Source organism: Polaromonas sp. P3_A5 (genome assembly GCF_056403055.1).
On sequence record NZ_JBFUGF010000001.1, the window covers coordinates 1,853,003 to 2,754,022 of the forward strand.

856 protein-coding genes, 8 tRNA genes, 1 other RNA gene, 2 pseudogenes and 1 riboswitch (1 of these 868 running past the window's edge) are annotated in these 901,020 nt (G+C 61.7%); of the genes and pseudogenes, 433 read left to right on the forward strand and 434 right to left on the reverse strand.

The genetic code is table 11. The features are described 5' to 3' along the window. Positions 1-3,424, forward strand: partial view of a beta strand repeat-containing protein gene (locus AC1DU8_RS08705; protein ID WP_477726635.1) — the 3' portion only. It extends 1,499 nt beyond the left edge of the window; 3,424 of the gene's 4,923 nt are visible here — the last part of the coding sequence; the start codon falls outside the window, past its left edge; the stop codon is at positions 3,422-3,424. Positions 3,425-3,515: 91 nt separating this feature from the next. Here AC1DU8_RS08705 and AC1DU8_RS08710 read toward each other — a convergent pair whose 3' ends face one another. Then, positions 3,516-4,217 carry a C40 family peptidase gene (locus tag AC1DU8_RS08710; RefSeq protein WP_457280982.1) on the reverse strand — a complete coding sequence of 234 codons (702 nt, stop codon included), beginning with the start codon at positions 4,215-4,217 and terminating at the stop codon, positions 3,516-3,518. 244 nt (positions 4,218-4,461) lie between these two features. On the opposite strand from AC1DU8_RS08710, the gene AC1DU8_RS08715 reads away from it, so the two are divergent. Next, positions 4,462-5,622, forward strand: coding sequence for a PQQ-dependent sugar dehydrogenase (locus AC1DU8_RS08715; protein WP_457280595.1), 1,161 nt, complete (start codon positions 4,462-4,464; stop codon positions 5,620-5,622). Between the two features lie 12 nt (positions 5,623-5,634). On the opposite strand, the gene AC1DU8_RS08720 is transcribed toward AC1DU8_RS08715, so the two are convergent. Genes AC1DU8_RS08720 through AC1DU8_RS08730 form a run of 3 tightly spaced genes read right to left on the reverse strand, consistent with a single transcriptional unit; the run spans position 5,635 to position 7,200 of the window. Further along, complete coding sequence (locus AC1DU8_RS08720; RefSeq protein WP_477665869.1) at positions 5,635-6,111, reverse strand: RidA family protein; 477 nt, start codon at positions 6,109-6,111, stop codon at positions 5,635-5,637. A 49-nt stretch (positions 6,112-6,160) separates the two neighbouring features. Further along, positions 6,161-6,796, reverse strand: coding sequence for a LysE family translocator (locus AC1DU8_RS08725; RefSeq protein ID WP_457280597.1), 636 nt, complete (start codon positions 6,794-6,796; stop codon positions 6,161-6,163). A gap of 47 nt (positions 6,797-6,843) precedes the next feature. After that, positions 6,844-7,200: a hypothetical protein gene (locus AC1DU8_RS08730; RefSeq protein WP_477665870.1), complete on the reverse strand. Its 357-nt coding sequence runs from the start codon at positions 7,198-7,200 to the stop codon at positions 6,844-6,846. 198 nt (positions 7,201-7,398) lie between these two features. On the opposite strand from AC1DU8_RS08730, the gene AC1DU8_RS08735 reads away from it, so the two are divergent. Continuing rightward, positions 7,399-8,871 (forward strand): aminotransferase-like domain-containing protein, encoded by a 1,473-nt coding sequence (locus AC1DU8_RS08735; protein WP_477665871.1) that lies wholly within the window; start codon positions 7,399-7,401, stop codon positions 8,869-8,871. Between the two features lie 87 nt (positions 8,872-8,958). Here AC1DU8_RS08735 and AC1DU8_RS08740 read toward each other — a convergent pair whose 3' ends face one another. Then, positions 8,959-9,609, reverse strand: a complete 651-nt coding sequence (locus AC1DU8_RS08740) for a LysE family transporter (protein ID WP_477665872.1) — start codon at positions 9,607-9,609, stop codon at positions 8,959-8,961. Positions 9,610-9,711: 102 nt separating this feature from the next. Here AC1DU8_RS08740 and AC1DU8_RS08745 point away from each other — a divergent pair, with 102 nt between their 5' ends. From AC1DU8_RS08745 to AC1DU8_RS08760, 4 genes are read left to right on the forward strand one after another with little or no spacing between them, the layout of a single operon-like run. Further along, entirely contained in the window at positions 9,712-10,518 is an 807-nt protein-coding gene (locus tag AC1DU8_RS08745; protein WP_457280601.1) for an MlaE family ABC transporter permease, read from the forward strand. Between the two features lie 40 nt (positions 10,519-10,558). Further along, positions 10,559-11,584: an MlaD family protein gene (locus tag AC1DU8_RS08750; RefSeq protein WP_457280602.1), complete on the forward strand. Its 1,026-nt coding sequence runs from the start codon at positions 10,559-10,561 to the stop codon at positions 11,582-11,584. Continuing rightward, a complete protein-coding gene (locus AC1DU8_RS08755; protein ID WP_477702201.1) occupies positions 11,581-12,261 on the forward strand; it encodes a hypothetical protein in 681 nt (226 codons plus the stop codon). The genes AC1DU8_RS08750 and AC1DU8_RS08755 overlap by 4 nt, the downstream gene beginning before the upstream one ends. A 32-nt stretch (positions 12,262-12,293) precedes the next feature. After that, positions 12,294-12,599 carry a hypothetical protein gene (locus AC1DU8_RS08760; RefSeq protein ID WP_477665874.1) on the forward strand — a complete coding sequence of 102 codons (306 nt, stop codon included), beginning with the start codon at positions 12,294-12,296 and terminating at the stop codon, positions 12,597-12,599. Between the two features lie 21 nt (positions 12,600-12,620). On the opposite strand, the gene AC1DU8_RS08765 is transcribed toward AC1DU8_RS08760, so the two are convergent. Further along, entirely contained in the window at positions 12,621-12,860 is a 240-nt protein-coding gene (locus AC1DU8_RS08765; RefSeq protein ID WP_477658292.1) for a hypothetical protein, read from the reverse strand. 213 nt (positions 12,861-13,073) lie between these two features. Between AC1DU8_RS08765 and AC1DU8_RS08770 the strand changes: the two genes are divergently transcribed. After that, complete coding sequence (locus tag AC1DU8_RS08770) at positions 13,074-13,508, forward strand: nuclear transport factor 2 family protein (protein ID WP_477665876.1); 435 nt, start codon at positions 13,074-13,076, stop codon at positions 13,506-13,508. Positions 13,509-13,526: 18 nt separating this feature from the next. Next, complete coding sequence (locus AC1DU8_RS08775) at positions 13,527-13,985, forward strand: MerR family transcriptional regulator (protein WP_477665877.1); 459 nt, start codon at positions 13,527-13,529, stop codon at positions 13,983-13,985. On the opposite strand, the gene AC1DU8_RS08780 is transcribed toward AC1DU8_RS08775, so the two are convergent. Next, positions 13,982-14,560 carry a TetR/AcrR family transcriptional regulator gene (locus tag AC1DU8_RS08780; protein ID WP_477665878.1) on the reverse strand — a complete coding sequence of 193 codons (579 nt, stop codon included), beginning with the start codon at positions 14,558-14,560 and terminating at the stop codon, positions 13,982-13,984. The genes AC1DU8_RS08775 and AC1DU8_RS08780 overlap by 4 nt on opposite strands. Positions 14,561-14,678: 118 nt before the next feature. Here AC1DU8_RS08780 and AC1DU8_RS08785 point away from each other — a divergent pair, with 118 nt between their 5' ends. The 3 genes from AC1DU8_RS08785 to AC1DU8_RS08795 all read left to right on the forward strand — a co-directional run bounded on the left by AC1DU8_RS08785 (position 14,679) and on the right by AC1DU8_RS08795 (position 17,050). Next, positions 14,679-15,146 (forward strand): nuclear transport factor 2 family protein, encoded by a 468-nt coding sequence (locus AC1DU8_RS08785; protein ID WP_477665879.1) that lies wholly within the window; start codon positions 14,679-14,681, stop codon positions 15,144-15,146. A 129-nt stretch (positions 15,147-15,275) separates the two neighbouring features. Then, positions 15,276-15,797: a hypothetical protein gene (locus AC1DU8_RS08790; protein ID WP_477665880.1), complete on the forward strand. Its 522-nt coding sequence runs from the start codon at positions 15,276-15,278 to the stop codon at positions 15,795-15,797. Next, complete coding sequence (locus tag AC1DU8_RS08795; protein ID WP_477665881.1) at positions 15,794-17,050, forward strand: Hsp70 family protein; 1,257 nt, start codon at positions 15,794-15,796, stop codon at positions 17,048-17,050. The genes AC1DU8_RS08790 and AC1DU8_RS08795 overlap by 4 nt, the downstream gene beginning before the upstream one ends. 18 nt (positions 17,051-17,068) lie before the next feature. Here the strand turns inward: AC1DU8_RS08795 and AC1DU8_RS08800 are convergent, their stop codons facing one another. Next, on the reverse strand, positions 17,069-17,929 hold the full coding sequence (locus AC1DU8_RS08800; RefSeq protein WP_477665882.1) for a LysR substrate-binding domain-containing protein: 861 nt from the start codon (positions 17,927-17,929) through the stop codon (positions 17,069-17,071). A 120-nt stretch (positions 17,930-18,049) separates the two neighbouring features. Here AC1DU8_RS08800 and AC1DU8_RS08805 point away from each other — a divergent pair, with 120 nt between their 5' ends. The 4 genes from AC1DU8_RS08805 (at position 18,050) to AC1DU8_RS08820 (ending at position 22,234) form a co-directional block, all read left to right on the forward strand. Beyond that, on the forward strand, positions 18,050-19,399 hold the full coding sequence (locus AC1DU8_RS08805; protein WP_477665883.1) for a class-II fumarase/aspartase family protein: 1,350 nt from the start codon (positions 18,050-18,052) through the stop codon (positions 19,397-19,399). A gap of 17 nt (positions 19,400-19,416) precedes the next feature. After that, the gene (locus AC1DU8_RS08810) at positions 19,417-20,391 is read left to right on the forward strand and encodes a tripartite tricarboxylate transporter substrate-binding protein (RefSeq protein WP_477665884.1); all 975 of its coding nucleotides are present in this window, start codon (positions 19,417-19,419) and stop codon (positions 20,389-20,391) included. A 175-nt stretch (positions 20,392-20,566) separates the two neighbouring features. Continuing rightward, positions 20,567-20,893: a helix-turn-helix domain-containing protein gene (locus tag AC1DU8_RS08815; protein WP_477665885.1), complete on the forward strand. Its 327-nt coding sequence runs from the start codon at positions 20,567-20,569 to the stop codon at positions 20,891-20,893. Between the two features lie 3 nt (positions 20,894-20,896). Continuing rightward, complete coding sequence (locus AC1DU8_RS08820) at positions 20,897-22,234, forward strand: type II toxin-antitoxin system HipA family toxin (RefSeq protein WP_477665886.1); 1,338 nt, start codon at positions 20,897-20,899, stop codon at positions 22,232-22,234. On the opposite strand, the gene AC1DU8_RS08825 is transcribed toward AC1DU8_RS08820, so the two are convergent. Continuing rightward, positions 22,231-22,998 carry a glutathione peroxidase gene (locus AC1DU8_RS08825; RefSeq protein ID WP_477665887.1) on the reverse strand — a complete coding sequence of 256 codons (768 nt, stop codon included), beginning with the start codon at positions 22,996-22,998 and terminating at the stop codon, positions 22,231-22,233. The two genes, AC1DU8_RS08820 and AC1DU8_RS08825, sit on opposite strands and share 4 nt — an antisense overlap. A gap of 244 nt (positions 22,999-23,242) precedes the next feature. Between AC1DU8_RS08825 and AC1DU8_RS08830 the strand changes: the two genes are divergently transcribed. Together AC1DU8_RS08830 and AC1DU8_RS08835 are read left to right on the forward strand one after the other, a co-directional pair. Then, the gene (locus tag AC1DU8_RS08830; protein ID WP_457280618.1) at positions 23,243-23,695 is read left to right on the forward strand and encodes a DUF2721 domain-containing protein; all 453 of its coding nucleotides are present in this window, start codon (positions 23,243-23,245) and stop codon (positions 23,693-23,695) included. 384 nt (positions 23,696-24,079) lie between these two features. Continuing rightward, the gene (locus AC1DU8_RS08835) at positions 24,080-24,634 is read left to right on the forward strand and encodes a hypothetical protein (protein ID WP_457280619.1); all 555 of its coding nucleotides are present in this window, start codon (positions 24,080-24,082) and stop codon (positions 24,632-24,634) included. Between the two features lie 21 nt (positions 24,635-24,655). On the opposite strand, the gene AC1DU8_RS08840 is transcribed toward AC1DU8_RS08835, so the two are convergent. Continuing rightward, on the reverse strand, positions 24,656-25,642 hold the full coding sequence (locus AC1DU8_RS08840) for a LysR family transcriptional regulator (protein WP_477726636.1): 987 nt from the start codon (positions 25,640-25,642) through the stop codon (positions 24,656-24,658). 91 nt (positions 25,643-25,733) lie between these two features. On the opposite strand from AC1DU8_RS08840, the gene AC1DU8_RS08845 reads away from it, so the two are divergent. The 18 genes from AC1DU8_RS08845 (at position 25,734) to AC1DU8_RS08930 (ending at position 39,315) form a co-directional block, all read left to right on the forward strand. After that, positions 25,734-27,152, forward strand: coding sequence for an acyclic terpene utilization AtuA family protein (locus AC1DU8_RS08845; RefSeq protein ID WP_457280621.1), 1,419 nt, complete (start codon positions 25,734-25,736; stop codon positions 27,150-27,152). Further along, positions 27,149-27,520 (forward strand): AtuA-related protein, encoded by a 372-nt coding sequence (locus AC1DU8_RS08850; protein WP_457280622.1) that lies wholly within the window; start codon positions 27,149-27,151, stop codon positions 27,518-27,520. The genes AC1DU8_RS08845 and AC1DU8_RS08850 overlap by 4 nt, the downstream gene beginning before the upstream one ends. Positions 27,521-27,603: 83 nt before the next feature. Continuing rightward, entirely contained in the window at positions 27,604-28,611 is a 1,008-nt protein-coding gene (locus AC1DU8_RS08855; protein WP_457280623.1) for a Bug family tripartite tricarboxylate transporter substrate binding protein, read from the forward strand. 278 nt (positions 28,612-28,889) lie between these two features. After that, positions 28,890-29,513: a TetR/AcrR family transcriptional regulator gene (locus AC1DU8_RS08860; RefSeq protein WP_477726637.1), complete on the forward strand. Its 624-nt coding sequence runs from the start codon at positions 28,890-28,892 to the stop codon at positions 29,511-29,513. 39 nt (positions 29,514-29,552) lie between these two features. Beyond that, a complete protein-coding gene (locus tag AC1DU8_RS08865) occupies positions 29,553-30,176 on the forward strand; it encodes an isochorismatase family protein (protein WP_477726638.1) in 624 nt (207 codons plus the stop codon). Between the two features lie 103 nt (positions 30,177-30,279). Then, the gene (locus tag AC1DU8_RS08870) at positions 30,280-30,696 is read left to right on the forward strand and encodes a hypothetical protein (RefSeq protein ID WP_457280626.1); all 417 of its coding nucleotides are present in this window, start codon (positions 30,280-30,282) and stop codon (positions 30,694-30,696) included. A gap of 39 nt (positions 30,697-30,735) precedes the next feature. After that, positions 30,736-31,098, forward strand: coding sequence for an energy transducer TonB (locus tag AC1DU8_RS08875; protein WP_477690080.1), 363 nt, complete (start codon positions 30,736-30,738; stop codon positions 31,096-31,098). Between the two features lie 352 nt (positions 31,099-31,450). Next, a complete protein-coding gene (locus AC1DU8_RS08880) occupies positions 31,451-31,666 on the forward strand; it encodes a hypothetical protein (RefSeq protein WP_477726639.1) in 216 nt (71 codons plus the stop codon). A 365-nt stretch (positions 31,667-32,031) separates the two neighbouring features. Next, positions 32,032-32,340, forward strand: a complete 309-nt coding sequence (locus AC1DU8_RS08885; protein ID WP_477726640.1) for a hypothetical protein — start codon at positions 32,032-32,034, stop codon at positions 32,338-32,340. 129 nt (positions 32,341-32,469) lie between these two features. Next, positions 32,470-32,670: a hypothetical protein gene (locus AC1DU8_RS08890; RefSeq protein WP_477726641.1), complete on the forward strand. Its 201-nt coding sequence runs from the start codon at positions 32,470-32,472 to the stop codon at positions 32,668-32,670. A gap of 122 nt (positions 32,671-32,792) precedes the next feature. Continuing rightward, positions 32,793-33,311 carry a DUF2199 domain-containing protein gene (locus AC1DU8_RS08895; RefSeq protein ID WP_477726642.1) on the forward strand — a complete coding sequence of 173 codons (519 nt, stop codon included), beginning with the start codon at positions 32,793-32,795 and terminating at the stop codon, positions 33,309-33,311. 201 nt (positions 33,312-33,512) lie between these two features. After that, a complete protein-coding gene (locus tag AC1DU8_RS08900) occupies positions 33,513-33,860 on the forward strand; it encodes a hypothetical protein (RefSeq protein WP_477726643.1) in 348 nt (115 codons plus the stop codon). Positions 33,861-34,036: 176 nt separating this feature from the next. Further along, the gene (locus AC1DU8_RS08905; RefSeq protein ID WP_477726644.1) at positions 34,037-34,549 is read left to right on the forward strand and encodes a DinB family protein; all 513 of its coding nucleotides are present in this window, start codon (positions 34,037-34,039) and stop codon (positions 34,547-34,549) included. A 92-nt stretch (positions 34,550-34,641) separates the two neighbouring features. Beyond that, a complete protein-coding gene (arr, locus tag AC1DU8_RS08910) occupies positions 34,642-35,037 on the forward strand; it encodes an NAD(+)--rifampin ADP-ribosyltransferase (RefSeq protein WP_477726645.1) in 396 nt (131 codons plus the stop codon). Positions 35,038-35,151: 114 nt separating this feature from the next. Beyond that, a complete protein-coding gene (locus tag AC1DU8_RS08915; RefSeq protein WP_477726646.1) occupies positions 35,152-35,418 on the forward strand; it encodes a hypothetical protein in 267 nt (88 codons plus the stop codon). A 163-nt stretch (positions 35,419-35,581) separates the two neighbouring features. Beyond that, entirely contained in the window at positions 35,582-36,004 is a 423-nt protein-coding gene (locus tag AC1DU8_RS08920) for an SgcJ/EcaC family oxidoreductase (RefSeq protein ID WP_477726647.1), read from the forward strand. A gap of 388 nt (positions 36,005-36,392) precedes the next feature. After that, on the forward strand, positions 36,393-37,370 hold the full coding sequence (acuI, locus tag AC1DU8_RS08925; protein ID WP_477726648.1) for an acrylyl-CoA reductase (NADPH): 978 nt from the start codon (positions 36,393-36,395) through the stop codon (positions 37,368-37,370). A 34-nt stretch (positions 37,371-37,404) separates the two neighbouring features. Then, positions 37,405-39,315, forward strand: a complete 1,911-nt coding sequence (locus AC1DU8_RS08930; RefSeq protein ID WP_477726649.1) for a propionate--CoA ligase — start codon at positions 37,405-37,407, stop codon at positions 39,313-39,315. A gap of 58 nt (positions 39,316-39,373) precedes the next feature. On the opposite strand, the gene AC1DU8_RS08935 is transcribed toward AC1DU8_RS08930, so the two are convergent. The 4 genes from AC1DU8_RS08935 to AC1DU8_RS08950 form a co-directional block, all read right to left on the reverse strand. Beyond that, complete coding sequence (locus AC1DU8_RS08935; protein ID WP_477726650.1) at positions 39,374-39,850, reverse strand: hypothetical protein; 477 nt, start codon at positions 39,848-39,850, stop codon at positions 39,374-39,376. Then, complete coding sequence (locus AC1DU8_RS08940) at positions 39,834-40,361, reverse strand: hypothetical protein (protein WP_477726651.1); 528 nt, start codon at positions 40,359-40,361, stop codon at positions 39,834-39,836. Before AC1DU8_RS08940 ends, AC1DU8_RS08935 begins: the two co-directional genes overlap by 17 nt. A 175-nt stretch (positions 40,362-40,536) precedes the next feature. Beyond that, positions 40,537-41,223 carry a hypothetical protein gene (locus tag AC1DU8_RS08945; RefSeq protein ID WP_457280638.1) on the reverse strand — a complete coding sequence of 229 codons (687 nt, stop codon included), beginning with the start codon at positions 41,221-41,223 and terminating at the stop codon, positions 40,537-40,539. Between the two features lie 34 nt (positions 41,224-41,257). After that, positions 41,258-42,133: a lysostaphin resistance A-like protein gene (locus tag AC1DU8_RS08950; RefSeq protein ID WP_477726652.1), complete on the reverse strand. Its 876-nt coding sequence runs from the start codon at positions 42,131-42,133 to the stop codon at positions 41,258-41,260. Between the two features lie 220 nt (positions 42,134-42,353). Between AC1DU8_RS08950 and AC1DU8_RS08955 the strand changes: the two genes are divergently transcribed. From AC1DU8_RS08955 to AC1DU8_RS08965, 3 genes are all read left to right on the forward strand, one after another. Next, positions 42,354-42,818, forward strand: coding sequence for a (2Fe-2S)-binding protein (locus AC1DU8_RS08955; protein ID WP_477690088.1), 465 nt, complete (start codon positions 42,354-42,356; stop codon positions 42,816-42,818). A gap of 11 nt (positions 42,819-42,829) precedes the next feature. Beyond that, the gene (locus AC1DU8_RS08960; RefSeq protein WP_477726653.1) at positions 42,830-44,980 is read left to right on the forward strand and encodes a xanthine dehydrogenase family protein molybdopterin-binding subunit; all 2,151 of its coding nucleotides are present in this window, start codon (positions 42,830-42,832) and stop codon (positions 44,978-44,980) included. Positions 44,981-45,042: 62 nt separating this feature from the next. Further along, positions 45,043-46,071 (forward strand): XdhC family protein, encoded by a 1,029-nt coding sequence (locus tag AC1DU8_RS08965; protein ID WP_457280642.1) that lies wholly within the window; start codon positions 45,043-45,045, stop codon positions 46,069-46,071. A 101-nt stretch (positions 46,072-46,172) separates the two neighbouring features. Here the strand turns inward: AC1DU8_RS08965 and AC1DU8_RS08970 are convergent, their stop codons facing one another. Continuing rightward, positions 46,173-48,335: an O-linked N-acetylglucosamine transferase family protein gene (locus AC1DU8_RS08970; RefSeq protein WP_477726654.1), complete on the reverse strand. Its 2,163-nt coding sequence runs from the start codon at positions 48,333-48,335 to the stop codon at positions 46,173-46,175. 86 nt (positions 48,336-48,421) lie between these two features. Between AC1DU8_RS08970 and AC1DU8_RS08975 the strand changes: the two genes are divergently transcribed. After that, complete coding sequence (locus AC1DU8_RS08975) at positions 48,422-49,438, forward strand: glycosyltransferase (protein ID WP_457280644.1); 1,017 nt, start codon at positions 48,422-48,424, stop codon at positions 49,436-49,438. A 19-nt stretch (positions 49,439-49,457) separates the two neighbouring features. On the opposite strand, the gene AC1DU8_RS08980 is transcribed toward AC1DU8_RS08975, so the two are convergent. The 3 genes from AC1DU8_RS08980 to AC1DU8_RS08990 all read right to left on the reverse strand — a co-directional run bounded on the left by AC1DU8_RS08980 (position 49,458) and on the right by AC1DU8_RS08990 (position 53,631). After that, positions 49,458-50,777 (reverse strand): FecR family protein, encoded by a 1,320-nt coding sequence (locus tag AC1DU8_RS08980; protein WP_457280645.1) that lies wholly within the window; start codon positions 50,775-50,777, stop codon positions 49,458-49,460. A gap of 67 nt (positions 50,778-50,844) precedes the next feature. After that, complete coding sequence (locus AC1DU8_RS08985; RefSeq protein WP_477665899.1) at positions 50,845-52,260, reverse strand: FecR family protein; 1,416 nt, start codon at positions 52,258-52,260, stop codon at positions 50,845-50,847. Positions 52,261-52,299: 39 nt separating this feature from the next. After that, the gene (locus AC1DU8_RS08990) at positions 52,300-53,631 is read right to left on the reverse strand and encodes a surface lipoprotein assembly modifier (protein ID WP_477726655.1); all 1,332 of its coding nucleotides are present in this window, start codon (positions 53,629-53,631) and stop codon (positions 52,300-52,302) included. Positions 53,632-53,885: 254 nt separating this feature from the next. Here AC1DU8_RS08990 and AC1DU8_RS08995 point away from each other — a divergent pair, with 254 nt between their 5' ends. From AC1DU8_RS08995 to AC1DU8_RS09060, 14 genes are all read left to right on the forward strand, one after another. Continuing rightward, positions 53,886-54,269 carry an ArsR/SmtB family transcription factor gene (locus tag AC1DU8_RS08995; RefSeq protein ID WP_457280648.1) on the forward strand — a complete coding sequence of 128 codons (384 nt, stop codon included), beginning with the start codon at positions 53,886-53,888 and terminating at the stop codon, positions 54,267-54,269. An 18-nt stretch (positions 54,270-54,287) separates the two neighbouring features. Then, positions 54,288-55,622 (forward strand): sulfite dehydrogenase, encoded by a 1,335-nt coding sequence (gene soxC / locus AC1DU8_RS09000; RefSeq protein ID WP_477665900.1) that lies wholly within the window; start codon positions 54,288-54,290, stop codon positions 55,620-55,622. Beyond that, a complete protein-coding gene (locus tag AC1DU8_RS09005) occupies positions 55,609-56,796 on the forward strand; it encodes a c-type cytochrome (protein WP_477726656.1) in 1,188 nt (395 codons plus the stop codon). The genes soxC and AC1DU8_RS09005 overlap by 14 nt, the downstream gene beginning before the upstream one ends. Positions 56,797-56,944: 148 nt before the next feature. Beyond that, positions 56,945-57,412 (forward strand): thiosulfate oxidation carrier protein SoxY, encoded by a 468-nt coding sequence (soxY, locus tag AC1DU8_RS09010; RefSeq protein WP_457280651.1) that lies wholly within the window; start codon positions 56,945-56,947, stop codon positions 57,410-57,412. 50 nt (positions 57,413-57,462) lie between these two features. Then, the gene (soxZ, locus tag AC1DU8_RS09015; RefSeq protein WP_457280652.1) at positions 57,463-57,774 is read left to right on the forward strand and encodes a thiosulfate oxidation carrier complex protein SoxZ; all 312 of its coding nucleotides are present in this window, start codon (positions 57,463-57,465) and stop codon (positions 57,772-57,774) included. 63 nt (positions 57,775-57,837) lie between these two features. Further along, a complete protein-coding gene (soxA, locus tag AC1DU8_RS09020; RefSeq protein WP_477665902.1) occupies positions 57,838-58,644 on the forward strand; it encodes a sulfur oxidation c-type cytochrome SoxA in 807 nt (268 codons plus the stop codon). An 18-nt stretch (positions 58,645-58,662) separates the two neighbouring features. Further along, positions 58,663-59,322: a sulfur oxidation c-type cytochrome SoxX gene (gene soxX, locus AC1DU8_RS09025; RefSeq protein ID WP_477690093.1), complete on the forward strand. Its 660-nt coding sequence runs from the start codon at positions 58,663-58,665 to the stop codon at positions 59,320-59,322. A 106-nt stretch (positions 59,323-59,428) separates the two neighbouring features. Further along, positions 59,429-61,144 carry a thiosulfohydrolase SoxB gene (gene soxB, locus AC1DU8_RS09030; RefSeq protein ID WP_477726657.1) on the forward strand — a complete coding sequence of 572 codons (1,716 nt, stop codon included), beginning with the start codon at positions 59,429-59,431 and terminating at the stop codon, positions 61,142-61,144. A 276-nt stretch (positions 61,145-61,420) separates the two neighbouring features. Further along, positions 61,421-64,309 carry a 2-oxoglutarate dehydrogenase E1 component gene (locus tag AC1DU8_RS09035; protein WP_457280656.1) on the forward strand — a complete coding sequence of 963 codons (2,889 nt, stop codon included), beginning with the start codon at positions 61,421-61,423 and terminating at the stop codon, positions 64,307-64,309. Positions 64,310-64,366: 57 nt separating this feature from the next. Beyond that, entirely contained in the window at positions 64,367-65,635 is a 1,269-nt protein-coding gene (gene odhB, locus AC1DU8_RS09040) for a 2-oxoglutarate dehydrogenase complex dihydrolipoyllysine-residue succinyltransferase (RefSeq protein ID WP_457280657.1), read from the forward strand. Between the two features lie 8 nt (positions 65,636-65,643). Next, entirely contained in the window at positions 65,644-66,117 is a 474-nt protein-coding gene (locus AC1DU8_RS09045; protein WP_457280658.1) for a hypothetical protein, read from the forward strand. Positions 66,118-66,123: 6 nt separating this feature from the next. Beyond that, positions 66,124-67,551, forward strand: coding sequence for a dihydrolipoyl dehydrogenase (gene lpdA, locus AC1DU8_RS09050; RefSeq protein WP_457280659.1), 1,428 nt, complete (start codon positions 66,124-66,126; stop codon positions 67,549-67,551). A 19-nt stretch (positions 67,552-67,570) separates the two neighbouring features. Continuing rightward, the gene (gene zapE / locus AC1DU8_RS09055) at positions 67,571-68,674 is read left to right on the forward strand and encodes a cell division protein ZapE (protein WP_457280660.1); all 1,104 of its coding nucleotides are present in this window, start codon (positions 67,571-67,573) and stop codon (positions 68,672-68,674) included. Continuing rightward, a complete protein-coding gene (locus AC1DU8_RS09060; protein WP_457280661.1) occupies positions 68,671-69,330 on the forward strand; it encodes a hypothetical protein in 660 nt (219 codons plus the stop codon). Before zapE ends, AC1DU8_RS09060 begins: the two co-directional genes overlap by 4 nt. Here the strand turns inward: AC1DU8_RS09060 and AC1DU8_RS09065 are convergent. Then, positions 69,319-70,104 (reverse strand): PP2C family protein-serine/threonine phosphatase, encoded by a 786-nt coding sequence (locus tag AC1DU8_RS09065; protein ID WP_457280983.1) that lies wholly within the window; start codon positions 70,102-70,104, stop codon positions 69,319-69,321. The genes AC1DU8_RS09060 and AC1DU8_RS09065 overlap by 12 nt on opposite strands. A gap of 82 nt (positions 70,105-70,186) precedes the next feature. Here AC1DU8_RS09065 and AC1DU8_RS09070 point away from each other — a divergent pair, with 82 nt between their 5' ends. Both AC1DU8_RS09070 and AC1DU8_RS09075 read left to right on the forward strand, forming a co-directional pair. After that, positions 70,187-70,390, forward strand: coding sequence for a DUF465 domain-containing protein (locus tag AC1DU8_RS09070; protein WP_457280662.1), 204 nt, complete (start codon positions 70,187-70,189; stop codon positions 70,388-70,390). Next, positions 70,390-72,396 (forward strand): ATP-dependent DNA helicase, encoded by a 2,007-nt coding sequence (locus tag AC1DU8_RS09075; RefSeq protein ID WP_477702474.1) that lies wholly within the window; start codon positions 70,390-70,392, stop codon positions 72,394-72,396. The genes AC1DU8_RS09070 and AC1DU8_RS09075 overlap by 1 nt, the downstream gene beginning before the upstream one ends. On the opposite strand, the gene AC1DU8_RS09080 is transcribed toward AC1DU8_RS09075, so the two are convergent. Beyond that, a complete protein-coding gene (locus AC1DU8_RS09080) occupies positions 72,359-73,183 on the reverse strand; it encodes an outer membrane protein assembly factor BamD (protein WP_457280664.1) in 825 nt (274 codons plus the stop codon). The two genes, AC1DU8_RS09075 and AC1DU8_RS09080, sit on opposite strands and share 38 nt — an antisense overlap. Positions 73,184-73,200: 17 nt before the next feature. Here AC1DU8_RS09080 and AC1DU8_RS09085 point away from each other — a divergent pair, with 17 nt between their 5' ends. From AC1DU8_RS09085 to AC1DU8_RS09190, 22 genes are all read left to right on the forward strand, one after another. Next, complete coding sequence (locus AC1DU8_RS09085) at positions 73,201-74,235, forward strand: RluA family pseudouridine synthase (protein ID WP_457280665.1); 1,035 nt, start codon at positions 73,201-73,203, stop codon at positions 74,233-74,235. Between the two features lie 124 nt (positions 74,236-74,359). After that, positions 74,360-75,148 carry an SMC-Scp complex subunit ScpB gene (scpB, locus tag AC1DU8_RS09090; protein WP_477702475.1) on the forward strand — a complete coding sequence of 263 codons (789 nt, stop codon included), beginning with the start codon at positions 74,360-74,362 and terminating at the stop codon, positions 75,146-75,148. Between the two features lie 3 nt (positions 75,149-75,151). Beyond that, a complete protein-coding gene (locus AC1DU8_RS09095) occupies positions 75,152-76,762 on the forward strand; it encodes a pseudouridine synthase (RefSeq protein ID WP_457280667.1) in 1,611 nt (536 codons plus the stop codon). A gap of 125 nt (positions 76,763-76,887) precedes the next feature. Beyond that, on the forward strand, positions 76,888-77,313 hold the full coding sequence (gene ndk, locus AC1DU8_RS09100) for a nucleoside-diphosphate kinase (RefSeq protein ID WP_457280668.1): 426 nt from the start codon (positions 76,888-76,890) through the stop codon (positions 77,311-77,313). A gap of 79 nt (positions 77,314-77,392) precedes the next feature. Then, on the forward strand, positions 77,393-78,541 hold the full coding sequence (gene rlmN / locus AC1DU8_RS09105) for a dual-specificity RNA methyltransferase RlmN (protein ID WP_457280669.1): 1,149 nt from the start codon (positions 77,393-77,395) through the stop codon (positions 78,539-78,541). Then, entirely contained in the window at positions 78,538-79,347 is an 810-nt protein-coding gene (gene pilW, locus AC1DU8_RS09110; protein WP_457280670.1) for a type IV pilus biogenesis/stability protein PilW, read from the forward strand. Before rlmN ends, pilW begins: the two co-directional genes overlap by 4 nt. After that, entirely contained in the window at positions 79,340-80,350 is a 1,011-nt protein-coding gene (locus AC1DU8_RS09115; RefSeq protein ID WP_477665911.1) for a RodZ domain-containing protein, read from the forward strand. Before pilW ends, AC1DU8_RS09115 begins: the two co-directional genes overlap by 8 nt. After that, complete coding sequence (ispG, locus tag AC1DU8_RS09120; RefSeq protein WP_477726658.1) at positions 80,350-81,627, forward strand: flavodoxin-dependent (E)-4-hydroxy-3-methylbut-2-enyl-diphosphate synthase; 1,278 nt, start codon at positions 80,350-80,352, stop codon at positions 81,625-81,627. The genes AC1DU8_RS09115 and ispG overlap by 1 nt, the downstream gene beginning before the upstream one ends. A gap of 5 nt (positions 81,628-81,632) precedes the next feature. Next, positions 81,633-82,982 carry a histidine--tRNA ligase gene (hisS, locus tag AC1DU8_RS09125; RefSeq protein WP_477726659.1) on the forward strand — a complete coding sequence of 450 codons (1,350 nt, stop codon included), beginning with the start codon at positions 81,633-81,635 and terminating at the stop codon, positions 82,980-82,982. Between the two features lie 92 nt (positions 82,983-83,074). Beyond that, on the forward strand, positions 83,075-83,767 hold the full coding sequence (locus AC1DU8_RS09130) for a YfgM family protein (protein WP_477726660.1): 693 nt from the start codon (positions 83,075-83,077) through the stop codon (positions 83,765-83,767). Next, positions 83,764-84,918, forward strand: a complete 1,155-nt coding sequence (gene bamB / locus AC1DU8_RS09135; protein ID WP_477726661.1) for an outer membrane protein assembly factor BamB — start codon at positions 83,764-83,766, stop codon at positions 84,916-84,918. Before AC1DU8_RS09130 ends, bamB begins: the two co-directional genes overlap by 4 nt. 29 nt (positions 84,919-84,947) lie before the next feature. After that, entirely contained in the window at positions 84,948-86,291 is a 1,344-nt protein-coding gene (gene der, locus AC1DU8_RS09140; protein WP_477690099.1) for a ribosome biogenesis GTPase Der, read from the forward strand. A 51-nt stretch (positions 86,292-86,342) separates the two neighbouring features. Next, entirely contained in the window at positions 86,343-86,612 is a 270-nt protein-coding gene (hfq, locus tag AC1DU8_RS09145; protein WP_411883131.1) for an RNA chaperone Hfq, read from the forward strand. 17 nt (positions 86,613-86,629) lie between these two features. After that, the gene (gene hflX, locus AC1DU8_RS09150; protein WP_457306705.1) at positions 86,630-87,790 is read left to right on the forward strand and encodes a GTPase HflX; all 1,161 of its coding nucleotides are present in this window, start codon (positions 86,630-86,632) and stop codon (positions 87,788-87,790) included. Positions 87,791-87,847: 57 nt separating this feature from the next. Next, a complete protein-coding gene (hflK, locus tag AC1DU8_RS09155) occupies positions 87,848-89,272 on the forward strand; it encodes an FtsH protease activity modulator HflK (RefSeq protein WP_477690100.1) in 1,425 nt (474 codons plus the stop codon). A gap of 11 nt (positions 89,273-89,283) precedes the next feature. Further along, positions 89,284-90,186, forward strand: a complete 903-nt coding sequence (gene hflC / locus AC1DU8_RS09160) for a protease modulator HflC (RefSeq protein ID WP_457280677.1) — start codon at positions 89,284-89,286, stop codon at positions 90,184-90,186. A 6-nt stretch (positions 90,187-90,192) separates the two neighbouring features. Beyond that, positions 90,193-90,381 carry a DUF2065 domain-containing protein gene (locus AC1DU8_RS09165; protein WP_457280678.1) on the forward strand — a complete coding sequence of 63 codons (189 nt, stop codon included), beginning with the start codon at positions 90,193-90,195 and terminating at the stop codon, positions 90,379-90,381. A 129-nt stretch (positions 90,382-90,510) separates the two neighbouring features. Further along, on the forward strand, positions 90,511-91,701 hold the full coding sequence (locus AC1DU8_RS09170) for an ATP phosphoribosyltransferase regulatory subunit (protein ID WP_457280679.1): 1,191 nt from the start codon (positions 90,511-90,513) through the stop codon (positions 91,699-91,701). 45 nt (positions 91,702-91,746) lie between these two features. Next, positions 91,747-93,087, forward strand: a complete 1,341-nt coding sequence (locus tag AC1DU8_RS09175) for an adenylosuccinate synthase (protein WP_457280680.1) — start codon at positions 91,747-91,749, stop codon at positions 93,085-93,087. A gap of 73 nt (positions 93,088-93,160) precedes the next feature. Then, positions 93,161-93,685 (forward strand): phosphoribosyltransferase, encoded by a 525-nt coding sequence (locus AC1DU8_RS09180; protein WP_411877599.1) that lies wholly within the window; start codon positions 93,161-93,163, stop codon positions 93,683-93,685. Positions 93,686-93,827: 142 nt separating this feature from the next. Continuing rightward, a complete protein-coding gene (locus AC1DU8_RS09185; protein ID WP_477726662.1) occupies positions 93,828-95,009 on the forward strand; it encodes a PLP-dependent transferase in 1,182 nt (393 codons plus the stop codon). Positions 95,010-95,076: 67 nt separating this feature from the next. Continuing rightward, positions 95,077-95,262, forward strand: coding sequence for a hypothetical protein (locus AC1DU8_RS09190; RefSeq protein ID WP_457280683.1), 186 nt, complete (start codon positions 95,077-95,079; stop codon positions 95,260-95,262). A gap of 154 nt (positions 95,263-95,416) precedes the next feature. On the opposite strand, the gene mnmH is transcribed toward AC1DU8_RS09190, so the two are convergent. Then, positions 95,417-96,484: a tRNA 2-selenouridine(34) synthase MnmH gene (gene mnmH / locus AC1DU8_RS09195; RefSeq protein ID WP_457280684.1), complete on the reverse strand. Its 1,068-nt coding sequence runs from the start codon at positions 96,482-96,484 to the stop codon at positions 95,417-95,419. Continuing rightward, positions 96,481-97,086 (reverse strand): arylesterase, encoded by a 606-nt coding sequence (locus AC1DU8_RS09200; RefSeq protein ID WP_477727044.1) that lies wholly within the window; start codon positions 97,084-97,086, stop codon positions 96,481-96,483. Before AC1DU8_RS09200 ends, mnmH begins: the two co-directional genes overlap by 4 nt. Positions 97,087-97,189: 103 nt before the next feature. Between AC1DU8_RS09200 and AC1DU8_RS09205 the strand changes: the two genes are divergently transcribed. Then, complete coding sequence (locus tag AC1DU8_RS09205; RefSeq protein WP_477726663.1) at positions 97,190-97,936, forward strand: ABC transporter ATP-binding protein; 747 nt, start codon at positions 97,190-97,192, stop codon at positions 97,934-97,936. 112 nt (positions 97,937-98,048) lie between these two features. Here AC1DU8_RS09205 and AC1DU8_RS09210 read toward each other — a convergent pair whose 3' ends face one another. After that, the gene (locus tag AC1DU8_RS09210) at positions 98,049-100,328 is read right to left on the reverse strand and encodes a protein kinase domain-containing protein (protein WP_457280686.1); all 2,280 of its coding nucleotides are present in this window, start codon (positions 100,326-100,328) and stop codon (positions 98,049-98,051) included. A 59-nt stretch (positions 100,329-100,387) separates the two neighbouring features. Next, positions 100,388-101,266 (reverse strand): c-type heme family protein, encoded by an 879-nt coding sequence (locus AC1DU8_RS09215; protein ID WP_457280687.1) that lies wholly within the window; start codon positions 101,264-101,266, stop codon positions 100,388-100,390. A 159-nt stretch (positions 101,267-101,425) separates the two neighbouring features. On the opposite strand from AC1DU8_RS09215, the gene rlmB reads away from it, so the two are divergent. Both rlmB and AC1DU8_RS09225 read left to right on the forward strand, forming a co-directional pair. Beyond that, the gene (gene rlmB / locus AC1DU8_RS09220) at positions 101,426-102,178 is read left to right on the forward strand and encodes a 23S rRNA (guanosine(2251)-2'-O)-methyltransferase RlmB (protein ID WP_477649216.1); all 753 of its coding nucleotides are present in this window, start codon (positions 101,426-101,428) and stop codon (positions 102,176-102,178) included. Further along, a complete protein-coding gene (locus AC1DU8_RS09225; RefSeq protein WP_457280689.1) occupies positions 102,175-103,326 on the forward strand; it encodes an NAD(P)/FAD-dependent oxidoreductase in 1,152 nt (383 codons plus the stop codon). The genes rlmB and AC1DU8_RS09225 overlap by 4 nt, the downstream gene beginning before the upstream one ends. A gap of 18 nt (positions 103,327-103,344) precedes the next feature. Here AC1DU8_RS09225 and AC1DU8_RS09230 read toward each other — a convergent pair whose 3' ends face one another. The 4 genes from AC1DU8_RS09230 to AC1DU8_RS09245 form a co-directional block, all read right to left on the reverse strand. Next, positions 103,345-103,929: a chromate transporter gene (locus AC1DU8_RS09230; protein ID WP_477649214.1), complete on the reverse strand. Its 585-nt coding sequence runs from the start codon at positions 103,927-103,929 to the stop codon at positions 103,345-103,347. Next, positions 103,926-104,501 carry a chromate transporter gene (locus tag AC1DU8_RS09235; RefSeq protein WP_457280691.1) on the reverse strand — a complete coding sequence of 192 codons (576 nt, stop codon included), beginning with the start codon at positions 104,499-104,501 and terminating at the stop codon, positions 103,926-103,928. The genes AC1DU8_RS09230 and AC1DU8_RS09235 overlap by 4 nt, the downstream gene beginning before the upstream one ends. Before the next feature lie 164 nt (positions 104,502-104,665). Further along, positions 104,666-105,661, reverse strand: coding sequence for a bifunctional helix-turn-helix transcriptional regulator/GNAT family N-acetyltransferase (locus tag AC1DU8_RS09240; RefSeq protein ID WP_477726664.1), 996 nt, complete (start codon positions 105,659-105,661; stop codon positions 104,666-104,668). Between the two features lie 66 nt (positions 105,662-105,727). After that, a complete protein-coding gene (locus tag AC1DU8_RS09245; RefSeq protein WP_477726665.1) occupies positions 105,728-106,084 on the reverse strand; it encodes a cupin domain-containing protein in 357 nt (118 codons plus the stop codon). A gap of 99 nt (positions 106,085-106,183) precedes the next feature. On the opposite strand from AC1DU8_RS09245, the gene AC1DU8_RS09250 reads away from it, so the two are divergent. Continuing rightward, positions 106,184-107,041 carry an AraC family transcriptional regulator gene (locus tag AC1DU8_RS09250; RefSeq protein WP_477726666.1) on the forward strand — a complete coding sequence of 286 codons (858 nt, stop codon included), beginning with the start codon at positions 106,184-106,186 and terminating at the stop codon, positions 107,039-107,041. Between the two features lie 2 nt (positions 107,042-107,043). On the opposite strand, the gene AC1DU8_RS09255 is transcribed toward AC1DU8_RS09250, so the two are convergent. Beyond that, a complete protein-coding gene (locus tag AC1DU8_RS09255; RefSeq protein ID WP_477726667.1) occupies positions 107,044-107,394 on the reverse strand; it encodes a hypothetical protein in 351 nt (116 codons plus the stop codon). 271 nt (positions 107,395-107,665) lie between these two features. Between AC1DU8_RS09255 and AC1DU8_RS09260 the strand changes: the two genes are divergently transcribed. Beyond that, the gene (locus AC1DU8_RS09260; protein WP_457280696.1) at positions 107,666-108,271 is read left to right on the forward strand and encodes a hypothetical protein; all 606 of its coding nucleotides are present in this window, start codon (positions 107,666-107,668) and stop codon (positions 108,269-108,271) included. 64 nt (positions 108,272-108,335) lie between these two features. On the opposite strand, the gene fabG is transcribed toward AC1DU8_RS09260, so the two are convergent. The 4 genes from fabG to AC1DU8_RS09280 form a co-directional block, all read right to left on the reverse strand. Then, positions 108,336-109,079 (reverse strand): 3-oxoacyl-ACP reductase FabG, encoded by a 744-nt coding sequence (gene fabG / locus AC1DU8_RS09265; protein ID WP_477690104.1) that lies wholly within the window; start codon positions 109,077-109,079, stop codon positions 108,336-108,338. A 65-nt stretch (positions 109,080-109,144) separates the two neighbouring features. After that, the gene (locus tag AC1DU8_RS09270) at positions 109,145-111,292 is read right to left on the reverse strand and encodes a 3-hydroxyacyl-CoA dehydrogenase NAD-binding domain-containing protein (RefSeq protein WP_477726668.1); all 2,148 of its coding nucleotides are present in this window, start codon (positions 111,290-111,292) and stop codon (positions 109,145-109,147) included. A 5-nt stretch (positions 111,293-111,297) separates the two neighbouring features. After that, positions 111,298-112,506 (reverse strand): acetyl-CoA C-acetyltransferase, encoded by a 1,209-nt coding sequence (locus AC1DU8_RS09275; RefSeq protein WP_477690106.1) that lies wholly within the window; start codon positions 112,504-112,506, stop codon positions 111,298-111,300. Positions 112,507-112,702: 196 nt separating this feature from the next. Further along, entirely contained in the window at positions 112,703-113,107 is a 405-nt protein-coding gene (locus AC1DU8_RS09280) for a GFA family protein (protein WP_457280700.1), read from the reverse strand. A gap of 61 nt (positions 113,108-113,168) precedes the next feature. Between AC1DU8_RS09280 and AC1DU8_RS09285 the strand changes: the two genes are divergently transcribed. Beyond that, positions 113,169-113,684, forward strand: a complete 516-nt coding sequence (locus tag AC1DU8_RS09285; protein ID WP_477690107.1) for a MarR family winged helix-turn-helix transcriptional regulator — start codon at positions 113,169-113,171, stop codon at positions 113,682-113,684. Between the two features lie 35 nt (positions 113,685-113,719). Here AC1DU8_RS09285 and AC1DU8_RS09290 read toward each other — a convergent pair whose 3' ends face one another. From AC1DU8_RS09290 to AC1DU8_RS09320, 7 genes are all read right to left on the reverse strand, one after another. Beyond that, on the reverse strand, positions 113,720-113,890 hold the full coding sequence (locus AC1DU8_RS09290) for a hypothetical protein (protein WP_457280702.1): 171 nt from the start codon (positions 113,888-113,890) through the stop codon (positions 113,720-113,722). A 103-nt stretch (positions 113,891-113,993) separates the two neighbouring features. Continuing rightward, positions 113,994-115,172 carry an ROK family protein gene (locus tag AC1DU8_RS09295; protein ID WP_477702286.1) on the reverse strand — a complete coding sequence of 393 codons (1,179 nt, stop codon included), beginning with the start codon at positions 115,170-115,172 and terminating at the stop codon, positions 113,994-113,996. Positions 115,173-115,187: 15 nt separating this feature from the next. Continuing rightward, positions 115,188-115,967, reverse strand: a complete 780-nt coding sequence (locus AC1DU8_RS09300; RefSeq protein WP_477690110.1) for an ATP-binding cassette domain-containing protein — start codon at positions 115,965-115,967, stop codon at positions 115,188-115,190. Positions 115,968-116,272: 305 nt separating this feature from the next. After that, the gene (locus AC1DU8_RS09305) at positions 116,273-117,403 is read right to left on the reverse strand and encodes a sugar ABC transporter permease (protein ID WP_457280987.1); all 1,131 of its coding nucleotides are present in this window, start codon (positions 117,401-117,403) and stop codon (positions 116,273-116,275) included. Between the two features lie 162 nt (positions 117,404-117,565). Continuing rightward, a complete protein-coding gene (gene xylF, locus AC1DU8_RS09310; RefSeq protein ID WP_457280705.1) occupies positions 117,566-118,582 on the reverse strand; it encodes a D-xylose ABC transporter substrate-binding protein in 1,017 nt (338 codons plus the stop codon). 289 nt (positions 118,583-118,871) lie between these two features. After that, positions 118,872-119,921 (reverse strand): Ldh family oxidoreductase, encoded by a 1,050-nt coding sequence (locus AC1DU8_RS09315; RefSeq protein ID WP_477665923.1) that lies wholly within the window; start codon positions 119,919-119,921, stop codon positions 118,872-118,874. A 305-nt stretch (positions 119,922-120,226) separates the two neighbouring features. Next, positions 120,227-122,182 (reverse strand): PhoX family protein, encoded by a 1,956-nt coding sequence (locus AC1DU8_RS09320; protein ID WP_457280707.1) that lies wholly within the window; start codon positions 122,180-122,182, stop codon positions 120,227-120,229. A gap of 269 nt (positions 122,183-122,451) precedes the next feature. Between AC1DU8_RS09320 and AC1DU8_RS09325 the strand changes: the two genes are divergently transcribed. After that, positions 122,452-123,120 carry a DsbA family oxidoreductase gene (locus tag AC1DU8_RS09325; protein WP_457280708.1) on the forward strand — a complete coding sequence of 223 codons (669 nt, stop codon included), beginning with the start codon at positions 122,452-122,454 and terminating at the stop codon, positions 123,118-123,120. On the opposite strand, the gene AC1DU8_RS09330 is transcribed toward AC1DU8_RS09325, so the two are convergent. Then, complete coding sequence (locus AC1DU8_RS09330; RefSeq protein WP_457280709.1) at positions 123,117-123,458, reverse strand: MoaF N-terminal domain-containing protein; 342 nt, start codon at positions 123,456-123,458, stop codon at positions 123,117-123,119. The genes AC1DU8_RS09325 and AC1DU8_RS09330 overlap by 4 nt on opposite strands. Positions 123,459-123,949: 491 nt before the next feature. Here AC1DU8_RS09330 and AC1DU8_RS09335 point away from each other — a divergent pair, with 491 nt between their 5' ends. Next, positions 123,950-124,510, forward strand: a complete 561-nt coding sequence (locus AC1DU8_RS09335) for a ferritin-like domain-containing protein (RefSeq protein ID WP_477690112.1) — start codon at positions 123,950-123,952, stop codon at positions 124,508-124,510. 121 nt (positions 124,511-124,631) lie between these two features. On the opposite strand, the gene AC1DU8_RS09340 is transcribed toward AC1DU8_RS09335, so the two are convergent. From AC1DU8_RS09340 to ku, 5 genes are all read right to left on the reverse strand, one after another. Continuing rightward, positions 124,632-124,952, reverse strand: a complete 321-nt coding sequence (locus AC1DU8_RS09340) for a hypothetical protein (protein ID WP_477690113.1) — start codon at positions 124,950-124,952, stop codon at positions 124,632-124,634. Continuing rightward, complete coding sequence (locus AC1DU8_RS09345) at positions 124,949-125,122, reverse strand: hypothetical protein (RefSeq protein ID WP_477726669.1); 174 nt, start codon at positions 125,120-125,122, stop codon at positions 124,949-124,951. Before AC1DU8_RS09345 ends, AC1DU8_RS09340 begins: the two co-directional genes overlap by 4 nt. A gap of 93 nt (positions 125,123-125,215) precedes the next feature. Next, positions 125,216-125,476: a hypothetical protein gene (locus tag AC1DU8_RS09350; protein ID WP_457280713.1), complete on the reverse strand. Its 261-nt coding sequence runs from the start codon at positions 125,474-125,476 to the stop codon at positions 125,216-125,218. Between the two features lie 154 nt (positions 125,477-125,630). Continuing rightward, positions 125,631-128,306, reverse strand: coding sequence for a DNA ligase D (gene ligD / locus AC1DU8_RS09355; protein ID WP_477726670.1), 2,676 nt, complete (start codon positions 128,304-128,306; stop codon positions 125,631-125,633). A gap of 27 nt (positions 128,307-128,333) precedes the next feature. Next, positions 128,334-129,275: a non-homologous end joining protein Ku gene (ku, locus tag AC1DU8_RS09360; RefSeq protein WP_477690115.1), complete on the reverse strand. Its 942-nt coding sequence runs from the start codon at positions 129,273-129,275 to the stop codon at positions 128,334-128,336. Between the two features lie 221 nt (positions 129,276-129,496). Here ku and AC1DU8_RS09365 point away from each other — a divergent pair, with 221 nt between their 5' ends. From AC1DU8_RS09365 to AC1DU8_RS09390, 6 genes are all read left to right on the forward strand, one after another. Beyond that, positions 129,497-129,958: a CHRD domain-containing protein gene (locus AC1DU8_RS09365; protein ID WP_477702283.1), complete on the forward strand. Its 462-nt coding sequence runs from the start codon at positions 129,497-129,499 to the stop codon at positions 129,956-129,958. A 104-nt stretch (positions 129,959-130,062) separates the two neighbouring features. After that, positions 130,063-130,521, forward strand: a complete 459-nt coding sequence (locus AC1DU8_RS09370; protein WP_457280717.1) for a MarR family winged helix-turn-helix transcriptional regulator — start codon at positions 130,063-130,065, stop codon at positions 130,519-130,521. A gap of 50 nt (positions 130,522-130,571) precedes the next feature. Further along, entirely contained in the window at positions 130,572-131,876 is a 1,305-nt protein-coding gene (gene hmgA / locus AC1DU8_RS09375; protein ID WP_477702282.1) for a homogentisate 1,2-dioxygenase, read from the forward strand. A gap of 5 nt (positions 131,877-131,881) precedes the next feature. Then, positions 131,882-133,159, forward strand: a complete 1,278-nt coding sequence (gene fahA, locus AC1DU8_RS09380) for a fumarylacetoacetase (RefSeq protein WP_477702281.1) — start codon at positions 131,882-131,884, stop codon at positions 133,157-133,159. A gap of 259 nt (positions 133,160-133,418) precedes the next feature. Continuing rightward, complete coding sequence (locus tag AC1DU8_RS09385; RefSeq protein ID WP_477702280.1) at positions 133,419-134,606, forward strand: cytochrome P450; 1,188 nt, start codon at positions 133,419-133,421, stop codon at positions 134,604-134,606. Then, on the forward strand, positions 134,603-134,947 hold the full coding sequence (locus AC1DU8_RS09390; RefSeq protein ID WP_477665931.1) for an antibiotic biosynthesis monooxygenase family protein: 345 nt from the start codon (positions 134,603-134,605) through the stop codon (positions 134,945-134,947). Before AC1DU8_RS09385 ends, AC1DU8_RS09390 begins: the two co-directional genes overlap by 4 nt. Here the strand turns inward: AC1DU8_RS09390 and AC1DU8_RS09395 are convergent. After that, a complete protein-coding gene (locus AC1DU8_RS09395) occupies positions 134,944-135,360 on the reverse strand; it encodes a DUF2784 domain-containing protein (protein WP_457280722.1) in 417 nt (138 codons plus the stop codon). The genes AC1DU8_RS09390 and AC1DU8_RS09395 overlap by 4 nt on opposite strands. A 168-nt stretch (positions 135,361-135,528) precedes the next feature. On the opposite strand from AC1DU8_RS09395, the gene AC1DU8_RS09400 reads away from it, so the two are divergent. The 4 genes from AC1DU8_RS09400 to AC1DU8_RS09415 all read left to right on the forward strand — a co-directional run bounded on the left by AC1DU8_RS09400 (position 135,529) and on the right by AC1DU8_RS09415 (position 139,962). Next, complete coding sequence (locus AC1DU8_RS09400) at positions 135,529-137,928, forward strand: YgiQ family radical SAM protein (RefSeq protein WP_477665932.1); 2,400 nt, start codon at positions 135,529-135,531, stop codon at positions 137,926-137,928. Between the two features lie 277 nt (positions 137,929-138,205). Beyond that, entirely contained in the window at positions 138,206-138,421 is a 216-nt protein-coding gene (locus tag AC1DU8_RS09405; RefSeq protein WP_477665933.1) for a YgaP family membrane protein, read from the forward strand. Then, positions 138,421-138,966, forward strand: a complete 546-nt coding sequence (locus AC1DU8_RS09410; protein ID WP_477690119.1) for an RNA polymerase sigma factor — start codon at positions 138,421-138,423, stop codon at positions 138,964-138,966. Before AC1DU8_RS09405 ends, AC1DU8_RS09410 begins: the two co-directional genes overlap by 1 nt. A 153-nt stretch (positions 138,967-139,119) precedes the next feature. Beyond that, positions 139,120-139,962, forward strand: coding sequence for a hypothetical protein (locus AC1DU8_RS09415; protein ID WP_477726671.1), 843 nt, complete (start codon positions 139,120-139,122; stop codon positions 139,960-139,962). Positions 139,963-140,074: 112 nt separating this feature from the next. Here the strand turns inward: AC1DU8_RS09415 and AC1DU8_RS09420 are convergent, their stop codons facing one another. Together AC1DU8_RS09420 and AC1DU8_RS09425 are read right to left on the reverse strand one after the other, a co-directional pair. Beyond that, positions 140,075-140,755 carry a DUF1294 domain-containing protein gene (locus AC1DU8_RS09420; RefSeq protein ID WP_477702276.1) on the reverse strand — a complete coding sequence of 227 codons (681 nt, stop codon included), beginning with the start codon at positions 140,753-140,755 and terminating at the stop codon, positions 140,075-140,077. 25 nt (positions 140,756-140,780) lie between these two features. After that, the gene (locus tag AC1DU8_RS09425; protein ID WP_477690120.1) at positions 140,781-141,734 is read right to left on the reverse strand and encodes a CoA transferase; all 954 of its coding nucleotides are present in this window, start codon (positions 141,732-141,734) and stop codon (positions 140,781-140,783) included. A gap of 214 nt (positions 141,735-141,948) precedes the next feature. Here AC1DU8_RS09425 and AC1DU8_RS09430 point away from each other — a divergent pair, with 214 nt between their 5' ends. From AC1DU8_RS09430 to AC1DU8_RS09445, 4 genes are read left to right on the forward strand one after another with little or no spacing between them, the layout of a single operon-like run. Then, on the forward strand, positions 141,949-142,518 hold the full coding sequence (locus tag AC1DU8_RS09430) for a DUF2975 domain-containing protein (RefSeq protein ID WP_457280728.1): 570 nt from the start codon (positions 141,949-141,951) through the stop codon (positions 142,516-142,518). A gap of 47 nt (positions 142,519-142,565) precedes the next feature. Then, positions 142,566-142,781, forward strand: a complete 216-nt coding sequence (locus AC1DU8_RS09435) for a helix-turn-helix domain-containing protein (RefSeq protein ID WP_092127875.1) — start codon at positions 142,566-142,568, stop codon at positions 142,779-142,781. Between the two features lie 22 nt (positions 142,782-142,803). Continuing rightward, positions 142,804-143,004, forward strand: coding sequence for a hypothetical protein (locus tag AC1DU8_RS09440; RefSeq protein ID WP_477665938.1), 201 nt, complete (start codon positions 142,804-142,806; stop codon positions 143,002-143,004). 49 nt (positions 143,005-143,053) lie between these two features. Continuing rightward, positions 143,054-143,380, forward strand: a complete 327-nt coding sequence (locus AC1DU8_RS09445; RefSeq protein ID WP_477690121.1) for a TfoX/Sxy family protein — start codon at positions 143,054-143,056, stop codon at positions 143,378-143,380. A 27-nt stretch (positions 143,381-143,407) separates the two neighbouring features. Here AC1DU8_RS09445 and pobA read toward each other — a convergent pair whose 3' ends face one another. Beyond that, complete coding sequence (gene pobA, locus AC1DU8_RS09450) at positions 143,408-144,577, reverse strand: 4-hydroxybenzoate 3-monooxygenase (protein ID WP_457280731.1); 1,170 nt, start codon at positions 144,575-144,577, stop codon at positions 143,408-143,410. Positions 144,578-144,703: 126 nt separating this feature from the next. Between pobA and AC1DU8_RS09455 the strand changes: the two genes are divergently transcribed. Further along, a complete protein-coding gene (locus AC1DU8_RS09455; protein ID WP_457280732.1) occupies positions 144,704-145,549 on the forward strand; it encodes an IclR family transcriptional regulator domain-containing protein in 846 nt (281 codons plus the stop codon). Between the two features lie 116 nt (positions 145,550-145,665). Here AC1DU8_RS09455 and AC1DU8_RS09460 read toward each other — a convergent pair whose 3' ends face one another. The 8 genes from AC1DU8_RS09460 to AC1DU8_RS09495 form a co-directional block, all read right to left on the reverse strand. Beyond that, positions 145,666-146,421: an ABC transporter ATP-binding protein gene (locus AC1DU8_RS09460; protein WP_477665940.1), complete on the reverse strand. Its 756-nt coding sequence runs from the start codon at positions 146,419-146,421 to the stop codon at positions 145,666-145,668. Further along, complete coding sequence (locus tag AC1DU8_RS09465; RefSeq protein ID WP_477726672.1) at positions 146,418-147,170, reverse strand: ABC transporter ATP-binding protein; 753 nt, start codon at positions 147,168-147,170, stop codon at positions 146,418-146,420. Before AC1DU8_RS09465 ends, AC1DU8_RS09460 begins: the two co-directional genes overlap by 4 nt. Then, positions 147,163-148,185, reverse strand: a complete 1,023-nt coding sequence (locus AC1DU8_RS09470; protein ID WP_477726673.1) for a branched-chain amino acid ABC transporter permease — start codon at positions 148,183-148,185, stop codon at positions 147,163-147,165. Before AC1DU8_RS09470 ends, AC1DU8_RS09465 begins: the two co-directional genes overlap by 8 nt. Before the next feature lie 106 nt (positions 148,186-148,291). After that, entirely contained in the window at positions 148,292-149,155 is an 864-nt protein-coding gene (locus AC1DU8_RS09475; RefSeq protein ID WP_477726674.1) for a branched-chain amino acid ABC transporter permease, read from the reverse strand. Positions 149,156-149,163: 8 nt separating this feature from the next. After that, entirely contained in the window at positions 149,164-149,790 is a 627-nt protein-coding gene (locus AC1DU8_RS09480; protein WP_007872397.1) for a LysE family translocator, read from the reverse strand. A 149-nt stretch (positions 149,791-149,939) separates the two neighbouring features. Then, positions 149,940-151,127: an ABC transporter substrate-binding protein gene (locus tag AC1DU8_RS09485; protein WP_477726675.1), complete on the reverse strand. Its 1,188-nt coding sequence runs from the start codon at positions 151,125-151,127 to the stop codon at positions 149,940-149,942. A gap of 196 nt (positions 151,128-151,323) precedes the next feature. Further along, positions 151,324-152,901, reverse strand: coding sequence for a benzoate-CoA ligase family protein (locus tag AC1DU8_RS09490; protein WP_477726676.1), 1,578 nt, complete (start codon positions 152,899-152,901; stop codon positions 151,324-151,326). Between the two features lie 96 nt (positions 152,902-152,997). After that, positions 152,998-153,489 (reverse strand): flavodoxin domain-containing protein, encoded by a 492-nt coding sequence (locus AC1DU8_RS09495; protein ID WP_457280740.1) that lies wholly within the window; start codon positions 153,487-153,489, stop codon positions 152,998-153,000. A 134-nt stretch (positions 153,490-153,623) separates the two neighbouring features. On the opposite strand from AC1DU8_RS09495, the gene AC1DU8_RS09500 reads away from it, so the two are divergent. From AC1DU8_RS09500 to boxB, 3 genes are all read left to right on the forward strand, one after another. Next, positions 153,624-154,520: a helix-turn-helix transcriptional regulator gene (locus tag AC1DU8_RS09500; protein WP_477726677.1), complete on the forward strand. Its 897-nt coding sequence runs from the start codon at positions 153,624-153,626 to the stop codon at positions 154,518-154,520. A gap of 13 nt (positions 154,521-154,533) precedes the next feature. Further along, positions 154,534-156,237 (forward strand): 2,3-epoxybenzoyl-CoA dihydrolase, encoded by a 1,704-nt coding sequence (boxC, locus tag AC1DU8_RS09505; RefSeq protein ID WP_477726678.1) that lies wholly within the window; start codon positions 154,534-154,536, stop codon positions 156,235-156,237. 128 nt (positions 156,238-156,365) lie between these two features. After that, a complete protein-coding gene (gene boxB, locus AC1DU8_RS09510) occupies positions 156,366-157,790 on the forward strand; it encodes a benzoyl-CoA 2,3-epoxidase subunit BoxB (protein WP_457280743.1) in 1,425 nt (474 codons plus the stop codon). Between the two features lie 108 nt (positions 157,791-157,898). Here boxB and AC1DU8_RS09515 read toward each other — a convergent pair whose 3' ends face one another. Continuing rightward, positions 157,899-158,285, reverse strand: a complete 387-nt coding sequence (locus tag AC1DU8_RS09515) for a DUF488 domain-containing protein (protein WP_457280744.1) — start codon at positions 158,283-158,285, stop codon at positions 157,899-157,901. 155 nt (positions 158,286-158,440) lie between these two features. On the opposite strand from AC1DU8_RS09515, the gene AC1DU8_RS09520 reads away from it, so the two are divergent. Then, positions 158,441-158,517, forward strand: a tRNA-Pro gene (locus AC1DU8_RS09520). A 116-nt stretch (positions 158,518-158,633) separates the two neighbouring features. On the opposite strand, the gene AC1DU8_RS09525 is transcribed toward AC1DU8_RS09520, so the two are convergent. After that, positions 158,634-159,077, reverse strand: coding sequence for a response regulator (locus tag AC1DU8_RS09525; RefSeq protein WP_477690125.1), 444 nt, complete (start codon positions 159,075-159,077; stop codon positions 158,634-158,636). Between the two features lie 239 nt (positions 159,078-159,316). Here AC1DU8_RS09525 and AC1DU8_RS09530 point away from each other — a divergent pair. After that, positions 159,317-159,393 (forward strand) — tRNA-Arg (locus AC1DU8_RS09530). 425 nt (positions 159,394-159,818) lie between these two features. Here the strand turns inward: AC1DU8_RS09530 and AC1DU8_RS09535 are convergent. Then, a complete protein-coding gene (locus AC1DU8_RS09535) occupies positions 159,819-160,523 on the reverse strand; it encodes a glutathione binding-like protein (RefSeq protein WP_457280746.1) in 705 nt (234 codons plus the stop codon). Between the two features lie 56 nt (positions 160,524-160,579). Here AC1DU8_RS09535 and AC1DU8_RS09540 point away from each other — a divergent pair, with 56 nt between their 5' ends. After that, positions 160,580-161,266, forward strand: a complete 687-nt coding sequence (locus AC1DU8_RS09540) for a hypothetical protein (protein WP_457280747.1) — start codon at positions 160,580-160,582, stop codon at positions 161,264-161,266. A 90-nt stretch (positions 161,267-161,356) separates the two neighbouring features. Here the strand turns inward: AC1DU8_RS09540 and AC1DU8_RS09545 are convergent, their stop codons facing one another. From AC1DU8_RS09545 to AC1DU8_RS09565, 5 genes are all read right to left on the reverse strand, one after another. Next, positions 161,357-162,616 (reverse strand): acyl-CoA dehydrogenase family protein, encoded by a 1,260-nt coding sequence (locus AC1DU8_RS09545; protein WP_457280748.1) that lies wholly within the window; start codon positions 162,614-162,616, stop codon positions 161,357-161,359. Positions 162,617-162,665: 49 nt separating this feature from the next. Continuing rightward, positions 162,666-163,757, reverse strand: coding sequence for a phosphotransferase (locus tag AC1DU8_RS09550; protein WP_457280749.1), 1,092 nt, complete (start codon positions 163,755-163,757; stop codon positions 162,666-162,668). Positions 163,758-163,778: 21 nt separating this feature from the next. Then, a complete protein-coding gene (locus tag AC1DU8_RS09555) occupies positions 163,779-164,504 on the reverse strand; it encodes a Crp/Fnr family transcriptional regulator (protein ID WP_457280750.1) in 726 nt (241 codons plus the stop codon). Positions 164,505-164,643: 139 nt separating this feature from the next. After that, positions 164,644-165,423: an oxepin-CoA hydrolase, alternative type gene (locus tag AC1DU8_RS09560; RefSeq protein ID WP_477702272.1), complete on the reverse strand. Its 780-nt coding sequence runs from the start codon at positions 165,421-165,423 to the stop codon at positions 164,644-164,646. 159 nt (positions 165,424-165,582) lie between these two features. Beyond that, a complete protein-coding gene (locus AC1DU8_RS09565; protein WP_457280752.1) occupies positions 165,583-167,103 on the reverse strand; it encodes a 3-hydroxyacyl-CoA dehydrogenase in 1,521 nt (506 codons plus the stop codon). Positions 167,104-167,159: 56 nt separating this feature from the next. Here AC1DU8_RS09565 and AC1DU8_RS09570 point away from each other — a divergent pair, with 56 nt between their 5' ends. Continuing rightward, entirely contained in the window at positions 167,160-169,295 is a 2,136-nt protein-coding gene (locus AC1DU8_RS09570; protein WP_477690127.1) for a type IV pilus assembly protein FimV, read from the forward strand. Positions 169,296-169,364: 69 nt separating this feature from the next. Here the strand turns inward: AC1DU8_RS09570 and AC1DU8_RS09575 are convergent, their stop codons facing one another. The 3 genes from AC1DU8_RS09575 to lexA all read right to left on the reverse strand — a co-directional run bounded on the left by AC1DU8_RS09575 (position 169,365) and on the right by lexA (position 171,752). Further along, entirely contained in the window at positions 169,365-170,372 is a 1,008-nt protein-coding gene (locus AC1DU8_RS09575; RefSeq protein WP_457280754.1) for a D-2-hydroxyacid dehydrogenase family protein, read from the reverse strand. A gap of 146 nt (positions 170,373-170,518) precedes the next feature. Then, complete coding sequence (locus AC1DU8_RS09580; RefSeq protein WP_457280755.1) at positions 170,519-170,911, reverse strand: hypothetical protein; 393 nt, start codon at positions 170,909-170,911, stop codon at positions 170,519-170,521. Between the two features lie 136 nt (positions 170,912-171,047). Then, a complete protein-coding gene (gene lexA, locus AC1DU8_RS09585) occupies positions 171,048-171,752 on the reverse strand; it encodes a transcriptional repressor LexA (RefSeq protein WP_457280989.1) in 705 nt (234 codons plus the stop codon). A gap of 139 nt (positions 171,753-171,891) precedes the next feature. Here lexA and AC1DU8_RS09590 point away from each other — a divergent pair, with 139 nt between their 5' ends. Then, positions 171,892-172,848 (forward strand): asparaginase, encoded by a 957-nt coding sequence (locus tag AC1DU8_RS09590; protein WP_477665947.1) that lies wholly within the window; start codon positions 171,892-171,894, stop codon positions 172,846-172,848. Between the two features lie 96 nt (positions 172,849-172,944). Here the strand turns inward: AC1DU8_RS09590 and adk are convergent, their stop codons facing one another. The 6 genes from adk to AC1DU8_RS09620 form a co-directional block, all read right to left on the reverse strand. Continuing rightward, positions 172,945-173,601 (reverse strand): adenylate kinase, encoded by a 657-nt coding sequence (adk, locus tag AC1DU8_RS09595; RefSeq protein ID WP_477648743.1) that lies wholly within the window; start codon positions 173,599-173,601, stop codon positions 172,945-172,947. Between the two features lie 186 nt (positions 173,602-173,787). Continuing rightward, positions 173,788-174,546: a 3-deoxy-manno-octulosonate cytidylyltransferase gene (gene kdsB / locus AC1DU8_RS09600; protein WP_477690128.1), complete on the reverse strand. Its 759-nt coding sequence runs from the start codon at positions 174,544-174,546 to the stop codon at positions 173,788-173,790. A 37-nt stretch (positions 174,547-174,583) separates the two neighbouring features. Then, positions 174,584-174,766, reverse strand: coding sequence for a Trm112 family protein (locus AC1DU8_RS09605; RefSeq protein ID WP_122956562.1), 183 nt, complete (start codon positions 174,764-174,766; stop codon positions 174,584-174,586). Next, positions 174,747-175,817, reverse strand: a complete 1,071-nt coding sequence (gene lpxK / locus AC1DU8_RS09610; protein ID WP_477690129.1) for a tetraacyldisaccharide 4'-kinase — start codon at positions 175,815-175,817, stop codon at positions 174,747-174,749. Before lpxK ends, AC1DU8_RS09605 begins: the two co-directional genes overlap by 20 nt. Positions 175,818-175,839: 22 nt before the next feature. Then, positions 175,840-176,268 (reverse strand): ExbD/TolR family protein, encoded by a 429-nt coding sequence (locus AC1DU8_RS09615; RefSeq protein WP_457280760.1) that lies wholly within the window; start codon positions 176,266-176,268, stop codon positions 175,840-175,842. Further along, positions 176,265-176,903 (reverse strand): MotA/TolQ/ExbB proton channel family protein, encoded by a 639-nt coding sequence (locus tag AC1DU8_RS09620; RefSeq protein WP_457280990.1) that lies wholly within the window; start codon positions 176,901-176,903, stop codon positions 176,265-176,267. The genes AC1DU8_RS09615 and AC1DU8_RS09620 overlap by 4 nt, the downstream gene beginning before the upstream one ends. A gap of 340 nt (positions 176,904-177,243) precedes the next feature. On the opposite strand from AC1DU8_RS09620, the gene xseA reads away from it, so the two are divergent. After that, positions 177,244-178,563, forward strand: a complete 1,320-nt coding sequence (gene xseA, locus AC1DU8_RS09625) for an exodeoxyribonuclease VII large subunit (RefSeq protein WP_477690130.1) — start codon at positions 177,244-177,246, stop codon at positions 178,561-178,563. Positions 178,564-178,617: 54 nt separating this feature from the next. Then, on the forward strand, positions 178,618-179,199 hold the full coding sequence (locus AC1DU8_RS09630; protein ID WP_431096247.1) for a Fe-Mn family superoxide dismutase: 582 nt from the start codon (positions 178,618-178,620) through the stop codon (positions 179,197-179,199). A 66-nt stretch (positions 179,200-179,265) separates the two neighbouring features. Here the strand turns inward: AC1DU8_RS09630 and AC1DU8_RS09635 are convergent, their stop codons facing one another. Beyond that, on the reverse strand, positions 179,266-179,703 hold the full coding sequence (locus AC1DU8_RS09635) for a DUF192 domain-containing protein (protein ID WP_477666040.1): 438 nt from the start codon (positions 179,701-179,703) through the stop codon (positions 179,266-179,268). 151 nt (positions 179,704-179,854) lie between these two features. Further along, entirely contained in the window at positions 179,855-180,160 is a 306-nt protein-coding gene (locus AC1DU8_RS09640; RefSeq protein ID WP_457280763.1) for a hypothetical protein, read from the reverse strand. Positions 180,161-180,359: 199 nt separating this feature from the next. Between AC1DU8_RS09640 and icd the strand changes: the two genes are divergently transcribed. The 5 genes from icd (at position 180,360) to sbcB (ending at position 187,634) form a co-directional block, all read left to right on the forward strand. Further along, positions 180,360-181,619: an NADP-dependent isocitrate dehydrogenase gene (gene icd, locus AC1DU8_RS09645; RefSeq protein WP_477726679.1), complete on the forward strand. Its 1,260-nt coding sequence runs from the start codon at positions 180,360-180,362 to the stop codon at positions 181,617-181,619. Positions 181,620-181,781: 162 nt separating this feature from the next. Beyond that, positions 181,782-182,159 (forward strand): ATP-dependent Clp protease adapter ClpS, encoded by a 378-nt coding sequence (clpS, locus tag AC1DU8_RS09650; RefSeq protein ID WP_457280765.1) that lies wholly within the window; start codon positions 181,782-181,784, stop codon positions 182,157-182,159. A 69-nt stretch (positions 182,160-182,228) separates the two neighbouring features. After that, positions 182,229-184,565 (forward strand): ATP-dependent Clp protease ATP-binding subunit ClpA, encoded by a 2,337-nt coding sequence (gene clpA / locus AC1DU8_RS09655; protein WP_457280766.1) that lies wholly within the window; start codon positions 182,229-182,231, stop codon positions 184,563-184,565. A 124-nt stretch (positions 184,566-184,689) separates the two neighbouring features. After that, positions 184,690-186,147: a cardiolipin synthase gene (gene cls / locus AC1DU8_RS09660; RefSeq protein WP_457280767.1), complete on the forward strand. Its 1,458-nt coding sequence runs from the start codon at positions 184,690-184,692 to the stop codon at positions 186,145-186,147. Positions 186,148-186,167: 20 nt separating this feature from the next. Then, positions 186,168-187,634, forward strand: a complete 1,467-nt coding sequence (gene sbcB / locus AC1DU8_RS09665) for an exodeoxyribonuclease I (protein WP_477726680.1) — start codon at positions 186,168-186,170, stop codon at positions 187,632-187,634. A 15-nt stretch (positions 187,635-187,649) separates the two neighbouring features. Here the strand turns inward: sbcB and AC1DU8_RS09670 are convergent, their stop codons facing one another. Together AC1DU8_RS09670 and AC1DU8_RS09675 are read right to left on the reverse strand one after the other, a co-directional pair. Further along, positions 187,650-188,045 carry a hypothetical protein gene (locus AC1DU8_RS09670; RefSeq protein ID WP_457280769.1) on the reverse strand — a complete coding sequence of 132 codons (396 nt, stop codon included), beginning with the start codon at positions 188,043-188,045 and terminating at the stop codon, positions 187,650-187,652. A gap of 740 nt (positions 188,046-188,785) precedes the next feature. Continuing rightward, positions 188,786-189,883, reverse strand: a complete 1,098-nt coding sequence (locus AC1DU8_RS09675) for a saccharopine dehydrogenase family protein (RefSeq protein WP_477665953.1) — start codon at positions 189,881-189,883, stop codon at positions 188,786-188,788. Between the two features lie 169 nt (positions 189,884-190,052). Here AC1DU8_RS09675 and AC1DU8_RS09680 point away from each other — a divergent pair, with 169 nt between their 5' ends. Next, positions 190,053-190,484 carry an Lrp/AsnC family transcriptional regulator gene (locus tag AC1DU8_RS09680; RefSeq protein WP_457280771.1) on the forward strand — a complete coding sequence of 144 codons (432 nt, stop codon included), beginning with the start codon at positions 190,053-190,055 and terminating at the stop codon, positions 190,482-190,484. A 262-nt stretch (positions 190,485-190,746) separates the two neighbouring features. On the opposite strand, the gene AC1DU8_RS09685 is transcribed toward AC1DU8_RS09680, so the two are convergent. Both AC1DU8_RS09685 and trhO read right to left on the reverse strand, forming a co-directional pair. Beyond that, the gene (locus AC1DU8_RS09685) at positions 190,747-191,400 is read right to left on the reverse strand and encodes a glutathione S-transferase (RefSeq protein WP_477726681.1); all 654 of its coding nucleotides are present in this window, start codon (positions 191,398-191,400) and stop codon (positions 190,747-190,749) included. Between the two features lie 20 nt (positions 191,401-191,420). Beyond that, positions 191,421-192,368, reverse strand: coding sequence for an oxygen-dependent tRNA uridine(34) hydroxylase TrhO (gene trhO, locus AC1DU8_RS09690; RefSeq protein WP_457280773.1), 948 nt, complete (start codon positions 192,366-192,368; stop codon positions 191,421-191,423). Between the two features lie 369 nt (positions 192,369-192,737). Here trhO and AC1DU8_RS09695 point away from each other — a divergent pair, with 369 nt between their 5' ends. After that, positions 192,738-193,985: an extracellular catalytic domain type 1 short-chain-length polyhydroxyalkanoate depolymerase gene (locus tag AC1DU8_RS09695; protein WP_457280774.1), complete on the forward strand. Its 1,248-nt coding sequence runs from the start codon at positions 192,738-192,740 to the stop codon at positions 193,983-193,985. Positions 193,986-194,065: 80 nt separating this feature from the next. Here AC1DU8_RS09695 and AC1DU8_RS09700 read toward each other — a convergent pair whose 3' ends face one another. From AC1DU8_RS09700 to AC1DU8_RS09710, 3 genes are all read right to left on the reverse strand, one after another. Then, positions 194,066-194,977 carry an alpha/beta hydrolase gene (locus tag AC1DU8_RS09700; RefSeq protein WP_477700514.1) on the reverse strand — a complete coding sequence of 304 codons (912 nt, stop codon included), beginning with the start codon at positions 194,975-194,977 and terminating at the stop codon, positions 194,066-194,068. 111 nt (positions 194,978-195,088) lie between these two features. Continuing rightward, entirely contained in the window at positions 195,089-195,394 is a 306-nt protein-coding gene (locus AC1DU8_RS09705) for an EF-hand domain-containing protein (RefSeq protein ID WP_457280776.1), read from the reverse strand. A gap of 73 nt (positions 195,395-195,467) precedes the next feature. Then, positions 195,468-196,010, reverse strand: a complete 543-nt coding sequence (locus tag AC1DU8_RS09710) for a hypothetical protein (protein WP_477665959.1) — start codon at positions 196,008-196,010, stop codon at positions 195,468-195,470. 278 nt (positions 196,011-196,288) lie between these two features. Here AC1DU8_RS09710 and ompR point away from each other — a divergent pair, with 278 nt between their 5' ends. Then, the gene (gene ompR / locus AC1DU8_RS09715) at positions 196,289-197,038 is read left to right on the forward strand and encodes an osmolarity response regulator transcription factor OmpR (protein WP_477665960.1); all 750 of its coding nucleotides are present in this window, start codon (positions 196,289-196,291) and stop codon (positions 197,036-197,038) included. A gap of 10 nt (positions 197,039-197,048) precedes the next feature. Continuing rightward, on the forward strand, positions 197,049-198,374 hold the full coding sequence (locus AC1DU8_RS09720) for an ATP-binding protein (protein ID WP_477665961.1): 1,326 nt from the start codon (positions 197,049-197,051) through the stop codon (positions 198,372-198,374). 108 nt (positions 198,375-198,482) lie between these two features. Here AC1DU8_RS09720 and AC1DU8_RS09725 read toward each other — a convergent pair whose 3' ends face one another. Next, positions 198,483-199,112 carry an NADPH-dependent F420 reductase gene (locus tag AC1DU8_RS09725; protein WP_477665962.1) on the reverse strand — a complete coding sequence of 210 codons (630 nt, stop codon included), beginning with the start codon at positions 199,110-199,112 and terminating at the stop codon, positions 198,483-198,485. 106 nt (positions 199,113-199,218) lie between these two features. Between AC1DU8_RS09725 and AC1DU8_RS09730 the strand changes: the two genes are divergently transcribed. Both AC1DU8_RS09730 and AC1DU8_RS09735 read left to right on the forward strand, forming a co-directional pair. Further along, positions 199,219-200,148 (forward strand): LysR family transcriptional regulator, encoded by a 930-nt coding sequence (locus AC1DU8_RS09730; RefSeq protein ID WP_477726682.1) that lies wholly within the window; start codon positions 199,219-199,221, stop codon positions 200,146-200,148. A 109-nt stretch (positions 200,149-200,257) separates the two neighbouring features. Beyond that, positions 200,258-201,172 carry a ketopantoate reductase family protein gene (locus tag AC1DU8_RS09735; RefSeq protein ID WP_477665964.1) on the forward strand — a complete coding sequence of 305 codons (915 nt, stop codon included), beginning with the start codon at positions 200,258-200,260 and terminating at the stop codon, positions 201,170-201,172. Positions 201,173-201,184: 12 nt separating this feature from the next. Here the strand turns inward: AC1DU8_RS09735 and AC1DU8_RS09740 are convergent, their stop codons facing one another. Beyond that, on the reverse strand, positions 201,185-202,165 hold the full coding sequence (locus AC1DU8_RS09740; RefSeq protein WP_477665965.1) for a GlxA family transcriptional regulator: 981 nt from the start codon (positions 202,163-202,165) through the stop codon (positions 201,185-201,187). A gap of 127 nt (positions 202,166-202,292) precedes the next feature. Between AC1DU8_RS09740 and AC1DU8_RS09745 the strand changes: the two genes are divergently transcribed. The 7 genes from AC1DU8_RS09745 to AC1DU8_RS09775 all read left to right on the forward strand — a co-directional run bounded on the left by AC1DU8_RS09745 (position 202,293) and on the right by AC1DU8_RS09775 (position 208,654). After that, positions 202,293-203,111: a dienelactone hydrolase family protein gene (locus AC1DU8_RS09745; RefSeq protein ID WP_477665966.1), complete on the forward strand. Its 819-nt coding sequence runs from the start codon at positions 202,293-202,295 to the stop codon at positions 203,109-203,111. 335 nt (positions 203,112-203,446) lie between these two features. After that, positions 203,447-204,259: a formate/nitrite transporter family protein gene (locus tag AC1DU8_RS09750; protein ID WP_457280785.1), complete on the forward strand. Its 813-nt coding sequence runs from the start codon at positions 203,447-203,449 to the stop codon at positions 204,257-204,259. Positions 204,260-204,322: 63 nt separating this feature from the next. Then, positions 204,323-206,065 (forward strand): bifunctional protein-serine/threonine kinase/phosphatase, encoded by a 1,743-nt coding sequence (locus AC1DU8_RS09755; protein ID WP_477665967.1) that lies wholly within the window; start codon positions 204,323-204,325, stop codon positions 206,063-206,065. A gap of 133 nt (positions 206,066-206,198) precedes the next feature. Continuing rightward, a complete protein-coding gene (locus tag AC1DU8_RS09760) occupies positions 206,199-206,597 on the forward strand; it encodes an MAPEG family protein (protein WP_457280787.1) in 399 nt (132 codons plus the stop codon). Next, positions 206,594-207,241, forward strand: a complete 648-nt coding sequence (locus tag AC1DU8_RS09765; protein WP_477665968.1) for an SDR family NAD(P)-dependent oxidoreductase — start codon at positions 206,594-206,596, stop codon at positions 207,239-207,241. The genes AC1DU8_RS09760 and AC1DU8_RS09765 overlap by 4 nt, the downstream gene beginning before the upstream one ends. Beyond that, a complete protein-coding gene (locus AC1DU8_RS09770) occupies positions 207,196-207,945 on the forward strand; it encodes a cupin domain-containing protein (protein WP_477726683.1) in 750 nt (249 codons plus the stop codon). The genes AC1DU8_RS09765 and AC1DU8_RS09770 overlap by 46 nt, the downstream gene beginning before the upstream one ends. Then, a complete protein-coding gene (locus AC1DU8_RS09775; protein WP_457280790.1) occupies positions 207,920-208,654 on the forward strand; it encodes a Crp/Fnr family transcriptional regulator in 735 nt (244 codons plus the stop codon). The genes AC1DU8_RS09770 and AC1DU8_RS09775 overlap by 26 nt, the downstream gene beginning before the upstream one ends. 8 nt (positions 208,655-208,662) lie before the next feature. On the opposite strand, the gene AC1DU8_RS09780 is transcribed toward AC1DU8_RS09775, so the two are convergent. Continuing rightward, on the reverse strand, positions 208,663-209,121 hold the full coding sequence (locus tag AC1DU8_RS09780) for an EVE domain-containing protein (RefSeq protein WP_457280791.1): 459 nt from the start codon (positions 209,119-209,121) through the stop codon (positions 208,663-208,665). 153 nt (positions 209,122-209,274) lie between these two features. Between AC1DU8_RS09780 and AC1DU8_RS09785 the strand changes: the two genes are divergently transcribed. Together AC1DU8_RS09785 and AC1DU8_RS09790 are read left to right on the forward strand one after the other, a co-directional pair. Continuing rightward, a complete protein-coding gene (locus AC1DU8_RS09785; protein WP_477665970.1) occupies positions 209,275-209,598 on the forward strand; it encodes a metalloregulator ArsR/SmtB family transcription factor in 324 nt (107 codons plus the stop codon). Between the two features lie 16 nt (positions 209,599-209,614). After that, positions 209,615-211,036 (forward strand): DUF2867 domain-containing protein, encoded by a 1,422-nt coding sequence (locus tag AC1DU8_RS09790; RefSeq protein WP_477665971.1) that lies wholly within the window; start codon positions 209,615-209,617, stop codon positions 211,034-211,036. Between the two features lie 59 nt (positions 211,037-211,095). Here the strand turns inward: AC1DU8_RS09790 and AC1DU8_RS09795 are convergent, their stop codons facing one another. The 20 genes from AC1DU8_RS09795 to AC1DU8_RS09890 all read right to left on the reverse strand — a co-directional run bounded on the left by AC1DU8_RS09795 (position 211,096) and on the right by AC1DU8_RS09890 (position 230,151). Beyond that, complete coding sequence (locus AC1DU8_RS09795; protein WP_457280794.1) at positions 211,096-212,724, reverse strand: hypothetical protein; 1,629 nt, start codon at positions 212,722-212,724, stop codon at positions 211,096-211,098. 213 nt (positions 212,725-212,937) lie between these two features. Then, positions 212,938-213,126 (reverse strand): hypothetical protein, encoded by a 189-nt coding sequence (locus tag AC1DU8_RS09800; RefSeq protein WP_477665972.1) that lies wholly within the window; start codon positions 213,124-213,126, stop codon positions 212,938-212,940. Between the two features lie 27 nt (positions 213,127-213,153). After that, positions 213,154-213,876, reverse strand: a complete 723-nt coding sequence (locus AC1DU8_RS09805) for a M23 family metallopeptidase (RefSeq protein ID WP_477665973.1) — start codon at positions 213,874-213,876, stop codon at positions 213,154-213,156. Then, positions 213,876-214,937, reverse strand: coding sequence for a L,D-transpeptidase family protein (locus tag AC1DU8_RS09810; RefSeq protein ID WP_477665974.1), 1,062 nt, complete (start codon positions 214,935-214,937; stop codon positions 213,876-213,878). The genes AC1DU8_RS09805 and AC1DU8_RS09810 overlap by 1 nt, the downstream gene beginning before the upstream one ends. Positions 214,938-215,094: 157 nt before the next feature. After that, positions 215,095-215,781, reverse strand: a complete 687-nt coding sequence (locus AC1DU8_RS09815; protein ID WP_477665975.1) for an alpha/beta hydrolase family protein — start codon at positions 215,779-215,781, stop codon at positions 215,095-215,097. A gap of 63 nt (positions 215,782-215,844) precedes the next feature. Beyond that, entirely contained in the window at positions 215,845-216,117 is a 273-nt protein-coding gene (locus AC1DU8_RS09820; protein WP_477665976.1) for a YkvA family protein, read from the reverse strand. 105 nt (positions 216,118-216,222) lie between these two features. Then, positions 216,223-216,480 carry a hypothetical protein gene (locus AC1DU8_RS09825; RefSeq protein WP_457280799.1) on the reverse strand — a complete coding sequence of 86 codons (258 nt, stop codon included), beginning with the start codon at positions 216,478-216,480 and terminating at the stop codon, positions 216,223-216,225. A 72-nt stretch (positions 216,481-216,552) separates the two neighbouring features. Further along, positions 216,553-216,807 (reverse strand): hypothetical protein, encoded by a 255-nt coding sequence (locus AC1DU8_RS09830; RefSeq protein ID WP_477665977.1) that lies wholly within the window; start codon positions 216,805-216,807, stop codon positions 216,553-216,555. Further along, positions 216,804-218,081, reverse strand: a complete 1,278-nt coding sequence (locus AC1DU8_RS09835) for an amidohydrolase family protein (RefSeq protein ID WP_477665978.1) — start codon at positions 218,079-218,081, stop codon at positions 216,804-216,806. Before AC1DU8_RS09835 ends, AC1DU8_RS09830 begins: the two co-directional genes overlap by 4 nt. Before the next feature lie 22 nt (positions 218,082-218,103). Beyond that, entirely contained in the window at positions 218,104-218,565 is a 462-nt protein-coding gene (locus AC1DU8_RS09840; RefSeq protein WP_477665979.1) for a hypothetical protein, read from the reverse strand. Further along, positions 218,565-219,506, reverse strand: coding sequence for an ABC transporter permease (locus AC1DU8_RS09845; RefSeq protein ID WP_477665980.1), 942 nt, complete (start codon positions 219,504-219,506; stop codon positions 218,565-218,567). The genes AC1DU8_RS09840 and AC1DU8_RS09845 overlap by 1 nt, the downstream gene beginning before the upstream one ends. Before the next feature lie 171 nt (positions 219,507-219,677). Next, a complete protein-coding gene (locus tag AC1DU8_RS09850; RefSeq protein ID WP_457280804.1) occupies positions 219,678-220,757 on the reverse strand; it encodes an ABC transporter permease in 1,080 nt (359 codons plus the stop codon). Beyond that, entirely contained in the window at positions 220,754-222,490 is a 1,737-nt protein-coding gene (locus AC1DU8_RS09855; RefSeq protein WP_477726684.1) for an ABC transporter ATP-binding protein, read from the reverse strand. Before AC1DU8_RS09855 ends, AC1DU8_RS09850 begins: the two co-directional genes overlap by 4 nt. After that, positions 222,465-222,908 carry a VOC family protein gene (locus tag AC1DU8_RS09860; RefSeq protein ID WP_457280806.1) on the reverse strand — a complete coding sequence of 148 codons (444 nt, stop codon included), beginning with the start codon at positions 222,906-222,908 and terminating at the stop codon, positions 222,465-222,467. Before AC1DU8_RS09860 ends, AC1DU8_RS09855 begins: the two co-directional genes overlap by 26 nt. 1 nt (position 222,909) lies before the next feature. Then, a complete protein-coding gene (locus AC1DU8_RS09865) occupies positions 222,910-223,917 on the reverse strand; it encodes a 5'-methylthioadenosine/S-adenosylhomocysteine nucleosidase (RefSeq protein ID WP_457280807.1) in 1,008 nt (335 codons plus the stop codon). A 34-nt stretch (positions 223,918-223,951) separates the two neighbouring features. Beyond that, positions 223,952-224,953 carry a BMP family protein gene (locus AC1DU8_RS09870; RefSeq protein WP_457280808.1) on the reverse strand — a complete coding sequence of 334 codons (1,002 nt, stop codon included), beginning with the start codon at positions 224,951-224,953 and terminating at the stop codon, positions 223,952-223,954. A gap of 170 nt (positions 224,954-225,123) precedes the next feature. Beyond that, complete coding sequence (gene upp / locus AC1DU8_RS09875; RefSeq protein ID WP_457280809.1) at positions 225,124-225,765, reverse strand: uracil phosphoribosyltransferase; 642 nt, start codon at positions 225,763-225,765, stop codon at positions 225,124-225,126. 109 nt (positions 225,766-225,874) lie between these two features. Beyond that, a complete protein-coding gene (locus tag AC1DU8_RS09880; protein ID WP_457280810.1) occupies positions 225,875-227,194 on the reverse strand; it encodes a URC4/urg3 family protein in 1,320 nt (439 codons plus the stop codon). Then, positions 227,187-228,518 carry a GTP cyclohydrolase II gene (locus AC1DU8_RS09885; protein WP_457280811.1) on the reverse strand — a complete coding sequence of 444 codons (1,332 nt, stop codon included), beginning with the start codon at positions 228,516-228,518 and terminating at the stop codon, positions 227,187-227,189. Before AC1DU8_RS09885 ends, AC1DU8_RS09880 begins: the two co-directional genes overlap by 8 nt. 118 nt (positions 228,519-228,636) lie before the next feature. Further along, the gene (locus tag AC1DU8_RS09890) at positions 228,637-230,151 is read right to left on the reverse strand and encodes a helicase HerA-like C-terminal domain-containing protein (RefSeq protein WP_477665981.1); all 1,515 of its coding nucleotides are present in this window, start codon (positions 230,149-230,151) and stop codon (positions 228,637-228,639) included. A 75-nt stretch (positions 230,152-230,226) separates the two neighbouring features. Here AC1DU8_RS09890 and AC1DU8_RS09895 point away from each other — a divergent pair, with 75 nt between their 5' ends. From AC1DU8_RS09895 to AC1DU8_RS09940, 10 genes are all read left to right on the forward strand, one after another. Further along, on the forward strand, positions 230,227-230,952 hold the full coding sequence (locus AC1DU8_RS09895) for a YebC/PmpR family DNA-binding transcriptional regulator (RefSeq protein WP_457280813.1): 726 nt from the start codon (positions 230,227-230,229) through the stop codon (positions 230,950-230,952). An 81-nt stretch (positions 230,953-231,033) separates the two neighbouring features. Further along, the gene (purD, locus tag AC1DU8_RS09900; protein ID WP_457280814.1) at positions 231,034-232,335 is read left to right on the forward strand and encodes a phosphoribosylamine--glycine ligase; all 1,302 of its coding nucleotides are present in this window, start codon (positions 231,034-231,036) and stop codon (positions 232,333-232,335) included. A 51-nt stretch (positions 232,336-232,386) separates the two neighbouring features. Next, positions 232,387-233,304 carry an oxygen-dependent coproporphyrinogen oxidase gene (hemF, locus tag AC1DU8_RS09905; protein WP_457280815.1) on the forward strand — a complete coding sequence of 306 codons (918 nt, stop codon included), beginning with the start codon at positions 232,387-232,389 and terminating at the stop codon, positions 233,302-233,304. Further along, complete coding sequence (nadD, locus tag AC1DU8_RS09910) at positions 233,304-233,933, forward strand: nicotinate (nicotinamide) nucleotide adenylyltransferase (RefSeq protein WP_457280816.1); 630 nt, start codon at positions 233,304-233,306, stop codon at positions 233,931-233,933. Before hemF ends, nadD begins: the two co-directional genes overlap by 1 nt. 29 nt (positions 233,934-233,962) lie before the next feature. Continuing rightward, positions 233,963-234,775, forward strand: coding sequence for a ribosome silencing factor (rsfS, locus tag AC1DU8_RS09915; RefSeq protein WP_477665982.1), 813 nt, complete (start codon positions 233,963-233,965; stop codon positions 234,773-234,775). Further along, complete coding sequence (rlmH, locus tag AC1DU8_RS09920) at positions 234,772-235,239, forward strand: 23S rRNA (pseudouridine(1915)-N(3))-methyltransferase RlmH (RefSeq protein ID WP_436154540.1); 468 nt, start codon at positions 234,772-234,774, stop codon at positions 235,237-235,239. Before rsfS ends, rlmH begins: the two co-directional genes overlap by 4 nt. Positions 235,240-235,369: 130 nt before the next feature. Continuing rightward, on the forward strand, positions 235,370-235,972 hold the full coding sequence (locus tag AC1DU8_RS09925) for a Maf family protein (RefSeq protein ID WP_457280818.1): 603 nt from the start codon (positions 235,370-235,372) through the stop codon (positions 235,970-235,972). Between the two features lie 32 nt (positions 235,973-236,004). Continuing rightward, positions 236,005-237,504, forward strand: a complete 1,500-nt coding sequence (gene rng, locus AC1DU8_RS09930) for a ribonuclease G (RefSeq protein ID WP_457280819.1) — start codon at positions 236,005-236,007, stop codon at positions 237,502-237,504. A 5-nt stretch (positions 237,505-237,509) separates the two neighbouring features. Further along, a complete protein-coding gene (locus tag AC1DU8_RS09935) occupies positions 237,510-238,262 on the forward strand; it encodes a polysaccharide deacetylase family protein (protein ID WP_477726685.1) in 753 nt (250 codons plus the stop codon). After that, positions 238,259-239,440 (forward strand): glycosyltransferase family 4 protein, encoded by a 1,182-nt coding sequence (locus tag AC1DU8_RS09940; RefSeq protein WP_477726686.1) that lies wholly within the window; start codon positions 238,259-238,261, stop codon positions 239,438-239,440. The genes AC1DU8_RS09935 and AC1DU8_RS09940 overlap by 4 nt, the downstream gene beginning before the upstream one ends. 7 nt (positions 239,441-239,447) lie before the next feature. On the opposite strand, the gene AC1DU8_RS09945 is transcribed toward AC1DU8_RS09940, so the two are convergent. Genes AC1DU8_RS09945 through AC1DU8_RS09955 form a run of 3 tightly spaced genes read right to left on the reverse strand, consistent with a single transcriptional unit; the run spans position 239,448 to position 243,318 of the window. Further along, positions 239,448-240,320, reverse strand: a complete 873-nt coding sequence (locus tag AC1DU8_RS09945) for a glycosyltransferase family protein (protein ID WP_457280822.1) — start codon at positions 240,318-240,320, stop codon at positions 239,448-239,450. 14 nt (positions 240,321-240,334) lie between these two features. Further along, positions 240,335-242,107, reverse strand: coding sequence for a lipid A export permease/ATP-binding protein MsbA (msbA, locus tag AC1DU8_RS09950; protein ID WP_457280823.1), 1,773 nt, complete (start codon positions 242,105-242,107; stop codon positions 240,335-240,337). Then, positions 242,104-243,318 carry an O-antigen ligase family protein gene (locus tag AC1DU8_RS09955; RefSeq protein WP_477726687.1) on the reverse strand — a complete coding sequence of 405 codons (1,215 nt, stop codon included), beginning with the start codon at positions 243,316-243,318 and terminating at the stop codon, positions 242,104-242,106. Before AC1DU8_RS09955 ends, msbA begins: the two co-directional genes overlap by 4 nt. A gap of 228 nt (positions 243,319-243,546) precedes the next feature. On the opposite strand from AC1DU8_RS09955, the gene AC1DU8_RS09960 reads away from it, so the two are divergent. The 9 genes from AC1DU8_RS09960 to AC1DU8_RS10000 all read left to right on the forward strand — a co-directional run bounded on the left by AC1DU8_RS09960 (position 243,547) and on the right by AC1DU8_RS10000 (position 250,074). Further along, entirely contained in the window at positions 243,547-244,302 is a 756-nt protein-coding gene (locus AC1DU8_RS09960; protein ID WP_477665985.1) for a glycosyltransferase family 2 protein, read from the forward strand. Then, positions 244,299-245,156, forward strand: coding sequence for a glycosyltransferase family 2 protein (locus AC1DU8_RS09965; RefSeq protein WP_457280826.1), 858 nt, complete (start codon positions 244,299-244,301; stop codon positions 245,154-245,156). Before AC1DU8_RS09960 ends, AC1DU8_RS09965 begins: the two co-directional genes overlap by 4 nt. A gap of 13 nt (positions 245,157-245,169) precedes the next feature. Next, a complete protein-coding gene (gene tolB, locus AC1DU8_RS09970; RefSeq protein WP_477665987.1) occupies positions 245,170-246,459 on the forward strand; it encodes a Tol-Pal system beta propeller repeat protein TolB in 1,290 nt (429 codons plus the stop codon). Between the two features lie 61 nt (positions 246,460-246,520). Continuing rightward, a complete protein-coding gene (pal, locus tag AC1DU8_RS09975) occupies positions 246,521-247,054 on the forward strand; it encodes a peptidoglycan-associated lipoprotein Pal (RefSeq protein WP_457280828.1) in 534 nt (177 codons plus the stop codon). 20 nt (positions 247,055-247,074) lie between these two features. Further along, positions 247,075-247,830, forward strand: coding sequence for a tol-pal system protein YbgF (gene ybgF / locus AC1DU8_RS09980; protein WP_457280991.1), 756 nt, complete (start codon positions 247,075-247,077; stop codon positions 247,828-247,830). Between the two features lie 66 nt (positions 247,831-247,896). Beyond that, positions 247,897-249,012, forward strand: coding sequence for a YeeE/YedE family protein (locus AC1DU8_RS09985; RefSeq protein ID WP_457280829.1), 1,116 nt, complete (start codon positions 247,897-247,899; stop codon positions 249,010-249,012). Between the two features lie 29 nt (positions 249,013-249,041). Continuing rightward, entirely contained in the window at positions 249,042-249,821 is a 780-nt protein-coding gene (locus AC1DU8_RS09990) for a tRNA threonylcarbamoyladenosine dehydratase (RefSeq protein ID WP_477726688.1), read from the forward strand. Positions 249,822-249,914: 93 nt separating this feature from the next. After that, a tRNA-Lys gene (locus AC1DU8_RS09995) sits at positions 249,915-249,990 on the forward strand. Positions 249,991-249,998: 8 nt separating this feature from the next. Next, positions 249,999-250,074: transfer RNA gene (locus AC1DU8_RS10000), tRNA-Lys, on the forward strand. An 81-nt stretch (positions 250,075-250,155) separates the two neighbouring features. On the opposite strand, the gene AC1DU8_RS10005 is transcribed toward AC1DU8_RS10000, so the two are convergent. From AC1DU8_RS10005 to dapC, 7 genes are all read right to left on the reverse strand, one after another. Next, a complete protein-coding gene (locus AC1DU8_RS10005) occupies positions 250,156-250,659 on the reverse strand; it encodes a hypothetical protein (protein ID WP_477726689.1) in 504 nt (167 codons plus the stop codon). Positions 250,660-250,720: 61 nt separating this feature from the next. Next, a complete protein-coding gene (locus tag AC1DU8_RS10010) occupies positions 250,721-252,733 on the reverse strand; it encodes an ABC-F family ATP-binding cassette domain-containing protein (protein ID WP_477726690.1) in 2,013 nt (670 codons plus the stop codon). Positions 252,734-252,841: 108 nt separating this feature from the next. Next, the gene (prmB, locus tag AC1DU8_RS10015; protein ID WP_457280833.1) at positions 252,842-253,756 is read right to left on the reverse strand and encodes a 50S ribosomal protein L3 N(5)-glutamine methyltransferase; all 915 of its coding nucleotides are present in this window, start codon (positions 253,754-253,756) and stop codon (positions 252,842-252,844) included. After that, entirely contained in the window at positions 253,753-254,979 is a 1,227-nt protein-coding gene (gene dapE, locus AC1DU8_RS10020; RefSeq protein ID WP_477665989.1) for a succinyl-diaminopimelate desuccinylase, read from the reverse strand. Before dapE ends, prmB begins: the two co-directional genes overlap by 4 nt. Before the next feature lie 50 nt (positions 254,980-255,029). Further along, complete coding sequence (locus AC1DU8_RS10025; RefSeq protein ID WP_431096336.1) at positions 255,030-256,175, reverse strand: PilT/PilU family type 4a pilus ATPase; 1,146 nt, start codon at positions 256,173-256,175, stop codon at positions 255,030-255,032. A 157-nt stretch (positions 256,176-256,332) separates the two neighbouring features. Further along, entirely contained in the window at positions 256,333-257,169 is an 837-nt protein-coding gene (gene dapD / locus AC1DU8_RS10030; protein ID WP_457280835.1) for a 2,3,4,5-tetrahydropyridine-2,6-dicarboxylate N-succinyltransferase, read from the reverse strand. 12 nt (positions 257,170-257,181) lie between these two features. Then, positions 257,182-258,387, reverse strand: a complete 1,206-nt coding sequence (gene dapC / locus AC1DU8_RS10035) for a succinyldiaminopimelate transaminase (RefSeq protein ID WP_477726691.1) — start codon at positions 258,385-258,387, stop codon at positions 257,182-257,184. 403 nt (positions 258,388-258,790) lie between these two features. On the opposite strand from dapC, the gene smc reads away from it, so the two are divergent. The 7 genes from smc to AC1DU8_RS10070 all read left to right on the forward strand — a co-directional run bounded on the left by smc (position 258,791) and on the right by AC1DU8_RS10070 (position 267,976). Next, entirely contained in the window at positions 258,791-262,327 is a 3,537-nt protein-coding gene (gene smc, locus AC1DU8_RS10040) for a chromosome segregation protein SMC (RefSeq protein ID WP_457280837.1), read from the forward strand. 7 nt (positions 262,328-262,334) lie between these two features. Then, on the forward strand, positions 262,335-263,408 hold the full coding sequence (locus AC1DU8_RS10045; protein WP_477665991.1) for a cell division protein ZipA C-terminal FtsZ-binding domain-containing protein: 1,074 nt from the start codon (positions 262,335-262,337) through the stop codon (positions 263,406-263,408). A gap of 36 nt (positions 263,409-263,444) precedes the next feature. Beyond that, positions 263,445-265,550, forward strand: coding sequence for an NAD-dependent DNA ligase LigA (ligA, locus tag AC1DU8_RS10050; RefSeq protein ID WP_477702031.1), 2,106 nt, complete (start codon positions 263,445-263,447; stop codon positions 265,548-265,550). Positions 265,551-265,578: 28 nt separating this feature from the next. Next, positions 265,579-266,295, forward strand: coding sequence for an MgtC/SapB family protein (locus tag AC1DU8_RS10055; protein ID WP_457280840.1), 717 nt, complete (start codon positions 265,579-265,581; stop codon positions 266,293-266,295). Between the two features lie 107 nt (positions 266,296-266,402). After that, positions 266,403-266,600, forward strand: a complete 198-nt coding sequence (locus AC1DU8_RS10060) for a hypothetical protein (RefSeq protein ID WP_477702032.1) — start codon at positions 266,403-266,405, stop codon at positions 266,598-266,600. Between the two features lie 39 nt (positions 266,601-266,639). After that, a complete protein-coding gene (gene def / locus AC1DU8_RS10065; RefSeq protein WP_457280842.1) occupies positions 266,640-267,179 on the forward strand; it encodes a peptide deformylase in 540 nt (179 codons plus the stop codon). An 86-nt stretch (positions 267,180-267,265) separates the two neighbouring features. Then, a complete protein-coding gene (locus tag AC1DU8_RS10070) occupies positions 267,266-267,976 on the forward strand; it encodes a class I SAM-dependent methyltransferase (RefSeq protein ID WP_477665994.1) in 711 nt (236 codons plus the stop codon). Positions 267,977-267,980: 4 nt separating this feature from the next. On the opposite strand, the gene AC1DU8_RS10075 is transcribed toward AC1DU8_RS10070, so the two are convergent. Both AC1DU8_RS10075 and map read right to left on the reverse strand, forming a co-directional pair. Then, on the reverse strand, positions 267,981-270,572 hold the full coding sequence (locus AC1DU8_RS10075) for a [protein-PII] uridylyltransferase (protein ID WP_457280844.1): 2,592 nt from the start codon (positions 270,570-270,572) through the stop codon (positions 267,981-267,983). 51 nt (positions 270,573-270,623) lie between these two features. Then, complete coding sequence (gene map / locus AC1DU8_RS10080; protein ID WP_477726692.1) at positions 270,624-271,466, reverse strand: type I methionyl aminopeptidase; 843 nt, start codon at positions 271,464-271,466, stop codon at positions 270,624-270,626. Positions 271,467-271,691: 225 nt separating this feature from the next. Here map and purL point away from each other — a divergent pair, with 225 nt between their 5' ends. Then, positions 271,692-275,741 (forward strand): phosphoribosylformylglycinamidine synthase, encoded by a 4,050-nt coding sequence (gene purL / locus AC1DU8_RS10085; protein ID WP_477726693.1) that lies wholly within the window; start codon positions 271,692-271,694, stop codon positions 275,739-275,741. A 3-nt stretch (positions 275,742-275,744) separates the two neighbouring features. Further along, on the forward strand, positions 275,745-276,137 hold the full coding sequence (locus AC1DU8_RS10090) for a hypothetical protein (protein ID WP_457280847.1): 393 nt from the start codon (positions 275,745-275,747) through the stop codon (positions 276,135-276,137). 1 nt (position 276,138) lies between these two features. On the opposite strand, the gene AC1DU8_RS10095 is transcribed toward AC1DU8_RS10090, so the two are convergent. The 7 genes and pseudogenes from AC1DU8_RS10095 to AC1DU8_RS10125 all read right to left on the reverse strand — a co-directional run bounded on the left by AC1DU8_RS10095 (position 276,139) and on the right by AC1DU8_RS10125 (position 281,426). After that, positions 276,139-276,909 carry an ABC transporter substrate-binding protein gene (locus AC1DU8_RS10095; protein WP_457280992.1) on the reverse strand — a complete coding sequence of 257 codons (771 nt, stop codon included), beginning with the start codon at positions 276,907-276,909 and terminating at the stop codon, positions 276,139-276,141. Between the two features lie 96 nt (positions 276,910-277,005). Then, a pseudogene (locus AC1DU8_RS10100) lies at positions 277,006-277,317 on the reverse strand (ribosomal protein L7/L12); the annotation flags it as partial. 214 nt (positions 277,318-277,531) lie between these two features. Continuing rightward, the gene (locus AC1DU8_RS10105; protein WP_457280848.1) at positions 277,532-278,317 is read right to left on the reverse strand and encodes a peptidylprolyl isomerase; all 786 of its coding nucleotides are present in this window, start codon (positions 278,315-278,317) and stop codon (positions 277,532-277,534) included. Positions 278,318-278,417: 100 nt separating this feature from the next. After that, the gene (locus tag AC1DU8_RS10110; RefSeq protein WP_457280849.1) at positions 278,418-278,711 is read right to left on the reverse strand and encodes a BolA family protein; all 294 of its coding nucleotides are present in this window, start codon (positions 278,709-278,711) and stop codon (positions 278,418-278,420) included. Further along, complete coding sequence (locus tag AC1DU8_RS10115; protein ID WP_457280850.1) at positions 278,708-279,334, reverse strand: septation protein A; 627 nt, start codon at positions 279,332-279,334, stop codon at positions 278,708-278,710. The genes AC1DU8_RS10110 and AC1DU8_RS10115 overlap by 4 nt, the downstream gene beginning before the upstream one ends. A gap of 153 nt (positions 279,335-279,487) precedes the next feature. Further along, positions 279,488-279,901 carry a peptide-methionine (R)-S-oxide reductase MsrB gene (msrB, locus tag AC1DU8_RS10120; protein ID WP_457280851.1) on the reverse strand — a complete coding sequence of 138 codons (414 nt, stop codon included), beginning with the start codon at positions 279,899-279,901 and terminating at the stop codon, positions 279,488-279,490. Between the two features lie 31 nt (positions 279,902-279,932). Further along, on the reverse strand, positions 279,933-281,426 hold the full coding sequence (locus AC1DU8_RS10125; RefSeq protein ID WP_457280852.1) for a protein adenylyltransferase SelO: 1,494 nt from the start codon (positions 281,424-281,426) through the stop codon (positions 279,933-279,935). A 123-nt stretch (positions 281,427-281,549) separates the two neighbouring features. Here AC1DU8_RS10125 and AC1DU8_RS10130 point away from each other — a divergent pair, with 123 nt between their 5' ends. From AC1DU8_RS10130 to AC1DU8_RS10220, 19 genes are all read left to right on the forward strand, one after another. Then, a complete protein-coding gene (locus tag AC1DU8_RS10130) occupies positions 281,550-283,178 on the forward strand; it encodes a 3-(methylthio)propionyl-CoA ligase (protein ID WP_477726694.1) in 1,629 nt (542 codons plus the stop codon). A 311-nt stretch (positions 283,179-283,489) separates the two neighbouring features. Continuing rightward, positions 283,490-284,737 carry a branched-chain amino acid ABC transporter substrate-binding protein gene (locus AC1DU8_RS10135; protein WP_457280993.1) on the forward strand — a complete coding sequence of 416 codons (1,248 nt, stop codon included), beginning with the start codon at positions 283,490-283,492 and terminating at the stop codon, positions 284,735-284,737. An 82-nt stretch (positions 284,738-284,819) separates the two neighbouring features. Then, positions 284,820-285,773 (forward strand): branched-chain amino acid ABC transporter permease, encoded by a 954-nt coding sequence (locus AC1DU8_RS10140; RefSeq protein ID WP_457280854.1) that lies wholly within the window; start codon positions 284,820-284,822, stop codon positions 285,771-285,773. Between the two features lie 8 nt (positions 285,774-285,781). Then, positions 285,782-287,074, forward strand: coding sequence for a branched-chain amino acid ABC transporter permease (locus AC1DU8_RS10145; protein WP_457280855.1), 1,293 nt, complete (start codon positions 285,782-285,784; stop codon positions 287,072-287,074). A gap of 117 nt (positions 287,075-287,191) precedes the next feature. Further along, positions 287,192-287,968, forward strand: coding sequence for an ABC transporter ATP-binding protein (locus AC1DU8_RS10150; RefSeq protein ID WP_457280856.1), 777 nt, complete (start codon positions 287,192-287,194; stop codon positions 287,966-287,968). Continuing rightward, the gene (locus AC1DU8_RS10155; protein ID WP_074574254.1) at positions 287,968-288,663 is read left to right on the forward strand and encodes an ABC transporter ATP-binding protein; all 696 of its coding nucleotides are present in this window, start codon (positions 287,968-287,970) and stop codon (positions 288,661-288,663) included. The genes AC1DU8_RS10150 and AC1DU8_RS10155 overlap by 1 nt, the downstream gene beginning before the upstream one ends. A 475-nt stretch (positions 288,664-289,138) precedes the next feature. After that, the gene (locus AC1DU8_RS10160; protein WP_477726695.1) at positions 289,139-291,247 is read left to right on the forward strand and encodes a 3-hydroxyacyl-CoA dehydrogenase NAD-binding domain-containing protein; all 2,109 of its coding nucleotides are present in this window, start codon (positions 289,139-289,141) and stop codon (positions 291,245-291,247) included. A 46-nt stretch (positions 291,248-291,293) separates the two neighbouring features. Further along, positions 291,294-292,469 (forward strand): acetyl-CoA C-acyltransferase, encoded by a 1,176-nt coding sequence (locus tag AC1DU8_RS10165; protein WP_457280858.1) that lies wholly within the window; start codon positions 291,294-291,296, stop codon positions 292,467-292,469. 91 nt (positions 292,470-292,560) lie between these two features. Continuing rightward, positions 292,561-294,423 (forward strand): acyl-CoA dehydrogenase, encoded by a 1,863-nt coding sequence (locus tag AC1DU8_RS10170; RefSeq protein ID WP_477690169.1) that lies wholly within the window; start codon positions 292,561-292,563, stop codon positions 294,421-294,423. Further along, positions 294,423-294,653: a hypothetical protein gene (locus tag AC1DU8_RS10175; protein ID WP_457280860.1), complete on the forward strand. Its 231-nt coding sequence runs from the start codon at positions 294,423-294,425 to the stop codon at positions 294,651-294,653. The genes AC1DU8_RS10170 and AC1DU8_RS10175 overlap by 1 nt, the downstream gene beginning before the upstream one ends. A gap of 185 nt (positions 294,654-294,838) precedes the next feature. Then, positions 294,839-295,630 carry an SDR family oxidoreductase gene (locus AC1DU8_RS10180; protein ID WP_477672349.1) on the forward strand — a complete coding sequence of 264 codons (792 nt, stop codon included), beginning with the start codon at positions 294,839-294,841 and terminating at the stop codon, positions 295,628-295,630. A gap of 25 nt (positions 295,631-295,655) precedes the next feature. Continuing rightward, positions 295,656-296,105, forward strand: a complete 450-nt coding sequence (locus AC1DU8_RS10185; RefSeq protein ID WP_477726696.1) for a PaaI family thioesterase — start codon at positions 295,656-295,658, stop codon at positions 296,103-296,105. A gap of 108 nt (positions 296,106-296,213) precedes the next feature. Then, complete coding sequence (locus AC1DU8_RS10190) at positions 296,214-297,230, forward strand: NADP-dependent oxidoreductase (RefSeq protein WP_457280863.1); 1,017 nt, start codon at positions 296,214-296,216, stop codon at positions 297,228-297,230. Between the two features lie 26 nt (positions 297,231-297,256). Continuing rightward, positions 297,257-298,897: an isovaleryl-CoA dehydrogenase gene (locus AC1DU8_RS10195; protein ID WP_477690171.1), complete on the forward strand. Its 1,641-nt coding sequence runs from the start codon at positions 297,257-297,259 to the stop codon at positions 298,895-298,897. A gap of 33 nt (positions 298,898-298,930) precedes the next feature. Continuing rightward, positions 298,931-299,869, forward strand: coding sequence for a glutathione S-transferase family protein (locus AC1DU8_RS10200; RefSeq protein WP_477666006.1), 939 nt, complete (start codon positions 298,931-298,933; stop codon positions 299,867-299,869). Further along, positions 299,866-300,327, forward strand: a complete 462-nt coding sequence (locus AC1DU8_RS10205; protein ID WP_457280866.1) for a GNAT family N-acetyltransferase — start codon at positions 299,866-299,868, stop codon at positions 300,325-300,327. The genes AC1DU8_RS10200 and AC1DU8_RS10205 overlap by 4 nt, the downstream gene beginning before the upstream one ends. Positions 300,328-300,414: 87 nt before the next feature. After that, positions 300,415-301,320 carry an SDR family oxidoreductase gene (locus AC1DU8_RS10210; RefSeq protein WP_477666007.1) on the forward strand — a complete coding sequence of 302 codons (906 nt, stop codon included), beginning with the start codon at positions 300,415-300,417 and terminating at the stop codon, positions 301,318-301,320. Next, positions 301,320-302,159: an alpha/beta hydrolase family protein gene (locus AC1DU8_RS10215; protein ID WP_477666008.1), complete on the forward strand. Its 840-nt coding sequence runs from the start codon at positions 301,320-301,322 to the stop codon at positions 302,157-302,159. Before AC1DU8_RS10210 ends, AC1DU8_RS10215 begins: the two co-directional genes overlap by 1 nt. A gap of 46 nt (positions 302,160-302,205) precedes the next feature. Next, on the forward strand, positions 302,206-302,811 hold the full coding sequence (locus AC1DU8_RS10220; RefSeq protein WP_477702040.1) for a thioredoxin fold domain-containing protein: 606 nt from the start codon (positions 302,206-302,208) through the stop codon (positions 302,809-302,811). A gap of 99 nt (positions 302,812-302,910) precedes the next feature. On the opposite strand, the gene serA is transcribed toward AC1DU8_RS10220, so the two are convergent. From serA to AC1DU8_RS10260, 8 genes are all read right to left on the reverse strand, one after another. Then, on the reverse strand, positions 302,911-304,140 hold the full coding sequence (gene serA, locus AC1DU8_RS10225) for a phosphoglycerate dehydrogenase (protein ID WP_457280870.1): 1,230 nt from the start codon (positions 304,138-304,140) through the stop codon (positions 302,911-302,913). A 147-nt stretch (positions 304,141-304,287) separates the two neighbouring features. Continuing rightward, a complete protein-coding gene (locus AC1DU8_RS10230; RefSeq protein ID WP_477666010.1) occupies positions 304,288-304,869 on the reverse strand; it encodes an MOSC domain-containing protein in 582 nt (193 codons plus the stop codon). Beyond that, positions 304,866-305,351, reverse strand: coding sequence for a rod shape-determining protein (locus tag AC1DU8_RS10235; protein ID WP_457280872.1), 486 nt, complete (start codon positions 305,349-305,351; stop codon positions 304,866-304,868). The genes AC1DU8_RS10230 and AC1DU8_RS10235 overlap by 4 nt, the downstream gene beginning before the upstream one ends. A gap of 37 nt (positions 305,352-305,388) precedes the next feature. Continuing rightward, the gene (locus tag AC1DU8_RS10240) at positions 305,389-305,901 is read right to left on the reverse strand and encodes a hypothetical protein (RefSeq protein ID WP_477666011.1); all 513 of its coding nucleotides are present in this window, start codon (positions 305,899-305,901) and stop codon (positions 305,389-305,391) included. Positions 305,902-305,912: 11 nt separating this feature from the next. After that, positions 305,913-306,263, reverse strand: coding sequence for a GlpM family protein (locus AC1DU8_RS10245; RefSeq protein WP_457280874.1), 351 nt, complete (start codon positions 306,261-306,263; stop codon positions 305,913-305,915). Between the two features lie 69 nt (positions 306,264-306,332). Further along, positions 306,333-306,863 (reverse strand): GNAT family N-acetyltransferase, encoded by a 531-nt coding sequence (locus AC1DU8_RS10250; protein ID WP_477666012.1) that lies wholly within the window; start codon positions 306,861-306,863, stop codon positions 306,333-306,335. A gap of 83 nt (positions 306,864-306,946) precedes the next feature. Continuing rightward, on the reverse strand, positions 306,947-307,720 hold the full coding sequence (locus tag AC1DU8_RS10255) for a DUF1223 domain-containing protein (protein ID WP_477666013.1): 774 nt from the start codon (positions 307,718-307,720) through the stop codon (positions 306,947-306,949). Between the two features lie 107 nt (positions 307,721-307,827). Further along, entirely contained in the window at positions 307,828-308,346 is a 519-nt protein-coding gene (locus AC1DU8_RS10260) for a hypothetical protein (RefSeq protein ID WP_457280877.1), read from the reverse strand. Here AC1DU8_RS10260 and AC1DU8_RS10265 point away from each other — a divergent pair. From AC1DU8_RS10265 to AC1DU8_RS10275, 3 genes are all read left to right on the forward strand, one after another. Continuing rightward, positions 308,312-308,611: a hypothetical protein gene (locus AC1DU8_RS10265; RefSeq protein ID WP_457280878.1), complete on the forward strand. Its 300-nt coding sequence runs from the start codon at positions 308,312-308,314 to the stop codon at positions 308,609-308,611. The genes AC1DU8_RS10260 and AC1DU8_RS10265 overlap by 35 nt on opposite strands. After that, the gene (locus AC1DU8_RS10270; RefSeq protein WP_477702042.1) at positions 308,574-310,937 is read left to right on the forward strand and encodes a Tex family protein; all 2,364 of its coding nucleotides are present in this window, start codon (positions 308,574-308,576) and stop codon (positions 310,935-310,937) included. The genes AC1DU8_RS10265 and AC1DU8_RS10270 overlap by 38 nt, the downstream gene beginning before the upstream one ends. A 124-nt stretch (positions 310,938-311,061) precedes the next feature. After that, positions 311,062-312,159, forward strand: coding sequence for a patatin-like phospholipase family protein (locus tag AC1DU8_RS10275; protein WP_457280880.1), 1,098 nt, complete (start codon positions 311,062-311,064; stop codon positions 312,157-312,159). Positions 312,160-312,297: 138 nt separating this feature from the next. Here the strand turns inward: AC1DU8_RS10275 and AC1DU8_RS10280 are convergent, their stop codons facing one another. The 5 genes from AC1DU8_RS10280 to AC1DU8_RS10300 all read right to left on the reverse strand — a co-directional run bounded on the left by AC1DU8_RS10280 (position 312,298) and on the right by AC1DU8_RS10300 (position 318,020). Further along, the gene (locus AC1DU8_RS10280) at positions 312,298-313,404 is read right to left on the reverse strand and encodes a porin (protein WP_457280881.1); all 1,107 of its coding nucleotides are present in this window, start codon (positions 313,402-313,404) and stop codon (positions 312,298-312,300) included. A gap of 463 nt (positions 313,405-313,867) precedes the next feature. Continuing rightward, positions 313,868-315,559, reverse strand: coding sequence for a hypothetical protein (locus tag AC1DU8_RS10285; RefSeq protein WP_457280882.1), 1,692 nt, complete (start codon positions 315,557-315,559; stop codon positions 313,868-313,870). Then, positions 315,534-316,469: a glycosyltransferase family 2 protein gene (locus tag AC1DU8_RS10290; RefSeq protein ID WP_457280883.1), complete on the reverse strand. Its 936-nt coding sequence runs from the start codon at positions 316,467-316,469 to the stop codon at positions 315,534-315,536. The genes AC1DU8_RS10285 and AC1DU8_RS10290 overlap by 26 nt, the downstream gene beginning before the upstream one ends. After that, positions 316,466-316,918 (reverse strand): GtrA family protein, encoded by a 453-nt coding sequence (locus tag AC1DU8_RS10295; protein WP_457280884.1) that lies wholly within the window; start codon positions 316,916-316,918, stop codon positions 316,466-316,468. The genes AC1DU8_RS10290 and AC1DU8_RS10295 overlap by 4 nt, the downstream gene beginning before the upstream one ends. Beyond that, positions 316,884-318,020, reverse strand: coding sequence for an iron-containing alcohol dehydrogenase (locus AC1DU8_RS10300; protein WP_457280885.1), 1,137 nt, complete (start codon positions 318,018-318,020; stop codon positions 316,884-316,886). The genes AC1DU8_RS10295 and AC1DU8_RS10300 overlap by 35 nt, the downstream gene beginning before the upstream one ends. 113 nt (positions 318,021-318,133) lie before the next feature. Between AC1DU8_RS10300 and AC1DU8_RS10305 the strand changes: the two genes are divergently transcribed. The 4 genes from AC1DU8_RS10305 (at position 318,134) to AC1DU8_RS10320 (ending at position 323,129) form a co-directional block, all read left to right on the forward strand. Beyond that, positions 318,134-319,000: a 2-keto-4-pentenoate hydratase gene (locus tag AC1DU8_RS10305; protein ID WP_457280886.1), complete on the forward strand. Its 867-nt coding sequence runs from the start codon at positions 318,134-318,136 to the stop codon at positions 318,998-319,000. After that, the gene (locus AC1DU8_RS10310; protein ID WP_457280887.1) at positions 319,001-319,969 is read left to right on the forward strand and encodes an alpha/beta hydrolase; all 969 of its coding nucleotides are present in this window, start codon (positions 319,001-319,003) and stop codon (positions 319,967-319,969) included. Further along, positions 319,966-320,823, forward strand: a complete 858-nt coding sequence (locus AC1DU8_RS10315) for a YbgC/FadM family acyl-CoA thioesterase (RefSeq protein WP_457280888.1) — start codon at positions 319,966-319,968, stop codon at positions 320,821-320,823. The genes AC1DU8_RS10310 and AC1DU8_RS10315 overlap by 4 nt, the downstream gene beginning before the upstream one ends. Before the next feature lie 71 nt (positions 320,824-320,894). Next, positions 320,895-323,129, forward strand: a complete 2,235-nt coding sequence (locus AC1DU8_RS10320; RefSeq protein WP_477726697.1) for an O-antigen ligase family protein — start codon at positions 320,895-320,897, stop codon at positions 323,127-323,129. Here the strand turns inward: AC1DU8_RS10320 and AC1DU8_RS10325 are convergent. Both AC1DU8_RS10325 and ygfZ read right to left on the reverse strand, forming a co-directional pair. Further along, a complete protein-coding gene (locus tag AC1DU8_RS10325; protein WP_477726698.1) occupies positions 323,111-324,013 on the reverse strand; it encodes an NRDE family protein in 903 nt (300 codons plus the stop codon). The genes AC1DU8_RS10320 and AC1DU8_RS10325 overlap by 19 nt on opposite strands. A gap of 30 nt (positions 324,014-324,043) precedes the next feature. Then, entirely contained in the window at positions 324,044-324,994 is a 951-nt protein-coding gene (gene ygfZ, locus AC1DU8_RS10330) for a CAF17-like 4Fe-4S cluster assembly/insertion protein YgfZ (RefSeq protein ID WP_477726699.1), read from the reverse strand. An 84-nt stretch (positions 324,995-325,078) separates the two neighbouring features. On the opposite strand from ygfZ, the gene mltG reads away from it, so the two are divergent. The 7 genes from mltG to AC1DU8_RS10365 all read left to right on the forward strand — a co-directional run bounded on the left by mltG (position 325,079) and on the right by AC1DU8_RS10365 (position 330,552). Continuing rightward, positions 325,079-326,086 (forward strand): endolytic transglycosylase MltG, encoded by a 1,008-nt coding sequence (mltG, locus tag AC1DU8_RS10335; RefSeq protein WP_457280892.1) that lies wholly within the window; start codon positions 325,079-325,081, stop codon positions 326,084-326,086. Positions 326,087-326,234: 148 nt separating this feature from the next. Next, the gene (gene tmk, locus AC1DU8_RS10340; RefSeq protein WP_477726700.1) at positions 326,235-326,927 is read left to right on the forward strand and encodes a dTMP kinase; all 693 of its coding nucleotides are present in this window, start codon (positions 326,235-326,237) and stop codon (positions 326,925-326,927) included. After that, on the forward strand, positions 326,924-328,042 hold the full coding sequence (locus tag AC1DU8_RS10345; protein WP_477726701.1) for a DNA polymerase III subunit delta': 1,119 nt from the start codon (positions 326,924-326,926) through the stop codon (positions 328,040-328,042). Before tmk ends, AC1DU8_RS10345 begins: the two co-directional genes overlap by 4 nt. A gap of 66 nt (positions 328,043-328,108) precedes the next feature. Then, on the forward strand, positions 328,109-328,483 hold the full coding sequence (locus AC1DU8_RS10350) for a PilZ domain-containing protein (protein ID WP_457280895.1): 375 nt from the start codon (positions 328,109-328,111) through the stop codon (positions 328,481-328,483). A 118-nt stretch (positions 328,484-328,601) separates the two neighbouring features. Beyond that, complete coding sequence (locus AC1DU8_RS10355; RefSeq protein ID WP_477726702.1) at positions 328,602-329,399, forward strand: TatD family hydrolase; 798 nt, start codon at positions 328,602-328,604, stop codon at positions 329,397-329,399. Positions 329,400-329,410: 11 nt separating this feature from the next. Next, the gene (locus AC1DU8_RS10360; RefSeq protein ID WP_477726703.1) at positions 329,411-330,067 is read left to right on the forward strand and encodes an ankyrin repeat domain-containing protein; all 657 of its coding nucleotides are present in this window, start codon (positions 329,411-329,413) and stop codon (positions 330,065-330,067) included. Positions 330,068-330,213: 146 nt separating this feature from the next. Next, positions 330,214-330,552, forward strand: a complete 339-nt coding sequence (locus tag AC1DU8_RS10365; protein ID WP_457280898.1) for a hypothetical protein — start codon at positions 330,214-330,216, stop codon at positions 330,550-330,552. 255 nt (positions 330,553-330,807) lie between these two features. On the opposite strand, the gene AC1DU8_RS10370 is transcribed toward AC1DU8_RS10365, so the two are convergent. Together AC1DU8_RS10370 and AC1DU8_RS10375 are read right to left on the reverse strand one after the other, a co-directional pair. Next, positions 330,808-332,955 carry a response regulator gene (locus AC1DU8_RS10370; RefSeq protein WP_457280950.1) on the reverse strand — a complete coding sequence of 716 codons (2,148 nt, stop codon included), beginning with the start codon at positions 332,953-332,955 and terminating at the stop codon, positions 330,808-330,810. 32 nt (positions 332,956-332,987) lie between these two features. Next, positions 332,988-339,020 carry a HAMP domain-containing protein gene (locus AC1DU8_RS10375; protein WP_477726704.1) on the reverse strand — a complete coding sequence of 2,011 codons (6,033 nt, stop codon included), beginning with the start codon at positions 339,018-339,020 and terminating at the stop codon, positions 332,988-332,990. Between the two features lie 200 nt (positions 339,021-339,220). Between AC1DU8_RS10375 and AC1DU8_RS10380 the strand changes: the two genes are divergently transcribed. Beyond that, complete coding sequence (locus AC1DU8_RS10380) at positions 339,221-340,039, forward strand: hypothetical protein (RefSeq protein WP_457282793.1); 819 nt, start codon at positions 339,221-339,223, stop codon at positions 340,037-340,039. Between the two features lie 111 nt (positions 340,040-340,150). Further along, on the forward strand, positions 340,151-341,056 hold the full coding sequence (locus tag AC1DU8_RS10385) for a hypothetical protein (RefSeq protein ID WP_457282792.1): 906 nt from the start codon (positions 340,151-340,153) through the stop codon (positions 341,054-341,056). 38 nt (positions 341,057-341,094) lie between these two features. On the opposite strand, the gene AC1DU8_RS10390 is transcribed toward AC1DU8_RS10385, so the two are convergent. The 3 genes from AC1DU8_RS10390 to AC1DU8_RS10400 are packed head-to-tail and all read right to left on the reverse strand — an operon-like array spanning position 341,095 to position 342,078. Further along, entirely contained in the window at positions 341,095-341,280 is a 186-nt protein-coding gene (locus tag AC1DU8_RS10390) for a hypothetical protein (RefSeq protein WP_457282791.1), read from the reverse strand. Between the two features lie 22 nt (positions 341,281-341,302). Beyond that, the gene (locus tag AC1DU8_RS10395; protein ID WP_457282790.1) at positions 341,303-341,656 is read right to left on the reverse strand and encodes a hypothetical protein; all 354 of its coding nucleotides are present in this window, start codon (positions 341,654-341,656) and stop codon (positions 341,303-341,305) included. Between the two features lie 11 nt (positions 341,657-341,667). Then, a complete protein-coding gene (locus tag AC1DU8_RS10400) occupies positions 341,668-342,078 on the reverse strand; it encodes a response regulator transcription factor (RefSeq protein WP_457282789.1) in 411 nt (136 codons plus the stop codon). Positions 342,079-342,422: 344 nt separating this feature from the next. On the opposite strand from AC1DU8_RS10400, the gene AC1DU8_RS10405 reads away from it, so the two are divergent. Both AC1DU8_RS10405 and katE read left to right on the forward strand, forming a co-directional pair. Further along, positions 342,423-342,692: a hypothetical protein gene (locus AC1DU8_RS10405; protein WP_457282788.1), complete on the forward strand. Its 270-nt coding sequence runs from the start codon at positions 342,423-342,425 to the stop codon at positions 342,690-342,692. Between the two features lie 108 nt (positions 342,693-342,800). Beyond that, entirely contained in the window at positions 342,801-344,975 is a 2,175-nt protein-coding gene (gene katE, locus AC1DU8_RS10410) for a catalase HPII (protein WP_477726705.1), read from the forward strand. Positions 344,976-344,990: 15 nt separating this feature from the next. Here katE and AC1DU8_RS10415 read toward each other — a convergent pair whose 3' ends face one another. The 3 genes from AC1DU8_RS10415 to AC1DU8_RS10425 form a co-directional block, all read right to left on the reverse strand. Beyond that, the gene (locus tag AC1DU8_RS10415; protein ID WP_477727045.1) at positions 344,991-347,561 is read right to left on the reverse strand and encodes a penicillin acylase family protein; all 2,571 of its coding nucleotides are present in this window, start codon (positions 347,559-347,561) and stop codon (positions 344,991-344,993) included. Between the two features lie 98 nt (positions 347,562-347,659). After that, positions 347,660-348,592, reverse strand: a complete 933-nt coding sequence (locus tag AC1DU8_RS10420; protein ID WP_457282786.1) for an FHA domain-containing protein — start codon at positions 348,590-348,592, stop codon at positions 347,660-347,662. Positions 348,593-348,734: 142 nt separating this feature from the next. After that, the gene (locus tag AC1DU8_RS10425) at positions 348,735-350,174 is read right to left on the reverse strand and encodes an aldehyde dehydrogenase family protein (RefSeq protein ID WP_477726706.1); all 1,440 of its coding nucleotides are present in this window, start codon (positions 350,172-350,174) and stop codon (positions 348,735-348,737) included. Between the two features lie 318 nt (positions 350,175-350,492). Here AC1DU8_RS10425 and AC1DU8_RS10430 point away from each other — a divergent pair, with 318 nt between their 5' ends. Then, complete coding sequence (locus AC1DU8_RS10430) at positions 350,493-350,798, forward strand: hypothetical protein (RefSeq protein ID WP_477660535.1); 306 nt, start codon at positions 350,493-350,495, stop codon at positions 350,796-350,798. A 158-nt stretch (positions 350,799-350,956) separates the two neighbouring features. On the opposite strand, the gene AC1DU8_RS10435 is transcribed toward AC1DU8_RS10430, so the two are convergent. After that, entirely contained in the window at positions 350,957-351,901 is a 945-nt protein-coding gene (locus AC1DU8_RS10435; RefSeq protein ID WP_457282783.1) for an LD-carboxypeptidase, read from the reverse strand. A gap of 77 nt (positions 351,902-351,978) precedes the next feature. On the opposite strand from AC1DU8_RS10435, the gene AC1DU8_RS10440 reads away from it, so the two are divergent. Next, positions 351,979-352,587, forward strand: a complete 609-nt coding sequence (locus tag AC1DU8_RS10440) for a trimeric intracellular cation channel family protein (RefSeq protein ID WP_457282782.1) — start codon at positions 351,979-351,981, stop codon at positions 352,585-352,587. On the opposite strand, the gene tadA is transcribed toward AC1DU8_RS10440, so the two are convergent. The 6 genes from tadA to guaB all read right to left on the reverse strand — a co-directional run bounded on the left by tadA (position 352,571) and on the right by guaB (position 358,795). Further along, positions 352,571-353,974, reverse strand: coding sequence for a tRNA adenosine(34) deaminase TadA (tadA, locus tag AC1DU8_RS10445; RefSeq protein WP_457282781.1), 1,404 nt, complete (start codon positions 353,972-353,974; stop codon positions 352,571-352,573). The two genes, AC1DU8_RS10440 and tadA, sit on opposite strands and share 17 nt — an antisense overlap. Positions 353,975-354,038: 64 nt before the next feature. Further along, positions 354,039-354,266, reverse strand: a complete 228-nt coding sequence (locus AC1DU8_RS10450) for a hypothetical protein (RefSeq protein ID WP_457282780.1) — start codon at positions 354,264-354,266, stop codon at positions 354,039-354,041. 1 nt (position 354,267) lies between these two features. Beyond that, entirely contained in the window at positions 354,268-354,906 is a 639-nt protein-coding gene (locus AC1DU8_RS10455; RefSeq protein ID WP_457282779.1) for an FMN-binding negative transcriptional regulator, read from the reverse strand. 80 nt (positions 354,907-354,986) lie between these two features. Continuing rightward, positions 354,987-355,571: a 2'-5' RNA ligase family protein gene (locus tag AC1DU8_RS10460; protein WP_457282778.1), complete on the reverse strand. Its 585-nt coding sequence runs from the start codon at positions 355,569-355,571 to the stop codon at positions 354,987-354,989. 13 nt (positions 355,572-355,584) lie between these two features. Next, positions 355,585-357,204 (reverse strand): glutamine-hydrolyzing GMP synthase, encoded by a 1,620-nt coding sequence (guaA, locus tag AC1DU8_RS10465; protein ID WP_457282777.1) that lies wholly within the window; start codon positions 357,202-357,204, stop codon positions 355,585-355,587. A gap of 121 nt (positions 357,205-357,325) precedes the next feature. Beyond that, complete coding sequence (gene guaB / locus AC1DU8_RS10470) at positions 357,326-358,795, reverse strand: IMP dehydrogenase (RefSeq protein ID WP_477667345.1); 1,470 nt, start codon at positions 358,793-358,795, stop codon at positions 357,326-357,328. A 166-nt stretch (positions 358,796-358,961) separates the two neighbouring features. Here guaB and AC1DU8_RS10475 point away from each other — a divergent pair, with 166 nt between their 5' ends. After that, positions 358,962-359,501: a DUF4124 domain-containing protein gene (locus AC1DU8_RS10475; protein WP_457282775.1), complete on the forward strand. Its 540-nt coding sequence runs from the start codon at positions 358,962-358,964 to the stop codon at positions 359,499-359,501. A 45-nt stretch (positions 359,502-359,546) separates the two neighbouring features. Here AC1DU8_RS10475 and AC1DU8_RS10480 read toward each other — a convergent pair whose 3' ends face one another. Then, the gene (locus AC1DU8_RS10480) at positions 359,547-359,906 is read right to left on the reverse strand and encodes an RnfH family protein (protein ID WP_457282774.1); all 360 of its coding nucleotides are present in this window, start codon (positions 359,904-359,906) and stop codon (positions 359,547-359,549) included. Continuing rightward, positions 359,893-360,339 (reverse strand): type II toxin-antitoxin system RatA family toxin, encoded by a 447-nt coding sequence (locus AC1DU8_RS10485; RefSeq protein ID WP_457282773.1) that lies wholly within the window; start codon positions 360,337-360,339, stop codon positions 359,893-359,895. The genes AC1DU8_RS10480 and AC1DU8_RS10485 overlap by 14 nt, the downstream gene beginning before the upstream one ends. A gap of 79 nt (positions 360,340-360,418) precedes the next feature. Between AC1DU8_RS10485 and smpB the strand changes: the two genes are divergently transcribed. Further along, on the forward strand, positions 360,419-360,952 hold the full coding sequence (gene smpB, locus AC1DU8_RS10490; RefSeq protein WP_457282772.1) for an SsrA-binding protein SmpB: 534 nt from the start codon (positions 360,419-360,421) through the stop codon (positions 360,950-360,952). Between the two features lie 131 nt (positions 360,953-361,083). Continuing rightward, a complete protein-coding gene (locus AC1DU8_RS10495; RefSeq protein ID WP_457282771.1) occupies positions 361,084-361,458 on the forward strand; it encodes a COG4315 family predicted lipoprotein in 375 nt (124 codons plus the stop codon). A gap of 9 nt (positions 361,459-361,467) precedes the next feature. Here AC1DU8_RS10495 and AC1DU8_RS10500 read toward each other — a convergent pair whose 3' ends face one another. The 12 genes from AC1DU8_RS10500 to AC1DU8_RS10555 form a co-directional block, all read right to left on the reverse strand. Further along, positions 361,468-362,583 carry an enoyl-CoA hydratase/isomerase family protein gene (locus tag AC1DU8_RS10500; protein WP_477689121.1) on the reverse strand — a complete coding sequence of 372 codons (1,116 nt, stop codon included), beginning with the start codon at positions 362,581-362,583 and terminating at the stop codon, positions 361,468-361,470. Continuing rightward, positions 362,580-363,455 (reverse strand): DMT family transporter, encoded by an 876-nt coding sequence (locus AC1DU8_RS10505; RefSeq protein ID WP_477689120.1) that lies wholly within the window; start codon positions 363,453-363,455, stop codon positions 362,580-362,582. The genes AC1DU8_RS10500 and AC1DU8_RS10505 overlap by 4 nt, the downstream gene beginning before the upstream one ends. Before the next feature lie 221 nt (positions 363,456-363,676). Further along, entirely contained in the window at positions 363,677-365,503 is a 1,827-nt protein-coding gene (typA, locus tag AC1DU8_RS10510; protein WP_457282768.1) for a translational GTPase TypA, read from the reverse strand. A gap of 35 nt (positions 365,504-365,538) precedes the next feature. Further along, entirely contained in the window at positions 365,539-366,594 is a 1,056-nt protein-coding gene (gene truB, locus AC1DU8_RS10515) for a tRNA pseudouridine(55) synthase TruB (protein ID WP_477667341.1), read from the reverse strand. Positions 366,595-366,684: 90 nt separating this feature from the next. After that, a complete protein-coding gene (gene rbfA / locus AC1DU8_RS10520) occupies positions 366,685-367,053 on the reverse strand; it encodes a 30S ribosome-binding factor RbfA (RefSeq protein WP_457282766.1) in 369 nt (122 codons plus the stop codon). Between the two features lie 61 nt (positions 367,054-367,114). Further along, a complete protein-coding gene (infB, locus tag AC1DU8_RS10525) occupies positions 367,115-370,012 on the reverse strand; it encodes a translation initiation factor IF-2 (RefSeq protein ID WP_477649399.1) in 2,898 nt (965 codons plus the stop codon). Positions 370,013-370,039: 27 nt separating this feature from the next. Next, the gene (nusA, locus tag AC1DU8_RS10530) at positions 370,040-371,566 is read right to left on the reverse strand and encodes a transcription termination factor NusA (protein ID WP_457282764.1); all 1,527 of its coding nucleotides are present in this window, start codon (positions 371,564-371,566) and stop codon (positions 370,040-370,042) included. A 32-nt stretch (positions 371,567-371,598) separates the two neighbouring features. Continuing rightward, positions 371,599-372,201 carry a ribosome maturation factor RimP gene (gene rimP, locus AC1DU8_RS10535; protein ID WP_457282763.1) on the reverse strand — a complete coding sequence of 201 codons (603 nt, stop codon included), beginning with the start codon at positions 372,199-372,201 and terminating at the stop codon, positions 371,599-371,601. A gap of 458 nt (positions 372,202-372,659) precedes the next feature. Next, positions 372,660-374,303: an ABC transporter ATP-binding protein gene (locus AC1DU8_RS10540; RefSeq protein WP_457282762.1), complete on the reverse strand. Its 1,644-nt coding sequence runs from the start codon at positions 374,301-374,303 to the stop codon at positions 372,660-372,662. Then, the gene (locus AC1DU8_RS10545; protein ID WP_477667340.1) at positions 374,303-375,457 is read right to left on the reverse strand and encodes an ABC transporter permease; all 1,155 of its coding nucleotides are present in this window, start codon (positions 375,455-375,457) and stop codon (positions 374,303-374,305) included. Before AC1DU8_RS10545 ends, AC1DU8_RS10540 begins: the two co-directional genes overlap by 1 nt. Beyond that, complete coding sequence (locus AC1DU8_RS10550) at positions 375,423-376,457, reverse strand: microcin C ABC transporter permease YejB (RefSeq protein WP_457282760.1); 1,035 nt, start codon at positions 376,455-376,457, stop codon at positions 375,423-375,425. Before AC1DU8_RS10550 ends, AC1DU8_RS10545 begins: the two co-directional genes overlap by 35 nt. A 140-nt stretch (positions 376,458-376,597) precedes the next feature. Next, entirely contained in the window at positions 376,598-378,400 is a 1,803-nt protein-coding gene (locus AC1DU8_RS10555) for an extracellular solute-binding protein (protein ID WP_477667339.1), read from the reverse strand. Positions 378,401-378,507: 107 nt separating this feature from the next. On the opposite strand from AC1DU8_RS10555, the gene fabI reads away from it, so the two are divergent. Further along, positions 378,508-379,317 carry an enoyl-ACP reductase FabI gene (fabI, locus tag AC1DU8_RS10560; protein WP_457282758.1) on the forward strand — a complete coding sequence of 270 codons (810 nt, stop codon included), beginning with the start codon at positions 378,508-378,510 and terminating at the stop codon, positions 379,315-379,317. Positions 379,318-379,661: 344 nt separating this feature from the next. Here the strand turns inward: fabI and AC1DU8_RS10565 are convergent, their stop codons facing one another. Together AC1DU8_RS10565 and AC1DU8_RS10570 are read right to left on the reverse strand one after the other, a co-directional pair. Next, positions 379,662-380,402 carry a GNAT family N-acetyltransferase gene (locus AC1DU8_RS10565; RefSeq protein WP_477667338.1) on the reverse strand — a complete coding sequence of 247 codons (741 nt, stop codon included), beginning with the start codon at positions 380,400-380,402 and terminating at the stop codon, positions 379,662-379,664. A 163-nt stretch (positions 380,403-380,565) separates the two neighbouring features. Next, positions 380,566-380,925 (reverse strand): GFA family protein, encoded by a 360-nt coding sequence (locus AC1DU8_RS10570; protein WP_477667337.1) that lies wholly within the window; start codon positions 380,923-380,925, stop codon positions 380,566-380,568. 150 nt (positions 380,926-381,075) lie between these two features. Between AC1DU8_RS10570 and AC1DU8_RS10575 the strand changes: the two genes are divergently transcribed. Next, the gene (locus AC1DU8_RS10575; RefSeq protein WP_477667336.1) at positions 381,076-382,005 is read left to right on the forward strand and encodes a DNA ligase; all 930 of its coding nucleotides are present in this window, start codon (positions 381,076-381,078) and stop codon (positions 382,003-382,005) included. 148 nt (positions 382,006-382,153) lie between these two features. On the opposite strand, the gene AC1DU8_RS10580 is transcribed toward AC1DU8_RS10575, so the two are convergent. Both AC1DU8_RS10580 and AC1DU8_RS10585 read right to left on the reverse strand, forming a co-directional pair. Continuing rightward, entirely contained in the window at positions 382,154-382,579 is a 426-nt protein-coding gene (locus AC1DU8_RS10580) for a DUF3592 domain-containing protein (protein ID WP_477726707.1), read from the reverse strand. A 60-nt stretch (positions 382,580-382,639) separates the two neighbouring features. Continuing rightward, the gene (locus tag AC1DU8_RS10585; protein WP_457282753.1) at positions 382,640-384,928 is read right to left on the reverse strand and encodes an Orn/Lys/Arg family decarboxylase; all 2,289 of its coding nucleotides are present in this window, start codon (positions 384,926-384,928) and stop codon (positions 382,640-382,642) included. A 199-nt stretch (positions 384,929-385,127) separates the two neighbouring features. Between AC1DU8_RS10585 and AC1DU8_RS10590 the strand changes: the two genes are divergently transcribed. The 4 genes from AC1DU8_RS10590 to AC1DU8_RS10605 all read left to right on the forward strand — a co-directional run bounded on the left by AC1DU8_RS10590 (position 385,128) and on the right by AC1DU8_RS10605 (position 387,040). After that, entirely contained in the window at positions 385,128-385,553 is a 426-nt protein-coding gene (locus AC1DU8_RS10590; protein WP_477667334.1) for an NfeD family protein, read from the forward strand. A gap of 10 nt (positions 385,554-385,563) precedes the next feature. Next, the gene (locus AC1DU8_RS10595) at positions 385,564-386,481 is read left to right on the forward strand and encodes an SPFH domain-containing protein (RefSeq protein WP_348045061.1); all 918 of its coding nucleotides are present in this window, start codon (positions 385,564-385,566) and stop codon (positions 386,479-386,481) included. Between the two features lie 25 nt (positions 386,482-386,506). Beyond that, positions 386,507-386,881, forward strand: coding sequence for a DUF2237 family protein (locus AC1DU8_RS10600; protein WP_457282751.1), 375 nt, complete (start codon positions 386,507-386,509; stop codon positions 386,879-386,881). Between the two features lie 69 nt (positions 386,882-386,950). Next, positions 386,951-387,040: transfer RNA gene (locus tag AC1DU8_RS10605), tRNA-Ser, on the forward strand. A 170-nt stretch (positions 387,041-387,210) separates the two neighbouring features. On the opposite strand, the gene AC1DU8_RS10610 is transcribed toward AC1DU8_RS10605, so the two are convergent. The 4 genes from AC1DU8_RS10610 to AC1DU8_RS10625 form a co-directional block, all read right to left on the reverse strand. After that, positions 387,211-388,341, reverse strand: coding sequence for a branched-chain amino acid ABC transporter substrate-binding protein (locus tag AC1DU8_RS10610; RefSeq protein ID WP_457282750.1), 1,131 nt, complete (start codon positions 388,339-388,341; stop codon positions 387,211-387,213). 222 nt (positions 388,342-388,563) lie between these two features. Next, positions 388,564-388,908: a hypothetical protein gene (locus AC1DU8_RS10615; RefSeq protein WP_457282749.1), complete on the reverse strand. Its 345-nt coding sequence runs from the start codon at positions 388,906-388,908 to the stop codon at positions 388,564-388,566. Continuing rightward, a complete protein-coding gene (locus tag AC1DU8_RS10620) occupies positions 388,905-389,342 on the reverse strand; it encodes a DNA polymerase III subunit chi (protein WP_457282748.1) in 438 nt (145 codons plus the stop codon). Before AC1DU8_RS10620 ends, AC1DU8_RS10615 begins: the two co-directional genes overlap by 4 nt. Then, on the reverse strand, positions 389,339-390,898 hold the full coding sequence (locus AC1DU8_RS10625; protein ID WP_477667333.1) for a leucyl aminopeptidase: 1,560 nt from the start codon (positions 390,896-390,898) through the stop codon (positions 389,339-389,341). Before AC1DU8_RS10625 ends, AC1DU8_RS10620 begins: the two co-directional genes overlap by 4 nt. Positions 390,899-390,968: 70 nt before the next feature. On the opposite strand from AC1DU8_RS10625, the gene lptF reads away from it, so the two are divergent. From lptF to AC1DU8_RS10655, 6 genes are all read left to right on the forward strand, one after another. Beyond that, a complete protein-coding gene (gene lptF, locus AC1DU8_RS10630) occupies positions 390,969-392,093 on the forward strand; it encodes an LPS export ABC transporter permease LptF (protein ID WP_457282746.1) in 1,125 nt (374 codons plus the stop codon). After that, a complete protein-coding gene (gene lptG, locus AC1DU8_RS10635) occupies positions 392,090-393,232 on the forward strand; it encodes an LPS export ABC transporter permease LptG (protein ID WP_457282745.1) in 1,143 nt (380 codons plus the stop codon). Before lptF ends, lptG begins: the two co-directional genes overlap by 4 nt. A gap of 15 nt (positions 393,233-393,247) precedes the next feature. Then, positions 393,248-393,625, forward strand: a complete 378-nt coding sequence (locus AC1DU8_RS10640; RefSeq protein WP_457282744.1) for a sirohydrochlorin chelatase — start codon at positions 393,248-393,250, stop codon at positions 393,623-393,625. Between the two features lie 90 nt (positions 393,626-393,715). Further along, positions 393,716-394,660: a CysB family HTH-type transcriptional regulator gene (locus AC1DU8_RS10645; RefSeq protein WP_457282743.1), complete on the forward strand. Its 945-nt coding sequence runs from the start codon at positions 393,716-393,718 to the stop codon at positions 394,658-394,660. Positions 394,661-394,771: 111 nt separating this feature from the next. Beyond that, the gene (locus AC1DU8_RS10650; RefSeq protein ID WP_457282742.1) at positions 394,772-395,947 is read left to right on the forward strand and encodes a pyridoxal phosphate-dependent aminotransferase; all 1,176 of its coding nucleotides are present in this window, start codon (positions 394,772-394,774) and stop codon (positions 395,945-395,947) included. Positions 395,948-396,072: 125 nt separating this feature from the next. Continuing rightward, positions 396,073-396,231 carry a DUF3309 family protein gene (locus AC1DU8_RS10655; RefSeq protein WP_457282741.1) on the forward strand — a complete coding sequence of 53 codons (159 nt, stop codon included), beginning with the start codon at positions 396,073-396,075 and terminating at the stop codon, positions 396,229-396,231. 170 nt (positions 396,232-396,401) lie between these two features. Here AC1DU8_RS10655 and hrpA read toward each other — a convergent pair whose 3' ends face one another. Next, on the reverse strand, positions 396,402-400,382 hold the full coding sequence (hrpA, locus tag AC1DU8_RS10660; protein WP_477726708.1) for an ATP-dependent RNA helicase HrpA: 3,981 nt from the start codon (positions 400,380-400,382) through the stop codon (positions 396,402-396,404). A gap of 119 nt (positions 400,383-400,501) precedes the next feature. Further along, entirely contained in the window at positions 400,502-401,722 is a 1,221-nt protein-coding gene (locus AC1DU8_RS10665; RefSeq protein WP_477689118.1) for a sensor domain-containing diguanylate cyclase, read from the reverse strand. Positions 401,723-401,960: 238 nt separating this feature from the next. On the opposite strand from AC1DU8_RS10665, the gene argA reads away from it, so the two are divergent. From argA to AC1DU8_RS10690, 5 genes are all read left to right on the forward strand, one after another. Then, positions 401,961-403,310 (forward strand): amino-acid N-acetyltransferase, encoded by a 1,350-nt coding sequence (gene argA, locus AC1DU8_RS10670; RefSeq protein ID WP_457282738.1) that lies wholly within the window; start codon positions 401,961-401,963, stop codon positions 403,308-403,310. Positions 403,311-403,381: 71 nt separating this feature from the next. Continuing rightward, positions 403,382-403,630 (forward strand): DUF1272 domain-containing protein, encoded by a 249-nt coding sequence (locus AC1DU8_RS10675; RefSeq protein ID WP_457282737.1) that lies wholly within the window; start codon positions 403,382-403,384, stop codon positions 403,628-403,630. Then, a complete protein-coding gene (locus tag AC1DU8_RS10680) occupies positions 403,627-404,259 on the forward strand; it encodes a LysE family translocator (protein ID WP_477667326.1) in 633 nt (210 codons plus the stop codon). The genes AC1DU8_RS10675 and AC1DU8_RS10680 overlap by 4 nt, the downstream gene beginning before the upstream one ends. Positions 404,260-404,435: 176 nt before the next feature. Then, positions 404,436-406,142 (forward strand): PAS domain-containing hybrid sensor histidine kinase/response regulator, encoded by a 1,707-nt coding sequence (locus tag AC1DU8_RS10685; RefSeq protein WP_477726709.1) that lies wholly within the window; start codon positions 404,436-404,438, stop codon positions 406,140-406,142. Next, positions 406,139-406,618: a response regulator gene (locus AC1DU8_RS10690; protein WP_477702598.1), complete on the forward strand. Its 480-nt coding sequence runs from the start codon at positions 406,139-406,141 to the stop codon at positions 406,616-406,618. The genes AC1DU8_RS10685 and AC1DU8_RS10690 overlap by 4 nt, the downstream gene beginning before the upstream one ends. Before the next feature lie 55 nt (positions 406,619-406,673). On the opposite strand, the gene AC1DU8_RS10695 is transcribed toward AC1DU8_RS10690, so the two are convergent. Beyond that, positions 406,674-407,585: a substrate binding domain-containing protein gene (locus tag AC1DU8_RS10695; protein WP_477726710.1), complete on the reverse strand. Its 912-nt coding sequence runs from the start codon at positions 407,583-407,585 to the stop codon at positions 406,674-406,676. Between the two features lie 124 nt (positions 407,586-407,709). Here AC1DU8_RS10695 and gstA (AC1DU8_RS10700) point away from each other — a divergent pair, with 124 nt between their 5' ends. Both gstA (AC1DU8_RS10700) and AC1DU8_RS10705 read left to right on the forward strand, forming a co-directional pair. After that, on the forward strand, positions 407,710-408,318 hold the full coding sequence (gstA, locus tag AC1DU8_RS10700) for a glutathione transferase GstA (protein ID WP_457282732.1): 609 nt from the start codon (positions 407,710-407,712) through the stop codon (positions 408,316-408,318). After that, positions 408,315-409,412, forward strand: a complete 1,098-nt coding sequence (locus AC1DU8_RS10705) for an NAD(P)H-dependent flavin oxidoreductase (RefSeq protein WP_477726711.1) — start codon at positions 408,315-408,317, stop codon at positions 409,410-409,412. Before gstA (AC1DU8_RS10700) ends, AC1DU8_RS10705 begins: the two co-directional genes overlap by 4 nt. A 76-nt stretch (positions 409,413-409,488) precedes the next feature. Here the strand turns inward: AC1DU8_RS10705 and AC1DU8_RS10710 are convergent, their stop codons facing one another. The 5 genes from AC1DU8_RS10710 to AC1DU8_RS10730 all read right to left on the reverse strand — a co-directional run bounded on the left by AC1DU8_RS10710 (position 409,489) and on the right by AC1DU8_RS10730 (position 416,676). Continuing rightward, positions 409,489-412,692, reverse strand: coding sequence for an error-prone DNA polymerase (locus tag AC1DU8_RS10710; protein ID WP_477726712.1), 3,204 nt, complete (start codon positions 412,690-412,692; stop codon positions 409,489-409,491). Positions 412,693-412,699: 7 nt separating this feature from the next. After that, positions 412,700-414,148, reverse strand: coding sequence for a Y-family DNA polymerase (locus AC1DU8_RS10715; protein WP_477726713.1), 1,449 nt, complete (start codon positions 414,146-414,148; stop codon positions 412,700-412,702). Next, positions 414,108-414,953, reverse strand: a complete 846-nt coding sequence (gene imuA, locus AC1DU8_RS10720; protein WP_457282728.1) for a translesion DNA synthesis-associated protein ImuA — start codon at positions 414,951-414,953, stop codon at positions 414,108-414,110. Before imuA ends, AC1DU8_RS10715 begins: the two co-directional genes overlap by 41 nt. A gap of 194 nt (positions 414,954-415,147) precedes the next feature. Beyond that, complete coding sequence (locus AC1DU8_RS10725; RefSeq protein ID WP_457282727.1) at positions 415,148-415,948, reverse strand: hypothetical protein; 801 nt, start codon at positions 415,946-415,948, stop codon at positions 415,148-415,150. A 221-nt stretch (positions 415,949-416,169) separates the two neighbouring features. Next, positions 416,170-416,676, reverse strand: a complete 507-nt coding sequence (locus AC1DU8_RS10730) for a disulfide bond formation protein B (protein WP_457282726.1) — start codon at positions 416,674-416,676, stop codon at positions 416,170-416,172. A 246-nt stretch (positions 416,677-416,922) separates the two neighbouring features. Between AC1DU8_RS10730 and AC1DU8_RS10735 the strand changes: the two genes are divergently transcribed. The 5 genes from AC1DU8_RS10735 (at position 416,923) to AC1DU8_RS10755 (ending at position 419,689) form a co-directional block, all read left to right on the forward strand. After that, positions 416,923-417,333 carry a VOC family protein gene (locus AC1DU8_RS10735; RefSeq protein WP_457282725.1) on the forward strand — a complete coding sequence of 137 codons (411 nt, stop codon included), beginning with the start codon at positions 416,923-416,925 and terminating at the stop codon, positions 417,331-417,333. A gap of 87 nt (positions 417,334-417,420) precedes the next feature. Then, positions 417,421-417,696 carry a DUF2277 domain-containing protein gene (locus tag AC1DU8_RS10740; protein WP_477726714.1) on the forward strand — a complete coding sequence of 92 codons (276 nt, stop codon included), beginning with the start codon at positions 417,421-417,423 and terminating at the stop codon, positions 417,694-417,696. A 168-nt stretch (positions 417,697-417,864) separates the two neighbouring features. Next, complete coding sequence (locus AC1DU8_RS10745; RefSeq protein WP_477726715.1) at positions 417,865-418,350, forward strand: low molecular weight protein tyrosine phosphatase family protein; 486 nt, start codon at positions 417,865-417,867, stop codon at positions 418,348-418,350. A gap of 6 nt (positions 418,351-418,356) precedes the next feature. Beyond that, positions 418,357-418,794 carry a T6SS immunity protein Tdi1 domain-containing protein gene (locus AC1DU8_RS10750; RefSeq protein ID WP_477726716.1) on the forward strand — a complete coding sequence of 146 codons (438 nt, stop codon included), beginning with the start codon at positions 418,357-418,359 and terminating at the stop codon, positions 418,792-418,794. Positions 418,795-419,158: 364 nt separating this feature from the next. Then, complete coding sequence (locus AC1DU8_RS10755; protein WP_477726717.1) at positions 419,159-419,689, forward strand: hypothetical protein; 531 nt, start codon at positions 419,159-419,161, stop codon at positions 419,687-419,689. 8 nt (positions 419,690-419,697) lie between these two features. On the opposite strand, the gene AC1DU8_RS10760 is transcribed toward AC1DU8_RS10755, so the two are convergent. The 7 genes from AC1DU8_RS10760 to AC1DU8_RS10790 form a co-directional block, all read right to left on the reverse strand. Beyond that, entirely contained in the window at positions 419,698-420,786 is a 1,089-nt protein-coding gene (locus tag AC1DU8_RS10760) for a sulfate/molybdate ABC transporter ATP-binding protein (protein WP_477726718.1), read from the reverse strand. Positions 420,787-420,797: 11 nt separating this feature from the next. Continuing rightward, a complete protein-coding gene (gene cysW, locus AC1DU8_RS10765; protein WP_477726719.1) occupies positions 420,798-421,808 on the reverse strand; it encodes a sulfate ABC transporter permease subunit CysW in 1,011 nt (336 codons plus the stop codon). Further along, on the reverse strand, positions 421,805-422,698 hold the full coding sequence (gene cysT / locus AC1DU8_RS10770) for a sulfate ABC transporter permease subunit CysT (protein ID WP_477726720.1): 894 nt from the start codon (positions 422,696-422,698) through the stop codon (positions 421,805-421,807). The genes cysW and cysT overlap by 4 nt, the downstream gene beginning before the upstream one ends. Positions 422,699-422,709: 11 nt before the next feature. Continuing rightward, on the reverse strand, positions 422,710-423,717 hold the full coding sequence (locus tag AC1DU8_RS10775; protein ID WP_477667320.1) for a sulfate ABC transporter substrate-binding protein: 1,008 nt from the start codon (positions 423,715-423,717) through the stop codon (positions 422,710-422,712). Then, positions 423,714-424,313 (reverse strand): RBBP9/YdeN family alpha/beta hydrolase, encoded by a 600-nt coding sequence (locus AC1DU8_RS10780; RefSeq protein ID WP_457282716.1) that lies wholly within the window; start codon positions 424,311-424,313, stop codon positions 423,714-423,716. Before AC1DU8_RS10780 ends, AC1DU8_RS10775 begins: the two co-directional genes overlap by 4 nt. 19 nt (positions 424,314-424,332) lie before the next feature. Further along, entirely contained in the window at positions 424,333-424,983 is a 651-nt protein-coding gene (locus AC1DU8_RS10785; RefSeq protein ID WP_457282715.1) for a peroxiredoxin, read from the reverse strand. A 376-nt stretch (positions 424,984-425,359) separates the two neighbouring features. Beyond that, on the reverse strand, positions 425,360-426,292 hold the full coding sequence (locus AC1DU8_RS10790; protein ID WP_457282714.1) for a LysR family transcriptional regulator: 933 nt from the start codon (positions 426,290-426,292) through the stop codon (positions 425,360-425,362). A 183-nt stretch (positions 426,293-426,475) separates the two neighbouring features. Between AC1DU8_RS10790 and AC1DU8_RS10795 the strand changes: the two genes are divergently transcribed. From AC1DU8_RS10795 to AC1DU8_RS10835, 9 genes are all read left to right on the forward strand, one after another. Next, a complete protein-coding gene (locus tag AC1DU8_RS10795; protein ID WP_457282795.1) occupies positions 426,476-427,987 on the forward strand; it encodes an ABC transporter substrate-binding protein in 1,512 nt (503 codons plus the stop codon). 76 nt (positions 427,988-428,063) lie between these two features. Then, entirely contained in the window at positions 428,064-428,981 is a 918-nt protein-coding gene (locus AC1DU8_RS10800) for an ABC transporter permease (RefSeq protein ID WP_477726721.1), read from the forward strand. 9 nt (positions 428,982-428,990) lie between these two features. Further along, positions 428,991-429,902, forward strand: coding sequence for an ABC transporter permease (locus AC1DU8_RS10805; protein WP_457282712.1), 912 nt, complete (start codon positions 428,991-428,993; stop codon positions 429,900-429,902). A 12-nt stretch (positions 429,903-429,914) separates the two neighbouring features. Continuing rightward, on the forward strand, positions 429,915-430,901 hold the full coding sequence (locus AC1DU8_RS10810; RefSeq protein WP_457282711.1) for an ABC transporter ATP-binding protein: 987 nt from the start codon (positions 429,915-429,917) through the stop codon (positions 430,899-430,901). After that, positions 430,898-431,758: an ATP-binding cassette domain-containing protein gene (locus tag AC1DU8_RS10815; RefSeq protein WP_457282710.1), complete on the forward strand. Its 861-nt coding sequence runs from the start codon at positions 430,898-430,900 to the stop codon at positions 431,756-431,758. Before AC1DU8_RS10810 ends, AC1DU8_RS10815 begins: the two co-directional genes overlap by 4 nt. A gap of 55 nt (positions 431,759-431,813) precedes the next feature. Then, the gene (locus AC1DU8_RS10820; protein WP_457282709.1) at positions 431,814-433,217 is read left to right on the forward strand and encodes a M20 family metallopeptidase; all 1,404 of its coding nucleotides are present in this window, start codon (positions 431,814-431,816) and stop codon (positions 433,215-433,217) included. Continuing rightward, positions 433,214-434,401, forward strand: a complete 1,188-nt coding sequence (locus tag AC1DU8_RS10825) for a M20 family metallopeptidase (RefSeq protein ID WP_457282708.1) — start codon at positions 433,214-433,216, stop codon at positions 434,399-434,401. Before AC1DU8_RS10820 ends, AC1DU8_RS10825 begins: the two co-directional genes overlap by 4 nt. Before the next feature lie 852 nt (positions 434,402-435,253). Beyond that, positions 435,254-436,114, forward strand: coding sequence for a hypothetical protein (locus tag AC1DU8_RS10830; RefSeq protein WP_457306525.1), 861 nt, complete (start codon positions 435,254-435,256; stop codon positions 436,112-436,114). A gap of 595 nt (positions 436,115-436,709) precedes the next feature. Next, positions 436,710-443,324: a calcium-binding protein gene (locus AC1DU8_RS10835; RefSeq protein WP_477726722.1), complete on the forward strand. Its 6,615-nt coding sequence runs from the start codon at positions 436,710-436,712 to the stop codon at positions 443,322-443,324. A 341-nt stretch (positions 443,325-443,665) separates the two neighbouring features. Here AC1DU8_RS10835 and AC1DU8_RS10840 read toward each other — a convergent pair whose 3' ends face one another. Beyond that, positions 443,666-444,571 carry a LysR substrate-binding domain-containing protein gene (locus tag AC1DU8_RS10840; RefSeq protein ID WP_477702712.1) on the reverse strand — a complete coding sequence of 302 codons (906 nt, stop codon included), beginning with the start codon at positions 444,569-444,571 and terminating at the stop codon, positions 443,666-443,668. Between the two features lie 244 nt (positions 444,572-444,815). Here AC1DU8_RS10840 and AC1DU8_RS10845 point away from each other — a divergent pair, with 244 nt between their 5' ends. Continuing rightward, positions 444,816-445,466 (forward strand): FMN-dependent NADH-azoreductase, encoded by a 651-nt coding sequence (locus tag AC1DU8_RS10845; protein WP_477689100.1) that lies wholly within the window; start codon positions 444,816-444,818, stop codon positions 445,464-445,466. 125 nt (positions 445,467-445,591) lie between these two features. Here the strand turns inward: AC1DU8_RS10845 and AC1DU8_RS10850 are convergent, their stop codons facing one another. Both AC1DU8_RS10850 and AC1DU8_RS10855 read right to left on the reverse strand, forming a co-directional pair. After that, on the reverse strand, positions 445,592-445,948 hold the full coding sequence (locus AC1DU8_RS10850; RefSeq protein WP_477726723.1) for a cyclophilin-like fold protein: 357 nt from the start codon (positions 445,946-445,948) through the stop codon (positions 445,592-445,594). Positions 445,949-446,154: 206 nt separating this feature from the next. After that, positions 446,155-447,300: an alpha/beta hydrolase gene (locus AC1DU8_RS10855; RefSeq protein ID WP_477670784.1), complete on the reverse strand. Its 1,146-nt coding sequence runs from the start codon at positions 447,298-447,300 to the stop codon at positions 446,155-446,157. Positions 447,301-447,485: 185 nt separating this feature from the next. Between AC1DU8_RS10855 and AC1DU8_RS10860 the strand changes: the two genes are divergently transcribed. After that, positions 447,486-448,388, forward strand: a complete 903-nt coding sequence (locus AC1DU8_RS10860; protein ID WP_477689098.1) for a LysR family transcriptional regulator — start codon at positions 447,486-447,488, stop codon at positions 448,386-448,388. 142 nt (positions 448,389-448,530) lie between these two features. Beyond that, a complete protein-coding gene (locus AC1DU8_RS10865) occupies positions 448,531-449,442 on the forward strand; it encodes a TauD/TfdA dioxygenase family protein (RefSeq protein WP_477726724.1) in 912 nt (303 codons plus the stop codon). 311 nt (positions 449,443-449,753) lie between these two features. On the opposite strand, the gene AC1DU8_RS10870 is transcribed toward AC1DU8_RS10865, so the two are convergent. Continuing rightward, positions 449,754-450,302, reverse strand: coding sequence for an NADPH-dependent FMN reductase (locus tag AC1DU8_RS10870; protein WP_477686437.1), 549 nt, complete (start codon positions 450,300-450,302; stop codon positions 449,754-449,756). A gap of 332 nt (positions 450,303-450,634) precedes the next feature. Here AC1DU8_RS10870 and AC1DU8_RS10875 point away from each other — a divergent pair, with 332 nt between their 5' ends. The 6 genes from AC1DU8_RS10875 to AC1DU8_RS10900 are packed head-to-tail and all read left to right on the forward strand — an operon-like array spanning position 450,635 to position 456,651. Continuing rightward, entirely contained in the window at positions 450,635-451,663 is a 1,029-nt protein-coding gene (locus tag AC1DU8_RS10875; protein ID WP_477726725.1) for an ABC transporter substrate-binding protein, read from the forward strand. Next, positions 451,660-452,514 (forward strand): ABC transporter ATP-binding protein, encoded by an 855-nt coding sequence (locus AC1DU8_RS10880; RefSeq protein WP_457278541.1) that lies wholly within the window; start codon positions 451,660-451,662, stop codon positions 452,512-452,514. Before AC1DU8_RS10875 ends, AC1DU8_RS10880 begins: the two co-directional genes overlap by 4 nt. Then, complete coding sequence (locus tag AC1DU8_RS10885; protein WP_457278542.1) at positions 452,507-453,346, forward strand: ABC transporter permease; 840 nt, start codon at positions 452,507-452,509, stop codon at positions 453,344-453,346. Before AC1DU8_RS10880 ends, AC1DU8_RS10885 begins: the two co-directional genes overlap by 8 nt. A gap of 28 nt (positions 453,347-453,374) precedes the next feature. Further along, positions 453,375-454,727 (forward strand): LLM class flavin-dependent oxidoreductase, encoded by a 1,353-nt coding sequence (locus AC1DU8_RS10890; RefSeq protein WP_457278543.1) that lies wholly within the window; start codon positions 453,375-453,377, stop codon positions 454,725-454,727. Next, a complete protein-coding gene (locus tag AC1DU8_RS10895; protein ID WP_477726726.1) occupies positions 454,727-456,328 on the forward strand; it encodes an FAD-binding protein in 1,602 nt (533 codons plus the stop codon). The genes AC1DU8_RS10890 and AC1DU8_RS10895 overlap by 1 nt, the downstream gene beginning before the upstream one ends. Then, positions 456,325-456,651: a 4Fe-4S binding protein gene (locus AC1DU8_RS10900; RefSeq protein WP_477670794.1), complete on the forward strand. Its 327-nt coding sequence runs from the start codon at positions 456,325-456,327 to the stop codon at positions 456,649-456,651. Before AC1DU8_RS10895 ends, AC1DU8_RS10900 begins: the two co-directional genes overlap by 4 nt. A 197-nt stretch (positions 456,652-456,848) precedes the next feature. On the opposite strand, the gene AC1DU8_RS10905 is transcribed toward AC1DU8_RS10900, so the two are convergent. The 5 genes from AC1DU8_RS10905 to AC1DU8_RS10925 form a co-directional block, all read right to left on the reverse strand. Beyond that, positions 456,849-457,787, reverse strand: a complete 939-nt coding sequence (locus AC1DU8_RS10905; protein ID WP_457278546.1) for a TauD/TfdA dioxygenase family protein — start codon at positions 457,785-457,787, stop codon at positions 456,849-456,851. 197 nt (positions 457,788-457,984) lie between these two features. After that, positions 457,985-459,121 (reverse strand): sigma-54 interaction domain-containing protein, encoded by a 1,137-nt coding sequence (locus tag AC1DU8_RS10910; protein WP_477726727.1) that lies wholly within the window; start codon positions 459,119-459,121, stop codon positions 457,985-457,987. Positions 459,122-459,145: 24 nt separating this feature from the next. Further along, positions 459,146-459,940 carry a MetQ/NlpA family ABC transporter substrate-binding protein gene (locus tag AC1DU8_RS10915; RefSeq protein ID WP_477726728.1) on the reverse strand — a complete coding sequence of 265 codons (795 nt, stop codon included), beginning with the start codon at positions 459,938-459,940 and terminating at the stop codon, positions 459,146-459,148. Positions 459,941-460,111: 171 nt separating this feature from the next. Beyond that, positions 460,112-460,777, reverse strand: a complete 666-nt coding sequence (locus AC1DU8_RS10920; protein WP_477726729.1) for a methionine ABC transporter permease — start codon at positions 460,775-460,777, stop codon at positions 460,112-460,114. A gap of 3 nt (positions 460,778-460,780) precedes the next feature. Further along, positions 460,781-461,842, reverse strand: coding sequence for a methionine ABC transporter ATP-binding protein (locus AC1DU8_RS10925; protein WP_477726730.1), 1,062 nt, complete (start codon positions 461,840-461,842; stop codon positions 460,781-460,783). Positions 461,843-462,095: 253 nt separating this feature from the next. Here AC1DU8_RS10925 and AC1DU8_RS10930 point away from each other — a divergent pair, with 253 nt between their 5' ends. From AC1DU8_RS10930 to AC1DU8_RS10975, 10 genes are all read left to right on the forward strand, one after another. Beyond that, entirely contained in the window at positions 462,096-462,695 is a 600-nt protein-coding gene (locus tag AC1DU8_RS10930; RefSeq protein WP_477726731.1) for a DUF2239 family protein, read from the forward strand. A gap of 188 nt (positions 462,696-462,883) precedes the next feature. Then, on the forward strand, positions 462,884-464,215 hold the full coding sequence (locus AC1DU8_RS10935) for an MATE family efflux transporter (protein ID WP_477689148.1): 1,332 nt from the start codon (positions 462,884-462,886) through the stop codon (positions 464,213-464,215). A gap of 28 nt (positions 464,216-464,243) precedes the next feature. Then, positions 464,244-465,338 (forward strand): acyltransferase family protein, encoded by a 1,095-nt coding sequence (locus AC1DU8_RS10940; RefSeq protein WP_477667297.1) that lies wholly within the window; start codon positions 464,244-464,246, stop codon positions 465,336-465,338. 168 nt (positions 465,339-465,506) lie between these two features. Further along, a complete protein-coding gene (locus AC1DU8_RS10945) occupies positions 465,507-466,013 on the forward strand; it encodes a putative immunity protein (protein ID WP_457278553.1) in 507 nt (168 codons plus the stop codon). Positions 466,014-466,077: 64 nt separating this feature from the next. Continuing rightward, the gene (gene yidD / locus AC1DU8_RS10950; RefSeq protein WP_457278554.1) at positions 466,078-466,419 is read left to right on the forward strand and encodes a membrane protein insertion efficiency factor YidD; all 342 of its coding nucleotides are present in this window, start codon (positions 466,078-466,080) and stop codon (positions 466,417-466,419) included. 71 nt (positions 466,420-466,490) lie between these two features. Continuing rightward, the gene (locus AC1DU8_RS10955; protein WP_457278555.1) at positions 466,491-467,135 is read left to right on the forward strand and encodes a glutathione S-transferase; all 645 of its coding nucleotides are present in this window, start codon (positions 466,491-466,493) and stop codon (positions 467,133-467,135) included. 74 nt (positions 467,136-467,209) lie between these two features. Further along, positions 467,210-467,632 (forward strand): VOC family protein, encoded by a 423-nt coding sequence (locus AC1DU8_RS10960; RefSeq protein ID WP_477667295.1) that lies wholly within the window; start codon positions 467,210-467,212, stop codon positions 467,630-467,632. A 37-nt stretch (positions 467,633-467,669) separates the two neighbouring features. Then, positions 467,670-468,290: an HAD family hydrolase gene (locus tag AC1DU8_RS10965; RefSeq protein WP_457278557.1), complete on the forward strand. Its 621-nt coding sequence runs from the start codon at positions 467,670-467,672 to the stop codon at positions 468,288-468,290. A 112-nt stretch (positions 468,291-468,402) separates the two neighbouring features. Next, positions 468,403-468,900, forward strand: coding sequence for a hypothetical protein (locus AC1DU8_RS10970; RefSeq protein WP_477667294.1), 498 nt, complete (start codon positions 468,403-468,405; stop codon positions 468,898-468,900). Positions 468,901-468,959: 59 nt separating this feature from the next. Next, positions 468,960-469,226, forward strand: coding sequence for a hypothetical protein (locus tag AC1DU8_RS10975; RefSeq protein ID WP_477702908.1), 267 nt, complete (start codon positions 468,960-468,962; stop codon positions 469,224-469,226). A 197-nt stretch (positions 469,227-469,423) separates the two neighbouring features. Here the strand turns inward: AC1DU8_RS10975 and AC1DU8_RS10980 are convergent, their stop codons facing one another. The 5 genes from AC1DU8_RS10980 to AC1DU8_RS11000 form a co-directional block, all read right to left on the reverse strand. Next, positions 469,424-470,056 (reverse strand): HAD-IA family hydrolase, encoded by a 633-nt coding sequence (locus AC1DU8_RS10980; protein WP_477689082.1) that lies wholly within the window; start codon positions 470,054-470,056, stop codon positions 469,424-469,426. Between the two features lie 89 nt (positions 470,057-470,145). Beyond that, a complete protein-coding gene (locus tag AC1DU8_RS10985) occupies positions 470,146-470,874 on the reverse strand; it encodes a class I SAM-dependent methyltransferase (RefSeq protein ID WP_477689081.1) in 729 nt (242 codons plus the stop codon). A 117-nt stretch (positions 470,875-470,991) separates the two neighbouring features. Beyond that, a complete protein-coding gene (locus tag AC1DU8_RS10990) occupies positions 470,992-471,381 on the reverse strand; it encodes a hypothetical protein (RefSeq protein ID WP_477689080.1) in 390 nt (129 codons plus the stop codon). Positions 471,382-471,733: 352 nt separating this feature from the next. Beyond that, positions 471,734-471,994, reverse strand: coding sequence for a UBP-type zinc finger domain-containing protein (locus AC1DU8_RS10995; protein ID WP_477726732.1), 261 nt, complete (start codon positions 471,992-471,994; stop codon positions 471,734-471,736). A gap of 19 nt (positions 471,995-472,013) precedes the next feature. Continuing rightward, positions 472,014-473,750 carry an FAD-dependent oxidoreductase gene (locus AC1DU8_RS11000; RefSeq protein WP_477726733.1) on the reverse strand — a complete coding sequence of 579 codons (1,737 nt, stop codon included), beginning with the start codon at positions 473,748-473,750 and terminating at the stop codon, positions 472,014-472,016. A 199-nt stretch (positions 473,751-473,949) separates the two neighbouring features. On the opposite strand from AC1DU8_RS11000, the gene AC1DU8_RS11005 reads away from it, so the two are divergent. Next, a complete protein-coding gene (locus AC1DU8_RS11005; protein ID WP_477726734.1) occupies positions 473,950-474,747 on the forward strand; it encodes an extensin-like domain-containing protein in 798 nt (265 codons plus the stop codon). 102 nt (positions 474,748-474,849) lie between these two features. Here AC1DU8_RS11005 and AC1DU8_RS11010 read toward each other — a convergent pair whose 3' ends face one another. Both AC1DU8_RS11010 and AC1DU8_RS11015 read right to left on the reverse strand, forming a co-directional pair. Beyond that, positions 474,850-475,998, reverse strand: coding sequence for a DSD1 family PLP-dependent enzyme (locus AC1DU8_RS11010; protein WP_477726735.1), 1,149 nt, complete (start codon positions 475,996-475,998; stop codon positions 474,850-474,852). 32 nt (positions 475,999-476,030) lie between these two features. Next, a complete protein-coding gene (locus AC1DU8_RS11015; protein ID WP_477727046.1) occupies positions 476,031-477,041 on the reverse strand; it encodes an ornithine cyclodeaminase family protein in 1,011 nt (336 codons plus the stop codon). A gap of 103 nt (positions 477,042-477,144) precedes the next feature. Here AC1DU8_RS11015 and AC1DU8_RS11020 point away from each other — a divergent pair, with 103 nt between their 5' ends. The 5 genes from AC1DU8_RS11020 to AC1DU8_RS11040 all read left to right on the forward strand — a co-directional run bounded on the left by AC1DU8_RS11020 (position 477,145) and on the right by AC1DU8_RS11040 (position 483,046). After that, positions 477,145-478,620 carry an MFS transporter gene (locus AC1DU8_RS11020; protein ID WP_477726736.1) on the forward strand — a complete coding sequence of 492 codons (1,476 nt, stop codon included), beginning with the start codon at positions 477,145-477,147 and terminating at the stop codon, positions 478,618-478,620. 230 nt (positions 478,621-478,850) lie between these two features. Next, complete coding sequence (locus AC1DU8_RS11025) at positions 478,851-480,113, forward strand: DEAD/DEAH box helicase (RefSeq protein WP_477726737.1); 1,263 nt, start codon at positions 478,851-478,853, stop codon at positions 480,111-480,113. A 95-nt stretch (positions 480,114-480,208) separates the two neighbouring features. Further along, positions 480,209-481,450 (forward strand): AAA family ATPase, encoded by a 1,242-nt coding sequence (locus AC1DU8_RS11030; RefSeq protein WP_477726738.1) that lies wholly within the window; start codon positions 480,209-480,211, stop codon positions 481,448-481,450. Further along, positions 481,443-482,288 carry a DUF4435 domain-containing protein gene (locus tag AC1DU8_RS11035; RefSeq protein ID WP_477726739.1) on the forward strand — a complete coding sequence of 282 codons (846 nt, stop codon included), beginning with the start codon at positions 481,443-481,445 and terminating at the stop codon, positions 482,286-482,288. Before AC1DU8_RS11030 ends, AC1DU8_RS11035 begins: the two co-directional genes overlap by 8 nt. Before the next feature lie 65 nt (positions 482,289-482,353). Next, positions 482,354-483,046: a hypothetical protein gene (locus AC1DU8_RS11040; RefSeq protein WP_477726740.1), complete on the forward strand. Its 693-nt coding sequence runs from the start codon at positions 482,354-482,356 to the stop codon at positions 483,044-483,046. 82 nt (positions 483,047-483,128) lie between these two features. Here AC1DU8_RS11040 and AC1DU8_RS11045 read toward each other — a convergent pair whose 3' ends face one another. The 5 genes from AC1DU8_RS11045 to AC1DU8_RS11065 form a co-directional block, all read right to left on the reverse strand. After that, the gene (locus AC1DU8_RS11045) at positions 483,129-483,674 is read right to left on the reverse strand and encodes a CcdC protein domain-containing protein (RefSeq protein WP_477726741.1); all 546 of its coding nucleotides are present in this window, start codon (positions 483,672-483,674) and stop codon (positions 483,129-483,131) included. A gap of 69 nt (positions 483,675-483,743) precedes the next feature. After that, complete coding sequence (locus AC1DU8_RS11050) at positions 483,744-484,139, reverse strand: type II toxin-antitoxin system PemK/MazF family toxin (RefSeq protein WP_477726742.1); 396 nt, start codon at positions 484,137-484,139, stop codon at positions 483,744-483,746. 53 nt (positions 484,140-484,192) lie between these two features. Further along, positions 484,193-484,675 (reverse strand): ankyrin repeat domain-containing protein, encoded by a 483-nt coding sequence (locus AC1DU8_RS11055; protein WP_477726743.1) that lies wholly within the window; start codon positions 484,673-484,675, stop codon positions 484,193-484,195. Between the two features lie 53 nt (positions 484,676-484,728). Then, complete coding sequence (locus tag AC1DU8_RS11060; RefSeq protein WP_477726744.1) at positions 484,729-485,130, reverse strand: hypothetical protein; 402 nt, start codon at positions 485,128-485,130, stop codon at positions 484,729-484,731. 104 nt (positions 485,131-485,234) lie between these two features. Next, positions 485,235-485,558, reverse strand: a complete 324-nt coding sequence (locus AC1DU8_RS11065; protein ID WP_477726745.1) for a DUF6172 family protein — start codon at positions 485,556-485,558, stop codon at positions 485,235-485,237. A gap of 135 nt (positions 485,559-485,693) precedes the next feature. On the opposite strand from AC1DU8_RS11065, the gene AC1DU8_RS11070 reads away from it, so the two are divergent. Beyond that, positions 485,694-486,293: a hypothetical protein gene (locus tag AC1DU8_RS11070; protein WP_477726746.1), complete on the forward strand. Its 600-nt coding sequence runs from the start codon at positions 485,694-485,696 to the stop codon at positions 486,291-486,293. A gap of 19 nt (positions 486,294-486,312) precedes the next feature. Here AC1DU8_RS11070 and AC1DU8_RS11075 read toward each other — a convergent pair whose 3' ends face one another. Then, complete coding sequence (locus AC1DU8_RS11075; protein ID WP_477726747.1) at positions 486,313-486,873, reverse strand: helix-turn-helix domain-containing protein; 561 nt, start codon at positions 486,871-486,873, stop codon at positions 486,313-486,315. Positions 486,874-487,019: 146 nt separating this feature from the next. On the opposite strand from AC1DU8_RS11075, the gene AC1DU8_RS11080 reads away from it, so the two are divergent. After that, positions 487,020-487,541 carry an N-acetyltransferase family protein gene (locus AC1DU8_RS11080; RefSeq protein WP_477726748.1) on the forward strand — a complete coding sequence of 174 codons (522 nt, stop codon included), beginning with the start codon at positions 487,020-487,022 and terminating at the stop codon, positions 487,539-487,541. On the opposite strand, the gene AC1DU8_RS11085 is transcribed toward AC1DU8_RS11080, so the two are convergent. The 4 genes from AC1DU8_RS11085 to AC1DU8_RS11100 all read right to left on the reverse strand — a co-directional run bounded on the left by AC1DU8_RS11085 (position 487,538) and on the right by AC1DU8_RS11100 (position 490,123). After that, complete coding sequence (locus AC1DU8_RS11085) at positions 487,538-488,092, reverse strand: DsbA family protein (RefSeq protein WP_477726749.1); 555 nt, start codon at positions 488,090-488,092, stop codon at positions 487,538-487,540. The two genes, AC1DU8_RS11080 and AC1DU8_RS11085, sit on opposite strands and share 4 nt — an antisense overlap. A gap of 163 nt (positions 488,093-488,255) precedes the next feature. After that, positions 488,256-488,504, reverse strand: coding sequence for a hypothetical protein (locus tag AC1DU8_RS11090; protein ID WP_436154840.1), 249 nt, complete (start codon positions 488,502-488,504; stop codon positions 488,256-488,258). Then, positions 488,491-488,856 (reverse strand): hypothetical protein, encoded by a 366-nt coding sequence (locus AC1DU8_RS11095; RefSeq protein ID WP_457278577.1) that lies wholly within the window; start codon positions 488,854-488,856, stop codon positions 488,491-488,493. The genes AC1DU8_RS11090 and AC1DU8_RS11095 overlap by 14 nt, the downstream gene beginning before the upstream one ends. Positions 488,857-489,211: 355 nt before the next feature. Further along, a complete protein-coding gene (locus tag AC1DU8_RS11100; protein ID WP_477647799.1) occupies positions 489,212-490,123 on the reverse strand; it encodes a LysR family transcriptional regulator in 912 nt (303 codons plus the stop codon). A gap of 162 nt (positions 490,124-490,285) precedes the next feature. On the opposite strand from AC1DU8_RS11100, the gene AC1DU8_RS11105 reads away from it, so the two are divergent. The 3 genes from AC1DU8_RS11105 to AC1DU8_RS11115 all read left to right on the forward strand — a co-directional run bounded on the left by AC1DU8_RS11105 (position 490,286) and on the right by AC1DU8_RS11115 (position 493,581). Further along, the gene (locus AC1DU8_RS11105) at positions 490,286-491,245 is read left to right on the forward strand and encodes a hydroxymethylglutaryl-CoA lyase (protein WP_477726750.1); all 960 of its coding nucleotides are present in this window, start codon (positions 490,286-490,288) and stop codon (positions 491,243-491,245) included. A 25-nt stretch (positions 491,246-491,270) separates the two neighbouring features. Beyond that, positions 491,271-492,479 carry a CaiB/BaiF CoA transferase family protein gene (locus tag AC1DU8_RS11110; protein ID WP_477726751.1) on the forward strand — a complete coding sequence of 403 codons (1,209 nt, stop codon included), beginning with the start codon at positions 491,271-491,273 and terminating at the stop codon, positions 492,477-492,479. A gap of 76 nt (positions 492,480-492,555) precedes the next feature. Then, a complete protein-coding gene (locus tag AC1DU8_RS11115; protein WP_477727047.1) occupies positions 492,556-493,581 on the forward strand; it encodes a Bug family tripartite tricarboxylate transporter substrate binding protein in 1,026 nt (341 codons plus the stop codon). A gap of 134 nt (positions 493,582-493,715) precedes the next feature. On the opposite strand, the gene AC1DU8_RS11120 is transcribed toward AC1DU8_RS11115, so the two are convergent. The 3 genes from AC1DU8_RS11120 to AC1DU8_RS11130 all read right to left on the reverse strand — a co-directional run bounded on the left by AC1DU8_RS11120 (position 493,716) and on the right by AC1DU8_RS11130 (position 495,803). Then, positions 493,716-493,931, reverse strand: coding sequence for a TOBE domain-containing protein (locus tag AC1DU8_RS11120; protein ID WP_457278582.1), 216 nt, complete (start codon positions 493,929-493,931; stop codon positions 493,716-493,718). Between the two features lie 89 nt (positions 493,932-494,020). Beyond that, the gene (gene ssuE / locus AC1DU8_RS11125; RefSeq protein ID WP_477647791.1) at positions 494,021-494,620 is read right to left on the reverse strand and encodes an NADPH-dependent FMN reductase; all 600 of its coding nucleotides are present in this window, start codon (positions 494,618-494,620) and stop codon (positions 494,021-494,023) included. 142 nt (positions 494,621-494,762) lie between these two features. Beyond that, the gene (locus AC1DU8_RS11130; protein ID WP_457278584.1) at positions 494,763-495,803 is read right to left on the reverse strand and encodes a sulfate ABC transporter substrate-binding protein; all 1,041 of its coding nucleotides are present in this window, start codon (positions 495,801-495,803) and stop codon (positions 494,763-494,765) included. Positions 495,804-495,948: 145 nt separating this feature from the next. Here AC1DU8_RS11130 and AC1DU8_RS11135 point away from each other — a divergent pair, with 145 nt between their 5' ends. Next, the gene (locus AC1DU8_RS11135; RefSeq protein ID WP_457278585.1) at positions 495,949-496,221 is read left to right on the forward strand and encodes an oxidative damage protection protein; all 273 of its coding nucleotides are present in this window, start codon (positions 495,949-495,951) and stop codon (positions 496,219-496,221) included. Positions 496,222-496,371: 150 nt separating this feature from the next. After that, on the forward strand, positions 496,372-498,285 hold the full coding sequence (gene mnmC / locus AC1DU8_RS11140) for a bifunctional tRNA (5-methylaminomethyl-2-thiouridine)(34)-methyltransferase MnmC2/FAD-dependent 5-carboxymethylaminomethyl-2-thiouridine(34) oxidoreductase MnmC1 (RefSeq protein ID WP_477726752.1): 1,914 nt from the start codon (positions 496,372-496,374) through the stop codon (positions 498,283-498,285). A gap of 88 nt (positions 498,286-498,373) precedes the next feature. On the opposite strand, the gene AC1DU8_RS11145 is transcribed toward mnmC, so the two are convergent. Together AC1DU8_RS11145 and AC1DU8_RS11150 are read right to left on the reverse strand one after the other, a co-directional pair. Next, complete coding sequence (locus AC1DU8_RS11145; RefSeq protein ID WP_477726753.1) at positions 498,374-499,240, reverse strand: response regulator transcription factor; 867 nt, start codon at positions 499,238-499,240, stop codon at positions 498,374-498,376. Between the two features lie 66 nt (positions 499,241-499,306). Further along, positions 499,307-500,518 carry an ABC transporter substrate-binding protein gene (locus tag AC1DU8_RS11150; RefSeq protein WP_477702501.1) on the reverse strand — a complete coding sequence of 404 codons (1,212 nt, stop codon included), beginning with the start codon at positions 500,516-500,518 and terminating at the stop codon, positions 499,307-499,309. Between the two features lie 266 nt (positions 500,519-500,784). Here AC1DU8_RS11150 and AC1DU8_RS11155 point away from each other — a divergent pair, with 266 nt between their 5' ends. The 9 genes from AC1DU8_RS11155 to AC1DU8_RS11195 all read left to right on the forward strand — a co-directional run bounded on the left by AC1DU8_RS11155 (position 500,785) and on the right by AC1DU8_RS11195 (position 510,068). Continuing rightward, on the forward strand, positions 500,785-501,576 hold the full coding sequence (locus AC1DU8_RS11155) for a sulfite exporter TauE/SafE family protein (protein ID WP_477667269.1): 792 nt from the start codon (positions 500,785-500,787) through the stop codon (positions 501,574-501,576). A 44-nt stretch (positions 501,577-501,620) separates the two neighbouring features. Continuing rightward, positions 501,621-503,432, forward strand: coding sequence for a nitrite/sulfite reductase (locus AC1DU8_RS11160; protein ID WP_457278589.1), 1,812 nt, complete (start codon positions 501,621-501,623; stop codon positions 503,430-503,432). A 20-nt stretch (positions 503,433-503,452) separates the two neighbouring features. Next, positions 503,453-503,848 carry a DUF934 domain-containing protein gene (locus AC1DU8_RS11165; RefSeq protein ID WP_457278590.1) on the forward strand — a complete coding sequence of 132 codons (396 nt, stop codon included), beginning with the start codon at positions 503,453-503,455 and terminating at the stop codon, positions 503,846-503,848. Between the two features lie 5 nt (positions 503,849-503,853). Next, positions 503,854-504,474: a phosphoadenosine phosphosulfate reductase domain-containing protein gene (locus AC1DU8_RS11170; protein WP_457278591.1), complete on the forward strand. Its 621-nt coding sequence runs from the start codon at positions 503,854-503,856 to the stop codon at positions 504,472-504,474. Positions 504,475-504,481: 7 nt separating this feature from the next. Beyond that, entirely contained in the window at positions 504,482-505,438 is a 957-nt protein-coding gene (gene cysD, locus AC1DU8_RS11175; RefSeq protein WP_457278592.1) for a sulfate adenylyltransferase subunit CysD, read from the forward strand. Positions 505,439-505,552: 114 nt separating this feature from the next. After that, the gene (locus AC1DU8_RS11180) at positions 505,553-506,878 is read left to right on the forward strand and encodes a sulfate adenylyltransferase subunit 1 (RefSeq protein WP_477707128.1); all 1,326 of its coding nucleotides are present in this window, start codon (positions 505,553-505,555) and stop codon (positions 506,876-506,878) included. Positions 506,879-506,969: 91 nt separating this feature from the next. Continuing rightward, positions 506,970-507,299, forward strand: coding sequence for a ferredoxin FdxA (fdxA, locus tag AC1DU8_RS11185; RefSeq protein WP_477693598.1), 330 nt, complete (start codon positions 506,970-506,972; stop codon positions 507,297-507,299). Between the two features lie 79 nt (positions 507,300-507,378). Then, positions 507,379-508,482: an NAD(P)/FAD-dependent oxidoreductase gene (locus AC1DU8_RS11190; RefSeq protein WP_457278595.1), complete on the forward strand. Its 1,104-nt coding sequence runs from the start codon at positions 507,379-507,381 to the stop codon at positions 508,480-508,482. A 287-nt stretch (positions 508,483-508,769) separates the two neighbouring features. After that, positions 508,770-510,068, forward strand: a complete 1,299-nt coding sequence (locus AC1DU8_RS11195; RefSeq protein WP_457278596.1) for a purine-cytosine permease family protein — start codon at positions 508,770-508,772, stop codon at positions 510,066-510,068. Here the strand turns inward: AC1DU8_RS11195 and thiD are convergent. The 3 genes from thiD to AC1DU8_RS11210 form a co-directional block, all read right to left on the reverse strand. Continuing rightward, the gene (gene thiD / locus AC1DU8_RS11200; protein WP_477667266.1) at positions 510,052-510,897 is read right to left on the reverse strand and encodes a bifunctional hydroxymethylpyrimidine kinase/phosphomethylpyrimidine kinase; all 846 of its coding nucleotides are present in this window, start codon (positions 510,895-510,897) and stop codon (positions 510,052-510,054) included. The two genes, AC1DU8_RS11195 and thiD, sit on opposite strands and share 17 nt — an antisense overlap. A 62-nt stretch (positions 510,898-510,959) precedes the next feature. Further along, positions 510,960-511,514, reverse strand: a complete 555-nt coding sequence (locus tag AC1DU8_RS11205; protein WP_477726754.1) for a DUF4124 domain-containing protein — start codon at positions 511,512-511,514, stop codon at positions 510,960-510,962. 128 nt (positions 511,515-511,642) lie between these two features. Further along, positions 511,643-511,718, reverse strand: a tRNA-Asn gene (locus AC1DU8_RS11210). 298 nt (positions 511,719-512,016) lie between these two features. On the opposite strand from AC1DU8_RS11210, the gene aat reads away from it, so the two are divergent. The 3 genes from aat to AC1DU8_RS11225 all read left to right on the forward strand — a co-directional run bounded on the left by aat (position 512,017) and on the right by AC1DU8_RS11225 (position 514,423). Beyond that, positions 512,017-512,793, forward strand: coding sequence for a leucyl/phenylalanyl-tRNA--protein transferase (gene aat, locus AC1DU8_RS11215; protein ID WP_457278599.1), 777 nt, complete (start codon positions 512,017-512,019; stop codon positions 512,791-512,793). Continuing rightward, on the forward strand, positions 512,790-513,569 hold the full coding sequence (locus AC1DU8_RS11220) for an arginyltransferase (RefSeq protein WP_457278600.1): 780 nt from the start codon (positions 512,790-512,792) through the stop codon (positions 513,567-513,569). Before aat ends, AC1DU8_RS11220 begins: the two co-directional genes overlap by 4 nt. Before the next feature lie 74 nt (positions 513,570-513,643). Then, positions 513,644-514,423 (forward strand): IclR family transcriptional regulator, encoded by a 780-nt coding sequence (locus AC1DU8_RS11225; RefSeq protein ID WP_457278601.1) that lies wholly within the window; start codon positions 513,644-513,646, stop codon positions 514,421-514,423. A gap of 75 nt (positions 514,424-514,498) precedes the next feature. On the opposite strand, the gene pbpG is transcribed toward AC1DU8_RS11225, so the two are convergent. The 7 genes from pbpG to AC1DU8_RS11260 form a co-directional block, all read right to left on the reverse strand. Beyond that, entirely contained in the window at positions 514,499-515,563 is a 1,065-nt protein-coding gene (pbpG, locus tag AC1DU8_RS11230) for a D-alanyl-D-alanine endopeptidase (protein WP_457278602.1), read from the reverse strand. A 203-nt stretch (positions 515,564-515,766) separates the two neighbouring features. Next, a complete protein-coding gene (locus AC1DU8_RS11235; protein ID WP_457278603.1) occupies positions 515,767-517,305 on the reverse strand; it encodes a 2-isopropylmalate synthase in 1,539 nt (512 codons plus the stop codon). Positions 517,306-517,359: 54 nt separating this feature from the next. Beyond that, the gene (gene leuA / locus AC1DU8_RS11240) at positions 517,360-519,054 is read right to left on the reverse strand and encodes a 2-isopropylmalate synthase (RefSeq protein WP_477667263.1); all 1,695 of its coding nucleotides are present in this window, start codon (positions 519,052-519,054) and stop codon (positions 517,360-517,362) included. Between the two features lie 173 nt (positions 519,055-519,227). Continuing rightward, positions 519,228-520,040, reverse strand: a complete 813-nt coding sequence (gene pssA / locus AC1DU8_RS11245; protein WP_457278605.1) for a CDP-diacylglycerol--serine O-phosphatidyltransferase — start codon at positions 520,038-520,040, stop codon at positions 519,228-519,230. 243 nt (positions 520,041-520,283) lie between these two features. Further along, on the reverse strand, positions 520,284-521,300 hold the full coding sequence (gene ilvC, locus AC1DU8_RS11250) for a ketol-acid reductoisomerase (RefSeq protein WP_348050421.1): 1,017 nt from the start codon (positions 521,298-521,300) through the stop codon (positions 520,284-520,286). Positions 521,301-521,427: 127 nt separating this feature from the next. After that, positions 521,428-521,919, reverse strand: a complete 492-nt coding sequence (gene ilvN, locus AC1DU8_RS11255) for an acetolactate synthase small subunit (RefSeq protein ID WP_011483239.1) — start codon at positions 521,917-521,919, stop codon at positions 521,428-521,430. A 110-nt stretch (positions 521,920-522,029) separates the two neighbouring features. Beyond that, positions 522,030-523,808, reverse strand: coding sequence for an acetolactate synthase 3 catalytic subunit (locus AC1DU8_RS11260; RefSeq protein ID WP_457278606.1), 1,779 nt, complete (start codon positions 523,806-523,808; stop codon positions 522,030-522,032). A gap of 327 nt (positions 523,809-524,135) precedes the next feature. Between AC1DU8_RS11260 and AC1DU8_RS11265 the strand changes: the two genes are divergently transcribed. The 6 genes from AC1DU8_RS11265 (at position 524,136) to AC1DU8_RS11290 (ending at position 527,643) form a co-directional block, all read left to right on the forward strand. Beyond that, positions 524,136-524,702 carry an RNA polymerase sigma factor gene (locus AC1DU8_RS11265; RefSeq protein WP_457279761.1) on the forward strand — a complete coding sequence of 189 codons (567 nt, stop codon included), beginning with the start codon at positions 524,136-524,138 and terminating at the stop codon, positions 524,700-524,702. Next, the gene (locus AC1DU8_RS11270) at positions 524,699-525,145 is read left to right on the forward strand and encodes a DUF3619 family protein (RefSeq protein WP_477689060.1); all 447 of its coding nucleotides are present in this window, start codon (positions 524,699-524,701) and stop codon (positions 525,143-525,145) included. Before AC1DU8_RS11265 ends, AC1DU8_RS11270 begins: the two co-directional genes overlap by 4 nt. Before the next feature lie 47 nt (positions 525,146-525,192). Beyond that, positions 525,193-525,870, forward strand: a complete 678-nt coding sequence (locus AC1DU8_RS11275; protein WP_477667261.1) for a DUF3106 domain-containing protein — start codon at positions 525,193-525,195, stop codon at positions 525,868-525,870. Positions 525,871-525,943: 73 nt separating this feature from the next. Beyond that, positions 525,944-526,501, forward strand: a complete 558-nt coding sequence (locus AC1DU8_RS11280; protein ID WP_457278609.1) for an RDD family protein — start codon at positions 525,944-525,946, stop codon at positions 526,499-526,501. A 36-nt stretch (positions 526,502-526,537) separates the two neighbouring features. After that, the gene (locus AC1DU8_RS11285; RefSeq protein ID WP_457278610.1) at positions 526,538-527,014 is read left to right on the forward strand and encodes a diacylglycerol kinase; all 477 of its coding nucleotides are present in this window, start codon (positions 526,538-526,540) and stop codon (positions 527,012-527,014) included. Beyond that, complete coding sequence (locus AC1DU8_RS11290; protein ID WP_477726755.1) at positions 527,011-527,643, forward strand: LOG family protein; 633 nt, start codon at positions 527,011-527,013, stop codon at positions 527,641-527,643. Before AC1DU8_RS11285 ends, AC1DU8_RS11290 begins: the two co-directional genes overlap by 4 nt. A gap of 125 nt (positions 527,644-527,768) precedes the next feature. On the opposite strand, the gene AC1DU8_RS11295 is transcribed toward AC1DU8_RS11290, so the two are convergent. Further along, entirely contained in the window at positions 527,769-528,107 is a 339-nt protein-coding gene (locus tag AC1DU8_RS11295) for a P-II family nitrogen regulator (protein ID WP_007869659.1), read from the reverse strand. Between the two features lie 148 nt (positions 528,108-528,255). Beyond that, positions 528,256-529,944: an NAD+ synthase gene (locus AC1DU8_RS11300; protein ID WP_477726756.1), complete on the reverse strand. Its 1,689-nt coding sequence runs from the start codon at positions 529,942-529,944 to the stop codon at positions 528,256-528,258. A 24-nt stretch (positions 529,945-529,968) separates the two neighbouring features. Between AC1DU8_RS11300 and AC1DU8_RS11305 the strand changes: the two genes are divergently transcribed. From AC1DU8_RS11305 to AC1DU8_RS11325, 5 genes are all read left to right on the forward strand, one after another. Next, on the forward strand, positions 529,969-531,303 hold the full coding sequence (locus AC1DU8_RS11305) for a GNAT family N-acetyltransferase (protein WP_477726757.1): 1,335 nt from the start codon (positions 529,969-529,971) through the stop codon (positions 531,301-531,303). Positions 531,304-531,504: 201 nt separating this feature from the next. Further along, the gene (locus tag AC1DU8_RS11310) at positions 531,505-531,837 is read left to right on the forward strand and encodes a hypothetical protein (protein WP_457278614.1); all 333 of its coding nucleotides are present in this window, start codon (positions 531,505-531,507) and stop codon (positions 531,835-531,837) included. 238 nt (positions 531,838-532,075) lie between these two features. Beyond that, positions 532,076-532,861: a hypothetical protein gene (locus tag AC1DU8_RS11315; protein WP_477689056.1), complete on the forward strand. Its 786-nt coding sequence runs from the start codon at positions 532,076-532,078 to the stop codon at positions 532,859-532,861. Between the two features lie 110 nt (positions 532,862-532,971). Then, entirely contained in the window at positions 532,972-534,591 is a 1,620-nt protein-coding gene (locus tag AC1DU8_RS11320; RefSeq protein ID WP_477689055.1) for a wax ester/triacylglycerol synthase family O-acyltransferase, read from the forward strand. 348 nt (positions 534,592-534,939) lie between these two features. Then, positions 534,940-535,779 carry an alpha/beta hydrolase gene (locus tag AC1DU8_RS11325; RefSeq protein WP_477689144.1) on the forward strand — a complete coding sequence of 280 codons (840 nt, stop codon included), beginning with the start codon at positions 534,940-534,942 and terminating at the stop codon, positions 535,777-535,779. Positions 535,780-535,972: 193 nt separating this feature from the next. Here AC1DU8_RS11325 and ppa read toward each other — a convergent pair whose 3' ends face one another. Next, entirely contained in the window at positions 535,973-536,512 is a 540-nt protein-coding gene (gene ppa, locus AC1DU8_RS11330; protein ID WP_457278617.1) for an inorganic diphosphatase, read from the reverse strand. Positions 536,513-536,819: 307 nt separating this feature from the next. On the opposite strand from ppa, the gene AC1DU8_RS11335 reads away from it, so the two are divergent. Further along, entirely contained in the window at positions 536,820-539,042 is a 2,223-nt protein-coding gene (locus tag AC1DU8_RS11335; protein WP_457278618.1) for a sodium-translocating pyrophosphatase, read from the forward strand. An 83-nt stretch (positions 539,043-539,125) separates the two neighbouring features. On the opposite strand, the gene AC1DU8_RS11340 is transcribed toward AC1DU8_RS11335, so the two are convergent. Then, entirely contained in the window at positions 539,126-541,270 is a 2,145-nt protein-coding gene (locus AC1DU8_RS11340; protein WP_457278619.1) for an AAA family ATPase, read from the reverse strand. Positions 541,271-541,590: 320 nt separating this feature from the next. Here AC1DU8_RS11340 and AC1DU8_RS11345 point away from each other — a divergent pair, with 320 nt between their 5' ends. Beyond that, positions 541,591-543,024, forward strand: a complete 1,434-nt coding sequence (locus tag AC1DU8_RS11345; protein WP_477667246.1) for an aldehyde dehydrogenase family protein — start codon at positions 541,591-541,593, stop codon at positions 543,022-543,024. A 73-nt stretch (positions 543,025-543,097) separates the two neighbouring features. Here the strand turns inward: AC1DU8_RS11345 and AC1DU8_RS11350 are convergent, their stop codons facing one another. The 3 genes from AC1DU8_RS11350 to AC1DU8_RS11360 are packed head-to-tail and all read right to left on the reverse strand — an operon-like array spanning position 543,098 to position 545,600. Then, positions 543,098-543,688 carry a hypothetical protein gene (locus tag AC1DU8_RS11350; protein ID WP_457278621.1) on the reverse strand — a complete coding sequence of 197 codons (591 nt, stop codon included), beginning with the start codon at positions 543,686-543,688 and terminating at the stop codon, positions 543,098-543,100. Continuing rightward, the gene (locus AC1DU8_RS11355; protein ID WP_477702412.1) at positions 543,685-544,884 is read right to left on the reverse strand and encodes a M48 family metalloprotease; all 1,200 of its coding nucleotides are present in this window, start codon (positions 544,882-544,884) and stop codon (positions 543,685-543,687) included. The genes AC1DU8_RS11350 and AC1DU8_RS11355 overlap by 4 nt, the downstream gene beginning before the upstream one ends. Next, positions 544,884-545,600, reverse strand: a complete 717-nt coding sequence (locus AC1DU8_RS11360; RefSeq protein WP_457278623.1) for a hypothetical protein — start codon at positions 545,598-545,600, stop codon at positions 544,884-544,886. The genes AC1DU8_RS11355 and AC1DU8_RS11360 overlap by 1 nt, the downstream gene beginning before the upstream one ends. A gap of 181 nt (positions 545,601-545,781) precedes the next feature. Between AC1DU8_RS11360 and AC1DU8_RS11365 the strand changes: the two genes are divergently transcribed. The 4 genes from AC1DU8_RS11365 to moeA all read left to right on the forward strand — a co-directional run bounded on the left by AC1DU8_RS11365 (position 545,782) and on the right by moeA (position 550,089). Further along, a complete protein-coding gene (locus tag AC1DU8_RS11365; RefSeq protein WP_457279763.1) occupies positions 545,782-546,543 on the forward strand; it encodes an SDR family oxidoreductase in 762 nt (253 codons plus the stop codon). Between the two features lie 393 nt (positions 546,544-546,936). After that, a complete protein-coding gene (gene moaA, locus AC1DU8_RS11370) occupies positions 546,937-548,067 on the forward strand; it encodes a GTP 3',8-cyclase MoaA (RefSeq protein WP_457278624.1) in 1,131 nt (376 codons plus the stop codon). A 25-nt stretch (positions 548,068-548,092) separates the two neighbouring features. Further along, positions 548,093-548,719 carry a molybdenum cofactor guanylyltransferase MobA gene (gene mobA / locus AC1DU8_RS11375; protein WP_477670863.1) on the forward strand — a complete coding sequence of 209 codons (627 nt, stop codon included), beginning with the start codon at positions 548,093-548,095 and terminating at the stop codon, positions 548,717-548,719. Continuing rightward, entirely contained in the window at positions 548,716-550,089 is a 1,374-nt protein-coding gene (gene moeA, locus AC1DU8_RS11380; RefSeq protein ID WP_477689052.1) for a molybdopterin molybdotransferase MoeA, read from the forward strand. The genes mobA and moeA overlap by 4 nt, the downstream gene beginning before the upstream one ends. A gap of 29 nt (positions 550,090-550,118) precedes the next feature. On the opposite strand, the gene AC1DU8_RS11385 is transcribed toward moeA, so the two are convergent. The 5 genes from AC1DU8_RS11385 to AC1DU8_RS11405 all read right to left on the reverse strand — a co-directional run bounded on the left by AC1DU8_RS11385 (position 550,119) and on the right by AC1DU8_RS11405 (position 557,668). Next, entirely contained in the window at positions 550,119-551,360 is a 1,242-nt protein-coding gene (locus AC1DU8_RS11385) for a hypothetical protein (protein WP_457278627.1), read from the reverse strand. A 57-nt stretch (positions 551,361-551,417) separates the two neighbouring features. Continuing rightward, positions 551,418-554,597, reverse strand: coding sequence for an efflux RND transporter permease subunit (locus AC1DU8_RS11390; protein ID WP_477689051.1), 3,180 nt, complete (start codon positions 554,595-554,597; stop codon positions 551,418-551,420). Positions 554,598-554,630: 33 nt separating this feature from the next. Continuing rightward, the gene (locus tag AC1DU8_RS11395; protein ID WP_477689050.1) at positions 554,631-556,019 is read right to left on the reverse strand and encodes an efflux RND transporter periplasmic adaptor subunit; all 1,389 of its coding nucleotides are present in this window, start codon (positions 556,017-556,019) and stop codon (positions 554,631-554,633) included. Between the two features lie 273 nt (positions 556,020-556,292). Then, entirely contained in the window at positions 556,293-556,775 is a 483-nt protein-coding gene (gene rnhA, locus AC1DU8_RS11400) for a ribonuclease HI (protein ID WP_457278630.1), read from the reverse strand. A gap of 53 nt (positions 556,776-556,828) precedes the next feature. Continuing rightward, positions 556,829-557,668 (reverse strand): class I SAM-dependent methyltransferase, encoded by an 840-nt coding sequence (locus AC1DU8_RS11405; RefSeq protein WP_457278631.1) that lies wholly within the window; start codon positions 557,666-557,668, stop codon positions 556,829-556,831. Positions 557,669-557,680: 12 nt separating this feature from the next. On the opposite strand from AC1DU8_RS11405, the gene gloB reads away from it, so the two are divergent. Beyond that, the gene (gene gloB / locus AC1DU8_RS11410) at positions 557,681-558,451 is read left to right on the forward strand and encodes a hydroxyacylglutathione hydrolase (RefSeq protein WP_477726758.1); all 771 of its coding nucleotides are present in this window, start codon (positions 557,681-557,683) and stop codon (positions 558,449-558,451) included. After that, a complete protein-coding gene (locus AC1DU8_RS11415) occupies positions 558,448-560,007 on the forward strand; it encodes a transglycosylase SLT domain-containing protein (RefSeq protein WP_457278633.1) in 1,560 nt (519 codons plus the stop codon). The genes gloB and AC1DU8_RS11415 overlap by 4 nt, the downstream gene beginning before the upstream one ends. A gap of 47 nt (positions 560,008-560,054) precedes the next feature. Here the strand turns inward: AC1DU8_RS11415 and AC1DU8_RS11420 are convergent, their stop codons facing one another. The 8 genes from AC1DU8_RS11420 to dnaX form a co-directional block, all read right to left on the reverse strand. Continuing rightward, positions 560,055-560,207, reverse strand: coding sequence for a DUF3096 domain-containing protein (locus AC1DU8_RS11420; RefSeq protein ID WP_348050368.1), 153 nt, complete (start codon positions 560,205-560,207; stop codon positions 560,055-560,057). A gap of 132 nt (positions 560,208-560,339) precedes the next feature. Next, on the reverse strand, positions 560,340-561,179 hold the full coding sequence (locus AC1DU8_RS11425) for an ABC transporter permease (protein ID WP_477689048.1): 840 nt from the start codon (positions 561,177-561,179) through the stop codon (positions 560,340-560,342). A gap of 2 nt (positions 561,180-561,181) precedes the next feature. Then, positions 561,182-562,009: an ABC transporter ATP-binding protein gene (locus tag AC1DU8_RS11430; protein ID WP_477702413.1), complete on the reverse strand. Its 828-nt coding sequence runs from the start codon at positions 562,007-562,009 to the stop codon at positions 561,182-561,184. Positions 562,010-562,192: 183 nt separating this feature from the next. Continuing rightward, positions 562,193-563,242: an ABC transporter substrate-binding protein gene (locus AC1DU8_RS11435; protein ID WP_477667241.1), complete on the reverse strand. Its 1,050-nt coding sequence runs from the start codon at positions 563,240-563,242 to the stop codon at positions 562,193-562,195. Positions 563,243-563,376: 134 nt separating this feature from the next. Then, positions 563,377-563,790, reverse strand: a complete 414-nt coding sequence (locus AC1DU8_RS11440) for an MAPEG family protein (protein WP_477726759.1) — start codon at positions 563,788-563,790, stop codon at positions 563,377-563,379. Between the two features lie 71 nt (positions 563,791-563,861). Beyond that, the gene (recR, locus tag AC1DU8_RS11445) at positions 563,862-564,488 is read right to left on the reverse strand and encodes a recombination mediator RecR (RefSeq protein ID WP_457278638.1); all 627 of its coding nucleotides are present in this window, start codon (positions 564,486-564,488) and stop codon (positions 563,862-563,864) included. A 155-nt stretch (positions 564,489-564,643) separates the two neighbouring features. Next, positions 564,644-564,976: a YbaB/EbfC family nucleoid-associated protein gene (locus AC1DU8_RS11450; RefSeq protein ID WP_457278639.1), complete on the reverse strand. Its 333-nt coding sequence runs from the start codon at positions 564,974-564,976 to the stop codon at positions 564,644-564,646. A 94-nt stretch (positions 564,977-565,070) separates the two neighbouring features. Next, complete coding sequence (gene dnaX, locus AC1DU8_RS11455; protein WP_477726760.1) at positions 565,071-566,930, reverse strand: DNA polymerase III subunit gamma/tau; 1,860 nt, start codon at positions 566,928-566,930, stop codon at positions 565,071-565,073. A 189-nt stretch (positions 566,931-567,119) separates the two neighbouring features. Here dnaX and ffs point away from each other — a divergent pair. Continuing rightward, positions 567,120-567,216: signal recognition particle sRNA small type (gene ffs / locus AC1DU8_RS11460), an RNA gene on the forward strand. A gap of 34 nt (positions 567,217-567,250) precedes the next feature. Here ffs and AC1DU8_RS11465 read toward each other — a convergent pair. After that, on the reverse strand, positions 567,251-567,739 hold the full coding sequence (locus AC1DU8_RS11465) for a low molecular weight protein-tyrosine-phosphatase (RefSeq protein ID WP_477726761.1): 489 nt from the start codon (positions 567,737-567,739) through the stop codon (positions 567,251-567,253). Positions 567,740-567,925: 186 nt separating this feature from the next. On the opposite strand from AC1DU8_RS11465, the gene AC1DU8_RS11470 reads away from it, so the two are divergent. Further along, a complete protein-coding gene (locus tag AC1DU8_RS11470) occupies positions 567,926-568,186 on the forward strand; it encodes a hypothetical protein (protein WP_477726762.1) in 261 nt (86 codons plus the stop codon). A gap of 47 nt (positions 568,187-568,233) precedes the next feature. On the opposite strand, the gene AC1DU8_RS11475 is transcribed toward AC1DU8_RS11470, so the two are convergent. The 8 genes from AC1DU8_RS11475 to AC1DU8_RS11510 form a co-directional block, all read right to left on the reverse strand. Further along, positions 568,234-568,725, reverse strand: a complete 492-nt coding sequence (locus AC1DU8_RS11475) for a hypothetical protein (protein ID WP_477726763.1) — start codon at positions 568,723-568,725, stop codon at positions 568,234-568,236. 240 nt (positions 568,726-568,965) lie between these two features. After that, positions 568,966-569,658, reverse strand: a complete 693-nt coding sequence (locus tag AC1DU8_RS11480; RefSeq protein WP_477726764.1) for a Crp/Fnr family transcriptional regulator — start codon at positions 569,656-569,658, stop codon at positions 568,966-568,968. 427 nt (positions 569,659-570,085) lie between these two features. Next, positions 570,086-570,802 (reverse strand): Crp/Fnr family transcriptional regulator, encoded by a 717-nt coding sequence (locus tag AC1DU8_RS11485; protein ID WP_477670878.1) that lies wholly within the window; start codon positions 570,800-570,802, stop codon positions 570,086-570,088. A 161-nt stretch (positions 570,803-570,963) separates the two neighbouring features. Beyond that, on the reverse strand, positions 570,964-571,245 hold the full coding sequence (locus tag AC1DU8_RS11490) for a hypothetical protein (protein ID WP_477660591.1): 282 nt from the start codon (positions 571,243-571,245) through the stop codon (positions 570,964-570,966). Between the two features lie 82 nt (positions 571,246-571,327). Next, positions 571,328-572,719, reverse strand: a complete 1,392-nt coding sequence (locus AC1DU8_RS11495) for a TIGR03862 family flavoprotein (protein ID WP_477726765.1) — start codon at positions 572,717-572,719, stop codon at positions 571,328-571,330. A 266-nt stretch (positions 572,720-572,985) separates the two neighbouring features. Further along, entirely contained in the window at positions 572,986-573,618 is a 633-nt protein-coding gene (locus AC1DU8_RS11500) for a hypothetical protein (protein WP_457278648.1), read from the reverse strand. A gap of 58 nt (positions 573,619-573,676) precedes the next feature. Further along, entirely contained in the window at positions 573,677-576,979 is a 3,303-nt protein-coding gene (locus tag AC1DU8_RS11505; RefSeq protein ID WP_477726766.1) for a UvrD-helicase domain-containing protein, read from the reverse strand. After that, on the reverse strand, positions 576,976-579,570 hold the full coding sequence (locus tag AC1DU8_RS11510) for a PD-(D/E)XK nuclease family protein (RefSeq protein WP_477726767.1): 2,595 nt from the start codon (positions 579,568-579,570) through the stop codon (positions 576,976-576,978). Before AC1DU8_RS11510 ends, AC1DU8_RS11505 begins: the two co-directional genes overlap by 4 nt. 179 nt (positions 579,571-579,749) lie before the next feature. Between AC1DU8_RS11510 and trxA the strand changes: the two genes are divergently transcribed. The 5 genes from trxA to AC1DU8_RS11535 all read left to right on the forward strand — a co-directional run bounded on the left by trxA (position 579,750) and on the right by AC1DU8_RS11535 (position 585,461). Further along, positions 579,750-580,082 carry a thioredoxin TrxA gene (trxA, locus tag AC1DU8_RS11515; RefSeq protein ID WP_077594529.1) on the forward strand — a complete coding sequence of 111 codons (333 nt, stop codon included), beginning with the start codon at positions 579,750-579,752 and terminating at the stop codon, positions 580,080-580,082. A 244-nt stretch (positions 580,083-580,326) separates the two neighbouring features. After that, on the forward strand, positions 580,327-581,589 hold the full coding sequence (gene rho / locus AC1DU8_RS11520; RefSeq protein WP_348050341.1) for a transcription termination factor Rho: 1,263 nt from the start codon (positions 580,327-580,329) through the stop codon (positions 581,587-581,589). 279 nt (positions 581,590-581,868) lie between these two features. Then, entirely contained in the window at positions 581,869-582,150 is a 282-nt protein-coding gene (locus AC1DU8_RS11525; RefSeq protein WP_457278651.1) for a type B 50S ribosomal protein L31, read from the forward strand. 207 nt (positions 582,151-582,357) lie between these two features. Next, complete coding sequence (locus AC1DU8_RS11530; protein WP_477667231.1) at positions 582,358-584,109, forward strand: hypothetical protein; 1,752 nt, start codon at positions 582,358-582,360, stop codon at positions 584,107-584,109. Next, positions 584,106-585,461, forward strand: a complete 1,356-nt coding sequence (locus tag AC1DU8_RS11535; RefSeq protein WP_477667230.1) for an MATE family efflux transporter — start codon at positions 584,106-584,108, stop codon at positions 585,459-585,461. The genes AC1DU8_RS11530 and AC1DU8_RS11535 overlap by 4 nt, the downstream gene beginning before the upstream one ends. Here AC1DU8_RS11535 and phoR read toward each other — a convergent pair. The 7 genes from phoR to pstS all read right to left on the reverse strand — a co-directional run bounded on the left by phoR (position 585,449) and on the right by pstS (position 592,229). Beyond that, positions 585,449-586,804: a phosphate regulon sensor histidine kinase PhoR gene (phoR, locus tag AC1DU8_RS11540; protein ID WP_477667229.1), complete on the reverse strand. Its 1,356-nt coding sequence runs from the start codon at positions 586,802-586,804 to the stop codon at positions 585,449-585,451. The two genes, AC1DU8_RS11535 and phoR, sit on opposite strands and share 13 nt — an antisense overlap. Next, positions 586,801-587,526: a phosphate regulon transcriptional regulator PhoB gene (phoB, locus tag AC1DU8_RS11545; RefSeq protein WP_431096707.1), complete on the reverse strand. Its 726-nt coding sequence runs from the start codon at positions 587,524-587,526 to the stop codon at positions 586,801-586,803. The genes phoR and phoB overlap by 4 nt, the downstream gene beginning before the upstream one ends. A 171-nt stretch (positions 587,527-587,697) precedes the next feature. Continuing rightward, a complete protein-coding gene (phoU, locus tag AC1DU8_RS11550; protein ID WP_411879881.1) occupies positions 587,698-588,399 on the reverse strand; it encodes a phosphate signaling complex protein PhoU in 702 nt (233 codons plus the stop codon). Between the two features lie 19 nt (positions 588,400-588,418). Beyond that, positions 588,419-589,198 carry a phosphate ABC transporter ATP-binding protein PstB gene (gene pstB, locus AC1DU8_RS11555; RefSeq protein ID WP_457278655.1) on the reverse strand — a complete coding sequence of 260 codons (780 nt, stop codon included), beginning with the start codon at positions 589,196-589,198 and terminating at the stop codon, positions 588,419-588,421. A 47-nt stretch (positions 589,199-589,245) separates the two neighbouring features. Continuing rightward, positions 589,246-590,106 carry a phosphate ABC transporter permease PstA gene (gene pstA / locus AC1DU8_RS11560; protein WP_457278656.1) on the reverse strand — a complete coding sequence of 287 codons (861 nt, stop codon included), beginning with the start codon at positions 590,104-590,106 and terminating at the stop codon, positions 589,246-589,248. After that, a complete protein-coding gene (pstC, locus tag AC1DU8_RS11565; RefSeq protein WP_477667228.1) occupies positions 590,103-591,068 on the reverse strand; it encodes a phosphate ABC transporter permease subunit PstC in 966 nt (321 codons plus the stop codon). The genes pstA and pstC overlap by 4 nt, the downstream gene beginning before the upstream one ends. A 117-nt stretch (positions 591,069-591,185) precedes the next feature. Then, positions 591,186-592,229 (reverse strand): phosphate ABC transporter substrate-binding protein PstS, encoded by a 1,044-nt coding sequence (gene pstS / locus AC1DU8_RS11570; protein ID WP_457278658.1) that lies wholly within the window; start codon positions 592,227-592,229, stop codon positions 591,186-591,188. Between the two features lie 228 nt (positions 592,230-592,457). Here pstS and AC1DU8_RS11575 point away from each other — a divergent pair, with 228 nt between their 5' ends. The 4 genes from AC1DU8_RS11575 to AC1DU8_RS11590 all read left to right on the forward strand — a co-directional run bounded on the left by AC1DU8_RS11575 (position 592,458) and on the right by AC1DU8_RS11590 (position 596,641). Beyond that, complete coding sequence (locus AC1DU8_RS11575) at positions 592,458-592,937, forward strand: fasciclin domain-containing protein (RefSeq protein WP_457278659.1); 480 nt, start codon at positions 592,458-592,460, stop codon at positions 592,935-592,937. A 169-nt stretch (positions 592,938-593,106) separates the two neighbouring features. After that, positions 593,107-594,246 carry an ABC transporter substrate-binding protein gene (locus AC1DU8_RS11580; protein ID WP_477726768.1) on the forward strand — a complete coding sequence of 380 codons (1,140 nt, stop codon included), beginning with the start codon at positions 593,107-593,109 and terminating at the stop codon, positions 594,244-594,246. Positions 594,247-594,569: 323 nt separating this feature from the next. Then, positions 594,570-596,069, forward strand: a complete 1,500-nt coding sequence (gene ppx, locus AC1DU8_RS11585) for an exopolyphosphatase (protein ID WP_477726769.1) — start codon at positions 594,570-594,572, stop codon at positions 596,067-596,069. A gap of 104 nt (positions 596,070-596,173) precedes the next feature. Further along, positions 596,174-596,641, forward strand: coding sequence for a hypothetical protein (locus tag AC1DU8_RS11590; protein WP_477726770.1), 468 nt, complete (start codon positions 596,174-596,176; stop codon positions 596,639-596,641). Between the two features lie 59 nt (positions 596,642-596,700). Here the strand turns inward: AC1DU8_RS11590 and AC1DU8_RS11595 are convergent, their stop codons facing one another. The 15 genes from AC1DU8_RS11595 to AC1DU8_RS11665 all read right to left on the reverse strand — a co-directional run bounded on the left by AC1DU8_RS11595 (position 596,701) and on the right by AC1DU8_RS11665 (position 610,334). After that, positions 596,701-597,165, reverse strand: coding sequence for a YcxB family protein (locus AC1DU8_RS11595; RefSeq protein WP_477726771.1), 465 nt, complete (start codon positions 597,163-597,165; stop codon positions 596,701-596,703). An 861-nt stretch (positions 597,166-598,026) separates the two neighbouring features. Beyond that, complete coding sequence (locus AC1DU8_RS11600; RefSeq protein WP_457278664.1) at positions 598,027-598,551, reverse strand: SLOG cluster 4 domain-containing protein; 525 nt, start codon at positions 598,549-598,551, stop codon at positions 598,027-598,029. Between the two features lie 79 nt (positions 598,552-598,630). Next, positions 598,631-599,374, reverse strand: a complete 744-nt coding sequence (locus AC1DU8_RS11605; protein ID WP_457278665.1) for an AAA family ATPase — start codon at positions 599,372-599,374, stop codon at positions 598,631-598,633. A 65-nt stretch (positions 599,375-599,439) separates the two neighbouring features. Continuing rightward, complete coding sequence (locus AC1DU8_RS11610) at positions 599,440-599,856, reverse strand: hypothetical protein (protein WP_477726772.1); 417 nt, start codon at positions 599,854-599,856, stop codon at positions 599,440-599,442. 185 nt (positions 599,857-600,041) lie between these two features. After that, positions 600,042-600,539 carry a GNAT family N-acetyltransferase gene (locus tag AC1DU8_RS11615; RefSeq protein ID WP_477667221.1) on the reverse strand — a complete coding sequence of 166 codons (498 nt, stop codon included), beginning with the start codon at positions 600,537-600,539 and terminating at the stop codon, positions 600,042-600,044. Between the two features lie 62 nt (positions 600,540-600,601). Further along, a complete protein-coding gene (locus tag AC1DU8_RS11620; protein WP_477686541.1) occupies positions 600,602-600,931 on the reverse strand; it encodes a cupin domain-containing protein in 330 nt (109 codons plus the stop codon). 87 nt (positions 600,932-601,018) lie between these two features. Continuing rightward, positions 601,019-601,516 carry a hypothetical protein gene (locus tag AC1DU8_RS11625; RefSeq protein ID WP_477726773.1) on the reverse strand — a complete coding sequence of 166 codons (498 nt, stop codon included), beginning with the start codon at positions 601,514-601,516 and terminating at the stop codon, positions 601,019-601,021. A gap of 934 nt (positions 601,517-602,450) precedes the next feature. Further along, on the reverse strand, positions 602,451-602,924 hold the full coding sequence (locus AC1DU8_RS11630; RefSeq protein WP_477726774.1) for a SixA phosphatase family protein: 474 nt from the start codon (positions 602,922-602,924) through the stop codon (positions 602,451-602,453). Between the two features lies 1 nt (position 602,925). Continuing rightward, on the reverse strand, positions 602,926-605,019 hold the full coding sequence (gene ppk1 / locus AC1DU8_RS11635) for a polyphosphate kinase 1 (RefSeq protein ID WP_477726775.1): 2,094 nt from the start codon (positions 605,017-605,019) through the stop codon (positions 602,926-602,928). Positions 605,020-605,069: 50 nt separating this feature from the next. Further along, entirely contained in the window at positions 605,070-606,176 is a 1,107-nt protein-coding gene (locus AC1DU8_RS11640; protein WP_457278672.1) for a glycosyltransferase family 4 protein, read from the reverse strand. Continuing rightward, entirely contained in the window at positions 606,173-607,036 is an 864-nt protein-coding gene (locus AC1DU8_RS11645; RefSeq protein WP_477726776.1) for a UDP-2,3-diacylglucosamine diphosphatase, read from the reverse strand. The genes AC1DU8_RS11640 and AC1DU8_RS11645 overlap by 4 nt, the downstream gene beginning before the upstream one ends. Then, the gene (locus tag AC1DU8_RS11650) at positions 607,036-607,902 is read right to left on the reverse strand and encodes a GNAT family N-acetyltransferase (protein ID WP_477670900.1); all 867 of its coding nucleotides are present in this window, start codon (positions 607,900-607,902) and stop codon (positions 607,036-607,038) included. Before AC1DU8_RS11650 ends, AC1DU8_RS11645 begins: the two co-directional genes overlap by 1 nt. 111 nt (positions 607,903-608,013) lie before the next feature. After that, positions 608,014-608,277, reverse strand: a complete 264-nt coding sequence (locus AC1DU8_RS11655; RefSeq protein WP_477667213.1) for a hypothetical protein — start codon at positions 608,275-608,277, stop codon at positions 608,014-608,016. Between the two features lie 370 nt (positions 608,278-608,647). Next, a complete protein-coding gene (locus AC1DU8_RS11660; protein WP_477726777.1) occupies positions 608,648-609,154 on the reverse strand; it encodes a hypothetical protein in 507 nt (168 codons plus the stop codon). Between the two features lie 52 nt (positions 609,155-609,206). Further along, positions 609,207-610,334 carry an MFS transporter gene (locus AC1DU8_RS11665; protein WP_477667211.1) on the reverse strand — a complete coding sequence of 376 codons (1,128 nt, stop codon included), beginning with the start codon at positions 610,332-610,334 and terminating at the stop codon, positions 609,207-609,209. A 75-nt stretch (positions 610,335-610,409) separates the two neighbouring features. Here AC1DU8_RS11665 and AC1DU8_RS11670 point away from each other — a divergent pair, with 75 nt between their 5' ends. Together AC1DU8_RS11670 and AC1DU8_RS11675 are read left to right on the forward strand one after the other, a co-directional pair. Beyond that, complete coding sequence (locus AC1DU8_RS11670) at positions 610,410-611,309, forward strand: LysR substrate-binding domain-containing protein (RefSeq protein WP_457278678.1); 900 nt, start codon at positions 610,410-610,412, stop codon at positions 611,307-611,309. Positions 611,310-611,547: 238 nt separating this feature from the next. Beyond that, entirely contained in the window at positions 611,548-611,856 is a 309-nt protein-coding gene (locus AC1DU8_RS11675; protein WP_457278679.1) for a plasmid stabilization protein, read from the forward strand. A 366-nt stretch (positions 611,857-612,222) separates the two neighbouring features. On the opposite strand, the gene AC1DU8_RS11680 is transcribed toward AC1DU8_RS11675, so the two are convergent. The 10 genes from AC1DU8_RS11680 to AC1DU8_RS11725 form a co-directional block, all read right to left on the reverse strand. Further along, a complete protein-coding gene (locus tag AC1DU8_RS11680; RefSeq protein WP_477689020.1) occupies positions 612,223-612,810 on the reverse strand; it encodes a hypothetical protein in 588 nt (195 codons plus the stop codon). A 25-nt stretch (positions 612,811-612,835) separates the two neighbouring features. After that, entirely contained in the window at positions 612,836-613,624 is a 789-nt protein-coding gene (locus AC1DU8_RS11685; protein ID WP_457278681.1) for a DUF899 domain-containing protein, read from the reverse strand. Positions 613,625-613,683: 59 nt separating this feature from the next. Continuing rightward, complete coding sequence (gstA, locus tag AC1DU8_RS11690) at positions 613,684-614,295, reverse strand: glutathione transferase GstA (RefSeq protein WP_477667208.1); 612 nt, start codon at positions 614,293-614,295, stop codon at positions 613,684-613,686. A 152-nt stretch (positions 614,296-614,447) separates the two neighbouring features. Next, complete coding sequence (locus tag AC1DU8_RS11695; protein ID WP_477689018.1) at positions 614,448-615,134, reverse strand: Vgb family protein; 687 nt, start codon at positions 615,132-615,134, stop codon at positions 614,448-614,450. A 44-nt stretch (positions 615,135-615,178) separates the two neighbouring features. Continuing rightward, the gene (locus AC1DU8_RS11700) at positions 615,179-616,399 is read right to left on the reverse strand and encodes a helix-turn-helix domain-containing protein (RefSeq protein WP_477726778.1); all 1,221 of its coding nucleotides are present in this window, start codon (positions 616,397-616,399) and stop codon (positions 615,179-615,181) included. Between the two features lie 37 nt (positions 616,400-616,436). Further along, positions 616,437-617,279, reverse strand: coding sequence for a YhjD/YihY/BrkB family envelope integrity protein (locus AC1DU8_RS11705; RefSeq protein ID WP_477726779.1), 843 nt, complete (start codon positions 617,277-617,279; stop codon positions 616,437-616,439). A gap of 46 nt (positions 617,280-617,325) precedes the next feature. Continuing rightward, positions 617,326-617,466, reverse strand: a complete 141-nt coding sequence (locus tag AC1DU8_RS11710; protein ID WP_477693544.1) for a hypothetical protein — start codon at positions 617,464-617,466, stop codon at positions 617,326-617,328. A gap of 188 nt (positions 617,467-617,654) precedes the next feature. After that, entirely contained in the window at positions 617,655-618,245 is a 591-nt protein-coding gene (locus AC1DU8_RS11715; RefSeq protein WP_477726780.1) for a flavin reductase family protein, read from the reverse strand. Positions 618,246-618,334: 89 nt separating this feature from the next. Then, complete coding sequence (locus tag AC1DU8_RS11720; protein ID WP_477667206.1) at positions 618,335-619,249, reverse strand: amino acid ABC transporter substrate-binding protein; 915 nt, start codon at positions 619,247-619,249, stop codon at positions 618,335-618,337. Between the two features lie 7 nt (positions 619,250-619,256). Beyond that, positions 619,257-619,706 carry a VOC family protein gene (locus AC1DU8_RS11725; RefSeq protein ID WP_457278688.1) on the reverse strand — a complete coding sequence of 150 codons (450 nt, stop codon included), beginning with the start codon at positions 619,704-619,706 and terminating at the stop codon, positions 619,257-619,259. Positions 619,707-619,820: 114 nt separating this feature from the next. On the opposite strand from AC1DU8_RS11725, the gene AC1DU8_RS11730 reads away from it, so the two are divergent. Next, positions 619,821-620,699, forward strand: a complete 879-nt coding sequence (locus tag AC1DU8_RS11730) for a LysR family transcriptional regulator (protein ID WP_477667205.1) — start codon at positions 619,821-619,823, stop codon at positions 620,697-620,699. A 90-nt stretch (positions 620,700-620,789) separates the two neighbouring features. Here the strand turns inward: AC1DU8_RS11730 and AC1DU8_RS11735 are convergent, their stop codons facing one another. The 3 genes from AC1DU8_RS11735 to arsC all read right to left on the reverse strand — a co-directional run bounded on the left by AC1DU8_RS11735 (position 620,790) and on the right by arsC (position 622,368). Continuing rightward, positions 620,790-621,020: a hypothetical protein gene (locus tag AC1DU8_RS11735; protein ID WP_457278690.1), complete on the reverse strand. Its 231-nt coding sequence runs from the start codon at positions 621,018-621,020 to the stop codon at positions 620,790-620,792. Between the two features lie 207 nt (positions 621,021-621,227). Continuing rightward, positions 621,228-621,596 (reverse strand): RNA recognition motif domain-containing protein, encoded by a 369-nt coding sequence (locus AC1DU8_RS11740; protein WP_457278691.1) that lies wholly within the window; start codon positions 621,594-621,596, stop codon positions 621,228-621,230. 337 nt (positions 621,597-621,933) lie between these two features. After that, the gene (gene arsC, locus AC1DU8_RS11745; protein WP_477667204.1) at positions 621,934-622,368 is read right to left on the reverse strand and encodes an arsenate reductase (glutaredoxin); all 435 of its coding nucleotides are present in this window, start codon (positions 622,366-622,368) and stop codon (positions 621,934-621,936) included. Between the two features lie 61 nt (positions 622,369-622,429). Here arsC and AC1DU8_RS11750 point away from each other — a divergent pair, with 61 nt between their 5' ends. The 5 genes from AC1DU8_RS11750 to AC1DU8_RS11770 all read left to right on the forward strand — a co-directional run bounded on the left by AC1DU8_RS11750 (position 622,430) and on the right by AC1DU8_RS11770 (position 625,836). After that, the gene (locus tag AC1DU8_RS11750; RefSeq protein ID WP_477667203.1) at positions 622,430-622,792 is read left to right on the forward strand and encodes an ArsR/SmtB family transcription factor; all 363 of its coding nucleotides are present in this window, start codon (positions 622,430-622,432) and stop codon (positions 622,790-622,792) included. A 76-nt stretch (positions 622,793-622,868) separates the two neighbouring features. Beyond that, positions 622,869-623,321 (forward strand): ArsI/CadI family heavy metal resistance metalloenzyme, encoded by a 453-nt coding sequence (locus tag AC1DU8_RS11755; RefSeq protein WP_477667202.1) that lies wholly within the window; start codon positions 622,869-622,871, stop codon positions 623,319-623,321. Continuing rightward, positions 623,312-624,034, forward strand: a complete 723-nt coding sequence (locus AC1DU8_RS11760) for an aquaporin (protein WP_457278695.1) — start codon at positions 623,312-623,314, stop codon at positions 624,032-624,034. The genes AC1DU8_RS11755 and AC1DU8_RS11760 overlap by 10 nt, the downstream gene beginning before the upstream one ends. Before the next feature lie 52 nt (positions 624,035-624,086). Beyond that, positions 624,087-625,343: an MFS transporter gene (locus AC1DU8_RS11765; protein WP_477726781.1), complete on the forward strand. Its 1,257-nt coding sequence runs from the start codon at positions 624,087-624,089 to the stop codon at positions 625,341-625,343. A gap of 58 nt (positions 625,344-625,401) precedes the next feature. After that, entirely contained in the window at positions 625,402-625,836 is a 435-nt protein-coding gene (locus AC1DU8_RS11770) for a hypothetical protein (RefSeq protein WP_477689013.1), read from the forward strand. Positions 625,837-625,893: 57 nt separating this feature from the next. Here AC1DU8_RS11770 and AC1DU8_RS11775 read toward each other — a convergent pair whose 3' ends face one another. The 4 genes from AC1DU8_RS11775 to AC1DU8_RS11790 all read right to left on the reverse strand — a co-directional run bounded on the left by AC1DU8_RS11775 (position 625,894) and on the right by AC1DU8_RS11790 (position 628,712). Continuing rightward, a complete protein-coding gene (locus tag AC1DU8_RS11775; protein ID WP_477689012.1) occupies positions 625,894-626,229 on the reverse strand; it encodes a hypothetical protein in 336 nt (111 codons plus the stop codon). A 67-nt stretch (positions 626,230-626,296) separates the two neighbouring features. After that, positions 626,297-626,719, reverse strand: a complete 423-nt coding sequence (locus tag AC1DU8_RS11780; protein WP_477727048.1) for a GNAT family N-acetyltransferase — start codon at positions 626,717-626,719, stop codon at positions 626,297-626,299. Between the two features lie 161 nt (positions 626,720-626,880). Beyond that, the gene (locus AC1DU8_RS11785; RefSeq protein ID WP_477702116.1) at positions 626,881-627,717 is read right to left on the reverse strand and encodes an amidohydrolase family protein; all 837 of its coding nucleotides are present in this window, start codon (positions 627,715-627,717) and stop codon (positions 626,881-626,883) included. Further along, complete coding sequence (locus tag AC1DU8_RS11790) at positions 627,714-628,712, reverse strand: aldo/keto reductase (RefSeq protein ID WP_477726782.1); 999 nt, start codon at positions 628,710-628,712, stop codon at positions 627,714-627,716. The genes AC1DU8_RS11785 and AC1DU8_RS11790 overlap by 4 nt, the downstream gene beginning before the upstream one ends. 154 nt (positions 628,713-628,866) lie before the next feature. Between AC1DU8_RS11790 and AC1DU8_RS11795 the strand changes: the two genes are divergently transcribed. The 11 genes from AC1DU8_RS11795 (at position 628,867) to AC1DU8_RS11845 (ending at position 645,424) form a co-directional block, all read left to right on the forward strand. After that, complete coding sequence (locus AC1DU8_RS11795) at positions 628,867-629,313, forward strand: RbsD/FucU family protein (protein ID WP_457278701.1); 447 nt, start codon at positions 628,867-628,869, stop codon at positions 629,311-629,313. Between the two features lie 3 nt (positions 629,314-629,316). Beyond that, positions 629,317-630,033, forward strand: a complete 717-nt coding sequence (locus AC1DU8_RS11800; protein WP_477702118.1) for a GntR family transcriptional regulator — start codon at positions 629,317-629,319, stop codon at positions 630,031-630,033. Then, complete coding sequence (locus AC1DU8_RS11805; protein ID WP_477667199.1) at positions 630,030-630,962, forward strand: dihydrodipicolinate synthase family protein; 933 nt, start codon at positions 630,030-630,032, stop codon at positions 630,960-630,962. The genes AC1DU8_RS11800 and AC1DU8_RS11805 overlap by 4 nt, the downstream gene beginning before the upstream one ends. Before the next feature lie 71 nt (positions 630,963-631,033). Then, positions 631,034-632,050 carry a sialic acid TRAP transporter substrate-binding protein SiaP gene (locus AC1DU8_RS11810; protein ID WP_477667198.1) on the forward strand — a complete coding sequence of 339 codons (1,017 nt, stop codon included), beginning with the start codon at positions 631,034-631,036 and terminating at the stop codon, positions 632,048-632,050. A 27-nt stretch (positions 632,051-632,077) separates the two neighbouring features. Further along, positions 632,078-632,557, forward strand: coding sequence for a TRAP transporter small permease (locus tag AC1DU8_RS11815; RefSeq protein WP_457278705.1), 480 nt, complete (start codon positions 632,078-632,080; stop codon positions 632,555-632,557). Next, on the forward strand, positions 632,554-633,852 hold the full coding sequence (locus tag AC1DU8_RS11820) for a TRAP transporter large permease (protein ID WP_457278706.1): 1,299 nt from the start codon (positions 632,554-632,556) through the stop codon (positions 633,850-633,852). The genes AC1DU8_RS11815 and AC1DU8_RS11820 overlap by 4 nt, the downstream gene beginning before the upstream one ends. A gap of 185 nt (positions 633,853-634,037) precedes the next feature. Next, entirely contained in the window at positions 634,038-634,961 is a 924-nt protein-coding gene (locus AC1DU8_RS11825) for a ribokinase (RefSeq protein WP_457278707.1), read from the forward strand. Positions 634,962-635,269: 308 nt separating this feature from the next. Continuing rightward, entirely contained in the window at positions 635,270-636,838 is a 1,569-nt protein-coding gene (locus tag AC1DU8_RS11830; RefSeq protein WP_477726783.1) for an efflux RND transporter periplasmic adaptor subunit, read from the forward strand. Between the two features lie 78 nt (positions 636,839-636,916). Next, positions 636,917-640,021 carry an efflux RND transporter permease subunit gene (locus AC1DU8_RS11835; protein WP_457278709.1) on the forward strand — a complete coding sequence of 1,035 codons (3,105 nt, stop codon included), beginning with the start codon at positions 636,917-636,919 and terminating at the stop codon, positions 640,019-640,021. A 670-nt stretch (positions 640,022-640,691) separates the two neighbouring features. Beyond that, positions 640,692-643,964: an efflux RND transporter permease subunit gene (locus tag AC1DU8_RS11840; protein ID WP_457278710.1), complete on the forward strand. Its 3,273-nt coding sequence runs from the start codon at positions 640,692-640,694 to the stop codon at positions 643,962-643,964. Positions 643,965-643,975: 11 nt separating this feature from the next. Further along, positions 643,976-645,424: an efflux transporter outer membrane subunit gene (locus tag AC1DU8_RS11845; RefSeq protein WP_457278711.1), complete on the forward strand. Its 1,449-nt coding sequence runs from the start codon at positions 643,976-643,978 to the stop codon at positions 645,422-645,424. Between the two features lie 48 nt (positions 645,425-645,472). On the opposite strand, the gene AC1DU8_RS11850 is transcribed toward AC1DU8_RS11845, so the two are convergent. After that, a complete protein-coding gene (locus AC1DU8_RS11850) occupies positions 645,473-645,958 on the reverse strand; it encodes a hemerythrin domain-containing protein (protein WP_457278712.1) in 486 nt (161 codons plus the stop codon). Positions 645,959-646,182: 224 nt separating this feature from the next. Continuing rightward, positions 646,183-647,115, reverse strand: coding sequence for a LysR family transcriptional regulator (locus AC1DU8_RS11855; protein WP_457278713.1), 933 nt, complete (start codon positions 647,113-647,115; stop codon positions 646,183-646,185). 144 nt (positions 647,116-647,259) lie between these two features. Here AC1DU8_RS11855 and AC1DU8_RS11860 point away from each other — a divergent pair, with 144 nt between their 5' ends. From AC1DU8_RS11860 to AC1DU8_RS11910, 11 genes are all read left to right on the forward strand, one after another. After that, the gene (locus AC1DU8_RS11860) at positions 647,260-648,237 is read left to right on the forward strand and encodes a Bug family tripartite tricarboxylate transporter substrate binding protein (protein WP_457278714.1); all 978 of its coding nucleotides are present in this window, start codon (positions 647,260-647,262) and stop codon (positions 648,235-648,237) included. A 31-nt stretch (positions 648,238-648,268) separates the two neighbouring features. Next, positions 648,269-649,312: a 4-hydroxythreonine-4-phosphate dehydrogenase PdxA gene (locus tag AC1DU8_RS11865; protein WP_457278715.1), complete on the forward strand. Its 1,044-nt coding sequence runs from the start codon at positions 648,269-648,271 to the stop codon at positions 649,310-649,312. Between the two features lie 73 nt (positions 649,313-649,385). After that, entirely contained in the window at positions 649,386-650,558 is a 1,173-nt protein-coding gene (locus AC1DU8_RS11870; RefSeq protein WP_457278716.1) for an L-rhamnonate dehydratase, read from the forward strand. Between the two features lie 5 nt (positions 650,559-650,563). Then, positions 650,564-651,481, forward strand: a complete 918-nt coding sequence (locus AC1DU8_RS11875; RefSeq protein WP_457278717.1) for a dihydrodipicolinate synthase family protein — start codon at positions 650,564-650,566, stop codon at positions 651,479-651,481. An 83-nt stretch (positions 651,482-651,564) separates the two neighbouring features. Further along, on the forward strand, positions 651,565-652,509 hold the full coding sequence (locus tag AC1DU8_RS11880) for a YncE family protein (RefSeq protein ID WP_477726784.1): 945 nt from the start codon (positions 651,565-651,567) through the stop codon (positions 652,507-652,509). A gap of 30 nt (positions 652,510-652,539) precedes the next feature. Further along, entirely contained in the window at positions 652,540-653,550 is a 1,011-nt protein-coding gene (locus tag AC1DU8_RS11885; RefSeq protein ID WP_457278719.1) for an amidohydrolase family protein, read from the forward strand. A 19-nt stretch (positions 653,551-653,569) separates the two neighbouring features. Then, positions 653,570-655,021: an aldehyde dehydrogenase family protein gene (locus AC1DU8_RS11890; RefSeq protein ID WP_457278720.1), complete on the forward strand. Its 1,452-nt coding sequence runs from the start codon at positions 653,570-653,572 to the stop codon at positions 655,019-655,021. 107 nt (positions 655,022-655,128) lie between these two features. Continuing rightward, the gene (locus tag AC1DU8_RS11895; RefSeq protein ID WP_457278721.1) at positions 655,129-655,560 is read left to right on the forward strand and encodes a hypothetical protein; all 432 of its coding nucleotides are present in this window, start codon (positions 655,129-655,131) and stop codon (positions 655,558-655,560) included. After that, positions 655,557-655,856: a DUF705 domain-containing protein gene (locus AC1DU8_RS11900; protein WP_457278722.1), complete on the forward strand. Its 300-nt coding sequence runs from the start codon at positions 655,557-655,559 to the stop codon at positions 655,854-655,856. Before AC1DU8_RS11895 ends, AC1DU8_RS11900 begins: the two co-directional genes overlap by 4 nt. Further along, positions 655,849-656,358, forward strand: coding sequence for a hypothetical protein (locus AC1DU8_RS11905; protein ID WP_457278723.1), 510 nt, complete (start codon positions 655,849-655,851; stop codon positions 656,356-656,358). The genes AC1DU8_RS11900 and AC1DU8_RS11905 overlap by 8 nt, the downstream gene beginning before the upstream one ends. Positions 656,359-656,387: 29 nt before the next feature. After that, positions 656,388-656,993 carry a DUF6151 family protein gene (locus tag AC1DU8_RS11910; RefSeq protein ID WP_477689002.1) on the forward strand — a complete coding sequence of 202 codons (606 nt, stop codon included), beginning with the start codon at positions 656,388-656,390 and terminating at the stop codon, positions 656,991-656,993. A gap of 85 nt (positions 656,994-657,078) precedes the next feature. On the opposite strand, the gene glmM is transcribed toward AC1DU8_RS11910, so the two are convergent. The 4 genes from glmM to AC1DU8_RS11930 form a co-directional block, all read right to left on the reverse strand. Then, positions 657,079-658,410 (reverse strand): phosphoglucosamine mutase, encoded by a 1,332-nt coding sequence (gene glmM, locus AC1DU8_RS11915; protein WP_477689001.1) that lies wholly within the window; start codon positions 658,408-658,410, stop codon positions 657,079-657,081. Between the two features lie 113 nt (positions 658,411-658,523). Then, positions 658,524-659,381: a dihydropteroate synthase gene (gene folP, locus AC1DU8_RS11920; protein WP_477689000.1), complete on the reverse strand. Its 858-nt coding sequence runs from the start codon at positions 659,379-659,381 to the stop codon at positions 658,524-658,526. Between the two features lie 194 nt (positions 659,382-659,575). Further along, on the reverse strand, positions 659,576-661,498 hold the full coding sequence (ftsH, locus tag AC1DU8_RS11925) for an ATP-dependent zinc metalloprotease FtsH (protein ID WP_457278727.1): 1,923 nt from the start codon (positions 661,496-661,498) through the stop codon (positions 659,576-659,578). Between the two features lie 130 nt (positions 661,499-661,628). After that, the gene (locus AC1DU8_RS11930; RefSeq protein ID WP_457278728.1) at positions 661,629-662,387 is read right to left on the reverse strand and encodes an RlmE family RNA methyltransferase; all 759 of its coding nucleotides are present in this window, start codon (positions 662,385-662,387) and stop codon (positions 661,629-661,631) included. Between the two features lie 42 nt (positions 662,388-662,429). On the opposite strand from AC1DU8_RS11930, the gene AC1DU8_RS11935 reads away from it, so the two are divergent. From AC1DU8_RS11935 to AC1DU8_RS11945, 3 genes are all read left to right on the forward strand, one after another. Further along, positions 662,430-662,906 (forward strand): YhbY family RNA-binding protein, encoded by a 477-nt coding sequence (locus AC1DU8_RS11935; RefSeq protein WP_457278729.1) that lies wholly within the window; start codon positions 662,430-662,432, stop codon positions 662,904-662,906. A gap of 117 nt (positions 662,907-663,023) precedes the next feature. Further along, the gene (locus tag AC1DU8_RS11940; RefSeq protein ID WP_457278730.1) at positions 663,024-665,093 is read left to right on the forward strand and encodes a M3 family metallopeptidase; all 2,070 of its coding nucleotides are present in this window, start codon (positions 663,024-663,026) and stop codon (positions 665,091-665,093) included. Between the two features lie 52 nt (positions 665,094-665,145). Then, the gene (locus AC1DU8_RS11945) at positions 665,146-665,820 is read left to right on the forward strand and encodes a glutaredoxin family protein (RefSeq protein ID WP_457278731.1); all 675 of its coding nucleotides are present in this window, start codon (positions 665,146-665,148) and stop codon (positions 665,818-665,820) included. A 66-nt stretch (positions 665,821-665,886) separates the two neighbouring features. Here AC1DU8_RS11945 and rpiA read toward each other — a convergent pair whose 3' ends face one another. Next, on the reverse strand, positions 665,887-666,558 hold the full coding sequence (gene rpiA / locus AC1DU8_RS11950; RefSeq protein ID WP_477672095.1) for a ribose-5-phosphate isomerase RpiA: 672 nt from the start codon (positions 666,556-666,558) through the stop codon (positions 665,887-665,889). A gap of 132 nt (positions 666,559-666,690) precedes the next feature. Here rpiA and AC1DU8_RS11955 point away from each other — a divergent pair, with 132 nt between their 5' ends. After that, the gene (locus AC1DU8_RS11955) at positions 666,691-667,743 is read left to right on the forward strand and encodes a quinone-dependent dihydroorotate dehydrogenase (RefSeq protein ID WP_477702128.1); all 1,053 of its coding nucleotides are present in this window, start codon (positions 666,691-666,693) and stop codon (positions 667,741-667,743) included. Between the two features lie 67 nt (positions 667,744-667,810). Here AC1DU8_RS11955 and xth read toward each other — a convergent pair whose 3' ends face one another. Next, a complete protein-coding gene (gene xth, locus AC1DU8_RS11960; protein WP_477702129.1) occupies positions 667,811-668,671 on the reverse strand; it encodes an exodeoxyribonuclease III in 861 nt (286 codons plus the stop codon). A gap of 10 nt (positions 668,672-668,681) precedes the next feature. Beyond that, positions 668,682-668,930, reverse strand: a complete 249-nt coding sequence (locus tag AC1DU8_RS11965; RefSeq protein WP_477726785.1) for a hypothetical protein — start codon at positions 668,928-668,930, stop codon at positions 668,682-668,684. Between the two features lie 567 nt (positions 668,931-669,497). On the opposite strand from AC1DU8_RS11965, the gene AC1DU8_RS11970 reads away from it, so the two are divergent. After that, on the forward strand, positions 669,498-671,573 hold the full coding sequence (locus AC1DU8_RS11970; protein ID WP_477727049.1) for an oxidoreductase: 2,076 nt from the start codon (positions 669,498-669,500) through the stop codon (positions 671,571-671,573). A gap of 12 nt (positions 671,574-671,585) precedes the next feature. Here the strand turns inward: AC1DU8_RS11970 and AC1DU8_RS11975 are convergent, their stop codons facing one another. From AC1DU8_RS11975 to AC1DU8_RS11985, 3 genes are all read right to left on the reverse strand, one after another. Continuing rightward, positions 671,586-672,359, reverse strand: coding sequence for an AAA family ATPase (locus AC1DU8_RS11975; protein ID WP_477667252.1), 774 nt, complete (start codon positions 672,357-672,359; stop codon positions 671,586-671,588). A gap of 202 nt (positions 672,360-672,561) precedes the next feature. After that, positions 672,562-679,566 carry a calcium-binding protein gene (locus AC1DU8_RS11980; protein WP_477726786.1) on the reverse strand — a complete coding sequence of 2,335 codons (7,005 nt, stop codon included), beginning with the start codon at positions 679,564-679,566 and terminating at the stop codon, positions 672,562-672,564. Further along, the gene (locus AC1DU8_RS11985) at positions 679,563-680,201 is read right to left on the reverse strand and encodes a hypothetical protein (protein ID WP_477726787.1); all 639 of its coding nucleotides are present in this window, start codon (positions 680,199-680,201) and stop codon (positions 679,563-679,565) included. Before AC1DU8_RS11985 ends, AC1DU8_RS11980 begins: the two co-directional genes overlap by 4 nt. Before the next feature lie 572 nt (positions 680,202-680,773). On the opposite strand from AC1DU8_RS11985, the gene AC1DU8_RS11990 reads away from it, so the two are divergent. After that, positions 680,774-681,013 (forward strand): hypothetical protein, encoded by a 240-nt coding sequence (locus AC1DU8_RS11990; RefSeq protein WP_477705203.1) that lies wholly within the window; start codon positions 680,774-680,776, stop codon positions 681,011-681,013. Positions 681,014-681,147: 134 nt separating this feature from the next. Here AC1DU8_RS11990 and AC1DU8_RS11995 read toward each other — a convergent pair whose 3' ends face one another. Next, positions 681,148-682,095 (reverse strand): LysR family transcriptional regulator, encoded by a 948-nt coding sequence (locus tag AC1DU8_RS11995; RefSeq protein ID WP_477726788.1) that lies wholly within the window; start codon positions 682,093-682,095, stop codon positions 681,148-681,150. A gap of 149 nt (positions 682,096-682,244) precedes the next feature. Here AC1DU8_RS11995 and AC1DU8_RS12000 point away from each other — a divergent pair, with 149 nt between their 5' ends. Beyond that, on the forward strand, positions 682,245-682,649 hold the full coding sequence (locus AC1DU8_RS12000; protein ID WP_477667171.1) for a RidA family protein: 405 nt from the start codon (positions 682,245-682,247) through the stop codon (positions 682,647-682,649). 9 nt (positions 682,650-682,658) lie between these two features. Here AC1DU8_RS12000 and AC1DU8_RS12005 read toward each other — a convergent pair whose 3' ends face one another. Together AC1DU8_RS12005 and AC1DU8_RS12010 are read right to left on the reverse strand one after the other, a co-directional pair. Beyond that, positions 682,659-682,868, reverse strand: coding sequence for a DUF3820 family protein (locus AC1DU8_RS12005; RefSeq protein WP_431096799.1), 210 nt, complete (start codon positions 682,866-682,868; stop codon positions 682,659-682,661). 8 nt (positions 682,869-682,876) lie between these two features. Continuing rightward, positions 682,877-683,236: a translation initiation factor Sui1 gene (locus AC1DU8_RS12010; protein WP_477667169.1), complete on the reverse strand. Its 360-nt coding sequence runs from the start codon at positions 683,234-683,236 to the stop codon at positions 682,877-682,879. A 262-nt stretch (positions 683,237-683,498) separates the two neighbouring features. Between AC1DU8_RS12010 and AC1DU8_RS12015 the strand changes: the two genes are divergently transcribed. Then, on the forward strand, positions 683,499-684,269 hold the full coding sequence (locus tag AC1DU8_RS12015) for a DUF2726 domain-containing protein (protein ID WP_477667168.1): 771 nt from the start codon (positions 683,499-683,501) through the stop codon (positions 684,267-684,269). Positions 684,270-684,295: 26 nt separating this feature from the next. Here AC1DU8_RS12015 and AC1DU8_RS12020 read toward each other — a convergent pair whose 3' ends face one another. Both AC1DU8_RS12020 and AC1DU8_RS12025 read right to left on the reverse strand, forming a co-directional pair. After that, positions 684,296-684,946, reverse strand: a complete 651-nt coding sequence (locus tag AC1DU8_RS12020) for an FHA domain-containing protein (protein WP_457278741.1) — start codon at positions 684,944-684,946, stop codon at positions 684,296-684,298. Between the two features lie 117 nt (positions 684,947-685,063). After that, positions 685,064-685,513 (reverse strand): surface-adhesin E family protein, encoded by a 450-nt coding sequence (locus AC1DU8_RS12025; RefSeq protein WP_477667167.1) that lies wholly within the window; start codon positions 685,511-685,513, stop codon positions 685,064-685,066. A gap of 256 nt (positions 685,514-685,769) precedes the next feature. On the opposite strand from AC1DU8_RS12025, the gene AC1DU8_RS12030 reads away from it, so the two are divergent. Further along, positions 685,770-685,982 carry a CsbD family protein gene (locus tag AC1DU8_RS12030; protein WP_477702764.1) on the forward strand — a complete coding sequence of 71 codons (213 nt, stop codon included), beginning with the start codon at positions 685,770-685,772 and terminating at the stop codon, positions 685,980-685,982. A 176-nt stretch (positions 685,983-686,158) separates the two neighbouring features. Beyond that, positions 686,159-687,253 (forward strand): ROK family protein, encoded by a 1,095-nt coding sequence (locus AC1DU8_RS12035; protein WP_477702763.1) that lies wholly within the window; start codon positions 686,159-686,161, stop codon positions 687,251-687,253. 108 nt (positions 687,254-687,361) lie between these two features. Here the strand turns inward: AC1DU8_RS12035 and AC1DU8_RS12040 are convergent, their stop codons facing one another. Then, positions 687,362-689,806 carry a penicillin-binding protein 1A gene (locus tag AC1DU8_RS12040; RefSeq protein WP_477707120.1) on the reverse strand — a complete coding sequence of 815 codons (2,445 nt, stop codon included), beginning with the start codon at positions 689,804-689,806 and terminating at the stop codon, positions 687,362-687,364. A gap of 540 nt (positions 689,807-690,346) precedes the next feature. Between AC1DU8_RS12040 and msrB (AC1DU8_RS12045) the strand changes: the two genes are divergently transcribed. The 4 genes from msrB (AC1DU8_RS12045) (at position 690,347) to AC1DU8_RS12060 (ending at position 693,189) form a co-directional block, all read left to right on the forward strand. Further along, positions 690,347-690,844 (forward strand): peptide-methionine (R)-S-oxide reductase MsrB, encoded by a 498-nt coding sequence (msrB, locus tag AC1DU8_RS12045; protein WP_477667164.1) that lies wholly within the window; start codon positions 690,347-690,349, stop codon positions 690,842-690,844. Between the two features lie 2 nt (positions 690,845-690,846). Next, on the forward strand, positions 690,847-691,563 hold the full coding sequence (gene msrA / locus AC1DU8_RS12050; RefSeq protein ID WP_477726789.1) for a peptide-methionine (S)-S-oxide reductase MsrA: 717 nt from the start codon (positions 690,847-690,849) through the stop codon (positions 691,561-691,563). Positions 691,564-691,770: 207 nt separating this feature from the next. Then, complete coding sequence (locus tag AC1DU8_RS12055) at positions 691,771-691,995, forward strand: DUF3606 domain-containing protein (protein WP_477726790.1); 225 nt, start codon at positions 691,771-691,773, stop codon at positions 691,993-691,995. A gap of 93 nt (positions 691,996-692,088) precedes the next feature. Next, positions 692,089-693,189, forward strand: a complete 1,101-nt coding sequence (locus AC1DU8_RS12060; protein ID WP_477726791.1) for a Vgb family protein — start codon at positions 692,089-692,091, stop codon at positions 693,187-693,189. A 96-nt stretch (positions 693,190-693,285) separates the two neighbouring features. Here AC1DU8_RS12060 and AC1DU8_RS12065 read toward each other — a convergent pair whose 3' ends face one another. From AC1DU8_RS12065 to AC1DU8_RS12105, 9 genes are all read right to left on the reverse strand, one after another. Beyond that, complete coding sequence (locus AC1DU8_RS12065) at positions 693,286-694,077, reverse strand: hypothetical protein (protein WP_477726792.1); 792 nt, start codon at positions 694,075-694,077, stop codon at positions 693,286-693,288. Positions 694,078-694,081: 4 nt separating this feature from the next. Then, positions 694,082-695,200, reverse strand: coding sequence for a DUF3696 domain-containing protein (locus AC1DU8_RS12070; protein ID WP_477726793.1), 1,119 nt, complete (start codon positions 695,198-695,200; stop codon positions 694,082-694,084). Continuing rightward, positions 695,193-696,410, reverse strand: a complete 1,218-nt coding sequence (locus AC1DU8_RS12075; RefSeq protein ID WP_477726794.1) for a GmrSD restriction endonuclease domain-containing protein — start codon at positions 696,408-696,410, stop codon at positions 695,193-695,195. Before AC1DU8_RS12075 ends, AC1DU8_RS12070 begins: the two co-directional genes overlap by 8 nt. A gap of 158 nt (positions 696,411-696,568) precedes the next feature. Then, on the reverse strand, positions 696,569-696,763 hold the full coding sequence (locus tag AC1DU8_RS12080) for a hypothetical protein (protein WP_477726795.1): 195 nt from the start codon (positions 696,761-696,763) through the stop codon (positions 696,569-696,571). A gap of 29 nt (positions 696,764-696,792) precedes the next feature. Further along, positions 696,793-697,299 carry a hypothetical protein gene (locus AC1DU8_RS12085; RefSeq protein ID WP_477726796.1) on the reverse strand — a complete coding sequence of 169 codons (507 nt, stop codon included), beginning with the start codon at positions 697,297-697,299 and terminating at the stop codon, positions 696,793-696,795. A 32-nt stretch (positions 697,300-697,331) separates the two neighbouring features. Beyond that, positions 697,332-698,594 (reverse strand): MFS transporter, encoded by a 1,263-nt coding sequence (locus AC1DU8_RS12090; protein WP_477726797.1) that lies wholly within the window; start codon positions 698,592-698,594, stop codon positions 697,332-697,334. A 24-nt stretch (positions 698,595-698,618) separates the two neighbouring features. Then, positions 698,619-699,107 (reverse strand): hypothetical protein, encoded by a 489-nt coding sequence (locus AC1DU8_RS12095; RefSeq protein ID WP_477726798.1) that lies wholly within the window; start codon positions 699,105-699,107, stop codon positions 698,619-698,621. A gap of 170 nt (positions 699,108-699,277) precedes the next feature. Next, entirely contained in the window at positions 699,278-701,155 is a 1,878-nt protein-coding gene (locus tag AC1DU8_RS12100; protein WP_477726799.1) for a hypothetical protein, read from the reverse strand. 200 nt (positions 701,156-701,355) lie between these two features. Next, positions 701,356-702,546, reverse strand: a complete 1,191-nt coding sequence (locus tag AC1DU8_RS12105) for an aminotransferase-like domain-containing protein (RefSeq protein WP_477727050.1) — start codon at positions 702,544-702,546, stop codon at positions 701,356-701,358. 132 nt (positions 702,547-702,678) lie between these two features. Between AC1DU8_RS12105 and AC1DU8_RS12110 the strand changes: the two genes are divergently transcribed. The 6 genes from AC1DU8_RS12110 (at position 702,679) to AC1DU8_RS12135 (ending at position 707,019) form a co-directional block, all read left to right on the forward strand. Continuing rightward, the gene (locus tag AC1DU8_RS12110) at positions 702,679-703,278 is read left to right on the forward strand and encodes a TetR/AcrR family transcriptional regulator (protein ID WP_477688976.1); all 600 of its coding nucleotides are present in this window, start codon (positions 702,679-702,681) and stop codon (positions 703,276-703,278) included. A gap of 33 nt (positions 703,279-703,311) precedes the next feature. Next, positions 703,312-703,839 (forward strand): SRPBCC family protein, encoded by a 528-nt coding sequence (locus AC1DU8_RS12115; RefSeq protein ID WP_477726800.1) that lies wholly within the window; start codon positions 703,312-703,314, stop codon positions 703,837-703,839. Beyond that, positions 703,829-704,239 (forward strand): PaaI family thioesterase, encoded by a 411-nt coding sequence (locus AC1DU8_RS12120; protein WP_477726801.1) that lies wholly within the window; start codon positions 703,829-703,831, stop codon positions 704,237-704,239. The genes AC1DU8_RS12115 and AC1DU8_RS12120 overlap by 11 nt, the downstream gene beginning before the upstream one ends. A 144-nt stretch (positions 704,240-704,383) precedes the next feature. Further along, positions 704,384-704,674 carry a helix-turn-helix domain-containing protein gene (locus tag AC1DU8_RS12125; RefSeq protein WP_457278762.1) on the forward strand — a complete coding sequence of 97 codons (291 nt, stop codon included), beginning with the start codon at positions 704,384-704,386 and terminating at the stop codon, positions 704,672-704,674. Positions 704,675-704,725: 51 nt separating this feature from the next. Further along, positions 704,726-706,045 (forward strand): type II toxin-antitoxin system HipA family toxin, encoded by a 1,320-nt coding sequence (locus AC1DU8_RS12130; RefSeq protein WP_477726802.1) that lies wholly within the window; start codon positions 704,726-704,728, stop codon positions 706,043-706,045. Beyond that, complete coding sequence (locus AC1DU8_RS12135) at positions 706,042-707,019, forward strand: AraC family transcriptional regulator (protein WP_457278764.1); 978 nt, start codon at positions 706,042-706,044, stop codon at positions 707,017-707,019. Before AC1DU8_RS12130 ends, AC1DU8_RS12135 begins: the two co-directional genes overlap by 4 nt. 36 nt (positions 707,020-707,055) lie before the next feature. Here AC1DU8_RS12135 and AC1DU8_RS12140 read toward each other — a convergent pair whose 3' ends face one another. Then, the gene (locus tag AC1DU8_RS12140; protein ID WP_477726803.1) at positions 707,056-708,720 is read right to left on the reverse strand and encodes an alkaline phosphatase family protein; all 1,665 of its coding nucleotides are present in this window, start codon (positions 708,718-708,720) and stop codon (positions 707,056-707,058) included. 242 nt (positions 708,721-708,962) lie between these two features. Here AC1DU8_RS12140 and AC1DU8_RS12145 point away from each other — a divergent pair, with 242 nt between their 5' ends. Both AC1DU8_RS12145 and nth read left to right on the forward strand, forming a co-directional pair. Further along, positions 708,963-710,009, forward strand: a complete 1,047-nt coding sequence (locus tag AC1DU8_RS12145; protein ID WP_477726804.1) for a BLUF domain-containing protein — start codon at positions 708,963-708,965, stop codon at positions 710,007-710,009. Between the two features lie 130 nt (positions 710,010-710,139). Then, positions 710,140-710,784, forward strand: a complete 645-nt coding sequence (gene nth, locus AC1DU8_RS12150) for an endonuclease III (protein ID WP_477667147.1) — start codon at positions 710,140-710,142, stop codon at positions 710,782-710,784. A 9-nt stretch (positions 710,785-710,793) separates the two neighbouring features. On the opposite strand, the gene AC1DU8_RS12155 is transcribed toward nth, so the two are convergent. The 3 genes from AC1DU8_RS12155 to AC1DU8_RS12165 all read right to left on the reverse strand — a co-directional run bounded on the left by AC1DU8_RS12155 (position 710,794) and on the right by AC1DU8_RS12165 (position 714,287). After that, positions 710,794-711,918: an ABC transporter substrate-binding protein gene (locus tag AC1DU8_RS12155; protein ID WP_457278768.1), complete on the reverse strand. Its 1,125-nt coding sequence runs from the start codon at positions 711,916-711,918 to the stop codon at positions 710,794-710,796. An 89-nt stretch (positions 711,919-712,007) separates the two neighbouring features. Further along, positions 712,008-712,985, reverse strand: coding sequence for a Bug family tripartite tricarboxylate transporter substrate binding protein (locus tag AC1DU8_RS12160; RefSeq protein WP_457278769.1), 978 nt, complete (start codon positions 712,983-712,985; stop codon positions 712,008-712,010). A gap of 81 nt (positions 712,986-713,066) precedes the next feature. After that, positions 713,067-714,287 (reverse strand): pyridoxal-phosphate-dependent aminotransferase family protein, encoded by a 1,221-nt coding sequence (locus AC1DU8_RS12165; RefSeq protein ID WP_477670980.1) that lies wholly within the window; start codon positions 714,285-714,287, stop codon positions 713,067-713,069. A gap of 115 nt (positions 714,288-714,402) precedes the next feature. On the opposite strand from AC1DU8_RS12165, the gene AC1DU8_RS12170 reads away from it, so the two are divergent. Together AC1DU8_RS12170 and AC1DU8_RS12175 are read left to right on the forward strand one after the other, a co-directional pair. Beyond that, on the forward strand, positions 714,403-715,098 hold the full coding sequence (locus AC1DU8_RS12170; protein WP_457278771.1) for a GntR family transcriptional regulator: 696 nt from the start codon (positions 714,403-714,405) through the stop codon (positions 715,096-715,098). 70 nt (positions 715,099-715,168) lie between these two features. Then, the gene (locus AC1DU8_RS12175) at positions 715,169-718,273 is read left to right on the forward strand and encodes an FAD-binding and (Fe-S)-binding domain-containing protein (protein WP_477726805.1); all 3,105 of its coding nucleotides are present in this window, start codon (positions 715,169-715,171) and stop codon (positions 718,271-718,273) included. A 135-nt stretch (positions 718,274-718,408) separates the two neighbouring features. On the opposite strand, the gene AC1DU8_RS12180 is transcribed toward AC1DU8_RS12175, so the two are convergent. Beyond that, positions 718,409-718,996: a hemerythrin domain-containing protein gene (locus AC1DU8_RS12180; protein WP_477701891.1), complete on the reverse strand. Its 588-nt coding sequence runs from the start codon at positions 718,994-718,996 to the stop codon at positions 718,409-718,411. A 220-nt stretch (positions 718,997-719,216) separates the two neighbouring features. Here AC1DU8_RS12180 and AC1DU8_RS12185 point away from each other — a divergent pair, with 220 nt between their 5' ends. Both AC1DU8_RS12185 and AC1DU8_RS12190 read left to right on the forward strand, forming a co-directional pair. Continuing rightward, complete coding sequence (locus tag AC1DU8_RS12185; RefSeq protein WP_477726806.1) at positions 719,217-720,209, forward strand: DUF2167 domain-containing protein; 993 nt, start codon at positions 719,217-719,219, stop codon at positions 720,207-720,209. Positions 720,210-720,222: 13 nt separating this feature from the next. Further along, positions 720,223-720,948, forward strand: coding sequence for a site-2 protease family protein (locus AC1DU8_RS12190; RefSeq protein WP_457278775.1), 726 nt, complete (start codon positions 720,223-720,225; stop codon positions 720,946-720,948). A gap of 24 nt (positions 720,949-720,972) precedes the next feature. Here AC1DU8_RS12190 and AC1DU8_RS12195 read toward each other — a convergent pair whose 3' ends face one another. Then, positions 720,973-721,230 carry a hypothetical protein gene (locus AC1DU8_RS12195; RefSeq protein ID WP_457278776.1) on the reverse strand — a complete coding sequence of 86 codons (258 nt, stop codon included), beginning with the start codon at positions 721,228-721,230 and terminating at the stop codon, positions 720,973-720,975. 123 nt (positions 721,231-721,353) lie between these two features. Here AC1DU8_RS12195 and AC1DU8_RS12200 point away from each other — a divergent pair, with 123 nt between their 5' ends. The 3 genes from AC1DU8_RS12200 (at position 721,354) to AC1DU8_RS12210 (ending at position 723,123) form a co-directional block, all read left to right on the forward strand. After that, positions 721,354-721,950, forward strand: a complete 597-nt coding sequence (locus AC1DU8_RS12200; protein WP_457278777.1) for a 3'-5' exonuclease — start codon at positions 721,354-721,356, stop codon at positions 721,948-721,950. Between the two features lie 122 nt (positions 721,951-722,072). Then, a complete protein-coding gene (locus AC1DU8_RS12205) occupies positions 722,073-722,291 on the forward strand; it encodes a hypothetical protein (RefSeq protein WP_457278778.1) in 219 nt (72 codons plus the stop codon). Positions 722,292-722,334: 43 nt separating this feature from the next. Beyond that, positions 722,335-723,123: a substrate-binding domain-containing protein gene (locus AC1DU8_RS12210; RefSeq protein WP_477667141.1), complete on the forward strand. Its 789-nt coding sequence runs from the start codon at positions 722,335-722,337 to the stop codon at positions 723,121-723,123. Between the two features lie 9 nt (positions 723,124-723,132). Here the strand turns inward: AC1DU8_RS12210 and AC1DU8_RS12215 are convergent, their stop codons facing one another. The 7 genes from AC1DU8_RS12215 to rpsF form a co-directional block, all read right to left on the reverse strand. Beyond that, positions 723,133-724,158, reverse strand: coding sequence for an ABC transporter substrate-binding protein (locus tag AC1DU8_RS12215; RefSeq protein ID WP_477701887.1), 1,026 nt, complete (start codon positions 724,156-724,158; stop codon positions 723,133-723,135). Beyond that, complete coding sequence (locus tag AC1DU8_RS12220) at positions 724,155-726,029, reverse strand: SLC13 family permease (RefSeq protein WP_477726807.1); 1,875 nt, start codon at positions 726,027-726,029, stop codon at positions 724,155-724,157. The genes AC1DU8_RS12215 and AC1DU8_RS12220 overlap by 4 nt, the downstream gene beginning before the upstream one ends. Before the next feature lie 232 nt (positions 726,030-726,261). Further along, entirely contained in the window at positions 726,262-727,674 is a 1,413-nt protein-coding gene (dnaB, locus tag AC1DU8_RS12225) for a replicative DNA helicase (RefSeq protein WP_457278782.1), read from the reverse strand. Positions 727,675-727,853: 179 nt separating this feature from the next. After that, positions 727,854-728,306, reverse strand: coding sequence for a 50S ribosomal protein L9 (gene rplI, locus AC1DU8_RS12230; protein ID WP_457278783.1), 453 nt, complete (start codon positions 728,304-728,306; stop codon positions 727,854-727,856). A gap of 11 nt (positions 728,307-728,317) precedes the next feature. Beyond that, entirely contained in the window at positions 728,318-728,602 is a 285-nt protein-coding gene (gene rpsR, locus AC1DU8_RS12235) for a 30S ribosomal protein S18 (RefSeq protein ID WP_077592883.1), read from the reverse strand. A 10-nt stretch (positions 728,603-728,612) separates the two neighbouring features. Beyond that, positions 728,613-728,921 (reverse strand): primosomal replication protein N, encoded by a 309-nt coding sequence (gene priB, locus AC1DU8_RS12240; RefSeq protein WP_457278784.1) that lies wholly within the window; start codon positions 728,919-728,921, stop codon positions 728,613-728,615. Between the two features lie 60 nt (positions 728,922-728,981). Beyond that, complete coding sequence (gene rpsF, locus AC1DU8_RS12245; RefSeq protein WP_007871089.1) at positions 728,982-729,347, reverse strand: 30S ribosomal protein S6; 366 nt, start codon at positions 729,345-729,347, stop codon at positions 728,982-728,984. 322 nt (positions 729,348-729,669) lie between these two features. Here rpsF and AC1DU8_RS12250 point away from each other — a divergent pair, with 322 nt between their 5' ends. Beyond that, complete coding sequence (locus AC1DU8_RS12250) at positions 729,670-731,520, forward strand: hypothetical protein (protein WP_477726808.1); 1,851 nt, start codon at positions 729,670-729,672, stop codon at positions 731,518-731,520. A gap of 6 nt (positions 731,521-731,526) precedes the next feature. Here AC1DU8_RS12250 and AC1DU8_RS12255 read toward each other — a convergent pair whose 3' ends face one another. The 5 genes from AC1DU8_RS12255 to ppsA all read right to left on the reverse strand — a co-directional run bounded on the left by AC1DU8_RS12255 (position 731,527) and on the right by ppsA (position 737,403). Continuing rightward, entirely contained in the window at positions 731,527-733,638 is a 2,112-nt protein-coding gene (locus tag AC1DU8_RS12255) for a sodium:solute symporter family protein (RefSeq protein WP_457278786.1), read from the reverse strand. Next, positions 733,639-733,896, reverse strand: a complete 258-nt coding sequence (locus AC1DU8_RS12260; RefSeq protein WP_457278787.1) for a DUF4212 domain-containing protein — start codon at positions 733,894-733,896, stop codon at positions 733,639-733,641. Then, entirely contained in the window at positions 733,883-734,434 is a 552-nt protein-coding gene (locus AC1DU8_RS12265; protein ID WP_477726809.1) for a tetratricopeptide repeat protein, read from the reverse strand. The genes AC1DU8_RS12260 and AC1DU8_RS12265 overlap by 14 nt, the downstream gene beginning before the upstream one ends. A 53-nt stretch (positions 734,435-734,487) precedes the next feature. Continuing rightward, on the reverse strand, positions 734,488-734,784 hold the full coding sequence (locus tag AC1DU8_RS12270; RefSeq protein WP_457278789.1) for a hypothetical protein: 297 nt from the start codon (positions 734,782-734,784) through the stop codon (positions 734,488-734,490). A 219-nt stretch (positions 734,785-735,003) separates the two neighbouring features. After that, entirely contained in the window at positions 735,004-737,403 is a 2,400-nt protein-coding gene (gene ppsA, locus AC1DU8_RS12275) for a phosphoenolpyruvate synthase (protein WP_457278790.1), read from the reverse strand. A gap of 219 nt (positions 737,404-737,622) precedes the next feature. Between ppsA and ppsR the strand changes: the two genes are divergently transcribed. Next, on the forward strand, positions 737,623-738,444 hold the full coding sequence (ppsR, locus tag AC1DU8_RS12280; protein WP_457278791.1) for a posphoenolpyruvate synthetase regulatory kinase/phosphorylase PpsR: 822 nt from the start codon (positions 737,623-737,625) through the stop codon (positions 738,442-738,444). Between the two features lie 237 nt (positions 738,445-738,681). Here the strand turns inward: ppsR and modC are convergent, their stop codons facing one another. The 3 genes from modC to modA are packed head-to-tail and all read right to left on the reverse strand — an operon-like array spanning position 738,682 to position 741,261. After that, a complete protein-coding gene (modC, locus tag AC1DU8_RS12285) occupies positions 738,682-739,779 on the reverse strand; it encodes a molybdenum ABC transporter ATP-binding protein (RefSeq protein ID WP_477726810.1) in 1,098 nt (365 codons plus the stop codon). Then, positions 739,776-740,468 (reverse strand): molybdate ABC transporter permease subunit, encoded by a 693-nt coding sequence (modB, locus tag AC1DU8_RS12290; protein ID WP_477726811.1) that lies wholly within the window; start codon positions 740,466-740,468, stop codon positions 739,776-739,778. The genes modC and modB overlap by 4 nt, the downstream gene beginning before the upstream one ends. A 37-nt stretch (positions 740,469-740,505) precedes the next feature. Continuing rightward, positions 740,506-741,261 (reverse strand): molybdate ABC transporter substrate-binding protein, encoded by a 756-nt coding sequence (gene modA / locus AC1DU8_RS12295; protein WP_477726812.1) that lies wholly within the window; start codon positions 741,259-741,261, stop codon positions 740,506-740,508. A 125-nt stretch (positions 741,262-741,386) separates the two neighbouring features. Here modA and AC1DU8_RS12300 point away from each other — a divergent pair, with 125 nt between their 5' ends. Further along, a complete protein-coding gene (locus AC1DU8_RS12300; protein WP_477726813.1) occupies positions 741,387-742,184 on the forward strand; it encodes a TOBE domain-containing protein in 798 nt (265 codons plus the stop codon). Positions 742,185-742,196: 12 nt separating this feature from the next. Here AC1DU8_RS12300 and AC1DU8_RS12305 read toward each other — a convergent pair whose 3' ends face one another. The 7 genes from AC1DU8_RS12305 to AC1DU8_RS12335 are packed head-to-tail and all read right to left on the reverse strand — an operon-like array spanning position 742,197 to position 749,306. Then, positions 742,197-743,048: a heme ABC transporter ATP-binding protein gene (locus tag AC1DU8_RS12305; RefSeq protein ID WP_477726814.1), complete on the reverse strand. Its 852-nt coding sequence runs from the start codon at positions 743,046-743,048 to the stop codon at positions 742,197-742,199. Positions 743,049-743,058: 10 nt separating this feature from the next. Then, the gene (locus AC1DU8_RS12310) at positions 743,059-744,120 is read right to left on the reverse strand and encodes a FecCD family ABC transporter permease (RefSeq protein WP_477688959.1); all 1,062 of its coding nucleotides are present in this window, start codon (positions 744,118-744,120) and stop codon (positions 743,059-743,061) included. Next, positions 744,117-744,524 (reverse strand): VOC family protein, encoded by a 408-nt coding sequence (locus tag AC1DU8_RS12315; RefSeq protein WP_457278798.1) that lies wholly within the window; start codon positions 744,522-744,524, stop codon positions 744,117-744,119. The genes AC1DU8_RS12310 and AC1DU8_RS12315 overlap by 4 nt, the downstream gene beginning before the upstream one ends. Further along, on the reverse strand, positions 744,521-745,471 hold the full coding sequence (locus AC1DU8_RS12320) for a heme/hemin ABC transporter substrate-binding protein (protein WP_457278799.1): 951 nt from the start codon (positions 745,469-745,471) through the stop codon (positions 744,521-744,523). The genes AC1DU8_RS12315 and AC1DU8_RS12320 overlap by 4 nt, the downstream gene beginning before the upstream one ends. A gap of 25 nt (positions 745,472-745,496) precedes the next feature. After that, positions 745,497-746,663 (reverse strand): hemin-degrading factor, encoded by a 1,167-nt coding sequence (locus AC1DU8_RS12325; protein ID WP_477667129.1) that lies wholly within the window; start codon positions 746,661-746,663, stop codon positions 745,497-745,499. After that, the gene (locus AC1DU8_RS12330) at positions 746,660-747,022 is read right to left on the reverse strand and encodes a hypothetical protein (RefSeq protein WP_477726815.1); all 363 of its coding nucleotides are present in this window, start codon (positions 747,020-747,022) and stop codon (positions 746,660-746,662) included. Before AC1DU8_RS12330 ends, AC1DU8_RS12325 begins: the two co-directional genes overlap by 4 nt. A 34-nt stretch (positions 747,023-747,056) precedes the next feature. Further along, a complete protein-coding gene (locus AC1DU8_RS12335; protein WP_477688956.1) occupies positions 747,057-749,306 on the reverse strand; it encodes a TonB-dependent hemoglobin/transferrin/lactoferrin family receptor in 2,250 nt (749 codons plus the stop codon). Positions 749,307-749,645: 339 nt separating this feature from the next. Here AC1DU8_RS12335 and ahpC point away from each other — a divergent pair, with 339 nt between their 5' ends. The 13 genes from ahpC (at position 749,646) to AC1DU8_RS12400 (ending at position 761,894) form a co-directional block, all read left to right on the forward strand. Continuing rightward, a complete protein-coding gene (gene ahpC / locus AC1DU8_RS12340) occupies positions 749,646-750,209 on the forward strand; it encodes an alkyl hydroperoxide reductase subunit C (protein ID WP_007874200.1) in 564 nt (187 codons plus the stop codon). A gap of 112 nt (positions 750,210-750,321) precedes the next feature. Then, positions 750,322-751,890: an alkyl hydroperoxide reductase subunit F gene (ahpF, locus tag AC1DU8_RS12345; RefSeq protein ID WP_457278803.1), complete on the forward strand. Its 1,569-nt coding sequence runs from the start codon at positions 750,322-750,324 to the stop codon at positions 751,888-751,890. 421 nt (positions 751,891-752,311) lie between these two features. Continuing rightward, entirely contained in the window at positions 752,312-753,484 is a 1,173-nt protein-coding gene (locus tag AC1DU8_RS12350; protein WP_477727051.1) for a PepSY-associated TM helix domain-containing protein, read from the forward strand. Continuing rightward, positions 753,481-753,702, forward strand: coding sequence for a hypothetical protein (locus AC1DU8_RS12355; RefSeq protein WP_477726816.1), 222 nt, complete (start codon positions 753,481-753,483; stop codon positions 753,700-753,702). Before AC1DU8_RS12350 ends, AC1DU8_RS12355 begins: the two co-directional genes overlap by 4 nt. Before the next feature lie 415 nt (positions 753,703-754,117). Next, on the forward strand, positions 754,118-754,891 hold the full coding sequence (locus tag AC1DU8_RS12360; RefSeq protein ID WP_457278806.1) for a ferredoxin--NADP reductase: 774 nt from the start codon (positions 754,118-754,120) through the stop codon (positions 754,889-754,891). Between the two features lie 140 nt (positions 754,892-755,031). After that, on the forward strand, positions 755,032-755,508 hold the full coding sequence (gene bfr / locus AC1DU8_RS12365) for a bacterioferritin (protein ID WP_457278807.1): 477 nt from the start codon (positions 755,032-755,034) through the stop codon (positions 755,506-755,508). A gap of 334 nt (positions 755,509-755,842) precedes the next feature. After that, positions 755,843-758,149, forward strand: coding sequence for a TonB-dependent receptor (locus tag AC1DU8_RS12370; RefSeq protein ID WP_477726817.1), 2,307 nt, complete (start codon positions 755,843-755,845; stop codon positions 758,147-758,149). Between the two features lie 85 nt (positions 758,150-758,234). Next, positions 758,235-758,942: a Fe2+-dependent dioxygenase gene (locus AC1DU8_RS12375; RefSeq protein WP_477726818.1), complete on the forward strand. Its 708-nt coding sequence runs from the start codon at positions 758,235-758,237 to the stop codon at positions 758,940-758,942. 282 nt (positions 758,943-759,224) lie between these two features. Further along, on the forward strand, positions 759,225-759,470 hold the full coding sequence (locus AC1DU8_RS12380) for a (2Fe-2S)-binding protein (RefSeq protein WP_457278810.1): 246 nt from the start codon (positions 759,225-759,227) through the stop codon (positions 759,468-759,470). A 132-nt stretch (positions 759,471-759,602) separates the two neighbouring features. Beyond that, positions 759,603-760,286, forward strand: coding sequence for an energy transducer TonB (locus tag AC1DU8_RS12385; protein ID WP_457278811.1), 684 nt, complete (start codon positions 759,603-759,605; stop codon positions 760,284-760,286). A 29-nt stretch (positions 760,287-760,315) separates the two neighbouring features. Beyond that, the gene (locus AC1DU8_RS12390) at positions 760,316-761,032 is read left to right on the forward strand and encodes a MotA/TolQ/ExbB proton channel family protein (protein ID WP_457278812.1); all 717 of its coding nucleotides are present in this window, start codon (positions 760,316-760,318) and stop codon (positions 761,030-761,032) included. Positions 761,033-761,103: 71 nt separating this feature from the next. Then, positions 761,104-761,514 (forward strand): ExbD/TolR family protein, encoded by a 411-nt coding sequence (locus AC1DU8_RS12395; protein ID WP_477667126.1) that lies wholly within the window; start codon positions 761,104-761,106, stop codon positions 761,512-761,514. Positions 761,515-761,675: 161 nt separating this feature from the next. Then, entirely contained in the window at positions 761,676-761,894 is a 219-nt protein-coding gene (locus tag AC1DU8_RS12400; protein WP_477649635.1) for a hemin uptake protein HemP, read from the forward strand. Between the two features lie 208 nt (positions 761,895-762,102). Here AC1DU8_RS12400 and AC1DU8_RS12405 read toward each other — a convergent pair whose 3' ends face one another. Next, the gene (locus AC1DU8_RS12405) at positions 762,103-762,510 is read right to left on the reverse strand and encodes a GlcG/HbpS family heme-binding protein (protein ID WP_457278815.1); all 408 of its coding nucleotides are present in this window, start codon (positions 762,508-762,510) and stop codon (positions 762,103-762,105) included. A gap of 192 nt (positions 762,511-762,702) precedes the next feature. On the opposite strand from AC1DU8_RS12405, the gene AC1DU8_RS12410 reads away from it, so the two are divergent. Next, on the forward strand, positions 762,703-763,392 hold the full coding sequence (locus tag AC1DU8_RS12410; RefSeq protein ID WP_457278816.1) for a Bax inhibitor-1/YccA family protein: 690 nt from the start codon (positions 762,703-762,705) through the stop codon (positions 763,390-763,392). Between the two features lie 166 nt (positions 763,393-763,558). On the opposite strand, the gene rlmD is transcribed toward AC1DU8_RS12410, so the two are convergent. Beyond that, positions 763,559-765,040 (reverse strand): 23S rRNA (uracil(1939)-C(5))-methyltransferase RlmD, encoded by a 1,482-nt coding sequence (rlmD, locus tag AC1DU8_RS12415; protein ID WP_457278817.1) that lies wholly within the window; start codon positions 765,038-765,040, stop codon positions 763,559-763,561. 56 nt (positions 765,041-765,096) lie between these two features. On the opposite strand from rlmD, the gene AC1DU8_RS12420 reads away from it, so the two are divergent. Further along, positions 765,097-765,516, forward strand: a complete 420-nt coding sequence (locus AC1DU8_RS12420) for a VOC family protein (protein WP_477667125.1) — start codon at positions 765,097-765,099, stop codon at positions 765,514-765,516. Between the two features lie 207 nt (positions 765,517-765,723). Here AC1DU8_RS12420 and AC1DU8_RS12425 read toward each other — a convergent pair whose 3' ends face one another. From AC1DU8_RS12425 to surE, 3 genes are all read right to left on the reverse strand, one after another. Next, the gene (locus AC1DU8_RS12425; RefSeq protein ID WP_477688954.1) at positions 765,724-766,650 is read right to left on the reverse strand and encodes a peptidoglycan DD-metalloendopeptidase family protein; all 927 of its coding nucleotides are present in this window, start codon (positions 766,648-766,650) and stop codon (positions 765,724-765,726) included. A gap of 118 nt (positions 766,651-766,768) precedes the next feature. After that, entirely contained in the window at positions 766,769-767,626 is an 858-nt protein-coding gene (locus AC1DU8_RS12430) for a protein-L-isoaspartate(D-aspartate) O-methyltransferase (RefSeq protein ID WP_477701874.1), read from the reverse strand. After that, complete coding sequence (gene surE, locus AC1DU8_RS12435) at positions 767,623-768,420, reverse strand: 5'/3'-nucleotidase SurE (protein WP_457278821.1); 798 nt, start codon at positions 768,418-768,420, stop codon at positions 767,623-767,625. Before surE ends, AC1DU8_RS12430 begins: the two co-directional genes overlap by 4 nt. A gap of 171 nt (positions 768,421-768,591) precedes the next feature. Between surE and AC1DU8_RS12440 the strand changes: the two genes are divergently transcribed. Beyond that, positions 768,592-769,566: an NADPH:quinone oxidoreductase family protein gene (locus tag AC1DU8_RS12440; RefSeq protein WP_457278822.1), complete on the forward strand. Its 975-nt coding sequence runs from the start codon at positions 768,592-768,594 to the stop codon at positions 769,564-769,566. An 87-nt stretch (positions 769,567-769,653) separates the two neighbouring features. Here AC1DU8_RS12440 and AC1DU8_RS12445 read toward each other — a convergent pair. From AC1DU8_RS12445 to AC1DU8_RS12470, 6 genes are all read right to left on the reverse strand, one after another. Further along, positions 769,654-769,729: transfer RNA gene (locus AC1DU8_RS12445), tRNA-His, on the reverse strand. Positions 769,730-769,765: 36 nt separating this feature from the next. Beyond that, positions 769,766-771,691 carry a SurA N-terminal domain-containing protein gene (locus tag AC1DU8_RS12450; RefSeq protein ID WP_457278823.1) on the reverse strand — a complete coding sequence of 642 codons (1,926 nt, stop codon included), beginning with the start codon at positions 771,689-771,691 and terminating at the stop codon, positions 769,766-769,768. An 87-nt stretch (positions 771,692-771,778) separates the two neighbouring features. Beyond that, positions 771,779-771,854 (reverse strand) — tRNA-Val (locus AC1DU8_RS12455). A 17-nt stretch (positions 771,855-771,871) separates the two neighbouring features. Further along, the gene (locus AC1DU8_RS12460) at positions 771,872-772,144 is read right to left on the reverse strand and encodes an HU family DNA-binding protein (protein WP_007874140.1); all 273 of its coding nucleotides are present in this window, start codon (positions 772,142-772,144) and stop codon (positions 771,872-771,874) included. A gap of 266 nt (positions 772,145-772,410) precedes the next feature. After that, on the reverse strand, positions 772,411-773,505 hold the full coding sequence (locus AC1DU8_RS12465) for a tartrate dehydrogenase (RefSeq protein ID WP_457279772.1): 1,095 nt from the start codon (positions 773,503-773,505) through the stop codon (positions 772,411-772,413). Positions 773,506-773,544: 39 nt separating this feature from the next. Further along, positions 773,545-774,450 carry an alpha/beta fold hydrolase gene (locus AC1DU8_RS12470; RefSeq protein WP_457278824.1) on the reverse strand — a complete coding sequence of 302 codons (906 nt, stop codon included), beginning with the start codon at positions 774,448-774,450 and terminating at the stop codon, positions 773,545-773,547. 160 nt (positions 774,451-774,610) lie between these two features. Between AC1DU8_RS12470 and AC1DU8_RS12475 the strand changes: the two genes are divergently transcribed. After that, positions 774,611-775,588, forward strand: a complete 978-nt coding sequence (locus AC1DU8_RS12475; protein WP_457278825.1) for a LysR family transcriptional regulator — start codon at positions 774,611-774,613, stop codon at positions 775,586-775,588. Here the strand turns inward: AC1DU8_RS12475 and AC1DU8_RS12480 are convergent. The 4 genes from AC1DU8_RS12480 to AC1DU8_RS12495 form a co-directional block, all read right to left on the reverse strand. Continuing rightward, entirely contained in the window at positions 775,533-776,411 is an 879-nt protein-coding gene (locus AC1DU8_RS12480) for a DMT family transporter (RefSeq protein ID WP_457279773.1), read from the reverse strand. The two genes, AC1DU8_RS12475 and AC1DU8_RS12480, sit on opposite strands and share 56 nt — an antisense overlap. 85 nt (positions 776,412-776,496) lie before the next feature. Further along, entirely contained in the window at positions 776,497-777,063 is a 567-nt protein-coding gene (gene pgsA, locus AC1DU8_RS12485; RefSeq protein ID WP_457278826.1) for a CDP-diacylglycerol--glycerol-3-phosphate 3-phosphatidyltransferase, read from the reverse strand. A gap of 141 nt (positions 777,064-777,204) precedes the next feature. Continuing rightward, positions 777,205-779,214, reverse strand: coding sequence for an excinuclease ABC subunit UvrC (gene uvrC / locus AC1DU8_RS12490; RefSeq protein ID WP_477726819.1), 2,010 nt, complete (start codon positions 779,212-779,214; stop codon positions 777,205-777,207). A gap of 84 nt (positions 779,215-779,298) precedes the next feature. Continuing rightward, on the reverse strand, positions 779,299-780,816 hold the full coding sequence (locus AC1DU8_RS12495; RefSeq protein WP_457278828.1) for an esterase-like activity of phytase family protein: 1,518 nt from the start codon (positions 780,814-780,816) through the stop codon (positions 779,299-779,301). Positions 780,817-780,938: 122 nt separating this feature from the next. Between AC1DU8_RS12495 and earP the strand changes: the two genes are divergently transcribed. The 3 genes from earP (at position 780,939) to AC1DU8_RS12510 (ending at position 783,727) form a co-directional block, all read left to right on the forward strand. Next, positions 780,939-782,084 carry an elongation factor P maturation arginine rhamnosyltransferase EarP gene (gene earP, locus AC1DU8_RS12500; RefSeq protein ID WP_477701869.1) on the forward strand — a complete coding sequence of 382 codons (1,146 nt, stop codon included), beginning with the start codon at positions 780,939-780,941 and terminating at the stop codon, positions 782,082-782,084. 116 nt (positions 782,085-782,200) lie between these two features. Beyond that, the gene (gene efp, locus AC1DU8_RS12505; protein ID WP_457278830.1) at positions 782,201-782,755 is read left to right on the forward strand and encodes an elongation factor P; all 555 of its coding nucleotides are present in this window, start codon (positions 782,201-782,203) and stop codon (positions 782,753-782,755) included. A 108-nt stretch (positions 782,756-782,863) separates the two neighbouring features. Beyond that, the gene (locus tag AC1DU8_RS12510) at positions 782,864-783,727 is read left to right on the forward strand and encodes an LOG family protein (RefSeq protein WP_457278831.1); all 864 of its coding nucleotides are present in this window, start codon (positions 782,864-782,866) and stop codon (positions 783,725-783,727) included. Here the strand turns inward: AC1DU8_RS12510 and AC1DU8_RS12515 are convergent. The 10 genes from AC1DU8_RS12515 to AC1DU8_RS12560 all read right to left on the reverse strand — a co-directional run bounded on the left by AC1DU8_RS12515 (position 783,705) and on the right by AC1DU8_RS12560 (position 793,836). Beyond that, a complete protein-coding gene (locus tag AC1DU8_RS12515; RefSeq protein ID WP_477667120.1) occupies positions 783,705-784,925 on the reverse strand; it encodes an MFS transporter in 1,221 nt (406 codons plus the stop codon). The genes AC1DU8_RS12510 and AC1DU8_RS12515 overlap by 23 nt on opposite strands. Positions 784,926-784,949: 24 nt before the next feature. Next, positions 784,950-786,305 (reverse strand): DNA recombination protein RmuC, encoded by a 1,356-nt coding sequence (locus AC1DU8_RS12520; RefSeq protein ID WP_477667249.1) that lies wholly within the window; start codon positions 786,303-786,305, stop codon positions 784,950-784,952. 45 nt (positions 786,306-786,350) lie between these two features. Continuing rightward, positions 786,351-787,337: a 2-hydroxyacid dehydrogenase gene (locus AC1DU8_RS12525; RefSeq protein WP_477667119.1), complete on the reverse strand. Its 987-nt coding sequence runs from the start codon at positions 787,335-787,337 to the stop codon at positions 786,351-786,353. 14 nt (positions 787,338-787,351) lie between these two features. Then, on the reverse strand, positions 787,352-788,761 hold the full coding sequence (locus AC1DU8_RS12530) for a sodium:proton antiporter (RefSeq protein WP_457278834.1): 1,410 nt from the start codon (positions 788,759-788,761) through the stop codon (positions 787,352-787,354). 64 nt (positions 788,762-788,825) lie between these two features. Continuing rightward, positions 788,826-790,013, reverse strand: coding sequence for a nicotinate phosphoribosyltransferase (gene pncB, locus AC1DU8_RS12535; RefSeq protein ID WP_457278835.1), 1,188 nt, complete (start codon positions 790,011-790,013; stop codon positions 788,826-788,828). A 103-nt stretch (positions 790,014-790,116) separates the two neighbouring features. Then, complete coding sequence (locus tag AC1DU8_RS12540) at positions 790,117-790,470, reverse strand: FKBP-type peptidyl-prolyl cis-trans isomerase (RefSeq protein ID WP_477667118.1); 354 nt, start codon at positions 790,468-790,470, stop codon at positions 790,117-790,119. A gap of 147 nt (positions 790,471-790,617) precedes the next feature. Then, positions 790,618-791,364 (reverse strand): nitroreductase, encoded by a 747-nt coding sequence (locus tag AC1DU8_RS12545; RefSeq protein WP_477667117.1) that lies wholly within the window; start codon positions 791,362-791,364, stop codon positions 790,618-790,620. After that, a complete protein-coding gene (locus tag AC1DU8_RS12550) occupies positions 791,361-791,804 on the reverse strand; it encodes an acyl-CoA thioesterase (RefSeq protein WP_477726820.1) in 444 nt (147 codons plus the stop codon). The genes AC1DU8_RS12545 and AC1DU8_RS12550 overlap by 4 nt, the downstream gene beginning before the upstream one ends. Next, entirely contained in the window at positions 791,776-792,801 is a 1,026-nt protein-coding gene (locus AC1DU8_RS12555) for an NAD(P)H-binding protein (protein WP_477701866.1), read from the reverse strand. Before AC1DU8_RS12555 ends, AC1DU8_RS12550 begins: the two co-directional genes overlap by 29 nt. Before the next feature lie 87 nt (positions 792,802-792,888). After that, a complete protein-coding gene (locus tag AC1DU8_RS12560; RefSeq protein ID WP_477726821.1) occupies positions 792,889-793,836 on the reverse strand; it encodes a histone deacetylase family protein in 948 nt (315 codons plus the stop codon). A gap of 271 nt (positions 793,837-794,107) precedes the next feature. On the opposite strand from AC1DU8_RS12560, the gene AC1DU8_RS12565 reads away from it, so the two are divergent. Beyond that, positions 794,108-794,653 (forward strand): phasin family protein, encoded by a 546-nt coding sequence (locus AC1DU8_RS12565; RefSeq protein WP_457279775.1) that lies wholly within the window; start codon positions 794,108-794,110, stop codon positions 794,651-794,653. A 240-nt stretch (positions 794,654-794,893) separates the two neighbouring features. Here AC1DU8_RS12565 and AC1DU8_RS12570 read toward each other — a convergent pair whose 3' ends face one another. After that, positions 794,894-795,787 (reverse strand): patatin-like phospholipase family protein, encoded by an 894-nt coding sequence (locus tag AC1DU8_RS12570; protein WP_477727052.1) that lies wholly within the window; start codon positions 795,785-795,787, stop codon positions 794,894-794,896. Positions 795,788-795,907: 120 nt separating this feature from the next. On the opposite strand from AC1DU8_RS12570, the gene AC1DU8_RS12575 reads away from it, so the two are divergent. After that, positions 795,908-796,951 carry an extracellular solute-binding protein gene (locus AC1DU8_RS12575; protein ID WP_457278841.1) on the forward strand — a complete coding sequence of 348 codons (1,044 nt, stop codon included), beginning with the start codon at positions 795,908-795,910 and terminating at the stop codon, positions 796,949-796,951. 224 nt (positions 796,952-797,175) lie between these two features. Then, positions 797,176-797,943, forward strand: coding sequence for a 3-hydroxyacyl-CoA dehydrogenase (locus AC1DU8_RS12580; protein WP_477726822.1), 768 nt, complete (start codon positions 797,176-797,178; stop codon positions 797,941-797,943). 2 nt (positions 797,944-797,945) lie between these two features. On the opposite strand, the gene AC1DU8_RS12585 is transcribed toward AC1DU8_RS12580, so the two are convergent. Beyond that, complete coding sequence (locus tag AC1DU8_RS12585) at positions 797,946-798,878, reverse strand: LysR family transcriptional regulator (protein WP_457278843.1); 933 nt, start codon at positions 798,876-798,878, stop codon at positions 797,946-797,948. 111 nt (positions 798,879-798,989) lie between these two features. Here AC1DU8_RS12585 and AC1DU8_RS12590 point away from each other — a divergent pair, with 111 nt between their 5' ends. Both AC1DU8_RS12590 and dnaG read left to right on the forward strand, forming a co-directional pair. Then, on the forward strand, positions 798,990-800,858 hold the full coding sequence (locus tag AC1DU8_RS12590) for a gamma-glutamyltransferase family protein (RefSeq protein ID WP_477726823.1): 1,869 nt from the start codon (positions 798,990-798,992) through the stop codon (positions 800,856-800,858). A gap of 237 nt (positions 800,859-801,095) precedes the next feature. After that, on the forward strand, positions 801,096-803,078 hold the full coding sequence (gene dnaG, locus AC1DU8_RS12595) for a DNA primase (protein WP_477667113.1): 1,983 nt from the start codon (positions 801,096-801,098) through the stop codon (positions 803,076-803,078). A gap of 140 nt (positions 803,079-803,218) precedes the next feature. On the opposite strand, the gene AC1DU8_RS12600 is transcribed toward dnaG, so the two are convergent. Further along, positions 803,219-803,803, reverse strand: coding sequence for a hypothetical protein (locus AC1DU8_RS12600; RefSeq protein ID WP_457278846.1), 585 nt, complete (start codon positions 803,801-803,803; stop codon positions 803,219-803,221). Between AC1DU8_RS12600 and rpoD the strand changes: the two genes are divergently transcribed. Beyond that, on the forward strand, positions 803,775-805,946 hold the full coding sequence (gene rpoD / locus AC1DU8_RS12605) for an RNA polymerase sigma factor RpoD (RefSeq protein ID WP_477726824.1): 2,172 nt from the start codon (positions 803,775-803,777) through the stop codon (positions 805,944-805,946). The genes AC1DU8_RS12600 and rpoD overlap by 29 nt on opposite strands. A 73-nt stretch (positions 805,947-806,019) precedes the next feature. Here rpoD and AC1DU8_RS12610 read toward each other — a convergent pair whose 3' ends face one another. The 15 genes from AC1DU8_RS12610 to AC1DU8_RS12680 form a co-directional block, all read right to left on the reverse strand. Next, a complete protein-coding gene (locus tag AC1DU8_RS12610; protein ID WP_457278848.1) occupies positions 806,020-806,916 on the reverse strand; it encodes a dienelactone hydrolase family protein in 897 nt (298 codons plus the stop codon). A 52-nt stretch (positions 806,917-806,968) separates the two neighbouring features. Next, complete coding sequence (locus tag AC1DU8_RS12615; RefSeq protein ID WP_477726825.1) at positions 806,969-808,045, reverse strand: aldose epimerase family protein; 1,077 nt, start codon at positions 808,043-808,045, stop codon at positions 806,969-806,971. Between the two features lie 24 nt (positions 808,046-808,069). Continuing rightward, positions 808,070-809,038 (reverse strand): TRAP transporter substrate-binding protein, encoded by a 969-nt coding sequence (locus AC1DU8_RS12620; protein WP_457278850.1) that lies wholly within the window; start codon positions 809,036-809,038, stop codon positions 808,070-808,072. 154 nt (positions 809,039-809,192) lie between these two features. Continuing rightward, on the reverse strand, positions 809,193-810,158 hold the full coding sequence (locus AC1DU8_RS12625) for a Bug family tripartite tricarboxylate transporter substrate binding protein (RefSeq protein ID WP_457278851.1): 966 nt from the start codon (positions 810,156-810,158) through the stop codon (positions 809,193-809,195). Between the two features lie 80 nt (positions 810,159-810,238). Beyond that, the gene (gene glxR / locus AC1DU8_RS12630) at positions 810,239-811,120 is read right to left on the reverse strand and encodes a 2-hydroxy-3-oxopropionate reductase (protein WP_457278852.1); all 882 of its coding nucleotides are present in this window, start codon (positions 811,118-811,120) and stop codon (positions 810,239-810,241) included. Positions 811,121-811,186: 66 nt separating this feature from the next. Continuing rightward, positions 811,187-811,969 carry a 2-dehydro-3-deoxyglucarate aldolase gene (gene garL, locus AC1DU8_RS12635; RefSeq protein WP_457278853.1) on the reverse strand — a complete coding sequence of 261 codons (783 nt, stop codon included), beginning with the start codon at positions 811,967-811,969 and terminating at the stop codon, positions 811,187-811,189. Between the two features lie 36 nt (positions 811,970-812,005). Beyond that, positions 812,006-812,992, reverse strand: coding sequence for a Bug family tripartite tricarboxylate transporter substrate binding protein (locus AC1DU8_RS12640; protein ID WP_477667108.1), 987 nt, complete (start codon positions 812,990-812,992; stop codon positions 812,006-812,008). A 34-nt stretch (positions 812,993-813,026) separates the two neighbouring features. Beyond that, a complete protein-coding gene (gene garD, locus AC1DU8_RS12645; RefSeq protein WP_477688940.1) occupies positions 813,027-814,616 on the reverse strand; it encodes a galactarate dehydratase in 1,590 nt (529 codons plus the stop codon). Next, positions 814,616-815,722 (reverse strand): lactonase family protein, encoded by a 1,107-nt coding sequence (locus AC1DU8_RS12650; protein WP_477667106.1) that lies wholly within the window; start codon positions 815,720-815,722, stop codon positions 814,616-814,618. Before AC1DU8_RS12650 ends, garD begins: the two co-directional genes overlap by 1 nt. A 30-nt stretch (positions 815,723-815,752) precedes the next feature. Then, positions 815,753-817,057, reverse strand: coding sequence for a glucarate dehydratase family protein (locus tag AC1DU8_RS12655; RefSeq protein WP_457278857.1), 1,305 nt, complete (start codon positions 817,055-817,057; stop codon positions 815,753-815,755). 3 nt (positions 817,058-817,060) lie between these two features. Further along, the gene (locus AC1DU8_RS12660) at positions 817,061-818,344 is read right to left on the reverse strand and encodes a TRAP transporter large permease (RefSeq protein WP_457278858.1); all 1,284 of its coding nucleotides are present in this window, start codon (positions 818,342-818,344) and stop codon (positions 817,061-817,063) included. Beyond that, entirely contained in the window at positions 818,344-818,871 is a 528-nt protein-coding gene (locus AC1DU8_RS12665; RefSeq protein ID WP_457278859.1) for a TRAP transporter small permease, read from the reverse strand. The genes AC1DU8_RS12660 and AC1DU8_RS12665 overlap by 1 nt, the downstream gene beginning before the upstream one ends. Positions 818,872-818,943: 72 nt before the next feature. Continuing rightward, positions 818,944-819,927, reverse strand: a complete 984-nt coding sequence (locus AC1DU8_RS12670; protein ID WP_457278860.1) for a TRAP transporter substrate-binding protein — start codon at positions 819,925-819,927, stop codon at positions 818,944-818,946. 33 nt (positions 819,928-819,960) lie between these two features. Further along, the gene (locus AC1DU8_RS12675) at positions 819,961-820,863 is read right to left on the reverse strand and encodes an SMP-30/gluconolactonase/LRE family protein (RefSeq protein ID WP_457278861.1); all 903 of its coding nucleotides are present in this window, start codon (positions 820,861-820,863) and stop codon (positions 819,961-819,963) included. A 9-nt stretch (positions 820,864-820,872) separates the two neighbouring features. Beyond that, positions 820,873-821,682 carry an NAD-dependent epimerase/dehydratase family protein gene (locus AC1DU8_RS12680; protein WP_457278862.1) on the reverse strand — a complete coding sequence of 270 codons (810 nt, stop codon included), beginning with the start codon at positions 821,680-821,682 and terminating at the stop codon, positions 820,873-820,875. Between the two features lie 216 nt (positions 821,683-821,898). On the opposite strand from AC1DU8_RS12680, the gene AC1DU8_RS12685 reads away from it, so the two are divergent. The 6 genes from AC1DU8_RS12685 (at position 821,899) to AC1DU8_RS12710 (ending at position 827,874) form a co-directional block, all read left to right on the forward strand. Further along, positions 821,899-822,672, forward strand: coding sequence for a FadR/GntR family transcriptional regulator (locus AC1DU8_RS12685; RefSeq protein ID WP_457278863.1), 774 nt, complete (start codon positions 821,899-821,901; stop codon positions 822,670-822,672). Positions 822,673-822,737: 65 nt separating this feature from the next. Beyond that, complete coding sequence (gene gudD / locus AC1DU8_RS12690) at positions 822,738-824,105, forward strand: glucarate dehydratase (protein WP_477667104.1); 1,368 nt, start codon at positions 822,738-822,740, stop codon at positions 824,103-824,105. A 157-nt stretch (positions 824,106-824,262) separates the two neighbouring features. Then, positions 824,263-825,252 carry a sialic acid TRAP transporter substrate-binding protein SiaP gene (locus AC1DU8_RS12695; RefSeq protein WP_457278865.1) on the forward strand — a complete coding sequence of 330 codons (990 nt, stop codon included), beginning with the start codon at positions 824,263-824,265 and terminating at the stop codon, positions 825,250-825,252. 39 nt (positions 825,253-825,291) lie between these two features. After that, entirely contained in the window at positions 825,292-826,269 is a 978-nt protein-coding gene (locus AC1DU8_RS12700) for a Bug family tripartite tricarboxylate transporter substrate binding protein (RefSeq protein ID WP_457278866.1), read from the forward strand. A gap of 2 nt (positions 826,270-826,271) precedes the next feature. Then, positions 826,272-827,336, forward strand: a complete 1,065-nt coding sequence (locus tag AC1DU8_RS12705) for a Gfo/Idh/MocA family protein (protein WP_477726826.1) — start codon at positions 826,272-826,274, stop codon at positions 827,334-827,336. 229 nt (positions 827,337-827,565) lie between these two features. Beyond that, positions 827,566-827,874: a winged helix-turn-helix transcriptional regulator gene (locus tag AC1DU8_RS12710; RefSeq protein WP_457278868.1), complete on the forward strand. Its 309-nt coding sequence runs from the start codon at positions 827,566-827,568 to the stop codon at positions 827,872-827,874. A 115-nt stretch (positions 827,875-827,989) separates the two neighbouring features. Here the strand turns inward: AC1DU8_RS12710 and AC1DU8_RS12715 are convergent, their stop codons facing one another. Further along, positions 827,990-829,015, reverse strand: a complete 1,026-nt coding sequence (locus AC1DU8_RS12715; protein ID WP_457278869.1) for a Bug family tripartite tricarboxylate transporter substrate binding protein — start codon at positions 829,013-829,015, stop codon at positions 827,990-827,992. 187 nt (positions 829,016-829,202) lie between these two features. Between AC1DU8_RS12715 and AC1DU8_RS12720 the strand changes: the two genes are divergently transcribed. From AC1DU8_RS12720 to AC1DU8_RS12765, 10 genes are all read left to right on the forward strand, one after another. Then, a complete protein-coding gene (locus AC1DU8_RS12720; RefSeq protein ID WP_477726827.1) occupies positions 829,203-829,904 on the forward strand; it encodes a GntR family transcriptional regulator in 702 nt (233 codons plus the stop codon). Between the two features lie 363 nt (positions 829,905-830,267). After that, positions 830,268-830,828 carry a nucleotide exchange factor GrpE gene (grpE, locus tag AC1DU8_RS12725; RefSeq protein ID WP_457278871.1) on the forward strand — a complete coding sequence of 187 codons (561 nt, stop codon included), beginning with the start codon at positions 830,268-830,270 and terminating at the stop codon, positions 830,826-830,828. Between the two features lie 176 nt (positions 830,829-831,004). After that, positions 831,005-832,948 (forward strand): molecular chaperone DnaK, encoded by a 1,944-nt coding sequence (gene dnaK, locus AC1DU8_RS12730; RefSeq protein ID WP_477667102.1) that lies wholly within the window; start codon positions 831,005-831,007, stop codon positions 832,946-832,948. A 158-nt stretch (positions 832,949-833,106) separates the two neighbouring features. Further along, positions 833,107-834,252 carry a molecular chaperone DnaJ gene (gene dnaJ / locus AC1DU8_RS12735; RefSeq protein WP_477667101.1) on the forward strand — a complete coding sequence of 382 codons (1,146 nt, stop codon included), beginning with the start codon at positions 833,107-833,109 and terminating at the stop codon, positions 834,250-834,252. A 121-nt stretch (positions 834,253-834,373) separates the two neighbouring features. Then, on the forward strand, positions 834,374-835,591 hold the full coding sequence (locus tag AC1DU8_RS12740; protein WP_477726828.1) for a glycerophosphodiester phosphodiesterase: 1,218 nt from the start codon (positions 834,374-834,376) through the stop codon (positions 835,589-835,591). A gap of 313 nt (positions 835,592-835,904) precedes the next feature. Continuing rightward, complete coding sequence (locus AC1DU8_RS12745) at positions 835,905-837,011, forward strand: S-(hydroxymethyl)glutathione dehydrogenase/class III alcohol dehydrogenase (protein WP_007868626.1); 1,107 nt, start codon at positions 835,905-835,907, stop codon at positions 837,009-837,011. A gap of 5 nt (positions 837,012-837,016) precedes the next feature. Continuing rightward, the gene (gene fghA, locus AC1DU8_RS12750; RefSeq protein ID WP_457278875.1) at positions 837,017-837,889 is read left to right on the forward strand and encodes an S-formylglutathione hydrolase; all 873 of its coding nucleotides are present in this window, start codon (positions 837,017-837,019) and stop codon (positions 837,887-837,889) included. Positions 837,890-837,936: 47 nt separating this feature from the next. Continuing rightward, positions 837,937-839,616, forward strand: a complete 1,680-nt coding sequence (locus AC1DU8_RS12755) for a phosphoethanolamine transferase (protein WP_457278876.1) — start codon at positions 837,937-837,939, stop codon at positions 839,614-839,616. A 131-nt stretch (positions 839,617-839,747) separates the two neighbouring features. Continuing rightward, a complete protein-coding gene (locus tag AC1DU8_RS12760) occupies positions 839,748-840,545 on the forward strand; it encodes a transporter substrate-binding domain-containing protein (RefSeq protein WP_457278877.1) in 798 nt (265 codons plus the stop codon). A gap of 95 nt (positions 840,546-840,640) precedes the next feature. Continuing rightward, entirely contained in the window at positions 840,641-841,309 is a 669-nt protein-coding gene (locus AC1DU8_RS12765) for an amino acid ABC transporter permease (RefSeq protein ID WP_457278878.1), read from the forward strand. A 21-nt stretch (positions 841,310-841,330) separates the two neighbouring features. Here the strand turns inward: AC1DU8_RS12765 and AC1DU8_RS12770 are convergent, their stop codons facing one another. Together AC1DU8_RS12770 and AC1DU8_RS12775 are read right to left on the reverse strand one after the other, a co-directional pair. Continuing rightward, positions 841,331-841,771, reverse strand: coding sequence for a GNAT family N-acetyltransferase (locus tag AC1DU8_RS12770; protein WP_477726829.1), 441 nt, complete (start codon positions 841,769-841,771; stop codon positions 841,331-841,333). A 90-nt stretch (positions 841,772-841,861) separates the two neighbouring features. Then, complete coding sequence (locus tag AC1DU8_RS12775) at positions 841,862-842,959, reverse strand: PA0069 family radical SAM protein (RefSeq protein WP_477726830.1); 1,098 nt, start codon at positions 842,957-842,959, stop codon at positions 841,862-841,864. A gap of 149 nt (positions 842,960-843,108) precedes the next feature. On the opposite strand from AC1DU8_RS12775, the gene AC1DU8_RS12780 reads away from it, so the two are divergent. Then, the gene (locus tag AC1DU8_RS12780; protein WP_457278881.1) at positions 843,109-843,375 is read left to right on the forward strand and encodes a hypothetical protein; all 267 of its coding nucleotides are present in this window, start codon (positions 843,109-843,111) and stop codon (positions 843,373-843,375) included. Between the two features lie 74 nt (positions 843,376-843,449). Continuing rightward, positions 843,450-843,797, forward strand: coding sequence for a DOPA 4,5-dioxygenase family protein (locus tag AC1DU8_RS12785; RefSeq protein WP_457278882.1), 348 nt, complete (start codon positions 843,450-843,452; stop codon positions 843,795-843,797). A 71-nt stretch (positions 843,798-843,868) separates the two neighbouring features. Here AC1DU8_RS12785 and AC1DU8_RS12790 read toward each other — a convergent pair whose 3' ends face one another. The 9 genes from AC1DU8_RS12790 to AC1DU8_RS12830 form a co-directional block, all read right to left on the reverse strand. Continuing rightward, a complete protein-coding gene (locus tag AC1DU8_RS12790; protein ID WP_477726831.1) occupies positions 843,869-844,954 on the reverse strand; it encodes an acyltransferase family protein in 1,086 nt (361 codons plus the stop codon). A gap of 75 nt (positions 844,955-845,029) precedes the next feature. Further along, complete coding sequence (locus tag AC1DU8_RS12795; protein ID WP_457278884.1) at positions 845,030-845,992, reverse strand: NAD(P)H-dependent flavin oxidoreductase; 963 nt, start codon at positions 845,990-845,992, stop codon at positions 845,030-845,032. Between the two features lie 99 nt (positions 845,993-846,091). Further along, the gene (locus AC1DU8_RS12800; protein WP_457306790.1) at positions 846,092-847,882 is read right to left on the reverse strand and encodes an acyl-CoA dehydrogenase; all 1,791 of its coding nucleotides are present in this window, start codon (positions 847,880-847,882) and stop codon (positions 846,092-846,094) included. A gap of 129 nt (positions 847,883-848,011) precedes the next feature. After that, positions 848,012-848,659, reverse strand: coding sequence for a hypothetical protein (locus AC1DU8_RS12805; RefSeq protein ID WP_457278886.1), 648 nt, complete (start codon positions 848,657-848,659; stop codon positions 848,012-848,014). Positions 848,660-848,681: 22 nt separating this feature from the next. Further along, positions 848,682-849,614: an electron transfer flavoprotein subunit alpha/FixB family protein gene (locus AC1DU8_RS12810; protein WP_457278887.1), complete on the reverse strand. Its 933-nt coding sequence runs from the start codon at positions 849,612-849,614 to the stop codon at positions 848,682-848,684. Between the two features lie 13 nt (positions 849,615-849,627). Next, positions 849,628-850,377, reverse strand: a complete 750-nt coding sequence (locus AC1DU8_RS12815) for an electron transfer flavoprotein subunit beta/FixA family protein (RefSeq protein WP_457278888.1) — start codon at positions 850,375-850,377, stop codon at positions 849,628-849,630. A 326-nt stretch (positions 850,378-850,703) separates the two neighbouring features. Then, complete coding sequence (locus AC1DU8_RS12820) at positions 850,704-852,062, reverse strand: mechanosensitive ion channel family protein (RefSeq protein ID WP_457278889.1); 1,359 nt, start codon at positions 852,060-852,062, stop codon at positions 850,704-850,706. Beyond that, positions 852,041-852,847, reverse strand: a complete 807-nt coding sequence (locus tag AC1DU8_RS12825) for an enoyl-CoA hydratase (protein WP_457278890.1) — start codon at positions 852,845-852,847, stop codon at positions 852,041-852,043. Before AC1DU8_RS12825 ends, AC1DU8_RS12820 begins: the two co-directional genes overlap by 22 nt. Positions 852,848-852,854: 7 nt before the next feature. After that, the gene (locus AC1DU8_RS12830; protein ID WP_457278891.1) at positions 852,855-853,808 is read right to left on the reverse strand and encodes a histone deacetylase family protein; all 954 of its coding nucleotides are present in this window, start codon (positions 853,806-853,808) and stop codon (positions 852,855-852,857) included. A 41-nt stretch (positions 853,809-853,849) separates the two neighbouring features. Between AC1DU8_RS12830 and AC1DU8_RS12835 the strand changes: the two genes are divergently transcribed. From AC1DU8_RS12835 to mltB, 4 genes are all read left to right on the forward strand, one after another. Beyond that, a complete protein-coding gene (locus tag AC1DU8_RS12835) occupies positions 853,850-854,770 on the forward strand; it encodes an AAA family ATPase (RefSeq protein ID WP_457278892.1) in 921 nt (306 codons plus the stop codon). A gap of 5 nt (positions 854,771-854,775) precedes the next feature. Beyond that, positions 854,776-855,876 (forward strand): DUF58 domain-containing protein, encoded by a 1,101-nt coding sequence (locus AC1DU8_RS12840; RefSeq protein ID WP_477688924.1) that lies wholly within the window; start codon positions 854,776-854,778, stop codon positions 855,874-855,876. A 646-nt stretch (positions 855,877-856,522) separates the two neighbouring features. Then, positions 856,523-858,538, forward strand: a complete 2,016-nt coding sequence (locus AC1DU8_RS12845) for a transglutaminase TgpA family protein (protein ID WP_477726832.1) — start codon at positions 856,523-856,525, stop codon at positions 858,536-858,538. Positions 858,539-858,587: 49 nt separating this feature from the next. Beyond that, positions 858,588-859,667: a lytic murein transglycosylase B gene (gene mltB, locus AC1DU8_RS12850; RefSeq protein WP_477726833.1), complete on the forward strand. Its 1,080-nt coding sequence runs from the start codon at positions 858,588-858,590 to the stop codon at positions 859,665-859,667. Between the two features lie 57 nt (positions 859,668-859,724). Here mltB and AC1DU8_RS12855 read toward each other — a convergent pair whose 3' ends face one another. From AC1DU8_RS12855 to AC1DU8_RS12930, 16 genes are all read right to left on the reverse strand, one after another. Continuing rightward, complete coding sequence (locus AC1DU8_RS12855) at positions 859,725-860,033, reverse strand: hypothetical protein (RefSeq protein WP_477726834.1); 309 nt, start codon at positions 860,031-860,033, stop codon at positions 859,725-859,727. A 254-nt stretch (positions 860,034-860,287) separates the two neighbouring features. After that, positions 860,288-860,719: a TIGR02594 family protein gene (locus AC1DU8_RS12860; protein ID WP_477726835.1), complete on the reverse strand. Its 432-nt coding sequence runs from the start codon at positions 860,717-860,719 to the stop codon at positions 860,288-860,290. 16 nt (positions 860,720-860,735) lie between these two features. Beyond that, positions 860,736-861,278 (reverse strand): cysteine hydrolase family protein, encoded by a 543-nt coding sequence (locus AC1DU8_RS12865; protein WP_477726836.1) that lies wholly within the window; start codon positions 861,276-861,278, stop codon positions 860,736-860,738. Continuing rightward, positions 861,275-861,910, reverse strand: coding sequence for a GFA family protein (locus tag AC1DU8_RS12870; protein WP_477726837.1), 636 nt, complete (start codon positions 861,908-861,910; stop codon positions 861,275-861,277). Before AC1DU8_RS12870 ends, AC1DU8_RS12865 begins: the two co-directional genes overlap by 4 nt. A gap of 62 nt (positions 861,911-861,972) precedes the next feature. Continuing rightward, on the reverse strand, positions 861,973-862,383 hold the full coding sequence (locus AC1DU8_RS12875) for a hypothetical protein (RefSeq protein WP_477726838.1): 411 nt from the start codon (positions 862,381-862,383) through the stop codon (positions 861,973-861,975). 45 nt (positions 862,384-862,428) lie between these two features. After that, complete coding sequence (locus AC1DU8_RS12880; protein WP_457278901.1) at positions 862,429-862,833, reverse strand: hypothetical protein; 405 nt, start codon at positions 862,831-862,833, stop codon at positions 862,429-862,431. A 214-nt stretch (positions 862,834-863,047) separates the two neighbouring features. Beyond that, a complete protein-coding gene (locus tag AC1DU8_RS12885) occupies positions 863,048-863,410 on the reverse strand; it encodes a hypothetical protein (protein ID WP_457278902.1) in 363 nt (120 codons plus the stop codon). Positions 863,411-863,482: 72 nt separating this feature from the next. Next, complete coding sequence (locus tag AC1DU8_RS12890) at positions 863,483-863,974, reverse strand: GNAT family N-acetyltransferase (protein ID WP_457278903.1); 492 nt, start codon at positions 863,972-863,974, stop codon at positions 863,483-863,485. 1,387 nt (positions 863,975-865,361) lie between these two features. Then, positions 865,362-865,694, reverse strand: coding sequence for a hypothetical protein (locus AC1DU8_RS12895; protein ID WP_457278904.1), 333 nt, complete (start codon positions 865,692-865,694; stop codon positions 865,362-865,364). A 96-nt stretch (positions 865,695-865,790) separates the two neighbouring features. Next, entirely contained in the window at positions 865,791-866,111 is a 321-nt protein-coding gene (locus AC1DU8_RS12900) for a hypothetical protein (RefSeq protein WP_477667455.1), read from the reverse strand. Positions 866,112-866,223: 112 nt separating this feature from the next. Next, entirely contained in the window at positions 866,224-867,213 is a 990-nt protein-coding gene (locus tag AC1DU8_RS12905) for a dienelactone hydrolase family protein (RefSeq protein ID WP_457278906.1), read from the reverse strand. 172 nt (positions 867,214-867,385) lie between these two features. Then, entirely contained in the window at positions 867,386-867,655 is a 270-nt protein-coding gene (locus AC1DU8_RS12910) for a hypothetical protein (protein ID WP_477726839.1), read from the reverse strand. A gap of 692 nt (positions 867,656-868,347) precedes the next feature. Then, positions 868,348-869,166, reverse strand: a complete 819-nt coding sequence (locus tag AC1DU8_RS12915) for a transglutaminase family protein (RefSeq protein ID WP_457278907.1) — start codon at positions 869,164-869,166, stop codon at positions 868,348-868,350. 73 nt (positions 869,167-869,239) lie between these two features. Further along, positions 869,240-870,202, reverse strand: coding sequence for an alpha-E domain-containing protein (locus AC1DU8_RS12920; RefSeq protein ID WP_457278908.1), 963 nt, complete (start codon positions 870,200-870,202; stop codon positions 869,240-869,242). Positions 870,203-870,204: 2 nt separating this feature from the next. After that, the gene (locus tag AC1DU8_RS12925; RefSeq protein WP_457278909.1) at positions 870,205-871,698 is read right to left on the reverse strand and encodes a circularly permuted type 2 ATP-grasp protein; all 1,494 of its coding nucleotides are present in this window, start codon (positions 871,696-871,698) and stop codon (positions 870,205-870,207) included. Between the two features lie 90 nt (positions 871,699-871,788). Further along, positions 871,789-874,347, reverse strand: coding sequence for a DNA internalization-related competence protein ComEC/Rec2 (locus AC1DU8_RS12930; protein ID WP_477726840.1), 2,559 nt, complete (start codon positions 874,345-874,347; stop codon positions 871,789-871,791). A gap of 336 nt (positions 874,348-874,683) precedes the next feature. Here AC1DU8_RS12930 and AC1DU8_RS12935 point away from each other — a divergent pair. The 4 genes and pseudogenes from AC1DU8_RS12935 to AC1DU8_RS12950 form a co-directional block, all read left to right on the forward strand. Next, a pseudogene (locus AC1DU8_RS12935) lies at positions 874,684-875,286 on the forward strand (transglutaminase family protein); the annotation flags it as partial. A 177-nt stretch (positions 875,287-875,463) separates the two neighbouring features. Next, the gene (locus tag AC1DU8_RS12940; protein WP_477727053.1) at positions 875,464-878,211 is read left to right on the forward strand and encodes a transglutaminase family protein; all 2,748 of its coding nucleotides are present in this window, start codon (positions 875,464-875,466) and stop codon (positions 878,209-878,211) included. 183 nt (positions 878,212-878,394) lie between these two features. Continuing rightward, the gene (locus AC1DU8_RS12945) at positions 878,395-881,184 is read left to right on the forward strand and encodes a circularly permuted type 2 ATP-grasp protein (protein ID WP_477726841.1); all 2,790 of its coding nucleotides are present in this window, start codon (positions 878,395-878,397) and stop codon (positions 881,182-881,184) included. Between the two features lie 18 nt (positions 881,185-881,202). Then, on the forward strand, positions 881,203-882,117 hold the full coding sequence (locus tag AC1DU8_RS12950; RefSeq protein ID WP_477667461.1) for a transglutaminase family protein: 915 nt from the start codon (positions 881,203-881,205) through the stop codon (positions 882,115-882,117). On the opposite strand, the gene AC1DU8_RS12955 is transcribed toward AC1DU8_RS12950, so the two are convergent. Continuing rightward, a complete protein-coding gene (locus AC1DU8_RS12955; protein ID WP_477667462.1) occupies positions 882,083-883,057 on the reverse strand; it encodes a LysR substrate-binding domain-containing protein in 975 nt (324 codons plus the stop codon). The two genes, AC1DU8_RS12950 and AC1DU8_RS12955, sit on opposite strands and share 35 nt — an antisense overlap. 81 nt (positions 883,058-883,138) lie before the next feature. On the opposite strand from AC1DU8_RS12955, the gene AC1DU8_RS12960 reads away from it, so the two are divergent. From AC1DU8_RS12960 to AC1DU8_RS12980, 5 genes are all read left to right on the forward strand, one after another. After that, on the forward strand, positions 883,139-884,335 hold the full coding sequence (locus AC1DU8_RS12960) for a pyridoxal-phosphate dependent enzyme (RefSeq protein ID WP_477726842.1): 1,197 nt from the start codon (positions 883,139-883,141) through the stop codon (positions 884,333-884,335). Between the two features lie 44 nt (positions 884,336-884,379). Continuing rightward, complete coding sequence (locus AC1DU8_RS12965; protein ID WP_477726843.1) at positions 884,380-885,345, forward strand: tripartite tricarboxylate transporter substrate binding protein; 966 nt, start codon at positions 884,380-884,382, stop codon at positions 885,343-885,345. 225 nt (positions 885,346-885,570) lie between these two features. After that, positions 885,571-886,023, forward strand: coding sequence for a RidA family protein (locus AC1DU8_RS12970; RefSeq protein WP_457278917.1), 453 nt, complete (start codon positions 885,571-885,573; stop codon positions 886,021-886,023). After that, on the forward strand, positions 886,007-886,897 hold the full coding sequence (locus AC1DU8_RS12975; RefSeq protein ID WP_477726844.1) for a hypothetical protein: 891 nt from the start codon (positions 886,007-886,009) through the stop codon (positions 886,895-886,897). The genes AC1DU8_RS12970 and AC1DU8_RS12975 overlap by 17 nt, the downstream gene beginning before the upstream one ends. An 86-nt stretch (positions 886,898-886,983) precedes the next feature. Continuing rightward, positions 886,984-887,145, forward strand: a riboswitch (FMN riboswitch). A 125-nt stretch (positions 887,146-887,270) separates the two neighbouring features. Beyond that, positions 887,271-887,783: a 6,7-dimethyl-8-ribityllumazine synthase gene (locus AC1DU8_RS12980; RefSeq protein WP_477667466.1), complete on the forward strand. Its 513-nt coding sequence runs from the start codon at positions 887,271-887,273 to the stop codon at positions 887,781-887,783. Positions 887,784-887,877: 94 nt separating this feature from the next. Here the strand turns inward: AC1DU8_RS12980 and parC are convergent, their stop codons facing one another. From parC to AC1DU8_RS13000, 4 genes are all read right to left on the reverse strand, one after another. After that, the gene (gene parC / locus AC1DU8_RS12985) at positions 887,878-890,232 is read right to left on the reverse strand and encodes a DNA topoisomerase IV subunit A (protein WP_477667467.1); all 2,355 of its coding nucleotides are present in this window, start codon (positions 890,230-890,232) and stop codon (positions 887,878-887,880) included. A 129-nt stretch (positions 890,233-890,361) separates the two neighbouring features. Further along, positions 890,362-891,204 carry a lytic transglycosylase domain-containing protein gene (locus tag AC1DU8_RS12990; protein WP_457278921.1) on the reverse strand — a complete coding sequence of 281 codons (843 nt, stop codon included), beginning with the start codon at positions 891,202-891,204 and terminating at the stop codon, positions 890,362-890,364. Positions 891,205-891,322: 118 nt separating this feature from the next. Then, positions 891,323-892,432 (reverse strand): hypothetical protein, encoded by a 1,110-nt coding sequence (locus AC1DU8_RS12995; protein ID WP_457278922.1) that lies wholly within the window; start codon positions 892,430-892,432, stop codon positions 891,323-891,325. Beyond that, on the reverse strand, positions 892,429-894,399 hold the full coding sequence (locus AC1DU8_RS13000; protein WP_477701711.1) for a DNA topoisomerase IV subunit B: 1,971 nt from the start codon (positions 894,397-894,399) through the stop codon (positions 892,429-892,431). Before AC1DU8_RS13000 ends, AC1DU8_RS12995 begins: the two co-directional genes overlap by 4 nt. A gap of 191 nt (positions 894,400-894,590) precedes the next feature. Between AC1DU8_RS13000 and AC1DU8_RS13005 the strand changes: the two genes are divergently transcribed. The 6 genes from AC1DU8_RS13005 (at position 894,591) to AC1DU8_RS13030 (ending at position 900,513) form a co-directional block, all read left to right on the forward strand. Then, on the forward strand, positions 894,591-895,811 hold the full coding sequence (locus AC1DU8_RS13005) for an MFS transporter (protein ID WP_457278924.1): 1,221 nt from the start codon (positions 894,591-894,593) through the stop codon (positions 895,809-895,811). A gap of 191 nt (positions 895,812-896,002) precedes the next feature. Further along, positions 896,003-896,812 (forward strand): SDR family oxidoreductase, encoded by an 810-nt coding sequence (locus AC1DU8_RS13010; protein ID WP_457278925.1) that lies wholly within the window; start codon positions 896,003-896,005, stop codon positions 896,810-896,812. 100 nt (positions 896,813-896,912) lie between these two features. Further along, a complete protein-coding gene (locus tag AC1DU8_RS13015) occupies positions 896,913-897,524 on the forward strand; it encodes a class I SAM-dependent methyltransferase (protein WP_477726845.1) in 612 nt (203 codons plus the stop codon). A 105-nt stretch (positions 897,525-897,629) separates the two neighbouring features. Next, the gene (dapA, locus tag AC1DU8_RS13020) at positions 897,630-898,514 is read left to right on the forward strand and encodes a 4-hydroxy-tetrahydrodipicolinate synthase (protein WP_477688916.1); all 885 of its coding nucleotides are present in this window, start codon (positions 897,630-897,632) and stop codon (positions 898,512-898,514) included. A 31-nt stretch (positions 898,515-898,545) separates the two neighbouring features. Further along, positions 898,546-899,691, forward strand: coding sequence for an outer membrane protein assembly factor BamC (gene bamC, locus AC1DU8_RS13025; RefSeq protein ID WP_457278928.1), 1,146 nt, complete (start codon positions 898,546-898,548; stop codon positions 899,689-899,691). A gap of 48 nt (positions 899,692-899,739) precedes the next feature. Next, positions 899,740-900,513 carry an MBL fold metallo-hydrolase gene (locus AC1DU8_RS13030; protein WP_457278929.1) on the forward strand — a complete coding sequence of 258 codons (774 nt, stop codon included), beginning with the start codon at positions 899,740-899,742 and terminating at the stop codon, positions 900,511-900,513. 105 nt (positions 900,514-900,618) lie between these two features. On the opposite strand, the gene AC1DU8_RS13035 is transcribed toward AC1DU8_RS13030, so the two are convergent. Then, positions 900,619-900,849 (reverse strand): hypothetical protein, encoded by a 231-nt coding sequence (locus AC1DU8_RS13035; RefSeq protein WP_457278930.1) that lies wholly within the window; start codon positions 900,847-900,849, stop codon positions 900,619-900,621. Positions 900,850-901,020 lie beyond the last annotated feature (171 nt).

Genomic DNA, 901,020 nt, shown 5'->3' on the forward strand with positions numbered 1-901,020 from the left:
TGCCGCTCCTACCCTGTCACAGCAGCAATCTCTGCTGGACCTGAGCGCGGCCAATGGCGGCTGGTCCGTGCAGGACCAGGCGTACACCTCGTCCAACCGCACGCACGTGACGGTGGCTACCACGGGCTCTTCGGGCGCACAGGGCAGCGTACTCACCCCGCTGGGAAGCATCCAGGGCGGCGTGGATGCCGTGGTCACGGGCGGCACGGTGAACGTGGCGGCCGGTAGCTACAGCGGCAGCGTCAGCATCACCAAGTCGCTGACGCTGGACGGCGCGGGGGTGGGGCAGACGGTGCTGCAGTCCGCCTCGGCTGGCACCGGCGACGCGGTCACTATCAACAATGCTTCCAACGTGACGCTCTCCGACCTGTCGATTGCCGACTACCTGTACGGCTTGCGCATCAACGGTACATCCAACGACGTGACCGTCAATCGCGTGGCTTTCAACAACAACACCTTCGGCATGCGCAACGGCACCACGACCCGGGCCGACAACTTCCGCATGCTCAACAGCACCATCACCGGCGGACAGATCGGTGTGCAGACCTACAACGGTTACCAGATGGTCGGTGGCGCTCCGGTGGCCACGGGCTCTTTTGAGAATGCATTGTTTGAGAACGTCACGGTGGACGGCCCCAGCTTCAAGGGCTTTTATCTTGAAACCGCGAACAACCTGACTCTCAGGAACGTCACCGTCTTGAATGCCGGCAACTATGGGGCGCCTGCATCTTCATCGCTGCATAAACGTTATGGCGCCGGCATCGACATCAACCTGAAATACGACAACTTCAATGCGATCAATTTTGACAACGTGACGGTCAAAAATTCTGGCGCGAGTTCGGGTGATCCGACGGCTGCGGCGGTGGTCATCAAAACACGCGGCATCGCCGGTGACAGCGCCGACTACATGGCCGCACCGGCCAGCTTGCAAAGCGTCAACATCTCCGGCGGCAGCATCGAGGGTTCCAGCCGGACAGGCATACGCTTTGAAACCATGAGCAATGGCCATGGCGGCCAGCCCACGGTCGCCATCGGCGGCGGCACCCAGTTCAAGAACAACGGGCAGGACATCTCGGTGGACGCTGTTGCGGTTGATGCTCGCGGCGCCGTCTTCGACGGTGCGGCCGACGGTTTTGCCATCGAAGACCGCGTGACCCATGCACTCGATACCACCGGGCGAGGCCTGGTGACCTGGACGGACGGCAATGTCTACGTCACGCAGGCCAGCGGCAGCATCCAGAGAGGCGTCAATGCCGTGGTTGCCGGCGGCACGGTCAATGTGGGCGGCGGCACTTATGTGCAGCCCTCCACGCTGGTGGTCGACCGTAGCGTCACGCTGGCCGGTTCGGGCCAGGGATCGACCGTGATTGACGCACACGGCGTCAGTGGTTACGGCATCAACGTGACCGCCGACAACGTGTCACTCAAGGACTTCACGCTCTACGGCCCGAGTGCCAACGTAGCCGGGTCCTACGGCATCAAGGTAGCGCCCGTCGGAGACGCATCAGCGCGGCTGCGCAACTTCTCCATCAGCAATGTCACCAGCCGCGGCGCGGGCCGGGCCGAGCTGGACCTCAATGGCGTTGACGGCGCGCTGATAGACCGTGTGACGGCCGACGGTGCGCCGGTGGGCAACAACACCGGCACGACGCAGGGCGCCGGCATACAGCTGACCGACAGCGCCAACGTCACCGTCAGCAATTCGACCACCCGCAACAACGCCTGGGGCGGCCTGGCGCTTTACCAGGCCAACCGTCATTACAACCAGCAGGTGAACAACATCACGGTGGCGAACAGCAACAGTTTTACCGAACGCAATCCGGTGTACATGCAGGATGAATCAGCGAGCCGCAACTTTGGCGCACTCAGCATCGCGGGCTTTGACTTTGCCGTACGCAATGCCGGTACAGCAGACAACAGCTACCAGTACACCTGGCTGCAGGCCTCGCAGCAAAACGCCCTGGACTATGCCGTCAATCTGGGTAACGCGGGCTCCAGCTACGTTCAGGGCTGGAACGGCGCGCAGGCCACACAGGACTTCCAGGTGGGCATCGGCAATCTGCTGGGCGGCGGGACACAGGCGCTATCCATCGGGACGGCCATGGGCAATGCGGCAACCGGTGCCAATATCCGCGTAGGCGCCGGTACCTACGCCGAGGACGTGGTGGTAAACAACCCCTACAACCTGTACTTCGGCGGCTCGACCCTGCACGGCCTGACGCTCAATGCCGGCGCGGGCGGCTCCGGCATCAGTGGCAACGTCACGGTTGACGGTGCGGGTGGCATCCTGTTCAATGCCCCGGTGAACCTGCTGGGCGACACAACGCTGGCAACCCTGGGCGCCAACATTACGCTCAACGGCGATGTGCAAAACGCCGGCAGCGCAGCCCGCGCGCTGCGGCTCGTCGCAGGCTCGGGCAGCACCCGCGGCAATGTGCACATGGTGACGGGCGGCACGGAAACCAACGCGCTCGGCCGGTTTGAGGTTGTGGCCAGTGACTTCAGCCTGGACAGCACCTTGTGGGTGAAAGGCTACGGCATTGACGCACTCGGCAATGTTGCCCTGAGCAACCACACGCTGCGCGGGCAGGACGCTGCACAGTCCAACACCCTGAACGCCGGCGGCGACGTGAGCGGCTCCACCATCAGCCTGGGTGCCGTCCAGGTCACCAGCGGCGGCGACGTTTCGGCCAACGTCACCGCCAGCGAAGTGGCGGTGGCCGCCGTAGGCGACGTAAGCGGCACCACCACCAGCCAGGGCAATGTGCAGATCAGCAGCAGTACCGGCGACATCAGCGGCAACATCACCGGCAACAACGTGGTGGTGCAGGCTCAGGGCGACGTAAGCGGCACCACCACCAGCCAGGGCAATGTGCAGATCAGCAGCAGCACCGGCAACGTCAGCGGCAACATCTCCGGTAACAATGTGGTGGTGCAGGCGCAGGGCGACGTGAATGTCGTGGTCACTGCCAGCAACTCGGCATCGCTGGCTGGCGACACCGTGGTGGCCAACGTGGTCGCGCCCATCATGGCCGTGGAGGCCGTCACCGAGGTGCAAATTTCCGGCACATCCGCCCAGGTGAGCATTGATTCGCCAAAAGGCAGCGTTAGCGGCAGCTTCGGGCAGGTGACCAATTCGGGCAGCGGCCTCGTTAATGTCAACGGCAAGCCGCAGGGCAACCAGCAACTTTCATCCAATGCGGAAAATAACCGCGTGATTCCGGCCGGCAATAACGTGGCTGACAACGCCGGGGCCGGGGCTGACAGTGCAGGGGCAGCTACGCCGACGCTTCAACTGGCGCTGGCCGGTGAAGGTACGACTTCTCTGGTTTCGAGCACCCCTGCCAAAGCAGGCGATGCCATCGACAACGGCCAGGCCGTGGAGCTGGACATGTCACCAGGCAATGGAAAAGAGAAGGAATGAGGATTGGCCGGTGAATTGCCGGGCTGGGTGCAGGGCCTGAGCTTGACCCGAAGATTGGCGCCGATGCGACGCCTGCACCCTTGATTTCGATTTAATTCCGGTATTGGTCCTGCTGCATCAGCAGCTCAGCCTGCCGCGCAGCCGACACCTGCGGGGCTGCCGCCTGAACGGATGGCTTGTCCGGCGCGGTGGCTTGCGGCTGCTGCGGGCGGGCGGGCAATACGGCCGCGCGGGGTGTGGCCTCTTGTGCCACCCCATTGGACGGCTGCACGCGGCGGGCGCCGTCAAAGCGGCGCTGCCAGTAGCTCACGCCCATGCTTTCGACGCGCACTTCAGCGCCGGGCTTGGGCGAGTGGATGAACTTGCCGTCGCCGACATAAATGCCGACATGGCTGAAAGCGCGCTTCATGGTGTTGAAAAACACCAGGTCGCCAGGTTGCAATTCGGTTTTGTCGATGCGCTGGGTGGCGGCGGCTTGTTGCTCGGCGCGGCGGGGCAGCAGCAGCCCGACGCTTTGTTCGTAAATGGCGCGTACAAAACCGCTGCAGTCAAACCCGGTTTCAACGGTGTTGCCGCCGCGCTTGTAGGGCACGCCCAGGAAGCCCATGGCGTTGACGACCAGCTCGGACGCCTTGTTGGTGACACTGTGGCGGACGTTGTCAATCTGGGTCAGCAGGCCCTTGTCGGCGAGCAGTTTGTCCATGTCGTTGTCGCCGCCTGAATTGCCGGGTGCCGCATGTGCGCCGGCTGCCAGCAGGGCGGCAGAGGCTATGACGAGGGCAGGGGCAATCATTCGCATGGCGCCAAGCATACTTGACGGATTAGTCCTACGTCAACTCATGTTGTTTCTTGATAACGTTGACAAGCCATTGATTTGTAACGAATTTGTAGGGGATTACCCGATTTATTACCCCTGTATGCCATGTTTTACACCGCCTTGGCCCCCGCTTGGACATGATCAAAAGGCGGTTTTCCCGGTCAAATGGGCGTGAATGGGCCGATCAATGTGCTTTCGGGGGCTTTTTTTAGGGTGAAATATGGCTTTAAACCAATACCAACGGGCGCAAGCTGCTATATCTTTAATAGCGGCCAGCACGCTGTTTCAACCCGCCCAGGCTCAGAGTGTTCGTCCTGAAACCGTGGCGGCGGGCCTGGAGAACCCCTGGGGCGTGGCTTTTTTGCCGGGCGAGCGTTTTCTGGTCACGGAGCGCCCCGGCCGCCTGCGAGTCGTTGGGCCGGGCGGCAAGCTGGGCGCGCCGGTGGCGGGCCTGCCAGAGATTGCCGCCGGCGGGCAGGGTGGCTTGCTGGACGTGCTGGTCGACAGCGACTTTGCCCGTAATCGAACGCTGTATTTCTGCTTTTCCGAGCCGGCTGCCACCGGTAACGGCAACAGCACGGCGCTGGCACGCGCCAGCTTGAGTGCTGACGACACCCGGCTGGAGAACGTCAAGATCATCTTCAGCCAGAAGCCCAAGGTGGCCAGCACGGCGCATTTCGGCTGCCGCATCGTGGAAAGCCGCGCAGCATCGAACGGCGCGCCCGATGGCAAGCTCTTTCTCACGCTGGGTGAGCGCTTCAGCCGCAAGGACGACGCCCAGAAGCTGGACAACCACCACGGCAAGATTGTCCGCATCAACAAGGACGGCTCGGTTCCCCAAGACAACCCTTTTGTCGGCAAAGCGGGGGCCTTGCCTGAAATCTGGAGCTACGGCCACCGCAACGCCCAGGGCGCGACGCTGGGGCCCGACGGCACCTTCTGGATGCATGAGCATGGGCCGCAGGGCGGCGACGAAATCAACCTTCCCAGGGCCGGGGCCAACTACGGCTGGCCCGTCATTACCTACGGCGAAAACTACGGCGGCGGAAAAATCGGCGAAGGCCTGACCGAAAAGGCCGGCATGCAACAGCCGCTGCATTACTGGGTGCCGTCCATCGCGCCTTCCGGCATGGCGTTCCTGACCAGTGAGCGTTACGGCAAGTCCTGGCGCGGCAACCTGTTTGTGGGTTCGCTCAAGTTCGGCTACCTGGACCGGATCGAACTGGCGTCGCCGTTCTCCGGCAAGGTGGTGCGCGAAAGCAAGCTGCTGTCTGAAGCCGGTGATCGCATTCGCGATGTGCGCCAGGGGCCGGACGGGCTGCTTTACGTGCTGACCGACAGCAACAACGGCAAGCTCATACGCCTGCTGCCCGGTGGCTGAACGCAGGCAGGCCTAGCCGGCCACCGCAATGAGATCGATCTCGACCGACGCACTCTTGGGCAGCTGAACAACGCCCACCGACGTACGGGTGTGGGCCCCGGCAGGGCCCAGCACGGCATACAGCACTTCAGATGCGGCATCGGCGACTTCGCTTTGCTGGGTGAAATCCTGCGCCGACTGCACAAACACCGTGATGCGCAGAATGTGCTTCACGCGGTCCAGGCTGCCGAGGCTTTGCCGCAGCAGCGCCAGCGCGCGCATGGCGCAGATTTTTGCCGCCAGCTGGGCCTGCAGAACAGACGTTTCCGAGCCTACGCGGCCGGTCACGACCACGGTATTGCCAACGCGCGGAATCTGCCCGCTGACAAAGACCTGGTCGCCGTGCTGCACGACAGGCACGTAATTGCCGCCTATCTTGATCTCACCGTCAAAGCTGTAGCCGAGTTCGGCCTGCACTGCGGCGAACCGGGTGTCGCGTGAATCTTCCATGGGCAGGAATTCCTCTTTATGTAGTTGGATGGAGCGTAATGCGGGTGTTTCAGGCAGGGCTCTTGAGCCGTAGCAGGCTCAGACCCAGCAGGCCAAACGCACCGCCACAGAGACGGTTGAAAATGCGGGCCCGGCGGGGCGTGCCAAACCATTGGTGGGTGTGTTTGGCCAACAGCACATAGGTGAAGTGGGAGACCAGCACGCACGCAGCGAAGGCGCTGGTCAGTGCGAAAAATTGCGGCAGCATCGGCGCCTCCGGATGAATGAACTGGGGGAACAGCGCGGTGAAGAACAGGATGCTTTTGGGGTTGGTCACCGCCACCAGCAGGCCTTGCCGGAACAGTGCGGCATTGCTCTTTCCGGAGGATGTCCCGGCCGGCAAGGGCGTGTCGAACATGGAGGTCTTGCTGGTCCACTGCCGCCAGCCCAGGTACATGAGGTAGACGGCGCCCACGGCCTTGAGCACAGCGAACAGCCAGGCCGAGGTGTGCAGCAAGGTGCCCAGGCCCGCCATGGCCGCGGTAGAAACGGCGAACACGCCGAGCACATTGCCGGTTGAACTCCACAGCGTCTTGCGCGGCCCCCAGGCCACGGCGTTGGAAACCGCCAGCAAAATGCCCGGCCCGGGGCTGAGCGCGGTGACAAGTGAGATGGTGATGAAGAGCAGCCAGGCGGAAGTGGTCATGGTGAGATCAATTAAAAAATGATGAGGCGATTTATTTCCGGCGGCGGCTATGCCGCCTCGGCGCCATGCAACCAGCTGCGCACGGCCTTCACGACTCCTGAAAAGTACCTTAAAAGCACGCTTCCCGTCTGGCCCGGGGCTTTTGCCGGGGCTTGGTTCAGCACGCATGCCGCGCCCCCGTGCTGGGCGGTCACCGTGATCCATCCAGTCTGGGTGACGGTATGCGACTGTCCCGCCTCCAGCGGCATGCTGTCGCGAAAGACCTGCTCGGCAAGCCAGCGCGGGGTGGCGGTCACCAGCAGCGTGCCCGAGGTGCTGATCAGGGCACTGCCCGCTTGGGTGTGAAAAAACAGGGACTCACCGGCGTCCAGGTGAAGGTGGCGAGGGGCGAATTGCTCTTTCATGGCGGCTCCATTCATGGGTGGGTGAACTGGAAAAACGGGGGAAGGAGACACCAAGGTTAAAGAGACCGACACTATCCCGACAGAGCCAAACAAGTCCTTTCTGTATCGGTACAGATGGCTATTTATTCATCTGTTATGGTCTGATTTCGCCCCATCTGTGGCTGTGTCCCCGCTTCCCCTTCACGGATCATTCGGTTTATGGACATGCAACCCTCGCCATCCCTGTCGCAACCGCTCTATCTACAGCTCTCCAGCCATTACCGCCAGGCGATCCAGTCCGGCGTTTTGTCGCCCGGGCAGCGTATGCCGTCCGTCAGGGCGTTGACGCGGCTGCACCAGGTCAGCCTGTCGACGGCGGTGGAGGCCTGCCACACGCTGGAAGACGAAGGCCTGCTGGAGGCGCGGCCGCGTTCGGGCTACTTTGTGCTCAAGCGTCGCCGGATGGATATCCAGCCGCCCAGCGAGCCGGAATGCGGCCACAGGCTGGACCCGGCACAGTACGTCGGCATCCACGACCGGGTGTCCGATTTCGTCGCCAAATGCGATGTTTACCCGCTGGTCACCAACCTGGCAGGCACCTATGGTTCGCCCGAGATGTACCCCGCCGAGGCCCTGAAAAACGCCGCCACGCGTGCGTTGCGCAAGCACCCGCAGCTGCTGGTGAACCCGCCCGACTTTCTCAACGATTCACCGCTCAATGCCGTGCTGGCCAAGCGGGCGCTGGAGGCCGGCATGCGGCTGTCAGCGGAAGACATCCTGGTCACGCACGGCTGCATTGAATCGCTGAACGTGGCCCTGCGCGCGGTGGCGCGGCCGGGCGACACCGTCGCCGTCGAGTCGCCCACCTACCACGGCCTGCTGCAGATCCTCGAAAGCCTGGGCCTGCGCGCGCTGGAGATTCCCACCAGCCCGAAGCTGGGGATTTCCGTGGAGGCACTGGATTTGGCCTTCCAGACACACGACCGCATACGCGCCGTGGTGGTGATCCCTAATTTCCACAATCCGCTCGGCAGCGTCATGCCTGACAGCGAAAAGGAAAAGCTGGTCGCGCTGTGCGAGCGCCAGCAGGTGGCATTGATTGAAGACGACACCTACGGCGCATTGGGGCCTGACGACATTCCGCTGAAGGCAGCCAAGGCCTGGGACCGCAGCGGCTCGGTGATTTACTGCGCGTCGCTGCGCAAGACCCTGTCGCCGGGGCTGCGCCTGGGCTGGGTGGCCGGCGGGCGTTGGCAGGCGCGCATCAAGATGCTCAAGTATGCGCAAAGCCGCGCCAACGACATGCTGGGCCAGCTGGCCGTGGCCGAGTTCATGGCCTCCAGCGCCTACGACCGCCACCTGGCCCGGCTGCGCCGCATGCTCAACGTGCAGCGCGAGCAGATGGCCGAAGCGATTGCCGCGCACTTTCCCGCCGGAACCCGGCTGCAAGTGCCCCATGGCAGCATGATGCTGTGGGTGGAGCTGCCGGCAGGCACGTCCGCGCAGGCGGTGTTTGACACCGCCATCCGGCAGGGCATACGGGTGGCGCCCGGTTCCATGTTTTCCAACTCGAACCGCTTTGACCACTTCCTGCGCATCAGTTGCGGTTCACCGTTTTCCAGCGAGACCGACAGCGCCCTGCGCAAGCTGGCAGGTATTGTGTCGGCGCAAGCTGGGCCCCGGCCGACTTGAGGGCATGCGCTGCTATTTTGAGGATTTTAGGGCTCCAGCCCTTTAGGGATATGCGCGAGCAGCTATCTTTTTGATAGCGTCATGCGCTTAATGCACCGCAGCGTGGCTGCGTTTCACGAAAAACAGGCCCGCACCTACTGCCATCAGCATGCCGCCGAACAGCCGGTTTTGCAGCCGCACCGCACGTGCATTCCTGAAGAGCTTTTGCAAGCGGCTCGCGGCAAACGCGTAGCCGTGCATCACCACAGTGTCGACTGCCACAGTCGTGAGCGCCATCACTAGCAGTTGCGGCCACAGTGGCCGGGCGGGGCTGATGAACTGCGGCAGCACAGCCACCATGAAGAGGATGCCTTTGGGGTTGGTGACGTTGGTCAGCAGCCCGGTGAGAAAGCGCCTGCGCGCTGAAATGCCGTTCGCATCAGCTGCCGGGCCGGCATCTTCCGCCGCGATGCCGTTTGATGACCGCCATTGCGACCAGCCGATATAGATGAGGTAGAGCGCGCCCAGCACTTTCACGACGCTGAAGGCCAGCTCGGACGCCACCAGCAACGAGCCCACGCCCGCCCCGGCCACCAGCAAAATCACCACCAGCCCGATCTGCAGGCCCGCGATGGTGGCACGCGTGCGCTGCATGCCGTAGCTCAGGCCATGGCTCATGGCCAGCACCGCGCCCGAGCCGGGTGAGAGCGCGATCAGAATTGAGGCGAGGAAGTAAGCGGTCCAGGTGTCGATGGCCATGATGAAGCGGTGGTGAAAAGGGAGAGAGGAGAGGGCGCCCGCACCGGGCGAAAGCCTGCCATCCTACATGGACAGGCAATAGCCCGCGGGTATCATGGCCCAATGGCTTCAACAGCATCATCCTGGCAAGGCCGCCTCTCGCAAACACGCCGCACCGCCCAGCACTGGCTGATCGAATGGTGGCGTCTGGTGAAATTGGGCGCGATCATCCTGGTGTTGACCCTCTCGCCTTCCAGCTACAGCCCGCAAAGCCGCACGGTGCTGTCCCGCCACATCTACATCAACACGGCGCCCATCCTTCTGGGCTTTACCTTGCTGTGCGCGCTGGTCACCGTGGTGCTCACGCGTATCGTGCTGGTGACTGCGCTGAGCTACGGCTTGTCGCAGTACGCGTTGCAGGTGGTCATCCGTGTGCTGGTGCTTGAACTTATTCCGCTGACGGCGGCGCTTTTTGTGGCGCTGCGCTGCACCATCCCTGATGGCGCCGAACTCACGGCCATGCAGGCCAGCGGTGAGCTTGACGAGATGCGCGAGCGCGGCATCGAGCCGGTGCGGCGCGAGGTGCTGCCGCGCGTGGTGGCGGGCATGTTCTCCGGCATCACGCTGGCTGCGCTCAGCTGTGTGGTCGCGCTGGTGGTGGCCTATATGGCGACCTACGGCTTTGCCTTGTCGGGCCTGGCGGCCTACACCCGGCTCTTCGGCCAGGTCTTCAGCCCTTCCGTCACGCTGATCTTTGTGCTCAAAACCCTGTTCTTCTGCCTGGCCGTGTCGTTGATCCCCATGGCCTCGGCGCTTTACGGCATGGGCGAAGCCAGCGTGCGCACCAGTGCCGAGATGCGCGGCCTCGTGCGCATGTTCGCCGTGATTTTGCTGATTGAAGTGGCTTCGCTGGTCGGCAACTACTATTGACCTGCTTAAAAAAATACCAAAAACAACACCAAAACAAACCATGAGTTCACCCCACGACCCTTCATCCCCGGAGCACGGCCGGCCGGATCCGCTCCAGCCGGCGCGCGAGGCAGAGTCTTCGCCGGCGGAGATCGCCAGCCTGGAGTTCAAGGCCCGGCTGCTGCTGCTCTTCATGCTGCTGTTGGTGGTGGGCTCGGCCCTTTATGTGATGTATGCGCGCGGGGCGTTTGAGTCCACGCAAAGCCTGGTACTCATTGCGGAGGATTCCGAAGGCGTGGTGGTTGGCATGGACCTGACTTTCTCGGGTTTCCCGATAGGCCGCGTCAAGCGCATCGAATTGGCCAGCGACGGCAAGGCCCGCATATTGGTGGATGTCGCCTCCAAGGATGCCCACTGGCTGCGCACCACCAGCGTCTTCACACTGGTGCGCGGCCTGGTAGGCGGCACCAACATCCGTGCCTACACCGGCCTGCTGAACGACCCGCCGCTGCCCGACGGCGCGGAACGTACCGTGCTGCTGGGCGATGCGGCCGGCGAAGTGCCCAAAGTGATCGCTGCCGCCAAGGACCTGATTGAAAACCTCAACACCCTCACGGGAAGCGGCGGTGCGGTGGGCACCAGCCTGGCCAACCTGCAGACGTTGACGGAGCGGTTGAACGGGCCGGGCGGCGCCTTGACGGTATTGCTGGGCAGCGAGGCAGAGGCCAAAAAGTTTGCTGCCACGCTGGAGCGCACCAACTCGCTACTCACCAAACTCGACGGGCTGGCCGCCAAGACCGACACCCAGGTGTTCGGCGACAAGGGACTGATGCCAGAAACCCGGGCCACCGTGGTTCAGCTCAACGCCATGCTGGGCGAGGCCCGCACCAGCCTCAAGAAAGTGGATGCATTGCTGCAGGACGCCCAGGCCGTCACCCGCAACGCCAAAGATGCCACTGACGACCTGGGCGCGCTGCGCGCCGACGTGGAAGCCAGCCTGCGCAAGGTTGAGGGGTTGATCAACGAAATCAGCCGCAAATGGCCCTTCGCCAAAGACGCCCGCGATGCGGAAATGAAGTTGCCATGAAGAACACCTTTACGCATACCGCCACGCTGACTTCGGCCTTGCTGCTGGCCGCCTGTGCCGGCGGCCCGCAACCGCCCGATTGGCAACTTGAGGCCAAAGGTTCGATGGACCGCTCTGTGGCCGCCTACATGGAAGGCAACAGCCGTGTCGAGATGGCCGAACTCGGGCGTGCCCGCACCCAGCTGACACGCTCCGGCCGGGCCGAGCTGTTAGCCACTGCCGAGCTGCTGCACTGCGCCACCCGGGTTGCCAGCCTGGTGCTTGATGAGCCGTGCACCGGCTTTGAGAAGCTGCGTGAAGACGCCACCGATGCCCAGCGCGCCTACGCTGATTACCTCAAGGGTCAGGTACAGCCGCAGGGCATCGCGCTGTTGCCTGAAGCGCAGCGCCGTGCCGCGGCCGGCGACGCCGGCGCTGTGGCGGCCATTGCCGACCCTTTGTCGAAACTGGTGGCTGCCGGCGTGCTGCTGCAGGCCGGTAAAGCCAGTCCTGCGGTGATCACCCAGGCGATTGATACGGCGTCTGTGCAAGGCTGGCGCCGGCCGCTGCTGGCCTGGCTGGGCGTTCAGCTGCGCCGGGCAGAGCAGGGTGGCGACACCCAGGAAGCGGCAAAGCTGCGGCGCCGCATCGAGCTGACGCAGGGCATGCCTGCACCGGTGAAACCGCAAACACCCTGATCCTTGTCCGTTTTGCCTTGAGAGAAACAACCGTGAGCTACCGCCTCAGGCTTTACGCCTATGAAGACGCCTCCGCAGAAGAACTGCAGGCCGCCGAGCAACGCTTCAGGACGGCGCTGGAAACCGAGCTGGGAGACGAAAGCCTGGTCTGGCCGGTGTATGCGGCCTACATGAAACTGGTGGCGACGTATGGCGAAGCGCCGGCCGAAGATGTCCTGTCAGGCGACGAAATGGAAATCTTCAACCAATGGCAGGCAGCCGAGCTGGCCGCCGTGACGGCGGCGCTGGGCCCCAACCGCTACATGGGCGACGCGCAGTTTGAAATTCGTCCGGCCTGAAAGGGAGCGGACCTGAAGCGTTCAGGGAGAGCGGCTCAGCCGCGGTGAGGCCAGCGCCTGGAGCTGGTCGGCAATCGCAATGTCGACAGGCTTGAGCTGTTTGAGCAGCTGCGCTTTTTCCAGCGCGGCGTGCAATTGCTGCAAGTCCTTGCTGCTGGTGGTCGCCTTGATCTGGGCCAGCGCTGCCGGGGTGTTGCCGGTTTTCAGTACAGCCAGCATCTTGCCGACCCATTCACTCGTTGCAGGCTTTTTGGGGTTCATGCGCCATTGTAGGTTTGCTATTAAAAGAATAGCTGTTTGCGCTTTCCCACATTGCGCCGGCGGCCGATTTTATGGTGAATTTTCCGGCACCCGGCCCCGGGGGCTTGACCTTGAGTGCACTCAAGGTATTCCAATCCTTTCAGGGCCCCGGCAATGTTGCCGGCCTCCATCCACTTCGCATTCCGTGCGAAGAAGCCTTCAAGGAGTTTCATCATGAGTGCAGCATCCACCAACAACATCACAGCCGCCAACCGCCAGCGCATGCAGGAGGTCATGGCTGAACTGGACAAAGGCAACGGCCAGGCATTTGTCGACGCCATGGCAGATGATTTTTGCTGGACCCTTGAGGGCAGCACGCCCTGGTCGCGCACCTACCGCGGCAAGCAGGCGGTCGTCACCGAGCTGCTGCGGCCGCTGTTTGCCCAGTTCGCCACGCCCTATGTCAGCACCACAGGGCGCGTGATGGCCGACGGCGACATGGTCGTCATCGAGTTCCGCGGGCAAGTTACCACCCATGCCGGCAAGGCCTACAACAACCGCTATTGCTATGTTTGCCGCATGGAAGGCGGGCAGATGAAAGAATTGACGGAGTACTTCGACACCGCCCTGGTGAGCGCTGTGCTGGAGGCGCCCGCGCTGGCCGCCTGAGCCGTTATACAGTCGGGCATGGCTGAAAGTTTTCTGATCGGGCAGCTTGCCGCACGCACCGGCCGCAGCGTGCACACCATACGCTGGTATGAGGCGCAGGGCCTGATCCCCGGCGTGACGCGCGACGCCGGCGGCCGACGCGTCTATGGCGACCTGCACATCAGCTGGCTGGACCTGATGGACCGGCTGCGGCGCACCGGCATGTCGATTGCCGAAATGCGGGAGTACACCGCGCTGGTCAAGCAGGGCAGCAGCACACTCAGGCAGCGGCAGGCGCTGCTGGCCGCGCACCGCGCGCAGGTCAAGGACATGATTGCCGAATGGCAGCTGGCGCTCAAGCTGCTGGACAGCAAGATCGACTTTTACGGCGAGTGGGTGGCGTCGGGCAAACGCCCGGCCGTGAAGGTGGTTGAGCGTGCGGGCGTCGCGCTCGCATCGCGGCCCAAAGAAAAATCGCGCCGGCCTGGAAAAACCTAGCGGCTACCCGTTTTTCCGGCCGGGCTGTCCAGCCCGCCCAGCAATAGGCGCAGGCCTGCCAGCGCCGCATCGGCGCCGTCCATCTGCGCCCGCACGATGGCGCCGTCCACTGCCAGCGCGGCGGCCCGCGCCGCCTCGGTTTGGCCCGCGCCGTGTGGCAGTAAATCGGCAATGACTTGCTGCATGTCCTGCTTGTGCCGGCGCGCAATGTCTGCCACGCCCGGCAGGGTGCCACCCACTTCCGCCACGGCGTTGATGAAAGCGCAACCGCGAAACGCCGGGTCGGCGAACCACTCGGCCATGGCCTGCACCAGCGGCGCCAGCCCACCGCCGGGTTGCGCGCCATGGCGGCCCAGCGCGTCGACAAACCAGCCCATCCAGCGTTCATGCCGGTAGTCCAGGAAGGTGCGGATCAATTCGTCCTTACTGGGAAAGTGTCGGTAGAAGGTGAGCTTGGCCACGCCCGACTCGGCAATGATGCGGTCGATGCCGGTGGCGCGCAGGCCGTCACGGTAGAAAAGTTCGTGTGCCGTGACGAGGATGCGCTCGCGTGCGGGGAGGGTGGAAACATCCATGGCGCCATTGTAGACGTCATGTAGACAGGTTTGTCTACATGTGCCAGAATTTCGTCATGGTAGACAAAGCTGTCTACATCTGGTTTTTGCCCATTTTGTTCAACCCCAGGAGATCCCCATGGAATCACGGCCGCCGCTTCCCCCTTTTACCTTTGAAACCGCCGTGCAGAAAGTCCGCGCTGCTGAAGACGGCTGGAACACGCGTGAGCCGCAGCGTGTGGCTATGGCCTACACGCCGCAAAGCAAATGGCGCAACCGCGCCGAGTTCGTCACGGGGCGTGAAGAAATCGCAGGGCTGCTGTCACGCAAGTGGGTGCGTGAACTGGACTACCGCCTCATCAAGGAACTCTGGGCCTTTGGCGGCAACCGCATTGCCGTGCGTTTTGCGTACGAATGGCATGACGATGCGGGCAACTGGTTTCGCTCTTACGGCAACGAGAACTGGGAGTTCGACGAAAACGGCCTGATGGCCGTGCGCCACGCCAGCATCAACGACCTGCCCATCAAGGCCGCCGATCGCAAGTTCCATTGGCCGCTCGGGCGCCGGCCCGATGACCATCCGGGCCTCAGCGATCTTGGGTTGTGAGGGGTTTGGGGAGGGCTGTAAAATCCGCTCCCCCTGCGCACCGTGTTGTTTGATGTTGTTTGAAGGCGGTGCGTGACCTGAATTTGCCCCCGGCTCATTGCCGGGGCGCTCCACCCGAGTGACCGCGTTTTGACTGACTCCCACACCCCGCCGGCCGGCTTGGCCGATGAATCCCCCAACGACACCCAGCCCATCCAGGAACCCAGGCTTTGGTGCGGCGACGGCTGGACGGCCAAGGTCATCAAGAATGAAGACGACGACGGCTGGGCTGTCGCCATGATCAAGGACGGCGAGCCCGAGCCCGCGCTGGTGGGGCCGTGGACCATGGGGCGCGACAAGAAGAACCCCAAGCCGCTGGATGGCCCGGCCTTCAGCACGCTGGTCAAAACCGCTTCCGAATTTGTGCGCCGGCATGAGCAGCAGCTGCATGCCACGCTGCACCAGAGCATCACCGTGACGGCCAATGCGGCGCGCATCACTGTTTCGCTCGACATCATTCCGGACGAAGACAACCCGCACGGCCTGCTCAGCGCCGCCGACGAAGCGGGCGAGCAGCTCGCGCAGGTGCGCGTGGCGCCGTCCTTCAAGCTCACCCGCGCCAGCGCCGTGGCGTGGGCCGAAAGCGGCTTCGCCAAGCCGGCCGGGCGGTGAGCACGCCCCGCGCCTGCGGGATCGACTTCGGCACCTCCAACTCGACGGCAGGCTGGAGCCGGCCCGGGCTTCCCGCGCTGCTGGCGCTGGAAGGCGGCAAACCCACGCTTCCCTCGGTGGTGTTCTTTCATGCCGAGGACGCGCATGTGAGCTATGGCCGAGCGGCGCTGGCCGACTACCTGGCCGGCTATGAAGGCCGCCTGATGCGTTCGCTCAAAAGCCTGCTCGGCACGTCGATGATCGACGACCACACCGAAGTCGCCGGCCGCGCGCTGCCGTTTCGTGTGCTGTTGGCGCAGTTCATCGGTGAGCTCAAGCACCGCGCTGAAAAAGCCGCCGACCAGCCTTTCACGCAGGCCGTGCTGGGTCGCCCGGTGTTTTTTGTCGACGACGATGCTGCCGCAGACAAGAAAGCCGAAAACACATTGGCCGAGATCGCCCATGCAGTGGGCCTCAAAGACATCGCCTTCCAGTACGAACCGATTGCGGCGGCGTTTGACTATGAGTCGCAAATCCGGCGCGAAGAGCTTGTGCTGGTGGTCGACATCGGCGGCGGTACGTCGGACTTTGCGCTGGTGCGCCTGTCGCCCGAGCGGGCCCGCAAGGCCGACAGGCGCGACGATATTCTGGCCAGCGGCGGTGTGCACATAGGCGGCACGGACTTCGATAAATACCTGAGCCTGGCCAGCGTCATGCCCACGCTGGGCCTGGGCAGCCTGCTTCACAGCGGGTTGCAGGTGCCGTCGGCCCAGTACTTCAATCTGGCGACCTGGCACACCATCAACCAGGCCTACAGCAAGAAGTCGTGGACGCAGATCAGCGATATCCGGCGTGGCGCAATCGAGAAAGACAAGCTGGACCGCCTGCAGAACCTGGTGCGCGAACGGGCAGGGCACTGGCTGGCCATGCAGGTCGAGGCGGCCAAGATTGCGCTGTCCGATGCACCCGAAACCGTCATGGACCTGGGGCGCATTGCGCCGGGCGAGACGCTCACCTTGCACCGGCCCGATTTCGACGCGGCCATCAATGAGCTGGTCGGCACTGTGGCGCGTACCGTGATGGGACTGGTCAAGGACGCGGTTGTCAACGCCGACGACATTGACACCGTGTTTTTCACCGGTGGCTCCAGCGGGGTGCCTTTGCTGCGCGAGCAAATTTCAGCATTGCTGCCGCAGGCACGCAGTGTGGAGGGTGACCGTTTCGGCAGCATCGGTGCCGGGCTGGCGCTGGATGCAGCGCGCAAGTTCGGCTAGGGCCTGCCAGGCCGCGGCTTACAGCAAGGCCATGAATTGCTGCAAGGCTTGGCCGGGATGCTCGTCGCGCCGGCGGATAAAAAGTGTTTTGACGGCGTATTTCTTGCCCGTCGATGGATGGCAGCGTAAGGCGGACCTGTTGGCAGCGTTTTCGACAATGGACCGTGGAAGCAGCGAGATGCCGACCTCCGCGGCTACACAGCCCAGGATGCCTTCCAGTGTGCCCATTTCAAGCCGGGTGTACCTGGGCCAGCCGCGCTCGCTCAGAAGCTGTTCGAACCGCTGGCGATAAGAGCAGCCGGTCTTGAACATGATCGCCGCCGCGCCGTTTTCCAGGCGCCTGCCGAGCTCACTGGAGCGCACCCAGCTGGCAGACGAGACGAGCACCAGTTCTTCTTCGAACGCGACCAGGCTGAGCAGCGCATGGTTGTTGAGCGGGCCGGCGATGAACGCACCATCCAGGCGCCGCGTGAGCACGGCCTCGATCAGTGTCGCGGTCGGGCCGGTTTCCAGCGTGATGGCCACCTGCGGAAGCACGCGGCGGTATGCGGCGAGCAGCGAGGGCAGCCGGACCGCAGCGGTGGTCTCCATCGAGCCGATTGTCAGGACGGCGGGAGCGTCTTCCTCCCCTTTGGCCGCGGCCTGCGCTTCATCCATCAGCGCCACGATGCGGTTGGCATAGGGCAGCAGCCGCTGGCCCGCACGCGTCAGTTCCATGCCGCGGCTGTGGCGCTTGAAAAGTGCCAGGCCCAGCTCCGATTCCAGCACCCGGATGCGCTGGGTGATATTGGATTGCACGGTGTGCAGCGTTTGCGCGGCAGAGGTAATGCCGCCCTGGCTGGCGACGGCGGCAAACGTTTTCAGGCCCAGAACATTCATGGTCAACCCATCGCTAAAAGAGAACGGAGGGATCACAACAAATCGTTTTTACAGAGACATCATATTAGATACAGTTTGTTTCACCTAGCAACATCTGTGGCAACGCAAAGGGCCTGACGAATGAACCAGCTCTTCAGTGATTTGCATGACGGCGGGGCCATCGCTGGCATCTTTTCGGAGCGGAATTTTGTCGACCGCTGCCTTCGTTTCGAGCGTGAACTCGCTGTCGTGCAGGCTGAACTGGGTGTGATTCCTCAGGATGCGGCGGATGAAATCTGTCGCGTTGCCCACGTCGAAAACATCGATTTTGCGCAACTCAAGCAGAAGACACGCCTTGTCGGCCTGCCCATGGTGGGGCTGGTGAACCAGGTGGTCAACCTGTGCCGCGGCGATCTGGGCCAGTATGTCCACTATGGCGCAACGACCCAGGACGTGATGGATTGCGCACTGGCGCTTCAGATGCAGGAGGCATTCGCACTGATCGGCGATTCGCTGGCGCAATTTTCGGGGGCGCTGGGCTCATTGGCCACGACCCACCAGCGCACCATTCAGGCCGGCCGGACCAATCAGCAGCATGCGTTGCCCGTCACCTTCGGCTTCAAGGCTGCGGTCTGGAATTCCGGCGTGCTGCGGCAGATGGACCGGCTTGCACAGGCTGTGCCGCGCGTGGCCACCGGGCAACTGGGTGGCGCTGTGGGCACGCTTGCTTCATTCTCCGGCGCGGGGCATGAAACACGCCGGCGCCTGATGCAGAAGCTGGGGTTGAACGAACCGGATATTGCGTGGCATTGCATGCGTGACGGCCCGGCCGAGGCGGTGCTTCTTTTGTCGCAGATCGCTGCGACGCTCGGAAAGATCGGCCGGGACCTGCTGATGCTTTCCAGCACGGAAGTCGGTGAAGTGGCTTTTGCCGCCGACAGGGGCGCCAGCAGCACCATGCCGCAGAAAAACAATCCGGTCGCGGCGTCGTCCGTCGTCGCTCTTTCGAGAATGCTGTTCCACACGGCCCCGATGATGCTGGACGCGGCGATCGTGGAGAACGAAAGGTCGCTGGACGCCTGGTATGTCGAGCTGCATGCAGTGCCGCTGTGCTTCTCCCTGATGGGAGCCCTTCTGGTGCAGGCCACGACCATGCTGGACGAGCTGGTGGTGGACTCCGCAAGGATGGCGCGCAACGTCGCCCTCACAGACGGGGCGATCGTCACCGAGACCGTGCAGATGGCGCTGGCCAGACGCATCGGCCTGAACCGCGCGCATGAACTGGTTGCCCGTGCCTGCCAGGAGTCCAGGGTGGAGGGCGTATCGATAGCGGCTGCCCTGGTGGGCTTGCAGTGCGGGCTGGACGAAGCCGCAGTGAATGCGCTGCTTGATGTGAACGAACACCTGTCTTTTGGTGCGCGCGAGGTGGACGCATCGCGCAGGCCGCCGCCTGCCGCCGGGGGCCTGGCAACGCAATCCGTATCCGTTTAACCAACCCGAGGGGATTTATGACCAGAGCCATCTGCATTGCCTTCATGCTCGCCTTCTGCGCTGCGTCTGCGTGCGCTCAGGAGGCCTATCCCACCAAACCGGTCACCCTCATCGTGCCCTTTGCGGCCGGGGGGCCCATGGACAAACTGGCCAGGGAGCTTGCCGTGCCGATGCAGGCCCAGCTGCGCCAGCCTGTGGTTGTTCAGAATCTGTCCGGCGCCGGCGGCAACCTCGGCACGGTCATCGCCATGCGGGCTCCGGCCGATGGCCACACGCTGCTGATGGGGCACATCGGCATGGCGACTTCGCCGGCGCTCTACCGGAACCTGGGCTTCAAGCCGGATGTGGATTTCGCGCCGCTGGGGGTGGTGGTCGATACGCCCCTGGTGCTGGTTGCACGGCCGCAGGTGCCTGCGGACTCCTTGGTGAGCCTGATCCGGTGGATGGCCCGGCAGCCGCAGGTCAGGCTCGCGCACGCCGGTGTGGGCTCGTCATCGCACCTGTGCGGCTTGCTGCTCCAGTCTTCATTGAAAGTCAGCATTACGACCGTGCCCTACCGTGGCAGCGCGCCCGCAGTGGCAGACCTGCTTGGCGGGCATGTGGACATGATCTGTGACCCCACCCCTACGACGGTCGGCCATATCCAGGCCGGCAAGCTCAAGGCAATTGCCGTGACCTCCGCCAAACCCCTGACCGGCACGTCGCTCGCCGCCGTTCCGACCATGGCACGGTTCGGCATTTCGGGTGTCGAACTGAGCATCTGGTTTGCCCTTTATGCGCCGAAGGACACGCCGCCGCACATCCAGCAGCGGCTCAATGATGTGCTGCGGGTGGCCATGAAAACACCTGCCTTCAGGCAGGCGCAAATTGCCTCAGGCATACAGGTTGTGGAAGATGACCGTGCCACACTGGCCGGGCACCGCAGCTTTCTGGGCAACGAAATTGCCCGGTGGGGGCCCATCATCAAGGCGGCCGGTGTTTATGCCGACTAGCTGTGGATGCTGTCCCATGTATGTGGCAGCGCTACAGGAATTAAAAGAAGAAGTCAGTCCTTGATAGACGATATTTAACTATTGTTTTTGTATAAAACGCTAGTTTAGTATTGATTGATCTGACTTAATTAGATAAAATACTATCGTTTTAACAAGAAACGATATTTTTCTATCTATGAAAACATTGTCTGAAGTTGCTGCCAGCCTGGAAAGCCAGCGCCAACGCCTGGGACTGGATTACCAGGCCGTTGCCGAAAGCACAGGGCTGACGCCTTTGTCGGTGCGCAGCGTCCTTCAGGGCAAGACGGCGCCGCGCGTGACCACGCTGATGGCCATTGCCGACCAGCTCGGGCTGGAGGTGCTGCTCCTGCCCAAGCGGGTGGCTGCAGGGCTGCAGCCGCAAGCCGCCGAAGGGCCGGCGCCGGCCTTGTCGCGGGTGGACCGCATCGTGGCCGAAACTTCCCAGCTCGCTGCGGCAAACATCAAGAACGTCAGGCCCTGATCCATGAACGTTCTGGCGCTCGATATTTATATCGGCACCTTGCGTGCCGGCCTGCTGTTCCAGTACGGCACGGGCAGCAGCGCGCTCACACGTTTCATTCCAGACGAGGTTTTTTGGTCCAACCCCGATTCGCCGGTGTTCTCCTGGGCCGCTACCGACGACGACCCGCAGCGCCGGGAGATTTTCTGGCGCAGTTATGTGAACACGCCGTTCTTCAATGCCGAAGGCGGGCGCCTGCCGGCCTTCTTCCAGAACCTGCTGCCCGAAGGGCCGCTGCGCCGCCACCTGGAGCAGTTGCGCGGTTGCGGACCCAACGACCATTTCGACATGCTGGCCGCCTGCGGCACAGACTTGCCGGGCAATGTGTATGCCTACCCTGCGCACCTTGATGCCGACGCGCTGGCAGGGGTGGTGACGCAGCACAACGATGCGCTCGAAATGTCCGTCACGGCCGATCCCTTGCCCGACGCGACATCGCTGTCGGGCGTGCAGCCCAAGCTGGCATTGGTGCAGCAGCCGGGCCGCTACGTGGCGCGCACCCGCGACGCGCAAGGCACCCACATCATCGCCAAGCTGCCCACGGCCGAATTTGCCCTGTTGCCCGAAGTGGAAGAGCTTTCCCTGCGGCTTGCGCGGGCAGCCGGCGTGAACGTCTGTGAGGCCTGGCTGGCGCCCATGGACGAGATCGTCGCCGAGCAACCCTTTGTGCTTGGCGAAAGCCGGCATTTCCTGGCCGTCAAGCGCTTTGACCGCGGGCCTGAAGGGCACATTCATTGCGAAGACTTTGCGCAGATCCTGCGCATCCAGCCGGAAGAAAAATACACGCATCCCGCCGCAACCTACGCCGCCATGGCCCGGACTTTGCGCGAAGGCATGAGCCTGGATGCGCACGTGGGCGAGGGCGCTGCAGAGGAACTGATCCGCCGCGTGATGGTCAATGAAATGCTCGGAAACTATGACGCTCACGTCAAAAACTTCGGTGTGGTGTACCCGGGTGGCCGCACACCCGAGTTGTCTCCGGCCTACGACGTGGTGGCCTACGCGGCCTACCTGGGCGGCAGGGGCCACGCGCTGCGCTTTGTGCCCGGCGGAGAAAAACAGGCCAGGCTGACCGCCAAGACCTTGCGCAGTTTTTGCAACGCCACGGGCATGTTTGAAACGCGCGTGCGCGGCGTGCTCAATGAAGCAGTGGGAAAAGCGTGTGAGTCATGGCCGCAGATGATTGCCGCCAGTTCGCTGCTCGAACGGCAAAAGCAGAACCTGCTCAAGCACTTTGACGCCTGCGAGGCGGTGGTCAGCTGGCGCGCCCGGCGCAGGGCGAAAAGCGCCGCAGCCGGCTAGCTGAGAAACTGGCGCGGTTCCGGCTGTGGCCGGGACTCTTTCAACCAGGCTTGCAGGTCCTCCGACCCGCCGATTTTTTTCCCGCCTGCGAATACTTGTGGCGCCGTTCCCGCGCCTGCAACCGCTTGCAGCGTACTGGTGGTGATGCCCTGGCCCAGGATGATCTCCTCATAGCTAAGACCTGCTTCGTCCAGCATGGCCCGGGCTTTCGCGCAAAACGGGCAGCCCGGCTTGCTGAAGAGGGTGATGGGCTCGGGCGCCACGGCTTGCGGTGCAAGGTACTTGAGCATGGTGTCGGCGTCCGAAACCTCGAAGGGGTCGCCTTCCTTTTCAGGTTCAATGAACATCTTCTCGACCACGCCGTCCCGCACCAGCATGGAATAACGCCAGGAGCGCTTGCCGAAGCCGAGATCACTCTTGTCAACCAGCATGCCCATAGCCCGCGTGAAGTCGCCGTTGCCGTCCGGGATCAGGGTGATATTGCCGGCCTCCTGCGCCTTGCCCCATTCGTTCATCACAAAGGCGTCGTTGACCGAGACGCAGACCACGTCATCAATGCCATGGGCCTTGAAGGTGTTGGCCAGCGCATTAAAGCGCGGCAAGTGGGTGGAAGAGCAGGTGGGCGTGTAGGCGCCGGGCAGCGAAAAAACCACGACGTTTTTGCCGGCAAACAGGTCAGTGCTTTTCACGTCAACCCACTGGTCGTTCTGGCGAGTTTTGAAGGTGACGTCGGGGACGCGCTGTCCCTCGTTGTTGGGGAGCATGGGAAATCCTTTGGCTGGTATGTGTGCGGGGGAGCGGTGTGGCATGGCTCTTGATCTAAAAATCAGGGCGCCGATGTCGGTCGCAACCTTGCCGTCTGATTCATTGTGGAGAGCGTCAACGGCAGGACATGTCGGACAGCGACGACATCTGTGTAGGGCATCGTCAGCAAGGCAGGCGACCGGCAGGCCTGATGGCCTGATGTTTGCATGACAATACCCATTTCATGAACCCCCGGAGCTCCGCATGAACTTTGCGCCCGACCTTGCGACGGTCACCCACGGTATTCAACTGGCAGTGGCGCCGGTGTTTTTGCTCACCGCGGTGTCGGGCATGATCGCCGCCGTCGCCGGGCGGCTGGCACGCATCATCGACCGCGCGCGTTTCCTGGAGAACCGGCTGGAGACCGGCGGCGTGGAAGAGGCCCGCGCGCACCGCATGTATGCCGAACTGCGCGAGTTGCGCCAGCGCGGCTGGCTGGTCAACATCTGCATCGCCTTTCTGACCTTTTGCGCCATGCTGATCGGCACTACCATCATCCTGCTGTTTTTGGGTGAGACGAGTGAGTTGCCGACCCTGCGCATTGCCACTGTCTGTTTTTTGTCGGGCGTGGTGTGCTTTCTTCTCGCGCTGGTCTGTTTCCTGGCTGAAACGCTGCTGGCCACACGCCTGCTCAAGTTTGCCGAGCCGAAAAAATAGCGCGGTGGTTTGAGGTTTGATTGTTTTGCAGGTCTTAAATGCCTGCAGGCCAATTGGAACAAGCGCGAGCAGCTATAAAAAATATAGCAATCGGGTTTTTCTCCTGTCGTAATAGTGGCCGGCAGAAAACGCCAGACCTTCAGATACGTGACAACGTATGACTGCGAAACAGCTTGTTTCCTTACATCCCCATGCTGTGTTTCTCCGCCAGAATTGTGCAGCTCTGCGTGTAGCGGCACGCCCGTGCGGACGTGCCCGCAGCGTGCAGCGCGGCAGGTGAATGCCCTGTCAACGGCAACCGCAGGCCGCCGTTGAAAAAGGGACGCTGTGCACTTGTTGCCTGTGTCCGGCGAGCCCTGTACTGAAAACCACTGGAGAACCACGATGACAACAACACACACACCGACAACAGGTTTGCGCCTGACCAGCCGCAGCCTGGCACTTTTGATGGCAGGCGCGCTGATGTGCTCCGCGAGCTTTGCCGAGAAACCCGAATGGGCCGGCGGCGGCAAGAACAAGGACAAGGGCGGCAAGCACAGCCAGGTGGAGCAGTCAGACCAGGACGATCACGGCGGTAAAAAAGACAAGAAGTCCAAAGGCAAGAAACACGAAGACGTCAGGGTAGGCGGCTATTTTGTTCCCGAGCAACGTGTGGTGCTGCAGGACTACTACGGCAAGCAATTCAAGTCTGGCCATTGCCCTCCGGGCCTTGCCAAGAAAAACAACGGCTGCATGCCCCCCGGCCAGGCCAAAAAGTATGCCATCGGGCAACCGCTGCCTGCCGGCGTGGTGTATTACCCGGTGCCTGCATCGGTGGTGGTGCGTCTGGGCCCTCCGCCCTCGGGCCATAAATATGTGCGTGTCGCGACCGACATTTTGCTGATTGCGCTGGGCACCAGCATGGTGGTGGATGCCGTGCAGGATCTGGGCTCGCTCTAAGCCCTAAAAAGTCCTGAAGCCCTAAGGCTTTCCGGGTTTGCGATGTTTGAGCTGCTGCAGCCCGGGCTGCCACGCTTTCATGCGCTCCATGACCAGGTCGTGCAGCGCCTGTGCCGCCACCGAAAGGCTGCCTTCCTGCCGGCGCACGGCATAAATTTTTCGTGACAGGCCAGGCGTGGCCAGCGGCCGCGTCAGCAGGTTCTTTCGCTCAAAGTGAAAGAGCGTGAGCGCCGGCACCACGCTGATGCCGATGCCAGCCTCGACCATGCCGGTCACCGTCGCCAGCTGGTCTACTTCCAGCACCGTATGGGTCTGCAACGGGTGCAGCGCTGCGTCCAGCGCCTGTCGCACGCTGCTGTTGCGCGACATGTGGATAAACGGGAAGGCCGCCAGTTTCTTCAGCGTCAATACTTTTTCTGCGGCCAGGGGATGGTCCGTGCGGCAGACCAGGTGAAAACGGTCGGTGCAAAGCAGCTGCGTGGTCAGGCCCGCGTGCGTGGCGCCTGTCGAGGCGAGCGCGAAGTCGGCTTTGCCGCTGCGCACCAGCTCAATGCAAGCGTCAGACAGCAGGTCGCTGAGGTTGAGGTCAATACCGGGCCAGGCCAGCCTGAATTCCGCAAAGATGGAGGGCAGCCAGCCTGCCGCGAGGGAGGGCAGGGCCGCAACATGCACGCGTCCCTTGCGGCGCTCGACGTGATCGCTCAGTTCACCCACCGCGGCGCTGAAGTCACCCAGCAATTGCCGCGCCGGCGCTTCAAACAATCTTCCCTCCGCTGTCAGCTGCACGCTGCGCGTGTCGCGGTCAAACAGCCGGGTATTCAGCTCTGCTTCCAGTGTCTGGATCAGGGCGCTGAACGCAGGCTGCGACAGGTGGCAGGCGGCCGCGGCCCGGGTAAAGCTGCTCAGCTCCACCAGCGCCAGGAAAGCCCGCAGCTGGCGCGTCGACAGGTTGGGGCTGCGTGCAGGCGGGCGGGCCGCATTTTTCGGGGTGGTAGTGGACGCAGTCATTAATCTGATTTTCAAGTCAATCAATAGGAATTTTGCATTTTACAAATAAAAGGTTGGGGCTTAAATTCGTGGCATTCAACGCTTGGCCATGATGACCTCTACCACCGCCGCTGCAGCCGCCCGTACCGCCACACCGCCCGCCAGCCTGCTGATCGGTTGCGCGGCCGGCTTTTCGGGTGACCGTGTGGACGCGGCCGGCCCAGTGGTAGACACCCTGATCGCGCGGGGCGGGCCGGCCTTCCTGATTTTCGAGACGCTGGCCGAACGCACGCTGGCCCTGGCGCAACTGCGCCGCCGCGCCGACCCCGGCGCCGGCTTCGAGCCGCTGCTGGACGACATGCTGCGCCCCGTGCTGGCGCGCTGCCTGCAGCACAACATCCGCATCGTCAGCAACTTCGGCGCGGCCAACCCGATGGGCGCGGCGCGGCATATTCAGGCCATGGCCCGGGAGCTGGGTTTGGCTGCACCGCGTATTGCGGTGGTCGAAGGTGACGACCTCTCGGAAGAGCGGCACCGCCAGCTGCTGCGCACCCAGCTGGGCAGCGCGATGGACGGCATCCGCATGGTCAGTGCCAACGCCTACATTGGCGCTGAAGCGATTGCCGCTGCGCTGGACGCCGGCGCGCAAATTGTGGTGGCCGGCCGCGTGGCCGATCCGTCGCTGGCCGTCGGGCCTGCCATGTCGCACTTTGGCTGGCGTGCCGATGATTGGGACCTGCTGGCACGCGCCACCATGGCCGGCCATTTGCTGGAATGCGGGGCGCAGGTTTGCGGCGGCTATTTTGCAGACCCCGGCTACAAGGACGTTCCCGATTTGCACGCCGTCGGCTACCCGATTGCCGAAATCAGCGCCGACGGCAACTGCATCATCGGCAAGGCTGCCAACACAGGCGGGCTGGTGAACCTTGCCAGCGTCAAGGAGCAGTTGTTGTATGAAGTGCATGACCCGGCTGCCTACCTCACGCCCGACGTTGTGGCGGACATCACCACGGCGCAGATTGAACAAGCCGGCCCCAACCGCGTGGCGCTGAGCGGTGTGCGCGGCCATGCCCGGCCTCCCAGCCTGAAGGTCAACCTCTGCCATGAGGGCGGCTGGCTGGCCGAAGGTGAAATCTCTTACGCCGGCCCGCGCGCCGAGGCCCGCGCCCGTCTGGCGGCCGATGTGCTGCGCCGGCGCCTGCCGGCCCTGGCGCTGCGGGTGGACCTGGTCGGCGCACTCAGCGTCATGGGTGACGATGCCGGCAACCTGCTCGCCGCAACGCCGCCCGGTGACGCGCGCGACATACGCCTACGCGTGGCTGCCACACACACTGACCGCCTTGAGGCCGAGCGGCTGACGCGGGAAGTCACCGCCCTGTACTGCTGCGGCCCAGCCGGCGGCGGCGGCGTGCGCACGACACTGACACCAAGGCTCAACACCTTGCCCTGCCTGGTGCCCCGAGACGCTGTGAAGGTGTCGTTCAGGATGCTCGATACCGCAGCGCTGGCTACCGCAGGGGAGGCCGCATGAGCCAGGCCATGATCACGGTCCCGCTGTACCGCGCCGCGCACGGGCGAACCGGCGACAAAGGCAACCGTTCCAACATCAGCGTGATTGCCTGGCACGCTGAGCTTTATCCCGTTCTTTTGCAGCAACTGAGCGAAGCCGCAGTGGCGCGCCACTTTGCCCACCGCAAGCCCAGCTGTGTGCAGCGGTTTGAACTGCCCTTGCTGGGCGCGCTGAATTTTGTGCTTGACGACGTGCTGGATGGTGGCGTGAATGACGCGCTCAACCTCGACACGCACGGCAAGTCGCTTTCATTCTGGCTGCTGGATCTACCCATCGAGGTTCCCGCGGCGCTCGCAGGCCTGTTGGCCGGAGGAGACCACGCTTTTTAACGGAGCCGATTCACCAGGACACCAGGACACCAAGACGAGATCAACAACGTCAGATACGCCTCATCACAACATCAGGAGACAACATGAAAACCGCCACTCAAAAATTCGTCCACAGCCGCATCCGCCCCGCCATGCTCGGCATCGCCGCGCTATGGGCCATCGCGCCTCTCGCCGTGCCCATGGCGGCACAGGCGCAGGGCTTTCCCGAAAAGCCGATCACCTTTGTCGTGCCGTTTGCGGCCGGCAGCGCGACTGACCAGCTGGCACGCGCCATCGGCCAGGCCGTGACCAACGACACCAAGGTCAGCGTGGTGGTCGACAACAAGCCCGGCGCCAACAGCTTCATCGGCGCCCAGGCAGCCGCCAAGGCGAAGCCCGACGGCTACACCGTGTTCATCACCACCAACACCACGCAGTCGGCCAATGAGCACCTGTTCAAAAAGCTGCCTTACGACCCGGTCAAGGACTTCGCACCGCTGACCGCGCTGGGCCGCGGCGGCCAGATCATGGTGGTCAACCCGGCACTGCCGGTCAACAGCGTGGCGGAGTTCATTGCGCTGGCCAAATCGAAACCCGGCAAGCTGTCTTTTGGCAGCGGCAGCTCGTCCAGCCGCGTGGCGGGCGAGCAGTTCAAGCAGATGACGGGCACCTACATCCTGAACATTCCGTACAAGAGCAATCCGCCCGCGGTGACGGACCTGCTGGGCGGCCAGATCGACATGATGATCACCGACATGGCGACCGGCCTGCCGCAGGTCAAGGGCGGCAAGCTCAAGGCGCTGGGTGTTTCCACCCGGCAGCGTTCACCGTTGGCGCCCGAGGTGCCGACCATCGCCGAGGCCGGCGTCAAGGGGTATGAAATGACCTACTGGTTTGCCGCCTACGCGCCCGCCGGCACGCCCGCGGACGTGGTGGCGAAGCTGAGCGACATGCTGGTCAAGGCGGCCCGCAGCCCTTCGGCCGCACCGTTTTACCAGGCCAGCGGCACTGAAATCTTCACCAGCAACCCGGAAGAGCTCCGCAAGTTCCAGGCGGCAGAAACGCTGAAGTGGGGAAAGATCATCAAGGCTGCGGGAATCGAGCCTGAATAACGGTGTGGGGCTGGATCTGAATTAAATGGGCCTCCAGCCCTTTGTGGGCGAGCGCAAGAAGCTATCAAATTAATAGCTAATGGGGCCGGCTGGCCTGGCCTGCCCGGCGGTGGGGCAGGCCAATACCGCGATGACCGGCTGGTCATCCGCCTGCAGGGCATCAGTGCTTCCTGTGCGTCATTCTTTAAATTTAAACAATGTTCAATTTTTAGAACAAGCGTTAATTTTTACCAAAAATGGCGCCATGGGCGGGTGGTCTTTCCGCCTATATTCAATTGATGCAAGCCCGAATAGACCGCCAGCAAGCCCAAAGTGATTTACGCCGAACCCTGATGCTGGACGCCGCCCGGTCCGTCTTCGAACGCCTGGGCATCGACGGCGCCAGCATCCGCGAGATCGCCAAGGAGGCGGGCTACACCGCTGGGGCCATCTATTCCTATTTTGACAACAAGGAAGCCATTTACGGAGCCTTGCTGGCCGAGTGCCTGGAGCGCCTCAATGGCGTGGTGGCGTCTGCGGGTGAGGCGCGGGGCGGCCCGGCTGAGGTGCTGGAAGCCAAGGCCAGCGCATGGTTTGGTTTTTTTGCGGCCAATCCGCGCGACCTGGACTTGGGTTTTTACCTCATGCAGGGCATGCGCCCGCGCGGCCTGGGCACCGAGCTGAACCACCAGCTCAACGCCCGCCTTCACGACGCCTTGCGGCCCTGCGAAACGGCCTTGAAGGCCATGGGTTTAAATGCTGAGGACGCATTGCGCGAAAATACGGCCTTGTTCGCGCATGGCATGGGCTTGCTGCTCCTCAAACATACCGGTCGCATCCGCATGTTCGGGCAGGACGCCACGCTGCTGTTCGATGCTTATGTGATCGGCCTGGTGGAGCGCCTGCAGCGCAGTCCGGCCTGATCTTTCCGAGAACTCCTCCAGAATTTCCCAGGACCCCCGATGCTGCTTGACGCCGACGACTCCCAACTTGTGCTGGTCGACTACCAGACCCTTCTGATGCCCGCCATTTTTGAAGGCGGCCTGGTCATGGCCAACGCCGTGAAGCTGGCCCGCATGGCCAAATTGCTGGATGTACCGGTGTGGGGTACGGAAGAAAACCCCGAAAGCCTGGGCGCCACCGTGCCCGAAGTGCAGGCTGCCATTCAAGCCGCTGGCGGCAAGATCATGGACAAGATGTTCTTCAGCGCCGTGGCCGACGGCCTGGGCGACATGCTGCGCCCACCCGTGCGCAAGGTGCAAACCGGCGGCAATGCCCGCAGCCTGCCCAAACACCTGCAAAAACCGGCACCCGAACCGGAAGAGGGCAGAAGCACCATCGTCATCGCCGGCTGCGAAGCCCACGTCTGCCTGATGCAGACCGCGCTGGACCTGCTCGAAGAAGAGTTCGAGGTCTGGGTGGTCACCGACGCCTGCAGTTCACGCACCGAGCGCAACCGCGACGCCGCCTTTGACCGCCTGGCCGGCAACGGCGCCGAACTGGTGACGACCGAGATGGTGGCGTTTGAGTGGCTGCGCACGGCGGAGCATGAGGTGTTCAGGGATGTGCTGGGGTTGGTGAAGTAGGGTGCGGACCAAACACACCTGATACAGATAAGCCCGCCCGGTCTGCCGTTGGTTCGCTCAAAATGTCGAACGTTCAGGTCAAGGGTGGATAACCAGCCACTGAGTGCCGACCACCTTCAGCGCCACCTCCATCCCAACTCAGGCCTCAATGAGAAATTACGCATTACCGGTAGCCATTCGGCTCCTGGCATTTATAGCGCCACTACTCTTTTTGCAACTGTATTCACAAAGAGCGTTCGAGTACGCACGCACACAAGAGCGTCACGGAGATACTGGCCTGGGGATCGCCATTCTTCTTGGTTTCATGACCTTCATCATGCTGGGCGCGTTCCTGATCGATCTCATCATCCAGATCCGAAAGAGACGGCCTTTCGCCTATTTGACTGACGCTTTCATCTTGCTGATGCTGCTCATGCCGTTTGGCTGGTTTGCGTGCAGTTGGTTTGGGTTGCACAACAGTCTTGCTTGCAGGATTCCCATGGTATTTTTCAGCCAGGTCCTAAGCTGGCTTGATCTGTGAGGTTTTTTTGACCGCCTTGCAACCCGTACCTTGTTCCGAATGAAATACCTATCTCGCGTCTTCCGCGTCTTTTTTATCTCCCTGGTGCCGATGGTGCTGACAGCCTGTGCGTTTGGCACGGGTGAAATTGTGCAGCCTGCTAGCCAGGTCGATTCACCAAGGCTTGCGTATCCGGCGCATGCCAGGCGCCTTGAAGAGCAGGGCGTTGTCAGGTTGCGGGTGCAGGTCCTTGCGAGTGGCAGCGCGGGCGAGGTGCGGCTCCGTCAAAGCTCGGGTTCTGCCACGCTGGATGCGGCCGCAGTCGAGGGCGCGAAAAAGTTCAAGTTCAACCCAGCCAGAACGAAGTGGGGCCGTGCCGTGGACTCCTGGGTGGATCTGCCGATCAAGTACGCTCTTGAGTAGCTGGCCGGGTCGGCATGTGATTTTCCCGCTAAAGATCCTCAACCTCTATGGTGTCCATGTCGCGTGGATGCTTCAAGTCATGCCAGTGGATAAAAAAACGTACCCGGTACACGCAAAGCTTCTCGGTGCTGAGGCTATAGTGCAAATATCAAATCCGCTCCCTCAGCTGATCAGGCGGACGGATCAACTGCAGTGGGAGCAGGGCTTCATGGGATTATTTGTACAGGCATAAAAATCCAGCGTATTTGAAATGCCAAAAACAAGAGGGTTTGGGAGGATTCGATGTCCAAGTTAAACCATAGCCGTCAAGTTAGACCGCAGCTTTTGCGGCCTGAATTGCGTTAGGCATCTCATGGCACTGCTTTTAAAAATCATTGTCGTGCTGTTTGGCCTCGCATCTATCGTTGCGGGTGTGAAGAGTGTCTTGCGCCGGGAAGCTAAATTCACATGGAATGAAGATAGCAATGAGCAGCGTATCGTTGAAGGGCTTCCAGCGATCCTCATCGGCCTGGGCGAGATCGCCTTAGGCCTTTACATCATCTTCGCTCTACGTTCTCATGCAAGCTGAGATATTCACATCGGACCGCTTGGCCATCGCCGATGTCGCCTGACCTCTCCTTCAAACGGGCACCTTGCAGAGCGCTTATGTCAAACGTCAGGCTCCTATCTTCCCGGGTTGTCGCGGGTTGTTTCAGGTTCGAGGGACCATTCTCTGAAAGTGGCCAATTGCATGCCGCCTGATCCTTCCATCGAAGAGGCAACCGCAGCCCACTTGGGCCGACCGCTCATGCCAAACGTCGGGCTAATATGACTTCTGCAATCCACCTGAATCTGTCTGTCGCGGTCTTTGCCTTCGCAGTTCTTACTTCATCGTCAGCCTATGCATCTCCCTGCATGCAAGGTGCGAGATACGAAAGGAAAGATGGGGCCTATATGTCCATCGACACTCCAACCGAATCATCCGATGGGTTGGATCGAGCCCACTTTGAGCTGCAATCGTTGGGGAAAATGATTGCTGGAGCACCTACGGTTGGTAACCTGGAAGGTGAGCTGACATTTACACGAGACTCTTGCGCAGGATTCTTCTCCAGTCCGGATATTCCCTGCGCCATAATCGCAACGTTCAATGGAAATCGGGCGCAGGTTTACCAAATCGGGCACTGCTACTCTGGTGCAGGCGCATACGCTGATGGTGTGTATATCAAGTCGAAGGCCAAGCCATTAAAGGCTCTAACCAAGTAGTGGACGTCAAGGTATGAAGCCTAACCGGTCGGCCGATGCGGACACAGCTGCAGGTTGCTGTTTCGCGGCTAGTGTTGGTTGCCGGTGACCGCCAACGTTAGGCTTCGTTCCATGGTGCTGAGCAAGTTCGTGAAACTCATTCTCATTTTCTTGGGTGGCCCCTTGATCGCCTTTGCCATTCTCTTCGTCGGCTGCGAAGGAAAGCATCCTGCACTTGGCGTCATGTGTGGCCACAATATTCTCATGTCGCTGGTACTTTTCACGTTCGCGGCCTGGTTTGTGCTGGGTACCATCTCAGTCTTGATCGGTGTTCCAAGAGGGGATGAATGAATAAATTCGCTGCAGCCTGCTTACGGCCTGACTTGCCAATCGACACGAACCCACAACAGCAGCAGGCGGCTCCGCCGCAAGTGTTGGTTGCCCAGTCATCTTTACGCTAGGCCACTAATTCCATGGCAGCGATCTTTGCATTCAAATGTTCATGCTGCGGTGAGCTGCATGAGGGCTCGCCGAGTTTTGCATTTCAGGCGCCAGATCCATACACCTGGCTAACAGATGAACAGAAACAAGACATCGGGCAGCTGTCCGATGACCTTTGCGTTATCCGCCATGTCGAAAGAACCGACCATTTCGTCAGGGCTGTTCTGGAAATTCCAATACATGGCGTAAGTGAGCCCTTTGTTTGGGGTGTGTGGGTTTCTGCAAGTCAACAGAGCTTTGAGCGCTATGTTCAAACCTTTGACACCCCGGTGGAAGGTGACGGCTTCTTTGGCTGGCTCTGCAACCGGATCAACCTGTATCCAACCGAGCAATCCAGGTCCGCAGATGTGTACATACAGCTGGGAGGTCTTCGGCCCAAAGTTGTCTTGCATTCCACAGTCAATGAGACTGATCAACTGGCAGTTGACCAGCTTTCGGGTATTACAGTTGAACGTGCCCAGTACCTGGCAGAGAGGGCTATGCACCAATGAGAAGGCGGCCTATGGTCATGTTCGGTTTGGCCCACATCCATTCCTACTGGACCTCTTCTTCGATAGGAGCAGCGGGCTGCCGTTGTGGTGCAGGTCCAGCAGAAATCCGCGCTGCGGCCGCACAGGATTAACAGCGAAGCCATTTCCAGCGAAGTCCCGGCGCGCCGGTATCATGGCGAGGCCCTAACCCCTGAAAACCGCATGACCATCCTGCTACTCCCCCTCGTCCTCTTTGCTCTCATCACCCTGATGCCTGTGAAATGGGCTGCCGGGTTTGTCGACGCTGGCAACACCAGCTATGGAGCCGCTGCCATTGCGGCGATCACCGCGCCCGTTGTGAGCTTGGTGGTCTTCAAGCTGTCCGGCGGGTTCATGGGCTTCGTGTTTGCCTTTGCGGCCGGGATTGCAGTGTACGCCGCGATTTTCCGCGTGCCGGGCCGATCCCTCATCGGTTTTTCCATCATGGTCGTTGCCTTGCAGGCTGCTGTGCTGTTTGTCTTTGTCTCCTTTGGCGTCAAGACGGGGCAGGGGCTGGTTCTGACCCTCTAGGTGCGTCTAGTGCACGAACGGGTTCTTGCAGGCCGGATTTGCGGGTACATAGACTGAGCCGAGGTTTCGTCTCGTGCTGTATCGCGTCAGCCGGGGCTCTCTCATGTCAAAACGTTAAGCGTCAGAACCGGCTTCGCAGCGTGCGCATATCAAACTTAAAAGGAACCCCACTCGCCATGAACAGCACCCTCGTTTCACTGTTTGAGTACAAGGCCTGGGCGAACACCGAGCTCCACGCCGTCCTCACAAAGTTCGATGCGCAGCAGCATCCCAGTGAGTTTCGCGCCATGCTTCACACACTCGATCACGCCAACGTTGTGGATCGAATTTTTCAGGGCCATCTGACCGGCGTCGCCACGCAGCTCTTCAAGGCAACGCACTCCGAACCTACTCCGAGCTTGCCGGAGTTGCGGGAGATCGTGAGATCCACAGACGAGTGGTACCTGCAGTTCGTACGCGGTGTCAGCGCCGAGCGTTTGAAACATCGGGTGCGTTTCACATTCACTGACGGTGACAGCGGCGAAATGTCTTGTGAAGAGATGCTGCTCCACGTCATTACGCACAGCGGCTATCACCGCGGGAGCATTGGCCAGATGCTTGAAGATATGGGCACTGACTCTCCGCCAGACTCCCTGACAAAGTTTCTGCACAGGCATGAACCGGAGCGTCGACTCGGAGCCAAGGGGTAGCGAGGCGGGCGCACGGCAACGCATGCAGTGACGGCGTCTAACCCCTCGTCCAACTCTCCCTTGGCACCAACCCCGTTTGCATTTAACAAATCATGGCAACTTTGGACACGGGCCCTTTTTTTCATGGCACGAAAGCCGAATTGCAGACAGGCGATCTGCTGACGCCAGGCTTTAAATCAAATTACGACGACAGCGTTGTGATGAATCACATCTATTTCACAGCCATTCCCAAAGGCGCCGGGCTTGCCGCGGAAATAGCCAAAGGCAGCGGCAGGCCGCGGGTCTATATCGTTGAACCGACGGGAGAATTTGAGAACGATCCCAACGTCACAGACAAGAAGTTCCCGGGCAACCCGACTCGGTCCTATCGAAGCAAACTGCCTGTAAAAGTTGTTGGCGAACTCGAAAGCTGGGAACCCTATGACTCACAGTTCATTCAACAACTGAGAGACCGCATAGAGAATGGCATGGGCAAAATCATCAATTGATATGAATCTCCCCTATGAAGCAAACATCCAGTTGTGGCGATAGGGCGCCTGACCCCTCGCTCAAGCGCCGACCTGCTACCGCAGGCTTAGCTCAAGCGTTAACCCGCTGAAGTCATGCACACTGAAAAGCCAGATATCCTTCCCGAAATACGCCTTTCTCGGTTCTCTGCGGTCGGGGACGGCATGCACGTCGAAGTTTCAGCACCGGTGGAGGCTGGGGACACCGCTGGTCCAATCCTGACGTTCCGGGAGGATGAGCGGTTGGGAAAGCAGGTGGTGCTGCACTTCCCTCATCGAGACATTGCGTTTCCACTCTCTGAGCTTCAGCGAGCCATCATCTATGCCGAAGCAGAGGTGCACAAAGAGTCGTTCTATGACTAGCATTTTTTTTGGATGCCTGTAGCGCGCTCAGCGGCCTGGCAGTCTGGTCAACACGAGCGCCCACAAGAACCTGCTCCCCTGAGGTCGCTCCTTTCTGCAGTCGCTGGTCAGGTTAGGCCTCCGCCTGGCGCCGCAGCAATCCGGGAGACGCAGGACTAAGCCTATGACCAGGATGGAAAAACCTGAAGATGCGCCCGGTGCATTTCAAGCCGCCTGGAGTGGTCACGACATGACGGCTCTCGGGGCGCTGTTCGATCGGGACGCAACGTTCGTGAATCGGTTCGGGCACTATGTCCGGGGCGTTGAAGAGATCGTGGCACTGCATGTTCCGATTCACGAAACAATCTATCGCGACTCCACGCTGCAGAACGAGCTCATCGATGTCGCCCATATTGCAGACGGGGCGGCGGTCATCCATTTCTGGAGCCGCCTGGCTGCCGGCGCCGCCCACCCGGCCGGGCCCCATGTGGTGGACACACTGATCCTCGCAGTGCTGACGAGACAGAGCGATATCTGGCGCATTCGGGCGCTGGAGAATGTGACCCTTGTGAACCCGCGGACAGGTGAGGCGATCTTGCGCGGCTAGCGTGGTCTTGAACTGATAGAGCGTCTTCTGTCAGTCGAGTCTTTTGCTATGAAAAGAGTAGCTGCTCGCGCATGCGCTTATTGGCTTACAGGCTAATTTCGCTCTAAGAAATCGGCTAAATCGGCCATTCACGCATACCCTTGAGGCCTAAAAACAGCCAAAAAGCGCCTAAAACAACTCCCGGGAAGGCAAAACACACCTTATTCAGATGCAGAAAGTAGCTGAAATCCAATAGGGGCGGGCGCAAGCAGCTATTAAAACAATAGCAGATCCCGGAGAGCCAAGGGCATCGTCAGCCTCCTGAAAGCCCATTATCCATAATTAAGAATTCAGTTTCGCCGGTTTTCCAGCGTTTCTGGCCTAGAACAACCCATCCGGAGACAACGCCGTGTTCAAGTCATTTCTGCTCACCAGGTCCGACGCCGGCTTTTCAGCGGCCATCACCGACACCGACGAGGCCCAGCTCCCCGCCGGTGACGTGCTGGCGCAGGTCGAATATTCCACCCTCAATTACAAGGACGGCCTGGCCATCACCAACAAGGGGCCGGTGGTGCGCAGCTGGCCCATGGTGGCGGGCATTGACGGCGCGGGCACGGTGCTCGAGTCGACTCACGCCGGTTGGAAGACCGGCGACCGCTTTGTGCACAACGGCTGGGGTCTGGGTGAAACGCGCTGGGGCCTGATGGCCGAACGCGCGCGCTTGCAGGGCGACTGGCTCGTGAAATTGCCGGCAGCCTTCACCACCCGCCAGGCCATGGCGATTGGAACGGCGGGCTATACCGCCATGCTGAGCGTACTGGCGCTGGAGGCGCACGGTGTGAAGCCCGGCGACGGTGAGGTGCTGGTGACGGGCGCGACCGGCGGCGTGGGCAGCGTGGCCGTCGCCTTGCTGGGCAAGCTGGGTTACACCGTGGTGGCGGCCTCCGGCAAGGCCAGCGAGGAAGCCTATTTGAAACAGCTGGGTGCCGCCAGCGTGATCGACCGGGCCGAACTGTCTGCACCCGGCAAGCCGCTGCAAAAAGAACGCTGGGCGGGCGTGGTGGACGCCGTTGGCTCGCACACGCTGGCCAATGCCTGCGCGCAGACGCGCTACGGCGGTGTGGTCACGGCCTGCGGGCTGGCGCAGGGCGCGGATTTCCCGGCGACGGTGATGCCGTTTATCTTGCGCGGCGTGACGCTGGCAGGCATCGACAGCGTGATGGCGCCGCTGGCCAAACGCCAGCAGGCCTGGGACCGGTTGGCAAAAGACCTGGACACTGCCAAGCTGGAGGCGATGCTGGAAGAGATTCCGATGGTGAAAGCGGCAGAAAAAGCGGCCGACTTGATGTCGGGCAAGGTGCGTGGCCGTATCGTCGTCAAAATCTGAGCATGAATTCAAAAAGCAAAAACGGAGACGAGACATGACGAGCTACGCAGACTTTTACCGCCAGTCCATCGACCAGCCCGAGGCCTTCTGGACCGAGCAGGCCCAACTGATCGACTGGCACAAGCCCTTCACCCGCGTCTGCAATGACGACAATCCGCCGTTTGCCCAGTGGTTTGAGGGCGGGCAAACCAACCTGTGCCACAACGCGGTAGACCGGCACCTGAAAGACCGGCCAGACCAGCCCGCGCTAATCTACGTCTCCAGCGAAACCGGCGTTGAAAAAACCTACACCTTCACCGAGCTGCACGCCGAGGTGCAGCGCATGGCCGCCAGCCTGCTGGCCATGGGTGTCGTAAAGGGTGACCGCGTGCTGATCTACATGCCCATGATTGCCGAGGCCGCCTTTGCCATGCTGGCCTGCGCGCGCATAGGCGCCATCCACTGCGTGGTGTTCGGCGGCTTTGCCAGCGGCTCGCTCGCCTCGCGCATTGACGACGCCACGCCGCGCGTCATCATCAGCGCCGACGCCGGCTCGCGCGGCGGCAAGGTGGTGGCGTACAAGCCGCTGCTCGACGAAGCCATCCGCCTGTCAAAACACCAGCCCGAAGCCGTGCTGCTGGTTGACCGCGGCCTTGCGCCCATGCCTATCGTGGCCGGGCGCGATTTGCATTGGGAAACCCTGCGCGCCAAGTACATGCATGCGCTGGTGCACTGCGTGTGGCTGGACTCCGCCGCCATCAGCTACACCATCTACACCAGCGGCACCACCGGCAAGCCCAAGGGCGTTCAGCGCGACACCGGCGGCTATGCCGTGGCGCTGGCCGCCAGCATGAAGCACATCTTTGACGGTCGCGCCGGCGAGACCTATTTTTCGACCAGCGATATCGGTTGGGTCGTCGGTCACAGCTACATCGTCTACGGCCCGCTGATCGCCGGCATGGCGACCATCATGTATGAAGGCCTGCCCACGCAGGGCATGGACAAGCAGCCCAACGGCGCGATCTGGTGGAGCCTGGTGGAAAAGTACAAGGTCACCGGCATGTTCAGCGCGCCCACCGCCGTGCGCGTGCTGAAAAAGCAGGACCCGGACCTGCTGAAAAAACACGATCTCTCCAGCCTGCGCGCCTTCTTCCTGGCCGGCGAGCCGCTTGATGAACCGACAGCCCGCTGGATCAGCGAGGGCCTGAACGTGCCCATCATCGACAACTACTGGCAGACTGAATCAGGCTGGCCCATCATCACGATTGCCAACGGCGTTGAAAAGAAGGCCAGCAAGTTCGGCAGCCCCGGCGTGCCCATGTACGGCTACAAAGTCAAGATCCTGCATGAGTCCACCGGCGAAGAGCTGACCCAGCCCAACGAGAAGGGTGTGGTCGTCATCGAAGGCCCGACGCCGCCGGGCTTCATGCAAACCATCTGGAAGGACGACGCGCGCTTCGTCAACACCTACTGGAAGAGCGTGCCCGGCAAGCAGGTCTACAGCACTTTCGACTGGGGCATACGCGACGAAGACGGTTACTACTTCATCCTGGGCCGCACCGACGACGTCATCAATGTCGCAGGCCACCGCCTGGGCACGCGCGAGATTGAAGAAAGCATTTCAGGCCATGCCGGCGTCGCCGAGGTGGCGGTGATCGGCGTGGCCGATCAGCTCAAGGGCCAGGTGGCGATGGCTTTTGCAGTGCCCAAGGATTCGAGTGTGCTGGCTGACAAGGCTGCAGCAATGAAGCTTGAAGGCGAAGTCATGAAGCGCGTGGACGGTGATCTGGGGGCTGTCGCCCGCCCGTCGCGCGTGCACTTCGTGTCGGCGTTGCCCAAAACACGCAGCGGCAAGATGCTGAGGCGTGCGATTCAGGCTGTGTGCGAGGGCCGGGACCCAGGAGATTTGACTACGATGGATGACCCGGCGGCGCTGCAGCAGATTCGGGATCGGGTGGCTGGGTAGGTCGCCCCCACGAAGGACCGTGCGTCACAAAATCATCGGATACGCTTATGCAGGCGCTTCACAATTTCGTATCCCGCAGGCTGAATATCGCTTCGAAGTGAAGGTCTTTGCAGCGCCCGGCCAGTTGCGACAACACGGCTTTACCCAGGGCCGAGCGCGCCCTGGGATGCGTGATCAGTATGCGAATCCCCAGATCAGTCCTTGCGTGAGGAAAAGCTTTGCCTAGCTCTGCGCTATGCACCCATTCCGAATAGGCATTGAGTTTGCGGATGGCGCGTGGTTTGGTCAGGCCGTCTTCCAGTGGCCGGTCAATGACCAGAAGCAGCGTAATGGTGCCTGATTTGTCATCTACCTGAATGCCGTCCAGCTGGTGTATGTCGTTGACTCCCAGGCCAGCCGCAGGCGCGAATTTTGCGCAAAGAAGCAGCAGACTGATGAAAGAAATACGCCAAAACAGAGATCGCATAAGGGATTGGTAATTCGCAGTTTTAACTTTGGCAGAGACGTGAAGGGCGTTGCTAGTCCGGTAAGGCAAGCGCCATGCCTTCCATCATGCCTTTCGCTTCTGGTTCCGGGGACTCTGTCCAGACGCGGTTCCCGTTGGTAGCGGTGGGGCGGTTAGCGGCTTCCTGGATAAGAGCACCGACTAAACCAAAAAACTGACCAAAGCCACCACTTGGCTGTGAAAACGTCGCGAGTAGATAGAAAAAACGCCGTTCGTCTGATTGCACGCTGATCTCGGTAACGCGTTCCTGGCCCGCAGGGGTGGCGGCTGTGAGCCGCCGGGCGCCGGGCGCGACGCCGATGGCTGTATAGCTATTCGGTGGCATGGTGGCTACTTTGACGCCATCCACCAGCACGGTCACTGTCTCCATATCTCCGGAAATTCTCACCAGATACAGCAGCGCTTGCCCCGGCATGGGGTCTTGCAACTGTATTTCTTTTGGCTGCGGTGTGGCCGTAGCTGCGGGGGGATTGGCCCAGGCGCAGACGCTCGCAAGCAAAAATATTCCTGACAGTGCACGTCGGATCATCTTGGCCTTCAAGTTTGGGTGAATCGAGCCGTAGCGGCTGCTTGGCGTTGCTGATTCTAGAGGGCCGGGCGAACAAAAATGCCTTTGAGGGACCCGGGAGATTTTGACCACGATGGATGACCCGGCGGCGTTGCAGCAGATTCGGGGTCGGGTGGTGAGATAAGGGTTTTTTCAGGGCTACGCATGCTCACTTTGTACCTGCCGCCACGGTGGCCAGCAATAGTTCTGTTGCCTGCTGGATAACCGGGCCTGCCAAGGGTTCGCGTTGCATCACGGACATGGGGCCTTCGCCGAAGTACAAGCCGTCTGACACCAGAAAGCTCAAGCGCACATTGCCCGGCTTGGGCGGACCAAGGCGTGGCTTGTCCCAGGGGCCGATGCGTGAAACGATGCGCTCAGATGCAACGAACAGGCGCTGGACCATGGGAAGGAAGCTATCAATCCCTTCAATGATGACGAGCTTTCCGGATTGATTGACGTAGCGAACTCCACCTTCCGAAAAGGCGGCCAGCACGTCAAGGCCGCCGGCGAGGGGAACTTCGATGATGACGCCGAGAAGGACTTTGGGCGGGACCGCTTTGCCGGCCTGCCTGAGCTTTGAGAAGGCCAGGTATCGTACCCGTCCTTCCTGCGAGGTGTCGCAAGCCAATGTCTGCAGTTGAGGCGCGTCGGCGGGCACCGAGAAGAGTGTGGCCTGCCAAGGTGTTTGCTTCTGCCCCGGGGATGCATTGAAAGCGGCGGCGTCGTCGCAAAACAGCAGGTTGTAGATGGCATTGGCGGCATCGCCGGCATATGGTGTGTACGGAGGATTGGCTGTCGCCGCACTGGCGGGCGCACTGCTCACGCCGACGGAGGCGAGAAATTTTTTAAACATGTATGGGCCTCTATGGTGAAGTTCGATGCTGACACTAAGACAACAAGGTTCTGTCACGAAGCATGAACTGGAGCACGGATGCGCCTACAAAAGCCAGAAAAAAAGCGCCAATCCAGATCGAGAGCGGCAAGTCACTGAAAAAGGCTATGTTGCCGGATTTGTCACTGAAGTTTTGACAGAAGAATGAAATCGTCGAGTTGTACATGCAGTGAAGCGCAATGCATGGCCATAAGGACCTGCTTCGTTCATAAAGCCAGGCAAGGACAGATCCGGCAATCAATCCCACCATGAACTGGTAAATATTCAGATGAGCGGCACCAAATAACGCCGCTGAGGCAAAAATAGCGAACTTCCTGGGATATTGCGCCAGAAAACTGCGCACGATAATGCCGCGAAAAAGCATTTCCTCCAGAACGGGAGCCAGGATGCAAACCGTGATGACAGACATGGGATCGTTCGTCATCATTCTCTGGAACATCATTTCCTGTGATCTTGACAAAGGGAATGCCGAGACCATCACTGCATCCACCGACATCATGGTCAGCACCAGTGCAGGAATCAGCATGGCGATAGGAAGCATCAACAGCATGATGGTGACGCTTGCCGAATTTCGGGACGCATGAAACAAGGCCCGGTAGCTCAGCTGCTTGTGATGCAGCACAAGGCTGAACACGCCGGCATAGCCAAGAACTGTTGCGATGCCCCAGACGCCGTTGAGTGCATCTCCGCGCAACCCGAGCATATCGGCAAGCGCCACCAATGCGACGTATTCAAACAGGAGTAACGCAAGAACGATCAGCGCAGCCTGGCCCAGGTTTGGGAAGCTTGCGTACTTTTCTGTGGCCCTATTCATGCCGCCAACCTCGGCTGGCTTCCGGTCGCGAAACTGCGGGGCGATGTGGTGCGCCATCCATTTTGTGGTCCTCCCAAACTCTTGTAAGGCATGAGTTATATCAGTTGTCTCATCTTGAGAAAAAGTGTTGAGACTTTGTTTCAGCCAAGGGTTTCTACCCGGATACCTCCCGATGCCCGGTCGTAGCATGAGTCCCGCAAGGCCTTCGGGTAGTAGCTGACTTTTGGGGGCCTGCCCGATCCTGTGATGACAGCGATTCAACAAAAGGGGACCCCACATGACAACAAAACTCAACGTGAACGGCAAGGCCGTTTCCGTCAACGCTGAACCTGACACGCCCCTCTTGTGGGTGATACGCGATGAGCTGGGCATGACCGGCACCAAGTTCGGCTGCGGCGCGGCGCTATGCGGCGCATGCACCGTGCACCTCAACGGCAAGCCGGTGCGGTCGTGTCAGACACCGCTGTCTGCAGCTGCCGGCCAGAAAGTGGCCACGATTGAAAGCCTTTCACGCAACAACACACATCCGCTGCAGGTAGCGTGGATCAAGCATGATGTGCCGCAGTGCGGCTACTGCCAGTCGGGGCAGTTGATGAGCGCGGCGGCCCTGCTCACGAGCAACAAGAACCCGAGCGACGCGGACATTGACGCGGCGATGAGCGGCAACATTTGCCGCTGCGGCACCTACCCGCGCATCAAGGCGGCGATCAAGGATGCTGCTTCAACCATGCGCAAAGCCTGAGGAGAACGATCATGACTATCACTTCACTGATTTCTCCGAACCGCCGTACCTTCCTCAAGACATCGTCTGCGCTGACAGTTGCCGGCGGCGGGCTGATGCTGGGCGTCACGCTGGGTGTGCCCTCGGCCGCGCAGGCCGCAGGCACGCTCTACACGCCCAACGCCTGGGTGCACATTGCCGATGACAACACCATCACGCTGTTGTCGGCCCGCTCCGAGATGGGGCAGGGCGTGTACACCTCCATGCCGATGTTGATTGCTGAAGAGCTGAACGTGGATTTGCGCAAGATCAAGGTGGCGATTGCGCCTCCGGGCAAGGTCTACACCAACGCCTTGCTGGGCGCGCAGATTACCGGCGGCTCGACCTCGGTGCGTGACGGCTGGGAAAAGCTGCGCATTGCGGGCGCGCAGGTGCGCATGATGCTGGTGTCGGCGGCGGCTGCCAAATGGAATGTCGATGCCTCGACGCTCAAGGCCGAGAACGGCATGGTGATTGGCCCCAATGGCAAGAAGGCGACCTATGGTTCGCTGGCCGAGGCCGCATCGAAGCTGCCGGTGCCGGAGAAGGTCGCGCTGAAAGACCCGAAAGACTTCACCGTGATCGGCAAACCCACCAAGCGGCTGGACACGCCGATGAAGGTCAACGGCACGGCCGAATTCGGCATTGACGTGAAGCTGCCCGGCATGGTCTACGCCAGCCTGCAGCAATGCCCGGTGATCGGTGGCAAGGTCACCAGCTTTGACGCCGCCAAGGCCAAGGCCATGCCAGGCGTGATCGACGTGGTGCAGATTCCCGATGGCGTGGCCGTGGTGGCCGACAGCTACTGGCATGCCTACAAGGCGCGCCAGGCGCTGACAGTGCAGTGGGACGAAGGCCCGGTCGCGGCCATCAGCAATGCCAGCATGCTGGAGGGCATACGCAAGGCGGCCGACAGCGGCAAGGTGATACCCATCATCGCGCCCAAGGGTGATACGGCGGGCGCCATGAAGGGCGCGGCCAAGACCTTGAAGGCCGAGTACGTTTCGCCGCTGCTGGCACACGCCACGCTGGAGCCGATGAACTTCACGGCCGACTACAAGAACGGCAAGATCCTGCTGATCGGCCCCACGCAGTTCCAGCAGGGTGCCGAGGGCAGTGTGGCGGCGGCGCTGGGCATCAAGCCCGAAGACATCACGCTGAAGACGACCTTTCTGGGCGGCGGCTTTGGCCGGCGGCTGGAGCTGGACTTCATCGTGCAGGCAGCGCAAATCTCGAAGGCAGTGGGTAAACCCGTCAAGCTGCTGTGGAGCCGCGAGGACGACACCACGCACGACTTCTACCGGCCCATGGCGGTGAACCAGCTCTCGGCCGGGCTGGGGGCCGACGGAAAACCCGTGGCGTTTAATTTCAAGGTGACCTCGCAGTCCATTACGCAGCGCGCCTTTGGCCTGCCCAAGGACACGCTGGACCCTTTCATGGCCGAAGCCGGCGTGGTGCCTTACGACATCCCGAACACGCAGTACGACCTGGTGATCCACGACAGCGGGCTGCGTGTGGGCTACTGGCGCTCGGTGAGCCACGCGCTCAATGCCTTTGCCAATGAGAGTTTTGTCGATGAAATGGCGCTGGCTGCCGGTAAAGACCCGTATGCCTACCGGATGTCTCTGCTGGACAAGCAGCCGCGCTTTGCCAATGTGCTGAAGATGGCGGCCGACAAGTCCGGCTGGGGCACGCCGCCGCCCGCAGGGCGTAGCCGCGGCATCGCGCTGATGGAGGGTTACGACACCTACATGGCGCAGGTGGCGGAGGTGTCGGTGAAGGACAACCAGATCACTGTGCACAAGGTGACGGTGGTGGCCGACCTGGGCCGCATGGTCAACCCCGACACGGTGCAGGCGCAGATCCAGTCGAGTGTGGTGTTTGGCCTGTCAGCCGCGCTGAACAACCAGATCACGCTGGACAAGGGCCGGGTGCAGCAAACCAATTTTGGCGACTACCCTGTGCTGCGCATGCATGAGTCGCCGGTGATGGACATCACCCTGGTGCCCAGTACCGAAAAGCCCGGCGGCATTGGCGAGCCGGCCACGGCGCTGGTGGCACCGGCGGTGGCGAATGCGGTGTTTGCCGCCACCGGCAAGCGGGTGCGCACGCTGCCGCTCAATGACAACCTGGCGAAGGCTTGAGGCCGCAGGGCTTTGAGGCCGGGCCGAGGCAGAAAAAACTGCGGGCTGCTAGCATTTGACGCATGGATAACATTGACCTCGAAGTTCTGAAGACCTCATCGCAGTGGCTGGCCGCAGGCCTGCGCTGCGAACTGGTGACTGTGCTTAAAACCTGGGGCTCCAGCCCGCGGCCTGAAGGCTCCATGCTGGCCATCTGTGAAGACGGCCGGGTGGTGGGTTCGGTGTCGGGCGGCTGTATTGAAGACGACATGATTGACCGGGCCCGCCGCGAGGGCCTCAGCCAGACGCAACCGGCCATCGTCACTTATGGCGTTTCAGCCGACGAGGCGCGCCGCTTTGGCCTGCCTTGCGGCGGCACCATTGAGCTGGCCATAGAACCTTTGTCAAAAGCCAGCCGCATTGACGAGCTGCTGCAGCGCTTGCAGGCCGGTGAGCTGGTGGCGCGCCGCCTTGATTTGCAGACGGGCGCCGTCACGCTGAGCACGGCGCAGCCCAGCCAGGGCATGCAGGTGTCTGAAGCGGCGCTGGTGACCTTGCACGGCCCGCGCTGGCGACTGCTGATCATCGGTGCCGGACAACTCTCCCGCTTTGTGGCGCAAATTGCGCAGGGCATGGACTACGCCGTGACGGTGTGCGACCCACGCGAGGAATACCGTGACAGTTGGCAGGTAGAAGGTGTGGAACTGGCCACCGGCATGCCCGACGACGTGGTGCAGGCCATGAAGCTGGACGCCCGCTGCGCGGTGATTGCGCTGACGCACGACCCCAAGCTGGACGACCTGGCGCTGATGGAGGCGCTGCGCTCCGACGCGTTCTACGTCGGCGCCATCGGCTCCCGGCTGAACAACCAGCGCCGCCGCGAAAGGCTGGCCGAACACTTTGACATGACGGCCGAAGAGCTAGGCAAGCTGCACGGCCCGATCGGCCTTTACATCGGCAGCAAGACGCCGCCCGAGATTGCGATTTCCATCCTGGCGGAGCTGACGGCAGTCAAGAATGGTGTGACGTCGGGACAGATGGCCAATGTCGCCGCTGCCAAGAGCCAGCTTGGTTTGCCGCCGACCGGCGAAGTCTGCGCCATCACGCAGTAGGTAGGGCCGCAGTTTGGCGGGCCAAGTCGAAAATTCAGAAGAAAAACGCCTGCAGGCCAATAGAGGTGTGCGCAAGCAGCTATTGTATTGATAGCAACTGATCAGGTGTCGACGGCCTGTGCGGCGCTCACGTCGAATGCCACCGGTGGCAAGCCTGCGCGTGAGCGTTCCGCCATGTGGGCCCAGGCTGCTTCCCGGTCCTTGACGCGCGCAGCCGCATCAAACAGGGGCGGGGACGGTGTTTTGTTCCGCGCTGCGTGCAGCCTGGCCTTTAGCTGCTGCAACGCTTCTGGGTTGCGGCCTAGCCGCACAGCCTCCGCAACATAAGCCTGCGGGCTTTCCAGAATGCATTCAGGCAGGCCGGCAGCCTGCAGAATGCTTGCGCCCATGCGCGCGGCCATGCTGCTGCCGGGGCAGGTGATCGCAGGAACGCCCTGGCGCAGCGCTTCTTCCAGTCCGGGCGTGGCATTGAGGCGCAACGTGTCCAGGAACAGGTCGGCACAGCCCAGGTGGGCGGGTATCTCGGGCCAGGCGGCAAGGGCTGAAAAGATGAGCCGCTGTGCGCCCACGCCCGCAGCCTGTGCTTCGCGCACGAGGTTGGCTGCGGCCCGGCTGCAAAAAGGCAGCCACAGCACCGCGTCGGGCAGCGACCGCAACACTTTCATCCAGCCGGCGAAGGTGGCCGCATCCAGCAGGGGCGGCAACAGGCATGAACACAGCACCAGGGTGTCCGCGGGCAACCCGGCTTTTTCGCGGGAAGGGGTCGTGGGCTCGGCATCCATGCCAAAGCTTCCCGGCCAGCAAGTTTGCGGCAGGCGGACGATGGGGCCGGCTTGGTCTTCCACCTGCGGGTGGATGAAGTGATCGGACACGGTGTAGTCCCATGCGCCGGGTACGTGATGCCTGTAAAGGCCAGGCTCGCGCAGCTGCACGGGCGCGACTCGCATCAAGGCGATTTCCTGCCGCGTCCACGCAGGGTTCACGGCCTGCTCCACGTAAATATCAAGCCTGTCCAGCCGGATGCGCCCCACCGCTTCGAGGTCGGTCATGTGCCCCACTTCATTCACACTGGCCGCATGGCGGCGCAAAACCTCCAGGTGCTCCGGCTGCGGACGTCCTGTGAAGGCGTAGACATGCATGGCAAAGCGGCTGCTGTCGTGCAGTGCGAGTTGCTGCTCGAGCGCCCGCATTTGCCGGGCGTCGGCCAGGCTTTGCACAGCGAGGCCGACGTGGATGCGGCTGTCGCTCTGCAGGCGGCGTGTGCGCGAATCCGGCTTGAACGGCGGGCAGGGTTTGAGCCGGCTTTTTATAGCATCCAGGGTTTGCCGGCGCATCTGCTGCAGCGCGTCTTCGTCCATGGCGAGCGCCAAACCGTGGAAAGGCGAATCGCCCCAGTCGCGGGGCTTTTGGGTGGCAAGGGATTCAGCCAGGGCTTTCTGCAGGATATCCGTGAGCTTGTGGTGATGCCGCCAATCGCCGATGGCGATATTGCGGAAGGCTTGCCGGATGTGGATTTGCAGCGCGTCGTCGGCCACGTGGTCGGCGGCCTTGCCCTGGATGGTGCCCTCCAGCGCAGCACCTTCGGCGGTTTCCAGTTTCAGCAGGAACTCACCCAGCAGGTTGCGGGTGTTGCCATCGAGGTCTTTCAGGGCCGCGTCGGCTTTTTCGAGCTCACCGGTGAAAGCCAGAAGCGCGAGGTGCCGAAGTTTCAGTTCGACGTGTTCCGGAAATTGCGCCAGGGCAAGCCGGGTAGCCTCCACGGCCTCGGCGTAGCGCCGCGCGCCTGAGAGGTATTCGGCGAGGTTGGCGTGGTAAGGCGGGTGGCCGGGCTGAAGATCAAGGCACTTGCGGGCCAGGTGAATGGCCAGGCCCCACTGCGATGAGCTCGCCGCCAGGATGGCGACGTTGTTCAGGGAGCGCAGGTGGTCGGGGTTGAGTTCCAGGGCCCGTGCGTAGGCCGCCTGGGCCTTTTCAAGATCGCCGCAACCCTCTGCTGCAATCGCCAGGTTGGCTGCGCCGTCGGCGTCCTGCAGCAGCGATGCTTCAACGCCCAGCAGGGTGCGGTAGGCGGCCTGCGGGCGATCCAGCACGCTGAGCAGGGTGGCACAGGCGGACGCCGAATTGACATCCGTCGGCGAGAGGGCATGCGCCTTTTCAAAAGCCGCAAGCGCCAGCTCGGGCTGGCCGGCGCTGTCCAGCTGGCTGCCTTGCGACATCCAGGCCTCGTGATCCGCCTCACCGATACCGGGGCGGGTTTTATCCATCGCAACTGTGTCGCCGTCGTGCATGCAGGAATTATGTGGCACGGTGGGTTCGGGGATTCAGGCGGGCGCGGAGATAATCGCGGCTAATGACCCAAGGCCTCACTTCCACCGACCCCGGCGCGCTGCACCTGCTAGGCCGGTTCGGCGAGTTGTACACGGGCGCGGAGCGGGAACTGCTGGACCTCGCGCGGCTTCTGGCCGGCAGGCGCGCGGTCAAGCTGTGGTCCGATGTGCCGGTGCACCCGGCGTACGCGCCCGAGGGCATTACCGCCGTGCAGCCCTTTGCGCACCAGTTTCCCAGGGACGGCACGCTGCTGATAGGCGGCGTGCATCTGCAGCCGGGAATCTGGCTGAAATACACGCGGTTTCAACGAATCATTCTTTTCCACAACATTTCACACCAGGGGCAGCTGTTTGCCATTGTCGAAGGCGTGCGGGAATACACCGGCCTCGACCCTGAGATTGTTTTTGTGTCCGACTGGCTGCGCCGCACTGCGGCATTGACCGGGCGCGTCATTCCCAGCCTGCTCGACCTCACGCCTTTTGCAGAGGTTGCCGTTGAACGTTTTGCCCGATGGCCGCATGGTGGAACCCAGCCGCGGCCCTTCACGGTCGGGCGTGCCAGCCGTGATCTGCTGGAAAAGCACAGCCCGCAGGACCTTTCGCTTTACCGCATGCTGGCCAGCTGCGGCATACGGGTTCGCATCATGGGAGGAACCTGCCTGGCGCCGGGTTTGGCCGGAACCGAGGGCATTGAGTTGCTGCCTGCGGGTGCGGAGTCCGTGCCGGATTTTTACCGTTCACTGGATGCGATGTTCTACCGCACCGGAAACTTTTTCGAGGCGTATGGACGGGTGGTGCTGGAGGCCATGGGTGCCGGTTTGCCGGTAGTGGCCCACGTGAACGGTGGCTACGCCGAAGTGATCGAGCAGGGCGTCTCGGGGTTTTTGATCCGCTCGCAGGAGCAGGCTCTCGATGCCCTGATGTCGCTCAATGATTCGGTGGATTTAAGGCTTCAGCTGGGCATGGCAGCGCAAGAGCGGGCCAGCCAGGTGCACGGCCCCGACGCAACGGAGCGCGACCTGGCGTTCTATCTCAAGTGAACGGTGACCGGCCGCCCCATCAGGGCGCGGCAAATGCTGCTGCGCCTGAATAGCGAATGTTTCCGTTGGTGCCGGTGTAAACCATGCCGGCGCGGCTTGCATTCACCCCGGTGAAGAAACCGTCCACGGTGAAAACCGGTCCACCGTTGGAGTAGCTGAACTGCCCGCCTGCAACACTGATATTGGATGCCGCAAAACCGCCAAGTGTCGTGACCACGCCCATGCTCAGCTTGGCCGTGCCGAAGTTGACGCTGAACGTTGCGGATGTCAGGGTTCCGGAGGCCACTGCCGCCTGTACGGACGTGTCGTAACCCGTGACTGGCGTCTGGCCGATCAGGTTGTAGCTGAGGGTGCCCGTTGTGGGCATCACCAGGGTAGGCTGGCCGATGATGTAGTGGAGATCATTGATGTTGGTGGTGCTCGGGTTGCGTGTGCCCGTGGTCCACGAACCCCAACCGATAAAGTCGCCCGCGTCGGTAGAGCCCGCCGAGCCTGCAAAGGCGTTGATGGTGGGGGTGAAATCCTTGCCATTGGCGCTGAGCGCGGTCAGTTTGCCGGTGTCAATGGTTGCGGAAGTGCCCGTGGCAACAGGCGAAATGGTGGAAGGTCCGAAATTGCCCTGCGAGTGGTAGGTTGCGGTTGACTTGAAATTTGTGAACGTGCCTGTGTTGACTGGCTTGACATCGGTCACAACCGCTTTATTGATGATGATGGGCTCTATTGGAGGTTCGGGCGTGGGTATGGGCGGGCGTACATTCGTTCGTTTCGGCGTGTCTGTGTTGTTGACCACCCGGACAGACTCACCTGCCGTCAGCCCGACACATCCCCCCGAATTGCAGACCTCAATCGCATCCAGCTCGGTTGTCACGCTCAGCGAGCCGTCCGGGTTGTACCCTGCATTGAAGCCAGAGCCGCGGATACCGATGGTGGCCGTCGTGGTGGTGACACGATAGTTTTCACGGTTGCGTTTGCCGATCAATCCGGTGATGGCCCGCATGCTGCCGCGCAGCAGGTCTACCAGGAAGCGGTCTTCCTTCGGGTCGGCCTTGTCCACGTAGTTGGCGACCTTGAACTCTGTTCCCGGCTGCAGCGAAACGACACCGCCATCGGAGAACTTCACCTGGGCGCGGCCATCGAGGCCGGTGATGATGGCCTGGCCACTTTCGATGTCCTTGCCTTTGACCAGCGCGTCGGTCTTGCCGTCCGTGCGCCGCAAACTGACTTCGCCGGTGGTGAACTGGGCCACGCCCGCGGAAGGCGCTGCCAGGGCCTGCAGTGGGTAAATGGCGGCCAGCGCAATAACCAGGGCGGTGTGTTGGAGCTTGATGTGCGGGGTCATGGTGGTTCTCCGGGTATTCAATTAATGCGGACTGGGCGGCGCGCGGCGTTAAAAGGGGTGGCCTTGGTCACTGGGGTGGTCTCAGGACCAGGGTGGTCTGCTGGAAAACGGCCGCACCGGAAACCTGGCCCGCGTTGGGGCCCGCGCCGGTAACCGACGAGGCGCTATAAACCAATGCGGCGCGGCTGGCCTCGTTGCCGGTGAAGAAGCCAGTGACATTCGCTCCTGAGGAGTTCGTGATCTTGGCGTTGTTGATGTCGATGCTGCTGCTGACGCCATAGTCATTTCCGCCAAAGCGCGTGGTGAGGTCCACGCTGCCATAGCCTTGTCCGACGCCAAAATTGGCGACCAGCGAACCGCTGACAAGCTGACCCGCGCCCAGCAGGCTGGAGAACGCAGTGCCACCGGCGAACTGGTAAGTGCCCTGCATGTTGTCGGCCGGCATCTGGGCCGTCGGCGTGGGCCGGCCCATCACAAAGTGAACGGATTCAATCGCGCTGGGCGAGCCCCCCACGAACTTTTGCCCCGTCACCCAGCTGCCCCAGCCAACGAAGTCGGGATCGGACGGCGCACCCAGCGCGCCTTTTTCCATCGTGGTGAGGCCGGGCGTGCTGCGGAACTGGGTCAGGACGTTGCGGCTGTCGAGGCTGTCGACATCGATGGGTTTGCCGCTGAGGAAGCTGGTCAGCACAGCGGTGCCGGCCTCGGGGTAGTAGCTTTCGACCACCGGGTTGGCCGCGCTGTCGGTGAACGCAATCGCGGCGGCCAGGTCGGTGAACACCTGTTTGACGGGTGTGGTGGGGACAATGGCGGGCTTGCCGTCGGACGTGGTCTGGTTGCCCGCAACGACCACCTCCTGGACGGGCGGCGGCGTCGGCACGTTGGCCCGCGTATTGGTGCGAACTGGCGCCTCGGAGCTGGTAATGACCCGCACCGACTCGCCGGCCGTCAGGCCGACGCAGCCACCGGCGTTGCAGACCTCGATGGCGTCCAGTTCCGTCGTGATGCCCAGTGATCCGTCCGGGTTGTAGCCCACGCTGAAGCCGGAACCGCGTATGCCTATGGTGGCCGTGGTGGTCGTGACCTTGTAGTTCTCGCGGTTGCGCTTGCCGATCAGGCCGGTGATGGCCCGCATGCTGCCGCGCAACAGGTCGACCAGGAAACGGTCCTGCTTTGGGTCAGCCTCGTTGACATAGTTGGCGATTTTGAACTCGGTATTGGGCTGCAGTGACACCAGGCCGCCATCCGAAAACCGGACCTGGGCGCGGCCCGCGGCACTCGTCAGTATGGATTCGCCGCTTTCAAGCGGTTTACCCTTGGCCAGTGCCTCGGTTTTGCCGTTCGCGCGCAGCACGTTGACGTCGCCGGCGATGAACTGGGCCACGCCGGCTGATTCGGCGGCGAACGATTGCACGGGGAAGGCCGCCGCAATCACGACCGACAGCACGGCGTGTTTGAGAGAGCGTTCCCGGATGGTTTTCATGGGGTGTCTGGCGGGGCGTGTTCAGTCGGCACGGCAGGTTTAGAAGTCGCGGCGCACGGTCACGGAGAAAAGGCTGCGGTTGTAGTCGGAAATGGCAATGTTCGACTTGACGGAGGTCAGTGACAACTGCGGCGTCACGCGCCAGAGTTTGGCGGGCACCCAGTTGAGTCCAAGGTTCAGATTGAGCTGCCTGTCGCTGCGGGTGACCAGGAACAGCGGATCGGTGCCGCCGTATTTGCGGTCTTCATAACTGATATTGCCAAAAAAGGCGAGGTCGTCCCTGATGGATTTCTGTGTACCCAACCGGATGCCGAACAGGTGGTGGCCCATGTGCGGAACGCCGCTGGCTTTTTCCTTCTCGGCACCCACATAAATGCCCCCGAAGACCAGCAAACCGTCGCGGAATGCATGGGCGTAGGACGTACCCAGCACGGTTCGGTCCGCATCACGAAGCGATTGACCCGGATAGCTCAACTCGCCCCATTGCAGGTAAGTGCTCCACTGGCGGAAGCCGTCGATGCGGTAGGTCCATTCGCCGACCAGGCCTTGCTGGTCGCGCGCGCGGGATCCGGCGACGGTATAGCTGCCGGCCTGCACGACACCGGTGAATTCGTGCTTTTCATAGCGGTAGCTGGCACCGGCGTTGACATCAACCTGGCCGGTGTTGAAGTCGTTGTACTTGGCATTGACGCGCGCATTGCCGCTTGCGTTCGCGATCAACGACCAGCGCGGGTCGACGACGTAACGGGCTGACAGCCCGCCGCCCAGGGTCATGAAGGCATCTTTGGTCTCAACACCCGAAGCATTGAGGGTGAAAATTGCGCCGCCAAAAAGCGGAACCGCGACATTGGGATTGCCGGGGCCGCTGTTGACATTGGTGTCGTAGCCAACGCTGGCTTCCAGGTACGGTTTGACAGACGAACGGGCAGCTTCTTCCGTACGGTCGATGGCCTGCAGGAATTGGTCGATGGTGGCGGCGGCCTCCGCCGGGATGTTGTCTTGTTTGGCTTCCATTAACACCTTGCGTGAGCCGGCGTTGTCCCCGACGGCAAAAAGTGCCCGTCCAAGCTCCGCGCGCGCACGGGAGTTGGCCGGCTGCACCGCCAGCACGCGTTCGAGCGCGAATATGGCGCGGGTGAATTGCCCTGTGTCGTTGGCGGCGATACCCAGCACCGTGTCGAAGTCGGGGTCGCCTGCGCGTGCGGTTTCCTGGGGCTCAAGCAGATCGAAGGCTTTTTGTGCCTGGCTCTGGTCGAGCAGCGTACGCGCCTGACTGACCAGTGCATCGACTTCCGCATGCGCTGCAGCGGCCATCATGACGGCGAGAAGGATGCCGGTACTTTTGAAGATGAAGGTTTTTTTTGAAGACATAAGTATTGGGTTTTACCGGTCCCGGGTAACAACTCGTAAGTAACAAAAGTTTTATATCACGACGAGGGGTCTTTCAACGCTTTTTTACACCCCAGCCACCCCGCTCAAGTGCATGGAGGCAACACCTTTTGAGCGTTTGGCGGGTTGGTTGGTGATATTTACGTGTTCGCCTTGCGTGCCTAGGGTATTTACGGGTTTTTTGAGGCGGCTTCAGGCTTAATATCAGCAATTACTTATATTAAGAATAAATCGCTATGAACGAGATGATCCAAACCAGTGCGCAAGTCGAGAGGGGCCGTGTGTTTGAACTGGCGGCCGAGTTGTTCGCCGTGCTCGCGACGCCGATGCGCCTTCGCGTCTTGAGCGCCCTGTGCGAGCGTGAAAAGTCCGTGAACGAGTTGCTGGCGGAGATCGACACCACCCAGCCCAATCTTTCCCAGCACCTGGCCGTGCTGTACCGCACCGGTGTACTGGCCAAGCGCAAGGAAGGCACCCAGGTGATTTACCGCGTTCAGAGCGAAAAAGCCGTGGCGCTGTGCCGCAGCGTCTGCACCCAGATCGCCATTGAGCTGGATGAGCCGGGCGGATTGTCGCCGGCCGAAAGCTTGTCGCCGCGATCCGCCTCCCACGACGCCTGAACCGAAAGAACGCCTTTTATGCTGAGCCGTTTCATACAGCGCGCACCGGAGAATTTCCTCTCAGGAGCGCAAATAGCGGACGTGCGCGCCGGGCGCCGCGGTTTTCTGGCCGGGGCGTTTGCGGCTGCGTCAGCCGGGGTGGCGGCGGTGGGCCAGGCACGGGCAGCGACTCCGGAAGGCGATACCAATATCCTGAACCTTCCCGCCCACAGCAAGGGACTGGGCCAGCCCGTGGCGGCCCGTGGTTACGGCCTGCCCAGCGAATGGGAAAAAAACCTGCAGCGCCGCGAAAGCCCGGGCCTTACCCGCATCGGCCAGGCCAGCGTGAGCTTTTGCCCTTTGCAGGGTCTCTTCGGCATCATCACGCCCAGCGGCCTGCACTTTGAGCGCCACCACCAGGGCTGGTGGGACATCGACCCTTCGAAACACCGGCTGATGGTGAACGGCTCCGATGACGCCATGCTCAAACGCCCCATGGTCTTCAGCATGGATGAGCTGATGCGCCTGCCGAACGTCAGCCGCATGCACTTCATCGAATGCGGCGCCAACACCGGCATGGAGTGGGGCAACTCGGCGGTGCCAACAGTGCAGTACACCCACGGCATGCTGAGCTGCAGCGAATTCACCGGCGTGCCCTTGCGCACCCTGCTGGAGCTGTGCGGCGCCGACCTCAAGCGCGCCAAATTCATCCTGGCCGAGGGGGCCGACGGCTCGGGCATGACCCGCACCATCCCCATGAGCCTGGTGATGAGCGGCGAAGTGCTGGTGGCCTATGGGCAGAACGGTGAAATGCTGCGTCCTGAGAACGGCTATCCGTTGCGGCTCATCGTGCCGGGCGTGCAGGGCGTGAGCTGGATCAAATACCTGCGGCGCATCGAGGTGGGCGACATGCCTTATGGCGCCAAGGATGAGACGATCCATTACGTTGACTTGCAGCCCAGCGGCCTGCACCGGCAATACACCAGCATCCAGGAAGTCAAAAGCGTGGTGACCTCGCCCAGCGGCGGGCAGGTGCTGCTGCAAAAGGGCTTTCACAACGTCACAGGCCTGGCCTGGAGCGGCCGGGGCAAGATCAAACGTGTGGACGTTTCCGTGGACGGTGGGCGCAACTGGGCGCCGGCGCGCCTGGAGGGGCCGGTGCTGGCCAAATGCCTCACGCGTTTTAATGCCGATTTTGTATGGGACGGCAAACCCGCCATTTTCCAGAGCCGCGCTGTTGACGAGACCGGCCAGATCCAGCCGACGTACAACGAACTGCGCAAAGTGCGAGCGTCCCGCAGCATTTATCACAACAACGCCATCCAGTCGTGGTCGCTGGAAGAAAACGGCGAGGTGAAAAATGTCCAGATCTAAGGCTTTGTCCGTTTCTCATGGCGTTCGCGTTGCGATGGGCTCACTGCTGCTGGCGGGTGTCACCCAATGGGCTGCGGCTGCCGACAAACCGGCGGTTCTCTCCGGCATCGGGCGCACGGCGACACCAGCGGAAGTCAAGGCCTGGGACATCGATGTGCGGCCCGACTTCAAGGGCCTGCCCAAAGGGCAGGGCTCCGTGCGGCAGGGTGAAGTGATCTGGGAGGCGCAATGCGCGTCCTGCCACGGCAGTTTTGCCGAGTCGTCCGAAGTGTTCACGCCGATTGCCGGCGGCATCACGGCCGACGACATCAAGAATGGCCGTGTGGACGGCTTGATGCCTGGCTCCAACCAGCCGAACCGCACCACGTTGATGAAAGTCTCCACGCTGTCGACGCTTTGGGACTACATTAACCGCGCCATGCCCTGGAACGCCCCGAAAACATTGACGGCCGACGAGGTTTATGCCGTCACTGCCTACATTCTCAACTTGGGCAATATCCTGCCCGACAACTTCACCTTGTCGGACGCGAATATCCGCGACGTACAGGCCCGTCTGCCCAACCGCAACGGCATGACGACGTCGCACGCGATGTGGCCGGGCAAGGAGCTGGGCGGCACGGCGCGCCCCGATGTCCAGGGCTCGGCCTGCATGAAAAATTGCGCTGGTGAAGTGGTGGTCAAAAGCTTTTTGCCGGACTACGCGCGCAACGCCCATGGCAACCTGGCCGAGCAGTCGCGGCTGGTGGGTGCCAGCCGGGGTGTGGACACCACCCGGCCGCCAATGGCCGCAATAGTTGAATCAAATACGGCCCTAAACCAGACAGGACGTGCGCAAGCAGCTCCTGAAAAGATAGCAAACTCCACGCCGGTTGTTGCCGTGCAGCCGCCAGCTGTCGTTAAAACCGCCGCGCCCGGCGTTGCGTCCGTCATGCCGTTGCTGCAAAAAAATACCTGCACCGCCTGCCATGGCATGGACAGCAAGCTGGTCGGGCCATCCTTCAAGGATATAGCCAACAAATATAAAGACCGCGCCGACGCGACGGTTTACCTCTCGGGCAAAATCAAGGCCGGAGGGCAGGGTGTCTGGGGGGCAATCCCCATGCCGCCGCAGGCACTGAGTGCGGCGGAGTCGACGCAGATTTCCCAATGGCTGGCTCAAGGCGCGTCAAAATGAGGCGCATGGAAATTGACGATGTCGAGACAGCCGGCTTTAACTTTTTCACAGCGTGGTCGGGATAAGTACCGTTCCACGGCTTGACGTTTTTGTGTCCAATCGTTGTTAGTTTTTCAGACATTCAAGTTATATAAAAAAGGAGTTCACCATGGAACGTCGTGATTTTCTGGCCAGCAGTTCTGGCGCCACTGCGCTGGTGCTGGTAGCGGCCACCGGGCTGAACCCGGCCCACGCGCAAAACGCGCCAGGCTGGAACAAGGCCGCTTTTGACAGCAAGTCCCTGGCCGATGCCGCCAAGGCCATGGGCGCGACCAGCGCTCCGGTTGAAAGCAAGGACCTGCTGCTGCAGGCGCCTGAAATTGCCGAGAACGGCAATGTGGTGCGTGTCGGCGCGCAAAGCAACATTGCCAACACCACCCAAATTGCGCTCGTTGTCGAAAAGAACCCCAGCGCGCTGGCTGCCATGTTCGAGATTCCCGCCGGCACCGACGCCAACGTCTCGACCAACATCAAGATGGGCCAGTCCTCCAATGTTTACGCGCTGGCGAAGGCCGGTGATAAATATTTCTATGCAGTCAAGGAAGTGAAGGTCACGCTCGGAGGCTGCGGCGGCTAGACCCGCCCGCACCCGATCACCACCACAACCCTTGAAATCAGGAGAAAAAAATGTCAGAACCGATGCGAATCCGGGCGCAGGCCCAAGGCGATAAAACCACCGTGCGCGTGCTGGTGAGCCACGAAATGGAAAGCGGCCAGCGCAAGGACGCGGCCGGCAAGACCGTCCCGGCCTGGTTTATCCAGAACATCAGCGCCACCTGGAACGGCAAGACCGTGATGAGCGCGCAGTGGGGCACGGCTGTGTCCAAGAACCCTTTTGTGCAGTTCAGCTTCAAGGGCGGCAAGGCCGGCGACAAGATCGCGGTCAGCTGGGTCGACAACCACGGCGACAAGCGCACCGACGAAGCCGTCATTGCCTGAATCCCGGCCGTTTTCCCGCAGCGGCACATTGGCTGCCCCACAACGATATTTGAGGAGTCCACGATGAAGTTGAGCCTGTTTGGGCTGGCGGCCCTGGCCGCCATGGCCACCTTGTCATTGCCTGCGGCGGCGCAAAAGAGCACCGCTGAAGGTATTGCCGAATACCGCGCCATGCTGGCTGACGGCAACCCGGCCGAGCTGTACGAAGCCCGTGGCGAGGCACTCTGGAAACAGGCGCGCGGCCCCAAAAATGCCTCGCTTGAAAAATGCGACCTGGGCAAGGGCCCGGGCGTGGTGAAAGGTGCTTTCGTCGAGCTGCCGCGTTTCTTTGCCGATACCCAGCGGGTGCAGGACATGGAGTCGCGCCTGCTGACCTGCATGGAGCAGCTGCAGGGTTTTAATGCCGCCGAGATCGCCAAAACCCCTTTCGGCGTGGGTGAGCAGAAATCCATCGAGTCGCTGGTGGCCTATATCTCGGGTGAATCGCGCGACATGACCTTCAAGGTGCCGCAGTCGCACGCCAAGGAAAAGCTGATGTACGAAGTCGGTAAAAAAGTGTTTTACCTGCGCGGTGGGCCCTACGACTTTTCCTGCGCATCGTGTCATGGCGAGGACAACAAGCGTGTCCGCCTGCAGGATTTGCCCAACCTCACCAAACAGCCCGGCGCCGGCAACGGTTTCGGCGCCTGGCCGGCCTACCGTGTCTCCAGCGGTGACCTGTGGAGCATGCAGCGCCGCCTGAATGACTGCTATCGCCAGCAGCGTTTCCCTTTCCCGGGCTACGCCTCTGATGCCACCATCGCCCTGGGGGTGTACATGGGCGTCAACAGCAAGGGCGGTGCTTCCATTGCGCCGGCCCTCAAACGCTAATCAGGCAGGAGAGAACTGATGAACACGATTTACACCAAAGCCGCACTGTCCACCGCCTGTCTGGCATCGACGGCCTTTTTCCTGTCCAGCTGCGCCATTGCGCCCACGGCGCAGGAGGTAGACGAAGCCACCCAGCAGGTGCTGAAAAGTTCCTTCCGTGAGCAGGGCATCGCGAAGATGGACCGCCTGACGCTGGACGCTTCCAACCAGGCCTGCTCGGAAGCCGCCGGCAAGCCGCTGGAGGAAAAAGCAGCCAAAGCCATTGAAGAAGCCAACCTCAAAACCGTGAAACTGCCTTCCGATGGCAAGTACCTCGGCAGCTGGAGCGAAGGCGAAAAAATTGCGCAGAACGGCCGCGGCCTGACCTGGAGCGACAAGCCCGGCGAAGCCAATGGCGGCAGCTGCTACAACTGCCACCAGATCAGCAAGGCTGAACTGTCTTTCGGCTCCATCGGCCCCAGCCTTTACAACTACGGCAAGCTGCGCGGCGTAAGCAATCCGGCGTCGCCCGAGAGCAAACCCATCGTGGAGTACACCTGGGGCAAGCTGTGGAACGCCAAGGCCTACAACGCGTGTTCCGACATGCCGAGGTTTGGCCATGCTGCCATCCTGAACGAGCAGCAGATCCGTGACGTGATGGCGCTGCTGCTGGATCCGAACTCGCCCATCAACAAATAATCTGAGTTCTTTATGCCGCCAGGCCAATAGTGGCGGGCGCAAGCAGCTCCTGAATTGATAGCAACTTGATACTTTGCCTGGGTAGCCGGGCAGGATGACCAACGCCATGAACCTGTCCCGCCGAGAGTTTGCAAGTGTCATGGCCGCTGCGCTGGCTGCCGGTTTTCCTTTGCGTGAGGCCGGCGCCGTCCAGGCCGCCAGCTTGTACGAACTGCCCCGTACTGGCAATGTGCACTTGCTGCACATGACCGATTGCCATGCCCAGCTGCTGCCGATCTACTTTCGAGAACCTTCCGTCAACCTGGGCGTGGGTGCGATGCGCGGGCAGGCGCCGCACCTGGTGGGCGAACATTTGCTGAAGGCTGCCAGCCTGAAGTCGGGTACGCCCGAGGCGCATGCGTTGACCTTCCTGAACTTCGAGCGGGCCGCGCGCCAGTACGGCAAGGTGGGCGGTTTCGCACACCTTGCGACGCTGGTGAAGCAGCTGAAGGCTGGCCGCCCCGGCGCCTTGCTGCTGGATGGCGGCGATACCTGGCAGGGTAGCGCTACGGCGCTCTGGACGCAAGGCCAGGACATGGTGGATGCAGCCAGGCTGCTGGGCGTGGACGTGATGACCGGCCACTGGGACTTCACCTATGGAGAAGAGCGCATCAAAAAAATCGTCGAGCAGGACTTTGCCGGCAAGGTCGACTTTATTGCGCAAAACGTCAAAACCAGCGACTTTGGCGACCCGGTGTTCAAGCCCTACGTCATCAAGGAAATGAATGGCGTGCCCGTCGCCATCGTCGGCCAGGCTTTTCCCTACACGCCGATTGCCAACCCCGGCTGGCTCACACCGAACTGGACTTTCGGCATCCGCGAAAGCGAAATGCAGGAAACGGTGAATGAGGCGCGTGCCAAAGGCGCGCAAGCCGTGGTGCTGCTCAGCCACAACGGCATGGATGTGGACCTCAAGATGGCCTCGCGCGTCACGGGGATCGACGCCATTCTGGGCGGCCACACCCACGACGGCGTGCCGGTGCCTGTCATCGTCAAAAACCCGGGCGGGCAGACCATCGTGACCAACGCCGGCAGCAATGGCAAGTTCCTGGGTGTGCTGGACCTCGACGTCAAGGACGGCAAGGTCGCCGGCTTTAAATACCGCTTGCTGCCGGTGTTTGCCAACTTTTTGCCCGCGGACGCAGCCATGAATGCGCTGATCGACAAGGTGAGGGCGCCTTACACCGCCAAACTGGGTGAAAAACTGGCGGTGACGGAAGGCACGCTGTATCGCCGCGGCAACTTCAACGGCAGCTTTGACCAGCTGATCCTGGACGCCCTGATGAATGTGCGTGGCGCCGAGATCGCCTTTTCGCCCGGATTCCGCTGGGGAACTTCGCTGCTGCCCGGCCAGGCCATCACGCGCGAGCACGTGATGGACCAGACCGCGATCACTTATCCCTGGACCACGCTGACAGACATGCGCGGCGACATGATCAAGACCATCCTGGAGGACGTGGGCGACAACCTGTTCAACCCCGACCCGTATTACCAGCAGGGCGGCGATATGGTGCGTGTGGGCGGTTTGACCTACACCTGCGAGCCCGGCGCCAAAATGGGTGAACGCATCCAGGACATGCGTCTGGGCGGCAAGCCCATCGAAGCCGGCAAGACCTACAAGGTGGCTGGCTGGGCGCCGGTGGCGGAGGCTAGCAAAAATGCCGGCCCTCCGGTCTGGGAGGTGGTGGAAAGCTACCTGAAGGCCAAAAAGGTCATTCAACCTGTCAAACCCAACACTCCGCGGCTTGTGGGTGTGACCGGAAATCCGGGCCTTGCCGTCTGACTTTCAGCCCCCAAATACAGCAGTAACTTCAACGCATGTGAGAGCATGTAAGAGGTATGTGAGAGCGTTGGGGGTGCGCAGAAACCATGGCCTTTTCAGGTATGGTCATGAGCACCGTCTTTCCGCTGTCACAGTTCGGTGGCACAATCTGGGTTGTTTCTGAAGGCCCTTCCTGCCACAGTCGCATCCGCTAATCGGTCCAGCCGTGTTGCGGAAGGTTAATTAACAAGCTTTAACCAGCTAATGTTTCCCAAAGGGAAACGGAGGTCAGCGGATATGAGTTCCAACCCGGCAGCGTCGTCTGTCTATTCTGCCTATCAAGGCAACACTTATCTCTTCGGCGGCAACGCGCCCTATGTCGAAGAGATGTACGAAAACTACCTTGCCAACCCCGGCAGCGTGCCCGACAACTGGCGCGAGTATTTCGACGCACTCCAGCACGTTCCCGCCGTCGACGGCAGCAATGCCAAGGACGTTCCACACCTGCCGGTCGTCAACGCCTTTGCCGAGCGCGCCAAGCAGGGCCAGACCAAAGTTGTGGTCGCCAGCGGCGCCGACTCCGAAATGGGCCGCAAGCGCACGGCCGTCCAGCAGTTGATCGCCGCCTACCGCAACGTCGGCGCACGCTGGGCCGACCTGGACCCGCTCAAGCGTGCCGAACGCGACAAAATTCCCGAACTCGAGCCGTCTTTCTACGGTTTCAGCGACGCCGACCAGGAAACCGTGTTCAACACCAGCAACACGTTCTTCGGCAAAGACACCATGAGCCTGCGCGAGCTCATGAACGCGCTGCGCGAAACCTACTGCGGCACGATTGGCGCCGAGTACATGTACGCGACCGACCAGAACCACAAGCGCTGGTGGCAGCAAAAGCTCGAATCGATTCGCAGCAAACCCAATTTCACCAAGGAAAAGAAGCTCCACATCCTGGACCGGCTGACTGCAGCCGAAGGCCTGGAGCGTTTCCTGCACACCAAGTACGTCGGCCAGAAGCGCTTCTCGCTCGAAGGCGGCGAGAGCTTCATCGCCTGCATGGACGAGCTGATCCAGCAGGGCGGTATCAAGGGCGTGCAGGAAATAGTGATCGGCATGGCCCACCGCGGCCGCCTGAATGTGCTGGTCAATTCCCTGGGCAAAGTCCCCGCCGACCTGTTCGCCGAATTCGACCACACCGCACCTGAAGACCTGCCCAGCGGCGACGTCAAGTACCACCAGGGCTTCAGCTCCGACGTGACCACCCCTGGCGGCCCGGTCCACCTGACTTTGGCTTTCAATCCCTCTCACCTGGAAATCGTCAACCCCGTGGTTGAAGGCTCGGTGCGCGCCCGCATGGATCGCCGTGCCGACCCCAAAGGCCTGCAGGTGCTGCCGGTGCTGGTGCACGGTGATGCCGCTTTTGCAGGGCAGGGCGTTGTGATGGAAACGCTGGCGCTGGCCGAAACCCGTGGCTATTTCACCGGCGGCACGGTGCACATCGTCATCAACAACCAGATCGGTTTCACCACCAGCGACCCGCGCGACAGTCGCTCGACGCTGTACTGCTCCGACGTCGTCAAGATGATTGAAGCGCCGGTGCTGCACGTCAATGGCGACGACCCGGAAGCCGTGGTGCTGGCTACCCAGCTGGCCCTCGAGTTCCGCATGGAGTTCCAGAAGGATGTCGTGGTCGACATCATCTGCTTCCGCAAGCTGGGCCACAACGAGCAGGACACGCCAGCGCTGACCCAGCCGCTGATGTACAAGAAAATTGCACAGCACCCCGGCACCCGCCGCCTGTACGCCGACAAACTGACGGCGCAGGGCATGGGCGACACCCTGGGCGACGACATGGTCAAGGCCACGCGCGCCGCGCTGGATGCCGGCAAGAGCACGTTTGATCCGGTTCTCACCAACTTCAAGAGCAAGTATGCGGTTGACTGGGTGCCTTACCTGGGCAAGAAGTGGACCGATGCCGGCGACACCGCCATCCCGATGGCCGAGTGGAAGCGCCTTGCCGACAAGATCACGGCCATCCCCGCGACCGTGACGCCGCATCAGCTGGTCAAGAAGGTGTATGACGACCGCGCAGCCATGGGCCGCGGCGACGTCCCTGTGGACTGGGGCATGGGCGAGCACATGGCGTTTGCCTCACTGGTGGCAAGTGGCTACCCGGTGCGCCTGTCGGGCGAAGATTGCGGACGCGGCACGTTCACGCACCGCCATGCCGTCATTCACGACCAGAATCGCGAAAAGTTCGACACCGGTACCTATGTGCCGCTGCAGAACGTGGCCGACAACCAGGCTCCGTTCGTTGTCATCGACTCCATCCTGTCTGAAGAGGCGGTGCTGGCGTTTGAATACGGCTATGCATCGAACGACCCGAACACGCTGGTGATCTGGGAAGCCCAGTTCGGCGACTTCGCCAACGGCGCGCAGGTCGTGATCGACCAGTTCATCGCCTCGGGCGAAGTCAAGTGGGGCCGCGTCAATGGCATCACCCTGATGCTGCCGCACGGCTATGAAGGCCAGGGCCCGGAGCACAGCTCGGCACGCCTGGAGCGTTTCATGCAGCTGTCGGCGGATACCAACATGCAGGTGGTGCAACCGACGACCGCCAGCCAGATCTTCCACGTGCTGCGCCGCCAGATGGTGCGCAACCTGCGCAAGCCGCTGGTCATCATGACGCCCAAGTCGCTGCTGCGTAACAAGGACGCCACCTCGCCGCTGTCCGAATTCACCAAGGGTGGGTTCCAGACCATCATCCCCGAGACCAAGGATGACATCAACAAGAAGGCAGACAAGGTCAAGCGCATCATCGCGTGCTCGGGCAAGGTGTATTACGACCTGGCCAAGAAGCGTGAAGAAAAGGGCATTGACGATACGGCCATTATTCGTGTTGAGCAGCTTTATCCGTTCCCGCACAAGGCTTTTGCGGCCGAGCTGAAAAAGTACCCGAACGCCACCGACATCGTGTGGTGCCAGGACGAGCCACAAAATCAGGGTGCCTGGTTCTTTGTGCAGCACTACATCCACGAGAACATGTTCGAAGGTCAAAAACTGGGCTATTCCGGCCGTGCTGCTTCGGCATCACCGGCTGTGGGTTATTCGCACCTGCACCAGGAGCAGCAAAAGGCGCTGGTGGACGGCGCGTTTGCCAAGCTCAAGGGCTTTGTGCTGACCAAGTAAGGTCGCCCCTTCCCGAACCAAGAACACGAATACAAGAACGAACCCGAAAGAATCAACATGGCTATCGTAGAAGTCAAAGTCCCCCAGTTGTCCGAGTCCGTGGCCGAGGCCACCATGCTGCAGTGGAAGAAAAAAGTCGGTGATGCAATCGCGGTGGATGAAATCCTGATTGAGATCGAAACCGACAAGGTGGTGCTGGAAGTGCCGGCGCCTTCCGCCGGCGTGCTGACCGAGCTGGTCGTCGCGGACGGCGGCACGGTGGTGTCAGATCAGGTGATTGCCCGGATCGACACCGAAGGCAAAGCGGGTGCCGCTGCTCCTGCAGCCGCTCCGGCGGCGGCCGCTGCAGCACCTGCCGCTGCTGTTGTCTCCGCGCCTGCACCCGCAGCCGGTGGCTCCATGGCTGGCGTTCCCATGCCGGCTGCAGCCAAGCTGATGGCCGACAACAACCTTGCCGCTGGTTCGGTGCCTGGAACCGGCAAGGATGGCCGCGTTACCAAGGGCGACGTCCTCGGTGCGGCTGCTGGCGGTGCCAAGCCGGCCGCTGCTGTTGCCATTCCCACAGGCGTGCCTACTGCGGCCTTGCCGCAGGTTGCTGCTTCCGCCAAACCTTCCGATCTGGGTGACCGTCCCGAGCAGCGCGTGCCCATGAGCCGCCTGCGCGCGCGTATCGCCGAGCGCCTGCTGCAATCGCAGGCCACCAACGCCATCCTGACCACGTTCAATGAAGTGAACATGGCGCCGGTGATGGAAATGCGCAAGCGCTTCCAGGAGAAGTTTGAAAAAGAACACGGTGTGAAGATCGGCTTCATGAGCTTCTTCGTCAAGGCCGCTGTGCATGCGTTGAAGAAGTATCCCGTGCTCAACGCATCGGTTGACGGCAATGACATCGTTTACCACGGCTACTTCGACATCGGCATCGCCGTCGGTTCCCCGCGCGGCCTGGTGGTGCCCATTCTGCGCAATGCAGACCAGATGAGCTTTGCCGACATCGAGAAGAAGATTGCCGAATACGGTGCCAAGGCACGCGACGGCAAGCTGGGCATTGAAGAAATGTCCGGCGGTACTTTCTCGATCTCCAATGGCGGTGTTTTCGGCTCCATGTTGTCCACGCCCATCATCAACCCGCCGCAGTCGGCGATCCTGGGCGTGCATGCGACCAAGGACCGTGCCGTGGTCGAAAACGGCCAGATCGTGGTCCGTCCGATGAACTACCTGGCAATGAGCTATGACCACCGCATCGTCGACGGTCGTGAAGCTGTGCTGGGCCTGGTGGCGATGAAAGAAGCGCTGGAAGATCCTGCACGCCTGTTGTTCGACATCTAAGGCTGTCGATGCGCCGCCTCGTCGCCTGCCTGGCCTGCACGTTGAGCGTGGGTCTGGCTGCGGCTGCTGCGCCGGCTGGCGACAACTGGAGCGGTTACTACGGGCTGCAATGGGTCAGTGTTTCGCAGGCGGAGTCCCGGCTGGTATTGGCGAAGGCGCCGGATGCTGACCCGGGGAAGCTGGTTGAAACATACCAGTCGGACCTGGCGCGATGGACCATTGCCGATGTGCGGACCCCTACGGAAACCGTATTCCTGCGCCGCTTTCTCGCGGAGGAGTACGAGGGCTTTGGCTGGGCCGCGCTGCATGCCGCCGGCGGGATTGAATGCCTCGATGCCAGACATTTGTTTGTCTGCAAGACCACGCCCGGAACGACCGTGAAAATTGGCCGCGATGGTCCCCAGCAGGAAAGCCTGCAGGCGCGCACCGGTGTATTTGGAATCGTCCTCCATGCGGGGGCGTTTGAACTCAAGAAGGAATAAAGAAACATGTCTAAACAATTCGACGTCATCGTCATCGGTGGCGGCCCCGGCGGTTACATTGCCGCGATTCGCGCCGCCCAACTGGGTTTCAACGTCGCCTGTATCGACGAATGGAAGAACGCCAAAGGTGGCCCGGCCCTGGGTGGCACCTGCACCAACGTGGGCTGCATTCCGTCCAAGGCGCTGCTGCAATCGTCCGAACATTTCGACCACGCCAGCCACCACTTTGCCGATCATGGCATCGAGGTCAAAGGCCTCGGCCTGGATGTCACGAAGATGCTTGCCCGCAAGGACACGGTCGTCAAGCAGAACAACGACGGCATCGTCTACCTGTTCAAGAAGAACAAGGTCACCTTTTTTCACGGCCGCGGCTCCTTTGTCGCTGCAAAAGACGGCCTCTATGACGTCAAGGTCGCCGGTGCCGCTGAGGAAACCATCTCCGGCAAGCACATCATCGTGGCCACGGGTTCCAACGCCCGCGCTCTCCCGGGGGCACCATTTGACGAGGAAAACATCCTGTCGAATGACGGCGCACTGCGCATCGGCGCCGTGCCCAAGAAGCTGGGCCTGATCGGCTCCGGCGTGATCGGCCTGGAAATGGGCTCGGTCTGGCGCCGCCTGGGTGCAGACGTGACGGTACTGGAAGGCCTGCCGACGTTCCTGGGCGCAGTCGATCAGCAGATCGCCAAGGAAGCAAAGAAAGCATTCGACAAGCAGGGTCTGAAAATCGCGCTCGGCGTGAAGGTCGGCGAGATCAAGAGCGGCAAGAAAGGTGTGAGTGTTGCCTATACCGATGCCAAGGGCGAAGCCCAGACCCTGGAAGTGGACAAGCTCATCATCTCCATTGGCCGGGTAGCCAACACCCAGGGCCTGAACCCTGAAGCCGTTGGCCTGAAGCTCGACGAGCGCGGCGCCGTGGTGGTGGATGAGGAATGCAAAACCAGCCTGCCCAATGTCTGGGCTATCGGCGACGTGGTACGCGGCCCCATGCTGGCGCACAAGGCCGAGGAAGAGGGCGTTGCGGTTGCCGAGCGCATTGCTGGGCAGCATGGTCACGTCAACTTCAACACGATTCCCTGGGTGATCTACACCAACCCTGAAATCGCCTGGGTGGGCCAGACCGAAGAGCAGCTCAAGGCTGCCGGCCGGGCATACAAGGCAGGGACTTTCCCGTTCATGGCCAATGGCCGCGCACGCGCGCTGGGTGACACGACTGGCATGGTGAAGATGCTGGCCGATGCCGCGACGGATGAAATTCTCGGCGTGCACATCGTCGGTCCGATGGCCAGCGAACTGATCGCCGAATGTGTGGTGGCCATGGAATTCCGGGCCAGCAGTGAAGACATTGCCCGCATCTGCCATGCCCATCCGTCCCTTAGCGAAGCGACCAAGGAAGCCGCGCTGGCAGTCGACAAGCGCACCTTGAACTTCTGAGCACGCAGGCAAGAAGTCGGTGAATCAACCGGTGCGCTCGGCGTACGACGCCGAACTTGCGGCGCGGGGCTATCAAAGCGATCCTGCCCAGTTGCGGGCAGTCGAAGCGCTTGAGCGTTGCGCCTCTGAGTGGGCGGCGTTCAAGGAGCAGCGCTCCAATGCCATCAAGAAGCTGATAAACCGGCCTGATATCCCTCGTGGCGTGTACATGCACGGAGGCGTTGGCAGGGGAAAAAGTTTCTTGATGGACTGCTTTTTCGGGGCTGTCCCGCTCAGGCGCAAGGTACGGCTGCACTTTCACGAGTTCATGCGCGAGGTGCACCGGGAGTTGCAGGACCTTCAGGGTACGGCGAATCCGCTGGATGAGCTGGGCCGGCGCATTGCGAAGCGATACCGGCTCATCTGTTTTGACGAGTTTCATGTGGCGGACATCACCGACGCGATGATTCTTCATCGTCTGTTGTCGGCGCTGTTTGACAATGGAGTCGGCTTTGTCACAACTTCCAACTTTCTGCCGGACGAGCTGTATCCGAATGGCATGCATCGCGACCGTGTTCTCCCGGCCATTGAACTCCTGAAGGCCAAGCTGGAGGTCATCAGTGTTGACAACGGGACGGACTACCGCGGGCGCACGTTAGCCCAGGCGAAGCTCTATCACACCCCGCTAGGCCTTCAGGCCGATGCTGAAATGACTGAAACTTTTAATGCGCTGGCAGAGTCTCAGGATGAGAACCCGGTATTGCAGATTGAGTCCAGGCAAATCCAGGCCAGGCGCAAGGCGGGGGGGGTCGTCTGGTTTGACTTCAAGACGCTGTGCGGTGGTCCGCGTTCGCAAAACGATTACCTGGAAATAGCCACGCAGTTTCATACCGTGCTGCTAAGCGATGTACCGCATATGCCGGTGCGTATGGCGTCGGAGGCACGGCGGTTTACCTGGCTGGTGGATGTGCTGTATGACCGCCGGGTCAAGTTGATCATGTCGGCAGAAGTCGCTCCTGAGGCGTTGTACACCGAGGGGCCGCTGGTACACGAATTCCCCCGTACGGTTTCCCGGCTCAACGAAATGCAGTCAAAGGAATTCCTGGCGCTTGAACGCAGAAACGTGGATACAACACTCACATGAAGCATCTGGTTACCGCCTGTTTTCTCATCGCTTTAAGCGTGCTCGCGAATGCGCAGTCCACGGTCGAGACGGCTGCACCCGCTGACCAGATGCGAAGCATTGATGCCGAGCGGACGAGAATCAGCGCCGAACGCAACAGGCTGGAAGCAGGATTTTTGGCTGAGGATGCAGCCTGCTACGACCGGTTTGCCGTCAACAGCTGCCTGGGAAAAGTCAATGACCGGCGGCGCGAAGCCATGGCAGACCTTCGCCGGCAAGAGCTGTCGCTCAATGACGAGGAACGCCGCATCAAGGGTGCGGAGCAGATCCGTAAAACGGAAGAAAAATCGTCACCGGAGAAACAGCAGGAAGCCGCGGATCGTCGGGCGAAGGCTCTGGAAGACTCCCAGTCTCGTCTTGAGCGGGAAAAAAAGAAAACCGAAGACCGTGCGGCGGCCAAGGCAGGTGAGCAAGGTAGTAGTGACGCGAACGCTGCCAGATTAAAAAGCGGTCAGGAAAAATCCCAGTCCAGAAGCGAAAAGCAGGCTGTTGCAGCGGAAGAGGCTAAAAAATTCAACGACCGCCAAAAGGAGGCGCTGGAGCGCAAAGCCCAGCATGAAAGAGATCGTCTGAAGCAGACCAAGCCGCCAGCGAAGTCCTTACCCTTACCCGACTAAGCGGGCCGGTGGCTCAGCGGCCAAAGGCTCGAGTTTGACAATCACCAGCGAGAGATTGTCACCGCCGCCTCGCGCGCGGGAACGTGCTTTCTGAATCAGGAATTCAGTGGCTTCACGGGGTGACAGCATGGACAGGGCTGAGCCCATTTCACTGGTGCTGAAATAGTGCCAGACCCCATCGCTGCAAGCCAGCAGGACGTCTTCAGGCCGGAGTTGCGGGATGAAATGGTGGGTAATAGGTGGCGCATCTTCCGTACCCAGGCAACCCATCAGGATGTTTGACTGCGGATGAACATTGGCTTCTTCCTCAGTAATCTCGCCTTTGTCCACCAGAGTCTGCACATACGAATGGTCCACCGTCCTGTGTACCAGCTTGCTGCCCTGGTAATGGTAGATCCTGGAGTCTCCGGTATGTACCCAGTGACAGTCCCCACCCGGGTTGATCAGAAATGCCGCCAGCGTGCTGTGCGGTTCCTGCTCAGCCGAGATCGCAGTCAATTTGATGACGATATGGGCCTCTTCAATGACCTGCTTGAGCATCGCAGGCGCATCGTCCGTTTCCGGGGCATAACGTTCAAAAAGCTGCTTGGCCGTCAACATGACCTGATCGGAGGCTTTGCGCCCCCCGCTACGGCCTCCCATACCGTCCGCCACGATACCCAGCATGCAGCCGGGAATGCGTGAGTGACTGAACAGGTTGACCTGATCCTGCTGGTAGTCCCGATCGCCTTTATGGATACCGGTGGACGCTGTGATTCGATAACCTTTGGACATTGTGTGGTCGTTCAAGCGCGAGCTCGATTTATGGTCGCAATCGACGTATTATCAAGCGAAGCAGCGTGTACGGATAAAAACCTTGGACTTAAATCTACATTCCCCGGAACGCCAGCTGATCGAACTCAAAATGGAGCACGCCGATCTCAATGCGCTGGTGGACCTGACCGCGCACGCCTTTCCCATTGACGAGTTGTTGCTCAGGCGCCTCAAAAAGCGGCGTTTGCAGCTTCGTGACCAGATTGCACAGCTTGAGCTGTCGCTGGATCCCCCAGAGCCTGCTTGATGACCCTTGCGATTGAAGTCGAAGAGGCCTTCGCGCCGGGAGGCGTCCTGTCGCGTGCCGCTGAGCATTTTGTGCCTCGCAGCGGCCAGACCGAAATGGCCCTGGCCGTGGCGCGTGCCATTGAGGGTGCATACCCCTTGGTGGTCGAGGCCAGCACCGGCGTCGGTAAAACTTTTTCCTACCTGGTCCCCGCTTTGCTGAGCGGCGAGCGTGTGTTGTTGTCGACGGCGACCAAGGCCTTGCAAGACCAGCTTTTCGGTCGTGATTTGCCGCGCCTGGTGGAGGCGCTGGGTCTTCCGGTCAGCACGGCGCTTCTCAAGGGGCGGGCCAGCTACCTGTGTCTGCACCGCATGGAAATGGCGCGTCAGGAGGCTTATTTGCCCGACGGCGTTTCCGTGCGCGCCCTGGCCAAAATTGAAGAATGGTCCAAGCTCACGCGCACCGGCGACCTGGCCGAACTCCCGGGGCTGGACGAACGTTCGCCGATGATTCCTCTGGTGACCTCCACGCGTGAAAACTGCCTGGGCGCCACCTGTCCGCGTTTTCGGGCCTGTCATGTGAACCTGGCCCGCAGGGAGGCCATGGCTGCCGACGTGGTGGTGATCAACCACCACCTGTTCTTTGCCGATCTGGCGGTGCGCGAATCCGGCGTCGCTGAGTTGCTGCCTTCCGTGCGCATCGCCATCTTCGATGAAGCGCACCAGCTCAACGAGACCGGTGTGCAATTTCTGGGAACAAACCTGACCACGGGCCAGCTTCTTGATTTTGCAAGGGACATGCTGGCAACTGGCCTGCAGCTGGCCCGCGGGCTGGTGGACTGGCAGGAGGTGGTGTCGACCGTCGAGCACGCTGCGCGCGAGCTGCGTCTGTGTGCCGGGAAACAGTACCCAGGCACCAAACTGCGATGGGTGGGTGAGTCTCCGGAGGGGTTGAATGCGGCTGAGTGGACCAGTGCGTTGCAAGTCATTCACACGTCTTGCGAGCAGGCTTCTGCCGCCCTGGATACGGTCAGTGAAATCGCGCCTGATTTCGTTCGCCTCCATGAGCGTGCCGAGGAGCTGGCGGAACGCGCCCAGCGCTTCGTTCAGGCATGCGAGGCGGGCTGCGTGCGCTGGGCTGACGTGGGAACCCAGCTCCGGCTGGTCGAATCGCCGCTGGATATTTCGAAGGCGGTGAAAAGCAAAGTGCTGGGCGCTTCCGCCGGCTCGGCAAAGTCATGGATATTCACTTCTGCCACACTGGGAGATGACGACAAGCTCAGCTGGTTTACCAAGCCTTGCGGGCTGGAGGATGCCGAGGTCTTGCGGGTAGGAAGTCCTTTTGATTACGAGAGGCAGGCGGCGTTATATGTGCCTGGGGTGTTCCCCAAACCGGGAGACCCCGCGCACACCATGAAAGTCGCCGAAGCTGCAGCCAGATGGTCGAGACGTCTCGGGGGGCGCACTATGGTTTTGACGACCACACTGCGGGCTTTGCGCACCATTGGTGATGCACTCAGAGAGGTTTTTCTGAATTCGCCGGACATGGAGGTGCTGGTTCAGGGGGCCATGCCCAAGCGTGTGCTGATTGAACGCTTCCGAGAAGGCAATGCCAAAGGCGGCAAAGGCTGCGTGCTGGTGGCTTCGGCGTCATTTTGGGAGGGCATTGACGTGCCTGGCGACGCGCTTCAACTGGTTGTCATTGACAAGCTGCCTTTTCCTCCTCCGAACGACCCGCTGGCAGAGGCGCGCTCAAAGCTCCTCGAATCACAAGGACGCAGTGCTTTTAACGACTATTTTCTGCCCGAGGCGGCGGTGGCTCTCAAGCAGGGTGCCGGGCGTCTGATACGCCGAGAAAGTGACCAGGGGGTGTTGGTGGTGTGCGACAGCCGCCTGGCAACCATGGGTTATGGGCGGCGTTTGCTGAGAGCTCTTCCGCCGATGCGGCGGTTGGCATCCGAGGAGGAGCTGTTCGACCGGCTGGAAGCTCTTACCAGAACTTGTACCAAGGATTGTCTCCCGACTTGAATCCCTTGCTTAAGTATTCGCTTTGCGGGTAGCTCTTTTCGAGGATACGGCGGGTATCGTCACGCAATTCAACCATACCCAGCGCTTCGTAGGACTTATAAAGAATGAAGGTAGCCTCTTCCAATGCGGGTACATCGCGGTAGTCGGCGATTGCACTCTGCGCACGGTTGATTGCCGCCACGTAGGCACCCCTTGAGTAATAGTACCGCGCGACATGCACTTCGGATTGGGCCAGCGAGTTCACGATATAGCTCATCCGCAGACGGGCATCCGGCGAGTATTTTGACTCTGGAAAGCGAGTCACAAGATCCCTGAATGACTCAAAGGATTCCTTGGCTGCTTTTTGGTCCCTTTCGGACAAGTCCTGACGGGAGATAAACCCGAAAATGCCGAGATTGTCATTGAAGTTCACCAGGCCTTTGAGGTACAGCGCATAGTCCAGGGCCGGGCTGGCCGGATGCAGTCTCATAAACCGGTCCAATGTCGCGATGGCCTGGGCTTGTTCTCCTCCCTTGTACTGGGCATAAGCTTTCTCAAGCTGCGCTTGCTGGGCGAGGGGGGTACCTGCAGCACGGCCTTCCAGTTTTTCGTACAACGGGATCGCCTTGTCATAGGCCCCGCCGCTGGCCTCATCCTTTGCTTCGGCGTAAATCTTGTTGGGGCTCCATGTGGCCGTCTTGTCGGGCGCAGGGGTGCTCGAGCATCCGGCAATCACAAAAGATAAAGCGCAAACGGCTGCAAAAAGCGGCATTGCATTGGGAACAACCGATAATTTGGTGGAAAACATTGCAATCGACCTTCTTGATGACTGATTCAGAACAAAGCAAATTGATTATATCGGGCGCTACTGCGCCTGAGGAGGTTCCCGATGAGGCGCTGGAGGAGGGCGATACGGCTGTCGAGGTGGAGTTGCGGCAGGTAGCTGTCCCGGTCGAAAGCCATGGCAGCCGTCTCGACCGCGCGTTGGCCGCCATTGTGCCCGAGTTCTCGCGCACGTATCTTCAGCAGTTGATCGACTCAGGCATGGTGAAACTCGGGGGCTCTACAGTCACCAAGACATCCACGAAGGTCAAGGCTGGTGATGAACTCGCCATTGAGTTGCGTCCAACGCCGCAAAGCCAGGCATTCAGGCCTGAAGCGATGGCACTGGACATCGTGTTCGAGGACGCTTACCTGATGGTGATCAACAAACCTGCCGGGCTGGTTGTGCATCCGGCGCCCGGCAACTGGAGCGGGACCTTGTTGAACGGCTTGCTCGCGCATGATCCGCAGGCCGTCTTCCTGCCACGCGCCGGCATTGTTCACCGCCTTGATAAAGACACCAGCGGTTTGATGGTGGTCGCCCGGCAGCGGACGGTGATGGACCAGTTGGTCGGCCTGATCGCCGCCCGCGACGTGAGCCGGGAATATGTCGCACTGGCCCACGGTGCCTGGCTGGGCGGGAAAACCCGGCAGGTAGAAGCTGCCATTGGGCGGGATCCACGCAACCGTTTGCGGATGGCCGTGGTGGACTTGGAAAAGAATGCCGGGAAGTCGGCATCCACTATGGTGTCGCTGCTTCAAAGTGCCGGTGAGCACTGCCTGGTCAAATGCAAGCTGCACACCGGTCGCACGCACCAAATCCGGGTCCATATGGCCTTCATTGGCCATCCCCTGGTATCCGACGAGTTGTACGGGGGGGCTCCTGCTCCTGGGCTTGGCCGTCAGGCGCTGCATGCGTGCCGGCTGGCATTCGAGCATCCGGTGACTGGCAAAGTGATGGAATTCCGGTCGGACCCTCCGGCCGACCTTCAGGCCGCTATTTCCGGTTTGGGCCTGATATACAATCAAATCCAGTAGTTTTCAGCTACCTGCACCATGGCATCCTGATCAGGAGATTGCGTATTGGGTGCCCTGCGCGCCAAGCGCCGAACCCACGTTTTCCCGGCCTTTTTTTCCGCTTTTTTTCGGAACGACCACAATCATGAATACGACGGATGCAAAACGCGTCCTCGAAACAGCACTTATTTGCGCGCAGCAACCATTGCCCCTGCGCGAAATGGGAGTTCTGTTTAACGGGGTATTGACTGCGGACAGCCTCAAGCTGGTGCTTGAGGAGTTGCAAAGCGATTGGTCTGGTCGTGGCGTGGAACTTGTTCACGTGGCGACGGGATGGCGCTTTCAAAGCAGGCCGCAGATGCGTGAATATCTGGACCGGCTGCACCCCGAAAAACCCCCGCGTTATAGCCGTGCCACACTGGAAACCTTGGCCATCATTGCGTATCGTCAGCCGGTGACGCGCGGTGACATGGAGGACATCCGGGGAGTCACGATCAACAGCATGATCCTCAAGCAGCTCGAAGACCGCGGGTGGGTGGAGGTGATCGGCCATCGGGAAACTGTCGGCCGGCCGGCACTTTATGCCACCACCCGGCAGTTTCTTGACGACCTTGGGGTCGAGTCGCTGGACCAGCTTCCCGTGATGGACGACAGCCCGAATCAGCTTCCGATGCTCGAGCAGATTGAGTTTGGCATCTCTGAACTTGCGGGCAAGCCGGAGGCGGACGCGGATGGTACAGATGTTGAGCGGCTTGAGCCTGCTGTGCTGGAGCCTGCTGTGCTGGAGCCCGTGTCAGGCACGGTTGAAGAGTTTGAGATTGGTGAGATCGCCGAGGCGCCAACTCTGTACACGCAATCAGAGGTCGCTGGCGACAGTGATACCGAGCCTCTTGAGAGCAATGAGACCGGTGGCGATGAGCCCACCCGAATGTAAATCATGACCCAACAAGACCCTCCTGCTTCCGAATCTGCGGACACACCTCGTGAGCCGCAGGACAAGGTGCTCATAGAGGAGCAAGCCTTGCAAGATTTGCCGGAAGCAATAGCACGCTCCGAGTCCGGCCCCGCGCAAGCCATCCGTGCTCCAGCGCCGCGGCCTTCAGCCGGCCGCAACGCCCCAGCCCCGGGTGCCATCCGGTTTGAGGATGTCGTGACGGGGCAATTCGATGCTGATGAGGAAGACGTTGCCTTGGCATTGCCCAAGCGAGTGCTCGCGCCCCAGCCCGAAACCCCCAAGTTGCACAAAGTGCTTGCCCAGGCGGGGCTGGGTTCACGGCTGGAGATGGAGCAACTGATTCTGGAGGGGCGAATCTCGGTCAACGCTGAGCCTGCCCATATAGGACAACGCATCCAGTTTGGCGATACGGTCAAAGTCAATGGCAAGCCAATCCGGGTGCGTATCGACCCGCCGCCGCCGAGGGTGATTGCCTATCACAAGCCCACCGGAGAGGTGGTCACGCATGATGACCCGCAAAACCGTCCGACCGTTTTTCGCCGTTTACCCAAGCTGTTCCAGGGAAAGTGGCAATCGGTCGGTCGCCTCGACTTGAATACGGAGGGCCTTCTGCTGCTGACCAGTTCGGGTGAATTGGCCAACAAGCTGATGCATCCGCGTTTCGGCCTGGAGCGTGAGTACGCTGTCCGTGTGCTCGGTGCGCTCAGTAACGAAGAGAAAAAACGTCTGCTCGAAGGTGTGAACCTGGATGACGGCATGGCCCAGTTCAGCTCCATTGAAGCCGGAGGGGGGGAAGGCGCTAACTGCTGGTACAAGGTCACCATTTCCGAGGGGCGTAACCGCGAGGTCAGACGGATGTTTGAGGCAGTGGGGCACGCTGTCAGTCGCCTTATTCGCATCCGCTATGGGGCCATGGTTCTCCCGCGCGGCCTTAAGCGTGGCGCGTTTGTCGAGCTTGATGAGCGCGATATTTGGGCCCTGACAAACGCTTTGACCCGTTCTGAATCTCGCGCAGTGCTTGAGGGGGCGCAGGGAGCCGGCATTCATGGGGAGGGGGGTGAGCCACCGAGACGGGGACCGCGCCGAAACGAACGGCAGCGCGGGGACCGCGGACGGCCGTCAGCGCCAAACAGCGAAGCATCTCAAGCGCCGGTACAAGGCGGATCGGGGGACGATCAGGAGATTCATGATCCACATGAGTTGCAACCGCCGCTGAATCTTAACGATTCTGCATCCCGTGGAAACCGGCGCCGCGGTGGCAAGGGGCGCAACCAGGGCGGCAATCCGGGTGGTGGTTTCCGGACCGGCCAGCCGCAAGGCAACGGCAATGGAGTACAGGGACAAAAACGGCGGGATGACCGTGGTGACAAAGCTGCCGGAGGAGCGCAGCCCGATCCGATGAAAACCTCATTTGGTTATATCGGTGCGGACACTTTTACCCGGCAGCGACAGGGGCAAGGCCAGGGTCAGCAGCGTCGCGGGGGCGGTGGTACGGGCGGAAACGGTACCGGTGGACCGCGCCGCGGCGGTGCCGGTGGTGGAAACCGGGGGGGCGGCAATCGCGGCGGTGGGAGCCGTGGCGGAAATCGATGACCCCGCAGAGGCACCTCAAACCGCAAGGTTGATTTGAGCCAATACGCCTACAGGTTAAAATCATGGGCTTTATTCAAATTTTTGAATAATTTACGACTCCAAAAAATTTAAGTTAAGGAAATCTCATGGCAATCGAGCGCACTCTCTCCATCATCAAACCCGACGCCGTGGCGAAAAACGTCATTGGGCAAATCTATGCGCGTTTTGAAGCTGCTGGCTTGAAGATTGTGGCCGCCAGGATGGCTCACTTGTCGCAAGGCGAGGCTGAGGCTTTTTATGCGGTGCACAAAGAGCGCCCATTCTTCAAGGACCTGGTTTCCTTCATGATTTCCGGTCCCGTCATGATCCAGGCGCTGGAAGGTGAGGGCGCCATCCTGAAAAACCGTGATCTGATGGGAGCTACCGATCCGAAGAAGGCTGCCGCCGGCACCATTCGTGCGGATTTCGCAGACAGCATTGATGCCAATGCCGTCCATGGTTCGGATGCCGCTGAAACGGCCAAGGTGGAAATTGCTTTCTTCTTTCCCGGCATGAACGTTTACTCGCGTTAACTATGTCTCGCCCCATGCTTTGCTACACCCAGCCAGGGCCGTCGCTTGCTTGGGGCAGTTCAGTCGGTTCTCTACTGCGATGACTGCCAACCTTCTTGACTACGATCTGGATGGTTTGGCGGCCTTTTGTGGGCAGCTTGGTGAAAAGCGTTTTCGCGCCACACAGCTTTTCCGCTGGATCCACCAAAAAGGGGTTGCAGATTTCGGGCAAATGACGGATTTGGCAAAATCCCTGCGCGACAAGCTGGCAGGATCAGCTCAGGTCGTAAGCCCCACGGTGGTTTCCCGGCACGATTCCGCCGATGGCACTATCAAATGGTTATTTGATGTCGGTGCAGGCGATATCATTGAAACTGTTTTTATTCCCGAAACCGACCGAGGAACATTGTGCATTTCCTCGCAGGCCGGTTGTGCTGTTGGTTGCCGGTTCTGCTCCACGGGTCATCAGGGTTTCAGCCGTAACCTGACCACGGGAGAGATCGTTTCCCAGCTATGGTTTGCCGAGCATTTCCTGCGGCAGCATCTAGGCAGGGATGAACGGGTGATTTCCAACGTCGTCATGATGGGCATGGGTGAGCCCCTGCAGAACTACTCGCAGCTCCTGCCAGCCCTGAAGGTCATGCTTGACGACCATGGTTATGGCCTATCACGCCGACGGGTGACGGTATCGACATCGGGCGTTGTGCCCATGATTGATCGGTTGGCCGGGGACTGCCCGGTAGCCTTGGCTGTATCGCTGCATGCACCGGAAGATGGGCTGCGCGACAACCTTGTGCCTTTGAATAAAAAATACCCCATAGCCGAACTGCTTGCGGCTTGTACCCGCTATCAGTCATCGGCACCCCGGGACTTCATCACGTTTGAGTATTGCATGCTCGATGGTGTGAACGACCAGCCAGAGCATGCGCGTCAGCTCGTATCGCTGGTTCGGGCCCAGGCAGCGCAAGGGCTCTCCTGCAAATTCAACCTGATTCCCTTTAATCCATTTCCGGCTTCGGGGTTGAAGCGTTCTGACATGCCGCAGGTGATGGCATTTGCGAAAATCCTGATGGATGCGGGTATTGTGACAACCGTCAGAAAAACCCGGGGGGACGATATCGATGCAGCTTGCGGGCAACTGGCTGGCGATGTACAGGACCGCACAGGTGTGGATCAGCGCATGGCGGCGCAGCGGCAAGGTATGCTCGGGGGAATCAAGGTCGTAGTGGCCAAAGGGATGGGTACATGAGATTTCGCGCCAATATGATCTGGGTTCCAGCCTGCTGGCTGGCAGTATTGCTCGCAGGATGCGCCAATCACGCAGGCGCTCCAGGGTCTCCGGGCAACCGCACTGACATTATTACGGAATCAGACGAGCCTGATCAGCGCAGGCGTGCGCGTCTTCGGCTTGAATTGGCTTCGGGCTACTTCGAACAGGGGCAAACCAATGTGGCTCTCGACGAAATCAAGCAGTCGCTGACCACGGATCCAACTTTTGCGGAGGCCTACAACCTGCGCGGACTGGTGTACATGCGTCTTAACGATATTCCTCTGGCTGAGGATAGTTTTCGCAGGGCTCTTGCATTGAATCCCCGCGATGCGGATGTTGCGCATAACTATGGATGGTTGATGTGCCAGCAAGGACGCTATAACGAGTCTTCTCGGTTCTTTGCCCAGGCCGTGGCGAACCCAACATACGCAGGCAAGGCCAAAACGCTGATGGCGCAGGGGGTTTGTCAGGTTCGTGCTGGACAGCATGCAGAAGCCGAGCAAAGCCTCCTGCAGTCTTATGAATTGGATGCAGGAAATCCTGTTACTGGTTACAACCTGGCTAGTCTTTTGAACGATCGTGGCGATCTAACTCGGGCGCAGTTTTACATACGACGACTGAACAACAGTGATCTTGCAAATGCTGAAACCCTGTGGCTAGGCATCAAAATCGAGCGTAAATTAAACAACCGGGATACGGTACGGCAGCTCGGTGATCAGCTAAAAAAGCGTTTTGCGCAGTCCCGGGAGGCTGCTGCTTATGACAAAGGGGCGTTCAATGAGTGACGCTGACGTTGTTGCATCGGCTGGGGAGGCCATATCTGGAATGGCTGCGTCTGGCGTTGACCGGGGTACTGACTTCGAGCCCACGGCAGGCACACTGCTTCGTGAGGCAAGAGAGGCTGCAGGCATACATATCGCGGCCCTCGCAGTATCTTTGAAGGTTCCGGTAAAAAAACTCGAAGCGCTGGAGCTGGATCGCTTTGACTTGCTGCCGGATGCTGTTTTTGTTCGGGCCCTGGCTTCCAGCGTGTGCCGTAGCCTGAAACTGGATGCGGCCCCTGTGCTTGAACGCTTGCCTCAAACCAGCGCCCCCAAGCTGATATACCAAGGTGCTGGCATCAATGCACCGTTTCGCTCGCCAGGGGAAGGCCCCCGGCCTGCTGTGTGGACCCAGGTTTCGAAGCCTGCAGTGCTGGCTGGCCTGGCGTTGTTGCTTGGTGCTCTGGTATTGATTTTCCTGCCAGTCATCAAGCCGGATGCCACGAAGGGTCAGAGTGATAGCGAGATGCAAGCTGGCGGTGCCGAGGCCGCCAAACCGCTGCCCGCAGCTGTGGCGATGACGGGCGGAGGATTGGTAAACGACGCCAAGCCTGTTTTTCCCACAGAGCAGAGTCATGAGACTTTTTCAGGCACCGGTGCTGCCACGGTTGCCGGCTCTTCTGCCGGCCCTGTTGTGACGACAACTACCTCTCTACCTGGTCCGGCCGTTCAGCCTGCTCCGGTGCCAGTGGCAAGTGGTGTTGCTGCACCTGTATCGCCAGCGGCACCGGCGGGTATCGTGACTTTTCGCGCCAGAGGCGAGTCCTGGGTGGAGGTGACGGATGCCAAGGGAACGGTTGTGCTGCGCCGTACTCTGACCGCCGGAGAGGTCGCTGGGGCGTCCGGGGCGTTGCCACTGGCCGCCGTGGTGGGTAAGGCAGATGTGACGCAAGTGCAGGTGCGCGGTCAGGCTTTTGATCTGAGCAGCGTGGCCAGGGACAATGTTGCCCGATTTGAGGTGAAATAATGACGAAGGGTTGCCTCCCGATCGAGTCCGCTTTTCCCAAAGCGCGGCGCTCTCTCCAGTCACAGGTGTCATGGGGCGGCCGTATTTTGACCGTCGGCGGTGATGCGCCGGTGCGCGTCCAGTCCATGACCAATACCGACACGGTGGATGCCATTGGTACCGCGATTCAAGTCAAGGAACTGGCGTTGGCGGGTTCCGAGATGGTTCGCATCACCGTCAACACGCCGGAAGCGGCGCAGGCTGTTCCGCATGTGCGTGAGCAACTCGATCGGATGGGGATCGACGTTCCACTGATAGGGGACTTTCATTACAACGGCCATAGGTTGTTGACGGATTACCCCGCTTGCGCGGAGGCGTTGTCCAAATACCGCATCAATCCTGGAAATGTTGGCAAGGGCGACAAACGTGACCGGCAGTTTGGCCAAATGATAGAGGTTGCCATGCGCTGGAAAAAACCAGTGCGTATCGGTGTGAACTGGGGCAGCCTTGATCAGGAACTGCTGGCCAGCTTGATGGATGAGAACAGTGCGCGTGCAGTCCCTTGGGATGCCAGGCAAGTCATGTATGAAGCATTGATTACGTCCGCGATCGATTCCGCCCGGCGCGCTGAAGAAATGGGAATGCCTCGTCACCAGATCATCCTTTCCTGCAAGGTAAGCGGTGTTCAGGACCTGATTTCGGTCTATCGAGAATTGGCCCGGCGCACAAATCACGTGCTTCACCTGGGGCTGACGGAAGCCGGTATGGCCACCAAGGGCACGGTGGCTTCTGCCACGGCGTTATCGATCCTGCTGCAAGAAGGCATTGGCGATACCATTCGCGTTTCCCTAACACCCCAGCCGGGTGAGGCCCGCACCCAGGAAGTGGTTATTGCGTCAGAGATTCTCCAGGCGCTTGGTTTGCGGACCTTTGTGCCCAGTGTGACGGCATGCCCAGGTTGCGGACGTACCACCAGTACGACCTTCCAGGAGCTGGCCAAGCAAATTGACGATTTTCTGCGTGCTCAGATGCCTGTCTGGCGCGAACAATATCCCGGCGTCGAAGGGCTCAAGGTCGCCGTCATGGGCTGTATCGTCAATGGACCGGGTGAAAGCAAACATGCCGATATCGGCATCAGCCTGCCCGGCTCCGGCGAGGCGCCGGCCGCACCGGTGTTTATTGATGGTGAAAAAAGACTGACCTTGCGTGGCGACAACATTGCGCAGGAATTCCAGGTCATTGTTGAAAACTACATTGAAAAACGCTTTGGCACGCACACCGTCGCTGAAGCTGCGTAACACCCATGGTTGAAAAAGCAGCTACCGGCCCGGTAGAAAAATCCGCCGTGGCCAAAGTGGAAAAACTGACAGGCGTCAAGGGGATGAACGACATCCTGCCCCAGGAGTCGGCTCGTTGGGAGTGGTTCGAAGCCAAGGTGCGCGCGTTGATGGCCCGCTATGCCTACGCCAATGTACGCACGCCGATCGTCGAGCCGACCGCGCTGTTTGTGCGTGGTCTTGGCGAGGTGACCGATATCGTCGAAAAGGAGATGTATTCCTTTGTCGATTCGATGAATGGCGACCGGCTCACGTTGCGCCCTGAGGCTACTGCCGGTATTGTGCGCGCGATGATCGAACACAACGCGCTGTACAACGGGCCGATACGGGTCTGGTCGGCGGTGCCGCTGTTTCGTCATGAGCGGCCACAGAAGGGGCGTTATCGCCAATTTCACCAAATCGACGTTGAAGCGCTGGGCTTTGCCGGACCCGATGTGGATGCCGAGCAAATTCTCATGTGCCGAGCGCTGCTGCACGACCTGGGCATTCCGATGGAGCACGTGCGGCTCGAACTGAACAGCCTGGGCCAGCCCAGCGAGCGAATGGCGCACCGTGCCGCGCTGATCACGCACTTTGAGGCGCATGCCGGCGTGCTTGACGAAGATGCAAAACGCCGGCTGCACAGCAACCCGTTGCGCATCCTCGATACCAAAAATCCTGCCATGCAATCCGTCGTGGAAGCCGCTCCGCAGCTCATGGACTTCCTTGGCGAGGCCTCGCTGGCGCACCTGAACGCGGTGCGCGCGGTGCTCGACGCGGTAGGGCTGGCCTATCGCATTAATCCGCGCCTGGTGCGTGGCATGGATTACTACAACCTCACGGTGTTCGAATGGGTCACCGACAAGCTTGGCTCACAGGGTACGGTTTGCGGCGGTGGCCGTTACGACGGCCTGTTCGAGCAGCTTGGCGGCAAGCCAACGCCTGCGGTAGGGTGGGGCATGGGTGTGGAACGAATGCTGCTTCTGCTTGAGGCGGTGGGCGTGTTGCCGCCGGTGAGCGGCCCTGACGTCTACGTGATCGTTCCGTCTGCCGAGATGATGCCAACCGTGATGGCAACCTGCGAAGCCTTGCGCGCTGCTGGCATCAACGTGCAGATGCACGCCGGCACAGGCGATGGCATGGGCAGCATGAAGTCCCAGTTCAAGAAAGCTGACGGTAGCGGTGCGCGCTACGCCCTGATTTTTGGCGAAACCGAGTTCGCTCAAGGCTGTGTTGCCGTCAAACACCTGCGGGGCGAAAAAGACCAAGCCTTGCAGGCCCAGGCACTCCAGCCCTTGGGGGATGTCATGGCCTGGGCTCACAGCCTGCGCGGCTGAGCCGCCACGGCCGGCCATTTGGAGTGCTGGCCGGGCCTCTACAATCACCCCAACTCAATCCGCACCATTTCCGGGGCAGAACAAAGACTTTTATGGCAAAACATCTCGATTTGGAAGAACAGGAACAGCTTGACGAGCTCAAGCACTTCTGGAAGCAGTACGGTGACATGATCACCTGGGCCCTGATTGTGGTGCTTGGCGCCTTTGCCGCATGGAACGGATACCAGTACTGGCAGCGTAACCAGGCAGCCCAGGCTTCGGTCATGTATGACGAAGTCGAGCGCGCTGTGCAGTCCGGTGACGTGGCAAAAATTGACCGCTCATTGGCCGACATGAAGGATCGTTTTGGCCGGACAGCGTACGCGCAGCAGGCGGGGTTGCTCGCCGCCAAGGCTTATTACGACAAGGGCAATGTTGACGCATCGCGCGCTGCCCTGAATTGGGTCGCTGAAAAAGCCTCTGATGAGGGCTATCAGGCCATTGCCCGGTTACGCCTTGCGGGGCTGCTGCTTGAGAAGAAGTCTTATGACGAGGCCCTGCAGCAGGTTTCGGGCCCTTTCCCGAAAGACTTCACGGCACTGGTTGCCGATCGGCGTGGCGATATTCTGGCAGCGCAGGGTAAGAAATCAGAGGCGAAAAGTGAATACGAAAAGGCTTACAAGGGGCTTGACGAGCGCTCCGAGTATCGGCGTCTGGTTGAGGTCAAGCTCAACGCGCTGGGGGTTGATCCCAACGCAGGGATAACCAAGGTCGATGCGCCATCGAATACAGAGGTGAAGAAATGATTTATCAATCTTTTAGGCCTTTGGCCCAAGCGGTTCGTGCGCCGGTAGCTATTGTTTTGATAGCAATTTTGAGTGGCTGTTCCTTTTTTGGCGGCGGTCCTGCGAAGCCCCAGCCCACAGAACTTCAGCCGGTGACAGGTCTGGTGTCTGCGCGCCAGATCTGGACCACCCGCGTGGGGCCGGTGAATTTCCCGCTTGAGATGGGAGTTTCGGGCAACACCGTGGCGGTGGCCAGCGGCGACGGCACCGTGGCTTTGCTGGACGCCCAAACCGGCCGTGATTTCTGGCGCCTTGCGCTGAATACACCCCTGGCCGCCGGTGCTGGAAACGACGGCAAGGTCGTTGCCGTGGTAACCAAGGCCAATGAAGTCATCGCGTTGCAGGATGGCAAGGAACTCTGGCGCCAAAAGCTGGGCGCCCAGGCATTTTCCGCTCCCTTCGTGGCTGGCTTGAGGGTATTTGTCCTGGCCGCAGACCGTTCGGTCACGGCCTTTGACGGGCTGACAGGTCGCAAGCTTTGGGCGCAGCAGCGGCCCAACGAGCCCCTGGTGCTTCGTCAGTCCGGCGTCATGCTGGCGGTGGGCGATACGTTGGTCGTAGGTTTGGCCGGCCGCCTCGTGGGCCTCAATCCCTCTAACGGTAGCGTCCGTTGGGAGGCGCCGATTGCCACGCCTCGCGGCATCAATGACGTGGAACGGCTCGTCGACCTGGTAGGACGCGTCAGCCGGCAGGGCGATATTGTTTGCGCGCGCGCATTCCAGGCGAGTGTTGGATGCGTCAATGCTGTGCGCGGCAACCTGCTGTGGGCCAAGCCGGCCAATGGTGTACAGGGCATTGATGGAGACGATCGCCTGCTGTTCGGCACCGAAACTGATGGCACGGTGAACGCCTGGCGCCGCACCGATGGTGAGCGTGCGTGGTCCACCGACCGCCTGCGCTACCGTAGCCTCACGGCGCCGGTGGTCGTCGGGCGCTCTATCGCCATGGGCGATTTTTCCGGCTACATCCACCTGCTTTCCCGCGAAGACGGCTCATTGCTCAATCGCCTGCCTACCGATGGCTCAGCCATTGCCGCAACGCCCGTGCTTGCTGGCAATACGCTGATCGCCGTGACGCAAAACGGTGGTATTTACGGCTTCCAGCCTCAATAAGGGCCTACGGTCCTGCCAGAAACTGATTGATGAAACCTGTCATAGCGCTAGTCGGCCGTCCGAATGTGGGCAAGTCGACGCTTTTCAACCGGCTGACCAAGACGCGGGATGCGATCGTGGCCGATTTCGCCGGCCTGACGCGGGATCGTCATTACGGTAACGGGAAGCTGGGACCCCACGAATACATCGTGATCGACACCGGCGGATTTGAACCCGATGCGGCGTCCGGTATTTACAAGGAAATGGCCAAGCAGACCCGGCAGGCGGTCGCGGAGGCCGATGTGGTCATCTTTGTGGTCGACGCCCGCGCCGGCATCAGTGCGCAGGACCACGATATTGCCAAATACCTGCGAAAGCTGGGCAAACCCACCATCCTGACTGCCAACAAGGCCGAGGGCATGACTGAAGGCGTGCAGCTGTCCGAGTTCTTTGAATTGGGCCTGGGCGAGATGCTGGCGGTTTCCGCCTCACACGGCCAAGGCATGCGCACGCTGATTGACATGGCCTTGGCGCCGCTCAATTTGCCGGATCCGGACGAAGAGGCTGAGCCTCAAGATCCTTCTGTGATTCGTCTGGCCGTGGCAGGACGCCCCAACGTGGGGAAGTCCACATTGATCAACACCTGGCTGGGCGAAGAACGCCTGGTGGCCTTTGATTTGCCCGGGACAACCCGCGACGCCATTTCTGTGCCTTTTGAGCGTGCCGGGCAGAAGTTTGAGCTGATTGACACGGCAGGACTGCGCCGCAAAGGCAAGGTTTTTGAGGCCATCGAGAAGTTTTCCGTGGTCAAGACCCTGCAGGCCATCGAAAACGCCAATGTAGTGCTGCTGCTGCTCGACGCCACCCAAGGTGTGACCGATCAGGACGCCCATATTGCCGGCTACATCCTCGAAAGCGGCCGTTCGGTAGTACTGGCCATCAACAAGTCGGACGCTGTGGACTCCTACCAGCGTGAGCTGCTCGAGCGCTCCATCGAGACCCGGTTGGGTTTCCTCAAATTTGCCGCCATCCATCCAATCTCAGCCATCAAACGGCAGGGCCTGGGGCCGGTCTGGAAGTCGATTGTTCAGGCCCATGCATCGGCCAACCGCAAGATGTCCACACCGGTGCTCACCCGGCTGCTGCTGGAAGCCGTGCAGTTCCAGCAACCCCAGCGCTCGGGTGTTTTCCGCCCCAAGCTGCGTTATGCCCATCAGGGCGGCATGAACCCACCCATCATCATCATCCACGGCAATTCGCTCGAGCATGTCACCGAGTCGTACAAACGCTATCTGGAAGGACGTTTCCGCAAGGAATTTGACCTGGTCGGCACGCCGCTGCGTATCCAGATGAAGAGCTCCCACAACCCCTTTAAAGACAAGGAATCGGCCTAGGACTACATGACCCGGGCCACGCCCTGTGGTAAGGTCAAGTTCTATTAACTTTTGAACACGGAAAATATCGTGAGCAATAACAAAGGCCAGCTCTTGCAGGACCCATTTCTCAACACCTTGCGTCGCGAGCATGTTCCTGTTTCCATTTATCTCGTCAACGGGATCAAATTGCAGGGCCAGATCGAATCCTTCGATCAATATGTGGTTCTGCTTCGCAACACTGTGACCCAAATGGTCTACAAACATGCGATTTCCACCATCGTTCCAGGTCGCGCCGTAAATTTCGCGACCAACGAGTCTGAAGAAAGCCCCGCCAGCTGAGTTCGTACGATGCTCCGGTGAGCCCGAAACCCCTGGTCCTTCTTGTAGGGGTCGATCTGGGGTTGCCAAACTTTGATGCTGATCTGCAGGAACTGGGTTTGCTCGCGCAAACAGCAGGCCTGCAGCCGGTTGCGCGCGTCACCTGCAGGCGCAAGGCGCCCGACGCCGCGCTCTTCATCGGCAGCGGAAAAGCCGACGAAATCAAGCTGATGGCGCTGGATACCGGCGCCACGGAAATTCTGTTCGACCAGTCTCTCAGCCCGGCGCAGCAGCGCAACCTGGAGCGGCACCTGGACATGCCGGTCAACGACCGGACCCTGCTGATTCTTGAAATCTTTGCCCAGCGCGCGCGTAGCCACGAAGGCAAGCTGCAGGTTGAGCTGGCCCGGCTGCAATACATGTCTACGCGACTGGTGCGGCGCTGGTCCCACCTGGAGCGGCAAACCGGCGGCGCCGGCGTGCGCGGCGGCCCGGGTGAGAAGCAGATCGAGCTCGACAAACGCATGATCGGTGACGCGATCAAGCGCACCAAAGAACGCTTGCTCAAGGTCAAGAAGCAGCGGCAAACGCAGCGAAAGCAGCGCGAGCGCCGCAATTCCTTCACGATTTCCCTGGTGGGTTACACCAACGCGGGAAAATCCACGCTCTTCAATGCGCTGGTCAAGGCGCGTGCCTACGCGGCCGACCAGCTGTTCGCCACGCTCGACACCACCACAAGGCAGCTTTATTTGGGTGACGCCGCGCGTTCCGTGTCGCTGTCGGACACGGTGGGGTTCATCCGCGACCTGCCGCACGGCTTGATTGATGCCTTTGCCGCAACGCTGCAGGAAGCAGCGGATGCCGACTTGCTGCTGCACGTGGTGGACGGCGCCAATCCCGACTACCTCGAGCAGATCGAGCAGGTCCAGCGTGTGCTTTCGGAGATTGGCGCGGCCGATGTGCCGCAAATACTGGTGTTCAACAAGCTGGACGCTATTGAAAAGGACAGCTTGCCCCTGCACCTGCAAGACATGTTCGAACTGAGGGACGCGTTTGAAGGCTCAAGCCGCAGCGTTGAACGGGTGTTCGTGAGTGCGCAGACAGGTGAAGGCCTGCCGCTTTTGCGGGCGCTGCTGGCTGGCTATGCGGTCAACCCGCCCGCCGACGAAATCCCCCAAACTGCCGAGGACCTTGCCTGATATGGCGGTTTCATTAGGCACAATGTCGGTGTAACGAAAAAAAGTGAGTTTGATCCCATGAATCTGAACCCCGTGCTGCAGACCTTGACGAGCTTGCCAGGCCGGCTCAAGCAACGCGCCCAAGGCATGTTCAATCTCAATGATCCGCGCTGGGGTCGGGATGACGACAAACCGTCCTCCGACGACACCAAGCCCGAAGCTCCGCGGGAGGACAAGCAACCGACCCGGCCCGCCAACCGCCCACAGGGGCAGGGACCTAACCAGGGCCCACCCGACCTGGACGAACTCTGGCGCGACTTCAACCGCAAGCTGGGCGGCCTTTTTGGCGGCGGCAAGAACAACCCCAACCGTGGTGGATTTGGCCGCGGTAATGGCGGTGGAAACAACGGCGGCAGCGGCGGCGGCTTTCAGCCCGACATGAAAAGTGCCGGCATTGGTGTCGGACTGATTGCCAGCGTCGCGGTGCTGATCTGGCTTGGCACCGGGTTTTTCATCGTCCAGGAAGGTCAGCAGGCCGTCATCACCCAGTTCGGAAAATACCACTCCACCGTGGGCGCGGGCTTCAACTGGCGGCTTCCGTATCCTGTGCAGCGCCACGAAATCGTTGTGGTCACGCAGATCCGTTCAGTGGATGTCGGCCGTGACGTCATCATCAAGGCGACAGGCCTGCGCGACTCGGCCATGCTGACTGAAGACGAAAACATCGTTGAAATCAAGTTTGCCGTGCAGTACCGCCTGAACGATGCGCGCGCCTATCTGTTTGAAAGCAAGGACCCTGCAGCGGCGGTGGTTCAAGCTGCCGAAACAGCCGTCCGTGAAGTGGTCGGGAAAATGAAGATGGACCTGGCCCTGGCGGAAGAGCGTGACCAGATCGGGCCACGCGTGCGCGCCCTGATGCAGACCATCCTCGATCGTTACAAGGTCGGCGTTGAAGTTGTCGGCATCAACCTTCAGCAGAGCGGTGTGCGCCCCCCCGAGCAGGTGCAGGCAGCGTTTGACGATGTGCTCAAGGCCGGCCAGGAGCGCGAACGCGCCAAGAACGAAGCCCAGGCATACGCCAACAATGTGATCCCGCGTGCCGTGGGTTCCGCGTCCCGCCTCAAGGAAGAGTCTGAAGCCTACAAAGCCAAAATCGTGGCCCAGGCACAGGGTGATGCCCAGCGCTTTCGTTCGGTGCTGACCGAATACCAGAAGGCGCCCCAGGTGACCCGTGACCGTATGTACACCGACGCCATGCAGCAGGTTTATTCCAGTGTGACCAAGGTGATGGTCGAGTCCCGTCAGGGCTCCAACCTGCTGTACCTGCCGCTGGACAAAATCATGCAGATGACGACGCAGGGTGATGCCGGCAGTACCGCAGAGCCCGCACTGGTTCCCGGCGCAGCGTCTTCGCCAACGGTGCCTGCCGCGCCTGTTTCCAGCTTGCCCCTTGATGCCCGATCCCGCGATGCTTCCCGCACGCGCGATCGTGAAACACGCTAAGGAAGACGATCGTGAATAGAGTTGGATTTATCATTTCTTCGTTGCTGGTGATCCTGGCATTGCTCAGCTCCACGCTTTTTGTGGTGGACCAGCGGCAGTTCGGCGTGGTTTATGCGTTGGGGCAGATCAAGGATGTGGTCACTGAGCCGGGCCTGCATTTCAAGATGCCGCCGCCGTTCCAGAACGTCTCCTACATCGACAAGCGCCTGCTGGTGCTCGACAGCGTCGACGCCGAACCCATGCTGACGGCAGAAAAGCAGCGTGTCGTGATCGACTGGTACGTGCGCTGGCGCATCATCCAGCCCACCGACTACATCCGCAACGTCGGCCTGGACGAAAAAACCGGCGCCAACCAGCTCAACCGCGTGGTGCGCAATGCCTTTCAGGAAGAGATCAACAAACGCACCGTCAAGGACCTGCTTTCGCTCAAGCGCGAAGCCCTGATGGCCGACGTCAAGCGGGAAGTGCTTCAAGCCGTGCAGGGTGCGCAGCCCTGGGGCGTTGACGTGGTCGACGTGCGTATCACGCGCGTGGACTATGTGGAAGCCATCACCGATTCCGTCTACAAGCGCATGGTTGCGGAGCGCCAACGTGTGGCCAATGAACTGCGTTCTACCGGTTTGGCAGAAGGCGAAAAAATCCGCGCCGACGCCGACCGCCAGCGAGAAGTCACCATCGCCAACGCCTACCGCGATGCGCAAAAGGTCAAAGGCGAGGGCGATGCCGAAGCGGCCCGCACCTATGCCGAATCCTTCGGCCGCGACCCGCAGTTCGCTCAGTTCTACCGCAGCCTCGATGCCTACAAAGCCAGCTTCAACAAGAAGAGCGACGTGATGGTTCTGGACCCTTCATCCGACTTTTTCAAGGCGATGCGCGGCCCAGGCTCCGGCAACGCCGCACCCGCCAAAAAATAAGCCGGCGTGGACGGCAACACGTTCTGGATGGCGCTGGCCCTGATGCTGGTCATCGAGGGCCTGTTGCCTTTCATCTCTCCCGGCGGCTGGCGCCGCATGTTCGAGCAGATTCTCACTCTGGGCAACGGCCAGATCCGCTTCTTCGGCTTGTGCAGCATTGCGGCGGGCCTGATCCTGCTGGCTGTGCTGGCCTGATTTCGCCTCCCCCGGCAAACCGGACACCGGCAGGTATTTCCGCCAGAGTGCGTCATTGGGCCTTCAGCAGGCCGAAAACCCGCTTCAAGCCCGGTAAAATGCTGTTTTTAACAGCCCACGAAAATCACAATGCCCGCCTGGTCGTCATCATGGCAATTGCCCGATCAAATTGCCGATGTCCTGCCCTCCGAGGCGCGCCACATCGAAGAGCTGCGCCGTCTGTTCCTCGACACCGCCCGCAGCTATGGCTATGAGCTTGTCATGCCGCCGCTGCTGGAGCACCTCGAGTCGCTCCTGACCGGTACCGGCGAGGCCCTAGATCTGCAGACTTTCAAGCTGGTGGACCAGCTCTCCGGCCGCACCCTGGGCCTGCGTGCCGACACCACGCCCCAGGTAGCCCGCATTGATGCGCATTTGCTCAACCGCAGCGGTGTTGCCCGCCTGTGCTATTGCGGCCCGGTGCTGCACACCCGTGCCGACCGCCCTCATGCCACCCGTGAACCGCTGCAGTTTGGCGCGGAAATCTACGGCCATGCCGGACTGGAAGCAGACCTGGAAGCCCAGCAGCTGGCGCTGGAAGGCCTCAAGGCGGCCGGTGTCACTGAACTGAGCGTGGACATGGCGGACGTCCGCATCGTCAACAGCCTGCTGGCTGGCGCCACCGTCAACGGCAAAACACTGGCGCTCATCCATGCCGCGCTGGCGGCCAAGGACGCGAGCGAACTCGGCAGCCTGATCGCCAGCCTCAAGGACGGCATTTCGGCTGTGGCGCGAGACGGTCTCAAGGCGTTGCTGCAGCTTTATGGTGACGAGAAAGTGCTGGCCGAAGCGGAAAAAATCCTGCCGCCCTCAACAGGCCTTAAGGCGGCGCTGCAAAACCTGAAATGGCTGGCCGCACACACCAGGGGTGAAAAAGGCGATGTCAAGGTCAGTTTTGACCTGGCCGACCTGCGCGGCTACGCCTATTACAGCGGCACCCGCTTTGCCATTTACGGCCAGGGCGCCGAACTGGTGCGCGGCGGCCGCTATGACGAAGTCGGTGCCGTGTTCGGCCGCAACCGGCCTGCAGCAGGCTTCAGCCTTGACCTCAAAGAGCTGGTCAGTGTGCTGCCACCCCGGGCCCTCAAGGCCGCCATCCGTGCGCCCTGGGGTGAAGATACCGGCTTGCGTGCCGCCATCGCCCGCCTGCGTGCGGGCGGCGAAACCGTGGCCTGCGTGCTGCCCGGCCACGAACATGAAGTCAATGAGTTTGATTGCGACCGCGAACTGGCAAACGCTGCCGGTCAATGGGTGGTCCAGCCCCTTAAAAAAGCCGCTTGAGGGCCTGCGCCCGGCTTTATCCCGAAACCTTAACGAGAATTGAAGATGACAAACAAACAAACCGCAGCCGCGGGCCGTAATGTCGTGGTCGTGGGCACCCAGTGGGGCGACGAAGGCAAGGGCAAGCTGGTCGACTGGCTGACCGAGATGTCGCAAGGCGTGGTGCGCTTCCAGGGCGGCCACAATGCCGGCCACACGCTGGTCATCAATGGTGTGAAAACGGCGCTGCACCTGATTCCCAGTGGCATCATGCGCCCCGGCGTGAAGTGCTATATCGGTAACGGTGTGGTGCTGTCGGCCGCCAAATTGTTCGAAGAAATTGAAGGGCTGGAAAAAGCCGGCGTCGAAGTGCGCTCGCGCCTGCGCGTCAGCGAAGCCTGCCCGTTGATCCTGCCTTTTCACGTTGCGCTGGATGTCGCGCGCGAGGCTTACCGCGAGAAGGGCGGCACGACCAAGATCGGCACCACCGGCCGCGGCATCGGCCCCGCGTATGAAGACAAGATTGCCCGCCGCGCGTTGCGCGTGCAGGACCTCAAGTATCCAGACCGTTTTGCCGCCAAGCTGCGTGAGCTGCTGGACCTGCACAACTTCGTGCTGACCGGCTACCTGCATGCGCCGGCAGTCGACTTCGACACCGTCTACGCCGAAGCCATGCGCCACGCCGAGTTGCTCAAGCCCATGATGGCCGACGTTTCGCGCGAGCTCAACGATGCCAACGAGGCCGGTGCCAACCTGCTGTTTGAAGGCGCACAAGGCACCTTGCTCGACGTCGATCACGGCACCTATCCCTATGTCACTTCCAGCAACTGCGTGGCCGGCAACGCCGCCGCAGGCGCCGGGGTCGGCCCGGGCATGCTGCATTACATCCTCGGTATCACCAAGGCTTACTGCACGCGCGTGGGCGGCGGGCCTTTCCCGACTGAACTCGATTGGGAAAAGCCCGGCACGGTGGGCTACCACCTCAGCACGGTGGGCGCCGAAAAAGGCGTGACCACGGGACGCAGCCGCCGCTGCGGCTGGTTTGACGCCGCATTGCTCAAGCGCTCGGCCCAGGTCAACGGCCTGTCGGGCTTGTGCATCACCAAGCTCGACGTGCTGGACGGCATCGACGAGCTCAAGCTGTGCACCGGCTACGAACTTGACGGCCACATCACCGACATCCTGCCGATGGGCGCCGAAGAGATCGAGCGCTGCAAGCCGATTTATGAGACCCTGCCGGGCTGGAGCCAGAGCACCGTGGGCGTTACGCAATACGACAAGCTGCCGGCTGCCGCGCAGAAATACCTGCACCGGATCGAGGAAGTCACCGGCGTGCCGATCCACATGATTTCGACCAGCCCGGACCGTGACCACACCATCCTGCTGCGCAATCCGTACGCCGCCTAGCCAGAAAACTTGAGAAAAGTGCGTCTAGCCCAATAGGGACGGGCGCAAGCAGCTATCAAATCAGGAGTAATTCATGTTGACAGAAGACGGCAAGCATCTCTATGTGAGCTATGACGAGTACCACAACCTGATTGAAAAACTGGCCATCAAGATCCACCAGTCCGGCTGGCAGTTCGATACCATTTTGTGCCTGGCCCGCGGCGGCATGCGTCCCGGTGACATCCTTTCGCGCATTTTCGACAAACCGCTGGCCATCATGTCCACCAGCTCCTACCGTGCTGACGCCGGCATGACGCAAGGCAATCTCGACATCGCCCGCTTCATCACCACCCCCAAGGGCGAAATCGCGGGCAAGGTGCTGCTGGTCGACGACCTGGCCGATTCGGGCCACACGCTCAACGCCGTGATCCACCAGCTCAAGAACAACTACAAGCCCATCACCGAGCTGCGCAGCGCCGTGATCTGGACCAAGGGCGTCTCCACTTTCCAGCCCGACTACTCGGTCGAGTTGCTGCCCACCAATCCGTGGATCCACCAGCCGTTTGAGGGCTATGACTCCCTTTCGCCAGCCCAATTGATGGCCAAATGGAAGATATAGCCCCCACGCTTTTCTTGCGCGAAGCAAGTGGGGTGGCTTCAATACCAGCAGGAGCCGTGGAACCGGCTTTGCCGGGCCGCAGGCGCAGCGCCCCCTCGGGGGGCAGTGCATTACACGCAGTGAAAAACGTGGGGGCTTTAGTATGAGCGAAACATCCACCACCCTGATCCATCACCCCTACAAGCCGCCCGCCGGGTTTGACGCCATCCCGCCCGGGGTCTACAAGGCTTCCACCATTGCATTCCCGACCGTCGCCGCGCTGCGCAGCCGCGACTGGAAGCACAAGACCGGCTACACCTACGGCCTGCACGGAACCCCCACCACCTTCACGCTGGAAGAGCGCATCGCCACCCTGGAAGGAGGCAAGTACTGCACCCTGGTGCCCAGCGGCCTGGCGGCGGTGGTGCTGGTTGGCATGGCGCTGCTCAAGGCGGGTGACGAACTGCTGATTCCCGACAACGCCTACGGGCCCAACAAGAGCTTCGCGCAGGGTGAACTTGCCGCCTGGGGCATCACCCACCGCTTCTACGACGCGATGAACCCCGCAGACCTCGCCGCCAAGCTGGGCCCCAAAACCCGGCTGGTATGGATCGAGGCGCCGGGCTCCATCACGCTGGAGTTTCCCGACATGCCGGCGCTGGTCGCCGCGGTCAAGGCGCACCAGAATGCGCATCCCGCCGGCGTCGTGACCGCACTCGACAACACCTGGGGCGCCGGCCTGGCTTTCAATGCGTTTGACCTGGGGCTCGATATTTCGGTCCAGGCCCTGACCAAATACCCCAGCGGTGGTGCCGATGTACTGATGGGCTCCGTCGTCACGCGCGACGAGGCGCTGCACCACCTGGTCCATTTTTGCCACATGCGCGTGGGTTATGGCGTGGGCGGCAACGATGCCGAACTGGTGTTGCGCGGCCTTAACAGCATGGCCTTGCGTTATGCCGCCCAGGATGCTGCGACGCGGGAGCTGGCCGGCTGGCTGCAAACCCGGCCGCAAATCGCAGCCATGCTGCATCCAGCGTTGCCCGGCTCGCCTGGCCATGAAACCTGGAAACGCGACAGCAGGGGCGCCGCCTGCCTGATGAGTGCCGTTTTCAAGCCGGAGTTCACGCAGGACCGGGTGGACCGCTTTTGTGACAGTCTCAAGCTCTTCAAACTGGGCTACAGCTGGGCGGGCCCCATGAGCCTGTGCGCGCCGTACGACATACCGGCCCTGCGCACCACCACGCCATGGCCATACAAGGGGGGCCTGGTGCGCTTTTCGGTGGGCCTGGAGGCCGTTGCAGACCTGCAGGCGGACATTGCCCAGGCGCTGGAAAAAGCCTGACCAAAGGCTTGGCATACCGTGACGGCAATGCAGTACAGTAAGGGTTACCTATTCACGAAAGCACGCAGTGGCAACTCCCAATTACTCTTACGAAAAGCGCCAGAAAGAGCTTGCGAAAAAACGCAAAAAAGAAGAAAAGCTCAAGCGCAAGGCAGAGGGCAAGCCGGACGATGCCGCTGACGACGGGACCGATACGCCCGATGTCGACGGTGAGGCGCCCGGTGGCCTTCCACCTGTAGACCCGGCCCCCTGAGCCTCCCCGATTCTTGATGAAAAAAGGCTGTAGCCCTTGATGGACAAGCGCAAGCAGCTATTGATCTGATAGCAACAAAACGCAAAAAAGCCAAAAAAACGGCAGGCAATCAAAAACCCGGCAACACCTGTGAAGGTCAGCCGGGTTTGTCGTTTCAGGGGGCGGAATTTTCAGCCTGTAGGGCTTGCGCCAGCGCGGTCATGGCTGCGGTGCTGTGATCCTGCGGCGAGAGCACTCGGGCCGTGGCGTGCCCGGAAAAGTTGCGCTGCATCGACTGCAGGTAACCCGGGTCGTAGTGCTTGACCAGCAGCTCACGCACCACCGAAGCCACGTCGCCGCTGCGGGCGCGGGCCTGCCAGTCCTGCACTGTGGCCTTGCCGCGTGCTTCCGTCAGCGCACCCAGGCGCTCGCAGAAGAAAGCGATGTCTTTCACGAAAAAGTCATAGTCTTCCAGCAGCAGCGCTACGCGTTCATCCTCCGGCAGGTCCAGCTGCAGGCAAGGGCTGGCCCGCATGGCGGTGATCAGGCCTTCCGGCACGGCCACATTGCCGACTTTCTTGCTTTCACTTTCAATATAGACCGGTTGAGCCGGATCAAAACGTTTCAGCGCAGCCCAGATGCTGCTGTCAAACGCCTTCTGGCTGGGCTGCTGCACGCCGGGGATGGCGCCCAGCACCGAGCTGCGGTGGTTGGCCAGCGCTTCCAGGTCCAACACCTGCGCGCCTTCGGCCGCCAGGGCCTGCAGCAGCCGGGTCTTGCCCGAACCTGTGGGGCCGCACACCACCCGGTAGTTAAAGCGGCCGGCCAGCTGCGGCAAATCCGCCACCAGCGCGGCGCGAAATGCCTTGTAACCGCCGTCCACCAGCGTCACCTTGAAGCCGATCTGGTCCAGCACCAGCGCCAGCGAGCCGCTGCGCTTGCCGCCGCGCCAGCAGTACAGCAGCGGTTGCCATTCGCGGGGTTTGTCCAGTACATCACGCTGGATGTGCTCGGCAATGTTTTTGGCCACCAGCGCCGCGCCCAGTTTTTTGGCTTCGAACTGGCTGATCTGCTTGTATTTGGTGCCGACGATTTTGCGTTCCTCGTCGTGCAGGCTGGGCCAGTTCACCGCGCCCGGGAGGTGGTCTTCGGCGTATTCGCCTTCGCTGCGGGCGTCAATCACCCCGGAATAACGTCCGAGCGTTTCGAGCGCTTCTTCGGCGGAAATGCGGTCCAGGCTCACTTGACCAGTTTCTTCAGCTCGGGCCACACATTGGCAAGCATCTTCGCCTGCGACTGCTCGTTCGGGTGGATCCGGTCAGCCTGGAAGTTGGCCACCGGGTCGGCCGCGTCGGCAATGCCCTTGAGAAAGAAGGGCACCAGGGCCACTTTTTCCGCCTTGGCAACCTTGCCGAACAGCCCTGAAAACGTGGTCGCGTAGGCACTGCCGTAGTTGGGCGGTACCTGCATGCCCACCAGCAGCACCCGGGCCCCTGTTTTTTTGGACGCCTGCGTCATCGTGACAAGATTCTTTTCGGTCATGTCCAGCGGCAATCCCCGCAGGGCATCGTTGCCGCCCAGCTCAATGACCACCACGGCAGGCTTGTGCTGTGCCAGCAGCGCCGGCAGGCGGGAACTGCCGCCCGAAGTGGTGTCACCGCTGATGCTGGCGTTGACGACTTTGGCAGTCTTTTTTTCGCTGGCAAGCTGTTTTTCAAGCAGCGGCACCCAGCCGGTTCCGCGTTTCAGGCCGTATTCGGCGCTGAGTGAATCACCGACCACCAGAATGGTTTCCCCTTTGGGCGCCGGCGTTTGCGCTATTGCCGCCGGAGCGCCGCCACCCATCACGGCGGCCACAAGCAGCGCCCCGAAAGGTTTTAGCAAACGCTTTGCCGCCGCAAGGGCAAGCTTGGTAAAGTCTGAATTCATATTTCCTGACAAGGCCGACATGTTTGAACCCGTGGTGAGTGGCGTGAATGATGGTTCCAGGGCTGCGGCTTCCGCTGTGCCCGCACCGTCCCCGACGTCTTCAATTATTTCCGTTGAGCATGTTTTCAAGTCAGTCACGGACTCCACCGGCACATTGGCCATTTTGCGCGATATTGACTTCGCCCTGGCCCCGCGGGAAACCGCCGCCATTGTCGGTGCATCGGGTTCCGGCAAAAGCACCTTGCTGTCCATCATCGCAGGGCTGGACACGCCCACGCAGGGCACGGTCAGGCTGGCGGGGCAGGACATCTTTGCAATCAGCGAAGACGACCGGGCCGCCTTGCGTGCGCAGAAGGTCGGATTTGTCTTCCAGAGCTTTCAGCTCATGGGCAATTTGACGGCGCTTGAGAACGTCATGCTGCCGCTGGAGCTGTCGGGCGCCAAAAACGCACGCACGCTGGCCACCGACATGCTCAAGCGTGTCGGCCTGGGGGAGCGGCTGGGCCACTACCCGAAAGTGTTGTCGGGTGGCGAACAGCAGCGTGTGGCGCTGGCCCGTGCTTTTGTGGTGCAGCCGGCGGTGCTGCTGGCCGATGAGCCGACAGGCAGCCTGGACTTTGCCACCGGCGAGACGGTGATGTCGCTGATGTTTGAGCTCAACCGCGAACTCGGCACGACCCTGGTACTGGTGACGCATGACCAGGCCATCGCGTCGCGCTGTGAGCGTCGCATCACCATTGATGCGGGGCGTGTCAGCCCGGCGTGATGCCGAGAGTTCCCCAGCGGAAAAGCGTAAGGGGAAATGGCCTGAAGGCCTTTGTCATCGGGCGCAAGCAGCTATCAAAAGCATAGCGTATTGCGGGGCGTAAAAGCCGCCCTCAGCGCCCGCCGTGCATTTTCTGCGCGATGGCCAGAAATTTCGCGCGATCATCAGGCCGGTCAATCTGCTGCGCCAAAGCGTGGATCAGTGCCAGAAAGGTAAGCTGCCGGGCTGCTTCCTTGCGCACCAGGGTTTTGGCGAGCGGGCCGATATGCTGGCTGAGCGCGCGTTCCAGCTGCGCCTGCAGCTCCGCATTGAAATTCTGCACATTGATTGATGTGGAGGATGCCGAGGTCGTTCCGGATGTCGTTGCCGACGTGGACAGGGGCCGGCTCATGTCGCTGCGCAAGGGGCGGGAAAACGTCGAGGAAATGGGCCGGCTGTAGCTGCTGCTGCCGCCGGTAGACCGCAATGGGCCACTGGCGCCATGCAGCCCCGAATTCACCGTCGCGCTGGCGTGGCGCGGCTTCAGGAAGGCTTCGCGGGCCGTCGCATCGGGAATGGAAATGGCCAGCAGGTCGCGCAGCCCCTGGGCGCTGACCGTGCGCGGAATGGCTTTCTTGACCAGCACCTTGGCCAGCGGCCCGATGGCCTTGGCCAGCTCGTTTTCAATTTCCAGCGCGATTTCCGGGGTGAGCGACGCCAGCGCGGCAAAAGAGGCGGTGTGTTCGAACTCCATGTTGCGGGACATCGGCGCGGCCGGTGCGGCGTTCGGGTCCAGCACCGCATAGATCTCGTGCGAGCGCAGATGCTTGTCCATGTGCGGGCCGAGGTAGTCGAAGAGGCTGGCGGCGCTGTCGGTGATGCGTGAAATCACGTCGTAATAGGCACGCGAGACCACGATCTGGTTGGGCCTGGAAAAGTCCATGATGCGCTGAGCCACATTGATGCCGTCGCCCACCACATTGACGCGGTTGTTGATGTCAAACACCATGCGGATTGGCCCCAGGTGCAGGCCCACCCTCAGGGACAGCTTGCGGCCGTACTTTTGTACCAGCAGGTCGCGCAGCAGCAGGGCCGACTGCAGGGCCTCTTCGGGGTCGCCCAGAAAGCAGATCGCCGCGCCGTCGCCGGTGTCGATCATGATGCGCGACGACTCCTTCACGCCGCCGATGGCCTTGGTGATGAGTTCGTTGAACAGGGTCTTCAGTGCCACCTGTTGGTCAACCGAATAGGTGGAGTAGGACACCAGGTCCAGGAACATGATCGTGCCCAGTACGTTCTTGCGCAGGTTTTCGGCACTGTTGAGCGGAATGGACTGGGAATTGGCCGCGTAGGCGAGCACGGCGCTTTCGGACAGCAGCTTGCTTGTCTTTGTGGTTGACGTATCGGTCTGCGGCGCTACCGTCGCTACCGGGGCAATGGCGGCTGTGTTGGACGACGGGTTGGCGGCGCGGATGGTCTGCGTCTTGAGAAAGTCCGAGCTGATCAGGGCCTGGCGCAGGGCTCCGACGTCCTGCGGGCGCTGTGTTTCGTTGGGCATCATGGCCCAGTCGATGGCGCGCAGCAGGGGCGCACCGAAGACCACCGCGCTGGCCGTGTCGGCCGCCTTGGGCATGGTGTCCTCGCGCACCCGCGAGGCCGACTCCATGGGCTTGTGGCCCGTCGTCATCCAGTACATCACCGCACCCAGCGAATAGACGTCCGTCCAAGGCCCCTGGTGGCCCTTGCTGTGGTACTGCTCAAACGGTGCGAAGCCCGGGCTCACGATGTTGGTCATGTCGTGGTTGCCGGTCACGCGCCGGGCGGCACCGAAGTCGAGCAGCACCGGCGTGCCGTCGGCGCGGATGTAGATGTTGTCCGGCTTGATGTCGCGGTGCAGGAAATTCACCTTGTGCACCGCTTCCAGCCCGTCCATCAACGGGTAGATGATCTTCAGCAGGCCCTGCTGGTCCAGCGCCGGCTGCCTGGCCAGCCAGCGCTTGAGCGGGTCGCCGGACTCGTATTCCATGACGATGTAGGCGGTCCCGTTTTGCTTGAAGTAACGCAGCACCCGCACGATGTTTGGGTGGCGAAAGGACGCCAGCGCCCGCGCTTCGTCGAGGAAACGCTCCAGCCCCCAATTGAACTGGCCGTTGTTCGCGCTTGAGCGCACGTGCACTGACAGGTCTTCCGAACGCACGGCCAGGTCGCCGGGAAAGTACTCCTTGATGGCTACCGGCAGCTGCAGGTTGATGTCCTGCGCCAGATAGGTGATGCCGAAGCCGCCACCGCCCAGCATCTTGTCGATGCGATATTCAAAAACGGTTTGCCCCGGCAGAAGCGCAGCCGCGTCCTTGCCTTCGCCGCCTGTGGGACGCACGGGCAGGGCTTGCGTTGTTTCTTCCGGTTCTTCCATTCGTGGGATCGATTCGTGGGGGCTGAGGGTGCCTGTGAATTATTGAGCCCGGCCGGACATCAGGCGCCGTGGTCGATCATCTGCATGGCTTTTTCGAGGCTGCGCCTCATGCGGTTGAACGCGCCGCCGAGCACGGACACTTCGTCTTTTCCGCCGTCAGCGAATTCCGGTACATCAAAGTCACCGGTGCTCACCTTGTCGGCGGCCTGGGACATGCGGCGGATAGGCCGCACGATGAGCCAGCTCAGCATCAGGTTAAGTACGACAAAAACCACGGCGAAGACAGTTGCCAGCGAGACCATGAAGGTCTTGAAGGTGCGGTCTGCGTTGCGGATGGGAATGTCCATGGGAACGGTGACAACCTGCGCGCCGATGATTTCGTTGTGTTTCCAGCCGAAGCCGTTGGCCTCGCCGTAGATCTTGATCATGCTGGCGGGCGCATTGGCCGGCACGCTGTGGCACTGCAGGCACGCCGCGTTGGTGATCTGAATGGGCTTGGCTATATAAAGCAGGCGGCCGGTGGCGGCGGCACGCTCGGAAATCAGTTCTTTCGATTCGGCGTTCTGGCGGAATTGCTGGACGATGTCCGCTTCCCAGTCGGTGGCGCGGTCGCGCGGGTTGGTCGGGTTCAGCGTGGCTTCCTTGTAGCCGTAGTCACGGTACTTTTTCTGGATGTGGCCCAGCGTTTCGGTGGCGGCGTAGGCCGGAACGGTCTGGGGCAGGAACACTTCCTCGAGTTGTTTGTCCAGGTGCGGCTTGATCTGCTCGACGGTGTAGGCCCGTACGGAAAGCGCGGTGTCCATCATGAGGCGGGCGTTGCGCAGAACCTCTTCGCGCGCATTGTCCTGCAGCAGCTGGCGCGAGATGTAGCCGGCCGCGGCAAAGCCGGCCAAAAAAACCACGACCAGCACCAAATTGAATTTCAGTCTCAAGCCCATAGCGCCTCCAGGTGCCCTGCAGTCAGCAGAGCGGGATTATTCAACAGGTTCAACAAATTGTTACTATTTTAGTCCTGCCCGGAGGTCATTGTGCCCCGCTCGTCGCACCCGATACACCGGTAGTAATGCCAATTACGGCCAACAGTGATAATCGCAGCCATGTCTTCTTCTCCCAAAGTGCTTTTTGGCTTCCATGCCGTCGGCGTTCGTATCAAAACAGCGCCCCAATCCGTCCTGGAAGTGTTTTTCGATGTGTCCCGCCGCGATGCGCGCATGCGCCAGTTCACGGACCGGGCCCGGGAGGCGGGTGTGCGATTGATCGAATCCGACGGTTTGCGCCTGGCAAAGATGTGCGGCAGCCACGGCCACCAGGGCGTTGTGGCCCGGGTCGACGCGCTGGCGCAGGTCAAATCGCTCGACGAATTGCTGGAGCAACTCGAAGAAGCCGGTGTGGCCCAGCCGCTGCTGCTGGTGCTCGACGGCGTGACCGACCCGCACAACCTCGGCGCCTGCCTGCGTGTGGCCGATGGCGCCGGCGCCCATGCTGTCATCGCGCCCAAGGACCACGCGGCCGGCATCAACGCGACCGTCGCCAAGGTCGCCAGTGGCGCCGCCGAAACCATGCCTTATTTCATGGTGACCAACCTGGCCCGCACCCTCGGCGAGCTCAAGGAACGCAACATCTGGTGCATAGGCACCAGCGACGATGCGGAAAAAACAATTTACGACGTGGACCTGAAAGGCCCCGTGGCGCTGGTGCTCGGCGCTGAAGGTGAGGGCATGCGCCAGCTCACGCGCAAGACCTGCGATGAACTGGTCAGCATCCCGATGCATGGCGCGGTGGAAAGCCTGAATGTGTCCGTAGCCAGCGGTGTGTGCCTGTACGAAGCCCTGCGCCAGCGCAGGGCATGACGACGCCGCAGCACTTCGACCTGGTCGTCATAGGCGCCAGTTTTGCCGGGCTGGCCTGCGCGCGCGCCGCGGCCAGGGCGGGCCTGCAGGTCGCCATTGTCGAAAAGAAGACTTCTTCCGGCGACAAGCTGCACACCACCGGCATCATCGTGAAAGATGCCATAGACACCATCCCGTGGTTGCGGCAAGTGCCCGCGGCGCTGGTGCGGCAGGTGGACGGTGTGAGGCTTTATTCGCCCAATCTTCGCCATGTCGATCTGCACGCGCCCGGGTATTACTTCTGGGCAACCGACACGCCGGCCCTGCTGGACTGGATGTGTGCGTCCGTCGTGGCGGACGGTGTCACCTTGCTGGCCGGCACGCTGTTCGAGCAGGCTGCGCGAGACAGCGGCGGTTGGGCCGTGTCGGTCAAGTCGGTCACCTCGCAGGAGCCGATGGTGCTGCAGGCTCGCTACCTGGTCGGCGCCGACGGCCCCCATTCACGTGTGGCCAAGGCTTTGGGCCTGTCGCTCAATACCCAGTTTCTCTTTGGCATCGAGCATGAATACGGCCAGGCCCGGCTGGATGCCAACCTGCTGCACTGCTTCATAGACCGTCAGCTCGCGCCCGGCTACATCGGCTGGGCCGTTGCGGGTGCCGGCATTCACCAGATCGGGCTGGCCAGGCGGATGTCGCCTTCAGGCGCGTCCGTGCCTGCCAAACAGGCATGGATGGGCGCTTTCATGGAAAAAATCGCGCCGCATGTGGATGTCGGCAACGCAAGTCCGCTGGCGACGCGCGCCGGCATGATTCCCTGCGGTGGGGTGCTGAAGCGGGTGTCCGATGCACGCGTCATGCTGGTCGGTGACGCTGCCGGCATGGTGTCGCCCGTGACGGCCGGTGGTATCCATACGGCCCTGCAGCATGGCGATGCGGTGGGCAGCGCGGTAGCCGCCTTTTTGCAGGAGGGCGCGGTCGACGGCAGCGACCCGGCCGATCCGGCGCAAGGGCTGGTGCGGCACTATCCGAAGTTCCGCGCCAAGCGCACCTTGCGCTGGCTGTTTGACCGCTTTCAGGCAGACTGGATCTTCAATATGGCCCTGGACACCGAACCCATGCGGCAGGCTGCGCGCATGGTGTACTTTCACCGGCGCGGCAAACCAGAGTAGCCGCCCCGGAACGGGCCTCTAGACCAGCCCATACCAGCCCAGCAATGCGCCGGCGCCCAGCAGCCACAGCAGATGGATCTTGCTGCGCCAGACAATCACGGCGGTGGTGGCCGCCAGCAACCACACCGGCCAGTCTTTCAGCGAACTGCCGTTGGCGGTGGCCAATATCCAGCTTGTCGCGATCAGCAAGGCCACCACGATGGGCCCCATGCCCTGCTTGAAAGCCCGCACCGCGCGCAGCTCGCGGTTGCGGTGCCCCCACTGCGCAGCCAGGTAGGTGAGGGTGGTGCTCGGAATCAGGATGCCCAGCATCGCCAGGAAAACGCCCAGCAGCCCGGTCAGCATGCCCCCTGCGTTCAGCCCCACATTCCAGCCCAGCAAAGCGATGAACAGCACATTCGGCCCGGGGGCTGATTGCGCAATGGCAATGGACGCGTTGAACTGCGCGTCGGTCAACCAGTGCTGTTTGTCGACCAGGAAACGGTGCATGTCGGGAGCGGTGGTGATGGCCCCGCCTATCGACAGCAGCGACAGCGAGAGGTAATGCAGGAAGAGGTCAAACCACTCCCGCGCGCCGAAGACGAGGTGCAGCGATTCGGTCATGGTGCCAGCCTGCGGTAAGCGAGCACACAGGCCACGCCGCCCAGCCCCAGCAGCACATAGGCCAGGGGAAAGCGCAGCAGGGCGATGGCCACGAAACATGCCACACCGAACGCGGCGCACAGCTGCAGGCCCAGCACGTTTTTCTTGAGCGCGCCGAACAGTTTCAGGCCGGTCGCGCCGATCAGCCCGGCTGCCACGGCGCCCATGCCGCGCAGCGCGCCAGCCACGCCGGGATGCCCGGCAAACTGGGCATAGACCACCGCCAGCAGCAGCACGAGCACCAGCGGCACGGTCAGCATGCCGGCCAGCGCGGCCAGGGCGCCCTTGAGGCCGAAGTAGCGGCCACCTATCATCAGTGAGATGTTGACTACATTGGGCCCGGGCATGATTTGCGCGACGGCCCAGTCTTCAATGAATTCCTCGCGCGTCATCCAGCGCTTTTTTTCGACCAGCTCGCGTTGCACGACAGCCAGTACACCGCCAAAGCCCTGAAGCGCCAGCAAGGTGAATGAGATGAAAAGGTCGGAGAGGGATCGGGGTTTCGGGTGGTCTTCGGCGGGAGGGGTGCTCATGCACCAATTATCGCCGCTTCATTGATGCACCACAGCCCGTACACAGGAGACCAAGGGCCGCCGTTTGCTATTAATAAGATAGCTGCTTGCGCTCGTTGGATATGGGCTGGAGGCCAAAATGGCGTAAATTTTTGAGCCAGCGCCCGACATGCCCTGCATGGCGGCTACAGCCGCAGCTCCCAGGTTTCGCCCACCAGGTTTTCTTTCCCAAAGCCATGGTAGGGCTCGCTCCTGGTCAGCTTGAAACCACGCCTGGCGTAAATGGCGCGCGCTGCGTCCAGGCAGCTGTTGGTCCAGAGCACCATTTTTTTGTAGCTCTTGCTGCGCGCAAATGTGATGCACTCGTCGGCCAGGCGCCCGCCCAGGCCCAGTCCGCGCGCCTGCGGCGTGAGGATCAACATGCGCAGCTGGGCCACGGTGGCTGATTTACGCGCCACAAACACCGCGCCCGCCCGCTCACCGTCGACTTCGGCTACCCAGCACTTCTCCCACTCCGGCTGGTGGTTCTTGAGGTACTTGCCGGCAATATCGGCCACCAAGGCCTCGAATTCGCTGTTCCAGCCGTATTCACGCGCGTAAATTTCACCGTGTTGCTGCACCACCCAGCCGATGTCGCCGGGCCCGGGGTCGCGCAACAACACTGTACGTGTCGCGGCAGGCGCAGTGCCGTTGGCCAGCAGCCGTTGCATGGTGGTCATGGCCGTCACCACCTTTTGCTGGTGGTCCGGCGCCAGCGCGGCCAGCAGGGCGGCGGCTTCGTCGCGGGAGCGCTGCTGCAGCGGCGCAAATGCAGCGTGGCCGGCCTCGGTCAGCTTCAGCAGGCTTTGCCGCGCGTCCGCTGGCGAAGGCACGCGCGCCAGCCAGCCCTGGCTTTCGAAGCGGCGCAGGATGCGGCTCAGGTAACCCGCGTCCAGCGCCAGGTCGCGCCCCAGCTCCGTGGCCGTAGGCTGGTCGCGATGGGCCAGTTCATACAACACCCGCACCTCCGTCAGCGAAAACTCGCTGCCCAGGTAAGGGTCCAGCACGCCGATGCGCTGGGTGTAGAAGCGGTTAAAGCTTCGCACGGCCTTGATGTGGGCCGTAGCGGCGGCCGCAGGGAGTGCTCCAGCTTGTGGTGGGGAAGAAATGCTTGAGGCGGCGGTATTGATTGACGAGGCCATGCTGGATATCGTCAATTAATTGGTTGACAAAGTCAAGTATCTCGTATTTCCCGGTTTCGGCCGGCCTCAGATCACCCGGCGCGGGGCCGCTGTCGCCGCATCGCCGCTGTTGGGCGCACCGGTCGGCTCAATCAGCAGCAGGTGCGCCTCTTGTGATGCCCGCGGGCGATGACGCACGTCGCGCGGCACCACATACAACTGGCCGGGTTTGAGCGTGACGGTGGGTTGCCCGTCAATGTCGATGTGCAACTCGCCCTTGAGCACCAGGAAGAAGTCGTCGCTCTCCGGGTGCGAATGCCAGCTGAATTCCCCCTGCACCTTGACGACCATCACGTCGTGCCCGTTGAACTCGCTCACGGTGCGCGGCTGCCAGTGGCCTTCAAAGGTGGCGAGCTTGGCTTGCAGGTCTACGGCTTCTTTCATGTGAACTCCTCTTTCATGGCGGTTGAATGCGATTGAGGAGGGAGTTTCCTTGTCCAGGGCTGCCGCGTCTTGTACGATTGTTTCCTTTACGATTGTTTCATGCACGACGCCCAGGCAACCACGCCCAAAGACTGGGCCCGCTTTCGTCCCGGCGCACTCGCCGGCGTGACGCAGATGAACGCGCATTTCACCGAACACACCTTCGAGCGCCACAGCCACGAAACCTATTCCATCGGCGTCACCGCCTCCGGTGTGCAGACCTTCCACTGCGGCGGCACGCTGCACGCCAGCCTGCGCGGCGATGTGATTCTTTTTAATCCCGACGAGCCGCACGACGGCCAGCGCGGCACGCAGGAGGGTTTTGGCTACAGCATGCTGTATGTGTCGCCACAAGTGGTGAACGACTGCCGTGACAAGGACGCCGGCCTCGAGATGGCGGCCTACTTCCGTCAACCTGTGGTGCGCGACGCCGCCATGGGCCGCGCACTGACGCGAGCCATAGGCGCAGGCGGTCAGGCGCAGGAGTCGCTGCGCGCTGAAGAGCTCACGCGCAATGTGCTGGTGCGCTTGCTGCAGCGCTATGGAGAGCGGCGCTCAGGCGATGATGTGAAGCCGGCTGGCGTTGCACGCATGGCCCGCATTCGCGACTACCTGCGCAGCCACTTCGACCAGGACATCACCGTCGACGCCCTCGCAGGCGAGGCCGGCTTGTCGCGTGTTCATCTGACCCGCGCCTTCGCCCGGCAGTTTGGCGTACCACCGCATATCTACCTCAACGCCGTTCGCATCGAACGCGCCCAGTCAGCCATGCTGGCCGGGCAGGGCCTGGCCGAGGTGGCCGCCGCCTGCGGTTTTGCCGACCAGAGCCATTTCAGCCGGCGCTTCAAGGGCAGTGTGGGTTTGTCGCCTGGCGCTTGGCTGCGGCAGATGAAACCTTCCGCCGTCACCATCGGGTGAATCTACTGCAGGTCGGTAAATAAGGACTCCCCGCGGTCAAGCGGGTCCACAACCACGTTATAGATCTCATTGATGCGCCAGATCGGGGTTTCATAGGCGGCCTGGCCCTGCACCCTCACCAGGAACGCGCTTTTCCTTTCGTGAGCGGCAAGGGTCAGCTCACAGGAGAAGTCGATTTGCCCTGTGTCCGTCGAAATGGCGCTCACGAGTTCATGCGCGGCAAGCGAGAGGCGCTCGGTGCTTTCGTGTGGCAAGAGCTGATCAACCTCATAGGTCCGCAGCACGATCGCAGTGATGCGATCGATGAGGTCGTCAACTACCGAGTTCGGATTTGTGACCATCTGTGGATGCATTTTGGGGATTCTCCTGCATCTCCCAAAGAACTAAAAAGCTATATCGATATTGCAGATTGTCATGAGTGGCATGTTGAATCGTGGAAGCCGTGAATAGGCAACAGGATTGGCTATTTGCCCGCACCAGCCTATTTTGAAGAATACAGCTCGCAAGTTGCACGCATAGAATCGCCAGCAAGCATGGGCGCGTCTTGTTTGCTTCAAGGTCGGCCCCCCGAGAGCACGGAACGGCCGTCACCATGTTGAGTCATCAATCATTCCAGAGGATCCCTTGAAAAAAGTATTGCTACTTCTCGCCATTGCTCTTCTTTCAGCTTGCGCGACTACATCTTTTCGCTCGAACGCGCCTGAATTCGCGGGAGAGAATCGTGTAAGTTCGGTTTACGTCTACTCATTTCTTGACTTGCGTGAAGGAGCTCTGGGAAGGAAATTCCTGGCAGAAGTAAAGCGTCAGCTAAATGATTCATTGAGCAAGGAAAATATCTCGTCCAAGCAACTTTGGTTTAACGATTCCCCATTTGCCACCCAGTTCTCCCTGGAAGAAAAAGGCCCAAACCCTTCCAACACCAGTACACGTGTTCCAGTTGAAGAGGTAATCAAGGCCACACAGGACGAAGAAAGACTTTTTGGCGCTTCGCATCGTTTGATTGTGTTTCCTGCCTCGGTCATGCAATCTAATACCGGAGCAAGTTTTAGTATCCGATGGTCTTTAGTCGATCTAAAGACCAATCAAACTGTCTGGGCCACTACTTCAGTGAGCAACCACGCGAAATGGTTTCTTGGTGATGAGAACCCGGAAGCACGAGCTACCACTTTTGTTGAAGAGTTGATGAGCGAGCTTAGAAAATCAAAAGCTATCCGTGAGCGCAGGGCCTGATTGTTCGGTCAAGCATGGTTCCCGACAGCAGGAAGTCATTTTCGCGATACCACCCGATACCACCCTAAACCGACATCCCACCAGAAACCTCAATCACTGCCCCATTGATATAACTCGCCTCATCGCTCGCGAGGAAGGCATAGACATTGGCAATCTCCTCGGGCCGTCCGAGGCGCCTGAGCGGCACATGGGCCTCCATCTCCTTCAGTACCTTGTCGGGGATAGTGCTGAGGATGGGCGTTGAAATAAAACCGGGGGCCACGGCATTCACGCGCACGCCCTTGGGGCCCAGCTCGCGGCTCCAGGTTTTGGTGAAACCGATTACACCGAACTTGCTGGCGGCGTAATTCGTCTGGCCGAAGTTGCCGTAGATGCCGACGACTGAACTCGCATTGAGGATCACGCCGCTGCCTTGCGTTGTCATGGTGTCGGCCACGGCTTGTGCGCAGTGAAAGACGCCGCGCAGGTTCACGTCGATTACCTTGTCGAACTGTTCGAGCGTCATTTTCTGCAGGCGTGCGTCCTGGGTGATGCCGGCGTTGTTGACCAGCACGTCGACGCGGCCGAACTGGTCTTTGACCTTGCCGACCACCGCATCCACCATGGCGCGCTGGGTCACATCCATCACATAACCGACGGCCTGCGCGCCCAGGGCCTGGCACCGCTTGACGGCATCATCCACCCCGGCTTGTTTCACGTCGCAGACGATGACGGTGGCGCCTTCCTGGGCAAACTTGAGTGCAGTGGCGAGGCCTATGCCCTGGGCGGCGCCGGTGATGATGCTGATCTTGTTTTGGAGTCTTGGCATGAAGTGGATATTTGGATATGGATCGATGAGATGAATGGGAGGATGGGTGAGTTAAACGAAGCAGCTCAGTAAACCGGCTGATGCTGGCGGATCGCATCTTTGACCGCACCCGTGAGCGTAAAGCCGGGCCCGAATTTTTTGGCCAGTTCGCCGCAGCGAGAGACAAAGGCGTCAATCCCCATGCCGTAGATAAACTGCATCGCGCCGCCGGTCCAGGCCGGAAAGCCTATGCCGAAGATGGAGCCGATGTTGGCGTCGTGCACGGTGGTCAGCACGCCTTCGCTGAGGCAGCGGGCGGTTTCCACCGCCTGGCGGTAAAGCAGCCGGTCTTTGAGTTCGTTGATGTCCCAGGCGGCGCCGGGTTTTTCAAACAGGGGCTTGAGTTCGGGCCACAGGTGCTTTTTCGCGCCGGGCCCGGTGGGGTAGTCGTAAAAGCCGCCGCCGGCCGCGCGGCCGGGGCGCTTCAACTCTTTTACCATGCGTTCGACCAGCAGTTCACCGGGCGTGGCGGTGTAGGTCTTGCCTTCTGCGGTGAGGTCGGTGCGTGTCTGGTCCAGCACATGCACGCTTAATGACAATGCGGTTTCGTCGAGCACGGCCAACGGGCCAACGGGCATGCCTGCCTGAATGCCGGCGTTTTCAATCGCGGCGGCGGGAATGCCTTCGCCCAGCATGGCCGCGCCTTCCATCACAAAGGTGCCGAAGGTGCGGCTGGTGTAAAAACCGCGCGCGTCGTTTACCACGATGGGGATCTTGCCCAGGGCCTGCACATAGTCAAAAGCGCTGGCCACGGTTTCATCGTCGGTCTGCCGGCCGCGAATGATCTCGACCAGCTTCATCTTGTCGACCGGGCTGAAGAAGTGGATACCGATGAATTTTTCGGGCCTGTCGCTTGCCGTGGCCAGGCTGCTGATGGGCAGGGTCGAGGTATTGGATGCGAAGAAACCGCCGGACGCCAGCAAAGGCTCGGCCTCCTGCGTCACTTTGGCCTTGAGGTCGCGCCGCTCGAAGACGGCCTCGATGATGAGGTCGCAGCCGGCCAGTTCCGTCACCTGGTCGGTCGCGGTGATGCGTGAGAGCAGGGCGCTTTGCTCGGCGGCCGTCATACGGCCTTTCTCCACACGCGGCGCGGTGATCTTGCTGCTGTAAGCCTTGCCGGCTTCGGCCTTGTCCTGGCTCACGTCCTTGAGCACGGTGGCAATGCCTTTGCTGGCCTGTGCGTAAGCGATGCCCGCACCCATCATGCCGGCGCCCAGCAGGCCGACCTTGGCAGGCCTGAAACGCCCTACGCCTTTGGGCCGCGACTGCCCGCTCTTGATAGCGTTCATGTCGAAGAAAAAGGTGTTGATCATGGCCTTGGCATTGGTGCCCGTCATGAGTTTGGCGAGGTAGCGGCTTTCGATGCGAAAGGCGGTTTCCAGGTCCACCTGTGTGCCTTCCACCATGCAGGCCAGGATGGCTTCAGGCGCGGGGTAGAGGCCGCGCGTCTGCTTTTTGAGCATGGCGGGCGCGGCGCTGAGCGCCGCGGCGATCTTCGGGTTGGCCGGCGTGCCGCCCGGGATTTTGTAGTCCCGGGCTTCCCAGGGGTGCTGGGCCGTGGGGTTGGTGGCTATCCAGGCAAGTGCTTTGCCGCGCAGCTCATCGGCATCGGCCACCAGCTCGTGCACCAGTCCCAGCTCAAGCGCCTCACGCGGGTTAAAGGTTTTACCTTCGACCAGATAGGGTTGCGCGCCCATCAAGCCAAGGTGGCGCGTCATCTTGCTCACGCCGCTGGCGCCCGGCAGCAGGCCCAGCGTGACCTCGGGCAGGCCAAACTGTGTTTTGCGGTCGTCCACCGCCACGCGGTAGTGGGCGACCAATGCGACTTCCCAGCCTCCGCCCAATGCCGTCCCGTTAAGGCAACTAGCCACGGGGATGCCCAGCGTTTCGAGGGTACGGAAGTTTTTCTTGACGCGTTCGATCTCTGCGTAGGCCTTGGGCGCGTCGGCCGGTGTGAGGCGCATCACGGCCTTCAAGTCAGCGCCGGCAAAAAAAGTGCTTTTGGCGGAGGCGAGGATGATGCCTTTGAGGGCGTCTTTGTCTTTCACCACCTGCGCGGTGACTTCAGTGAGATCGTCCTGCCACTGCAGGCACATGGTGTTGACGGGGGAGTCTGGTTCGTCAAACGTGATGGTGGCAATGCCGCCCTCGATTTGGTACTGGATGGTCTTCATGGCATTCAGACTCTTTCAACAATCGTTGCGATGCCCATGCCACCGCCCACGCACAGCGTGGCCAGGCCGTAGCGCAACTTGCGCCTGTGCAGCTCGTCGACCAGTGTGCCGAGGATCATCGCGCCGGTGGCGCCCAGCGGGTGGCCCATGGCAATGGCGCCGCCGTTCACGTTGACCTTGTCGTGCGGCACCTTCATCTCTTTCATGAAGCGCATCACCACGGCGGCAAAGGCCTCGTTGACTTCGAACAGGTCGATCTGCTCCACCGTCATGCCGGCCCTGGCGAGTGCCTTGCGCGTGGCGGGCATGGGGCCGGTCAGCATGATGGTGGGGTCGGCGCCGCTCAGGGCGGCGGCCACGATGCGGGCACGCGGCTTGAGGCCGTGGATTTTTCCGGCGGCCTCCGAGCCCACCAGCACGGCGGCCGCGCCGTCCACAATGCCCGACGAATTTCCGGCGTGGTGCACGTGGTGGATGCGCTCGACCTGCGGATAGCGCTGCAGCGCCACCGCATCAAAGCCCATGCTGCCCAGCTGCTCGAAAGCCGGTTTGAGTGAAGCCAGTCCTTCCAGCGTGGTGTGGGGTTTGATGAATTCGTCTTCGGCCAGAATCGTCTGGCCGAGAAAATCCATGACTGGTACAACGGAGTTGGCGAAGTGGCCGGCGGCGCGGGCTTGGGCAGCGCGCTGCTGGCTTTCGAGCGCAAAGGCGTCCACGTCGGCGCGGCTGAAACCTTCCATCGTGGCGATCAGGTCGGCGCCTATACCTTGCGGCACAAACAGGGTGGCGCTGTTGGTTTCCGGGTCTTGCGCCCAGGCGCCGCCGTCGGCGCCAATCGGTACACGGCTCATGCTCTCGACGCCACCGGCCACCACCAGGTCTTCCCAGCCGGAGCGCACTTTTTGCGCGGCCATGTTCACGGCTTCCAGGCCCGAGGCGCAAAAGCGGTTGACTTGCACGCCCGAGGCGCGGAAATCCCAGCCTGCCTTGAGCGCGGCCACCTTGGCAATCACCGCACCCTGTTCACCCACCGGTGAAACCACGCCCATCACTACGTCGTCGATGGCCGCAGTGTCGAAGCCGCTGCGCCGTTGCAGGTCGGTCAGCACGCCGGCCAGCAGGTTGACGGGCTTGACCTCATGCAGGCTGCCGTCTTTTTTGCCTTTGCCGCGCGGCGTGCGGATGGCGTCGTAGATAAAGGCTTCGATGCTCATGATGGCTTTCCTCGGGAAGGCGGGAACGCAGGGCTGGCGGGGAGGGGCCGTTGAAGTATATGCATTTCGCCAAGCAGTCGCTTTGCATAAATAGACGAACGGAAAGCCGCGTTGCGTTGTAGTGGGCTGAGGCCGGACCTGACCTTCCTCAATTCCTGACCGACATCGTTCAGGGGAGGTGGATGCCCGCGATGAATCAGAGGTGCCGTGTCTCGGCAGGGGTGTTCCACCAGGCGTTGTTGCGCCCGTCCGCGTAGTTGACCGGCGCGCTGATCAGTTCAGCCGGTTCGGCGTTGTCCAGCGCGGCGATGTTGATGGATACATAGTCGCCGCCTATCTGCTCCACGTAACCCCGACCGAAAGGCCGCACGCCGCAGTGCCTGCAAAACAAGTGGTGGCCGCTTTTGGTGCCGAACTGGTAGTCGTTCAGTTCGTTCTCGCCGGCCAGCAGCCGAAATGCGTCGGGTTTGATGATGGCGCCCCAGTTGCGGGTTTTGGTGCAGATGGAGCAATTGCAGCGGCCTGTGCCTTTGCTGAGGTCGATGTCGGCTTCAAAACGGACGGCGCCGCAGTGGCAGCTTCCGGTATAGGTCTTTTGCATGGGGCGAACTCCTTGATGGTTGCAGGTTGTTGGGAAAATCCGGATATGACAGAATGTTGTCATGTCTGAAAGTATAGTTAAACGACAGCATGCTGTCAAATTAGAAATTGCCAACGAAGAGGTCAAGCGCACGCCGGCCGCCAATTCCCTGAGTTGGTTGGTGGTGCAGGTGATGCAGCTCAACGGCTTGTTGACGGCGGCCGGCGATGCGCTGGCGGCGCCGGCCGGGCAGACTTCGGCGCGCTGGCAGGTGCTGGCTGCTGTGGAAGACGCGCCGCTGTCGGTGGCACAGATCGCACGCGCCATGAACCTGACGCGGCAAAGCGTGCAGCGGGTGGCGGATTTACTGGTGGAAGAGGGGCTCAGCGTCTATGAAAGCAATCCGGCTCATGCACGCGCCAAGCTGCTGCGGCTCACTGCCAAAGGTCGCAAGGCCTTGCAAACCATACAGGCAGGGCAAAAAGTATGGGCCAATGCGTTGGCTGATGGGATGAATGAGGCCCAGCTACGCGCCGCGAGCACCGTGCTGGCGCAGTTGCAGCAGGCCTTGATGGCGCAGGAAGCGCCGCAGGAATAGTGGGAGATTGGTGTGAGATTGCCGGCGCGTGCCGCTTAAGACGGGTCTTTGCTGCGCGTGCGGCTCACGGCGCTGAAGATTCCTATCCCCAGGAAGATCAGCGCACCTATGCCGATGTACAGATGCGGCACGCCGGCCACCACGGCACCCCAGATGACACCGGCCAGGAAAATCACGAAACCGATCATGTAAAGCGCAAAAGACATTTTCTTCTCCACGAAATGTTGTGGCACCACTATGCGTGCCTTGGTGCCGGCGCTTTATCGGGTAGATGCGCTGATGGGTGTCAGCGAGGGCCTACGAATGGTTTCAGGAGGCTGCGGCCAATTCCGTCACCCGGGGCTTGAAGCCCTCCGGGAGGCCATTGCTCACGAGGCGGCCGCGGGGATGCATGGGACGCAGATATTGGTGCAGCACCAGGGCGGCAGCACCTACCGCTGAAGCCAGCAGACCGTAACGCGCCACGCGCACCATGGGAGCTGTTACGCCGGCATGGGTGGCGTAGTTTTGCAGCGTTTCCCTGGCAACCTCCACCAATTCCGGAAAATGCTGACAGGATGCGCCGCCCACCACCAGCACGCTGGGATCGAAGGTGGTCCACAGGTTCTGCAGCAGCACACCCAGGTAGTGTCCTGACCGGCGAGTGTCCGCCAGCTGGCCCAGAGCACCCGAACCGATGAAGGCCTCCGCGCACCCACGCCGTCCGCAGGAGCACGCGGGTCCGTCGAGCTCCAGAATGCTGTGGCCGATCTCGCCGGCCATGCCCCGCATGCCGGTGAACAGCCGGTCGTTGAGCACGATGCCCGCGCCCACGCCGACATCGCAGGTCACAAAAATCAGCGAGTCCTTGCCGTCGTTCTCCGAGAATTCGTATTCGCTCAGCGCGGCCGTGTCGGCTTCGTTTTGCACGTGTACCGGTACCGGGGGCAGGCCTGCATGAATCAGTGCCTGGGTGATCTGCGGCAAGAAGTCCACGTTGCGCCAACCAAGGTTGGGGGCAAATCGGACCACACCGGTGGTTTCGTCAAATGCGCCGGGCAGGCCGATGCCCACACCTGAAAGTTGCGCGCCGCGCAATACCAGCTGCGCCTGGGCCAGCACTGTCAGATCGGCAATCTGGCTGCAGACGTCTTGCGGCCGTGTGCCGCGCAAAGGTTCTTGCGTTGACCACAGCACTTGCCCCAACAGGGACACGCTCACCACACGCAAGGTGTCGACTGCCACTTCCACACCAATCAGGCCGCGCGACCGGCAGTCGATTTGCAGGGGCGTGGAGGGCCGCCCCACACCGTTGGCGGCGGCCATGCTGATTTCACTGAGCCAGCCTTCATCAATGAGTTCTCGCACCAGCAGGCTGACTGTCGACTTGGTCAACCCGCTATGGTTGGCCAGCTGCGCGCGCGAGCGCCCAGGCTGGTTGCGCAGCAAGCGCATCAGCACACTGCGGTTGATGCGTTTGACGAGTTGCTGGTCACCTGTGGTTTTCATGGCCGATGGCATGGTTCAGGCAATGCGGTGCGGCGCCTGTGTTTTCCCTTCCGGCTGCTTGCCGGCGATGATCATGCCGAGAATCTGGTCTTCGTTCAGGTCGGCCGTGCGGTAGGTGCCGATCAGGCGGCCGTTTTTCATCACCGACAGGCGGTCGCTGAGCGAAAAAACATCCTGCATGTCATGCGTGATCAGGAAAATGCCCACGCCTTCGGCCTTGAGCTGCAGAACCAGGTTGGCCACCATGGCGGACTCCTCCGGGCCCAAGGCGGCGCAGGGTTCGTCCATGATCAGGATGCGGGCATTGAAGTAGATGGCGCGCGAGATGGCCACCACCTGGCGCTGCCCGCCCGAGAGGCGCCGCACCGGGGTGTGGATGTTGGTGAAGTTTTTATTCAGGCGCCCAAATACCTTGCGTGCCTGCGCCTCCATGAAGTAGTCGTCCAGCGTATTCCAGGTCGTCATTTTTTCACGGCCCAGAAAAAGGTTGGCCACGGCGTCCAGGTTGTCGGCGAGCGCCAGCGTCTGGTAGATGGTCTCGATGCCCTGGTGCTGTGCATCGGCCGGGGTCCGGAGATTCACTTTCTGCCCCATCACATGGATCTCGCCCGAATCGATAGGGAAAGCGCCGGCCAGCATTTTCATGAGGGTTGATTTGCCCGCGCCGTTGTGGCCCAAGACGGCGACAACTTCGCCTGGGTACAGGTTCAGGTTCACGCCGTCCACGGCATGAACGCCGCCAAAGGCCTTGCGGATGTCCTTGAATTCGACCAGGGGTTCGGTAGTGATTTGCATTTCAGTGATCCATTGCGCTGCGCGCCACCCGCGACACATGAAACCGCACGGCAAAGGCCAGGGACACCGCGGAACCGGCTTCGCCGGGCCGCTGGTGTGCCTTGCAGGCCGCGTGGCTGCCGGAGGCAGCCACCGCTCGACCCGTCCAGACCGACGCAGGTCGGTCTGGAGCCGCGGGTCTCGCCCCCCTTGAGGGGCTGAGAGCCGCGGCTCCAAGCCTGCCTGCGCAGGCTTGGACGGCTTCGAAGGGCCTCCGCCTCTGGCGGAGGTGCCGGGCGCCGAAGGCGCTTCGGGGGTGTTTCATCCTAGTTTTCCTGCGCCCACTTGCGGTAGAGCACGTCAAATACCACCGCCACAATCAGCACCTGCCCGATGATGATCATGCGTTTTCCGATGGAGACGTCCAGCAGCAGCATGCCGCTGTCCAGCGACTGCATGATGAGGGCGCCTAACACCGAGCCGATGATGGTGCCACTGCCTCCGGCCAGTGCAGTACCGCCGATCACCGCGGCGGCAATCACGAACAACTCCATGCCGGTGCCCAGCGAGTTGGTGCCTGCGTTCAGGCGGGCCACCGACACGATCGCCGCGATGGTGATGAGCACGGCGAGCAGGGCAAACAACATGAGCGTCACCCGCTTGACCGGTATGCCGACCAGTACAGCAGCGTCGGGGTTGCCGCCCATGGCGTAAACATAGCGGCCAAAACGGGTGCGCTGGGAGATGAAGGACATCACCACCGCCACGGCCGCCCAGATGAGCACCGGGATCGGGATGCCCTGGGGAGCGTCCTTGTTGGTGACCAGATAGCTGTTCATGGTGGCAGCGAACGCGGCCAGCAGGGCCACCGGTGCCGCCACCAGCAGTACATCCACCCACACGGGCTGGTTGGGCATCTCATGGCGCGTAGAGGCACGGCGGCGCAACAGCATGCGAATCACCAGAACCAGGCTCACACAGACGGTCAGGACCCAGGTGGCGGTCACGCCGATGCCACCGTCATAGCCGCCACCGAGTTGCAGAAAAGTCTCGTCGCTGACGGGCTGGGTCTTGCCGTCGGCCACCAGAAAAGCCGCGCCGCGCAAGGACATCAGCCCTCCCAGCGTGACCACAAAAGACGGGACGCCGAGCATGGCGGTCAGCCATCCCTGGTATACCGACACCACCAGCGCCGCAGCCAGCCCGGCGAGTGAGGCCGCCGGCCAGGACCATCCCAGGGTGTATTGAAGATAGGCGATGAGCACGCCGACAAAACCGATCACCGAACCGACCGACAGGTCAATATGCCGGGCCACAATGATCAGCACCATGACAGTGGACACGATGCCCACCACCGCTGTTTGCTGGGCAATGTTGTAGAGGTTCTCAGGCGACAGGAAAATGCCGCCCGACAGGACCTGGAATACGCCCGCCAGGACGGCGAGCACGCCCCCCATGAACACCAGCCGCCAGTCGACAGCAGCGTTGCGCAGGAATCGAACGGGAAATTGCATGGTTTTGAGGATGCAGCACTCCCCAAGGCAACCTACAGGCCGGTTGCCTTGCCTGCTTGCGCAGAACGGGGAGCAGGTGGTTGAACGCCTGTATTAAAGCCTGTATTACTTGCAGGCCGCGACGTTGCCCGTGACACCCTTGCAGAGTTCGTCTTTCTTGATCCAGCCGGCTTTCACCACCACATCGAGGTTGTCGCGGGTAATAGGCACGGGCTTGAGGAACTGGGCCTGCAGGGCGATCTTTTTCTCGCCACCATTCCAGGAGGTCGCGCCGTCGACTTTTTTGCCGGCACCCAGATTGACAGCTGCGCTGGCCGCCTGTTTACCGAGGTCGCGCGCATCTTTCCACACCGACACGGTCTGGGTGCCCATGGCCACGCGGTTCAGGGCGGCAAAGTCACCGTCCTGGCCGGACACCGGTACGCCCTTGAGGCCTTTGGAACTCAGCGCCGCCACGACACCGCCAGCGGTGCCGTCATTGGAGGCCACCACAGCATCGACCTTGCCGCCGTTCTTGGTCAGGATCTGTTCCATGTTTTTCTGCGCGACTTCAGGCTTCCAGCCCTCGGTGTATTCCTCGCCCACGATCTTGATGTCGCCTTTCTTGACGGCGGCGTCAATGATTTCCTGCTGGCCTTCGCGCAGGAAGTTGGCATTCGGATCGGTGGGAGAGCCCTTGATCATCACGTAGTTGCCCTTGGGCTTGGCCTGGAACACCGCACGGGCCTGCATGCGGCCGACTTCCTTGTTGTCGAAGGTGATGTAGAACACGCCGGGTGCCTCGATCAGGCGGTCGTAGGCAATAACCGGCACTTTTTGTTTGGTGGCCTTGTTCACGGCGGGCAGGATGGCGTCCTTGTCCATGGCCAGCACGATCAGGACCTTGGCGCCCTTGGCCATCAGGCCGTCAATGTCCGCCAGTTGTTTTTCGGGGGAGCCCGCGGCGTCTGCGCTGATGTACTTGGCGCCCAGCTTTTCAAGCTGCGTCTTGATGGCTGCCTCATCGGTTTTCCAGCGTTCCTCCTGGAAGTTGGACCAGCTGACGCCGACAGTGACCTGCGCAAATGCGCCGGCAGCGGCCAGGCTGAGTGCCATTGCGGTGAGGGAATTTTTTAGTTTCATGAATGTCTCCGATAGTTCTGCCCAGTCGGGCGTGTAGTTTTGAAAACCCAGCTGAATCCCGGTAATCGTTCCGCTGCAAACGCAGCACTTCAGAATTAGTTTGAACGACGCACTAATTATGTGGACCTGAAAAATTCCCCGCCTAGGGACAAACCCCGGGTGTGCGGGGGTCGCTTTAAATTTTTGATGGTTTCTGTAATACCAAAGGCTGAGCAGCAGGCGCTGCAAGCAGAAAACCCGTCAGCGGCAACGGCTGGCTGGATCGGTTTTCCCCTGGAAAGGCTGCGCTTCAGTGGGCGGCAGACGGCTCTGTCACCCCAAGCTTGATGGCCCAGCTTGACAGTGCGGGCAGGATGGAGGGGTAGAGCTCCACGCCCGATTCCATTTGCCTGGCTGCCAGCGCAATGCCTTTTTCCCCCGGGGTGCGCACGGCAGACCCTGCTCGCGCGGGTCGTGATGCGCGGCAGGCATCGGCGACATGGCCAGTCTGGCGTATGAAGGCATCCAGGCCGGCAAAAGTGCGCGGGTCAATCACCTGCAGGAACACCGTCGCGCCCCATCCCTCTTTCGGATCGGCGCGGCCGTGGCCTGCGAGGCCTCCGGTTAATGCCTCTACCAGCAAGGTGAGGCCATAACCCTTGTGGCCCGAGTCCATGCCACCCAGCGGCAGGATGGTGCCCTTGGGTTCGTCGAACAGCACCGAAGGGTTGTCGCTGGCCACGCCGTGGCCGTCCATCACCCAGGCAGCAGGCAGCCGCTGGCCTTCCTTGTGCAGCCGGTTGGTCATGCCGTTCGTCGTGGCCGAGGTGGACACATCCATCAGCACCGGAACGCCGTTGGTGGGAATGCCGGCAGAAACCGGGTTGGGTGTGAACACCGGGTCCAGCCCGCCAAAGGGGGCAACGCTGGCCGTGTTCGGGTCCGAGCAGGTCAGCAACATCATCAGGCCCTGATCGGTGGCGCGCTTGAGATAGGCGGCCAGGCAGGCGATGTGGTGGCTGCGGCGAATCACCACGGTGCAGGTGCCCTGGGCTGCGGCACGCTCAGTGGCCAATGCCATCGCTTGCAGAACCAGCCAGGGGCCGGGCAAGCGGCGGCCGTCCCAGGTCACGGCGGCCGGATGGTCGGCCAGCACCGTTGGGGTGCCGAGTTTTTCCATCGCGCCAGATTCCAGCTCAGCCAGGTAGCCCGGCAGCAGGGCGAGCCCGTGGGTGTTGTGGCCCATCAGGTCGCCCTGGACCAGGATGTCGGCCACGGCAGCGGCTTTGTCGTGCTCCAGCCCGGCGGTGGTCAGCAGGGTTTGGGCGTAGTTGATCAGATCGGTCTGGGCGTATCGCATGGATTTGTCTCGGGGTTGTCTCAATGTTGTCGCTGTAGATGCTCTGTTTTTGATAGCTGCTTGCGCTCGTCCTGTATGGGTTAGAGGGCGTTTTGATGCGTATCTTCCAGCGCAGCAGGTCACGTCAGGCCGGCCATCGTTATTTTGAACATTCTAGGGACGAGCGGGTAGGGGCGCACACCGCACAATCCATCGCGGCATTTAATCCGGTGCCATAAAAAAAGCGGAAAGCAGGCCATGAGCCCGCTTTCCGCCTGAGGCACCGAAGGCGGTGCAGGCGAACATGTTTATGGTTACGTCGCCAATCAGCCCAGCTTGATGCTGCTGGGGTCCGCGGTGAGGTAGCCGACAGCCGCGCCGAAGCGGTCCTTGTAGTTCGCGCGCACCAGCGGATCCAGCGTGGCTTGCACCTTGCCATGCAGCGAGTTCCAGTCTCCCGCATGCTGGAAGTTGCTCATGATGTAGGTCCAGCCGTTGAGGTCGTCCACCACATGCAGGCCGGTGGCTTCGGCGCCCGCGGGCATGGACATCAGGCGCGACAGCTGTCGGGTGTCGACGTTGTAGGCCCAGATGAAGTTGTTGATGTGCGAGCCGCTGTCCTCACCAATGAAGAGGGTGCGCATTTTTTCCGAGAACTTCAGGTTGTCGGGGTTGGCGATCTGGTTGGGGTCGGCCTTGTTGCCCAGCGCGTCGGCGGCAATGTCTTCGCCGACCAGCAGGGCCCTGGTGTGCACCGGCATCCATTCGCTGTCGATGGCGTTGCCACCCAGGTCTTTCTGGCCGCCGTCCAGCTTGTGCGCCATCACGCCGCCGGCGATCAGGGCCTTGTCGAGCGCGATGCCGCTGGCCGCGTTCCAGCCCTTGCCGGTCTTGACCATGGAGTCCTGGATATTCTGCAGCGCCGAGTAGGCGACCTTGTCCTTGATGTTGACGGTGGTGCCTTCCATTTTGGAAAATCCCATGCTCCCGCCCATAAGGTAGGCATAGCGGTGGGTTTCCAGGAAGGCTGCGGCTTTTTCCATGCCGGGCTTGATCTTGATCCAGTTGGCGTTGCCGCCATAAAACACCTTGGTGAAGCTCGCATCACCGGGGTCTGTTTTCGATACCGCCATGATGTCGGCGGGCTTGAGCGTGTCGGCCATCTTTTCGATCTCGGCGCTGGTGGCGTGGCCCAGCTTGATCCAGGAGATCTTCGCGCCCTGGTCGGCAGGGTTGACCGAGAAGCCGGTGCCCAGCTTGCCCACATACAGCGTGCCGGAAGACAGGTCTTTTTCACGGTCCGCCACAAAGACGAAGAGGCCGCTGTTGGTGGCGTCGTCGCCCATCAGCACGGTGCGGTTGTCCGGCATGACCTGCACCAGCTCATGCGAGATGCGGCCCATGTTGTAGTGTTTCTTGACCGTGCCGGTGCCGTCGGGATGCACGGTGACTTCCGGCAGGTGGCCGTAGTGATAAGGGTTCGCTTTGGTTTCGTCGCCATAGACGTTCTTGCTGAACTTCTTGAATTGCGCGCTTTCCGCGGCGAAGGGGGCATCGGGCTCGTACTCTTCGCTGGACAAGTGGGTGTTCCAGGGCGAGAGGCTGGCGCCACAGGTGATCCACAGGCCATGCGCTTTGGACATGTCCACGTTGTGGTATTTCACGAGGCTGAGCTTGCCGGTGGCCTGGTCCTGGTCCAGCGTCAGCACGGCGATGGGTGAGGGCAGGTTGCCGTAAGCGTCGGCGCCAGCCAGGTCTCGCGTGGTGTATTCAAACTGAACTACGGCAAAAACTGCTTTGCCTTTGACTCCGGGTACGTTGGCATTGGGCAGGCCGAGCAGCGAGGTGCCGTCAGGTCCGTCCGAGAATATCTGGCGTTCCTTGCCGGGCACCGAGCGGTCAATGATGGGCCGGTTGCTGATGTCCACATAGCCGCCGGCGAGGATGGTGCCGCCCTTGCCGTCCGGCACCATGTCGCCGGTCACGAAGAAGGGCTGGTAGGCGAGCTTGTAGCTCTGCGTGCTGTTGTCTTTGAGGCGCACCTGGAGGCTGGAGCCCACGGTGGTGGTGGCCATGGCGGCCGCGTTGGCAAGCGTTGGGGCGGCCATGGAGGTGAAGCTGGAAGACAAGTAATTGCCCGCAGCGGCGGGGCCGCTGCCGGTGGCGCAGCCCGACAGCAGGGTGCTGGAGGCCAGGGCCCCCAGCGGCAGCATGGGCGCAGTCGCCAGGAATTTCAGGGCCGTGCGGCGGGAGGGAAGGGAAGGGGTGGCCAGGTCGGACATTGTTATGGTTTCCAGTGTTTCAGGTGGGTGATCGCGAAGCCGCAGCCCTGGCCGCGCACTCCGGCGGGGCAAGTCGGGCTGCGCTGCGGGAATCTTAGGAAGCTTGTGTGACAGTTTCTTGAAAAGGGCTGCCACAGACGGCCCCAGGCAGGGGTGGCTCCCGCTGATTAACCTCGCGCCGGGTACTTGAATATCCCCGGGGGAACCGCAAGCTGGTTTGCTGCGGGCCAAAATCGGTCTGCCAGAACAGCAACCCTCAAGGCCCCCCCATGACCACCCAACTCAAAATCGATTTCGTGTCCGACGTTTCCTGCCCCTGGTGCGTGATTGGCCTGAAGTCGCTGGACCAGGCGCTGGAGCGCGTGCACGGCGACATCCAGGCCGAACTGCACTTTCAGCCCTTTGAGCTCAACCCGAAGATGTCGCCCGAAGGCCAGGAAATCACCGAGCACATCACCGAGAAATACGGCATCACGCCCGCGCAGGCCCAGGCCAACCGTGAGAACATCCGCGCGCGCGGCGCGCAGGTCGGCTTCAAGTTCAGCATGGCCGACGAGCCCGGCGGCGGGCGCAGCCGCATCTACAACACTTTTGATGCGCACCGCCTGCTGCACTGGGCCGAACTGGAAGGTGTGGACAAGCAAAAGGCGCTGAAGGAACTGCTCTTCAAGCGCTACTTCACCGACGGCCAGAGCCCGGCTTCACACGAGGTGCTGGCGAAAGCGGCTGCCGAAGTGGGGCTGGATGAAGCCCGGGCGCGGGAGGTGCTGGCGTCAGGCGAATACGCGGCAGAGGTGCGCGAACGCGAACAGTTCTACCTGACCCAGGGCATCCACTCGGTGCCGGCCGTCATCATTAACGACCGCCATCTGATCTCTGGTGGGCAACCCGCTGAAGTGTTTGAGCAGGCCTTGCGGCAGATTGCCGCCGCAGGCTAACGGCTCGCGCCCAGCACTTCAAAAGTGCCCGACTGCTGGACCCAGTCCTTGCCGTTGGATGCAAACCCTGTGGCTGTGCCGGTCTTGAGATTGAGCGCTACCGTGATCGTGTAGCCGCTTTCGGCTGAAAGATAAGACACCACATGCACGTCGTCCGAAATTTTCACGGCGGCGCTGGCGCTTTCGTGGTGGTCTTTTGAACCCGGACCGGTGCTGCGCCAGGTCACCCCTCCGTCGGCCGAAAAAATATGCTCAAAGCTAAGGCCCTTCGTCGGGCCGTCCTTGAAGCTCCAGCGCAGGGTCTTGCCGTGCAGGGATTCGTTGAGGGCGGCTGTCATGGGAGCTCCAAAAGTAAAAAGTAACGTCAGCGCGACTGAATGAAGGCGGATGCGCTTGCCGACAGTTTCAACTTAGCTCCCGCACAGGAACATGTTTGTGGGAGGCGTGTTAATCGGATGTAGGACAAGCGGACGCGCTGGCATTTGCTGTGGATTCAGCCGTGGATTCAGGGCCGGGTTTTCAATGGCAGTGCTGCTGCCATCGTCTGGGTACTCCAAAGCCCAAATTCTCTTTCTTGTCGTTGCTCCTGTTTTGATAGCTGCTTGCGCTGGCCCTGAAAGGCCTGGTGGCCGAAATCGCGTAAATTTTTGACGCGGCAGTTTGCCTGGGCGTGCGCGGCGTTCTCCTACAAAAGTGGCTGTGCTTGCCTGACCGTGCGGTACTCCCCTGGGTTGCACCATCGATTCAGATGTCTGGAAATCACCACGTTGCCCTATAGGCGGCGTCTGGGCAGCTTTTCACAAAGCGACAAGAGACAAAGGAGCACACCATGGCAAAGGAACAACACGACCAGAATCCTGATCCCCGCGCGGCCTGGGCCAGGGGGGAGAACCGGTACCCAGGTGCATTGAAGACCGCCGTCGCAACGGGCGATGACGCAGTGGCCGACGATGACGCCATCATCGAAAGCCTGAATGACCTGCTCGAGTCTTGCCGTGACGGTGAGTATGGTTTCCGCGAATGCGCCGGGCACACCAAGGCGCAGGACATCAAGACACTGCTGCTTCGCCATGCCGATGAATGCCGGGCTGCGGGCCTGGAGCTGCAAACCCTGATTCGCCAGCTCGGCGGGAAGCCCGACGAAGGCGGCTCGGTCAGCGGTGCATTGCATCGCGGATGGGTTTCCGTGCGGGCCACGCTGAGCGCGTTGAGCGACCAGGCGATGCTCAATGAATGCGAGCGCGGCGAAGACGCTGCAGTGGCACGCTACCGCAAAGCCCTGAAGCGTAATTTCCCCGCCGGTATCAGGGCCGTGGTGGAACGCCAGGCCCAGGGCGCACAGCGCAATCATGACCAGGTGAAAGCCCTGCGCGACGCGCTGAAGGCCTGATAAGGGTCGGCCTTCGCACACAAGGAATCGGTAAGATTTTTGTCGGCACTCGAGGCTCGGCAAACCAAGGGGCGGCATTTGTCGCCCCTTTTTTTATTCCTCCATGTCGGGAGTGCCCCCGTTAGTTCTTCAGGCTGCTTGCGCAATCCACCTGGGCGTCGAGCTGTACGCCGTTGCGTGAATAGTCAGCATCGGTGACCTTGCAGCCGGAGCGCAGTTCAATCGCCTGCAGCAATGCTGCGCGGCCCGAAGGGGTCGATATGACGCTGCCGCCTTTTGACCCTGGAGCAATGGCTGTCCAGGTGCCGGCTGTCAGCTGGCTGATGAGATAGGTCTGCCCGTCGACGCTAACGGGGTGCGGGGGCGGCTCTGCTGTTGTGCCGGCACATCCGGCCAGGCAGATGGCCGCAAACATGCCGGATGGCCATCCACGGTTTTTCATGAAAGGGGGCCGGACAGGCTGCTTTTGATTGCAACCATGAGAGGTATCGGCGTGGCGACAGTTTCGGCTTTGGGCTCGGGCGCCTTGGGTGGCGCTTTGGGAACCTTGTTGTCGGGGCAGCCGGACAGGAAAAACAAGGTCGCCAGTACAAAGGGCAGGTAGGGTTTCATGGGTGTCTCCAGGTGCGTTCTATGGCGCTGTCTGAATAATAGGACGCAGCCGGCAACAGGGCCAGCCCTTGGGCCGCAAGTCGCGGCGAATGCCTACACCCGGCGCGAAGGTGAGCCCGTCACACCCATGCGCTGCAAGGCCTCGCTCAGGCTGCGTGCCGGGGCCGGGGTCGCGCATTGCTGTTGAGCGGGCCCGTGGGCACTGGGGTGCCGAGCCGCGGGCGGACAGGAGTCAGGCGGTGTGGGCGACTGGTTTTCTGCGTCCGGCAGTGTCTTGCCTCGGAGCTCTGCGGCCATTCGCCGACCTTCAGTCTGCAGGTAAAGCGTCAAATCCATTTCATCGAGCTGCTTCATGGTGAGCATTTCTGGTTCATCCCTTGAATAAGGCCGGGCAAACAGAACTCCTTATCCAGGCGAATCTAGGCTCAAGCCCTTCACCCGCGTGTCAGGCCGTAGGCCTTGGGTCTGTAGGAGTGCAACGACAACCCAGGCAGGGCCGCCGTGAGGGCTATTTCGCGGCCGGTGGCGCCTTGAAGCCCACTTGTTTCATGGCGGCGGTGAGCCCGTTGCGTGACGCCTCGTAAGTCTCCCAGGGCTGGTTGCCGATGGCCAGGCGCCCGCCCAGGGTTTGCGCCGTCCAGTGTGCGCCGCCGGTCAGCGAGGCCAGTTCATCCCAATCGACAGGGACGGACACGCCGAGGCCCGGCCGGGCACGCATGGACCACGCCGCGACGGTGGTGGCGCCAAATCCATTGCGCAGGTAGTCCGGAAAAATCTTGCCGATGCGGTTTTTAGGGCCGCTCTTGGCGGCAAAGCGCTGGGGGATCACGGTGGCCAGGTGCATCACGATGGCATGCGAGAAATCCTTCACGGTGTCGAAATCGTATTGCCGCTTGAGCGGCACCACCACGTGCAGGCCTTTGCCGCCGCTGGTTTTCAGGAAATTCACGAGCTTCAGTTCGTCAAGGAAAGCGCGCACCAGTTGCGCAGCTTCCTGAACCTGCGGCCAGGCAACGCCTTCACCCGGGTCCAGGTCGAACGTCATGCGGTCGGGCTTGTGGATGGCGCGCGTGGTGGCGTTCCAGGTATGGAACTCGATCACGTTGATCTGCGCGGCCGCCAGCAGGGCGGCTGTGGAGGGAATCTCCAGCAGCGGACCATGGCCGGGGTCCAGCGCGGGGTCCAGCAATTTGATGCCGGGAATTGACGTAGCTTCGGCATGCTTCTGGAAGAACAGCTCACCACCTATGCCCGAAGGCGCGCGCACCAGCGCGGTGGGCCGGGCCTTGAGGTGCGGCAGCATCAGCGCCGCGACCTGTGCGTAGTGCTCGACCACGTTTTGCTTGGTGAAGCCGGTGCTGCTGTCGATCACCCGGTCAGCATGCGTGACACGCAGGGACTTCAGCGCTGCAGGGGCGGACTTCGCGGTCTTTTTTTCAGGGACGTTCAGGCCACCCTTCGCGGTAGGTTTTTCGGTGGAGGTTTTTTGGGCGGGGTTCACGGTAGTGCCTTTCTTGCCGCGCTCCAGGACGGCGGGTTTTTCACGGAGGATGTTTGTTGCGGGTTTGTCGGTGCGCAGGCCCTGGAATACGGAGTGGCGGATATGGCCGCCATGGGTCCATTCACCAAAGGCCACTTCGGCCAGCAAACGCGGCTTGACCCATTGGCCCTTGACCCCGGCGGGCACCCTGGTAAAAGGACTGCGGTCGGCGTGGATCTTTTGCAGCCTCGCCTTGAGGTCCTTGAGCGTTGCGTCGTTAAAGCCGGTACCGACGTTGCCGGCGTACAGGAGCGCGCCTTCGCCGTCGTGCACGCCCAGCATCAGTGCACCCAGGCCGGCGCGCGAACCCTTGGGTTCGGTGTAACCGCCGATGACGAATTCCTGGCGCAGCTGGGTCTTGAGCTTGATCCAGTCCGGCGAGCGGCGTGACACGTAAGCCGAGTCCACGCGTTTGCCGATCACGCCTTCCAGCCCGACACGCCGGGCCGACTCAAGCAGATCCTGCGGTGCTTCATCAAACGCATCGCTGAAACGGATGGTGTCCTGCGGATTGCGGGTGACCAGCGCGCAGAGGATTTCACGGCGCTGCGCCAGTGGCAGTTGCCGCAGGTCCAGCCCGTCAAAGTAGGGAAGGTCGAACACGTAAAAAATGATGCGGGCCGTGCTGGCATGGTCAAACGCGTTTTGCAGCGCGCCGAAGTCGGGCACGCCGTGTTCGTTCATCACGACGATTTCGCCGTCTACCCAGCCAGACGAAATTTCCAGCGCGCCCACGGCCTTCGCCAGCTTGGGCAGCTTGTTTGTCCAGTCGTTGCCTTTGCGCGTGATGAGGCGAACCGACGACCCGTCGATGCGGGCCAGCAGGCGGTAGCCGTCGTACTTGATCTCGTAGGCCCAGCCTTGCGGGTCGGCTGGAGGACGTGCGACCAGGGTGGCCAGTTGCGGAGCCAGTGTCTGTGGCAGCTTTGCCGCGACGGCGCCTTCGGGGATGCCAGTAGCGGGTGTGTTTCTGCGTCCCTGTTTGGCAATCTTCCTGGCGGTCTTTCGGGTAGCGGCTGTCTTCCCGATACCAGCGCTGGCCGAAGCGCCCGCCTTGCCGGGGTTTTCCGCGGTGTCGCGTGGCAGTGGCTTGCCCGAGAGCACGCTGTTGGGCAGGGCCTCGCGCACGTCAAACTCCGTTTCCGGGCGGGCGTAGCCGTCGTGTTCCTTGATCAGCAGCCAGGGCTCCTGCTTCTCATTGCCGCGGCCGTGCATGCGCACCAGCGTCCAGCCGCCCTTGAGTTTTTCGCCGTGCAGCTCGAATTTGAGTTTCCCGTCTTTCAGCCCTTTGACCGGGTCTCCATGCGGCGTCCACAGGCCGCGGTCCCAGACAATCACGTCGCCCGCGCCGTATTGCTTTGGTGGAATGCTGCCTTCGAAACCTGCATAGGAAATGGGATGGTCTTCCACATGCATGCCCATGCGCTTGACGGACGGATCCAGGCTGGGCCCTTTGGGAATTGCCCAGCTCTTGAGCGTGCCCTGAAGCTCCAGGCGGAAGTCGTAATGCAGGTTGCGCGCGTCGTGTTTCTGGATCACGAAACTCAGCGCCTTGTGCGTGCGAGTGCCGCCTTGTGCAGGCTCAGGCGTGCGGGAGAAGTCGCGCTTGGCGCGGTAAGGCTTTAGCAGGTCGCGGGCGCCCATAAGGTCTATCGGCGAGCAGGTGGCGGGTTAGGCGGCGCGCCGTTTGGCGGGAGCATGCGCGCGCGCCCTGGCGGCGGGTTTTTTGCGCGCCGGGCTTTTGGCTGCAGCCTTGCTGGTTTTCGCTGTGGTTTTGTCGGCTGCCCTGGTTTTGGAGGCATTGCCGCCGCCTTTGCGCAGGCTGCGCTGCAGCAACTCCGTCAGGTCAATGATCTTGGCGCCGGAGCGGGCTTCGGGTTCGCCGGATTCTTCCGGCTGCACCACGCTTTCCAGTTTGCCTTCCTTCGCCTTGCGTTTGACCAGCGCCATGATGTCGTCCCTGAAGGAGTCGGAGAACTGCTCCGGGTCCCATTTGCCGGTCATGTCGTCCACCAGCTGTCTGGCCATCGCCAGTTCCTTGTCGGACAGGCCCGCGGCCTTGGCGCCGACAGGCGGCAGATCCAGCTCCTCGAGCGAGCGGATGTCGGCGCCCCAGCGCAGCAGGTTCAATATCAGCGCCGGGCCTGAAGGCACCAGCACGGCCAGGTGCTGCTTGGTCTGGATGATGACGCGGGCGATGCCCACGCGCTGCGTCTTCAGCAGGGTGTCGCGCAGCAGTGCGTAGACTTTTTGCCCTTTGTTGATGGGGGCGATGTAGTAGGGCCGCTCCAGGTAAACGAAAGGAATCTCCGTGTTGGGCACAAAGCTTTCGATTTCAATGGTCTGGGTGGTCTTGGGGTAGGCGGACTTGATCTCTTCTTCCGACAGCACGATGTACTGGCCGTCTTCGTATTCGACGCCCTTGACGATGTTTTCCCGGGTGATCTCTTTGCCCGTGCGCTTGTTGACGCGCTTGTAACCCACAGGGTCCATGCTGCGCTTGTCCAGCCAGTCGAAGTCAATGCCGCTTTCCGAGGTGGCCGAATGCAGCGCTACGGGGATGTGAACCAGGCCGAAACTGATGGCCCCTTTCCATAAAACGCGCGATGCCATGGTGTGAGTCTTTCTGCTGATGATTGCGGGCTGGCCTGGGGGAGTGGGGAGTGCAGGCCACAACTATCAGTCCAGTCTCCGGCCCGCGTGCACGCAGGCGTGTCGGTGTGCGATGGGGTACGGGCGTCGTCCGGAACCGACTGTTCGCATGGGGTTTGTCCTACGGGTTTGATCTGCGTGCAGCGCGCACAATCGGCTGCAACTTTTCAAGGAGCTGACCCATGCTTTCACGCCGCGCCGCCACCCGAGTTTCCCTTGCCGCGATGGCCGTAGCCGCTGCCGCCACCACGGGCTGCGGCGTGATGAACAAGCAATCCAGCCTGGTCGCATTCACCACGCAGCTTCGCGGCGCCAATGAGGTGCCCGCCAATGCCAGCACCGGTAGCGGCTCGGTCGATGCCGTTTTCGATACCAGTACCAACCTGCTGCGCTGGAAGGTCAACTACACCCGTCTGACCGGCCCGGCGACTGCGGGACACTTCCATGGTCCGGCCGTCATCGGCGCCAACGCCGGTGTTGCTTTGGGATGGGCCAGCCCCGTCCGCAGCCCCATGGACGGCAGCGCCACGCTGACGGCCGCCCAGGCCGCCGACCTGATGGCGGGCCGCTGGTATGCCAACATCCACACAGCTGCTTATCCCGCAGGGGAAGTGCGCGGCCAGATGACGATGGTGCGTAACTAGGGCCTCCCGAAGAGGCCCCTCGGGCCCGTCTTGATAAATGGTTGCGGGCGCAACCGGATCGGTTTATAGTTGCGGACGCAACCATAAACTTACCCGGTCGCTACATGATCAAGCTCGACAGAACCCTGACCTACCGCCTGCACCTTCTGCACAAGCTGACGGACATTGAAAGCCAGCGTGCTTATGTGGCGGACGCGCGCCTGTCGATGAGTGATGCCCGTTGCCTCACGGCCGTGGGCACCTTCGCGCCGCTGTCGGTGAACGACCTCGCGCAAAAAGCCAATCTGAACAAAGGCCAGGCCAGCCGTGCGGCCCAGTCGCTGGTCGATCAGGGCCTGGTCGTCAAGGCCGCAAGCCCGACGGATGGGCGCGGCGTGGTGCTGACACTCACCCCCAAAGGCAAAAAGGCATGGCAGCGCACCATGGAAGTGGTGGGGCAGCGCAACCAGGACATTTTTGGCGTGCTGAGCGCGGCCGAGCGCACGCAGCTCAGTGATTTTTTCGACAGGCTGATCGAGAAGGCCAAGGCCGGCGGTGGTGAGCCCGGCGATGCTGAAGAATGATGGCGTCGATTCGTTGAACTGAACATTGCAGATTCCCGGGGGAAACATCCATGAGCACCAACACCTTGCATTACCAGTCCGGCTTCGGCAATGAATTTGCCAGCGAGGCCGTTGCCGGCGCGCTGCCGCAAGGGCGCAACAGCCCGCAGCGCGCGCCGCACGATTTGTACACCGAGCTGATTTCCGGCACCGCTTTCACCGCGCCGCGCGCCGAGAACCGCCGCACCTGGATGTACCGCCGCCAGCCTTCTGTGATGACAGGTGGCTACAAGCCGTATGAACAGCCGCAGTGGACGACCGGCGCGGCGGGTGGCTGCGCCGTGCCGCCCGATCCCTTGCGCTGGAATCCATTCGCCATTCCCCCCGAGCCGCTGGATTTTGTGGACGGCATTCGCACTGTGGCCGCCAACGGCGACGCCGAAGCGCAGACGGGCATGGCCGCGCAGGTGTATGTCGCCAATCGTTCCATGTTGCAACGCGCGCTGGTCAATGCCGACGGCGAGATGCTGCTGGTGCCGCAGCAGGGCCGGCTGGTGGTCACGACCGAGCTCGGCATCCTGGATGTCACTCCCGGGGAAATCGCCGTGGTGCCGCGTGGAATGGCCTTCAGCGTGGGCCTGCCCGACGGCGCATCGCGCGGCTACGTCTGCGAAAACTACGGCGCGCACTTTCGCCTGCCGGAACTCGGCCCGATCGGCTCCAACGGCCTGGCCAATGCGCGTGACTTCCTGGCACCTACGGCGGCGTTCGACAGCGCGCCTGCGCCCAAGGGCGGCTTTGAGATCGTCAAGAAATTCGGCGGCCGCCTGTGGTCGGCCAGGCAAGCGGCCAGCCCCTTCAATGTGGTGGCCTGGCACGGCAACCTGGTGCCTTACAAGTACGACACGGCCCATTTCATGACCATCGGCTCCATCAGCTATGACCATCCGGACCCATCCATCTTCACCGTGCTGACCTCGCCCTCGGACACAGTGGGCACGGCCAACTCCGACTTCGTGATCTTTCCGCCACGCTGGCTGGTGGCCGAGAACACCTTCCGCCCGCCCTGGTACCACCGCAACCTCATGAGCGAATTCATGGGCCTGGTCTATGGCCAGTACGACGCCAAGCCCGAAGGCTTCAAGCCCGGCGGCGCGTCGCTGCACAACTGCATGGTGCCGCACGGCCCGGACACCGAAGCCTTCGAGAAAGCCAGCACGGCCGCACTGGCGCCGCACAAGCTGGACAACACGCTGGCCTTCATGTTTGAAAGCCGCTACCGCTTCATCCCGACGGCCTATGCGCTGGAGGGTGGGGCGCTGGATGCCGGCTACAGCAGTTGCTGGGCCGGGCTCAAAGACCAGTTCAAGGGCTGACGCGCATGAACCAGTCACTCAACGCCACCCACGACCTTGGGCTGCGCAGCTGGGTCGCATCTGCGAATGACGCGGGAACAGACTTTCCCATCCAGAATCTGCCGTTTGGCACCTACAGCCAGGGGCCGCAGGGCGCGCGCAAGATCGGCGTGGCCATTGGCGACCAGGTGCTGGATGTTCGGGCGGCCGGGCTGCTCGATACCGGTGATATGAACGGGTTGATGGCACAAAGCCTGGCGACAACGAGCGCGCTGAGAGCGGCGATCTCGCGAGGCCTCGCAGAGGGCAGCTCAAAGCAGGCTGAGTGGAAGAACTTTTTGTCCCCCCAGGATTCGGTGACCCTGCACCTGCCTTGCCGCATCGGCGACTACACCGACTTTTACACCGGCATCCACCACGCCACCACCGTCGGCAAGCTGTTTCGGCCCGATGCGCCGCTGCTGCCCAATTACAAGTGGGTTCCCATCGGCTACCACGGCCGCGCGTCGTCCATCGGCGTGAGCGGCCAGGCCTTTCCCCGCCCGCTGGGCCAGACCAAAGGCCCGGACGACGCGGCGCCCGCGTTGCGTCCCACCCAGCGACTCGACTACGAACTGGAACTCGGCGTACTGGTGGGGCAGGGCAACGCGCTGGGCGAGCCCATCGCCATGGCTCAGGCTGAAGCACATGCCTTTGGCATGGTGCTGCTTAACGACTGGTCGGCGCGTGATGTGCAGGCCTGGGAATACCAGCCGCTCGGCCCGTTCCTGTCCAAAAACTTCGCCAGCACCCTCTCGCCGTGGGTCGTCACGATGGAGGCACTGGCGCCGTTTCGCGCACCGTTCGTACGGCCCGAAGGCGACCCGCAGCCCTTGCCGTACCTGGACTCGGAAGGCAACCGCCGCCTGGGCGGTATGGATGTGGCGCTGGAAGTGTGGATAGAGACCGAGGCCATGCGGGAAGCCGGCCGGGGCCCCGAGCGCCTGTCGCAGTCGAACTTTCGCGACGCCTACTGGACGGTGGCACAGCTGCTCACGCACCATACCGTCAACGGCTGCAACCTGCAGCCCGGTGATTTGCTGGGCTCGGGCACGCTGTCAGGCCCGGCGCCGGAACAGGCCGGCTCGTTGCTGGAGCTGAGCATGGGCGGCAAGAATGCGTTGACCCTGGCCAATGGCGAAAAGCGCATCTTCCTGCAGGACGGCGACGCCGTCATCCTGCGTGCAAGCTGCGTGCGCGAAGGCTTCCGGCGGATTGGTTTTGGCGAATGCCGTGGGCAGGTGCTGCCGGCCAGGGGTCTGTAAAGCATCTTGTGTTGCAGATGTATTTTGCTATCAAGTTGATAGCTGCTCGCGCTTGTTAAATAAGGGCGGGCGACACTTTTCATGCTAAAAAAGCTGGTTTTTAGCATTTCTGGGCCGGTGAGCCCTTGAGCAGCTGTTTCGAAGCTCTTTAACCCTGCCGGCTGGCTGCGTCCATGTCCCCGCAGGAGGACCCGGGGCAACTGCCAACACTTCGCCCCGCGACGAAGCATCCGGTCAGCCCTTGCGCAAGAATGGCAGCATGCATCCCGAACACATCCTCGCGGCACCCAGCCACCCTAACCCCTATCCTTATTACGCCGCGCTGGTGGCCGGCCCACCGCTGGTGTTTGACGCACCACGCAAGCTCTGGGTCGCGACCAGTGCGGCCGCGGTCAATGCCGTGCTGGGCAACCCGGCATGCCGTGTGAGGCCGGCGGCTGAGCCCGTGCCGCAGGCCATCGTCGGGTCGGCGGCGGGTGAGGTGTTCGGCCACCTGGTTCGCATGAACGACGGCCTCCGGCACGACGCACCCAAACTGGCCTTGCAGCGTTTCCTGGCCGCGCTGGATCTGGACCGTGTTGGCGAGCGCACTGGCTTGATTGGGGCGAAAGCCATGGGTGGCGAACCCCTGCGCGGAGCGGCGTTGTCGCAGTGGGTTTTTGATGTGCCGGTGATGGCAGTCGCTGATGCCCTGGGTTTTGCGCAGGCCGAACTGCCGCTTGTTGCAGGCTGGACGCGCGACTTTGTGGCGTGCCTGTCTCCGCTCAGCACGCCGGAGCAGTTAGCTGCGGCGGGTGATGCTGCAGCGGCCTTGCTGGCAAGGTTCTCGGCGCTGGTGCAGGCGGACGCAAGCCCGGAGAGCGCCGTCGCCCGTGTCCGGCTGGAAGCGCAGAAGGTGGGTTGGAATGACGCCGCAGCGTTGCTCGCCAACCTGGTCGGCCTGCTGTCGCAGACCTGCGAGGCGACTGCCGGACTTGTCGGGAACAGCCTGGTGGCACTGGCCACGCAGCCGGGCCTGGCCGAAACCGTGGGGCAGGATCCGGGCAAGCTGCTTCAGATGGTGAACGAGGTCAGCCGCCACGACCCGTCCATCCACAACACGCGCCGTTTTGTGGCAGAGGCAACGGAGGTGGCGGGGGTTTCCCTGAAGGCGGGCGATGCCATCCTTGTGGTTCTGGCGGCCGCCGGCCGTGACCCTTTGTGCAACCCGGAGCCCGACCGGTTTTTGCTGGACCGCGCGAGCCGTGAGGTGCCCGGCTTCGGCAGGGGCGCGCACCAGTGCCCCGGTCAGTCGCTGGCCTGCACCGTCGCAGCCGCAGCCATCCAGTCCTTGCTGGATTCAGGCAAGCTGCAGCTATCGACACTGGGCAGCTGGCACTACCGGCCTTCCATGAACGCCCGCATCCCGTTTTTTCTGATGGATACCGCGACTGAAAGCTCCACATGATCGCCATCATTTTTGAAGTGCAGCCCGCTGAAGGCAACATGCAGACCTATCTCAATATTGCTGCTGCGCTCAAGCCGCAGCTCGAGCAAATAGACGGCTTTATTTCCGTCGAACGTTTTCAAAGCCTGAGCAACCCGGGCAAGCTGCTATCGCTCTCATTCTTCAGGGACGAAGCCGCCGTGATGGAATGGCGCCGTCTGGAATCCCACCGCAAGGCGCAAAGCCGCGGGCGCGGTGGCGTGTTTGAAAACTACCGCCTGCGTGTGGCCCATGTGCTGCGTGACTACGGGCTGAACGAACGGGACGAGGCGCCGGCGGACAGCCGCGAGCAGCACGGCTAGGCGCTGCGGGGCCTGGCGCGCTTCCAGCGGGGCGGCCACCACCACCAGCTCAGCAACACCAGCAGGCCGAATCCGGTATAAGCCACCATGAACACCCACGCCGGCGCGTTGAAGAAGATCAGCCGCGACAGCCAGTGCTCAATGAAGGAGCCGCCATAACTGGCTTGCCCGGCCAGCTGCCTCAGGGCCTGTTCCCAAATGGTGAGCGGGCAGATCTCGCCCAGCCAGCTTTGCGCCACCACAAAGCCGATCAGCGCCAGATGCGTGAGCCTGACCCACGGCGCGCGAACCCAGACCCAACCGCACCAGCCGCCGGCCATGAACAGTAGTTGGCCGAGCACGGCAAAGGCGACGATAGCGACGTGCAACACCAGGATCGAGTCTGCTAGCAGGGCAGCGGTGAAAGGGCTCATGGGTGTGTGAGGAGTCAGTAAAGCGTGTTTATTCGCGGCCGTTCGTGGCCACGCGGCCACTTTAAACGTGCCAATCGTGCATTGAGAGGTGTTTGTAGGGCTTAAATGCCGAATAAAGAGGCAAAACTCAGGGTAAACCTTACAATGGAGGGTTACCCCAAACCCTCCATGAACGCCCCCGTCGACGTCTCCTTCTTTGCGCGCGCCGCCAAGCCGCTCACCAGTTACCGCAAGTACTGGGCGGCCCGCTTTGGCACGGCCAAATTTTTGCCCACCAGCCGGGCCGAAATGGACGCGCTCGGCTGGGACAGCTGCGACATCATCATCGTCACGGGCGACGCCTATGTAGACCACCCGAGCTTCGGTATGGCCGTCATTGGCCGCATGCTGGAGGCGCAAGGCTTTCGCGTCGGCATCATCGCCCAGCCCGACTGGCAAAGCGCCGAACCCTTCCGCGTGCTGGGCAAGCCCAACCTGTTCTTCGGCGTGACCGCCGGCAACATGGACTCGATGATCAATCGTTACACGGCGGACCACAAGATCCGCAGTGATGACGCCTACACCCCCGGCGACATCGGCGGCAAACGCCCCGACCGCGCGGCGCTGGTGTATTCACAGCGCTGCCGCGAAGCCTACAAAGACGTGCCTATCATCCTGGGCGGCATTGAAGGTTCGCTGCGCCGCATCGCGCATTACGACTACTGGTCCGACAAAGTTCGCCGCAGCGTGGTGGTCGATGCGAAATGCGACCTGTTGCTGTACGGCAATGCCGAACGCGCGATAGTCGAGATCGCCCATCGCCTGGCGGCTAAAGAGCCGGTGGGCAGCATCACCGACGTTCGCGGCACCGCCTTTATCCGCCGCACTGGCGACGAAACCGCCAACGGCTGGTTTGAAATCGATTCCACCAGCGTGGATGCACCGGGCCGGGTCGAAGCGCATGTCAACCCATATCTGATGATTTCCGACCAGGCGCGGGAACAGGGCGCGACTTGCGCGCGGGAAGATGAAGCCGCTGAAGTGGCGGTTGAGGCGGAAGCAAAAGGCTCGCCTGTGCTCGCCAAGGCCGTCAAGCCCGCCGCCGCGGCCAACCCGGCCATCAAGCCGCTGACTTTCGTCGCCAACCCGAATCTGCCGTCCACAGTGCACACTGCGCAGGGCAAGATCAAGGTTCCCCCGCGCGACCGATCCGTGATCCGCCTGCCGTCTTACGAGCAGGTCAAGAGCGATGCGGTGCTGTATGCCCACGCCAACCGCGTGCTGCACCTTGAGACGAACCCCGGCAACGCACGCGCCCTGGTTCAGGCCCACGGCGAGGGTGCCACCGCGCGCGACGTGTGGATCACGCCACCGCCCATCCCGCTGACCACGGCCGAGATGGACTACGTCTTCGACCTGCCTTACGCGCGCTCACCGCACCCGCGCTATGCCGACGAAAACGGCAGCCATGACGGCGCCACCAAGATCCCGGCGTGGGAGATGATCCGCTTTAGCGTCAACATCATGCGCGGCTGCTTTGGCGGCTGCACTTTCTGCTCCATCACCGAGCATGAAGGCCGCATCATCCAGAGCCGCTCCGAAGACTCTGTCATCCGCGAGATCGAGGCGATCCGCGACACCGTCAAGGGTTTTACCGGCGCGATCTCCGACCTGGGTGGGCCAACCGCCAACATGTACCGTATCGGCTGCAAGTCGCCCGAGATCGAGGCCGCCTGCCGCAAGCCGAGCTGCGTGTACCCGGGCATCTGCTCCAACCTCAATACCGACCACAACCCGCTGATCAAGATGTACCGCCGCGCGCGGGCCTTGAAGGGCGTGAAGAAGATTCTCATCAGCTCCGGCCTGCGCTACGACCTGGCCGTGCAAAGCCCCGAGTACGTGAAAGAGCTTGTCAGCCATCACGTGGGTGGCTACCTCAAGATCGCGCCCGAGCACACCGAGCAGGGCCCGCTCACCAAGATGATGAAGCCCGGCATCGGCAGCTATGACAAGTTCAAGCAGATGTTCGACAAGTATTCGCTGGAAGCCGGCAAGAAGCAGTTCCTGATTCCGTACTTCATCGCCGCCCACCCGGGCACCAGCGACGAAGACATGATGAACCTGGCGATCTGGCTCAAGAAAAACGGCTTCAGGGCCGACCAGGTGCAGACGTTTTACCCGAGTCCGATGGCCACGGCCACGACGATGTACCACACCAACAAGAACCCGCTGCGCAAGATCACGCGCGACAGCGAGACGGTGGACATCGTGCGCGGCGAGCGCCGCCGCCGGCTGCACAAGGCCTTCTTGCGTTACCACGACCCCAACAACTGGCCGGTGCTGCGCGAGGCGCTCAAGGCCATGGGCCGCGCTGATTTGATCGGCAACGGCAAGCACCACCTGATCCCGACCTTCCAGCCGATGACCGACGGCAGCTACACCAGCGCGCGGCGCAAGAACTCGACCGGCACGGCCACCACAGTCAAGGCTTCGCCGGTGGTAAAGGGCCGATTGCTGACCCGTCACACCGGCCTGCCGCCGCTGGCGCAGGGCGCCGGTGGCAAGCCCGGTGGCCGCAAGGGCCGCTAGGCGCTGCCAGCGCAGGTATTTCGATGTAAAAAGGCTCCGATGGAGCCTTTTTTATGAATGAAATTGGCTTTGAGCCCAATGGGAACGTGCGCAAGCAGCTATTGAATTGATAGCAACTACGTGCACGTACCGGCAGCTTCGGTGTGCCCGGCTAAGCTTGACGGGTGCTCCATCTCAAAAATATCCCAACAATATTTCCCCCAACGTGAATCCTTTTGCCCGCATGACCCCTCCTTGCAGCGATGCCGCATTTTTGACGGCAGCCAAAGGAGATTTCATGTTCTATCGCAAAAATGTGGGGCCCAAAGAGCGTTGGGCGCGTGGTGTGTCCGGCGCCTTGATGGCCGTTTGCGGCCTGCTGGTGCTGGGTGTAACGCCGCCTGGTTTGCTCGCGGCCTGCGCCGGTGTGGTCACGGTGCTGACAGGGCTGTTGGGTTTTTGCCCGGCTTGCGCCATGGTGGGCCGCAAGCTGGAAAAGCCGGGCCCTTGGTGATGGCCATTGAAATAGCCCTTTTTGCCGCAGCGCAGGCCGGTGACCCGGCCGCGCTGGCTTCGCTGCTGCGGCAGCTGCAGCCCGATGCCCGCCGTTACGCCCGCTACCAGTGCCACCGCGGCTCCGCCATCGAAGACGTGGTGCAGGAGGCGCTCATCATCATCTACCGCCGCGTCGGCACCGTGCGTGACGCCGCAGCCCTGGGCGGCTGGATGTTCAAGATCATCGCGCGGCTGTGCATGATGCCGGCGCTTGCGCTGATGCGCGGCACCCAGGCGCTTACCGACTACGACAAGGACCAGTACTTCGCGCAGATGCCGCAGGACGAATTGCGTATCGACCTGGTCCGTGCACTGGAGTCCTTGCCGCTGATGTACCGTGAGGTGGTGCTGTTGCGCGACATGGAGCAGCTCACTATCACCGAAATCGCGCAGCGCCTTCAGCTTACCCGCGAAGCCACCAAAAGCCGCATTCACCGGGCACGCGCCATGGTGCGTGAATACTTGCGGCCTGATGGAGCTACGCGCGAGAAGACCGGCGCATGACGCGGTTTTACGTCATGGACTTCTTGCAGTCAGCAGGAGAGGGTAGTTACGGCCGCATGTGATGGGGTTCTCTGGCAAGATAAGTAGAGGCAAGCGGCCGGGCCTCAGATCTTCTACCGGCCCCGGCCGTCATTCACACCTTCTGGAGACACCATGGACATTGCCCGCAAAGCACTTGCTGCTTTCACCATGGCCGCTGTGCTGGCCTGTGCATGGCTGGCGCCGCTGGATGCGCCCGCCATGCGGCAGGTGGATGCCGGCCTGAAAAGGGCGCTGTTGAGTTTTGCCACGGCCAGGCTGCTCAACGGCGTGATTTCGGTGGCGCAGGGGACCGAAGCGTCTGTGCAGCCTTTTGGCGTGGGTGTCACGTTTGCGCCGGGGCAAATCCTGGATCCCGTCAACGACCTGGTGGAGCAGTTTTCGCATTTGATGCTGGCGGCCAGTGTTGCGTTCGGCGTTCAGAAAGCCTTGATCAGCATTGGCAGCTACTGGCCGGTATCGCTGGCGCTGAGTGCCACGGTGCTGGGCTGGTGGTGGTGTTACCTGCGCAGGCCGCAGGTGCCTTTGTGGCTGTCCAGGTTGCTGGTGATCCTGCTGATGCTGCGCTTTGCAGTTCCGGTGGTCACGCTGGGCACCGACATGCTGTGGCAAAAATTCCTGGCGGCCGACTACGCCGCCAGCCAGCAATTGATCGACAGCGCCACCGGCAAGGCCGGCCAGCTCAATTCGCCGGCCGCCGCAGCCCCCGACAACCGCGGCCTGGTGGACAGCCTGAAAGACTGGCTGGCAAAGAACGGTGACGTGACAAAACACTTCGAGAACCTCAAGCGGGCGGCCGAGCAGGCCACCGAACACATCGTCCGGCTCATCGTGATCTTTGTGCTGCAGACGCTGGTGATCCCCTTGTTGCTTTTGTGGGCCCTGTACGGCTTCGTCAGGCAGGTGTTGCTGGGGCAGCGCTGGCAAAGGCTGCCGGCAGCCTCCATCCTGTATTGATGCGCGAAGGTGCCGGCGCATCTGGTTCGTGCATAAAATCGGCCGTTTGCCCAATAAAGACGAGCGCAAGCAGCTCCTGATTTGATAGCGAATGCAGTCTGATAGCCTGAAACTACAGCCAGACAGTCAGCGACTTTCTCAGCGGCGGCCAAAACAGCCAGGCCCAAACAAGCAGCGCGTGCAAGAAGACCATCAGCCAGTAGATATCCCGAAACGATTGCTTGCTCGACTTGTGCCGCAAGACCTGCTGTGCCAGCCATGCGCCGGGCCAGCCGCCCGCCAGCGCCAGGAGTTGCAACGTGTTTTCCGGTGTGCGCCACTGACCGGTCTGCGCCGCGCGTTTGTCCGCCCAGTACACCCAGAACGTCAGCAGGTTGAGCACAAACGACGCCGGCAATGTCCACCAGGGCAGCAGCGAGCGCCAGACAGCCCAAAGCATCAACCCGCCATAGGCCATGCTGATGAGCAGCATGAGCCCGAAACCGGGTCCTGCAGCCGAAGCGGCGGCTTGCTTTTGTGGGCGCCGCTGAGGGGTGTCCCTCTTTTCAGTGCGAGAGCGAGCCGGGCTGGAGGTGAGACCCCGTTCGGCACTCATTGCTTCGATCGCCATCGCACGTGGGCCTTTACCGCCGACGTGAATTTCTTCAAAGGTGACAACCGTCCCTTGGCGCGGCTGCATGCCGCCACGTACATCTCGCAGATGGAAAAAGACGTCTGCACCTGAGGTTTCGCCGCGGATGAATCCGAATCCGCGTGCCGCGTCCCAGCGTGCAATCGTTCCTTGCTTCCTCATGAATATATGGTTCGGTGCAAGTGAATTACCGTTCCAGCGTGTGTAGCGGAATATCTTTTTCCACGGCCAGCTTGTCCAGCTCCTTGCGCGTCTTGCCCAGAAGCCAGGCCTCAATGGCCGCGTGCGTGGCAGGCGCAAACATGGCCTTCATGCTGGAGGCCGTCACGCCGGCCGCTGCGCACAGGCTCGCGGCAAAGTGCGGCTCCAGCGCGGCGAGTGCTACGCGTCCGTCCTTGCAGCGGTACACGCGGTAGCCCGCATGCCCGCCGCCCACCGCAGCACCGGGCTGGGTCAGCCCCCAGGCGCGGGGCAGGGCCAGGTAAGCCGCCGCGCCGGAAAGGGCCACTTCAAGAAAGACACCTTTGCCTTTTGCCCGCTGGTGCATCACCGCCTGCAGTACGGCTGCGCTGGCCATCAGTGAGCCGCCCATGTCGGCGTACAGCGTGGCGGGCAGGTCCACACCGGTGATCAGGTCGTTCTGCGCGAGGTAGGTGAGATCATGGCCCGGCTCGTCAGCCCGTTCCCCCGGACTGCCGACGATGGCGACCTGGCTCAGGTGCGGATGCTGTTTGTGCAGCGCTTTCCATGTCAGTCCCAGCTTGGCCAGCGCCGCCGGCCTGAACGACGTGAGCAGCACGTCGGTTTTGGCCAGTTCGCGGTGCAGCAGTGTCTGGCCGCGTTCGGTTTTCAGGTCGGCTGTGGCGATGCGCACATCCGCATGCAGGGTTGCATAGGCGGTGGGGTTGTAGAGCTTCATCGGGTCACCCGATGCGCCGGCTGGCGCGCCTTCGTGCGGCGGTGGTTCCAGCTTCACGCAGCGGGCGCCCATTTCGCGGCAGCGCATCAGGGCGGCCGGGCCCGGCAGGTTGAGCGCCAGGCTCAGCACGCGCACGGCCTTGAGTGACTGCATCGGCTGGACCGCCTTGGCAGTGGAGGCTGTTTTGCGGATGGGGGCGGGTTTGGAGGGTGAGGGCGGCATGGAGGTCACTGTGAACGGGCAGGGGCCGCAAAGCGGCGGGCACCGGGCGGTTGTGGGGTCAATTTACCTCAAACCCCTGAGCGGCGGCTTCACAGGTGTCACTGCCGGATGGTTGGATGAGAAGAAAATTTCTGTTTAATGGCTATTAATTATTGTTTTACAGTAATTATTCTGAGACACTGAAGGCCTTTAAACAAGGCAAAGAGGTGCTCCCTTGAAAAATACGGCAACTCCCATGACCCCCGCCGGGCCGGATGTTCAGGGTATTAGCAGCGTGCTGGCCTGGGCTTGTGCCTTGCTGGCGGTGGCATTGCCGCTGGCGGTGGCTTACCACCTGCTCAGTACGCCCGTTGAAAGTCTGCTGTTGCGCGCCGGGGTTGTGTTGTCGGCATCGCAAGCCGCTGCGCTTGACGTCACGCTGGCCCAGAAAAGCTTTGCCGCCTTGCTGGGCGTGCTGCCGGTGTGCTGCGCGTCGTACGGGCTGGTGTGCGCCATGCGCTGCTTCTCCGGCTTTTCGCAGGCCGAATATTTCAGTGTGCGCACTGTCAAATATCTTCGCGGTTTTGCCGCCGGCATTTTTGCGTCGGTGGTGGCCAGCGTGGTGTCGTCAACGCTGATCACCCTGGTGCTGACATCCGGCGCGCCGGCCGGCCAGCGTGCGCTGTCCCTGGGCATGGGCAGCAATGAATTGCTCACGCTGCTGTTTGCCGGCATGGTCTGGCAAATCGCCGCCGTGATGGCGCGGGCAGTGGCACTGGCCGAAGAGAACGCACAGTTCGTCTGACTCTTTCGCCGCTCACCGCTCACCGCTCACCGCTCACCGCTCACCGCATGCCCATCGTTGTCAAACTCGATGTGATGCTGTCTGAACGCAAGGCCAGATCGAAAGACCTGGCCGCGTATGTCGGCATCACCGAAGCCAACCTGTCCTTGCTCAAACAGGGCAAGGTCAAGGGCGTGCGCTTTGACACGCTGATGCGCATTTGCGAATTTCTCGATTGCCAGCCGGGGGACCTGCTGGTTTCGCGGCCAGACGACACCACCTGATTCACTGTTCCGGAGCTTCCTCATGAAACGTCTAGCCATCGCCGCGGCCCTGGTCGCCCTGCTCAGCGCCTGCGCTGATATCAACTGGGAACAAACCGCCAAGGAGTCCGTTAAATCGGCTTGCCGGGGTGCGGGCAATTGCAGCATTCCCTGTGACCGCGCCAATCCGGCCACCTTCAATGACCCGCAATGCCTGACGGGCGGCAGGCGTCCGTCGCCATAATGGCTGTCATGAAATTCAAGCAAAAAATCTCTGCAGTCGGGCGGGCAGCATGAGCGCCAGCGCCGAATTCGTCCGCTATGTGCGTGAACTGCTGGCGCCATTGGGAGACATCCGTGATGGAACGTTCTTTGGCGGCCATGCGATGAAGCACGGTGGCAAACAGTTCGCCATGGTCATGGGCAACACCCTGTACTTCCGGGTGGACGACACCTCGCGGCTGGCGTATGAGAAGAAGGGCTCCAGGCCCTTCAGCTACTCAACAAAGAACGGTGTGGTGCAGGTGCGCAAGTACTATGCCGCGCCCGCGGAGCTGCTCGATGACCCGGCGCAGTTGCTGGTGTGGGCCCGGCAGGCGATCAGTGCAGCGGGTGCCTGATTTACGCCACTCCGAAAAAGTTCAGGCTTAAAGCGGCAAGCCCACGTAGTTTTCGGCCAGCGCCGTTGACGCTGCCTGCGAATGGATCAAGTAATCCAGCTCGGCCTCCTGGAGCTTTTGCCCGAAGCCACCTGCATCGGGAAACTTGTGCATGAGCGAGGTGAACCACCAGGAGAAACGCACAGCCTTCCAGACGCGGCGAAGGCAGGTGTCTGAATAGCTGTTGATGCCGGCTTCGCTGCCCGCATAAAACTCTGCCAGTGCGCGAGCCAGGTACCGGACGTCGCTGGCCGCCAGATTCAAACCCTTGGCGCCCGTGGGCGGCACGATGTGGGCCGCGTCGCCCGCCAGGAAGAGGCGGCCGAAGCGCATGGGCTCGGCAACAAAACTGCGCAGCGGCGCAATGCTTTTTTCAATCGAGGGGCCTGTGACCAGGCTTTCCGCCAGCTCGGGCGCCAGGCGGCGGCGCAGCTCGTCCCAGAAGGCGTCGTCGCTCCAGTTCTCCACCTTGTCGTCCAGCGGGCATTGCACGTAATAGCGGCTGCGGGTGTGGCTGCGCATGCTGCACAAGGCAAAACCACGCGCATGGTTGCTGTAGACGAGTTCGTGGGAAACCGGCGGTGTCTCCGACAGCACGCCCAGCCAGCCGAAAGGATAGACGCGCTCAAAGGTCTGCAGCGCATTGGCCGGCACGCTGGCGCGGCTCACGCCGTGAAAGCCGTCACAGCCGGCGATGAAGTCGCATTCCACTTCGTGCGCCACGCCGTGCTGCACATAACGCACTTTGGGGTGTGGCCCGTCAAAGTCATGAAGGCTCACGTTTTCGGCTTCATAGGCGGTTGCCAGGCCTGCTGCAGCGCGCGCGTCCATCAGGTCGCGTGTGACTTCCGTCTGGCCGTAGACCATCACCTGCTTGCCGCCGGTCAGTTGCTGCATGTCAATGCGGTGATGGGCGCCGCCAAAGCCCAGGGCAAAGCCGCCGTGCACCAGGCCTTCCTTGTGCATGCGGCCGCCTACGCCGACCTCGTCCAGCAGGTCGGTCGTGCCTTGCTCCAGCACGCCTGCGCGTATGCGTCCCAGCACGTATTCCTTGCTGCGCTGCTCAATCACGATGGCATGGATGCCGGCCTTATAAAGCAGCTGGCCCAGCAAATGCCCGGCGGGGCCGCCGCCCACGATGGCTACCTGTACGCGCATGGTGTCTCCGTTTAATTTGTCGGGCAATGTGCCCCATGCGAGAAGGTTATGCGGCTGCGTGCGCCGTGCCCAGCGCGTGGCTGCGGCTTTGCACGATGTCCGGCTCACTTGTGCGATGATCGCGCAATGGTCACTTCAAAAACCGTTTCGAAAACCGGCACTTTCCCGATCGCCAAGCCCGACATGATTGAAGGCATGGCCAAAGGCATGGCCGTGCTCGAGAGTTTTGACACGCAGCGCCAGCGCCTGAACGCCACGCTGGCGGCGGAACGCGCGGGCATCACGCGGGCGGCCGCGCGCCGCCACCTGCTCACGCTCACACACCTGGGTTACCTCGAAACCGACGGCAGCTATTTCTGGCTGGCTGCCAAGGTGCTGCGCTTTTCAGGCAGCTACCTGGCCACCGCGCGCCTGCCGCGCGCTGTTCAGCCCGCGCTGAACCGGCTGGCCGCGCAAACGCAGGAGTCGTTTTCCGTCGCGGTGCTGGACGGCGACGAGATTGTCATCATCGGCCGCAGCGGTTTTGAGTGGAAGTCACCGGCAGACAGCGGCAGGGCGGCGCCGGCGCGCGTACTGGCTTACGGCTTGCACCTCGGTGCGCGCCTGCCGGCGCATGCGACTTCCACCGGGCGCGTGCTGCTGGCGGCCAAAACAAAAAGCGATTTCAATGCCTGGCTGAAGGCCAGGACCGACACAGGCAACCTGGCCCGGCTGACTCTGCACACGACGACCGACCCGCGCAAACTTCGCGCGCTTGTTGACCAGGTGCGGCTGGACGATTACTGCGTGGCCAGCGAAGAGCATGAGCTGGGCGTGCATGCGCTGGCCGTGCCGCTGCGCGACATGCAGGGGCATACGGTGGCCGCGCTCAATGTGGTGTCGTCGCCGCAGCGGCTGCGTGCAGACCTGCTGCAAAAAGAACTGCTGCCGCTGTTGCTGGATGCAGCGCGCGAGTTGCGGTCACTGCTGTAGGGTGCCCGCCGTGAGTCTGGTTTTAATAAGAAATCAGGCTCGAAGGCAATAGGGACGGGCGCAGCAAGCTATTAAAATGATAGCCATTGCCGGCATGGCGCAGGCGCGCCGGTAGCCTAAACGCCCAGGTACTGGGCCAACAATTCCGGCCTGGCATGCAGCTCGGCCGAGCTGCCTTCAAACACCACTTGGCCCTTGACCAGGATCACATTGCGGTCGGTGATCTGGGTGACGTGTTTCCAGTTCTTGTCGACGATCACGCTGCTGATGCCGGTTTCGCGAATCAGGCCGCAGATGCGCCAGATGTCCCGCGCAATCAGCGGCGCCAGGCCTTCGGTGGCTTCATCGAGGATCAGTACGTCGGGGTTGGTCATCAGCGCGCGGCCGATCGTCAGCATCTGCTGCTCGCCGCCCGAAAGCTGCTGCCCGCCGTGGTTCAGGCGTTCTTTCAGGCGCGGAAAGGTCTCCAGCACGCGCTCGTAGGTCCAGTCGTTTCTGCGGCCCACGCCGTCTGCGGCGCTTCCTGGTCTGCCGGCGCGCGCCGCCATCTTGAGGTTCTCGGTCACGCTGAGATTGCCGAAAATGCCGCGGCCCTCGGGCACATAGGCGATGCCGAGGCGGGCGATTTCGTAGGGCGGGGCGCCCGTCATGGGCCTGCCGTTGATTGCGACCGAGCCCGAGCGCGGTTTGACGAGGCCCATGATGCTTTTGAGCAGCGTGCTCTTGCCCATGCCGTTGCGGCCCATGAGGCCTATGGTCTCGCCGCGTGCGACGTGAAAGTCTATGCCGCGCAGTACGTGGCTGGCGCCGTAGTAGGTGTTGATGTCCTGGGCGGCGATCAGGATGTCAATTTGTTTTTCTGGCGTGTTCATGAATGCTCCTCGCCAAGGTACGCGGCTTGCACACCGGCATCCGCACGGATCTGCGCCGGCGTGCCGCTGGCGATCACCTGGCCGTTGACCATCACGGTGAGCTTGTCGGCCAGCGTGAACACCGCGTCCATGTCGTGCTCGACCAGCAGGATGCCGTGGTTTTTCTTGATCGCCAGCAGGAGGGCAACCATGCGCTCGGCTTCGGCCACACCCATGCCGGCCAGCGGCTCGTCGAGCAGCAGCACCTGCGGCTCGGTGGCCAGGGTCATGGCGATCTCGAGTTGACGCTGCTCACCGTGGCTGATAGTGCCGGCGATGCTGTGCTTGCGGTGTTGCAGGCCGGCCAGTTCCAGCGCTTCTTCGGCGCGGGTGTTGACTGCCGCGAAGCTCGTGGCGCGCTTGAGCCAGTGCGCGGCATGGGGTTCACGCGACTGCGAGGCCAGCCGGACGTTTTCCCAGACGCTGAAAGGCAAAAAGATGTTGGTCTTCTGGTAGCTGCGGCCCAGGCCCTTGCCCGAGATTTTTTCGGGTGTCCAGCCAGTGATGTCGTGCCCACCCAAAGTGACCGTACCCGAGGTCGGCGGCAAGTCGCCAGAGAGCAGGTTGGTCAGCGTGGATTTGCCGGCGCCGTTGGGGCCGATCACCGCGTGGATGTGGTTGCGCCAGAGGTCGACCGACACGTCGTTGACGGCAGCCAGGCCACCGAATCGTTTCGTCAGGTTCTTCGCACTGAGGAGGACTTCACTCATGGCCGGCCTCCGCCTTATTCTTGCGCTGGGTGAATTTTTCGACCAGGCCCAGGATGCCGCGCGGCGCAAACGTGACCAGCAGCACGATAAAGAGGCCCATCCACAGCTGCCAGTGCTTGCCCAGGTTGACGCTGCCGATTTGCGGCAGGTCCTTGAAGACGTGCAGCAAATACTCAAAGGCGAACGCGCCAACGATGGCACCGGCAAAATTGCCCATGCCGCCCAGGATGACCATCATGATGGCATGCGCGCTCATGTGAAAGCCCATGAGCTCGGGGTTGATGTAGCCCGTTTGCACACCCCACAGGTAACCAGCCAGGCCCGCCAGCGCGCCGGCCAGCGTGAAGGCCGAGAGCTTGTAGCCGAAGGTGCCGAAGCCCATGGCGCGCATGCGGTGCTCGTTGACGCGTATGCCGGCCAGCGTGCGGCCGAAGGGACTCCAGAGCAGGCGCCGCAAAAAAGCGTAAACCAGCAGCACGGCCGCGAGCGTGAAGTAGTAGAGCGTGACTTTCTTGTCGAGGTCGAAGGGCACCCAGCCGAAGATGGCTGCGCTCGGCTTGAAGTTGATGTACAGCCCGTCGGAGCCGCCCAGCACCTTGTTGTCGAAGAAGAGGTAGAACACCATCTGCGCAAACGCCATGGTGACCATGATGAAGTAGATACCGTGGGTGCGCACCACGAAGAAACCGATGATGAGTGCGGCGAGGCCAGAGGCCGCCACGGCCACGGGCAGGGTCCACCACAGGCTGACAGGCTCGCCGGCAGGTGTCAAAAAGGCCAGCGCATAACCTGCCAGGCCGAAGTAGGCTGCATGGCCCAGCGACACCAGCCCGGTGACACCTTGCAGCAGGTCCAGGCTCATGGCAAAAATCGCCATGATCATCATGCGCGTGACCATCTGGGTGTAGAAGTCGGTGCCGACAAAAGGGAAGGCGATCAGCGCGATGAGGCCGAGCCCAAGCGCCACCTGCACACCGCGCGGCAGGATCTCAAGGTTTGCTTTTGCCGTAGTCATAGCGCCCCCACGCTTGTCACTTCGTGTACTGCGCTGCCCCCCGAGGGGGCTAATTTTCCTTGGGGCGGCCCGGCGGAAAATTCTTTGTGCTTGTTAAGCATGATCTTCATTGTTTAAACAAGCCTTCAGGTTTCCACAGCAATACAGCCGCCATCAACATGTACACCAGCATGCCCGCCATTGAAGGCAGCAGCACCTTGCCAATGGTGTCGACCAGTCCGACCAGCAAGGCGGATATCAGCGCGCCGCGCACCGAACCGATGCCGCCAATGACCACCACCACAAAACACATGATGAGGACCTGCGAGCCCATGTTGGGATAGACGCTGGCGACTGGCGCGGCGATCATGCCCGCCACCGCCGCCAGGCCCACGCCTAGCGCGAACACCACCGCATGGATCAGCTTGATGTTGATGCCCAGCGATTCGGCCATGTCGCGGTTGAAGGCGCCGGCGCGTATCTTCATGCCCAGCCGGGTTTTGGAGATCATGAAATAAAGGCCCAGTGCCAGCGCGATGCAGACACCCGACATGAACAGGCGGTAGACCGGGTAGGAGAGGTTGTCGGTAAGCGGAATCGAGGCGCTGAGCAGGTCGGGGATCGTCACGCCGTGCACGTCATCGCCCCAGAGGATGGAGCGCACTTCTTCAAAGATATAGATCAGGCCAAAGGTCAGCAACACCTGGTCGAGGTGGTCGCGCTGGTAGAAGTGCCTGAACAGCAACCATTCCAGCGCCAGCCCGAAGACAACCGACAGCACCGCGCCCAGCACGATGGCCAGCGTGAGGCTGCCCGTCAGCGTGCTGAGCGACCAGGCCAGGTAGGCGCCCAGCATGTAAAAGCTGCCGTGGGCCAGGTTGACCACGCCCATGATGCCGAAGATCAGCGTGAGGCCGGCGGCCAGCATGAACAGCAGCAGGCCGTACTGGACGCTGTTGAGCAGCTGGATGAGGAAGTTGGCTAGATCCATAAATCCGATTAGGTGTGGCGACGGGTGAATAGCAAGAGACTGCCCATGAGGGTGAACAGGCCACCCGAGACGCGGTTGAACCAGCGCACGGCCCGGCTCGAACGCAGCAGCGGCGCGATGCGTGCCACGCCCAGCGCGCAGCATGTCAGCACCGTGAATTCGAATGCCATGAAGGTCAGGGCGAGGATGGCGAACTGCGGCACGAAAGGCGCGGCCGGGTTCAGGAACTGCGGGAAGAATGCCGCGAAGAACAGCACCGCTTTGGGATTGCTGGCACCTACGAGAAAGCCGCGGAGAAAGAACGAGCGGCGCTGGGCCGGGGCTTCTCCGGCGGCAGGGTCAAAAACGGCGGCTTCACTGCGGAAGGTCTTGATCCCCAACCAGATCAGATATGCCGCGCCAATCACCTTGGCTACGGTAAAGGCGGTTTCGGACGCTGCCAGCAACGCACCTAATCCCATTGCCGACAGCAGCATCACACACAGCACCGCGCTGACGCTTCCGGCAACTGAAGTCATGGCCTTGCGCGGGCCGTGGTTGAGGGCATTCGTCATGCACATCAGCATGGTCGGGCCGGGTGTGAGGATGAGCAGGGCGACTGCTGCGACGTAGAGGAGGTAGGTGGTGAGTGTCATGGTGGAGAAGATAACTTAAAAGGCCCCCACGGTCGCTCACTGCGTGTAGCTCCCTGCCCCCGAGGGGGCCGCCCGCCTGCGGCCCGGCAAAGCCGGTTCCGCGGCTCAGGCTGGTAGGGAAGGGCTTGCGTTGGCCGTGTCAGGCACGTTCAGCCCATCTTGCAGCCAGCGCCGGAGTCGGCGAGTGCCTTGGCGGCCACGCCGATCACCTTGTTTTCCTTGTTCTCGACCACGCGCAGGTACATGTCCTGCACCGGGTTGTGCGACGGGCTCATGGTCCACTTGCCGCGCGGGCTGTCGATGACGGCGCCTTCCAGGGCTTTGTAGAGGGCTGGCTTGCTGCTCAGGTCGCCCTTTACCGCGTTGGCGCCCTGGATCAGCAGCAGGCCGGTGTCGTAGCCCTGAACGGCGTACACGTCGGGCTGCAGCCGGAAGGTCTTGGCGTAGTTCAGGCGGAACTGGCCATTGCGCTGCGTGGGCAGCGAGTCGCTGTAGTGCATGGCCGTGATGATGCCGTTGGCAGCGGGGCCGGCGGCCTCGAGCACGCCTTCTGTCAGGAAGCCGGAGCCGTACAGGGGAATTTTTTCCTTCAGGCCCGAGGCGGCGTAGTCCTTGATGAATTTGGCTGCGCCGCCGCCGGCGAAGAAGCAGGCCACGGCATCAGGCTTGAGCGCGGCGATCTCGGTCAGCAAAGCCTGGAATTCGACTTGCGGGAAGGGCAGGCCGAGTTCCTTGACGATGGTGCCGCCCGCGGCGGTATAGCTTTCCTTGAAGCCTTCAAAGGCCTCGTCGCCTGCGGCGTATTTCCAGGTGATCCACACAGCTTTTTTGTGGCCGCGGTCGACCATGGCTTTGCCCAGCGCGCGCGTGGGTTGCGAGTTGGTGAAAGACGTGCGGAACACATTGGGCGCGCACAGGCTGCGCGTGGCGGCGTGCACGCCGGCGTTGGGGATAAGGCTCAGCACGCCGGAATCGCGGGCGACTTTCTGGATGCCCATCTGTACGCCCGAATGCACCGTGCCGACGAGCACGTCGACCTTGTCGCGCTGCACCAGTTTGTTGGCGTTTTCAATGCCTTTGGATGGCTCGGATTCGTCGTCGACCTTGAAGTATTCGATCTCGCGGCCGCCGAGCTTGCCGCCTTGTTCGTTGATGGCCATGCGAAAGCCGTTTTCAATGGCGACGCCGAGCTGGGCGAATGTGCCGGTATAGGGCAGCATGAAACCCACACGCACCTTGGCGGACTGCGCACGCACGATTTCGGGCAGCAAAAGGCCGGTGGAAGCGGCACCGATAACGGCAGCACTGCGGGTCAATACAAGTCGGCGTGAAGTCATGGAATAGCTCCTGGTTGAGACTGAAGACAGTTAGACGAATAGTAAGCGTGCGTTGCGTATGCAGCCCTAGTGTAAAACCCGAGATTGAAGATTAAATTGTTTACACTTAAAGCAATACCCGTGCCTGATTCGTGCATTTTTTGAGCTCTTAGGCGCGGGGTATTTTCCGGATGCCGGCTCCCCGGGGTTTCCCATGTCAGTGCGGCTGGCGCAGCTTGAAGCGCTGGATCTTGCCGGTGGCCGTCTTGGGCAGCTCACCCACAAATTCAATCCAGCGCGGGTATTTGTAGGGTGCAAGCTGCTGCTTCACATGGGCCTTGAGTTCATCCACGGTGGCGGCCTGCCCGGCCTTCAACACCACATAGGCCTTGGGCTTGACGAGCTCGTCGGCGTCGGCCACGCCGATCACCGCCACTTCCAGTACGGCGGCGTGCGTCATCAGGCAGGCTTCGACTTCAAACGGCGAGACGTAAATGCCGCCGACCTTGAGCATGTCGTCGCTGCGTCCGCCGTAGGTGTAGTAGCCGTCGGCGTCGCGGGTGTACTTGTCGCCGCTCTTGGTCCATTCGCCGGCAAAGGTGGCTTTGGTTTTGGCGCGGTTGTTCCAGTACATGATGGCCGCGCTGGGGCCGCTGATCTGCAGCTCGCCGATCTCTCCATCGGCGCATTCGCGCCCGTCGTCGCCGATGATGCGCAGCGCGTAACCCGGTACGGCCTGGCCGGTCGTGCCGTAGCGCACCTGGCCGGGGCGATTGCTTAAAAAGATGTGCAGCATCTCGGTGGAACCGATGCCATCCAGGATTTCGCAGCCGTACTGGGCTGTCCATTTTTTGCCGATTTCAGCGGGCAGGGCTTCGCCGGCGCTGGTGCACACGCGCAGGCGCAACTCGGACTTCGCCGGCCGGGCCGGGTCTGCCAGCAGGGCCGCGTACAAGGTGGGCACGCCGTAAAAAATCGTGGGCTGGTATTTTTTAAGCAAGGCAAACACGTCAGCCGGTGTGGGCCGTGCGGGCAGCAACACCGTGGTGGCGCCCACACTCATGGGAAAAGTCAGTGCGTTGCCCAGGCCGTAAGCAAAAAAGAGCTTGGCGGCGGAGTACACCACGTCGGACTCCTGGATACTGAGCACGCCGCGGCCATACAGCTCGGCCGTCTGGATCAGGTGGCTGTGCAGGTGCACGGTGCCTTTGGGGGCACCGGTCGAGCCGCTGGAATAGAGCCAGAAACAGACGCCGTCGGCGCAGGTATCTGCTATGGTTTTGGTAGCTGCTTGCGCACGCAGGACGCTCGCTAGCGTCGGATATGACGGAGATTCTTCAATGCCGGCGACGATCACGGTTTTCAGCGCGTTCATTTTTTTGAGCAGTGGCTCAAAGGCTGGAAGCAGGGCATGGGAGACGATAAGGCCCTGCGCCCGCGAATCGCGCAGCATGAACTCGAAGTCCGGTGGTGTCAGCAGGGTGTTGGCCGCCACGGGCACCACACCCGCAAGAATGCAGCCGAGGAAGGCGACGGGCCATTGCGGCGTGTCCAGCATGGCGAGCAGCACACGGCTTTCAGGGGCAACCCCCTGGGCGCGCAAGGCGTTGGCAAAACGGTGGGCCTGGTCGGTGAGCTCGCCGTAAGTCAATGCCTCGCCGGTGGCGGCGTCGACGAAGGCCGCCTTGCCCGCACGGCCGGCGTTGCGCTGCAGCAGGTCATGTGCGGCGTTGTAGATGCGCGGAATGGTTACCTGCGGCGGGCTTGCCGAATGGTCGGCACTGCTTGCTTGCATGCTTGTCTCCAGATGTCTCTTGCTATTATTTTGGTAGCTGCTTGCGCACGCCCATCAAGCGCTACGGGCCGATTTCTTATAAATTCATGATGCAGATCAAGCGGTGGCCGGGCTGGCACCCAGCGTCTGCAGTGCGCCGGTGAGCCACTGGCGGCACCACTCGGTACCTTCTGTCTCGGGCATGGTGCCGCTGCTGGCGTCGTGGCACCAGATATCGCCGATGCGCTGGGCGCCCAGGTCGGTCAGGCGTTCGTCGAACTTCTTGCCGCCGAAGCAGAAGGTCTGCATATAGGTGCGGTCGCCGAGCGCGATAACGCCGTAGCGCACATGCCCCAGGAATTGCGGGTTGGCGCTCAATGATTCGTAGAGGGCACGGGCGTTGTCGGGCACATCGCCGGAGCCGTAGGTGGAACTGCAGATGAGATAAAGTGCATCTTCCGCCTTCGAAGCATCAAAGACGCTGATGTCCAGGTTGTCCATCAGTTCGACCTCAATGTCGCTGACCAGGTCGGCACAATCCATTTGAATGGCCTGTGCAACGTAGTCGGCGGTACTGGTCATGGTACCTACAAGGATTTTGAGTTTCATCAAGAAGTCTCCAAATAAAAGATGCAATAAACTGCTTGACATCAATTTAACCTGAAGTATACTGCAATTTAAACGAAATGCAACTGACAAAGCCCTGAAAGGGCGACTTTTTACACAGGTGCTTCTTGGAAATCATGTCCGAACAGGAATCGAAAGCCACGCTCAGTGAACTGGGCGCCCGTGTTCGTGCCTGGCGCGCGCGCCGGGGCATGACGCGCAAACAGCTGGCGTCGGACTCTGGCCTGAGCGAGCGCTTTCTGGCCGACGTGGAAACCGGCAAGGGCAACGTTTCAATCAATTCCCTGGAAGCTGCGGCCCGGGCGCTGAACATTTCCATTCTTGAGCTGCTGCAAGACGCGCCGCGGCCGGCTTTGGCCCGTGTGCAAGGCCTGTTGACACGGCTGGACGACTCCCAGCTCGACCAGGCCTGCAGCCTGCTTGGCAGCACCTTCGGCCTCAGCGACTCACTGGGCCGCGAGCAGCGGGTAGCGCTGATCGGCCTGCGTGGCGCCGGCAAGTCCACCTTGGGCAGCCAGCTGGCGGCCGAGCGTGGCGTGCCTTTTATCGAGCTGGACCGCGAGATTGAACGCGAAGCCGGCACCAGCATGAACGAAATTTTGCTGCTGCACGGGCAGGCCGGCTACCGGCGCTATGAGCGTCGCGCGCTGTTCCGCATCGCCGAAGACCACCCGAATGGCGTTGTCATGACCACGGGCGGCAGCATCGTGAGCGAGCGCGAAACCTTCGATTTGCTGCAAAGCCGTTTTTACTGCGTCTGGCTCAAAGCCAGCCCCGAAGAACACATGGCCCGCGTGGTGGCCCAGGGCGACATGCGGCCTTTCGACACGACCCGCGGCGCGACCGACGAGGCGATGGAAGACATCCGCCGCATCCTTTCGAGCCGCGAAGCGCTCTATGCCCGCGCCGACGCCGTGGTTGATACCGCTGCGCGCACACTGAAACAAAGCCTCAAAGACCTGGAACGCGCCGTTCCCAAAACAACCGTCCGCGACACCGTCGAACGGGCATAACCGGAGACACCCCATGAACGCCATGACAGAACCGCTTTTATTCAAACAGGTCATCGAAGGCCAGGAGCGCGAGCTCGTGAGTTTCTCCACCCACCCCAGCAAATACCAGCACTGGACGCTGAGCGTGGAGGGTGACGTCGCGCGTCTGAAGCTGGACATCAACGAGGACGGTGGCATCAAGCCCGGCTACAAGCTCAAGCTCAACAGCTACGACCTCGGCGTGGACATCGAACTGCACGACGCGATCAACCGTGTGCGCTTTGAGCACCCGGCCGTCAAGGTGGTGGTGTTCGAGTCGGGCAAGGAAAAGATCTGGTGCTCGGGCGCCAACATCTACATGCTGGGCCTGTCGACGCACGGCTGGAAGGTCAACTTCTGCAAATTCACCAACGAAACCCGCAACGGCCTGGAAGACTCCTCGCGCCATGACGGCCTCAAGGCGATTGCCTCGGTGACCGGCGCCTGTGCCGGCGGCGGCTACGAGCTGGCCCTGGCCTGCGACCGCATCATCATGGTGGACGACCGCTCTTCCACCGTCAGCCTGCCTGAAGTGCCCTTGTTGGGCGTGTTGCCCGGCACTGGCGGCCTGACCCGCGTGACCGACAAGCGCAAGGTGCGCCGCGATCTGGCCGATATCTTCTGCACGACCAGTGAAGGCGTGCGCGCCGACCGCGCCAAGGACTGGAAACTGATCGACGCCCACGCCAAGCCGCAGCAGTTTGGCGATCTGCTTGCTACAGAAATTGAAGCACTTCGCGCACAGTCCACAAGGGCTGCAGCCTCAAAAGGCATTGAGCTCACACCGCTGAAAGCAGTTATTGATGACGCCGGCTATCACTACAGCCTGGTTAACGCGCAGGTCGACCGCGAAAAGCGCATTGCCACCATCACGGTAAAAGCGCCAGCCGCAGCCATTGAGTCCACGCCCGATGCCATCGAAGCCGCAGGCGCCAACTGGTACCCGCTGAAATTGCAGCGCGAACTGGACGACGCCATCCTCAACCTGCGCACCAACGAACTGGAAGTCGGCACCTGGGTCATCAAGACCACCGGCGATGCCGGCCAGGTGATCCGCATGGACGAAACGCTGGCCAAACTGAAGGACCACTGGCTGGTCAAGGAAACCACGGGCGCGCTGCGCCGCACCCTGGCCCGGCTGGACGTCACCAGCCGTTCGCTGATTGCGCTGGTCGATGCGGGTTCGTGCTTTGCCGGCACTTTCTACGAGCTGGCCCTGGCCTGCGACCGCATCTACATGCTGGACTTGCCCGATTCACCAGATGCCGCGCCTGCACTGCAACTGAGCCCGGCCAACTTCGGCTGGTTCCCCGCCGTCAATGGCCTGACACGCCTGCAAACCCGATTCTGCGAAGACGATGCCACCATTGCACAGTTGCAAAAACTCGGCGACAGCCCGCTGCGTGCCGACCAGGCGCTGGCGCTGGGCCTTGTGACTTTGACGCCCGATGACATCGACTGGGAAGACGAGATCCGCATCATGCTGGAAGAGCGCGCCTCGCTCTCACCCGACGCCATGACCGGCATGGAAGCCTCGTTGCGCTTCCCGGGGAAAGAGACGATGGAGACGCGCGTGTTTGGGCGGCTCTCGGCCTGGCAGAACTGGATTTTCATTCGTCCGAATGCGGTGGGTGAGGACGGTGCCTTGAAACTTTTCGGCACGGGCAAGAAAGCCAAGTTCGACTGGAAGAGGGTGTAACCCCCCGAAGCGCCTGCGGCGCCTCCCCCCAGGGGGCGCCACCTGCGGCCCGGCAAAGCCGGTTCCGCGCTGGCACTGGTACTGACATTGCTGCTGCCGCCTCGCAACTTATTTGATGGAAGAACGCCATGAGCTCAATAGATCTGCAAGCCCTCATCCCCAACAACGTCCACCTGGGCGAAAACCGCCAGCTCCAACGCGCGCTCGAGCACTGGCAGCCCGCCTTTCTCAACTGGTGGGACGAGATGGGCCCCAGCGACTTCAAGGCCAAGGAAGTCTATTTGCGCACTGCTGTCGGTGTGGATGCATCAGGCTGGGCCAGCTACGGCTATACGCCCATGCCCGACTATCGGTGGGGCATTTTCCTGGCCGACAAGGAAGAGGGCCGCAAGATCGGCTTTGGCGACCATATGGGTGAAGAGGTCTGGCAGGACGTGCCCGGCGAATACCGCTCGACCTTCCGCCGCCTGATCGTGACGCAGGGCGACACCGAGCCGGCCTCGGTCGAGCAGCAGCGCCTGCTGGGCCACACTGCGCCTTCGCTGTATGACCTGCGCAACCTGTTTCAGGTCAACGTTGAGGAAGGCCGCCACCTTTGGGCCATGGTGTATCTGCTGCACGCGCACTTTGGCCGCGACGGCCGTGAAGAAGCAGAAGAGCTGTTGATGCGCCACAGCGGAGACGCCGACAAGCCGCGCATCCTGGGCACCTTCAATGAGCCCATGGACAACTGGTTGTCCTTCTTCATGTTCACCTACTTCACCGACCGTGACGGCAAGTTCCAGCTCAAGTCATTCGCTGAATCCGCTTTCGACCCGCTGGCCCGCACCACACGCTTCATGCTGACGGAAGAAGCCCACCACATGTTTGTGGGTGAAACCGGCGTGGGCCGAGTCATCAAGCGCACGCTGGAGGTGATGAAAGAGCTGGATACCGACGATGTCGCCACGCTGCGCAAAGCCGGCGTGATTGACCTGCCCACGGTGCAAAAATTCATGAACTTCTGGTTCACCTCTTCGCTGGACCTGTTCGGCTCGGAAGCGTCGTCCAACGCCGCCAACTACTTCAGCAATGGCATCAAGGGCCGGCCGGACGAAGCCAAGTTCGCCGACCACGTGGAGCTCGAAACCGAGATGAGCATCGTTGTGCCGAACGGGCAGGGCGGTACTAAAAACGAGACGATTTCAACCCGCAACGGCATGAATGAAATCACGCGGCTCGAATACGTCAAGGACTGCAATGTCGGCGTGACGCGCTGGAACATGGGCATCAAGCGCGCGGGTGTAGACTTTGAGCTGACCCTGCCCTCGACGCGTTTCCGTCGCGAAGTCGGCGCTTGGGCCGGCAACTTCACCGATCCGCTGGGCAATCCGATCAGCGCCGCCGATTTCGAGGCGAAAAAAGACCAGTGGCTACCCACGCCGGCCGACACGGCGTTTGTGAAAAGCCTGATGAACCGCGTGACCGAGCCCGGCAAGATGGCGGCCTGGATCGCGCCGCCTGATCGCGGCATTAACGCGAATCCACTTGAGTATGAATACGTCAAACTCTAAGGGTGTGGTTTAAGCCAAGTCGGGGCCGCGGGACTGGCTTTGCCAGACCGCAGGCGCAGCGGCCCCCTCGGGGGGCAGGACGCTACACGCAGTGAGCAACCGTGGGGGCTAACCAATCCTGCCGCCGCGCTCCTTGAGGAGGTCCCGCAGTAGCGAGCGGTGGCAACGCGCCTCGTTCTCGCAGTAGCAACCCATCGCGAAATTCGTCTGGTGCGACAGCGCCGCGAGCAAGTCCAGGTTGCGGCTGGCATCTGGTTCGTTCATTTCAGCCCGGTATTTCTTGCTGAAGGCTGCCCAGTCCTTGTCGGAGTTAACCGACTGGCCCAGTTTCATGGTTTCCACGCTGGGCGCCAAATTGGGGTACCACACGTCATACCAGTTACCGGATGCAAACTCCGTTTTGGGTATACCGCGCGGTGGCCGGCGCACCGTGCCTATGCGCAGTCCCTCGCCAGCGGTGCGTGTCGTACCCAGCCTCACGATCTTGATGGCCATGGCAGTCTCCTTTGGGGTGCGATTTTGGCAGGCTTTGTTTGGAAGCGCCCGCGGGTACTGCCAGCCTTATGGAACGTGCTGGCCCCCGTAGCGTGGAGAAAAGTTGGGGCCGTGCGTGAAAGTGAGTCAAGTTCGGGCTATAATCTTGGACTTGTCGGAGTGTGGCGCAGTCTGGTAGCGCACCTGGTTTGGGACCAGGGGGTCCAAGGTTCGAATCCTTGTACTCCGACCAAAAATTCCCAGCAAAAAGCCCACCTATGTGGGCTTTTTCATGCCTGTTTGCGGAGGCGTCTCGCCAGTCCGGCCTTGGCAGTCCTCAGGACCTCAGGCCCACCAACGGCGGCGTTTTCAGGGCTTGAGCAAGGACCCAAAGTTGGATGTGCGCCAGTATTCGCGCACCTGTTCCAGTTTTTCCTGAAAATCCCGAAAGTGCAGCGGCTTGCGAACGTAGCTGTTGAGCCCGCCCTGGAGCTCTTTCACCACCGGGGAATATTTGGATTCGGACGTCAGGAGGATGACGGGTACAAAGAAGGTGCGGGGGTCGGCCCGCATGCGCTGCATGACTTCCAGCCCGCTGAGGCCGGGTAAATTCAGGTCCAGCATGACGAGTTCGGGTGGATGGTCGTTGGTCCGGTTGCTGTAAGCACCTTCGCAGAAAAGGTATTCCAGGGCTTCCGTGCCGTCGCGGGCAACGATGATTTCATGGTCCGCACCGTTTTCCTGCAACGTCACCATGGTGAGCTCGACATGGGCAGGGTTGTCTTCCACCAGCAGCAGGATTGGTCGGGTCATGTGCGTGCCTTTGCGTTTCTTTCGTGTAGACAATATACCCCTGACAGGGAGCCAGCCATAGGTGAGTCATTGCGGTGTGTGAGAACCACAACAAACCACTGAGTCCGAATCACCGCGTGCCGGACATGTCCGGCCCTGTTGCCCGGGGTATCCGGCAGGCGTTTGAAGGTATGATTCGCGACGAACTGAATCCTGCAGTTCGCACGTTTGCGGCTCCGCCGCGCTGACACACATACAGACTGCCCGTAGCTCAGTTGGATAGAGCATCAGCCTTCTAAGCTGAGGGTCGGGGGTTCGATCCCCTCCGGGCAGGCCAATTTGGGCCATCTCGCTACTGCGAACGCGTGATCAAGCCCGATGCGCTCCTCAGAATCCTCACGTACCTGAAGTACGTTCCGGTTCTTCCGGTGCGGCTCGGACTTGCTGACGCGTTCTCGCTACGCGATCTGATCCCAAATTTGGGGGCAACGCTGCGGTACGGTTTGGCTTTGCTGACGGGCCCTCGCTACGCTTGCTATCGGCCGATTTTCTTGTCTGGGCTTCAGCCCGATGCGCTTTTATCCTCACGTACCTGAAGTACGTTCCGGTTCTTCCGGTGCGGCTCGGACTTGCTGGCGCGTTCTCGCTACGCGATCTGATCCCAAATCGGGAACAACGCTGCGGTTCCCCTCGCCACGCTTGCTATCGGCCGGTCCCAAAGCGGGGCAGTGCACTGGCAAGGCGCCGGCTACGAGCCTGAGCTCAACGCTTTTCGTACTGCGTCTTGCCAAACAGAATTTCCCGCGCCTTGTCGTCGGTGATGGGTCTGCGCAGATCGGCCAGCACTTTGACGCCGCGTTGTACAGCGGGGCGGTCGCTGATCAGGTCAAACCATTTTTTAAGGTGCGGGTAATCGGCCCAGTCGATGCCGTGGTTTTGCCAATTGCGCAGCCAGGGGAAGATGGCGATGTCGGCGATGGTGTATTCATCGCAGGCGATGAACTTGTGGGTGGAAAGCTGCTTGTCCATCACGCCGTAAAGCCGCTTCGTTTCATTCGTGTAGCGGTTGATGGCGTAGTCGATTTTCTCCGGCGCGTACTGCCGGAAATGGTGGGTTTGCCCGATCATGGGACCGACGCCGCCCATCTGGAACATCAGCCACTGCAGCACCTGGAATTTGAGGCGGTCGCTTTTTGGCAAAAACTGGCCGGTTTTTGCGGCAAGGTACAGCAGGATGGCGCCGGATTCAAACACCGGGATCGGCTTGCCGTCGGGGCCGACCGGGTCAACGAGCGCAGGAATCTTGTTATTCGGGCTGATGGCCAGAAATTCGGGCTTGAACTGGTCGCCGGTGCCGATATTGACTGGAATCGCCCGCCAGTCCCGGTCCAGCTGCAGTCCGCATTCTTCCAGCATGATGTGGACCTTGTGGCCGTTCGGTGTGGGCCAGGAGTAAACATTGATCATTGGCGCTTCCTTGGACTAACATGAGGTTGCTGCACTTTAAGAGAAAAGCCAAAACCATGTTTGAGCGGTTGAAGAAAGTCTTTGTCGGGGGTAAGGGGGATGCGGGCGACGCCGGCGCCTCCGACGATGCCGTGTCCGAGTGGGCAGGTACCCGCGGCTTTTCTTATACCGGCCTGGGGGAAGGCAAGGGTTTCGCCCTGAAAGGTTCCGTGAGTGGCAAACCCTGGAAGATGGAGCGTGGCCGGGCCTCGCGCGACTACATCCGCGGCGAAGAACTCCGCGCCCGCGGTGAGATCAAGGTCAACGACGACGTCACGGTGCTGGTCATGAACCGGGCACTGAAGGATTCACTTGAAAAACGTGCTTACCAGGCCTATACCGACACCCTGCAGACCACCGCAGACCTGAGCATGCCGGAAGAGGTGCGCTGGCTGGCCATGTATTCGGAAGTAGGTTGGGAAAGCCTGCCCAAGCCGTTCTGGCAGCGCTACGCAGTCATGGCAGACCAGCGTGTGCATGCGCAGGCCTGGCTGGACACCCACCTGGTCGACTTGCTGATGAACTGGCCGGAGCCATCACCAGATGCGCAAGTGCCTTTTATCCTGATGATTCTGCGCGGCAAGGCTTACCTGCGCATGCAATACACCCCCGCCGACATGCCGACGCTGGAACATGCGGCCCAGATCTTCACGAGCGCCTGCGAATCGGCCATTGCAGGCCTGTCCAACGACATCACGCTCTGATCGCATTGCCATTTTCAGGGTGAAATTGGCACTTTAGCCGTATGGGGTGAGCGCGAGTAGCTATTGATTTAATAGCAAAATTTGGGCGTATCAGCCGCCACGCGTGATGGGCATCTCGACTTCGCCGGGCATCAGCAAGTGCTTGGCCAGCTCAAGCTTGGCCAGAGAAGCTCGATGCACCTCGTCCGGGCCGTCGGCCAGGCGCAGGGTGCGCTGGCTGGCGTAGGCATAGGCCAGCGGGAAGTCGTCCGACACACCGCCGCCGCCGTGGGCCTGGATGGCCCAGTCGATGATCTGGCAGGCCATGTTGGGCGCCACCACCTTGATCATCGCGATCTCGGCCTTTGCAACCTTGTTCCCAACGGTGTCCATCATGTAGGCGGCTTTGAGCGTCAGCAGGCGGGCCTGCTCGATCATGCAGCGGGCCTCGGCGATGCGTTCGTGCCAGACCGACTGGCTGGCGATGGGCTTGCCGAAGGCGACGCGGGTATTGAGGCGTTTGCACATCAACTCCAGCGCACGCTCGGCGATGCCGATGCTGCGCATGCAGTGGTGGATGCGTCCGGGGCCAAGGCGCCCCTGGGCAATTTCGAAACCACGGCCTTCGCCCAGCATCAAATTGGCGGCGGGCACGCGCACATTGGTCAGTCGCACTTCCATGTGGCCGTGCGGGGCGTCGTCATAGCCGAATACCGACAGAGGGCGGATGACCTCGATGCCGGGCGTGTTGGCGGGCACCAGGATCATGGATTGTTGCTCGTGGCGGCCGGCGTCGGGGTTGGTTTTGCCCATGACGATGTAGATGGCACAGCGCGGATCGCCCGCGCCGGATGACCACCACTTGAGGCCGTTGAGGACGTAGTTGTCGCCGTCGCGTTCGATACGGCACTGGATGTTGGTCGCATCAGACGAGGCGACCTCGGGCTCGGTCATCAGGAAGGCAGAACGGATCTCGCCCTTGAGCAGCGGATCCAGCCACTGGTCCTTGTTGGCTTCGGAGCCGTAGCGGGCGATGGTTTCCATGTTGCCGGTGTCGGGCGCCGAGCAATTGAACACCTCGGCCGCGAAAGGCACGCGGCCCATGATTTCGCACAGCGGCGCGTATTCGAGGTTGGACAAACCTTCAGGCGCGCGCGGCGAGTGCGGCAAGAACAGGTTCCACAGGCCGGCGGCACGCGCCTTGGGTTTGAGCTCCTCGACCAGCCTGGTCGGGATCCAGGCATTGCCCTTGGCACGGTTCTCGGCGATTTCGCGGAAAAAGCGGGCCTCATTGGGGTAAACATGCTCGTCCATGAACTTGAGCAGGCGCGCCCGCAGTTCCTGTACTTTTGGGGTGTAGTTGAAGTCCATGAAATCTCCAGAAAGATGTGAGGCGATGTTGTGGTGAGGCAGCGGTCGTTCAGCCCTGGCTTTTCAGGGCAAAGCCCCATGCCATCTTCGCCAGCAGCGGCGCGCCGGCGGCCGAGCTGACGGCCTGGGCGCTGGAGGCCGTGCCGGCCTCGACGCGCTTGGCAATGCCTTGCAGAATGGCCGCGATGCGAAACAGGTTGTAGGCCATGTAGAAGTTCCAGTCGGCCTTGAGCGCCTCGGGCGTGGCCAGCCCGGTGCGCTCGCAGTAAAGGCGTATGTAGTCGGATTCGGTGGGAATGCCCAGGCTGACGACATCGAGCCCACCAATGCCGCGGAAAGCGCCCGGCGGGATGTGCCAGGCCATGCAGTGGTAGCTGAAGTCGGCCAGTGGATGGCCCAGGGTGGAGAGCTCCCAGTCAAGCACCGCCAGCACGCGTGGCTCGGTGGGGTGAAAGAGCAGGTTGTCCAGCCGGAAGTCGCCATGCACGACGGACACCATGCTATCGTCGCGCGCACTGGCCGGGATGTTGGCCGGCAGCCACTGCATCAGGCTGTCCATCTCGGCGATAGGCTGGGTGATGGATGCGGCGTACTGCTTGCTCCAGCGGCCGATCTGGCGTTCAAAGTAGTTGCCGGGCTTGCCGTAGTCGGCCAGGCCTCGCTCGGCAAACTTCACCTTGTGCAGTGCGGCGACCACGCGGTTCATCTCGTTGTAGATCTCGCCGCGCTGGGCGTTGGTCATGCCGGGAAGTGACTGGTCCCACAGCACGCGGCCCTCGACGAATTCCATCACATAGAAAGCGCGGCCGATCACGGATTCGTCTTCGCAGAGGCAATACATCCTGGGCACCGGCACGTCGGTACCCTGCAGCCCCTGCATGACCTTGAATTCGCGTTCCACCGCATGGGCCGACGGCAGCAATTTGGCCACCGGTCCCGGCTTGGCGCGCATCACATAAGAAGCGGTGGGCGTGATCAGCTTGTAGGTCGGATTGGACTGGCCGCCTTTGAAGATTTCCGCGGTCAGCGGGCCCTGGAAGCCAGGCAGGTGCTTGTCGAGATAAGCGGCAAGGGCTTCGAGATCAAAAGCGTGCCCACCCGAAACAGCCCGTGTACCGACAAAGTGATCGAAATTGCTCATGCTCAAACGTGTTGTCTCTGTTTATTTGTCAATTTCAGCTTCAGAGATGCGCATCAGGGTTGCGCGGTTGCGCACCACCAAGCCTCCCGGCTCGATCCGGATGGCTTCTTCGCGCTCCATGGATTTGAGCTCCTGGTTGACGCGCTGGCGCGAGGCGCCCAGCAGTTGTGCCAATTCCTCCTGCGCCAGCTGCAGGCCGATTCGCACCTCGCCGCTGTCCGCCAGGCTGGGCACACCGTAGCTGCGCACCAGGTGCAGCAGCTGCTTGGCCAGCCTTGCCCGCAAGGGCAGGGTGTTGAGGTCTTCCACCAGGCCGAAGAGCTGCCGTATGCGCCGCGCATGCAGGCGCAGCAGGGCTTCGTACAGCTCGACATGCTGGCTCAGAATCTTGCGCAGGTCGGCGCGCGAGACGCACAGCAGCGTGGTTTCGCCATGGGCATAGGAGTCGTGGGTGCGCCGCTCGCCGTCGAAGATCGCCACATCGCCGACCCAGAGGCCCGGCTCCACATAGGTCAGCGTGACCTGCTTGCCCGAAATCGAGGTCGAACTGACACGGATGGCACCCCGCGCGCAGGAGATCCATTCTTCCGGCACATCGCCGCGGGCGCTGATGAGTTCGCCGTCTTTGTAGCGTTTGACGTAGGCGCATCGAAGTATGTCGTGCCTCAGTGATGGGGACAGGGATGAAAACCAGCGGCCGTTGTTGATGGCCTCTCGTTCCTCTATCGTAAGAATGGGATCGTCCATGGGCTGTCGTTTGAGTGACTAACAAGACGTCCATTGTCGCTTGAGGGACCCGCCCGGCGCCAGCGGGCTGTCGCATGGGTGTCGCCCGGCCGTAGGCCTGGATTGTCGGTTGGGCAGCCCGCGACCGGCTGCCTGCCGCCTAGCGGTAGTGCGGCGTGCGCTTGTTCAGGAAGGCGTCTATGCCTTCACCCGCGTTGGCGTCGTGCAGGTTGCGCACGAAGTGATCACGTTCGCGGGTGAGCTGCTCGGTCAGCGTGCTGCCGGCTGCGTCGTTGATGAGTTCCTTGATGCTGGCCAGCGCGTTGGGTGCGCGTGCATTCAGATTGTCGGCCAGTTCAAGCGCTTGGGCCAAGGCCTCGCCCGGGGCCGTAACGCGGTTCACCAAGCCAAAATCATGGAGCCGGCGCGCGCCTATGCGTTCGCCGGCCATCAGCAATTCGCTGGCCAGCGCACGCGGCAAGGCACGCGCCAGGACCCAGCTGCCGCCGCCGTCGGGCGAGAGTGCCACGGTGCTGTAAGACATCACGAACACAGCGTTGTCCGCTGCAACGACGAAATCGCAGGCCAGCACCAGTGAAAAACCTGCACCGGCGGCAGCACCTTCCACGGCGGCGATCACCGGCTTGGGATAAGTCCGGATCGAGTCGATCCAGTTGTGCAGGCCTTCAATGCTCTGGGCTTGCACCTCCGGCGCCTCGCGGCGGTTGGCCTCCAGGCGCTGCAGGTTGCCCCCGGCGCAAAACATGGCACCTTCGCCGGTGATCACCACGCTGCGGATGTCGGGGTTGTTTTCAGCGGCATTCAGTGCCTCAATACCCGCGGCGTAAATGTCGGGGCCGAGCGCGTTCTTGAACTCGGGGTTGCTGATCGTCAGGATAAGGGTCTGACCCTCGCTCGTACCTTTGATTGCGCCTGCCATGCTAGTTTTCCAATGCATCGAAATAAGAAATAGGCAGGGACCAAGTCCCCGTACAGATCCCCTTGCCAGTGGGGGCCGCGGAACTGGCTTCGCCAGGCCGCAGGCGCCGCCCCCTCGAGGGGGGAAGGTGCTACACGAAGTGAGCATCCGAAGGGGGTGCTATTCCTCCTGGTGTAACAGGCTAAGGCCGATGGCGCCGCGCCGCCGCAGCCAGGGGGAAGGGCGGTAACGTTGGTCGCCATACACGGTTTGCATATTGAACAGGACTTCCAGCACATTGGTGGGGCCATAGCGATCGCCCATGGCCAGCGGCCCCAACGGATAACCCAGGCCCAGCGTGACGGCGGTTTCCAGGTCCTTCGGGCTGCAAATGCCTTGCTGGCAGATGTCGCTGGCGATGTTGACGATGGTGGCTACGACGCGCTGGGTGACAAAACCGCCACTGTCGCGGATCACGCTGACGGCCTTGCCGTCGCGGGCGAAGAGGGCGTGCGCGGCGTCGCGCATGTCGGTGCGGGTGGCCGGGTTGGTCGCCAGCACGCGCCGCTTGGTGGCTGCGTCGTCGATCAGCATGTCGATACCCACAGTGCGGGCCGGGTCCAGCCGTTCGACAACGGCGACGGTGGTGATGTCAAAGCCCAAAGGGGCCACCAGCATCAGGGCCTGTGGTGATGCGGAGGCGCCGGTTTCGATTTTGGCGCCCAGGTTTTTGAGCAGTTGCAACAGCTCCGAGCGGCGTGCAGCACGCGGCGACACCCACACCGGCGGGAGTTCGGTCACATCAGGGACGGCAGGCTCGGGCGGCACCTGCATGGCGCCGTCGGTGTAGCGATAAAAGCCTTCTCCGGTCTTGCGGCCCAGCACGCCGCCGGCCAGGCGCTGCGCCGTGATCACATTGGGACGGTAGCGGGCTTCTTCGTAGTACTGGTGGTAGATCGACTCCATCACGGGATGGGAGACGTCGAGCCCGGTGAGGTCCATCAGCTCGAAAGGGCCCAGCTTGAAGCCGGCCTGGTCGCGCAGGATGCGGTCTATGGTGGCGAAATCGGCGATGCCTTCGCTGACGATGCGCAGCGCTTCGGTGCCGTAGCCCCGGCCGGCGTGGTTGACGATGAAGCCGGGCGTATCTTGCGCCTGCACGGGTGTGTGGCCCATTTGCCGGGCGTATTGGCTCAAGCCTTCGCATACAGAGGGGATGGTCTTCAGGCCGGCGATGATCTCCACCACTTTCATCAGCGGAACGGGGTTGAAGAAATGGTAACCGGCCAGGCGGTCGGGGTGCTTCAGGTCTGCGGCGATGGCCGTTACAGACAGCGAGGAGGTATTGCTGGCCAGAACGGTGTGCACAGGTACCAGTGTCTCGAGTTCGGCGAACAGGGCTTTCTTGACCTCCAGCCGCTCCACGATGGCTTCGATGATGAGGTCGCAGGCCGCCAGGTCAGTGAGGGTGGAGGCCAGCACAAGCCGGTCTTTGTGCCCGGCTGCCGCGGCTGCGTCGATGCGGCCTTTTTCAACGAGCTTGTCCCATTGGGCGCAGATGGCTTCGCGCGCTTTTTCCGCGGCGCCTGCCTGCGCGTCCATCAGCCTGACGATGCTGCCGGCCTGCACGGCGATCTGCGCAATGCCGCGCCCCATGGCGCCGGTGCCAACTATTCCCACATTCGCGTAATTTACTTCCATGCCTGAATTATGGCTGACCGTATTTGGCAGGGTACCGTGTCAAAATTGCCCACCCCATGAAACTTGCCAAGAAGCCTGTCAAATATCTCCTTGGCGTTCTGCTGATGGGCGTTGCCGTCCACAGCATGGCCTTGTCGCTGGGGCGCATGCGCGGCGCCACCCTTGTCGGACGCCCCCTTGATGTCACTCTGTCGGCGCACCTGGACGGCACGGAAGGGCTGTCTGCAGTCTGTGTGGCGGCAGATGTGTTTTTTGGCGACAGCCAGGTTGCCCAGGACAAGGTACGCGTTGTCACGTCGCAAGGCGCTTCCGGTGAGGCACTGATCCGCATCCGCACAAGCTCAGGCGTCGACGAGCCGGTGGTGACACTCTATGTGCGTGAAGGATGCTTGCAGAAAAACACGCGCAAGTACGTGCTGCTGGCGGAAGTGGCCGGAGAAAACACCAGCCCGATTCCCGTTGTCGGCGGAGAAGCCGTGGCGACTGCCCCTCTGGTGGCGCAGATGCCTGGTGTTGTTGGCGCCGGCGGCAACGCCACAAAGGCACAGGCAGGCTCCGCGCCCTCCAGCCCGGGAAAAGCCCCAAGAGCGAGGTCCGGAAAAGTCCCGCCTGCCGGAGGCAGTGAATTGCGATCGGCTACCTCAGTTGGGTTGCTGCAGGCAACGCCTGCTGTTCGCGGGGCTGGCAAGTCCGCATCCGAGCCGGCGGGCAAGCTCCGTTCTCGCCTGAAACTTGACCCCATTGACCTGGCGGCCGAGCGCGACCCTGTGCTCCGGTCTTCGCCGGAGCTGCTGACGGAGCCCTCAACAGACGCCCAGCAGCGCGCTGCTGCCGCCGCACTGTGGCAGGCGCTTAATGCACAGCCGCAAGACATGGTGCGCGACAGCCAGCGCCTGAAATCCCTGGAAGCCGATGTTGCCGGCATGCTCGCGCGAAGCCAGAAAACCGAAAAAGCCGTGATGGAAATGCGCGGCCAGCTTGAGCAGGCGCGCGGTGAACGCTATAACAACTGGCTCGTATACGCCCTTTACGCCTTGCTGGTCGCCTCCCTTCTTGCGATCCTGGCACTATGGATACGTAGCCGACAGCAAAGCCGTGTCAGCCGGGGATCATGGTGGGGCAAAGGGTTTGCCGAAGACAGCGCGCCTTATGTGACTGAAGGTACGGGTAACACCGGGAAAGCCTTTTTGCGCGGGGCCTCAGAAGCTGAATCGGTGAGCGCCGGGCCTATGCCCGATTCGCTGGTTGATTTCGATCCCAGCGAACCATTTCTCGATGCGCCGAAAAATACGCCGGCTTCAAGCGCCGTGGCGCGCCCAAGGGTTGCCGAATCCAGATTCCCCTCGGAATTTCTGCCTAGCCTGAGCGGTATCAGCAGCATGCCGCGGATTGTGAATGCCGAAGAGCTGTTTGATGTGCAGCAACAGGCCGATTTTTTCCTGTCGCTCGGCCGGCCCGACAAGGCGGTAGATGTTCTGCGCCACCACATCATGGACAACGTGGAAACAAGCGCGCTCGTCTATCTCGACCTGTTTGACCTCTATCACAGCTTGGGACGCCGGGAGGATTACGACGCGTTGCGCACAGACTTCAACAAGATGTTCAATGCCAAGGTGCCGCCATTCGACGAATACGCGGCGAATACGCACGATCTTGAGTATTACACGGAGGCCCTCTCGCGGATTGAGGCCCTCTGGCCAACGCCCAAGGTACTCGACGTACTTGAAGAGTCCATATTCCGCAAACCGGATTCGCGGGGAGAGGTCTTCAGCCTGGCCGCCTACCGCGAGCTGTTGCTCCTCCACTCGATCGCAAAAAGGATTGTTAGCCGGCCGCCCGGCGACGCCGAAGCACCGGTAAAACCATCGGACGCACCGTCGATTCCGACCATGCCGGATACGCTCCCAAGCGTTGCAGGCTTTGGACCCACCAGCATCCAGCCACTGTCAGCCCGGTTCCAGATCGTGGCGCCTTTGCCGTCTCCTGCCGTGGCAGGTGCAACCGACCCGACGCAGCCTCCCGCTTCCCCCCGGCTTGGCCTTGATATTGATTTGAGTGCAGGTGAGGGCGGGGACCTGGTCCCGTTTCCATCGATCGACGCTGGTGCGCGGCCGCCGCAAGCCGCTGCCAACAATCTCATCGAGTTTGACCTCGACTTTCCGGATTCTTCGGGGCCGACGCAGAAAACTTGAGCGAAGTTTGAGCCTGGCTCGCCGGGAATCCCGGGTTTACGCGCACTTGATCAGGCTGGGCGTGTCACATCAGCGCCGTACTTGCAAGGCCCCCGGGTTGACGATATTGGTGGGCGTGCCCTTGATGAAGTTGACGACGTTGTCAAACGCCGCGCCAAAGTACAGCTCATAGCTGTCCTGTTCAACATAGCCAATATGCGGCGTGCAAATGCAGTTTTCCAGGCGGAGCAGCGCATGGCCTTGCAGGATGGGCTCCGACTCAAAAACATCGATGGCCGCCAGGCCGGGCCGCCCGCGATTGAGGGAGGCGATCAATGCTTCCGGCTCGATCAGCTCCGCCCTTGATGTATTCACCAGCAGGGACGTGGTTTTCATGCGCGACAGGTCTTCCAGCGTGACGATACCGCGTGTCTCTGCGTTGAGTCGCAGGTGAAGGCTCAGTACATCGCTTTGCTCAAAGAATTCGGCTTTGCTGGCCGCGACTTCAAAGCCATCGGCCTGTGCCCGCTCCAGTGATGCGTCGCGGCCCCAAATGACGACACGCATACCGAAGGCCCTGCCGTAGCCAGCCACAATTTGCCCGATCTTCCCGTAGCTCCATACCCCCAATGTCTTGCCCTTGAGGACGGAGCCAATGCCGAAGTTGGGTGGCATCGAAGCTGACTTGAGCCCTGCCTGCTGCCAGGCGCCATGCTTCAAGTGGGCTACATAGTGCGGAATGCGGCGCATGGCGGTCATCACCAGTGCCCAGGTCAGCTCCGCGGGTGCCGTAGGAGACCCAATGCCCTCGGCAACCGCGATGCCGCGTTCTGTGCAAGCCGCGACATCTATATGGCTTCCGACACGGCCTGTCTGGGCAATCAGCTTGAGTTTGGGCAGCTTTTCAATAACTTGCCGGTTGAGCTGGGTTCTCTCCCGGATCAGGACGATGACATCGGCATCCTTGAGGCGGACGGACAGCTGGCCGATGCCTTTAACGGTGTTGGTATAGACCTTGGCGGGGTAGGCCTCCAGCTTGGCTGCGCAGTTCAGTTTCCGCACCGCGTCCTGATAGTCGTCGAGGATCACAATATTCATGCCGATATTGTGCCTGCAAGATTTTTCTTCCTTGCCGCCGGGGTCACTTCCGACTGGGGATTTTGTATCTCAAGGAAACGCACTAGACGGCGCCGCAAAGCGCATAGGCCCGGGCTGAACTTCTGGTGGGAAGCTTGCCGTACCAGTTATCTCAAAGAGGTTTCTCGCTGGCTCATGCGCTCAAGTTCCGCGCAGACGTCGGCCATGCGGCCGGATATCACCATGCGGCCAGCGCACGCTGGGCCGACATTGGAGTCAAACTCACGGACAACTCGCAGCCGGCTGGGTCGGGACGCCTTGACAGAGCGTTGGACGGCAAGAGTACCAGTGGCGCGGGCAGACGGGCCGCGCATTGCCGCGAAATCGCCGGAAGCAAAGGGTAGCGCAAGCTGGTGAGATCTGGGCTGCGCGCCGGCTGGCGCGGAAAAACGGCTTGCCCCAGCCATACCCTGCGCCGGCAAAAACAATGACACCAATGCCTGCACGGGTGCCAGCAGGACTGACGACATTGGTGTATGTGAAAAACTGATGATTCCCATGATGAACTCCTGTATGAGAGAGGTTTACACAGGCAGGATTGCAAACTGGCAAATTGCCAGGAAGGCCCCGGCACCAGGGTGTTGGCCATCACAACGGCCAAACGCCCGCCACCTGGTGCGTGGCCAGGTGAACTGCCTACATCAGCATCGTGTTGCGAATGAGGCCGACGGCCAGGCCTTCCAGTTCGAAAGGCTCGCCGGGCTCGACCACAATGGTTTTAAAGTCCGGGTTTTCGGGCAGAAGTTCGATCAGGTGCTTGTTGCGGCGAAAGCGCTTGACGGTCACTTCATCACCCAGCCGGGCCACGACAATTTGACCATTCTTGGCTTCCTTTGATTGCTTGACGGCCAGCAGGTCGCCATCCATGATGCCTGCGTCCCGCATGCTCATGCCGCGAACCTTGAGCAGGTAGTCGGGCTGGCGCTGAAACAGGCTGCTTTCAAAATAATAGGTTTGCTCGACATGTTCCTGCGCGAGAATCGGGCTGCCAGCAGCAACCCGCCCCACCAGAGGTAGGGCGAGTTGGGCCAGGCTTTGCAACGGCAGGGAAAACTGTTTGATTCTGGATTCGTTCAGGCTGCGAAGGGCGTCATTGCGCAAACGTATGCCGCGTGAAGTCCCGCTGACCAGCTCGATGACGCCTTTGCGGGCCAGTGCCTGCAAGTGCTCCTCGGCGGCGTTGGCAGAGCGAAAGCCAAGCTCAGCGGCGATTTCAGCACGGGTGGGCGGGGCGCCCGTGCGCGCGATGGCGCTCTGGATCAATTCCAGAATTTGCTGCTGGCGCGCAGTGAGCTTGGGAGCCTCAGAGGGAAAATGCGGAAAGTTATCGAGTGTGCTCATCACTGTTGCTCCTTGAATCACAACTTCAGCCCGCTTGCGTATTGCCTGTTGGCTTTGGGTACGCACGTTGCTGTAGCTGTTTTAATATCCAGTAACTGTATTTTCATCCAGTTTTTAAAAGATTGCAAGTTTACGTTTTATGTATCCTCAAAATATTGTGATTCTGGGCACTGGCGGCACGATTGCCGGGCAGGCTGCGAGTGCGTCGGACAACATCGGCTATACCGCCGCCCAGGTGGGCGTTGAGCAGCTGGTCGTGGCGGTCCCGTCCTTGGCAAGGTACGGCCCCTTGATGACCGAGCAGGTCGCGCAGGTCGACAGTAAGGACATGAGCTTCGAGGTATGGATGCAGCTGGCCAGTCGGGTCAATTACTTTCTGGCCCAGCCGGACGTGCAGGGCATTGTTATCACGCACGGAACGGACACGCTGGAAGAGACGGCATATTTCCTTCATGCGGTGTGCCGCCCCGATAAACCTGTGGTGCTGACCTGCGCCATGCGGCCCGCGACGGCGCTGGTGCCTGACGGCCCCCAGAACATGCTGGATGCCATGGCGGCGGCGCGTCATGCGGGGGCGAGGGGTGTGGTTGCGGTGTGCGCCGGAACCATCCACAGCGCGCTGGACGTGCAGAAAGTGCATACCTACAAGGTTGACGCCTTTGACTCTGGTGATGCGGGGCCGATTGGCTATGTGGAGGAAGGATTCCTCAGGTTAATGCGAAATTGGCCTGAAACCCATGTAGAACGAGCGCAAGCAGCTATTAAAATAATAGCGAACTCCGTGGTTCCGGTCCAGTGGCCGCACGTTGAGATCGTCATGAACCATGCCGGCGCCAGTGGTGCGGTCGTGGACGCGTTGCTGGCGCAGGGTGTTCAGGGGCTTGTAGTTGCCGCCACGGGTAATGGCACCTTGCACCATGCGCTGGAGGCGGCCTTGCTTCGCGCGCGGTCTGCGGGGGTGCGGGTCGTCCGGTCGACAAGGTGCCTCAATGGTCGTGTCTTGCCCACACCCGGGGATCTGTTTTCTGATTCGCAGGGGCTGAGCCCCGTGAAGGCGAGAATAGCGATGATGCTCGAGCTGTTGGCGCAAAGCTGAACCCTGCCTTCCGATTTCAGTCTGCCGGGAACTGGAATGAAAAAAGCCGTCAGACTGACGGCTTTGGGGTGCAGATGGACTCGCTGGAGGCTCGATTCAGCCCGCCAGCGCTTTGAACGCGCGGGCGGTGATCTCGTCAACACCGCCCATGCCGCTGATGGCACGGTATTTTGGGGCCAGTTCAGGCTCTGACTTTGCCCAGCTGGAGTAGTACTCAACCAGCGGACGGGTCTGCGCGCTGTAAACCTCCAGGCGCTTGCGGACGGTTTCTTCCTTGTCGTCATCGCGCTGGATCAGCGGCTCGCCGGTCACATCGTCTTTGCCTTCGACCTTGGGCGGATTGAACTTGACGTGATAGGTGCGGCCTGAGGCGGGGTGCGAACGGCGTCCGCTCATGCGCTCGATGATGGCGTCGAATGGTACGTCGATTTCAAGAACGTAATCCAGCTTGACGCCGGCAGACTTCATGGCGTCGGCCTGCGGAATGGTGCGGGGAAAGCCGTCAAACAGAAAGCCCTTGGCGCAGTCGGGCTGGGCAATGCGCTCTTTGACTAAATTGATGATCAGGTCGTCGCTGACCAGTGCACCCGAGTCCATGATTTTTTTGGCTTCAATGCCCAGCTGCGTGCCGGCTTTGACGGCCGCACGAAGCATGTCGCCGGTGGAAATCTGGGGAATGCCGTACTTCTGGCAGATGAAGGTCGCTTGCGTCCCTTTGCCCGCGCCAGGCGCGCCCAACAAAATCAGTCTCATGGATGTCCTCGGATTTTATGAATTCTTGAAGTCAGCCCGAACCGCCGGCCGGTTTCCGCAGGGGCTGCTTGACAGGTATGGAGGGCTGCCGGCACGCCCTGCAGGCCTCACACTTGTGTTTTTCCCAAGGATAGCATGCACCCCTGACAGCAACTTACGAGCCCGCGTCATGCCGGGGAGGGCAGGTCAGGAAAACAGCTTGCGGGCGAGGTCCAGGTCTTCCGGCGTGTCAACGCCCGGCCCAGGCACGTCGCCGGTGATGTGCACGGCGATGCGATGGCCGTGCCACAGCGCCCGGAGTTGCTCAAGGCACTCCAGTTGCTCGAGTGGCGACTGGGGAAGGCGCGGGAACTCCCGCAGAAATCCCACCCGATAGCCGTAAATGCCTACGTGCCGGAGTGGCCGGGGCAGGCTGCTGCCGGCCTCCCACCACGCCTTGCCGGTAAAGTCGCGCGCGGCCGGAATGGGTGAGCGGCTGAAGTAAAGGGCCGTATGGCGCGCATCAAGCACAACCTTGACCACATTGGGGTTGTTCAGGTCGGCCAGCTGCTGGATGGCATGCGCCGCCGTGCTCATGGCGCAGTCCGGGCGCTCGATGAGCAGGCGTGCGACCGCGTCGATCAAGGCCGGGTCAATCAGCGGCTCGTCACCTTGCACGTTCACCACAATGTCGTCGTCCGCGAGTCCCAGCACGCTGCAGGCTTCCGCGAGCCGGTCGCTGCCGCTGGGATGGTCTTCCCGGGTGAGCACGGCGGCGATGCCGAAAGACGCGCATTTTTCGATGATTTCGTTGCTGTCGGTTGCGACGACGGTGCGCAGGGCAGTGCTCTGCATCGCGCGCTGCGCCACACGCACGACCATGGGTGCGCCGCCGATGTCGGCGAGCGGCTTGTTGGGCAGGCGTGTAGAGGCCAGCCTGGCCGGAATGAGGACGGTGAAGCTCATGCTTTCGGGGTCTTGCCTGTGTTTTTCAAGGACCCGTTCACAGGCCGAGCTCTTCGTCGGTCAAGGTCCGCGCTTCGCTTTCCAGCAGCACGGGAAGCCCGTCGCGCACCGGGTACGCGAGGCGGGCGCTGCGGGAAACAAGTTCCTGTTTTTCCCGGTCGTAGTCGAGCGGGCCTTTGGTCACAGGGCAGACCAGCAGTTCAAGCAGTTTGGTGTCCATGGCCTGATGGTAAGGGAGAAATCAAAGGGGCCAGCCGGGCATCGAGTGCGGCAAAGAACGCTGGTTCGGGCGTAAACACCAAAGGCACGGCCAGAACCTCCCTTTGTGACGTGCCCTGCAGGGCAAAAAGCTTGACAGCGTCTTTTTCAGTGCACAGCACCACACGCCCTTTGAGCGCCTCCGCCTCCAGGTCTTGATCGGTGAAGTCATGGTGGTCGGGCAGGGCCGTTGTGGCCTGCAGCGTCAGGCCGGTTTCCCTCAGCATTCCGAAAAATGCTTCAGGGTTGGCTATGCCCGCAAGTGCCGCCAGAGGCCGGCCCCGCAGGCTCGTTAGCGCGACCGGTTCGCCCCGGCCGGAGTAAGCTTCGTTGCCCAGTTTGCGACTGGAAACAAACCCTCCAAATGCCGGTTTTTGCCCGGTGTGCAGCACAAAATTCAAGCCAACCCGTTCGCGTGCGGGCCAGGGCTCACGCAACGGGCCTGCCGGTAGCAGCCAACCGTTCCCCACACCTCGGTCGTCGAACACGGCAATCTCGATATCGCGTTGCAGGGCGTAGTGTTGCAGCCCGTCGTCACACACGACTACAGCCGTGCCCGGATATGCGGCAAGCAATGCACGCACGGCGTCTACACGCTTGCCGGCAACAAAAACAGGCGCACCCGTTGCACGCTTGATAAGGGCCGGCTCGTCGCCTGTGAGACGAGGGGATGCGCCGGGGATCACCTCCAGGCAGTCGGTGCCGTGCCTTCCGTAACCCCGGGACACCACCCCTACCAGTACCTGTTGCGCCTGCAGATGTTTCACCAGGGCAATCACCAGCGGTGTTTTTCCGGCGCCGCCGGCGATGACGTTTCCGACCACGACCACCGGAACGCCAAAATGTTCGGACCGGAGAATGTGACGGCGATACAGCACCCACCGCAGCCGCACGACCAGGCCATAGACCTGGGCAAGCGGCCAGAGCAGGCATGCCAGCCAACCCCGTCTGTGCCAGGCATTCTGCAAAATCTGTTTCACGTGATGACTGCCATTTCGCCGCGAAGGCTGCATGGAATGGGCAACCGGCCCCGGCCTATCTGGCCCCGGCCGTTGCGGCGCTTTGCGTTGCAAATGTGATTTGCGTCAGCCCCTGGCGGCGTGCGGCCTCCATGACGGTGATGACGGCTTGATGTGTGGCGTTGGCATCGGCGCTGATGATGATGACGCTTTCCTTGCCGGCTTTCGCTGCTTCGGCAAGCGCGGCTCCCAGCACTTCGATGCCACGGCCTTCCACCAAAGTCTTGTTGACCATGTAGCGACCGTCGCTGCTCACGGCGACGATGACTTCCTTGGGATAGTCGCGCTGTTGTTCGGCGTTGGCGATCGGCAGCTTGACCTGAAGTTCGGTGAACTTGCTATAGGTGGTGGACAGCATCAGGAAGATCAGCACCACGAGCAGCACATCGATGAAGGGGATCAGGTTGATCTCCGGCTCGTCATGAGGATGGGGGCGAAAGTTCATTTTCTGAGGGTATTGAGGTGGCGTACAAAACGCTCGGCCGCCAGCTCCATCGTCAGCAGATATCCGTCCACTCGCGCCCGGAAATAGCGCCAGAAAATCAGCGAGGGAATGGCCACCATCAGGCCGAAAGCCGTGTTGTAGAGCGCAATCGAGATGCCTTGCGCCAACTGGGCAGGGTTGCCGCCGGCGGCATTGCTCACACCTCCGCCACCTGCCTGCGAGCCGAAAATCTCGATCATGCCGATGACGGTACCCAGCAGACCGAGTAAGGGCGCGGCAGAGGCGATGGTTGCCAGGGCTGCCAGGTAGCGCTCCAGCTTGTGGGCCGCCTTGCGTCCCGCGCCTTCCAGCGTGGAACGCAGGTCATCTTCGCTGATCCGTGGATTGGTGTTCAGCGCACGAAAACCGCTGGCAAGCACTTCGCCGAGCAGCGAATTCTGTTCAAGTTGCGCCACCACATCGGGGGAGGGGACGGAGGCGCGGGAGACGGTGATGGCTTCGTCAAGCAGCTTGGCGGGGGCGATTTTTCGGATTTTTAGGCTGGTAAAACGCTCGATAACCAGAGCAAGGGCCAAGACAGAGCAGGCAACCAGGGGCCAAATCGGCCAACCTGCGGCTTGTATGATCGAAAACAATGCACATCTCCAGGCAGTAAGTTGTGGTGGATTATGGCTTACAGAAACTGCCATCTCGTTGCAGCCGAGCCTGATCTGTTAAATGTTCGCAACGTCATCGCGTGTCGGACGTAGCCCACAGAAGCTGTGGATAACTTTGTTAGCAAGTGGAGGCACAGCGGCCTCCAAGCCGCGCCAAATCGTGCATGTGACAGAACGATGAAATTTTGAGCAGAATTAAGTTATTCAAAATCAATGAGTTACACGAATTTATCTCGATATCCGCGGGAAACCAGGGGGTTGAGCCTTGAAGGGCGGCTCTCTGTGGAGTATTACACCCGGATTGCCAAGGGGTTTAGGCGTGTTTGATGCATCGACTCCTTCGGGGAAGCCGCAAGCGGGAGCGCGCGACGCGGGCATTCGGGTATGGCCCGTCGGGTCTTTGCTGAGGGCTATTTCAGACAGCCTTGAAGCCCGGTTTAACCCCGTCGCGGTGCAGGGTGAGATCAGCGGTTTTTCGCGTGCGGCCAGCGGCCACTGCTATTTTTCACTCAAGGATGAACAGGGGCAGGTTCGCTGCGCCATGTTTCGCCGCGCTGCCACGATGCTCGATTTTTCCCCGCGCGACGGCCAATTGGTGGAGTTGCGGGGACGGCTGGGTGTTTATGAGCCGCGCGGTGAGTTGCAACTGGTGGTGGAGTCCATGCGCCAGGCGGGCCAGGGCAACCTTTTTGAACAGTTCCTGCTGCTCAAGGCCAGACTTGAAGCTGAGGGTCTTTTCGACCCAGGCCGTAAAAGGCCTTTGCCTTTGCTGCCCCGCGCCATTGGTGTGGTGACTTCGCTGGGTGCCGCCGCCTTGCACGATGTCATGAGTGCTTTGCAGCGCCGTGTGCCACATATTCCCGTGGTTATCTATCCTGGCAGCGTACAGGGCAGCCAGGCAGCCGGCGAATTGCGCGCCGCTTTGCTCAAAGCCTATCAGCGGCGATCCCAGGACCGCGTGGATGTCTTGCTGTTGGTACGCGGCGGCGGTGCCATGGAAGACCTGTGGGCTTTTAATGATGAGCAACTCGCCCGAACCCTGGTGGAATCGCCCATGCCAGTGATCAGCGGGGTGGGACATGAAACCGACTTCACGATCGCTGATTTTTGCGCTGACGTGCGTGCGCCCACGCCGACCGCCGCGGCAGAACTCTGCGCGCAGCCCCAGGCTGTCTGGCTGGGTGCGCTGGACCTGGCTCTGTCGCGGCTGCAAAACGGTGTAGACCGCCAGCTGGAGTCGCACAACCAGCGCCTGGACTGGGCGGCTTCGCGAATCACCCGGCCGTCGCATCTGGTTACCAGGCAGCATGCCCGTCTGGCCGGGCTCGGCCAGAGCCTGAGCCATGCGGCGCGTTCGGCACTGCAGCACGAACGGCGCAGGCTGCAGGTCTTGGGCAGCGATTTTCCGCACGAAGTGCAAGGCAGCCTGCAACGAGGTCGGCAGCGCGTCGAGCGCGCACAGTTGCGGCTTGAATTACTGGATCCCAAACTGGTCCTGAAGCGCGGTTATGCCTGGCTTGCCGACCTTCATGGGCAGCCCATTACCAGCCAGGAAAATACACACATAGGGCAACCCGTACGCGCTACCCTTGCCGACGGCGAGGTCGATTTGACGGTTTCTGCGCGCAGGCTGATTTAGTTTTTACAATGACATCGTTAAAAGCAGTTTATTCATCACCACGAGGAAAAAATCATGGAACACAAACTCCCCCCGCTACCGTACCCGATCGACGCCCTGGCGCCGCATTACAGCCAGGAAGCCTTTGAATACCACCATGGTAAGCACCACAATGCTTACGTGGTGAACCTCAACAACCTGCAAAAAGGCACTGAGTTTGAAGCCATGACGCTCGAAGAGATCGTCAAGAAATCCAGTGGCGGTGTGTACAACAATGCGGCCCAGATCTGGAACCACACCTTCTTCTGGAGCTGCATGAAACCGGCCGGCGGCGGCGAACCTGGCGGCGCGCTGGCTGCAGCCATCAACGCCAAGTTTGGCTCTTACGCTGCGTTCAAAGAGGCTTTCGTCAAGTCAGCCGTTGGCAATTTCGGTTCCGGCTGGACGTGGCTTGTCAAAAAAGCCGACGGTACGGTTGATATTGTCAACACCGGCCCGGCAGGTACCCCTCTCACCACCGCCGACAAGGCCCTGCTGACGGTGGATGTCTGGGAGCATGCCTACTACATCGACTACCGCAACCTGCGTCCGAAATTTGTCGAAACCTTCCTCTCCAATCTGGTGAACTGGAGTTTTGCCGAGGCCAACTTCGCCTGAGGCGAGAAGCCTTCGCCCACAAAAAAGCCGACAGGAGTCGGCTTTTTTTGTTTTAAAAGCGAGAAATCAGCGCTTCGCCTCGAAAATCGGGCCGCCCAGTTTGCTGCCGGCCTTGATGCGTTTTCGCGCAAACCAGCCCTTGTTCATTTCCAGGACAAAGCGCACGGGTTGGGCAGAGCAGTGTGGGTCTGTGGTTTGAGGTTTCATGTCGGCGAGGTTCACGATGGTGCCGTCATCCGCCACAAAGGCGGCGGTCAGTGGCAGCAAGGTGTTTTTCATCCAGAAGCACTGCTGGGCTGGCTGCTCGAAGATAAAAATCATGCCTTCCTGTTGCGGCATTTCCTTGCGGAACATCAGGCCGATTTGCCGCTGTTCCGGCGTGAGGGCCACCTGTGCCTCAATCAGGTGCATGCCGGCCGACAGCTTGACGCGCTGTAAATTCATCTGGGGGCCGTCCTGCGCCGAAGCACCCAGGGGCACGAACAAGGCGGCAACAGCCAGCATCTGGGTGAGGCCCTTGAACGCCCCACGAAAAAAGACAGTACCGGGTTCGAAAAACATAGAGTCACCACGCATGAAGTTGATCGGCCAGCATAAACGACGCGCATAAAAAATGCCCGCACGCGGCGGGCATTTTGACCGAAGTCACCAGGAATTACTTCTTGGCTTCAGCTTTTGCTTTTTTGGCGGCAGCAGCTTCGGCTTTCTTGGCTGCAGCGGCTTCAGCTTTTGCTTTCTTGTCAGCAGCAGCTTTTTCTTTCTTTGCGGCCTTGGCAGCAGCTTTTTCTTCTTTGGTCATTTTGGCTGGCTTTGCTTCAGCTTTGGCTTCTGCTTTTGCAGCAGGAGCGGCTGGCGTTGCGGCAACAGCTGGCTTGGCTGGGGTAGCCGCAGGAGCGGAAGCTTGTGCGAAAGCACCAGCAGCGAAGAGGCCAGCGATCAAAGCAGCGAGGATTTTGTTCATTTGGAATTTCCTTTGATAACGTTATTGGAAAAAATACCCCGAACTTCTCGGAGGCCCTACCGTAACGAGGCCGGTTCCAAAGCCGTTGACACGATGCCCCCAAATTCTTTTGCTGTACGGTTTTACGGCTAGAATTTAGGGGTTTTTACCTAACTGTTGCGTGGCGTGCCCTTGGACGCCTTGCGCTTACCGGAGACTTTTGTTCATGTATCAGCACATCAAGGTGCCTTCCCAAGGCCAAAAAATCACTGTCAATGCCGACAACTCGTTGAACGTACCTGACGAACCCATCATTCCGTTCATTGAAGGCGACGGCACCGGCGCAGACATTACGCCGGTGATGCTGAAAGTGGTTGATGCTGCTATTGCCAAAGCCTACGGCGGCAAGAAAAAGATCCACTGGATGGAAGTGTTTGCCGGTGAAAAGTCCACCAAGGTCTATGGCCCGGACGTCTGGCTGCCAGAAGAAACCCTGCACGCTGTTCGTGACTACGTCGTGTCGATCAAGGGTCCGCTGACGACCCCTGTGGGCGGCGGCATCCGCAGCCTGAACGTGGCGTTGCGCCAGGAGCTGGATCTTTACGTCTGCCTGCGCCCCATCCAGTATTTCAAGGGCGTTCCTTCGCCCGTCAAAGAGCCTGAAAAGACCCACATGGTCATCTTCCGCGAAAACTCGGAAGACATCTACGCCGGTATCGAGTTCGAGTCCGGCAGCGACAAGGCCAAAAAACTCATCAAGTTCCTGCAGGACGAGATGGGCGTCAAGAAGATTCGCTTCCCGAACACCTCCGGCATCGGCATCAAGCCGGTTTCCAGCGAAGGCACCGAGCGCCTGGTGCGCAAGGCCATCCAGTACGCCATCGACAACGACAAGCCCAGCGTGACCATCGTGCACAAGGGCAACATCATGAAGTTCACCGAAGGCGGCTTCCGTGACTGGGCTTATGCCCTGGCCAAGAAGGAATTCGGCGCCGTGGAAATTGACGGCGGCCCATGGATGAAGTTCAAGAACCCCAAGACCGGCAAGGAAATCACCGTCAAGGACAGCATCGCCGATGCTTTCCTGCAGCAGATCCTGCTGCGTCCCGCTGAATACAGCGTGATCGCCACCCTGAACCTGAACGGCGACTACGTGTCCGACGCGCTGGCTGCCCAGGTCGGCGGCATCGGCATCGCCCCCGGCGCCAACCTGAGCGACACCGTCGCCATGTTTGAAGCCACCCACGGTACTGCGCCCAAGTATGCTGGCAAAGACTACGTGAACCCCGGCTCCGAGATCCTCTCGGCCGAAATGATGCTGCGCCACATGGGTTGGACCAAGGCTGCCGACCTGATCATCAGCTCGATGGAAAAATCCATCGACTCCAAGAAGGTCACTTATGACTTCGCCCGCCTCATGGAAGGCGCAACCCAGGTCAGCTGCTCCGGCTTTGGCCAGGTCATGATCGACCACATGTAAAGCTGGCTCAGCCGGTTTTTCCGAGAACCGCCCGGGAGCAATCCCGCGGCGGTTTTTTTCTTGGCCACGGAAAAGGAAAAAAATCACGCTTGAATGTCGCGTTCCCGCCACCAATTTCCCTATCAGGCGCACTGGACTACATCGGTGGCTAGAATGAATTCCATGGCAACCAAGTCTCCAAAATCCCCTAACTCTCCGGTGCAGCCCCCAGTCCCGGCTATCAAGCCCGATAACGGCAATGGGGGAGAGTCGGTCGTATTGGAGCGCCGGCCGCAAAAGACCAAGCCCCCGCAGATGTACCAGGTGGTCCTGCTCAACGACGACTACACCCCCATGGAGTTCGTGGTGGTGGTGATCCAGGAGTTTTTCAACAAGGACCATGACACCGCCACGCAGATCATGCTGAAGATCCATCTGGACGGCAAAGGTGTCTGTGGCGTGTTTTCCAGGGACGTAGCGGCGACCAAGGTGGACCAGGTCACCGAAGCTGCCCGGAAAAACGGCCATCCGCTGCAGTGTGTCAGTGAGCCCATTGAATAATCGTAAATCCGGCCAATATTCCCTTCATAAGTCAGTAGAGTTAACCCAAGCAAGCCGAAAGGAAGATCAATGATTGCCCAGGAACTAGAAGTCAGCTTGCACATGGCGTTTGTCGAGGCGCGTCAGCAGCGCCACGAGTTCATCACCGTTGAGCATCTCTTGCTTGCCTTGCTGGACAACCCCAGTGCAGCCGAGGTATTGCGCGCCTGCTCAGCCAATGTGGACGACTTGCGCAAGTCGTTGGCCAATTTCATCAAGGACAACACCCCGCAGGTCGCCGGCACCGACGATGTCGACACGCAGCCCACGCTGGGCTTCCAGCGCGTGATCCAGCGCGCCATCATGCACGTGCAGTCCACCGGCAATGGCAAGAAGGAAGTCACCGGCGCCAATGTGCTGGTCGCCATTTTTGGTGAAAAAGACTCCCACGCCGTGTATTACCTCCACCAGCAGGGCGTGACCCGCCTGGACGTGGTGAATTTCATCGCGCACGGCATCAAGAAGAGCGATCCACCCGAGCCAGCCAAGGCCGGCGAGAGCGCCGCCGAGAACGAAGAGGGCGGCGAGAAGAACGAAAAAGCCTCACCGCTTGAACAATTCACCGTCAACCTGAACCAGCTCGCCAAGGACGGCAAGATCGATCCGCTGATCGGCCGCCAGTATGAAGTCGAGCGCGTCATTCAGATTCTCTGCCGCCGCCGCAAGAACAACCCGCTGCTGGTCGGTGAGGCCGGTGTGGGTAAAACCGCGATTGCCGAGGGCCTGGCCTGGCGCATCACGCAAAAAGACGTACCCGAGATCCTGGCCGAAGCCAATGTGTACTCGCTCGATATGGGCGCATTGCTGGCCGGCACCAAGTACCGCGGTGACTTCGAACAACGCCTGAAGGGCGTGCTCAAGGCATTGAAGGACAAGCCCAACGGCATCCTGTTCATCGACGAAATCCACACCCTGATCGGTGCCGGTGCGGCCTCGGGCGGTACGCTGGATGCGTCCAACCTGCTCAAGCCGGCGCTGTCCAGCGGCCAGCTCAAGTGCATCGGCGCGACCACCTTCACCGAATACCGCGGTATCTTCGAAAAAGATGCGGCCCTGTCGCGCCGCTTCCAGAAGGTCGATGTGGTCGAGCCGACCGTGCAGGAAACGGTCGACATCCTCAAGGGCCTGAAGTCGCGCTTTGAAGAGCACCACAGCGTCAAGTACGCCGTGGCTGCCCTGCAGGCTGCCGCCGAGCTCAGCGCCAAGTACATCAACGATCGCCATCTGCCCGACAAAGCCATTGACGTGATCGATGAAGCCGGCGCTGCCCAGCGCATCCTGCCTGCGTCCAAGCGCAAGAAGATCATCACCAAGGCCGAGGTCGAAGAGATCGTGGCCAAGATCGCCCGCATCCCGCCCGCCAATGTCTCCAACGACGACCGCGGCAAGCTGCAGACGCTCGAGCGGGACCTGAAAAGCGTGGTCTTCGGCCAGGACAAGGCCCTTGAAGTGCTGGCCTCTGCCGTCAAGATGGCGCGCTCCGGCCTGGGCAAGGACGACAAGCCGATCGGCTCCTTCCTGTTCTCCGGCCCCACTGGCGTCGGCAAGACGGAAGCTGCCAAGCAACTGGCCTACATCATGGGCATCGAGTTGATCCGCTTCGACATGTCCGAGTACATGGAACGCCATGCCGTGAGCCGCCTGATTGGCGCGCCTCCGGGTTACGTCGGTTTTGACCAGGGTGGCTTGCTGACTGAGGCCATCACGAAGAAGCCGCACGCCGTGCTGCTGCTTGACGAGATCGAAAAGGCGCACCCGGACATCTTCAACGTGTTGCTGCAGGTCATGGACCACGGCACGCTGACGGACAACAACGGGCGCAAGGCCGATTTCCGCAACGTCATCATCGTCATGACCACCAACGCCGGTGCCGAGACGATGAACAAGGCGACCATTGGCTTTACCAACCCGCGCGAGTCCGGCGACGAGATGGCCGACATCAAGCGCCTGTTTACGCCCGAGTTCCGCAACCGCCTGGACGCGACTGTCAGCTTCAAGGCGCTGGACGAAACCGTCATCCTGCGCGTGGTCGACAAATTCCTGCTGCAGCTCGAAACGCAACTGGCCGAGAAGAAGGTGGAAGTCACCTTCACCGATACGCTGCGCAAGTACCTCGGCAAGAAGGGCTTTGATCCGCTGATGGGCGCCCGCCCGATGCAGCGCCTGATCCAGGACACGATCCGCCGTGCGCTGGCCGACGAGCTGCTGTTTGGCCGGCTGACCGACGGTGGCCGCCTGACGGTGGACATGAAGGTCACGACGGACGAGAAGGGCGTTGAGACCGGAGAAGTCCAGCTCGACATCCAGCCGCTGCCGAAGAAGGAAGGTAAAGCCAAGCCGGAAGCCGAAGCGGCAGAAACCAACTGACCATTCGCTGATCGAGCCGATCCAGCGGCGCGGATAGTTTCCGCGCACCCAAAAAAGGCCGCTAGCATCACGCTATCGGCCTTTTTTCATTTCGCCCGCGCCCCAACCCCAGAGACACCCCGCTTTGACCCTTCCCGAACTCAGCTCAGAATGGAAAACCGGCCTCTCCCTGGTCTGGAGTGCCTACATTGCAGTGCTGTCGGTCTGGATCGTGATGCAAAAGCGCGCGCCGGTCTCCACCATGAGCTGGATCCTGTCGCTGGCCCTGCTGCCGTTTGCCGGCTTCGTGATTTACTACTTCCTCGGTCCCCAGCGCCTCAAAAAGCAGCGCCTCAAGCGGCTGCGCAGCCGCGCCGGTGCGCGTGGCGATGCCGATCTGGCCCAGTTGCAGGGCGTGGCCGAAAGAGCACCTCCGGCGCTGCGGCAGATGACCGCCCTGGGAACCGCCGCCTGCGGCCTTCCGGTGTCCAGTGCCACAGGCGTCCAGCTGCTTTCAGGCGGGGCGCATACCTTCGACAGCATCTTCCAGGCGATCCGCGACGCCCGCCATCATGTGCACCTCGAGTACTATATTTTTGAACCCGACCGCATCGGCACTGCCCTGCGCGACTTGCTGGCCGAAAGGGCCGAGCAGGGCGTCAAGGTGCGGCTGCTGGTCGATGCGCTCGGCTCCAAGCGGCTTGGGAGCCGGTTTCTGGCACCGCTGGAGGCCGCCGGCGTCGAGGTTGCATTCTTTCACGATACCCGCATAGGCCGCCGCCTGCGCCCGGTGACCAACTACCGCACCCACCGCAAGATTGTCGTCTGCGACGGCCGTGTCGGCTTCACGGGCGGCGTCAACATCACCGATGAAGAAGACCGGCGCACCCGCGCCGATGCCTACCATGATGTGCACCTGCGCATTGAAGGCAGCGCGGTGCGGTGGCTGCAGACCACCTTCCTGGAAGACTGGACCTATGCCACCGGCGAATCGATAGCCGACACGGACGGGACCCTTCCGCACCTGCTGCCCCTCCTGGTGCCCGACGAAGAAGCCGGCGACATCCCGGTGCAGGTAGTGACCAGCGGGCCGGACAACATGCTGGAGCCGATTCACCGCATGCACCTGGCCGCCATCAATGCCTCCACCCAGCGCGCCTGGTTGACCACGCCTTACTTCGTGCCAGGGGAGCCCGCGCTGATGGCTCTAACCAGCGCTGCACTGCGCGGCGTCGACGTGCGCCTGCTGGTGCCGCGCCGCAGCGACAGCTTTGTCGTCAGCGCCGCGGCGCGCTCCTACTTCGACGAACTGATCGCCGCTGGCGTCAAGGTCTGGGAGTACAAGGCCCGCATGCTGCACTCCAAAACACTGGTCGTCGACGACAGCTGTGCCATGGTCGGCACCGCCAATTTCGACAACCGCAGCTTTCGCCTCAACTTCGAAGTGATGGCCGTGGTCTACGGCCCCGCGCTGGCAGGGCCGCTCGCTGCGCAGTTTGAAACCGACCTGCTCAGCGCCGCGCCCGTGCGCGCACATCGCCCCCAGAACTTTTTGATGCGCCTGCTCGACGCCACGGCGCGGCTGTTTTCACCCTTGCTCTAATTACCTACTTCGAGTTCTTCATGCCCCACACCTTCCTCTGGCACGACTACGAAACCTTCGGCATCAACCCGCGCCGCGACCGGCCCGCGCAGTTCGCCGGCATTCGCACCGACGCCGAGCTCAACGAAATCGGCGAGCCGCTGATGATTTATTGCAAGCCGGCCAACGACTACCTGCCCAATCCAGAGTCCTGCCTGCTCACCGGCATTACCCCCCAGTTGTGCATGGAGCGTGGCGTGGCCGAGCACGAATTCGCCGCGCAGATCGAAGCCGTTCTGGCCGAGCCGGGCACGATCGGCGTGGGCTACAACACCATCCGCTTCGACGACGAAGTCACGCGCTACATGTTCTGGCGCAACCTCATTGACCCCTATGCGCGCGAATGGCAAAACGACTGCGGCCGCTGGGATCTGCTCGATGTCGTGCGCATGGCCTATGCGCTGCGGCCCGAGGGCATCACCTGGCCGCTCAAGCCCGACGAACGCAGGCCGGACGACGCCAGCGCCGTCCGCCCCAGCTTCAAGCTCGAAGACCTGGCGCGTGCCAACGGCCTGCTGCACGAGTCGGCGCACGACGCCCTGTCTGACGTGCGCGCCACCATCGCGCTGGCCCGCCTGATCCGCAAGGCGCAACCCAAGCTTTTCGACTTTTGCCTGGGCCTGCACAAAAAAGACCGTGTGGCCGCGGAGCTGGGCCTGCCGACCAGCCCGCAAACGGCCCAGCCGTTTTTGCACGTCTCGGGCATGTTCCCGCCAGAGCGCGGCTGCCTGGCCGTCATGTGGCCGCTGGCAACGCATCCGACGAACAAGAACGAGCTGCTGGCCTGGGACCTGTCGCAAGACCCAAGTGAGCTGCCTTTGCTCGACGTTGCCACGCTGCGGCAACGCCTCTTCAGCAAATCGGCCGAGCTGCCCGAAGGCGTGCTGCGCCTGCCCATCAAATCGGTTCACCTGAACAAGTCACCCATGGTCGTGCGCAAGCTCGCCACGCTGTCGCCGGAGATGGCGGCCAAATGGAATGTAGACATCCCCGCAGCCCTGGCCAACGCCGAAAAAGCCGCCGGCCTGCCCGACATGAGCGCCATCTGGCCCGAAGTGTTCCAGCGGCCCAAAGAACCCACGCCGGATGTTGACGAAGACCTGTACGGCGGCTTCATCAACAACACCGACAGGCGCCGCCTGAACCAGCTGCGCGCCTTGCCCCCCGCCGAGCTGGCCCATGCCCGCATCGGCTTTGACGACGAACGCTTGGGGGAGCTGGTGTTTCGCTACCGGGCGCGCAACTTTGCCGAAACCCTGTCGCCCGAAGACGCCGAACGCTGGGAAGCGCATCGCGCTGCGCGCCTGCTGGAGGGTGAGGGCGGGGCACGCAATGTGGATGCGCTGTTTGCCGAGATTGATGTGTTGGCGGAGACGGCAGATGAGAAGGGGCAGGCGGTGCTTGAGGCGCTTTATGAGTATGCGGAGATGATTGCGCCTGAGGACTGAGGCGCACAACCGGGCTCAAGGCGCGTCTTTTCTCCAGCCGGGATAGGGAAAAGGTGGCAATACCTGTTGTGAAGTCTTCTTGCCAGTATCGCGGTACACAAACTCGATTCTGACAACTCGCCATTTTTGCTGGATGAGTTTGAGATAAACCGTATAGGCATTGGGATCTCGCCCGAAATCTCCGACCTCACCGACGACCGCCACAGCATTTTCGGTATCGACCGGGCTTACGCTGGTGACAAAGTGGCCAGCGCCGGTGCCGAGGTAATAGGACTTGGCGAACAGTTCCACATTGGCTTCAAGGTTTTTTTGAGAAACCTCAGACAGCATTGACTGGGCATAGCACCCTGCAGACAAAGCCGTTATTGCTGCCGAAAAGAAAATCCGGCAGACGGTGTGTGAAATATTCATGGCGTGTGGAATTGATGTTCAACCACGGTGGCGTGTTTCACGCAGATCATAGATGCTGAGGGCGGCTGGCCGGGGGTTGCCCGGCGGCAAGTAACTTTCTTTTGCTTCGCCAAAAGAAAGTCACCAAAGAAAAGGCGACCCTGCTGTCTGCGACCCCTTCGCTTCGCTACGGGGCAACCTGCGGTGCTCGGTTCAGGCGGGGTCTCGCTCGAACTCGCTTCGCTCAGACAATCGCGATCCCTGATCCGCCTGAACCTGCGCTCCTCGGCGCAGACAGAAGGGAAGGGGCAATCGGGTGCGGGAACCGAAGACAAATGCCAGCTCCAATACCGACAAGGACTCGCCATGGCGAGTCCTTGTTTCTTCCGGTATTCGGCTGTTAGGTATTCCTTCCCCAACCCCTTGTGGATGCGCCGAGGAGCACAGGGCCAGACGGATCAGGGCAAAAACTTGTTTGAGCGAAGCGAGTTGTTTTTGACCCCGGCTGGACCGAGCACCGCAGGTTGCCCGCAGCGAAGCGAAGGGACGCAGGAACCAGGGTCGCCTTTTCTTTGCTTACTTTCTTTTGGCGAAGCAAAAGAAAGTGAGTTGCATGCCGGGCAACCCCCGGCCAGCAACCCTCACCAAAGAGCGCGCCGCATCAAACCAACAACAACCTCAAAAGAAGACTGCTATCAATTCAATAGCTGCTCGCGCTCGTCCCCATTAACCGCAACGCCTATTTTTCAAAAAATCAACCCTCAAGCCGCAGCCCGCTCCACCAAAGGCGCATAAGCCCCACCAAACCGGTTCCCCAAAAAATCCCCCAAAGCAATATCCTCCTGCCGCACAAACCCCTGCGCAGGCAAACGCCCGTTAGCCAGCAAATCCAGCACCGTGCAAATACCAGCCGCCGTGGTGATCTGGATCGCACTGCGCAGCACGCCCCCGACCACGTGGCTGTATACCTTGTGGGCGTAGGTCTCCTGCATCAGCCGGCCTTCGCGCTGGCCGCTCACGGTGACGAACACGATGACCACGTCCTGCATCGTTGTGGGCAGGGCGTTTTCCAGTATGTCTTTCAGTACACCGCGGCGGTCGCGCAGGCGCAGGTCGTTGAGCAACGCCTTCATGATGGCCGCGTGGCCGGGATAGCGGATGGTCTTGTAGTTGAGGTTGGTGACCTTGCCCTGCAGCGTCTCGCACAGGGTGCCCAGGCCGCCTGAGGTATTGAAGGCCTCGTACGTCACGCCGTCGAGCGAAAACTCCTCATGCTCAGCCAGCGGCGGCACCTGGCGCAGCACGCCTTCCACAATGGCTTCGCAGGGTTCGCAGTACTCGTTGATGACGCCGTCGGTGCTCCAGGTCAGGTTGTAGTTCAGCGCGTTCGACGGGAACTGGGGCAGGGCGCCTACGCGCATGCGCACGCTGTGCAGGCTGTCAAAACGCCGGCACAGGTCGGCCGCCACGATAGACACAAAGCCCGGCGCCAGGCCGCATTGCGGGATCAGCGCTGAGCGCGCGGTGCCGGCCAGCTCCCGCACGCGCCGCGTGCTGGCCACGTCTTCGGTCAGGTCCAGGTAGTGCACACCGGCTGCCACGGCAGCTTCGGCAATCGATGTGGTGAGGTGGAACGGCGCCGCGCTGAGCACCGCAAACTGCCCTTCAAGCGCTGCGCGCAGGGCGACAGGGTCGGTGACGTCCAGCACCTTCAATTGAACCCCGGCGCCGGCCTTGATACCTGCAAGTGCGGCCTGCGATGCGTCCACCACCGTCACCGCGTAGTCCTGGCTGGAGCCCAGCAGGGCGGCAATGGTTGAGCCGATTTTGCCTGCGCCTACGACCATGATCTTTTTCATATCCGCTCCTTGATGGGCCCCTCCAGGTGAAGGGCGTTGACTGATTGTGGAGCGCAGCACCGGCGGTTGGTAGTATCAATTTATACAAATAGAAGTCATAATTTAGTGAAATAGAAGGCATCTACCATCTATTTGCCTACCCTGCTTTAACCATAGTCACGCCCGGCACATGAATCTCGACGCCATAGACCAGATACTGCTCAGCGAATTGCGTGAAAACGCGCGCTGCCCGGTGGCTTTGCTCGCCCGCAAGGTGGGTTTGTCGCGCACCGCGGTGCAGGCCCGCATGGAGCGGCTGGAGCGCGACAAGGTCATCACCGGCTACGGCGTGCGCACCGGCGACGCGTATGAGCAGTCGCAGGTAGCCGCCCACGTGATGCTCACCGTCGGCCCCAAGCTGTCGGGCCCGGTGGAGGCGGCGCTACGCAAGATTCCGGAGGTCCGCTCACTGCTCTCCGTCAGCGGCACGTTCGACATGATCGCCATCGTGCAGGCCGGCTCGATTGAGCGGCTCGATGCGCTGATCGATGGCATCGGCCTGCTCGACGGGGTCGAGCGCACCAATACATCAGTGGTGCTGTCTACGCGCATTCAGCGCTGACATCTTGCTGCTGGCGCCCCTTGAACGTGGCGCTCCTGCCGCCAGCCGATTGCTATACATTTAATAGCGGCTCGCGCCCGTTGTAATTGGTGAAAGGCCATTTTTCTTCCAAAAAAATGATGCTTCCGGACTCAAAAATGGCTTCCTGTCGGCCAAAAAGCACGTCCAAAACGGCTTTTCAGACCGATTTCAGGCATCAAATTGGCTTCCAGTCCAATCAGGATCTGCGCGAGCAGCTATTGATTTGATAGCGAATACGGCCTTACACAGCACCCGCCGGCCAAGGCGCATGCTTGCCCATCACGCCTTCATACAGCACGCTGGTTTCAAAGCGCGCCAGCCAGGTCTGCACCTGCGGCCAGGGTTGCGCGGCAAACCAGGCCGCATCGGTATGTGCAAACTGCCGCACAAACGGCAGCAACGCCATGTCGGCCAGGCTGGCATGCGTGCCGAAGAGCCAGCCGCCAGCCAGCACGGTTTCCAGCTGGCCCAGCCAACTTGCGCATGCAGCCTGGTGTGACAAGGCAAAGCCCGCGTTGTCGCCTGCGGCTTCTTCGGGGTAGCGATTCGGGTATTTGTAGCGGTCCAGGCTGCGCTTGAAGGCACCGTCGTTGCCGGCAACCAGCGCGAGCATGTCATCAAGAGAGCCCTGCGGTGATGTGAGCCAACCCTCGGGATCATTGCGCCGCAGCGCCCACAGCATCACGTCCAGGCTTTCATCAATGACTTCGCCACCGGGCAGCACCAGCACCGGCACGGTGCCTTTGGGCGAAGCGTCCAGCATTTGTGCGGGCTTGTTCTTCAACACGACTTCACGCAGCTCATAGGGCTCGCCGCTCACGGCCAGCGCCAGGCGGGCGCGCATGGCATACGGGCAGCGGCGAAAGGAATAGAGGACGGGCAGGGCGCTGTTCATGGCCTGAAACACCAGGTGCTTCAGGTGCCGGATTGCCGCACGCCGATGTGCGCGGCATTGCGCGCTTCGGCCAGCTCAACCTGGCGCTGGCGCTCGCGGTAGCCGGCTTTCTGTTCTTCCGTCGTCTTTGCATGGCAGTGCGCGCAGCTCACGCCCAACTCGTACAGCGGCGACTGGCGGTCTTCCTCGCTCAGCGGATCGCGGCACGAGCGGCACAGCGTGAAGGCGCCGGGCTTGAGGCCGTGGCCGACGGACACACGCTCGTCAAACACAAAACATTCGCCTTCCCAGGTGCTTTGCGCCTCGGGCACGGTTTCCAGGTACTTGAGGATGCCGCCCTCGAGGTGGTAGACCTCCTCGAAGCCTTTGGAGCGCAGCAGCGCGGTGGATTTCTCGCAGCGAATGCCCCCGGTGCAGAACATGGCTACCTTCGGCTTTTTGCCGTCATGCGCCGCCAGCTTGCCGCCTTCGGCCATTTCGCTCTCCACCCAGCCGGGCAGCTCTGAAAAGCTGCTGGTGTGCGGGTTGATGGCGCCGTGGAAGGTGCCGATGGACACCTCGTAATCGTTGCGTGTATCGACCAGCACCACGCCCGGTTCGTTGATCAGCTGATTCCATTCCTGCGGCTTGACGTATTCGCCGGCCATCAGCGCGGGGTGGACTTCCGGCACACCCATGGTGACTATCTCGCGCTTGAGGCGCACCTTCATCCGGTAAAACGGCATGGACTCAGCCCACGCTTCCTTGTGCTCCAGCGTCGCCAGGCGCGGGTCACTGCGCAGATAGGCCAGCACGGCGCGCACACCTTCTTCAGGCCCGGCAATCGTGCCGTTGATGCCTTCTGCCGCAAGCAGCAGCGTGCCCTTGACACCATGGGCCTCACACTGCGCCAGCAGCGGCGCCTGCAGCTCGGCGAAATCGGGCAGCTCAACGAACTGGTAAAGGGCGGCGGTCAGGAATTCGGGCATGAGAAAACAGGCGAAAAGCGAAAAGAAATGTGCGGTCGTTCAAAAGAGGGCAAACAGGGCAAAGGCCGGAAAGCACGAAAAGACTCTAAACGGTGCGTGTACGCGCTGAAATGGCGCTGATAACGCGCCGAAATGGCACAAGCGCTCCCAGGCTCCATCGTAGCGGCTCGGGTTTTAGCATTTTGTAACCCCGATTTTGTGACGGAAAGCGCCGAATTCAATGTTTTATGGCCATGCTGGTAGACATTTTGTTGCAATGCAGCAAAATGACCGTGTACTTATTGATCTGGCGCAAATACCTTCCTGGAAATCAAAGTAGACGCAGACCTCGAACCGACCCCAGATGGCCCCACCACTTTTTGTCAAACCATGTCCAGAAGCATAAGCAGTCTTTGGCTTAAAAGCATGCGCCGCATGGGCAAGGCCCAGCAGGCGCAGGGCTTGCGGCTGTTTGAAAGCCTGCTTCCCAAGGTCACGCCGACGTTGCCTGCCACCACAACGCCGCGCCGGCGCAGGCCCGGGGTCAAGCTGTTGAAACCGGTGGTTGTCCGGCCCGCCAAAAAAGCCCGCCGGCCCACGGCGGCACAGGCCCGCGCCGCAGCCGGGTTGCCCGGCACCTGGCGCAAGGCCTGGTTTACCTTGCCCGGGGACGGCTTGCTGACGGATTCCCGGCGCATGCTGTATTGGCTGTATCTTCCTGCCGCGGCCGCTACGGCCACTACGGCCATTACTGCCGGGGTTCCCGATGCCCCTGCAGCACCGCGCCCGCTGGTGGTCATGCTGCACGGCTGCCAGCAGACGGCGGCTGACTTTGCAGCGGGCAGCCGCATGAACGAACTGGCCGAGCGCAAGGGTTTTGCGGTGCTCTACCCCCAGCAATCCAGTGCGGCCGACGCCCACCGCTGCTGGCACTGGTACAAGCGGGCCACACAAAACGGGGAGGGCGATGTGGGCGTGATCGCCGCCATGATTTCCCAGGTGCAGCAAAAACACGGGCTTGACGCTTCACGAACTTACGTTGCGGGCCTGTCGGCCGGCGCCGCGCTGGCGGCCATCGTGGCACTGCGCCACCCGGAGTTGATCGCGGCCGTGGGCATGCATTCCGCACCCGTGTTCGGCACCACCCACTCGCCCTTCAGCGCCTACCGGGCCATGCAACACGGCTCGGGCTCGTCTTACGATGCGGTGGCGCGCTTGTTTGCCAGCGACCAGCCGGCGTTCCCGGGCATGCCGGCCATCCTGATCCATGGCGACAACGATGCCGTGGTGCGGCGGGTGAACGCCGAGCAACTGGCCGAGCAGTTCGAAATCATCAACAACCCGGTCATTACCCAAAATGCGGCCCGCCTCGAGCCGGTGGTTCGCCGTTACCCCGAGCGCCGCAGCGGCAGGCGGCCACGCCATGCCTACCAGACCACGACCTGGTACGCCGGCCGCAAGCCGCAGCTGGTGAAGTGCGACGTAGACGCCCTGGGCCACGCCTGGAGCGGCGGAGACGCCAGCATGGAATACAGCGAGCCTGAAGGCCCCGACGCCACGCTGATGATGTGGACGTTTTTCACCTACCACCGCCGCAATGCCGCTCCGGCCGCGGCAGGGCCTGGTGCGGCGAAGTAGCTGAGCCTGAATCTGCTATTAAATCAATAGCTGCTTGCGCTTGTTCCTTGCGGGCTGCAGCCTGTTTTTTCTTAAAACCATCAGCGCGGCAGCAGCCCCGCCATAAAACCGTCTACCGCATCGGTATACCCGCCGGGCAGGCCCAGCGTGGTGTTGACCTGTTCGTGCGTCAGGTCTTGCGGCAGCACGCTGGCCCGCACGCCTTTGGCCGTCACCTTCGCGGCAAAGTCACGCGATTGTGCGCAGGGGTCATCCGCCCGTTGTGTCGAGCAGACCAGCAGCATCGGCGTGGCGTCAGCCGCCAGCACGCTGGTGGGCGACACAGTGCGCCAGTAGGCCGGGTCAGTGCCAAATACGCGGTCATAAAACCGCATGTGCCGCGCTTTCATGATGCGCTCAAGGTCCAGCGCGGCGCTGTCAAGTGCCACAGTGCCTAGCCACGGCCTGGCGCCTGACGTATAGGCCAATGCCGGCGAGGCACCCAGCAGTGCCACCAGGTGTGCGCCCGCCGAATGCCCCATAAGAATGACCTTGGCCGGATCGCCACCCCACGAGGCGGCCATGGCCTGCGTCTTGGCCAGGGCACTGGCCACATCGCGCGCCTGCACCAGCGGGTCAACCTGCGGCGACAGGCGATAACCCACCGACACCAGGATGTAGCCCTTCTGCTTGACCCACCAGGCCACCTTGTTGTCGGTCACGTTGGCCATCGCCTTGTTGCCCACCATCCAGGCACCGCCGTGCACCATGACGATGACCGGTGCGTTGGCTGCCGGCTGCTGCGGCAGGTAGGCATCCATGCGCTGGCGCGGGTCTGTGCCGTAGGCGATGTCGGGGATTTGGCGCACACCGGCCGGTACGGTGGACCTGGCGGTTTTTCTCGCCAGGCGGCCGCTGTCCTGCTGGGCAGGTGCCGGCCCGGCGTAGAGAACCGCGGTGAGCACCAGCGCAAGCGTCGGCCAGTGTGTGAGGAGGCGAGGGGCAAGGGACATGTCATGGCTCCAGTGGTATTGCGGCGGGCAGGCCGGACAGCATATCCGGCCCGCCTCTGACCTTGTGCGTCAACGATGGGTCAGGCATTCGGGCTGCGCGATGCGTAGTCGTCAGCCGGCCGGTTTGCGCGAGCCTTTTTTCGATGCCACAAAGGTCTCGATGTCGGCCAGCGAGATAGTGCCTGCATGGCTGGCGTCGATGGCGTCAAAGTTTTTGTACACCTTGGGCATTTTTGCCTGCGCCTCCTCGCGGGTCAGCTTGCCGTCCTTGTTGGTGTCGGCCGCCTCAAAGCGCTTTTGCAGTTCGGTACGGGCTTTTTCCAGGCGGGCGGCATTGGGTGCCTGGGCATGGGCTGCGGTACCTAGTGTCAGCAGACCAATGATTGAAAGTGCGCGGAGATTGAACGAGGGGGTCATGAGAGTGCTCCAAAAAAATGAAAGTGAAGGTCGAAATTTTGAAAACCGGATTTGATGAAAGGCCCAGGCGCGCTCAACGCGACGGGCAGCTCATCGCCGCGCCGGCAGCGTCATAGCAAGTTGTGCTGCGGGTAACGCCGGTGGCCTGGTTGTAGGACGCCGTGCTTTGCACGCTGTTGCCGGTGGCAGCGCTGGTGGCCGTGGTGTTGCGGCTGGCGTTGACGGCGCCGTCAGCGGTTTTGCTGCTGCTGCCGCTGCTTTCCACGCTGCCTTTGGCCCCGGTGGCGGCAAAATTGCCACTGCGCTGTGCCGAACCGTCCGCGCTGCGGCTGGCCTGGCCGGTGCGCACGGCGGTGGCGCCGTTGGGGCCTGTGGTGGAGGCGCTGCCCGCTGTGCTGGCATTGCCCTGCCCGTCGGCGGTGGTGCTGCGGTTGCGCACCCGTGTGCCGCCTTGCGGGCCCTGGCGGGTGACTGCCCTGGTGGCGGTGGCGCTGCCATCGGCATGGGTCCGCACCACGTGGCGGCTGGCCGCTTCGGCGGGGGTGGCAAAACCTGCGGCCAGCAGGGTGCATGTCAGGGCGGTGGTCAGGGCAGTGGCGGAAAGCATGGTTTTCATGGTGAACTCCTTGAAGGTTGACGTTGAACGGTGAAGGGTCTTGAGATTCCGGCCGCATTGCAGCGCCGTGATGTCACTGTGGCCGCCAGATGTGAGCCAGGCATGGCTGCAGGCGGCCTCTTGATGACAAGGCATGAGCAAATCCCGGCTTTGTCATCGTTTGTCATGATTTGCCGGGCGGGCGGCCAGACGCGGGCCGCTACCATGGGGCATCTTTCTTGCGACGGGTGTTTTCTTATGGTTGTTTCCAGCGCGCTTTTGCAGACAGGCCTTTCACGATGAGCGAGCCACTGGCCCGGGTCCTGGTGGTCGACGACGAGGCCGACCTGCGCAGCCTGCTGCAGCGTTACCTGAGCGATCAGGGTTACGCCGTGCGCACACTGGAAGACGCCAAAACCCTGGACACCCTGCTGGCGCGTGAGCGCTTCGACGTGCTGGTGCTCGACGTCATGATGCCGGGCGAAGACGGCCTGGCGGTGTGCCGCCGCCTGCGCGCGCAGGGTGAAACCATTCCCATCGTGATGCTCACCGCCCGCGGCGACCCGGTGGACCGCATCGTCGGGCTGGAAATGGGCGCTGACGACTACCTGCCCAAGCCCTTCAATCCCCGCGAGCTGCTGGCCCGCATCCAGGCGCTGGTGCGCCGGCAGCGCATGCTGGGCGCGCACAGCGGCCCGCTGCCCGGCCAGGGCACGGTGCAGTTTGGCGCCTTCACCTTGAAGCTGGAAGCACGCCGGCTGGAAAAAAACGGTGAAGACGTGCCGCTCACCACCGGTGAGTTCAGCCTGCTGCAGGCGTTGGCCCTGCACCCCAACCGGCCGCTGGGCCGCGACAGGCTGATCGAGCTGGCCTACGGCCGCGACCACGAAGCCACCGACCGCAGCATCGACGTGCAGGTCATGCGCCTGCGCAAGCTGATTGAGTCGGACCCTTCCCAGCCGGTGCACATCCAGACCGTGTGGGGCGTGGGGTATGTGTTTGTGCCGGAAGGCGGTGCGGCAAAAAACGGCAAGGCGGGCAAGCCGTGAGGCTATTTCCATGAAGCTGTTTCCACGCAGCCTGTTCGGCCGCAATGTGCTGCTGATCGTGGTGCTCATTGTGGTCGGCCAGCTGGCCAGCGCGCTGCTGGTGCGCCAGCTGATCATCAAGCCGCGGCTGGCGCAGCTGTCGGTGGCGGTGGCGCGCAATGTCAGCTCCATCCGTGCCGGCCTGGCCGCCATGCCGCCCGCGCAGCGCGAGGCCTTTGTGGCGCAGTTCAACCGCCGTGCCATGCAGGGCATTGCCGATGACGACGAGGGTGACGGCCGTGGCGAACGCCGGCTGCTGAGCCGGCTTGAGCGGCGCTTCGTCAATGAAGCCTCGCGCGGCATTGCGCTGGAAGGCGAGGGCTCCGAGATCATCTGGCGCCGCGAAGCCGGCGGCAGCCTGGCGGTGCGGCTGCGCCTGGATGGCGCCGACCATTGGGTCAACCTGCCCGGCGTGCTGCCGGCGCGTGAATTCACCGGCGCCTGGGTCGTGACATCATTCGCCAGTGCCTTGCTGGCCTTGCTGGGTGCGCTGTTGATTCACCGTTACCTGAACCAGCCCTTGCGCCGCGTGATGGCTTCGGCGCACACACTGGCGGGCGGCACCAGCCCGCAGCCGCTGCCCGAAGACGGCCCGACGGAAATCGCCGACCTGAGCCGCAGCTTTAACCAGATGGTGCGCAGCCTGGCCCAGGCCGACGACGAGCGCACGCTGATGCTGGCCGGGGTGTCGCACGACCTGCGCACACCCCTGACCAAACTTCGCCTGGGCATCGAGATCCTGCGCGACAAAAGTGATCAAGGCGACGATGAGCTGATGGCCCGCATGACGCGCGGCGTGGAAGAAATGGACGCCATCATCAGCCAGTTCCTGGACTTTGCCCGCAGCACCGAAAGCGAAGCGCCGGCGCCGGTGGCGCTGGATGTGCTGGCGGCTGAGGTGGCGGCCGCCTCGGCTGGCCACGGCATGCCGGTGGCGCTGCAGGGCGGCAACCCGCCGCCCGTGCCCTTGCGCCCGCGTGCGATGCGCCGCGTGCTCACCAACCTGGTCGAAAACGCCTGGCGCCATGGCCTGCCGCCGGTCACGATGGTCACCGGCGTACAAGGCGACTCGGTCTGGATAGCGGTGACAGACCACGGCGCCGGCATCGACGCGGCGCAGGCCGAGGCTTTGAAACAACCGTTTCGCCGCGCTGAAAGTACGCGTACCGGCCCGCCCGGCGCAGGGCTGGGCCTGGCCATCGTGGACCGCATCGTGCGCACGCATGACGGCAAGTTTGAACTGCTGCCTGCCGACGGTGGGGGCCTCTGCGCCCGGATCACGCTGCCGCGGGCCTGAAAATACCCAAAAAAAGGCCTCAAAAGGCCTTTTCAAGCATCAAAACGGGCTGCAGGCCAATAGAGACGAGCGCAAGCAGCTATTGATTTGATAGCGATTGCTGCGGCTTCAGCCGAACTGCACCAAGTTGAGAATGGGCAGCGGGCCGCCGGGGAACTGCGCCAGGCGTCCACCCACGGCCAAAGCGCCGAGGTCGATTCCCGAGAACCCGAGCTGGCTGATCAGTGCCGCCACGGTCGCCTTTGCCTTGGCGTCGTCGCCTGAGAAAAACAGCACGCGTTTGCCGCCCTGGTCGGCGGGGTCAGTGGCCAGCAGCCGGGCGACCAGGTGGTTAAAGGCCTTTACCACGCGCGCGCCGGGCACCAGCTCGGCAAACACTTCGCTGGAGGCGCGGCCGTTCAGCTCAACGGGCCGGAGAGGAGGGCCTTCGACAGCGTTGTTGGCGTCAATAACGACACGGCCGCCAAAGTTGGGCAAACCGGCCAGCGCCTCAGGCAGGCGCCCCCAGTTGACGGCCACCAGCACGATGTCTTTTGTGGCGGCCTCCTTGACGGTGCCGGCGTGGATGGTGGGGCCCAGTTCGCGCACGATGTCTTTGAGCGAGTCCGGGCCGCGGCTGTTGGACAGCGTGGCATGGATGCCCTGGCGGGCCAGGGTTTTGGCAAATGCCGTGCCGATGGCGCCGGCGCCGATGATCCCGATGCTGGGGGTGCTGGATGGGGTTGAGGGGGTAGACATAAATTCACTCCTTGGTTGTTGATGGGTGAATGATGGGTTTTTGATTGCCTTTTGATAAGCCGGTAATTGATTGAATTATTTTCAATCATTACTTTAAAATGGCGAAGTGGAAACCCTGGCCAACCTCGAATCGTTTATTCGCAGCGCCGAAGGCCGCAGCTTTTCGGAAGCGGCGCGGCGCCTGGCGCTGACGCCAGCTGCCGTCAGCCGCAATGTGGCCATGCTGGAGCGAAACCTGGGCGTGCGGCTGTTTCAGCGCTCAACCCGCAAACTCACGCTGACCGAAGCCGGTGAACGCTTCCTGGGATCGATCGGCGGCAACCTCGACGCGCTGCAGTCCGCCATCGCGGCCGTTTCCAGCGACAGCGGCACTCCCGCGGGCCCGCTCAAGGTCAGCATGTCACCCACCTTCGGCACCGAGTACATCGTGCCTTTGCTGCCGGCCTTCCTGGACCGTTATCCGCTCATACGTCCTGACTGGTACTTTGAAAACCGACCGGTCGACCTGATTGCCGAGGGGTATGACGCGGCCATCGGCGGCGGCTTTGAGCTGTCACCGGGCGTGGTGTCTCGCGCGCTGGCCCCGATTCACCTGGTCGCCGTGGCGTCGCCCGCCTATATGGCAGGCCAGCAGGCTCCAGCCAACCCCACGGGTCTGGCCGGGCTCAAAGGTATCGCTCTGCGTTCCAGCGGAACGGGCCGGGTTCGCCAGTGGGTCATGCGCGACGCGGCCGGTGCTGAGGTTCCGGCAGTTTTTATGGAGTCAATGGTCATGAACGATCCGACGGCCATGCGCGCCGCGGCGCTGCTGGGTCTGGGGGTAGCGCTCGTGGCTTTGCCCGATGTGCTGCCTTTGCTGGAGCGCGGCGAGCTCGTCAGGGTGCTGCCGCAGTGGTATGTCGATGCCGGCGCGATCTCGATTTACTACGCCACGCGCAGCCAGATGCCCGCCAAGACGCGGGTGTTTATCGACTTCGTCGTCGAGGCCTTCGAGCGCGACCAGCTGGCCCGGCGCTTTGCCGGCGACCCCGTGTAGACCGCGAACAGGTTTCCAAGAGGCCCGGTCGCCTGCAGGGGCGGCAGACTTCACCCACAATTCCTTTTTCCGTTTCCGTATCTGCATCTCACCGAAGGCAAAGACCCCCATGACCCAATCCCTCAAAGTCGCCGTGATGGGCGCAGGCGCCGTTGGTTGTTATTACGGCGGTATGCTGGCCCGTGCCGGGCTTGACGTGGTGCTGATCGCCCGGCCCCGGCATGCTGACGCCATCCAGAGTGACGGCCTGCACATGGAAACCCGCACTTTCGACGAACACGTGCGCCTGGCCGCCAGCAGCGAACCCACCGCCGTGCAGGGCGCCGACCTGGTGCTGTTCTGCGTGAAATCCACCGACACCGAAGCTGCGGGCGCATTGATCCGGCCGCACCTGGCACCGGATGCGCTGGTGCTGTGCCTGCAAAACGGCGTGGACAACGCCGACCGCCTGCGCACCGTGCTGCCGCAGCACGCCGTGGCGGCCGCCGTGGTGTACGTGGCCACCGAAATGGCCGGCCCCGGCCACGTCAGGCACCACGGCCGCGGCGAGCTGGTGATTGAGCCGGCCAGCCGGAGCGAGGCCGTGGCCCAGGCCTTCATCGCAGCCGGTGTGCCGGTTGAAATCTCCAGCAACGTGCGCGGCGCGTTGTGGGCCAAGCTCATCCTCAACTGCGCCTACAACGCCGTCTCGGCCATCGCGCAGCTGCCGTACGGCAAAACCGTGCAAGGCGAGGGCGTGAAAGACGTCATGCGCGACGTGGTGGCCGAATGCCTGGCCGTGGCAGAGGCCGAAGGCGTGCAGGTGCAGGGCGACATGCACCTGGCCGTGGACAAACTGGCCGGCAGCATGCCCAACCAGTTGTCATCCACCGCACAAGACCTGGCGCGCGGCAAACCCACCGAAATCGACTACCTCAACGGGCTGGTCGTCAGGCGCGGTGAAGCGCTGGGTGTGGCCACGCCGGCGAACCGGGTGCTGTGGGCTCTGGTGAAGTTGATGGAGTCCAGGCAGGCCCTCGCCTGAATCGCCGGGCTCTCAAGCTCTTAACCCCGCCGCCCGGTATCGGCTCGGGTTGGCGCCCGCCGCCTTGTGCATCATGCGCCGGAGCGCCGTGGCATCTTCGTAGCCCACTTGCTCGGCCACGCGTTCGATGGTCATCCGGCTGGACTCAATCAGCATCCGCGCGCGATTGAGCCGAACGCTTTGCACCAGCGCCATCGTGCTCTTGCCCGTGGCCTCGCGCACGTGGCGCGACAGCGTCCGCTGCGACATCGCGAATTCGTTTGCCAGTGCCTCCACGCTGGGCGGGCTGGGCAGGGCGGATTCGATCCGCGCCACCAGGCGGGCCACCAGTGCGTTGCCGCTGGAGAGCATGGCTGGCACCACAAAAGGCGCTTGCGCCTGCCGCCCGTCGATCAAGAGGATGCGTCCTACAGCCTCGGCCAGGGTTACCCCGAACTGCTCGCGTAACAAATGCAGCATCAGGTCGGTTTGCGCAAAGGCGGCGCCTGCGGTGCTCACCGGGCCGTCGGCGCACACCATCCGGTCGGCATTGACGGAACAGGCCGGCTCCCGCCTTCGAAGCTCCGGCGCCAGCCACCAGGAGGTGGTGACCCGGCGCCCGGCCAGCACACCGGCCGCCTGAAGCAAAAAAACCGCCGAGCACGACGCCGCAACACGGCCACCGTGCGCAGCATGCGCGGCGACGGCCTGAATCACGCGTTGCGCGTCTGCGGTGGCCAAGCCGGTGTTGAGGGCCTGCGGGTTGTCCAGGCCCAGGCCCGGCACGATCCAGGTGGCAGCATCGGGCCGGTAGCGCCGGGGCAGGGCCGCGGTGTCTATGTGAAGGCCCGAGCTCAGCGGCACCGGGCCGCCGGTGGCTGACAACACGCGCCAGGTGGGGCGCGCCAGCTTCATGCGCGGCGCGAGGGCAGACGCGGCCTGCAGGATATCGAGCGTGGCCGCCACGCCGGTGGCAAAGGTGCCCGGCAGCAGCAGGAGGGTGAAATCTCGCATTGGCTGAAAAGGCCTTAAACATGTCGAAATAGACACTGGGAGTTTACGCGCGTGCGGTGCCAAATTCATCTGTTCCATGAATTCCACGGACGCCATTGCTCCCACCGTTCGCAAAGCAAGGACACCGATGACAACGCGCAAGCTGACCGAAGACGACTCCCTCGAGGATTTCACCCAGCGCGAGATCACGCTCGACGGCATCACCAGGAAGGTCTACCTCATGGGTACAGGCCCGGCCGTGATCGTCATGACCGAGATGCCCGGCATCAGCCCGCACGTGGCGCGCTTCAGCCGTTGGGTGCGCGACGCAGGTTTTACCGTCTACATGCCGTCGCTCTTTGGCCGCGACGGCGCCGTGCCGCGTGCCGATGAAGGCGCGGCCATCTTTCAGCGCGCCTGTGTCAGCGCCGAGTTCCGCGCGTTCGCGTCCAACCAGGCCAGCCCGGCCACGCAGTGGCTGCGGGCACTGGCAAGGCTGGCGCATGACGAGTGCGGCGGCCCCGGCGTGGGCGCCATCGGCATGTGCTGGACGGGTAATTTCGCCCTCACGATGATGCTGGAGCCTGCCATGCTGGCGCCGGTGCTGTGCCAGCCGTCGCTGCCGCTCAATGATCCGGCCGGCATCGAAATTTCGCCTGCGGACATCAAGGCCGTCCGCCAGCGGCTGGACCGCGAGAACCTCACGGTGCTGGCCTATCGGTTTGAAGGCGACAGCTTTTGCAGGGCCCAGCGCTTTGCGGCCTATGCCGAGGCGCTGGGCGACCGCTTTGTGGGCCGCGTGCTGCCCGACAGCGCCGCCAACCCCGACGTGCCGCCGTTCTTTGCGGCGCACGTGAAGACACCGCACAGCGTGGTCACCGCCCACCTGATCGACGAGGCGGGCCAGCCCACACTGGCGGCGCGTGACGAGATCCTGGCGTTCTTTGCGCAGCGGCTTGCGCCTTAGCGCCTGTATCCGGCAGTGGCCCAGCTGGCACCAAAATATTTAAAGATGGACACCTCGATGCACAAATTTGGGGCAGTCACTCCCTTCGCAGTGCCAAAACGACGGGTAAAAGCGTCGCTAAAGCGTCGGCAAGCCCGGATTCGCGGTGTTTTGTTAGCGGCACGGTATGTGCTTGCATCCATCAGGTCAGGCTAACGAAGGCCTGCGCAGGGTACGGCGGGCTTCGCCGGTGCCCATCGATCTGAATGGATAACGACGTCCACTTCGGTCTTCAATCTTTTGAAGATCTCGAAGTGGATTTTTTTTTGGCTTTTTTCAGGATTTAGAGGGATCGTATGGCTTATTTAGTGCCTTCGGAATTTGTGACCAAGATGGTGGATGCGGGTGAATCCAAAATCTTCATGTCCACCCGCGACACCGTTATCCGGGCCTACATGGCCGGCGCCATTCTGGCTCTGGCAGCCTGGTTCGCCGTCACCATCAACGTGCAGACCGGCCAGCCCCTGCTGGGCGCCGTGCTGTTCCCGGTGGGTTTTGTCATGCTGTACCTGTTCGGCTTCGACTTGCTGACCGGCGTGTTTGTGTTGTGCCCGCTGGCGCTGATCGACAAGCGCCCGGGCGTCACGCTCAAGGGTGTGCTGCGTAACTGGGGCCTGGTGTTCGTCGGCAACTTCGCGGGCGCCTTCACGGTGGCGGTGATGATGGCCATCTACGTCACCAACGGCTTCTCGACCGAGCCCAGCGCCGTGGGCAAGGCTATCGGCATCGTGGGCGAGAGCCGCACGCTGGGCTACCAGAAATACGGTGCGAACGGCATGCTCACGCTCTTCGTGCGCGGCATGTTGTGCAACTGGATGGTGTCGGCCGGCGTGGTGGGTGCGATGATCTCCACCCAGGTCAGCGGCAAGGTGATCGCGATGTGGATGCCCATCATGCTGTTCTTTTACATGGTGTTTGAGCACTCCATCGTGAACATGTTCCTGTTCCCATCCGGCCTGCTGCTGGGCGCGCATTTCACCATCATGGACTACCTGATCTGGAACGAAATTCCGACGGTGCTGGGCAACCTGGTGGGCGGCCTGGCCTTCACCGGCTTGACGCTGTATGCCACACACATTAAAACCGGACCGACACGTTCTTTCAAATAATCCGCCTCCAAAACAAAGGCCCTCGCGCATCTTGCATGCGCGGGGGCTTTGCCGGTACCCCACATGTCCAGTGAACTGAAGATATCGGCAGGTCAGTATTCGGACAAGGGCCGCAAGGAAACCAACCAGGATTTCCACGGTATCTATGTACCTAAAGAGCCGCAACTGAGCGCCAAGGGCATCGCCGTTGCGCTGGCCGACGGCATCAGCAGCAGCGCCGTCAGCGACGTGGCCAGCCAGTACGCCGTCACTGGTTTTCTTGAAGACTATTACTGCACCTCGGAGGCCTGGTCGGTCAAGACATCGGCCGAGCGGATCTTGAGCGCCACCAACTCCTGGCTGCATGCCCAGACGCAGAAAAGCCAATACCGCTACGACAAGGATAAAGGTTATGTGTGCACGCTGAGCGCCATGGTCATCAAGTCGACCACCGCGCATATTTTTCATGTCGGTGACTCGCGCATTTACCGCCTGCGCGGCAAGGCGCTGGAACAACTGACCAACGACCACCGTGTGTGGATTTCCCAGGGCCAAAGCTACCTTGGCCGTGCGCTGGGCTTCAAGCCGCAGCTTGAGATCGACTACCAGACCCAGCAGGTGGAGCAGGGCGACATCTTTCTTCTGGCCACCGACGGCGTGTACGAACACGTCAGCGAATACGACATGGCCGGCCTCATCCACATCTGTGCCGACGAGCCCGGTGGGCTTGATATGGCGGCCAAATCCATCGTTGAAAAAGCCCTGGAGCGGGGCAGCGGCGACAACCTCACGGCACAGATTGTCCGCGTCGATGAGCTGCCCAACGGGCAGGCCGGCGAGTTGCTCCAGCAGCTGTCGGGCCTGCCGCTTCCGCCCATCCTGGAGGCCAGGACGCAGTTTGACGGCTACACCATCGTCCGCGAAGTGCACGGCAGCAGCCGCAGCCATATTTACCTCGCCACAGACAACGAAACGGGCGTGCTCGTCATCCTGAAAACACCGTCAATAGACCTGGGCGGTGACCCGGCCTACCTTGAAAGGTTTTTGACGGAAGAGTGGATCGCCCGGCGCATCAACAGCGCGCATGTGCTGAAGCCTTATGTGCCGACCCGAAAGCGCCACTATGTGTATGTGGCCACCGAATACATCGACGGGCAAACGCTGAGCCAGTGGATGATCGACAATCCCCGGCCCGGCCTGGAAGCCGTGCGCGGGCTGGTGGAGCAGATCGCCAAAGGCCTGCGCGCGTTTCACCGGCTGGAGATGCTGCACCAGGACCTGCGGCCCGAGAACGTCATGATCGACAAGACCGGCACGGCGAAGATCATTGACTTTGGCTCAACCCGCGTGGCCAGCCTCATGGAAGCAGATGCGCCCGGCGGGCACGAAGACATCCTGGGCACGGCCCAGTATTCGGCGCCGGAGTATTTTGTGGGCGAGGGCGGTACCACGCGCTCAGACCTGTTCTCGCTCGGCGTCATCACCTACCAGATGCTGACCGGCAAGCTGCCCTACGGCGCCGAAGTGGCCAAATGCCGGACCCGGGCCGCACAAAGCAAGCTGCGCTATGACTCCGTGCTGTACGAAGACCGTGACATACCCGCATGGATGGACGGCGTGCTCCGCAAGGCCGTTCACCCCGATCCCGCCAAGCGTTATGGCGAGCTGTCGGAGTTCTTGTACGACCTGCGCCACCCCAACCAGGCGTTTCTGGACAAGGCTCGCCCGGCTTTGCTGGAGCGCAACCCGGTGGCGTTCTGGAAGGGCCTGTCGCTGCTGCTGGCCGCCTGCCTGTTCATTTGCCTGGTGATCATCGGCAGACATTGAGCCAGGGCGCCGGCGCTGCCTTCTCGCCATCTTTGTGACTCTGTAGCAAAAGCTACAGAACGCTTTTCCCGGCGCAGCTATCTTCGCGTTCGTGCCCGCATTGCGGCATGTCACGAAGAAGGAAAAACCCATCATGTCCAAGGAAATCTACTGGCTGGCATTGACCCTGGCCGCTGCGGCGTTGTTCGCCTTGCCTTACGTTCTCAACCGCATTGCCGTGCGTGGCCTGGGCGGCACGCTGGCCAACCCGTCAGCCACAGAAAAACCCCTTGCCGAGTGGGCCCAGCGCGCACAGCGGGCCCAGGCCAATGCCACCGAAAATCTGGTGATTTTTGCGCCAGCTGTGCTGGCGGTGCAGGCTAGCGGCCGAGCCGATTCGGTGACGGCCGCCGCCTGCGCCGTCTACTTTTTTGCGCGGCTCATTCACTACGTGGTTTACACGCTCGGTGTTCCCGGCGCACGCACGCTTGCCTGGGCAGCGGGCTGGGCGGCCACGCTGGTGCTGATCGGGCGCCTGCTGGGGGTGCTGTGAGCCGGCCCTTCGCACTCATCGCGGGTAGCGGTGGTGTGCTCGGCGAATGGCTTGCGCGGCAGTTCAACGAGGCGGGGTACGAAGTGGCGGGCCTGCGGCGTGCAGATTGCGATCTGGTCGACGGTGAGGCAGTGACGCAGGCCATCGCGGCCCTGATCGAGCGCCACGGCCCCGTCGACACGCTGCTGTACAACGCGGGTCATCTGGCAATTGCTCCTTTTCTTGAACTGGAGGCGAGTGCGCTGCGCAAGTGCCTTGAAGCCGGCCCTGTCGGGGCAGCGCACTGCGCCCGGGCCGTGCTGCCGGGCATGCTGGCCGTGGGGCGCGGCAACCTGCTTTTCACCGGCGCCACGGCTTCGCTGCGCGGGTCGGCCCGTTTCGCGGCCATGGCCGCGGGCAAATTTGCCCTTCGCGGGCTTGTGCAGTCACTGGCAAGAGAGTTCCAGCCGCAGGGCATCCACGTGGCCCACGTCGTGCTGGACGGCTTGCTTCGCGGCTCCGCTGCCGCATCCCGCCACGCGGCAGTAGAAGCCCCGGTGATGGCGCCCGACGGCGTGGCTGCCAATTTCCTGTGGCTTGCGCAACAGGCGCGCACCGCATGGACACAGGAGCTGGACCTGCGGACCGCGTCGGAGAAGTTCTGATGGAGCTGATGCACGTGAACGTCGACCGCACGGCGCCGGTCCTGGTACGGGCCGGGTCGCTGCCGTGGCTGCCGTCGCCGCAGCCCGGGGTTGAGCGGCGCATGCTCGAGCGTACCGGTGCAGAGGTGGCTGTGGCAACGTCGCTCGTCCGCTATGCCGCTGGCAGCCGGTTTGACGCGCATTCGCATGCGCTGGGCGAAGAATTCCTTGTGCTCTGCGGCGTATTTTCCGACGAGCACGGCTCGTACGGCCCCGGTACCTATGTGCGCAATCCGCCGGGCTCCAGCCACAGGCCCTTCAGCGACGAGGGCTGCACCATTTTCGTCAAACTGCGGCAGATGGACCTGCTCGAACAGCGCCGCGTTGTCATCAGTGCTGCAGGCAGGCCCTGGGTGGATGCCGGAATCGCCCGGCATCGGCATGCATTGCTGTACGAGGGCCCCAGGGAAACCGTATTCCTCGTACGGCTGGAACCGGGGTGTACCATGGCCGCGCAGTACGTGCGTGGCGGCCAGGAAATGCTGGTCGTCGAGGGTTTGGTCCGTGTCGAAGCTGGCGACGACGCGAGCGCGCGCGCTGCGGGTGCGCAAGACCTCGGCCCTCTGTGCTGGCTGCGAAATCCACACACCGGGCAGCCCGCCCTGGCCAGTTCTGAAGGTGCCTTGTTGTGGATCAAGCGTGGCCACGTGGCACCGCTGGTTTGACGGTGCGGCAGGTCGCCGCGAATGGAGCAATATGCAGGTCTTACGTGAACTTGCCCTTTTCGAGCCTTTCAGCCGCCTGAGTGCGGACGGCCGTAACCTGTTGACCCAGGGTGCTGTTCCGATGAGTGCGCTGGCAGGAACCGGCATCATTCACAAGGGCCAGCCTGCCTCTGGCGCCTATGTCGTGCTGTCGGGCCGGCTGCGCGTCTACACCATCACGCCTGCGGGTACCGAGGCCACGCTGTATCTGGTGGAGCCCGGGGAGACCTGCGTACTCTCGCTCAACTGCCTGTTCAACGATCTTCTTTATCCTGCCTGGGTTCAGGCCGACAAGGCGACGCGTGTCGCTGTCATCCCCGGTCCGTTGTACCGGCAGCTCTTCAAGCAGGAAACGTGCATCCAGGACCTGACGCTGCACGCGCTCTCGACACTTGTTTTCAGGTTGATGGCAGAACTCGATGCCGTTCATTCCTTCAACCACCGGCAGCGCCTTGTGCATTTTGTCTTGCTGCACGCCTCGTCCGATGGGGTATTGAAAACGACGCAGCAGCAGCTGGCCGGGCATCTGGGCACGTCGCGTGAAGTGGTGGCGCGGCTGATGCAGGGGCTGGTCGCCGAAGGTTTCCTGAAAAGCCAGCGCGGCCAGATCATCATCAAGGATCTGTTCGGGTTGCGCCGCCTGCAAAGCCTGCCGCAGTCCGGCGCCTGACAGGCCTTTCACTTTTTGCCGGTGATGGCTTTCCAGTGCTGCGGCTCGACGGGCGTGATGGAAAGGCGGTTGCCCTTGCGCAGCACCTGCAGGTCTGCCAGTTCTGGCCGTGCACGCAAGGCGGGCAGGGTGACGTTGGGTATTTTGCGCAACACCTGCACATCCACCAGCATCCATCGCGGTTCTTCAGGTTTTGACTTGGGGTCGTAGTAGGGCGACTTCGGATCAAACTGCGTGGGATCAGGGTAGGCCGTAGACGCCACCCGGCCGATACCGACAATGCCCGGCTCGGCACAGCTCGAGTGGTAGAACAGCACGCCATCGCCGACTTGCATTCCGTCACGCATGAAGTTGCGCGCCTGGTAGTTGCGTACGCCGACCCAGGGGACTGTCGAATTTTCGGCTGCGAGCGCGTCGTCGACCGAGCATTCTTCGGGTTCGGATTTCATGAGCCAGTAGCTTGTCATGGGAGAGGCCTTGATGCCTGAGGTTGGGACGGAGCAAAGCTTAGCGGATCGACGGGGCAAAGAAAAGCGCCGACCTCAAACCAGAAGCCCAGAAGCCGCTTGACAGTACGGAATATCTTGAATAAAGTTATTAACAAATAAGTTAATACATCAATGCCTGCATCCCTTGACAAAATATTTGAAGCGCTCGCCTCGGGCCCCAGGCGCCAAATTCTGGCGTACCTCACCGAGAAAGAACTCAGCACCACTGAGCTGGCCGAGCGCTTTGCCATGAGCACGCCGGCCGTTTCTCGCCACCTGTCGGTGCTTGAAAACGCCGGCCTGGTGACCAGCGAGCGCAGCGGCCAGTTTGTGCTCTACAAGCTCAACGGTGACAGCCTCGTCAACAGCCTCACGGGTTATGCATTTGAACTATGCCCGGTGGCGCGTCCCCTGAAACGGGAACGTGCCCCGGCCAGAACACAAAAAGCAAGGTAGAAAGAAGGAGGGACTCATGCTGAATCTCACACAAGTGATTGAAACGTTTCCATCGGTTCGTATTCCATCGGAATCGGGCGGCCTGGCCGTCGAGGTGTCTTTGATTGCCCAGATCGGCCATGGTGCGGGCAATCATCTGTTTGCCAGCGTGGCATCCAGGCAGCGCCAGCACGGTGCGTTTGTCGATGAACTGGACGAGCCCTCGGCCAAGCTGGGTGGGACCAACTTTCCCAAAGGTGATGCAACGTCGCTGTATTCATTCGTCGTGGGGCCTAAAGGCCATCCGTTTCATCGCCATGCGGGGCACCGCATATTTACGGCAGTGTCGGGCAGCGGTGGAGCCCAGTTGCGATTTTCCAGTGCGTCGGAGCAGCAAATCCAGGAAGACCCGCAAAACTTCATCCGCGCCCTGCGTTTTGTGAACATCCCGCCGGACTGCATGTTCACTGTGCGTTTTGGCGGTGAAACCTGGCACCAGTTTTCTCCGCTCTCGCGTAATTCCTTGCACCCTGTATTTTTTGCGTTGTCTTGCCATACCAATGAACTGGGCGGCAATTTGTCGGAGTCTTTGAAACAGGAGGTGCTGACCAATAAGGCGAGTATCCCATCATTGACGGAGTTGCTGCCGGACGAGGTGAAGGCGTTGCTTCAGGCCAAGGACTTCAAGGCCGATACCGTGCCGACCACGACTTTGTCGCTGGATGCTCCGCCCGGGACGTTCCACCGGGTGGTATGCAACACTGTGCGCAGCGGCGCAGGCGTGATGCGAGGCTTGTGGGGTTCGTGGAAAGGGGCGTCGGGCTTTCTGTCACATGGCGGATCCGCCCGAAGCGTGAAGGAGCTCAGCAGCCCGCCGGTGGATTCGCTGCTGCTTCAGCAACTGACCGAACTGCGCGTCCATCATGAAGACACTTTTCGTTTGCGCGTGACCGGTACCAACTTTGGGCACACCAGCGCCACAAATCTGCTCGCCGCGGTCCTGGAGGGCTTTCTGCTCAATGCGCCCAGCGGTGTGTCCAATCTGATGGCGCTGCGCAATGTTCTGGTTAAACCCCTGGGCCTGCGTACATCGCCATTGGGCTGCCCGGTGTCTTCGCTGTTGTCGCCGGACACCAGCAACCTGTTCGCCAACCGTTACCCGGTGCTTGACCAAAGCGTTAATACAGCAGATACCAAAGCGCAAGTCATTCTGGGCGCCAATGACAAACATCTGCTGTTCAGGTCCTGTGTCAGCGTGGAAATCGTCGACAAGCATCATGTGGATGTGATGCTGGGTACGCGGGTTCATTGCAAGAATGCCTTTGGCCGCTTTTACATGACGGCCATTGACTATGTGCATCGCCACTACGTCACACCCACGATGCTGCGGCTGGCTGTGGAATATGCGGTGGTTCAGGAAAAAGAGTCGGTTGTACCCGCCAAACTGGTAACGGCCTGAGAGATCAAGTCAGGAACGTTGTTTTGGCCGTCGCAACTTTGTCACCACCTCGCAGCAACTCACGCCAGCATAAGCAACAGCAGGCATATCAGCATCACCCCCATCTCGAGCCATTCCTGACTCGTCATGCTGAGCATGCGGCGGACCGTCAGCGTCACCACGGGAACCAGCAAGACGAGGCCTATCCAGCGGTCTAGCGGCATGAGGCAGACGCGCGCCAGCGCCCAAAGCCAGGCAGCATGCGCCAGGAAACCCCAGAACTCAGCCCGGCTTGTTTTTGCGGTGACATTCAGCGTAAGGCGCCAGCCGGTGGCCACGGCCTGCCACCATTCCATCTCCTCGTCGTCCAGCACCTTGTGCAGGGCATGCAGGGCCACCACGCCCAGCACCACCGGCCCGACGAAGCCCGCCCCCAAGGCAAGGCCGAGATACAGGGGATGGTCGTAACCCGTGCCGCCACCGCCCAGTTTCACAGTGGCCAGCACCCACGCGCCGCCTACCAGCAGCACCGAGACAACGGCAACCACGCCCTCCGGCACGCCCGCGCTACGCGCCGCGCGGCCGCCGGCAAACAGGCCGAGCGCCAACACGGTGGCGCCGAGGAAGGTCGCCAGCAATGTGGCGGTCGCCTTCCATCCGTGATGCGGCGCAGCCGTCAAACTGCCCGACTCGGGTGGCTCCAGTGCGGTTTTGGCAGGAGACCACTGGCGGTACTTCTCATGCCGGGCCTTCATCAGGCGCTGGCTCCAGCTGACAGCTTGCGGCGCCGCATGCGAGAACGCCAATTCCATGTGGTACAGCCGCTGGTTGCTGTCCAGCTCGTGCGGAACGACCACGGTTTGCAGACCCGCCTTGCCGTTGGCGGCTAGCAGCGCGGGCACCTGCTCGCGCCAATACCCGGGCACTGGAGGTGCTTCGCACGCCAGGGGATCTGATTCGGCGCCGGGCTGCAACAGGGTTACCTCATTGGCCTGCATTTCGCTCTGCCTTATCCGCGTCCTGTCCCAGTTACAGGTAAAGCGCAGCGTGCCTTGCAGGACGATGTCGGGGCGGTACAGGGGCAGTGTCACCGAACTGGTGTTGGCCAGACGCAGCGACAGCATCAGGCGCACCTGACCCTCGGCAGAGGGTGCAGCCCAGATGCCGGGCGCGATAGGCTGCATGTCGCGCAGCTCCAGCGTGAAAACCGGCGCGCCTGAGGTGCCGGGTCCCCAACGCGGGGTCATCGCCTGGTTGATTGCCGTCTGCCAGGTGGCGCGGAACGCGGGGCTCATCACGTCGCCGTGCTGCCGGCCGCGCGCGATGACTGCGGCCACATTGTCTGTTGGCGGTTTCGCCCGGCCCGGCAACCGCCGCATGAGTGACTCCCAAAGGCCTGGCGCGGGTTTGGGCGCGGCGGTCGGTGGCGCTGCGCTGGTCATCTGGGCTACATAGCCATGCAGCAGTTCGGCGCGGAAGGCTTCAAGGTCCGCCTTGGGAGCTTCAGCCCGGCGCAATACGTTCACCAGGAAGTAGGCCTGCGCGGGATTGCTGCCCACACTCGTTTCGTAAAGCGCGGTGGTGTAGGCGGTCGGGACGGACGAAGGATTGGCTGCGAAGGCCCAGCTCTGGAAGAGCAGCACGCCGCAGAGAATTTGGCGCAGGGTTCGTGCCATGGTTTTATGCTGCCGCGCGGTACGAGTGAACATGGTTCTCGTCGGCAGCAAGGCCAGGGCACAAAAAACCAGAACCCACCCGTCTGGTTTTTAAGGCCACGCTCTCTTTTGCGTGGGTATTTGCTGTTTTCACGTATCGGTCTCCCTCCGATGAAAGGCGGCTTGCGCAGCAAGCTTGTTTTTTGGTGATCACGCCGATCTTATATTCAAGCCAACTATCGGCAGAAATAGGTGGCAATGCAGGATTTATACCCGCGAAATCCTGACGCACTCGGCCTCGATAACAACAAACATCTGTTGCTCAGGTCTTGCGTGGGTGTTGAGATCGTGAAGGAGCTGCCTGCCCTGCGGCGGTTTGCGGTTAGGTGCGCGACTGTTCAGGAAGGCAGGGGTGAAGGCGCTTGCCAGGCTGGCAAGTGCATAGCGCGTCAGCATGAGCCGGCACGTCATCGGCCGGGTTGCTCACGGCCTGGCGTCGCGCCAGACAAGATAAGGATTCAGCGGGGCGCCGCGCCACCACTGGCGCTCCGGCCCCAGCTTGAAGATCGCGAAGTGCAGGTGCGGTGCGTCGGGTGATGCATTGCCGGTGCTGCCGACATAGCCGATGACCTGGCCTTTGCGCAGGCTGGCGCCTTCGGTGAGGCCTTCGGCATAGCGGTCCAGGTGGGCGTAGTAGTACGCGTACTGGCTGGCCGGGTCGAACTGGTAAATCGTGATGCCACCGGGTTTGCTCAGGAACAGCTTGGCCACTTTGCCGTCCTCGACGGCGAGCACTGGCGTGCCGCGTGCGCTCATGATGTCTATGGCTTCATGCGGGGCGCCTGCTGCGCGCGCCTGGGTGTAGGTGTCGCTGAGCTGGGCGGGCATGACGCCTTGCACCGGAAGTGTCAGGACGCGTAGCCGTAACTGCGAAATGTCCGTGTCGTCCGCGACAGATGCGGGTGGGGGCGGCAGGGCAGATGGGGGCGCGGCATTCTCGATGGTCTGAACCACAAGCGCTGGCTTGTCGGCCTCTCTTGCCGGCACGGCGGGCGCCAGCGCCTGGCTGGCTGGCGGCGTGGTGGGCTGTATGACTTGTGTAACTGCCTCTTCCTTGCGCGTGCCCAGCATCACGCCTGCCGCCACGGCCAGCAGCGCGCAGATTGCAAACGCCGCTCTCTTGAGGCGGGCGGGTGTGGATGCCATCAAGCCTTGACGCTCACTTTGAAGCCGGCTTTCGCCAGGGTCGAGAGGCGCTCTGCGTCCCAGTTGGTCATGTGAATGCAGCCATTGGTTTCGGAATGGCCCACATTGGAAGGGTTGGGTGTGCCGTGAATGCCCCAGTGCGGTTTGGTCAGGCCCAGCCAGATGGTGCCGACGGGGTTGTTGGGACCGGCTGCGATGTCGACCTTTTGCGCATCCTTGGGTGCGTTTTTCAGCAACGCAGGGTTGTAGGTGAAGCCGGGATTTTTGACCTCGTTCTTGATGGCCATCATGCCCAGCGGCAGCGGGTCGTTCTTTTCATTGCCTATGCTGATGGGAAAACCCGCCACCAGGCGCTTGGCGGTGTCCAGCACGTAGAGCACACGCTCGGACTTGTCGATTTCGATGGAAGCCGCGTTGACCGGCGTGGCGCTGACCGCGATATATGGTACGGTGATCTGCTTGCCGGCCTCGATGTTGATGCCGCCGTTGAGCTGCTTGAGGTAGCCGGTGCTGGTGTGGAATTTTTCCGCCAGCGCTTCTTCCACCGATTCATACACCAGCGCTTTCATCTTCGCGCGCTCGTCCATCGCCACAGGCGTCTTTTCAAAAGGGCCGGCGGCGTCCTTCTCTGTCACGGTATAGCTTGTCAGCAGCGGAGCGCCGTCCTTGCGCAGCGAAACCCAGGTTTCCGCAGTGACGGTACCCGTGGGTTTGAGGTCGTGTGCGCTCTGGTAGGCCTTGACCATGCGCTGCATGTTGGTGGCAAAGCGCCCATCGATCTCCCCGCAGGAGAACCAGGCCCGGTCCAGCATGATCTGTGCGCGCGCTACCGCTGCGCCTTTGCTGCCACTGCGCAGCAAGGGACTGTCGGTGGCGGTGTTGAAGGCTTCTGTATCAAGGGGCTGGTTGCCCGCCGCCGTGTTTTTGGGCTTGGCCGCCCATGCGCCGTTGCCGGCCAGGCCCAACCCCGTCAGGCACAAGGCGAGGACGAGGGTGCGACGGGAGAACTGGGAGAGGGGGGGAGTTACAAGGCGAAGAGATGATTGGGCATCGAGCGGCATGACGGGCTTTCGTAGTCAGGCCAGTCTGGGGGGCGTCAGGCGCATCACCTGTCAGCAGCCATGCCTAGCGGTGGTCAGGTTTAAGCGGGTATTTGTCCTGGCTCACACGCCATACAGAGTGCCAAGCGGCTCTCCTGGTACATCAGGGAACTGACGATCACGCTGCACGCTGGTGCTTCGTCATCCACGCGGCCATGGTGTCCAGCAATTCCTCGCGCACCTGCGCATCGGTGCGGCCTGAACGCACCAGCACGTGAAAGGCGTGGTCGGCGCCATCCACGATGTGCAGGCTTGCCTTTTTACCGAGGCCCGCCGTGGTCTGGGTGATCAAGTCCAGATCAGCGAGGCCGTCGCGCGTGCCTTGCAGAAAAAGCATCGGCAGCTTGACGCCGCCTAGGTGCGCGGCGCGTTCGGTTGAGGGCTTGCCGGCTGGGTGCAGTGGAAAGCCCACCAGCACAATGCCCTTCAGTCCGGGCAATGGCTCAGCCGCCTGCGCCTGCGTGGTCATGCGCCCACCGTAGGACTTGCCACCGGCAAACAACGGCACATCAGGCATTTGCCACGCCGCTTCAGCAACTGCCGCCCGGATTGCCGCATGCGCAACGGCTGGGGAGTCTGGTCGTTTCGAGCCTTGTTGCATGAACGGAAAATTGAAGCGCAAGCTGGCAATGTCGCGTTCCGCGAGACCTTGGGCAATCGCCTCCATGAAGGTGTGGTTCATGCCCGCGCCCGCGCCGTGGGCGAACACATAACACGCCTTGGCGCTGGCAGGTTTTTGCAGCAGGCCGGAGATGGTACCGCCCGAAGGGAGCGGAACGGTCAGTGAAACGGGGCGTGTGGGCATCAATAGAAGGGCGAGCTGAAATGGCGAACTGGCTTGGGATGCCCATTACAGCATCGCCGGTGCTCAGGCCGAACGCTTCGGCGCAGGATCGGCGATCCCGGGCGGCAGGCGATTCAACAGCCAGCGGATCGCCAGCGGAACCAGTACCAAATCGTCAGCGATGCCAATGACCGGCAGGATGTCGGGGATCAAGTCAATGGGCGAGCACAGGTGGAGCGCAATCGCCGCGGTGCCCCATTTCAGCCAGGCGGGCGCTTCCGGGTGGCGCAGTGCTGTCCACAGCCGCCGCGCGTCGCCGCGTACCAGAACCCAGAGCAAAGTCAGGCGTTTGAACATGAAAACTCCTTGGGTGAAGGTGCAGGCCCGGCGGGCCGCTGGCATCCATATGGAGCTGCTTGCGTACGCTGCAAGGACCATGACCAAGCGTTACATTCGCGCCGGTCAGTGCGCCAGATCGGCAACCAGCTTGTCTGCCGCCTGAACAGCCTCAGCGCGCGTGAGCCAGGTCCTGTCGCTGTCGTGCAAGGGCGGCAGCGATTCAACATGCACCACATCGATGTACCAGGGACCGTCAGGCAGATGGCACAGCCTGGCCATGTAGTTGCGGCCGTTTGCGACGCCGGGGACGTATTCCTCGATCGGCTCCGGTTCGTCGTCGGGTGCTTCGTCCAGTGCGTCTTCTGGTGCGTCTGTTTGCATCGGGTTTCTCTCCAAATCCCGATTATCCGCAACCTATGCCTGTCTTTCGGGGAGGAAGGCACTGAGCGCAGCTCAGTCCTTGAGCTCCACCCCTAGCGCCGCGAGCTTTTTGGCATACGCGTCCCTGCGTTTTGCCGCCTTGTCTGCTGTCTCGACGGCCATCTGGATCGCCTTGGGGCCTTTGGCCGCAGCCAATTTGATTAATCCAAACTTGTGCGCAGCCTCTGCCTCCGCCCTCCTGAAAGTGGCGATGAGCCCGGCATGATCAACAGATGAATTCACAGGACCCTTTTGATCGAAAGTGTCATTTTCCGGATGGCTCTTCAAGTCATAAAACGGGTAGCGGGTGGGCGTTTCGGCAACTGCAATGTCGCCGCGACCTCTGGGGTTTCAGCCAGCAGCACACCCTTCTTCCACACCTTCAACCGGTTCGCGCGCAACCGGATCGCCTCCACCGGGTCCCGCGCCTGCAGCAGCACAAAACTCGCGTCGCAGCCCACCTCCAGGCCATAGCCCTTGAGGTGCATCACCTTGGCGGCATTCGCCGTCACCGCATCAAAGCACTGGCGAATGCCTTTCTGGCTCGTCATCTGCGCCACGTGCAGGCCCATGTGCGCCACTTCCAGCATGTCGCCGCTGCCCATGCCGTACCAGGGGTCCATTACGCAGTCGTGGCCGAAAGCGACGTTGACGCCTGCCGCCATGAGTTCGGGCACGCGGGTCATGCCGCGGCGTTTGGGGTAGGTGTCGTGGCGGCCTTGCAGGGTGATGTTGATGAGCGGGTTGGCGATGACGCTGACGCCACTCTCGGCGATCAGGGGCAGCAGCTTGCTGACGTAGTAGTTGTCCATGCTGTGCATTGAGGTGCAGTGGCTACCGTTGACGCGGCCCTGCAGGCCCAGGCGCTGGGTTTCATCGGCCAGGGTTTCGATGTGGCGTGAAAGCGGGTCGTCGGACTCGTCGCAATGCATGTCGACCAGCAGGCCGCGTTCGGCCGCAATTTCGCAGAGCCGCTTCACGCTGGCGGTGCCGTCGGCCATGGTGCGTTCAAAGTGCGGGATGCCGCCGACCACGTCTACGCCCTTGTCGAGTGCGCGCTCAAGGTTGTTGATGCCACCTTTTGTTCGCAACACGCCGTCTTGCGGGAAGGCGACCAGCTGCAGGTCGATGTAGGGGGCGACCTGCTTTTTGACTTCAAGCAACGCGTCTACCGCCAGCAGGCTGGGGTCGCTGGTGTCTACATGGCTGCGAATAGCGAGCAGGCCTTTGGCCACGGCCCAGTCGCAGTAGGTGAGGGCGCGTTCGATAAGCGCTTCGGCTGTGAGCAGCGGCTTCAGCTCGCCCCACAGTGCGATGCCTTCGAGCAGTGTGCCGCTTTCATTGACGCGCGGCAGGCCGTAGCTCAGCGTGGCGTCCATGTGGAAGTGGGGGTCGACGAAGGGCGGGCTGAGCAGGTAGCCCTCGGCGTCTACCGTCTCGCGGGCTTGCGCGCCAGTGATGGGGCCTTCGCTGACCTCGGTGATCTTCCCGTTTTGCACGGCAATGGAGATGTTGTTGCGGCCATCGGGCAGGCTGGCGTGGGTGATGAGGAGGTCGAGCATGGCGGTGGGGGTGTATTGGGTTTCAGTGTGCGCGTTGCGTGCGGTAGCGGTACTGGCCATTGGCCGGGCCGACCTCGATGGTGACGCGGCGCAGTTTGTCGTCATGGCCGGAGGCTGCGCGCGCCGTGAGCGTGATGCCGCGCGGCGTTGTGCGGCAGGTGATGTCGCTGAGCATGATTTCCGAATGGTCGTTGTTCAGCTCTGTGATCCCTATCGTGTGCCCGGCATGCAGGCTGCCGTTGGCGTCGCGTGTCATCCACTGGATGTAGAGGAATGATTGTGCGTACTGGTCGGCGTGCACGACGCGGTAGGTGCCCTGGTGGTCCTTGCCCCATGTGCCGCACATCTGCACCCAGCTTACAGCGTCGGGTGTCTTGAATCTGTCGTAGCTGTAGTCACTGCCCAGCGCCTGCGCGTTGGCGCAGCCCAGTACCAGCAAGGCGGCCAGCAGCGTGCCGCGTGGGGCAAGGGGTGTCGTCGTCATCAGCGCTCGCCTTTTCGATAAGGTTTCATCAACGCCTGAGGATACGCCGCCTTGCGCGCCACCAGCACCAGCGCGAGGACGGAGAGGGCGTAGGGCAGCATCAAGTACACCTGATAGGGCACATTCACGATGCCCGAGGTTTGCAGGCGCAGCTGCAGTGCGTCGAAAAAGGCAAACAGCAGCGCGCCCAGCAGTGCCTTGCCGGGCCGCCACGAGGCAAACACCACCAGTGCCACGCACACCCAGCCGCGGCCATTGACCATGCTGAAGAAAAAAGCGTTAAACGCCGACAGCGTGAGGAAGGAGCCTGCCACGCCCATGAGTGCCGAGCCGGCCACGATGGCGGCGGTGCGGGTAGCGGCGACGGAGACACCCTGGCCTTCGGCGGCCTGGGGGTTCTCGCCGACCATGCGGATGGCCAGGCCGGCCGGTGTGCGGTAGAGCAGCCAGGCGATCAGCGGCACCAGCAGCAGCGCCAGCAGCGTGAGCGAGGTTTGCGCGGCCAGCACGTTCAGCCCGCCGCCGGGAAAGCCGTCTAGCCAATGCATGGGAGCAAAGGGTGTGATGGTGGGTGGCGTGTCGACTTTGGGAAAGCTGACGCGGTAGCCGTAGTAACTGAGCGAGGTGGCCAGCAGGGTGATGCCAAGCCCGGACACGTGCTGCGACAGCGCCAGGCCGACGGTGAGAAAGGCGTGCAGCAAGCCGAACATCGCACCGGTAAGCGCCGCCACACCCACGCCAACCCACAGCGGCGCGCCGCCATACACGGCCAGCCAGCCGCTGAAGGCGCCGGCAACCATGATGCCCTCGATGCCCAGGTTAAGCACGCCGGCACGCTCACACAGCAGTACACCCAGGGTGCCCAGGATGAGCGGCGTGGCGATGCGCAGGACGGCGATCCAGAAGGGCGCGGCGGCGAGGATATCGAGCATTTCAGCCATGCAGGAAGCCTTTTCCCTGTGGTGTGCAGGCAGCTTTCGCTATGAATTTAATAGCTGGTTGCGCCCGTCTGTATTGGCTTGTGGCTATTATTTTCTTAAGAACTGTGCGTGCAGGTTCAGCCCGGGCGTCAGTGGCCTGATGGGTTGGCAGGGCGCGTGAGCCGAAGAATTTCATGCGGCCCGGCCTTTTTCTTTGACTACCAGCCGGTATTGCGTCATCAACGTGGCCACCAGCACCGAGATCAGCGACGCCGCCACGATGACGTCGGCGATATAGGTCGGCACACCCACGGCCCGGCTCATGGTGTCGGCGCCGACCAGCACGCCCGCCACAAACACGGCTGCCGCCAGAACGCCCATGGGGTTGAGCGCGGCCAGCATGGCGATCACGATGCCGGTGTAGCCATAGCCGGGTGACATGTCGAGCGTGACGTAGCTGGTGCGGCCGGCCACCTCGATGGCGCCGGCCAGTCCGGCCAGCGCGCCCGAGAGCAGGGCAACCAGCACCACCGTGCGGGTGACGGGCACGCCGGCGAACGCCGCGGCTTTGGCGTTGGCGCCCACAGCGCGTATGTCAAAGCCCAGCACGGTGTACTTCAGCAAGGCCCACAGCGCCACAGCCAGCGCAGCGGCCCACAGCAGGCCGGCGTGGATGCGTGTCTGCGCGACGAGCCTGGAAAGCTCCAGATCGCCCTGCAGCGCCACGCTTTGCGGCCAGCCCATGGCGGTGGGGTCTTTCATGGGGCCGTCGAGCATGGCCGACACAAACAGCAGCATGATGAAGTTGAGCAGCAGGGTGGTGACGACTTCATCGACGCCCAGCCGGGCCTTCAGCAGGGCCGGGCCCAGCAACAGCAGCGCACCGGCAACGGCGGCGGCCAGCATCATCAGCCCGAACAGCAGCCAGGTGGGGAGCTCAAAACCGGTACCCCCATGCATGCCGCCCACAGCCACGGCGGCCAGCGCGCCGGCATAAAGCTGGCCTTCGGCGCCAATGTTGAAAAGCCGCGCCTTGAAGGCCACCGTGGCGGCCAGGCCGGTCAGGATGAGGGGCACTGCACGGGTGAAGGTTTCGCTGAGGGCAAAGACGGAACCAAAGCCGCCCTTGAACAGCAGCACATAGGTTTGGCCCAACGGTGCACCGGCCCACAGCACCAGCAGTGCGCTGATCAGCAAGGTGAAGACGATGGCGCCTATGGGCGCGAGCACCAGGGCCAGCTTTGAGGTTTGTGTTCTTTTCTCCAGCCTCATAACTGGTTGGCCCCCACGCTTTTCACTTCGTGTAATGCGCTGCCCCCCGAGGGGGCCCTCGCTCCTTGGGGCGGCCCGGCGGCGCTCGAGTCACCCCCATTGGCTCCAGCCATGGCCAGCCCAATGGCCTCGCGTGTCCAGGCTTCGGCGGGCAGAGCCTCCGTCAGCTGGCCCGCGTGCATCACCGCCACGCGGTCGCCGAGCGCCACCACTTCGTCCAGGTCATCAGAAATGACCAGCACGGCCGCGCCGGCGTCTCGTGCTGCGATCAGTTGCTGCTGCACATAGGCAACGGCGCCGATGTCCAGGCCCCAGGTGGGCTGGTGGGCGATGATCAGTTTGGCCGGCTGGGGTGCGGTTTCGGAAGAGGGGAAACATTTTTCCGACGGGCCGCCCCTAGGAAAAATAGCCCCCTCGGGGGGCAGCGCAGTACGCGAAGCGACAAGCGTGGGGGCCACGAGCGCCCGCCCGAGGATGAGCTTTTGCATATTGCCGCCCGACAGCGAGCGCGCCGCGGTGTCCGGTCCGCCGCCGCGCACGTCAAACTCGCGCATGATGCGGGCTGCATGGGCCTGCGCGGCCTTGCGCTTGACCCACAGCACTTTGGAAAACACCGGGCTGCGCAAGCGCTCTGACACGGCGTTTTCCCAGACGCTGAGGTCGCCAACCACGCCCACGCCATGCCGGTCTTCGGGGATGCGCGCCACGCCCTGGGTGACCAGCCAGGCTGGCGAGGCCTTCATGGGTTGGCCCAGAAATGTCACGGAGCCCTGGCTGGCGGCGCGGGTGCCACACAGCAGGTCGGCCAGGGCGAGCTGGCCGTTGCCTGAGACACCCGCAATGGCGACGATTTCACCGGCCTTGAGCTGAAGCGAAACGCCATCCAGGCGGTCTTGCCCCGCATCGGCCGTGCTGACGCCTTCCAGCGTGCAGACCGGCAGGCCGGTTGACGGCGCGGGGCGGCGTTGTGTGGTGGTGACGGCGTGGCCGACCATCCATTGCGCCAACTGCGCCTGGCTGGTACCGGCGGCAGGTGCTTCGGCCACCAGCTTGCCACCGCGCAGCACAGCCACCCGGTTCGACACGCGCAGCACCTCGCCGAGCTTGTGGCTGATGAAAATGATGGACAGGCCTTGCGCCACCATCTGGCCCAGCGTATCGAAAAGCGCCTCGCTTTCCTGCGGCGTCAGCACGGCGGTGGGTTCGTCCAGGATCAGGATGCGTGCACCGCGGTACAGCGCTTTCAGGATCTCGACACGCTGGCGTTCACCGACCGAGAGGCTGCCCACCTTGGCATCGGGCGCCACGGGCAGGCCAAAGCGCCGGGCCACGTCCAGCAGCCTGGCACGGGCTGCTCTGCGACGTGAAAACAGTTGCCACAGCGGCTCGCTGCCCAGCATCACGTTGTCGAGCACACTGAGGTTGTCGGCCAGCGTGAAATGCTGGTGCACCATGCCGACACCCGCCGCCAGCGCGGCCTTGGGGTTACCCGGTGGCAGCGACTGGCCAAAGATTTCGATGTGGCCTTCGTCGGCGGTGTAGTGGCCAAAGAGGATGGACACCAGCGTGGACTTGCCGGCGCCGTTTTCACCCAGCAGCGCGAGGATTTCACCGCTGTGCAGTTGAAGCGAAATCGCGTCGTTGGCAACCAGCGGGCCGAAGCGTTTGGTGATGCCGTTCAGCCGCAGCACCGGCGGCTGTGCGTTCTCAGCCGAGGGATGCCCAGTGGTCATGCCGGTCGCGCCGCTCCTGGCGGTAGTTGGTGATCTCCAGACGAAGGCCGTCGGGGTCGGTGAAAAAAGTGGCCCAGTAGTCGGGTGCGTATTCGCCGTGGTTGTGCGGCTCGCTGGCGTTGATGCCGGAGGCCTGCAGCAGCCGTGCGCATTCGGCCACGTCTTCGATGGTGTCTACGCGCAGGCAGAAGTGATGAAGGCCGGGCGAGTATGAGTCGTGCGCGGCTTGCGAGCGGGCTGGCCGCAGCACATAACCAAAGTGGCGGTTGTAGTACTGGATGTGCGGGTCGCCGCCGATGGTGAAGGTGTTTTTGCGGCAGCTGAGTGCCTTGAGCATGAGCTTGTCGTAGAACGCTTCCGACTCGGCCATGTTGCTCACGGCAATGTAGATGTGGTCGATGCCGGTGAGCTCGGGCATGTTATTTCCAGGCCGCGAGAAACGCCAATAGAACCTTGGCCGAGTTGTCGGCAGCGATGTTCATGAAAGTGACCATTTCATTGGCGGCTTCACCGCCGCCGGCCAGGTCGCTGAGCGACCGGAAGGCGATGTAAGGCACGCTGTTGCTGTAGGCCACCATGCCCACGGCGGCGGTTTCCATGTCGAGTACGTTGGCCTGGAAGGTCTTGAAGGCGTATTCGCGGAAGGCAGCATTGTCGACAAAGGCCTGGCCCGACACGCCGTTGCCGCCCACCATCAGCTGCGGTTTGTGCGTGAGGCATACCCCCGCGTTGCAGGCGCCGAGTTCGATGTTGCCCATGCCCCTGGCAACCGCGAGCATCCGGGGGTCGACTTCAAACCAGAACTTGCGTACGGGCGCCGGGTTGGCGGCGGTGCGCGTTTCAACCGGGCGCGGGTGCAGCATGCCGAAGGGCGCCAGGGTCTGCGCCTCCATGCGCGGCGGGATAGTGAAGCGGCCCGGCGAAGTTTCGCGTGCCATCAGCACTTCAAGGTATTGGCTCCATTGGGTGGGTACGCTGACGTCGCCGATGTGCAGGGCCGGGTTGACGCCACCGGCGATGCCGCTAAAGACGATGTGGGTGATGTTGAAACGGTCCAGCACCAGCTGCGTGTTCATGGACGCATTGACCATGCTGATGCCGGAAAGGAACAGCACGACCGGCTTGCCCTGCAGGGTGCCGGTGGTGAAATCGACGCCGTTGATGCGGTGCCTGGCGGGGCCTTGCAAGCGGTTGAGCAACAGGGTCAGTTCGGGCTGAAAAGCCGACATCACCGCGATGCGGGGCGTGGCGTCAAGCCGGACAGGAATGCCCGCAGCTGCGCCTGATGGATTGGATGGGACAGACGCCGGACCCGCACATCCCAACAGGCCAAATGACAGAAAGGCCAGGAAGGCCAGCGGCGCCGCGGCCCGCCAGGCAACAGGCTGACTGAAAAGAAAACGCCGCAGGCAAAACAGGGAATGCATACGGCGCTTTCAGGTGGGGCGGTGAAACGCCGGCTTATTTGGCGGTGGACTTGGGCTGGCCGTCGTCGACCTTGACGGTGAACTTGCCGGCCAGGATGTCGGCTTCTTTGGCCTTGACCTTGGCAACGATGTCGGCGGGCACCTTTTTCTCGAAGGTGCCCAGCGGGGCGAGTTCGGAGCCCTTGTACTTCATCATGGAATACGGGCCGTAGTCTTCGGCCTTGAATTTGCCTTCCTTGACGGCCTTGATCGCGCGGTCGATGCTGGGCTCCATGTTCCACAGGGCCGACGCCACCACGGTGTCGGGGTATTTGTCTTGCGTGTTGATGACGTTGCCGATGGCCAGCTTGCCCTTTTCCTTGGCGGCGTCGCTCACACCGAAGCGCTCGGCGTACATCACGTCGGCGCCCTTGTCGATCATGGCGAAGGCGGCTTCCTTGGCTTTGGGCGGGTCAAACCAGCTGTTGATGAAACTCACGCTGAACTCGACCTTGGGGTTGGTTTCTTTGGCGCCTGCCATGAAGGCGTTCATCAGGCGGTTGACTTCGGGAATCGGAAAACCGCCGACCATGCCGATCTTGTTGCTCTTGGTCACGCCGCCGGCGATCATGCCGCTTAGGTAGGCCGGCTCCTGAATGTAGTTGTCGAACACCGAGAAGTTGGGCTCCTGCACCTTGCCGGACGAGCCCATGAGGAAGGACACTTTCGGGAAGTCCTTGGCGACCTTGCGGGCCGCGGCCTCCACCGCAAAAGCTTCGCCGACGATGAGCGCGTTGCCGGCCGTGGCGTATTCGCGCATGACACGTTCGTAGTCGGCATTGGAGACGTTTTCAGTGGCCTTGTATTCGATCTCCCCGCGCGCTTCGGCGGCTTTGAGCGCCTTGTGCAGGCGGCTGACCCATTGCTGCTCAAACGGCACGGTGTAGATGGCCGCAACCTTGGTTTTGGCTGCCTGGGCAAGGGCCAGGCCGGGCAGGGCGGTTGCGAGGGCGGTTGCCAATAGAACGAGCTGGCGGCGCTTGAAAATCTGAGGCATGGGACTCTCCGGGTTGGTGGGTTCAGATTCAGGAAAAACAGTGGCAAGAAATCAAGAGGCTTCAGCTTTTTCCAGCTGGCGCCGCGGAACCGGCTTTGCCGGGCCGCAGGCGCAGTCCCCTGCAAGGGGAGAAGGCGCTACACGCAGTGAGCGTCCGACAGGGGTGTGCATTACTTCGTTCCGAAGATCCGGTCGCCCGCGTCGCCCAGGCCCGGCAGGATGTAGCCATGGCTGTTGAGTTCGCGGTCAATGGCGGCGGTGTAGATGGGCACGTCCGGGTGGGCGGTCTGCAGGGCCTTGATGCCTTCGGGGCAGGTCAGCAGGCAGACGAACTTGATGGACTTGGGGTTGAGCTCCTTGAGCCGCTCGACCGCCGCGATGGCCGAGTTGCCGGTGGCGAGCATTGGGTCGACCACGACAATGTCGCGCTCTTCCATGTCGTGCGGCATCTTGAAGTAGTACTCGACCGCCGTCAGGGTTTTCGGGTCGCGGTACAGGCCGACGTGGCCGACGCGGGCGCCGGGCACCACGCTGAGCATGCCTTCAAGAATGCCGTTGCCGGCGCGCAGGATAGAGACAAACACCAGCTTCTTGCCGTCGATGACTTTGGAGGTGGTGATTTCGAGCGGGGTCTCGATCTCGATGTCCTGCATCGGCATGTCACGCGTGACCTCGTAGGCCATCAGCATGCTGAGCTCGTTGAGCAGGGTGCGGAAGGTGTTGGTGGAGGCGTCCTTACGGCGCATCAGGGTGAGCTTGTGCTGTACCAGCGGGTGGTCGATCAGGTGGACTTTGTTGCTCTGGATGGTCATTTTCTTGTGTGCCTCTGTGTTCTGTCTTTGTTTTGTTCGGTTGTTATTTTTATTCTGCTTTTACCTGTGCCTGTGCCCGTCGGGTCCGCGCATCTTTCGGGATCGATGTTCAGAATACGGTGCCGTCGCTTTCGATGTTCAGGGGCGGCAAACCTTGATGCAATTGCTGTGCCAGTGCACGCCCTGCGGCCCAGGTGCCGCCTTCGAGCACGCAGGCCAGCGGCATCTGCTCGGCGGTCAATCCCAGCTGCTCACGCACCAGTGGCGCGAGCTCGTCGAGAAGGGCCACGGTAAGCGCGCGCCACTCCACGATGAGTTCGTCGCCGGCGGCATGCAGGCGCCCAGCCTGGGCCGGGTCTTTCAGCACCAGCACACCGGCGTCGAGGAACAGGCCGCCGTTGCGGTATTCGGGCAGGCCGGTCAGCGCGTCTAGCCCTTTGACCTGCACACCGGCCCACTCGAAAGGCTCCAGCAGTGAATAGGTGAGCCACTGCGACAGCTTGTGGAAAGGCATCCAGCCATGGCTGGGCCCAGCTTTTTCGGATTCATCGTCGCCTGCCGCGCTGTGCTGCCAGCAGTCGCCCAGGGGAATGTTGCCCATGACATTTTGGGCTGGCCAAATAGACGAGAGGCTGGTGAGCAGCACCGACAGCAGCTCGTGCGCCTCGATAGCACTTTGCCCGGGTTGCGCCAGCGCTTCAAACAAATGGCCGGGACGGCCGCGCTGGCCAAAGAGCGCAGGCTGGTCCTGAAGTGCCTGGCCGAGGCGCCGCAGCAGCGCGGCGCGGCCTTCGAGGCCGATCAGCGGGTTTTCGGGCGTGACCTGAAAAGCCAGGGCAAGCTGGTCTGCGGTAATGGTTTTGAGCTTGAGGGCATCGGCCTGCAGCGGTTGCTGTGGATCGCTGGAAAAGAGCCCAGCCATGAAGGCGTGAAAACTTGCCACCCCCAGGCCTTCGGAACGGCTGTATTCGCTGCAGGGATGCTCTCCCTGGGCGGCTTCGAGGTAGTGCCACTGGGCGCCGGCACCGGCGTCCAGCAGCACGCTGATGAGCGCGAGGTCAATCTGCGCGCGGGCGCGCCCGGCAGGCGTGGCGGATGCCAGTGCTGCATTGAGTAAACCCAGGCGGTCAATGCCGCCAGCTTCAAAATGTCGCCAGCGGCTGTGGTACGGAATGTCCAGGTCCGGGTAGCGGGCGCGGGTGATTTCAGCAACCAGCGCAGCGGCGGTGGTCATGGCGCCGTCGTTGACGGTAAACCAGGCGGATTCGCCGCGGCGTGCGCGCTCAAGCAGGGCAGAGGCGCGGGCGCGTATGGTTCTGGTGGAACGCAATTCTGCGGCGGCGCTGATCCCGCGCAGGTTTCCGGCGATGGTATAAGTGGCGTTGGCGGGGTTGCTGGGACTGTCAGGAGCGGGTGTGGTTTCAGACATCCAGCCCCCGGCCCTTGGCTTTTTTCAGTTCTTCGGCGTCGGGCACCGCGCCGGGGGTGAAATAGCCTGCGGCCATCTTGGCGTCCATTTCGACCTGGGCGTCGGCCGGGATCATGTGCTCGGGAATATTGATGCGCTGAACTACCTCGATGCCCGAGCGGGTGATGGCGTCGTACTTCATGTTGCTCATGGAAACGAGCCGGTGGATCTTGCGGATGCCCAGCCAGTTGAGCACGTCTGGCATGAGTTCCTGGAAGCGCATGTCCTGTACGCCGGCCACGCATTCCGTGCGGTTGAAGTACTGGTCGGCGGTGTCGCCGCCCACCTGGCGCTTGCGGGCGTTGTAGACCAGGAATTTGGTGACTTCGCCGAGCGCCCGGCCCTCCTTGCGGAAATAGGACACAAGGCCCACGCCGCCGCGCTGGGCACCCTGGATGCACTCTTCAATGGCGTGTGTGAGGTAGGGGCGGCAGGTGCAGATGTCTGAGCCGAAGACGTCGGAGCCGTTGCATTCGTCATGCACGCGGGCTGTGAGCTCGATGTCGGGGTTGGCGAGGTCGCGCGGGCGGCCAAAGATGTAGGCCGTGAGGCCGCCGATGGGCGGCAGGAAGACTTCCAGGTCGCTGCGGGTGACGAGCTCGGGGTACATGCCGCCGGTTTCTTCAAACAGCACGCGGCGCAAATCGGTTTCGCTGCAGCCAAAGCGCCGGGCAATTTCGGGCAGGTACCAGACCGGTTCAACGGCGACCTTGGTCACCATGGCCGCGCCGCCGGCTGTCAAAAACTTGCCGTCGGCCTTGAGCCTGCCGGACTGCAGGGCTTCGATCACCTCGGGCAGGATCACGTGGGCCTGGGTTACGGCGATGGTTGGCCGGATGTCGTAACCCGCTGCCAGCTCACTGGAAAAAACGTCGGCCACCATCGCGCCCCATGGGTCCATGGCGACGATACGGCCAGGCTCGCTCCATTGCGGGTAGGGGCCGATCACGTCGGTCGGCGAGGTGTTGGTGAGGTCGGCCTTGTGGCTGGCCTTGAGCGCGCCGGAAGCAACGGCGAGCGCGCGGTAGACGCTGTACGAGCCGCTATGCGTGCCGATGACGTTGCGGTGGCTGCGTTTGGTGGTGGTGCCCACCACCGGGCCGCGTTCGGTGGCAGTGGCGGCGGCCCAGCGGATGGGCAAGGCGCCATAACCTCCTGCGTGAGAGGTCAATCGGATGTGGGAGACCGCAGGGCTGGCTGGAGCTGTGGAGGAGGCAGGCGCAGAAACAGGCGAGGGGGAGGCCGGCCTTGGATCGGGTGATTTGGCGGCAACTTCAGCAGGCATTGCGGATCCTTAAAAAATCCAATGTAGCGATGCGTGCCGGGATTGACAAGCCCGGCAGTTTTGCCGGGTCGTTAATTTGCGACAGGCCCGGCCGAACGCACCGGGTCTGTGCGCAGGCTCAGCGTTTTTTGCCGCCGAAGATGCTGCCGAGGACGCCGCGGATGATTTCCCGGCCCACGGCCGAGCCCATGGTACGCACGGCGGACTTGGCCATGCTTTGCGCCAGGCCGTCGTGTTTGCCGCCGCGCGGGCCCGTGGTGCCGAACAGGACGTCGTTGAGCCCGCCCATGATGCCGCCCGAATCGGTTTGGCCGGCCGCGCCGCCCTGGGGAGCTTTGGCCGCTTCCGTGGCCGCGACTTCCGCGCGGCCTTTGATGGCTTCGTAGGCCGATTCGCGGTCTACGGTCTTTTCGTAGGCACCGGCCACCAGTGAGTTTTGCAGCAGCAGCTGGCGTTGTGGCGGTGTGATGGGACCGATCTGGCTGCCGGGCGGCAGCACGTAAACGCGTTCCGTCACGCTGGGACGGCCCTTGCTGTCGAGAAAGCTCACCAGGGCCTCGCCAACGGCCAGTTCGGTGATCGCGGTTTCGATGTCGAGGCCGGGCTTTTGCCGCATGGTCTGGGCGGTGGCCTTGACGGCTTTCTGGTCGCGCGGAGTGAAGGCGCGCAGGGCGTGCTGCACCCGGTTACCAAGCTGGGCCAGCACCGAATCGGGAATGTCCAATGGGTTTTGCGTCACAAAATACACGCCGACGCCCTTGGAGCGCACCAGGCGCACCACCAGCTCGATGCGCTCGACCAGCACCTTGGGCGCTTCGTTGAAGAGCAGGTGGGCTTCGTCAAAGAAGAAGACGAGCTTGGGCTGGTCCGGGTCGCCAATTTCAGGCAGTTGTTCGAACAGCTCGGACAGCATCCACAGCAGGAAGGTGGCGTAGAGGCGCGGCGAGTTCATGAGCTTGTCGGCGGCCAGTATGTTGATCACCCCTTTGCCATCAACGGTTTGCATGAAGTCGCTGATGTTGAGCATGGGCTCGCCGAAGAACTTGTCGCCGCCCTGGCTTTCGACCTGCAGCAGCCCGCGCTGGATGGCGCCCACACTGGCGGCGCTGACGTTGCCGTACTTGGTGGTGAACTCGCTGGCGTTGTCGCCGACGTACTGCAGCATGGCGCGCAGGTCTTTGAGGTCGAGCAGCAGCATGCCGTTGTCGTCGGCAATCTTGAACACCAGGTTGAGCACGCCGGCCTGGGTTTCGTTGAGGTTGAGCATGCGGCCCAGCAGCAGCGGGCCCATGTCGGAAATGGTGGCGCGCACGGGGTGACCCTGTTCGCCGAAGACGTCCCACAGCGTGGCGGGGCAGGCCAGCGATTCGGGAAGGTCGATGCCGCGTTCCTTGAGGATGCCGGCCATTTTGTCGCCGATGGTGCCGGCCTGGCTGATGCCGGTCAGGTCCCCTTTGACGTCGGCCATGAAGACCGGGACACCGATTTTCGAGAAGTTTTCGGCCAGTGTTTGCAGCGTGACGGTCTTGCCGGTGCCGGTGGCTCCGGTGATCAGCCCATGGCGGTTGGCCAGCGCGGGAAGGATCTCGCAGTGGATGGAATCGTGCTTGGCAATCAGTAACGGCTCGGCCATGGGGTGTCCTGGAGTGAAAAAGTAAAATGCGGGTTGTAGATTAAATCAATTAATCAGTCTGAAAAGGGATTCTTCGTGGCCGGTCACAGTAAATGGGCGAATATTCAACACCGCAAGGGGCGCCAGGATGAAAAGCGCCAGCGCATCTGGACCCGTGTGATGCGTGAAATCATGGTGGCGGCCCGCATGGGCGGCGGCGACCTGGGCACGAATCCGCGTCTGCGTCTGGCAGTGGACAAGGCCAAGGCGGCCAACATGCCCAATGAGAACGTCAAATACGGCATTGCCAAGGCCACGGGCAGCCTGGAAGGCGTGCATTACGAGGAAGTCCGCTACGAAGGCTACGGCATCGGCGGCGCGGCCATCATCGTGGACTGCATGACCGATAACAAGGTGCGTACCGTGGCTGAAGTGCGGCACGCTTTTTCCAAACATGGCGGCAACATGGGCACCGAAGGCTCGGTGGCTTTCCAGTTCAAGCACTGCGGCCAGCTGATTTTTGCGCCCGGCACCAGCGAAGACAAGATCATGGAAGTCGCGCTGGAGTCCGGCGCCGACGACGTCATCACGCATGAAGACGGTGCCATTGAGGTGTTGACGCCTTACACGGGCTTTGAAGCCGTGAGGAACGCGCTGGAAGCCGCCGGCCTCAAGCCCGAGATTGCCGAAGTCACCATGCGCGCCGACAACACCATAGAACTTGCCGGCGAGGATGCCCGCAAGATGCAAAAACTGCTGGACGTGCTGGAAGACCTGGACGATACCCAGGATGTGTTCCATAACGCCGAGTTGTCTGAATAAGCAAACCAAACACGCAGCCACAATGAAGCAACAACACCACAACAGCAAAAGCAAAGCCAGGCACACAATGAAAGCAGCAGCATGAAAGTTTTAGTGGTGGGCGGCGGTGGCCGTGAGCACGCCCTGGCCTGGAAACTGGCGCAGTCTCCCAAGGTTCAGGCGGTGTATGTCGCCCCAGGCAATGGCGGCACTGCGCTGGATGCGCGCCTTGAAAATATTGACATCACCGACGTGAAGGCGCTGCGCGAATGGGCGCTGACCGAAAAGATCGCGCTGACAGTGGTGGGCCCCGAGCAGCCGCTTGCGGCCGGTATCGTTGACGAGTTCCGTGCGCACGGCTTGCGGGTCTTCGGCCCGACCAAGGCGGCGGCGCAGCTGGAAAGCTCCAAGGCGTTCTCCAAGGCCTTTATGAAGCGCCACGGTATTCCGACGGCTGAATATGAAACCTTCACCGACGCTGCGGCGGCCCACGCCTACGTGGACGAAAAAGGCGCCCCGATAGTCGTCAAGGCCGACGGCCTGGCGGCCGGCAAGGGCGTGGTGGTGGCCATGACGCTGCACGAGGCGCACGAGGCCATCGAATTCATGCTGGCGCCAAATCCCGACTTCAACCCGCTTGGCGTGGCACACAACGAGGGTGGCGCTCGGGTGGTGATTGAAGAATTTTTGCAGGGTGAAGAAGCCAGTTTCATCGTGATGTGCGACGGCAAGAATGTGGCCGCCATGGCGACCAGCCAGGACCACAAGCGCCTGCTGGACGGCGATGAAGGCCCGAATACCGGCGGAATGGGAGCCTATTCACCGGCCCCGGTCGTTACCCCCGAAGTGCACGGCCGCGCCATGCGCGAGATCATCCTGCCGACCATCAAGGGCATGGAAAAAGACGGCATTCCGTTCACCGGCTTTTTGTATGCCGGCCTGATGATTGATGCGGAAGGCAAACCGAAAACACTGGAATTCAACTGCCGCATGGGCGACCCGGAGACGCAGCCGATCATGATGCGCCTCAAAACCGACCTGTATGAGGTGATGATGGCCGCCACCTCGGGTGCGCTGGACCAGATCGAGCTGGACTGGGACCGCCGGCCAGCCCTGGGGGTGGTGATGGCTGCGCACGGTTATCCACTGAGCCCGCGCAAGGGCGACGTGATTCATGGGCTGCAAAAAGGCGCCGATGCGGCCGAAGACGCGATGGTGTTTCATGCCGGAACACGAAAACAGGGCGATTCGACGGTAACGGCTGGCGGCCGGGTCCTGTGCGTGACGGCACTCGGCAGCACGGTGAAGGCCGCGCAGCAACGTGCCTACGAAGTTGCCCAGGACATTGGATTTGATGGTGCGCAGTACCGCAAAGACATCGGCTGGCGCGCGGTCAAGTCTTGATCGCCAAATGAGCGCTGGTTTTTCCCTCCGCCCTTCGGGTAACACTGCAGCATGACCGATATTTCAAGCGTTCGAGACTTTCTGCTGGCGCTGCAGCAGCGCATCACCGGCGCGGTTTCCGGGATCGACGGCCAGTCCTTCACGGCGGACCATTGGCAGAAAGCGCCCGGCGAGACGCTGCAGGGCAATGGCATCACCATGATCCTGGAGCAGGGCCAGGTGTTTGAGCGTGCCGGCTGCGGGTTCTCGCATGTGCGGGGCCCCAAGCTGCCGCCTTCGGCGACGCAGCACCGTCCGGAATTGACAGGCGCACCGTTTGAGGCCCTGGGGGTTTCGCTGGTGTTTCACCCGCGTAATCCCTACGTGCCGACAGTCCATATGAATGTGCGCATGCTGGCCGCGACCCCGGTGGCAGGCTCGGGCGAGGCCGTCTGCTGGTTTGGTGGAGGCATGGACCTGACGCCTTATTACGGGTTTGAAGAGGACGCGGTGCATTTCCACCAGACCTGCAAGGACGCGCTGGCACCGTTTGGCGACGACAAGTACCCCCGGTTCAAACAATGGTGTGATGAGTACTTTCACCTGAAGCACCGGCAGGAGCAGCGTGGAATTGGCGGCGTTTTCTTTGACGACTTCCAGGAGCTGGGGCCGGACCGGAGTTTTGCCCTGATGCAAAGTGTGGCTGACTCTTTCTTGCAGGCCTATTTGCCAATTGTTGAGCGGCGCAAGGACACGCCATATGGTGAGCGGGAGCGCGAATTCCAGCTTTACCGGCGCGGCCGATATGTGGAGTTCAACCTTGTGTGGGACCGCGGCACGCACTTTGGTTTGCAATCCGGGGGGCGCACGGAGTCGATCCTGATGTCCATGCCGCCGCTGGCGAGCTGGTCTTATCAGCGGGGCGTAGAGACTGGCAGCCCTGAAGAGCGCCTGTATACGGAGTTTTTGCCGAGACGGGACTGGGTTTGATGGCAACGCCGTCACCTGCGCAAAAGCGCATCGGCATGTTTGGTGGTGCGTTTGATCCGCCGCACAGCGCACACGTTGCACTGGTTCAAGAGGCGATCAGGCAGTTTGGCCTTGATACCTTGTATGTCGTTCCGACCGGCCACGCCTGGCACAAATCCCGCGCCTTGAGCGCGCCGGCTCACCGGCTGGCCATGGCCAGGCTGGCTTTTGGCGATATTTCCGGCGTTCGGGTGGATGAGCGCGAGGTGCAACGCACCGGGCCGACTTTCACCATTGACACGCTTTTGGCGCTCCAGGAGGAGAATCCGGGCGCCCAGCTTTACCTGTTCATTGGCGCAGACCAGTTTGCCGTCTTCAGGCAATGGCACCGGTGGCAGGACATTCTTGACCTCGCTATAATTTGTATAGCTGATCGCGCACAATCCACGCTGGCTGGAGCTCAATTTGAGTCCTACGAAAGCCGCAGCAACCGTTTTGTCCTGCTCAATCTTCCCCTGATGCCTGTCAGCGCCACCCAGATTCGCCAGTTAATGGCCTCCGGAGCCGCGGTGACAGGGGGAATTACCCAGTTGGTCCCTGAAGCCGTTGCGCGTTATATTTCACTTCACCAGCTGTACGGTTCCCATTAATTTCCCACTTTATCGAAGCAAAACACTGCATGACATCCACCACCGTCAAAACCTCCGCCGCCGCCGACAAAAAGGACGTGCAGAAACTGCAGCGTGCCATCATTGACGGTCTGGAAGACGTCAAGGCGCAGGACATCCAGGTGTTTGACACGGAGCACATCACGTCATTGTTCGAGCGCGTGATCATCGCCTCCGGCAGCTCCAACCGCCAGACCAAGGCATTGGCCGCCAGCGTGCGGGATGCCGTGCGGGACGCCGGTTTTGCCAAGCCGCGCATCGAAGGCGAAGACAACGGTGAATGGATCATTGTTGATTGCGGCGCCGCTGTGGCGCACATCATGCAGCCGACCATTCGCCAGTACTACCATCTGGAAGAACTCTGGGGCGACAAGCCCATCAAACTCAAGCTGGGCGCGCCCGCGCCACTGGTGAAGGCGTCCAAATCCGAGGCCGAGCTGGAGGCCAAACCCAAGACTTCCCGCGCTGGCGCGAAAACTTCCGCGAAACCAGGCGCAAAGACCACCGCGAAGTCGGCGGCCAAAGCACCTGCAAAGGCGCCGACGGCCCCCGATTCAAGCTATGTGGGCCGGGTCGGCAAGACCAACGACTGGACCGCCAAGCGCAATGCCGCCACGCCTGCGACCGAACCAGCCGCCAAGCCGGCCCGGGCAGGCGCCAAAGCGGCTCCTGCCAGGTCATCGGCAAAACCTGCGGTTAAGACACCAATTGTCAAAGTGCCCGTAGCCAAAAAGGTGGCAGCGAAGAAAACTGCGGCCAAAACCGCCGCTAAAACAGCAGCCCGCAAACCCGCCGCCAGGAAAACTCCGTCCCGGAGCAAATGAGGCTCACGATCGTAGCGGTCGGCCAGAAAGTGCCCGACTGGGCGCAAACGGCCTATGACGACTACGCCAAGCGCTTCCCGCCAGAGCTGAAAGTCGAGCTCAAAGCCGTCAAGACCGAGCCTCGCGCCTCCAAGACCCTGGAAAACCTGCTGTCGGCCGAGCGCGGGCGCATAGAGGCGAGCATCGCCCGCGGCACCCGCGTCGTGGCGCTCGATGAACGCGGCACGGCCGTCACTACCGTGGCACTGGCTGAACGACTCAAAGCCTGGCAACTCTCCGGTGACGACGTCGCCATCGTGATCGGCGGGCCTGACGGGCTGGACGCCGGCTTCAAGCAGGCCGCGCACGAGCGCCTGCGCCTCTCGGACCTGACCTTGCCGCATGCCATGGTGCGTGTGCTGCTGATCGAGCAGCTTTACCGCGCCTGGAGCATCACGATCAACCATCCTTACCACAGAGAGTGATGAAGCCCCCACGGTCGCTCCCTTCGTGTAGCTTCCTGCCCCCGAGGGGGCCGCTGCGCCTGCGGCCCGGCAAAGCCAGTTCCGCGGCTCCTGCTGGTTTGAATATCCAAATACCTGAATAACCTGCTGTATGCCTGAATTTATCTACCTGGCCTCGCAAAGCCCACGGCGGCGACAACTGCTGGAGCAACTCGGCGTGCGTCACGAACTGCTGCTGCCGGACGCCGATGAGGACGCCGAATCGCTGGAGGCGGTGTTCAAGAATGAAGCGCCTGCCACCTACGTCCAGCGCGTCACCGGCCTGAAGCTGGATGCCGCGGTCACCCGCATGAAGCGGCGCAAACTGCCGCCGGCGCCCATCCTTTGTTCGGACACTACGGTGGCCATGGGGCGGGTGATTTACGGCAAGCCGGAGGACGCGAAAGACGCGGCCCGCATGCTGCGCGAGCTTTCGGACGGTACGCACAGGGTGCTGACCGCCGTGGCGGTGCAGTCCGGGCGCCGTCGTTTCGAGGCGCTGAGCATTTCGCGTGTCAGTTTTGACGCGCTGACGACCGCGCAGATCCGCAGCTATGTGGCCAGTGGCGAGCCTATGGGCAAGGCCGGCGCATATGCCGTGCAGGGCAGGGTGGCGATGCACATCAGCCGCATCGATGGCTCCTACAGTGGCATCATGGGGCTCCCGCTGAGGGAAACCGCCCAGCTGCTGCAGGCCGCGGGTATCCGCCTCTAGCGCCCCCAAGCCAACTCAATCTCCCAAAAGACATGCAACAAGACATCCTGATCAACTGGTCTCCCCAGGAAACCCGGGTGGCGGTGGTCGAACACGGCGCAGTGCAGGAGCTTCACGTTGAACGCACCCTGGAACGCGGCCTGGTCGGCAATGTGTACCTGGGCAAGGTCGCCCGCGTGCTGCCCGGCATGCAGTCGGCCTTTATCGACATCGGACTGGACCGAGCAGCCTTTCTGCACGTGGCCGATCTCATGAGCAGCATCAACAGCCGCCATGCCGACACGGATGCCCAGGCGGCTGGCGGCTTGACGTCACCGGCCATGGCGTCGTTACAGCCGATTGAAAAGCAGCTGTTCGAAGGGCAGGCCGTCATGGTGCAGGTCCTCAAAGACCCGATAGGCACCAAGGGCGCGCGGCTGACCGCGCAAATCAGCATTGCCGGCCGGTTGCTGGTGTTTTTGCCGCAGGACAACCATATCGGTGTGTCGCAAAAAATACCACCCAGGCAACGCGAAGAGCTTCGTCAACGGGTTCAGGCCCTGACTGCGGACATGGGTGGCGGATTCATACTGAGAACCAACGGCGAGGATGCGACAGACGCTGAACTGGCAGAGGACATCACCTACCTGCGCAAGACCTGGGGACGGATCAAGGATGCGTCTGTGCGTTTACCCCCCGCTTCCGTGCTGCACCAGGACCTTAATCTGCTGCAACGCGTGCTGCGCGACCTGGTGGTAGAGGAAACGCAGACCATCCGCATTGATTCACGTGAGCAGTTTGAAAAGCTGAAGGCATTTGCTGTGGAGTTCATGCCGGCAACCGAGCCGAAGCTGCAGCACTACGGTGGCGAACGTCCTATTTTTGACTTGTTCAACATTGACGAGGAAATTGCCAAAGCACTGGGCCGGCGGGTCGATCTCAAATCAGGCGGTTACCTGATCATCGACCAAACGGAAGCGCTGACAACCGTCGATGTCAATACCGGTGGATTTGTCGGTGCCCGCAACTTCGACGACACGATTTTCAAAACGAACCTGGAGGCATCGCAGGCGATTGCCCGGCAGCTGCGCCTGCGCAACCTTGGCGGCATTGTGATTGTCGATTTCATTGACATGGTCAAGGAAAACCACCGCGATGCGGTGCTGAGCGAATTTCAGAAGCAGCTCTCACGAGACCGCATCAAGACCAGTGTCAACGGGTTTTCCGCACTGGGCCTGCTGGAGATGACACGCAAGCGCACCCGCGAATCCCTGGCCCACCAGCTTTGCGAGCCCTGCGCAGCCTGCATGGGCAAAGGCGTGGTTAAAACGGCGCGGAGCGTGACCTACGACATCCTGCGCGAAATCCTGCGCGAAGCGCGGCAGTTCAACCCGCGCGAATTCAGGGTGGTGGCTTCACCCAAGGTGATCGAACTTTTCCTCGATGAAGAGAGCCAGCACCTGGCCAGCCTGAGCGACTTCATCGGTAAACCCATTTCCCTGCAGGCGGAAGCGGCGATGGCTCAGGAACAATACGACATCGTGCTGCTGTGACCTTCATGCCCCTTTCAATGTTCAGCCAGAACCGCCAGCCCATTCCCATCCTGGTCTATCACCAGATCGCCGAGGCGCCGCCAAAGGGCAGCCCTTTTCGCGGCCTGTACGTGGCACCTGCGGCCTTTGCGCGGCAAATGGCCTGGCTCAAACTACTCGGCTACACCGGCCTGTCCATGAGCGCCTTGCAACCTTACCTGCAGGGCGAGCGCAGCGGCAGGGTGATTGGCATCACTTTTGACGACGGCTACCGGAACAACCTCACGCATGCTCTGCCGGCGTTGGTGAAGCATGGCTTTTCGTCTACCTGCTACGCGGTCAGCGGGTTGTTGGGCAAAACCAATATCTGGGACGAGAACATCGGCATTCCGCAGACACCGCTGATGGACGAGGCCGAGATCCGCCAATGGGTGGCGGGCGGGCAGGAGATTGGCTCGCATACGTACCGGCACGTCAATCTGCTGGAAACCGACGAGTCTGGTTGTCGCCAGGAGATGGTGCTCGGAAAAACCGGGCTGGAGGCCGTCATAGCCCGGCCGGTCGAGCATTTCTGCTATCCCTACGGCCATTACGAGGCCAGGCACGTCGAGTTGGTCCGGGAACTGGGTTTTGCTACCGCCACCACCACACAGCGCAGTCGCTGCCATAGCGGCGCTGATCTGCTGCAGTTGCCGCGGGTGCCCGTACTGCGCTCAACCACCTTGCCGGTGTTCTGGCTCAAGATCGCCACGGCCTACGAGGACCGCCGGAAAAAATGAGCCCGCCCGATTCCCCATCCCAGAAACTGCGCGTTGCCGTCTTCAACCGCACTTTTTCGCCGACCGGCGGCGGCGCTGAGCGCTATTCCATCGCCCTGGTTGAACAACTCTCGGCCCGGCACGAAGTGCATGTGTTCGCGCAGGAAATTGATCACCAGTGGCCCGGCGTGACTTATCACAAGGTATCGGCCCCGATACGCAAGCCGCGCTGGATCAACCAGCTGTGGTTTGCCACAGCAACCTGGTGGGCGACGCGCCGCGGCTTCGACGTGGTGCACTCGCATGAAAACACCTGGCACGGCGAGGTGCAGACGGTGCACGTGATGCCGGTCAAACACAGCCTGTTCCAGGGTCGCGGTGGGCTGCGCCGCTTCCTGCGCTGGATCAAGGTTGTCACCAGCCCGCGTCTGCTGGCTTACCTGGCACTGGAGCGCGCGCGCTATACGCCGCACCCAGGCCGGCAGGTGGTGGTGACCTCCGAAAGTCTGCGGCCCATCATGGAGGCCGCCTATCCGGCGTGCCGCGCGGCCGTTTCGGTCGTGACCCCGGGCATCACGCTGCCCAGCTTGCCGGTGACGGCGGATCAAAAACGCGAGGCGAGGGCTCGGCTGGGCTTGCCGGCAGAGGGCCGTTGCCTGCTGTTTGTGGGCAACGATTACCGCAAGAAGGGCCTGGAGGCTTTGCTGCAGGCTCTGATGCAACTGCCGGCCGAGGTTGTGCTGGCGGTGGTGGGCAACCCGGCCCATATTGCAGAATTCCGCGCGCTGGCCGAGACGCTCAAACTCGGTGCGCGGGTGTTCTTCCTGGGTGCGCTCAAAGACGTCAGCCCAGCCTACGAAGCCGCCGATATCCTGGTGCACCCCACCTTCGAGGACACCTTTGCGATGGTGGTGCTGGAGGCCATGGCCCACGGCCTGCCGGTGGTGGTCAGCGGGCCGAAGTATTGCGGCATCGCCGGGCTGCTGGTGCAGGGTGCCAATGCGATGCTGCTGGACGATCCCCGGGATGCGGGCGAACTGGCGCGGGTGCTGGGGGATTTGCTGGGCCAGGCCGCGCTGCGGGAAACGCTGTCAGAGGGCGCGGCGGCCTTTGCCGCGCATTACCAGTGGCGGGAAATCGCACTGCAGCAGGAGGCGCTGTACTTTTCGGCGATGGCGGTGAAGGGCGCGGATTCCTGAAAACGCCTCAGGCCACCAGCTTGAAATGCTTGCGGCTGAAGTCCAGACCGGTCAGTGTCTCCACCTGCCGCATGAAATGGTATTTGTTTTCCTTGGGCGTGGGCTTGTAGGCCGGGTCGAGGTTCAGGACCGGTTCAGCCTCGGTGGCCAGCCATTGCCGCACGGCCTCGGGGTGCGTGCCGGTAAATGGGGCGAGGGCGCGGCGGTCGAACTGGCTGTAGGTGATCTGCGCCGCCAGGGCTTCGCCCCAGTACTTGCTGACCTGGTCCAGCTTCTTCTGCATTTCCTCGTTGCGGCGTATCCAGCCGTAGTGGTAGATATGCGCGTTGGCCAGTGCGGCCTGCGGGTTGCGCCCGCGCTTGTGTCGGGTGGTCACCAGCCAGTACTGGCCATCGGGTGCATAGCTGCGTATGGTGTTGCGGATCAAACGGCATTCGCGGCGGTACCAGCCGGGGCTGATGGAGATCCAGTCGGGCGAGCCGTAAAAATGCAGGTAATCGAAGACCAGCGCCTCGACGGCCGGGTTGTTGTGGTGGCGCTCGACGCTGGCGCGTATGGCGGCCAGTTCGCCCTCATGCACGACTTCATCGCCTTCAAGGTAGAAAGCCCAGTCGCCGGTGCACGAATACTGCGCGATCATTTTCTGCTGGGCATACACAAAGCCGCGGTCGGCCATGCGCTCGTTCCACAGGGTTTCGATGATGCGGATTTTCGGGTCGCCTATGGCCTTGACGCGCTCCAGCGTGTCGTCCTCGCCCTTGCCCACTGCCACGACGAATTCATCGACCAGGGGCAACAGGGAGCGGATGGAGGCCTCAAAGGGAAAGCCCAGGCCCACGCCGTTGCGAATAAAGGTAAAGCCGCTGATGGAGACTGGCATCGGAAAATGACTTTCTAGGCTGCGCCCTGGAAGCCCAGGCGGTAAAGGTGGGCATAAGCGCCGTTGTTCTGGAGCAGCTGAGCATGGCTGCCCTGCTCGACGATGCGGCCGGCGTTCATCATGATGATGCGGTCGGCATGCTGGATGGTGGACAGCCGGTGGGCGATGATCAGCGAGGTGCGGCCCGCGGCCAGCCGCTGTATGGCTTCCTGCACGGCTTTTTCCGACTCCGTGTCCAGTGCCGAGGTGGCTTCGTCGAGGATGAGCACGGGCGCATCCTTGTACAGCGCCCGGGCAATCGCCAGCCGCTGGCGCTGGCCGCCGGACAACTGCATGGCGTTGTGGCCGAGCACGGTGTCTATACCCTGCGGCAGTTCATCGAGCAGCTGGCCCAGGTTGGCGGCGGTCAGGCAGCGCATGACCTTGTCCCTGTCGAAAGACTGACCCAGCGCGACGTTGAAGGCCATGCTGTTGTTGAACATGACGACGTGCTGGCTTACGAAGGCGAACTGCGAGCGCAGCGAAGCCAGGTCCCAGTCCCGTAGTTCCGTGCCGTCCAGCAGTATGCTGCCGGCGCTGTAGTCGACAAAGCGCGGAAGCAGGCTGGCCAGCGTGGTCTTGCCAGAACCGGACGAGCCGACCAGCGCCACGGTCTCGCCGGCGCGTATCGCCAGGCTGATGCCGTCCAACGCCGACGGCGTATCCGGCTTGTAGACAACGCTGACGCCTGAAAATTCAATGTCGCCGGCGACCCTGGCCGTGCTGAAGCTGCCGCTGCTTTCGTCCTCGATGAGGTCGACCAGGTCCAGCCCGCGCTCGATCGCTGCCAGCCCTCGCGTGATGGGCGTGGCGCCGTCGGACAAGCTTTTTATGGGGGCGATCAGCAGCAGCATGGCCGTCACGAAGGCCACGAAGCCGCCCACAGTGGTGGTGTTTTCCGAGCCCTGGAGCAGGGCGATGGAGATGACGGCCGATAGCGCCATTGCGGCCAGCACCTGGGTGATGGCGCTCATGCCTGCGTAGGCGACGGTGGATTTGATGGACAGCCGCCGCAGCGTGTTGCTCAGCGCCTCGAAGCGCGAAGCCTGACCGGCCTGCGCGCCATGCAGCCGCACGTCGCGGTGAGCCAGCACGTTTTCTTCGACGACATAGGCCAGGTTGTCCGTGGCCACCTGGCTTTCACGGGTCAACCGGTAAAGGCGGCGCGTCAGTAGCTGAATCACCAGCGCGACGGCCGGGAACAGCAAGGAGACGATCAGCATCAGCTTCCAGTTCAGGAAGAGCAAGTAAGCCACCAAGGCCACCAGCGTGAGAACGTCGCGCGCCAGCTTCATGACCGCATTGATCATCATCGACGAGCCGTTGAACACCTCGTAGACAACGGTGTTGGCGATGGCGCTGGAGGACTGGTCCGCGAACAGCGACAGGCGCGAGCTCAGCAGTTTGCCGAACATCGCCCGGCGCAGCGACTGGAGGCCCTCGTTGGTGACCTTGGCCAGGGCGTACTGCGCCAGAAACCCGGAGAGTCCTCGCAGGGTGAAAAGCAGCATCAACGTCAGTGGAACCAGCCAGAGATTGAATGAGTCCCGCTGAAATCCCCGGTCCAGGAGTGGCTTGAGTAATGCCGGTACAAACGGCTCGGTTGCCGAAGCCACGATAGTGGCGCCAATGGCCAATGCCCATCCACCGCGTGAGCTGCTGAAATAAGGCCAGACTCTCGCAATCCTGTGCTGCAGGGACGGCTTTGATGGTGAATCCAAGGAGCCTGTTTCAGTGCTGCTGCTCATGCTATTGCTTCGTTTTTAGATCGACCAGCAGATTCTTGCGTCGGGCTGCGAAGCCCTAAAACCAGCAACAAACCGAGCAATACACAGAAAAAATCCCCGATCAGCGCGTCATAAATGGATGCATTGAAAAAGCACGAAGCAGCCAGTGCCAGCAAAGTGGACTGCACCGCCCGGGCACATGCTTTGTTCATCCCGGCGGTATCTTTGAAGATCGAAAACATCAACCCGCAAAGTAGAGCAATTCCGGGAATGCCCAGCTGAACTCCCCACAGCAGGTATTCCTGATGCGGATTTCCGTTTTGTACAGGCTTGTAATCCTGCTTTTCCCGTTGCTCAAGCCGGTTGTATTCGCTTGCCCAGCTCCCGGCCCCGGCGCCCAGAACCGGGTTGTCGCCAATCGACTGCACCGCCCTGTGCCAAAAATGGAGCCGAATGCCTGAAGAGCTTGATACTGCGCCGTAACCGGTTGCGATATCGGCACCTTTTTTAAAGGAAAAAGACTTTATTTCAGCCTGAGCTTCCACAATTCGCTGGTGCATTTTGGATGAACCAAATGAGAGAGCTACAAGAAAGATAAAAGGCAGAAGTACAGTGACTATTCGATAGCGCTTGGGTAGTTCCCACATGATGGCGCTCGACAGCAAAAGGATTGCCACCACGTGCCCGGTACGGCCACTCAGCACAAAAAAAACATTGCACAGCGCCAGGATCGCTGCCAATACAGCGAAATGTGGGCCAAAGCGCCCGGGGAAGAGGGCGCGTAAATGCCAGCAGACCGCCGCGAACACTCCGCTCATGATGCTCTGGTCCAGGTAGCTGGAGAATACGGCGTAGTTTGTCAGCGCCATATTGGAAGTGGCCCAGGGTACCGGTAGATGGAAAAAAAGCATCCAGGAACCGGCCAGCAAAAATACCTGTGCAGCAACAAATGTGGCAAACGCACACATCGCCTCGCGCGCATCGCGAACAAGAAATACGATCAGGATGATCTCAAGCAGCTTGCCATATTTTCCAACCGAGCTCAATGCATCGGTCAGTGGCGCAACGGTCCATATCAGGCTAAGCGTGAACGCGAACAGTATGACCAGCACGGCGATTGGTACGCGCAACCCTGCAAGCGGATTCTTGTATTGCCCGGTTTGTCGCGTGGCCAGCAGGGTAGCGAGCCCGCAAAGCACCAGCAAAAGCTTGGCAATACTGATTATTGCCATAGACAATCCAATAGAGGCCGTGGCTATGCAAATAATGGCGAGCCGAAAATTGAGCGTCTTTTTTAACAAAATGGTCGCAGTGAGTACCTGATGAGCAGCCCGCATTATCGGTGATTCCACACTTGGCGACGAGGGGAAAGCGTACGGGTCCTCTGCTATGCTGTCAGGGGATGAAGCAACGCAACTTCACTGGTAATTCCCCCTTGTGATCTTCTGAGTAGGCATTCGTTGGCAAGCTTGTCCGTCACCATCATCACCAAGAATGAGGCCCATAACATGGAGGCCTGTTTACGCTCGGTAGCTTTCGCTGATGAGGTCGTGGTTCTCGATTCAGGCAGCAGTGATGGAACTGTGGCCATTGCCCGGTCCATGGGAGCTCGCGTCAGCATCGATCATGACTGGCCCGGGTTTGGTGCCCAGAAAAATCGCGCATTGGCCCTGGCGAGTTCCCAATGGGTTCTTTCTCTGGACGCGGACGAAAGAGTTACCCCCGAGCTTCAGCGTGAAATCATCAAAGCGCTTCAGGCGCCGGCGTTTGACGTCTATTCTTTCCCTCGTCTTTCCAGCTATTGCGGGCAATATATGCGGCATTCCGGCTGGTATCCCGATCGTGTGACGCGACTGTTTCGGCGCGAGAGTGCCCGTTTTTCGGATGATCTTGTCCATGAAAAAATTCTTACGTCGAACCCGGTGGGGCAGTTGAACTCCTCCCTGCTCCACGAAAGTTTCACAAACTTTGAGTCGGTTCTCGACAAGGCCAACCGCTATTCCAGTGCCGGTGCCCAAGTGCTGCGCAGCAAGGGTAAAAAATCGTCGATCAGCAAAGCGCTCGGCCATGGTTTTTGGGCATTCTTTCGAACCTATTTTTTGCGCTTGGGTTTCATGGACGGGCGCATGGGGCTCGTGCTTGCCATTTCAAATGCCGAAGGTACCTATTACCGCTACCTGAAGCTTTGGTTGCTGCAACGGAATTCCGGCAAGTGAACGAGCACACCGTGAAGGTCAGCTTTATTGTGCTGACCTACAACCGGACCAATGCATTGCTGGTTGTTTTGAAGTCACTCGCAAATCAATGCGGGTCGGCGCATGAGGTCATCATTGCCGATGATGGATCTCGCGTGGATGAAGTGGAGATGCTCCATAAGCAATGTCCGGACTTCAAATGCTCCGTCCGCCACGTTTGGCACCCTGACGTGGGCTTTACCGCTGCGCAGGCTCGCAACCTCGGAGCCAGTCTGGCTACGGCCGACTATCTGGTTTTTCTCGACGGAGACTGCGTTCCCGGGCCGCGCTTTGTGGCGGAGCACGCCCGCCTCGCCGAACCAGGATGTTTTGTCAATGGAAGCAGGGTGCTCATCAGCCCGCGTCTTACAGAACGTGTAGTCAATGGCGCTATTGATTTACCCAGCCGTCCTGTATCGTTCTGGATTCGCGCCCGGCTGCAGGGTGATAGCAACAAATTATTGCACCTCCTGTCCTGGCCATGGCGTTTATTCAGGGTACAACAAGGTTTTCAGTGGCAAGGCATTCGCAGCTGCAATCTGGGTGTCTGGCGGAGGGATTTTTTTAACGTCAACGGATTTGACGAAACTTTTCAGGGGTGGGGTCATGAAGATGCCGACCTGGTGTTGAGGCTCAGCCATATGGGAATTCGGCGCAAAAATGGTTTTATGGGTACGGAAGTATTTCATCTTTGGCACCGAGAGAACACGCGCGACCAGGAATCCATCAATAAAAACAGGGTGCTCCAGCGCATGAAAACTGCTGTCACGCAGGCGGAGAAAGGGCTGGGCCAGATTGCCCCCCAAACACCCATCAAAATAACGCATTTGCATTGACCTCAAAAAAACCATGAGCATCACACCCCTTATTCGCCGTCGCACCATTGCTGGAATGCTGGTTGCTGCCACGCTCCCGGCAGTGCCGGCTCTGGCGCAATTTCGCGTTGAGGTTTCCGGAGTTGGCCTGACCCAACTGCCCATTGCCATCGCCACGTTTCGGGGAGAAGCGCAGGCGCCGCAAAAGATCGGTGCCATCGTCCGGGCAGACCTTGAACGTAGTGGCATGTTTCGGCCGATCGATACCGCAGGGATCGTCGCAGATGAGAATACCCGCCCGGATCTGGCCGCCTGGAAGCAAAAAGGCGCCGATTCGATGGTGACCGGCAGCATTTCTCCGTTGGCAGACGGTCGTTTCGACGTTCGTCTTCGCCTCTGGGATATCGTGCGCGGACAGGATTTGGGAGGCCAGAGTTACACGGTAGGACCTGCTGACTTGCGGCTGTCTGCACACCGCATTTCCGATTTTGTCTATGAAAAACTCACTGGCGAAAAAGGCATTTTCTCGACGCGTATCGCTTACGTGACCAAGGCGGCCCAGAAATATAACCTCTGGGTGGCCGACTCCGATGGTGAGGGCGCGCAGTCGGCCTTGACCAGCCCCGAACCCATTATTTCGCCCGCATGGTCACCCAACGGCTCGCAACTGGCCTATGTGTCGTTTGAGTCGCGCAAGCCGGTGATCTACGCGCACGATGTGGCTTCCGGCAAGCGACGCCTGCTGGCCAACTTTCGAGGCTCCAACAGCGCGCCGGCGTGGTCACCGGACGGCAAACAGTTGGTGGCGACACTGAGCCGCGACGGCGGTTCACAGCTCTATGCGATCGGCCTCAATGGGGGCGAGCCCAAACGGCTGACCCAGTCTTCCAGCATAGACACCGAGCCTGCCTTCTCGCCCGACGGACGCTACATCTATTTCGTGAGCGACCGCGGCGGCGCGCCGCAAATCTACCGCATGAGCCCCAATGGTGGCAATGCAGAGCGGGTCACCTTTACCGGGACCTACAACATATCCCCTGCGATCAGCCCCGACGGTCGATGGCTGGCCTATGTTTCCCGGGTGGGCGGCGCCTTCAAGCTGCACGTTATGGAACTTGCCAGCGGCACGGTCACTCCAATCACCGAAACCACGGCCGATGAGAGTCCGAGCTTTGCACCCAACAGCCGGTTGATTGTGTATGCCACCCAGCAGCAGGGCAGGGAAGCCCTGATGACCACAACGCTGGACGGCAAGATCAAGGCAAGACTGTCCGGGGCAAGCGGTGACATCCGGGAGCCCGATTGGGGCCCTTTCCAGCGGTGACCGGCAACACCCGGCATTATTTTTGTTTTCCATACGGCCTATTTTTTTGTAGAGGTACCTCATGAAACGCACCGTTTTTTCAATCATCTCCTCCCTTGTCCTGGCGGCCACGCTGACAGCTTGCGGCTCTGGCGTCAAGTTGAACGACGTGCCGGTCGAGGATCGCACCGGCACGACCCAGCAAGGCGGTACACCAGGCGCGACCGGCCGTGCTGTTGCGCCGGTACAGGTTGAAGGTGCCGATGCCTCGCTGGCAGGGCCGGCCAATACCACCAAGGTCATCTACTTTGACTTCGACAGCTATGTGGTCAAGCCCGAGTTCCAGGGAGCCATCGAGGCCCATGCCAAATATCTGACGGCCAACAAGGGCCGCAAGATGGCTATTGAAGGCCATACTGACGAGCGCGGCGGCCGCGAGTACAACCTGGCTCTGGGCCAAAGGCGCGCCGAGGCAGTTCGCCGCGCGCTGGGCTTGCTGGGCGTGGCAGATGCGCAAGTCGAGGCCGTTAGCTTCGGCAAGGAAAAGCCGGCAGCTACGGGCTCTGATGAGGAATCCATGGCGAAGAATCGCCGCGCTGAACTCAACTACCGTTAAACGGAGCCCGAACCGTGAACATGTTTCGGTATGCCGCGGTAGCCGCGGCCTGCGTGCTGGCGTTCAATGCAAACGCCGGCCTGTTTGAAGACGATGAGGCCCGCCGGGCGATCCTCGATTTGCGGCAAAAGGTCGATGCGTCGCAGCTGCGCATGGCCGATGACGTGCGGAAAAACACGGAAGACAATGCCCAGTTGCGCCGCAGCGTACTCGACCTGTCCAACCAGATTGAGGCACTGCGCAGCGAAGTCGCCAACCTGCGTGGGCAGAACGAAAACCTGACGCGCAGCGTGGCCGAGATGCAGCGCACCCAGAAAGACCTGACGACAGGCGTGGACGAGCGTCTGCGCAAGTTCGAACCCGGCAAAGTCAATGTGGACGGCAAGGAATTTGTGGCCGAGCCCGCTGAAAAACAGGAGTTCGAAACCGCACTGGCTACGCTTCGCAAGGGCGACTTCGCAGCAGCGCAGACGAGCTTCCTGGGCTTCCTGAAGCGTTATCCGCAAACCGGCTACCGGACATCGTCCCTGTTCTGGCTGGGCAATGCGCAGTACGCCCTGCGCAACTACCGCGATGCGGTGACCAATTTCCGCTCGCTCGTGACGGCTGAACCCGATCATATGCGTGCGCCGGAGGCCATGCTTTCGCTGGCCAACTGCCAGGTGGAACTCAAGGACACCAAGTCGGCCCGCAAGACGCTGGAGGACCTGGTCAAGACCTATCCCCAGGCCGAGGCGGCTTCCGTCGCCAAGGAACGGCTGGCCAAGCTGAAGTAAGCCGCACCTCGGGCAGGCTATCCGGCCGGCCCGGGGGCAAAGATCATTCGCCCCTAAAATCGGGCGATGGACATCTCCGCACTCAACAGTCTCACGGCCCAGGTTCTCTGGGCCGGTTTCATTCTCGCCATGGTTTTTGGCGCGATTGCCCAGCGAACGCACTTCTGCACCATGGGCGCCGTCAGCGACATCGTGAACATGGGTGACTGGACCCGTATGCGCATGTGGGGAATGGCGATCGGCGTCGCCATGATCGGTTTTTTCACCCTGGCCGCTGCCGGTGTGATTGACCCCGCCAAGACCTTGTACGCCTCCAACCGGTTTATCTGGCTCTCTGCGCTGGTGGGCGGCACGATGTTCGGTTTTGGCATGGTGCTGGCCTCGGGCTGCGGGAGCAAGACGCTGGTGCGTATCGGAGGAGGCAGCCTCAAATCCGTCGTGGTGTTCGCCGTGATGGGCATCGCGGCTTTCGCCACACTCAAGGGCATCACCGCCGTGGTTCGGGTGGCCACGGTCGACAAGGTGGCCGTTGAGTTCGCGGTCAATGCGACCCTGCCGAACTGGGTGGCGGGCGCCATCGGCATAACGCCCGCTGCCGCCGGCATAGGCCTGGCCATCCTCATCGGACTGGGCCTCATCGTCTGGGCCTTGTTCGGCAAAGAGTTCCGGCGCTTCGACAACCTGCTCGCGGGCTTGGGCATAGGCGGCGTCATTGCGGCCATGTGGTGGGTCAGCGGGCATCTCGGTTATGTGGCCGAGCATCCGGAGACGCTGCAGGAGGCCTTCCTGGCCACCAACTCGGGCCGGGCCGAGGCACTGAGCTTTGTCTCGCCGGTGGCCTATACCGTAGACTGGTTGATGTTCTTCAGCGACAAGAGCAAGGTGCTCACCCTGGGCATCGTGTCTGTGTTCGGGGTGGTGGCCGGCTCGGCCGTCTATGCCCTGCTGTCGCGCAGTTTCCGCTGGGAAGGCTTTCGCGACGCGGAAGACACCGCCAACCACCTGGTGGGCGCAACGTTGATGGGCGTGGGCGGCGTCTGCGCCATGGGCTGCACTGTAGGGCAGGGCCTGTCGGGCATCTCGACCCTGAGCGCCACCAGCTTTGTGGCGCTGGCGGCCATTCTCGCGGGCTGCGTGGCGGGATTGAAGTACCAGATCTGGCGGCTGGAACGTTCTGCCTGAGCACGTCCCGGCAACGATCCGCATTTCCAATGACATCCCTCATCGAAGAACTTCCCGCCGACTTGGAGCGCCGGTTCGGCGGCCTGGCGCGCCTTTACGGCGCGGCGGGGGCGCAGCGCATACGCCAGGCGCACGTTGTGGTTGTGGGTCTGGGCGGCGTGGGTTCCTGGGCGGCCGAGGCCGCGGCCCGCAGCGGCGTGGCCCGCCTGACCTTGATCGACCTCGACCACATCGCCGAATCGAACATCAACCGCCAGGTCCATGCGCTGGACAGCACGCTGGGGCAGGCCAAGGTGCAGGCCATGCGCGAACGCATCGCGCAGATTCACCCGGGCTGCCGCGTGGACGGCATCGAGGAATTTGTCGACACCGCCAACTGGCCGGGCATCCTGGGCCTCGAAGAGGGCTTTGACCGCAAGCAGCTGGCCGTCATCGACGCCTGCGACCAGGTGAAAGCCAAAACCGCCATGGCAGCTTGGGCGATTGCCAACAAGGTGAATCTGGTCAGTGTAGGCGCCGCGGGCGGCAAGCGGCTGGCGCACCGCGTGGACATCGACGACCTGTCGCTGGTCACGCACGACCCTTTGCTGGCGCAGCTGCGTTACCGCCTGCGCAAGGAGCACGGCGCGGCGCGCAAAGGCAAGATAGGCGTGGCCTGCGTGTTCAGCCGCGAAGCCGTGCTGCAGCCCGATGCGGCCGCTCAGAGCGACGGTAGCCTGAACTGCCACGGCTATGGATCGGTCGTCAGCGTAACCTCGACCTTCGGCCTGTGCGCGGCCGGCTGGGTACTCGACAAAATTGCGGCCTGAGTTTTTGCGGAGGCCTAAAAAATCACGCTATAATTCAAGGCTTTGCTGCCCTCGAAGCAGCAAATACCGGGATGTATCGCGAGATGCGTTCTTGGGACCATAGCTCAGTTGGTAGAGCAGCGGACTTTTAATCCGTTTGTCGTGGGTTCGACCCCCGCTGGTCCCACCAGAATTTCCGGGTTCTTAGCTCAGTTGGTAGAGCAGCGGACTCTTAATCCGTAGGTCGACAGTTCGAATCTGTCAGAACCCACCAAGTACATCAAGGACCTGGCCGCAAGGCCAGGTCCTTTTTTGTTGTTCTGCTGACAAGCTCCCGAAGGCGGGCTTTGCGGGCTCAAGCCGAGTAGCCCAGCAAGGGCAGCTCCATCTCCGCCTGCTTCGCCACCCGGATACAGTCTTTCATGTGCTCTTCGCCCAGGTAGCGTATCGCCGCATAGCCGACTGCGGCCGACACGATCTGGCCAGCCAGTGGCACATACTTGGCAACCTGTTTGGTGGTCAGGCGAACGCCGATCTTGGTGGCAGCCTTGATGACAAGGTCACGGCTGATAAATTTTCCGATGAGCACCGAACCTACCAGCGTGACGGCTTTTTGCACCTGGTCGCGTTTTTTGGGTTCCAGCTTGTCGAGTTGTTGCGGCGTAAGACCGAACTCCCTGTTGATTTCCGGGATGAGCCGGGACAGCATCGCCGCATCCACCGCCCAGTCCAGCCCGGGCACTGGCACGGCGCTGGCTGCGGCCGCCACCATGGCGCGCTTGTTCAGCAGCTTGCGGCTGCGTTTGACGGCGGCTTCAAGTGCCGCGTCGTCCGCGGCCATGTGCAAGGCTGAAGGCATTTAATCGGGCCTTTCAATGGGTGACGCCGGTGGCGCGGTGCCGCCAAGGCCTTTCGCCACTTTACACCGCTGCCGTCTCGATCTGTTCGGTCAACTCAAGCCACCGTTCTTCCAGCATGTCTATTTCGCCCTCGATGGCCTTGAGGCGCTTGCCGGTCTGGGCGATCTCTGCGGGCGCAGTGGTGGTGGTCAGCAAGCCCTGCAGGCTGTCGCGTTCTGCGGCAAGCGCTTTCATGCGCAGGTCGATTTTCTCGATTTCCTTGCGCAGCGGCTTGGTGGCTTCGGCCTGTTGCTGTCGGCGCTGTGCATCAAGCTTGCGCTGTTCGGGCGTCTCGCGGGGCACGGGTTTCTTTTCTTCGGCCACCGCAGGGGGGGTAACTGACTTGGCAGTGGCAACCGGGGCCGCGCTGCCGGCCTTCTTGGCTTCCTCGCGCTGACGTTTGGCATGGTCCAGCAAGTATTTCTGGTAGTCGTCCAGGTCGCCGTCAAAAGGGGCGACACCACCCTGGGACACCATCCAGAACTCGTCGCAGACGGCGCGCAGCAGCGCGCGGTCATGGCTCACCAGCATGACGGTACCTTCAAACTCGTTGAGTGCCATCGACAAGGCTTCGCGCGTGGCCAGGTCCAGGTGGTTGGTCGGCTCATCAAGCAGCAGCAGGTTGGGGCGCTGCCAGACGATCATGCACAGCACCAGGCGTGCTTTTTCGCCGCCACTCATGCTGCCCACGGCCTGTTTGACCATGTCGCCGCCGAAATTGAAATTACCCAGAAAGCTGCGCAAGTCCTGTTCACGCGTAGGCTGGTTGCCCATCTTGCCGGCGGCGGTGACTTCCTTGACAAGGCGGATCATGTGCTCCAGCGGGTTGTCAGCAGGGCGCAGCACGTCCAGCTCCTGCTGGGCGAAGTAGCCGATGTTCAGTCCCTTGCCCTCAATCATCTCGCCGCTGATGGGCACGAGTGCCCGGGCCACGGTCTTCACGAGCGTGGACTTGCCCTGGCCGTTGGCGCCCAGGATGCCAATGCGCTGGCCGGCCAGCACTGACTTGCTGACGTTCTGCACGATGACTGTGGGCGGCGTACCTTCCGGGGAATCTTCAAGCGGTGGGTAACCGAAGTAGGCGTTCTGCATCGACAGCATGGGGTTGGGCAGGTTGGCCGGCTCCTTGAACTCGAAGGTGAAGTCGGCCTCGGCCAACAGCGGCGCGATTTTCTCCATGCGGTCCAGTGCCTTGACGCGGCTTTGCGCCTGCTTGGCCTTGCTGGCTTTGGCTTTGAAGCGGGCGATGAACTTCTGCAGGTGGGCGATCTTGTCCTGCTGCTTGGAAAACGCAGTCTGTTGCAGCGCCATTTGCTCAGAACGCAAATCTTCGAACTTGCTGTAATTGCCGCCGTAACGAGTGAGTTTTGCGCTTTCGATATGCACCGTCACGTCGGTCACGGCGTCGAGGAATTCGCGGTCATGGCTGATGACCAGCATGGTGCCCTGGTAGCGCTTGAGCCAGGCTTCCAGCCAGACCAGCGCGTCCAGGTCCAAATGGTTGGTGGGCTCGTCCAGCAGCAACAGGTCGGACGGGCACATCAGCGCGCGCGCCAGCTGCAGTCGCATGCGCCAGCCGCCGGAAAAGCTGTTGACCGGGTTGTCCAGTTCGCTGACCTTGAAGCCCAGGCCCAGGATCAGCGCTTGGGCGCGCGCCTGCGAGTCGTGCGCGCCGGAGTCGTACAGCTCCATGTAGGCGTGCGCCATGCGGTCGCCGTCACCGCTTTCCTCGGCGGCCGCCACCTCGGCTTGTGCGGCCATCAGCACCACGTCGCCTTCGATCACGTAGTCGGTGGCGCTTTGCTCGGTTTCGGGCATGTCCTGCGCAACCTGCGCCATGCGCCACTGCGTAGGAATCGAAAATTCGCCGCCGTCTTCATGCAGCGTTCCGTTGAGCATCGCGAACAAAGAGGATTTGCCCGCGCCGTTACGCCCAACCAGGCCAACGTTTTCGCCGGGGTTGAGGGTGACGGACGCGCCATCCAGAATCACTTTGGCGCCGCGGCGCAGCACGACGTTTTTAAGGGTAATCATTTAATTAAAGCTTCAGGAAAAGTATTCGGGGTGGCGGGGCGTCGCACACGCTTGCCAAGCAAGCGCTGCGCCAGTCATTCAGGCCGGGGCTGAGCGCCAGCCTGGCCTTCAGGCCAGTTGTTCGCGCGTCAGCAGCAAGACCTGGTCGGCGCCCGAGCTGGTTTCGAACCACAGCGGTTCAAGCGTCGGGAAAGCGCGCTCAAAATTCTCGCGCTCATTGCCGATTTCCAGCACCAGCACAGCATTTTCGCTCATATGGCGTGCGGCGCTTTGAAAAAGGTCTCGAATGAAGTCCATGCCATCGGTGCCGCCGTGCCGGTTACCGTCCAGTGCCAGGCCGGGTTCAGCCCGGAACTCGGCCGGAAGGGCTGCCATGCTGGCAGCGTTCACATAGGGCGGGTTGCACAAAACCAGGTCATACAGGCCCGCGCAGGCAGCCATGCCGTCAGATTCGATCAGCGTGATGCGGCCGTCCAGGTGATGACGGTCCACATTGATACGGGCCACCTCCAGGGCGTCCAGGCTGATGTCGGCGGCGTCCACCAACACATCAGGGTAGGTCATGGCCGCCAGCACCGCGAGGCTGCCGTTACCGGTGCAGAGGTCAAGCACGCGGTGGGTGTGCTCGCCCAGCCAGGGGTCTATGCTGGCGTCGGCCAGCAGCTCGGCAATGAGGGAGCGTGGAATGATCACACGCTCATCGACATAAAAGGGCACGCCCATCAGCCAGGCTTCGTTCGTCAGGTAAGCCGCCGGCTTGCGGGTGCTGATGCGTGCTTCCAAAAGCATAGCTGCTTGCGCATGTTCCTCTTGTGTTACCGGCCGATTCTCTACAGAATCCAGGTCGTCCAGTGGCAACCCAAGCTTCCACAGCACCAGCCACGCGGCCTCGTCGAAGGCGTTGGTCGTGCCTTGCCCGAATCCGTCTGAAAAGTGCAGGCCTGCCGCTTCCAGCCTGGCGGCCATTTGCTCGACCAGCGCCAGCACCGTCAGCGGTGCAGCAGGAGTTGCCGGGCTCGTCATGCTGCCGCCAGCCGTTCCAGAACACCTTTGTAGATGTTTTTGAGCGGATCGAGTGAGCTCACCAGAACATGCTCGTTGATCTTGTGGATCGAAGCGTTGAGGGGACCGAATTCAATGACCTGCGGGCAGATTTTGGCGATAAAGCGGCCGTCACTCGTACCTCCCGTGGTGGATAGTTCGGTTTTCAGGCCGGTTTCAGCCTGGATCGCTCCACGCACCGCATCCACCAGTGTGCCTGGAGTGGTCAGAAAGGGGAGACCGCCCAGGGTCCATTTCAGGTCATATTCCAGCTGGTGCCGGCTGAGCACGGCCTGCAGGCGTTGCTGCAGGCTCTCCGGCGTGGATTCGGTGCAGAAGCGGAAATTGAAGTCCACCACCAGTTCGCCCGGAATGACGTTGGACGCGCCGGTGCCACCGTGGATGTTGGAGACTTGCCAGCTCGTGGCCGGGAAGAAGGCATTGCCTTTGTCCCACTCGGTGGCCACCAGTTCGGCCAGCGCAGGTGCAAACAGGTGGATGGGGTTTTTGGCCAGGTGCGGGTAGGCAATATGGCCCTGCACGCCCTTGACAGTGAGCTTGCCGCTCATGGTGCCACGGCGGCCGTTCTTGATCATGTCGCCCAGGCGCTCGACCGAGGTGGGTTCGCCCACGATGCAATAGTCCAGCGTTTCGCCGCGCGCTTTCAGCTGCTCGCAGACCATGACCGTGCCGTCCACGGCGGGGCCTTCCTCGTCGCTGGTGATCAGGAAGGCGATCGACAAGGCCGGATCCGGGTGGGCGGCCAGGAATTCCTCGACCGCAACCACCATGGCCGCAATCGACGTTTTCATGTCGGCGGCGCCACGGCCATACATTTGTCCATCACGATGGCTGGGGGTGAACGGGTGGCTGTGCCACTGGTCGAGGGGGCCGGTGGGCACCACGTCGGTGTGGCCGGCGAATACCAGTGTTTTGGCAGGCGTGGTTTCAGCGCCATTTGCTATCAATTCAGGAGCTGCTTGCGCTCGTCCTGACTGGTCTGCAGGCCTAAAGTCCTTCAATTTCCCTTCGCGTTTAGCCCACAGGTTGGTGACGCGGAAGTCGGCGGGGCCACTGACGATGGTTTCACATTGAAAACCCAGCGGCGCCAGCCGGGCGATCAGCATGGCCTGGCAGTCGGCGTCGTCAGGCGTGACGGAGGGGCGGGAAATCAGCTGTTCGGCCAGATGCAGGGTTCGGGACATGTCGTTTAGGGCCTGTTAACACCGGCCCGAAAACGAGCGCGGCCGTGTTTTTAGTGTTTCACGTCCAGCGTGATTTCCGTAAAGGACGGTTCGTCATCCGGGTCCTCTTCAGGCTCCAGTGTCTTGGCCTTGATGGCAAAGTCATTTTCCAGCCGCCACATCAGGTTGGTCGGCGAGTCGGCGTAGAGAACACCTTCCTTGCGTGTGACGGTGCCGGCCACGATCAGCTTGGCGATGTCCTGCTCGAAGGTCTGTGAGCCTTCGGCCATGGATTTTTCCATCGCTTCCTTGACGCCTGAAAAATCGCCTTTTTCGATCAACTCGGAGATCAGCTTGGTGTTGAGCATGACTTCCACCGCCGGCGTTCGGCCGCCGTCCTGGGTGCGCAGCAGGCGCTGCGACACGATGGCCTTGAGCGCGGCACCCAGATCACCCAGCATGGTGCTGCGCACTTCCACCGGGTAAAAGCTCAGGATCCGGTTCAGCGCTTGGTAGCTGTTGTTGGCGTGCATGGTCGCCAGGCACAAATGGCCCGACTGCGCATAGGCAATGGCCGCCGACATGGTTTCGCGGTCGCGGATTTCACCGATCAGGATGACGTCAGGCGCCTGGCGCAACGCATTTTTCAGCGCTACTTGCAGCGATTGTGTATCGCTGCCGACCTCCCGCTGATTCACGACAGACTTCTTGTTGGTGAACAAAAATTCGACCGGGTCTTCGATGGTGAGGATGTGACCCAGCGTTGTCTCGTTGCGCAGATCGATCATGGAGGCCAGCGTGGTGCTTTTGCCGGCGCCGGTGGAACCCACCATCAGCAGCAGGCCGCGCTTTTCCATGATCAGGTCGGCCAGGATGGGCGGCACGTTCAGGCTTTCCAGTGGCGGGATTTCGCTGGGGATGTAGCGGATCACGGCGGCGTAGGTGCTGCGCTGCTTGAATCCGCTGATACGGAAGTTGCCCAGGCCGGCAATCGGCAACGCCATGTTGAGCTCACCCATTTCCTCCATCTCTTCGATGCGCTCGGGCGGCAATACCTCGGCCAGCAGGTTGCGCGGTGCCTCCGGCGGCAGGATCTGCGCATTGATCGGGATGGCCTGGCCATTGATCTTGATCAGGGCGGGCGAATGGGCCGACAGGTAGACGTCAGACGCCTTCTTGTCCACCATCAAACGCAGGATTCTTTCCATCGTGCTCATAGTCCACCCTCTTGATTGAAATGAAATACAACGTTGGCCACCCGACTTACGGTTCCTCGCCAGCAGGGGCCGCGGAACCGGCTTTGCCGGGCCGCAGGCGCAGCGGCCCCCTCGGGGGGCAGCGCACTACGCGAAGCGAGAAGCGTGGGGGCCATGTCTAGTCGCGGAGTAAATCGTTCAGGCTGGTGGTGGAACGGGTTTTTGCGTCCACGCGCTTGACGATCACCGCGCAGTACATGCTGTACTTGCCGCCGGCCTTTGGCAGGTTACCCGACACCACGACGGAGCCTGCAGGAATACGGCCGTAGGTGACGGTGTCGGCTTCGCGGTCGTAAATCGGCGTGCTCTGGCCGATGTAGACACCCATAGAAATCACCGAATTTTCTTCGACGATCACGCCTTCGACCACTTCAGAGCGTGCGCCGATAAAGCAGTTGTCTTCAATGATGGTGGGGTTGGCCTGCAAAGGCTCCAGCACGCCGCCCAGGCCGACGCCGCCGGAAAGATGCACGTTGTTGCCGACCTGTGCGCAGCTGCCCACGGTGGCCCAGGTGTCGACCATGGTGCCTTCGCCAACCCATGCGCCGATGTTGACGTAGCTGGGCATCAGGATCGCGCCCTTGGCGATGAAGCTGCCGCGGCGGGCCACGGCGGGGGGCACCACGCGCACACCGGTTTCGCGCATTTCGGCTTCGCTCAGGTGCGCAAATTTGGTTTTGACCTTGTCGAAAAAGCCGAGGTCACCGGCGCGCATCAGTTCGTTGTCTTTCAGGCGAAAGCTCAGCAGCACGGCTTTCTTGATCCACTGGTGCGTCGTCCATACGCCCACGCTTTCGCGGGTGGCCACGCGCAGCGAGCCATTGTTCAGCTGGGAAATCGTTTGCTCCACTGCCTCCAGGATGTCCTTGGGCGCCGACTTGGGCGACAGGTTGGCGCGGTCTTCCCAGGCGGCGTCAATGGTTTGCTGGAGCGCTTGCAGGTTGGCTTGAGTCATGAGAATGGTTTTTCAGTGAACTTTGGATTGGATGAACTGGACGATGCGCTCTGCGGCCTCCACGCATTCGGCCGTTTCTGCCACCAGCGCCATGCGGATTCTGCCGGCGCCGGGGTTGTAGCCCTGCGCATCGCGTGCCAGGTAACTGCCCGGCAACACCACGACATTGTAAAGAGCGAGCAGCTCGCGCGAAAACGCGGTGTCCGAACCCCTGAATGCCTCGGGGATTCCGGCCCACAGGTAAAAGCCTGCATCGGGCAGGGCGACGTCCATCACCGCCGACAGCAGGGGCGTGACTTTGGTGAATTTTTCGCGGTACATGGCGCGGTTGTCCACCACGTGCTGCTCGTCGTTCCATGCGGCGATGCTGGCCGCCTGCACGATGGGACTCATGGCGCTGCCGTGGTAGGTACGGTAGAGCAAAAACGGCTTGATCAGCGCCGCATCGCCGGCCACAAAGCCGCTGCGCAGGCCGGGCACGTTGCTGCGCTTGGAGAGGCTGGTCAGGGAAATCAGGTTCTTGAAGTCATGCCGGCCCAGCTGGGAAGCCGCCTGCAACCCCCCCAAGGGTGCCTCGTCACGGAAGTAAATCTCGCTGTAGCACTCGTCGGAAGCAATCACAAAGCCGTAGCGGTCGCTGAGCTCAAACAGCAGCTTCCATTCGGCCAGCGACATCACCGCGCCGGTGGGGTTGCCGGGTGAGCAGACAAACACCAGCTGGGTTTTGGCCCAGACGTCCGCCGGCACGGCCGCCCAGTCGATGCCGAAGTTGCGCGCCGGGTCGCTGGGCGCGAACCAGGTCTGGGCGCCGGCCAGCAGGGCTGCGCCTTCATAAATTTGATAGAACGGATTCGGGCAGACCACGGTGGCGCCCGGTCTGTTGGCGTCCAGCACGGTTTGCGCCAGTGAAAACAGCGCCTCGCGCGAGCCGTTGACCGGCAGGACTTGTGTGGCCGGGTCCAGTTTCAGGCCATAGCGGCGGGCCAGCCAGTCGGTCATGGCCTGGCGCAGCTTCGGCTCCCCCAGCGTGCCGGGGTAACTGGCCAGGCCGCCCAGGCTGGCTGTCAGCGCATCCTTGATGAGCTGGGGCGTGGCATGGCGGGGTTCGCCTATGCCAAGGCTGATGGGTTTATAGGCCGGGTTGGGGGTGACATCGGCGTGCAACTGGCGCAACCGTTCAAACGGGTAGGGCTGGAGGCGTGAAAGCAGGGGATTCATGCCCTGATTATCCAGCCTTGCCTTGCTGACCCGCCGCCGGTTTGGGTTGCGGCCTGTCACGTCCTGGTCTGATTGCTATCAAACTAATAGCTGATCGCGCTGGTCCTTATTGGGCTTCAGGCCAATTTGATCTAAATTTCTCCGCTAGCCAGCCATTTTCAGGCAGCGAAGGGCCTGGCGTCACCCTGACAGACCGCCGCCGTGCGAAGCAAAGTGTTTCACGCCGGGCCCGTCAAGGGCCTTTTTCCCGGCAAAATCTGCGTCCCGCTCGGGTAACATGGCGGACCGTGCGCTACTGAAAGTGGTACACGGCGTGTGTCAGCGTTTTTCCGTAAAACGCCATAAAAATCAACGAGTTAGGGCTGTAACTCCCTACCTCAAGCTCAAAAAAACAGGGACAGCCGTGCGTCTCAATTCGATCAAGCTATCTGGTTTCAAATCATTCGCAGAGCCCACCAATTTCGTACTGCCGGGCCAACTGGTCGGCGTGGTGGGCCCTAACGGTTGCGGCAAGTCCAACATCATGGACGCGGTGCGCTGGGTGCTGGGCGAGAGCAAGGCCTCAGAGCTGCGCGGCGAGTCCATGCAGGACGTCATCTTCAACGGCACCACCACACGCAAGCCCGCCAGCCGCTCCAGCGTGGAACTGGTGTTTGACAACGCCGACCACCGCGCCGGCGGCCAGTGGGGCCAGTTTGTCGAGATCGCCGTCAAGCGCGTGCTGACGCGCGACGGCACCTCCAGCTACTACATCAACAACCAGCCGGTGCGCCGCCGCGACGTGCAGGACGTGTTTCTGGGCACCGGCCTGGGCCCGCGCGCCTACGCCATCATCGGCCAGGGCACCATCAGCCGAATCATCGAGTCCAAACCCGAAGAGCTGCGTCTTTTCCTCGAAGAAGCCGCCGGTGTCTCCAAGTACAAAGAGCGTCGCCGCGAGACCGCAAACCGCCTGTCGGACACCCGCGAAAACCTGACCCGCGTCGAAGACATCCTGCGCGAGCTGAACGCCAACCTGGACCGGCTTGAAAAGCAGGCCGAGGTCGCCATGCGCTACAACGCGCTGAATGCCGACGCGAGCCTGAAGCAGCACCAGCTGTGGTTCCTCAAACGCGCCGAAAGCGAAGCCGACCAGTCCAAGGTCAAGGCCGACGCCGAAAAGGCCGTGAACGACCTGGAAAGCCGCGTGGCCGACCTGCGCCACATCGAGGCCGACCTGGAAACCATTCGTCAGGCGCATTACTCGGCCGGCGACCAGGTCAACCAGGCCCAGGGCAAGCTGTACGAGGCCAGCGCTGAAGTCGGCCGCCTGGAGGCCGAGATCCGCTTCGTGGTCGACGGCCGCCAGCGCGTCGAGCAACGCCTGGCCCAGTTGAAAGAACAAACCGCCCAATGGGCCACGCGCAAGGAAGACGCCGCCGTTGAGACGGAAAACCTGGCTGCGCAAGCCATTGAAGCCGAGGAAAAAGCCGAGCTGCTGGCTGCGCAAACAGAAGAGCATCAGACCCAGCTGCCCGCCCTCGAAGACGCCCTGCGTCAGGCACAAGCCAAGGCCAATGAGCAGCGCGCCAGCGTCGGCCAGGTGCAGCAGCAAATCCAGGTGTTGGCCGCCGACCAGCGCAACATCGAAGAGCAGTCGCGCAGCCTGGGGTTGCGGCTGGAAAAGCTCACGGCAGACCGCAACGCGCTGAACGCACCCGACGAAGCGCGCCTGGCCAACCTGAACACACAGTTCACCGCCGCGCAAGAAGCCCAAGCTGAAGCCGAGGCCCGCCTGCACGAGCTGACCGATAGCGTGCCGCAGCTCGACGAAGAACGCCGCACGCTGCAGCACACCGTCAACACCGAATCCGCCAAGCGGGCCGACCTGTCGGCACGCATGGAAGCGCTCAAGGCCTTGCAAGAAAAGGTCAAGACTGACGGCAAGCTCAAGCCCTGGCTGGCCAAGCACGGCCTCGATGGCCTGCAAGGCCTGTGGAGCCGCATCCACATCGAACAAGGCTGGGAAAACGCGCTTGAAGCTGCACTGCGTGAGCGCCTGGGCGCACTCGAAGTCAGCCGGCTCGACATGGTGCGCGGTTTTGCCGGCACCGATGGCCGCGACACGCCGCCGGCCAAGCTCTCGTTTTATTCGCCGCCCAGCGCCGCCGCGCCCGCACGCACCAACGCTGCGATCAACCTCAAACCACTGACCGAACTGCTGCGCCTCAATGATGCCGGCCAGTCGGCATTGCTGGGTGACTGGCTGCAGGGCTGCTATACGGCCCAAGGCCTGGACGACGCCCTGGCCGCGCGCGACAAGCTGCAGGCCGGCGAAGTGATTTATGTGCAAAGCGGCCATGCCGTCACGCACCACAGCGTGAGCTTTTACGCCCAGGATTCCGAACAGGCCGGCTTGCTGGCCCGCGCCCAGGAGATCGAAAACCTCGACAAGCAGCTCAAGGCCCAGGCGCTGATCAGCGAAGAGGCCCGCTCCGCGCTGATACGCGCCGAAGCCGCCTATGCCGACGCCGCCCAGCGCCTGGCCACGGCACGCCGCGAAACCGCCGAAGGCCAGAGCCGTACCCATGAGCTGCAGGTCGAAGTGCTGCGCCTGACGCAACTGGCCGAGCAGACCCGGGCGCGCAGCGAGCAGATCCAGGCCGACATGGCCGAAATCGAAGCGCAGCTCGGCGAACTGCAGGAGCGCAAGGTTACCGCCGAAGGCCGCTTTGAAGAGCTGGACATGCAACTGGCCGACAGCCAGGAACGCCATGCGCAGCTGGACGACCGCGTGATCGAAACCGAGCGCAAGCTGGGCGAATCACGTGAGCAGCAGCGTACGCTGGAGCGCCAGGCGCAGGAAGCCACGTTTGCGTTGCGCAGCCTGGCCTCCCGCCGCGAAGAGCTGACCCGTTCCATCGACATTGCGGCCCAGCAGGCCAGCTCCATCGCCAGTGAAGAAGCGCAAGCCCGTGAAGAGCTCACGCGCCTGACAGACGCCGCCGCGCAGGCCGGCCTGCAAAGCGCACTGAGCGTGAAGCTTGAGCGTGAAGCCGACCTGGGCGCCAAACGCAGCCAGTACGACGACCTGACCAGCAAGCTGCGCGCCAGCGACGAGCGGCGCCTGCAACTGGAGCGCGAGCTTGACCCGCTGCGCCAGCGCATCACCGAGTTCCAGCTGAAAGAGCAGGCCGCGCGTCTGGGCTTTGAGCAATACGCGCAGTTGCTGGCCGACGCGCAGGCCGACCTGGCTGCGGTGGAGCAATCCATCCAGTCCGGCAATGTGCGACTGACCGGCCTGCAAGGCGAAATTGACCGCATCAATCGCGAAATCCAGTCGCTGGGCGCCGTCAACCTGGCCGCGCTCGACGAGCTGAGCACGGCGCGGGAACGCAAGCAGTTCCTCGACGCGCAGTCCGCCGACCTGAATGAAGCCATGACCACGCTGGAAGATGCGATCAAGAAGATCGATATCGAAACGCGCGACCTGCTCTCGAGCACCTTCGAGACGGTGAACGGCCATTTTGGCCGCATGTTCCCCGAACTCTTTGGCGGCGGCAACGCCAAGCTCATGATGACAGGCGAGGAAATCCTCGATGCCGGGGTACAGGTGATCGCCCAGCCGCCCGGCAAAAAGAACCAGACCATTCACCTGCTGTCAGGCGGAGAAAAGGCGCTCACAGCCATCGCCCTGGTGTTTGCGATCTTCCAGCTCAACCCCGCGCCTTTCTGTTTGCTCGATGAGGTCGACGCGCCGCTGGACGACGCCAACACCGAGCGCTACGCCAAGCTGGTGCGCTCCATGAGCAAGGAAACGCAGTTCCTCTTCATCAGCCACAACAAGATCGCCATGGAAATGGCCGAACAGCTGATCGGCGTGACCATGCAGGAGCAGGGCGTTTCACGCATCGTGGCGGTGGACATGGAAGCCGCCATCGGTTTCGCAGAAGCAGCCTGACCCCAAAATGAGCACTTTGCAGATCAGTCTGGCGGTGGTGGGCGGGCTGGTGCTGGCCGGTGTGGTGGCACACAGCGCCTGGTCGTCGCGCAGGAACCTGCCCAAGCAGGCCACACCGGAAGCCCCCGCACCCGAGCAAGAGCTTGCACCCGCACAAAGTGGCGAAGGTGCCGCTGCTGAACGGCTGGAACCCAGCTTTGACGTGGATTCTGGCCTGGCATCGCTGGCCTCGCTCGCCACGATGAATGCATCCGACAGAAAGCCAGGTCTTGACGTGCTGATTGATGCCGTTGCGCCCGTGGTGATTGAGGGCATGGTGTCGGGCGAAGCCGCGCTTGCCGCCATGCCCAGCACGCGCCGGGCCGGCAGCAAGCCTTTCGGCGTTGAAGGCCTGAGCATCATTACCGGCGAATGGGAATTTCCCACAGCAGGGCATCGTTACAGCGCCTTTCAGTGCGGCGTGCAGCTGGCCAACCGCACCGGTGCGCTCAACCAGATTGAATACTCTGAATTCGTGATGAAGGCGCAGGCGTTTGCCGATGCGGTGGGCGGTGAGCCGGAATTTCCGGAAATGCTGGACGAGGTGGCGCGAGCCCGCGAACTCGACCAGTTTGCCAGCGGCCATGACGCACAGCTGAGCTTTACCCTGCGCGCCGTCAACACCGCCTGGAGCCCGGGTTATGTCCACCAAAGTGCGGCGCGGCTGGGCTTCGTTCCCGGCTCCATTCCCGGGCGCATGGTATTGCCGGCGAACCAGCAGGGGCAGGCCCCCATCCTGGGGCTGGCCTTCGACACACAGGCCGCCATGGCAGAAGACCCGGAGCAGACGGCGCTGCGTGAACTGACGCTGTCGCTCGACGTTCCACAGGTTTCCCGCTCCGAGCAGCCCTTTGCTCGCATGTGCGAAGCCGCGCTGTCCCTGGCTGCCAACATGGACGGTGTGATCATCGACGACAACGGCAATCTGATCCGGCCCGAGGCAATGGAAGTCATCCACGCCGACCTGGAACAGCTTTATGACACGCTGGACAGCCGCGATCTGTCGGCGGGCTCGGTGCTAGGGCGCCGGCTTTTCTCTTGATTTTCCCGGGCTTTTCGCCCGTTTCCGATCTTTTTCATGGCCACCAAAGACCTGTTTGCGCAGCCCGAACCCTCGCCGCAACCGGCTTCTGTTGCGGGGCGTGCTGCCGCCTTGCGCGCCGAGTTGCATGCCCATGCACATCGCTATTACGTGCTTGATGAGCCCACGATTCCTGACAGCGAGTACGACAAGCTGTTCAAGGAGTTGCAGGCGATTGAGGCGGCTCATCCGGAACTGCTGACACCCGATTCACCGACCCAGCGGGTAGGCGGCAAGCCGCTGGATCAGTTTGCCAGCGTGCGCCACAAGGTGCCCATGCTCAGCATTCGCACCGAAACCGACACGGAAGCCACAGGCGCCCAGAATTTCGACACCCGCGTGCGCAAGGAATTGGGCCTGGCGGAATCCGACCCGCCTGTCGAATATGTCGCCGAACTCAAGTTCGACGGCCTGGCCATGAGCCTGCGTTATGAAAACGGTGTGCTGGTGCAGGCCGCCACGCGCGGTGACGGTGAAGTTGGTGAAGACGTGACGCAGAACATCCGGACCATCAACCAGATCCCGCTTCGTTTGCCTGCCGACGCCCCGCCGGTCATGGAAGTGCGCGGCGAGGTTTACATGCGCCGCGCCGACTTCGAAGCGCTCAACGAGAAGCAGCGCGAGAAGATCGCGCAAGGCGCCAAGGGTGAAAAAACCTTCGTCAATCCGCGCAACGCCGCAGCTGGCGGCGTGCGCCAGCTGGATCCAGCGTTGGCCGCGCGGCGGCGCTTGAGTTTTTTTGCTTACGGTTTGGGGGATATCTCTCCGCCGGAAGAGGGCGGTCCGGCGTTCGAAACCCATTTTCAGCTCCTGCTAACACTCAAATCATGGGGTTTTCCGGTCGCAGCCCAAACGCAGCTTGCGCAAGGCGCTCCTGAATTAATAGCATTCCACCAGACCATGGGCAAGCAGCGCGACAGCCTGCCTTACGACATTGACGGTGTGGTCTACAAGGTCAACAGCCTGGCGCTGCAGAAAAAAATGGGCTTTGTCACGCGCGAGCCGCGCTGGGCCGTGGCGCACAAATACCCGGCGCAGGAGCAGCTCACCACCGTGCTGGCCATTGAGGTGCAGGTGGGCCGCACAGGCAAGCTGACGCCGGTTGCCAAGCTGGCACCGGTATTTGTGGGCGGTGTCACCGTGACCAACGCCACGCTGCACAACGAAGATGAAGCGCGCCGCAAGGACGTGCGCGTGGGCGATACCGTGATCGTGCGCCGCGCGGGTGACGTGATACCCGAAGTCGTCAGCGTGCTGCTCGACAAGCGGGTGCAGGATGCGCCGCAATTCACCATGCCGCACAAATGCCCGGTTTGCGGCTCCGACGCCGTGCGAGAAGAAGGTGAAGCCGATTACCGCTGCACCGGCGGACTTTTCTGCGGTGCCCAGCGCAAGGAAGCCATCCTGCATTACGCACACCGGCGCGCCGTCGAAGTCGAAGGCCTGGGCGACAAGCTGGTCGAGCAGCTGGTTGATGCCAACGTGATCCGTACCTTGCCCGATCTCTACAAACTGGGCCTGACGGCGCTCGCCAGCCTGGACCGCATGGCGGAGAAGTCTGCCAACAACTTGCTGGAAGCGCTTGAAAAGTCCAAGCAGACAACTTTGCCTCGCTTTTTGTTCGGCCTGGGCATACGCCACGTCGGCGAGGCGACGGCCAAGGAGCTGGCGCGCCATTTCGGCAAGCTGGACGCCATCATGGATGCCACCGAAGAGCAACTGCTGGAAGTCAGCGATGTGGGGCCGATCGTGGCGCAGAGTATTCGCACCTTCTTTGAGCAGGCGCACAACCGCGAAGTGGTCGAGCAACTGCGCGCCTGTGGCGTGGCCTGGGAGGAGGGCGAACCAGCTGCCCGGGCGCCCCAGCCGTTGTCGGGCAAGACTTTTGTCATCACCGGCACATTACCCACCTTGAGCCGCGACGAGGCCAAGGACAGGGTGGAGGCCGCAGGCGGCAAGGTGGCTGGCTCTGTCAGTAAAAAAACCGACTACGTGGTGGCCGGCGAAGAGGCTGGCAGCAAGCTGGTCAAGGCCCAAACACTGGGTGTTCCGGTCATCGACGAAGCGGCGTTGCTGGCCCTGCTGGCTGGCCCACCCGGATAGTTTCAGGCTCACGGGAGGCAACACACCCATGCAGGCATTCGAAAACCTCAATTCGGCGGACCTCCTGGACTCGCTCCTGAGCCTGTCTTCGGCGTTCGTCTTTGGCGCCTTGATCGGTTTTGAGCGCCAGTACCGGCAACGCACCGCAGGACTTCGCACCAACGTATTGGTGGCCGTAGGCGCCGCGATTTTTGTCGACATGGCGAATCGGCTGACCGGCGCGCAGGGCGCAGTGCATGTGGTGGCCTATGTGGTTTCGGGCATCGGCTTTCTGGGTGCCGGCGTGATCATGCGCGAGGAAGGCAATGTGCGCGGGCTCAACACGGCCGCTACCTTGTGGTGCTCGGGTGCTGTGGGCGCCTGCGCGGGGGCTGATCTGGTAGTGCAGGCAGGCATTGCCACGCTGTTCGTGCTGGCGGCCAATACCTTGCTGAGGCCCATCGTCAACCAGATCAATCGCTTGCCACTGGACGTGCAGTCGGCCGAGGTAACCAACTCAGTCTATGTGGTCACCAGCGGGGGGCATCAAAAAGAGGTGCTGGGTGCCCTGGAGAAATCGCTGGAGGAGCTGCACTATCCGACCAACGACCTCAAAGTGTCCGCCTTCGGCGAGGAAAGCGTGAAAATCCAGGCGACGCTGGTCGCCATTGCGGTGGACGGCCCCGCGATGGACCGCCTTGTCCGGCAGCTCGGTGAGTTGCCTGCGGTCAGCCAGGCTTACTGGAGCGCCAGCACCACGGAGTAGTGCATCACCGACGCGCCTTACATGGCGTTACCGGGGTTTGCACGCCGGACGTCACGCCAGGCGGCTACGCCAGACGTTGAAAAGATCTCTACACACAGGAGCTTTTCATGAATTACAAACGTTTCTCTGCCCTGGCAGGGGCCGCCGGCCTGGTTGTTTTGCTGTCTGGCTGCGTGGTGGCGCCGATTGCCCCACGTCCGGTGGCTGTTTACCCGGCCCGCCCTGTCTACGTGGAGCCGGCCCCCGTGGTGGTGGTTCCCGCGCCCGGCTATTACCGGGGTTGGGGCTATCGGCATTGGCGCTAAAACTTCCCCGATAAGGCCCTGCGCCACGATAATTGGCGCATGACCATTCGCGAAATCCTCAAAATGGGCGACCCGCGGCTGCTGCGCGTGGCTCAGCCCGTGACCGCCTTCGACACCGACGAGCTGCACCTGCTCATTGCTGACATGTTCGATACCATGCGCGCTGTCAACGGTGCCGGCCTGGCAGCCCCACAGATTGGGGTCGACCTGCAACTGGTAATTTTCGGGACTGACACGGTCAACCCACGCTATCCCGATGCACCGGTAGTGCCCCGCACCGTCTTGCTGAACCCCTTGATCACGCCCCTGGGGCCTGAAGAAGAGGGCGGCTGGGAAGGCTGCCTTTCCGTACCCGGTTTGCGCGGCCTGGTCCCGCGCCTTTCGCGAATTCGTTACAGCGGCTTTGACCAGTACGGTGATGCGATTGAGCGTTCGGTAGACGGTTTTCACGCGCGAGTAGTGCAGCATGAGTGTGATCACCTGATTGGCAAGCTTTATCCCATGCGCATCCGCGACTTCAGCCAGTTTGGCTTTACCGAGGTGCTTTTCCCCGGACTGGACGCGTCGGACGACGACTGACCGCGGGAACGTCGAAGGGTACACTGAAGCTGATCGAGGGCTATTTCGCCCCGCCAGAGCGTGTTGTACGCAAGGAAAGCTTCCGGATGTCGCACGCTCCCGTCTCGGGAGCAGTTTCCATCACCGGAGCTGCTTCGCCACCTCCCTACCAGCTGAAATTTGAAACCGTGAGCGGCAGCGGCGACGACCTGCAACTGCGTTCCTTGCTGGACCGCCAGCAATTCCATGATCCCCTCGGCGAGGCTGAACGCGAAGGCATTTCCTCGTCGGCTTGGCCTATATTCGGTTTGCTCTGGCCCTCGGGCCGTGTGCTGGCCCATGCCATGCTGACCTTTGAACTGGAAGGCAAGCGCATTCTGGAGCTCGGTTGCGGCCTGGCGCTAGCCAGCCTTGTTGTGCATCGCCGCGGTGGCGACATCACGGCGAGCGACTGTCATCCGCTGGCGGCGCAATTTCTGCTGGAAAACCTCAAACTCAACCACTTGCCTGCAATGAAATATCAGACGGGCAACTGGTCGCGCGCCAATCCGCTGCTGGAACGCTTTGACCTGATCATCGGCAGCGATGTGCTGTATGACCGTGGCCAGCCGGAGGTGTTGTCGCAGTTCATCGAGCTGCATGCGCTGCCGCACACCGAAGTGCTGATTGTCGATCCGGACCGCGGCAACCGGGCCAGCTTCAATCGAAAAATGGATGCACTGGGCTATTCGCGCACTGAGACGCGCGTGACCAAATTGCCTGCCGGCGGCAGTTACAAGGGGCGTCTGTTGCAATACCTGCGGAAACCAGTCGCTTGAAGCTTCAGGTATTGAGCGCTTCCAGGAGCTCCGTCTCGATCGCGATCTGTGCCTTGTTGTGCTGCAGCTCCGGTCCATCGATCAAAAATGTATCTTCCACGCGCTCGCCCAGGGTGCTGACCTTGGCGAGCTGCAGGTTGATGCGGTGACGGGCCAGCACCCGTGCGATGCGGTAGAGCAGCCCGACCCGGTCGCTGGCCGATACGCTGAGCAGCCAGCGCTGGGCTTTTTCATCGGGTCGCAGGTCCACGCGCGGAGCGATCGGGAAACTCTTGACCCGGCGTGACACACGGCCTTTACTCGGAGGCGGCAGAGGCCCGGGGTTCTCGATGGTGCGATCCAGTTCGGCCTCCACCATGGCCGCCAGTTCGCGGTAGTGGTCGGCCAGCGTGGGGCTGACCACCTGGAAGGTGTCCAGCGCATAACCGTTTTTCGCCGTGTGGATCTTGGCGTCCAGGATGCTGAAGCCGGCTTCGTCAAAGTAGCCGCAGATGCGCGCAAACAGATCGGGCGCGTCGGGCGTGTAAACCAGCACCTGCATGCCTTCACCCGCCGACGAGCGGCGCGCGCGAACAATCGCCTTGGCCTTGCCCACATGCCGTGACAGCTGGCGTGCATGCCAGGCGATGTCGGAGGCCTCATGGCGCATGAAATAGCTGACATCCAGCGTATCCCACAGTGCCTTGTGCGCCTCGAAAGGTTCAGCGTGCAGGGCCAGCGTGGTCAGGGCTTCGCGCTTGCGGGCCTCCACTTCGGCATCCGCGTCGGGTGCGCGGCCACCCAGCACGCGCAGCGTGTAGCGGTACAGGTCTTCCAGCAGCTTGCCTTTCCAGGCGTTCCAGACCTTGGGGCTGGTGCCGCGGATGTCGGCCACCGTCAGCAGGTAGAGCGCTGTCAGATAGCGCTCGTTGCCCACGCGTTTGGCAAACGCGGCAATTACTTCGGGGTTGCTCAGGTCTTCCTTCTGGGCGATGCGGCTCATGCTCAGATGTTCGCCCACCAGGAATTCGATGAGTTTGGAGTCTTCGGCGCCAATACCATGCTGGCGGCAAAAAACGCGCACGTCCTTGCAACCCAGCTCGGAGTGGTCGCCGCCGCGGCCCTTGGCGATGTCGTGGAACAGCGCAGCGATGTAAAGAATCCAGGGCTTGTCCCAGCCGGCCGCGAGCTGCGAGCACATCGGGTATTCGTGCGAGTGCTCGGCCATGAAGAAACGCCGCACGTTGCGCAGAACCATCAGGATGTGCTGGTCCACCGTATAGACGTGGAACAGGTCGTGCTGCATCTGCCCGACGATCTTGCGGAAGATCCAGAGGTAGCGGCCCAGCACCGAGGTCTGGTTCATCAGCCGCATGGCATGCGTGATGCCCTCGGGCTGCTGAAGGATGCGCCGGAAGGTGTCGCGGTTGACCGGATCGCTGCGAAACTTGCTGTTCATCAGTCCGCGGGCGTTGTAGAGAGCGCGCAGCGTGCGCGCCGACAGGCCCTTGATGCCCACGGTTGTCTCGAATACCAAAAAGGTTTCCAGAATGGCGTGCGGTTCACGCGCATACAGGTCGTCGCTGACCACCTCCAGCATGCCGGCCTTGTCGAAAAACCGTTCGTTGATAGGCCGCAGCGGGTAGGTGTTGGGGTTGAGCCGCTCTTCGATATTGAGCAGCAGGATCTGGTTGAGCTGGGTGACCGCTTTGGCCGCCCAGTAGTAGCGTTTCATCACGGCCTCGCTGGCGCGGCGCGGCACTTTGCTGCCGTCGTCGGCCTCCGCAGAATAGCCAAAGGACTCGGCCACAGCGGTTTGCAGGTCAAACACCAGCCGGTCTTCGCGCCGCCCGGCGATCAGGTGCAGGCGGGCGCGTATCAGGCTCAGCAGCGCTTCGTTGGCCTTGATCTGCCGCACCTCGAAAGGCGTAGCCAGGCCGTTGCGGGCCAGGTCGTCCCAGGACTTGCCCAGGCCGGCGGCGCGCGCCACCCACAAAATCACCTGCAGGTCGCGCAGTCCACCCGGGGATTCCTTGCAGTTGGGCTCGAGCGAGTAGGGCGTATTTTCGAATTTGTTGTGGCGCTGCCGCAGCTCCAGCGTCTTGGCCACGTAAAAGGCCTGCGGGTCCAGCACGACGGCCAGCCGGTTTTGCAGCTGCAGAAAATTCTTTTTGGACCCGGCGACCAGGCGGGCTTCAAGCAGCGAAGTTTGTACCGTGACGTCCTTGGCCGCTTCTTCGACACAACCGGAAATCGTCCGCACGCTGGAGCCAATTTCCAGGCCTACATCCCAGCAGGCGCCGATGAAACTCTCTACCTTGGCCTTGAGGGCCGGGTCGCCGTCGATGTTGGCGCTGTCCGGCAACAGCAGCAGCACGTCTACATCCGAATGGGGAAACAGCTCGCCACGGCCAAAGCCTCCTGCGGCCACCAGGCAGGCGGAAACCGGAAAGCCGGCCCGCTGCCAGAGCAGCTGCAGGGTCGCGTCGGCATGGCGGGCGAATTTTTGCAGCAGGCTGTGGATGCCGCGGGACGAGGCGCCGCTGGCGGCCAGCGTGGCGAGGAGGGCGGCTTTCCCCGCTTTGTATTGCTCGCGGACCGGGGCCAGCTCGATCATCGCGGAGCTCGCAGGGTCAGAAAGTGCGCGGGGCGCCACTGTGCGCCTGGCTCAGGCACTGACAGCGGCTTGGGCAGGGCTGCTTTGCGGGACAAACGCCGGGATCGGCGGGCTGCCGGCGGACAGGGTCAGTACCTCATAGCCGGTTTCGGTCACCAAAATGGTGTGTTCCCACTGGGCGGACAAGGAGTGGTCGCGCGTCACGATGCTCCAGCCGTCTTTCTCGGGGCCGTCCTTGATATCGCGCTTGCCGGCATTGATCATGGGTTCGATGGTGAAGGTCATGCCCGGTGTGAGCTCTTCGAGCGTGCCGGGGCGGCCGTAGTGCAGCACTTGCGGTTCTTCGTGGAATTTTTGGCCAATTCCATGACCGCAAAACTCGCGAACCACGGAAAACCCCTGTTTTTCGGCAAAAGTCTGGATCGCAAAGCCGATATCGCCCAGCCTGACCCCGGGCTTGACGCGCATGATGCCCTGCCACATGGCTTCATAGGTCACATGACACAGCCGCTTGGCCGCAATGGAAGCTTCGCCAACCAGGTACATGCGGCTGTTGTCGCCGTGCCAGCCGTCCTTGGTGATGACGGTCACGTCAATATTGACAATGTCGCCTTTTTTCAACGGTTTGTCGTTGGGAATGCCATGGCAGACCTGGTGGTTGATGGAAGTGCACAGCGACTTGGGATAAGGCACATAACCGGGAGGGCCATAGCCCAGCGTGGCCGGAATGGTGTCTTGAACCTGGGTCATGTAGTCATGGGCCAGCCGGTCTATTTCATTGGTGGTGACACCCGGTTTCACGAAAGGGGTGAGGTAGTCCAGCACCTCGGAAGCAAGCCTTCCCGCCAGGCGCATGCCTTCAATTCCTGCGGCATCTTTGTAAGTAATACTCATGGCCCCGATTATCCCACCGCTCCCGGGCACATGCATTTTCAGCATGGGACCAAGGGGCTTTGGCTTTGGCCCGAATGTGGCCCGAACGGATCGCAAAAGTGCCCGGGCGCACCGGCAGCAAACCGGGGAAGGCCTTCAGTCGCTGATAAAATTACGGGTTAACGCTAGCCCGTTAAACCCAACAGCCATGCGCTGCCCACCTCCCATTACAAGGCCACCGCTACCGTGACCCTGCACCTGACGACTTTTGAGGGCGAACCCCACGGGATCAGCGCCCTCAGCGATTTCCGCGTCCAGCAACTCCTTCCCCGCCTGCAAGCCATCCACGACAAGATCGTGGGCATCAGCGCCCGGTTTGTGCATCTGGTTGCCACGGAGGCACCGCCTTCAGACATCGTCAAGGGCCAGCTCTCAGCATTGCTTACCTATGGTGATCCTTGCACTGCAGGCGCCGGCAAAACCGATGATGCACTGACCTTTATTGTTTCGCCGCGCTTTGGCACCGTCTCCCCCTGGGCGTCAAAGGCCACGGACATCGCCCACAACTGCGGCCTGGCCGTCAAGCGCATCGAGCGCATCACCGAGTACCGCATTACCTTGAAAAGCGGCTTTTTCAGCAAAACGGCCCTGACGGATGCCCAGCGCGAGCAGGTCGCCGGCCTGCTGCACGACCGCATGACTGAAAGCGTGATGTTGGATCGCGCGCAGGCTGCCGGCCTCTTCACCGAATTGCAAGGCGCACCGCTACAGACCATCGACGTGCTGGCCGGTGGCAAAGCGGCCCTGGAAGCCGCCAATGCCGAATTTGGCCTGGCGCTGGCAGCCGATGAAATCGACTACCTGGTCAACGCCTTCACCCAGCTCAAACGCAACCCGACCGACGTTGAGCTCATGATGTTCGCCCAGGCCAACAGCGAGCACTGCCGCCACAAGATCTTCAACGCCGACTTCACGATTGACGGCGTTGCGCAGGAGAAAAGCCTGTTCGGCATGATCCGCAACACCGAAAAACTGCATCCCCAGCACACCGTAGTGGCTTATTCGGACAACGCCTCGGTCATGGAAGGTTATAAAACCCAGCGGTTTTATGCCAAAAATAATGCCAAATTGGCCTCTAGCCCAACAGGAGAAAGCGCGAGCAGCTATCAAACTTATAGCGCCACGGATGACGTGTTGATGCATGTGCTGATGAAAGTCGAGACGCACAACCATCCCACGGCCATCTCACCGTTTCCGGGCGCTTCTACCGGCGCGGGCGGCGAGATTCGCGACGAAGGCGCGACCGGCCGCGGCTCCAAGCCAAAGGCGGGCCTGACAGGTTTCACCGTGTCCAGGCTGTTTGACGACGCCGCCACGTCCTATGGCAAGCCCGAGCACATCGCCAGCCCGCTGCAGATCATGACGGAAGGTCCGCTGGGCGGCGCGGCCTTCAACAACGAGTTCGGCCGGCCCAACCTCAACGGCTACTTCCGCGAATACGAGCAAACCGTAGGCGGCCAGCGCTGGGGCTACCACAAGCCCATCATGATTGCGGGTGGCGTCGGCACGATCGACGCGGCACTGACCAAAAAGATTTTGTTCCCGGCCGGCACCCTGCTCATCCAGCTGGGTGGCCCCGGCATGCGCATCGGCATGGGCGGCAGCGCGGCCAGTTCCATGGCCTCGGGGGCCAACGCGGCCCAGCTTGACTTTGACTCGGTGCAGCGCGGTAACCCTGAAATCGAACGCCGCGCCCAGGAAGTCATCAACCAGTGTGCCCAGTTGGGCGGGGCCAACCCCATCCTGGCGATCCACGACGTGGGCGCCGGCGGTTTGTCCAATGCCTTTCCTGAGCTGGTGAATGACGCCGGGCGAGGTGCGAAGTTTGATTTGCGTGCCGTGCCACTGGAAGAAAGCGGCCTTTCGCCCAAGGAAATCTGGAGCAATGAAAGCCAGGAGCGTTACGTGATGGCGATTGCGCCCGAATCACTTTCGCAGTTCCAGGCTTTTTGCGAACGCGAGCGTTGCCCGTTTGCTGTGATCGGTGTGGCTACCGAAGAGAAGCAACTGGTGCTGTCAGACAAGGAGGCCGCACCTCCCGTGGATATGCCCATGAATGTCCTCTTGGGCAAGCCGCCCAAGATGCACCGTGACGTGAAATCCGTCAAGCACATCGTCAAGCCTATAGACCTGACCGGTGTGGACCTGCAGAAAAGCGCGATTGCGGTGCTTAGCCACCCGACCGTCGCCTCCAAGCGCTTCCTGATCACCATCGGCGACCGCACCGTGAGCGGCCTCACGCACCGCGACCAGATGGTTGGCCCCTGGCAGGTGCCGGTGGCCGATTGCGCCGTTACGCTGGCCGACTACAGCGGTTTTGCCGGCGAAGCCATGAGCATGGGCGAACGCACGCCGCTGGCCACCGTCAACGCAGCTGCTTCAGGCCGCATGGCTGTCGCCGAAGCCATCACCAACCTGCTGGCGGCACCGATTGAGTTGCCCCGCATCAAACTGTCTGCCAACTGGATGGCCGCCTGTGGCGAGCCCGGCCAGGATGCGGCTCTGTATGAAACCGTCAAGGCTGTGGGCATGGAGCTTTGCCCGGCTCTGGGCGTGTCGATCCCCGTCGGCAAGGATTCGTTGTCGATGCGCACCGTGTGGAGCGACGGCGCTGACAGCAAGAAGGTCACTTCGCCAGTCTCGCTGATCGTGAGCGCCTTCGCCACGCTGCCCGATGTGCGCGGCACACTCACGCCGCAACTGAACCGTGATGAAGCCGACAGCACCCTGATCCTGATCGACCTGGGCAAAGGCCAGAACCGCATGGGCGGCTCCATCCTCGCGCAAACGCTGGACAAGGAAGAGGGCGATGTGCCCGACCTGGACGACCCGAAAGACCTGGTCAACCTCGTCAATGCCATCAATGCACTGCGCAAAGAGGGCAAGCTCATGGCCTACCATGACCGCAGCGACGGTGGCCTGTTTGCCGCGGTCTGCGAAATGGGCTTTGCCGGCAACGTGGGCGTGTCGCTCAACATCGACATGCTGCTGGTCGAAGGCGACGGCATTTCCGACAGCCGCATGGACACGGGCGACAGCAAGAACTGGGCAAGCCAGGTCGGCGCGCGCCGCGAAGAGCTCACGCTCAAGGCGCTGTTCAACGAAGAGCTGGGTGCTGTCATCCAGGTGGCCACGTCGGCACGCAACGAGGCCATGCAGACCCTGCGTGAACACGGCCTCTCCAAATTCAGCCATTTCATCGGCAAGACCCGCCCACAGCATGCCTCGCTCGAAGTCGGCAAAGGTGAGATCCAGGTCTGGCGCGACACCAAGGCCGTGTTCTCGGCCAAACTGCAAGACCTGCACCAAGTCTGGGATTCGGTCAGCTGGAAGATCTGCCAGCAGCGCGACAACCCCGACTGCGCCAATACTGAACACGCGGCCACCGGCAACCCCGCCGACCCGGGCCTGCATGTGCAACTGACGTTTGATCCAGTCAAAGTGCTGTCGGCGCCCGCGCTCAACCTGTCGGCGCGGCCACGCGTGGCGGTGCTGCGCGAGCAGGGCGTCAATTCGCATGTGGAAATGGCTTACGTCTTCACCGAAGCCGGCTTTGAAGCCTGCGATGTGCACATGACCGACCTTCAAACCGGCCGCGCCAGGCTGGCCGACTTCAAGGGCATCGTGGCTTGTGGCGGTTTCAGCTACGGCGACACCCTGGGCGCCGGCATCGGCTGGGCGCGTTCCGTGACCTTCAACCCGGTGCTATCTGACGAGTTCAAGGCGTTCTTTGCGCGCCAGGATACCTTTGGTTTGGGCGTGTGCAACGGCTGCCAGATGTTTGCCGAGCTGGCCGACATCATCCCGGGCGCCGAGGCCTGGCCGCGCTTTACCACCAACCGCAGCGAGCGCTTTGAAGCACGCCTGAGCATGGTCGAGGTGCTGGAGTCCCCCAGCATCTTCCTGCAGGGCATGGCCGGCAGCCGCCTGCCGATCGCCGTCGCGCATGGCGAGGGCTATGCCAATTTCGCCTTCCGGGGCGATGCCTCCAAAGCGATTGCCGCGATGCGTTTTACCGACAACGATGGCAAGCCGACCGAAGCTTATCCGGCCAACCCCAACGGCAGCGCCGGCGGCCTCACCGCCGTGACGACAGCTGACGGCCGCTTCACGGCCATGATGCCGCACCCCGAGCGCGTGTTCCGCAACATCCAGAAGAGCTGGACTTCAGGCAATAGCAGCGAGCACAGCCCGTGGATGAGCCTCTGGCACAACGCGCGCAAGTGGGTGGGTTGATCCTTGGGTGTTGACGCGGTACGGCGCATCTCCTACGTCGTTCCCTATGCGCTGGTTGCGCTGCTCGCCTGGCTGGGTAACCTGTCCTGGTGGGCTGTGGCAATGCTGGCTGGTGGCGGCATTTTTGCGTGGGACTGGCTTTGGGGCGACAGAAACCTGCTTGAGGCCGGTCACGGCCTGGCTTTGACCGCGGTGGGCATGCTGTGCCTGACGGCGTCTTTCTTTCTGGCACGCGGCTTGAATCTGTCGCTTGCGGAATTCCAGGAGCTTGCACGCGGCTTGCCGCGCAGGCACAACCTGCCTTATCTCTTGCCTGTCATTGGTGTTGGACTCATCCTTTATGGGCTTCTTGGCTGGAGCCGCGCCTGGCTTTTGCAGAGAGAAGAGCGCTGGTGACTTACCGGTGTGGCGGCGCCACCGCAGCGCCTTCAATGCCATGGCGCGCCAGCGCTGCCGCCACAAAGCCGGAAGCTTTCATCTCCTCGACGAACGCACCCAGGTAACGCGCACCGGCATCACGCCCTTTAGGCAGGCCCATGGCCTGGTTGATCACCATAAAGCGTCCCGGCAGCAAGCGCACGCCCGACACGCGTTTGGCGTCGGCCTCCAGTTGCTGCTTGACTCCCGCCGCCACTTCCACGTTTTGCGCGATCATCACATCGGTCACGGCGGGTGAGGTGGGAGCCTTGACCAGCTTCGCCGCCTTCAGCTCACGGGTCAGGTAGAGGTCATAGGCACTGCCGTTGCCGACCACAATGCGGTTGGCCGCCTGGTCCACCTCTTCATTGCGCCGGATGGGGGAGTCGTTTTTCACCAGGTAAGCACCTTCGATGATGACGTAGGGCGGCGTCTGCAGCATGTCGGCACCGCGCACCGGGTCAATGGCTACAAAAGCAATGTCCACCTGCGCATCCCTGACCGCTTCGACCACCTTGCCAGCAGAATTGAAGGTGACGAGTTCCACCGGTACACCGAGACGCCTGCCCAATTCGCGCGACAGATCCACCGAGACGCCCCGCGGCTCGCCGGTGGCGGGATCTTTCACCGCGAGGATGGGGTTGCCGAAGTTGATGGCTGCCTTGAGCTTGCCCGAAGGCGCTAATTCGGCCGCGGGAGCCGGCGGCGCAGAGACGCAACCCAGCAGCGCAAAAGCAGCCAGCGCCAGCATGGCCAGCGCAACAAGCCACCACCATGTGCCATTGGAGCTGCGCACCTGACCCGGGGACGGTCCCTCGCTCGCGTGCGGTCCGGCGCCCGCGGCATCTACCGCATCCTTGGCCTCCTTGAGACCCAAGCCAGTCAGGTCCCGCAAGCGCCGTATCGCCTCTATCTTGTTGCCCTGGTCCAGCGCTTCCTGCACCTGCGCGGGCAGAGGTGCGTCGGCGGCGAATGCCTTTGGCGCAAATCCCGCGGCAGGCGGTTCGCCACACATCGAGGCTTCCACCGCATCCTTGGCTTCCTGAAGGCCCAAACCTGTGAGACTGCGCAGCCGCTTAACCGCCTCTACTTTGTTGCCTTGGTCCAGTGCTTCTTGCACCTGTGCGGGCAGGGCGGAAGGAGAATCGGGGTTGCTCATGCGGCGCTCGACTGTGCGGCGGAAGATTGAGGGAAAACAATGCGCTTGGACATGGGACCTCCAGAAGAGTGTGAGCCATTGGAGCGGTGCCGGCTGCTCCCGTCAATCGGGAAACACGCCTCTTTTAAGGCGGGGTCACCGGTCGCAATTGCCCAGCACAGAAATAAAAACGCGGCCACATGGGCCGCGTTTGCGAAGGCCGCTTCCCCGCGGCTTATTCCACCTTGGCTTTTTTGCGCAGCTCTTCCTGGAACGCCGCCAGCTTTTGCTGCTGCATTTGCTGGGCGATCTGCGGCTTCACTTCCTCGAAAGAGGGGAGCTGGGCCGTACGGATGTCGTCTACACGAATGACGTGATAGCCGAACTGGGTTTTCACCGGGGTATCGGTGGTCTGGCCCTTATTGAGCTTGACCAGCGCCTCGGTGAACTCAGGCACGTAACTGGAGGGGTTGGCCCAGTCCAGGTCGCCGCCCTTGGCACCGGATCCGGGATCCTTGGACTTCTTCTTGGCGATGTCATCGAACTTGCCGCCCTTTTTCAGGCTGGCAATGATCTCTTTGGCCTCGGCTTCCTTTTCGACCAGGATGTGGCGGGCCTTGTACTCCTTGCCGCCATTGGCTTCGGCAAATTTGTCGTATTCGGCCTTCAGCTCGACATCGGTCACCGGATTCTTCTTCTGGAAGTCAGAAAACAGCTCGCGGATCAGGATGGTCTGGCGTGCCAGTTCCATTTGCACCTTGACGTCATCGCTGGAAGCCAGGCCCCGCTTTTCCGCTTCCTGCATGAACACTTCGCGCGCAATCACTTCTTCACGAAGCTGGCCTTCCATCTCAGGCGTTACTGGCCGGCCGGACTTGGCGACCTGTTGCGCCAGTGAGTCCAGGCGCGATTTTGGAACGGCCTTGCCATTGACGATGGCCACGTTCTGCGCCATGGCGCCCTGTGCGCCCAGTGCCAGCAGCGCCGCTACGGCGGTGCCGAGTAACAGATGTTTCTTCATGATGTTTTTGTAGTCCTTTTGGTAATGCTTGAAAACGTTTGGCAAGACATGCTGACGTTGCCATGGCTCTGTGCCGAGCCCTGGGCAAATCAGCGCAGATTCAGGGTGGCTCGATGACTTCAATCGCCAGGGCGTGGAGGCCCTGATCAATGAAATTTTGCATTGCATCATACACAAGCCGGTGGCGCGCCACCCGGCTCTTGCCGGTAAAGAGCGGGCTGGCAATGCGGATGCGAAAGTGGCTACCGTAGCCTTCGGCGTTGGCGCCCGAATGCCCGGCATGCGCAGCGCTCTCGTCCAGCACCTCCAGCCATGTGGGTTGAAGCCGCGCCTTGAGCTGCTGCTCGATCTCGTGGGTGCGCACGGGCAGGGCGCTGGAAACGCCGGCGTTCATGGTGTGGCACCTGGTTTGATGTGCTTGTTCAGGTACACCGCCTGCGCCAGCACAAACACCACCATCAGACCGAGGCCACCAAACAGCTTGAAGTTGACCCAGGTGCTGGTGGAAAACGTGAAAGCCACCCACAGATTGAGCAAGCCCATCACGGCGAAAAAACCAACCCAGCTGAAATTGACCACGCGCCAGATCGGGTCAGGCAAGTTCATTTGCGCGCCCATCAGCGATTTGATGCCATTTTTCTTCCACACCAGCTGACCCAGCAGCAGTGCACCGCCCATCACCCAATACAGCACGGTAGGCTTCCATTTGATGAAGCTCTCGCTGTGGAAGTAGATGGTGGCGCCGCCAAGCACCGTCACCAGCCCCAGGCTGATCCACAGCATGGTGTCGACTTTCTTGCCGCTTACCTTGAGCCAGAGGATCTGGGCCAGCGTGGCAACGATCACAACCACGGTGGCCAACAGCACGGGCGCCTCAGCCGCGCCGACCACCCCCCCGGAAACCATAAAACCCAGCCACTCGGTGGCTGTGGCGGCAGCCCAGTCCTTGTTGCCTTCGGCGTACTTGAACATGCCGAAGAAAAGGGCAATCGGCAAAAAGTCGAAAAGAATTTTCATAAACAGATTATCGCGGGGTAAAAGAAGCGAAAGAGCTCACTGGCGTTGGGTCCCGAATTAGCAAGCATGAGCCGCGGAACCGGCCTTGCCGGGCCGCAGGCGGGCGGCCCCCTCGGGGGGCAGGAAGCTACGCGAAGCGAGCGACCGTGGGGGCTATTCCTTCTTCTTGAAATCGAGAGAAGCGGAGTTCATGCAGTAGCGCAGGCCTGTGGGAGACGGCCCATCAGGAAACACATGGCCCAGGTGCGCGCCGCAGCTGGCGCACACGGTTTCGGTGCGCACCATGCCGTGCTTGCGGTCCACAATTTCCTCAATCGCACCCGGCACGGCTTCCTCTGAGAAGCTGGGCCAGCCGCAGCCGGCATCAAATTTGGTTTCCGATTCGAACAGCTTGGCACCGCAGCAGATGCAGTGATAGCTGCCGTCTGCCCAAACAGCCTCATATTTTCCGGTGTAGGGGCGCTCGGTGGCGGCGTGGCGCGTGACTTCAAAGGCCGCAGGCTCAGCGCCTTTTTCTGCCAGCAGGGCCTTCCACTCGGCGTCGGTTTTCTGGATCTTGGTGCTCATGTTCTGTTCCTGGCGTGAGTTGGCGGAGGTGTTACGAACTGCAACTGATTTCAATGGACGAGGCCCAGTCTGGGGGGAAATCCGCAAAGCTCTCGTGCCCCGGGTGCTCATCAGATGGGGCCTGCAGCAAGGCAAGCAAGGTGTCGACCCCGGAAAAGTCTTTTAGTTTCGCGGCGCGTATGGCTTCTTCACCCAAATGGTTGCGCAGAACGAATTTCGGGTTGTTCTTGAGCATCAAATCGGCCCGCAGCCCTTGATCCACCTGCGCGAGGCGCTCTGAATACTGTAGCGCCCAGGCGTTGAAGGATTCCCGGTCAAAGAACAGGTCACGCAGGGGTTCATGGCCGCTTTGTGCCGTGAAACCATTCAGGCGCCGCCAGAAGATGGTGTAGTCCACCTTGTTGGCGGCCAACAGTTTGAAGGTGTTGTCCACCAGGGCCTTGTCCTCGGGTTGCTCGTCCGCCAGGCCAAGTTTGCTGCGCATTCGGGCCTGCAATGCCTCAGGGAACAATGTTTTGTAGGGTTCCAGGGCTGCAAGCGCCTGCTCCTGGTCTTCAATCAGCGGCAGCAAGGCCTGTCCCAGGCAGAACAGGTTCCAGTAGGCCATGTTGGGCTGCTTGTTGTAGGCATAGCGGCCCTGGGTGTCCGAATGGTTGCAGATATGGCCAGGATCAAACGCATCGAGAAACTGGAACGGGCCATAGTCAATGGTCAGCCCCAGGATGCTCATGTTGTCGGTGTTCATGACGCCATGGCAAAAACCTGCAGCCTGCCACGCAGCCATAAGGTGTGCGGTCTTTTCGCTGACGGCCTCCAGCAGCGCCGCATAAGGTTGCTTTGCCTCGCGGCAGGCAGGGTAAAACCGGTCGATGACGTGGTCGGCCAGCACCTTGAGCTGCGCATGCTGGTCGTTGTAGCTGAAATGCTCGAAGTGGCCGAAGCGGATGAAGCTTGGCGCGGTGCGGGTCACCACGGCGGCGGTCTCGGTCTCCTCGCGCCGTACGGCCGCGTCGGAGCCGGTAACGCACAGCGCCCGCGTGGTCGGAATGCCCAGGCCATGCATCGCTTCCGAGCACAAAAATTCGCGAATCGAGCTGCGCAGTACAGCCCGGCCATCGCCCATGCGGGAGTAGGGCGTTTTGCCGGCGCCTTTGAGCTGGATTTCCTGTGGCCCGCGCGGAGTATTGATTTCGCCCAGCAACAAGGCACGGCCGTCACCAAGCTGCCCGGCCCAGACGCCAAACTGGTGACCGCTGTAGACGCTGGCCAACGGCTCGGAGCCGGGCAAGACGCTATTGCCGGTCAAGGCTTCCAGGGCAGCCTGCGATTCAAGCCATTCTGCGCCCAGCCCCAGTTCGCGCGCCATGCTGCGGCTGCGGCCGACCCAATAGGGATCTGGCAGGGGTTGCGGTTGCAAGCGGGTGTAGAAGTCACCACCCAGTTGGGCGAAGCTGTTGCTCCAGGTCAGCGAGGTGCCGACAGAGGAGCCTGCATCGTCGGGCGCCGGAAGGTTTGCAGAGGTCATCGGCAAATTGTCCCCTACCTGACATGAACCCGTGATTTCACGGGCAATCCCGCATGACCGTCATGGTGCGCTGCGGCATGATGCCCACTTGCTGAACACTATTTAACCAATGGAGACTTCCCGATGCTTGGGTTAATGCAAAGCCAGCCGCTGCTGATTTCCGGCCTGATCGAATTTGCGGAGCGCCATCATGGCGACGCCGAAATCGTCTCGCGCCGCGTGGAGGGCGACCTGCATCGCTACACCTACAAGGATGTCGCCCATCGGGCGCGCCGGGTTGCCAATGCGCTGGACGGCCTGAAGCTCGCATTCAGCGACCGCGTTGCCACGCTGGCCTGGAACGGCTACCGGCACCTGGAGCTTTATTACGGCGTGAGCGGATCTGGCCGGGTGCTGCATACCATCAACCCGCGCCTGCATCCGGACCAGATCGCCTGGATCGCCAACCACGCCGAAGACCAGGTGCTGTGCTTTGACCTGAGTTTTCTGCCACTGGTGCAGGCCGTGCATGCCAGGTGCCCGACCATCAAGCACTACATCGCGCTGTGCGACGCCGACCAGTTGCCGGCCGATTCTGGTATCCCCAATCTGCAAAGCTACGAAAGCTGGATAGGTGCCCAGACTGCCGACTACGCCTGGCCCAATTTTGACGAAAACACCGCTTCGAGCATGTGCTACACCAGCGGCACCACGGGCAACCCCAAGGCCGCGCTCTACAGCCACCGTTCCAGCACCCTGCACGCCTACGCGGCCGCGCTGCCTGACGTGATGTCCATCTCCGCACGGGATGCCATCCTGCCCGTCGTGCCCATGTTCCATGTCAATGCCTGGGGCATTCCGTACTCGGCCGCGCTTACCGGTGCCAAGCTGGTGTTTCCGGGGCCTGCGCTCGACGGCAAATCGATCTATGAGCTGATTGAGGCCGAGAAGGTCACTTACGCAGCCGGCGTGCCCACCGTTTGGCAGATGCTGCTGACCCACATGAAGCCTGCCGGGCTGAAGTTCTCAAGCCTGCGTCGCACCGTCATTGGCGGCTCTGCTTGTCCCCCCGCCATGATCAATGCCTTCCGCGAAGACTACGGTGTGGAAGTGCTGCACGCCTGGGGCATGACCGAGATGAGCCCGTTGGGCACGCTGTGCTCGCTCAAGAACAAGCACGACGCACTGCCGGAAGCAGAAAGAATGAAGATACGCCTCAAGCAGGGGCGCGCCATCTACGGCGTCGACATGAAGATCGTCAATGCCGACGGCAAGGAACTGCCCTGGGACGGCAAGGTCTTTGGCGACCTTTACGTCAAGGGGCCGTGGATTGTGCGCGAATACTTCAAGGGTGAGGGCGGTGACCCGCTGGTGGACGGCTGGTTCCCGACGGGCGACGTCGGCACCATAGACGCCGACGGTTATCTGCAAATTACAGACCGCAGCAAGGACGTGATCAAGTCCGGCGGCGAATGGATCAGCTCCATCGAGATCGAGAACATCGCCGTGGCGCACCCAGCCGTCGCCATGGCTGCCTGCATAGGCGTGGCCCATCCCAAGTGGGATGAACGCCCCATCATCGCGGTCGTGAAAAAGCCCGGCATGGACGTCACGCGCGACGAGCTGCTGCGCTTCTACGACGGCAAGACCGCCAAATGGCAAATCCCCGACGACGTCGTTTTCGTCGACGCCATCCCCCTGGGCGCCACCGGCAAGATGCTCAAGACCAAGCTGCGCGAACTTCTTAAAGATTACAAATTGCCACAGCCATAAAACAAAAGGGCGGTGACCTCCCTTACCAGTCGGGGCCGCGGGACTGGCTTTGCCAGACCGCAGGCGCAGCGGCCCCCTCGGGGGGCAGCGCATTACACGAAGTGAAAAGCGTGGGGGTCACGTGGGTGACATCGGCTAGGGCATTCCCTGACGCAGTGCAACATCATTTGACCTAACCTTTGCCGGTTCCCTCTGCGGATTCACCGCGCATTCATACAATTTTCAGGAGACAAGGGATGACAACCCAGAACCGATTTTTCGCACGGCCTGCAGGCATCGCCCTGGCGGTGTCTTCCATGCTTTACAGCGGCATGGCGCTGGCCCAGGCGCCCGCCAAGGCCGCAGCGCCCGCCAAAGCTGCAGTTGCAGCACCGGCCACCGGTGCCGTCAACCTGAACCAGACTGTCAAGATCGCCTGGCTTGATCCGCTGTCCGGCCTGATGGCGGCCGTGGGCACCAACCAGCTCAAGGGCTTCCAGTTCCTGGCCGAGCAGTTCAGCAAGAAGAACAAGGCCGGCGTGAAGTTCGAGATCATCGGCATCGACAACAAGCTCAGCCCGCAGGAAACCACCAATGCGCTGAAGTCCGCCATCGACCAGGGCGCGCGCTACGTGGTGCAGGGCAACGGTTCCGGCCCGGCGCTCGCCATCATGGATGCACTGTCCAAATACAACGAACGCAACCCCGGCAAGGAAGTCGTCTATCTCAACTACGCCGCGGTGGACCCGGACCTGACCAACAGCAAGTGCGACTACTGGCACTTCCGGCTCGATGCCGACACTTCCATGAAGATGGAGGCCCTGACGGCCTTCATGAAGGACCAGCCCGACATCAAGAAGGTCTACCTGATCAACCAGAACTACTCGCACGGCCAGCAGGTTGCCAAATTCGCCAAGGCCAACCTGGCCTCCAAGCGCCCCGACGTCCAGATCGTCGGCGAGGACCTGCATCCGCTGGCGCAGGTGCGCGACTTCGCGCCCTACATCGCCAAGATCAAACAGTCGGGTGCCGACACCGTGATCACCGGCAACTGGGGGTCCGACCTCTCGCTGCTGGTGAAAGCCGCCAACGAGGCGGGCCTGAACAACGTCAAGTTCTACACCTATTACGCCGGCGTCACCGGCACGCCGACCGCCCTGGGCGCGGCCTCGGCCGGGCGGGTCTATATGGTGTCCTACAACCACCTCAACATGGGCGGCGAGATCCAGCAGATCCAGGCCGACTACAAGAAGAAGTTCAACGACGACTTCTACACCGGCGCCATTTACCACGCCTTCACCATCCTGACCGAAGCCATGGCGCAGACAAAATCGACCGAGCCGGCCGTCGTGGCCAAGGCCATGGAAGGCCTGCGCTTCAAGAGCTTCAACGGTGATGTCGAGATGCGAAAGACCGACCACCAGCTGCAGCAGGGCCTTTACATCGACAAATGGGAAAAAGCCGGCGGCAAATACCCTTACGATGCCGAGAACACCGGCTACACCTTTGTGCCGGTCAAATACTATGAGCCCTATGTGGCCAGCACGCCTACCTCGTGCCAGATGAAGCGCCCGGGGTGATTCCCGCGTCCCGCTGACGGACACAGGCCCGATCCGAGTTCGGGCCTTTTTTCATCCGGCTTTTTGCAACAGGCGCTTATCGATGAATCTGGAATCCTTCACCATCGCGATGCTCAACGGCCTCAGCTACGGCTTGCTGCTGTTCATGCTCAGTTCCGGCCTGACGCTGATCTTCAGCATGATGGGCGTGCTTAATTTCGCGCACGCGTCCTTCTACATGGTCGGCGCCTATATCGCCTACAGCACCTCGCAGGTCATAGGCTTCTGGTGGTCGCTGCTGGTGGCGCCGCTGCTGGTGTTTGTGATGGGTGCGGCTTTCGAGCGCTTTTGCCTGCGCAAGGTGCACAAGTTCGGCCACGTGCCCGAGTTGCTGGTCACCTTCGGGCTGTCTTACCTGCTGCTGGAACTTGTGCAACTGGTCTGGGGCCGATCGGCCGTCAACTACGTGCTGCCCGAAGGCTTGCAGGGGCCGCTGTTCACGGTGTTCGGTACCAACTTCCCGAAATCGCGCGCCTTCATCATGTTCATTTCGCTGGCCATGCTGGCCGGCATCTGGCTGCTGCTCACGCGTACGCGCATAGGCCTGGTCATCCAGGCCGCGCTCACGCATCCTGAAACCGTGGAGGCACTGGGCCACAACGTGCCGCGCGTCTTCATGCTGGTTTTCGGCGGCGGCGCGGCGCTCGCGGGCCTGGCCGGCGTCATAGGCGGCAACACCTTCATCACAGAGCCAGCCATGGCCGGCTCGGTCGGCGCCATCATCTTCGTGGTCGTGGTGGTGGGCGGCATGGGTTCGCTGAGCGGCGCCTTCCTGGCGTCCCTGCTGATAGGCCTGATCCAGACCTTCGCGATCCAGATGGACCAGTCGTTGATGACACTGCTGGCGAAATTCAGCTACACCGTGACGCCCGAGACCTTTGGCTATCCGCTGCTCAAGCTCACGATTTCGCAGGTGGCGCCCATCCTGCCGTTCCTCTTTTTGGTGCTGATCCTTATCTTCCGGCCCAAGGGCTTGCTTGGTACACGGGAAGGATGAATCGCCACATGTCTACCGCTTACCACCAATTCAAACCCTACAACGTCGGCCGCTGGCTGCTGTGGTCGCTGTACGCGCTGCTGCTCATTGCCGCGCCCATGATGTTCAAGAGCAGCCTGGCGCTCACCATGCTGTCACAGGCCGGCTACCTGGTCATCATCTGCCTGAGCTACAACATCCTGCTGGGGCAGGGCGGCATGCTCAGTTTCGGCCATGCGGTCTATGCCGGGCTGGGTTCCTTCCTGGCCGTGCACGCGATGAATCTGGCCGCCAAAGGCAGCTTTTACATCCCGCTGCCGCTGATCCCGCTGGTGGGTGGCCTGTCGGGCCTGTTCTTTGCCGTGCTGTTCGGCTACGTCACCACCAAGAAGGCCGGCACCACCTTTGCCATGATCACGCTGGGCGTGGGCGAATTGGTGTTCGCCATGTCGCTGATGTTCCCAGAGTTTTTCGGCGGGGAGGGCGGCATCACCACCAACCGCGCTTACGGCAAGCCGGTGTTCGGCATCAGCTTCGGCCCGCAGATCCAGGTTTATTACCTGATCGCGTTTTATTGCTTCATCTGCACGGCGGCCATGTTCGCCTTCACGCGCACGCCGCTGGGCCGGATTTTGAACGCTGTGCGCGACAACCCCGAGCGCGTGGAGTTCATCGGCTACAACACGCAGCGCGTGCGCTACTACGCCTTCATCATTGCCGGTTTCTTCGCCGGCATAGGTGGCGGTCTGGCGGCCATCAATTCGGAAATCGTCACGGCGGAAGTGGTGAGCGGTGTGCGCTCAGGCAGCCTGCTGCTGTTCACCTTCCTGGGCGGCGCCACCTTCTTCTTCGGCCCCATCATCGGCGCCGGCCTGCTGGTGCTGGCGCTGATCCTGTTGTCGGAACTGTCCATGGCCTGGCTGCTCTATGTGGGCCTGGTCTTCCTGTTCATGGTGATGTATGCGCCCGGCGGCATTGCCAGCCTGATCATGATGAATTTGCGCATAGCCTCCTTCGGCAAGCTCAGGGAGCTGTGGGTGGGCTACCTGGGCCTGGCCGTAACGGCCTTCACAGCGCTCGCCGGCGCGGCCGCCATGGTGGAGATGGTCTACCACCTGCAGCTCAACGCGGCCCTGGGCCCCGAGCTTGGCTTTATGGGCGTGCGCCTCAACGCCACCAACCTCAACAGCTGGCTGGGCGCCGGCTTTGTGCTTGTCACCGGCCTGGGGCTGTTCGAGCTCACGCGCCGGCAATTCCTCACGCAATGGGGCCAGATACAAAATGACATCGAGAAAGAAATCAAGCGAAGGGAATTACTGTGAGCCCCCACGCTCGTCACTTCGAGCCTGCGGCTCGCTGCCCCTTTCATGGTGGTTGGGGCGCTGCGCCTGCGGCCCGGCAAAGCCGGTTCCGCGGCCCTGGCTGGTGGGGAGGTTGATATGAACTATTCGCTTGAGCTCAAAGACCTGCGCAAGAGCTTCGGCAAGACCGAAATCATCCGCGGCGCCAACCTCCAGGTACAGGCCGGCGAGCGCGTCGCCATCATCGGCCCCAACGGTGCCGGCAAGTCGACCTTGTTCAATCTCATCAGCGGGCGCTTTGAGCCCACCAGCGGCGAAGTGCTGCTCAATAGCCAGCGCATCGACGGCAAAAAGCCGTTTGAAATCAACCGGCTGGGTCTGTCGCGCAGCTTCCAGATCACCAATATCTTCCCCAAGCTCAGTGTGTTTGAAAACCTGCGCTGCGGCGTGCTGTGGAGCCTGGGCTACAAGTACACCTTCTTCCGCTTCCTGGCCGACCTGGATGACGCCAACGAGCGCGCAGACGAGTTGATGGCCATGATCAAGCTCGACAAAAAGCGTGATGTGCTGGCCACCAACCTGACCTACGCTGAGCAGCGCGCGCTCGAAATCGGCATCACGATTGCCGGCGGCGCGAACGTGATCCTGCTGGATGAACCCACAGCCGGCATGAGCCGCTCGGAGACCAGCCGCTTCATCAATCTGATCAAGGAAGTCACCGTGGGCAAGACCCTGCTGACGGTGGAGCACGACATGGGCGTGGTGTTCGGTCTGGCCGACAAGATCGCGGTGGTGGTCTATGGCGAGATCATCGCCTACGACACGCCGGAAGCCGTGCGCGCAGACCAGCGTGTGCAAGAGGCCTATCTCGGCTCTTCTGTTGCGGACGCCCAAGCGCATGGAGGTGGCCACTGATGCTGCATATCCAGAACCTCCACGCCTTCTACGGAAAAAGCCACGTGCTGCATGGCGTGCATTTCGACGTGCAACCCGGCCAGATTGTTGCGCTGTTGGGCCGCAACGGCTCGGGGCGCTCCACTACGGCCAAGGCCATCATGGGCCTGGTCGACTGCCAGGGCTCCATCCTCTGGAAAAAGCAGGAAATTGTCGGCAAGAAGGCCTACCAGATCGCTCACCTCGGCATAGGCTATGTGCCGGAAAACCGCGACATCTTCCCCAAGCTCACGGTGCACCAGAACCTGTTGCTGGGCCAGAAAGGTTCAGGCAAGGGCTCGCGCTGGTCGTTTGAAGACATGTACCAGATGTTCCCACGCTTGCGCGAACGCCAGCACACCGAGGCCGGCGTGCTCTCGGGCGGCGAGCAGCAGATGCTCACGCTGTGCCGCACGCTGATGGGCGATCCCGACCTCATCATCATCGACGAGCCCACTGAAGGCCTTGCGCCCAAAATCGTTGAGCTGGTGGGGCAGTATTTGCAAACGCTGAAGGCCAAGGGCATCTCGGTACTGCTGATCGAGCAGAAACTGACGATTGCCATGGCAATTTCCGATCGCGCGCTGGTCATGGGCCACGGCAGCATCGTGTTTGACGGCACACCCGACAGCCTGCGGGCCGATGCCTACATCCGCAAAGAGTGGCTGGAAGTGTGAGAACCTGTTTACAGCCTAAACGGGGCCGCGCAAGCCCCTTCTCGGGATGGGATGCAAGGCGCGGTGCGACGCCCATAGCCCAGCTATGAGCTAGCGCCGCAACGCCGCGGACCGCCCGAGAAGGCGCTTGCCCTCCGGGTTGGGGTGAAATCGGGCGATTGAGCCACCCAGGCTCTTGCATGGGCATTAGCCCATGCAAGAGCCCGAGCGGCCCACTCATCCCGATTGCACCCCAACGCGGCCCCGTTTAGGCTGTAAACAGGTTCTACAAACGGTTTGGATTGTCCCGGGCATGTCGCCGCTGGGACAAAAATAGACTGAACAGTCCATCCGGAGACTTGTGCCGTCACAAACGCCCCCTACAATGGAAAAAGAACGGTCGTACTTTTTTGTGCGCCCGACCAGCGCGTGCCGGGCCGCAGCGCCAGCCGAGACAACCGAAAACTGAAACTCCATCAAGGAAAGAAGCAACGCAATGACCACCCTTTACGAAGTTCACGGCCCCGTCGCGCTCATCACGCTGAGCAACCCACCCGTCAACGGCCTGGGTCACGCCACACGCCTGAGCCTGACCGACAACATCCAGAAGGCCAACGCCGACGCCGCCATCAAGTCCATCGTGATCACCGGTGCAGGCAAAGCCTTTTCGGGCGGCGCCGACATCAAGGAGTTCGGCACGCCCAAGGCGCTGATCGAACCCAATCTGCTGAGCGTGATCCGTGCGGTCGAGAATTCCGGCAAGCCCATCGTCGCCGCGATCCATTCCGTCTGCATGGGCGGTGGCCTGGAACTGGCCCTGGGCTGCCACTACCGCATCGCCGCGCCTGGCACCAATGTGGCCTTGCCTGAAGTCAAGCTCGGCCTGTTGCCTGGCGCCGGCGGCACGCAGCGCCTGCCGCGCGTGCTCGGCGTGGAACCGGCCCTGAACATGATCGTGAGCGGCGAACCCGTCAAGAGCGAACTGCTCGCGCAAATCCCCGGTCAGAAACTGTTCGACAAGCTTGCTGCCTCGCCCGAATCGCTGGCCCAGGAAGCCCTGGCCTTTGCCCAATCGATTTCCGACACCCGGCCGCTTCCGCTGGTGCGTGACCTGCGCGCCAAGCACCCCAATGGCGACGCTTACTTCCAGTTCGCCCGCAACATGGTGAAGGGGATGGCGAAAAACTTCCCCGCGCCGCTGAAGTGCGTGGATGCGGTCGAAGCCGCAACCAAGAAGAAATTCGAAGACGGCATGACTTTTGAGCGCGAGTGCTTCATCAACCTGATGTGGACACCCGAAAGCCGCGCGCTGCGCCATATCTTCATGGCTGAGCGTGCGGCCTCCAAGATCCCCGACGTGCCGGGAGACACGCCCAAGCGCGAGATCAATTCGGTGGCTGTGATCGGCGCAGGCACCATGGGCGGCGGCATTGCCATGAATTTCCTGAACGCCGGCATCCCGGTCAAGATTCTCGAGATGAAGCAGGAGGCCCTGGACAAAGGCCTCGGCATCATCAGCAAGAACTACGAAGCCCAGGTCAAGAAGGGCAAGCTCAAGCAGGACAAATATGACCAGCGCATGGGACTGCTGAGCACCACGCTCAGCTACGACGACCTCAAAGACGCCGACCTGGTGATCGAGGCCGTGTTTGAAGAGATGGGTGTCAAGGAAAAGGTCTTCAAGGAACTGGACCGCGTGATGAAACCGGGCGCCATTCTGGCCTCCAACACCTCCACGCTGGACGTCGACAAGATCGCCGCCTTCACCAAGCGTCCGCAAGACGTGGTCGGCCTGCATTTCTTCAGCCCAGCCAACGTGATGAAGCTGCTGGAAGTGGTGCGCGGCGCCAAGACTGGCAAGGACGTGTTGGCCACCGTGATGACGATGGGCAAAAAGATCAAGAAGACGGCCGTGGTCTCTGGCGTCTGCGACGGCTTTATCGGCAACCGCATGATCGAGCAGTACGGCCGCCAGGGCGGTTTCCTGCTCGACGAAGGCTGCACGCCCGAACAGGTCGACAAGGCGATTGAAAAATTCGGCTTTGCCATGGGCCCGTTCCGCATGGGCGACCTGGCCGGCAACGACATCGGCTGGGCGATCCGCAAGCGCCGCTACACCGAAAAACCAGACATGAAGTACAGCAAGACCGCTGACCTTCTTTGCGAAAAAGGCCGCTTCGGCCAGAAAACCGGCGCCGGCTGGTACGACTACGTGCCCGGCAAGCGCGATGCGATCCCGAACGCCGAAGTCGTCAAGATGATTGAAGACCACCGCACCAGCCTGGGCATCACACCGCGCAAGATCTCTGACGAGGAAATCGTACAGCGCCTGGTGTATTCGCTGGTCAACGAGGCCGCGCACATCCTGGAAGAGGGCATTGCCTCCAAGGCCAGCGACATCGACATGGTCTACATCATGGGCTATGGCTTCCCGGTCTACCGCGGCGGCCCCATGCTGTACGCCGACCAGGTCGGTCTCTTCAATGTGGTGCAAAGCATGAACCGCTTCGCGCAGAACCCGCTGGACGACGCCAAATTCTGGAAGCCCGCGCCCCTGCTGGCCAAGCTTGCGGCTGAAGGCAAGACCTTCAACCTGTCCACCTAAGCCCAGCAGACCGCACAGATCAACGTCCCAGAATCCGGAGAATTCCATGACTTCAGCAGTAATCGTTTCCACCGCACGCACCCCCCTGGCCAAGAGCTGGAAGGGCTCCTTCAACATGACACACGGCGCCACCCTGGGCGGTCATGCCGTCGAGCACGCGCTCAAACGCGCCGGCATCGAGGCCGCCGAAGTCGATGATGTGATCATCGGCTGCGCCACGCCCGAAGGCGCCACGGGCGCCAACATCGCACGCCAGATCGCCCTGCGCGCTGGCTGCCCGGTGACGGTATCGGGAATGACAGTCAACCGTTTCTGCTCGTCCGGCCTGCAGACCATCGCCCTGGCGGCCCAGCGCGTGATCGCTGGCGAAGCCGACATCTACGTGGCCGGCGGCGTCGAAAGCATTTCCTGCGTGCAGCAGGAAATGAACACCCACATGCTGCAGGAAACCTGGCTTGCCAAGAACAAGCCCGAGATTTACTGGAACATGCTCCAGACCGCTGAGCAGGTCGCCAAACGCTACAACATCTCGCGCGACCGCATGGACGAGTACGGCGCACTGAGCCAGCAAAAAGCAACCGCAGCTCTCGCTGCAGGCCTCTTTGAAGCCGAGATCGCACCGATCACCGTGACAGCCGGCGTGGCCGACAAGGTCATGGGCCTCTCCACCAAACAAGTTACTGTGAGCAAAGACGAAGGCATCCGCGAAGGCACGACCAAGGAAGGCATCAGCGGCATCAAGCCGGCCATTCCTGGCGGCGTGATCGCGGCCGGCAATGCCAGCCAGTTCTCCGACGGCGGCGGCGCCGTAGTTGTGATGAACGAAACTCTGGCCGAAAAGAAAGGCCTCAAGCCCCTGGGCCGCTTCCTTGGCTTCGCAGTTGCCGGTTGCGAGCCCGACGAAATGGGCATTGGCCCGGTCTTCGCGATCCCCAAGGTACTGGCGAAGCTGGGCCTGAAGATCAGCGATATCGATTTGTGGGAGCTGAATGAAGCCTTTGCCGTGCAAGTGCTGTACTGCGCCGACAAGCTGGGCATTCCTATGGACAAGCTCAACGTCAACGGCGGCGCCATTGCCGTCGGTCACCCTTATGGCGTGACCGGCCAGCGCCTGACGGGCCACGCCCTGATCGAAGGCAAGCGCCGCGGCGCCAAGCGCGTCTGCGTGACGATGTGCATTGGCGGCGGCATGGGCGCAGCCGGCATTTACGAAGTTCTCTAAACCGGGCAGCCACCATGAATGAAACCCTGCTCCTTCAGAAAGGGCAGGTGTTTCCTGCCTTGCCGCCCGCTCTTGTACCGGGGAGCCCGTCATGAGCCTTCGGCCCACGCTGGACTTTCTGCTTTACCGATGGCTGGGCGCCGAGTCGCTGAACCAGCGCGCGCGTTTCGCCGACCATTCGCGCGAGACTTTCGACGCGGTGTTCGACACCTGCGAGCGCATCGCGCGCGAAAAATACGCGCCTTTCAACCGCATAGTGGACACACAGGAGCCGCATTTCGACGGCGAAAAAGTCATCCTGCCGCAGGCCACACACGACGCGCAGAAGGCCTATGCCGCCTCCGGCATGCTCAGCGCCGCGCAAGACTACGAAGTCGGCGGCATGCAGCTTCCCTATACCGTGGAAGCGGCGGCCAATGCCTTCTTCGCCATGGCCTCAGTCAGCATCGGCTCAGGCCTGCTCACTACCGGCAATGCCAACCTGCTGATGGTGCATGGCACCGACATGCAGAAGGAAGTCTTCGCCAGGAACGAGTTCTCCGGCCGCTTCTCGGGCACCATGTGTTTGTCCGAACCGCAGGCCGGTTCCTCGCTCAGCGACGTGACCACGCGTGCGGTCCCGGATGGCGACGGCTTTGAGGCTGACCCGCTGGGCCCACGTTATCGCCTGAAGGGCAACAAGATGTGGATCTCGGCCGGCGAGCACGAGCTGACCGACAACATCATCCACCTGGTGCTGGCCAAGATTCCGGGGCCTGACGGCAAGCTGATCGCCGGCACGCGCGGCATTTCGCTCTTCATCGTGCCCAAGAAAATGGTCGATACCCAAGGCGAACTCACCGGCGTGCGCAACGACGTGGCGCTCGCGGGCCTGAACCACAAGCTGGGCTGGCGCGGCACCACCAACACGCTGCTCAATTTCGGCGAAGGCAAATACCCTGTGGATGGCCAGGCCGGCGCGGTCGGCTACCTGGTCGGCAAGCCTCATGAAGGCCTGCGCTGCATGTTCCACATGATGAACGAGGCACGCATCGGTGTGGGCACGGCCGCCACCATGCTGGGCATGGCGGGTTATTACGCCAGCCTCGATTACGCCAAAAACCGGCCGCAGGGCCGGCCCGTCGGCGGAGGTTCTAAAAACGGCACCGGTGCCGTGGGCAAAGACGCCTCCCAGCCACAGATCCGCATCATCGAACATGCCGACGTCAAGCGCATGCTGCTGGCGCAAAAAGCGTATTGCGAGGGCGCGCTGGCGCTGGAGCTGTATTGCGCCCGCCTGGTTGACGAACACCACACCGCCGAGGCGCAGGCTGCCGACGACGCGCGCCTGCTGCTCGAGGTGCTGACGCCGATTGCCAAGAGCTGGCCCAGCGAGTGGTGCCTGGAGGCCAACTCGCTCGCCATACAGGTGCATGGCGGCTACGGCTACACACGCGACTTTCCGGTCGAGCAGTACTGGCGCGACAACCGCCTGAACATGATCCACGAAGGCACGCACGGCATCCAGGCCATGGATTTGCTGGGCCGCAAAGTGCTGATGGAAGGGGGCAGGGGATTGCAATTGCTGGCAGCGCGTATCAACGCCACGGTTGAAAAGGCGATTCAGGTGCCTGAACTCGCCGCCCATGCCAACGCACTGGCCAAGGCATTGCAGCATGTGGGCAGCGCCACCAAGGCGGCCTGGGCCACGGGCGAACCCGGCCAGGCGCTGGCCAATGCGGTACCCTACATGCAGGCCTTCGGCCACACCGTATTGGCGTGGATCTGGCTGGACGTGGCGCTGGCCAGCCTGGCATTGCAGCAGCCTGCTACTAATTCGATAGCGGCTCACGCAGGACGGATGGGCGCTACACGCTATTTTTATCATTACGAATTACCCAAAATCGGCGCCTGGCTCAAGGTCGTTGAAACCCGCGACCTGACCTGTGCCGATTTACCCGAGGAGGCGTTTTAATGGCTTTTTTCAAACCGTCCGCTGACCCTGTTTCCAACAAGGCCGTGGCTCGCTTGCAGACCCTGATCTGGGTCCTGATTTACGGCGGGCTGCTCACGTTGGTATTGGGTCTGTCGGTCCAGCGGCTGGACGATGCCATCGGCTGGTCCATGGTGGTGCTGGGTGGCATTGTGGCGGCGGTTGGCGCGGTGCTGGTTTACGTGCGCTCCCGCATCAACGTCGGCTCGTAGCGGCCTGAAGTCGCCACGACGACAGCGCAGCCTGCAAGGCCCCTGATGTTGTGCCAATATGGCAGACCGTCGCGCCCGGCATTGAAGCCACGGCCAAAACTGACAGATTATTCGCAACCCATCCTTGCCGGAAGTCCCGATGCGGCGCCCGGCAAGCCCGATGACATCAACAGGAGACTACTTTCATGACCCGCACCATCCAGCAACTGTTCGACCTCAAAGGCAAGACCGCACTCGTAACCGGCGGCTCGCGCGGCCTGGGCCTACAACTGGCCCAGGCGCTGGGCGAAGCCGGCGCTAAAGTCATTTTGAGTTCGCGCAAGGCTGAAGACCTGGTCGAGTCCGCTGCAGAGCTCAAAGCCGCCGGCATCGACGTCGACTGGATCGCCGCCGATTGCTCGAAAGAAGAAGACATCCGCGCGCTGGCCGACGAGGCCATCAAGCGCCTGGGCCACGTCGACATCCTGGTCAACAACGCCGGCGCCGCCTGGGGCGCGCCCGCCGAAGACCACCCGGTCGAAGCCTGGGACAAGGTCATGAACCTCAACATCCGAGGCTATTTCATCCTGAGCCAGCACATCGCCAAGCACAGCATGATCGCCCGCAAGTCCGGCCGCATCATCAACGTGGCCTCCATCGCCGGCCTGGGCGGCAATCCGCGCGAGATGACCACGGTGGCTTACAACACCTCCAAGGGCGCCGTCATCAACTTCACGCGCGCGCTGGGCTGCGAATGGGGCAAGTACAACATCACCGTCAACGCGATTTGCCCGGGCTTTTTCCCGAGCCGGATGACCGTGGGCACGCTGAAAGCGCTGGGCGAAGAAAAACTCGCCTCGCATGCGCCGCTCGGCCGCCTGGGCGATGACGAAGATCTGAAGGGCCTGTGCGTGCTCTATGCGTCCGACGCCGGCAAGCACATCACTGGCCAGTGGTTGGCGGTGGACGGCGGTGTATCAGTGGTAACAGGCGGCTAATCAAGTGAAGGGTTGGGAAGAGCTAATGAATTTCGGCGCCGACATCCCTTTTGTCAACCACCTTGGATTCGAACTCGAACTGTTCGAAGGCGGCGCCTCGGCCATAGGCTATGCACCCAGGCCCGAGCACCTCAACTCATTTGCCGTGACGCACGGCGGCGCCATCATGACGCTGCTGGACGTGACCATGGCGACCGCCGCGCGCAGTGTGCAAAAAGACATGGGCGTGGTCACCATTGAGATGAAGACCAGCTTCATGCGGCCGGCGCCCGGTGACGGCAGCCGGCTCACAGCCAAGGGGCGGCTCATGCATCGCAGCACCACCATGGCGTTTACCGAGGCCACGCTGTATGACGCGGAAGGCCGCGCCTGTGCACACTCCACGGGCACCTTCAAGTACGTGCGGCGGGTTGCCACCGCCACCCAAAACACCGGCGCACCGGACCTACCCGGCGGCGGCATATCAACCGATTGAACCGAGGTATTGGTTAAATCACAGCCCAGCTCAATAAACACCGGCGCAAGCAGCTATCAAATCAATAGCAAATCATCTGCCTTTCCCGACAACACACAGGAGACTTCCATGCCCATCAACCAGCAAATCCTGCTCGACAACCGTCCCACCGGCGAAGCCGTCGCCAGCAACTTCATGCTGGTGTCCAGCGACACGCCGCCCCTGCAGGATGGCCAGGTGCTGGTGCGCCACCATTACCTGAGCCTGGACCCTTACATGCGTGGCCGCATGAGCGATGCCAAGAGCTATGCCGCGCCGCATCCGCTGGGCCAGGTCATGCTGGGCGGCACGGCAGGTGAGGTGGTGGAAAGCCGCTCGCCCAAATTCCAGCCCGGCGACAAGGTGGTCGGCATGGGTGGCTGGCAAGAATACAGCGTGGTCAATGCCGACCAGCCCGGCGCGCTGCGCAAGGTGGACACCACGCACGTACCGCTGTCGCACTACCTGGGCGCGGTCGGTATGCCCGGTGTCACCGCCTGGTACGGACTGGTGAAAATCATTGAGCCCAAAGCCGGCCAGACCATGGTGGTCAGCGCCGCTACCGGCGCCGTAGGGAGCGCGTTCGGCGCACTCGCCAAGGCACGCGGCTGCCGCGCCGTCGGCATTGCCGGCGGCCCCGACAAATGCAAATATGCCGTCGATGAACTCGGCTTTGACGCCTGCATTGACTACAAAGTGCACGCCGATGCCGCTTCGCTGACCAAGGCTCTCAAGGACGCCTGCCCGGATGGCATTGATGGCTACTTTGAAAACGTGGGCGGCATGGTGCTGGACGCCGTGCTGCCGCGCATGAACGCTTTCGGCCGCATCGCGCTGTGCGGCATGATCGCCGGCTACGACGGCCGGCCCATGCCGTTGGCCTACCCGGCGCTGATTTTGACCAGCCGCCTGAAGCTGCAGGGCTTTATCGTGGCCGAGCACATGGAAGTCTGGCCCGAAGCGCTCAAGGAACTCGGCACGCTGGTGGGCACCGGCAAGCTGCGCCCGCGTGAAAGCGTGGCGCAGGGGATTGAATCGGCGCCCGAAGCATTCCTCGGGTTGCTCAAAGGCAAAAACTTCGGCAAGCAGTTGGTCAAGCTGATCTGACCCGACCACGGCGCGGTCAAAAGGAGGTGGACATGACGCATGAAGTCTTCAACCAGCCCGCAGCGCTGTCGGACTACAACCTGTTTGACACCAATCGCCCGCTGCGCGACGCGCTGAAATTTAATGCGCCAGCGCTGGACACGCACGAGCTGAGGCAGCTCGGTGCGAAGCTGGGCAGCACGGCCATGCAGACCCACGCGCGCCTGGCCAATGTGCATGGGCCGGCGCTGCACAGCCATGATCGTTTCGGCCGGCGTGTGGACCAGGTGGAGTTTCATCCGGGCTATCACGAGCTCATGAAACTCGCGACAGGCTCGGGCCTGCATGGCTCTCCCTGGTCTGACGAAAATCCATCTCCTCATGTCCAGCGCGCAGCAGGCTTCATGCTCTTCACCGAGCTCGAGCCCTCCATCCTGTGCCCCATCTCCATGAGCTACGCGGCCACGCCCGCGTTGCGCGGCAACACGGCCATCTACGCCGACTGGGGCCCCAAGCTGGCGAGCCGTGCCTATGACCCCGAACTCAAGCTGTGGCAGGCCAAGGCCGGCCTCACCATGGGCATGGGCATGACGGAAAAGCAGGGCGGCTCCGATGTGCGGGCCAACACCACGCGCGCTGAGCCCGCAGGCCGCGACGGCTGGGGCGAACGTTATGCCATCACCGGCCACAAATGGTTTTTCTCGGCGCCCATGTGCGATGCCTTCCTGGTACTGGCCCAAACCCAAAGTGGCCTTTCCTGCTTTTTCCTGCCACGCGTGCTGCCCGACGGCGGCCTCAATGCCATACGCATCCAGCGCCTCAAAGACAAGCTGGGCAACAAGGCCAACGCAAGTTCTGAAGTGGAATTTGAAGATGCCCAGGCCTGGCTGGTCGGGGGCGAAGGCCGCGGTATTCCGCAGATCCTCGAAATGGGCACCATGACCCGGCTGGACTGCGCGCTGGGCACCAGCGGGTTGATGCGGCAGGCACTGGCCCTGGCGCTGAACCACACCTCGCAGCGAAAAGCTTTTGGCAAGCTGCTCATCGACCAGCCGCTGATGCGGAACGTGCTGTCCGACCTCGCGCTTGAATCCGAAGCCGCGACCGCGCTTGCAATGCGCCTGGCCCGGGCTTTCGACCACACGGGCGATGCCCACGAGGCTGCCATGGCGCGCCTGTTGACACCCGTCGCCAAGTTCTGGATCTGCAAGCGCGGTAGCCATTTCGCCCAGGAGGCGATGGAATGCCTGGGCGGCAACGGTTATGTGGAGGAGGGCGGCGAGGGCGTCATGGCCCGTGTTTACCGCGAAATGCCGCTCAATTCGATCTGGGAAGGCGCGGGCAACATCATGGCGCTGGACCTTTTGCGCGCGCTGCGCAAAGCCGACGCCGTGGCGGCCCTGAACCAGGAACTGGCCGCCGCAAAAGGCGCGCACCCGGCGCTGGACCGGCTGGCTGCTGCCTTGCCCACACGTGTGGAAGAAATGGCGACTGAAGTGGAGGCACGGCGGCTCGCGCAGGACGTCGCGCTGGCGGTGCAGGCCGCCTTGCTGTACCAGACCGCGCCCGCTGCCGTCTTCAGCGCTTTTTGCGACTCGCGCATTGCAGGCAACTGGGGCCATGCTTTCGGTACGCTGGGCGCCGGTACCGATTTCGACACCCTCATCGCGCGGGCCATGCCCCGCTGAATTTCCAGACACCCAGAACACCCGGAGACACCCATGAGCGAGCTGATTCTTCACCACTACCCCACATCGCCATTTGCCGAAAAAACCCGCCTGATGCTGGGTTACAAAAACCTGCCCTGGAAGTCCGTCATCATCCCGATGATCATGCCCAAGCCCGACGTGGTGGCGCTTACCGGCGGCTACCGCAAGACGCCCATCCTGCAAATCGGCGCCGACATTTATTGCGACACTGCCTTGATCAGCGACGTGCTGGAACACCTGCAACCCGAGCCTTCGGTGTACCCGGAACCCAGCAAGGGCCTGGCGCGCACGCTGGCGCATTGGGCCGACAACACGCTGTTCTGGACCTCCATGGCCTACAACACGCAGCCCAAGGGCGTGGCCCAGATTTTTGAAAAGGCGCCACCTGAAGCCGCCCGCGCCTTCGGCGAAGACCGCAAGGCCATGAGCACCGGCATGCCGCGCCTGCGCGCCAGCGACGCCGCCGCGGCTTACAAGTCCTATCTGCGGCGGATTTCGGACATGCTCGACGATCGGCCTTTTCTATTGGGCGATGTTCCCTGCATCGCCGACTTCGCGATGTACCACCCGCTGTGGTTCACGCGGGTGCAAACACCGGTGCTCGCGGGCATCCTGAACCTCACGCCGGCCGTGCTGGAATGGATGGACCGCATGGCCGCCATCGGCCATGGCGGCATTGAAAAATTCAGCTCTGCCGAGGCTGTGGCGCTGGCCGCCGCGTCCACCCCTGCGCCGCTGCCGGGCGATCTGTTCCAGGACGAACACGGCATTCCCTTGGGCAGCCAGGTGCTGGTCAGCGGCGAGAGTTTTGGACCGGAGCCCACCGAGGGCGAGCTGATCGCCGCTACCCGCATGCATTACACGCTGCGCCGTACCGATGCGCGTGCCGGCACCGTGCATGTGCATTTCCCCCGCATCGGCTACACCCTGAAAGCGGCAACTCCGGCATGAGCAGCAACACCGGTATTTCCTGGCGTTTTCTTCCCTTTGGCGCGCTGACCACACGTGAGCTTTACGAGATTTTGCAGCTTCGCAGCGAGGTGTTTGTGGTCGAGCAGGCCTGCAGCTTCCAGGACATGGACGGCGCCGACATGGAGGCCATGCATTTGCTGGGCACAAGCGAAGGGCGGCTGGTGGCCTATGCGCGCTGCTTTGCCGCGGGCGTGAAGTTTGCGGAGGCCAGCATAGGCCGCGTGGTCACGCATGCCTCGGCACGCGGCGGCGGCGTTGGCCATGTGCTGATGAAAGAGGCCGTTGGCCGTTTACAGCAGCACTGGGGCCCGCAACCCATTCGCATAGGCGCACAGGCACGGCTTGAGCAGTTCTACCTGCAGCACGGTTTTTCCAATACCGGCCAGCCCTACATCGAGGACGGCATACCGCACATCGAGATGTTGCGGATTGCCTGAACAGTTGCCTCAAGTTCCCAGAGTGACAGCTGAGACGCCTTGCCTCACGGACAATTTTCCCATTCCAGCCATCAAGGACTCCCCAAAATGATCACGGACTTCAAAGGTAAAACCGCAGTGCTGACCGGCGCGGGCTCGGGCTTCGGCCTGGAATGCGCGCGCCTGGGCGCCAAACTGGGCATGAACCTGGTGCTGGTCGACGTGCAGCAGGACGCGTTGGACAAGGCCACCGAGGAGATGAAGGCCGCCGGCGCCCAGGTGCTGTCCTTCAAACTTGACGTCTCCAGCGCCGCGCAGATGGAGGCCATGGGCAAGGCCGTGTTCGAGCGCTTCGGCGCGCCGCATTTCGTCTTCAACAACGCCGGCGTCGGATCGGGCGGCCTGATCTGGGAAAACAGCGTCAAAGACTGGGAATGGGTGCTGGGCGTCAACGTCATGGGCGTGGTCCACGGCGTACGCATCTTCACGCCGATGATGCTGGAAGCAGCCGCCAAAGACCCATCCTGGCAAGGCCACATCGTCAACACCGCCAGCATGGCCGGGCTGCTGAACCCGCCGAACATGGGCGTCTACAACGTGAGCAAACATGCCGTGGTGGCGCTCAGCGAAACCCTGTACCAGGACCTGGGCCTTGTGACCGATCAGGTTGGCGCCTCGGTGCTGTGCCCGTTTTTTGTGGCCACCGGCATCGGCATGAGCCACCGCAACCGGCCGGCTGAACTCGGCGCGGAAAAGCCCACCAGGAGCCAGATGATCCAGCAGGCCATGACAGGCAAGGCGGTCGGCTCCGGCAAGGTGAGCGCCGCCGATGTGGCGAAACTGGTGTTTGACGCCATTGCAGCCAACCGGTTCTATATCTACAGCCACCCCAAAGCCATCAACTCCGTGCAGACACGGCTTGAAGACGTGCTGCAGGCACGCAACCCGACGGATCCGTTTGCCGACAAGCCCGAAATTGGCCAGCAACTGAAAGCCGCGTTGCGCGGAGCCTGATGCGCCGCGGCTGCCTTGCTTGGGCCGGCCTGCTGCTTGGGCTGGCGGGGGCAGGCGCGTTGGCACAACCGGTGAAGTGCCCCGACGGAAAACTTGCCGACGGCATTGAACGGGCAGGGGACGCCCGGCAATGCCTTGTCATCCGCAAGCTGGCGCCTGGCCAGACGTCCCGCATCACGCCCAAGGTACTGGTCGTCTTTCTGCACGGCGACAATGGCGGGCGCACGGAGTTGAAAGCGGACAGCGGCACAGCAGCCTTGCTTGCCGAAAAGCTCCAGGCCGTCACCGTGGCGATGCAGCGGCCCGGCTACCGCAGCGATCTGGGCGTATCGGACGGCGAGTCCGGCCCCGGGGACGACGACTACACACCCCGCAACGCCGAAATCATTGCTGCCGCGCTGGGCAGCCTGCGCAGCCTCAACCCCGGCAAAAAAATCCTCTTGGTCGGCCATTCGGGCGGCGCGGCCATGGCGGCCTTGCTGGCCAGCCGTTTTCCGGGCAGCGCTGATGCCTATTTGCTGGCCGCCTGCCCCTGCGATGTGCCGGCATGGCGGCAATGGCGCAACAGCTCTGCGGGCAAGTCCGGTGCCTGGAGCCGCAGCCTTTCACCGCTGGCCGAAGCGGAAAAAATCAACCCGGATACGCAGATCAGCGTGGTGGCGGGCAACAAGGACGAGAACACCTTGCCCCAGTTCAGCGAGGCCTATGTCAGGGCGCTACAGGCGCGCGGCGTCAAAACCCGGGTCACGTATGCGATGAACGCCACCCACGTGTCGGTGCAGCGCGCGCCGGAGTTCTTCATGCTGGCCGGGGAATTGGCCGACAGGCTGTCGAAATAGCGCCGCTGCGCTATCCTTGCCGCTCCTTCATTCAACGCTTTTGATGATGTCCAAATTCCTGAACCGCCTTTCCCTGGCTGCCGTTGTCGCGGCCGGCTTGCTGCTTGCCGGCTGTAACGATGCGCCGGGCACCGCGCCCGGCAGCCCGTCGGCAAAGGCTGCCGCCGAACCGGTATCCGTGGCTGCCATCGAAGCCGGCGCCAAAGGCTTTTCGGCCGGCGCTTTAATGAGCAAGCGCACGGTGTATGTGTTTTTTGATGCGCAATGCCCGCACTGCGGCGCCCTGTGGGAAGCGGCAAAACCGCTGAAGTCCCAGGCCAGGTTTGTCTGGATCCCGGTTGGCATGCTCAACGCCGCCAGTACGGCCCAGGGGGCAACCCTGCTGGCGGCCGGCGACCCGGTGGCTGCCATGGACGCGCATGAAACGTCGCTGCAGGCCCGGCGCGGCGGCATCAGTGCGGCCAGCAATATCGACGCGCAAAAAGAAGCCGTCGCCAAAAACACCGAGCTGATGACCAGACTGGGTTTCGCTTCGATCCCCACCATCGTCGGAACCCACGCGCAGACCGGCGCCACGGTGTCACATGAAGGTTCATTGCCAACGGCGGCTCTGGCCACCTTGCTGGGTTTACAGCCGCCGGCAGCGCAGTAATCTGGTCTTTTCCTCGAAAAAAGTGGCTGAAACGCAATAGAGACGGGCGCAACCAGCTATATATTTGATAGCGGTTGCGCGCCGTGGCTCAGGCCCGGTTCAAAACAGAACCCGGCTGCGGATGGTTCCCGGCACCTCTGCCAGCTTGGCCAGCGCGATATCGGAGTGCGCTGCGTCGATGTCGATCACCACGTAACCCACTGCCTCGTTGGTCTGCAGGTACTGCGACGCGATGTTGATGCCGTTGGCCGCAAACACCTTGTTGATTTCCGACAGCACGCCCGGCACGTTGCGGTGAATGTGCAGCAGGCGGTGCTTGCCTGGGTGGGCCGGCAGCGCCACTTCAGGAAAGTTGACGGAAGACGTCGAGGTGCCGTTGTCGCTGTACTTCACCAGCTTTTCGGCCACCTCGATGCCGATGTTTTCCTGCGCTTCCATGGTCGAGCCGCCCACGTGCGGCGTCAAGATCACGTTGTCGAGGCCGCGCAGGGGTGATTCAAAAATGTCCTTGTTGCTGCGCGGCTCCACCGGAAACACGTCGATCGCCGCACCCAGCAGCTTTTTCTGCTTCAGCGCCTCGGCCAGCGGTTCGATCTCCACCACCGTGCCGCGTGAGGCATTGATCAGCACGCTGCCGGGCTTCATCGCGGCAATCTCGGCCGCGCCCATCATCCATTGCGTGGCCTGGGTTTCGGGCACGTGCAGGCTCACCACGTCGGACTGGGCCAACAGATCCTTGAGTTGAGCCACCTGCCGGGCGTTACCCAGCGGCAGCTTGGTCACCACGTCAAAAAACACGACCTGCATGCCCAGCGCTTCGGCCAGCACTGACAGCTGCGTTCCGATGGAGCCGTAGCCCACGATGCCCAGCGTTTTGCCGCGGATTTCGTAAGCGTTTTCGGCCGACTTGAGCCAGCCGCCGCGGTGCGCCACGGCGCTTTTCTCGGGCACGCCGCGCAGCAGCAAAATGGCCTCGGCCAGTACCAGCTCAGCCACGGAGCGGGTGTTGGAAAAAGGCGCGTTGAACACCGCAATGCCGCGTTCGCGGGCGGCGTTCAGGTCGACCTGGTTGGTGCCGATGCAAAAGCAGCCGACCGCCGCCAGCTTGCCGGCCTGGGCAAACACATCGGCAGTGAGCTGGGTGCGGGAACGGATGCCGACAAAATGCGCGTCGGCGATTTTTGCCTTGAGTTCGTCATCGGGCAGCGCGCCGGCCAGGCTTTCGATCTGCGAGTAGCCTGCCGCCTTGAGAACTTCCACTGCGGAGGGGTGAATGCCCTCGAGCAACAGGAATTTGATTTTTTGCTTGTCGACCGAAGTTTTGTTCATGGAAAGCCGCTGCGCCAAGAAGTGGATGAGGAGCAAGTATGAGGGAAGCGAAATACCCGTGCTGGTGCGCGGTTGGGCGGCGGGATTCGAGGCCTCGAATAATGCCAAAAATGCCCGCAGACCTTACTGGACGTGCGCAAGCAGCTATTAAATCAATAGCGGCTGGGTCTGGGGCTCCTGATCGGGTTCGGCGGGTTCACAGGCAACAGCATCCCCCACGCGCAGTAAACCGCCCTGCAACACACGCGCCGTCAGCCCGCCGTGGCCGCGCATGGCGTTGTAGCCGCCCGGGCCCAGCACTTCCTCCATGCGCGAACAGGGTTCGCACGGGCCGGTGATTTCCAGCACCACATCGCCGATGCGCAGCGCCATGGGTTGGTCCCTGAAGAGCGATTTCGCAGCCAGCAGGTTCAGGCCCGACACCACCAGGTTGCGCCTAAGGCTCGCGGTATCCACCGTGCCAAGCCGCATCAGCGCCGCCAGCACAGGCAGGTGCTCGGCCTGGATCAGGGTGACCTGGCGCTTGCTGCTTTCCGGGCGAATGGCGGGCGCCGCAGCGCTCCGGTCGCCTTCCAGCCCACGGCCGGCCAGCGCCGTCACAGTTGCCACGCGGAGCACCGGGCTGCGGCGGGCGGGCCTCAGCAAAATCTGCTCAAGCCGCCCTTGGTGGGGGAATTGCCGGGTGAGCGTGCGCAGGTCACTGATGCCCGTGCCGGCGGTGGCTGTCATTCCAGTACCTGTCCCGCGGAAGGGTAGCTGCGCGACAGCACCTGCTCGTCTGTCAATTCCGGGCCCTGCCACATGGTGACTTCTGAAGCGCCGGCCCCCAGGGCCATCTCATGGAGGGCCCGTATTTCCACCTGGGTGAAACCACCCGCGGGCTCCCCTAGAGGATGGAACACCATGCGGGGCGCGGGAGCCAGCACGTGGCTGGCCTGAAGTTTCCGGACGAATGCCTTCAGTACCTGCTCACCGTGGGTGAAGTCGGACACCATGGAGCGCGGGTGGCTGAAAGGATTGATGACCTGTGCCGACTTGCTCGATTTATGCAGGGCAGCGTCATTGCCCGCACCCAGCACTTTGGGCTTGGGGCTGCGGGAAATCGCAATTTCGGGCACTTCGGAAATGAAAGCGCCCGTTTTCACATTGCGCACCGTCAGCCGGTAAGGCGACAGGCGAATGTACAAAGGTGGCTTGATGAAGTCGAACATGGTCAAGGGCGGCGGTTGAATTCAGTGAGCCTGGTGCTCATGACAATACGGCTTTCAGCGCGGCCAGGAGCCGCGCAGCTGCCAGCTTGACCCGCATCTTGAAACGACGGGCCATGCGCCATGGCAACGACGCCCTGGCCTGGGCCATGATTTTGTCCTTCCAGGCTTTCCAGGGGGTGTAGAGCCGCGCGAACCACGGCATTTGCATGAGTGCAGGCTGGGTCAGCTGAAAGAGGCGTGCGGCCAGCGCGGTTCCGGTGAGTTTGGCCGCCAGTATCAGCGCCAGGCCGACAGTCACATGCCCCAGGCCGAACAGGTAAAGCGCCAGCAGCTTCACCGGTATCAGCGCCAGCACCGGCACGCTGAAGGCGAGCAGGGCAGCCCAGGGCGGCAAGCGGATGATCCAGCGCTCCAGCCGCCCCCACCAGGGCAGGCGCCCCAGTGCTGCAAAGCCGGCGGCCAGCGGCTCCCAGCCCCATTCTTCAAACAGCAAAAACAGCGCGACAGGCGCAAGCAAAACGACCCGCAGCACTTTTTTGAATTTGCCCATATCTGTTTTCCTTAAAGCGCCGAAGGGTAGGCACGGCTCCAGCCGAGCAGCAGCACACCCGCTGCAAGCACCCAGGCCAGTGTGGCGCAGGCGAGCGTGACGGGCAGTGTCGCGCGCACGCTGAGCCAATACACCACCAGCAGATAAACCGCATAGGGGATGAGCGACCACAGGCCAAACAGTGCCGTGGTACGAAGGTCAGCCGCGGAGCGTTCGCTGCCCACGATGTAGTGCGCAATCAATGCAAAGGTGGGAAACAGCGGCACCAGCCCGGCGATGAAAAAGCTGCGCGACCGGGAAAGAAGGGCAATAACCAGCACGGCAAGCGCACCCAGCAGGCATTTAAGAAAAAGTGAAAGCATCGATCGAAAAGAAAAAAGAATGCAGGGACGTGGCCGCAACAGCACGGACCCACAGTTTATCGAAGGGCACTATGGACGCCCCTCGGCCTGTATCGCCTGCATGCCGTTCAGCGCTTCCCTGCGCATGGAAAAAATGCTGTCGTTCGAAAGCTCAGGCACCACTGCAAAGCCGAGGCCTTCGTAGACGGTCAGCGCAGGGTGGTTGTCACGGTACACGCGTAGTGTGAAAGCTGTGGCACCGGTGTTACGAGCCGCCTGGGCCATTAGCAGCCTGCACAACATTGAACCCAGGCCCTGGCCGCGCGCGTGGGGCGCCAGGATGATGCGGGCCAGATGGGCAACACCTGCCTCACGCACCCAGAACTGCCCAAAGCCCAGCGCCTCTGCCGGCCCCCGGCTTATGACAAAGCTGAAGGCGCCGGGTTCAGCCAGCAGTACCGGGAGTCGCTCGGGCTCAAACGGAAACTTCAGCTTGGGGCCGGCCCAGCGCAGACAGGTGCTGGCGTCCTGGACCCAGGTGGCCAGCGCCGCATAGTCGGCGGCCCCGGGCGGCCGCAAGGCCAGCGAAGGAGCGCAGGGCGGTGATTGCGGGGAATCCATGGCGCCATTGTGCGGCAAGCCCGAGGCCTCGCGTTGCCCCGCCTATACGGTGCGCCAGGCGGTAGTCCTTCAGTGGCCGTGCTTTACGCGGCACATTGAAGGCTGACGGCCTGCAGGGTCTTGCCGGTTTGAGGGTCGAACACCACGAGATTCACCTGGCGCTCATGGCCCTGGGTCGCGGCTATGCTGCGAAAGGCCAGTTTTTGCGGCCCGGTTCCACTGCTTTTGTATTCCCCTGCCTGGGTGTACTGGCGCACCACGAAGTCGTGTTGGAGAACTTCGCCGGCGTTTTCGCCGGCTTTCACCCTGGAATTGTGCCCATGCTCGGTGACGGTCCAGTAGGCTGACCAGGACGGTGACACCTGCGGTGCGGGCACCGGGGTGACACTGGCTTCAAACTGGCCCGGCCCGAGTTGCCTGAGTACGATGCTGGCGCGCGCGGGTTCCTTGCTGTCGGCAGGCCTGCCACCCCAGCGAGGCCAGTCTTTGCCGTTGAGTACGGCCTGCGGTGTATAGATGCTGCGCAGATTGCTCCTGGACGCTATTTCGCGTTGCCGGCTGGTGTAGGCGGGCGCGGCAAAACGGTCAACCCAGCCGATGTAGTCCCAGTAGCCGACATGAAAGGCTTGCACCACGGCCCCACTGCCTTTCAGCGACGATGCCCATTTGTCAGCGGGCGGGCAGGAGCTGCAGCCCTCAGAGGTATACAGCTCAACAACCGGCGTGATGGTCGGCCCTGAGCTGATGGCACAAGCGTTTTGTGCGGACAACGCGCTGGACGTCGATGCCATCAGGACGATTGCGATGATCAGCGGGGTGTTGCGGCGGGAAGGCCGTGGGGGCGCGGTGTGCAGCATGAGGGTCTCCGTGGATTTGCAGACCCCCATTGGTCGATGGACTTCGCCGGTTCTTACACCTGCCGGGCTTGGTTAACAAAGACGCGGCACAACCGGTATTCAGGCACTTAAACCAGCGGCATGGTCTCCGAGTCTTTTTCCAGGTGCGGAATGCCGCCATGCCGCTCAAGCCTGTCCTGGAGCTGGCCCATGTGGGCGGCCATGGTGTTGTCCGACTGCTCCAGCCGCGCCAGCAATGCCTGTTGCTGCTGCGAGAAGCGTTCGGCCAGCACAGTGGCGGCGGCGGCTTCCCGGTGCTGTGCGGCCAGGGCCTGCACCTCCAGGTAGCTCCGCAGTTCGGTAAAACGCGAGGCCTCGGCCTTGTCAGCCAGCTCACGCTGCGTGTTCAGCTCGCGTGCGTAGCGCCGGGTTTCCAGCAAGTTGGTGCTTTGCATGTAGAGCGTGGAGGCCAGAAACACCACCGTGGCAACCACCAGCAAGAGCAGCATCACGAAGCCCAGCGACACCTCCACGGTGGTAAAGCCCAGGCTGAGCATGCTCACACGGCTGAATTCATCGACATTGAGGGCCACAAAGCCCGCCAGCAGCAGCATGGCCACCACCAAAAAAATCGTGCGAGTCCGCATGTGTGTCTCCCCTGAAAATGTAAGAAATTGCTTTAAGCCAAGGGCCATTATCAGAAGCAAAACAGCGCTGGTGCTGTGGGACAATGCCGACCCTTGGCGTCAGTTTGTACTCGGCGCACCGATAACGGCTCTCTGCCAGGGCAGGCTGCATCGCCGGGCGGGCATTTGCCCCTTTATCGACCTTCTTTTGCTTCTTTTTCCGAGCTTTTTCGAACATCTCTTTCAATATGCAGAAAATCATCCGCCAGATCGCGGCAGAAATTAAAGTCCAGGAACACCAGATCAAGGCAGCCGTCGAGCTGCTTGACGGCGGCGCCACGGTTCCCTTCATCGCGCGCTACCGCAAGGAAGCCACCGGCGGGCTGGACGACATCCAGTTGCGCGAGCTGGAATACCGGCTGGGGTACCTGCGCGAGCTGGAAGAGCGACGCGAAGCCGTGCTCAAAAGCATTGAAGAGCAGGGCAAGCTCACGCCCGAGTTGCGTGCAGCCATAGAGTTTGCCGCCACCAAGCAGGACCTCGAAGATCTTTACCTGCCCTTCAAGCCCAGGCGCCGCACCAAGGGTCAGATTGCGCGTGAAGCCGGCATCGAGCCGCTGGCCGACAAGCTGTTTGCCGACCCGTCGCTGGTACCTGCCGACGAAGCCGCGGCCTTTGTGAAGGCCGAAAAGAACGAAAGCGGTGACGACTTCACCACCGTGCAAGCCGTGCTCGACGGCGTGCGCGACATCCTCAGCGAACGCTGGGCCGAAGATGCCGGCCTGGTGCAGTCGCTGCGCAACTGGCTCTGGAGCGAGGGGCTGTTCAGCTCCAAGCTGGTGACCGGCAAAGACGAGAACAACGCCGACAACAGCAAATTCCGAGACTACTTCGACTACGGCGAGCCGATTGGCCGCGTGCCTTCGCACCGTGCGCTGGCAGTCTTTCGCGGCCGCGGGCTTGAGATCCTGGATGCCAAGCTGGTACTGCCTGAGCAGGCCGAGCCCGGCAAGCCCAGCATTGCCGAAGGCAAGATCGCGCTGCACCTGGGCTGGAGCCACAAGGCGCGACCAGCGGATGATTTGATCCGCAAGGCCGTGGCCTGGACCTGGCGCGTCAAGCTCAGCCTCTCGCTCGAGCGCGACCTCTTTACCCGTTTGCGCGAAGAGGCCGAGAAGGTCGCCATCAAGGTCTTTGCCGACAACCTGCGCGACCTGCTGCTGGCAGCGCCCGCCGGCCCGCGTGTGGTGATGGGCCTGGACCCGGGTATTCGCACCGGCGTGAAGGTGGCCGTGGTCGATGCCACCGGCAAGCTGGTGGAGACCTCTACCGTCTATCCGCATGAACCGCGCAAGGACTGGGATGGCTCCCTGCACACGCTGGCCAGGCTCTGCGAAAAGCATGGCGTCAACCTGATCGCCATCGGCAACGGCACCGCCAGCCGCGAAACCGACAAACTCGCCGCCGACCTGATCAAGGGAATGGCCAAGGTGGAACAGGCCATTGAAAAAGTCGTGGTCAGTGAGGCGGGTGCCTCCATCTACTCCGCCAGTGAATTCGCCAGCCAGGAAATGCCCGACGTGGATGTGAGCCTGCGCGGCGCGGCCAGTATTGCGCGACGCCTGCAAGACCCGTTGGCCGAGCTGGTCAAGATCGACCCGAAATCGATCGGCGTTGGCCAGTACCAGCACGACGTGAACCAGAGCGACCTGGCGCGCAGCCTCGACACCGTGGTCGAAGACTGCGTGAACAGCGTGGGCGTGGACCTGAACACCGCCAGCGTGCCGCTGCTGGCGCGCGTGTCGGGCCTGTCGCAAACGGTGGCCAAGTCGGTCGTGCGCTGGCGTGATGCCAACGGTGCCTTCGCCTCGCGCGCCGACTTGCTCAAGGTGACCGGCCTGGGCGCCAAGACTTTTGAGCAGAGCGCGGGTTTCCTGCGCCTGCGCAGCAGCAGCAACCCGCTGGACATGACAGGGGTGCACCCCGAAACCTACCCGGTGGTTGAAAAGATCATGGCCCACACCGGCAAGCCGGTGGCCGAGCTGATGGGCCGGGCCGAGATGCTCAAGACCCTGAAGCCCGAGCTGTTTGCGAATGAACAGTTCGGCGTGATCACCGTCAAGGACATCATTGCCGAACTGGAAAAACCCGGCCGCGACCCGCGCCCCGACTTCAAGGTGGCCCGCTTCAACGACGGCGTGGAAGACATCAAGGATTTGAAGGAAGGCATGACGCTGGAAGGTACGGTCAGCAACGTGGCCGCCTTCGGCGCCTTCATTGACATCGGTGTACACCAGGACGGCCTGGTCCACGTGAGCCAGCTTTCCAACAAGTTCGTGAACGACGCGCGTGAGGTCGTAAAAACCGGCGACATCGTCAAAGTACGCGTGACCGAGGTCGATGTGGCGCGCAAGCGCATTGGCCTCACCATGAAACTCGACGCCGCACCGGCCCGCCGCGACGGCCCGCGTGACAACCGCTTTGAAAGCGCGCGCCCGCCGGGCGGGCAAAACCGCGGCGGCAACTATGGAAGCCGCCCAGGCGCGCCACAACCGGCCGCCGCGACCGCCATGGAGTCGGCCTTCAGCAAGCTGGCGGCACTGAAGAAATAACAATGCGCACGCCGCCAGGTCGCCAGAAAGACATGAATTGACCCGTTTTTAAGGTTAAATCAGGCCCTGGCGCTTGACTGGCGGGCGCAACCAGCTATCAAAATAATAGCAACCATCTACCCCCATGCAAGCCCTCCGCATTTACGCCGGTCCCAAGGCACGCCGGCATATCGAGCAAAACGGCCTCAGGCCAGCAGACATTGCCGTCGTACCCGGGGCGGCGGGCGGGCCCAAGGGCTTGATCCTTGGCGCACTGGACCGCTTTATCTTTGGTGACTGGCTGGCGCAAAGCAGCCATCCGGTGGACCTGGTCGGCGCGTCCATAGGCGCATGGCGCATGGCCACGGCCTGCCTGGACAACCCTGAGGCCGCATTCCAGCGCCTCGAAACCGATTACATCCACCAGCATTACGAACTCAAGCCCGGGCAGAAGCGCCCGACCGCCGACGCCGTCAGTGAGCAGTTCGGCCAGAGCCTGAAGGTTTTCTACGGGGGCAGGGTGAAGGAAGTGATTGGCCATCCCCGCTATCGGCTGCACATCGTCACCTCGCGTGGCCGCCACATGCTGGGCCGTGAGCACAAGGTGGCCACGCCGCTGGGCTACTTTGGCGCGTTCCTCACCAACAGCCTGCACCGCAAGGCCATGGGCGCATGGCTGGAGCGCGTCGTGTTTTCCACGCAGAACGCCTCCCTGCCGTTTTCAACTGCCGACTACCGGACCCGCCAGGTGCCGATGGACGAAGCCAATTTTCAGCCGGCACTTCAGGCCAGCTGCTCCATCCCTTTTGTGCTGCGCTCCGTGCACAACATCCCCGGCGCGCCGCCCGGCGCCTACTGGGACGGCGGCATCACCGACTACCACCTGCACCTGAACTATCACCGCGGGGGCACGGCAGGGGAGGCGGGGTCATCGCCGGGATTGGTGCTGTACCCGCATTTCCAGAGGGCCGTGGTGCCTGGCTGGCTCGACAAGGGCCTGAAGTGGCGGCACGGAGCCACACATTTTCTGGACAACATGGTGTTGCTCGCCCCCAACCCGGAGTGGATCAAAACCTTGCCCGGCGGCAAGCTTCCGGACCGCGCAGACTTCATGCGCTACGGCCCCGATATCCAGGCACGCATACGCGCATGGTCGCAGGCCACATCGAAAGCCGGGCAGCTTGCGGAGGAATATGCCCGGTGGCTGGAACATCCGGACATGAAGCTGGTTCATCATTTATGAACCGGCCATGAACCGGCCGGAATGCGCGCCTGGATGCGGTGTTCCCCCGGCGAGGCGCTCATAAAAAAGCCGCATGACGTGGCACGTCATACGGCGATTCCAGATCGCTGCCAGGCACCTCAGCCTGGAGCGGAAGCCTCAAAACACGTGTGCAATACCCGCGTACAGCGACTTCGGGCTTTGGCCGACCGCCGAGAGCGCCAGGCCAGCCGAACTGCCACCGCCGCCGCTGATGGTGTAGCCTGCGTTGGCCTGGTTGCTGATCCTGGTCGCGCCGCCGTAGATCGTGGTTCGCTTGGACAGCGGATAGTCGTAGCGCAGACCTATGGCCTTGGAATCCGAATTCGCCGTGGTCTTGTTTTTGAGCTGGCCGTAGGTGGCGATCAGCTTGCCTACGCCGACAGGTGCCGAGGCGCCGATCTGGTAAGCGTCGAGCGCGGGCGCACCAGTCGTGTCGCCGCGACGACGTACAAAGATGGCAGACGGCTTGATGAACCCGAAATCGTAGGAGACGGCGACGTCAGTGTATTTATCGGTATTGCCGACTATGTAGATGGTTTTTTCCGTCAGGTAGCTGACTTGCGCCGCAAGCGTGCTGCTGCTGTAGCCGGCTGCGATGTTGAGCACGTTGCCGGTGGACTTGGGTTGGCCGCCCGCGCCGGTCGATTCGCCGAAAGCATAAAACACATTGGCCTTGAAACCGCTCCAGGTCGGCGTTGTGTACTGGATGGAGTTGTCCCGGCGGGTGGTGGCGTCAGAGAGCGAGCCACCGTTGATGCCTACGCCCGGCCCCGCGTAATAGTTCAGGGCGCCGGACATCGTGAATCCGGCAGGGTCAAAAGCCGCCATGGTTCCAAAATGCGGCGTGTACTGGCGGCCGATGTTGACGGCGCCGAAGTCACCACTCAAGCCCACGGTCGCCAGGCGCTGAAACATGTAACTAGCCCCAGTCGGCACAGTGCTGGTGGGGATGGTCGCAGTACCTGTGCCAGTGCCTGTGTCTGTTAAAAAGCCGGCCTCCAGCACGAAATTCGCCTTCAGGCCGCCGCCGAGGTCTTCCGTACCGCGAAACCCGAAACGTGAACCCATGGCACCCCCGCTGGAGACGCGTGTCACATTGCCGTTGCCGGCAGACGCGACTTCCAAATAGGTATCAACCACGCCATACAGCGTGACGGAGCTTTGGGCCTGAGCGGCGCAACTGGCAGCGGACAGCACGGAAAGTGCAAATAGTTTGGTCTTCATCAGGTCTCCTAATGTTGTTGATATAAGCGTGCTTATCGATTCGACGCAGCCCTACAGGTCCCATGCACTGTTGTTTGCGGACAGCAAACACCGCGTGAAATCGCTAATCACTGCATGAGGTTAATGGGGTTTTAGTTATAAAAAATAAGTAAATAGTCTCTTGTCAACAATGACATTTATGGTTATAAAAAGTAATTAAATGATTTTGCGACTGATTCTTCGGCCAGAACGCAGCCTGGCTGCTAGCTACTGATCTGGCCCGAATTGCGAGTGATGCTGCGCGAAGGCAACTTCAGCCCGGCGTCCACCGCATTCCCGGCGCTACGAGAGCGGTGGGACCTCATCATTGCCCGCACTTCGCGATGCTTCTGAACTGATGGGGTGGCGCATACATCGGATGGGTCCGATGTGGCAGATAGAGACATGGTGGGCGGGTGCGACCTGGCGCACCCCCAGCGGGAGCTCAGCGCCAGGCGGAGCCGGCGTCCGGGCAGTCGCTCGACACGGCTCTGACGGTCGCTGCCGGCAATGTCGCACGCTGGTGTTCGGCTCGCCACAACACATCCCAGACACCAAGATCCGCCAACTGAAGCCGCACCGTGCTGCGGCAATGCCGATTCCAGTCGTAGCCGACCATGAGATTGAGCCGGTCGCTTGCGGCTCGCGAGGCTGGCGCTTGTTCGGCCAGCTCGCGGCGTGTTTTTTCGCTCCAGGCTTGTATGGCCGGAACCTCGGGCAGCAGGTGTGCCGACCAGCGTGTTTCGCCGTAGGCTCGCAACAGCAGGTCGTTCGCCTCATAGACCCGGCCGAGGTAACCGGCATGCGCATCGACAATCAGGTCAACCTCACCGCCGGGCGGCGCCGGCCGCGCCGCCAACGCTTTGACGATGCCGTGCTCCTGCGCGATTCGTTCAAGTTTTTTCCAGTGGCCAGCCATGCCGATCAGGAGGTTCACTGCGATCATCAGTACCAGGGCGCCGCGCAGTGTCGCACCCCGCACCGTCGCGCGTTGGACCAGTGCGACGCAGCAGCCCGCAAACAGCGCAATGACAACCATCGGTAGCAATAGATGCCGCGCACCCCATTCGCCGTACCAAAAGCTCAACGGCGCCTGGCTTGAGGCCGTCGCGAGCACCGCGGAGACGGAAGTCGGCGACGGCAAATGAACGACAAACAACGGGGAGCCGAGCCCGACCACCACATAGGGGGCCATGGCCGCCAGCGCGAGCAATCCCAGTAGCGCCATCGGCCGCCAACCGGCTCGCAGCGCGGTACCGAACGACTTCTCGCCGGCAGCCCGGCGATGCCAGCTCGCCACGAGGCCGGGCAACAAAGGCAGTAGCAGCAGGAACCAGGTTGCGAACAGTGCCAGATATTTGAGGTAACTCAGCATGCTGCTCAATGCGAGGGGATCGAGAAACTGGTTGTAAGCGATGTACGCGCCGACTGGCCGCCAGATCACCCGCGTAGCGGCAAACGCGGCAATCGCAGCGAACACCAGAATCACCGAGCGGACATAGTTCCAGCGGGATCTGTCACGGGCAAACAGCCAGCGACCGGATTCCAGCGCGATCAAAAAAGCACAGTTCGATGCGAGCTGGAACGACAGCAGCACCAGCAGCAGCCCGAGACTGGCTTGCATGCGTCCGGGCGCGTGGAACAAACGGTAGCCCGCCAATGCCAGAAACACGCAGGTGATATGGCCGAGCATTGGCGTGTAGCTGAAGAAAACATACCAGAGCGGGAAGCTCAATACGACGGCAGGCAACCATGCGGCAACCGCCGGTTCAATGTTAAAGACGTCCTCCCCAAGGCGGCGTACTTCCCAGGCGATACCGAGCGCCATCAAGATGATCCAGAGCTTGAAAAATATCCAGGGTGGCAGCAATGGCTGAAGCGCATCGGCGAGGTAAAAGAGGCCGTAGGTCAGGTACCAGTTGCTGTCGAGCAGCCAGCTTCTGAGCGTGGCCCAGTCGTGATTGGCCAGAGCGTGGGCGCCGATGACACCATCCCACATTTCAGTCGACGACAGCCAGATTGGTGCAGGTCCGAGCAGCAGCGCGAACACGGTCCAGAAAATTACGCTACCGAATGGGGTTGTCGGTCCGGCGCGGCCAGCCTCGGCCGCCTTAATCATCGAAATTAATGCGTTCACGTTCGACGACGAGCGGACGTTTCATGACATGGGTCAGGATCGCGCCGACATATTCTCCGAGCAGGCCTATAAAAAACAGCTGTACCGATGCGAAAAAGAACACGCCTATCAGTACCGGTGCCGTGCCCATCGAAAACTGGTTCCAGAACAGCAGTTTGAGTAACAGATAGACGAGGGAGACCAGCAAGCTCAAGCCCGACAGAGCAAAACCGATCATCGTTGCGAGCCGTAACGGCACGCGCGAGTGAGAGGTGATGCCGAGCATCGCAATATCGTAGAGCGTATAGAAGTTGTTTTTGGTAATGCCCCGCAGGCGCCGCGGCTGGTTATAGGGGATTTGCACCGCCTCGTAACCAACCTCGGAAACAAGGCCGCGCAAATAAGGATATGGATCGTCGATGCGTCGCAGGACCTCCAGTACCTTGTGGTCGTACAGGCCGAAGCCCGTGAAATTCTGGATCAGCTTGACGTCGGCGATCTTTGTGACGGTACGGTAATAAAGGCGGCGCAGCGAGAACATCAGCGAGGACTCTTCGGAGCTTGGTTTCACGCCGACAACGATTTTTTCGCCGTCAAGCCAGTGCGCGACAAAATCTTTCATAAGTGCCGGCGGATCTTGCAGGTCTGCCACCAGCAGGATCGCAGCGTCGCCAGTCGCCTGCAGCAGTCCATAGTAGGGTGAGCGGATATGGCCGAAATTGCGCGCGTTCAGGATGACCTTGACCTTCGGGTCGGCGGCTGCCAGTTTGCGTAGCAGCGCTTCGGTACGATCAGTCGAACAGTTATCGATAAACAGGTGTTCGTAACTGACGCCCTCGATTTCACCAAACACCGCGCGAGTTTGCGCATAGACCTCTTCGACGTTGTCCTCTTCGTTATAGCAAGGGGTGACTACTGTGATTTTTTTCATGGCATGGCGAAGACGAATTTCTGTTGCATCTTATAGGCGATCAATGCAAGCGGGAGCAGGACTATCGCGTTGGCGGCATAAAGATTGAGACCTGCCGCCAGCAAAAGTGCAACCCCGCCCACATTAAGCCCGTAAATCAGGACATAAACCGCGACAAAACGCATGAGCCTGCTGCGGGGTGCGCCGTCGAATACGAGTCGACCGGTGGTCTGAAAGTTAAACGCGATCCCGGCAACGGTCGCCAGTCCGATCGCTACGGGATATGGCATGCCAAGCAAGCTCAGAATTGCGAACAGTCCGTAACCGAAACCGGTATTGAGCAGGCCGACTGTCAAAAAACGCAGAAATTTTGAAATTGGCAATTCAAGCAAACCTTGGAAGCTGGGCAGAACGTATTTTCCCCCCAACCCTGCGCTACATCGATTTTTCGAGCATGAGGCGGTAATCATTCATGTCGGCGATGCGTGGATTGGTCTTATGGCAATGGTCAGCCAGCGCGCCGTCGATGATCCTGCCGAAACTTTGCGGCTGCACGCCCATTGCTGCGAGGCCGTCAGGCAACCCCAGCCGTGCGTTCATCTCGCGGATGGCATCCGGAATGTCGGTGCCCGAAGCAAAGCCCATGGCACGCGCCATGCGGTCGAGGCGCCGGTCCTTCTGCACGGATTCGGCGGCCGCATTGAAGTCGACGACCACAGGCAGAAACATGGCATTCAGCGTGCCGTGGTGCAGGCGCGGGTCGACTCCGCCCAGGCTGTGGCTCAGCGAATGCACGCAGCCCAGTCCTTTCTGGAACGCCATGGCCCCTTGCATGGAGGCGCTCATCAGGTTGAAGCGGGCGTCCCGGTCACTGCCATCGCGCGTGGCCCGTTCGATATGGGCCCAGCCGCGTTCCAGGCCGTCCAGCGCGATGCCGTCGGCCGGCGGGTTGAAGGCGGCTGACATGAAGGTCTCCATGCAATGCGCAATCGCGTCCATGCCGGTGGCCGCTGTCAGTTTGGCCGGCAGGCCCAATGTGAGCTCCGGATCGCAAATCGCCGTTTTCGGCACCAGATGCCAGGAATGAAACCCAAGCTTGCGGTGGTCATCCACAATAATGATGGCCCCGCGGGCGACTTCGCTGCCGGTGCCGCTGGTGGTGGGTACGGCAATCAGCGGGGCCGCGCGGTCCGTGATTTTCAGTGAACCGCCTTCAATGGTGGCGTAGGTCGTGAGCGGGCCTTCATGGGTTGCGGCAATCGCCACGCCTTTGGCGCAATCAATGGCTGAGCCACCACCGACCGCGATCAGGCCGTCGCAGCCGGCGGACTTGTACAGCGCGGCGGCTGCGCGAACGGCTGCCTCGGTGGGATTCGAAGGGGTTTGGTCAAACACCGTCACCTGCACACCGGGCAGCGCGTCAATCGCTTTTTGCAAAATACCTGCAGCCTTGACACCGGGGTCGGTGACGATGAGCGGACGGGTGATGCCGACACGCTCACATTCCTGCTTGAGCAATTTGATCGCGCCGAATTCAAACTGGATCTGGGTGACGTAATAGATAAAGGCCATGGTTTTGCTGTCTTTCGCGTTGTACGATGCTGGGCGGTTTTCCCGTGCCGCCCATCTTGCCCCAATCGGTTGCCCCAATCGGCTTGCCCTTACTTTAATAGCTGGAGATGCCCATGAATTGCAAGCAAACCCTGATGCTGGTCACCTTGGCGATAGCGGCTCTTCAGGCCAGGGCCGAATGTCTGAGCGACGCGCAAGTCGGCGACCTGGCCGAAAAGATCGCCGCCAGACAGCCTGCGGCAAACCCGGAAGGTCTCAACGAAGCCGATGGCGCTTGTACCCGCGCCAAACTCAATGCGCTGCTGGAAAAACGCCACGGCAAAGTGGTCGGCTACAAGGCAGGCCTTACCAACCCGGCGGTACAAAAACGCTTCAACTACGACCAACCCGTGTGGGGCAAGCTGTATGAGGGCATGGTGCTGCCCGGCGGGTTCGTGGTCGATGCGGCCTTTGGCGCGCGTCCGCTTTTTGAGGCCGACATGCTGGTGCGTGTCAAAAGTGCAGCCATCAACCAGGCCCGGACATCCCTGGACGTGCTTGAAGCCGTTGACCAGATCATTCCCTTCATCGAATTGCCCGACCTGGTCGTGCAGGCGCCACCCCGGCTCAATGGCCCGGCGGTCAGTGCCATCAATGTCGGTGCCCGGTTCGGTGTGGCCGGTACGCCCTTGGCCGTGCCCGTGACGAGGGCAGAGCGCTACGCCATGCTGGGCATGCTGGAAAACATGACCGTCGTGCTTGCAGACGGCAGCGGTGCAGAACTGGGAAGAGGCAAGGGCAGCGACATCCTCGGTCATCCCCTCAACGCAGTCGTCTGGTTAGCCGGCGCCCTGGCCAAGGAAGGTCTTGCCATGAAGCCAGGCGATTTGATCAGCCTGGGCTCGTTTTCACCCCTGCTACCCCCCAAGGCAGGGTTGACCGCCACAGCGACTTACCAGGGACTGGCCGGAGCGCAGCCTGTGTCGGTAACATTCAAATAAATGCGCCGCACCTCCCCTGAAGACTTGCTGACTCCCGCGATGCGGAATGTACTCAGCCGCATGGCACGGGCCAGGCGCCCACCGTTTCATACGCTCACCCCCGCAGGGGCCAAAGCGGCATACGAGGCAGGTGCCGGCGTGCTGGAAATTCCCAAGCCGGCCTTGACGCGAGTCGAAGACCTGCTCATTCCCGCCAGGGATGGCTACAGCCTGCCTGCGCGCCTCTACGCCTCCTCAACTGACCGCCTGCCGGTGCTGCTTTACTTTCATGGCGGCGGCTTCACCATCGGAAGTGTGGCAACGCATGACGTGCTGTGCCGGCAGCTCAGCCACCTGTCAGGTTGCGCGGTGATTTCCGTGGACTACCGGCTGGCACCGGAGTACAAATTTCCTGTAGCTGCCCATGATGCCTGGGATGCCCTGCAGTGGCTGACGGTACGGTCAACCAGCCTCGGTCTTGACGAAACCCGTGTGGCGGTCGGCGGCGACAGCGCGGGCGGCACGTTGGCAACCATGTGCGCCATCCTGGCCCGCGATGCCGGTTTGCCGCTGGCGCTGCAGCTGCTGTTTTACCCCGGTTGCGCCGCCCGCCAGGACACACCGTCGCACCGGCTTTTTGCCGGTGGTTTTGTGCTCGAGGAAGCTGATATCACCTGGTTTTTCAACCACTATGTGCGAAGCCCTGCCGACCGCGAGGACTGGCGCTTCGCGCCGCTCAATGCGCCGGATGTGGACGATGTGGCCCCTGCCTGGCTGGGGTTGGCAGAGTGCGATCCCCTGATCGACGAAGGGGTGATGTATGCCGACAAGCTGCGCGCGGCCGGCGTGCCGGTCGACCTGGAAATCTACCGCGGGGTCACGCACGAGTTCATCAAGATGGGGCGCATCATTCCCGAAGCGCGGCAAGCCCATGCGGACGCGGCTCGGGCGCTGCGCCTGGCATTCAATCTTTCGGACAATAAACCATGAAACGACAGGAATTCCGATTTTTTCACCCGCTGCGGGTTCGCTGGGCCGAAGTGGACATGCAAAAAATCGTGTTCAACGCGCATTACCTGATGTACTTCGACACTGCCATCACCGACTACTGGCGCGCGCTGGCACTGCCGTACGAGGAAACCATGCACAAGATGGGCGGTGACCTGTACGTGAAAAAGGCCACACTGGAATACCACGGCTCGGCACGCTTTGATGACCGGCTCGATGTTGCGCTCAAGTGCGCACGCATCGGCAATTCGTCCATGACATTCATAGGTGCGGTGTTCAGGGCCGATGAACTGCTCATTACCTGCGAACTCATCTATGTGTTTGCCGATCCCCTGACCCAGACGTCCCGGCCCGTGCCGGATGCGCTGCGCAATCTGCTCGTGGGCTTTGAGGCCGGTGAGGCCATGGTGAACATCAGGACGGGTGATTGGGCCACCCTGGGCGCCGACGCGGCCAGGGTCCGCACGGCCGTGTTTGTGCAGGAGCAGGGCATTCCGATGGAGATGGCGTGCGACGAAGCGGACAACCCGGCCGTGCACGCCGTTGCCTATAACGGGTTGGGAGAGGGCATTGCGACCGGGCGGCTGGTGCGGCAAGCCGATGGCACGGCGAAGATCGGGCGCATGGCGGTGCACAAGGCGCTGCGCGGAGCTCACCTTGGCCAAAATCTTTTGAACGCGTTGATGGACGCCGCCCGGGATCGCGGAGACCACGAGGTCATGCTGCATGCGCAGCGCAGTGCGGAGGGCTTTTACCGGCGCCTTGGCTTTGAGGCCCGGGGTGAGCCTTTCGAAGAAGCCGGCATCTCCCATGTTGAGATGGTCCGGGCACCGTAACGGCGTTGTTGGTGCATGCCGTCGCCTGTGCGTGCGGCCTGTTTCAAACACTCAGAAAGCTGATCGATCTCATGACCCCCAAAAAAACCGGCCCCGATGCGCAGGGGCATCCCACCGTCGCAGGTACGGTAGCCAAGCTGGACCCTGCTGACTCACCCGGCGCGGACTCCATGGCGGCCCTGCCTGCAGAGGTGGCGCAGGGCGGCTGGATCACCGTGCTTCTTGCTTTCATGATGTTTGTGACGCCGGCAATTGGCGTGCCTCATGAAGAAATGCTGCAGGACACGCTGAAATCCATGATGGTGTCGTTTTCGGCGATCAGTGCCGGCCTGATTTTCTTCTGGCAGCAGCGCCACCGGCAGGAGCCCCTGCGTTGGCATGCCCTCATGTGGTTACCCCTGTCGCTCATGTTTTACGCCCTGGCAAGCATGCTGTGGTCACACGCCTATCTCGGTGGCGTGGAGGCCATCCGGTGGTTCGTCTTCAGCCTGCTGCTGTGGCTGGGGCTCAATACCCTGTCAAGGGACCGGTTGCCTCATTTGGCCCTGGGGATTCATGCGGGCGCCCTCGTGGCTTCGCTCTGGACCGCACTTCAGTTCTGGTTTGATTTCACTTATTTTCCGCAAGGCCCGAATCCAGCGTCCACTTTTGTCAACCGCAACTTTTTTGCCGAATTTGCGGTCTGCACCATTCCTTTCTCCTTCTATCTATTGATGCGGGCACGGAACTCGCTGCAAATATCCCTGCTGTCCTTGACCAACGGCTTTGTCGTCGTGGCGCTCATGATGACAGGGACGCGTGGGGCCTTGATGGCGTTATGGCTGCTGCTGATCTTCGTACTGCCGCTCATCGCCATGCGCTACCGCCGGCAACTGGCGATTTCTTCGTGGCACCTCGGCCAGAAATTGTTGGCATGCGGGCTTCTGGCGGCCACCGTCCTCGCTTTGGGTTTGATCCAGACCGGTAATCCGAAACTGACAGCAGAGGCCCGGGGCAACACGGCTTTCGAGCGGGCCTTCAAGCGTACGGCAACAATTTCCGTCGATGACAATTCCTTGGGCGTGCGCTTTGTGATGTGGAAAGCGACATCGCGGATCATCCAGGCTCATCCGCTAAGAGGCGTTGGCGCCGGCGCCTGGGAAGTGGATGTTCCGCTGTACCAGGTCGATGGCACGCAACTTGAAACCGACTATTACGTCCACAACGAGATCCTTCAGTTGCTGGCCGAATACGGCCTGGTGGGCTGGATGTTCCTGCTGGCCCTTCTTGGCTATCTCAGCATCGCCGCGTGGAAAACGCTCAGAAACCGGGGATTCGGGTGGTTGCAAGAGGCCCCGGAACGTGCGCTTGTCCTGTCCAGCTTGCTGGCGCTTTTGATCGTCAGCAATATCGGTTTTCCCTGGCGCATGGCCACTACCGACGCAATCTTTGCACTGGCGCTGGGGTTCCTGACCGCTTCCGACGCCCGCCTGGGCGTTCAAGGCAAGTTTGCCGCCCAACAACTTTCCTGGAAGCCTGTGTACTCGAAGTTGCTGGGCATCACTTTAATGTTTTGCCTCGCGCTGGCGATCTATATATCGCAACAGGCCGCCATGGCGGAAAGCAGGATCGTCAGGTCCGTCAGACTGGCACTAACCATCACGCAGTCCGGGGATGTCAACAACCCGCGCTGGAACGCCAACAAGCTGGAAATATTGGAGCTGGTCAAAGAAGGCACCCGCATCAATCCCCACTACCGCAAGCTGACGCCGATGGTGGCTGACGAATTGGCGCGCTGGGGCGACTGGCCAAACGCCGTCTGGATCTGGGAGTCTGTGGTGTCTTCGCGTCCGTACGTGGTGGCCCTGCTGACGAATATTGCCCGTGGGTATGCCCAGATGGGAGCCATGGACAAGGCTTTCGAATACCTGGAGCGCAGCAAGAACCTCCAGCCGAAAGCGGCTTCAGTCCGATCGCTGGAAGTCGTCCTGCTGAGCCGGTCGGGGAGAACGGCAGAGGCCCAAAAGCTGGCCAAACAATACCTGGCAGAAGGTATTTATGACTATGACCTCCTGGATGCCGGGTGGGTACTGGGTGTGAAAAACGGCGACTTGGATCTGGCCATCCAGAGCATGGAACTGCGTAACAAAAGCTTTCCTGACCAGCAGGTCGACGGGCTGGTCAAACTGGGCTACCTCTATGCCATCCGGAAAAAAGATGACGCGAAGGCGTTGATGTTCTACAAGGCGGCCATGGCCGCATCACCCGAAAAAGACAAGGAAGCCACGCGTCAGCGTATTCCCCCCGACTACCGGTCCAGGCTCTGAGAAGCGGGTGCGGCTTTCTGCCATTGAACAGTGAACCGGTGCGAAACGGGATACGCCGGCTGATGGTGATGGCTGGACTCTTCAGCTGACGGGCTCACGTACGTATGCTCCTCGACCTGGACATCCCATCGCGTTGACAGATCGGCTGGATCTGCTGCTGCCAGCAGCACGGTGCTGCTCCGTGTGCCGTACGCGTGGTCCGGAAAATCCACAAAGGCACTGGACAGAGCTTCTTCCAGCGCCAACGGCACACCGGTGGCTGGAAGGTCTTCGCGCGGCGCGCGCTGGCGATTACCCAGAGCTGACCACAGCGATGCCTGAAGCTCCGTTGCTTCCAGGCCTGAGCTCGCCATCAGCGCGGCGTGGAGGGAGCGTTTGAGTTCCAGGGTTTTGGGCCACGGCGTATCCAGTGCCGCATTGGACAACCCATAGAGACCTGGTGGCAGAGCCTGAAGATGCAGGCTTGAAGCGCCAGACACCACGGCCGGCTTGTTCGTCACCCAGGCCCAGACGTTCCGCTGAAAATCGCCAACCACCAGGTTAAAGCCTGCGTAGTCCGCGCCTTCTTCTTCGAGGGCTGAAGCAAAACCTGCCGCATCATCGCGGCTTTCCAGCCAACGTGTTACCAGTTCCCCCCGTGAGCGAGCTCCGGCATCCGCACGGGCTCCGCGCACATTGGTGAGAAAAGCGATCCTGCCGCCCGGAGTCATGCCCATCCAGGTGCCGCCGGCACGCAAGTCGCGGCCTGAGAGGACTTCTTGCCCCGAAGCGGTTTGCCAGCGGGCCAGCGGCAGCGTCGGCCGGTCCAGGAATTCATCGCGGTTGGCCGCAATCAGGAGCGGCCAACGCTCCGACACGCCAATGGCAAACGCGATCAGGCACATGTCATGAGCCCCACGCCCCAGTGCCGCGCATCAGATGTCTTCGAGCAGCGCGTAGGGCAGGGGAAGCAGGCTCAGGGACTCGCCCGTGGCGCTTCCCAGTGTCAACCGGCCATCTCCGGCATCGGCGGCGGCAGAGGTTTGCATCGATACGATGGCGTCAAAGCCGCCAGCAGGATTGGCAGCTGCCGCGGCGACCAGCCCGCAAGGCTGTCCTGCGTCCGAGGCGTGAAACACCTCCTGGCCCACGGTTGGTGTTCCGGCGGTATGGACAAGGTATGCGCGCCGTTTGAGCGTGCCGCGGAACTGGCTGCGCGCAACGATTTCCTGGCCCGGGTAGCAACCCTTTTTGAAGTTCACCCCTCCGACGGATTCGTAATTCAGCATTTGCGGCACAAAGGCCTCAAAGATGGGCTGCGTGATCATCGCGATACCGGACTGCACGTCCAGCCAATGCCACAAGGCGCTGTCGATGCGTGGGCCTTCGGGAGCGGGTGAAGCGGCAGGTGCGCACCAGATCGCACGCGGCTGGCCCGCGCCGGGCTGCAAAAACACCATATTTGCATCACCAAAATCGGCTTTTGACCATACAGGACGAGCGCCACCAGCTATCGAATCCATAGCAGCTCCGGTGACGCCGTAGAGCGCAAATTCGGCGCTGGCATCGGTCAGTCTGGCCTTGGCACGCAGCACAAACATCGACAGGCGCTTGAGTGTGGCGGGCAGGATGTCGCGGCTGCACAGCAGCAGCACGTCCTGGCCGGCATCGCTGCTGCGCTTGAACACCACAAAACTGGCCTGCATTCGGCCCTTGGCATTGCAGAAAGCCGCCAGGCGCGCTTCGCCGGCCCCCATCTGGGCCACGTCCTGGGTCAGCTGGCCCTGCAAAAACGTGACGGCATCTTCACCGGAGGCACGGATGACACCCAGGTGCGCAAGTTCGGTGATGCCGGAAATCAGGTGAGCGGCAGGAGGCAGGGTCATGGGGCGTTCACATTCGATGAGGAGATGGGCTGAATTATCATAGGCTCGAGGTTTTGTGTTCTGTACAGAAAAGGTAGCTGGGTTGTGCGTCGTGTCTTTACAAGTCTGTTGATACTGGTATTTGCCGGCACCCTGCTGTTGTTTGGCGCGGGTTTGTGGTGGCTGCACGAGCCGATTCCCCTCCGGCTGGCCCCCGGCAGCCAGGTCGTAGACCTTGAAATCGAGCCCGGCACGCCCGCCAGCGGCGTGGCCGAGGTCATCGTGGCCAGCGGCGCCGATGTCCCGGCCCTGTTGCTCCATGCCTGGTTTCGCTTTTCGGGCCAGGCCCGGCTCATCAAGGCCGGCAGCTACGAGCTGGTGCCCGGCACCACGCCGCAAAAGCTGCTCGCCATGCTGGTGCGCGGCGATCAAGCCCTCAAAAGCGTCACGCTGGTGGAAGGCTGGACCTTCAACCAGGTGCGCGCTGCGCTACAAAAAGCAGAGCAGCTTGCGCCCGACACGCTTGGCCTGGCGCCCGAAGTCATCATGCAAAAGCTGGGAAGGCCGGGTGTGCACCCCGAGGGCCGTTTTTTCCCCGACACCTACACCTACGCCAAGGGTTCCAGCGACCTGGCCGTGCTCAAGCGCGCGTCACGGGCCATGGACAAGCGGCTGGACGCTGCCTGGGCGCTGCGAAACCCCGACACACCGCTGAAAACCCCTGACGAGGCCCTGATCCTGGCCAGCATCGTCGAAAAGGAAACCGGCAAGCCGTCGGACCGCTCCCAGATCGGCGGCGTTTTCACCAACCGGCTACGCCTGGGCATGCTGCTGCAGACCGACCCCACCGTGATTTACGGGCTCGGCGACAAGTTCGACGGCAACCTGCGAAAACGCGACCTGCTGACTGACACGCCCTACAACACCTACACCCGCGCCGGTCTGCCGCCCACCCCCATCGCCATGCCGGGCAAAGCTGCCTTGCTGGCCGCCGTGCAGCCGGCACCGACCAAGGCCATTTATTTTGTGGCGCGCGGCGACGGCACCAGCCATTTCAGCAGCAGCCTGGATGAGCACAACCGTGCGGTGAACAAATATATAAGAGGCCAGTAATAACTATGGCCCCCACGCTTGTCGCTTCGCGTACTGCGCTGCCCCCCGAGGGGGCGCTGCGCCTGCGGCCCGGCAAAGCCGGTTCCGCGGCCCTGGCTTGCGTGTCACTTTCGCTCAGTTGGCGGCTTGGCGTTACGCGAATGACATCATGAGTAATAGACCTCTGAGCGGCCTTTTCATCAGCTTCGAAGGCATAGACGGTGCCGGCAAGTCCACGCACATTGCCGGGCTGGCTGAAGCCTTCAAGGCCGAGGGCAGGGCGGTGACGCTGACACGAGAACCCGGGGGTACGCCGCTGGCCGAAAAACTGCGCGCCATGGTTCTCAATGACACCATGGATCCGCTGACCGAAGCCTTGCTGATTTTTGCCGCGCGGCGCGACCACCTGGTGAATGTGATTGCACCGGCGCTGCTGCGCGGTGACGTGGTGCTGTGCGACCGTTTCACCGACGCCACCTTTGCCTACCAGGGTGCAGGGCGCGGTTTTGACCTGAAGCTGCTCTCAACGCTGGAGCGTTGGGTGCAATCCGACGAAGGGCTGCTGGGCGACCCCGCCGGCAACTCTCCCATGAAGCCCGAGGTGGAAACCGTGATCGAGCCGCATTTGACGGTGTGGTTTGACCTGGCGCCTGAAGAAGCGGCCCGGCGGCTGACGGGCGCGCGACTGCCCGACAAATTCGAGGCGCAGCCGGTGGCATTTTTCCGCCGCGTGGCGCAAGGCTACGCGGACCGGCAGAAAAATCATCCGGAACGTTTCGCCCGCATTGACGCATCAAAAAGCCGCGATGAAGTCTGGCAGGCCGTGAAGCAGGTGTTTATTGCCAAAGGCTGGTTGTCATGAGCGCTCTGGATACTTTGCCGGCGACAGCCGGATCCAGCAACCCGCGCCTGGCGCCGTGGCTCCAGGCGCAACTTGAAAGCCTGCTGGCCCAGCGCGGCCATGCGTGGCTCCTGAGCGGACCTTCGGGTTTGGGGCAGTTTGAACTGGCGCTGGCACTGGCGCGGGCCTGGCTTTGCGAAGAAGCCACGCCGCAGGGGGCCTGCGGGCACTGCGGCAGTTGCCACGCGGTAGATGTACACACGCATGCGGACCTTTGCATGCTGATGCCCGAAACCCTGTCGCTGGCGCTCGGCTGGCCGCTCGACGAAAAGACGCAGGACGACCTGGACAGCAAGAAACGCAAGCCCAGCAAGGAAATCAAGGTCGATGCGGCGCGCGAAGCCGTGTCTTTCACCCAGTTCACACGGTCACGCGGCACCACCAAGGTGGTGCTGGTGTTCCCGGCCGAGCGCATGAACAACGTCACGGCCAATACCCTGCTAAAGACACTGGAAGAGCCTCCAGGCGCCGTCAAGTTCATCCTGGCCACCGAGGCCGCGCACCAGTTGCTGCCCACCATCCGGAGCCGGTGCCTGGGCCACACCATGGTCTGGCCGGACTTTGACCAGGCTCTGGGCTGGCTCCAGCAGGAAATCACGCTGGCAGGTGACAGCGCCGGTAGCACCAAAAAAGCCGTGGCAGCGCCAAAAGCCGCCGAATTGCAAACCTTGCTGGTGGCCGCGGGCGGACGACCCGCCGACGCGCTGAGCTGGGCGCAGAACAACCCGCCCGCGGAAGCTGCCCAACATTGGCAGGCCCTGCCCAAAGCCATGGCGCGCGGCGACGTGAGCGCGCTGTCGGACTGGGCGCCAGCGCAGGCTGTGGATGCATTGCAAAAGCTTTGCCACGATGTACTGGCTGTGCGCATGGGTGCGGCGCCGCGGTTTTTTCACGCGGGCGACCTTCCAGCAGCCCTTCCCGCTGCAGCCGGCAAGACGGGTGGCGGGCTTTACGCCCTTGCAAGCTGGTCCAAAGAGCTGGCGGCCATTGCCCGCACGGTGGAACACCCCTACAACCCGGGCCTGATGCTTGAATCGCTGGTCAGCCGCGCCCGCACAGCGCTGAATGCGAAATAAACCCAAACCGTTTCTTTTATGCTGCAATTGCAGACGCCTTCGCAGGCAAACCGATAAACTAGCGCCATGAGCACACCACCGCCCGCCAGTTCGGCCGCCACCGCCCGCCCCAGCGTTGTCCAGCTGGCCATCAAGGAAAAAGCAGCGCTTTATGCCGCCTACATTCCCTTGTTCACGGAAGGCGGCGTTTTCATTCCGACTGCACGCGACTACAAGCTGGGCGACGACGTCTACGTCCTGCTGACGCTTCCCGAAGATACGCAGCGCTATCCGGTGGCCGGCAAAGTGGCCTGGGTCACACCCGCAAGGGCGGCCGGCAACCGCACGCAAGGCGTCGGCGTCCGGTTCCCGTCGGACGATAAATCCCGTCTCCTGAAGATCAAGATTGAAGAAATCCTCGGCGCCCACCTGGCGTCCGACCGCCCCACACAGACCATTTAGGCCCTGCTGGCCACGGCCGGCCACATCGGCAAGCGCCGTGGTTGCTATGGTATTTATAGCTGCTTGCGCAAGACCAATAAGGCTTGCAGCCTTTTTTGATACCTAACTTTGTACCGCGATGTTCACTGACTCCCATTGCCATTTGAGCTTTCCGGAGCTTCAGGCCCAATTGCCGCAAATCCGCCAGGCCATGCAGGCCGCCCAGGTTGACCGGGCGCTGTGCATCTGCACCACCCTGGAAGAGTTCGAAACTGTTCATGGATTGGCCACGGCCTACGACAATTTCTGGGCAACCGTCGGCGTGCATCCCGACAACGAAGATGTCCGAGAGCCCAGCCTGGACGACCTGCTGACACGCGCCAGCCTGCCCAAAGTGGTCGGCATTGGCGAGACCGGGCTCGACTATTACCGGCTGGGTGACCGGACCGTGGCGGACATGGAATGGCAGCGGGAGCGGTTTCGCGTGCACATCCGGGCAGCTCGCCAGACCGGCAAGCCCCTGGTGATTCATACCCGCAGTGCTTCCGACGACACCATCGCCTTGTTGAAGGAGGAGGGCGGTAGCGCTGGAGAAGCGGGCCGCGCCACTGGAGTTTTTCACTGCTTTACCGAGACCCAGGCGGTGGCTCGCGCTGCGCTTGACCTCGGGTTTTACATCTCTTTTTCCGGCATCCTGACCTTCAAGAACGCGGCGGATTTGCGGGAGGTGGCCCGATTTGTCCCCCTGGACCGCATGCTGATTGAGACCGACAGCCCCTACCTCGCACCCATGCCGTACCGCGGGAAAACCAATAATCCTTCGTATGTTCCCCTGGTGGCCAAGCAGATCGCGGAACTCACCCAACAACCCATCCAGGCCATTGCAGAGGCCACAAGCCAAAACTTCGAGCAGCTTTTCAGCGGGGTTAAAGCGTGAAGAATAACTTCATGAATTACTTTAAGAAAGTAATTATTGCCTTTGTTTTTTATGGACTTTCTTCGGCAAATGCAGGGTCGTACGATGATTTTTTCATCGCCGTCAAGCGCGACGATCCCAAGACCATTCAGGCATTGCTGCAGCGGGGGTTTGACCCCAACACACCTGACCCAAAAGGCGAGCGTGGGCTCTTTCTCGCGCTGAAGGAGCCATCGCTCAGAGTAGCGCAGGTATTGGTTGACTGGCCCAAGACCGACGTCAACACCCTCAACGACAAGGGCGAAAGCGCGCTCATGCTGGCTGCCCTCAAGAACCATCAGGCTCTGGCTGAGAAGCTGGTCAAACAGGGCGCCGACGTCAACAAGACCGGCTGGACGCCGCTGCATTACGCCGCCAGCGGCGGGCACCTGGGCATCATCAGCCTGCTGCTGGAAAATAGCGCCTATATTGATGCCGAGTCTCCCAACGGCACCACGCCGCTGATGATGGCCGCCATGTATGGCACCACGGAAGCAGTGCGTCTTCTCCTGGAGGAGGGCGCCGACCCGCAACTCAAAAACCAGCTGGGTTTGACAGCCTTGCAGTTTGCCGAGCAAGGCAACCGGCCTGACGCCGCAGCAGCGATCGTTGCAGCCATTCGCGCAAAAAGGCCTGCCGGAACCTGGTGAGTCGACCTGCCTGACACCAGATTTGATCTCAAGAGAGGTAGGGGAAAGTTGTGGTCCGATGTGGCGGCGCCGTCCGACTTGACGCAACCCACATAAGACATATGCTTTAAGCCACGTCTCTGATCCGGAGCGTGCAGGAGAAACTCATGACCTCTTTGAAATGCGCAATGGCGCTGTCCTTAACGGCCTTGGCCGCGCCAGCCATGGCGTGCTACACCGTTTATAACCCCAGCAACCAGATCCTTTATTCCGGTGAGGCGCCGCCCATAGACATGAGCTACCAGATCCACGAAAAGCTGCCCGCCGTCTTTCCCAGTGGCCATCTGATTTTTGACACGAGCAACAATTGCCCATCGATAGACGTACGCCGTGCCGTACCGCAACTCACTAATGTCGCGCTTGTATCGGCCGCACCCGCTCCCAGGCAAGCACGTCAGATGACGCGCGCCCAGCGCGAACGCGCGCTCGATTCCCAGACGAAATGAGCACGAGCAGTACGCCGCTTTAGTTTGAAGCTGGCTACGCAGCGAACTGCTGAAAAACATCACCCATTGAGGCGTGCGGTGCGCTTCACTTCACAGGCCTCATGTGATCGGCGAGGCAAAGATACCTTTGCGGCACCTGCAATGTTCTACGATGTATATTATGTTAAATGATAAATACAGCCAATCAGAGTGGTAGTTACCTTTGGCTAAAAAGCACGCTTTTTTGCCGCACCCCTCTTCGACCTGCCTCTCGAGCTATTGTTCGCCCATGGCTTTTGTTTCCACTCGCGGCAGGCTCACCATAGCCAGGAGAGATTCGATGTCCGCGGGTTTCACCACATGATGATCAAAACCCGCTTGTTGGGAGCGCAACCGGCTTTCGGCTTCGCCGTAGCCGGTCAAGGCAATCAGCAGCGTTGTTTTCGATTCCGGGCGACTGCGCAGCTGGCGGGCAACCTCAAAGCCGTCCAGGCCGGGCAAACCGATGTCGAGGATGACTACGTCCGGCACGAATTCCCGGGCGATATGGAGCGCTGACGCACCATCATTCGCGATCCTCACATTAAAACCTTCCAGTTCCAGCAGCACTTGCAGCGTTTCTGCGGAAGCCGATAAATCGTCGACTACAAGGACTTTTCGGGGAACGGCAGCCACCGGTTTGGCGGCCGCCGGCGCAGCCACCACGGGAAGACCGGCATCGTTGCCTGAAATCCTCGCCGGAAAATAAAGGGATATCCGGCTTCCCATGCCTTTGCCTTCGCTATAAGCCTCTACTTTGCCGTTGTGCAACTCGACCAAATGCTTGACCAGTGTCAAACCGATACCCAGGCCCCCTTGCGCGCGGTCCAGGGCCTGGTCGCCCTGGGCAAAGAGGTCGAATACATGCGGCAGGAATTCGGGCTCAATGCCCTGGCCGTTGTCTGATACGAACAGGGTGACGCCCTCCTCCTGCAGCGAAGCGTTCAGCTCGATCTTTCCATGCTGATCCGTGAACTTGGAGGCATTGTTCAGCAGGTTGGAAAGTACTTGCGACAAGCGCACCAAATCGCCCTGGAGCACCACGGCTTCAGCTGGAAGACGGACAGTCAATTCCTGATTCCTGGCTGCCAGCAGCGGGCTGCTGGCCTCCACTGCATGCTCGCACAATGTCGAGAGCAGGACCGGCTCCATATGAACCGTCACCTTGCCCCTGACGATCCGCGAGACGTCCAGAAGATCATCGATCATTCGTGACATGTGATCGACCTGCCGGGCAATGACATCACGCGCCCATGCAACTTTCGGGTTGACCACATGGGAACTGTGGATGATGTGCACTGCGTTCCTGATCGGAGCCAGCGGATTCCTGAGCTCGTGCGCCAGCATGGCAAGGAACTCGTTCTTGCGGCGATCCGCTTCCTGAACCAGCGTATAGAGTCTGGCGTTTTCCATGGCAATAGAGGCACGGCCCACCACCTCGCTGAGCAGGGCAGCATCCGCCTGCGCAAAACCGCCGACCTTGCCGAACAGGATGAGTGCGCCCAACATCTGCTCACGCGCGACCAGCGGGCAAATCGCCATCTCCTCATGGTCCGCCGGCAGCTCCGGCCAGGCAGGCTGTGGGGCTACCGCGGAGGCCGTGGACGCCGCGCACAGCTCCGTTGCGGGCAGAAACGCTATTTTCCGCGAGAGCATGGCGCTGCGGACCGTCGCCGCCATGGAGGCGCTCAACTCGCGATGGCATTCGAGTACGACAGGGCCCGCAGAGGGATCCGGGCCGCCCGCAATCTTGAGGCAGCGGCAGTGCAGGTCGCCATGGCTGTCCAGCAGGGCGACTGCAGCCATGGCGCCCAGGCCCGGTACGGCGATATCCGCCAGCGCTTGGGCAGTGGCATCGATATTGAGGGACATGGACAGGCGTTGGCTGGCGTCCGACAGGAAGGCGGCGCGCCGCGTGGCATCCTCTGCCGCGGTGCGTGCCGCCTCGGACCGCGCCAGCGCCTCGCGCTCGACGGCCTGCTGCTGAAGCTGCCGGTTCATGCGGTGAAGGTCGACGAAAACCTTGACCTTGGAACGCAACACGCCAGGCACGACGGGCGACGAGATGTAGTCCACCGCGCCCAGCGCGTAACCCTTGGCGGCCTGTTCCTCGTCCACATAGGCCGTGATGAAAACAATGGGCGTTTGCGCCGTCTTCTTGTACTGCCGGATCATGCTGGCGGTCTCCAGCCCATCGATGTCGGGCATGTTGACGTCCAGCAGGATGACCGCAAACTCCATCTGCAGGATGAGGCGCAGAGCCTCCCGGCCCGAGCGGGCGCTGACGATGTTTTGCCCCAGTTCTTCCAGGATGCTGTTCATGACAACGTGCTTTTCCGGCAGGTCGTCGACGATCAGGATATTGACCAGGTCCGGATTCAGCATGTTTGCCGGCTCCTGCGGCATGAGGACGGCGCTCACCGGGGCAACCAGGCACGCAGCACGGCCAGCAGGTTTTCCGTATTGACGGGCTTGGAGAGATAGTCCCAGGCGCCGGCCTCTATGCATTTCTCGCGGTCCCCCTTCATGGCTTTGGCCGTGACCGCGATCATGGGCAAGGTCTTGCCGGCCGGCAGCTTGCGAATCTCCTGCATGGTGACCAGCCCGTCCATCACCGGCATCATGATGTCCATCAGTACCACGCTGAGCTGCGGATCGGAGGCAACTTTGGCGATGGCATCGTGGCCGTTGTCAGCCCAGACGATGTCCATGCCCTGCCCCTCCAGCACAGTGGCCAGAGCGAAGATATTGCGCATGTCATCGTCGACGATCAGCACCCTTTTCCCCGCGAGTGACTTGTTGGCATCGTGGAAGTTTCTCAAGGTGCTGCGCTGCCTGTCCGTCATGCGCGCCTCGCTTACATGCAGGGCATGCAGGGCCAGGTCTATCACCCGGGGGACGGACCTGGCTTCGCGGAAAAAGTAGCCGTCGTGTGACTGCCAGGCGGGCTGAAGCTGTGCATCGATCATGCCTTCACGCCAGACCACCACCTGCAGCGGCCCAAGCACCAAGGCTGCGGGCGAGGCATTTCGCAAGCGGTCGAACCCGTTCGCCAGTGACGCCTCATCAATCACGGCGCATTCGAAGCGGGCGAAGTCCTCGGGTTTGACGTCCGCCAGTGACGGCACCGCAAGGCACTGAACATGGCTGCCGCCCAGCAGGCTGGTGACCTCGGCACGCAACGCTTCGTCCTTCAGGGCAACAACCACGTGCCGCACCGGGCGCGACACATAACGGTGCAGCTGATCCAGCATTTCGTCGAGAACTTCCCTGGCGGGGATCGGTTTCTCAATGAATGCCATGGCGCCGGATCGATAGGCGCGCTCCTTGGAATCGTCGGTGGAGATCACGCAAACCGGAATGTGCCTGACGCTGAAGTCCTGCTTGATGCGCTCGAGCACGCGCCAGCCCTCCATGTCGGGAAGATGCATGTCCAGCGTGATGGCCGAAGGCTTGAACTCGGCGGCAAGCGTGAGGGCGCGGGCCCCCAGCGACGTCACCAGGCCCTTGAACCCCTTGGCCCTTGCGGCATCAAGCAAAAAGCTGGCAAAGGCCAGGTCGTTCTCCACAATCAGGAGCACAAAGTCGCCCGGCTGGATGGTGTGCCGGTCATCCGCAGCCTCATTGGCCGCAGAGTGCGTGTCCAGAGACAGAACGGAATCATCGAAGGCGACTTCCATCTTCTCGAAACCCAGGCGGCTGATCGGCGCGGCCGGCTCGAAGCGCTGCTCGGCGCTGCTGCCCTGCTTGCGCGCGGCGCGCGTGGAAGCGTAGACCAGCGGCAGGTAGAGCACAAAGCTGCTGCCTTCTCCCGGCGCGCTGGACAGGCGTATTTCGCCGCCCAGCAGGCGCGAGAGTTCGCGACTGATGGCCAAACCCAGACCGGTGCCGCCGTACTTGCGGCTGGTACTGCCGTCAGCCTGCTGGAAGGCTTCAAAGATGATCTGCTGCTTGTCGGCGGAAATACCGATACCTGTGTCAGTAACGGAAAACGCCAGCACCTGCTGCGCGCGGTTGAGTTCCTCATTGTCCGGACTCCAGCCGGTAAAGGCTTCTTCTATCGCCAGGGCCACATGACCCTGGTGCGTGAATTTGAAGGCGTTCGACAACAGGTTTTTGAGAATTTGCTGCAGGCGCTTGACGTCGGTCACCATGGAAACCGGCAACTGCAGCCCGGTAGTGATCAGGAAATCCACATTCTTGGCTTCGGCCACATGGCGGAAAGTGCGCTCGACGTACATCTGCAGATCGGACAGCCGCAGCTCGTTCACGTCCACCACCACCGTGCCCGACTCGATCTTGGACAAATCCAGGATGTCGTTGATCAGCATCAACAGGTCGTTGCCGGAGGAATGAATGGTCTTGGAAAACTCCACCTGCTTGTTGGTCAGGTTGCCTTCCGAGTTCTTGCACAGCTGATCGGACAGGATCAGCAGGCTGTTCAGCGGTGTGCGCAGCTCATGCGACATATTGGCCAGAAACTCCGACTTGTACTTGGACGTGAGCGAAAGCTGCTTGGCCTTTTCTTCCAGTGCCTGCCGGGCTTGTTCGACCTCCTGGTTCTTGCGCTCCACCTCGTCGTTCTGCTGGACCAGCAGATGGGCCTTTTCCTGCAGTTCCTCGTTGGTCTGCTGCAGTTCTTCCTGCCGGCTTTGCAGCTCCTGCGCCAGGGACTGCGACTGGGTCAACAAGTCCTCTGTACGCATATTCGCTTCAATCGTGTTGATCACGATGCCGATACTCTCCGTGAGTTGGTCCAGGAAAGCCTGGTGGGTTGGGTTGAATCGCTCGACCGAGGCGAGTTCCACCACACCGCGGACCTGGCCTTCGAAGATGATGGGCAGCACCAGGATGTCCATAGGCGCCACTTCGGTGAGGCCGGACGATATCTTGAGGCCCTGCGGTAGCGAGGACGTCAACAGGATCTTTTGTTTGTCGAAAGCGCACTGGCCTATCAGGCCCTGGCCCAAGTCGATTTCCTTGCCGTAAGCGCCCTGCCCTTCGGAGGCGTAGCTGGCCATGAGACGCAGGCGCGGCCTCTCGTGCGTGTAGCTCAGCACATAAAACTCCGCCTGCTGCGCGCCAACCACCGGTGCCAGCTCCGAGAGAATCAGATGCCCCACGGCCACCAGGTCTTTCTGGCCCTGCAGCATCCGGCTGAATTTGGCGAGATTGGTTTTGAGCCAGTCCTGCTCTGTGTTGACCTGGGTCGTGTCCTTGAGGTTGCGGATCATTTCATTGATCGTGTCTTTCAGCGCCGCCACCTCACCGAGTGCCTCGACAGTGATGGACCGCGTCAGGTCACCTTGCGTTACGGCAGTGGCCACCTCGGCAATGGCGCGTACCTGGGTCGTCAGGTTGGCAGCCAGCTGGTTCACGTTCTCCGTCAGGCCTTTCCAGGTGCCGGCGGCTCCGGGCACCTTGGCCTGGCCACCCAGCTTGCCTTCCACGCCGACCTCGCGCGCCACTGTGGTTACCTGATCGGCGAAGGTGGCCAGGGTGTCAGTCATGCCGTTGATGGTATCGGCCAGCGCGGCGATCTCGCCCTTGGCTTCCACGGTCAGCTTGCGCTCCAGGTCGCCGTTGGCCACGGCCGTCACCACGCGCGCAATGCCTCGCACCTGGCTGGTCAGATTGCCAGCCATGAAGTTCACGTTGTCAGTCAAATCCTTCCAGGTACCGGCCACGCCCTGCACGTCGGCCTGCCCGCCCAGTTTGCCTTCGGTGCCCACTTCTCGTGCTACCCGCGTCACTTCAGAGGCAAATGACCGAAGCTGATCCACCATGGTGTTGATGGTGGCCTTGAGTTCGAGGATTTCGCCCTTCACGTCCACCGTGATCTTCTTGGAGAGGTCACCGGCGGCCACGGCCTTGGTCACGTCGGCAATGTTTCGCACCTGTGATGTCAGGTTACCGGCCATGAAGTTCACGTTGTCGGTCAGATCCTTCCAGGTACCGGCCACTCCCTGCACGTCGGCCTGCCCGCCCAGCTTGCCCTCAGTACCCACCTCGCGCGCCACCCGTGTCACTTCAGAGGCAAATGACCGAAGCTGATCCACCATGGTGTTGATGGTGTTCTTGAGCTCCAGAATCTCGCCCTTCACGTCCACCGTGATCTTCTTGGAAAGGTCACCGGCCGCCACGGCGGTCGTCACCTCGGCAATGTTCCGCACCTGTGCCGTCAGGTTGGAGCCCATGGAGTTGACCGAATCGGTCAAATCCTTCCAGGTACCGGCCACTCCCTGCACGTCGGCCTGCCCGCCCAGTTTGCCTTCGGTGCCCACTTCTCGTGCCACCCGCGTCACCTCCGAGGCAAACGATCGCAACTGATCCACCATGGTGTTGATGGTGTTCTTGAGCTCCAGAATCTCGCCCTTCACGTCCACCGTGATCTTCTTGGAAAGGTCACCGGCCGCCACGGCGGTCGTCACCTCGGCAATGTTCCGCACCTGTGCCGTCAGGTTGGAGCCCATGGAGTTGACCGAATCGGTCAAATCCTTCCAGGTGCCGGCCACGCCCTGCACGTCGGCCTGCCCGCCCAGCTTGCCCTCAGTACCCACCTCGCGCGCCACACGCGTCACCTCCGAGGCAAACGATCGCAACTGATCCACCATGGTGTTGATGGTGTTCTTGAGCTCCAGAATCTCGCCCTTCACGTCCACCGTGATCTTTTTGGAGAGGTCGCCCGCCGCCACAGCCTTGGTCACCTCGGCGATGTTGCGCACCTGGCCGGTCAGGTTGGAGCCCATGGAGTTGACCGAGTCGGTCAAATCTTTCCACGTGCCGGCTACACCTTGCACATCGGCCTGGCCGCCCAGTTTGCCTTCGGTGCCCACTTCTCGTGCCACCCGCGTCACTTCAGACGCAAAAGACGAGAGCTGGTCCACCATGGTGTTGATGGTGTTCTTGAGCTCCAGAATCTCGCCCTTCACGTCCACCGTGATCTTCTTCGAAAGATCACCGGCCGCCACAGCCGTCGTCACCTCGGCAATGTTGCGCACCTGGCCGGTCAGGTTGGAGCCCATGGAGTTGACCGAGTCGGTCAAATCTTTCCACGTGCCGGCTACACCTTGCACGTCGGCCTGCCCGCCCAGCTTGCCCTCAGTACCCACCTCGCGCGCCACACGTGTCACTTCAGACGCAAAAGACGAGAGCTGGTCCACCATGGTGTTGATGGTGTTCTTGAGCTCCAGAATTTCGCCCTTCACGTCCACCGTGATCTTCTTGGAGAGGTCACCGGCGGCCACAGCTTTGGTCACGTCGGCGATGTTTCGCACCTGTGATGTCAGGTTACCGGCCATGAAGTTCACGTTGTCGGTCAGATCCTTCCAGGTACCGGCCACGCCCTGCACGTCGGCCTGCCCGCCCAGCTTGCCCTCAGTACCCACCTCGCGCGCCACCCGTGTCACTTCAGAGGCAAATGACCGAAGCTGATCCACCATGGTGTTGATGGTGTTCTTGAGCTCCAGAATCTCGCCCTTCACGTCCACCGTGATCTTCTTGGAGAGGTCACCGGCCGCCACGGCGGTCGTCACCTCGGCAATGTTCCGCACCTGTGCCGTCAGGTTGGAGCCCATGGAGTTGACCGAATCGGTCAAGTCCTTCCAGGTGCCGGCCACGCCCTGCACGTCGGCCTGCCCGCCCAGCTTTCCTTCGGTACCCACCTCGCGCGCCACCCGCGTCACCTCGGCCGAGAAGGTTCCGAGCTGCTCCACCATCTTGTTGATGATCATGGCCGTACGCAGGAACTCACCTTCCAGCGCCTTGCCTTCTGCTTCGAGGGCCATGCTCTTGGACAGATCGCCCTGGGCGACGGCACCAATCACACGCGCCACCTCGCTGGTCGGATGAACCAGATCCGCTATCAGGGAATTGATTGATTCGGCAGAGTCGCGCCAAAAGCCGGAGGCATCGGGCACAAATGCGCGCTCTTTCAGGCGGCCCTCCTTTCCGACCACCCGGCTCAATCGCTCCAGCTCCCGCGCCATCCGGACATTCTCGGAAACCACATCGTTAAATGCATCTGCAACCTTGCCCGGTACACCCGTCCAGTCCTGCGGCAACGACGCATGCACATCGCCCTTCTTAAGGTCGGTCAACGCTGCGAGAATAATTTTTGTCTGATCCGCTGCCGTATCGGCGTCATCAAGCACGGTATTAATCGCGACAGCATTTTCCAGCCAGAAGCCGGATAATTTTTCTTCCGGCAGACGGCGACTCACTCGCGCCGTAGAGCGGGATTTGGCAGCAAGTCCCTTGCAGCGGCTGGTGGTCGCCGCCGTCATAGCCGACAGCTGATTGAATTCAGCGGCGATCTTTCCGTAGACGCCTTCCCACTCCGTCGGCAGTGTGACTGCGAGTTCGCCCCGCCGTAGTGCGCTGAGGGATTTGAGAATGAACTTGAGTTCGGTGTCGCGCTCCACCACGGCCAGCTTGGCTAGTGCCTCCATATCATTCATCCTGTATTGAAGGTAACGTTTTGTAGAAACGGCTGACGAGATTACTCGCGAACATTCAGAATGACAACACAAAGCCCTCACTATTTACCGAAGGGCGCGGCAATCTGCAGCATGCCTGTCACAACCTTTCATCTGTAGGTTTTGGCTTACATACCCCTCCGTTCTAACGCTGTATATTTTGAAGTTACGCCTTGAAAATATCGCAGCAAGATGTATTCAAAAAGCGGCGCGGCCCTGCAGCCAACCCTGCAGTTTTCTGGAGCATTTTCGACGGCACGATCACCATGAATGTTCAATTCCACAGCACATCAATCCAGGAAACGGCATTGGAAAGATGCGTGACGGAGGCGGCGCAATACGCACTCCTGCGGCGGCTCGCTCCCGTGATCCGTCACAATATGGCGGGTACGCTGCAACCGATTGCCATGGTTGCGGCCATGCTGGAAAGGCGACTCCAAAAAACAGACACAGATCCGGAAACGCTGCTGCGAAATGCACGCGACATCGTGGCGCTGTCCAAAGAGGCAGCTGCATCCTGTGTTGATTTGATGGGCTGGCTTGCCCCCCGGGAAAACAAGTCAGTCAAAGCCGGAAAAGGCATTGCGGAGTGTCTGGGCATGGTGGCAACCCAGCTCTCGTTCAAGGGCATTTCCATTGTCGACAACACCAGCCAGGTCGATGTCGAGCTGTCCCAGTCGGCGCTGCGCAATGTGTTAACTGCCGCGATCATTACCCTGACCGACACGGCCACCGGACCCAGGGCACTGCTCATGGAAACTGAATTCACCGATGGTTTCTTTTCCGTTCAGGCTTCATTGAATGAGCCGAATGCGTCCGCGCCTGCGCGGGTGCCTGAGAAGTCGTCGTATCGGCAACTTGAATGGCATGACCTGGAAGCATTGGCGCTGCGGGAAGCCGTGCGTCTGACTCGTACGGAAAATCGGATTGCGCTGCTATTTGAAACATCCCCAACAACGCCGGACAGGCTGGCCGAAGTGGCACAAGCCTGACCAAATCCTTTTGGGCTCCCGCTTCCTCCCTTCCTCCTTCTTTTCGGCGATAAATGTAGGACGATGGAGCATATGACCCAATTGCCTGTTTTCCACTGGCACACTGAGACCATGAGCAGCTTTCAAACCCTCGTGGTCGCCTGTTGCCTGGCATTCGGCACATCCCTGCTGCCGGTTGCCGCGCAAGCGCAGCAAGCTCCAGTTGTTTCGGCGGAACCCCACGCCGCTGCCCTGCTCGAAAAGCACATGGCGTTGGCAGGACAGCTGGCGCAGAACGCCTACCACAGGCCGCTTTTTCTGGAGTCTTCAGAAGGCACCAACACGGTCAGTGGAAGTGCATATGCTGTACTGAATTCCCCTTTCAATACGGTTAGCGCCACGTTCAAAAGTCCCAATCGCTGGTGCGAAATGCTGATGCTCCACATCAACACCAAATACTGCCACGCCAGTTCGGACAGCAGCCCCAGCACTCTGAAAATGAACATCGGCAAAAAAACCGCGCAGCAGCTGGAGGACGCATTCGCGTTGCAATTCAACTATCGGCTGACCGCCAGTTCTTCCGACTATCTGGGTGCCCAACTCAACGCCGACAAAGGTCCGCTGGGAACCAGCAACTACCGAATCGAATTGCAGGCAGTTGCACTACCTGGTGGAAAAACCTTCATCCATTTGGGTTATTCCTATGGCTACGGCATCACCAGCCGCCTGGCCATGCAGGGCTACCTTGCCACCGTGGGCAATGGAAAAGTGGGATTCACCCAAATACGGCAAGACCAGAACATGACACATGTAGGCGGAATGCGCGGCGCGGTAGAGCGCAACACCATGCGTTACTACCTGGCGATCGAAGCCTACCTCGCCGCTGTGGACAAACCAGCCGCGCAGCAACTTGAAGCGCGCATGCTGCATTGGTTTGATGCCACGGAACAGTACGCACGGCAGCTTCATGAGGTAGACAAGAACACTTATCTCACCATGAAAAGGGCTGAGTACCAGCGGCAGCAGGCCGCCCTGTAAGCTATTGCGCTGAGTGCCCGCGCGAGCTGGAGCTGTGTTTAAACCGCCTGCGGTGGCACGTTTGTCGCCGGCTCGCGGATCGGTAGCGTCGGCTCCAGCGGTGGATCATTGACCTCAGGGGGCGTGCCTGGCGCAGGAGGAATAATCACCGGCGGCACCTCGGTGGGAACATGGATGCCAGGGGTGCCGGGACTGGGTTCCGGAACGGGAACATGAAGTCGCATAGGATGCTCCGGGGCCAGGGAGTTATCTGATCCAGCGTGGCAAGTGCGAACCGGCGCGGCGACGCAACTGTGATCGCAGCATGATCATGGCCAAGGCGCCGGCGGCGGCGGCCATCAATGCCGAACGGCACGGGTATTCCGCGACCTGGGTTCGAAAAGAACCCATAAGAGGGGCCCGCTTGTCGCCGGCCCGGACTGCCGGCGGCCGGGTCACCTGGGCGTCGGACGGAAAACCGCCTGTTCCATGGACTTGCTCCGCCAATACTGCCTCTTCGGCGGACGGAAAAATATCTTCCGACAACTTGCGTTGACCTGCACCGGAACGGTAAACAGGGTCCTCTGTGGACTGGCCGGTTAACACTGCAGATTCGTTCATGCCGTCCTCCTTCAGGCTCGCTGGAGCGCGGATTCGTCATTCGCAACCTGGTCCAGTTTTTGGCTTTGAGTCACGCAGTAAGCAAGCAGGCAGTCAATTTCAGTCGATTTGTCAAATACCGCATCGACACCCAACTCCGCACAGCGCCTGCGCATTTCGGGTGTTGCGTAGTTACTGAATACCACTATTTTTTGAAGCGGCCTGCGGGCGCGGCAAGCCTGCAACACCCCGAGACCGCTACCTTTCTTGAGAAAGAGGTCGACGATGGCCAGATCCCATTGCGCGTCGTTGCGCGTCAACCACTCTGCCCCCTGCTCTTCAGAATCAGACGTGCCAACCGCTTCCACCGGAGCGAGTTCTTCCAGCGTACTGATCAGGTTTTCGCGGATGGTCGGGTTGTCCTCTACGACATAGGTTTTCATTTTTGGCAACGTCATCGGCGTATCCCCGTCTGTAACTGGGCATGGATGTCTTTCATGGCTGCAAATTTAAGCGAAGCGTCTTCCGGTTTCTGCCGGAGGGACGAGCATGCCCGTGTAGGAGAAAAGGCCAGCGCGCCGCCAAAGGCGCCTGAAACCTGACGTCCACATGAACACTTTGCACACGCTAAAACGGTAAGCCATGTCTTACGCAAGGAGAAGAAAGGCCTTACAGGGTGCACCGGCATCCGGCTACCGGATATGGATCTGCCGGCCCGTATGGTCTATGCACCAGACAACGACACCGGGACACAACCGGTGGAGCGCAAACCACACGGGGAATCACCATGAAACTGATGGGCGGACTTTTGGCAGGCATGGCAGCAGGATTGCTCACCGCCTGGCGAATTCATGCAAGCCCCCGGGATATCGACCTCGTCCATGCATTTCTCACCGCGCTTGTCTGCGCAGCAAGCCTGTTTTTGTGTTCAATGCTGTTGCCCGATGGCCTTGCCGACGCACTTCAGGAACTCATGGGCTGGTGCCTGGCCGGCACCGTTGCCGCACTGGCACTGCTGGCCTGCGTGAAGGGGCTGGAAGGTTTACTCGATACGTGACGGCCATATTTGCGCCGGCCAAACCGCCGGCCCGCCTGCGACAGAAAGCTCCAGGTGCACTCTCATTTCACCGCCCCCGACGCCCTCTTTTAAGAAGAAAGATTTTTCATGCCGCCATCCAAGCGCAACGCTATCAACCCTGGCCGAAATGCGGAAGGTGCAAAAGACAAAAAGTCGCAGCTTGAGGGGTTCTCCACCGGCCCGGCCGCGGCCCTGACCACCAACCAGGGCCTGCAGATTCCGGACAACCATAACTCGCTGAAGGCGGGCGTGCGCGGCCCTACCCTGCTGGAGGATTTCATCCTTCGCGAAAAAATCACCCATTTCGACCACGAACGCATTCCGGAACGCGCCGTCCATGCACGAGGCTCCGCTGCACATGGGTACTTCAAACCCTACAAGTCGATGGTGCAATACACCAGCGCTGCCTTTCTCCAGGACCCGGACGTGGAAACGCCGGTATTTGTGCGGTTTTCTACCGTGGCCGGCTCCAGGGGCTCGGCGGATACTGTGCGTGACGTGCGCGGGTTTGCCGTGAAGTTTTACACCTCCGAGGGAAATTACGACCTTGTCGGCAACAACATTCCCGTTTTCTTTATCCAGGATGCCATCAAGTTTCCGGACCTGATCCATGCGGTCAAGCCGGAGCCGCACCATGAAATGCCCCAGGCGGCCAGTGCCCACGACACGTTCTGGGATTTTGCTTCGCTGATGCCTGAAACTACACACACGCTGATGTGGGCCATGTCAGACCGCGCCATACCGCGCAGCCTCCGCATGATGGAGGGCTTCGGTGTCCATGCATTCCGTTTTATCAATGCCCGCGGCGATTCGCACTTTGTGAAGTTTCACTGGAAACCCAAGCTCGGCATTCACGGACTGGCATGGGATGAAGCCCAGAAGATTGCCGGCAAAGACGCTGACTTTCACCGGCGCGACCTGTGGGAGGCTATCGAAAGCGGCAATTTTCCCGAATGGGAACTGGGCGTTCAAATCGTGGACGAAGGCAAGGAGGACGAGCTGGGGTTCGACATCCTGGACCCGACCAAACTGATTCCGGAAGAACAGGTGCCCGTGCAGATCATCGGGAAGATGGTGTTGAACCGTAATCCCGACAATTTCTTTGCTGAAACCGAGCAGGTGGCATTCCACCCCGGCCACCTGGTGCCGGGCATCGATTTTTCCAATGACCCTCTGCTGCAGGGCCGCCTTTTTTCCTATACGGACACGCAGCTGTCACGCCTGGGCGGCGCCAATTTCCACGAGATTCCGATCAACCGCGCCGTCTGCCCGATGCACAACTTCCAGCGGGACGGCATGCACCGCCAGGCGATCAGCAAAGGACGGGTAGCGTATGAGCCCAATACGCTGGGCAATGGGACAGAGTTCAGGATCGATGGCGGAGCGCATGGCTTCCAGTCATACCCAGAACAGGTAGAGCCACCCAAAATAAGGCGCCGCAGCCCTTCATTCGACGACCATTTCTCCCAGGCGGCACTGTTCTGGAACAGCCAGAGCGCGGTGGAAAAAGACCATATCGTTGCGGCATTCCGGTTTGAGCTCTCCAAGGTGGAGGTCCCTGAAATACGCCAGCGCATGGTGGACAACCTGGCCCATGTGGACCTGAAACTGGCAACCCGTGTGGCAACCCCGCTGGGCATCAATCCGCCGGATCCCAAGGCTGCATCCGGCCGGCTGGGTTTCCGGGACTACCGCATCACCAGCAAGATCGAGGAAGACCCGGCATTGCGCATGGTGGGCCGCACCGGCGGCAGCGTCAAGACACGCAAAGTGGCCATCCTGGTAGCGGACGGCGTCGAAGCCGCAGCCCTCAAGCGCATCCAGCAAGACCTCCTGGACGCCGGTGCGCTGTGCAAACTCGTCGCGCCGCACCTGGGCACGGTCAGCACCTCGTCCGGCCGGCAGCTTGCGGTGGACCATACTTTCACGAATATGCCCTCCGTGATGTTCGACGCGGTGCTAATCCCCGGGGGAGGCGACAGCATAGGCACCCTGGCCGCCATGGGCGAAGCTGTGCATTTCGTGCTGGAGGCCTACAAGCATTGCAAAACGATTTGCGCCATCAACGACGGCGCCCAGCTGTTAAGCACCCTGGGTTTCAGTCTGGGCAAAGACCCGGAGCTGATTCACGTGCCGACGCCGGGAGTCCTGATAGCCGATGCACGCAAAGTGACTGAGGGGCAGGTTTCCCAAGACTTCATGACAGCCATCGCCCAGCATCGCCACTGGGACCGGCTGAATGTCGACGCCATCCCGGCGTGAGACTTCGAAGCCCGTTCAGGGACTCAGCGTGAGCCGGTGCACGTAGGTTGACGGGTTCATCTGCAACGGCCGGTATTGCACTGCGGCCCAGCGGTCCTTCATGTCGCGATAGCGCCCGGAAAACACCAGGCCGCTTTGCCCCGTCTGGTAAATGAAGCGTGAGTTCTCCAGGTCTGCGAGGTCATACACGGCCCGCAAAGAAGCGGCCTGCCTGTTGGCGAAAGGCGTCGCGTCCCCGGTCGCCCAGTACTGCCCCACGTTGACGGTAAAGGTATCGCCACCGGTGGGAACGCGGACATCAAAGAACTTAGCGAGCCAGGGCACGTTGCCAAATGGCTTGTGGGCAGACAGCGCGAAGTGCGCCCTGCCCCAGCTCCAGGCCTCTACGTCGTTCCCATAGGCTGCCTGGAGGCGATCCAGCGCCCGGTTCAGCGCAGCAGCAGACTGCGCCGCACAACCAGCGGTGCCGCACCATCCGGTGTCGTTACTCTCGAGAATGTCTTCCAGCGTGCTCCTGAAATGGCGCTTGCCGTAAAGGGCCTTGAACGTGGGCTCACCCAGTTTTGCACCGATGGTGCCCCGTGTCAGCTCGTCTACCCAGGCGGCAAACACCAGAGGTTCCGCCTGGTCGGCGCGCATGGTCCCGTCAAATCCCGCCATCTTGCGGCGTACTGCTTCTGCCAACGGATGGGCGGAAGACTGCGACAGCGTTTCCTGCAGGAAAGGCAAGAGCCGCACCGTGGCCGCCGAGTACTGGTCACCCTGTATTTTTTGCATGGACTCCATGGTGTGCCTGGGTGTGGCAGCCAGCAACTGTTCAATGCGGTTGTAGCGGTAAGGCACGGTCCAGTCCTGCCCGATGAAGAAGGGATAAGCAGGTGGCGTAATGCGCTGGTTCGCCGTAGACCACCAGCCCTTGGCCTCAATCGCCGGATTGGCGGCCTCGGGCGTCTGCGCATAAGGCACCCAGCCTGCCCAGTCGTAGCGCGCCTCCCACCCGGGGGACGGCGCGGTCCCGAGGATGTCGTTATCGGGTTTTCGCAGCGGTACCTTGCCGACCGCCTTGAAACCGGTTTGGCCGAAGACATCCGCGGTCACGACGTTTTGCATGGGCGAGTGATAGGCCGAAAATGCCGCAAGCAACTCCTGGGCAGACTGTGCCCGGTTAGCGCGCAGGCCTGCCAGCACGGTCTGGTTGTCGGCATCCAGGGCACTCCAGCGCAACGCGATCACATATTTGCGGATATCAAGCAGGTCGGCGTGCGACTTCTGGACATCGCTGAGAACGGGGCCGTGGCGGCTTTCTCGCACATTGAGCACCACATCGGGTTGACCCTTCACCTTGATCGTCTCGCTACGAACCTTGAAGTCCTCCCAGGCCGTGTCGGCGTTTGCGCCGCCAGCATGGGGTACGCGGTACTGCTGCGCATTGGCAGGATTAATCTGCTCCAGGTACAAATCCTGCACATCCGGGGCGGTGTTGGTGAAGCCCCAGGCCACCTTCCCGGTATGCCCCATCACCACAAAGGGCAAGCCGGGCAATGTCGCGCCGATCACGTCCAGCGCCGGCGCGCTACCGCCGTTCGCTGTCTTGCCTTCGGATGCCTGCAGCCGCGCGAAATACCAGACAGCCGGCGCAGACAGCCCCAGATGCGGGTCGTTGGCGAGCAGCGGCTTGCCGCTGTCGGTGTGGGAGCCCGCCACCACCCAGTTATTGGAGCCTTTGCCCCCTACGTTACCGAGTGCCAAGGCCCAATCGTTGATGTTCGAAGCCAGGGCTGCGACGTCCAGTGGTCGATTTTCAGCCTCAAATAGCCTCCTAGACCTTGACTGACGGGCGCTGGAAGCTATCTTTTTAGTAGCATCCGGGAGGTCGGACCGGTAAACGCCCAAGCCCGCATACAGCTTGGAAAAGTCCACTTTCGAGGCAGGCTGTTCGCCTGGGTAAGGCGGAAACAACTGCTGGAGTTCTGCGGGCTTCAGCAGCCGGGCCGCCGACAGGCGCGCGAACTCGGTGCCCCAGTTGCCGCCGAGGTCCAGCGCCATCATCAGCGACCATGCGACGCTGTCAGTGGGAGACCAGGCTTTGCCGGAAAGGCCTCCAGGTTTGACGCCCACGATATGGAACTCGGGAGACAGCGCCTGCGAAGAGCCTTGATAAAAAGCATTGATGCCGTCGCTGTAGGCCTGCATCGCATCGCGCCCCTCGGCCGGAAGGTTCTGCCATTGGCGCTCGGCGGCCTGCACAACACCCAGGGTGCGCAGCAACTTGTCGGTGTCAAGTGTGGCCGGGCCAAACACCTCGGACAGCTCACCGTGCATAACCCGCCGGTTGAACTCCAGCTGCCAGCCACGCTCCTGTGCATGGACATAACCAAGGGCAAACCAGGCGTCGTGGGGCGACTGGGCCTTGATGTGGGTGACATCCGCGGTGTCACGGGCAACCGATACGGGGCCACGCAAGCCCGCTGCCTGGAGTTCACCGTCGAGTGTCGGGAAGGTCCGGTAAATATAGAAACCCGCCACGGTGGTTGCGATCAGCAGCAACACCAGCAGCGCAGCAGAAATGCGTTTGAACCAGACCATCATGTTCCATCGGGTGATACGGATAGCGCAGCCAGGTGCCCATGGCGATGAGCAGTTGGCATGCCAGGCAGAACCTGGTCGGCCCTGCCGGAAAGACGCTATTTTGTTTGAAGATGGACTTTGCCGTCAGCAAACTTGAAACTGACGGTAGGCACCGTGAAGTCTTCAAAGGGAGCGCCCAGAGCAATCTCACCCTCTTGCAGCAACACACATTCCTGTCGGCGCAATGCCACGACAGCTGCGCTGTCGGAAAATCGCACCCAGGTGCCGTAACTGCTGACATCTTCAAGGTAAAACTTGCCGGCACGCCATTCAATTCTGGCGTGCCTGCGGGAAACGCGCGGATCTTGAACCACAAATTGCGCGTCGTGGTCTCGCCCCAGGAAAATCGGCAGCTCACCCGAGGCGAACTCGGTATTGATGTCCAGCCAGCACAACTCGATCGACGCCAGAGCCAGGGGCTGCGGGGCCGAGTGCGCCGTCAGGCTGGAAGGTACGGTAAATGATTCGGTCATGACTTCTGCCTGCCATTCGATGCGGTGGACCAGGCAGGCTTCGGTGCGGCCACGAATGTCCATGGCGCCAAGATTTCGGGAGCGTACGAGTGTGTCGGCTGGCAGCTTTTCGATGACGGCTTCGGTCGCGAGTATCTGGTCCGGGCCGGACAGATCGCTCAACCGGGAGGCCACATTGACGGCGTCGCCGAAGCAATCGCCGTCCTGCTCGACAATTTCACCCCGTGCCACACCCAGCTGCAGCCGCATCTTGAGGTGCTCGGGCCAGTTCCGGATACGGTCGCGGTGAACCCGCTGCAGCTCGGTTACGGCGTCAACGGCGTCTGCGTTGTCTGGAAACACCACCAGCACACCGTCGCCCAGGTATTTCACAACGTGGCCGCGATAGGCCACGCTGACCTTGCCTATCCACTGCGTCAAACGTGTGATGGCCTGAGTTGCCTTGGCATTGCCCAGCGATTCAAAAACCCCGGTGCTTCCGGTGAGATCGGCAAAAACGACGGTGACTTCTGCCATAGGGTCTATGTAACTGCTTGTAGCTATCTTGCGCAATTAAAACATAAGCATGATTACGACAAGAAGAAATTGCGTGCCAAGACCCGCAACTGTAACTAAATGTTTTAATCTTCCATCCATCGGCAGCGTTGAACCAGGCGGCTCAAGCCACGGCGGCTTTTAGCTGAATGGCCTTGAATTCCAGAAATTCTTCAAAACCATAAACGCCGTTTTCGCGGCCATTACCCGATTGTTTGTAGCCACCAAACGGCGCCTGACCGTTGAAAGGTCCGCCATTGATATCCACCTGTCCCGTGCGCAAGCGGCGCGCCACTTTCATGGCCCGTTCGTCGGTGCCGCCCCACACCGCACCGCCAAGACCGTAAATGGTGCTATTGGCAATCGACACCGCCTCGTCCTCATCGTTGTAGGAAATAACGACCAGGACCGGGCCGAAAATTTCTTCCTGTGCCAGCGTGTCAGTTGCCTTGATCCCCAGGATGGTGGGTTGGACAAAATAGCCCTGCGCAAAATCAGGCGCCTCAGCACCGCCGGCAATCACATCCGCACCTTCTTCAATGCCGGTTCGGATAAAACCGAGGACGCGGTCACGCTGGGCTGCACTGACCAGCGGTCCGAGTTTGCTGGTTTCCACCAGGCTGGGGCCGATACTGAATTTCGCGACAGCTGCCTGTGCGAGCGCCTTGGCTTCCTCGTAGCGCCCGGCCGGCACCAGCATGCGGGTGTGGGCCGAACAGGTCTGGCCGCTGTTGAGCATGCAGGCCGATACAGTGCCTTTGACCGCAGCTTCGAAATTTGCATCTTCCAGGATGACACTGGCCGACTTCCCGCCGAGCTCGAGCGCTACCCGCTTGACCGACTGGCTGGCCAGTTCGCTCACACGTTTGCCTGCCCGGGTAGAGCCGGTAAAGCTCAGCATGTCGACTTCGGGATGCGTTGCCAGCACCTCGCCCACCACGGGGCCTACACCGTTGACCAGGTTGAATACACCGGGCGGCAGGCCGGCCTCATGAATGATTTCAGCCAGGATCATGGCGTTGACCGGGGCGATTTCGCTGGGCTTGAGCACCACGGTGCAACCTGCCGCCATGGCGGGGGCGATCTTGAGTGTGATCTGGCTGAGCGGGAAATTCCAGGGCGTGATGCACCCCACGACACCGATCGGCTCGCGTACCACGAGCGAGTTGCCGACCTGCTTTTCCCATTCGAACTGGCGGGCCACCTTGGCAAAGTTTCCCCAGTGCCATGCGGGCCCTCCTACCTGGACGGCCCGGGCCATCTTCAGGGGCATGCCCACCTCGCGCGCAATGGCCACGGCCAGGTCTTCGATGCGGGCCTTGATGCCGGCGGCCACCTTATCCAGGTAAGCAGCGCGCGTCTCGATGGGCAACGTAGACCATCCGTCAAACGCAGCCCGGGCCGCCAATACCGCAGCTTCTGCTTCCCCGACCGTACCGGACGGCACGGTTGCCATCACCTCTTCGGTACTGGAATCATGGACAGGAAGGGTCTCCGAAGACTGGGCTTTGACCCATTGTCCGTTGATGTAATGCGCGGGATAGGCGGTCATTGTGGTGTTCATGTTGGGTCTGGCTGGGGCTGAAAAGTTGAGCGAATGGTGGAAGGGTGACTTTTGTCTACAGCTGAAACTTAATGTAAGTCTAAAGATTTAAACGCTGTTCAATGCCAGAATCGACTTGACATCTAGTTACTAACTCCTTGATTCATTTGTTGTTTTGCGTTAACCATTTCACACAAAACGTCTTGCAAATGAACCGCCGCAGTCTTAATCTAACAGAACAAACCGTTCCTCGGGAACGTGAACAAATACCCTACGGATGCCCGGTAGAAAGTTGTGAGACACATGCGCTGGTTAAAACCGAATCTGAAAAGCAGTTTCATGGCTTTGCTGGGCACTGGTGAAGTCACTGCTTCCGTTCTGGAAGACCGCACCGAAGAAATCCGCCAATTCATCCTGGATGAGCTTGGCGAGTTTGGTGAAAAGCACTACCCCAAGATCACGCGCCGCGTGCGCTACGCCCAAGACGTTCAAGGCCTGTGGTACACACGCGGCGACATCATGGCGGTGCTTGCTGCCATGCATGGCGAAACAGTTGCCCGCGAAAAAGTCAGCCGTATCAGCGACAAATTCAAGGGCATGCTGCCGCGCGGCCTCAGTTCCCGGTCCAGCCCCCTGACAACCTGACCTTCCAGCTTTCAGTTTTTTCGCTTTTTCCGCCTGTTTTTTCCGTTTTCTTCCTGGCCTCCAAGGCTATTTTTAAACCAGCTTCGTGCTGGTTTTTTTTTGCCCTGAACATCGCCGCCGGCAGTCAAGCTCAGCCAGGGCCAGCGTTTTAACGCCGGTTAGTGCTGGTGGCCCCAGAGCAGGAAGGCATCCCGGTCTTCTACCACCAAGGTGGTTTTGCAGCCCACCGGCAGCAGCACCTTGGTCGGCACGTGGCCGAACGGCAGGCCGGTCAACACGTGTGCCTTCACCTGCCCTTGAAGCCAGGCGATGGCGGTATCCAGCTTGAAGCCCTTGTCATTCGGCGCCAGCTTGTAGTTGGTGAACTGGCCAAAAACAATCGCCTTCTGCTGCGCCAGAATGCCGGCTTGCAACAGCTGCGTGAGCATGCGCTCCACCCGATAAGGGTGTTCGCCGACATCCTCAACAAACAGGATGCCGCCTTTGACGGCCGGCAGATAAGGCGTTCCCACCAGCGCAGACAGGATGGCGAGGTTACCACCCCAGAATACCGCGTCTTTAATGGTGAATCCGGCTCCAGCCTTTGCACCACGAGCGGAAGAAGCTATTAAATTCATAGCAGACTTGGGCAACTGCCAGCCGGTGCCTTCGCCCTGCCCCGTGATCAGGTCGTCAAAGCAGGCTTCCATGATGTCGTCAGGTGCTTCCGCGCCAAAATCATCTAACGAAGGACCTGCCCAGGTCATCGCGCCGGTTTTGGCCAGCAAGGCCATCTGAAAGGCTGTGAAGTCGCTCAGGCCCACAAAACGCGTGCCTCCGGCAGCAGCTTTGGCGACCGCCTTGTAGTTGATCTTCGGCAGGATGCGGGTGAGGCCGTAGCCGCCGCGGGAGATCAGGGCGATGTCGGCCCCACTGGCTGCCGCACGGTGAATAGAGGCAAGCCGGGTTTCGTCGTCGCCGGCAAAACGCTGATGCTGCGCCAGTGCATCGGTATCGATTTCAACTTCATGCCCCTGGGACTCGAGGCGCTTCACGCCACGCTTGAAAGCTGCTTTGTCGCGCACCGCGCTGGAAGGGGAATAGATGTAGATATGTTTTTTCACGGATGCAAGTATCCCATCCCGCGAAGACCTTCGCCCCTTCCCTGCCGCGGATAGCAGCAGGTATAAACGGGTCAACCATGTTCCTTTACCTGCTTGACCTCTTCGGCGTTGCCGTGTTTTCAGTGAGTGGCGCACTGGCGGCAGGACGCCTGCAGCTTGATTTGCTGGGCGTGCTGGTCCTGGCCTCGCTGACGGCCATCGGCGGAGGCACCCTGCGGGACTTGCTGATGAACCGGCACCCGGTGTTCTGGATGGCCGACCCCACCTACCTGCTGGTGATCTGCGCGGCGGCACTGGGCACAGTGCTTTATGTGCAGCTCCTGCCGATTCCTGCGCAGGCCCTGCTGGTGGCCGATGCCTTCGGCCTGGCCCTGTTTGCCCTTTCAGGTGCGCAGCTGGCCGAGGCAGCGCGGCTGTCGCCCATCATCGTGGTGTTGATGGGCACCATGACCGGTGTGGCCGGCGGCGTGATGCGCGACATCTGCAGCAACCAGATCCCCCTGCTGCTGCGCCAGGACATTTATGCCAGCGCGGCGATTGCCGGAATTGTGCTGTACCTGGCTCTGAAGACGCTGGGCCTGAAACCCTCCTGGGCGTTCAGTATCGGGCTGGTGGCCGTGGCAGCGCTGCGGCTGAGCGCTATCTTCCTGGGCTGGCACTTGCCGGTCTTCAAGCTGGCGGGCTGAAAAAACGCGCGGCTTGCTGCGCAATCGGCTCACCGTGCTCTTGCACAAAGTGGCCGGCCCGCGGCAGCATCACGGGCTCGCCGCAACCGCGGATCAGGGCTTGCAGTTCTTTCATAACGGGCGGGCCCAGCACCGGGTCTTGCGCACCCACCACCATCCATGTCCGGCCGGTCCAGTCGTTGTGCCAGAAGGCGCGCGCCTGGCGTGAAATGGCCGCGCCGTCAGCATCAGGAGCATCCGGCACCATGGGCGGGAACGCGCGCAGCGCGGCGCGATGCCCTTTGTCCGGGAACGGCGCGTTGTAGGCGGCGCACTCTGCGGGGCTCATCTGCAGGTTGCCGCGCGCAAAAAGGCGCGCCACATCAAACTCGGGATTTTTGGCGCACATCTCGCGCCAGGCCACAAAGCCTGCAGGCAAGGGGGCATCCCCAGTGCCCAGCAGAGTGTTCATGACCAGCAGGCCCTTGTAGCGATGCCGCGCGGCCATCGGCAGTGTCAGGCCCAGCAGGCCACCCCAGTCCTGCACCACCAGCACGACGTTTTGCAGGTCCAGCTTTTCCACCAGCTCGAGCAATATTTGCCGGTGGGCGCTGAAGCTATGAAAGCTGTCCTTCTTGGGCTTGTCACTTTTGCCAAACCCGACCATGTCCGGGGCAACAACGCGGTGCCCGGCTTGCAGCAGCGGCGGGATCATCTTGCGATAAAGATAGCTCCAGGCCGGGTTGCCGTGCAGGCACAGAAAGGTCAGGCCGCCTCCTTCGCCCTTGTTCCCACTGCCGCCTTCGTCGAGGTAATGCATGCGCAGCCCCTGCAGCGCCGGCAGGTCGCTCACATAACGGGGCTGCCAGGGGTAGCCCGGCAGGGCCTCAAACGCGACGTCGGGCGTGCGCAATGCATCGTCACGCAGCGGATGGGCCAGCCGTGATGCCTCGCGCTGCTCATCCCTGCGCCGGCGAAAAAACTCCTGCAGCAGTGCGCTGCATTCCGCAGCCAGCACCCCGCCCTGCAGGTGGGTCTGGTGGTTCAGCCGGGACTCGGAAAACAGGTCGATGACCGAGCCGGCGGCGCCGGTCTTGGGATCGGTCGCGCCGAACACCACGCGTTTGAGCCGGGCATGCAGCATGGCGCCGCTGCACATGGCGCAAGGTTCCAGCGTCACAAACAGTTCGCAATCGTCCAGCCGATAGTTACCCAGCGCCTGGGCCGCCGCACGCAACGCCACGATCTCGGCATGTGCTGTCGGGTCGTGCCCGTCCACCGGGGCGTTACGGCCCGTGGCAATGATCTCGCCACGCCGCACCACCACTGCGCCCACAGGCACTTCACCCGACCCGGCTGCCTGACGGGCCTGCGCAAGCGCCTGCTGCATGAAGATGATGTCATTCATTTGCTATTATTTTCATAGCTGCTTGCGCTCGTCCTGCAAGGGCCATGGCCTGTTTCTTATTGAATTACTTGTCGTCCTGCGACGGCCGGGGCTGCTGCATCAGGCTTTCCACGGACTGTTTGACCTGCTGCTGCACTTGCCGGCTTTGTTCTTGCGGCGTGGCGCCGCCAGAGACTGCAGGCACGCCGGCCGCCGGTGGGCCGGCCAGTTGGCTGCCCAGCTGCTTCTTGACCAGGAACCCCACGATGGCCAACACGACCAACAAGCTCACGATGCTGAACATGGCGCGCATTTCAGGCCTCCGTTGGCGTGTTGCTTGTGCCGGCCATGCCCAGGCGGGCCATCCAGTTGGCCAGGCCGCGCTCGTTTTCATTGCCGGCCGCGTAAATGGCCTTCATCGCTGCGTGGGACTCGGGCCTGTGCTGGTTGATCTTGACCTTGCATTGCAGATCGGTCACCTGCAATTCAAAGGCCACAATGCCGGCCAGCATTTTGTGGGCAAACTCTTCGCCCAGGCCGCGCCACTGCTCGGCGTAGGGTGGTTCGTGGTCGCCAATCAGCTTTTTAAGCAGGCGGTCTTTTGCCAGGGGATCTTCGATCAGCGTGGCCTGCACGGTGCAATGCACGGCCAGGTAGTTCCAGGTCGGCACCCGCGCCAGATCCGGGTAGACCTTGGGCGACAGGTAGGCATGAGGCCCGAGAAAGGTGGCCACGGCCTGCGGTCGTGCCTGCAGGTAGCGCCAGTGCGCATTGGGCTTGGCCACATGGCCCAGCAGCACCAGCTGATCGCCGCGATCTTCCAGATGCAAGGGCAAATGCGTGACATACGGAAGACCAGCGTCATCGACACTGATCAAGCTGGCAAAGGGGTGTTCCTGGATCAGCGCCGCAGCCTTTGCGCGGTCGCCTTTGAATTGGGGCGGCATGTACATGGGCTGAAGCATAGGCCAAAAAACGGATTTGGCGGCGGCTTGATCAGCCGGAAATTTCCCCGGAATCTGTTACCGCGGGCTCAGGGGCGCAATGGCCAGCGGGCCAGTGGAACGTGCAGCGTCTGGCCGATCAGGCTGCGCACAAGGATAAACTCGCCGGCCGTCCAGGTGATGGGCTCGACCACTTGTTCGGCCACCGCGCGGTCGTCATAGAGCAAAGTGACATGGGGCGTGTAGGCCGGTTTCGCCCAGCGCCCCAGCCCGGCCTTGGTCATCTCAATGCCCAGCGCCCGCTGGAACGCCATCAGGTCGGCAAGGCCAGCGTCACCGCGCAGGACAAAAGGCCGGTTGCGCGGAGAACTGGAGAAACTTGCGGCCCGGTCAAAGGTGACAGAGAACGGCTGCGATTTGACCGCAGCGGCAGCTTGGCCCGCCATATCGACAACGCCTTGGGGCAGGCCCGCGTAATCGCCCAGATGGTGGAGCGTGATGTGAAAGCGCCCGGTTTTCAGCGGTGCACCATGCAGGCCGTGTTCTGTCCGCAATTGCCGGGCACACTGCGCAATACGCTCGGCGGTCTCAGCATCAGGAAAGAGCGCGAAAAACAGCCGGTCCGTCGGCGCCGGCGTGTCATCAAAGCCGGGTAATGCGGATTGCCCGGACATGGGTCTCAGCTCCTCATTCCCACTCAATCGTAGCCGGCGGCTTGCTGCTCACGTCGTAGGTCACGCGGTTGATGCCGCGCACTTCATTAATGATGCGGCCGGAGACTTTTTTGAGCAGCGCGTAAGGCAGCTCGGCCCAGTCGGCCGTCATGAAGTCGCTGGTTTGCACCGCGCGCAGGGCCACCACGTAGTCGTAAGTCCGGCCGTCGCCCATCACGCCCACGCTTTTCACCGGCAAAAACACGGTGAAAGCCTGGCTGGTGAGGTCGTACCAGGTTTTACCCGTCGCGGCATCCTTGAAGTTGCGCAGCTCTTCGATGAAGATCGCATCGGCACGGCGCAAGAGGTCTGCATACTCCTTCTTGACTTCGCCCAGGATGCGCACGCCCAGGCCGGGGCCGGGAAATGGATGGCGGTACACCATGTCGTGCGGCAACCCGAGAGCGACGCCCAGTTCGCGGACTTCATCCTTGAACAACTCGCGCAAAGGCTCGAGCAGCTTGAGACCCAATTGCTCAGGCAGGCCGCCGACGTTGTGATGGCTCTTGATGGTGACGGCTTTTTTGCTTTTGGCGCCGCCGGATTCGATCACGTCGGGGTAAATCGTGCCCTGGGCCAGCCATTTGGCGCCCTTGTGGCCGCCGGTGCCGGCCTTGAGCCGGGCCGCTTCGGCCTTGAACACCTCAACGAACTCGCGGCCGATAATCTTGCGCTTGGCTTCGGGTTCGCTGACGCCTGCCAGGTGGCCGAGGAACTGGTCGCTTGCATCGACACGGATCACGTTGGCGTGCAGCTTGCCGACAAACATCTCCATGACCATGTCGCCCTCGTTCAGGCGAAGCAGGCCGTGATCGACGAACACGCAGGTCAGTTGGTCGCCGATAGCGCGGTGGATCAGCGCCGCAGCCACTGAGGAGTCAACACCACCGGAAAGGCCCAGGATGACTTCCTCGTCACCCACTTGCGCGCGGATTTTCTCGACCGCCTCGCTGATGTAATCGCCCATGACCCAGTCCTGGCGGGTGCCGCAAATGCCCAGCACGAAGCGTTTGAGGATGGCGTTGCCCTGCTTGGTGTGCGTGACTTCGGGGTGAAATTGCACCGCGTAAAAACGGCGGTCTTCATCGGCCATGCCGGCGATGGGGCAGGAATCGGTCGAGGCCATGAGCTTGAAGCCCGGCGGCATTTCGGTGACCTTGTCGCCGTGGCTCATCCAGACGTCGAGCATGCCCTGGCCTTCGGGCGTGGTGTAGTCGGCGATATCCTTGAGCAGGGCGGTGTGGCCGCGGGCCCGCACGTCGGCGGAGCCAAACTCGCGTTTGTGGCCGCCTTCGACCTTGCCGCCCAGCTGGTGCGCCATGGCCTGCATGCCGTAGCAGATGCCCAGCACCGGCAAGCCCAATTCAAACACCGCTTGCGGCGCCTTGTCGGTGGTTTCTTCGTAGATGCTGGCGTGGCTGCCGGACAGGATGATGCCCTTGAGCGTGCCGTCTTTGGCGTATTCGCGGACCCAGTCGTCGCTGACGTCACAGGGATGAACTTCGCAAAATACATGGGCGTCGCGCACGCGGCGGGCGATCAGCTGGGTGACCTGGGAGCCGAAATCAAGAATGAGTATTTTCTGGTGCTGCATTGAATTAATCAGTCGCTGCCAACGGCCTTAAAAGAAGAATCAATTTTCCGACGGGCCGCCCCTAGGAAAATTAGCCCCCTTGGGGGGCAGCGCAGTACACGAAGTGACAAGCGTGGGGGCCCTAATCAGCCCGGTAGTTCGGCGCTTCCTTGGTAATCTGCACGTCGTGGACATGGCTTTCGCGGATGCCGGCGGAGGTGATCTCCACGAACTCGGCCTTGTCTCGCATGTCCTCGATGGTGGGGCAACCGCAGTAGCCCATGCTGGCCCGCAGACCGCCGGCCATCTGGAACACGATGGCGACCATGGAGCCCTTGTAGGGCACGCGGCCTTCAATGCCTTCGGGGACCAGCTTGTCGGCGTTCGGGTTGCCGGTGCTGGACTCCTGGAAATAACGGTCTGCGCTGCCTTGCTGCATGGCGCCAATGCTGCCCATGCCGCGGTAGCTCTTGTAGCTGCGGCCCTGGAACAGGATCACTTCACCCGGCGCTTCTTCGGTGCCGGCGAACATGCCACCCATCATCACCGTGTTGGCGCCCGCCGCGATGGCCTTGGCGATATCGCCGCTGTAGCGGATGCCGCCGTCTCCGATCAACGGAACGCCGGTGCCGCGCAAAGCCGTGGCGACGTTGTCGATGGCCATGATCTGCGGCACGCCCACACCCGCAACGATGCGGGTGGTGCAGATGCTGCCGGGGCCGATGCCGACCTTGACGCCGTCGGCGCCGGCTTCCACCAGTGCCAGCGCCGCAGCGCCGGTGGCGATGTTGCCGCCAATTACATCAACTTTGGGGTAGTTCTGCTTGACCCAGCGGACCCGGTCGAGCACGCCTTTGCTGTGGCCGTGGGCGGTGTCCACCACAATGGCGTCGACGCCGGCTTTGACCAGCGCCTCGACGCGTTCTTCGGTACCCTCACCCACCCCGACAGCGGCACCCACGCGCAGCTTGCCGTGCAAGTCACGCGCGGCATTCGGAAAGGTGGTCTGTTTGGTGATGTCCTTGACGGTGATCAGGCCCTTGAGCTCGAAATCGTCGTTGATCAGCAGCACACGCTCGAGGCGGTGTTTGTTCAACAAGGCCTTGGCGTCGGCCAATGAAGCGGTTTCAGAAATGGTGATCAGGCGCTCGCGCGGTGTCATGATGGTGCTGACCGGCACATCCATGCGGGATTCGAAGCGCATGTCGCGCCCCGTGACGATGCCGACGACCTTGCCCCCATCAATCACGGGAAAGCCGGAAATGCCGAGTTGCTCGCTGAGTGCCATGACCTGGCGCACAGTATGCGTGGGGGTGATGACCACCGGATCGCGCAGCACACCGCTCTCGTAGCGCTTGACCTTTGCAACCTCGGCGGCCTGCTGCTGGGGCGTCAGGTTTTTGTGAACAATGCCTATGCCGCCTTCCTGCGCAATGGCAATAGCAAGCCGGGCTTCGGTGACCGTATCCATCGCTGCCGACACAAGCGGCAGATTCAGGCGAATATTTCGGGAGAACTGGGTGGAAAGTGAAGTGTCCTTGGGCAGGACCTGGGAGAACGCTGGCACCAACAATACGTCGTCGAAGGTGAGCGCTTTGCCGAGTAGGCGCATAGGGATGGCTCCAAAAACACGATTGTACCCTTGTCGTCACACGCCGTCGGTACTTACCCCTAGCATCCCTTCACGGCCTTCGCCCCTGTGTGCCAAGTGGTTGTAAAAAAGCCGCTTTACCCTTCAGCCGCAAGAAAACCGGACGGCACGGCGCTACACTGGTGAAATGCACTTCAAATCCGTTTTTCGCCCCCTCCTGCTGGCGCTCGCCTGCGGGTCATTTTCGCTGACAGCGTTCGCCCAATGGCAGTGGATCGACAAAGATGGCCGCAAGGTCTACAGCGACCGTTCGCCGCCCGCCGAAATCCTGGAAAAAAACATCCTGAAGCGACCGGGTGGCATGGCGCGAACGGCAGCGGCCCCTGATCCCGCCCCAAGTGCAGCCGATCCGGCTGCCCCGGCAGCGTCTGCGCCCGCCGGTAAAGCCAGTGCGCCCAAGCTGTTGTCCGGCAAGGACAAGGACCTTGAGGCCAAGAAGAAGCAGGCTGAGACAGAAGAAGCCGCCAAGAAGAAGGCCGAGGAAGAGAAAATAGCCAAAGCCAAGGCCGAAAATTGTGACAATGCAAAGCGCAACATGGCGACATTGCAATCGGGCGTACGCATCACTGCCGTCAATGGCAAAGGTGAACGGGAAGCTATGGACGATACGAAGCGCGCAGCCGAAGTCAAGCGCGTCCAGGAAGCCATTGATAGCAGCTGCAAATAACAAGCAGCTTCTGCGATGTTCGCCAAACATCGCTGGCGGCCACGGCTAATATCCGGCTTTCGCCCCCGCTCTTTTTTTAGCGAACAGCCCGGCGCTTTTGGCGCCCTGCCGGCTGAAACGTTCGCGGCGCGCAACCTTTGGATCCACCCGAAGACCGCGGTAGACCTCAACCCTGTCATGGTCATGCAGCGCATGCCCCAGGGTGGTTTTACGGCCCCAGATACCGACGACCGGGTGGCCGCCCTGCCGCAACTCCGGGAATTCATCAAAAAGCCCGGCCGCAGCAAGCGCCTGCGCCACCGTTGTGCCCGCCGCCAGCTCCAGCACCCACTCGCGAACCTGCCGCGGCGCCGCTGAATAGACCAAGGTGACTTTGAGCGGCGCGCCGCCCTCAGGCTTCGCCATAAACGTCTTCAGCCCTTTTGACAAAGGCATCCACCAGGCTTCCCGCTATTTTTTCGAAGACGGGACCGACCAGCGCCGCCAGCGCGGCATTGTCAAAGTCATAACGCAGCGTGAAATCCACCTTGCAGGCTCTTTCATCGGCCTTGCCGACAGGCGTGAAATCCCAGTGGCCGTCGAGCTTTGAAAACGGGCCGTCGACCAGTTTCAGGCTGACCTTCCGGTTTTTTTCGTGTGTGTTGCGGGTGGTGAAGCTTTGCGTCAGCCCGGCCAGCGAGATGCCGACCTTCGCTGTCATGCCGCGCGCGTCTTCCTCCAGCACAGCGGCCTGGTCACACCATGGGAGAAACTCGGGATACCTGGCGACATCAGTGACCAGCCCAAACATTTCGGCGGCGCTGTACCAGATTAAAACGGACTTGTGAACGGTTTTCATACAATCGAGGGCTGGGCGCAATTGTATTAGCCACTTCGCGGGCACTGTACTTTTCAGATTTCGCCCTTACCTTTTATCCATGGCCACCAAAGAAGCATCCTCCTCCAAAAAAACGGCCGCAACGCCCTCTGCCAATCTCTCACCCAAGGCAGCGGCGGCCGCCGTGCGCATTGCCGACAATAAAAAGGCGCTTTTCAATTACCAGATTGAAGAGCGCTTTGAGGCGGGCATGGTGCTTGAAGGCTGGGAAGTGAAGTCCCTGCGCGAAGGCAAGGTCCAGCTTACCGACGGCTATGTCGTTATTCGCAACGGCGAACTCTTCATCATCGGCTGCCAGATCAACCCGCTGGGCACGGCGTCCACTCATGTGCGTCCCGACTCGGTGCGCACCAAGAAGCTGTTGATGCACAAGGAAGAGATCCGCCGCCTGATCGGAAAGGTCGAGCAAAAAGGTTTCACGCTGGTGCCGCTGAACATGCACTGGAAAGCCGGCAAGGTGAAATGCGAGATCGGCCTGGCCAAGGGCAAGGGTGAGCACGACAAGCGCGACACCATCAAGGACCGTGAAGGCAAGCGCGAGGTCGAGCGCGCGATGAAGTCCCGCAACCGCTAGGGCTTGCTCCAAAACGCGGCGTCCGCCGCTTGCCCTTCTCCGGGAATCGTGGAAGTATGTTTCGAGTAAGCCCGGGTCTGCCGGTGTTTATGCTTGTGCAGCCATCCGCTGTTATTCACCGGAGCTTTTCCATGAAATTCCTGACGACCGCCTTGTTGACCGCCGCCCTGCTGGGCGGCTGCGCCTCCACGACATCAAAACATCCCGCCACCGTCGCCGATGGCGTGCTGGTCGGGCCCAACGGCATGACGCTTTACACCTTCGACCGCGACACCGCCGGTAGCGGCAAGTCGGTCTGTAATAGCCAATGCGCGGCCAACTGGCCGCCCCTGGTGCCCACTGCGACAGCCCAGCCGCTGGGCGACTACACCATCATCACCCGTGATGATGGCAGCCGGCAGTGGGCGATAAAGGGCAAGCCGCTGTACTACTGGGTCAAGGACGCCAAGCCCGGGGACAAGACCGGCGACAACGTCATGAATGCCTGGCGCGTCGCCCGTCCCTGAGCAAACGACTCAGAGCCCGCGCAGCGGGTGTTCGTCCGCCGTCCAGGGGCTGGCGAAAAAAGCCTGGGTCATTTCCGGCTTCACGTCTTCGATGCGCGCGGGCATCCACTGCGGCTTGTAGTCCTTGTCAACGGCCAGCGCGCGTATGCCTTCTACCGTTTCGCTGGCTGCGCCGGGACGCAGGTGAAAGCATTGGTACACCATGTCGCGCTCCATGCGCAGGTCGTCGGCCAATGTCATGGTGCGGGCGCGGCGGATTTGCTCCAGTGTCACATGCAGCATCAGCGGTGAACGTTTGCGCAGCGTGGCGGCGGTCTTCAGCGCCCAAGGGTCGGTTGAAGCTTCCAGCGCATCCACGATGTGTTTGACCCGTGCCAGTGAAAAATAGGCATCAAGATGGCCGCTAACCGAAACAGGACGGGCGCTACCAGCTATCAATTCAGTAGCAATCCACTGCTTAGCCCCAGCGGCTGATGCGAAAGCCCGGCCGCCCAGGGCTTCCCAAAGTGCCGGCAGGCGGGCGGCTTCCAGCTTGACGTCCGCCAGACCGTAGCCGATGGCTTCATCTGCACCGATCACGTCACCCGTGAGTGCCAGGTACTCGCCGGCGTGGCCCGGGCAGCGGCTCAGGAAGTAGCCACCGCCGACGTCCGGAAACAGGCCGATGTTTGTTTCCGGCATGGCCATTTTGGTGTGCTCGGTGACGACGCGCACCTTGGCGCCCTGGCTGATTCCCATACCGCCGCCCATGACCACGCCGTCCATAAAGGCGATGTAGGGCTTGGGATAGTTGTGGATCAAGTGGTTGAGCGCGTATTCCTCGGTGAAGAAGTCCTCCAGCGCGGAATCGCCCGCGAACACCGCCTGATGGAAAAAGCGGATGTCGCCGCCCGCGCAAAAACCGCCGAAGAGGCTCTCGGGCGTGCCGGGCTGGCCCTTTTTGTTGGTGCCGCGTATCGCCACCACATGAACCTCAGGGTCGTCGCGCCAGTCCAGCAAGGCGGCGGACAGGTCGCGGATCATGGCCAGCGACAACGCATTGAGCGCCTTGGGACGGTTCAGGGTGATGAGCCCGGCGCTGCCGCGACGCTCGACCAGCACATCGTTTCCACTGACAGTATTCATGCCCGCTGCCTCCATCCGACCAGTTCATTGACCACCAGCGCACCTATAACCAGCGCGCCGCCTGTCAGCACGCTCGCGCCGGGCACCTCACCCGCGCCGAACCAGGCCAGCAAAATACCAAAAATCACTTCCAGCAGCGCCAGCAGGGCGACTTCCGGCGCCTTGAGAACGCCGGCGCACATCACCGACAGCACGCACGGGATGGCCAACTGAACCAGGCCCAGCAAGGCCAGCAGGCCGACGTCATGTGGCGTGGCGGAAAACGGGAACGACAAGGGCAAGGTGGCCAACGATGAGATCACCGCCCCCACCAGCACGGCAGGCACCAGGTCGATGTTCTTGCCGTGGGCACGGCTGTGCTGCACCACCGTCCAGTTGCTGGCGCTCGCCAGCGGCACCATCAGGGCTACCAGCGTGCCGCCCAGGTGACTGGAAAGGTCCATCTGCCCGCCGTACATCCACGCAATACCGGCGCCCGCCATGGCAATGGCCAGCCAGGTGCGGCCGGGAATGCGGTGACCGATAAACGCGCGCGCCAGCAAAGCCGTGATGAAGGGGCTGACCGCCATCGTCACCAGCACATTGGCCACCGTGGTGAGCGTCAGCGCCACCATGAAAGCCGTGAACATCACGCTCCAGCAAAAGCCGGAAATCCAGAGTGCCGAGCCGCCGTTGCGGATTTTGGTGAACACCGCCCCGCCCTGCCACAGCGGCAAGATCACCAGCAAAGAGACCACGGTGAAAAAGCTGCGCCAGAACGTGACTTCAAAACTGCGGGCCGATTCGAGGTGACGCGTGACCACACCCGCAATCGACCACATCATGGTCACGAAGATCATCAAAAAAACAGCTTTGGAATGCGTGAGTTTCATAGGCTTGTTATCAATTCAGGCGGCTATGCGTACACAAAAAAGTTAAAAAGGCCGCTGGAGTTTGCACACACAGCGGCCTGGTTTCCAGCGATTCACCCCGCAACCCGGTGGGTCCCTGTCCCATTCCAGCAGGGGCCGCGGGACCGGCTTTGCCGGACCGCAGGCGCAGCGGCCCCCTCGGGGGGCAGCGCATTACACGAAGTGAAAAGCGTGGGGGCTCATTAAGACCTGCCTGCGCGCTTGCGATCGCTCTCTTTGAGGTGGCGCTTGCGCAGGCGAACCGACTTGGGCGTGATTTCAACCAGCTCGTCGTCCTCGATGAACTCAACGCCGTATTCGAGCGTGAGTTCGATCGGCGGCGTGATCTTGATCGCGTCTTCCTTGCCACTGACGCGGAAGTTGGTCAGCTGCTTGGTACGCGTGGCGTTCACCACCAGGTCGTTGTCGCGGCTGTGGATGCCGACGATCATGCCTTCATACACCGGGTCATTGGCACGCACAAACATGCGGCCGCGGTCGTCCAGCTTGCCCAGGGCGTAGGTGAAGATCTCACCGTCGTCCATCGAGATCAGCACACCGTTTTTACGGCCGCCGATTTCGCCCTTGTGCGCTTCGTAGCTGTCGAAGATGTTGGAGATCAGGCCGGAACCACGCGTCAGGTTCAGGAACTCGTTGGTAAAGCCGATCAGGCCACGCGCCGGGATGCGGTACTCAAGGCGCACACGGCCTCGGCCGTCCGGCTCCATGTTCACCAGTTCGCCCTTGCGCTCGCCCAGTGCCTGCATCACGCCACCCTGGTGCTGATCTTCGATGTCGGCCGTGACCAGCTCAATAGGCTCGTGCTTTTCACCGTTGACGTCCTTCATCACGACGCGCGGCTTGGACACCGCCATTTCGAAGCCTTCGCGGCGCATGTTTTCCAGCAGGATGGTCAGGTGCAACTCGCCGCGGCCCATGACTTCAAAGATGCCTTCTTCGTCGGTCTCGCTGACGCGCAGGGCCACGTTGTGCTGCAGTTCTTTTTGCAGGCGGTCCCAGATCTGGCGGCTGGTGACGTACTTGCCTTCGCGGCCGGCCAGAGGGCTGGTGTTGACGCAGAAATTCATGGTCAGAGTCGGTTCATCGACCTTGAGCATGGGCAGCGGCGCGGGGTTGGTCGGGTCGGTGATCGTCACGCCGATACCGATGTCGGTCAGGCCATTGATCAACACGATCTCGCCGGGGCCGGCTTCCGTGGCCTGCACGCGTTCCAGGCCCTGGAATGTCAGCACCTGGTTGACGCGGCCTTTGACGGCCTTGCCGTCCGGGCCTTCCATGACCACCACATCCATCATGGGCCTGATCGTGCCCTGGCTGATACGGCCGACGCCGATGCGGCCGACGAAGGTCGAGAAATCGAGAGCGGAAATCTGCAATTGCAGCGGCGCAGCGGGGTCGCCCTTTTGCGCAGGCACATGCTTGAGGATGGTATTGAAGAGCGCCGACATGTCGGGGCCCCACTGCTCGTTCGGCGGGCCTTCTTCGAGTGACGACCAGCCGTTGATGCCGGAGGCGTACACCACGGGGAAATCGAGCTGCTCGTCGGTGGCGCCCAGCTTGTCGAACAGGTCGAAAGCGGCGTTGATGACCTTGTCGGGGTTGGCGCCCGGCTTGTCGACCTTGTTGACCACCACGATGGGCTTGAGGCCCAGGGCAAGTGCCTTCTTGGTCACGAAGCGCGTCTGGGGCATGGGGCCTTCCTGCGCATCGATCAGCAGCACCACGCCGTCGACCATGGACAGCGCGCGCTCCACTTCACCGCCGAAGTCGGCGTGGCCCGGGGTGTCGACGATGTTGATGTGCGTGCCTTCCCAGGTCACGGCGCAGTTCTTGGCCAGGATGGTGATGCCGCGTTCTTTTTCGATGGCGTTGTTGTCCATCACGGTGTCGACCACTTTTTCGTGCTCGGCGAAGGTGCCGGACTGACGCAGCAGCTGGTCAACCATGGTGGTTTTGCCATGGTCAACGTGGGCGATGATGGCGATATTGCGGATTTGGTTATGGCTCATGGTTGGCTTTCAGGAAGACTCGAAACGGTACGGGGTTAATGTTGGAAAGAAGAAGCCGCAACGCCTGTGGGCGCGGCAGCGAAATCGGGTGTGGAGCGTTCAGCCGGCGTTCTGGCGGCTTGCAAAATGTCCTGTATTTCAATCGGGCTCAGCAAACGCTGCGGAATCAATTCGTCGGCCGTGACATGGGCCGAGCCCAGGAACGCCGGCGGCTCGGTGCCATAGACCTGCACCAGCGGCGCATCGGCGCCCCACTGCCCGGGTTCGCCCCGGCGGCGCAAACCACTTAAAAACCGCCCTGCATTGTCGGCGTCCAATGTGACAGACGGGTACGCCGACACCAGCGACTGCGCCGGCAGCAGGCAGGCTTCGCGCTCGGGCTCGGTCATGGCTTCCAGGGCAGGCAAAGTCACGCACTGCTGCGCCGTGTAGCCGCCGGTCTCCAGCCGCCTGAGCGATCCGAGATGCGCGCCGCAGCCAATGGCTTCGCCAATGTCTTCACCGAGCGTGCGGATGTACGTTCCCTTGCTGCAGGTCACTATGATTTTGATAGCTGCTTGCGCACGACTGTCCTGGGTTGCAGCCATATTCAGCTTGAAAATCGTGATGTTGCGCGCTTCCCGCTCCACCTCTTGCCCCTTGCGGGCGTACTCATACAGCGCTTTGCCGTCTTTCTTGAGCGCCGAGTACATGGGCGGAACCTGTGCTTGCGGGCCAGTGAAACGTTCCGTCAGTGACTCCAGCAAGGCCGGCGTGATTTCGGGCACGGGCCGGGTCTCAATCACGTCGCCTTCGGCGTCGGCCGTGGTGGTTTTCTGGCCCAGCAGCAGCACCGCTTCGTACGTCTTGTCGGCGTCGAGCTGGATCTGGCTGAACTTGGTGGCCGCGCCAAAACACAACGGCAACACGCCGGTGGCCAACGGATCGAGCGTGCCTGTGTGACCGGCCTTGTCGGCGCGCAGCAGCCATTTGGCCTTCTGCAAGGCCTGATTGCTCGACAGGCCCAGCGGCTTGTCGAGCAGCAGCACGCCGTGCACGGGACGTCGCTGGATTTTCTGGCCCTTCGAAGGGATGGAAGAAGTTTGCGTCATAGTTTCCGACAGGCTCAACGCACGGGCTGGCCCGGGCGCGTCGTTGGCACCGTTGTCCCTGAACCTGTCATCAAGGGGAACGGCGCGAACTCAGTCGTCTTGCGCGCGGGAGGAAACCGCCTTGGCAATCAAGGCGTTCATGTCGGCCGCACGTTCGGTCGTGCGGTCGAAGTGGAAATGCAGCGTCGGCACGGTGTGCGTCATCAACCGCTTGAAGAGGCCATTGCGAAGGAAACCGGCGGCCTGGTTGAGCGCTTCTTCGCACTCTTTCGGGTCACCGACAAGCACACTGAAAAACACTTTCGCATGCGCATAGTCGGCCGTCACCTCGACGGCCTGCACGGTCACCATCCCGACCCGGGGGTCTTTGAGTTCGCGCGCGATCAGCTCCGTCAGATCGCGCTGGATCTGATCGGCGACGCGAAAACCGCGATTCGGGGTGGAAGATTTTTTACGCATGTCAAAAAAATGGTGAGGTCTGCGGAAAGGCTGGCAGCCAGGGGCTGCCGGCCAGCCGGGATCAGACTTCCAGTGTCCGCGCCACTTCCCTGATTTCAAAGAATTCCAGAATGTCGCCAACCTGGATATCGTTGTAGTTCTTGATGTTCAAACCGCACTCGAAGCCTTCCTTGACTTCCTTGGCGTCGTCCTTGAAGCGCTTGAGCGAGTCGAGTTCGCCCGTGAAGACGACCACGTTCTCGCGCAGAAGGCGCAGGCGCGCGGTGCGGCGAACCACCCCGGCGGTGACCATACAGCCGGCGATCGAGCCGATCTTGCTGACCTTGAACACCTGGCGAATCTCGGCATTGCCGATGACTTCTTCCTTCTTGTCCGGTGTCAGCATGCCCGACATCGCGGCGCGAAGTTCGTCCACAGCGTCATAAATGATGTTGTAGTAGCGAATGTCCACGCCGTTGTTTTCGGCCTGCTTGCGGGCCTGGGCATCGGCGCGGGTGTTGAACCCGATCACCACGGCCTTGGAGGCGATCGCCAGGTTGACGTCGGACTCGGAAATGCCGCCGACACCGGAGTACACGAGCTGGACCTTGACCTCTTCGGTCGAAAGCTTCAGCAGCGACTGGGCCAGCGCTTCCTGCGAGCCTTGCACATCGGCCTTGATGATGATGGGCAACATCTTGACTTCGCCGGCGCCGATATCGGAGAACATGTTCTCCAGCTTGGCGGCCTGTTGCTTGGCCAGCTTGGTATTGCGGAACTTGCCGGCACGGTAGGTGGAGATCTCACGGGCACGGCGCTCGTCGAGCATGACCATGAATTCATCACCGGCTTGCGGCACTTCCGTCAGACCCTGAATTTCCACGGGAATCGACGGGCCTGCCGTTTTGATCGGCTTGCCGTTTTCGTCCAGCATGGCGCGCACGCGGCCATAGGTCGAACCGGCCAGCACCACGTCGCCGGCTTTCAGCGTTCCCGCCTGAATCAGCACGGTCGCCACGGGGCCACGGCCCTTGTCGAGGCGGGCTTCGATCACCAGGCCCTTGGCCAGTGCATCCACCGGCGCCTTGAGTTCAAGCACTTCTGCCTGCAGCAGCACCTGTTCGAGCAAGGCATCGACACCGGCGCCGGTATGGGCAGAGACGCCGACAAACGGAACGTCGCCGCCGAACTCTTCGGGAATCACTTCTTCGGTGACCAGCTCGCCCTTGACGCGCTCCATGTTGATACCAGGCTTGTCGATCTTGTTGATCGCCACCACGATGGGAACACCGGCCGCCTTGGCATGCTTGATGGCTTCCTTGGTCTGCGGCATCACGCCGTCGTCGGCCGCCACCACCAGAATCACGATGTCGGTCGCCTGGGCGCCGCGGGCACGCATGGCGGTAAACGCCTCGTGGCCCGGGGTATCCAGGAAGGACACCATGCCGCGCGGGGTTTCCACGTGATAGGCACCAATGTGCTGGGTGATGCCGCCCGCTTCGCCGGAGGCCACTTTGGCGCGGCGGATGTAATCGAGCAGTGAGGTCTTGCCATGGTCGACGTGACCCATGACCGTCACAACCGGCGCACGCGGCAACAACTCGGCCTGCTGGCCTTGCACGTCTTCGTCGGCAAAGGCTTCCGGGTCGTCCAGCGAAGCCGTCACGGCCTTGTGGCCCATTTCTTCCACCACAATCATGGCGGTGTCCTGGTCCAGCGGCTGGTTGATGGTGACCATCTGGCCAAGCTTCATCAGGTGCTTGATCACTTCCGATGACTTCACGCTCATCTTGTGCGCGAGTTCGGCCACGGTGATCGTCTCAGGCACGTGCACTTCAATGACCTTGAATTCGGTCGGCGCCACGAAGGTGGATTCCGGACGTGCTTCACGGTCATTGCGGCGGCCACGCGGGCCGCCACGGAAATTGCCACGGCCGGGCACAACGGGTGCGCCACGGCTTGGAATGCCCTTCTTCTTGGCGGCGTCGTCCTTCCATGTCGAAGACAGGTTCTCCGACTTGACTTCCTTCTTGCCAGCGGCACCAGGGGCACCCGCAGCGGCCGGCGCACCCGGTTTGGCCGCGGCACCCGGCGCGCCGGCCGGCTTGTGCAGCGTGCCCTTGATGGCGGCTTTGGGATCGACGTGGGGCACCAGAACGCGCTTGGGCGCGGACATCATGGCGCGAATGCCGGCAGCTTCTGCTTCAGCCTTGCGGCGGCGGTCCTGGAGCTCTTGCGCCTTCGCCGCGTCGGCCTGGAATTCGGCGGTGGCTTTGGCCTTGGCAGTTGCAGCGGCAGCCGCGGCATCGGCAGCCTTCGTGGCCTGTACGGCCGCAGCGGTTTCAGCGGCCTTGGTGGCTTCGGCCGTTACCGGTGCAGCGTCCTTGGCTTTTCCGGCCGGCTTGGCCTTTTTGACCACAGCCTCGGCAGCCGCGGCGGCCGCCTGGGCGGTTTGCTCGGCGGCCAGGCGCTCCTGCTCGCGCGCAGCATCCTTGGCGTCCTGCTCTTCGCGAAGACGGCGTTTTTCAGCAAGCTCCTGCTCCTGGCGGCGCAGCAGTTCTGCGTGGCGGCTGGCTTCTTCTTCGCGGCGAATCAGCTCGGCATCGTCAATGACGGGAGGTGCCGGCGGAGCGGCCACTTCAGGCTGCACTTCTTCCGCAGGCTGGTCGGAGCCGTCGTCACGCTTGATAAAGGTACGCTTTTTACGCACTTCCACCTGGATGGTGCGTGCCTTGCCGGTGGCATCGGCCTGCTTGATCTCGCTGGTGGATTTTTTCACCAGGGTGATCTTCTTGCGCTCGGCCGTGACGGTGCCATGGCTGGCCTGCAGATAGCCGAGAAGCTTCTGCTTGTCCGCTTCGGACAAGGGGTCGCTGGCTTGCGCCTTGGCGACACCCGCGCTGGTCAATTGCTCGATCAGGGTGGCGGGAGATTTATTGAGTTCAGCTGCGAATTCAGCGACGGTAGTGGTACTGGACATATGTTTTTTTCCTGCTGGCCTCCATGATCATTGCTCTTGGGCCGCTGCAGGTGCAGGGGTGTCAGCGGCAGCGGGTTCATCGGTAAACCAATGGGCGCGTGCGGTCATGATCAGGGCTTTGGCTTCGTCCGAAGACTGGCCGGTGATATCGGTAAGTTCGTCCACGGCCAGATCGGCCAGGTCGTCGCGGGTATGGATACCCGCTTCTGTCAGTTTGGCGATCAGCTCTGGCGTGAGGCCTTCGACGTCGCGCAGGTTCTGCGACACGCCTTCGGCATTTTCTTCCTTGGCGATTTCCATCGTCAAGAGCGCATCTTTGGCGCGCGTGCGCAGCTCATTGACGGTGTCTTCGTCGAAGGACTCGATCTCCAGCATTTCCTGCAGCGGCACATAGGCCACTTCTTCGAGACTGGTGAAGCCTTCGGAGATCAGGATGTCGGCGATTTCCTCGTCCACGTCGAGCTTTTCCATGAACAGCTTGCGGCTGGAATCGGTCTCGGTGGCCTGCTTTTGCGCAGACTCATCGGCCGTCATGATGTTGATCTTCCAGCCGGTCAGCTCGGCGGCAAGGCGCACGTTCTGGCCGCCGCGGCCGATCGAAATCGCCAGGTTTTCTTCGTCGACGACGACATCCATGGCGTGACGCTCTTCGTCGACCACGATGGACGACACGTTGGCCGGGGCCAATGCACCAATCACGAACTGGGCCGGGTCTTCGCTCCACAGCACGATGTCCACGCGCTCGCCGGCGAGTTCGTTGGTCACGCCGTTGACGCGGGTGCCGCGAACGCCGACGCAGGTGCCGATCGGGTCGACACGCTTGTCATGCGACAGCACGGCGATCTTGGCGCGGGAACCGGGGTCACGGGCGCAGGATTTGATCTCCAGCAGGCCTTGTTCGATTTCAGGGACTTCCTGGCGGAACAGCTCGATCATGTACTCGGGCGCGGTGCGCGAGAGGATGATGGGCGCGCCGCGCAAGGTCGTGTCCACTTCCATGATCATGGCGCGAACGCGGTCGCCGGAGCGCAGATTTTCCTTCGGGATCATGTCGGAACGGCGCAGGCGGCCTTCCACACGGCCGGATTCGACGATGATGTCGCCCTTGTCCATGCGTTTGACGGTGCCGACAAAAATCTTGTCGCCGCGCGACATGAAGTCGTTGAGAAGCATTTCGCGCTCGGCGTCGCGGATTTTCTGCAGAATGACCTGCTTGGCCGCTTGCGCGCCAATACGGCCGATCGGCAGGCTTTCCACCGGCTTTTCGATGTAGTCGCCTTCTTCGATGTCGGCGATTTCGTCGCGTGCGTCGCTGACCAGCTCTTCGGCTTCAGGGTTCTGCAAGCCGGCTTCGTCAGGCACCACCAGCCAGCGGCGGAAGGTTTCGTAATTGCCGCTGTCACGGTCGACGGCTACGCGGATGTCCACTTCGCCTTCGTAGACCTTCTTGGTGGCCGAGGCGAGCGCGAGCTCGACGGCGCCAAAAACGACGTCACGTTCCACATTCTTTTCACGCGAGATGGCATCAACCAACATCAACAGTTCGCGATTCATTTCACAAGCCTGCCTTTCTTCATTTCTTGAAATTAATTCTCTGCGGAGGGCTCGGCACCAGGCGTTATTTTGGGTTTACGCCCCTTGAAATCAACCACGGGCGCGAGGCGCGCCTGTTGAATCTCATCGAGGGTAAAACCCAACGCCTGCAGCGGTGCGGGAACCTTCTTCTTACTGACCTTCTGGCCGGGTTTGACGGCCGGCTCGTCGCTCCACACGATCTGCCAGCCTGCCACGCCGTCCGCGGCCACGACACGCTCGAGCGTGCCGCGAAACTTCTTGCGGCTGGCCGCGACGGTAGAACCGGCGCTGGCAGCCACGCCAATGGGAGCCTTGAGGGTGATGTCGATCAACTCACCGGCAAAACGCTCAAAATCTTTTTCGTTGCGCAAGGGCCTGTCGATGCCGGGGGAACTGACTTCCAGCCGCGCATATTCGGCGCCTTCGACTTCCAGGACAAACTGGAGCTGGCGGGTGACTTTTTCGCAGTCCTCGGCATTGATGAACTGTTCGGCACCCTTGACGTAGGGCATGTCGATCGTGACGCGCAGCAAACCACCGCCGGTGCGTTCGATCTCGACCAGCTCGTAGCCCAGCCCTGTCACAGTTTGCTCAATCGTCTCTTGCAATGCCATTCAGTCTCTTAAACCCGCTCTAAATCCGTATGTTCAAAAACAAACGCCCAAAAAAAATGGGCGGTGAAAACCCGCCCATTTGGTCGTGAAGCTCTTATTGTAACGTGCTGCGCTCTTCGATGCAAACAATTTCCGTGCCTGACGCACTAGAGAACGCCTGCATCGCCGATGTAAATCCTTCTGGTTACGCCCCCGCCCTGCTCATTGGAACAGGCCTGATGGGCGGGCTAGGGCACATTCCTTTCGGTTAACCATTCCGGCGTCACCACTAGAAAGAAGCAGAGTGAAAACGGATGCATCGCTGCGTGAAAGTCCAAATGACACCTCCTCCTCACGCTTCCTTGAAAAAGATTTATGAATCCAATAAAATCAATTAAATCATATGAGTTTTTAATTTAGTTAAAGTAATTTATGAAGATTTTTTGTGATCTCTACCGGGCCGTGGAGATGCACAACGTTCAAGCCGCAGTGACCAGAACCCGTGTATATGGATGCCGCGGCGTATCCAGCACTTCGCTCAGTGAGCCTGACTCCAGCACGTCGCCGTCCTTCATCACCATGACCTCGTGGGCCATGGCGCGGATCACGTCGACGTCATGCGTGATCAGCAAATAACTCAGGCCACGCTCGCGCTGCAATCTTTGCAGCAGTCCCAGCACCTGTTTCTGGATGGTCACGTCCAGCGCGCTGGTGGGCTCATCCAGTACCAGCAGGCTGGGGTTGACGATCAGCGCGCGCGCAATGGCCAGCCGCTGGCGCTGCCCGCCTGAAAATTCGTGTGGATAGCGTTGTAGCAAACCCGGAAACTGGGCCTCGGTCATACCGACATCGGCCAAGGCCTGCAGCGCCCGTTCGCGCCGCCCGGCCGGAGCCAGCTTGGGCTCATGCACCGTCAGGCCCTCCTCCACAATGGCTTCAACGGTCATGCGGGGTGACAGGGAAGAAAACGGGTCCTGAAACACCACCTGAACGGCGCGGCGGATGGCTTTGTTGCGTGCCGCATCCCGGCTCCAGGCCTGGCCCGCCGCCTGCAGCTGCCCTGAAAAAGGCAGCAAGCCCAGGCTGGCCAGCGCCAGGGTGGATTTTCCGGATCCCGACTCACCGATCACGCCCAGCGTTTTGCCCGGGGGGATATGAAAGCTGGCGTCTTTGACCGCCACAAATTCGGCTTTTTTAAACCATCCGCGTATGCCTGGAATGGAGACCGGATACCCCACACGCAGGCTTTCCGCGCGCATGGCCGGCGCCGCGCCCGCTTGCGCGCCGGTGCCGGCCGCCAGCCCGTCCCGCTGGGGCTTGCTGTCGATCAGTTTGCGCGTGTAGGGGTGCTGGGGCCGGGCGAAAACCTCCGCCACGGCGCCCTGCTCCACGATGTGGCCGTTTTCCATCACCGCCACGCGGTCGGCAAACTTGCGCACGAGGTTCAGGTCGTGGGTGATCATCAGCACCGCCATGCCGTTGCGCTGCTGCAGCTCGCCGAGCAGGTCCAGGATCTGGCCGCGCAGGGTGACGTCCAGCGCCGTGGTGGGTTCGTCGGCCAGCAGCAATCTGGGCTGGCAAGCCAGCGCCATGGCAATCATGGCCCGCTGCCGCTGGCCGCCCGAAAGCTGGTGCGGGAAAGAGTTTGCGCGTCTCTCAGGCTCGGTGATGCCCGTATCTGCTAGCAATTTGATAGCTTCTTGCGCACATTCTGCGGGGGTCAAACCCTGTTTTAGCTGAAGAACTTCGGCAATCTGGTTGCCAACGCTGAACAGGGGGTTCAGTGCTGTCATGGGCTCCTGAAAGATCATGGCGATGTCACGGCCGCGAATCCCCCGCAAGGACTGTTCCGGCAAGGACAGCAAATCCACGGGCGCCCTGGGCGGCGCACCGCTGGCAGCCCGATCTGCCGCATCGATGCCGGTAAAAACAGCCTTGCCACCGACCACGGCGTTTTGCGCCAGCCGTAGCAGGCTCAGCGCCGTCACCGTCTTGCCCGAACCCGATTCGCCCACCAGCGCAAGCTTTTCGCCAGGTGCGATGGAAAAATCGATGCCGTGGACAACGGATTTTCCTGCGAATGAAATCTGCAGGTTTTTGACATCAAGGAGCGGTGGTGTCATCAGTCGGCCTTCCTGGGATCCAGGGCATCGCGCAAGGCGTCGCCCATGAAAGTGAGGAGCAGCAGCGTGATCACCAGCACCGCGAAGGTAGACAGCGATATCCACCACGCATCGATGCTGTTCTTGCCTTGCGACAGCAATTCACCGAGCGAAGGCGTGCCCGGCGGCACCCCCAGCCCCAGGAAGTCCAGCGAAGTCAGCGCCAGAATCGCGCCGCTCATGCGAAACGGCAGGAAAGTCACCACAGGCGTCAGGCTGTTGGGCAGGATGTGGCGCCAGATGATGCTCAGGTTACCGACGCCCAGCGCACGCGCGGCGCGCACGTAGTCCATCTGCCGGTTGCGCAGGAACTCGGCGCGCACATAGTCTGACAACCCCATCCATCCGAACAGGCTGAGCAGGATCAGCAACAGCGCCACACTGGGCGCGAAAACGGCGCTGAAGATGATCAGCAGATAGAGCTCCGGCACGGAGCCCCAGATTTCGATGAAACGCTGGAACAACAAATCGGTCTTGCCACCGAAATAGCCCTGTAGCGCCCCCGTCAGCATGCCGAGCAGCACACCGGTGACCGTCAGCGCCAGCGCAAACAATACGCTGACCCGAAAGCCGTAAATCAGCTGGGCGAGCAGGTCGCGGCCCCGGTCGTCGGTGCCCAGCAGGTTGGCGCGCGTCGGCTTCGAGGGGTTGGGCTCTTTCGCAAAATAATTGAGTGTGTTGGGCCCATAGGGGTTGAGCGTGTACAGCGCGAAGTTGCTGCCACGCGCCAGCCGTTCCTGAATATAAGGATCGAGGTAATCCGTGGTCGTGTCGAAATCACCGCCAAAGGTTTTTTCGCTGTAGTCCTTCACCATGGGGAAGTAATAACCGCCTTCATAACGCACCAGCAGCGGCCGGTCGTTCGACACCAGCTCGGCAAACAGGCTCAGCACCACCAGCGTGCAAAACACCACCAGGCTGTAAAACCCCAGCTTGTTGCGCCGGAACCGCCTCCACGCACGCCGCGCGGGCGAGTTGGAAACGTACTTTTCTTGTACAGCGTCGCCGCGGACCGGGCTTTGCCCGTCCGCAGGAGGCGTCCCCTCGGGGGGAAGGCCGCCGGAGGTGGCTTCAGGGGGGTTAATCGAACCGTACACGCGGATCCACCCAGACATAAGACAAATCGGAAATCAGCTTGGTGAACAAGCCGATCAAGGTAAATAAGTAGAGCGTGCCCAACACCACCGGGTAGTCGCGCCGGATGATGCTTTCATAGCTGAGCAGCCCCATGCCATCCAGCGAGAACAGGGTTTCGATCAGCAGCGCACCGGTGTAGAACGAGCTGATAAAGGCCGCCGGGAAGCCGGTGATGAGGGGGATCAGCGCATTGCGGAAAATATGCTTCCACAGCACCTGGCGCTCACCCAGGCCCTTGGCGCGGGCCGTCAGCACGTATTGCTTGCGGATTTCCTCCAGGAAGGAGTTCTTGGTCAGCATGGCCGTAACTGCGAAGCTGCCCAGCACCATGGCCGTGACCGGCAAGGTGATATGCCAGAGGTAATCGGTGATGCGCGCACCCCAGCTCAAAGTCTCCCAATTGGGCGAGGTCAGGCCGCGCAACGGAAACCACTGCAACTGGCCGCCGAAGATCACCAGCAGCGCGACACCCAGCACAAAGCCGGGAATGGCATAGCCGGTCAGCACCAGCAATGTTGTGACGAAATCGAAACGCGAGCCGGCACGCACCGCCTTGGCGACGCCCAGTGGCACAGCCACCAGGTAGCTGATGAAAAAGGTCCACAAACCCAGGCTGATGGAAACCGGGAGCTTTTCCTTGACCAGTTGCCAGACCTCCTTGTTGTGGAAGAAGCTTCTGCCAAGGTCAAAGCTCAAAAACTGCTTGAGCATCAGGTAAAAGCGCTCGGGCGCCGGCTTGTCGAAACCATAGAGCGCCTTGATCTGCTCGACGCGTTTCGGGTCGACGCCCTGCCCACCCCGGTAGCTCAGGCCGCCACCCTCGGCGCCGCCTCCACCGCTGGGGCCGGCCTTGGCCTCGGCCATGTATTGCTCCACCGGCCCGCCCGGCACGAACTGCGTCACCACAAAGGTGATCAGCAACACCCCGAACAAAGTCGGGATCATCAAAAGACAGCGTTTGAGAATGTAGGCAAACATGGTCGATCAGCCCCTCTCAAATCCAGCAGGCGCAGCGGAACTGGCTTCGCCAGGCCGCAAGCGCCGCCCCCTACAAGGGGGGAAGGCGCTACGCGAAGCGAGCGTCCGACGGGGGTGTTCAATTTGCTCGACGGGGGTATTCATTGCTTGGCCCACCAGGTATCGATGATCCAGGTCTCGCCTGGCGCATAGGGTGGCATCTGGCCCGGCATGGCAAGGCGGCGTGCGTTATAGACCACGCGATGGGTGCCGGCCGTCCATTCCGGCAGCAGGTAGTGGCTGTGCGCCACGATGCGTTCCAATGCACGGCAGGCGGGCAACAACTCGGCCTTGGTTTTGGCGCTGGTCATTTTGGTGATCATGGCATCAATCGCGGGATTGGCGGCTCCGCTGAAGTTACCCGACTCCTCAGTGGCGGCGGCCTTGCTACCGAACATGTCGGCGAACTCCTGACCCGGGTTGTTGGTGCCACCGTAGGCGATGGAGATGATGTCGAACTCGAATTTATCGAGGCGCTGCTGGTAGAGCGCGAAGTCGACCTGCCGGAAGTTGAGCTGGATGCCGAGCTTTTCGAGGGCGCGTATCCAGGGCGAAATCGTGCGCACACCGCCCTCGTTGCTATCCAGGTATTCCAGCACCATAGCCTCGCCTTTGGCGTTGCGCAGCTTGCCGTCCCGAACCTCCCAGCCGGCTTCCTTCAGGAGCACCTGGGCACGGCGCAAATTGGCGCGCAGCGAGGAGTCGCCGTCAGTACGCGCCGGCACGTACATGGTGCCGAATGCCGCTGTGGGGATGTCCTTGCGCCAGGGTTCCATCAAAGCCAGCTCTTCGGGCTTCGGCAGTCCGGTGGCCTGGCAATCGGTGTTTCCGAACAAGCCGGTCACGCGCTGGTAGGCGTTGTAAAACAACTGGCGGTTCATCCACTCGTAGTCGATCGCCAGTCCCAGAGCTTCCCGCACGCGCGGGTCCTTGAGCTTTTCACGCCGGGTATTGAGCACATAGCTCTGGAAACCCGTGGGCAGGCTGTGCTTGAATTCCCCCTTGACGAGTTCACCGTTGTCAAAACGTTTGCCCGTCAGGCGCCGCGCCCAGTCGCCGGCCGAGAAGAACCGCATGATGTCGAACTCGCCGGCCTTGAGCGCCTCAAGCCTGGCAGTGTTGTCCTTGTAAATCTTGACGGTGACGGTGTCGAAATTCTCGGTGCCTACCCGCACATTGAGCTTCTCACCCCAGTAGGTCTTGTCGCGTACATAGCTGATGTCTTTGCCGAAGATCACCGGGCCGATGCGGTAAGGCCCGCTGCCAATGGGGATGTCGGTCACGACCTCATTGAAGGGCTTGGCCTTACCGGTGGCGTCCATGCCCCACTTGCGGCTGAACACCGCCATGCCGCCCACTTTCAACGGCAGTTCGCGGTTCGGCTTCCTGAAACGAAAGCGCACCGTCCGCTCGTCCACCACCTCGCAGGCTGCGACGTCTTCGAACACGGTCTTGTAGGACGGCGAGGTATGCGGGCCCATCAGGGTGTCAAAACTGTATTTGACGTCGGCCGCCAGCACCGGGTCGCCGTTGTGAAAGCGCGCTTCCTTGCGCAGGCGGAAGGTGGCCGTGAGCCCGTCAGCCGACACCTCGACGTCTTCGGCCAGCAGCCCGTAGCCTGAGGCGGTTTCGTCCATCGCCCCCGTCAGCAGCGTGTCGAACATGAAGCTCGACAAATAGGCCGGCGCCGAGCCTTTGATCGTGAAGGGGTTGTATTTGTCGAAGGTTGAGTAACGCAGGTTGCTGACCAGGCGCAGGTCCCCGCCTTTGGGTGCTGCCGGGTTGACATAGTCGAAGTGGGAAAACCCCGCGGGGTACTTGAGATCTCCCCAGAGCGCATAGCCGTGCGCGGCCCATGACGGTGATGAAAGACCCAGCAGGACCCAAACCAGCAAACTTCGCATGCGACAATTCTGCACTACTTAAGCTGGCAAGATTCCGGCGCGCAGACGTTGCGCCCTTGTCCCTTGCCCCCCCTTCCCCCGCGAACTACCTACTCTGGAGCACCTGCATGGCCACCAACACCGGATTCCTCACTGGCAAAAAACTGTTGATCACGGGGGTCCTCTCGAACCGGTCCATCGCCTACGGCATCGCCAAGGCCTGCCATGCCCAGGGCGCCGAGCTGGCTTTCGGCTATGTCGGCGAGCGCTTCAAGGACCGCATCACCGAGTTTGCTGCCGACTTTGACTCCAAGCTGATTTTTGACTGCGACGTGGGCGACGACGCACAGATCGACAAGATGTTTGCCGACCTCTCCAAAACCTGGCCGACGTTTGACGGCTTTGTGCACAGCATCGGCTTTGCGCCGCGCGAGGCGATCGCCGGCGACTTCCTGGAAGGCCTGTCGCGCGAGGGCTTCAAGATCGCCCACGACATCAGCGCCTACAGCTTCCCGGCGATGGCCAAGGCGGCCCTGCCCTACCTCAACAAAAAGTCCGCACTGCTCACGCTGACCTACCTGGGCGCCGTGCGCACCGTGCCCAACTACAACACCATGGGCCTGGCCAAAGCCAGCCTGGAAGCCTCGGTGCGCTACCTGGCCGAATCGCTGGGCCCCAAGGGCATGCGCGTCAACGGCATCAGCGCCGGCCCGATCAAAACCCTGGCTGCCAGCGGCATCAAGGGCTTCGGCAAGATTTTGAGCGTGGTTGCCGAAGCCTCGCCAATCCGCCGCAATGTGACGATTGAAGACGTCGGCAACGTCGCCGCCTTTTTGTTGAGCGACCTGGCCGCAGGCGTGAGCGCCGAGATCACCTATGTGGACGGCGGCTTCAGCCACGTGGTCGGCGGTATTGCCGAGCCGGCAGCCGAAGCCTGAAGGCTTTCGCGCCCGGCTGGCTTGCCGGGCGGCGCGCACATGCGGCAAGTTGCACTCTTGTCTCGCATGGCGCGCTATGAAATAGATAGCTGCTCGCGCATGACCCTATTGGTCTGGAGGCCAAATATGTGCACGAAAGACGGCTTCCAGGTGCTGCAAAGCCGTTTTTTTGAGGCAAGACGGGGCAGCAAGACAGCCAAATTCGATCAAATCAGGCCTGAAAATAACAATAAAGCAGGCTCTAGCCTAATAGCCGCCAGCGCGAGCAGCTATAAAAATCATAGCGCCTTGCCGCATCCAGTATCCCGCACACACCCAATTCCGCACCGCGTCTGGATCAAGGTTCAGCCCTGGGTCCAGTAGTCATAGCGCCAGACCGTTTCAAAGCCCGCCCGCCGGTAAAGCGCCCGCGCCGCGGCATTGCCTTCTTCCACCTGCAGGAATACACGCTCAATGCCCCGCTGCATGGCCGCTTCGGCCATCGCGGCCAGTACCCGGCCTGCCAACCCCTTGCCGCGATGTGCCGGGTCGGTTCGCATGCCGTGGACACTGGACCACCCGTGGCTGAACGCCGCCGCGCCAGCCGCAATGGCCTTGCCGCCTTCGCGCACGCTGGCAAACACTGAATCGCGTCCGCGGCCGAGCGACCTGACGCGGCTGGCACCGTCCACAGGATCAAAACCCTCGGCCAGGAACAACGCGGCCCAGGCCTCGTCCGGCGTGTTGGCTGTTTCAGCCAGCGCCTGCGCCGACACAGCGCGCATGGACTTGACCTGCGCCACTTCCACCAGCACCGGTTTGCCTGCCGTGTAGCCACGCGCGCCCAGTTCGCGGCGCAAGGCATCAAAGCAGGCCTCATTGGCCAGCCGGAAGACCGCCCGCTTGCCGCGCGCACGGTACAGCCCTTCAATGCGATCGATCACGCCGTCGGCGGGCGGCTGATGCAGCAGGGGCACGGCACTTTTGGCCCGGCTGACCGTTCCGCTGTCGAAGGGCAGAAGCCAGCCCTCAATTTCAAGCTGCTCCTCGGGCGAGACAGCCGCCACGGTGGCGCGCTCGATATTTTCAATGTCGCTGGAAGTCATGGTGTCGGTAAAAATGCCGGGCTGGCTGGCCCAAGGGAATCAAACAGCAATGAATACAGGCCGGGAATACCGGCCCCAGGGGTACGGGCGAAGTGGCAGATTATTGCGTCCGCCAGGGTCCGGGAATACAGGATCCGGGGGTTCCAGGAAGAGCTAGGAAGAACTAGGAAGAGCGCCCATCGAAATTCGTCACCTTGATGGTGTCCAGATCGATTCCCTCGAGGCAGCGGACGTTGATAGCTGCAATGCGATTACCGGCCGGGTCCGTTCCTTCGCCATAGGGATGAATGCCACAGGTGGGACAAAAACGGTGGCTGATCACATGCTTGTTGAACTGATAGTTGCTGGCATTTTCGTCGGGGGTCAGCAAACGGAGCTGGTCATGCGGCACAAACCACAGCAGCGCCCCTTTGCGCTGGCAGATGGAGCAGTTGCAGGCCAGGGCGCTGCTCGGCTGGCCGTCGACCTCAAACGCGACTTTTCCACAATGGCAACTCCCTCTGGAAGTCTTTTTTTCTGTCATAAGTTGATTCCTCTCATGGCCATTGCAGCCTTCATGGTTGACGGGGTTGCGCGGGCAACACAGGCGCCCACAGAACGCTTGCACCGCGCAAATTTGAACTATAAACTGTACATTCATACAGTTATAAGTCAAGAAAAAACAGGGAGGCCCATGCGGCAACACATCACCCGCTCCGGCGAGCGGGCCAACACGGTCTTTTTTCGCCTCAAAACGCTTCACTGGCTGCTGGCACTCGCCGGCTTGCTGGCACCAGCGCTTCCGGTGCTTTCGGCATCCGCAGCTGCGCAAGCGCCGCCGCTGATGCTCGCCAAGGTGTACCAACCCGGCGTCTCCCTTCAGGATTATTGGGTCAGCGAAAAATTCGACGGCGTGCGCGGCTACTGGGACGGAGAACAGCTGCTCACGCGCGGGGGTGAACGCATCGCCGCGCCGGCCTGGTTTACCGCAGGCTGGCCCAAAACACCCCTGGACGGCGAGCTGTGGGCGGGCCGTGGCCAGTTTGCCAGGGCGGTGTCTACCGTGCGCCAGCAAACCCCGGACGACGCTGCCTGGCGGGCCATGCGCTTCATGGTGTTTGATTTGCCCGCGCAAGGCGGCCCGTTCAGCGAGCGGATCCCGGCCCTCAATGGCGTGGTGAGCCGCATCGACCAGCCCTGGGTGCAGGCCGTGGCGCAATCGAAGGTGGCAAGCCACGCCGCCTTGCAGGCGTTACTGGCCACCACCGTGAAGCGCGGCGGCGAAGGCCTGATGCTGCACCGCGGCGCGTCTTTCTACAAAAGCGCACGCAACGACGACCTGCTCAAGGTCAAGACCCACGAAGACACCGAAGCCCGCGTGGTGGCGCATGTTCCCGGCAAGGGAAAGTACGCCGGCATGCTGGGCGCGCTGCTGGTGGAAATGCCCGGTGCCGACGGCAAACCAGGGCGGCGCTTCAAGCTGGGCACCGGGCTCAACGATGAGCAGCGCCAGAATCCACCGCCCGTCGGCAGCACCGTCACCTACCGCTTTCGCGGACTCAATGACAGTGGCCTGCCCCGGTTTGCCAGCTTCATGCGGGTACGGGAAGACCAGCGGCTTTAAAGGTGGGCCTGCAAGCCGGCGCGCCGCCGGCAACCAACGTGAGTCGGCCTTGCGCCCAACGCACCTGGTGGGAAAAATGGCCTGTGGCGCCCCCTAGTCATGCGCCCCCAGCTACAAAAAATATAGCAAACGCTCCGGGGAGGCGGCCTTATTTTTTCTGGCTCGCCAGCAGGCCGAGGCCTGTGTAGCCCAGGCTGGCGATGACGAAGAACCAGCCCACCCACTTGAGGAAGGATGATCCGCCGGCTTCCTGCGCAAACCCCACCTGGCTCGGGTTATTTGGCATGTAGTAGATGCTCACCGGCTTGCCCGCCGCGAAATCCTTCAGCACGGCCTCAGGGAACGAGCGCTTGATCAGCATGGGTTGCCCGGCTTCGGTGCGGAATTTGAGCTCTGCCGTGTAGATGGTTTGGCCGCTGCGGGAAAAACTCTTGTACTCCTTGATCGGCTCGACCACCGCCGTCTTGCCGCTGGCCATAAGGAGCCGCAACTCGCTGTCTCCGCTGGCCTGCACGCGCAGGAACACTGCGCCGACGATGACGCCGAGCACTCCGAAGAGAATCGTCTTGAACATGCCGCCTCCCAATAAATATGGGAGGGACTATAGCAAACGAAAGTACCCGTTTATTCCTGCCTAGCGTTTGACGCAATCCGCGTAGTAGCGCGTCTTGCCCTTGGCATCCACCTGTTCCACAAGGCCGTGGATGTCTGTTTCAAAGCCTGGGCACTGGGCGTTGAACTCGCGCGAGAACTTCAGGTAGTCCACGATTTTCCGGTTGAACACCTCGCCCGGTATCAGGAGCGGAATGCCCGGCGGGTACGGCGTGACCAGGCCCACGGTGATGCGGCCTTCCAGGTGGTCGATTTCAACCCGTTCCGTCGTGCGATGGGCAATGTGGGCGTAGGCGTCGCTGGGTTTCATGGCGGGGGCCAGGTCGCTCAGATAGACCTCTGTGGTCAGGCGAGCGATGTCGTACTTGGCATACAGCGTATGGATATGCTGGCACAGGTCGGCCAGGCCCATGCGCTCGTATTTGGGGTACTTCTGGCAGAACTCCGGAAGGATCCGCCACATCGGCTGGTTCTTGTCGTAGTCGTCCTTGAACTGCTGCAGCGCCGTCAGCAGCGTGTTCCAGCGGCCCTTGGTGATGCCGATGGTGAACATGATGAAGAAGCTGTAGAGGCCGGTCTTCTCGACGATCACGCCGTGCTCGGCCAGAAATTTGGTCACGATGCTGGCCGGGATGCCGGTTTTGGCAAACTTGCCGTTCAGGTCAAGGCCGGGCGTGACGATGGTGGACTTGATCGGGTCCAGCATGTTGAAACCGGTGGCCATCTGGCCAAAGCCGTGCCAGTTGTTGGCGCCGTTTTTGGCCGTCTTGGCACTGCGGGATTCACCCTTGATGATCCAGTCCTGCGACTCGCCGATGCCCTCTTCGACCAGCTTGTCCGGCCCCCAGACCTTGAACCACCAGTCGGTGCCGTATTCCTCGTCGATCTTGCGCATGGCGCGGCGGAAGTCCAGCGCCTCGGCAATGCTTTCCTCAACCAGTGCCGTGCCGCCGGGTGGCTCCATCATGGCGGCGGCCACGTCGCAGCTGGCGATGATGCTGTATTGCGGCGAGGTGGACGTATGCATCAGGTAGGCCTCGTTGAAGAGGTGCCTGTCGAGTTTGGTGTTCTGCGAATCCTGCACCAGCACGTGACTGGCCTGGCTGATGCCGGCCAGCAGCTTGTGGATGGACTGCGTGGCGTACACCACCGCATTTTTTGGCCGCACGCGGCTCTTGCCCATGGCGTGATAGCTGCCGTAGAAGGGGTGGAAGGCGGCGTGCGGCAGCCAGGCCTCGTCAAAGTGCAGGTTGTCGATGTAGCCGTCCAGCATGCCCTTGATGGTTTCGGTGTTGTAGAGCACGCCGTCGTAGGTGGACTGCGTCAGCGTCAGCACACGCGGCTTGACCTTGCTGCTGTCCACACCCTTGAGCAACGGATTGGCGTCGATCTTGGCGCGGATGGCTTCCGGTTCAAACTCGCTCTGCGGAATCGGCCCGATGATGCCGAAATGATTGCGCGTCGGCTTCAGGAACACCGGAATCGCACCCGTCATGATGATGGAATGCAGGATGGACTTGTGGCAATTGCGGTCAACGACCACCACGTCACCGGGCGCCACTGTGTGGTGCCACACCATCTTGTTGCTGGTCGAGGTGCCGTTGGTCACGAAGAAACAGTGGTCGGCATTGAAGATGCGCGCGGCATTGCGCTCGCTGGCGCCGATCGCGCCGTCGTGGTCCAGCAACTGGCCTAGCTCTTCCACCGCGTTGCAGACGTCGGCGCGCAGCATGTTCTCGCCAAAAAACTGGTGGAACATCTGGCCGACCGGGCTTTTCAGGAAAGCAACGCCGCCCGAGTGGCCCGGGCAGTGCCAGGAATAGGAACCGTCTTCGGCATAGTCGAGCAGTGCCTTGAAAAACGGCGGCTGCACGCCTTCCAGGTAGCTCTTGGCCTCCCGCAGGATGTGGCGCGCCACGAACTCGGGCGTGTCCTCAAACATGTGGATGAAGCCGTGCAGTTCACGCAGGATGTCGTTGGGGATGTGGCGCGAGGTCTTGGTCTCGCCATAGACGTAAATCGGCACATCCAGGTTCTTGCGGCGTACTTCCTCGATAAAGGTGCGCAGGTTGAGCACGGCCGGGTCGAGGTCGGGGCCCGGCGAAAACTCTTCGTCATCAATCGACAAAATGAAGGCGCTAGCCCGGCTTTGCTGCTGGGCGAACTGCGAGAGGTCACCGTAACTGGTCACCCCCAGGACCTCGAAGCCCTCGGTTTCAATGGCCTGGGCCAGCGCTCGAATACCCAGTCCGGAAGTGTTTTCGGAGCGGAAGTCTTCGTCAATGATGACAATGGGAAAACGGAATTTCATGGCTTGGGCTGGAGTTCATGGTCGCCCTGAACCTGTCGGAGGGCATGGGAAACGCTCAGAGGGCATAGACAGGTTGAGCCCGGGCGGTGAGAGGAAGCTTTTTCCAAGCAGCGAAGTGTAAGGACATATTGTTGCGCTACGCTTGTCTTGGGGTCTAATTGCCCCAAAATGTAGCGGATGACCGACAAAAGGAGGATGCATGAGTGAATCGACTATTTGGTGGCTGCTGGCGGGGGCCGCAGTGGCGGTGGAGCTGGCCACGGGAACGTTTTACCTGCTGATGGTGGCTTTGGGCATTGCAGCGGCGGCCATTGCCGCGCATTTGGGCGCCTCGACGTCCATGCAGCTTATTGCAGCGGCCGTCGTGGGCTCGGCCACCGTGAGCATTTGCCACCTTGTTCGCAGCCGCGGGCCCAGGGAGCTGCCGGCAGGCACCAACCCGGACGTCAACATGGATGTCGGCGAAACCGTGCAGGTGGACGCCTGGCAGGCGGACGGCACGGCGCAGGTCCGCTACCGCGGCGCGCAATGGGCTGTGGTTCAGGCGGAAGGCGGAACACCTTCTGCTGGAACCCACCGCATCCGGGAAGTCATTGGCAGCAAATTAATCGTAGAAAAAACCTGAGGGAGTCAGCATGTCGTCTTATGTAGCACTGGTCATTTTTATCGTCGCGATGATCTTCGTCATCCGCGCCATCAAGGTCGTACCCCAGCAAAACGCCTGGGTGAAGGAACGCCTCGGAAAATACGCGGGCACATTGACCCCCGGCCTGAACTGGCTGATTCCCTTTGTCGACCGCGTCGCCTACAAGCACAGCCTGAAAGAAATCCCGCTCGACGTCCCCAGCCAGGTTTGTATTACCCGCGACAACACGCAGCTGCAGGTCGACGGCATCCTGTATTTCCAGGTCACGGACCCGATGCGGGCCAGCTACGGCTCATCCAACTACATCGTGGCCGTCACACAACTGGCCCAAACCTCGCTCCGCTCGGTGATCGGCAAACTGGAGCTCGACAAAACCTTTGAAGAGCGCGACATCATCAATGCGCAGGTCGTTGCCGCCATTGACGAAGCCGCCCTGAACTGGGGCGTAAAGGTGCTGCGCTATGAGATCAAGGACTTGACGCCGCCCAAGGAAATCCTGCACGCCATGCAGTCGCAAATCACTGCCGAGCGGGAAAAACGCGCGCTGATCGCCGCCTCTGAAGGCCGCCGCCAGGAGCAGATCAATATTGCCACCGGTGAACGCGAGGCATTCATTGCCCGCTCCGAAGGGGAAAAGCTGGCCGCCATCAACAACGCCCAGGGCGAAGCCGCCGCCATCATGGCTGTGGCCGACGCCAACGCCAAAGCCATTGAGCTGGTGGCCGCTGCCATCCGCCAACCTGGCGGTGAACAAGCCGTGCAGCTCAAGGTTGCGCAGCAGGCGGTAGAGGCCTACTCGAAGGTGGCGAAGGACGCCAAAACGACATTGGTCGTGCCCAGCAACATGACTGAAGTCGGTGCGCTCATCAGCTCGGCCATGAAAATGGTGCAGGCCAACAAGGTATAACGACGGGCTTTTCGCAGGCAAGACCATGAGCGCAAAAAACGTACTGGGCACGGATTTGGTGCCCTGCTCCTATGACCCGCTGACCGGCTATTTTCGGGACGGTTGCTGCAACACGGATGCGTCGGATGCGGGGTCCCACCTGGTATGCGTTCGCGTCACGCGTGAATTTCTGGCTTTTTCCGCCAGCCGCGGCAACGATCTTTCCACGCCGCAGCCTGTGTACCGCTTTGCGGGCCTTCAGCCGAATGACCGCTGGTGCCTGTGTGCCAACCGGTGGCGCGAAGCGCTGGAGGCCGGCTTTGCACCGCCTGTCGTGCTGGAGTCGACGCACAGCAAGGCGCTGGAATTCGTCTCCCTGGCCCAGCTGGAAAAGCACCGGTTCCAGGACGCACTCCACTGAGCCTGTTGCGCTTCGGGTGCAATTCCTGCCTCCGTCTGTTCGCAGCACTGCTATAATCGAAGGCTTCGCGGAAGGGTGGATGAGCGGTTTAAGTCACACGCCTGGAAAGCGTGCGTAGGGTTAAACCTACCGCGGGTTCGAATCCCGCCTCTTCCGCCAAACAGTCTCGTCGCCGTGAGTTTCCACACGGTGGCAAAAACTCCTAAAAGCCCAGCTTGCTGGGCTTTTTTGTGCCCGCTCCACTTTCGGCGCCTCATTTCCGGTCTTCCCGGGGTTTTTCCGGGCAAAAAAAAGCCACCTTGCGGTGGCTTTTTTCTTGCGGTGAACGATTAGTTCAGAGCAGACTTCTTGCCGTCTTTGTAGACGTACAGGGTGATAGCGGGGTTCTTCAGTTCGCCATTGGGTTCAAAAGCGATCGTGGTGGTCACGCCCTTGAAATTGGTTTTAATCAGCTCAGGGGTGTAAACCTTTGGATCCCAGGATCCGGCGCGCTTCATGGCATCAACCAGAACGAAGGTCGCGTCATAGGTGTACGGGCTGTAAACCTGGAACTGCTTCGGATACTTGGCTTCGTAGCGCTTCATCCAGGCTTCGCCGCCTGGCATTTTGGCCAGCGATGCGCCGCCTTCAGCGCAAACCACGTTGCCGATGGTCTTGGCGCCTGCAGTCAGCTTGGCAAGTTCTGCGGTGCAGATGCCGTCGCCGCCGAAGTACTTGACGTTGCCCATGCCGAGTTGTTCCATCTGGCGCAGCATTGGGCCGCCTTGTGGGTCCATGCCGCCGAAGAAGATCGCGTCAGGTGCTTTGGCCTTGATGGCGGTCAGGATGGCCATGAAGTCGGTAGCCTTGTCGGTGGTGAACTGCTCGTCAACCACGGTCATGCCTTTTGCCAGGGCCGTTTTCTTGAACACTTCAGCAACGCCCTGGCCGTAAGCCGTACGGTCGTCAATGATGGCAACTTTCTTCAGCTTCAGCGTGTCGGCAGCATAAAAAGCCAGGCCAGCGCCAAGGGCGTTGTCATTGGCAATGATGCGGTAGGTGGTTTTGTAGCCTGGCTTGGTCAGGTTGGGGTTGGTTGCAGCGCCCGTGACGTGGGGAATGCCGCAATCGTTGTAGACCTTGGAAGCGGGAATGGTGGTTCCGGAATTCAGGTGGCCGACCACGCCGGCGACTTTGGAGTCGCACAGCTTTTGTGCAGCGGCGGTGCCCTGTTTTGGATCAGCGGCGTCATCTTCAGCAACAATTTCAAACTTGACCTTTTTGCCGCCGATGACCACGTTTTGCGCGTTCAGGTCTTCGATGGCCATGCGCACGCCGTTTTCATTGTCTTTGCCGTAATGGGCTTGCGAGCCGGACAGCGGCGCCACGTGACCGATCTTGATCACTGCGTCTTGGGCAGAGGCAAAACCCGCTACTGCAGCGAGAGCAGCCACTACTGTCAGTTTTAATTTCATTTGCATAAAAAACACTCCGATTAGGAAATTACCGTTAAAGGTTGAGAACAATTTTTTTACTCAACGGGGCCGAACATAACGCAATTTCCGGGCCCGCACCATAGCAACGTCCCTAGGTTAAATTCCGATAAGGGGGTTTACCCGGGGAGCAGATTGCCTTATGTGAACTTGTGTTTCAAGGGTTGGGCACAGCGAAAAAGCATCTGTGCAGACAGCCGCTCGCGCATCCTATGCGTCCGTGTTTGGCGGTGCCGCTTCGTGCTTCAAAGCCTGGCTCACAGATTGACGGACAACGTCCTCAATTTCTTCGCGCAGACGTGGAACCAGGGTTTGCGTGTGCTCCAGGATAAGTTGCCCTACGACCTCCCGCAAACGCCGCTCAAGAACCAGGTTCACCCGCTGCAGCACGCGTTGCACCATCTGCTCCTGAAGCTCTGCAGAAGCGGTAGACGGCGGCACCGGCAAACCAGTCCTGGCTGGTTCAGGCGGCGCAGCCGGCATCGGTGCAGGCATGGGCCGCACGACTTCCGTCAGCGTCGGCACAAACCGCGGCGGTGCGGGCGGGCGGTTCATGCGCCCTCCCCGGCCGTCGCAAGGTCATGGCGTTTCATGGCATAGCCCCTGTCGGTGTAGTGCTTCCACCGGCTTCGCGCTGCAAGACGGTCATCGTCGGCCTGCGCCACAACTTCGATAAAACGTTCGAAGCGTTCAAATTCGGCGGGAATGCCATGCCCCAGATTGACCAGTACGCCGTAATGCGGGCAGTCCTTGAGCGACTCGGCCAGCACCACCGGCGTTGCCGCCAATGTACTTTGGGGGGCGCCCGCACGGCAATGCGGCACAAATTCCGCAGGCGAAAAACTCCAGATCAACTGGTCCAGTTCCGCCAGCACCGCCGCATCCCCCGTCACCACAACGCTGGCGCCGCTCAGGTAGGCCTTGCGAAGTAACCGGCAGCTGTAGGCCAGCTTGTCCGGCACATTGAAGTGAAAGGCGATTTCGGTCATGCCCGGGTTTTGGATGCGGATTTGCGCCTGGAAACTGTTTTGGCTTTTTTGCCCGATGCTTGGGCCGAAGTCCCTGCCCTGGCAGGCACCACCTGGTCCAGCAGGTAGTCCAGCAGTAGCGGCACCGGCCTGCCGGTCGCACCTTTGGCGGCTCCGCCTTTCCAGGCCGTACCGGCAATGTCCAGGTGCGCCCATGGAAAACTGGCTGTAAACCGCTGCAGGAACTTGGCCGCGGTCACCGCACCCGCGGCACGCCCCGCCACGTTGGCGACATCTGCAAAATTGGTCTTGAGTCCTTCGGCATAATCGTCATCCAGTGGCATCCTCCAGCACAGGTCCAGGGACGATTCGCCTGCCGTCGACAACGCCTCGGCCAAGGTGTCGTCGCTGGAGAAAAGCCCGCTGCGCACGCCGCCCAGGGCAATCACGCAGGCGCCGGTCAGCGTCGCGATGTCCACCACCGCCCGGGGCTTGAAGCGCTCAGCGTAGGTCAATGCGTCGCAGAGCACCAGCCGCCCTTCGGCGTCGGTGTTCAGGATCTCAATGGTCTGCCCGCTCATGCTGGTCACCACATCGCCGGGCTTGATGGCGCGGCTGCCCGGCATGTTTTCGCAAGCGGGAATCAGGCCTACCACATTGAGCGCCGGCCGCAGCTCTGCCAGCGCCCGGAAGGTGCCCAGAACGCCGGCGGCACCGCACATGTCGAACTTCATCTCGTCCATTTCGGCCGCGGGCTTGATGGAGATGCCGCCCGTGTCAAAGGTGATGCCTTTGCCAACGAGTACGACGGGCGCCTCGGCCCTGGCCGCCCCCTCATAGCGCAGAACGATAAAACGTAACGGCTCGGCCGAACCCTGCGCCACGGCCATGAAGGAGCCCATACCGAGTTTGGCGACCTCTTTGGGGCCCAACACCTCCACCTTGATGCCGCGCAGCTTGCCCAGTTCCCTGGCAGCGCCGGCCAGAAGCGTCGGTGTCGCGTGGTTGGCCGGACGGTTCGCCCACTCCTTGGCAAATTCAATGCCCTTGATCAGCGCTGCGCCTTTGTCAATGCCGGGTCGCGCGATTTGGGCACTTGCGGCGTCATTCACGGCAACCACCACCCGTTGCAACCTGCCGGGGCCGGCTTTTGTGTTCTTGGCGGCTTTGGACTTGGTGGTAGCGTAGGTATAAGTGGCATCACCGCAAGCGACCACGGCCGCGCGCACGGCTTCAGCTCGAAGACCGCCCACGGCACCGAAGCAAATGGTCAGGTGCTGCACGTTCGCAGCCTTCAGGGCGCCCAGGCCGGCACTGACGGCGGTACGAACGTTTTTGGCGCTGGCATCCCCGACGCCCGCCAATACGACCCGCCTGGCAGTGATGCCGGGGGCGCGGTACGTGCTCAGGAGCTTGCCCGGCTTGGCCTCAAAGTCCCCCGACTTGATCGCCAGCGATGCGAGCACAGAAAGAGGGTCATTGCCGGAGCCCGGATCCTGGGGTACGAGAACCAGCAGCGCGTCGGTTTTTTCACTGCAAATACGGGTGGGTGTCAGTGTTTTGAGTTCAAAGTCCATAATTCAGGGTCTGGTAAATAAACCAAAGTAAAACAAAAAATAAAACGAAGCCAAGGCAGATATTCAGTCAATGTTATTCCAATCCACGATTCGCAAAGAGCTGGCACGCAGTTTTGGGGCCACGCTGGTGGTCCTGGTCACCATCGTGATGACCATTGTTCTGATCCGCACCCTGGGCCAGGCATCGCGCGGTTTCATCAATCCGCAGGACGTCATGCTGTTCATGGCCTACTCGGCGCTGGGACGCCTGCCGACCATCCTCACGCTGTCGCTGTTTATTGCGATGGTCAGTACCTTGTCGCGCATGTACCGCGACAGCGAAATGGTGGTGTGGTTCACCAGCGGTCAGGGCCTGTCGGGTTTTCTGCGGCCGCTTTTCCGTTTTGCATGGCCTGTCCTGCTGGTCATCACGCTGATGGCTCTTTTTGTTTGGCCCTGGACCAACCAGCAAACCAAAGACATGCAAAGCCGCTATGAGCAGCGCGGCGACCTTGACCGCATTGCCCCTGGCCAGTTCCAGGAATCCTCCAGCGGCAACCGGGTTTTCTTCATCGACCGCGACCTGGCGGGCGAGCGCTCCAGCAACAACGTCTTCATCGCTGCGACCGAAAAGGGCAAGAGTTCCATCACCACGGCCCGCTCGGGCCGCATCGAGGCCAGAGGTGACGCGCAGTTCCTCATGCTCGAAAACGGCCAGCGCCTGGAAAACGTGATCGGGCAATCGGCGCTCAAAATCAGCGACTTCGAAGAGTACGGCACCAAAACCGGCGATAACAATCCGCTGACCGAAAACGCACCGGAAGCCAAACTGCTGTCCACCCGCTCCCTGATCAAGGCGCCGACCCGCGGCAACCTCAGCGAGCTGGCGTGGCGGCTGGGGCTGGCGCTGGCATCCATCAACTTTGTCGTGCTGGCGGTGGCCCTGGCCAGCGTGAATCCGCGCGGTGGCCGCAGCGGCAACATGATCTTTGTGCTGCTGACGTTTGTGGTCTACAACAACCTGGTCAACCTCGGGCAAAGCTGGATTTTTGTGGGCCTCATCAGTTTCAGTAACTTCCTGCTGGCGCTGCATGGCGGCGTCCTGCTGCTGGCCCTGGCCTGGCTATCCAAGCGGCAGTTCAACTGGACGCTGCGGCCCGCCCGGCGCATCAACCGTACACCGCTGGCCGTACGTGACAGTGAAAGCCACGCATGAAAACCATACGCCGCCTGATCTACGGTGAAGTGCTGGCTGCCATCGCCCTGGTGGCACTGGGCTTCCTGGCCCTGTTCTTCTTTTTTGACCTGGTCGATGAACTGCAATACCTCGGCAAGAGCAGCGGCATCAACGCAGCCGATATCTACCAGATCAGGCACGCATTGTTGTATGTAGGCCTGCTGATTCCCAATCATTTGTACGAGCTGCTGCCGATCTCCGTCCTGATCGGCACCATCTTTGTGATGGCCCGGCTGGCACAGAGCTCCGAATACACCATCCTGCGCACCAGCGGACTCGGCCCCTGGCGCGCGCTGAAGTTGCTGCTGGTCCTGGGGGCGCTGTTCGTGGTGTTCAGTTTCGCCGTGGGCGATTATGTGGCGCCTGCCAGCGAACGGGCCGCACAGCTGCTCAAGGCGCGCTACCAGAACAAGATCACCATCGGCCAAACCGGTGCCTGGCTGAAGGAAAAGCAGGCCTACAACACCTTTGTGGTCAATGTGAGGGCGCTTACTCCCGACAACGAAATGCAGGGTGTGCAGATTTTCGAGTTCAACAACAAGGGACTGATCGTCTCCACCACACAGGCGCCGCTGGCAGCGTTCACCGCCGGCGATGCCTGGGAATTGAACCAGGCCACGCGCGCAGAGTTTGATGTTCCAGCCGGCGCCAGCAGCGCCGCCAAACCCGGAGGCAGCGCCAAGGTCAACCGCACAGTGCTAAAGAGCTTTCGCTGGCCTACCGAAATCAGCGCTGAAATGGTTTCGGTGGCGCTGCTCAAGCCTGAGCGCATGGGCACCATTGACCTGTTCAATTACGTCCGTCACCTGGACGCCAATGGGCAGACCGCGCAACGCTATGAAATAGAGTTCTGGAAAAAAGTCTTTTACCCGCTCAGCTGCCTGGTGATGGTGATTCTGGCGCTGCCTTTTGCCTACCTTCACTTTCGCTCCGGCGGCATCGCCGGCTACGTGTTCGCCGGTGTGATGATCGGCATCAGCTTCTTCCTGCTCAACAACGTGTTCGGCTATATCGGCAACCTGCGAAACTGGCAGCCCTGGCTTGCGGCTGCCACGCCAGGCCTGCTTTATATGGCCGTCTCGCTGGGCGCGTTTGGCTGGCTGGTGCTCAGGCGTTAACGGACGCTACCGTTCATGACGTCCCTGGCCCATACGCCGCGCGGCATCATCCTGCTTGCCCATGGCTCGCGCGACCCGCAGTGGCGCGACCCCATTGAGGCGGTTGCCGCTCAAGTCCGTCTCCGCGAGCCCGGCACCCCTGTCAGTTGCGCCTACCTGGAGCTCTGCCCACCTTCATTGCCTGAAGCCGCTACAAATTTAATAGCTTCTGGCGCCCGCCATATAAGGGTGTTTCCGCTTTTCTTTGGTATAGGCAAGCACGCCCGGGAAGACTTGCCGCTGCTGGTCGAACGCGTCAGGTTGGCACATCCAGGCGTAGAAGTCGAGCTTCTGCCTGCAGCCGGGGAATACCGCGAATTGACCGCACTTATGGCCAGCATTGCCTTGTCATAACCGTGGAGGCATGGCGCATCGGTACGGCGGTTGGGCTCCTCTTTAGCGTAAAACAGGCATAATAAAACCAATAATTAGCCTGAATTCGATATGAACCTTCACCAATTCCGCTTCGTCCAGGAGGCCATCCGGCGCAACCTGAACCTGACAGAGACCGCCAAGGCCCTGCACACCTCGCAGCCCGGCGTATCCAAGGCCATCATCGAGCTTGAAGAGGAACTCGGCGTCGAAATCTTTGCACGGCACGGCAAACGCCTCAAGCGCGTGACGGAACCCGGGGAACACGTCCTCAAAAGCATTGAACTCATCATGCGCGAAGTCGGCAACCTGCGCCGCATTGGCGAGCAGTTTTCTGCCCAGGACAGCGGCACCCTCTCCATTGCCACCACCCATACGCAAGCCCGTTATGTGCTTCCGCAGCCCGTTGCCAAGCTGCGTGAAGCCTTTCCCAAAGTCAATGTCAGCCTGCACCAGGGCTCTCCCGACCAGGTGGCGCGCATGGTGCTTGATGAGGTGGCCGAAATCGGCATCGCGACCGAATCATTGACGCAGTACGAAGACCTGGTGACCCTGCCCTGCTACGAATGGCAGCACATGCTGGTCATTCCTGTTGACCATCCGTTGGCCAAAAAAGACAACATCACGCTGGAAGACCTGGCGCAAGAACCCCTGATCACTTACCACCCGTCTTTCACCGGCCGTACCAAGATCGACCTGGCGTTTGCCGCCAAGCGCCTGCAGCCGCGCATTGCGCTCGAGGCGATTGACTCCGACGTCATCAAGACCTATGTGCGCCTGGGACTGGGCGTGGGCATCGTCGCAGAAATGGCCATCAAGGAAGACGGCACCAACAGCGACCTGATTGCCATCGCGGCCGGCCCGCTGTTCGGTATCAACGTAGCCCGCGTGGCCTTTAAACGCAGCGCCTACCTTCGCAATTTCGTCTATAAATTCGCCGAACTGCTCAGCGACAAGCTGGACCGCGCCCTGATCACCAAGGCCATGGCTGGCCGTGTCAATGACTATGAGGTTTGACTCCCCCCCGTGGCGGGCTTCGCCCGCCTCCCCCTCAGGGGGCGCCGCAAGCGGCCCGGCAAAGCCGGTTCCGCCGCGGCCGCTTGCAAAAGAAACACATCCAGCCCAATCATGACCATGATCCTCGAACGAACTCCAGATCTCAAAACCAAGCTGCCCGCTGTCGGCACCACCATCTTCACGGTGATGTCCACACTGGCTGCTGAAAAAGGCGCTGTCAACCTGGGCCAGGGATTTCCTGATTTTGAGTGTGACCCACAGTTGGTCAACGCCGTCACGGACGCGATGACAAAAGGCCTGAACCAGTACCCGCCCATGACGGGCGTTCCGGCGCTGCGCGAAGCCATCTCGGCCAAGGTGGCCAAACTTTACGGTCACCGCTACGACGCCAACACCGAGATCACCATTACCGCGGGCGCCACGCAGGCCATCATCACGGCCATCCTGGCTGTCGTTCACCCCGGCGACGAGGTCATCGTGCTGGAGCCCTGCTACGACAGCTACGTGCCCAACATCGAGCTGGCCGGTGGCGTCGTGGTGCGCGTTCCCCTCACGCCCGGTACCTTCCGGCCCGACTTCGACAAAATTTCCGCAGCGATCACATCCAGGACACGGGCGATCATCGTCAACTCGCCCCACAACCCGAGCGCCACGGTATGGACCGAGGCCGACATGCTCACGCTGCAGGACATTCTGGCGCCCACTGACGTCCTGCTGATCAGCGACGAAGTCTATGAGCACATGGTGTTCGATGCGGCCCAGGGACGCATCCATCAAAGCGCCGCACGTTTTCCCGGCCTTGCCGCGCGTGCGTTCATTGTCAGCAGCTTTGGCAAGACTTACCACGTCACCGGCTGGAAGGTCGGCTACGTGGCCGCACCCGCAGCACTGACCACCGAGTTCCGCAAGGTGCACCAGTTCAACGTCTTCACCGTGAATACCCCTGTGCAATACGGGCTTGCCGCGTACATGGCCGATGCGCAGCCTTACCTGGACCTGCCGGCCTTCTACCAGCGCAAGCGCGACCTCTTTCGCGAAGGCCTTGCCAAAACCCGCTTCAAGCTGTTGCCCAGCGAAGGCAGCTACTTCCAGTGCGTGGACATCTCCGACGTGAGTGACCTGGACGAAGCCGGGTTCTGCAAATGGCTGACCACTGAAATCGGCGTGGCGGCGATTCCCCTGTCGGCGTTTTACGGCAACGGCTTTGACCAGCGCGTGGTACGGTTCTGTTTTGCCAAAAAAGACGAAACATTGAACACGGCGCTGCAGCGCCTGGCCAAGTTGTAAACGCGGCAAGCCTCGCATGTAAGCCAAGGCTGTCAGTATTTGCCGACGGCTGGACAGGCGTTCATCCTGCTTGTTTGCGCCCCGCACCGGGAAAGAATGACTTCACATAACAAGGAGTGCTTCAAATGTCCCTATCCCTTATCCTGCTGATCGTTCTTATTCTTATCCTGGTCGGCGCTTTGCCTACCTGGGGCCACAGCCGCAGCTGGGGTTACGGGCCCAGCGGGGGTGTCGGCCTGGTGGTGTTGATCCTGGTCATCCTGCTGCTGATGGGACGCATCTAGTCCGCACCTTCCGTTGGTGATTCACCAGGAAAAATGGCCTTGCATTGCAAGGCCATTTTTTTGCGCTCCCATCTCACAAGCCTGTTTCAACTATTCAGTTGCTGCCACGCTTTTTAGCGGCGGCATAACAAGCCTTCGGCAGTTGTTAGCCTTCGCCGAAAGGTCTGGACTCAGCTATTCAGCTGAGCCCAGACCTTTTCCAACCTCTTGATGCTGACAGGCTGCGGTGTGCGCAGCTCCTGCGCAAAAAAGCTCACACGCAGCTCTTCCAGCAACCAGCGGAATTCCTGCATGCGCGCATCCACCGCGCCTTTTCGCTCAGCCACCAGCCGCCAGTAACGCTGCTCCTGCGGTCGCAACTCGGTCATCCGTGCGGCATCACGTGCCGGGTCGGCGCGCCATTTTTCCAGCCGCAACGTGATGGCCTTGAGGTAGCGTGCGAAATGCTGCAGTTGCCCATAAGGTGTGGCCGTCAGAAAGCGTTTGGGTACGAGGCGCTGCAGTTGCTGGGCGGCATCTGCCGCGGCTTCGGCGGCATTTTTCGTGTCCTTGATCTTGCGTTGGGCCACAGCGAACTCGGTCAGGATGCCGGCAGCCAGCCGGGCCACCTCGCTGGCAATCAAGGTCAGGCGCCCTCGCCCATCGTCGATGCGTTTTTTGAACTCGGCTTCGTGCGTCGGCAACGGGTCGAGCAAAAAGGCACGGTCCAGCGCCACTTCGATGATCTGCTCGCGCAATTCCTCCAGCGTACCGCCGCCGGAATTGTCGGCTGCGCGGCCCACCAGCATGTAGCTGGTAGCCGTTTTCTGCAGCTCCGGCAGGTTCTTTTCCAGGTACTTCAGCGCATCCTTGATTTGCAGGGAGAACAGCCGGCGCAAGCCGGCGCGGTGCTTCGCGGCCGCCACGTCGGGTTCGTCAAACACCTCGATCGTCACCGCATCGCCCAAATCAATGAGCGCCGGAAACCCTATCAGCGTCTGCGAACCCTTGCGGATTTCCATCAGCTCCGGCAACTCGCCAAAGCTCCAGCTGGTGTAGCGCTCCGGCGCTCTGGGTGCTATCTTTTCAGGAGCTGCTTGCGCACGTCCTGATTGGGCCGGAGGCCGATTTGATACTGAATTTTCGGTGGATACCGTCTTTTCGGACCCAGATTCGGGTGCTTTTGCCAGGTTTTTGAGTCCCGCCAGCGCCTGGAAGGCACCCCGTGCCTGCGAGCCCAGTTCGCCCTTGAGCGCGCCCAGGTTGCGGCCCGCGCCCAGCTGGCGCCCGTGCTCGTCGACCACGCGGAAGTTCATGAACAGGTGCGGGGGCAGCATATCCAGCTTCATGTCATTGCGCTTGACGTCCAGCGAGGTCGCATCGCGCACCAGCTTGAGCACCGCATCGGTCAGCGAGCCGCTGCCGAACACCTCGGGTTGCAGCAACTGCTCCGTCATGCGGGCGGCGGTATCGGGCAACGGCACCAGCCGCGAGCGCGGGCGCTGGTGCAGCGTCTTGATCAGCGCCTGCACCTTGTCCTTGAGCATGCCCGGCACCAGCCACTCGCAGCGCTCTTCATTGACCTGGTTGAGAGCGAACAGCGGCACATCCACCGTCACGCCATCGCGCGCGTCGCCGGGTTCGTGCAGGTAAGTGACCCAGCAATCCACACCACCCATTCGCAGTGTCTTGGGAAACGACTGCGTAGTGATGCCGGCAGCCTCATGCCGCATCAGTTCTTCACGCGTCAAGAGCAGGAGCTGCGGCTGCTTTTTGACTTCCTCCTTGTACCAATGTTCGCAACTTGCACCACTGTGTACGTCAGCCGGGAGTTGCTGGTCATAAAAAGCGTAGATCAGTTCCTCGTCCACCAGCACGTCCTGGCGCCTGGCTTTGTGTTCCAGATCCTGCACCTGCTGGATCAGCTTCAGGTTCGCCGCGAGGAAAGGCAGCTTGGTGTCCCAGTTCCCGGCCACCAGTGCTTCACGGATGAATATCTCGCGCGCCGTGACCGGGTCGACACGGCCGAAATTGACGCGCCGCCCGTTGTAGACCACCAGGCCGTAAAGCGTGGCACGCTCCAGCGCCGTCACCTGCGCAGCCTTTTTCTCCCAGTGCGGGTCCAGCAACTGCTTGCTGAGCAAATGCCCGGCCACTTGCTCTATCCAGGCCGGGTCGATGTTGGCAATGCCACGGCCAAAAAGGCGTGTGGTTTCCACCAGCTCGGCCACCACAATCCAGCGGCCCGGCTTTTTGCTCAGGCGTGCGCCAGGGTGGCGGTAGAACTTGATGCCGCGTGCACCCAAGTACCAGTCTTCCTCGTCGCTCTTGCAGCCAATGTTGCCGAGCAGGCCGCACAGCATCGATAAATGAAGCTGCTCATAGCTGGCAGGCTTGTCGTTCAGGACCCATTTCTGTTCGCCCACAACCGTATGCAGCTGCGAATGGATGTCGCGCCATTCGCGCACGCGGCGGATATTGACGTAGTTCTCGCGCAGCAGGTTCTCATACTGGCGGTTTGACAGTTTATGGTCGGTGCCGTGGCCGCCACGCGCGTCGCCCAGCCATTTCCACAGCTTCAGGTAACCACTGAACTCGCTCTTCTCATCATCGAACTTGGCATGCTGCTGGTCGGCTTGGGCCTGTTTGTCCATGGGGCGGTCACGCACATCCTGCACACTGAGCGCACTGGCGATCACCAGTACCTCGTCGAGCGCGTTGCGGTCCTTGGCTTCCAGAATCATGCGGCCCACGCGGGGGTCCAGCGGCAGTTTGGCCAGCGTGCGGCCGACGCCGGTGAGCTCGTTGTCTTCGTCCACCGCGCCCAGCTCGGCCAGCAGCTGGTAGCCGTCGGCAATGGCGCGGCGCTGCGGCGGCTCGATAAAGGCAAACTCTTCCACATTGCCCAGGTGCAGCGCCTTCATGCGCAAAATCACCGAAGCCAGCGAACTGCGCAGGATTTCAGGGTCTGTGAAAGGCTGGCGGCCCTGGAAGTCCTTTTCGTCGTAAAGGCGTATGCAAATGCCATCGGCCACCCGGCCGCAGCGGCCTGCACGCTGGTTGGCCGCGGCCTGCGACACCGGCTCCACCATGAGCTGCTCGACCTTGTTGCGAAAGCTGTAGCGCTTGACGCGCGCCGTGCCCGCATCCACCACGTAGCGAATGCCCGGAACAGTCAGCGAGGTTTCGGCCACGTTGGTGGCCAGCACGATGCGCCGCCCACTGTGGCCGTCAAAAATGCGGTCCTGCTCGGCCTGGCTCAGGCGCGCGAACAGCGGCAGCACCTCGGCGTTGCGCGTCAGCGGCTGGTGCGCCAGGTGCTTGCGCAAGTGGTCAGCCGCCTCGCGGATCTCGCGCTCTCCGGGCAGGAAAACCAGGATGTCGCCTGCGCTGTGCGGGCTCAGCCAGAGCTCGTCGACTGCGTCAGCAATTGCATCGTTCAGGTCGTGCTCGCGTGACTCCTCAAACGGCCGGTAGCGCTGTTCGACGGGAAACATGCGGCCCGACACCATGATGACCGGCGCCGGAATTTTTGACCCCCACGCTCCGCGCTGCGCGTCGTCGCTGCCCCCCGAGGGGGCGTCGCCCGGCTTGGGGCGGCCCGGCGCCGGGGCGGCAGAAGCAAAGTAATCCGCAAACCGCTGCGCATCAATCGTCGCCGAGGTGATGACCACCTTGAGGTCGGGCCGGCGCGGCAGCAGCTGGCGCAGGTAGCCCAGCAGAAAGTCGATGTTCAGGCTGCGCTCATGGGCCTCGTCGATGATGATCGTGTCGTAGGCTTTGAGCAGCGGGTCGGTCTGCGTCTCGGCCAGCAAAATGCCGTCGGTCATCAGCTTGACGGAAGCGTCGCGCGAGAGCCGGTCCTGGAAGCGCACCTTGTAGCCCACCACGTCGCCCAGCGGCGTTTTCAACTCCTCCGCGATGCGCTTGGCCACGCTGGACGCGGCAATACGGCGCGGCTGGGTATGGCCTATCAGGCGGCCCTGTCCGGCCGGGTAATTGAGCTTGCCGCGCCCCATGGCCAGCGCAATCTTGGGCAGTTGGGTGGTTTTACCCGAGCCAGTTTCGCCACAGACAATGATGACCTGGTGGGCCGCCATGGCGGCGGTAATTTCGTCGCGTTTGCCCGAAACGGGCAGCGACTCTGGAAAGGTAATGGCGAGGGGAGACAAGGATGGAGGCGAAGAAAAAGGCAAGCAGAGCAGGATAAAAGCGGCAGCAGCGCTGCCAGAGCGCTCAATTATCGGGTGTTCCAGCCCGCAGCGGACCGGCTATGGTTATGGCGCCGCGATCAGGCCGCCAGCACAGGCAAGTCGACGGCTTCCCCACTGGTCTCGTCAAACCACGCAATGCGGCTCGGGTAGCTCAGCGCGGTGCGCGACATGCCTCGCCCTATGCTCACTGCCGAAGAGGCGCGCGCATCGGATTTGGAGACCCGCAGCACGCCAAGGCCGACCTCGGCAACCCAGCGCGTCTGCTGGTTCCCTACCAAATCACCCTCCAGTGTGGTGTTAAGCACCACCGGCCGCGCCAGGGCGGCCTGGACCCTGCGCGCCAGGTGGATCAGCTGGCCGCTGTCATGGCAATTGCGCATCAGCAGCAAAAACCCGTTCTCTTCCAGGCGCCCCATTTCCACATGCGCGGGTACGGTGCGGCGCAACCGGCCGGCACATACAAACAGTGCGTGGTTGGCGGCCGCATGGCCATAGAGCTTTTCCAGCACATAAAGATTGGCCACCGACACCACAATCACGCCCAGCGGCACGGGTTCATCGCGGTAACGCCTGAAGGCCGCCTCCAGCATGTTGCCGGTTTCGCTGTGCGAGCGCATGCGTGTGACCGGGTCGTAGCTGGGGCCGTGTGCCATGGCCCGGTTCAACTCGATCAGGTAGGAATAACGGGTCCAGAGCACAGCCGCCATGGTGGCCAGATAACACGTGCCGGCGACAGCGGTCACCGCGTGCACCTGCCACGGCACATGGGCACGGTCCAGTGCCACCCAGCTCAGCCCCGCAATGGCCACCAGCATGAAGGAGACGCCCGAGACGGCCACCCAGGCCAGGCGATCCCCCCGCACGGCGCTGCGAAGACTGAGCGCCATTGCCACCAGCCCCAGAAAACACGCCACCGCCAGGCTCAGCGCCAGGGCGTGGCGCGGGCTCAATGCCCAGCCAGCCGCGATACTCAGAAGAGCCAGGCTCGCCAGCCAGGTCAAGGCGCGCCGGGCCGAGTCCGGATTGCGCAGGATGCCAAGAATGGAAAACAGCAGGTAAGCCAGTAGCGCAGAGACCACGCTGGCCACATGGGCCAGGAAACGGTCCAGAAGATCGGCGTTCTCGATCGGCAATCCGCCCAGGAAGGCCACCACAAAAAAAGTCGAGGCGATTGCCGAGACAGCCGCATTGACGGCAATGCGCCGCAGGGACCGGATATAGGCAAATGCTGAACCGGCCAGCATCAGGCTGGCTGACCCGAAATAGCAGCCCCAAAACCCGATCGCGTATTTGTCCATGAACCCGAACCATACCCCGCCGCCCCTCATTAAGCAAACCCTCAAATGCAGTACGCCGGCAAAAAGCACACCCTCGCCAAAGCCGGCATTTGCATCCCTCAGGCCGGCTGTGTCTCCCTTACACTCACTGGACTTTTTCCGTTTACCGGGGAAACAGCGCCCAGGGAGACCGCTTGCCACCTTCCGCGCCGTCCCCGGCTGCCCTTGACCCGCCACAACCGATCCCGAAAGCGCGCCCATGTCTGCCGTCTTCAATTTCACCTTTGTGCCCTGGTTCCGTTCAGTCGCACCCTACATACACACCCACCGCGGTAAAACGTTCGTCGTAGGCATTGCAGGCGAAGCGATTGCGGCGGGCAAGCTCCAGCACATTGCCCAGGACCTGGCACTGATCCAGAGCATGGGCGTGAAGATCGTGCTGGTGCACGGCTTTCGCCCGCAGGTCAACGAGCAGCTCAAGGCCAAGGGGCACGCCGCAAAATATTCGCACGGCATGCGTATCACGGACGAAGTCGCGCTCGACTGTGCCCAGGAAGCCGCCGGCCAGCTGCGCTATGAGATTGAGGCGGCCTTCAGCCAGGGCCTGCCCAACACCCCCATGGCCGGCTCCACGGTACGGGTGATTTCGGGCAATTTCATCACCGCGCGGCCGGTCGGCATCCTCGACGGTGTGGACTTCAAACACTCGGGCCTGGTGCGCAAGGTGGACACCGCCGCCATCGGCCGTGTGCTGGATTTCGGCGCCATGGTGCTGCTCTCGCCCTTTGGCTTCTCACCCACCGGCGAAGCCTTTAACCTGACCATGGAAGAAGTCGCCACTTCGGTGGCCATCGCCATGCAGGCCGACAAGCTGATCTTCCTGAGCGAAATTCCCGGTATACGCATCCACCACGACCAGCCCGAAAGCGAAGACAACCCCATCGACACCGAGCTGCCGCTGGCCGCCGCCGAAAAACTGCTGGCCACCCTGCCCAACGGGGAACGCCCCACCGACACCGCGTTTTACCTGCAGCACTGCGTCAAGGCCTGCAAGGCCGGCGTGGAACGCAGCCACATCCTGCCCTTCGCGGTAGACGGCGCGCTGCTCCTGGAAATCTATGTGCACGACGGCATCGGCACCATGGTGATCGACGAAAAGCTCGAAGAACTTCGCGAAGCGACGGAAGACGACGTGGGCGGCATCCTGCAGCTGATCGAGCCTTTTGAAAACGATGGCACGCTCGTCAAACGCAGCCGCACCGAAATCGAGCGTGACGCCGCCAACTACAGCATCATCGAACACGACGGCGTGATCTTTGCCTGTGCGGCGCTTTACCCCTACCCCGAAGCCAAAACGGCTGAAATGGCGGCGCTCACCGTGTCGCCGCAAAGCCAGGGCCAGGGCGACGGTGAGAAAATCCTCAAACGCATCGAGCAGCGCGCCCGCGCGGCCGGCCTGCAAAGCATCTTTGTGTTGACCACCCGCACCATGCACTGGTTCATCAAGCGCGGTTTTGTGCAGGTAGACCCGGACTGGCTGCCCGAAGGCCGCAAGCGCAAATACAACTGGGACCGCAAGAGCCAGGTGCTGGTCAAGAAGTTGTCATAGGGGCTTTCCCCTTGAACGGTTTTTCTTTAGCATCCGGTGACTCCCGTCCCATCTACACAGGAAACCCCAGCATGCTCCAGCTCCGCCCCAACTGCGAATGCTGCAACCGCGACCTGCCCGCCGAGTCGCCCGATGCCCGCATCTGCACCTTTGAATGCACGTTCTGTGTTGACTGCGTCACCACCAAGCTCAAAGGGGTCTGCCCCAACTGCGGCGGTGAATTCACCACGCGGCCGCGCCGCCCGGCCGACATGCTGGCCAAGTACCCGCCTTCGAAAGAGCGTGTTTTTAAACCTCAGGGTTGCGGAGCCGCACCATGAACACCGCCACCCTGCTGCTTTTTTCCATCGTGGCACTGGTGGCTATTGCCACGCCCGGCCCCACCGTCCTGCTGGCGCTGGCCAATGGTTCGCGCTACGGCGTGCGCCGCTCCGTGCCCGGCATGCTGGGGGCCGTGGTGTCCGACTTTGTGCTGGTAGGCGCCGTAGCTCTCGGTCTGGGTGCGCTGCTGGCGGCCTCCGAGTTCTGGTTCTCGGTGCTCAAGTGGGCAGGCGCGGTCTACCTGGCCTGGTTGGGCATTCGCCTGCTGCGCTCACGCGGCGGATTTGAAATCCCCGCCGAAGGCACTGCCGGCACGCAACACGGCAGCCGCGCAATTTTCATGAAGTCCTTCCTGGTGGCCGTGACCAACCCCAAGGGTTACCTCTTTTGCTCAGCCCTGCTCCCGCAGTTCATTGACCCGGCTGCGGCCCAGGCACCACAATACCTCGCCATTTCGCTGGTATTCGCCGGCATCGATTTTTCCGTCATGTTCGGCTATGCCTTCATAGGCGCACGCGCAATACGCCTGCTCAAGGCCTCGGCCACACGCTGGATAGACCGCGCCTGCGGCGGCGCGCTGCTGGCGCTGGCGGGCTCGCTGGCGTTCTACCGCCGGGCAAACAGCTAGGCGCGCCCGGGCTGCACGGCCCCGCTATGTGCGCTGGCGCACGGACTTTTCAGGCAGTACCTGTACACTGCCGGAGTCTTTGCAAAGACTTCACTTATCCCCGGCCAGGATCCTGGAAGCGCCGCCCATAGTCGGCGCTTCGCAGGGTCGTCGTTACTTTTACAGAAACATGGCCCATGTCACCTATTACCAGCCTGAGCGTTCTTGACGCCATTGCCAAAGCCGATGGCATAGAGGTCAAGCGCCAGGAAGCACTGCTCAAGACAGGCGCATTGCAGACGGCCATCCTGACGAGCGAAAATTTCTCGATCATCGCAACCGACGAAAAAGGCATCATCCAGCTCTTCAACGTCGGTGCCGAACGCATGCTGGGTTATATGGCGGCTGAAGTCGTCAACAAGATCAACCCCAGCGACATCCATGATCCGCAGGAAGTGATGGCCCGGGCCCAGGCGCTGAGCCTGGAGCTCGCCACCACCATCACGCCGGGTTTCGAGGCGCTGGCCTTCAAGGCCTCGCGCGGCATCGAAGACATTTACGAGCTGACCTATATCTGTAAAGACGGCAGCCGCTTTCCGGCCATCGTGTCCATCACCGCATTGCGCGACGATTTCGGCACCATCATCGGCTACCTGCTGATCGGCACCGACAACTCGGTACGCAAGCAGGTCGAAGTGGCCCTGAAGGAAGCGATGGCCGTGGCCGAAAAAGCCAATCTCGCCAAATCGGATTTCCTGTCCAGCATGAGCCACGAGTTGCGCACACCGCTCAGCGCCATCCTCGGATTTGCGCAGCTGATCGAGTCCGGCACGCCACAGCCCACGCCCTCGCAAAAACGCAGTGTGGACCAGATCCTCCAGGCCGGCTGGTATCTGCTGGAATTGATCAACGAAATCCTGGACCTGGCATTGATCGAGTCCGGCAAGCTGTCGCTGTCGCTGGAACCTGTGTCGCTGGCCGAGGTCATGCTTGAATGCGAGACCCTGATCGAGTCACAGGCCGGCAAACGCGGCATTACCGTGACCTTTCCGAAATTCCCTGTGCCCTGCTTCGTGAGTGCCGACCGCACGCGGCTTAAACAGGTTCTGATCAACCTGCTGTCGAACGCGATCAAGTACAACACCAGCAGTGGAACGGTCTTGATCAACTGCGTGGATCTGCCTCAAAAGCGCATCCGCATCTGCATTGAAGACACGGGCGAAGGCCTGAGCCCTGCCAAGATCGAGCAGCTCTTCCAGCCCTTCAACCGCCTGGGCCAGCAAGCCACCACCGAACAAGGTACGGGCATTGGGCTGGTGATGACCAAACGCCTGATTGAGCTGATGGGTGGCGTCATTGGCGTCGAGAGCGTTGTCGGAAAAGGCAGTGTGTTCTGGATTGAAATGGACGTGACCGACGAAATTGCACTGCGAACAGAGCTGGCAGCCCTGGCGCCGATGCTGCAAAGCCAGGTGGCCACCGATCCACGTGCCCATACACTTTTGTATGTAGAAGACAACCCGGCCAACCTGATGCTGGTCGAAGACCTCATCGCGCGCCGCTCCGACATCCGGCTGCTGTCCGCCCGTGACGGCATCAGCGGCATCGCGATGGCCAAGGCCTCGCAGCCGGACATCATCCTGATGGACATCAATCTGCCGGGCATCAGCGGCATCAAGGCATTGCAAATTCTGTGTGCCGATCCGTTGACGGCACACATTCCGGTGGTGGCGCTCAGCGCCAATGCCATACCCCGCGACATTGAAAAAGGCATGGAAGCCGGCTTCTTTCGCTACCTCACCAAGCCCATCAGGATCAATGAATTTATGGAAACCCTGGACCTGGCGCTGGCATTTTCCAAAACAAGGTCCACGCAGGCCCCCGTGCCGGAAAAAACCACATGAACACCGAATTCGACATCCTGAACGGCAGTATCCTGGTGGTGGACGACCAGCCCGTCAATGTGCTGCTGCTGGAGCAGTTATTGGCAGGCACCGGCTACACCCGTGTTCGTTCAACCATGAACCCGCTGGAGGTAGCCGCGCTGCACGCGGAGCACCATTACGACCTGATCCTGCTCGACCTGAAAATGCCCGGCATGGACGGCTTTCAGGTGATGGAAGCACTCAAGGAAGACCCGCACGACAAATACCTCTCTGTCATCGTACTGACCGCGGAGCCGGCCCACAAGCTGCGCGCCTTGCAGGCCGGCGCCAAGGATTTCATCAGCAAACCGTTTGACCTGGTCGAAGTCAAGACGCGCATCCACAATGCGCTGGAAGTGCGCCTGCTGTATAAAAAGCTGGAAAACTACAGCAAGCTACTGGAGCTGGCCATGCAGCAGAGCACCGCAGAAACCGACGAAGCGCGAAGCCGCTAATAGCGTCTGGCTGGACCAGGCGGCCAGGCCCATCCCTCTAGTCTGCGGCCCGCATTTACTGCTTGAGCTTTTCAAGCAGGAAGTCGATGAACAAGCGCACCCGCAAGGGCACGTGCCGGCCGTGCGGGTATAGCAATGAAAACGGCCGTGACCGCCCCGCAAAGGGCTGCAACACCTCTTGCAGCCGGCCCTGGCGCAAGTCTTCTTCGACGATAAAACGGTAAGTCTGCAGCAGGCCCGCGCCATGCCGGGCCAGCGTCACCCCGCCCAGCAGGTCTTCCGAGCAGCAATATCCACCGCTGGTTGCCACCTCCAGCTCCTTGCCTGCATCGCTGAACAGCCACGGAATTTTCTGACCGCTGCTGGGCAACAAAAACTGGATGCAGTCATGCTGCTGCAAGGCCTCCGGCGAGGTTGGGGTTCCCGCCTGCTGCAGGTACGAGGGCGCAGCCACCACCACCAGTGCGGCATCTTCCAGCTTGCGCGCGACCAGGCCTGAGTCGGGCTGTGCGCGCCCGCGTATGGCCAGGTCGTAGCCCTCGTCGGCAAAGTTGACATTGCGGTTGCTCAGGTTGACCTCAACCTGCACTGCCGGATAAAGAGCCCGAAAAGCCGGCAGCAGCGGCAGTACACGGTAGTGCCCGTAAGGCGTGGGCAGGCTGATGCGCAGCACGCCGGCGGGTACCAGTTGCTGGCCCGTGGCTTCGCGCTCGGCTTCCACCAGTTGCCCCAGGGCCTGCCGCGCCTGCTCAAAATAAGCGCGGCCGGCTTCGGTCAGCCGTATCTGCCGCGTCGTGCGCGTGAAGAGCCGCACGCCCAGCCTTTCTTCCAGACGCGACACCGAGCGGCTCACGGCAGCGGGCGTGAGGCCGGCACTGGATGCCGCCGCCGTGAAGCTGCTGAGCTCTGCCGCAAGGCAAAAAAGCTCAATGCTTCCCAGCTGAAGATCATCAAATTGACGGGTCATGGTTTTGATTTTCTGTGGATTATCTATTACGCCATGTAACTTATGAAGTTAATCAACATCCATTTATCTCACCAGACATCATCAATAGCATGAGGCCTTCCCAACTAATTTGATCAAGGAACCCATGAAACTGTTTTTCTCTCCTGGCGCCTGCTCACTGGCTCCCCACATTGTTCTGAAGGAAACCCGGCAGGCCTTCAAGCTTGAAAAAGTTGATACAGGCACCCACACCACCGCAGACGGGGCCGACTACTACGCCATCAACCCCAAGGGTGCCGTGCCGCTGCTGGAGCTCGAGAGCGGCGAGCGCCTGACCGAAGGCCCCGTCATCGCCCAATACATTGCCGACAAGGCCGGCCGCGCCGACCTGCTTCCGGCCGCCGGCAGCATGGACCGCTACCGCGTGATGGAGTGGCAGAACTACATCACCTCGGAGCTCCACAAAACCTTCACGCCGCTCTTCAACCCGGACCTGGACAGCAGCGCCAAGAAAACCCTGGCCAGCGTTCTGCGCAAAAAATACGAATGGGTCAACACCCAGCTGCAGTCCAAAGACTATCTGCTCGGCCAGTCCTTCACCGTGGCCGATGCCTACCTGTTTGCCGTCACAGGCTGGGCCAAGTACGTGTCGCTGGACCTGGCGGACCTGAAGCACCTGCAGGATTTCCTGGCACGCGTGGCCGGCCGGCCCGCCGTGCGCGAGGCCCTGAAGGCCGAAGGGCTGCTGGCATGAGCCGCTGGAAAACCACGGCCCTGACCCAGAGGTTGGGCCTGGCAGCGCCGATTGTGCAAGGTCCCTTCGGCGGCGGACTTTCCTCGGTGGCCCTGACCGCGGCGGTCTGCGAAAGCGGTGGGCTGGGCTCGTTTGGAGTGCATCACCTGACAGGCGCGCAAATTGAAGAAACGGCGCAGGCCATACGCCTGAAAACAAAACGGCCTTTCGCCTTGAACCTGTGGGTGCCGCATGAGAACAGCGAGGATCCGCCACTCACAGACCCGCAGTTCGAGCAGCACCTGGCACTGCTTGAGCCCTATTTCAAGGAACTCGGTGAACCTCTGCCGACCCGGCCCGAGCGTTTCAGCCCGCGCTATGAAGACCAGGTGGAAGGCCTGCTGGCGGCCCGGCCCACCGTGTTCAGTTTTGTATTCGGCATTCCGTCGCCGGACATCCTGCGCCGATGCAGGGCGCTTGATATCGTGACGCTGGGCGCCGCCACAACGCCTGAAGAGGCGATAGCGCTCGACAACGCCGGCGTCGACATGGTGGTGGCAACCGGCTTCGAGGCCGGCGGGCACCGTGTGTCCTTTCTCCGTCCGCCCGAAAACTCGCTCACCGGCACACTGGCGCTGATCCCCCAGGTGGTCGACGCGATCAAGGCCCCGGTCATTGCCGCCGGCGGCATTGCCGATGGGCGTGGCATTGCGGCTGCCCTGGCGCTGGGCGCCCAGGGCGTGCAGATTGGCACGGCTTTCCTGGCGTGCGCCGAGTCATCTGCCAGTGACATCCACCGCCAGAAGTTGTTCAGCGCCGACGCCAGGTACACCGCCCTCACCCGTGCTTTCAGCGGGCGGCTGGCGCGCGGCATTGAAAACCGCTTCATGAACGAGCTGAAGGCGCACGAAGACCACATTGCGCCCTACCCGGTCCAGAACTGGCTGACAGGCCAGATGAAGCCGGCGGCCATTGCCCAGCGCAGAACAGACTTGATGTCGCTCTGGTCCGGTCAGGCCGCACCACTGCTCAGGCACCGGGATGCGAGCTCGCTGATGCAGGCGCTGCAACAGGAAACCGACGACGCGCTAAAGCGGGTTGCCGGGTCAGTCTGACCCTCAAGCAGGATTTGTCTGATGACCGCGCATGACGATGGATTGACTGAAGGTGCCTGATTGAGGTGCCGTCGCCTCAATGAAAATCGCGGCTCGATGTGCCCAGCCGCCCCAGCAACGGCGTGAGGTCTTCCAGCCGGTGCGCCACCAGGTTGCGCACCGCGCCATAACCTTTGGTGCTGCCGCGTTCTTCACTGCGCTGCTCTTCACTACGCTGCCATGTACCGTACACCGCCAGCAGCCGGGCGTGCAACACCTCGCCGCGTTGCGCTTCGCGCAGCGATTTCCAGATGATCACATTGACCGGCCCGGTTTCATCCTCCAGCGTGACGAAGATGGTGCCCTTGGCAGTTTGCGGCTGCTGGCGCACGGTGACGATGCCGCAGCCGGCCACCTCTTCGCCGTCGGGCAAGGCATTGAGCTCGCTGGCGCTCAGCAGGCCCCTGCGTGACAGCCGTTCCCGCAGCAAGGCCACCGGGTGGCGCCGCAGCGTGAGGCCGGTGGCCTGGTAGTCGAACAGGATGTTTTCGCCCTCGGGTGTGTCGGGCAAGGCCAGCGGTGTTTCGTGCGTGGGCACCGATTTGAGCAGGCGTGGCGCCAGTTTGATGGCCGAAGCCTCCCAGACCTGCTGGCGCCGGTGTCCGGCCAGCGGCAGCAGGGCATCGGCGGCGGCCAGCGCGTTGATTTCGAGCGTACCCAGCTGGGCGCGCGACACCAGGTCTTCCGTCGAAGTGAAAGGCGCTTGCGCCCGCGCCTCCACCAGCCGCAGTGCAGCTTCTTTGCGCAAACCGGCCACCAGGCGCAGGCCCAGGCGCACCGCCGGCTGCGTATCCGCAGGCAGCACACCCTGCGGCTCCAGCGTGCAGTCCCATTCACTGTGCATGACGTCTACCGCGCGCACCTCCACCTGGTGGCGGACAGCGTCTTGCACCAGCTGGGATGGCGTGTAAAAACCCATGGGCTGCGAATTGACCATGGCCGCCAGAAAACAGGCCGGCTCGTGGCGCTTGAGCCAGCAGCTCACGTAGACCAGCTTGGCAAAGCTGGCGGCGTGGCTTTCCGGAAAACCGTAGTCGCCAAAGCCCAATATCTGGCTGAAGATGCGCTCTGAAAATTCAGCGCTGTACCCGTTTTTGACCATGGCATTGACGAGGCGGCCATGAAAGCGGTCCACCCCACCCTTGCGCTTCCAGGCCGCCATGGAGCGGCGCAGGTCGTCGGCCTCCCCGGGCGTGAAGTCAGCGGCGATCATCGCGATCTGCATGACCTGTTCCTGGAAGATCGGGATGCCCAGCGTGCGCTCCAGGGCCGGGTTGAGGGCCGGGTATTCGGGTTTGATCTCGCCGCCATTCCTGAGGATTTCGCGGTTCTTCAGGTAAGGGTGCACCATGCCGCCCTGGATGGGCCCCGGCCGCACGATGGCGACTTCCACCACCAGGTCGTAATAATCGCGCGGCTGCAGGCGCGGCAGCATGGACATCTGGGCCCGGCTTTCAATCTGGAAAACACCCACCGTGTCGGCTTCGCAGATCATGTCGTAGGTGGGTGCGTCGTCCGGCTCGATTTGATGCATCTCCAACTGGCTGCCCCGCGTCTGGTTCACCAGCGCCAGGCAGCGCCGTATGGCCGACAGCATGCCCAGCGCCAGCACATCCACTTTCAGCAGGCCCATGGCCTCCAGGTCGTCTTTGTCCCACTGGATGATGCGGCGGTCTTCCATCGAGGCCGGCTGCACCGGCACCAGCCGCGTGAGCTTGCCCTGGGTGAGTACAAAACCACCGACATGCTGGCTCAGGTGACGCGGAAAGCCAATAAGCTGCGCCGACAGGTCAAACCATTGCAGCACCGGCCCTTCTCGGCCCTCCAGCCCGGCTTCCTTGAGTTTTTCCTGCAGCACCTCGCTGCCGTCAAACCAGAAATGCTCTTTAGCGAACAGGTCAATCAGTTCAGGCGCCATTGCCAGCGCCTTGCCCACATCGCGGATCGCGCTGCGCGGCCGGTAGCTGATGACGGTGGCGGCAATGGCGGCGCGGTCGTGGCCGTATTTGCCGTAGATGTACTGGATGACTTCTTCACGCCGTTCGTGTTCGAAGTCCACGTCGATGTCGGGCGGTTCACTGCGCTCGCGGCTGATAAAACGCTCAAACAGCAGCTTGCTTTCCGCCGGGTTGACAGCCGTGACGCCCAGGCAAAAACACACCACCGAATTGGCCGCCGAGCCACGTCCCTGGCAAAGGATTTCCTTTTCTCTCGCAAACCGCACGATGTCGTGCACGGTGATGAAGAACATCTCGTATTGAAGTTCCTCGATCAGCGCCAGCTCAAAGCCCAGCTGCCGCCTGATCTTGTGCGGTATGTGATGCGGGTAGCGGGTGTGGGCACCCTGCCAGGTCAGCCGCCGCAGCCAGCGCGAAGGCGTTTCGGCCGCCGGCACCATGTCTTCCTGCGGGTAGCGGTACAGGTTGCGAATCTCATCGAGATTGAAATTGCACCGCGCCGCCACTTCCAGCGTGGCGCGCAACAGGCTGGCGGGGTAAATCTCGGCCAGGCGCATGCGCGGCCGCAAATGTGCCTCGGCATTGGGCTGCAGCGCAAAGCCGCATTCGTGCACCGGTTTGCCCAGCTTGATGGCGGTCATCACATCGTGCAGCGGCTTGCGTGAGCGCTTGTGCATCAGCACATGGCCGGCCGCCACCAGCCGTATGCCGGTGCGCTGCGCAACCTCCTGCAGCTGCTGCAGGCGCAGCGCGTCGTCCAGGCCCTGCAGCAGCTCCACCGCCAGCCAGGCATTGATACCAAAAAGGCCTGCAGCCCAGGCGCAATTAGCGCAAAGCGCTTCTGTATTGATAGCACCCGCACCTGCTTCATGCAGGGGCGCGAGCAAAATTTCGCAATCCCCCAGCCGGGAGAAATCCGTTTCGCCCAGCGCGACGCGGTAGCTGCCTTTTTCCACCACGTCACCGGCCTTGCGCGCTTCGGTGATGAACTCGCACAGGTTGCCCCAGCCTGCCGCGTTGTGCGGCAGCACCACCAGCCTGAAGGCATCGGGCGCCTGCACCAAAAATTCCGCGCCCGGCAGCAGCTTGAGGCCCATCTCTTTTGCCACCTCATGCGCCCTGACCACCCCGGCCACCGAACATTCGTCGGTGATGGCCAGCGCCTGGTAGCCCAGCTCGGAAGCGCGTTCGGCCAGTTCCTGCGCGTGCGAGGCGCCACGCTGGAAGCTGAAGTTGCTCAGCGCGTGCAGCTCGGCGTAATCGGGAAGCGCGTAGGCAGGCATGCGGGCCTCAGGCAAAAAAGCCGTGCAAATACCAGGTGCGTTGCCGGCCGGCCTGGGCGGCAGAGCCCAGCCTTTCGCTGTAAACCCACAGCAAGCTGCCCTGCTGGCTGCGGTAGATGTAGTAGTCGCGGAACGCCCACGGCTTTTCACACAGGCCCGGCTCAGCGTTGCGGTTTTCGTGATCGGCCAGCAGCCATTCGGCAGCCTCCAGCCGCTGCGGCCCGGCCAGGCGTGTCAACTTGCCCTGGTACACCGGGCTGTTCCCCGCGGCTTGCAGCCTCAAAGGCTCGGGCAGCAGCCAAGCCGGGTACAAGGCTTCAGCCCGGGCATCCGGAAAAGCATGCGAAGTGGTTTTTCTTAAGCCTTTTAGAGCCCTGGCGCGCACTGGTTGTGCGCAAGCAGCTATCGATTTAATAGCGCTTCGGGCGCTCACCCAGCGCTGCATCAGCTCGGGCCGGTGGTCGGTGCAAGGTTGCCAGGCTTGCACATTGGCATCGCCCAGGCGGGCGCTCAACCGCTCGACCAGCTCCACCACGCTGTCGCCCTGCCGGCGCGCTTCCATCAACAGGCTGCCGGTGGCGGCAGCCGAGTCGGCCAGCAGCTCGGTGGCCAGCGACTGCAGCGTCAGGCTGTGCACCGGCGCCGGCAGCTTTTGCTGCGCCAGGTGCTCTGAGATGAGGCGTGCCATGTGACGCAGGTCTTGTGCGGGCTGGGCCGTGCGAATCTCGAGCTCGCCGGTCGGAGGCACATCGCGGCGTTTATCCAGGTGCCAGATGATTTTCAGGGCGCAGAGCCCGCTCTGCCGCCCCAGCAGCCAGGCGTGCAGGTGGACCAGCAGGCGCTCAACGCCCGCCATCAGCGCGGGGCCATGGGTGACCAGTGCATTGAGCTCCAGTTTTTCCTCAAAGTGTTCGGGCAGCACTTGCCACGCGTAGTCGTCGGCTACGGTGCCGCGGGCGCGGTCCAGCGCCTCCAGCAGCTCGGCGCCAAAACGCCGCGCCACGCCGTCACGCGGCAGGCGCAGCAGGTCGTCCCAGCTGCGGCAGCCAATGCGCTCCAGCACACCGAGGTGCGGGCGCGCCGCCGTCAGCGTGTGCATGGGCAGGTCGGCCACGCGTTTCTTCACCACGCCAGCTTGGCCTTCCCGCATCCGAAGACGCCCTAGCGCTATCAAAGATGTAGCACCTTGCGCACGTTCTATAAGGGCAACAGCCTGATTTGATTCAAAAAACAGCTCAATTTTCTGCGCCAGCAGCTGCATCAGCCGCGCCAGCCCGCCAAACAGGCGCAGGCTGCCCGTCACGTCCATCAGCACCGCTTCGTCGACCAGCGCCACGCGCGGCGTAAAACCCAGCGCCAGGCTGGCCACCGCCCGCTGCAATGCAGCGGCGTCCTCGCCCCACTGCTGCACCGCGTCAGTGGTGATCGAGATGCGCAATGCGATCCAGCAACGCATGGATGGGGCTCCGGGGTGAAGTAACAGGCAGCGACACCAGCGACGGCAGCAGGATGGGGGCAAGCTCTTCCCGCTTTTGCCGGGCCCTGTCGCGACTGGCTGCCAGCAGCGCTGACAGCCGGGCGGGCCGGGTGTCGAGCAGCACCGGCGCAGCCAGTGGCGGGCCGCGGCGCTTGAGCACGTGGACCAGCAGATTGCCGCCCTCCTGCACAGCGCCTTCCAGCAGCAGGCGCAGCGGCGCGGGTGACGATTCGTGTTGGGCCCGCAGCGGCCGGAACACAAACAGCAGCTTGTGGTGCGCATGCGCGGCAATCTGCAGGCGGCGCAGGTGGGCACTGCGCGCATCCGGCAGCCAGGCCAGCACGGCGGTCACGTCAGCGCACTGCAGCGCCTCTCGCGTGGCCCAGAGCAGCGAAGGCGCGTCACCGGGCTTGCCGTGAATGCTGATGAGCCGCCGCATGTCGATCTGGCGCGCGCCCAGCGCCGGGCCAAACGGCAGATAAGGCGCACCGACCAGCGCCGTCAGTTGCGCGCCAGGCTCATCCGGTGCGGCGGGCTGGTTGAGGGCCCGGGCCAGGCCGGGCGCCAGCAAACCCCATTCCTGCTGGCCCGCCTGCGGCAGCAGCAGTTCAACCAGCGCGCCCTGCGGCCAGCCTCCTCCTGGCAAGGCCAGGTCGAGCGCCGCATAACCTGTGGCCACCGTCTGCACACTCGCGCTGCCCAGTTCGCCGGCCCGCCAAACCTGGGCATTCAGGGCGTCGGCAAAGTCCGGCAAAGCGCTGGGCATTGCGGTAAGGGTGGGCATGGAAGGTGGTCCGGATCAAGCTGGATATACTGTATTTATGTACAGTATATGATCGATTCGATGCCCTGCCAACCTGCATGAAACCCGGGTACCCCAGTCGAGAATTATTCACCCCGGAGCCACCGGGAAAACCGGCACCTCCCTGCAAATCAGGATGCAGCGCGCTTGCCGGCGGTACCGCTGTTCTCGCGCGTCTAGAGTTTGGGCGGGAGTGGCCGGCCCACGTTGTGGGCGCCCTTGTCGGCCGCCTCCCAATACGCCTTGTCCAGCGTGCCGGGGTGGTTCTTGACCGGGGTGCCGACCGGCACATTGCCAGGGCGCTGAACGCCCTCCACCGAATAGGTTTTCAGCTTGGGCTTCTCGGTGGTGGAGGGGTTGAGCTCATGAAACTCGTGCGCCACCTTTGAAGGGTTTTGGGGAGACAACTTTTGGCCACGAACACTCGCCAGCGTTTCAATGTGCGTCATGCACCGCGTCGTGTAGGGGTCGGGTGCCTCACCGAACAGGTGAAACACGCCGTGCTGCTGACGTTCGCTCGTCATCTGCTTGAGCTTCCAGAGCTCGAACACCGACACCTTTGCGCGCATCGCCTCCTTGGAGTCATAGCGGTATTCCCGTCCCTTCTTGCGATCGCTTTCTGGGGCCGGACGCGCCAGGAAGCGGTCCCTGTGCTCGGTCGGTGTATGGCTGCCATAGGCCAGGTTCGAGTAAGGCTTGGACTCGTCTATGCCGGTCAGCTGGTTCACGGCGCCAAACTTTGGCAAATCTGTACGGGGTGGGCCACTGCCCATCCGGAAATCTTCGTAATGACCCCACGAACCCCGTCCGTATTTGACGGTCATGTGTTCCGGCTGTTGTGGATTCGTCGTGTTTCTCCACGTGGAGAACTTGACCGGCACCACCGGCTGGTTTCCCAGGAAATAGGCACTGGCAGCGGCACCGGCACTCGCCAGGACCGGGAAGCCAAAGCGCGATAACACCCTTCCTGCTGCCATGGGGACCATCCTTGTGCCGCAGCGCGGCAATGTTGATGAGCTGACCTTCCGGTAAAACCGGCGACTGGATATTCAGTCTAGTCATGGCGCGCGGCTGGCGCCATCCCCTTTTTCAGGTGAAAAATTACATGCTTCGGCTATGGGTGCGTCGCTGCGGCCCTCAAGCTCGCAGCATGAGCTGGCCGGGGGCAATGCGCCGCCAAACTGGCGATGTGGTCGATTCAGCGCTTGCGCGCCTGGCGTGCGATCAGCAGCAAGCCCACGACCGCAATAGCCACAAAACACAGGAAAGACCAGTTGGCAATCGAGCCGCCCAGAAAGGTCCAGTCGATCTTGGTGCAGTCGCCGCTGCCCTTGAAGATCATGGGAATGGCGCGTTTGAGCGGAAAGGTTTCAATCATTCCGTAAAAGTCGCGGCCGCAAGAGGCAATTTCAGGCGGATACCACTGCAGGAAACTTTGGCGCGCCGCCACAAAAGCACCAAAACCCGAGAGCAGCACCATCAGGCCTGAACCGGCGATCAGCAGGCCCCGGCTTTTGGCGATGGCCGTCACGCCCGCCACCACCGCCACCAGCACCAGCGCATACCGCTGCACGATGCACATCGGGCAAGGCTCCAGGCCTACCACGTGCTGCAGGTACAGGCCAAAAGCCAGCATGGCCACGCAGGCCACGGCGATCAGCGCCAGCATGCGGCGCGGCATGGCGTCGAAATACGTCAAAAACATCAGGGAGCCCTCTTTTTTCTGGATGAATTATGAATTGTCCAGGGGTTCGGGCGTTTGGTGCCGGATAAGTTCCCTTCGGCGATACATGCAGGGCAGATTCTTCGCCGCTTACCCATCCCTGTCGCTCCCGCCCCCTGGTCCCCTCTCGCCCTAATTTGCCAGCGTTTGTCCTACAGATGGGCAACCCCGGCGGGCGTAGATTTTCAGGACGTCAGTTTTTTTGAAGATCCCAGAAAGGACCCCATGATGGAAATACACCGAGGACGACTCATCGACCATGTTCACCTGCGCGCCCATGACCTCACGGCCAGCAAGCGCTTTTACCGCGCTGTGCTGAAGTCACTGAACAAAGAAAGTGCCATCCAGGAAGCCGACGACCATTTCTCAGGCGACGAGTTGTGGATAGACCAGGCCGACGGCCCCACCTCGCATGTTCATCTGGCTTTCCGGGCCAAAGACCACGCAGAGGTCAAAGCCTTCTACGAAGCCGCCCTGGCCGCAGGCGGCACCGACAACGGCGCGCCAGGCGAACGCAAATACCACCCCGGCTACTACGCCGCCTTTGTGCTGGACCCGGACGGCAACAACATCGAAGCGGTGTACCACGGGCCTTTTGTGGCGTCGGCTGAGTCGGTGGTGATCAAGCCTGCGGAGTAGATAAAACCAAGACGGGCGAAGGGGTTGCGGCTGGCGGCAAAATGCACTTTGGAATGATTTCCAAGTCTTTTGCTTCAAGGAGCTGCCATGTGCCGCAACATCAAGACCCTGTTCAACTTCGAGCCGCCGGCCACGGAGCTGGAAATCCGCGACGCTTCGCTGCAGTTTGTGAGGAAGCTCAGCGGGTTCAGCGTGCCCTCCAAGGCGAACGAAGCCGCATTCGATCGCGCTGTGGAAGAGGTGGCAGCCTCTGCGCGGGTTCTCATCCGCTCACTGGTGACCAATGCCGAGCCTCGCAACCGGGAGGTGGAAGCAGAACGGGCGCGTGCCAGGTCGGCGCTGAGATTTGGCGCGAGTCAGTAAACGAGGCGCTCTTTTCAAGGTCTCAGCTCATACCGCTGGAATCAGCTCCGGCCGCACGGTAGCGTCTATCACGATGGTGGCTCAGCTTCCCATAGGGTTGGCTGGAGGCTCGTCGCTCCATAAAAAGACTGATATAAATCAGCTCTACAAAAACAAGTATGAGCGCGCATGACGACCAAAGACGATTTGCCGAGGGAGAAACGCTGGAAAGACCTGTACATCCGGTCAAAGAAAGTTGCGCGTGCAGAGCAATTGGGCCTCGATTACCCTCGCACGACTGCAAAGCAACTTGTGCAGAAAGAAGAAACTGCCCGCAGCACTGAACGCCTGAAGGTATTGTTCGTTTGCAGCCGTAATCAATGGCGAAGCCCGACAGCAGAACAACTCTGGCGCAAACACCCCCAACTGGTAACCCGCTCGGGTGGTACGAGCCCTAATGCGCGCCATACGGTTTCAGTCGATGACATCCGTTGGGCTGACGTGGTTCTCGTCATGGAAGAAAAACACAAATCAAGACTGACCTCGGAGTTCACACGGCTGCTTGACGGCAAAACTGTTCATGTTCTTGATATCCCTGACGACTACAAGTTCATGGACAAGGAATTGATAGAAATGCTCGAGCAATGTGTTCCAAGCATCCTTGGTATCGAGTGACAGACGATGGATCTACTCGAGGAGATCAAGGAGGGCTGGTGCTGGGTTGGTCTCGATCCCCTACAGCTTGTCGCCGAAAATGATTTTGGCAATCTACTGATAAAGGATCATTCAGGTCGCTACTGGCGCCTATGCCCCGAGGACTGCTATTGCGAAATCGTAGCTTGGGATGAAGCTTCTTACGACGCACTCGTCAATGATCCGGAGTTCAAGAAAGACTGGTTGATGGCAGCTCTGGTCAGGATTGCGAATGAAAAGCATGGCCCTCTCGTTGGCGGGCGTAAATACTGTCTGGTGGTGCCTGGAATCCTGGGCGGGGCTTACGACATTTCCAATATCAAAACTGCCCCACTGTCCGAGATTGTGAGACGGTCCGGCGACCTTTCAAGGCAAATACGGGATTTGCCGGACGGTGCCAAGATCCGGTTAAAAGTGGTTGATTAGAGGTCGCATCGGAAGAGTCCACAGCGCCCCTCCACAAACACCTTCGCCTTGCGCGGCGTCACCACCAGCATGTCGCCTTCGCGCAACCGTTGCGGCGCCTCTTCGACATCACAAAACCCAGATAGAGCCTGTCAGTTGATGATTTTTCAGGCACAGTGATGCCTGAATGTGCTCTCACCATTTATCCGACAAGGGAAACTTGAGCGGCGACTTTGGCAAAATCAATGCCGGCTCATTTATTCAACATAGTGGGTCAACTCCATGTCAGTAAACAGTTTTTTCAAGTTTGGCGCGCCGTTTTATTTCGCAGGCCGCCACGTTATTCCGCGGTTTTGCGGCATATATCAGAGTTAGGCGTCGCAGAATGCGCTTTCGCACTTTTCTTGTGACTGGAGTTGAAGTCCTCGAGCTTGGAGGGCAGCACTGGCAAAGCAATGCCTGGCCTCCAGAACACTGGCGAGAACATAAGGGTCGCTTTCGCTTGTTCACGATAGCGATCGATGAGCAACTTTCCAGCGCGCTGAAGTCCAAGAACTACGGCGGTCTTGTCGAAGGAATTGTTGTAGCTCTTGAAGTCGCCTCCTTTGACCAATGGCCAGAGACCACGTTCACGAAGATAAACACGCCTCCTTCGTTCAAACCCAAGAGTAGAGACCTTTGGTGCTATGCCAAGCTCGACTGGATGAGTATTCAGAACCTCACCCTCAAGCAGCAATTCAAGGCGTACACCGAAGCAGTCATCGAAGCACTTGATCGAATCAACATCGCCAAGCGCAAGCCCAAGGGATTTCTCGCAGAGGATTGCTCAAAAGATCTGCGTCATATCCTGGGAACCTTGAAAGCGTCAACTCTCACACGGTCCGGTCGACTCAAGGATGACGCGAGCAATGTCTAATTCAGGCGTTACCCCTCCACAAACACCCTCGCCTTGCGCGGTGTCACCACCAGCATGTCGCCTTCGCGCAAGCCCATCTCGGCAAATTGCTGCGAGGTCATCTGGGCTTCGATGATCGAGTCGCCCGAGACGTTGCCCTTTTGTTCGTAGCCTTCGGCGGGAATCAGTTCCAGCCGCGCGATCGGGCCGATCACGATGGCGCGTTCCAGGTGGGCGACGATGCCTTCGGCGCCCGGTGCATAGCGCTGCACGTCCAGGTCGTGCGGGCGCACATAGGCAAAGGCCTTGGCGTCCTGCGCGCCGGCGTGTTCGGGTGAGTTGAGCCGCAGGCCTTCAAGCTGCACTTCGCCTTCGTGGGCGCGGCCGTGGAACAGGTTCACGTCACCGAGAAAGCCGTACACAAACGGGCTGGCCGGGTGGTCCCACACCTCTTGCGGGGATCCGATCTGCTCGACCTTGCCCTGGTTCATCAGCACCACGCGGTCGGCGACTTCCAGCGCTTCTTCCTGGTCGTGCGTCACAAAAATACTGGTGACATGCAGGTCGTCGTGCAGGCGGCGCAGCCAGCGGCGCAGCTCTTTGCGCACCTTGGCGTCGAGCGCGCCGAAGGGCTCGTCGAGCAGCAGCACTTTGGGCTCTACCGCCAGCGCGCGGGCCAGGGCAATGCGCTGGCGCTGCCCGCCTGAAAGCTGCGACGGAAAGCGCTCGGCCAGCCAGTCAAGCTGCACGAGGTTGAGCAGCGAATGCACTTTTTCCTTGATCTGCGCATCGCTGGGCCGCTGGCCGCGCGGTTTGACGCGCAGGCCGAAAGCCACGTTTTCAAAGACGGTCATGTGGCGGAACAAGGCGTAGTGCTGGAAGACAAAACCGACCTGGCGCTCTCGCACATGCACGTCGGTGGTGTCTTCGCCGCTGAAGAGGATGCTGCCGCGGTCAGCGGTTTCCAGCCCGGCAATGATGCGCAGCAGCGTGGTCTTGCCGCAGCCCGAGGGACCAAGCAAGGCGACCAGTTCGCCCGATTGAATGTCCAGGCTGACGTCGCCCAGTGCCTGGAAGTCGCCAAAATGTTTGCTGACGTTGCGGATTTCGATGCTCATGATGTTTTCCTTTAGCGAGCGGCTGCCACGGCTGTCCCATCAACGGGACTCTGCGGACGCTCAGGCGGCAAATCGGCCGCGGCTTTCATTTCTGCTTCGTGGCGCCATTCGGCCACCGACTTGATGACCAGCGTGACCAGCGCGAGGATGGCCAGCAGCGATGCCACGGCGAATGCAGCCACCGACTGGTATTCGTTGTACAGAATTTCCACATGCAGCGGCAACGTGTTGGTCTGCCCGCGGATGTGGCCCGACACCACCGACACCGCGCCAAACTCTCCCATGGCCCGTGCGTTGCACAAAATCACGCCATACACCAGGCCCCACTTGATGTTGGGCAGGGTCACATGCCAGAAGGTTTGCCAGCCGGTAGCGCCCAGCACGATGGCGGCCTGCTCTTCGTCGTTGCCCTGCGCCTGCATCAGCGGAATCAGCTCACGCGCGATGAACGGAAACGTCACGAACACGGTGGCCAGCACAATGCCGGGCACGGCAAAGATGATCTTGATGTCATGCGCCAGCAGCCACGGCCCGAACCAGCCCTGCGCACCGAAGATCAGCACGTAGATCAGGCCAGCCACCACGGGCGACACGGAAAACGGCAAGTCAACCAGCGTCGTCAATACCGATTTGCCGCGGAATTCGTACTTGGCAATCGCCCAGGCCGCGGCCACGCCAAATACCAGGTTCAGCGGCACAGCAATCGCCGCGGCAATCAAGGTGAGCTTGATGGCCGACCAGGCGTCGGGCTCCTGCAGCGCGGCAATGTAGGCGCCAAAGCCCTTGCGCAGGCCTTCGGTGAACACGGCGGCCAGCGGCAGGATCAAAAACAGGAACACAAACAGCAACGCCACCGTGATCAAGGTGTAGCGCACCCAGCGTGCTTCGGTGGTGCCGGCGGTGACACGGCGTTTAATGGAGGAGGAAGCAGTCGAGCGCAGCGAAGGGCCGCCCCGAGCAAGCTCAGCCCCCTCGGGGGGCAGCGCAGTACGCGAAGAGACAAGCGTGGGGGCCTGTTTCATGCTGGCGCTCCCGCATTGCGACGCTGCCAGGCCTGCAAGCCGTTAATGACCAGCAAGAGCACGAACGACACCAGCAGCATCACCACTGCCACGGCCGTTGCGCCGGCGTAGTCATACTGCTCCAGCTTGCCAATGATGATGAGCGGCGTGATTTCAGAAATCATGGGCATGTTGCCGGCGATGAAAATGACCGAACCGTATTCGCCAATCGCCCGCGCAAAAGCCATGGCAAAACCGGTGAGCAAGGCAGGCGTGATGTGCGGCAGGATGACCTTGGTGAAAATCTGCAGGCGCGTGGCGCCCAGCGAGGTGGCGGCTTCTTCGAGTTCCTTCTCGGCGTCTTCCAGCACCGGCTGCACCGTGCGCACCACAAACGGCAGGCCGATGAAGATCAGCGCGATCACCACGCCGGCCGGCGTGAACGCCAGCTTGATGCCCATGGGTTCGAGGTACTGGCCTATCCAGCCGTTACCGGCCAGCAAAGCCGTGAGCGAAATACCGGCCACGGCGGTCGGCAAGGCAAACGGCAGGTCCACCAGCGCATCGACGATTTTTTTGCCCGGAAATTTGTAGCGCACCAGCACCCAGGCCAGCAGCAGTCCAAACACCAGGTTGACGAGCGCGGCGATCAGCGATGCACCAAACGTGAGGCGATACGAAGCCAGCACGCGCGGCGATGTCACCGCGGTGACGAACTGGTCCCAGCTTAGCGTGAAGGTCTTGAAAAACAGCGCCGAGATCGGGATCAGCACGATCAGGCTCAGGTACAGCACGGTGTAGCCCAGCGTGAGGCGGAAACCGGGCAATACCCGCCTGGCGGCTCTTTTGCTACCCGCAGGGATACCCGGCACCACCGCGGAAGGCGGTGCCACAGAAGACAAGGCAGTCATGGTGGTGCGGTCTACTTGACGGTGTACAGCTTGTCGAACTGGCCGCCGTCGTTGAAGTGCACTTTTTGCGCTTCACCGAGGCTGCCGAATACGTCTTGCACCGTGAAGAGCTGCAGCGGCTTGAAGGTGCTGGCGTATTTTTTCAGGATGGCCTGTGAGCGCGGACGCAATGCATGGCGTGCGGCGATTTCCTGGCCTTCGTCTGAATAGAGGTAGTTCAGGTAGGCCTTGGCCAGATCGGCCGTGCCCTTCTTGGCCACGGTGCGCTCTACCACCGCCACCGGGTTTTCCGCCACGATGCTGATGGACGGGTAGACCGCGTCCACCTTGCCTTCGCCAAACTCCTTGTTCACCGACAACACTTCGGACTCAAACGTAATCAGCACGTCGCCAATATTGCGTTGCAGGAACACGGTGGTCGCGTCGCGCCCGCCCTTGCCCAGCACCGGCACGTTTTTGTAGAGCTTGCCGACGAACTCGGCGGCCTGCGCATCGGTGGCGCCCTTCTTCTTCGCGTAACCCCAGGCGGCCAGATAGGCGTAGCGGCCATTGCCGCCGGTTTTCGGGTTCACCAGAATCACCTGGATGCCGGGCTTGACGAGGTCGTCCCAGTCCTTGATGCCCTTGGGGTTGCCGTTGCGCACCAGGAACAGCATGGTCGACGTGGTGGGCGATGCATTGTCCGGAAACTTCTTCGTCCAGTCTTTGGCGACCACGCCGGCGCCGGCCAGGAAGTCGACGTCGGTCGAGGTGTTCATGGTCACCACATCAGCATCCAGGCCGTCGGCTACCGAGCGTGCGATGGCGCTGGAGCCGCCGTGCGACTGGTCAATCTTGATGTCTTTGCCTGCGGTCTTTTTGTAGTGGGCAATGAAAGCGGCGTTGTATTCCTTGTAAAACTCGCGCGCCACGTCATACGAGCCATTGAGAAGCGTTTGTGCCGAAGCCGTGCCGGAGAACGAAGCGCCCGCGGCCAGTGCCAGCGTTGCAAGCGCGATTTTTATTTTTGAAGAAGTCATGCCGTTTCCAGGGATCCAAAAGAAGAAGACGAAGAATTTGCCGAAGAAGAAAAGTCAAGACGGGGCGCCGTCAGCGATGCATCACCTGCCAGCGACTGCAACAGCGCAATGCCCAGCGGCCATTCGCCGTGGCCCGACTCCACATTGATGTGGCCGGCGTCCTGCATGCGCACAAATTCGCTGCCCCAGGCGCGGGCATAGGCACCGGCCAGGCGCACCGGGCAATACGGGTCGTTGCTGCTGGCCACCAGCACGCTGCGGTAAGGCAGCTTCTGGTAGGGCACGGGCGCAAAGTCGCTCAGCACGGCGCGGCGCTCCGGGTCCGCCGGCGCCACCAGCAAGGCGCCATGAATACGCTCTGCCGCCTCCGGCGGCAGATGCGTGGTGGCAATGCAGCCCAGGCTGTGCGCCACGATCACGACCGGCTCGTCCTGCAGCACGATGGTGTTGGCCAGCGACGCGACCCAGGCCTTGCGCGAAGGCGTGATCCAGTCGTCCTGGCGCACGCGCACCGCATTGCTCAGGCGTTCGGCCCACAGGCTTTGCCAGTGGCCGGGGCCCGAGTCACGCCAGCCAGGGACGATGATGAAACGCACTTCGCGTGAACCCGTCTGATTACTTGTTGGGTTGCGGCGTGACGCGCAGGTACGGCTTGATGGCCTTGAAGCCCTTGGGGAAACGCTGGGCAAGTTCAGCCGGGTCTTGCAGGCTGGGCACGATGATCACGTCGTCGCCGTCTTTCCAGTTCACCGGCGTGGCCACCTTGTAGCCGTCGGTCAGCTGCAGCGAGTCGATGACGCGCAGGATCTCGTCGAAGTTGCGGCCCGTGCTGGCGGGGTAGGTAAACGTGGTGCGGATGGCCTTTTTCGGGTCAATGATGAACACGCTGCGCACGGTGGCCGTGGGGCCGGTGCTCAGGGCATTCGGGTGAATCATGTCGTACAGGTTGGCCACCTTGCGGTCGGCATCGGCCAGGATGGGGAAATTCACCGTGGTGTTTTGCGTCTCGTTGATGTCGTTGACCCACTTGCCGTGGGATTCCAGCGCATCCACGCTGATGGCGATGGGTTTGACGTTGCGTTTGGCAAATTCACCGCCCAGGGCCGCGGTTTTGCCCAGTTCGGTGGTGCAGACGGGTGTGAAATCTGCTGGGTGCGAAAACAGCACCACCCAGGAATCGCCTGCCCACTGGTGAAAGGAAATCTTGCCGGCGGTGGAGTCCTGGGTGAAATCGGGGGCGGTGTCGCCGAGTCTGAGAGTGGTCATGCTGTGCTCCTTGATTGCTGATCAAAGCATTGTGGGGAGCAAGCGTTAAAACTCAAAAGAATATATCGCTCTTAATTTATCTCAATAAATGAATAACGATTCGAGAAATTGGTGTTTTCGATGCTATGTTTTTGATAGCTTCTGGCGCATGCTGTTATTGGGCTAGCGGCTATTTTTGTGCTTGATAGCCGTGCCGGAGCCAGCCTGGCAGCATCAAAACACAGCCCAACCATCCTCGCCCAAGGTGTTTTTGAGGCATTTTCAAGTATAAAAACGGCCTCCAGCCCAATAACAACATGCGCGAGCAGCTATGTTATTGATAGCAATTCGGCACAGAGTCGCCCTGCACCGGCAAGCCTTCCCGGCAATTGGCAGCTCAGGCCGGTGAACCCGACAGCTCTGTTTTCAGATGCGCCAGAAAGGCCTGCGCCGCCCGCGACAGCGTGCGGCCCGTCGCCGTTTGCACTTCCACATTGCGCAAATCCAGGCCACGGTCACGCAGGCGTATGCACGCAAACTCGCCGCGCTGGACCTTGTAGCGGACCGATATTTCGCCCGCAATGGTGACGCTTTCCGGGTAATGGCGCAAAAAGTCGTTCAGGCTGGTGATGTAGTTGCTGGTCAGCACCGGCGACACGGTCAGGCCCTGCAGGCTGCAGGCGATGTCAAACAGCTGGCGCACGGTGGTGTTTGCTTCCGGCAGCACGATCGGGTAGACCAGCAGCTGCTTCAGGTTGATCTGTTTGAACTGGGTCAGCGGGTGGTCAAAGCGCATGGCCGCCATCACCGGCGACGGCTGCACGTGCTCTACCTGGATGCCGCTTTCGGGAGTCCGGCTCATGGTGAGGCCGATGTCGGCATCGCCATGCAGGACGCGGCGCGAGCATTCCGCCGGGGGGTGCGCACCCAGGTGAAACTGGATGCCGGGATGCGTCTTCATGAAGTCGCTGATGGCCTTGGGCAGGAACTCCATTGCAAAACCTTCGGTGCAGGCCAGGCGCACCCGCCCGCGCTGCATGCCTTGCAGCGCCTGGATCTCATGCACCACACGCTCCGAGTCGTGTGCCGATTTGAGCGCGTGCACGGCCAGCATCTCCCCGGCGGCGCTGGGCACCATGCCCCTGGGATGACGGTCAAAAAGCGTTGCACCCAGCAGGTCTTCCAGGTGCGCTATGTGGCGGCTGATGGCAGACCCCGCCACATTCAGGCGCTGGGAGGCTTCGCTGATGGAGCCGCAGCGCACGACCTCCAGGAAGTAGCGCAGCGCGGTGTCCTGCAATTGACGGGCAACCTGGGGAGAAAGGGTCATGGGCGTCGGGTGGTGGCGGAGCGGCCAGGGCATGGGCAGCCAGAGCATTGCTGATTTGGCAACGCAATCATACATATTCTCTAATGCATGGAATGGTCTTTCGGTCTGGTTCTTGCGCAGAATGAGCCGTCTCCACTCCCCACGCCATGACGAAGGACTTTTATGAAGCAATTTTTCACCACGATGGTGCGTCAAAGTTTTGTGCTTGCGGCCTTCGGTGCAGGCCTGACTGCAGCCCATGCCGGCAAAGCCAACGACACCCTGGTTTACGCCTCGGACAGCGAGGTTGAAAACGTCAGCCCGTACCACAACAACATGCGTGAAGGCGTGATCCTGGCCAACCTGGCCTGGGACACACTGGTCTACCGTGACCCCAAAACCGGTGAGTTCAAACCCCAGCTGGCCACCGCCTGGAAATGGGAATCCGCCACCGCGTTGCTGGTCACCCTGCGCCAGGGTGTCACCTTCCACAACGGTGACAAGTTCAGTGCCGACGATGTGGCCTACACCTTCAATGTGGTCACGGCGCCGGAGGCCAAAATCGCCACGCGCCAGAACACGGGCTGGATCAAAAACGTCGAAAAGCTCGGCGACTACCAGGTCCGCATCAATTTGAAGGCGCCGTTTCCGGCCGCGATGGACTACCTGGCCGGGCCCACGCCGATCTACCCCGCCGCTTACATGAAGAAGGTGGGCCTGGAGGGCTACAGCAAGGCGCCCATTGGCACCGGTGCCTACAAGATCACCGCCGTGGTGCCAGGCCAAGGCGTGACCATGGTGAAGAACACGGCCTACTTCAAGGACAGCCCGGCGGGCCAGCCGAATATCGGCACGGTGAAGTTTGTGGTGATCCGCGACCCGGAAGCGCGCGTGGCCCAGCTGATGACGGGCGCGGTGGACTGGATCTGGCGCGTGCCGTCCGACCAGGCCGAGTCGCTCAAGTCCAGGCCCAACACCACCGTGCTGAGCGGTGAAACCATGCGCGTGGGTTTCATGTCGATCAACAGCAACGGCACCACGCCGGAAGCCCTGCCCTTCAAGGACATTCGTGTACGCCAGGCCGTCAACCACGCCATCAACCGCAAGGGCCTGGCCGACAGCCTGGTGCGCGGCGGCAGCCAGCCGGTGTATTCGCCGTGCTTTCGCACCCAGTTCGGCTGCGAAACTGAAAAAGAGGTGAAGTACACCTACGACCCGGCCAAGGCCAAGGCACTGCTGGCGGCCGCGGGTTACCCCAACGGCTTCGACACCGACCTGTGGGCTTACCGCGAGCGTGAATATGCCGAAGCCATGGTGGGCGACCTGCGCAAGGTGGGCATACGCGCACGCCTGCATTTTGTGCAGTACCCGGTGCTGCGCACCGAAATCTACTCGGGCCGCGCGCCGCTGACCTTCCAGTCCTGGGGATCGTTTTCCATCAACGACGCGTCCGCGTTTGTCGGCAACTACTTTGAAGGTGGCCCGGACGACACGGCCAAAGACCCGCAGGTGATTGCACTGCTGAAAACCGCCGACAGCACGGTTGACAAGACCGAGCGCAAGAAGAAATATGCGCAGGCCCTGCAGCGCATCAGCGAGCAGGCCTACATGGCGCCCATGTTCTCCTACTCCACCAACTACGCCTTCACGCCGGACCTCAAATTCACGGCGCATGCGGACGAGCTGCCACGCTTCATCCAGGCCAGCTGGAAGTAGCCACGATGGCCCGGCCGTGCGCCGCATGGCTGGGCTGACCCGCGCAGTCCGCTAACGCAACAACCGGGGCATTCCCATGCTGCAATACATATTCCGCCGCTTTCTGGTGGCCCTGAGCGTCATGCTCACGGTGGCCGTCGTCAGTTTCATGCTGCTGCACCTTTCCGGCGACCTGGCGGCCTCCATCGCCGGTGCCGAGGCAAACGCCGCAGCCGTCGAGGAAGTGCGCGTCCAGTACGGCCTGAACCGCCCCATCACCACCCAGTTTTTTGACTGGCTGTGGGGCGCGCTGCACCTGGACTTCGGGCGTTCGTTCTTCTTCCAGAACACCGTGATGGAACTCATCGGCGAGCGCCTGCCCATCACGCTCAAGCTGGGTGCCGTGTCCCTGCTGCTGGCGGTGTCGATGGCGATTCCGCTGGGCGTGCTGGCCGCCGTCTACCGCGACACCTGGATAGACCGGCTGGCCTTGATGGTGGCGGTGGTCGGCCAGGCCATGCCCAACTTCTGGTTTGCGCTGACGCTGATCCTGCTCTTCGCTGTCGGGCTGCACTGGTTGCCCGTTGCGGGCAACACCACCTGGCAGCACTTTGTGTTGCCGGCCATTGCGCTGGGCTACTACGCCATGCCGTCGCTGATGCGCCTGACGCGCGCAGGCATGCTCGACGTGCTGGGCGCGGACTACATCCGCACTGCGCGCGCCAAGGGCCTGAGCCCGGCACGCGTGGTGTTCAAGCACGCCTTGCGCAACGCCATCATTCCGGTTGTCGCCCTTGCGGCCGTGGAGCTGGGCTTCATGCTGGGCGGCTCGGTCGTCATTGAATCGGTCTATTCCATGCAGGGCCTGGGCCAACTCGCCTGGGACTCCATTTCGCGCAACGACTACCCCGTGGTGCAGGCCGTGGTGCTGATCATCGCCGTGTTCTACATCGGGCTGACATTCCTGGCCGATGTCTTCAACGCCGCGCTCGACCCCCGCATGCGCACACGCTAGGACATCACCATGAACGCACCTTCCCTGACCGTTTCCGCCGCGCCGGCGCTGCCGCTGCCGCCCGTCCCCGCCTGGCGCCGCAGCCTGCGGCGTGTGCTGGGCCACCGCGGCATGACGCTGGGCAGCATCCTGCTGGGCCTGGCCGTGGTGGCCGCCCTGTTCGCGCCCTGGCTCAGCCCGCATGACCCGTATGCGCAAGACGTGACCCAGCGCCTGATCCCGCCGTTCTGGCACGACAAGGGCAGCTGGGAACACGTCTTCGGCACCGACAAGCTCGGCCGCGACTATCTGAGCCGCCTTTTGTACGGCGCCCGCGTATCGCTGGGCATCGGGCTGGTCGCGGCACTGGTGTCCGGGCTGATCGGCACCACCATGGGCGTGCTGGCGGGCTATTTCGGCGGCCGCGTCGACGCCGTGGTCAGCTACATCATCACCACCCGGCTGGCCATGCCGGTGGTGCTGGTGGCGCTGGCCACAGCTTCCCTCATCGGCGGCTCATTGCAGGTGGTCATCATCCTGCTGGGCCTGTTGCTGTGGGACCGCTTCGCCATCGTCACGCGCTCGGCCACGCAGCAGCTGCGCGACGCCGAATTCATCGCCGCCGCCAAGGCGCTCGGCGCGTCCACGCCCTACATCCTGGTGCGCGAACTGCTGCCCAACCTGATGGGCCCGCTGACCGTGGTGGCCACGCTCGAGATGGCGCACGCGATCTTGCTGGAATCCACCCTCTCCTTCCTGGGCCTGGGCGTGCAGCCGCCCACGCCGTCGTGGGGGCTGATGGTGGCCGAAGGGAAGGCCTACATGTTCTTCCAGCCCTGGGTCATCCTGGTGCCCGGGGTGGTGCTGGCCCTGCTGGTGCTGGCCATCAACCTGGTGGGCGACGGCCTGCGTGACCTGACCGCGCCCGACGGCCGCAACTGAAAGGGAACCCCCATGGACATTTTGCTGGACGTGAAAAACCTGCGCGTCGACCTGCCGACACCGGGCGGCATGCTGCACGCCGTGCGCGGCATCGACTTCCAGGTGCGGCGCGGGGAAATGCTGTGCCTGGTCGGCGAGTCCGGCTGTGGCAAGTCGATGACGTCGCTTGCGCTGATGGGCCTGCTGCCGCGCAAGGCCGTGCGCACCGCCGACCACATCCGCTTCGGCGGTGTGGACCTGCAGGGACTGCCCGAGCGGGAAATGTCCGCGCTGCGCGGCTCGCGCATGGCGATGATTTTCCAGGAGCCGATGACGGCGCTGAACCCGTCGTACACGCTGGGCGACCAGCTGTGCGAGGCGCTGCGCGCACACCGCAAGGTCAGCATGGCCGAGGCGCGTGAGCGTGCGCTGTACCTGCTCGAACGCGCGGGCGTTCCGCAAGCCGCAGACCGTTTGCGGCAGTACCCGCACCAGCTATCGGGCGGCCTGCGCCAGCGCGTGGTGATTGCCATGGCCCTGATGTGCGAGCCGGACCTGATCATTGCCGACGAACCCACCACCGCGCTGGACGTCACCATCCAGGCGCAGATCCTTAGACTGATCCGTGAGCTGCAAAAAGAGTTCGGCACCGCGGTGGTCTTCATCACACACGACCTCGGCGTGGTGGCGCGCATCGCAGACCGCGTGGCCGTGATGTATGCGGGCGAAGTGGTGGAAACCGCGCCGGTGGCCGAACTGTTCGCCCACCCCGCCCATCCCTACACCCGCGGGCTGCTCAACTGCATTCCGGTACGCGGCAAGACCCTGCCCGGCAGCCGCCTGCAGGCGATCCCCGGCGTGGTGCCCAGCCTGGTGGGCAAGGTAGAGGGCTGTGCCTTTGCCAACCGCTGCAGCCAGGTACAGGCAGGCTGCGCCAACACCCCGCCCTATGTGGCGCTGGACGCGGAGCATGCCGTGCGCTGCGTCGCGGCTTCACCCTTGCTGGCGGAGGCCGCATGAACCCCACCACCCCTTTGGCAACGCCCCCGGGCGGCAGCGAAGACATTGCGCTGGAGCTGTGCGCGCTCAGCCGCGTCTTCAAACTCAAGCGCGGGCTGTTCACGGCGCCCGGTGAAATCAGGGCGGTGAATAACGTCTCGCTTCGCATCCGCAAGGGCGAAACCCTGGGCCTGGTCGGGGAGTCCGGCTGCGGCAAAAGCACCCTGGCCAAGATGCTGCTGGGCTTGCTGCCGCCCACCTCCGGCAATGTGCTGGTCAACGGCAAGGAAGTCGACAGCAGCCAGCGCCGCGCCCTGGCGCGCCACATCCAGCCCATTTTTCAGGACCCGTATTCATCACTGAACCCACGCCGCACGGTGGCAGGCATTGTCGGGGTGCCCCTGGCCCTGCACAAAGTGGGCACTGCACAGGAACAGCAGCGCAAGGTGCGCGAGATGCTCGACCTGGTCGGCATGCCCGAGCGCACGCACAGCCAGTACCCCAACCAGCTTTCGGGTGGGCAGCGCCAGCGCGTGGCGATTGCGCGGGCACTGGTGCTGCGCCCCGACATCCTGATCTGCGACGAACCGACATCGGCGCTCGACGTGTCGGTGCAGGCGCAAATCCTGAACCTGCTGATGGACCTGAAGGCCGAGTTCGGGCTGACCTACTTCTTTATCAGCCACGACCTGGGTGTGGTCGAACACCTGGTGGACCGCGTGGCCGTGATGCACCGCGGTGCCATCGTTGAGCTGGGCACGCGCGAACAGGTCTTTGCCCGGCCCGAGCACCCCTACACCCGCATGCTGCTGGCCTCGGCCCTCACGCCCGAGCCCGGGCTGGGCGTGCCGGACATTGCCGCCGAAGCCATCGGCTGACGTTTTACCTCTCCATTTCAACCGCGCAATTTCCCTTCAATTTCAAGGACCTCTCATGAGCCGTACCCAAGCCGTGGCCCAGACCCTCGCCTGTTTCGACGACGGGCGTTTCCAGCAAACGCTGGACCGACGCGTTGCCTACAAAACCGAAAGCCAGGACGCCGCCAGCGGCCCCATCCTGCACGCCTATCTACAAAACGAAATCACGCCCAAGCTCACGGAGCTGGGTTTTGCCTGCCGCATCGTCGACAACCCGGTGCCGGGCAAAAGCCCTTTCCTGCTGGCCGAGCGCATCGAGCCCGGCGCCGCCTTCACCATGCTGACCTACGGCCACGGCGACGTGGTGCGCGGCTACGATGCCCAGTGGCGTGAAGGCCTGAGCCCATGGAAGATCGTGGTGGACGGCAACCGCTGGTACGGCCGCGGCACCGCCGACAACAAGGGGCAGCACACCATCAACCTGACCGCGCTGGAACAGGTGCTGGCCGTGCGCAGCGGGCGCCTGGGCTACAACGTGAAAATCATCCTGGAAATGGGTGAAGAAGACGGCTCACCGGGCCTGAACGAGGTCTGTGCCCTGCACCGCGATGCGCTGGCGGCCGACCTGTTCCTGGCCTCCGACGGCCCGCGTGTGTCGGCTTCGCGCGCCACGCTGTTTCTCGGCTCGCGCGGCGTTTTCAACTTCGACCTGCACCTCAAGCTGCGCGACGGTGGCCACCATTCGGGCAACTGGGGCGGCCTTTTGCGCAACCCCGGCATCCGCCTGGCCCACGCGATTGCCAGCCTGGTGGACGCCCGCGGCCGCATCCTGGTGCCCGGCCTGCTGCCCACCGCCATTCCGGCCAGCGTGCGCACCGCGCTGCAGGACATCGAGGTCGGCGGCGGCCCGAACGATCCCGAGATCGATCCCGACTGGGGCGAGCCAGGCCTCTCGCCGGCCGAGCGCGTGATCGGCTGGAACAGCCTGGAGGTGCTGGCCTTCACCACCGGCAACCCGGCCATGCCAGTGCATGCCATTCCGGCCGAGGCACGCGCGCACTGCCACATGCGTTATGTGGTGGGCAGCGACCCGGCGAGTTTTCTGGCGCACATCCGCAAGCACTTGCTGGCCCACGGCTTTGACGATGTGGAAGTGCGCGGCACCGACGTGAACATGGCCGCCACCCGCCTGGACCCCGACAACGCCTGGGTGCGCTGGGGCATGGCTTCCATCGAGCGCAGCACCGGCCGCCGCCCGGCCCTGCTGCCCAACCTCGGCGGCTCGCTGCCGAACGACGTGTTTTCTGAAACGCTGGGCCTGCCCACGCTGTGGGTGCCGCATTCGTACCCCGCCTGCTCCCAGCACGCCCCCAATGAACACATCCTGGTGGACACCACCCGTGAGTCGCTGCAGATCATGGCCGGCATGTTCTGGGACCTGGCCGAAGAAGGCGCCGGCGTGATGCAGGAATGCGCATGAGTGCCGCGATGGCCACCGCGATGACCGCCGTACAAGCGCCAGGCTGCGCCGCCACCGAATGGCTGGCCGGCCAGCGCCCCGCCATGCAGGCGGCCCTGGCCACGCTGGTCGACATCGACTCCAGCAGCCACGACAAGCCGGGCACCGACCGCGTGGCCCAGGCCATGGCAGGCTGGCTGCAAACCGCGGGCATCAGCGCCGAACACCGCGGTGATGTCGCCGAGGGTGACGTGCTGCTGGCCCGACTGCCGGGCGCGCAAGCAGCGGCAGCGCCGGTGGTGTTAATGGGCCACCGCGACACCGTGTTCCCCACCGGCACCGTGGCCCAGCGCCCCTGGCGCGTGGACGGCGAGCGCGGCTACGGCCCCGGCGTGTCCGACATGAAGTCCGGCCTGGTGCTGCAATGCTTTGTGATGATGGCGCTGCAAAAACTGCCGCCGTTGCCCTTCCCGGTGCTGGGCCTTTTCACGGCCGACGAAGAAATCGGCTCGCAGAACGGCCGCATCGCCATCGAAACCCATGCGCGCGGCGCGCGAGCGGTCTTCAACTCAGAGCCCGGCCGCGTCAGCGGCAACCTGGTCACCGAGCGCAAGGGCGGCGCCACCTTTTTGATTGAAGTCACCGGCCGCGCCGCCCACTCGGGCATGAACCACGCCGACGGCGCCAGCGCCATCGGCGCCCTGGCGCAACTGGTCACCGCGTTGCACGCGTTAACCGATTACAGCTGCGGCATCACCACCAATGTAGGTTTGATCAGCGGCGGCATGTCGACCAACACCGTGGCGCCAGCCGCGCAAGCCAAGCTGGACGTGCGCTTTCGCACCCTGCCCGAGCGCGAAGCGGTGTTCGCCAGCATCCACGCCCTGGCCGCCGCACCCGGTGTGCCGGGCACCACCATCCGCATCACACAGATGTCGGAGTCGCTGCCCCTGGAACCCGAAGCCAGCAGCGACCTGATGCGGCGATACAAAACGAGCGCGGCCGAAGTCGGTTTCGATGTTGCCGGAGAAGCCACGGGCGGTTGTTCCGACGCGGGCTTCACCGCCTCGCTGGGCATTCCCACGCTGTGCGGCGTTGGCCCAGTGGGCGCCAAGGCGCATACCGATAACGAATACTGCTGTCTCGATACGTTGGTGCCGCGTGCGCAGGCGCTGGTCAAAACAGTGTTGAGCCTGGCGGCTTGAACTGGCTGGCCGCGGCGATGTGACAAGCAACGGGTCAACGCAAGTGCTCCTGTTTTTATAGCTGCTCGCGCTCGCCTCTATTGGCTTGCAGCCATATTTACCATGAGAAATTGGGCTTTCAGCGGCTGACTACCGGCCCCGCCAGCGTTAAGAATGGGCATTGAGGCATCTGCCCACGACTGGTTGTAAGTAACGTAGAGATGGAGTGATCCCCTCGGGTCAGACTTCAGCGCAACTCAACAAGGTGATGAAAGATTTTGTGGCGACCTAACGATGGACGCCATTTGCTTCTGCGCTCAATTCTCTCGAAAAGGCGCCGTCTGCTCTAAGCGGCCGCGGTGTGGGCTGTTCATGTTCAGTTGTTGTGCCGTAGGTGAATTTTCACTATCGCGTGTAGGTTACCTCTGCCCGGTCCGCACCAAGCCGCTTGATTAAAACGTTTGCTGAACTTCCTCTGCGCTAACTAATGAAAACGACTTGTGGCGGCCAGACGACGAGTGCGATTTAATTTGGTTTGCCGGAGCCGTTCAACCTAAACTGACAATGGCACTAATTTTCATCATCAGCACAAATACTGCTTTTTGATGATCTCAAGATATGCCCTGACGCTAACCAAAACGGTACTAGTCAAGCACAGAACTTAAAACCTTGACAGAGATCACATCGCCGTATTGGCAGCGGTATGCAATGGATGGATTATTTACATAAATAGAAATTAAACTTCTTTAGGTTCTCGCTAAATCTGCATTCGCGTTCTCTCTGCCTCCGCCTCTCCCGATGGCGTGCCGTGAATGAGCTAGCCGTTGAACGACTTCATACCTTTATAACTACGCTATCGAAAGCTCAAAACGAATGACTGCTGTATCGGGAAATTGGTCAAATCACACCGCCAAGTTTCAACGCTTAAATATAGCGGTGTTGGTCCTTGCTGGTGCATTGGGATTCCTGTCAACCAATAGCTATGCATTAGATACATTGAATCCCTTGTCGCCATCGGCCATGGAGGCAACCCGGGTGGCCCCGCGCGATATAGTGGGTGATCTGGGCGGTGTGCCGGTAACTATTCCGCGCCACTTTGCAAATTACGTGGAATACGAAGGCGATCCTGGCTGGGGCGGGAAGCGGCAGGGGCCAAGGCCCCTGCGCACCCATCAGTCCAAGCTGATCAGCTTTGGCTACTACACACGGTTTCCAGATATGGCGGGGCAGTCTAGTGCAGAACTGATAGAGGACAAAGCTGGCCATCCAGCCTCTAAAACCTCGTGGATTAGCGTTGGCATTTCCACAGGAACAGATTATCCAGGCGACCAATTCCTGGATCGGCAAGTAGCAGCAATCGGCAATTCAGCGAACACTCTCAAATATGAAAAGTACGAAGAGCTTCCAGCAAAGCAATACGGTTTAAAGGTATACGCCGCCACCGGAATGAACCCTAAGACGGGCACACCGCATAGAGAGGACAGAGACGCGCGTGATCTTTTTGTACACGCTGATAAAGCAGGCAGCGTCGACACCTATATCAATTGCAGCAACCGACGTGTTTCGGCTCCGCCTTGCGAACACACCTTTAGTCTTGCACCTCATATGAGAGCAAAGGTCTATATTGTTTACCGTCGCAGTCAATTGGCGAACTGGCGAGAGATTCAGGAGGCAGTTAGCCGGCAAATCCTGGGCTTCAAAGCCGTGTCCGCTGCGACCTCAGCGAAACCCTAGTCTGTGATCGCTATCACTTCTCAACAATCAAATAAGCATTTCCATGGCACAAGCAATTTCTAGTCAACAGCTCAGTCAGTACATCGGCCAAATTCAAACGGGTGGAGTCGAGCAGGCACGACTGATTTACGACGTCTTGAACACGCAGGGGTATGGCTACGCTGGCTGGGCTGCAGGCGTGGCTCGCGGAGACTCAATTACCGGTATATCCGCTTTAAATTATTTGCAAGGCACAGCAATGATGGGCCTGGGTGGTGAGGCCTGCCGCAACTTAACGCAAACGCAGATTGACGGGATTCGCGTAGATATGGCTATAGGCTATTTACAAACCTTACAGGATATAGCTTTGCAATCTGGTGGCTCGGTAAGTCGTGATGTCCGCTACAAGGAAACAGAAAAATTCCATGAAATAGCTTTTCAGAATAACGGCCTCACCCTCGACAACTGGACCCTAAAAACACCTATGGACATAGCCACCCAAACATTGGGTGAAGATCAAGTGGAAGAAATTTGGGAAAAGCTTCGCCGGACCGGCGGGACGGGATTTAATTCAGTTGTTGAGAGCACTTGGTTGTTGACACGTGTGGGTAAAGCCATGTCTTCGTCCGATCCTGCAACGGCGCAGAAAGCGAAAGACTGGATGGACAAGGTTCCCGGCCCTGCAAACTGGGACCAAATTAAGAGATTCCTCGATATTGTTGGAAGTCAATTCAGTGGGATTGGTGACATCGACTACGACATCAATGGCAACGTCAATTCCAATTTCACCTCCGCTCGCAATCTTGTCATCCGCCGAGATCCGCTGGTTCTGGACCTTGACGGCGATGGCCTCGAATTGGCAGGCGCCAGCGGTGCGACCCTCTTCGACCACAACGCAGACGGCATCAAAACCGGCACCGGCTGGGCCAGACCCGATGACGGTTTTTTGGTGCGCGACCTCAACGGCAATGGCACCATAGACACTGGCCGGGAGCTCTTTGGCGTAGACACCATCAAGAGCAATAGCACGTTGGCCACAGATGGCTTCGATGCCTTGCGTGACCTGGACGCCAATGGCGATGGCTTTATCACCAGTGCAGATGCCGCATTTAGCGAACTCAAGATTTGGCAAGACGCCAATCAGGACGGCATTACCCAGAGCGGTGAGCTCAAGACCCTGACTGAGCTCAACATCACCAGCATTGGCGTCAACGGCAGCAGCACGGGTCCACAAGCGGGACAGGTGATCAACAACAACACCGTGGCCCTGAGCGCCACCTTTACCCAGAACGGCCAGACGCATACTGTTGGTGCGATCGACCTTGAAACCAATAATTTCTTTACCGAGTTCCCGCCGGAAGTGGTGGACGAGGCCGGTAACCCTGTTCCCATCACCGCGCAAGCCCAGGCATTGCCGCAGATGAATGGTTCCGGCATGGTGCGCAATTTGCAGGCGGCGGCCAGCCTGAGCGCAGACCTTGCTACGCGTCTGGAGACTTTTGCGGCCGCCACCACACGTGATGCCCAGCGTGCTCAGCTTGATACCTTGATATCTGCGTGGGCAGACACCTCTGGTTTCTCACACGGATTGGCGGTGGGCTACAACGCTGGCACAACGTATAACTTGCCACCGGGCATTACCGTTGCCCAGTACCGGAATCTCATTTACGTGCTTGAAGCCTTCAACGGCAGCAGGTTTTATGGCGACGAAACAGGCGGCCCGCGGCCGGCAGGTTTTGCGATTCTGAGTCACCAGCCCACCGAAACAGGCAATGTGGTGTATGAATACATCATCAGCCCGCCGCCACAACAGCTGGCTTTGTTGCAGCAGGCGTACGATGCGCTGAAGGAAAGTGTGTACTCCGCACTTGTTGTTCAGACGCGGTTGAAGCCCTACCTCGACAGCATTGAGCTGGCGATTGATGAGACCGGCGTTCATTTCGACACCACCGTTGCGCGGGCCATGGCCAATACCCGGGCTGCGAGTGACACGTACAACACAGCCATCGATCTGGTTGAACTGCACAAGTACGCCTCCGCCACGGTTAAAGGAGTGGGCTGGGAACCCTATTTCACGCTCCAGAGCATTCTTGAAAACAACACCAACACGCCCGAAATCCAGGTCATGCTTGCAGCGGAGCATGTCGCTGTACTGGGAAGCGGCGATACCAACCACGCGGTGCAGGACAACGCAAACTGGGCGGTGGTTGGCAGTGCCGGCGCCAACGTGATTTCTGGCGGCGGTGGCAACGACGAGTTGTATGGCGGCGCCGGCAATGACACCATCAATGGCGGTGCGGGCGTTAACCTGCTGGATGGCGGTGACGGTGACGACGTGCTGTACGCCGACCAAACCTCTACCTCCAACACCCTGATCGGCGGTGCCGGTAATGACACGCTGAGCGCGTTTTACTATGGCCCGAACAACAACGTGTTTGAAGGCGGAACCGGTGATGACAACATCGTCGGCACGTGCTTTACAGACACCTACAAATTCAACCTGGGCGACGGCCACGACACCATCCAGGAAAATCAGTCAATCAGCCCAACGCCAGTCGACAAGTTGATCTTTGGTGCAGGCATACTGGTCAGCGACATCAGCAGCTACCGGGTGGGCAACGACATGGTCTTTGCCCATGTCAATGGCACCGACAAGATTACGGTGACAGGCTGGTTTGCCGACATCGGCTACCAGATCGAGCGGGTCGAGTTTGCTGACGGGACGGTGTGGAACTCGGCTGACCTGACGGTTGCAGGCCTGATCGTCACCGGCACGGCCGGCGACGACGTCATGACCGGCACACCCATGGGCGATACCTTGCTTGGCATGGGCGGTAACGACACTATTACCGGCGCTGCGGGCACAAACATTCTGGACGGTGGTGATGGCGACGACGTGCTGTACGGAGAGCAAAACTCCACATCCAACACCCTGATTGGCGGTGCGGGGAATGACACGATGAGTGTCTTCTACTATGGCCCCAGCAACAATGTATTTGAGGGCGGTACGGGCAACGACACCATCACTGGCGGCTGTTTTGTGGATACCTACAAATTCAATCTGGGTGATGGCCAAGACACCATCACCGAGAACCAGTCGACGGGCCCCACGCCGATCGACAAGCTGGTCTTTGGTGCCGGCATACTGGTCACCGACATCAGCAGCTACCGGGTGGGCAACGACATGGTCTTTGCCCACGCCAACGGCACCGACAAGATTACGGTGACGGGCTGGTTTGCCAATTCGGGTTACCAGATCGAACGGGTCGAGTTTGCCGACGGCACTGTGTGGCTGGAGCCAGCCCTGACCTCGGCCGGGCTGGAAGTTACCGGTACGGCCGGTAACGATGTGATGACCGGAACTGTCATGAACGACATCATTCATGGTGGCGCCGGCAACGACGACATCCGCGGAGGCGCAGGTGTGAACATCCTCGACGGCGGCGACGGCGACGACGTGCTGTACGGCGAGCAAAGCTCCACCTCCAATACCCTGATTGGCGGCGCCGGAAACGACACCTTGAGTGCCTTCTATTACGGCCCGAACAACAACGTGTTTGAGGGCGGCACAGGCGACGACACCATCAGCGGTACGTGCTTTACAGACACCTACAAGTTCAACCTGGGCGATGGGCAGGACACCATCACCGAGAACCAGTCCAACTTCAGGCCGACTGACACGCTGGTGTTTGGCGCGGACATTCTGGTTGCAGACATCAGCTTCGTTCGCGTGGGCAACGACATGGTGTTCAGCCACGCCAATGGCACCGACAAGATCACCGTCAAGGGTTGGTATGCCGATTCGGGTTACCAGATCGAGCGGGTCGAGTTTGCTGACGGTACTGTGTGGCTGGAGCCGGCCCTGACCTCGGCCGGGCTGGAAGTTACCGGTACGGCCGGTAACGATGTGATGACCGGCACGGTCATGAACGACATCATTCACGGTGGCGCCGGCAACGACGACATCCGCGGGGGCGCAGGCGTGAACATCCTGGACGGGGGCGACGGCGACGACGTGCTGTATGGCGAGCAAAGCTCAACCTCCAACACCCTGATTGGCGGCGCAGGCAATGACACCTTGAGTGCCTTCTACTACGGCCCGAACAACAACGTGTTTGAGGGTGGCACAGGCGACGACACCATCAGCGGTACGTGCTTTACAGACACCTACAAGTTCAACCTGGGCGACGGGCAGGACACCATCACCGAGAACCAGTCCAACTTCAGGCCGACTGACACGCTGGTGTTTGGCGCAGATATTCTGGTTGCAGACATCAGCTTTGTTCGCGTGGGCAACGACATGGTCTTTGCCCACGCCAATGGCACCGACAAGATCACCGTCAAGGGTTGGTTTGCCGATTCGGGTTACCAGATCGAGCGGGTCGAGTTTGCTGACGGCACTGTGTGGCTGGAGCCGGCCCTGACCTCGGCCGGGCTGGAAGTTACCGGTACGGCCGGTAACGATGTGATGACCGGAACGGTCATGAACGACATTCTTCATGGCGGCGCTGGCAACGACGACATCCGCGGAGGCGCAGGTGTGAACATCCTCGACGGCGGTGACGGCGATGACGTGCTTTATGGCGAGCAGAGTTCCACGTCCAATACCTTGATTGGCGGCGCCGGTAATGACACGCTGAGCGCTTTTTACTACGGCCCGAACAACAACGTGTTTGAAGGCGGAACAGGCAACGACACCATCGTCGGCACTTGCCTTACAGACACCTACAAGTTCAACCTGGGCGACGGGCAGGACACCATCACCGAGAACCAGTCCAACTTCAGGCCGACTGACACGCTGGTGTTTGGCGCTGGCATTCTGGTTAGTGATATCAGCTTGGGTAGATCAGGCAATGACATGATCTTCCGCCATGCCAACGGCACCGACAAGATTACGGTGACAGGCTGGTTTGCCGATACCGGCTACCAGATCGAGCAGGTCGCGTTCGCCGATGGCACGGTCTGGGATTCTGCCTATATGGCCAGTATGTCCGGCCTGACCCTGACGGGAACCGGCACTTTGCAGGGATCACAGTACGACGATGTACTGACCGGCATGGGCGCACTGGGACACCTGATCGGCGGCGCCGGCAACGACCTGCTGACAGTTCCGCACAACACCGGCACGATTGGTGCGAACACCTATGAAGGCGGCACAGGCGACGATACGCTCATTGGCAGTTACGCGGGCGATACCTATGTCTTCAACCTGGGTGATGGCCACGACACCATCACTGATGATGTGCGCTTTTACCCCAATGCGGCTGCGCCAGATTATTTTGCTGCACATCCGGATGACGAAGGCTACCGGGACACGCTGGTGTTCGGCGCAGGCATTACCCAGCAAGACGTAACCGTCTCGCGCACCGGCAATGACGCCGTCTTCACGCTCAATAACGGCGCTGACAGCATCACCATCAAGGACTGGTTTGACGGCACCATTTTCAGCAGGCTGGAGAGAATTTCTTTTGCCGACGGCACGATATGGACGGGTGCGGCTGTGACGGCGGCAGCGTTGACCGTGACTGGCACAGCCGCAGACGACACGCTGGGCGGCACAAGCGCAGCAGACGTGTTCGACGGCCAGGCCGGAGACGATGCCTTGTACGGCGGCGAAGGTAACGACGTCTACCTGTACAGCCGGGGTGATGGTTCCGACACCATCATCGATTACGACGAGACGGCGGGCAACCTGGACACCCTGCGTTTCGACGGCACCGTGCTGGCTGGCGACGTGACCACCAGTCGCGACCAGCAGAACTTGTACCTCAGCATTCAGGGCACCACGGACCGAATCACTTTAGCGAACTGGTTTCTCGAGGACGCACGCAAGGTCGAACGCGTCCAATTCGCTGACGGCACGGTGTGGGATCAGCAGGCCCTTGCCGCTACATCTGCGTATGTGGGCACCGAAGGCCTGGACGTCATTACCGGAGGGGCCGGCAGCAACACCTTCAACAGCGCAGGCGGAGACGACTACATCTTCGACACTGCCGGCGGCAACGACGTGTACCTGTACAAGCGCGGAGACGGTTCAGATCACCTCTACGACCTGGACGCCACGGCCGGCAACATCGACACCGTGCGTTTCGACGCCAGTGTGCTGGCTGGAGACGTCACCGTCACCCGCGACCAGGACAACCTGTACCTGAACATCTCCGGCGGCACTGACCGCATCCAGCTCAGGAACTGGTTCAACGGCGACCAGTTCAAGATCGAGCAGGTCCAGTTCGCCGACGGCACCGTGTGGGACTCGCAAACCCTGGCCGCCTCGGCCACCGTCATTGCACTCAATGTCGTCGGTACAGCCGGCGACGACTACCTGTCGGGTGACCTCGGCAACGACACCCTGCAAGGACTGCAGGGAGACGATGTGCTTTACGGCCGCGAAGGCAACGATGTTTACCTGTACAGCCGGGGTGACGGATCCGACACCACCGTTGAATACGACGAGACGGCAGGCAACACGGACACGTTCCGCTTTGACAGCACGGTGCTGGCCAGCGACGTGACCACCAGCCGCGACCAGCAGCATCTCTATCTCAATATCGCAGGAACAAACGACCGCATCACGCTGGGCAACTGGTTCCTCGACAGCGCGTACAGGATCGAGCGCGTTGAGTTCGCCGATGGCACGGTCTGGGATCAGGCCGCCCTGGCCACCACGTCTACCTACGTGGGCACTGCCGGTGACGACTTCCTGCTGGGCTCCAATGGCAACGATGTTTTGCGCGGTGACGGCGGTAATGACACCCTTTACGGCGGGGTCGGGCTCGATGTGCTGGAAGGCGGCGCGGGCAATGACTATTTCAACGGAGGCGCTGGAGCCGACACCCTGAGCGGAGGCACTGGTGACGACAAATTCTTCCTGGCTCGCGGCTATGGAAGTGACACCATTGAGGAAGACGACGCCACGGCCGGCAACGTGGACATTGCCCAGTTTGATGCCGGTATCGCCGCGGACCAGCTCTGGTTCCGTGAGGTCAACAACGACCTTGAGGTCAGCATCATCGGCACCGACGACAAATTCATGGTCAGCAACTGGTACTTGGACAGCCAGTACCATGTCGAGCAGTTCAAGACCAGCGGCGGGCTGACGTTGCTCAACACCCAGGTGCAAAACCTCGTGCAAGCCATGGCATCGTTCAGCCCGCCGGCAGCAGGTGAGACCACCTTGCCTGCCAGCTACCAGAACAGTCTGGCGCCGGTGATTGCTGCCAACTGGCAGTAAATAGCGTTGAATCACATTGCTCGCTGAAATCGCCCGACGGCTTCCGCCCGGTTGCCGTCGGCCGTGATTCCCGGCGGGCCCGGGCGCTATTATTTTTGTAGCTGCTGGCGCTTATCCCTGTTGGCTTGCAGCCATTTTTCTCATGAAAAAACAAGCTTTCGGGGCACTATTTCCGGCCTCAACCTGCACCCGCAGGTCCCAAATCGCCTGTTTTTTGCCGTTTTGACAGCTTTTCTGACTATCAAAACTGCCTTCAGCCCAATAAGGACAAGCGCAAGCAGCTATTAAATTCATAGCGCCTTACTTGCACTCGCGGCCGGCTAATCCGCCAGGCCAGGCCATCAAACCAGCTCTTCACCCCGCATCCGCTCCCCCAGAAAGTCCAGAAAGCTCCGCACCGCCGGAATCTGCCCACGCCGCGAAGTGAACACCGCATGCGCCACGCCGGGGCGAAGCGCCCAGCCTGGCAGCACGGGCACCAGCAATTGCGCCTGCTGCTCTACCGCGCTCAGGGATTCGGGCAAAAAACTCATGCCGGTGCCGGCCAGCACGGCCAGCTTCAGGGTTTGCAGGTCGTCGGCCACATAACGCGGCTGGTGCTGCAGCACAAACTCTTTTCCGTCGGGGCCCATCAGCGTCCACGACGCCCGGCCGTCCACCCAGGACATGGCGACGGTGTCGAGCTTGTGCAGGTCTTCCGGTTTTTCAGGCGTGCCCTGGCGCCTCAGCAAATCCGGGCTGGCCAGCAGGCGCCCGGAGCCGGAGCCCAGGTTTTTCACGATCAGGCTGCCGCTGTCTTCCAGCGTGGGCCGCACGCGCAGGGCAATGTCGATGCCCTCTTCCACCAGGTCAATCACCCGGTTGGTCACGCGCATGTCGACTTTCACGTGGGGGTGAAGCGCCATGTAGCGCGGCACCAGGTAGCCCACCGTGCTTTGTGCCAGCGTCACCGGGCAGGTGATGCGCAGCGTGCCGCGCGGCTCGACCTGCATTTGCGCCACGGCTTCCGATGCGGCCAGCGCCTCGTCGCGCATGGCGCTGCAGTGGCGCAGGTAAATCTCTCCGACCTCGGTCAGTGAAAGCTTGCGGGTGGTGCGCTGCAGCAGCCGCGCGCCCAGCCGCGCCTCCAGCTCGGCTACGCGGCGCGACAGGCGCGACTTGGGCAGCCCCAGCGCCCGGCCGGCGGCGGCAAAGCCGCCCCGCTCCACCACTTCGGCGAAGTACAGCATGTCATTGAGGTCTTGCATGGGAAAAGTCCTTTCGTCGCCTTTACTCGCCTTGCGCCCAGGTGCGATGGCGCCAGATCGAAGGCATTTTGTGATTTTGCGGTGTTTATTGTCTCATTAGTAGAACGATAAGTCGCATTATTGCCAACTTATCAAACACTCGACTCATCCGCACAATCTATCCCATGGCTGCGGTTCAAGGTGAACACGGCCTGAAAACCGGTTTATCCCACCCGATCAATCACTTCAATTCAAGGAATTCACCATGACCAAGCTTCTTCACATCGACTCCAGCATCCTTGGCGGCAACTCGGTTTCCCGCCAGCTCACGGCCCAGATCGTGGCCTCATGGCGCGCCGCCAACCCCGGCACCGAAGTCAGCTACCTCGACCTGGCAGCCGACACACCTTCCCACCTCTCCGCCGAATCACTCGGCTTCCGCATGCCTGCCGGCACTGCCCTGAGCGACGTGCAAAAGCGAGAAAACGCCGTGTCTGAAGCACTGGTGACGCAATTCCTGGCCGCCGACGTGATCGTCGTGGGCGCACCGCTCTACAACTTTGCGATTCCCACCCAGCTCAAGGCCTGGATCGACCGCGTTGCGCAAGTCGGCCGTACCTTCAAGTACACCGACAAGGGCCCCGTGGGCCTGGCCGGCGGCAAGACGGTGATCGTGGCGTCCGCCCGCGGCGGCGTCTATTCAACCAGCGACGCGATGACAGCCCTGGAACACCAGGAAAGCTACCTGAAAGTGGTGTTCGGCTTCTTCGGCATCACCGACGTGCGTTTTGTGCGCGCCGAAGGCCTGGCCATGGGCGAAGCCGCCAAGGCCGCAGCACTGGAAGCCGCGCAGATTGAAATCGTGACCCACACGCAAAAGTCCGCCAACCAGGAAAAAGCCGCGCTGGCTGCCTGAGCCACAGGCGTCCGGCACCCATGCCGGAACGCCGTACGGAAAAAAGCCCGCAACTGCGGGCTTTTTCGTTTTCGCCAACATCATCGGCCTGGTGCACACGGCCCGACACGTTGCGCCGTGCAGCGTCATGGAGGAGCGTGTTCAACCCTCACCGCCACGGGGCCGGGGCGCCGCATGGCGTCCAGCCCTGAATCAAGCCGCCCGAGCCGAACCAAGCCGTCTGAAAAAGCGAAGTCCTTGTGATAAATCGCCAGATTGCCCCACGGAGCGTAATAACCGATATCGCCGGTGGAGGGCTTGTGCCCCACCGGCGCACCCTTCGTTGACAGCGCACGCGGCAAGTCAGCGACTTTTTCCGTAGCCGCGTAGTCTTTCAGGACCAGGTTCAGCGGAAGCAGTGCCGCAAACTCTCTGGCGCTGTCATTGCTGTCAAGTGTTGCCGTCGCAATGACGATGCCATCCACGCTCATCTGGATTTTCATCACGGGGGCCTTCCTGCGGGGTGTCGGGTCAGATGGTTGTTGGGAAACTGCCCGAGTGTCGCCGCCCGCAGCAGCGAGACTACTCGCGCAAAGCAGTGGAAGCATCAGCGAGGCGCAAAACCTCCGTCTGCGCGCGGCGAAGTGAAAGGCGGTCTCGCGTTCGACGCAGACGCCGCTCACCACATTGATGATCGCCCGAACCGCCATCAGGCGCCGGTCTGCACCAGGTGCTTGCCGAAGAACGCAGTCAGCTTGCCCCACGGAATCATCGTCACCCGGTCATACAGATCCACGTGGCCGGCGCCCGGAACAATAAACAACTCCTTCGGTTCAGCGGCCCGCTTGTAGGCGTCTTCGCTGAATTCTTTCGAGTGCGCCTGGTCGCCCGTGATGAACAACATGGGGCGAGGCGAGATCGTCTCGATGTCATTGAACGGGTAAAAGTTCATGAACTTGACGTTGCTGGCCAGGGTCGGGTGCGTGGTGGTTCGCGGCGATCCGCCCGTGGGCGTGTATTCGCCTCGCGGTGTGCGGTAGAAGTCGTAAAACTCGCGCTGGATGGGGTGCGTGTCCGCCGTCAGTTGATGCACGGTGCCACTGGTGTACTGGATCGCACCGCCTTTGAATTCCACATCGCGCTGCTCGGCGGCGGCGGCAATGATCTGCTTGCGCTGCTCGAGCGTCTGCGAATGATTGAGGGCGTCGCGGTTGGCCGCGCCCATGTCGTACATGCTCACTGTGGCGATGGCTTTCATGCGCGGGTCAATCTTCGCCGCACTGATGACAAAACTGCCACTGCCGCAAATCCCGATGGCGCCGATCTGCTGCCTGTCGACAAACGCCTGGCTACCGAGGTAATCCACTGCAGCGCTGAAGTTCTCGGCGTACAGGTCCGGCGCAACGGCATTGCGCGGCTGGCCGTCGCTGCCGCCCCAGAAAGCGAGATCCAGGGACATGGCAACAAAACCCTGCTCCGCCATTTTGGTGGCGTACAGGTTCGCGCTTTGCTCCTTCACCGCACCCATGGGGTGGCCCACAACAATCGCCGGGTTGCGTTTTTTCCGGTCAAGCGTCTTGGGAATGAAAAGATTCGCCGCGACGTTCATCCGGTACTGATTCCTGAAAGTCACCTTCTGCACGGTCACCTTGTCGCTCTTGTAAAAGTTATCGGCACCACCGGGCCTGCCTGGTATGGCCGGCGTATCCGCCGCAAAGGCAGCGCCTCCAACGGTCGAAAGCATGCCGGCCGCAGCCACGCCTGTTCCAGTCATTCTCAAAAACTCACGGCGACCAGAGGCGTCGCTGGACAGTTCGACCGCTGCGCGGCCGTCGTTCTCTGATGGTGTTTTCATGGTCGATGTTCCTCTTTGGTTGGGTCAGAAGGCACTACGCGTGACGGTTGCCCTTGTTCGACGTGGTCCGTGTTCCGTTCGCAGTTCCTGAAGTTTGCCAAGTACCTTTAACATTGACTAGGTAATGAATTCTTAATGAATTTGTTAGTATGGCTAATCAGTAGCCCACGAAACAGAGACCCGCAATGCCTCGACGCAATCTCAACGACCTCTTGGCCTTCGTCACCGTGGCGCGCCAAGGCAGCTTCACCCGGGCCGCCGCCACGCTGGGTGTGACCCCGTCAGCGCTGAGCCAGGCCATCCGGGGGCTGGAAGAAGGCTTGAAGATCCGGCTGCTCACACGCACCACACGCAGCGTCGCCACAACGTCCGCGGGCGAGCGGCTGATGAAGGCGATCGGCCACCGCTTTGACGAAATTGAGTCTGAACTCGACGCATTGACCGACCTGCGCGACAAACCTGCAGGCACCGTGCGCATCACGTGTGGCGACCACGTGCTGCAAAGCACCCTGCTGCCCAAGCTCGCGCCACTGCTTCGCGAGTATCCGGACATCAAGCTGGAGTTCGACGTGAACTATGGTTTTCGCGACATCGTGGCCGACCGTTTTGATGCCGGCGTACGCTTGGGAAACACAATCGACAAAGACATGATCGCCTTGCCCATCGGCCCGCCGCTGCGCATGGCAGTAGCGGCTTCACCCGGTTATTTTGCGGTCCATTCCATCCCCAAAACACCGCACGACCTCACCGCACATCACTGCATCAACCAGCGCATGCCTACTTCCGGCGGGTTGTACGTCTGGGACTTTGAGCGCCGCGGCCGCCAGGTCAATGTCCGTGTGGATGGCCCGCTGATCTTTAACACGACAACGCCGCAGGTCGACGCGGCACTGGCGGGGTTGGGCATCGCATTGCTGCCGGAAGACGAACTGACGGCGCACATTGAAGCCGGGCGGCTGGTGCGCGTTCTGCAGGACTGGTGCCCAAAATTTTCCGGCTACCACCTGTACTATCCCAGCAGACGCCAGCCTTCACCGGCCTTCTCGCTGGTGGTGAAAGCGTTGCGGGTGAGTGGATCCGATAGATAAGATGGTTGGCGCCCTCGTGTGGCGAAGCCGAACAGACTTAAAAGTAATTAACAAACGACGAATAGGTAGTTCGCTTTGCACGGCGGCACTCCTACATTTATAGGCTGACCGGCGCCCCAGGACGCAGATGAGAAAGATGAAGATGACAGCGACTTTGACTCCGAACGACCGTGCCGATGCATCGGCAGCAACGCATACCCAATCCTCCATCGAGATCCGGCCTTTTGACGCCCCGCTGGGCGCCGAGGTGCTGGGCATGGATTTGTCCACACCGCTCACCACAGCTGACTTCTGCCGCATCCACCGCGCACACCTGGACCACCACGTGCTGGTCTTTCGCGACCAGCGCATCACGCCGCAGCAACATGTTGATTTCAGCCGCCGCTTTGGGCCGCTGCAAATTCATGTGTTGAAAAACTTCCAGTTGCAAAACCACCCTGAAATCCTGATCGTCTCCAACATCAAGGAAAACGGCGAACCCATCGGCCTGGGCGACGCCGGCCATTTCTGGCACTCTGACCTGTCATACAAAGACAAGCCCAGCCTGGGCTCATTGCTGCATGCCCAGGAGCTGCCCTCCGAAGGCGGCGACACCCTCTTCGCCAACCAGCACACCGCCTGGGACACCCTGCCCGACGCGCTGAAGACAGCTGTGCAGGGCCTGCGCGCCGAACACACCTACCTCGCCAAATACGAAGAGCTGCGCAGCCGCAACCCGTGGCGACCCAAGCTCACACAAGAGCAGGTTGAAGAGGTCAAGCCGGTGGTCCACCCGGTGGTACGCACCCACCCTGAAAACGGCCGCAAGGCGCTTTTTGTCAGCGAGCATTTCACCACCCGCATCCTGGGCATACCAGAGGACGAAAGCAAAGCGCTGCTGGGCGAACTGTTCGAACACACCTCACGTCCCGAACTCATCTACCGCCACCAGTGGCAGCCGCACGACATGGTGTTCTGGGACAACCGCTCAGTCACCCACCTGGCAGCAGGCACCCCCGACCACCTGCGCCGCAAGCTCTACCGCACCACCATCGAAGGCGACGCCCCGTTTTAAACGAGAGCTTGCGTCCGGTATTCGGATTGCGGTTTTAGGTATTCGGGTTTCAGGTATTCCTTGCCCCCACCCCTTCTGTATGCGCCGAGGAGCGGAGGTCCAGACGGATCAGGGATCGCGATTGTCTGAGCCGAAGGCGAGTTCGAGCGAGACCCCGGCTGGACCGAGCACCGCAGGTTGCCCGCAGCGCAGCGAAGGGACGCAGACAGCAGGGTCGCCTTTTCTTTGGTGACTTTCTTTTGGCGAAGCAAAAGAAAGTTACTTGCCGCCGGGCAACCCCGGCCAGCCGCCCTCAGCAAAAAGCATGACGCTCAGGCGTGCTTCTTAACCCACCCCACATAAGCATCCACCCACCCCTGCAAAAACTTGCGGCTGCCTTCACTGATGCTGCCATCAGCGTCGTACAAACCTTCCTTGTTGTGGACAAAAGCCTCAGGCTGCCCCAGCGTAGGCACATTCAGGTAAGCCAGGATATTGCGCAGATGCTGCTGGGCAAGCGCAGTACCAATCGCACCAACCGATGCCCCGATCACCCCGGCAGGCTTGCCATCCCATGCGCTCTGGCCATAAGGGCGTGAGGCATGGTCAATGGCATTTTTCAGCACACCTGGAATCGAGCGGTTGTATTCGGGCGTGACAAACAGCAGGCCCTGCGCCGCCTTGATCTCGCCCTTGAGCCGCTTCACCTCTGCCGACGGATTCCCGTCGTCGTCCTGGTTGTAGGGCGGCAGGTCGTCAATGCGCACATGGGTAAAGCTGAAGTCCGCGGGAAACAGCTTTTCAAGCGCACTGGCGAGTTTTTTGTTGAACGAATCCTTGCGGATGCTGCCGACGACGACGGCGATGTTGTATTGGGCCATGGGGTTCTCCAGGAAGGTGAGGATGAAAGGGTTTGATCAGCGAATGCGCGAATTCGCAAAAGGCATTCCCGGTTTTAAATCAATTCACCGCCGCGCGCTGTAGGACTTCAGGACAGAAATACCCCAAGGTTCCGCAGCGCTGCCCGCTTCCCGTCAACACGCCAGGCCGCCTCTGCGCAAAACCAGACAGCACCCCAACAGCCGACTGCCCGGGATGCAGCAACAAAGCAACCCGGACGCCCTGAAAACCCCGAAATCACCCCTGAATCAGCCCGAAATCACTGGCATGGATGCTGCGATGTTGAGCCTGTCAACCACTCACTCCTCACGCCATGAATATCACTCGCTTCCTCGGTCTCACAGCTTTGTCGTTTGGCCTCCTGTCCACTCAAGGCCATGCCGCACCCCCACCTGAACGAACCGAAATCCGCTACCAGGGCTGGGCCGGCCAGGTCACCTGGATTGAGTTGGCCGAAGACCTGGGCTACCTTGCGCCGCTCAAGGCCAAATGGGTGGGCAACACCATCAGCGGCCCGCAAGACATCCAGAGCGTGGTCACCGGTGATGTCGACCTGGGCGGCGCCTTCAACGGCGCCGTCGTGAAGTTGCTGGCCAAGAAAGCGCCTATCAAGGCCGTGCTGGGCTACTACGGGGTGGACGAGAACACCTGGAGCGGCTACTACGTCAAGGAAGACAGCCCCATCAAGTCCGCGCGCGACCTGATCGGCAAAAAAGTCGCGGTCAACACGCTGGGCGCGCACCACGAGTTCATGGTCCGCGAATACCTGGAGCGCGCCAAGCTCAGCGAAGCGGAGGCCAAGCAGGTGACGCTGGTCGTCACGCCGCCGGTCACCGGTGAACAGGTACTGCGCCAGGGCCAGGTGGAAGTCACCACCCTGGGCGGCGTGCTGCGCGACAAGGCGCGGGAGCGCGGCGGCATACGCCCGCTGTTCACAGACCGTGACCTGTATGGCAACTTCACGGCAGGCTCCATCGTTCTGCTCAACAAATTCATCGAACAAAACCCCAACACCAGCCGCCACCTAGTGTCAGCCCTGGCGCGCTCCATTGAATGGGCGCGCAACACACCGCCGGCCGAGGTTCGGGCACGCTTCGTCAAGATCATTGACGGCCGCAAGCGCGCCGAAAGCGCCGACACCATCCAGTACTGGAAGAGCACCGGCGTGGCAGGCACGGGGGGCGTGATCAAAGACAAGGAGCTGCAGATCTGGATCGACTGGCTGGTCAAGGACGGCCTCCTCAAACCCGGCCAGGTCAAGCCCACAGACCTGTACACCAACGCTTTCAACCCTTATTTCAATGCTTCCAACAGCGGCGACAAGCTGGCGGTGGCCAAATGAGCGCCGCAAAAATCCGCTTCGAAAACGTCAGCAAGGAGTTCACCGTTCGCGCGGACGACGGTGGCGCGGCCAAACGGTTTGTTGCCGTGCACGACGTGACGCTGGACGTGCGTCCGGGCGAATTCCTGGTGCTGGTCGGGCCCAGCGGCTGCGGCAAGTCCACCCTGCTCGATTTGCTGGCCGGTCTGGCGCTGCCCACCAGCGGCCGCGTGCTGATTGATGGGCAACCCATCACCGGCCCGGCGCGCGACCGCGGCGTGGTGTTCCAGCAATACGCCCTCTTCCCCTGGCTCAGCGCACTGGACAACGTGGCCTTTGGCCTGGAAGTCGCGGGTGTCGGCAAACGCGCCCGGCGCGAGAAGGCCGCGCACTACCTGGAGCTGGTGGGCCTGACCGACTTTGCCAACCGCTTTCCGCATGAGCTTTCGGGCGGCATGAAGCAGCGCGTGGCCATTGCGCGCAGCCTGGCTTACGAACCGCAGGTGCTGCTGATGGACGAACCTTTTGCCGCGCTCGACGCGCAGACACGCGAAACGCTGCAGGAAGAGCTGGTCGAAATCTGGCAACGTACCGGCAAGACGATTGTGTTCATCACGCACGGCATCGACGAAGCCGTGGTGCTGGGCCAGCGCGTGGCGATCATGACCACCCGGCCGGGCCGCATCAAACAGATCGTGGACATCCCCGAATCCTTGCGCAGCGGCACCGACGACGTGCGCTCGCTGCCGCTGTTCGGCGAGCTGCGCCACGAAATCTGGTCGCAGCTGCATGACGAGGTGGCTTCCGCCCGCCGCGAGCGCCGCGCCCGTATTTCCTCACAACCCATCCTCAAGGAAATCGCCCATGTCTGATATTGCCCTGAACGCGGGCGCCGCACCGCTTACCCTTCACACGCCGCCGCTCTGGAAACGCCTGCAGGCACAAGTTGCCAACGCCACCTGGCGCTCCGGCCTGATCGTGGCGCTGGCCCTGCTGTGGGAATTGGCGCCGCGCCTGGGCCTCACCGACCCGACCTTCCTGCCGCCGCTCAGCGAGGTGCTTGCCGCCGGCTGGGCATTGGCACTGAACGGCCAGCTGTGGGAGCACACCTCCATCAGCCTGGCCCGTTCGCTCGGCGGCTTGCTGCTGGCCATCGTGTTCGCGATTCCGCTGGGGCTGGCCATCGGCTGGTACCGGCGCCTGGGCAACACGCTCAATCCGCTGATTGAGCTGTTGCGCAATACCGCGCCGCTGGCATTGCTGCCGGTCTTCCTGCTGCTGCTGGGCATTGGCGAGGTGTCCAAGGTCTCCATCGTGGTGTATTCGTGCGCCTGGCCCCTCTTGCTCAACACCATCTCGGCCGTGCGGCAGGTGGATCCGCTGCTCGTGAAGTCGGCCCGCACCATGGGCGTGACACCGCGCCAGCTGTTCCTGAAGGTCATCCTGCCGGCTTCCGTGCCCACCATGTTCGTGGGCATCCGCCTGGCTGCGGCTTCGGCCATGCTGGTGCTGATTGCCGCCGAGATGGTGGGTGCCAAGGCCGGGCTGGGCTACCTGATCATCTACGCCCAGTTCAGTTTCCTGATTGCCGACATGTACTTCGGGATCATCGCCATCACCGCCATCGGGGTCACGCTGAACTTCGCGCTGCAGGCGCTGGAGCGTCACTTCACGGCGTGGAAGCCTGCTTCCACCCACAGCTGACTCCTTTACCCACAGAAAGACATCCCTCATGACTCAACGCAAACTTCGCCTGGGCGCATTCATCATGGCCACGGGCCACCACATCGCGGCCTGGCGGCATCCCGGCTCCCAGGTCGATTCGGGCGTCAATATCGACCACTACATTGAGGTGGCCAAAACCGCCGAGCGCGGCCTGTTCGACCAGGTGTTTGTGGCCGACAGCCCGGGCGTCGCATTCCACGGTACCGACGAAGCCTTTAGCCGGCAGGGCCGCGTGTCCTACTTCGAACCGGTCACGCTGTGGGCGGCCTTGTCGGCCGTGACGAAACACATCGGCTTCGTGGCGACGGCTTCCACCACTTATGAAGACCCCTTCCTGCTGGCGCGCAAGTTCGCCTCGCTGGACCACATCAGCAAGGGCCGCGCGGCCTGGAACGTGGTGACCACGGGCGCCGACAACGTCTACGGCAATTTCGGGCTCGACAAACACCCCGACCCCGAGGTGCGTTATGAGCAGGCCCATGAGTTCATCGACGTGGTGAAGGGCCTGTGGGACAGCTTCGAAGACGACGCCTTCATCCGCAACCCCGAAACAGGCAGCTACTTTGACCCGGCAAAGCTGCACGAGATCAACCACCACGGCAAATACTTCAAGGTGCAGGGTCCGCTGAACCTCGAGCGGCCGCCGCAAGGCTACCCCGTCATCGTGCAGGCCGGTTCTTCCGAACCTGGGCGCGAACTCGCGGCGGCCACCGCCGAAGCCATCTTCACGGCCTGGACCAGCCTGGCGGAAGCGCAGGCCTTCTACCGCGACGTGAAAGGCCGCCTGGCCAAGTACGGCCGTCGGCCTGAGCAGTTGCTGATCCTGCCTGGCATCTCGCCCGTGATCGGCCGCACGCAGGCCGAAGCTGAAGCCAAGTGGGCCGAGCTGCAAAAGCTCATCCACCCTTCAGTGGGGTTGAACACCATTGCTCAATTCTGGCCCGGCGAAGACCTCACGAAGTGGGACCTGGACGCCCCGCCGCCCTACATTCCCGAACCGCCCAAGGGCCAGAACAGCCGCGCTCACGTGGTGCTGGAGCTGGCGCGGCGCGACAAGCTCACCGTGCGCCAGCTGTATGAATACCTGGCGGGTGCACGCGGCCACTGGGTGGTAGTGGGCACACCAGAGACCATCGCGGACAAGATCCAGGAGTGGTTTGAAAACGGCGCCGCCGACGGCTTCAACGTGATGCCGCCGGTGCTGCCCGAGTCGCTCAACGATTTTGTGGACCTGGTGATCCCAGAGCTGCAGCGCCGCGGTATTTTCCGCACCGAATACGAAGGCAGCACGCTGCGCGAAAACCTCGGCCTGGACCGGCCCGTCAACCAGTTCGCCGTCAAGGCCCAGAAGGTGGCGTGATGGGAAGCCGCGACTTCAACTTCACCGCCCTCGCGAACGCGGCCGGCGCCCGGCAACACGATGCCGACGTGCTGGTCATAGGCGGCGGCCCCGCCGGAACCTGGGCCGCCATCAGCGCCGCGGCACAGGGCGCCAAGGTGGTGCTGGCCGACAAGGGCTACTGCGGCACCTCGGGCGCCACGGCGCCTTCGGGCACAGGCGTCTGGTACGTGGAACCGCAAGGCACGCAGCGCGAAGACGCCAAAGCCAGCCGCTACAACAAGGGCGGGCAACTGGCCGAACACGCGTGGATGGACCGCGTGCTTGAGCAGACCTACGCCAACATGCAGCAGCTGGCCGAATGGGGCTACCCCTTCCCGATTGGCGAAGACGGCGAGCAGCGCCGCACCTCGCTGCAAGGCCCCGAGTACATGCGCCTGATGCGCAAGCGTGCCAAGGAGGCAGGCGTGCGCATCCTCGACCACAGCCCGGCGCTGGAGCTGCTGGTCGACGACGAAGGCACGGTCTGCGGCGCCACCGGCCAGCAGCGCCAGACGCTCGAGCCCTGGGTGGTGCGCGCCGGCGCTGTGGTGATTGCCACCGGCGGCTGCGCCTTCCTGAGCCGCGCACTGGGCTGCAATGTGCTGACCGGCGACGGCCATCTGATGGCCGCCGAGGTGGGCGCCGATTTTTCAGGCATGGAGTTTTCCAACGCCTACGGACTGGGCGCGGCCTTTGCCTCCGTCACCAAGTCGCTGTTCTACCAATGGGCCACCTTCTACTACGAAGACGGCAGCGTGATTGAAGGCGCCGGCTCGGCTTTTGGCCGCAGCCTGATTGCCAAAACATTGCAGACCCAGCGTGTGTTCGGCCGTTTGGATAAAGCCGACGACCAGGTGAAAGCCTGGATGCGCACCGCCCAGCCCAACTTCTTTTTGCCCTTCGACCGCGCAGGCATAGACCCTTTCACCCAGCGCTTCCCCGTGACCTTGCGGCTGGAGGGCACGGTGCGCGGAACCGGCGGCCTGCGCATTACGGGCCGCGACTGCGCAACCTCTGTGCCCGGCCTGTATGCCGCCGGTGATGCTGCCACGCGTGAGCTGATCTGCGGCGCCTTTACCGGCGGCGGCAGCCACAACGCGGCCTGGGCCTTGTCGTCCGGGTTCTGGGCCGGCGCGGGTGCAGCGGGTTTCGCGCGCTCAAACCCGCATAGCGCCGCACGCGCGGTGCTGCGCGCCGGCGGCGTGGGCCTGCAGGGCACGGGCAGCGAACACACCGACAGCGAAGTCCTGATCCGGGCCGTGCAGGCCGAAGTGTTTCCTTATGAGCGCAACTGGTTCCGCAGCGGCGGCGTGCTGGAAGATTCTCTGTCGCGGCTCGACGCGTTGTGGCTGCGCCTGCGCCAGGCCGCACCGGCCGACAGGCAACAGGCGGTTCGCACACGCGAAGCCGCCGCGCTGCTGGCCCATTCGCGCTGGATGTACCGCAGCGCCCTGGCCCGCAACGAAACGCGGGGCATGCACCGGCGCCAGGAGCACGCCGCGCCCGACCCCACGCAACGGCACCGCCTCATCAGCAACGGGCTCGACGAAATCCGGGTCAGCCAGGAAGTGGTCGCATGATCGAGCTCATCAGCGCTTCGCAGTGCACCGGCTGCAACATCTGCGTGACGGCCTGCCCCACCAACGTGTTCGACGCCGTGCCCGGCGGCCCACCGGTCATCGCGCGCCAGGGTGACTGCCAGACCTGTTTCATGTGCGAGCTGTACTGCCCGGAAGACGCGCTGTTTGTCGCTCCCAGCGCCGATGAGTCCGTGCAGGTGAATGAAGAAGCCTTGCGCCACGGCGCCCTGCTCGGCAGCTACCGCAAAGCCGTCGGCTGGGGCGGTGGCCGCAAGTCGACCGCTTCGGACGACCACAGCTACCACCTGCTGCAGAGAGCCTGAGCCTCAACCCATCGCCACCATATGCTATTTATTTGATAGCTGGTGGCGCGCATTTTCATTGGCCTAGTGGCCGTTTTGATTGCTAAAAATGCATCAAAACGGCCATTTTTTTGCTCGAAAGCACAAAAAAGCCGGCGCGAAGCCGGCAAAAATGGCCGGCCGCACTGGCAGCACGGCCATGCCACACAAGAGCTCAATCAGGCAGCCACGGCCTCGGCAGGCACCACCGGTTGGGCGGCCTTCGGTGGCTGCGCCTGGCCGCCATGCACGCGTGAGCGGCGGCCGTCCACGCTGATCGGCACGTCGCCGGCCAGCGTGACGCGGCGCACGATGCGCTTCTGGTCGCCGTAGTCGTTGATGGCGTAGTGCTGCGTGGCGCGGTTGTCCCAGATCACCACATCGCCCTGAATCCAGCGCCAGCGCACGGTGTTTTCAAGACGCGTCACATGGCTTTGCAGCACCGACAACAGGTGCTGTGAATCGGTGCTGGAATAACCCACCAGCTTTTTCGCGAAATGGCCGAGCACCAGTGTGCGCTCGCGGGTTTCGGGGTGTACGCGCACCACCGGGTGCTCGGCTTCATGCAAGGTGCGGGTGAAAACCTCGCGGTAATGCCGCAGGCCTTCGCTCGACACTTCGTCTTCGCTGCGTGAGGCGGCGTAGTCGTAATCGTTGCCATGAATCACCCAGAGCTTTTCGGCCAGCTCGCGCAGCGCGGGCGGCAGGCCCTGGTAAGCCAGCGCCGTGTTGGCCCACACCGTGTCGCCGCCGGCGGGCGGGATCACCACGCCGCGCAGCACCGAGATCTTGGGCGGGGCCACGGCGAAGGTCACGTCGGTGTGCCAGGAGTTGGCACGCCCGCCGTGTTCCGAGTCCAGCTCAAGGATGAAACCCGTGCCCTGGCGCACCGGCACTGTAGGGTGCGGCACCGGCTCGCCCAGGCGTTTGGCAAACGCCTCCTGCGATGCGTCGTCCAGGTGCTGCTGGCCGCGAAAGAACAGCACCTTGTGCTTGAGCAGCGCCTGGTTCAGCGCGGTGATGGTGGCGCCTGGCAGGTCGGCAGACAGGCGCAGGCCGCGCACCTCGGCGCCAATGCGGCCGGCGACCGGGTGAATATCCACGGGCAATGTTGTCATGAAGAAGCTCCTTGTATCGTTGATAAAACGGGCGGCAGAAATGACGCTGCTGACAAGCTTCTACGCATGACTTGTGCCAGTGAAAACCGGGCACCGTACGGCTTTTTTTCAATCTCTTGCTGCAATCGAAGCAGCCGGGCAGGAGAGGGTGAGGGAAAGTGTTCAACGGCTGCTGTGAATACAGCACCCACCTGCAGTTACTGTGACAACGAAGCGGTTTGATCTTCTGCCACGTCATCAGTCTGCGCAGGTCGGTCGAGCAAACCATGGCGCTTGAGCAAGGTTCGCAGCACGTTGCGCGAAAGGCCCAGCAAGTTGGCCGTCTGCACCTGGTTGCCATGGCAGAAGTCGAAGGCCGTCCTCACCAGCGTGGCCTCGACAGTTTCAAACAGTTCAGGTTCGGCCTGGTTCATGCGTTGCAGCAGCACCACGCGCAAACTGTCGGGTGCAGCACCCTGCGTCGCTTCTGTTGAAACCTCTGCTACGGAAGCGGGTGCCGGCAATGCGGCCGGAGCCGCGCGGGACGCCAGGCGCGCAGAGCGGTGGATGCCCTGCAGGTCCGCGACATGCAGCGTTGCGGCCGGCGCGACGATGAGCGCGTAGTGGATGACGTTTTCCAGCTCGCGGATATTGCCGGGCCAGTCATGGGCCAGCAGGGCCTGCTCCGCCTCGGGCGAAATGCTGGCATCCCTGATGCCCAGGCGCGCGGCGTAGCTCGCCAGGAAATGTCGCGCCAACGGCAGGATGTCGCCGGGCCGCTCAAACAGCGGGCGCAGCTCCAGCGTGGCAACACTCAGGCGGTAGTAAAGGTCGGCGCGAAAGTGGCTGGCGTTCACCGCGTCGCGCAGGTCGACGTTGGTTGCGGCAATCAGGCGCACGTCCAGCGCAATCGGCTTGCGCGAACCGATGCGCACCACCTGGCGCTCCTGCAGCACGCGCAACAGCTTGACTTGCAGGCTCAGCGACAGGTCACCGATCTCGTCAAGGAACAGCGTGCCGCCGTCGGCCGCCTCAAACCAGCCGGCGCGGGCGTGCGCAGCGCCGGTGAAAGCGCCGGTTTCATGGCCAAACAGTTCGGCATCGATCAGCGATTCGCTGAAAGCGCCGCAATTGACCGCCACAAAAGGCCCGCTGCGTCCGCTGCCCTGGTGGATCCGGCGCGCCAGCAATTCCTTGCCGGTACCGGTTTCACCAATGATCAGGACCGTGGCTTCGGTGGGCGCGACCTGGTCGACGCGCTCCAGCAAGGCCAGCGAGCCGGGGTCTTCGAACACCAGCGCCTTGGCGCGAATCGACAAGGCGCCGGCATTGGGAAGGGTCAGCAACCGGCTCATGCCTTGCGCTCCGCCTGGCTACGCTCAGAACCCGGGCAGCACAGCGCCCTTGAACTCGGCCTGCACGTACTTGCGGATTTCTTCCGAGTGATAGGCCTTGACCAGCTTGGCTACCCACGGCTTGTCTTTGTCCTGCTCACGCACGGCCAGCAAATTCACATACGGTGACTTGGCGGCTTCCTGGGCAATCGCGTCCTTCGGGTTCAGCCCGGCGGAGAGCGCGTAGTTGGTGTTGACGGCCGAGGCGTCCAGGTCGTCCAGCGAGCGCGGCAGCTGTGCGGCATCGAGCTCCACAAACTTCAGTTTCTTCGGGTTCTCGATCACGTCGAGCGGCGTGGCTTTCAGGCCTGCGTCGGGCTTGAGCTTGATCAGGCCCTTGTCCTGCAGCACCAGCAGCACACGGCCGCCATTGGTCGGGTCATTGGGGATACCGAAACGGGCACCCTCCTTCAACTCGGCCAGGCTTTTGACCTTTTTTGAATAGAGGCCGATCGGGAAGTTGACGGTGTAGCCGACGTTGACGATCTTGTAGCCGCGGTCCTTGACCTGCTGGTCGAGGAAAGGCTTGTGCTGGTAGCTGTTGCCATCCAGGTCGCCGGCGGCCAGCGCGGCGTTGGGCTGGATGTAGTCGCTGAACTCGACGATCTGGATCTTCAGGCCGTCTTTTTCAGCGATCTTTTTGACCTGCTCAAAAATCTGCGCGTGCGGACCGGCGGTGACGCCGATCTTCAGCGGCTTGTCTTGCGCCAGCACGGCGCCGGTGAACGAGGCGGCCAGCGCGAGTGCGACGGCGGACTGGATGAAGATGCGTTTTTTCATGGTGTTTCCTTTTTTTGAAGATGAATGAATTTGTTTTTTTGCCCTGAAGGTCAATTTCAGGGCCATTTTTAAGAAATAAATCGGGCTCCAGCCCAACAGGAATCTGCGCGAGCAGCTATCAAAAACGTAGCAATCAACATCGCCGCGCATGGCTGTCATGGATGGACGGGGTCATCTGTGGCTCAACCGGCGCACGGCCCAGTCGCCCAGGCTTTGCACCGCCTGCACAAACAGGATGAGCACCAGCACCACAGCCAGCATGACTTCAGGCAAAAAACGCTGGTAGCCGTAACGTATGCCCAGGTCGCCCAGCCCGCCGCCGCCAATGGCGCCCGCCATGGCCGAGTAACCCGTAAGGCTCACAAAGGTGATGGTCAGGCCCGCGACGATGCCGGGCAGCGCCTCGGGCACCAGCACCTTGAAGACGATCTGCCGCGTGGTCGCGCCCATGGCCAGCGCGGCTTCGATCAGCCCGTGGTCGACTTCGCGCAGCGAGGTTTCCACCAGCCGCGCAATGAACGGCGCGGCCGCGATGGTGAGCGGCACCACGGCCGCTGCCGTGCCGATGGAAGAACCGGTGATGAAACGCGTCAGCGGAATGATGGCCACCAGCAAAATGATGAAGGGCGTGGAACGCACCGCATTGACAAGGCCGCCGACGACGCGGTTCACGCCAGCGTTCTGCAGCACGCCGCCCTCGTCTGTCAGCCGCAAAAACACCCCGAGTGGAATACCGATAAGAGCGCCGACCGCACCCGAGATGCCGACCATGACGATGGTTTCCCACAGCGAGCTGACAAAGAGCTCAAGCAGGGCTTGTGAAAAATTGCTGAACATCGCTTAAACCCTCCCGCCCACGGCCAGCTCACCGCCGACCTGGTCTACATGCACCCCAGCGCCGCGCAAATGCGCCACCGCCGCGTTGAGCTGCTCGCGTGCGCCGCGCGCAAACACTGCCAGCGAGCCGAAAGGCTTGCCCTGAATCTCATCGACCTGCCCGTGCACGATGGAGATATCTATGCCAAAGCGGCGAATCACGTCCGACAACAGCGGACGATCCGATTCGTCGCCCGCAAAGGCCAGCCGGAGCAGCTGCCCTTCTTCGGGGTGCTCGGCGCTCATCAATGTGCGTATGCGCGCCAGCACGCTGTCGGGCAAATCCTGCGGCACGATCTCGGCGATCAGGCTGCGCGTGGTTTCGTGTTGGGGGCGCGTGAAAACATCGATCACCGGGCCGCTTTCGACAATGCGGCCGGCGTCGATTACCGCCACGCGGTCGGCCACCTGTTTGATCACCTGCATCTGGTGCGTGATCAGCACGATGGTGAGGCCGAATTCCTTGTTGATCTGGCGCAGCAGGCCGAGGATGGAACGCGTGGTTTCCGGGTCCAGCGCCGAAGTAGCTTCATCCGACAGCAACACCTTGGGCCGGTTGGCCAGCGCGCGCGCAATGCCCACACGCTGCTTTTGCCCGCCGCTGATCTGTGCCGGGTAGCGGTCTGCCAGGGCGCTCAGGCCGACCAGGTCCAGCAAGGGCTCAACACGCGCCTTGATGCCCGCTGCCGACAAACCCGCAATCTCCAGCGGTAAGGCCACGTTGCCGTACACGGTGCGCGACGACAGCAAGTTGAAGTGCTGAAAGATGATGCCGATGTCGCGCCGGGCTACACGCAGTGCTTCGCCGTTCAGCGAAGTCAGTTCCCGGCCGCCCACCAAGACCTGGCCGGCCGTCGGCCGGTTCAGCAGGTTGACCACGCGCACCAGCGAGCTTTTGCCCGCACCGCTGCGGCCGATGATGCCGTAGACCTCGCCCTGGTTGATGTGAAGGTCGACGCCCCGCAGTGCTTCGACCGGGCCGCTGGGGCCCTTGTAGGTTTGAAAAATACCTTTGAGCTCGATCATGAAAATTCGCTAAACCTTGTCGCCCCTCACGGTTCTTGTGAAAACGTGTGAGGCTCTTTTTTGAACAGGACGCGAATTTAGCCGAGCTTTCCCCAAACTCAAAAGAATATTAAATAGACTAGTTAGATCATTAATTAGCTATAGAACCCGATTTACAGGCATTTACGCATTTTTCAGCCAAAACTTGATCATTTATACCCGGATGATATAAACTCCTCATTTGACCCGGACAAAATTAACCGTAAATGACTTTATGACCTCTACCATGATCGCCACTCCCCGCACCCTGACGGCCTTCGCCGGTTTCCAGCGCATTGCCTCAGGCCCGCGCCGCGAGCTGCTCGTGCAGTTGCGCGCTGCGCCCCAGCCGGCCGACATCCTGCTTCGCATATTCAACGATGCCAATGGGGAACGCCTGGACCTTGACCTGCGGCCCGACGCCGTGGATGCGCCCGACGACACGCCGCCCGACCTTCCCGCCGCCGAACACGAAGCACCGGTAACGCGTCCTGTGGGGCGCCCCCGGCTGGGGGTGGTTGCGCGTGAAGTCACCTTGCTGCCGCGGCACTGGGAATGGCTGAGCCGCCAATCCGGCGGTGCTTCGGTTGCGCTGCGCAAGCTGGTGGAAGAGGCGAGCAAGGCCAACGAGGCACGCGACGCGGTACGGGCCTCCCGCGAAGCCGCTTACCGCTTCATGGCGGAAATCGCAGGCGACCTGCCCGGCTTCGAAGAAGCCACCCGCGCCCTGTTTGCCGGCGACCGGTTGCGTTTTGCCAGCCTGGTCGAGCCCTGGCCTGACGACGTGCGAACCTACCTGGCGGCACTGGCCGCAGCCAGTTGGAGCGCCGCATGAAGCCGCCGGATCTTTCCGCCCTTGATCACCGGCTTGAAACCGAAGTGCGTGAGGGCGACGTGCGCGCGGCGGGCGAAATCGCGGCGCCACCGATTTCCGTAGCAGATCCGGTCCCGCCGCTGGCAACACAGCCCGCGGCGGCGAAACCCGCTTCGCACACCCGGCCCGCATTGAACGACGGTGTGCCGATGTGGAAGACCTTTGCCGCTTTCCTCGGCCCCATGCTGCTCAGCAACATCCTGCAGTCGCTGTCGGGCACGCTGAACAACGTGTATGTCGGCCAGATGATCGGCGTCGGCGCACTGGCGGCGGTGTCCAGTTTCTTCCCCATCCTGTTTTTCTTCATTGCCTTCACCATCGGCCTGGGCGCTGGCGCCTCCGTGCTGATCGGCCAGGCTTGGGGAGCGCGCGACACCGGCAAGGTCAAGGCGATTGCGGGCACCACCCTCAGCGTCGGCCTGATTTTTGGTTTGCTCGTCGCGCTGTTCGGCGGTATCTTTACCGGGCCCTTGCTCAGGGCACTGGGCACACCGGCCGACATCCTGCCGGACGCCACGCTCTATGCCCGCATCATGATGATTGCAGGGCCCGGCCTCTTCGTCTACCTGCTGGCCACCGCCATGCTGCGCGGCGTGGGCGATACGGTCAATCCGCTCTACACGCTGGGCATCTCGACCCTGGTGGGCCTCGCCGTCACACCGGCGCTGATCCGCGGATGGTTCGGCCTGCCGCAGCTGGGGGTGGCCAGCGGTGCGGTGGCTTCGGTGCTGTCGATGGTGACGGCCACGGCCTGGCTGGCCTTCAGGCTGCGGCGCATCCACAGTCCCTTGGCACCTGATGCGGAATTTGTACGCCACATGCGCATCAACGGCAGCATCCTCAAGACCGTGCTCAAGATCGGCGTGCCCACCGGTGTACAGATGATCGTCATTGCGCTGGCTGAAGTCGCCCTGCTCTCGCTGGTCAACAGTTATGGCTCCAACGCCACAGCGGCCTACGGCGCCGTCAACCAGGTAGTGGCGTATGTGCAGTTCCCGGCGATTTCGATTGCCATCACCGCTTCGATCCTGGGTGCGCAGGCGATCGGCGCGGGCCGCACCGACAAACTGGGCACCATCGTGCGCACCGGTTTGCTGATGAACCTGGTGCTGACCGGCTCACTCGTGCTGCTGGGGTACTTGTTCTCGCGCCACCTGATGGGCTTTTTCATCACCAGCGAACCGGTGATTGAGGTGGCGCAGACGCTGCTGCACATCATGCTGTGGAGCAGCGTCATCTTCGGCATGGCCTCGGTGCTCTCGGGCATCATGCGCGCCAGCGGGTCGGTGCTGGTGCCCACGGGAATCGCCATCTCCTGCATCGCGCTGGTGGAGGTGCCCGTCGCCTGGCTCATGAGCCACCGCATCGGCATCAACGGCATCTGGGTGGCCTACCCGGTCACCTTCATCGCCATGCTGGGTCTGCAAACGGCTTATTACCGGCTGGTCTGGAAGAAGAAGTCGATCAGGCGCCTGGTCTGAGCCCGTCATTTCCTGATTGATCCACACCATGACACACACACACCGCAACGCTACCGTCGACATCGCCAGGGGCATCGGAATCATCCTGGTGGTGCTCGGGCACAACAGCCTGGTACTGGAAAACAAGGGCGAGCTTTTCCGGGTGATTTACGCGTTTCACCTGCCGCTGTTCTTTTTCCTCTCCGGCCTGTTCCTGAAAGATTCCGATTCCTTGCGCAAGTTTGCGCTGTCGCGGGCCGATGCGCTTCTCAAGCCCTACTTTGTGGTGCTGGGGCTGGTGGGCATCCTGATGGCGCTTGATTCCGACATGGTTCCCACCGCCGACACAAGCGCCTCTGATTATTTTTTCGGCGTCCTGTATGCCACCGCGCCCACCATTGCGTGGGCTCCGCTCTGGTTTTTGCCGCACCTCTTCGTTGCGTCGGTGGTGGCCATGGCCATCCTGCGCGCCACCAGGGCCGTTGAACACCGCGCACGCTGGGTTTTTCTGGCTGCCTCGATGCTGCTGGCCGCGGGCATCCGCTGGATCGGGAGCTTCTGGCAAATCGACACGGCCAGCCTGCATTTCATGGGCCTCGCCCGATTGCCGGGGTTGCCCTGGAGCCTCGATTTGACCCTCATCAGCTCAGCCTGCCTGCTGTTCGGGTTTCTGCTGCGCGAACAGGTCATGGCCGTGAAATTCAACGCCATCAGGCTGCTTGCCGCGGCCATTGCCTTTGCGGCGCTGCACTACCACTTCAACGAGACCATGGACCTGAACCTGCGCATCTACGGCGAGCCGCTCATTGCGACACTGCAGGCCGCGCTGGGCATTTATATGGTGCTTTGCATCTCTGCACTGCTGGCGCGGTATCCGCGGCTGCAGCGCCCATTGACCTACATAGGCTCCGGCAGCCTGCTCATCCTGGTGTTTCATCCCGTCGCGCAGGGACGGGCCTTCCTGCTGCTTTCCCGCTTCAGCCACAACGACTACCTGGTTGGGGCGGCAAGCCTGGCTGCGGGCATCGCGTTGCCGCTGCTCGTGCTGGAAATTGCGAAACGCCAGCGGTACCTGGCCGCATGGTTGCTGCCGCGCAAGTTCGGGCCCCCAGTCCAGCAAGCGGCCGCAACCAGGTCGCCATAACCACGCGACCCGGGCTGCTTGCCCTTGAGTGTGATCACCACGTCCACCCGGCGTTTACGCGCACGCCCTTCTTCAGTGGCGTTGTCGGCCACCGGCTGCGACTTTCCATAACCTTTCACCGCCAGGCCTGCGGGAGGCGCTACGATAGCTTCTCCCGGGAGATGTTTCATGAACGAGGAACTTTCACGTCTGGCAGCTGCGATCAACGTTAGCGAACCGCAGCATGAACCGCTTCGCCTTGCCTTTGGGCTGGCCTGCGCACAACGCGCAGAACACCTGCTCGAAAACCCGGAAGCCATCCGTTGCCTGGCGGTCCTTCGGTCTTTCGTCGAAGGAAAATCAGACCGCCCCGCCCTGGCGCAGGCGGCACAAGAAATTGCAGCGGTTGCCAATAGCCACAGGGGCTCCAACTCCATTGATGGCTCGGCCCACGCAGCGGTTTCGGCCACCTATGCCGTGGCCAATGCCCTTGCCGGCCGTGCCCTGGAAGCTGCAGGCTACGCGGCATATGCGGCTGTCTATGGTTATGGCGGCTATGCAGTCACTGACCCATCGGCTTTTGAAGGGGAGTTCGCCTGGCAGGTTGAAAAATTCAAGAGCCTCGCCCACACCTTCACGGCGCATTGCGCGCAGGATCCGCATTTCATAGAATCGGCTCGCAACCTGTCTCCCTGAGATGGGCCGCTCATACAAAAAAAGTTTGGCATGGTCCACGACAATGCCGCCCCGGGAGGACGTCATGCTTCGCTACATCGCAGCCGGTTCCATCAGTGGTTACCAGCGGTATGTCTCGCCCCACAAAGGCTATTGCTGCGCCCATCGCGCACATACGGGGCATTCCTCGTGCTCCGAGTTTGCCCGCAAGATCGTGCTGCGGTATGGCGTGATTGCCTTGTTTCGCGCGCTGCCCCGCCAACTGCAACGGTGCCGCAATGCCTATGCAGTCCTGCTGGCCGCTGCGATCGCCGCAGCGGCAGCCCCGGAACAAGACCCGAAAAAAAAGAAGGACGAGAATTCATGCGGCGACTCTTGCAGTCCGACCGACTGCATTGACCTGGACTGCGGTAGCTGCGATTTTTGACGCATCAGCGACGCCGGCTCCATGGCTTTAACATAGCGGCTCCCATTACCACCAGTTCTGCCGGAGCCCCCATGCAACTCATAGGAATGCTCGACTCGCCCTACGTTCGCCGCGTAGCCATTTCCCTGCAACTCCTCGGCCTGCGCTTTGAACACCAGTCGATCTCGGTGTTCAGCACCTTCGAAAAATTCCGGCAGATCAACCCGGTTGTCAAAGCGCCCTCCCTTGTGTGTGACGACGGCACGGTGCTGATGGACTCCACCTTGATCATCGACTACGCCGAGGCGCTGGCCGCCCAGCAGGCGCCACCCAAAAGCCTGATGCCGGCGGCCATCGCCGAACGCCAGCAGGCGCTGCGCGTGATTGGCCTGGCCATGGCCGCCTGTGAAAAAAGCGTGCAAATCATCTATGAACGCAACCTGCGCCCCGCTGAAAAGTTGCACCAGCCCTGGGTATCACGCGTGACGGGCCAGTTGCTGGCGGCCTATGGCGAGCTGGAATCAGAACTCCAGCGCAAACCGCTGGCTGCGACCAGCGGCACCATGGGTCAGGACGGTGTGACCGTGGGCATTACCTGGCACTTCACGCAAGCCATGATTCCAGAGGTGGTAAACGCCGCCGACTACCCGGCCCTGTGTGAATTCTCTGCCCGGGCTGAGCAACTGCCTGAGTTCATGGCAGCACCGCACGGGGACAGTATTTATCGCCAGGAATAGACTTCATACGCCTGGCAAGCCTTGATATCAGGGGCGCATGTTTGAGACACATCAACCCAATATAAGGAGTTCCCATGAAGCCACGGATTACGGTCATCACTGTCGGCGTTGATGATCTGGAAAGATCGCTTCGCTTCTACCGCGATGGCCTTGGCCTTCAGACCGAAGGCATTGTGGGAGCCGAGTTTGAACATGGCGCCGTGGCATTCTTCGACTTGCAGGCGGGCCTGAAGCTTGCCCTCTGGCCGCGCAAAAGTATTTCCCATGATTCGGGTGTTCCGCTGGAGAATGCCAGCGCAACCGAATTCACACTGGGCCATAACGTCTCTTCGAAAGCAGAAGTTGATGCCGTCATGGCGCAGGCCAAAAAAGCGGGCGCCGTGATCACCCAGGAAGCACATGACACCGCCTGGGGCGGCTACGCTGGCTATTTCCAGGATCCAGATCGGCATCTATGGGAGGCGGTATGGAACCCCCAGTGGTCAGCCGGCGATTGAAGCGTAGCGCATACCAAAAATACAAATCATCCATCCCATGACTACACACAAAATCCAGGCCCTGCTGTTTGATCTCGGCGGCGTGCTGATCGATGTCGATTTCAACCGCGTGCTTGAGTACTGGCAGCCGATTTCCCGCTTGTCCCTTGAAGAACTGAAAGCCACCTTCAGCGCCGATCTGCCTTATCAGCAGCATGAACGCGGTGAAATCACGGCAGCGCAATACTTCGCGCACCTGGCCGCGAACCTGGAGTTGCAGGATGATCCGGTGCGCATCGCCGAAGGATGGAACGCCATTTTCGGCGGCGAAATCACCGAGACTTTCAGCCTGGTGCAGGAAGCCCGTGCCCATCTTCCGTGCTACGTTTTTTCCAACACGAACGCCGCGCACCAGGTGGCGTGGACAGCGCTCTACCCCCGCCTGGCGCAGTCATTCGAGCGAATTTTTGTGTCGTCTGAAATAGGTTATCGCAAGCCCGAGCGCCGGGCCTTTGAATACGTCGCTGACGCGATGGGCGTCCCCCTGAACGCCATCCTGTTCTTTGACGACCATCCCGACAACGTCGAAGGCGCAAGGGCCGCCGGGCTGCAGGCGGTCCATGTGCGGGGGCCGGCGGATGTCAGGGCTGCGCTTCAAACCATAGGTTGTGTGAAATAGGTATTTTTCCAAGGCAAACAACGAGCGGCTTTTAATCCGCTCCGTTTGCACCGCGACGCGAATCACGGCAACTAGAATCAAGCGTAGTCCGCGCACCATTAAAATTCATAACATGAAACTTAAACTCATCGCACCTGCCCTTCTCCTTGTCGTACTTTCCGGATGCGCTAATTACAAGCCTGTCCCGGAAGGCTATACCGGCCCCGTCGCAACCGTCGCTGACAGCGGCTTTGCAGAAGACGGCAGCAAGGCGCAGCTTTTCGTGCTTGATGGCGTGGATGGCAACCGCATTGCAAACAGCTTCGGGGCAAGCGCCAGCGCCAGCCACGGACGGGGCTTCGCATTGACCACGTCAATCGTCGAAAGGCAAGTTCCGGCAAAACCAATGAAAGTCTCCCTGCGCGCCAGCCACACCACGGCAGCACCCATACAAGCCATCGCGAGCCAGATGGCAGGAACCTTCTTTTCGGTTGAAGGCGTGGTGGATTTCACGCCACAACCCAATGGAAAGTACGTGGTGAAAGGTGAGCTCAAGAAAGAGTCCTCTTCGGTATGGATTGAAGACGCCGACACCCAGCTTCCTGTCACTGAGAAAATCGTCAAAAAATAGGCAGTTAGGGCCGCTCGTCGGCAGTGGACTCGCCGGCCGTAGGCCGCTAGGATGGCTGCATGGTCACAGAATCCGAGCCAGCTCCAGGCCCCACCCCGGAGCTTTCCGAAGAAAAGGTCAATGAGGCACACGACGCCTGGTGCCGGGCCTATGTGCATGTCTGGGCTGACCTCTCGAAAGGCGTTTACGACAAGGACGCGGTGGAAAAAGCGGCCGATGAGCACTGGCAGCGCAGCCCGAAATCCAGCCCGGTGATGGTGGCCACGACGGAGTTCACCAAGACCACCAAGGCGGCGCCACCGCCCGCTGCTATTCCGAGCAATTAAAGTCGTAAACATACCGATCTGCGCGCGGCTTGGTGCACGCGAAGCAAAGACACCAGCAGCCGGTTAGGACTGGTCACGCTGCGGCTGGCGGAAATTGGCAGACAGAGAGGTTTTTTTACGGCCTCAACGTTTGCGATGAGAGGCGTGACCCGGCTTGCCGGAGCATATCCTCTCGATTGAAGGGTTGGACGTCTGGATCACTGGGATCCATGATCTACGAACACGCCGAAGCCAGCTAATTGACGCTGAAGCGAAAGTGCGCCGTCTATTCCGAAGAAAACCACAGCATTCAGGCCCGCGCGTTTCGCAGCTTCAACATTTTCGGCTCGATCGTCCAGAAACAACACATTGCTTGCATGGCAGCCAAGTTTTGCAATCGTTTTCTCAAAGAATTCAGGCTTCGGCTTGGCTGCACCCAGGAAGCACGAGTAGAACTCACCGTCGAACAAGGACTGGTAGTCCAGAGTTTCAGACATGTGCTTCGCGCGAAGGGATTGCTGGTTGCTTGCCACGTGGCACCCAAAGCCGGCGCGGCGCAGAGCTTGAACTGTTTGCATGACATCGGCGTGCACTTCGATAGCGTGAAGTGCATTCAGTGTTTCCGAAACCATGGCAGCGCGTTTCCACTTGGCTAGTTTCTCTTCAAGTCGTTCCACGAAGCCCGTTGTTGATTCGAGAACCTCGGTTTCGGCTTCCAGTATGTCGTTCACAAGTGCTTCAGCTTGCATCTCATTTTCGAGTTCAAGCAGGGACTTGAGGGCAGCGTGCCAGCCTCTCGTCGGGTACTGGAGAACGCCGTCGGCATCGAAGAGAATGTTTTCTATGGCCATTGGAGAACTCGCAGATGCTGCAGAACGGGGGAGACGCTCAACGTTTGACTTAAGCGGCGCGCCGTAGGCACGCCCGCTTGAAGGAAGGGTTAGACGCTTTGTGCGACAAGGCGAACCATGCCTCTCATTCCAGCCTCGCGACGGACGTTGAACCCGTTTGACTGGAGGCTAGCGACTAAGTGCTCAGGTGACAACCGGAGCTTTCGGTAGTTACTGACCCGAGCTTGCCAACCTTCCGGTGTGCGCTGGTGAAGAATGTCGTGGACTATGACAGTCTCGGGCTCATACTCAAGGAAGCAGGTAAGGATGCGAGTGTCGTCGCTCCTTACGTGGATGAAGCGCTGGTCTCCGATGAGAGGAAGCGAGTAGTCTCGGAACGAGACTACGAACATGCCACCGGGCGACAGTTCGACGGAAGCCCTTTCAATGAGGCTCTCGACGGCACTGAGTTCAGGCAAATGGGTGATCGTGTCTCCCATGCACAGGATCGCGGACGGCGCTTCTGTAATGTGGCTTTGAAATGCCAGCAAGTCATCGTTGACCGCCTGAATAGGCAGGTTGCCACCAAGTTCCGCAAGCGAACGCAGAAGTTCAGCCGAAGTGTCGATTGACGTTACTCGCGCGCCTCTTTGCGCGAGTGGGATGGAATGCATGCCAAAGCCTGCACCAAGATCGAGAACGACGGCCCCGTGGGTGAGCGGTAGGTTCAACGCTTCAATCTCGGCGGTACCAGCCTGCAGCGCTGCCTCAGAACCGCCAGCCATCCAAACGTAGATTGGGCTGAGGTGGTTTGCGTAGTGTTCGGCGATGGTGGTCATGCGGTCAGTTGACAGCGTTTAACGTTGGAGTTCAGCGGCTGCCGGAGGCAGTTCGCTGCAATGACGGGTTATGCGTCATCGCGCAGTGTGCGAGCCGATGCTTGAGGAATTGCGTTGTCATTCCTTGCCTATGTCTTTGATGGGCAGTGTGAATCGATCGGCCGCTTTACCCCACTGAACATGCCAAGTATTGCCCGCTTCCTGATCGAGAAGAATGAAGGTGTAGATATTGCTCGTAGGGTACAGAGTGAAACGCCCGGCCTTTCCGACAGAGGCAAGTGGGTCAGGATTCAGCGGCTCAATGAATCTGTGATCCTTATCTCCCCATTGCACTTGCCAGATTCTCCCGTCGCGCGTGTCCAGCTTCAAGAGAGTGAATACATTTTTGGTGCCGAACAACCGGTAAGGCGCGTCCGGGTTTTGCGTTGGTTCAAGGCGGACTTCCTGCGCAAGCACATGGGACGCGAAAAGCAACAATGTTGCAGCGATAGCCATTAGGCGTTTCATAGCAGATGCCTCCAAGGTGATTCATCTGACCCATATGTTTGATCATGACGCATAACGCAATTTATACCGCATATGGGTGCGATATAACGTGGCAACTCCACCCACAAAACCTGCTTCCATTGCCCGCTCCATATGACTTTCCTGCTCCATTAAATATAGCGACAAACCCGGCGCCATCATGACTGACCAATGCCAGATTTCCACCCGTTCACGTCAACGCAATTAGGTCGCTCAGCTAAAAAATCATCTTCTCTGGAAAACGGTAGCAGCCATTTTCCGCGGATGTGACCACCTGTCGCAGCGCTCATTAGAACTCTTGTTTACGACTTTAGTTACACGAAATAGCTGCGCCCTAGCCCACCTGCAACTGGTGTTCATAACACCACATCCAGCTTTCTCCGGGTTCGAATGACTGGATCACCGCATGCCCTGTGGCTGCATGGTGTTTGCTGGCGTGTTTGTTTTTTGAGTCGTCGCAGCAACCGATATGGCCGGAGTGCACACAGAGCCGCAGATGCATCCAGGTGTCGCCCATCTTCAGGCATTCTTCACAGCCCCTTGCATTGGGTGAGTGCATCTCGGCAGGAACGTGGGTGCAGGGTTTGATGCGCATGTGAATCTCCAGAATTTCGTCAGGCAGCAACAGCCGTACGCTCCATCGCCGCCAGGTGCTGGTGGATCATGGCCACTACCGCAGCGCCCTCGCCTATCGCGCCGCCCACGCGCTTGACGGAGCCGCTGCGCACATCGCCAATGGCAAAAAGGCCCGGAATGTTCGTTTCCAGCGGAGCGGGTTTGTAGTCGGAGTGCTTGCAGGTCACGGCCTCCCCGGTGCGGACAAAACCGTGTGCATCAATGGCTGCGCCGCAACTTGTCAGCCAGCTGGTTTCGGGATCGGCGCCGACAAACAGGAACACGTTGCGCACATCCGCCGCGTGTTCGGTGCCGCTCTTGCGGTTTCGCCATGTCACACCGGAAAGGCCTGTGCCGCCATTGCCGTCGCCATCATCATCGCCGTGCAGCTTCACCACCTCGGTGTGCGGCAGCAGTTCGATGTTGGGTGCGGCTTCAATGCGGTCTATGAGGTAGCGCGACATGCTGGCGGCCAGGCTGGGGCCGCGCACCAGCATGTTGACCTTGGCCGCATGCTGCGACAAAAACACCGCCGCCTGGCCGGCCGAATTGCCGCCGCCCACCAGCACCACGTCGGTCTGGCTGCACATTTTTGCTTCCAGCGCAGAAGCCCAATACCAGACACCGCGGCCTTCAAATTCTTCCAGGCGCGGGACTTCGGGCCGGCGGTAGCGGGCACCGCTCGCCACCACCACGGTCTTGGCGCGCAGCTTGCGGCCGTCAGTCAGCTTCACCTGCAACTCGCCCTTGATGGCCTTGTGGGCGCAGTCCAGCGACTGGGCCTGCGCGGGGATCAGCATTTCCACACCAAACTTTTGTGCCTGCACATACGCACGGCCAGCCAGCGCCTGGCCCGAAATGCCGGTAGGGAAACCCAGGTAGTTCTCAATGCGCGCGCTGGCGCCGGCCTGCCCGCCGTAGGCGCGGCAGTCGAGCACCAGCACATGCAGGCCTTCCGATGCGGCGTACACCGCCGTGGCCAGCCCGGCGGGCCCGGCACCGACCACGATCACGTCAAACAGCTCGTCGTGTTCTTCCGTGTCGACCATGCCGATACAGCGCGCGAGCTGGTTCTCGTCGGGGTTCACCAGCACCGAACCATCCGGGCACACCGCCAGCACATCACCCGCGGCCACACCGTATTGCTCCATCAGTGCGGCGGCGCCTGCGTCCTGGGCGATATCCACCACATGGTTGGGCTCGCCGTTGCGGTTCAAAAAGCTTTGCAGGCGCACCACACCGGCCGAGTTGGGCTGGCCGATCAGCACCGGGCCGCTGGCGCCGGCTTCTATCAAGGCCACGCGCCGCAAAATCAGCGCGCGCACCAGCCGTTCGCCCAGGTCGGCTTCGGCAATGATGAGCGCGCGCAACTGGCCGGGCGGCACCAGCAGGGTTTCGACATCTTCTTCGGCATGGCCATCCACCAGCGCGTTCTGGCCAGACAGCTGGCCAACCTCGGCCAGAAACTGGCCCGGCCCCTGGTTGACGATGGGCACCACATGGCCCAGGCCGTCGCGCTGGGTGATGGTGACCGAACCCTTGAGCAGCACAAACATGCCGGGGCCGGGCTCGCCGGCGGCAAACAGCCTCTCGCCTTTCTTGAACTGCAACACCTTGCCGAAGCGCTGGATGCGTGCAATTTCAGCGGCGCTGAGCACCGGAAACATCTGGTGGTGCCGGCTGGTGTCGGCAGCCAGCGGGGATTGGGCTGGGGTGTGGGTTGTGTCGTCGGCCATCAAAATACTCCGTTAAGCCTGTTGCCCGCAGCTTGTGCGCGTGGGCTTTGGCATCAGTCAGACGATGCCATTAAACGACGAATTGCATGTCGAATCCTCCTGCAGCAGTCGGGATTTCGGCGCAAGAGAACAAATCCGGCCATCTTGGGCTAGCAGGCCTGTACGCTCATGGCTGCACCCCCGCTTATCAACGAACGCCATGCCCCTTCCCCCAGACTCCGGCCTTCCGCCCGACGCAGTGCCTGCCAGGCGGCTGCGCTGGGGCCGCTGGGTATGGCTGGCCGCATGGAGCGGCCTGCTCACGGCGGCGTACGGGGTTTACAGCGGCGCCCTGCAGATTCCCACGCACATCAACCCGTGGGCGCCACTGGAAGTGACGGCGCCGCCCAACATGCTGACCTTTTACAAACTGTCACGTGCCCGCAACGACCCTGCTCGTTGCCTGGCCGCGCTGGCAAGCACCGGCATGCAGTACGACGAATTGCCCGACCGCAGCACGGGCGACGGCTGCGGGTTCAGCAATGCGGTGCGGCTGCGCGCGGCGCCGGTGCGCATAGGCGCGGCCCTGCCGCTCAGTTGCCCCATGGCGCTGTCGTTCTTCATGTGGGAAAGAAATGCGCTGCAGCCAGCCGCGCAGCTGCATTTTGGCCAGCGCGTGGCGGGCATTGACCACCTGGGCAGCTATGCCTGCCGCAACATCAACGGCGGCGGCGAAGGCGCGCCGCCCAATGCACCGGCCCGTGCCCGCAGCCGCCATGCCACCGCCAATGCGCTGGACATTTCTGCCTTCACACTGGCCAGCGGCAAGCGCGTCACGGTGCTGAAACACTGGCCCGACGAAGACGACGCTGCGCCGCCCGGGCCCGAGGCGCTGCTGCTGCGCGACGCCCACAAAGGGGCCTGCAAATACTTCAAGGGTGTGCTGGGCCCCGACTACAACGCCGCGCATAAGGACCACTTCCACCTGGAGACCGGCGGCTACAGCATGTGCAAGTGAGTCAGCTCAAGGAATTCTCAAGAAAAAAAGGCCTGAAGCCCAATAGATGATTGCGCGAGCAGCTATGCTTTTAATAGCATCCGGCCACATGGAAGCCAGAGATCACCAGCCGTGCAATCGGCTCCAGGTCGCCAGCGCACCGTCTTCCGCCAGCGCGTGATATTCCGGATACTGCGCGCCAGTAGCGCAGGCGTGGTTGGGCAAGATGCGCAGCTGTGTGCCGATGGGAAAGCGCGCGGCAATGTCGGTGTCGGGCGCGCCTTCATGCGACAGGATGCCGTGCTCCTGGTTGGCACCGCTGAGGACATACCCCGGCAATACCGTGCCATCCGTGCGGCACACCTGGCCGTAGCCAAAGTCATGCTGCTGCTTTTGCGTGCCGCGGTCGCGGCTCATGGCCATCCAGCCCGCGTCCACAATCGCCCAGCCTTTTTCGGGCTGGTGCCCGATCACCGTGGTCAGCACGCTGAGCGCGATGTCGTCTGCCCCGCACACGCCGATGTTGTGCATCACCAGGTCAAAAAACACATACACACCGGCGCGCACTTCCGTGACGCCTTGGAGCTGCGCAGCTGACAGCGCCGTCGGCGTGGAGCCCACGCTGACAACAGCGCACGGAAAGCCCGCGGCGCGCACGCGTTCGGCAGCTTCCACACAGGCGGCGCGCTCCTGCTCGGCCATCGCCACCAGCGCTTCGGGGGTGTTGAGGTCATAGCTCGAACCGGCGTGTGTCATCACGCCGCCCAGCTGCATGCCGCCTTCGTGCAGCGTGCGGGCAACGTCCAGCAAGGCAGCCTCGCCGGGCTTGATGCCGGAGCGATGGCCGTCGCTGTCGATTTCTATCCAGACTTCAAACTTTTCACCGTGTTCACGGCCAAAGGCCGCAATGGCGGCGGCCGACGCCACGCTGTCGGTGATGATTTTCAGATCACAGCCCTGGCGCCGCAGGGCCAGCGCCTGCGGCAGCTTGGTGGCGACCATGCCGACCGCGTAGAGGATGTCGGTGAAACCGTCGGCATGGAATTGCGCGGCTTCCTTGAGTGTGGACACGGTAATGCCCTGCGCACCCGCGGCCACCTGCGCACGCGCGACGGGTGTGCATTTGCTGGTTTTGACGTGCGGCCGGAAGCGAACGCCCAGCGCGTTCATGCGTTGCTGCATGCGCGCGATGTTGCGCTGCATGCGCGGCAGGTCAATCAACGCGGCGGGCGTGTCGAGTGTGGCCAGGGGGTTGGGCTGGTTGGCGGTCAAGGGAATCTCCAGAACGTAAGGGCGTCAAACTGTTACCAGGGCCAGGCAATGCTTTGGCCCTTGCCGGCAAGGCGCGCGCGCTGCTCCAGCAAGCGGGCGACCGTGAGGTCTTGCAGGGCGATGCCGGTCATGTCGAACACGGTGATGTCGCCGGCGCCGCGCACAAAGGCCGCCTTGCCCGACAGTACATCGCCGATTTCAGTGCAGGCGGTTTCGGGCGCCCATTGCAGCTCGCCTATGCTGCGCGATTGGGCGGCGTCGTCCACAAACACGCGTGCCCTGGCGAGCAGGCCTTCGGGCAGCTCGCGTTTGCCTTTGGTGTCGCTGCCCACGGCATTGATGTGGGTGCCGGGCCGGAGAGCAGCCAGCTCGAACAACGGGCCCTTGCCGGTGGTGGCCGCGATCACCACATCGCTTTGGGCCACGGCGGCATTCACGTCTGCCGCATGCGAGGTGGCGCACGGGCCACCCGCAAACATCGCTTCAAACGAGGCTTTCGGGCAACCATCGGCCGTGGCGTAAAACACCTGGCGCAGCCCGGGCAACTGGCGAAGGGCATAGCGCAGTTGCGCCTGCGCCTGCACGCCGGTGCCGAAGACGCACACCGTGCGGCTGTCCTGCCGCGCCAGTTCCAGGCCCAGGCCACCCGCGGCGCCGGTGCGCTCGGTGGTGACGGCGTTGCCGTCAATCAGGCAGGTCGGCCGGCCTGTGGCGGGGTCGAGCAGCATGATGGTGGCCTGGTGGGCGTCGGCGCCCCGCGCAAGGTTGCCGGGCCAGAAACCGGCTGCCTTGAAGCCCAGCAGAGACTGCGCACCCACGTCGCCCGACTTGATGCCGAACACGCCGCCGGTGGCCAGCCTTTCACGCACCAGGGAGAACACGCGGCCCTCCCCCTGGCTGTGGAGCACAAAGGCTTCGCGCGTGGCCGCAAGGACATCGGCGGGCAGCAGCAGGGACTCGACCGCGTGTTTGTCCAGCAGCAGGAGTTGGGCATCAGCCGGCCTGCTTGCCTTTGACGGCAGGGAACTGGCAGGATGGGGCATGGGTGGCTGCGCGAGGTGCGTCGTCATCTGGAAATATTATCTATTGTCAGACAATTTGTCAAATCAACGATTCACCTCCCCATCAGTTATTGCAGGAGACCCCATGCCCGCCAACCCGCACGCCCCTTGTGACGAAGGCATCATCCGCGCCCAGGGTGGCGACTGCGGCAAAACGGCGCACCCCAAGCTGGCGCTGGCGGCCACGGTGCTGGGCTCTTCCATGGCGTTTATCGACGGCTCGGTCGTCAACATCGCCCTGCCCGCCATCCAGCGTGACCTGGCCGGTGACTCGGCCAGCGGGCTGGCCGCGATGCAGTGGGTCATCAACGCTTACCTGCTGGCGCTGGGCTCTCTGGTGCTGGTGGGCGGCTCGCTGGGCGACAGGTTTGGCCGCCGCAAGATCTTCATCCTGGGCATCGCCATTTTTACGGCTGCCTCAGTGGCCTGCGGTTTTGCGCCTGGCCCGCTGGCGTTGATTGCCGCGCGCGCCGTGCAGGGCGTGGGCGCGGCGCTGCTGGTGCCGGCCAGCCTGGCCATCATCGGCAATGTGTTTGAGGGCGAAGCGCGCGGCAAGGCGATTGGCACCTGGGCCGCCTGGGCCGCGATTACCGGCGCGGCCGGCCCCGTGCTGGGCGGCTGGCTGGTCGATGCCGTGTCGTGGCGGTCCATCTTCTTTCTGAATGTGCCCATGGCGGTGGCCACCGTGTGGCTGGCGCTGTACGCCGTGCCCGACAGCCGCGACCCCGAGGCGCCGCAGCAGCTCGACTGGCTAGGGGTGCTGCTGGTGGCCAGCGGCCTGGGCGCGCTGACTTACGGCCTCACGCTGGCGCCCGAGCGCGGCTGGCAGGCCGCCAGCGTGCTGGGCCCGTTTGCAGTGGGCGTGGCCCTTCTGGTGGCGTTTGTGTACGCGCAGGCACGCACCCGTGCGCCCATGATGCCGCTGGGCCTTTTCAAGTCGCGCGACTTTGTGGGCACCAATTTGCTGACGCTGCTGCTGTACTTTGCACTCAGCGGTGCGCTGTTCTTTTTGCCTTTTGTGCTGATTGGCGCCTTTAAATATTCCGCCACCGCCGCAGGCGCCACGCTGCTGCCGCTGTCGCTGCTGCTAGGCTTCTTGTCGCCCGCTACCGCCAAATTCACGGAACGCTTCGGCGCGCGGCGCATGCTGATGGCCGGCCCAGCCGTGGCGGCTGCGGGCTTTGCACTGCTGGCCCTGCCCGGCGTGGGTTGGTCTTATTGGGCGGGTTTCTTTCCGGCCATGGTGGTGATGGGCCTGGGCATGACGATTGCCGTGGCGCCGCTCACCACCACGGTGATGAACGCCGTGCCTTCCACCCACGCGGGCATCGCCTCCGGCATCAACAACGCGGTGGCGCGCGTGGCCGGCCTGCTGGCGGTGGCGGTGCTGGGCGTGGTGTTTGCCGCCAGCCTGGGCGGGCCGCTGCAGGCCGCTTCGCCTGAGATGCTGGTGGCCGCGTTTCGCTGGGTGGTACTGGGCTGCGTGCTGTGCGCACTGGGGGCATCGGCCTGCGCGCTGCTGTTTCTGGCGCCTGCACAGCAATCAGGCCCACATTCTTAAGAAAATAGTGGCTGCAACCCAATAGGGACGTGCGCGAGCAGCTATATTTTTCATAGCATCCTCTTGGGGCCGGGTAGATACGGAAGGCAATGCGGCGAACACCCGCCACCCAAATACAGCCTTGAAGAAGGCCCGAGGCTTAAACTTGGGGCTTCAGACGGCAGCGCACCGCCCCACCGCACGCGCCCTGCGCCCGGCCCTCTCCCTCTTCTCTCCTTCACACTTTCCCCATGCCCTTTAGCTCACTCGGTTTCACGCCCTCGCTTTTGCCGCTGCTGCTGCGCGCCCTGGAGGAAAAAGGCTACACCGCGCCCACCCCCATCCAGTCCGCCGCCATTCCGGCCATTCTTGAAGGGCGCGACGTGCTCGGCTCGGCCCAGACGGGTTCCGGCAAGACGGCGGCTTTTTCGCTGCCGCTGCTGCAACAGCTGGTCAATTCACAAGCCGTTGCCACTGGCCAGCACAGGCCCGTGCGCGCCCTCATCCTCGTGCCCACACGCGAACTCGCAGCTCAAGTTGGTGAAGCGATTGTGAGTTTTGCCAAATACCTACCGAAGCGGATCAAGGTAGCCATCGTGTTTGGCGGCGTCTCCATCAACCCGCAGATGATGAACCTGCGCGGCGGCGCCGACATCGTGGTCGCCACGCCCGGCCGCCTGCTTGACCTGGTTGACCACAATGCCTTGACGCTGGGCAACACCGGCACCCTGGTGCTCGACGAAGCCGACCGCCTGCTGGACCTGGGCTTTGGCGAAGAGCTGAACCGCATCCTCGCCCTGCTGCCGGCCAAACGCCAGACCCTGTTTTTCTCAGCCACCTTCCCGCCCGCCATTGAAGCGCTGGCCGCCAGCCTGCTGCACAACCCGCAGCGCATTGAGGTGGAGGCCGTCGTGCAAGCCGTGCCCGACATCACCCAGCGCGCGATTGAAGTCGACGCCCCCCGCCGCACCCAGCTGCTGCGTCACCTGGTGCAAACCGAAAAATGGGAACGCGTGCTCGTCTTCGTCGCCACCAAACACGCCGCCGAAATCGTGGCCGACAAGCTGCGCAAAGTCGACATCGAAGCCGAACCTTTCCACGGCGAACTCAGCCAGGGCAAACGCACCCAGGTGCTGCAAGACTTCAAGATCAAGGCCGTGCAAGTGGTGGTGGCCACAGATGTCGCCGCACGCGGCATCGACATTGCGCAGATGCCCGTGGTGGTGAACTACGACCTGCCGCGCTCAGTGACCGACTACACCCACCGCATAGGCCGCACCGGCCGTGCTGGTGAATCGGGCGTTGCCGTGAGTTTTGTGAGTGCGGCGACAGAGGCGCACTTCAAGCTGATCGAAAAGCGCCTGGGCATCAAGGTGGCGCGTGAGCAGGTGGTGGGGTTTGAGCGGCTGGAGGTCGCGGTGGTGAATCCGGCGGACCCTGCGGAGACGGGTGGAATCAAGGGGAAGCGGCCTAGCAAGAAGGATAAGTTGCGGGCGGGGGCGCGCGATTCGTAATGCTCATGTGGATCGGAAGATGAGCACTTCTTTTTCCCGAAATCCTCTCGCTTTTAATATGTTAAAAGGCTACAAGAGAATCAAAGGGGGCGGAAATGTTCAAAATCGAGGGCATATCGATAAAGGGATTCTGGGGCCAGTTCAACGCAGATAGTGCGTTCAACGAGCATGTGAACATCATTATTGGCAAGAATGGAACGGGGAAAACCACGTTCATGAACATTCTGCATGCCGTCCTAAGTGTCGATCCAGATGGTCTCTACGAAAACGACTTCTCCGAAGTGAGAATCACCCTTTCCGATGGGAAAAAATCGCGAACCATACGAGCAACAAAAGTAGAAACGGAGACCTCACCCTTCCCTGTTCTGACTTACTACATATCCCAAACCAAGTATGTGCTGCCGCTAATCAGCGGTGATGAACAGCGCTCAGCACCAATGAGCCACAGGCGACGAGCGATTGAAGAGTCAATCCGAATTCGCGAAATACTTAGCCACCTTGTTTTTTTAGCTTCTCTTTCCGTATACCGATTTAGGCAAGATCCGGACTCTGACCCTCGAGATCGGGCGCGCCGAGTTCAATCTCCAGTGGATTCTCGGTTGCAGGAGTTGATGCAGCGGCTGACTCAGTATCAGTTTGAACTTGCCGTTGAAGCGAGGGGCATTTCGGCAGAATTGCAGAAAAACGTTCTCGTCTCTCTTCTCTACACGGCTAAAACACCTCAAACAGCTTACTCATTGGACTTCGTCGAGAGTCAGGAACGACAAAGCCTCATATCCGCATATAAGCAACTCGGCCTAAGTAGTCCCGACATCACAAGCCGTATCCAGGAGCACATCGCGGCAGTAAGTAGCACCATCAAGGCCGTAAAAGGGCTAAAGAGTGATCTTGATTTTTCCCCTCTTGAAGCCCGAGCGCGAACTGGTCAGGTCATCAAGATGTCTCTGGAGGCAGAAAAAAGAACAGAAGAGGTTTTCTCTCAAGTAAACCAATTCCTGACCACACTAGCAACTTTTGTATCGAACAAGATTTTTCAATTTGACGGCGGAGAACTGGTTATTAAAGGTGTCGAGTCGATCCCGCTGTCAAAACTCTCATCGGGAGAAAAGCAGCTCCTCATTCTGTTCATCGAAGCGCTGCTTCAAAAGCAGCAGCCATACATATTCTTAGCGGATGAACCTGAACTTTCCTTGCATATCTCTTGGCAGAGACAGATCATTTCCGCAATCACGAAGCTAAATCCCAACGCTCAAGTAATCGTAGCGACTCATTCCCCGGAGATAGCAGCTAAGTTTTCCAAAAACATAATCGACATGGAGGACATCCTCCATGGCTGATTTGGAATACTCCGCAGAAGCACTTAACACCATTAATAAGTTCTATCGTTGCGACACTCTTGTATACGTTGAAGGTGACGACGATGAATTATTTTGGGCAACGATTTTTGAAAAATGTGTGGCTGTGAAGGTCGTGGCCCAGTCAGTAGGAGGAGCACCTGCGCTAGATCGACACATCAAACGCATCATTGAGGAAGACATCCGTGCCATTGCCGCTCGAGATGCTGATTTCTTGGTGTGTGCTGAACAACACAGCAAAGATCCCCGCGTTATCTACACATATGGCTATTCGATAGAAAACACGCTTTACACCGATGCGGCAGTTTCACAGATTGTGAAGCTGTGGTGCAAAGGTAAAGCAGCAAATCACAATGAGGAATGCTCAAATTGGATGCGGGCGTTTCATGAAGGAGTAACCGCCTTGACCACTTACGATGCCGCAAACTTCCTGTATGACTGCGGAGTTTTAGTCACGGGGGAGAGTTTTACTCGCTTTGCAAAGAATGCAAATTCTCCCGAATTAGACGCGGAGAAGCTAAAAGATCACATCAAGAAGATCTCTCAAACTATCTCCGATGAGATGCTTCAAAGTGCAGCAAAGCAAGCAAAAAAAGCTGGCAAACCTACTTCCGCGTGGGTACGAGGTCACTTCCTAGCCTCCGCTGTACTGAAATTCATTTCCTCACGTATCAAGACCGTAGGACTGGCTAACAAAATCTCATATGACGCGCTCTATACCAATGCGGTGCAGGTTCTTGATACCTCGTTTGGCAATAAACAGCATCCTCATTTCCAGCATTACGACTCCAGTGTTAAAAGAGCCGCCCAATATCTATAGCGAAACACAAACCATGAAACTTATTGACGGTTGTTAGCTTGGAAATTTTAAAATTTGTATCTGACATGACCAACGCACTAGCGTGGCCAGTTGTCATTGCCCTATTAGCTTTTAAATTCAAAGCTGAACTACGCCTGATCGTTCATGGCATGAAGAAATTGAAGCTCGGTCCAGTTGAAGCCGAGATGTTTGAAAAGAAAACTTTAGAGGTGCGAGAGTTCGCTGCGGCGATAGTAGATGTTGATCATCTCCGACCAAAATCAACGATGCCTCACGGGAATGCGGCAAGCAATGCGAGCGCTACACAATCAACCGTTAACGATCACACCGATACGACGACCCAAAAAGAGAAAGGGGATTGGACCTCGGCGAAAGATGCTGAAGACCAATTGATGGAAATTTTGGGAAGCCAACGTCTAAGCCCTCGTCTTGTAATTTTGAAGGTTTGGACCATGGTAGAGGACACAATGAGATCCCTAGCTGAGCATGCAGGAATCGATCCCTATCGCTCTGTAATGACAACGCTTCTAGATCTTAAGCGGCGCGCACTTTTGGACGTCGATGAGTTTGACCTTCTTTATCGGCTATTTGCTCTACGCAACACGCTCATCAACACGACCTTGGGAGCGAGCGAAGATTCAGCGATAAATTTCGTATCAGCAGCAAGTACCATCCTCAGAAAATATGGGTTATCCGACAAACCAGGGCGTTCAGCTTTGGTAAGGTCGTCAGCAATAGGTACTCCTCTGAATTCATAAATATGTTGTGGCGCCACTCCTGACCGTTTACAAGTTTCGGGCGGCGCGGATGTCCGAGTCAATCTACCAAGTCGGCGCAATCTTAAGCATCTCGCCCCAGCGATTCACGCTCCCTCTTGGCCCGCAGAACACCAAACCGCCAGCGGACCAAGCCGATGGCGTAGCTGATGTAATACCCCGCCAGCAGCCCAAAGACAGCAAGCGTGAGCGGACTGCGTGCGAAGTCGCCCATTCCGTGCTGCACTGTCGGTTCTGCGGTATAGACCTCGAACAGGCGATAGGCAATGCGCCCAACGAACAGCAGTGAAAGCGCAATGCCCAGGTGGGCGTTGGGCGTATAGAACAGGCCTTGGGGTGTGGGTTCGAAGCGCGTCTTGCTCAACCCGAAGACACCGAGCAACGCCCCGAGGCCCAGGCCACCGGCCAGCCACCAAAGCCGTTCGGGATGTTCATGCGCAGCGAAGCCCAGCAAAACAAGCAGGACGGGAAAGATGGTCAAGGTGACCCAGGGGCGGATCTTCGACAGGCGCTGGCGCCCGACCATGCGGCGAAAGCGCGCATAGACGCGCCACGCAACCAATGGAAGAAGCACAAGCAATGTGATGGTGGAGGAACTCGGCGCTTGCATGGTGTTGGCCTTCAGGTAGCGAACAATGGGCACAGACGACAGAAATTGCCTGACACGGTGCTCCCGGGACTATCGATGGTGAAACGATGCCTGCAGAAACCGCATACCCGCCAGTATCTGCTGAACCCGTTCATCCGACAGCGTCCCGATATGCGCACCCAGACGTGTTTTGTACACGGAAGACACCTGAGACACAACCACCACGCTTTGCTTTTCCAGATTGCCCTCACCCGGCTCCAGCAGGAAATTGCCCGGCTCTGTGGCGCGGTTCAGGTTGGAGGTGAGCGCGCAAACGATGACTGTGCTGATGCGGGAGCGGTTGAACACGTCGTCTTGCACGACAACGTGGGGATGCGGAGAGCCCGGGATGGAGCCGCGCGAGGGGTCCGCTTCTATCCAGAACACATCGCCCTGCTTGATGGTGTCGGGGAAAGGGCCTTGTGGGGCTTCGGGGTCTCTGTCCATAGGTCGTAGTTTCTCACCTCGGACAACCAGCGCTTCAGGCGGTCCGCCTGAGGTTACGGGGTCGCTCCCGCGTCGATCAACAGCTTAGCCATTTTGCCGTGACCTGCTTGACGCGCCTGGGCCAAAGCGGTGTCGCCCCACTTCGAGACTTCATTGAGGCTCGCACCCGCTTTGACAAGAAGTTTCACGGCACGAATGTGGCCACGGCTGCTTGCCTGCATCAGAGGGGTCTGCATGTCCCCATCCCGGCTGTTCACGTCGCCGCCTGCACCCAGAAGAAGTTGAAGTATTTCCGTCCGGCCGTGGTATGCGGCGAATGTCATAAACGTTGGGGATGCCCGGCTGTCCTTGCGGAGGTTGGGATCAATCTTGCCGGCAATCAGCGCTTTGACTTGCACTGCATCATTGCGCTCGATGGCTCGCATCATTAAATCGTAGCTGTCGGCTGCAGCAACTACGGATGCGAAAAACAGACCAAACAGCAAAAACACGAATCGCTGCAGGCGCTTTTGACTACGGCTCAATCTGGTCAACATTTTCTGCTTTCGGGAATCAACCCTGAATGGGCCCTCTTGCGAGAGTGGCTTCTCTAGGGTTGAGCGCTTTTCGGCGCATCGGGCTTGGGCGCGTCCTTGACCCGCACATAGTATTCGCGCAGATGAAGACTCTGCGAATTGTCTTCCCCTCCTGCATAAATCCAAAACATGTCTGGACTTATGAAGTTATAGACAACGATGGTGTCCCTGCCGGTCACTGGCGCAACGGTTTTGATGGCAATCGAATCCGAGGCAGCGCCCAGGACACGGTACGGATGGGTTTCGCGAAAACCTGTCAGCGGCCTCTTTCGGCCTTCCTGCGTTTTCGTCTCCAGGTCCGGCAGCTCGGAAGTCATGGCCTCTGCCGTAAAGGTCAGGGTCATATGACCCATCAGCTGCGAAAGAAACAGGGCCGTCTTGCTGTCAAGCTTTGCGCGCTCGTTGTTGAAGCGCATGCTGATCTCGGAGTCAGACTTCCACTGGCCGACAAGATTCGGGTCCGCATTCGCTGAGGTGGCGCATGCGGCCATCAGCAGGATTGCAAAGAGTCTGCGCATGCTTATTCGACGTCAGCGAAATCGTCGTCACCCTCATTGCGCGCACGGGGCACCTTGACACCGCCCTTGGCCACCACTTCCACATAGAACTGCGGCGCGCCGTCTTTCACGATCTCGTCAATCGACTTGATGAGGTCTGCCACCGGCACCTCTGAGGCCGTGGCATCACCCGCACCCGACTTGCAGTCAAAGTCCCAAAAATCCACACCTTTGGGCAAGGCTTTGGCGCGTTCGCGTTTGAGGTATTTGCGGATGTCGTGTTTGGCGGCATCGAGCAGGCGGTCGCGATTTTTGCCTTCGATGTTGAGTTGGTAGGTTTTTTTCATGAGTACTTCTGGTCTAAAAGAGTGGCGCATTGCGGCCACGGTGTACTACCGATTATCGGGCCGTGGCCGGGCAGGCCGAAAAGTCATAGGCAAAAGCAGCATCACCGGCAACAATCTGCGCGGCATGGCGTTTGCATGGGTACCCATGTCAGCTTGTTCAACCTCACGTCCCTCACCTGGCAGGGGCACAAGGAGATTCCGATGATTTATGGTTTGACCTACCTCGGTGTGATCCACACCGCCATCAGTCTGGTGGCCGTTGCGGCTGCCGTGATTGCCTTCTTTCGCGACAAGGAAATCATCGCCGCGTCCACACTGGGCAAGATCTATATCTGGACCACCGTACTCACCTGCCTCACCAGTTTTGGCATCTTTCAGCATGGCGGCTTCGGCAAGCCGCATGCGCTGGGCATCATTACCTTGCTGGTGCTGGGCATTGCCTGGGTGGCGGGCACCACCAAGGTGCTGGGCCGTGCCTCGCCGTATGTTGAGACGCTGGGCTATTCGATGACCTTTTTGTTCCACATGATTCCGGCCATCACAGAGACATCAACGCGCCTGCCATTGGGTGCGCCACTGTTGCCCAACGCCGATGCGCCCGAACTCAAGGCCGCCACGGGTGTGCTTTTGCTGCTTTACATCATTGGGGCGGCGCTACAGGTGCGGCGCATACGCGCGCGCCATGCGGCGCTGAACGTCGCGGCGGTTGTGCCGGGGTCTGCTGCCGCCAGTTAATGGGTAAGGGGCGACAAATTCAGCCGGGCCAGACGACCAGCAGATAGCGGCAGGCGCTGCGCCCCAGGGTTTTGAAGGTTACGGGGCGGTCAACACCGAAGTCCAGGCAGTCACCGGGTTCGAGCTTGAAGACTTCGTCGCCGTATTCCACGCGCAGGCCGCCTTCGACGAGCCAGAGGCGCTGTCGGTAGGGCTGGCCGCTCCATCGCGGGTAAGCCACCCTGGCCGACCGTGGCAGCTCGACTTCCACCATCTCGACGCCGTGGTCGGGCCCGCGCTCTGCCACCTGGCGCCGCAGGTAGCCGGCTTCCGGGTCGCGCCATACCGCCTGCCCGGCCTTCTTTCGCAGCCTGCGGCCGGCTTCTGCGTCCTTGTCTTCGGTGAGCAGCTGCGCCAGCGGCACGCCCAGGCCGGCTGCGAGCCGGCCGAGGATCACGGCGGTTGGGCTGCTTTCGACGCGCTCCACCCTGGAGATCATGGCTTTGCTGACGCCCGACACCTCGGCCAGTTGCGCCAGGCTCAGGCCCTTGGCCTGGCGCAATGCCAGCAGCCGCGAGGCGATCAGGGCGTCAATCGTCATGGGGTGTCTTCCGGGAAATACGACAAATACGGGAAATACATTCGTCTATCATAGGGGATAAATAATCTCTTATAGTAGACGATCTATTTGCACCACATTGACCCCACACGGCCCCCAACCCGAACACCCCTGCGAAAGGACTTCCCATGCATCTCGTCGAATGCAATGAAGAACGCCATGCCGGCCAGATCCTGGCCATCTTCAACGAGGCGATCGTCAACTCGACGGCGCTGTATGACTACAAACCACGCGCACCTGAAAGCATGGTGACCTGGTTTGCCACCAAGCGTGCCAACGGCTTTCCTATGGTCGGGATGGAAGACGACAGCGGCAAGCTGCTGGGTTTTGCGAGCTACGGCACCTTCCGCGCGTTTCCGGCGTACAAGTACACGGTCGAGCATTCGGTTTATGTGGAGAAAGACAGCCGTGGCCTGGGCCTGGGGCGCAAGCTGCTGGAGGCGATTGTGGCCAGGGCTGAAGCGCAAGGCATGCACCTGCTGGTGGGAGCGATTGACCTGGACAACGCTGTGAGCATTGCGCTGCACAAGCGCCTGGGCTTTGAGCACAGCGGCACGATCAAACAGGCGGCCTTCAAGTTTGGCCGCTGGCTGGACCTGGCGTTTTTGCAGAAGACGCTGGTGACGCCGCGTCAGCCTGTTGACGGTTAAGTCTGTTGGCTGGTCAACACTTTGTCTATGGCCTCATGCAGGTGTTGCAGCCCAAACGACACATCACAAAACACGCCGTTGACATAAAACGCCGGCGTTGAGCGCACGCCCAGGTGGCGGCCGCTTTGCATGTGCTCCTGCACGCGCTGCAGGTAGACGTGGTCGTTCATTTCGTTCTGGTAGCGGGCCATGTCCAGGCCGGCCTGGGTGGCGTAGTCGAGCAGGTGCTTGTCTTTGAGGTGGTGCTGGTTGGTAAACAACAGCTCGTACATGGGCCAGAACTTGTGTTGTGCGCCGGCGGCTTCCGCCGCTTCTGCGGCCAGTTCGGCATGGGGGTGCACTTCGCGCAGCGGAAAGTGCCGGAAGACAAAACGCAGCTGGCGCCCGAAGTGCGGAAGCATCACCTTCAGGGCGCCGTAGGCCTGAAAGCAGGACGGGCATTCGAAGTCGCCGTATTCCACAACAGTGACCGGGGCCGACGCCGGGCCATGGATATGGTCGATGGCATCGTCGGGTTCGAGAAACGGGTCGGGTTGGGACGAATCGGCCATGAAAATCACCTTTAGCTGTGTGTTCAGACATTGAAAAATGTCTTCAGCACAGTATGCGCCCGGGTGTGCGCGGTGATCAAGGAGCCGTACGGCCCCATCGGCGTTGTGGGTAGCCGTGGATAGCCAGGTAGAGGCCGGCGGTTGCCGGCCCCGCGGTTCAGCTTCAGGCCTGGTTGGCGGCGTTTTCGAGGGCTTCGTCGAGTGCCTTGCACGAGGGCGAGCACACGGCCTGGGACTTGCCCAGCACTTTACGGGTGCCCATCAGGGAGCGGGCGCGGTGCTTGCCGCACATGAAACACGACATCGTGGCAGCGCCAAATGACGTGGTGGCAGCAAACGGTGAGCCCGACACCTTGGACTTGTAGCGCAGGCCGTCAGCGAGTACGGCGGTTTTGGCGTCAGCTCTTGCCATGGTTGGGGTCTTCCTTCAGTTGGGGGTTGATGGGTTTCATGGCCTTTTCAATGGCCTCTTTGGCCTTCAGCTCGGCAGCGAGCGAGGCGTCCAGCGCAGACCGGCACAGGCCCGCGTACTGGTAATTGACGTTTTCATACAGCTCTGCCGCAGCCGGGTGCGTGTCGAGCAGCGCGCCCAGCGCCATGCCGGGTTCCACATCGCCCAGTTCGTTGACCAGGTGCAGCACCACGGAGCGGTACTGCTCGGCACCCACCGGCACCGCGCTGTGCTCAAGCCGTTCCAGCAGCTCGGCCAGTACGTGGGTGACCGTGAGGTCGGTTTTGTGGGGATGGGGTTGGGTGGCGTTCATGCAGTGAATTTGGGGCTTCCTTCCCCTAAATCAAGCACTTTGCGGACCAGGTAACCGCCCTTCGGCGGTTGCTGGCCCCCTTTCGGGCTAGCCTGGATCAGCCCTGCGCGCTATATTTTTTATAGCTGCTCGCGCTTGTCTGCTGTGGGTTGGAGGCCTATTTTACCTCTAAACGGCAGGCCCGGAAGCTTTCCCCGGGCTTCCAGAGGCCATTTGGCGTGCCTGCAGGTGTTACCAAACGTCTTTTGAACGCTGTTTAATGGATAAAAAGTAGCTGCAGGCCAATGCTGGTAAGCGCAAGTAGCTCCTGATTTGATAGCACCCGAAATACCGCGCAGAGCGTCTACGGTACTTTTCACCCTCCATCGGGCAACCCTTTTGCCGCCAGATGGGCCACCAGCAGCCTGGCCGCCGCCGACAAACCCGCCTCATCCCGAAAGCAGATGGCAAAGCGCCGGCGAGCCCAGGGGTCGGCGAGCGGCATCACACGCAGCCCATAGGTGGCGGCATAAGGCTCAGCCACCTCGCGCGGCACCACGCTGATGGCCAGGTTGGCGCGCACCACGCGCAAGGCGGCCTCGAAGTTGGACACGATGACGCGGTGAACCACGACCTTGCCCTTGAGCGCAGCAGCCCGCAAGAGCAGCACCTGCACAGCACTGTGCGCGGGAAGGCTGACATGCTCGAAGTCGAGCGTCTGCTCAAAGTGCAGGGTTTTCTCGCCTGCCAGCGGGTGCGACGGGTGGGTCACGATGGCCAGGTGGTCGGTGCGGTAGCTGCGCGACTGCAGGCCGCTCAGGTCGGCAGCATCCCAGCAGATGCCGACCGAGGCCACGCCCTCCTTGATGCCGCGGATCACATCGGGGCTGACGCGTTCTTCCATGTCGACCTGGATGTCGTGGTGCGCCGGCTCCTGCAAAAAAGCCGCCACGTCGTCGGCCAGCGACTCGGCCATGACAGAAGCCGTGGCCAGGATGCGCACCTGGCCGCGCACGCCCTGGGCATAGGCGGCCATGTCGCGTTCAATGCGCTCGGCGCTGGCCAGCATGGTGCGCGCGTGCTCCAGCAGGCTTTCGCCAGCAGGTGTGGGCTCCACACCGCGGCGGCGCCGCACCAGCAGCGGCGTGCCGACGGTGTCTTCGAGCTGGGCCAGCCGCTTGCTGATGGCCGAGCCGACGATGTTGGCCTGCTCGGCCGCGCGGGCAATGCTGCGCGCATCACACACTGCCGCGAACAGCCGCAGCGTGGTCATGTCGAGGTCTCTCATGGGCGGCTCCTGGGTACACGTACAACTCGCCTGGAAAAGCGGCGCAGATTTGATATTCCCAAGCGGAACGTCAGTGCTTCCAAAATTGACCAATCAAACCCTTTGGGAAATTCTAAACTGCAGCTGCGCCCCGAAAATGAACAGACGACAACGGAGACCACAGTGAACCTGCCTTCAAGGCCTGCCCTCCCCCGGCAGGCAACGATCCGTGAAGTCGGCCCGCGTGACGGCCTGCAAAGCATTGCCGCCGTGATGCCGACCGCGCACAAGCTGGAGTGGATCCAGTCGGCCTACGACGCCGGCCAGCGCGAAATCGAGGTTGGCTCGTTTGTGCCGGCGCGCCTGCTGCCGCAGCTGGCCGACACCGCCGAGCTGGTGGCCTTTGCCAAAACACTGCCCGGCCTGGTCACGTCGGTGCTGGTGCCCAACCTCAAGGGTGCCGAACGCGCCATCGAATCCGGCGCCGACCTGATGCTGCTGCCGATTTCGGCCAGCCACGCCCACAGCCTGGCCAACCTGCGCAAGACGCCCGATGAGGTGGTCGAAGAAATCGCCCGCATCCGCGACCTGCGTGATGCATCGGGCTCGCCCATCGTGATTGAAGTCGGCATGAGCACCGCCTTTGGTTGCACGCTGCAGGGCCGGGTCGAGCCGTCCGAGGTGCTGCGGCTGCTGCGCGCCGTGCTGGACGCCGGCGCCGACCGCGTGGGCCTGGCAGACACCGTGGGTTATGCCGACCCGGAAATGGTGCGCCGGCTGTTTGAGCAGGCTTTTGAAGTGGCCGGTGAGCGGCTTGACTGCGGCCACTTTCATGACACCCGCGGCCTTGGCATGGCCAACGTATATGCCGCGCTGCAAACCGGCGTGACGCGCCTTGACGCATGCCTGGCCGGCATAGGCGGCTGCCCGCATGCGCCCGGCGCCAGCGGCAACGTGGCCACTGAAGACCTGGCCTATATGCTGGCCAGCATGGGCATCGAAACCGGCATTGACTTTGACAAGCTGATGGCGCTGCGCACCCGGGTGGCGGGCTGGCTTGAAGGCGAAACCCTGCACGGCACGCTGTGGCGCGCGGGCCTGCCCAAAACCATGCGCGCATCTGCTGCCTCCGCTGCGGCCTGAATTATTTTTTCTTCCGGAACACTGCATGCAACCCATCCCCGAATCCACCACCCCACAGCCGCTGGCCGGCCTGCGCGTGGTGGAGTTCACCCACATGGTCATGGGCCCCACCTGCGGCATGGTGCTGGCCGACATGGGCGCCGAAGTCATCAAGGTCGAGCCCATCGACGGCGACCGGACCCGCCGCCTGCTGGGCGCCGGCTCGGGCTTCTTTCCGCTCTTCAACCGCAACAAAAAAAGCATCGGCATTGACCTGCACGACCCGGTGGGCGCCGAAGTGGCGCGCAAGCTCTGCGCCAGCGCCGACGTGGTGGCCGAAAACTTCAAGCCCGGCACCATGGCCAAGTACGGCCTGGACTACACCGCGCTCAGCGCCGTCAACCCGCGCATCATTTACGTCAGCCACAAGGGTTTTTTGCCCGGGCCCTATGACCACCGCACCGCGCTTGACGAGGTGGTGCAGATGATGGGGGGCCTGGCCTACATGACGGGCCGGCCCGGCGACCCGCTGCGCGCCGGCACCAGCGTGAACGACATCATGGGCGGGCTCTTCGGCGCCATCGGCGCGCTGGGCGCGCTGATCCAGCGCGGCATCAGCGGCAAGGGCATGGAAGTGCAGTCGGCGCTGTATGAAAACAATGTCTTCCTGATGGGCCAGCACATGCTGCAGTACGCCATGACAGGCAAACACCCGGCCCCCATGCCCGCGCGCGACAACCCCTGGGCGGTGTACGACGTGTTCACCGTAAAAGACGGAGAACAGATATTCCTGGCGGCCGTGAGCGACGCGCAGTGGCAAACGTTTTGCACCGTGCTGGGTTTTCCCGACCTGAAGGCGGACCCGTCGCTCGCCACCAACAACCAGCGCGTGGCGGTGCGCCCCGCCCTGCTCAAGGACCTGGCGGCGCGGCTGGCCCCGCGCAGCGCTACCGAGCTTTCAGCCGTGATGGAAAAAGCCGGCCTGCCGTTTGCGCCTATCCGCAGGCCCGAAGACCTGTTCGACGACGAACACCTGCTGGCCACCGGCGGCCTGGCCGATGTGCGCCTGCCCGATGGCCCCAAGGCCGGCCAGATGGTAAAAACCACGCTGTTCCCCATCACCATGCAAGGGGAGCGGCTGGGGGTTCGCCTGCACCCGCCCACGCTGGGCGAGCACACCCGTGAACTGCTGGCAGGCCTGGGTTACAGCGCGGGTGAAGTGGATGACCTGCACCGGCAAGCTGCAGTCAGTTGAGGCAGTAAGTTGAACCTGCCGGCCGATTTGCGCGACTCACGACAATGAAGGAGACAGAATGACCCCGAAGATGAAGATGATCCGCAGTACCAACACCTCAGCCTTGAGCAACCAACCCGCGACCCGGCGCCAGGCCCTCTGGGGACTCGGCGCCCTTTTCGCCGGCGGCGCCTTCCTGGCATCGCCACGCAGCTTGCTGGCCCAGACCACCGACAAGGTGGTGCGCTTCATCCTGCCGGTGGGCGCGGGCTCGGGCGTGGACACCATCGTGCGAGCGGCCAGTGTTGCGCTGGGCAAGGCGCTGGGCCACCCGGTGGTGATTGAAAACCAGCCCGGCGCGGGCGGCATTGTCGGCACCTCGGCGCTTGTGAAGGCCGCACCCGATGGCATGACGCTGAGCGTGGTGTCCAACAACCACGTGATCTACCCCAGCGTTTACAAGTCGCTGCCCTTCGACCCGGTGGCCGACATCACGCCCATCACGGTCATCGGCACCACGCCGATGGTGCTGGTCGTGAACCCCGCCAAATTGCCGGCCACCAATGTGAAAGAGCTGGTGGCCCTGCTCAAGGCCAAACCCGACGCCTACAACTATGCGTCGTCGGGCAACGGCACCATCCTGCACCTGGCCGCGCAGATGTTTCTGGACGAAGCCCAGGTCAAGGCCAAACACATTCCCTACAAGGGCGTGGGCCCCATGGTTGCCGACATGATCGGCGGGCAGGTGGACATGGGTGTGCTGGCGCTCCCTGCCGTGCAGGCGCACCTGAAAAGCGGTGCCCTGCGCGCCATCGGTGTGGGCGGCAGCACCCGTTCACCCGCGGCGCCCGACATCCCGACCATTGCGGAACAGGGCCTGCCCAACTACAACATGGAAGGCTGGTTTGCGGTGATAGGCCCGGCGAAGCTGCCGGCGGCCGATGTCAAACGGATCCAGGACGCGGTGGTTGCCGCCTATGCCACACCCGAGGTAAAGGAAGCCATGCTCAAGCAAGGCAACACCATCAACCCCGGCAGCCCGGAAGCCGCCGCGCAGTACTTTCGCAGCGAACTGGTGAAGTACGCGCAGCTGGTGAAAAAGGCGGGCGTCGAACTGCAGTAAGGCACACGCACAGGCGGCCGCCCTGCTGTTCATCACAACGGGACGGCCCTGGATTTGCTATGGTTTTAATAGCTGCTTGCGCCCGTCAATAAAGCGCCAGGCAGCAATTTGGCAATCAACCCGCGCTGGCAGGCCTACAGCTTGGCAATGGACACCTCGGTCGACTTGACCAGCGCTACCACCTCGCTGCCGACGGCCAGTTCGAGCTGGTCGACCGAGCGCGTGGTGATGACCGAGGTGACGATGCCCCAGGGCGTTTCGACGTCGAGTTCAGACACCACGTCGCCGCGGATGATTTCCTTGATTTTTCCGCGGAACTGGTTGCGGACGTTGATGGCTTGGATGGACATACAGGTTCTCCTGGAACTTGGGTAAAAAACGTTGAACTGAAAATCGATGAATTCAATGGCCTGAATTCAGCACCGGCGGGCGGCTCAGCTCAGACGCTACATCGCACCCGCGAAAAATGCACCGGCTCGAAGCCCGTGGTGGCCGGCATCCGGAAGCTTTCCGCCAGCAGTGTCAGCACCGCATCGTCCAGACGCACGGTGATCTCGGGGCCGACTTCGTAGCGCTTGTCGGCCGACTGCGGCACCTGCGAATCGGTGGCATACACACCGGGCAGGATGTGGCGGGCCGCCAGCGCCTGCAGCACCGGGCGCAAGGCGTAGTCCAGCGCCAGCATGTGGTGCGGGCTGCCGCCGGTGGCCAGCGGCAGCACGGTTTTTTCCTTCAGCGCCGTTTGCGGCAGCAAATCCAGCAGCACCTTGAGCAGGCCGCTGTAAGCCGCCTTGTACACCGGCGTGGCCACCACGATGGCGCGCGCACGGGCAATCTGGTCAATCGCCTTGACGATCGCCGGATGACCCCACTCAGCCAGCAGCAAAGCCTGAGCCGGCAGCTCACGGATGTTCAGCCGATCGACCACCAGGCCACCCCGCAGGGCCAGCCTGTCGCTGACGGAGTCGAGCAGCGCTGCCGAACGGGATTGCTCGGAAGGGCTGCCGGCAATGAGCAGCACGGATTGTTGTACGGACATTAGTGAGATTGCTTTCTAATTTGCTTGAGGACGCGGCGACGTATCACCCCATATCTACCAGTGCCGGCGCGGAACCGGCTCAGCCGGGCCGCAGCGGGCGCCCCCTGGGGGGAGGCGGCCAGAGGCCGCTTCGGGGGGAAGCCTACTTCCTTGTATAGATCTGATCGAACGAGCCGCCGTCTGCGAAATGCTCTTTATCAGCCTTGGCCCAGCCGCCGAAGGCCTGGTCGATGGTGAACAGGTTCAGCTTGGGAAACTGCTTGGCGTACTTGGCAATGGCTTTCTGCGAAACAGCGGGGCGGTAGAAGTTCTTGCCGGCGATGTCCTGGCCTTCTTCAGAGTAGAGGTACTTCAGGTATTCCTCGGCCACGGCGCGGGTGCCCTTCTTGTCGACGTTTTTGTCGACCACGGCGACGGCGGGCTCGGCCAGGATGCTCAGCGACGGCACGACCACGTCGAACTTGGCGCCGAATTCTTTTTCGAGCAGGTAGGCTTCGTTTTCCCAGGCGATCAGCACGTCGCCCTGGGCACGCTGGGCAAAGGTGATGGTGGAGCCGCGCGCTCCGGTGTCCAGCACGGAGACATTGCCGTACAGCTTGGCAACGAACTCTTTGGCCTTGGCATCGCTGCCGTATTTGCGCTTGGCGAATTCCCAGGCGGCCAGGTAGTTCCAGCGGGCGCCGCCCGAGGTCTTGGGGTTGGGCGTGATCACGGTGATGCCGGGCTTGATCAGGTCGTCCCAGTCCTTGATGCCTTTGGGGTTGCCCTGGCGCACGGCCAGCACGATGGTCGAGGTGTAGGGCGACGAGTTGTGCGGGAGTTTCTTTTGCCAGTCGGCCGACAACCAGCCGCCGTTTTTGACCAACGCGTCGGTGTCGCCGGCCAGGGCCAGGGTGGCCACGTCGGCGTCCAGGCCGTCAATGATGGAGCGGGCCTGCTTGCCGGAGCCGCCGTGCGACTGCTTGATCGTCACATCCTGGCCGGTCTTGGCTTTCCAGTATTTGCTGAAGGCCGCGTTGTATTCGACGTAAAGCTCACGGGTTGGGTCATACGAGACGTTGAGCAGCGTGACGGGCGCTTGCTGGGCCTGGGCGGTCAGCAGTGACCCTGCCAGCGTCAAACCCAAACCGGCCGCCACGGCAGTGCGGGCGGAAACATTGATAAAGTTGCGGCGTGAAGTCATGGTTGCTCTCTTTTCCAAAAAATTGCGTGTAAATGCGAACAAAATGGATTCTGGAAGCAGACCTTAGAAACTGGAACGAATAAAAAATCAGTTCTTTATTCCACAAACATCCTTAGACACCTTAGCCCTACGAAAGAACTACCCCATGGCACGCCTCGTCAAATGCATCAAACTCGGTAAAGAAGCCGAAGGCCTGGACTTTCCGCCCTATCCCGGCCCGCTGGGCAAGCGCCTTTGGGAAGAAGTCAGCAAGGAAGCCTGGGCGGAGTGGATGAAGCAGCAAACCATGCTGGTCAACGAAAACCGCCTGAACCTGGCCGATGCCCGCGCCCGCCAGTACCTGGCGCGCCAGATGGAAAAACACTTCTTCGGCGACGGCGCCGACGCCGTCCAAGGCTACGTTCCCCCGACTCAATAAGGCCCCCACGCTTGTCGCTTCGCGTACTGCGCTGCCCCCCGAGGGGGCCGCTGCGCCTGCGGCCCGGCAAAGCCGGTTCCGCGGCCCCGGCTGGCCTGAAACCGGGGACCACACGCCTGTCACTAACAATGAAACTTGCATTGGTCGGCCATGGCTGAGGTGATCGAGTGGCTGGACGACGGCACAGCCGGCGGCAGCCCCTACAGCCCGCGCTTTGGCGACCGCTACCGCAGCGAGCTGGGCGGCCTGGACCAGGCTAAAGAAGTCTTCCTCAAGGGCTGCGGCCTGCCCGAAGCCTGGGCTGGCCAGCCACAATGGACTGTTCTTGAAACCGGCTTCGGCCTGGGCCTGAATTTCCTCGTGACCTGGTCCGCCTGGAAGGCCGACCCGAAGCGCCCTGGCCTGCTGCATTTCGTCTCGACCGAGGCCTTTCCGGCCAGCGCCGAAGACGTGCTGCGCAGTGCCAGGACCCATCCTGAACTGCTGCCTTTCGCCGAACAACTGCAGCGCCAGCTGTGGGGGCTGCTGCCGGGCTTTCACCGGCTGGTGTTTGAGGGCGGCCAGCTTCTCCTGACGCTGTGCATCGGTGACGCCAAGGCCATGCTGCGCGAGCAGTTGTTTGAAGCCGATTCGGTCTACCTGGACGGTTTCAGCCCGCAGCGCAATCCGGACATCTGGGACTTGCATACGTTCAAGGCGGTGGCCCGCTGCTGCCGGCGCGGCACGCGAATCGCCACCTGGACAATTGCGCGCAGCGTGCGCGATGCGCTGGCGCAATGCGGATTTGTGGTGCGCAAGGTGCCGGGCATTCCGCCCAAACGCGACAACCTGCAGGGTGAGTTCAACCCGGCGTGGGAGCCGAAAAAAACACATCCCTCGCCCGCACGCCGGCCACCTGCCCGCTGCGTGGTGATTGGCGCTGGCCTGGCCGGCGCGGCTGTGGCGGCCAGCCTGGCGCGTCGCGGCTGGCAGGTCGTGGTGCTGGACGCAGCCGAAGAGCCCGCCACCGGGGCGTCCGGCCTGCCCGCCGGCTTGCTGGCGCCGCATGTCTCGCCCGACGACAACCCGCTCTCGCGCCTGTCGCGCCATGGCATTCGCGCCACGCTGCAGCAGGCCGAGGCCATGCTGCAGGCCGGCGACTGGGGCTGTACCGGCGTGCTGGAGCACGCGGTGGAGCACCCGCGCAAACGGCCTGAGGCCTGGCAAACGGACTGGGCCGACGCCGCTGGCGACTGGACAGGGCCAGCCGACGCCGCCCAGCTCAGGCAATGCGGCCTGCCGCCGGATACGCCCGCGTTGTGGCATGCGCGGGCCGGCTGGATCCGGCCGGCCGCCCTGGTCGACGCCTGGCTGGCTGGGCCGGGTGTGCAATCGCACGGCCGATCAGTGGTGAGCCGCCTGAACCAGGCCTCGGGCCAGTGGCAGGTTCTGGATGCGCAGGGCCGGGAGTTGGCCCGCGCCGAACTCGTGGTGCTGGCGGCCGGTTATGCCAGCCTCGAACTGGCTGCCGGCGCCGCAACGAACAAGGCTGGTGACCTTGCACTGCAGGCCATCCGGGGCCAAGTGAGCTGGGGCCTGCATGAGCCCGGCGCGGCCAGCGCACTGCCGCCCTTTCCCGTGAACGGCCATGGCAGCCTGGTGCCCGCGGTGCCCCTGCCCAGCAAGGCCGGCGGCCTGGCCTGGGTCATGGGCTCCAGCTTTGAACGCGACAACACCCAGGCCGAAACGCGGCCCCAGGACGACCAGCACAATTTCGGCCGGCTGCAAACCCTGCTGCCGCAAACCGCCCGTGCACTGGCCGCACAGTTTGAGCCCGGGAAGGTTCAGTCCTGGGCGGGTGTGCGCTGTGCCACGCCCAGCCGCTTGCCCGCACTGGGCCCGCTTGAAGAAAGCCCGGGCCTGTGGGTGTGCAGCGGCATGGGCTCGCGCGGGCTGACGTTTGCCGCGCTTTGCGGGGAATTGCTGGCGGCGAAGCTGCACGCCGAACCTTTGCCGATTGAACAGCGGCTGGCGGAGGCGCTGATGCCGCAGCATGCCCTGCCCGCGCTGATCGTCAATACTTGAGATTTTTAAGCCAAACAGGGCTGAAACCAAGGCGGAACGGGCGCAAGCAGCTATCAAATAGATAGCATTCAAGGCGTAATGAGCGCCTTCACTCCACGCTGCGCAGCAGGCGTTTGAGCTTTCCGGGGTGCAGGGGTTTGCGCAGGCTGCCGCGCGCGCCGCCGAACCATCCGCGCACGGTGTCCAGCGGGGAGAGACGGTTGCCGGTCAAAATCAGATAGGCGATGGCAGGGCGCGATGCCTCCACCCGCTTGACCATTTCCCAGGGCTCAATGTCGGGGAGCTCCATGTCGAGAATCACCAGCTTGTAAAGATGCGTGTCAATCAGCTTGAGCGCTTCGGTGCCGGTGGTCGCCTCGTCTATCTTCACGAAACCGGCCATGGCCAGCCTGGCACGCAGGTAAAGACGCGCGTCGCGATCAGCATCCACCACCAACACTTGAGGGCGCTCCGGCAGGGGCTCCGGGGCTTCCAGCGGCGCCGGCGCGGTAGGCGCCTGCGAATCAAAGTCGAGATCGAGGTCCAGCAGCGCGGCGGATTCGGACAGCAGGTCGAGATCCAGGTCCTTCTCACCACGCGTTTTGCCCGGCGGCAGAGCCTGCGCGGCCTGCCGCCGTTCAGCGGCCAGCAATTCGTCCATGCCGTCAATCACGGCGGTCCACTGCAGCGGGCGTGGAATCACCAGGCGCGCCCTGGCCGGCGGGTTGTCGCCGATCCAGATCAGGGTGAAGTCGTCATTCGCGGGGTTGGCCAGCTCCAGCGCAGCTTCCCAGCTGTCGCCGTCAATCAGCGCCATCAAGGCCTCTTCGGGCGCGTCGGGCGTCCAGGGGGTGTAGGCGATAGGTCGTGTTTCGGAAATGCGAAACACCGCGTTCAGGGCATGACGCTCAACGTCATCAAACCCGAACACTTTTACAAAAACCCGCTTGACAGCCTCACCACCCGTATTCGTCATTGCGCCCGATTATGGGGGGATCGCCGGGGAGGCTTCAAGGAATTCAGCACCTGCGTTGTCAAAACGTCACTTCATGGCCGCGGCGGGCCTGCGGGCCTTGACATACGCATCGCTTGGCAAATAGGCCTTGCCGTCGGCATAGCGCCATTGCACCATGGTGCCCTTGTGGCCGCGCAGGTCCAGCCTGCCCACATAGGCGCCCATGGTGGACTGGTGGTCAATGGCGCGGAATTCGGCGGGGCCGAAAGGCGTGGAGAATTTCAGGCCACGCAGAGCCACCACCAGCTTTTCGTTGTCGGTGGAATTGGCCCTGCGGATGGCGGCAAAAATCGCCTGCATGGTGGCGTAGCCCACCGCCGAACCGACTTTGGGGTATTCGTTGAAGCGGCGGTAATAGTTGGCGGCAAAGCTGGCATGCTCGCGGGAGTCGATCTGGTCCCACGGATAGCCGGTGACGATCCAGCCTTTCGGCGTATCGTCTTTCAGCGCGTCCAGGTACTCGGGTTCCCCCGAAAGCATCGACACCACCGGCATGCGGGGAAAAATGCCGCGCTGGTTGCCCTCACGAACCAGCCTGGCCAGGTCGGCGCCGAAAGTCGCGTTGAAGATCGCCTCGGGTTTTGCCTGCATGGCCGCCTGCAGCGTCGGGCCGGCTTCTATCTTGCCCAGCGCCGGCCACTGGTAACTCACAAACTCGACGTCCGGGCGCCTGGCTTTCAGCAACTCCTTGAATACAGTGACTGCGCTCTGGCCGTATTCGTAATTGGGGGCAATCGTGGCCCAGCGTTTGGCCGGCAACCTGGCTGCCTCTTCGACCAGCATGGCCGCCTGCATATAAGTACTAGGCCGCAGGCGGAAGGTGTAGCGGTTGCCTTGCTCCCAGACAATGGCGTCGGCCAGCGATTCGCTGGCGATAAACACCCGCCGGCTGGCCTGGGCATGGCCGGCCAGCGCCAGCCCGACGCTAGAGTAAAACCCTCCCGCCAGCACATCCACCCTTTCCTTTGAGGTCAGCTCGACGGCCTGGCGCAGGGCTTCTTCGGGTTTGCCGGCGTCATCGCGCGAGATGACTTCGATCTTGCGCCCCAGCAGACCACCAGCCACATTGATTTCCTCGACCGCAAGCTGCCAGCCTTGCCGGTAAGGCTGGGCGAACTGGGGAATGGCGGAGTAGCTGTTGATTTCGCCGATCTTGATGGGAGGTTTCGGGCTGCCCTGGGCGAGCGTCACCGCCGTGGCGCAGGCCAGAAACAAACCGCCCATCAGGGCGGACTTCATCAATTTCACGGGTTTTCTCCAAAAATGGGCAATTCGGTTCGTGCGGCAAGCCCAAAACCGGGCAGCTCATCCGAAAGAGCAGGGACTGTACCAGCGCTTTGTGACGGGTCGGCTGGTGAACGGCCAACCTGAATGCAAGCCTTATGCCGCCAACACGAAAAAACCGTTCGAAACCCGCATATTTATTGGCGAATAAGCTTATCTGCATAACGGCAGAACAAATGTGTAGTTTGTTTTTATAAGTCGCGCACTTACATTCTCCCGCTATGCATGAATTTGCCTTTGTATTTGCTGGTTTTGCCGTCGGCCTGGTTGTGGGTTTGACAGGGGTGGGCGGCGGCTCGCTGATGACGCCGCTGCTGATCTTCTTTTTCGGCATCAAACCGCACCTTGCCATCGGCACCGACCTGCTGTTTGCGGCCTTTACCAAGATGGGCGGGACCGTCAGCCTGGCCCGCGCCCGGGTGGTGGACTGGAAAATCGTCGGGCAAACAGCAGCCGGCAGCATTCCGGCGGCCCTGGCCACCCTTTATATGTTGCAGCGCATGGGCCCGGCCAACCCGGCTACGCAAGCCATCATGACCACCACCCTCGGCCTGGCGTTACTGCTGACGGCTGGCGCCACGGCCTACAAGGTGCTGCGCGGCAAGGCCGCCCCGACCACCATCGCGCCCGAACTCATAGGCCAGGCCACGCGTGCGCGCCACTGGTCGCTGCCGCTGCTGTTTGGCGCGGTCATCGGCACGCTGGTCACTTTGACGTCAGTCGGCGCGGGTGCCATCGGCGTGATCGTGCTGATGCTGCTCTACCCCACCCTGCCGCTGCCGCGCATCGTGGCGGCCGACATCGCCCACGCCGTACCGCTGACGCTGGTGGCAGGCTTGGGCCATGCCTCCATCGGTTCGGTCGACTGGCCTTTGCTCATCAAGCTGCTGGCCGGCTCCCTGCCCGGCATCTGGCTGGGTTCGCACCTGGTGCACAAAACGCCAGACCGCGTGATCCGCTCGCTGTTGTCCGTGCTGCTGGCCTATGCCGGCGTGAAACTGATTTCGATCTGACCCGCTCCTTATAAAAATCCCACGACGTTTGAATCCCGACAGCCATGTACCAATACACAGAATTTGACCGCGAGTTTGTCAAGGCCCGCGCCAACCAGTACCGTGACCAGCTGACCCGCTGGCAGGCAGGCCAGTTGCCTGAAGACGAATTTCGCCCCTTGCGCCTGCAAAACGGCTGGTATGTGCAGCGTTACGCGCCCATGCTGCGCGTGGCCGTGCCTTATGGCGAACTATCCAGCGCACAGGTGCGCGTGCTGGCCAAAATCGCCCGCGAGTACGACCAGCCCAACGCCGCGCTGTTCAACGAAGCCCAGTCCAAACAGGACAAGCTCGGCCCCGTGAACCTGAAAAACGGCCTGTCGGTCAGCTCCAAGCTGACCACCGGCTACGCCCACTTCACGACGCGCCAGAACATTCAGTACAACTGGATCCCGCTCGACAAATCCGCCGAGGTAATGGACCTGCTGGCCAGTGTCAGCATGCACGGCATCCAGACCAGCGGCAATTGCATCCGCAACATCACCAGCGACGAGCGCGCGGGCATCGCCGTCGACGAAATCGCCGACCCGCGTCCCTTCGGCGAAATCTTGCGCCAGTGGAGCACGCTGCACCCCGAGTTCGCCTTCCTGCCGCGCAAGTTCAAGATCGCCATCAGCGGCGCCCGCGAAGACCGCGCCGCCACCGCCTGGCACGACGTCGGCCTGCATCTGATCCGCAACGCCGAAGGCGAGCTGGGCTTCAAGGTGCTGGTGGGCGGCGGCATGGGCCGCACGCCGGTGATCGGCACGGTGATCCGCGAGTTCCTCCCTTGGAACCAGATCATGAATTACCTGGAAGCCGTGGTGCGCGTGTACAACCGCTATGGCCGCCGCGACAACATCTACAAAGCCCGCATCAAGATTCTGGTGAAAGCCGAAGGCCAGCGCTACATTGACGACGTCGAGGCCGAATACAAGCAGATCCTGGAACACGATGGCGCGCCGCACACCATCACGCAGGAAGAACTCGACCGCGTGACAGCCTGCTTTGTGCCGCCTGCGCTCAATTGCGACCGCAAGAGCGCCGATACAAAAATTGCCAACATCCTGCGCGCCGCCGCCGAAGACGACGTGGAGTTCGGCCGCTGGCTGCAGCGCAATGTGGCCCCGCACCAGAACCCCGACCTGCGCGCCGTGACGCTGTCGTTCAAGCGCCTGGGCCAGGCGCCCGGCGACGCGACGGCCGACCAGCTCGACATCGCCGCCGATCTGGCCGACCAGTTCAGCGCCGGTGAAGTGCGCGTCACGCACGACCAGAACCTGCTGCTGCCCTGGGTGCGTTGCGACGAGCTGCCCGAGCTCTGGCGCGCCGCCCGCAAGGCCGGTTTTGCCAAGCCCAATATCCACCTGCTGACCGACATGATCGCCTGCCCCGGCGGTGATTTCTGCTCGCTGGCCAATGCGCGCTCCATCCCGATTGCCGAAGCCATCACCGAGCGCTACCAGGACATGGACGAGCTGCACGACCTGGGCGAGATCGACCTGCACATCAGCGGCTGCATCAACTCCTGCGGCCACCACCACAGCGGCCATATCGGCATCCTGGGCGTAGACAAGGACGGCCTTGAGTGGTACCAGGTGTCGTTGGGCGGCTCCGATGGTTCCACGCTGAGCGGCGCCTCGGTGCCTGGCAAGGTGGTGGGCCCTTCGTTCACCGGCGCCGAAGTGCCGGAAGTCATTGAAGCAGTGCTCGACACCTATCGCCAGCTGCGCGAAGACGGCGAAACGTTCATTGCGACTTTCCGCCGCGTCGGCATCGAACCCTACAAGGCCGCCGCCAAGAATGCGCGCTTTGCCCCCAACACCGTCGCGCACTGAACACTGGAAAGGAAATCACGATGAAATTACTGCCTTTCAGCGAACAAAGCGGCGCCGAACAACCCGGTACCCTGGTCCTTGCGAACGATGCCGATCCATTCGAGATCACACTCGACGGCATCGCGCGCATTGACCTGCACTTCCCGAAGTTCACCGATGGCCGCGCCTACAGCCAGGCCTTCCTGCTGCGCCGCCGCCGCGAGTTCAAGGGTGAAATCCGCGCCACCGGCGACGTACTGGTGGACCAGCTCGCCCAGATGGAGCGCAGCGGCTTTGACACTGCCGTGCTGCGTGCTGACCAGGACATGGCCGTTGCCCAACGTGTGTTGAGCAGCTACCCCGGCTACAAAGCAGGCAAATACCAGGGCGATGCGGTAGACGTGCAACCCCACTTCAAGGAGGCGGCTGCCGCCTGAACACCATGAGCCTCGACCTTGCAAAAATCAACGCAGAACTCGGCCACAACGCACAGGGCCTGGTGGGCTGGGCCGTGGGACTGGGCCGGCCTGCCATCGTCACCACCAATTTCCGCCCCTTCGAGGCGGTGATACTGCACATGGTGACGCGCGCCAATCCCCGCGTTCCCGTGGTCTGGATGGACAACGGCTACAACACCGAGGCCACTTACCAGTTCGCCGACGAAGTGACCAAGCTGCTCAAGCTGGACCTGCATATTTACCTGCCGCGCCGCTCCCGTGCGCACCGCGAGGCGGTGGAAGGCCTGACCCCGGCGCTGGACGATCCACGCCATGCTGCCTTCACCGAAGAAGTCAAACTCGAGCCATTTGCCCGCGCCCTGCGTGAAACCGCGCCCCAGGTCTGGTTCACGGCCTTGCGCGCCACCGACACCGCGGTACGCGCCCAGATGGACCCGGTCAGCGTCAACCCCGACGGACTGATCAAGGTCGCGCCGCTCCTGCACTGGTCGTCCAAGGACCTTTACCAGTACTGTGAGATCAACGGCCTGCCCAACAATTTTGACTATGTGGACCCCACCAAGGGCGAAGACAACCGCGAATGCGGCCTGCACCTTGCGCACTGACTGACCTATGAACGCCCGCACACCATCCCACCTGCTGCCAGCCGACCCGGCGATCTCCATCGCGCGGCTGTCCAACTCCCATCTCGATGCGCTGGAAGAGGAAACCATCTTCATCCTGCGCGAAGTAGCCGCCGCCTTTGAGCGCCCGGCCCTGCTGTTTTCGGGCGGCAAGGATTCGCTGGTGATGCTCAAGTGCGCGGAAAAGGCCTTCGGCGTGGGCCGCATCCCCTACCCGCTCCTGATGATCGACACCGGCCACAACTTCCACGAAGTGACCGACTTCCGTGACTTCCGCGCAAAAGAACTGGGCGCCGAGCTGATCGTGCGCAATGTCGAAGACTCGATGAAACGCGGCACGGTGCGCCTGGCCCACCCAGGCGAATCGCGCAATGTGCACCAGTCGGTCACGCTGCTTGAGGCGATTGACGAATTCCGCTTTGACGCCCTGATTGGCGGCGCGCGCCGCGACGAGGAAAAAGCCCGCGCCAAGGAGCGCATCTTTTCGCACCGCGACAGCTTCGGCCAATGGCAACCCAAGGCCCAGCGCCCTGAGCTCTGGACGCTGTTCAACACCCGGCTGCAGCCCGGCGAGCACTTCCGGGTGTTCCCGATCTCCAACTGGACCGAACTCGACGTGTGGCAGTACATCGAACGGGAGCAAATCGCACTGCCTTCGCTCTACTACGCGCACCAGCGCAAGGTGGTCGAACGCAAGGGCCTGCTGGTACCGGTGACGGACCTCACCCCGGCACGCGACGGGGAGCAGATCGTTGAAAAGACCGTGCGTTTCCGCACCGTCGGCGACATCACCTGCACCTGCCCGGTCGACAGCCCGGCCGCCACGGCCGCCGAGATCGTGATCGAAACGCTGGCCGCCGACGTGAGCGAGCGCGGCGCAACGCGCATGGACGACAAGACCTCCGACGCTTCGATGGAAAAGCGCAAGAAAGACGGGTATTTTTAGTTCTCCCCCGGACAGGCTTCGCCTGCTCCCCCCAGGGGGCGGCGCCTGCGGACCGGCACAGCCGGACCCGCGGCCCCCACTGATAAAGACCTTGCCACCATTTTTGAGACTGAGATGACCACAAGTACCCACACTACTGATTTGATAGCTGACGGCGCACAGCCAGAAACGGTTGCAGGCCAAAATGACCTGAAACCTGCGTTGAAATTCATCACCTGCGGTTCGGTCGACGACGGCAAAAGCACTCTGATCGGCCGCCTGCTGGTGGACAGCAAGGCCGTGCTGCAGGACCACCTGGCCGGCGTGCAGCGCCAGGGTGAAACCGACCTGGCATTGCTGACGGACGGCCTTTCGGCCGAGCGCGAGCAGGGCATCACCATTGACGTGGCCTACCGCTATTTCGCCACTGAAAGCCGCAAATTCATCATCGGCGATGCCCCTGGGCATGAGCAATACACCCGCAACATGGTGACGGCCGCCTCCAGTGCCGACGCCGCCGTCGTGCTGGTGGATGCGACCAAGCTCGACTGGAAAAACCCCGCGCTGGAGCTGCTGCAGCAAACCCGCCGCCATTCGCTGCTGGTCAACCTGCTGCGCGTGCCGTCCATCGTGTTCGCCGTGAACAAGCTCGACGCCGTGGAAGACCCAACGCTGGCTTTCAGGAACATTCAAGCAGCGCTGGCAACATTCGCCCGGGCCGCGAAAATCCCGGTGAAAGCGACCGTTCCCGTGTCTGCCCTCAAGGGCTTTAACGTGGTGGACGCCCAGCCCGGCTGGTGCGGTTATGAAGGCTTGTCGCTGCTGCAGTTGCTGGAACACCTGCCCGTCACGCCGGCCGAGACCACCGAAGCCTTTGCCTTCCCGGTGCAATGGGTTGAAAAGTTTTCGTCCTCATCCGATACCTCCCAGGGCCGGCGTGTCTTCTGGGGCCGCGTTGCCTCGGGCGGCGTACAGCCGGGCCAGAGCGTGACCATACTCCCCAGCGGCAAGACGGCCGTGGTGGCCCAGGTGCTGGACCATGCCCGCCAGCCCAAGGCCATCCTGGCCGGCCACAGTGCAGGCATCGTGCTGGACCGGGAAGTCGATGTGTCGCGCGGCGACTGGCTGCTGGCCACGGATACCTTTGAGCCCTCACGGGATATCTCGGCCACCGTGGCCTGGATGGACGATGAGCCGCTGGTCGCCGGGCGCATCTACTGGGCGCTGCACGGCCACCGCTGGGTCAAGGCCAAGGTCAAACGCATCGTTCACAAGCTCGATGTCAACACCCTCGCCGAGGAAGACGCCAGCGAGCTGCCGCCCAATGCCATCGGCCATATCGAGCTGAGCCTGCAGGAACCGCTGGCCACCCTTCCTTATGCCCGTTCGCGCATGCTGGGCTCGCTGGTCCTGGTGGACACCGCCTCGAACAAGACTTCAGGTGCCGTGCTGATCCTTTGACCAGGATCAAGCCCCGCTATCCTCACTGACTTAACCCTGCTCACGGAATCCTCTTAAAATTGAGGGTTTCCACCGATTAGCCCCAAATAACATGACTCACATCGTCTCCGAATCGTGCATCCGCTGCAAATACACCGACTGTGTGGATGTCTGCCCCGTGGATTGCTTCCGGGAAGGCCCCAACATGCTGGTGATCGATCCGGACGAATGCATCGACTGCGCCGTCTGCATCCCCGAATGCCCGGTCAATGCCATCTACGCCGAGGAGGACGTGCCGGCCGACCAGGTTTCGTTCATCCAGCTCAATGTGGAATTGAGCCGTGCCGCGGGCTGGAAAAGCATCACCAAGCGCAAGGATGCGCTGCCCGATGCCGAGGAATGGAAAGACAAGACGGGCAAGCTGTCCGAATTGGTCCGCTAAGCCGGTTCATCCGGCCTGAAGCCACCGGCACCTCGCCCTCCCCGGGCCGCCACGCGCTTTGCAAAGCGCCCCAGGAACCATGGAACCTCAACTGAACCAAGAAGTGATCAATACCGCAGCGCAGCACGACGGTCCCATCGAAACCGATGCGGTGATTGTGGGCGCCGGGCCCGTAGGCCTGTTTCAGGTGTTTGAGCTGGGGCTGCTTGAGATCAAGGCCCATGTGATCGACTCGCTGGCCTACCCGGGCGGCCAGTGCATTGAGCTTTACCCCGACAAGCCGATTTACGACATTCCGGCCGTGCCCGTCTGCACCGGCAAAGAGCTCACCGACAACCTGCTCAAGCAGATCGAGCCCTTTGGCGCGACGTTTCATTTCGGCCAGGAAGTCAGCGTGGTTGAAAAGCAGCAGGACGGCCGCTTCTTCGTCGAGACCTCCAAAGGCACGCGCTTTCTGACCAAAACGATTTTTATCGCGGCAGGTGTGGGTGCCTTCCAGCCCAAGCTGCTGCGCGTCGAAGGCCTGGAGAAGTTCGACGACAGCCAGCTGTTCTACCGCGTGAAAAGCCCGGCCGACTTTGCCGGAAAAAACCTGGTGATTGTGGGCGGCGGTGATTCGGCGCTTGACTGGACGCTGAACTTTGTCGCCGAAGGCCCGAACAAGGCCGAGAGCGTGATCCTGATTCACCGCCGCGACGGCTTCCAGGCGGCGCCTGCCAGCGTGGCCAAAATGCGCGAGCTTTGCGACGCCTACGAAATGCAGTTCATCGTGGGCCAGATCACCGGCTACGAAGAAAAAGAAGGCAAGTTGACCGGTGCCAAGGTCACGGGTTCCGACGGCGTCACGCGCGTGGTGCCGCTGGACGTGCTGCTGGTGTTCTTCGGCCTGTCACCCAAGCTGGGGCCGATCGCCAACTGGGGCCTGGACATCGAGCGCAAACAGCTCAAGGTGGATACCGAGAAGTTTTCCACCAATGTTCCGGGTATCTTTGCCGTGGGCGACATCAACACCTATCCCGGCAAGAAGAAGCTGATTCTGAGCGGCTTCCATGAGTGCGCGCTGGCAGCCTTTGGCGCGGCTCCCTTGATCTTCCCGGACAAGAAGATCCACCTCCAATACACCACGACCAGCCCGAAACTGCACAAGGTGCTGGGCGTTGAATCTCCGGTGTTTGACGACTGAGCCGAGCTGGCTCGCTTCCACCTGAAAGCCCGCCGCGTGCGGGCTTTTTGTTGCCTGTACGGCTTACGCAATAGGCCCGCCCGGAATCGCCCTACAATTTGGCTTGCGTCTACACAGGCGCTTTCGCTGGGGGTGTTGCTGCAATTCGTCGTGCGAGTTGCGGCGGCTGAGAAAGTCCCTTTGAACCTGATTTGAGGTAATCCTCGCGCAGGGAAGCATGTTCCGGATGCCCGCTGTTCTTGCGGGCTTCAAGCAGGCCGACCTGGCATCGATGATCGGAACTGCTGATGACCACGACTTCTACTTCTGCTGCCGCCGGCAACACCGCGCTTGCGCCGTTGCCCTCCAGCGACCGCCTGTTCGGCTGGAGCGACCATGCCGCACTGTGGCTCAGCCTCGGGGTGGGCCTGCTGGTCATGCAGATCGGCGCCTACCTGGTACCGGCCGTTGGCACCCAGACAGCCTTGACGGTAATCGTCTGCGGCTCGGTACTTGGCGCCGGCTTGCTGGCCTGGACGGCCAGGATCGGCTGCGACAGTGGGCTTTCCAGCGCCGGGCTGATGCATGCCACCTACGGCAGCAGCTTTGCGCGCCTGCCGGTGCTGCTCAACATTGTGCAGCTCATCGGCTGGACCACGTTTGAGCTTGTGGTGATGCGCGACGGAACAGTGGCTATTGCGCGCCAGTCCGGCAACTTTGCAGGTGCCTTCTGGCCGCTTCTGGCCACTTTGCTGTGGGGCGCGGTGCTGCTGGCGCTGCTGTCGGGCTCCATGGTCAAGCTGGTGCGCAAATTCATAGGCCGCTACGGCTTGCCACTGGTCATCGCCTCGTTGCTGTGGCTGAGCTGGCAATTCCTGGCCAAGGCCAATGCCCAGGGCCTGAGCGCGCTGTGGATGCGGCCAGGCGAAGGCGGCATGAGCACGCTGTCCGCACTCGACCTGGTGATCGCAATGCCGGTGTCGTGGTTACCCCTCGTGGCCGATTTCGCGCGCCATGGACGCGATGGCAAAGCCGCGCTGCGCGGCACCTGGATGGGCTACGCCGTCGCCAATATCTGGTGCTATGCGCTGGGCGTGCTGGTCGCCATCACCGCACCCAGCACCGACCTGGTCGCCGCATTGCTGCTGGCGCAAGGCGGCCTGATCGCGCTGGGGCTGATCCTGATCGACGAGGTCGACAACGCGTATGGCGATCTCTATTCGGGCTCGGTAGCCGGCCACAGCCTGAAACCTGCCTGGAGCGTGCGGCGCTGGGGCGTGGGGCTGGCACTGCTGTGCACCGCGCTGGCACTGGTGCTGCCCATGCACAGCCTGGAGCCTTTTTTGCTGATGCTCAGTTCGGTGTTTGTACCTTTGTATGGCGTGATCCTGGCACGGCTGGCCGGCACGGCCGATATCGCTTCGCTGGTAGCCGAACGCAAGGTGAACCCCAGCGCCGTCGCGATCTGGGTGCTGGGCATTGCCTGCTATCACCTGTGCGCCAAGTTCGCGCCGGATTGGGGAGCGGCTTTGCCAACACTGGTGCTGACCTTTGTGCTGGCACGCCTCACCCGCGCCGGAAATCCAAGCCCTAGCGCAGCAGCTTAAGCCGCATCGCGATGGGCGCGTGGCCGTGGTTCAGCGGTCCGCCACCGGCACCTGTACGCACCCGCGCACCGGCCTCCAGCGCCGCGCGCACATAGGCACGTGCGAGCTGCACGGCCTGCAGCAGTGGGTGCCCCAACGCCAGGTGCGCGGCAATCGCAGACGACAGCGTGCAACCGGTGCCGTGGGTATTGGGGCTGGGAATGCGAGGCCCGCGCATCCAGTGCAGTTCGCCACTTTGCGTGGCCAGTAAATCGCTGACCACATCGCCGGGCAAATGCCCGCCCTTGAGCAGCACGGCGCGGGCGCCCTGCGTCAGCAACTCCTGTGCGGCGGCCTGCATGGCCTGCTCATCGCCCAGCGGGCGGCCCACCAACAGCGAAGCTTCGTCGAGATTTGGGGTGACCACCATGGCACGCGGAAACAGCTCCCGCACCAGTACCGCAATGGCCGGGTTGTCGATCAGCACCGCGCCGCTGGTGGCGACCATGACAGGGTCCAGCACCACATTCTGCAACGCATGCCGGTCGATCGCCTCGGCCACGGTCTGTACGATGTCGGGCGCGTGCAGCATGCCGATCTTCACCGCATCCGTACCTATGTCTTCGATGACAGCGTCGATCTGGTCGCGCAGCATCTGCGGCGGCACGCCATGGATGGCGCGAACGCCGCGCGTGTTCTGGGCCGTCAGCGCGGTGATGGCCGTCATGCCGTAGCAACCCAGCGCGGCAAAGGTCTTGAGGTCAGCCTGGATGCCGGCCCCGCCGCCGCTGTCGGAACCTGCAATGCTCAGCACGCGGGGGTATTCGTGGTCGAAAACGGTTTCAGTCATGGATGCGGTCATTCGTTTTCCGTGGCCTTCAGGAACACGCGCAAATTTAAGCAGTGGTGCCACTAGCGGCAAAATGCCCGGACATCATTTTGGGCAACGTCACGATCATATTTGTCCGTGGGTTGCCCATTGCGGTGCCTTACAGCGCCGCTAAGGACGTCCCGAGCCAGCGCACAGCGTGACGCATCGGTGCCATCTTCTTTTCCCCCGGAGAGCGATTTGGGCGGTTTTGGCGTGGGCGGGCTGTCAGCCTCCTTCTCCGGCACCAGGCGTGGTGGCGTTTGCTTGTTTTGCCCACGCAAGTATTCGGCTGAAGGTTTGGCTATTGGAGAGGGTGCTGGCTGAGGCGGCAGCTTCACTTCATCTGCCCTGGCCGCGCCGGCATCATCCTTTCGCGAAGAATAATGCGTTTGCCCCTTCGCATCTATCCACTTATAGACTTGCGCATGACTGGCTGACACAAATAGCAAAGGCATCAGGAAGGCGCCGAATATCCGCTGCTTGATGTTGGAGCTTTGCATGTTGTCCATGGTCCGGAAGTGATCAACTTTGAACTGGGCAGGTGGATAAAGTTGATCCGGTCCTGATCGTTGGCTTGCGTGTCCGAGGATTTTCATGATCACGATGGTACTAGGTACCTACCCGGCGATTGATCACCCCGCGGCAGAACACGAGGCTGGAAATTACATTCCCAACGCCTGAAAAGACAAAAGGCCCGCACTTGCGTGCAGGCCCTTGAATTTATTGGCTCCTCAACCTGGGCTCGAACCAGGGACCTACGGATTAACAGTCCGGCGCTCTACCAACTGAGCTATTGAGGAATACAGCCTTAGATTATAGCGTCAATTTTCTGGCTTTTTGAGCTCGCGGCATTCTGCCAATGCCGTGTTTCTGCTGAATGGCGAGCGGCCGGCCCCGCACGGGCAAAAAGCACAAAGCCCTATTGGCCCCTGACCCTTGTTTGATATGCGCAAGCAGCTATCAAATCAATAGCATCTCTATGAATCACTGATCTCGGCAACGCGTTGGCCATGTCGCGGTAGCCTGCTCGGCTACCATTTGCGCATGTCCTTCACGGCCCACTGTTTTAATGGCTTTATGACTGTCCATTTTTAAACCATGGGTAAACTCCCGCGCCCCGTGCCCTGGCTTGCCGCCGGCGAAAACTTTCCCTCGCTGGATACCGCGTGGGGACCTCATGACCCGGCACCCGGTTTGCTGGCGGCTGGTGCAGCGCTGGATGTGCCGACCCTGGTCCATGCGTATTCGCAGGGCATTTTCCCCTGGTACAGCCTCGGCCAGCCCGTGCTCTGGTGGAGCCCTGACCCTCGCATGGTGCTGCAGACTCGCCACTTCAAGCTGCACCGGTCGCTGCGCAAAACGGTAGTTCGTTTTCAGGAACAGCCTCGCTGCGAAATCAGGTTCGACAGCGCCTTTGAGCGCGTCATCGACGCCTGCGCCAGCAAGCCGCGTTCCGGCCAACCCGGTACCTGGATTGTTCCTGACATGGTGCAGGCCTATACCGCTCTTCATGAGGCAGGCCATGCGCACAGCGTGGAGACCTGGATCGACGGCGAGCTGGCGGGTGGCCTGTATTGTGTGAATCTGGGCCGCATGGTGTTTGGCGAATCGATGTTTGCGCACCAGACCGATGCATCCAAAATCGCGCTGGCGGCACTGGTGGCTTTTTGCCGTGAACATCACATCACCATGATTGATTGCCAGCAAAATACCCATCACCTGGCGTCCCTGGGCGCGGGGGAAATCAGCCGGGCGGAATTTGTTGCCCACCTCGGGCAAAGCGTGGGTAAAACGGGACCCGGCTGGCGCTTTGAGCCCGTATACTGGAATCAGATACTGACGACGGGAACGAAGGGAACCCTGGACCTACCGTGACACATCTCAAAGACCTGCCACTGCAAACCTTGCAGTTCTACGCAACGGCGCCCTACCCGTGCAGCTATCTGCCGGGCAAGCAGGCCCGCTCGCAGGTTGCCACACCCAGCCACCTCATCCACAACGACGCTTATTCGGACCTGGTGACCAACGGCTTCCGGCGCAGCGGCATGTTCACCTACCGCCCCTACTGTGATGGGTGCCAGGCCTGCGTCCCGCTACGGGTGCCTGTTGGCAGCTTCAGCCCGAACAGCAGCCAGCGCCGCGCCTGGAAGCGGCACCAGACGCTGCAGGCCCGCATCCTCAAGCTCTGCTTCATGCCGGAGCACTACCAGCTCTACCTGCGTTACCAGAACGGCCGCCACGCAGGCGGCGGCATGGACCATGACAGCATTGACCAGTACACACAGTTTCTCCTGCAAAGCCGCGTGAATTCGCGCCTGGTTGAGTTTCGTGAAAGCCTGCCTGACGGCGAACCGGGCGCCCTGAAGATGGTGTCCATCCTTGATGTGCTGGAAGACGGCATTTCCGCGGTCTATACGTTTTATGAGCCGGATGGCCGCGCAAGCTACGGCAACTACAGCGTGCTGTGGCAGATCGAGCAGGCCCGGCGCCTCGATTTACCCTATGTGTACCTGGGCTACTGGATCGCGGAAAGCCCAAAAATGAATTACAAGGCCGGATTCAGGCCCAACGAAGTGCTGATCGACGGGCAGTGGGTGCTTTCCGCAGAGCCTGCGGTAGAAAATACAGGCAGGTCATCCGACCAGGCATAGGCATAGGCCAACCAGGCACCCCATCCAGCGCATCGGGATTTCACAGGGTAAAATTTGCAGCAGAAAGCCTGCAAATGAAAAAGCCCGACTCAGCCCTTCCCGCCACGCCGACCGTTCAGGTCATTGAAAGGATGTTCACGCTGCTCGAAATCCTGGCGAACCGCGAGGAAGCGCTTTCGCTCAAGGAAATCAGCGAGAAGTCGGGGCTCCACCCCTCTACCGCACATCGCATCCTGAACGATCTGGCCACGGGTCGTTTTGTGGATCGCCCCGCAGCGGGCAGCTACCGGCTGGGCATGCGACTGCTGGAGCTGGGCAACCTCGTCAAGGCCCGTCTGGACGTCCGCGACGCTGCGCTGCTGCCCATGCGCGAGTTGCACAAGCTCACACAGCAACCGGTCAACCTGAGCATGCGCCAGGGCGATGAAATCGTGTACGTGGAGCGAGCCTACAGTGAACGCTCCGGCATGCAGGTGGTACGGGCCATCGGGGGTCGTGCGCCGCTGCATTTGACGTCTGTGGGCAAACTGTTCCTCGCGTTTGACGACCCGCAGCGCCTGCGGACCTACGCGACGCGCACCGGCCTGCCGGGGCAGACACGCAACAGCATCACGCAGCTGCCAATTCTGGAACGCGAGCTTTCCAAAGCGCGCCAATACGGCATCGCACGCGACAACGAAGAACTGGAGTTGGGAGTGCGCTGCATGGCTGCAGGTATTTACGATGACCAGAACCAGCTGGTAGCGGGCTTGTCGATTTCGGCCCCGGCCGACCGGCTGGACGAACACTGGCTGCCCAAGCTGCAGGCGACTGCGAATGAGATTTCAGCCGCACTGGGCTACAAACCCAAGTAAAAATAGGCTGCAGCCCAATCAGGTCGGGCGCAAGCAGCTATCAATACAATAGCAGGCTGCGCACCTCGGGAATGCTCAGCCGTTCACCTGCTTGATGGAAGTGCTGACATTCACCTTGGGTTCGGCCACCGGATTCGACTCCACCCAGCGGCGTACACGTTCGGCATCACCCAAGCGGCTCAGCTTGCCGGCGGAATCCAGAAACACCATGATCAGTTTGCGGCCCGCGATTTTGGTCTGCATGACCAGGCACTGGCCGGCCTCAGAGATGTAGCCGGTTTTTTGCAGGCCGATATCCCAGTCGGGATTCTTCACCAGGCGATTTGTATTGTTGTACTGCAGCGTGCGGGTGCCGACAGCGACTTGATAACCCGTCGACGTGGAGAGCTCGCGCAGCATCGGGTCGCCATGTGCAGCGTTGACCAGCGTCGCCAGATCCTGCGCACTGGACTGATTGCGGCTGGAAAGGCCGGTGGGTTCTACATAGCTGGTGTCCGTCATGCCCAGCATTTTGGCCTTGGCGTTCATCAGGCTGACAAACGTGCCCATGCCACCGGGATAGGTACGGCCCAAGGCGTGCGCAGCGCGGTTCTCGCTGGACATCAGGGCCAGGTGGAGCAGTTCACCACGCGTGAGCGTGGTGCCGACCTTCAGGCGTGAACTGCTTCCCTTTTCGGTGTCCACGTCGTCCTGCGTGATCGTGATGAGCTCATCCATGGGCAGCTTGGCGCCGCTGACGATGACGCCGGTCATCAATTTGGTGAGGGATGCGATCGGCAACACAGCATGATCGTTCTTGCTGAACAGCACTTCACGTGTGTCCTGGTCGATCACCAGCGCAACGCTGGACTTCAGTTCAAGGGGATCTTGCGAGCCGTGCAAACCGGCAATCTGACCGAAGGATGGTTTGGCCGGAATGGACACGCGGATGATGCTTCTGCGTTTTGTACCTGCAACAAAACGTACGCTCTTGCGTGTGGAAATAACTTTTTGGGAAGCCGACGCCTTGGACGAGGCGTGCTGCTTTTTGACAATGGTTTTTTTGGCGGTTGCCGCATTCGCGGCTGGCACTGCAAAGGCGGCGATCAGGGCCATGAATCCAACGATTTTTAATGCGCGATTGAAAATCTGATGAGACATGATGGTCTTGCCTGCGTGGATTGCAATGAATGGGATGGCTGGAGTGTATACAAATAGAAAAAGTCACGCAATATCAAAAACTTGCGCGACTTTCCTAAAAATACAATCACTTTGTGACGTTTTTAACGCCTGAAGCCCCATCTGCACCCAGATTCAACGCTAAGTCATTGAATACAAAGGATTTTATTTTCCGAATTGTTACATCATCCCTGTGCCGCCACGCGGTCAGCTTTACTTTGGAGCTTGTTCAACGCGCTCAAATAGGCTTTTGCCGATGCCACCACAATGTCGGGGTCGGCGCCCACACCATTCACCACCCGCCCGCTGTTCTGCAAGCGCACCGTGACTTCTCCCTGGCTTTCCGTCGACCCGCTGATGGCGTTCACGGAGTAAAGCACCATTTCCGCACCGCTTTTGACGTGTGACTCGATGGCTTTGAGGGAGGCATCAACAGGGCCGTTGCCGTCGGATTCGCCTTTGACTTCCTTGCCGGCCACAGTGAACACGACGCTGGCCTGGGGGCGTTCGCCGGTTTCGCTGTGCTGCGACAGGGACACAAAGCCGTACTGCTCGTTGTCGTGGGAAGCGCTTTCATCGCTCGCCAGCGCCAGGATGTCTTCGTCAAAGATCTCGCTCTTGCGGTCTGCGAGCTCCTTGAATTTTGCGAAGGCATTGTTGATGTCCGCTTCGCTTTCCATGGCCACGCCCAACTCCAGCAGGCGCTGTTTGAACGCATTGCGTCCACTCAGCTTGCCCAGCACGATCTTGTTGGCGCTCCAGCCCACGTCTTCGGCGCGCATGATTTCATAGGTGTCGCGCGCCTTGAGCACGCCGTCCTGGTGGATGCCCGAGGCATGCGCAAACGCATTGGCGCCGACCACGGCCTTGTTCGGTTGCACCACGAAGCCCGTGGTTTGGCTCACCATGCGGCTGGCGGCCAGGATGTGCTGCGTGTCTATACCGAGTTCGAGGCCAAAGTAATCTTTGCGGGTCTTCACAGCCATGACCACTTCTTCGAGCGAGCAATTTCCGGCACGCTCACCGAGTCCGTTGATGGTGCATTCCACCTGCCGCGCGCCGCCAATCTTCACACCGGCCAGAGAGTTGGCCACGGCCATGCCCAGGTCGTTATGACAGTGCACGGACCAGACAGCCTTGTCGCTGTTGGGTATGCGTTCGCGCAAATTTTTGATGAAATTGCCGTAGAGCTCGGGGATGGCGTAGCCCACGGTGTCCGGCACGTTGATAGTGGTCGCGCCTTCCTTGATCACGGCCTCCAGCACACGGCACAGGAAGTCCGGATCTGAACGATAACCGTCCTCAGGACTGAACTCGATATCACCCATCAGGTTTTTGGCAAAGCGCACGGAGAGCTTGGCCTGCTCGAATACCTGATCGGGTGTCATGCGCAGCTTTTTCTCCATGTGCAGGGCGCTGGTCGCCAGAAACAGGTGCAAACGTCCCGAGGCCGCGGGCTTCAGGGCCTCGGCGGCGCGTGAAATATCCCTGTCGTTGGCGCGTGCCAGCGAGCAGATGGTGGAGTCCCTCACCACCTCCGCAATAGCCTTCACGCATTCGAAATCACCATTGGAACTGGCGGCAAACCCGGCCTCTATCACATCGACCTTCAGGCGCTCCAGCTGGCGGGCAATCCGCAGCTTTTCGTCCTTGGTCATGGAGGCGCCGGGCGATTGCTCGCCGTCGCGCAAGGTAGTGTCAAAAATAATGAGTTTGTCGGTCATGGTGGGATTCCTGATGCGTTGGGCGCTCTTTTTTTTGAAAGGTCTTGAACCGGGTTAACCGCTAATGGTAGCCTCGCCGACGGTCTGGCCGGCCTTGCTGCGCTGCAGGCCGGAAACAATGGCCTTGAGCGATGCCGAGACAATGTTGCCATCCATGCCGACGCCGAAAAGCGTCTGGTCGTTGATGCGCAACTCAAGGTAGGCCACGGCCTGCGCGCTCGCCCCCGCCCCGATGGCGTGCTCGTGGTAGTCCAGCACGCGAACCGTGTGGCCTGTCGCCGCAGCCAGGCCGGCCACGAAGGCATCAATGGGCCCGGTGCCTGTGCCCTCAACGGCGTGACGTCTGCCGCCAAGCTGAACCTCGGCCTTGATGTGGAAGGACTCGCCGCCGGCTTTTCCGGTTTCCTCAATCACCAGACGCTGCGGTGCGGCTACGGTCTGTACGCCGTATTCCTTCTCAAACAGCGCAAAGATGTCTTTGCCGGTCAACTCCTTGCCGGTCGCATCCATCACCGATTGCACCACCTGGCTGAACTCGATCTGCAATCGGCGCGGGAGCTCGAGGCCGAACTCGCTTTCCAGCAGGTAGGCGATGCCGCCCTTGCCTGACTGACTGTTGACGCGGATCACGGCCTCGTAGCTGCGGCCCAGGTCCTTGGGATCGATGGGCAGGTAGGGCATGTCCCATATATCGCCTTCTTTGCGTGCGGCAAAGGCTTTCTTGATGGCGTCCTGGTGGGAGCCCGAGAAAGAGGTGTAGACCAGATCGCCTGCATAAGGATGGCGGGGATGCACGGGCAACTGGTTGCAGTGCTCCACTGTGCGGCGTATCTCGTCGATTTCAGAGAAATCCAGTCCGGGCGACACGCCTTGCGTGTAGAGATTGAGCGCGATATTCACCAGGTCCACATTGCCGGTGCGCTCGCCGTTGCCGAAGAGACAGCCTTCAATCCGGTCGGCGCCCGCCATCAAGGCCAGCTCGCCGGCCGCGGTGCCTGTGCCGCGATCGTTGTGGGGATGAACCGAGATCACGATGGCGTCGCGCCGAGCCAGGTTGCGGTGCATCCACTCCATCATGTCGGCAAAAATATTCGGCGTGGAATGCTCCACCGTGGACGGCAGGTTGATGATGCATTTGCGCTCGGGCGTCGGCTGCCAGACCTCGGTCACGGCATCGACAACGCGCTTGGAAAACGCCAGCTCGGTGCCCGACCACATCTCGGGTGAGTACTGGAACGTCCATTGCGTTTCAGGCTGCGCCGCAGCCAGTTGCTGGAAGAGCCGCGCATTGTCGGTCGCGAGCTGGACAATCTCGTCCTCATTCATGCCCAGCACCACGCGGCGCATGACCGGCGCGGTGGCGTTGTAGAGGTGGACGATGGCTTTTTTGGCGCCCTTGAGCGACTCGAAAGTGCGGCGGATCAACGGCTCGCGCGCCTGGGTCAGCACCTGGATGGTGACATCATCGGGAATCAAATTCCCGTCGATGAGCTGGCGGAGAAAGTCGAATTCAATCTGGGACGCGGATGGAAAGCCCACCTCGATTTCCTTGAAGCCGATTTTCACCAGGGTGTGGAACATCCTGAGCTTGCGGGAAATATCCATTGGCTCGATCAACGCCTGGTTGCCATCCCGCAGGTCCACGCTGCACCAGATGGGCGCTTGCGTCAGCACGGCGTCGGGCCAAGTGCGGTCGGCCAGTCGAACTGGCGCGAAGGATTGGTATTTGCTGGAAGGTGTTTTCAACATGGTCATCTCGTCAACCCCAAAGATTACAAAAAACCAGCAACCCAAAGAAAAACGGCCCGTTGCTGGTGCAAACGGGCCGTTGAATCAGGTGTACGCGTGCGCTACCGTCTCCGCCCGTTGGCAGATAGCAGTAGTGCTAGCGAAATTTGTTTCATACGGTCAATGTACCACAATTATTTGTGAAGGCCGCGCTCGTCGGGTTCGTCGGTGGACGTCGAGATCACGCTGGTCTGCTGGCCCTTGGCCTTACGCCAGCCGTACAGCACGTAGCCCGAAAAACCGTACAGCACAAACAGGCCGAACATCACGGTCGGTGGATGGATATTGATAACGGCGATCCCAAGCGCAATCAACACAATGGCCGCGAAAGGCACGCTGCGCTTCATTTGCACGTCCTTGAAGCTGTAGAACGGCACATTCGTGACCATAGTGAGGCCCGCATAGAGCGTGAGGCCGAAGGTCACCCAGCGCACTTCCAGTCCACTGACTCCCGCATCGGTCATCAGCCAGATAAAGCCGGCCACCAATGCCGCCGCGGCGGGCGACGGCAGACCCTGGAAGAAACGTTTGTCAACCACGGCCGTGTTCACATTGAAGCGAGCCAGACGCAACGCCGCGCAGGCGCAGTAAACAAAGGCGCCTATCCAGCCCCAGCGCCCCAGGCTGGTCAAGGCCCAGACGTAGGCGATCAACGCCGGTGCGGCGCCGAAAGACACCATGTCCGAGAGCGAATCCATCTGCTCGCCGAAAGCGCTTTGCGTGTTGGTCATCCGGGCGACGCGGCCGTCCAGGCTGTCGAGAATCATGGCGCAAAACACACCGATGGCGGCCTGGTCGAAGCGCCCGTTCATAGCCATGACGATGGCGTAAAAGCCGCCAAACAGGGCGGCCAGCGTGAATAAATTGGGCAATATGTAAATGCCCTTGCGTCGCTTGCGTATCACCACCGCTTCGGTAGGGAACGCCGAATCTTCACCATCATGCATAAAAACACTCCTGAGGCACAACTGGTGCGCGCAAACAGCTATCAAATTCATAGCATCTGTAGATGCCATCCAGAAGCCGGGCCTCCTTGAAGGAATAAGCCGTCGACTCAAGCCGCCAAGGATACCAAGATCGGCCCCGGCAGAAACCTTCACCTCATCCCATCCAGTCTGCCCTGGTCAGAAAAAAAGCCGCGCAGGACCTTTGCGCGGCTTTTTGCAGGACAAAGCCCTGACGGGCTTGGATCAGTTGCGGGTCTGGTCGACCAGCTTGTTTTTCGCGATCCAAGGCATCATGGCGCGCAGCTTTTCGCCCACGATTTCGATCTGGTGCTCGGAATTCAGGCGGCGGCGGCTCAGCAGGGTTGGCGCGCCGGCCTGGTTTTCCAGCAGGAAGCTCTTGGCATATTCACCCGTCTGGATGTCTTTCAGGCACTTGCGCATCGCGTCTTTCGTGGCCGAGGTCACGATGTTCGGGCCTGTCACGTATTCGCCATATTCTGCGTTGTTCGAGATCGAGTAGTTCATGTTGGCGATGCCGCCTTCATAGATCAGGTCAACGATCAACTTGAGCTCGTGCAGGCATTCGAAGTAGGCCATTTCGGGGGCGTAGCCGGCTTCCACCAGTGTTTCGAAGCCGGCCTTGATCAGCTCAACGGTGCCGCCGCACAGAACGGCCTGTTCGCCGAACAGGTCGGTTTCGGTTTCTTCGCGGAAGTTGGTTTCAATGATGCCGGCTTTGCCGCCGCCATTGGCCATGGCATAGCTCAGGGCCAGGTCGCGGGCCTTGCCGGACTTGTCCTGGTGCACTGCGACCAGGTGAGGCACACCGCCACCCTGGGCGTAGGTATTGCGCACCGTGTGGCCGGGTGCCTTGGGGGCGACCATCCAGACGTCAAGGTCGGCGCGCGGAATCACGGCGCCGTAGTGCACGTTGAAGCCGTGGGCAAACACCAGGGAAGCACCCTGCTTGATGTGGGGAGCCACGTCGTTCTTGTAAACCGCGCCGATCTGTTCATCGGGCAGGAGGATCATGACCACGTCAGCGGCCTTGACCGCGTCCGCGACTTCAGCGACCTTCAGGCCGGCCTTTTCGACCTTGGGCCAAGAAGCGCCGCCCTTGCGCAGGCCGACGACCACTTTCACGCCGCTGTCGTTCAGGTTTTGCGCGTGCGCGTGGCCCTGGCTACCGTAGCCGATGATGGCGACTGTTTTGCCCTTGATCAGGCTCAAATCACAATCTTTGTCGTAAAAAACTTTCATGTTTCTCTCCAGAATAGGTATTGGCGAAAATGCCCTTCGACAGGCTCAGGGCGAACGGTAAACGCATATCGCCACTCAAAATCCGTTCGCGTTGAGCCTGTCGAAACGCGCGCACGGACGACTTAAATCAAACCCGCAAAATCCGCTCTCCACGGCCGATGCCGCTGGAGCCGGTTCGCACCGTCTCAAGGATCGCGCTGCGGTCTATGGCTTCCAGAAACGCATCGTTCTTGGACTGGTCCCCAGTCAGCTCGATGGTGTAGCTTTTCTCCGTCACGTCGATGATTCGCCCGCGGAATATATCAGCCATGCGCTTCATCTCTTCGCGCTCCTTGCCGACCGCGCGCACCTTGACCATCATGAGTTCACGCTCGGTGTAGGAGCCTTCGGTCAGGTCGACAACCTTGACCACTTCGATCAGGCGATTCAGGTGCTTGGTGATTTGTTCGATGACGTCGTCGGAACCGGTGGTCTGTATCGTCATGCGCGACAGGCTCGGGTCCTCCGTCGGGGCGACGGTCAGGCTTTCGATGTTGTAGCCGCGCGCCGAGAACAGGCCGACCACGCGGGAAAGAGCGCCCGGCTCGTTTTCCAGCAAAACTGCAATGATGTGTTTCATAAGAAGATTCCTCTTTTCGCTGCCCTCCCCTGCGCACGGTAATGCGCAGGCTCGGCAGACAATAGATTCGTCAGGTGACGGTGAATGAATGGGTGTGGTTGGCGTGGGGCCTAGAGGTCTTCCGACCCCAGCAGCATTTCGGTAATGCCCTTGCCGGCCTGTACCATCGGGAACACGTTTTCGGTCGGGTCCGTGCGGAAGTCCATGAACACCGTGCGGTCCTTGAGCTTGCGGGCTTCGCGAAGCGCCGGCTCCACGTCCTGCGGTTTTTCGATCAGCATGCCGACGTGACCATAGGCTTCGGCCAGCTTCACGAAATTGGGCAGCGCGTCCATGTAGCTGCTGCTGTAGCGGCCTTCATAGTCAATTTCCTGCCACTGGCGCACCATGCCCAGGTAACGGTTGTTGAGCGAGACAATCTTGATCGGGGTGTTGTACTGCAGGCAGGTGGAAAGCTCCTGGATGCACATCTGCACCGAGCCTTCGCCCGTGATGCAGAACACTTCCGAGTCGGGCTTGGCCAGCTTGATGCCCATGGCATAGGGAATACCGACGCCCATGGTGCCCAGGCCGCCTGAATTGATCCAGCGGCGCGGCTCGTCGAACTTGTAGTACTGCGCGGCCCACATCTGGTGCTGCCCCACGTCCGACGTGATGTAGGTATCCGCGTCTTTGGTCAGCTTCCAGAGCGTTTCGACTACATGCTGGGGCTTGATGACGTCGCCTTTGCCCATGCTGTACTTCATGCAGTCGCGTTTGCGCCAGCCTTCAATCGTGTCCCACCAACCGCCCAGCGCGTTCGCGTCAGGCTTGAGGCCGGATTCCTTGATCATGGCAATCAGTTCGGTCAGTACATCCTTCACGTCGCCCACGATTGGAATGTCGACCTTCACGCGCTTCGAAATGCTGGAAGGATCGATGTCGATGTGGATGATCTTGCGTTCGTTCTGCGCGAAATGCTTGGGGTTGCCAATCACGCGGTCATCAAAACGCGCACCTACCGCCAGCAACACGTCGCAATGCTGCATCGCGTTGTTGGCTTCTATGGTGCCGTGCATACCCAGCATGCCGAGGAATTTTTTGTCGCTGGCCGGATAGGCGCCCAAGCCCATCAAGGTGTTGGTGCAGGGGTAGCCCAGCATGTCGACCAGCGTGCGCAGTTCTTGCGAGGCATTGCTGAGCAACACGCCGCCGCCGGTGTAGATATAGGGCCGTTTGGCCGCCAGCAGCAATTGCAGGGCCTTGCGGATCTGCCCGCCATGGCCTTTGCGCACCGGGTTGTAAGAGCGCATCTCAACGGTTTGCGGATAGCCGTTGTAAGGCACCTTGTTGAAGGACACGTCCTTGGGGATATCAACGACCACAGGGCCGGGCCGGCCGCTGCGGGCGATATGAAACGCCTTTTTCAGGGTTTCGGCCATGTGCCGCGCATCCTTGACCAGGAAGTTGTGCTTCACGATGGGCCGGGTGATACCGACGGTGTCGCATTCCTGGAAGGCATCCAGCCCGATGGCGTGGGTAGGAACCTGTCCCGTGATGATGACCATCGGGATGCTGTCCATGTAGGCGGTGGCAATGCCGGTCACGGCGTTGGTCACGCCCGGGCCGGAAGTGACCAGCGCCACGCCCACCTCGCCTGTGGCGCGAGCATAGCCGTCGGCTGCGTGCACAGCGGCCTGCTCATGACGCACCAGGATATGCTGGATCGAGTCCTGTTTGTAGACGGCGTCGTAGATATGCAGGACTGCACCGCCCGGATAACCCCACATGTATTTGACGCCTTCAGCCTGAAGGGACTTCATGAGGATTTCCGCGCCGCGGAGTTCTTGAGAATTTGTTTGTGCAGACGCAGCTGCCGCGGAAGCGATTTCCGCTTTGGAGATTTCCATGATGAACCTTTGTGAATTTCTCTAACGAAATACCTTGGGTGCCTCTTCGCCCACTCTTGTGAAGCAGCGTCGAGACTTGAGGCCAAAACCATGAGCGGAAACATAAACCGCCGAGTCATGACCCGTTTGCCTTTTGAATTGCAGGCCGTATTATGACATTTCGCGTTGCGCAATGGCTGCACGCGGTGAAAAATCGCAGCCGGGACCGGCCGGGATGCGATAATTTTCCAGCTGTATCCTTGGACACATGCCTTATCGGCATCGGCCCTGCGAGTACCCGCAGACCACCACCCTGTGCAGCGCTGGACGAACCGGAACCCCACACCGTTGGCAACTGAACAAGAACTCTCGGATTTCCTGAAAAGCGTTGAAAAACGGGCTTTCAAGCGCAGCATCTACCACGTGCGGGATGAAGAAGCGGCCCTTGACATCGTTCAGGACAGCATGATGAAGCTGGCCCAGCACTACGGCGACAAGCCTGCGGCCGAGCTACCCATGCTGTTCCAGCGCATCCTGGCCAACACCACGCTGGACTGGTTCCGCCGCCGCAAGACCCGGAACGCGCTTTTCTCCAACATGAGCGACTTTGAATCGCAGGGAGAAGACGGAGATTTCGATCTTCTGGAAACTTTAGAGAGCCTTACCAACTCAGAGGGTACAGAGAGCGCCCAGGATGCTACTGAGCGGGCGCAAATATTGCATGAGATCGAACTGCAGGTAAAGGAATTGCCGGGCCGTCAACGGGAAGCCTTTCTGATGCGTTACTGGGAGGAAATGGATGTCGCTGAAACAGCAGCCGCCATGGGCTGTTCGGAGGGCAGTGTCAAAACACATTGTTCCCGTGCAGTTCACGCCCTCAGCAAAGCCCTGAGTGCCAAAGGTATAAAACTATGACTAACTCACTACAAAAAAGAGCCGAAATCCTGCAGGACCGCTTTGGCCTGAAGACCGCGTCCTACCTGTCCGCAGGAGCTGCAGACCTGCCTTACGACATTTCCGAGCGCCTGCGCGCCGCACGCGCCCAAGCTGTTTCAAAACGTAAAGCCGCCAAAACACAAACCGCCACCAGCGTCGTCGGCGTTGGCACAAGTGCCGCCCTGTCATGGGGATCTGATGACGGCCTGAGCTGGTGGGCACGGATTGGTTCGGTCCTTCCCCTTGTTGCACTGGTTGTCGGCCTGCTGGCCATCAATTCGATCCAGAACGATAACCGCGCCCAGGAACTGGCAGAAGTCGATGTGGCGTTGCTTACGGACGAACTCCCGCCCGCTGCTTTTGCCGATCCGGGTTTTGTCCAGTACCTCAAAACCACACGCCAAGTCCCCACGGCCCAATGATCCCGCGCGCAATCTCCCGACGCGCCCCATCGGTCGATGGCCGCTCAATGCGGTTGAGGCTGCAATGGCTGTCGTTCGGGCTTGTGACGGCTACCCTGCTGGCCTGGCCCATTCTGGGCCTTGCACAGGCGCCTAAACCCGTAGCCCCAGCCAGCGCAGCTGTGAAGCCGCCTGCCGTTCCTGCCAAGCCCGTCGTGGCCAAACCGACCTGGGCCGAACTCACGCCCATGCAGCAGCAGGCGCTCAAACCGCTGGCTTCAAGCTGGGATACCGTCAGCGAGGCGCAAAAGCGCAAATGGCTGGAAATCTCCAAAAATTACCCCTCACTCGCACCGGAAGGGCAGGCTAACCTGCACAGCCGCATGAATGAATGGGTCACCTTGAGCCCCCAGCAGCGTGCGCAAGCCCGGCTGAACTTCGGCAAGACCAAGGAACTCTCCAAGCAGCTCACGCCTGAAGAGAAAAAAGCCAAGTGGGAGACCTACCAGGCCCTCAGCCCCGAAGAAAAGCAGAAGCTGGCCGCCAAGGCCAGTCCAAAGCCTACCGGAGCGGCAACAGCGGTGAAACCAGTGGCGCCGCAAAAGCTGGCGCCCGTGACACCGCATCCGGTCAAGGCAGCCAGCAAACCTGGCCCTAAAATCACTGCTTTGCAACCTGCCTCAGCTGCTACGCCCGCCGCGCCGTCCGCAAGCGGTGCCGCAACAAGCGCTACGCCCCAACGCTAAACGCTACCCGCAGCGGCTGGGCTTGGCCCATGCCTGCTGCCGTTCACTGTGGCCAACCTTTATCGCGACATCTTTGACAGTCACAGACACCCTCCCCATTCCGTCCATTCCCCGCCGCATGGCCTGCTGGATGTACGAAGGCATGCTGATGTTCGGCGTGGTTTTTCTGGCCGGTTACCTTTTCAGCACATTGAGCCAGACCCGAAATGCCCTGGACAATCGCCATGCCCTGCAGGCGTTCGTGTTTGTGATTTTCGGTATTTATTTCGTCTGGTTCTGGGCCAAAGGTCAGACCCTGGCCATGAAAACCTGGAACATCCGCGTAGTCGACGTCAACGGTGAACCCGTCACCCAGAAACGCGCCCTGCTGCGTTATGCGCTGAGCTGGCTCTGGTTTCTGCCACCCCTGGCCGTGAGCTGGGCAATGGCGCTGCCAGGACGGGAAGGCGCTGTACTGACGCTGGGATGGGTCGCCATCTGGGCCATCCTGGCGCGCTTTCATCCGCAAAAACAGTTTTGGCACGACGCCTGGGCAGGCACGCGGCTCATCACCTGGGTCGCACCCGAAAAACCCGGGCGCAAGGCCAAAAACAAGGCCGGTATCGCCAGTACTGCGCCCCATCAGCCCTAACATCAATGTGCCATAAAGCTGCGCGACAATGGCACCATGTCAGAACAAGTTCCGTTTCCCATGTCTGTGCCAGCGCCGCCATCTGATGCTGATGTCGCTCCTGCTGGCGCCACCTCCCGAGTGGGCTCCAATGAGCCCGTCAACCCCCAAAAACACCGCAAGGGCCTGAGCCGCGTCTGGCACGCCACGGGCTATTCCGTTGCCGGCCTGCGCGCAGGCTGGCACGAAACCGCTTTTCGCCAGGAAGCGATCGCATCGATTGTGCTGATCCCCGCCGCTTTCTGGCTGGGCCGCAGTTGGGTCGAAACGGTGCTCCTGGCCGGCACGGTCATCCTCATCATGATCGTGGAACTTCTCAACACGGGCATTGAAACCGCCATCGACCGCATCGGCCCCGAATGGCATGACCTTTCCAAGCGCGCGAAGGACATGGGCAGCGCCGCCGTCCTGCTCAGCCTGCTGTTGTGCGCCGGTACATGGGCCCTGGCGCTGTTCCAGCGATTTGCCGCATGAATGCAAGCATCAATAAAGTGACCGATATCTCCAAACCCGCCTCCAAACCTGCTTTTTCCCTCTGCGTTTATTGCGGATCCCGTCCCGGCAACCAGCCCGAATTCGCCGCCATTGCCGCCTTCGTCGGCACCTGGATAGGCAAGCGCGGCGGGCAACTGGTCTACGGCGGCGGCCGCAACGGCCTGATGGGCATCATGGCCGACGCTGCGCTGGCGGCCGGCGGGCGTGTTGTGGGAATCATCCCCAAGGCACTGGTAGAGAAAGAATGGGCCCACACCGGATGCACCGAGCTGCACATCGTGGAAAACATGCATGAGCGCAAATACCTGATGGCCGAGCATGCCGATGCGTTCCTGGCATTGCCTGGCGGCATCGGTACGCTGGAGGAGTTTTTTGAGGTATGGACCTGGCGCCAGCTTGGCTACCACGACAAACCGGTCGGCCTGCTCAACATGAACGGCTACTACGACGCCCTGCTGGCGTTCCTGGCCTCTTCGGTGAAAACCGGCTTCATGAATGACTGGCTGATGGACCTGATCCGCACCAGCAGCGACGCGGAATCACTGCTTGAAACGCTGGTACAGGCAGCCGGCATGACGCCAGGCAACACCCGCCTCGACCAAATCTGACACCGGTCGCAGGGACTTTTCTTCAGGCCAGCAGGGGCCGCGGAACCGGCTTTGCCGGGCCGCAGGCGCAGCGGCCCCCTCGGGGGGCAGGAAGCTACACGCAGTGAGCGACCGTGGGGGCCTATCTACACCGCCGCTTCGTCTTCTTCCCCGGTGCGGATGCGCACCACCCGCTCGACGCTGGTGATGAAAATCTTGCCGTCGCCGATCTTGCCGGTGCGCGCAGCACGCACGATGGCATCCACGCAGCGTTCCACGTCTTCGGTTTTCACCACGACTTCGACCTTGACCTTCGGCAGAAAATCGACGACATACTCGGCGCCACGGTACAGCTCGGTGTGCCCCTTCTGGCGGCCAAAGCCCTTGACTTCAGTGACAGTCAGACCGGTTACGCCGCATTCGGCCAAGGCCTCGCGGACTTCTTCGAGTTTGAAAGGCTTGAGGACGGCGGTAATTTGTTTCACTGAATATCTCCATTCGTTCTAAATATCGTCAGCATAGGGCATCCTCTCCCAAACCCAGCAGGGGCCGCGGAACCGGCTTTGCCGGGCCGCAGGCGCAGCGGCCCCCTCGGGGGGCAGCGAACCACACGCAGTGGGGAGCGTGGGGGCCCTATTGCCGAAATTTGCTGGTAATAGGATAGCGCCAATCCTTGCCAAAGCTCCTGTGGGTGACCCTGATACCCACGGGCGCCTGGCGGCGTTTGTACTCGTTGATGCGGATCAGTTGGGCCACGCGCACGACCATCGCGCGGTCAAACCCGGCAGCGGCGATGGCGTCCACGCCCTGGTCGTTCTCCATGTAGCGCTCCAGGATGGCGTCCAGCACCTCGTAGGGCGGCAGGCTGTCCTGGTCGGTCTGGTCGGGCCGCAGCTCGGCGCTGGGCGGCCGCGTGATGATGCGCTCGGGAATCGGGTTGCTGCCCGTGCCGTACGGGTCGTTTTCGTTGCGCCAGCGCGCCAGGCGAAACACCGTGGTCTTCAGCAGGTCCTTGATGACCGCAAAGCCGCCGGCCATGTCGCCGTAGAGCGTGCAATAACCGGTCGCCATTTCGCTTTTGTTGCCGGTGGTCAGCACGATGGAGCCGAACTTGTTCGACAGCGCCATCAAAAACACGCCGCGGATACGCGCCTGGATGTTTTCCTCGGTGGTGTCTTCCTTCAGACCCTTGAACTCACCAGCCAGCGACGCCTTGAAGGCTTCGAACTCCGGCACGATGGAAATCTCGTCGTAGCGCACCTTCACGCGCTCAGCCATTTCGCGCGCATCAATCCAGGAGATGTCTGCCGTATAGGGCGAAGGCATCATCACCGCGCGCACCTTGTCGGCGCCCAGCGCATCCACCGCGATCGCCAAGACCAGGGCCGAATCAATGCCGCCCGACAGCCCCAGGATGGCACCGGGAAAACCGTTTTTACCGAGGTAGTCGCGCACGCCCAGCACCAGCGCGTCCCACAGGTCCGCCTCGTGGCTGCGTTCAGGCACCGTGCTTGCTATTAATTTAATAGCTGCTTGCGATCGTCCCGCCTGAATTACAAACAGATTTTCCTTGAAACTTTCAGCCCTTCCGGCCAGGGCGCCATCGGCCTGCAGCGCAAAAGACGCCCCTTCAAAAACGATTTCGTCCTGCCCCCCCACCAGGTGCGCATAAATCAGCGGCAACCCGGTGGCTTGGGCCCGGACCTGCATCATCTGCTCACGTTCGCCGCCTTTGCCGACGTGAAACGGCGAGGCATTGATGACCGCCAGCAACTCGGCACCCGCTTCTTTGGCCAGGCGTGCCGGCTCTTCAAACCAGGCGTCTTCGCAAATCAGCAGCCCGACGCTGACGGCGTCATCACCTTCCCCGGCCTGGAAGACGCAAGTGCCCTGCCCCGGCGTGAAATAGCGGCGTTCGTCAAACACCTGGTAATTCGGCAGTTCGCGCTTGGCATAGGTGTCGACGACGCGGCCCTCGCGCAGCACCCTGGCCGCATTGTGGCGCTGCTGCACTTCCACACTTTTGGTGCGCAGGCCCTTGCCGTTGTCGCCGTGGGTGGGCGTGCCCACCACCACTGTCAGGCCTTTTAACCCGGCCAGCTCGCGGGCCACCAGATTCACGGCATCATCACAGGCCTGGATGAACGATGGGCGCAAAAACAGGTCTTCTGCCGCATAGCCGCAAATGGCCAGCTCGGGCGTCAGCAGCAGCCGGGCGCCGCCCTCGTAGGCTATGCGGGCTGCGTCGATGATCTTTTGCGCATTACCCGGCATATCACCCACGCAGTAGTTCAATTGGGCAACGCAGATTTTGAGTGGCATGTTGAAGTAGAACCCCGAAAACACGTGAAAAAGAACTCAAACGATTATGTCATTCGCGTGCTGAATTCACCGCTGGAGGTGAATGCGGCCGAGTGGAACGCCCTGCTGGCGGCGCAGAGCCCGGGCGAGCCCGCGAACCCGTTCATGCGCCACGAATACCTGGCCGCGCTGCACGAAAGCGGCAGCGCCACACCCGAAACCGGATGGACGCCGCGCTTTGTCACCCTCTGGCAGGGCAAGGCACTGGCAGGCGCCTGCGCGCTTTACCTCAAGGAGCATTCCTACGGCGAATACGTGTTCGACCACGCCTGGGCCAATGCCTACCAGCAGCACGGGCTTGAGTACTACCCCAAGGCATTGGTCGCCGTGCCGTTCACCCCCGTACCCGGCGCCCGCCTGCTGGCCCGCACAGCCGACGAACGCAGCCTGCTGATCAAGGCCCTGGTGGCCTGGTGCACCGAGGAAAACCTTTCGTCCCTGCACCTGCTATTTACCGCCGACGAAGATGTCACGGCCTGTGAAGATGCCGGGCTGATGCTGCGTCATACGGTGCAGTTCCACTGGACCGATAACAGTGCCCCCACGCTCGGCACTGGCGTGTCCTCGCTGCCCCCCGAGGGGGCTGTTCCGCCTAAGGGCGGCCTGTCGGCGGAACGTTCCTTGCCGCCCCGGGGATTCCGCGACTTCGACGACTTCCTGGCGTCGCTCAGCCAGGAAAAACGCAAAAAGATCCGCCAGGAGCGCCGCAAGGTCGCCGAGGCGGGCATCACTTTCCGCTGGTCGCTGGGCAAGGACATCAGCAACGCCGACTGGGATTTTTTCTACCGCTGCTACGAGCGTACTTATTACGAGCACGGCAACGCGCCTTACCTGAGCCGCGACTTCTTCCAGCGCATGCAGGACACCATGCCGGAGAACTGGCTGCTGTTTGTGGCGGAGCACAACGCCGACGGCCAGCGGCGGCCCGTCGCGACAAGCCTGATCGCCGTCAGTGCCCGTCCTGAAAGGGATCACGGCGACGAAAGTGCCGAAAACCAGTCCCTGGTTGCGTACGGCCGTTACTGGGGCGCCCTCGCCCGCGTCGACTGCCTGCACTTTGAAGCCTGCTACTACCAGCCGCTGCAGTGGTGCATTGAGCACGGCTACCACCGTTTCGAAGGCGGCGCGCAGGGCGAGCACAAAATGGCCCGCGCCCTGCTGCCCGTCAAAACCACCAGCGCTCACTGGCTGGCGCATCCTTCGTTTGCCGATGCGGTCGAGCGCTTCCTGGCGCGCGAAGGCGCCGGCATCGACAACTACATGGAAGACCTGGAACGCCGCAGCCCTTTCAGGCAAGCTGCGCCACGCACTTCGGCTTAAGCACTGGCTTGCATTAGCCGCAGGCGCTACGTTTTTCATAGCTGCTTGCGCTTACCCATATTGGGTTTCATGGACTTTTTCCATAAATATTCTGTGCAAAACACGCACTGGCCGCGCTCCCACCCATACCTGCAACCCCGTCATACCTGTCATCACACGGGCAAGCGTTATTTGCTATAAAGCCCGTTCAAAGGAATTTCCATGAGCAACAAAAACCGCGCCAACGAACGTACGTACACCGTCAACCTCGTCGAATGCCCAACCCTGACCGCCGACGAGCGCGCAGCGGCCGAACTGCGTTTTCGCATGGCACTTGAATTCGCCTTGGGCGGCCCCGAATATGTACTGCCTTCGCTTCAGGCCTACATGCTGACGCAAACACTGCACGAAGGCCTGCCGCTGGAGAACGCCTCAGAGGCAGAAGAACAGGTCATCGCGCTCTGGCAACACGCCGAGACCGACGCGATTCTGGCGGCGATGCGGCCGCTGGGCGACAACCTGGACAACGCGCGCTTCGAGATCCTCCCGCTTTGACCCCCTGGGCCGCTTGGCCGGCGGCCCGCTTCGCAGGGCAACCACCGCCGCCTGCGGTGAACGCGGAAACGCCGTAACGCTATCGTATTGATAGCTGCTTGCGTCCGCCAGTATTGCGCCAACGGTTCATTTCCCTTAAGCCACAGCTTGATTTAAGCTCTGTCTTTCACGCCTGTTTTCGAACGGTTTTCAAGGCGCCGGCGGCCACCTTGCCGCCGGCTCAAACCGCTATTTCCCCATGAATGCTCTCGTGACTGCTACACCCGAAAACCCCGAAACGCAGACTGCCGACCCTGCGCCCCTGCTGGGCCGTCCGCATGCCCGGCGCCTGCGTGAGGTCTACCGCTCCGCCGGCTGGCCCTGCCAGGACCTGCTGGAGATCGAACTGCTGGCCACCGGCATGCTGCAGCGCGTGGCCGGCCCTGCAGGCCACGAAACCCTGCGCGTGACCGATGCCGGCGTGGCCTACCTGGCCACCGTGCTCGTGCGCAACCGCTCGGCGCTTTCAAAGCACGAGGCACTGGTCGAACAGGTGGCCTGCGAAATGGTGCGTGCCGGCCGCATCACCTGGCGCGGCCTGGGTTTGCGTGCCCAGCTGCCGCCCGAAGAAGAAGGCGGCAAGGCTCGCTGGTGCATCGCCCGGCCCGACGTGTTTTCCATCCGCAACACCACCGTGCAGGAATATGTCGAACCGATCGTGCACGAGATCAAGGTGCACCGCTCCGACCTGCTGGGCGACCTGCGCCGCCCCGAAAAACGCGCCGCCTACCTCGACCTGGGCGGCGAGTGCTGGTATGTGCTCGGTTGCGACGCCAAGGGCCGGCCGATCGGCGATGCCAGCGAGGTGCCGCTGGAATGCGGTGTGATGGTGCTGGACAACGCGCGCCTGGCCGTTGCCAGGGCCGCGCCGCGGCGCACGCGCCAGCAGCTGCCGCTGGGCGTATGGATGGCGCTGGCCAAGGCGACGCCGGTAGCCGGGCTCAACGACGACGAACAGGGAATGCTCGGCGACTGCGAAGCTTGAACGCAATCACGGCCGCGCGCTGAGCTTGGCGTGACAGCGGCGGCTACGGCAAACCCTAGTGCCGCAACCCGTCCTGCTCGGTTAATGTCTCCCTCACGGAGACAACAACAATGAAATCCCTCACCGGCCTGGACGCGACCTTTCTTTACCTTGAAACCCCCGAGATGCCCATGCATGTGGGCTCGCTCAACCTGTGCGAACTGCCGCAGGGCTTCAAGGGCAGCTTTCACAAGGCGGTCAAAGCGCACATCGCCAAACGCATGCACCTGGCGCCGGTATTCAGCCGCAAGCTGGTGTTCATGCCGCTGGATCTGGGCCACCCGCTGTGGGTGGATGCCGACGAGGTGGATATCGACTTTCACATCCGCCGCGCGGACTCCGCCAAAAAACGGGCGACGCCCATGACGCTGGCCGAGGTGCACAAGCTGTGCGCGCAACTGCACAGCGAGGTCATTGACCGCAATTTCCCGCTCTGGGAGTTTTATATTTTTGACCGCATCCAGCTGCCCGCATCGCAAGGCGGCAAGGTGGTGGCTGGGTTTTTCTCGAAGATTCACCATGCGGCGCTGGACGGCAAGGGCGGCGTGATGCTGGCCAATGCCCTGCTCGACTTCAGCCCGGTACCGCGCGAGGTGCCACCGCCCGACCCTGCCCGCCGCCGCAAAACCGAGGCCGACCTGAAGCTGGGCAAGATGATCGGTTCGGTGTTTTCGAGTTCGCTGGGCCAATTGGCCAAGCTCGCCAAGGCACTGCCGTCCGCGGCCAGCACTTTTGGCAGCACGCTGGCAAAACAATCCACCACCAGTTCGGCCACGGGCATCAAGCCCAAAATGCCGATGAAGCTGGCGCCACAAACACCATTCAATACCGGCATCACCACGGATCGTGTCTTTGTGACGGCCACCCTGCCGCTGGCTGAATGCAAGGCCATGGGCAAGGCGGTGGGCGGCTCATTCAATGACGTGGTGTTGTGGATCTGCTCAACAGCGCTGCGCAGCTACCTCACGCAGCACCACAGCCTGCCGAAAAAATCGCTGGTGGCGGCCATGCCGGTGTCACTGCGCGAAGCCGGCGCCACCGACGCCAGCAACCTGGGCAACCAGGTGAGCATGAGCCTGGTGGAGCTGGGCACGCAGCTGGCGCACCCGCTCAAGCGCATGAACGCCATCATGGCATCGACCGCCAAGGTAAAAACATCGATGCAAAGCCTGAAGGGCCTGCTGCCGACCGACTACCCTTCGCTGCTGGCGCCGTGGCTGGTGGGCGGCGCGGCCAAAATGGCGCTGAACGCCTACGGCAAAAGCGGCATCGCCAGCCGCCTGCCCATGGTAGCCAACCTGGCGATTTCCAACGTGCCGGGCCCGCCGGTGCCGCTGTACCTGGCCGGCGCGAAGTTCCTGACCTTCCACCCGCTGTCCATCGTCATGCATGGGCTGGCGCTCAACATCACCATCCAGACTTACGCCGGCCATGTGGATTTCGGCATCGTTGCCGACAAGAAGGCGCTGCCGCATGCGAAGGATTTGGCGAAAGCAATCGAGGAGGCCTTCACTCAGGCCCAAGCCTTGATGGTGAGCACGGCGCCTGTTGCACCCGCCGCCACGGCGCCCGCGCCGAAAAAGGGGGCAAAAAAGGTCTCAGTTAAAACCGCAGTGAAGGCCGCCCCGGTAAAAACCCGCAAAGCCGCTGTCACGAACGCGACGAAAACCACGGCGAAGCGCTCAAGTTAGAGGTGCCTCCCTCTGTAAAAACCTGTAAGCGCCTCCATACTCTTAGGGTCTAATAGCGCTGTTTTTGCAAATGCGAACGGGGTAAAAAAGGCGCCAATCAAGGCGCGCGACGACGCTCAGACCGGGCGTCTGAGCTAGGAGCGCAACGCCGAGTGGCGCCTTTTTTACCCCGTTCCCTACGGGTTGCGATCAAAAAGGCCCTGCGCGGCGTTGCAAAGCCTTGACGGGGTTCACCCCGCCTGCGTTTTGCGCCTTGCTCATGGCCTTTTTGACTCGCAACGCATCTTGCAAAAACAGCGCTATCAGACCCTAGTCAGAACTCCAACAAGACAATCAATGCTTCAAGCCATGGCAAGCCCGTCATCCAGGCGAAATCCGTCTTCATCCTCCCCTCAAGATCAAGCAGAAACGTCCCCGCACGATGTTCCGCCCAGCGCGTGGTTGCTGGCGCTTGAGTTGCGTGCATTCTGGGAATTCGGCGCATTGCTTCCCGCCTGGCCCTTGCTGGCCCGCGCGCCACGTGGCGACGGCCATGCGGTGATGGTGTTTCCGGGCCTGTCGGCCAATGACGCCACCACGGTGCCGCTGCGCCAATACCTGCAGTCGCTCAATTACAGGCCCTGGGGCTGGGAACAGGGCTTTAACTTCGGCCCGCGCGCCGGCGTGCTGGAAGAAGCCCGCGACAGCCTCGCTCGCACCTTCGACGCCACAGGCCGCAAGGTCAGCCTGATCGGCTGGAGCCTGGGCGGCGTGTATGCGCGCGAACTGGCCAAGGAGCTGCCGCACATGGTGCGCGGCGTGATCACGCTGGGCACGCCCTTCGCGGGCTCGCACAAGGCCACCAACGCCTGGCGCATCTATGAACTCACCAGCGGCCGCAACGTCGAGCGCGAATCCGAAAGCTACGATCTGCCGGCCGCCCCGCCTGTGCCGACCACCAGCATTTATTCGCGCAGCGACGGCGTGGTCGCCTGGCAGGCCAGCATCCAGGCAGCCAGTGCCACTCATCCGCAGACCGAAAACATCGAAGTGCTGGCCAGCCATATCGGCATGGGCGTGAACCCCAGCGCCTGGTGGGCCGTGGCCGACCGCCTGGCACAGCCGGAAGGCCAATGGAAGCCGTTTTCGCGCGAGGACAAGGGCAAGCTGCACGGCCTGGTGTTCCCGGACCCTGCGCGAAAAGCGTAAGGCTTCAACGTGGCGCCGGGCGGCGGCGCACACCGTCTCACCCAAGCATAAAAAAAGCGCCTGCAGACCACGCTGCACGCGCCTTTTTACGTTTCCCTCATCGCCACCGCTATACTTTTTATAGCTGCTTGCGCACGGCGTGTGCTAGTTACAGCACTAAAACGCTTAAATTTTCAGGCTTGGCGCCCGGGTCTCAAGCCTTGCCGGCCTTTGCATAGTTGGCAATGCCATCCGTGATCTCTTTTTTGGCCGCGTCCGGGCCTTCCCAGCCCAGCACCTTGACCCATTTGCCTTCTTCCAGGTCTTTGTAGTGCTCGAAGAAGTGCGCAATCGTCTTCAGGCGCAGCGGGTTCATGTCTTCAGGTTTTTGCCACTGGGTGTAGAGCGAGCATTTCTTGTCGATGGGCACCGCCAGCACCTTGCCGTCTTCACCGGCTTCGTCGGTCATCTTCAGGATGCCGATGGCGCGGCAGGTCACCACCACCCCGGGAATCAGGGGCACCGGGGTGATCACCAGCACGTCGACCGGGTCGCCGTCGCCGCTGATGGTCTTGGGCACGTAACCGTAATTGGTCGGGTAGTGCATGGACGTGCTCATGAAGCGGTCCACAAAAATCGCGCCGGACTCCTTGTCCACCTCGTATTTCACCGGGTCGGCATTCATCGGGATCTCGATGATGACGTTGAAGGATTCGGGAACGTTTTTGCCGGGGGAAACTTTATCGAGGGACATGGTCGCTTGAGTTCTTTATGGAAGGAAGAAGAAAGGAAGGGAAGAAAGGAGAAAAGAAGATTCTTAAAACACATGGGCTACCTGCGCAGCCGTGGCACAGGCCAACTGCTCGGTATTTACCCTCATTTTACTGATTCACACCTTACGGTTCTTAAAGTTGTCATGTTTTCACTGTAAATTGCGCGAGTTGGCCAATCGTCTTGTCTCTACGTAGACCAAGCAACGAGGAAGCAACGCAGCGGGGGTCAAGACACCATTTGCTAGCGTTGAAACCCCCTCCAAGCGAAAAACAACGTAGGAGATTTCTATGACAGGCAACTCAGCGCTTATTCTTGCGCTCGTCTGCGGGCTGGTCGCCGTGGGTTACGGCATCTGGGCTCGCAGCTGGATTCTTTCCCAGGATGCCGGCAATGCCCGCATGCAGGAAATTGCAGCCGCCATCCAGACCGGCGCCGCCGCCTACCTGGCACGGCAATACAAAACCATCGCCATGGTGGGCGTCGTCCTCACCGTACTGATCGGCTTTTTCCTTGACGGAAAAACCGCCATCGGCTTCGTCGTCGGCGCAGTGCTGTCAGGCGCTTGCGGCTTTATCGGCATGAACGTGTCGGTTCGCGCCAATGTGCGCACCGCCCAAGCCGCCACCAAAGGCATTGGCCCCGCGCTTGACGTCGCCTTTCGCGGCGGCGCCATCACGGGCATGCTGGTCGTGGGCCTGGGCCTTCTGGGCGTGACCGGCTTTTACTGGTTCCTGGTGGGCAATGGCAACTACACACCCGACCTCAAGCTGGCCAACCTGCTCAATCCGCTGATTGGTTTTGCTTTCGGCTCGTCGCTGATTTCCATCTTCGCCCGGCTGGGCGGCGGCATCTTCACCAAGGGCGCCGACGTCGGTGCCGACCTGGTGGGCAAGGTCGAAGCAGGTATTCCCGAAGACGACCCGCGCAACCCCGCCGTGATTGCCGACAACGTGGGCGACAACGTGGGTGACTGCGCCGGCATGGCCGCCGACCTGTTTGAAACCTACGCGGTCACGCTGATCGCCACCATGGTGCTGGGCGCCCTGCTGCTCTCAGGCGCGGGCGCCACTGCCGCGGTCTACCCGCTGGCGCTGGGCGGCGTGTCCATCATCGCCTCCATCATCGGCTGCTTCTTCGTCAAGGCCTCTCCCGGCATGAAGAACGTGATGCCGGCCCTGTACAAGGGTCTGGCGATTGCTGGCGTACTGTCGCTGATCGCTTTCTACTTCGTCACGATGTGGTTGATGCCCGACAACGCCGTCACGGCAAGCGGCACGCAGATACGCCTCTTCGGTGCCTGCGCGGTCGGCCTGATCCTGACCGGTGCGCTGTGCTGGGTTACCGAGTACTACACCGGCACGCAGTACAAGCCGGTGCAGCACATTGCACAGGCCTCCACCACCGGCCACGGCACCAACATCATTGCCGGCCTGGGCGTCTCCATGCGCTCGACCGCATGGCCGGTGATTTTTGTCTGTATCGCCATCCTGACGGCGTATTCGCTGGCGGGCCTGTACGGCATTGCGATTGCCGCCACCTCCATGCTGAGCATGGCGGGCATCGTGGTCGCACTGGACGCCTACGGCCCCATCACCGACAACGCCGGCGGCATCGCCGAGATGGCCGACATGCCCCCCGAGGTGCGGGCCGTTACCGACCCGCTGGACGCCGTGGGAAACACCACCAAGGCCGTGACCAAGGGCTATGCCATCGGCTCCGCCGGCCTGGCCGCGCTGGTGCTGTTTGCCGACTACACACACAAGCTGGAAGCCTACGGCAACGTGATCAGCTTCGACTTGAGCAATCCCAAGGTCATCGTCGGCCTCTTTATCGGTGGCCTGATTCCCTACCTGTTCGGCGCCATGGCGATGGAAGCCGTGGGCCGCGCAGCCGGCGCCGTGGTAGTTGAAGTGCGCCGCCAGTTCCGCGACATCAAGGGCATCATGGACGGCACGGGCAAGCCCGAGTACGACACCGCCGTGGACATGCTGACCACAGCCGCCATCAAGGAAATGATGATCCCCTCGCTGCTGCCCGTGGTCGTACCCATCGTGGTCGGCCTGGCGCTCGGTCCCCAGGCACTGGGTGGTCTGCTGATGGGAACCATCGTCACCGGCCTCTTCGTTGCCATCTCGATGTGCACCGGCGGCGGCGCCTGGGACAACGCCAAGAAGTACATTGAAGACGGCCATCACGGCGGCAAGGGTTCCGAGGCACACAAGGCCGCAGTGACCGGCGACACCGTGGGCGACCCCTACAAGGACACAGCCGGCCCGGCCGTGAACCCGCTGATCAAGATCATCAACATCGTGGCGCTGCTGATCGTGCCGCTGGTGATGAAGTTCCACGGCGGTGAAGCCGCGGCGGCCCCGGCAGCACCCATGGCCGCGCCCGCTGCCATGAGTGCACCGGCCGCCACACCGACTGCACCCGCCATGCCGGCCCCCGCGCCCACGCAGGCGCCCAATGCAGCGGCTACCCCAACGCCGGCCGCACCAGCGTCACGCTAGACCGCTCCGGCCCATGCAAAAAGCCCTGCATTGCAGGGCTTTTTCTTTGGGCGGTGAGGACGAAGCTGCAAAGGTTCGTTGACTCAGGCTGGCATCCACTGGCTGGAACCCGGCCCAGGCAGCGCCAGATCCGGTGCGGCAGTCAGGCTTTCAAAGTACCTGATTTCGCGGAGTGCTTCGCTCAGTGTCATCTCTCCGGCATTCATCAGGCAGCCGGTCAGATACTCCGTCAAGGCGGTGTACTGCGCCAGCGTGGCCTTGGTTTCACTGTAAAGCCGCTCGCTCTGGGCTTCCATGATGCTGCGGGTTTCCTCGTCCGGCGGTGCCGTGCCGCCGTCCTTGAGGAGCGCGGCGTAATTCAGCCGGGTCTTGCGGTACATACCCATTTCAGCCACCGCATGGTGCAGCAGCCGCGTGACACGGGTGATGTCATTGTGGGCGCCGCCCGTGGTTCCGTCTTCGCCGAAGAAGATCTCCTCGTTCGCCATGCCGCCCAGCAGCACCCTCACCTCATGCTCCATGTCACCCTTGGTCTGCAGCAGGTTGCTGTCCTGCTTGTGCAGTACAAAGCCGAGGGCATTGTTGCGGGGGTTGGCCTTCAATGAAATTTTGATGGTGGTCATGTCGGCCAGCAGCGCGTTCCAGTTGTCGCCGGCCAGCTTGCGCCGGTGCTGGAAATCCATCAGGAAGTGGCCCCACTCATGCACGGCGATGATGCGCCGGTCACGCTCGCGCTCTTTGGTGGTGTTGTCGTTGACATTGCCCACCAGCACACGCTCGGCGGCCTGCATCAGGGTATGCGCGCCTATCATCTGGCCCGCCTGCACCGCGATGATGCCGGCCTGGTTGACCATGGTTTCGAGGTCTGCCGGGCTGCAGCCTTCCGTCAGTTCGACAAAATGGCGCAGGTCCATGTCGGGCAGCACCTTGTCGGCACGCTGGCGCAGGTAGTGGCCGGTGATGGCCAGGCGCTCCTGCTGGTTGGGCATGCGGAAGTCGACCTTCATCTGGAAGCGGCGCAGCATGGCCTCGTCCATCTGCAGGTTGGCCGAATTAAAGTTGGACGCCACGATCCAGATGATTTCAGTATCCGATTTGGTCCGCACACCGTCCAGGATGGCCAGCAACATGTTCTGCGTATCGTCGTCATATTTGCGGTTGCCGCCGCGCCGCATGAAAAGGTCCTGCGCTTCATCAAGAAAGACGATGCAGCGTTTACGCCGCTTGGCCAGCGCCAGGATGCGCGACAAGGTGTTCGAGCCGCCGGCCACATAGCCAGTTTCAAGGTTGGCAGCTGAATGGAAAAGAATCGGCAGGTTCAGCTCTTTGGCGAGGTAGCTGGCCAGCTTGGTTTTGCCGGTACCCGCAGGGCCGCTGAACATCACGTTGAAAGGCTTGTTCACGCCATAAGCGGCGTACTCGAGGCGGCGCTCATATTGGTCGCGGATTTGCGCAACCTCGGCCTTGATGTCGTCCATGCCGACGAGGTCCGCCAAGTCGCCGCTGATCTGCCCCGGGGAAATGAACTTGAGGGATTTGCGCTGCCCGCCTGTCTGGTACCAGAGGAAGGCGATGAGCCCCAGCGTCAAGGTCGCTGATACCAGCGCGCTGGCACCGCCTTTCCAGGCATCCTGTTCGGATTGCGGACGTGCGTCACCGAAACGTTGCTCAAGGCGCGCCAGCATGTCCTTGCTCGCATCATCAAGCGCGCCCCGGGGCACGAAGGTGAGCTTGCCGCCCCAGGGCGCTGTGACGGCTTTGTCGGCCAGTATCTTGGTTTCCAAGTCCGAGGGGTAATAGGCGTACTGCCTGCCCTCCGATTCAATCAGCACAAAACGCTCGGAAACGGTCCACAAAATTGGCCGGTAAATGATGGTGATGCGCGTGACCGGATGGGCTTCGAGGAAGCTCAGGACCGACCCGCTTCCGAAGACGACCGGCAATGCGGTGTTGTAAGTCCAGGCCGCTTCAACTCCCGGCCCCGACGCGGCCATGGCCTTGACTTCCAGCGCCATTTTTTCCTGCCGCTCCAGGGTCGACCAGGCGTAATAAGCACTTGCCGGAATCATCAATGCCACGGCCAGAACGGCGAACTTCATGCCAAAGGCCTGGATCGACAACCAGTCGCGCAAACGGGCCACAAAGGCTTTGAACCAGGCCAGCAGGCTGGTGGTGGGCGCGTCGTCGCCGGGTGGGACATCGGCTGGGCTTTTGGTGGGATCAGTCATCGCGGTATGCGTCAAAAATGTGGACCCGCAGTTGCCGGCTGCCTGCCGCTGTCGTCACGCCAATACGGCCGGGCCGCTGCGTAACATGAGCACCGTTCCCTGCAGGAATTGGCAAGGTGCATGTGTAGGTTCAATCCTACATAAATGCCAATCCTGGCGCAGCAAAGGATTTGTAAATTGGCCGGGACACAACGCTGAGGCTGTGACAAACGCACGGTTTTGGGGAGCGTTACCTCGCGGACCGGCCTGCCCTCATGGCCCATTTCTGCCCGTGGGAGGAGGTAACCTCCGGCCAGGGGCAAATTCAGCACAATAGCGCCATGCAGCTCAACTACATCGCCAACACCTCCGTCGCATCTTCTTCAGGCAAAACCATCCCGATGATCGACCCGTCCGACGGGCAGGTGTTTGACGAGATCCAGCGCAGCAACGCGCACGACATTGACACTGCCGTGAAGAGCGCCCGGGAATGTCTGGAACTGGTGTGGGGCCGCTTCAGCGCCGCCGAGCGCGGGCGGCTGCTGATGCGGCTTTCCGCCAAGGTAGCCGAGCATGCCGAAGAACTGGCCATGATCGAGCAGCGCGACTGCGGCAAGCCCACCAAACAGGCACGCGCCGACGCGGCGGCCCTGGTGCGCTATTTCGAGTTTTACGCCGGCGCCTGCGACAAGCTGCACGGCGACACCATTCCCTACCTGGACGGCTACAGCGTGATGACCTGGCGCGAGCCACACGGCGTCACCGGCCATGTGATTCCGTGGAATTACCCGATGCAGATCTTCGGCCGCAGCGTGGGCGGCGCGCTGGCCGCAGGCAACGTCTGCGTGGTCAAGCCGGCAGAGGATGCCTGTCTGTCATTGATTCGCGTGGCGCAACTCGCGGCCGAAGTGGGTTTTCCGGCCGGCGCCATCAACATCGTGACCGGCTACGGCCATGAGGTCGGCGACGCGCTGGCCCGCCACAAGGGCATAGACCACATCAGCTTTACCGGCAGCCCCACGGTGGGCACGCTGATCCAGCAGGTGGCGGCCGAGCGCCATTGCCCCGTTACGCTGGAGCTGGGCGGTAAAAGTCCGCAAATCGTGTTTGCCGATGCCGACCTGGATGCCGCCATCCCGGCCATCATCAACGCCATCGTGCAAAACGCCGGGCAAACCTGCTCGGCCGGTTCGCGTCTGCTGGTGGAGCAGGCGATTTACGAACCCCTGCTGCTGCGCTTGGGCGAAGCCTTTGAAAACCTGCGCGTCGGCCCCGCCGCCATGGACCTGGACGTCGGCCCGTTGATCCGGCAAAACCAGCAGCAGCGCGTGTGGGACTTTTTAAGCGATGCGCAGGTTGCCAACATTCCCATGGTGGCTCAGGGCCAGATCGTCGACGAGGCGCCCGACACCGGGTTTTACCAGGCCCCCACCCTGCTGCGCGACGTGCCGGTGATGCACCGGCTGGCGCAGGAGGAAGTGTTTGGCCCGGTGCTGTGCGCGATGAGCTTCAAAAACGAGGATCACGCAGTGGAACTTGCCAATGCCACGCAGTTCGGCCTGGTCGCCGGCATCTGGACGCGCGATGGGGCACGCCAGTTCCGCATGGCCAAACGAGTCAAAAGCGGCCAGGTGTTCATCAACAACTACGGCGCCGGCGGTGGTGTGGAATTACCTTTCGGCGGCGTGAAGTCATCGGGCTACGGCCGTGAAAAAGGCTTTGAGGCCTTGCATGGCTTCACCACGCTGAAAACAGTGGCCATACGGCATGGTTAACCTGAGCTGAGCCGCGGCACCCAGCCAGGTTCACGACCCACCTGCAAGCCGCCACCATGGCGGCTCTGCGCTGTCAGCCTTTGATTTGCGCCGTCTTCACAACGCTTTCAGCTTTTGGCAAAAGCCGCGGGAAGAATGAAAGCTTGGGGGCGAGGAAAGTGGCGGCAAATAATTCACCGTTTCGCTGGCTGATCCAGCCGACACCGTTGAGCTGCACGTCATCACCCTTTCTCGTCACGGCGAATTCAAACCGCGCACCTTTTTCACCTGCAAATACCGAGGGCTCAACCTTGGTCATGCTGACGATGGAACCGTCGGCCGAATACATGATTTCGAAAAGATTGACCAGTTGGTCAAGTGGCATACCTGCCTGATAGGTTGGAACACGGGCGGCCTTCTGCCCGGCCGGCACACTGCCTGCAGGCCTGACCAGCAGTGCCTGGCCTGGCTTGATGGCCGCCCACAGGCGCAAATGGTCAAGCGTCAGCCCCTCCTGGGTCCACATGTCAAAAGGCTGCTTGGTGCCGGGAGGGGAAACCTTGTTCCAGGCGTCGGTCACCTTGACGGCCAGCCGGTTATTGACCAGTTGCTCACCTTCAACCTTGGTGATGGACATGCAGCCCGACAGGAAAGCGAAGGCAAGAAGGATCAGGAGTTTTTTCATGGTTTAAGTTCCGCAATGTAATTTTTAATAAGACCCGCATCCGCTGCCTCAGGCGCGACGGTGAGGTATTTTTCGAAGGCCTGTACGGCCGAGGCGGTGTCGGTCCGCTGCTTTTGCACCAGGCCGAGCGCCCTGAAAGCCTCGGCCGGAGCCTGTTCAAGAGCGGTCACGCGTGTCAGGTCGTTCAGGGACTCCTGAAGATCTTCCTTGCCTGCCCGCAACCGATACACCTCACCCCGCGCATACAGCGCCTGGCCATCTTCGGGATTGCGCGACAGCAGGCGATTGAACAGCACCAGGCTTTCTTCAAACTGGCCACGCCGGATTTCATCCTGCAGCCACCCGAAGCGGTGCCGGGACATAACCTGCTGATATTCCGCTGCACCCGTTTTACCGCCGCCGTCGCCTGCCAGGCGGAGCAGATCATCACGGCGCGTCTCCAGCGGGGGATGCGTCGCCATCATGGGACTGCGTTTGCCAACGTCTTCACCGCCCGTGATCTTGAGTTCGCCCAGCAGGTTGTCCCACACTTGCGCAGCCTGCCTGCCGTCGTAACCCGCCCGGGTCATGAGGCGCATGCCCAGACGATCAGCCCGCGTCTCGTGGTCCCGGGAAAAAGCGAAAGCGCCGGCCAGCGCACCAAGCTGGCCAATGGCGCCGACAAGGCCGAACATGCCGATGAACTGGGCAAAGGCGGCCCGGCTTCTCAGGTCCCGCAGGCGCTCCAGCGTGTGCCGTTCGATGTAGTGGCCGATTTCATGGCCCAGTACCGCAGCGAGTTGCGCCTCATTCTCCGCGCGCAGCAGCAAGCCGGTCCAGACCTGCATCATGCCGTTCGGCGCCATGCTGGCATTGAAGAGCGGCGTACGCACCACATGCACACGAATATCGGGGCAGTGGTCTCCCGCAAGACGGCATACCAAGTCTTGCAGATATTGGCTCAGTTGCGGGTCACGTACGGTAAATGGACTGCGCCGCAGGCGCGTTTCCTCGCGGTCCATCATTCCCCACAGGCCGCCCTCATCCGTTTCCAGCGCGGGGCGGGCAAAGCGCTCTGCGGGCAAAGGCGGGATGGAGGCAGCCGCAGGGTTCTCCTGGCCAAAGGCTGACAGGCCTGGCAACAGGGCGCCCATGCCCACGCAGTGCTTGCAGGCCGACCGCAAAAAAGCGCGGCGCCCGCCAGCCGGCATGCCCATCATCTGGCGACCGGAAAGCCCTTGAGAAGGGCTTCGATGGTTTCTTTGGCTGGCTCAGGTTCCCTCAGGTCACCTGAGGCCCGGCGCAAATCATTGAACCAGACAATCCGCCCGTTATTCAAATCGACCAGCGAGGCATAGCCAATCTGCGCGCCCCCGGCAATCCCAACGCCCAGCACAGCCATGGCGATCATCGCGGCCTTGCGCTCGCTGCTGGCATAGCTGTCGCGCATCCAGATGAACAGGGCGTAATCAGCCCCCGTCTTGTCCTTGAGAGGCTTGACGGCATCTCCGAGTGACCAGTTCAGGGCATCGTTCTTGGTGGGCAGCTTGAGTACACCACCAATCATGTGGTGCAGAAAAACAGATTGCGCGACAGCTCCGTGCAGGGAGTTGATGTCCGCGAGTTCGTCCATGTCTTTTTCTTCAAGCCCGATCACGTCAGAACCCAACTTGAGCTTGCTCGAAGCCAGACCGGACTTGACGTTTTTCTGGGCAGCCATGGTCCAGTCGGCCCTGGGCTCCTGCACGCCGCCGGCACCGATGGAAAAGAGCTCGAGGTCTGCGGGCACGACAACCAGCTTCGAGGCCGCTGCGCGTTCCGAGAATCCGGGTGCCAGGTTCTTGCTGGATTGTTGCGCGTGCGCTGTCCCCGCGAAAAGCACCAGCGCACACAAGGCTGCACCCGCACCGGTGCGGGCAAATTGATAACTCATGAAATCCCTCCCTTTTATAAAGCGCATTGTAGATGTAACTTCATGTTTCACGAATCCCGTCAAGCGAGAGAGACAGAGGGAAAACCCGCACCACCGTGATCAGCAACAATAAGCAATGGAAGCCGCACGCCACCGTACGGCAGCGTGCGCCGGCAGCAACCTTTACGAGAAAGACAAAATCATGCGGGTCAAGGACAAATCCATCATCGTGACCGGCTCCGGAGGCGGTATCGGGGAAGGCATCGCGCGGCGGCTGGCGGCCGAGGGCGCCAGGGTCATCGTCAACGACATCAATGTGGCGCTGGGCGAGAAAGTCGTCGCTGCCATCGTCAAGGCCGGCGGCACAGCTTCGTTCTTTGCCGCCGACGTCACAAAGTCCGCCGAGGTCAAGGCGCTGGTGGCTGCCGCTGTGCAGCGCTACGGCCGGCTCGACGTGATGGTCAGCAACGCCGGCTGGACGCACCGCAACCAGCCAGCACTTGATGTCAGCGAAGACGATTTCGACAAGTGCTACGCCATCAACGTCAAGAGCATTTACCTGGCTACCATCCACGCCACGCCGGTATTTCGCGAGCAAGGCGGGGGCAGTTTCATCAACATTGCGTCGACGGCGGGGGTACGCCCCCGTCCTGGCCTGACCTGGTACAACGGCTCCAAGGGGGCCGTCATCACGACCTCCAAGTCGCTGGCGGCCGAGCTCGGCCCCGATAACATCCGGGTTAATTGCATCAACCCGGTATTCAACCCCGACACAGGCCTCTCGGCCGAATTCGCGGGTGGCCCGCTGGATGAAGAACGCAAGGCGAAGTTTCGCGCGAGCATTCCGCTGGGACGTTTTTCGACCGCGCTGGATGTGGCCAATGCCGCGCTTTACCTGGCCAGCGACGAAGCGGACTTCATCAGCGGTGTATGCCTGGAAGTAGACGGCGCCCGGTGTGTGTAGAGCCCCCACGGTCGCTCACTTCGTGTAGCTCCCTGCCCCCCGAGGGGGCCGCCCGCCTGCGGCCCGGCAAAGCCAGTCCCGCGGCTCATGCTGGGTTTAAGAGTTCTGTGCGTAACCAGTGCGAGGTATTTCACCAATGGGTGCCGCGGAACCGGCTTTGCCGGGCCGCAGGCACCGTCCCCTGCAAGGGGAAAAGGGCTACACGAAGTGAGCCCGATAGGGGTGTGCCAATTTTTCGGCTTCGCCGGCCCCAGGCGCCGCCCCCTTGAGGGGGGAACGGGCTACACGAAGTGAGCCTGGACGGGGGTGAGCCAATCCCTCTTTGGGGATAAGGCCTGGTTTTAGTGCCCCAGCCGGGCCAATGGGGTAAATTCTCCCTTTGGGCTCCTCACGATGACGACCGACAAAATCATTCCGCTGGCAGATATTCGCTACGCAAGCCGCGTACCGCATATCCCTGCCCGGTTGTCTGCCCCGACGGGCCTGCTGAGCGACACGCTGGGCCGGCCGCTGCGGGATTTGCGCATCAGCGTGACGGATCGCTGCAATTTCCGCTGCAGCTACTGCATGCCGCGCGAGGTATTCGACAAGGACTACGCTTTCCTGCCGCAAACCTCGCTGCTGAGTTTTGAGGAAATCACGCGCCTGGCGAAGATTTTTGTGGCTCATGGGGTCGAGAAAATCCGGCTGACGGGCGGCGAGCCGCTGCTGCGCAAGCACCTGGAGATACTGATCGAAATGCTGGCGAAGCTGCAAACGCCGCAGGGCAAGCCGCTGGACATCACGCTGACCACCAACGCCTCGCTGCTCGCCAAAAAAGCCCAATCCCTCAAGGATGCTGGACTGCAGCGCGTCACCGTGAGCCTTGATGCGCTGGACGACACCATCTTCCGTCGCATGAACGATGTGGACTTTCCGGTAGCCGACGTGCTCAAGGGCATCGAAGTGGCGCAAAAGGTTGGCCTGGCGCCGCTCAAGGTCAACATGGTGGTCAAACGCGGCACCAACGACGCCGAGATCGTACCCATGGCCCGGCATTTCCGCCACAGCGGGGCGGTGTTGCGCTTCATCGAATACATGGACGTGGGCGCCACCAACGGCTGGCGCATGGACGAGGTCCTGCCTTCAGCCCAGGTGGTGGAACGCCTCAACGCCGAATTTCCCTTGGTAGCCATAGACCCCAACTACGCTGGTGAGACCGCCGAGCGCTGGCGTTATGCCGATGGCGCTGGCGAGATTGGCGTGATCAGCAGCGTGACCCAGGCTTTTTGCAGCGACTGCAACCGGGCAAGGCTATCGACCGAGGGCAAGCTGTTTTTATGCCTGTTTGCCAGCCAGGGCCAGGACTTGCGCGCCCTGCTGCGCGGCGGCTACGGCGACGACCAGATCGCGGCGGCTGTGGCCCATATCTGGCAAGGGCGCGATGACCGCTATTCGGAGTTGCGCGCTGCGATGCCCGCTGACACCAGCACACCCGATTCAAACAACGCCAAGCGCGTTGAGATGAGCTACATAGGCGGCTGATTTGACAACCCACGACCACAACACCATGCCCATCCACGCCGAAGCCATCACCGGCGTGATCCTCGCCGGTGGCCGTGGTTCGCGCATGGGCGGGGTCGACAAAGGCCTGCAGAACTTCAACGGCGTTCCTCTCGCCCTGCACACGCTGATGCGGCTGTCGCCCCAGGTCGGTGACGTGATGATCAATGCCAACCGCAACCTGTCCGCTTATGAATCATTCGGCGTTCCGGTGTGGCCCGACAGTACCGGGCTGGGCGAGTTTGCCGGGCCGCTGGCAGGATTCCTGACGGGCCTGGAGCGTTGTGAAACCCCTTACCTGTTGACTGTGCCCTGCGACACCCCGCTGTTTCCCGACGACCTGGTGGCACGGCTTGCCGAAGCACTTGCGCAGGACGGTGCTGACTTTGCCGTGGCGGCGGCGCCCGAAGAAGATGGGCAGCTCAGGCCCCAACCGGTGTTTTGCCTCATGGGTACCCACATGCTGGAAAGCCTGGTGCGCTTCACCCACAGTGGCGGCCGCAAGATAGACGCCTGGACGGCGCAGCACAAAACAGCCATCGTGCCGTTTGACAAACCCGGCGACGACAGCCGCAGCTTCTTCAACGCCAACACACTGGCCGAGCTGCACCAGCTGGAATCCCGCCAGCCGTGAAAACACTCGACCAGATTGCCGCGGAGCTGCAAGGCTACGACCCCCAGGCCCTGTCTGCCGACCAGGTATTGGACTTCCTGTCGCGGCTGGTTATGCCGGTGCAGGAGCAGCTCGAGTTGCCCTTGATGGAGGCTTTCGGGCGGGTGCTGGCCCAGGATGTGGTTTCGCCGTTTGACGTGCCGCCGCACGACAACTCTGCTATGGACGGTTATGCCTTCGATGGTGGGCAGTTGGCTGCAGGCAAGGCGCTCGAGCTGCAGGTGGCCGACGGAACAGCGCTGGCGGGCAAAGCCTGGCAAGGCAGCGCCGGGCCAGGCCAGTGCGTCAAGATCATGACCGGCGCCATCATGCCCTCCGGCCTGGACACCGTGGTGCCGCAGGAGTTTGTCACCCTGCACCAGGATGGCCAGGGCTCGCGCATCAGCATCCCGTCGGGTTTGCTCCGGCCCGGCGACAACCGCCGGCTGCGCGGCGAGGACCTCATGCAAGGCCGGCCGGCGCTATTAAAAGGTGAGCGTATTACGCCCGCCCGCCTTGGGCTTGCAGCCTCTTTGGGCCTTAAAACACTGGCCACCTGGCGGCCGCTGCGGGTGGCCTACTTCTCCACTGGCGATGAGATTTTGTCGCTGGGCGAAGCACCGCGCGAAGGCGCGGTGTATGACAGCAACCGCTACACCGTCTTCGGCATGCTCAGCCGGCTGGGCTGCGAGGTCATCGACATGGGCGTGGTGCGTGACGAGCCGGCGCTTCTGGAGGCCGCATTCAAACGCGCGGCAACCGAGGCCGACGCTGTCATCACCTCCGGCGGTGTCAGCGTGGGCGAAGCAGACTTCACCAAGGCCATGATGAAGAAGCTGGGCGACGTGGCTTTCTGGCGCATTGCGATGCGGCCAGGCCGGCCCATGGCCGTGGGACGGATTTCAATAGAGAAATCGACCTCTAACCCAATAGTTACAGGCGCAAGCAGCTATGAAAAAGATAGCACCCCACACTCATACCCAAATCCCAACCCCAACGGCGCCATCCTTTTTGGCTTGCCCGGCAATCCCGTTGCGGTGATGGTGACGTTCCTGGCCTTTGTGCGCCCCGCCCTGCTCCAGATGATGGGCGCCAGCGCCGCGCCGGCGCCGTTGCTCAAGGCACGCAGCCTGGAGCCCATTCGCAAGAAACCGGGGCGTACCGAATACCAGCGCGGCTGGGTATCCACCGCGCCCGACGGCTCCCTGGAGGTCCGGACCACCGGCAGCCAGGGCTCGGGCGTCTTGCGCTCCATGGCCGAGGCCAACGGCCTGATGGTGCTTCACCATGCGCAGGGCAATGTCGCTGCAGGGGACCCGGTTGACGTCCTCATGTTTGAGGGCGCCCTGTAAATCCCTTGAATGCACGGCGCTGGCAGACCCTAGTCGTTCCGGGTGCCCGTTAACGGGGGTAGGTCTTCGTAGCCGAAAAAATAGGGCACAACCCGAAAGCTCATCAGCAAGCCGCCGTTTTCCGGCGTTGCGTTCAGGCGTTCGTAGTCATGCGCGGCCAGGTGCTGTATTTTTGCGGCATCGCGCTGCCGGCTGAAAACATCATGACGCCACTGATAGACCTCACTGAGTTTTTCCTCGTAGGTGTAGTGGTGGTCGTTGTCGTTGTAATAGTCGTCAAACCGGTTGCCGCCCAGATAGATGGCATTGGAGCCTTCATACCCCGTTTTCTGGCTGGTGCGCTGGTCGGTGTTCAGAAAATAAGCCCAATCGCCCGGGACAAAGTTGCCGGCGGCAACACCGCCCACCATGCGCAAGACCTTGCCTGGCCGTTCAAGCTCCAGCGGATCAAAATCCGTTTCAAAACTCCACATACGGCCGGGTTCCAGGTCAACCAGCGGCTCACCATCGGCCAGTAATCGCCGCTCCACGCCTTGCGCCCTGCCCACGTCCTTCTTGACGCGGCGGAAGTAATCCAGTGCACCCTGGGCGAATACCACCTTGGTCGCGGCGTAGCAGCCTATCTCGTATTTCCCCTGCTCAAAAAACATGTCATTGAGGGCTTTGTGCAAAGGGGTACGAAGCTTGGGCGTTCCATTGATCCAATAGCGGGCATTCCACTTGGCAGGGCCACCCTCTGGCCAGCCCCATTCCAGCACCTCTGCCCAGATCACGGTGTTCTGGCGAATCCCGACATGGTCGGCCAATGCCTGCACATCGCAAGCCTTTCCCCTGAATTCGGTCAATCGGCCCGGGTGCAAAAGGGCCAACAGGATTTCTTTTTTGGAAACCGTCTTGAGCTTGCGTGTCTTGTTGTTTCTCACCGGCACCAGCACTACCTCGTCCTTGATCGCCAGCTCCGGGCGTTGCGCCAAAAACAGGGTGCTCACGGCCGCGCCTGAGCCCAGCAGGGAATACGTCATGGTGCCCCGCGGCTTGTCGACAGTTTCCTGAACCAGGCGGGCTGGAATGCCGAGCTGCTGGAGATATCGGAACATGTGGGGGCCGAGCCGCTCCAGCTGGGACGGTGAACAGAAGAACTGCACGCCATATGCGCCCGTTCCAGGCGCTTCCTGGGCTTGCGCAGAAGCCGTATGGGCCAGCGCAAGCAGGAACGGAATCAGGAGAAAAGAAGCAACTGTACGGATTCGGCCCGCTGGGTTTGCGGTCAAACCGGTTTTCTCATCAGCATGCCAGGGACCCGGCCTGGGGCACGCGGTTCCTCATGATCATTTCGCCACGTACTCCGGGTGTTCAAGGTGTTCATCGGGTTGCTCCCTGGCAATGGCCTTGTTGGCCCCTGGGACCGCCTTGCGGGCAAACAGCGTGTACATGGTGGGCACCACAAACACAGTGAGCAAAGTGCCCAGCGACATGCCCCCCACGATAACCCAGCCGATCTGCGTGCGGCTTTCGGCACCCGCGCCCTTGGCCAGGGCCAGCGGCAAGGCTCCCAGCACCATGGCACCAGTCGTCATCATGATGGGGCGAAGGCGCTGCGATGACGCCTTGACCAGCGCGTCGATCATTTCCATGCCCTGCCCGCGCAACTGGTTGGTGAACTCCACAATCAGGATGCCGTGCTTGGTGATCAGGCCAACCAGCGTGATCAGACCAATTTGGGAATACACATTGAGAGAGCCGCCCGACCATTTGAGTGCCAGCAAGGCCCCGATCATGGACAGCGGCACCGACAGCATGATGACCAGCGGATCGATAAAACTTTCAAACTGTGCGGCCAGCACCAGGAAAATAAACACCAGTGCCAATACAAACACAATGGCCAGGGCGCCCTGCGAGTTTCTGAACTCGCGCGAGGTGCCGTTCAGGTCGGTGCTGTAGCCGGTCTTGAGCACCTTGGCGGCGGTCTGGTCCATGAACTTGAGCGCTTCGCCCAGCGAATAGTCGCCCGCAAGGCTGGCCGTGATGGACACCGAGCGACGCTGGCCGAAATGGTTCAACTCGCGAGGTGACACGCTTTCACGCACCTTCACCAGTGCCGACAGCGGAATCATCGCGTCGTTGCGGCCCCGCACATAAATGCGGTCGATGTCTTCAGGCGTGGTGCGGCCGCTGGCTTCGGTCTGCACGATCACGTCGTACTGCTCGGCATCGCGCTTGTAGCGCGTCACGTTGCGCCCGCCCAGCAGGGTCTCGATGGCCTTCGCGACAACCTGGATGCTGACGCCGAGGTCGGCCGCCTTGTCCCGCTCCACCTCAATGCGCAGCTCTGGCTTGTTCAGCCGCAGGTCTACGTCGGGCGAGACGATGCCGGGGTTTTTGGCGATCTCTTCCAGCATCTGGCGCACCACGGTGTTCAGGTTCTGGTAACTGTCGGAGGTCTGGATCACAAAATTGAGCGGCCGTTCGCGAAAGCCCTGCCCGAGGGACGGCGGTGTGATCGGAAAGGCGGTAACACCGGGCAGTGCGTTGAATTTGGGCTGCAGCTCGCGTGCCATGTCGATGGTGGAGCGCGTACGCTTGTCCCAGTCGACTGTGCGGTACACCACGCTGGCCTGCGCCACCGTCGGGTTGCCCACGTTGGCAAAAATACGGTCGAACTCGGGAAAGGGTTCACCCATTTTTTCCAGCGCCCTGGCATAGCGGTTGGTGTAGTCCAGCGTGGCGCCGTCAGGGGCATTGACGTTGGCCAGAATTACCCCGCGGTCTTCAATGGGCGAAAGCTCCTGCTTCATGCTCGGGAACACCAGCGCGATGGCCAGGGCACTGAGCACCATCACGCCGATGACAAGCCAGCGGGCCTGCAAGGCCATGCCCTTGAGCCGCTGGGCAAGCGAGGGCCGGCCGGCAGCGCCTTCCTCCGCCGCGGGTACGTAACGTGTGGTGACGACCCAGCGCAGCACCGAGCCGTAACGGTCGGAAATCGACGTCAACGCCCGCTCCATGAACCGGTCAAAACGATTGGGCTTGGGATTGTGCTTGAGCAGTTGGGTGCACATCATGGGCGTCAGCGTCAGCGCCACAAAGCCCGACACCACCACCGCACCGGCAAGCGCCAGGGCAAACTCCACGAAGAGCCGCCCGGTGCGGCCCGGCGTAAACGCCAGCGGCGCATACACGGCTACCAGCGTGGCCGTCATGGTGACCACGGCAAAGCCGATCTCACGCGCGCCCTTGATGCCGGCCGAGAACGGGTCCATGCCCTCCTCAATGTGCCGGAAGATGTTTTCCAGCATCACGATGGCATCGTCCACCACCAGGCCGATAGCCAGAACCAGCGCCAGCAGGGTCAGCGTGTTGATGGTGAAGCCCGCCAGCGCCATCATGCCGAAGGTGCCGATCAGGCTCACCGGGATGGTGACGATGGGGATGATGGAGGCACGCAGGGTGCGCAGGAACACAAAGATCACCAGGGCCACCAGCACAATCGCCTCGGCGATGGTGTGGTACACGTTGTTCACGGAACGGTCGATGAACACCGAGTTGTCGTTGGCGACGTCAATCAGCATGTCGGACGGCAGGTCGGCCTTCAGCTTGGGGAAGGCCTCCCGCACACCCCTGGACAGGTCCAGCGGGTTGGCCGTTGCCTGGCGGATGACGCCGACTGCCACAGCGGAGCGGCCGTTGAGCCTGACCGCCGTGCGCTCGTCGGCCGCGCCCTCCTCCACGCGCGCGACGTCACGCACCTTGACGGAAAAGCCGTTCACATTCTTGATGACGATCTCGCGGAACTGCGCGGGCCTGACGAGGTCAGTCTGCGAGGTCACGCTGAATTCGCGCTGCTGGGACTCGATGCGGCCGGCCGGCAGCTCGAGGTTGCTGCGGCTGATGGCGTCTTCCACGTCCTGCGTGGTCAGCTTGTAGGAGGCAAGCTTGTCGGTATCCAGCCAGACGCGCATGGCGTACTTGCGCTCGCCAAAGACGCGCACGTCGGCCACGCCGGTCACGGTCTGCAGGCGCGGCTTGACGATGCGGTTGACCAGGTCGTTGATCTGCAGCGGCGTCAGTGAATCGCTGGAAAAAGCCACCTGGATGACCGGAAAGGCATCGGCCTCAACCTTGGCGATCACAGGCTCTTCAATCGCCTGAGGCAGCCGGTTGCGCACCCGCGACGTACGGTCGCGTACTTCAGCGGCAGCCGAGTCAGCGTCTTTTTCGAGCCTGAAACGCACGCTGATCTGCGCCTGGTCGGCACGGCTGATGGAGGTGATGACGTCGACAGCATCAATGCCTGCGATGGAATCTTCCAGCGGCTTGGTCACCTGCGTTTCTATGACCTCCGCGGATGCGCCTGCATAGCGCACGCTCACGGTCACAACGGGTTCATCGATCTTGGGATACTCACGCACCGAAAGGCGGTTGAAGCTCACCGCGCCAACCAGCACGATGAGGAGGGACAGCACGGTGGCAAAGACCGGGCGGCGTATGGAAACTTCAGCGAGTTGCATAAGGGCCTGTGGGGGCTATGGCGCGGCGGCCGCTCAAGCGGGGTCGCGCGCTGGCGGGCCGGCCGGGCGGCGTTCGGCTGGGGCCACGCTACGCACCGGCACCAGGGCTCCTGGGGCCTCCGACACCACCACGCCACAAGGGTTGGGGCCTGCCGGCGGCGCTTGCGGTGCGGCGGCCACAGCTTTGGCCGGCGTGGCCGCAGCCGCAGGGGCCGTTGCGGCAGCTGCCGCGGGCGCAGTACCGGCAGCGGCAGCTTTTGCGTTGCCCGCGCGGGCAGAAGCATTTGCGGCCAGATCCACCACGGCCACCACGGTGCCGTCACGCTGCACGCGCTGCTGGCCGGTCGCAACCACCACGTCGCCGGACTCCAGGCCTTCGAGGATCTCGACCTTGCCGGGGCTGCGCAGGCCGACCTTGACTTCCACGCGCTTGGTCGTGCGGGTCTGCTCGTTCGGGCCTTCCAGCAGCTTGATGACGAACTGCCGGCCGCCCTGCGGGACAATCGCTTCCTCGGGCACCACGCGCGCGTTCTCGCGCACGCCGAACACCGTGTTGACCCGGGCGAACATGCCGGGCCGCAGCTGCAGCTGGCGGTTGTCGATGCAGCCGCGGATGCCAATGGAGCGGCCATTGGCGTCGATCAGCGGGTCGATGGCCTGGATTTGCGCGTTGTATTTGCGCCCTGGCAAGGCGTCGATGTCGAGGACAGCTGTCTGGCCGCGCCTGACCTTGTTCTGGAAGCGTTCGGGCAGCCGGAAATCGACAAAGATGGCCTCGATGTCCTCGATGTTGACGATGTCCGCGCCGTCTTTCAGGTAGTCGCCCACGTTCACGAGCCGGATACCGGCGATGCCGTCAAATGGCGCGACGATCTTCAGCCGCGCGGCCGTGGCCTTGGCCAGCGACAGCTTGGCCTCGGCCACCTGCAGGTTGGCGGCGCTTTCATCGAGCGAGCGCTGGCTGATGAAGTTTTGCGCCACCAGTTCCTGGTTGCGCTTCTGGTTGGCCCGCGCGATCGACAGTTCGGCCTGGCTTTGCTGCACCTGCGCCAACGGCAACTGGTCGTCGAACTGCACCAGAACCTGGCCTTTGCGCACACGCTGGCCATCGGTGAAATTGAGCTGGGTGATGCGCCCGCTGACCTCGGGGCGCAAGACCACGCCGCGGCGCGAACGCAAACTGCCCACGGCCGAGGTGTCATCCGACAGTCTGGCGAGTTCCACCTTCGCGGCTTCCACGGTCACCGGTTTTCCAGCGGCGGCGCCGTTGGTGCCATTGCCGGCGCCCTGGCCCGTCGAGGCAACCGGAGAAGACTCGGCCGCACCGCCCTGCGCCTTGGGTTTTTGCAGCCACCAGGCAGCACCCGAGGCGACCGCTATGCCCGCTACCGCGACCGCTGTGTAAATTGCTTTTGATGCCATGGGGAGGAAAACTTGTTATACAAAGAGATACAAACTTCCAATGTAGCAGGACACCATGGCGCGCGCAGCCTTTTTCTGGCCTCTGCGCAGGGTGAGCGCGGTAGCTTTACAACGGCTTTACCAAACGGCGCGGGCGAGCAAAACGGTGCGGATGCTATGTACGCTTATGGTGCGTTCCGGAAGGCGCAGTTTTTTTGTGTGGGCCAAGGCTGTTTGGTGCGTGTTTTGCGCACATGTTCCCACCCCGGCTTCAGACTCCCTGACAGGTCTTTGTTACAAGCGGCCGAGCGCGCGTTCCACGCCTTTGTTGGCCAGTGCGTCGGCACGCTCGTTGCCGGGGTCACCGGCATGGCCCTTGACCCAACGCCAGTCGATTTTGTGGCCGCTGGAGACGACAAGGGCGTCCAGGCGCTGCCAGAGATCCACATTCTTGACCGGCGCCTTGGCCGCTGTACGCCAGCCCCGGGCTTTCCAGCCGTGAATCCACTCGGTAATGCCCTTGCGCACGTATTCGCTGTCCAGGTAAAGCGTCACGCTGCAGGGCCGCTTCAGCGCCGCCAGCGCCTCGATGACGGCAGTCATTTCCATGCGGTTGTTGGTAGTGCCAAGTTCGCCGCCAAATAGCTCTTTTTCGGTGCCGCCCATTGCCAGCAGCGCCCCCCAACCTCCGGGGCCGGGGTTTCCCTTGCATGCGCCGTCGGTATAGATCACGACGTGTTGTGGTTGTGGCGTTGTGCCTGTTGGTGTGTCGGTCATGCGTTACAAATGCTCCCGGGAAGCTCCAAAGAGCAGCCGGTGGTTAAAGAAAATCAGGCAGGCGGCTGAGAGCGGGATGATCGGGTGAGCGGCTCCTTGTTGGCTATCGCGGCGGGTGCCGTCGCCGGCGCCCTTCGCGCCTTCCAGGCCGGCTCAAGCAAGCGGACTCCCCGTACACGCTTGACCGCTGCGAGGAAATAAACAGCGCCAAAAATTGGCCACCAGCGTTCCCCCGCCGCATCCATCCACTCGAACCGGTCCAGCCAGGCCTGACTTGTGAGCGCCGGCCGGTAGCAGCCGAAGCGCCCCGACTCTACCTCAAAGTCCAGCAGCCTCAGCCAGTCGCGAAGGCGCCAGTAGCCGATGAACTCGCCTGTTTTGGGAAGAAACAGGTTGTCATACCCCCAACGCTGGTAGATGTGGCCGCGGCGCTGGCGCAGCCCCCACAAGCTGGTCGGGTTGAAGCCGCTGATGACCACCCGCCCTTCCGGAACAAGCACCCGGCTCACCTCGCGCAGGCTGGCATGCGGGTCGCTGCTGAGTTCGAGCGTGTGCGGCAATACCACCAGGTCCAGGCTGTTCTCCGGGAATGGAAGTGCTCCCGCATCGGTCAGGAGCGCCGCGCGCCGGGAACTTGCGGCCGTGCGGCCGCTCGTATCTGTAGCCGGGGACTTTCCGGGTTCAGATGGCGGCGGCAATGAATCCAGCGCCAGCCATTTGTGCGGCATGCGATTGGCTTGCAGGGCGTCGAGCTCCGGCAGGCCCAGTTGCAGGGCGTGGTAACCAAAAACGTCACCGACGGCCTGGTCAAAATGCGTGCGCTCCCAGTCCAGAAGATAGCCACCGGGAGGGGTCTTCAGCCAGTCCGTCAAACCTATAATTTCAGAGCTCATTGAGACCACTGTATGTATTTGATTCCCATTCCTGCCTTTGACGACAACTACCTCTGGTTGTTGCATGACGGCAGGCGCGCCCTGGTCGTGGACCCGGGAGATGCCGGGCCGGTGCAGCGCACCCTGGAGCAGCATGCGTTGCAACTGGAGTCGATTCTAGTCACGCATCACCATGCAGACCATACAGGCGGCGTAGATGCCCTTCGCGAGGCAACAGGTGCTCAGGTCTGGGGCCCGGCCACCGAACACATTCCGCGGCCCTACACGCCCCTCAGCGGTGGCGACACAGCGAAAGCCCTTTGTCTTAATTTTCAGGTGATTGATGTACCTGGCCATACCGCAGGCCACATTGCTTTCTACACGCCCGAGGTGAACGGCAGGCCGCTGCTGTTTTGCGGCGACACGCTGTTCTCGGGAGGCTGCGGACGTTTGTTTGAGGGTACACCGGCGCAAATGCTGACCTCGCTCGACAAGCTGGCTGCGTTGCCCGGCAACACCGTCGTCTGTTGTACCCATGAATACACACTCAGCAATCTGCGCTTTGCCATGGCGGTCGAGCCGGAAAACACCGACCTGGCGGCGTATCAGGCGCAATGCGTTGCGCTTCGCACCCAGGAAAAGCCGACCTTGCCGACCTCTGTGGCCCAGGAATTGCTGATCAACCCCTTCTTGCGGACCCGCCAACCCACTATCATGGCTGCTGCCCGGCACTTTGATGCGTCGGCCCGAGACGACAACACCGTATTTGCCGCCATCCGGCAGTGGAAAAACCAATTCAAATGACGCCACACGACCGAACCACTGCAGCCGCTCCTCTTCCCAAACTCATCAATTTCCGTATTGTTCCGCTGGCGTTTCTGCTTGTGGCGACGCTGCTAGCGGGCTGCGCCACACAGCCACCCGGCATGCCGGGTGACCCGGTCCTCACAACAGGAACAAGCCCCACCGCCAAACCGCAAGTGCCGGGCGGTCCGCTTCAAGCCATCACACCAGGTCAGATCGGCTCTTACCAGATCGCCTCCACGGAACCTCCCAAGGAACTATGGGACCGTATTCGCCGCGGCTTCGCCATGCCCGACCTGCAAAATGAGCTGGTGACGGATCGCGAGCAGTGGTATGCCAGCCGGCCGGACTATATCCTGCGCATGACCGAGCGCTCCAGCAAATACCTTTTTCATATCGTTGAAGAACTCGAGCGCCGCCAGATGCCGACGGAACTGGCCCTGCTGCCGTTCATCGAAAGCGCTTTTAACCCGCAAGCCGTTTCCAGCGCCAAAGCCGCCGGCATGTGGCAGTTCATGCCGGCCACCGGTAAATATTTCGACCTGAAGCAAAATGCTTTCCGTGACGACCGGCGCGACGTACTGGCTTCCACCCGAGCAGCGCTGGACTACCTGCAAAAGCTGCATGGCATGTTTGGCGACTGGCATCTGGCGCTGGCGGCCTATAACTGGGGTGAAGGCAGTGTGGGCCGCGCCATTGCCAAAAACCAGAGAGCGGGACTGGGCACCAGCTACACCGACCTGAACATGCCGGCAGAAACCCGGCTCTATGTGCCCAAGCTGCAGGCCGTCAAGAACATTGTGGCCAATCCCCAGGCATTTCGCACCGAGCTGCCGTTGATCGAAAACCACCCTTATTTTCAGCAGGTGCTGATCACACGCGACATTGATGTGGCCCTGGCCGCACGCCTTGCCGACGTCAAGATTGAAGACTTCAAGGCACTGAACCCTTCGGCGCACCGCCCCGTCATCATTGCGGCGGGGACGCCCCAGATCCTGCTTCCCTGGGATAACGCTACGGTGTTCCAACGTAATTTCGAGGCCTACACCCAGGGGCAATACGCCAGCTGGACCGCCTGGTCAGCCCCCAGCACCATGAACCCGGCCGAAGCGGCGCGGCGTACCGGCATGAGTGAAGCCGATCTGCGCAGCGTCAACAACATACCGCCGCGCATGCTCATCAAGGCCGGTTCGACCTTGCTGGTGCCGCGTTCAGCCAAGGTTGAAAACGACGTTACCAGCCACGTTGCGGATACCGCGCAGGTCTCGTTCGCTCCTGAAGTCGTGACGCGCCGCACCACCGTCAAGGCCCGCAAGGGCGAGTCGGTCGCGACCATTGCCAAGCGCTACGGCCTGAGCGCTGCCAGCGTTGCCGAATGGAACAATGTCAGCACTTCCAGCGCTTTCAAACTGGGCCATCAGGTGGTGGTTTTTCTTCCGGTCAAAAGCCACGCCTCCAAAAGCCAGGCCTCAGCCTCCAGCCGCAGTCGCGGCAGTTCCGCGAAAGTGACCAAACGCAGCAATACCAAGACGGTCGTCAAGTCCAAAAAACGTTGACGCTCTCCGGAGCACGCACTTCAGCAGTCACCAACTGCGGGCTGCTGCTACAGCTTGAACGAACCGCTGCCGAACAGCCCGATCAGGCCGATGACAATCAGGTAAATCGCCACGATGTAATTGAGCAGGCGCGGTATCAGCAGGATAAGGATCCCCGCGATGAGCGACACGATGGGGCCGATGCTGAGTGAAAGATTCATGGTGTGTCCTTGGAGTGAAGCCGGCTCGCCGCTGCTGCGCATGGCAGAAGCGGTGCAGGCAGCCACGACTTTAAGGAGCCGCCCGGCCACAGGCTGTAGGACGACAGGAAGAGTTGCGGTACAGGGAAAACGTCAGAGTTTTTCTGTCTCACCGGTGCGCGGCTGCCATTTCATGAGCCGCTTCTCCAGCTTGCCAACAATGCCGTCCAGCACGAGGGCGAACGCCGTCAGCACCACGATGCCGGCAAACACCGTGTTCACGTCAAACGTGCCCTCGGCCTGCAAAATCAGGTAGCCCACTCCGCGCGCCGACCCCAGGTATTCACCCACGACGGCTCCGACAAACGCCAGGCCCACAGAGGTATGCAGGCTGGAAAACACCCAGCTGGTCGCGCTTGGCAGGTACACCGTGCGCAACAGCTGGCGCTGGTTGGCGCCCAGCATGCGGGCATTCGCCAGCACCACCGGGCTGACCTCTTTCACACCCTGGTAAACATTGAAAAACACGATGAAAAATACCAGCGTGACCGCCAGCGCTACCTTGCTCCAGATGCCAAGGCCAAGCCACAGCGAGAAGATCGGCGCCAGAATCACCCGCGGCATCGAGTTGGCGGCTTTGATGTAAGGGTCCAGGATCGCGCTGGCCGTAGGGGCCAAGGCCAGCCACAGCCCGCAGGCCAGGCCCAGCGCCGTGCCTATTCCGAAGGCCAACACAGTTTCCAGCAGGGTGGTGCCCAGATGAAGGTAGATGTCGGCGTTGCCTGCCAGTCCATCGGGGAACAGGCCGCTCGGCCCGAAACCAAAGGGCATGAACCAGCTCCATATCTTGCCGGCCACCTTGATCGGCTCGCCCAGGAAAAAAGCAATTTTCTGGTCGCGCGACGCCAGGTGCCAGCCGATCAGAATGAATACCAGCAAACCGACTTGCCATGCGCGGAGATTGCTTTCAGAGGGCTTGAGATGGCGCCACATGATCAGGCTGCCTTCTTGAGTTGCTGTGCATAGCCTTTAAGCACTTCATCGCGCAGCACGTCCCAGATCTGTTTGTGCAGCTCCACAAAACGCGGCTGGCTGCGCACCTCCGCCACGTCACGCGGGCGCGGCAGGTCAATCGGGAATTCGCCGATGGGATGCGTGCCGGGGCCAGCCGACAGCACCACCACCCTGTCGCTCATGGCAATGGCTTCGTCCAGATCGTGCGTGATGAACAGCACCGCCTTTTTCTTGGCAGCCCACAGGTCCAGCACTTCGTTTTCCATGAGCTGGCGCGTCTGAATGTCGAGCGCACTGAAAGGTTCGTCCATCAGGATGATGTCGGGGTCCAGTGCCAGCACCTGGGCCAGTGCGGTGCGTTTGCGCATGCCACCTGAAAGCTGGTGCGGATAGCGGTCACCGAATCCGCCCAGCCCCACGCGTTCCAGCCAGGCCTGCGCCTGGCGGCGGGCTTCATCATCGGGAATGCCCCGGTATTGCAATCCCATCATCACATTGGCGATGGCGCTGCGCCATGGCATCAAAGCTTCGGTCTGGAACATGTAGCCGGCGCGGGTGTTGATGCCGCCCAGCGGCTGGCCAAACACCCGAACCTCGCCGGAAGACGGCTCCAGCAAACCGGCACCAATATTGAGCAACGTGGATTTACCGCACCCTGTAGGCCCGACAACCGAAACGAATTCACCGGCCCGTATGCGCAAGGTAGTGTCGCTCACCGCCGTATAACGCTGGCCCGCATCGTCGCGCGAGTGAAAGGTACAGCTGATGTTGATCAACTCCAGGGCGTAGGCGTCGTCGGGTTCTGGCATGGCGGGAGCTTACAGCAAGGTGCTTGCACGAGGCAGGTCAAAGAGGAGGGATTGGAGAGCACCGAACGATCAACGCGGGCATCCGTCTTCACCAGCAGGGGCCGCGGAACCGGCTTTGCCGGGCCGCAGGCGCAGCGCCCCCTCGGGGGGCAGCGAACCACACGCAGTGGGGAGCGTGGGGGCTCAAGCTTTGAATCGGTCCTTGGCCTTGCGTGCGAACTCGTTGGTATAGGTCTTTGCGATGTCGATCTTGTCGGCCTTGATGCTGGGGTCAAAGCTTGCCAGTGCCTTGAGCGCCGTGCGCGCGCCATCATCAGGAATGATGCCGTCAAGCGAGATCGACTCACGCACCTTGTTGAATGACGCAAGGTACAGCGCCCGGTCACCCAGCAGGTAGCTCTCGGGCACGGTCTTGATGATGTCACCGGGGCCTGCCGTCTGCAGCCATTTGAGCCCATGCACGATCGCATTGGCCAGTGCCTGGCAAGTGTTGGGATTTTTCTGGACGAACTCTATCGGGGCGTACAGGCAGGCCGCCGGCATGGAACCGCCAAAAACTTCGATCGTGCCCTTGAGGGTGCGCGTATCGCTGATGATCTTTACCTCGCCCTTTTGCTCGAGCATGGTCATGACCGGGTCGGTATTGCTCATGGCATCGATCTGCCCCGAACGCATCGCAGTCAGTGCGCCCGCCGCAGTGCCGACTCCGATAAAACTCACGTCGCCGGGTTTGAGGCCTGCGCGCGAAAGTACCAGGTTGGCCATCATGTTGGTGGATGACCCCGGCGCAGACACACCGATTCTCTTGCCCTTCAGGTCTGCGACCGTTTTGTAGTTGGGCATGTTTTTGGTCGAGACGCCAAAAGCGATTTGCGGCGCCCTGCCCTGCAGCACAAAAGCCTGGAACATCTGGTTTTTGGACTGAAGGTTGATGGTGTGCTCGAAAGCACCCGAGCAGACGTCGGCAGAGCCGCCCACCACGGCCTGCAGCGCGCGTGCGCCACCGGCAAAGTCGCTGATTTCAATGTCCAGGCCTTCGGCCTTGAAATACCCCAATTGCTCGGAAATGGTGAGAGGCAGGTAATAGAACGCCGCCTTGCCGCCGACCGCCAGCGCAATTTTTGTTTTCTCGAGCCTGGGCTGCGCGCGAAGCACCGGCAATGCCAGCGTTGCTGCTGCCAGTGCGGTGCCACCGGCAAAAGCCCGACGGGAAATCAGGGGTTGGCGATTCATGCAAGCCTCTCTCTTTTTTTGATGTCACAAGCTTATCGAGGCATAAAAAAACCCGCATCGGGGTGATCCCGTGCGGGTTTTTACCGAAGGTGATCGCGTTACCAGAGGTAACTTTCACACTCGCGACGCATGTGTCAACGAAAGCCGGAAAAAAGAATGACGATATTGATAAAAAGTGCACACGCCCAGATGGCCGAGCGGGCTTTGGCCAGGTCTGCGATGTACATCATGATGTAGGCAATGCGAAGCACGACAAAGAGCAATGCCAGGATGTCCAGCCGTGTCTGCCCCGCCTGCAGGATGTGCGCAATGATCACTGCGGCAAAGAAAAAGGGCAGTGCCTCAAATGTGTTGGCTTGTGCGGCGTTGGCCCGGGCACGCCAATCGGTTTGCTGCGCCAGCCAGCCTCGCGGGTTGTGGTTGTCGTATCCGCCGTCGCGACGCGAGGTGCTCATCGTGCCGTATTTGGCAATGGCAGCACACACAATGGGCAACAGGGCTGCAATCAGAACACACCAATAGGCGATGGTGAAGCGTGCGAATGTCATGGTGGGTTCCTTTCGTTATGGTCGCCCGCTGCGGGCATGAAGCTGTCAAGATAAAACTAAAAACACCGCCCTCACCTGCGGTCCACCAACGCGTGGGCAATGGTGCCCAAATCTACGTATTCAAGTTCGCTTCCCACCGGCACTCCGCGCGCCAGGCGCGTCACCTGGACGCCGCGGCTTTTCAGCGCTTGTGCAATCACGTGCGCAGTGGCTTCGCCTTCGGCCGTGAAATTGGTCGCCAGGATGACTTCCTGCACTTCGCGCGATGCAGGCGGCAACGCCTCGCCGCGCTCATTCTTGGGCACCACGCGGTCAAACAGTTTTTGCAAGCCGATGTCGTTGGGACCTATGCCGTCAAGCGGGCTCAGCTTGCCCATGAGCACAAAATAGAGGCCCTTGTAGGCCAGCGTGCGTTCAAGGGCAGCCTGGTCGGCCGGTGTTTCAACCACGCACAGCTTGCTGCGGTCACGCTGCGGGTTGGCGCAGGTGGTGCAAACCTCCTGCTCGGTCAGCGTGTTGCACAGGGTGCAATGCCGCACGCTGTTGACGGCGTGCTCCAGCGCACGGGCAATCTGCAGCGCGCCGGGCTTGTCGTGCTGCAGGAGATGGAACGCCATGCGCGCGGCCGACTTGGCGCCCACGCCCGGCAGCTTGCGCAGCGCCTGGGTCAAGCCTTCGAGAGCATTGGAGTCAGCCATGTAGTGGGAAATGCAGCTTTAAGAATATGAAGAACAAGGCGTAGCGAGCGGGTTCAGGGCAAGGCGCGGGTGTCAGGTCACCGGAATGCACTTAAGGTGCATGAGGATGACCTGATCGGGACCCGCAACGCGGCCATGAGCCCGCGCAGTAGCCGTTAGAAGGGGAGCTTCATGCCGCCGGGCAGACCGGGCATACCGGCCGTGAGCTTGCCCATTTTCTCGTTGCTCACTTCTTCGGCCTTGCGCACGGCGGCGTTGAACGCAGCGGCTACCAGGTCTTCCAGCATGTCCTTGTCGTCAGTCAGCAGGCTGGGGTCAATTTCGACGCGTTTGACATCGTGCTTGCAGGTCATGGTGACCTTCACCAGGCCGGCGCCGGCCTCAGCGGTGACTTCCACAAATGCCAGTTCTTCCTGGGCTTTCTTGAGGTTGTCCTGCATCGCCTGCGCCTGCTTCATGAGGCCCGCGAGTTGTCCTTTGTTAAACATGGTAGTTCCTTTAAAACTTGAAATCGAGGTGTGCTTTGCGTCTGAAATTGCGTCGAAATTGGGGGCAGAAATTGGTTTTAAAACCTGCCTTTGATCATATCGACTTCGCAGCCAGCGGCCGGATGCTGCCGGGGACAATTTTGGCGCCCCAGTCGCGAATCATGTCCTGCACAAACGGGTCGTTCTGGATCATTTCTTCGGCCGCACGCTGGCGCTCGGCTTGCGCCGCCGCATTGCGGCGCGCCGGGGTGTCGGTGACGGGCCCCACTTCCACCGCGAGCCGCAAGGCCGCATCGCCGAGATGCGCCTGCAGTGCGGCTTGCAGCTTTTCACGCGCTGCCGCCTGGTTCAGCGACTCGCGTTCTACCCGAAGCGTCCACAGCCCATCGGCCTGGCTGCGCAGCTCCGACTGCAGGCCCAGCTCACGCGTCAGCGCCGCCACGGCTTCGGCGGCCACCAGCTGGTTGACAGTCTGGCTCCAGTCTTCGCCGTGCGGAACAGGCACCAGAGGCGCGACGGCAGCTGCTGGCGCGCCCGGCTGCGGGCGCTGCTGCGGTACTGGCCGCTCCGGCATCGCCACGGGAGTCGCTACTGAATTGATAGCTGCTTGCGCACGCTCCGCTTGGGCTGCGGGCTGTTTTTTCTCAAAATCCTGAGAAGTGGGTGTTTCTTGCGGAACACGCGGCGCAGCAGGCACCGGCTCATCATGGGTAGGTTCGCGTGCAGCGGCAGGCGCCAGCGCCGCGCGCCGTTCAGGCAAAGCCACGGGCGCATGGGCCCGCGCCACCTCAGGCTGGGGCTTTTTTCCAGGCTCGGCGGCACCCCCCGCATGGGTGGTAGCCGAAGCCGACGGTTTGAAGGCTAGCAAGCGCAGCAGCACCATGGTCAGGCCCGCGTATTCGTCGGGCGCCAGGCCCAATTCACCGCGGCCATGCAGGCACAGGCTGTAAAGCAGCTGCGTTTCATCGGCAGGCAGCGCCTGGGCCAGCCGCGCCGTCTCCGCGATGTCCGGGTCGGCTCCGTCGTCGCCCGCGCCCATCTCGGGTACGGCCTGCAACACCGCCATGCGTTGCAGCACCGTCGTCATTTCTTCCAGGGTGGAAGCCGCGCTCAAGCCGTTCAGCCGCAACGCTTCGGAGGTTTCGACCACGGTTTTGCCGTCGCCGCGCGCCAGGGCATCAAGCAGGCGGTAGACATAGCTGCGGTCCACGCTGCCCAGCATGGTGCGCACACTGGCTTCTTCAAGCTTGCCGGAGCCAAAGGCAATGGCCTGGTCCGTCAGCGACAGGGCGTCGCGCATGGAGCCGCGCGCCGCGCGTGCCAGCAGGCGCAGCGCCTGTTGCTCGGCCGGGACGTTTTCAACGCCCAGCACCTGCGTCAAATGCTCCAGCACCGTCTCGGGCGCCATGGGCCGCAGGTTGAACTGCAGGCAGCGCGACAGCACGGTGGCCGGTACTTTTTGCGGGTCGGTCGTGGCCAGTACAAACTTCAGGTATTCGGGGGGTTCCTCCAGCGTCTTGAGCATGGCGTTGAACGCCGTGTTCGTGAGCATGTGCACCTCGTCGATCATGAAGACCTTGAAACGGCCGACGACAGGTTTGTAAACGGCCTGCTCGAGCAGTTGTGCGATTTCATCCACGCCGCGGTTGGACGCCGCGTCCAGCTCGGTGTAGTCGACAAAGCGGCCGCTGTCGATGTCGGTACAGGCCTGGCACACGCCACACGGCGTGGCCGTAATGCCGCCCTGCCCGTCCGGCCCCAGGCAATTGAGCGACTTGGCCAGGATGCGGGAAATGGTTGTCTTGCCTACGCCCCGCGTGCCGGTGAACAGGTAAGCATGGTGCAACCGCTGGGTGGCCAGCGCATTGCCCAGCGCCTGCACCACATGCGACTGCCCCACCATTTCCGAGAAATTTTTGGGGCGGTATTTGCGGGCAAGAACGAGATAGGACATCCGCCCATTCTAGGATATGGCCCCCACGCTTTTCACTTCGTGTAATGCGCTGCCCCCCGAGGGGGCCGCTGCGCCTGCGGTCTGGCAAAGCCAGTCCCGCGGCCCCGGCTGGAATAGATCGCTCGGTGCCCTTTTCACTGATGGGGGTATGCCAGAGGGGTCATTCCCAAGTCCCTTACAATCGAGGGTGACGGGCCTTCCCGCATGGTAAAGCGGCCAACCGGGTCAGGTGGGGAACCAAGCAGCCCTAACTGTGGAGTCAGTGCCGGGGTCAAGGCTCGTCACCTTATTCAAGTTGCAGCGCGCGCAGCCGCTGCCAGTCAATGCGCCGGCTTCAGATGGCGTTCAACATACCGCATCAGCCCCTCGCAGGCATCCTCCACCAGGTCGAGCACATGCTCAAACCCGTCCTTGCCGCCGTAGTAAGGATCAGGCACAACCGGGCTGTCATGCTTCAGGCAGAACTCCGTGAGCCTGCGCACCTTCCCGAGATGTTTAGCCGGGCACCCTTCCTGAATCAAAGCCAGGTTGTCCCAGTCCATCGCCAAAATCAAATCATGGCGCTCAAAATCTGAATCCGAAATCTGCCGGGCCCTCAAGCCTGACAGGTCATAACCGCGCCTGGATGCATGCGCCTGCGAGCGCTCGTCGGGTGGGTTGCCGGGGTGGTAGTTGTGGGTGCCGGCGGAGTCGACCTGGATTTGATGAGCCAAGCCGCGATCTTTGACCTTTTGTTGGAACACGCCGTGGGCCGTCGGGCTGCGGCAGATATTGCCCATGCAAACAAAGAGAATGGAATAGGGTTTCATGGATTGAAGGCTGGGCGGGGACTTGCCATGGAAGACCCAAAGAACATGCGGCCTTGGGCTATCACAACCATTTTAGGTTTGACGCTGCCCATCCGGCGACCAAAGCCACCACTAGGCCAGACGGCCCATAGCCACAGGCACTCCATCCGTATACAGTCCATTGACGGAGACAACCATGCAATGCTGATGACCTGCATAGGAGGCCCGCTTCACGGGCTGCAAGTAGGAATTGCCGACGATGCCTTGATGTATGACGTGCAGGGCAGCAGGCCGCGCGCGCGTTATTTGCGGCAGGTACCTTCGCAGTACTACGATCCCCGGGCCGGCCATGCCGACTCTGTGGCGTTTTTTGCGTTGAGTTCGTTGAGCGGGATGGAGGTGACCGATCTGATCATCGCCCACCTGGAAACTTTTCAGCCCGTGCCGGTTGCGTCAAAGCCAGCCTGACGGCCTCACGGACATCCCAGAAGGCAGGCAGAGAAGTTAACCCGGCGTTAACCCGGCGCCATCGGCTGGGTGGCCTGCGCGCCTGGGGCTGTCGGGTGAGCGCGTTGCTCGCGCTCATGCGTCAGCGCCAGGTGAAGCTGGTGCAAGGCACCCACACACTCCAGCACGATGGACTGAACCAGCTCCGCGGCCTCGCCGGCCTGCGAGTTGGGTGCGGCCGCGAGTTTTTCACCGACGCTGAGCATGAGCCTGGCCTTGACGGCGTGAAACAGCGCGTCCCAATCAGCGATCGCGATGTCCAGCGGGTGGTCGGGGGTGAGCGCTTCGAGCTGCCGCTCGGGAAGCGAAGCGAGATGGATGCCGTCAGCGCCCTCGCCGTCTCCTTTGGCCCAGTCGCGCAGAACATCCAGCGCAGCGGCACTGGTGGCGGGCAGCTCGCATCGGGACTCCTTCATGAGTTCAGGAGAGCTCAGCATGGTCAGCGCCGAGCGCGCCAGCAGCCTGATATTGGGAGGGGGTGAGGAAGCAAGCCGGATCATTTCAGAACCCTCGCTAAAGGAGTTGCATGGCGCTGCAACAGCGGTCGGGCGCTGCGTCTTCAAAGGTTCGCAATATCGCCGTACGCTCCTTTCTAGGCGGCCCTAGGCGATCCGTCCGTGCGGTAACGCACATCGGCCGCAAAAGGTTTTCAGGCCGTGTCGCGGGCTGCCATTGAGCTGAAACAGGTAAACCGATGCTTTTGCCTGACAGGCAGGCCCCCGCTATCCCAAACCCGCTCGTCAGTGAAGCAATTGGGTATAGGTTTTCCGGTCAGCCGCGTAACAGCTGCATGCCGCGGCTTCCAGGCCGGTGCGGTCAAGAACCTTCAATTCACCGCGGTGGTATTCGATCAATCCACCGCGCTGCAACGCGCTGGCGGCCGACGTGATGCCGACGCGGCGCATGCCCAGCATGTAGGCCAGAAATTCGTGTGTCACATGAAAATGGTCGGAATGCGCGCGGTCCTGGCTCATCAACAGCCATCGGGCCAGGCGCTGGCTCGTCAGGTGAAAGCGAAGGCAGGCCGCTGATGCGGACTGCTGCGCCATCAAGACATAAAGGTAGCGGTTCAGGCCGCGCTGCAACGAAGCACTGCGCGCCAGCTCGCGCCGGAAAACGGCGGTGCTGATCCGCCAGGATGCCCCCGCGCCCTGCACCACCGCATGCACTGGCGCGGTGACAACGCCCAACACCAGTTGCGCGCCCAGCATGCCTTCGCGGCCCACCATGCCAACCTCTACACCCGGGCTGCCTTCCACCAGGGCCACAAGGGAAATGAAGCTTTCGACCGGGAAATAGACGTAACGTGTGGGTTTGCCGGGTTCGCACAGCACCTCGGCCAGCGACAGCTCGACGGGCTCGCAGACGGCGAGCAGGCGCAGGCGGTCCTTGCGAGGGAGAAGCTCAATGAGGTGGTTTTCGACAGGGGCCAAAATGGCTCTCCGGTGTAAGAACCTGTTCACGGTCTAAACGGGGCCGCGCAAGCACCTTCTCGGGATGGGATGCAAGGCGCGGTGCGCTGCCCATAGTGCAGCTATGGGCAAGCGCCGCAACGCCGCAGATCGCCCGAGAAGGCGCTTGCCCTCCGGGTTGGGGTGAAATCGGGCGATTGAGCCACCCAGACCCTTGCATGGGCATTAGCCCATGCGGCGGTCCTGCGCGGCCCACTCATCCCGATTGCACCCCAACGCGGCTCCGTTTAGATCGTGAATAGGTTCTATGGCCCCCGGGGAGTGCCGGGTCATGGACAAGGCCGCGCTACTGTCGTCAGTTCAATTCGGTGCCCCAGTATGCACGACGTGTCGCCAACGCCACCGTGTGCCAGCGCACACAGCACACAACAGGCCGCACACCGGGATGCTAGGAGGCGAGTTTTTCGGGAAGCAAGCGGTCGTATTCCTTCTTGACCACGGCATAACACTCACAGGTGCGCTGCTCCAGGCCCGGGCGGTCCAACACTGTGATGCGGCCGCGCGAATAGCGGATCAGCCCGAGGTTTTGCAGCTTGGTCGCGCCTTCGGTCACGCCTTCGCGGCGCACGCCCAGCATGTTGGCGATCAGCTCCTGCGTCATCACCAGCTCATTGCTCTGCAACCGGTCAAGGCTGAGGAGCAGCCAGCGGCACAGCTGCTGGTCGAGCGAATGGTGGCGGTTGCACACCGCGGTTTGTGCCATCTGCGTGATCAGTGCCTGGGTGTAGCGCAGCAGCAGGTGCAGCACCGGCGCGCGCTTGAACTCGTCCTTGATCGCCTGTGCCTTGAGGCGAAAACCCTGGCCAGCGCTTTGCACGACGGCGCGGCTGGGTGTGGACTCCCCGCCCATGAACAGGGAGATGCCCACGACACCTTCATGGCCGACGACGGCAATCTCGGCCGAAGAGCCGTTTTCCATCACATAAAGCAGCGAGACGATGGCCGTGGTGGGAAAGTACACATGGTCCAGCGTGGTGCCCGACTCATAAAGCACCTGACCCAGCGGCATGTCGACCCATTCCAGTTGCGGCAGCCAGCGCTGCCACTCTGCTTCCGGCAATGCGGCAAGCAGCTCGTTGTCTTTGGGGTTGGAAGAATGGGCCATCGAGACACTCCGGGGCGGATCTGGCTTCGAGTTGGGCCTCTGGCAGAGATCTCGCACCGTCTTTGGAGTATAGGGACTAACGGCCCCCCGGTATGTGCGCTACCGCACAAACTAAAGTTCCCCGGCACAGTCCGCCTCCGGGGCTTTTGTGGGCCCCGGTACTACCGGCTCACTTCTTCAACCGCCTCGGTGGTCTGCAATGCATGGACGGCGATCTGTGCCGACATGAGCGCCAGCGACGCCAGCGGATAGGTGCCGCTGATGATGCCCCGGAAGGCGACTTCCGCGGCCACGGCGTCCTGGCCCAGGCCTTCGGTGGCGGCGATGATGCATTCTTCAATGCCGCCCAACCCGGCGTCGCCGAACAGGTCTTCACCTTCGTAGGTCACGCGGTATTCGTACTGGGTCTTGTCAAAAGAGTCGATGTTAAAACGGACGATCATGGCGGCTCCTCTCGCACAACTGCGAATGGTTCAAAAAATTTTGCTACAAAATCAATAGCTGCTTGCGCACAACCCTATTGGGCTAAAGGCCAAAATGACTCAAAACGCCCTGCCCGGCAACGCGCCCGCCAGCAAAGCAGGCCGTGAGCAGATAGCCGCCCGTGGGGGCTTCCCAGTCCAGCATTTCACCGGCGCAGAACACGGGCTGGGGCACTGCAGCCGCAGCACCCAGCTGTAGCTGTGCACTCAGGCCCTCAAACATCACGCCGCCCGCGGTGCTGATGGCTTCATCCATCGGCCTGGCCGCAGTAACGCGCACCGGCAGCGCCTTGATGCCGGCGGCCAGGCGCACCGGATCGGCGATGGCGTCCTTGCCCAGCAGTTCGTACAACATCGCGGCCTTGATGCCGTCGAGGTTCAGGCGGCTCTTGAGGTGACTGGACAGCGAGCGTGAGCCGCGCGGGTGGCGCACTTCCACCAGCACCTGCTCGGCGGTCTTGGCGGGCAGCAAATCGAGCAGGAAGGTGGCGCTGCCGTGTTTCGCAATCTCGTCGCGCAACAAGCTGGAGGCGGCATACACCAGGCTGCCTTCCACACCGGTGGCGGTGGCAATGAACTCGCCCTTGCGGCTAAAAGCTCGGCCGCGTGAATCGGTAAAGCTGATGGCGACGGACTTGAAAGGCTGGCCGGCAAAACGGCTGGCGAAGTGTTCAGTCCAGCCGGCCTTGGTCAAGGGACTTTTTCCGATGAGCTCCTGCAGGAATTCGCGGCGGGTCTCGCCGGCGTCGGCTGCCGCCTCTTCAAGCTGCGCCGGGCTGTCGGGCCGCGCCGCCACGTCGAAGCCGCAGTTGGACGGCAGCAGCGGCGCCACGGCCACGCCGCGCGCAGCCAGCAGCGGCACCCAGGCGCCATCAGAGCCCAGCCGCGCCCAGCTGCCGCCGCCCAAAGCCAGCACCACGGCGTCGGCTTGCGCCAGCACCTCGCCGGTGGGCGTTGAAAACTTCAGCGCGCCGTCATCGGCCCATCCCAGCCAGCGGTGCCGCATGGAAAACTGCACGCCGGCCTGGCGAAGGCGGTGCAACCACGCGCGCAGCAGCGGCGCGGCTTTCATGTCTTTGGGGAACACGCGGCCCGAACTGCCGATAAAGGTTTCCACGCCCAGCGCTTCAGCCCAGGCACGCAGCTCCGCCGGGCCAAACGCGGCCAGCAACGGCTGCAGCTGTGGAGCGCGCTCGCCATAGCGGCTCAGAAAGGCCTCGGGTGCTTCGGAATGCGTGAGGTTGAGCCCGCCCTTGCCGGCCAGCAAAAACTTGCGCCCCACCGAAGGCATGGCGTCATACACCTCGACCTTCACGGCCGCACCGGCAGCGGCCAGCACCTCGGCGGCCATCAGGCCGGCGGGTCCGCCGCCTATGACGGCAACACGCAGGGGGCCGGCAGGCGGCGGTTTCACGGGAGAGGCTGAATCGTTCAAAAGGTGTTCCGTCTGCTCGCGGAGGCGAGCCAGGGTGAAATTGGAGAAATCAGGGCCAAACAGCAGCCGCTTTCCTGAAAGGCGTCAAAGATAGCGCTTCGCAGGCGAATGTGTTTGCTCTGTTTTTGATAGCTGCTTGCGCCCGATCCTATTGGCCTGCAGGGCTAAATCGCTTAAAAACAGGGGCCAGGTACAGGTTTGGCGCCGGTGGGCGGCATGCGCCAATTATCACAGGCCGCACTTGCCGGCCCGCGCGGCGCATTGCATTACATGGGCGGCGCAAAACCATCGCGGCCGACGATGACACGCAGCGCGGTCGGCTTGCCGGCTTTTTCCTGCGCCGTGATCATCACCTTGGCACCCGGCACCAGCAAGGCGTTTTCATCGGCCTTGCCGGGCTTGAAGGACACCACCGGCACATCCGGCGGAACAATCACGGTTTTCTCGCCGTCCTTGTAGCGCAACGTGAGCTTTTGCCCGCCGGGCACCGACGTTGGCGCCGCGGCCAGGTCGGCCACGGTGGCGTTGGTCATGGTGCTGTCGGGCCGCAAGTCCCAGGGGCGGTGGCCTTCACCGGCGCCGCGCGCGGCTTCGGGGAACACCAGCACCTCCAGCGCCAGCTGGCTGCCGTCGGGCTGCGGCATGCCGGCGGTGCCGATGTAGCTGCCGGGCTTGATGTCGGCGAGCGACAGCGGGTACACCTCGGACACGTCCATCTCGGCCGGGCGCACCAGCGTGATCACTTCGCCGCTGCGTTCCCTGATGGTGAGGCTGGTCGCATCGACTTTTTCAATCGTCGCGCGCAGGCGCACCGTGGGGTTAGTCGGTGCCGGGGTTTGGGCCCATGCCAGTGGCAGGACGGCCAGGAAGGTTAGCGAGGCGGCAAGTTGCTTGAACATGGTTGTCTCTTTCTTCAGGTCGGCGAATAACATGGGGTAGAGCGCGGGCTGTGTGAGATCAATCCAGCTCGACAACAGTTCCCCGCCCCGTCAGGAAAGCCGCCTTCACCGGCGCGCCGGGGTAAATCAACTGCACCGCCGCACGGTAGTCCTGCAGCTGCGCCACCAGCGCGGGCTGCAGCTCCGGCGCTACGGCTGATTTGTAGTCGAGCACCCACCAGTGTCCTTCGTGGCCGGCGTCCTTGCGCTGCACCAGGCGGTCCAGCCGCAAATCTTTCCCGGCGTAGACAAGGCCGACTTCGTTGCCTTGCCAGGCCACGGCTTGCGGGCTCCAGGCCCAGGCGCCCTCACCCGCCAGAATGCGCCCGGCCAGGCCGGCGGCCTCGGCGGCTTGTGCCGGGCTCAGGCGAAACTCGCGCGCCGCGGCCTTCACTTGTTCCGCCGACAGCGCACCGCCCCACTCCAGCAAGCGGTGCATGGCCTTGCCGATGCGCGCCTTGAGCGAATCTTCATCAACGCGCACCGCAGCGGGCTCGGAAATCGTCATGACCTCGGGCAGTTCAGGCAACTCGGGCAGGTAGAACACGCCCGCGTCGGCCGCATCAAGATGGGCGGCTGCAGACTCATCCGCGACCGGCGCAGGCAGCTCGCCCACCAGTGCGTGCAGGCGCTGCCACCAGCTCTCAGTCGTCACACGGTGCGGCTCGATGGAGGAAATCACCAGCGTATGGCGGGCACGCGTCAGCGCCACATACAAGGCGTTGAGCTCTTCGCGCTTGCGGGCCGCCTGCTCGGCGGCCAGCGTTTCGGCGGCGCACGCGGGCGGGCGGCTTTCACTGACCAGGAAGACAAACTTGCGCGGCTCGGTCGCTTCGCCGGGCCAGTCGACCAGCACGCCCATGCTGTCGGCATTGCGTTCCACGGTGTCGGTGTCCAGCAGCAGCACGGCTTCGGCTTCAAGGCCCTTGGCGCCGTGGATGGTCAGCAGCCGGACCGCCTCGCTGCTGACGGCTGCCGGCGCCTGGGTGCCGCCGGCCTTGAGCGCGCGCACAAAACCGTAAGGCGTGGCGTAACGCCCGCCGTCGAGTGCCAGCGACACACCCAGCAGCGCGCGCAGGTTGGCCAGCACCGCGCTGCGCTGGGCCGCCGGGGCGGCAGCGCCAAAGCGCGCCAGCACGTCGCCGTCGTCGTAAATGCCCTGCAGCGCATCGTGCGGCGGCAAACGGTCCAGCCAGCTTTTCCATTTGGTCAAAATGGGCCCCAGCCCTTTCAAATCGGGCGCAAGCAGCTCCTCTTTTTGTAGCAGGCCGTACCACGGCTGGTGGTGCTCGCGCTGCAGCAGCGCCAGCTGCACCAGGCAATCGTCAGCCAGCCCGAACAGCGGCGAGCGCAGCGCGCGTGCCAAGGAAAGGTCGTGCTGCGGCGACACCAGCACGTCGAGCAGCGCCACCATGTCCTGCACTTCGCAGCAGTCAATCAGCTCGGTTTTCTCGCCCACCTGCGCAGGGATGTGCAGCGCGCGCAGCTCGTCCTGCAGCGGCAGCAGGCCTGCGCGTTTGCGCGAGAGAACCATCACGTCCTGGGGACGCAGTCCGGCGGCTACCTGTTCTGAAATCCAGGCAGCGGCCTGGCGCGCCTCGCGCGTGCGCAGGGTTTCCTCGGGCAACTCACGCGGCGTGGTCAGACTGTCGCGCCAGCCGGTGGCCAGCGGCGAAGCTTCCTCTTCATCCTTGTTGCGTGCAATGGGCGGAAGCCGGCCCACGGCGCCGGCGAGGCCTGAAGCCGTGGTGTGTTCACGAAAACCGTCATAGCCGTCGGCCTCCCGTGCCATGGCCATGGCCGAGTTGACGGTGTCGATCACGGCCTCAGCGTTGCGCCGCGTATGGTCGCAGCTGAGCAAGTCGCCGCCCAGGCCGTGCACCACAAAAGCCTGCGCAGCGCGGAACACCTGCGGCTCGGCACGGCGGAAGCGGTAAATGCTTTGCTTCGGGTCACCCACCAGGAACACGCTGGGCGCCGTACCCGCACCCGAGTATCCGATAAGCCAGGCATACAGGGCCTGCCACTGCAGCGGGTTGGTGTCCTGGAACTCGTCAATCATCAGGTGCCGGATGCGCGCGTCCAGCCGCTCCTGCACCCAGCCCGACAACACCGGGTCGGCCAGCATCAGCAGCGCAGCGCGTTCGACGTCATTCATGTCGACCCAGCCGCGGTCGCGCTTCAAGGCGGTGAACTGGGCGATCAACGCGCGCGTCAGGCGCGCCATGCGCTGCTGGTACAGCCAGGCATCGTGCTGCTGGCGGGCCGCCACCACGCGCAACACCAGGTCCTGGGCAATGCGCACCTGTTCGATGCCGACGATTTTTTCGCCGAACTTGCGCGGCGTGCCCTTCTCGGTCAGCAGGGCCGCGATAGCCGCCGGGAAGTCGCCGGCCGTCAGCGCCTGCTCCAGTTCCACGCCTTTGGCCGAGAAAGTCGGCGCGCTCGCACGGCCCAGCGCGATGGCAGCGTCCCGCAAGGTCTGGCGGTGAAAGCGATTGGTGCTGAGCAGCTCTTCGGGTTCATCCAGGCCGCCAAATTCAGTGAACTGAGCGCTGAAGGCTTGTACCGAGGCGTCGATCACCCCTTTTTCGTCGGCCAGTGTGAACTCGGTGCGTTTGTCGAGCGCGGCTTGCAAGGCCTTGTCGGCCTGGAAACGCCCGTACGCCAGCACCACCGCTTCAAAGTCGGCCTTGAGCGATGCATCAGCCGCGACCGAGGCATAAAACCGCCGCCACACCAGCGCACGCGCCGGCGCATCGTCTTCCAACAGCTCGTAGTTCACCGGCAGTTCCAGGCGCTGCAGCACCGCCACCGGCGCGCTGCGCAGCAAGGCCGCAAACCAGCTGTGGAAGGTGCGGATCTGCACCGAACGGCCACTTGACAGAATGGAGCGGTATAAATTTGATAGCTGCTCGCGCACGTTCTGCGCGGCTTTCAGGCCTTTTTGGCTTGAAAAATCGACCCTGACGCCGCGCATTTCGAGTTCGCGCTGCAGGGTCTCATCGTCGGCGTGGGCAAAAGCCTTGAGCCAGTCGTCAAGGCGTTCGCGCATTTCACCGGCGGCTTTTTTGGTGAAGGTGATGGCCAGGATCTCGTGCGGCAAGACCTGCTGCCCCGGTGCGGCCGTGGCGCCGTCAAGCAAGGCCCGAACGATACGCGACACCAGCATCCAGGTCTTGCCGGCGCCGGCGCAGGCTTCCACCGCCACGCTGCGGCGCGGGTCGCAGGCGATGGCGTAGAACGCATCGGCGGAAATCGGCTCGCCGTTGCATTCGTAGGCGGCGGCGTGGGGGACGAGCGTTTGGTTGAGAGGTGTCATTGGCTTTCCCCTCTCGCAGCTTGTTCCTCTAGATTCCAGAAGTCTTTGCGGCACAACCCTCTGGCTGAACAGTAATCGCAAGCCTTGCCCTCCCCCAACGCCGGCAGCGCCGCACCGCGCGAGATACGCGCCATGTCGGTCAGGATGCTGTCGATGAGCTCGTCGCGCAGGCCGACGATGTCGGGCTGCTCATAGGTTTTGGTCGGCTCTTTTTCGCCGAGGTTGACATAGGCCGCGGCCAACGTGTCGTCGCTCATCAGGGCGGCATAAAACGCCAGCTGCGTGTCTTCCTGGCCGTTCTTGATGCGCTCGCTCGTGGTGGTGCGGGGCTCGGTCTTGTAGTCGATCACCAGGGCGTGCCCGTCGGGCTGGCGGTCGACGCGGTCGAGCTGGCCGAGCAGCGTGAGCGTGCCGACGGGCACTTCGCGCCAGACTTCGGCTTCGTCGAATACCGCGCCGGCGGCTTCGTGGTCGGCCAGCCATTTCAGGTAGCCCTCGCGCACGCCGGGCCAGGCCGCGGCAAAGGGCAAAAACTCGCTGTCGCTGAGCGCCAGCTCTTGCGTGGCGCGCTCGGCTGCTATGTTTAGCATAGCTACCCGCGCTGATAGATCGGGGGTTGGCGCCGCTTTGAGGGCTTCATGAAAATGCCGCAGCAGGCTGTGCAGCCAGTTGCCGAAGTCGCGCTTGCCCAGCTCGCTTTCAAGCTCTTCGGGTTCCTGCAGCCTAAGCTGGCGCAGCGCAAAAAAGCGGTAGGGGCAGCGCCGCAGGTCTTCATACGCGCTGGCCGAAAGCCGGGTGACGGGCAAGGCCTCGCCGGTCGGAAAGGGGTGCGGCGTGGGCTGGGTTGCCACGGGACGCAGGCTGCGAGGGTCGGTGGCCATGCGCTGTACCGCTTCCTCGTCCTGGTCCAGCAGCAGCTCCTGCACAAAGCCGCTGGGGATGAGGTGCTCGCCCGATTCACTGGTGCGCCAGAGCACGTCGAGATGCGGCATGTGCAGGGCGTAGTGCCAGGCTTGGCGCTGGGCCGCGGCCAGCACTTCCCGGGGCGGCAGGCCCAGCAGCTCGCGCTGGCCGGGCGTCCAGGGGCCGGCAGGTTCCGGCGACACCGGCAGGCGGATTTCATCGCAGCCGGGTAACACCACGGCCTGCATGGGGCGGCCCAGCAGCTGCGGCAGCGGCAAGATGACCACCTGTTCTGCCGGCGGATGCACCGGGGAGAACTTGCCGCCTTCCAGCGCCTGGTTGGCCCACTGCGTGAAGTCATGCAGCCGCATCACCGGCGATGCTTCGAATTCGGTCTCAGCGCCTTCGTGCAGGCGCAATACATCCAGCACCGTCTGCCCGGCTTCGTCCTGCGCCAGTGCGTCCCACTGCCCGGCGGATTGCAAAAGGGTGCGCAGGTCGCGCAGCCACATCGCCAGCGGACGGGCACGGCCGAAAGGGCTGCGCAATGCGTTCACTTCGCGCGCCAACGGCCCTGTTGCGGCAAACGCGGGCGGCAAGATGGCTTCTTCCGCAAAGTCCGGCAGGTCGCGCCAGGCGCGCACGCCGGTCTTGCGCAGTTCGGTCTCGGCGGCGGTGACCAGCACGGCGTCAAACGCGGGTGCGTTTTTCAGCCAGTCCAGCACGGCATCCGTCGATGCATCCCAAGGCATGGCGCGCAGCAGGCTCATCAGGGCGGCAGCGGCGCGTGTGGTCGAAAGCTTCCAGCCGGTTTCATCGCGCATGGCGATGCCGCGCTCAGCCAGCATGGCGCCTACGCGGCGGGTGAGCTGCCGGTCCTGCGCAATCAACGCGACCGGGCTGCGGCCTTGCGTCAGATGCGCCAGCACGCAAGCGGCGGCCCGGCCCGCTTCGTCTTCAGCGTCTTGCGCAATGTGCAGCGCGGGTGGTGCCGAGGGCCCTTCGAGTGAGATGCACAGCGGGATGGAAACCGACCGGTCGCCGAAGTGCGCCTTGAGGGCTTCGGTAAGCGGGTCGGCCTGAAAGCCTTCCAGCACGGCGAACAGCTGCGGTTTCGCCTGGAAAAGGCGGTCTGTGGGATAGGCGGACGCCGCCGCCCAGGCCAGCGCGATGCGCCCCACAGCAGCTTCGAGGGCCAGCACCGGCGAGTCCAGGCCGGCACCCAGCGTCAGCGCCAGCCGCTCGCTCCAGGCGCGGCGCGCGGCCGGCACGACGGCTGCGGCCACACCGGCCAGGCTCCAGGCCGCTTCAACCAGCCTGCCGGCCAGCGCATCCTGCTGGGCGCCCAAGCCGGCGCGGCCCAGCAGTGACGCGGCCGTCAGCATGTCGACCGCCACATCCATGCGCAAATCGTCGCCCGAGGGCACATAAAGGCCCAACGTGCCGCCCAGGCCGCTGGCCCAGTTCATGGTGGTTTCAAAGCGGGGAACAAAAAACGTCTCGCCCGCCTGCGCAGCCCAGGCACGACGCGCCTGCTGGATCAGCTGGGCATAGGGCAGCAGCACCACGGCTTCTGCGGGATGGACGCCGCGCGCCTGCATTGCTTCTGCAAGCCGGCCCATGGCCTGATGCCAGCACAGCGCATCAGGCGCAGACCATGCGGCATCAGAGGTTGGGACGGGTGGCATACAGAGGTTGGGGAAAAGAGGTTGGCAAGAAAGAAATGAGGCCGGAAGCCGCAAATTGAATAATCTCTATCGGGGCCATAGCCCCCGCGCGCCCGACCCGGCCACTTGCTTTCTGCCACAATGACTACAACTTTAGCCGTACCGTATCGTAACCATCCTAACCAGACAAAGGAGCCGCCATGGCGAGCGAACTGATCAAACATACCACCGATGCCACCTTCGAAGCCGACGTGCTGCAAGCCTCCAAACCAGTGCTGGTGGACTACTGGGCTGAATGGTGCGGCCCCTGCAAGATGATCGCGCCGATTCTGGACGAAGTGGCCACCGGTTACGACGGCCGTCTGCAGATCGCCAAGATGAACGTCGACGAAAATCGCGACATCCCTGCCAAATTCGGCATCCGCGGCATCCCCACCCTGATGCTGTTCAAGGATGGCCAGCTTGCCGCCACCAAGGTCGGCGCCATGAGCAAGGCCCAGCTGACCGCCTTCATCGACCAGCAACTGGCCTGAGGTTTTTCGCGCGGGAAGGGAGGCACGGCGCACCGCCGCTTCCCGACCCGTGCAGGTCTCCCGGCCGCTGGCCGGATGCAGGGAAAATGCCTTGATTTCCCGCCTGAATTTCCTGTCATAATGTGCTTTATTCACCAGACGGCACTCGCTGCCTGGTTCGAGTTCCCGGTTTGTAAGCCATCTTCTGCGGCTTCTTTTCAAACCTCCCCCATTTCCATCAATGAACTCCGCAAGGAGTAACTCCATGCACTTAAACGAACTCAAGGCACTGCACGTGTCTGAAGTCCTCAAGCAGGCCGAAGCCCTTGAGATCGAAAACGTTGGCCGTATGCGCAAGCAGGAGCTGATGTTCGCCATCATCAAAAAACGTGCAAAAACCGGCGAGACCATCGTGGCCGACGGCGTGCTGGAAGTGCTGCCCGACGGTTTCGGTTTCCTCCGTGCTCCGGATTCAAGCTACACGGCCAGCACCGACGACATCTACATCAGCCCCAGCCAGATTCGCCGCTTCAACCTGCACACCGGCGACATGATTGAAGGCGAAGTGCGCACCCCCAAGGATGGCGAGCGCTACTTTGCCCTGAACAAGCTGGACAAGGTCAACGACGGCCTGCCCGAAGACAACAAGCACAAGGTCATGTTCGAGAACTTGACGCCGTTGTTCCCGCGCGAGCAGTTCAAGCTCGAACGCGACATCAAGGGCGAAGAGAACCTGACCAGCCGCATCATCGACATCGTCGCGCCTATCGGCAAGGGCCAGCGCGCCCTGCTGGTCGCGCCGCCCAAGTCCGGCAAGACCGTGATGATGCAGAACATCGCCCATGCCATCACCGCCAACTACCCTGAAGTGGTCATGATGGTGCTGCTGGTGGACGAGCGCCCTGAAGAAGTGACCGAAATGCAGCGCAGCGTGCGCGGCGAAGTGATCTCCTCCACTTTTGACGAACCCGCCGCGCGCCACGTGCATGTGGCCGAAATGGTGATCGAACGCGCCAAGCGCCTGGTCGAACTCGGCAAGGACGTGGTCATTCTGCTGGATTCCATCACCCGCCTGGCCCGCGCCTACAACAACGTGCTGCCCTCCTCCGGCAAGGTGTTGACCGGCGGTGTGGACGCCAACGCACTGCAGCGCCCCAAGCGCTTCTTCGGTGCGGCCCGCAATATTGAAGAAGGCGGCAGCCTGACCATCATCGGCACCGCACTGGTCGACACCGGCAGCCGCATGGACGAAGTGATCTTTGAAGAATTCAAGGGCACCGGCAACTGCGAAATCCACCTGGACCGCCGCCTGTACGAAAAGCGCGTGTTCCCGGCAATTCACCTCAACCGCAGCGGTACCCGCAAGGAAGAGCTGTTACTTGCACCCGAAATCCTCCAAAAGTCGCGAATTTTGCGTCAATTCATGTACAACATGGATGAAATCGAGTCCATGGAGCTGATGCTCAAGAACATGAAAGCGACGAAGAACAACCACGAATTCTTCGACATGATGAGGCGCGGCGGCTAAAGCTGCCACGCCAATTGTTGCCCCCACGGTCGCTCACTTCGTGTAGCTTCCTGCCCCCCGAGGGGGCCGCTGCGCCTGCGGCCCGGCAAAGCCGGTTCCGCGGCCCCGGCTGGGTTAAGACCAGTTCCTTACCTCCTCTTAGCTCTGTCTTGGACACAAAATCGCCTCTCAGAAGGCCAAAAGTGCGCTAAGTGCTTGATTTCATGCCATAATGTGTGGCTTAGCGGAAAGTGCCCAGGACTGGCTTGGTGTGGCTCCCGCAACGAATAAGGAAAGATCATGAAAGAAGGCATTCACCCCAATTACCGCGAAGTTTGTTTCCTGGACCTGTCCAACAACTTCAAGTTCGTCACCCGCTCCTGCGTGAACACCAAAGAAATGGTGAAGATGGACGACGGTCGCGAACTGCCCCTGTACAAGCTCGATACGTCCAGCGAATCGCACCCTTTCTACACCGGCACGCAAAAATCCGTGGACAACATGGGTGGCCGCGTCGAGAAATTCCGCAACCGTTTCGGCAAGACCGCAGCCAAAGAGGCCGCGCCCGAAGCTGCGAAGTAAGCTGCCGGATAAGCTGCGAAAAACTTTCGCCAGCCTGCAAAAAAGCAGCCTGAATTTCAGGCTGCTTTTTTTTCGGCAAAATTTGCCAGGTCACGCGATGTACCTCAGCCTGGTTTGACGCAGAATCACCCGTAGCCAAGGTTGAACGACCCGACAGCAGCCGCCCCCTTTCGATCCCTCAGATCTATCTATCCGATCCCCTACGTTTTGAACAAACCGTCTCCTGCCATCATTGCCCAGTCCGCTGTGCGCCGCCTGCCGCGACTCGCATTGCTCCTGTTTTGCGCAGCCTATGCGCTGCCGGGTTTTCTGGGGCGCGGCCCCTGGAAAAACGAAGACATTGCTGCGTTTGGCGTGATGCGTGAACTCGCCTCCATGGCGGGCAACTGGCTGCGTCCACAGCTGCTGGGCCAGGTCACGGAGTTCGATGCACTGGCACCGTATTGGCTGGGTGCCATCGCCATCAAGGTTTTCCCTTTTCTGGATCCGGCATGGGCTGTGCGCATTCCATTTGTGGCGCTGCTGGTGCTGACTATGCTGGCGACGTGGTACGCCGTTTACTACCTGGCGCGTAGCCCGCAAGCCCAGCCCGTCGCCTTTGCTTTCGGCGGCGAGGCCAGTCCGGTCGACTATGCCCGGGCTATCGCCGATACCGCCCTGCTGGCGCTGATTGCCAGTCTTGGCCTGGCACAGCTCTCCCATGAAACCACACCGGCCCTGGCGCAGCTCGGCTTCACGGCACTGGCCTTTTACGCCATGGCCGCAAGCCCCTACCGCCCGGCCACCAAGATCCTGGGGCCGGCATTCGGCCTGCTGGTCGGGCTTGCAGGGCTGGCCCTGAGCGGCGCGCCCACACTGGCACTTCTGATTGGCATGGGCGGAGCGTTGGTGGAATGGACCCACATGCGCTGGGGCACCGGCCAGTCCGACCCTGCGGCCAGGCAGCAGTCATGGCACTGGGTGCTGCTGATCACCGGCATCACGCTGCTGGTAGCGCTGTTGGCCTATGGGCTGAACCTGTGGCGCTGGAGGATTCACCTGCCCGGTGCGGACGGTCAATCGGCCTTGAAAGACTGGCGCAGCCTGGGACGCCTGCTGCTGTGGTTTACCTGGCCGGCATGGCCGCTGGCGATGTGGACACTTTACCGCTGGCGCAGGCAACTGGCCAGCCGCCATGTCGCCTTGCCATTGTGGTTCGCCGCGATGGCCGTGGCCGCCACGCTGACGACCACAGCCTCGGACCGCAGCCTGCTGCTGAGCCTGCCGCCGCTGGCAGCGCTGGCTGCCTTCGCGCTCCCCACACTCAAACGCAGCGTGGCCTCGTTGATTGACTGGTTCACACTGCTGTTTTTCACCGGCTGCGGCATCATCATCTGGGTGGTCTGGATTGCCATGCAGACCGGCGTTCCGCGTCAACCCGCAGCCAACGTCGCCAAACTGGCACCGGGGTTTGAACCCAGCTTCTCGTGGCTGGCATTCCTGGCCGCACTGCTGGCCACCTTGGCCTGGGCCTGGCTCGTCAAATGGCGCGCCGGCGCGCAGCGTGCGGCCATCTGGAAATCGCTGGTACTGCCTGCCGGCGGCGCCACCCTGTGCTGGCTGCTGCTGATGACACTCTGGCTACCGCTGCTCGACTACGCCCGCAGCCTTGCGCCCCTGTCGCGCCAGATCGCAAATCTCGTCGACAAAAGCGCCTGCGTTGAGATTTACGGCGTAGGCAGTGCGCAGGCCGCCGCGCTGCAGTACCACGGCGGGCTCGAGCTCCGGCAAGCCGGAACGCAGGCAAGCTGCCCCTACCTGATTGTGGATGTCGAGGCGCAGCCAACGCTCAGCCGCGTCGTTAATTTGCCCGATTGGGCCTTCCAGGCGACAGTGCGCCGCCCCACGGACAAGACTGAAAACGTCCTGCTGTTCAAGCGAGTGGGGCTTCCCCGCCCGAATTCAAGAACCAGCCCTTGAGCGAACTCAAGATCATCAGCCAGCACGCGGGCACCGTGCTCGTCGGGCAACTGGCCGTCATGGCCTTCGGTGTGGCCGACACGGTGATTGCAGGCCGCTACAGCGACGAGGCCCTGGCCGCGCTGTCGGTAGGGTCGGCGCTTTACATCAGTGTTTACGTCGGCCTGATCGGCATTGTTCAGGCGCTACTGCCCATCTGGGCCGAAATGATGGGCGCGCGCCGCCATGAGGCGGTAGGTGCTTCGCTGCGCCAAAGCATGTACCTGTGCGGTTTTATCGTGGTGGCGGGCATGGCCGCCATGCTCTTCCCCGGCCCCCTGCTGCGCTGGGCACAAGTGCCTGAACTGATGCGCGACGAGGTGCAGCATTACCTGGCGGTGCTGGCCTTTGCGTTCGCACCATCCCTGCTGTTTCGCATCTACAGCACCTTCAACCAGGCACTGGGCAAGCCGCTGTTGGTCACCTGGCTGCAGGTCGGCGCCCTGCTGGTCAAGATCCCCCTGTCTATCTGGCTGGTGGCCGGCGGTGCCGGCGTAGAACCCATGGGCGCTGTCGGCTGCGCATGGGCCACGCTGATTGTGAACTACCTGTTGCTGGCGCTGGCCATCCTGATGCTGCGCACACAGACGCTGTACCAGCCCTATCGCATCTGGCAACGCATGGAACGGCCGGACTGGCTGCAAATAGGTCACTTCGCCAGGCTCGGCATTCCCGGCGGCCTGGCTTATCTGGTGGAAGTGACGTCGTTCACGCTGATGGCACTCTTCATCGCCCGCCTCGGCACCGTAGCCTCCGCAAGCCACCAGATTGCATCCAGCGTGGCTGCGGTTCTCTACATGATGCCGCTGTCCATGGCAATCGCGTGCAGTGCCCGTGTCTCGTTCTGGATAGGCGCAGGACGCCCGGATTACGCCAAACGCGTGGTGCTGCTGGGGCTGAAGCTCACGGGGCTCGCGGCGCTGACACTCGCGGCCTTGGTTTCAATGGCCGGCCCCGTACTGGCAAGCTGGTACTCCGGTAACCCGGAAATTGTCGCGCTGGCCTCCGCTTTGCTGGTGTGGGTTGCGTTCTATCACGTCGCCGATGCAACACAGGCCCTGACGGCCTTTTTGCTTCGCTGCTACCGCATCACCATTGCGCCGCTGGCCCTTTATGGCGTGCTGCTCTGGGGACTTGGGCTTCTGGGGGGTTACCGTCTGGCTTACGACGGCATTGCAGGCCGGGCCGCGACGCAGTCCGCCAGCAGTTTCTGGGCAGCCAGCACGCTCGCCATTGGCCTCGTTGCGGCATGCTTTCTGGCCCTGTTGTGGCATGCGGTCAGGCGCAGCCTGAAGGTGACTCAAACGGGTTGAGTCCGGCGAACCCGCACGACGGGAAAAATGATGGAAAAGCAGGAGCCGTGCCCCGGTTCACTTTGAATGTTGAGTTCGGCACCGTGACGCTGGGCGACATGTTTGACGATAGCGAGGCCGAGGCCGGTGCCCCCGGTTTCACGCGATCGGCTGCGGTCGATGCGATAAAAACGTTCCGTCAGGCGCGGCAGGTGCTCAGGCGCGATACCCGGCCCGCTGTCCTTGACCTTGAACTCACCACGCCCGTCCGCCAGCAGCGTCCAGCTGACGCGGACCAGACCTCCCTCGGGCGTGTAGCGCACAGCATTGGTCACCAGATTGGACATCGCGCTATAAAGCTCGGTCTGAACCCCGGCAACTTCGGTGCCTGGCCCCTGGTCAAATTCCAGCTGGTGGCCCTGCGGCGCAATCACCAACGACAAGGCCCTTGCCTCCTGCTCTGATTGGGCCATCAGCGCACTGACGGTCATCCAGTCATTGGCACCCGGAAACGGGCTGCCTTCCAGCCGCGACAGGGTCAGCAGGTCATTCACCAGCGTTTGCATGCGCTGCGATTGCTGCGACATCAGCGCCAGGTAGCGGGCCCGCTCCGGCTCCTTGAGCGGCAGCGTCTGCAGGGTTTCGATAAAACCCGACAAGACCGTCAGCGGCGTGCGGATCTCATGCGACACATTGGCCACGAAATCGCGACGCATGGCTTCTGCCAGCTCCACGGCGGTGATGTCCCGCGACAGCAGCAGCTTGCGGTTTTTGCCATAGGAATGTACATGCACCGACAGCTTCACCGGACGGGCCGGCGTGCTGAAGTTGCCGGGGATCACCACGTCGTGCGAGAAATCACCCGCTGCCATATAAGCTTTGAAGGCCGGGTCACGCACCAGGTTGGCGATGTGCTGCAGCACGTCGCGCTGGGCGTCAAAGCCGAAGTGCTGGCTGGCCATCTGGTTGCACCACTCGATACGGCCTTGCGCGTCGAGCAGCACCACGCCGCTCGGCGAGGCTTGCATGGCCGCCAGGAATTCATCGAGGCGCGCCTGGCTTTCCTGCAACTGTTGATCGCGATTCTTGAGCAGCCGGCGGGTCCGGTCCACGACCTCGCCCCATACACCGGGAAGGCTGGGGGCGCTGCCTGCCATCACGGCTGGCGCGTCGTTGTTCTGTTCGGTACGCAGCCAGCGCAGCAGGCGGCCGATATAGACGCTGTCGATCACCAACCAGAGCATCGCCCCCACAGCCAAGCCTATGCCCAGTCCGAAGGTCAAGCCGTTTGCGGTGCGCGCCCAAAAGCCCAAACCGCCGCCAACAATCATGCAGGCGGCAAAAACAATCCACCGATTGATCATGCGCTGGATTGTGCCGCAGCAACCGGGTTGTTGGCGGCCATCGCCGTCAGCCGGTAACCGGCGCCGCGCACGGTTTCCACCATGGTGCCCGCTGCGCCCAAGGCCTCACGCAGGCGCTTGACGTGGACGTCGACGGTGCGCTCTTCAATGAACACGTGGTCGCCCCACACCTTGTCGAGCAGGGAACTGCGGCTGTGCACGCGTTCGGCGTGTTTCATCAGGTAATGCAGCAGCTTGAACTCGGTCGGGCCCAGCTTGAGCTCCTGGCCCAGGTAAGAGATGCGGTGCGTGGCGGCGTCCAGGACCAGCCCGCCCACCGTCACGCTGTCGTTCACCGACTCGGGCGCGCGGCGGCGCAGCACGGCGCGTATGCGCGCCAGAAGTTCCTGGGTAGAAAACGGCTTGGTGATGTAGTCGTCGGCGCCGGCATCCAGTCCGGCCACCTTGTCGGGCTCGTCACCGCGTGCCGTCAACATGAGTATGGGAATGCTCTTGGTACGCGCCTGCTTGCGCCAGTGGCGGGCCAGCGCCAGGCCGCTTTGCCCCGGCAGCATCCAGTCGAGCAGGATGGCATCGGGCAACACAGCGTCGAGTTCGCGCTGGGCCGACACACTGTCTTCCGCCACCACGGGGTCAAAGCCGCCATGCCGCAGGTTGACGGCAATCAGCTCGGCAATGGCCGGCTCGTCTTCAACAATCAGTATGCGTGGCAGGTGTTTCATGATGAATATTCGTTCAAAGGCAAAGACACCGAAGCGCCCATGCGGAAAATCCCCCCGACAGTTGCAAGCTCTTCATACCAGCAGGGGCCGCGGGACTGGCTTCGCCAGACCGCAGGCGCAGCGGCCCCCTCGGGGGGCAGGAAGCTACACGAAGTGAGCGACCGTGGGGGCTCATTTCACGGCGGATTCGATTTGTTCCATAGGAGTGTGCCGCACGTCGGCGCCCTTGACGATGTAAATGATGAATTCTGCGATGTTCTTGGCATGGTCGCCCACGCGCTCGATGGCCTTGGCCACAAACAGCAAATCCAGGCTCGGCGAAATCGTGCGCGGGTCTTCCATCATGTAGGTGATGAGTTTGCGCACAAAACCGTCGAATTCCTGGTCGATCTGGTCGTCTTCCTTGAGGATGGAAACCGCGACCGCGGTGTCCAGCCGGGCAAAAGCGTCCAGTGCCTTGCGCAGCAGGCCGGAGGCAAGCTCCGCCGCGATGCGCAGGTCGGACGAAGGCAAGGCCCGGGCCGATCCGCTTTCGATGATGGACTTGACCATGCGGGCAATCTTCTCGGCCTCGTCACCGGCACGCTCAAGGTTGGCCGTGGTCTTGGAAATCGCAATCAGCAGGCGCAGGTCGCGAGCCGTGGGCTGGCGCCGCGCAATGATGGACGACAGCTCTCGGTCGATGTCGATCTCCATCGCGTTGACGCGCGATTCGGTTTCGATCACCTGGTTGGCGCTTTCGGCGCTGAACTGGGACAGCGCATAGATAGCCAGGCGAATCTGCGACTCGACCAGGCCGCCGAGCTCCATGACGCGCGAGGACACGCCATTGAGTTCGCTGTCAAACTGGGTCGATAGGTGTTTATCAGGCATGTGTGCTCCCTAATCCGTATCAGCCGAAACGGCCGGTGATGTAGTCTTCGGTTTCTTTACGTTTTGGCTTGAAGAACAAGTCTTCGGTTGCGCCAAATTCAACCAGGTCGCCCAGGTACATATAGGCGGTGTAATCACTGCAGCGGGCAGCCTGCTGCATGTTGTGCGTCACGATGACCACCGTGTATTCGTTCTTGAGCTCGGCAATCAGCTCTTCCACCTTGGCGGTGGAGATCGGGTCCAGCGCCGAACAAGGCTCGTCCAGCAGCAATACTTCAGGCTTGATGGCGATGCCGCGGGCGATGCACAGGCGTTGCTGCTGGCCGCCCGAGAGGCTTGAGCCGCTCTGGTTCAGCTTGTCCTTGACTTCCGTCCACAGCGCGGCCTTGCGCAGGGCCCATTCCACACGCTCATCCATGTCCGAGGCGTTCAGGCTTTCGAACAACTTCACACCAAAGGCGATGTTGTCGTAGATCGACATCGGGAAAGGCGTGGGCTTCTGGAACACCATGCCGACCTTGGAGCGGATCAGCGCCACGTCTTTTTTGGACGTCAGCAGGTTCTCGCCGTCGAACATGATTTCACCTTCGGCGCGCTGCTCGGGATAGAGCTCATACATGCGGTTGAAAATGCGCAGAAGCGTGGACTTGCCGCAGCCCGAGGGGCCGATGAAAGCAGTGACCTTCTTCTCGGGAATTTCCAGGTTGATGCTTTTGAGGGCGTGGAACTTGCCGTAATAGAAGTCGAGGTTTTTGACCGAGATTTTCGATTGTTCGCGTGATGCAGTAGGGGTATCCATCTGTGACCTTGTTGTGTTGTGTGGTCTAAAGGAAAGGCGTCAGCCTGTCAGTTTTTGGCGCGTGTCAGCACGCGCGCCAGGATGTTCAGGCCAAGCACGGCCATGGTGATCAGGAACACGCCTGCCCATGCCAGCTGCTGCCAGTTCTCATAAGGGCTCAGCGCAAACTTGAAGATCGTCACGGGCAGGCTGGCCATGGGCTGGCTCAGGTCAGACGTCCAGAACTGGTTGTTCAGCGCGGTGAAGAGCAACGGCGCTGTTTCACCGGCAATCCGCGCCACGGCCAGCAGAATGCCGGTCGTCACGCCGGCGCGTGCGGCGCGCAGCGTGATGCTGGTGATCACCTTCCACTTCGGCGCACCCAGGGCGTAAGCCGCTTCACGCAGGCCCGGCGGCACCAGCTGCAGCATGTTTTCCGTCGTGCGAATCACCACGGGAATAACGATCAGCGCCAGCGCCAGGACACCGGCCCAGCCCGAATAGGACTTGAACTGCGACACGACGACCGTGTAGACAAACAAGCCGATCACGATGGACGGCGCGGACAGCAGGATGTCGTTGACAAAGCGCGTCACAGACGCCAGCATGCCCTTGGTGTTGTACTCGGCCAGGTAGATGCCCGCCATGATGCCGATCGGCGTGCCCACAAAGGTGGCCAGCAGCACCATGAGGAAGGAGCCGTAAATCGCGTTGGCGATACCGCCCTCTTCATTGGGTGCCGGCGTCATCTGCGTCAGCGTGGCCAGCGAAAGCCCGCCCACGCCCAGGCGTATGGTTTCCCACAAAATCCATGCCAGCCAGAACAGGCCGAAGGACATGGCCGCCAGGGAGAGGACCAACGCGATCCGGTTGACCCGCTTGCGGCTGGCGAACTTGGCCAGGCGCGCGTCGTGTGCCGCGGTACTCATGTTTTCACCCCTTCACTCTTTCGCAGTTGGGCCAGCAGCAGCTTGGACAGCGACAGCACGACAAACGTGATGAAGAACAGCACCAGGCCCAGGTAGATCAGCGCCGCCTGGTGCAGGCCCTCGCCGGCTTCAGCGAACTCGTTGGCCAGTGCCGACGTGATGCTGTTGGCGGCCTGAAAGAGGCTCAGCGAATCGAGCTGGTTGAAATTGCCGATGACGAAGGTCACCGCCATGGTTTCGCCCAGTGCGCGGCCCAGGCCCAGCATGATGCCGCCCACCACACCGGCTTTGGTGTAGGGAAGCACGACCTTGGAGACAACTTCCCAGGTGGTGGAGCCCAGCCCATAGGCGGACTCCTTGAGCAGCACCGGCGTGACCTCGAACACGTCCCGCATCACCGAGGCAATGAAAGGAATGATCATGATGGCCAGGATGATGCCGGCCGACAAAATACCGATGCCCACAGGAGGGCCAGACACCAGTGCGCCCAGATAAGGCACGCCGCTCAGCATGCTTTGCAGCGGCTGCTGCACGTAAGTGGCCAGGATGGGGCCGAACACCAGCAGGCCCCACATGCCGTAGACGATGGACGGCACGGCGGCGAGCAGCTCGATGGCGGTGCCCAGCGGCCTTTTGAGCCATGCGGGCGACAACTCGGTCAGGAACAGCGCAATGCCGAAGCTCACCGGCACCGCGATGAGCAGTGCGATCAGTGATGTGGCAATGGTGCCGTAAATCATGACCAGCCCACCGTACTCGCCCTTGACAGGGTCCCAGACGCTGCTCGTCAGGAAGCCGAGGCCGTATTTGCTGATCGCCGGCCACGCCCCGATGACGAGGGAAACCAGGATGCCGGCCAGCAGGGCCAGTGTCAGCCAGGCCGCGCCCTGCGCAGCCCAGCCGAAAAGCCGGTCTGCCAGGGGGCTTCTGCGCACAGTGCTGCCAGGAGGAGGATTGGTCATAGCGCGTCCGGTCGCTTTTGCCGGGTGGTCAAAAGCGGCCCGGCTAGCCGGAAGTGTAGAGGACACGTGAGAAACCCCTATGGTGTGTAACGACTGGGAAAAATCAGCTGGCTGTGCTTACTTGTAGGCAACCGTCTTGCCCGATGCATCCTTGATGTCGCCCCAGGCTTTTTCGATGATGGTCTTCACAGCGGCAGGCATGGGCACGTAGTCCAGGTCGTCGGCGGTTTTGTCGCCGTTTTTGTAAGCCCACTCAAAGAACTTGAGCGAAGCGGCGGCCTGGGCAGGCTTGTCCTGGACTTTCTGCATCAGGATGAAAGTAGCGCCGGTGATGGGCCACGAATCCTTGCCGGGCTGCTCGGTCAGGATCTGGTAGAAGCTCTTGGACCATTCGGCACCCGCTGCAGCAGCCTTGAAGGCGCCATCTTCCGGCGACACGAAATTGCCGGCCGCATTCTTCAGCTGGGCAAAGGTCATCTTGTTCTGCTTGACGTAAGCGTATTCCACGTAGCCGATCGAGTTGGGCAGACGACCGACGAATGCCGCCACACCTTCATTGCCCTTGCCGCCTGCGCCCACTGGCCAGTTCACTGCGGTGCCCTCGCCCACTTTGGACTTCCACTCGGCATTCACCTTGCTCAGGTAATTGGTGAAGATAAAGCTGGTGCCGGAGCCGTCGGCACGGCGAACCGGTGCGATGGCGGCGTCAGGCAGGGGCAGCGTGGGGTTCAGGGCCTTGATGGCCGGATCGGTCCACTTGGTGATCTTGCCGAGGTAGATGTCGCCCAGCACCTGGCCGCTCAGCTTGAGCTGACCGGGGGTGATGCCCTTGATATTGACCACAGGAATGACGCCGCCGATCACCGTGGGGAATTGCATCAGGCCTTTTTTGGCCAGTTCTTCGTCTTTCAGGGGCGCATCGGAAGCGCCGAAATCGACGGTTTTGGCTTCAATCTGGCGCAAACCGGCGCCGGAACCCACCGACTGGTAATTGATCTTGACGCTGGTAGCCTTGTTGTAATCAGCGGCCCACTTGGAATACAGGGGGGCGGGGAAGCTGGCGCCGGCGCCTGTCACGTCCTGGGCTGCAGCCAGCGTGGCGAACGACGCGAGGGCAACGCCCATCACAGTAGTCAGGGAAGCTTTGAAAGTCAGGTTCATCAGAACACCTCTTGGGTTGGGATTGGTCGAAACTGGTTGGGATTGATCGGAAAGATGCGTCGACTGTAGGAATCTTGTGTGACAAGGATGTGACAAATATGACAGCCTCCCGGTGGGCTGCCGTCCCTCTATAGCGTCACAAAACCTTCAAATTACCGTCACGAATCTGTCACCGGGTTCTCCTACCCTTGGCCTCGTCTTAATCAGGATTAATCAGGAGAATCTTTCATGTTGAACCGCCGCTTTCTGGTCCTCGCCACCGCCGTTGCCGCCCTCGCCGGCTGCGCCACCACCTCCACCCCGGTGTCCGTGGCAGACACGATTGCCACCCAATCGCAGCTCAGCACCCTCAATGGCCTGGTAGCCAAAGCCGGGCTGACCGACACACTCAAGGGCACCGGCCCCTACACCGTGTTCGCGCCCACCAACGCGGCCTTCGCCAAAGTGCCAGCCAAAACCATGGACGAGCTCGCCAAAGACCCGGCCAAGCTCAAGGCGGTTCTGGCCTACCACCTCATTCCCGGCAAGGTAATGGCTGCCGACGTCAAAAACGGCAACGCCAAAACCGTCAATGGCGCCAATGTGGCGCTCTCCAAGGCCGGAGAATTCGTCACCATCGAGGACGCCATGGTCCAGACCGCCGACATTTCCGCCACCAATGGCGTCGTTCACATTGTGGACAGCGTGCTGATCCCACCCGCCAAGTAAGCCCACGGGTGCTGGAACGGGTCAAGCCGGAAGGTTTGACCCGTTTTTTATTGAATTTGTGCAATTTCGTGTTCCATCCCTTATGGAGCCAGCGCAAGCAGCTATTGTTTTAATAGCAATCCATGCACGGCGAGCCACCTCGCACCGGGGAACATCCATGCCAGCTCAAATGCCTTTACCTTTAGTCAGTCGCCGCCGGCTGCTGCGTCGCGCCGGCCTGGTCGCCGCAGCAATTACAAGCCCGGCCTGGGCTCAGCCCGGCAAGGGCGCCTCATCGCGCAGCGTTGTCGTGGCCCAGCCGGTTGATTTTTCCCAGGCGCAGCAGGATGTGTCCAAGGACTTCCTGATCGGCTCACGCGCCGCCTGGCAGGACATCAACTTGCGCGGCGGCGTCCGCGGCAGGCAGGTCCAGCACCTGGCGCTGGAAACGGACGGCACCCCCGCAAGCCTGCGCACGGCACTGGACTCGGTCAAGGACAACCCCCTCTGCATGGTGCTTTCCGGCAGTGTCGGCGACCAGGTTGCCAGCCAGATCGTGGCGCTGTCCCGCCAGGGCGGGCTGGGCATCCCCCATGCCGCCCCGTGGCTGCAAAACTCCAGCCTCGAAATCGACGACAAGACCTTTCCCATCTTCGCCGCGCGCCAGGAACAGATTGCCTATGCGCTCAAGAGCCTTTCGACCATGGGCCTCAAGGAGCTGGGTGCGATTTACGCCACAGCACAGGACCATGCCGCCTATCACACGGACGTCGAGCGCATCGCCCTGGACATGCAACTGAAGCTGCAGCCCTTCAACGGAACAGACGACCTGCGTGCACTGGGTCAGAAACTCACGCCCCGTACACCCGCCGTGCTGCTTTTTGTGGGCGGAACGCCGGAGCTCGCCGAATTCACCCAGGGCCTGGAAAAGCAGGCTCGCCAGCGCTATGTCGTGGCATTGGCCGATGTGAACCTGCAAACCATGCTGCAGATGGGCGCGGCGCGCAACACGCCGGTCATCGCCACCCAGCCGGTGCCCCTGGTCAACGCCAGCCTTCCGGTGGTCAGAAGCTACCGTGAAACGCTTTCGCGCCTCTTCGACGAGCCGCCCACGCCGCTGAGCCTGGCAGGATTCATTGCAGCACGCTACACCTACGAAGTGCTCAATGACGTCGATGGCCCCTTGAACCGCCAGAGCGTTCTTGCCGCCTTCCAGCGCCGCACAAAGTTCGACGTCGGCGGATTCAGCATCAGCTTCAACCCCCAGCGCAGGAGCGGCACCTACGTCACGCAAAGCATGATGACGGTCGATGGCCGGCTCGTCGGATAAGCAGGGCCTGTGAACACTGTGTTTGCAAATGCGAATGGGGTGAAAACGGCGCCAATCAAGGCGCGTGACGAATCCCAGACCGGGAGTCTGGGTGAGGAGTGCAACGCGGAGTGGCGCCGTTTTCACCCCATTCCCTCCGGGTTGCGATCAAAAAGGCCCTGCGCGGCGTTGCAAAGCCTTGACGGGGTTCACCCCGCCTGCGTTTTACGCCTTGCTCATGGCCTTTTTGACTCGCAACGCATCTTGCAAACACAATGTTCACAGGCCCAGAAATGCTGATGCGAGTCCCGCGCGAATGCTATGGCAAGCCCTTAAACTCAGGTATGCAAAATGGAACGCTGCTCGCCGCTGTAGACCTCGGGTCCAACAGCTTTCGACTGGAAATCGGCCGCTTTGATGCCGGCCAGATTCACCGCACCGAATACCTCAAGGAAACCGTTCGCCAGGGCAACGGGCTGGATGCCGACCGCAACCTGACCCCGGAAGCCATGCAGCGAGGCTGGGACTGCCTGGCGCGCTTCGGCGAACGGCTGGCCGGTTTCAAGAAGTACCAGGTCCGCGCCGTCGCCACGCAGACCCTGCGCGAAGCGCGCAACCGCGAGGAATTCCTGGCGCGCGCCCACAAGATCCTCGGTTTTGCCATCGACGTCATCCCGGGCCGTGAAGAAGCCCGCCTCATTTACCAGGGCGTTGCTCACCTCCTGCCGCAGTCCGATGAACGCCGGCTGGTGGTGGACATAGGCGGGCGCTCCACCGAAATGATCCTCGGCAAGGGGCTGGACGCGCGCACCATGGAGTCCTACCGTGTCGGCAGCGTGGCATGGTCCATGAAGTATTTCCCCGACGGGCAGTTCACCCCACGTGCTTTCCAGACAGCGGAGGTCGCCGCCAAGGCAGTTCTCGACGAAGCCGTCAACATCTACCGCGCCGATGCGTGGGACACCGCCTATGGGTCTTCCGGCACGATTGGCGCCGTCAGCGACGTACTGACAGCTTCGGGCTGGCCCGCGGGTATGGTCACGCAAGAAGGCCTCGACTGGTTGCTGGACCGGCTGCTCAAGGCGCAAAGCGCCGACCGGCTCAAGCTCGACGGCATGAAGGACGACCGTCGCGCCGTCATAGGCGGCGGTGTGAGCGTGCTGAGGGCCGTGTTCGACCTGCTGGGCATCGCGCAAATGGAAGCCGCACAAGGCGCCTTGCGCCACGGTGTGCTCTATGACCTGGTGGACCGTGAGCAGGATTTGACCGATTTGCGCTCCACCACCGTGCAGCGCCTGGCCAGCAAATTCAATACCGACAACGCACAGGCCCAGCGCGTCAGCAAAGTCGCCAGGCAGTTGTTCGCAATGGCCAGTGCCGGCATGCCTCGCGCAGAGTCGGAGCGCTTCCAGCGCAAGCTGGAATGGGCCGCAGAGCTGCACGAGATCGGCAGCCAGATCTCGCACAGCGACTATCACAAGCATGGCGCCTACATCCTGGACAACGCCGACGCGCCGGGTTTTGCCCTGCCCGAACTGCATCGCCTGAGCCTTCTGGTGCTGGGCCACCGCGGCAAGCTGCGCAAGCTTGAAGTCAATTTCGAAGACCGCGTGTTCATCCAGCAACTGCTGTGCCTGCGCCTGGCCGTCATCCTCTGCCACGCCCGGCGCGACCCGGACCTCAAAGGCCTTCAGCTTGAGAGCAGCGCTGAACCCGGAAGAATCTTTGTACTGAACTGCCGCCCCGGCTGGGCGCAGGCCTTCCCGCAATCGGCCCATCTGCTGCAGGAAGAGGTCCTGGCGTGGCAAAAAACGCCGTGGACGCTGGTTGTGCCCGGCCCATGAGCACCCTCCTTCTGCCTCGCCGGACCAGGTCTTGACGGTTTTTAAACAAACCGTATAAACTATATATACGGTTTATTTGACCGCACACCAAAAAGGATCAATCCATGGCTACCAGCAAAAAAGCAACTGCGAAACCCGCCGCACCGGCACCTGCCACGCCCAAAGCACCGGTGAAAACCGCTGCCAAGCCTGCCCCGAAAAAGGCGTCCCCCGCCAAGGCCCCGACCGGCAAAGGCACGGTCAAGAAAGCCATCGTGAAAAAGGCCGGCGCCAAAAAGCCTGCGGCCAAACCGCAGGCCACCGCTAAGCCTGCCAAGCCCGCCAAAGCCGCAAAGCTGGAAAAGACCAAAAAGCCAAAATTGGTGCGCGACAGCTTCACCATTCCGAAAGCCGAATACGTGGTGTTGGACGACCTCAAGCAGCGCGCCGCCAAGCTCACCCGCCCCGCCAAGAAAAGCGAACTGCTGCGCGCAGGCATCAAGTTGCTAGCCAGCATTTCCGATGCGGCTTTCCTGACCGCGCTCGAGCAGGTTCCCGCCATCAAGACCGGCCGGCCCACGCTCGGCTCTTAAGCTATACCGAGGAATCTTCCCGCGCTCGCAAGAGCGCGGAGTTTTGCGCTTGTGTCCGGCTAGGCACTGCTTGTCGCACCGCGCTGAAGCTCGGATAAAAACTCGGCCTCATGGGCCGGAGACCTGAAACAGCGACGAGGGATGATGTGAAACGACCCGCTTCGCATCTCGATGAACGCGAAGGCTCTTGTTTTGTTCGCCCCTCGTATTCCGCTCCATCTTGCCAAGGTTTCATTGACCGCAGTCCTCTCCGTCAGCCCGTCTGCCGTCAGCGCATATTCGTGCTCGCCAAGCACACCATCGCCGTCCTTTAATCCATTCCGAATGCGCAGTAGCGTGAAGACGATAGAGACAGCAACTGAAAGTAACGAGCCCAGGGATGCAGAGATCGCAAGTACGAGCACTTCGACTGGCTCTTGCGGAAGGCCTTTCGCAACCGCCAGGACGCCACCCACAACAACCGTCCAGAGCACCCAAGCCTTCAGCAAAGGACCTCGACGCGTCAAACGTGCAAAAACGGCCATGGTGATGTCCCTCTTCGCAAGATTCGTGTGGACGGAATGCATTTCTGGAGCGCCTAACGTTTGACATGAGGGGCGTCCAAGAGCGATAGCTCTTGGACGCCCCTCTCGATGGAAGGGTTAGGCCTCGGCATGAAGACAGAACTGACTTTCATTGCTTTTCCTCGATTGGCGCCGACTGAGAACTTGGGGGAGGGCGCTACTTCCAGATCAGGTGGCTCTCTAGTAGCTGCTCAAACTCTTTGAATGGCAAGGTAAGGATGCGATGGTTTCTCGCAATCGACGGCTGCTAGGTCTCTTGATCGTCAGGGTCCTCTTTTGAACTTCGTGGTGGTACACGGGCATCTGCAGATAGATACCTTTCTAGTGCAGGGCCGAAAAGTGGATAGAGAGCCCAGTAAACCAGGACTGGAGCAACCAATAGGCCGACTAGGAAGGGGGCAACACCGCCTCCTACAAGGCCGAGGAACATGCCTGGCGGCCCCCATAAGAAGAGTGTTATCAAGACTGAAAGACCAAGGCGACCGACAACTTTGGCAAGCAGCCTATTTGTTGACGGTTCAGACTTCTGAACTGCAAGTGATGTGATCCAGATTGCACCGGCGCCTAGTACTAGCGAAGGCCAGTTAACGAATACGAATTTCAGAAAATCGCGCACAGAGGCCTAACGTAATGTATGCCGCAAAACCTGCGGTATAACCTGGCGCTTGCGATCTGGTCTATACATTCAAAACTCCTGCAGTCCGCTTGCATGCCGGGTTTCAAGGAAGAATACTGCAAATTCATGCAGTTATAAAAACTCCATGAAACCGCGCAGTTCTCCCTTGCAATCTGCCCTCCCGCTTGCCGAACCAGTTCCCCAAGTCAATCCGCATTTTTGACCAACCCAAGACTGCGGAGATTTGCCTCCAGCTCGGCGATGGTGCTCCACGGCAGGATCCGGGAGTTCGCCCGATCGTCTGGAGGGTTGGACGGTAGTTCATCAGACCACCCGCCGCAGCCGACCAGGGGAAGCAAAGGCCGCTTGTGCAGCCAGGCCAGGTGAACCTCGGATTTGGTGCCTGCGCGACCACCGATGACGATGCAGGCATCGCCGGCAAGCGCCATCAAGAGATTGCGGGCATCTCCCATGCCACAGGGGAGCACCACCGTGGCGGGCCAATCCGGCTCGGGCATCTGGTCTGGCGGCACTATGCTGAGCACCAGGCCGTTAGCCTGAATTGCGCGCTCCGCAGCAACTCGGGTTGCGGGACTGCCGCACCCGCTTACAACGGTAATGCCCAGTTTGGCCAGCGCTTCACCAGCTTGCCCGGCAAGCTCGTAGGCGCTAGAACCCGGCTCAGCGCTGCCGAGTACACAGACTTGGGGCTTTCGATGAGAAACGGTCATGGCAGGGGCGAGTTTACGATCTCACGTTTAACAGGAACCACGTGCCAGGCTTGCCAGGGCACGCAGCTCGACGGAATGGTCAGGTGTCTACGTCATCTTGAAGCAGTTGCTCGAGACGCCTTGGATAGTTGTTGAGAAAGTCCCGAGTGACAGCGAAGTGCTCCGTATCTTCGAACGAGACCTCACTGACTCCCGACCTGTCGAACTGAATGATCTTCGCATTTGGATAGGAAAGAAGTATCGGAGAGTGCGTTGCAATGATGAACTGCGAGTGATCCTCTACAAGCTGGTGAATGGCACTGAGTGCGGCGAGTTGGCGGCTGGGCGACAGAGCCGCTTCTGGCTCATCCAGGAGGTAGATGCCGTTGCCGCGTAGCTTGTTCAAAAGCACCGCCATGAAGGACTCACCGTGAGACTGCGTGTGCAAGGACTTGCCGCCGTAGCCTTCCAGGTAACCAGTTTCATCCATATAGCTCGCGACATTGAAGAAACTTTCGGCGCGAAGGAAATACTCATCACGAGGTTTTGGAACACCGCGAGCCAGACGCAAGCAGTCGTGAAGTGCGGATAGTGAGCCTGCAGAGTGAAAGCGCACATTCTTTGTGCCGCCTTCAGCTCCGAAGCCAAGAGCGACTGCGATGCCTTCCATGACGGTCGACTTCCCCGAACCGTTCTCTCCGACAAAGAAGGTCACGTTGGGATGGAAGTCGATGTTGGCAATCTCGCGTACAGCGGGAATGCTGAACGGGTAGGACTCGTAGTCAATATCCGCGTCTGGACGAATTGCCGCGTGAAGCAGGTAGGGCTTGGTGCGCTTGGTCATGCGAGTTGGACACCTAACGTTTGACTTAAGCGGCCTGCAGTGGGGAGGTCCGCTTGAAGGAAGGGTCAGGCGTTGCCGTTTGCATGCTGCAATCTTGCCTGAAGAAGGACTACGGCCGGCGGTGCCAGAAGAATGACGAGAAGCACAACAGGCCAGATATTACCGTCTTTGAACGCATACGCTTCGAGTAGCTCAGACCAGGACTTGTGCTGAACGTAACGGCCAAAGCTGAACTCGAAGACCAGTGTGAGACACAACCAGGAAGCGCCAACGCAAAGACCTTGCAAGATTGTGATGCCGTGGCTGAGACAAACAAGGGCGAAAGACACAAGCATCACGAAAAGGGAGAGTAGCGCCCCGCTCATGACCAGACCAGCGGTCTTTCCAAGAACAGGAATCAGAACGATCTCGCGAAGCGCTCCGTTGGCAACGGCCAGGGCAAGTATGACCAGCCAGGCAACAAGCGACTTGAGCAACGGCATGGAATTCCTTGTGACGTCTAAAGTTTGACATGAACCCTCCTCTTCTCTTCTTCTCTTCTTCTCTTCTTCTCCGGGAGCCGCGCGACGTACTCTGGGCACCAAAGCACTCAAGCTTTCAGATCCCCTAACGTTTGAAATGAGAGGCGTGATCCGGCATGCCGGGGCACGTCCCCTCGATGGAAAGGTTAGGCGTCATTGCGTTGCAGTGACAACCCATAGAACTTGGTGTCAACAGCCATGACGGGAAAGCTCTCTGGCAGAGCTTCTTTGACCATCTCGTGGAAGCCATTCTTCTCGTAGAACCTGTGGGCGGCAAGGAACTTGGCTGTTGTGCCCAGGAAGACCTCTCGTACACCTTGAGCACGACACCAGCTGAGCAGCGTTTGAAGCAGCTCCTTGGCGACGCCATGCTCCGGCCCGCGATGCGAGCTGGCCACGAACATCTTGCGCAGAGCTGCCTGACAGTTTCCGATGTCTAGCAGAGCAAGTGTGCCGACAACGGCTCCCGCCTCCAGGGCGACCCAGAAGTTGCCGATGCCATGCTGATAGAAGCCGGCAATGTCCTGCAGGTCTGGTTGTGCTTCCAGTGTGATCGGGATTTCGAACTCGGACTGTTGAATCGGCAGGATCACAGACACGACACCATCGGCGTGAGCCGGAGAGAAGGGGACGATTTGAATCATTGGTTCTATTCTGGCGGTGAACGTTTGAGCTGAACGACGGGCGGCGGCGTGGTAAGGAAACTTTAGACAAGCATAGTTCCGTCTTTCGCGGTACCCGGCGGTTCGATAAGTATGAAGTGAGCCTCCTCAGTGGCTACTGGGCGATGCTCGACGCCTCGTGGAACGACGAACATTTCTCCCGGGCCGAGGTGAACACTGCGATTGCGCATTTCGATTGTGATGCTGCCCTTGAGTACCAAGAAGAAATCGTCTGTGTCTTCATGCTTGTGCCAAGCGTACGAGCCCATGGCTTTGGCAACCATGACTTCGTTGCCATTGAAGTGCGCAACCGTTTCGGGTTGCCATGGTTCAGAAACACTTGATAGCACTGCCGAAAGGTTGACAGAGTTCATTGCGTTGCACTCTTTCTATGTGAGGTGGAATATGACGCCTAACGTTTGACTTAAGCGGCGCCGATAGGCGTCCGCTTGAAGGAATGGTTAGGCCGCATTCGCGAAGGGAGGATTCTGGTGTTCAAAGCAATGAGGTCCAAGCCGACCGTTGAGCAAGTATTCATCGACCTCTGGCAGCAAAGCGGCCAACTCTGCGGTGATCAGGGAAGCTGGCCGTGGCGGACGGCCGAAGATTCGAAGCCATAGCGGCGCATCTTGGCAGAACCAGTGTCGGGTGCTGGAACCGGTGCCCGTGGGGTACAGGCAGACATAGCATGGTGCCTGGCCTGGGCCAATGTCCTGCGCCGAGGTATGCATGCCGTCGGCGATGGTTCCTTTGGCACTCACCGCGCCGAAGGACAGCTTGAACCTGGGCCTGCCGTACTTCTCCCACTGGAACTCGATGAAGTCGACTTGATTTTCACGGGTGCGCCGAAAGTCGATGAAGTGCGGCGCGTGGCGCTGATCAATCGAGAAGCCAAGCTCAACGAGACGCGGAAAGATGTCCGTCTTCAGTGCATTGCGGAGGTGGGTAGTCGTGCCCATGCGGCCTAACGTTGGAGGCCACTGGCATGCAACACACGCCGCGAAGCGGCAACCTGAAGTTGCTTGTCCATGTGGGCCGATTTGTTAGAGGTCATTTGCGCGGGTACTTTGTCTCTCAATATTCGAATCATGGGGTGAACACCAACCAGCAACTGATGCGGCATGCTTTCGCCCAAGGTCGTCCTCAATTTCTATTTGGCAGTGGAATGGTCGACCATTCGCGCGAGTGCTGAAAAACTGCGGCTTTGCGGTGGTCGATTCGAACTGGACAGTAATGCATGCGGATGTTAGCCATGATTTGGGAAGCTTTCGACTCTCCATCATGGCGCGCAATTTGGTGCCATAGTTTCCTGCCACAAATGCCACTGGTGCCATGTTTGGTGCCAATTCCAAAGGGATCAGCGGGATTGGGAGCAAGTTGTCACTGTGTTCCTTGGCATAGACATACAGCATACCCAGCGCCCAGTATCCCCGCACGTCATTGTTCCTGCTCACGAATGAACGGACGATGTCTGACGCAACCCCATTCAGCTCAGATCGACGAGGCATCGAATGTAACCTCTAACGTAATGTATGCCGCAAAACCTGCCGTATAACCTGGCGCTTGCAATCTAATCTGGACATCAAAAACTCCTGTAAGCCGCTTTCACGCTGGATTTCAGGGCAACACGCTATGAATTTATACAGTTATAAAAATTCCGTGAAACCCCGCAATCCTCCGCTGCAGTCTGCCCGCTTGCTGGACCAGGTTCGGGAGCGGGTTCGGTATTTGCACTATAGCCTTGGCACCGAGAAAACTTGCCTGTATTGGGTCTGTTTTTTTGTCCGCTGGCATGACCGCAACGGGCATGCCGTATTCGCGCGATAAGAGATCGCAAGGTAGGAGCCCTCCAGGATGACGACCACGAGCTCAACCCGTGCCGGCAAGTACCGATCAGAGAACCTCAGGCGACTGCACAGTGACCACAACGGTCTGGTTAAGGCCGTCCCGGTCGCGGCTGCGAAGCCACCAGAGCGCACCCTTTTTGACCGGGCATTCGCTTTCCTGCAAGCCAAGCAACTGGGCAATGGTTTGCCCCAGTGTGGGCTGGTGGCCCACCAACAGGATCGGCGACCTGGCCGACGGCCATTGCACCAGTTCCAACAACTGCTCCACCGTGGCGTCGGGTGCCAGCTCACTGCGGATTTTGTATTTGCGTCCCAACGCCAGCGCGGTCTGCTCGCAGCGCCGCGCCGGGCTGACGAAAATGCGCGCGCCTTCGGGCAACTGACGGTCCAGCCAGTTGGCCATGCGGGCCGCCTGCTTCTCACCCCTCGCCGTCAGTGAGCGCTCAAGATCGCTTCCGCCCTGCGGGTCACCCTCGGGCCAGTCTTCTGCCTCTGCATGACGCCACAGGATGAGGTCCATGTCATTTTTCCTGGTGATGGGGGGCCGAATAGCGCGCCATCAAGGCAGCCTGCGCACCGTGGCGCGGGGCATCGCCCTGGGGGTTCACGCGCAGGTAGGTGCCGTCGGGCTGCAGATCCCAGGCGTCGCGCCCGTCATGCAGGTAGGCCACCAGGCACTCGTCGATGATGCGCTGGCGCAGCACCGGGTCGGTCACCGGCCAGGCCAGCTCCACCCGGCGCAGCATGTTGCGGTTCATCCAGTCGGCGCTGGAGAGCAACAAGGTCTCCTCTTCCGCGCAGCGGAAGTAAAACACCCGAGAGTGCTCGAGGAAGCGGCCGATGATGGAGCGCACGCGGATGTTGTCCGTCACACCGGGCACCTGCGCCGGCAGCATGCAGGCCCCGCGCACAATCAGGTCTATCTTCACGCCGCGCTGCCCCGCCCTCACCAGTGCCAGCATCAGGTCTTCGTCGGTCAGTGCATTCATCTTGGCCACGATGCGCGTGTCTTTGCCCTGCAGGGCGGCCTCACCCAGCACGTCGATTTTCTCAATCAGCTTGCGGTGCAGCTGGAACGGCGCCAGCAGCAAATGGTGCAGCTTGGGCAGGCGGCTCTGGCTGGCCAGGTGCACAAACACATTGTCAATGTCGGCCGTCGTCAAGGGGTCGGCCGTCAGGTAGCTCAGGTCGGTATATAGGCGGGCCGTACGCGGGTTGTAGTTGCCGGTAGACAAGTGGGCATAGCGCACCAGGTGTTTGCCTTCGCGCCGCGTCACCAGCAACATCTTGGCGTGGGTTTTGAGGCCCACCACACCGTACACCACCTGCGCACCTATCGACTCCAGCATTTCCGCCCAGTTGATGTTGGCCTCTTCATCGAAGCGCGCCTTGAGCTCCACCACCACTGTCACTTCCTTGCCGCGGCGCACGGCTTCGCGCAGCAGCACCATCAGCTCCGAGTCGGTACCGGTGCGGTAAATGGTCTGCTTGATCGCCAGCACCTGCGGGTCGTTAACCGCTTCGCGCAGGAAGGCGAGCACGCCGTCAAAACTTTCAAAAGGCTGGTGAATGGAAACGTCGCCTTCCTTGAGCCGCTCAAAGAACGACTGGCCGGGCTGCAACTGGGTGGGGTAACACGCGCTGTAGCCGGGGAAGAGCAGTTTGGGGTCATTGACCAGGTCCACCAGCTGCGTCAGCCGCACCAGATTGACGGGGCCGTGAACACGGTACAGGGACGGCGTCGGCAGGTTGAATTGCCTGAGCAGGAAGCTGGCCAGGTATTCCGAACACCCTGCCGAAACCTCCAGCCGAACAGCCTGCCCGTAATGGCGTTGCTCCAGGCCCTGGCGCAAGGCCGTGCGCAGGTTCTTGACGTCGTCTTCATCCACGGCCAGGTCAGAATGCCGGGTGACGCGGAACTGCGAAAACTGCCCCACTTCGCGGCCGGCAAACAACTCGGCCAGGTGGGCCCGAATCACGCTGGAAAGCGACACGAACAGCCGGCTCTTGTCCTTGCCGTGCGAAGGCATATGAATCAGCCGCGGCAACACACGCGGCACCTTGACGATGGCAATGTCGTTTTCGCGCCCGAAGGCATCATGCCCGCCCAGCCGCACGATGAAGTTGAGTGACTTGTTGGCCACCTGCGGGAACGGATGCGAAGGGTCCAGCCCGACTGGAATCAACAACGGCCGCACTTCCCTTTCGAAATACTCTTTCACCCAGCGCCGCTGGGCCGTGTTGCGTTCGCCGTGCGAAACGATGCGTATGCCCTGCCGCTCAAAGGCCGGCAGCAGGTCGTCGTTGTAGAGCGAATACTGGCGCGCCACCATGTCGTGGGCCGCCGCAGAAAGTGCGGCGAAAGACTGCACCGAATACAGCGCTTTTTGTTCATTGGCCTGCGCCGCCGTCAGGTGGGGCGCGGTCCGGACTTCAAAAAACTCGTCCAGGTTGGACGAGACAATGCAGAGAAACCTCAGCCGCTCCAGTAGCGGCACGTCCTGGCGCTTCGCCCAGTCCAGCACCCGCTCATTGAAGGCAAGAATGCTGTGGTCGCGGTCCAGGAACTGGACGGGTGGCGCGGCGGCGGCCACCGAGGCGGGTGAAGTGGGCATCAACAAGAGTGGTCTTTGTCATTAACAACAAGTCACAGTGTTGACGTGTTTCATGACAATGGCGTGACAGTACTTTTGACTGATGGTGCACCCACCTGAAAAGGCTGGCAAGTACTGCTCATGGCGTTGTTGTGCCCGGCGGTTACGAGGAATGACTCGAAAAGCTGCGCCGCATGGGCCCAGCTGAAGTCCAGCGCACGCAAACGGGCTTCACGGCGCGGCACAGCCAAAGCGCTGTAACAAGCCTGTTGCAAATCTTCGTGCATGACACCGCCGTGACAACTTCCATCGGGCTTTCCAAGCACTTCCAGCGGGCCATCGACCGGGTAGGCCGCCACCGGTGTGCCGACTGCCATGGCTTCGAGCATCACCAGGCCAAAAGTTTCCGACCGGCTGGGAAAGGCAAACACATCGGCGGCCGCGTAGACCTTGGCCAGCTCACTGCGGTCCAGCACGCCCATCCAGCGGACCTGCGGATACCGTTCCTTGAGTGTTGCCTCCAGCGGCCCTACCCCACAGACCACCTTGGTACCCGGAATATCCAGCTTGAGAAAAGCCTCGATGTTTTTCTCGTACGACACCCGGCCCACAAACAGCGACACCGGCCGCACCACCGTCCCCATGGGTGGGTACAAGCGCGCTTGCGGCTCAAAGCCGAAAAGCTCCGTGTCCACGCCGTGCGTCCAGCTGCGCAGGTTCTGAAAGCCCCGCTTCTCCAGCATGCGCAACACGCCATGGGTAGGCACCATCACGCCCGATGAGGGCCTGTGGAAATGGCGGAACAGCGCGTAACCCCAGGACAGCGGAATCTTCAATGCCGCATGAAGGATCTCGGGGAACTTGGTGTGAAACGCGGTGGTGAACTTCAGGCCGCGCTTGAGGCAATAGCTGCGCGCAGCCCAGCCCAGCGGGCCTTCGGTGGCAATGTGAATGGCTTCAGGCCCAAAAGCATCGAGCTTTTCGGTCAGGCCGCGCTTGGGGCGCACCGCCAGGTCAATGCCGGCATAACCCGGGCAAGGCCGCGTCTTGAAAAGGCCAGGCTGGATCACTTCCACCTGGTGGCCCAATTCCTGAAGCTCGCGCACCAGTTCTACCAGGGTCGTGACGACACCATTGACCTGCGGTTGCCAAGCATCCGTGACCAGAGCGACTCTCATGCTGTCACCGTGGAAGCCATGTGGCCACGGCCTTGTGTTTCGTGCGCCGGTGCCCAGTGCACCAGTTCGAGCGAGCCGTCGAAGTTTTCCACCAGCGCAGTGCGGCTTTCCACCCAGTCGCCGTCGTTGCAGTACAGCACGCCGTTGATGTCGCGCATCTCGGCACGATGGATGTGCCCGCAGACCACGCCCTGGTGGCCGCGCCGGCGGGCTTCATTGGCCACAGCCTCTTCAAAGTCAGTGACGTAATTGAGCGCGCTCTTGACTTTTTGCTTCAGGTAAGCCGACAGCGACCAGTACGGCAAGCCCATGCGGGCGCGCAGGCTGTTGAGGTGGCGGTTGAGTTTGAGTGTGAATTCATAGAGGTTGTCGCCCACGTAGGCGAGCCATTTGGCGCACTGCACCACCGCGTCGAAGTAGTCGCCGTGGATGATCCACAACTGGCGGCCGTCGGCGGTGGTGTGCACGGCTTCATCGATCACCTCGATGCCGCCGAACTGGTTGCCAATAAATTCACGCGCAAACTCATCATGGTTACCCGGCACATAGACCACGCGGCAGCCTTTGCGGGCGCGGCGCAGCAGTTTTTGCACCACGTCGTTGTGCGACTGCGGCCAGTACCAGCGGCGGCGCAGCTGCCAGCCGTCGACGATGTCGCCCACGAGGTACAGGTTGTCGCTCGGGTGGGCCTTCAAAAAATCGAGCAGCGCAGCCGCCTGGCAGCCGGGTGTGCCCAGGTGGATATCGGAAATGAAGATGGTGCGGTAGCGCTTGCGCAGCGAGTCGTCATCGTCCCGCTCGTCATCGCTCCCGCCGAAGCCGTTGCCCAGCGCCCCCATGGCGTCAAACATGCTGCGCATCAGGCCTCCGAAGGGCTGCCCGACACGGGCTTGCCGGAAAAATGCTTGAGGTAGCGCGGTGGCAGGTCGGCGATGCGCATCATCATGGGCAGGTCGGCCGAATTGAAGTCCGGGTCCCAGGCGGGTGCGCCCAGCACCTTGGCACCCAGGCGCAAATAGCCCTTGATCAGCGCAGGCGGTTCCACGTCCAGCGTGTCATCCAGTCGCTCCACCGGCAGCGCCAGACGCGGCGTCACGCGATATTCAATGGGTGCCAGATGCGTTTGGCGCACCTGGCGCCAGATGCTGGCCGCCGCGTGCCCGCTGGAGACACCGTTGTGCTGCATCGGAATGCTGGCGCAGCCGATCATCGTGTCCAGCTGGTTGCGCGCCATGAATTCAGCCAGCGCGCCCCACAGCGCCAGGATGACGCCGCCGTGGCGGTGGTCGGCATGCACGCAGCTGCGGCCCAGTTCGACCATACGCTCACGCAGAGAGCGCAGGCGAGTCAGGTCGAACTCGGTGTCGCTGTAAGTGCTGCCCACGCGCTTTGCCTGGGTGGGCGTCAGCACGCGATAGGTACCTATGACTTCCTGGCTGTCGGCATCACGCACCAGCAGGTGTTCGCAATAGTCGTCAAACAGGTCGACGTCATGGCCGGGCAGCACCTTGGAAAGATTGGCACCCATCTCGAGCGCAAAAACCTGGTACCTCAGGCGCTGTGCCTGCCGGACCTCGTCCTGGTGCCGGGCCCAGCTGACCGTGATTTTCCCCACGGCAGGCCTTTGAACAACGGCGGGAATGACAGCATGACCGCTTTGATGAAGTGACCCCCGTGGCATTGCGACTGGCGACAATGCAAAGGTGGGATTGGGCAGTTCTTTCATGGCTAACTCCTTGTTTCCTGGTGTCTCAACAACTTCGGCAACTCATCAACTCGACAATTCAGCAACTTCAAATCGCGCTGTAAAAAAGCCCCAAAAAAGGGGCTTTGACTCTCAATCACCGGCGGTCAGCGAAACCACCTTGTCACGTCGCCCCAAACCGGCGGCCAGCATCGGCCGCGCATTCGAAAGACCCTCAAGCCAGGGCCGGGTGCCCGCCTTGAAGCGCAGGCCGCCCGGGCTGTTCGCCAGGGCTTGTGCGGTGCAGCGCAGGATGCGCAGGCACTGCTTGTTGAAATCCTGGATGCCGCTGCTCAAGGTGCGGCTGGGGCCCTGCGCCTGTCCGTCATTCATCGGGTGCTCCGTCATGCTGGTCATGGCGTGATTCTGGGAGCCGGGGGTGACGCGTTCGTGTCAGTTCAATGGCAGTTGTGTGACACGGGAAGAAATTCGCGTCGTGTGGCGGGCACGCATCGGCCGCCTCGATGGCTCAGGAGACCGTTTTTTTCGGCAATCCCTCCACGGCAAGGCGCAGCCCTGCCTTGGCCTTGCAACCTCACCACCGTGCCGGCGCATGAGCACGGACAAACGGCAAAAGAGAACGGACATGCCAGAGATGACAAATCGGACATCCCTGGATTGGCTAAAACAGAAATCGTCGTCCCTGTAAAGCGACGAGTAGTTGCCATCGGCAATCGATCCAAACAGCGGTAAATCGACCGGGTGGACGGCCGCCTGCGCAACGCAGTTAGGAGCCTGTCGCGTACCTCGTTGCCAACAGCACTTCGAGCCTCTTTGTTATGGCCTCGCATTCGTCCGCCTCCAGACGGCTGAACTGAGCTGCCCAGGCTTTGGATGAAGCAAATTTTGGAAACTGCGGAGGTTCGCCCCATTGCCAATCGGGGTGACTCGCTGTCGGGCTTCTCCCAAAAATGTGGAGATGCATTTTCCGGTGAAGTTGAGGGGTTTTCGGTCCGGGGGGATGCGCCAGCTCGTTGAGCGCGTTGTTACCTGCCTCCCAGTAATTCAGGCACCCTCCGGCGAGTTGGGGCAGTGTTTCCAGCATGGCTCTTGCGGTGGCTGCGACCAGGCAGCCCCATAGCGCCAGCTCATCGGGCGTCAACTCACTTCTTTCCCACACCGGCCGGGGAGGATTGACCAGCAAATGTCCGCCATCGCTTCGGTGGTTCATCGGCGTGGCGGGTAACGCGACCGTGCCCCCGGCGCAATGGATGAGCGTGTGGTGAATGTCCAAGTGAAAATCTCCAAAAGAAGAGGGAATGAAAAAAGTGATGTGGGATGCACATTCAGTCGCTGCGCTGCCTCAGGCAGGCCATGGCGGTGGCCGAAAGAAGAAGTGCAGCAACGCCGTAAATCCATGCGGAGGGCACGATGGGCAACAACAGGCCGGCCAGCACCGGACCTGCGCCGGCGCCCATGTCGCGCCAGACCGAGCGTGTGGCGAGGGCTTGTATGCGTCCGGGTCCCGGCGTGCGCAGTGCAACCAGCGGCGGCAGCAGCGGCAACAGCAAGGCACGTAAAACCACGATGGCAAGTGCGCAAGTCCACAGCCAGCCGAAACCAAAGCCCACCAGGGCAACAGAAGTGAGCACGGAGAAGGTCACCATAAGAACTTCGACGCCATGCTTTTCAGCCATGTATCCGCCGGCAGAACTCAAGACAATTTCCGCCAGGTAACGGACCGACAGCAGAAGCCCCGCCACGATGACCGGGTTGCCGGGCAACAGGTCACGGCCCAGATAAGAGAGGCCGATGATGAACAGGCCGTCCAGCACCAGGCCTTCCGTGAAGGAAAAGATGTCCAGCCCGCCCGGGAGCCTGATTCCTGTTTTTCGTGGTGCCGGCTCGGCATGTGCGGCGGTTGGCAGCTGCCGTGCGACCAGCAAGGCACTCAACGCAACAGCCGCGAACAGGAAAAAAATAACTTTAGGGCCAAACCAAAGCGCACACACGCCGCCCAAAGGAAGGGCAAGCATGGGCCCCAGTGCCGTGAATGCGCGGGATCGCCCTGCCCGACGCGCAGCGCCCGCCGGTTCGGCGGTGGCCAATGCCTGGGTGGCCAGGTTCAGGGCTGCGAAGGCCAGGCCCCACAAGAGCCGCAAGAACAACAGGGCGACGAACCCGGTCAGCATCGCGTAACCCAGCGCGCACACCGCGGCCGCTAGCGCCGCCAGTGAGCAGGTGAGCCGTTCGCCGTTGCGGGCGTAAAACCTTGCCACCGCTGCGTAGCCCGCAATGCGCACCAGGCGGTTAGCGGCCAGGAGAATGCCCGCTTCGGGCAAGGTGACGCCAAACGCAGGAGCGAACATCGGCAGGAGCAGGTAGAGCACCGTGTCCCCCGGAAGTGACAGCCCGAGCACCATGGCGGCTTGGCGCGAGTTGCGGTCGGAAGTAGAAGCCGTGATCTGTTGCATGGCTTGTATGGTGCGCAGGGCCGCCTCTCCCGACAAACGATATTAGTGCGCGGCACGTGTGAGAAAATTGCACACATGTTGCCTCGCCTGCCTCCGTTGAACGCGGTCCGCGCTTTCGCTGCGGCGGCGCGCCATCAGAGTTTCAGCCGGGCCGCCCTGGAATTACATGTGACGCACGGTGCCATCAGCCGCCAGATCAAGGCGCTGGAAACCTATCTTGGCGTGGACCTGTTCGAGCGGAAAACCCGGCAAGTTCTTCTGACGGCAGCCGGCCATCAGTTCCATACGCAGGTGGGGCCCGCACTCGGGCAGATTGGCGCAGCCGCCGAATCACTCAGGGGTGGTACACCATTGCGCGCCGTCAAGATCAACGTCCGGCCCACGTTCGCGGTGCGCTGGCTGATTCCCAGGTTGTCAGCGTTCGTGGCGAAACACCCGGACATCGAACCGCAGGTGATGACCAGCACCTTGCCGCCGGACAAAGCGGTGGATGAATTCGATCTGGCCATCCGGCGGAGCACCAAGGGGTGGCCGCCGGCGATGCAGATTCATCCATTTCTGGAAGACGAAGTTCTTGTTGTGGGGTCGCCTGCACTGTTTGCCAGCCGCCCCGTCACCGGCCCGCACTCTTTGGCATCCCATGTCCTGCTGCTATCCAAATCGCGCAACCATGATTGGGAAAACTGGAAAAAGCAGGTGAACGCACCAGAGCTCAATCCAGCCAGTTGCCTGCAATTTGACCATTTGCACTTTGTGCTTCAGGCCGCCGTCGACGGGCTGGGTTTTGCCTTGGCGCCGGTATCGCAAATTACCCATGACATGGCGGCGGGGCGGTTGATGAGCCCTTTGCCGGAATTGCGGATGGCGCTGGGTCGCCACTATTTTGGCCTTGCGCCCAATGCCGCCCCGGAGACGCAGCAGTTTGTGCAGTGGCTGATGGATGAACTGAACGCCACGCCTTCGGCGGAAGATTGAGATCGGCCGCGGCGGCAGCCCCCTGCCGCCATGGAACTCGGGGTTGCGATGCGCGTGGTGGCGAAGCGCCTGCGGCAACGTCGCGACGTAGGAGATCACCGACCTTTTTTCGGGAATGTCGCGCGCGAAGCGCCCTGCCCCGGCGCAGTATTTTCAAGCTCTCGCCATCACAGCGGCCGCCATCACAGCGGCCATCACAGCGATCACGGCGAAGAAAATCCAGCCAAGGAGAACCGACATGCCCAGAGGCGACAAATCTGCCTACACCGACAAGCAAAAGCGCAAGGCTGAACACATTGAAGAAGGCTACGAAGACCGCGGCGTCGGCAAGGAAGAAGCCGAGCGCCGCGCCTGGGCCACCGTCAACAAGGAAACCGGCGGCGGCAAGAAGTCCGGATCGGGCCGCGGCAAGGCAGAAAACCATGCACCGTCCCGAAAAGGCGGGCGCCTTGGCGGCGCAGCCGCAGCTTCCCGCACGGCGCAAGAGCGGTCAGCCTCCGCCAAAAAAGCCGCAGCCACCCGCAAGCGGAATGCGGCCAGGAAATAGCCCCGCCGGGTGTGTTCCAGCTGCAGGCGGTCGAAATGGTTGCGCACGGCGCGGCGAAATCGCTATTGTTTTGATAGCTGCTCGCGCCCATCCATATTGCCTCGAAGGGCTAAATTACCCCTAAAAACGGGCCCTCAAGGCACCCAAAAAGGCGCTTAGGCAGAGGAAAAAACATCGAAATGCTCAAAAACTGCCGTTTTTTTGCCTGTTTCGGGCATCAAATCGCGCTCAAGCCCAATAGGGATCTGCGCAAGCAGCTATAGAAAAGATAGCAAATCAAACAGCACCCAGACAGTGGAAGCAGCAACTACCTCGGCCATGGCAGCCTGCGGAGCCTGGCCAGCGCTTCGCGCAGCCACATCACCATCAGCGCTGCGCCGGAGGCCGTACCCGCTTGCGAGCGTTGATCACACGGGCACCGGCATCCAGACCACGGCAAACCCCGGTGGCAACCAAGCCGGTGACGGCAAGCATCGCGGCGGTATGAACGCCTACCGCCGCGAGGGCCAGCGCCAGCGGTCCTGACCCTGCCAGCTCCGCAGCCCGCGCCTCCCCTGCGCACAACGGGATCAGGGCCGGCACCAGCATCAAGCCGGCGCCGTGCGCGGTGGACATCATGAAAGACCAGAGCGCCAGCCCGGCGTGCCCCGCTGGTGCGCGCGCCGCCCTGGGTGCGCGGCCCGACAGGTGAACCACGGCGAAGGCGGCCAGCAGGCCGCCTGCCAGGACCTGCAGCGTGAAGCGATCCAGCGTCAGGCCCCCTGCCACCGCGCCGGCCACCAGCGCGACCGAAGCGGTGTGCCCGGCCGCAATCGGCAGCAGCGCCCACAGCGCCTGCGACCGGTCGCGTGCGCGCACGCCCCACGCGGCGGCGAGCGCCCAGCCGGTGGCGGGGTTCAGCCCATGAAGGGCGCCGACCCCTGCCACCACAAGCCACGGCCAAAGGCTTGACATGATGGGCGCACCGTTCGCGGACTGCTCAGGCCTTCGTGCTGCAGCACGAATCGGCTTCGGGCGCGGGCGTGAATGCGGACGCGGTTTCGTAGCGGTCGTGGTGGCGCACCCAGTCCATCTTGTAAAACCCGTCATGCTCGTCCCGGCCCTTGGGCGTGAGGTCCAGCATGTTGTAGGTGCCCATCATCACTTCCACACCGCGACCGTAGGTCGAGTAGGTGTGGAAGACTTCGCCCGCGTCGTCCTTGTAGAACAGGCTGATGCCGGGCGCTTCTTCGGCCGGGAATTCGGTCATGCCGTAGTTGTAGTTGACCGTGCCGTTGACCCTTTCCTCGGGCTTGAAGCTCACGTGGAAGTCGTAGTTGAAGTCGCTGCTGTTTGAAGAGACCCACTTGAAGGCCCAGCCCATGCGGCGGCGAAAACGCTCGATCTCGGGCAGCGTTGCGCGCGAGACGGCCACAAAACTCACGTCGCGGTGCGCCAGGTGGATCTTCATGCCTTCAGTGTGGTCGGCCATGTAAGAGCAGCTCGGGCAGCCCTGCTCCCAGCCCGGCCCGAACATGAAGTGCTGCACCATCAGCTGGCGGCGCCCTTCAAACAGGTCGGCGAGCGAGCGCTTGCCTTCGGGCGTGTCGAAGACGTAGTTTTTTTCGACGCGGACCCAGGGGAGCGCACGGCGCTCGCCGGCGATCCGGTCGCGCAGGCGTGTCAGTTCCTTCTCCTGCGCCAGCAGCGTCTTGCGCTCGGCCAGCCATTTGTCTCTGGACACGACGGAGTGCTTCATGGGGGATGTTTCGGTCACGGTGGTATTCATGGTGTTCTCCTGGGTTAAAAGAGTGGGTGATTCAGTGAATGAAAGGCAGGTGGTCGGGATCAGGCAACGGCCGGTTGTTCACGGCGCATCGCCGTCTGCACGGCAGGCCGGGCCGCGATGCGTGCCTGGAACGCCAGCAGGTTCGGGAAGGCCGACAGGTCCAGCTTGACGAACTCCGCCCAGCGCGTGACCACAAACAAATAGGCATCGGTCACCGTGAAACGGTCGCCCAACAGGAACGGCGTGCGGCCCAGCGTGGTTTCCAGCAGACGGTAGTGTTTGTGCAGATGGGTCATGCGTGCGCTGCGAACCTCATCGCTGCAAGCCGGGTTGAACAGCGGCATGTAGCCTTGGTGCAGCTCTGAATTGATGTACCCCAGCATCTCCTGCAGGCGATAGCGCGCCATGCTGCCGCTGGCGGGCGCCAGCTTCGCCTCAGGCTTCAGGTCGGCAAGGTATTGCACAACGGCGGGGCCTTCCGTCAGCAGGCTGCCGTCATCCAGCTGGAGCACAGGCACCAGACCTTTGGGGTTGATGGCGAGAAAGTCTTCGCCGTGCTCGGTGCGTTTTGCGACCACGTCGACCTTCACGAGTTCGATGGCAAGGCCCAACTCATTGGCCACGATGTGCGGCGACAAAGAACAGGCGGACGGGCTGTAGTAAAGCTTCATGGTTTTCTCCTTGGCTCGGTGAGCCGTTTGCTTGGGTTTGTGTTGCGTGGGTCAATGCGCTGCCCGACCCGTGCTGGTAACAGGTGCGCTCGTTATCGGTTCAATGACCGAATGGGGTTGTCAGCGCAAGGGGCTATGCCTTGCGCCGGGTTCTATGCGGCTTTGGCCGATCTGGCCGCTTTAGGCCGCCGCACAGCGCGGACTTTTCCGCTCTTGCCGCCGCCCGCATAAAAGAGGTCCGCGCCGTCGGACTCCAGGCCGCTGACGCCGGTGCCCTTCGGCATTTCCAGCCGTTCGATCACGGCGCCGCTTTTCGGGTCGATGCGGCGGATCTCGCTGTCGTCGCCCTCCCAGGTGCCGTGCCAGAGCTCGCCGTCCACCCAGGTCACGCCGGTGACGAAGCGGTTCGATTCAATCGTGCGCTGGATGGCGCCTGTCTTCGGGTCAACCTGGTGGATCTTGCGGTCGCGGTACTGGCCCACCCACAGGCTGCCTTCGGCCCAGGTCAGGCCCGAGTCGCTGCCGCTGCCGGGCGCCGGTATGGACGCCACCACCTTGCCGGTGGCGGGGTCAATCTTGTCGATACGCGTCTCAGCAATCTGGTAGAGGTGTTTGCCGTCGAAGGCGGTACCGGCGTCACCGGCGCACTCCAGCGTGCGCGTCTGCTCACCGCTGGCGGGGTCGAAGGCGACGATCCTGGCGCCGGTGGCGGCCCAGACACGCTGGCCGTCATGCGTGACACCGGCGACGTCGTTGACACCGGGGAAGCTGTACTCGCGCACGATTTCGGCGGGGCGCGCCTTGGGTTCGGGTTTTGCGGTGAGGGTCTTGCGGGTCATCGTTGCTCCTTGTCGCGCCATCAATCAGCGCCATGGAGTCAACTCTATCCAATCGGCAGCGAGGCAGGGAGTAACAAGATCGTCGTGAATCCCGCCAGCGGCGGCGCCAGCCAGCGCTGTGCCCGTGCCCGCCCGATGGAACGCACCCGCCCGCCGGCTTCCAGATCAGCCAGCGCCCGCTGCACGGTGCGCTGGCTTGCCCCCACGGCCAGCGCCAGGGCCGAGGTGGACCAGGCCGCGCCGTCCGACAGCAGCGCCACCAGCGAGGCCTGCTCGCCGTCAATGGGCGGTGCCAGCACAGCCACGTCGCGCCCCGCCAGCGGCTTCAGGATGAAGCCCCGCTCGGTAGCCTCGATGCTTGCGAGTGTTTTGACGAGCGCGCGCAGGCGGCTGATCTCCACCCGCAGGCGCGCCCTGTGCGTCTCGTCGGGGCGCCTGGTGCGAAAGGCGAATTCGATCAGCGCTTCGCGGCTCACATCACCAGGCCATGCTTCGGCGAGTGAACGCGCCAGGGAGAACAACACCGGCCGGCGCGCCAGCGGCCGCCACTGGTCTCCCGCGCCCAGCCCGCGGCGGCAGGCGTCGACCACCAGCGCGTCCGAGGCCAGGAGCGCCGAGACCTCGTCGAGGCGCAGCGCCTGCTCGCCCCCGGCGGTGAGGCGCCGGGCGGCGGGCCTGTCAAGTGCAGTGCGCGCTTCAGTGACTTCGGCCATCAGCGCGGGAACCTGCGCCCGCTCTGCCGCCGCGTGCGCGCGCGCCAGCGCCATGCGCGCCTCACCGACGCGGAGCGATCGCAATGCCAGCTCGGCGGATGTGAGTTCGGCCACGGCCCGCAGCGAAGGCGGCAGGCCGCGCGCATCCAGCTTCGCCAGCGCCGCTGCGGCCTCATCAAGCCGGCCTAGCAGCAACAGCCGCCGTGCCGTGATGAGCCACGCCTGCAGCGCGTTGGCCGTATCGGCGTGCGCCTCCAGCGTGGCTGCCGCAGCCGCCAGTGCGCGTGGTGAGCCGGCGAAGTCGCGCATGGCCATCGCCACCTCGGCTTCTGCCACAACGCAGCGTGCACGCGCCAGTTCTTCATGGGTACCGAAACCGCGGACCGCGCGGCGAAGGAGTTCGCGGGCACGCGGGTGCTCGCCCAACTGGGCCATGGCGATGCCGCGCAGAGCCAGCGCCGGCGGGTCGTCGCGCAGGGCAACGCGTTTGAGGGCACCGAGCGCATCGCCGGCGGCAAGTGCACGGGCGGAGGCGGCAATCAGAGAATCCATGGCAAGAGGCTACACGGCCTGGCCGACGCAAGCCAGATCAGGCCCGTGACAACCGACGCGCCGGTTGCGCCCCGGCACGCGGCAGGCTGGCGCTGACCAGCGCCGCGGCCAGCGTGACGAGCCACGAGTAGTACACCCACACCAGAAAAGCCAGCAGCGGCGCAAAGGCGCCGTAGATCGTGCGGTAGGTGGGCACGTTGGCCAGGTAAATCGCGAAGCCGTACTTGCCCAGCTCAAAGGCAATACCCGCGAGCAGGCCGCCAGCGATCGCATGACTCCACCGCACGACGGTGTTCGGTACAAAGCGGAACAGGCAGGTGAAACCGATGGCGCTCAGAATGGCGGGCCCCAGGTTAATGGCATGCGGCACCCAGGCGGGCCGCGCCCCCACCAGCCCGCTGGAAGCCGCCACCAGATAAGACGCAGCCCACAGGCTGGCGCCGATGAGCACCGGCCCCGTGAGCAGCATGCCTGCGTACAAAGCCAGTCGGCGCAGCACGGGGCGTGACTTCTTCACCTGCCATATGCGGTTCAGCGTGTTTTCCATGCTCAACAGCAGCGTCAGAGCCGACACCAGCAGCAGCGCAAAGCCCACCAGCGTGAGGCCATTGGCATTGCCCGCAAACTGCGCCAGGTGCTTCAGCACCGTCTTGGCGATGCCCTCCGGCAACAGGCCGCGCAGCAGGTGCTCGCGAATCGCGTCACCGGTGGCGTGCAAGGCTGGCGTGCGCGCGAACAGCGCGAAGCTCACCGCCAGCATCGGCACCATGGACATCACCATCGTGAACGTGAGGCCGCCCGCCGCCTGGGCGATGCGTTCTTCCCGGCCACGCTGCAAGAGGCGAGTGATCAGGTTGCCCTGGTTTCGGCTGGTTGCCATGAAATTGGGAGGCTCGTGTCGCGCCGGTCAGGAAATGCCGGTACGTTCAACCCAACAGGCGGAACAGGCCATAGAGGGAGAGAAGTCCCGATGTCACCAGAAGTCCGGTTTTCACCGAGCGGGCACCGACCAATGCGCCGATGATGCTGCAAGCCAGGATGGCGCCGAAGATGTAGGTTGTTTTCATGCCCGCAATGGTAATTCCATTTCCAGATCATCCGTGCACTTTGTCGGCTTCGCTGGCCGTAGTTTGTAATGTCCGCGCTTCGCCTTCGCGTTCACGAATGATCTGGAAATGGAATAAGGCCTTCGCCTGGCCATCCGTGACATTTGGGACCGTTGTGGGTTGAAACCAACTCCTGGCCGGTGATCGGTTCAGGACCTCTTTGCAGCCGCATCGCCGGCATAAAACATTCCCGCCGGCCTGACGAAATTTCCGCCTCCCAGATGATGAATCGTCTGCAGATCGAAGTTGTCGTCGCCGAAGCGCCAGTGCCCCTGCTGGAACACACGCTCATCGGCGGCGGCAGCGACTACCTCCGCAAAGCAGGTGTCGTACGCGTCTTCGGTATGCGGCTCGCGGATCAGGCGGCACTCCAGCCATGCCGCGCAGCCCTCCTCCAGCAAGGGCATGCCGAGCACCGGCCCCGTGCGGGCCTTCAAGCCGTATTGCGCAAACTTGTCGCCCGTGCGGCCGGACTGACTGCCGACCGCATGCGTCAAGCCGGCCAGGGCCGTGCATGGAAGGCATATGCCGAAGCCGCCGCTGGCGGTGATGAGTTCACGCGTATAGGTTTTCTTGTCGATCACGATGGCAATGCGAGGCGGCGTGAACTCCACGGGCATCGACCAGGCGGCGGCCATCACGTTGCGCGCCGTGCCGTGCGCGCTCGTCACCAAAACCGTTGGGCCGTGATTGATCAGGCGGCTGGCGTGTGCGAGGGCGACTTCCTTGAAGTGTGTCATGTCATTTCTTCCCGGTGCGTTTCGATGCTGCCGATTATGTTGGGCCCGATGCGTTTCAGGGCGGGCTGCTCCCCTCGCCCTCTTCCTCACTACTTCTTCGTGTAGTCTTCCAGCGGCTTGTCGCTCAGGTTGGCCCATGCCGCCCTGGTCAGCTCCGATGCGGGCATGCCTACCTGCGTGTTGTTCGGCGGTATCGGCTGGACAAACCATTTTTCATAGAGCTTCGCCACCTCCCCGCTTTTCGCCATTCTGGCGATGCTGGCGTCCACCGCCTGTTTAAAGGATGCATCCCCTTTGGGCAGCATGATGGCAATCGGCTCGACGCTCAGGACTTCTTTCAGCACCACATAGTTTTTCGGCTGTTTTGACTGGGAAATCATGGTGGCCAGGATCTGGCCGTCCGCCACGAACGCTTCGGCCCGGTCATTTTCAAGAAGCAGGAAACCTTCGCTGTTGTCCTTGCCATAAACCTCCTTGAAGTCGACGCCCGCCGCGCGTTCGTGCTTGCGGATAAGCTGAACGGCCGTGGCGCCAGATGTGGCCGACACAGTCCTGTTGGCAAGCTGGGACAGGCTGGTGATTCCGGTCCTGGTTTTGGTGGCGACCCGGACTTCTTCAATATAGAGCGTCGGTGCGAAGGCAACATCCTTTTGGCGTGCGGCGTTGTTCGTCGTTGTCCCGCACTCCAGGTCTACCGTACCGTTTTGAACCAGAGGGATCCGGTTTTGCGCGGTGACAGACTGAAAGCGCACGTCCAGCTTCGCCAGGCCCAGCTGTTTCTGGATATCCGCGATCACCCTTTTGCAGATGTCCACATGAAACCCTGTGTATTCGCCGGCCCCCAGCGTATAGGACATGGCGCCGGAGGCTTCACGGACGCCCATGGTGACGGCTGCCGTCTCCTTGATCTTCTTGAGCGTGTCGATTGGCTGCGCGGTGGCCGCAGCTCCCGCCAGGGTGAACGCTGCGGCAATGCCCGAACAGGCTACCAATTTCATCATCATGCCTCCTTCACTTGGCAAACAGGCTGTCGAGCGTGGCGAAGGCTTTGAACTCGATTGCGTTTCCGGACGGGTCGAGGAAGAACATGGTGGCCTGTTCACCGGGCTCACCCTTGAAGCGGACGTAGGGTTCGATGACGAACTGCGTGCCCGCCGCTTTCAATCGGGCCGCCAGGACATCCCACTCGGGGAGGGACAGGATCGCGCCGAAGTGGCGAACGGGAACGTTGTGGCCGTCAACGGCGCTGGTCTGGCGGTGGCCGCATTCGTCGGGCGCCAGGTGCGCCACGATCTGGTGGCCGTAGAAGTTGAAGTCGACCCATTCGCTGGAGCTGCGGCCTTCGGGGCAGCCCAGTAATTCACCGTAAAACCGGCGTGCGACGGCGAGGTCGTGGACAGGGAATGCCAGATGAAACGGCGGGAGCGCTTTGGCGGGAGTGGTTGCGTTTTGCGGGGTCATCGAAAGCCTCTTTGAGTCGTGGAAGCCGCACTTTAGGTCGATTGATGCACTTTGAAAAACGATATATATTCAATCTGAGAATCAATAATTTCGATGAATTAACGAGAAACCCGTGTGATTACCGAATTGAAAACCTTGATCGCGGTGGTGCGTTACGGAGGCTTTTCTGCCGCCGGCGGCCAGATTGGACTGACCCAGTCCGCCGTGAGCAGCCAGATCCAGCGGCTGGAAGAATCCCTCGGGCTGGCGCTCTTTGACCGGACACGGCGTTCCGCAGTGCTCAACGAAGAGGGTGCCAGGGTGCTCGCGCGTGCCGAAGAGATTGTTCTGCTGTTCTCAAAGCTGGGCGATGCGGGCACCGATGACGAGCTTGCCAGCACCTTGCGGATCGGCGCCATTGCATCTGTTCAGTCTTCGGTGCTTCCCCGTGCGCTGGCGGCACTGAGGAAGGAAAACCCGAAACTGCCCGTCCATATCGCCCCCGGCGTGTCCATGAAGCTGATGGACCAGCTCGACAGTGCTGAGATCGACGCGGCGGTGATGATCCGGCCTCCGTTCGGCATCCTGCCGGAAATGACCTGGCAAACCTTGATGTACGAACCCTTCAAGTTGCTCGTGCGCAAGGAAATCAAAGGGCGGGACTGGCGCGCATTGCTCCAGTCGCAGCCTTTTTTGCGCTACGAGCGCACGTCCTTCGGTGGGCGTCTGGTGACCCGGTTCCTGCGCGAGAACAAACTGGCGGTGCAGGACTCCATCGAGCTTGACGAGATCACGGGTCTGATGAACCTTGTCGCCGAAGGCCTGGGAGTTGCGCTGGTGCCGATGGTGGAGGCCTACCTGCCCATGCCACCGGGTGTGCGCGCAATCTCCCTGGGTGAAAAGACTTTTTACCGCGAGATCGGCATCCTGCGCAAAGGCATGAGTTCCCGCCGGCGCGTCACGCAGGCCCTGGAAAGATGTCTTCGCGAGGCCCTGTCGCCGCCTGTTCCATAAAGTTTTTTGCCATCAAGATCGGCAGCGCTTGTGGCGCCGGGAGATGCTGCCGGAGGCTCATCACCGTCGTGCCAGATGCCGTCCAGATGGTCATCGGCCATGACCCCGGTTGGACTCCATCCAGCTGGCCAGTGCGGCTTCATAGGTAGCCGAGGCACTTGCAAGCCGAAATTCGGCACTGGCTGACCCGGCGCGCCCGGCAACAAAGCCTTGCCATCCGTCGCCGTCTTCTGCCTCATAGATGCATAGATCGAAGTCGCCCGGTGGAGGACTGTCACCAAGCATGAGGATGGTCGCGTCGTGCACCTTGTGAACCTTCATAGAGGGGCATTAGGCCACGAAACACCCTGCACACTGAAGTGCAAACGTTGTGACCGCCCGGCAAAGTGCCCGCAGGTAAATATTACCCAGCCCCAAAGAAAAAAGGCCTCAAAACCGAAGTTCTGAAGCCTTTTATGCTGTTCTCAACGTAACGCCGAGAGAGCGGGTTGGCAACGGCATCTCTGCCGTTGACGGGGTTTGCAGGGCTTAGTAGCCGCCGCGACCACCACCGCCGCCGCCGCCGTAGCCGCCACCGCCGGAACGATCGCCGCCACCGTAGCCGCCACCACCGCCGCCGCCGAAGCCGCCGCTACGTGGAGGACGTGCTTCCATTGGACGGGCTTCATTCACGGTGATGCTGCGGCCGCCGAGCGACTGGCCGTTCATGCCGGAAATTGCAGCTTGTGCTTCGGCATCGTTGCCCATTTCGACAAAGCCGAAACCTTTGGAGCGGCCGGTGTCACGTTCCATCATGACTTTGGCGCTGGAGACAGAGCCGTATTGGCCGAAAGATTGTTGCAGGTCTTCGTCGCGGACCGTGTATGGCAGATTGCCGACGTAAAGTTTATTGCCCATGGGGACTCCTCAAAAATACATAAAACAAAAGCGATGGGGTCCCGAAAGCACAACAAACCTAAAAAGTACCGCCGTAGCGCGCGAAACTGACCGATCACCTAACCTGTGCGAATGCAATGGCAGCCGCACCTCCCGATTATGCGTGAGGAAACGCGGGGGCACCAGCATTCTTGGGCCTATAAGCACAGCATTTGTCAAATCAGGTGCCCATTCCCCCGGTTAAACAGCGGAAATGACCGAAAAGACGACATTGCCGCCTATGCATGACCATGGACAGACCGTGCTACCGGCCGGGCAGTCGAACGGCCCGGACTGCATTGCGTTGAGGCTGGGAAGCTCAGCGGCCCGCCACACGCTCCCCTTTGTCATTGACGACCTGTTCACCGTCTTCCTTGCTGAACGCACCCCGCTGCGGCATGGGCAGGATGTCCAGCACGGCTTCCGAAGGCCTGCACAGGCGCGTGCCCAACGGCGTGACGACGATGGGCCGGTTTATCAGGATGGGATGGGCCAGCATCGCGTCGATCAGGGCTTCGTCGGCCAGCGTGGCGTCGTCCAGGCCCAGATCCTTGTAGACGGCCTCCTTTTGCCGGACCACCTCCCGCACCGGCACCGCCATCTGCGCGACCAGCTCCAGCAACTTTTCCCGTGTGGGTGGTGTTTTCAGGTATTCGATGACCTCGGGTTCGATGCCGGCATTGCGGATCAGCGCCAGCACATTGCGCGACGTGCCGCATTGGGGGTTGTGGTAAATCGTGACGGCGGAAGGCATAAGTTCACTCCTGAAAAAGGGATTGGTTGCATCGATTCAATATTTCAATTATATTTGAATTATGAAAGCATTAATCCCAAACCTTGATTTTCCCCCGCTTGAGGAAGGTTCTGCCGTGAAGGCCCTGGCAGCGCTGGCGCAAGCCCAGCGCCTGCGCGCGTTCCGCGCCCTCGTCGTCGCCGGGCCTGAGGGATTGACGCCGGGCGCGATGGCCGAACAACTGGGCGTCGCACCGAGTGCCCTGTCTTTCCATCTCAAAGAGCTCTCACACGCCGGCCTCGTCAACAGCGAGGCACGCGGGCGCAACCTGATCTACCGCGCCAACTTCGGGCAAATGAATGCGCTGCTGGGCTACCTGACAGAGCACTGCTGCGAAGGCGGCACTTGTGAAGTAGCCACCAAGGCCGATTGCAGCAACTGCTGAACACCCTACGCGATTGCACGCCACCACCTCCATCACGCACAGATCCAAGCCAACACAACCACCCAAGGAGAGCCCCATGAAACGCTTCCATGTCCACGTCCACGTGAAAGATCTCGAGCAGAACATCGCCTTTTACTCGGCCATGTTTGACCAGCAGCCTGCCCGCACCGAGGCCGACTATGCCAAGTGGATGCTCAGCGACCCGCCGGTCAACTTTGCCATCTCTACCCGGGGAAGTGCGCCCGGCGTGGACCATCTGGGCATTCAGGTCGACAGGCCCGAAGAGCTGCAGGCCCTGAAAGCCAGTGCCACCCGCGCCGACATGACGCTGCTGGACGAAGGCCCCACCACCTGCTGCTACGCCCGCAGCGACAAATACTGGCTGACTGACCCGCAAGGCATCGCCTGGGAGCAGTTCCATACGCTGGACAGCATTCCAGTGTTCAGCGAAGCCAAGCCCGCCGCCGGCAAGGCCTGCTGCGCCGCGCCCGCTGGCGCAGCTTCCAGCACAAAAGCGGCGTGCTGTTAAGCCCTGCCGTAGCGGAGGCACCGCGCCCCCCTGACGCGCCCTCGCTCGCGCGTCAGGCACTGGCGGAATTCATCGGCACCGCCGCCCTGCTCTGCGCCGTCATCGGCTCGGGCATCATGGCCGAACGCCTGAGCGGCGGCAACATGGGTGTGGCCCTGCTGGCCAACACACTGGCCACCGTGTGGGCGCTGTACGTGCTGATCGAGCTGCTCGGGCCCGTCAGTGGCGCGCACTTCAACCCGCTGGTCACCCTTGTTATGTGGTCAAAAGGCCCTGCAACCCATAAGAGACGGGCGCAAGCAGCTATTCTTTTTATAGCATTCCAGCTACTGGGCGCTGTAGCCGGAGCCTGGCTGGCCCATGCCATGTTTGACATGAGCGTGCTGCAGTTCAGTACCAAACTGCGCAGCAGCTGGGGTCAGTGGCTAGCCGAAGCGGTCGCCACGGGCGGGTTGATTTTTGTCGTGCTGCGCGCCCCTGCGGCCAAGGCGCCGGCGCTGGTCGCCTGCTACATCGGCGCAGCGTACTGGTTCACCGCCAGCACCTCGTTTGCCAACCCGGCCGCCGTGCTGGGACGCATGTTGTCAGACAGTTTTGCCGGCATCGCGCCCGCCAGTGCAGCGGGCTTTGTGGCTGCCCAGGCTGCCGGTGCGTTGGCGGGCGTCGCCCTGCACCATGCGCTCGGCCGGCAGCAGGCGGTGAGCCAAGGCTGAAACGCAGGCGGCGAATCAAGGCACCGCGTCCGTACTTGGTACCCTTGTGGCTGTGACACCGAAAAGCCGTTCTGCCACCGTCGTCCAGCTGGGCATCGCACAAACGCTGGCGTGGGCCTCCAGCTACTACCTGCCGGCAATTCTGGCGGTGCCCATGGCGCGCGACCTCGGCGTCGGCACGCCCACCGTGTTTGCCGCTTTTTCTGCCGCGCTGGTGGTCTCCGCATTGCTGGGCCCGGCTGCGGGCAAAGCCATTGACCGGCACGGCGGAAGGCCGGTGCTGGCCGCTAACAGCCTGATTTTTGCCGCTGGCCTGCTGGTGCTGGCCCTGGCACAAGGGCCGGTGGGCCTGTTTGCCGGCTGGGTGATTCTGGGCGTGGCCATGGCTGCGGGCCTGTACGAAGCGGCCTTTGCCGCGCTGGTTCACCTGTACGGGAAAGACGCGCGCGGCGCCATCACCGGCATCACGCTGTTTGCCGGCTTTGCCAGCACCGTGGGCTGGCCCTTGTCGACCTGGCTGGAGCTTGAGTGGGGCTGGCGCGCGACCTGCCTGGCCTGGGCTGCGCTGCATTTGCTGGTGGGGCTGCCGCTGAACTGGCGGCTTCCAGCTTCGCCCGCGTCAGGCATTGCTGCCGGGGCTCACCCCGATGCAGATCAACCCGAAGTGCCAGCGCACTCTGCGGCATCCACACCGTCCGCCCCCTCCAGTTCTCCCACGTCTTCCAGCTCCTCTTTCGCCTCCAACACGGCCCGCACCGCAGTCCTGCTGGCGCTGGTGTTTGCCGTCACCTGGTTCATCAGCACAGCCATGGCCGCACACCTGCCGCGGCTGTTGCAGGCGCACGGCGTGCCACTGGCCACGGCACTGATATTTGCCGGACTTGTCGGCCCCGCGCAGGTGGCCGGCCGCCTGCTCGAATACGGCCTGTTGCGCAACATCCACCCGCTGGTGTCGGCACGGGTGGCCAGCTGCCTGCACACGCTGGGCGCAGTGGTGTTCCTGTTTTTTGGCATCCCGGCAGGGGCGGTGTTCACCGTGCTGCACGGCGCCGGCAATGGCGTGCTGACGATTGCCAAGGGCACGCTGCCGCTGGTGCTGTTTGGCGTGCGGGATTACGGGGCGCGCCAGGGATTGTTGATGGTGCCAGCGCGCTTTGCGCAGGCAACTGCGCCGTGGCTGTTTGGCCTGGCGATTGACCGTTTTGGCAGCGGCGCGCTGTGGTTTTCAGCAGCGCTGGGCCTGGTGGCCTTTGCGGCATTGATGTTGCTGCGTGATCCGTCGTCCACGACAGCCCGGCACACAGATTGAACTAGGATGTCCGCTATCGACCAGAAGCAGGCATAGAAGCAAGTCCTAATAGTTCTCAATGAAACCCCTCAATTTCATCGCCTTTGGCATCATGGCCTCGACGTTTGGTGTAGTTCATGCTGCACCGTTCGACGGTACATGGACGATTGATCTGCGTTCCCCGGCAGAGAAGAGCTCGAAGGCCGAGTGCGGCATCGCGACGTTTGTGCTGAAGCAAGACGGGAAACGGGTGACCGGCGACCATCAGATGGCTACCGTCGGCTGCGGCAGGCTGAATGAGGGCGGCGAGAATACTGTTGAAGGCACCGCACGCGGTAACAGTGCCGACCTCACCGTGACGAGTGGCAGAAACGGAGAGGTCGTGCGCGGCAAGGCGACCCGCATTGGAAATGTTCTGCAATGGAAAGTCACGGAACAGGTAAAGCCTGGTGAACCCGAAGGCGATTCCGGGCTAATCTTGTGGCGAGGTACTTTGAAGCTAGACCGGCACTAACGCCTATTCGCGAATGTCCGCTCTGGCGCAAAGCAGACATCGCCGCCGGTCAGTTGATCAAGGCGATTGTCTTTCCCGGAGTAGTGAAAGGCCGCTCCAAAAGGCTACTCCGGCGCAGAACACACACATCGCGAGAGCCATGAACAGCCCGAGCCAGTCGGTGTCATCGACTGCCACAGTGACCGGTCCACGCTTGGACGGATTCAGCAGATGTCCGGACTTCATGAGCACAACCATTCCGACAACGAGAAAGAGCAGTCCGGCTGCGATCAAGCACCAACCGACGAGCACATCGGTAGTTCGCTTCGATGCAAGCTTTGTGCGTCCGAGTGTGTAGATAAGAACAGGAACTAGAAGAAATCCGCAAAACGCAACTAGAAGGTTCATGCTCATGTCTGCTTCTGGTCGATAGAGGACATTTTATTGAACCAAGAGATCGTGATCGTGTTTTGAGACGCACTCACTCCAGCCACTTCTGGAAAAACTGCGCCTGGCCCATGGCCGGGTCCAGCTGGTAGCCGGCAAAACCGATGCGCTCATAAAGCTTGATGGCGCTGCGGTTGCCCTGCAGCACTTCGAGCGTCAGTTTGCAGGCGCCGCGTTCGCGTGAAATCTCGTCCACCAGCGCAAGCATTCTCTCGCCGATACGCTGGCCACGGTGGCCGGGCAGCACGGCCACGTCATGGATGTTGACGAGCGGGCGGCAGGCGAAGGTGGAAAAACCTTCAATGCAATTGACGAGGCCGACAGCCTTGTCGCCGCTAAAGGCCAGCACGCTGAAGGCGTGCGGGCGTTTGGCGAGTTCACTGACGAGATTATCTTTGGCAAAATCGCTGAGCGGCTTGCCGCCGCCGGCCGGGTCTTGCGCATAGGCGTCGAGCATTTGCACGACAGCGGCGGCATGCACGGGATTGCCGTAGTCGGCGCGGCAAACCTGCTGCGGGCTTTCGGAAGGGTTGGAGGATTCGGTCACGCGATGCGCTTTCAGTGCAGACAATCGGATGATTCTAAAGACGGCGCGCAAAGCAGAGCGCAAACCGGGATTTAAAGCCAGTACAACTCTCTGGCGTTGCCACCCATGACGGCCGCCTGGCTCGCTACGTCGAGCGGCGCAAGCAATTGTTGCGTCTCGCCCCACCACTGCGCGTAGCTGCCGGCCAGTTCCAGCACGGGCCAGTCACTGCCCCACACCACACGCTGCTCACCAAAACTTTTGAGCACGCGCTTGCCCCAGCGCGTGACAGCGCCGGCAGCCGGCTTCGGCCCGGCCTCGGTCATCAGGCCCGACAGTTTGCAATAGGCCTGTGTCTCACCGGCAATGCGCAGCATGTCGTCGGCCCAGGGCTGCCACTGGCCCGCAGCGATGTCAGGTTTGGCGGCATGGTCTATCACCATGCGCAAATCCGGGTGCCGGCGCGCCAGTGTCACGATATGCGGCAGGTGCACAGGCTTGACCAGCGCATCGAACACCAGGCCGCATTCCACCATCGCATGCAGGGCCGGCGCCAGCGCTGGCTGCAGTATCCATTGCGCATCGGCAATGTCCTGCAGCATCGGGCGCAGTCCCTTGAGCCGGGGGTGGCGGGCCAGCGCCGCTATGCGGGCAGGTGCGTCGGGCGCCAGCATGTCCACCCAGCCGACCACACCCAGCACACCGGGGCTCGCATCGGCCTGCGTCAGCAAAAAATGTGTTTCGGCTTCAGTGGCTGCGGCCTGCACCAGCACGCCGCCCCGCACACCCAATGGCGCAGACTGCGCCTGCCAGTCCTTCACGGCCACATCGCGGTAGATCGGCGCCAGCTCCGGTGTCAGCCAGCCGTAGTCATCACGCGCCAGCTGCCAGCAATGAAAGTGCGCGTCAATCACCGGAAACGATGTCATGGCGTCAGCACCTCGGCGGGCAGCAGGCCCTGCGTGCGCAGCGCTGTCCAGAACTCCGGCGGGATGGGGTGCGCCATCATGGCCACGGCGTCCGTCCATTCGCCGGCTTTGCGGGCACCCAGCATGAGGCTGTGCACGGCCGGGTGTGCCAGCGGAAACTGCAGCGCAGCGGCGCGCAGTGGAACACCGTGCGCTTCACAAACCCCTTCAATTTTCGCGGTCCGCTCCAGCCATTCGTGCGCGGCCGGCGCGTAGTTGAAAGTTGCAGCACCGCCGCGCGTCCCGGTAGCAAGAATGCCCGAGTTAAATGCACCACCCAGTGCGATGCGCACGCCGCGCGCCAGGCACTGCGGCAGCAAAACGGGCAGCGCACTGTGGTCCAGCAGGCTGTAGCGGCCGGCCAGCATCAGCACATCCAGCTCGGCTTCGCGCAATACGTCCAGTACGACGCCGACATCATTGGTGCCCAGCCCGATTGCGCGTACTAGGCCTTCGCGTTTCAGTTGCTGCAGTGCCGGCAACGTTTCGTCAATCAGCTGACGCAGCACAGCATTCGCATTGGTGCCATGGGTCTGTGCATCCGGGTCGTGAATGTAGACGCTGTCGAGCCGGGACATGCCCAGCCGCTGGAGGCTGTCTTCCACGCTGCGGCGCGTGCCCCCAGCGCTGAAGTCCCAATGCTGGTTAAAAGGCAGGATGTCGACATAGCCGTGCTGGGCGGTCGCGGCACGCCCGTCAGGTGTCAGGATGCGGCCGACCTTGCTGGACAGGGTGAAGCTGTCCCGTGGCCGCGAGCGCAGTGCGTCGCCCATCCGCCGCTCCGACAGCCCATGGCCGTAGTGCGGTGCCGTGTCAAAACTGCGGCAGCCGCCGGCCCAGGCGGCATCCACCAATGCCTTCGCCTCTTCGTTGCTGACGGTCGAAAACAGGTTCCCCAGCGGCGCGCCGCCGAGCCCGAGCCGAAGGGATGTGAGACTGGAAGAGGTGGAAGTCATTTCAACATGCCGGCAAACCGCAGTTCCGGGTAAACACCAATAAAAGTTCAGCAATGTTATAGCTAACATGTCAGTCATCCAACCCGGAGAAACCCGCAGCCTGAAAAGCCGGGCGGATCTGGGCTATTGCCTATCACTACCTCGCCCCCAACGCATGCTCAAGAATATTCCGCCACTGTTGATCCCTGACGCACTGCATGGACTCTGCAGCATGGGCCATGGGGATGACGTCGCCATCGTGGACGCCAACTTTCCAGCCGCTGCCGTGGCGGCCCGGGGGGGCGCCCGGCTAGTGCAGTTGGCGGGCGTCACGTCGCCGCAGGCGCTGCAGGCCGTGCTGCAACTTCTGCCGCTGGACAACTACGTGCGCGACGCTGCCTGGACAATGCAGGTGGTGGGTGATGCCGGCGCTGTGCCCGCCCCTGTCGCCGAATTTTCCGCGCTGCTGGCCCAGGCGGCCGAGCGGCCAGCCGCCACGCTGGAACGGTTTGAGTTTTATGCGCGCACCGAAGCGGCCTTCCTGATCCTGCAGACGGGCGAGCAGCGCAAGTACGGCAACATCCTGCTGCGCAAGGGCGTCATATCCAGCGACGCGGGCTGACCCATGAGCGGTACGGCGCAAGCGCCTCACGCCCCGCCCATCAGCCTGCGCGCGCAGGCCTATGAGAGCTTTCAGCAGCAAATCGTCGATGCCAACATTCGCCCCGGGCAGTTTGTTTCGCAACGTGAGCTGATGCAGCTGCTGGGTATGCCGCTGGGCGCCGTACGTGAGCTGATTCCCCGCCTGGAAGCCGAGGGCCTGCTCAAGACCGTGCCGCAGCGCGGCCTGCAGGTCGCCCACGTGGACCTCAAATTGATCAACAACGCCTTTCAGCTGCGCCGCCTGCTGGAGCGCGAGGCCGCCACCCGCTTTGTCACCACCGTGTCGGACGCCGACCTCGCAGCCATCGAGCAGGCGCACCTGAACATCGTCAAGCGTGCGCGGAAAAAGGCCATTGACGACAGCCTGCTCAAGGACGCCACAGCGGTGGATTGGGGCCTGCACGACCTGATGATCGACGCACTGGGCAACGAGCTGATCTCCGAGGTCTACCGCATCAACAGCCTGCGTGTGCGCCTGATCAAGCTCGAAGGCTCGACCCTTTCACCCGACGTGCTGATTCCAGCCATGGAAGAGCACCTCTGGTTTATCGACGCCCTCAAGCGGCGCGACGCGCCTGCCGTGATCGAACGCCTGAGCCACCACATTGAAAGCGCGCACCGACGTGTGCTAGGACTGCCGCGGCCCGATATGCCGTGGTCTTTGGAGACCCCTGAATGACGAGTTCTTTCCCCGCCGCCGAAAAATCGTTTCGCGGTATCTGGCCCGCCCTGCTGACGCCACTCACGGCCGACCTGAACATTGACCACGCAAAATTCGCAGCCCATTGCAAGGCGCTGATCGCCAGCGGTTGCCCCGGTGTGACCGCTTTCGGCACCACTGGCGAAGGACCGTCTTTTTCCCTGGCCGAGCGCAAGGAAGCCATTGACCAGCTCATCAAGAACGGCATCCCGGCCGCGCAGATCATGGTGTCAACCAGCTGCGCCGCCCTGCCCGAAACGCTGGAGCTGACGCGCCACGCCGTCAAGGCGGGGGTGCACGGCTGCCTGATGCTGCCGCCGTTTTTCCTCAAGGGCGTGTCCGACCAGGGCATCATCGACAGCTACCGCTTTGTGATCGACGGCATGGCCGGCACACCCTTCAAGCTATACCTGTATCACATCCCCCAGGTCACGGGCGTTCCGCTGTCGCACCATGTGATCAGCACGCTCAAGAAGCAGTACCCGGACACCATCGTGGGCATCAAGGACAGCGCCTGCACCACCGCACATTCGGTCGGCCTGTCCGATGCGTTCATGAAGGAGATGACGGTGTATGTCGGGTTCGAGCCCGACCTGCCGGAGATGGGCCGCCGCGGCAGCACCGGCGCCATCAGCGGCCTGGCCAATTTCATGCCGCGCCTGGTCAAGCGGCTGGTCACGGAGCCCGACGCCCCCACTACCCCCGCTGAACGCGAACGCGTTGTCGAGCTCATCGGCATGCTGGGACCCTATTCACTGATGCCCGCACTCAAGGGGATCATGGCCATGCTGAGCGGCGACAAGACCTGGCTGCGCGTGCGCGCACCGCTGGTAGCTTTGACACCCGATGAATACACGGCACTGGAAAAAACCATCAGCGCCTTCGGGGTTAATACAAAATCCGAGTGACGCCACGCCGGGCTGGTCCCGGTACGGTTTCGATAATTTCACGCGACTTAACGACAAAGTAAGGAGACAACATGACAGCTTCCCTCAAAGGTATTTTCCGCCGCAGCCTGCTGGGCACCGCTTCCGCCGTGCTGCTGATGGGCGCCCTGCTGCCCGCCGCACAGGCACAGAACAAGGTCGTGCTGCGCGTTTCCACGCCGGCCGTGCCGGATGACTGGCACGCCAAGATGTGGACGGTCTTCAAGGAGAACCTTGAAAAAAGCGCGCCCGGCGAGTTCGACGTGCAGATCAACCTGAATGCATCGCTCTTCAAGCAGGGCACAGAGCCAGCCGCCATGGCGCGCGGCAACCTTGAGCTGTCGTCGATTTCCGCTTTTGACATCGCCAAGCTGATTCCCGAGTTCTCGATCTTCACGGCCGGTTATATCGTGCGCGACCCGGACCACCAGCAAAAGGTGTTCAACGGCCCCATCGGCACCGAGATGTTCAAGCTGGTCTCCGAAAAAATGGAAGTGACGCCGCTGTCCACCGTGTACCTCGGCACACGCCAGGTCAACCTGCGCGAAGCTCGCAACGTCAAGGTTCCGGCTGACCTCAAAGGCGTGAAGCTGCGCATGCCAGGCTCCAAGGAATGGCTGTTCCTGGGTGAGGCACTGGGCGCCACGCCCACGCCGCTGGCCTTTGGCGAGGTTTACCTGGGCCTGAAGACCGGCACCATCGACGGCCAGGACAACCCCCTGCCCTCCGTGCGCGCGGCGAAATTCTATGAAGTGACCAAGCAGATCGTGCTGACCAGCCATCTGGTGGACGGCATCTTCATTGCGATTTCGAACAAGGCTTACAACGCCATGAACGCGACGCAAAAAACCAAGGTCAAGGCGGCTGCACAGGCTGCTTCCGCCTACAACAATGAAAACCGCATCAAGGAAGAAGGCCAGCTCGTCGAATTCTTCAAGAAGGAAGGCCTGACCGTTACGACACCCGATGTGGACGCTTTCCGCAAGACGGTGCAGACGACTTACCAGAACTCCGAGTACGCCAAGGCGTGGCCCAAAGGCCTGCTTGAGCGCATCAACAGCACGAAGTAATTCCTGCAGAGTTCCCTGAAAACAACCATGAAAAGCTGGCTCCAAAAAACCGCCAATCTGATTGGCGGCGGACTCTTCCTGACCCTGTTCATCGTGTTCGTGATCCAGATCACGGCGCGGTTTTTCTTCAACAAGCCGCTGGCCTGGACGGATGAGGCAGCCGTGATCCTCTATGTCTGGGTCATCCTGTGGGCCGCCGCCGTGGTGGTGCCTGAGCGCGAGCATGTGGTGTTCGACCTGGTCTGGAACAACATGCCCTACCGCGGCCGCCAGGCCATGGCGATTACCGGCAACCTGATCGTGGGTGGCCTGGCGGCCTGGGGCATTCCGGGCTGCTGGGACTATGTGCATTTCATGGCCCGCGAAGGAACGCCCGTGCTGGGCGTGTCTTTCCAATGGGTTTTCATGCCTTTTGTGCTGCTGCTTGCTGCTCTGGCGGTGCGCTCGGCCTGGGCGATCTGGAACGCGATCCGGGGCAAGGGTCTTGAAGCGGAGCTGCGGATATGACAAGCGCTATCTGGGTATTGGTTGGGGTGCTGGCGGGCGGCATGCTGCTGCGCATGCCCATCGGTTTTTCGATGATCGCGGCGGGCATCGGCTACCTCGTGGTCAAGGGCCAGGACATCGGCCTGGTGGCCGAGCAAATCGGCAACGGCCTTTACAACAGCTACGTGCTGCTGGCGGTGCCGCTTTTTGTCTTCGCCGCCAACATCATGAACGCTGGCACGGTCAGTGAACGGATCTTTGACTTCTGCCGCATCCTGGTGGGCCGCTTTCGCGGCGGCCTGGCGCAGGTGGACATTTTGGTCAGCGTGATTTTCTCGGGCATGAGCGGCAGTGCAATCGCCGACGCGGCCGGTCCCGGCCTGGTCACGATTCGCCAGATGCTGAAAAAACCGGAATACACGCGCGGCTTTGCCGGCGCGGTGGTGGTGGCCAGCGCCACGCTGGGCCCCATCATCCCGCCGTCGATCCCCATGGTGATTTACGCGCTGGTGTCGGGCGCTTCGGTCGGCGCGCTCTTCCTGGGCGGCGTGGTGCCGGGCTTCCTGATGGCCGGGCTGATGATGGGCGTGGTCGCGGTCATCGCGAAAAAGCGCAACATGCCACGCGACGAACCTGTGCCACGCTCGGAATGGGCCGGCCTGATCTTCCGTGGTGCGCTGCCGTTGTCCATGCCCATCGTGCTGCTGGGCGGCATTTACTCCGGCATCTTCACGCCGACCGAAGCCGCCGCCGTGGCCGCGCTGCATGCATTGATCCTGGCGGCGCTGGTGTTCCGCGCATTGACGTGGCGCAGCTTCTGGGTCGTGGTCATGGAATCCACACGCGCCAGCGCGGTGATCACCATGATCCTGGCCGGCTCCTTCATGCTCAACTACGCCTTCACCGCCGAAGGCGTGCCGCAGGCCATGGCCGCGTGGGTCGACAGCATGCATTTTTCACAGATCGGCTTTTTGCTGATGGTGAACGTCATGTTCCTGGTGCTGGGCTGCTTCCTCGATGTTTCGGTGCTGCTACTGGTGTTTGTGCCCATGCTGCTGCCCGCAGCCAAGCTGCTGGGCGTGGACCTGGTGCACTTCGGCGTGCTGGTGGTGCTCAACATGATGATCGGCCTGATCCACCCGCCTTTCGGCATGCTGCTGTTCGTGACGAAAGCCCTTACCGGCATTCCCATCGGCGAAATGATGAAGGAAGGCTGGCCTTTCCTCGTCATGCTGTTGTTGCTGTTGCTGGCCATGACTTGCTTCCCGCAGATCGTTCTCTGGCTGCCACAAACCATGGGCTATGGCGGAAAATGATCCACCCCCGAAGCGCCTGCGGCGCCTCCACCCTCAAGGGGGCGACGCCAGCGGCCCGGAGAAAATGACTCCCCCCGAGGCACCTGCGGCGCCTTCCCCTCGAGGGGCGACGCTAGCGGCCCGGCAAAGCCGGTTCCGCGGCGTCTCTCGGTTTTTGGGATTCTCTTCACCTCTGATATTGCAATATGAATGACGAATTGAATGCCGAGGTCGTTTGCGTTGCCAGCTGGAACGCTGACCTTATCTCCCGCGTCGAGCGGCCCATCGCGCGCGGTGAAACGCTGATGGCCACCGATTTCAGCATCAGCCCGGGCGGCAAGGGCAGCAATGCGGCGGTGGCCGCTGCCCGCCAGGGCGCGCACGTGGCACTGATTGCACGTATCGGGGACGACGACTTCGGGCGCATGGGGATGAAGCTTTGGCAGGACGAAGGCATAGCCACCACACACGTCGAGCAAGTAGCCGGTGAGCGCAGCGGCGTTGCGCAAATCCTCGTCTACGAGGACGGCGACAACAGCATTGCGGTGTATCCCGGTGCCGGCAAAGGCCTGGCCGCGCGGCATGCGCAGGCCGCGCAGCAGGTGCTGGGCGCTTGCCGCGTCGTGATGGCTTCGTGCGAGGTGCCTGCAGACGCCACGCTGGAGGCGTTTCGCCTGGCCCGCGGGGCAGGCGCCATCACCATACTGAACCCCGCACCTGCTCGCCCCCTGTCAGACGAGCTTCTGGCGCTGGTCGATGTGCTCACGCCCAATGAACATGAACTCTACCTGCTGGCCGGTGCAGCGCCTGCCGGTTCGGTGGACGACGCTGCCCTGCGGTTGCTCAACCGCGGTACACGCGCCGTGCTCGTCACGCTGGGCGCTGACGGCTGCCGGCTCTTCCAGGCCGGCAAGCCGCCCGTTTCACTGCCGGGCCGCCCCATGGCAGTGCGCGACACCATAGGCGCGGGCGATACCTTCACCGGCGCGCTGGCCGCTGCGCTGGCGCGCGGAGAACCGCTGTCTGTTGCCATGCAGTGGGGCAACGCGGCTGCCGCGTTGTCCGTTACGCGGCACGGCGCCATCGACGGCATGCCGTCCTCCGCAGAAACCGCGGCGTTGCTTGCGTAGTCGTTGTTATTAAAAAAATGGCTGTAGCCCAATGAAAACGGGCGCAAGCAGCTATTAAAACAATAGCGACAGGCCAATTCAGCTCGACTTCCTGTTGTTGCCCGCAACCGTGTAGGCCAATCGCCGCTTTACCGGATATTTACGCGCCTCTTTCAGGCGCTTTATCTGCGCCCCCAGGGCTTGCAGTGATAATTATTGTGCGCCGTCAGGTGGACCCGAGGGCTTTGGCTGCCGGCGCATGAATCACCATCAAACACAAAAAAATGCTGCGCCGGCCCGTCTGGCGTAGCGGGCACCAAGGACAGCTGATGGACCCGAAAGCCGAGACGCCGGAAAGCGGCGCCCCTACCCCATCCCGTAAACGACTGAGCCGCCGCGCGTCCATCATCGGCAGCGTGATCGCCGTGCTGGCACTGGCCGGCACCGGCTGGCTGGCCTGGCACCTCACCCATCCCTCCACAGACACTCCAACCGGCGGCGGCCCAGGCGGTCCTGGCGGAGCCTTCAGGCGCGGCGCACCGGCCACCACGGTAGGCGTCGCCACCGCCGAGAAGGCCAGCATCCCGATCGTCCTGGAAGCCCTGGGCACCGTCACTCCCCAGGCCACGGTCAGGGTGCGGCCACAGGTTTCCGGCGTGATGGAAAAGGTTTTGTTCAAGGAAGGCCAGATGGTCAAGGCTGGTGAACTACTGGCCACCATCGACCCGCGCCAGTTTGAGATGGCGCTGATGCAGGCCGTGGGCCAGCGCCAGCGCGACGAGGCCCAGCTGGACAGCGCCCGCGTCACCCTGCAGCGCTTCAAGACCCTGCTCGAGCAGGACTCGATTGCACGGCAGGAAGTCGACACGCAGGCCGCACTGGTCAAGCAGCTGGAAGGCACAGTCGTCATCGACAAGGCCAACGAAGGCACAGCGCGGCTCAACCTGGGCTACACCCGCGTGGTGGCACCCGTCAGTGGGCGCGTGGGCCTGCGCACTGTGGACGTCGGCAATGTGGTGAGTAACAGCGACGCCAACGGCATTGCCCTGATTACCCAGGTCAGCCCGATTGACGTGGTCTTCTCCGTCCCGCAGGACCGGGCGGGCGAGCTGCAGCAAAACGCCGCTGGAAGCACTGCCATGAAAGTCGTTGCGCTGGATCGCACGCGCACCGCCACACTCGATACCGGCGTTTTTGCCTCGCTCGATAACCAGGTGGACACCACCACCGGCACTGTACGGGCCAAAGCGCGCTTTGCCAACAGCAAGCTCACGCTGTTCCCCAGCCAGTTCGTGAACGTGCAGCTGCAGGTCAAGACACTGGAAGACGCGGTGGTGGTGCCCGTCACCGCCGTACGCCTGGGCAGCACCGGCGACTACGTTTATGTGCTGAACGCCGCCGACCGTACGGTATCCCTGCGGCCGGTGCAGCGCGGCCAGGCCACAGCCGAAAAAATCGTGATCACCTCCGGGCTAAAGGCCGGCGAGCGCGTGATCACCGAAGGCGCCGACCGCCTGAAGGACGGCGCCAGTGTGGTGCTGCCAGGCGACACACCCGGCGCCGGCATGGGCGGCAAGCGCCGCGGCGCCAGTGCACCGGGCGGCGACGCTTCCGCGGCCGGGCGCCAGCGCCCCGCACCCGACACCGCAGGCAGCGCACCGGCAGCGGCACCTTCCACGCCGCCGGCAGCAGCACTGCAGCCCGGCGCTGCGCCGCCTTCCATCGCCGGCCCCACGGCCGAGCAGCGCCAGCGCATGCTCGACCAGGTCAAGGACGACCCGGTCGCGCTGGAACGCCGCAAGCGCTTCCTGGAGCAGATCGACAAGGGCGACCCGGAAGCCCTGGCGCGCTGGCAAGGCATGAAGGACCGCCGCCAGGGCGAACGGCCGGTGCAATGACCCGGGACTCTCACGAATGAGCCGCCGGGCCGTTCCCAAGGCAAATAGCATCGCAGTGCGAAGCACGAAGGTTATTGAATGAGCCCCTCACGCCCCTTTATCCTGCGCCCGGTAGCCACTTCGCTGCTGATGGTGGCCATCGTGCTGGCCGGCCTGGTGGGTTTCAAGTTTTTGCCGCTGTCGGCGTTGCCGCAGGTCGACTACCCCACCATCCAGGTGCAGACGCTGTATCCCGGCGCGAGCCCGGAAGTGATGGCGCAGACCGTGACAGCGCCGCTGGAACGCCAGTTCGGCCAGATGGCCGGCCTCTCGCGCATGAGCTCCACCAGCGCCGCTGGTGTCTCCATCGTCACGTTGCAGTTCGGCCTGGGCCTGGCGCTGGACGTCGCCGAGCAGCAGGTGCAGGCCGCCATCAACGCCGGCGGTTCCTTGTTGCCGGCTGACCTGCCCGCCCCGCCCGTCTATGCCAAGGTCAACCCGGCCGATGCCCCGGTGCTGACACTGGCCATCACCTCCGACACCATGCCGCTAACGGAGGTGCAGAACATCGTCAACACCCGGCTGGCCCTGAAGATCAGCCAGGTCAATGGCGTGGGGCTGGTGTCACTCAGTGGCGGGCAGCGTCCCGCAGTGCGCATCCAGGCCGACACGCGGGCGCTGGCTTCCTACGGCCTCGGGCTTGATTCACTGCGCACTGCGATCTCCGCAGCCAATGCCAACGGCGCCAAGGGCAGCATCGACGGCCCCACACGGTCCTATTCGATCAATTCCAACGACCAGCTGGTCGCCGCGGCCGACTACAAAAACCTCATCATTGCCTTTCGCAACGGCGCGGCGGTACGCGTGTCCGACGTGGCACAGGTGGTGGACAGCGCCGAGAACATCAAGCTGGGCGCATGGTCTGGTCTGAAACCAGCCATCATCCTCAATGTGCAGCGCCAGCCCGGCGCCAACGTCATTGCCACGGTGGATGCCATCAAGGCACGCCTGCCCGAACTGCAGGCCGGCCTGCCCACCTCCCTCAGGGTCGATGTTCTGAGCGATCGCACGACCGGCATACGCGCTTCGGTGATGCATGTGGAAATTGAACTGCTGCTGGCCGTGCTGCTGGTCGTGCTGGTGATCTTTGCTTTCCTGCACAGCCTGCGCGCCACCGTGATCGCCAGTCTGGCCGTGCCGATTTCACTCGTCGGCACCTGCGGCCTGATGTACCTGCTGGGCTACAGCCTCAACAACCTGAGCCTGATGGCGCTGACGATCGCCACCGGCTTTGTGGTGGACGACGCAATCGTGATGATCGAAAACATCTCGCGCTACATCGAGGAAGGTGAAGAGCCGATGGCTGCAGCCCTCAAGGGCGCAACGCAGATCGGGTTCACCATCATTTCGCTGACGGTGTCGCTGATCGCGGTTTTGATTCCGCTGCTGTTCATGGGTGACGTGGTCGGCCGGCTGTTCCGCGAGTTTGCCGTGACGCTGGCCATCACCATCCTGATCTCGGCCGTGGTGTCGCTCACCCTCGTTCCCATGATGTCGGCGAGATGGCTCAAGCACGTGCCGGAAACGGCGGGCGAAGGCCGCATGGCCCAGGCGGGCGCGCGGCTCCAGCTTTTTTTTGACGACGTGATCGCACGCTACGACGTGTGGCTCACCTGGGTGCTCAAACGCCAGGGCGCCACGCTGCTGGTGGCGCTGGCCACCCTGCTGCTCACGGTGTTGCTGTATGTACTGATCCCCAAGGGCCTGTTCCCGACGCAGGACACCGGCCAGCTGCAGGCTCGCGTGGAAACCGCACAGTCGGTGTCCTACGACCGCATGGCCGCGCTGCAGCAGGCCACGGCCAAGGCCATCCTGGAAGACCCCGACGTCGAGACGCTGAGCTCCTTCATTGGTGTGGATGCGGCCAACAACACCATGCTGCATACCGGCCGCATGCTGATCAACCTGAAAAAAGAGCGCACCGGCAGCCAGCAGGAAACCATGGACCGGCTGCAGCGGCGAGCCGCCGCGGTAGCCGGGGTTACTCTGTACCTTCAACCCACGCAAGACCTGACCATCGACGCTGAAACCGGGCCCACGCAGTTCCGCGTATCGCTCGAAGGCTCGAACAACGCCACCGTAGTGGAATGGGCCAACAAACTCACGCAGCGCATGCGGCAGCTCGAAAGCCTGCGCAACGTGTCGTCCGATGCAGGCTCCAGCGGCGCAGGGGCCTACATCACGGTAGACCGCGATACCGCGTCGCGCCTGGCCGTCACGACCTCGTCCATTGACGACGCGCTTTACAGCGCATTCGGCCAGCGCATTGTCTCGACCATCTTCACCGAGACCAACCAGTACCGCGTGATCCTCGAAGCCATGCCCGACTCCTTGCGCACGCCCGCATCGCTGGGCAGCCTGCAACTCAAAACCGGCTCCGGCACGCCAACACCGCTGTCGGCCATTGCCACCATCACGGAGCAAGCGGCCCCGCTGCAGGTTACCCGCGTGGCCCAGTACCCGGCCACCACACTGGGTTTTGACACGGCGCCCGGCGTCTCGCTGGGCAAGGCGGTCGACGAGATCCGGGAGGCCGCCAAAGACATCGCCATGCCAGCCAGCGTGACCATGACCTTTCTGGGCGCGGCGGGCGCCTACCAGGCCTCGCTGTCCAACCAGCTCTGGCTCATCCTGGCGGCCGTGATCTGCGTCTACATCGTGCTGGGTGTGCTGTATGAAAGCTACATCCACCCGCTGACGATCCTCTCGACCCTGCCCTCCGCCGGCGTGGGCGCGCTGCTGGCGCTGATGATCAGCGGGTCAGGCCTCGGGGTGATCGGCATCATCGGCATCATCCTGCTGATCGGCATCGTGAAGAAGAACGCCATCATGATGATTGACTTCGCGATCGACGCCGAACGCAACCAGGACAAGTCACCGCAGGACGCCATCCACCAGGCCGCGCTGCTGCGCTTTCGGCCCATCCTGATGACGACGCTGGCGGCGCTGTTTGCTGCCGTGCCCTTGATGCTGGGCTTCGGCGAAGGCGCTGAATTGCGGAGGCCTCTGGGGTTGGCGATTTTTGGCGGGCTGATTGTGAGTCAGGTGCTCACGCTGTTTACGACGCCGGTGATTTATTTGGCGTTTGACCGGTTGGGGCGGAGGTTTCGGGGGAAAGGGAAAGAGAAGGAGGTTTCCGCGTGAGGCCTGTTGCTCTTTCGTTCTTTCGGGGTGTGCTTTGTCCCGGGGCCGGGGTTGCCGGCGGCAACTCACTTTCTTTTGCTTCGCCAAAAGAAAGTAAGCAAAGAAAAGGCGACCCTGGTTCCTGCGTCCCCTGCGCTTCGCTCCGGGGCAACCTGCGGTACTCGGTCCAGCCGGGGTCAAAAACAACTCGCCTTCGGCTCAAACAAGTTTTTGCCCTGATCCGTCTGGCCCTGCGCTCCTCGGCGCATCCACAAGGGGGTGGAAACAGAAATACCGAACAGCCCACTGCCGAATGCCGGAATCCGAACACCAGAAGAAACAAGGACACGCCATGGCGTGTCCTTGTTGGTATTTGTCTTCGGTCCCCGTTCCCGATCGCCCCTTCTGTATGCGCCGAGGAGCGCAGGGTCAGGCGGATCAGGGATCGCGATTGTCTGAGCCGAAGGCGAGTTCGAGCGAGACCCCGCCTGGACCGAGCACCGCAGGTTGCCCGTAGCGAAGCGGAGGGACGCAGACAGCAGGGTCGCCTTTTCTTTTGCTTACTTTTCTTTTGGCGAAGCAAAAGAAAAGTGAGTAGCCGCCGGGCTACCCCCGGCCAGCTACCCTCAGCAAAAATTCCCGCCGTTCGAACAAAAGTCACCTTCGTCACGGCCAGCGTGGGAGCCACGCCATGAACCTCTCCGAACCGTTCGTCCGCCGCCCGGTAGCCACAGTCCTCCTCACCATAGGCCTGGCCTTGGCGGGCATCGCCGCATTCTTCGTCTTGCCGGTCTCACCGCTGCCGCAAGTCGATTTCCCGGTGATCTCGGTCAGCGCCTCGTTGCCGGGGGCCAGTCCCTCCACCATGGCCAGCAGTGTGGCGACGCCGCTGGAGCGGCGCCTCGGCGTGATCGCGGGCGTCAATGAGATGACGTCCAACAGCAGCAACGGCTCAACCCGTGTCAGCCTGCAGTTTGACCTGAACCGCAAGATCGACGCGGCAGCGCGCGAGGTGCAGGCCGCCATCAACGCCTCGCGCGCCGACCTCCCTGCCACACTGCGCAGCAACCCGACCTACCGCAAAGCCAACCCGGCTTCGGCGCCGGTCATCATCCTGGCGCTCACGTCAAAGACTCGCTCACCGGGCCAGATCTATGACGAGGTCTCCAACCTCGTGCAGCAAAAAATCGCCCAGGTACCCGGGGTCGGCGACGTGGAGCTTGGCGGCGGCTCGTTGCCGGCGGTGCGCGTGGAACTGCTGCCGTTTGCACTCAACCGCTATGGTGTCGCCATGGAAGACGTGCGTGCAGCCCTGCAGGCATCGAACGCCAACCGGCCCAAGGGTGCGATCGAAGGCAACGGCCAGCGCTTCCAGATTTACTCAGGCTCCAACACCGCCAGCGGCGGGCTCAAGGCCGCCGACTACCGCAATCTCGTCGTAGCCTGGCGCAACAACGCCGCCATCCGGCTGCAGGACGTGGCCGAGGTACAGGACGGCGTGGAAAACATCAACACGCTCGGCCTTTTCAACGGCGAGCCGGCGGTGATCGTGCTGGTCACGCGCCAGCCCGATGCCAATGTGATTGCCACTGTCGACGGCGTGCGCGCCCTGATTCCCGAGCTGCAGGCCGCCCTGCCGCAGGACGTGCAGTTGCAGGTGGCATCCGATAGCACCAACTCCATCCGTGCCTCGCTGCACGAGATCGAAGTCACGCTGCTGATTTCCATCGTGCTGGTGGTGCTGGTGGTCAGTGCATTCCTGCGCAGCGCCCGTGCCACCATCATCCCGGCCGTGGCCACTGTCGTCTCCTTGCTGGGCACCTTCGGCGTGATGTACCTGCTGGGCTTTTCACTCAACAACCTGAGCCTGATGGCACTCACCGTGGCCACCGGCTTCGTGGTGGACGACGCCATCGTGGTTCTGGAAAACACCAGCCGACACATCGAGGCCGGCATGGACCGCTTCAAGGCCGCGTTGCTGGGTGCGCGCGAGGTCGGCTTCACCGTGCTGTCGATCAGCCTGTCGCTGGTGGCCGTCTTTATCCCGCTGCTCTTCATGGGCGGGCAGGTAGGCCGGCTGTTCCGCGAATTCGCAGTCACGCTGTCTGCTGCGGTGATGATTTCGCTGGTCATCTCGCTGACCACCACACCCATGATGTGCGCCTGGCTTCTGAGGCCCGACGCGCACGAGAAGAAGACCGGACGTTTTGCTTTTATGGCGCGCTGGTTCGAGCGTGCCTTCAACCGCGTGCACCGCAGCTACGAAGTGAGTCTGGACTGGGCCCTGCACAGCAAACTGCTGGTGATGCTGATTTTGCTGGCGGTGGTCGGGCTCAACGGGTTTCTCTTCGTCAAAGCGCCCAAGGGCTTCTTTCCGCAACAGGACACCGGGCAGATCAACGGCGGCCTGCGCGCCGACCGCAGCATTTCGTTCCAGGCGCTGCAGGGCAAGCTCAAGCAGCTGGTCGACATCATCCGCGCCGACCCGGCCGTGGACACGGTGGTGGGCTTTACCGGTGGTTCCCGTGCGGGCGGAGGCTTCATGTTCATCAACCTCAAGCCGGTGGGGCAACGCGACGTAGCCGGCCAGGCCGTGATTGCGAGGCTGCGCCCGCAGCTGGCACGGGTGACCGGGGTCAGCCTTTTCCTGAACCCCGTGCAGGACCTGCGCGGAGGTGGCCGCCAGACCAACTCGACCTACCAGTACACGCTCAAAAGCGACAACGCGGCCGACTTGCGCGTATGGGCCACACGCCTGGCAGACCAGATGAAACTGCAGCCCGCCCTGACCGACGTGGACACCGACCAGCAGGAAAACGGCGTGGAAACCATGGTCACCGTGGACAAGGAAAGCGCGGCACGCCTGGGCATCAGCTCACGCGATGTGGACAACGCACTCTATGACGGCTTCGGCCAGCGCCAGGTGGCCACGATATACGCCGAGCTCAACCAGTACCACGTGATCATGGAAGTGGCGCCGCGCTACACCCGCAGCCCCGAGTCGCTGAAAGATATTTACGTACCGGCCAAGGGGGCTGGAGGCAGCACAGCCAACAGCACCGGCACCCAGGCTGCAACCACGGTGGCCACCGCCACCTCTGTGGCCAATCCATCCCTGCGTGACTCTTCGTCGGGCCAGGTCCTGAGCGCCTCGGCCAGCACGATGGTGCCCCTGTCGGCCATCGCCACCTTCAGCGAAAACCCCACCGCCGCTTCGGTCAGCCACGAAGACGGCGAGCTTTCCACTACGGTTTCCTACAACCTCGCCGATGGCAGCACGCTGAGCGACGGCCAGGCCGCGGTGCACCAGGCGGAAGCCGACATCCGGCTGCCCAACAACGTGCGCGGCAGTTTTTCCGGCACGGCGCTCAATGCGCAGCAATCGCAAAACGAGCAGCCCCTCCTGATCCTCGCGGCGCTGGTGGTGATCTACATTGTGCTGGGCATCCTGTACGAAAGCCTGGTGCACCCCATCACGGTGTTGTCCACCCTGCCCTCGGCCGGTGTGGGCGCTGTGCTGGCCTTGCTGCTGTTCAAGCTGGATTTTTCCATCATCGCGCTGATCGGGCTGTTCCTGCTGATCGGCATCGTCAAGAAGAACGCCATCCTGATCATCGACTTCGCCCTGGAAGCCGAGCGGGCTCGTGGCCTTTCCGCGATTGAGGCTGTGCGCGAAGCCTGCCTGCTGCGCTTTCGCCCCATCCTGATGACCACGCTGGCCGCCATTCTGGGCGCGCTGCCGCTGGCCATCGGCTTCGGCGAAGGCGCCGAGCTGCGCCGACCGCTGGGCATCGCCATCATCGGCGGCCTGATCGCCAGCCAGCTGCTGACATTGCTCACCACACCGGTGGTCTATGTGCTGATGGACAAGCTGCGCCGGCGCAGTCCTTCCGAGCGCCAACTCAGCCGTCACCCGGACGAGTCCGATGCGCCGCCGCCCGGCGCCCCGCTCCAACTGCAATGACTGACAACGCCATGAAACACTTTTCCGACACTCACCCCGCATACCGTTCACGCTTTCAGCTTCGCCTGCTGTGCGCTGCGCTGGTGCTTGCCGTTGGCGGCTGCGCGGTCGGCCCCGACTACCAGCGCCCGGCCACGGTCGACGTGAGCACCTACAAGGAAGCGCAAGGCTGGGTCGCGGCAATGCCCGCCGATACGTTGGAGCGCGGCCCGTGGTGGTCACTCTTCAAGGACCCGGTACTGGACCAGCTGGCATCGCGTGTGGAAGTGTCCAACCAGAACGTGGCGGTGGCTGTTGCCGCCTACGCGCAGGCGCGCGCCCTGGTGCGCGAGCAACGGGCATCGCTGTTCCCGACGGTTTCGCTGGATGGCAGCGCCAGCCGCTCGGGCAGCAGTAGCAGCAGCACGACGGGCAACAATGTCGGTGGCCGCGTGGGCAACAACTACCAGCTCAGCATTGGCGGCAGCTGGGAACCCGATGTATGGGGCCGCCTGGGCCGCACCGTGGACGGCGCGAAAGCCAGCGAACAGGCAAGCGCCGCCGACCTGGCTTCGGCCAAACTGTCGGCGCAGGGTGAACTGGCGACCAATTATTTGTCCTTGCGCCAGACAGACGCACAAAAGGCGCTGCTCAAGGACACGATTGACGGCTACAAGCGCGCGCTGGACATCACGCAGAACCGCTACAACGCCGGCATTGCCGCCAAAACCGATGTGCTGCAGGCGCAAACACAGCTGGCCAACGCGCAGGCCGACGACGCCGGCCTGGTGCGCCAGCGCGCCCAGCTGGAGCACGCCATCGCGGTGCTGGTCGGCGAAGCACCTGGCAATTTTTCGATTGCCCCTGTGGCCTGGAACCCTTCAGTGCCTGACGTGCCGGTCGGCATACCGTCCGAGCTGCTGCAGCGCCGCCCCGACATTGCCGCCGCCGAACGCCGCGTGGCCTCTGCCAATGAACAGATCGGCATCGCCAAGAGTGCTTATTACCCCAGCCTGTCGCTGAGCGCATCGGCCGGCCAGGGCGCCAGCCGGGTGGCGGACCTCTTCAAGGCTTCCAGCAGCGTCTGGTCCATCGGCATCTCGGCCGCGCAAGTCCTCTTCAATGCGGGAGCCACCGGCGCACGCGTGGAAGGCGCCGAGGCATCCCACCAGCAGGCAGTGGCGCGCTACCGCCAGGCCGTGCTGGCCGCCTTCCAGGACGTGGAAGACCAGCTGTCGGCTACACGCGTGCTGCTGACCCAGCAGGAACTGCGCCGCCAGGCGTCACAGGCCGCCGACCAGGTCGAGCAGCAGGTGCTCAACCGCTACCGTAGCGGCCAGGTGAGCTACACCGAAGTCATCACCGCCCAGGCCACCGCGCTGAGCGCGCGCCGCGCACTGGTGCAAGCCATGGCCGACCGCCAGACCACGGCGGTGGCGCTGATTCAGTCGCTGGGCGGGGGTTGGCAAACGGGGCAATAAATTGCATGACCCAGCGGACCCAACAGCGTGCCGCGTTTATGCGGTGTGTTAAAGCGCCTGGCCATCAGAACAGCTCAGGCCACCGCAACCGTGTATGGTGTCCCTGGGCAAAGCTTGCGGCATGCTCACCACTCCCGTTAGCGGGTCGTAGCCAATACCGCGCAGATGCAGGGCCAGCGCGGCATCCATGGTCTGCGCATGCTGCGGAAACCACAGAGCGAGCTCCCTTGCCATATGGCGCAAAGACGTGAAATCCCCGGCCTGGGCCATGAGCAAGCCTTCTCGCATGACCTGCAGCACCACCTTGTGCTGCACAGTGTGGCAATTGGAGGATGAAAACCGCGTGTCCAGCATCCACCGGTCTTCGCGGCTGAAGTGCTCATCGGTGTGGTCCACCAGCGCTCGCCAGTGGCCCGGCAACGCATCGTCCGCCGCGTTTTCTGCCAGCGCAAGCAACTCGACAAACTCCCGGTGAGTGTCATCCATCAGGGGGAGTCCGAGCACGAGGGCGTCTGACCATTGAAGATTCGGCATGTGTGCTTCCAATGTTGGCAATACGCCAAGCGTAAGCAATGGCACGGGGCAAAAGCTTGATCCAGGTCATGGAGTGTTCATCCATGACCACACACGCCGATTTCAATTTCTGTTCTTCGCCGGCATTGACGCATATCTCATAGCGGCCGGCGCTCACTCCGTGGACCAAGGCCCGCAATTTTCAGGAAATTTCTCCGCAGCGGATTGCCATCGGCCTCCGGCGGCTATTTCTGGTGCAGCGCCGCCAGGAAAAACCGTGCCGCGTCGCTCATCGGCCTGTCCTTGCGGGTGATGGAGCCAAACGCTTCCATCTTGTGCTGGATGAAGCAGGGCAGGATCTTGAGCAGGCCATGCCGGGCGTAGTTCTCGGCAATCGACTGCGGCATGACGCCCACCATGTCGGTTTCGGCAATCAGGTTGGTCGTCGTGAGGATGGACGCGGTTTCGATCAGGCCCTTGGGCGTGGGCGCCTGCAACATGCGGAACTCCTGCTCCAGCACCTCACGCATCGGGCTGCCTTTGGGCTGCAATATCCATGGGTAGTCCAGCAGGCTGGCAAACTTCACCGCCTTTTTTTGCCCCAGCGGATGGTGCACGCCAGCCACCACGGCCAGCGCCTCATTTTCAAGCGGGGTGAAGGCGTAGTCAGCCCGGTGCTCGTCGCGAATGCGCCCGATGGCAACGTCAAGCACGCCTTCGCGCAGCAGCTCGAACAGCCGGTCGCTGGTGTCCAGCATGACATCGACCGACAGCAGCGGGTAAGCTTTTTTGAGCGCGATGATCGCGTGTGTCAACAAGTTTGGCGACGGCGCCATGATGCTGCCGACCGACACCCGACCGGAGCTGCCCAGCTGCAGCTCGGCCAGCTCACGGGTCATGGACTCGATGGAACCGCGCATGCCGCGGAAATAGCGCAATGCGCTGGCGCCGGCCGGCGTGAGCTTTTGCCCGCGCCCCACCCGCTCGAACAGGCGCTGGCCCAGCGCGGACTCCAGCTCCTGGATCATCTTGGTGGCGGCCGGCTGGGTCATGCCCAGTTCCGCAGAAGCTTTGCGCAAGGTACCGTGTTCACCCACGGCCAGGATGAGTGCGACCTGGCGCATGCGCAGACGGTTGAGCAGCTGGGGAATGGAGGAGCCAGGTGAAGTGTCGGGCATCGGCGGTCTTTCAGGGGGTCAATTCAATTGATCACCATAGGTTATCAAATAATCAGGTATTTTCAATTTACGTTAAGTGTTGCCATCCCTACCATCGAGGCATTCGTTCAAGCTTTCCCGCACAAAGACCCGGAGACAAAGACAATGCCCCGCCTGAAACCCTTTACATTCCTCCCGGCGCTGCTGGCGGCTGCCGCGATGGCCGCCGCCTTCCCCGCGCTGGCGCAAGACTGGCCCAGCAAGCCGGTACGCATCCTGGTGGGATCGGCCCCCGGCGGCGGCACCGACGCCATGGCCCGCGCGGTCGCAGACCGGCTGGGGCCCCTGCTCAAGCAGCCGGTGGTGGTCGAGAACCGCCCCGGCGCCTCCAACACGCTGGCGGCCGACCTGACGGCCAAGGCGACCGACGGCCATACCCTGCTGATGGGTGTTTCGACCGCGCATGCGATTGCCCCGCACCTGCTGAAACTCGGCTATGACAACAACAAGGACCTGGTGCCCGTGGTGTTTGTCGGCGCGGTGCCCAATGTGCTGGTGGTCAACAACGCCCTGCCGGTAGATTCGGTGCAGTCGCTCATCAAGCTGGCCAAATCAAAACCCGGCCAGCTCAACTACGCCACCAGCGGCTCGGGCAGCACGCAACACATCGCGGCCGAGCTCTTCAAGGACCAGGCCGGCGTTTTCATCACGCACATCCCCTATCGCGGCAGCGGCCCGGCGCTGATCGACCTCGTCGGCGGCCAGGTGCAGCTGAGCTTTGACACCATGCCCTCGGTGATCGGCCAGATCAAGAACGGACGCATCAAACCATTGGCGGTGGCCAGCGCGAAACGCAACCCGCAGCTTCCCAATGTGCCCACCATGGCCGAAGCCGGCGTGAAGGGTGTCGAGATGAGCGCCTGGTACGGCATCTACATGCCGGCAGCCACGCCCAAGGCGGTGCAGGAACGTGTCTACGCCGAGGTCACCAAGGTCCTGGCGATGCCGGAAACACAAGCCCGGCTGGGTGCGATCGGCGCGGACCTGACGCCCATGACGCAGGCGCAGTTCGCGCAATTTCATAATGACGAGAACAAGCGCTATGGTGACCTGATCGCCAAGAAAAACATCAAGCTGGACTGATTTTGATGATCCTGAACAAGGAAAAGATGACATGAGCAAGCAGCAGACAACAGAACCGGTGCCTGTCGTCGCACTGACACTGGGCGACGCGGCCGGCATAGGCCCCGAGCTGATTGCCCGGCTGCTGAGTCAGCCCGGCATCACGGCGGGCGCCAACATCGTGCTGGTGGGCGACGCCTGGCTCTGGCAACAAGGCCAGGCCACGGCCCAACAGGCGGTGGCAACGCAAGCCGTGAGCAGCTTGGCCGAAGTGCGCAACCGTGCCGACAGCAGCCTGCCCGCCTTCCTGGCCACAGACACGATTCAGCCAGCGCAAGTACAGCGCAGCCAGGCGCAAGCCGCCTGCGGCGCCGCAGTGCTGCAGGTACTCAACCTCTGCATGGACGGCGCCAAACGCGGCGAAGTCGACGCCATCTGCTTTGCCCCGCTGAACAAGCAGGCCATGAAGCTGGGCGGCCTGAAGCATGAAGACGAGCTGCACCACTTTGCCGAATACCTGGGCGTGACCGGCTACTTCTGCGAGTTCAATACCCTGGGCGACTTGTGGACCGCGCGTGTGTCTTCGCACATTCCGCTGAAAGACGCAGCGGCCATGCTCAGCAAGGAGCGCATCGTCGACGCGACCCGCTTGATTTACGCATCGCTCAAGGCCAGCGGCAACAACAGCCCAAAAGTAGCGGTGGCGGCGTTCAACCCACATGGTGGCGACGGCGGTGTCTGCGGCCGCGAAGAAATCGACATCATCGAACCGGCGGTGGCCGAACTGCGAGCCGGCGGCGTGCCGGTAGACGGCCCCTTCCCGGCCGACACCATCTTCCTGAAAGCGCAGGCCGGCCAGTACCAGGCCATCGTCACCATGTACCACGACCAGGGCCAGATCGCCATCAAGCTCATGGGCTTCAGCAAGGGCGTCACCGTGCAGGGTGGCCTGCCGGTGCCCATCACCACGCCGGCGCATGGCACAGCGTATGACATCGCCGGCCAGGGCGTGGCCGATGTCAACGCCACGCTCAACGCTTTTCGCATCGCCTGCCGCATGGGAGGACGCCTGGCGGCGCCTCCCCAAAGGGAGTAATACGGCTCACCCCACCCCAACCCTCCCCTTCCAGGGGAGGGCTCGAAAGATTCATCTCACACAGGACCTTTAAATGAAGATCAAATCAGTCCGCGCACGTGTATTCGAGTGGAAAGGCAAGACCGTTCCACCGCAAGGCAATTTCTGCTCCAACGCCATGGACCTCGTCTACTCAAAGACAGAGTCCATGAGCACCTTCCGCTTCCATTCGTGGACGGTGGTCGAGATCGAAACCGACGACGGCATCGTCGGCCTAGGCAACGTCGCGCTGGCGCCGCACATCGCCAAAGCCATCATCGACCAGTACCTCACGCCGCTGGTGCTGGGCCAGGACCCCTGGGACTACGAATACCTGTGGCAGCGCATGTACCGCAGCACCCACGCCTGGGGCCGCAAGGGTGTGACCATGGCTGCCATCTCCGCGGTGGACCTGGCGATCTGGGACATCCTGGGCAAGTCGGTCAACAAGCCGGTGTTCAAGCTGCTGGGCGGCCGCACCAAGGAAAAGATTCCCTGCTACTACTCCAAGCTCTACCGTACCGACATCAAGGCCATGCAGGACGAAGCGCAGAAATACCTGGACCAGGGTTTCACCATGTTCAAGTCGCGCTTTGGCTACGGCCCGGCGCACGGCACCAAGGGCGTAGCTGAAAACCTGAAAGCCGTCGAGGCGATCCGCGAAGTCATTGGTTACGACAACGACCTGATGATGGAGTGCTACATGGGCTGGAACCTGGAGTACGCCAAGCGCATGCTGCCCAAGCTGGAAAAATTTCAGCCGCGCTGGGTGGAAGAACCTGTCATTGCTGACGACATCGACGGTTATGCCGAGCTCAATCAGCTCACCAGCATCCCGATCTCGGGCGGCGAGCATGAATTCAGCCTTTATGGCTTCAAACAGCTGCTGGACAAGAAAGCCGTGTCGGTCGTGCAGTACGACACCAACCGTGTGGGCGGCATCACGGCGGCGCACAAGATCAACGCGTTGTGCGAGGCGTACAGCGTGCCGGTGATTCCGCACGCCGGGCAGATGCACAACTACCACCTGACCATGAGCACCCTCGCCTCGCCCATGAGCGAGTACTTTCCGATGTTCGACGTGGAAGTTGGCAACGAGCTGTTCTATTACATCTTTGACGGAGAACCGGTGGCGGAGAACGGCTTCCTGCAGCTCGATGACAACAAGCCCGGCCTGGGCCTGACGATGAAGACCGAGTTCCTCAAAGACTTCAACATCGTCGAATGATCGGCATGAAAGCAAGATACACGGGCGTGTTCCCGGTGGTTCCCACCACTTTCACTGATGCGGGCGAGCTCGATCTGGAAAGCCAGAAGCGCTGTGTTGATTTCATGATCGATGCGGGATCGACGGGCCTGTGCATCCTGGCCAATTTCTCGGAACAGTTTGTACTGTCCGATGACGAGCGGGAAGTCCTCACCGCGGCCATCCTCAAGCACGTAGCGGGCCGCGTGCCGGTGATTGTGACGACCACGCATTTCGGCACCCGGGTGTGCGCCGAACGCAGCCGCCGCGCGCAGGACCTGGGCGCGGCCATGGTCATGGTGATGCCGCCGTACCACGGTGCCACCATCCGCGTGGCGGAAGAAAAGACTTATGAGTTCTTCGCCACGCTGTCGGCCGCCATTGACATTCCCATCATGGTCCAGGACGCACCTGTCAGCGGCACCACCCTGTCGGCAACCTTCCTGGCACGCATGGCCAAAGAGATCCGCAATGTGGCCTACTTCAAGATCGAAACGCCGGGTGCGGCCTCCAAGCTGCGCGAGTTGATTCGGCTGGGCGGCGACGCGATTGAAGGCCCGTGGGACGGCGAAGAAGCCATTACCCTGCTACCCGACCTGGAAGCCGGCGCCACCGGTGCAATGACAGGTGGCGGCTACCCGGACGGCATTCGCAAGATCATGGATGCATGGGTCGCCGGCAAGCGGGATGAAGCCATTACCGAATACACCCGCTGGTTGCCGCTGATCAACTATGAAAACCGCCAGGGCGGCATCTTGACGGCCAAGGCCTTGATGAAGGAAGGAAGCGTGATCGCCTGTGAAGCGCCGCGCCATCCATTTCCCGCCATGCACCCTGAGGTTCGCAAGGGGTTGATCGCCACCGCGCAGCGGCTGGACCCGCTGGTGCTACGCTGGGGCAGGTAAACGGCTTTGGCTGGCCCCTTCACGCGTTCTCTCTCTTTTTCTCTCTCTGTTTCCTTTCAGGCTCCCCCATCTTCAGGACACCCATGCCCCTTCGGGAAACACTCTTGCTGGTGCAGAAATGCGCCCATACCTTCAGCTTTTACGACCTGGCCACCGGCCTGGCGGAAGAACACATCGTCTTGCCCAACTTTCCGCACGAGTTCACGATAGACCCGGTGCGCCGGCTTGCATACGTAGGCCACTATGGCATCGAAACCGCCAGCCATCTGGGAGACGCAGGTGGGCATTCGGTCTTTGTGATTGACCTGGACAAACGCGAGCATGTGGCCACGCTGAACCTCTGGCCGTATTACCGGCCGCATGGCTTGACAGTGGACGGCCAGGGCCGCCTGTTTGTGATGTCTGAGGCACACAACGTGTTGCTGCGCTTCTCGGATCCGGCAAAGGTGCATGTACCGGACCTGGCTGTGTCTTCGGGCGGCTACAAAACCCACCTGTTTGCGCTGACGAAAGATGCACAGACAGCTTATGCGCTGAACCTGCTGTCGAACACCGTCACCAAAATCAGGCCGAACGACCCGACCTTCACACCGGTCGCGATGATGCCCGGCCCGGTGCCCGAGGGCAATGTGCTGTCGGCCGACGAATCACTGCTGTACGTGGCCAACCGCGGCGACGACACCATCGTCGCGGTCGACACGGCCAGCATGAAAGTCGTAGCCTCAGGCAAGACACGGCGCGACCCCAACCGGGTCTACCGCTTCCAGGGCGTGCAAGGCCAGGACCTGCTGCTCACCACTAACTCGGGCGAGCATTCGCTGTCGATATTCGGCCTGGACCTGCAGGAGCAGCGCTGCTTTTCCTTGCCCAGCAACCCGCTGGCCTTGTCGTTTCACCCGGTGGACCGGGCGGTCTACATCTCGTTTCAGGACGAGACGGTGCGCCGCCTCAATCTGGACAGCTTTGCGTTCGAGCAGGAAATCAGGACGCTGCGTGAACCTGATTCGTCCTACGTCTGGCGGCATTGATTCAGCAAGGTCTGTATCCACTCCCGGTTCATGAAGAGCACAGGCACATCGCCCACCTCACTGCCCGCACCTGTGAAGGCGTTTACAGGGCCCGTCGTCGACGCACACCACCACCTGTGGGACCTGTCGAAAGGCCACTACCCCTGGTTGCAGGAAGCGTACGATCCTGGCGCCTTCTTCCTCGGCGACTACCGGCCGATTTGCCGGGATTTCCTCGCAACGGACTACCGGGCCGCTGTAGGGCCTTGCGACGTGGTGGCAACCGTGCATGTGGAAGCCGAACGCAGCCGCCTTGAGCAGGTTGCCGAAACTGCTTGGCTGCATGAGGTTCACGCCAGGCACGGGTTTCCGAACGCCATCGTGGCGCACGCCTGGTTTGACCGGCCTGATAGCGGGGAATGCCTGCTCGCGCAGTCGCAGTTTGAACTGGTGCGCGGCATCCGCAGCAAACCCGTCACATCTGCCGCAGCGGACCAAAGCGTCAAAGGGCAAGCGGGCACCATGCAACACGAAAACTGGCTGCGCGGCTTTTCATTGCTGGAGAAATTCGGCCTGCGGTGGGACCTGCGCGTGCCCGCCTGGCACTTGCCCGAAGCGGCTACCGTGGCAGCGATGTTTCCGAAAGTGCCCATCGCCCTGAACCACCACGGCTTTGCCTGGGACCGCAGCGAAGAAGGCCTCAAACGCTGGCGCGGCTGGATGGAAACGCTGGCCCGGCAGGAAAACGTACACGTCAAGCTTTCCGAGTTCGGCCTGCGCGGCCAGCCTTGGGACTGGCACGAAAACGCGCGCATCGTGCGCGAGACGGTGGCCATTTTCGGCTGGCAGCGCTGCATGTTTGCCAGCAACTTTCCGGTGGCGGGCCTGCGCATAAACTATCCGGACCTGGTTGGCAGTGTGGCCGGCATGCTGGACCACCTGCCGGCAAACCAGCAACATGCGATGATGTGCGATAACGCCTTGCGTTTCTACGCGATTGATGTGGCGCCGCCTGTGGCATTCCCGCAACCTGCGCGCCCTCTCGCCCCTGATCAACCCTGATTTCTTCTGGAGCCACCTCATGTCCACCAAACACGACAACCTCATCGCCGGCCAATGGCTGGCCGGCAGCAGCTACAGCCCGAACCTGAACCCCAGTAATCTCGCCGACGTGATCGGCGAGTACACACAGGCCGACGCCGCAGGGCTGGATGCCGCCGTGCAGGCCGCACAGGCCGCCTTCCCGGCCTGGTCTACCTCGGGCATCCAGGCCCGTTCCGATGCGCTCGACAAGATCGGCACTGAAATCCTGGCACGCCGCGAAGAGCTGGGCACCCTGCTCTCGCGCGAAGAAGGCAAGACCAAACCTGAAGGCATTGGCGAAGCCACCCGCGCTGGCCACATCTTCAAATTCTTTGCCGGCGAATGCCTGCGCCTGGGCGGTGAAACCATGCCGTCGGTTCGCCCGGGCATCGGCGTGGAAATCACGCGTGAACCCGTGGGCGTCGTCGGCCTGATCACGCCGTGGAATTTCCCCATCGCCATCCCGGCCTGGAAGATTGCGCCGGCGCTGGCCTTCGGCAATTGCGTGGTGCTCAAGCCGGCAGACCTGGTTCCAGGCAGTGCCTGGGCCCTGGCCGAAATCATCTCGCGCTCAGGTATTCCGGCGGGCGTGTTCAACCTGGTGATGGGGCCCGGCCGCGTCATCGGCGATGCGCTGGTCAACCATCCGGGCGTCAATGCCATCAGCTTTACCGGCTCGGTCGGCGTGGGCAGCCGCATTGCTGAGGTTTGCGCGAAAAACCTCAAGAAGGTGCAGCTCGAAATGGGCGGCAAGAACCCGCAGGTCATCCTGGACGACGCCGACCTGACCCAGGCCGTGGAACTCAGCGCACAGAGCGCTTTTTACTCCACTGGGCAACGCTGCACAGCATCAAGCCGCCTCATCGTGACCGAAGGCATTTACCCTGCTTTCGTCAAGGCGCTTCAGGAACGCATGGCCCGCATCAAGGTGGGCGACGCCCTGACTGCCGGAACCGACATCGGCCCGGTTTCTTCACAAGCCCAGCTGGAGCAGGACTTAAGCTACATCGCCATCGGCCAGCAGGAAGGCGCGACCTTGTCATTTGGCGGTGACCGCGTACGTTGTCACACCGGCAGCGGCGCCGAAGGCTACTTCATGACACCAGCGCTTTTCAGCGAAAGCACCGCCGGCATGCGCATCAACCGCGAAGAAATTTTCGGTCCCGTTGCCAGCATCATCCGGGTGAAGGACTACGAGGCCGCACTCGCCGCTGCCAATGACACGCCATTCGGCCTGTCAGCTGGCATCGCCACCACCAGCCTCAAATACGCGACCCACTTCAAGCGCCACAGCCAGGCCGGCATGGTCATGGTGAACCTCCCAACCGCCGGTGTGGACTACCACGTGCCGTTTGGCGGCCGCAAGGGCTCCAGCTACGGCCCGCGTGAGCAGGGCAAGTATGCGCAGGAGTTTTTCACGACGGTGAAGACGGCATATACGCTGGCTTGAGTTAGCGAACAATAGGCCGTCGAGCGGCGCGGCTGCCCGGTTGGTTAGACTGGTAACCCACAGGCCAGATGCCTGCGGGTCCACCCCTCTAACCACAGGCCTGAACGATGCGTTTCTTTCGCAGCTTCAACGACTTTCCCAAACTGCTGCTCGCCCTGACAGCAGCCTACTTCCTCGCCAGTCTCGGCCATTTCAGCCACAACGCCGAGTTCATCTGCGAATATCCGAACCTGCCGGCCTGGCTAACACGTGCGCAGGTTTATGGGGTGTGGGCTGCCATCACTTCGGTGGGTGCCGTTGGCTTGCTGCTCATGCGCAAAAAATTCGTGGCTATGGGCCTGCTGCTGATGGCTGTTTACGCGGCGTTAGGTTTTGACGGCCTGGGCCACTATGCGTTGGCCCCCATCGAGTTTCATCCTCTGATCGCCAACGTCACAATTCTTTCGGAGGTACTTGCCGCCGCACTTTTGCTGCCGGTAGCCTTGTGGCTGCTGGCGTCACACATATTCCGGGGTCAAACAAAGGTTCAACACCCATGACCCCACAAGTCGTTTTTATCGATGTCGACGACACCATGGTCAGGTCCGTTGGTGCGAAGCGTATTCCCATGCCTGCGGTAATTGCCCAGGTCAGGCGGCTGAAATCCGAAGGCGCAACCTTGTTTCTCTGGAGCTCGGGAGGTGCTGAATACTGCCGAACCACAGCCATCGAACTAGGGATCAGCGAGTGTTTTGAAGCTTATCTGCCAAAGCCTACAGCCTACATTGATGACCAGCCGGTGCATGAGTGGCGATTCTGCAAACATCTCTACCCTTCGCAGGCTGAGAATGCTTAAGCGATTGCTCGGTGCCGGCGAAAGAGTGTCTTTGGGGAAACTGTCGTTTGCCTCGGCCCTCGTCGCCTTCTCATTGTTTCTTGCGTTGTGGTGCGTTCATCGCGCCGGCGGTGTGCTCTTCGGGGGCAAGCTATTGAACGCGCTGAACCGGCTGGGCATGGTGCGGCAAGAACGCAGCTATATTGCCGAACTCCAGCCAAGCAGCGTCTTTGCGCTGAATGACGCCAACGCTGTTATCTGGTTGACCTGCCTTACGTTCATTCTTGCCGGGCTTGGCCTTGTCCTGGCGCTTTGCTCAGAATACAAACGTGAATCCACGCTTTACGCCAGCACCGGTTTTATCGTGGCGACACTCGGTATCGGACTGCTTTATCCACTGGTCATGGTTACGACGCAGACCGCGGGAGCTATTGCACTCATCGGCATCAGGAAACACCGTACGCGCACTGACCGGACTGCCCTGCCAGACAAGAACTCGGGGTTCCGCGCGTCTGAGTGTTAAATGGCTCACCCATCAAACAGGGCTCTCACATGAATCACCCCTTGCGCTGCCAATGCGGCACACTCCGCGGCCATGTCAGTCACACCGAATCGGTATGCCGGGGTATCTGCTACTGCAAGGACTGCCAGGCCTACGCCCACTTTCTGGGCAAAGCCGACGAGATTCTGGATGAAATGGGCGGATCGGACGTGGTCGCCACGCTGCCCCAACACGTCACCTTCACCCACGGCCAGGAGGCGCTCACCTGCATGTCGCTCAGTGACAAGGGCATGTTGCGCTGGTATGCCAGCTGTTGCAACACACCGATCGGCAACACCTCGCGTGACTTCAAGGTCTCGCATGTCGGCCTGCTGCACAACTGCCTGAAAGATCCGTCAACAAGTCTCGACGCCGCCTTCGGCCTTGTGCGCATGAAAGTCGGCATGAAGAGCGCCAAAGGTAACCCCGAAGCCATGCCGGTCAGCACCACCGTGTCCATCCTCCGGTTCATGGCGACACTGATACGCACGAGGCTCAATGGCGGCTACAAGATCACGCCCTTCTTTAACCCGGATGATGGGATGCCACGCGTATCACCCAAGGTGCTCACGCCGGATGAGCGGGCTCGCTTGATGGAGGCCGTAGAGGCTTCCTAGCCTGTTCGACGGATCGCTATCGATTTAATAGCTGCTTGCGCCCGCCCTTAAAGGGTTTCAGCCACTATTTTCCTGAATAAGTCACTCAGGACCGCACCGTGTCCGCCACCCGCTCGGCGCAGCTTTTGGCCTGGGCCGCATCGCGCGCTTCGACCATCACACGCAGCAGCGGCTCGGTGCCGCTGGCACGAATCAACAGGCGGCCCGTGTTGCCCAACTCGGCTTCCACCGTTTTGGTCATGTCGGCCAGGGGTTTGCTGCTCTGCCAGTCCTGGTCGGGCTTGAGGCGCACATTGACCAGTGTCTGCGGGAACAACACTACATCGCTCAGCAGCTGGGCGAGAGTTTTCTTGCTGCGCACACAGGCCTGCAACACCTGCAACGCGCTGATGAGGCCGTCACCGGTGGTGTGCTTGTCGAGCGCCAGCAGGTGGCCCGAACCCTCGCCGCCCAGCAGCCAGCCACGCTTTTCAAGCTCCTCGAGCACGTAGCGGTCGCCAACCTTGGCGCGTACAAATTCCACGCCTTTGGCCTTCAACGCCACTTCCACGGCCATATTGGTCATCAGGGTGCCCACGGTGCCGGGTACTTTCTCACCGCGCGCCAGCCGCTCGTTGACCATCAGGTACAGCACCTCGTCGCCGTTGAAGAGCCGGCCTTCGGCGTCCACGATCTGCAGCCGGTCGGCGTCGCCGTCCAGCGCAATGCCGTAGTCCGCCTTGCTGGCCTTGACCTTGGCGATCAGAGCCTCGGGGTGCGTCGCACCGACTTCGTGGTTGATGTTGAGGCCGTCGGGTGCGCAGCCGATGGCAATGACTTCAGCGCCCAGTTCATGAAAAACCATGGGGGCGATGTGATAAGCCGCACCGTGGGCACCGTCGACCACGATCTTCAGGCCGCGAAGCGTCAGGTCATTGGCAAAGGTGCTTTTGCAAAATTCGGTATAACGTCCTGCCGCATCATCAAGACGGCGGGCTTTGCCCAAAGTCGCAGAATCGGCCCAGACGGGTGGCTCGTCGAGCGCAGCTTCCACGGCCAGTTCCCACGCATCATCGAGCTTGGTGCCCTGCGCGCTGAAAAACTTGATGCCGTTGTCAGGGTAGGCGTTGTGGCTCGCACTGATGACGACCCCCAGGCTGGCGCGTTGGGCCCGCGTGAGGTAGGCCACACCCGGCGTAGGCAAGGGGCCGAGCAGCACTACATCGACGCCGGCGGAGTTGAAGCCGGACTCCAGCGCGCTTTCCAGCATGTAGCCGGAAATGCGGGTGTCCTTGCCGATCAGCACCGTAGGGCGGGATTCGGTCTTGCGAAGGACCCGGCCGACCGCGTGCGCAAGCCGTAAGACGAAGTCGGGCGTGATGGGCGGCTGGCCCACCGTTCCGCGAATGCCGTCGGTGCCGAAGTATTTTCTGGTCATGGAGTTTTGTCCCTGTGGAGCTTGTTGTTCTTGAAACAGGGGCCTATTTTAGGTGCCCCGTACAGCCCTTTGTCGGCCAAAGCCGCCATCTTTGCCGGATAGCGACAAAACTGCTAGCGCGCTGCCATCCATACCTTCAGGGCCTGCACAGTCTCACGCACATCATGCACACGCACGATACGGGCGCCTCGGTCCACCGCCAGCAAGGCGGCCGCTACGCTGGGTACCATGCGGTCGGTCACGTCGAGCTGGGCGACAGTCGCGAGCGAGGCGCTGGTTACGGCGGCCAAAGACGATTTGCGCGACCAGGCGGCCAGCAACGGATAACCGGTGGCGAGGAACTCCTGCTGCCGCGCGAGCAACGCGAAATTCTGCGCCACGGTTTTACCAAAGCCCACACCCACATCCAGCACGATGCGGGATCTATCAACGCCAGCGGCCTGCAGGCCAGATGCGGCGCTTTCCAGAAAAGCCATCACCTGCGGTACCACATCGCCCTCCATGGGGGCAACCTGCATGGTCTGGGGTTCGCGATGCATGTGCATCAGACAGACACCGCAATTCGGGTGCTGCGCCACCACCTGCACCGCACCCGGTTTGCGCAGGGCCCAGATGTCGTTGATGACATCGGCGCCCAGGTCGAGCACAGCCTGCATCACTTCAGGTTTGTACGTGTCAACCGACAGCGGCACACCGAGGCTGACCGCATGGCGAACCACAGGCAGCACCCGTTCAAGCTCTTCCTCCAGTGGTACGGGCGGTGCGCCAGGCCGGCTTGATTCACCGCCAATGTCCAGCATGTCGGCGCCATCCCGGATCAATTTCTCACAATGAGCAAAGACGCCTGAAAAACCACCACCGAGGGTGAAATACCTGCCCCCATCCGAAAATGAGTCGGGCGTGACATTGACGATACCCATGACGCGCGGCTTGGACAGATCAATCTGAAAGCGGGAGGTTTGCCAGATCATGGATGGATGTCCCGAAACGAATGAAGGGTTAAACCACAGGCCGGTAAGCAATGCAATACCGCGCAACGAACGGTGCGTTGCCGAAGCCATACAAAGTGGCAAGCCCAGGAGCCATGTTCTCCACCATGAAAAAACCGGGGACTGGCCCCGGTTGTGATGACTGCCTGGCAGTCGTCTTCATGCTTGTGGAGGAATCAGGCTACCGTAGGTGCCGGATCGGTACTGACAGCAGGTGTACCGCCGCTGGGACCGCTACCGCCGCCTACCGACGAATTGCGCGGCGTCCAGTCCTTGGGCGGCCGGGGTTCCTTGCCGGCCATGATGTCGTCCAGCTGGTCGCCGTCAATGGTTTCCCATTCGAGCAAGGCCTTGGCCATGGCATGCATCTTGTCCTGGTTGTCCTCGATCAGCTTGCGCGCCTGGGCGTACTGCTGGTCGATGATGCGGCGTACTTCGCCGTCCACCTTTTGCAGGGTCGACTCGCTCATGTTGTTGGTCTTGGTGACTGAACGGCCCAAAAACACTTCGCCTTCATTTTCCGCGTACACCATGGGGCCCAGGGCCTCGGTCATGCCGTAACGGGTGACCATGTCGCGGGCCAGCGCTGTGGCACGTTCAAAGTCGTTGCTGGCGCCCGTGGTCATCTGGTTCATGAAGACTTCTTCGGCGATACGGCCGCCAAACAGCATGCTGATCTGGCTCAGCATGTACTCGCGGTCATAGCTGTAGCGGTCTTGCGCCGGCAGGCTCATGGTCACGCCCAGTGCACGGCCGCGCGGAATAATGGTGACCTTGTGAACCGGATCGCACTTCGGCAGCATCTTGCCGAGCAGCGCGTGACCGGACTCATGGTAGGCCGTGTTGCGGCGCTCTTCTTCGGGCATGACCATGCTCTTGCGCTCGGGGCCCATCAGTATCTTGTCTTTGGCTTTTTCGAAGTCCTGCATCTCGACGGTGCGCGCGTTGCGGCGTGCAGCCATCAGGGCGGCTTCGTTGCACAGGTTGGCCAGGTCAGCGCCCGACATGCCGGGCGTGCCGCGGGCGATGACCCCGGGGCTCACATCCTGGCCGAGCGGAACCTTGCGCATGTGCACATTCAGGATCTGCTCGCGGCCGCGGATATCGGGCAGCGTCACATAGACCTGGCGGTCAAAACGGCCGGGACGAAGCAAGGCGGCGTCCAGGATGTCGGGACGGTTGGTGGCAGCCACCACGATCACGCCGACATTGGTTTCAAAACCATCCATCTCGACCAGCATCTGGTTCAGGGTCTGCTCGCGTTCGTCATTGCCGCCGCCCAGGCCCGCGCCGCGCTGGCGGCCGACTGCGTCGATTTCATCGATAAAGATGATGCAAGGCGCGTTTTTCTTGGCGTTGTCGAACATGTCGCGCACACGCGACGCACCCACACCGACGAACATTTCAACGAAGTCAGAGCCGGAAATCGAGAAAAACGGAACTTTTGCTTCGCCGGCAATGCTCTTGGCCAGCAGGGTTTTACCGGTGCCCGGAGGGCCAACCAGCAGCAAGCCACGCGGAATACGGCCACCCAGTTTCTGGAATTTGGCGGGGTCTTTCAGGAAGTCGACCACTTCCTTGACTTCTTCCTTGGCTTCGTCGCAGCCCGCCACGTCGGCAAAAGTCACTGGATTGGTGGATTCATCGAGCAGGCGCGCCTTGGATTTACCGAAGCTGAAAGCCCCGCCCTTGCCGCCGCCCTGCATCTGCCGCATGAAATAAATCCACACGCCGATCAGCAGCAGCATGGGGCCCCAGCTGATCAGCAGGGACGTGAGCAGGGAGGTTTCTTCGCGGGGCTTGACGTCAAACTTCACGTCGTTGGCGATCAGGTCGCCGACGAGGCCGCGGTCAAGGTAGGTTGCGGTGGTGCGAACCTTGCGATCATCCACCGTGGTTGCGGAAATCTCGGTGCCGCCCTGGCCTTCGGCGATGGTGGCCTGCTTGATGCGCTTGCCGCGCACCTCTTCCAGGAACTCGGAGTAACCCAGGTAGTTTGAGCCGGCGCTACCGCGTGGATCAAATTGCTTGAATACGGTAAACAGCACCATGGCGATAACCAGCCAGATTGCAATTTTGGAAAACCACTGATTGTTCAAGGACTACTCCGGTATAAGAACAAAAGTCACATGCGCCTGATTTTAGGCGTTTCAAGGGCAAAAACCGCGTAATCCCCTGCCAGCCCCATGTTTGAAGCGGGTTTAGGTGATTTTTGCCACCGTATCGCACTCATTGTGCAGCGTCAGCGCGCCTTTTAAGTCCTCTGCCAATCAGGAAAATCTCCGACGACCCGGGGCGCGAGGCCTTGGGTTTGAGGGGCTTGACCGTCTTGAAGGTGTCCTTGAAAAGCTTCACGAGCTGATCGTATCCACTGCCGTGAAAAAGCTTCACCACCAGCGTGCCATCCGGTTTCATCCGGTTCTGGGCAAATTCCACGGCCAGCTCTATGAGGTGGGCAATCCGGGCCGCATCGGCCGATTCAATACCCGACAGGTTGGGCGCCATGTCCGAGATCACAAGATCGACCCGGATCTGCCCTTCGGACGAGGCCAGCGCCTGCTCCAGCTTCTGCAGCACCTCCGCCTCCCGGAAGTCGCCCTGGATAAAAGTCACCCCCTCGATCGGCTCCATGGGCAGCAGGTCCAGCCCGATGATGCGGCCGTTGAGCTCCCCCGCCGCCGCGCCGGTGGGTGACAGCTTGCGCCTCACGTACTGACTCCAGGCCCCGGGCGTGCTACCCAGGTCGACCACACAGTCCCCCGGCCGGATCAGGCCGAAGGTTTCGTCAATTTCCTTCAATTTGTAAGCGGCCCTGGCCCGGTAGCCCTCTTTTTGGGCCAATTTGACGTAGGGGTCGTTGATGTGGTCGTGCAACCACGCCTTGTTGACCTTTTTCCCTTTCGCACTGGCTTTCGATACGGCTTTGGCAGCGGCCTTCGCGTCGGTCTGGGTGCCGGGTTTGAAGTCGGTCTTGGCATTTACTTTCATGGGGTCTATTGTCCTCTTCCCGACTCCCCCGATAATTGGGTCATGGCTCAAATACAACTTACCCCCGCCCAGCGCAAGGATCACCGCGCCGATGCCCATCACCTGAACGCAGTGGTGATGATCGGCTCCGATGGCCTGACCGCTGCCGTCAAGAAAGAAACCGACGCGGCCCTGAACGCGCACGGCCTCATCAAGGTGCGGGTTCAATCAGACGACCGCGCCGGCCGAGAAGCGATTTTCCAGAACCTGGCAGATGAACTCAACGCCGCCCCCATCCAGCATATCGGCAAGCTGCTGGTCCTGTGGCGCCCAATGCCGGAAAAGGAAAAGAAGGTCAATGAAGACCGCATGCCCGGCCCCCGTGATGTCAAGGTACTGAAAAACAGCTCCCGCTACGGCCAGCGCCCCGAAGTCAAAACCCTGCGCGTGCTCGGCAACCAGCGCCTCACGCCCGGCGGCACCGTCAAACGCGCCAAAAAACCCCAATTGAAAAGCGTCAAGAAGAGTGCACAGGGCTGAGTTCCCCGCCCGCAAGGCACGGGGTAATTGCCCCGATAGCGCCCCGACAGGCACATTCTTCCTGGCCCGGTAGCCCCAGGCCTTTAGATTCGAGACTTTCGCCCACAGCTGTACGTCATGACCAATCCCCTTCTCGACTTCTCCGACCTTCCCCTGTTTGACCGGATTCAGCCCGAGCATGTGGCGCCAGCCCTCGACGAGCTGCTGGCCAAGGCTGAAAGCGCCCTTGAGCATGTCACGGCAGCGGATTTTCCGGCCTCATGGAGCGGTATCGCCGGCGTGCTGGACGTGGCCACCGAGAACCTGGGCCGCGCTTGGGGCGCCGTGAGCCACCTCAACAGCGTGGCCGACACGCCGGAACTGCGCGCGGCCTACAACGCCGCCCTGCCGCGCGTGACTGAGTTCTGGACCCGCCTGGGCGCCGATGAGCGCCTTTACGCCAAATACAAAGCCATCGACGTGGCCACCCTGAACACCGAGCAGCGCCAGGCCCATAAAAACGCCATTCGCAACTTTGTGCTGTCGGGTGCGGAACTGAAGGGCGCCGACCGCGACCGTTTTGCCGAGATCCAGGAACGCCAGGCCGAGCTGAACCAGAAATTCAGTGAGAACGCCCTGGACGCCACCGACGCATTTGCCTATTACGCGACAGAAGCCGAGGTTGAGGGCATTCCTGCAGACGTGCTTGAAACAGCACGCAACCAGGCCCAGTCCGAAGGCAAGACCGGCTACCGCCTCAGCCTGAAAATGCCAAGCTACCTGCCTGTCATGCAGTTTGCCAAAAGCAGCAAACTGCGCGAAACCTTTTACAAGGCCTACACCACCCGCGCCAGCGACCAGGCCGCACCCGAGTTCAGCAAATTCGACAACAGCGCCATCATGAAGGAAATCCTTGCGCTGCGCCTCGAAGAGGCGAAGCTGCTGGGCTACCGTAATTTCGGCGAGGTCTCGGTGGTCGCCAAGATGGCCAAGTCCCCCGACGAGGTCATCACGTTTTTGCGTGACCTTGCCCGGCGCGCCCGACCCTATGCCGAAAAGGATGTTACCGACCTGCGCGCCTTTGCCACCACCCAGTTGGGCCTGGCCGACCTGCAAGCCTGGGACTACGCCTACATCGGCGAAAAACTCAAGGAAGCGCGCTACGCCTTCAGTGAACAGGAAGTCAAACAGTACTTCACTGCCCCCAAAGTGCTGGCAGGCCTCTTCAGGATCGTGGAAACACTGTTTGAAGTCGCCATCCGCAAGGACTCGGCACCCGTGTGGAAGCCTGGCGTAGAGTTTTTCCGTATCGAGCGCAACGGCCAGCTCGTGGGCCAGTTCTACCTGGACCAGCCCGCCCGCAACGGCAAACGCGGCGGCGCCTGGATGGATGATGTGCGCACCCGCTGGCTGCGCCCCGACAACGGCAAGCTACAAACCCCGGTGGCGCATCTCGTCTGCAATTTCGCCGAGGGCGTGGGCGGCAAGCCAGCCCTGCTCACGCACGACGACGTGACCACGCTGTTCCACGAATTCGGCCACGGGCTGCACCACATGCTCACCCAGGTCAACGAACGGGACGTTTCCGGCATCAGCGGCGTCGAATGGGACGCCGTCGAGCTTCCCAGCCAGTTCATGGAAAACTTTTGCTGGGAGTGGGACGTGCTCAAGCACATGACCGCCCACGTGGACACCGGCGCTGCCCTGCCGCGCGAGCTGTTCGACAAGATGCTGGCCGCCAAAAACTTCCAGAGCGGCATGCAGACGCTGCGCCAGGTCGAGTTTTCACTATTCGACATGCTGCTGCACACCTCTCACAACCCAGCCGACGACCTGATGGATCTCCTGAACGAGGTGCGCCGCGAAGTCGCTGTCATTGCGGCCCCGGCCTACAGCCGTACTGCGCATACATTCAGTCACATTTTTTCCGGTGGTTATGCGGCCGGGTATTACAGCTACAAATGGGCCGAAGTCCTGTCTGCCGACGCTTATGCCGCGTTTGAAGAGTCCGCCCATCCTGCAGCCGATCCGGGTACAAACACTGACGCCGGCACAGGATCGGGTACCGTTAATGTAGAAACAGGCCGAAAATACCGGCAAGCCATCCTGGAAGCAGGGGGCAGCCGTCCGGCCATGGAATCATTCAAGGCCTTCCGGGGCCGGGAGCCAACGCTGGACGCGCTGATGCGCCACCAGGGTATGGCTTGAAACACCTGAGCCAAGCCACTTCAATTCAAATTCAAGACTGACTGGGGAAACCATGAAATCAAACGCTGTTAGATCCTTCTCTCCCAACGCCCTGCTGGCCATGCTGCTGCTTGGGGGAAGCTTAATTTTTATGGCGCTGCCGTCACACGCGCAGCAGGTCTACCGCATCGTGGGACCCGACGGCAAGGTCACCTTTTCCGACCAGCCACCGCCGGCGGCAAGTAGCGGCAAGGTTAGCGCTGCCAACGCAGCGTCAAGTGGTGGAGCAGCATCCGGAGGTCTTCCTTTCGAATTGCGACAGGTTGTCAGCAAATACCCGGTCACGTTGTACACCAACGAAAAATGTATTCCCTGCGGTTCCGCTCGTGCCATGCTGATAAGCCGTGGCATTCCCTTCAGCGAGAAAACCGTTAGCACCAATGAAGATATTGCGGCCCTGCAGCGGGTGAGCGGCGATGCATCGCTACCCTTTCTGACCATAGCCGCCCAGCAACTCAAAGGCTATTCGGACGCAGAGTGGACGCAGTACCTGAATGCAGCGGGCTACCCTGCTGCGTCCATATTGCCAGCCACCTACCAGCGCCCCGCGCCTACACCCCTGGTCGCCGTGAGCAAATCTCCAGCAGCGGGCACCGCCCCAGCCGCTCCTGCCGCACCATCCCAACAGGCTGCTCCGGCGGCACCACCCGCCGCCACGGCCAACAACCCTGCCGGCATCAAATTCTGAGCGGGCTCTGAAAATGCAAAACGCCGGGTACCAGCCCGGCGTTTTGCTTTCTGGGGCTAGAGCAGCCTAGAACACCAGCGTCTTCACCCCGCCCGGCGCACCCAGCAGGCAGACATGCGCCTTCTGGTGGGCGAACACCCCCACCGTCACCACGCCCGGCCACTGGTTGACCTGCGACTCAAAACCCAGTGGGTCGGCGATCTTCAGGCCGGTCACGTCCAGGATGTGCTGGCCGTTGTCGGTGACCAGCGGTTTACCGTCCTTGAGCCGCAGGTTGGCCGTGCCGCCCATGGCCGCAAACTGCCGCGCGATGCGCCTGGCCGCCATCGGAATCACCTCAACGGGCAGCGGAAAGTTGCCCAGCGCCTGCACCAGCTTGGACTCGTCGGCAATGCAGACAAACTTGCGCGACTGGGCCGCCACGATCTTTTCACGCGTCAGCGCCGCACCGCCGCCCTTGACCATATAACCCGCGTTGTCGATCTCGTCGGCGCCGTCGATGTACACCGCCAGCTCGTCCACCTCCGTCGCGTCAAACACCTTGATGCCCAGCGCCTGCAGGCGTTCCGTCGAGGCCACCGAGCTCGACACGGCACCGGCAATGCGCCCCTTCATGGTGCCCAGCGCGTCAATGAATTTGTTCACAGTCGAGCCGGTGCCCACTCCCACAATGCTACCTTCCTCGACATAGTGAAGGGCTGCCTGGCCGACCAGGGTTTTGAGTTCGTCTTGGGTCATGGCTTGAGTCATGGAAGTGTTGAAGAGTGTTTGGGGGTCGGGCCGGGGCGAAACGGGTTTTGCGACAATCAGGCTTCATGCCCGGCCTGCCCGGGTGGTTCATCGCCTCATCGCCAAAAGCCGAATTATCCAATGTCCCTGCTCCCCTACGCCCTGGCCCGCCCTTTTTTATTTGGGCTTGACCCCGAAACCGCCCACGAGCTGACCATGGCTTCGCTCGCGCGTACCCAGGGCACGCCGCTGTCGCTGGCCTACTGCGGCAACCGCGTGAGCGATCCCGTCGAGCTGGCCGGCCTGAAATTCGCCAACCGCGTGGGTCTGGCCGCCGGGCTCGATAAAAACGCCCGTTGCATCGACGGCCTGGCCGCCATGGGTTTTGGTTTTGTCGAAGTCGGCACCGTCACCCCTCTGGGCCAACCGGGCAACCCCAAGCCGCGCATGTTCCGCCTCACCGAAGCCAACGCGCTCATCAACCGCCTGGGCTTTAACAATGAAGGGCTGGCCGCTTTTCTGGCCAATGTGCAGCGATCCAGCGTGCGCAAGCAAGGCGCGCAAAACAGCCTGCTGCTGGGCCTGAACATCGGCAAAAACGCCGCCACGCCGATTGAAAACGCGGTGGACGATTACCTGACCTGCCTGGACGGTGTCTACCCGCACGCGGACTACGTCACCGTCAATATCTCCAGCCCCAACACCAAAAACCTGCGCGCCCTGCAAAGCGACGAAGCCCTGGACGCCCTGCTCGGCCGCATCGCCGAACGCCGCGAGACCCTGGCCAAACAGCACGGCAAGCGTGTGCCGATTTTTGTGAAGATCGCACCCGACCTCGATGAAGCCCAGGTCGATGTGATTGCCGCCACGCTCAAGCGCCACGCCATGGACGGCGTCGTCGCCACCAACACCACGCTGAGCCGCGACGCGGTGAAAGGCATGCGCCATGCCGAAGAGGCCGGCGGCCTGAGCGGCGCCCCGGTGCTGGAGGCCAGCAACCGCGTCATCGGCCAGTTGCGCGCGGCACTCGGCAAAGGCTTTCCCATCATCGGCGTGGGCGGCATCATGAGCGGTGCGGACGCCGTCTCCAAGATCAAGGCCGGCGCCGACGTCGTGCAGATCTATACCGGCCTCATCTACAAAGGCCCTGAACTGGTGACTGACGCCGCGACTGCGATCAAAAACAGCCGCTAGACCAATAGGGACTTGCGCAGGCAGCTATTGAATTAATAGCAACGAATCCGCAAGGCACGGCATTGGCTTACGGAGCTTTTTTGCGCGGCACCGCTGCCGCTCGCGGCCTCGCCACTTTGGCCACCTTCTTCTTCACCGCGCCCGCAGCTTTACGCGCCACACCCAGCTCCACCCACACCGGCGCATGGTCGCTGGCGTGCTCCTGCCCGCGCACCCAGCTGTCTACCCCGGCAGCTTTCAGACGCGGCGCCAGTTCAGCGTTCAGCAGGATGTGGTCGATGCGCAAGCCCGCGTTGCGCTGCCAATGCTGGCGAAAATAGTCCCAGAAGGTGTAGACGCGTTCGTCCGGATGCAAATGCCGCAGGCTGTCTACCCAGCCTTGCCCCAACAGCTTTTCATAGGCCGCCCGGCTTTCGGGCTGCAACAAGGCGTCCTTGCGCCAGGACTTGGGGTTGTAGATATCAAAGTCCGTCGGCACCACGTTGAAGTCACCCGCCAGCGCCACCGGGTGCCCGGACGCATAAAGCCCCGCCGCGTGCTTCTGCAGCCGCTCAAACCAGGCCAGCTTGTAGTCGAACTTGGGGCCGGGCTGCGGGTTGCCGTTGGGCAGGTACAGGCAGGCCACGACGATGCCGTCCACCGCCGCCTCCAGATAGCGGCTGTGGTCATCTGACGCATCGCCGGGCAGCTCACGCCGTATTTCAACCGGCGCCTCACCCCTGGCCAGAATCGCCACACCGTTCCATGAACGCTGGCCTTTCCATAAAGCGCTGTAACCCGCTTCCCGCAGGTCGGCCTGGGGAAACACACTGTCCAGCGCCTTGAGCTCCTGCAGGCAGACCACGTCGGGCGACTCTTTGGCCAGCCAGTCCAGCAACTGCGGAAGCCGCGTCTTGATGCCGTTGACGTTAAAGGTCGCGAGCTTCATCAAACCCCGATCAAACGCCGGGCGAAGGCTTGCCCCTGCGCGGCCCGCGCCGGAAAGCCTCGGCGCCGCCGCTGCCCCCGCCGTCAGGAAAGCTGTGCTGCTTGAGCTTGCCGGCCTTTCCGGGCTTCACCGGGTTTTCAATCAAGGTGCTGGCATCGTTGCCATCCGCTTCATCGTCCGGCTCGCTGTGCGGAGGATGCGGCACCGTCGCGCCTTCGCCGGTTTTGGCGCGTGTCGGGCTGGTGTTGGTTTTTGCCATGAGTGCTCCAGAAATCGAAGCTTCAAAGTACCAGCACAGGCTGCGGGCGGGTGTCGGACAACACCGCAAGGCCGCTGCCCCGATACCCTGAGGGCACCAGAAAAGGCGATGCAAAGCGAGCCGGCCAGGCCAGCATGAGCCGCGGAACCGGCTTCGCCGGGCGATCTATAAGCCACCCCCGTCCAGGCTCACTGCGTGTAGCCTGTTCCCCCTCGAGGGGGCGGCGCCTGCGGTCTGGCAAAGCCAGTCCCGCGGCCCCCACTGGTGAAATACGCCCACTGGTTACGCCGCTGAACTCTTCATGCAAGCAGGGGCCGCGGAACCGGCTTCGCCGGGCCGCAGGCGCAGCGGCCCCCTTGGGGGGCAGGGAGCTACACGAAGTGAGCGACCGTGGGGGCCCGGGTTAGCCCGAAGGCGGCGTAGAGCCTGTCCCCTAGAGTACCCGGCGCGCTGTGCCGCCGGCCCCGCAGCGACTACCATGCAGGCAGTTTTGACAGGAGACCTGCCTTGGCCGCGACCCCCACTTCGGCGACGACGCCCCCTTCCCTTGCGTCTTCCTCTTTTTCCCTGGACCCCGCTTCCCCCTACCCCCACCTGCTCGCGCCGCTGGACCTGGGCTTCACCACGCTGAAGAACCGCGTGCTGATGGGCAGCATGCACACCGGCCTGGAAGACGGCCGCAAACACTTCCCCGCCATGGCCGCCTACTTTGCCGAGCGCGCACGCGGCGGCGTGGGCCTCATGGTTACCGGGGGCTTTGCGCCCAACATCGCCGGCTGGACCAAACCTTTCGCCGGCATGCTCGCCAGCTCAGGCGCTGCGCGTCGCCACAAACAGGTCACCGACGCCGTGCACACCGAAGGCGGCAAGATTGCCCTGCAAATTTTGCACACCGGCCGCTACGGCTACCACCCGCTGTGCGTCGCGCCCTCGCGCATCCAGAGCCCGATCTCGCCATTCACCCCGCGCGAGCTTAGCTCCGGCGGCGTCGAGCGGCAGATTCGCGCCTTCATCCGCTGCGCCATGCTGGCCCGCGATGGCGGCTACGACGGCGTCGAGATCATGGGCAGCGAAGGCTACTTTATCAACCAGTTCCTCGTTACCCACACCAACCAGCGCACCGACGAGTGGGGCGGCAGCTATGGCAACCGCATGCGTGTGGCCGTGGAGATCGTGCGCCGCACGCGCGAAGCCGTCGGCCGCGACTTCATCATCATCTACCGCCTCTCGATGATCGACCTGATTCCCGGCGGCAGCAGCTGGGAAGAAGTCGTGCTGCTGGCCAAAGCCGTTGAAGCCGCCGGTGCCACGCTCATCAACAGCGGCATCGGCTGGCATGAGGCGCGTGTGCCGACAATCGCGACGTCAGTACCACGCGGCGCCTTCACCTGGGTCACCAAAAAGCTGCGAGGCGACCTGCGTGCCGCCGGCCTCACGATTCCTGTCATCACCAGCAACCGCCTGAACATGCCCGAAGTGGCCGAACAGGTTCTGGCCGACGGCAGCGCCGACATGGTCAGCATGGCCCGCCCCTTCCTGGCCGACCCCGAGTTCGTCAACAAGGCCGCGCAGGGGCGCCGCGACGAGATCAACACCTGCATCGCCTGCAACCAGGCCTGCCTGGACCACGCCTTCCAGGCCAAGCTGGCAAGCTGCCTCGTCAACCCCCGCGCCGGGCATGAAACCGAACTTGTCATCCGCATCGCTCCCGCCCAAAAACGCGTTGCCGTCATAGGCGCAGGCCCCGCGGGTCTGGCCGCCGCCACCACACTGGCCCTGCGCGGCCACAGCGTGGATTTGTATGACGCTGCCGACAAAATCGGCGGCCAGTTCAACCTGGCCAAGCGCGTGCCCGGCAAGGAAGAGTTCGAAGAAACCCTGCGCTACTTCGGCCAGCGCATCACCGGCACCGGCGTGAAGCTGCACCTGAACACCCGCGTCTCGGCGGCCGACCTCATTGCGCAAAAGTTTGACGAAGTCGTGCTGGCCACCGGCGTCACGCCGCGCAACCCGCGCATTCCCGGGCAAGACCATCCCAAGGTGCTCAGCTACATCGATGTGCTGCTGGGCCGCCAACCCGTGGGCGAGCGCGTCGCGCTCATAGGCGCAGGCGGCATCGGCTTTGACGTCGCCGAATTCCTCGTCACACCCACCGGTCACTCCACCGCACTCGACCTGCCCGCCTGGCTCGCCGAATGGGGTGTGGCCGATCCCGGCGAAGTGCGCGGCGGCGTCGTGCGCCCGCAGGTCACGCCGCCGGCGCGCCATGTCACCCTGCTGCAGCGCAAGCCCGGCAAGCTGGGCGCGGGCCTGGGCAAGACCACCGGCTGGATCCACCGTGCCGCGCTGAAAATGAAAAACGTCGAAATGCTTTCAGGCGTCAACTATGAACGCATTGGTGAAAACGAAGGAGGCTCAGGCCTCAGCCTCTTCATCACCTTCGGCGAAAAGCGGCTGGACGGCACCGTGCTGTCAGTCGACAACATCGTGCTGTGCGCCGGGCAGGAACCCCTCCGCGAACTGCTGGAGCCGCTGCGCGCGGCAGGCGTCAAGACGCACCTGATTGGCGGCGCAGATGAAGCCAGCGAACTCGACGCCAAACGCGCGATTAACCAGGGGACGCGGCTGGCGGCGATGGTTTGATCCAGGCCCCGCTCACGCAGATGCGTCAGGTTCGTCCTTGCGCTCCAGCAGCAGGCGAAGCATGCGCTCCGGGTTTTGCAAAAAATCGCGCGTAACCCGGTAGTGCTCAGTCTCGACGTACTGAATGCGCTCCAGGCCGGACTCTGAGCACGCATAAATCCAGGCGTCCGGGTAAGCCATCAGGATGGGCGAATGCGTCGCGATCAAAAACTGCGACCGCTCCAGCACCAGGTCATGCATGCGCGACAACACCGCCAGCTGGCGTTGCGGCGACAGGGCCGCTTCCGGCTCGTCAAGGATGTACATCCCTTCCGGGCCGAACCGGTGGTTGAGCAGCGACAGAAATGACTCGCCGTGAGACTGCTCATGCAACGAGCGCGAGCCATAGAAAGTGATCACCGGCGGCCCCATGGAAGGTTCTGCGTCCAGGTTCTCGATCTCCGTCGCCACATTGAAGAAGCTCTCTGCACGCAGAAAAAAGCCGGTCTTCGGCCGCTTGAAGCCTTTGGCAACGCGAATGTATTCGTTCAGCACCGAATGGGAAACGCGCGTACCGAAACGGAAATTTTTGGTACCGCCTTCTGCGTTAAACCCCAGCGAAACTGCAATCGCCTCCAGCAGCGTCGACTTTCCCGAGCCGTTTTCACCCACAAAGAACGTCACTTTCGGGTGCAGGTCAATATGCTCCAGCGTGCGGATGGCCGGCAGGTGAAACGGGTAGGCCGCGAAAGACTCCACCTTGTCGCGCACCAGCGTGACGCGGCTGGCAAACTGGCTGGAGATGATCGATGACATGACCGGAGTTTAAGGTGGCGGCGACGCTGGAAAATAGCTGACGAAGACCCGCCCGGTCTGGGGCACTTCCCCGTCAAGCATCAAGCCTGTGGCGAGAATATTTGCTGCCCAAACACAAAGAGAAGCCTGTCGCCATCATCCACCGCGTACGGCGGCTGGGCGACAGTACTCCCTGCATTCAAACAGGCATCTTCTACTGCCAGTTTGCAGCAATGACCGGTGACAAGTTTGTTTGATAGCCAGCCGGCAATGTGGTCTCACCTGCCGCCGGTGGCGAGAATGCCGCCATTGCATCAACCAGGTTTTGCACTTGACTGTCCAGCAAACGAGTCCCATTGGCCAGCTCAAATATTTCCACATGGTTGCCGGCGCCCTGGTACCAGTTGGTGACAGCCACTTTGTCCGTTGTGCCTATGACAGAGACCTCCAGATTGAGCCCTACCTGCTGAAACCAGAGCTGGTCGGCAGCAACGCTGGCGTCAAACCTCAAGGTGTCGGTCACACCCGCAGTGGCATCTGTGTCTGTGAGGACGTCAGCGCCGTCACCCCGCGCAAACAGGTAGGTATCAGCGCCTGAGCCACCAAAAAGCTGGTCATTTCCAGTGCCCCCCGTCAAGGTGTCGTTGCCCCCCAGGCCGCGGAGAATATCGTTGCCGGCCAACCCATTGAGCGTATCTGCCGAGGTATTGTTGCCAATCAGACTGTCCGCGCCGGTCGTAGCTGTCCCGAGGATGCCCCCGTTCAACAAAATGGCATCGATGTCTGCAGGCCTCCACACCGTGCCATCGCCGAACGCGATTTCCTCAACGGACCAGGGTGTCACCGAGTTGTTGGCCAGGTAGTTGCTCACCGTCAGGGTGTCGGTCGTCCCCGTGATTCTCAAAACGAGATTGTTCCCGCTGCGAGTTACCGTGATACCGGTAGGTGTAATACCCGCGTCAAATTCAATCCGATCAATGTTTCCCGCGGTCCCATCGTTGTCATAAATGGTGTCCTGGCCGCCGCCCACTCCGAAGCGATAGATGTCGTTGCCCGTGCCGGTGTAGACGCCGTTCCAGGTGTCATAGATTCCACCCGCCAGGATGTCGTTGCCCGATCCGCCCACCAGAATGTCGTTACCGGCGCCGCCTTGCAAGGTGTCACCATCGGCACCACCATTGAGTGTGTCGTTGCCGTTGCCTCCACTCAGGGAGTCGCCGCCGGCCTCGCCCAGCAGCATGTCGTTGCCGTCTTCCCCGTTGAGGGTGTCGACGCCATTGCCGCCGTACAACGTGTCGTTGCCGGCCCGGGCGCTGATGGTGTCATTGCCGTCATTCCCCACGAGCACATCATCGGAGGCATAGCCGGTCAGGGTGTCATTGCCTGAGCCGCCCGTCAGCGCCATCAGCTTCACATTTGCAACTGACCAGACCGTGTTGACATCATCAGTGAAGCGGATCTCTTCAACGGCCCAGCCTCCGGCTCCATCCCCGCTGAAATAGCCGTTAACCGTGATCTGGTCGGCGGTGCCTTGAATCTTCAGGACCAGGCTGTCGCCCGATCGCGAAGCCAGCACGCTGGCGGGCAGGATTCCAGCCTTGAAGACGATCTTGTCGACAACGCCAGCGGTGCCGTCGTTGTCGTAGATCGTGTCCTGGCCATCGCCCAAGCCGAACAGGTAGGTGTCGCTGCCCGCGCCGTTGTAATTGCCGTTCCAGGTGTCGTACACCCCTCCGGCCAGGATGTCATTGCCGGCACCACCCTCCAGGGTGTCATTGCCTGATCCGCCTTGCAAGGTGTCCACATCGGCTCCGCCATTGAGCGTGTCGTTACCGTTACCGCCGCTCAGGGAATCACCACCGGCCTCCCCCAGGAGCACGTCGTTGCCGTCCTCCCCGTTGAGGGTGTCGGCGCCATTACCGCCGTACAGCGTATCGTTTCCGGCCCGGGCGCTGATGGTGTCATTGCCGTCATTGCCCACGAGCACGTCGTCGGTGGCGTAGCCCGTCAGGGTGTCATTACCGGCCGTACCGACCAGAGCCATCACCTTCACATTGGCAATCGACCAGACCGTGTTGACATCATCGGCGAAACGGATCTCTTCCACCGCCCAGCCGCCGGTGCCGTCCCCATTGAAATAGCCATTGACCGATATCTGGTCGCTGGTGCCGATGATTTTGAGCACAAGAATATCGCCGGAACGGGAAACCAGGACATCTCCGGGGAGCACCCCGGCTTTGAAGATGATCTTGTCAATGACGCCAGCAGTGGAGTCGTTGTCGGAGATCGTGTCCTGTCCATCACCTCGCCCGAACAGATAGGTGTCGCTGCCGGTTCCGGTGTAAACGCCATTCCAGGTGTCGTACACGCCGCCGGCCAGAATGTCGTTGCCCGACCCGCCATCCAGGGTGTCGTTCCCGGCACCTCCTTGCAGTGTGTCGACATCGGCACCGCCGTTCAAGGTATCGTTGCCGTTGCCTCCGTTCAGGGAGTCGCCGCCTGCCTCACCCAGAAGCAGGTCGTTGCCGTCTTCTCCGTTAAGCGTGTCCGCGCCATTGCCGCCGTACAGCGTGTCGTTGCCGCCACGACCACTCATGGTGTCATTGCCATCGTTGCCCGCCATCACGTCGTCGGTGGCATAGCCAATCAGCGTGTCATTGCCAGCGCCGCCCACAAGCGCCGCCATGTTCTTGACGTTGGCCACAGACCAGACCGCATTGACGTCATCAGTGAAGCGAATCTCTTCGATGGCCCAGCCGCCGGCGCCATCCCCATTGAAATAGCCGCTCACCGATATCTGATCGCCGGTGCCGATGATTTTGAGCACCAGGGTATCGCCAGAGCGGGAAACCAGGACATCCCCCGGGAGAACTCCGGCTTTGAAAATGATCTTGTCAATGACACCTGCGGTCGTGTCGTTGTCGGCGATCGTGTCCTGCCCGTCTCCGCGCCCAAACAGGTAGGTGTCGCTGCCTGTGCCGGTGTAGACACCATTCCAGGTGTCGTACACGCCGCCGCCCAGCAGATCATTGCCGGCCCCGCCTTCCAGGATGTCGTTACCCGACCCGCCCTGCAATGTGTCGCCATCGGCGCCTCCGCTCAGCGTATCGTTGCCGTTGCCACCGCTCAGGGAATCACCGCCGGCGTCACCCAGAAGCAGGTCGTCGCCATCTTCCCCGCTGAGGGTGTCGGCGCCATTACCGCCGTACAACGTGTCGTTGCCAGCCCGGCCGCTGATGGTGTCGTTGCCATCATTGCCCACGATCACGTCATCTGTGCCGTAGCCGACCAGTGCATCGTTGCCGGCACTGCCGACAAGGGCCATTGTCCTGACGTCGGAAACCGTCCATACCGTATTCAGGTCGTCCGCAAAACGGATTTCTTCCACGGCCCAGCCGCCAGTACCGTCTCCATTGAAATAACCGTTGACCGTTACCTGGTCGCTGGTACCCTGGATCTTCAGAACCAGGCTGTCACCCGAGCGCGAGATCAACACGCTGCCTGGCAAGATGCCAGCCTTGAAGACGATCTTGTCGACGGCACCGGCCGTCGTGTCGTTGTCGGCGATCGTGTCCTGGCCGTCGCCCAAGCCGAACATATAGGTGTCGCTTCCCGCTCCGTTGTAGTTGCCGTTCCAGGTGTCGTACACCCCGCCGCCCAGCAGGTCGTTGCCGGCTCCGCCTTCCAGGATGTCGTCGCCGGCGCCACCTTGCAGCGTATCGTTGTCAGCCCCACCCAACAGGGTGTCAACACCGTTGCCTCCGATCAGGGAATCCGCACCGGCATCGCCCAGGATCAGGTCGTTGCCATCTTCACCGCTGAGAGTGTCAGCGCCATTGCCGCCATACAGTGTGTCATTGCCTGCCCGGGCGCTGATGGTGTCGTTGCCGTCATTGCCCACGATCACGTCATCGGTGGCGTAGCCGGTCAGGGCATCATTGCCGGTACTGCCTACAAGGGCCATAGTCTTGACGTCTGTCACTGTCCAAACCGTGTTCAGATCATCGGCGAAGCGAATCTCTTCGATGGCCCAACCGCCCGCACCGTCTCCATTGAAATAGCCGTTGACCGTTACCTGGTCACTGGTACCCTGGATAGCCAGGATAAGGCTGTCGCCCGAGCGCGAGATCGACACGCTGGCTGGCAGGATGCCAGCCTTGAAGACGATCTTGTCGACGACGCCAACGGTGGTGTCGTTGTCGACGATCGTGTCCTGGCCGTCGCCCAGGCCGAACATATAGGTGTCGCTGCCAGTGCCGTTGTAATTGCCGTTCCAGGTGTCGTATACCCCTCCACCCAACACGTCGTTGCCGGTGCCTCCATCCAGAACATCGTCACCTGCGCCGCCCTGCAAGGTGTCCCCGTCAGCTCCACCCTGCAGCGTGTCGTCACCATTCCCGCCCATCAGGGAATCAGCACCGGCACCGCCGGCCAGAAGATCATTGCCATTGCCGCCGCTCAGTGAGTCGGCTCCCGCATCTCCGTTCAATATGTCATTGCCGTCATTGCCGGTCACGGTGTCATTGCCTTCTCCGGCATTGATCGTGTCGTTGGTGGCATAACCCTGAAGCGTGTCGTTGTTGATTGTTCCAAGCAGGGCTTGCGCTTTGACGCTGGCAACATCCCAGACCGTTGCCGCATCGTCGACAAACTGAATCTGCTCAATCGCCCAGCCTCCAGTGCCGTCGCCATTGAAATAACCGTTGACTGCTATTTGGTCGCTGGTGCCCTGAATCTTCAGCACAAGGCTGTCACCCGAGCGGGAGATCAGCACGCTAGCGGGCAAAATGCCTGACTTGAAAACTATCCGGTCGATAGCGCCGGCGGTGGTGTCCTGGTCAACAATTGTGTCCTGGCCATCGCCCAGGCCGAACATATAGGTGTCGCTGCCAGCACCGTTGTAGTTACCGTTCCAGGTGTCGTACACGCCACCGGCCAGGATGTCGTCGCCGGCGCCGCCTTCGAGCACGTCGTTGCCTGAGCCACCTTGCAGCAGATCATTTCCTGCGCCTCCGTCCAACCAATCACCGCTTGCACCTGCATTGAAAGTATTTGCGGAGGCATCTCCCAAATAAATGTCTGACCGGCTGCTTCCGTTGGTCATCAGGCTCAAATACACATCCAAGGATGCGAGCTCGCTCCTTAACGGAGAATCTACCGCCAGAGCATCAATCCAGCTGCTCAGTATGGGTATCCCACCAAACCCGACAGCAGATAATGCTGCGGCCGTGTAGTGATGAAGTTCAACCAGGTCAATAAGCGCGTTTCGCTCATCTGCAGCTCTATGGCTCACAAGCGCAGCGGTCAACGCAGTAGTGTCAAACGTAATTCCGGTTTCGCCGACAACCACTTCAATACTGTCGAGATACGGCTTAAGCCTCGTCTGGGCTACCAGTGCGGCATAGACACTTTCCTTCAGCGCACTATAGGCTTGCAGCAACAGATCCACCTGTGCAGCCAGCGGACTGACGATGTAGTGATACACCACATTCCCAGTGTTCGGATCAGTGCTGCTATTGATGGCAAAACCGGTTGGGCGGGGCCCACCATTTTCATCACCGTAGAAACGGCTGCCATTGAAGGCCTCGAGTACATAGATAAGGTTCTTGTATTCGGCCTCAGTCACGCCAGCCGGCAGGTTATAGGTGACGTTGGCATTGAGGCTGTAAAGCACGCCGTGGGAATAGGTGGAAGTGTTGGCCCACAGAGTGACGAGATTATCAAGCTGGCTGCGCTGGCCATCCCTGGTGGAGGTTGTTGCGAAGGTTTGCAGGGCATCGGCGAAGTCGCTGTCTAGGCTGGCAGCCGCCCGCATATTACGCACCATGCCCGAGCCATTCATCTGCGGCAGCGCCTGAGCTTGCTCGGTGATGGGCACAGGGTTTCCGGCTTCGTCCACCACTTCAGGCGGGAATTCGGTAAAGAAGTTGTTGACTTCCAGGTCTATCGCCCCGACGGTATGTGCCTGGCCATTCTGGGTGAACGTCGTGCTCAAGGCAACAGTATTATTGTTGATCACCTGCCCCGCTTGTGGGCCCGTGCTGCTGCCGTTTACCCCAATACTGGTGATGTTGAGCTCGCTCAGGGTCTTGAGCTCGCCGCTCTGGGTAATGCCGTCCTGGTTGGCGTCTTGCCATATCCTGAGTTCGCCAAATGCAGCATCTGCACTGGTGATGAAACCATCGCCGTTGGCGTCCAGGTCACGGAGAGCATCAAAGCCGTCCGTGGCCAATGTGTTGTTGCTCTTGATGGTGTCTACACCGAAGAGCTCGCGGCCTGTGTCTATCGTGCCATTGCCGTTGAGATCCCGAACCAGGAACCCATCATCCGGTCTGGCCCAGCCAGTACCGGTTTTGATCCCGTCGGCGTTGTGGTCGAAGAGAATAGCGCCGCTGGCACCTGCCAGCTCCAGGCCGTCGCCGTCTAGGTCGAAAACCAATGGATCCCGTCGAATGACGAAATTCTTCGCTGCACCAAATCGACTACCCGTCAGTCCATCAATTACAAAGTCAATGGTATTTGTAAACCACCATTGATCTCGCAACCAACCGTTTACTTGCTGAAAATATTGCCCCCCCAAATAAGAGCCAACTCCAGCCGCAATTCCCCCAACGATCGCAATCGTGACTACTGTGGCGGTAGCTGGTAGAAGGAGAACAGCCACGCCAGCAAAGGCCCAACTAAGTGCGACGCCTGCACATGCGTTCTCCCAATTGGTTTTGTCCCCGGTCTGGCTATATTCCCACGCCCCCGTAATCATCTGCGCCGCATCGACGATTGGCCCAAAAGCCTTTCCTATTCCGCCACCAACACTCGCGATTGTTTTATTCGCACTACCAATTTTTACGTTAGCGTCAGAAACAAGATTCTCAAGCCATTGCTGCCGTCCCATTACATTCGCTTCGACGATAGCTGCCTGGGCAGCAGCCTTATCTCGATACTTGCGCATGATGTCTGCAATTCCGGTTTTCCCAGCAGCCTCTGCCCCTTCTGCCCAAGCATTGGCAGTATCTTTCAGGTTCCTGAAAGATACTGCTTGAGATTCAGCAAAAATATTGAATTTCTGAGTCTCAGTAAGCACTTGCTGGCCTGATTGTTCCAATACAAGTGCGGCAGTCGCCGTATATCTTTTCGCTCCATCTGAAAGAGCGCTGGCTACCGCGCCGCCCCAAGCGGTAGTTAGCTGGGCCAGATCGCTCAATTTAATTTCAACACTCATGCTGCATTTTCCTCTTGCGGTTGATTGACTACTAAAAACGGAATTCGTATGACGCTATAGACGGCATACAAAAAGAAAAACCAAACGACGGACAAAGAACCTGATATCAATCCGCCAAAAATTGCCAGCGCAACGTTGCTCATGAGCATCAAACTCACCACCAATTGACCTCGACTTCCACCGGGATCCAAGCCGAGTTCACCCGGAAGAATATGAAAAAAAATAATCAGCAAGGCAAAAATGAAACTCCCCCCTACCGCTTTAAGCCACATACGAAAACGGCTTTTTGGAGAACTCAAAATCATGTCGGCACGCAAGAACTCCTCAGGAGTTTTTAAACTTAGAAATTGATAAATCCCTAAAAGAAGAGATGCCAACAAAATAAAAATCCAGTACACATCCGCAGTATTCGGACTCTGTATTGAGAGAGACAACTTTTTTGCAGATGGCACCACTGCATTCAGAAATCGCCATGGATAACTATTGGTCAGCCATGGCAACCCTGGGAGAAATAAAGGCAACATCAATAAAGGCAACATCAACCCAAAGGTCGTAAGCGCCAAAAAACCGGTCAAAAGTTTTCTATTACATCGCTTCACCACGGGAAAGTCGTTCGGCGTCTTTTTCTTGTCCATTGGAGCCTTTGTTTCTCAGAACACTGTCCGCTGTCTGTATCGGGCTAAGCAGGTACTTGACGATTCGCCGCTTGCTAGCTTTGATCTCGGCGGTGATATTCATTCCCGGGAGCGAGACAGAGCGCCTTGCCATTTACGTTGATGGTTTCGAATCTAGTTTCAAAATGCTGAGTATCCGGGTAGACGCATCGCTCGGCCTCCTCCAATTGATCGGTTTTCATACAACTCATGAACTCCCTTTTTCGGCGACTATAAGTTAACAAACTCAGCCTGACGTTGTGAATTTTTAAGTCATCCAATAAAACTCGTGGCAGCGATGTGAGCGATCGGCAATCAATCTACGCGAATCAAATGACAATATGAAGTGCCACCCCTGTCACATATAACAGGGTGGCCGGGTAAACACCGACGCGTCCACAACGCCTTGAACAATTTAGTTCTAAGCTACACGATAAGAAGATCTATCGGGATCAAAAATTTGTGATTTCTGACCACTCCATCCACGCAATGCAACACTCATTCAAATCTCGATAGATGAGCAATGCATCCATATCCCATTCAAGGAGATTTCGATGACGGCCACTCTTCGCCAAGCTCTGATTCATATACGTTCGGGGCAATGGAACGACGCACACGGCATTGTGCAAAGCGATGAATCGCAACTGGCTGCCTGGCTACACGGCATCTTGCATATCCAGGAAGGTGACCTGGAAAATGCCGAGTACTGGTACGGCCAGGCGAACCGCAACTTCCACAGCCGTGGAACAGTCGATGAAGAGCTGCAACGCTTCGAGGCGGCGTTAGCTGAATAAAGACTGCCAGATTAAAAGCTGCTGGTTTTTTAATCCAAACCTGACCCTCATCCAGGCCCCCCAACACCTGCTGGTGTGAAAGCAAGGGAACCAAGAGTGATAACTCGCTCCGCCCACTCGTGGGTACCCTCTGCTCATTTGGGATCGGATTTCATTCTTCCGCCATCTGGACCACCGACAGGCGCATGCTGCGCCATCAGCCCGGCTACCCATTCGATGAACACCCGCAGTTTTGCGCTGACATGCCGGTTCGGCGGAAAGGCCACATACAGGGGCATGGGGTCAAGGCGCCAGCCCTTGAACAGGGGCATCAGTTCGCCGCCAGCCAGGTGCGCCTTCGCCATATAGTCCGGCAGCCAGAGGACTCCCAATCCCGCCAGCCCGGCCGCGAGGTAGGCATTGCCGTCATCGAATGCGAACAGGTGGCGGCCTTGCACCTTGATGCTCTCGCCCTTGCAGTGCATGGCGTACGGAAAAGCCTTGCCGGTGCGCGCCCACAGGAACCCCACGATGCGGTGATGTGTGTCTTCCAGCTCTTGTGGGTGCAACGGTGTGCCCGAGCGCTCCAGATAGGCCGGGGCGGCGTACACCCCCAACTGCAGGTCACCCACCTTGCGGGCCATCAGCGACTGATCGGTTAGCTCGCCGCCGCGCACGACGCAGTCCACGTTGTCGCCGATCAGGTCCACCATACGGTCGCTGACACCCATGTCGAGCTGAATCTCAGGGTAGCGCGCATGAAATTCCGGCAAGGCCGGCACCAGGATCATGCGGGCCAGGGGGCTGGGTACATCGACCCGCAGCCGACCCCTGGGCGACGCTGACGCACTGGACAGGCTGGTCTCGGCATCGTCCACCTCGGCCAGGACGCGCACCACCCGCTCATAGTAGGCAGCGCCATCGGCAGTGACATTGACCTTGCGTGTGGTCCGGTTGAGCAGCTTGACCCGCAGCCGCGCTTCCAGCTGCTGCACCAGCTGTGTCACGCTGGTCTTGCTCATGTGAAGCGTCTCGGCCGCCTTGGTGAAGCTGCCCGCTTCCACCACGCGGGCGAATGCCTGCATTGCATCGAAACGGTCCATCTCTGCTCCAAATACGGTGACGTTGATGATTGTTTGGATTTTACGAACAGTGATGGTTAGCCTTGCCTGTTTATCCGAAAGGCACAGCCTTTTAAAGTTCTTTCATCGTTAACCACGGGCCGGCGACGGCCCATATGAAGGACATTTTTATGACCAAGCGTGAAGTCGTTTTTCCACCGGGGCGCCAGGCCCTCTATGAACGCAACCGGTATTCGCCGGCGGTGAAGTCCAACGGCTTCCTGTTCGTTTCAGGGCAGGTGGGCAGCCGCGAAGACGGATCCCCCGAGCCCGACCTGGAGGCTCAGGTCCGGCTCGCCTTCGACAACCTGAACGCCATCCTCAAGGCCGCAGGCTGCACCTTCGACGACGTGGTCGACGTCACCGTCTTCATGGTGGATCCGGAATCGGTGTTCGAGACAGCCTGGAAAGTGGTGCCCGACTACTGGGGCAACGCACCGCACCCTACGCTGACGGGTGTCGGCGTGACCTGGCTCTATGGCTTTCAGTTTGAGATCAAGGTGATTGCGAAACTTCCAGAGTCTCGCGGTGATTGAGTGACTTGACTACCGCCGCAACGGATCCAGCAGCGGCTTCAACCCGTTGTGGTCGATCTCCTGCATCAGCTGCAGCAGGCGGCCGATTTCGCCTTTGGGAAAACCTTCGCGGGCGAACCAGTTAAGGTAGTTGCCAGGCAGGTCGGCGATCAGGGTGCCCTTGTGTTTGCCGAAAGGCATTTCGCGGGTCACCAGCAGCTGGAGGTCTTCGGGTTTCATGCCTAACCCTAACCTCCTGCCCGCTTGGGCGCGTAGCCCTGTTTTTGCAGGGCCTGCATAACGGTGTCGCAGTGGTCGCCCTGCACTTCAATGATGCCGTCTTTGGCCGTGCCACCCGAGCCGCAGGCGGCTTTGAGCTGTTTGCCCAATTGCGCCAGGGCCAGCGCGTCCAGCGGCAGGCCCTTGATGACGGTGACAGTTTTTCCGCCGCGGCCTTTGCTTTCACGCATGACGCGCACCACACCATCACCCTTGGGTGTTGCCTGCTGCTTGCACGTGCACGCAGACACCGGCTGGCGGCAGCCAGGGCACATGCGTCCCGCGTCGGTGGAATACACGAGGCCGCCGCTGGTGGGGAGTTTCTTCATGGAGTTTAAGGAGGGGATGCGTGGAAAGTGGCTCTGGCCGGGTAACACCGCAGTGTGGTCACCACGGCCGGGTCAGCACGGCCTAATACGAACGTTCACAAATGTTCTGGGCCATATTGCCGAAAAATGAAAAATGTACCTTATAAACACGGCTGGGATTTTCAGCCAGCGCCGCGCAGCCGCTCAGGGTCATACACCCATATCAAAACAGGCAGCGCATCGGCCCGGCACATCAACGCAGTACCAGCACCAGGACAGCACCATGACCGGCACCTCTTTTTTGATCGGCTTCTTTATCTTTGTGGGCAGCGTGGCCCTGGGGGCGCTGGGCTATGAACGCTGGCTGTCGCATGTGGTGTCGGCCCGCAAGAAGGTGGCGCGCAACCACGCGCTGCGCCGCAAGCCGCTCACCAGTCGCGACGAGCTCGCGGTGTGGCGCTGGCTGGCAGACATTTTTCCGGACCACCATGTATTGATCAAGGTGCCCTTTACCGGCTTTATTGAACCCAACAGCCGCGGCGGCGACGCGCACTGGCAGGCGCTGCTGAGCACCGTGAGCTTTGCCTGCGCCGTGGCCGACCGCAAAGGCGCTGTGCTGGGTTGCGTCGATGTGCTGGGGCGCGGCGAGCAGGCAGACCGCAAGCATGCTTTCAAGCGCGAGCTGCTGGGCCGCGCCGGCATTCCCTACTGGATTGTGGACAGCCAGCGGCGGCCCGAGGCCACGCTGCTGCGTGAAAAGTTCACCGGTGCTGCCGCCGAGCAGGCGGCGATCAAAAAGACGCCACGCTCAGCCATGCCCCGCAAACCCGTCACCGCGCTGGAGCAGCGCCGCCTGTCACGCGTGTCCAACAACGCATCGGACCTGACCCGCACCGGCATGACGCCGCTGCATCTGAAGTCCACGCTCAAGCTGAAGGCACTGGCACGGGCCTTTGCCTGGCGCCTGGCCGGTGAGCCGCCTTCTTACAGGCCACGGAGTTCGCGCAGGCCCATGGGCTTTCCCACCACCAGCATCAGCAACTCGACCATCTGAGCGGACCTGCACGCCGCCCGGCCCGCTCAGGCTTCGGCGCTCTTGAGCAAAAACTCCATCTCGGTTCCGGCCAGGTTCAGTATGTCGTGGTGGGCCAGCGGAATCGCTTTCATGCCGATCGGTTTGCCGTTGCAGGTCGGCGGCTTTTCGCCGTCCATGTGCGCCACGTAGTAGCCGTCGCGCCGGTGCGATATCGACACCACGGCCACACCGGGCTGCCCGAAGGTGGTAACGGCCTTGACCACCGGCACCTCCAGCCCCGCTGACGAACCCGACAACACCTTCAGGCTCGCGTGCATCGTGCCGCTGGTGCCGGGCAGGCCCATCGCGTCCAGCGCCATGGCGGTGGTTTGATGTTCGCGCGGAGCCTCTTCTTCATGCCGCGAGGTGGCCAGGTACTGGATGCGGAAGTTGCCGATATTGATGATGTCGTTGTCGTGCAGCAGCTCACGCGACTTGACCATGTGGCCGTTGAGGTAGGTGCCGTTGGTGCTGCCCAGGTCTTCAAGGTACACGTCCGCAAGGCCTTTCAGCAGGAACACGCAGTGCTCGCCGCTGACCACCAGGTTGTCGAAGATGATGTCGTTGTAGGGCCTGCGGCCCAGCGTGGTGCGGTCGTTCGTCAGGTACACGTGCTTGATTTCGACGCCTTCGACCGTTGCAATGAGTTGCGGCATGCAAGACCCTTCTTCAAGATAGTCGCCGGAGCCCCATGCGTAAGCGACAAACCATCGTAGCCCGAGCGCCCTAAAGGCACAAGCGGGGCACAACCCGCCAGCGCCGCAACATGGTCGCTAATTGGTGGTAATTTTGCCGGTTTCGCATGCAGCGCGAATGATGCGCTGGGTCGGGTTGGGCGTCACGTCGCGGAACTCCATGGGGCGCACCACTTCGTTGGGGTAAGTCACTGTTTTGTACGGCTCACCCTTCCACAGGGGCTGCACGTAAAACGCCAGCGTGACGTACTTGGCGCTCTTGTCAGCGCAGTCAAACAACACGGTGGAAACATACGAACGGTAAGGCACGCCGTCCCAGCTGGTGCGTTGCAGCGCGCGGCTTACGCGTACCTGCATGGCCCGCATGTCGCCGTTGGCGGCAATGGGGGTCGGGTCTACCTCAATGGTGTTGACGGCCGGGTCAGCCGGGTCACCCATCACGGTAAACCATGTGGTGGGGGCGGCTGGCGCGCCCCACAGGGAAGCCCCGGACACCAGGGTCCCTAAAACGATGGCTAATTTCTTCATATGACTTTTTTCTTCCTTCCTCCACTGCACGGTCACTTCAAAGCACAGTCCATTGTCTGCAATGCCAGTTTAATCCTGACGCAACGAACGTTCTGTTGCAACTGTTTCCCGACCCGTAGCAGGCGCGCGTCGAAAGGCCCTGTAGGCACACACCCACACGGCTATGGGCCCGATGCCTTCGGCGCGGTCTGGGCCGGCGGGCTATCTTGAACTGCATGGAATTTTCCATGACGCAACTCTCTGAAAGGTACATCCCATGAACAAGGACCAGGTCAAAGGCAAGATCAAGGAAGTTGCCGGTGAAGTGCAGGAACACACCGGCAAGCTGGTCGGCAATGCCGGGCAGCAGGCCAAGGGCCATGCCCGTGAATTCCAGGGCAAGGCACAAAAGGCCGCCGGCGACGCACGTGAGAACGCAGAAGACATCCAGAAGGATCTGGACAAAGACCGCGACCCCCTGGGTCGCTAAGCAGCAATAAAACGCTGCAAACCCACCATCGGCCGGCTCTTTCCGGCCGTTTTTTTGCGCGCAAATCACCGCGTACACCCGCCATTGGCTGACGCGTTCAGGCGCGTTGGCTGATAGCCGGCGGCCTGCCGCGCCCGCATGATGAAACCTTTCACCACAGCACCACACGCCCCCACATGCCGCGCAAAGCCTCCCCCGCTTCCCTGCCTCATGACCTGTTGCACGGTCAGCTGAAGCTGCCTGCCGTGACGATCAACGGCTACAGCCTGGAACTGCACGACGGCGAGCGCTTTCTGGGCGACACCGTCAGCCGCGTTGCCTACAGCGAAATGCTGGACGTATGGCGCCGGCTTTTTCGCCGCATCAGCGGCGAAGACGTGCTGGGCACCAAGCCCACACCCGCCATCAGCAAAAAGCGGCTCGACCTGCTCCTTCAACGCGACGGCAAGGCCGCCGCCGTGATTTCCGCGGCATCGGAAGACTACGCCTGGCAACTGGTGCGTGTGGTGCGGCGTTTTCTGGCGCATCCCACATGGCACGGCGTGCAGCGCATTGTGGTGGGCGGCGGCTTTCAGCAAAGCCTGGTGGGCGAACTGGCCATCGACCGCGCGGCCGAATTGCTCTACCAGCAAAACGCCCGCGTGCATTTGATGACGCTGCGCCACCACCCCGACGAAGGCGGGCTGATCGGCTGGGTGCACCTGGCGCCGCCCGAACTGTTGTCGCAATACGGCGGTTTCCTGGCGGTAGACATTGGCGGCACCAACGTGCGCTGCGGCATTGTGCGGCCACGCCTGAGCAAGTCGCCCGACCTGTCGGATGTGCGCGTGGCGGGCCTGGAAAAGTGGGGCCACCGCGGCGACGACGACGTGACCCGCCGCGAACACCTGGTGCAGGGCATTGCCGCCATGCTCAAAAAACTCAAACGCCTGGCCGACAGAAAAGGCATCACCCTGGCGCCGTTTGTCGGCGTGGCCTGCCCCGGCATGATCTGCGACGACGGCTCCATCGCCACCGGCGCGCAGAACCTGCCCGGCAACTGGGAAAGCCCGCGCTTTAACCTGGCGCATGACCTCAGCGAACTGCTGCCGCGCCAGGACGGCCAGACCACCCAGGTGCGGCTGCACAACGATGCGGTGGTGCAAGGCCTGTCTGAGCTGCCCTTCATGCAGGGCGTGAAGCGCTGGGCCGTGCTGACGGTGGGCACCGGGTTGGGCAACGCCAGCTTTGTCAACACCGGCCCGCACGCGGTGCGCAAAACGAAACGCTGACGCCGCGCGCTGCGTTGCAACAATTCAAGAGAAAAAGGCCTGAAACCCAATCAGTAATAGCGCAAGCAGCTATCTATTTAATAGCAGTCTCACGCACCGCGCACAGTGCTAGCGCGGAGCGATGGGCGCACCCACCACCACGCCCGGCACGGCGGTGTTTTCCGCCGCAGCATCGGGCTGCACACGCCGCGGCTGCTCGGGTGGCAGCACCACGCCCGGCGTGCCGTCTGCGGCAGGCCCGTTCACGGTGATGTACTTGATCACCGGCGCCGGCTGCCACACGCGCGGCGGGCCGCCCTCGGTGGCCGGCCCTCCCGCAGCGCCTGACATGCTCTGTTGCCCCAAAGGCTGGGGCATGCCGCCGTCACCGGTCTGGCCTGGCTGGCTTTCCTGCGGCGGCTCGGCGCCATTGAGCAGCGCTTCAATGCGCTGCCGCTCCTGGTCCGTCACGCCTGCGCCTTCCGGCGCGGGGAAGCGCAGGGCTACGTCGATCACTTTTGCCTTGATCGCGCCCTGGAAAAACTCACCCACCATCGGCAGCGCGCTGCGGGCGCCCTGCCCATAGCTGTCAGCCATGGTCACGCGGTTGTCGTTAAAGCCCACCCATGCGCCGGCCACCAGCTGCGGGTGCATCATGATGAACCAGCCGTCGGTGTTGCCCTGTGTCGTGCCGGTCTTGCCGGCCACGTCGGCCTGGATGCCGTAGCGGCTGCGAATGGCAGCGCCCGTGCCCTGGTCGATCACGCCGCGCATCACGTCCAGCAGCGTCTGCGCCACCGTGGCCGGCATCACGGTTTCAGCCAGCTTGGGCTCAAACGCTTCCAGTACCTTGCCGTTGCGGTCTTCTACCCGGGTAACGATCACGGGCTCTATATAACGGCCGTCATTGGCCAGCGTGCCGTAGGCCGCCACCATTTCCCTCAGCGTGACAGGGCTGGTGCCCAGCGCAAGTGAGGGCACTTCTTCCAGCTTGCTCTGGCGCACGCCCATGGCCTTGGCCAGCCTGGCCACATTGGCCGGGCCCACCGCGTGCATGACCTGTGCGGTGATCGTGTTCTTGGAAAACATCAGGCCCTGGCGCAGCGTCATCATCTCGCCGCTGGGGCCGCCGCCGTCGGTCGGCCGCCAGAAAGCGCCGTTCCCCAGCGGGATTTCCACCTCACCGTCCAGGTACACGTCGGACGGCTTGGCGCCGTTTTCAAACGCCGCGCCATACACAAAGGGCTTGAAGGTCGAGCCCGGCTGGCGGCGCGCCTGCTGCACGTGGTCAAACTGGTCGCGCGCAAAGTCGCGGCTGCCCACCCAGGCCCTGACCTGGCCGTTGGTTGGGTCCAGCGCCATGAAGCCGGCCTGCAAGCGCGTTTTTTCGTCCTTCAGGTTTTGCATGAACTCCGCGTCCGCCAGCAGCGCCTTGGTGGCCTGGTCGTCGGCCTGCCCCTTGGTGCGCAGGGCCTTGTATTCGGCGGTGTCGCGTATGAAGGCCAGGGCCAGCTCGCGCGGCGCGCCGCTCTTGGCCTTCCAGCCCGAGTTAAAGCGCCAGTCACCTGCGACCGTCTTTTGCAAGCGGTCTACCTGCACCGCCAGCGCCTTGTTGGCCATGTCCTGCAGGCGTGAATCAATGGTGCTGCGCAGCACCAGGCCGTCGGCATAAATGTTGTAGTCGTTGCGGTCGGCCCATTCAATCAGCCAGCGGCGCAGCTGCTGCGCCAGGTGCGGCGCCGAGCCCAGCTCTTCGTCCTGGCGCTCGAAGTCGATGCGCAGCGGCTTCTTTTTCAGTGCCTCCAGCTGGGCTACGGGCAGCTTCTCGTGCTTGACCATCTGCGCCAGCACCGTGTTGCGGCGCTGCATGGCGCGCTCGGGGTTGTTCACCGGGTTGTAGTAGGCCGTGCCCTTGAGCATGCCCACCAGCGTGGCGCTTTGCAGCACGTCCAGCTCGTTGGCGGATTTGTCGAAGTAGGTGCGCGCCGCCATTTCAATGCCGTAGGCGTTGTACAAAAAGGGCACGGTGTTGAGGTAGCTCTCCAGGATTTCGTCCTTGGAATAAACCGCCTCTATCTTGAAAGCCGTGATGGCTTCTTTCAGCTTGCGCGTGATCGACAACGAACGGCCGATTTCTTCCGGGTAGAGGTTGCGCGCCAGCTGCTGCGTGATGGTCGAGCCGCCCTGCGTCTTGCCGGCGGCCGTGTGCAGCACGGCCGACACCGTGCGCTTGATGTCCAGGCCGTGGTGGTCGTAAAAGCGGTGGTCTTCCGTGGCGACCAGCGCGTCCACCACGCTGGGCGAAATGTCTTCGAGCTTCACCCAGTCGCGGTTGGCCCGCTTGAACACCGCCAGCACCTGGCCGTCAGACGACATCACCACCGAGGGCTTGGCGGTTTTGGCTTTCAGCAGGTCGTTGATGCTGGGCGTGAACGGAATCAGGATCAGCACATACAGCAGCACCAGCGCCGGAATGGCCGCCAGTGTCAGCAGCACGCCGCGTTTGGTGGGGTGGCGCAAGCGGTCAGGAATGGTGGCCGCAAAGTCGCGAAGTTGGGTCAGGAGCTGTTTCATCATTGCCTGCAAGTCTAAATGGGAGGCGTAAACGGGCCTGTAGGACTGCGGCGCTGCGGAAAGCGCGCGCCATCGGAAAACGCCGCTTCAGCGGCTTGCAGGAGGCCATTTTTTAAGCACCAAACTGGCCTTAAGACCAATGAAAACGGGCGCGAGCAGCTACTGTTTTAATAGCGTCCTGCGGGGCAGTTTTGGTGGTATTTGGGCCTCTTTTTTGCCTCTTTTTCGCCTGTTTTTGCCTGTTTTCAGCCGTCGTGGGCCCTGCGGGCGCTTTTGGGGCCAATTTCGTCACCCACAGTGCCATTTTCAAGCATCAAATCGGCCTCCAACCCAATAGGAGTCTGCGCGAGCAGCTACTGTATTGATAGCAATTTCAGGCTGCCCGCCATTTCGCCGCACGGAACTGAACCGGTACAGCGTCATCCAATCTTTCGCACCAGGGGCGTCGTCACTCGTAAGAAACACCGCGCCGCGCCGACCAACCTTCATGCCGCCTGTTCACGGCAAGCAATACAACAACCCACCGAAAGAGGCCAAAGCATGATGACCCGCAGAAACTCCCTGCTCCAACTGGGCGCCCTTTCCGCCGCCATGGCCGCCGGCCTGCGCGGGCTGCTGGCGTCCGCACCCGCCCACGCGGCCGCGCGCGCCTATGAAGTCACCCGCACCGAAGCCGAATGGCAAAAGCTGCTGCGGCCCGACCAGTACCGCGTGCTGCGCAAGGCCGGCACTGAAACGCCCTTCACCAGCCCGCTCAATAAAGAAAAGCGCGCCGGCGTTTTCAGCTGCGCCGGTTGCGACCTGCCTCTTTTCTCTTCAGCCACCAAATTCGACAGCGGCACCGGCTGGCCCAGCTTCTGGCAAGCCATGAGCAACGCCGTGGTCGAAGAAACCGACACCACCCTCTTCATGAAACGCACCGAAGTGCTGTGCCGCCGCTGCGGCGGGCACCTGGGCCATGTGTTTGACGACGGCCCCAAACCCACTGGCCTGCGCTATTGCATGAACGGCGTGGCCCTTAACTTCAAGGCAGCATAAAAATGAACAAATACCTTTTCACCCTGGGTGCTGTGGCATTGGCCGCGTGGGCATTCATTGGCAGCGGCATGGGCACCAGCGCCCGCGCCGCGGAAGAAAAAGCCGTGAAGCTGCCCGCGCCTGCGGTGGACGCCACAGCCACCGCACAGGCAGGCACCGCCACCGCCGTGTTTGCCGGCGGCTGCTTCTGGGGCGTGCAGGCCGTGTTTCAGCACACCGACGGTGTGCTCAACGCCGTCTCGGGCTATTCAGGCGGCGACAAAGCCACTGCCACCTATGAGCAGATTGGCTCGGGCCGCACCGGCCACGCCGAGGCCGTGCAAATCACCTACGACCCGAAAAAAATCAGCTACGGCAAGCTGCTGCAGATTTACTTCTCTGTGGCGCACGACCCCACCACACTCAACCGCCAGGGCCCCGACAGCGGCACGCAATACCGCTCAGCCGTGTTCTACAAAGACGCCGAGCAAAAGAAGGTGACCGAAAGCTACATCGCCCAGCTCGATGCCGCCAAGGCCTTCCCGAACAAGATCGTGACGCAGCTCGCGCCGCTCGCCGCCTTCTACCCCGCCGAGGCTTACCACCAGGACTACGCCACCCTGCACCCCAACCAGCCCTACATTGCGCGGTTCGACCTGCCCAAGATCGCAAACCTCAAAACCGTGATGCCCGAGGTCTACCGCGAAAAGCCCGTGCTGGTCTCGCAGGCCGGCAAGTAGGCGTAGCAAAGGGCCGCACGCCGCCGTAGCGGGCGCGTCTTCTCGCCGTTTTTCGGCCATTTCCCGCCGGCAATGGCCGCATAGCGGTTATTGGCCGACGATGCGACCTGCATTCACCCCTTGCTGATGTCGGCAATGGCCTACAAACGTATGGTTCTGAGCGCGTTAATGTGGTCTTTTACCTTAGCTGGAAAGGAGCGGACCACCATGACGAGTACCCACCAGCAGCCAGGCGTACAGCCCGACCGCATCAACCTGAACGACAAACCCGGCACCGAACAGTGGATGAGGAAGCTGGACGTGACCAACGACCAGCTCCGTGAAGCCATCGCCGCCGTGGGCGACAAAGCCGCCAACGTAGAGCTGCACCTCAAGGGCGCCCGCAGCACCACCAACGCAGACCGCGTGCATGAGTTGAGTACAGACAAGTGAGCTTGATGGCGGCGCACATTGCCGCCAAAATGCCAGAGACACACCCCTTCACCGTGTTCAGCGCATGCCCATCATGTGCAGGAGGTATTTGCCATGGCATTGCAGACGCCCGCTCATCAGTTTTCTTCTTCGTCTTCGCTTCACCCCTCTCCGCCATCTGACTCAATACAGATTGACCCAACACAGGTCAACCGGCGCACCGCGCTGGCGGCCTTGCCTGGCTTGGCGGGCCTCGCCGGCCTAAGCCTGCCGGGTATCACACATGCGCAAACACCCGGCACCGTGCGCCTGCAATCGTGGCCGCTCAACGCCCGCACCTTCACCGGCATTCACGACATCGCCCCCGCGCCTGATGGCGGCGTGTGGTTCTCGGCCCAGCGCAGCGGCCACCTCGGCTGGTTTGACCCACGCACCGGCAAGTCAGACCTGGTGGCTTTGGGCAGCGGCTCATCGCCCCACGGCGTGATTGCCGGGCCTGACGGCGCAGCCTGGCTGACCGACGGCGGGCAAAACGCGATTGCCCGCGTGGCCTGGCCTTCGCGCGAAGTCAAGGTCTTCCCCCTGCCCGCCGGCACGCCATACGCCAATCTCAACACCTGCGCCTTCGACGGCGAAGGCAACCTCTGGTTCACCGGGCAAAGCGGCTACGTCGGCAAGGTCGATGTGCGCAGCGGCACAGTCACCGTGAAAGAGTCCCCCCGCGGCCGCGGCCCCTACGGCATCTGCGCCACACCCAAAGGCGACGTGTGGTGGTGTTCGCTGGCCGGCTCATTCATCGCGCAGCTCGACCGCAAGACAGGCGAGTCACGCATCGTCGAGCCACCCACCCCCCGCCAGGGCGCCCGCCGCGTCTGGTCAGACAGCAGGGGCCGCATCTGGGTATCAGAATGGAACAGCGGCAACCTCTCAATGCACGACCCGGCGCTGGGCTCAGGCCCTAGCAGCTGGCGCGCCTGGAAGGCACCCGGCACCGAACCGCACATCTACGCCGTGTATGTTGACCACAAAGACATCGTCTGGGCGTCAGAGTGGAGCTCCAACGCCCTCTTGCGCTTTGACCCGGCGACAGAGAAGTTCGAGGTGATCACCCTGCCGCGTGCTGGGGCGAGCGTGCGGCAGATATTGGGCCGGCCTGGGGAGGTCTGGCTGCCTGAGAGTGGGACGGAGTTTGTGACGGTGGTGAAGACGGGGTGAGAATTCGAAGAAATCGTCGAGCCGCTACTTATACGGGAACCGAATTATCGAAAAGCTCGGTACCCGGGATACAACCTTATCTTTTGTCTCCATTGCTTAGACAATCTTGTAGGGATGACCGCCAGCCATACATCGGGCCCAAGAATTCAGCAAACTTTGACGATGCAGAGTAACGAACGCCTTCGCTTCTATGTCATGTGTAGGCTTCCCCTCCATCCTCTCGAAGGGACTCACTCTATATTTTGCAATCGTCAATTTAGTATTTGGATCAACGAGATGTACGTGAGGAACGCCATGCTCAGAGGGCGCCGAATACATGTGAATTGGGAACCCATGTATTGAGGATATTTCAGCAGAATTAGATATTTGTTTACCCCAATCTAAAATATCTGCCCTCCATAGGTCAGCACTAGTCGAGTCACAAATATTTCTTATCTTGCATGCGTCCTGAGTCCATTCGCCATTCGCAGACAGGACATGCTCAACGCCTTCAACCGAAGGCAAGCGCCATTGCGAGTCGACACCACCGAAACTAATAACCCAGGTTTGCGCTTGGTGCGCATGCGTTGCGCCTATGGCAGCGCTATCTGAAAAATACACTTGCCGCGTTAACTCATCATTAGGGTCTAGGTTTCTAATCCGAAAGACCAATTTTCTGTAGAAATCACGACCAATCCAGCTCTCTATCCATACATGAAATGGCTTATTCGCATAAATTTCATGCCAAGCTCCACTAACGAATCCAAAAAACAAATCGTCATGCCAAGAACCAACATCAACCAATGCTCGTGCTAAATCCATGGCCCAGGGCTTCCAAGCTGTCAGTGGTCCTACCGTAATGTCAGCTTGAGGTGCTGAAAGCTCATTAAAGTAAAGATGCATTGGCATTGAATCACCTTAAAAGTTCATCAAGACTTCTTTCCCATTCGTCAAAAAAACCACCCGGCCAGTTACTGAGTTGCCCGTCGGCCTGCACAGAAGGGAGCTCCACATAACATTCACCGGTGGTTACCTCACGCGTAAAAAAGGCTAGCTGAAGATCTTCAGCTGCTACAGCTTTTCGTTTAACCGCGAGCCTTATTCCATTCAAGACGTGATCGCTGTGGGTCTCAAGAATAATTTGTACGCCGTCTGCCGCACATAGAGCCAATAACTCGCCTAATTTGGCTTGTCCATGTGGATGCAAATGCGCTTCGGGATTTTCTAAAAGCAGCAAACTTCCAGGTTGAGCAGCAAGGCACGCGACAAGAATTGGAAGCCCGTAAGTGATGCCGAATCCTACATGGGTAGGTCGGTGAGCACGACTACGTCCACGAGTCATTCCAAGATATCGGAACTGCAAAATAACGTTGTCTGTCCCCTTCAAGCGGTCCGCCTGAAGATGTACTCCTGGGCTTATCTCTTGTAACCAACCAGCGACTTGATCCAGAAGAGAATTAGTTGCGGCAATTTGACTCAATAGAGGAGTAGTTTTTCCGTCCTGACTTACTCGTCGACGCTCAGATACAGAGTCACCTGCGTGTGAAGATAAGTAGTCAATCGTAAATTCGCCGTGATTACCCAGAAATCCAGTGCTGCCTGCGTAGGGGTCAGCCTGGGGATAGAGAGTGCTAGGCACTATTCGATCTGCCTGCAAATATTGGAAATTTGGAGAAGAAATGAAGCTTTGCACTTCCGATGGAGCGCGCATGTAGGGAAGAAGACTGGCATCTGAAAATGCATGACAGACCCATGCATAAGATCTTCCTTCTTCAAGGATTTCTATTGAGATGACATCGTCTGTTGCAGACTCGCTTAGTACATCGGCACCTTTTCCAAGTGGCACCAGAGGCCCTCCGAGTTCAAGTCCCCCACTTTTTCCATGTTGATATGACTGTCTTATCAACGCGATGGCTTGAAGTACCGAACTTTTCCCCGAGCCATTCAACCCCGAGAGCAAAGTCAGCGCCTTGAGAGGTATTTCAAGTTTTCGTGCAGCTTTAAAGTTCGAAAGGCTAATTGAACTAAGCATTTAGTACCTCGCGAAATATCTCATTAATTGCATCTAACCGGGCATTCGAGGACGATCCCCGCCCTGTGGCATACAGTAGAGCGCTTACGAATACGTCGTCATTTTCGAACTTCTTACCAAACTTCGCGATTACCTTATTCGAGTGTTTGGCGAGTTTCTCTATTTGCACCGGGGTAAGTGCGGCAAGTGCCACAATTTCAGTCTCGAACAAACCCCTATTAATCGGATGCCTCGAAGCACCAGCAGCTGAAAATTTACGAAAAGCTAAATGCTTAAAAACTCGAGGTGCAGCCTCTAACGCACGGCGAAATGCTCGTTCAAGATCTGCCCATTTTTGCGGAGTAAGGTTGGGAGCTTGCTTTTCCACGAAGTTGTTTAAAAAGTCGTCTAAGTTCTCTACCGGATCTCTCTTTTTTCTACGCCCCAAAGAGTACGTCGCTACAAACCTCAAAACCAATTCATGATCTTCAAGACGCTCACCACGAATTTTTCCTTCTGTCGCAGTCTGAAATTCCTCGCAAGAAGCCATCGCACGAACCCTGTCGCGCCACAATCCAGGATAAATTGCATTCCTGATTTCCTGAGCCCTTAACGGCAACCCCCCCTGATTAATCCGAGAGAAGATATTGAACTTTACGTTCTGAGGTGTGCCTGCCCGAATTACATGTAATGTGAGTTCGGTTTCTCGGATGCGCCTTTGCAGCGCTCGGGAAAGTTCCTCAAAGGTGCGTCCATCCAGCTCATTCTTAAGTGAGTGAAGCCCCGTTAGCCTCAATGGATCAAGTTGCGTCTTCAACGCTTTATTAAGACTGTCGACCTTAACGAAGTGAGCAATGGCGCACAGTCGCTGCAAACCATCTACAACCTCATAGTTTCCTTCTTTATCTTCAGAAACATATAGTGAGGGAATAGGAATACGCAACAGGATTGATTCGATAAGACCCGTTTTTCTAGGATCTCGCCATAAATTAGCCCGTCGCTGAAAGTCAGGCGATAAGTTGATCTCGCCATGATCAAGTCGCGACATAAGTAAATCAATTGTGCGCTGATGAGTTATGACATCAATAAGTGTCGGATCAAAGGGTGCACGTATCTCCTCCTCTTCTTCCGGCTCGGCCTCGATTCCACTCCCTTGGCTGTCAGCAGTGAGTTCTTCAAGGGGGAGGCTATTTTTTTTTGCAAGCTTCGTAGGTGCTAGATCTGAAGGCATTCTCTGGGCTCCTCATTTGTAATTACAAAGACATTGCTACATGCGATATTGGTCACTTTTAACTCAGTCTTTAAAGAGTATGGCAGCAATCATCGCAGCGATTGATTTTCGCTACTAGCGGTTAACCATGTATCCGAGTATGCAGGGATGCTGCGCGATCATTTTTCTTGGGTCACGCGATCCCGCCGCCTCAACACCCAGGCAAAGTAAACCCCCTCCACCGCCATCACCACCCCACCCAGCATCACCACCGCACTGCTCCCAATACGGTCGATCAAGCTGGCAGCCAGCACCACGCCAATCGACTGGCCCAGGAACAGGAAAGAAGCAAACATCGAGACGGCCGATGCCACGTGCCCACGCCGCCTTCTTAGCCCGGTTGCTAAGGCTTCACTGGGCCTTTGCGCATGGTGGCAACTTGCCCCGCCATGGATTTCTCAAAGTCCCAGGTTGGAGAAGTAATGAGCGCAGGATAGGCGGCGCAACGCTCTCGGGCTCGCGCGGGGTCGCTCGAAAACACAGTGCGCCTCTGATTAGCCTTGAACTCAACAATCCTTCGATCGAGCTGCGCGCGAACCGCGTCGGCCTTCGCGCGATCACCTTTGGTCTCCCGCTCAATCATGGCCGACATATTGCTTTCCACTTCTTGCAGAAGGGGCGCCGACCTTGCCCGCCAAGCGGCGTAAGCGGCTTCATTTTTTGCCTTGTGCTCAGGAAATTCTTCAGCGCACAGGTCTTTGATGGCTCCCAACGATTGAGCTGCGCCATACAACTGGCCGAGATCGTTCTCATAGTTTCCTGAAGCAACCGCTAGTTGGGCATGAGCCGCAGGGGTAAAACCGAGCACCATCAGTGTGATGATTCCAGCACTGAAAAACGAGTGGGTCATATTCGATACTTTCAATTGAAGTTTTCCAGAGTCTATTTGACTTGCAAAGATGCCTTGCTGTCTCGCCTTCTCAGCACCCAGGCAAAGTAAACCCCCTCCGCCGCCATCACCGCCCCGCCCAGCGCCACCACTGCGCTGCTCCCAATGCGGGCGATCAAACTTGCAGCCAGCACCACGCCGATGGACTGGCCCAGGAACAGGAAAGATGCAAACATCGAGACGGCCGTGCCGCGCGCATGGGGCACCATCTGCGTCGCGTTGGCCTGCATCACGTTGTGGAACATAAAAAAGCCAAACCCACCCACCAGGCTGGCCGGAATGGCCGGGGCCCAGTGCGGGGTGTAGGCCAGCACCAGGGCGCTGATGCCGAGCATCGCACCGCCCAGAATCACCAGGCCTTGCTGGCCGAAGCGGCGTATCAACGGGCGGCCTGCGGCCATGTACCCGACGCCACCCAGGCCGAACAGTGCCACGATGGCGCCTGACACCGAGAGCGACAAGCCCAGGGCATGGTGCAGGTGCGAAGCCCAGATGGCCAGCACGCCAAAGCCGGCGGCGCCCTCTATCACCGCCATGATCAGCACCACGCGTGACCAGCGGCCGGTAATGATTTCCAGCGCTTGCGTGACGAAATGGGTGCGCTGCACAGGCTGGCGGGGTGCAGCAGCCGGGTCTTTGCCCTCGGCGCGCTGCGCGGCATTCTGGCGGCGCAGGTCAAGGTACATCAGCGTACCGACCACGGTAAACAGCACGGTCATAAAAACAAAGGACCAGCGCCAGCCCAATGCATCAGTCAGCAGGCCGCCAATTAACTGGCCGCACACAATGCCCAGCGTGCTACCCAGGCCGGTGCGCGTGAGCATTTCCTGCAGCTGGTCGGCGGGCACGTTGTCGCCCACCCAGGCCATGCCCAGCGGAATCAGCGCCGCGGCGCCCAGCGCCATCAGCAATCGCGCAAACAGCAGCGCATCAAGGCTGTGCGCAAACACGGCCAGCAGGCTGCCAACGCTGCAGCCCAGCGCGGCAAAGGTGACGACGCGAAACTTGCCCAGCCTGTCGCCGAGCGGGCCGTAAAAAAGCTGGGATGCGCCATATGTCATGGCAAATATCGACACGACCTGCGCGGCCTGGGCCAGGCTGACGGCAAACACGCGCGAAAGCTCGGGCAGCATGGCGTCGCAAATGCGCTGGGCCATCATGCTGGCAAAGGTGCCAAATGAAAGAAGAAGAATGGAGCGCCGGACGGCGGGGGAAATGCTGGCGTGGGTAGCGCTGTGCGCGTCGGCAGGAGTCATGAAGGTAAACAGGCCCGGGAGCTGCTATATGGCCAACCTGGAAGCGGCTTTCCATTGCGCAATACGGGTCATGTGGTACTGCAAATAGAAGGTGCTGAAGAGGAAAGTCATGGCCGCTGAAAGCTCAAGCTGCATGGGTTCAACGCTGCTGTAGTGATTCAGCATGGACCTGCGGATGGAATAAGCCCCGAAATAGAAGATCACATACGACACGAGCATCAAGAGAAAACCAACCCCCTTGAGGTTGTCTGAGCCTTCAAACAGTATCTGGGCAAAGATGGCCAGCGGGACATAAATGACGAATTGGGTGGTCGCATTCGACGCCGGATTGATTTTTCGCACCCAGGTGGATTGGACGAACATCCAGACGATCATGAAGACCCCAAGCGTGAGGAGCGTAAACAGCAGCACCAAAGCCCAATGCAATTGGGGTGGCGCGGGGTAAGCGTTTCCATTCATACCGCCGCCTGGTGGCCCGGGGTTGGTGAAAGGATCCGGCTGGTAGTCACTCATAAGCGCCTTTTTTAATTAGTCGATCTATCGTGCGACACCGCCCGCGGATACAGGTACTCGCAAAGGACTCGGCCAAAGTGCGAAAGCGCGTGTGTGTTACGCCTATGCGGGCGCGGCGCGCACTGGTTGTACTGCGAGCTGTACTGTGCCAGTTGTACGTCATGCACCCCTCACTGCATCGCGCAACGGCCGTTGCACCCCTGCTGAAGAATGGTGGCCTTCCACTCTTTGCGCGTGCCCAGCCATGCATAGCAAATCTCACCGACGCTTTTGCCGGAAAATTCTGCAGCCGTCGCCGCGGAGGTGAACTTCGCAGTCAGGAGGTCGGAATACAGAGAGCCAGAACACACTCGCCATGTGTTTTCTGGCTTGCCACTGCGGGCGGTTTCGAAGGCCTGCTCTTTGGCCTCTTGCTCGGAGGTTTCGGCCAGTATCTGCGTCTTTTGCTCTTCGGCCCTGGCAACCAGCTTTTGCACAGCAAGGCCGGCAGATTGCTTTGCCGCATCTCGCCTGGCGGTAACGACTTTTTCTTGTTCGGTATCAGACTCGCGGTACAGCCGCGATATCTTGAAGCGCAGTTCGGGATCGAAATCATCATCCTGGGGAATCACAGGGACACCGGGTATGTGGACGGGCCGTGGGAGCTCTTGCCGGCGAAGCTCTCCTTGCAAAAACCGGCCGTCTTCGGTGAGTGCAAGCGAGTAATGAACATCAGATTTCAAAGACACCTGCAAGACGTTGCCAGCCACCTTCCACTGGCCGGTGTCTGACGACCTGGGCATCTGGTAAATGGCAACGCCGTCCGGGTTCAGGCGGAGTATGTTTCCCGGCACCTGCAACGCCTCCGACTTCCATACGCTGCCTGCAAAGTTGGCCGCTGCGGTAGCCGCGGTTCCGACGATCGGGATGTAGCCGTCGCTGGTGAGCGGCGCACGCGCCAGCGGAGCCAGAAGCGTGGCGCCGCTTTTTGTCTTGCTTTCCCCGACGTAGCGGGTCATCACGTTGCTAATGGGCGGCTCTGAAATCACGGCCCTGTAGTCGGCCCTGTTGTAGCTGCCTGGCTTCAACAGCGAGGAGTCGTAGGACAAGGTCACCCCGCCATCGCGAGTCAGCGTATAGGACACCGCGTAGGCGTTGCCGCTGCGCAGCTCAATCAGGCCCTGGGCTTTTCCGTAAGTGGCCAGTTCCGCCAACAACTGGCGCCGCCAATTGACAAGGCCGGCGCGGGTGGCGCCGACCGTCACGACCGTGTTGCGCAAGACTTCCACCGGCAAGATGGCATGCCCGGCAGGGCTGAAGCCGATGCAGGTCCAGAACTGGTCCGCGATTCCCACCAGCTTAGAGGCGCCCGCCTGCCCCATAAAGCCGGTGACGGTTTTGCCCTTTTGGGTGTTTTCAACGAGTTCCTCATAGCGTTGCCGCGGAAGACCAGCATTGCAGCGCTGCAACTGTTCCAGCGCATCTGGGGCCAAGAGCGACTGGCGCGAAAAGCGTTCTTCGATGTCGCGGGGGCTCACTGCCGCGGCGGGTGCCTGCTGGGCGAATCGGGCTTGCGCTGACGGCGCAGGTCGCAGGGTGGCAACCACACGGTCAGCCATGGAAAGTGCACGCGCTTTGCCCGCTGGGCTATAGACGCCGCTGTTGGCCTTGTCCCTGATGCTTTGCGCAACAAGTTTCATCATGCTGTCTGAAAGACCTTGCAATGTCTCAAGAATTTTTTGCGCGGCTTCCGCATCGGGTCCGCCTGCTGCCGCGTTTTCTTTCATGTTTGTGGAGGCTGCCTTGCTGGCGCCTTCGATAGGAATGACCATCCAGTTCAAGGCATCGAGGTATTCCTCTTCATACGCGCGGGGGTCTGCATTGAAAGCTTTCTCATAGCGCTTGACGAGAGGCCCGATCAGTTTCGGAATGTCCGGCTGGCCAATACTTTTTGGAAATTCCACAAAATAGTCGTCCATGACGACTTTGGCCCTTGCCGGCGCCAGCAATGCGCGCAACGCGGCACCACCCTCCGGATCTGAATATTTCAGCGGGCGGTCTGGCTGCATCACCTGCTTGCTTTCATGAAGCATCAGTTCCGAAGCGAAAGCCCGAACCGCATCCCCCGCCCATACGAAGCCGCTTTGGCTCGCAAGCAAAAAAACCAAAGCCCATGTTTTAACGAAGCGCATTTTTTCCCCTCCACCGCTTATCTATTTTTTGCTTATCTACCCCGCCCAACCCACCCAGCTGACCTCAGGCTATCTCATCAAAGCGCCTTGCCCAACCGCCCCACACCCTCTTCAATCTTCGCCACATCCGCGGTGGCAAAGCTCAGCCGCAGTGTGGCCAGGTCCGGGTTGCTGGCGTAGAACGGCGCGCCGGGCACAAAGGCCACGAGCTGTTCAATCGCTTTTTTGGCGAACTCGCCGGCGTCTTTGCTTTTGCCGCCTGCGCCCGTCAGGCGTGCCCAGAAGAACAAGCCGCCTTGCGGCTGGGTGAATTCAATCGCGTCGCCGAGCTCGCGCTTGAGCGCTGCGCCCATGGCGTTGGCGCGCTCGCCGTATACCTTGCGCACATGGGTCAGCGTGGCGGGCATGCGGCCGGCCTTGAGGTATTGCGCGGCGGTGGCCTGGGCGAAGGTGCTGGTGTGGGCGTCGCTGAACTGCTTGCACATGGTGGCTTTCGCCAGCAGCTCGGCGGGGGCGATCATCCAGCCCACGCGCAGGCCTGGGCTCAGCACCTTGCTGAGTGAGCCGCAGTGGGCCAGCAGCTCGCGGCTGCCGGGCACGCCGGCGCTCAGGGCGAGCAGTGAGGGTGGTGGTGCCTCGCCGAAGTAAAGGTCGCCATACGGGTCGTCTTCGACGATCAGCGTCTGGTATTTAACGGCCATCTCCAGCACCTTCTTGCGGCGCTCGAGGTTGAGCAGTGCGCCGCTGGGGTTGCCGAAGGTGGGAATCAAATACACAAACTTGGGCTTGTGCTGGGCGATGAGTTGTTCGAGCTCGTCGGTTTTGACGCCGTTGGCATCAATCGGTGCGCTGATGAGTTCTGCGCCGTACAGGCGAAAACACTGGATGGTGGCCAGGAAGGTGGGACCTTCGACGATGACCTTGTCGCCGGGGGAGATCATGGTTTTGCCGAGCAAATCAAGCGCCTGCTGGCTGCCGGTGGTGACGATGAGGTTTTCGGGGGCGACGTCTTTGGCGCCCTTGGTGGCCATGAAGGCGGCGAGCTGTTCGCGCAGCGGGCCGTAGCCTTCGGTGGCGCCGTATTGCAGCGTGCCGCCGGGCTCTTCGTTCAGGGCCTTGTTGCTGGCCTCCTGGATGCCGGCCACGTCGAACATGGCGGGGTCCGGAAAGCCGCCGGCAAAGCTGACGATGCCGGGCTTGCCCAGCAATTTAAAGAGTTCGCGGATGGCGGAAGTTTCAACGTTGTTGAGGCGGTCGGCAAATTGCAGTGGCATGGGGGTCTCGCTTTCTGTTTTGTATTGTCGCCAATTTGCGCGCAGGTTTCCTGCGGCCTGGCCTGCCGGTTGCCCTGCGGTCGCAGGGAAGTTGACAGAGTATCAATCTAGAGTAATACTCTAGTCATGAGTTCTGCCACACCCCCTGCCGCTGCCGCCCTCTCCACCCGGGAGCGCCTGCTGGACGCCGCCACCAAGGTGTTCCTGGCGCACGGCTTCACGGCCGCGTCGATGGACATGGTTCGCCAGGAGGCGGGCGTGAGCAACGGCAGCCTGTACCACCACTTTCCCACCAAGGCACAACTGGCCGATGCGCTGTATGCGCACACGCTGCGCGATTTCCATGGGGCGCTGATGCAGCCCATCAGCGGCAAGGCCTCTGCCCAGGCCGGCGTCAAGGGCCTGATGCGCGCGTACATCCAGTGGGTGCTGCAACACCCCGACCAGGCACGGCTGCTGCACACGCTGCGGCGCGGCGGCGACATGGCAGGCGGCGCCGAGATCGACGCGGCCAATGAGCAGGCCTTTGCCACGCTGAGGGCCTGGGTGGCGCAGCAGGTGGAGGCCGGCGAGATGCGGGCCATGCCTTTTCACCTGTGGATGGCGCTGATGTTTTCACCGGCGATGTCGCTTACGCAGGGCTGGGTCAGCCAGCCCACCCCGGCCGTCACACCCAAAGTGAGGGCCGCACTGGAACACGCGGCCTGGATGGCCATGGCCCCCTGAAACACCTTCCCGATTTCAACAAGGAGTAGCTGCATGAAAGTCGTCAATGTTCATCAACGTCTGCTGCACGCCAGCCCGGAGCAGGTGGGCGCGCTGATTGATTCGCTGGGCTCGCCGGCCGATGCCTTGTGGCCCGGCAAGGTCTGGCCGCGCCTGAAGTTCGACAAGCCGCTGGCCGTGGGCGCCATCGGTGGGCACGGGCCCATCCGCTATGTGGTGGAGGCCTACACACCGGGGCAGTCTGTGCGGTTTCGCCTGACCGCACCGGCGGGGTTTGACGGCTGGCACGGCTTTGAGGTGCTTGAGGCCACGCCTGCGCATTGCGTGCTGGAGCACCGCATTGAGATGAACACACGCGGCACTGGCCTGCTCTTGTGGCCGCTGGTGATTGGCCCCCTGCACGATGTTTGCGTGGAAGACGTGCTGTCGCAGGCGCAGCTCTCGCTGGGCAACGAGCCACGGCAGGTGCCCTGGCCGGCCTACATACGCCTGCTGCGCTGGCTGGTGTCGGGCGGCAGGCGCTTGACCCCGCCGTTTTCGCGCAGCCAGCATGCCCGCTGACTTGCTGGCCTGGGGCCGTCAGGTGCTGGGCCAACAGCCCTTCAGCGCGATGCTGAACGCGCAGCTGGATGCCTTTGCGCCCGGCGGCGCGGAGCTGTCGGTGCCTGTGGTGCCCGGCCTCTTGCAACAGCACGGCTTTGTGCATGGCGGTGTATTGTCCTATTTGGCGGACAACGCACTGACGTTTGCGGGCGGCTCGGTACTGGGCGACTCTGTCACGTCAGAGTTCAAGATCAACTACCTGCGGCCGGCCAAAGATGCCGACCGCCTGCTGGCCGTAGCCACGGTGGTGGGCAGTGGCAAGACCCAGGCGGTATGCCGATGCGATATTTTTGTGCTGCGCGGGCAAGAGCGTACCTTGTGCGCGGCGGCGCAGGGCACCATACGCAAGGCGACCTAGGGACTGTTGACAGGCCACAGGCTTCGCAAAACACGGATGCTGGCGGGGACGGTACAAGCCTGGCCATTTGATCGCCCTTGAGCGATATTTTGACAATATTGCCTAAAAACGATATTATGCAGATATCACTCAAAGGCGGTATCCATGAGCACGCTTCAAACCTTTCCCGTTCAGACATCAGCACAGCTGTCAGTGCATTTGAAATCGCTGCGAAAAGCACGCGGGTTGACGCAGACCGCGTTGGGTGAGCGCATAGGCGTCAAGCAGGTCCGCATGGCCGATATTGAAAAAAACCCCGGTGCGGTGAGCCTCGACCAGTTGCTTCAGGTGCTGCATGCGCTGGACGCGCGACTGCTGCTGGCAGACTTGCGGCGGTATGCCGAGACTGACACCCCACCCGCCCCCACCGCGAACAGCCCCACAGCCGATTGGTAACCGGGGAAAGCGCTTGGGAAAGCATGACGAAACAGTTTAAAAAGGTGGCCCATGGCATTTGCCGATCTTGACGTGTGGATGAACGGCCAGCATGTGGGCCTGTGGTTCTGGACGCGAACCGGCACGCCGGGTTTTCGTTATGACCAAAGCTGGCCGCAGTCGCCCCATGCGCGGCCGCTGTCGGTTTCACTGCCCATGCCGGCCGGGGGCGGCGATGTGATGGGCCCCAAGGTAGAGCACTACTTTGACAACCTGTTACCCGACAGCAGCCGCATCCGCGAACGGCTGCGCCGCCGCTTTGGGACTTCTTCAATCCGCGCGGCCGACCTGCTGGCAGCCATCGGCCGGGATTGCGTGGGCGCGCTGCAGCTGCTGCCACAGGGCCAGCGGCCACCGCCGCACGACCGCATCGACAGCACGGCACTGACCGACAGCCAGGTGGAGACGCTGCTGGGTGACGTAACCGGGGACGGTGTGGAAGGCGCCTCGCTGGCGGACGATTTCCGGATATCCATTGCCGGCGCTCAGGAAAAGACAGCGCTGCTGCGCATTGGCCAGCGTTGGCACCTGCCGTCGGGCTCTACACCCACCACGCACATCTTCAAACTACCGCTGGGCCTGGTCGGCAATATGCGCGCCGACATGTCGGACTCGGTGGAAAACGAATGGCTCTGCGCCGCCCTGCTGGGTGAACTGGGGTTTGAGGTCGCGCCCACACAAATGGGCCGCTTCGGCCGGCGCAAGGTGCTGATCGTGGAGCGCTTTGACAGGCGCCGGATGGACGGCGGCCAATGGATCGCCCGCCTGCCGCAAGAGGATTTCTGCCAAGCCACCGGGACGCCCGGTGACCTCAAGTATGAAAGCGACGGCGGCCCAGGCATTCGCACAGGGCTGGACTTGCTGAGCGGAAGCAGCAATGCCCGCGCCGATCTTCTGCATTTCGCGCAGGTCCAGCTGGCCTTCTGGATCATGGCCGCCACTGACGGCCATGCCAAGAATTTTTCGATCTTTCTGGAGCGCGGCGGCAGCTTTCGCATGACGCCGCTGTACGACGTGCTGTCGGCCTGGCCCATCATCGGCAACGGGCCCAACCAGATCAGCCCACGCCGCGCCAAACTGGCCATGGCCTTGCGCAGCAAAAACGCGCACTACCATTTGCACGAAATCCGCACCCGCCACTGGGAAGCGCTGGCGCGGCAAAGCGGTGTGCCGGGCGCCTTCGACCAGATGGTGGCGCTGGTGCTGCAGGTGCCGTACGCGCTGGAGCGCGTGGCCGCGCAGCTGCCGGCAGATTTCCCCAAGGCGGTGTTCACGGCCATACGCCGCGGCATGTTGGCGCAGGCTGAAAAGTTTGTGGCTGAACTTCCATGACGGAGCCCGGCCTTGACCCCGCGGCCCGCCGCACTTATATCGCCCGCATCAACCGGGTGGTAGACCACGTCAGCGCCAATCTGGCCGGCACGCTGGACTTGCAAGCGCTGGCCGATGTGGCTCACTTTTCGCCCTGGCACTTTCACCGCGTGTTTCAGGCGGTCACGGGTGAAACCCTGGCTGACTGCGTGCGCCGCCTGCGGCTGGAGTCGGCAGCCCAGCAACTCATTTTTACACCGCAGACCGCGCTACAAATCGCGCTCGACACGGGCTTTGCGTCGGCCGAGGTTTTCAGCCGTGCCTTTCGCGCCCATTTCGGCACAACGCCCACGGCCTGGCGGCGCGGCGGCTGGCGCGACTGGGCAGCGCGCCAGCAGCGTGAACTTAGCAAGATTCATCAAGGCAATCACAAGATGAATCAAGACTCCCTCATGGCATTGTTTAAAGATAGAACCCTCTGGCCCGTGGGGCCGGTTTTATCTGAAAGAGGTTTGAGCATGCACATTGAACTGAAGACCATTCCTGCCATGCGCCTGGCTTACATGCGCAACACCGGCCCTTACGGCGACGGCGTGGCGCAGCTGTGGCAACGCTTTGTCGCCTGGTGCGGCCAGCACGGCCACATGAACCCGCGCCCCAGGATGTACGGCATCAGCCAGGACAACCCCGAGATCACGCCGGCCGAAAAATGCCGCTACGACGCATGCATTGAGGTGAACGAGGCTTTCAAACCGCAAGGCGAGACAGGCGTGCAAAACTTTGGCGGCGGGCGTTATGCCTGCGGCCGTTTTACCGGCAAGCCGGGCAACGAAGTGCACGAAGCCTGGACGCACATGTTCGCCGAGTGGCTGCCGCAAAGCGGCTACCAGCCAGAGAACAAGCCGGCCCTGGAGCTGTATGAAGAAGACTTCGTGATGGACCCGAAGACCGGCACCTTCAGTTGCTGGCTCTGCGTGCCCGTGCGGGCGCTGTAGCGCCGGCGACTGGTTTTTAAAGCCGGGCCTGGGGCCCTACAGCCCCTGTAGCGGCAACAACTTGCCCTCGGCCGCGGAAGGCGGCGCAATGCGCAGCAGGCGCGACAGCGTGGGCGCGATGTCCACCACTTCCACCCGCGCATCGATGCGGCCGGGCTTTATCCAGGCGGGGCCGTACATCAGGATGGGCACTTGCGTGTCATACGGATGCGGTGAGCCGTGGGTGGCGACCGTGTTGCCGAACATCCAGCCGGGCTTGAGTGAATACTGCACGTCGCCCGATACATCGGCGTGCCAGGATTTTCGGATCTGATCGAAAAATGGCGCACCGGCACGGCTTGCGCTTGCCAGTTCGCGACGGGTATAGGCCGCAGCAAAGCCGGGCTCTGCCAGCAGCAGCGTGCGGGCTTCTTCTGCCAGGGCATTCGGGTCTGCCTGCTTTTGCGCGATGAGTTTTTTGTCGAACAGCAAGCTGGAGCCGGAGAATCCCGCCGTCCATTTGCCTTCGCCAAACCGTTTTTCCAGGCCGGTGTTGACGCGCCACAGCACCTGACTGCTGTTGACGCGACCGGCCTCACGGCCCTGGCTGGCGAGGTAGTCAGGTGACGGCATGAAGCCGTGGTCGGCCGTCAGCATGACGAGGTAGTTGTCTTTGCCGACGCGGGCGTCCAGGTCCTGGAAGAAGGCCTGCAGCATGCGGTCGAGTTGCAGCAGGTGGTCGTGCGACAGCCGTGACTCGGCGCTGTAGGCGTGGTTCACGTAGTCGTGGCCCGACAGGCTGACCGACAGGATGTCGGGAATGTCGTCCTGCCCCAGCTGCTCGCCGGCAATGGCCGCGCGGGCAAACTCCAGCGACATGGCATCGACAAAAGGACCACGCAGCAGCGAGCTGTAAAACCGCGGTCCGGGCGCCGTGTCGTCGGGCGCGCCGTACATGGCTGGCAAACCGCCGCCGGCGGGGCCAAACCATTTTTGCTGGTCGGGCACAGAGCGCGCATAGGCGGCCTCGGGCAGCAGGGCTTTCCATTCGGTCTTGAAGTAACGGTCGGCCAGCTTCTGGCCGTTAAAGGCATTGACCCAGCCCGGATGCGCGGCCATGTAGTGCGTGCTGGACGCAAACTGCCCTGTGGCACCCATGTACATATAGGCCGTGCCGGTTTTGCCGGCGGGCAGGATGGCGCCGCGGTCTTTGCCGGAGATGCCGATCACTTTTGAGCGGCTGTCTACCCGCCGCAGCACGTCGCCCACCGTTTCCACCTTGAGGTTCTTGGGGCTTGTGCCGTCGAGTGCATTGGTCTGGTGGTCGATGTAAGTGGCCGTGGTGTCACCGGTGCAGTACACCGGCTCTGCGGTGATGGGGTCGCGCCAGTCGTTGCCGATGATGCCGGTGCGATGCGGATAAGCGCCTGTGAGCATGGTGGCGTGGCCGGCCGCGGTGACGGTGAAAGCATGGCCGTAATGCGCGTTGGCGAACCAGGCGCCGCGGTCAAGGAAGCGTGCCAGGCCATCGGGCGCGAGCTGGTCGCGGTAGTCCAGCACCTGGCGCTGCGGCAGCCCGTCCACCACCAGGAAGACAACGAGTTTGGGCCGCGGTGCAGCGGCTTGCGATGGCGCGGTAGCGCCGGGCGCTGCGGCACAACTGGCCAGCAACACTGCCGTGAACGCGGCAACCAGAATACGCAAAGGTGTGTGAAGTTTCATGGGGATCATGCGGGTGATGCTAGGTGAGTTCATGGTTTGCGGGCAACAGTAGTCACCCGTAGCAGGCCTGGCTGTCACGGCCTGTTGCCGGGAAGGCTTGCATGGTAACTGCGTCACCACGTACCCATTTGGGTCCCCTGTGTAGGACCATGGCTCTCCGGACTACTACTTCTGTCTCGTTCACATTTGGTTTCAATGCCAAAGGATTGACGTGCGTTTCGGTTGTAAGGCAGGATGCATTCATGACCAACAACGCAGCGCCGGACACGGCGCCCAACGTAGCGCCATATGTCGCCGCTCCAGGAGAGACGGAGGTTGAGCGCGTGGTGACGGCGAGCATGTGCAACATGCGGGAAGGCATCTTCGCGCAGATGGAAAACATCCGCACGGAGTCGCTGCGCCACAACACGCCCCTCGGTCTGCACGTAGTGCTGCATTACCAAAGCGGCTGGTTTGTGCATTGGGTCGAAGGGCCTTCGGCGGCAGTGCGGGACTTGCTGCAGCATGTTGTGCAACACGACCCGCGCCACCATTCACCCCATACATTGCACACCAGCAAGGGGCGGCGGCTTTTGCCGACACCGTGGTCCATGGCGATGTCGCAGGCCACCGAGTCGGCGGTTTATTTCGGCCGCCGGGTCATGGCCCTGCGGGAGCAACTTGAAAAGGGCAAACAGTATTCGCCCTCCTCGGTGCTTCGCCGCCTGTCGGCACCCATGCAACTTGCCCAGGCGCAGGCACTCGCAGACCCCGAAGCCTTTCACCGCATGGGCATCTGCTCGGCCAGCGGCACCGAGGCTTTCGACATGGTGGGCTGGCTGGCCCAAAAGACGGGCGGGGTGGTCGCAAAACGGCGCTTTGCCGGCGAGACAGACTTTGACGGCAGCAGCGAGTATGTCGACTTCATGGAAGGCGGCTACCCATGCCGGCTGATTGCCGTGGCGCGCAACGGCCTGACGCACGGGCTTCGCCGGGCTTTCCTTCCGGAGTGGCCGCATTTTGTGATGCTCTTTTGCGGCGCGGCCAAGTTTGACAATGCGCTGATGGACCGCATGATCGCCGCCTGCGACGGCCTGCCTGCGAAGCCGGTGCTGGTGGGGGTTGCCCGCGACACCGCGACCCACCAGCGCATGCAGGAGATGGCAAAGGCTGCGCAGCTGGAGTATGTCGTCGGGGGCGTTGCCACGCCCGACAACTGCAACGCCATATGGCAGACGATGCGCGACCAGCTGGACCGGGCCGGTGCGCCGTCCAGCTCGGTGTGGGACGTGCCGCGCATGGCGGCCTGAGCGCCCTGCCCCATTTCCCCATTTCCCCATTTTCCCATTTCCCCATTTTCCCGTTTTTGTTTATCGGCATCTTGCTGCACGGACAGGTGTTTGCGCGCGCCGGCCTTCGCGCGCCGATACACTGCGAGGCATGAAAAAAGAAGACATCGCCCCATTTTTTGCCACGCTGAAGGCGGCCAACCCGATGCCTGTGACCGAGCTGGAATACACCAGCGTGTTTGAGCTGCTGGCCGCCGTGCTGTTGAGCGCGCAGGCCACCGACGTGGGTGTGAACAAGGCGACGCGCAAGCTTTTTCCGGTGGCCAACACGCCGCAGGCCATCATTGACCTGGGGCTGGAACGCCTGGAGTCTTACATCCGCACCATCGGGCTGTACCGGACCAAGGCCAAAAACCTGCTGGCAGCGTGCCAGATTCTGGTAGAGCAGCATGGCGGCAAAGTACCGCGCAGCCGCGAAGCACTGCAGGCCCTGCCCGGCGTAGGCCGCAAGACGGCCAACGTGGTGCTGAACTCGGCATTTGGCGAGGCCACGATGGCGGTGGACACGCACATCTTTCGCGTGAGCAACCGCACAGGCCTGGCGCCCGGCAAAAACCCGCTGGAAGTCGAGCTGGGCCTGCTCAAGCGCGTGCCTGCCGAATACATGGTGGATGCGCACCACTGGCTGATACTGCACGGACGCTATGTGTGCATTGCGCGCAAGCCCCAGTGCTGGCAATGCGCGGTGGCACCGTGGTGCGACTTTGAACCGAAGACGCCGCCGCCGGCGGCGTAAAGAAAGCGCCTAACGGGCGAAGGTGCCGTCGGCGCGAATCATTGTCAGATTCACGAAGCGCGAACCCAGATTGCTTTGCTTGCTGTAAGTCAACGCAAAGCCGCCCAGGTCTTCATTGGTGAATGTTTCGAGCGTGCTGATGAGTTTGGCGCGCGTGACCGGCGCCGGCGTTTTTTGCAGCGCGCGCACCACCAGCTTGGCGTTCAGGAAACCTTCCATGCTGTTGTAGCTGAATTTCTTGTCGCCGTTGGACGAGATGACGGTCTGGTATTCACGCACGACGGCGTTGCCCAGCTCGGTAAACGGGTAAGGCACGACCTGCGAGGCAATCACGCCGGCTGCCGCATCCTTGAGCTCGGCATGCAGCCCGGACGACACGCTGAGCACCATGAACTGGGCGGTCACGCCCTTGGCGCGAAAAGCCTGGATGAACGCCGCATTGGGCTTGGCCTGCCCGATCAAAATCACGGCTTGCGGCTGCGCCGCGGCAATCACCTCGGCAGCTTTGGCAACGTCAACCGTGCCGCGCGGCACCGGGGCCACGGCAGCAGCCGTTGCGCCGCGCTTTTGCATGGCGGCGTTCAGGGCTTCCAGGCCTTCCTTGCCGAAAGCGTCGTCCTGGTACATCACGCCGATTTTCTTGATGCCGATGGTCCACGCGTGGTTGACCGCCGCTTCGATCTCGTCGGTGGTGCTGGCGCGCACGTGGAACAGGTTGGACACATACGGTTCACGCAGCGACTTTGCGCCGCTGGTGTTGCCGATCTCCGCAATGCCGGCCGCCTGCACCAGGGGCACAATCTTCAGCATGTTGGCCGTGCCGCGATAGCCCACCAGCGCTACGGCGTTCTGGGTTTCGATCAGGGCCTTGGTGTTCTCGGCCGTCTTGTCGGGATTAAAGCCGTCGTCCAAGCTGACGAGTTTGATCTTCTCGCCGCGAACGCCGCCTTTTTTGTTGATGTCATCAAAGTACGCGTTCATGCCGCGCACATAGTCGGTCGTCAGTGCGGCGCTATTGCCAGAGAGGTCACCCGAGTGGCCGAGCACGATGTCGGCCGAAGCGGCCGAGGCGGCCAGACCCAGAAAAAAAGCGGCCAGAAAACGGCCGCCCTTTGAAAAATTAACAACTTTCATGAAACGAATCCCTACCCTCTTGTGAAAAAATTGGTGTCAATAAAAAAGCCGGCCCAAGGCCGGCTTGTGCTTCCGGTGCGCGGTGTATGTCAGGCGTCGACCCTGACCTTGGCCTGCTGGGCCACCTGCGCCCACTTCTTTTGCTCCATCTTGATGAAGGCCGCAAATTTTTCGGTGCTGCCGCCGCCGTCTTCGGCGCCATACTGGTCCATCTTTTCCTGCACGTCAGACATGGCCAGTACCTTGTTGACGTCTTCGTTCATGCGTTGGACCATGGCCGGCGGCATCTTTGAAGGGCCCATGAGGCCGTACCACACGGTGGCTTCGAAACCCGGGAAACCGGACTCGGCCATGGTGGGCACATTGGGATGGCCTTTGGCGCGCTTGAGGCGCGTTTGCGCCAGCGCGATGGCCTTGCCGCTTTTGACATGCGGCGTGGCCGAGGTCATGGTTTCAAAGCAGTAGTTGACCTGCCCGCCGATCAGATCGACCAGCGCCGGGCCGGAGCCGCGATAAGGAATGTGCAGCGCAAAAATCTTTGCCTGAAGCTTGAACATTTCCAGTGCAAAGTGCTGGGCCGAACCACCGCCCGCAGAAGCAAAGCTGATCTGGCCGGGTTTGGCCTTGCACAAGGCCACCAGGTCCTTCACGGTTTTGGCGGGCTGGTCGGCATTGCAGATGAGCATGTTGGGCGTGACGCCGACCATGCTGATGGGCACGAAGTCGCGATCAGCGTCGTAGCCGAGCTTGATGCCCAGTGCTGGCGCCAGCGCGTGGCTGTTGATGTGGGCCATCAGCAAGGTGTTGCCGTCACCGGCCTGCTTGGCCACGTAGTCGGCGGCAATCACGCCGGCCGCGCCACTCTTGTTTTCAATGATGACCGAGGTGTTCCACATGGTGGACAGCTTCTGGCCCACCACGCGCGCCAGCGCGTCGGTGCCGCCGCCGGGCGGGAAACCCACCACAATGCGCACCGGCCCACTGGGCAGCGTTTGCGCCCTGAGCATGGGTGACGCCACCATGGCGGCTGTGGCCGCCGTCGCGCTGATAAAGGTTCTGCGTTGCATGGTTTCCCTTTTTGATTCGGTAATTTATGGAATTTTGATGACCGTTTGACGTAACACCCTGCGGTCGTGCGCAGCGGGTGATCAGGCTGCCTTGCGCTGCGGCACCACAGCCGCATGGCTGGAAAAGTGGTCCATGGCGGCTTGCACACCCGATCCCGCGAGTTTGACGCCCGCAAGTTTCAGACCCATTTCACAGCCGCTCAGCGCCGCCATCAGCGTGAGGTCGTTGCAGTCGCCCAGGTGGCCGATGCGGAACATCTTGCCTTTGACCTTGCCCAGGCCGGTGCCCAGTGAGCAGTCAAAGCGTTCGTAAATGATCTTGCGCACTGCGTCGGCGTCGATGCCTTCAGGTGTCATGACGCCGGTCAGCACCGGCGAATACACGGCCGCATCGGCGCACTGGATCTGCAGGCCCCAGGCCTTGACCGCCGCACGCACGCCGACAGCCCAGCGCTGGTGGCGCGCAAACACGGTTTCCAGGCCGTGCTCCAGCAGCATGTCGCAGGCTTCGCTGAGGGCGTACAGCAGGTTGGTGTTGGGGGTGGACGGCCAGTAGCCGGTCTTGTTCATCTCGATGATTTCATCCCAGGCCCAGAAGGCTTTGGGCAGCGTGGCCTTTTTGCTGGCTTCGATGGCCTTGGCCGACACGGCGTTGAAGCTGATGCCGGGCGGCAGCATCAGGCCTTTCTGCGAGCCGCTGATGCTGACGTCAACGCCCCACTCGTCGTGGCGGTAGTCGGCCGAAGCCAGGCCCGAAATGGTGTCAACCAGCAGCAGGGCCGGATGTCTGGCGGCGTCAATCGCCTTGCGCACGGCGGCAATGTTGCTGGTCACGCCGGTGGAAGTTTCGTTGTGCACCACGCAGACAGCCTTGATGCTGTGCTGGGTGTCGGCCTTCAGGCGCTCTTCAATCAGATGGGCCTGGACACCATGGCGCCAGACGTCGGCGCCGGGGTAGCCGATGACTTCGGTTTTGAGGCCCAGGCGCGCAGCCAGCTTTTGCCACAGCGCGGCGAAATGGCCGGTTTCGTACATCAGCACATGGTCACCCGCATTCAGCGTATTGGAAAGTGCAGCTTCCCAGGCGCCGGTACCGGAGGCCGGGTAAATGATGACGGGTTGTTGGGTCTGGAAGATCTTCTTGATGTCGGCCAGCACCTTGAGGCCCAGCGCCGCGAATTCGGGGCCGCGGTGGTCGATGGTGGGCAGGCTCATGGCCCGCAGGACGCGGTCAGGCACCGGCGAAGGGCCGGGAATTTGCAGAAAATGACGTCCGGTGGGGTGAAAGTCAAGCGTCAACATGGCGAAAAACTCCAGAAGTAGGACGCTATTTTTTGCATACAAAATTCATTTGTCAATAGAGCAAAGGGTTACAAATTGATTTGACACCCCTGTTTTTTGCATACAAAATTTGCTTATGGCCGCCGAAATCATTCCCATCCCCCGCGCTGCCCTTCACGAACAGGTGGCGCACCGCCTGCGCCAGATGCTGGTTGAAAACCGCATCCACCCGGGCGCCAAGCTCAATGAGCGCGAACTCAGCGAAGTTTTGAACGTCTCGCGCACACCGCTGCGCGAGGCCATCAAGATGCTGGCCGCAGAGGGCCTGGTCGAGCTCTTGCCCAACCGCGGTGCGATAGCGGTGGAACTCACCGAAGCCGACGTGCTGAATACCTTTGAGGTCATGGCCGGGCTGGAGGCGCAATCGGGCGAACTGGCCGCCCAGCGCATCACCGACGATGAGCTGGCCGAAATCAAGGCCATGCACTTTGAAATGATGGCCGCCTACACGCGCCGCGACCTGCCCAACTACTACCGGCTCAACTCCGCCATTCACAGCGCCATCAACGCGGCCGCGAAGAACCCGGTGCTCACCACCACCTACCGGCAGGTCAACGCGCGCCTGCAGGCGCTGCGCTTTCGCTCCAACCAGGACGAAGAAAAATGGAAGTCAGCCGTGAATGAACACGAGCTGATGATTGACGCACTGGCTGCGCGCGACACCGCCGCCATGCGCAAGGTGCTGCTGGGCCACCTGGCCAGCAAGCGCGAAGTCGTGGTCCAGCAACTGCGCGCCGCGGCGGCGCCCGCCAGCACGCCTTCCAGGGCGTGACCTGCAACGTGACCTTTGCCTGGCTTCAGGGCCGGGCCTCAACACCCACACAAAACCCGGATCGCCCGCGATGAACGCCCCCCTTCCACTCAAGATATCCCGGCAGGCCGCGGCCCACGCCTACGACAACGTGGCCCGCATCAGCAATGAAGTTGCCGGCAGGCTTGCGGCACGGCTGGCCGCCGAAACACAGGGCGAAGTGCTGTTTTCGCCGGCCGACCGGGGCCGTTACGCCACCGACGCCTCCATCTACCAGGTCATGCCTGTGGGCGTGTTTGTGCCGCGCACGGCAGACGACGTGAAGGCCGCGCTGGACATCTGCCGCGACATGCAGGTGCCCATCGTGCCGCGCGGCGGCGGCACCAGCCAGTGCGGGCAAACCGTGGGCACCGGCCTTGTCATCGACTACGCCAAGCATGTGCGCAACATCCTGGCGGTGAACCCGCAAGAGCGTACCGCCGAGGTAGAGCCCGGCATTGTGCTGGACCACCTGAATGCCGCCCTGAAAAAACACGGCCTGTGGTACCCGGTGGATGTTTCGACCAGCGCCCAGGCCACGCTGGGCGGCATGGCGGGCAATAACTCCTGCGGCAGCCGCAGCATTGCCTACGGCAACATGGTGCACAACGTGCTGGGTGCCAAAGCCTGGACATCCGACGGCAGCCTGCTGCAGCTGGGCGCTTACGCCGGCAGCAGCGGCAAGGCACGCGAGCTGGGCAGCCACGTGCGTGCGCTGGCCGAGGAGCTGCACCCCCTCATCAAGCGGCGCTGGCCCAAAGTCATGCGGCGCGTGGGCGGCTACAACCTGGACATCTTCGACCCGCAGAGCGAGCGGCCCTACACCAGCGACGGCTCGGTCAACCTGGCGCATCTGCTCATAGGCAGCGAAGGCACGCTGGCGCTGACCCGGTCGCTGACGCTGCAACTGAGCGAACTGCCCCGGGCCAAGGTGCTGGGTGTGGTGAATTTCCCGACCTTTTACCGCGCCATGGATGCGGCGCAATTCATCGTCAAGATCGGCGAAGGCACGCTCACTGCGGTAGAGCTGGTCGACCGCACGATGATTGACCTGTCGCTGCAAAACCCGGCCTTTGCGCCGACGATCCGCAGCGCGCTGATCGGCGATCCGGCGGCCATTTTGCTGGTGGAGTTTTCGGGTGCCAGCAAGGCCGAGCTGTTGCCCAAGCTCAAGCGCCTGGGCGAGTTGATGGGCGACCTGCTGCTGCCCGACTCGGTGGTGGAGATGACCGAGGACGCACCGCAAAAAAACCTGTGGGAGGTGCGCAAGGCCGGCCTCAACATCATGATGAGCCTCAAGGGCGACGGCAAGCCGGTGAGTTTTATCGAAGACTGCGCCGTGCCGCTGCAGCATCTGGCCGCCTACACCGACGCCTTGACCGAGATCTTCAGGAAGTACGGCAGCAAGGGCACGTGGTATGCCCATGCCTCCGTCGGCACGCTGCACGTGCGGCCCATCCTGGACATGCGACGTGAAGGCGCGCCCAAGATGCGCGCGATTGCCGAAGAAGCCTCCGTGCTGGTGCGCAAGTTCAAGGGTGCCTACAGCGGCGAACACGGCGACGGCCTGTGCCGCGGGGAGTGGATCAAGTGGCAGTTTGGCCCGGAGATCAGCCAGGCCTTCGCCGACATCAAGCAATACATGGACCCGGCGGGCTTGCTGAGCCCCGGACGCATGATCAACCCGCCCAAGATGGACGACACGCGGCTGATGCGGTTTCCGCCGGGCTACCGTGTCATTCCCCTGAAGACCGCGCTGGACTGGCGCGCCTGGGACGTGCAGAACGACCCGGCCACCGAAAGAACCAGCGCACCCGGCAGCGGCGGCGACCCGGCCCGCGGCTTTGCCAAGGCCGTGGAGATGTGCAACAACAACGGCCATTGCCGGAAGTTTGATGCCGGCACCATGTGCCCCAGCTACCGCGTGACACGCGACGAGCAGCACCTGACGCGCGGACGCGCCAACACACTGCGCCTGGCATTGAGCGGGCAGCTCGACGGGATGAAGGCCGAAGACGCCTTCACCAGCGAGGCTGTAAAGGAAGCCATGGACCTGTGCGTGGGCTGCAAGGGTTGCAAGCGCGACTGCCCCACCGGTGTGGACATGGCCAAAATGAAGGTGGAGTTTTTGCACCACTACAAGCACAAGCACGGCTACACGCTCAAAGACAAGATGGTGGCGTACCTGCCCGACTATGCCCACTGGGCCAGCCGCCTGGCGCCGCTGCTGAACCTGCGCGACAAGGTGCCGGTGCTGGCGGCCTGGAGCGAAAAACTGATGGGCCTGTCGGCCCGCCGCACACTGCCGCAATGGACGCGCCAGACCTTCTGGAAGCGCCTGAACAAACCCGGCGCGGCGTCGAAAGGAAGCATCACGACCGCCAGCCGCGAAGAAGTGCTGGCCGCCGCACGGCCGGTCGTGCTGTTTGTGGACACTTTCAACGGCTACTTTGAGTCAGAAAACGCACTGGCTGCACTGAAGGTGCTGCAGGCCGCCGGCTACACGGTGCATGTGGCTGCGAAAACCGAGGCCGACGGCAAGAGCCTGTGCTGCGGCCGCACTTACCTGGCCAGCGGCATGGTAGGCAAGGCCAGAGCCAAGGCGCGCGAGGTGGTGGAAGCCCTGCTGCCCTTTGCCGAAAAGGGCATCGCCATCGTCGGCCTAGAGCCCTCCTGCCTGCTGACGCTGCGCGACGAGATGCTGGTGATGGGCCTGGGCGAAGCAGCGCACACCATCAGCCGCCATGCATTGCTGCTGGAGGAATTTCTGGCGCGCGAGGCAGCCGACGGCAAACTCGACAAGCTCAAGGGCCGGCTGAAAGCGACGGCCCAACCCATCTTGCTGCACGGCCACTGCCACCAGAAAGCTTTTGGCGCGGTCAGCCCTATCATGGATGTGCTCAAGCTGATTCCCGGCGCAAAACCTGAGCTGATCGAGTCAAGCTGCTGCGGCATGGCAGGAAGCTTTGGCTACGAGGCCAACCACTACGAGGTGTCGATGCAGATGGCCGAACTCAGCCTGCTGCCAGCGGTGCGCAAGCAGCCCGACGCCATTGTGGTGGCCGACGGCACCAGCTGCCGCCACCAGATCAGGGACGGCGCGCAGCGCGAGGCGATTCACGTCGCGGTACTGCTGGCGCAGCAGCTGCAGGGCTGAAGGCGGCCGCCGCACGGCAGATTTTCAGCACCCGGAACGCTATACTTTTAATAGCTGCTTGCGCTTTACCCTATTGGGCTACAGCCTGTTTTTGCTTGAATATTCCGGTGCAACACATTTCAGCCACGCAAGCGCCTAGACATGCCCCACCACCATGGGCGCATGCCTGAGGTGAAGCGACAGGCCCAGTGCCGCCATGTGGTTGCCGTTGCGCCCGAGGATGGTTTCGGCCAGCGGAAGGAATTCTTCCTCTTCAAAGCGCGCGTGTTTCAGGTAGGCCTGCACCAGCGCCTCCGCCGCTTGCAGGTCCAGCTCTGCCGGCTGGTTTTTTGCCGCCGCTTTCACTGCGGGTTCGAGGTCTTTCCAGATCGATTCGATCTTGCGGTGCTCGGCCACCAGGCGCTTGATCATCGCGCTGACTTTGTCGGCCTCTTCCCCCTTGGCGGCACTGCGCAACACCGCCGGGAACAACTCATTTTCTTCGTCGGCATGGTGGCCTGCCACCGCGTACTTGAAGAGGCTGAGCGTGTGCGAAGCGACGTTGCGCGCTTGCGCCGCCGCGGCCAGCAAGGCCGGCAGTTCGGCGAAAGCCTGCAGCTGGGACACGATACCGAAGTGGCATTGCGAGAAGCCGGCCAGCGGCATGGTGAGGTCAACCAGGCCCGCAGCGGCGGGAGGCGCGGGCAATTCCCCACTGTGGTAGCTGACGTGATGGATGCTCATGGATCTTTCCCCTGGTTAACGGATGCACCCTGCCGGCCAGCCGACCCGGCAACAACCGGGAAGCGCCAGGAAGCGCCGGGAAGAGCCAACCGGACACCGTGCAGCCAGTTTGACTATAGGGAGGCGATCAGGGGCGCTGTTGATCCAGATCAAACAGCCGCCGGTTCCCCCAAAGCCCGTGTCAGAATATCCGGAAATTTATTCCAACAGGGAGGACTTGATGAACCATTTGTGGACGCGCATCTGTGCGCTGGCGGTTGTGCTGTCTTGCGGTGCTGCCATGGCGCAGCCGATGACAAAAGACGAAGCCGAAAAAATCTGGGCAGAAGCCCGTACAGCAGCCAAGGAAGGCCCGCAGGATATTGCCCTGGCCGACCAGGCGGTGCTGAAGCTGCCGGCCGGCCGCATTTTTGTGCCGCAGCCGCAGGCCGCCAGGCTTCTCAATGCCATGGGCAACCCCGGCAAGGATTCGCGGCTGCAGGGCCTGGTGTTTCCGGCGGCCAACGACTCCTGGTTTGTCACGGTGCGCTTTGAGTCCGCAGGCTACGTGAAAGACGACGACGCCAAGGACTGGAACGCCGACGACCTTCTCAAAAGCTACCGCGAAGGCACAGAGGCCTCGAACAGCGAACGCAAGAAGATGGGTTTTCCTGAAATGGAAATTGTCGGCTGGGCCGAAAAACCGGCCTACAACGCCGCCACCCACCGGCTGGTGTGGGCCATGTCCAGCAAGGACCGCGGCGCAGCGCCCGATGCCGCGCAAGGGGTGAACTACAACACCTATGCGCTGGGGCGTGAAGGTTACTTCAGCCTGAACCTGGTGACGGCGCTGAATGATTTGCCGAAAGACAAACCCGTCGCCGCGGAGCTGCTGTCGGCCCTGCAATACAACGACGGCAAACGCTACGCCGATTTCAATTCCAAAACCGACAAGGTGGCCGAATACGGCCTGGCCGCGCTGGTGCTGGGCGTGGCCGCGAAAAAACTCGGCTTCTTCGCCGTCGCCGCGCTCTTTTTTGCCAAATTTGCCAAGGTGATCTTTCTGGCCGTGGCGGGGTTTGGCGCGGTGTTCCTGAAATACTTCAAGCGCAAACCGGCTGCAGCGCCCATGCCGGTCGCGGCCGCCGAGCAGGAGACGGTTCCTGCCGCATTCGGCAGTGCGGCAAACGCGCCAACCACCCCGGCAAAACCTCCCGCACCGCCCACCGCCTGAAAAGCACCTTCGCGTGACGAAACTCCTGCTGCTGCTTTTCACCGGCGCCAAGTTCGGCAAGTTGCTGCTCACGGGCGGCAGCATGCTGATTTCGGTGTTTGCCTACGCGCTGTTGTTCGGCTGGCGCTACGCGGTGGGTTTTGTGGCGCTGCTGTTTGTGCATGAAATGGGCCACTACATTGCGGCGCGGCAGCGCGGCCTCAATGTGGGCGCGCCCACCTTCATTCCGTTTGTGGGCGCCTGGGTAGAGCTCAAGGACATGCCGCATGACGCCGAAACCGAAGCGTATGTAGGCCTGGGCGGCCCGCTGCTGGGCACGATAGGCGCGCTGGCCTGCTATTTTCTGGCGCGCGACCAGGACAGCAATCTGCTGCTGGCGATTGCCTATTCCGGCTTTTTCCTGAACCTCTTCAACCTGATTCCGCTGTCGCCGTTTGACGGAGGCCGCATCACCGCGGTGCTGTCGCCGCGCATCTGGTTTCTGGGGGTGCCGGTGCTGGTGGGCCTGTTCTTCTGGCGGCCCAGCCCCATGCTGATCCTGATGGCGCTGCTGGCCGGGCCGCAGCTGCTGAAGGCCATACGCTACAAATCAGACAGCGAAGAGGCGAAAACCTATTACGCCACCAGTGCGGCCACGCGCTTTGAATACGGCTTTTATTACCTGGCCCTGGCGGCGTTTCTGGCGGTAATGACGCATGACGTGCATGAAATGCTGCGCGGCGTCAGCGGCATCCGGTAAATCGGGCTGAATGCACGGCTCGTGTCAGTCCGGCACAAACTTCGCGTTGAAGGTCGCCTCGTCTTCGGGCAGCTCCAGCGTCACCAATTGCCCCATGCGCATGTCGGCGAGGCGGCAGGCGCCGAACAGGCTGTATTTGCCCTTGAGCCCGTAGCTTTCCATGTCGATCAGCATGAAGGAGTGCGGCACAAACACCTGGTGCAGAAAAATCGTACGGTGCCGGTTGCGCGGCGACGGAAAGAGCTTGTATTGCTCGGTGGTGATGCTTTGTGCTGCTGCCATGGTGTGGGTGAGTGAGGGCGGTCGGGGGCTGTCCGGTGTAATGCGTTAACCCTGACTGTAAGCTCTAGCCTTGCACAGACCTTGCCGCAGCCCTGTTTTTTGCCCACTTATGCCCCAATACCCATGACAGAGCGTCACCCAACCCCCGGAAAAGAAGAAATTGCCCTGCTGGAGCCGTTTGACCGGTTGAGCCTGGGACAGATCCAGGTGGTGGCGACACCGGCCCAGGCCGCCGCAGCGCTGCAGGCCCTGGCTGGCGCCACGGTGCTGGGCTTTGACACCGAGTCGAAACCGACCTTTGCCAAAAACGAGGCCTCTGAAGGGCCGCACATCGTGCAGCTTTCGGCGCTCGACAAGGCCTGGATCTTCCAGCTCGAAGACGCCGAATGCCGCCGCGTGGTCGGGCTGCTGCTGAGCTCGCCCGCCATCATCAAGGCCGGCTTCGGCCTGGGGGACGACCAGCGCCGCATCATCCGCAAGCTGGGCACAGACCTGCAGGGCGTGCTGGACCTGAACGTGGTGTTCCGCGAGCGCGGCTACCGCAAGGACATGGGTGTGCGCGGCGCCGTGGCCGTGATGTTCAACAAGCGCTTCCTCAAGTCCAAGAAGGCCGCCACCTCCAACTGGGCCAATGAAAGGCTGACGGAAGCGCAGATCATTTATGCGGCCAACGATGCCTATGGCGCGCTGCGGGTGTACAAAGCGCTGGGGCTGGGGTAAGCGCGGCCGCAATACGCTACCAAATTGATAGCTGGCTGCGCTTATCCACAAAGGGTTTCAACCGCTTTTTACTTAAAAACCCTGACGGCCAAAATTGTCTTTATCTTTAGAAGGAAACAACCATGAAAACACTGCTCCCCCTGCTCGCCTGCGTCCTGATGTCCGGCTGCGCCGCCGAACTGGTCAGCGTCAATGACAAACTGATTGTGGTCAAAGCCCGCCCGTCGAAACTGGGCGAAGCCACCGACATCGCTGAAATGGAATGCCAGAAGCGCGGCCTGCACGCCCGGCTGGTGACAAAGCCGACCCCCGAGCAGTACGGGTTTGAGTGCGTGCGCTGAGCCACGCATCCACGCTGCAAATCGAAGAAAACGAGGAGATGGCATGCAACAACTTCTGAAGTTCTGCAGGATCTTTTGGCTGCTGCTGCCCGTGCTGGTGTGGCCCGGCGGCGCCGCGTGGGCGGCCGACATTCATGTGATGACCTCGGGCGGCTTTACCGCCGCCTACAACGAGCTGGTGCCGGCCTTTGAGCGTGCAACCGGGCACAAAGTCATCACGGCGTATGGCGCTTCCATGGGCGACGCACCGGATGCCATTCCGAACAGGCTGGCGCGCAAGGAGCGGGCCGACATCGTGATCCTGGCGGCGCCGGCGCTGGATGCGCTCATCAGCCAGGGCAAGGTGCAAGCCGGCAGCCGGGTGGACCTGGTGCGCTCCCTGATCGGCATGGTTGTACGCGCAGGTGCGCCCAAGCCTGACATCAGCACGGTCGACGCGCTCAGGCGCACGCTGTTGGACGCCCGGTCCATTGCCTACTCGGCCAGCGCGAGCGGTGTCTATATCTCGACCGAGCTGTTCCAGCGCCTGGGAATTTCCGCGCAGGTTGCGGGCAAGAGCACCAAAATACTCAGCGAGCGGGTGGGCACCGTGGTGGCCCGCGGCGATGCCGAACTGGGCTTCCAGCAGGTCAGCGAACTGCTTCCGGTTCCGGGCATCGACTACGTGGGGCCACTGCCGGATGAAGTACAGCGCGTCACCGTGTTTTCAGCGGGCATTGCCACCGATGCTGTCGAGCAGGATGCCGCACGTGCATTGATTCGTTTCTTTACCACTGCGGCGGCCGCGCCCGTCATCCGGAAAACCGGGCTGGAACCCATTACGCCTCGGTAATAGCGGGTATCAGGGGTAGTAGAGTTGCTCCAGCCGCGCGGCCTCGGTGTAGATCGACGGCAGCGTGATGTTGCGGGCACGCAGGGCGGCAGCGCGCAAACCCACGCTGTAGCGCGCGTCCTGGCCCGGAAGCGGTGGTGCACTGGCGGGTTTTGCCTTCAGCCAGGCCAGGGCGTCGGCGGCAGCGATTTCCCCCATCGACTTGGCGGACGGCGCCACACTGAGCCCCCCGCCCTGCTGAACGTATTCAATATCGACCCCCAGCGGCAAGGGCGCGGCATTGGCTTCGAGCCACTTGATCACCTCGGCATCGGGCACCACGCCGGCCGCTGCGGGCCCGGCACGCAAACTGCCGTGCGAGAGCACCAACACCACATCGGCCTTGCCGTCCATGGCCTTGGTGGCAGCCTGCCAGGCGGGCAAATCGCCCAGTGTGTGGGTAGCCACCACGCTGTGCGGCGCCCAGTTGAAAGCCTCGACCTGCCTGAGCTGACCCTGGCTGGTGGGGCCGGCGTCGCCCAGCACCGCCACACGTACGGGCTGGCCCTTTTTGACGTGCTGCAGCAAGTCGCGCATGGCGGCCAGCGGCAGGCGCTCGGCGACACCGGTGACGTTGGCTGCGCCCACGTAGCCGTACTCTGCGGGCTCATGGTCTATGGCGGCGAACACCACCCTGGGACGGCCCTGCCCGGCGAAGCGGCGCATCACGTATTGCTGGGCTTCGTCGTCTACGGCAATCACCAGGTCGGGGTTGAACTGCTCAATGGCGCGCAGGCCTTCTTTTGCGGCGTCCTGGCGATGGTCTTCATCGGGAAGGCGGTCTATGCCGAGGTAATGCCAGCGAACAGTCAAGGGCTGCCTGTTTTTGTCCAGGACATGGCGTATGCCTTCGTCCATCTTGCCGACGGTGGTGGAGCTTCGGTCCGAGCTGTGCAGCACCAGCACCCGCGGCTTGGACAGGTTGAACATGCCCAGCAGCAGCAACGCGACAAGAAGGGCCGCACCCGTCAGGACGGCGAGGGTTCCATTTTTCATACCAGGCCCAGCCATTCCCAGTAAGGGATCGAGAGATAGGCCGCCAGCAGGCGCGCCAGGTTCATCCAGTGGTTATAGCGCAGGAAATCGGTGTGTTTGTAGTAGCGGTCCAGCCCGCTGCCCATGACCTGCAGGTACTGCGAGCTTTGGTAGGGCATGAACCAGATGTCGCTGAACATCGCAGTCAGGAAGACCACGACCCAGGGGTTGATGAACTGCGCCTGCCCGATCGGCAGAAGGATGACCGCAGCCACGATCATGCCGGCGGTGATCGGCAGCACCAGGCGCAGCAGCAGCGTGACCACCAGCGCGACCGGAATGAACCAGACCATTTTGCCGCCGACGAAATCAAACATGTTGCCCGCCGAATGGGCCAGTGCGGTGTCCAGCCCCAGGTAGCTGATGGCGCGGCTCAGGCCGTCGAGGCTGAGCAGAAAGAAAATCATCGGCCAGTCGATCTTCTGCTGGAAGTCTTTCTTGCTCAGCAAGCCCATGAGCAGCAGGCCCACCAGCAAAAAGGCCGCCAGCCACGCAGGAGAAATCTGGTGCCAGCCGGCGGTGCCGGCGCCCAGCAGGAAAAACAGGAAACCGGTGAGCGCGGCTTTTTCGGGCCGGGTGACGTCGCCCAGCAAGGCCAGCTGGCGCTTGAGCCTTTCCTTGGGCAAAGCGGCCTGGGCCGTGCGCCCAAAACACAGGCGCACCACCACCAGGTGCATGGCCGTGACAGTGAGCGCGGCCACGCCGGCAGCGGCAAACCAGAACAGACCCTGGAACTGGTCCTGCAGTTGCACGGGCAGCATGCCGAAAGCCGTCAGGTTGGACGACTTGCTGGTCAGCAGCATCGGCGAGAACAGCATGGCGCCGGAAAACGTGGCGGCCATCAAGGCCGTGGCGGACTTGCTGTGCGCCGGCAGGTTGAGGCCTTCGATCATGTCGCGGTAAAACGGCAGCACCAGCGACAGCCGCGCATTGCCAGAAGGCATGATGGGCGACAGCAGGTAACCCGACAGCAGCAGCGCCGCCTGGTGCCAGAACGGCGTGTCGGGCAGGCGTATCAACAACCACAGCATGAAGCGGTAGCTCAGGCCCGAGGCGGAAATCACGGCGGCCAGCGCATAGACACCGACCAGCGTGGTGAGCGTTCGCGACGAAAACCCCGCCAGTGCGACTTCGTAGGGCACAAGGCCCACGATCAACACCGCGGTAATGGCCACCAGCGGCGGCACGAACTCATCGGCCAGGTTGAACAGCCACATCAGCACCGTGGCCGACAGGATGGCCAGGAACAACGAGGCCTCTACCACCAGCCCGGCCATGCCGGAAAGGAAATAAATCGCGGGCGGCACCAGCACCACACCCAGCCAGCCGACAAGCTCGCGCCGGGAAATGGGTTTGGCCGGCTTTTTGGCGGCGGGCTTGCCGGGGGCCGGCGCAAGAAAGGACTCGCCGCCCACATAACCCATCAGCGTCAGCCAGGCCTTGTTGCGCAAGGCGGGCGATTTCGCAGCCAGCTCGGCCAGGGCGTCGCGCGGAACCTGCACCGCCCTGACCTGCGTGGCGGCCGTGACGCTGCACAGGTAGCTGGCCGTGTCGCAGGCGGCTTCCTCACCGCAGCGCATACCGGGCAGCACCACAGTACGGCCGGCCGGCGTGGTCAGCTGCAGCTCGCCGGCTTCGATCACGTATAGATATTCGGCCGGCGCGCCTTTCTCGTATAGCGTGTCGCCGGCGGCGAATTCGAGCGTGTGCAGGCTGCCGAGCAGGCGTGCAAGCTGGCTGCCGGACAGGTCGGCGAACAGCGCGTCGCCACGCAAAAGCGCCAGGATGTCGGCGTCGGGGATGGCAGCGGAAATGACGGAGGAAACAGGCATGGATTCCCGGACCTACAGTGAGGTGACGGTAAGAATCCGCAGGGGCATCGGCATGGAACCTCCTCCTTTAGCTATTGTATTGATAGCTGCTTGCGCCCGGCTTGATTGGCCTGCAGCTGTTTTCTGCCATTAAATCACCGTTTTCCCGAAAACGGCCGCCGGAAAACCCTAGGAGGCGGCTGCGCCATGGCCACATCGATGCGACAGGAAGGCTTGCGAGCTTCTTCAGGCCTTAAAAGTCCCCGCTGCCACCGCTGGCCAGGCTTTCGAATTTGGTAATGCGGTTGAGGAAGGCCAGCTTGACCGTGCCCGTCGGGCCGTTACGCTGTTTGCTGATGATGACCTCGGCGACACCGGGCTCCTTGCAGGCCTCTTTGGTGTAGTACTCGTCACGGTAAATGAACATGATGATGTCAGCGTCCTGCTCGATGGCGCCGGACTCGCGCAGGTCGCTCATCATGGGGCGTTTGTCGGTGCGGGACTCGACGCCGCGGCTGAGCTGCGACAGCGCGATCACGGGGCACTGCAGCTCTTTGGCCAGCATTTTCAGGCCACGTGAGATTTCGCCGACGGCCGTGGCGCGGTTCTCGTCTGCCATGCCGCCGGATACGCTCATGAGCTGCAAATAGTCGACCACGATCAGGCCGAGCTTGCCGCACTGGCGGGCCAGGCGGCGGGCGTTGGCGCGCAGCTCGCTCACCGTGAGGCCGGGAGTCTCATCGATGTGCAACGAAACCGTACGCAGCTTTTCAATGGCTTCGGTCAGGCGCGGCCATTCTTCGTCCGTGAGGGCACCGGTGCGCAAATGGGTCTGGTCGATGCGGCCGATGGAGCCGACAATACGCACGGCAAGCTGCGAGGCGCCCATTTCCATGGAGAACACGGCAACGGGCAGACCTTCGAGCAAGGCGACGTTTTCGGCAATGTTGATGGCCAGTGCGGTTTTGCCCATGGAGGGGCGCGCCGCCAGAATCACCAGGTCACCAGCCTGGAAGCCGGACGTCATGCGGTCCAGGTCGTAGAAGCCCGTGGGCACGCCGGTGACATCCTGCGGGTTCTCGGCCATCTCGGTGACGCGATCGAGCAGGCTCACGACCAGCGTATCCATGCTCTGGAAGCCTTCTTTCATGCGCGAGCCCTGCTCGCCGATCTTGAAGATCTTCTGCTCTGCTTCGTCGAGGATGGTCGCGACGTCTTTGCCCTGCGGGTTAAAGGCGTTGGTGGAAATCTCGTCCGAGGCGGACACCAGTTTGCGCAGGATGGAACGCTCGCGCACGATTTCTGCGTAGCGGCGAATGTTGGACGCGCTGGGAACGTATTGCGCGAGGGAATTGAGGTAGCTCAGGCCCCCTACTTCGTCGGCCTTGCCCTGGTTTTGCAGGTGCTCGTACACCGTAATGATGTCGGCCGGCTTGGAGGCGTTGATGAGCGCGCCCACGGCGGCATAGATCAGCTTGTGTTCGGAGCGGTAGAAGTCCTGGTCGGTCAGCAGGTCGCCCACACGGTCCCACGCGCCGTTGTCGAGCAGCAGGCCGCCCAGCACGCTGGATTCACCCTCGATGGAGTGCGGCGGAATGCGCAGCTGGGCGATCTGGCGGTCGGGGCTGTAGCCGGGATCGTCATAGGTGGAAAGTACGGCGGACATGGGTTTCCTTGAGAGACTGAAATACTAAGCCCGCTACGAAAAACCGCTGTGGACAAAGTTGTGAATAAGCGTTGGAAATTCGGTGTAAATACACCCGGAGCTTGTGTATAGCCAATCGATATGAACAGCCATGAAAAAAGCCGCTCGGCGAGCGGCTTTTTTGCGGAGGGCGAAAACGCTTAAGCGGTTTCGCCGTACACGGTGACGGTGATGTCCACTGCCACGTCGGTGTGCAGGGCAACGGTCACGGCGTGGTCGCCAACAATCTTCAGCGGACCGTTAGGCATGCGGATTTGCGACTTCAGCACAGGGAAGCCCTGCTTGGTCAGCTCGGCCGAGATGTCATGGTTGGTGACGGAGCCGAACAGGCGGCCGTCAACACCGGCTTTTTGCGTGAGCTTGACGGTGGTGCCGCCGAGCTTTGCGCCCTGGGCCTGCATTTCGGCCAGCTTGGCTGCTGCAGCTTTTTCGAGTTCGGCGCGTTTGGCTTCGAATTCGGCCTTGTTGGCTTCCGTGGCGCGGCGTGCGCGGCCCGAAGGGATCAGGAAGTTGCGTGCATAGCCGTCTTTGACCTTGACGATTTCGCCGAGGTTACCGAGGTTCACGACTTTGTCGAGCAGAATAATTTGCATGGTCGTGCTCCTTACAGGCTACGGTGCTGGTCGCTGTAAGGCAGCATCGCGAGGAAGCGAGCGCGCTTGACGGCGGTGTTGATCTGGCGCTGGAAAATCGCGCGCGTGCCGGTCAGGCGAGCGGGGATGATTTTTCCGTTTTCGGCTACGAAATCGCGCAGGGTGTCGATGTCTTTGTAGTCGATTTCTTCAACGCCAGCGGCTGTGAAGCGGCAAAAACGCTTGCGCTTGAACAGCAGTGATTGGGTATTGCGCTTGGGGCGCTTGTCTTTGTTGAAACGTTTTGGTCCGGGCATGATGGACTCCTTAAATGGGGTTCGGTATTTGCTCTACCTTGTGCAGAGCCTGGATATGAAAAACAACACCTTTGCTGGTGCGCGCATTGATGAGAAAACCGGTGAACCTGAAGGGTTTGCCTAGCGGGGATTTGGCTGATTGCTCAGCCAGCGCTCCGAAGGCCACCGCCCTTACCGTCAACTTGACCTGTCTGGTGACTCCGGCTTCGACGATTTCGGACTCGTGTTCGAGGACGAAATTGGCGGCGGGGATTCCAGCGGGCGTGTAGCGAAGAGGACTTGCCTCGGCGATACAGGCGGTCAGTTCAACGTGGTTCACTGCGGGCTCCTGCTCAAAAGCAGATGCGCAGCAGCGAGGCGTTCAACAGCATGGTGGCTATTAAGCCGCATACTCCTGCTGTTGGGCCTTACGGGCTTCTTCCCTCTCGACGTTGCGCATCATGAGGGACGGGCCGGTTTCGGCTTTCTTCTTCACCACGGTCAGGTGGCGCAGCACGGCATCGTTGAACTTGAACGCGTGTTCAATTTCTTCCATCACGGCCTGGCTGGCTTCGATGTTGATGCAGAGGTAGTGGGCCTTGGCCAGTTTCTGGATCAGGTATACCAGCTGACGGCGGCCCCAATCTTCGACACGGTGCACTTTGCCACCGCCGGCGGTGATCATGCCCTTGTAACGTTCCAGCATGGCTGGGACTTGCTCGCTTTGATCCGGATGGATCAGCAAGACGATCTCATAGTGACGCATAAACTCTCCTTGTGGTTAATTGAAGCTGCCCCAGCGTCGTTAAGGGTGCAGCAAGGCGAAGCCCATGATTATAGCCTGAAGACTTGTTCGGATGCCAGTTTGGCCTGGCCAGCGACCTGCAAACCCAAGAAATCGCAGCTTTTGGGGTAGTTTCCCCCTGCTTCAAAGCGCTGGCACCAGCACCGGGCACAGCCGGGTAGAACCCACGCAATGACCCATGCAATGAAGCTCTTTGGCTGATTGTTACTGCGTGTTAATCTCCCGCCAGATCCGGATGCGCTGGACTACAACCATCCCGCACCCGCCTACCTACGCCGTCGACATGCAACTGCCTCACGCGCCAGCAAGCCTTTCAGGCCGGCATGCGACCTATGCGGTCTGGCTGGTATACGGCCTCCTGTTGCTCTGCCTTGGCCTGATTTTCAAGCCCTTTTTCCCTCTGGACAGAGGATGGCTGGGTCATGACTACTCGCTGATGTTGCCCAACTGGCTGGATGGGCACATCTGGTTTTCCACGAACGGATTGAGCACCCCATGGTTTACACCGTCATTCTGTGCCGGTCAGCCCTTTTTTCCTGATCCACAGTCCGCTTTTTATTCGTTTCCACAGTTACTGGCCATATTGGCCGGACCGATCAACGCCGCATATCTGTTGCTGTGCCTGAGCGCGAGCCTGATGTTCTGGGGCGGTTATCTGCTGGCGCGCAAGGTCTTTTTAACCGGGCCCCTGGCGGCAGTATTGGTGGGCGGCTTGCTGATGTTCAACGGGTTTCTTCCACATCGGATCATCATCGGGCATGTCGGCTTCCATGGGCTTGCCCTGGTGCCTTGGCTGGCCTTACTGCTCCTGCTGCCTATCCGCTCGCGACTCGATCAGGCCGGGATATCAGTGCTGGCGGGGGTTGTGCTTGCCTATTGGGTGCATTCCGGCCTCAGCACTCTGATGCTCGCGGGGGGCCTCGCTGTTTTCGTGATCGGTCTGCTGCATTGCATGAACGCCGGTGACCTCCGGCAGTTTATGGCGAGGGGATTGATTGCCAGCGTCGTCGGCTTGGCGCTTTCGGCGTCCAAGCTGATGGCAACCTTTTCCTTTCTTGCCCTTTTTCCTCGTACTTTTTATCCGCTGCCGGGCGCACCTTCATGGCATGAAGCGGCGGGAATGACCGTCGCAGCACTTTTTCTGGAGTCCCAGCAGGCCTACCAGATCGGCAAGGCTTCCATGACCAACCTGCAGGCCACGCAATCGCCGCACGAGTGGGCCTTCAACTTCGGGATGGCGAGCGCCGTTTTACTGGTTTGCCTTATGGTTGACAGGATTCGCCGAGCAACAACGGCATTTCGGCTTCCGGGCTGGCGTCAATTTCTGTTGGGCTCTGCCTTGCTGCTGAGCCTGGCCGTGCCTTTGGCACTTAACTACTTTGATCCGCGGTGGAATGCCTTCCTGAAGACGCTGCCCATCGTCAACTCGGCCAGCACGCTGGTACGCTGGCTGGTGGTGTACATCACCATTTTCGCCGTCGGTATGGGCTTGCTGCTGCAACGCGCGACCTGGAAACGCTGGAAAAGCCTGGCCGTGGCAGCCTGCCTCACGGCAACAGTGGCGCAGTCAGCGCTTGAAGGCCGGGAGTTCTATTCGTGGCAGGGATATGACCCCCGCAGTGTGGTAATCGCTGAAAAAAAATTACGGGACGGCACATTTGCCGCAGGAATCCGGGAACTCGGAAGCCGTGCAGACATGCAGACCGAGACGGGCATTCTGCGAGTGACATCCAACAACCTCCTGGCTGCAGGCAAGTCGGCGCTATTTTGCTATAACCCCGTTTTCGGCTACAGCCTGGAGAAATTCTCAGCAGAAGGCCTGACAACAGGGCCAGTTCTTGCCGAGCACAACGGTTTCCTGAACCTGAAAAACCCGGCCTGCTACGTTTACCCAAAAGAAAACAACTGCAAACCAGGCGATCTTTTCCGTGCAGATCAACGCGAGGAAGCCCAGAAATTCGCAAACTACAAGCCATTTGCTTTCAATTTCTCGGCACGTCAGGAAATGGCCAACCGGCTGTCGTATATCGCCTGGGTCTCGTTTGGGCTGCTCATGCTGGGATGGCTGGCTGGCACGCTTTGGCGTTGGCGCACGGCGCCCCGACAATCCAGGCAGCCAAACCACGTGGCTTGAGCTTTTTCAGAGACGTTTCAGGTCCGGATAGCGGATGTATTCCACCAGTTCCTGGACTTTCTGGCTGGGTGGCGGGGTGAGCAGGCTCACCAGCACAATCACCGCAAAACCGACCGGAACACCGAAAAGCCCGGCCGAAATCGGGTCTATGCCCCACCACAGCTGCACCGGCGAGGTAATGCCGAAGGTGGCGCGCAGCCAGGCCTGGTTGGTGAACATGTAATACGAGGTTACGCCCAGGCCCGACACCATGCCCAGCACGGCCCCGATGCCGTTGGCGCGCTTCCAGAAGATCCCCAGGCTGAGCGCCGGGAAGAACGAGGCGGCGGCAAACGAGAACGCGGCCGACACCAGAAACAGGATGTCCGCCGGCTTTTGCGCCGCCACATAGGCCGCCAGCAAGGCCACGATCAGCAGCAATATCTTGGACACCGTCACCCGGCTCACCGTTGATGCATTGGGGTCGATCATCTTGTAATAAAGGTCGTGGCCCAGCGCATTGGCAATCGTCAGCAGCAGGCCGTCGGCGGTGGAAAGCGCGGCAGCCAGCCCACCCGCCGCCACCAGGCCTGAAATCACATACGGCAAGCCTGCCAGCTCGGGCGTAAGCAGCACCACAATATCGCCGCCTATGTTCATCTCATTGAGCTGCAGGATGTTGTCCTTGTTGATATCAGTGACCGACAGCAACGAAGGGTCCACCCTCGTCCAGGAATGCACCCAGGCGGGCAGCTGGTCAAACGGCATGCCCACCAGCACGGTGAATATCTCGTACTTCACCAGCACGGCCAGTGCCGGTGCGGTGAAATAAAGCAGGAAGATACACACCAGCGACCAGGTGACTGATTGCCGCGCTTCCCGCACACTGGGCACGGTGTAATAGCGCATGAGGATGTGCGGCAAGGCCGCCGTGCCCACCATGAGGCAAAAAACCAGCGCCAGAAAATTGCGGCGCGAAGTGTCGTAAGTCTCCTGCTCTTTCGGGGTCCCGTCCGGGTTGCCTGAGAACTGGGCCGCGTGGGCGGGCATGCCGTTAAGCGGCTGGGTTTTGACGTCCGCAGCGGCCCTGGCCGCCGTCCAGGCCTTGACGGCTGCGGCCTCGTCCCGGGGCATACCGGCCATCGCCCTGGCGGCCGATGAAATTTCAGCCACGGATGCATTGCCGCTTTTGAGCTGTTCCATTCGTTTGGCGGCGGCCAGCTTGTCGGCGGCCAGCGACTCGGCGGGGTGCTCCAGCCTGCCCGACAGCGCTTCCGAGCGCTGCCGGAACAGCTCGCGCACCTGCAACTCTTTGGGGTCGGCCGTCAGCTCTTTCTCCTTGGCCGTGACCTTTTCAAGCTGAAAGCCATAAACCAGTTGCGGTACCGGCACGCCCGTCTGCTTGACCGACAGCCAGATCACCGGAATGAGATAGGCCACCACCAGGATGATGTACTGGGCCACCTGCGTCCAGGTCACCGCGCGCATGCCGCCCAGGAACGAGCACACCAGAATGCCGCCCAGCCCCAGGAAGATACCCAGCTCGAACGCGATGCCGGTCAGGTAAGAGGTGATCAGGCCGACGCCGTAAATCTGCGCCACCAGATAGGTGAAGGAACACAGAATGGCCGCCGCCACGCCGATGAGCCGCGGCAGGCGCCCGCCGTAGCGCTCTCCCAGAAAATCCGGAATGGTGAACTGACCGAACTTGCGCAGGTAAGGCGCCAGCACCAGCGCCACCAGGCAGTAGCCGCCTGTCCAGCCCATGATGAAGGCCAGCCCGCTGTAACCCGTGAGGTAAAGCGTTCCCGCCAGGCCAATGAAGGAGGCCGCCGACATCCAGTCGGCGCCGGTGGCCATGCCGTTGTAGACCGCCGGCACGCGCCGCCCCGCGACATAGTATTCGGAGGCGTCGGTGGTGCGGCTCATGACGCCTATGCCCGCATAAAGGCCGATAGTGGCCAGCAGGAAGGCCGTGCCTATCCATAGCCGCGGCAGGCCCGCACGTTCCAGAAGCGCCAGGACGACCACAAACACCACCAGGCCCAGCGTGTACCAGCGGTAGATGCGGTCCAGCTGCTTTTTGAACTGCTGGCTCGAGAGCATGACCCCGTCGCGCGAACCAAAAAAGCCGCCCATTCAGTCCTCGTCCGCCACGTCATGCTCGATGTCGAGCCGGTTCATGTACCAGGCATAAAACCCGACAATGAGGCAATACACCACCAGGGCGCCCTGCGCGCCCATCCAGAAGCTGAAAGGCCAGCCAAAAAAAGTGAAATTCAGCGCCCGCGCGAAGTAGCTCACGCCGAACGTGACACTGAACCAGATCAGGAGCAGCGCAGCCGTCACAACCAGGTTCTTGCGCCAGTAACGGCGGTGACTCTCAGTGGGCTGCATGGGCTGCCTCGCCGGTGGCCGCAAAAACGGCCTCGTTCTCGCGCTCGAACTGGGCCGCCACACGCGGCTCAAAGCGACTCAGGTGTGCAATCACCTTGCGCGCCTTGGCGGGCTGGCCCAGCGCCACCCACACCTGCGCGAGCCGATACCAGCCGTAAGGGCTCAAAGGCTGCAGGGCTGTGTTCTTTTTCAGGGCCTCGGCGGCTTCCTCAAACCGGTGCGCGTGAATGTGCACCAGCGCCAGGCCATACCAGGCCTGGTCCAGGCGCGCGTCCAGCACCACCGCGCGTTCAAAGGCCGGCCCGGCCTCGTCATGGCGCTCCGCCTGCTGCAACACGTAACCCAGGTTGAACCAGCCTGCCGCCTGCCCGGGCCTGACAGCGGTCAGTTGCCGAAGGCTGGCAATGGATTCCTGCGTGAGCTGGAGCTGCGCCGCCACATGGCCGCGGCTGGCCAGCGCATAAGGGTCTGCGGGGCGCAATTGCAGCATCTGATCAAAGACGGCCAGCGCGGCAGACCGTTTGGCGCAGGCGAGCAAAAGCAGTGCACGTGTTTTCAGAAAACCATATTGGAGGGTGTTCCTTATTTGCCCTATTTGCACAGCGCCACTCCGATCTCCAGGCAGATGCGGATTTTGGCAATGGCAGCGGCAGCCCACACCAGCAGCAGCACCAAAAAAGCCACCAGCGGCAGGTGACGGTCCATCACCACCTGCGGAGATATCCAGCGTGCTGCCTTGACCCAAGGCAAGCCCACCAGCTGGAGCACACGATAAAACGGATTGCTGCCCTTGGCTGCGCCTGCCAGCAGGCCTACCGCCCATTGGCCGGCCAATGCAAGCAGAGCGATTTCAGTGAGCAGTTTGACGGTAGTGGCGACGGCAAGCATGGCTCATGGCAAACAGATGAAGGGATTAAGGGATTAAGGGATGAAGGGATTAAGGGATGAAGGCAACAATTCCGATTGTCATCGGAGGCCTTGCCAATTGGCTTACCGGTAAACCTTCTGCCACCGGGGGTTTTCCCGTGGTCATCCAGTTGAAGCGCGCGAAAAAAATGCGCTGCGGATCTCTCCACAGCGCACCGTTTCAATTCATGTCAGCCGTCTTCAGTTGGCCAGTTGCTTCCAGGTGGCGATCACCGTATCAGGGTTCAGCGAGATGGAGCCAATGCCCTCGTCCTTCAGCCACTGCGCAAAGTCCGGGTGGTCGCTGGGGCCCTGGCCGCAGATGCCGACGTATTTGCCTTGCTTGCGGCATGCCTGGATGGCCCGGCTCAGCATGGCCTTGACAGCAGGGTCGCGCTCGTCGAAGTCCTGGGCCAGGATGTCCAGGCCCGAATCGCGGTCCAGGCCCAGCGTGAGCTGGGTCAGGTCGTTCGAGCCAATCGAGAAACCATCGAAGAATTCAAGGAACTCATCGGCCAGGATGGCGTTGCTCGGCACTTCGCACATCATGATCACGCGAAGGTCTTTTTCGCCGCGCTTGAGGCCGTGCTGCGCCAGCAGGTCCGTGACCTTCTTCGCCTGGCCCAGGGTGCGGACAAACGGCACCATGACCTCAACGTTGACCAGGCCCATGTCGTCGCGCACGCGCCTGAGCGCTTCGCACTCCATCGCAAAAGCTTCACCGAAATCAGGGCTGAGGTAACGCGATGCGCCGCGAAAACCAAGCATCGGATTTTCTTCTTCGGGCTCGTAGCGTGAGCCGCCGATCAGCTTGCGGTATTCGTTGGACTTGAAGTCCGACAGACGCACGATCACCGGCTTGGGCCAGAAGGCCGCTGCGATGGTGGCCACGCCTTCGGTCACCTTGTCGACATAGAAGGCACGCGGCGAGGCATGGCCGCGTGCCACGCTTTCCACCGCCTTTTTCAGGTCGGCATCCACGTTGGGGTAATCAAGAATCGCCTTGGGGTGCACGCCGATGTTGTTGTTGATGACAAATTCCAGCCGTGCCAGGCCAACGCCGTGATTGGGGATCTGGCAGAAATCAAACGCCAGCTGCGGGTTGCCGACATTCATCGTGATCTTCAGGTCGATAGGCGGCATCTCACCGCGCTGCACTTCCGTCACTTCGGTCTCCAGCAGGCCGTCATAAATGTTGCCGGTATCGCCCTCAGCGCAGCTCACGGTGACGAGCATGCCGTCCTTCAGCGTTTCGGTGGCGTCGCCGCAGCCGACCACGGCCGGGATACCCAGCTCGCGCGCGATGATGGCGGCGTGGCAGGTGCGCCCGCCGCGATTGGTCACGATGGCACTGGCGCGCTTCATCACCGGTTCCCAGTTCGGGTCAGTCATGTCGGTCACCAGGATGTCGCCGGCCTGCACCTGGTCCATGTCCTTGATGTCGTGGACGATGCGGACCGCGCCTGTACCGATCTTCTGGCCAATCGCCCGGCCTTCCGCCAGCACGGTACCGGTGCCCTTGAGCTTGTAGCGCTGCTCTGCCTTGCCCTTGGACTGGCTCTTGACGGTCTCGGGACGCGCCTGCAGGATGTAGAGCTCGCCGTCGATGCCGTCCTTGCCCCACTCGATGTCCATCGGGCGGCCGTAATGCGCTTCGATGATCAGCGCATAGCGGGCGAGCTGCTCAACGTCGGTGTCGGTCAGTGAATAGCGGTTACGCAGCTCGGTCGGCACATCAGTGGTCTTGACCAGCTTGCCGCCGGCTTTTTTCTCGTCGGCGCTGGTGAACTCCATCTGCAGCAGCTTGCTGCCCAGGTTGCGGCGAATGACGGCGCGTTTGCCCGCTTTGAGTATGGGCTTGTGCACGTAAAACTCGTCGGGGTTGACGGCGCCCTGCACCACCGTTTCACCGAGGCCGTAGCTGGAGGTGATGAACACCACGTCTTCAAAGCCGCTTTCGGTGTCGATGGTGAACATCACGCCGGCTGCGCCCTTGTCGCTACGCACCATGCGCTGGATGCCAGCGGACAGCGCCACGTCGGAATGGGCAAAGCCCTGATGCACCCGGTAGCTGATGGCGCGGTCGTTGTACAGCGAGGCGAACACCTCTTTCATCTTGTGCAGCACGTCCTCGATGCCGACGACGTTCAGGAAGGTTTCCTGCTGGCCGGCAAACGACGCGTCCGGCAAGTCCTCTGCCGTGGCGGATGAGCGCACCGCAAAGCTGGCCTGGGCATTGCCGGCGCTGAGGGCGGCAAAACTGTCGCGAACGGCTTTTTCCAGATCGGCCGGGAAAGGCTGGGCTTCAACCAGCTTGCGGATTTTGGCGCCGGCTTCGGCCAGCGCGCGCACATCATCGGTGTTGAGCGTGTCCAGCACGCCGTTGATTTTTTTGTCGAGGCCGTCATGCGCCAGGAACACGCGAAAGGCGTGGGCCGTAGTGGCAAATCCGGTGGGAACACGAACCCCGTTGGGGCCGGTCGGCAGTTGCGAAATCATTTCGCCGAGGCTGGCGTTCTTGCCGCCGACAGACTCGACGTCTGTCATCCTCAGGTTTTCAAACGGTACGACCAGGGCGGTCGCCTCAAACAGCTTGGACATGAAAATACTCCGGGAGGTTTAAAAACCGTGGAATTCACCATGCGCGGCAAGCAACCTTGTTGTTGTTGGAAGGGGTTGTGGCGGGGCATGATGTGACAAACTGGATAATTGCCACGATTGTAGGGGCCTCGGGCCCGGCGTGCCGTGTCAGGCTTTCACCCGGCTTTCAACCAGCGAAACCCTTATTTTCCTTCCCTGTCCCTCATTTATCCCCTTCCCATGTCCCAACGCACCGTGTTTTTCATCTCCGACGGCACCGGCATTACCGCGGAAACCTTTGGTAACGCCATCCTGGCGCAGTTTGAATTCAAGCCGCGCCACGTGCGCCTGCCTTTTATCGACAGCGTGGACAAGGCCCACCAGGCGATCCGGCAGATCAATCACACCGCCGAAGTCGAGGGCAAACGCCCCATCGTCTTCACGACGCTGGTGAACATGGAGATCCTCGCCGTCATCAAGGCCCACTGCAACGGCATGCTGCTGGACATGTTCGGCATGTTTGTGGCGCCGCTGGAGGGTGAGCTGGGCATCAAGTCCAACCACCGGGTTGGCCGGTTTTCAGATGCCTCCAAGAGCAAGGAATACGACGACCGCATCGAGGCGATCAATTTCTCGCTGGCGCATGACGACGGCCAGAGCAACCGCGACCTGGCCGGTTCGGACGTGATCCTGGTGGGCGTGAGCCGCAGCGGCAAGACGCCGACCTCGCTCTATCTGGCCATGCAGTACGGCCTGAAGGCCTCCAACTACCCATTGATCCCCGAAGATTTCGAGCGCCGCCAGCTACCGCCGGCGCTGGTGCCACACCGCAAGAAGATCTTCGGGCTGACCATCGCGCCCGAGCGCCTGGCGCAGATCCGCAATGAACGCCGGCCCAACTCCAAATACGCCAGCCTGGAGAACTGCCGCGACGAAATCCATGAGGCCGAGGCCATGATGCGGCGCGAAGGCATACGCTGGCTGTCAACCACCACCAAATCGATTGAAGAGATCGCCACCACCATCCTGCAGGAAATCCGGCCCGAGCGGCTGGAGTACTGAGGCGGGGCCCGGTACATCCCATGCCTCTGCACGCGATGCACAAGGTGAGCCCGTTTTTTCCCGGGATCGGGTGAGTTGCTACTGATTTGATAGCTGCTTGCGCCCGCCCCTATTGGCCAGGAAGCATTTTTTAGCGAAAAATAGAGCCCTGGGTCCGGTTAAAAATTTCGCATGAAATCAGCCGTTAACCCAATCCCGACGCGCGCGAGCAGCTATCTTTTTTATAGCGGCGCCGAGTCAGCCTAGCACCGCCACACCCTTGACCTGGGCGTACACACGGCTGCCGGGCTGCAATTGCAAGGATTCCGCTGATTTTTGGGTGAGCCGCGCCAGCAGCGCGCTGCCGCCGGCGTCCAGGCCGACCATCACCTGTCCCGGGCTGTCGGCTGAAAGGCCGGTGACGGTGACCGCAAAGATGTTCTGCACGCTGGTGCCCTCCTGGCGCTCCAGCGTCAGGCTCACGTCACGCGCCTGGATGCGCACGCGCACGCGCTGGCCGACCTGCAGCGAAGGGTTGAGCACGCTGATGCGTCCGCCTGGAAACTCGGCATGGCTCATGTGCCATTCAGGCTCGACGGCGCTGATCACTGCATCCATCACCGCGGCCGCGGCGTCGCCGTGCGCCAGCGGCAGGTCCAGCCGCGTCATCAGCTCGCGCGTGGGGCCTGAGGCCGTGACGCGACCGGCATCCAGCAGCACCAGGTGGTCGGCCAGCCGGGCGACCTCATCGGGCGCGTGGCTGACGTAGAGCACGGGCATGTCGAGTTCGTCATGCAGGCGCTCCAGGTAGGGCAGGATTTCGGCCTTGCGGGCGATGTCCAGCGAGGCCAGGGGCTCGTCCATCAACAAAAGCCGCGGGCTGGTGGCCAGCGCGCGCGCGATGGCCACGCGCTGGCGCTCGCCGCCCGAAAGCGTGCCGGGCATGCGCCGCATCAGTTTTTGCAAGCCCAGCAATTCAATGGCATGTTCCAGCGAGATGCGGCGCTGGCCAGCCGGCACGCGCCGCTGGCCGAAATCGAGGTTGCGGTGCACGTCCAGGTGGGCGAACAGGCTCGCTTCCTGGAACACATAGCCCAGCGGCCGCTGATGCACCGGCAAGAAGACGCCGGCCTTGTCGTCTTGCCAGACTTCGCCATTGACCGAGAGATGGCCGGCCGCTGCCCGCTCCAGTCCGGCAATGCTGCGCAGCAGGCTGGTTTTGCCCGAACCCGAGGGACCGAAGATGGCCGTGACGCCGCGCCCCGGCAAGGCCAGCGACACGTCGAGCGAGAAATCGGTGAAGACACGATGAAACGAGGCGGTGATGCCGCCTTCGACAAGGCTGGCTGGCTTCATGCGCCCTGCCCTTTGCGCCGGCCCGGCTGCAGGGCATTGAAGGTATAGAGCGCCAGCAGTACCAGAAAGGAAAACACCAGCAGGCCGCCGGCCAGCCAGTGCGCCTGGCGGTATTCAAGCGCCTCCACATGGTCGTAGATCTGCACCGACATCACGCGTGTCTTGCCGGGAATGTTGCCCCCCATCATGAGCACGATGCCGAACTCGCCCACCGTGTGAGCAAAGCCCATGACGGCGGCCGTCAAGTAGGCGGGCCGTGCCAGCGGCAGCACCACGCTGAAAAAAGTGTCCAGCGGCGAGGCGCGCAAGGTGGCGGCGGCTTCCAGCGGCCGTTCGCCAATCGCCTCAAAGGCGTTTTGCAGCGGCTGCACGACGAAGGGCATGGAATACAGCACCGAACCCACCACGAGCCCGGCAAAGGTAAACGGCAGCACGCCCCAACCTAGCGATTGCGTGAGCTGACCAACCGGGCCGTTCGGCCCCATCAGTACCAGCAGATAAAAGCCCAGCACCACCGGAGGCAAGACCAGCGGCAAGGCCACCAGCGCACCCACCGGCCCTTTGAGCCACGAACGCGTGCGCGCCAGCCACCAGGCCAAGGGCGTTCCGGCCAGCAGCAGCACCACGGTGGTGGTGGCGGCCAGCCGCAAGGTCAGCGCCAGCGCCTGAAGGCTTGCATCGTCGAGCATGGTTCAGTGTCGCCTCTATGCCGCTTCTATGCCGCGTTCAGGGCTCGTAGCCGAAGGAGCGAATCACCGCCCTGGCCTTCTCTGTTTTCAGAAAAACCATCAGCCGCGCCGCGGCCTTGCTGTCTTTGGCCTTGGCCAGCAGCACCGCGTCCTGGCGGATCGGACTGTGCAGGCTCTCGGGAACAATCCAGGCCGAGCCCGACCTGATTTTTCCGCCTTCGTAGACCTGCGAGAGCGCGATAAAACCCAGCTCCGCATTGCCGGTGGAGACAAAGCTGAAGGCCTGGCCGATGCTTTCACCCTGCACCAGTTTGGGCTCCAGGACGACTTGCAGGCCGAGCTTGTTCATCGTCTCAACCGCGGCAGCGCCGTAGGGCGCGAGCTTGGGCGCGGCAATGGCGATCTTTTTAAAGTCGCCCTTTTTCAGGACCTCGCCCTGCGCATCGACCACGCCGGGCTGGGCCGACCAAAGCACCAGCTTGCCGGTGGCATAGGTAAAGCGGCTGCCGTTCACGGCCGCGCCCTCTTTCTCCAGCTTCGCGGGGGTTTCATCGTCGGCCGCGAGAAACACTTCAAACGGCGCACCATGGATGATCTGCGCATAAAACTTGCCGGTAGCGCCAAAGGTCAGCACGGCTTTGTGGCCGGTGTCTTTTTCAAAGTCCGCAGCAATCAGTTTCATGGGCGCGGTGAAATTGGCGGCCACCGCGACCTGGACATCATCGGCCAGTGCGGCGGCCGATGCCAGCACGAGATACAGACCCGGCAGCCAGCGCGACGCAGTTTTGAACATGATGAAGCTCCGATGATGAAAGATGGGAGACGACAGTGAAGGAGGCGAAGATGCGTTTGAAGGAAAGCCACTCCTGTCGATTCGCTATTCTATTTTAGAATAGCGGTACCTGTCTCGAGGCTCCCATGAAAAAAGCCGCCAATTCCTCGCCCGCCGCTCCCTCCTTCGCAAGCGCCTTCAGCCATGAACCGGCCGACAAGCGCATCGAGATCCTGCGCCTGGTCGGCGAAAGCGGCTCGATCTCGCAGGCGGCGCGGCAGGCCAAGGTCAGCTACAAGGCCGCCTGGCAGGCCATCGACACCCTTACCAACCTGGCCGGCGTGGCGCTGGTGGAGCGCGCCGTGGGCGGCTCTGGCGGTGGCGGCGCCACCCTGACGCCGGCGGGCCAGAAGCTGCTGGCAGTGGCGGGCCTCTTGAGCGAAACACGTAGCCAGGTGCTGGCGGGCTTCAAAGCCAATGAACTGCTGCTGCCCCGCGCGCTGCCGGTACTGTCCAGCATGAGCGTGCGCACCAGCATGCGCAACCAGCTACCTTGCCAGGTCGACAAGCTGGAGGTGCGCGGCCAGATGGCACGCGTGCATCTGACGCTGGCCGGCGGGGCGATGCTGGTATCGCGCATTACCAAAGCCAGTGCCGAATTGCTGGGCCTGCAAAAAGGCCAAACCGTGTTGGCGCTGTGCAAGGCCACGGCGGTGACCGTGACGGCGCAGTCACCTGCGGCCGCCGCGGTGCCAGGTGTGCAAGGCCTCAATGGCCAGGCCGTTCGCATCAGCCGGGGTGCTACAGGCGATGAAGTGTCGCTACAACTTGATGGTGGTTTGCAGCTGGTGGGTTTCGCAGCGGCCGGCAGCGGACTGAAGACCAAGGCCCTTGTCCAGGCCTTGATCGACGAATCCGCTATGGTGATTGCTCTGTCGACCTGAGTATCTGTAGTTCTAGATGAGCGCGTCGAACAAATACTGGCACGGCCCAGGCGCCCTGCCCTGCGTGGCCACCGGGTGTGCCACCACTCCCCAGACTTTCTCGATGCATACCGGCGTGAGCACATCGGCGGTCGCCCCGCTGCCGACAACCAGCCCGCCCTGCAGCACCACGCAGCGGTCGCTATAACGCAACGCCAGATTCAAATCGTGCAGCACAGCCACCACGCCCACGCCCTGAGCTGTGGCCCAGGCGCGCACCAGCTGCAGCATGCGGTGCTGGTGTTGTAAATCCAGCGCGGCAGTAGGTTCATCCAGCAGCAACCAACGCACCGGGCCATCGCCAGCGATGCCGGCAACAGGCTCCCACACCTGCGCCAGCGCGCGCGCCAGGTGAACGCGCGCCTTCTCACCACCCGAGAGCGTGTTGAGCAAACGGTGCTGCAGATGCTCGACCGCGGTGGCCTGCATGGCCTGCAGCACCACATCCACATCACGCTTGCCGGGATGGCGGCGGTGCGGGTAGCGGCCCAGCTCGACCACTTCACGCACAGTGAACTCAAACGCTACCTGTGTTTCCTGCGCCACCGAGGCACGTACTCGCGCAAGATCAGCCGACGCATAGGCCGGCAGCGCCCTGCCGGCCAGGTAGACATGGCCGCCTGTGGGCTGGCGCTGCCCGGTCAGCAGCGACATCAAAGTGGATTTGCCTGCGCCGTTGGGTCCCAGCACCGCCGTAACCTGCCCTGCGATGAATTGCGCCGAAGCCGCCTGCAGCAGCGAGCGGCCGGGTACCTCGACGCCCACACCCACCACCTCCAGCATGCCGGCCAGTGGCGAAAAATCTGTCTGATTACGTGCGTTCACTGGCATGCCCTCATAGCCGGCTCCGGAAGTGACGCAGCAGCAGTAAAAAGAAAGGCACGCCGACAAAGGCCGTCAGCACACCCAGCGGCAGCTCGGCCGGCTTGACCACGGTGCGGGCCACGCTGTCGGCCACCAGCACCAGCGCCGCACCCAACAGGGCCGAGCCCGGCAACACAATGCGGTGGTCGGGCCCGGCCACCAGGCGCACGCAATGCGGGGCCACCAGCCCAATGAAGCCGATGATGCCGGTGGTGGCCGTGACCGCGCCAACGGCCAGCGCCGTCACGAGCACGGCGAAACGCTTGACGCGCTCGACCGGCACGCCCAGCAAGGCTGCCTGGGCTTCGCCCAGTGCGATGGCATTGAGGGGTTTGGCCAATGTCAGGCCGGCGCATACCGCGGCCAGCACCACGGAAAACACCAACGCCACCGCGCTCCAGCGCGCGCCGCCCAGGCTGCCGAGCAGCCAGAACTGGATGTTGCGCAACTGCTCATCGGTGGCAAGGAAAGTGAGGTAACCCAGGCCCGCACCGGCCAGCGCATTCACGGCAATGCCGGCCAGCAGCATGATGCCGACGCGTGTGGCGCCGTCCTGCTGCGACAGCGCATACACCAGCACCGTGACCAGCAAGCTGCCCATAAAAGCCATGAGCACCAGCGTCCAGCTGCCCAGCGTACGCGGCATGTCGGGGAACCACAGGCTGCCCAGCACAATGGTCATGCCCGCAGCCAGCGCCGCACCGCTGCTGACACCGATCAGGCCGGGGTCGGCCAGCGGGTTGCGAAACAGGCCCTGCATCAGCGCGCCCGACATGCCCAGCGCCGCGCCGGCCGCCACGCCCAGCAGCAGGCGCGGCAGGCGGATGTTCATGAAAACCAGGTGCTCGGGTGTGGGCTGGCTATTGCCTGCCAGCATGTCCACCAGGACAGTCCACAACTGAAAAGGGCTGATAGCGTAGGCGCCCCGTGCGCTACCAGCTATAAAACTGATAGCAAGCAACAGAAAACCCATACCTAGTACTGCCGCGGCAGGCCAGCGCCGGTGATCGCCGTGCAGCAGGGTTGCCTTCATGCGCGCGCCTTGCGCCTGGCCGCATGCGGAGCCGACTGCACTAACAACAGCCGGTTGCCTTCGCAGTCGCTGACGCCCCACTCGGTTCCCCACTCCTGCTCCACCAGGCTGTGCAGCGCCTGGCCGGGCGCCGACTGCAAGGCCATGTGCCATTGTTCGATGCTGTCCACCAGCAGGCGGCAGGCGAAACGCTGCGGCGCCATGTCGGCGCGGCGCTGCCAAAGCTGGACCGTCACCGACTCGCGCGTGAGCACCGCGATCACACCGGGCACGCTGTGCTGCACGGAAAAGCCCCAGTTACTGCAATAAAACGCCTGTGTCCGGCGCAAGTCGGCGCAGTGCAGAACGGCTGGTGTGCGTGCGCACAGGACTTCCGTCATGACGGGTTTCAGGGGCCCGCTCATGCCAGCGCTTTCAGGCTGGCCCGGTGCAACTCGGCCACGGCCTGCGGCAGGCGCGGGCCAAAACCTATCAGGTAAAGCGCATCAAGCGCCACCAGCGCACGGCGCTTGTAGGCGGGTGTGAGCTCGAGGCCCGGGCGCTGCCAGAATTTCTCAATCCCGCCGATGGCTTCAATGCCCTGTGTGGTCGTGACGATCACATCCGGCGCGGCCGTCACCAAGGCCTCGGGTGTCATCGGGCGGTAGCCGCTGAAGTTGGCGGAACTGCCGGGCGTGATCAAGGCGTTGTCCAGGCCCGCGTAGCGAAACATGGCGTGCGCGGCGGTCTTGTCGCCGGCGACCTGGGGGCTGCCTGAATGGCTGAGGATAAAAACGGCACGGGGTTTGCGGCCGGTTTTACGGGCCACCGCGGCGATCACTTCGGCCCACTGGGTATCGAGCTTTGCCTGCAACGCGGCGGCTTGCGCGACACGCGAAGTCGCGCGCCCGACGGCCGCGACCTTGCGCTGGACTTCCGCCCAGCTGTGGTCGGCATCAACGAGTTCCACCTTGACGCCGGCACTTCGGATCTGGTCCATCACCACATTCGGGCCAGCTTCCGTGGTGCCGATCACCGCATCCGGCTTGAGCGAGAGCAGCCCTTCGGCCGAGAGCTGGCGCATATAGCCAACCTTGGGGGTTTGCAATGCAGCGGCAGGAAACAGGCTGGTGGTGTCGGTGCCAACCAGCTGTTTTTCAGCGCCCAGCGCGTACACGATTTCCGTGGTCGCGCCGCTCACCGAGACGATGCGCGGCATCTTCGCCGGCACCTGGGCCAGCACAGCAGTCGCAGACAGGCCGCAAACGCTTGAGACGGCGGTAACCGCCGGGAGTGAAAAATACCGCAGGGCGTCCCGCCGCGAGGGCGTGCGCGGAAGCGCCAGCTGAAGTGTGTCGGGGTGATTTTTCATGGGCATTCTTTCGGAAAGTCATGACTCAAGCGTGCTCTGGGTTCAGGGCCGGGCTGGCAAGAGACGAGAGCCGGGGCAGCCGCGCTGCAATGTCGCGCCAGGCTTGCTGCTCCGGCACACCAGGTTTGCGGCTGCCAAAGAACATGGCCATCAATTCGCCCGCGCCGTCAAACACTTCCACCGACGTGACGATTCCGTCTACCGTGGGCTTTTTCACGATCCAAGCGGTTTTGATCATGTCTTCGCGCAGGTGCAGGTTGAAACCGGCGTCCAGCACGTTGATCCAATGCGCCGTGGGTGTGACCATGGGCTCGATGCGCTTGACGGGGCCGCTGTGGATCTGGATGCATCCGCTGCTGCTGACAAACACCATGATGGACGCGCCATCCATCGCCGACTCGTCCAGCAGCCTGCGCACGATGCCCAAGTCGGCGCGTTCGGTGAAGTGCCCCTGCACCAGCCTGAAGGCCTGCTGGCGTTCCGCGCCGAACTTGCTGATCAGGCCGAAGAACTGGTGCGTGTCCGTCATTTCACTCCAGCCCTGCAACAGGCCGGCCGTGTCGATATCGGTGTCGGGTTTGGGCGCCGCCTTGGGGGGAGCCGGTGTGAAGGTGTAGTCCTTTTCCACGTCGGTGAACTGCTCGATGATGTCGTTGAAGGCATCGCGGTCAGTTTCAGCGCGCACAAACACCTTGTGCACCGCTACGCCGTGCGCGTCAAAGAATTGCAGGCTTTGCGACGGTGGGTTCTTCGTGTCGTTGGCGGGCTCGAGCACCGCAAAGCACGCATGCCAGCGGCTGAAGAAAAGACGCAGGTCGATGTCCTCGCCCAATGCCAGGCCCATGTGGCCGGTCGCGTTGATGTTCTGGTAGATGCCGGTTTTCTCATGCACGGTGGATTCATTGCGCGTCAGCGCCATGACCGGGCCGCACAACTCCAGGGCCTGGAGGATTTCAACCCAGGGACCTTTGAGCGGAACGGCTTTGAGGGGCTGGCCGTGCGCGCCCGCATGGGCTGCTATCGCCCGGCCTTCGCTGAGCCCCAGGCTTTCAGCGGCATCTTTGGCGCGCTTGCCGCTGCTGCGCGCGGCCGCGAAACGTTCTCGCACACTGGCATCGCTCATGACCGGCGTGACGGCCGGCGCCTGGGTTGCGGCCACTGGCCGCGTCTGGGTTTGAAGGACTGCACTCATTGAAGGGTCTCCGGGGTTGTGTGCCAAAGCACGCGGTGGATGGGGGTGTCGTTTATTTCTGTCGGCATGGCGCCCTGCTGCAAATCCTGGCCCTGCGGCAGCAGGCGCACCCACAGGACATGCAGGTTGGTGGCAATGGCTCTGAAACTGGGCGGCGCGCCGGGATGATGCGAAAGCATGAACAGGTTGGCGATGATTTTTTCCGCCATCAATGCGCGCTGCCCTTCGCAGCAGGCCTGGGCGTGGCCGGTCATCAGGGCCAGCGTGCCGGCCAGCAAGGCTTCAGCCGTGGGAAGTCCGGGCGTGTCAGCCGTCCCGACGTCGGGGTCGTTGATGCCGTGGTCGGGAAACTGGCTCATGCGCATTCCTTCATGAAGACGATCAGGGGTTGAATCAGAAATCGGCCACCAGCGACACGTTGAAGTGGCGACCGGGCTGGGTGTACGAGTCCAGCGCCAATGAATTGGCGGCGACACCGCGCACGTCGGACCAGTTCCAGTACTTCTTGTTGGTGAGGTTGACAATGGCCGCGTTGACGCGCAGGGTCTTGCTGATGCGCCACTGCCCGCTCAGGTCAACCGTGGTGGCCGCCGGTACCGCGAACTGTGGTGTCGTGGCCGGGGCCGTACCGATCTGCTGCGTGCCAATGTCGCTGAATTTCTTGGCCGAATGGTGGCTGGCGTCAAGCCGGACATCCCAGCCTGCGGTTTCATACTTCACACCCAGCGTGAGCTTGGCCGGGTCGATGGTGTCCAGCGGCAGGCCGGTGTTCTTGACGGTGCCGCGGGTTTCGCCATAGGAAAACGGCGTGCTCAGACGGCCGTCACCCAGCCGACCCCAATCCATGCTGCCCTTGACTTCAAAGCCGCTGATCGTCGCATTGTCGATGTTGATGGACTGGAAGACCGTCGTCGGACTGATCGAGACTGTTGCGTTGTCCTGGATCAGGTTGTTGAAGCGGCCATAGAACACGGCGGCATCGAGGGTCAGCCGTTCGAGATTGCCGCGCACGCCGAATTCCAGGTTTTTGCTTTTCTCGGGCTTGAGGTTGGGATTGGGAATGGTCCTGTAGTTCTGCGCCACGTTTTCAAAAAACGCATTGACCTGCCCGGCGTTAGGCGCCCGGAAGCCGCTCGCATAGTTGCCGAAAACGCTCCACTGCGGCGTTGCGCGATAGAGAACACCGAACTTGGGCGAAACCGCCGAACCGGACAAAGACACGGGAGTGGCCGCAAAACCCGCCTGGCTGGCGTCGATGCTGAAGCGGTCGATCCGCACGCCCGGCGTGAGGCTCCAGTCGCCGCTGATCAGCTCATCCTGCAAATACAGTGCTGCGCTGGATTCCGTGGTGTCGGGAAAACGCTTGACCGGAAAAGTCTCAGGCGCCGTCGGTGCAATGCCGGTTTGAAGGTTGCTGATTTTCGCGCGGGTGTAGTCAACGCCGTAGGTGAGTTTTTGCGCCCATTGGCCCACAGGCCGGATGACCTTGTCTGCCTGCATGCTGGCCTGTAGCGTGCGCTCCTGGTAGTAGGTGTCGCGTGTCCGCAGGGGTATGGCACCGGTGCGGGTCTCTTTGGCGAACTCGCGCGACTTGGCGTCCTGGTAGCTCAGCACGGTTTGCAGGTTGTCGGCCAGGGCGGCATCAAGTTTGTACTTTGCGTCCCAGGTGAGCCGGTTGCGGTCCATATTGCTGAAGCCGTCGGTACTCAGTACCGTCGCGGAACGCGCAGCCGTCAGCAGGTCATAAACCGATTTCTTGTCGACATGCTCAAAAGTCAACACATGCTTTTGCCCTGCCGCGGGACGCAGCACCGCCTTGGCCAGCAACGAATTGCCGGTGTCGGTTTGCGGGTTCGGCGTTGTCCTGGCAACACCCAGGGTGTTGTTGCTTCCCTTGTTGTCCAGCTCCTGGCTGTGATTGCTCGCTACTGTCAGCTGAACATCCAGCACTTCATTGGCACGCGCAGCAATGGTCGCGGACACGCCGAAGCCCTTGTCGTCGCCGCTGTAAGTGGTGGAAGCGCGGCCGCCAATGGTTTTGCCGTCCTTCAGAAAATCTTCGGGCTCGTAGGTGATGAAATTCACCAGGCCCGCGATGCCGTCAGACCCGTAAAGCACCGAGGCCGGACCTTTGACAAGCTCAATCCGCTTGACCAGGTCAATCGACAAGGTGTCGCGGCCGAAAGAATTGACGTTGAAGCTGTAGCTGCGCGGTATGCGAATGCCATCGACCAGCATCAGTACGCGGTTGCCATCCAGCCCCCGGATATTGAAACCCGCATTGCCGTCCCGGCCCGTATCACCGCCGGTGGCAAAACCAAAACGCACGGGCGCACGCCGCACTGAGACATTGGGAATGTTTTTGACCGCATCACGAATGTCGCGGATCTGGCCCTGCTCAATGTCGGTTGCATTGAGGACGTCGATGGTCATCGGAAGGTCTTCAATCGCCTGCTCTGTGCGGGAGCCGCTGACCACGATCTCTTTCAGGGCTGCAACCTGCACCGGAGCGTTTGCCACCGGCTGTGCATGCGCGGCAAAGCCGGCGCTACAGGCCAGACCGGCCAACAAGGAAATTTCGCGCAAGGCGAAGCGGGAAGATGGATGGATCGACGTCACGTGCAAGCCCAAAAAGTGAAACATTTGGAGGGCTTGCTGCCGTAACGGTGAAGCCTGAAGGCTTGCGTTACTTGTGGCTGGCTCTGAGGAGATCGAAGTATATGCGAATTATTCTCATTCGCAACAATTAGATGCAAAATAGTCTGGGTGATAACACCCTTCGTGCGTCTCCCGCTCTGTGTTCCCCTCCGTCAGTCACCACCTGGTCACAGCGAATAACAAGAATGGACAGGCAAAAATCGCCGCACCACGCCTATTCGATAAATAGTTAATATCTATCGATACATGAAATATAAAAGAGTTATACTATCGTCTCGAAAGCATTTTTACCAGTTCTTTAACCCAGCATAGGAAGCCATCTAGATGTCCCTGATCAATACCCAAGTCCAGCCTTTCAAAACCCAAGCTTTCCTCAATGGCAAGTTCATCGACGTTTCAGACGAATCGCTGAAGGGCAAATGGTCGGTCCTGATCTTCATGCCAGCTGCATTCACTTTCAACTGCCCCACGGAAGTTGAAGATGCTGCTGACAACTACGCCGAATTCCAGAAGGCCGGTGCAGAGGTTTACATCGTCACCACCGACACGCACTTCTCGCACAAGGTCTGGCACGAAACCTCCCCTGCTGTCGGCAAGGCCAAGTTCCCCTTGGTGGGCGACCCTACCCACACGCTGACCAAGGCGTTTGACGTGTTCATCCCTGAAGAAGGCCTGGCACTGCGCGGTACCTTCGTGATTAACCCCGAAGGCGTCATCAAGACGGCTGAAGTGCACTCCAACGAGATCGCCCGCGACGTCAAGGAAACCCTGCGCAAGCTGAAGGCGGCCCAATACACCGCCGCACACCCCGGCCAGGTCTGCCCTGCCAAGTGGAACGAAGGCGCCAAGACGATCGCTCCGTCCATCGACCTGGTTGGCAAGATCTAAGAACAGGTTCTAACGCCCTGCTGCCTTCCTGACGAAGGCCCGGGCCCCGGCACACGCGCGTGTGCCGTCCCGGGCTTTTTTGTTCCCCATTGAAATTGAAAGTGAGTCCCTCATGCTCGACGACGCCACCAAAGCCCAACTGAAAAGCTATCTCGAACGCGCCACTGCGCCCATCGAAATCGTCGCCTCGCTCGACGGTAGCGAGGCTTCGGGCGAAGTGCTGTCGCTGCTGAAAGACGTGGCTGAGTCCTCGCCGTTGGTCAAACTGACCGAAAGCCGCGACGACCCGCACCGCAAGCCCTCGTTTTCGATCAACCGCCCCGGTGAAAACCACGGCCCGCGTTTCGCCGGCCTGCCCATGGGCCATGAATTCACCTCGCTGATCCTGGCGCTGCTGCAGATCGGCGGCTACCCGCCCAAAGTCGAGCAACCCGTGCTGGAGCAGATCCGCGCGCTCGACGGCGATTTCGATTTCGAGGTTTATGTCTCGCTGACCTGCCACAACTGCCCGGATGTGGTCCAGGCGCTGAACCTGATGGCAGTGCAAAACCCGCGCATCAAGACCACCATGATCGAGGGCGGTACCTTCCAGGATGAAGTGAAGGAGCGCGAGATCATGGGCGTGCCCACGGTCTTCCTCAACGGAACCATGTTCGGAAACGGCCGCATGAGCCTGGAAGAAATCCTGGCCAAGATCGACACCAGCGGCGTGGAACGTGAAGCCAAAATCATCGACAAAAAGGAAGCCTTCGACGTGCTGATCGTCGGCGGCGGCCCGGCCGGCGCAGCTGCGGCTGTGTATGCCGCACGCAAGGGCATCCGCACCGGCGTGGCGTCCGAGCGCTTTGGCGGCCAGGTACTGGACACACTGGGCATCGAGAACTTCATCTCCATCAAGGAAACCGAAGGCCCCAAGTTTGCCCACGCGCTGGAAGAGCACGTGCGCAACTACGACGTTGACATCATGAACCTGCAGCGCGCCAAGGCGCTGGTGCCGAACAGCGGGCCGGACAAAAACCTGATTGAAGTGCAGCTTGAAAGCGGCGCCTCGCTCAGGAGCAAGTCCATCGTGATCTCGACCGGCGCACGCTGGCGCAACATCAACGTGCCCGGCGAACACGAGTTCAAGAACAAGGGCGTGGCCTACTGCCCGCACTGCGACGGCCCGCTCTTCAAGGGCAAGCGCGTGGCGGTGATCGGCGGCGGCAACTCGGGCGTCGAGGCGGCGATTGACCTGGCCGGCATCGTCGGCCATGTGACGCTGATCGAGTTCGACACTGCGCTGCGCGCCGACGCCGTGCTGCAGCGCAAACTGAACAGCCTGCAGAACGTGACGGTGTTCACCAACGCGCAAACGACCGAAATCACCGGCGACCAGAAGGTCAACGGCCTGATCTACAAAGACCGCGCCAGCGGCGAGCTGAAAACCGTTGAGCTTGAAGGTGTGTTCATCCAGATCGGCCTGGTGCCCAACACCGACTGGCTCAAGGGCGTGGTGGACCTGTCCAAACACGGCGAGATCATCGTCGACGCCAAGGGCCAGACTTCGGTGCCGGGCGTGTTCGCGGCGGGCGACGTGACAACCGTGCCCTTCAAGCAGATCATCATCGCGGCCGGTGAAGGCGCCAAGGCGGCGCTCAGCGCGTTTGACTACCTGATCCGTAGCCCTATTGCTGCGTAATACATGGGTGACGGTCCGGCCATGGGCTGAACCACCGAAGCTCAAAAGCCGCCCTCAACCGGGCGGCTTTTTTTTGCACGCAGAATGCGAATCCCCTTCCAAAACCAGACATTCCGAAGGGTTCATCAGATGAGAATTACTCTCATCTGATGTATAGTTCGCAGCATCCTCTTTCGCTAGCCAACAGCCCTGCAGCCGGCTCGCGTCGCAGGGCGTAGCAAGCCGACAACCCGCCCACCGACCCCTTGAACTTCGCCACTTGTGGTGGCGTTCGGGCTGCTGTGCGCACGCCAGGCATCTGGCGATCCTTCCAGGGAGTTTTGACTTTGCTCACCATGCACCTGCCGCGCACCACACGCCGCCTGACGGCTCCAGGGTTCAGGCCGCAGAAAGGAAAACCCCAATGACGACGACCGCAAAAATGGACAGCCGGCGCATCAAGACCTGGACCTGGGTGCATAAATGGAGCAGCCTGGTTTGCACGGTCTTCATGCTGCTGCTGTGCCTCACAGGTCTGCCGCTGATTTTTCACCATGAGATCGGCCACCTGCTGGGCACCGAAGTTGAGGCGCCCGATTTACCGAAGGGCACACCGCGCGCCAGCCTGGACAAGGTCATGGAAGTGGCGCAGGCGCTGCACCCAGGCAAGGTGCCGATGTTCGCCTCGCACGAGATCGACGACGACCGCTTCTGGTACGTCACGCTGGGTGACACGCCGCTGTCCGAGGTGGGTAACAAGACCGTCGCCGTCGATGCACGCACCGCAGCTGTGCTGGCCCAGCCCAAGTTCGACGAAGGCTTTATGTACGTGATGTTCAAGCTGCACGTTGACCTCTTTGCCGGACTCGCGGGCAAGCTCTTTCTGGGCTTCATGGGACTCTTGCTGCTGGTGGCGATTGTCTCGGGTGTGGTGCTGTATGCGCCCTTCATGCGCAAGCTGGACTTCGGCACAGTGCGGCAAACCCGCCCGCGCGCCAAATGGCTGGACCTGCATAACCTGCTGGGCATCGTGACGCTGGTGTGGGCCTTCACCGTGGGCGCCACGGGCATGATCAACACCTGGGCCGACCTGTTGATCAAGTACTGGCAGTACGACCAGCTAAGCTCTCTGCTGGCGCCCTACCAGGGGCAAAAACCGCCGGCCCGCCTGGCCTCGGTGCAGCAGGCAGCTTCATCAGCGACCGCTCTGGCGCCTGAGATGAAGATGGCCTTTATCGCTTTTCCGGGTACATCGTTTTCAAGCCCGCACCACTACACGGTGTTCCTGCGCGGCAATGAGCCCTTCAACTCGCGGCTGCTCAAGCCGGTGCTGGTGGACGCCGGCACCAATGCGCTCACCGCCAGCCCGCCGCTGCCCTGGTATCTCACCGCGCTACTGGTGTCGCAGCCGCTGCACTTCGGCGACTACGGCGGCATGCCGATGCAAATCCTCTGGGCCCTGCTGGACATCGCAACCATCATCGTGCTGGGCAGCGGCCTTTACCTGTGGCTTGGACGGCGTAATCCGGCCAAAGCAGCGAAGCCGGAAAAAACAGCAGGGCAAGCATCAGCGCCGCATGCCGCACGCCATGAAACGACTGGCGGTGCCGTGTGAGCGCAAAGGCCGATTCCGCGAAGGACTCCGCTTTCTGGCGCCTGTGGCGCTGGCCCCTCGTGCTGGGCATGCTCAGCACCACCGGCCTGCTGACCGCGCTGGTATCTGACGGCTGGGGCGACTGGTGGTGCTGGCTGGGGTTGGGCGTGCCCGTGGCTGTGATGGCCTGGTTCTCGTGGGTGCCTGGCAGGCCTCGCAAACGCTGGATGGGCAGGTGACCGGTTTTTTTGTTCTGGTGCGATAGGTAAAGTTAACGTGGCAGCACTTTGAAGCAAAGCACAAAAACACCAAAATCTCATGGGAAAAGTGCCTGAAATCCTTATAAAACAAGCGCAAGCTGCTTCTGATTTAATAGCAACACCAAAAACCTTCACGGCCCACACTTGCCCAGGTGCGGCTGCCAAGCGCTTAAGTTCTGTCGCCGCACGAAGTGCGATGGTGATGTGCCTGACCTTGGCGCCGATGTGGCGTCTATAGCCATCACCGGCGGCAGGCCCGCCCAGGCTATAAAATTCAGGCTTGCTCACGCACGATCTGAGGGCACGACCTGAAGGGATGCGCGGTGAGTCCCTTGCATCACCCAAAGCCCTTTCTCGTCCCCCCATTTCTTTCCCCTTCTCTTCTTTTTCTCTCATGAGCGCCTTCAACACAGAACGCATTATTTCCGTCCACCACTGGACCGACTCACTATTTAGCTTCACCGCCACGCGCGATTCGGGCTTTCGCTTCGTCAACGGCCAGTTCACCATGATCGGCCTGCCCGTGGACGGCAAACCGCTGCTGCGCGCCTACAGTGTGGCCAGCGCCAATCATGAAGACCAGCTGGAATTTTTCAGCATCAAGGTGCCCGACGGCCCGCTGACCTCGCGGCTGCAGCACTTGAAGCCGGGCGACGACATCCTGGTCGGACGCAAACCCACCGGCACGCTGTTGCTGCAAAACCTGCTACCTGGCAAGACGCTGTGGTTGCTGGCCACCGGCACCGGTCTGGCGCCCTTTCTCTCTCTGATCAAGGACCCAGACACTTACGAGCGATTTGAGCGCGTGGTGGTGGTGCACGGTTGCCGTACCAGCGCCGAGCTGGCCTACCGCGAGCTGATCGAGCACGAGCTGCACGAGCATGAGTTCCTCGGCGAGCTGGTGCGCGGACGCCTGCTGTATTACCCCACCGTGACGCGCGAGCGCTTTCGCAACGAAGGCCGCATCACCGAGCTCATGCAGTCGGGCAAGCTGTACAGCGACCTGGGCTTGCCCGCGATCTCTATCGGGAACGACCGCCTGATGCTGTGCGGCAGCCCCGACATGCTGCGCGACATCAAGGCCATGCTGGAAGAGCGCGGCTTTGAGGAAGGCAACATGCAGCGAGCCGGCCACTTCGTGGTGGAACGCGCATTTGCCGAGCGCTGACTGACAACGGGAAACGTTTGCAATGCGAACGTTTCTCACAATCAAACGCAACCAGACCGCCCCAGCAGGGGAATGCTTGAGTTACGGCACGCGGCCAGTGACAATGGGCGATCCGCACTACACAACGATAAGGAATTTCCATGAAAGGCGACGCAAAAGTCATCGCTCACCTGCAAGCGCAGCTGAAGAACGAGCTGACGGCCATCAACCAGTACTTTTTGCACTACCGCATGTACAAGCACTGGGGCCTGGACAAGCTGGCCAAGAAGGAATACGAAGAGTCCATCGGCGAAATGAAGCACGCCGACAAGTTGATGGACCGCATCTTCATGCTCGATGGCCTGCCCAACCTGCAGGACCTGGGCAAGCTGATGATCGGCGAGGATGTTCCAGAAGCCCTGAACTGCGACCTGAAAGCCGAAACCGGTGCACAGGCCACCATCAAGGACGGCATTGCCCACTGCGAAAGCGTACGCGACTATGTCTCGCGCGACCTCCTACAGGAGATCCTCGATGACACCGAAGAGCACATCGACTTCCTGGAAACGCAGATTGAACTGCTTGGCAAGGTTGGCCTGCAAAACTACCTGCAAAGCCAGATGGGCGAGCTGAGCTGAATGTGGTCTTGAAATAGCCCGGTGACATACCTGGCACAAAAAAGACGGGGCACAGGCCCCGTTTTTTTGTTTGCGCCAACGCTGATCGCTCCTGGTTTTCAGAAGCTCTTTTTGTCGCCTACTGAATTTGGCCTTTTTGCCACACAACCACCGTTTTCGCCCTTATTCCCGCAACATTCAGACACAACAGATTACGAATCATTATCATTTGATATACACTTCGAGCGAACTTTACGAGCCAGCCAACTCGCGCCCCCGGGCATTCTGAGCCAGCCAAGCTTTTTCCTGAACCCGGTCCACCGCCTGCAAGGCAGGACCCTGCTTGGAGGCCATCTTGGCACACCTTTCCGCTCGCGCCGCACGCCCCGCGCGCAACAAAAAAAACCGCACCATGGGCGCCGACAACCTCACGCCGTTTGCCGGCCCGGTTGCCAATCCTGCCGCATCTTCCGACAAAACACTGCTCCCGCTTGGTGCGCTCATGCTGGCTGTTTCGGTGTCGGGCTGGGCCCAGAGCATCACCCCGACGCCCAGCACCGGCACCACGACCGCTACGTCGTCCACCTCTGCAACACCTGTTGAAGGCAGAAGCCTGGCCCCCGTCACAGTGACAGGCACACGCGATCGCGCCAGCCAGACCTACCAGAGCGGCATTACCAGTGTCGGCAAGATGCCCGTGCCGGCCAAGGACGTTCCCCAGTCACTGACTGTCGTCAACGAAAAGCTGATGCACGACCAGGGCAAGGACAGCTTCAAGAGCGCACTCGAAAACGTCGTCGGCATCACCTTTGAAGCGGGCGAAGGCGGACGGGTCGGCGACAACATCCGCATTCGCGGCTTCAGCGCGGCGGGCGACATTTACATGGACGGGATGCGCGACATCGCGCAGTACAACCGCGACAACTTCAACACCGAGCGCGTGGAAGTCTTGCGTGGTGCTGCTTCCATGCTGTTCGGCCGCGGCTCCACCGGCGGGGTGATTAACCAGGTCAGCAAGCAGCCACGCCTGATCACCGAGCACGAAGTGAACGCCACCGTCGGCACCAAAGGCTACCAACGCTACCAGGGCGACTTCAACTTCAAGCTGGACGACGACGCGGCTCTCCGCATCAACGCCATGGCGACAGACGGCGATGGCCGCGGCGAAAACGCCAGCGCCTCCACCCATCGCCGGGGCCTGGCCCTGGACTACCGCTTCGGCATCGGCACAGCGAACGAATTTGAAATCAGCTACTACCACCTGCACTACAACGACAAGCCCGACTGGGGCTTTGCTTGGTTCAACAGCCGCCCCGCGCCTGGCACCGAGAAATACTGGTATGGCCTCAACACCGATTTCCAGAACGACAAGGCCGACGCTGTCACCCTGAGCCATACCCACCGATGGACCGACGGCAGCAGCCTGAAAACCACGGTGCGCGACGGCTACTACTCACGCACGCTGCGCGCCACGCAGGCCAGCTTTGCCGCCGGCACGACCCTGGCCAACCTGAGCGCCAACACGGTGGTGAGCCGCGGCGCCACCAGCGCCGGCAATGCCAAGGCGGGCAACGAACACCACACATTCCTGCAAACCGACTACCTCACGACCACCCAGTGGTTCGGCCGCAAGAACAGCCTGCTGATCGGCGCCGAGTACGCCGTGGAAAATTCCGACCGCCTTAGCTACCCCCTCCTGACGGGGGCCAAGCCGACCACCACTGTGGGCAATCCCATCAGCACCGGTATCGGGGGCAATTACACGCAGAGACTGGAAACGGCATTCAAGGCCACTACGCTGGGCCTGTACATGCAGGACACGATCGACCTCACACAGTACTGGAAGCTGGTTGCCGGCCTGCGCGTTGATAACTTCAAGGCCGACTACCAGCGACCCACCGGCACGCCGCCCAACAACGGGACACTCGCCAGATCCGACAGCCTGCTGAGCAAACGGCTGGGCGTGATATATCAGCCGACCGATGAGGTCAGCTACTACGCCGCCTATGGCACGTCGTTCAATACCTCCGGCGACCTGTACCAATTCGACCCGAACTCTGCCAACACGCCGCCCGAGAGCAGCCGCAACATGGAAATTGGCGCCAAGTGGGAGCTCTACGGCGGTGACCTGTCACTGCGCGCAGCCCTGGCCCGCACAGAGAAGTACAACGAGCGCAACACCGACATCGACACGAGCACCAACTCCTACCTGTTGTCCGGCAAGCGGCACACCGATGCGCTGGAATTTGAGGTCGCCGGCCGCATCACGCCGCAGTGGGATGTCTTTGCGGGCATCGGCTTCCTGACGGCGAGGATCGACAAGACCGGCGCCACTGCCGAGATCGGGCAGAACCCGGGGCTGAGCCCAAGCCGCCAGGCCAACCTGTTCACCACCTACCGCATCGGCGACAAGTGGCGTATCGGCGGCGGCTTCACCGCCGTCAGCACCAACAAGCCGGCCAATGCCGTCACGGCCACCAACCGGGTGCCGGGCTACGTGAAGGCCGACGCGCTGGTGGAATACCGCATCAATGAAAAAAACACCGTCAAGCTGAACATCGACAACCTGTTTGACAAGGTCTACTACAACACGCTGTACCGCGGCTTTGTGGCGCCCGGCGACGCACGCAGCGTGCGTGTGACGCTCACCAGCAAGTTCTGATTTAAAAGAACGTTTTCAAGGTTGGGCACCTGGGGGATACTCCGGGTGCCCATTTTTTTTCAGTCGCTTTTCGGGAAGCCCCACCATGCTGCTTCGCATTCAACAAGCCCTCAAGCCGGACGAGCTCGCGCAAATCCGCCAGCTGATCCTGGCCGCCGACTGGGCCGACGGCCGCATCACGGCCGGCAGCCAGAGCGGCGCCGTCAAGAACAACCTGCAGCTGCCTGAAGAGCTGCCCGCCGCCCAGCAGGCGCGGCACATCGTGTCGGTGGCGCTGGCCCGTAATCCGATGTTCGTGACCGGGGCGCTGCCCAAATCGGTCTATCCGCCGCTCTTTAACCGCTACGGCGGCGACGCCAACAATTTCGGCAACCACATTGACAACGCGGTACGCACGCATGCCGCCACAGCACGGCACGTGCGAACCGACATTTCCTGTACGCTGTTCCTGAGCGATCCGGCCAGCTACGACGGCGGCGAACTGGTCGTGCAAGACACTTACGGCGAGCAACGCATCAAGTTCGAGGCAGGTGACCTGGTGATGTACCCGGGCACATCGGTGCACCGCGTGGAGCCTGTCACGCGCGGTGAGCGGGTGGCCTGCTTCTTCTGGATTGAAAGCATGGTGCGCTCCGATGCCCAACGCCGGCTTTTGTATGAGATGGACATGGCCATTACCTCTCTGCGCCAAAAGGAACTGGAACGCTCGACCCCAGGTGCGGCCGAAGGCGCCGAAGTGGTACGGCTTACAGGCTGCTATCACAACCTGCTGCGGATGTGGGCTGAGGTTTAGACGGCAGGACCGCGTTTATCCTGCATCGTGAAGGGTCTTGGCAACCCATCACCCCCCAGGATGCCTCGCTCGCCTCAAGGAACTGCCTTTTCGCTATCTAATTTATAGCACCTTGCGCACATCCAGCAAGGATTACTGCTGAATTTGGCTTCAAAAATGAGACCAAAAATCCGCTCCAAATGGCTCGCACCTCCTGAAATCTGCGTGCCATGATTGCAAATGCGATAGATTCGCATTTATAATCAACGCACCGATTGAATCAATCACCAGCCAAGCCCATCCATGATCGTTTGCGTCTGCCGCCGAATCTCCGACCGCGAAATTGCCCGCCATGCCCGAGCAGGCTTGGGCTTTGACGAGATCCAGTTCGAACTCGGCGTGGCCACCCAGTGCGGCCAGTGCGAAGGCTGCGCCCGCGACGTGGTGGCGCAGTGCAGCGCCAGCTGCCCGACGGCCAACATCAAGCTCGCCGCCCACACGCTGGAAGGCAGCCCATGGAACACCTTGCAACCTTCTCCCCAATACTGATTTCGGCCCTTCCTGTCAGCCTTGTGCTGGTGATAGGTTCCGCGTGGTGGATCTTCCGCCGCTAGTTTCCTGGTTGCCTTTTTGACCGAAACCGCGCCTCATGTGGCCATTCGCCCACCTATCCCCCTCTCGATGAACGCCACTTTCTCCACCGCGCCACGCCCCGCCCCGCCGCGCCAGCCCCTCAGCCGCAATGCTGTTATCGCGCTCGTGGTAGTGGGCCTGCACGTGGGGTTCATCTGGGCGCTGCAAAGCGGCTTGTTGATGCGCGCCGCCGAAATCGTGATTCCTGCAGAAATCCTCACGCAATTCGTGGACCCGCCCGCCCCCAAGGTGGAGCCCGTCCCTCCTACCCCACCCACGCCGACCGTGCAGAAAAAAGCGGTTGCCAGGGCACCCGACAAACCCGCGCCCCAGCCGCTGGCCATCGCAGACCCAACACCCTCGCCCAATGCCCCGACAGGCGTTGTCACACCGCCGCTGCCACCAGCGCCTGTGGCCGTGGCACCCGTTACGCCGCCCGCGCCACCGGCAGTGCAGCTGCCGTCGAGCGATGCCGACTACCTGCAAAACCCCAAGCCCGCCTATCCGCCCATCAGCCGGCGCCTTGGCGAGCAGGGCAAAGTGATCGTGCGTGTGCTGATCGGCGCAGACGGCCAGGCGAAGAAAACCGAAATCCGCCAGTCAAGCGGCTTTGACCGGCTTGACCAGGCAGCGGTCACCACCGTCATGCGCTGGCGCTACGTGCCCGGCAAGCGTGGCGGCGTGGCCGAAGAGATGTGGTTTAACGTACCCATCAACTTCGTCCTGGAGTAATCTTTTTGAAACCCGTGGAGTATTGATTCATGAATTCCCAATTCGGCCTTGCCAACGTCTGGAGCCAGGGCGATATCGTTACCAAATCGGTGGCCGTGCTGCTGCTGGTCATGTCGCTCGCGTCATGGATGGTCATCATCATCAAGACGCTGGACCTCATCAAGTACAAAAAGATCGCCCGCGCCTCTGAAGACTTCTGGCACAGCGAAGACTTTGCCGCAGGCCTCACCAAGCTGGGCTCGGACCCCGCCAACCCGTTCCGCCAACTGGCCCTGGAAGGCCGCGAAGCCACGCTGCATCACCGTAACACCAAGGCACACCTGCACGACGCCCTGGACGTGAGCGACTGGGTCACGCGCACGCTGCGCAACACCATCGACGAATTCACCGGCAAGCTGCAGTCGGGCCTGGCCATCCTGGCCTCGGTCGGCTCCACCGCCCCCTTCGTCGGCCTCTTCGGCACCGTGTGGGGCATCTACCATGCGCTGCTGTCCATCGGCGCGGCCGGCCAGGCAACCATCGACAAGGTGGCTGGCCCGATCGGCGAGTCGCTCATCATGACGGCGCTGGGTCTCGCGGTTGCCATCCCGGCGGTGCTGGGCTACAACGCGCTGGTGCGCGGCAACAAGGGCGTTCTGCAAAAACTCAGCCGCTTCGCGCATGACCTGCACGCCTACTTCGTGACCGGTGCCCGCGTGAGCGCCAGCGGCCAACAGGCCAATGTTGTGCCAATGAAAAAAGCCTGAAAGCCAACCCTTTATCCTGCTCTGCCGCCCAACAGCCGCGGAGCTCCCTCATTCAATGACCGAGAAGCACCATGGCCTTTGGAACCCAAGACGACAGCGATGAGGTGATGAACGAGATCAACATGACGCCCATGGTGGACATCATGCTGGTGCTGCTCATCATCTTCATCATCACGGTCCCCGTGATGAAGCATTCCGTCAACATCGACCTGCCGCGCGCCTCCAACGAAGCGCAAAACATCAAGCCGGAAACGGTTCGCCTGAGCGTGGATGCGGAAGGCAGCTATTTCCTGAACGAGACCAAGGTTTCAGACGAAGAGCTGGTCACGCAGCTCAAGGCGTCGGCAGCGCAGAACCCGCAGCCAGACCTGCATATCCGCGGCGACAAATCGGTTCGCTACGAGCGCGTGGCCCAAGCCATGGCAGCAGCCCAACAGGCCGGGCTGCGCAAGATCGGTTTCATCACTGAACCCAAGAACTGACCAGGGCCTGCAGGACTCATCGGGTCCTGGATGCATGCCTGCTGGACAGGCACTCCAGGTTTTTCACACAGAAAGAAACAAAACCGCAGCCTGGATTCGCTTGACTTTCAAATGAGAATGGTTATCATTAACTTAACGAAACCCAAACAGGTTTAACCATCATGTCCATCGCAATGCCCGCCTCCCATACCTTGAGCCTTCCTGCCCGCGCCCCCGCGCACACAGAGACCGCTTCTGGCGGCCATCCTTCGGGGGCCTCTGCCGCCTGCGTCAACAGCACCGAAATCCTGCGCGGGCAAAAGGCGGTGGAAATCAACCACAATGGCTCGACTTATCGCCTTCAGGCCACTCGCCTGGGCAAACTGATTTTGACCAAGTAAGCCGCCTTCACCGTTTCATCACCCTCTTCACCAGCACAGTTTCATCGTGGGGCGATCCGGGGCTACCAAGCCTCCAAGGTCGTTTTTAGCCAGCCACAGACTCTTTTGGAGTTGTTTAGCCAGGCTTTTTTTCCTTGATGTTGTTCTGCTCGCGCCAACAAAAAAGCCGACCTTGTGGCCGGCTTTTTTATTCCCGCTGCGACGCGGTTTACAGGCCGATGGCGGCAATGCCCGCACGTGCGATTTGCGCGTCTTCGCTGGACTTCACGCCGCTCACACCCACAGCGCCAATGCAATGCCCGTCTTTCACGATGGGTACGCCGCCCTCGAGCATGCCGTGGATGTAGGGCGCCGACAGAAAGGACGTACGGCCGCCGTTGATGACGTCTTCGTAAACCTTGCTCTCACGGCGGCCCATGGCGGCCGTGTTGGCCTTGGAGGGTGCAATGTGCGAGGAAATGGGCGGCGCGCCGTCCAGGCGCTGCAGGTGCAGCAGGTGGCCGCCGTCGTCGACGATGGCAATGGTGACGGCCCAGTTGTTCTTGAGGGCTTCGGCCTCGGCGGCGGCGGCGATGGTTTTGACGTCGGCGAGTTCAAGCACTGCTTTTGATTTCATGGTCTTCAGGATTTCCGGAGTTTATTGGCAAAGACACTGAGCATACGCAAATTTGAGGCCACCCCTCACCCGCATTGCCGCCAAATTAGCTTATAGAACCCTTACAAAAAGTAGGGAGTGAGGGCTGGAAAAACGGCAATGCACCCTAAAATAATCTTGCCCGCATTTGCTGGCGCCTCGGAGACGACTTTCATGACTGACAATGTTCAAACCCTCGACTACGGCGTTGCTTCCAGCGTCGAGCAACGCAACAAGGTCCTGCGCAACACCTATTGGCTGCTGGCCCTGAGCCTGCTGCCCACCGTGCTGGGCGCCTGGCTGGGTGTGGCGACGGGCATTACCCGCTCCCTGACGGGCGGATTGGGCCTGATCGTGTTCCTCGGAGGCGCCTTCGGCTTTATTTTCGCCATTGAAAAGACCAAGAACTCGGCCGCGGGCGTGCCTGTGCTACTCGGTTTTACCTTTTTCATGGGCCTGATGCTCTCGCGCATGATCGCCATGGTGCTGGGTTTCAGCAACGGCGCATCACTGGTCATGACGGCTTTTGCCGGTACGGCCGGCGTGATGTTCGTGATGGCCAGCCTGGCCACCGTCATCAAGCGGGACCTGAGCGGCATGAGCAAGTGGCTGTTTGCCGGCGCGCTGGTCATCATGGTGGCAGCCGTCATCAACGTGTTCGTCGGCTCGACCATGATGATGGCAGTCATCAGCACGCTGGCGATCGCGGTTTTCAGCGCCTACCTGCTGTATGACCTGAAACAGGTGATCGACGGCGGCGAAACCAACTACATCAGCGCCACCCTGGCCATTTACCTGGACCTGTTCAACATCTTCCAGAGCCTGCTGGCCCTGCTGGGCATCTTCGGCGGCGACCGGGACTGATCCATCCGCTTCGCTACAGAATAAAAAAAGGGCCTCAGGGCCCTTTTTTCATGCGCACCTCGTGTCATTCTCCGCAGGGTGAGCTTGGGGCTTCTCCAATTCGAGCCAGGGCCGCGGATCAGGCTCTGCCAGTCTCAGGCGCAGCGGCCCCCTCGGGGGCAGGGAGCTACACGTAGTGAGAGACCGTGGGGGCCAAATCAAACACCGCAATGGACTCCACATGGGCCGTATGCGGGAACATGTTGACCACACCGGCCGCCGTGCAGCGGTATGCGCCGCTGTCCACCAGCACGCCCGCATCCCGCGCCAGGGTGGCCGGGTTGCAGCTTACATAGACAATGCGCTGCGGCGGCGCCCAGCCGTTCAGGGCCAGGCTCTGCTGGTGCTCACCGTCGTCACAGGGGACGCCGCTGACGATCTGCTGGTGCAGCGCTGCCAGGGACTTGAAGAGCTCAAAAGCGCCTTCACGCGGAGGGTCCACCAGCCATTTGTCGGCCCGGCCGTCTTTCACCAGCATCGCCGGCGTCATTTCAAACAGGTTGCGCGCTACAAATTTTGTAGCTGCCAGCGCCCGTCGGACGCTGGATGCAGGCCTGTTTCTTTCAAAATTCTCGCGTGAACGGGCGACCAGGACTTCACTGCCCTCGATGCCCAGCACCTCGCTGGCGCGCGTGGCCAGCGGCAAGGTGAAATTGCCCAGGCCGCAAAACCAGTCGATCACCCGCTCATCCGGCTGCACCGCCAGCATGCGCAGTGCACGCGACACCAGCACCTGGTTGATGTGGGGATTGACCTGCGTGAAATCGGTCGGCTTGAACGGCATGACCACATCGAACTCCGGCAGGCCGTAGCTCAGCTCCTGCACAGCGTCGTCCAGCAGCTTGACCGTCTCGAGGCCCCCCGGTTGCAGCCACCATTGCAGGCCGCGGTTTTGCGCAGCGAAATCGCGCAGGCGGTTCAAGTCTCCGGGGCTTAGGGGCTCCATATGGCGCAGCACCATGGCCGTGACTTCATCGCCACAGGCCAGTTCGATCTGCGGCAAGGTTTCCTTCGCATCCATGCTGCCGATCAGCTCGCGTAGCGGCACGAGCATGTCGCTGACGTGCCGGGGCACCACGTGACATTCGGTCATATCGGCCACGTAGCCGCTTTTACGCTCGTGAAACCCCACCAGCACGACACCCTTTTTGCGGACATACCGCACCGACAGCCGCGCGCGATAGCGGTATCCCCAGGCCGGCCCTTCAATGGGCCGCAGCAGGTTGTCCGCCTTGACCTTGCCGATGTGCCAGAGATTGTCTTCGAGCACACGCTGCTTCACGGCCACCTGCGCCCCCACATGCAAATGCTGCATCTTGCAGCCGCCGCATGCGCCGGTGTGCATGCCGAAATGCGGACATGCCGGCCGCACACGCTGGGACGATTCACGGTGAATCGCCATCACCATGGCTTTTTCAAAGCTGCTTTTCTTGCGGTAGACGTTGGCAGTTACCCGTTCGAAAGGCAGAGCGCCCTCGATAAAAACCACTTTGCCGTCAGCCCTGTGGGCAATTCCCTGGGCTTCAATGTCGAGCGACTCGACCTCGAGCACGTCGGGCGGGTAGTCGGCCGCCGTCGCTGGCTGCTTGTTCTGGCTTTCTTCTGTCATGCACCAATTGTCTCAGGCTGCGGTACCATTTTCTGAACCCGTGAAAGGAAGGCGCCATGGAGCTTCGTATTTGCATCGATGTTGACAACATGGAACGTGCTGTCGAGTTCTACACAGAGGCACTCGGGCTGCGCACAGGCCGCCGTTTCAAGAGCGATTTCGTGGAAATTCTCGGTGCAAGCAGCCCGATCGATCTGCTCTTCAATGCGCCGGGTACCCGGCCGATCGCCAGCGGTCAGGGCAGCGAGAGTGTTCGCACCTACCAGCGCCACTGGACGCCTGTTCACCTTGATTTTGTGGTGGAAGACATTGATGCGGCGGTTGACCGGCTGCAGCGCCACGGCGCCGTTCTGGAAATGCCCGTGGCTGAACGGGTCTGGGGACGCATCGCGGGGCTGGCCGACCCCTTTGGCCATGGCATTGACCTGCTGGAGTTCAAGGGCCGTGGCTACGACGAGATTTTGCAGCCGCACTGATCACGAACATAGGCAGCCGGCCGCACTTCCCAGCAACCAATTGCTACAAAATAGATAGCTGCTTGCGCTCGTCCAGACTGGTCTGCGGGCTTTCTTTTCTTAAATTTTTCGATAGCTTTGCCCTGACGCAAGCAGCGTCAAGACACCAGAAACAAAAAAAAGGAGCCCAGCAAACGCGGGGCTCCTTTCTGCGGATGAAAACACCGCTTATTTGGCAGGCAGGTATCTGGAAGGGTCGACAGGCTTGCCCTGACGGCGAATCTCGAAATGCAGCTTCACGCGGTCCGCGTCGCTGTTGCCCATCTCGGCGATCTTCTGCCCCTTCTTCACGCTCTGGTCTTCCTTGACCAGCAAAGTCTGGTTGTGCGCATAGGCCGTCAGGAAGGTGTTGTTGTGCTTGAGGATGATCAGGTTGCCATAGCCGCGCAGGCCGGCGCCGGCGTACACCACGCGGCCGTCGGCCGAGGCAATGACAGGGTCCCCCGCCTTGCCTGAAATATCCAGGCCCTTGTTTTTGGCTTCATCGAAACCTGCGAGCATCGTGCCCTGCGCGGGCCAGATCCAGGCGATGTCTTCATCGCCCGTTGCAGCGGGCGCCGGGCTGGTGCCAGCCGGTGTTGACGCGGGACGCGCCGCGCTGGCAGCCTGGGCCGGCGTGGTGGATGCGGTCGACGTGGTGGCCGATCCGGATGTCACGGGACGCGTCACGACCAGCGGATTTTCACTGCTTGGCGGCACCACACGCAGCACCTGCCCCACCTCGATGATGTTGGGGTTTTCAAGGTTGTTCCAGCGCACGATGTCGCGCCAGTTCTGGCCGTTTTCCAGGCCGATGCGAATCATGGTGTCACCGGGTTTGACGGTGTAGTAACCGGGTTTTCCGGCGTTTTCAAAGCCGGGCAACTGCTTGACATTGCCCGCGTCCACCGCGCCCGGCGTGGGACGCGACAGCCCGGTGCCGCGGTCTTCAACCGGGGCATGGGTGGTAGAACGCGTGCCGCAGCCAGCGGCAAGCAGCAGCGCTGCCGCCAGAGCGCATGGCAGGGCCAGCCTGCCGAGCGTTGAGCGGGCGCCATGACTTGCGCCTGCTGCATCCACAGACACTGCCCGGTTCGGCCGTACGGTTTGATTCATTGGTTCTTTCGTCGTCAATCTGACGGGTATGGCGTATTGGTTAACTGGATGATCGGATGGTTCAATACCGTCACTGCTATATCGATAACCGGCCTGGGTCCTGCAGGTGGCCGGATCGTCAGCTTGTCCCCGATTTTAAAGGCACAAAATGAACGGCCTCCAGCAGGGTCTGCCTGACGCCCTGGGGGGTTTTGTCGACCACCACCAGCGCCTGGGCACCACCGGCGGTTTGCATGGGCGCCACCAGCCTGCCGCCCATAGCCAACTGATCAATCCAGGCAGGCGGAATGGCCTCCCCGCCGGCAGCAGCAATGATGGCCGCATAAGGTGCGCCCTTGGCGTAGCCCATCATGCCATCACCAAACAGCAGGTGCACATTGGGCAGGCGTAAAGTCCGCAGATTCTCCCTGGCTTTGTCGTGCAGGCCACGCAGCCTTTCGATGCTGTAGACCTCCGTCGCCAGATGGCTGAGCACCGCGGCCTGGTAGCCGCAGCCAGTGCCGATTTCAAGCACCCGCCCCAGCTTTCCGGCCGCGCCGTGGCGCAGCAGTTCCAGCATGCGGGCCACCACATTGGGTTTGGAAATGGTTTGCCCCAGGCCAATCGGCAGGCTGGTGTCTTCATAGGCCTGGTTGACCAGCGCGGTGTCAACAAAACGGTGGCGTTCGACAGCCCCCATGGCGGCGAGTACCAACGCATCGGCAACACCCTGCGCAGCAAGCTTGCTCACCATGCGCGCGCGCACGGTGTGCGAATCGAGGCCGACACCGCCCGGCAACGCGGAGGCTGCGGTCGGTGCCGGTTTCTTCAAGCTATTTTGGCTTGCAGCGCGTTCTGGTCTTGCGCTACCAGCTATTGATTTTGTAGCAGATGGGACACCCGCGTCGGGCTTCAGGCGAACCGGAAATGCCGGGCGGCCTGCTGCAGCCGGCGCTTTGGCAGTGGGATTGAATGGCGGTTTGAGGCTGGATTTCATGACGATTTTTTGTGCAACTCGGCCAGCCGGGCAGCGGTTTGAGCCCAATAAGGCAGACGCTCATGATCGGTCAAATCCACCTGCAGCGGGGTGATGGACACAAACTTCTGGCTGGTGGCATAAAAATCGGTTCCTTCACCAGCCTCTTTCGCAGGCCCTGCGCCGCCAATCCAGTACATGGTTTCGCCGCGCGGGCTGGTCTGCACGATGACGCGTTCGGCCGCATGGCGGCGTCCCAGGCGGGCCACCTTCACGCCCTGGATCTCGTTGTCGGGCAGGTTGGGAATGTTCACATTGAGCAGCCAGGGCGGCACCGTCGGCTCAGCGCCTTCCGCCACGGCCTCCAGCGTGGGCATCAGTTGCTGCACCAGCTCGGCCGCACGCCGGGCTGCCACATCAATGTGCGCCCAACCCTTTTCAGTCTGGGAAAACGCGATGGAAGGAATTCCGAACAGGTAGCCTTCCATGGCGGCGCCCACGGTTCCGGAGTAAATCGTGTCGTCGCCCATGTTGGCGCCGTTATTGATGCCTGAAACCACCAGGTCCGGCCGGTAGCCCAGCAAACCCGTCAGCGCGATATGGACGCAGTCTGCCGGTGTGCCGTTGATGTAGCGAAAGCCGTTGGCCGCGGTCTGCACGTACATCGGCGAGTGCAGGGTCAGCGCGTTTGATTTGGCGCTGTTGTTGTGCTCGGGGGCCACCACCTCGACATCGGCAACGGTTTTAAGCGCTTCATAGAGGGCAATGATGCCGGAGGCCTGGTAACCGTCGTCGTTGCAAATGAGGATTTTCATGGACTGATTTTACGGTCACGGCTGCGACAGCCTGAGCCCTGCCGGACATCGCAAAACCTGCCGCTTTGCCTATGATGCAGGCAAGGCGCCGTCTCTTTCCGCTGGCGGCCCGCCTTTCTTCTTCTGTTTCTTCTGTACCTGTCGCAGCATTCCTTCTATCGGAGACATTCCATGCAAGCCTGGCTTTGTGAAAACCCCACCGGCGTAGACGCCCTGACCTGGAAAGAATTGCCCACACCGCAACCCAAGGCAGGCGAAGTGCTGATTGAGATCAAGGCCGCCAGCCTGAACTTTCCCGACCTGCTGATCGTGCAGAACAAGTACCAGATGAAACCACCCCTGCCCTTTGTGCCCGGCTCCGAATACGCCGGCGTGGTCCAGGCGGTGGGCGAAGGCGTCACGCACCTCCAGGTAGGTCACAACGTGGCCTGCCTCTCCGGCACCGGGGGATTCGGCACACACACCCTTGCACCGGCGGCCCTGTGCATGCCCTTGCCCAAAGGATTTCCCTTCGTGGACGCGGCCGCTTTCATCATGATTTACGCAACTTCGTGGCACGCCCTGATGGACCGCGCACAACTCAAGGCCGGTGAAACCGTCCTGGTGCTGGGTGCTGCAGGCGGTGTCGGCACCGCAGCCATACAGATTGCCAAAGCCGCCGGAGCCCGCGTAATCGCAGCCGCATCGACCGATGAGAAATGCGCCCTTTGCGCGTCCATTGGCGCGGACGCCACCATCAACTACACCACGAAAAACCTGCGTGACGAAATCAAGGCACTGACCGAAGGCAAGGGACCTGACGTGATTTATGACCCGGTCGGCGGCGAGTTTAGCGAGCCGGCTTTTCGCTCCATCGCGTGGCGGGGCCGTTACCTGGTGGTGGGCTTTGCTTCGGGACCCATCCCGTCCCTGCCGCTCAATCTCACGCTGCTCAAGGGCGCATCCATCGTCGGCGTGTTCTGGGGCGACTTCGCCAAGCGCGAACCCAAGGCCAATGCGGCCATGATGGCCGAGCTGGCCGGCTGGTATGCCCAAGGCAAGATCAAGCCGGTTATTGACCGCACCATGCCCATGGCCGAACTGAAAGCTGCCTATGCCCACATGGGCTCACGTGGCGTGAAGGGCAAGCTGGTCATGGTGAACTAGGGCCTGGCCCGCCTGTGCAAGGCAGCCGCGCCAGGCCCCCAAATGAAAAAGTCCCGCGAGCCTTGCGGCAAGCGGGACTTCAAATAGTGGGGTGGCTGATGGGGCTCGAACCCACGACAACAGGAATCACAATCCTGGACTCTACCAACTGAGCTACAGCCACCGGAGCCCTGCATTATAGCGGCAAAGCCGCTGCAATTTACTGGGTGACGACTTCTTCTGCGCCAGCCTTGGCGACAGGAGGCTTTGCCGCCAGGATTTTCGTCTTGAAGCGTTCTTTCAGGCCGTTGTAATACGCCAGATTTTCTGCGGCGGTCCACCACTGCGTGTACTGGTTGCGTTCCTGCTTGGCGGCCGCTTCAAGCGGCGCCTCGCGCGGAACCACCTTGTTGACCTTGATCACGACGTAACCTTGTGCGCCGAGGCTAACCCCGGCAAATGCCGGCAAGGCAGCCGCGTCGGCACGGAGCGCCGCATCGATCACCGGATTGGGAAGCTTCTGGGTTTGCTCACGCGACACGACCACCGGTGCGGCCAAAGCGGTTGCAGACGCCGGGGCGGCCTTCCAGGCAGCCAGCTTGGCCTCGCCCTCCTTGCGCGCTTCTTCGGCGCTGCGCTGGGCAATCCAGCGCTGGCGCACGACATCTTTCACTTCGGCAAAGGGTTGGGTGCGTGCCGGGGTGTACTGGGTGATCCGGCCTGAAACCAGCTGGCTGGGCGCTGTCTCTATGGCTTCGGTATTGCGCTTCTTTTCGATCGCATCCGGCGAAAAAAGTGCGCCCAGGAATTTCGGATTGGACAGCACGCCAGCCGCACCGGTTTTGGGCTGCCGGGCCACATTGCTGGCCGCCTTGACTTCAAGCTTCAGCTTGTCCGCCACGGGCTTGAGGCTGTCGGGCTGCTCATAGACACCATTGGTGAAGACATCGGCAACTTCAGCAAATTTCTTCTGGGCTTCCTGCTTGCGGAGGTCGGCTTCCAGCTGCGGTTTCATTTCTTCGAACGCGGGCCGCTTCGGTGCCTTGATGTCCGTCAGCTTGATGATGTGGTAACCGAACTCCGACTCCACGACATTGCTGATGTCGCCTTTTTTCATCGCAAAGGCGGCGTCCTCAAATGGCTTGACCATCGAGCCGCGCGCAAAGAAATCGAGATCGCCGCCGGAAGGTGCCGAACCAGTGTCCTGCGAGTTTTTGCGTGCCGCATCGGCAAAAGTATCGGGCGCCTTCCTGACCTGCGCCAGCAATTCCTCTGCTTTGGCTTTCGCCTTTTCGCGATCGGCTGCCGAGGCAGTCTTGGGCGCTGCAATCAGGATGTGGCTTGCCCTGCGCTCTTCGGTGCCGCCCAGGCGCTGGATATTCTGCTCATAGTAGGTCTTGAGATCGGCCTCGTTGACCGTGACCGTCTTTTTAACAGTCTCGATGTCGAGCACCACATACTCAATGTTGGCCTGTTCCGGTGCCTGAAAGAGTTTCTCGTTGGCTTTGTAGAACTGCTCAAGGTCGGCATCGGTCGGTGCCAGTTTGGCTGCCATATCAGCAGCATCAAAACGGGCCAGCTGGATTTCGCGCTTCTCGAAATAGGCATTGAGCGACAGATCAGCCGCAGCATTCGTGGCGAAGCCGCTTGCACCAATACCGCCCAGCACCTGTCGGCTCGGCAGCCCGGCCTTGACATTGGCCTCAAAGATTTCCGGCGTCATGCCCTGCGATGCCAGCAACTGGCGATAGCGCTCCATATCGAGCTTGCCGTCCGGGCCTTTCAGGGCGGCGATTTCCGGGATTTTCTGCAGCTCGCGGGCCAGATAGTCGTCGGTGACATGGGCAGCAGCAGCAACCACACGGTCGCGCACCAGGCGCTCCAGCGTCGCGTAGCGTGCCTGCGGCGTATCGAGCAGCTTGACGTCAATCGACGGCATGGAGGCGCGTATACGCTGGACTTCGTTCTGGTGGGCCTGGTCCCATTCGGGCTGCGTGATGTCTTTTCCGTCGACAACGGCAACGACCCCGCTGTTGTTCCCGGAGGGACCATTGCTGTTCATGCCCACCAATATAAAGGACGGAACAATCAGCAAAAACAGCAACGCCATGGTGACTTTGGTGTGCTTGCGAATGAAATCAAACATCTCGAACTTCCTGTGCTGCAACAGCTTTACGAACAAACCGGGAGCCAACAACAAAAAAGGCGAACCATGTTCGCCTTTTTTCGTGGGTGGTGGGTGCTGACGGGCTCGAACCGCCGACCTACGCCGTGTAAGGGCGCTGCTCTACCAACTGAGCTAAGCACCCCACGTTGAGTTTCCGTTTCAGTTCAAAGCATCCTTGAGAGCTTTGCCTGGACGGAACTTTGGAACCTTGGCAGCCTTGATTTTAATCGCATCGCCGGTACGCGGATTGCGGCCGGTGCGCGCAGCACGTTTTCCCACGGCAAAAGTGCCGAAACCCACCAGAGACACGGAGCCTCCTTTTTTCAGGGTTGTTTTCACAGCGCCAATGGTTGACTCCAGCGCGCGCGTGGCGGCAGCTTTGGAAATATCAGCATGCTTGGCAATGTGCTCGATCAGTTCAGTCTTGTTCACAAGGAGCCCCTCGTTGATAAAAAGTTAATCTGGTTGTCTCTAAAAAATATCTCCCGGGACACTGTGTTGAGTGTGTCAGCGGGAGCGGCATGTGCAGTTTTCTGCTGATTCCAATTAGAGCCATGGACTCTTGACCTGTCAATACAGCAGCAAGTTTTTACAACGTGCGGAGGCGGATTCTAGACGGTTTTTCAGCGCTTTCACGGCTTAATCGTAAGCATGATGTGTAATTTTCATGCTTGACAAAAGCCGTCTTTATGACGGTTTCAGGAAGCGGACAGGGCCTCGGCGACGGCCTTGCCAAGGTCTGTCGTCCCGGCTTTTCCACCCAGGTCCGGGGTGCGCGGCGCACCGCTTCCAGGGCTCAACACCTTTTCAATTGCAGCGAGGATGCCGTCATGCGCATCCTTGTGCCCGAGGAACTCCAGCATCATGGCACCACACCAGATCTGCCCGATAGGGTTGGCAATGTTGCGGCCCGCAATGTCGGGCGCCGAGCCGTGCACCGGTTCGAACAGCGAAGGAAACTTCCGATCAGGGTTCAGGTTGGCGCTGGGCGCAATGCCTATGGTGCCCGTGCAGGCCGGCCCCAGGTCACTCAGGATGTCGCCGAAGAGATTGCTGGCCACCACCACATCGAAGAAGTCCGGGCGCTGCACAAAATGCGCGGTCAGGATGTCGATATGGAATTGATCCAGGCGGACACCCGAATAGTTTTTTGCCATCTCGGCCACGCGCTCATCCCAGTAAGGCATGGAGATGGAAATGCCGTTGGACTTCGTCGCACTGGTCAGGTGCTTCTTGGGACGGGACTGGGCGAGTTCAAAGGCGAACTTCAGGACGCGGTCCACGCCGATGCGGGTGAATACCGACTCCTGCAGGACAAACTCGCGCTCCGTACCGGGAAACGCCCGCCCGCCAATACTGGAATATTCGCCCTCGGTGTTTTCACGGACGATGTAAAAATCTATTTCACCAGGTTGACGCGCGCTCCCGTCACGCCGGACCACCGGCGCAATGATGCCGGGCATCAGCCGTGCAGGCCGCAGGTTGATGTACTGGTCAAACTCACGCCTGAACAGCAGCAGCGAACCCCACAGTGAAACATGATCGGGAATTTTCGCGGGCCATCCCACAGCGCCGAAGTAGATCGCGTCATGGCCGCCCACCTGGTCCTTCCAGTTGTCCGGCATCATCTTGCCGTGCTTTTCAAAGTAGTCCCAGCTTGAAAAATCGAAATGGTCGAACTGCAGGTCGATGCCGTACTTGACGGCCGCAGCCTCCATCACACGCACACCTTCTGGCATAACCTCTTTGCCGATACCGTCGCCTGCGATGACGGCGATGCGTTTTTTTCCGATGCTTTTGCTCATGGTGTTCCTTTTTGAATGTAGTTGGCGTTAATTTGACCCGTTGAGAGCCGCTGATTCAGGTTTGAAAAAATCCAGTGCTTCTGCCAGCAGCAACGCCGGCGCTTCTTCTGCAATGTAGTGACCGCAAGGCAAGCTTCGGCCCGAGACATCTTTCGCACGGTCCCGCCAGAGATTCAGTACATCAAAGCATTGGCCCACCGCGCCATGCTCGCCCCACAACACGCGCAGCGGCTGCGCCAGGCGCAGGCCGGCAGTAACGTCCGCGCGGTCGTGCTCCAGGTCGATCGTGGCAGAGGCCCGGTAGTCTTCGCAGATACTTTGAGCGGTGCCGGGGATTTGCGCGCAGCGTTCGTACTCGGCCAATGCGGCTGGCGCAAAAGCCGCAAGGCCCGCATGGCGCTTGCCCATTACGCTGCGTACATACCGTACCGGATCGGACTCGATCAACGCTTCGGGCAGCGGCGGCGGCTGGATCAGGAAGAACCAGTGCCAGTAAGCGCGCGCAAAGGCATTCGTCGTGTTGTCATACATGGCCAGCGTGGGCGCAATGTCAAGCAGCATCAACCGCTGAACCGCCCCGGGATGATCCGACGCAAGGCGATGGGCCACGCGCGCGCCGCGGTCGTGCGCCAGCACCTGGAACCGTTCGAACCCATGGTGACGCATGACTGCGACGGCATCCAGCGCCATCGCGCGTTTGGAATAGGCCTCGTGCGCCGAATCACCGGCAACCCGTGCGGAGTCACCGTAACCGCGCAGGTCCATCATCACGACGGTGAATTTTTTCGCAAGCGTTCCCGCGACCAAGTGCCACATCGCGTGGGTTTGCGGGTGCCCGTGGAGCAACAGAAGTGGCGCCCCTGCGCCGCCCCGCAGGGTGTGCAAGCTGCCGGCCGGGCCGTCGACATCGCACGAAACGAAATTCTCAAACATCAATCAGTTGCCTTGGTTCATCTTCGGGTAATCAATTTCCCGGTGCTCCGGTGTTGAATGCCTTGAACGATTTTTAGATCTTTGCCTGATTTTGTAGAAGAGTGGCATCCAATACAAGCAATAATCAGGCAATCAATTATTTCCAAAAAGGAATTAATCAATGGAACGCAGCGACCTTGAACTGGTGCTTGCCGTTCGCGACCACGGGAGCCTGGCGGCCGCAGCGCAAAGCCTGGACGTGGCGCCGCCGGTCGTCACCAAGCGGCTTGCCGCACTGGAGGCCAGGCTGGGCCAACGCCTGTTCCAGCGCACGACCCGGCGCGTCAGCCCCACCGCCGAAGGCGAAACAGTCTGCGAACGGGCCATCATTCTCCTGCAGGGCTTCCATGCGCTTGAGGCAGAGTTGCAGGAACGAAAAGCGGAGCCCACCGGGCTTATCCGGCTGGCTGCAACTTTTGGGTTCGGCCGCCGGTGGCTGGGGCCTGCGCTGGCGGAATTCCAGGAGCGTTATCCGCGTGTCGAGATACAGCTGGAGCTCACCGAGCATTTGCCCGACCTCGCGCTGGAGGGTTACGACGGCGCCATCTGGCTCTGGTCGATACAGGGTCGGCAGGCGGCCCAGTGGGTGTCACGCCGTCTTGCGCGCAACCAGCGCATCATGGTGGCCTCGCCCCGCTACATAAAACAACACGGTTCACCCGCCAGCCTGGAGGCCTTGCAGGACCATGCCTGCCTGATCGTGCGCGAAAACGGCAATGCCCCGGGACAGCGTTTTGATGTCTGGCCGCTGCACAGGGAACGCGAGAAGACCGCGGTGCGCGTTCGCGTGCACGGCCCGCTGGCCAGCAATTCAGGGGAGCTGGTACGCGACTGGTGCATGGAAGGCCGCGGCATCATGCTGCGCAGCCTTTGGGATATTGCACCGCATATCGCATCGGGCCGGCTCGTACGCGTTTTACCGGCCTATTCAATGCCAGACGCCGACATTCACTGGCTGGCCCCCTACCGCCCAGACCAGCCACGCCGTATTCGCCTGCTGATTGACCACCTGGTCGCACAGTTTCAGGAAGCGCCCTGGAAAACTACGCTGCCGCCGGCTTCGCGGCCCGCACCACGAGGCTCACGCCCAACGCCGTGAGCGCAGTGCCGGCAATCGTGCTGAGCGTAATGGGCTCCTCAAACAACAGCCATGCCATCAGGGCGGTCGTTGGCGGAACCAGATACAGCAGGCTGGTCACGGCTGTAGCTGCGCCACGCTGAATCAAAAGGTAAAGCAGGGAGCTTCCTCCCAGCGTGAGCACCAGCACCGACCACGCCATGGCGCCCAGAACCTGGTGGTTCCACGTGATCGCTTCAGTTTCAAACAGCGCAAGCGGCAGGGTCACCACGAAAGCAGCGGCCAGCTGAATGGCATTGGCACTGCGCACATCGGCAGGTTTGACAAAACGTTTCTGGTAAAGCGTTCCCGCAGTGATGCTGAACAACGCAAAGACCGTGCAGGCCAGCGTCAGCGCCGTCACTTCATGGCCCGTGCCGAATTTGCGCGAAACCACCAGTAACAGCCCGCCTAGCCCAAGCGCCAGACCGGTCCACTGGCGTGAAGTGACCTTGGCCTCGCCGCCGTTTGTCTCGGGCGAGGCAACCCACGAAACCCAGAGCGCCGTCAACACTGGCTGAAGTCCGACAATGAGTGCGGTCAAGCCCGAACCCATGCCCGACTTCACGGCAATCCAGACGCCACCCAGATAACCGGCATGCATCAACACGCCGGCCATGGCCAGATGCAGCCATTGCGCCCGGCCTTGCGGCCACGCGGCCCGGGCCAGCACGATCCAGACAAGGAAGCAAACAATCGACAGGAAATAACGGATCGCCAGGAAAGTCAGCGGCGGCGCATACGGCAAGCCATATTTGGCGACGATAAAGCCGGTGCTCCAGATCAGCACAAACACGGCGGGCATGGCCCGGATCAGCGCATCGGAAGAGGATGAAGAAGAGGAAGAACTCAAGGACAGAAGCCTTAGAACGGCAACACCAAGGGCAGGACTACTTGGCGCGCGCGCGGATTTCCGGGATGGCTTTTTTCAGGTAATAAATCATGGACCAGACCGTCAGGATGGCGGAGATCCAGATCAACCAGGTGCCCCATACGTGCGTGTTGATCACGCCGAACAGCACGCCGTCGAACAGCAGGAAAGGGATGGCAATCATCTGCACCGTGGTCTTGACCTTGCCGAGCATGTGCACGGCCACGCTTTTGGTCGCGCCAATCAGGGCCATCCACTCGCGCAGCGCCGAGATGGCGATCTCGCGGCCGATGATAATGAGCGCCACGAACACGTCGGCACGCTGCAGGTGCACCAGCACCAGCAAAGAGGCGCAGACCAGGAACTTGTCGGCCACCGGATCAAGGAAGGCGCCGAAGGAAGAAGTCTGGTTCAGCTTGCGCGCCAGAAAGCCGTCCAGCCAGTCGGTTGCGGCAAACACGACGAACATCACGGTGGCAATCAGGTTGCGTTCCGTGGGCGCCAGGTTCAGGTAGAACACCCCCACGATCAACGGAATCGCAACGATGCGGGTCCAGGTCATCAACGTAGGGATGGTCAGAAACATGCCCCGATTTTGGCATGAGCCGTGCGGTGGTGCCGGATAGCGGTGCAAAGCACGCCAAAACAGTGCGTTCCGTTGCACAAATACATCTGAGCAAATTTCAAAGAACTGCTGCCCGAAACAGGGCACGCAACCGATGCTGCCTCAATGCAGGGCGCGGTAGATTTCCTCGGCCAGGTCCTTCGAAATGCCATCCACCGTGGCAATGTCTTCCGCGCTGGCCGAAGCGATGCCGCGAATGCCGCCGAAGCGCTGCAACAAGCTGGCGCGCCGCTTGGGGCCAATGCCGGCAATGTCCTCAAGCTTGCTGCCGCCCACCCGCACCTTGGCGCGCTTGGCCCGCATGCCCGTGATGGCGAAACGGTGGGCTTCGTCGCGGATCTGCGCGATCAGCATCAACGCTGCTGAATCCCGCCCCAAATAGACCTTGTCGCGGCCGTCCGCAAACACGAGCTCTTCGAGGCCAACCTTGCGGCCCTCCCCTTTTTCAACGCCGGCAATCAGGCCCAGGTCCAGGCCCAGTTCCCCGAACACCTCACGCGCCATCGACACCTGCCCCTTCCCGCCGTCGACCAGCACCAGGTCGGGCAGTTTGGCCTCCCCATTGCGTGCGGCTTCAGCCAGCCGGGTATAGCGGCGCATCAGCACCTGCCGCATGGCGGCGTAGTCGTCGCCTGGCGTGATGCCTTCGATGTTGTAGCGGCGGTATTCGCTGTTGACCATCTTGTGCTCCTGGAACACGACACAGGAGGCCTGTGTCGATTCACCGGCCGTGTGCGAGATGTCAAAACATTCGATGCGAAGCGTATCGAGGTTGTCGAGCGGCAAATCAAGCGCCTCGGCCAGCGCGCGCGTACGCGCCTGCTGGGAGCCCTGTTCGGCCAGCAACCGGGCCAGCTGCAGGCCGGCGTTCTTCTGTGCCATTTCCAGCCAGATGCGGCGCTGCTCACGCGGCTGGTGGATGGCCGTGACCTTGGTACCGGTCTGCGCTGTTAGTGCCTCCATCAGTTCCTTGTCCACCGGCTCGCTGCACACCAGGGTGGGTGGAACCGGCACATCAATGTAATGCTGCGCGATGAAGGCTTCCAGCACCAGGGCCTCAAGTGACTTGCCCACAGGTGCAGGCACAGGCGCAGCACTTTCACCGGCTGCCTCGGCTTGCGCAGCCTGCCTGGCGTCCGCATCGATCTCGGCATCCAGCGCCGCGACGTCGGTCGCGTTCTCCACATGGCTGGGGAAGTACGCCCTGTCACCCAGGTGGCGGCCGCCGCGCACCATGGCCAGGTTGACGCAGGCCTTGCCGCCCTGAACTTTCACCGCCAGGATGTCGACGTCCTTGTCGCCGCCGATTTCCATCGACTGCTGGTGCAGCACCTTGGACAGCGCCGACATCTGGTTGCGCAGCTCTGCGGCCTGCTCAAACTCCAGCTTTTCGGCATGCACGAGCATTTTTCTCTCGAGCTCGGTCAGGATGTCCTGGGCCTGGCCTTGCAAAAAGCGCTCGGCATTGGCAGTGTCCAGCGCGTACTGCTCGGGTGACACATGGCCCACACAGGGTGCGGAGCAGCGCTTGATCTGGTACAGCAGGCAGGGCCGGGTGCGGTTGTTGAACACCGTGTCTTCGCAGGTCCGCAGCCGGAACACCTTTTGCAACAGCAAGATGGTGTCTTTCACCGCCCAGGCGCTGGGGTACGGGCCGAAGTAGCGGTGCTTTTTCTCGACCGCGCCGCGGTAATAGGCAATGAGCGGAAAGACGGCAGCCGTGGGCGCAGCGCCTTCTTCGGCCGGACGCGCGCCTGTCAGCTTGAGGTAGGGGTAGCTCTTGTCGTCCCGAAACAGGATGTTGAATTTCGGGTTGAGCGTCTTGATCAGGTTGTTTTCGAGCAGCAGCGCTTCAGCTTCCGAGCGCACCACCGTGGTTTCCATGCGGGCGATCTTGGTCACCATGTGGCCGATGCGCGTGCCGCCGTGGTTCTTCTGGAAGTAGTTGGAGACCCGCTTCTTCAGGTTGCGCGCCTTGCCGACATACAGCACGCCGCCTTCCGCATCGAAGTAACGGTAGACGCCCGGCAAGGCGGGCAGCGCGGCCACTTCGGCCAGCAACTCGGGCGTATGTCCGGCGGGTAACTTTTCAGCGGGGGAACGTTCAGGCATACCCCTATTTTGCCGCGTACCGGCGCTTCAGAAGAAAACCCTGACAGGACCGATACCCTTTTGGAGCCGACCCAACAAAGGGATTCAGTCCGGCCGATAGTCCAGGAGCTTTTTCGGGAACCTGATCAGCCACAGGCGGGTTGGCTTCTCGTCATCACTGCCATTGACGATTTCATACTTGAGCGGCGCTGCACCTTTGCATTTTTTGCCCTCCAGGACACCGGCGGCATTCACGCTGCAGTCATCGATCTTGACGGCCTTGCCGGCCGCATCGACGATTCGCGCGGACACACCAAAGTCGTTGTCGTTGATCAGCGCCAGCGTATCGTCGTTCACCAGGGCCAGGCCTTCGGCCTTCTCTGGAAGCCAGCCGAACTGGAGCTTTCCGCTTGCATCCTTCTTGCGCAAATCGAGGATTTCCAGCCGCTTCGCAGGGGAAACCCCGATGGCCGACAGTTCGCTCAAAGCGCCGGCATATTCCAGCTCCAATCCACCTGCCAGTTTCTTGCCGCTTAAATCCGTGGCCTGGGCCACATCCACCGCCACCAGCAGGTTGTGCACCTCACCATCGGCCTTGAATTTGCCTTGCTCGATCAGCACAAAGCGCGTGTCACTCAAGGCGACGATGTCGCCAATCTTGGCGTCCTTGCTCTTACCGTACCGGGTCACGTCGTGCGGATAGGCAAACATGCGGGTAGCCCCATTGGCGGGATTGAATTCCACCAGACGGGTAAAGAGCGCCTTGCTGGTATGCCGGGCCGACAAACCACTCCCCATATCTGGCATTTCCAGAATGCTTTGAATGGCCATGACCAGCTTGCCGCCGGGCGTGATGGCCAGGCCTTCGCAGCCGCGATTCGGCTGGCGGAATTGAATCACGGCAGGCAAGCCGTTGGCCGGCGCGAATTTGGCCGCAATACGGCCGCTCTCAACCGCCACCTTGATCAGATACGGGCCGTATTCATCACAAATCCAGACGTGTTTGCCATCCGGGTCCATGGCGATGGCTTCCGGGTCAATGCCATGGGCGTCGAAGGCCAGGCTGGCTTGCAGCGTTTCGGTCAAGGGCGTTTCACCCGAAGAGCCAATACCGCCCTGCACCGGGCGGCCGCTCACATTCACACCCTCTGCAGTTTTGATGTCAGTCACCGACACCAGTTCAGCCACCCCATTCCTGACGCGGATCAGGCCAAACTTGGGCGCGTAATCGGGTGCGGGAAAGGCCTTGGTCTTGTTGGCCGAAGTCGCACCGCTGCTGTCAAGGTCGGGCGAGTCGCCGTTGGGGCCGCGATCAGTCAGCGCATAAAACCACAAAGTGCCGTCGGCATCCTTGTTGCGCAATGTCAGCCCCGAGCCGGGCGCTATGGGAAAACCTTGAGGAAAACGCTGTCTGATGCCCACGTCCGCACCGGTGTAAGGCACGTAAAAGCGGGTCGCAACCTGCAGCACATGCCTGGTCAGGACCACACCCTCAACGACAGACGTTTCCGCCTTTTCCAGGCTTGCCTGCGCCCACGATGAAGCGCTACCGCCGGCGCACAAGGCCAGCCCCAGAATAGCGGCCATGGCCCGTGCACGCATCACCGATTTAGATAAAACCACGATGAACTCCATTTCAAATTGATGACGGCTTGTACCCAGCCTGGGTGACATGGCTGTGACAGGGGGAGCACGCCACGCCGCAGCATGAGGGCCGGCATCGCGGCTGCATCACAATACCCGCCATGGCTGCAGCACGCGTTTGGGACATTTTTTGCAAAGTCATCGACAACTTCGGGGACATTGGTGTGTGCTGGCGTCTGGCCGCCGACCTGGCCTCGCGCGGGCACAAGGTGCGGCTCTGGGTGGATGACGCATCCGCGCTGACATGGATGGCCCCCGGGAGCTGTAAAGGCGTACAGGTATTTCCCTGGCCATCCGGTGAACAGCCCCTGAACCTGGACGCCGCAGGGCTCGCCGGGCAACCCTGCGATGTGCTGATCGAGGCCTTCGGCTGTGAAGTTGCTCCTGATTTCATAGCTGCTTGCGCTCGTCTGCATTGGGCTGGAGGCCAAAAACCCGTCTGGATCAATCTCGAATACCTGTCTGCCGAGGACTACGTGGGGCGCTCCCACGCCATGCCTTCGCCGGTACAAGGCGGACCGGCTGCCGGCTGGACCAAGTGGTTTTTCTACCCGGGCTTCACGGCTGATACCGGCGGGCTGCTGCGTGAGTCAGGCCTGCAGGACAAGCAGGCAGGCTTTGACCGCGCCGGCTGGCTGAAAACCCACGGAATCCACTGGGGTGGCGAAACCCTGGTGTCCCTGTTTTGCTATGAGCCCCCCGCGCTCGAAGGCCTGCTGGCGCAATTTACGGAACACGGCTTGCAAGGCAAACCGGTGCATCTGCTGGTGGCCGCGGGGCGTGCCGCCAACGCCGTTCGTGCCCTGTATGATGATAAGAATCGGCTGCAACCCAATAAGGGCGGGCGCAAGCAGCTATCAATTTCATACCTCCCCCTGCTGACGCAAACCGGGTTTGACCACCTGCTCTGGGCCTCGGACCTGAACTTCGTGCGCGGCGAGGACTCGGTGGTGCGGGCGCTTTGGGCAGGCAAGCCTTTCGTCTGGCACATCTATCCGCAGCATGACAACGCCCACCTGGCCAAACTGCAGGCCTTCCTGGACATGCTCCAGGCGCCGCCCTCCCTGCGGGCTTTTCACGCCGCCTGGAACGGCAAAACAGCGCCGCCACCTACCGCCGGCGGCCCGGCGCCCTTCCCCATTGACCTGCCGGCCTGGCAAGCAACAGCCCAGACGGCCCGCTCCCGCCTGATGGCCCAAGACGACCTGGGCACCCGGCTGCTCGGTTTCGTGACAAAAAAACGTTAAAATCATAGGCTTTGCAGAACAGCCTGAAGGTCGACCAGACTTTGGCGTCCTGCACAACCCGCCGCGGAACCTGCACACCGGTGCATGCGTTTAGCGGCCTACTCAGTGAAACTGCTATGAAAATCGCTCAAGAAATCCGCGCCGGCAACGTCATCATGAACGGCAAAGACCCGATGGTGGTGCTCAAGACCGAATACAGCCGCGGCGGGCGCAATTCCGCCACCGTGCGGATGAAGCTCAAAAGCCTGGTCGCCAACTTCAACACCGAAGTCGTGTTCAAGGCCGACGACAAGATTGATCAGGTCATTCTGGACAAAAAGGATTGCACCTACTCTTACTTCGCCGATCCGCTGTATGTCTGCATGGACTCCGAGTACAACCAGTACGAAGTCGAAGCGGAAAACATGGGCGATTCGCTCAACTACCTGCAGGACGGTATGGAACTGGAAGTGGTGTTCTACGACGGCAAGGCGATCTCGGTCGAACTGCCCACCAGCGTTCAGCGCGAAATCACCTGGACTGAACCCGCCGTCAAGGGCGATACCTCCGGCAAGGTTCTGAAACCCGCCAAGCTCGCTACCGGCTTTGAAATCGGCGTGCCGATTTTTGTGGCCCAGGGCGACCTGGTTGAAATTGACACCCGCACCGGTGAATATCGCAAGCGCGTGTAATCCCGCTTCTGCCCTCCGCAAAAAGGCTCCTCACGGAGCCTTTTTTTGCTTGTGCGGGCCCCAGTTCCCGAAAAGCAGCCGCCCCGCCTGATCGTTCACAATAAGCTCATGGAACAAAAACAAGACTTATCCGTCAGCCGCCTGGCCAACGCCTGGGCCGAACTGCAGGCCCACGCACGGGAAGGCACACCGCTGGAAGCCGACGCCTCGCGGCTGGCATTTGCCGACCCGGAGTTTTTGCTGCGGCGTGAAACACGCGGGATCCGCTTCCAGCTGGAACTGCTTAAACCCGACCTGGAACAGCAGGCCCATGGCATTGAAAACACAGTGGTCGTTTTCGGCAGCGCCAGGTTTCGCAGCGAGGAAGATTCCGTCACCATGGTGGCCGAAGCCGAGGCAGGTGGTGATGCCGAAACCATAGACCGCGCGCGAAAACTGGCGCGCAATGCCCACTATTACGAAAAAGCCCGCGCCTTCGGCAAGCTGGTGGCGCAGTACAGCGAGACAAAACCGCCCGAGACCAAGCTCTTCATCTGCACCGGCGGCGGCCCGGGCATCATGCAGGCAGCCAACCGGGGCGCGCACGAGGCCGGCGGGCTCAGTGTGGGCCTGGCGATCGCCCTGCCCATGGAGGAAGCCGCCAACCCTTATGTGCCGCCTGAGCTGTCATTCAAGTTTCACTACTTCGCGCTGCGCAAAATGCATTTCATGATGCGTGCCAAGGCGCTTGTGGTGTTTCCGGGTGGTTTCGGCACGCTCGACGAACTGTTCGAAGTCATCACGCTGGTGCAGACCCGCAAGGCCAAGCCGGTGCCCATCATCCTTTTTGGCAGCAGCTACTGGAAGCGCCTGCTCAACACCGACATGCTGGTGGAAGAAGGCGTGATCTCGCCCAACGACCTCAAGCTCTTTCAGTACGTGGACGACGCACAGGTCGCCTGGGACCTGATCAAGGATTTTTACCGTCTGTAGGCCCGGTTTCGGGATGGTGCCCGCCATGGGCAGACATGCTGTCCTTGAGCAGCCACGCCGCGCGTGAACCCGCGCCTACCATGGCCCCGGTGACCCAGAAGACCCCGCCAATTCCCATCAACGCACCGGCGGAGCCAAACAACATGGGCATCACCACGCTGGACGCATTGATCGCCATCAGGCGCAGCCCCAGCGCTTCGCCGTGGCGTGCTTCCGGTGTGATCTGGTGCAGCATGCTCATCACCATGGGTTGCACCATGCCCAGCGCAAGGCCCAACAGGATGGAGCACAGGCCCATGCCGATCGCCGAATGCATCAACGGGTAGATGCCGAACAGTGCGGCTGTCGCCAGCATGGAGACCGCCAGCACCTTCCACTCGCGCAGATGGGCCGCCACCAGCGGCATCACCATGCGGATCAAAGCCGCGGCCACCGCAAACGATCCCAGGATGGTGCCTATGACCGAAGCACTGATGCCGCGCTCAAAACCCAGCACCGGCACCACAAAGGTGTGGACGTCCCAGCAGGACGACAAAAACCAGTTCACCAGCATGAGGCGGCGAAAGTTGGCCTGGCGCAGCAAATCCCAGGCCTTGGGCTGCACCCCGCCGCTGGCGGCAATCACCGGCGGGAGCTCGCGCGTCTTGCGTACCAGGAACCAGCAGGCCAGCGGCAGGATCGCCATCAGCAAAAACGCCGCGCGGTAGCCGGAAGTGCTTCCCGGCACGGCACCCACATGGTCGATCAGCAGGCCGGCGGAAAACGGTCCAATGAAATTGGATACCGCCGGACCAATGGCCAGCCAGCTGAACACCTGGCGCAACTCCAGTGCGCCGACCGCCGCGCGGCCCACGTGGCGCTGCAGGGAAATCACTGCTGCGCCGGTGGCGCCGCCCGTGAGCAGCGCCGCCAGACACAGCACCGGGAACACCGGAAAGGCCACCGCAGCCCCGGCTCCCAGCACCGCAGCGAAGACGCTATACCGGATCGGGCGCCTGAGGCCATGCCGGTCGGCGAAACGGCCGGCCGGCAACGCCAGGAAGACTTGCGTCAGGGCAAACAATGCAAGCAGCACTCCCACCGCCGCGGGGCTGTAGCCCTCGCGCAACGCCAGCAGCGGCGCCGCCATGCGCGTGCCGGCCATGCAGGCGTGCAGGCAAATCTGCGCCACGATCAGGCGTGCGAGTTCAGGCGTCATGACGCACAGCTCATGCGGTGCGCATCAGATGTTGTCCAGGTCTTTGTCAAGCGGGTCCAATGGGAGCAGGCGGGCAGAATCGATTTCCGGGAGCGCTTCGACATTGCGCAGGGCTTTGCCCATGACACGGCTGCGCTGCTCGGCACTGCTCAGTGTGTTGAGCACGGTTTCGGTCTGCGACTTGACCTTGGCCAGCACGTCGCCGAACTTGCCGAACTCTGTCTTCACCGCACCCAGCACCTGCCAGACTTCGCTGGAACGTTTTTCCAGCGCCAACGTGCGAAAACCCATCTGCAGTGAATTGAGCATGGCCAGCAGCGTTGTCGGGCCGGCCAGCGTGACACGGTGGTCGCGCTGCAGGAACTCCATCAGGCCGGGCCGGCGCAGCACTTCGGCATAGAGGCCCTCAGTCGGCAAAAAAAGAATCGCAAAATCGGTGGTGTAAGGCGGGTCTATGTATTTCTCGGAGATCGACTTGGCCTCCAGGCGTATGCGCGTCTCCAGCGCTTTGCCGGCGATTTCAGCACCCAGCACGTCGGCGCGCTGCTGCGCATCCAGCAGGCGCTCGTAGTCTTCGTTCGGAAATTTCGCGTCGATGGGCAGCCACAGGGGTTCACCCGAATCAGACCGGCCCGGCAGCTTGATGGCGAAGTCGACCGGATTCTTGCCGCCGCGGCGGGTAATGACCTGGGCCGCGTACTGGTCGACGGTGAACACCTGTTCCAGCAAGGCCGACAGTTGCGCTTCGCCGAAGATGCCGCGTGTTTTCACATTGGTGAGCAAATGCTTGAGGTCGCCCACGCCCTGCGCCAGCGTCTGCATTTCACCCAGGCCCTTGTGCACCTGCTCGAGCCGGTCGGCCACCTGCTTGAAACTTTCGCCCAGGCGCGTCTCCAGCGTCGTCTGCAGTTTCTCGTCGACCGTCTTGCGCATCTCATCGAGCTTGGCCGAATTGGTTTGCTGCAGTTGCGCCAGCTGTTTTTCCAGGGTCTCGCGCACTTCACCCATGCGCCTGGCGTTGGACTCGCTGACGGACTGCAGCTGAGTGGTCAGGGTATCCGACAGCGTTTTTTGCAGCAGGGTGAGTTGCTGCGAAAACGCGTCGATCTGCGTGTTCTGCGTGCGGATCGCTTCGGCGCTTTGCTGCACCAGCGTTTGCTGGAAGGTGGCGAAGGTAGTCGCCAATTCCTGCCGGCTGCTGCGCGAGTTGTCACCGATTTCGCGCCGCAATTCGCGCTCGAGCTTGTCGTGGCCTGCCGCGATGTTCGCCAGCAGCTCGACGCGGCCCGTATCCGTTTGTTCGGCGGGCTTGCGCAGCAGCAGCCAGACCAGCAACAGCAGGTTGGCCACCAACAAGGCAATCATCAGCCAGGATTCCATCATGTGTTCATTGTCCGCTTGCTGCTCCTACTTGTTCTACTTGCTTCATTTTCCGGCCAGCACCGCAGGGTTGAGTGGGGTCAACGGTTTCTTGCCACCAAAAAAGGCAATCAGGTTGTCAGCGGCCAGGCTGGCCATGGCCAGGCGCGTGGGAATGGTGGCGCTGGCGATATGCGGCGTCAACACCACATTGGGCACGGTCAACAAATCAGGATGCACCTTGGGCTCGCCCTCGAACACATCGAGCCCGGCCGCTGCGATGCGCTTGCTCTTCAAGGCCGCAGCGAGTGCGGCATCGTCGACGATACCGCCGCGCGCGATGTTGATCAGGTTGGCAGTGGGTTTCATCAATGCCAGTTCTGCGGCGCCAATGGTGTGGTGGGATGAAGGCGAATACGGCAGTACCAGCACGAGGTGATCTGCGGTCTTGAGCAGTTCTTCCTTGCCGACGTAGCTGGCTTTGCATTCTGCCTCCAGCGTTGCATCCAGGCGCGAGCGGTTGTGGTAAATCACCTTCATGCCAAATCCATGGGCACCGCGTTTGGCAATGCCCTGCCCTATGCGTCCCATGCCCAGGATGCCCAGCGTCGCGCCGTGGATGTCGGAGCCCGCAAACATGTCGTAGCTCCATTTGGTCCATTTGCCGGCGCGCAGGTAATGCTCGCTTTCGGTCACGCGACGGGCCGTGGCCATCAGCAGGGCAAAACCGAAATCAGCGGTGGTTTCGGTCAGGACATCCGGGGCATTGGTGGCCAGCACGCCGGCAGCGGTCATGGCGTCGATGTCGAAGTTGTTGTAGCCCACCGCCATGTTGGCGCAAATTTTGAGCCCCGGGCAGGCGGCCAGCACCTCCGCGTCGATTTTGTCGCCGCCCGTGGTGAAGGCGCCGTCCTTTCCCTTGAGGCGCTCGGTGAGGTGGGCCTTGGACCAGGTCTCGTCGGCCTGGTTGGATTCAACCTCGAAATGCTGCTCCAGGCGGGCAATGACTTCGGGAAAAACTGCGCGGGCAACAAGAATTTTGGGCTTGCTCATGAAAAATTACTTCCTTACTTGAACCAGATAAAGGTCATGATGACGAAGAGCGGCACCAGGATAGAGCAGGACCAGGCCATGTAACCGAAGAAACCGGGCATCTTGATGCCGCGGTCTTCCGCGATGGCCTTGACCATGAGGTTGGGCGCATTGCCGATATAGGTGTTCGCGCCCATAAAAACCGCGCCTGCCGAGATCGCAGCCAGCGTCGGTGCCAGTGTGGTCATCAGCGTGGCCGGATCACCCCCTGCGGTGTTGAAGAACACCAGGTAGGTGGGCGCGTTGTCCAGGAATGAGCTGAGAAAGCCAGCGGCCCAGAAATACATCGCCGGATCGGGCTGGCCGTCCGGTCGCGTCACAGCCGAAACCACGGAACCAAAAGGACCATTGACGCCTGCTTTGAGCATGGCGATCACCGGGATGATGGTGAGGAAAATGCCGGCAAATAATTTGGCGACTTCCACCATCGGCCCCCAGGAAAACTGGTTGTCCGCATGTACTTTTTCCGCAGTGATCTTGAGCGACAGGAACGTCACCAGCACAAGGCCAACATCGCGCACGAGGCCCGGCAAGCCGACTTCCGTCCCCATGAGATGAAAGGAGGCGGGTGACTTCCAGAAGCCGCTGAGCAGCACCAGGGCCACGATCGCCGCCAGAAGCGCGAAGTTGGCCGCACCGTCAAACCCAAACTGCCGGGTGTCCGGCGTAGGGTCTACTTTCAGCACACCTTCACGGCGAAAGAACCAGCCATCCAGCGCGTAGAAGATGGCCAGCAGGCTGCCCACCAGAAAAAGCGTCTCCGGAAATATCTGTTTGACCGTCCAGAAAAAATCAACGCCCTTCAAGAAGCCAAGGAACAGGGGTGGATCGCCCAATGGCGTGAGTGAACCGCCTGCATTGGACACAATGAAAATAAAAAACACAATCACATGGGCTCTGTGCACGCGATTGTCATTGGCCCGGATAAGGGGCCTCAGCATCAGCATCGATGCACCGGTGGTGCCCATAAAGCTCGCCAGCACGGCGCCAATGGCCAGGATCGCAACGTTCAAGGCCGGACTGCCGTGCAGGTTGCCGCGAATATGGATCCCGCCAGCCACCGTGAACAGCGCAACCAACAGCACAATAAAGGGGATGTATTCGGCCAGCAGCGCGTGCACCAAGCCGGAAAAAGCAGCAGAGCCACCGTACAGCGCGGCAAACGGCACAAAAAAGGCCAGCGTCCACGCTACAGCAACCTTGCCATAGTGGTGGTGCCAGAAAGAAGGCGCCAGCAGCGGCATGACTGCAATCGACAGCAAAATTCCAGCGAACGGCACCGCCCACAAGGCTGACAGCCGGCTACCGTCAAGTTCAGCGGCAAACGAGAGGCTTGGCAATAACAAAAGCAGCGCCAGCGCCACCAGCTGTTGTGGAGGTTTCATGATGTTCCGGTTCTTTTTTATCGTTACGCATCCATGCTAGACATGCCAATCGGACGGATGAAAGTCATGCAATCTCAAACACCTGCCGCAAATACGCCAGGTATTTTTCGTCGTCGCACATGTTCTTGGAAGGTGTGTCAGACAGCTTGGCCACGGGTTGGCCGTTGCAGCGGATCATCTTGATCACGATCTGCAGCGGCTCGTAGCCCAGGTCATTGGTGAGGTTGGTGCCGATGCCGAAGGCCAGCTGGCAGCGGCCCCTGAACTGCTGGTACAGCTCGATGGTGCGCGGCACCGTCAGGCCGTCGCTGAAAATCAGCGTCTTGGTCTGCGGGTCGACCCGGTTCTTGGTGTAGTGCGCAAGCATGCGCTCGCCCCACTGGAACGGGTCGCCGCTGTCGTGGCGGGCGCCGTCAAACAGCTTGCAGAAGTACATGTCGAAATCGCGCAGGAAGGCACTCATGCCGTAAACATCCGACAACGCGATCCCGAGGTCGCCCCGGTATTCCTTGGCCCATGACTCGAAGCCAAAGACCTGGCTGTCACGCAGACGCGGCCCCAGCGCCTGGCAGGCCTGCAGGTATTCATGCGCCATGGTGCCTAGCGGCGTCAGGCCGAGCTTCATGGCAAACAGCACATTGCTGGTGCCGGCGAATTGGCCACCCACCCCCGTGCCCAGCCGCGTCACCAGGGTGCGCAGCACTTCTTCGTGCCAGGCTTTGCCAAACCGGCGGCGTGTACCGTAATCGGCGATCTTGAGCGTTCGCAGGCCTTGCGTCTGCAGCTCGCCAATTTTGGTCTCCAGGCGCTTGCGCCCCTCGGCCAGGTCCGCCTTCTTTTGCGTGTTGCGAAAGTAGACCTCATTGATGATGGCCAGCACCGGAATCTCAAAGAGGATGGTGTGCAGCCAGGGGCCCTTGATGGACACGTCGATCTCGCCCGAAGGCAAGGCCGTGACGCTGACGTATTTTTCATTGAGCCGGAAGATGCCGAGGAAGTCGACAAAATCGCTCTTGATGAAGCGCATGGCCTTGAGGTAAGCCAGCTCAGCGTCCTGGAAACGCAAGCTGCACAGGCCACGGATTTCTTCCCGTATCTCGGTCACATAGGGCGCCAGATCACCAATACCCGGAGCGCCGGCGTTGCGGCACTTGAAGCGGTATTCCACCTCGGCGCCCGGAAACTGGTGCAAGACCACCTGCATCATGGTGAACTTGTACAGATCGGTGTCGAGCAGGCTGGTGATGATCATGGGGATCGCTTGAGGGCCGCGGCGCCAGGGCGCCTTGGCGGTTAATCAGGTGAACAGGCCCGGCGCCAATGCCGCACCGGGGCCTTCTTCAACTCGCGCCAGCTCAGGTACCGAGAAAATCCACTTCAAACAGCAAGGTGGCGTTCGGTGGAATCACACCGCCGGCGCCGCGCGCACCATAGCCCAGCTCCGCCGGAATGACGAGGCGGCGCGTACCACCCACCGACATGCCTTGCACGCCTTCATCCCAGCCGCGGATCACTTGCCCCGCGCCAAGGGAAAATTCGAAAGGCTGGCCGCGGTCCTTGCTGGAGTCGAACTTGGCGCCCGGGACGCCGTTGTTATAGAGCCAGCCGGTGTAGTGAACCTTGACATGTTGCCCCGCCTTGGCGATGGCACCGGTGCCCAGCACGGTGTCTTCGTATTGCAGGCCGGAAGGTGTGGTGGTGAGATTCATGATGCGGTCCTTCTAAAACAGGTGAAACAAAAAAACAGAGCCCAAACAGGCAAAAAGAAATCGCGTCTTTTCGCGAATCCCTGACTTTACCCGCAACACCTAAACCAGCCGGCGCGTGCGGGGATGCAGTAGCGCCGCTTCTGGCTTCTAGTCGAGCCAGGTGGTGAATTCCGAAGCCGGGACCCGCGGTGTACGGAAGGTGTTGACGCGCGCCGTTTCATCGGCATAACCCAGCGCCATGCCGCACACCAGCATTTCGCCCTCACCCGCGCCGATGTGCGGGAGGATGATCCGGGAAAAACCGTTCCAGGCTGCTTGCGGGCAGGTGTGCAAACCCAGGCCACGCGCGGCCACCATGAGGTTTTGCATGAACATGCCGTAGTCGACCAGCGAGCCCCGACCCATCACGCGGTCCAGCGTGAACATCAGGCCCACGGGTGCATCGAACAGCTGGAAGTTGCGGTGATGCTGTGCATGCATCTTGTCCTTGTCACCCTTGGTGATGCCCAGCAGGCCGTAGAGGCCCCATCCGTTTTCGCGGCGGCGGTCGATGTAGGGCGACACCCATTTTTCAGGGTAGTAGTCGTATTCTTCTTTGTATTCGGCGGCCAGTGCGGGGTTGGCGTACAGCGCGTCGTGAGCCTGGCAAACCTTGTCCACCAACGCGTCCCGGCTGGCACCTTGCAGCACATAGGCCTTCCAGGGCTGGGTGTTGGTTCCCGAAGGCGCGCGGCTGGCAACTTCCAGCAGATGGGCGATGGTCTCGCGTGGCACCGGCCGGGGCAAAAACTGGCGTATTGACTGGCGGCTGACGATGGCTTCGTCCACCGCATTGCGTGCGTCGCCTGCGCGGCGCGGGGTGATATAGGGAAGCACGGGCGGTGCCTGGGTCATCGGAGGGTCTCCAGTACAGAAAGCAGTTCGGGGGGCAGCGACGCAGGCCTGCGCGTGGCGCGGTCGACATACACATGGATGAAATGGCCCCGGGCAGCGCACAGCGCACCCTCATCGCCGGGGAACAGGGCCACTTCGTAGCGCACGCTGGACGAGCCGACGTGTGCCACACGGATGCCTGCGACCACCGGCTCAGGAAAAGCCAGCGGCGCGAAGTAATTGCATTGGGTTTCGATCACCAGGCCGATCACGCTGCCGGCGTGGATGTCGATGGCGCCGCGCTCAATCAGGAGGCCGTTGACGGCGGTATCGAACCAGCTGTAATAGACGACGTTGTTGACGTGACCGTAAACATCGTTGTCGGACCAGCGGGTGCCGATGTCGCGAAAGGCTTTATAGGCGCTGCGGGCTTCAGCCTGCGGGCGTGTCGGGGAGGTCATGAGAACCTATTTTGCCAGCGTGCACCTGGCCAGGCTCAAGGCGGGCTTCTGGATGGACGGCCGGGCTAACGGCGGGTCTGATCGGAAGTGGCTCGCGCCCCAGCAATTCCGGCAAGCGATTGGGTGAAGGCATATTGTCCCGCTGCAGCAAAATCCAGTGCCCATACGAGAAAGGCGAAAAGTGCAGGACGTCGCACACATGCGCGCCCAGGCGTGCCGCCCAGTTGGGCGTTGGAATCTGCAGCGCAGGGGTGGCCGTATAGTCGGCGCGAAGTTCACGCAGGTACTCCGCGTAACCGTAACGGCGAATTCCGCCGAGTTCAACCTCGCGGTGGCCCGCCAGGGAAGAAAGAGCCGCAAGCGCAGCAAATGCTTTCCCAAGATCGGTGGCAGCCATCGCCGCAATACCGCCGCGCGCACCGCGCGGAATAAATTGCACCGGCGAGCGCGACAAGCCGCGCAGCCAGCGGGCGCCAAAGCCGCCCTCGCCGTCGAGCAAGGAAGGCCGCACGATGGCGTAGTCGCTGCCCGACGCCGCGATGGCGTGCTCACCCAGCAGCTTGCTCGACAAAAACCGGCTTTTGGCGCCTGCGTGCAAGCCCAGGGCCGAGGTATGAATCAGTCGAATGCCGGCGCCGGCGCAAGCGACGGCCAGCGCCGCCGGTGCGCGGTGATGCACATGGTCATACGACTCATTCGGCCGCTGGCGCAGGATGCCCACGCAATTGACGACCACATCCACATCCTTCAGCAGGGTTGTCCACGCATCGGGCTGCAACAGCTGCTCAAAGCGCACAGGGCGCAAGACAGCAAAAGGATAGGCCTCTTCGTGGCGCGAAGGATGGCGGCTGCCGATCGAAACCTGCGCGCCCGACGTGTGCAGCGCCGCGACGGCATGGCGGCCGATAAAGCCGGTGCCGCCCAACACGAGTACGCGGAGGGCGTGGGCAGCATGGGCTGCGCTATCTTTCTGGGAATCCCTCGGGTGTGGCTGCATGTTCTTGTTGCTATTAGCTTGTTTTATTTCGTGGCCACCTGGGATGGCCTTGGCAATGTAGCAGCAATCCCCGTTGGATCAGCCTCGCTACGGATTCCAGCGCTTCCAGTATTCAAGCGCCACCCGGTAGGTGTTCATCTGCACCTGCACGGTTTCGTCGATGTTGATGCCATAGCCACCCGCCATGGAAAACGCCAGCGGGATGCGGCGCTGCCAGGCCCAGTCGAAGACGCGCCGGTCGCGCGCCTCCAGACCGTCAAAACTCAGGGCCAGCCGTCCCAGGCGGTCGCCCACGTACGGATCGGCGCCCGCCAGGAACAGCACCAGCCCCGGCTCAAAGCGCCGCTCCAGCTCGTCAAGCGCGTGCTCCAGCGCCTGCAGATAGGCTGCATCGCCGCAGCCGTCCGGCAAGTCCACATCGAGGTCGCTGGCTTCTTTTCGAAACGGGAAATTCTTTTGCCCATGCAACGACAGCGTGAACACGCTGGTGTCCGCGGCAAAGATGCTGGCAGTGCCGTTACCCTGGTGCACATCCAGATCGACGATGGCGACCTGCAGCGGTTTGCGCTCGTGGCGGTGCAGCCGCGCCCACTCTGCCTGCATGAGCCTGGCGGCCACCGCCGCATCGTTGAAAACGCAGAAGCCGCCGCCTTTGTGCGCATACGAGTGATGCGTGCCTCCGGCCAGGTTGGCTGCAACGCCTTCGCCCTGTTTGCCTCCAGGCCCCATCGCCATGCGGGCCGCTGCAACGGTGGCGCCGGCAGAGCGGCGCGCGCGCTCGGCCATGCCCAGGCTCCAGGGAAAGCCGATCTCGCGCTGGGCAGGCGCCGGCAAGGTTCCGTGGGTGATGGCGTCTATATAAGCGGGCGTGTGAACAAGGGCGAGCTCACCATCGGTGGCGGCCGGTGCCTGTGCCATTCGAACGGCCGGCAGTTCGTTGACCAGGCGGTCGCGCAACAGCCGGTACTTGGCCATGGGAAAACGGTGCCCAAGCGGCAGCGGCAATACGAAGTTGTCGGCGTAAAAAGCTTGCAAGATGAGAAGCGAGGAAGGGTTTCAACGATTGTGGCCTGAAGGGGCAACAACCGTCATGTAGTACCGAGCGCGGGAAAGCATGGACTTTTGGATACTTTTGCACTCTGTTTTCGGAGTACAAATAGGGCTCGACATCTAAAATGGTGCAGTGCAACAAAAACCGCTTGCAATGCCTCGGCCAATGCCTATACTTGGGGTCATGTTGCAGTGCAGCAATTCAGCGCAAAGCAACTATTGACCCGACGACTCATTAACTTATATCTGGAGATTAATTATGCTGACCGCTGAACAAATCATGGCCTCCCACAAAGCCAACATCGAAACCCTGTTTGGTCTGACCCACAAAGCCTTCGAAGGCGTTGAAAAACTGGTCGAACTGAACGTGCAAGCCACCAAGGCTGCCCTTGCTGAAACCGCCAACCACGCACAAGCCGTGATGGGCGTGAAAGACGCGCAAGAACTGATGGCCCTGCAAGCCGGCCTGGTCCAGCCCCTGGCTGAAAAGACCGCCGCTTACAGCCGTCACCTGTATGACATCGCTTCGGCTGCTGGTGCTGAACTGGGCAAGACCCTGGAAGGCCAAACCGCTGATGCACAGAAGAAGTTTGTCGGCCTGGTCGACAACGCTGCCAAAAACGCGCCAGCCGGTTCCGAAACCGCCGTTGCCGTGATGAAGAGCGCTGTTGCTGCCGCGAACAACGCATTCGAATCCATGCAAAAGGCTGTCAAGCAAGCCAGCGAAATGGCTGAAGCCAACTTCAACACCGTGGCTGCGTCCGCAGTGAGCGCCACGAAAACCGCTTCCAAGAAGCGTTAATTGTTATTCATTGTTCCCGCACCTTCTGCGGGAACGACCGGAGCCTGATCCCGGAACCTTGCGTAACAGCACGATTCCAGACCGCTTGTCTCCTCGGATCCATTCGAAATTCATTTTCACGGATCCAGTTAAGCCCAATCGCAAGATTGGGCTTTTTTTTGCCTGGCGTATCCAGATTTAGGCCATTCAGGCGTTTTACCCAATACTGACATGCGCCAGCAGCTATCAAAAGAATAGCAACTACCTTGCCATCGCCACACCGGCTGCGGCCAGCTTTGCCTTCAGCTGGGGCAGCGCGGCCAGCATGGCGGCACGGCCTGAGTCGATGGCGCGCTGCCGTGCAGAGAAGTCGGCGCTTTTCAGGCCCGTAAGCGACGGACGGACCACAATGTCAGCATCCTTGAGCTCGTACTGGTTGATGCTTTTGCCCATGATGGCAAAGGTCTGCAGCAGGATTTGCAACGTGTCGCCGGCAAGGTTGGCTTCGGGCGGGCTGGAGATGTCGACGGCAATCACGACGTCGGCGCCCATCTGCCTGGCAAAGCGCACAGGCACCGGTGAGACCAGGCCGCCGTCGACATACTCGCGGCCGTTGATCTTGACGGGCACGAACACGGCCGGCACTGCACTGGATGCGCGCACTGCTGTGCCGGTATCGCCGCGCTGGAACAACACGGCCTGACCGCTGTTGAGGTCGGTGGCGACGATGCCCAGCGGAATGACCATGTTCTCCATCAGCCGGTTGGCCACCAGGTCGTTGACATAGCGGGCCAACGCGTCACCGCGGAACATGCCGCGGCCGATGATCGGCAGCATCCAGTCGGTGATGGCAACTTCCTCCATGTTCAGCGCGGTCTGCTGCAGCTGCGCGCTGGTCTTGCCGCTGGCATACAGCGCCGCCACCAGGCTGCCGGCCGACGTGCCGACCACCAGCTGCGGCTTGAGCCCGGCCTCCTCCAGCACGGCGATCACGCCCACGTGGGCAAAGCCGCGTGCGGCGCCCCCGCCCAGCGCCAGGCCGATGCGCGGCGGCTTTCTGGCGGCCTCTACCGGCAGTGGTGCCACGGGTGCGCCCGGACCGGGCGGCGCTGTAGTGCAGCCGGCAAACAGCGATAAACCCGCAGCCAGGCAGATGCCCGCCAGCCAGTCTGGCCCTAGCGAAGGCTTGCGCAACGTAGGGGGACTACCAAGAATGATTCTTATTTGCTTTATCATGGCCGGGCTTTAAAAATACCAGTAAGGAAGTGGAAAGTTATGTACAAAAAAGTGGTTCTCTCGTCGCTGATGCTGCTGGCAGGCTTGGCTTCGGCGCAGGAACAGGTGGTCAACTTGTATTCTGCCCGCCATTACCAGACCGACGAAAAGCTCTACAGCGACTTCACTAAAGCCACCGGGATCAAGGTCAACCGCGTGGACGCGGATGACGCCGGCATTTTGGCGCGCCTGAAGGCCGAAGGCACGGCCTCTCCTGCCGACGTGATTTTGCTGGTCGATGCCGCGCGCCTGCACAAGGGCGATATAGACGGTCTCTTCAAGCCCATCAAATCGACCGCCCTCGAAGCTGCCATCCCGGCCAAGCTGCGCGCCAAGGAAACTGCCGAAGGCACGACCTGGTTCGGCTTTTCGACGCGCGCCCGCGTTGTGGTGTTTGACAAGCTCAAGGTCAAAAAAGCCGACGTGGATACCTATGAGGAGCTGGCTGACCCGAAGAACAAGGGCCTGCTGTGCACCCGTTCGGGCGCGCACCCCTACAACCTGTCGCTCTTCGGCGCGGTGACCGAGCATCTGGGCGAAGCCAAGGCCGAGCAATGGCTCAAGGGCCTGGTGGCGAACATGGCGCGTGACCCCAAGGGCGGCGACAGCGACCAGATCAAGGCCGTGGCCAGCGGCGAATGCGGCATTGCTCTGACCAACACCTACTACCTGGCGCGCATCATGCGTTCCAACGCGCCTGAAGACAAAGTCGTGGCCGACCGCGTGGGCGTGGTCTTCCCCAACCAGGACAGCTGGGGCACGCACGTGAATATCGCCGGCGCTGCCGTTGCCAAAAATGCCAAGAACACGGCCAATGCCGTCAAGTTCATGGAATACCTGGCGAGCCCGAGCGCGCAGGAGTATTTTGCCAATGGCAATAACGAATGGGCCGCCGTTCCGGGCCTGGGTGTGAGCAACCCGGCTCTCAAAGCCATGACACCATCGGGCAACGGCAGCTTCAAATCGGAAACCATCCCGATCAGCGCCGTGGGCAACAACCAGCTCAAGGTGCAGCAGATGCTGGATCGCGTCGGCTACAAGTAAGCCAACGCCGCACTGTTACGAAAAGCCCGGCCACCGAAAGGCGCCGGGCTTTTTTCATCGCCGGGCCGTCCCTAGATGAAAACGCCCCCTCGGGAGACAACGACCACACGAAGTGAAGGAGCGTGGGGGTAATTTCATGCGCCATAATTGACGTTTACGTTAACGTCACCCAAAACGTTCACGCAATCTCTTCAAAGTCTCTCCATCTTCATCAAGGAACCACCATGGAAATCGCAGGCAAAGTATTTATCGTCACCGGCGGCGCATCGGGCCTGGGTGAAGGCACGGCACGCATGCTGGTGGCCAACGGCGCCAAAGTCGTCATCGCCGACATGCAGGCAGATAAAGGCGAGGCCATCGCCAAAGAGTTGGGCGAAGGCAAAGCCACTTTCGTCAAATGCGACGTGAGCCAGGAAGCCGACGGCCAGGCCGTGGTGGCCAAGGCGGTTGCCATGGGCAAACTGATGGGCCTGGTGAACTGCGCCGGCATTGCGCCCGCCGAAAAAACCGTGGGCAAGAACGGCGCGCACAGCCTGGGCGCCTTCAGCAAAACCATCACCGTCAACCTCGTGGGCAGCTTCAACATGATCCGCCTGGCGGCCGACGCCATGTGCAAGTACGACCCGGAAGCCACCGGCGAACGCGGTGTGCTGATCTCCACCGCCTCTGTGGCAGCCTACGACGGCCAGATCGGCCAGGCGGCCTACAGCGCCTCCAAGGGCGGCATCGTCGGCATGACCCTCCCGATCGCCCGCGACCTGGCCCGCAACGGCATCCGCAACATGACCATCGCGCCCGGCATTTTCGGCACGCCCATGCTTTTTGGCATGCCGCAGGAAGTGCAGGACTCGCTGGCTGCCGGCGTGCCCTTCCCCTCGCGCTTGGGCACACCGCAAGACTATGCGCGCCTGGCCAAACACATCATCGAAAACGACATGCTCAATGGTGAAGTGATTCGCCTGGACGGCGCGATTCGCCTCGCACCACGTTGAGCCTAGGCCGCAGGCGGGTGCAGCGCTGCCAGCCGTTCGGTCAGCAGCGCTGAAAGCCGTTCAATCACCTCGTTGACGCGGGCCGGCACATAGCGCCGGCTGGGCACCACCGCATAAAGCGGCGCCGGCTCACCCAGGTGACCCGCAAAGAGGCGCACCAGCTTGCCGCTGGCCAAAGAGGCCATGAGGTCGATCTCGGACTGGTAGACGATGCCCCGCCCCTCCAGCGCCCACTGCAGCGCAATGGATGCGTCGTTACAGGCCAGCGGCCCAGCCACGCGCACCTGAAAAGGCGCGCTGGCCTCTCCCTGCAATTCGAACTGCCACTGATCCTGCCGGCGCTCGCGCACATGGCAAACCAGGCAGTCGTGCTGCACAAGCTCGCATGGCTCCAGCGGCGTGCCGCGGCGCGCCAGATAGTCCGGGGCCGCACAAGCCACGCGCCGGGCCGGCGCCAGCAGGCGCGCCGAATGGGTCGAATCCATCAGCGGCCCGTTGCGCAGGGCGATGTCGATGCCCTCGCGCACCAGGTCCACACGCGCATCGCTGATCTGCAGGTCGATTTCAATACCCGGGTGAGTGTTGGCAAATTCGGCCAGCCAGTAGGCCAGCATCTCGCGGGCCAGCATGGCTGTGGCGGTGATGCGGATGCTGCCCGTCAAGCCGAAGGTGCCGGCACGGACTTTGGCCTGGCCTTCGGACACCAGCTCGAGCGCGCGGCGGGCATGGTCGACCATGACAGCACCCTCGGCCGTGGGCCGCACGGCGCGTGTGGTTCGCTCAAACAGACGTACACCCAGCGAGGTTTCCAGCCGCTTGATCGCCGCACTGACGGCCGCTGTAGACAGCCGGCAGCGCTTGCCCGCTGCTGTAAGGCTGCCAGTTTCCGCCGTAGCCAGCAGCACGCGCAAGGCATCGAGATTGTCAAATTCCATGGAAGAGTGATTTCTCTGAAACGCCATTGTGAGGCGCGGGGCCGCTCGATATATTCAACAGCGCAGGCACAGGGTCCTGCCACAAGCTACAACTACATTCAAGGATATCGCATGAGACACGCCTTCCCGGCGCTGGCAGCCACCGCGCTGCTTGCCGCCTGCGCCAGCAGCCCCACCGCATTTAACTACCAGGTCCCCGCCGATGAAGTCGCGCGCGGCACCAAATACATGCAGCCCGAAGGCTCTTCGGGCTTCACCCCCAAGCCAGGCTGGGCCACCAAGACCTTCGCCGTGGCCGCCGCCAACCCGCTGGCCACCGATGCGGGTTACCAGGTACTCAAAGCCGGTGGTTCGGCCATCGACGCTGCAATTGCAGTGCAAATGGTGCTCACGCTGGTAGAGCCGCAGTCCAGCGGCATAGGCGGCGGCGCCTTCCTGCTGCACGCCAATGGCGGCAAGGTCGAGGCCTTTGACGGCCGCGAAACCGCGCCCGCTGCGGCGGACGAAAAACTGTTTATCGGCGCCGACGGCAAACCGATGCCGTTTTACGACGGCGTGGTTGGCGGGCGTTCCGTCGGTACGCCCGGCACGGTGCGCATGCTGGAGATGGCCCACAAGCAATACGGCCGCCTGCCCTGGGCCCAGCTCTTCGTGCCCGCCATCCAGCTCGCCGAAGGCGGCTTCAAGGTCAGCCCGCGGCTCAACACCTTGCTCAAGGGTGAAGTGCACCTGAAGAAGGATGTCACCGCCGCAGCCTATTTCTATAAAGCCGACGGTACCCCCGTCGATGTGGGTTCTGTCTTGCGCAACCCGGCGCTGGCCGACGTGCTGCGGCAAATCGCGGCGAGAGGTTCCAACGCGCTGCTCGAAGGCAAGGTCGCGCAAGCCATCGTCACCAAAGTGCAGGGCCACGCCACCAATCCCGGCAAGCTGACCCTGGGCGACCTGGCCGGCTACCAGCCCAAAAAACGCGACCCGATCTGCTCGGACTACAGCGCGGCCGGCAAGGCCTACCGCCTCTGCGGCATGCCGCCGCCCAGCTCGGGCGCGATTGCAGTCGGCCAAATCCTCGGCATCCTGAACAACACGCCGGCCGCCACGCTGGGCCTGGTCGCCGGCACCGGCGGTGTTCCCGGCTCGGTGTCGCCCACGCCTTCGGCCGACTGGCTGCACCTCTACACCGAGGCCTCGCGCCTGGCCTTTGCCGACCGTGCGCAATACCTGGGTGACCCTGACTTTGTGCAGCCGCCGGGCGGCAACTGGATGAGCCTGCTGGCCCCCGCTTATCTCAGTGAGCGCGCCAGGCTGATTCAGTCCACAGGCCCGAGCATGAAAACCGCAAAACCTGGCGTGCCGGGCGCCGTCACAACCGCCTACGCGCCCATGCCCGACCAGCCCGAGTACGGTACCTCGCACATCAGCATCATCGATGGCTACGGCAATGCCATCGCCATGACCACGACGATTGAAGACCAATTCGGCTCGCGCCTGATGACCGACGGCGGCACCGGAAAAGCTGGCGGCTTTTTGCTGAACAACGAACTGACCGACTTCAGCTTCGCCCCGACAGACGCCGAAGGCAGGCCCGTGGCCAACCGCGTGCAAGCCGGCAAACGCCCGCGCTCGTCGATGGCCCCCACGCTGGTGTTCGACAAAACCTCGGGGCAGCTCGTCATGAGCGGCGGCAGCCCCGGCGGCGCACTCATCATCCATTTCACCGCCAAAACCCTCTACGCCACACTGAACTGGGGCCTCAACGCCCAGCAGGCGATTGACCTGCCCAACTTCGCCTCGCTCAACGGCCCGAGCATCCTGGAAGAAAAACGTTTCTCGCCGGCCACCGTCGAGGCGCTGCGAAGCCGCGGCGCCGAGGTACGCGAACAAACCATGACCAGCGGCCTGCAAGCCATTCAGAGAACACCCGACGGATTCTTCGGCGGCGCCGATCCGCGACGGGAAGGCCTGGTGCTGGGCGACTGATCTCGGCACACCCCCGTCCAGGCTCACTGCGTATAGCCCCTTGCAGGGGGCGGCGCCTGCGGCCCGGCAAAGCCGCTTCCGCGGCTGCCCGCTTGTGAAATGCCCCACTGCTTGTGCCACTGACTCTTCAAGCCAGCATGAGCCGCGGGACTGGCTTTGCCAGACCGCAGGCGGGCGGCCCCCTCGGGGGGCAGGGAGCTACACGCAGTGAGCGACCGTGGGGGCGATAATTGCTTTATGGCCATCCCCCAATCGTTCATCCAGGAGCTGCTCGCGCGCGCCGACGTGGTGGACATAGTGGGCCGCTACGTGCAGCTCAAAAAGGGCGGCGCCAACTTCATGGGCCTGTGTCCCTTTCACGGCGAAAAGTCCCCTTCCTTCAGTGTCAGCCCTTCCAAGCAGTTCTATCACTGCTTCGGCTGCGGCAAAAACGGCAACGCCATCAGCTTTCTGATGGACCACGGCGGCATGACCTTTGTCGAAGCCGTCAAGGACCTTGCCCAGCAATACGGCCTGCAGGTGCCTGAAGACGATGTCTCGCCGCAAGACCGGGCCCGGGCCGCCCAGATGCGAGAGCAGCAGGCCACGCTTACCAGCGTGCTGGAAAAGGCCGGCGTCGCCTACATCAAGGCCCTGCGCAACTCCGAGCGCGCCATCGACTACTTCAAGGGCCGCGGTGTCTCGGGCGAAGTCGCCAGGACCTTCGGCTTGGGCTACGCACCTGAAGGCTGGCGCAGCCTGGCCAGTGTCTTTCCCGATTACAACGACCCGCTGCTGGTCGAAAGCGGCTTGGTCATCACAGGCGAGCCCGGCGAGGAAAACCAGGCAGGCGAAGCCAAGCGCTATGACCGCTTTCGCGACCGGGTCATGTTCCCCATCCGCAACGTCAAGGGTGAATGTATAGGCTTCGGCGGCCGCGTGCTCAGCGACGAAAAGCCCAAATACCTCAATTCGCCGGAAACCCCTGTGTTCAGCAAGGGCCGGGAGCTTTATGGCCTGTTCGAGGCCCGCACCGCCCTGCGCGAACACGGCTATGCCCTCGTCACAGAAGGCTATATGGACGTGGTGGCCCTGGCCCAGCTGGGGTTTGCCAATGCGGTGGCAACCCTGGGCACCGCCTGCACGGCTGATCACGTGCAAAAGCTGTTCCGCTTCACCGACTCAGTCGTCTTCAGCTTTGACGGCGACAGCGCCGGCCGCCGCGCCGCCCGCAAAGCGCTGGACGCCGCCCTGCCCTTTGCCACCGACGTGCGCACCGTCAAGTTCCTGTTCCTGCCGGCCGAGCACGACCCCGACAGCTACATCCGCGAGCACGGCCAGGAAGGCTTCGCGGCCTATGTCAGCAAGGCCGTGCCGCTCAGCCGCTTTCTGCTGGAAGCCGCCGCCGAGGGCTGTGACCTTGACACCGCCGAGGGCCGCGCCCATATGGCCAGCAATGCCCGCCCGCTGTGGAACCTGATGCCTGATGGCGCATTGAAACGCCAGCTGTTGGCCGAAATTGCCGACAGGGTACTGATTGACAGCCGCGAACTGACGCAGCTTTGGCAACCTGCGACCTCCAAGGGTAGCTATAAAAATAATAGCAGCTTGCGCACGTCCAATAAGGGTCAGAAGCCGGAATCGTCCTCAACATCAGGCGCTTCCCAGGACATGTCTGGCCCTGCGGACTATCTGCCGGATTTTCGCGAGGAGCCCGATTACACCTCGTCCGAGCCCTCTGGCGGCTACTTCCCGGCATCGTCAACGACGGGACGCAGCTTCGGCGCCCGGGCTCCACGCCGCGTGGCTGGCCGTATCTTGCCGGCCAGCCGTGAAGACCGTGTGCTCAGGTTGCTGCTGACCGAGGCCCAGACCTGGGACCGGCTCACCACTGAAGAGCATCATTTGCTGGTCGAGTTGCCTGAGCCCCACGGCCCGCTTTTCATCTGGCTGGAGAGCCAGTTGCATGAGCATGGGCCCCAGCCGTGGGCCGCCTTGCGTGAAGGGCTGCGCGGCCACCCCCACGAAAGACATGCCACAGCGCAAATCGCACAGATTCCTGAAGGCATCGAAAGTGACTGGGATGAGGTTCGGAGCATCCTGGACCAGCTCCTGCGCCTGCACCGCCAGCGCGAGATGAGCGAGTTGGCCGCCCGGGCCGCCACCGACCCGGCCGCCCGGCAGCGCTATCTGGAGCTGGCCGCCAGCCTCAAAACCGCCGCCACCGACCCGGCCCGCTGAGCGGGCCCGGCCTCCGGGAAAATCCCTGTTTCTGGGTCATATAAATCGCCCAAAAAACAGGCAACAGGGTATAATCCGATTTTCGACGGCAAGCGCGACAGCAGCACCTCCGGCCCGGCCACCCTGAAACTTCGGGGAACTCACAGATGAGACGGCCACTTCCCCCAGGGAATTTCCGCAAGGACTGCACACCAAATGTTCGCCCAAACAGCTTGCCCGGGAAAATAAACCGCCATGTGCCTTTGGCACTGCCCGGCCTGTTTTTCCGCCTTCTCGTTTTGACTCTGAATCTTTGTCACCGTGCCTGTGCTTTGTGCAGGCGCCAAGGCGCATTTTTGTTTACTGGTAGCTGATCGATATTTAAAACAATTCCCGACAACTGGAGGTCCCATGCCTACTGCCAAGCCGAAGAAGCCGAGCACGTCCAAGAAGCCGCAAAGTGCGCAGTCCAAAGCTGCCGCAAAGCCCAAAGCCAAAGCAGCACCCAAAGCTGCGGCCCGGCCCGCAGGCAAGCCTCCAGTCAAAGCAGCAACTAAAGCTGCTGCAAAGCCTGCCGCCAAAAGCGGCAAGGTTGAAAAGCCGGGAAAACACGCCATATCTGTTAAACCCAGCAAACCCAATGCTCTGGTGAGCAAAGCCCCCCTGAAAACCGCGAAATCCGCGATTTCCGATTTGCCCCTGAAGAAAGCCCCCGCCGTGCCGACCAAGTCCAGTCCTGAAGCCAAGCCCCTCGCCGTCTCCGCCGACGTGCCCGTGAAGAAGAAACCCGGCCGCCCGCCCAAGAATCCGGCGGCCGAAGGCAGCGCGCCTGCCGCCACCACCGGCGCCAAGCGCGGCCGCAAGCCGAAGAGTGCGGCCGGCCCGGTCAAGACAGGGGAAGACCTCGACATGTCCGACATTGAAGACGATCTCGTCGGGGAACCCATCGCGGAAACGACCGAGAAGGTCAAACCGCTGCGCATGAAAATCAGCAAGGCGAAGGAACGCGCCCTGATGAAGGAATTCGGCCTGGATGAAACCGTCCTCTCCGAAGAAGACATGCTCAAGCGCCGCCTGCGCCTGAAAACCCTGATCAAGCTGGGTAAAACGCGCGGCTACCTCACGCATGGCGAAATCTCCGACCACCTTCCCGACAAGCTGGTCGATGCTGAAACGCTGGAAGTCGTGGTCAACATGCTCAACGACATGGGCGTGGCCGTGTACGAGCAGGCGCCCGACGCCGAGACCCTGCTGCTGAACAACACCGGCCCTACGGTCGCCACTGAAGAAGAAGCCGAAGAAGAAGCCGAAGCCGCGCTGTCCACCGTCGACAGCGAATTCGGCCGCACCACCGACCCCGTGCGCATGTACATGCGTGAAATGGGCACGGTTGAGCTCTTGACGCGCGAAGGCGAAATCGAAATCGCCAAGCGCATCGAGGGCGGCCTCATGAAGATGATGGAAGCCATCTCGGAAAGCCCCGCCACCATCGCAGAAATCATGCGTCTGGGCGAAGAAATCCGCGAAGGCAAGATCGTCATCTCCACCGTGGTCGACGGCTTTTCCAACCCCAACGAGGCCGACGACTATGTGGCCGAAGAAGACTTCGACGAATTCGACGAAGAAGATGATGACGACGGCAAGGGCGGTTCCAAGGCCCTGACCAAAAAGCTCGAAGAGCTCAAGAAGGAAGCGCTCAGCCGCTTCGACAAGATCGCCACCCTGTTCGAGAAGGTTCACAAGACCTACGACAAGGAAGGCTACGGCACGCCTACTTATGTGAAGTCGCAAAAAGCCCTGAGTGACGAGCTGATGACCGTGCGCTTTACCGCCAAGACCATTGAAAAGTTGTGCGACATGCTGCGCGGCCAGGTGCTGGACGTGCGCAAGAAAGAGCGCGAGCTGCGCCGCATCATCGTCGAGAAATGCGGCATGCCGCAGGAAGTCTTCATCAAGGACTTCCCGCCCAACCTGCTCAACCTGAAATGGGTTGAAAAGCAGGTTGCCTCCGGCAAGCCGTGGTCGGTGGTGATGGCGCGTAACGTGCCGCCCATCCAGGAACTGCAAACCAAGCTAGCTGAGTTGCAGGCCCGCGTGGTGGTGCCGCTGGCCCAGCTCAAGGACATCAACAAGCGCATGAACGAAGGCGAGTCCAACTCGCGCGACGCCAAGAAAGAAATGATCGAGGCCAACTTGCGTTTGGTGATTTCGATCGCGAAGAAGTACACCAACCGCGGCCTGCAGTTCCTCGACTTGATCCAGGAAGGCAACATCGGCCTGATGAAGGCCGTCGACAAGTTCGAATACCGCCGCGGCTACAAGTTCTCGACCTACGCCACCTGGTGGATTCGCCAGGCCATCACGCGCTCCATCGCCGACCAGGCCCGCACCATCCGCATCCCGGTTCACATGATCGAGACCATCAACAAGATGAACCGCCTGTCGCGCCAGCACTTGCAGGAATTCGGCTTTGAGCCGGACGCCAGCATCCTGGCCGCCAAGATGGAGATTCCTGAAGACAAGATCCGCAAGATCATGAAGATCGCCAAAGAGCCGATCTCGATGGAAACACCGATCGGTGACGATGATGATTCGCACCTGGGCGACTTCATCGAAGACAGCGCCAACACCGCACCGCTGGAAGCCGCGATGCAGGCCGGCCTGCGCGATGTGGTCAAAGACATTCTCGACAGCCTGACACCGCGCGAAGCCAAGGTGCTGCGCATGCGCTTCGGTATCGAAATGTCGACCGACCACACGCTCGAAGAAGTCGGCAAGCAGTTCGACGTGACGCGCGAACGCATCCGCCAGATCGAAGCCAAGGCGCTGCGCAAGCTCAAGCACCCTTCGCGTTCGGACAAGCTGCGCAGCTTTATCGATACGCTGTAAGCTGCTTTTTCCTCAAAGCCTCTTGAGAGCCCGGCCCCGGAAGGTGCCGGGCTTTTTTATGCCCGTTTGAAATTCAAGGTGCCGTCAGCCCTACCTTGCGCACGAACGCATCGAGCGGCACCGACCACATATTGCCACCGTAGGTCAGCAGCGAATGCCCATCATGCCCTGGCACCGGGCCCGTCTGGACGAACTGCGTGTCGCTGCCGCCTGCCCTGAAGGCCTCGTGCCATCCGCGGGGCGCCTCGGCTCCCCAGAACTGGTCGTTCTCGGCGTAGAGCCACAGGTTGGGCACCTTGACCAGCTTGCCGAGTTCACCATAGGTTTTACCCATGTTCTCGGGCTTGCAACTCCTGGCCGGGGAGTCTTCCGGATTACCGCCGGAGCCGCCCGCGAAATTGACGGCGCCGACGACGCCCGGCAGATTGAGCGCCGCGACCGACACCGTCGTCATGCCGCCCACCGACTGCCCTTCGAGCAGCACCCTGTCCTTGCGCACCCAGGGCTGCTGCAGCGCCCATTGGTGCAACGCGACTACTGTCTGGCCCGCGTGGCTGGCCACACGCATGAAGTCGGCATCGCCGGTGCAAACCTTGCCGCTCCACCGGATGCCGGAGTCCTCCCTGTCGGAGCCCCCGGTATCCCCGTATCCCGGCCGTACCGGGGCAACCACGGCAACACCCTTGCGAAGCCAGTAGTTGGCGTGCCCGACCAGCACCGGATACTCAAGCTTGGCCCTGTCAACGCGCGACGGCGCTCGCCCGTGGGAAAAGATCACCAGCGGAAACGGACCTTCGCCCGCGGGCTTGTAGAGATGGGTGACAACCTCATACTGTTTACCGTCGATCAGCAGAGGCAGTTTGACGATCTGCGGCGGCACGCGCTCGGGCTGCTGCGCCCATGCGGGCATGCCGGTCGTCTGCGCCGCCCACACCATCCCAAACATCCACGCCAGTTTCCACCATCGCATGCTCAGCTCCTTGCTTGTTGCCGGAGCATTTTGACATGCGGAACGCACTCGCCTAAGAAGTGCTGAAGCGGTAGAGCGTGCGGCCCTGGCGGCGCTGTCCCGGCTCATGTACGGCGGAAGGAAATGCCGGCACATTGGGTGCGTTGGGGTACCCTTGCGGCTCAAAGCACAGGCTTTGCTGCTGCGCGTATTGCCTGCCGCCCTTGCCCGGCCCGCCGGCCAGCGGCTCGCCTGCCACAAGACCGGTGTAGAACTGCATGGTGGGCTCGGTCGACCAGACTTCCATCACCCGCCCGCTAATGGGTGCACTCACGCGCGCGCATAGCGCCAGATCTTCATCACTGGCGGCAGAGCGGTCAATCTCAAAACAGTCGTCATACCCGGCGACGAGGCCAATACCAGCCTCGGCTTGCAAGCCGCGCACCCGCTTGCTCAGCACGACCGGCTTGCGCAAATCAAACGGCGTTCCTTCCACCGGCAGCAACCTGCCTGTCGCGATGAGGTCAGGCACCATCTCGAAATAGCGGCTGGCGCAAATCGTGACCTCATGCTCCAGCGCGTTACGACTTCCCGCGCCTTCGAGATTGAAAAAAGCATGCGTGGTGAGATTGGCCACCGTGGGTGTATCCAGCGCGAGCGCCTCGTAGTCGATCACCAGCTCGTTCGCCTCGGTCACGCTGTAGGTCAGGCGCAGTGCCATCGCGCCCGGAAAGCCCTCTTCCCCGTCGGCAAACACATAACGCATTTCAACGCTGGAATCGCTGCACTGCACCGTATCGAATACCCGAAAACGCGAGCCTTTCACGCCGCCGTGCAAGCAGTGCAGGCCGTTGTTGGCGGCCAGCACATGCTCCTTGCCACCCAGCGTGAAGCGCGCATGGCCAATACGGCCTGCATAGCGCCCGATGAAGGCCCCCACCGAGGGCGCTCCGCCGATCACGCCGTCGATGCTGTCGTAGCCCAGCACCACGTCGTCAAAGCGGCCATCCCGGCCCGGCACCAGTACTTGCTCGATCTTTGCGCCGTAGTTTGTCACGCACACAGTCATGCCTTGACCGTTGCGCAACGTGAACAACGCGGTGGGCTTGCCACCGAGCTCTCGTACAAATCGTGTGGGGTCAAGCAGCATGGCAATGCACGGTGTCTGGGACGCTCACTTCGAAATAATCGTCAGCAACTCTTCGCGTGTGGTCGGGTCCGCCATGTATTTTCCATACAAAGGCCCCATGCGCCTGACCATGGGCGATGCATCCCTGACCTTGACGAACTGCGAACCCTGCTTGGTCGTGGTCTCCAGAGCCGCGGCCACCCGTTTGTTCCACAGCTCGCGCATCAGGATGGCGGACTTGACGCCGGCCTCGGTGAACGCGGCTTTGTCTTCTTTGCTGAGTTTTTCCCACAGCTTGGTCGAGACGACCAGGGCCTCGGGCGAGATCACATGGTTGGTGACGTAAACGTTTTTGGCCACCTTGAAGTGTCCGGTGGACTCATACGAAGGCAAGTTGTTCTCGGCGCAATCCACCTTGCCCTGCTCCAGGGCGGCCAATACGTCCTTGAAGGGCAAGGCCACCGGCTTGGCGTCCATCAGCTTCACCATCTCGATGTAAATTTCGGACTGCTGGACACGAATATTCATGCCGGCCAGGTCCCTGATATTGTTGACGGGCTTGACGCAGTAAAAAGAACGGCCACCGCCGTCATACCAGCCCAGCACAACGAAGCCGGCGGCCTTCAGGTTGGCGGCAAAACGCTCACCCAGCTTGCCGTCCAGATGGCGAAACATGTGCGCGGAATCAGTGAACAGGAAGGGCAGGTTCAGCACCTTGATGCCCGGCACGGCGTCCGACAGCGGACCGGAGCTGAACTCAGCCACGTCAATCTCGCCGCTCTTGAGCATCTGCACGGCCTTGGGCTGGTCGCCAAGGGTGCCGCTGTTGAAGAGCTCGATGTTATAGCGGCCACTGGTGCTCTTGGCCACCTGCTCCACGAAACTCTTCATGGCCTCCGATACCGGATAGCCATCGGGATGAATGTTCCATGCCCGCAGCTTGGTCTGAGCCACAGTGGCGCTCGCGCATAGGGCAAAAGAGAGGCACAAAAGCCCCTTGAATGAAGTCCGCATGTTTTTGTCTCCTGGCGTGGCTAATAACGGCCAGCCTCTGATGGGCCGACTCGTTTCTTTTCAAAATTGAATCCCTTGCTCGATATTCCCACGGATGCGCGCTCACAACCCAAAGGTATCAGGCAATATCACCACTAAGTCACGCAACGATTTTTCAGTCCAGTTTGATGTTTGCTTCTGCAACAACTTTGGCCCATCGGCTGCGCTCCTGGTTGAAAAAAACATCCTGCTGTGCCGGTGTCATGGTCACGACCTCGGCGCCCTGCCCCGCCAGCTTGGCGCGGATGTCCGGGCTGCGGATGATCTTGATGAGCTCGGTGTTGAGGCGATTGATGACAGCTGCCGGCGTACCGTTGGCCACCAACAAGCCCTGCCAGGTGCCCGACTCGAAGTTGGCAAGACCCTGCTCCGCCAGCGTCGGCACATTGCCAATCAGCGGCATGCGCGTGCTCTTGGAAACACCCAGGATCTTCAGCTTCCCGCTTTGCACATGCGGCAAGGTGGCCAGCATGCCGTTCATCAACACCTGGGTCTGGCCCGCGATCGTATCGCTGACGGCCTGCGAACCGCCCTTGTAGGGGATGTACTGCCACTTCGCCTTGCTCGCCCGCTCGACCGCGACACCAGCCAGGTGCGGCGCGCTGCCCATGGCCGTTACCGCAAAGTTCAGGTCGGTCTTGTGCGAGAGCGCTACGAGCTCCTTGAGATTGCTGGCGGGCACCGAGGGATGAACCACCAGCAGGTGCGGCGAATAGGCCAGCATCGTGACGCCACGCAAGTCCTTGGTCGGGTCGAAACCCAGCTTGGGATAGACCGAAGGGCTGATGGCCAGAGCGCCGGTGTCGCACAGCAGCAGCGTGTAGCCGTCGGGTGCTGACTTGGCCACGATGTCGGCGCCCAGGTTACCGTTGGCGCCGGCCTTGTTGTCCACGATGACCGACTGCTTGAGCGCCTCGGACAGAGGCTGCGCAATGGCGCGCGCGATGATGTCTGAAGAACCGCCGGGTGGGTACGGCACCACCAGGCGTATGGGTTTGGACGGCCATGAAGCCTGCGCGCTCGCAGCGCCAGTCCCCAAAGCCAGTGAAGCAGCCATAAGCTCTCGTCGATTGATCGGCATGTTCGTCTCCGGATGTATGAAAAAGCGGTGTCCTCCACCAGCTGCGCCGTGAGCCTCTGTGGGCTCTTCATGCGGATGAGTTACGCGACTTCGTGGTTGCCCAGAAGTTCAAGCGCACGCACCAGAGCGGAATGGTCCAGGTCCTGCATGCCGTTGGCGGCACAGGCCTGCATCAGCTGGGCGGCGCCCGCCGTTTGCGGTAAAGCCAGACCCAGCGTACGTGCACCGCTGAGCGCGAGGTTCAAATCTTTCTGGTGCAAGCCGATACGGAAGCCCGGCGCAAAGGTGCGCTTGATCATGCGTTCGCCATGAACTTCCAGAATGCGCGACGAGGCAAAACCGCCCATCAGCGCCTGGCGCACTTTGGCTGGATCGGCGCCAGCCTTGCTGGCAAACAGCAGGGCTTCGCCCACGGCCGCAATGTTCAGCGCCACGATGATCTGGTTCGCCACCTTGCAGGTCTGGCCGTCGCCGTTGCCGCCCACCAGGGTGATGTTCTTGCCCATCAGCTCGAACAACGGCTTGACGAGGTCAAACGCGGCCTGCGGACCGCCCACCATGATGGTCAGGCTCGCAGCTTTGGCGCCGACTTCACCGCCCGACACCGGGGCGTCCAGGTAGTCGCAACCCAGGGCATTGATCCTTTTGGCGAACTCTTTGGTGTCCATCGGCGAGACGGAGCTCATGTCGACCACTGTCTTGCCTTTGGTCAGCGCCGAGGCCACTCCGCCCTCGCCAAACAGCACGTTCTCCACGTCGGGGGTGTCGGGCAACATCAGGAAAATGATGTCCGCCTGCTTTACTACGTCGGCGATGGAATCGCAGGCCTTGCCCTTGCCCGTCAAGAGAGCCGCAGGCACTTTGCTCCGCGTGTTCATGAAAACCTCGTGTCCCGCCGCAATCAGGTGCGCAGCCATCGGCGCGCCCATGATGCCCAGGCCGATAAAACCAAGCTTGCTCATAAAAATGTTCCTTGTTCGTAAAAAATAGCGGTAGCCCCGGCCGCGCGGTCAGGGATGACAGAAAAATCAGGCGAGGTATTTGTCGCGCAGGGCCTGCGTGGCGCCACGGAACACGCCGAGATCGCTGCCGACGCCGACAAAAGTTGCGCCCATCTCCATGTAGCGGCGTGCGTCGGCTTCCACCGGCGCCAGGATGCCGACCGGCTTGCCGTGCGCCTTGGCGGCGGCAAAAATTTTCACCATGGCGGCCTGCACCTCCGGGTGCCCGGCATTGCCGAGGTGGCCCAGTCCGGCGGCCAGGTCGGACGGGCCGACAAACATGCAGTCGACACCCGGGGTGGCGGCGATCTCGTCAGCAGCCGCCGTGCCGGCGATGCTTTCGATCTGCACCATCACGCAGATGTGGTCGTTGATGGACTTGAGGTAGTCCGGCACCGTGCCGTACTTGTTGCTGCGCTGGGATACCGAGACACCTCGAATGCCCTGGGGCGGATAACGCGTGGCGGCAACGGCGCTGACAGCCTGCTCGGCGCTTTCGACAAAGGGAATCAGGAAGTTGTAGAAGCCGGCGTCGAGCAGGCGCTTGAGCTCAACCGAGTTATTGCTGGTCGGGCGCACCACGGGTGCGCTGACACTGTCCTTCAGCGCCATCAGCTGCGGGATGTAAGTGGCCATGTCGTTGGGCGAATGTTCACCGTCAAGCAGGATCCAGTCGAAGCCGGCCACGCCCAGCACCTCGGTGGTGATGGCGTTGGACAGCGAGGACCAGCAGCCGATCAGTTTTTTGCCGGCCAGCAGGTCGCGCTTGAAGCTGTTGGGAAAGGATTGGTAAGGCGTGGGTTGTGTCATGGTGGTTTGCTGTTGCTCTCTGAAAGGGGTACGGGCTTATTCGGCCTTGATGTTGGCGGCCTTGATGACCTTGGCCCACTTGTCGACCTCGGTTTTCTGATACTCGAGCAACTGCGCGGGCGTCATGCTGGAGGGCTCCATGCCGAACACCTTGAGCTTGGCCTGAACCTCGGGCTGGGCCAGCACCTTCATCACTTCGGCGTGCAGACGGTCGACCACGGCTTGTGGTGTGTTCGCGGGGACAAACAAGGCCTGCCAGGACACCATGTCGAAGCCCTTCTGGCCGCTCTCGGCGATGGTCGGCACATTCGGGTAGCTGGGCACGCGCTGGCCGCCGGTGACGGCAATCGGGCGCAGCTTGCCGCTCTGGATGTGTGGGCCGACGATCAGGCTGGTGTCGAACATCATGTCGAGCTGGCCCCCTATCAGGTCCTGCACCGCGGGCGCCGAGCCCTTGTACGGCGCATGGGTGAACTTGACGCCCGACTGGCTGGCCAACAGCTCCAGCGCCATGTGCGGCGAGGTGCCGATGCCCGGCGAGCCCGAGCTCAGGCCGCCGTTCTTGGCGCGGGCGGCCTTGAGCACGTCGTCCAGGGTGCGCAGCGGGCTGCTGGCCGGCACCACCAGCAGCAGCGGGCTCACGCCCAGCATGGCGACGGGCGCGAAGGATTTCACCGGGTCGTAGCCGATGGGCGTGCTGTAGAGGCTGACGTTGATCGAGTGCGAGCTGATGGTGCCGCCCAGCAGCGTGTAGCCGTCGGCCGGTGCGCGCGACGCGATGGCCGAACCCACGCTGCCACCGGCGCCGCCCTTGTTGTCGATGACGATGGGCGTGCCGAGCGCGGTGGACAGCGGCTGCGCGATCAGGCGGGCCAGCGTGTCGGTGTTGCCGCCGGGCGGGAACGGCACAACATAGGTGATGGTCTTGCCAGTGGGCCAGGCGCCTTGCGCAAATGCAGAGAGGGCCGACAGGCCGCCGGCAGCTGCGGCGATGGCAGTGTGGATCAGGGTACGGCGTTGCATGATGATGTCTCCTTGCGTGTTTTTGAACGAAAAATCAGGTCACGGGTGCGGGGTTGAACAGCACCAGCGCGTTGTGCAGCTTCCAGTGTTCAGCCCAGGTCTTCTTGCGGCCGCTGGCCACTTCGAGCATGAGGTGGAACATCTCCCAGCCCACGTCTTCGATGCTGGCGTCGCCGTCGGCAATGCGGCCGGCGTTGATGTCCATCAGGTCGTGCCAGCGGCGCGCCAGATCGCTGCGGGTGGCGACCTTGATCACCGGGCATTCGGCCAGGCCGTAAGGTGTGCCGCGGCCGGTGGTGAACACATGCAAATTCATGCCGGCGGCGAGCTGCAAGGTGCCGCAGATGAAGTCGCTGGCCGGCGTGGCGGTGTAGGTCAGTCCCTTGCGCTTGAGCTTTTCACCGGGCGCCAACACGCCGCTGATGGGCGAGCTGCCGGACTTGACGATGGAGCCCATGGCTTTTTCGACGATGTTGGACAGGCCGCCCTTCTTGTTGCCGGGCGTGGTGTTGGCGCTGCGGTCGACCAGGCCTTTTTGCAGGTAGGCGTCGTACCAGGCCATCTCGCGAATCATGGCCTGTGCCACTTCCGGCGTGGCCGCGCGCGAGGTGAGCTGGTCGATGCCGTCGCGGACCTCGGTGGTTTCGGAAAACATCACGCTGGCACCGGCGCGCACCAGCAGGTCGGTGCAAAAACCGACCGCCGGGTTGGCGGTGACGCCGGAGAAGGCATCGCTGCCGCCGCACTGCACACCAACCACCAGTTCGCTGGCGGGCACGGTTTCACGGCGGCGCGCATCGAGCTTTTCCAGGTGCAGCACGGCCGCCTGCATGATGGAATCGATCATGGACATGAAGCCGACATGGTTCTCGGACTGCAGGCACACCACATCAAGCGGCGCTTCGGCGCTGATGCCGACGTCGGCCACGCTGCGTTCGTCGACGATCTGGATGGTGCCGGGCGGCATCAGGCGCTCGGGCTGGAGCTTTTCGCAGCCCAGGCTGACCACCATCACCTCGCCGCCGAAGTTGGGGTTCAGGCTGATGTTGCGCAGCGTGCGTATCGGGATGATGGCGTCGGGGGCGTCGATGGCGACACCGCAGCCGTAGGTGTGTTCCAGGCCGACCACGTCGTCGACGTTGGGAAACTTCGGCAGCAACTCGTCCTTGATGCGCTTGACGGCGAAGTCCACCACGCCGGCCACGCACTGCACCGTGGTGGTGATGGCCAGGATGTTGCGGGTGCCGACGGAACCATCCGCATTGCGGTAACCCTCGAAGGTGTAGCCCTCCAGCGGGGCCTGTGCCGGTGGCTTGACGGTGGCGATCGGCAGGCCTTCGAGGCCCCGCGCGTCGGGCATGGCGAGCAGGCGCTCGTGCACCCAGCTGCCGGCGGGAATATCTTTCAGTGCGTAGCCAATCGGCACGTTGTAGCGCAGAACTGCCGTGCCCTTGGGCAAGTCAATCAGCGCCACCTTGTGCCCTTGGGGAACCCGCTCGACCAGCGTCAACCCATCGGCAAACACTGCGCCAGCCGGCAGTCCGCCGTCGTTGGAGACGATGGCGACGTTGTCCGCATCGTGCATGCGGATGTACAGCGGTGGACGGGGGGCGAGTGCGTTCATCAGAAGTCCACGATCTCGACCCAGTTCGGGTTCTTGCCGCCAGGCTGGCTCTTGCCCGCGCCCGGCAGGCCGGTGACGGGATCGATGGCATGCAGCGACACGCCGTGCGAGTCCTGGCCGGTAGCGATCAGGAAGCGGCCGGTCGAGTCCACCGCGAAGCCGCGCGGTGTCTTCTCGGTCGGCGTCTGGCCGACCACCGCGATCCGGCCCGTGGCAGGGTCGACCTTGAAGGTGGTCAGCGTGCTCGAAGTACGCTCGGAGCCGTAGAGGAATTTGCCGTCTGGCGAAATCTGCAGATCGGCCGCCCACACCTTGCCGGCAAAGCCCGGCGGCACAACGGTGCTGCGCTGCAGATGGCTCATTGCGCCTCTGCCGGCGTCATAACTGAACACGTCCACGCCACCATCCAGCTCGTTGAGCAGATAAACGTATTTTTGCGGCTTGTCCCACACGAAGTGACGCGGGCCGGTTTTAGCCGGGGCGACGTTGATGAGCGCGGGGTCGTTGGCCGAAAGCACACCGGTTGCCGGGTCGAACTTCCAGCTCGAGAGGTTGTCCCCGCCCAGGCTGGTGGCGAAAACGTACTTGCCCGAAGCGTCGGCATGGATGGCATGCGCATTGGGCGCGGTTCTCACGATTTGCTGCACCGCACCCACGACGCCGTCGGCGCCCATGCTGTTCACGGTGATCTTGTTGCCGCCGTACGAGGCGGCGAACAGCCACTTGCCGGTCGCGTCGAGGTCGATGTTGGCCATGCTGTCGGCCAGCGTGGATTCGCCCAGCTTCTTCAAGCCACCCGTGGCCCCGTCGATGGCGAAAGTCACGACACGAAACGGCTGCGAGCGCAGCGCCACGTAGAGGAATTTTTTGTCACGGCTCACCACCATGGGCATGGCCGTGCCGCCCACGGGTACGGTGGCCACCGGCTTGAGGGCACCTGCCGCGCGGTCCAGCTGCATCACCGAGATGTCCTGGCTGTCGGCATTGGCAACGTACACCCAGGTGGCCGCGCTGGCGGCACCGGTGGCGGCGATCAGGCCCGCGCCGGCGAGCAGCAGAAACGAAGTGCGCAACGAGGCTGGAATCATGGCAAGTCCTTGTTTCATGGTTGAAGTTGTCCTGCGGATGGGCGCCGTTCAATAGCGGGGTTGCGCGCCGGTGAATGCGGGGTCGTATTTGCGCATCTGCGCGAGGTCGTCGCGGTTGCGGATGCCGCAGTTCAGGTAGTTGTCGTGCAGGCGCGCCAAAGCCGTGCGGTCCAGCGTCACACCCAGGCCGGGGGTGGTCGTCACGCGCAGGCTGCCGTCCTCGAAGCGCAGGCGGCCGCCCTCCACCACTTCCTCGTCCTGCCAGGGATAGTGGGTGTCACAGGCGTAAGTCAGCAGCGGCACGCTGGCGCACAGGTGGGTCATCGCCATCAGGCTGATGCCGAGGTGCGAGTTGCTGTGCATCGACAGGCCCAGGCCAAAGGTGCTGCACAGCCGCGACAACTGCTGCGTGACGCGCAGGCCGCCCCAGTAGTGGTGGTCGCTCAGCACGATCTTGACCGGGCAGCCCATCTCGGCGTTGCGGCGGAACTCGGCGAAATCAGTCACCACCATGTTGGTGGCCAGCGGCACCTCGCAGTCGCGCGCCACGGCCGCCATGCCCTCCAGGCCGGGGGCAGGGTCTTCGTAGTACTCGAGCACGCCGCGCAGCTTTTCCACAATCTTCAGGCTGGTCGCCACGCTCCAGTTGGCATTGGGGTCGATGCGCAGGGGCACCCCGGGGAAAGCCTCGGCAAGCGCCAGCAGGCCCGCAGCTTCCTGATCCGGCGCAAGCGCACCGGCCTTGAGCTTGATGCTCTTGAAGCCGTACTCTGCAATCATCCGGCGCGCCTGGGCCACCAGTTGGGGTGGTGTGAGCGCTTCACCCCAAGGGTCGGCCGGATATCCGGAAGAAGCAGGCTTGTCGATGTGCTGCGCATACTTGTAGAACAGGTAGGCCGAAAACGGTACGCGGTCGCGCGCCGCACCGCCCAGCAGGTCCACCACCGGTGCGCCAGCCAGTTGTCCCTGCAGGTCCAGCATGGCGACCTCAAAGGCGCTGACGACCTTAGCCACCGTCTTGGAGACGTGAGTGCCCGGCGCCAGGGACACCTGCTGGCCGAGAAACTCCGATGCGGTCTGCACCGGCGGCGTGACCTGACCGGCAACGCGCGACTCCATCTCGCTGAGAGCCCAGGGCGACAGGCCAACGAGCGTGGGCGCGACCTTGGCCAGCGCCTCGAGCATCGGCAAGTCACCGTAACTTTCGTTAATGCCGACCAGGCCGGAGTCGGTTTCCAGCTCGATGATGGACCGCAACGCCCAGGGCTCGTGAATACCGGCCGCGTTCAGGAGCGGCGGGTCGCGAAAGGCAATGGGCGTGATGCGAACCGCGGTGATCTTCAATACGGACATGAATTACTTGAGCAGCAGGTTGGGCAACCACAGCGACAGCGCCGGCACGTAGGTCACCATGAACAGCACCAGCAACAGCGCGCCAAAGAAGGGGTACAGCGCCCGCACCACTTTTTCGATGGGAAGTTTGGCTACCGCCGCGCCGACAAACAGCACGCCGCCCACGGGTGGCGTGATCAGGCCCATGCCGAGGTTGACCATCATGATCATGCCGAAATGCACCGGGTCCACGCCGAGCTGGGTAACCACGGGCAACAGGATGGGCGTCATGATCAGGATCAGCGGCGCCATGTCCATCAGCGTGCCCAGAATCAGCAGCAGCACGTTGATCATCAGCAGCACCACATACTTGTTGTTCGAGACGCTGGTAAACATGCCGGTGATCTGCTGCGGAATCTGCATCAACGTCATGATGTAGCCGAAGCTCGCGGCAAACGCGATCAGGATCATGACGATGGACAGGGTCTTGACCGTGCGGTGTACCAGCTTGGGCAGGTCGCGCCACTTGTAGTCGCGGTAAATGCACATGGTCACAAAGAAGGCCCAGATCACGGCAATGGCGGCCGATTCGGTGGCCGTGAAAATGCCCGACAGAATGCCGCCCAGGATGATGACCATGGTCATCAGGCCCCAAAGCGCATCGGCGCAAATCTTCAGCGCCTCGCGCATGGGGATGACGCGGCCCTTGGGAAAGTCGCGTTTCTTCGCGATGAACAGACACATGACAGCCAGGGTCAGACCCAGCAGCAAGCCAGGCAGCACACCCGCGAGAAACAGCGCCGCGATCGACACGCCGCCGCCGGCGGCCAGCGAATAAATCACTGCGTTGTGGCTGGGCGGGATCAGGATGGCCTGCACCGAGCCGCTGACGGTGACCGCCGTAGCGAAGTCGCGCGGGTAGCCCTTTTTCTCCATCTCGGGAATCAACACCGAACCGATGGAGGCCGTGTCTGCCATCGACGAGCCGGAAATGGCGCCGAAGAAAGTTGAGGCCAGGATATTGACCAGCGACAGGCCGCCGCGCACAAAACCGACCAGCACACTGGCAAACGCCACCAATCGGCGGGACATGCCGCCCTCGGCCATGATGGCGCCGGCCAGTACGAAAAAGGGAATCGCCAGAAGCGAAAACTTGTTGACGCCGCTGGAGATCGCGATCATCACCGCGTCCAGCGGGATGTCTATCCACCAGGCGCCAATCAGCGCGGACAAGCCCAGCGCATAAGCCACCGGCAGGCCCAGAACCATGAGCAGGAGAAAAGACCCCAGCAGAACAAATGCATCCATCAGAGGGCCTCGCCTTCAATTTTTTCGTGGTCGTAGGTGACAACTTCGCGGTCACCCTGATGGCCCAGCGCCATGCGTTCAAGTACAAAGATAAGCGTAATCAGGCCACCCAGGGGCAGCGGGAGATAGGTCGCACCCACCGGCATCCAGGGGATTTCGCCGATGTACTGGCCCCAGGTCTGCATGCAGAGCTTGGCGCCGTAATAGGCCATGAAGACGGATACCACCGCCATCAAGATGTCCATCAGCCAGGCAACGACGCTGCGCATTTGTTCGGGCATACGGTCTGTAACCATGGCTACAGAAATATGAGCGTTGGCGCGGTAGCCGGCAGCGGCGCCGAAGAAGGTAAAGATCACCATCAACAAAATTGAAATGGGCTCCGGCCACTGCGAACCGGTGCCCAGCACGTAACGTGTGAAGATGCCCCATGGAATGATCAGCGACATGAGAAAGATGGACAGGCCCGAGATCCAGATGCACGCAAGGTACAGCCAGTCGTTGAAGCGAAGGGTATGGTGTTTCATGGTATTTCCGCAATACGGCAAGACGGCCCGGGCGCGCCGCGTCGGCAGCGCACCTGGGCCCGGGAGCAACGCTTATTTGGTTGCGTCGATACGCTTCATCAGGTCAGCAAACTTCACGCCGTACTTGGCGCGCACGGGCGCCGTGGCATCAAAGAACAGCTTCTGGTCCACCGGCACAAACTCGACACCCGCGGCCTTCAGTTTGGCCGAGTATTCCTCGACGCTCTTGTCCCACAGTACGCGCTGTTCCAGCTGTGCCTCACGGCCCAGCTTCTTGACCAGGGCCTGGTCGGCTGGCGTGAGTTTGTCCCATGTCACCTTGGACATCACCAGCAGTTCTGGAATGATCAGGTGATTGGTTTGGGCGTAGTACTTGGCACCGGCGGTGTAATGGTTGGAAGTGAACATGCTGGGCGGGTTGTTTTCCGCACCGTCGATCACGCCGGTCTGCAGTGCGCTGAACACTTCGCCGTAAGCCATGGAAATGCCGTTGCCGCCCATGGCGTTCATGGTGTCGACAAACAGCGGATTGCCCATCATGCGGACCTTCACGCCCTTGAGGTCGGCGGGGGATTTGACCAGCTTCTTGGTGTACAGGCTGCGTGCGCCGCCGTCCATCCAGCCGAGGGCAACCAGGCGCGCCGGGCTGGCAGTGACCTTGGCCAGCAGTTCGTCGCCGATCGGGCCGTCGATCACTTTGCGCATGTGCGGGATGTCGCGGAAAACGAAAGGCATGTTGAACACGTCAACTTCCGGCACGATGGGGCCGATCACGCCCAGCGAGATGCGGTTGATTTGCAAGGCGCCGAGCTGGGTCTGCTCGACGGTTTCCTTTTCCTGACCCAGCACGGCGCCGGGGAACATCTGCATCTTGATGCGGCCATTGGTCTGGGCTTCAAGCTTCTTGCCCATGTTCTCGACGGCGACAACCGTCGGATAACCCGCCGGGTGCGTGTCAGATGCCTTGAGCACGATGTTCTGCGCCGAGGCAGTAAACGATGTGGCCAATGCGACTGCCGCAACGGCTGCGGCGATAAAGTTTCTGCGGAAGGTCATGGTTGTCTCCTTGAAGGACCGGTTTATAAATAACTAGCGGGAAAACTGCGGCTCGGGCAGCCCGCGCACGCCGGGGCGCAACGCGAACACACCGCCGGCCAGCGGCTGGTCAGATAAGTCGACACCTTCAGGGCGTATCGACGTCACGAACAGGGTGTCAAGCCCGGCGCCGCCAAAGGCGCACATGGCAGGTTTTTTCACCGGCACGGCCAGCGAGCGGTCCAGCTTGCCGGCGGGGGTGAAACGATGGATCAGGCCGGCATCGTTGCCGCAAATCCAGTAGCAGCCGTCGGCATCGACAGCCGCGCCATCCGGACGGCCGGGCAGCGGGTTCATGTCGACAAAGACGCGCCGGTTTGATGGCGTGCCAGTGTCGGTGTCGTAGTCAAAGGCCCAGATGGCCTGTACCGACGGATGCGAGTCCGACAGGTACATGGTACGGCCGTCGGGGCTGAAGGCCATACCGTTCGGCGTGATGAAACCGTCCAGGAGTTTTTTCAGTTCGCTATCTTTTTTATAGCTATAGATACAACCCACACGTGCGCCGGCAGCCATATTCATCAACATGGTACCGGCAAGAAAGCGCCCCTGACGGTCACAACGGCCATCGTTGAAGCGCATGCCGGGCATGGCATGCGTAACGGCGGCAAGCTGCTTGAACCCAAGCTGGCCATCCGCCCGTGGACTCAGGCGGAACACGCCGCTTTCAGCGCCTGCAACCCAGTCCTGCGTGCCGCCTATCGAAGCAACGCAGGCCAGCATTTCAGGAGCGGCCCATTCAGTGAGAACGCCTTCGGCCACGCTCCAGCGGCACAGCCTGCGCGCCGGAATATCAACCCAATAGAGCGCTTGTTCGGCGGCCTGCCAGACAGGGCTTTCCCCCGTGCCATTGCGCGCATCCAGAATCAGCTCAACGTGAGATTCACTCGTGTTCATCCTGGCCACTCAGTCGCCGAAAGGGCCGGCCACGACAAAGCCACCACCCTGGTACTGGGCGACCGGGTCTTTCAGGTCAGGTGCAGCGGTTCGGGCGTAGACGGCCTCGCGAAAGATGTCCGAGCTGTCTTTCGGCACATAACCGATGTGGCGTGCGCGGCTGTTGTCCCACCAGGTGACGGCGTTGTCGGACATGCCAAACACAATGCTGTGGCCCAGCACCGGCGTGGTCAGGCAGGCGGTAATCAAGCGGTGCAGGTCGTCAAAGCTCAGCCAGGTCGCCAGCATGCGGCGGTCTTTGGGCTCGGCAAACGAAGAGCCGATGCGCACGCAAGCGGTTTCAATGCCGTAGCGGTCAAAGTACAGGCGCGAGAGATCTTCACCGAAGGCTTTGCTCAGGCCGTACAAACCGTCGGGCCGCGGCGGATGGTCGGCATTGATGGTCTGGTCCTGGCGGTAAAAACCGGTGACGTGATTGGAGCTGGCAAAGACGATGCGTTTGACGCCGTTCTTGCGCGCGGCCTCATACAAGTTATAGGCGCCCAGGATATTGGCCTGCAGGATGGGGCCAAAGGGCCCTTCTACCGAGACACCGCCCAGATGAACAATCGCATCAACACCCTGAACCATGGTGTGGACGGCAGCGGAATCGGCCAGGTCGGCCAGAATCACCTCCTCGTTGACCGCGGCAGCACCGAAAGGCTGCACGTCGGACAGCCGGAGTACCGAGCAATTGGCTTTCAGGCGCTCGCGCAAGGCCTTGCCCAAGCCACCAGCCGCGCCGGTCAACAAGAGCTTTTCGTGAACTTTGATGGTCATTTTTTACATCTGTGCCCGGTGCGATTGCAAACACTGGACTTTTTTATGAAGTTTGTTAAAGTCAACCCAAGAACATCGCAGTCATAGGTTGTCTGATGACTTGGAATTCTCCAGTTCGCCCCCTAGCTTGTCAATGGTTTTTTAATGGACTCAAGGAAAACCCCTAGTCGCTCCGAGGCAGGCCTTACGGTTGGCTTTCACGAAGAGCCGTTACGCATGCGCCGCCCCCGCGGACTGGTGGGTGAGATCGTCGAAAATCTGGCCACCAGCATCCGTTCAGGTCACCTGCAGCCGGGCGAAAAACTGCCCACAGAAGCCGAAATCATGGCTCGTTTTGACGTGAGCCGGACCGTGGTGCGTGAGTCGCTGTCCAAGCTCCAGGCCTCAGGGCTGGTCGAAACCCGGCACGGCATCGGCACCTTTGTCCTGCAACCGCAGGACGCCGGCAACTTCAAGATCACCGCCGAGGACTTTGCCACCGTGGCCGATGTGATCTCGGTGCTGGAGCTGCGTATCAGCCTGGAAACCGAAGCCGCCGGCCTTGCCGCCCAGAGGAGAACGCCAGAAAACCTCAAGGCCCTGGAAAATGCATTGCGCGCCTTTCACGACTCCATCAGCCTGGACTCCGACGCCGTGCCACCGGACTTCCAGTTCCATATGGAAGTAGCCCGCGCCACGGGCAACCGGCACTTCGCCGACCTGATGACCTACCTGGGCACCATGATCATTCCGCGCACTCGCGTCAACACGGCGCACAGTGCACCCGAAGGCCGCTTCAACTACCTGCAGCGGGTCAACAGCGAGCACGAGAGCATCTACAACGCCATCCGCAATCAGGATGCGGAGGCCGCACGCGCCGCCATGCGGACGCATCTGTCCAATAGCCGTGAACGGCTTCGCCGGGGCAATAACGCGCATACCATGCAGCCACCCGAAGAGCCTTCCGAACCTCAGGCACCTCGCACCCTGGGTACAAATCTGGTTGCATAAATAATCGGTGAGTTGTACGATAACTGATAAATTGTTTTATCAACCATCCTACAAGCAAGTCCGGTATGCCCGCTTCAAACGCTCCCGCAACAGCCCCTCACGCCCTTTCCCAAACTCCCCGAATCACTCGCGTGCAGGTGATTCCCGTGGCCGGCCAGGACAGCATGCTGTTAAACCTCAGCGGTGCCCACGGCCCATTTTTTACCCGGAACCTGCTGATCCTGACCGATAGTTCAGGCCGCACCGGCGTAGGTGAAGTACCGGGCGGCGAGAAGATCCGCAACACCCTGGAAGACGCCCGTGAACTGATCGAAGGGCAATCGGTAGGCGCGTGGAACCAGATTCTCAACACCCTGCGCACACGTTTTGCGGACCGCGACAGCGGCGGCCGCGGCAACCAGACCTTTGACCTTCGCGTGGCGATTCATGCCGTCACTGCCGTGGAAAGCGCCCTGCTCGACCTGCTGGGTCAATTCCTGGGTGTACCTGTGGCCGCCCTGTTGGGCGAAGGCCAGCAGCGGGATTCAGTGGCCATGCTGGGCTACCTTTTTTATGTGGCCGATCGCAAGCAGACGGACCTGGCCTATTCCAGTGCGCCGGATGCAGAGGACGACTGGCTGCGCCTGCGCCACGAGGCCGCCATGGATGCCGACGCCATCGTGGCATTGGCCGAAGCGGCCTACAAGCGTTACGGCTTCAAGGATTTCAAGCTCAAAGGCGGCGTGCTGCGGGGCGAGGAAGAGATGGAGGCCATCATTGCCCTGTCAGAGCGGTTTCCCGATGCACGCATCACGCTGGACCCGAACGGCGGCTGGCTGCTCAAGGATGCCATCCGCATCTGCCAGGGCCGCGGCGATGTGTTGGCCTACGCAGAAGACCCCTGCGGCGCCGAAGGCGTGTTCTCCGGCCGCGAAGTGATGGCGGAGTTTCGCCGGGCCACCGGCCTGCCGACCGCCACCAACATGATCGCCACCGACTGGCGCGAGCTGTCGCACACCATTCACCTGCAGTCGGTTGACATCCCGCTGGCCGACCCGCATTTCTGGACCATGCAAGGCTCCGTTCGCGTCGCGCAGGTCTGCCAGACCTGGGGGCTCACATGGGGCTCGCACTCCAACAACCACTTCGACATTTCCCTGGCCATGTTCACCCACGTGGCTGCGGCCGCGCCGGGCAAGGTCACCGCGATTGACACGCACTGGATATGGCAGGATGGCCAGCGCCTGACCAAGGCCCCCTTGCAAATTGTGGGCGGCCAGGTTGCGGTGCCGCAAACACCGGGCCTCGGTGTGGAACTGGACATGGCCGAAGTGGAAAAAGCGCACCAGCTTTATCTCAAGCACGGCCTCGGTGCGCGCGACGATGCCGTAGCCATGCAGTACCTGATCCCCGACTGGAAATTCAACAACAAGATGCCCTGCATGGTTCGATAAATCCAGCAGGTCGCCGGAATTTAGAGGGTTCCGGAAATCTGTCATGCCCATTGCACGGGACATTTGTTGCACGCCAGGCGCCGGGGGCGGTATACCGCGGCGCCCTTTCCCCACCAACGATACCCACTGAGCCACAAAAACAATCAGGAGACAAGACATGAAACGCAGAACCCTTTGCAGCATTGCGGGTGCGACACTGCTGGCACTGGCCGGCACGCTGGGCGCAGGCGCCGCCGCAGCCCAGACCAAACTCAAATGGGCTCACGTCTACGAGACCTCGGAGACCTTTCACAAGCAAGCCGTCTGGGCCGCCGACGAAATCAGGAAGAAGACCAACGGCCGCTATGTGGTGGAGGTCTTTCCGGCCTCATCCCTGGGCAAGGAAACCGACATCAACCAGGGCCTGACACTGGGTACCGTCGACATCATCTACACCGGCGCGGCCTTTGCCGGGCGTGCACACCCGCCGTTGTCGATCGCCGCCGCGCCTTTTGTGTTTCGCGATTACGCGCACTTCCAGGCATTCCGTAACGGCCCGATCTTTCAGGAGCTGGCTCAGGGTTATGCCAGCAAAACCGGTGGCCAGCATATTGCAGGCTACACCTACTACGGCCTGCGCCACATGACTTCCAACAAGGTCATCAACAAACCCGACGACATGAAGGGCCTCAAGCTGCGCGTGCCCGACGCACCACTTTTTGTGATGTTCCCAAGGGCCGTGGGCGCGAACCCGACGCCCATCGCCTTTGCCGAGGTCTACCTGGCGCTGCAAAACGGCACGGTCGATGCACAGGAAAACCCGCTTCCCACGATCGAGGCCAAAAGGTTTTACGAAGTCCAGAAATACATCACCCTGACCGGCCACATCACCGAATCGCTGATCACGGCCGTGTCGGGCTCGGTCTGGACCAAACTCAATGAGGCCGACAGGAAAATCTTTGACCAGGTGCTCTGGGAAGCATCAAGCCGCGCCAGCCAGGACATCGTCGATGCCGAAAACCGCCTGGTCGCCGAGTTTGAGAAGAAAGGCAAAACCGTCAACAAGGTAGACCGTGCGCCTTTTGCCGCAGCGGTCTTGCCCTCGCTGACCGCAGCCGATGCCCCCTGGCCCAAGAGCCTGTACGAGCGCATTCAGGCCATCAAGTAAGTTCCAGCCAACACCACCAGACAACACACAGGAGACATCATGAAACGCCGTTCCCTTCTTCACTCTGCCATTGCCGGCGCCATCCTGCCGGCGCTTGCGCTCCCCGTGTGGGCGCAAGACAAGTGGCCCAGCAAGCCCATCACCTTCATCGTGCCTTTTCCTGCGGGCGGGACCACCGACATCCTGGGCCGGCTGATTGGCCAAAAACTCGGGCCGGTACTCGGCACCACCATCGTGATTGACAACAAGGGCGGTGCTGGCGGTAGCGTCGGCTCGGAAGTCGCGTCCCGCGCACCGGCAGATGGCTACACGATGCTGGGCGGCACCGTCAGCTCGCACGCTATCAATGTGAGCCTTTACCCGAAACTGGGCTACGACCCGATCAAGTCTTTCTCTCCGGTGGCGCTCATCGGCACCAACCCGGTTGTGCTGGTGGTGGGAGCCAACAGCCCTTACAAAACGCTGCAGGACGTGCTGGCCGCCGCGAAGGCCAAACCCAAAACCATTTCGTCCGCATCGGCCGGCAGCGGCACGTCGCAGCATCTCTCGCTGGAACTGCTGGGCTTCAAGTCGGGCACCCAGTTCATCCATGTGCCCTACAAAGGCAGCGGCCCCGCCATCCAGGACGTGATCGGCGGACAGGTGGACATGATGTTCGACACCACGGTCGTAGCAGGTCCGCATATCCAGAGCGGCAAGGTGCGTGCGCTGGCGGTCACCTCCGCCAAGCGCCTGGAGTCCATGCCGAATGTGCCAACGGTGGCCGAATCCGTTCCCGGATTTGAGGTTGCCTCGTGGCAAGCCATTTTTGTGCCCACCGGCACCCCCAAGCCCATCATTGACAGGCTGCACGATGAAATCATGAAAATCACCGCGCAGCCCGAGATGCAGGAACGCCTCAAAGGGCTGGGCATGCAACCGTCCAGCATGACGATCGAGCAGGTCTCCGCCTTCCAGAAGGCCGAGGTCGAGAAATGGGCGCAAGTCATCAAGGCGGCCAACGTCAAGCTTGACTGAACATGCCGTTCGTACCCAGCCCTGCGCGGCTGCGCCTCGCCGTCATTGGTGCAGGGCTGGGCTCTGCACCTCACTTCCGAAGTCTTGAAGACCTGGCCAGTGAAGCAGACGTCGCATGGGTTTATGGGCGGAACGCCGAACGGCTGGCCGCTGTAGAAGTGCCTCAAGGGGCGCGCCGAACCACACGCCTGGAAGATATTCTGGAAGATGCCAGCGTGAAAGCCGTGCTGGTTCTTACGCCGCCCAATACCCATCTGGACCTCGTGCAGCAGGCAGCGCGCGCGGGCAAGCATGTGCTGGTCGAAAAGCCGCTCGAAATTGATTTGAACCGGGCCAATGCATTGGTTGAGGCTTGCGAAACTGCGGGGGTCATGCTGGCGGTGATGCTGCAGCACCGCATGCGCGACGCGGCCCTTGCCGTGGCGGCACTGCTGCGTGACGACGTTATGGGCCCGCTGGTCAGCGCCGCCGCGTCGATCCGGTGGTGGCGGCCGCAAAGTTATTACGATGAACCCGGCCGCGGCACCCTGGCGCGGGACGGCGGCGGCGTGCTGATCACGCAAGCCATTCATACGCTGGACCTGCTGCTCAGCTTCACCGGCATGCCGGAGCGCGTCACTGGCGTTGCAAGCACCAGCGCAGTGCATCGCATGGAGGGCGAAGACACGGCTGCCGCATTGCTGCACTACGGCAGTGGTGCGGTCGCTGGGGTTCAGGCCACTACGGCGGCCTACCCCGGTTTTCCCGAGCGCGTTGAACTCAACTTCACCCAGGGCACCGTGACGCTGGAAGGCGGTGAAATGCAGGCGGTTTTTTCCAGCGGAAAGACGCTGACCGCCGGTGCACGCCAGGCCTCCGGCGGTGGCGCCAACCCCATGGCCTTCGACCATGCCGCTCATCGCGCCGTGCTGCAGGATTTCATTCGCTCTGTCCAGAATGGATGCGCACCCGCAGTGACGGGGCGCTCCGCACTTGGGGTGCAACAGGTGATTGAAGCGATCATGGAGTCCTCCAGAACAGGCAGCGCTGTAGCACTTCATCCGGCAACACGGATCCCCGTGATGTAGGTAAAAATAATGTGCTTTGACACCACCCGGTGATCCTGCCAGCGCATTGCGGTGTTCGCCACATCAGGGTTTTCCAAGGCACAAACATGCCCCAGTCCAACTGCAGCGGGCGTGGACAGCTATAAAACTCGTAGCAGTCAGCAATTTGCGTTATATTTGGCCCCAAGCTTTCGAAGCTTTCTGCTTAACAACCCCCTGTGACCAAACTGTGACCCGAGGAGATAACCTGATGAGTGCCAAAGAAAATGCAGCGGTAGGCCAATTGCTTGAACTGCTGGAAGCACGCTACGCACTGCGCGTGCTGTGGGCCCTGAAAGACGGCCATCCCCAGACATTCCGCCTCCTGCAAGACAGCATCGGCAGCATCACACCCAACACCCTCAATACCCGCATCAAGGAATTGCGCGCAGCCGGCCTGCTTGGCCATGGCAGCGATGGCTACACGGTCACCACGCTGGGCGCCGACCTGCTCAAGCGCCTGAACGACCTGCAGGCATTTGCCGGCAAGTGGGCCGTCAGCCAGACCAAGAAAAAGTAAATTACCTGGCCAGCCTGGCCCGAAAAAAAGCGACCTTCAAGGTCGCTTTTTTGTTGCGCTGTTTTACCGATCAACAGGCATTCATCAGGTATTCATCCATGCACTTCCCGGCGCCCTAATCCACTGCAGCGCCGGAACGCTTCACCGCGTCACCCCACAAGGTCATGCTGCCAGCAATATGCCTGGCCAGTTCCTCGGGGGTGCCCGGCGCCACCTCGGCACCACGCGACTGTAGCTGTGCGCGCAACTCCGGATCCGCCAGGGCTTTGTGGATCGCTTCGTTGAGACGATTGATGATGGGCCTGGGCGTTCCGGCCGGAACAAAAATCGCGTCCCACGCGCTCACATCAAATCCGGGCAAGCCCGACTCCGCGATGGTGGGTAGATCCGGCCAGCCCGCCACGCGTGTGGCTGTCGTCACCGCCAATGGTTTGACACGTCCGCTTTTCACCTGGGGTGCGGCATTCGGCATGACCTCGATCATCATGTCGACCTGCCCGCCCATCAGGTCCGTCATGGCCTGTGCGCCGCCGCGGTAAGGTATGTGCACCACCGCCAGGCCCGCGCGCGATTTGTAGATTTCTCCGGCCAGGTGGGACGTGGTGCCATTGCCGGCGGAGCCAAAGGTGTATTTTCCCGGATTGGCCTTGAGCAGCTTGGTGAGTTCCGCCATGGAGTTGACCTGCAGCGTGGGCCGCACCACCACCATGGCGGCGATGCGGGTGAGCTGGGTCACGGGCTCGAAGTCGCGAGACGGGTTGAAGCCGGGTGACCTGTAGATCGCATGGTTGATGGCATGTGTGCCGTTGGTGCCGTATAGCAAGGTGTAGCCATCGGCCGGCGCCTTGGCCGCTGTTGCACTGCCCACGTTTCCGCCGGCGCCGCCCAGGTTTTCGACCACGATGGGCTGACCGAGCTCTTTGGCCGCGCGCAGCATGACCAGTCGGGCCAACGTGTCGCCACCACCGCCTGCCGGAAAAGGAACGATGAGCTTGACGGGCTTGCCGGGATACGCTGCAGCCGGCTGGGCATATGCCACTGTCAAGCCGTTGAAGACAAGTGAGGCCGCACAAGCCGCAGTCAGCTGGACTGCCGTGCGGGCAAACTTGCGCAAGCGATTGAAGCGGGGCAGGTTCTTCATGGGTGTCTCCTGAGGCTCGCCGCCGTCACCGGCGCATTGAATGGTTCATGCAGGCGAAAAATACTTAGTCCTCTTATTTTATTGCACGCAATAATTGGTATATCACCCTCATAAACCCTAATAAATCAAGATACTGCATGCAATAATTCAGCCAATTTCGTCGTTCGTCCATTTACCCCCAGGGCCTATGTCTTCCCAGATTGAATGCACCACGCAGACGTTGAGGCAAAGAATCCTCAGCGGCCAGGCGGCCCCGGGCGAACGAATGGTGGAGCTTGAGCTGTCCGCCCAATTGGCGGTTTCGCGCACACCGATCCGTATTGCGCTCGGCGAGCTGGAAAAGGAAGGCCTGCTGGAACGCCTGCCGACACGCGGCTTTCGCGTCAGGCAATTCAGCGTTGACGAAATTGCCAATGCAGTCGACGTGCGGGGCGTACTGGAAGGCATGGCGGCCCGGCAGGCGGCCGAGCGCGGCATTACGCCCGAAACCCGGGAGGCCCTGCAGGCCTGCGTCGAAGAAGGCAGGCTGCTACTGGAGCAAGCACAGGCCGCCTGCCACGTGATTGACGCGGCCCGCTGGGTACCGATGAACGCCCGTTTTCATGGCGCCCTGGCGCACGCCGCAGGCAACAGCACATTGACCTCCGCACTGGCCCATGTCAGCAAAACCCCGATGGCCGGCGCCGGTGCGCTCAGCCTGAACGGCGCCCTGCCTCTGCTCGAATACGGGTTCATCCAGCGCGCACAAACCGACCACGAAGATGTGCTGGCCGCACTGCTGGCCGGTGAAGGGGCGCGCGCCGAAGCCCTGATGCGCGAGCATGCCCACCGCAGCCGTGACAACAAGCGCGAACTCATGACGCGCATGCAGAAACCGGCAGCGCCTTGAGGCCTTTTTTACCGCCTCACCAGAGTTTTCGACGATTTGGCCTCCAGCTCAATGTGGGCGTGCGCAAGCAGCTATCAATAACATAGCATAAGGCCTGCATTCGGGCGCCATTCGATGGACAGCCAGAACCAGCCCCGCTAGCCGGGAACATGGGTGGCCAGCCACTACAATTCAGGCCACGAACCAGTTCCTACGGCTGGGGCACACCGGTCCACATAGGGACGGCAGGGCCCCCAACCGCGCTGGGCCCCAGGCCGCGCACCCGCAGCCAAACTATCTGGACCAAAAACGAAGCCCCTGTCTTGAAAAGGGCTTTGCCATCCCCAGCTGGAAACATTACCAGCTTCAACCCTGTCTTCGAGCATGTCTGACAATACACAACCCGAACAAAATCAACCACTTAGCGGTGAGCCCAGCCCTGAAGAACTGGAAGCGGCACAGGCCGCCAACGAGTTTGACGCGCTGACGGTCGCACAAGCCGAAGTCGCCACGCTGCAGGCCAAAAACACCGAGCTGGCCGACAGCTACCTGCGCGCCAAGGCCGAGACCGAAAACGCCCGCCGCCGCGCGGATGAAGAAGTGGCCAAGGCGCGCAAATACGCCCTGGAAAGCTTCGCCGAAAGCCTGCTGCCGGTAGCAGACAGCCTGGAAGCCGGGCTCGCCATCAAGGACGTCACGCCGGAGCAGATCCGCGAAGGCGCCGAAGCCACACTCAAGCAGCTGAAAAGTGCACTCGAGCGCAACAAGGTGGTCGCCATCGACCCGGCTCCTCGCACCAAATTCGACCCGACCCAGCACCAGGCCATCAGCATGGTCCCGGCGGACCAGGAAGCCAACACCGTGGTCAACGTGCTGCAAAAAGGCTACCTGATCGCCGAGCGCGTGCTGCGCCCCGCTTTGGTCACGGTGGCAGCCCCCAAGTAAAACCCCCTTTAAAAACCTTGAAAACTTTGTTGAAGCCCTTGAAGCCGCACAACTTACCCACAAGTTATCAACATAGTTAATCCACATAGTTAATCCACACAGCGGCTGCGGCCTCAAACGCCCCGGCCACCCCACCTTCAATCTTTAACGAATCAAAAAAGCAGGAGTAAATCATCATGGGAAGAATCATCGGCATTGACCTCGGCACCACCAACAGCTGCGTGTCCGTCATGGAGGGCAACACCCCCCGCGTGATCGAGAACTCGGAAGGCGTGCGCACCACCCCTTCCATCGTCGCCTACCAGGAAGACGGCGAAGTGCTGGTTGGCGCATCGGCCAAGCGCCAGGCCGTGACCAACCCCAAGAACACCCTGTACGCCGTCAAGCGTTTGATCGGCCGCAAGTTCAGCGAAAAGGAAGTCCAGAAAGACATCGCGCTGATGCCTTATTCCATCGTGGCCGCCGACAACGGCGACGCCTGGGTGGAAGTGCGCGGCAAGAAGCTGTCGGCCCAGCAAGTCAGCGCCGACATCCTGCGCAAAATGAAGAAAACCGCCGAAGACTACCTCGGCGAGCCGGTCACCGAGGCCGTGATCACGGTGCCTGCGTACTTCAATGACGCACAGCGCCAGGCCACCAAAGACGCTGGCCGCATTGCCGGCCTTGAAGTCAAGCGCATCATCAACGAACCCACCGCAGCGGCTCTCGCCTTTGGCCTGGACAAGCAGGAAAAGGGCGACCGCAAGATCGCCGTGTATGACCTGGGCGGCGGCACCTTCGACATCTCCATCATCGAAATCGCCGACGTCGACGGTGAAAAGCAGTTTGAAGTGCTGTCTACCAACGGCGACACCTTCCTGGGCGGCGAAGACTTCGACCAGCGCGTCATCGACTACATCGTGGCCGAGTTCAAGAAAGACAGCGGCATCGACCTGTCGAAGGACGTCGTGGCCCTGCAGCGCCTGAAAGACTCGGCTGAAAAGGCCAAGATCGAGCTGTCCAACAGCCCAGCCACCGAAGTCAACATTCCTTACATCGCGCACGACCCGGCTACCGGCCCCAAGCACTTGCTGGTCAAGCTGACCCGCGCCAAGCTCGAAAGCCTGGTTGACGAACTGATCGAGCGCACGATTGCGCCTTGCCGCATCGCCATGAAGGATGCCGGCGTCAGCGCGGCCGACATCCATGACGTGATTCTGGTCGGCGGCCAGACCCGCATGCCCAAGGTGCAGGAAAAGGTCAAAGAGCTCTTCGGCAAGGAACCCCGCAAGGACGTGAACCCCGACGAAGCGGTTGCCGTCGGCGCAGCGATTCAAGGCCAGGTCCTCTCCGGCGATCGCACCGACGTGCTGTTGCTGGACGTTACCCCGCTGTCCCTCGGTATCGAAACCATGGGCGGCGTGATGACCAAGATGATCAAGAAGAACACGACCATCCCGACCAAGTTCGCACAGACCTTCTCGACCGCTGAAGACAACCAGCCGGCCGTGACGATCAAGGTGTTCCAGGGCGAACGCGAAATCGCTTCGGGCAACAAGGGCCTGGGCGAGTTCAACCTCGAGGGCATTCCGCCGGCAGCACGCGGAACGCCGCAAATTGAAGTGTCTTTTGACATCGACGCCAACGGCATCCTGCACGTCGGCGCCAAAGACAAGGGCACCGGCAAGGAAAACAAGATCACCATCAAGGCCAACTCAGGTTTGTCTGAAGCTGAAATCCAGCAGATGGTGAAAGACGCCGAGCTGAACGCCGAAGAAGACAAGAAAAAAGTCGAGTTCGTCACCGCCAAGAACAACGCTGAAGCCATGGTGCACAGCGTGAAAAAATCGCTGGGTGAATACGGCGACAAGCTCGAAGCCGGCGAGAAGGAAAAGATCGAAGCCGCCATCAAGGACATGGAAGAAGCGCTCACTGGCGATGACAAGGCCGCCATCGACGCCAAGAACACGGCCCTGATGGAAGCCAGCCAGAAGCTCGGCGAAAAGATGTACGCCGACATGCAGGCATCGCAGGCGGCAGCCGGTGGTGACGCAGGCGCAGCGGGCGCCGCCCAGGCTGAAGCCAAGCCGGCCGACGACAATGTCGTGGACGCTGAAGTCAAGGAAGTCAAAAAGGGCTAAGCGCTTTTTTACAAAGCATCCCTGCATTGGCGCGATAACTGCATGCAAAAGCAGACGGCAAAGGCAGCCAGCAAAGGCGGAAAACCGGGAGCAATCCAGGATTTCCGCTTTTGCGTTTCCCGCTGACCCCCACAATAACGATTCCTGACTGACCTGCCATGGCCACCAAAAAAGACTATTACGACACGCTGGGCGTTGCCAAAAACGCCAGCGATGAAGACATCAAGAAGGCATATCGCAAACTTGCGATGAAGCACCACCCCGACCGCAACCAGGGGGATGCGTCCAAGGTTGCCGAAGAAAAATTCAAGGAGGCTAAAGAAGCCTACGAGATGCTTTCCGACGAGAACAAGCGCGCGGCCTACGACCAGTATGGCCACGCCGGTGTAGACCCCAACATGCGCGGCGGCCCCGGCGCAGAAGGCTTTGGCGGCTTTGCCGAGGCCTTTGGCGACATCTTCGGCGACGTGTTTGGCGGCCAGCGCGGCGGGGCACAACGTGGCGGCGGCCGGCAGGTTTACCGTGGCGGCGACTTGAGCTACGCCATGGAAATCACGCTCGAAGAAGCCGCTAACGGCAAGGACGCACAGATTCGCATTCCGAGCTGGGACGACTGCAATACCTGCCACGGCAGCGGCGCCAAGCCCGGCACCAAGGTGGTGACCTGCACCACCTGCCATGGCCACGGCGTGGTGCAAATGCGGCAGGGTTTCTTCAGCGTGCAGCAAACCTGCCCCCAGTGCAAAGGCACGGGCAAGCTGATTCCCGAGCCTTGCATCACCTGCCACGGCGTGGGCAAGACCAAGAACAACAAGACACTCGAGGTCAAAATTCCCGCGGGCATCGACGACGGCATGCGCATCCGCTCGACCGGCAACGGCGAGCCGGGGACCAATGGCGGCCCGCCCGGCGACCTCTATATCGAGATCCGCCTGAAGAAGCACGACATCTTCGAGCGCGACGGCGACGACCTGCACTGCGCCGTGCCCATCAGTTTCACCACCGCCGCACTGGGCGGGGAAATTGAAGTGCCGACACTCGCCGGCAAAGCGGCCATCGACATTCCCGAAGGCACCCAGGCGAGCAAGCAGTTCCGCCTGCGCGGCAAGGGCATCAAGGGCGTGCGCTCCAGTTATCCGGGTGACCTGTATTGCCACATCACAGTGGAAACACCGGTCAAGCTGACCGAGCACCAGCGCAAGCTGCTCAAAGAGCTGGACGAGTCGCTGAAAAAGGGCGGCGCCAAGCATTCACCCAGCGAGGAAGGCTGGGCCGACAAGCTCAAGAGCTTCTTCAGCGCCTGATCCCCGCGCCCCAGAAAATGCCGGACCTGCTCCGGCATTTTTTATGGCCGAGCGCTACACACTGTCACACGCCTGTCGTGATCAGACACATACGATCAGCCCTTTAACTCCGGAAACACCCATGACCGTATCGACCCGCCAGGCCGTAAAACAAGGTAGCCTGCTCGCCCTTATTTGCAGCAGCGTACTACTCACCGCTTGCTCCTCCTCAGGCACAACATCACAAGCAGGCCTGCCCACCCTTGACGGCAAGGCGCCACTGGTCATCGCCCACCGCGGCGCTTCCGGTTATGTGCCGGAAGAAACGATGGAAGCCTATGTGCGGGCGATCGAACTCGGCGCCGACGTGATCGAGATGGACCTGGTCGTGACCAGGGACGGCGTGCTGATCACCCGCCACGACCCCAACCTGGCCATCAGCACCGACGTGGCCAAACATCCGGAGTTCGCTTCACGCAAGAAGACCATCCAGGTCGACGGCGAAACGCAGACCGGCTGGTTCAGCAACGACTTCACACTGGCCGAGATTCGCACCCTGGGGGCGATCTCGACCGACGCCGAGCGCCCGCAGCAGTTCAATGGCCAGTACAAAATCCCCACCCTCCAGGAAGTGGTGGACATGGCCAAAGCCCAGTCCGCGAAAACCGGCCGCACGATTGCGATCTACCCGGAAACCAAGAACCCGACCTACTTCCGCGAACTCGGCCTGCCGATGGAGGACAAGCTGATCGCCATCATCAACGCCGCCGGATGGAACAGCAAGACCGCGCCCATCTATGTGCAGTCGTTTGAACCCGGCAGCCTGAAGTACATGAAGAGCAAGGGCCTCAATACGAAACTGATCCAGCTCGTCGACGGCGACGGCATTGACCCGAAAACCGGCCGCGTGACCTTTGCCGTGCCGAGCGACCGCCCTTACGACTGGACCAAGGCCGGCGACAAACGGCTCTTTGATGCCATGACCACGCCCGCAGGCCTGGCCGAGATCAAGACCTACGCAGACGGCATCGGCCCCTGGAAGCGCTACATCATCAGCACCAAGGGCACCTTCGGCGCCGACGGCAAGCAGGTCGACATCAACCGCGACGGCAAGCTCAACGACGCCGACTCGACCTCGCAGCCAGCCACCAGCCTGGTCGCCGACGCGCACAGGGCGGGCCTCTTTGTGCACCCCTTCACCTTTCGCAACGAGTCGCGCCGCCTGGCCAGCGACTACCAGGGCGATGCCAAGGCCGAGTACCTGGCCTTTTACCGCACAGGCGTTGACGGCGTGTTCACCGACTTCACCGACACTGCCATCGCTGCCCGGACGCAGTATCTGAAAGAAGCCGGCCGCTGAGCAAGCCGTGGCGGGTATCGCTCGCCAGACCTCAATGCTATGAAATTAATAGCTGCTTGCGCTCATGTTTAATGGGCCAGGCAGCTTTTTCATTTACAGAGAAGGCCATGAAGGCTCTGCTCCCACGATGCGCGGCATATTCCAGCCTTAGGGTCGGCGACACAGTCCGGGTGCATGGCCCAGCTTTTCTCAAAATGAAACATCGGGCCCATGAAGATACGGCTTCAGGGGAGACTCAGCGACGGTGACTGGCTTATAGTGACCTACGCACGGAACCTCATCCCCACTCACTTCAAGCGCAAGCCAACACACCATGAAAACCAAAGCCGCCGTTGCCTGGAAATCAGGCCAGCCCCTGACCATTGAAACCGTGGACCTGCAAGGCCCGAAGTTCGGAGAGGTGCTCGTCGAGATCAAGGCCACCGGCATCTGCCATACCGATTACTACACGCTCTCGGGCGCCGACCCGGAAGGCATCTTCCCAGCCATCCTCGGCCACGAAGGCGCGGGCATTGTGGTTGACGTCGGCCCCGGCGTGACAACGCTCAAAAAAGGCGACCACGTCATCCCGCTCTACACGCCCGAGTGCCGGCAATGCAAGTTCTGTCTTTCGCGCAAAACCAACCTGTGCCAGCTGATTCGCGGCACGCAGGGCAAGGGCCTGATGCCCGACGCCACAAGCCGCTTCAGCCTGGACGGCAAACCCATCTTTCACTACATGGGCACCAGCACCTTCAGCAACTACACCGTCGCCCCTGAAATTTCGCTGGCCAAAATCCGCGAAGACGCTCCCTTTGACAAGGTCTGCTACATCGGCTGCGGCGTCACCACCGGCATAGGCGCAGTGCTCTTTACTGCCAAGGTGGAAGCCGGCGCCAACGTCGTCGTGTTCGGCCTGGGCGGCATTGGCCTCAATGTGATCCAGGGTGCGAAGATGGTGGGTGCCGACAAGATCATCGGTGTGGACATTAACCCCGCGCGGCAGGAGATGGCGCGCAAGTTCGGCATGACGCATTTCATCAACCCCAAGGACACCGAAAACGTCGTCGACGCCATCGTGCAACTCACCGACGGCGGCGCCGACTACAGCTTTGAATGCATAGGCAACACCAAGGTGATGCGCCAGGCGCTGGAATGCACACACAAGGGCTGGGGCCGCAGCATCATCATCGGCGTGGCCGAAGCCGGCGCCGAGATCAGCACCCGCCCCTTCCAGCTGGTAACCGGCCGCAAATGGGAAGGCTCGGCCTTCGGCGGCGCGCGCGGCCGCACTGATGTACCCAAAATCGTCGACTGGTACATGGAAGGCAAGATCAATATCGACGACCTGATCACGCACACCATGCCGCTGGAGGACATCAACAAAGGTTTTGATTTGATGAAGTCCGGTGAGTCCATCCGCGGTGTGGTCCTGTACTAAGCGACATGACAACACCCCTCGAACTCCTCAGCGAACACGGCTGCTTCGGCGGCGTACAACGCTTCTACCAGCACGACTCGCGCGAGGTCGGCCTGCCGATGAAGTTTTCGGTCTTCCTGCCGCCGCAAGCCATGGCTGGGGAGAAGGTGCCGGCGTTGATCTACCTGGCGGGCCTGACCTGTAACGAAGAAACTTTCATGATCAAAGCCGGTGCGCAGCGCGTAGCCGCCGAGCTGGGCCTGGCGCTGATCGCGCCTGACACCAGCCCGCGCGGCGCAAAGATTCCGGGCGAGACCGACAGCTGGGATTTCGGCCGCGGCGCGGGCTTCTATCTTGATGCGACACAGGCGCCGTGGTCACAGCACTACCGCATGGAAAGCTACATCACGGCAGAGCTGCTGCCACTGCTGACGAGCGCCTTGCCGCTGGACGCCAGTCGCATCGGCATCTTCGGCCACTCGATGGGCGGCCATGGCGCGTTGACGCTGGCACTCCGGCATCCGGATCTCTTTCAATCAGTCTCGGCGTTTGCACCTATCTGCACGCCCAGCCAGTGTCCCTGGGGCCGCAAGGCGTTTACCGGCTACCTCGGTAGCGATGAGTTGCAGTGGGTCGAACATGACGCCACCGCCATCATGAATCTCATGCCCGCAGCGCCCTACCCTGGCGGCATACGCATAGACCAGGGGCTGGACGACAAATTCCTTGCCGAGCAGTTGTACCCCGAGCTGTTTGAAGCCGCCTGCGTCAAAGCGGGCCAGCCACTGGCGCTGCATCGCCATGCGGGCTATGACCACGGCTACTATTTCATCGCGACCTTTATGGCCGAACACCTGCGGCACCATGCGCGGCAGCTGGGTTTGACCACCGCCACTTGAGGCGCGCATAAGTCCGCCCTAAGGTGGGGCAAATACAATGCAGCGCTATGCCGCTGCAACCGCCATCCGGGTCCAGACCCCTTTCCTCTCCTGACCAACACCGTCGAGGCATGCGGCCGCTGTGGCTGGTGGTCATTGCAAGCCTCTGGATCGCGACCGTGTGCAATGTGGCCTTGTGGCGCGAGCTGGCCCGCCTGCCGGGCCTTACCGGGGGCCAGGCGGTGGTAATAAGCATCGCCTTGGCGCTGGTGATTGCGCTGGCGACCATCGCGCTGCTCAGCGTGCTGGCCTGGCGCTGGACACTCAAGCCCGCCATCACTGTCTTTCTGCTGTCGGCCGCTTTCGGTGCCTATTTCATGGTGACTTATGGCGTGGTTATCGACAAGACCATGATGATCAACACGCTGCAGACTGATGTGCGCGAAACACGTGACCTGCTGAACTGGCGACTGCTGGCCACGGTGATGGTGCTGGCGGTCCTGCCGATGATCTTTTTGTGGCGGCAGAAGGTCAGACGTGCAGGCGCAGTGCGACAGATGCTCACCAACGCAGCCACGCTGACCGGAGCGTGCGTGCTGCTGGTGTTAGTGGTGTTCCTGTTTTTCCAGAGCATTGCCTCCGTCATGCGCAACTACACGCATGTGCGTTATCTCATCAACCCACTCAATTCCTATTACGCGCTAGGCGCCATCGCGGCAAAGCCCTTTCAGCGCGACGAATCCACTCTGTTGCCGTTGGGTGAAGACGCAAAACTCGGTGCCAATTACACAGCCCAAACCAAGCCACCGCTGCTGTTGCTGGTGCTGGGTGAAACAGCGCGCAGCGCCAACTTTTCACTCAACGGCTACAGCCGGCCCACCAACCCGCTGCTCGCAAATGAGAACGTCGTGAGCCTGCGCAACGCGTGGTCGTGCGGCACCAGCACAGCCGCATCGGTGCCCTGCATGTTCTCCAACTTCGGGCGTGAAGCCTATGACTCACGCCCGGCCAATTACGAGGGCATGCTGGACGTGCTGCAGCGCGCGGGCCTGGCCGTGCTATGGATAGACAACCAGTCTGGCTGCAAGGGCGTGTGCGACCGTGTGCCCAACGTGAACACCATACAGCTCAAAGTACCGGGCCTGTGCGACAGCGGCGAATGTTTTGACGAAGTGATGCTGCACGGCATTGACGAACGCATTGCCGCGCTGCCGGCCGAGCGCCGCGCCAAGGGCGTGGTGGTCGTGATGCACCAGATGGGTGGCCACGGCCCGGCGTATTACAAGCGCTCGCCCCAAGCCGTCAAAAAATTCCTGCCCGAGTGCACCGACAACGCGCTGCAAAGCTGCAGCCGCGAAGGCCTGCTCAATGCCTATGACAACAGCATCGTCTACACCGACAAATTGCTGGCGTCTTCCATCCAGTGGCTCAAGGCACAAGAGGCGCGCAGCGCGCCTGCCCTGCTCTACCTCGCCGACCACGGAGAGTCGCTGGGTGAGAACAACCTCTACCTGCACGGCATGCCCTACGGCATTGCGCCTGAAGTGCAAAAGCGCGTGCCGTGGATCACCTGGCTCTCACCCGCATTCGAGCAGCGCAACAAGCTGACGACGGCATGCCTGAAGGAGCAACTGGACGCCATGGTGAGCCACGACAATTACTTCCACTCGGTGCTCGGCCTGATGAATGTGCAGACCAGCGTCTACAAGCCTGCGCTCGACATCTACGCCCACTGCGCCAAGCCCTGAGTCCGCGCTCAGCGTCCGCGAAGCATCCGGATGCGCCGTAGGGCCTTTGTCGCCCTGCATGCACCAATGTGACGGCAGATTTAATATTCACTTTTCATCTCAATAACAATTCTCTTATGCAAGGGTTGAATATGAATATTCGCAAGGCTGCCGCCTCCACCATCGCTTCCACACTTCTTTTGACGCTCGCACTCAGCGCCAGCGCAGCCGACCTGCTCGACACCGTCAAACAGCGCGGCACCCTCAAAGTTGCACTTGAAGGCACCTACCCGCCCTTCAACTACAAGGAAGGCGGCCAGCTCGCCGGCTTTGAAGTGGAACTGGCCAATGCCTTGGCGCAGAAGCTGGGCGTCAAAGCCGAGTTCTCCACGAGCGAGTGGAGTGCCATCCTGGCAGGCCTGCAGGCCGGCAAGTACGACGTGGTGATCAACCAGGTCGGCATCACCGACAAGCGCAAGGAGACCTTTGACTTCTCCGAGCCCTACACCATCTCTGCACCGCAACTGATCATCCGCAAGGATGAAAAGCGCGAGTTCAAGACGTTGGCCGACCTCAAGGGCAAAAAGCTCGGCCTGGGCCAGGGCACCAACTACGCCGACATCGCCAAAAAAGTCGGCGGCATTGACGTGAAGACCTATCCCGGCGCGCAAGAGTATTTGCAAGACCTGGCTTTGGGCCGCATTGACGCCGCGCTCAACGACAGCCTGCTGATTCCCTACATCGTCAAACAAACCAAGCTGCCGCTCAAGCCCGGTGCGCCCGTGGGCGACCTTGAAAAATCCGGCATTCCCTTCGTCAAGAACAACCCGAAGTTCAAGGCCGCCATCGACAAGGCGCTGGCCGACCTGCAGGCCGACGGCAGCTTCGCGAAGATATCCACCAAGTGGTTTGACCGCGACGTGAGCAAGCCGCCTGTCGCCGTGAAATAACCGAAGTAACATTCGATCAGCCGCGCGCCGCTTTCCGGCAGGCGCCCTGAAGCAACCCCGGCTCACTGCCGGGGTTTTTATTTGTGGAGACTCCCATGGATTTGTCTGGCTTGACCCAGTTGCTGCGCGATGCCCTGCCACTGATGCTCAAAGGCGCGGCGTGGACGCTGCTGCTGGCGGTGGCATCTGTATTCTTCGGTGCCATCATCGGTACCATCGTGGCCGTGACGCGACTGGCGAAGGTGCCTGGGCTTTCGCAGTTTGCAACGCTGTACGTCAGCTGCATGCGCGGCACGCCGCTGCTGGTGCAGCTCTTCGTCATTTACTTCGGCCTGCCTAGCATCGGCATCCAGTTCGACCCGATCAGCGCGGGCATCCTGGGCCTGAGCCTGAACGTGGGAGCCTACCTGTCGGAAACCATTCGCGGCGCGATCAACGGTGTGGAACACGGGCAGTGGAACGCCGCCCGCAGCCTGGGCCTCACACAAGCGCAAACACTGCGCTATGTGATCGGCCCGCAGGCCCTGCGTCTGGCGGTGCCCAGTCTCTCCAACAGCCTGATCAGCCTGATCAAGGACACCTCGCTGGTGTCGGTGATTGCCGTGGGCGAGCTGATGCTGGCGACCAAGGAAGTGATTGCCACGACCTTCCAGCCCTTTCCGCTGTACCTGGCGGCGGCGGGCATTTACTGGGCCATGAGCGCCTCGTTTGAAACGCTGCAGAAAAAGCTTGAAGTGAGGCTGAACCGCAGTTATCTGCGTTAGGGCCGGCTCTCGGTTGCCCGATCAGTTATCGCTGATCAAACCGCTTTGCAGCGCTTGCTCGGTATTCGCAAAAATCGCCATCGCGGTCAGCATGCGCCGAAAGCCAAGCTTGCGGTAAAACGGTTCCTTGCCGGCCACCGCGTAGAGGATGATTTTTTTGTGACCGCTGGAAAGCCGCACCAGCGCCGCGACCATGTCCTTGCCCATGCCGGAGCCCTGCCGGTCCGGCGCTACCGCGATGTCGCAGATATAAGAGCAATCCTTGCCGTCCGCCACCGCACGGCCGGCGGCAATCAGCTTGCCGGCGTCGTACACAAAACACTTGAACATGCTGTTGGTGAATACGACCTGCAGGTCGGCCGGCTTCTTGTCGCCCAGTGGGGCCATCCGGTAAAGGTTCGACAGTTCTTCCCAGTCTGCGGCGACCATGCCTTCCGATGAATATTTCCAGTCAAGCGCCAAGGTGAACTCCTTTTATCTTCAAACAGTATGAGGCGTGATGCACACGCATTTTTGGACTATAGCCCTAGCGTCGAACTGACGCGCGCGCCCTCAGAACAGCCTGCCCTGCCCCTCGGACCCCGCAGCCGCTGGCGGCCGGAACCGGCTCAAATCCAGCTCAATGCGCTGGCGGTTAAAGCCAATCCGGTTGCAGGCTTTCTCAAAACGCTGCTTGATGAGTTCGGCCCACAGGCCGTGGCCTTTCATGCGCGAGGCAAAGTCGCTGTCGTAATCCTTGCCGCCGCGCATTTCGTGGATGCGCGCCATGATGCGCGCGGCGCGCTGCGGGTAGTGCAGCTCCAGCCACTCCTTGAAGATGGGTGCCACTTCCCAGGGCAGACGGATCACGGTATAGAACGCGCTGCGCGCACCGGCCTCCCAGGCGGCCTCCAGCACATGCTCCATGTCGTCGTTCACAAATGGGATTTGCGGCGCCACACTGACGCCGACGGGAACGCCGTGCTCTGCCAGCGTGCGGATGGTGCGCAGGCGCCGGTGCGGTGCGGCCGCGCGCGGCTCCAGCTTGCGCGCGAGTTCGCCGTCGAGCGTGGTGATGGTCACGTAGGCGGCGGCCAGCTTGTCAGCGGCCAGCGGCGCCAGCAGGTCCAGGTCGCGCTCCACGCCGCTGGATTTGGTGATCAAAGAGAACGGGTGCCGCACTTCCTGCATCACCTCGATGATGCTGCGCGTCAGTCGCAGCTCGCGCTCGGCGGGCTGGTAGCAGTCTGTGGCCGAGCCGATGTTAAGCAGCTTGGGAACATAGCTGCGTTTGCGCAGGTCGGCGCGCAGCACCTCGGCAATGTTGCGCTTGGCGATGATCCTGGTTTCAAAGTCCAGCCCCGGCGAAAGATTGAGGTAGCTGTGTGTGGGCCGCGCATAACAGTACACACAGCCATGCTCACAGCCCCGGTAGGGATTGATGCTGTAGTCAAAAAAGATATCGGGCGAATCGTTGCCGACAATGGCGCTGCGCGCTTCTTCCATCGTGACCGTGGTTTCGATCCGGGGCGCCTCGCCCGCCGCGCCTTCTTCCAGCGTACCCCAGCCGTCGTCCCATGCGTTGCGCACGTCTTTTTCAAACCGGTGCGGCATGCGCGTGGCAGTGCCTCGGCCCTTGATGGCGTGTAGCGGGATGATGGCGTCGGACATGGATTAATAAGATTTGGTGGGGGCAAGCGCAGTGCCCGGCAAGGTCGCAGAAAGATACTGTATATAAATACAGTATATTCAAACAAAAACCCTTTAGCAAATGTCTGCAACAGGGCCCGCAATAATGGGTTTAAAGCAGGAGACGTCCCATGGCACACGTACTGGTAAAACTCACCGGCGCGCCGCTGGCCGCCGTTAAACAGCAGCTGGAAAAGGACGCGGACGAACATGCGAAGCAAGGCATGTATCTGGAGCACCTCTGGCAAAACGCGGAAGACGCGGCCGAGGTGTTTTTCCTGTTTCAGGTAAAAGACCTGGCGCATTGCCGGCAGCGCATGAAGCAGACGCATGCAAAAGCCCGAGAAGAAAACCCCGATGCACCGCTACCGGCCCTGACGTTTCTGGAGGATGCCTGAGGACTCATCCAATGCAGTCATTGATACGCCCCCTTTTTCATTTTTCCGTCCCTCTTCTCCCTTTCCGTTTCACCATGATCCAGCGCCCCGAAAACCTTTATGCCCGCTACCACGCCCATGTGTACTTCGGGCCCGGCACCGTTGAGCAGGCACGCGCCCTGTGCGAAAAGGCCGGTGCGCTTTTCGGGATTGCCGTGGGGCGGGTGCATGAACGAGAGGTGGGACCGCACCCGCGCTGGAGTTGCCAGCTGGCATTTGACCGCGCGGCGTTTGACAGCGTCATTCCCTGGCTCGAAGAACACCGCGACGGACTGGATGTGTTTGTGCACGGGCTCACCGGCGACGACCTGGCCGACCACACCACGCATGCCTCATGGCTGGGTGAGCCTGCGGCATTGAAGCTGGAGATGTTCAGGCAGTGAGCCTGGCTCCGGTTGAATGCTATTAATTCAATAGCTAGTTGCGCTTGTCCAGAAAGGCGAAGAGCTGCTTTTTAACGCAAATAAAAGCGACTCAACCAGCGCGGCCGCAAAGGAATCGGCCGCGATTCCACCGACTGATACAGCACCCAGCCCGCCAGCAGCGACAGCAGGAAGGCCAGCAGCAGGCCCAGCACATTTGCCGCAAGCTGCGTGGGCCAGAAATGGCTCACGATGGCATTGACCAGCAGGCACACCGGAAAGTGGATGAGGAACACAGAGTAGGACATCTGGCCCAGCTGCACCAGCCGGCGCTGCTGCAGCCATCGCACCGGCCAGGACTGTGGCTGCAGCACCGCCAGCCCGACCAGGCCGAAGGCGGTGACCAGTGCCACCACCAGGCGCCCCCTGAAATCCAGCGCCAGGGCCAGCCCGCCCATCACCGCCAGGGTCACGAGCCAGAAGCTGCGCCGCGCGCCAAGGCGGTTTGAGGCCCAGAAGGCCAGCATGCCCAGGGCATAGGAGCCGCAAAAATAGAGGGCGGTGATATCAAAGGCCGGCAGGCGGTTGAAAAACAGCAGCGAAGCCAAGGCAACCAACAGGATGAGGCTCACGCCGAGTGGGGCCGAAACCGAAGTAGTGTGCGTTGCGTCGCCGTTGTGTGGCTGAAACTGGAACCGCCGGGCAAAGGCAAAGATGAGAACCGCCATGGCGTAGAGCTGGAAGTCGATGGCCACGTACCAGACACCGGCAGAAAGCGCGTCCTGCCCGAGCAGGTCCTGCAGCAACAGGACATGGGCGAGCAGCTGGTGCACCGTGGGAGCATCCGGCACCGAATGATGTGCGAACCAGGGCCTGACCAACGCGGCCACGAGCATGCTCACGGCCAGCGCCACCAGATAGGGTTTGACGAGTCGCCAGTAGCGGCGAAAAATCAGGGTGCCAGGTGCACCGAACACGGCCACACCCTGTGGCGCCAGCGAGGCCGCCGCCAGAAAACCGCTCACGACCAGGAACACCTGCACGGCCATGCGGGCGTAGTCGTAAAGCCAGTCCATCAAGGCCGGTGCGAACGGGTGCACCACATCCGACATCGGGCCGTAAAAAGCCAGGTGATGCAAAACAATGAGGACGCAGGCCAGCCCTTTGAGGGCATCCATGCCGGGAAAGCGTCGGGTCGCGGTGGTCAAGGCGGGTATTTCAGGCGCAGCGCTGCTCAAAGGTAGCGATGGCGCTTAAGCGCAGACCCGTTTGCGTGCCTGCTCGTACTCGCGCCTGAGCTGGTCCACAAAGGCCGCGGCGCTTTGGACCTTGCTGACAGAGCCAATGCCCTGGCCGCAGCCCCAGATGTCTTTCCAGGCCTTGGACTTGCTGCCTTCACCGCCGCCGAAGTTCATGGTCTTGACGTCGCCTTCGGGAAGGTTCTCGGGGTCCATGCCAGCAGCGCGAATCGACGGCGCGAGGTAGTTGCCGTGCACGCCGGTAAAAAGGCTGCTGTAAACGATGTCGTCTGAGTTCCCGTCAACGATGGCCTGCTTGTAGGCGTCGGCCGCGCGCGCTTCGTCCGTCGCGATGAACGCCGAACCGATATAGGCAAAGTCGGCGCCCATGGCCTGCGCAGCCAGAACCGCGCCGCCAGTGGAGATGGCGCCCGACAGCGCCAGAGGGCCGTCAAACCACTGGCGGATTTCCTGGATCAGCGCGAACGGGCTTTTGACGCCCGCATGGCCGCCCGCACCGGCGGCCACGGCGACCAGGCCGTCGGCGCCCTTTTCAATGGCCTTGCGCGCGAACTTGTTGTTGATGATGTCGTGCAGCACCACGCCGCCGTAGCTGTGGGCGGCAGCGTTGATGTCTTCGCGTGCACCCAGGCTGGTGATGTAGATGGGCACCTTGTACTTCACGCACATTTCCATGTCGTGCTCCAGGCGGTCGTTGGACTTGTGCACGATCTGGTTGATGGCAAAAGGCGCCGCCGGCTTGTCAGGGTTGGCCTTGTTGTGGGCTGCCAGTGCCTCGGTGATCTCGGCCAGCCACTCATCAAGCTGCGACGCAGGCCGAGCGTTGAGCGCGGGCATGGCGCCCACCACGCCGGCTTTGCACTGCGCGATGACCAGCTTGGGATTGCTGATGATGAAGAGCGGTGAACCGATGATGGGCAAAGGCAGCTTGTTCAATGCGCCGGGCAGTCTGGACATGGTGGCTCCGTTGTTATTCTGAATTCAAGAAAAAACATCCTGCAACCCTTTACTGACGGGCGCTAACAGCTATCAAATAAATAGCAGTGTGTACGGAGGTCAGAACGCGTCCAGCGCCAGCGCCGTGACGCTGTCTGCACCATCGACAATGCTGTCGCGCACGCCGGGCACCTTGGTCAGCAGGTGGTCAGCATAAAAACGTGCGGTGGTGATCTTGGCCTGCATGAAGGCGACGTCGATGCCTTGGGCGATTTGTTCTTGCGCCACCAGCAGCGAACGCGCCATCTGCCAGCCGGCCACCACATTGCCCGCGAGCATGAGGTAAGGCACGCTGCCGGCAAACACGGCGTTGGGGCTGGCTTTGGTGTTGCCGGCCACGAAATCCACCACATCGATGAATGCCAGGCGCGCGGCCTTCAGGCGCTTGGCCACGGCCAGCGCGTCAGCACTGCCCTGCTTGAGCAGCTCGCCTTCGGTTTTTTCGATCTGCGCGGCAATCGCCTTGGCCGTCTGGCCGCCATCGCGCGAAGTCTTGCGGCCAATCAGGTCGTTGGCCTGGATGGCGGTCGTGCCTTCGTAGATGGTCAGAATCTTGGCGTCGCGGTAGTACTGGGCGGCGCCGGTTTCTTCAATAAAGCCCATGCCGCCATGCACCTGCACACCCAGCGACGTCACTTCCAGGCTCATCTCGGTGCTGTAGCCCTTGACCAGTGGCACCATGAATTCGTAAAACGCCTGGTTCTGCTTGCGCACATCCGCATCGGGGTGGTGATGCGTTGCGTCATACGCCGCAGCAGCGACAGAAGCCATGGCGCGGCAGCCTTCGATGTAGGCTCGCATGGTCATCAGCATGCGCTTCACGTCCGGGTGGTGAATGATGGGCGCGCTGGCCTTGATGGAGCCGTCAACCGGTCGGCTTTGCACGCGGTCTTTGGAAAATTCCACGGCTTTCTGGTAGGCGCGTTCGGCAATCGCGATGCCTTGCATGCCCACGGCGTAGCGCGCCGAGTTCATCATGATGAACATGTACTCGAGGCCGCGGTTTTCTTCACCGACGATGTAGCCTACGGCGCCGCCATGGTCGCCGTACTGCAGCACGGCAGTGGGCGACGCCTTGATGCCCATCTTGTGCTCGATGCTCACGCAGTGCACGTCGTTGCGTGCACCGAGTGCGCCGTCTTTGCCGACCATGAACTTGGGCACGACAAAGAGGCTAATGCCCTTGACGCCTTCGGGCGCGCCGGTCACGCGGGCGAGCACCAGATGCACGATGTTCTCGGCCATGTCGTGCTCACCATAGGTGATGAAGATCTTGGTGCCGAAAACCTTGTACGTGCCGTCGGGCTGCGGCTCGGCACGGCTGCGCACCATGGCGAGGTCCGAACCAGCTTGCGGCTCGGTCAGGTTCATGGTGCCAGTCCACTGGCCGCTCACCAGCTTTTCAAGATAGACCGCCTTGAGGTCGTCGGAGCCGGCCGTGAGCAGGGCTTCAATGGCGCCGTCGCTGAGCAGCGGGCACAGCGCAAAACTCATGTTGGCGGAATTGAGCATTTCACCGCACGCTGCGCCTATGGTTTTGGGCAAACCCTGACCGCCAAAATCAGCCGGGTGCTGCAGCCCTTGCCAGCCGCCTTCGACGTATTGGCGGAAGGCCTCCTTGAAGCCAGGCGTGGTGGTGACTTCGCCGGATTGAAAGCTCGACGGATTGATGTCACCGTCACGGTTGAGCGGAGCCAGCACGCCCTCGTTGAACTTGGCGCATTCTTCGAGCACCGCTTGCGCGGTGTCGAAGCCGGCTTCTTCAAAGCCGGGGATTTGCGCGATCTGTTCGATGTTGGCCAGGTGTTTGATGTCAAACAGCATGTCCTTGAGGGGGGCCTTGTATGTCATGTTTTTGTCTCCGGAAAGTTGTCTTATGCCCGGCGAAGGCAGGGTAAAAATCGGTGCGCCGCCATGGCCTGTCGGCTTGGGATACCCCAGGCGAAATCGGGGTCTCAATTGCCAGGTGAACTCTTGAATCTAGGGCGAAAAATCACGAACTGGAGGTTCCACCAGTTTTTCGGATTTCCGCACGACATAACCGTTGTCCATCAAGGCATTGAGCCAGCCCGCTGCCATCAGGTCCACATGACCCGAATCCGGGGCCGAGGCGTAAAACGCATCCTGAAACTCCAGCATGGGCACGAGCTTCTTGCTGTACAGCGTCACGCGGTAACGGGTAGAACCCCTGCGGGCTTCATGGCCCTGGGAGGTGACGGTAGAGCCCATCGGAACAAACAGCAGCGTGTTGTAACCCTGGCCGGACCATTCGCCCAGCACGCCCCTGATATTGGAACGCTGGCCGAACGTGCCTGCGTACTTTGCGGGAACTCCGTTGAGCTGCATGAAGTCTGCGGCGTGCCCAACACTTTGGTTCATCAGGCGGTTGTCGAGTACACCCGAGAGCCTGTAGCCTTTGACCAGGTCCGGGTTTTGGTTGGCCCACTCGGGGGTCACAAAAACCAGGGCCAAAGACGTCACAGGCTCCTTGATGTCCGACTTGACGCTGACCTGTTCGACTTTGCGGTCAAGCCCCGCGCACGCAGCGAGGAGCAAGCCCGCCAGCATCAAGGCCATGCATGCGCCTCGCCTCATGCCGGATTGGCCGGGTTGCTGCTTGGCTTTCATGTCGCGCTGGCCTGAAACCGTATTACAGGGCTGCGACCAACTCGGGTACGGCAGTGAACAGGTCGGCCTCGAGACCATAGTCAGCGACGCTAAAGATAGGCGCTTCGGGATCCTTGTTGATCGCCACGATGACCTTGCTGTCTTTCATGCCGGCCAGATGCTGGATCGCACCGGAAATACCGGCGGCGATGTAGAGCTGCGGCGCGACAATCTTGCCGGTCTGGCCCACTTGCCAGTCATTGGGGGCGTAGCCTGCATCAACCGCTGCGCGCGATGCGCCGAGAGCTGCGCCCAGCTTGTCTGCCAGCGGCGTCAGCACTTCGTTGAATTTCTCGCTGGAGCCCATCGCGCGGCCACCGGAGACGATGATCTTGGCAGCCGTCAGCTCAGGGCGGTCGCTCTTGGCGATCTCGGAGCCCAGGAAGGTCGACTTGCCGCTGTCGGCAACGCCCGCGGGCGTTTCGATGGTTGCGGAGCCGCCCGTGGCGGCCGCGGCGTCAAAGCCGGTGGTGCGCACAGTGATGACTTTGGTCGCGTCCAGGCTTTGCACGATGGCGATCGCGTTGCCCGCGTAGATGGGGCGCTCGAAGGTGTCGGCGGCATCGACCTTGGTGATGTCGGAGATCTGGCCGACGTCCAGCGTTGCGGCCACGCGGGGGGCGATGTTTTTGCCCGAAGCGGTGGCGGGAAACAGGATGTGCGAATAGGCGGAAGCGATGGCCAGCACCTGGGCGGCCATGTTTTCAGCCAGGCCGTGGGCGAAATGCTCGCCTTCGACGTGGATGACTTTGGCCACGCCGGCAATGGCGGCGGCGGCTTTGGCGGCGGCTTCGGCGCCCTTGCCGGCCACCAGCACGTGCACGTCGCCACCGCACTGGGCGGCAGCCGTCACGGTGTTGAGGGTCGCCGGTTTGATGGAATTGTTGTCGTGTTCTGCGATTACAAGTGCGGTCATTTCAATCAACTCCTTAGATGACTTTGGCTTCGTTCTTGAGCTTGTCCACCAGGGCGGCCACGTCGGCCACCTTGATGCCGGCGCTGCGTTTGGGCGGCTCGCTGACCTTCAGGGTCTTGATACGCGGCTTGACGTCGACACCGAGCTCTTCGGGCTTGAGGTTGTCGAGCTGCTTTTTCTTGGCCTTCATGATGTTGGGCAAGGTGACGTAGCGCGGTTCATTGAGGCGCAAATCGGTCGTGATGATCGCCGGCAGCGTGAGCGAGAGGGTTTCCAGGCCGCCGTCGACTTCGCGCGTGACCTTGGCGGTGCCGCCTTCGACTTCGACCTTGGAAGCAAAAGTGGCTTGTGGCCAGCCCAGCAACGCAGCCAGCATCTGGCCGGTCTGGTTGCAGTCGTCGTCAATGGCCTGCTTGCCGAGGATGACGAGTTGCGGTTGCTCTTTTTCGACCAGCGCCTTGAGCAGCTTGGCGACGGCCAGCGGCTGCAGTTCTTCGGCGGTTTCGACCAGGATGGCGCGGTCGGCACCGATGGCCATGGCGGTGCGCAGGGTTTCCTGGCACTGCAGCACGCCGCAGCTCACGGCGATGACTTCGGTTACGACACCCTTTTCCTTCAGTCGCGTCGCTTCTTCAACGGCGATCTCGTCAAACGGGTTCATGCTCATCTTGACGTTGGCGATGTCGACACCAGTGCCATCGGATTTGACGCGGACTTTGACGTTGTAGTCCACAACGCGTTTGACGGGAACCAAGACCTTCATGAGAGGACTCCAGAGTTGATGGATTGAGTACGAATTGAAATCGAAATGAAATCGGGACTGAATTGACGTTAACGTAAACGTAAGCTTTGCATTCTATGCTGCGGCGCCCCTGATGCGGGCTGCTCAACTGGTCGCCGGAGGGTATCCAGGGGAACCAGGCAGAAAAAGAACGATCGTTCTATTTTTCATTATAGGGCGCCGGATACAGCGAATTAGAGCATCCTGCCCAACCACTGTCCTTCAGGTGTCTTTCAGGCGTCAATTGCCGATGCAGCGAACGGAGGTCGGGCAGGGAAAAAGCGCGCCGCAGGCCGTTTGTGGGCCGCTCAGGAAGGCTTGGCACCGGTAGCGCCCTTCTCGCCCTCCACGTTTTTTGCATTCTCCGAAATGCTCACGCGGGTATGCACCACACGCTGCGGGTACGGAATTTCGATGCCGTGCGAGCGCAGCGACTCCAGGACGGCGAGGTTGACACGCGAGCGCAGGTTCTGCTGGCCGTTTTCGGGATCAACCATCCAGTAGTTGAGCGTGAACTCGAGCCCGTCGACGCCAAAGTGGGTCAGATTGACGCTGGGACCAGGGTCGCGCAGCACACGGTCCTGCTTGAGCGCGGCTTCGCTGAGCAGGCCCATCACCAGCTCGACGTCGCTGTCATAGCCCACCGACACCACGGTGGACTGCAGCACCTGCGTATCGCTGAGCGAGAGGTTTTCAACGCGGCTGCTGATGAACATCTCGTTGGGCACGATGGATTCGCGCCCGGACGGTGCACGCACCACGGTGTAGCGCGCATTGATATCGGTGATGCGCCCTTCAAAGGTGTCCACCCGCACGTTGTCACCGATGCGCACACTGCGCTCGGCCAGCATGACAAAGCCGCTCACGTAGTTGGCCGCCAGCTTCTGCAGGCCAAAGCCCACACCCACGCCTACCGCGCCGCCCAGCACCGACAACGCCCTGAGGTCAATGCCCACCGACGACAGCGCCAGCATCAGGCCGACAAACATCAGCATGGCACGCACCGCATTGCTGACAGCCTTGCGCAGGGAGAGCTCGTTGCCGGTGGCTGAACGCAGCAGGCGCGCCTCAATGGCCGAAGATATCCACAAGGTGATCAGCAGCACCACACCGGCTGTCACCGCACCTTCAAGCATGGTGCGCACCGACAGCGTCGAGTTGCCGACCTTCCACTTGATGTCGTCGAGCTCATCAAGTATCACAGGCAAGAAGCCGCTGACCCACAGCACCATGGCGATCCAGGCCAGCCAGGAAATGGTGCGCTCCAGGGCCCGCACGAGCGGCGCGTCCTTGAAGGCCACCTGCAGCACCTTGACCCCCAGGCGGATCACCGCCAGCGACAGCAGCACAGGAATGGCTACCTTGAATACCGCCAACGGAAAGGTCCTCGCCAAAAGGACCTGCACCGCATTGGCAAAGAAAAGCAGCAGCAGCGGAAACAGCACGCCGTCAATCACGCGCCGCCCGAAAAGGATGGAAGTCCCATCGACCGCCATACGTGCGCGGCCCGCCATGCGCACCACCAGCCAGGCCAGCAACGCGCAGGAAATCAGCGCGGCCAGCTCCGTGAGGGCGGTAGGCTGGGCCAGTGCCGCAAACCAGTCATCCAGCGCATCAATGCGGACGGGAGGAACGGGACGGGTCGTCAGGGCGCCGGCGCTGGCCATTGGGGTTTCCTTTTTTCGATGAAGGCTTGCACGCCTTCCTGTGCCACGGCATGGACCATGTTGCAGGCCATGGACTGGCCCGCCAGCTGGTAGGCGGCCTCGATGCCGGTTTCACGTTGCTGGTAGAACAGCGCCTTGCCCATGGCGAGTGCTTCGCGCGGTTTGGGCAGGAGCGACTGCAAGAGTTTTTCGACTTCGCCCTCGAGGGATTCCGGTGATGCGACACGGTTCACCAGCCCGCGCGCACACGCTTCGTCCGCGGTGATGAATTCACCCGTGAGCAGCATCTCCATGGCTTGCTTGGCCGGAATGTTGCGCACCAGCGGCACGCTGGGCGTGGCGCAAAACAGGCCCACATCGATGCCATTCACGCCAAAAGTCGCATTGCTGGAGGCCACCGCCAGGTCGCATTGCGCCACCAGCTGGCACCCGGCCGCGGTGGCCAGGCCCTGCACCTGCGCGATCACAGGCACCGGCAGCCTCTGGATGCTGAGCATCACGCGCGTGCACTGCGCAAAAAGCTTCTGGTAATAAGCCAGCTCGGGCCGGGCGCGCATGTCTTTCAGGTTGTGGCCGGCACAAAAAGCCTTGCCCTCGGCCGAGATGACCACCGCGCGCGCCGAGCTGTCGGCCGCGATCAAATCCAGTGCAGCCTGCAGTGCAGACAGCACGTCTTCACCGAGCGCGTTAAAAGTAGACGCCCGGTTCAGCACCAGGCGGTGGACACCGCGCGCGTCATGCGTGTGAAGCACGGGAGCCGAAAGCTCAGCAGATACGGCACTCATGAATGCCCTACAAATCGGCCAGGACGCGGATATGCGCTTCCACGCTGCGCGCCAGCGCATTCAGGTTGTAGCCACCCTCCAGCGACGAGACGATACGGCCTTGGGAATGGCGCCTGGCGACGTCCTTCAGGCGCTGGGTGATCCAGGCGTAGTCCTGCTCGACCAGACCCATCTGGCCCAGGTCGTCGTCGCGGTGCGCATCAAAACCCGCGCTGATGAAAATCATCTCGGGCTTGAATTCTTCCAGGCGCGGAATCCATGCCGCTTCGATCAGCTCACGCACGGCCATGCCCTTGGTATAGGCCGGCACGGGCAGGTTGAGCATGTTGCCTGCATGATTTTCGGTGCCGGTATATGGGTAAAACGGGTGCTGGAAAAAGCTGACCATCAGGACACGGTCGTCGCCGCTGAGGATGTCCTCGGTGCCGTTGCCGTGGTGCACGTCGAAGTCGACAATCGCCACGCGCTTGAGGCCGTGGCGCTCCAGCGCATATTTGGCAGCAACGGCGACGCTGTTGAAAACGCAAAATCCCATGGACCGGTTGTGGCAGGCATGGTGGCCCGGCGGGCGCACCGCGCAAAACGCGTTCTCAAGCTCTCCGGACATCACAGCGTCGGTGGCCGCCAGCACGGCGCCGGTCGCGCGCAGGGCGGCGTTCCAGGTGTGCGCATTGAGCGCGGTATCGGGGTCTATCTGGGCATAGGCCGGCCCGCCGGCCCTGATGTCGTCGACCAGACTGTCGCTCAGGCCGCGGATCGCCGCCACCATCATGCGGTCGTGCGCCAGCTCGATGTCGCCCAGCGCTGCCAGGGGGGCCTCGCGCGCGTCCAGGGCGTCCTTGACGCCGGTCGCCAGCAACCAGTCGTCAATGGCGTCGAGCCGCTCGGGACATTCCGGGTGGCCGGGGCCCATCTCATGCTTGCGGCAATCTGCGTGCGTGAAATAACCAGTCGCGTTCATGGGGGAAATAATTTGTAAAAAATTACGGTATGGTTGGCACCATGAAAGTCACAGAAAAACTCCAGGCACTTCTCGATCAGCTTAACACGGTCATCGTCGGAAAACCGGCACAGGTACAGGACTGCGTGGCCTGCCTGCTGGCCGGCGGCCACCTGCTGATTGAAGACGTTCCGGGCGTCGGAAAAACCACCCTGGCCCATGCGCTGTCCCGTTCTTTCGGGCTGCAGTTTTCGCGGGTGCAGTTCACCGCCGACCTGATGCCCAGCGATTTGTCGGGTGTGTCGATTTACGAACGCCAGAAGGAAAGCTTTGTGTTTCACCCGGGGCCGGTTTTTGCGCAGGTGCTGCTGGCCGATGAAATCAACCGGGCCAGCCCGAAAACCCAAAGCGCCCTGCTCGAAGCCATGGAGGAAAAGCAGGTCACGGTCGAGGGCGAAACCCGGCCCCTGCCCCTGCCGTTTTTCGTGATCGCCACACAGAATCCGCACGACCAGCTCGGCACCTACGCCCTGCCCGAGTCCCAGCTGGATCGCTTTCACATGCGGATTTCGCTGGGCTACCCTGACCGCGCCGCCGAACGCGAATTGCTGCGGGGCGCCGACCGCCGCGACATGCTCGAAAAACTGCCGGCCCTGCTGGCGCCGCACGACCTGCTGGAGCTGCAGCAGATGGTGGCGCAGGTTCACGCGTCGGAGCCGCTGCTGAACTACCTGCAGGACCTGGTCACGGCGACCCGTTCAGGCCGCTGGTTTCTGCAAGGCCTCAGCCCGCGCGCGGGCATTGCCATCATGCGGGCCGCCAAAGCACAGGCCTTCCTGAGCAAGCGGGACTACGTGGCGCCGGACGACATTGCTGCCGTGCTGCCGCAAACCGCCGCACACCGGCTCATTCCGGTCAGCGACGCCGGCCGCGGCCCTGTGGAGCAGGTGCGGGCCATGCTCGACGCCGTGCCCCTCCCCTGAAGAAGATGGACGCCCCCCGAAGCGCCTCCGGCGCCTCCCCCCCCGGGGGGCGCCACCAGTGGCCCGACAAAGCCGGTTCCACGGCGGCCCGCGAATGGAATCCTTTTGCCTTCATTCGCGGGCGCTTCCAGAAGTGGTGGCAAAGCAAGCTGCCGTTCACCGACAGCGTGTCGCTGACCCAGCGCAACGTGTACATCCTGCCCACGCGGCCTGGCCTGATGCTGGGCGTGACGCTGCTGGTGCTGCTGGTGGCTTCCATCAACTACCAGCTCAACCTGGGCTACCTGCTGACGTTCCTGCTGGCCGGCAGTGCTCTGGTCGGCATGCACGTCTGCCACGGCACGTTGCGCGGTCTTGCTATGAATTTAGTAGCGCCTCCCGCACACTACGCGGGCGCTACCGCCGCATTTGATGTAAAACTCATGAACGCCAGGCGTACCGCGCGCCATGGCATCGGGCTGAGCGTGCTGAACCCACACGATGTGGACACCAAAAAGGACGCCAAAAAGGGCGGGGAGCAGCACTGGGTGTGGACCGACGTGCCCGCGCAGGGCAGCAGCGTGGTGCAGGTGGCCTTCACGCCGCCGCGGCGGGGCTTGTACCGGCTGCCGACGCTGACCGCCGAAACCCGTTACCCGCTCGGCACCTTTCGCGTCTGGACGGTATGGCGCCCGGCTGCCCAGATCCTGGTCTATCCGCAGCCCGAAGCCCACCCGCCACCGCTGCCGCCCGGCGAGCCCCGCTCCGGTGGCGCGACGGCGGCCTCACGGGCACAAAGCACGGGTGAATTCGATGGCGTACGCGGTTACCGCCGCGGCGACCCCATGAAACTGATCGTCTGGAAAAAAGCAGCCAAGGCCGATGAACAGGGCAACGGCCTGGTCGTGCGTGACACGCAGCAAGCCCAGCGGCATGAGCTCTGGCTGGACTTCATGAATGCGGGCTCTGCCGGTGTTGAACAAAAGCTTTCACGGCTGTGTGCCTGGGTGTTGATGGCCGACAAGCTCGCGCTGGACTATGGCTTGAGGTTGCCTTCGGTGGAGATCAAGCCTGCCAGTGGGGAGGCGCATAAGAGGCTTTGTCTGGAGGCGCTTGCGGTATGTTGACGTCTGGTTTGGGGTCGAGGTCGTTTCGGCGATGGCGCTCTTTGCGGAGGGTTGCTGGCCGGGGGTTGCCCGGCGGCAACTCACTTTTCTTTGCTTCGCCAAAGAAAAGTAAGCAAAAGAAAGGCGACCCTGGTTCCTGCGTCCCCTGCGCTGCGCTCCGGGGCAACCTGCGGTGCTCGGTCCAGCCGGGGTCAAAAACAACTCGCCTGCGGCTCAAACAAGTTTTTGCCCTGATCCGTCTGGCCCTGCGCTCCTCGGCGCATCCACAAGGGATGGGGAACGAATACCAACAGCCGAAGATAGAACTCCGAATACCTGAAGAAACAAGGACACGCCGTGGCGTGTCCTTGTTGGTATTTGTATTCGTTTGCTGGTATTTCGGTATTCGGTTACCGCATTCGATTGCCCCTTCTGTATGCGCTGAGGAGCGGAGCCTGGAGCGGAAAAAGGGCCGCAGTTGTTTGAGCCGAAGGCGAGTTCTGCGGACCCCGCTTCAGGCGAGCACCGCAGGGTGCCCCGTAGCGCAGCGAAGGGGTCGCAGACAGCAGGGTCGCCTTTTCTTTGGTGACTTTCTTTTGGCGACGCAAAAGAAAGTTACTTGCCGCCGGGCAACCCCCGGCCAGCAGCTCTCAGCAGAGCCCCTCCCATGCTGACCCGCCTCCAAACCCTTCCCCGCGACGCCCGCGACACCCTGTTCCTGTTGCTGGTCATCGCCTGGGTGCTGCTGCCCCAGGTGGGCAACCTGCCGCTGTGGTGCAGTGCGCTGGCCAGTACCGTGCTGGTGTGGCGCGGCTGGCTGGCCGTGCAGGCCCGTCCGCTGCCGGGCAAGTGGTGGCTGCTGGCCCTGCTGGCCCTGACCATTGGCGCCACGCTGACGACGCACCGAACCTTGTTCGGCCGCGATGCAGGCGTGACCTTGCTGGTCGTGCTGCTGACGCTCAAGACCCTGGAGCTGCGGGCCCGGCGCGACGCCTTTGTGGTGTTCTTTCTCAGCTTCTTCTGCATGCTGAGCAACTTCTTTTATTCTCAGTCCCTGCTTACCGCCTTCAGCATGCTGCTAGGGTTGATGGGTCTGCTGACCGTGCTGGTCAATGCCCATTTGCCGGTGGGCAAACCGCCGCTGCTGCAAGCGGCCAAAACAGCAGGCTGGATGGCCCTGCTGGGCGCGCCCATCATGCTGGTGCTGTTTTTGCTGTTTCCGCGCCTGGCGCCTTTGTGGGGGGTGCCGAGCGATGCGATGACCGGCCGCAGCGGCCTGAGCCCCAGCATGCAGGTGGGCAGTATCGCCACTCTGGCACTGGACGACAGCGTAGCCATGCGCATCCGGTTTGAGGGCGGCAAGCCACCACCCCAGCAAGAGCTGTACTTCAGGGGGCCTGTGCTTTCAAACTTCGATGGGCGCAACTGGCAGCCGTTGCGCGCGTTCCTGCCATCGCGTTATGCCCTGCCTGCTAACCTCGAAGTGGCTGGTGCGCCTGTCAACTATGAAGTGACGCTTGCCCCCAATAATCAACCATGGATCTTCGTGATGGAGGCGGCCCCGCAAAGCCCCGACTTGCCCGGATACCGCAATACCATGGAGGCCGATCTCCAGTGGTTCACCAACCGGCCTGTCACCGACCTGGTGCGCTACAAGGCCCAGAGCTATCCGATCTTCAGGCATGGGCCGCGTCAGCAGGTGATCGGCCTGCAGGAATTTGTAGCGCTGCCGGCCGGCTTTAATCCCCGCACGCTGGCGCTCGCAGCCGAGATTCGCCGCGACCCGCGTTATGCGGTGGCAAATACCCGTACGCTGGTGCAAGTTGCGCTGGAACGGCTGCGCACCGGGGGCTACGTTTACACGCTGGAGCCCGGTGTGTACGGGCAACACACCGCCGACGAATTCTGGTTTGACCGCAAGGAAGGTTTTTGCGAACACATCGCCTCGGCCTTTGTCATCCTGATGCGCGCCCTCGACATCCCGGCGCGCATCGTCACCGGCTACCAGGGCGGCGAGCTCAACAGCGTCGACGGCTACTGGGTGGTGCGGCAAAGCGACGCGCATGCCTGGGCCGAAGTCTGGCAGACCGGTGAAGGCTGGGTGCGCGTAGACCCAACCTCAGCAGTGGCGCCGGGACGCACAGGGGCGTTCCAGCGCCTGGCCGCACCGCAAGGCGTGGTGGCGCAAGCCCTGGGCAACTTCAGCCCGACCTTGACTGCGCAGCTGCGCGCCACCTGGGAGGCCGTGAACAACGGCTGGAACCAGTGGGTGCTGAACTACACCCAAGGCAAACAACTCAATTTGCTGAAAGACATCGGCTTTGAGTCCCCCAGCTGGGAAGACCTGAGCTATGTGCTGATCGGTATCGTGGTGTTGGCCGCCCTGGTCGGCGCGGCCTGGACGCTGTGGGACCGTGCGCAGCACGATCCCTGGCTGCGCCTGCTGGCCCGCACGCGCAAGCGGCTGGAAAAGGCCGGCCTTCACAGCACGCCCGCCACCTCGCCCCGCCAGCTGGCGCAGGAGGTGCTGGGCCGCTACGGCAAGCAAGGCGAGGCCCTGCATGACTGGTTGATGCGCCTGGAGCACCTGCGCTACGCCGCCGTGCCGGCAAGCGGCGGTAAAGCGGCGCTGCAGCTTCATGCGCTCAGGCAGGAGTTCGACCGGCTCGCCTGGCCCGCTTAAAATCGGCTCAGCCCTCCCCGCTCACTCCTCGTCATTCGATCACTCCTTCATGCGCCTCCAACGTTTCGGATTTGCTCTCTTTTTGATAGCTGCTTGCGCAGTATCTGCCTGGTCTGGCGAGGGAAATAACATCAAAAAACGCGTGGCCGCCAAATCGGCCCCGGCGCAAGGGCCGCTGTATTCCACCCGCCCCGAAGCCATGCAGTTTGCCGACGACATGGCCGCACGCCGCGACCTGGACCCCGACTGGGTGCGCGATGCGATCGGCCAGTCGCGTTACAACGCCACCGTGGTGCGGCTGATGCAGCCGCCAGCCAAGACCTTTGTCAAAAACTGGCGCGTCTACCGCAGCCGCTTCATCGACCCGGTGCGCATCGAGGCCGGCAGGCGCTTCTGGCTGGAAAACCAGCAGACACTGGAGCGTGCCGAAAAGGAATACGGCGTACCCGCCGAAATCATCGTCGGCATCATCGGCGTGGAAACCATCTACGGCCGCGACACCGGCAGTTTTCGCGTGATGGATGCCCTGACCACGCTGGCCTTCGATTTCCCTGCCAACCATCCGCGCGCCAAAGAGCGCAGCGAATTCTTCAAGGGAGAAATTGAACAGTTCCTGACGCTGCAACACCGGCTTGAGGCCAGCCCTTTCGACGCACGCGGAAGCTTCGCCGGCGCCATGGGTATGCCGCAGTTCATGCCTTCCAGCCGGGTCAAATACGCGGTGGACTTCGACGGCGACGGCAATATCGATCTGTCGGGCAGCCCGGCCGACGTGATCGGCTCAGTCGCGAGTTATTTCAAGGCCTTCAACTGGCAGCCGGGCATGCCCACGCATTACCCCGTGAGCTTCGACAAAAGCCGGCTCGACATGGACGCCCTGATGGCGCCGGACATCCTGCCTACATTCGGTGTTGAAAGCTTCACGGCCAAGGGTGCTGTCCTGGAAAGCCCTGCGCTGCAGCACACCGGGCCGCTCGCGCTGGTGGAGCTGCTCAACGGCCCGGACGCGCCGCAATACATTGCGGGCACCGAAAACTTCTACGCCATTACCCGCTACAACTGGAGCAGTTATTACGCGATGGCGGTGATTGAGCTGGGGCGGGAAGTGGCGGCGCGGGTCAGGCAGTAGGCACCCACCGGCCGGCCTGTGCCGTCCGTTCGGCCAGACGGTTGGCGCGAGGCCGCGTCAACCCCATTCACCGTCCTCCCGCCACTGAATATCCGTTTTCCTGAGCAGGTGAGAAGTCAGCACAACCCGCCCCTGTTTCAGGGTGCCATTTTCAAGTTTCACCTTCACTAAATATTCATGGACGTTATCGTCTTGCAGGGGACGCATTCCGCTACCGTCGAATTCATGAACATCTCGCACTTCCAGAAGTTCGCCGCCTTGCCCCCTGGCCCAGGCAGCCAGCCCTCTTTTATCTGCGTTTCGGCTCCAGATCCACAAGACCACCATGCAGATGACAACCGCCACCGGAACAACCCATGATTTCATTGGAGCGTCTCCCTTTGAGGTTGTAATTTTGAGGCCCAACGTTGGCGCTCACCATGGGCCGGAGGATCGGATGGAAATCCCGGTGCATGGCAGGATGCCACGAAAGCGCCCAGATAGCCAACAAATTCAGGACAGTGCGGCCCTGCGGCAGTACAACTGACCCCGGTGCCAATGATGCCAAGCGCCAATGATGGCCGCCGGTAAGGATGAAGTAACCTGGTGCGCAGCAGGCGAAGCACGCAGTTGCACGAAGATCAAGGCCCCTTGCCAGAGGGCCAGCGATACCCCAGCACCGTAACCAACGGGTAGGCGTTTTCACACACCTGGTCCAGCTGGTTGCCGCCCAGCAGGTACACATTCGTTTCATCTGCGCGAAGAAAAAAACCCACGTGGCCCTTCCAGCCGCCCGGATCTTCCCGCGACAACACGACAACGCAGCCGGGCACCGGCCCGCCGAGCGGCTCACCCCATTCCAGCCAGGAACGCGCCAGCGCAGACCCGGTGCCGGGAATGCCGACCTGTGCCAAAGCCCAATTCACGAATGATGAACACCACGACGCCTTGTCGTCATAGCCGCGAATGTTGGTGTGGGCGTGGTACTCGGTCACTCTGGGGTTGCTTTGGCCGGCAGGAAACGTGCGCACGCCGACTTCGGCAAAGGCGATGTGCATCCAGGGTGCGTGCATAGAAATCAAAACAGGCTCAGACCGTAACCTTGATCTCGCCCGCTAGCTGTGGAGTGACTCTTGGCCCAAAGCTCTGGATGTTTGCCAGGGTCGCCGTATGGTGGGCCGAAATCTGTGCCGCAGTGAGGATTCCGTTGTCCACGGTTGAGTGCCCATCCGAAACCAGTGTGACCGGATAGCCGAGAGCCAGGGCGCGCCGGGTCGTTGTGTCTACGCAAAAGTCGCTTTGTATACCGCAGATGATCAGCTTTTTGATTTCACGCTCCTGCAGCAGGGTCTGCAGCTCCGTGTTATGGAACGAATCCGTTGCCTTCTTCCGCAGGCGGATATCGGTCGGCTGGGTGTCCAGGCCATCGGCGAGTTTCCACCCTTCAGTGCCATATTCCAGTGGATCATCCGGCGCCTCGTGCTGGATCAGGATGACGGGAGCTCCCGCGGCGCGGGCCTTGGCAGACACCTGGTTGATTCTGTCGATGACGCGCCGGCTTTCAAAGGCCCCGCTCTCGCCGAAGCAAAGAGCCGTCTGAACGTCGATGATAAGGAGCGCAGTTGTCGTCATGAAGCAAGGTTTGATGTTGAGGTGTTGGAGGAAAGGGGAAATTCGGCCTGGCAACTTGCAGGCTCGACCAGTGCCTGGTTTGCATCACCGGAGCCACGCTGTTGCATCGCCTCCTGCCACAGCCTGGCGAGCTCCCCCGGGCGATCGGGGTGGGTTTCGTACACGGCAACGCCTGGCGGAATCACCACCCAGGAAAGCGCGCTTTTTGTCCAGAGGTGCGCAACAGGCTCAAACTCCCGCGCGTTGTGCAATGTGCCGGGCAGCAACGCCGCCATGGTCGGCTTGTCGGCCGGTTCCGCCCACAACCGGGTATCGCAATCAACACACACTTTCGCCCTGCGTTGGCGCCCGTTTCCCATGTCAAACGTCAGGAGCTGCGGGCTTCCCTGCGTGACCTCCAGCGCCGAGCGGTCAACCCACATGGCCAGCCGCATGGCACCGCCGGAGCGCCGCTGGCAGTCTGTGCAATGACACGCATAGAACGTCAGCGGATGCGCAGTCAGCTGGTACTGCACCTTTGCGCAAAGGCAGCTGCCGGTCCACGGGGGTTTTGATTCCGGGTAACGCATTTTTAGCCTGACGTTGAAATCAATCGGGAGCCAACAAGCATGCAAAGCAGGCTGGCCGAACATTCGTGCCGACCAAGCTGGCAAATTGCGTCATGCGCCGCTCCAGCCCCAAGTACCCACCGCAGTCAGCCCTCACGTGAAGCTCGATCTTCGTCGGGTTCACTGCAAACAAACCTGACACCTGTGACGCCGCGAATGCTGGGGACAGCAATCAATGTAATCGGTGTCGCCAGCGTGGTCTCCTGGATTCCTGCCCAGGCACCGTTCTCCCAAATGGAAATTGCTTCCAGTTGATCAAGCTCCGCGTTGTAGCTGGCCGAGCCAATCACATCGCTCCCCTCGATGCGCAGCGTAATGACCGGCTCCGTCATTGCATCCGTGACATCCGAGGTGTTCAAGACCGGGCACTGCCACGTCTCATCTTCCACCTCGCCCTCCAGTCCGGCCTCCCAGGCCCACAACCAAATGGGATGATTCTTGGCGTCCTGCAGCGAGATATCGTCCAGCGCCTTCGGCGTTCCAAATTCGAATTTCATGAATTTTGTTCTTGTGGGCAGGTGTTTGAGATGAGTGGTTGAGCTTCAGACCGGTTGACTCTTGGAGGTGTACTTCAGGCGTGACGGATTCCAGAAGGCAAACTGGCTCCCGTTTCTTGCAATCTCCAGCGCGGAGGCTCCCCCTAAATCTTCCATGACTTCCGACACCTCGCTCTCGTCACCCAGATCGTCGAACTCGACGGCAAACGCTCTCTCGACCACATCTTCGTAGTGCTTCATGGTGTTCTCCATTGCAACTTCTTCAGCGATTGGGCCTGCAATACGATGCGTGTGGATGTCCTGGTCTATTGCAAACGTTTTGATGCGCCAGGTCTCGTTTTCCGAGAACCACCACTGAACCGTGTCGAAGTGATCACCTTCAGCATCATGCTCAACGTTGCCGACATAGGAGCTTTGAACCGTGAGCTGGAAGACAAGCAATTTGTTCATGATGGATTCCAATATTCAATACAAACAGGCCACCGAGGGCGGCTGAAATGATCGACCGTTAAGGGAAGGAGGGTTCGATCATACGGAATGCCCAGGAAGACCAGCAGCAGGCGGACCTTGCCGGCATTGCCAGAAGTTTCGCGATCGTAAAGGTGAAGCATATGCGCGTTGCGGCACTCAACGTTGGCGTTATGCGGCGAATGGCATTCTCAGCTCACATTTCCCAGTTGAACCTGCCGGTGACTGAGCGATTCGGCAGCTTCAAGATGCCCTCACTACCGCGAACTGAAAGCTCAAAGTCTGGCGGCAGCTTGCTGTCCCCGGGATTCCTGTAGCGAACGAGCAGGATTTTTGCCTTCACGTCAAATGCCACGACGACCAGATGCGGCGGCCGAAGCATCGGACTCGAGCCCGCCCCAGGCGCGGCAAACGACACACCAGCCAGAACTGGGCGCTCCTGTTGCCCTACTTCAAAGTCCAGAACGTAGCCAGCACTTTCGAACGACAAGGAGCCGGTGGCGAATGCAACACTGCTTGCGGCGGTGGCGAGGGCGGCGATAGCAAAAGCAGGACGCACCATTAATCTCTGGACGGAATAGCGACCGCGCCCAGGCAAAGCCGTCCACAAGGCGCCCGCCCGGTGGAAGGATCAGGCAACATCTGCAAGCCGTGACGGCGAGAGCTCAAGGGCCAGGTACCTGGTACCGGGGACGGGATTGAAGGTAACGGGCGCCGCAGGTTGAAAACCCAGGGACTCGTAGATGCGCTGTGCGGCAGAAAACTCAGGCAAGACATCGAGGCAGATGCGGGAGTAGCCCGCAGCCCGCGCTTCATCGAGGATACGTTCGATGAGCCGGCGGCCAAGGCTTTCGCCTCTCGCATCCGGCCGCACGTAGACGCGCTTCATTTCGCAGGTGGTTGCGTCAACGCGGCGAAGCGCGGCACAGCCAACGACAGCCGGCCCCTTCCATGCGAGAAGCAGGCGACCATCGGGCGCGGCGTACTTTCCGGGTAACGCAGCGAATTCCGCCTCGTAATTCTGGAAGGCAAGGCTTACGCTTGGACTGGCGACGTACTCCCGAAGGATGGCTACGACATGCTCAAGGTCATCGGGGAAGGTTGCGGGCTTGATATCGGTCATCTGAGAAGCCTAACGTTTGACATGAGGGGCGGCCGCAAGTGGGCGAAGCCTGCTTGTGGACGTCCCCTCGATGGAAGGGTTAGGCCGCATTCGTTGTGGCCGCAGTTGACTCGGACTCTGACGACTCCAGCTCAGGAGGGTAGTGATACCAGGCTTCATGCGGAGACAGTTCGCTGCAGGCAAGACACTGGGTCTTCGTCCACTTGTATGCGCAACCCGGGCAAACGCCTCGAGTCCAAAACGTATTCCAAACGGTCCCACAAGACGGCATGCATTCCCATCTGTCTTCTGAGCGTGGCCTCCACTCGCATACTGGACAGTAGATTTCCGCCTTGTCGTGCATTCGCACTCTCCCTCGAACCAAGTATTTCAACGGACTATGCCACAACCGCCTACGGCTTGCCCCGGAACCGGCGGAGGCGCTCGCGAGCTGCACGTACTTCGTCAGGCGTGCGCTGGCGAAACAGCCATTTTGCGGCTGCCACTACAGCGGCCACGAAGACGATTGTGATGAACAACCACGGTTCCATAATGCGGCCTAACGTTTGACATGAGCGGGGGCGAAGGCGATCCGCTCTTGATGGAATGGTTAGCCCTCATCGCTCACTTTTCGATGAGAACTGAATGCTGAGAGCGATCAGAGCGGCGGGAACCGCGAGAGCGAAATGAGCCGCCGCGACGCCTTTCGGGCCGAAAAGGTCTCCAGCAAAAGAGAAGAGAGAAGCCGCTCGACCTGAAGGAGACAAAGATCCCGGGTGGGCCCATTCGTAAGTACCGCAGCCCAGACAGACGAACGTTATGCCCCAAGCGATTGCGAGCCCCGCCCAGCGAGGCAATCCTTGGGAAGAACCGATGGGCAGGTTCATGAGGGCTAACGTGCGTGTGACCGGCGCCCAAGGTCAGGTGCGACCAAAGGGAGCAGACTCACTTGGGCGTCCGTGTCGACTAGCGGGTTATGTGGCGTCCTATCCACGTGCAACTCCAACCAGGGCCGTGACCAAGAAGGCACCCGCCAGTGACACACAGCCTATGTTGAGGCTCGTGCGCAGGCTCGAATAAGCCACAAGATCGACTAACCCCCGAACAAAGGTGACTAGGGTGATGAAAAATGCAGCAATGCCTGTGATCACAATTGCTCCGAGCAACAACGCTCCGTCGCCGTGAACGTTCCAAAGATGTCCTTGGCCTGAGCCCACCATTCCCACAATCACAAAGGCCAAGGGAACTAGGGCCGGCGCAACCAAGCGTATCCTCGGAAACTCGCTTGGATCTGGTGGGACGCAGCGATACCTCATGTGCTCAAGCCATATAGCGTCGGCGCTGTACGGCACGCAGCACGCGCCGCGAAGCGGCATTCTGACGCTGCTTGTCCGCGACGAGCACCCTGTTAGATTGAATTTCTTTTCCTGAGCTTGTGAAGTGCATAGCCAGTGAATCCTTGATGTATGAAACCGAATAGTGCCATGAGAGGTATCCACGCGGCAAAGTATTGGGGCAAAGCCAGTAGCAGCATCAGGCAAGCCAACAGGCCCGCTCCAAACGTTAAGTCGCGCCAAGCAAACCATCGCGCAAATGCTTCAATGCCTTCAGGCGGGCGCGAAATCCATTGATGTGTAAGTTCAACGCGGCCTTTGACTCCCATCTGATAGGCGCGCCAGAGAAGAAATGACGCCATACCAACAGGCAGGACCAGAAATACTAAAACCGTGAGCGCGTACATCTGAAAATCTAACGTTGGCGCTGCCCGGCACACAACCTGCGCCGCAAAGCGGCAGCCTTGGGTTGCGTGTCCGTGCCGAGCAACGGGTTAAATGGCTCAGTAGGCAGGAAGAAGAATGACTGCACCAACACACACCACCATTTCTAGAAAAAACTGAAATACCGCGCGCCAATGCCGCTTGTATGCAAACCAGAAAAACGATCCGAAGGCAACGACAAAGCCCAAAAACAGGACCTCCGCAGAAAAATGATAGACGATGAAATTGAAGGTTGCAGCGGCGAACCCTTTGTCGTCCAGAAAGTTTGGGCGGTCAAAGAAATACGCCGACCACGGCAAGAAAATCAGACCGAAACACACGAGGGCCGTGCTGACGCGGAACCGAAATCGCGGGAGCGTTTGAACTTGCGAGGTTGCCATTTAACGTTCCGCATCACCCGCGCGCGCCGCTGTTGCGCGCGTCGGCGTGGATGCGGCGGTTAGGCGTGACGTTTCTATCCTCCGCGAACACGAAGAATTCTCACATTCGCCTTCATTTCGGAGGGCCTACGCCGCCGTCACGTGCCTTGAGGTGGCGGGCAAGAAACTCGAAAACCCGTTTGCGCGACTCGTCCGCGACCTTGGCGTCGTAAGCGAAGAGCACCCCCTCGGGGGAACTTCCAATCTGACGGACGCGCCGGGGCGGGCTGGATTTGGGTTGGTCCCAAGCGTGGCCGGTATTAGGGAACACATGCCATTCGACCGGTGCGCCGGATTCCTGGAGCTTTTGAAGTCGGGGCAGGCATTCCCGCGGGTCGCCGTCTTCATCCAGCTCGCCGAGGAGTGACAGGAGCGGCGCATCGCTGTCCGGCAGCACGAACGTCGCGCCGAATTCCCGGCTGAAGCACTGGCCGTAAACCGCGACGGTGGCGGCGAAGCGCTGCACGGAATACCTCGCGGCGGTTCCCTTGCTCGCAAGCAAATGCGCGACCCGTCCGCCCTGCGAAAACCCCATCGCGGCGACACGGGAGGTATCTACGAAATCAAACTTGCCCAGATGCCGTAGCGCTTCATAGGCGTCCCGAACGCGGACTGGTAGAGGAGCGAAACCCGGACGAATGACGAAGCAGGTACCTTCCTGGGGAATCCCTCTTTGTTTCCAGCTATCCACGACGAAGGCGACGTAGCCCTCTTCCAGCGCCCGGCTCACCCAGTAACGCATGTGCTGGGGATCAAAATCGACCGCCGCGCACGTGTGCAATAGAAGCAGCGCGGGGAACGGACCATTGCCTTTCGGCTTGAAGATGGCCATCCGAGAAGCGTTGGTAAAGGAGCCAAATTCCTCCACTGTGTCCGGAAACTTCAACCCCATGACGGAGTACGCTTGGAGGCAGAGTTGCCGGGGTCGCTCGTCTGCCACGGCCTCGCAGCGCGCCTTTTGCTCCGGAGTCGGCTCAACAAACTCGACCGCATCGGCGTTCGGCGAAAATCCAAACGAGGAAACGAATCCGAGTACGAGCAGGAACGAAATGACCGATCTCATGTGACACTAGAACTATTCATACACGCCTAACGTCGGAGATGACCGGCACGCACCTGCACTGCGCCGCGCGGCGTACGTTCATCTGCACGCTGCGCGGCGCAGTGCCGGTGCGTGTCCGTGTCGAACGACCTGTTAGACCTCTTGCCGCCCCAGGCAGTAGCTGACCGTCTGCTCATTTCAACCACTCACCTTGGTCAATTCCGAACTCCTCGGCGGCAGCGGCGTAGGCGTTCTCGAGCGTTTCGTGCCATGTGTCCGCAGCATAGCGGCCATCGAGAGAGGAGTACACAAGGAGAAAGTTTCGATTGCCGTCGTCTGTGATTTCGAACGCGAACTCGAGCTCAAATGACCCGGGCGTGCCTTCATCCGCGCTGGACCAGCCGCTGTTTGGGTGACCGGCGATCACCACGGTCCGCTTGGGAACGCGCGCGAACGTCTGCATGAGGTCTAACGTAATGTATGCCGAAAAACCTGCGGTATAACCTGGCGCTTGCAATCTAATCTGGACATTAAAACCTCCTGTAAGCCGCTTGCATGCTGGGCCTAAAAGAAATACGCTGTAATTTCATACAGGTATAAAAGTTCCGTGAAACCCCGCAATCCTCCACTGCAGTCTGCCCGCTTGCTGGATCAGGTCCGGGAGCGGGTTCGGTATTTGCACTATAGCCTTAGCACCGGGAAAACTTACCTGTACTGGGGTACGTTTTTGTTCGATGCCACCGCGGCAACAGCCAGATAACGCATACAACATATCCGCTCGGTATTGGTCGCCGGTGGCGGTTTTTCGATCACGCTGACCAAAGTCCTGCCAGGCCGCCAGCTGTATGGCTCGCCTGGATTGCTATCAATTCAATAGCTTCTGGCGCTTGCTTTGATTGGGCTGGATTCCCTTTTGATGCTTAAAAAAGTCGACTTGAGCCGCTGCAGGCCTCTTTTGCGCCTCCGGGGCGGTCAATTGAGGCGTTAAAACGGGTTTTAGAGCGCTTTTGGGCCTGTTTTTATTCATATTTTAGGTCTGCAGGCCAATAGTAGCGGGCGCGAGCAGCTATGAAAACAATAGCAATCAAATGGACTGATCGGGTATCTACCTCCGCATTGCGCTCAGTGCATCTGCCCATCCAGGCCCGGGCAGGCTCACACCGGCTGAATCGTGATCTCCACCGTCATCGATTCTTCCCCGCCGCCCTGCCGCACGCCCTTGATGGGGGGGCAGGCGTTGTAGTCGGTGCCCATGGCCAGGCGCACGTGGCGCTGGTCGATCAGGCAGCTATGGGTGACGTCGATGCTGACCCAGCGGCGGGTGGCCACGTCGAGGCACACGTCACACCAGGCGTGGCTGGCAAGGTCGGGCTCGTTGGCGGCGTAGAAGTAGCCGCTGACATAGCGCGCTGGGTAGCCCAGGCTGCGGCAGATGGCGACCATGACGTGGGCCTGGTCCTGGCAGACCCCTGCCCCGGACTTGAAGGCTTCCAGCGCCGTGGTCGTCACGCTGGTGCTGTTTTTCAGGTAGCCCACAGCGTCTGCCACGCCCTGGCTCAATGCCAGCAGGGACGGCAAGCTTGCGGTGCCGTCAAGGCTTTGCGGGATAAAGCGGCGGCCAAATTCGGCGAGCTCCCAATGCGGCTCAGCCAGATGCGTGGCACGCAGAAAAAAATACGGATGCGGCAGGGTTTCCGGGTCGTTGAACTCAGCCACGCCAAAGGTTTCCACATCACCAGCCGCGTTGACCAGGCTCCAGCGCACGTTATCGGCATCCTTGCCCACAAAGGTGTAGGAGCTGATGGTGTTGCCAAAGGCGTCGCGTTGGGTAAAGAGTTTTTCGGGCGCGCCCAGGCTCCAGAAATGCACCGTCTGCGCCGGGCTGGACTGCGGCGTGAGCCACAGCGTCTGCAACGCGTAACGCAGCGGCTCCGTGTACCGGTAGTCGGTGATGTGTCTGACGTGCAGTTTCATTAAGCCTCTGCCTTCCAGCGGCGCCGGGCTTGCCTTGGCTGGCCCGGCGCTGCGGCCGGTGGGTTACCGTCTTTCAAGTGGTGGCCGGCACCAAAAACTCTCGGCTGATGTGTGCGCCCAGCTCGTTCACGCGGTCCAGGAACTGCGTGAGGAATGCATGCAGGCCCGTTGCCAGGATTTCGTCGATACGTGCGTACTGCAGGTCGGCGCGCAATTTGCCGGCGCGGCGCTGGGTTTCGCTGCTGGTGTCGCTGGTCACCATGGCAAGGTTGCTCATGACTTCGTTCAGGCAGGCCAGCAGGGAGCGCGGCATGTCGGCGCGCAGGATCAGCAGCTCGGCCACGCGCTCGGGTTTGATGACGTCGCGGTACACCTTGCGGTAGACCTCAAAGCCCGAAACGCTGCGCAGGATGGCGCTCCAGTGGTAGAAGTCGTATTCCTGGTCTTTCTCGCCGGCCATGCCGAGGAAGTCGTTCTGCACGGCGTGAAACTTCACGTCCACCAGCCGCGCGGTGTTGTCGGCGCGCTCGAGGAAGGTGCCCAGCCGCAGGAAGTGAAAGGCTTCGTCCTGCAGCATGGTGCCCAGGGTCACGCCGCGCGACAGGTGCGAACGGAACTTGACCCATTCAAAGAACTGGCCCGGGTCGCGCTCGAAGTCGCCGCTGCGCAGCATGCGGATGACTTCGAGGTAAGTCTGGTTCTGCGTTTCCCATACTTCGGTGGTCAGCGTACCGCGCACAGCCCGGGCGTTTTCACGGGCGTTCTGCAGGCATGAAATGATGCTGGACGAGTTTTTCTCGTCGCGTACCATGAAGTCCATCACGTCGCGCGGGTTGATGGTGTCGCCGTACTTGGCGGCAAACGAAGGCTTGAGCTCACTGATGCTGAGCAGGCCCTGCCAGCCGGCCTGTACCAGCGCATCGGACTGCGGCAGCAACGAGGTCTGGTAGTTCACATCCAGCATACGCGCTGTATTCTCCGCCCGCTCGGTATAGCGCGACATCCAGAAGAGGTGGTCTGCAGTGCGTGACAACATGATTACATTCCTCCCCGGGATTGCGACTGCGATTGGGACTGGTACTGCATGGACGAGCCGTCCTGCAATATCCAGGTGTCTTTGGTGCCGCCGCCCTGCGACGAATTGACCACCAGCGAGCCGTCTTTGAGCGCCACGCGCGTGAGGCCGCCCGGCACCATCTGCACTTCTTTACCGCTCAGCACAAAGGGCCGCAAGTCGATATGGCGCGGTGCAATGCCGCTTTCCACATACGTGGGGCAGGTTGAAAGGCTGAGGGTGGGCTGCGCAATGTAGCCCGACGGATTGGCCAGCAAGGCCGCACGGAACTCTTCGATCTCGGCCTTGGTGGCAGCTGGCCCCACCAGCATGCCGTAGCCGCCGGCGCCGTGCACTTCCTTGACGACCAGGTCTTTCAGGTTGGCCAGGGTGTACTGCAAATCCTCATTGTTGCGGCACATGTAGGTCGGCACGTTTTTCAGAATGGGCTTTTCGCCGAGGTAGAACTCGATCATCTTGGGCACGTAAGGGTAGATCGACTTGTCGTCTGCCACGCCGGTGCCGATGGCGTTGCACAGCGAGACATTGCCGCTGCGGTACACATTGAGCAGGCCCGCGCAGCCCAGGGTGGAATTAGGCCGGAAGGCCAGCGGGTCGAGGAAGTCGTCGTCAACGCGGCGGTAGATCACGTCGACGCGTTTGGGGCCGCGCGTGGTGCGCATGTAGACAAAGTTGTCCTTGACGAAAAGGTCTTGCCCCTCGACCAGCTCGACGCCCATTTGCTGCGCCAGGAAGGCGTGTTCAAAATAGGCCGAGTTGTACATGCCGGGCGTCAGCACCACCACCGTAGGCTCGGCCGTGGCCGGCGGCGCCATGCCGCGCAGGGTTTCGAGCAGCAGGTCGGGGTAATGCGCCACGGGAGCAACGCGGTTTTCGCTGAAAAGCTCGGGAAAGAGCCGCATCATCATCTTGCGGTCTTCCAGCATGTAGCTCACGCCGCTGGGCACGCGCAGGTTGTCTTCGAGCACGTAGTATTCGCCGTTGCCCTGCGCGTCGGGTGCACGGACGATGTCGATGCCGCTGATGTGCGAATAGATATTGCCGGGCACATCCACGCCCATCATCTCGGGGCGGAACTGCGCATTCTGGAAGATCTGCTCGGACGGCACCACGCCGGCCTTGATGATTTCCTGGCCGTGGTACACGTCGTGGATGAAGCGGTTGAGTGCAGTGACGCGTTGTACCAGGCCTTTTTCCATGCTGGCCCATTCGTGGGCGGGGATGATGCGGGGAATCAGGTCAAAGGGAATCAGGCGTTCGGTGCCGGCGCCGTCTTCGTCCTTGGCACCGTAAACCGCAAAAGTGATGCCGACCCGGCGGAAAATCATTTCAGCTTCGGCGCGGCGGGCCTGCATCACGTCGGCAGGCTGCCGGGCCAGCCAACGCTGGTAACCCTGGTAATGCTCACGGACGCTGGACTCCGTGGCGTTCATTTCGTCGAACATCGGTCGGCTCATTGGCTTGATCTCCAGCAAGTTATGCGCATGGCAATTGTTTTAACGTAGCTTAGCAAGTTATGCGCCAAGGCGGTGCGTCCGCCAATATTTTTAGCGTTCAGGCACATGATGCCAGTAGCGCCTGCCCTGCTCCCGCTGGCACAAAATCTCCCCGGGGCGAAGGCTTTGCCAGGTGGCAGCCCCGCACTGCGGCGACTTCACCAGGCGTACGCCGCGCTCCTCATAACGCGCCACCACGGACTCCACCGGGTGGCCAAAACGGTTTCGGTAACCCGACTGCACCACCGCCCACTGCGGCCTGACGGCATCGAGGAACACCGCGCTGGACGATGTTTTGCTGCCGTGGTGGGGTACCAGCAGAAAGTCAGCCTTGAGGCTGGCCGGCACGCTGGTTGCCAGCCGGAGTTCCTGCGGCGATTCGATGTCGCCGACCAGCAGGGCTGTGCGGCTGCCGCCAGGGACGCTGCTGGAGATGCGCAACACGCAGCTCATGGCGTTTGACTTGCTGGCAGCGTCGTAATCGGCGGCTACGGGGTGCAGCACCTCAAATGCCACGCTGTCCCATTCCCAGCGCTGGCCGGCCACGCAGCGGCCGGCTTTGCGTTGCATTTGCAGCGGATGCGCGTCTTCAATCGAACTCACCAGGCTGGCTTCTGGCTGCATGGCCAGGACAGCCTGGGCGCCCCCGATGTGGTCGATGTCCCGGTGGCTGATCATGAGCATGTCCAGCCGCTCCCCCAGCGCGCGCAGAAGCGGCACCAGCACGCGGTGCCCGGCATCACTTTCGCGCGAAAAGCGCGGGCCGGCGTCATACAGCAGCGTGTGGCTTGCCGTACGCACCAGCACGGAATTGCCTTGCCCGATGTCCGCGGCAAGCAATTCAAACTGCCCCGGCGCCACGCGCACCGGCTGCCACAACAGCACCGGCAGCAACAGGGGAAGGCCCAGCGCTCGAAAATAAAACGGCAGGCGCGTGGCCAACAGGCCGCCGCCCGCAACGCCGGCGACAGCACACCACAGCGGCGCCGCCGCCACGCTGACCGAGGCCAGCGGCCAGCTCGCCAGCCATTGCAAAAATATCGCCAGCCCGCCGACCGACCATGCCGCCAGCGACCACACCGGCGCCCACGCCACGCCCAGCAAAGCCAGCGGCGTGATGACCAGTGTTACCACCGGAATGGCCACGGCATTGGCCAGAAGGCCGACCAGCGAAACCTGGTTGAACAGCAGCAGCGACAGGGGCGTGAGCGCCAGCGTGACGACCCATTGCTCCCGCATCGCACGCCCAACGCTGTCCAGCCATCTGGGCCGGCGCTGCCACCAGCGCCCGTCCTCAGGTTGTTTTTTTGAGTCGAATTGGGCTGCAGCCCTTTCCCCATGAGCGCGAGCAGCTCCTGAATCTGTAGCAAACAAAACACCCACCGCAACGAAAGACAACCAGAACCCGGCTTGCATCAACGCCCATGGGTCCAGCGCCACCACCACGGCCATGGCCAGCAGCCAGGTCTGCAGCCAGGGCCACTGCCTGCCGCCTTGCCGAAGCAGGATCACGGTGGCCAGCATCCAGATGGTTCGCTGCGCGGGCACGCCCCAGCCGGAAAACAATGCATACAGGGTGGCAAGCAGCAAGCCGCCCAAAGCACCTGCAGCGGCTGCCGGCAACACCAGGCACAACCGCGGCGTGAAACGCGCTGATCGCCGCCACAGCGCGCCGATCAGCAGTGAGGCAGCCCAGGCAAACATCGTTATATGAAGGCCTGAAATACTCATCAAGTGAGCTACGCCCGTGGCACGAAACACATCCCAGTCGGCGCGTTCGATGGCGGCTTGGTCGCCGACCACCAGCGCGGCAACGACACCGGCCAGTTGTCGGTTTTCAATGCGCTGGAAGATCGCTTCACGCACGGCCTGCCGGGCCTGCTCAATGGGGTGTTGCCAGCTGCTGGAAAGTTTTGCCGGCGGTGCGTCGCGCGGGCCGGCACGCACATAGCCCGTGGCCTGTATGCCCTGCTCCCACAGCCAGAGTTCGTAGTCAAAACCAAACGGGTTGCTGTTGCCGTGCGGCGCCTTGAGCCGCACCGTCATTTGCCAGCGTTCTCCGGCGCGCAGGGCTTGCGGCTGGCGCTGCAAGGCCAGTGCTATCTCGAACGGGTCGGCGTCCTGCGCCGGTACGGCGGGCTCGCGCCCGGCAAAGCCCGAATACCAGCCCAGCATGATTTGCGGCGGCAGGGTGACTGTGCCGCCATTGAGGCGGGCAGATTCCACCGCGAAGCGAAAGCGCAGGCCATCTTCTCCGGGTTGCGGCATCGCCAGCACCTGGCCTGTGACCTCGATATCGCGGCCCTCCAGCGCCGGATTGAGCGCCGCCGTCAGGAAGACGCCGGCACGCCAGCCCGTGAGGCCCACACCGAGCAAGGCAGCAAGGGCAAAGGCCGAAACCACCCTTCCCCACGAAGGAAGACGCAGCCTGCCAAAGCGCAGGTACAGGCCAGCCAGGGTGCAGGCCAGCAGCGCCATGGCGGCATAAATCTGTTGTGGCCACAAGACGGGCTGCTGCAACTGCAGGGCAACACCCGCAATAAAACCGGCAAACACCGGCCCCGGGCTTGCCGCATACAGCCGTGCCCCGGCTGATACAGGTCGATTCAAACCCGCCTCCCCTTTGAACTGTTTTTATGCACTGACCGCTTTGAGCTTAACGGGAAAGCGCGGCAGATAGCCAACAAACAGCGCCAAACAGCCGGTTCACACTCAAGAGACCACGTGGCGCAGCTCTTGCTTTCAGAAATGCCACCAAATCCGGGTAAGCTGTTTACACGGCGTTCCTGAGACCGCAAGATGTGGCGGTCTGTTGAACGTATTTTCCAGAGGGCGTGATTACACGCCCGTTCCTTTAAAAGCGAGGCTGCCTTGTCCATCCACGTCGCCCTGAGCCACATCACGCATTACAAATACGACCGCCTGGTCAAACTCGGCCCCCAGGTCGTGCGCCTGCGGCCTGCGCCGCACAGCCGCACACAGGTACTGTCGTATTCCCTCAGGGTTGAGCCCGCCGGCCACTTCATCAACTGGCAGCAGGACCCGTTTGCCAATTACCAGGCCCGGCTGGTGTTTCCCGAGCCGACACGCGAGTTCAAGGTCACGGTGGACCTGGTGGTGGAAATGGCGGTGTTCAACCCGTTTGACTTCTTCCTGGAACCGGCTGCCGAAGAATTCCCGTTTACCTATAACGCACTGCAGGCCCGCGAACTGGCACCCTACCTGGCCACCCAGCCAGCCACACCGCTGCTCAAGCGTTACCTTGAAAAAATCGACCGCACGCCCAAGCGCACCATCGACTTCCTGGTGGGTCTGAACCAGGGCCTCCAGTCGGACATCAAGTACTCCATTCGCATGGAGCCCGGCGTGCAAACGCCTGAAGAAACGCTGCGCCTGGCCTGCGGCTCCTGCCGCGACACCGGCTGGCTGCTGGTGCAGCTGCTGCGGCACATGGGCCTGGCCGCGCGTTTTGTCTCGGGCTATCTGATCCAGCTGAAAGCCGACGTCAAATCCATCGACGGCCCCAGCGGCGCCGAAGCCGATTTCACCGACCTGCACGCCTGGTGCGAGGTGTTTTTGCCCGGTGCCGGCTGGGTCGGCCTGGACCCGACCTCGGGACTGATGGCCGGCGAAGGCCACATTCCGCTGGCGTGCACGCCCGAGCCGTCGAGCGCAGCGCCGGTCGAAGGCGGCGTCGACAAATCCGAAGTCGAGTTCGAGCACCACATGGCGGTGCAGCGCATTTACGAGTCACCACGCGTGACCAAGCCCTATACCGAGGAGCAATGGCAGGAGGTGCTGGCGCTCGGCGAAAAGGTCGACAAAGACCTGGCGGCCGGTGACGTGCGCCTGACCATGGGCGGCGAGCCGACCTTTGTGGCCACCACCGACCGCGACGCGGCCGAATGGAACATCGACGCGCTGGGCCCGACCAAACGCGGCTATGCGACCGAACTCGTGCAAAAGCTGCGCGCCGAATATGGCGAAGGCGGCTTCCTGCATTTCGGCCAGGGCAAGTGGTACCCGGGCGAGCAATTGCCGCGCTGGGCACTCAGCATTTTCTGGCGCAAGGACGGCCAGCCGATCTGGCAAAACCCGAGCCTCTTCGCCGACGAGCGCCAGCCCTGCAACTACACCAGCGCCGACGCGCAGCGTTTTGTGCAGACACTGGCGGGCAAGCTGGGCCTGGCCACCACCTACATCACGCCAGGCTATGAAGATACCTGGTACTACCTCTGGCGCGAACGCCGGCTGCCAGTCAATGTCGACCCATTTGATTCGAAGCTGGACGACGCCATGGAGCGCGAACGCCTGCGCCGCGTCTTCATGCAGGGCCTGGATTCCGTCGTGGGCTATGTGCTGCCGCTGCAAACCAAGGAGCAACTCAAGCAACGAAACGCAGGCGCCTCGCCCGCGCTGAGTGGGCCCAAATGGACCACCGGCCCCTGGTTCTTCCGCGAAGAGCGCATGTATTTGATGCCGGGCGACTCGCCCATGGGCTACCGCCTGCCGCTGGATTCGGTGCCCTGGGTGTCCAAGACCGACTACCCTTACATGATCGAGTCCGATCCGTTTGCCCCGCGACAGGACCTGCCGGCGGCTTCCGCACTGGCGGCGCGCTACAACGGCAGCTTCAGCGCAGCCCGCGGCGCCACACCGGCGGCCGCATCCGCGGGCGGCAGCGCCAGTTCGCTCGCGCAATACATGGCGCGCTACATGACGGGCAACACCGCGCTGTCGCAAGCCAGCCGCATTCTGCAGTTCCGTCCGCTGGGAAACAACGGAACGAACGGTACGGACGGGTTGAATGGCAAGCCGGCCGCTGAGGCAACAACGCCTGCCGACGATCGCGCGCCCAAGCCCTTTGAATCGGCCGCCTGGCTCACGCGCACCGCGCTCTGCGTGGAAGTACGAGACCCATCCCGCGCCAATGGCCCGAAAGACAAACCCAAGGCCGACCCGGACAGCAAGGCCAACAAGTCGGGCCGTGGCGAAACCGGTGCGATCTACGTCTTCATGCCGCCCATGGAAAGGCTCGAAGACTACCTCGACCTGTTGGCCGCGGTGGAAGCAACGGCGCAGTCGCTGGGCGTGAGCATCGTGCTCGAAGGCTACCCGCCACCGCGCGACCCGCGCCTGAAGATGCTGCAGGTCACGCCCGACCCCGGCGTCATTGAAGTCAACATCCACCCGGCTTACAACTGGGGCGAGCTGGTGGAGCACACTGAATTTCTCTACAAGATCGCGCATGAAACGCGCCTGTCGGCCGAGAAATTCATGACCGACGGCCGCCACACCGGCACCGGCGGCGGCAACCACTTCGTGCTGGGCGGCGCGACGCCCGCCGACAGCCCCTTCCTGCGCAAGCCCGAGGTACTGGGCAGCCTGATCGCCTACTGGCACAACCATCCGTCGCTGAGCTATCTTTTCTCGGGCATGTTCATAGGCCCGACCAGCCAGGCACCGCGTGTGGACGAGGCCCGCAACGACCAGCTGTACGAACTGGAAATCGCCCTGCGCGAGATCGAAAACAACCGCAAGAAGTATGGCGCCGACATGCCGCCCTGGCTGGTGGACCGTACGCTGCGCAACATCCTGGTCGACGTCACCGGCAACACGCACCGCAGCGAGTTCTGCATCGACAAGATGTACTCGCCCGACTCCGCCACCGGGCGCCTGGGCCTGCTGGAGCTGCGCGCATTTGAAATGCCGCCGCACGCGCGCATGAGCATTGCTCAGCAATTGCTGCTGCGCGCGCTGGTATCGCGCTTCTGGAACAAGCCCTACCACGGCCGTGTCACGCGCTGGGGCACCGAGCTGCACGACCGCTTCCTTCTGCCGGGCTTTATCCGCATGGATTTTGAAGACGTGCTGACCGAGTTGCGTGAGGCCGGCTACGGCTTCGACATGGCATGGTTCGAACCGCACTTCGAGTTCCGCTTCCCGCTTATCGGGCAAGTCAAGGCCAACAGCATTGAGCTGACGCTGCGCAGTGCGCTGGAGCCCTGGCATGTGATGGGCGAAGAAGGCTCGGCCGGCGGTACCGTGCGTTATGTGGATTCATCGCTGGAACGCGTCGAAGTGCATGTGACGGGCCTCAATGACAACCGCTATGTCGTCACCGTCAACGGCCGGGCATTGCCGCTGCAAAGCACCGGCCGCGTCGGCGAATATGTAGCCGGTGTGCGCTACAAGGCCTGGAACCCGCCTTCGGCCCTGCACCCTTCCATCGGCGTGCATGCGCCGCTCACGTTTGACATCGTCGACACCTGGATGGAACGCTCGCTGGGCGGTTGTCAATACCATGTGGCGCATCCGGGCGGGCTCAGTTATGACACGCTGCCGGTCAATTCATACGAGGCCGAAAGCCGCCGCCTCACGCGCTTTTTCCGCATGGGCCACACCCCGGGCAAGATGCGCGTGGCGCCGGCGCAGCCCAGCCGGGAGTTCCCGTTCACGCTCGATTTGCGCTGATTACGGCCCGACGGCGGCGGCCCGGGGCTTGAAAGCCCCGGGCGAAGCGCCTCCCCGTACCGTTAACGGCTGTCTTATGGCTGCAACATTTGCATGCACAGGCGGCATAAATAGCCATTTGGCCGCGCATTGAACCCGCCTTGAGCCTTGCAGGGGATGGGCCGCAGGCATACTTGCACCCACGTGGAAAATAACACTCAGTCACTTTTTGCCGCCCAGTCGCTTGAATCTCCCTGCGCACTGGCTGCCGCGTTGGCGCCTCATGCGGCGGCGGGGCATTTCGATGAGTTGCGGGGCCGTGCGTCCGAGGGCCCAGCACCTGTAGAAACGGCCGCGCCGGCACAGCCCGCGCTGCGGGCCGCAGGCAGCCCCCCTGAAACCGCCCCCGCCCGGCCCGACGCCCCGGCGGCGGGGACGGACGACGCGCTGTCGCCCGACTGGACGCGCTTTTTCAACTTCCTCGGCAGCGACGGCTTTTACGACCTGAACCACCGCACCGCCAACCTGCGCCGCCAGATCCGCGACAACGGCGTGACCTACAACGTCTATGCCGACGCCAATGGCCCGCAGCGGCCCTGGTCGCTGGACCTGTTCCCCATGATGGTTTCGCCCGCTGACTGGGCGCAGATCGAGACCGGTATCCAGCAGCGCGCCCGCCTGCTGGACCGCGTGATGGCCGACATCTACGGCCCGCAGGAGCTGCTATCCAAAGGCCTGCTGCCCAGCGCGCTGGTGCATGCCCACCCGGGTTACCTGCGCGGCATGCAGGGCGTGCAGCCGGCCGGCGGCACCTATTTGCACATTGCCGCCTTCGACATCGCCCACGGCCCCGACGGCCGCTGGTCGGTGGTGTCGCAGCGCACGCAGGCGCCTTCGGGCCTGGGCTATCTGCTCGAAAACCGCCTGACGATTTCACTGCTGTTCCCCGAAGCCTTCCGCGAAATGAAGGTCGAGCGGCTGGCCGCGTCGTACAAGGCGCTGGTGGATGGCCTCAAAGCCATGAGCCCGACGGACAGCGACGAGGAAAGCCGCGTGGTACTGCTGACGCCGGGGCCTTACAACGAAACCTATTTCGAGCATGCTTACCTGGCGCGCTTCCTGGGCCTGACCCTGGTCGAGGGCAGCGACCTGCTGGTGCGCGATGACAAGCTTTACCTGAAAACCCTGCGCGGCCTGGAGCGTGTGCACGGGCTGCTCAAGCGCCTGGACGACCAATTTCTCGATCCGCTGGAACTGCGCTCGGACTCCACACTGGGCGTGCCCGGCCTGCTGCAGGTGATACGCGCGGGCAATGTGCTGGTGGTCAACACGCCGGGCTCGGCCTTCCTCGAGTCAAGCGCGCTGCTCGGCTTTCTTCCCGCGCTCTCCGAGCACCTGCTCGGTGAAACCCTGGCCCTGCCCTCGCTGGCCACCTGGTGGTGCGGCGAGCAGGCGGTGATGCAGGACGTGCTGAGCCAGCTCAAGACCTGCGTGATCAAGCCGACCTATCCGGGCACCGGCATGGAATCCGTCATCGGCCATACCCTGTCGCGTCGCGCGCTGGACGAATGGGCTGGCCGCATTGTTCGCCGGGGCGAAGACTTCACCGTGCAGGCTTACCTGCCTCTGCCGCAAACGCCGACCTGGCAGGGCGAGCGGATTTCCCCGCGCTCGGCCATGCTGCGCGTGTTTGCGGTGGCCGACGGCAACGGCTCCTGGCAGGTGCTGCCGGGCGGCCTGGCACGGCTGGCGGGCAAGAACGAAAACATGTCATCGATGCAGCACGGCGGCAGCAGTGCCGACGTGTGGGTGCTGGGCGACCCCTCCGCAACCATGGCGGCGGCCGAACACACCACCGCGCCGCGCACCGAACAGCCGGCGCCTGCCTGGGCCGCAGCACCGCTGCGCCACCGCCCACCAGTAACCAGCCGCGCGGCCGAAAACCTTTTCTGGCTGGGCCGCTACACCGAGCGCGCCGAAAACTCCACGCGCCTGGCGCAGATCACGCTGCAATGCCTGGGCGGCGAGGACCAGACCTCGCAGCCGCTGCTGGCCTGGCTGACCAGCATGGCCGTCGGCAATGCGCTGGTGCTGGACACCGTGCCGCCGGCCACGCATGCGCGCCGTGTCTTCGAACGCGCGCTGATCGCCAACCTGGCCGACACCGAACAGGCCGCCAGCGTCGGCTTTAACCTGCGGGCGCTCAAGAGCGCCGCATCTGCCGTGCGCGAACGCCTGTCACAGGAACAATGGCACATGATCGTGCGCACCGAGACCGACTTCTTCCAGCGCTGCTCATCGTTCAGCGCCGTGGGCCAGACCCAAAGTCAGGGTGGGCAAAGCCAGAGCCAATCCAGCCAATATCTGCTCGAATATTCTTCCGTCGAGGCGCTGCGGGCGCTCGAGTCAGCCAGCGGTTTCCTCTCAGCCATGACGGGTGCGCAAACTGACCGCATGACACGCGACGACGGCTGGCGCCTCTTGAGTCTGGGGCGGCTGATTGAACGGCTCAACACCCTGGCGGGCGCATTGGTGCGCGGTTTCGAAACCGGATCGGTCTTTGAGGAAGGCGGCTTCAACGCCATGGTGGCGCTGTTCGACAGCACTATCACCTTCCACGCGCAATACCAGCAGCGCCGCGACATCCCGGCGCTGCTTGATCTGCTGGTGCTGGACCGCGACAACCCGCGCTCCCTCGGCTGGGTGGTGCAGACCCTGCGCGGGCGCCTTGCCAAGCTGGCGGGCAGCGCGCCGGGCGACATGCCCGACCTGGCGATGGAACTGCCCGACCCCGGCAGCTGGGCGCTGGCTGATTTGTGCCAGGAGGTCCCAGCCCGCACCGGCGAAGGCGAAGATGAAAACGGCGAGCAACATGACGGGCGGCTGGTGCAGCTGCTCGAGCAGTGCTGCGATGCCGCGCTGGAGCTGTCAGACACCTTGAGCCGCCGCTACTTCAGCCACGCGGCTTCGGCCAGCCAGAGCTTAGGCGCCTGAGGCCCCAGGAGTTTTCCCGTGCTGCTTCACGTCGTTCACGAAACCCGTTACCGCTATGCCCCTGTGGTGGAAAACGCGCACCATGTTGTGCACCTCAAGCCCGCCAGCCGAAACGGCCAGACCCTGCTGGACTATGCGCTGCGGGTGAATCCCGAACCGGTCCAGCTGCGCGAAACCGAAGACGTCTACGGCAACACGCGCACCTACTTCTCCCTGCAGGCGGCACATGAGAGCCTCACCGTGGTGGCCGACAGCATCGTCTCCACGTCGGCCCTCAACCCGCTGCAATCAGAAGCGACGCTGTCCACCGGCAAGCCTGCATCGCCCGCCTGGGAGCAGGTGCGCGAACAGTTCCGTTACCGCGCCGGCGCGGCCTACGACAGCGCCTCCGAATTCCTCTTCGCCTCGCCCTATGTGCCGCGCGACGATGCCTTCATTGAATTTGCCCGCCCCAGCTTCCTGCCTGGCAGGCCGCTGCCCGAGGCGGCGCGCGACCTGATGGAACGCATTCACAGCGCCATGACCTACGAAAGCGAAAGCACCGAAGTCAACACGCCGGCGCTCGAGGCGCTCAAGCTGGGCAAGGGGGTGTGCCAGGATTTCGCGCACATCATGGTGGCCTGCTGCCGCGCCATGGGCCTGCCGGCGCGTTATGTCAGCGGTTACCTTCTCACCACGCCACCGCCCGGCCAGCCACGGCTGGTGGGCAGCGACGCCTCGCATGCCTGGGCTTCGGTGTACTGCCCCGGCCTGGGCGCCTGGCTCGACTTCGACCCCACCAACAACCGCGCGCCGGGTGAAGATTACGTCACGCTGGCCATCGGCCGCGACTTCCTCGATGTATCGCCCATGCGCGGCGTGATACGCGGCGGCGCACAGCACATCCTGGACGTGGCCGTTACGGTGGAGCCGGTGGCAAGCGCCGGGAACTGAGGGGCTTGCGCGAAGCTGTCGGCTCTTCCAGCAGCGAACCCTCCGGCAGGCTGCGTGCCAGGCAGCGCCGGCACAGGCTCACAAACTCCTGCGCGGCACCCGACTGCGCCTGGCGCGGCTTGAAAGCCAGCAAGGCCCTGAACGACACATCAGCCGCCAGCGGAACGCTGCGCAGGCCCAGCGCCACATATTCACGCGCCACCAGCGGATTGGTAACTGCCAGCCCGGCCCCGGCCAGCACCAGCGAACACTGCGTTGCGCTGTAAGGTGTTTCAACCACAAAGCGCGGCTGCACACCCGCCTGTGCAAATGCGGCTTCCAGCCGGCGCTGGGCTGTATCCGAGGCGGACAGGCCGACCAGCGGCACTTCTGCGAGATCCCTGGGCTGCAGGACCTGCTTGCGCGCGAGCGGGTGGGCCGCGGGCATGACGCATACCGCAGGCACCTGGTAAAAAAGCGAAGACACCAGGCCGCTGGTGTCCGCCTCGTCGCCCAGGAAAGCCAGGTCCACCGCCCCCTGGAACAACGCCTCGCGCAGCACTTTCGAGCTGTCGACCAGCAGCAGGCAACGCGTGCGTGGATAGCTGCGCTGGAACTCCGCCAGCGCCCAGGGCATCACGCTGGCGGCCATGGCATGCAGTGAACCGATGCGCAGCACGGTGTCTTCATGCGACTGCAGGGCCACGATTTTTCGCTGTACGGCTTCCAGGCCTTCGTAGACCCGCTCAACCTCTTCCATCAGCGCGTGCGCCTCCGGCGTGGGCGTGAGCTTGCCTTTGGGCCGGTCAAACAGCTTGAGCCCGGCGCGCGCTTCGAGCTGCTGCAGCAGCTGCGTGACCGCCGGCTGGCTCACGTGCAGCGCCGCCGCCGCGCGGTTGGCGGTGCCCAGCCGCATGACCATGCGGAACACCTCAATCTGACGTGCACTGGCTTCAGCCATGGCTTCTTCCTATAAGTTTTACTTATTTTAAATCGCAAACAAGCGATGCATGAGAGGCCACGGTCTTCGTACCATCTGCCCATGAATCCTGTTTTCCCCGAATCCCTTCCAAGCCCTCAGGCATGGAACGCCATCAGCCGCAATCCCCGGATGACCGGGCTGCGCTGCATCCTCTGCGCCCGTAAATACCCGCTGAAGGATTTGCCCACCGGCTGCCCGCACTGCGCGGCGCAAGGTACGCCCGCCAGCCTGGAAGCCGTTTACACCGGGCTGCCCCAAACACTGAAAACTGCCAGTACAGGTTATAAGTGGGGAGACTGGCTGCCTTACACCCACGGCGTGTCCCTGGGCGAAGGCGACACGCCTTGCCTGGACCTGCCGCGCCTGGCGCGCGAGCTTGGCCTGCGCCAGCTCAGCGCCAAACACGAGGGCATGAACCCCACCGGCTCGCACAAAGACCGCATGTCGGTACAGGCCGTCAGTCGGGCGCTGGACGCAGGCGCACAGACCGTGGTGCTGGCTTCCAGCGGCAACGCAGCAGTGTCGGCAGCAGCCTATTGCGCCGCGGCCGGACTGCCCTGCGAAATCGCCACCTACCGCGACATGCCGGCGCCTTTTGCGCGAGCCCTCCATCACCTGGGCGCCCGGCGCGTGGTGTTCGACCACGGCTTTGACCGCTGGAGCCATGTACGCCGGCGGGTCGAGCAGGACGGCGCATTTGCGCTCACCAACTACAGCGTGCCCGCGGTCGGCAGCCCGGCCTTTGGCGTGGAAGGCTACCGCGCGGTGGCGCTCGAATTTGTCGCCGGCGGCTGCGTGCCGGACCACGTGCTGGTGCCCACTGCGCGCGGCGACCTGCTCTGGGGCATTTACAGCGCACTGCGTGATTTGCACCAGGCGAAACTCATCGGGCACATGCCCAGGCTGTGGGCCGTTGAGCCGTTCCCCCGCCTTTCCCGCGTACTCGAGGGTGCGCCACTGCAATCGGAATTTAACGGCCAGACGGCACAATTTTCAACAGGCGGCAGCACCGTCACGCTGCAGCAGCAACTGGCCGTGCAGCAGTCAGGCGGCGGCGCCGTGGCCATTGATGATGCCGGCGCCATTGAGGGCAGCGCCCGACTCGCGGCGCAAGGCCTGTGGGTGGAGCTTTGCGCCGGCGCCTGCCTCAGTGCGCTGGCGCACCTACGCGCACTCGGCCAAGTACAGGCATCAGAACACGCCTTGCTGCTGCTCACGGCCAAAGGCGACCGCGACACCTTTAACCCCATCCCTTGACCACACGACTCCTTTTTCTTCAGCCCGCAAAGGAATTTTTCACCATGAAGACCCGACTGCTCCCCCCCCTGCTTCTGGCCTGCGCCACCCTGGCGGGAACCGCCCATGCCGCCTACCCCGACAAACCCATCCGCCTCATCGTGCCCTGGGCGCCCGGTGGCAGCACCGACGCCATCGCCCGCGCGATTGCCCAGCGCATGGGCGAAACCATGGGGCAAAGCGTGGTGGTCGACAACCGCTCCGGCGCTTCCGGGCGCATCGGCACCGAAGCCGCGGCCAAGGCCGCGCCTGACGGCTACACCTTCGCCATCGTCGAGCTGCCGCATGCGATTGCGCCGGCCGTGTTCAACAAGATGCCCTACGACCTGCTGCGCGACTTCACGCCGGTGTCCATGGTCGGCACCTCGCCGCTGCTGCTGTTTGCCGGCGGCGCGCAGTACAAGAATGGCGACATCAAGGGCTTCCTCAAAAACTACCGGGGCAGCAAGGTGCCGCTGGCGCTGGCCCACAGCGGCAATGGCTCCATCAGCCACCTTTCCAGCGAACTGTTCGCCGGCGCCACGGGGATCAAGGTCAACGCCATTCCCTATCGCGGCTCCGCACCCGCGCTCACCGACGTCGCAGCCGGCCAGGTGGACGCGCATTTCGCCACGATGGCCAGCGGCAGTTCGCTGCTGGGCGCGAACAGGATCTCTGCCTTGATGGTGACCGGCAATGCGCGCCTGGCTACCCTGCCCGGCGTGCCGACCGCGCGCGAAGCCGGCATCGAGGGCATGCAGTTCAACCAGTGGTGGGCGCTGGTGGCGCCGGCCACCACGCCGATCGAGATCGTCGAGCGGCTGCGCAGCGAAGCGGTGGCGGCGCTGGCGCACCCTTCCACGCGCGAGCGCCTCACCACCCTGGGCATTGACCTGAAAGGCTCGACACGCGACGAACTGCGTGCCTTCATGCGCAACGAAGTAGACCGCTGGGGTGCTGTGGTGCGAAAGGCCGGCATCAAGCCCGAGTGACGCCGGCATGTGGAACGGTGAAAGGGGGCGCGGGACAAGCCGCGCAGGCCCTGCGCCGTTCCATCATTTCCTTTCATGACCCCAAAGGCCTCCGGAACCCGGGCACCATCCTACAATTCCCTGCACTACCAGCCGGCCGCGCCGCTTTATTCGCTATCAAAACAATAGCTGCTCGCGCTTATATTCATTGGGCTGGTGCCATTTTTCTTCACCAAAAGGATCACCATGAGCGCCTACGACAAGCTGAAAGCACTGAACATCACCCTGCCAACCGTGGCAACGCCCCTGGCAGCTTACCTGCCCTTCGTGCAGACCGGCAACCTGGTGTTCCTGAGCGGCCACATCGCCAAGAAGGACGGCAAGCCCCTCGTCGGCCAGCTCGGCAAGAACATGACGACAGAAGAAGGCAAGGCCGCCGCGCGCTCGGTCGCCATCGACCTGATGGGCACACTCGAAGCCGCCGTCGGCCTGGGCAAGGTCAAGCGCATCGTCAAGCTCATGAGCCTGGTCAACTCGACCGGCGACTATACCGAGCAGCACCTGGTGACCAATGGCGCCAGCGAGTTGTTTGCAGAAGTCTTCGGCGACGCCGGCAAGCATGCACGCAGCGCCTTTGGCGTGGCCCAGGTTCCCATGGGCGCTTGCGTCGAGATCGACCTGGTTGCTGAAGTCGAGTGAGACAAGACGTCAGGCCGGAGCTTTGTACCCCCGGCCTGAATTTGACTTCCAGCAGAACCTTCTTCATGGCAAGTGCAACGAAGTTTGCACGGAAGCCGACTTTCTGAAAGTATTCACCATGAACAAGGAAAAGCGGCATTTCGGCAAACTCGCCAAGCTCGGGATGTCTGTCCTGTACCTGGCTTTGGCCTGTCCCCCGCTGGCAGTTGCCCAAGCTCCTGCGGGTGCAGCCAACGACATCAGGTCTGTCTGGAATTTATCGCTCCAGCCCTGCAACGGCGGAGGCGGAAACCTCATGGTGCGCAATGCAGACGAAGCGACCATCAAGTCCACCCGAAAAATCATCCTGAAGGACGCGGGGTTTCAAATTGCCGTGCCGCAGCTTCCCGAACTGGAACGAACGCACGTCAAGCTTTTCCTGAACGACAAATCGCGCGGGGTCACTGATCACTATGTGCTGCTTTCCCCGGGAGATCTGGCTCCCCCGATTGCCGCGATCGTGGTGACAGAGCTTCCTTCCAATATGAGAAGCAACGCAAGCGGTCTGCGTGCTGCGGCCGACTTACAGGTCAAGTCATCCCGCGGCGCGCCGTTTTCCTTCTCCAGGTTGACCGGCCCGTTTGGTGAGTCCATTGAACTCCTGGTGCCCAACAGGATTGGCTCGCATTGCTTCCCGACGGCGGACTTTCAGGTCTCACCGGACGCCTCTGTACTGAACACGCTGGGCATCAGCAGGTTCTCGGTCATTGGAGACAAGCTGGTCGAATTTGCACTGATCATGCGAATCCCCAGCGGAACCAGCAAGGAAAAAGCGATTGCAGACGCAAGAAAGCTGATGGACAGCTACTGGACCTCGCTGAGTACCCTCCTCTGAGCTGGCGAAGGCCAGGGCATTCACCCGCCCGGCAAAGGTTTCTCGCAAACCATAAAATTCACTTCGCCCCGGTCATTTTGCCGGGGCAGCGTTCTCAGGGCGGGGTGAAATTCCCCACCGGCGGTGTTTGCAGGCAACTGCATCAGCCCGCGAGCGCCTGGTTGCCGTGCCTCATATGGCAACCAGGGTCAGCAGATTCGGTTCAACTCCGAAGCCGACGGTCACAGTCCGGATGAAAGAGAGCGCGATGTTTACGGCTGTGCCGTGGGCGTTTACGACTGGGCGCGTTCTGCGCTGCGGTCGTCCGCGTGTCCACGCGCAAAGCCGCAGGCTCGTGCGCCCTGATTCTGGTAACACCCAACAGAGGCCATCCATGAGTCAGTCAACCCAGTTCCCCGTTTCCACCAACCATTCCAGCGGCTCCTCCCACAAGGCACGTTTTGCCTTTATCCAGTCGTCCTGGCACGAAGACATCGTGGACCAGGGCCGCGGCGCCTTCCTGGCCGAGATGGCCCGGCAAGGCGTGGGCGCTGAATCCATCGACACGTTTGAAGTGCCCGGCGCGTTCGAGATTCCGCTCCACGCGAAAAAACTCGCACAGTCGGGCCGTTATGCAGGCGTGGTCTGCTGCGGGCTGGTGGTGGACGGTGGCATCTACCGTCACGAGTTTGTGGCCGATGCGGTGATCAGCGCGCTGATGGGTATCCAGCTGGAAACCGGCGTGCCGGTGTTTTCAGCGGTGCTGACGCCGCAGCATTTTCATGAGCATGACGAACACCGAAAATTCTTCACGGAACATTTCCTGACCAAGGGCAAGGAAGTGGCGCAAGCCTGCCTGGAGACGGTGGCGGGCCTGAAAAAGCTTGATCTGCTCTTGGCAGCTTGATTGCTGAATAGCTGCTGACCAGACCGGTGAGCGCAGCATCTTGCTATTAAATCAATAGCTGCTTGCGCCCGCCAGTTATGACCTTCAGTCAGTTTTACTCAACGCGGCTGATGCCGGTGGGTTTGAAGCCCAGGTCGGCCGCCTTGCCCTTGCGCGCGCGCGCCGCACGGGCATTGTTCAGGCTGCGGATTTCCAGCGTTTCCTCACGCGCCTTGCCGCCGCGGCCAATGCCTTCAATCTTCACGCTGCGCGTGTAGGCGGCTGCACCAGCCAAAGTGTCTTTGGCTTCGAGGTCGATCAGCATCAGGCCGCGCCCGCCGGCGGCCTGCATCTTGAGTTCCGCGATTTCAAACGTCAGGATGCGGCCGCCCGTCGAGGCGCAAGCCACATGCGTGGCCGGCACCAAGGGCGCCGATGCGCTGGTGAAGGCGGCATGCGAAGGCCTGCAAATGGTTTCACCTTCAGCGCAGCTGATAAAGGCCTTGCCGGCTTTGAGGCGCGACGTCATGTTCTCGACCGTAGCGAGGAAGCCGTAGCCGCCGCTGGCGCTCAGCAGCAATGCGGCATTGGACGGGCCCGCAAAATAATGCACCAGCTGCGTGCCGGACTCCAGGTCGATCAGGGTGGTGAGCGGCTGGCCGTCGCCGCGCGCACCGGGCAGCAATGACACCGGCACCGAATAAATGCGGCCGCGTGAGCCGAAGGCCAGCAACGTGTCGATGGTGCGGCATTCGAAGGTACCGTAAAGCCCGTCGCCCGCCTTGAAGGCGAAGCCTGCCGGGTCATGTCCGTGACCGTTGCGTGCGCGCACCCAGCCCTTGTCGCTGATGACCACGGTCACCGGCTCGTCGAGCACCTTGACTTCGAGCACGGCCTTTTTCTCGGCCTGGATCAGCGTGCGGCGCGCATCGGCGAATTGCTTGGCGTCGGCCTCGATTTCCTTGACCAGCAGGCGCTTGAGCGCCGCCGGGCTGCCCAGGATTTCCTCGAGCTTGCCCTGCTCTTCGCGCAGGTTTTTCAGGTCCTGCTCGATCTTGATGGCTTCAAGCCGTGCCAGTTGGCGCAGGCGGATTTCAAGAATGTCCTCGGCCTGGATTTCGCTGAGCTTGAAGCGCTCTATCAATGCGGGCTTGGGCTCTTCCGACTGGCGGATGATGGCGATCACCTCGTCGATGTTGAGCAGCACCAGTTGCCGCCCCTCGAGGATGTGGATGCGGGCCAGCACTTTGTCGAGCCGGTGCTGCGATCGTTTTTGCACCGTGGTCTGGCGGAACTCGATCCACTCCGTCAGCATCTGGCGCAGGTTTTTCTGCGTCGGCTTGCCGTCCAGCCCGACCATGGTCAGGTTGATGGGCGAGGAGCTTTCCAGGCTGGTGTTGGCCAGCAGGGTGTTGATGAGCTCGGACTGGCTGATCTTGCTCGTCTTGGGCTCGAACACCAGGCGCACGGCGGCGTCCTTGCTGGATTCGTCGCGCACCACGTCGAGCACGGCCAGGATGGTCTGCTTGAGCTGCACCTGGTCCTGGCTCAGGGCTTTTTTGCCGGCCTTGATTTTCGGATTGGTGAGCTCTTCGATTTCCTCGAGCACTCGCTGGGTGCTGACACCGGGCGGCAGTTCCTGCACCACCAGCTGCCATTGGCCGCGCGCGAGTTCTTCAATCTTCCAGCGGGCACGCACCTTGAGCGAGCCGCGGCCCGTGCTGTAGGCCGCCGCGATTTCCGCGCCGCTCGAGATGATCTGCCCACCGCCTGGGTAGTCGGGCCCGGCGATCAGCGCGTACAGCTCTTCGTCCGCAAGCTTGGGCGTCTTGATGAGCGCCACGCAGGCATCGGCGACTTCGCGCAGGTTGTGACTGGGGATTTCAGTGGCCAGGCCCACGGCAATACCGCTGGCGCCGTTGAGCAGCGTGAAGGGCAAGCGTGCCGGCAACTGGCGCGGCTCTTCAAAGGAGCCGTCGTAGTTGGGCACAAAGTCGACCGTGCCTTCGTCAAGCTCGTCGAGCAGCAGCGTCGTGATGCGCGCCAGCCGAGCCTCGGTGTATCGCATGGCCGCTGCGCCGTCGCCGTCGCGGCTGCCGAAATTACCTTGTCCATCGACCAGCGGATAACGCTGGCTGAAGTCCTGCGCCATGCGCACCATCGCGTCGTACGCCGCCTGGTCGCCGTGCGGATGGTATTTGCCCAGCACGTCGCCGACAACGCGCGCGCTCTTGACAGGCTTGGCACCGCTCGCGCCATTCGCCCCGCCAAAACCCAGGCCCATGCGCGACATGCTGAAGAGGATGCGGCGCTGCACCGGCTTCTGGCCATCGCAAACGTCGGGCAAGGCACGGCCCTTGACGACGCTGAGGGCATATTCAAGGTAAGCCCGCTGCGCGTACGCGGCCAGGGAATCCTGGTCTGCGGGTTCGGGGATCGGGGCTACGGCGTCCGGTGTAAAGAGATCCATCTTGAGTTTGGCTTGGCGGGTAAGGTGGCGTGAGGCATGCCGGCACACGCGGGTGCGGCCGCCACAGGGTTACAAAAAAGGAAAGCTGTCTATCAGGCTGCCGGGCAGGACACAAGGCGCATTGTGACCTCAGTACGGCTCGGGCAAGGCCTCTGGCGTGGCGGTGGACACCACCGTGGGTGACACCATGTTGCCGCGGCCGGTGGCCCCGCCCATCATTTCCATGCGAACGCGGCCGCCGGACGCCATGCTGGGTGGCTTGAGGTGGTTATAGAGCTGCATCACGGTCTTGACGTAGTTTTTGGTTTCGGGATAGTTCGGAATCTTGTTGCCGGCACGCTGAACGGCGCCCTCGCCGGCGTTGTACGCAGCGATGGCCAGTTCGAGCTGGCCGGGAAACATGGCAATCAGATCACTGAGGTAGCTGGAGCCGGCCCGGATGTTGGTCTTGGGATCGGTGAGCCTTTTGTGGATGGTGGAATCCTTGGTGGCCCGTACGCCATAGCGCTCCGCTGTCGGCGGGATCAGCTGCATCAGCCCGACCGCACCCTTGGGCGAAACGGCCTGGGCGTTGAATCCGGATTCGGTGGCGATCAGTGCCTGCAGCAGCTCGTAGTCGATGCCGTGTTTGGCGGAAGCCTCGCGCAGCAGGTGCTTGACGGCCTTGTAGTTGGGGGACACATCAAAGTAAGCAAGCAGCTTGGGCGGCGCATTGGCCACACCGGTGGCCCGGTTGGCGCCGTTGCCGACGGCTTTGCCGCTTTTGGCAACGTTGTCGCCTGCGCTGAAACTTTCAACACCACGAAAGAAAAGCTCATAGCGCTCATCCAGCCGCACAGCCGAAAAATGCGCAATGCCATCTTTGTCCACGTAGCCCCAGATGTCGGCATGGGCAGATTGCTGCGACAGCAGCATTAGCAGGCTCAAAAAGAAACCCGGCCAGAGCCTGGGTTTGCCACTAAAAATTTTCATAAAAGAAATCCATTGTTGATTGCTCAACCATCCAGGCAAACCTGTCGGCCTCAGGCCGTCGGAACCACGAGGTCAGCTTGCAGGAACGGTAAAACATCAAGTTATTCATCGTCACGAGTCAGGACTTCAGTGTGAGCACAATTCTTAAAACGGCCCCACCAATCATGACAATCAGCAAAACCACCATTCCCCTGTAAAACCATTTCAGCGGCTTCAGGCGCTCATCCAGTGCACTCATGTTGTGCTTGAAAGCATTTACTTCTGCATTGGCCGCTGAACTCATCCGTTCGAGTTCAGCCTGCATTTGACGGTCAATTTCCGCCAGTCTTTTTTCATCAACAGGTCCCGACCGGTTCATTCGCTGCAGCTCGGCAAACAGCAGGTCACTCTTGCGGTTTGCCTCCCTGCGGAGTTCAGCAGCTTGCTCTCGCTGCTCCGCCACGTCAATTGCTTCAAGGTAGTTCCAGCCCTTGACCCTTCGCCCACCTGATTTGTCCGCGATGAACTGGACGGCCCGAACGACGAGCTCCGGGTCTCTTCCTAAAAAATCGCAACCAAACTCTACTACCGCAGGCTTCTCCCTTAATTTGGGACCCGTCCAATGAAGCGACCTCGGCACCAAGGCAGATTTCAGCTCGTTGAACGTCGCCGGATCAAGCGCCAACATCAAGATGGCTTTCTTTTGCCCCTTGACTTCAAACTGCTTAAGGTCGATACCGCGAATATGCTTCCAGGCGATAGCGGGCAAGCCGCAGAGCCTCAGGCCCAGCAAATCCGCCTTCAACGCGCTGCCGGATTGCCATGCGGCATAACCTGAAACAAACAAACTGCCAATGTACACAAACAATAGAACAGCAAAACTGCTCAGCAAGGCCACGGGAACCAACTTCCCTTCCTGCCAGGTCGCCCTTGCCAGCAAACCCGTTACCCCAAAAATCAGCAACAGCGCAACGACAAAACAGAGCCAGCGAAACCAGCGAAATGGCACGTCCAGCGCACTGTCGCTAAACAGCAGCGCCTCCAACGTGACCTCCTTCTCCGCCTGCTGCTTCTTTCTGGCGATGGCCTTCTCTGAAAAAATCGACAAACACAAACCACCTGCGGCAAGAGCGAAAGCAAAGCCGGAGGCCATGAATTCATGGCGCGCAAGTGCCACCGTCGCCCAGAATGCGGCAAGCACCAGTACCACGATGCCCATCACACGCGCAAACGACAGGAGAAGCCTCAAACGTCCACCTCGACGCTGTCTCCGTGCAACTCCATCAGTTCGCGGCGCGCTGCGGCCTCGCCTTTGCCCATCAGCTTGGTGATGAGCGTCTCGGTTTGCAGAAAATCCTGGTTGCCCAATTGCACGGGCAACAGGCGGCGGGTGTCAGGATTGAGTGTGGTTTCCCATAATTGTTCCGCGCTCATCTCGCCCAGGCCCTTGAAGCGGCTGATGCTCCAGGCGCCTTCCTTCACGCCATCCTTGCGTAACTTGTCCAAAATGGCAATCAGCTCGCCTTCGTCCAGGGCATACACCTTGGATGCCGGCTTTTTGCCGCGGGCCGGCGCGTCCACCCGGAACAGCGGCGGCCGGGCGACATACACATTACCCGATTCGATCAATTTGGGGAAGTGGCGGAAAAAGAGGGTCAAAAGCAGCACCTGGATGTGCGAGCCGTCCACATCGGCGTCGCTCAGGATGCAGACCTTGCCGTAGCGCAGGCCGCTCAGGTCGGGCGTGTCATTGGGGCCGTGCGGATCGACGCCGATGGCGACCGCGATGTCGTGGATTTCGGTGTTGGCAAACAGGCGGTCGCGCTCGACCTCCCAGGTATTGAGCACCTTGCCGCGCAGCGGCAGGATGGCCTGGCTTTCCTTGTCGCGGCCCATCTTGGCGCTGCCGCCGGCCGAATCGCCTTCGACCAGGAAGACTTCGTTGTGCGCCAAATCCCGGCTTTCGCAGTCGGTCAGCTTGCCGGGCAGCACGGCGACACCTGAGCCCTTGCGTTTTTCGACCTTCTGGCCGGCTTTCTGCCGGGTTTGGGCGGCCTTGATGGCCAGTTCGGCCAGTTTGCGGCCGTAATCGACGTGCTGGTTAAGCCAAAGCTCCAGCGTCGGCCGAACAAAGCTGGACACCAGCCGTACCGCGTCGCGTGAATTGAGGCGTTCCTTGATCTGGCCCTGGAACTGTGGATCGAGCACTTTGGCGCTCAGGACATAGCTGGCACGGGCAAAAACGTCTTCGGGCAAGAGCTTGACCCCCTTGGGCAGCAGCGAATGCAGGTCGACAAAGCTCTTGACGGCATTGAAGAGGCCGTCGCGCAGGCCGCTTTCATGCGTGCCGCCGGCGCTGGTGGGAATCAGGTTGACGTAGCTTTCGCGCACCGGCTGGCCCTCTTCGGTGAAGGCCACGCACCACTGCGCGCCCTCGCCTTCGGCAAAACTCTCGTGCGAAGCGTCGGCAAAACCTTCGCCCTCAAACATCGGGATCACCGGGTCGCCGGTCAGGGTCTGCATCAGGTAGTCGCGCAGGCCGCCCTTGTAGAGCCAGGTCTGGACGTCTTTGGTTTTCTCGTTGGTCAGCGTCACCGTGACGCCGGGCATCAGCACCGCCTTGCTGCGCAGCAAGTGCGTGAGTTCAGCCATGGGCAGCGCGGCCGATTCAAAGTATTTGGCATCGGGCCAGGCGCGGACGGTGGTTCCGGTCTTGCGGTCGCCCTCGCCGTTTTTGCGCAGGTGCAGTTTCTCGGTCACGTCCCCGCCGGAGAACACCAGATGGGCGACCATACCTTCACGGTAGGAGGTGACTTCCAGGCGTTTGGACAGTGCATTCGTCACGCTCACGCCGACGCCGTGCAGGCCGCCCGAAAAGCTGTAGGCGCCGCCCTTGCCCTTGTCGAACTTGCCGCCGGCGTGCAGCCGGGTGTAGACGATCTCGATGACCGGCACCTTTTCTTCCGGGTGCAGGCCAAAGGGAACGCCCCGGCCATCGTCATCAACGCTCACCGATCCGTCGGTATGCAGCGTCACCTTGATCTTCTTGCCGTAGCCGGCCAGGGCCTCGTCGGCGGAGTTGTCCAGCACCTCCTGGATGATGTGCAGGGGGTTGTCGGTGCGGGTGTACATGCCCGGGCGCTGCTTGACGGGCTCCAGGCCCTTGAGCACGCGGATCGAGCCTTCGGAATATTCGGTGGGTAGTTTGTCAGCCATGGCAGATGAAAGAATTGCCGCAATTGTAGTCGGGGCCGCAAAAGTCACTGTACAAACATACAGCTCACCTGATTCATGGATGGGAACGAAGGACGGCCCCGGCAGTGTTTCGCCATTTTCGTTACAGTCGGCAAAGAGCCTCCCGGCCGCCTCAGGCCTTTCCTTTTTTCGCCACTCGAGGCGACTCGCCCATGACCACCGACACCAAAAAACTCTCCATGCTGCAGGTGCTGATCTGCGGCGCCACCATCGTCACGCTGTCCATGGGCATTCGCCACGGCTTTGGCCTCTGGCTGCAGCCCATCACGCAGGCGCAGGGCTGGACGCGCGAGACTTTTGCCTTTGCGCTGGCGGTGCAAAACCTGTCCTGGGGCGTGTTCGGCATCTTCGCCGGCATGGCGGCCGACCGCTTTGGCGCCTTCCGCGTGATCGTGGGCGGTGCTCTGCTTTACGGGCTGGGCCTGGTGGGCATGGCGCTGTCGCCCACCGGTTTCCTGTTCACCCTGACAGCCGGCGTGCTGATTGGCGCCGCACAGGCCGGAACCACGTATGCCGTGATTTACGGCGTGATCGGGCGCAATATTTCGGCCGACAAACGCTCGTGGGCCATGGGCGTGGCCGCGGCGGCGGGCTCATTCGGCCAGTTCCTGATGGTGCCGACCGAAGGTTTGCTGATCAGCAGCCTGGGCTGGAAAGAGGCTTTGCTGGTGCTGAGCGGCGCGGTGCTGCTGATTGCGCCGCTGGCATTGGGCCTGCGCGAAGGCGGTTTTACCGGCGGGCAGCCTGCCAAACGCGAGCAGACCATTCTTCAGGCGCTGCGCGAGGCTTTCAAGTACCCGAGCTTTCAATTGCTGATGGCGGGTTACTTTGTCTGCGGCTTCCAGGTGGTGTTCATCGGCGTGCACATGCCCAGCTACCTCAAGGACAAGGGCCTGTCTCCCCAGGTGGCCAGCTATGCGCTGGCGCTGATCGGCCTCTTTAATGTGTTCGGCACCTACATTGCGGGCTCGCTGGGTCAGAAAATCGCCAAACGCAAGATCCTGGCGACGATTTATCTCTCGCGCGCCATCGTGATCGCCGTGTTCCTGGCGGCACCGCTGAGCCCCTTGAGCGTTTACATCTTTGCCAGCCTGATGGGCCTGCTGTGGCTGTCGACCATCCCGCCGACCAACGCCGTCGTGGCGCAGATCTTCGGCATCCAGCACTTGTCGATGCTGGGCGGCTTTATCTTCTTCAGCCATCAGATCGGCTCCTTCCTGGGCGTCTGGCTGGGCGGCTATTTGTATGACCGCACGGGCAGCTACGACATCGTCTGGTACATCGCGATTGCATTGGGCGTGTTTGCCGCGCTGGTGAACCTGCCGGTGCGTGAATCACCGATTGCACGCGCGGCCGTGCCCCAAGGGGCCTGAGATGGCCAAAAGAATCGGCCTGTGGACGCTTGCGATCATCGCGTCGCTGGGGGTGTTTGCCCTCTACACACGGCCGGATTTCCTGTTCACACTCGCCAACCAGGTCTGGGCCTGCTTCTAGCGCAAGGCCCTTCCCAGGGGTTTTATGTGTGTTTTGGGCTGCGGCCCAATCAGGACGGGCGCAAGCAGCTATGAAAACAATAGTAATTACCGGAGCCTCTGACGGCATAGGCGCTGAAATGGCGCGGCAATTGGCCAAAACCCACGGTGCCGGCGTGGCGCTGGTGCTGGCCGCGCGCAATGAAGCACTGCTCAATGAGGTTGCGGGCCAATGCGCTGCCCATGGGGCGCTGACCCTGGCCGTCAAAACCGATGTGTCGCAAGAGGACCAATGCCGCCAGCTGGTGGCCGCCGCCATCGGCCGGTTCGGGCAAATCGATGCCTTGATCAACAACGCAGGCATGTCGGCGCAAGCCCTTTTTGAAGACGTCAAGGCCCAGGACCTGGCCTGGTACGAACAGTTGATGCGCATCAACCTCTGGGGCAGCGTCTGGTGCACCCATGCCGCCTTGCCTTACTTAAAAGTGCGCCACGGCAGCATCGTGGCGGTCTCCAGCCTGGCGGGCCTGATCGGTGTGCCGGGCCGCACAGCCTACAGCGCCACCAAATTCGCCATGACGGGCTTCTTCGAGGCATTGCGCGCCGAGCTTAAAACGGCCGGTGTCAGCGTAACGACGGCCTACCCGGGCGTGGTCGCCACCCGCATCCGCCACCGCGGCTTCAACGCGGCCGGTGAGGCGGCCGGTGCCAGCGGCCTGAAGGAAGACGACGCCATGAGCGTGGAAGAATGCGCACGGCTCATCCTTGAGGGCATGGCGCGCCGGGAACGCGAGGTGGTCATGACGGCCAAGGGCAAGCTGGGCCGCTGGCTCAAGCTGATCGCGCCGGGCCGGGTCGAGGCGATGGCGCTCGCCGCGCTCAAAGATGACGTAAGACCATGAATACAGCCCCCACGCTTGTCACTCCGAGCCTGCGGCGCGCTGCCCCTGATGTCACTTATGGGGCGCATTTTTCCTTGGGGCGGCCCGGCGGAAAAACCCTATGACCGGTACCGCGCATGGCACGGAACCACCCTCCGCCTGGGTGCAGCGCTGGTCGCACCTGGTGCCTGAGCGCGGCGTAGTGCTGGACGTGGCCTGCGGCCATGGCCGTCATGCCCGCTGGTTTTATGAACGAAATCACCCTCTGGCCCTTGTGGATCTTGCGCAAGCAGCTATCGAATTCATAGCATCAGCTCTTCCCACGCGCCCCGCCCAAACCGTTGAAGCCGTGGTGGCCGACATTGAGGAAGGTCCCTGGCCTTTTGAAGGACGACAGTTTGAAGCCGTCATCGTCACCAATTACCTGTGGCGGCCGCTCCTGCCCACGCTGCTGGCCAGCCTGGCGCCGGGTGGCGTGCTGATTTACGAAACTTTTACGCAGGGCAATGAAACGGTAGGCAAACCCTCGCGCCCCGACTTTTTACTGCGTCCCGGTGAATTGCTGCAGGTCTGCCAGGGCCTGAAAGTGGTGGCCTTCGAGGAGGGTTTTGAGGAGCGTCCGCCACGCTTTGTCCAGCGCATCGCCGCCGTCCGCGACTCAGCCACCACTGCGGGTTTATCCGCCCCCCTTCATACCGCGGAAGGGGGTCCACCCCGCTATAGACTGACCTAGGCTCTGGGTAGAATGCAGGATTGGCCTTTTCCGGGGCCGGCTTGAAGCTGTTCAGGCCGGAACACCCCAGATACCTGCATGGCCGCGAACGTTTACAAGCAGAGCATGAAACCCATTACTGGCAGCATCGTTGCACTGGCAACGCCCTTGCACGAAGACGGCAGCGTAGATTACCCCACCCTGCGCAAGCTGGTTGACTGGCACATTGCCGAAGGGACCGACTGCATCGGCGTGGTCGGCACCACCGGCGAATCCCCAACCGTCAATGTCGAAGAACATTGCGAAATCATCCGGGTGTCAGTTGAGCAGGCCAAAAAGCGCGTGCCGATCATGGCTGGCTGCGGTGCCAACTCAACGGCCGAAGCCATCGAATTGGCCAAATTTGCCAAAGGCGTTGGCGCGGACTGCCAGCTGCAGGTCGTCCCTTATTACAACAAGCCCACCCAGGAAGGCCAGTACCGGCACTTCAAGGCGATTGCGGAAGCGGTTGGCGACCTCCCCACCGTGCTTTACAACGTGCCCGGCCGCACCGTCGCCGATATGGCGCATGCCACCGTGCTGCGCCTGGCCCAGGTGCCCGGCATTGTCGGCATCAAGGAAGCCACCGGCAATATCGAGCGCGCCCAGTGGCTGATCAAGGAAGTGCCCAAGGGCTTTGCCGTGTATTCAGGCGACGACCCGACCGCGGTGGCGCTGATGCTTTGCGGCGGCCAGGGCAATGTCAGCGTGACAGCCAACGTCGCGCCCCGCCTCATGCATGAACTCTGCGTGGCCGCAGTGGCCGGCGACACCCGTCGCGCCATGGAGCTGCAACTTAAATTGCTGCCGCTGCATCGAAACCTCTTTGTCGAAGCCAACCCGATTCCCGTCAAGTGGGCCATGGCCCGCATGGGTCTTTGCGGTGGGACGTTGCGCCTGCCGATGACGCCGCTGGAAGCATCGAATGAAGCCACCGTGGAAAGCGCCTTGCGCATCTGCGGCCTGATCTGATTTGCCTGATCTGATTTTTAAGGGAACCCAAGTGAAGATATTGCCAACACATCCTGCATTTTCCAAAGCCCGGAGCGCCGCAACCGTGTCTGCACTGGTTGCCCTCAGCCTGCTCGCCGGCTGCTCTTCCATCAGGGATGTGATGGAAGGCGAACGCGTCGACTACAAAAGCAGCGGCGCCAAAGCCCCTTCCCTGGCGATCCCTCCCGACCTGACACAACTCAGCCGCGAAACCCGTTATGTGGTGCCCGGTACGGCGGTGTCCGCCAGCAGCTACCAGGTTGGCCAGCCGACACAGGCCGTGCAGACAGCCGCAGTGACCGTGGGCGACGTTCGCATCGAACGCGCAGGAAGCCAGCGCTGGCTGGTGGTGAACCGGCCGGCAGACAAGCTCTGGACGCCCGTGCGCGATTTCTGGCTGGAGAGCGGCTTCCTGCTGTCCCAGGACCAGGAAAACCTCGGCATCATGGAAACCGATTACGCTGAAAACCGCGCCAAGCTCCCGCAGGATTTCATCCGCAACACTATCGGCAAAGTATTCGACAGCCTGTACTCCACAGGTGAACGCGACAAGTTCCGCACACGGCTGGAGCGCCGCCCTGATGGCGGCACCGAAATCTATGTCAGCCACCGCGGTATGGTCGAGGTGCTGACCGGCGTCAAGGCCGGCTCCACCGGCGGCGACAGCACCATGTGGCAACCCCGCCCTGCCGACCCGGAGCTGGAAGCCGAATTCCTGCGCCGCCTGATGGTCAAGCTGGGTGTCACGCAAGAGCAATCGAAGGCCCTGGTGGCCGCCGGTGCAGACAAACAAACCTCGCGGATCGCCACTGTCAACAGCCAGCCCGTCGTGCAGATCGACGAAGGCTTTGAACGTGCATGGCGCCGCGTCGGACTGGCACTGGACCGCACCGGGTTCACGGTTGAAGACCGCGACCGCAGCCAGGGAACCTACTTCGTGCGCTACGTCGAGCCCATCGTGAACAAAACCGAGCCCGGTTTCTTCAGCAAGCTGTTCAGCGGCTCGCCAGCCGCCGTGCCGCCGTTGAAGTACCGTATCGCCGTCAAGAGCCAGGGTGAAAGCACCACGGTGTCGGTCCTCAATGCCCAGGGTGCCCCTGAAGCATCGGCCAATGCCCAGCGCATCATCCAGGTGATTGCCGACGATCTGCGGTAAATCCCGGTTCGTGATCCTGTTCATCCCGACTGAAGATTCCATACCGGTGTGCTGAGGTTCAAAAGCCTGGGCAGTGGCAGTTCAGGCAATGCCACACTGGTTGAAGCGTCGGGGATCACGCCGCTTCGCATTCTTGTCGACTGCGGGTTGGGGCTCAAGCACCTGCTCTACAGGCTCGGTGAGGCGGGCCTGCAACCCGAAGACATCCACGCCGTGTTCATCACCCATGAGCACGGTGACCACATCGGTTGCGCGCGGTCACTGTCGCTTCGCTACCGGATCCCGGTCTGGATGAGCCATGGCACCCACGCAGGCATAGGGGCACCAGATTTTGACGGGTTGCTGCACAAGGCGCGCGACGGGAAAGCCATTGACCTCGGCGGCATGCAGCTGACGCCTTTTACGGTGCCCCACGATGCCCGGGAACCCTTGCAGCTCAGCTGCACCGATGGCTCGGCAAAGCTGGGAATCCTCACTGATCTCGGTCATGCCACTTCGCATGTACTGGAACACCTTGGGGGCTGCGACGCCCTGATGCTGGAGTGCAACCACGATTCCGACATGCTGGCCCAATCGTCCTATCCCGCATTCCTGAAGCGGCGGGTGGGCGGCCAATTTGGGCATCTTTCCAATACGGCCGCTGCGGATGTCGCCCGCGGCGTCATGCATCAGGGGCTACGCCACCTGGTGGCAGCCCATCTCAGCGCGCAAAACAACCGGCCGGAGCTGGTGCAAGCCCTGATGGCCGAGGCCCTGGGCTGTGGCGCAGAAGACATTATTGTGGCCAGGCCCGACGTCGGCACACGCTGGATCCATATCTGAGGAAGGGTCGTGGGCCCTGCAATGCGGGTGCATACCGGCCATCGCGGCAAACAAGCGCCCATAAAAAAGCCGCCTCGCGGCGGCTTTTTTCGACTCGCTGAAGAATTACTTCGCAGCGCTGGCTGGAGCGGCGGTAGCAGCGGCAGCAGCGGCAGCAGCGTCAGCAGCAGGTGCCGATGCAGGTGCAGATGCGGCAGCGGCAGGAGCCGATGCGTCAGCAGCAGGGGCTGGAGCTGGTGCAGCAACTGGAGCTGGTGCTGGAGCTTCTTCTTTCTTGCCGCAAGCAGCCAGAGCAACAGCGGCAACGATAGCTGCCAAAACGAGTGACTTGTTCATTTTTACGATCCTTGATGATATTTAAGAAAACAATTTCCGGAAATTGCCAAAAGAAAACCCAAACCGGAATTCAAGTTATTTTTGACCGGGGAAAGGACTCGAGCTCTTTCTACCCAGCTTTAAATTATATGCCGGATATTACAAATGGGAACGCAAGCCGGAAAACCCTAA

Excerpts from the sequence above, each read along its gene's own strand:
- AC1DU8_RS09305 (WP_457280987.1), bottom strand. The coding sequence starts at position 117,403 with ATGGGGGGCGTGCTCGCCGTCCTGGCGGGCGTATTCCAGGTCCTGTCG.
- soxC (WP_477665900.1), top strand. The coding sequence starts at position 54,288 with ATGCTGAGCCGTTTCATACAGCGCGCACCGGAGAATTTCCTCTCAGGA.
- AC1DU8_RS09435 (WP_092127875.1), top strand. The coding sequence starts at position 142,566 with ATGCCCATCGTTGTCAAACTCGATGTGATGCTGTCTGAACGCAAGGCC.
- AC1DU8_RS10785 (WP_457282715.1), bottom strand. The coding sequence starts at position 424,983 with ATGACCACTCTCAGACTCGGCGACACCGCCCCCGATTTCACCCAGGAC.
- AC1DU8_RS08775 (WP_477665877.1), top strand. The coding sequence starts at position 13,527 with ATGGCTGAAAGTTTTCTGATCGGGCAGCTTGCCGCACGCACCGGCCGC.
- AC1DU8_RS08975 (WP_457280644.1), top strand. The coding sequence starts at position 48,422 with ATGACCCAAGGCCTCACTTCCACCGACCCCGGCGCGCTGCACCTGCTA.
- parC (WP_477667467.1), bottom strand. The coding sequence starts at position 890,232 with ATGGATCTCTTTACACCGGACGCCGTAGCCCCGATCCCCGAACCCGCA.
- AC1DU8_RS11710 (WP_477693544.1), bottom strand. The coding sequence starts at position 617,466 with ATGAAAACAACCTACATCTTCGGCGCCATCCTGGCTTGCAGCATCATC.
- AC1DU8_RS12210 (WP_477667141.1), top strand. The coding sequence starts at position 722,335 with ATGCAACAACTTCTGAAGTTCTGCAGGATCTTTTGGCTGCTGCTGCCC.
- AC1DU8_RS09845 (WP_477665980.1), bottom strand. The coding sequence starts at position 219,506 with ATGGCTGAAATGCTCGATATCCTCGCCGCCGCGCCCTTCTGGATCGCC.
- AC1DU8_RS12890 (WP_457278903.1), bottom strand. The coding sequence starts at position 863,974 with ATGACCGATATCAAGCCCGCAACCTTCCCCGATGACCTTGAGCATGTC.
- AC1DU8_RS10945 (WP_457278553.1), top strand. The coding sequence starts at position 465,507 with ATGAACGAGGAACTTTCACGTCTGGCAGCTGCGATCAACGTTAGCGAA.
- AC1DU8_RS10105 (WP_457280848.1), bottom strand. The coding sequence starts at position 278,317 with ATGAAGAAACATCTGTTACTCGGCACCGCCGTAGCGGCGCTGCTGGCA.
- AC1DU8_RS09180 (WP_411877599.1), top strand. The coding sequence starts at position 93,161 with ATGTTGACAGAAGACGGCAAGCATCTCTATGTGAGCTATGACGAGTAC.
- dnaX (WP_477726760.1), bottom strand. The coding sequence starts at position 566,930 with ATGTCCTATCTCGTTCTTGCCCGCAAATACCGCCCCAAAAATTTCTCG.
- AC1DU8_RS08855 (WP_457280623.1), top strand. The coding sequence starts at position 27,604 with ATGAAAACCGCCACTCAAAAATTCGTCCACAGCCGCATCCGCCCCGCC.
- AC1DU8_RS08780 (WP_477665878.1), bottom strand. The coding sequence starts at position 14,560 with ATGGATGTTTCCACCCTCCCCGCACGCGAGCGCATCCTCGTCACGGCA.
- aat (WP_457278599.1), top strand. The coding sequence starts at position 512,017 with ATGGGTAAACTCCCGCGCCCCGTGCCCTGGCTTGCCGCCGGCGAAAAC.
- AC1DU8_RS11995 (WP_477726788.1), bottom strand. The coding sequence starts at position 682,095 with ATGGACCGTTTCGATGCAATGCAGGCATTCGCCCGCGTGGTGGAAGCG.
- AC1DU8_RS08915 (WP_477726646.1), top strand. The coding sequence starts at position 35,152 with ATGCACACTGAAAAGCCAGATATCCTTCCCGAAATACGCCTTTCTCGG.
- pstC (WP_477667228.1), bottom strand. The coding sequence starts at position 591,068 with ATGACCAATCCTCCTCCTGGCAGCACTGTGCGCAGAAGCCCCCTGGCA.
- AC1DU8_RS11110 (WP_477726751.1), top strand. The coding sequence starts at position 491,271 with ATGCAACCCATCCCCGAATCCACCACCCCACAGCCGCTGGCCGGCCTG.
- AC1DU8_RS11945 (WP_457278731.1), top strand. The coding sequence starts at position 665,146 with ATGAAATCAAACGCTGTTAGATCCTTCTCTCCCAACGCCCTGCTGGCC.
- scpB (WP_477702475.1), top strand. The coding sequence starts at position 74,360 with ATGAATACGACGGATGCAAAACGCGTCCTCGAAACAGCACTTATTTGC.
- AC1DU8_RS11750 (WP_477667203.1), top strand. The coding sequence starts at position 622,430 with ATGAAAGCATTAATCCCAAACCTTGATTTTCCCCCGCTTGAGGAAGGT.
- AC1DU8_RS09990 (WP_477726688.1), top strand. The coding sequence starts at position 249,042 with ATGACATCCCTCATCGAAGAACTTCCCGCCGACTTGGAGCGCCGGTTC.
- AC1DU8_RS12860 (WP_477726835.1), bottom strand. The coding sequence starts at position 860,719 with ATGCACGCACCCTGGATGCACATCGCCTTTGCCGAAGTCGGCGTGCGC.
- AC1DU8_RS12655 (WP_457278857.1), bottom strand. The coding sequence starts at position 817,057 with ATGTCCGTATTGAAGATCACCGCGGTTCGCATCACGCCCATTGCCTTT.
- bfr (WP_457278807.1), top strand. The coding sequence starts at position 755,032 with ATGAAAGGCGACGCAAAAGTCATCGCTCACCTGCAAGCGCAGCTGAAG.
- AC1DU8_RS12720 (WP_477726827.1), top strand. The coding sequence starts at position 829,203 with ATGTCTTCCCAGATTGAATGCACCACGCAGACGTTGAGGCAAAGAATC.
- AC1DU8_RS12000 (WP_477667171.1), top strand. The coding sequence starts at position 682,245 with ATGACCAAGCGTGAAGTCGTTTTTCCACCGGGGCGCCAGGCCCTCTAT.
- AC1DU8_RS12525 (WP_477667119.1), bottom strand. The coding sequence starts at position 787,337 with ATGAGCAAGCCCAAAATTCTTGTTGCCCGCGCAGTTTTTCCCGAAGTC.
- rplI (WP_457278783.1), bottom strand. The coding sequence starts at position 728,306 with ATGCAAATTATTCTGCTCGACAAAGTCGTGAACCTCGGTAACCTCGGC.
- AC1DU8_RS12900 (WP_477667455.1), bottom strand. The coding sequence starts at position 866,111 with ATGGCAACCTCGCAAGTTCAAACGCTCCCGCGATTTCGGTTCCGCGTC.
- AC1DU8_RS11080 (WP_477726748.1), top strand. The coding sequence starts at position 487,020 with ATGCATCTCGTCGAATGCAATGAAGAACGCCATGCCGGCCAGATCCTG.
- fghA (WP_457278875.1), top strand. The coding sequence starts at position 837,017 with ATGACAACACCCCTCGAACTCCTCAGCGAACACGGCTGCTTCGGCGGC.
- AC1DU8_RS10070 (WP_477665994.1), top strand. The coding sequence starts at position 267,266 with ATGTCGCACGCTCCCGTCTCGGGAGCAGTTTCCATCACCGGAGCTGCT.
- AC1DU8_RS09760 (WP_457280787.1), top strand. The coding sequence starts at position 206,199 with ATGTCCAAGGAAATCTACTGGCTGGCATTGACCCTGGCCGCTGCGGCG.
- AC1DU8_RS10650 (WP_457282742.1), top strand. The coding sequence starts at position 394,772 with ATGACCATGATCCTCGAACGAACTCCAGATCTCAAAACCAAGCTGCCC.
- AC1DU8_RS09515 (WP_457280744.1), bottom strand. The coding sequence starts at position 158,285 with ATGGCCATCAAGATCGTGAGGCTGGGTACGACACGCACCGCTGGCGAG.
- AC1DU8_RS10585 (WP_457282753.1), bottom strand. The coding sequence starts at position 384,928 with ATGAAATTCCGTTTTCCCATTGTCATCATTGACGAAGACTTCCGCTCC.
- AC1DU8_RS10205 (WP_457280866.1), top strand. The coding sequence starts at position 299,866 with ATGAGCAGCAACACCGGTATTTCCTGGCGTTTTCTTCCCTTTGGCGCG.
- AC1DU8_RS11840 (WP_457278710.1), top strand. The coding sequence starts at position 640,692 with ATGAACCTCTCCGAACCGTTCGTCCGCCGCCCGGTAGCCACAGTCCTC.
- AC1DU8_RS10495 (WP_457282771.1), top strand. The coding sequence starts at position 361,084 with ATGAAATTCCTGACGACCGCCTTGTTGACCGCCGCCCTGCTGGGCGGC.
- AC1DU8_RS10920 (WP_477726729.1), bottom strand. The coding sequence starts at position 460,777 with ATGTTCAGCAATTTTTCACAAGCCCTGCTTGAGCTCTTTGTCAGCTCG.
- AC1DU8_RS10010 (WP_477726690.1), bottom strand. The coding sequence starts at position 252,733 with ATGATTACCCTTAAAAACGTCGTGCTGCGCCGCGGCGCCAAAGTGATT.
- AC1DU8_RS09410 (WP_477690119.1), top strand. The coding sequence starts at position 138,421 with ATGGCCATTGAAATAGCCCTTTTTGCCGCAGCGCAGGCCGGTGACCCG.
- AC1DU8_RS12810 (WP_457278887.1), bottom strand. The coding sequence starts at position 849,614 with ATGACCGCACTTGTAATCGCAGAACACGACAACAATTCCATCAAACCG.
- AC1DU8_RS10625 (WP_477667333.1), bottom strand. The coding sequence starts at position 390,898 with ATGGACTTTGAACTCAAAACACTGACACCCACCCGTATTTGCAGTGAA.
- AC1DU8_RS11885 (WP_457278719.1), top strand. The coding sequence starts at position 652,540 with ATGAAGAGCACAGGCACATCGCCCACCTCACTGCCCGCACCTGTGAAG.
- AC1DU8_RS11890 (WP_457278720.1), top strand. The coding sequence starts at position 653,570 with ATGTCCACCAAACACGACAACCTCATCGCCGGCCAATGGCTGGCCGGC.
- AC1DU8_RS09200 (WP_477727044.1), bottom strand. The coding sequence starts at position 97,086 with ATGGGTGGCGGCGCTCCGGCGGCAATAGCGCAAACGCCGGCGCCCAAA.
- AC1DU8_RS09805 (WP_477665973.1), bottom strand. The coding sequence starts at position 213,876 with ATGGCATCCACACCCGCCCGCCTCAAGAGAGCGGCGTTTGCAATCTGC.
- AC1DU8_RS11575 (WP_457278659.1), top strand. The coding sequence starts at position 592,458 with ATGTTGAACCGCCGCTTTCTGGTCCTCGCCACCGCCGTTGCCGCCCTC.
- AC1DU8_RS11035 (WP_477726739.1), top strand. The coding sequence starts at position 481,443 with ATGGCTGATTTGGAATACTCCGCAGAAGCACTTAACACCATTAATAAG.
- AC1DU8_RS12680 (WP_457278862.1), bottom strand. The coding sequence starts at position 821,682 with ATGACCATCAAAGTTCACGAAAAGCTCTTGTTGACCGGCGCGGCTGGT.
- AC1DU8_RS08735 (WP_477665871.1), top strand. The coding sequence starts at position 7,399 with ATGGACATGCAACCCTCGCCATCCCTGTCGCAACCGCTCTATCTACAG.
- AC1DU8_RS12590 (WP_477726823.1), top strand. The coding sequence starts at position 798,990 with ATGAGACACGCCTTCCCGGCGCTGGCAGCCACCGCGCTGCTTGCCGCC.
- AC1DU8_RS11040 (WP_477726740.1), top strand. The coding sequence starts at position 482,354 with ATGACCAACGCACTAGCGTGGCCAGTTGTCATTGCCCTATTAGCTTTT.
- AC1DU8_RS12650 (WP_477667106.1), bottom strand. The coding sequence starts at position 815,722 with ATGAAACAAGGACTTGCCATGATTCCAGCCTCGTTGCGCACTTCGTTT.
- cysW (WP_477726719.1), bottom strand. The coding sequence starts at position 421,808 with ATGAAACAGGCCCCCACGCTTGTCTCTTCGCGTACTGCGCTGCCCCCC.
- AC1DU8_RS08740 (WP_477665872.1), bottom strand. The coding sequence starts at position 9,609 with ATGGCCATCGACACCTGGACCGCTTACTTCCTCGCCTCAATTCTGATC.
- AC1DU8_RS10270 (WP_477702042.1), top strand. The coding sequence starts at position 308,574 with ATGCAGAAAATCATCCGCCAGATCGCGGCAGAAATTAAAGTCCAGGAA.
- AC1DU8_RS10580 (WP_477726707.1), bottom strand. The coding sequence starts at position 382,579 with ATGTTCAAGACGATTCTCTTCGGAGTGCTCGGCGTCATCGTCGGCGCA.
- AC1DU8_RS12005 (WP_431096799.1), bottom strand. The coding sequence starts at position 682,868 with ATGAAACCCGAAGACCTCCAGCTGCTGGTGACCCGCGAAATGCCTTTC.
- AC1DU8_RS11610 (WP_477726772.1), bottom strand. The coding sequence starts at position 599,856 with ATGCCGTTGCTCAAGTCGCTTGTTGCCTGGCTGGTCATACTTGCCCTG.
- AC1DU8_RS11510 (WP_477726767.1), bottom strand. The coding sequence starts at position 579,570 with ATGCCACCCGTCCCAACCTCTGATGCCGCATGGTCTGCGCCTGATGCG.
- pssA (WP_457278605.1), bottom strand. The coding sequence starts at position 520,040 with ATGCATGATGGTGAAGATTCGGCGTTCCCTACCGAAGCGGTGGTGATA.
- AC1DU8_RS08815 (WP_477665885.1), top strand. The coding sequence starts at position 20,567 with ATGAAAACATTGTCTGAAGTTGCTGCCAGCCTGGAAAGCCAGCGCCAA.
- AC1DU8_RS10300 (WP_457280885.1), bottom strand. The coding sequence starts at position 318,020 with ATGGCCTTTATCTATTACGTCACCCAGATCCAGTTTGAATTCGGCGCG.
- AC1DU8_RS10135 (WP_457280993.1), top strand. The coding sequence starts at position 283,490 with ATGGCGCTGGCCCAGGCGCCCGCCAAGGCCGCAGCGCCCGCCAAAGCT.
- AC1DU8_RS12875 (WP_477726838.1), bottom strand. The coding sequence starts at position 862,383 with ATGAAATTCGAATTTGGAACGCCGAAGGCGCTGGACGATATCTCGCTG.
- modB (WP_477726811.1), bottom strand. The coding sequence starts at position 740,468 with ATGCTCGACGATGCAAGCCTTCAGGCGCTGGCGCTGACCTTGCGGCTG.
- AC1DU8_RS11805 (WP_477667199.1), top strand. The coding sequence starts at position 630,030 with ATGACGAGTTCTTTCCCCGCCGCCGAAAAATCGTTTCGCGGTATCTGG.
- AC1DU8_RS12745 (WP_007868626.1), top strand. The coding sequence starts at position 835,905 with ATGAAAACCAAAGCCGCCGTTGCCTGGAAATCAGGCCAGCCCCTGACC.
- leuA (WP_477667263.1), bottom strand. The coding sequence starts at position 519,054 with ATGTTGAAAACACCTTCCAGCAAATACCAATCCTTCGCGCCAGTTCGA.
- trhO (WP_457280773.1), bottom strand. The coding sequence starts at position 192,368 with ATGCCCGAATTCCTGACCGCCGCCCTTTACCAGTTCGTTGAGCTGCCC.
- AC1DU8_RS12895 (WP_457278904.1), bottom strand. The coding sequence starts at position 865,694 with ATGTACGCGCTCACGGTTTTAGTATTTCTGGTCCTGCCTGTTGGTATG.
- AC1DU8_RS12685 (WP_457278863.1), top strand. The coding sequence starts at position 821,899 with ATGCGCCGCCCCCGCGGACTGGTGGGTGAGATCGTCGAAAATCTGGCC.
- ndk (WP_457280668.1), top strand. The coding sequence starts at position 76,888 with ATGGCAATCGAGCGCACTCTCTCCATCATCAAACCCGACGCCGTGGCG.
- AC1DU8_RS09545 (WP_457280748.1), bottom strand. The coding sequence starts at position 162,616 with ATGGACTTCAACTACACCCCAAAAGTACAGGAACTGCGGGCGCGCCTG.
- AC1DU8_RS11955 (WP_477702128.1), top strand. The coding sequence starts at position 666,691 with ATGTCCCTGCTCCCCTACGCCCTGGCCCGCCCTTTTTTATTTGGGCTT.
- AC1DU8_RS11990 (WP_477705203.1), top strand. The coding sequence starts at position 680,774 with ATGACGGCCACTCTTCGCCAAGCTCTGATTCATATACGTTCGGGGCAA.
- AC1DU8_RS09550 (WP_457280749.1), bottom strand. The coding sequence starts at position 163,757 with ATGAGCAATTTCGATCACTTTGTCGGTACACGGGCTGTTTCGGGTGGG.
- AC1DU8_RS11045 (WP_477726741.1), bottom strand. The coding sequence starts at position 483,674 with ATGCAAGCGCCGAGTTCCTCCACCATCACATTGCTTGTGCTTCTTCCA.
- AC1DU8_RS12675 (WP_457278861.1), bottom strand. The coding sequence starts at position 820,863 with ATGAACACGAGTGAATCTCACGTTGAGCTGATTCTGGATGCGCGCAAT.
- AC1DU8_RS10590 (WP_477667334.1), top strand. The coding sequence starts at position 385,128 with ATGAGTGAATCGACTATTTGGTGGCTGCTGGCGGGGGCCGCAGTGGCG.
- xylF (WP_457280705.1), bottom strand. The coding sequence starts at position 118,582 with ATGAAACTAAAAAATTCCCTCACCGCAATGGCACTCAGCCTGGCCGCT.
- AC1DU8_RS09500 (WP_477726677.1), top strand. The coding sequence starts at position 153,624 with ATGTCCGAACAGGAATCGAAAGCCACGCTCAGTGAACTGGGCGCCCGT.
- rpsR (WP_077592883.1), bottom strand. The coding sequence starts at position 728,602 with ATGCCCGGACCAAAACGTTTCAACAAAGACAAGCGCCCCAAGCGCAAT.
- AC1DU8_RS12825 (WP_457278890.1), bottom strand. The coding sequence starts at position 852,847 with ATGAGTGCCGTATCTGCTGAGCTTTCGGCTCCCGTGCTTCACACGCAT.
- AC1DU8_RS09335 (WP_477690112.1), top strand. The coding sequence starts at position 123,950 with ATGGCAAAGGAACAACACGACCAGAATCCTGATCCCCGCGCGGCCTGG.
- AC1DU8_RS08900 (WP_477726643.1), top strand. The coding sequence starts at position 33,513 with ATGACCATCCTGCTACTCCCCCTCGTCCTCTTTGCTCTCATCACCCTG.
- AC1DU8_RS11015 (WP_477727046.1), bottom strand. The coding sequence starts at position 477,041 with ATGCCCCATCCTGCCAGTTCCCTGCCGTCAAAGGCAAGCAGGCCGGCT.
- gloB (WP_477726758.1), top strand. The coding sequence starts at position 557,681 with ATGTATTTGATTCCCATTCCTGCCTTTGACGACAACTACCTCTGGTTG.
- soxA (WP_477665902.1), top strand. The coding sequence starts at position 57,838 with ATGAAGTTGAGCCTGTTTGGGCTGGCGGCCCTGGCCGCCATGGCCACC.
- AC1DU8_RS10440 (WP_457282782.1), top strand. The coding sequence starts at position 351,979 with ATGTTCCTTTACCTGCTTGACCTCTTCGGCGTTGCCGTGTTTTCAGTG.
- AC1DU8_RS12805 (WP_457278886.1), bottom strand. The coding sequence starts at position 848,659 with ATGAAAGCCAAGCAGCAACCCGGCCAATCCGGCATGAGGCGAGGCGCA.
- AC1DU8_RS11705 (WP_477726779.1), bottom strand. The coding sequence starts at position 617,279 with ATGGCAACCAGCCGAAACCAGGGCAACCTGATCACTCGCCTCTTGCAG.
- AC1DU8_RS11435 (WP_477667241.1), bottom strand. The coding sequence starts at position 563,242 with ATGAATCGCCAACCCCTGATTTCCCGTCGGGCTTTTGCCGGTGGCACC.
- AC1DU8_RS10810 (WP_457282711.1), top strand. The coding sequence starts at position 429,915 with ATGGACATTTTGCTGGACGTGAAAAACCTGCGCGTCGACCTGCCGACA.
- AC1DU8_RS11290 (WP_477726755.1), top strand. The coding sequence starts at position 527,011 with ATGAATGCAAGCATCAATAAAGTGACCGATATCTCCAAACCCGCCTCC.
- dnaK (WP_477667102.1), top strand. The coding sequence starts at position 831,005 with ATGGGAAGAATCATCGGCATTGACCTCGGCACCACCAACAGCTGCGTG.
- AC1DU8_RS09885 (WP_457280811.1), bottom strand. The coding sequence starts at position 228,518 with ATGCCTGCTGAAGTTGCCGCCAAATCACCCGATCCAAGGCCGGCCTCC.
- AC1DU8_RS08840 (WP_477726636.1), bottom strand. The coding sequence starts at position 25,642 with ATGACTGCGTCCACTACCACCCCGAAAAATGCGGCCCGCCCGCCTGCA.
- AC1DU8_RS11405 (WP_457278631.1), bottom strand. The coding sequence starts at position 557,668 with ATGAGCTCTGAAATTATAGGTTTGACGGACTGGCTGAAGACCCCTCCC.
- AC1DU8_RS11165 (WP_457278590.1), top strand. The coding sequence starts at position 503,453 with ATGAAATTACTGCCTTTCAGCGAACAAAGCGGCGCCGAACAACCCGGT.
- AC1DU8_RS10365 (WP_457280898.1), top strand. The coding sequence starts at position 330,214 with ATGACCTCTTTGAAATGCGCAATGGCGCTGTCCTTAACGGCCTTGGCC.
- AC1DU8_RS11935 (WP_457278729.1), top strand. The coding sequence starts at position 662,430 with ATGGCTCAAATACAACTTACCCCCGCCCAGCGCAAGGATCACCGCGCC.
- AC1DU8_RS10570 (WP_477667337.1), bottom strand. The coding sequence starts at position 380,925 with ATGACAGAAAAAAAGACTTCCAGAGGGAGTTGCCATTGTGGAAAAGTC.
- ahpF (WP_457278803.1), top strand. The coding sequence starts at position 750,322 with ATGCTCGACGACGCCACCAAAGCCCAACTGAAAAGCTATCTCGAACGC.
- AC1DU8_RS10255 (WP_477666013.1), bottom strand. The coding sequence starts at position 307,720 with ATGCTGCACACCGCGCCCCCACGGCCTTCCCGCCGCAACACCCCGCTG.
- ilvC (WP_348050421.1), bottom strand. The coding sequence starts at position 521,300 with ATGAAAGTTTTTTACGACAAAGATTGTGATTTGAGCCTGATCAAGGGC.
- AC1DU8_RS09525 (WP_477690125.1), bottom strand. The coding sequence starts at position 159,077 with ATGACCCGACCAATCCTGCTGCTGGTGGAAGACAACCCTGCCCATGTC.
- AC1DU8_RS12020 (WP_457278741.1), bottom strand. The coding sequence starts at position 684,946 with ATGCCGCAACTCATTGCAACGGTCGAAGGCGTCGAAATCAAGCACGTG.
- AC1DU8_RS10820 (WP_457282709.1), top strand. The coding sequence starts at position 431,814 with ATGAGCCGTACCCAAGCCGTGGCCCAGACCCTCGCCTGTTTCGACGAC.
- AC1DU8_RS11355 (WP_477702412.1), bottom strand. The coding sequence starts at position 544,884 with ATGGGCATGCCGGCTGGCGGGCGCCGCGCTTTTTTGCGGTCGGCCTGC.
- AC1DU8_RS10885 (WP_457278542.1), top strand. The coding sequence starts at position 452,507 with ATGTCTGATATTGCCCTGAACGCGGGCGCCGCACCGCTTACCCTTCAC.
- AC1DU8_RS09175 (WP_457280680.1), top strand. The coding sequence starts at position 91,747 with ATGACAAACAAACAAACCGCAGCCGCGGGCCGTAATGTCGTGGTCGTG.
- AC1DU8_RS11345 (WP_477667246.1), top strand. The coding sequence starts at position 541,591 with ATGCAGCTCAACTACATCGCCAACACCTCCGTCGCATCTTCTTCAGGC.
- AC1DU8_RS12315 (WP_457278798.1), bottom strand. The coding sequence starts at position 744,524 with ATGAGCGGGCCCCTGAAACCCGTCATGACGGAAGTCCTGTGCGCACGC.
- AC1DU8_RS12905 (WP_457278906.1), bottom strand. The coding sequence starts at position 867,213 with ATGAGATCGGTCATTTCGTTCCTGCTCGTACTCGGATTCGTTTCCTCG.
- soxY (WP_457280651.1), top strand. The coding sequence starts at position 56,945 with ATGGAACGTCGTGATTTTCTGGCCAGCAGTTCTGGCGCCACTGCGCTG.
- boxB (WP_457280743.1), top strand. The coding sequence starts at position 156,366 with ATGAGCTCAATAGATCTGCAAGCCCTCATCCCCAACAACGTCCACCTG.
- AC1DU8_RS12530 (WP_457278834.1), bottom strand. The coding sequence starts at position 788,761 with ATGAAACCTCCACAACAGCTGGTGGCGCTGGCGCTGCTTTTGTTATTG.
- prmB (WP_457280833.1), bottom strand. The coding sequence starts at position 253,756 with ATGACGAGCCCGGCAACTCCTGCTGCACCGCTGACGGTGCTGGCGCTG.
- AC1DU8_RS09340 (WP_477690113.1), bottom strand. The coding sequence starts at position 124,952 with ATGAAAAACCGTGGATGGCCATCCGGCATGTTTGCGGCCATCTGCCTG.
- recR (WP_457278638.1), bottom strand. The coding sequence starts at position 564,488 with ATGGCTGACTCCAATGCTCTCGAAGGCTTGACCCAGGCGCTGCGCAAG.
- AC1DU8_RS10245 (WP_457280874.1), bottom strand. The coding sequence starts at position 306,263 with ATGCTTTCACTTTTTCTTAAATGCCTGCTGGGTGCGCTTGCCGTGCTG.
- fdxA (WP_477693598.1), top strand. The coding sequence starts at position 506,970 with ATGACTCACATCGTCTCCGAATCGTGCATCCGCTGCAAATACACCGAC.
- AC1DU8_RS11475 (WP_477726763.1), bottom strand. The coding sequence starts at position 568,725 with ATGATCCGGCTTGCTTCCTCACCCCCTCCCAATATCAGGCTGCTGGCG.
- AC1DU8_RS11785 (WP_477702116.1), bottom strand. The coding sequence starts at position 627,717 with ATGACATCGTTTCCGGTGATTGACGCGCACTTTCATTGCTGGCAGCTG.
- AC1DU8_RS09785 (WP_477665970.1), top strand. The coding sequence starts at position 209,275 with ATGCCTGCATCCCTTGACAAAATATTTGAAGCGCTCGCCTCGGGCCCC.
- rlmB (WP_477649216.1), top strand. The coding sequence starts at position 101,426 with ATGTCTTCTTCTCCCAAAGTGCTTTTTGGCTTCCATGCCGTCGGCGTT.
- pstS (WP_457278658.1), bottom strand. The coding sequence starts at position 592,229 with ATGAACCTGACTTTCAAAGCTTCCCTGACTACTGTGATGGGCGTTGCC.
- AC1DU8_RS11830 (WP_477726783.1), top strand. The coding sequence starts at position 635,270 with ATGGACCCGAAAGCCGAGACGCCGGAAAGCGGCGCCCCTACCCCATCC.
- AC1DU8_RS12185 (WP_477726806.1), top strand. The coding sequence starts at position 719,217 with ATGAACCATTTGTGGACGCGCATCTGTGCGCTGGCGGTTGTGCTGTCT.
- AC1DU8_RS12660 (WP_457278858.1), bottom strand. The coding sequence starts at position 818,344 with ATGGATGCATTTGTTCTGCTGGGGTCTTTTCTCCTGCTCATGGTTCTG.
- AC1DU8_RS08865 (WP_477726638.1), top strand. The coding sequence starts at position 29,553 with ATGCTGCTTGACGCCGACGACTCCCAACTTGTGCTGGTCGACTACCAG.
- ssuE (WP_477647791.1), bottom strand. The coding sequence starts at position 494,620 with ATGTCCGTACAACAATCCGTGCTGCTCATTGCCGGCAGCCCTTCCGAG.
- gudD (WP_477667104.1), top strand. The coding sequence starts at position 822,738 with ATGCCCGCTTCAAACGCTCCCGCAACAGCCCCTCACGCCCTTTCCCAA.
- rpsF (WP_007871089.1), bottom strand. The coding sequence starts at position 729,347 with ATGCGTCACTATGAGATCGTCTTGCTGATCCATCCGGATCAAAGCGAG.
- AC1DU8_RS12475 (WP_457278825.1), top strand. The coding sequence starts at position 774,611 with ATGGAACGCAGCGACCTTGAACTGGTGCTTGCCGTTCGCGACCACGGG.
- AC1DU8_RS10505 (WP_477689120.1), bottom strand. The coding sequence starts at position 363,455 with ATGAAACTCACGCATTCCAAAGCTGTTTTTTTGATGATCTTCGTGACC.
- uvrC (WP_477726819.1), bottom strand. The coding sequence starts at position 779,214 with ATGCCTGAACGTTCCCCCGCTGAAAAGTTACCCGCCGGACATACGCCC.
- AC1DU8_RS12410 (WP_457278816.1), top strand. The coding sequence starts at position 762,703 with ATGACTGACAATGTTCAAACCCTCGACTACGGCGTTGCTTCCAGCGTC.
- msrB (WP_457280851.1), bottom strand. The coding sequence starts at position 279,901 with ATGAGCACCAAGATCCAGAAAACCGACGCCGAGTGGAAGGCCCTGCTG.
- serA (WP_457280870.1), bottom strand. The coding sequence starts at position 304,140 with ATGAACAAAACTTCGGTCGACAAGCAAAAAATCAAATTCCTGTTGCTC.
- AC1DU8_RS09370 (WP_457280717.1), top strand. The coding sequence starts at position 130,063 with ATGATCAAGCTCGACAGAACCCTGACCTACCGCCTGCACCTTCTGCAC.
- AC1DU8_RS08800 (WP_477665882.1), bottom strand. The coding sequence starts at position 17,929 with ATGAATGTTCTGGGCCTGAAAACGTTTGCCGCCGTCGCCAGCCAGGGC.
- AC1DU8_RS09675 (WP_477665953.1), bottom strand. The coding sequence starts at position 189,883 with ATGAAAAAGATCATGGTCGTAGGCGCAGGCAAAATCGGCTCAACCATT.
- AC1DU8_RS09670 (WP_457280769.1), bottom strand. The coding sequence starts at position 188,045 with ATGAATATTTCACACACCGTCTGCCGGATTTTCTTTTCGGCAGCAATA.
- AC1DU8_RS10160 (WP_477726695.1), top strand. The coding sequence starts at position 289,139 with ATGACCACCCTTTACGAAGTTCACGGCCCCGTCGCGCTCATCACGCTG.
- glxR (WP_457278852.1), bottom strand. The coding sequence starts at position 811,120 with ATGAGCAAGCTTGGTTTTATCGGCCTGGGCATCATGGGCGCGCCGATG.
- pncB (WP_457278835.1), bottom strand. The coding sequence starts at position 790,013 with ATGATCATCACCAGCCTGCTCGACACCGATCTGTACAAGTTCACCATG.
- AC1DU8_RS09395 (WP_457280722.1), bottom strand. The coding sequence starts at position 135,360 with ATGAGCCCTTTCACCGCTGCCCTGCTAGCAGACTCGATCCTGGTGTTG.
- AC1DU8_RS09870 (WP_457280808.1), bottom strand. The coding sequence starts at position 224,953 with ATGCCTCAGATTTTCAAGCGCCGCCAGCTCGTTCTATTGGCAACCGCC.
- AC1DU8_RS09085 (WP_457280665.1), top strand. The coding sequence starts at position 73,201 with ATGACTGATTCAGAACAAAGCAAATTGATTATATCGGGCGCTACTGCG.
- pstA (WP_457278656.1), bottom strand. The coding sequence starts at position 590,106 with ATGAGTACCGCGGCACACGACGCGCGCCTGGCCAAGTTCGCCAGCCGC.
- AC1DU8_RS12620 (WP_457278850.1), bottom strand. The coding sequence starts at position 809,038 with ATGCGGACTTCATTCAAGGGGCTTTTGTGCCTCTCTTTTGCCCTATGC.
- AC1DU8_RS11340 (WP_457278619.1), bottom strand. The coding sequence starts at position 541,270 with ATGACTGATCCCACCAAAAGCCCAGCCGATGTCCCACCCGGCGACGAC.
- AC1DU8_RS10755 (WP_477726717.1), top strand. The coding sequence starts at position 419,159 with ATGCGCTTTCGCACTTTTCTTGTGACTGGAGTTGAAGTCCTCGAGCTT.
- AC1DU8_RS12090 (WP_477726797.1), bottom strand. The coding sequence starts at position 698,594 with ATGACTCCTGCCGACGCGCACAGCGCTACCCACGCCAGCATTTCCCCC.
- AC1DU8_RS09325 (WP_457280708.1), top strand. The coding sequence starts at position 122,452 with ATGACCACCCAACTCAAAATCGATTTCGTGTCCGACGTTTCCTGCCCC.
- AC1DU8_RS10925 (WP_477726730.1), bottom strand. The coding sequence starts at position 461,842 with ATGATCGAGCTCAAAGGTATTTTTCAAACCTACAAGGGCCCCAGCGGC.
- AC1DU8_RS11020 (WP_477726736.1), top strand. The coding sequence starts at position 477,145 with ATGCCCGCCAACCCGCACGCCCCTTGTGACGAAGGCATCATCCGCGCC.
- AC1DU8_RS11525 (WP_457278651.1), top strand. The coding sequence starts at position 581,869 with ATGAAAGAAGGCATTCACCCCAATTACCGCGAAGTTTGTTTCCTGGAC.
- AC1DU8_RS10385 (WP_457282792.1), top strand. The coding sequence starts at position 340,151 with ATGAGCAGCTTTCAAACCCTCGTGGTCGCCTGTTGCCTGGCATTCGGC.
- AC1DU8_RS08770 (WP_477665876.1), top strand. The coding sequence starts at position 13,074 with ATGAGTGCAGCATCCACCAACAACATCACAGCCGCCAACCGCCAGCGC.
- AC1DU8_RS11825 (WP_457278707.1), top strand. The coding sequence starts at position 634,038 with ATGAATGACGAATTGAATGCCGAGGTCGTTTGCGTTGCCAGCTGGAAC.
- AC1DU8_RS12785 (WP_457278882.1), top strand. The coding sequence starts at position 843,450 with ATGATCCAGCGCCCCGAAAACCTTTATGCCCGCTACCACGCCCATGTG.
- AC1DU8_RS12765 (WP_457278878.1), top strand. The coding sequence starts at position 840,641 with ATGGATTTGTCTGGCTTGACCCAGTTGCTGCGCGATGCCCTGCCACTG.
- AC1DU8_RS10865 (WP_477726724.1), top strand. The coding sequence starts at position 448,531 with ATGACAGCGACTTTGACTCCGAACGACCGTGCCGATGCATCGGCAGCA.
- AC1DU8_RS10075 (WP_457280844.1), bottom strand. The coding sequence starts at position 270,572 with ATGATCGAGCTGGCCCCGGTCCGCGAGCAATACAAAGCGGGGAAAGCC.
- lpxK (WP_477690129.1), bottom strand. The coding sequence starts at position 175,817 with ATGCAGCCTTCGCGGCGAAATGGCAGTCATCACGTGAAACAGATTTTG.
- AC1DU8_RS12865 (WP_477726836.1), bottom strand. The coding sequence starts at position 861,278 with ATGACGACAACTGCGCTCCTTATCATCGACGTTCAGACGGCTCTTTGC.
- AC1DU8_RS11360 (WP_457278623.1), bottom strand. The coding sequence starts at position 545,600 with ATGAGTTATCAATTTGCCCGCACCGGTGCGGGTGCAGCCTTGTGTGCG.
- AC1DU8_RS12075 (WP_477726794.1), bottom strand. The coding sequence starts at position 696,410 with ATGCCTTCAGATCTAGCACCTACGAAGCTTGCAAAAAAAAATAGCCTC.
- AC1DU8_RS10485 (WP_457282773.1), bottom strand. The coding sequence starts at position 360,339 with ATGAAAACCGTTCACAAGTCCGTTTTAATCTGGTACAGCGCCGCCGAA.
- AC1DU8_RS11000 (WP_477726733.1), bottom strand. The coding sequence starts at position 473,750 with ATGGCCGACGACACAACCCACACCCCAGCCCAATCCCCGCTGGCTGCC.
- AC1DU8_RS10970 (WP_477667294.1), top strand. The coding sequence starts at position 468,403 with ATGAAACTTAAACTCATCGCACCTGCCCTTCTCCTTGTCGTACTTTCC.
- AC1DU8_RS12910 (WP_477726839.1), bottom strand. The coding sequence starts at position 867,655 with ATGCAGACGTTCGCGCGCGTTCCCAAGCGGACCGTGGTGATCGCCGGT.
- AC1DU8_RS11470 (WP_477726762.1), top strand. The coding sequence starts at position 567,926 with ATGACCTGCATAGGAGGCCCGCTTCACGGGCTGCAAGTAGGAATTGCC.
- AC1DU8_RS12035 (WP_477702763.1), top strand. The coding sequence starts at position 686,159 with ATGCCGCGCAAAGCCTCCCCCGCTTCCCTGCCTCATGACCTGTTGCAC.
- AC1DU8_RS10115 (WP_457280850.1), bottom strand. The coding sequence starts at position 279,334 with ATGAAAATTCTTTTCGACTTTTTGCCGATTGCCCTTTTCTTCGGCATG.
- AC1DU8_RS12800 (WP_457306790.1), bottom strand. The coding sequence starts at position 847,882 with ATGACATACAAGGCCCCCCTCAAGGACATGCTGTTTGACATCAAACAC.
- AC1DU8_RS10150 (WP_457280856.1), top strand. The coding sequence starts at position 287,192 with ATGAACTATTCGCTTGAGCTCAAAGACCTGCGCAAGAGCTTCGGCAAG.
- AC1DU8_RS12220 (WP_477726807.1), bottom strand. The coding sequence starts at position 726,029 with ATGCCTGTTTCCTCCGTCATTTCCGCTGCCATCCCCGACGCCGACATC.
- tolB (WP_477665987.1), top strand. The coding sequence starts at position 245,170 with ATGAGCATCACACCCCTTATTCGCCGTCGCACCATTGCTGGAATGCTG.
- AC1DU8_RS12815 (WP_457278888.1), bottom strand. The coding sequence starts at position 850,377 with ATGAAGGTCTTGGTTCCCGTCAAACGCGTTGTGGACTACAACGTCAAA.
- AC1DU8_RS12510 (WP_457278831.1), top strand. The coding sequence starts at position 782,864 with ATGGAACAAAAACAAGACTTATCCGTCAGCCGCCTGGCCAACGCCTGG.
- modC (WP_477726810.1), bottom strand. The coding sequence starts at position 739,779 with ATGAAGCCAGCCAGCCTTGTCGAAGGCGGCATCACCGCCTCGTTTCAT.
- AC1DU8_RS09345 (WP_477726669.1), bottom strand. The coding sequence starts at position 125,122 with ATGAAACCCTACCTGCCCTTTGTACTGGCGACCTTGTTTTTCCTGTCC.
- AC1DU8_RS10730 (WP_457282726.1), bottom strand. The coding sequence starts at position 416,676 with ATGTTTTTGACGTATTTCGACGCCATGCCGCGCCGCATGCTGGCGCTG.
- AC1DU8_RS11780 (WP_477727048.1), bottom strand. The coding sequence starts at position 626,719 with ATGCTCGACGCCTATGCGCAAGACCCGGCCGGCGGCGGCAAGCCGCTC.
- AC1DU8_RS11130 (WP_457278584.1), bottom strand. The coding sequence starts at position 495,803 with ATGACTTCACGCCGCAACTTTATCAATGTTTCCGCCCGCACTGCCGTG.
- AC1DU8_RS10140 (WP_457280854.1), top strand. The coding sequence starts at position 284,820 with ATGAATCTGGAATCCTTCACCATCGCGATGCTCAACGGCCTCAGCTAC.
- AC1DU8_RS11095 (WP_457278577.1), bottom strand. The coding sequence starts at position 488,856 with ATGAACGCCACCCAACCCCATCCCCACAAAACCGACCTCACGGTCACC.
- AC1DU8_RS12555 (WP_477701866.1), bottom strand. The coding sequence starts at position 792,801 with ATGCAGCCACACCCGAGGGATTCCCAGAAAGATAGCGCAGCCCATGCT.
- AC1DU8_RS10615 (WP_457282749.1), bottom strand. The coding sequence starts at position 388,908 with ATGAACCGCCCGCCCGCACCGCCGCGGTTTGTGCCGACGCTGACGGAA.
- AC1DU8_RS10975 (WP_477702908.1), top strand. The coding sequence starts at position 468,960 with ATGGTCACAGAATCCGAGCCAGCTCCAGGCCCCACCCCGGAGCTTTCC.
- infB (WP_477649399.1), bottom strand. The coding sequence starts at position 370,012 with ATGTCCAGTACCACTACCGTCGCTGAATTCGCAGCTGAACTCAATAAA.
- AC1DU8_RS09225 (WP_457280689.1), top strand. The coding sequence starts at position 102,175 with ATGACGACGCCGCAGCACTTCGACCTGGTCGTCATAGGCGCCAGTTTT.
- AC1DU8_RS12070 (WP_477726793.1), bottom strand. The coding sequence starts at position 695,200 with ATGCTTAGTTCAATTAGCCTTTCGAACTTTAAAGCTGCACGAAAACTT.
- AC1DU8_RS10180 (WP_477672349.1), top strand. The coding sequence starts at position 294,839 with ATGACCCGCACCATCCAGCAACTGTTCGACCTCAAAGGCAAGACCGCA.
- AC1DU8_RS10420 (WP_457282786.1), bottom strand. The coding sequence starts at position 348,592 with ATGGCAGAAGTCACCGTCGTTTTTGCCGATCTCACCGGAAGCACCGGG.
- AC1DU8_RS13015 (WP_477726845.1), top strand. The coding sequence starts at position 896,913 with ATGACCGGTACCGCGCATGGCACGGAACCACCCTCCGCCTGGGTGCAG.
- AC1DU8_RS12195 (WP_457278776.1), bottom strand. The coding sequence starts at position 721,230 with ATGGCAGCAGCACAAAGCATCACCACCGAGCAATACAAGCTCTTTCCG.
- AC1DU8_RS08710 (WP_457280982.1), bottom strand. The coding sequence starts at position 4,217 with ATGATTGCCCCTGCCCTCGTCATAGCCTCTGCCGCCCTGCTGGCAGCC.
- AC1DU8_RS09860 (WP_457280806.1), bottom strand. The coding sequence starts at position 222,908 with ATGCCCGAGCTCACCGGCATCGACCACATCTACATTGCCGTGAGCAAC.
- AC1DU8_RS10930 (WP_477726731.1), top strand. The coding sequence starts at position 462,096 with ATGACCTCTACCATGATCGCCACTCCCCGCACCCTGACGGCCTTCGCC.
- AC1DU8_RS10125 (WP_457280852.1), bottom strand. The coding sequence starts at position 281,426 with ATGACCTCTGCAAACCTTCCGGCGCCCGACGATGCAGGCTCCTCTGTC.
- AC1DU8_RS08905 (WP_477726644.1), top strand. The coding sequence starts at position 34,037 with ATGAACAGCACCCTCGTTTCACTGTTTGAGTACAAGGCCTGGGCGAAC.
- AC1DU8_RS12360 (WP_457278806.1), top strand. The coding sequence starts at position 754,118 with ATGAGCGCCTTCAACACAGAACGCATTATTTCCGTCCACCACTGGACC.
- AC1DU8_RS12255 (WP_457278786.1), bottom strand. The coding sequence starts at position 733,638 with ATGGGCGGCTTTTTTGGTTCGCGCGACGGGGTCATGCTCTCGAGCCAG.
- hisS (WP_477726659.1), top strand. The coding sequence starts at position 81,633 with ATGGTTGAAAAAGCAGCTACCGGCCCGGTAGAAAAATCCGCCGTGGCC.
- AC1DU8_RS12880 (WP_457278901.1), bottom strand. The coding sequence starts at position 862,833 with ATGAACAAATTGCTTGTCTTCCAGCTCACGGTTCAAAGCTCCTATGTC.
- AC1DU8_RS09460 (WP_477665940.1), bottom strand. The coding sequence starts at position 146,421 with ATGAACACGCCAGAAAAACAAATTGACATCCTGATCGCCGCCCAGGAC.
- odhB (WP_457280657.1), top strand. The coding sequence starts at position 64,367 with ATGGCTATCGTAGAAGTCAAAGTCCCCCAGTTGTCCGAGTCCGTGGCC.
- AC1DU8_RS10845 (WP_477689100.1), top strand. The coding sequence starts at position 444,816 with ATGACCAAGCTTCTTCACATCGACTCCAGCATCCTTGGCGGCAACTCG.
- AC1DU8_RS09560 (WP_477702272.1), bottom strand. The coding sequence starts at position 165,423 with ATGGCAGGCGCAATCAAAGGTACGAGCGAGGGTCAGACCCTTATCCTG.
- AC1DU8_RS11870 (WP_457278716.1), top strand. The coding sequence starts at position 649,386 with ATGAAGATCAAATCAGTCCGCGCACGTGTATTCGAGTGGAAAGGCAAG.
- AC1DU8_RS10165 (WP_457280858.1), top strand. The coding sequence starts at position 291,294 with ATGACTTCAGCAGTAATCGTTTCCACCGCACGCACCCCCCTGGCCAAG.
- AC1DU8_RS12480 (WP_457279773.1), bottom strand. The coding sequence starts at position 776,411 with ATGCCCGCCGTGTTTGTGCTGATCTGGAGCACCGGCTTTATCGTCGCC.
- AC1DU8_RS10600 (WP_457282751.1), top strand. The coding sequence starts at position 386,507 with ATGAGCGCAAAAAACGTACTGGGCACGGATTTGGTGCCCTGCTCCTAT.
- AC1DU8_RS08730 (WP_477665870.1), bottom strand. The coding sequence starts at position 7,200 with ATGAAAGAGCAATTCGCCCCTCGCCACCTTCACCTGGACGCCGGTGAG.
- AC1DU8_RS12845 (WP_477726832.1), top strand. The coding sequence starts at position 856,523 with ATGCTGACCCGCCTCCAAACCCTTCCCCGCGACGCCCGCGACACCCTG.
- dapA (WP_477688916.1), top strand. The coding sequence starts at position 897,630 with ATGAAACCCATTACTGGCAGCATCGTTGCACTGGCAACGCCCTTGCAC.
- AC1DU8_RS10800 (WP_477726721.1), top strand. The coding sequence starts at position 428,064 with ATGCTGCAATACATATTCCGCCGCTTTCTGGTGGCCCTGAGCGTCATG.
- yidD (WP_457278554.1), top strand. The coding sequence starts at position 466,078 with ATGCTTCGCTACATCGCAGCCGGTTCCATCAGTGGTTACCAGCGGTAT.
- AC1DU8_RS09130 (WP_477726660.1), top strand. The coding sequence starts at position 83,075 with ATGGCAAAACATCTCGATTTGGAAGAACAGGAACAGCTTGACGAGCTC.
- AC1DU8_RS09800 (WP_477665972.1), bottom strand. The coding sequence starts at position 213,126 with ATGCTGACGCGCTATGCACTTGCCAGCCTGGCAAGCGCCTTCACCCCT.
- mobA (WP_477670863.1), top strand. The coding sequence starts at position 548,093 with ATGCCCATCCACGCCGAAGCCATCACCGGCGTGATCCTCGCCGGTGGC.
- ilvN (WP_011483239.1), bottom strand. The coding sequence starts at position 521,919 with ATGAAACACATCATTGCAGTTTTGCTGGAAAACGAGCCGGGCGCTCTT.
- AC1DU8_RS12055 (WP_477726790.1), top strand. The coding sequence starts at position 691,771 with ATGACGAGTACCCACCAGCAGCCAGGCGTACAGCCCGACCGCATCAAC.
- AC1DU8_RS09300 (WP_477690110.1), bottom strand. The coding sequence starts at position 115,967 with ATGCAAATCACTACCGAACCCCTGGTCGAATTCAAGGACATCCGCAAG.
- AC1DU8_RS09575 (WP_457280754.1), bottom strand. The coding sequence starts at position 170,372 with ATGAATATTGTGATCCTCGACGACTATCAGGACGCGGTGCGGAAACTG.
- AC1DU8_RS12580 (WP_477726822.1), top strand. The coding sequence starts at position 797,176 with ATGGAAATCGCAGGCAAAGTATTTATCGTCACCGGCGGCGCATCGGGC.
- AC1DU8_RS09170 (WP_457280679.1), top strand. The coding sequence starts at position 90,511 with ATGCCCGCCTGGTCGTCATCATGGCAATTGCCCGATCAAATTGCCGAT.
- AC1DU8_RS09850 (WP_457280804.1), bottom strand. The coding sequence starts at position 220,757 with ATGAGGCTGGAGAAAAGAACACAAACCTCAAAGCTGGCCCTGGTGCTC.
- AC1DU8_RS10915 (WP_477726728.1), bottom strand. The coding sequence starts at position 459,940 with ATGAAAAAACGCATCTTCATCCAGTCCGCCGTCGCACTCGCGCTGGCC.
- lexA (WP_457280989.1), bottom strand. The coding sequence starts at position 171,752 with ATGAGCACACTCGATAACTTTCCGCATTTTCCCTCTGAGGCTCCCAAG.
- AC1DU8_RS10130 (WP_477726694.1), top strand. The coding sequence starts at position 281,550 with ATGCTTGGGTTAATGCAAAGCCAGCCGCTGCTGATTTCCGGCCTGATC.
- AC1DU8_RS11835 (WP_457278709.1), top strand. The coding sequence starts at position 636,917 with ATGAGCCCCTCACGCCCCTTTATCCTGCGCCCGGTAGCCACTTCGCTG.
- AC1DU8_RS12440 (WP_457278822.1), top strand. The coding sequence starts at position 768,592 with ATGCAAGCCTGGCTTTGTGAAAACCCCACCGGCGTAGACGCCCTGACC.
- AC1DU8_RS10645 (WP_457282743.1), top strand. The coding sequence starts at position 393,716 with ATGAACCTTCACCAATTCCGCTTCGTCCAGGAGGCCATCCGGCGCAAC.
- AC1DU8_RS08920 (WP_477726647.1), top strand. The coding sequence starts at position 35,582 with ATGACCAGGATGGAAAAACCTGAAGATGCGCCCGGTGCATTTCAAGCC.
- kdsB (WP_477690128.1), bottom strand. The coding sequence starts at position 174,546 with ATGAGCTTCACCGTCCTCATTCCGGCCAGGCTGGCCTCTACACGCCTG.
- AC1DU8_RS09705 (WP_457280776.1), bottom strand. The coding sequence starts at position 195,394 with ATGACCCCCTCGTTCAATCTCCGCGCACTTTCAATCATTGGTCTGCTG.
- AC1DU8_RS10310 (WP_457280887.1), top strand. The coding sequence starts at position 319,001 with ATGCGCCGCACCTCCCCTGAAGACTTGCTGACTCCCGCGATGCGGAAT.
- AC1DU8_RS09330 (WP_457280709.1), bottom strand. The coding sequence starts at position 123,458 with ATGACAGCCGCCCTCAACGAATCCCTGCACGGCAAGACCCTGCGCTGG.
- AC1DU8_RS11580 (WP_477726768.1), top strand. The coding sequence starts at position 593,107 with ATGCCTTTACCTTTAGTCAGTCGCCGCCGGCTGCTGCGTCGCGCCGGC.
- AC1DU8_RS10750 (WP_477726716.1), top strand. The coding sequence starts at position 418,357 with ATGGATCTACTCGAGGAGATCAAGGAGGGCTGGTGCTGGGTTGGTCTC.
- AC1DU8_RS10215 (WP_477666008.1), top strand. The coding sequence starts at position 301,320 with ATGCGCCGCGGCTGCCTTGCTTGGGCCGGCCTGCTGCTTGGGCTGGCG.
- AC1DU8_RS10610 (WP_457282750.1), bottom strand. The coding sequence starts at position 388,341 with ATGCAAATGAAATTAAAACTGACAGTAGTGGCTGCTCTCGCTGCAGTA.
- AC1DU8_RS09035 (WP_457280656.1), top strand. The coding sequence starts at position 61,421 with ATGAGTTCCAACCCGGCAGCGTCGTCTGTCTATTCTGCCTATCAAGGC.
- AC1DU8_RS11775 (WP_477689012.1), bottom strand. The coding sequence starts at position 626,229 with ATGAGCATGAACCTTCTAGTTGCGTTTTGCGGATTTCTTCTAGTTCCT.
- AC1DU8_RS10315 (WP_457280888.1), top strand. The coding sequence starts at position 319,966 with ATGAAACGACAGGAATTCCGATTTTTTCACCCGCTGCGGGTTCGCTGG.
- AC1DU8_RS09295 (WP_477702286.1), bottom strand. The coding sequence starts at position 115,172 with ATGAAAACCACAGGTGACCAGCAACTCGTCAAACGCATCAACCGCAGT.
- AC1DU8_RS12700 (WP_457278866.1), top strand. The coding sequence starts at position 825,292 with ATGAAACGCCGTTCCCTTCTTCACTCTGCCATTGCCGGCGCCATCCTG.
- AC1DU8_RS09365 (WP_477702283.1), top strand. The coding sequence starts at position 129,497 with ATGCTTTCACGCCGCGCCGCCACCCGAGTTTCCCTTGCCGCGATGGCC.
- fabG (WP_477690104.1), bottom strand. The coding sequence starts at position 109,079 with ATGCCAAGACTCCAAAACAAGATCAGCATCATCACCGGCGCCGCCCAG.
- AC1DU8_RS10005 (WP_477726689.1), bottom strand. The coding sequence starts at position 250,659 with ATGCCTTCAGCCTTGCACATGGCCGCGGACGACGCGGCACTTGAAGCC.
- AC1DU8_RS10200 (WP_477666006.1), top strand. The coding sequence starts at position 298,931 with ATGAGCGAGCTGATTCTTCACCACTACCCCACATCGCCATTTGCCGAA.
- AC1DU8_RS11485 (WP_477670878.1), bottom strand. The coding sequence starts at position 570,802 with ATGGCCCATTCTTCCAACCCCAAAGACAACGAGCTGCTTGCCGCATTG.
- AC1DU8_RS11695 (WP_477689018.1), bottom strand. The coding sequence starts at position 615,134 with ATGACCCGCAAGACCCTCACCGCAAAACCCGAACCCAAGGCGCGCCCC.
- AC1DU8_RS09700 (WP_477700514.1), bottom strand. The coding sequence starts at position 194,977 with ATGTCCCTTGCCCCTCGCCTCCTCACACACTGGCCGACGCTTGCGCTG.
- cysT (WP_477726720.1), bottom strand. The coding sequence starts at position 422,698 with ATGACTGCCTTGTCTTCTGTGGCACCGCCTTCCGCGGTGGTGCCGGGT.
- AC1DU8_RS09590 (WP_477665947.1), top strand. The coding sequence starts at position 171,892 with ATGTATCCTCAAAATATTGTGATTCTGGGCACTGGCGGCACGATTGCC.
- AC1DU8_RS09925 (WP_457280818.1), top strand. The coding sequence starts at position 235,370 with ATGCCTGAATTTATCTACCTGGCCTCGCAAAGCCCACGGCGGCGACAA.
- AC1DU8_RS09245 (WP_477726665.1), bottom strand. The coding sequence starts at position 106,084 with ATGAAAGAAGCCGTAGACCTGCAAGCCAAGCTCGCCACCTTTGAAGGC.
- AC1DU8_RS09755 (WP_477665967.1), top strand. The coding sequence starts at position 204,323 with ATGTCCAGTGAACTGAAGATATCGGCAGGTCAGTATTCGGACAAGGGC.
- AC1DU8_RS12990 (WP_457278921.1), bottom strand. The coding sequence starts at position 891,204 with ATGAAAATTTTTAGTGGCAAACCCAGGCTCTGGCCGGGTTTCTTTTTG.
- AC1DU8_RS11620 (WP_477686541.1), bottom strand. The coding sequence starts at position 600,931 with ATGAACTCTGTCAACCTTTCGGCAGTGCTATCAAGTGTTTCTGAACCA.
- AC1DU8_RS09235 (WP_457280691.1), bottom strand. The coding sequence starts at position 104,501 with ATGAGCACCCCTCCCGCCGAAGACCACCCGAAACCCCGATCCCTCTCC.
- folP (WP_477689000.1), bottom strand. The coding sequence starts at position 659,381 with ATGATCTGGCAAACCTCCCGCTTTCAGATTGATCTGTCCAAGCCGCGC.
- AC1DU8_RS12610 (WP_457278848.1), bottom strand. The coding sequence starts at position 806,916 with ATGCGATGGTGGAAACTGGCGTGGATGTTTGGGATGGTGTGGGCGGCG.
- ligA (WP_477702031.1), top strand. The coding sequence starts at position 263,445 with ATGGCCACCAAAGACCTGTTTGCGCAGCCCGAACCCTCGCCGCAACCG.
- AC1DU8_RS12330 (WP_477726815.1), bottom strand. The coding sequence starts at position 747,022 with ATGAGCCAGTTTCCCGACCACGGCATCAACGACCCCGACGTCGGGACG.
- AC1DU8_RS09060 (WP_457280661.1), top strand. The coding sequence starts at position 68,671 with ATGAAGCATCTGGTTACCGCCTGTTTTCTCATCGCTTTAAGCGTGCTC.
- AC1DU8_RS11315 (WP_477689056.1), top strand. The coding sequence starts at position 532,076 with ATGAATGCTCTCGTGACTGCTACACCCGAAAACCCCGAAACGCAGACT.
- AC1DU8_RS11715 (WP_477726780.1), bottom strand. The coding sequence starts at position 618,245 with ATGACACACTTCAAGGAAGTCGCCCTCGCACACGCCAGCCGCCTGATC.
- AC1DU8_RS12430 (WP_477701874.1), bottom strand. The coding sequence starts at position 767,626 with ATGAAATCCAGCCTCAAACCGCCATTCAATCCCACTGCCAAAGCGCCG.
- AC1DU8_RS11115 (WP_477727047.1), top strand. The coding sequence starts at position 492,556 with ATGATCCGCAGTACCAACACCTCAGCCTTGAGCAACCAACCCGCGACC.
- AC1DU8_RS12300 (WP_477726813.1), top strand. The coding sequence starts at position 741,387 with ATGAAAAAAGCCGCCAATTCCTCGCCCGCCGCTCCCTCCTTCGCAAGC.
- AC1DU8_RS11720 (WP_477667206.1), bottom strand. The coding sequence starts at position 619,249 with ATGATGATGAAATTGGTAGCCTGTTCGGGCATTGCCGCAGCGTTCACC.
- AC1DU8_RS10155 (WP_074574254.1), top strand. The coding sequence starts at position 287,968 with ATGCTGCATATCCAGAACCTCCACGCCTTCTACGGAAAAAGCCACGTG.
- lptG (WP_457282745.1), top strand. The coding sequence starts at position 392,090 with ATGAAAACCATACGCCGCCTGATCTACGGTGAAGTGCTGGCTGCCATC.
- AC1DU8_RS12215 (WP_477701887.1), bottom strand. The coding sequence starts at position 724,158 with ATGAAAAATGGAACCCTCGCCGTCCTGACGGGTGCGGCCCTTCTTGTC.
- AC1DU8_RS12820 (WP_457278889.1), bottom strand. The coding sequence starts at position 852,062 with ATGGCCAGCGCCGGCGCCCTGACGACCCGTCCCGTTCCTCCCGTCCGC.
- AC1DU8_RS12385 (WP_457278811.1), top strand. The coding sequence starts at position 759,603 with ATGAACGCCACTTTCTCCACCGCGCCACGCCCCGCCCCGCCGCGCCAG.
- ku (WP_477690115.1), bottom strand. The coding sequence starts at position 129,275 with ATGGCATCGCGCGTTTTATGGAAAGGGGCCATCAGTTTCGGCCTGGTT.
- AC1DU8_RS12715 (WP_457278869.1), bottom strand. The coding sequence starts at position 829,015 with ATGAAGAACCTGCCCCGCTTCAATCGCTTGCGCAAGTTTGCCCGCACG.
- rlmN (WP_457280669.1), top strand. The coding sequence starts at position 77,393 with ATGACTGCCAACCTTCTTGACTACGATCTGGATGGTTTGGCGGCCTTT.
- katE (WP_477726705.1), top strand. The coding sequence starts at position 342,801 with ATGCCGCCATCCAAGCGCAACGCTATCAACCCTGGCCGAAATGCGGAA.
- AC1DU8_RS11855 (WP_457278713.1), bottom strand. The coding sequence starts at position 647,115 with ATGCCCGACACTTCACCTGGCTCCTCCATTCCCCAGCTGCTCAACCGT.
- AC1DU8_RS13010 (WP_457278925.1), top strand. The coding sequence starts at position 896,003 with ATGAAAACAATAGTAATTACCGGAGCCTCTGACGGCATAGGCGCTGAA.
- AC1DU8_RS12085 (WP_477726796.1), bottom strand. The coding sequence starts at position 697,299 with ATGACCCACTCGTTTTTCAGTGCTGGAATCATCACACTGATGGTGCTC.
- AC1DU8_RS08785 (WP_477665879.1), top strand. The coding sequence starts at position 14,679 with ATGGAATCACGGCCGCCGCTTCCCCCTTTTACCTTTGAAACCGCCGTG.
- rlmH (WP_436154540.1), top strand. The coding sequence starts at position 234,772 with ATGAGGCTCACGATCGTAGCGGTCGGCCAGAAAGTGCCCGACTGGGCG.
- AC1DU8_RS12025 (WP_477667167.1), bottom strand. The coding sequence starts at position 685,513 with ATGAAGAAATTAGCCATCGTTTTAGGGACCCTGGTGTCCGGGGCTTCC.
- AC1DU8_RS09720 (WP_477665961.1), top strand. The coding sequence starts at position 197,049 with ATGAAGCTGTTTCCACGCAGCCTGTTCGGCCGCAATGTGCTGCTGATC.
- AC1DU8_RS12870 (WP_477726837.1), bottom strand. The coding sequence starts at position 861,910 with ATGTTCGGCCAGCCTGCTTTGCATGCTTGTTGGCTCCCGATTGATTTC.
- AC1DU8_RS08745 (WP_457280601.1), top strand. The coding sequence starts at position 9,712 with ATGGCTTCAACAGCATCATCCTGGCAAGGCCGCCTCTCGCAAACACGC.
- AC1DU8_RS09695 (WP_457280774.1), top strand. The coding sequence starts at position 192,738 with ATGTCCAGAAGCATAAGCAGTCTTTGGCTTAAAAGCATGCGCCGCATG.
- AC1DU8_RS13035 (WP_457278930.1), bottom strand. The coding sequence starts at position 900,849 with ATGAACAAGTCACTCGTTTTGGCAGCTATCGTTGCCGCTGTTGCTCTG.
- AC1DU8_RS12115 (WP_477726800.1), top strand. The coding sequence starts at position 703,312 with ATGAAAGTCGTCAATGTTCATCAACGTCTGCTGCACGCCAGCCCGGAG.
- AC1DU8_RS10415 (WP_477727045.1), bottom strand. The coding sequence starts at position 347,561 with ATGGTCTGGTTCAAACGCATTTCTGCTGCGCTGCTGGTGTTGCTGCTG.
- AC1DU8_RS11865 (WP_457278715.1), top strand. The coding sequence starts at position 648,269 with ATGAGCAAGCAGCAGACAACAGAACCGGTGCCTGTCGTCGCACTGACA.
- AC1DU8_RS11425 (WP_477689048.1), bottom strand. The coding sequence starts at position 561,179 with ATGTGGCGCCATCTCAAGCCCTCTGAAAGCAATCTCCGCGCATGGCAA.
- AC1DU8_RS11875 (WP_457278717.1), top strand. The coding sequence starts at position 650,564 with ATGAAAGCAAGATACACGGGCGTGTTCCCGGTGGTTCCCACCACTTTC.
- AC1DU8_RS10480 (WP_457282774.1), bottom strand. The coding sequence starts at position 359,906 with ATGGCGAAGCCTGAGGGCGGCGCGCCGCTCAAAGTCACCTTGGTCTAT.
- thiD (WP_477667266.1), bottom strand. The coding sequence starts at position 510,897 with ATGACTGAAACCGTTTTCGACCACGAATACCCCCGCGTGCTGAGCATT.
- AC1DU8_RS10995 (WP_477726732.1), bottom strand. The coding sequence starts at position 471,994 with ATGCGCATCAAACCCTGCACCCACGTTCCTGCCGAGATGCACTCACCC.
- purD (WP_457280814.1), top strand. The coding sequence starts at position 231,034 with ATGAAAGTTTTAGTGGTGGGCGGCGGTGGCCGTGAGCACGCCCTGGCC.
- AC1DU8_RS11595 (WP_477726771.1), bottom strand. The coding sequence starts at position 597,165 with ATGGCCGTTTTTGCACGTTTGACGCGTCGAGGTCCTTTGCTGAAGGCT.
- AC1DU8_RS10110 (WP_457280849.1), bottom strand. The coding sequence starts at position 278,711 with ATGAACGCCGGCGTTTCCAGCGCCCTGCCCGTGCGCACCCACGAGATC.
- ahpC (WP_007874200.1), top strand. The coding sequence starts at position 749,646 with ATGTCCCTGATCAATACCCAAGTCCAGCCTTTCAAAACCCAAGCTTTC.
- glmM (WP_477689001.1), bottom strand. The coding sequence starts at position 658,410 with ATGACCAGAAAATACTTCGGCACCGACGGCATTCGCGGAACGGTGGGC.
- AC1DU8_RS11930 (WP_457278728.1), bottom strand. The coding sequence starts at position 662,387 with ATGAAAGTAAATGCCAAGACCGACTTCAAACCCGGCACCCAGACCGAC.
- AC1DU8_RS10775 (WP_477667320.1), bottom strand. The coding sequence starts at position 423,717 with ATGACTTCTTCAAAAATAAAAATCGCGCTTGCAACGCTGGCACTGGCC.
- AC1DU8_RS10695 (WP_477726710.1), bottom strand. The coding sequence starts at position 407,585 with ATGACCCGTCAATTTGATGATCTTCAGCTGGGAAGCATTGAGCTTTTT.
- AC1DU8_RS11335 (WP_457278618.1), top strand. The coding sequence starts at position 536,820 with ATGACAGGCAACTCAGCGCTTATTCTTGCGCTCGTCTGCGGGCTGGTC.
- AC1DU8_RS12160 (WP_457278769.1), bottom strand. The coding sequence starts at position 712,985 with ATGCAACGCAGAACCTTTATCAGCGCGACGGCGGCCACAGCCGCCATG.
- AC1DU8_RS12835 (WP_457278892.1), top strand. The coding sequence starts at position 853,850 with ATGAAAGTCACAGAAAAACTCCAGGCACTTCTCGATCAGCTTAACACG.
- AC1DU8_RS09385 (WP_477702280.1), top strand. The coding sequence starts at position 133,419 with ATGCATCCCGAACACATCCTCGCGGCACCCAGCCACCCTAACCCCTAT.
- soxX (WP_477690093.1), top strand. The coding sequence starts at position 58,663 with ATGAACACGATTTACACCAAAGCCGCACTGTCCACCGCCTGTCTGGCA.
- AC1DU8_RS10725 (WP_457282727.1), bottom strand. The coding sequence starts at position 415,948 with ATGGCAGCAGGAAGGGTGTTATCGCGCTTTGGCTTCCCGGTCCTGGCG.
- AC1DU8_RS11740 (WP_457278691.1), bottom strand. The coding sequence starts at position 621,596 with ATGGGCAATAAACTTTACGTCGGCAATCTGCCATACACGGTCCGCGAC.
- AC1DU8_RS10855 (WP_477670784.1), bottom strand. The coding sequence starts at position 447,300 with ATGAAAACACCATCAGAGAACGACGGCCGCGCAGCGGTCGAACTGTCC.
- AC1DU8_RS10290 (WP_457280883.1), bottom strand. The coding sequence starts at position 316,469 with ATGAAAAAAATCACAGTAGTCACCCCTTGCTATAACGAAGAGGACAAC.
- AC1DU8_RS10850 (WP_477726723.1), bottom strand. The coding sequence starts at position 445,948 with ATGAAAATCCAGATGAGCGTGGATGGCATCGTCATTGCGACGGCAACA.
- AC1DU8_RS09835 (WP_477665978.1), bottom strand. The coding sequence starts at position 218,081 with ATGCTCGACCTCCTCATCACCCACGCCAGCCTGCCCGATGGCCGCAAC.
- AC1DU8_RS11195 (WP_457278596.1), top strand. The coding sequence starts at position 508,770 with ATGACCACGACTTCTACTTCTGCTGCCGCCGGCAACACCGCGCTTGCG.
- AC1DU8_RS11285 (WP_457278610.1), top strand. The coding sequence starts at position 526,538 with ATGTCAGAACAAGTTCCGTTTCCCATGTCTGTGCCAGCGCCGCCATCT.
- AC1DU8_RS09215 (WP_457280687.1), bottom strand. The coding sequence starts at position 101,266 with ATGGGCTTGAGACTGAAATTCAATTTGGTGCTGGTCGTGGTTTTTTTG.
- AC1DU8_RS10830 (WP_457306525.1), top strand. The coding sequence starts at position 435,254 with ATGACTGCTGTATCGGGAAATTGGTCAAATCACACCGCCAAGTTTCAA.
- AC1DU8_RS12830 (WP_457278891.1), bottom strand. The coding sequence starts at position 853,808 with ATGAACGCGACTGGTTATTTCACGCACGCAGATTGCCGCAAGCATGAG.
- AC1DU8_RS09415 (WP_477726671.1), top strand. The coding sequence starts at position 139,120 with ATGGACATTGCCCGCAAAGCACTTGCTGCTTTCACCATGGCCGCTGTG.
- AC1DU8_RS11605 (WP_457278665.1), bottom strand. The coding sequence starts at position 599,374 with ATGACCAAGCGCACCAAGCCCTACCTGCTTCACGCGGCAATTCGTCCA.
- AC1DU8_RS09480 (WP_007872397.1), bottom strand. The coding sequence starts at position 149,790 with ATGACACTCACCACCTACCTCCTCTACGTCGCAGCAGTCGCCCTGCTC.
- ppk1 (WP_477726775.1), bottom strand. The coding sequence starts at position 605,019 with ATGCCCACTTCACCCGCCTCGGTGGCCGCCGCCGCGCCACCCGTCCAG.
- AC1DU8_RS12585 (WP_457278843.1), bottom strand. The coding sequence starts at position 798,878 with ATGGAATTTGACAATCTCGATGCCTTGCGCGTGCTGCTGGCTACGGCG.
- AC1DU8_RS09630 (WP_431096247.1), top strand. The coding sequence starts at position 178,618 with ATGGAACACAAACTCCCCCCGCTACCGTACCCGATCGACGCCCTGGCG.
- moaA (WP_457278624.1), top strand. The coding sequence starts at position 546,937 with ATGACGACCGACAAAATCATTCCGCTGGCAGATATTCGCTACGCAAGC.
- AC1DU8_RS09820 (WP_477665976.1), bottom strand. The coding sequence starts at position 216,117 with ATGTTCAAACGCCTGACTTTGCTCTGGGTTCTGGTACGCGGCGACGCG.
- garL (WP_457278853.1), bottom strand. The coding sequence starts at position 811,969 with ATGACACAACCCACGCCTTACCAATCCTTTCCCAACAGCTTCAAGCGC.
- AC1DU8_RS09740 (WP_477665965.1), bottom strand. The coding sequence starts at position 202,165 with ATGCGAGATTTCACCCTCCTGCTGCTGCCGGGCACCTTTGCCACCGGC.
- AC1DU8_RS09115 (WP_477665911.1), top strand. The coding sequence starts at position 79,340 with ATGAGTGACGCTGACGTTGTTGCATCGGCTGGGGAGGCCATATCTGGA.
- AC1DU8_RS09250 (WP_477726666.1), top strand. The coding sequence starts at position 106,184 with ATGCACGACGCCCAGGCAACCACGCCCAAAGACTGGGCCCGCTTTCGT.
- boxC (WP_477726678.1), top strand. The coding sequence starts at position 154,534 with ATGAACGCCATGACAGAACCGCTTTTATTCAAACAGGTCATCGAAGGC.
- AC1DU8_RS12165 (WP_477670980.1), bottom strand. The coding sequence starts at position 714,287 with ATGTTGACGCTTGACTTTCACCCCACCGGACGTCATTTTCTGCAAATT.
- AC1DU8_RS08725 (WP_457280597.1), bottom strand. The coding sequence starts at position 6,796 with ATGACCACTTCCGCCTGGCTGCTCTTCATCACCATCTCACTTGTCACC.
- AC1DU8_RS10655 (WP_457282741.1), top strand. The coding sequence starts at position 396,073 with ATGTCCCTATCCCTTATCCTGCTGATCGTTCTTATTCTTATCCTGGTC.
- AC1DU8_RS11025 (WP_477726737.1), top strand. The coding sequence starts at position 478,851 with ATGCCCTTTAGCTCACTCGGTTTCACGCCCTCGCTTTTGCCGCTGCTG.
- AC1DU8_RS08880 (WP_477726639.1), top strand. The coding sequence starts at position 31,451 with ATGGCACTGCTTTTAAAAATCATTGTCGTGCTGTTTGGCCTCGCATCT.
- AC1DU8_RS11320 (WP_477689055.1), top strand. The coding sequence starts at position 532,972 with ATGAAATCCCTCACCGGCCTGGACGCGACCTTTCTTTACCTTGAAACC.
- AC1DU8_RS11810 (WP_477667198.1), top strand. The coding sequence starts at position 631,034 with ATGACAGCTTCCCTCAAAGGTATTTTCCGCCGCAGCCTGCTGGGCACC.
- AC1DU8_RS12170 (WP_457278771.1), top strand. The coding sequence starts at position 714,403 with ATGGCCGCCGAAATCATTCCCATCCCCCGCGCTGCCCTTCACGAACAG.
- AC1DU8_RS12790 (WP_477726831.1), bottom strand. The coding sequence starts at position 844,954 with ATGGATGCCCTCAAAGGGCTGGCCTGCGTCCTCATTGTTTTGCATCAC.
- fahA (WP_477702281.1), top strand. The coding sequence starts at position 131,882 with ATGAACCAGTCACTCAACGCCACCCACGACCTTGGGCTGCGCAGCTGG.
- AC1DU8_RS12060 (WP_477726791.1), top strand. The coding sequence starts at position 692,089 with ATGGCATTGCAGACGCCCGCTCATCAGTTTTCTTCTTCGTCTTCGCTT.
- AC1DU8_RS12755 (WP_457278876.1), top strand. The coding sequence starts at position 837,937 with ATGCCGCTGCAACCGCCATCCGGGTCCAGACCCCTTTCCTCTCCTGAC.
- rbfA (WP_457282766.1), bottom strand. The coding sequence starts at position 367,053 with ATGCGTAAAAAATCTTCCACCCCGAATCGCGGTTTTCGCGTCGCCGAT.
- nusA (WP_457282764.1), bottom strand. The coding sequence starts at position 371,566 with ATGAATCGCGAACTGTTGATGTTGGTTGATGCCATCTCGCGTGAAAAG.
- AC1DU8_RS09390 (WP_477665931.1), top strand. The coding sequence starts at position 134,603 with ATGATCGCCATCATTTTTGAAGTGCAGCCCGCTGAAGGCAACATGCAG.
- bamB (WP_477726661.1), top strand. The coding sequence starts at position 83,764 with ATGATTTATCAATCTTTTAGGCCTTTGGCCCAAGCGGTTCGTGCGCCG.
- AC1DU8_RS10690 (WP_477702598.1), top strand. The coding sequence starts at position 406,139 with ATGAACACCGAATTCGACATCCTGAACGGCAGTATCCTGGTGGTGGAC.
- hmgA (WP_477702282.1), top strand. The coding sequence starts at position 130,572 with ATGAGCACCAACACCTTGCATTACCAGTCCGGCTTCGGCAATGAATTT.
- AC1DU8_RS09735 (WP_477665964.1), top strand. The coding sequence starts at position 200,258 with ATGACCCAATCCCTCAAAGTCGCCGTGATGGGCGCAGGCGCCGTTGGT.
- AC1DU8_RS10805 (WP_457282712.1), top strand. The coding sequence starts at position 428,991 with ATGAACGCACCTTCCCTGACCGTTTCCGCCGCGCCGGCGCTGCCGCTG.
- AC1DU8_RS10325 (WP_477726698.1), bottom strand. The coding sequence starts at position 324,013 with ATGTGCCTGATCGCGTTTGCCATTGGCGTGTCGGAGCGTTGGCCGCTC.
- AC1DU8_RS11790 (WP_477726782.1), bottom strand. The coding sequence starts at position 628,712 with ATGACTTCCACCTCTTCCAGTCTCACATCCCTTCGGCTCGGGCTCGGC.
- AC1DU8_RS12145 (WP_477726804.1), top strand. The coding sequence starts at position 708,963 with ATGACCAACAACGCAGCGCCGGACACGGCGCCCAACGTAGCGCCATAT.
- AC1DU8_RS11645 (WP_477726776.1), bottom strand. The coding sequence starts at position 607,036 with ATGCGCAGCATGTTTGACGCCATGGGGGCGCTGGGCAACGGCTTCGGC.
- AC1DU8_RS11850 (WP_457278712.1), bottom strand. The coding sequence starts at position 645,958 with ATGCCGAATCTTCAATGGTCAGACGCCCTCGTGCTCGGACTCCCCCTG.
- dnaJ (WP_477667101.1), top strand. The coding sequence starts at position 833,107 with ATGGCCACCAAAAAAGACTATTACGACACGCTGGGCGTTGCCAAAAAC.
- AC1DU8_RS10220 (WP_477702040.1), top strand. The coding sequence starts at position 302,206 with ATGTCCAAATTCCTGAACCGCCTTTCCCTGGCTGCCGTTGTCGCGGCC.
- AC1DU8_RS12325 (WP_477667129.1), bottom strand. The coding sequence starts at position 746,663 with ATGAGTGCAGTCCTTCAAACCCAGACGCGGCCAGTGGCCGCAACCCAG.
- AC1DU8_RS11135 (WP_457278585.1), top strand. The coding sequence starts at position 495,949 with ATGGCACGCCTCGTCAAATGCATCAAACTCGGTAAAGAAGCCGAAGGC.
- AC1DU8_RS10905 (WP_457278546.1), bottom strand. The coding sequence starts at position 457,787 with ATGACAACATTGCCCGTGGATATTCACCCGGTCGCCGGCCGCATTGGC.
- AC1DU8_RS09290 (WP_457280702.1), bottom strand. The coding sequence starts at position 113,890 with ATGTCTTTTGCGCTTTACATGATCGGTTTCGTGATTTTCCTGGCCGGT.
- AC1DU8_RS09815 (WP_477665975.1), bottom strand. The coding sequence starts at position 215,781 with ATGCCCACACGCCCCGTTTCACTGACCGTTCCGCTCCCTTCGGGCGGT.
- dapD (WP_457280835.1), bottom strand. The coding sequence starts at position 257,169 with ATGACTCAAGCCAACCTGCAAGCGCTCCAGCAAACCATTGACGCCGCC.
- AC1DU8_RS10960 (WP_477667295.1), top strand. The coding sequence starts at position 467,210 with ATGAAGCCACGGATTACGGTCATCACTGTCGGCGTTGATGATCTGGAA.
- AC1DU8_RS09210 (WP_457280686.1), bottom strand. The coding sequence starts at position 100,328 with ATGGAAGAACCGGAAGAAACAACGCAAGCCCTGCCCGTGCGTCCCACA.
- AC1DU8_RS12670 (WP_457278860.1), bottom strand. The coding sequence starts at position 819,927 with ATGACCTTCCGCAGAAACTTTATCGCCGCAGCCGTTGCGGCAGTCGCA.
- AC1DU8_RS08765 (WP_477658292.1), bottom strand. The coding sequence starts at position 12,860 with ATGAACCCCAAAAAGCCTGCAACGAGTGAATGGGTCGGCAAGATGCTG.
- AC1DU8_RS12695 (WP_457278865.1), top strand. The coding sequence starts at position 824,263 with ATGAAACGCAGAACCCTTTGCAGCATTGCGGGTGCGACACTGCTGGCA.
- AC1DU8_RS11310 (WP_457278614.1), top strand. The coding sequence starts at position 531,505 with ATGAGCAACAAAAACCGCGCCAACGAACGTACGTACACCGTCAACCTC.
- AC1DU8_RS12970 (WP_457278917.1), top strand. The coding sequence starts at position 885,571 with ATGAGCGCCTACGACAAGCTGAAAGCACTGAACATCACCCTGCCAACC.
- AC1DU8_RS10815 (WP_457282710.1), top strand. The coding sequence starts at position 430,898 with ATGAACCCCACCACCCCTTTGGCAACGCCCCCGGGCGGCAGCGAAGAC.
- AC1DU8_RS12915 (WP_457278907.1), bottom strand. The coding sequence starts at position 869,166 with ATGAAACTGCACGTCAGACACATCACCGACTACCGGTACACGGAGCCG.
- AC1DU8_RS08885 (WP_477726640.1), top strand. The coding sequence starts at position 32,032 with ATGTCCATCGACACTCCAACCGAATCATCCGATGGGTTGGATCGAGCC.
- AC1DU8_RS11980 (WP_477726786.1), bottom strand. The coding sequence starts at position 679,566 with ATGAGTGTTGAAATTAAATTGAGCGATCTGGCCCAGCTAACTACCGCT.
- AC1DU8_RS10685 (WP_477726709.1), top strand. The coding sequence starts at position 404,436 with ATGTCACCTATTACCAGCCTGAGCGTTCTTGACGCCATTGCCAAAGCC.
- AC1DU8_RS10840 (WP_477702712.1), bottom strand. The coding sequence starts at position 444,571 with ATGCAAGACCTCAATGACATGCTGTACTTCGCCGAAGTGGTGGAGCGG.
- AC1DU8_RS09640 (WP_457280763.1), bottom strand. The coding sequence starts at position 180,160 with ATGAACAAAATCCTCGCTGCTTTGATCGCTGGCCTCTTCGCTGCTGGT.
- AC1DU8_RS12125 (WP_457278762.1), top strand. The coding sequence starts at position 704,384 with ATGAGCACGCTTCAAACCTTTCCCGTTCAGACATCAGCACAGCTGTCA.
- clpA (WP_457280766.1), top strand. The coding sequence starts at position 182,229 with ATGATTGCCCAGGAACTAGAAGTCAGCTTGCACATGGCGTTTGTCGAG.
- AC1DU8_RS10375 (WP_477726704.1), bottom strand. The coding sequence starts at position 339,020 with ATGGAGGCACTAGCCAAGCTGGCCGTGGTGGAGCGCGACACCGAACTC.
- rlmD (WP_457278817.1), bottom strand. The coding sequence starts at position 765,040 with ATGACAGAAGAAAGCCAGAACAAGCAGCCAGCGACGGCGGCCGACTAC.
- AC1DU8_RS11155 (WP_477667269.1), top strand. The coding sequence starts at position 500,785 with ATGCATGAATTTGCCTTTGTATTTGCTGGTTTTGCCGTCGGCCTGGTT.
- AC1DU8_RS12840 (WP_477688924.1), top strand. The coding sequence starts at position 854,776 with ATGGACGCCCCCCGAAGCGCCTCCGGCGCCTCCCCCCCCGGGGGGCGC.
- AC1DU8_RS10540 (WP_457282762.1), bottom strand. The coding sequence starts at position 374,303 with ATGACACCACCGCTCCTTGATGTCAAAAACCTGCAGATTTCATTCGCA.
- AC1DU8_RS10875 (WP_477726725.1), top strand. The coding sequence starts at position 450,635 with ATGAATATCACTCGCTTCCTCGGTCTCACAGCTTTGTCGTTTGGCCTC.
- AC1DU8_RS12920 (WP_457278908.1), bottom strand. The coding sequence starts at position 870,202 with ATGTTGTCACGCACTGCAGACCACCTCTTCTGGATGTCGCGCTATACC.
- AC1DU8_RS12925 (WP_457278909.1), bottom strand. The coding sequence starts at position 871,698 with ATGAGCCGACCGATGTTCGACGAAATGAACGCCACGGAGTCCAGCGTC.
- AC1DU8_RS12450 (WP_457278823.1), bottom strand. The coding sequence starts at position 771,691 with ATGTTTGATTTCATTCGCAAGCACACCAAAGTCACCATGGCGTTGCTG.
- AC1DU8_RS11055 (WP_477726743.1), bottom strand. The coding sequence starts at position 484,675 with ATGTTGACCAGATTGAGCCGTAGTCAAAAGCGCCTGCAGCGATTCGTG.
- AC1DU8_RS10430 (WP_477660535.1), top strand. The coding sequence starts at position 350,493 with ATGGCTTTGCTGGGCACTGGTGAAGTCACTGCTTCCGTTCTGGAAGAC.
- msrA (WP_477726789.1), top strand. The coding sequence starts at position 690,847 with ATGAACAAATACCTTTTCACCCTGGGTGCTGTGGCATTGGCCGCGTGG.
- AC1DU8_RS10710 (WP_477726712.1), bottom strand. The coding sequence starts at position 412,692 with ATGCCTGCCTACGCGCTTCCCGATTACGCCGAGCTGCACGCGCTGAGC.
- AC1DU8_RS10265 (WP_457280878.1), top strand. The coding sequence starts at position 308,312 with ATGGCCACCACCAAAAAAATCGTGCGAGTCCGCATGTGTGTCTCCCCT.
- AC1DU8_RS10760 (WP_477726718.1), bottom strand. The coding sequence starts at position 420,786 with ATGAGCATCGAAATCCGCAACGTCAGCAAACATTTTGGCGACTTCCAG.
- AC1DU8_RS11880 (WP_477726784.1), top strand. The coding sequence starts at position 651,565 with ATGCCCCTTCGGGAAACACTCTTGCTGGTGCAGAAATGCGCCCATACC.
- rsfS (WP_477665982.1), top strand. The coding sequence starts at position 233,963 with ATGACATCCACCACCGTCAAAACCTCCGCCGCCGCCGACAAAAAGGAC.
- AC1DU8_RS11615 (WP_477667221.1), bottom strand. The coding sequence starts at position 600,539 with ATGATTCAAATCGTCCCCTTCTCTCCGGCTCACGCCGATGGTGTCGTG.
- AC1DU8_RS12855 (WP_477726834.1), bottom strand. The coding sequence starts at position 860,033 with ATGAAATCATGGGTTGTTCCGGTGGCGGTTGTCATCTGCATGGTGGTC.
- AC1DU8_RS09795 (WP_457280794.1), bottom strand. The coding sequence starts at position 212,724 with ATGTTCACTCGTACCGCGCGGCAGCATAAAACCATGGCACGAACCCTG.
- AC1DU8_RS08860 (WP_477726637.1), top strand. The coding sequence starts at position 28,890 with ATGCAAGCCCGAATAGACCGCCAGCAAGCCCAAAGTGATTTACGCCGA.
- AC1DU8_RS10595 (WP_348045061.1), top strand. The coding sequence starts at position 385,564 with ATGTCGTCTTATGTAGCACTGGTCATTTTTATCGTCGCGATGATCTTC.
- AC1DU8_RS09350 (WP_457280713.1), bottom strand. The coding sequence starts at position 125,476 with ATGAAGCAGCTCGATGAAATGGATTTGACGCTTTACCTGCAGACTGAA.
- AC1DU8_RS08750 (WP_457280602.1), top strand. The coding sequence starts at position 10,559 with ATGAGTTCACCCCACGACCCTTCATCCCCGGAGCACGGCCGGCCGGAT.
- AC1DU8_RS10295 (WP_457280884.1), bottom strand. The coding sequence starts at position 316,918 with ATGATTACCGCCTCATGCTCGAAAAATCGATGTAGCGCAGGGTTGGGG.
- AC1DU8_RS11090 (WP_436154840.1), bottom strand. The coding sequence starts at position 488,504 with ATGGCAAGAGCTGACGCCAAAACCGCCGTACTCGCTGACGGCCTGCGC.
- AC1DU8_RS09680 (WP_457280771.1), top strand. The coding sequence starts at position 190,053 with ATGAATCTCGACGCCATAGACCAGATACTGCTCAGCGAATTGCGTGAA.
- guaB (WP_477667345.1), bottom strand. The coding sequence starts at position 358,795 with ATGCGCCTACTCGGCAAAGCGCTCACCTTCGACGACGTATTGTTGGTG.
- rpiA (WP_477672095.1), bottom strand. The coding sequence starts at position 666,558 with ATGACCCAAGACGAACTCAAAACCCTGGTCGGCCAGGCAGCCCTTCAC.
- AC1DU8_RS11430 (WP_477702413.1), bottom strand. The coding sequence starts at position 562,009 with ATGCCAGAACCCGACGACGCCTACGCCCTGGAGTTGATCAACATCAGC.
- AC1DU8_RS12405 (WP_457278815.1), bottom strand. The coding sequence starts at position 762,510 with ATGAAATCAAAAGCAGTGCTTGAACTCGCCGACGTCAAAACCATCGCC.
- AC1DU8_RS12040 (WP_477707120.1), bottom strand. The coding sequence starts at position 689,806 with ATGAAACAGCTCCTGACCCAACTTCGCGACTTTGCGGCCACCATTCCT.
- AC1DU8_RS08985 (WP_477665899.1), bottom strand. The coding sequence starts at position 52,260 with ATGAAAACCATCCGGGAACGCTCTCTCAAACACGCCGTGCTGTCGGTC.
- msbA (WP_457280823.1), bottom strand. The coding sequence starts at position 242,107 with ATGAGCAGCAGCACTGAAACAGGCTCCTTGGATTCACCATCAAAGCCG.
- AC1DU8_RS12980 (WP_477667466.1), top strand. The coding sequence starts at position 887,271 with ATGAGTCAGTCAACCCAGTTCCCCGTTTCCACCAACCATTCCAGCGGC.
- ligD (WP_477726670.1), bottom strand. The coding sequence starts at position 128,306 with ATGGGCGCCCGCGACCTGCTAAAGCCTTACCGCGCCAAGCGCGACTTC.
- AC1DU8_RS09865 (WP_457280807.1), bottom strand. The coding sequence starts at position 223,917 with ATGCATTCCCTGTTTTGCCTGCGGCGTTTTCTTTTCAGTCAGCCTGTT.
- smpB (WP_457282772.1), top strand. The coding sequence starts at position 360,419 with ATGGCCACCAAAGAAGCATCCTCCTCCAAAAAAACGGCCGCAACGCCC.
- gstA (WP_457282732.1), top strand. The coding sequence starts at position 407,710 with ATGAAACTGTTTTTCTCTCCTGGCGCCTGCTCACTGGCTCCCCACATT.
- AC1DU8_RS11680 (WP_477689020.1), bottom strand. The coding sequence starts at position 612,810 with ATGTCAAGCCTTTGGCCGTGGCTTGTGGTGGCAGGGGTCGGCGCCCTT.
- AC1DU8_RS12540 (WP_477667118.1), bottom strand. The coding sequence starts at position 790,470 with ATGAATCTCACCACCACACCTTCCGGCCTGCAATACGAAGACACCGTG.
- AC1DU8_RS09315 (WP_477665923.1), bottom strand. The coding sequence starts at position 119,921 with ATGCGATACGCCCAGACCGATCTGATCAACTACGCCCAAACCCTGCTG.
- AC1DU8_RS09470 (WP_477726673.1), bottom strand. The coding sequence starts at position 148,185 with ATGACTACGGCAAAAGCAAACCTTGAGATCCTGCCGCGCGGTGTGCAG.
- AC1DU8_RS09465 (WP_477726672.1), bottom strand. The coding sequence starts at position 147,170 with ATGAGTGAAGTCCTCCTCAGTGCGAAGAACCTGACGAAACGATTCGGT.
- AC1DU8_RS12030 (WP_477702764.1), top strand. The coding sequence starts at position 685,770 with ATGAACAAGGACCAGGTCAAAGGCAAGATCAAGGAAGTTGCCGGTGAA.
- arr (WP_477726645.1), top strand. The coding sequence starts at position 34,642 with ATGGCAACTTTGGACACGGGCCCTTTTTTTCATGGCACGAAAGCCGAA.
- AC1DU8_RS10185 (WP_477726696.1), top strand. The coding sequence starts at position 295,656 with ATGAATTTCGGCGCCGACATCCCTTTTGTCAACCACCTTGGATTCGAA.
- AC1DU8_RS12780 (WP_457278881.1), top strand. The coding sequence starts at position 843,109 with ATGGCACACGTACTGGTAAAACTCACCGGCGCGCCGCTGGCCGCCGTT.
- AC1DU8_RS12175 (WP_477726805.1), top strand. The coding sequence starts at position 715,169 with ATGAACGCCCCCCTTCCACTCAAGATATCCCGGCAGGCCGCGGCCCAC.
- AC1DU8_RS09565 (WP_457280752.1), bottom strand. The coding sequence starts at position 167,103 with ATGGAAGTAAATTACGCGAATGTGGGAATAGTTGGCACCGGCGCCATG.
- hemF (WP_457280815.1), top strand. The coding sequence starts at position 232,387 with ATGACCGATATTTCAAGCGTTCGAGACTTTCTGCTGGCGCTGCAGCAG.
- AC1DU8_RS11415 (WP_457278633.1), top strand. The coding sequence starts at position 558,448 with ATGACGCCACACGACCGAACCACTGCAGCCGCTCCTCTTCCCAAACTC.
- AC1DU8_RS09275 (WP_477690106.1), bottom strand. The coding sequence starts at position 112,506 with ATGAGCATCGAAGCCTTTATCTACGACGCCATCCGCACGCCGCGCGGC.
- AC1DU8_RS10575 (WP_477667336.1), top strand. The coding sequence starts at position 381,076 with ATGCGGCAACACATCACCCGCTCCGGCGAGCGGGCCAACACGGTCTTT.
- AC1DU8_RS09320 (WP_457280707.1), bottom strand. The coding sequence starts at position 122,182 with ATGTCCGACCTGGCCACCCCTTCCCTTCCCTCCCGCCGCACGGCCCTG.
- AC1DU8_RS09745 (WP_477665966.1), top strand. The coding sequence starts at position 202,293 with ATGACAACGCGCAAGCTGACCGAAGACGACTCCCTCGAGGATTTCACC.
- AC1DU8_RS10455 (WP_457282779.1), bottom strand. The coding sequence starts at position 354,906 with ATGTACATGCCGCCCCAATTCAAAGGCGACCGCGCAAAGGCTGCGGCG.
- AC1DU8_RS11985 (WP_477726787.1), bottom strand. The coding sequence starts at position 680,201 with ATGGACAAGAAAAAGACGCCGAACGACTTTCCCGTGGTGAAGCGATGT.
- AC1DU8_RS10715 (WP_477726713.1), bottom strand. The coding sequence starts at position 414,148 with ATGCGTTGCTGGATCGCATTGCGCATCTCGATCACCACTGACGCGGTG.
- AC1DU8_RS08715 (WP_457280595.1), top strand. The coding sequence starts at position 4,462 with ATGGCTTTAAACCAATACCAACGGGCGCAAGCTGCTATATCTTTAATA.
- AC1DU8_RS12710 (WP_457278868.1), top strand. The coding sequence starts at position 827,566 with ATGAGTGCCAAAGAAAATGCAGCGGTAGGCCAATTGCTTGAACTGCTG.
- AC1DU8_RS10985 (WP_477689081.1), bottom strand. The coding sequence starts at position 470,874 with ATGACCACCATCGCCGAACACTACGCAAACCACCTCAGCCCAATCTAC.
- AC1DU8_RS11700 (WP_477726778.1), bottom strand. The coding sequence starts at position 616,399 with ATGGATTCTCTGATTGCCGCCTCCGCCCGTGCACTTGCCGCCGGCGAT.
- AC1DU8_RS09495 (WP_457280740.1), bottom strand. The coding sequence starts at position 153,489 with ATGAAACTCAAAATCCTTGTAGGTACCATGACCAGTACCGCCGACTAC.
- AC1DU8_RS12095 (WP_477726798.1), bottom strand. The coding sequence starts at position 699,107 with ATGAGTGACTACCAGCCGGATCCTTTCACCAACCCCGGGCCACCAGGC.
- AC1DU8_RS12965 (WP_477726843.1), top strand. The coding sequence starts at position 884,380 with ATGAAGACCCGACTGCTCCCCCCCCTGCTTCTGGCCTGCGCCACCCTG.
- AC1DU8_RS10240 (WP_477666011.1), bottom strand. The coding sequence starts at position 305,901 with ATGGGCAAATTCAAAAAAGTGCTGCGGGTCGTTTTGCTTGCGCCTGTC.
- AC1DU8_RS09240 (WP_477726664.1), bottom strand. The coding sequence starts at position 105,661 with ATGGCCTCGTCAATCAATACCGCCGCCTCAAGCATTTCTTCCCCACCA.
- AC1DU8_RS11060 (WP_477726744.1), bottom strand. The coding sequence starts at position 485,130 with ATGCGCTTCAACAACGAGCGCGCAAAGCTTGACAGCAAGACGGCCCTG.
- pbpG (WP_457278602.1), bottom strand. The coding sequence starts at position 515,563 with ATGTCTCATCAGATTTTCAATCGCGCATTAAAAATCGTTGGATTCATG.
- imuA (WP_457282728.1), bottom strand. The coding sequence starts at position 414,953 with ATGCCCACCCTTACCGCAATGCCCAGCGCTTTGCCGGACTTTGCCGAC.
- AC1DU8_RS09790 (WP_477665971.1), top strand. The coding sequence starts at position 209,615 with ATGCTGAATCTCACACAAGTGATTGAAACGTTTCCATCGGTTCGTATT.
- AC1DU8_RS12575 (WP_457278841.1), top strand. The coding sequence starts at position 795,908 with ATGTACAAAAAAGTGGTTCTCTCGTCGCTGATGCTGCTGGCAGGCTTG.
- AC1DU8_RS12545 (WP_477667117.1), bottom strand. The coding sequence starts at position 791,364 with ATGACCCAGGCACCGCCCGTGCTTCCCTATATCACCCCGCGCCGCGCA.
- AC1DU8_RS09540 (WP_457280747.1), top strand. The coding sequence starts at position 160,580 with ATGTTTGAGCGGTTGAAGAAAGTCTTTGTCGGGGGTAAGGGGGATGCG.
- AC1DU8_RS11145 (WP_477726753.1), bottom strand. The coding sequence starts at position 499,240 with ATGACGAATACGGGTGGTGAGGCTGTCAAGCGGGTTTTTGTAAAAGTG.
- AC1DU8_RS12420 (WP_477667125.1), top strand. The coding sequence starts at position 765,097 with ATGGAGCTTCGTATTTGCATCGATGTTGACAACATGGAACGTGCTGTC.
- AC1DU8_RS12310 (WP_477688959.1), bottom strand. The coding sequence starts at position 744,120 with ATGAAGGCAACCCTGCTGCACGGCGATCACCGGCGCTGGCCTGCCGCG.
- AC1DU8_RS10955 (WP_457278555.1), top strand. The coding sequence starts at position 466,491 with ATGCAACTCATAGGAATGCTCGACTCGCCCTACGTTCGCCGCGTAGCC.
- AC1DU8_RS10400 (WP_457282789.1), bottom strand. The coding sequence starts at position 342,078 with ATGAAAACCTATGTCGTAGAGGACAACCCGACCATCCGCGAAAACCTG.
- AC1DU8_RS08720 (WP_477665869.1), bottom strand. The coding sequence starts at position 6,111 with ATGGAAGATTCACGCGACACCCGGTTCGCCGCAGTGCAGGCCGAACTC.
- AC1DU8_RS09710 (WP_477665959.1), bottom strand. The coding sequence starts at position 196,010 with ATGAAAACCATGCTTTCCGCCACTGCCCTGACCACCGCCCTGACATGC.
- AC1DU8_RS10360 (WP_477726703.1), top strand. The coding sequence starts at position 329,411 with ATGAATTACTTTAAGAAAGTAATTATTGCCTTTGTTTTTTATGGACTT.
- AC1DU8_RS10250 (WP_477666012.1), bottom strand. The coding sequence starts at position 306,863 with ATGGATTCCCCGCAATCACCGCCCTGCGCTCCTTCGCTGGCCTTGCGG.
- AC1DU8_RS08850 (WP_457280622.1), top strand. The coding sequence starts at position 27,149 with ATGAGCCAGGCCATGATCACGGTCCCGCTGTACCGCGCCGCGCACGGG.
- ppsR (WP_457278791.1), top strand. The coding sequence starts at position 737,623 with ATGTCCCAACGCACCGTGTTTTTCATCTCCGACGGCACCGGCATTACC.
- AC1DU8_RS12520 (WP_477667249.1), bottom strand. The coding sequence starts at position 786,305 with ATGGAATCCTGGCTGATGATTGCCTTGTTGGTGGCCAACCTGCTGTTG.
- AC1DU8_RS12960 (WP_477726842.1), top strand. The coding sequence starts at position 883,139 with ATGAATCCTGTTTTCCCCGAATCCCTTCCAAGCCCTCAGGCATGGAAC.
- lpdA (WP_457280659.1), top strand. The coding sequence starts at position 66,124 with ATGTCTAAACAATTCGACGTCATCGTCATCGGTGGCGGCCCCGGCGGT.
- AC1DU8_RS13000 (WP_477701711.1), bottom strand. The coding sequence starts at position 894,399 with ATGGCTGACAAACTACCCACCGAATATTCCGAAGGCTCGATCCGCGTG.
- pal (WP_457280828.1), top strand. The coding sequence starts at position 246,521 with ATGAAACGCACCGTTTTTTCAATCATCTCCTCCCTTGTCCTGGCGGCC.
- AC1DU8_RS09455 (WP_457280732.1), top strand. The coding sequence starts at position 144,704 with ATGGTCACTTCAAAAACCGTTTCGAAAACCGGCACTTTCCCGATCGCC.
- AC1DU8_RS12380 (WP_457278810.1), top strand. The coding sequence starts at position 759,225 with ATGATCGTTTGCGTCTGCCGCCGAATCTCCGACCGCGAAATTGCCCGC.
- AC1DU8_RS11205 (WP_477726754.1), bottom strand. The coding sequence starts at position 511,514 with ATGAAAATCCTCGGACACGCAAGCCAACGATCAGGACCGGATCAACTT.
- phoU (WP_411879881.1), bottom strand. The coding sequence starts at position 588,399 with ATGCCTGATAAACACCTATCGACCCAGTTTGACAGCGAACTCAATGGC.
- AC1DU8_RS11725 (WP_457278688.1), bottom strand. The coding sequence starts at position 619,706 with ATGACCCCGCAAAACGCAACCACTCCCGCCAAAGCGCTCCCGCCGTTT.
- AC1DU8_RS12250 (WP_477726808.1), top strand. The coding sequence starts at position 729,670 with ATGCAACTGCCTCACGCGCCAGCAAGCCTTTCAGGCCGGCATGCGACC.
- phoR (WP_477667229.1), bottom strand. The coding sequence starts at position 586,804 with ATGATCAATCGGTGGATTGTTTTTGCCGCCTGCATGATTGTTGGCGGC.
- AC1DU8_RS10910 (WP_477726727.1), bottom strand. The coding sequence starts at position 459,121 with ATGAGCCGGTTGCTGACCCTTCCCAATGCCGGCGCCTTGTCGATTCGC.
- AC1DU8_RS09400 (WP_477665932.1), top strand. The coding sequence starts at position 135,529 with ATGAACGCCCCCGTCGACGTCTCCTTCTTTGCGCGCGCCGCCAAGCCG.
- AC1DU8_RS09045 (WP_457280658.1), top strand. The coding sequence starts at position 65,644 with ATGCGCCGCCTCGTCGCCTGCCTGGCCTGCACGTTGAGCGTGGGTCTG.
- grpE (WP_457278871.1), top strand. The coding sequence starts at position 830,268 with ATGTCTGACAATACACAACCCGAACAAAATCAACCACTTAGCGGTGAG.
- dnaB (WP_457278782.1), bottom strand. The coding sequence starts at position 727,674 with ATGTCCGCCGTACTTTCCACCTATGACGATCCCGGCTACAGCCCCGAC.
- guaA (WP_457282777.1), bottom strand. The coding sequence starts at position 357,204 with ATGCAGCACCAGAAAATACTCATTCTTGATTTCGGCTCCCAGGTCACC.
- AC1DU8_RS10825 (WP_457282708.1), top strand. The coding sequence starts at position 433,214 with ATGAGTGCCGCGATGGCCACCGCGATGACCGCCGTACAAGCGCCAGGC.
- AC1DU8_RS11900 (WP_457278722.1), top strand. The coding sequence starts at position 655,557 with ATGACCCCACAAGTCGTTTTTATCGATGTCGACGACACCATGGTCAGG.
- AC1DU8_RS10145 (WP_457280855.1), top strand. The coding sequence starts at position 285,782 with ATGTCTACCGCTTACCACCAATTCAAACCCTACAACGTCGGCCGCTGG.
- AC1DU8_RS09475 (WP_477726674.1), bottom strand. The coding sequence starts at position 149,155 with ATGGATCTAGCCAACTTCCTCATCCAGCTGCTCAACAGCGTCCAGTAC.
- AC1DU8_RS10745 (WP_477726715.1), top strand. The coding sequence starts at position 417,865 with ATGACGACCAAAGACGATTTGCCGAGGGAGAAACGCTGGAAAGACCTG.
- AC1DU8_RS10450 (WP_457282780.1), bottom strand. The coding sequence starts at position 354,266 with ATGCGCGCCATGTTCAGCATCGTGAGCTTGTTGGTCGTGTTGGCCATC.
- clpS (WP_457280765.1), top strand. The coding sequence starts at position 181,782 with ATGGCAACCAAGTCTCCAAAATCCCCTAACTCTCCGGTGCAGCCCCCA.
- def (WP_457280842.1), top strand. The coding sequence starts at position 266,640 with ATGACCATTCGCGAAATCCTCAAAATGGGCGACCCGCGGCTGCTGCGC.
- AC1DU8_RS09185 (WP_477726662.1), top strand. The coding sequence starts at position 93,828 with ATGAGCGAAACATCCACCACCCTGATCCATCACCCCTACAAGCCGCCC.
- gstA (WP_477667208.1), bottom strand. The coding sequence starts at position 614,295 with ATGAAGCTTTACTACAGCCCGTCCGCCTGTTCTTTGTCGCCGCACATC.
- AC1DU8_RS09685 (WP_477726681.1), bottom strand. The coding sequence starts at position 191,400 with ATGAACAGCGCCCTGCCCGTCCTCTATTCCTTTCGCCGCTGCCCGTAT.
- AC1DU8_RS10405 (WP_457282788.1), top strand. The coding sequence starts at position 342,423 with ATGAAACTGATGGGCGGACTTTTGGCAGGCATGGCAGCAGGATTGCTC.
- ispG (WP_477726658.1), top strand. The coding sequence starts at position 80,350 with ATGACGAAGGGTTGCCTCCCGATCGAGTCCGCTTTTCCCAAAGCGCGG.
- AC1DU8_RS09935 (WP_477726685.1), top strand. The coding sequence starts at position 237,510 with ATGCCCCTTTCAATGTTCAGCCAGAACCGCCAGCCCATTCCCATCCTG.
- AC1DU8_RS10705 (WP_477726711.1), top strand. The coding sequence starts at position 408,315 with ATGAGCCGCTGGAAAACCACGGCCCTGACCCAGAGGTTGGGCCTGGCA.
- rho (WP_348050341.1), top strand. The coding sequence starts at position 580,327 with ATGCACTTAAACGAACTCAAGGCACTGCACGTGTCTGAAGTCCTCAAG.
- AC1DU8_RS12335 (WP_477688956.1), bottom strand. The coding sequence starts at position 749,306 with ATGTTTCACTTTTTGGGCTTGCACGTGACGTCGATCCATCCATCTTCC.
- AC1DU8_RS10795 (WP_457282795.1), top strand. The coding sequence starts at position 426,476 with ATGGTGCGTCAAAGTTTTGTGCTTGCGGCCTTCGGTGCAGGCCTGACT.
- AC1DU8_RS08835 (WP_457280619.1), top strand. The coding sequence starts at position 24,080 with ATGACAACAACACACACACCGACAACAGGTTTGCGCCTGACCAGCCGC.
- AC1DU8_RS11075 (WP_477726747.1), bottom strand. The coding sequence starts at position 486,873 with ATGACGATTGACGCCCTGATCGCCTCGCGGCTGCTGGCATTGCGCCAG.
- AC1DU8_RS08830 (WP_457280618.1), top strand. The coding sequence starts at position 23,243 with ATGAACTTTGCGCCCGACCTTGCGACGGTCACCCACGGTATTCAACTG.
- AC1DU8_RS12775 (WP_477726830.1), bottom strand. The coding sequence starts at position 842,959 with ATGTCCGACGCCATCATCCCGCTACACGCCATCAAGGGCCGAGGCACT.
- ygfZ (WP_477726699.1), bottom strand. The coding sequence starts at position 324,994 with ATGACCCTGCCTCCTGCCGCTCACCTGATTTCCGGCATCACCGAACTT.
- AC1DU8_RS12705 (WP_477726826.1), top strand. The coding sequence starts at position 826,272 with ATGCCGTTCGTACCCAGCCCTGCGCGGCTGCGCCTCGCCGTCATTGGT.
- AC1DU8_RS10045 (WP_477665991.1), top strand. The coding sequence starts at position 262,335 with ATGAGCACTTTGCAGATCAGTCTGGCGGTGGTGGGCGGGCTGGTGCTG.
- AC1DU8_RS09945 (WP_457280822.1), bottom strand. The coding sequence starts at position 240,320 with ATGCCAGTCTCCATCAGCGGCTTTACCTTTATTCGCAACGGCGTGGGC.
- AC1DU8_RS11755 (WP_477667202.1), top strand. The coding sequence starts at position 622,869 with ATGAAACGCTTCCATGTCCACGTCCACGTGAAAGATCTCGAGCAGAAC.
- AC1DU8_RS11390 (WP_477689051.1), bottom strand. The coding sequence starts at position 554,597 with ATGCAACTCGCTGAAGTTTCCATACGCCGCCCGGTCTTTGCCACCGTG.
- AC1DU8_RS11770 (WP_477689013.1), top strand. The coding sequence starts at position 625,402 with ATGAAACCCCTCAATTTCATCGCCTTTGGCATCATGGCCTCGACGTTT.
- AC1DU8_RS11260 (WP_457278606.1), bottom strand. The coding sequence starts at position 523,808 with ATGGAAATCTCCAAAGCGGAAATCGCTTCCGCGGCAGCTGCGTCTGCA.
- typA (WP_457282768.1), bottom strand. The coding sequence starts at position 365,503 with ATGAGCCATAACCAAATCCGCAATATCGCCATCATCGCCCACGTTGAC.
- AC1DU8_RS12760 (WP_457278877.1), top strand. The coding sequence starts at position 839,748 with ATGAATATTCGCAAGGCTGCCGCCTCCACCATCGCTTCCACACTTCTT.
- AC1DU8_RS11630 (WP_477726774.1), bottom strand. The coding sequence starts at position 602,924 with ATGGACCTCATCCTGTGGCGTCATGCAGAGGCAGAAGACTGGCCCGAG.
- AC1DU8_RS11420 (WP_348050368.1), bottom strand. The coding sequence starts at position 560,207 with ATGAATCTTTCACTCAGCATCGGCCCCATCGTGTCGCTCATCGCGGGG.
- AC1DU8_RS08895 (WP_477726642.1), top strand. The coding sequence starts at position 32,793 with ATGGCAGCGATCTTTGCATTCAAATGTTCATGCTGCGGTGAGCTGCAT.
- AC1DU8_RS11065 (WP_477726745.1), bottom strand. The coding sequence starts at position 485,558 with ATGAAAAAAACCTACCAACTCAACATCGAAGGCAAAAATCGCGACCGC.
- AC1DU8_RS10545 (WP_477667340.1), bottom strand. The coding sequence starts at position 375,457 with ATGTCTGGGTGGATCCGCGTGTACGGTTCGATTAACCCCCCTGAAGCC.
- AC1DU8_RS08995 (WP_457280648.1), top strand. The coding sequence starts at position 53,886 with ATGAACGAGATGATCCAAACCAGTGCGCAAGTCGAGAGGGGCCGTGTG.
- AC1DU8_RS10735 (WP_457282725.1), top strand. The coding sequence starts at position 416,923 with ATGGAAATACACCGAGGACGACTCATCGACCATGTTCACCTGCGCGCC.
- AC1DU8_RS08965 (WP_457280642.1), top strand. The coding sequence starts at position 45,043 with ATGGATAACATTGACCTCGAAGTTCTGAAGACCTCATCGCAGTGGCTG.
- AC1DU8_RS11905 (WP_457278723.1), top strand. The coding sequence starts at position 655,849 with ATGCTTAAGCGATTGCTCGGTGCCGGCGAAAGAGTGTCTTTGGGGAAA.
- AC1DU8_RS10170 (WP_477690169.1), top strand. The coding sequence starts at position 292,561 with ATGAGCCTTCGGCCCACGCTGGACTTTCTGCTTTACCGATGGCTGGGC.
- AC1DU8_RS09535 (WP_457280746.1), bottom strand. The coding sequence starts at position 160,523 with ATGATCAATGTTTACTCCTGGCCCACACCGAACGGCCACAAGGTCCAC.
- AC1DU8_RS11600 (WP_457278664.1), bottom strand. The coding sequence starts at position 598,551 with ATGACCGTTTCTCATCGAAAGCCCCAAGTCTGTGTACTCGGCAGCGCT.
- AC1DU8_RS10680 (WP_477667326.1), top strand. The coding sequence starts at position 403,627 with ATGAACACCGCCACCCTGCTGCTTTTTTCCATCGTGGCACTGGTGGCT.
- AC1DU8_RS11300 (WP_477726756.1), bottom strand. The coding sequence starts at position 529,944 with ATGCCACTCAAAATCTGCGTTGCCCAATTGAACTACTGCGTGGGTGAT.
- ompR (WP_477665960.1), top strand. The coding sequence starts at position 196,289 with ATGAGCGAGCCACTGGCCCGGGTCCTGGTGGTCGACGACGAGGCCGAC.
- AC1DU8_RS12940 (WP_477727053.1), top strand. The coding sequence starts at position 875,464 with ATGGCGGTGCAGCGCATTTACGAGTCACCACGCGTGACCAAGCCCTAT.
- earP (WP_477701869.1), top strand. The coding sequence starts at position 780,939 with ATGGCTGCAGCACGCGTTTGGGACATTTTTTGCAAAGTCATCGACAAC.
- AC1DU8_RS08930 (WP_477726649.1), top strand. The coding sequence starts at position 37,405 with ATGACGAGCTACGCAGACTTTTACCGCCAGTCCATCGACCAGCCCGAG.
- AC1DU8_RS08950 (WP_477726652.1), bottom strand. The coding sequence starts at position 42,133 with ATGGCGCACCACATCGCCCCGCAGTTTCGCGACCGGAAGCCAGCCGAG.
- AC1DU8_RS12140 (WP_477726803.1), bottom strand. The coding sequence starts at position 708,720 with ATGAAACTTCACACACCTTTGCGTATTCTGGTTGCCGCGTTCACGGCA.
- AC1DU8_RS10870 (WP_477686437.1), bottom strand. The coding sequence starts at position 450,302 with ATGGCCCAATACAACATCGCCGTCGTCGTCGGCAGCATCCGCAAGGAT.
- AC1DU8_RS12120 (WP_477726801.1), top strand. The coding sequence starts at position 703,829 with ATGCCCGCTGACTTGCTGGCCTGGGGCCGTCAGGTGCTGGGCCAACAG.
- AC1DU8_RS09425 (WP_477690120.1), bottom strand. The coding sequence starts at position 141,734 with ATGCCGCCCTCACCCTCCAAACCCGCCCCCATCCGCAAAACAGCCTCC.
- ppa (WP_457278617.1), bottom strand. The coding sequence starts at position 536,512 with ATGTCCCTCGATAAAGTTTCCCCCGGCAAAAACGTTCCCGAATCCTTC.
- AC1DU8_RS10280 (WP_457280881.1), bottom strand. The coding sequence starts at position 313,404 with ATGAAGACCAAACTATTTGCACTTTCCGTGCTGTCCGCTGCCAGTTGC.
- AC1DU8_RS11275 (WP_477667261.1), top strand. The coding sequence starts at position 525,193 with ATGCGGTTGAGGCTGCAATGGCTGTCGTTCGGGCTTGTGACGGCTACC.
- AC1DU8_RS09075 (WP_477702474.1), top strand. The coding sequence starts at position 70,390 with ATGACCCTTGCGATTGAAGTCGAAGAGGCCTTCGCGCCGGGAGGCGTC.
- AC1DU8_RS09555 (WP_457280750.1), bottom strand. The coding sequence starts at position 164,504 with ATGGACGATCCCATTCTTACGATAGAGGAACGAGAGGCCATCAACAAC.
- AC1DU8_RS10620 (WP_457282748.1), bottom strand. The coding sequence starts at position 389,342 with ATGACCGAAATCGCCTTTCACTTCAATGTGCCGGACAAGCTGGCCTAC.
- efp (WP_457278830.1), top strand. The coding sequence starts at position 782,201 with ATGAAAATCGCTCAAGAAATCCGCGCCGGCAACGTCATCATGAACGGC.
- AC1DU8_RS11170 (WP_457278591.1), top strand. The coding sequence starts at position 503,854 with ATGAGCCTCGACCTTGCAAAAATCAACGCAGAACTCGGCCACAACGCA.
- AC1DU8_RS09405 (WP_477665933.1), top strand. The coding sequence starts at position 138,206 with ATGTTCTATCGCAAAAATGTGGGGCCCAAAGAGCGTTGGGCGCGTGGT.
- AC1DU8_RS11940 (WP_457278730.1), top strand. The coding sequence starts at position 663,024 with ATGACCAATCCCCTTCTCGACTTCTCCGACCTTCCCCTGTTTGACCGG.
- AC1DU8_RS08980 (WP_457280645.1), bottom strand. The coding sequence starts at position 50,777 with ATGACCCCGCACATCAAGCTCCAACACACCGCCCTGGTTATTGCGCTG.
- AC1DU8_RS11225 (WP_457278601.1), top strand. The coding sequence starts at position 513,644 with ATGAAAAAGCCCGACTCAGCCCTTCCCGCCACGCCGACCGTTCAGGTC.
- AC1DU8_RS08810 (WP_477665884.1), top strand. The coding sequence starts at position 19,417 with ATGACCAGAGCCATCTGCATTGCCTTCATGCTCGCCTTCTGCGCTGCG.
- AC1DU8_RS09825 (WP_457280799.1), bottom strand. The coding sequence starts at position 216,480 with ATGCAAACAGACGCACCAGAAGACGCACTGGACGAAGCACCCGACGAC.
- AC1DU8_RS12260 (WP_457278787.1), bottom strand. The coding sequence starts at position 733,896 with ATGCAGCCCACTGAGAGTCACCGCCGTTACTGGCGCAAGAACCTGGTT.
- AC1DU8_RS10935 (WP_477689148.1), top strand. The coding sequence starts at position 462,884 with ATGTGGAAGACCTTTGCCGCTTTCCTCGGCCCCATGCTGCTCAGCAAC.
- AC1DU8_RS09940 (WP_477726686.1), top strand. The coding sequence starts at position 238,259 with ATGAGCCCGCCCGATTCCCCATCCCAGAAACTGCGCGTTGCCGTCTTC.
- AC1DU8_RS10025 (WP_431096336.1), bottom strand. The coding sequence starts at position 256,175 with ATGAGCACGATGGAAAGAATCCTGCGTTTGATGGTGGACAAGAAGGCG.
- AC1DU8_RS09270 (WP_477726668.1), bottom strand. The coding sequence starts at position 111,292 with ATGAAGACCATCCAGTACCAAATCGAGGGCGGCATTGCCACCATCACG.
- pobA (WP_457280731.1), bottom strand. The coding sequence starts at position 144,577 with ATGCGCGTACAGGTAGCCATCGTGGGCGGCGGCCCCGCCGGGCATTTG.
- hflK (WP_477690100.1), top strand. The coding sequence starts at position 87,848 with ATGAATCTGAACCCCGTGCTGCAGACCTTGACGAGCTTGCCAGGCCGG.
- AC1DU8_RS12375 (WP_477726818.1), top strand. The coding sequence starts at position 758,235 with ATGCTGCTTCGCATTCAACAAGCCCTCAAGCCGGACGAGCTCGCGCAA.
- AC1DU8_RS11650 (WP_477670900.1), bottom strand. The coding sequence starts at position 607,902 with ATGAAAGAACTGCCCAATCCCACCTTTGCATTGTCGCCAGTCGCAATG.
- AC1DU8_RS11190 (WP_457278595.1), top strand. The coding sequence starts at position 507,379 with ATGGAACCTCAACTGAACCAAGAAGTGATCAATACCGCAGCGCAGCAC.
- mnmC (WP_477726752.1), top strand. The coding sequence starts at position 496,372 with ATGGCTGAGGTGATCGAGTGGCTGGACGACGGCACAGCCGGCGGCAGC.
- AC1DU8_RS12550 (WP_477726820.1), bottom strand. The coding sequence starts at position 791,804 with ATGACCTCCCCGACACGCCCGCAGGCTGAAGCCCGCAGCGCCTATAAA.
- AC1DU8_RS12390 (WP_457278812.1), top strand. The coding sequence starts at position 760,316 with ATGAATTCCCAATTCGGCCTTGCCAACGTCTGGAGCCAGGGCGATATC.
- AC1DU8_RS10475 (WP_457282775.1), top strand. The coding sequence starts at position 358,962 with ATGCACTTCAAATCCGTTTTTCGCCCCCTCCTGCTGGCGCTCGCCTGC.
- dapC (WP_477726691.1), bottom strand. The coding sequence starts at position 258,387 with ATGAATCCCCTGCTTTCACGCCTCCAGCCCTACCCGTTTGAACGGTTG.
- AC1DU8_RS11735 (WP_457278690.1), bottom strand. The coding sequence starts at position 621,020 with ATGAAGGTTCACAAGGTGCACGACGCGACCATCCTCATGCTTGGTGAC.
- tadA (WP_457282781.1), bottom strand. The coding sequence starts at position 353,974 with ATGAATGACATCATCTTCATGCAGCAGGCGCTTGCGCAGGCCCGTCAG.
- AC1DU8_RS12205 (WP_457278778.1), top strand. The coding sequence starts at position 722,073 with ATGAAAACACTGCTCCCCCTGCTCGCCTGCGTCCTGATGTCCGGCTGC.
- AC1DU8_RS11270 (WP_477689060.1), top strand. The coding sequence starts at position 524,699 with ATGACTAACTCACTACAAAAAAGAGCCGAAATCCTGCAGGACCGCTTT.
- AC1DU8_RS08990 (WP_477726655.1), bottom strand. The coding sequence starts at position 53,631 with ATGTCTTCAAAAAAAACCTTCATCTTCAAAAGTACCGGCATCCTTCTC.
- AC1DU8_RS12795 (WP_457278884.1), bottom strand. The coding sequence starts at position 845,992 with ATGTCCAGACTGCCCGGCGCATTGAACAAGCTGCCTTTGCCCATCATC.
- AC1DU8_RS12015 (WP_477667168.1), top strand. The coding sequence starts at position 683,499 with ATGACCGGCACCTCTTTTTTGATCGGCTTCTTTATCTTTGTGGGCAGC.
- AC1DU8_RS10390 (WP_457282791.1), bottom strand. The coding sequence starts at position 341,280 with ATGCGACTTCATGTTCCCGTTCCGGAACCCAGTCCCGGCACCCCTGGC.
- AC1DU8_RS10350 (WP_457280895.1), top strand. The coding sequence starts at position 328,109 with ATGAGCACACCACCGCCCGCCAGTTCGGCCGCCACCGCCCGCCCCAGC.
- AC1DU8_RS10190 (WP_457280863.1), top strand. The coding sequence starts at position 296,214 with ATGCCCATCAACCAGCAAATCCTGCTCGACAACCGTCCCACCGGCGAA.
- ybgF (WP_457280991.1), top strand. The coding sequence starts at position 247,075 with ATGTTTCGGTATGCCGCGGTAGCCGCGGCCTGCGTGCTGGCGTTCAAT.
- AC1DU8_RS11965 (WP_477726785.1), bottom strand. The coding sequence starts at position 668,930 with ATGGCAAAAACCAACACCAGCCCGACACGCGCCAAAACCGGCGAAGGC.
- AC1DU8_RS09635 (WP_477666040.1), bottom strand. The coding sequence starts at position 179,703 with ATGCTGGCTGTTGCCGCCTTGTTCGTGCCCCTGGGTGCTTCGGCGCAG.
- AC1DU8_RS10095 (WP_457280992.1), bottom strand. The coding sequence starts at position 276,909 with ATGCTGGCGCTGGCTGCTTTTGCGCTGCTGGGTTGCGTCTCTGCGCCG.
- AC1DU8_RS10175 (WP_457280860.1), top strand. The coding sequence starts at position 294,423 with ATGGCTTTTTTCAAACCGTCCGCTGACCCTGTTTCCAACAAGGCCGTG.
- AC1DU8_RS11100 (WP_477647799.1), bottom strand. The coding sequence starts at position 490,123 with ATGAGAGACCTCGACATGACCACGCTGCGGCTGTTCGCGGCAGTGTGT.
- AC1DU8_RS09230 (WP_477649214.1), bottom strand. The coding sequence starts at position 103,929 with ATGACCGAATCGCTGCACCTCGTCTTCGGCGCGCGGGAGTGGTTTGAC.
- AC1DU8_RS12065 (WP_477726792.1), bottom strand. The coding sequence starts at position 694,077 with ATGCCAATGCATCTTTACTTTAATGAGCTTTCAGCACCTCAAGCTGAC.
- AC1DU8_RS11180 (WP_477707128.1), top strand. The coding sequence starts at position 505,553 with ATGACCACAAGTACCCACACTACTGATTTGATAGCTGACGGCGCACAG.
- AC1DU8_RS12470 (WP_457278824.1), bottom strand. The coding sequence starts at position 774,450 with ATGTTTGAGAATTTCGTTTCGTGCGATGTCGACGGCCCGGCCGGCAGC.
- AC1DU8_RS11670 (WP_457278678.1), top strand. The coding sequence starts at position 610,410 with ATGTTGCCTCGCCTGCCTCCGTTGAACGCGGTCCGCGCTTTCGCTGCG.
- AC1DU8_RS11665 (WP_477667211.1), bottom strand. The coding sequence starts at position 610,334 with ATGCAACAGATCACGGCTTCTACTTCCGACCGCAACTCGCGCCAAGCC.
- AC1DU8_RS11640 (WP_457278672.1), bottom strand. The coding sequence starts at position 606,176 with ATGAGAGTCGCTCTGGTCACGGATGCTTGGCAACCGCAGGTCAATGGT.
- AC1DU8_RS09285 (WP_477690107.1), top strand. The coding sequence starts at position 113,169 with ATGTCTGAAAGTATAGTTAAACGACAGCATGCTGTCAAATTAGAAATT.
- AC1DU8_RS11815 (WP_457278705.1), top strand. The coding sequence starts at position 632,078 with ATGAAAAGCTGGCTCCAAAAAACCGCCAATCTGATTGGCGGCGGACTC.
- AC1DU8_RS10235 (WP_457280872.1), bottom strand. The coding sequence starts at position 305,351 with ATGTTCGACTTCATCAAGCCACCTTTGTACATTCGCCTGTCGCCTTAC.
- ppsA (WP_457278790.1), bottom strand. The coding sequence starts at position 737,403 with ATGTCCAAGCTGTTTGAGGCGACCGCCCTGGTCGTACCGTTTGAAAAC.
- AC1DU8_RS11500 (WP_457278648.1), bottom strand. The coding sequence starts at position 573,618 with ATGTTCAAGCAACTTGCCGCCTCGCTAACCTTCCTGGCCGTCCTGCCA.
- AC1DU8_RS12110 (WP_477688976.1), top strand. The coding sequence starts at position 702,679 with ATGAGTTCTGCCACACCCCCTGCCGCTGCCGCCCTCTCCACCCGGGAG.
- nadD (WP_457280816.1), top strand. The coding sequence starts at position 233,304 with ATGGCAACGCCGTCACCTGCGCAAAAGCGCATCGGCATGTTTGGTGGT.
- AC1DU8_RS12955 (WP_477667462.1), bottom strand. The coding sequence starts at position 883,057 with ATGGCTGAAGCCAGTGCACGTCAGATTGAGGTGTTCCGCATGGTCATG.
- AC1DU8_RS09985 (WP_457280829.1), top strand. The coding sequence starts at position 247,897 with ATGGACATCTCCGCACTCAACAGTCTCACGGCCCAGGTTCTCTGGGCC.
- AC1DU8_RS12100 (WP_477726799.1), bottom strand. The coding sequence starts at position 701,155 with ATGCAGCCAGACCGCCCGCTGAAATATTCAGATCCGGAGGGTGGTGCC.
- arsC (WP_477667204.1), bottom strand. The coding sequence starts at position 622,368 with ATGCCTTCCGCCGTCACGATTTACCACAACCCCCAATGCGGCACGTCG.
- lptF (WP_457282746.1), top strand. The coding sequence starts at position 390,969 with ATGTTATTCCAATCCACGATTCGCAAAGAGCTGGCACGCAGTTTTGGG.
- soxZ (WP_457280652.1), top strand. The coding sequence starts at position 57,463 with ATGTCAGAACCGATGCGAATCCGGGCGCAGGCCCAAGGCGATAAAACC.
- msrB (WP_477667164.1), top strand. The coding sequence starts at position 690,347 with ATGATGACCCGCAGAAACTCCCTGCTCCAACTGGGCGCCCTTTCCGCC.
- AC1DU8_RS10060 (WP_477702032.1), top strand. The coding sequence starts at position 266,403 with ATGAATTACAAACGTTTCTCTGCCCTGGCAGGGGCCGCCGGCCTGGTT.
- AC1DU8_RS10305 (WP_457280886.1), top strand. The coding sequence starts at position 318,134 with ATGAATTGCAAGCAAACCCTGATGCTGGTCACCTTGGCGATAGCGGCT.
- AC1DU8_RS10230 (WP_477666010.1), bottom strand. The coding sequence starts at position 304,869 with ATGACAGCCACCGCCGGCACGGGCATCAGTGACCTGCGCACGCTCACC.
- AC1DU8_RS08825 (WP_477665887.1), bottom strand. The coding sequence starts at position 22,998 with ATGCTCCCCAACAACGAGGGACAGCGCGTCCCCGACGTCACCTTCAAA.
- AC1DU8_RS11150 (WP_477702501.1), bottom strand. The coding sequence starts at position 500,518 with ATGAAGTCCGCCCTGATGGGCGGTTTGTTTCTGGCCTGCGCCACGGCG.
- AC1DU8_RS11350 (WP_457278621.1), bottom strand. The coding sequence starts at position 543,688 with ATGAAAAAACTCCTGATCCTTCTTGCCTTCGCTTTCCTGTCGGGCTGC.
- AC1DU8_RS12665 (WP_457278859.1), bottom strand. The coding sequence starts at position 818,871 with ATGAAACACCATACCCTTCGCTTCAACGACTGGCTGTACCTTGCGTGC.
- AC1DU8_RS09420 (WP_477702276.1), bottom strand. The coding sequence starts at position 140,755 with ATGAGGAAGCAAGGAACGATTGCACGCTGGGACGCGGCACGCGGATTC.
- AC1DU8_RS11030 (WP_477726738.1), top strand. The coding sequence starts at position 480,209 with ATGTTCAAAATCGAGGGCATATCGATAAAGGGATTCTGGGGCCAGTTC.
- AC1DU8_RS12640 (WP_477667108.1), bottom strand. The coding sequence starts at position 812,992 with ATGCAACGCCGTACCCTGATCCACACTGCCATCGCCGCAGCTGCCGGC.
- AC1DU8_RS10275 (WP_457280880.1), top strand. The coding sequence starts at position 311,062 with ATGCAAGCCCTCCGCATTTACGCCGGTCCCAAGGCACGCCGGCATATC.
- AC1DU8_RS09780 (WP_457280791.1), bottom strand. The coding sequence starts at position 209,121 with ATGACAAGCTACTGGCTCATGAAATCCGAACCCGAAGAATGCTCGGTC.
- AC1DU8_RS08755 (WP_477702201.1), top strand. The coding sequence starts at position 11,581 with ATGAAGAACACCTTTACGCATACCGCCACGCTGACTTCGGCCTTGCTG.
- AC1DU8_RS11910 (WP_477689002.1), top strand. The coding sequence starts at position 656,388 with ATGAATCACCCCTTGCGCTGCCAATGCGGCACACTCCGCGGCCATGTC.
- AC1DU8_RS11820 (WP_457278706.1), top strand. The coding sequence starts at position 632,554 with ATGACAAGCGCTATCTGGGTATTGGTTGGGGTGCTGGCGGGCGGCATG.
- AC1DU8_RS11325 (WP_477689144.1), top strand. The coding sequence starts at position 534,940 with ATGGCAAGCCCGTCATCCAGGCGAAATCCGTCTTCATCCTCCCCTCAA.
- AC1DU8_RS11365 (WP_457279763.1), top strand. The coding sequence starts at position 545,782 with ATGCGGGTCAAGGACAAATCCATCATCGTGACCGGCTCCGGAGGCGGT.
- AC1DU8_RS09065 (WP_457280983.1), bottom strand. The coding sequence starts at position 70,104 with ATGTCCAAAGGTTATCGAATCACAGCGTCCACCGGTATCCATAAAGGC.
- AC1DU8_RS10320 (WP_477726697.1), top strand. The coding sequence starts at position 320,895 with ATGACCCCCAAAAAAACCGGCCCCGATGCGCAGGGGCATCCCACCGTC.
- AC1DU8_RS09880 (WP_457280810.1), bottom strand. The coding sequence starts at position 227,194 with ATGTCTGAAACCACACCCGCTCCTGACAGTCCCAGCAACCCCGCCAAC.
- AC1DU8_RS09605 (WP_122956562.1), bottom strand. The coding sequence starts at position 174,766 with ATGGACACCAAACTGCTTGAACTGCTGGTCTGCCCTGTGACCAAAGGC.
- pilW (WP_457280670.1), top strand. The coding sequence starts at position 78,538 with ATGAGATTTCGCGCCAATATGATCTGGGTTCCAGCCTGCTGGCTGGCA.
- AC1DU8_RS09005 (WP_477726656.1), top strand. The coding sequence starts at position 55,609 with ATGTCCAGATCTAAGGCTTTGTCCGTTTCTCATGGCGTTCGCGTTGCG.
- AC1DU8_RS11625 (WP_477726773.1), bottom strand. The coding sequence starts at position 601,516 with ATGGGCACGACTACCCACCTCCGCAATGCACTGAAGACGGACATCTTT.
- AC1DU8_RS10370 (WP_457280950.1), bottom strand. The coding sequence starts at position 332,955 with ATGCTGAATCCGGACCTGGTCAATATCCTGATCGTCGACGACCTGCCG.
- AC1DU8_RS12130 (WP_477726802.1), top strand. The coding sequence starts at position 704,726 with ATGGCATTTGCCGATCTTGACGTGTGGATGAACGGCCAGCATGTGGGC.
- trxA (WP_077594529.1), top strand. The coding sequence starts at position 579,750 with ATGGCGAGCGAACTGATCAAACATACCACCGATGCCACCTTCGAAGCC.
- AC1DU8_RS08820 (WP_477665886.1), top strand. The coding sequence starts at position 20,897 with ATGAACGTTCTGGCGCTCGATATTTATATCGGCACCTTGCGTGCCGGC.
- AC1DU8_RS09750 (WP_457280785.1), top strand. The coding sequence starts at position 203,447 with ATGGCTTATTTAGTGCCTTCGGAATTTGTGACCAAGATGGTGGATGCG.
- AC1DU8_RS11860 (WP_457278714.1), top strand. The coding sequence starts at position 647,260 with ATGCCCCGCCTGAAACCCTTTACATTCCTCCCGGCGCTGCTGGCGGCT.
- soxB (WP_477726657.1), top strand. The coding sequence starts at position 59,429 with ATGAACCTGTCCCGCCGAGAGTTTGCAAGTGTCATGGCCGCTGCGCTG.
- AC1DU8_RS12395 (WP_477667126.1), top strand. The coding sequence starts at position 761,104 with ATGGCCTTTGGAACCCAAGACGACAGCGATGAGGTGATGAACGAGATC.
- dnaG (WP_477667113.1), top strand. The coding sequence starts at position 801,096 with ATGGCCATCCCCCAATCGTTCATCCAGGAGCTGCTCGCGCGCGCCGAC.
- AC1DU8_RS12135 (WP_457278764.1), top strand. The coding sequence starts at position 706,042 with ATGACGGAGCCCGGCCTTGACCCCGCGGCCCGCCGCACTTATATCGCC.
- modA (WP_477726812.1), bottom strand. The coding sequence starts at position 741,261 with ATGTTCAAAACTGCGTCGCGCTGGCTGCCGGGTCTGTATCTCGTGCTG.
- AC1DU8_RS10500 (WP_477689121.1), bottom strand. The coding sequence starts at position 362,583 with ATGAATACTGTCAGTGGAAACGATGTGCTGGTCGAGCGTCGCGGCAGC.
- AC1DU8_RS10675 (WP_457282737.1), top strand. The coding sequence starts at position 403,382 with ATGCTCCAGCTCCGCCCCAACTGCGAATGCTGCAACCGCGACCTGCCC.
- AC1DU8_RS09580 (WP_457280755.1), bottom strand. The coding sequence starts at position 170,911 with ATGGGAATCATCAGTTTTTCACATACACCAATGTCGTCAGTCCTGCTG.
- AC1DU8_RS11440 (WP_477726759.1), bottom strand. The coding sequence starts at position 563,790 with ATGACATTCGCACGCTTCACCATCGCCTATTGGTGTGTTCTGATTGCA.
- AC1DU8_RS11795 (WP_457278701.1), top strand. The coding sequence starts at position 628,867 with ATGCTCAAGAATATTCCGCCACTGTTGATCCCTGACGCACTGCATGGA.
- AC1DU8_RS08945 (WP_457280638.1), bottom strand. The coding sequence starts at position 41,223 with ATGTTTAAAAAATTTCTCGCCTCCGTCGGCGTGAGCAGTGCGCCCGCC.
- pgsA (WP_457278826.1), bottom strand. The coding sequence starts at position 777,063 with ATGTTTCTGACCATCCCTACGTTGATGACCTGGACCCGCATCGTTGCG.
- AC1DU8_RS11590 (WP_477726770.1), top strand. The coding sequence starts at position 596,174 with ATGGCTACCAGCAAAAAAGCAACTGCGAAACCCGCCGCACCGGCACCT.
- AC1DU8_RS10425 (WP_477726706.1), bottom strand. The coding sequence starts at position 350,174 with ATGAACACCACAATGACCGCCTATCCCGCGCATTACATCAACGGACAA.
- AC1DU8_RS08970 (WP_477726654.1), bottom strand. The coding sequence starts at position 48,335 with ATGGATAAAACCCGCCCCGGTATCGGTGAGGCGGATCACGAGGCCTGG.
- AC1DU8_RS11655 (WP_477667213.1), bottom strand. The coding sequence starts at position 608,277 with ATGACCAGCATGACGGAGCACCCGATGAATGACGGACAGGCGCAGGGC.
- AC1DU8_RS12180 (WP_477701891.1), bottom strand. The coding sequence starts at position 718,996 with ATGAGCATCCATCACGTCAGCTACCACAGTGGGGAATTGCCCGCGCCT.
- argA (WP_457282738.1), top strand. The coding sequence starts at position 401,961 with ATGTCTGCCGTCTTCAATTTCACCTTTGTGCCCTGGTTCCGTTCAGTC.
- AC1DU8_RS10395 (WP_457282790.1), bottom strand. The coding sequence starts at position 341,656 with ATGAACGAATCTGCAGTGTTAACCGGCCAGTCCACAGAGGACCCTGTT.
- AC1DU8_RS10890 (WP_457278543.1), top strand. The coding sequence starts at position 453,375 with ATGACTCAACGCAAACTTCGCCTGGGCGCATTCATCATGGCCACGGGC.
- AC1DU8_RS09725 (WP_477665962.1), bottom strand. The coding sequence starts at position 199,112 with ATGTCTACCCCCTCAACCCCATCCAGCACCCCCAGCATCGGGATCATC.
- AC1DU8_RS12155 (WP_457278768.1), bottom strand. The coding sequence starts at position 711,918 with ATGAAAGTTGTTAATTTTTCAAAGGGCGGCCGTTTTCTGGCCGCTTTT.
- pstB (WP_457278655.1), bottom strand. The coding sequence starts at position 589,198 with ATGGATACCCCTACTGCATCACGCGAACAATCGAAAATCTCGGTCAAA.
- AC1DU8_RS10555 (WP_477667339.1), bottom strand. The coding sequence starts at position 378,400 with ATGCGAAGTTTGCTGGTTTGGGTCCTGCTGGGTCTTTCATCACCGTCA.
- AC1DU8_RS12320 (WP_457278799.1), bottom strand. The coding sequence starts at position 745,471 with ATGAAAAATCACCCCGACACACTTCAGCTGGCGCTTCCGCGCACGCCC.
- AC1DU8_RS10550 (WP_457282760.1), bottom strand. The coding sequence starts at position 376,457 with ATGTTTGCCTACATTCTCAAACGCTGTCTTTTGATGATCCCGACTTTG.
- AC1DU8_RS12515 (WP_477667120.1), bottom strand. The coding sequence starts at position 784,925 with ATGACGCCTGAACTCGCACGCCTGATCGTGGCGCAGATTTGCCTGCAC.
- AC1DU8_RS12615 (WP_477726825.1), bottom strand. The coding sequence starts at position 808,045 with ATGCTGCTTGACCCCACACGATTTGTACGAGAGCTCGGTGGCAAGCCC.
- AC1DU8_RS08960 (WP_477726653.1), top strand. The coding sequence starts at position 42,830 with ATGACTATCACTTCACTGATTTCTCCGAACCGCCGTACCTTCCTCAAG.
- AC1DU8_RS10740 (WP_477726714.1), top strand. The coding sequence starts at position 417,421 with ATGTGCCGCAACATCAAGACCCTGTTCAACTTCGAGCCGCCGGCCACG.
- mltB (WP_477726833.1), top strand. The coding sequence starts at position 858,588 with ATGCGCCTCCAACGTTTCGGATTTGCTCTCTTTTTGATAGCTGCTTGC.
- AC1DU8_RS09080 (WP_457280664.1), bottom strand. The coding sequence starts at position 73,183 with ATGTTTTCCACCAAATTATCGGTTGTTCCCAATGCAATGCCGCTTTTT.
- surE (WP_457278821.1), bottom strand. The coding sequence starts at position 768,420 with ATGAAAATCCTCATTTGCAACGACGACGGTTACCAGGCCTCCGGCATC.
- AC1DU8_RS11685 (WP_457278681.1), bottom strand. The coding sequence starts at position 613,624 with ATGAATACCACCGTGACCGAAACATCCCCCATGAAGCACTCCGTCGTG.
- phoB (WP_431096707.1), bottom strand. The coding sequence starts at position 587,526 with ATGAAACACCTGCCACGCATACTGATTGTTGAAGACGAGCCGGCCATT.
- xth (WP_477702129.1), bottom strand. The coding sequence starts at position 668,671 with ATGAAGCTCGCGACCTTTAACGTCAACGGCATCAAGACGCGGCTTCCG.
- AC1DU8_RS11050 (WP_477726742.1), bottom strand. The coding sequence starts at position 484,139 with ATGGACAGAGACCCCGAAGCCCCACAAGGCCCTTTCCCCGACACCATC.
- AC1DU8_RS09770 (WP_477726683.1), top strand. The coding sequence starts at position 207,196 with ATGGACACAGGAGCTGGACCTGCGGACCGCGTCGGAGAAGTTCTGATG.
- map (WP_477726692.1), bottom strand. The coding sequence starts at position 271,466 with ATGAGTATTACTTACAAAGATGCCGCAGGAATTGAAGGCATGCGCCTG.
- AC1DU8_RS12425 (WP_477688954.1), bottom strand. The coding sequence starts at position 766,650 with ATGAATCAAACCGTACGGCCGAACCGGGCAGTGTCTGTGGATGCAGCA.
- upp (WP_457280809.1), bottom strand. The coding sequence starts at position 225,765 with ATGACCATCCAGAGCAACAAAGTCCACCTGATCGACCACCCGCTGGTA.
- truB (WP_477667341.1), bottom strand. The coding sequence starts at position 366,594 with ATGACGCAAACTTCTTCCATCCCTTCGAAGGGCCAGAAAATCCAGCGA.
- AC1DU8_RS11675 (WP_457278679.1), top strand. The coding sequence starts at position 611,548 with ATGCCCAGAGGCGACAAATCTGCCTACACCGACAAGCAAAAGCGCAAG.
- AC1DU8_RS11235 (WP_457278603.1), bottom strand. The coding sequence starts at position 517,305 with ATGACCGACAAACTCATTATTTTTGACACTACCTTGCGCGACGGCGAG.
- AC1DU8_RS09095 (WP_457280667.1), top strand. The coding sequence starts at position 75,152 with ATGACCCAACAAGACCCTCCTGCTTCCGAATCTGCGGACACACCTCGT.
- AC1DU8_RS09280 (WP_457280700.1), bottom strand. The coding sequence starts at position 113,107 with ATGCAAAAGACCTATACCGGAAGCTGCCACTGCGGCGCCGTCCGTTTT.
- AC1DU8_RS10835 (WP_477726722.1), top strand. The coding sequence starts at position 436,710 with ATGTCTTCGTCCGATCCTGCAACGGCGCAGAAAGCGAAAGACTGGATG.
- AC1DU8_RS09205 (WP_477726663.1), top strand. The coding sequence starts at position 97,190 with ATGTTTGAACCCGTGGTGAGTGGCGTGAATGATGGTTCCAGGGCTGCG.
- fabI (WP_457282758.1), top strand. The coding sequence starts at position 378,508 with ATGGCCACCAACACCGGATTCCTCACTGGCAAAAAACTGTTGATCACG.
- garD (WP_477688940.1), bottom strand. The coding sequence starts at position 814,616 with ATGAACGCACTCGCCCCCCGTCCACCGCTGTACATCCGCATGCACGAT.
- AC1DU8_RS09955 (WP_477726687.1), bottom strand. The coding sequence starts at position 243,318 with ATGGCAATAATCAGTATTGCCAAGCTTTTGCTGGTGCTTTGCGGGCTC.
- AC1DU8_RS10965 (WP_457278557.1), top strand. The coding sequence starts at position 467,670 with ATGACTACACACAAAATCCAGGCCCTGCTGTTTGATCTCGGCGGCGTG.
- AC1DU8_RS12350 (WP_477727051.1), top strand. The coding sequence starts at position 752,312 with ATGGACAGCCGGCGCATCAAGACCTGGACCTGGGTGCATAAATGGAGC.
- AC1DU8_RS09855 (WP_477726684.1), bottom strand. The coding sequence starts at position 222,490 with ATGACCACTGGGCATCCCTCGGCTGAGAACGCACAGCCGCCGGTGCTG.
- AC1DU8_RS13005 (WP_457278924.1), top strand. The coding sequence starts at position 894,591 with ATGACCACCGACACCAAAAAACTCTCCATGCTGCAGGTGCTGATCTGC.
- AC1DU8_RS10345 (WP_477726701.1), top strand. The coding sequence starts at position 326,924 with ATGAGCGCTCTGGATACTTTGCCGGCGACAGCCGGATCCAGCAACCCG.
- rng (WP_457280819.1), top strand. The coding sequence starts at position 236,005 with ATGCAACAAGACATCCTGATCAACTGGTCTCCCCAGGAAACCCGGGTG.
- AC1DU8_RS11505 (WP_477726766.1), bottom strand. The coding sequence starts at position 576,979 with ATGACACCTCTCAACCAAACGCTCGTCCCCCACGCCGCCGCCTACGAA.
- AC1DU8_RS11005 (WP_477726734.1), top strand. The coding sequence starts at position 473,950 with ATGCCCCTTCCCCCAGACTCCGGCCTTCCGCCCGACGCAGTGCCTGCC.
- AC1DU8_RS11160 (WP_457278589.1), top strand. The coding sequence starts at position 501,621 with ATGTACCAATACACAGAATTTGACCGCGAGTTTGTCAAGGCCCGCGCC.
- AC1DU8_RS11845 (WP_457278711.1), top strand. The coding sequence starts at position 643,976 with ATGAAACACTTTTCCGACACTCACCCCGCATACCGTTCACGCTTTCAG.
- AC1DU8_RS11895 (WP_457278721.1), top strand. The coding sequence starts at position 655,129 with ATGCGTTTCTTTCGCAGCTTCAACGACTTTCCCAAACTGCTGCTCGCC.
- AC1DU8_RS09445 (WP_477690121.1), top strand. The coding sequence starts at position 143,054 with ATGAGCGCCAGCGCCGAATTCGTCCGCTATGTGCGTGAACTGCTGGCG.
- tmk (WP_477726700.1), top strand. The coding sequence starts at position 326,235 with ATGAGTAATAGACCTCTGAGCGGCCTTTTCATCAGCTTCGAAGGCATA.
- AC1DU8_RS08805 (WP_477665883.1), top strand. The coding sequence starts at position 18,050 with ATGAACCAGCTCTTCAGTGATTTGCATGACGGCGGGGCCATCGCTGGC.
- AC1DU8_RS12740 (WP_477726828.1), top strand. The coding sequence starts at position 834,374 with ATGACCGTATCGACCCGCCAGGCCGTAAAACAAGGTAGCCTGCTCGCC.
- AC1DU8_RS09570 (WP_477690127.1), top strand. The coding sequence starts at position 167,160 with ATGAAACTTGCCAAGAAGCCTGTCAAATATCTCCTTGGCGTTCTGCTG.
- AC1DU8_RS11465 (WP_477726761.1), bottom strand. The coding sequence starts at position 567,739 with ATGAAACCCTATTCCATTCTCTTTGTTTGCATGGGCAATATCTGCCGC.
- AC1DU8_RS12625 (WP_457278851.1), bottom strand. The coding sequence starts at position 810,158 with ATGCCGATCAATCGACGAGAGCTTATGGCTGCTTCACTGGCTTTGGGG.
- AC1DU8_RS09890 (WP_477665981.1), bottom strand. The coding sequence starts at position 230,151 with ATGGCCGAGCCGTTACTGATTGCCAAGCACGATTCCATCCACTGCGAG.
- AC1DU8_RS08845 (WP_457280621.1), top strand. The coding sequence starts at position 25,734 with ATGACCTCTACCACCGCCGCTGCAGCCGCCCGTACCGCCACACCGCCC.
- AC1DU8_RS10355 (WP_477726702.1), top strand. The coding sequence starts at position 328,602 with ATGTTCACTGACTCCCATTGCCATTTGAGCTTTCCGGAGCTTCAGGCC.
- AC1DU8_RS11450 (WP_457278639.1), bottom strand. The coding sequence starts at position 564,976 with ATGTTTAACAAAGGACAACTCGCGGGCCTCATGAAGCAGGCGCAGGCG.
- nth (WP_477667147.1), top strand. The coding sequence starts at position 710,140 with ATGAAAAAAGAAGACATCGCCCCATTTTTTGCCACGCTGAAGGCGGCC.
- AC1DU8_RS09840 (WP_477665979.1), bottom strand. The coding sequence starts at position 218,565 with ATGACGACGACACCCCTTGCCCCACGCGGCACGCTGCTGGCCGCCTTG.
- AC1DU8_RS10790 (WP_457282714.1), bottom strand. The coding sequence starts at position 426,292 with ATGACCCTTTCTCCCCAGGTTGCCCGTCAATTGCAGGACACCGCGCTG.
- AC1DU8_RS10055 (WP_457280840.1), top strand. The coding sequence starts at position 265,579 with ATGCAGGCATTCGAAAACCTCAATTCGGCGGACCTCCTGGACTCGCTC.
- AC1DU8_RS10640 (WP_457282744.1), top strand. The coding sequence starts at position 393,248 with ATGACGTCCCTGGCCCATACGCCGCGCGGCATCATCCTGCTTGCCCAT.
- rnhA (WP_457278630.1), bottom strand. The coding sequence starts at position 556,775 with ATGACCGACACACCAACAGGCACAACGCCACAACCACAACACGTCGTG.
- AC1DU8_RS08875 (WP_477690080.1), top strand. The coding sequence starts at position 30,736 with ATGAAATACCTATCTCGCGTCTTCCGCGTCTTTTTTATCTCCCTGGTG.
- ppx (WP_477726769.1), top strand. The coding sequence starts at position 594,570 with ATGCAAAATGGAACGCTGCTCGCCGCTGTAGACCTCGGGTCCAACAGC.
- AC1DU8_RS11120 (WP_457278582.1), bottom strand. The coding sequence starts at position 493,931 with ATGTCCATCCAAGCCATCAACGTCCGCAACCAGTTCCGCGGAAAAATC.
- AC1DU8_RS10880 (WP_457278541.1), top strand. The coding sequence starts at position 451,660 with ATGAGCGCCGCAAAAATCCGCTTCGAAAACGTCAGCAAGGAGTTCACC.
- AC1DU8_RS10460 (WP_457282778.1), bottom strand. The coding sequence starts at position 355,571 with ATGTCCGGGCAATCCGCATTACCCGGCTTTGATGACACGCCGGCGCCG.
- AC1DU8_RS10990 (WP_477689080.1), bottom strand. The coding sequence starts at position 471,381 with ATGAAACGCCTAATGGCTATCGCTGCAACATTGTTGCTTTTCGCGTCC.
- AC1DU8_RS12400 (WP_477649635.1), top strand. The coding sequence starts at position 761,676 with ATGTCCATCGCAATGCCCGCCTCCCATACCTTGAGCCTTCCTGCCCGC.
- AC1DU8_RS10940 (WP_477667297.1), top strand. The coding sequence starts at position 464,244 with ATGACACACACACACCGCAACGCTACCGTCGACATCGCCAGGGGCATC.
- AC1DU8_RS10895 (WP_477726726.1), top strand. The coding sequence starts at position 454,727 with ATGGGAAGCCGCGACTTCAACTTCACCGCCCTCGCGAACGCGGCCGGC.
- cysD (WP_457278592.1), top strand. The coding sequence starts at position 504,482 with ATGAACGCCCGCACACCATCCCACCTGCTGCCAGCCGACCCGGCGATC.
- rimP (WP_457282763.1), bottom strand. The coding sequence starts at position 372,201 with ATGGCATTGCAAGAGACGATTGAGCAAACTGTGACAGGGCTGGGCTAC.
- AC1DU8_RS09490 (WP_477726676.1), bottom strand. The coding sequence starts at position 152,901 with ATGCAAGCAAGCAGTGCCGACCATTCGGCAAGCCCGCCGCAGGTAACC.
- AC1DU8_RS11395 (WP_477689050.1), bottom strand. The coding sequence starts at position 556,019 with ATGGCATCAAAAGCAATTTACACAGCGGTCGCGGTAGCGGGCATAGCG.
- AC1DU8_RS12010 (WP_477667169.1), bottom strand. The coding sequence starts at position 683,236 with ATGAAGAAACTCCCCACCAGCGGCGGCCTCGTGTATTCCACCGACGCG.
- AC1DU8_RS08955 (WP_477690088.1), top strand. The coding sequence starts at position 42,354 with ATGACAACAAAACTCAACGTGAACGGCAAGGCCGTTTCCGTCAACGCT.
- AC1DU8_RS10210 (WP_477666007.1), top strand. The coding sequence starts at position 300,415 with ATGATCACGGACTTCAAAGGTAAAACCGCAGTGCTGACCGGCGCGGGC.
- AC1DU8_RS10900 (WP_477670794.1), top strand. The coding sequence starts at position 456,325 with ATGATCGAGCTCATCAGCGCTTCGCAGTGCACCGGCTGCAACATCTGC.
- AC1DU8_RS10860 (WP_477689098.1), top strand. The coding sequence starts at position 447,486 with ATGCCTCGACGCAATCTCAACGACCTCTTGGCCTTCGTCACCGTGGCG.
- AC1DU8_RS09810 (WP_477665974.1), bottom strand. The coding sequence starts at position 214,937 with ATGCCGCTCGATGCCCAATCATCTCTTCGCCTTGTAACTCCCCCCCTC.
- AC1DU8_RS09485 (WP_477726675.1), bottom strand. The coding sequence starts at position 151,127 with ATGACTTCACGCCGACTTGTATTGACCCGCAGTGCTGCCGTTATCGGT.
- AC1DU8_RS09615 (WP_457280760.1), bottom strand. The coding sequence starts at position 176,268 with ATGAACTTTCGCCCCCATCCTCATGACGAGCCGGAGATCAACCTGATC.
- AC1DU8_RS12200 (WP_457278777.1), top strand. The coding sequence starts at position 721,354 with ATGACAGAGCGTCACCCAACCCCCGGAAAAGAAGAAATTGCCCTGCTG.
- der (WP_477690099.1), top strand. The coding sequence starts at position 84,948 with ATGAAACCTGTCATAGCGCTAGTCGGCCGTCCGAATGTGGGCAAGTCG.
- AC1DU8_RS11490 (WP_477660591.1), bottom strand. The coding sequence starts at position 571,245 with ATGATCGTCCGTTTTAACATCGACTCTTTTGACAAGACCCAGTACGAA.
- AC1DU8_RS09255 (WP_477726667.1), bottom strand. The coding sequence starts at position 107,394 with ATGCATCCACAGATGGTCACAAATCCGAACTCGGTAGTTGACGACCTC.
- AC1DU8_RS11085 (WP_477726749.1), bottom strand. The coding sequence starts at position 488,092 with ATGGCCGATTCGTCCCAACCCGACCCGTTTCTCGAACCCGACGATGCC.
- sbcB (WP_477726680.1), top strand. The coding sequence starts at position 186,168 with ATGCCCCACACCTTCCTCTGGCACGACTACGAAACCTTCGGCATCAAC.
- AC1DU8_RS11070 (WP_477726746.1), top strand. The coding sequence starts at position 485,694 with ATGGGTACCCATGTCAGCTTGTTCAACCTCACGTCCCTCACCTGGCAG.
- dapE (WP_477665989.1), bottom strand. The coding sequence starts at position 254,979 with ATGTCCCGAACCCTGCATCTGGCCGAACAGCTGATTTCCCGCCCCTCC.
- AC1DU8_RS10665 (WP_477689118.1), bottom strand. The coding sequence starts at position 401,722 with ATGGACAAATACGCGATCGGGTTTTGGGGCTGCTATTTCGGGTCAGCC.
- AC1DU8_RS10565 (WP_477667338.1), bottom strand. The coding sequence starts at position 380,402 with ATGACTTCCAGCGACATTGAAAATATCGAGCGCGCCACCGTGGCGGCT.
- AC1DU8_RS09440 (WP_477665938.1), top strand. The coding sequence starts at position 142,804 with ATGAAACGTCTAGCCATCGCCGCGGCCCTGGTCGCCCTGCTCAGCGCC.
- AC1DU8_RS10980 (WP_477689082.1), bottom strand. The coding sequence starts at position 470,056 with ATGGCCATAGAAAACATTCTCTTCGATGCCGACGGCGTTCTCCAGTAC.
- AC1DU8_RS12270 (WP_457278789.1), bottom strand. The coding sequence starts at position 734,784 with ATGCTTGCCGTCGCCACTACCGTCAAACTGCTCACTGAAATCGCTCTG.
- AC1DU8_RS11800 (WP_477702118.1), top strand. The coding sequence starts at position 629,317 with ATGAGCGGTACGGCGCAAGCGCCTCACGCCCCGCCCATCAGCCTGCGC.
- adk (WP_477648743.1), bottom strand. The coding sequence starts at position 173,601 with ATGAGACTGATTTTGTTGGGCGCGCCTGGCGCGGGCAAAGGGACGCAA.
- AC1DU8_RS10260 (WP_457280877.1), bottom strand. The coding sequence starts at position 308,346 with ATGCGGACTCGCACGATTTTTTTGGTGGTGGCCATGCTGCTGCTGGCG.